The sequence below is a fragment of the Thioclava nitratireducens genome, assembly GCF_001940525.2.
Classification (GTDB): domain Bacteria; phylum Pseudomonadota; class Alphaproteobacteria; order Rhodobacterales; family Rhodobacteraceae; genus Thioclava; species Thioclava nitratireducens.
This window is the reverse complement of sequence record NZ_CP019437.1, coordinates 1038311-1961056: the sequence shown is the minus strand read 5'-3', so window position 1 is coordinate 1961056 and position 922746 is coordinate 1038311. Positions and strand designations below refer to the sequence as shown.

General features: G+C 64.6%; 837 protein-coding genes, 8 tRNA genes, 10 pseudogenes and 3 riboswitches (1 of these 858 running past the window's edge). Of the genes and pseudogenes, 377 read left to right on the top strand and 478 right to left on the bottom strand.

Going from position 1 to position 922746, the window contains the following annotated elements; genetic code table 11:
- The 3 genes in view from BMG03_RS09390 to osmF are tightly spaced (at most 11 nt apart) and all read right to left on the bottom strand, a layout consistent with a single transcriptional unit that may run on beyond the window.
- A protein-coding gene (locus BMG03_RS09390; protein ID WP_075774676.1) for an ABC transporter ATP-binding protein crosses the window boundary here: on the bottom strand, positions 1-330 show its 5' end (the start). It extends 606 nt beyond the left edge of the window; only the first 330 of its 936 coding nucleotides appear in the window; its start codon is at positions 328-330; its stop codon lies off the left edge, out of view.
- Positions 327-1499, bottom strand: a complete 1173-nt coding sequence (locus tag BMG03_RS09385; RefSeq protein ID WP_075774675.1) for an ABC transporter permease — start codon at positions 1497-1499, stop codon at positions 327-329. The genes BMG03_RS09390 and BMG03_RS09385 overlap by 4 nt, the downstream gene beginning before the upstream one ends.
- A gap of 11 nt (positions 1500-1510) precedes the next feature.
- The gene (gene osmF, locus BMG03_RS09380) at positions 1511-2416 is read right to left on the bottom strand and encodes a glycine betaine ABC transporter substrate-binding protein OsmF (protein WP_075774674.1); all 906 of its coding nucleotides are present in this window, start codon (positions 2414-2416) and stop codon (positions 1511-1513) included.
- A gap of 227 nt (positions 2417-2643) precedes the next feature.
- On the opposite strand from osmF, the gene BMG03_RS09375 reads away from it, so the two are divergent.
- Complete coding sequence (locus tag BMG03_RS09375; protein ID WP_075774673.1) at positions 2644-4029, top strand: efflux RND transporter periplasmic adaptor subunit; 1386 nt, start codon at positions 2644-2646, stop codon at positions 4027-4029.
- A complete protein-coding gene (locus tag BMG03_RS09370; protein WP_075774672.1) occupies positions 4026-7169 on the top strand; it encodes an efflux RND transporter permease subunit in 3144 nt (1047 codons plus the stop codon). Before BMG03_RS09375 ends, BMG03_RS09370 begins: the two co-directional genes overlap by 4 nt.
- A 32-nt stretch (positions 7170-7201) precedes the next feature.
- On the opposite strand, the gene BMG03_RS09365 is transcribed toward BMG03_RS09370, so the two are convergent.
- Positions 7202-7885 (bottom strand): SDR family oxidoreductase, encoded by a 684-nt coding sequence (locus BMG03_RS09365; RefSeq protein ID WP_075774671.1) that lies wholly within the window; start codon positions 7883-7885, stop codon positions 7202-7204.
- 66 nt (positions 7886-7951) lie between these two features.
- Complete coding sequence (locus tag BMG03_RS09360) at positions 7952-8635, bottom strand: type 1 glutamine amidotransferase domain-containing protein (RefSeq protein WP_075774670.1); 684 nt, start codon at positions 8633-8635, stop codon at positions 7952-7954.
- A 143-nt stretch (positions 8636-8778) separates the two neighbouring features.
- On the opposite strand from BMG03_RS09360, the gene BMG03_RS09355 reads away from it, so the two are divergent.
- On the top strand, positions 8779-9687 hold the full coding sequence (locus tag BMG03_RS09355; RefSeq protein WP_075774669.1) for a LysR family transcriptional regulator: 909 nt from the start codon (positions 8779-8781) through the stop codon (positions 9685-9687).
- A 21-nt stretch (positions 9688-9708) separates the two neighbouring features.
- On the opposite strand, the gene kynU is transcribed toward BMG03_RS09355, so the two are convergent.
- The gene (kynU, locus tag BMG03_RS09350) at positions 9709-10899 is read right to left on the bottom strand and encodes a kynureninase (RefSeq protein ID WP_075774668.1); all 1191 of its coding nucleotides are present in this window, start codon (positions 10897-10899) and stop codon (positions 9709-9711) included.
- Between the two features lie 173 nt (positions 10900-11072).
- On the opposite strand from kynU, the gene BMG03_RS09345 reads away from it, so the two are divergent.
- The 4 genes from BMG03_RS09345 (at position 11073) to BMG03_RS09330 (ending at position 16842) form a co-directional block, all read left to right on the top strand.
- Positions 11073-11885: an alpha/beta hydrolase gene (locus BMG03_RS09345; protein WP_075774667.1), complete on the top strand. Its 813-nt coding sequence runs from the start codon at positions 11073-11075 to the stop codon at positions 11883-11885.
- 150 nt (positions 11886-12035) lie between these two features.
- On the top strand, positions 12036-13181 hold the full coding sequence (locus BMG03_RS09340; protein WP_075774757.1) for an alpha/beta fold hydrolase: 1146 nt from the start codon (positions 12036-12038) through the stop codon (positions 13179-13181).
- Entirely contained in the window at positions 13162-15570 is a 2409-nt protein-coding gene (locus tag BMG03_RS09335) for a plasma-membrane proton-efflux P-type ATPase (RefSeq protein WP_075774666.1), read from the top strand. Before BMG03_RS09340 ends, BMG03_RS09335 begins: the two co-directional genes overlap by 20 nt.
- Positions 15571-15597: 27 nt before the next feature.
- Complete coding sequence (locus tag BMG03_RS09330) at positions 15598-16842, top strand: MFS transporter (RefSeq protein ID WP_075774665.1); 1245 nt, start codon at positions 15598-15600, stop codon at positions 16840-16842.
- Between the two features lie 45 nt (positions 16843-16887).
- Here BMG03_RS09330 and BMG03_RS09325 read toward each other — a convergent pair whose 3' ends face one another.
- Complete coding sequence (locus tag BMG03_RS09325; protein ID WP_075774664.1) at positions 16888-18621, bottom strand: AMP-binding protein; 1734 nt, start codon at positions 18619-18621, stop codon at positions 16888-16890.
- Between the two features lie 241 nt (positions 18622-18862).
- Between BMG03_RS09325 and BMG03_RS09320 the strand changes: the two genes are divergently transcribed.
- From BMG03_RS09320 to BMG03_RS09305, 4 genes are all read left to right on the top strand, one after another.
- Positions 18863-19168, top strand: coding sequence for a hypothetical protein (locus tag BMG03_RS09320; protein WP_075774756.1), 306 nt, complete (start codon positions 18863-18865; stop codon positions 19166-19168).
- A gap of 188 nt (positions 19169-19356) precedes the next feature.
- Positions 19357-20280, top strand: a complete 924-nt coding sequence (locus BMG03_RS09315) for a histone deacetylase family protein (RefSeq protein ID WP_075774663.1) — start codon at positions 19357-19359, stop codon at positions 20278-20280.
- 83 nt (positions 20281-20363) lie between these two features.
- Complete coding sequence (locus tag BMG03_RS09310) at positions 20364-21353, top strand: MBL fold metallo-hydrolase (protein WP_075774662.1); 990 nt, start codon at positions 20364-20366, stop codon at positions 21351-21353.
- A gap of 115 nt (positions 21354-21468) precedes the next feature.
- A complete protein-coding gene (locus BMG03_RS09305) occupies positions 21469-22563 on the top strand; it encodes a site-2 protease family protein (protein ID WP_075774661.1) in 1095 nt (364 codons plus the stop codon).
- A gap of 21 nt (positions 22564-22584) precedes the next feature.
- Here BMG03_RS09305 and BMG03_RS09300 read toward each other — a convergent pair whose 3' ends face one another.
- Positions 22585-23325 (bottom strand): sulfite exporter TauE/SafE family protein, encoded by a 741-nt coding sequence (locus BMG03_RS09300; protein ID WP_075774660.1) that lies wholly within the window; start codon positions 23323-23325, stop codon positions 22585-22587.
- 4 nt (positions 23326-23329) lie between these two features.
- Positions 23330-23995 carry a TetR/AcrR family transcriptional regulator gene (locus BMG03_RS09295; RefSeq protein ID WP_206184175.1) on the bottom strand — a complete coding sequence of 222 codons (666 nt, stop codon included), beginning with the start codon at positions 23993-23995 and terminating at the stop codon, positions 23330-23332.
- A 64-nt stretch (positions 23996-24059) separates the two neighbouring features.
- Here BMG03_RS09295 and BMG03_RS09290 point away from each other — a divergent pair, with 64 nt between their 5' ends.
- The 6 genes from BMG03_RS09290 (at position 24060) to BMG03_RS09265 (ending at position 29452) form a co-directional block, all read left to right on the top strand.
- Entirely contained in the window at positions 24060-25379 is a 1320-nt protein-coding gene (locus BMG03_RS09290; RefSeq protein ID WP_075774658.1) for a flavin-containing monooxygenase, read from the top strand.
- Positions 25376-26278: a bile acid:sodium symporter family protein gene (locus BMG03_RS09285; protein WP_075774657.1), complete on the top strand. Its 903-nt coding sequence runs from the start codon at positions 25376-25378 to the stop codon at positions 26276-26278. Before BMG03_RS09290 ends, BMG03_RS09285 begins: the two co-directional genes overlap by 4 nt.
- Complete coding sequence (locus BMG03_RS09280; RefSeq protein ID WP_075774656.1) at positions 26275-27213, top strand: SDR family oxidoreductase; 939 nt, start codon at positions 26275-26277, stop codon at positions 27211-27213. Before BMG03_RS09285 ends, BMG03_RS09280 begins: the two co-directional genes overlap by 4 nt.
- Positions 27210-27980, top strand: coding sequence for an SDR family NAD(P)-dependent oxidoreductase (locus BMG03_RS09275; RefSeq protein WP_075774655.1), 771 nt, complete (start codon positions 27210-27212; stop codon positions 27978-27980). Before BMG03_RS09280 ends, BMG03_RS09275 begins: the two co-directional genes overlap by 4 nt.
- A gap of 162 nt (positions 27981-28142) precedes the next feature.
- Positions 28143-29204 carry a permease gene (locus BMG03_RS09270; protein WP_208858036.1) on the top strand — a complete coding sequence of 354 codons (1062 nt, stop codon included), beginning with the start codon at positions 28143-28145 and terminating at the stop codon, positions 29202-29204.
- Positions 29205-29215: 11 nt separating this feature from the next.
- Positions 29216-29452, top strand: a complete 237-nt coding sequence (locus BMG03_RS09265; protein ID WP_075774654.1) for a thioredoxin family protein — start codon at positions 29216-29218, stop codon at positions 29450-29452.
- Between the two features lie 83 nt (positions 29453-29535).
- Here the strand turns inward: BMG03_RS09265 and BMG03_RS09260 are convergent, their stop codons facing one another.
- The 6 genes from BMG03_RS09260 to BMG03_RS09235 form a co-directional block, all read right to left on the bottom strand.
- Positions 29536-30606, bottom strand: coding sequence for a TRAP transporter substrate-binding protein (locus BMG03_RS09260; RefSeq protein WP_075774754.1), 1071 nt, complete (start codon positions 30604-30606; stop codon positions 29536-29538).
- Between the two features lie 30 nt (positions 30607-30636).
- The gene (locus BMG03_RS09255) at positions 30637-31926 is read right to left on the bottom strand and encodes a TRAP transporter large permease (protein WP_075774653.1); all 1290 of its coding nucleotides are present in this window, start codon (positions 31924-31926) and stop codon (positions 30637-30639) included.
- Positions 31926-32513 carry a TRAP transporter small permease gene (locus tag BMG03_RS09250; protein ID WP_075774652.1) on the bottom strand — a complete coding sequence of 196 codons (588 nt, stop codon included), beginning with the start codon at positions 32511-32513 and terminating at the stop codon, positions 31926-31928. Before BMG03_RS09250 ends, BMG03_RS09255 begins: the two co-directional genes overlap by 1 nt.
- Positions 32514-32594: 81 nt before the next feature.
- Positions 32595-33116, bottom strand: coding sequence for a flavin reductase family protein (locus BMG03_RS09245; protein ID WP_369907789.1), 522 nt, complete (start codon positions 33114-33116; stop codon positions 32595-32597).
- Positions 33113-34003 carry an aldo/keto reductase gene (locus BMG03_RS09240; protein WP_075774651.1) on the bottom strand — a complete coding sequence of 297 codons (891 nt, stop codon included), beginning with the start codon at positions 34001-34003 and terminating at the stop codon, positions 33113-33115. Before BMG03_RS09240 ends, BMG03_RS09245 begins: the two co-directional genes overlap by 4 nt.
- Positions 34003-35157: an LLM class flavin-dependent oxidoreductase gene (locus tag BMG03_RS09235; RefSeq protein ID WP_075774650.1), complete on the bottom strand. Its 1155-nt coding sequence runs from the start codon at positions 35155-35157 to the stop codon at positions 34003-34005. The genes BMG03_RS09240 and BMG03_RS09235 overlap by 1 nt, the downstream gene beginning before the upstream one ends.
- Positions 35158-35249: 92 nt before the next feature.
- Here BMG03_RS09235 and BMG03_RS09230 point away from each other — a divergent pair, with 92 nt between their 5' ends.
- The 3 genes from BMG03_RS09230 to BMG03_RS09220 all read left to right on the top strand — a co-directional run bounded on the left by BMG03_RS09230 (position 35250) and on the right by BMG03_RS09220 (position 38126).
- Positions 35250-35966, top strand: a complete 717-nt coding sequence (locus BMG03_RS09230; RefSeq protein ID WP_088721693.1) for a GntR family transcriptional regulator — start codon at positions 35250-35252, stop codon at positions 35964-35966.
- 10 nt (positions 35967-35976) lie between these two features.
- Entirely contained in the window at positions 35977-37101 is a 1125-nt protein-coding gene (locus BMG03_RS09225) for a Gfo/Idh/MocA family protein (protein WP_075774649.1), read from the top strand.
- A gap of 329 nt (positions 37102-37430) precedes the next feature.
- The gene (locus BMG03_RS09220) at positions 37431-38126 is read left to right on the top strand and encodes an SDR family NAD(P)-dependent oxidoreductase (protein ID WP_075774648.1); all 696 of its coding nucleotides are present in this window, start codon (positions 37431-37433) and stop codon (positions 38124-38126) included.
- Between the two features lie 12 nt (positions 38127-38138).
- On the opposite strand, the gene BMG03_RS09215 is transcribed toward BMG03_RS09220, so the two are convergent.
- A complete protein-coding gene (locus BMG03_RS09215; RefSeq protein ID WP_075774647.1) occupies positions 38139-39815 on the bottom strand; it encodes a thiamine pyrophosphate-binding protein in 1677 nt (558 codons plus the stop codon).
- Between the two features lie 110 nt (positions 39816-39925).
- On the bottom strand, positions 39926-40840 hold the full coding sequence (gene yghX, locus BMG03_RS09210) for a YghX family hydrolase (RefSeq protein ID WP_075774646.1): 915 nt from the start codon (positions 40838-40840) through the stop codon (positions 39926-39928).
- A gap of 259 nt (positions 40841-41099) precedes the next feature.
- Here yghX and BMG03_RS09205 point away from each other — a divergent pair, with 259 nt between their 5' ends.
- Together BMG03_RS09205 and BMG03_RS09200 are read left to right on the top strand one after the other, a co-directional pair.
- Positions 41100-42239 (top strand): HlyD family secretion protein, encoded by a 1140-nt coding sequence (locus tag BMG03_RS09205; protein WP_075774645.1) that lies wholly within the window; start codon positions 41100-41102, stop codon positions 42237-42239.
- A gap of 12 nt (positions 42240-42251) precedes the next feature.
- Positions 42252-44240 (top strand): glycosyltransferase, encoded by a 1989-nt coding sequence (locus tag BMG03_RS09200; protein ID WP_075774644.1) that lies wholly within the window; start codon positions 42252-42254, stop codon positions 44238-44240.
- A gap of 17 nt (positions 44241-44257) precedes the next feature.
- Here the strand turns inward: BMG03_RS09200 and BMG03_RS09195 are convergent, their stop codons facing one another.
- Positions 44258-44836, bottom strand: coding sequence for a hypothetical protein (locus tag BMG03_RS09195; RefSeq protein ID WP_075774643.1), 579 nt, complete (start codon positions 44834-44836; stop codon positions 44258-44260).
- Between the two features lie 286 nt (positions 44837-45122).
- Here BMG03_RS09195 and BMG03_RS09190 point away from each other — a divergent pair, with 286 nt between their 5' ends.
- Entirely contained in the window at positions 45123-46229 is a 1107-nt protein-coding gene (locus BMG03_RS09190; RefSeq protein ID WP_075774642.1) for a cache domain-containing protein, read from the top strand.
- Between the two features lie 56 nt (positions 46230-46285).
- Here BMG03_RS09190 and BMG03_RS09185 read toward each other — a convergent pair whose 3' ends face one another.
- Positions 46286-46852 carry a PAS and helix-turn-helix domain-containing protein gene (locus tag BMG03_RS09185; protein ID WP_244271016.1) on the bottom strand — a complete coding sequence of 189 codons (567 nt, stop codon included), beginning with the start codon at positions 46850-46852 and terminating at the stop codon, positions 46286-46288.
- Between the two features lie 94 nt (positions 46853-46946).
- On the opposite strand from BMG03_RS09185, the gene BMG03_RS09180 reads away from it, so the two are divergent.
- Genes BMG03_RS09180 through BMG03_RS09170 form a run of 4 tightly spaced genes read left to right on the top strand, consistent with a single transcriptional unit; the run spans position 46947 to position 50414 of the window.
- Positions 46947-48113 (top strand): acetyl-CoA acetyltransferase, encoded by a 1167-nt coding sequence (locus BMG03_RS09180; protein ID WP_075774641.1) that lies wholly within the window; start codon positions 46947-46949, stop codon positions 48111-48113.
- On the top strand, positions 48110-49177 hold the full coding sequence (locus BMG03_RS09175) for an AMP-binding protein (RefSeq protein WP_341865730.1): 1068 nt from the start codon (positions 48110-48112) through the stop codon (positions 49175-49177). The genes BMG03_RS09180 and BMG03_RS09175 overlap by 4 nt, the downstream gene beginning before the upstream one ends.
- Complete coding sequence (locus BMG03_RS21250) at positions 49159-49611, top strand: class I adenylate-forming enzyme family protein (protein ID WP_341865729.1); 453 nt, start codon at positions 49159-49161, stop codon at positions 49609-49611. Before BMG03_RS09175 ends, BMG03_RS21250 begins: the two co-directional genes overlap by 19 nt.
- A complete protein-coding gene (locus BMG03_RS09170; RefSeq protein WP_075774639.1) occupies positions 49611-50414 on the top strand; it encodes a 3-hydroxybutyrate dehydrogenase in 804 nt (267 codons plus the stop codon). The genes BMG03_RS21250 and BMG03_RS09170 overlap by 1 nt, the downstream gene beginning before the upstream one ends.
- Before the next feature lie 105 nt (positions 50415-50519).
- Here BMG03_RS09170 and BMG03_RS09165 read toward each other — a convergent pair whose 3' ends face one another.
- From BMG03_RS09165 to BMG03_RS09155, 3 genes are all read right to left on the bottom strand, one after another.
- Positions 50520-52058, bottom strand: coding sequence for a tripartite tricarboxylate transporter permease (locus BMG03_RS09165; RefSeq protein ID WP_075774750.1), 1539 nt, complete (start codon positions 52056-52058; stop codon positions 50520-50522).
- Between the two features lie 9 nt (positions 52059-52067).
- The gene (locus BMG03_RS09160; RefSeq protein WP_075774638.1) at positions 52068-52499 is read right to left on the bottom strand and encodes a tripartite tricarboxylate transporter TctB family protein; all 432 of its coding nucleotides are present in this window, start codon (positions 52497-52499) and stop codon (positions 52068-52070) included.
- Positions 52500-52565: 66 nt separating this feature from the next.
- A complete protein-coding gene (locus BMG03_RS09155; RefSeq protein ID WP_199224664.1) occupies positions 52566-53531 on the bottom strand; it encodes a Bug family tripartite tricarboxylate transporter substrate binding protein in 966 nt (321 codons plus the stop codon).
- Between the two features lie 114 nt (positions 53532-53645).
- Between BMG03_RS09155 and BMG03_RS09150 the strand changes: the two genes are divergently transcribed.
- From BMG03_RS09150 to BMG03_RS09140, 3 genes are read left to right on the top strand one after another with little or no spacing between them, the layout of a single operon-like run.
- Positions 53646-54326 (top strand): response regulator transcription factor, encoded by a 681-nt coding sequence (locus BMG03_RS09150; RefSeq protein WP_075774637.1) that lies wholly within the window; start codon positions 53646-53648, stop codon positions 54324-54326.
- Positions 54319-55731 carry a sensor histidine kinase gene (locus BMG03_RS09145; protein WP_075774636.1) on the top strand — a complete coding sequence of 471 codons (1413 nt, stop codon included), beginning with the start codon at positions 54319-54321 and terminating at the stop codon, positions 55729-55731. Before BMG03_RS09150 ends, BMG03_RS09145 begins: the two co-directional genes overlap by 8 nt.
- Positions 55728-56780 carry an ABC transporter substrate-binding protein gene (locus BMG03_RS09140; RefSeq protein ID WP_075774635.1) on the top strand — a complete coding sequence of 351 codons (1053 nt, stop codon included), beginning with the start codon at positions 55728-55730 and terminating at the stop codon, positions 56778-56780. Before BMG03_RS09145 ends, BMG03_RS09140 begins: the two co-directional genes overlap by 4 nt.
- 181 nt (positions 56781-56961) lie before the next feature.
- On the opposite strand, the pseudogene pcaF reads toward BMG03_RS09140, so the two are convergent.
- The 3 genes and pseudogenes from pcaF to BMG03_RS09125 all read right to left on the bottom strand — a co-directional run bounded on the left by pcaF (position 56962) and on the right by BMG03_RS09125 (position 59561).
- Positions 56962-58166 (bottom strand): annotated as a pseudogene (gene pcaF / locus BMG03_RS09135) (3-oxoadipyl-CoA thiolase).
- The gene (locus BMG03_RS09130; protein ID WP_075774633.1) at positions 58159-58842 is read right to left on the bottom strand and encodes a 3-oxoacid CoA-transferase subunit B; all 684 of its coding nucleotides are present in this window, start codon (positions 58840-58842) and stop codon (positions 58159-58161) included. Before BMG03_RS09130 ends, pcaF begins: the two are co-directional and overlap by 8 nt.
- Positions 58839-59561 carry a 3-oxoacid CoA-transferase subunit A gene (locus tag BMG03_RS09125; RefSeq protein ID WP_075774632.1) on the bottom strand — a complete coding sequence of 241 codons (723 nt, stop codon included), beginning with the start codon at positions 59559-59561 and terminating at the stop codon, positions 58839-58841. Before BMG03_RS09125 ends, BMG03_RS09130 begins: the two co-directional genes overlap by 4 nt.
- 104 nt (positions 59562-59665) lie before the next feature.
- Here BMG03_RS09125 and BMG03_RS09120 point away from each other — a divergent pair, with 104 nt between their 5' ends.
- Positions 59666-60427, top strand: a complete 762-nt coding sequence (locus tag BMG03_RS09120) for an IclR family transcriptional regulator domain-containing protein (RefSeq protein WP_075774631.1) — start codon at positions 59666-59668, stop codon at positions 60425-60427.
- A 3-nt stretch (positions 60428-60430) separates the two neighbouring features.
- Here BMG03_RS09120 and BMG03_RS09115 read toward each other — a convergent pair whose 3' ends face one another.
- The 3 genes from BMG03_RS09115 to lipA form a co-directional block, all read right to left on the bottom strand.
- Positions 60431-61192 (bottom strand): DeoR/GlpR family DNA-binding transcription regulator, encoded by a 762-nt coding sequence (locus BMG03_RS09115; RefSeq protein ID WP_075774630.1) that lies wholly within the window; start codon positions 61190-61192, stop codon positions 60431-60433.
- A 96-nt stretch (positions 61193-61288) separates the two neighbouring features.
- A complete protein-coding gene (locus BMG03_RS09110; RefSeq protein WP_075774629.1) occupies positions 61289-61936 on the bottom strand; it encodes a DUF3047 domain-containing protein in 648 nt (215 codons plus the stop codon).
- A 219-nt stretch (positions 61937-62155) separates the two neighbouring features.
- Positions 62156-63106 (bottom strand): lipoyl synthase, encoded by a 951-nt coding sequence (lipA, locus tag BMG03_RS09105; protein WP_075774628.1) that lies wholly within the window; start codon positions 63104-63106, stop codon positions 62156-62158.
- Positions 63107-63405: 299 nt separating this feature from the next.
- Here lipA and BMG03_RS09100 point away from each other — a divergent pair, with 299 nt between their 5' ends.
- Positions 63406-63954 carry a peroxiredoxin gene (locus BMG03_RS09100; RefSeq protein WP_075774627.1) on the top strand — a complete coding sequence of 183 codons (549 nt, stop codon included), beginning with the start codon at positions 63406-63408 and terminating at the stop codon, positions 63952-63954.
- Positions 63955-64011: 57 nt separating this feature from the next.
- On the opposite strand, the gene BMG03_RS09095 is transcribed toward BMG03_RS09100, so the two are convergent.
- A complete protein-coding gene (locus BMG03_RS09095) occupies positions 64012-64905 on the bottom strand; it encodes a hydrogen peroxide-inducible genes activator (protein ID WP_075774748.1) in 894 nt (297 codons plus the stop codon).
- Positions 64906-65178: 273 nt separating this feature from the next.
- Positions 65179-66303, bottom strand: coding sequence for a DUF6456 domain-containing protein (locus tag BMG03_RS09090; RefSeq protein ID WP_075774626.1), 1125 nt, complete (start codon positions 66301-66303; stop codon positions 65179-65181).
- Between the two features lie 215 nt (positions 66304-66518).
- Between BMG03_RS09090 and BMG03_RS09085 the strand changes: the two genes are divergently transcribed.
- Positions 66519-66905 carry a DUF6477 family protein gene (locus BMG03_RS09085; protein WP_244271015.1) on the top strand — a complete coding sequence of 129 codons (387 nt, stop codon included), beginning with the start codon at positions 66519-66521 and terminating at the stop codon, positions 66903-66905.
- Here BMG03_RS09085 and BMG03_RS09080 read toward each other — a convergent pair.
- Entirely contained in the window at positions 66897-68477 is a 1581-nt protein-coding gene (locus BMG03_RS09080) for a helicase HerA-like domain-containing protein (RefSeq protein WP_199224665.1), read from the bottom strand. The two genes, BMG03_RS09085 and BMG03_RS09080, sit on opposite strands and share 9 nt — an antisense overlap.
- 561 nt (positions 68478-69038) lie before the next feature.
- Between BMG03_RS09080 and BMG03_RS09075 the strand changes: the two genes are divergently transcribed.
- Positions 69039-69776 (top strand): invasion associated locus B family protein, encoded by a 738-nt coding sequence (locus tag BMG03_RS09075; protein WP_075774625.1) that lies wholly within the window; start codon positions 69039-69041, stop codon positions 69774-69776.
- Positions 69777-69848: 72 nt separating this feature from the next.
- Here the strand turns inward: BMG03_RS09075 and BMG03_RS09070 are convergent, their stop codons facing one another.
- Genes BMG03_RS09070 through BMG03_RS09055 form a run of 4 tightly spaced genes read right to left on the bottom strand, consistent with a single transcriptional unit; the run spans position 69849 to position 74141 of the window.
- On the bottom strand, positions 69849-71054 hold the full coding sequence (locus tag BMG03_RS09070; protein ID WP_075774624.1) for a beta-ketoacyl-[acyl-carrier-protein] synthase family protein: 1206 nt from the start codon (positions 71052-71054) through the stop codon (positions 69849-69851).
- Complete coding sequence (locus BMG03_RS09065; protein ID WP_075774623.1) at positions 71054-71335, bottom strand: acyl carrier protein; 282 nt, start codon at positions 71333-71335, stop codon at positions 71054-71056. Before BMG03_RS09065 ends, BMG03_RS09070 begins: the two co-directional genes overlap by 1 nt.
- 8 nt (positions 71336-71343) lie before the next feature.
- Positions 71344-72444: a UDP-3-O-(3-hydroxymyristoyl)glucosamine N-acyltransferase gene (locus tag BMG03_RS09060; RefSeq protein ID WP_075774622.1), complete on the bottom strand. Its 1101-nt coding sequence runs from the start codon at positions 72442-72444 to the stop codon at positions 71344-71346.
- A gap of 56 nt (positions 72445-72500) precedes the next feature.
- Positions 72501-74141: a L,D-transpeptidase family protein gene (locus BMG03_RS09055; protein ID WP_077701194.1), complete on the bottom strand. Its 1641-nt coding sequence runs from the start codon at positions 74139-74141 to the stop codon at positions 72501-72503.
- A 367-nt stretch (positions 74142-74508) separates the two neighbouring features.
- Here BMG03_RS09055 and mepK point away from each other — a divergent pair, with 367 nt between their 5' ends.
- Together mepK and BMG03_RS09045 are read left to right on the top strand one after the other, a co-directional pair.
- Entirely contained in the window at positions 74509-75063 is a 555-nt protein-coding gene (mepK, locus tag BMG03_RS09050) for a peptidoglycan L,D-endopeptidase MepK (RefSeq protein WP_075774621.1), read from the top strand.
- A 201-nt stretch (positions 75064-75264) separates the two neighbouring features.
- On the top strand, positions 75265-75846 hold the full coding sequence (locus BMG03_RS09045) for a DsrE family protein (RefSeq protein WP_077701193.1): 582 nt from the start codon (positions 75265-75267) through the stop codon (positions 75844-75846).
- A gap of 100 nt (positions 75847-75946) precedes the next feature.
- Here the strand turns inward: BMG03_RS09045 and BMG03_RS09040 are convergent, their stop codons facing one another.
- The 6 genes from BMG03_RS09040 to BMG03_RS09015 form a co-directional block, all read right to left on the bottom strand.
- A complete protein-coding gene (locus BMG03_RS09040; RefSeq protein WP_077701192.1) occupies positions 75947-76300 on the bottom strand; it encodes a cytochrome o ubiquinol oxidase subunit IV in 354 nt (117 codons plus the stop codon).
- Positions 76300-76914 carry a cytochrome c oxidase subunit 3 gene (locus tag BMG03_RS09035; RefSeq protein WP_199224666.1) on the bottom strand — a complete coding sequence of 205 codons (615 nt, stop codon included), beginning with the start codon at positions 76912-76914 and terminating at the stop codon, positions 76300-76302. Before BMG03_RS09035 ends, BMG03_RS09040 begins: the two co-directional genes overlap by 1 nt.
- Before the next feature lie 8 nt (positions 76915-76922).
- Positions 76923-78986 carry a cbb3-type cytochrome c oxidase subunit I gene (locus BMG03_RS09030; RefSeq protein ID WP_075774619.1) on the bottom strand — a complete coding sequence of 688 codons (2064 nt, stop codon included), beginning with the start codon at positions 78984-78986 and terminating at the stop codon, positions 76923-76925.
- Positions 78983-79840: a cytochrome c oxidase subunit II gene (locus BMG03_RS09025; RefSeq protein ID WP_075774618.1), complete on the bottom strand. Its 858-nt coding sequence runs from the start codon at positions 79838-79840 to the stop codon at positions 78983-78985. Before BMG03_RS09025 ends, BMG03_RS09030 begins: the two co-directional genes overlap by 4 nt.
- Before the next feature lie 580 nt (positions 79841-80420).
- Complete coding sequence (locus BMG03_RS09020; protein WP_075774617.1) at positions 80421-81068, bottom strand: Crp/Fnr family transcriptional regulator; 648 nt, start codon at positions 81066-81068, stop codon at positions 80421-80423.
- 201 nt (positions 81069-81269) lie between these two features.
- On the bottom strand, positions 81270-81998 hold the full coding sequence (locus BMG03_RS09015; protein WP_075774616.1) for a Crp/Fnr family transcriptional regulator: 729 nt from the start codon (positions 81996-81998) through the stop codon (positions 81270-81272).
- 406 nt (positions 81999-82404) lie between these two features.
- Between BMG03_RS09015 and BMG03_RS09010 the strand changes: the two genes are divergently transcribed.
- The gene (locus BMG03_RS09010; RefSeq protein ID WP_143597886.1) at positions 82405-82791 is read left to right on the top strand and encodes a response regulator; all 387 of its coding nucleotides are present in this window, start codon (positions 82405-82407) and stop codon (positions 82789-82791) included.
- 205 nt (positions 82792-82996) lie between these two features.
- Positions 82997-84514: an acetyl-CoA hydrolase/transferase family protein gene (locus BMG03_RS09005; RefSeq protein WP_075774614.1), complete on the top strand. Its 1518-nt coding sequence runs from the start codon at positions 82997-82999 to the stop codon at positions 84512-84514.
- Between the two features lie 267 nt (positions 84515-84781).
- Here BMG03_RS09005 and BMG03_RS09000 read toward each other — a convergent pair whose 3' ends face one another.
- The gene (locus BMG03_RS09000; RefSeq protein ID WP_075774613.1) at positions 84782-85702 is read right to left on the bottom strand and encodes a manganese-dependent inorganic pyrophosphatase; all 921 of its coding nucleotides are present in this window, start codon (positions 85700-85702) and stop codon (positions 84782-84784) included.
- 160 nt (positions 85703-85862) lie between these two features.
- Entirely contained in the window at positions 85863-86864 is a 1002-nt protein-coding gene (locus tag BMG03_RS08995) for a TraB/GumN family protein (protein WP_077701191.1), read from the bottom strand.
- 198 nt (positions 86865-87062) lie between these two features.
- Between BMG03_RS08995 and groES the strand changes: the two genes are divergently transcribed.
- From groES to BMG03_RS08905, 18 genes are all read left to right on the top strand, one after another.
- Positions 87063-87350, top strand: a complete 288-nt coding sequence (gene groES / locus BMG03_RS08990) for a co-chaperone GroES (protein ID WP_075774612.1) — start codon at positions 87063-87065, stop codon at positions 87348-87350.
- 65 nt (positions 87351-87415) lie between these two features.
- Positions 87416-89059 carry a chaperonin GroEL gene (gene groL, locus BMG03_RS08985; RefSeq protein ID WP_075774611.1) on the top strand — a complete coding sequence of 548 codons (1644 nt, stop codon included), beginning with the start codon at positions 87416-87418 and terminating at the stop codon, positions 89057-89059.
- 169 nt (positions 89060-89228) lie between these two features.
- The gene (locus BMG03_RS08980) at positions 89229-90368 is read left to right on the top strand and encodes a DUF8173 domain-containing protein (protein WP_075774610.1); all 1140 of its coding nucleotides are present in this window, start codon (positions 89229-89231) and stop codon (positions 90366-90368) included.
- 71 nt (positions 90369-90439) lie between these two features.
- On the top strand, positions 90440-91108 hold the full coding sequence (locus tag BMG03_RS08975) for an HAD family hydrolase (protein WP_075774609.1): 669 nt from the start codon (positions 90440-90442) through the stop codon (positions 91106-91108).
- 5 nt (positions 91109-91113) lie between these two features.
- The gene (locus BMG03_RS08970; protein ID WP_077701190.1) at positions 91114-92061 is read left to right on the top strand and encodes a sugar-binding transcriptional regulator; all 948 of its coding nucleotides are present in this window, start codon (positions 91114-91116) and stop codon (positions 92059-92061) included.
- Between the two features lie 137 nt (positions 92062-92198).
- Entirely contained in the window at positions 92199-93518 is a 1320-nt protein-coding gene (locus BMG03_RS08965) for an ABC transporter substrate-binding protein (RefSeq protein WP_075774607.1), read from the top strand.
- Between the two features lie 87 nt (positions 93519-93605).
- Positions 93606-94478, top strand: coding sequence for a carbohydrate ABC transporter permease (locus BMG03_RS08960; RefSeq protein ID WP_075774606.1), 873 nt, complete (start codon positions 93606-93608; stop codon positions 94476-94478).
- A 4-nt stretch (positions 94479-94482) separates the two neighbouring features.
- On the top strand, positions 94483-95313 hold the full coding sequence (locus BMG03_RS08955; RefSeq protein ID WP_075774605.1) for a carbohydrate ABC transporter permease: 831 nt from the start codon (positions 94483-94485) through the stop codon (positions 95311-95313).
- 12 nt (positions 95314-95325) lie between these two features.
- Complete coding sequence (locus tag BMG03_RS08950; protein ID WP_075774604.1) at positions 95326-96321, top strand: ABC transporter ATP-binding protein; 996 nt, start codon at positions 95326-95328, stop codon at positions 96319-96321.
- Entirely contained in the window at positions 96318-97082 is a 765-nt protein-coding gene (locus tag BMG03_RS08945) for an L-iditol 2-dehydrogenase (protein WP_075774603.1), read from the top strand. The genes BMG03_RS08950 and BMG03_RS08945 overlap by 4 nt, the downstream gene beginning before the upstream one ends.
- A 1-nt stretch (position 97083) precedes the next feature.
- Positions 97084-98550, top strand: a complete 1467-nt coding sequence (locus tag BMG03_RS08940; RefSeq protein ID WP_075774602.1) for a mannitol dehydrogenase family protein — start codon at positions 97084-97086, stop codon at positions 98548-98550.
- Positions 98551-98676: 126 nt separating this feature from the next.
- On the top strand, positions 98677-99822 hold the full coding sequence (locus tag BMG03_RS08935) for an acyl-CoA dehydrogenase family protein (protein ID WP_075774601.1): 1146 nt from the start codon (positions 98677-98679) through the stop codon (positions 99820-99822).
- Positions 99819-100865 (top strand): enoyl-CoA hydratase/isomerase family protein, encoded by a 1047-nt coding sequence (locus BMG03_RS08930; protein ID WP_075774600.1) that lies wholly within the window; start codon positions 99819-99821, stop codon positions 100863-100865. The genes BMG03_RS08935 and BMG03_RS08930 overlap by 4 nt, the downstream gene beginning before the upstream one ends.
- Positions 100862-101734 (top strand): 3-hydroxyisobutyrate dehydrogenase, encoded by an 873-nt coding sequence (gene mmsB, locus BMG03_RS08925; protein WP_075774599.1) that lies wholly within the window; start codon positions 100862-100864, stop codon positions 101732-101734. The genes BMG03_RS08930 and mmsB overlap by 4 nt, the downstream gene beginning before the upstream one ends.
- Before the next feature lie 108 nt (positions 101735-101842).
- A complete protein-coding gene (locus tag BMG03_RS08920) occupies positions 101843-102040 on the top strand; it encodes a YgaP family membrane protein (protein ID WP_075774598.1) in 198 nt (65 codons plus the stop codon).
- Between the two features lie 188 nt (positions 102041-102228).
- Positions 102229-102654: a hypothetical protein gene (locus BMG03_RS08915; RefSeq protein ID WP_075774597.1), complete on the top strand. Its 426-nt coding sequence runs from the start codon at positions 102229-102231 to the stop codon at positions 102652-102654.
- Positions 102655-102890: 236 nt separating this feature from the next.
- A complete protein-coding gene (locus BMG03_RS08910; RefSeq protein WP_075774596.1) occupies positions 102891-103238 on the top strand; it encodes a hypothetical protein in 348 nt (115 codons plus the stop codon).
- 152 nt (positions 103239-103390) lie between these two features.
- The gene (locus BMG03_RS08905; RefSeq protein ID WP_075774595.1) at positions 103391-103822 is read left to right on the top strand and encodes a hypothetical protein; all 432 of its coding nucleotides are present in this window, start codon (positions 103391-103393) and stop codon (positions 103820-103822) included.
- 31 nt (positions 103823-103853) lie between these two features.
- Here BMG03_RS08905 and uvrA read toward each other — a convergent pair whose 3' ends face one another.
- Entirely contained in the window at positions 103854-106715 is a 2862-nt protein-coding gene (gene uvrA / locus BMG03_RS08900; protein ID WP_075774594.1) for an excinuclease ABC subunit UvrA, read from the bottom strand.
- A gap of 287 nt (positions 106716-107002) precedes the next feature.
- Between uvrA and BMG03_RS08895 the strand changes: the two genes are divergently transcribed.
- Entirely contained in the window at positions 107003-107371 is a 369-nt protein-coding gene (locus BMG03_RS08895; RefSeq protein WP_075774593.1) for a rhodanese-like domain-containing protein, read from the top strand.
- Positions 107372-107501: 130 nt separating this feature from the next.
- Positions 107502-108443 (top strand): zinc metalloprotease HtpX, encoded by a 942-nt coding sequence (gene htpX, locus BMG03_RS08890; RefSeq protein ID WP_075774592.1) that lies wholly within the window; start codon positions 107502-107504, stop codon positions 108441-108443.
- 206 nt (positions 108444-108649) lie between these two features.
- Here the strand turns inward: htpX and lpdA (BMG03_RS08885) are convergent, their stop codons facing one another.
- The 5 genes from lpdA (BMG03_RS08885) to BMG03_RS08865 all read right to left on the bottom strand — a co-directional run bounded on the left by lpdA (BMG03_RS08885) (position 108650) and on the right by BMG03_RS08865 (position 116583).
- Complete coding sequence (gene lpdA, locus BMG03_RS08885; RefSeq protein ID WP_075774591.1) at positions 108650-110044, bottom strand: dihydrolipoyl dehydrogenase; 1395 nt, start codon at positions 110042-110044, stop codon at positions 108650-108652.
- A gap of 36 nt (positions 110045-110080) precedes the next feature.
- Positions 110081-110665 carry a DUF924 family protein gene (locus tag BMG03_RS08880; protein ID WP_075774590.1) on the bottom strand — a complete coding sequence of 195 codons (585 nt, stop codon included), beginning with the start codon at positions 110663-110665 and terminating at the stop codon, positions 110081-110083.
- A gap of 84 nt (positions 110666-110749) precedes the next feature.
- Positions 110750-112045 (bottom strand): MFS transporter, encoded by a 1296-nt coding sequence (locus tag BMG03_RS08875; RefSeq protein WP_075774589.1) that lies wholly within the window; start codon positions 112043-112045, stop codon positions 110750-110752.
- An 87-nt stretch (positions 112046-112132) separates the two neighbouring features.
- A complete protein-coding gene (gene queA / locus BMG03_RS08870) occupies positions 112133-113194 on the bottom strand; it encodes a tRNA preQ1(34) S-adenosylmethionine ribosyltransferase-isomerase QueA (protein ID WP_075774588.1) in 1062 nt (353 codons plus the stop codon).
- 8 nt (positions 113195-113202) lie between these two features.
- Entirely contained in the window at positions 113203-116583 is a 3381-nt protein-coding gene (locus BMG03_RS08865; RefSeq protein WP_157771574.1) for a YhdP family protein, read from the bottom strand.
- A gap of 179 nt (positions 116584-116762) precedes the next feature.
- On the opposite strand from BMG03_RS08865, the gene BMG03_RS08860 reads away from it, so the two are divergent.
- The 3 genes from BMG03_RS08860 (at position 116763) to BMG03_RS08850 (ending at position 119472) form a co-directional block, all read left to right on the top strand.
- Positions 116763-117266: a peroxiredoxin gene (locus BMG03_RS08860; protein WP_075774587.1), complete on the top strand. Its 504-nt coding sequence runs from the start codon at positions 116763-116765 to the stop codon at positions 117264-117266.
- Positions 117267-117620: 354 nt separating this feature from the next.
- Positions 117621-118937, top strand: coding sequence for a M23 family metallopeptidase (locus BMG03_RS08855; RefSeq protein WP_075774586.1), 1317 nt, complete (start codon positions 117621-117623; stop codon positions 118935-118937).
- Positions 118927-119472 carry a bactofilin family protein gene (locus tag BMG03_RS08850; RefSeq protein ID WP_075774585.1) on the top strand — a complete coding sequence of 182 codons (546 nt, stop codon included), beginning with the start codon at positions 118927-118929 and terminating at the stop codon, positions 119470-119472. The genes BMG03_RS08855 and BMG03_RS08850 overlap by 11 nt, the downstream gene beginning before the upstream one ends.
- A gap of 314 nt (positions 119473-119786) precedes the next feature.
- On the opposite strand, the gene BMG03_RS08845 is transcribed toward BMG03_RS08850, so the two are convergent.
- The 5 genes from BMG03_RS08845 to BMG03_RS08825 form a co-directional block, all read right to left on the bottom strand.
- Positions 119787-121175 carry a TRAP transporter large permease gene (locus BMG03_RS08845; protein WP_075774584.1) on the bottom strand — a complete coding sequence of 463 codons (1389 nt, stop codon included), beginning with the start codon at positions 121173-121175 and terminating at the stop codon, positions 119787-119789.
- A 3-nt stretch (positions 121176-121178) separates the two neighbouring features.
- Entirely contained in the window at positions 121179-121862 is a 684-nt protein-coding gene (locus tag BMG03_RS08840; RefSeq protein ID WP_075774583.1) for a TRAP transporter small permease, read from the bottom strand.
- A gap of 113 nt (positions 121863-121975) precedes the next feature.
- A complete protein-coding gene (locus tag BMG03_RS08835) occupies positions 121976-122986 on the bottom strand; it encodes a TRAP transporter substrate-binding protein (protein WP_075774582.1) in 1011 nt (336 codons plus the stop codon).
- A 220-nt stretch (positions 122987-123206) separates the two neighbouring features.
- On the bottom strand, positions 123207-124433 hold the full coding sequence (locus tag BMG03_RS08830) for a sigma-54-dependent transcriptional regulator (protein ID WP_075774581.1): 1227 nt from the start codon (positions 124431-124433) through the stop codon (positions 123207-123209).
- Positions 124430-126178, bottom strand: coding sequence for an ATP-binding protein (locus BMG03_RS08825; protein WP_075774580.1), 1749 nt, complete (start codon positions 126176-126178; stop codon positions 124430-124432). The genes BMG03_RS08830 and BMG03_RS08825 overlap by 4 nt, the downstream gene beginning before the upstream one ends.
- Positions 126179-126299: 121 nt before the next feature.
- Here BMG03_RS08825 and BMG03_RS08820 point away from each other — a divergent pair, with 121 nt between their 5' ends.
- A complete protein-coding gene (locus BMG03_RS08820) occupies positions 126300-127490 on the top strand; it encodes a cytochrome P450 (RefSeq protein WP_075774579.1) in 1191 nt (396 codons plus the stop codon).
- 4 nt (positions 127491-127494) lie between these two features.
- On the opposite strand, the gene BMG03_RS08815 is transcribed toward BMG03_RS08820, so the two are convergent.
- The gene (locus BMG03_RS08815) at positions 127495-127956 is read right to left on the bottom strand and encodes an Lrp/AsnC family transcriptional regulator (protein WP_075774578.1); all 462 of its coding nucleotides are present in this window, start codon (positions 127954-127956) and stop codon (positions 127495-127497) included.
- Positions 127957-128097: 141 nt separating this feature from the next.
- Between BMG03_RS08815 and cobA the strand changes: the two genes are divergently transcribed.
- The 7 genes from cobA (at position 128098) to trhA (ending at position 133921) form a co-directional block, all read left to right on the top strand.
- Positions 128098-128850 carry a uroporphyrinogen-III C-methyltransferase gene (gene cobA / locus BMG03_RS08810; protein WP_075774577.1) on the top strand — a complete coding sequence of 251 codons (753 nt, stop codon included), beginning with the start codon at positions 128098-128100 and terminating at the stop codon, positions 128848-128850.
- Positions 128847-129134 (top strand): DUF2849 domain-containing protein, encoded by a 288-nt coding sequence (locus BMG03_RS08805; RefSeq protein ID WP_075774576.1) that lies wholly within the window; start codon positions 128847-128849, stop codon positions 129132-129134. Before cobA ends, BMG03_RS08805 begins: the two co-directional genes overlap by 4 nt.
- 3 nt (positions 129135-129137) lie before the next feature.
- A complete protein-coding gene (locus tag BMG03_RS08800) occupies positions 129138-130805 on the top strand; it encodes a nitrite/sulfite reductase (protein WP_075774575.1) in 1668 nt (555 codons plus the stop codon).
- Complete coding sequence (locus BMG03_RS08795; protein ID WP_075774740.1) at positions 130792-131562, top strand: phosphoadenylyl-sulfate reductase; 771 nt, start codon at positions 130792-130794, stop codon at positions 131560-131562. Before BMG03_RS08800 ends, BMG03_RS08795 begins: the two co-directional genes overlap by 14 nt.
- On the top strand, positions 131559-131930 hold the full coding sequence (locus tag BMG03_RS08790) for a DUF934 domain-containing protein (protein ID WP_075774574.1): 372 nt from the start codon (positions 131559-131561) through the stop codon (positions 131928-131930). The genes BMG03_RS08795 and BMG03_RS08790 overlap by 4 nt, the downstream gene beginning before the upstream one ends.
- A 145-nt stretch (positions 131931-132075) precedes the next feature.
- Positions 132076-132894, top strand: coding sequence for a ferredoxin--NADP reductase (locus tag BMG03_RS08785; protein WP_088719387.1), 819 nt, complete (start codon positions 132076-132078; stop codon positions 132892-132894).
- Between the two features lie 385 nt (positions 132895-133279).
- On the top strand, positions 133280-133921 hold the full coding sequence (trhA, locus tag BMG03_RS08780; RefSeq protein ID WP_075774739.1) for a PAQR family membrane homeostasis protein TrhA: 642 nt from the start codon (positions 133280-133282) through the stop codon (positions 133919-133921).
- A gap of 7 nt (positions 133922-133928) precedes the next feature.
- On the opposite strand, the gene tgt is transcribed toward trhA, so the two are convergent.
- Positions 133929-135056, bottom strand: coding sequence for a tRNA guanosine(34) transglycosylase Tgt (tgt, locus tag BMG03_RS08775; RefSeq protein WP_075774572.1), 1128 nt, complete (start codon positions 135054-135056; stop codon positions 133929-133931).
- 82 nt (positions 135057-135138) lie between these two features.
- Positions 135139-136272, bottom strand: coding sequence for a sugar-transfer associated ATP-grasp domain-containing protein (locus BMG03_RS08770; protein WP_075774571.1), 1134 nt, complete (start codon positions 136270-136272; stop codon positions 135139-135141).
- Positions 136273-136466: 194 nt separating this feature from the next.
- Here BMG03_RS08770 and BMG03_RS08765 point away from each other — a divergent pair, with 194 nt between their 5' ends.
- Positions 136467-137282, top strand: a complete 816-nt coding sequence (locus BMG03_RS08765; protein ID WP_075774570.1) for an MBL fold metallo-hydrolase — start codon at positions 136467-136469, stop codon at positions 137280-137282.
- Positions 137283-137285: 3 nt separating this feature from the next.
- Here the strand turns inward: BMG03_RS08765 and BMG03_RS08760 are convergent, their stop codons facing one another.
- The 3 genes from BMG03_RS08760 to BMG03_RS08750 all read right to left on the bottom strand — a co-directional run bounded on the left by BMG03_RS08760 (position 137286) and on the right by BMG03_RS08750 (position 139759).
- Positions 137286-137714 carry a GNAT family N-acetyltransferase gene (locus BMG03_RS08760; protein WP_157771573.1) on the bottom strand — a complete coding sequence of 143 codons (429 nt, stop codon included), beginning with the start codon at positions 137712-137714 and terminating at the stop codon, positions 137286-137288.
- Between the two features lie 115 nt (positions 137715-137829).
- Entirely contained in the window at positions 137830-138288 is a 459-nt protein-coding gene (locus BMG03_RS08755) for a DNA polymerase III subunit chi (protein WP_075774569.1), read from the bottom strand.
- A gap of 1 nt (position 138289) precedes the next feature.
- Positions 138290-139759 carry a leucyl aminopeptidase gene (locus BMG03_RS08750; protein WP_075774568.1) on the bottom strand — a complete coding sequence of 490 codons (1470 nt, stop codon included), beginning with the start codon at positions 139757-139759 and terminating at the stop codon, positions 138290-138292.
- 179 nt (positions 139760-139938) lie between these two features.
- Between BMG03_RS08750 and lptF the strand changes: the two genes are divergently transcribed.
- The 6 genes from lptF (at position 139939) to rsmA (ending at position 147623) form a co-directional block, all read left to right on the top strand.
- A complete protein-coding gene (gene lptF, locus BMG03_RS08745) occupies positions 139939-141084 on the top strand; it encodes an LPS export ABC transporter permease LptF (RefSeq protein ID WP_075774567.1) in 1146 nt (381 codons plus the stop codon).
- On the top strand, positions 141081-142199 hold the full coding sequence (lptG, locus tag BMG03_RS08740; RefSeq protein ID WP_075774566.1) for an LPS export ABC transporter permease LptG: 1119 nt from the start codon (positions 141081-141083) through the stop codon (positions 142197-142199). Before lptF ends, lptG begins: the two co-directional genes overlap by 4 nt.
- A complete protein-coding gene (locus tag BMG03_RS08735; protein WP_075774565.1) occupies positions 142199-144427 on the top strand; it encodes an LPS-assembly protein LptD in 2229 nt (742 codons plus the stop codon). The genes lptG and BMG03_RS08735 overlap by 1 nt, the downstream gene beginning before the upstream one ends.
- Positions 144428-144519: 92 nt before the next feature.
- Complete coding sequence (locus tag BMG03_RS08730) at positions 144520-145749, top strand: peptidylprolyl isomerase (protein ID WP_075774564.1); 1230 nt, start codon at positions 144520-144522, stop codon at positions 145747-145749.
- Positions 145746-146768 carry a 4-hydroxythreonine-4-phosphate dehydrogenase PdxA gene (pdxA, locus tag BMG03_RS08725; protein ID WP_075774563.1) on the top strand — a complete coding sequence of 341 codons (1023 nt, stop codon included), beginning with the start codon at positions 145746-145748 and terminating at the stop codon, positions 146766-146768. Before BMG03_RS08730 ends, pdxA begins: the two co-directional genes overlap by 4 nt.
- A 9-nt stretch (positions 146769-146777) precedes the next feature.
- Complete coding sequence (gene rsmA / locus BMG03_RS08720; protein ID WP_075774562.1) at positions 146778-147623, top strand: 16S rRNA (adenine(1518)-N(6)/adenine(1519)-N(6))-dimethyltransferase RsmA; 846 nt, start codon at positions 146778-146780, stop codon at positions 147621-147623.
- Positions 147624-147918: 295 nt separating this feature from the next.
- Here rsmA and BMG03_RS08715 read toward each other — a convergent pair whose 3' ends face one another.
- From BMG03_RS08715 to prfA, 3 genes are all read right to left on the bottom strand, one after another.
- A complete protein-coding gene (locus BMG03_RS08715; RefSeq protein ID WP_075774561.1) occupies positions 147919-148689 on the bottom strand; it encodes a DUF4167 domain-containing protein in 771 nt (256 codons plus the stop codon).
- A gap of 270 nt (positions 148690-148959) precedes the next feature.
- On the bottom strand, positions 148960-149817 hold the full coding sequence (prmC, locus tag BMG03_RS08710) for a peptide chain release factor N(5)-glutamine methyltransferase (RefSeq protein WP_075774560.1): 858 nt from the start codon (positions 149815-149817) through the stop codon (positions 148960-148962).
- Complete coding sequence (prfA, locus tag BMG03_RS08705) at positions 149814-150869, bottom strand: peptide chain release factor 1 (RefSeq protein ID WP_075774738.1); 1056 nt, start codon at positions 150867-150869, stop codon at positions 149814-149816. The genes prmC and prfA overlap by 4 nt, the downstream gene beginning before the upstream one ends.
- Positions 150870-151263: 394 nt before the next feature.
- On the opposite strand from prfA, the gene BMG03_RS08700 reads away from it, so the two are divergent.
- From BMG03_RS08700 to BMG03_RS08645, 12 genes are all read left to right on the top strand, one after another.
- Positions 151264-151629, top strand: coding sequence for a DUF59 domain-containing protein (locus BMG03_RS08700; RefSeq protein WP_075774559.1), 366 nt, complete (start codon positions 151264-151266; stop codon positions 151627-151629).
- Between the two features lie 193 nt (positions 151630-151822).
- Positions 151823-152896: an alkene reductase gene (locus BMG03_RS08695; RefSeq protein WP_075774558.1), complete on the top strand. Its 1074-nt coding sequence runs from the start codon at positions 151823-151825 to the stop codon at positions 152894-152896.
- A 45-nt stretch (positions 152897-152941) separates the two neighbouring features.
- On the top strand, positions 152942-153547 hold the full coding sequence (locus BMG03_RS08690; RefSeq protein ID WP_075774557.1) for a hypothetical protein: 606 nt from the start codon (positions 152942-152944) through the stop codon (positions 153545-153547).
- Complete coding sequence (locus BMG03_RS08685) at positions 153544-154278, top strand: DUF3307 domain-containing protein (RefSeq protein WP_075774556.1); 735 nt, start codon at positions 153544-153546, stop codon at positions 154276-154278. Before BMG03_RS08690 ends, BMG03_RS08685 begins: the two co-directional genes overlap by 4 nt.
- 24 nt (positions 154279-154302) lie before the next feature.
- A complete protein-coding gene (locus tag BMG03_RS08680) occupies positions 154303-154674 on the top strand; it encodes a HesB/IscA family protein (RefSeq protein ID WP_075774555.1) in 372 nt (123 codons plus the stop codon).
- An 83-nt stretch (positions 154675-154757) separates the two neighbouring features.
- Entirely contained in the window at positions 154758-155501 is a 744-nt protein-coding gene (gene tpiA / locus BMG03_RS08675; protein ID WP_075774554.1) for a triose-phosphate isomerase, read from the top strand.
- 149 nt (positions 155502-155650) lie between these two features.
- Positions 155651-156775 carry a peptide chain release factor 2 gene (gene prfB / locus BMG03_RS08670; protein WP_075774553.1) on the top strand — a complete coding sequence of 375 codons (1125 nt, stop codon included), beginning with the start codon at positions 155651-155653 and terminating at the stop codon, positions 156773-156775.
- Positions 156776-156781: 6 nt separating this feature from the next.
- Positions 156782-157327, top strand: a complete 546-nt coding sequence (locus tag BMG03_RS08665) for an AAA family ATPase (RefSeq protein WP_075774552.1) — start codon at positions 156782-156784, stop codon at positions 157325-157327.
- Positions 157328-157372: 45 nt separating this feature from the next.
- Complete coding sequence (locus BMG03_RS08660) at positions 157373-158110, top strand: SDR family NAD(P)-dependent oxidoreductase (RefSeq protein ID WP_240497800.1); 738 nt, start codon at positions 157373-157375, stop codon at positions 158108-158110.
- Between the two features lie 105 nt (positions 158111-158215).
- Complete coding sequence (locus BMG03_RS08655) at positions 158216-158989, top strand: DUF2189 domain-containing protein (RefSeq protein WP_075774550.1); 774 nt, start codon at positions 158216-158218, stop codon at positions 158987-158989.
- A gap of 93 nt (positions 158990-159082) precedes the next feature.
- Complete coding sequence (locus BMG03_RS08650) at positions 159083-160318, top strand: putative DNA modification/repair radical SAM protein (RefSeq protein ID WP_075774549.1); 1236 nt, start codon at positions 159083-159085, stop codon at positions 160316-160318.
- Positions 160318-161742, top strand: a complete 1425-nt coding sequence (locus BMG03_RS08645; protein WP_075774548.1) for a UdgX family uracil-DNA binding protein — start codon at positions 160318-160320, stop codon at positions 161740-161742. Before BMG03_RS08650 ends, BMG03_RS08645 begins: the two co-directional genes overlap by 1 nt.
- Positions 161743-161746: 4 nt before the next feature.
- On the opposite strand, the gene BMG03_RS08640 is transcribed toward BMG03_RS08645, so the two are convergent.
- The gene (locus BMG03_RS08640) at positions 161747-162490 is read right to left on the bottom strand and encodes a cytochrome c biogenesis CcdA family protein (protein WP_075774547.1); all 744 of its coding nucleotides are present in this window, start codon (positions 162488-162490) and stop codon (positions 161747-161749) included.
- Between the two features lie 94 nt (positions 162491-162584).
- On the opposite strand from BMG03_RS08640, the gene BMG03_RS08635 reads away from it, so the two are divergent.
- Together BMG03_RS08635 and BMG03_RS08630 are read left to right on the top strand one after the other, a co-directional pair.
- Positions 162585-162812, top strand: a complete 228-nt coding sequence (locus BMG03_RS08635; protein ID WP_075774546.1) for a sulfurtransferase TusA family protein — start codon at positions 162585-162587, stop codon at positions 162810-162812.
- A 122-nt stretch (positions 162813-162934) separates the two neighbouring features.
- Positions 162935-163081, top strand: a riboswitch (FMN riboswitch).
- An 80-nt stretch (positions 163082-163161) separates the two neighbouring features.
- Complete coding sequence (locus BMG03_RS08630; RefSeq protein WP_075774545.1) at positions 163162-163596, top strand: 6,7-dimethyl-8-ribityllumazine synthase; 435 nt, start codon at positions 163162-163164, stop codon at positions 163594-163596.
- A gap of 72 nt (positions 163597-163668) precedes the next feature.
- On the opposite strand, the gene BMG03_RS08625 is transcribed toward BMG03_RS08630, so the two are convergent.
- From BMG03_RS08625 to purC, 6 genes are all read right to left on the bottom strand, one after another.
- Complete coding sequence (locus BMG03_RS08625; RefSeq protein WP_075774737.1) at positions 163669-166587, bottom strand: Rne/Rng family ribonuclease; 2919 nt, start codon at positions 166585-166587, stop codon at positions 163669-163671.
- A 597-nt stretch (positions 166588-167184) separates the two neighbouring features.
- Complete coding sequence (locus BMG03_RS08620; protein ID WP_075774544.1) at positions 167185-168516, bottom strand: sigma-54-dependent transcriptional regulator; 1332 nt, start codon at positions 168514-168516, stop codon at positions 167185-167187.
- 3 nt (positions 168517-168519) lie between these two features.
- Positions 168520-170262 (bottom strand): sensor histidine kinase, encoded by a 1743-nt coding sequence (locus tag BMG03_RS08615; protein WP_075774543.1) that lies wholly within the window; start codon positions 170260-170262, stop codon positions 168520-168522.
- A gap of 117 nt (positions 170263-170379) precedes the next feature.
- The gene (purQ, locus tag BMG03_RS08610; protein WP_075774542.1) at positions 170380-171048 is read right to left on the bottom strand and encodes a phosphoribosylformylglycinamidine synthase subunit PurQ; all 669 of its coding nucleotides are present in this window, start codon (positions 171046-171048) and stop codon (positions 170380-170382) included.
- 130 nt (positions 171049-171178) lie between these two features.
- Complete coding sequence (gene purS / locus BMG03_RS08605; RefSeq protein WP_075774541.1) at positions 171179-171418, bottom strand: phosphoribosylformylglycinamidine synthase subunit PurS; 240 nt, start codon at positions 171416-171418, stop codon at positions 171179-171181.
- 14 nt (positions 171419-171432) lie between these two features.
- A complete protein-coding gene (gene purC, locus BMG03_RS08600; RefSeq protein ID WP_075774540.1) occupies positions 171433-172194 on the bottom strand; it encodes a phosphoribosylaminoimidazolesuccinocarboxamide synthase in 762 nt (253 codons plus the stop codon).
- A 270-nt stretch (positions 172195-172464) separates the two neighbouring features.
- Between purC and BMG03_RS08595 the strand changes: the two genes are divergently transcribed.
- Both BMG03_RS08595 and bmt read left to right on the top strand, forming a co-directional pair.
- The gene (locus BMG03_RS08595) at positions 172465-172782 is read left to right on the top strand and encodes a DUF1476 domain-containing protein (RefSeq protein ID WP_075774539.1); all 318 of its coding nucleotides are present in this window, start codon (positions 172465-172467) and stop codon (positions 172780-172782) included.
- Between the two features lie 188 nt (positions 172783-172970).
- The gene (bmt, locus tag BMG03_RS08590; protein ID WP_075774538.1) at positions 172971-173993 is read left to right on the top strand and encodes a betaine--homocysteine S-methyltransferase; all 1023 of its coding nucleotides are present in this window, start codon (positions 172971-172973) and stop codon (positions 173991-173993) included.
- Between the two features lie 119 nt (positions 173994-174112).
- Here bmt and BMG03_RS08585 read toward each other — a convergent pair whose 3' ends face one another.
- Positions 174113-175207, bottom strand: a complete 1095-nt coding sequence (locus BMG03_RS08585; RefSeq protein WP_075774537.1) for a PA0069 family radical SAM protein — start codon at positions 175205-175207, stop codon at positions 174113-174115.
- Positions 175208-175376: 169 nt separating this feature from the next.
- Between BMG03_RS08585 and BMG03_RS08580 the strand changes: the two genes are divergently transcribed.
- The 4 genes from BMG03_RS08580 to BMG03_RS08570 all read left to right on the top strand — a co-directional run bounded on the left by BMG03_RS08580 (position 175377) and on the right by BMG03_RS08570 (position 178645).
- Positions 175377-176078, top strand: coding sequence for a corrinoid protein (locus BMG03_RS08580; protein ID WP_075774536.1), 702 nt, complete (start codon positions 175377-175379; stop codon positions 176076-176078).
- 117 nt (positions 176079-176195) lie between these two features.
- The gene (locus tag BMG03_RS20875) at positions 176196-176354 is read left to right on the top strand and encodes a hypothetical protein (RefSeq protein WP_166504540.1); all 159 of its coding nucleotides are present in this window, start codon (positions 176196-176198) and stop codon (positions 176352-176354) included.
- Positions 176351-177028: a DUF1638 domain-containing protein gene (locus BMG03_RS08575; RefSeq protein WP_075774535.1), complete on the top strand. Its 678-nt coding sequence runs from the start codon at positions 176351-176353 to the stop codon at positions 177026-177028. Before BMG03_RS20875 ends, BMG03_RS08575 begins: the two co-directional genes overlap by 4 nt.
- A 138-nt stretch (positions 177029-177166) precedes the next feature.
- Positions 177167-178645 carry a SulP family inorganic anion transporter gene (locus BMG03_RS08570; protein WP_075774534.1) on the top strand — a complete coding sequence of 493 codons (1479 nt, stop codon included), beginning with the start codon at positions 177167-177169 and terminating at the stop codon, positions 178643-178645.
- Positions 178646-178741: 96 nt separating this feature from the next.
- On the opposite strand, the gene BMG03_RS08565 is transcribed toward BMG03_RS08570, so the two are convergent.
- The 3 genes from BMG03_RS08565 to BMG03_RS08555 all read right to left on the bottom strand — a co-directional run bounded on the left by BMG03_RS08565 (position 178742) and on the right by BMG03_RS08555 (position 180850).
- A complete protein-coding gene (locus BMG03_RS08565; RefSeq protein WP_075774533.1) occupies positions 178742-179341 on the bottom strand; it encodes an HNH endonuclease in 600 nt (199 codons plus the stop codon).
- 217 nt (positions 179342-179558) lie between these two features.
- Complete coding sequence (locus BMG03_RS08560; protein WP_075774532.1) at positions 179559-180221, bottom strand: alpha/beta hydrolase; 663 nt, start codon at positions 180219-180221, stop codon at positions 179559-179561.
- Positions 180218-180850: a DNA-3-methyladenine glycosylase family protein gene (locus BMG03_RS08555; protein WP_075774531.1), complete on the bottom strand. Its 633-nt coding sequence runs from the start codon at positions 180848-180850 to the stop codon at positions 180218-180220. Before BMG03_RS08555 ends, BMG03_RS08560 begins: the two co-directional genes overlap by 4 nt.
- A gap of 65 nt (positions 180851-180915) precedes the next feature.
- On the opposite strand from BMG03_RS08555, the gene BMG03_RS08550 reads away from it, so the two are divergent.
- Positions 180916-182139: an MFS transporter gene (locus BMG03_RS08550; protein ID WP_075774530.1), complete on the top strand. Its 1224-nt coding sequence runs from the start codon at positions 180916-180918 to the stop codon at positions 182137-182139.
- A gap of 238 nt (positions 182140-182377) precedes the next feature.
- Here the strand turns inward: BMG03_RS08550 and BMG03_RS08545 are convergent, their stop codons facing one another.
- The gene (locus BMG03_RS08545) at positions 182378-182878 is read right to left on the bottom strand and encodes an Lrp/AsnC family transcriptional regulator (protein WP_075774529.1); all 501 of its coding nucleotides are present in this window, start codon (positions 182876-182878) and stop codon (positions 182378-182380) included.
- Between the two features lie 168 nt (positions 182879-183046).
- Here BMG03_RS08545 and trxB point away from each other — a divergent pair, with 168 nt between their 5' ends.
- The 3 genes from trxB to BMG03_RS08530 are packed head-to-tail and all read left to right on the top strand — an operon-like array spanning position 183047 to position 185079.
- The gene (gene trxB / locus BMG03_RS08540) at positions 183047-183997 is read left to right on the top strand and encodes a thioredoxin-disulfide reductase (RefSeq protein ID WP_075774528.1); all 951 of its coding nucleotides are present in this window, start codon (positions 183047-183049) and stop codon (positions 183995-183997) included.
- Positions 183994-184473 (top strand): RES family NAD+ phosphorylase, encoded by a 480-nt coding sequence (locus BMG03_RS08535; protein WP_075774527.1) that lies wholly within the window; start codon positions 183994-183996, stop codon positions 184471-184473. Before trxB ends, BMG03_RS08535 begins: the two co-directional genes overlap by 4 nt.
- Positions 184474-184533: 60 nt before the next feature.
- Entirely contained in the window at positions 184534-185079 is a 546-nt protein-coding gene (locus BMG03_RS08530) for a VOC family protein (RefSeq protein ID WP_075774526.1), read from the top strand.
- Positions 185080-185092: 13 nt separating this feature from the next.
- Here BMG03_RS08530 and BMG03_RS08525 read toward each other — a convergent pair whose 3' ends face one another.
- From BMG03_RS08525 to BMG03_RS08490, 8 genes are all read right to left on the bottom strand, one after another.
- A complete protein-coding gene (locus BMG03_RS08525; RefSeq protein WP_075774525.1) occupies positions 185093-186142 on the bottom strand; it encodes a threonine aldolase family protein in 1050 nt (349 codons plus the stop codon).
- A complete protein-coding gene (locus BMG03_RS08520) occupies positions 186139-186588 on the bottom strand; it encodes a YcgN family cysteine cluster protein (protein ID WP_075774736.1) in 450 nt (149 codons plus the stop codon). Before BMG03_RS08520 ends, BMG03_RS08525 begins: the two co-directional genes overlap by 4 nt.
- Before the next feature lie 257 nt (positions 186589-186845).
- Positions 186846-187784 (bottom strand): bifunctional riboflavin kinase/FAD synthetase, encoded by a 939-nt coding sequence (locus BMG03_RS08515; RefSeq protein ID WP_075774524.1) that lies wholly within the window; start codon positions 187782-187784, stop codon positions 186846-186848.
- A gap of 29 nt (positions 187785-187813) precedes the next feature.
- A complete protein-coding gene (locus BMG03_RS08510; RefSeq protein ID WP_075774735.1) occupies positions 187814-188257 on the bottom strand; it encodes a MaoC family dehydratase in 444 nt (147 codons plus the stop codon).
- A gap of 141 nt (positions 188258-188398) precedes the next feature.
- Positions 188399-189277: a TIGR01459 family HAD-type hydrolase gene (locus BMG03_RS08505; protein ID WP_075774523.1), complete on the bottom strand. Its 879-nt coding sequence runs from the start codon at positions 189275-189277 to the stop codon at positions 188399-188401.
- Positions 189278-189392: 115 nt separating this feature from the next.
- Positions 189393-190244 (bottom strand): CpsD/CapB family tyrosine-protein kinase, encoded by an 852-nt coding sequence (locus BMG03_RS08500; RefSeq protein WP_077701186.1) that lies wholly within the window; start codon positions 190242-190244, stop codon positions 189393-189395.
- A 15-nt stretch (positions 190245-190259) separates the two neighbouring features.
- Complete coding sequence (locus tag BMG03_RS08495) at positions 190260-191768, bottom strand: GumC domain-containing protein (protein ID WP_075774522.1); 1509 nt, start codon at positions 191766-191768, stop codon at positions 190260-190262.
- Positions 191768-192724 carry an ExeA family protein gene (locus BMG03_RS08490; protein WP_075774521.1) on the bottom strand — a complete coding sequence of 319 codons (957 nt, stop codon included), beginning with the start codon at positions 192722-192724 and terminating at the stop codon, positions 191768-191770. Before BMG03_RS08490 ends, BMG03_RS08495 begins: the two co-directional genes overlap by 1 nt.
- Positions 192725-192968: 244 nt before the next feature.
- Between BMG03_RS08490 and BMG03_RS08485 the strand changes: the two genes are divergently transcribed.
- Together BMG03_RS08485 and xrtD are read left to right on the top strand one after the other, a co-directional pair.
- Positions 192969-195494 (top strand): tetratricopeptide repeat protein, encoded by a 2526-nt coding sequence (locus BMG03_RS08485; RefSeq protein WP_075774520.1) that lies wholly within the window; start codon positions 192969-192971, stop codon positions 195492-195494.
- 81 nt (positions 195495-195575) lie between these two features.
- On the top strand, positions 195576-197156 hold the full coding sequence (gene xrtD / locus BMG03_RS08480) for a VPLPA-CTERM-specific exosortase XrtD (protein ID WP_075774519.1): 1581 nt from the start codon (positions 195576-195578) through the stop codon (positions 197154-197156).
- A 5-nt stretch (positions 197157-197161) separates the two neighbouring features.
- On the opposite strand, the gene BMG03_RS08475 is transcribed toward xrtD, so the two are convergent.
- Both BMG03_RS08475 and BMG03_RS08470 read right to left on the bottom strand, forming a co-directional pair.
- A complete protein-coding gene (locus BMG03_RS08475; RefSeq protein ID WP_075774518.1) occupies positions 197162-197431 on the bottom strand; it encodes a hypothetical protein in 270 nt (89 codons plus the stop codon).
- 182 nt (positions 197432-197613) lie between these two features.
- Positions 197614-198810: a glycosyltransferase family 4 protein gene (locus BMG03_RS08470; protein WP_075774517.1), complete on the bottom strand. Its 1197-nt coding sequence runs from the start codon at positions 198808-198810 to the stop codon at positions 197614-197616.
- Positions 198811-198946: 136 nt separating this feature from the next.
- On the opposite strand from BMG03_RS08470, the gene BMG03_RS08465 reads away from it, so the two are divergent.
- Positions 198947-199726, top strand: coding sequence for a metallophosphoesterase family protein (locus BMG03_RS08465; RefSeq protein ID WP_075774516.1), 780 nt, complete (start codon positions 198947-198949; stop codon positions 199724-199726).
- Positions 199727-199801: 75 nt separating this feature from the next.
- Here the strand turns inward: BMG03_RS08465 and BMG03_RS08460 are convergent, their stop codons facing one another.
- A complete protein-coding gene (locus BMG03_RS08460; protein ID WP_077701185.1) occupies positions 199802-200485 on the bottom strand; it encodes a sugar transferase in 684 nt (227 codons plus the stop codon).
- Positions 200486-200881: 396 nt separating this feature from the next.
- Between BMG03_RS08460 and BMG03_RS08455 the strand changes: the two genes are divergently transcribed.
- Entirely contained in the window at positions 200882-201196 is a 315-nt protein-coding gene (locus tag BMG03_RS08455) for a TM2 domain-containing protein (protein WP_075774515.1), read from the top strand.
- On the opposite strand, the gene BMG03_RS08450 is transcribed toward BMG03_RS08455, so the two are convergent.
- Together BMG03_RS08450 and BMG03_RS08445 are read right to left on the bottom strand one after the other, a co-directional pair.
- Complete coding sequence (locus tag BMG03_RS08450; protein WP_075774733.1) at positions 201193-202008, bottom strand: heme-dependent oxidative N-demethylase family protein; 816 nt, start codon at positions 202006-202008, stop codon at positions 201193-201195. The genes BMG03_RS08455 and BMG03_RS08450 overlap by 4 nt on opposite strands.
- A 45-nt stretch (positions 202009-202053) precedes the next feature.
- Positions 202054-202470, bottom strand: coding sequence for a DUF6314 family protein (locus BMG03_RS08445; protein WP_075774514.1), 417 nt, complete (start codon positions 202468-202470; stop codon positions 202054-202056).
- Positions 202471-202541: 71 nt separating this feature from the next.
- Here BMG03_RS08445 and purB point away from each other — a divergent pair, with 71 nt between their 5' ends.
- The 7 genes from purB to BMG03_RS08420 all read left to right on the top strand — a co-directional run bounded on the left by purB (position 202542) and on the right by BMG03_RS08420 (position 208769).
- On the top strand, positions 202542-203846 hold the full coding sequence (gene purB / locus BMG03_RS08440) for an adenylosuccinate lyase (protein WP_075774513.1): 1305 nt from the start codon (positions 202542-202544) through the stop codon (positions 203844-203846).
- Positions 203847-203946: 100 nt separating this feature from the next.
- Positions 203947-204099 (top strand): hypothetical protein, encoded by a 153-nt coding sequence (locus BMG03_RS20705; protein WP_157771572.1) that lies wholly within the window; start codon positions 203947-203949, stop codon positions 204097-204099.
- Between the two features lie 135 nt (positions 204100-204234).
- Entirely contained in the window at positions 204235-205272 is a 1038-nt protein-coding gene (locus BMG03_RS08435; protein WP_075774732.1) for a flagellar motor switch protein FliG, read from the top strand.
- A gap of 178 nt (positions 205273-205450) precedes the next feature.
- On the top strand, positions 205451-206452 hold the full coding sequence (gene gap, locus BMG03_RS08430) for a type I glyceraldehyde-3-phosphate dehydrogenase (RefSeq protein WP_075774731.1): 1002 nt from the start codon (positions 205451-205453) through the stop codon (positions 206450-206452).
- A 31-nt stretch (positions 206453-206483) separates the two neighbouring features.
- On the top strand, positions 206484-206627 hold the full coding sequence (locus BMG03_RS20870) for a hypothetical protein (protein WP_088718884.1): 144 nt from the start codon (positions 206484-206486) through the stop codon (positions 206625-206627).
- Between the two features lie 108 nt (positions 206628-206735).
- Positions 206736-207737 carry a type I glyceraldehyde-3-phosphate dehydrogenase gene (gap, locus tag BMG03_RS08425; protein WP_075774512.1) on the top strand — a complete coding sequence of 334 codons (1002 nt, stop codon included), beginning with the start codon at positions 206736-206738 and terminating at the stop codon, positions 207735-207737.
- A 240-nt stretch (positions 207738-207977) separates the two neighbouring features.
- The gene (locus tag BMG03_RS08420; protein WP_075774511.1) at positions 207978-208769 is read left to right on the top strand and encodes a YfdX family protein; all 792 of its coding nucleotides are present in this window, start codon (positions 207978-207980) and stop codon (positions 208767-208769) included.
- Here BMG03_RS08420 and coaD read toward each other — a convergent pair whose 3' ends face one another.
- The 3 genes from coaD to BMG03_RS08405 form a co-directional block, all read right to left on the bottom strand.
- Positions 208770-209267 (bottom strand): pantetheine-phosphate adenylyltransferase, encoded by a 498-nt coding sequence (coaD, locus tag BMG03_RS08415; RefSeq protein WP_075774510.1) that lies wholly within the window; start codon positions 209265-209267, stop codon positions 208770-208772.
- A gap of 90 nt (positions 209268-209357) precedes the next feature.
- Complete coding sequence (locus BMG03_RS08410; protein ID WP_075774509.1) at positions 209358-209792, bottom strand: CBS domain-containing protein; 435 nt, start codon at positions 209790-209792, stop codon at positions 209358-209360.
- 89 nt (positions 209793-209881) lie between these two features.
- Positions 209882-210781 (bottom strand): LysR family transcriptional regulator, encoded by a 900-nt coding sequence (locus BMG03_RS08405; RefSeq protein ID WP_075774508.1) that lies wholly within the window; start codon positions 210779-210781, stop codon positions 209882-209884.
- A gap of 115 nt (positions 210782-210896) precedes the next feature.
- Between BMG03_RS08405 and BMG03_RS08400 the strand changes: the two genes are divergently transcribed.
- A complete protein-coding gene (locus BMG03_RS08400) occupies positions 210897-212399 on the top strand; it encodes a CoA-acylating methylmalonate-semialdehyde dehydrogenase (RefSeq protein ID WP_075774507.1) in 1503 nt (500 codons plus the stop codon).
- Positions 212400-212495: 96 nt separating this feature from the next.
- On the opposite strand, the gene BMG03_RS08395 is transcribed toward BMG03_RS08400, so the two are convergent.
- The 7 genes from BMG03_RS08395 to BMG03_RS08365 all read right to left on the bottom strand — a co-directional run bounded on the left by BMG03_RS08395 (position 212496) and on the right by BMG03_RS08365 (position 218955).
- Positions 212496-212846: an H-type lectin domain-containing protein gene (locus tag BMG03_RS08395; protein ID WP_075774506.1), complete on the bottom strand. Its 351-nt coding sequence runs from the start codon at positions 212844-212846 to the stop codon at positions 212496-212498.
- 106 nt (positions 212847-212952) lie between these two features.
- Positions 212953-213354, bottom strand: coding sequence for a F0F1 ATP synthase subunit epsilon (locus tag BMG03_RS08390; protein ID WP_075774505.1), 402 nt, complete (start codon positions 213352-213354; stop codon positions 212953-212955).
- A gap of 9 nt (positions 213355-213363) precedes the next feature.
- Entirely contained in the window at positions 213364-214782 is a 1419-nt protein-coding gene (atpD, locus tag BMG03_RS08385) for a F0F1 ATP synthase subunit beta (RefSeq protein WP_075774504.1), read from the bottom strand.
- A gap of 21 nt (positions 214783-214803) precedes the next feature.
- Positions 214804-215682 carry a F0F1 ATP synthase subunit gamma gene (locus tag BMG03_RS08380; RefSeq protein WP_075774503.1) on the bottom strand — a complete coding sequence of 293 codons (879 nt, stop codon included), beginning with the start codon at positions 215680-215682 and terminating at the stop codon, positions 214804-214806.
- A gap of 21 nt (positions 215683-215703) precedes the next feature.
- Positions 215704-217233, bottom strand: coding sequence for a F0F1 ATP synthase subunit alpha (atpA, locus tag BMG03_RS08375; RefSeq protein ID WP_075774502.1), 1530 nt, complete (start codon positions 217231-217233; stop codon positions 215704-215706).
- Positions 217234-217794 carry a F0F1 ATP synthase subunit delta gene (locus tag BMG03_RS08370; protein WP_075774730.1) on the bottom strand — a complete coding sequence of 187 codons (561 nt, stop codon included), beginning with the start codon at positions 217792-217794 and terminating at the stop codon, positions 217234-217236. It abuts the gene before it with no gap.
- Between the two features lie 402 nt (positions 217795-218196).
- Positions 218197-218955: a class I SAM-dependent methyltransferase gene (locus tag BMG03_RS08365; protein ID WP_075774501.1), complete on the bottom strand. Its 759-nt coding sequence runs from the start codon at positions 218953-218955 to the stop codon at positions 218197-218199.
- 62 nt (positions 218956-219017) lie between these two features.
- Here BMG03_RS08365 and gloB point away from each other — a divergent pair, with 62 nt between their 5' ends.
- Positions 219018-219788, top strand: a complete 771-nt coding sequence (gloB, locus tag BMG03_RS08360; protein WP_075774500.1) for a hydroxyacylglutathione hydrolase — start codon at positions 219018-219020, stop codon at positions 219786-219788.
- A gap of 3 nt (positions 219789-219791) precedes the next feature.
- Here the strand turns inward: gloB and BMG03_RS08355 are convergent, their stop codons facing one another.
- The 4 genes from BMG03_RS08355 to BMG03_RS08340 all read right to left on the bottom strand — a co-directional run bounded on the left by BMG03_RS08355 (position 219792) and on the right by BMG03_RS08340 (position 224210).
- The gene (locus tag BMG03_RS08355; RefSeq protein WP_075774499.1) at positions 219792-220424 is read right to left on the bottom strand and encodes a LysE family translocator; all 633 of its coding nucleotides are present in this window, start codon (positions 220422-220424) and stop codon (positions 219792-219794) included.
- 62 nt (positions 220425-220486) lie between these two features.
- Positions 220487-221875 carry a tetratricopeptide repeat-containing sulfotransferase family protein gene (locus tag BMG03_RS08350; RefSeq protein ID WP_244271028.1) on the bottom strand — a complete coding sequence of 463 codons (1389 nt, stop codon included), beginning with the start codon at positions 221873-221875 and terminating at the stop codon, positions 220487-220489.
- On the bottom strand, positions 221827-222243 hold the full coding sequence (locus BMG03_RS08345; protein WP_077701183.1) for a hypothetical protein: 417 nt from the start codon (positions 222241-222243) through the stop codon (positions 221827-221829). The genes BMG03_RS08350 and BMG03_RS08345 overlap by 49 nt, the downstream gene beginning before the upstream one ends.
- A gap of 173 nt (positions 222244-222416) precedes the next feature.
- Positions 222417-224210, bottom strand: coding sequence for a sulfotransferase (locus tag BMG03_RS08340; RefSeq protein ID WP_075774497.1), 1794 nt, complete (start codon positions 224208-224210; stop codon positions 222417-222419).
- A gap of 203 nt (positions 224211-224413) precedes the next feature.
- Here BMG03_RS08340 and BMG03_RS08335 point away from each other — a divergent pair, with 203 nt between their 5' ends.
- The 3 genes from BMG03_RS08335 (at position 224414) to BMG03_RS08325 (ending at position 229362) form a co-directional block, all read left to right on the top strand.
- Positions 224414-225802, top strand: coding sequence for an HPP family protein (locus tag BMG03_RS08335; RefSeq protein ID WP_075774496.1), 1389 nt, complete (start codon positions 224414-224416; stop codon positions 225800-225802).
- 261 nt (positions 225803-226063) lie between these two features.
- Positions 226064-228382, top strand: coding sequence for an ATP-dependent Clp protease ATP-binding subunit ClpA (gene clpA / locus BMG03_RS08330; RefSeq protein WP_075774495.1), 2319 nt, complete (start codon positions 226064-226066; stop codon positions 228380-228382).
- A 56-nt stretch (positions 228383-228438) separates the two neighbouring features.
- On the top strand, positions 228439-229362 hold the full coding sequence (locus tag BMG03_RS08325; protein ID WP_244271014.1) for a M23 family metallopeptidase: 924 nt from the start codon (positions 228439-228441) through the stop codon (positions 229360-229362).
- Between the two features lie 3 nt (positions 229363-229365).
- Here the strand turns inward: BMG03_RS08325 and BMG03_RS08320 are convergent, their stop codons facing one another.
- Both BMG03_RS08320 and BMG03_RS21315 read right to left on the bottom strand, forming a co-directional pair.
- Positions 229366-230985 (bottom strand): cation:proton antiporter, encoded by a 1620-nt coding sequence (locus BMG03_RS08320; RefSeq protein ID WP_425275167.1) that lies wholly within the window; start codon positions 230983-230985, stop codon positions 229366-229368.
- On the bottom strand, positions 230886-231245 hold the full coding sequence (locus BMG03_RS21315; RefSeq protein ID WP_425275164.1) for a hypothetical protein: 360 nt from the start codon (positions 231243-231245) through the stop codon (positions 230886-230888). The genes BMG03_RS08320 and BMG03_RS21315 overlap by 100 nt, the downstream gene beginning before the upstream one ends.
- A gap of 275 nt (positions 231246-231520) precedes the next feature.
- On the opposite strand from BMG03_RS21315, the gene BMG03_RS08315 reads away from it, so the two are divergent.
- Positions 231521-233086, top strand: a complete 1566-nt coding sequence (locus BMG03_RS08315; RefSeq protein WP_075774492.1) for a DEAD/DEAH box helicase — start codon at positions 231521-231523, stop codon at positions 233084-233086.
- A gap of 125 nt (positions 233087-233211) precedes the next feature.
- Here the strand turns inward: BMG03_RS08315 and BMG03_RS08310 are convergent, their stop codons facing one another.
- The 31 genes from BMG03_RS08310 to BMG03_RS08160 all read right to left on the bottom strand — a co-directional run bounded on the left by BMG03_RS08310 (position 233212) and on the right by BMG03_RS08160 (position 262655).
- Complete coding sequence (locus tag BMG03_RS08310) at positions 233212-234834, bottom strand: ribonuclease J (protein ID WP_077701370.1); 1623 nt, start codon at positions 234832-234834, stop codon at positions 233212-233214.
- A 47-nt stretch (positions 234835-234881) separates the two neighbouring features.
- The gene (locus BMG03_RS08305; RefSeq protein ID WP_075774490.1) at positions 234882-235658 is read right to left on the bottom strand and encodes a type III pantothenate kinase; all 777 of its coding nucleotides are present in this window, start codon (positions 235656-235658) and stop codon (positions 234882-234884) included.
- A gap of 16 nt (positions 235659-235674) precedes the next feature.
- Entirely contained in the window at positions 235675-236427 is a 753-nt protein-coding gene (locus BMG03_RS08300) for a biotin--[acetyl-CoA-carboxylase] ligase (protein ID WP_075774489.1), read from the bottom strand.
- On the bottom strand, positions 236417-237856 hold the full coding sequence (nuoN, locus tag BMG03_RS08295; RefSeq protein ID WP_075774488.1) for an NADH-quinone oxidoreductase subunit NuoN: 1440 nt from the start codon (positions 237854-237856) through the stop codon (positions 236417-236419). Before nuoN ends, BMG03_RS08300 begins: the two co-directional genes overlap by 11 nt.
- An 11-nt stretch (positions 237857-237867) precedes the next feature.
- Positions 237868-239406 carry an NADH-quinone oxidoreductase subunit M gene (locus BMG03_RS08290; protein WP_075774487.1) on the bottom strand — a complete coding sequence of 513 codons (1539 nt, stop codon included), beginning with the start codon at positions 239404-239406 and terminating at the stop codon, positions 237868-237870.
- Positions 239406-241607, bottom strand: coding sequence for an NADH-quinone oxidoreductase subunit L (nuoL, locus tag BMG03_RS08285; protein WP_075774486.1), 2202 nt, complete (start codon positions 241605-241607; stop codon positions 239406-239408). Before nuoL ends, BMG03_RS08290 begins: the two co-directional genes overlap by 1 nt.
- 6 nt (positions 241608-241613) lie before the next feature.
- Positions 241614-241919, bottom strand: a complete 306-nt coding sequence (gene nuoK / locus BMG03_RS08280; protein WP_075774485.1) for an NADH-quinone oxidoreductase subunit NuoK — start codon at positions 241917-241919, stop codon at positions 241614-241616.
- Positions 241920-241968: 49 nt separating this feature from the next.
- On the bottom strand, positions 241969-242577 hold the full coding sequence (locus tag BMG03_RS08275) for an NADH-quinone oxidoreductase subunit J (protein ID WP_075774484.1): 609 nt from the start codon (positions 242575-242577) through the stop codon (positions 241969-241971).
- Entirely contained in the window at positions 242574-242984 is a 411-nt protein-coding gene (locus BMG03_RS08270) for a carboxymuconolactone decarboxylase family protein (RefSeq protein WP_075774483.1), read from the bottom strand. Before BMG03_RS08270 ends, BMG03_RS08275 begins: the two co-directional genes overlap by 4 nt.
- Positions 242981-243472 carry an NADH-quinone oxidoreductase subunit NuoI gene (gene nuoI / locus BMG03_RS08265; RefSeq protein WP_075774482.1) on the bottom strand — a complete coding sequence of 164 codons (492 nt, stop codon included), beginning with the start codon at positions 243470-243472 and terminating at the stop codon, positions 242981-242983. Before nuoI ends, BMG03_RS08270 begins: the two co-directional genes overlap by 4 nt.
- 3 nt (positions 243473-243475) lie before the next feature.
- A complete protein-coding gene (gene nuoH / locus BMG03_RS08260) occupies positions 243476-244513 on the bottom strand; it encodes an NADH-quinone oxidoreductase subunit NuoH (RefSeq protein WP_075774481.1) in 1038 nt (345 codons plus the stop codon).
- Between the two features lie 15 nt (positions 244514-244528).
- On the bottom strand, positions 244529-244939 hold the full coding sequence (locus BMG03_RS08255; protein WP_075774729.1) for a hypothetical protein: 411 nt from the start codon (positions 244937-244939) through the stop codon (positions 244529-244531).
- Positions 244940-244953: 14 nt separating this feature from the next.
- A complete protein-coding gene (nuoG, locus tag BMG03_RS08250) occupies positions 244954-246987 on the bottom strand; it encodes an NADH-quinone oxidoreductase subunit NuoG (RefSeq protein ID WP_075774480.1) in 2034 nt (677 codons plus the stop codon).
- Between the two features lie 52 nt (positions 246988-247039).
- Positions 247040-247378, bottom strand: coding sequence for a hypothetical protein (locus BMG03_RS08245; RefSeq protein ID WP_075774479.1), 339 nt, complete (start codon positions 247376-247378; stop codon positions 247040-247042).
- The gene (locus BMG03_RS08240; protein WP_143597887.1) at positions 247369-247746 is read right to left on the bottom strand and encodes a hypothetical protein; all 378 of its coding nucleotides are present in this window, start codon (positions 247744-247746) and stop codon (positions 247369-247371) included. Before BMG03_RS08240 ends, BMG03_RS08245 begins: the two co-directional genes overlap by 10 nt.
- Before the next feature lie 5 nt (positions 247747-247751).
- Positions 247752-249047 carry an NADH-quinone oxidoreductase subunit NuoF gene (nuoF, locus tag BMG03_RS08235; protein ID WP_075774477.1) on the bottom strand — a complete coding sequence of 432 codons (1296 nt, stop codon included), beginning with the start codon at positions 249045-249047 and terminating at the stop codon, positions 247752-247754.
- A 10-nt stretch (positions 249048-249057) separates the two neighbouring features.
- The gene (locus tag BMG03_RS08230; RefSeq protein ID WP_075774476.1) at positions 249058-249273 is read right to left on the bottom strand and encodes a DUF5337 family protein; all 216 of its coding nucleotides are present in this window, start codon (positions 249271-249273) and stop codon (positions 249058-249060) included.
- A gap of 10 nt (positions 249274-249283) precedes the next feature.
- Positions 249284-250195 (bottom strand): NADH-quinone oxidoreductase subunit E, encoded by a 912-nt coding sequence (locus BMG03_RS08225; RefSeq protein WP_075774475.1) that lies wholly within the window; start codon positions 250193-250195, stop codon positions 249284-249286.
- Between the two features lie 50 nt (positions 250196-250245).
- Positions 250246-251481: an NADH-quinone oxidoreductase subunit E gene (locus BMG03_RS08220; protein WP_075774474.1), complete on the bottom strand. Its 1236-nt coding sequence runs from the start codon at positions 251479-251481 to the stop codon at positions 250246-250248.
- On the bottom strand, positions 251481-252725 hold the full coding sequence (locus BMG03_RS08215; protein WP_075774473.1) for an NADH-quinone oxidoreductase subunit D: 1245 nt from the start codon (positions 252723-252725) through the stop codon (positions 251481-251483). The genes BMG03_RS08220 and BMG03_RS08215 overlap by 1 nt, the downstream gene beginning before the upstream one ends.
- Entirely contained in the window at positions 252722-253333 is a 612-nt protein-coding gene (locus tag BMG03_RS08210; protein WP_075774472.1) for an NADH-quinone oxidoreductase subunit C, read from the bottom strand. Before BMG03_RS08210 ends, BMG03_RS08215 begins: the two co-directional genes overlap by 4 nt.
- A 12-nt stretch (positions 253334-253345) precedes the next feature.
- Positions 253346-253870: a NuoB/complex I 20 kDa subunit family protein gene (locus tag BMG03_RS08205; protein WP_075774728.1), complete on the bottom strand. Its 525-nt coding sequence runs from the start codon at positions 253868-253870 to the stop codon at positions 253346-253348.
- Positions 253870-254235 carry an NADH-quinone oxidoreductase subunit A gene (locus BMG03_RS08200; RefSeq protein WP_075774471.1) on the bottom strand — a complete coding sequence of 122 codons (366 nt, stop codon included), beginning with the start codon at positions 254233-254235 and terminating at the stop codon, positions 253870-253872. Before BMG03_RS08200 ends, BMG03_RS08205 begins: the two co-directional genes overlap by 1 nt.
- Positions 254236-254532: 297 nt before the next feature.
- Positions 254533-255315, bottom strand: a complete 783-nt coding sequence (locus tag BMG03_RS08195) for a crotonase/enoyl-CoA hydratase family protein (RefSeq protein WP_075774470.1) — start codon at positions 255313-255315, stop codon at positions 254533-254535.
- A complete protein-coding gene (locus BMG03_RS08190) occupies positions 255308-256171 on the bottom strand; it encodes a hydroxymethylglutaryl-CoA lyase (protein ID WP_075774469.1) in 864 nt (287 codons plus the stop codon). The genes BMG03_RS08195 and BMG03_RS08190 overlap by 8 nt, the downstream gene beginning before the upstream one ends.
- Positions 256164-256832: a glutathione S-transferase family protein gene (locus tag BMG03_RS08185; protein WP_075774468.1), complete on the bottom strand. Its 669-nt coding sequence runs from the start codon at positions 256830-256832 to the stop codon at positions 256164-256166. Before BMG03_RS08185 ends, BMG03_RS08190 begins: the two co-directional genes overlap by 8 nt.
- Positions 256829-258745: an acetyl-CoA carboxylase biotin carboxylase subunit gene (locus tag BMG03_RS08180; protein WP_075774467.1), complete on the bottom strand. Its 1917-nt coding sequence runs from the start codon at positions 258743-258745 to the stop codon at positions 256829-256831. The genes BMG03_RS08185 and BMG03_RS08180 overlap by 4 nt, the downstream gene beginning before the upstream one ends.
- Before the next feature lie 130 nt (positions 258746-258875).
- Positions 258876-260480: a carboxyl transferase domain-containing protein gene (locus BMG03_RS08175; protein WP_075774466.1), complete on the bottom strand. Its 1605-nt coding sequence runs from the start codon at positions 260478-260480 to the stop codon at positions 258876-258878.
- On the bottom strand, positions 260477-260941 hold the full coding sequence (locus BMG03_RS08170) for a lysozyme inhibitor LprI family protein (protein ID WP_075774465.1): 465 nt from the start codon (positions 260939-260941) through the stop codon (positions 260477-260479). Before BMG03_RS08170 ends, BMG03_RS08175 begins: the two co-directional genes overlap by 4 nt.
- A gap of 47 nt (positions 260942-260988) precedes the next feature.
- On the bottom strand, positions 260989-261495 hold the full coding sequence (locus BMG03_RS08165) for a lysozyme inhibitor LprI family protein (RefSeq protein ID WP_075774464.1): 507 nt from the start codon (positions 261493-261495) through the stop codon (positions 260989-260991).
- On the bottom strand, positions 261495-262655 hold the full coding sequence (locus BMG03_RS08160) for an isovaleryl-CoA dehydrogenase (RefSeq protein ID WP_075774463.1): 1161 nt from the start codon (positions 262653-262655) through the stop codon (positions 261495-261497). The genes BMG03_RS08165 and BMG03_RS08160 overlap by 1 nt, the downstream gene beginning before the upstream one ends.
- A 184-nt stretch (positions 262656-262839) precedes the next feature.
- Here BMG03_RS08160 and BMG03_RS08155 point away from each other — a divergent pair, with 184 nt between their 5' ends.
- Both BMG03_RS08155 and BMG03_RS08150 read left to right on the top strand, forming a co-directional pair.
- A complete protein-coding gene (locus BMG03_RS08155; RefSeq protein WP_075774462.1) occupies positions 262840-264081 on the top strand; it encodes an FAD-dependent oxidoreductase in 1242 nt (413 codons plus the stop codon).
- A gap of 25 nt (positions 264082-264106) precedes the next feature.
- Positions 264107-265030 (top strand): ornithine cyclodeaminase family protein, encoded by a 924-nt coding sequence (locus BMG03_RS08150; protein ID WP_075774461.1) that lies wholly within the window; start codon positions 264107-264109, stop codon positions 265028-265030.
- A 19-nt stretch (positions 265031-265049) separates the two neighbouring features.
- Here the strand turns inward: BMG03_RS08150 and BMG03_RS08145 are convergent, their stop codons facing one another.
- From BMG03_RS08145 to BMG03_RS08135, 3 genes are read right to left on the bottom strand one after another with little or no spacing between them, the layout of a single operon-like run.
- Entirely contained in the window at positions 265050-266228 is a 1179-nt protein-coding gene (locus BMG03_RS08145) for a DegT/DnrJ/EryC1/StrS family aminotransferase (protein WP_075774460.1), read from the bottom strand.
- Positions 266228-267451: a TCR/Tet family MFS transporter gene (locus BMG03_RS08140; protein WP_075774459.1), complete on the bottom strand. Its 1224-nt coding sequence runs from the start codon at positions 267449-267451 to the stop codon at positions 266228-266230. Before BMG03_RS08140 ends, BMG03_RS08145 begins: the two co-directional genes overlap by 1 nt.
- A gap of 46 nt (positions 267452-267497) precedes the next feature.
- Positions 267498-268169: an HAD-IA family hydrolase gene (locus BMG03_RS08135; RefSeq protein ID WP_075774458.1), complete on the bottom strand. Its 672-nt coding sequence runs from the start codon at positions 268167-268169 to the stop codon at positions 267498-267500.
- Positions 268170-268276: 107 nt separating this feature from the next.
- Between BMG03_RS08135 and glmU the strand changes: the two genes are divergently transcribed.
- The 3 genes from glmU to BMG03_RS08120 are packed head-to-tail and all read left to right on the top strand — an operon-like array spanning position 268277 to position 272289.
- Positions 268277-269623, top strand: a complete 1347-nt coding sequence (gene glmU, locus BMG03_RS08130) for a bifunctional UDP-N-acetylglucosamine diphosphorylase/glucosamine-1-phosphate N-acetyltransferase GlmU (protein ID WP_075774457.1) — start codon at positions 268277-268279, stop codon at positions 269621-269623.
- A 3-nt stretch (positions 269624-269626) separates the two neighbouring features.
- Positions 269627-271441, top strand: a complete 1815-nt coding sequence (gene glmS / locus BMG03_RS08125) for a glutamine--fructose-6-phosphate transaminase (isomerizing) (RefSeq protein WP_075774456.1) — start codon at positions 269627-269629, stop codon at positions 271439-271441.
- On the top strand, positions 271438-272289 hold the full coding sequence (locus tag BMG03_RS08120) for a DNA alkylation repair protein (protein WP_077701178.1): 852 nt from the start codon (positions 271438-271440) through the stop codon (positions 272287-272289). Before glmS ends, BMG03_RS08120 begins: the two co-directional genes overlap by 4 nt.
- Here the strand turns inward: BMG03_RS08120 and BMG03_RS08115 are convergent.
- From BMG03_RS08115 to BMG03_RS08105, 3 genes are all read right to left on the bottom strand, one after another.
- The gene (locus BMG03_RS08115; RefSeq protein ID WP_075774455.1) at positions 272284-272973 is read right to left on the bottom strand and encodes a D-lyxose/D-mannose family sugar isomerase; all 690 of its coding nucleotides are present in this window, start codon (positions 272971-272973) and stop codon (positions 272284-272286) included. The two genes, BMG03_RS08120 and BMG03_RS08115, sit on opposite strands and share 6 nt — an antisense overlap.
- Before the next feature lie 26 nt (positions 272974-272999).
- Positions 273000-273773, bottom strand: a complete 774-nt coding sequence (locus BMG03_RS08110; protein WP_075774454.1) for a gamma-glutamyl-gamma-aminobutyrate hydrolase family protein — start codon at positions 273771-273773, stop codon at positions 273000-273002.
- 123 nt (positions 273774-273896) lie between these two features.
- A complete protein-coding gene (locus BMG03_RS08105; protein ID WP_075774453.1) occupies positions 273897-274958 on the bottom strand; it encodes a Hint domain-containing protein in 1062 nt (353 codons plus the stop codon).
- 207 nt (positions 274959-275165) lie between these two features.
- On the opposite strand from BMG03_RS08105, the gene BMG03_RS08100 reads away from it, so the two are divergent.
- Both BMG03_RS08100 and BMG03_RS08095 read left to right on the top strand, forming a co-directional pair.
- Positions 275166-275402, top strand: a complete 237-nt coding sequence (locus BMG03_RS08100; RefSeq protein ID WP_075774452.1) for a hypothetical protein — start codon at positions 275166-275168, stop codon at positions 275400-275402.
- An 11-nt stretch (positions 275403-275413) separates the two neighbouring features.
- Complete coding sequence (locus tag BMG03_RS08095; RefSeq protein ID WP_075774451.1) at positions 275414-275761, top strand: hypothetical protein; 348 nt, start codon at positions 275414-275416, stop codon at positions 275759-275761.
- 342 nt (positions 275762-276103) lie between these two features.
- On the opposite strand, the gene BMG03_RS08090 is transcribed toward BMG03_RS08095, so the two are convergent.
- The 24 genes from BMG03_RS08090 to BMG03_RS07975 all read right to left on the bottom strand — a co-directional run bounded on the left by BMG03_RS08090 (position 276104) and on the right by BMG03_RS07975 (position 301871).
- Entirely contained in the window at positions 276104-277342 is a 1239-nt protein-coding gene (locus tag BMG03_RS08090; protein WP_075774450.1) for an aminopeptidase, read from the bottom strand.
- A gap of 80 nt (positions 277343-277422) precedes the next feature.
- Positions 277423-278394 (bottom strand): UDP-glucose 4-epimerase GalE, encoded by a 972-nt coding sequence (gene galE, locus BMG03_RS08085; RefSeq protein WP_075774449.1) that lies wholly within the window; start codon positions 278392-278394, stop codon positions 277423-277425.
- On the bottom strand, positions 278395-279699 hold the full coding sequence (locus tag BMG03_RS08080) for an SEL1-like repeat protein (RefSeq protein WP_075774448.1): 1305 nt from the start codon (positions 279697-279699) through the stop codon (positions 278395-278397). It abuts the gene before it with no gap.
- Positions 279700-279719: 20 nt separating this feature from the next.
- Positions 279720-280199: an A24 family peptidase gene (locus BMG03_RS08075; RefSeq protein WP_075774447.1), complete on the bottom strand. Its 480-nt coding sequence runs from the start codon at positions 280197-280199 to the stop codon at positions 279720-279722.
- A complete protein-coding gene (locus tag BMG03_RS08070; RefSeq protein ID WP_157771571.1) occupies positions 280196-280921 on the bottom strand; it encodes a helix-turn-helix transcriptional regulator in 726 nt (241 codons plus the stop codon). The genes BMG03_RS08075 and BMG03_RS08070 overlap by 4 nt, the downstream gene beginning before the upstream one ends.
- Positions 280922-281299: 378 nt before the next feature.
- Positions 281300-282301: a type II secretion system F family protein gene (locus BMG03_RS08065; RefSeq protein ID WP_075774445.1), complete on the bottom strand. Its 1002-nt coding sequence runs from the start codon at positions 282299-282301 to the stop codon at positions 281300-281302.
- Between the two features lie 16 nt (positions 282302-282317).
- Complete coding sequence (locus BMG03_RS08060; protein WP_075774444.1) at positions 282318-283289, bottom strand: type II secretion system F family protein; 972 nt, start codon at positions 283287-283289, stop codon at positions 282318-282320.
- A gap of 3 nt (positions 283290-283292) precedes the next feature.
- A complete protein-coding gene (locus tag BMG03_RS08055; RefSeq protein WP_075774443.1) occupies positions 283293-284723 on the bottom strand; it encodes a TadA family conjugal transfer-associated ATPase in 1431 nt (476 codons plus the stop codon).
- 13 nt (positions 284724-284736) lie between these two features.
- Positions 284737-285636 carry a CpaE/TadZ family protein gene (locus BMG03_RS08050; RefSeq protein ID WP_157771570.1) on the bottom strand — a complete coding sequence of 300 codons (900 nt, stop codon included), beginning with the start codon at positions 285634-285636 and terminating at the stop codon, positions 284737-284739.
- 18 nt (positions 285637-285654) lie between these two features.
- On the bottom strand, positions 285655-286305 hold the full coding sequence (locus tag BMG03_RS08045; RefSeq protein ID WP_075774441.1) for a TadE/TadG family type IV pilus assembly protein: 651 nt from the start codon (positions 286303-286305) through the stop codon (positions 285655-285657).
- Positions 286302-286811, bottom strand: a complete 510-nt coding sequence (locus BMG03_RS08040) for a TadE/TadG family type IV pilus assembly protein (protein WP_075774440.1) — start codon at positions 286809-286811, stop codon at positions 286302-286304. The genes BMG03_RS08045 and BMG03_RS08040 overlap by 4 nt, the downstream gene beginning before the upstream one ends.
- A 5-nt stretch (positions 286812-286816) precedes the next feature.
- A complete protein-coding gene (locus BMG03_RS08035; RefSeq protein ID WP_075774439.1) occupies positions 286817-288331 on the bottom strand; it encodes a pilus assembly protein TadG-related protein in 1515 nt (504 codons plus the stop codon).
- 12 nt (positions 288332-288343) lie between these two features.
- A complete protein-coding gene (cpaB, locus tag BMG03_RS08030; RefSeq protein WP_075774438.1) occupies positions 288344-289150 on the bottom strand; it encodes a Flp pilus assembly protein CpaB in 807 nt (268 codons plus the stop codon).
- 76 nt (positions 289151-289226) lie between these two features.
- The gene (locus BMG03_RS08025; protein ID WP_075774437.1) at positions 289227-289415 is read right to left on the bottom strand and encodes a Flp family type IVb pilin; all 189 of its coding nucleotides are present in this window, start codon (positions 289413-289415) and stop codon (positions 289227-289229) included.
- Positions 289416-289845: 430 nt separating this feature from the next.
- Entirely contained in the window at positions 289846-291243 is a 1398-nt protein-coding gene (gene murD / locus BMG03_RS08020; RefSeq protein WP_075774436.1) for a UDP-N-acetylmuramoyl-L-alanine--D-glutamate ligase, read from the bottom strand.
- Between the two features lie 215 nt (positions 291244-291458).
- A complete protein-coding gene (locus BMG03_RS08015; RefSeq protein WP_075774435.1) occupies positions 291459-292049 on the bottom strand; it encodes a hypothetical protein in 591 nt (196 codons plus the stop codon).
- A 181-nt stretch (positions 292050-292230) separates the two neighbouring features.
- On the bottom strand, positions 292231-293313 hold the full coding sequence (gene mraY / locus BMG03_RS08010) for a phospho-N-acetylmuramoyl-pentapeptide-transferase (RefSeq protein ID WP_075774434.1): 1083 nt from the start codon (positions 293311-293313) through the stop codon (positions 292231-292233).
- Positions 293313-294761 (bottom strand): UDP-N-acetylmuramoyl-tripeptide--D-alanyl-D-alanine ligase, encoded by a 1449-nt coding sequence (locus BMG03_RS08005; protein ID WP_075774433.1) that lies wholly within the window; start codon positions 294759-294761, stop codon positions 293313-293315. The genes mraY and BMG03_RS08005 overlap by 1 nt, the downstream gene beginning before the upstream one ends.
- Positions 294761-296242 carry a UDP-N-acetylmuramoyl-L-alanyl-D-glutamate--2,6-diaminopimelate ligase gene (locus tag BMG03_RS08000; RefSeq protein WP_075774432.1) on the bottom strand — a complete coding sequence of 494 codons (1482 nt, stop codon included), beginning with the start codon at positions 296240-296242 and terminating at the stop codon, positions 294761-294763. The genes BMG03_RS08005 and BMG03_RS08000 overlap by 1 nt, the downstream gene beginning before the upstream one ends.
- 136 nt (positions 296243-296378) lie before the next feature.
- Positions 296379-298193, bottom strand: coding sequence for a peptidoglycan D,D-transpeptidase FtsI family protein (locus tag BMG03_RS07995; RefSeq protein WP_240496904.1), 1815 nt, complete (start codon positions 298191-298193; stop codon positions 296379-296381).
- Positions 298193-298570, bottom strand: a complete 378-nt coding sequence (gene ftsL, locus BMG03_RS07990) for a cell division protein FtsL (RefSeq protein WP_075774430.1) — start codon at positions 298568-298570, stop codon at positions 298193-298195. Before ftsL ends, BMG03_RS07995 begins: the two co-directional genes overlap by 1 nt.
- On the bottom strand, positions 298567-299574 hold the full coding sequence (rsmH, locus tag BMG03_RS07985) for a 16S rRNA (cytosine(1402)-N(4))-methyltransferase RsmH (RefSeq protein WP_075774429.1): 1008 nt from the start codon (positions 299572-299574) through the stop codon (positions 298567-298569). The genes ftsL and rsmH overlap by 4 nt, the downstream gene beginning before the upstream one ends.
- A gap of 3 nt (positions 299575-299577) precedes the next feature.
- Complete coding sequence (mraZ, locus tag BMG03_RS07980) at positions 299578-300063, bottom strand: division/cell wall cluster transcriptional repressor MraZ (protein ID WP_075774726.1); 486 nt, start codon at positions 300061-300063, stop codon at positions 299578-299580.
- Positions 300064-300782: 719 nt separating this feature from the next.
- Entirely contained in the window at positions 300783-301871 is a 1089-nt protein-coding gene (locus BMG03_RS07975; protein WP_075774428.1) for an Mrp/NBP35 family ATP-binding protein, read from the bottom strand.
- A 341-nt stretch (positions 301872-302212) separates the two neighbouring features.
- On the opposite strand from BMG03_RS07975, the gene BMG03_RS07970 reads away from it, so the two are divergent.
- Together BMG03_RS07970 and BMG03_RS07965 are read left to right on the top strand one after the other, a co-directional pair.
- Positions 302213-302416 carry a DUF1127 domain-containing protein gene (locus BMG03_RS07970; RefSeq protein ID WP_075774427.1) on the top strand — a complete coding sequence of 68 codons (204 nt, stop codon included), beginning with the start codon at positions 302213-302215 and terminating at the stop codon, positions 302414-302416.
- Between the two features lie 686 nt (positions 302417-303102).
- Positions 303103-303885 (top strand): 23S rRNA (adenine(2030)-N(6))-methyltransferase RlmJ, encoded by a 783-nt coding sequence (locus BMG03_RS07965; RefSeq protein WP_075774426.1) that lies wholly within the window; start codon positions 303103-303105, stop codon positions 303883-303885.
- Here the strand turns inward: BMG03_RS07965 and mntR are convergent.
- Positions 303868-304293, bottom strand: coding sequence for a manganese-binding transcriptional regulator MntR (gene mntR, locus BMG03_RS07960; RefSeq protein WP_075774425.1), 426 nt, complete (start codon positions 304291-304293; stop codon positions 303868-303870). The two genes, BMG03_RS07965 and mntR, sit on opposite strands and share 18 nt — an antisense overlap.
- A gap of 202 nt (positions 304294-304495) precedes the next feature.
- Between mntR and BMG03_RS07955 the strand changes: the two genes are divergently transcribed.
- A complete protein-coding gene (locus BMG03_RS07955) occupies positions 304496-305797 on the top strand; it encodes an Nramp family divalent metal transporter (RefSeq protein WP_075774424.1) in 1302 nt (433 codons plus the stop codon).
- A 137-nt stretch (positions 305798-305934) separates the two neighbouring features.
- Here the strand turns inward: BMG03_RS07955 and BMG03_RS07950 are convergent, their stop codons facing one another.
- From BMG03_RS07950 to metZ, 3 genes are all read right to left on the bottom strand, one after another.
- A complete protein-coding gene (locus tag BMG03_RS07950; protein ID WP_075774423.1) occupies positions 305935-308385 on the bottom strand; it encodes an ATP-dependent helicase in 2451 nt (816 codons plus the stop codon).
- A 191-nt stretch (positions 308386-308576) separates the two neighbouring features.
- Positions 308577-309671 carry a GTP cyclohydrolase FolE2 gene (gene folE2 / locus BMG03_RS07945; RefSeq protein ID WP_075774422.1) on the bottom strand — a complete coding sequence of 365 codons (1095 nt, stop codon included), beginning with the start codon at positions 309669-309671 and terminating at the stop codon, positions 308577-308579.
- Between the two features lie 97 nt (positions 309672-309768).
- Positions 309769-310944 (bottom strand): O-succinylhomoserine sulfhydrylase, encoded by a 1176-nt coding sequence (gene metZ, locus BMG03_RS07940; RefSeq protein WP_075774421.1) that lies wholly within the window; start codon positions 310942-310944, stop codon positions 309769-309771.
- 229 nt (positions 310945-311173) lie between these two features.
- On the opposite strand from metZ, the gene BMG03_RS07935 reads away from it, so the two are divergent.
- Both BMG03_RS07935 and BMG03_RS07930 read left to right on the top strand, forming a co-directional pair.
- Positions 311174-312091, top strand: a complete 918-nt coding sequence (locus BMG03_RS07935; protein ID WP_075774420.1) for an alpha/beta fold hydrolase — start codon at positions 311174-311176, stop codon at positions 312089-312091.
- Positions 312092-312125: 34 nt separating this feature from the next.
- Positions 312126-312815, top strand: a complete 690-nt coding sequence (locus tag BMG03_RS07930) for a glutathione S-transferase N-terminal domain-containing protein (RefSeq protein WP_075774419.1) — start codon at positions 312126-312128, stop codon at positions 312813-312815.
- A gap of 69 nt (positions 312816-312884) precedes the next feature.
- Here the strand turns inward: BMG03_RS07930 and BMG03_RS07925 are convergent, their stop codons facing one another.
- Positions 312885-313307, bottom strand: a complete 423-nt coding sequence (locus BMG03_RS07925) for an OsmC family protein (protein WP_075774418.1) — start codon at positions 313305-313307, stop codon at positions 312885-312887.
- 60 nt (positions 313308-313367) lie between these two features.
- Entirely contained in the window at positions 313368-314579 is a 1212-nt protein-coding gene (locus BMG03_RS07920; protein WP_075774417.1) for a deoxyguanosinetriphosphate triphosphohydrolase, read from the bottom strand.
- A 93-nt stretch (positions 314580-314672) separates the two neighbouring features.
- Between BMG03_RS07920 and BMG03_RS07915 the strand changes: the two genes are divergently transcribed.
- Positions 314673-315002 (top strand): HesB/IscA family protein, encoded by a 330-nt coding sequence (locus BMG03_RS07915; RefSeq protein ID WP_075774416.1) that lies wholly within the window; start codon positions 314673-314675, stop codon positions 315000-315002.
- 88 nt (positions 315003-315090) lie between these two features.
- Here the strand turns inward: BMG03_RS07915 and BMG03_RS07910 are convergent, their stop codons facing one another.
- From BMG03_RS07910 to BMG03_RS07900, 3 genes are all read right to left on the bottom strand, one after another.
- Positions 315091-315807, bottom strand: coding sequence for a C40 family peptidase (locus BMG03_RS07910; protein ID WP_075774415.1), 717 nt, complete (start codon positions 315805-315807; stop codon positions 315091-315093).
- 98 nt (positions 315808-315905) lie between these two features.
- Positions 315906-316376, bottom strand: a complete 471-nt coding sequence (locus tag BMG03_RS07905; RefSeq protein ID WP_075774414.1) for a DUF6869 domain-containing protein — start codon at positions 316374-316376, stop codon at positions 315906-315908.
- A complete protein-coding gene (locus BMG03_RS07900) occupies positions 316373-317968 on the bottom strand; it encodes a peptide chain release factor 3 (RefSeq protein ID WP_075774413.1) in 1596 nt (531 codons plus the stop codon). Before BMG03_RS07900 ends, BMG03_RS07905 begins: the two co-directional genes overlap by 4 nt.
- 311 nt (positions 317969-318279) lie before the next feature.
- Between BMG03_RS07900 and BMG03_RS07895 the strand changes: the two genes are divergently transcribed.
- Positions 318280-319584, top strand: coding sequence for a DUF3422 family protein (locus BMG03_RS07895; protein WP_075774725.1), 1305 nt, complete (start codon positions 318280-318282; stop codon positions 319582-319584).
- 36 nt (positions 319585-319620) lie between these two features.
- On the opposite strand, the gene BMG03_RS07890 is transcribed toward BMG03_RS07895, so the two are convergent.
- The 5 genes from BMG03_RS07890 to BMG03_RS07870 all read right to left on the bottom strand — a co-directional run bounded on the left by BMG03_RS07890 (position 319621) and on the right by BMG03_RS07870 (position 325229).
- A complete protein-coding gene (locus BMG03_RS07890) occupies positions 319621-319866 on the bottom strand; it encodes a hypothetical protein (RefSeq protein WP_075774412.1) in 246 nt (81 codons plus the stop codon).
- A gap of 113 nt (positions 319867-319979) precedes the next feature.
- Positions 319980-320807 (bottom strand): aldo/keto reductase, encoded by an 828-nt coding sequence (locus BMG03_RS07885; protein WP_075774411.1) that lies wholly within the window; start codon positions 320805-320807, stop codon positions 319980-319982.
- Positions 320808-320940: 133 nt separating this feature from the next.
- Positions 320941-322485, bottom strand: a complete 1545-nt coding sequence (gene betC, locus BMG03_RS07880; protein WP_075774410.1) for a choline-sulfatase — start codon at positions 322483-322485, stop codon at positions 320941-320943.
- Between the two features lie 81 nt (positions 322486-322566).
- The gene (locus BMG03_RS07875; RefSeq protein ID WP_075774409.1) at positions 322567-324882 is read right to left on the bottom strand and encodes a Hint domain-containing protein; all 2316 of its coding nucleotides are present in this window, start codon (positions 324880-324882) and stop codon (positions 322567-322569) included.
- Positions 324883-325152: 270 nt separating this feature from the next.
- Positions 325153-325229: transfer RNA gene (locus BMG03_RS07870), tRNA-Ile, on the bottom strand.
- Positions 325230-325364: 135 nt separating this feature from the next.
- Between BMG03_RS07870 and purM the strand changes: the two genes are divergently transcribed.
- The 4 genes from purM to rnd all read left to right on the top strand — a co-directional run bounded on the left by purM (position 325365) and on the right by rnd (position 329124).
- The gene (gene purM / locus BMG03_RS07865; RefSeq protein WP_075774408.1) at positions 325365-326411 is read left to right on the top strand and encodes a phosphoribosylformylglycinamidine cyclo-ligase; all 1047 of its coding nucleotides are present in this window, start codon (positions 325365-325367) and stop codon (positions 326409-326411) included.
- Complete coding sequence (gene purN / locus BMG03_RS07860; RefSeq protein WP_075774407.1) at positions 326408-326995, top strand: phosphoribosylglycinamide formyltransferase; 588 nt, start codon at positions 326408-326410, stop codon at positions 326993-326995. The genes purM and purN overlap by 4 nt, the downstream gene beginning before the upstream one ends.
- Positions 326996-327086: 91 nt before the next feature.
- Positions 327087-327839 (top strand): acetyltransferase domain-containing protein, encoded by a 753-nt coding sequence (locus tag BMG03_RS07855; RefSeq protein WP_075774406.1) that lies wholly within the window; start codon positions 327087-327089, stop codon positions 327837-327839.
- A 121-nt stretch (positions 327840-327960) separates the two neighbouring features.
- Entirely contained in the window at positions 327961-329124 is a 1164-nt protein-coding gene (rnd, locus tag BMG03_RS07850; protein ID WP_075774405.1) for a ribonuclease D, read from the top strand.
- Positions 329125-329347: 223 nt separating this feature from the next.
- On the opposite strand, the gene BMG03_RS07845 is transcribed toward rnd, so the two are convergent.
- A complete protein-coding gene (locus BMG03_RS07845; protein ID WP_075774404.1) occupies positions 329348-329845 on the bottom strand; it encodes a hypothetical protein in 498 nt (165 codons plus the stop codon).
- Between the two features lie 138 nt (positions 329846-329983).
- Between BMG03_RS07845 and BMG03_RS07840 the strand changes: the two genes are divergently transcribed.
- The gene (locus BMG03_RS07840; RefSeq protein WP_075774403.1) at positions 329984-330412 is read left to right on the top strand and encodes a SufE family protein; all 429 of its coding nucleotides are present in this window, start codon (positions 329984-329986) and stop codon (positions 330410-330412) included.
- 247 nt (positions 330413-330659) lie between these two features.
- Here BMG03_RS07840 and BMG03_RS07835 read toward each other — a convergent pair whose 3' ends face one another.
- The 4 genes from BMG03_RS07835 to BMG03_RS07820 form a co-directional block, all read right to left on the bottom strand.
- A complete protein-coding gene (locus BMG03_RS07835) occupies positions 330660-332093 on the bottom strand; it encodes an NAD(P)(+) transhydrogenase (Re/Si-specific) subunit beta (protein WP_075774402.1) in 1434 nt (477 codons plus the stop codon).
- Positions 332094-332108: 15 nt separating this feature from the next.
- Positions 332109-333683, bottom strand: a complete 1575-nt coding sequence (locus BMG03_RS07830) for a Re/Si-specific NAD(P)(+) transhydrogenase subunit alpha (protein WP_075774401.1) — start codon at positions 333681-333683, stop codon at positions 332109-332111.
- Between the two features lie 287 nt (positions 333684-333970).
- Entirely contained in the window at positions 333971-334417 is a 447-nt protein-coding gene (locus BMG03_RS07825) for a methyltransferase family protein (protein WP_240497728.1), read from the bottom strand.
- A gap of 10 nt (positions 334418-334427) precedes the next feature.
- Positions 334428-334919: a hypothetical protein gene (locus BMG03_RS07820; protein ID WP_075774400.1), complete on the bottom strand. Its 492-nt coding sequence runs from the start codon at positions 334917-334919 to the stop codon at positions 334428-334430.
- 147 nt (positions 334920-335066) lie between these two features.
- Between BMG03_RS07820 and moaA the strand changes: the two genes are divergently transcribed.
- On the top strand, positions 335067-336074 hold the full coding sequence (moaA, locus tag BMG03_RS07815; RefSeq protein WP_075774399.1) for a GTP 3',8-cyclase MoaA: 1008 nt from the start codon (positions 335067-335069) through the stop codon (positions 336072-336074).
- A gap of 151 nt (positions 336075-336225) precedes the next feature.
- Entirely contained in the window at positions 336226-336633 is a 408-nt protein-coding gene (locus BMG03_RS07810; protein ID WP_075774398.1) for a universal stress protein, read from the top strand.
- Positions 336634-336636: 3 nt separating this feature from the next.
- Here BMG03_RS07810 and BMG03_RS07805 read toward each other — a convergent pair whose 3' ends face one another.
- The 7 genes from BMG03_RS07805 to BMG03_RS07775 all read right to left on the bottom strand — a co-directional run bounded on the left by BMG03_RS07805 (position 336637) and on the right by BMG03_RS07775 (position 341911).
- Positions 336637-337809: a M20 aminoacylase family protein gene (locus BMG03_RS07805; RefSeq protein ID WP_075774397.1), complete on the bottom strand. Its 1173-nt coding sequence runs from the start codon at positions 337807-337809 to the stop codon at positions 336637-336639.
- A 57-nt stretch (positions 337810-337866) separates the two neighbouring features.
- Positions 337867-338700: a cell envelope integrity protein TolA gene (gene tolA, locus BMG03_RS07800; RefSeq protein ID WP_075774396.1), complete on the bottom strand. Its 834-nt coding sequence runs from the start codon at positions 338698-338700 to the stop codon at positions 337867-337869.
- Entirely contained in the window at positions 338697-339110 is a 414-nt protein-coding gene (locus tag BMG03_RS07795) for an ExbD/TolR family protein (RefSeq protein ID WP_075774395.1), read from the bottom strand. The genes tolA and BMG03_RS07795 overlap by 4 nt, the downstream gene beginning before the upstream one ends.
- On the bottom strand, positions 339107-339490 hold the full coding sequence (locus tag BMG03_RS07790; protein ID WP_075774394.1) for an ExbD/TolR family protein: 384 nt from the start codon (positions 339488-339490) through the stop codon (positions 339107-339109). The genes BMG03_RS07795 and BMG03_RS07790 overlap by 4 nt, the downstream gene beginning before the upstream one ends.
- Positions 339491-339498: 8 nt before the next feature.
- Positions 339499-340188 carry a MotA/TolQ/ExbB proton channel family protein gene (locus BMG03_RS07785; RefSeq protein WP_077701175.1) on the bottom strand — a complete coding sequence of 230 codons (690 nt, stop codon included), beginning with the start codon at positions 340186-340188 and terminating at the stop codon, positions 339499-339501.
- Positions 340189-340224: 36 nt separating this feature from the next.
- A tRNA-Thr gene (locus BMG03_RS07780) sits at positions 340225-340300 on the bottom strand.
- 48 nt (positions 340301-340348) lie between these two features.
- On the bottom strand, positions 340349-341911 hold the full coding sequence (locus tag BMG03_RS07775) for an ABC transporter permease (protein ID WP_099049377.1): 1563 nt from the start codon (positions 341909-341911) through the stop codon (positions 340349-340351).
- A gap of 277 nt (positions 341912-342188) precedes the next feature.
- On the opposite strand from BMG03_RS07775, the gene BMG03_RS07770 reads away from it, so the two are divergent.
- A complete protein-coding gene (locus BMG03_RS07770; protein ID WP_075774392.1) occupies positions 342189-343064 on the top strand; it encodes a hypothetical protein in 876 nt (291 codons plus the stop codon).
- Between the two features lie 46 nt (positions 343065-343110).
- On the opposite strand, the gene BMG03_RS07765 is transcribed toward BMG03_RS07770, so the two are convergent.
- Positions 343111-343362 (bottom strand): DUF2312 domain-containing protein, encoded by a 252-nt coding sequence (locus BMG03_RS07765; RefSeq protein ID WP_075774391.1) that lies wholly within the window; start codon positions 343360-343362, stop codon positions 343111-343113.
- Positions 343363-343566: 204 nt separating this feature from the next.
- Here BMG03_RS07765 and BMG03_RS07760 point away from each other — a divergent pair, with 204 nt between their 5' ends.
- Complete coding sequence (locus tag BMG03_RS07760; RefSeq protein ID WP_075774390.1) at positions 343567-343782, top strand: hypothetical protein; 216 nt, start codon at positions 343567-343569, stop codon at positions 343780-343782.
- A gap of 27 nt (positions 343783-343809) precedes the next feature.
- Here the strand turns inward: BMG03_RS07760 and BMG03_RS07755 are convergent, their stop codons facing one another.
- Both BMG03_RS07755 and BMG03_RS07750 read right to left on the bottom strand, forming a co-directional pair.
- Positions 343810-345807: an enoyl-CoA hydratase/isomerase family protein gene (locus BMG03_RS07755; protein ID WP_075774389.1), complete on the bottom strand. Its 1998-nt coding sequence runs from the start codon at positions 345805-345807 to the stop codon at positions 343810-343812.
- Between the two features lie 155 nt (positions 345808-345962).
- Positions 345963-346301: a TraR/DksA family transcriptional regulator gene (locus BMG03_RS07750; protein WP_075774388.1), complete on the bottom strand. Its 339-nt coding sequence runs from the start codon at positions 346299-346301 to the stop codon at positions 345963-345965.
- A 198-nt stretch (positions 346302-346499) separates the two neighbouring features.
- Here BMG03_RS07750 and BMG03_RS07745 point away from each other — a divergent pair, with 198 nt between their 5' ends.
- Positions 346500-346925: a YeeE/YedE family protein gene (locus BMG03_RS07745; RefSeq protein WP_075774387.1), complete on the top strand. Its 426-nt coding sequence runs from the start codon at positions 346500-346502 to the stop codon at positions 346923-346925.
- Entirely contained in the window at positions 346925-347425 is a 501-nt protein-coding gene (locus tag BMG03_RS07740; RefSeq protein WP_075774386.1) for a DUF6691 family protein, read from the top strand. The genes BMG03_RS07745 and BMG03_RS07740 overlap by 1 nt, the downstream gene beginning before the upstream one ends.
- Positions 347426-347488: 63 nt before the next feature.
- Here the strand turns inward: BMG03_RS07740 and BMG03_RS07735 are convergent, their stop codons facing one another.
- The 6 genes from BMG03_RS07735 to BMG03_RS20700 form a co-directional block, all read right to left on the bottom strand.
- Positions 347489-348691, bottom strand: coding sequence for a FliM/FliN family flagellar motor switch protein (locus BMG03_RS07735; RefSeq protein WP_157771569.1), 1203 nt, complete (start codon positions 348689-348691; stop codon positions 347489-347491).
- An 89-nt stretch (positions 348692-348780) separates the two neighbouring features.
- Positions 348781-351507, bottom strand: coding sequence for an ATP-binding protein (locus BMG03_RS07730; RefSeq protein ID WP_075774384.1), 2727 nt, complete (start codon positions 351505-351507; stop codon positions 348781-348783).
- A gap of 1 nt (position 351508) precedes the next feature.
- Entirely contained in the window at positions 351509-351850 is a 342-nt protein-coding gene (locus BMG03_RS07725) for a hypothetical protein (protein WP_244271013.1), read from the bottom strand.
- The gene (locus BMG03_RS07720) at positions 351850-352245 is read right to left on the bottom strand and encodes a response regulator transcription factor (RefSeq protein ID WP_075774383.1); all 396 of its coding nucleotides are present in this window, start codon (positions 352243-352245) and stop codon (positions 351850-351852) included. The genes BMG03_RS07725 and BMG03_RS07720 overlap by 1 nt, the downstream gene beginning before the upstream one ends.
- Before the next feature lie 51 nt (positions 352246-352296).
- Positions 352297-353655 (bottom strand): helix-turn-helix transcriptional regulator, encoded by a 1359-nt coding sequence (locus tag BMG03_RS07715; RefSeq protein ID WP_075774382.1) that lies wholly within the window; start codon positions 353653-353655, stop codon positions 352297-352299.
- 75 nt (positions 353656-353730) lie between these two features.
- Positions 353731-353898: a hypothetical protein gene (locus BMG03_RS20700; RefSeq protein WP_157771568.1), complete on the bottom strand. Its 168-nt coding sequence runs from the start codon at positions 353896-353898 to the stop codon at positions 353731-353733.
- Positions 353899-354067: 169 nt separating this feature from the next.
- Here BMG03_RS20700 and BMG03_RS07710 point away from each other — a divergent pair, with 169 nt between their 5' ends.
- Positions 354068-355231 (top strand): mechanosensitive ion channel family protein, encoded by a 1164-nt coding sequence (locus BMG03_RS07710; RefSeq protein ID WP_075774381.1) that lies wholly within the window; start codon positions 354068-354070, stop codon positions 355229-355231.
- 44 nt (positions 355232-355275) lie between these two features.
- On the opposite strand, the gene BMG03_RS07705 is transcribed toward BMG03_RS07710, so the two are convergent.
- From BMG03_RS07705 to BMG03_RS07670, 8 genes and pseudogenes are all read right to left on the bottom strand, one after another.
- Positions 355276-355740 carry a hypothetical protein gene (locus BMG03_RS07705; RefSeq protein ID WP_075774380.1) on the bottom strand — a complete coding sequence of 155 codons (465 nt, stop codon included), beginning with the start codon at positions 355738-355740 and terminating at the stop codon, positions 355276-355278.
- 108 nt (positions 355741-355848) lie between these two features.
- Positions 355849-356835: an ABC transporter substrate-binding protein gene (locus BMG03_RS07700; RefSeq protein WP_075774379.1), complete on the bottom strand. Its 987-nt coding sequence runs from the start codon at positions 356833-356835 to the stop codon at positions 355849-355851.
- Between the two features lie 71 nt (positions 356836-356906).
- On the bottom strand, positions 356907-357755 hold the full coding sequence (locus BMG03_RS07695; RefSeq protein WP_075774378.1) for an ABC transporter permease: 849 nt from the start codon (positions 357753-357755) through the stop codon (positions 356907-356909).
- Positions 357752-358615: an ABC transporter permease gene (locus BMG03_RS07690; RefSeq protein ID WP_075774377.1), complete on the bottom strand. Its 864-nt coding sequence runs from the start codon at positions 358613-358615 to the stop codon at positions 357752-357754. Before BMG03_RS07690 ends, BMG03_RS07695 begins: the two co-directional genes overlap by 4 nt.
- Before the next feature lie 101 nt (positions 358616-358716).
- Positions 358717-359505: an ABC transporter ATP-binding protein gene (locus BMG03_RS07685; protein WP_075774376.1), complete on the bottom strand. Its 789-nt coding sequence runs from the start codon at positions 359503-359505 to the stop codon at positions 358717-358719.
- Positions 359502-359923: pseudogene (locus BMG03_RS07680) on the bottom strand (VOC family protein). The gene BMG03_RS07685 and the pseudogene BMG03_RS07680 overlap by 4 nt, the downstream one beginning before the upstream one ends.
- 6 nt (positions 359924-359929) lie before the next feature.
- Positions 359930-361381 carry a dihydropyrimidinase gene (gene hydA, locus BMG03_RS07675; protein ID WP_075774374.1) on the bottom strand — a complete coding sequence of 484 codons (1452 nt, stop codon included), beginning with the start codon at positions 361379-361381 and terminating at the stop codon, positions 359930-359932.
- A gap of 102 nt (positions 361382-361483) precedes the next feature.
- Positions 361484-362734, bottom strand: a complete 1251-nt coding sequence (locus BMG03_RS07670; RefSeq protein ID WP_075774373.1) for a Zn-dependent hydrolase — start codon at positions 362732-362734, stop codon at positions 361484-361486.
- A 127-nt stretch (positions 362735-362861) separates the two neighbouring features.
- On the opposite strand from BMG03_RS07670, the gene BMG03_RS07665 reads away from it, so the two are divergent.
- Positions 362862-363524 carry a TetR/AcrR family transcriptional regulator gene (locus BMG03_RS07665; protein WP_075774372.1) on the top strand — a complete coding sequence of 221 codons (663 nt, stop codon included), beginning with the start codon at positions 362862-362864 and terminating at the stop codon, positions 363522-363524.
- 4 nt (positions 363525-363528) lie between these two features.
- Here the strand turns inward: BMG03_RS07665 and BMG03_RS07660 are convergent, their stop codons facing one another.
- Entirely contained in the window at positions 363529-364392 is an 864-nt protein-coding gene (locus BMG03_RS07660; RefSeq protein WP_075774371.1) for a hypothetical protein, read from the bottom strand.
- Between the two features lie 176 nt (positions 364393-364568).
- On the opposite strand from BMG03_RS07660, the gene BMG03_RS07655 reads away from it, so the two are divergent.
- A complete protein-coding gene (locus BMG03_RS07655) occupies positions 364569-365150 on the top strand; it encodes a VOC family protein (protein ID WP_075774370.1) in 582 nt (193 codons plus the stop codon).
- Positions 365151-365275: 125 nt separating this feature from the next.
- Here BMG03_RS07655 and aptA read toward each other — a convergent pair whose 3' ends face one another.
- On the bottom strand, positions 365276-366601 hold the full coding sequence (gene aptA, locus BMG03_RS07650; protein WP_075774369.1) for an omega-aminotransferase AptA: 1326 nt from the start codon (positions 366599-366601) through the stop codon (positions 365276-365278).
- A 200-nt stretch (positions 366602-366801) separates the two neighbouring features.
- Here aptA and BMG03_RS07645 point away from each other — a divergent pair, with 200 nt between their 5' ends.
- A complete protein-coding gene (locus BMG03_RS07645) occupies positions 366802-367452 on the top strand; it encodes a TetR family transcriptional regulator C-terminal domain-containing protein (protein ID WP_199224627.1) in 651 nt (216 codons plus the stop codon).
- 112 nt (positions 367453-367564) lie between these two features.
- Positions 367565-368197 carry a hypothetical protein gene (locus BMG03_RS07640; RefSeq protein ID WP_075774368.1) on the top strand — a complete coding sequence of 211 codons (633 nt, stop codon included), beginning with the start codon at positions 367565-367567 and terminating at the stop codon, positions 368195-368197.
- Positions 368198-368207: 10 nt separating this feature from the next.
- Here the strand turns inward: BMG03_RS07640 and preA are convergent, their stop codons facing one another.
- Positions 368208-369509 carry an NAD-dependent dihydropyrimidine dehydrogenase subunit PreA gene (gene preA, locus BMG03_RS07635; RefSeq protein WP_075774367.1) on the bottom strand — a complete coding sequence of 434 codons (1302 nt, stop codon included), beginning with the start codon at positions 369507-369509 and terminating at the stop codon, positions 368208-368210.
- Between the two features lie 3 nt (positions 369510-369512).
- Positions 369513-370856 (bottom strand): NAD(P)-dependent oxidoreductase, encoded by a 1344-nt coding sequence (locus BMG03_RS07630; RefSeq protein WP_075774366.1) that lies wholly within the window; start codon positions 370854-370856, stop codon positions 369513-369515.
- Between the two features lie 295 nt (positions 370857-371151).
- Between BMG03_RS07630 and accB the strand changes: the two genes are divergently transcribed.
- A complete protein-coding gene (gene accB, locus BMG03_RS07625; RefSeq protein WP_075774721.1) occupies positions 371152-371652 on the top strand; it encodes an acetyl-CoA carboxylase biotin carboxyl carrier protein in 501 nt (166 codons plus the stop codon).
- A 10-nt stretch (positions 371653-371662) separates the two neighbouring features.
- Positions 371663-373006, top strand: a complete 1344-nt coding sequence (gene accC, locus BMG03_RS07620; RefSeq protein WP_075774365.1) for an acetyl-CoA carboxylase biotin carboxylase subunit — start codon at positions 371663-371665, stop codon at positions 373004-373006.
- A gap of 45 nt (positions 373007-373051) precedes the next feature.
- On the opposite strand, the gene BMG03_RS07615 is transcribed toward accC, so the two are convergent.
- Positions 373052-373762, bottom strand: coding sequence for a class I SAM-dependent methyltransferase (locus tag BMG03_RS07615; protein WP_075774364.1), 711 nt, complete (start codon positions 373760-373762; stop codon positions 373052-373054).
- Between the two features lie 71 nt (positions 373763-373833).
- On the opposite strand from BMG03_RS07615, the gene aat reads away from it, so the two are divergent.
- Positions 373834-374472, top strand: a complete 639-nt coding sequence (gene aat, locus BMG03_RS07610) for a leucyl/phenylalanyl-tRNA--protein transferase (RefSeq protein WP_075774363.1) — start codon at positions 373834-373836, stop codon at positions 374470-374472.
- Here the strand turns inward: aat and BMG03_RS07605 are convergent.
- From BMG03_RS07605 to BMG03_RS07580, 6 genes are all read right to left on the bottom strand, one after another.
- On the bottom strand, positions 374436-374846 hold the full coding sequence (locus BMG03_RS07605) for a DUF2155 domain-containing protein (RefSeq protein WP_075774362.1): 411 nt from the start codon (positions 374844-374846) through the stop codon (positions 374436-374438). The two genes, aat and BMG03_RS07605, sit on opposite strands and share 37 nt — an antisense overlap.
- Positions 374843-375313, bottom strand: a complete 471-nt coding sequence (mlaD, locus tag BMG03_RS07600) for an outer membrane lipid asymmetry maintenance protein MlaD (protein WP_075774361.1) — start codon at positions 375311-375313, stop codon at positions 374843-374845. The genes BMG03_RS07605 and mlaD overlap by 4 nt, the downstream gene beginning before the upstream one ends.
- 12 nt (positions 375314-375325) lie before the next feature.
- Positions 375326-375700 carry an NADH:ubiquinone oxidoreductase subunit NDUFA12 gene (locus BMG03_RS07595; RefSeq protein WP_075774360.1) on the bottom strand — a complete coding sequence of 125 codons (375 nt, stop codon included), beginning with the start codon at positions 375698-375700 and terminating at the stop codon, positions 375326-375328.
- Positions 375701-375770: 70 nt separating this feature from the next.
- A complete protein-coding gene (locus BMG03_RS07590; protein WP_075774359.1) occupies positions 375771-376841 on the bottom strand; it encodes an acyltransferase family protein in 1071 nt (356 codons plus the stop codon).
- Positions 376842-376970: 129 nt separating this feature from the next.
- Entirely contained in the window at positions 376971-378236 is a 1266-nt protein-coding gene (gene clpX / locus BMG03_RS07585) for an ATP-dependent Clp protease ATP-binding subunit ClpX (protein ID WP_075774358.1), read from the bottom strand.
- A 117-nt stretch (positions 378237-378353) separates the two neighbouring features.
- Positions 378354-378983, bottom strand: coding sequence for an ATP-dependent Clp protease proteolytic subunit (locus BMG03_RS07580; RefSeq protein ID WP_075774357.1), 630 nt, complete (start codon positions 378981-378983; stop codon positions 378354-378356).
- 221 nt (positions 378984-379204) lie between these two features.
- Between BMG03_RS07580 and BMG03_RS07575 the strand changes: the two genes are divergently transcribed.
- Positions 379205-381811: a methyl-accepting chemotaxis protein gene (locus BMG03_RS07575; RefSeq protein ID WP_075774356.1), complete on the top strand. Its 2607-nt coding sequence runs from the start codon at positions 379205-379207 to the stop codon at positions 381809-381811.
- 42 nt (positions 381812-381853) lie between these two features.
- Here BMG03_RS07575 and BMG03_RS07570 read toward each other — a convergent pair whose 3' ends face one another.
- Together BMG03_RS07570 and uraH are read right to left on the bottom strand one after the other, a co-directional pair.
- On the bottom strand, positions 381854-383152 hold the full coding sequence (locus BMG03_RS07570; RefSeq protein ID WP_075774355.1) for a urate hydroxylase PuuD: 1299 nt from the start codon (positions 383150-383152) through the stop codon (positions 381854-381856).
- 122 nt (positions 383153-383274) lie between these two features.
- Entirely contained in the window at positions 383275-383631 is a 357-nt protein-coding gene (gene uraH / locus BMG03_RS07565) for a hydroxyisourate hydrolase (protein ID WP_075774354.1), read from the bottom strand.
- Positions 383632-383957: 326 nt separating this feature from the next.
- On the opposite strand from uraH, the gene BMG03_RS07560 reads away from it, so the two are divergent.
- From BMG03_RS07560 to BMG03_RS07540, 5 genes are read left to right on the top strand one after another with little or no spacing between them, the layout of a single operon-like run.
- On the top strand, positions 383958-384761 hold the full coding sequence (locus tag BMG03_RS07560) for a UDP-2,3-diacylglucosamine diphosphatase (protein ID WP_077701170.1): 804 nt from the start codon (positions 383958-383960) through the stop codon (positions 384759-384761).
- A gap of 2 nt (positions 384762-384763) precedes the next feature.
- Positions 384764-385897: a ceramide glucosyltransferase gene (locus BMG03_RS07555; RefSeq protein ID WP_075776208.1), complete on the top strand. Its 1134-nt coding sequence runs from the start codon at positions 384764-384766 to the stop codon at positions 385895-385897.
- Positions 385898-385901: 4 nt separating this feature from the next.
- The gene (locus BMG03_RS07550; protein WP_075776029.1) at positions 385902-386477 is read left to right on the top strand and encodes a DedA family protein; all 576 of its coding nucleotides are present in this window, start codon (positions 385902-385904) and stop codon (positions 386475-386477) included.
- Complete coding sequence (locus BMG03_RS07545; protein WP_075776030.1) at positions 386474-387217, top strand: glycosyltransferase family 2 protein; 744 nt, start codon at positions 386474-386476, stop codon at positions 387215-387217. The genes BMG03_RS07550 and BMG03_RS07545 overlap by 4 nt, the downstream gene beginning before the upstream one ends.
- A 34-nt stretch (positions 387218-387251) precedes the next feature.
- The gene (locus tag BMG03_RS07540) at positions 387252-388676 is read left to right on the top strand and encodes a dihydrolipoyl dehydrogenase (protein ID WP_075776031.1); all 1425 of its coding nucleotides are present in this window, start codon (positions 387252-387254) and stop codon (positions 388674-388676) included.
- Here BMG03_RS07540 and BMG03_RS07535 read toward each other — a convergent pair.
- Together BMG03_RS07535 and BMG03_RS07530 are read right to left on the bottom strand one after the other, a co-directional pair.
- Positions 388673-389425 (bottom strand): beta-keto acid cleavage family enzyme, encoded by a 753-nt coding sequence (locus BMG03_RS07535; protein WP_077701168.1) that lies wholly within the window; start codon positions 389423-389425, stop codon positions 388673-388675. The two genes, BMG03_RS07540 and BMG03_RS07535, sit on opposite strands and share 4 nt — an antisense overlap.
- A complete protein-coding gene (locus tag BMG03_RS07530) occupies positions 389422-390744 on the bottom strand; it encodes an aspartate aminotransferase family protein (protein ID WP_075776032.1) in 1323 nt (440 codons plus the stop codon). Before BMG03_RS07530 ends, BMG03_RS07535 begins: the two co-directional genes overlap by 4 nt.
- Before the next feature lie 141 nt (positions 390745-390885).
- On the opposite strand from BMG03_RS07530, the gene BMG03_RS07525 reads away from it, so the two are divergent.
- The 4 genes from BMG03_RS07525 (at position 390886) to BMG03_RS07510 (ending at position 395934) form a co-directional block, all read left to right on the top strand.
- A complete protein-coding gene (locus BMG03_RS07525) occupies positions 390886-391749 on the top strand; it encodes a MurR/RpiR family transcriptional regulator (protein WP_233243028.1) in 864 nt (287 codons plus the stop codon).
- A gap of 57 nt (positions 391750-391806) precedes the next feature.
- The gene (locus BMG03_RS07520; protein WP_075776034.1) at positions 391807-392781 is read left to right on the top strand and encodes a TAXI family TRAP transporter solute-binding subunit; all 975 of its coding nucleotides are present in this window, start codon (positions 391807-391809) and stop codon (positions 392779-392781) included.
- A gap of 109 nt (positions 392782-392890) precedes the next feature.
- Positions 392891-395506, top strand: a complete 2616-nt coding sequence (locus BMG03_RS07515; protein WP_075776035.1) for a TRAP transporter permease — start codon at positions 392891-392893, stop codon at positions 395504-395506.
- Positions 395503-395934: a universal stress protein gene (locus BMG03_RS07510; protein WP_075776036.1), complete on the top strand. Its 432-nt coding sequence runs from the start codon at positions 395503-395505 to the stop codon at positions 395932-395934. The genes BMG03_RS07515 and BMG03_RS07510 overlap by 4 nt, the downstream gene beginning before the upstream one ends.
- A 74-nt stretch (positions 395935-396008) precedes the next feature.
- Here the strand turns inward: BMG03_RS07510 and BMG03_RS07505 are convergent, their stop codons facing one another.
- On the bottom strand, positions 396009-396674 hold the full coding sequence (locus tag BMG03_RS07505; protein ID WP_075776037.1) for an acyl-homoserine-lactone synthase: 666 nt from the start codon (positions 396672-396674) through the stop codon (positions 396009-396011).
- 73 nt (positions 396675-396747) lie between these two features.
- On the bottom strand, positions 396748-397350 hold the full coding sequence (locus BMG03_RS07500; RefSeq protein ID WP_075776038.1) for a helix-turn-helix transcriptional regulator: 603 nt from the start codon (positions 397348-397350) through the stop codon (positions 396748-396750).
- 99 nt (positions 397351-397449) lie between these two features.
- On the opposite strand from BMG03_RS07500, the gene BMG03_RS07495 reads away from it, so the two are divergent.
- From BMG03_RS07495 to BMG03_RS07475, 5 genes are all read left to right on the top strand, one after another.
- A complete protein-coding gene (locus tag BMG03_RS07495) occupies positions 397450-397881 on the top strand; it encodes an autoinducer binding domain-containing protein (protein WP_075776039.1) in 432 nt (143 codons plus the stop codon).
- 312 nt (positions 397882-398193) lie between these two features.
- Complete coding sequence (locus BMG03_RS07490) at positions 398194-399246, top strand: UDP-glucuronic acid decarboxylase family protein (protein ID WP_077701167.1); 1053 nt, start codon at positions 398194-398196, stop codon at positions 399244-399246.
- The gene (locus BMG03_RS07485; RefSeq protein ID WP_075776040.1) at positions 399243-401057 is read left to right on the top strand and encodes a glycosyltransferase family 2 protein; all 1815 of its coding nucleotides are present in this window, start codon (positions 399243-399245) and stop codon (positions 401055-401057) included. Before BMG03_RS07490 ends, BMG03_RS07485 begins: the two co-directional genes overlap by 4 nt.
- A 32-nt stretch (positions 401058-401089) precedes the next feature.
- Positions 401090-402001: a glycoside hydrolase family 26 protein gene (locus BMG03_RS07480; protein ID WP_233243027.1), complete on the top strand. Its 912-nt coding sequence runs from the start codon at positions 401090-401092 to the stop codon at positions 401999-402001.
- Between the two features lie 267 nt (positions 402002-402268).
- Positions 402269-402544: a hypothetical protein gene (locus BMG03_RS07475; protein WP_167733390.1), complete on the top strand. Its 276-nt coding sequence runs from the start codon at positions 402269-402271 to the stop codon at positions 402542-402544.
- A gap of 54 nt (positions 402545-402598) precedes the next feature.
- Here BMG03_RS07475 and BMG03_RS07470 read toward each other — a convergent pair whose 3' ends face one another.
- From BMG03_RS07470 to BMG03_RS07410, 13 genes are all read right to left on the bottom strand, one after another.
- Positions 402599-403405, bottom strand: a complete 807-nt coding sequence (locus tag BMG03_RS07470; protein WP_075776042.1) for an efflux RND transporter periplasmic adaptor subunit — start codon at positions 403403-403405, stop codon at positions 402599-402601.
- Between the two features lie 12 nt (positions 403406-403417).
- Entirely contained in the window at positions 403418-405412 is a 1995-nt protein-coding gene (locus BMG03_RS07465; protein WP_075776043.1) for a preprotein translocase subunit SecA, read from the bottom strand.
- Positions 405405-407555, bottom strand: coding sequence for a biotin/lipoyl-binding protein (locus BMG03_RS07460; protein WP_075776044.1), 2151 nt, complete (start codon positions 407553-407555; stop codon positions 405405-405407). The genes BMG03_RS07465 and BMG03_RS07460 overlap by 8 nt, the downstream gene beginning before the upstream one ends.
- A gap of 1 nt (position 407556) precedes the next feature.
- Positions 407557-409398 (bottom strand): efflux RND transporter periplasmic adaptor subunit, encoded by a 1842-nt coding sequence (locus BMG03_RS07455; RefSeq protein ID WP_077701166.1) that lies wholly within the window; start codon positions 409396-409398, stop codon positions 407557-407559.
- Between the two features lie 156 nt (positions 409399-409554).
- Positions 409555-447783, bottom strand: a complete 38229-nt coding sequence (locus BMG03_RS07450) for a matrixin family metalloprotease (protein ID WP_157771567.1) — start codon at positions 447781-447783, stop codon at positions 409555-409557.
- A 337-nt stretch (positions 447784-448120) separates the two neighbouring features.
- Positions 448121-451534, bottom strand: a complete 3414-nt coding sequence (locus tag BMG03_RS07445; RefSeq protein WP_077701164.1) for an error-prone DNA polymerase — start codon at positions 451532-451534, stop codon at positions 448121-448123.
- Entirely contained in the window at positions 451531-453009 is a 1479-nt protein-coding gene (locus tag BMG03_RS07440) for a Y-family DNA polymerase (RefSeq protein WP_075776046.1), read from the bottom strand. Before BMG03_RS07440 ends, BMG03_RS07445 begins: the two co-directional genes overlap by 4 nt.
- Positions 453010-453105: 96 nt before the next feature.
- Positions 453106-454332 (bottom strand): glycosyltransferase, encoded by a 1227-nt coding sequence (locus tag BMG03_RS07435; RefSeq protein WP_075776047.1) that lies wholly within the window; start codon positions 454330-454332, stop codon positions 453106-453108.
- Entirely contained in the window at positions 454329-455939 is a 1611-nt protein-coding gene (locus BMG03_RS07430; protein WP_075776048.1) for an ABC transporter ATP-binding protein, read from the bottom strand. Before BMG03_RS07430 ends, BMG03_RS07435 begins: the two co-directional genes overlap by 4 nt.
- Entirely contained in the window at positions 455936-457048 is a 1113-nt protein-coding gene (locus BMG03_RS07425; protein WP_075776049.1) for an ABC transporter permease, read from the bottom strand. Before BMG03_RS07425 ends, BMG03_RS07430 begins: the two co-directional genes overlap by 4 nt.
- Positions 457048-458205: a microcin C ABC transporter permease YejB gene (locus BMG03_RS07420; protein ID WP_075776050.1), complete on the bottom strand. Its 1158-nt coding sequence runs from the start codon at positions 458203-458205 to the stop codon at positions 457048-457050. The genes BMG03_RS07425 and BMG03_RS07420 overlap by 1 nt, the downstream gene beginning before the upstream one ends.
- Positions 458206-458237: 32 nt before the next feature.
- Positions 458238-460154: an extracellular solute-binding protein gene (locus BMG03_RS07415; RefSeq protein ID WP_075776051.1), complete on the bottom strand. Its 1917-nt coding sequence runs from the start codon at positions 460152-460154 to the stop codon at positions 458238-458240.
- A gap of 151 nt (positions 460155-460305) precedes the next feature.
- The gene (locus BMG03_RS07410; protein ID WP_075776052.1) at positions 460306-460854 is read right to left on the bottom strand and encodes a c-type cytochrome; all 549 of its coding nucleotides are present in this window, start codon (positions 460852-460854) and stop codon (positions 460306-460308) included.
- Between the two features lie 208 nt (positions 460855-461062).
- On the opposite strand from BMG03_RS07410, the gene BMG03_RS07405 reads away from it, so the two are divergent.
- Positions 461063-461920: a prephenate dehydratase gene (locus BMG03_RS07405; RefSeq protein WP_075776053.1), complete on the top strand. Its 858-nt coding sequence runs from the start codon at positions 461063-461065 to the stop codon at positions 461918-461920.
- 12 nt (positions 461921-461932) lie between these two features.
- Here the strand turns inward: BMG03_RS07405 and BMG03_RS07400 are convergent, their stop codons facing one another.
- Complete coding sequence (locus BMG03_RS07400) at positions 461933-462400, bottom strand: SRPBCC family protein (RefSeq protein WP_075776054.1); 468 nt, start codon at positions 462398-462400, stop codon at positions 461933-461935.
- Between the two features lie 67 nt (positions 462401-462467).
- Entirely contained in the window at positions 462468-463499 is a 1032-nt protein-coding gene (gene nudC, locus BMG03_RS07395) for an NAD(+) diphosphatase (RefSeq protein WP_077701163.1), read from the bottom strand.
- A 232-nt stretch (positions 463500-463731) separates the two neighbouring features.
- Here nudC and BMG03_RS07390 point away from each other — a divergent pair, with 232 nt between their 5' ends.
- The 4 genes from BMG03_RS07390 (at position 463732) to BMG03_RS07375 (ending at position 468458) form a co-directional block, all read left to right on the top strand.
- Positions 463732-465648: a 5'-nucleotidase C-terminal domain-containing protein gene (locus BMG03_RS07390; protein ID WP_167733389.1), complete on the top strand. Its 1917-nt coding sequence runs from the start codon at positions 463732-463734 to the stop codon at positions 465646-465648.
- A 174-nt stretch (positions 465649-465822) separates the two neighbouring features.
- Positions 465823-466836, top strand: a complete 1014-nt coding sequence (locus BMG03_RS07385) for an ABC transporter substrate-binding protein (RefSeq protein ID WP_075776055.1) — start codon at positions 465823-465825, stop codon at positions 466834-466836.
- Between the two features lie 72 nt (positions 466837-466908).
- Positions 466909-467697, top strand: a complete 789-nt coding sequence (locus BMG03_RS07380) for an ABC transporter ATP-binding protein (protein WP_075776056.1) — start codon at positions 466909-466911, stop codon at positions 467695-467697.
- Complete coding sequence (locus BMG03_RS07375) at positions 467697-468458, top strand: ABC transporter permease (protein WP_075776057.1); 762 nt, start codon at positions 467697-467699, stop codon at positions 468456-468458. Before BMG03_RS07380 ends, BMG03_RS07375 begins: the two co-directional genes overlap by 1 nt.
- A gap of 140 nt (positions 468459-468598) precedes the next feature.
- Here the strand turns inward: BMG03_RS07375 and BMG03_RS07370 are convergent, their stop codons facing one another.
- Positions 468599-471856, bottom strand: coding sequence for an efflux RND transporter permease subunit (locus BMG03_RS07370; protein WP_244271012.1), 3258 nt, complete (start codon positions 471854-471856; stop codon positions 468599-468601).
- Positions 471846-472835, bottom strand: coding sequence for an efflux RND transporter periplasmic adaptor subunit (locus BMG03_RS07365; protein WP_075776059.1), 990 nt, complete (start codon positions 472833-472835; stop codon positions 471846-471848). The genes BMG03_RS07370 and BMG03_RS07365 overlap by 11 nt, the downstream gene beginning before the upstream one ends.
- Positions 472836-473035: 200 nt before the next feature.
- Here BMG03_RS07365 and serS point away from each other — a divergent pair, with 200 nt between their 5' ends.
- On the top strand, positions 473036-474325 hold the full coding sequence (serS, locus tag BMG03_RS07360; protein ID WP_075776060.1) for a serine--tRNA ligase: 1290 nt from the start codon (positions 473036-473038) through the stop codon (positions 474323-474325).
- A gap of 123 nt (positions 474326-474448) precedes the next feature.
- Positions 474449-474622 (top strand): hypothetical protein, encoded by a 174-nt coding sequence (locus tag BMG03_RS07355; RefSeq protein WP_157771566.1) that lies wholly within the window; start codon positions 474449-474451, stop codon positions 474620-474622.
- 83 nt (positions 474623-474705) lie between these two features.
- Here the strand turns inward: BMG03_RS07355 and der are convergent, their stop codons facing one another.
- From der to BMG03_RS07340, 3 genes are all read right to left on the bottom strand, one after another.
- The gene (gene der, locus BMG03_RS07350) at positions 474706-476220 is read right to left on the bottom strand and encodes a ribosome biogenesis GTPase Der (RefSeq protein ID WP_075776062.1); all 1515 of its coding nucleotides are present in this window, start codon (positions 476218-476220) and stop codon (positions 474706-474708) included.
- A 49-nt stretch (positions 476221-476269) separates the two neighbouring features.
- Positions 476270-477592 (bottom strand): outer membrane protein assembly factor BamB family protein, encoded by a 1323-nt coding sequence (locus BMG03_RS07345; protein WP_075776063.1) that lies wholly within the window; start codon positions 477590-477592, stop codon positions 476270-476272.
- A 71-nt stretch (positions 477593-477663) separates the two neighbouring features.
- Positions 477664-478341 carry a hypothetical protein gene (locus BMG03_RS07340; RefSeq protein WP_075776064.1) on the bottom strand — a complete coding sequence of 226 codons (678 nt, stop codon included), beginning with the start codon at positions 478339-478341 and terminating at the stop codon, positions 477664-477666.
- A gap of 197 nt (positions 478342-478538) precedes the next feature.
- On the opposite strand from BMG03_RS07340, the gene BMG03_RS07335 reads away from it, so the two are divergent.
- Positions 478539-479717, top strand: a complete 1179-nt coding sequence (locus BMG03_RS07335; RefSeq protein WP_075776065.1) for an efflux RND transporter periplasmic adaptor subunit — start codon at positions 478539-478541, stop codon at positions 479715-479717.
- Positions 479714-483268: an efflux RND transporter permease subunit gene (locus BMG03_RS07330; protein ID WP_075776066.1), complete on the top strand. Its 3555-nt coding sequence runs from the start codon at positions 479714-479716 to the stop codon at positions 483266-483268. The genes BMG03_RS07335 and BMG03_RS07330 overlap by 4 nt, the downstream gene beginning before the upstream one ends.
- Positions 483269-483427: 159 nt before the next feature.
- Here the strand turns inward: BMG03_RS07330 and BMG03_RS07325 are convergent, their stop codons facing one another.
- Both BMG03_RS07325 and BMG03_RS07320 read right to left on the bottom strand, forming a co-directional pair.
- Entirely contained in the window at positions 483428-485275 is a 1848-nt protein-coding gene (locus BMG03_RS07325) for an ABCB family ABC transporter ATP-binding protein/permease (protein ID WP_075776067.1), read from the bottom strand.
- 138 nt (positions 485276-485413) lie between these two features.
- Positions 485414-486895 carry a LysM peptidoglycan-binding domain-containing protein gene (locus BMG03_RS07320; RefSeq protein WP_077701161.1) on the bottom strand — a complete coding sequence of 494 codons (1482 nt, stop codon included), beginning with the start codon at positions 486893-486895 and terminating at the stop codon, positions 485414-485416.
- 215 nt (positions 486896-487110) lie between these two features.
- Between BMG03_RS07320 and BMG03_RS07315 the strand changes: the two genes are divergently transcribed.
- Entirely contained in the window at positions 487111-487665 is a 555-nt protein-coding gene (locus BMG03_RS07315; protein WP_075776069.1) for an LOG family protein, read from the top strand.
- Here BMG03_RS07315 and rarD read toward each other — a convergent pair.
- Positions 487651-488592, bottom strand: a complete 942-nt coding sequence (gene rarD / locus BMG03_RS07310; RefSeq protein ID WP_075776070.1) for an EamA family transporter RarD — start codon at positions 488590-488592, stop codon at positions 487651-487653. The two genes, BMG03_RS07315 and rarD, sit on opposite strands and share 15 nt — an antisense overlap.
- Before the next feature lie 133 nt (positions 488593-488725).
- Here rarD and BMG03_RS07305 point away from each other — a divergent pair, with 133 nt between their 5' ends.
- Entirely contained in the window at positions 488726-489571 is an 846-nt protein-coding gene (locus BMG03_RS07305; protein WP_075776071.1) for a DUF1206 domain-containing protein, read from the top strand.
- Positions 489572-489791: 220 nt separating this feature from the next.
- On the opposite strand, the gene BMG03_RS07300 is transcribed toward BMG03_RS07305, so the two are convergent.
- From BMG03_RS07300 to BMG03_RS07280, 5 genes are all read right to left on the bottom strand, one after another.
- Entirely contained in the window at positions 489792-490247 is a 456-nt protein-coding gene (locus tag BMG03_RS07300) for a baeRF12 domain-containing protein (RefSeq protein ID WP_075776072.1), read from the bottom strand.
- Positions 490247-490474 carry a hypothetical protein gene (locus BMG03_RS07295; protein WP_075776073.1) on the bottom strand — a complete coding sequence of 76 codons (228 nt, stop codon included), beginning with the start codon at positions 490472-490474 and terminating at the stop codon, positions 490247-490249. Before BMG03_RS07295 ends, BMG03_RS07300 begins: the two co-directional genes overlap by 1 nt.
- Before the next feature lie 191 nt (positions 490475-490665).
- Positions 490666-491265, bottom strand: a complete 600-nt coding sequence (locus BMG03_RS07290; RefSeq protein ID WP_075776074.1) for a superoxide dismutase — start codon at positions 491263-491265, stop codon at positions 490666-490668.
- Between the two features lie 102 nt (positions 491266-491367).
- Complete coding sequence (locus tag BMG03_RS07285; RefSeq protein ID WP_075776075.1) at positions 491368-492213, bottom strand: DMT family transporter; 846 nt, start codon at positions 492211-492213, stop codon at positions 491368-491370.
- Between the two features lie 124 nt (positions 492214-492337).
- Complete coding sequence (locus BMG03_RS07280) at positions 492338-493357, bottom strand: ribose-phosphate pyrophosphokinase (protein WP_075776076.1); 1020 nt, start codon at positions 493355-493357, stop codon at positions 492338-492340.
- Between the two features lie 111 nt (positions 493358-493468).
- Here BMG03_RS07280 and BMG03_RS07275 point away from each other — a divergent pair, with 111 nt between their 5' ends.
- The 5 genes from BMG03_RS07275 (at position 493469) to purF (ending at position 498472) form a co-directional block, all read left to right on the top strand.
- A complete protein-coding gene (locus BMG03_RS07275) occupies positions 493469-494068 on the top strand; it encodes a 2-hydroxychromene-2-carboxylate isomerase (RefSeq protein ID WP_075776077.1) in 600 nt (199 codons plus the stop codon).
- Positions 494069-494884, top strand: a complete 816-nt coding sequence (locus tag BMG03_RS07270) for an alpha/beta fold hydrolase (RefSeq protein WP_075776078.1) — start codon at positions 494069-494071, stop codon at positions 494882-494884.
- A 4-nt stretch (positions 494885-494888) separates the two neighbouring features.
- A complete protein-coding gene (gene radA, locus BMG03_RS07265; protein ID WP_075776079.1) occupies positions 494889-496253 on the top strand; it encodes a DNA repair protein RadA in 1365 nt (454 codons plus the stop codon).
- A 22-nt stretch (positions 496254-496275) separates the two neighbouring features.
- On the top strand, positions 496276-496887 hold the full coding sequence (locus BMG03_RS07260) for a CvpA family protein (RefSeq protein WP_075776080.1): 612 nt from the start codon (positions 496276-496278) through the stop codon (positions 496885-496887).
- Between the two features lie 106 nt (positions 496888-496993).
- Positions 496994-498472 carry an amidophosphoribosyltransferase gene (purF, locus tag BMG03_RS07255; RefSeq protein ID WP_075776081.1) on the top strand — a complete coding sequence of 493 codons (1479 nt, stop codon included), beginning with the start codon at positions 496994-496996 and terminating at the stop codon, positions 498470-498472.
- Between the two features lie 68 nt (positions 498473-498540).
- Here purF and BMG03_RS07250 read toward each other — a convergent pair whose 3' ends face one another.
- The 3 genes from BMG03_RS07250 to BMG03_RS07240 are packed head-to-tail and all read right to left on the bottom strand — an operon-like array spanning position 498541 to position 499905.
- Positions 498541-498963, bottom strand: coding sequence for an MliC family protein (locus tag BMG03_RS07250; RefSeq protein ID WP_077701160.1), 423 nt, complete (start codon positions 498961-498963; stop codon positions 498541-498543).
- Complete coding sequence (locus tag BMG03_RS07245; RefSeq protein ID WP_075776082.1) at positions 498960-499337, bottom strand: cell division protein ZapA; 378 nt, start codon at positions 499335-499337, stop codon at positions 498960-498962. The genes BMG03_RS07250 and BMG03_RS07245 overlap by 4 nt, the downstream gene beginning before the upstream one ends.
- Positions 499330-499905 carry a hypothetical protein gene (locus BMG03_RS07240; protein ID WP_075776083.1) on the bottom strand — a complete coding sequence of 192 codons (576 nt, stop codon included), beginning with the start codon at positions 499903-499905 and terminating at the stop codon, positions 499330-499332. Before BMG03_RS07240 ends, BMG03_RS07245 begins: the two co-directional genes overlap by 8 nt.
- Positions 499906-500106: 201 nt before the next feature.
- Here BMG03_RS07240 and tkt point away from each other — a divergent pair, with 201 nt between their 5' ends.
- From tkt to BMG03_RS07225, 3 genes are read left to right on the top strand one after another with little or no spacing between them, the layout of a single operon-like run.
- Entirely contained in the window at positions 500107-502125 is a 2019-nt protein-coding gene (tkt, locus tag BMG03_RS07235; protein ID WP_075776084.1) for a transketolase, read from the top strand.
- Between the two features lie 41 nt (positions 502126-502166).
- Entirely contained in the window at positions 502167-503054 is an 888-nt protein-coding gene (locus BMG03_RS07230) for a DMT family transporter (RefSeq protein WP_158275080.1), read from the top strand.
- 11 nt (positions 503055-503065) lie between these two features.
- On the top strand, positions 503066-503941 hold the full coding sequence (locus tag BMG03_RS07225; RefSeq protein ID WP_075776085.1) for a lysophospholipid acyltransferase family protein: 876 nt from the start codon (positions 503066-503068) through the stop codon (positions 503939-503941).
- A gap of 51 nt (positions 503942-503992) precedes the next feature.
- Here the strand turns inward: BMG03_RS07225 and BMG03_RS07220 are convergent, their stop codons facing one another.
- The 5 genes from BMG03_RS07220 to BMG03_RS07200 all read right to left on the bottom strand — a co-directional run bounded on the left by BMG03_RS07220 (position 503993) and on the right by BMG03_RS07200 (position 509275).
- Positions 503993-505594, bottom strand: coding sequence for an APC family permease (locus tag BMG03_RS07220; protein WP_075776086.1), 1602 nt, complete (start codon positions 505592-505594; stop codon positions 503993-503995).
- Between the two features lie 119 nt (positions 505595-505713).
- Positions 505714-507129: an aldehyde dehydrogenase family protein gene (locus BMG03_RS07215; RefSeq protein WP_075776087.1), complete on the bottom strand. Its 1416-nt coding sequence runs from the start codon at positions 507127-507129 to the stop codon at positions 505714-505716.
- Positions 507130-507190: 61 nt separating this feature from the next.
- Complete coding sequence (locus BMG03_RS07210; protein ID WP_075776088.1) at positions 507191-507976, bottom strand: metal ABC transporter permease; 786 nt, start codon at positions 507974-507976, stop codon at positions 507191-507193.
- Positions 507969-508769, bottom strand: a complete 801-nt coding sequence (locus BMG03_RS07205) for a metal ABC transporter ATP-binding protein (protein WP_075776089.1) — start codon at positions 508767-508769, stop codon at positions 507969-507971. The genes BMG03_RS07210 and BMG03_RS07205 overlap by 8 nt, the downstream gene beginning before the upstream one ends.
- Positions 508766-509275, bottom strand: coding sequence for a Fur family transcriptional regulator (locus tag BMG03_RS07200; RefSeq protein WP_425275166.1), 510 nt, complete (start codon positions 509273-509275; stop codon positions 508766-508768). Before BMG03_RS07200 ends, BMG03_RS07205 begins: the two co-directional genes overlap by 4 nt.
- A 91-nt stretch (positions 509276-509366) precedes the next feature.
- Here BMG03_RS07200 and BMG03_RS07195 point away from each other — a divergent pair, with 91 nt between their 5' ends.
- Genes BMG03_RS07195 through BMG03_RS07185 form a run of 3 tightly spaced genes read left to right on the top strand, consistent with a single transcriptional unit; the run spans position 509367 to position 511680 of the window.
- Entirely contained in the window at positions 509367-510317 is a 951-nt protein-coding gene (locus BMG03_RS07195) for a zinc ABC transporter substrate-binding protein (RefSeq protein ID WP_075776091.1), read from the top strand.
- A 32-nt stretch (positions 510318-510349) separates the two neighbouring features.
- The gene (locus BMG03_RS07190) at positions 510350-511114 is read left to right on the top strand and encodes a 2-dehydro-3-deoxygalactonokinase (protein ID WP_075776092.1); all 765 of its coding nucleotides are present in this window, start codon (positions 510350-510352) and stop codon (positions 511112-511114) included.
- A 35-nt stretch (positions 511115-511149) separates the two neighbouring features.
- On the top strand, positions 511150-511680 hold the full coding sequence (locus BMG03_RS07185; RefSeq protein ID WP_075776093.1) for a GbsR/MarR family transcriptional regulator: 531 nt from the start codon (positions 511150-511152) through the stop codon (positions 511678-511680).
- Between the two features lie 34 nt (positions 511681-511714).
- Here the strand turns inward: BMG03_RS07185 and BMG03_RS07180 are convergent.
- Both BMG03_RS07180 and secG read right to left on the bottom strand, forming a co-directional pair.
- A pseudogene (locus BMG03_RS07180) lies at positions 511715-513357 on the bottom strand (CTP synthase).
- Between the two features lie 182 nt (positions 513358-513539).
- The gene (gene secG / locus BMG03_RS07175) at positions 513540-513992 is read right to left on the bottom strand and encodes a preprotein translocase subunit SecG (protein WP_075776095.1); all 453 of its coding nucleotides are present in this window, start codon (positions 513990-513992) and stop codon (positions 513540-513542) included.
- A 292-nt stretch (positions 513993-514284) separates the two neighbouring features.
- Between secG and BMG03_RS07170 the strand changes: the two genes are divergently transcribed.
- Genes BMG03_RS07170 through BMG03_RS07160 form a run of 3 tightly spaced genes read left to right on the top strand, consistent with a single transcriptional unit; the run spans position 514285 to position 517045 of the window.
- A complete protein-coding gene (locus tag BMG03_RS07170) occupies positions 514285-515580 on the top strand; it encodes an adenylosuccinate synthase (RefSeq protein ID WP_075776096.1) in 1296 nt (431 codons plus the stop codon).
- Positions 515581-515584: 4 nt separating this feature from the next.
- A complete protein-coding gene (locus tag BMG03_RS07165; protein WP_075776097.1) occupies positions 515585-515824 on the top strand; it encodes a DUF2842 domain-containing protein in 240 nt (79 codons plus the stop codon).
- A gap of 42 nt (positions 515825-515866) precedes the next feature.
- Positions 515867-517045, top strand: a complete 1179-nt coding sequence (locus BMG03_RS07160) for an amidohydrolase (protein WP_075776098.1) — start codon at positions 515867-515869, stop codon at positions 517043-517045.
- Positions 517046-517100: 55 nt separating this feature from the next.
- Here BMG03_RS07160 and BMG03_RS07155 read toward each other — a convergent pair whose 3' ends face one another.
- On the bottom strand, positions 517101-519857 hold the full coding sequence (locus tag BMG03_RS07155) for a hypothetical protein (RefSeq protein WP_075776099.1): 2757 nt from the start codon (positions 519855-519857) through the stop codon (positions 517101-517103).
- A 141-nt stretch (positions 519858-519998) separates the two neighbouring features.
- Here BMG03_RS07155 and BMG03_RS07150 point away from each other — a divergent pair, with 141 nt between their 5' ends.
- Positions 519999-520652, top strand: coding sequence for a thiamine diphosphokinase (locus BMG03_RS07150; RefSeq protein WP_075776218.1), 654 nt, complete (start codon positions 519999-520001; stop codon positions 520650-520652).
- 6 nt (positions 520653-520658) lie between these two features.
- Here the strand turns inward: BMG03_RS07150 and BMG03_RS07145 are convergent, their stop codons facing one another.
- A complete protein-coding gene (locus BMG03_RS07145; RefSeq protein ID WP_075776100.1) occupies positions 520659-521609 on the bottom strand; it encodes a LysR family transcriptional regulator in 951 nt (316 codons plus the stop codon).
- 166 nt (positions 521610-521775) lie between these two features.
- Here BMG03_RS07145 and BMG03_RS07140 point away from each other — a divergent pair, with 166 nt between their 5' ends.
- Together BMG03_RS07140 and BMG03_RS07135 are read left to right on the top strand one after the other, a co-directional pair.
- A complete protein-coding gene (locus BMG03_RS07140; RefSeq protein WP_075776101.1) occupies positions 521776-523134 on the top strand; it encodes an aminotransferase in 1359 nt (452 codons plus the stop codon).
- Between the two features lie 134 nt (positions 523135-523268).
- Positions 523269-523766 (top strand): invasion associated locus B family protein, encoded by a 498-nt coding sequence (locus BMG03_RS07135; RefSeq protein ID WP_075776102.1) that lies wholly within the window; start codon positions 523269-523271, stop codon positions 523764-523766.
- Positions 523767-523869: 103 nt separating this feature from the next.
- Here BMG03_RS07135 and BMG03_RS07130 read toward each other — a convergent pair whose 3' ends face one another.
- Both BMG03_RS07130 and BMG03_RS07125 read right to left on the bottom strand, forming a co-directional pair.
- Positions 523870-525249, bottom strand: a complete 1380-nt coding sequence (locus BMG03_RS07130; RefSeq protein ID WP_075776103.1) for a DEAD/DEAH box helicase — start codon at positions 525247-525249, stop codon at positions 523870-523872.
- A gap of 459 nt (positions 525250-525708) precedes the next feature.
- Entirely contained in the window at positions 525709-527088 is a 1380-nt protein-coding gene (locus BMG03_RS07125; RefSeq protein WP_075776104.1) for an L-serine ammonia-lyase, read from the bottom strand.
- 330 nt (positions 527089-527418) lie between these two features.
- On the opposite strand from BMG03_RS07125, the gene rpiA reads away from it, so the two are divergent.
- The 6 genes from rpiA to BMG03_RS07095 all read left to right on the top strand — a co-directional run bounded on the left by rpiA (position 527419) and on the right by BMG03_RS07095 (position 533719).
- The gene (gene rpiA, locus BMG03_RS07120; protein ID WP_075776105.1) at positions 527419-528204 is read left to right on the top strand and encodes a ribose-5-phosphate isomerase RpiA; all 786 of its coding nucleotides are present in this window, start codon (positions 527419-527421) and stop codon (positions 528202-528204) included.
- Positions 528205-528343: 139 nt separating this feature from the next.
- Positions 528344-529696 (top strand): glutathione-disulfide reductase, encoded by a 1353-nt coding sequence (gene gor / locus BMG03_RS07115; RefSeq protein ID WP_075776106.1) that lies wholly within the window; start codon positions 528344-528346, stop codon positions 529694-529696.
- 55 nt (positions 529697-529751) lie between these two features.
- Positions 529752-530948: an FtsH protease activity modulator HflK gene (gene hflK, locus BMG03_RS07110; RefSeq protein WP_075776107.1), complete on the top strand. Its 1197-nt coding sequence runs from the start codon at positions 529752-529754 to the stop codon at positions 530946-530948.
- Positions 530945-531880: a protease modulator HflC gene (gene hflC / locus BMG03_RS07105; protein ID WP_077701158.1), complete on the top strand. Its 936-nt coding sequence runs from the start codon at positions 530945-530947 to the stop codon at positions 531878-531880. Before hflK ends, hflC begins: the two co-directional genes overlap by 4 nt.
- Entirely contained in the window at positions 531880-532071 is a 192-nt protein-coding gene (locus BMG03_RS07100) for a DUF2065 family protein (protein ID WP_075776108.1), read from the top strand. The genes hflC and BMG03_RS07100 overlap by 1 nt, the downstream gene beginning before the upstream one ends.
- A 175-nt stretch (positions 532072-532246) precedes the next feature.
- Positions 532247-533719, top strand: a complete 1473-nt coding sequence (locus tag BMG03_RS07095; RefSeq protein WP_077701157.1) for a DegQ family serine endoprotease — start codon at positions 532247-532249, stop codon at positions 533717-533719.
- A gap of 48 nt (positions 533720-533767) precedes the next feature.
- On the opposite strand, the gene BMG03_RS07090 is transcribed toward BMG03_RS07095, so the two are convergent.
- Together BMG03_RS07090 and BMG03_RS07085 are read right to left on the bottom strand one after the other, a co-directional pair.
- On the bottom strand, positions 533768-535003 hold the full coding sequence (locus tag BMG03_RS07090; protein WP_075776109.1) for an MFS transporter: 1236 nt from the start codon (positions 535001-535003) through the stop codon (positions 533768-533770).
- 109 nt (positions 535004-535112) lie between these two features.
- On the bottom strand, positions 535113-535676 hold the full coding sequence (locus BMG03_RS07085; RefSeq protein ID WP_077701156.1) for a peptidoglycan-binding domain-containing protein: 564 nt from the start codon (positions 535674-535676) through the stop codon (positions 535113-535115).
- 166 nt (positions 535677-535842) lie between these two features.
- On the opposite strand from BMG03_RS07085, the gene BMG03_RS07080 reads away from it, so the two are divergent.
- The 4 genes from BMG03_RS07080 (at position 535843) to purU (ending at position 539033) form a co-directional block, all read left to right on the top strand.
- Positions 535843-536166, top strand: coding sequence for a 2Fe-2S iron-sulfur cluster-binding protein (locus BMG03_RS07080; RefSeq protein WP_075776110.1), 324 nt, complete (start codon positions 535843-535845; stop codon positions 536164-536166).
- Entirely contained in the window at positions 536166-536927 is a 762-nt protein-coding gene (locus BMG03_RS07075; RefSeq protein ID WP_075776111.1) for an FG-GAP repeat domain-containing protein, read from the top strand. The genes BMG03_RS07080 and BMG03_RS07075 overlap by 1 nt, the downstream gene beginning before the upstream one ends.
- 114 nt (positions 536928-537041) lie before the next feature.
- Complete coding sequence (locus BMG03_RS07070; protein ID WP_075776112.1) at positions 537042-537992, top strand: cation diffusion facilitator family transporter; 951 nt, start codon at positions 537042-537044, stop codon at positions 537990-537992.
- A gap of 144 nt (positions 537993-538136) precedes the next feature.
- Positions 538137-539033 (top strand): formyltetrahydrofolate deformylase, encoded by an 897-nt coding sequence (gene purU / locus BMG03_RS07065; protein ID WP_075776113.1) that lies wholly within the window; start codon positions 538137-538139, stop codon positions 539031-539033.
- Here purU and BMG03_RS07060 read toward each other — a convergent pair whose 3' ends face one another.
- Positions 539034-539570 (bottom strand): 5-formyltetrahydrofolate cyclo-ligase, encoded by a 537-nt coding sequence (locus tag BMG03_RS07060; RefSeq protein WP_075776114.1) that lies wholly within the window; start codon positions 539568-539570, stop codon positions 539034-539036.
- Positions 539567-540952, bottom strand: coding sequence for a magnesium transporter (gene mgtE / locus BMG03_RS07055; protein WP_075776115.1), 1386 nt, complete (start codon positions 540950-540952; stop codon positions 539567-539569). Before mgtE ends, BMG03_RS07060 begins: the two co-directional genes overlap by 4 nt.
- A 145-nt stretch (positions 540953-541097) precedes the next feature.
- On the opposite strand from mgtE, the gene guaD reads away from it, so the two are divergent.
- Both guaD and BMG03_RS07045 read left to right on the top strand, forming a co-directional pair.
- On the top strand, positions 541098-542381 hold the full coding sequence (gene guaD / locus BMG03_RS07050) for a guanine deaminase (RefSeq protein ID WP_075776116.1): 1284 nt from the start codon (positions 541098-541100) through the stop codon (positions 542379-542381).
- The gene (locus tag BMG03_RS07045; RefSeq protein ID WP_075776117.1) at positions 542378-543109 is read left to right on the top strand and encodes an alpha/beta fold hydrolase; all 732 of its coding nucleotides are present in this window, start codon (positions 542378-542380) and stop codon (positions 543107-543109) included. Before guaD ends, BMG03_RS07045 begins: the two co-directional genes overlap by 4 nt.
- On the opposite strand, the gene BMG03_RS07040 is transcribed toward BMG03_RS07045, so the two are convergent.
- The 7 genes from BMG03_RS07040 to BMG03_RS07010 form a co-directional block, all read right to left on the bottom strand.
- The gene (locus BMG03_RS07040) at positions 543099-544436 is read right to left on the bottom strand and encodes an 8-oxoguanine deaminase (RefSeq protein WP_075776118.1); all 1338 of its coding nucleotides are present in this window, start codon (positions 544434-544436) and stop codon (positions 543099-543101) included. The genes BMG03_RS07045 and BMG03_RS07040 overlap by 11 nt on opposite strands.
- Before the next feature lie 78 nt (positions 544437-544514).
- Complete coding sequence (locus tag BMG03_RS07035; RefSeq protein WP_075776119.1) at positions 544515-545081, bottom strand: peroxidase-related enzyme; 567 nt, start codon at positions 545079-545081, stop codon at positions 544515-544517.
- 76 nt (positions 545082-545157) lie between these two features.
- A complete protein-coding gene (gene xth / locus BMG03_RS07030; RefSeq protein ID WP_075776120.1) occupies positions 545158-545967 on the bottom strand; it encodes an exodeoxyribonuclease III in 810 nt (269 codons plus the stop codon).
- Between the two features lie 66 nt (positions 545968-546033).
- Positions 546034-546651, bottom strand: a complete 618-nt coding sequence (locus BMG03_RS07025) for an inner membrane-spanning protein YciB (protein ID WP_075776121.1) — start codon at positions 546649-546651, stop codon at positions 546034-546036.
- Between the two features lie 6 nt (positions 546652-546657).
- Positions 546658-547560 (bottom strand): EamA family transporter, encoded by a 903-nt coding sequence (locus BMG03_RS07020; protein ID WP_075776122.1) that lies wholly within the window; start codon positions 547558-547560, stop codon positions 546658-546660.
- Between the two features lie 179 nt (positions 547561-547739).
- A complete protein-coding gene (gene ftsY, locus BMG03_RS07015; RefSeq protein ID WP_075776123.1) occupies positions 547740-549002 on the bottom strand; it encodes a signal recognition particle-docking protein FtsY in 1263 nt (420 codons plus the stop codon).
- 55 nt (positions 549003-549057) lie between these two features.
- The gene (locus tag BMG03_RS07010) at positions 549058-549696 is read right to left on the bottom strand and encodes a lysoplasmalogenase (protein ID WP_077701155.1); all 639 of its coding nucleotides are present in this window, start codon (positions 549694-549696) and stop codon (positions 549058-549060) included.
- A 95-nt stretch (positions 549697-549791) separates the two neighbouring features.
- On the opposite strand from BMG03_RS07010, the gene BMG03_RS07005 reads away from it, so the two are divergent.
- Both BMG03_RS07005 and BMG03_RS07000 read left to right on the top strand, forming a co-directional pair.
- Entirely contained in the window at positions 549792-551012 is a 1221-nt protein-coding gene (locus tag BMG03_RS07005; RefSeq protein ID WP_077701367.1) for an alkane 1-monooxygenase, read from the top strand.
- A 56-nt stretch (positions 551013-551068) separates the two neighbouring features.
- Positions 551069-551476: a hypothetical protein gene (locus BMG03_RS07000; protein ID WP_075776124.1), complete on the top strand. Its 408-nt coding sequence runs from the start codon at positions 551069-551071 to the stop codon at positions 551474-551476.
- Positions 551477-551479: 3 nt separating this feature from the next.
- Here BMG03_RS07000 and xseA read toward each other — a convergent pair.
- Positions 551480-553059 (bottom strand): annotated as a pseudogene (gene xseA, locus BMG03_RS06995) (exodeoxyribonuclease VII large subunit).
- A 93-nt stretch (positions 553060-553152) separates the two neighbouring features.
- Between xseA and purD the strand changes: the two are divergent.
- The 6 genes from purD (at position 553153) to BMG03_RS06965 (ending at position 557042) form a co-directional block, all read left to right on the top strand.
- On the top strand, positions 553153-554418 hold the full coding sequence (purD, locus tag BMG03_RS06990) for a phosphoribosylamine--glycine ligase (protein ID WP_075776126.1): 1266 nt from the start codon (positions 553153-553155) through the stop codon (positions 554416-554418).
- A 433-nt stretch (positions 554419-554851) separates the two neighbouring features.
- Positions 554852-554926: transfer RNA gene (locus tag BMG03_RS06985), tRNA-Gly, on the top strand.
- A gap of 22 nt (positions 554927-554948) precedes the next feature.
- Positions 554949-555023: transfer RNA gene (locus tag BMG03_RS06980), tRNA-Gly, on the top strand.
- Positions 555024-555151: 128 nt separating this feature from the next.
- Complete coding sequence (gene hisB / locus BMG03_RS06975; RefSeq protein ID WP_075776127.1) at positions 555152-555739, top strand: imidazoleglycerol-phosphate dehydratase HisB; 588 nt, start codon at positions 555152-555154, stop codon at positions 555737-555739.
- The gene (gene hisH, locus BMG03_RS06970) at positions 555739-556377 is read left to right on the top strand and encodes an imidazole glycerol phosphate synthase subunit HisH (protein WP_075776128.1); all 639 of its coding nucleotides are present in this window, start codon (positions 555739-555741) and stop codon (positions 556375-556377) included. Before hisB ends, hisH begins: the two co-directional genes overlap by 1 nt.
- Complete coding sequence (locus BMG03_RS06965) at positions 556377-557042, top strand: Dph6-related ATP pyrophosphatase (RefSeq protein ID WP_075776129.1); 666 nt, start codon at positions 556377-556379, stop codon at positions 557040-557042. The genes hisH and BMG03_RS06965 overlap by 1 nt, the downstream gene beginning before the upstream one ends.
- A gap of 52 nt (positions 557043-557094) precedes the next feature.
- Here BMG03_RS06965 and BMG03_RS06960 read toward each other — a convergent pair whose 3' ends face one another.
- The gene (locus BMG03_RS06960) at positions 557095-557481 is read right to left on the bottom strand and encodes a DUF2147 domain-containing protein (RefSeq protein WP_075776130.1); all 387 of its coding nucleotides are present in this window, start codon (positions 557479-557481) and stop codon (positions 557095-557097) included.
- Positions 557482-557624: 143 nt separating this feature from the next.
- Between BMG03_RS06960 and hisA the strand changes: the two genes are divergently transcribed.
- Together hisA and BMG03_RS06950 are read left to right on the top strand one after the other, a co-directional pair.
- Positions 557625-558344, top strand: coding sequence for a 1-(5-phosphoribosyl)-5-[(5-phosphoribosylamino)methylideneamino]imidazole-4-carboxamide isomerase (gene hisA, locus BMG03_RS06955; RefSeq protein ID WP_075776131.1), 720 nt, complete (start codon positions 557625-557627; stop codon positions 558342-558344).
- Positions 558345-558446: 102 nt separating this feature from the next.
- Positions 558447-558884: a hypothetical protein gene (locus BMG03_RS06950; protein WP_075776132.1), complete on the top strand. Its 438-nt coding sequence runs from the start codon at positions 558447-558449 to the stop codon at positions 558882-558884.
- Positions 558885-558944: 60 nt separating this feature from the next.
- On the opposite strand, the gene BMG03_RS06945 is transcribed toward BMG03_RS06950, so the two are convergent.
- Positions 558945-559532 carry a TetR/AcrR family transcriptional regulator gene (locus BMG03_RS06945; RefSeq protein WP_075776133.1) on the bottom strand — a complete coding sequence of 196 codons (588 nt, stop codon included), beginning with the start codon at positions 559530-559532 and terminating at the stop codon, positions 558945-558947.
- Between the two features lie 114 nt (positions 559533-559646).
- Here BMG03_RS06945 and BMG03_RS06940 point away from each other — a divergent pair, with 114 nt between their 5' ends.
- From BMG03_RS06940 to glpX, 3 genes are all read left to right on the top strand, one after another.
- Positions 559647-559850, top strand: a complete 204-nt coding sequence (locus BMG03_RS06940; RefSeq protein ID WP_075776134.1) for a hypothetical protein — start codon at positions 559647-559649, stop codon at positions 559848-559850.
- 100 nt (positions 559851-559950) lie between these two features.
- Complete coding sequence (locus BMG03_RS06935; RefSeq protein WP_075776135.1) at positions 559951-561252, top strand: homoserine dehydrogenase; 1302 nt, start codon at positions 559951-559953, stop codon at positions 561250-561252.
- 269 nt (positions 561253-561521) lie between these two features.
- Entirely contained in the window at positions 561522-562487 is a 966-nt protein-coding gene (glpX, locus tag BMG03_RS06930; RefSeq protein ID WP_075776136.1) for a class II fructose-bisphosphatase, read from the top strand.
- 82 nt (positions 562488-562569) lie between these two features.
- Here glpX and gcvP read toward each other — a convergent pair whose 3' ends face one another.
- The 4 genes from gcvP to gltX all read right to left on the bottom strand — a co-directional run bounded on the left by gcvP (position 562570) and on the right by gltX (position 568641).
- Positions 562570-565410 carry an aminomethyl-transferring glycine dehydrogenase gene (gene gcvP / locus BMG03_RS06925; RefSeq protein ID WP_075776137.1) on the bottom strand — a complete coding sequence of 947 codons (2841 nt, stop codon included), beginning with the start codon at positions 565408-565410 and terminating at the stop codon, positions 562570-562572.
- Positions 565411-565415: 5 nt separating this feature from the next.
- Positions 565416-565775, bottom strand: coding sequence for a glycine cleavage system protein GcvH (gene gcvH / locus BMG03_RS06920; RefSeq protein ID WP_075776138.1), 360 nt, complete (start codon positions 565773-565775; stop codon positions 565416-565418).
- A 22-nt stretch (positions 565776-565797) separates the two neighbouring features.
- Entirely contained in the window at positions 565798-566901 is a 1104-nt protein-coding gene (gene gcvT / locus BMG03_RS06915) for a glycine cleavage system aminomethyltransferase GcvT (RefSeq protein WP_075776223.1), read from the bottom strand.
- Between the two features lie 156 nt (positions 566902-567057).
- A riboswitch (glycine riboswitch) is annotated at positions 567058-567148 on the bottom strand.
- 164 nt (positions 567149-567312) lie between these two features.
- Positions 567313-568641 carry a glutamate--tRNA ligase gene (gltX, locus tag BMG03_RS06910; RefSeq protein WP_075776139.1) on the bottom strand — a complete coding sequence of 443 codons (1329 nt, stop codon included), beginning with the start codon at positions 568639-568641 and terminating at the stop codon, positions 567313-567315.
- Between the two features lie 64 nt (positions 568642-568705).
- Here gltX and BMG03_RS06905 point away from each other — a divergent pair, with 64 nt between their 5' ends.
- The 12 genes from BMG03_RS06905 to BMG03_RS06850 all read left to right on the top strand — a co-directional run bounded on the left by BMG03_RS06905 (position 568706) and on the right by BMG03_RS06850 (position 578935).
- Positions 568706-569155 carry a metallopeptidase family protein gene (locus BMG03_RS06905; RefSeq protein ID WP_425275163.1) on the top strand — a complete coding sequence of 150 codons (450 nt, stop codon included), beginning with the start codon at positions 568706-568708 and terminating at the stop codon, positions 569153-569155.
- A gap of 97 nt (positions 569156-569252) precedes the next feature.
- Positions 569253-570185 (top strand): MBL fold metallo-hydrolase, encoded by a 933-nt coding sequence (locus BMG03_RS06900; protein ID WP_075776140.1) that lies wholly within the window; start codon positions 569253-569255, stop codon positions 570183-570185.
- 130 nt (positions 570186-570315) lie between these two features.
- Complete coding sequence (locus tag BMG03_RS06895) at positions 570316-571263, top strand: 1-phosphofructokinase family hexose kinase (RefSeq protein WP_075776141.1); 948 nt, start codon at positions 570316-570318, stop codon at positions 571261-571263.
- Between the two features lie 62 nt (positions 571264-571325).
- Entirely contained in the window at positions 571326-572087 is a 762-nt protein-coding gene (gene hisF, locus BMG03_RS06890; RefSeq protein ID WP_075776142.1) for an imidazole glycerol phosphate synthase subunit HisF, read from the top strand.
- The gene (locus tag BMG03_RS06885; protein WP_075776143.1) at positions 572084-572395 is read left to right on the top strand and encodes a phosphoribosyl-ATP diphosphatase; all 312 of its coding nucleotides are present in this window, start codon (positions 572084-572086) and stop codon (positions 572393-572395) included. The genes hisF and BMG03_RS06885 overlap by 4 nt, the downstream gene beginning before the upstream one ends.
- Before the next feature lie 190 nt (positions 572396-572585).
- Complete coding sequence (locus BMG03_RS06880) at positions 572586-573617, top strand: NADP-dependent oxidoreductase (RefSeq protein ID WP_075776144.1); 1032 nt, start codon at positions 572586-572588, stop codon at positions 573615-573617.
- Between the two features lie 72 nt (positions 573618-573689).
- Positions 573690-574133 (top strand): tellurite resistance TerB family protein, encoded by a 444-nt coding sequence (locus BMG03_RS06875; protein ID WP_075776145.1) that lies wholly within the window; start codon positions 573690-573692, stop codon positions 574131-574133.
- A gap of 164 nt (positions 574134-574297) precedes the next feature.
- Positions 574298-575092 carry an ABC transporter ATP-binding protein gene (locus BMG03_RS06870; protein ID WP_075776146.1) on the top strand — a complete coding sequence of 265 codons (795 nt, stop codon included), beginning with the start codon at positions 574298-574300 and terminating at the stop codon, positions 575090-575092.
- A 33-nt stretch (positions 575093-575125) separates the two neighbouring features.
- A complete protein-coding gene (locus BMG03_RS06865) occupies positions 575126-575848 on the top strand; it encodes a transporter substrate-binding domain-containing protein (protein WP_075776147.1) in 723 nt (240 codons plus the stop codon).
- 49 nt (positions 575849-575897) lie between these two features.
- Positions 575898-576776, top strand: a complete 879-nt coding sequence (locus BMG03_RS06860) for an ABC transporter permease (protein WP_075776148.1) — start codon at positions 575898-575900, stop codon at positions 576774-576776.
- Positions 576773-577600: an ABC transporter permease gene (locus BMG03_RS06855; protein ID WP_075776149.1), complete on the top strand. Its 828-nt coding sequence runs from the start codon at positions 576773-576775 to the stop codon at positions 577598-577600. Before BMG03_RS06860 ends, BMG03_RS06855 begins: the two co-directional genes overlap by 4 nt.
- Positions 577601-577603: 3 nt before the next feature.
- Positions 577604-578935, top strand: coding sequence for a glutamine synthetase family protein (locus BMG03_RS06850; RefSeq protein WP_075776150.1), 1332 nt, complete (start codon positions 577604-577606; stop codon positions 578933-578935).
- 94 nt (positions 578936-579029) lie between these two features.
- Here BMG03_RS06850 and BMG03_RS06845 read toward each other — a convergent pair whose 3' ends face one another.
- The 5 genes from BMG03_RS06845 to BMG03_RS06825 form a co-directional block, all read right to left on the bottom strand.
- A complete protein-coding gene (locus BMG03_RS06845) occupies positions 579030-580337 on the bottom strand; it encodes an MATE family efflux transporter (RefSeq protein ID WP_075776151.1) in 1308 nt (435 codons plus the stop codon).
- Complete coding sequence (locus tag BMG03_RS06840) at positions 580330-580854, bottom strand: PaaI family thioesterase (RefSeq protein WP_075776152.1); 525 nt, start codon at positions 580852-580854, stop codon at positions 580330-580332. The genes BMG03_RS06845 and BMG03_RS06840 overlap by 8 nt, the downstream gene beginning before the upstream one ends.
- Positions 580851-581309 (bottom strand): PaaI family thioesterase, encoded by a 459-nt coding sequence (locus BMG03_RS06835; protein WP_075776153.1) that lies wholly within the window; start codon positions 581307-581309, stop codon positions 580851-580853. The genes BMG03_RS06840 and BMG03_RS06835 overlap by 4 nt, the downstream gene beginning before the upstream one ends.
- A 65-nt stretch (positions 581310-581374) precedes the next feature.
- Positions 581375-581650 (bottom strand): peptidase, encoded by a 276-nt coding sequence (locus tag BMG03_RS06830; protein WP_075776154.1) that lies wholly within the window; start codon positions 581648-581650, stop codon positions 581375-581377.
- Between the two features lie 104 nt (positions 581651-581754).
- Complete coding sequence (locus BMG03_RS06825; RefSeq protein ID WP_075776155.1) at positions 581755-582204, bottom strand: nucleoside deaminase; 450 nt, start codon at positions 582202-582204, stop codon at positions 581755-581757.
- Positions 582205-582327: 123 nt separating this feature from the next.
- Between BMG03_RS06825 and BMG03_RS06820 the strand changes: the two genes are divergently transcribed.
- The 6 genes from BMG03_RS06820 to BMG03_RS06795 all read left to right on the top strand — a co-directional run bounded on the left by BMG03_RS06820 (position 582328) and on the right by BMG03_RS06795 (position 589635).
- Entirely contained in the window at positions 582328-583977 is a 1650-nt protein-coding gene (locus tag BMG03_RS06820) for a pseudouridine synthase (RefSeq protein ID WP_075776156.1), read from the top strand.
- 253 nt (positions 583978-584230) lie between these two features.
- On the top strand, positions 584231-585142 hold the full coding sequence (locus BMG03_RS06815) for a 5-bromo-4-chloroindolyl phosphate hydrolysis family protein (protein WP_075776157.1): 912 nt from the start codon (positions 584231-584233) through the stop codon (positions 585140-585142).
- A gap of 61 nt (positions 585143-585203) precedes the next feature.
- Positions 585204-586382, top strand: coding sequence for a toxic anion resistance protein (locus tag BMG03_RS06810; protein ID WP_075776158.1), 1179 nt, complete (start codon positions 585204-585206; stop codon positions 586380-586382).
- A complete protein-coding gene (locus BMG03_RS06805) occupies positions 586382-587347 on the top strand; it encodes a DUF2927 domain-containing protein (RefSeq protein ID WP_088722178.1) in 966 nt (321 codons plus the stop codon). The genes BMG03_RS06810 and BMG03_RS06805 overlap by 1 nt, the downstream gene beginning before the upstream one ends.
- Before the next feature lie 22 nt (positions 587348-587369).
- Positions 587370-588497 (top strand): SPFH domain-containing protein, encoded by a 1128-nt coding sequence (locus tag BMG03_RS06800; RefSeq protein ID WP_075776160.1) that lies wholly within the window; start codon positions 587370-587372, stop codon positions 588495-588497.
- 4 nt (positions 588498-588501) lie between these two features.
- Positions 588502-589635: a TFIIB-type zinc ribbon-containing protein gene (locus BMG03_RS06795; protein WP_244271009.1), complete on the top strand. Its 1134-nt coding sequence runs from the start codon at positions 588502-588504 to the stop codon at positions 589633-589635.
- A gap of 4 nt (positions 589636-589639) precedes the next feature.
- Here BMG03_RS06795 and BMG03_RS20695 read toward each other — a convergent pair whose 3' ends face one another.
- On the bottom strand, positions 589640-589816 hold the full coding sequence (locus BMG03_RS20695) for a hypothetical protein (protein ID WP_157771565.1): 177 nt from the start codon (positions 589814-589816) through the stop codon (positions 589640-589642).
- A gap of 68 nt (positions 589817-589884) precedes the next feature.
- Between BMG03_RS20695 and BMG03_RS06790 the strand changes: the two genes are divergently transcribed.
- The 7 genes from BMG03_RS06790 (at position 589885) to BMG03_RS06760 (ending at position 594566) form a co-directional block, all read left to right on the top strand.
- Entirely contained in the window at positions 589885-590337 is a 453-nt protein-coding gene (locus BMG03_RS06790) for a thioredoxin domain-containing protein (RefSeq protein WP_075776161.1), read from the top strand.
- Positions 590338-590423: 86 nt separating this feature from the next.
- Positions 590424-590499, top strand: a tRNA-Ala gene (locus tag BMG03_RS06785).
- Between the two features lie 284 nt (positions 590500-590783).
- Positions 590784-591287, top strand: coding sequence for a type III secretion system chaperone family protein (locus tag BMG03_RS06780; RefSeq protein WP_075776162.1), 504 nt, complete (start codon positions 590784-590786; stop codon positions 591285-591287).
- Between the two features lie 26 nt (positions 591288-591313).
- A complete protein-coding gene (gene proC, locus BMG03_RS06775) occupies positions 591314-592126 on the top strand; it encodes a pyrroline-5-carboxylate reductase (protein WP_075776163.1) in 813 nt (270 codons plus the stop codon).
- Positions 592123-592458 carry a tRNA-binding protein gene (locus tag BMG03_RS06770; protein ID WP_075776164.1) on the top strand — a complete coding sequence of 112 codons (336 nt, stop codon included), beginning with the start codon at positions 592123-592125 and terminating at the stop codon, positions 592456-592458. The genes proC and BMG03_RS06770 overlap by 4 nt, the downstream gene beginning before the upstream one ends.
- Entirely contained in the window at positions 592458-593405 is a 948-nt protein-coding gene (locus BMG03_RS06765; protein WP_075776165.1) for a 2-hydroxyacid dehydrogenase, read from the top strand. Before BMG03_RS06770 ends, BMG03_RS06765 begins: the two co-directional genes overlap by 1 nt.
- A 42-nt stretch (positions 593406-593447) precedes the next feature.
- Positions 593448-594566, top strand: coding sequence for a beta-ketoacyl-ACP synthase III (locus BMG03_RS06760; RefSeq protein WP_075776166.1), 1119 nt, complete (start codon positions 593448-593450; stop codon positions 594564-594566).
- A 3-nt stretch (positions 594567-594569) separates the two neighbouring features.
- Here BMG03_RS06760 and BMG03_RS06755 read toward each other — a convergent pair whose 3' ends face one another.
- From BMG03_RS06755 to BMG03_RS06725, 7 genes are all read right to left on the bottom strand, one after another.
- Positions 594570-595151, bottom strand: coding sequence for a thymidine kinase (locus tag BMG03_RS06755; protein WP_075776167.1), 582 nt, complete (start codon positions 595149-595151; stop codon positions 594570-594572).
- A gap of 51 nt (positions 595152-595202) precedes the next feature.
- On the bottom strand, positions 595203-595652 hold the full coding sequence (dtd, locus tag BMG03_RS06750; protein WP_075776168.1) for a D-aminoacyl-tRNA deacylase: 450 nt from the start codon (positions 595650-595652) through the stop codon (positions 595203-595205).
- Entirely contained in the window at positions 595649-596572 is a 924-nt protein-coding gene (locus tag BMG03_RS06745; RefSeq protein WP_075776169.1) for a carbohydrate kinase family protein, read from the bottom strand. Before BMG03_RS06745 ends, dtd begins: the two co-directional genes overlap by 4 nt.
- Before the next feature lie 83 nt (positions 596573-596655).
- On the bottom strand, positions 596656-598785 hold the full coding sequence (locus BMG03_RS06740) for a hypothetical protein (RefSeq protein WP_075776170.1): 2130 nt from the start codon (positions 598783-598785) through the stop codon (positions 596656-596658).
- Positions 598782-601523 carry a DUF4159 domain-containing protein gene (locus tag BMG03_RS06735; protein ID WP_075776171.1) on the bottom strand — a complete coding sequence of 914 codons (2742 nt, stop codon included), beginning with the start codon at positions 601521-601523 and terminating at the stop codon, positions 598782-598784. The genes BMG03_RS06740 and BMG03_RS06735 overlap by 4 nt, the downstream gene beginning before the upstream one ends.
- Positions 601523-602443 (bottom strand): DUF58 domain-containing protein, encoded by a 921-nt coding sequence (locus BMG03_RS06730; protein ID WP_244271008.1) that lies wholly within the window; start codon positions 602441-602443, stop codon positions 601523-601525. The genes BMG03_RS06735 and BMG03_RS06730 overlap by 1 nt, the downstream gene beginning before the upstream one ends.
- A complete protein-coding gene (locus BMG03_RS06725; RefSeq protein WP_075776172.1) occupies positions 602440-603456 on the bottom strand; it encodes an AAA family ATPase in 1017 nt (338 codons plus the stop codon). Before BMG03_RS06725 ends, BMG03_RS06730 begins: the two co-directional genes overlap by 4 nt.
- Positions 603457-603528: 72 nt before the next feature.
- Between BMG03_RS06725 and BMG03_RS06720 the strand changes: the two genes are divergently transcribed.
- The gene (locus BMG03_RS06720) at positions 603529-604122 is read left to right on the top strand and encodes a DUF1285 domain-containing protein (protein ID WP_075776173.1); all 594 of its coding nucleotides are present in this window, start codon (positions 603529-603531) and stop codon (positions 604120-604122) included.
- Between the two features lies 1 nt (position 604123).
- Entirely contained in the window at positions 604124-604873 is a 750-nt protein-coding gene (locus BMG03_RS06715) for a hydroxypyruvate isomerase family protein (RefSeq protein ID WP_075776174.1), read from the top strand.
- A gap of 9 nt (positions 604874-604882) precedes the next feature.
- Here the strand turns inward: BMG03_RS06715 and BMG03_RS06710 are convergent, their stop codons facing one another.
- On the bottom strand, positions 604883-605845 hold the full coding sequence (locus BMG03_RS06710; protein ID WP_075776175.1) for a cation diffusion facilitator family transporter: 963 nt from the start codon (positions 605843-605845) through the stop codon (positions 604883-604885).
- A 266-nt stretch (positions 605846-606111) separates the two neighbouring features.
- Here BMG03_RS06710 and BMG03_RS06705 point away from each other — a divergent pair, with 266 nt between their 5' ends.
- A complete protein-coding gene (locus BMG03_RS06705) occupies positions 606112-606348 on the top strand; it encodes a DUF2798 domain-containing protein (RefSeq protein ID WP_075776176.1) in 237 nt (78 codons plus the stop codon).
- Here the strand turns inward: BMG03_RS06705 and polA are convergent.
- Positions 606342-609167 carry a DNA polymerase I gene (polA, locus tag BMG03_RS06700; RefSeq protein WP_075776177.1) on the bottom strand — a complete coding sequence of 942 codons (2826 nt, stop codon included), beginning with the start codon at positions 609165-609167 and terminating at the stop codon, positions 606342-606344. The genes BMG03_RS06705 and polA overlap by 7 nt on opposite strands.
- 314 nt (positions 609168-609481) lie before the next feature.
- Between polA and BMG03_RS20865 the strand changes: the two genes are divergently transcribed.
- Entirely contained in the window at positions 609482-609643 is a 162-nt protein-coding gene (locus BMG03_RS20865) for a hypothetical protein (protein WP_166504559.1), read from the top strand.
- A gap of 31 nt (positions 609644-609674) precedes the next feature.
- On the opposite strand, the gene BMG03_RS06695 is transcribed toward BMG03_RS20865, so the two are convergent.
- Positions 609675-609881, bottom strand: coding sequence for a zinc-finger domain-containing protein (locus BMG03_RS06695; RefSeq protein WP_075776178.1), 207 nt, complete (start codon positions 609879-609881; stop codon positions 609675-609677).
- A gap of 81 nt (positions 609882-609962) precedes the next feature.
- Between BMG03_RS06695 and BMG03_RS06690 the strand changes: the two genes are divergently transcribed.
- Entirely contained in the window at positions 609963-610895 is a 933-nt protein-coding gene (locus BMG03_RS06690; protein ID WP_075776179.1) for an ABC transporter ATP-binding protein, read from the top strand.
- Here BMG03_RS06690 and BMG03_RS06685 read toward each other — a convergent pair.
- The 11 genes and pseudogenes from BMG03_RS06685 to BMG03_RS06640 form a co-directional block, all read right to left on the bottom strand.
- Positions 610892-611748: pseudogene (locus tag BMG03_RS06685) on the bottom strand (urea carboxylase-associated family protein). The gene BMG03_RS06690 and the pseudogene BMG03_RS06685 overlap by 4 nt on opposite strands.
- Positions 611749-611866: 118 nt before the next feature.
- On the bottom strand, positions 611867-612043 hold the full coding sequence (locus BMG03_RS20690) for a hypothetical protein (protein ID WP_157771564.1): 177 nt from the start codon (positions 612041-612043) through the stop codon (positions 611867-611869).
- Positions 612044-612233: 190 nt separating this feature from the next.
- Positions 612234-613010 (bottom strand): succinate dehydrogenase iron-sulfur subunit, encoded by a 777-nt coding sequence (locus tag BMG03_RS06680; RefSeq protein WP_075776181.1) that lies wholly within the window; start codon positions 613008-613010, stop codon positions 612234-612236.
- 17 nt (positions 613011-613027) lie between these two features.
- Entirely contained in the window at positions 613028-613315 is a 288-nt protein-coding gene (locus tag BMG03_RS06675; RefSeq protein ID WP_075776182.1) for a hypothetical protein, read from the bottom strand.
- Positions 613315-615120, bottom strand: a complete 1806-nt coding sequence (sdhA, locus tag BMG03_RS06670) for a succinate dehydrogenase flavoprotein subunit (protein ID WP_075776183.1) — start codon at positions 615118-615120, stop codon at positions 613315-613317. The genes BMG03_RS06675 and sdhA overlap by 1 nt, the downstream gene beginning before the upstream one ends.
- A 15-nt stretch (positions 615121-615135) precedes the next feature.
- Positions 615136-615528 carry a succinate dehydrogenase, hydrophobic membrane anchor protein gene (locus tag BMG03_RS06665; RefSeq protein ID WP_075776184.1) on the bottom strand — a complete coding sequence of 131 codons (393 nt, stop codon included), beginning with the start codon at positions 615526-615528 and terminating at the stop codon, positions 615136-615138.
- Positions 615529-615539: 11 nt separating this feature from the next.
- Complete coding sequence (gene sdhC, locus BMG03_RS06660; protein WP_075776227.1) at positions 615540-615929, bottom strand: succinate dehydrogenase, cytochrome b556 subunit; 390 nt, start codon at positions 615927-615929, stop codon at positions 615540-615542.
- A gap of 255 nt (positions 615930-616184) precedes the next feature.
- Positions 616185-617219, bottom strand: coding sequence for a MaoC family dehydratase (locus BMG03_RS06655; RefSeq protein ID WP_075776185.1), 1035 nt, complete (start codon positions 617217-617219; stop codon positions 616185-616187).
- Complete coding sequence (locus BMG03_RS06650) at positions 617219-617422, bottom strand: DUF1737 domain-containing protein (RefSeq protein WP_075776186.1); 204 nt, start codon at positions 617420-617422, stop codon at positions 617219-617221. The genes BMG03_RS06655 and BMG03_RS06650 overlap by 1 nt, the downstream gene beginning before the upstream one ends.
- Before the next feature lies 1 nt (position 617423).
- Positions 617424-617975, bottom strand: a complete 552-nt coding sequence (locus BMG03_RS06645; RefSeq protein WP_075776187.1) for an NnrU family protein — start codon at positions 617973-617975, stop codon at positions 617424-617426.
- A gap of 12 nt (positions 617976-617987) precedes the next feature.
- Entirely contained in the window at positions 617988-618848 is an 861-nt protein-coding gene (locus BMG03_RS06640; RefSeq protein WP_075776228.1) for an HpcH/HpaI aldolase/citrate lyase family protein, read from the bottom strand.
- A 176-nt stretch (positions 618849-619024) separates the two neighbouring features.
- Here BMG03_RS06640 and BMG03_RS06635 point away from each other — a divergent pair, with 176 nt between their 5' ends.
- A complete protein-coding gene (locus tag BMG03_RS06635; protein ID WP_075776188.1) occupies positions 619025-619357 on the top strand; it encodes a hypothetical protein in 333 nt (110 codons plus the stop codon).
- An 11-nt stretch (positions 619358-619368) separates the two neighbouring features.
- Here BMG03_RS06635 and BMG03_RS06630 read toward each other — a convergent pair whose 3' ends face one another.
- Entirely contained in the window at positions 619369-620115 is a 747-nt protein-coding gene (locus BMG03_RS06630; protein ID WP_341865728.1) for a sulfite exporter TauE/SafE family protein, read from the bottom strand.
- A gap of 237 nt (positions 620116-620352) precedes the next feature.
- Between BMG03_RS06630 and mdh the strand changes: the two genes are divergently transcribed.
- Both mdh and BMG03_RS06620 read left to right on the top strand, forming a co-directional pair.
- Positions 620353-621315 (top strand): malate dehydrogenase, encoded by a 963-nt coding sequence (mdh, locus tag BMG03_RS06625; RefSeq protein ID WP_075776189.1) that lies wholly within the window; start codon positions 620353-620355, stop codon positions 621313-621315.
- Between the two features lie 69 nt (positions 621316-621384).
- Entirely contained in the window at positions 621385-622644 is a 1260-nt protein-coding gene (locus tag BMG03_RS06620; protein ID WP_075776190.1) for a hypothetical protein, read from the top strand.
- Here BMG03_RS06620 and BMG03_RS06615 read toward each other — a convergent pair.
- Positions 622631-623695, bottom strand: coding sequence for a glycosyltransferase family 2 protein (locus BMG03_RS06615; protein WP_075776191.1), 1065 nt, complete (start codon positions 623693-623695; stop codon positions 622631-622633). The two genes, BMG03_RS06620 and BMG03_RS06615, sit on opposite strands and share 14 nt — an antisense overlap.
- Positions 623696-623930: 235 nt before the next feature.
- Between BMG03_RS06615 and sucC the strand changes: the two genes are divergently transcribed.
- From sucC to lpdA (BMG03_RS06585), 6 genes are all read left to right on the top strand, one after another.
- Positions 623931-625124 carry an ADP-forming succinate--CoA ligase subunit beta gene (gene sucC, locus BMG03_RS06610; RefSeq protein WP_075776192.1) on the top strand — a complete coding sequence of 398 codons (1194 nt, stop codon included), beginning with the start codon at positions 623931-623933 and terminating at the stop codon, positions 625122-625124.
- 5 nt (positions 625125-625129) lie between these two features.
- The gene (gene sucD, locus BMG03_RS06605) at positions 625130-626017 is read left to right on the top strand and encodes a succinate--CoA ligase subunit alpha (RefSeq protein WP_075776193.1); all 888 of its coding nucleotides are present in this window, start codon (positions 625130-625132) and stop codon (positions 626015-626017) included.
- A 577-nt stretch (positions 626018-626594) separates the two neighbouring features.
- Positions 626595-629549, top strand: coding sequence for a 2-oxoglutarate dehydrogenase E1 component (locus BMG03_RS06600; protein ID WP_075776194.1), 2955 nt, complete (start codon positions 626595-626597; stop codon positions 629547-629549).
- A gap of 4 nt (positions 629550-629553) precedes the next feature.
- Positions 629554-631086 (top strand): 2-oxoglutarate dehydrogenase complex dihydrolipoyllysine-residue succinyltransferase, encoded by a 1533-nt coding sequence (gene odhB, locus BMG03_RS06595; protein ID WP_075776195.1) that lies wholly within the window; start codon positions 629554-629556, stop codon positions 631084-631086.
- A gap of 106 nt (positions 631087-631192) precedes the next feature.
- Positions 631193-631585: an MAPEG family protein gene (locus tag BMG03_RS06590; protein ID WP_075776196.1), complete on the top strand. Its 393-nt coding sequence runs from the start codon at positions 631193-631195 to the stop codon at positions 631583-631585.
- A 48-nt stretch (positions 631586-631633) separates the two neighbouring features.
- Entirely contained in the window at positions 631634-633022 is a 1389-nt protein-coding gene (lpdA, locus tag BMG03_RS06585) for a dihydrolipoyl dehydrogenase (RefSeq protein WP_075776197.1), read from the top strand.
- 93 nt (positions 633023-633115) lie between these two features.
- Here the strand turns inward: lpdA (BMG03_RS06585) and BMG03_RS06580 are convergent, their stop codons facing one another.
- From BMG03_RS06580 to BMG03_RS06570, 3 genes are all read right to left on the bottom strand, one after another.
- Positions 633116-633619 (bottom strand): acyl-CoA thioesterase, encoded by a 504-nt coding sequence (locus BMG03_RS06580; protein WP_075776198.1) that lies wholly within the window; start codon positions 633617-633619, stop codon positions 633116-633118.
- Between the two features lie 72 nt (positions 633620-633691).
- Entirely contained in the window at positions 633692-636142 is a 2451-nt protein-coding gene (gene hrpB, locus BMG03_RS06575) for an ATP-dependent helicase HrpB (protein ID WP_244271007.1), read from the bottom strand.
- A gap of 7 nt (positions 636143-636149) precedes the next feature.
- Positions 636150-636902, bottom strand: a complete 753-nt coding sequence (locus BMG03_RS06570; protein WP_075776200.1) for a DUF3108 domain-containing protein — start codon at positions 636900-636902, stop codon at positions 636150-636152.
- A gap of 130 nt (positions 636903-637032) precedes the next feature.
- On the opposite strand from BMG03_RS06570, the gene meaB reads away from it, so the two are divergent.
- A complete protein-coding gene (gene meaB, locus BMG03_RS06565) occupies positions 637033-638019 on the top strand; it encodes a methylmalonyl Co-A mutase-associated GTPase MeaB (protein WP_075776201.1) in 987 nt (328 codons plus the stop codon).
- Positions 638020-638036: 17 nt separating this feature from the next.
- Here meaB and BMG03_RS06560 read toward each other — a convergent pair whose 3' ends face one another.
- The 5 genes from BMG03_RS06560 to BMG03_RS06540 form a co-directional block, all read right to left on the bottom strand.
- Positions 638037-638597, bottom strand: coding sequence for a copper chaperone PCu(A)C (locus tag BMG03_RS06560; protein WP_075776202.1), 561 nt, complete (start codon positions 638595-638597; stop codon positions 638037-638039).
- Positions 638598-638636: 39 nt separating this feature from the next.
- The gene (locus BMG03_RS06555; RefSeq protein WP_075776203.1) at positions 638637-638990 is read right to left on the bottom strand and encodes a hypothetical protein; all 354 of its coding nucleotides are present in this window, start codon (positions 638988-638990) and stop codon (positions 638637-638639) included.
- A gap of 113 nt (positions 638991-639103) precedes the next feature.
- On the bottom strand, positions 639104-639391 hold the full coding sequence (gene rpmB, locus BMG03_RS06550) for a 50S ribosomal protein L28 (RefSeq protein ID WP_075776204.1): 288 nt from the start codon (positions 639389-639391) through the stop codon (positions 639104-639106).
- Between the two features lie 182 nt (positions 639392-639573).
- Entirely contained in the window at positions 639574-640230 is a 657-nt protein-coding gene (locus tag BMG03_RS06545; protein WP_075776205.1) for a GntR family transcriptional regulator, read from the bottom strand.
- Between the two features lie 31 nt (positions 640231-640261).
- Positions 640262-640909 (bottom strand): M48 family metallopeptidase, encoded by a 648-nt coding sequence (locus BMG03_RS06540; protein WP_244271006.1) that lies wholly within the window; start codon positions 640907-640909, stop codon positions 640262-640264.
- A gap of 191 nt (positions 640910-641100) precedes the next feature.
- On the opposite strand from BMG03_RS06540, the gene BMG03_RS06535 reads away from it, so the two are divergent.
- Together BMG03_RS06535 and BMG03_RS06530 are read left to right on the top strand one after the other, a co-directional pair.
- The gene (locus BMG03_RS06535) at positions 641101-641427 is read left to right on the top strand and encodes an FYDLN acid domain-containing protein (protein WP_075776207.1); all 327 of its coding nucleotides are present in this window, start codon (positions 641101-641103) and stop codon (positions 641425-641427) included.
- 262 nt (positions 641428-641689) lie between these two features.
- Positions 641690-641765: transfer RNA gene (locus tag BMG03_RS06530), tRNA-Ala, on the top strand.
- Between the two features lie 502 nt (positions 641766-642267).
- Here the strand turns inward: BMG03_RS06530 and BMG03_RS06525 are convergent.
- The 4 genes from BMG03_RS06525 to BMG03_RS06510 all read right to left on the bottom strand — a co-directional run bounded on the left by BMG03_RS06525 (position 642268) and on the right by BMG03_RS06510 (position 645336).
- A complete protein-coding gene (locus BMG03_RS06525; protein ID WP_077701153.1) occupies positions 642268-643236 on the bottom strand; it encodes a class 1 fructose-bisphosphatase in 969 nt (322 codons plus the stop codon).
- A gap of 61 nt (positions 643237-643297) precedes the next feature.
- Positions 643298-643552 (bottom strand): RpiB/LacA/LacB family sugar-phosphate isomerase, encoded by a 255-nt coding sequence (locus BMG03_RS06520; RefSeq protein ID WP_244271005.1) that lies wholly within the window; start codon positions 643550-643552, stop codon positions 643298-643300.
- A gap of 136 nt (positions 643553-643688) precedes the next feature.
- Positions 643689-643765, bottom strand: a tRNA-Arg gene (locus tag BMG03_RS06515).
- 146 nt (positions 643766-643911) lie between these two features.
- A complete protein-coding gene (locus BMG03_RS06510) occupies positions 643912-645336 on the bottom strand; it encodes a sensor histidine kinase (protein ID WP_075776230.1) in 1425 nt (474 codons plus the stop codon).
- Between the two features lie 305 nt (positions 645337-645641).
- Here BMG03_RS06510 and rpmH point away from each other — a divergent pair, with 305 nt between their 5' ends.
- From rpmH to yihA, 8 genes are all read left to right on the top strand, one after another.
- Positions 645642-645776, top strand: coding sequence for a 50S ribosomal protein L34 (gene rpmH / locus BMG03_RS06505; protein WP_075776231.1), 135 nt, complete (start codon positions 645642-645644; stop codon positions 645774-645776).
- A 130-nt stretch (positions 645777-645906) separates the two neighbouring features.
- The gene (gene rnpA, locus BMG03_RS06500; protein WP_077701152.1) at positions 645907-646335 is read left to right on the top strand and encodes a ribonuclease P protein component; all 429 of its coding nucleotides are present in this window, start codon (positions 645907-645909) and stop codon (positions 646333-646335) included.
- Positions 646332-646622, top strand: coding sequence for a membrane protein insertion efficiency factor YidD (gene yidD / locus BMG03_RS06495; RefSeq protein ID WP_075776232.1), 291 nt, complete (start codon positions 646332-646334; stop codon positions 646620-646622). Before rnpA ends, yidD begins: the two co-directional genes overlap by 4 nt.
- Positions 646615-647496, top strand: a complete 882-nt coding sequence (gene ttcA / locus BMG03_RS06490) for a tRNA 2-thiocytidine(32) synthetase TtcA (protein ID WP_075776233.1) — start codon at positions 646615-646617, stop codon at positions 647494-647496. The genes yidD and ttcA overlap by 8 nt, the downstream gene beginning before the upstream one ends.
- Before the next feature lie 81 nt (positions 647497-647577).
- The gene (locus BMG03_RS06485) at positions 647578-649197 is read left to right on the top strand and encodes a GGDEF domain-containing protein (protein WP_075776234.1); all 1620 of its coding nucleotides are present in this window, start codon (positions 647578-647580) and stop codon (positions 649195-649197) included.
- Between the two features lie 167 nt (positions 649198-649364).
- Positions 649365-651212 carry a membrane protein insertase YidC gene (gene yidC, locus BMG03_RS06480; protein WP_075776235.1) on the top strand — a complete coding sequence of 616 codons (1848 nt, stop codon included), beginning with the start codon at positions 649365-649367 and terminating at the stop codon, positions 651210-651212.
- Entirely contained in the window at positions 651209-651976 is a 768-nt protein-coding gene (locus tag BMG03_RS06475; RefSeq protein ID WP_075776236.1) for an MOSC domain-containing protein, read from the top strand. Before yidC ends, BMG03_RS06475 begins: the two co-directional genes overlap by 4 nt.
- Entirely contained in the window at positions 651976-652626 is a 651-nt protein-coding gene (gene yihA, locus BMG03_RS06470; protein ID WP_075776237.1) for a ribosome biogenesis GTP-binding protein YihA/YsxC, read from the top strand. Before BMG03_RS06475 ends, yihA begins: the two co-directional genes overlap by 1 nt.
- Before the next feature lie 21 nt (positions 652627-652647).
- Here the strand turns inward: yihA and argF are convergent, their stop codons facing one another.
- The 3 genes from argF to BMG03_RS06455 form a co-directional block, all read right to left on the bottom strand.
- Positions 652648-653574, bottom strand: a complete 927-nt coding sequence (gene argF / locus BMG03_RS06465; protein WP_075776238.1) for an ornithine carbamoyltransferase — start codon at positions 653572-653574, stop codon at positions 652648-652650.
- Between the two features lie 88 nt (positions 653575-653662).
- Entirely contained in the window at positions 653663-654841 is a 1179-nt protein-coding gene (locus BMG03_RS06460) for an aspartate aminotransferase family protein (protein ID WP_075776239.1), read from the bottom strand.
- A 222-nt stretch (positions 654842-655063) separates the two neighbouring features.
- Positions 655064-655810, bottom strand: a complete 747-nt coding sequence (locus BMG03_RS06455) for a ZIP family metal transporter (protein WP_075776435.1) — start codon at positions 655808-655810, stop codon at positions 655064-655066.
- Positions 655811-655964: 154 nt separating this feature from the next.
- Here BMG03_RS06455 and BMG03_RS06450 point away from each other — a divergent pair, with 154 nt between their 5' ends.
- A complete protein-coding gene (locus tag BMG03_RS06450) occupies positions 655965-657128 on the top strand; it encodes an alpha-hydroxy acid oxidase (RefSeq protein ID WP_075776240.1) in 1164 nt (387 codons plus the stop codon).
- On the opposite strand, the gene BMG03_RS06445 is transcribed toward BMG03_RS06450, so the two are convergent.
- A complete protein-coding gene (locus BMG03_RS06445; protein WP_075776241.1) occupies positions 657119-657997 on the bottom strand; it encodes a bifunctional helix-turn-helix transcriptional regulator/GNAT family N-acetyltransferase in 879 nt (292 codons plus the stop codon). The two genes, BMG03_RS06450 and BMG03_RS06445, sit on opposite strands and share 10 nt — an antisense overlap.
- 203 nt (positions 657998-658200) lie before the next feature.
- Here BMG03_RS06445 and BMG03_RS06440 point away from each other — a divergent pair, with 203 nt between their 5' ends.
- From BMG03_RS06440 to pth, 3 genes are all read left to right on the top strand, one after another.
- Complete coding sequence (locus tag BMG03_RS06440; protein WP_075776242.1) at positions 658201-658836, top strand: 50S ribosomal protein L25/general stress protein Ctc; 636 nt, start codon at positions 658201-658203, stop codon at positions 658834-658836.
- A gap of 189 nt (positions 658837-659025) precedes the next feature.
- On the top strand, positions 659026-659316 hold the full coding sequence (locus tag BMG03_RS06435; RefSeq protein WP_075776243.1) for a hypothetical protein: 291 nt from the start codon (positions 659026-659028) through the stop codon (positions 659314-659316).
- An 87-nt stretch (positions 659317-659403) separates the two neighbouring features.
- A complete protein-coding gene (gene pth / locus BMG03_RS06430) occupies positions 659404-660114 on the top strand; it encodes an aminoacyl-tRNA hydrolase (protein ID WP_075776244.1) in 711 nt (236 codons plus the stop codon).
- Here pth and BMG03_RS06425 read toward each other — a convergent pair whose 3' ends face one another.
- Complete coding sequence (locus tag BMG03_RS06425; RefSeq protein WP_075776245.1) at positions 660115-660549, bottom strand: VOC family protein; 435 nt, start codon at positions 660547-660549, stop codon at positions 660115-660117.
- A gap of 154 nt (positions 660550-660703) precedes the next feature.
- Between BMG03_RS06425 and thyX the strand changes: the two genes are divergently transcribed.
- The 3 genes from thyX to BMG03_RS06410 all read left to right on the top strand — a co-directional run bounded on the left by thyX (position 660704) and on the right by BMG03_RS06410 (position 662811).
- Positions 660704-661618, top strand: a complete 915-nt coding sequence (gene thyX / locus BMG03_RS06420) for an FAD-dependent thymidylate synthase (RefSeq protein WP_075776246.1) — start codon at positions 660704-660706, stop codon at positions 661616-661618.
- On the top strand, positions 661615-662274 hold the full coding sequence (locus tag BMG03_RS20685) for a hypothetical protein (protein ID WP_146194431.1): 660 nt from the start codon (positions 661615-661617) through the stop codon (positions 662272-662274). The genes thyX and BMG03_RS20685 overlap by 4 nt, the downstream gene beginning before the upstream one ends.
- A 123-nt stretch (positions 662275-662397) precedes the next feature.
- A complete protein-coding gene (locus tag BMG03_RS06410) occupies positions 662398-662811 on the top strand; it encodes a DUF1810 domain-containing protein (protein WP_075776247.1) in 414 nt (137 codons plus the stop codon).
- Here the strand turns inward: BMG03_RS06410 and BMG03_RS06405 are convergent.
- The 8 genes from BMG03_RS06405 to BMG03_RS06370 all read right to left on the bottom strand — a co-directional run bounded on the left by BMG03_RS06405 (position 662800) and on the right by BMG03_RS06370 (position 670919).
- Complete coding sequence (locus BMG03_RS06405; RefSeq protein ID WP_075776248.1) at positions 662800-663711, bottom strand: ABC transporter permease; 912 nt, start codon at positions 663709-663711, stop codon at positions 662800-662802. The two genes, BMG03_RS06410 and BMG03_RS06405, sit on opposite strands and share 12 nt — an antisense overlap.
- Before the next feature lie 12 nt (positions 663712-663723).
- Positions 663724-665004, bottom strand: coding sequence for an ABC transporter permease (locus BMG03_RS06400; protein WP_075776249.1), 1281 nt, complete (start codon positions 665002-665004; stop codon positions 663724-663726).
- A 17-nt stretch (positions 665005-665021) separates the two neighbouring features.
- Entirely contained in the window at positions 665022-665513 is a 492-nt protein-coding gene (locus BMG03_RS06395; RefSeq protein WP_075776250.1) for a YegJ family protein, read from the bottom strand.
- Positions 665514-665579: 66 nt separating this feature from the next.
- Positions 665580-666656 (bottom strand): ABC transporter substrate-binding protein, encoded by a 1077-nt coding sequence (locus tag BMG03_RS06390; RefSeq protein WP_075776251.1) that lies wholly within the window; start codon positions 666654-666656, stop codon positions 665580-665582.
- Positions 666657-666770: 114 nt separating this feature from the next.
- Complete coding sequence (locus tag BMG03_RS06385) at positions 666771-667871, bottom strand: ABC transporter ATP-binding protein (RefSeq protein WP_075776252.1); 1101 nt, start codon at positions 667869-667871, stop codon at positions 666771-666773.
- 368 nt (positions 667872-668239) lie between these two features.
- Entirely contained in the window at positions 668240-668557 is a 318-nt protein-coding gene (locus tag BMG03_RS21310) for a Hint domain-containing protein (RefSeq protein ID WP_077701365.1), read from the bottom strand.
- A 474-nt stretch (positions 668558-669031) separates the two neighbouring features.
- Positions 669032-669118: transfer RNA gene (locus BMG03_RS06375), tRNA-Leu, on the bottom strand.
- Between the two features lie 142 nt (positions 669119-669260).
- The gene (locus BMG03_RS06370) at positions 669261-670919 is read right to left on the bottom strand and encodes a peptidoglycan-binding domain-containing protein (RefSeq protein ID WP_075776253.1); all 1659 of its coding nucleotides are present in this window, start codon (positions 670917-670919) and stop codon (positions 669261-669263) included.
- Between the two features lie 201 nt (positions 670920-671120).
- Here BMG03_RS06370 and lipB point away from each other — a divergent pair, with 201 nt between their 5' ends.
- The 4 genes from lipB to BMG03_RS06350 all read left to right on the top strand — a co-directional run bounded on the left by lipB (position 671121) and on the right by BMG03_RS06350 (position 674927).
- Positions 671121-671795, top strand: a complete 675-nt coding sequence (gene lipB / locus BMG03_RS06365) for a lipoyl(octanoyl) transferase LipB (protein WP_075776254.1) — start codon at positions 671121-671123, stop codon at positions 671793-671795.
- A 114-nt stretch (positions 671796-671909) separates the two neighbouring features.
- Complete coding sequence (locus BMG03_RS06360; RefSeq protein WP_075776255.1) at positions 671910-672341, top strand: c-type cytochrome; 432 nt, start codon at positions 671910-671912, stop codon at positions 672339-672341.
- A 286-nt stretch (positions 672342-672627) separates the two neighbouring features.
- Positions 672628-674298, top strand: a complete 1671-nt coding sequence (gene ctaD / locus BMG03_RS06355) for a cytochrome c oxidase subunit I (RefSeq protein WP_075776256.1) — start codon at positions 672628-672630, stop codon at positions 674296-674298.
- A gap of 92 nt (positions 674299-674390) precedes the next feature.
- Positions 674391-674927, top strand: coding sequence for a DUF2244 domain-containing protein (locus BMG03_RS06350; RefSeq protein WP_075776257.1), 537 nt, complete (start codon positions 674391-674393; stop codon positions 674925-674927).
- 21 nt (positions 674928-674948) lie between these two features.
- On the opposite strand, the gene BMG03_RS06345 is transcribed toward BMG03_RS06350, so the two are convergent.
- Both BMG03_RS06345 and BMG03_RS06340 read right to left on the bottom strand, forming a co-directional pair.
- A complete protein-coding gene (locus BMG03_RS06345) occupies positions 674949-675134 on the bottom strand; it encodes a DUF3008 family protein (RefSeq protein ID WP_075776258.1) in 186 nt (61 codons plus the stop codon).
- Positions 675135-675214: 80 nt separating this feature from the next.
- Positions 675215-675679 (bottom strand): GatB/YqeY domain-containing protein, encoded by a 465-nt coding sequence (locus BMG03_RS06340; RefSeq protein ID WP_075776259.1) that lies wholly within the window; start codon positions 675677-675679, stop codon positions 675215-675217.
- 170 nt (positions 675680-675849) lie between these two features.
- Here BMG03_RS06340 and carA point away from each other — a divergent pair, with 170 nt between their 5' ends.
- The gene (carA, locus tag BMG03_RS06335; protein ID WP_075776260.1) at positions 675850-677013 is read left to right on the top strand and encodes a glutamine-hydrolyzing carbamoyl-phosphate synthase small subunit; all 1164 of its coding nucleotides are present in this window, start codon (positions 675850-675852) and stop codon (positions 677011-677013) included.
- 70 nt (positions 677014-677083) lie between these two features.
- Here carA and BMG03_RS21010 read toward each other — a convergent pair whose 3' ends face one another.
- A complete protein-coding gene (locus tag BMG03_RS21010; protein ID WP_244271004.1) occupies positions 677084-677428 on the bottom strand; it encodes a hypothetical protein in 345 nt (114 codons plus the stop codon).
- Here BMG03_RS21010 and BMG03_RS06330 point away from each other — a divergent pair.
- The gene (locus BMG03_RS06330) at positions 677312-679168 is read left to right on the top strand and encodes a glycosyltransferase (protein ID WP_483028324.1); all 1857 of its coding nucleotides are present in this window, start codon (positions 677312-677314) and stop codon (positions 679166-679168) included. The genes BMG03_RS21010 and BMG03_RS06330 overlap by 117 nt on opposite strands.
- On the opposite strand, the gene BMG03_RS06325 is transcribed toward BMG03_RS06330, so the two are convergent.
- Positions 679169-679822 carry a GntR family transcriptional regulator gene (locus tag BMG03_RS06325; protein WP_075776261.1) on the bottom strand — a complete coding sequence of 218 codons (654 nt, stop codon included), beginning with the start codon at positions 679820-679822 and terminating at the stop codon, positions 679169-679171.
- A 96-nt stretch (positions 679823-679918) separates the two neighbouring features.
- Between BMG03_RS06325 and BMG03_RS06320 the strand changes: the two genes are divergently transcribed.
- From BMG03_RS06320 to BMG03_RS06310, 3 genes are all read left to right on the top strand, one after another.
- On the top strand, positions 679919-680620 hold the full coding sequence (locus tag BMG03_RS06320; protein ID WP_075776262.1) for a pyrimidine 5'-nucleotidase: 702 nt from the start codon (positions 679919-679921) through the stop codon (positions 680618-680620).
- A gap of 113 nt (positions 680621-680733) precedes the next feature.
- Positions 680734-680961: a hypothetical protein gene (locus BMG03_RS06315; RefSeq protein WP_075776263.1), complete on the top strand. Its 228-nt coding sequence runs from the start codon at positions 680734-680736 to the stop codon at positions 680959-680961.
- Positions 680962-681164: 203 nt separating this feature from the next.
- Positions 681165-682376 carry a UbiH/UbiF family hydroxylase gene (locus BMG03_RS06310; RefSeq protein ID WP_075776264.1) on the top strand — a complete coding sequence of 404 codons (1212 nt, stop codon included), beginning with the start codon at positions 681165-681167 and terminating at the stop codon, positions 682374-682376.
- Here the strand turns inward: BMG03_RS06310 and BMG03_RS06305 are convergent.
- The 6 genes from BMG03_RS06305 to ppk2 all read right to left on the bottom strand — a co-directional run bounded on the left by BMG03_RS06305 (position 682373) and on the right by ppk2 (position 686790).
- Positions 682373-683731 carry an MATE family efflux transporter gene (locus BMG03_RS06305; protein ID WP_075776437.1) on the bottom strand — a complete coding sequence of 453 codons (1359 nt, stop codon included), beginning with the start codon at positions 683729-683731 and terminating at the stop codon, positions 682373-682375. The two genes, BMG03_RS06310 and BMG03_RS06305, sit on opposite strands and share 4 nt — an antisense overlap.
- Positions 683732-683831: 100 nt before the next feature.
- Positions 683832-684428 carry a cytochrome b/b6 domain-containing protein gene (locus tag BMG03_RS06300; protein WP_075776265.1) on the bottom strand — a complete coding sequence of 199 codons (597 nt, stop codon included), beginning with the start codon at positions 684426-684428 and terminating at the stop codon, positions 683832-683834.
- A gap of 6 nt (positions 684429-684434) precedes the next feature.
- On the bottom strand, positions 684435-684878 hold the full coding sequence (locus BMG03_RS06295; protein ID WP_075776266.1) for a c-type cytochrome: 444 nt from the start codon (positions 684876-684878) through the stop codon (positions 684435-684437).
- Positions 684879-685141: 263 nt separating this feature from the next.
- Positions 685142-685354, bottom strand: coding sequence for a hypothetical protein (locus BMG03_RS21005; RefSeq protein ID WP_244271002.1), 213 nt, complete (start codon positions 685352-685354; stop codon positions 685142-685144).
- Positions 685351-685743 (bottom strand): SAM-dependent methyltransferase, encoded by a 393-nt coding sequence (locus BMG03_RS06290; protein WP_244271001.1) that lies wholly within the window; start codon positions 685741-685743, stop codon positions 685351-685353. The genes BMG03_RS21005 and BMG03_RS06290 overlap by 4 nt, the downstream gene beginning before the upstream one ends.
- 93 nt (positions 685744-685836) lie before the next feature.
- Positions 685837-686790, bottom strand: a complete 954-nt coding sequence (ppk2, locus tag BMG03_RS06285; RefSeq protein ID WP_088722182.1) for a polyphosphate kinase 2 — start codon at positions 686788-686790, stop codon at positions 685837-685839.
- A 198-nt stretch (positions 686791-686988) separates the two neighbouring features.
- On the opposite strand from ppk2, the gene BMG03_RS06280 reads away from it, so the two are divergent.
- The 6 genes from BMG03_RS06280 (at position 686989) to BMG03_RS06250 (ending at position 692676) form a co-directional block, all read left to right on the top strand.
- Positions 686989-687648, top strand: a complete 660-nt coding sequence (locus tag BMG03_RS06280) for a glutathione S-transferase family protein (protein WP_075776269.1) — start codon at positions 686989-686991, stop codon at positions 687646-687648.
- A gap of 221 nt (positions 687649-687869) precedes the next feature.
- Positions 687870-688205, top strand: coding sequence for a hypothetical protein (locus tag BMG03_RS06275; protein WP_143597868.1), 336 nt, complete (start codon positions 687870-687872; stop codon positions 688203-688205).
- Positions 688206-688328: 123 nt separating this feature from the next.
- Complete coding sequence (gene parE / locus BMG03_RS06270) at positions 688329-690284, top strand: DNA topoisomerase IV subunit B (protein WP_075776271.1); 1956 nt, start codon at positions 688329-688331, stop codon at positions 690282-690284.
- A gap of 15 nt (positions 690285-690299) precedes the next feature.
- Positions 690300-690785, top strand: coding sequence for a hypothetical protein (locus BMG03_RS06265; protein ID WP_075776272.1), 486 nt, complete (start codon positions 690300-690302; stop codon positions 690783-690785).
- Between the two features lie 539 nt (positions 690786-691324).
- A complete protein-coding gene (locus BMG03_RS06255) occupies positions 691325-692176 on the top strand; it encodes an aldose 1-epimerase family protein (protein ID WP_075776274.1) in 852 nt (283 codons plus the stop codon).
- Entirely contained in the window at positions 692173-692676 is a 504-nt protein-coding gene (locus BMG03_RS06250) for a gamma-glutamylcyclotransferase family protein (RefSeq protein WP_075776275.1), read from the top strand. The genes BMG03_RS06255 and BMG03_RS06250 overlap by 4 nt, the downstream gene beginning before the upstream one ends.
- Here the strand turns inward: BMG03_RS06250 and pdeM are convergent.
- Both pdeM and BMG03_RS06240 read right to left on the bottom strand, forming a co-directional pair.
- Entirely contained in the window at positions 692649-693296 is a 648-nt protein-coding gene (gene pdeM / locus BMG03_RS06245) for a ligase-associated DNA damage response endonuclease PdeM (RefSeq protein WP_075776276.1), read from the bottom strand. The two genes, BMG03_RS06250 and pdeM, sit on opposite strands and share 28 nt — an antisense overlap.
- The gene (locus tag BMG03_RS06240) at positions 693293-695695 is read right to left on the bottom strand and encodes a ligase-associated DNA damage response DEXH box helicase (RefSeq protein ID WP_075776277.1); all 2403 of its coding nucleotides are present in this window, start codon (positions 695693-695695) and stop codon (positions 693293-693295) included. Before BMG03_RS06240 ends, pdeM begins: the two co-directional genes overlap by 4 nt.
- Positions 695696-696001: 306 nt before the next feature.
- Here BMG03_RS06240 and ilvD point away from each other — a divergent pair, with 306 nt between their 5' ends.
- The gene (gene ilvD, locus BMG03_RS06235; protein ID WP_075776278.1) at positions 696002-697837 is read left to right on the top strand and encodes a dihydroxy-acid dehydratase; all 1836 of its coding nucleotides are present in this window, start codon (positions 696002-696004) and stop codon (positions 697835-697837) included.
- Between the two features lie 52 nt (positions 697838-697889).
- Here the strand turns inward: ilvD and BMG03_RS06230 are convergent, their stop codons facing one another.
- The 11 genes from BMG03_RS06230 to BMG03_RS06180 all read right to left on the bottom strand — a co-directional run bounded on the left by BMG03_RS06230 (position 697890) and on the right by BMG03_RS06180 (position 712971).
- Positions 697890-698957 carry an FUSC family protein gene (locus tag BMG03_RS06230; protein WP_157771563.1) on the bottom strand — a complete coding sequence of 356 codons (1068 nt, stop codon included), beginning with the start codon at positions 698955-698957 and terminating at the stop codon, positions 697890-697892.
- A gap of 53 nt (positions 698958-699010) precedes the next feature.
- Positions 699011-699841 carry a fructosamine kinase family protein gene (locus BMG03_RS06225; RefSeq protein WP_075776280.1) on the bottom strand — a complete coding sequence of 277 codons (831 nt, stop codon included), beginning with the start codon at positions 699839-699841 and terminating at the stop codon, positions 699011-699013.
- 539 nt (positions 699842-700380) lie between these two features.
- Positions 700381-700566, bottom strand: coding sequence for a PLDc N-terminal domain-containing protein (locus tag BMG03_RS06220; RefSeq protein ID WP_075776281.1), 186 nt, complete (start codon positions 700564-700566; stop codon positions 700381-700383).
- Between the two features lie 171 nt (positions 700567-700737).
- Complete coding sequence (locus BMG03_RS06215) at positions 700738-703824, bottom strand: efflux RND transporter permease subunit (protein ID WP_075776282.1); 3087 nt, start codon at positions 703822-703824, stop codon at positions 700738-700740.
- Positions 703825-703831: 7 nt separating this feature from the next.
- Entirely contained in the window at positions 703832-705025 is a 1194-nt protein-coding gene (locus BMG03_RS06210; protein ID WP_075776283.1) for an efflux RND transporter periplasmic adaptor subunit, read from the bottom strand.
- Positions 705026-705368: 343 nt separating this feature from the next.
- A complete protein-coding gene (locus tag BMG03_RS06205) occupies positions 705369-707336 on the bottom strand; it encodes a bifunctional 2',3'-cyclic-nucleotide 2'-phosphodiesterase/3'-nucleotidase (protein WP_075776284.1) in 1968 nt (655 codons plus the stop codon).
- Positions 707337-707484: 148 nt separating this feature from the next.
- Positions 707485-708498: an oligopeptide/dipeptide ABC transporter ATP-binding protein gene (locus BMG03_RS06200; RefSeq protein WP_075776285.1), complete on the bottom strand. Its 1014-nt coding sequence runs from the start codon at positions 708496-708498 to the stop codon at positions 707485-707487.
- Positions 708495-709472, bottom strand: coding sequence for an oligopeptide/dipeptide ABC transporter ATP-binding protein (locus tag BMG03_RS06195; RefSeq protein WP_075776286.1), 978 nt, complete (start codon positions 709470-709472; stop codon positions 708495-708497). The genes BMG03_RS06200 and BMG03_RS06195 overlap by 4 nt, the downstream gene beginning before the upstream one ends.
- A 1-nt stretch (position 709473) precedes the next feature.
- Entirely contained in the window at positions 709474-710397 is a 924-nt protein-coding gene (locus BMG03_RS06190) for an ABC transporter permease (protein WP_075776287.1), read from the bottom strand.
- Position 710398: 1 nt separating this feature from the next.
- The gene (gene oppB, locus BMG03_RS06185) at positions 710399-711322 is read right to left on the bottom strand and encodes an oligopeptide ABC transporter permease OppB (protein ID WP_075776288.1); all 924 of its coding nucleotides are present in this window, start codon (positions 711320-711322) and stop codon (positions 710399-710401) included.
- A 65-nt stretch (positions 711323-711387) separates the two neighbouring features.
- Positions 711388-712971: a peptide ABC transporter substrate-binding protein gene (locus BMG03_RS06180; protein WP_075776438.1), complete on the bottom strand. Its 1584-nt coding sequence runs from the start codon at positions 712969-712971 to the stop codon at positions 711388-711390.
- A gap of 457 nt (positions 712972-713428) precedes the next feature.
- Between BMG03_RS06180 and BMG03_RS06175 the strand changes: the two genes are divergently transcribed.
- The 11 genes from BMG03_RS06175 to BMG03_RS06125 all read left to right on the top strand — a co-directional run bounded on the left by BMG03_RS06175 (position 713429) and on the right by BMG03_RS06125 (position 726040).
- Complete coding sequence (locus BMG03_RS06175) at positions 713429-714871, top strand: MFS transporter (RefSeq protein WP_075776289.1); 1443 nt, start codon at positions 713429-713431, stop codon at positions 714869-714871.
- Between the two features lie 142 nt (positions 714872-715013).
- Positions 715014-716033 carry an aldo/keto reductase gene (locus tag BMG03_RS06170; RefSeq protein ID WP_075776290.1) on the top strand — a complete coding sequence of 340 codons (1020 nt, stop codon included), beginning with the start codon at positions 715014-715016 and terminating at the stop codon, positions 716031-716033.
- Between the two features lie 225 nt (positions 716034-716258).
- On the top strand, positions 716259-716630 hold the full coding sequence (locus BMG03_RS06165) for a hypothetical protein (protein ID WP_075776291.1): 372 nt from the start codon (positions 716259-716261) through the stop codon (positions 716628-716630).
- On the top strand, positions 716627-718951 hold the full coding sequence (locus tag BMG03_RS06160; protein ID WP_077701146.1) for a pyrroloquinoline quinone-dependent dehydrogenase: 2325 nt from the start codon (positions 716627-716629) through the stop codon (positions 718949-718951). Before BMG03_RS06165 ends, BMG03_RS06160 begins: the two co-directional genes overlap by 4 nt.
- Before the next feature lie 207 nt (positions 718952-719158).
- Positions 719159-719668 carry a 2Fe-2S iron-sulfur cluster-binding protein gene (locus BMG03_RS06155; protein ID WP_075776292.1) on the top strand — a complete coding sequence of 170 codons (510 nt, stop codon included), beginning with the start codon at positions 719159-719161 and terminating at the stop codon, positions 719666-719668.
- A complete protein-coding gene (locus BMG03_RS06150; RefSeq protein WP_075776293.1) occupies positions 719668-720690 on the top strand; it encodes an FAD binding domain-containing protein in 1023 nt (340 codons plus the stop codon). Before BMG03_RS06155 ends, BMG03_RS06150 begins: the two co-directional genes overlap by 1 nt.
- A complete protein-coding gene (locus BMG03_RS06145) occupies positions 720687-722882 on the top strand; it encodes a xanthine dehydrogenase family protein molybdopterin-binding subunit (protein ID WP_075776294.1) in 2196 nt (731 codons plus the stop codon). The genes BMG03_RS06150 and BMG03_RS06145 overlap by 4 nt, the downstream gene beginning before the upstream one ends.
- A complete protein-coding gene (locus BMG03_RS06140) occupies positions 722872-723789 on the top strand; it encodes an XdhC family protein (RefSeq protein WP_075776295.1) in 918 nt (305 codons plus the stop codon). Before BMG03_RS06145 ends, BMG03_RS06140 begins: the two co-directional genes overlap by 11 nt.
- A gap of 3 nt (positions 723790-723792) precedes the next feature.
- A complete protein-coding gene (locus BMG03_RS06135) occupies positions 723793-724365 on the top strand; it encodes a nucleotidyltransferase family protein (protein WP_077701145.1) in 573 nt (190 codons plus the stop codon).
- Between the two features lie 47 nt (positions 724366-724412).
- Positions 724413-725408, top strand: coding sequence for a DNA topoisomerase IB (locus BMG03_RS06130; protein WP_075776297.1), 996 nt, complete (start codon positions 724413-724415; stop codon positions 725406-725408).
- Between the two features lie 143 nt (positions 725409-725551).
- Positions 725552-726040 (top strand): fasciclin domain-containing protein, encoded by a 489-nt coding sequence (locus BMG03_RS06125; RefSeq protein WP_075776298.1) that lies wholly within the window; start codon positions 725552-725554, stop codon positions 726038-726040.
- Positions 726041-726181: 141 nt separating this feature from the next.
- On the opposite strand, the gene BMG03_RS06120 is transcribed toward BMG03_RS06125, so the two are convergent.
- The gene (locus BMG03_RS06120) at positions 726182-726688 is read right to left on the bottom strand and encodes a hypothetical protein (protein WP_075776299.1); all 507 of its coding nucleotides are present in this window, start codon (positions 726686-726688) and stop codon (positions 726182-726184) included.
- Position 726689: 1 nt separating this feature from the next.
- On the bottom strand, positions 726690-728141 hold the full coding sequence (locus BMG03_RS06115; RefSeq protein ID WP_075776300.1) for an alpha,alpha-trehalose-phosphate synthase (UDP-forming): 1452 nt from the start codon (positions 728139-728141) through the stop codon (positions 726690-726692).
- Between the two features lie 343 nt (positions 728142-728484).
- On the opposite strand from BMG03_RS06115, the gene BMG03_RS06110 reads away from it, so the two are divergent.
- The 6 genes from BMG03_RS06110 (at position 728485) to BMG03_RS06085 (ending at position 734483) form a co-directional block, all read left to right on the top strand.
- Positions 728485-729540: an AI-2E family transporter gene (locus tag BMG03_RS06110; RefSeq protein WP_077701144.1), complete on the top strand. Its 1056-nt coding sequence runs from the start codon at positions 728485-728487 to the stop codon at positions 729538-729540.
- A 33-nt stretch (positions 729541-729573) separates the two neighbouring features.
- The gene (locus BMG03_RS06105) at positions 729574-730383 is read left to right on the top strand and encodes a hypothetical protein (protein ID WP_077701143.1); all 810 of its coding nucleotides are present in this window, start codon (positions 729574-729576) and stop codon (positions 730381-730383) included.
- A gap of 146 nt (positions 730384-730529) precedes the next feature.
- Positions 730530-731441, top strand: coding sequence for a cytochrome ubiquinol oxidase subunit II family protein (locus BMG03_RS06100; RefSeq protein ID WP_167733388.1), 912 nt, complete (start codon positions 730530-730532; stop codon positions 731439-731441).
- Entirely contained in the window at positions 731438-733558 is a 2121-nt protein-coding gene (locus tag BMG03_RS06095) for a cbb3-type cytochrome c oxidase subunit I (RefSeq protein ID WP_075776302.1), read from the top strand. The genes BMG03_RS06100 and BMG03_RS06095 overlap by 4 nt, the downstream gene beginning before the upstream one ends.
- Complete coding sequence (locus tag BMG03_RS06090; protein ID WP_075776303.1) at positions 733555-734175, top strand: cytochrome c oxidase subunit 3; 621 nt, start codon at positions 733555-733557, stop codon at positions 734173-734175. The genes BMG03_RS06095 and BMG03_RS06090 overlap by 4 nt, the downstream gene beginning before the upstream one ends.
- Positions 734172-734483 (top strand): cytochrome o ubiquinol oxidase subunit IV, encoded by a 312-nt coding sequence (locus tag BMG03_RS06085; protein WP_075776304.1) that lies wholly within the window; start codon positions 734172-734174, stop codon positions 734481-734483. The genes BMG03_RS06090 and BMG03_RS06085 overlap by 4 nt, the downstream gene beginning before the upstream one ends.
- Positions 734484-734488: 5 nt before the next feature.
- On the opposite strand, the gene BMG03_RS06080 is transcribed toward BMG03_RS06085, so the two are convergent.
- From BMG03_RS06080 to BMG03_RS06070, 3 genes are read right to left on the bottom strand one after another with little or no spacing between them, the layout of a single operon-like run.
- Positions 734489-735250 (bottom strand): LamB/YcsF family protein, encoded by a 762-nt coding sequence (locus BMG03_RS06080; RefSeq protein ID WP_075776305.1) that lies wholly within the window; start codon positions 735248-735250, stop codon positions 734489-734491.
- Positions 735243-736274, bottom strand: a complete 1032-nt coding sequence (locus BMG03_RS06075; protein WP_075776306.1) for a 5-oxoprolinase subunit C family protein — start codon at positions 736272-736274, stop codon at positions 735243-735245. The genes BMG03_RS06080 and BMG03_RS06075 overlap by 8 nt, the downstream gene beginning before the upstream one ends.
- Positions 736271-737041, bottom strand: a complete 771-nt coding sequence (locus tag BMG03_RS06070; protein WP_099049357.1) for a 5-oxoprolinase subunit B family protein — start codon at positions 737039-737041, stop codon at positions 736271-736273. Before BMG03_RS06070 ends, BMG03_RS06075 begins: the two co-directional genes overlap by 4 nt.
- A gap of 135 nt (positions 737042-737176) precedes the next feature.
- Between BMG03_RS06070 and BMG03_RS06065 the strand changes: the two genes are divergently transcribed.
- From BMG03_RS06065 to BMG03_RS06055, 3 genes are all read left to right on the top strand, one after another.
- Positions 737177-738142, top strand: a complete 966-nt coding sequence (locus BMG03_RS06065) for a TRAP transporter substrate-binding protein (RefSeq protein WP_075776307.1) — start codon at positions 737177-737179, stop codon at positions 738140-738142.
- A gap of 84 nt (positions 738143-738226) precedes the next feature.
- The gene (locus tag BMG03_RS06060; RefSeq protein WP_075776308.1) at positions 738227-738751 is read left to right on the top strand and encodes a TRAP transporter small permease; all 525 of its coding nucleotides are present in this window, start codon (positions 738227-738229) and stop codon (positions 738749-738751) included.
- 3 nt (positions 738752-738754) lie between these two features.
- A complete protein-coding gene (locus BMG03_RS06055) occupies positions 738755-740056 on the top strand; it encodes a TRAP transporter large permease (RefSeq protein WP_075776309.1) in 1302 nt (433 codons plus the stop codon).
- 19 nt (positions 740057-740075) lie between these two features.
- Here the strand turns inward: BMG03_RS06055 and BMG03_RS06050 are convergent, their stop codons facing one another.
- Together BMG03_RS06050 and BMG03_RS06045 are read right to left on the bottom strand one after the other, a co-directional pair.
- Complete coding sequence (locus BMG03_RS06050; protein WP_075776310.1) at positions 740076-740585, bottom strand: winged helix DNA-binding protein; 510 nt, start codon at positions 740583-740585, stop codon at positions 740076-740078.
- A 59-nt stretch (positions 740586-740644) separates the two neighbouring features.
- A complete protein-coding gene (locus BMG03_RS06045) occupies positions 740645-741448 on the bottom strand; it encodes a crotonase/enoyl-CoA hydratase family protein (RefSeq protein ID WP_075776311.1) in 804 nt (267 codons plus the stop codon).
- A 151-nt stretch (positions 741449-741599) separates the two neighbouring features.
- Here BMG03_RS06045 and BMG03_RS06040 point away from each other — a divergent pair, with 151 nt between their 5' ends.
- On the top strand, positions 741600-742604 hold the full coding sequence (locus tag BMG03_RS06040; protein ID WP_075776312.1) for an LLM class flavin-dependent oxidoreductase: 1005 nt from the start codon (positions 741600-741602) through the stop codon (positions 742602-742604).
- A gap of 75 nt (positions 742605-742679) precedes the next feature.
- Here BMG03_RS06040 and BMG03_RS06035 read toward each other — a convergent pair whose 3' ends face one another.
- The 4 genes from BMG03_RS06035 to BMG03_RS06020 all read right to left on the bottom strand — a co-directional run bounded on the left by BMG03_RS06035 (position 742680) and on the right by BMG03_RS06020 (position 746270).
- Positions 742680-744005, bottom strand: coding sequence for a TRAP transporter large permease (locus BMG03_RS06035; RefSeq protein ID WP_075776313.1), 1326 nt, complete (start codon positions 744003-744005; stop codon positions 742680-742682).
- Entirely contained in the window at positions 744002-744613 is a 612-nt protein-coding gene (locus BMG03_RS06030) for a TRAP transporter small permease subunit (RefSeq protein ID WP_077701141.1), read from the bottom strand. The genes BMG03_RS06035 and BMG03_RS06030 overlap by 4 nt, the downstream gene beginning before the upstream one ends.
- Before the next feature lie 76 nt (positions 744614-744689).
- A complete protein-coding gene (locus tag BMG03_RS06025; RefSeq protein ID WP_075776314.1) occupies positions 744690-745709 on the bottom strand; it encodes a TRAP transporter substrate-binding protein in 1020 nt (339 codons plus the stop codon).
- 24 nt (positions 745710-745733) lie between these two features.
- Positions 745734-746270: a gluconokinase gene (locus tag BMG03_RS06020; RefSeq protein ID WP_075776315.1), complete on the bottom strand. Its 537-nt coding sequence runs from the start codon at positions 746268-746270 to the stop codon at positions 745734-745736.
- 140 nt (positions 746271-746410) lie between these two features.
- Here BMG03_RS06020 and BMG03_RS06015 point away from each other — a divergent pair, with 140 nt between their 5' ends.
- The 3 genes from BMG03_RS06015 (at position 746411) to BMG03_RS06005 (ending at position 749398) form a co-directional block, all read left to right on the top strand.
- The gene (locus tag BMG03_RS06015) at positions 746411-747400 is read left to right on the top strand and encodes a LacI family DNA-binding transcriptional regulator (RefSeq protein WP_240497820.1); all 990 of its coding nucleotides are present in this window, start codon (positions 746411-746413) and stop codon (positions 747398-747400) included.
- 217 nt (positions 747401-747617) lie between these two features.
- Positions 747618-748664, top strand: coding sequence for a glycosyltransferase family 4 protein (locus BMG03_RS06010; RefSeq protein WP_075776317.1), 1047 nt, complete (start codon positions 747618-747620; stop codon positions 748662-748664).
- A gap of 158 nt (positions 748665-748822) precedes the next feature.
- On the top strand, positions 748823-749398 hold the full coding sequence (locus tag BMG03_RS06005) for a YSC84-related protein (protein WP_075776318.1): 576 nt from the start codon (positions 748823-748825) through the stop codon (positions 749396-749398).
- A 97-nt stretch (positions 749399-749495) separates the two neighbouring features.
- Here BMG03_RS06005 and BMG03_RS06000 read toward each other — a convergent pair whose 3' ends face one another.
- The 3 genes from BMG03_RS06000 to dsbD are packed head-to-tail and all read right to left on the bottom strand — an operon-like array spanning position 749496 to position 752793.
- The gene (locus BMG03_RS06000) at positions 749496-750110 is read right to left on the bottom strand and encodes a DsbA family protein (protein WP_075776319.1); all 615 of its coding nucleotides are present in this window, start codon (positions 750108-750110) and stop codon (positions 749496-749498) included.
- Positions 750107-750859, bottom strand: a complete 753-nt coding sequence (locus tag BMG03_RS05995; RefSeq protein ID WP_075776320.1) for a L,D-transpeptidase — start codon at positions 750857-750859, stop codon at positions 750107-750109. Before BMG03_RS05995 ends, BMG03_RS06000 begins: the two co-directional genes overlap by 4 nt.
- On the bottom strand, positions 750856-752793 hold the full coding sequence (gene dsbD, locus BMG03_RS05990) for a protein-disulfide reductase DsbD (RefSeq protein WP_075776321.1): 1938 nt from the start codon (positions 752791-752793) through the stop codon (positions 750856-750858). Before dsbD ends, BMG03_RS05995 begins: the two co-directional genes overlap by 4 nt.
- Before the next feature lie 73 nt (positions 752794-752866).
- Here dsbD and BMG03_RS05985 point away from each other — a divergent pair, with 73 nt between their 5' ends.
- Entirely contained in the window at positions 752867-753562 is a 696-nt protein-coding gene (locus tag BMG03_RS05985) for a response regulator (protein WP_075776322.1), read from the top strand.
- Positions 753535-754872 (top strand): HAMP domain-containing histidine kinase, encoded by a 1338-nt coding sequence (locus BMG03_RS05980; protein WP_075776323.1) that lies wholly within the window; start codon positions 753535-753537, stop codon positions 754870-754872. Before BMG03_RS05985 ends, BMG03_RS05980 begins: the two co-directional genes overlap by 28 nt.
- A gap of 9 nt (positions 754873-754881) precedes the next feature.
- On the opposite strand, the gene ligD is transcribed toward BMG03_RS05980, so the two are convergent.
- Positions 754882-757290 (bottom strand): DNA ligase D, encoded by a 2409-nt coding sequence (gene ligD / locus BMG03_RS05975; RefSeq protein WP_075776324.1) that lies wholly within the window; start codon positions 757288-757290, stop codon positions 754882-754884.
- Positions 757290-758207 carry a non-homologous end joining protein Ku gene (ku, locus tag BMG03_RS05970; protein WP_075776325.1) on the bottom strand — a complete coding sequence of 306 codons (918 nt, stop codon included), beginning with the start codon at positions 758205-758207 and terminating at the stop codon, positions 757290-757292. Before ku ends, ligD begins: the two co-directional genes overlap by 1 nt.
- A 367-nt stretch (positions 758208-758574) precedes the next feature.
- On the opposite strand from ku, the gene BMG03_RS05965 reads away from it, so the two are divergent.
- Entirely contained in the window at positions 758575-759435 is an 861-nt protein-coding gene (locus BMG03_RS05965; RefSeq protein ID WP_075776326.1) for an NAD(P)-dependent oxidoreductase, read from the top strand.
- A gap of 7 nt (positions 759436-759442) precedes the next feature.
- Here the strand turns inward: BMG03_RS05965 and BMG03_RS05960 are convergent, their stop codons facing one another.
- On the bottom strand, positions 759443-761332 hold the full coding sequence (locus tag BMG03_RS05960) for an FAD-dependent monooxygenase (protein WP_075776327.1): 1890 nt from the start codon (positions 761330-761332) through the stop codon (positions 759443-759445).
- 109 nt (positions 761333-761441) lie between these two features.
- Here BMG03_RS05960 and BMG03_RS05955 point away from each other — a divergent pair, with 109 nt between their 5' ends.
- Complete coding sequence (locus tag BMG03_RS05955; protein ID WP_075776328.1) at positions 761442-761873, top strand: MarR family winged helix-turn-helix transcriptional regulator; 432 nt, start codon at positions 761442-761444, stop codon at positions 761871-761873.
- Between the two features lie 51 nt (positions 761874-761924).
- Here the strand turns inward: BMG03_RS05955 and BMG03_RS05950 are convergent, their stop codons facing one another.
- From BMG03_RS05950 to BMG03_RS05940, 3 genes are all read right to left on the bottom strand, one after another.
- Positions 761925-764189: a xanthine dehydrogenase family protein molybdopterin-binding subunit gene (locus BMG03_RS05950; protein WP_075776329.1), complete on the bottom strand. Its 2265-nt coding sequence runs from the start codon at positions 764187-764189 to the stop codon at positions 761925-761927.
- Positions 764186-764659: a (2Fe-2S)-binding protein gene (locus BMG03_RS05945; RefSeq protein WP_075776330.1), complete on the bottom strand. Its 474-nt coding sequence runs from the start codon at positions 764657-764659 to the stop codon at positions 764186-764188. Before BMG03_RS05945 ends, BMG03_RS05950 begins: the two co-directional genes overlap by 4 nt.
- Positions 764660-764897: 238 nt before the next feature.
- Positions 764898-765437, bottom strand: coding sequence for a YcbK family protein (locus BMG03_RS05940; RefSeq protein ID WP_075776331.1), 540 nt, complete (start codon positions 765435-765437; stop codon positions 764898-764900).
- A 527-nt stretch (positions 765438-765964) separates the two neighbouring features.
- On the opposite strand from BMG03_RS05940, the gene BMG03_RS05935 reads away from it, so the two are divergent.
- Positions 765965-766432: a nucleoside deaminase gene (locus tag BMG03_RS05935; protein ID WP_075776332.1), complete on the top strand. Its 468-nt coding sequence runs from the start codon at positions 765965-765967 to the stop codon at positions 766430-766432.
- An 80-nt stretch (positions 766433-766512) separates the two neighbouring features.
- On the opposite strand, the gene BMG03_RS05930 is transcribed toward BMG03_RS05935, so the two are convergent.
- A complete protein-coding gene (locus BMG03_RS05930; RefSeq protein ID WP_075776333.1) occupies positions 766513-768027 on the bottom strand; it encodes a catalase in 1515 nt (504 codons plus the stop codon).
- Between the two features lie 245 nt (positions 768028-768272).
- Here BMG03_RS05930 and glgX point away from each other — a divergent pair, with 245 nt between their 5' ends.
- From glgX to BMG03_RS05910, 4 genes are all read left to right on the top strand, one after another.
- Positions 768273-770348, top strand: a complete 2076-nt coding sequence (gene glgX, locus BMG03_RS05925; RefSeq protein WP_075776334.1) for a glycogen debranching protein GlgX — start codon at positions 768273-768275, stop codon at positions 770346-770348.
- Positions 770345-772072 (top strand): malto-oligosyltrehalose trehalohydrolase, encoded by a 1728-nt coding sequence (gene treZ / locus BMG03_RS05920; protein ID WP_244271000.1) that lies wholly within the window; start codon positions 770345-770347, stop codon positions 772070-772072. The genes glgX and treZ overlap by 4 nt, the downstream gene beginning before the upstream one ends.
- The gene (gene treY / locus BMG03_RS05915) at positions 772072-774348 is read left to right on the top strand and encodes a malto-oligosyltrehalose synthase (RefSeq protein ID WP_077701136.1); all 2277 of its coding nucleotides are present in this window, start codon (positions 772072-772074) and stop codon (positions 774346-774348) included. Before treZ ends, treY begins: the two co-directional genes overlap by 1 nt.
- A gap of 220 nt (positions 774349-774568) precedes the next feature.
- Positions 774569-775681, top strand: coding sequence for a sugar phosphate nucleotidyltransferase (locus tag BMG03_RS05910; RefSeq protein ID WP_075776335.1), 1113 nt, complete (start codon positions 774569-774571; stop codon positions 775679-775681).
- A gap of 149 nt (positions 775682-775830) precedes the next feature.
- Here BMG03_RS05910 and BMG03_RS05905 read toward each other — a convergent pair whose 3' ends face one another.
- Genes BMG03_RS05905 through efeU form a run of 3 tightly spaced genes read right to left on the bottom strand, consistent with a single transcriptional unit; the run spans position 775831 to position 779887 of the window.
- A complete protein-coding gene (locus tag BMG03_RS05905) occupies positions 775831-777087 on the bottom strand; it encodes a Dyp-type peroxidase (RefSeq protein WP_075776336.1) in 1257 nt (418 codons plus the stop codon).
- Positions 777088-777104: 17 nt separating this feature from the next.
- Positions 777105-778304 carry an iron uptake system protein EfeO gene (gene efeO / locus BMG03_RS05900; protein ID WP_206184184.1) on the bottom strand — a complete coding sequence of 400 codons (1200 nt, stop codon included), beginning with the start codon at positions 778302-778304 and terminating at the stop codon, positions 777105-777107.
- Between the two features lie 38 nt (positions 778305-778342).
- Positions 778343-779887 (bottom strand): iron uptake transporter permease EfeU, encoded by a 1545-nt coding sequence (efeU, locus tag BMG03_RS05895; protein WP_075776337.1) that lies wholly within the window; start codon positions 779885-779887, stop codon positions 778343-778345.
- Between the two features lie 278 nt (positions 779888-780165).
- Here efeU and gndA point away from each other — a divergent pair, with 278 nt between their 5' ends.
- The 11 genes from gndA to BMG03_RS05840 all read left to right on the top strand — a co-directional run bounded on the left by gndA (position 780166) and on the right by BMG03_RS05840 (position 788852).
- The gene (gene gndA / locus BMG03_RS05890; RefSeq protein WP_075776338.1) at positions 780166-781575 is read left to right on the top strand and encodes an NADP-dependent phosphogluconate dehydrogenase; all 1410 of its coding nucleotides are present in this window, start codon (positions 780166-780168) and stop codon (positions 781573-781575) included.
- A gap of 210 nt (positions 781576-781785) precedes the next feature.
- Positions 781786-782538: an SDR family NAD(P)-dependent oxidoreductase gene (locus BMG03_RS05885; RefSeq protein WP_075776339.1), complete on the top strand. Its 753-nt coding sequence runs from the start codon at positions 781786-781788 to the stop codon at positions 782536-782538.
- Positions 782535-783926 carry a F0F1 ATP synthase subunit beta gene (gene atpD, locus BMG03_RS05880; protein WP_075776340.1) on the top strand — a complete coding sequence of 464 codons (1392 nt, stop codon included), beginning with the start codon at positions 782535-782537 and terminating at the stop codon, positions 783924-783926. The genes BMG03_RS05885 and atpD (BMG03_RS05880) overlap by 4 nt, the downstream gene beginning before the upstream one ends.
- Positions 783923-784333 (top strand): F0F1 ATP synthase subunit epsilon, encoded by a 411-nt coding sequence (locus BMG03_RS05875; RefSeq protein WP_075776341.1) that lies wholly within the window; start codon positions 783923-783925, stop codon positions 784331-784333. Before atpD (BMG03_RS05880) ends, BMG03_RS05875 begins: the two co-directional genes overlap by 4 nt.
- Positions 784330-784626 carry an AtpZ/AtpI family protein gene (locus tag BMG03_RS05870; RefSeq protein ID WP_075776342.1) on the top strand — a complete coding sequence of 99 codons (297 nt, stop codon included), beginning with the start codon at positions 784330-784332 and terminating at the stop codon, positions 784624-784626. The genes BMG03_RS05875 and BMG03_RS05870 overlap by 4 nt, the downstream gene beginning before the upstream one ends.
- On the top strand, positions 784623-784895 hold the full coding sequence (locus BMG03_RS05865; RefSeq protein WP_077701134.1) for a hypothetical protein: 273 nt from the start codon (positions 784623-784625) through the stop codon (positions 784893-784895). Before BMG03_RS05870 ends, BMG03_RS05865 begins: the two co-directional genes overlap by 4 nt.
- A complete protein-coding gene (locus BMG03_RS05860) occupies positions 784892-785578 on the top strand; it encodes a F0F1 ATP synthase subunit A (RefSeq protein ID WP_075776344.1) in 687 nt (228 codons plus the stop codon). Before BMG03_RS05865 ends, BMG03_RS05860 begins: the two co-directional genes overlap by 4 nt.
- Positions 785579-785580: 2 nt before the next feature.
- A complete protein-coding gene (locus tag BMG03_RS05855) occupies positions 785581-785826 on the top strand; it encodes a F0F1 ATP synthase subunit C (RefSeq protein ID WP_075776345.1) in 246 nt (81 codons plus the stop codon).
- Between the two features lie 2 nt (positions 785827-785828).
- Positions 785829-786563: a F0F1 ATP synthase subunit B family protein gene (locus tag BMG03_RS05850; protein WP_075776346.1), complete on the top strand. Its 735-nt coding sequence runs from the start codon at positions 785829-785831 to the stop codon at positions 786561-786563.
- Positions 786550-788052 (top strand): F0F1 ATP synthase subunit alpha, encoded by a 1503-nt coding sequence (locus tag BMG03_RS05845; RefSeq protein ID WP_075776347.1) that lies wholly within the window; start codon positions 786550-786552, stop codon positions 788050-788052. Before BMG03_RS05850 ends, BMG03_RS05845 begins: the two co-directional genes overlap by 14 nt.
- Positions 788049-788852, top strand: a complete 804-nt coding sequence (locus BMG03_RS05840; protein ID WP_075776348.1) for a F0F1 ATP synthase subunit gamma — start codon at positions 788049-788051, stop codon at positions 788850-788852. Before BMG03_RS05845 ends, BMG03_RS05840 begins: the two co-directional genes overlap by 4 nt.
- Positions 788853-789014: 162 nt before the next feature.
- On the opposite strand, the gene BMG03_RS05835 is transcribed toward BMG03_RS05840, so the two are convergent.
- Positions 789015-789434 carry a hypothetical protein gene (locus BMG03_RS05835; RefSeq protein ID WP_075776349.1) on the bottom strand — a complete coding sequence of 140 codons (420 nt, stop codon included), beginning with the start codon at positions 789432-789434 and terminating at the stop codon, positions 789015-789017.
- Positions 789435-789812: 378 nt separating this feature from the next.
- Here BMG03_RS05835 and BMG03_RS20680 point away from each other — a divergent pair, with 378 nt between their 5' ends.
- A complete protein-coding gene (locus BMG03_RS20680; protein WP_157771562.1) occupies positions 789813-789959 on the top strand; it encodes a hypothetical protein in 147 nt (48 codons plus the stop codon).
- Between the two features lie 310 nt (positions 789960-790269).
- On the opposite strand, the gene wrbA is transcribed toward BMG03_RS20680, so the two are convergent.
- The 13 genes from wrbA to BMG03_RS05770 form a co-directional block, all read right to left on the bottom strand.
- Entirely contained in the window at positions 790270-790863 is a 594-nt protein-coding gene (gene wrbA, locus BMG03_RS05830) for an NAD(P)H:quinone oxidoreductase (RefSeq protein ID WP_075776350.1), read from the bottom strand.
- Positions 790864-790907: 44 nt separating this feature from the next.
- Complete coding sequence (locus BMG03_RS05825) at positions 790908-791816, bottom strand: pirin family protein (RefSeq protein WP_075776351.1); 909 nt, start codon at positions 791814-791816, stop codon at positions 790908-790910.
- Positions 791817-791989: 173 nt separating this feature from the next.
- Positions 791990-793561 (bottom strand): GMC family oxidoreductase, encoded by a 1572-nt coding sequence (locus BMG03_RS05820; RefSeq protein WP_075776352.1) that lies wholly within the window; start codon positions 793559-793561, stop codon positions 791990-791992.
- Between the two features lie 11 nt (positions 793562-793572).
- Positions 793573-794097, bottom strand: a complete 525-nt coding sequence (locus BMG03_RS05815) for a Twin-arginine translocation pathway signal (protein ID WP_075776353.1) — start codon at positions 794095-794097, stop codon at positions 793573-793575.
- Positions 794098-794133: 36 nt separating this feature from the next.
- Positions 794134-794529 (bottom strand): VOC family protein, encoded by a 396-nt coding sequence (locus BMG03_RS05810; protein WP_075776354.1) that lies wholly within the window; start codon positions 794527-794529, stop codon positions 794134-794136.
- 113 nt (positions 794530-794642) lie between these two features.
- Positions 794643-794936: a ribbon-helix-helix domain-containing protein gene (locus BMG03_RS05805; RefSeq protein ID WP_075776355.1), complete on the bottom strand. Its 294-nt coding sequence runs from the start codon at positions 794934-794936 to the stop codon at positions 794643-794645.
- Positions 794937-795054: 118 nt separating this feature from the next.
- Positions 795055-795855 (bottom strand): ABC transporter permease, encoded by an 801-nt coding sequence (locus BMG03_RS05800; RefSeq protein WP_075776356.1) that lies wholly within the window; start codon positions 795853-795855, stop codon positions 795055-795057.
- A complete protein-coding gene (locus tag BMG03_RS05795; RefSeq protein WP_075776357.1) occupies positions 795852-796706 on the bottom strand; it encodes an ABC transporter permease in 855 nt (284 codons plus the stop codon). Before BMG03_RS05795 ends, BMG03_RS05800 begins: the two co-directional genes overlap by 4 nt.
- Positions 796703-797743, bottom strand: a complete 1041-nt coding sequence (locus tag BMG03_RS05790; protein ID WP_075776358.1) for an ABC transporter ATP-binding protein — start codon at positions 797741-797743, stop codon at positions 796703-796705. The genes BMG03_RS05795 and BMG03_RS05790 overlap by 4 nt, the downstream gene beginning before the upstream one ends.
- A gap of 74 nt (positions 797744-797817) precedes the next feature.
- Positions 797818-798882 (bottom strand): ABC transporter substrate-binding protein, encoded by a 1065-nt coding sequence (locus BMG03_RS05785; RefSeq protein WP_075776359.1) that lies wholly within the window; start codon positions 798880-798882, stop codon positions 797818-797820.
- A gap of 29 nt (positions 798883-798911) precedes the next feature.
- Positions 798912-799868, bottom strand: a complete 957-nt coding sequence (gene speB, locus BMG03_RS05780; RefSeq protein ID WP_075776360.1) for an agmatinase — start codon at positions 799866-799868, stop codon at positions 798912-798914.
- Positions 799869-799963: 95 nt separating this feature from the next.
- Positions 799964-800884 (bottom strand): LysR family transcriptional regulator, encoded by a 921-nt coding sequence (locus tag BMG03_RS05775; protein ID WP_075776361.1) that lies wholly within the window; start codon positions 800882-800884, stop codon positions 799964-799966.
- Positions 800884-801675, bottom strand: a complete 792-nt coding sequence (locus BMG03_RS05770; protein ID WP_077701132.1) for a nitrilase-related carbon-nitrogen hydrolase — start codon at positions 801673-801675, stop codon at positions 800884-800886. Before BMG03_RS05770 ends, BMG03_RS05775 begins: the two co-directional genes overlap by 1 nt.
- Before the next feature lie 245 nt (positions 801676-801920).
- Between BMG03_RS05770 and BMG03_RS05765 the strand changes: the two genes are divergently transcribed.
- On the top strand, positions 801921-802850 hold the full coding sequence (locus BMG03_RS05765; RefSeq protein WP_075776362.1) for an NADP-dependent oxidoreductase: 930 nt from the start codon (positions 801921-801923) through the stop codon (positions 802848-802850).
- Positions 802851-802948: 98 nt separating this feature from the next.
- Here BMG03_RS05765 and BMG03_RS05760 read toward each other — a convergent pair whose 3' ends face one another.
- The 9 genes from BMG03_RS05760 to BMG03_RS05720 all read right to left on the bottom strand — a co-directional run bounded on the left by BMG03_RS05760 (position 802949) and on the right by BMG03_RS05720 (position 811095).
- On the bottom strand, positions 802949-803995 hold the full coding sequence (locus BMG03_RS05760) for a flavin monoamine oxidase family protein (RefSeq protein WP_075776363.1): 1047 nt from the start codon (positions 803993-803995) through the stop codon (positions 802949-802951).
- Between the two features lie 33 nt (positions 803996-804028).
- A complete protein-coding gene (locus BMG03_RS05755) occupies positions 804029-804697 on the bottom strand; it encodes a cupin domain-containing protein (RefSeq protein WP_075776364.1) in 669 nt (222 codons plus the stop codon).
- A gap of 122 nt (positions 804698-804819) precedes the next feature.
- On the bottom strand, positions 804820-805593 hold the full coding sequence (locus BMG03_RS05750) for a carbon-nitrogen hydrolase family protein (RefSeq protein ID WP_075776365.1): 774 nt from the start codon (positions 805591-805593) through the stop codon (positions 804820-804822).
- Positions 805594-805863: 270 nt separating this feature from the next.
- Entirely contained in the window at positions 805864-806829 is a 966-nt protein-coding gene (locus BMG03_RS05745; protein ID WP_075776366.1) for an FAD:protein FMN transferase, read from the bottom strand.
- Positions 806810-809017 carry a PepSY domain-containing protein gene (locus BMG03_RS05740; protein ID WP_075776367.1) on the bottom strand — a complete coding sequence of 736 codons (2208 nt, stop codon included), beginning with the start codon at positions 809015-809017 and terminating at the stop codon, positions 806810-806812. The genes BMG03_RS05745 and BMG03_RS05740 overlap by 20 nt, the downstream gene beginning before the upstream one ends.
- An 11-nt stretch (positions 809018-809028) precedes the next feature.
- Positions 809029-809499: a DUF2271 domain-containing protein gene (locus tag BMG03_RS05735; RefSeq protein WP_075776368.1), complete on the bottom strand. Its 471-nt coding sequence runs from the start codon at positions 809497-809499 to the stop codon at positions 809029-809031.
- A 40-nt stretch (positions 809500-809539) separates the two neighbouring features.
- Complete coding sequence (locus tag BMG03_RS05730) at positions 809540-809941, bottom strand: PepSY domain-containing protein (protein ID WP_075776369.1); 402 nt, start codon at positions 809939-809941, stop codon at positions 809540-809542.
- Between the two features lie 175 nt (positions 809942-810116).
- Complete coding sequence (locus BMG03_RS05725) at positions 810117-810785, bottom strand: cytochrome b/b6 domain-containing protein (protein WP_075776370.1); 669 nt, start codon at positions 810783-810785, stop codon at positions 810117-810119.
- Positions 810778-811095 (bottom strand): PepSY domain-containing protein, encoded by a 318-nt coding sequence (locus tag BMG03_RS05720; RefSeq protein ID WP_075776371.1) that lies wholly within the window; start codon positions 811093-811095, stop codon positions 810778-810780. The genes BMG03_RS05725 and BMG03_RS05720 overlap by 8 nt, the downstream gene beginning before the upstream one ends.
- Positions 811096-811239: 144 nt before the next feature.
- On the opposite strand from BMG03_RS05720, the gene BMG03_RS05715 reads away from it, so the two are divergent.
- The 4 genes from BMG03_RS05715 to csgH all read left to right on the top strand — a co-directional run bounded on the left by BMG03_RS05715 (position 811240) and on the right by csgH (position 814027).
- Positions 811240-811899: a response regulator transcription factor gene (locus tag BMG03_RS05715; RefSeq protein ID WP_075776372.1), complete on the top strand. Its 660-nt coding sequence runs from the start codon at positions 811240-811242 to the stop codon at positions 811897-811899.
- Positions 811896-813245, top strand: a complete 1350-nt coding sequence (locus tag BMG03_RS05710) for an ATP-binding protein (protein ID WP_075776373.1) — start codon at positions 811896-811898, stop codon at positions 813243-813245. The genes BMG03_RS05715 and BMG03_RS05710 overlap by 4 nt, the downstream gene beginning before the upstream one ends.
- Positions 813242-813478, top strand: a complete 237-nt coding sequence (locus BMG03_RS20930) for a LysR family transcriptional regulator (RefSeq protein ID WP_075776374.1) — start codon at positions 813242-813244, stop codon at positions 813476-813478. Before BMG03_RS05710 ends, BMG03_RS20930 begins: the two co-directional genes overlap by 4 nt.
- 183 nt (positions 813479-813661) lie before the next feature.
- A complete protein-coding gene (gene csgH / locus BMG03_RS05700) occupies positions 813662-814027 on the top strand; it encodes a curli-like amyloid fiber formation chaperone CsgH (protein ID WP_075776375.1) in 366 nt (121 codons plus the stop codon).
- 31 nt (positions 814028-814058) lie between these two features.
- Here the strand turns inward: csgH and BMG03_RS05695 are convergent, their stop codons facing one another.
- The 6 genes from BMG03_RS05695 to BMG03_RS05670 all read right to left on the bottom strand — a co-directional run bounded on the left by BMG03_RS05695 (position 814059) and on the right by BMG03_RS05670 (position 820504).
- Positions 814059-814241, bottom strand: a complete 183-nt coding sequence (locus BMG03_RS05695; protein ID WP_075776376.1) for a hypothetical protein — start codon at positions 814239-814241, stop codon at positions 814059-814061.
- A gap of 74 nt (positions 814242-814315) precedes the next feature.
- The gene (locus BMG03_RS05690) at positions 814316-815962 is read right to left on the bottom strand and encodes a GMC family oxidoreductase (protein ID WP_075776377.1); all 1647 of its coding nucleotides are present in this window, start codon (positions 815960-815962) and stop codon (positions 814316-814318) included.
- Positions 815959-816582 carry a gluconate 2-dehydrogenase subunit 3 family protein gene (locus BMG03_RS05685; protein ID WP_075776378.1) on the bottom strand — a complete coding sequence of 208 codons (624 nt, stop codon included), beginning with the start codon at positions 816580-816582 and terminating at the stop codon, positions 815959-815961. Before BMG03_RS05685 ends, BMG03_RS05690 begins: the two co-directional genes overlap by 4 nt.
- Positions 816579-817565 carry a hypothetical protein gene (locus BMG03_RS05680; protein WP_075776379.1) on the bottom strand — a complete coding sequence of 329 codons (987 nt, stop codon included), beginning with the start codon at positions 817563-817565 and terminating at the stop codon, positions 816579-816581. The genes BMG03_RS05685 and BMG03_RS05680 overlap by 4 nt, the downstream gene beginning before the upstream one ends.
- A gap of 67 nt (positions 817566-817632) precedes the next feature.
- The gene (locus BMG03_RS05675; protein WP_075776380.1) at positions 817633-818733 is read right to left on the bottom strand and encodes an enolase C-terminal domain-like protein; all 1101 of its coding nucleotides are present in this window, start codon (positions 818731-818733) and stop codon (positions 817633-817635) included.
- Between the two features lies 1 nt (position 818734).
- Entirely contained in the window at positions 818735-820504 is a 1770-nt protein-coding gene (locus BMG03_RS05670) for a thiamine pyrophosphate-requiring protein (protein ID WP_075776381.1), read from the bottom strand.
- Positions 820505-820676: 172 nt separating this feature from the next.
- Between BMG03_RS05670 and BMG03_RS05665 the strand changes: the two genes are divergently transcribed.
- Positions 820677-821531 (top strand): SDR family oxidoreductase, encoded by an 855-nt coding sequence (locus tag BMG03_RS05665; RefSeq protein ID WP_075776382.1) that lies wholly within the window; start codon positions 820677-820679, stop codon positions 821529-821531.
- A gap of 86 nt (positions 821532-821617) precedes the next feature.
- Here the strand turns inward: BMG03_RS05665 and BMG03_RS05660 are convergent, their stop codons facing one another.
- Positions 821618-821974, bottom strand: a complete 357-nt coding sequence (locus BMG03_RS05660) for a BON domain-containing protein (protein WP_157771561.1) — start codon at positions 821972-821974, stop codon at positions 821618-821620.
- 219 nt (positions 821975-822193) lie between these two features.
- Here BMG03_RS05660 and BMG03_RS05655 point away from each other — a divergent pair, with 219 nt between their 5' ends.
- The 4 genes from BMG03_RS05655 to BMG03_RS05640 all read left to right on the top strand — a co-directional run bounded on the left by BMG03_RS05655 (position 822194) and on the right by BMG03_RS05640 (position 824676).
- The gene (locus tag BMG03_RS05655; protein ID WP_075776384.1) at positions 822194-822391 is read left to right on the top strand and encodes a hypothetical protein; all 198 of its coding nucleotides are present in this window, start codon (positions 822194-822196) and stop codon (positions 822389-822391) included.
- Between the two features lie 66 nt (positions 822392-822457).
- On the top strand, positions 822458-822727 hold the full coding sequence (locus BMG03_RS05650) for a hypothetical protein (protein WP_075776385.1): 270 nt from the start codon (positions 822458-822460) through the stop codon (positions 822725-822727).
- A gap of 131 nt (positions 822728-822858) precedes the next feature.
- On the top strand, positions 822859-824118 hold the full coding sequence (locus tag BMG03_RS05645) for a cytochrome P450 (RefSeq protein WP_075776386.1): 1260 nt from the start codon (positions 822859-822861) through the stop codon (positions 824116-824118).
- A 321-nt stretch (positions 824119-824439) separates the two neighbouring features.
- On the top strand, positions 824440-824676 hold the full coding sequence (locus BMG03_RS05640; protein WP_341865726.1) for a hypothetical protein: 237 nt from the start codon (positions 824440-824442) through the stop codon (positions 824674-824676).
- Positions 824677-824787: 111 nt separating this feature from the next.
- On the opposite strand, the gene tenA is transcribed toward BMG03_RS05640, so the two are convergent.
- The 4 genes from tenA to thiM are packed head-to-tail and all read right to left on the bottom strand — an operon-like array spanning position 824788 to position 827655.
- Complete coding sequence (tenA, locus tag BMG03_RS05635) at positions 824788-825459, bottom strand: thiaminase II (RefSeq protein ID WP_075776388.1); 672 nt, start codon at positions 825457-825459, stop codon at positions 824788-824790.
- Positions 825456-826259: a bifunctional hydroxymethylpyrimidine kinase/phosphomethylpyrimidine kinase gene (thiD, locus tag BMG03_RS05630; protein WP_075776389.1), complete on the bottom strand. Its 804-nt coding sequence runs from the start codon at positions 826257-826259 to the stop codon at positions 825456-825458. The genes tenA and thiD overlap by 4 nt, the downstream gene beginning before the upstream one ends.
- Positions 826256-826867: a thiamine phosphate synthase gene (gene thiE, locus BMG03_RS05625; protein WP_075776447.1), complete on the bottom strand. Its 612-nt coding sequence runs from the start codon at positions 826865-826867 to the stop codon at positions 826256-826258. Before thiE ends, thiD begins: the two co-directional genes overlap by 4 nt.
- Positions 826867-827655: a hydroxyethylthiazole kinase gene (gene thiM, locus BMG03_RS05620; protein WP_075776390.1), complete on the bottom strand. Its 789-nt coding sequence runs from the start codon at positions 827653-827655 to the stop codon at positions 826867-826869. The genes thiE and thiM overlap by 1 nt, the downstream gene beginning before the upstream one ends.
- 61 nt (positions 827656-827716) lie before the next feature.
- A riboswitch (TPP riboswitch) is annotated at positions 827717-827811 on the bottom strand.
- A 311-nt stretch (positions 827812-828122) separates the two neighbouring features.
- On the opposite strand from thiM, the gene BMG03_RS05615 reads away from it, so the two are divergent.
- Complete coding sequence (locus BMG03_RS05615) at positions 828123-828578, top strand: c-type cytochrome (protein WP_077701130.1); 456 nt, start codon at positions 828123-828125, stop codon at positions 828576-828578.
- A gap of 43 nt (positions 828579-828621) precedes the next feature.
- Positions 828622-830328, top strand: a complete 1707-nt coding sequence (locus BMG03_RS05610) for a pyrroloquinoline quinone-dependent dehydrogenase (RefSeq protein WP_075776392.1) — start codon at positions 828622-828624, stop codon at positions 830326-830328.
- Positions 830329-830470: 142 nt separating this feature from the next.
- Here the strand turns inward: BMG03_RS05610 and BMG03_RS05605 are convergent, their stop codons facing one another.
- The 7 genes from BMG03_RS05605 to BMG03_RS05575 form a co-directional block, all read right to left on the bottom strand.
- Positions 830471-831325 carry an SMP-30/gluconolactonase/LRE family protein gene (locus BMG03_RS05605; protein ID WP_075776393.1) on the bottom strand — a complete coding sequence of 285 codons (855 nt, stop codon included), beginning with the start codon at positions 831323-831325 and terminating at the stop codon, positions 830471-830473.
- Positions 831322-831930, bottom strand: a complete 609-nt coding sequence (locus BMG03_RS05600) for a 2-dehydro-3-deoxy-6-phosphogalactonate aldolase (RefSeq protein ID WP_075776394.1) — start codon at positions 831928-831930, stop codon at positions 831322-831324. Before BMG03_RS05600 ends, BMG03_RS05605 begins: the two co-directional genes overlap by 4 nt.
- Positions 831927-832817: a 2-dehydro-3-deoxygalactonokinase gene (locus tag BMG03_RS05595; RefSeq protein ID WP_075776395.1), complete on the bottom strand. Its 891-nt coding sequence runs from the start codon at positions 832815-832817 to the stop codon at positions 831927-831929. Before BMG03_RS05595 ends, BMG03_RS05600 begins: the two co-directional genes overlap by 4 nt.
- Complete coding sequence (locus tag BMG03_RS05590; protein ID WP_075776396.1) at positions 832814-834886, bottom strand: alpha-galactosidase; 2073 nt, start codon at positions 834884-834886, stop codon at positions 832814-832816. The genes BMG03_RS05595 and BMG03_RS05590 overlap by 4 nt, the downstream gene beginning before the upstream one ends.
- Positions 834883-835728 (bottom strand): carbohydrate ABC transporter permease, encoded by an 846-nt coding sequence (locus BMG03_RS05585; protein ID WP_075776397.1) that lies wholly within the window; start codon positions 835726-835728, stop codon positions 834883-834885. Before BMG03_RS05585 ends, BMG03_RS05590 begins: the two co-directional genes overlap by 4 nt.
- A 1-nt stretch (position 835729) precedes the next feature.
- Positions 835730-836647: a carbohydrate ABC transporter permease gene (locus BMG03_RS05580; protein WP_075776448.1), complete on the bottom strand. Its 918-nt coding sequence runs from the start codon at positions 836645-836647 to the stop codon at positions 835730-835732.
- Between the two features lie 89 nt (positions 836648-836736).
- Positions 836737-837972 carry an ABC transporter substrate-binding protein gene (locus tag BMG03_RS05575; protein ID WP_075776398.1) on the bottom strand — a complete coding sequence of 412 codons (1236 nt, stop codon included), beginning with the start codon at positions 837970-837972 and terminating at the stop codon, positions 836737-836739.
- A gap of 127 nt (positions 837973-838099) precedes the next feature.
- On the opposite strand from BMG03_RS05575, the gene BMG03_RS05570 reads away from it, so the two are divergent.
- The 5 genes from BMG03_RS05570 to BMG03_RS05550 are packed head-to-tail and all read left to right on the top strand — an operon-like array spanning position 838100 to position 844291.
- Positions 838100-838903: an IclR family transcriptional regulator gene (locus BMG03_RS05570; RefSeq protein WP_075776399.1), complete on the top strand. Its 804-nt coding sequence runs from the start codon at positions 838100-838102 to the stop codon at positions 838901-838903.
- 32 nt (positions 838904-838935) lie between these two features.
- Positions 838936-839997, top strand: a complete 1062-nt coding sequence (locus BMG03_RS05565; RefSeq protein WP_075776400.1) for an ABC transporter ATP-binding protein — start codon at positions 838936-838938, stop codon at positions 839995-839997.
- Positions 839994-840914 carry a Gfo/Idh/MocA family protein gene (locus BMG03_RS05560; protein ID WP_075776401.1) on the top strand — a complete coding sequence of 307 codons (921 nt, stop codon included), beginning with the start codon at positions 839994-839996 and terminating at the stop codon, positions 840912-840914. The genes BMG03_RS05565 and BMG03_RS05560 overlap by 4 nt, the downstream gene beginning before the upstream one ends.
- Positions 840915-840941: 27 nt before the next feature.
- The gene (dgoD, locus tag BMG03_RS05555) at positions 840942-842090 is read left to right on the top strand and encodes a galactonate dehydratase (protein WP_075776402.1); all 1149 of its coding nucleotides are present in this window, start codon (positions 840942-840944) and stop codon (positions 842088-842090) included.
- A gap of 2 nt (positions 842091-842092) precedes the next feature.
- Complete coding sequence (locus BMG03_RS05550; RefSeq protein ID WP_075776449.1) at positions 842093-844291, top strand: glycoside hydrolase family 2 protein; 2199 nt, start codon at positions 842093-842095, stop codon at positions 844289-844291.
- A 244-nt stretch (positions 844292-844535) separates the two neighbouring features.
- Here BMG03_RS05550 and BMG03_RS05545 read toward each other — a convergent pair whose 3' ends face one another.
- The gene (locus BMG03_RS05545) at positions 844536-845138 is read right to left on the bottom strand and encodes an autoinducer binding domain-containing protein (RefSeq protein ID WP_157771559.1); all 603 of its coding nucleotides are present in this window, start codon (positions 845136-845138) and stop codon (positions 844536-844538) included.
- A gap of 127 nt (positions 845139-845265) precedes the next feature.
- Here BMG03_RS05545 and BMG03_RS05540 point away from each other — a divergent pair, with 127 nt between their 5' ends.
- Positions 845266-845736 (top strand): autoinducer binding domain-containing protein, encoded by a 471-nt coding sequence (locus tag BMG03_RS05540; RefSeq protein ID WP_075776404.1) that lies wholly within the window; start codon positions 845266-845268, stop codon positions 845734-845736.
- A 70-nt stretch (positions 845737-845806) separates the two neighbouring features.
- Here the strand turns inward: BMG03_RS05540 and BMG03_RS05535 are convergent, their stop codons facing one another.
- The 7 genes from BMG03_RS05535 to BMG03_RS05505 form a co-directional block, all read right to left on the bottom strand.
- On the bottom strand, positions 845807-846847 hold the full coding sequence (locus BMG03_RS05535; RefSeq protein ID WP_075776405.1) for an aldo/keto reductase: 1041 nt from the start codon (positions 846845-846847) through the stop codon (positions 845807-845809).
- Between the two features lie 9 nt (positions 846848-846856).
- Entirely contained in the window at positions 846857-847489 is a 633-nt protein-coding gene (locus BMG03_RS05530; protein WP_199224625.1) for a dihydroxyacetone kinase subunit L, read from the bottom strand.
- A gap of 8 nt (positions 847490-847497) precedes the next feature.
- Positions 847498-848499, bottom strand: coding sequence for a dihydroxyacetone kinase subunit DhaK (locus tag BMG03_RS05525; RefSeq protein ID WP_075776406.1), 1002 nt, complete (start codon positions 848497-848499; stop codon positions 847498-847500).
- Positions 848500-848503: 4 nt separating this feature from the next.
- Positions 848504-849559, bottom strand: coding sequence for an ABC transporter permease (locus BMG03_RS05520; protein ID WP_166504566.1), 1056 nt, complete (start codon positions 849557-849559; stop codon positions 848504-848506).
- Positions 849559-851088: a sugar ABC transporter ATP-binding protein gene (locus tag BMG03_RS05515; RefSeq protein ID WP_077701128.1), complete on the bottom strand. Its 1530-nt coding sequence runs from the start codon at positions 851086-851088 to the stop codon at positions 849559-849561. The genes BMG03_RS05520 and BMG03_RS05515 overlap by 1 nt, the downstream gene beginning before the upstream one ends.
- Before the next feature lie 121 nt (positions 851089-851209).
- Positions 851210-852217, bottom strand: coding sequence for a substrate-binding domain-containing protein (locus BMG03_RS05510; RefSeq protein WP_075776408.1), 1008 nt, complete (start codon positions 852215-852217; stop codon positions 851210-851212).
- 32 nt (positions 852218-852249) lie between these two features.
- On the bottom strand, positions 852250-853263 hold the full coding sequence (locus BMG03_RS05505; protein ID WP_075776409.1) for an ABC transporter permease: 1014 nt from the start codon (positions 853261-853263) through the stop codon (positions 852250-852252).
- 178 nt (positions 853264-853441) lie between these two features.
- Between BMG03_RS05505 and BMG03_RS05500 the strand changes: the two genes are divergently transcribed.
- Entirely contained in the window at positions 853442-854506 is a 1065-nt protein-coding gene (locus BMG03_RS05500; protein WP_206198469.1) for a LacI family DNA-binding transcriptional regulator, read from the top strand.
- A 33-nt stretch (positions 854507-854539) separates the two neighbouring features.
- Here the strand turns inward: BMG03_RS05500 and BMG03_RS05495 are convergent, their stop codons facing one another.
- The 7 genes from BMG03_RS05495 to BMG03_RS05465 form a co-directional block, all read right to left on the bottom strand.
- Positions 854540-855628 (bottom strand): tartrate dehydrogenase, encoded by a 1089-nt coding sequence (locus BMG03_RS05495; protein WP_075776410.1) that lies wholly within the window; start codon positions 855626-855628, stop codon positions 854540-854542.
- A 7-nt stretch (positions 855629-855635) separates the two neighbouring features.
- A complete protein-coding gene (locus BMG03_RS05490; RefSeq protein WP_075776411.1) occupies positions 855636-856478 on the bottom strand; it encodes an SDR family NAD(P)-dependent oxidoreductase in 843 nt (280 codons plus the stop codon).
- Between the two features lie 43 nt (positions 856479-856521).
- Entirely contained in the window at positions 856522-857547 is a 1026-nt protein-coding gene (locus tag BMG03_RS05485; protein WP_075776412.1) for a LacI family DNA-binding transcriptional regulator, read from the bottom strand.
- Positions 857548-857667: 120 nt separating this feature from the next.
- Positions 857668-858561, bottom strand: coding sequence for an NAD-dependent epimerase/dehydratase family protein (locus BMG03_RS05480; RefSeq protein WP_075776453.1), 894 nt, complete (start codon positions 858559-858561; stop codon positions 857668-857670).
- Between the two features lie 47 nt (positions 858562-858608).
- Complete coding sequence (locus BMG03_RS05475; RefSeq protein ID WP_075776413.1) at positions 858609-860111, bottom strand: sugar ABC transporter ATP-binding protein; 1503 nt, start codon at positions 860109-860111, stop codon at positions 858609-858611.
- Positions 860112-860176: 65 nt separating this feature from the next.
- Positions 860177-861109, bottom strand: coding sequence for a sugar-binding protein (locus tag BMG03_RS05470; protein WP_077701127.1), 933 nt, complete (start codon positions 861107-861109; stop codon positions 860177-860179).
- A gap of 167 nt (positions 861110-861276) precedes the next feature.
- Positions 861277-862239, bottom strand: coding sequence for an ABC transporter permease (locus BMG03_RS05465; RefSeq protein WP_075776414.1), 963 nt, complete (start codon positions 862237-862239; stop codon positions 861277-861279).
- A 466-nt stretch (positions 862240-862705) separates the two neighbouring features.
- On the opposite strand from BMG03_RS05465, the gene BMG03_RS05460 reads away from it, so the two are divergent.
- Together BMG03_RS05460 and BMG03_RS05455 are read left to right on the top strand one after the other, a co-directional pair.
- Positions 862706-863350: an aspartate/glutamate racemase family protein gene (locus tag BMG03_RS05460; protein WP_244270999.1), complete on the top strand. Its 645-nt coding sequence runs from the start codon at positions 862706-862708 to the stop codon at positions 863348-863350.
- Between the two features lie 40 nt (positions 863351-863390).
- Positions 863391-864446: an aldo/keto reductase gene (locus BMG03_RS05455; RefSeq protein ID WP_075776416.1), complete on the top strand. Its 1056-nt coding sequence runs from the start codon at positions 863391-863393 to the stop codon at positions 864444-864446.
- Between the two features lie 19 nt (positions 864447-864465).
- Here the strand turns inward: BMG03_RS05455 and otnI are convergent, their stop codons facing one another.
- Positions 864466-865236: a 2-oxo-tetronate isomerase gene (gene otnI / locus BMG03_RS05450; RefSeq protein WP_075776417.1), complete on the bottom strand. Its 771-nt coding sequence runs from the start codon at positions 865234-865236 to the stop codon at positions 864466-864468.
- Positions 865237-865239: 3 nt separating this feature from the next.
- The gene (gene ltnD / locus BMG03_RS05445) at positions 865240-866166 is read right to left on the bottom strand and encodes an L-threonate dehydrogenase (protein ID WP_075776418.1); all 927 of its coding nucleotides are present in this window, start codon (positions 866164-866166) and stop codon (positions 865240-865242) included.
- Between the two features lie 135 nt (positions 866167-866301).
- Here ltnD and otnK point away from each other — a divergent pair, with 135 nt between their 5' ends.
- Genes otnK through BMG03_RS05430 form a run of 3 tightly spaced genes read left to right on the top strand, consistent with a single transcriptional unit; the run spans position 866302 to position 869206 of the window.
- Positions 866302-867642 carry a 3-oxo-tetronate kinase gene (gene otnK, locus BMG03_RS05440; RefSeq protein WP_341865725.1) on the top strand — a complete coding sequence of 447 codons (1341 nt, stop codon included), beginning with the start codon at positions 866302-866304 and terminating at the stop codon, positions 867640-867642.
- The gene (gene otnC, locus BMG03_RS05435) at positions 867635-868273 is read left to right on the top strand and encodes a 3-oxo-tetronate 4-phosphate decarboxylase (RefSeq protein WP_075776420.1); all 639 of its coding nucleotides are present in this window, start codon (positions 867635-867637) and stop codon (positions 868271-868273) included. The genes otnK and otnC overlap by 8 nt, the downstream gene beginning before the upstream one ends.
- Positions 868274-868312: 39 nt before the next feature.
- Complete coding sequence (locus BMG03_RS05430) at positions 868313-869206, top strand: NAD(P)-dependent oxidoreductase (protein WP_075776421.1); 894 nt, start codon at positions 868313-868315, stop codon at positions 869204-869206.
- Between the two features lie 381 nt (positions 869207-869587).
- Here BMG03_RS05430 and BMG03_RS05425 read toward each other — a convergent pair whose 3' ends face one another.
- Entirely contained in the window at positions 869588-870508 is a 921-nt protein-coding gene (locus BMG03_RS05425; protein WP_244270998.1) for a DMT family transporter, read from the bottom strand.
- Between the two features lie 102 nt (positions 870509-870610).
- Between BMG03_RS05425 and BMG03_RS05420 the strand changes: the two genes are divergently transcribed.
- Positions 870611-871480, top strand: coding sequence for a LysR family transcriptional regulator (locus BMG03_RS05420; RefSeq protein WP_208858035.1), 870 nt, complete (start codon positions 870611-870613; stop codon positions 871478-871480).
- Positions 871481-871579: 99 nt separating this feature from the next.
- Here the strand turns inward: BMG03_RS05420 and BMG03_RS05415 are convergent, their stop codons facing one another.
- The 5 genes from BMG03_RS05415 to BMG03_RS05395 form a co-directional block, all read right to left on the bottom strand.
- Positions 871580-872935, bottom strand: a complete 1356-nt coding sequence (locus tag BMG03_RS05415) for a TRAP transporter large permease (protein ID WP_075776423.1) — start codon at positions 872933-872935, stop codon at positions 871580-871582.
- Positions 872936-872938: 3 nt separating this feature from the next.
- Positions 872939-874261 (bottom strand): TRAP transporter small permease subunit, encoded by a 1323-nt coding sequence (locus tag BMG03_RS05410; protein WP_075776424.1) that lies wholly within the window; start codon positions 874259-874261, stop codon positions 872939-872941.
- A gap of 92 nt (positions 874262-874353) precedes the next feature.
- Positions 874354-875451 carry a TRAP transporter substrate-binding protein DctP gene (gene dctP / locus BMG03_RS05405; protein WP_075776425.1) on the bottom strand — a complete coding sequence of 366 codons (1098 nt, stop codon included), beginning with the start codon at positions 875449-875451 and terminating at the stop codon, positions 874354-874356.
- Positions 875452-875819: 368 nt separating this feature from the next.
- A complete protein-coding gene (locus tag BMG03_RS05400; RefSeq protein ID WP_075776426.1) occupies positions 875820-876569 on the bottom strand; it encodes an alpha/beta hydrolase in 750 nt (249 codons plus the stop codon).
- 117 nt (positions 876570-876686) lie between these two features.
- On the bottom strand, positions 876687-877565 hold the full coding sequence (locus tag BMG03_RS05395) for a LysR family transcriptional regulator (RefSeq protein WP_075776427.1): 879 nt from the start codon (positions 877563-877565) through the stop codon (positions 876687-876689).
- Positions 877566-877696: 131 nt separating this feature from the next.
- On the opposite strand from BMG03_RS05395, the gene BMG03_RS05390 reads away from it, so the two are divergent.
- Genes BMG03_RS05390 through BMG03_RS05380 form a run of 3 tightly spaced genes read left to right on the top strand, consistent with a single transcriptional unit; the run spans position 877697 to position 880700 of the window.
- Entirely contained in the window at positions 877697-878224 is a 528-nt protein-coding gene (locus BMG03_RS05390; protein WP_141104897.1) for a TRAP transporter small permease subunit, read from the top strand.
- Positions 878221-879531: a TRAP transporter large permease gene (locus tag BMG03_RS05385; protein WP_075776429.1), complete on the top strand. Its 1311-nt coding sequence runs from the start codon at positions 878221-878223 to the stop codon at positions 879529-879531. The genes BMG03_RS05390 and BMG03_RS05385 overlap by 4 nt, the downstream gene beginning before the upstream one ends.
- 44 nt (positions 879532-879575) lie before the next feature.
- Entirely contained in the window at positions 879576-880700 is a 1125-nt protein-coding gene (locus BMG03_RS05380; RefSeq protein WP_077701126.1) for a C4-dicarboxylate TRAP transporter substrate-binding protein, read from the top strand.
- A gap of 103 nt (positions 880701-880803) precedes the next feature.
- Here BMG03_RS05380 and BMG03_RS05375 read toward each other — a convergent pair whose 3' ends face one another.
- A complete protein-coding gene (locus BMG03_RS05375) occupies positions 880804-881697 on the bottom strand; it encodes a LysR family transcriptional regulator (protein WP_075776430.1) in 894 nt (297 codons plus the stop codon).
- A 93-nt stretch (positions 881698-881790) separates the two neighbouring features.
- Between BMG03_RS05375 and BMG03_RS05370 the strand changes: the two genes are divergently transcribed.
- Both BMG03_RS05370 and BMG03_RS05365 read left to right on the top strand, forming a co-directional pair.
- The gene (locus tag BMG03_RS05370) at positions 881791-883341 is read left to right on the top strand and encodes a proton-conducting transporter transmembrane domain-containing protein (RefSeq protein ID WP_075776431.1); all 1551 of its coding nucleotides are present in this window, start codon (positions 881791-881793) and stop codon (positions 883339-883341) included.
- Positions 883342-883345: 4 nt separating this feature from the next.
- On the top strand, positions 883346-885712 hold the full coding sequence (locus BMG03_RS05365) for a YbcC family protein (protein WP_075776432.1): 2367 nt from the start codon (positions 883346-883348) through the stop codon (positions 885710-885712).
- Between the two features lie 135 nt (positions 885713-885847).
- On the opposite strand, the gene BMG03_RS05360 is transcribed toward BMG03_RS05365, so the two are convergent.
- The 4 genes from BMG03_RS05360 to hppD all read right to left on the bottom strand — a co-directional run bounded on the left by BMG03_RS05360 (position 885848) and on the right by hppD (position 889439).
- On the bottom strand, positions 885848-886321 hold the full coding sequence (locus BMG03_RS05360) for an autoinducer binding domain-containing protein (protein ID WP_075776433.1): 474 nt from the start codon (positions 886319-886321) through the stop codon (positions 885848-885850).
- Between the two features lie 187 nt (positions 886322-886508).
- The gene (locus BMG03_RS05355; protein ID WP_075776434.1) at positions 886509-886712 is read right to left on the bottom strand and encodes a hypothetical protein; all 204 of its coding nucleotides are present in this window, start codon (positions 886710-886712) and stop codon (positions 886509-886511) included.
- A gap of 54 nt (positions 886713-886766) precedes the next feature.
- A protein-coding gene (locus BMG03_RS05350; protein ID WP_244270937.1) for an IS3 family transposase occupies positions 886767-887926 on the bottom strand; the annotation gives its coding sequence in 2 pieces (ribosomal slippage) (positions 886767-887677 and positions 887677-887926; 1161 coding nt in all).
- A gap of 418 nt (positions 887927-888344) precedes the next feature.
- Positions 888345-889439, bottom strand: coding sequence for a 4-hydroxyphenylpyruvate dioxygenase (gene hppD / locus BMG03_RS05345; RefSeq protein WP_075777565.1), 1095 nt, complete (start codon positions 889437-889439; stop codon positions 888345-888347).
- Between the two features lie 133 nt (positions 889440-889572).
- On the opposite strand from hppD, the gene BMG03_RS05340 reads away from it, so the two are divergent.
- Together BMG03_RS05340 and BMG03_RS05335 are read left to right on the top strand one after the other, a co-directional pair.
- Complete coding sequence (locus tag BMG03_RS05340; RefSeq protein ID WP_075777564.1) at positions 889573-890028, top strand: Lrp/AsnC family transcriptional regulator; 456 nt, start codon at positions 889573-889575, stop codon at positions 890026-890028.
- An 88-nt stretch (positions 890029-890116) separates the two neighbouring features.
- Positions 890117-890569 carry a MarR family winged helix-turn-helix transcriptional regulator gene (locus BMG03_RS05335; RefSeq protein ID WP_075777563.1) on the top strand — a complete coding sequence of 151 codons (453 nt, stop codon included), beginning with the start codon at positions 890117-890119 and terminating at the stop codon, positions 890567-890569.
- Here the strand turns inward: BMG03_RS05335 and BMG03_RS05330 are convergent.
- From BMG03_RS05330 to hmgA, 8 genes are read right to left on the bottom strand one after another with little or no spacing between them, the layout of a single operon-like run.
- Entirely contained in the window at positions 890566-891876 is a 1311-nt protein-coding gene (locus tag BMG03_RS05330; protein ID WP_075777562.1) for a TRAP transporter large permease, read from the bottom strand. The genes BMG03_RS05335 and BMG03_RS05330 overlap by 4 nt on opposite strands.
- On the bottom strand, positions 891873-892319 hold the full coding sequence (locus BMG03_RS05325; RefSeq protein ID WP_075777561.1) for a TRAP transporter small permease: 447 nt from the start codon (positions 892317-892319) through the stop codon (positions 891873-891875). The genes BMG03_RS05330 and BMG03_RS05325 overlap by 4 nt, the downstream gene beginning before the upstream one ends.
- The gene (locus BMG03_RS05320) at positions 892316-893356 is read right to left on the bottom strand and encodes a TRAP transporter substrate-binding protein (protein WP_075777560.1); all 1041 of its coding nucleotides are present in this window, start codon (positions 893354-893356) and stop codon (positions 892316-892318) included. Before BMG03_RS05320 ends, BMG03_RS05325 begins: the two co-directional genes overlap by 4 nt.
- A gap of 54 nt (positions 893357-893410) precedes the next feature.
- A complete protein-coding gene (locus BMG03_RS05315) occupies positions 893411-893647 on the bottom strand; it encodes a DUF2783 domain-containing protein (RefSeq protein WP_075777559.1) in 237 nt (78 codons plus the stop codon).
- Complete coding sequence (locus BMG03_RS05310; RefSeq protein ID WP_075777558.1) at positions 893644-895200, bottom strand: FAD-dependent oxidoreductase; 1557 nt, start codon at positions 895198-895200, stop codon at positions 893644-893646. The genes BMG03_RS05315 and BMG03_RS05310 overlap by 4 nt, the downstream gene beginning before the upstream one ends.
- 27 nt (positions 895201-895227) lie before the next feature.
- A complete protein-coding gene (locus BMG03_RS05305) occupies positions 895228-896178 on the bottom strand; it encodes an MBL fold metallo-hydrolase (RefSeq protein ID WP_075777557.1) in 951 nt (316 codons plus the stop codon).
- Positions 896179-896189: 11 nt separating this feature from the next.
- Positions 896190-897428 carry a fumarylacetoacetase gene (gene fahA, locus BMG03_RS05300; protein WP_075777556.1) on the bottom strand — a complete coding sequence of 413 codons (1239 nt, stop codon included), beginning with the start codon at positions 897426-897428 and terminating at the stop codon, positions 896190-896192.
- Positions 897425-898786, bottom strand: a complete 1362-nt coding sequence (gene hmgA / locus BMG03_RS05295; protein ID WP_075777555.1) for a homogentisate 1,2-dioxygenase — start codon at positions 898784-898786, stop codon at positions 897425-897427. The genes fahA and hmgA overlap by 4 nt, the downstream gene beginning before the upstream one ends.
- Positions 898787-899045: 259 nt before the next feature.
- Between hmgA and BMG03_RS05290 the strand changes: the two genes are divergently transcribed.
- Together BMG03_RS05290 and maiA are read left to right on the top strand one after the other, a co-directional pair.
- Complete coding sequence (locus BMG03_RS05290; protein ID WP_075777554.1) at positions 899046-899522, top strand: MarR family winged helix-turn-helix transcriptional regulator; 477 nt, start codon at positions 899046-899048, stop codon at positions 899520-899522.
- Positions 899519-900136: a maleylacetoacetate isomerase gene (maiA, locus tag BMG03_RS05285; RefSeq protein ID WP_075777553.1), complete on the top strand. Its 618-nt coding sequence runs from the start codon at positions 899519-899521 to the stop codon at positions 900134-900136. The genes BMG03_RS05290 and maiA overlap by 4 nt, the downstream gene beginning before the upstream one ends.
- Positions 900137-900334: 198 nt before the next feature.
- Here the strand turns inward: maiA and BMG03_RS05280 are convergent, their stop codons facing one another.
- The 4 genes from BMG03_RS05280 to BMG03_RS05265 all read right to left on the bottom strand — a co-directional run bounded on the left by BMG03_RS05280 (position 900335) and on the right by BMG03_RS05265 (position 904983).
- The gene (locus BMG03_RS05280; RefSeq protein WP_075777552.1) at positions 900335-901771 is read right to left on the bottom strand and encodes a TrkH family potassium uptake protein; all 1437 of its coding nucleotides are present in this window, start codon (positions 901769-901771) and stop codon (positions 900335-900337) included.
- A gap of 8 nt (positions 901772-901779) precedes the next feature.
- The gene (locus BMG03_RS05275; RefSeq protein ID WP_075777551.1) at positions 901780-903114 is read right to left on the bottom strand and encodes a TrkH family potassium uptake protein; all 1335 of its coding nucleotides are present in this window, start codon (positions 903112-903114) and stop codon (positions 901780-901782) included.
- A 3-nt stretch (positions 903115-903117) separates the two neighbouring features.
- A complete protein-coding gene (locus tag BMG03_RS05270) occupies positions 903118-903813 on the bottom strand; it encodes a potassium channel family protein (RefSeq protein ID WP_240496939.1) in 696 nt (231 codons plus the stop codon).
- Between the two features lie 228 nt (positions 903814-904041).
- Complete coding sequence (locus BMG03_RS05265; RefSeq protein ID WP_075777689.1) at positions 904042-904983, bottom strand: DMT family transporter; 942 nt, start codon at positions 904981-904983, stop codon at positions 904042-904044.
- Positions 904984-905269: 286 nt separating this feature from the next.
- Between BMG03_RS05265 and BMG03_RS05260 the strand changes: the two are divergent.
- The 3 genes and pseudogenes from BMG03_RS05260 to katG form a co-directional block, all read left to right on the top strand.
- A pseudogene (locus tag BMG03_RS05260) lies at positions 905270-905626 on the top strand (sugar phosphate isomerase/epimerase family protein); the annotation flags it as partial.
- On the top strand, positions 905623-906777 hold the full coding sequence (locus tag BMG03_RS05255; RefSeq protein ID WP_075777154.1) for a Gfo/Idh/MocA family protein: 1155 nt from the start codon (positions 905623-905625) through the stop codon (positions 906775-906777). The pseudogene BMG03_RS05260 and the gene BMG03_RS05255, both read left to right, overlap by 4 nt.
- Before the next feature lie 436 nt (positions 906778-907213).
- Entirely contained in the window at positions 907214-909388 is a 2175-nt protein-coding gene (katG, locus tag BMG03_RS05250) for a catalase/peroxidase HPI (protein ID WP_075777153.1), read from the top strand.
- Positions 909389-909702: 314 nt separating this feature from the next.
- Here katG and BMG03_RS05245 read toward each other — a convergent pair whose 3' ends face one another.
- The 4 genes and pseudogenes from BMG03_RS05245 to BMG03_RS05235 form a co-directional block, all read right to left on the bottom strand.
- Positions 909703-910146 (bottom strand): YtoQ family protein, encoded by a 444-nt coding sequence (locus tag BMG03_RS05245; RefSeq protein ID WP_075777152.1) that lies wholly within the window; start codon positions 910144-910146, stop codon positions 909703-909705.
- 135 nt (positions 910147-910281) lie between these two features.
- A pseudogene (locus BMG03_RS21000) lies at positions 910282-910416 on the bottom strand (IS5/IS1182 family transposase); the annotation flags it as partial.
- A gap of 183 nt (positions 910417-910599) precedes the next feature.
- A complete protein-coding gene (locus BMG03_RS05240; protein ID WP_244270997.1) occupies positions 910600-911334 on the bottom strand; it encodes a hypothetical protein in 735 nt (244 codons plus the stop codon).
- A 175-nt stretch (positions 911335-911509) separates the two neighbouring features.
- Positions 911510-912368: pseudogene (locus tag BMG03_RS05235) on the bottom strand (IS5 family transposase).
- 152 nt (positions 912369-912520) lie between these two features.
- On the opposite strand from BMG03_RS05235, the gene BMG03_RS05230 reads away from it, so the two are divergent.
- On the top strand, positions 912521-913084 hold the full coding sequence (locus BMG03_RS05230) for an LbetaH domain-containing protein (RefSeq protein ID WP_075777151.1): 564 nt from the start codon (positions 912521-912523) through the stop codon (positions 913082-913084).
- Positions 913085-913105: 21 nt separating this feature from the next.
- On the opposite strand, the pseudogene BMG03_RS20675 reads toward BMG03_RS05230, so the two are convergent.
- Positions 913106-913404, bottom strand: a pseudogene (locus BMG03_RS20675) (hypothetical protein); the annotation flags it as partial.
- Entirely contained in the window at positions 913401-914225 is an 825-nt protein-coding gene (locus tag BMG03_RS21195) for an FkbM family methyltransferase (RefSeq protein ID WP_075777150.1), read from the bottom strand. The pseudogene BMG03_RS20675 and the gene BMG03_RS21195, both read right to left, overlap by 4 nt.
- Positions 914226-914408: 183 nt before the next feature.
- Here BMG03_RS21195 and BMG03_RS05220 point away from each other — a divergent pair.
- Positions 914409-915157 (top strand): IS5 family transposase gene (locus tag BMG03_RS05220; protein WP_099049355.1). Its coding sequence is split into 2 segments (ribosomal slippage): positions 914409-914721 and positions 914721-915157, totalling 750 coding nucleotides; the frame shifts between segments, so codons are not numbered across the junction.
- 195 nt (positions 915158-915352) lie between these two features.
- Here BMG03_RS05220 and BMG03_RS20670 read toward each other — a convergent pair.
- Both BMG03_RS20670 and BMG03_RS05210 read right to left on the bottom strand, forming a co-directional pair.
- Positions 915353-916252 (bottom strand): hypothetical protein, encoded by a 900-nt coding sequence (locus BMG03_RS20670; protein WP_157771558.1) that lies wholly within the window; start codon positions 916250-916252, stop codon positions 915353-915355.
- A 228-nt stretch (positions 916253-916480) separates the two neighbouring features.
- Positions 916481-917218 (bottom strand): annotated as a pseudogene (locus BMG03_RS05210) (transposase); the annotation flags it as partial.
- A gap of 58 nt (positions 917219-917276) precedes the next feature.
- Between BMG03_RS05210 and BMG03_RS05205 the strand changes: the two are divergent.
- A complete protein-coding gene (locus BMG03_RS05205) occupies positions 917277-918086 on the top strand; it encodes a M90 family metallopeptidase (protein ID WP_075777146.1) in 810 nt (269 codons plus the stop codon).
- 75 nt (positions 918087-918161) lie between these two features.
- Here BMG03_RS05205 and BMG03_RS05200 read toward each other — a convergent pair whose 3' ends face one another.
- Both BMG03_RS05200 and BMG03_RS05195 read right to left on the bottom strand, forming a co-directional pair.
- Entirely contained in the window at positions 918162-919301 is a 1140-nt protein-coding gene (locus BMG03_RS05200; protein WP_075777145.1) for a glycine cleavage T C-terminal barrel domain-containing protein, read from the bottom strand.
- Positions 919302-919442: 141 nt separating this feature from the next.
- Positions 919443-919946 (bottom strand): Lrp/AsnC family transcriptional regulator, encoded by a 504-nt coding sequence (locus BMG03_RS05195; protein WP_075777144.1) that lies wholly within the window; start codon positions 919944-919946, stop codon positions 919443-919445.
- A gap of 301 nt (positions 919947-920247) precedes the next feature.
- Here BMG03_RS05195 and rlmF point away from each other — a divergent pair, with 301 nt between their 5' ends.
- A complete protein-coding gene (gene rlmF, locus BMG03_RS05190) occupies positions 920248-921153 on the top strand; it encodes a 23S rRNA (adenine(1618)-N(6))-methyltransferase RlmF (protein WP_075777166.1) in 906 nt (301 codons plus the stop codon).
- Positions 921154-921493: 340 nt separating this feature from the next.
- Here rlmF and BMG03_RS05185 read toward each other — a convergent pair whose 3' ends face one another.
- Positions 921494-922024 (bottom strand): universal stress protein, encoded by a 531-nt coding sequence (locus BMG03_RS05185; protein ID WP_075777143.1) that lies wholly within the window; start codon positions 922022-922024, stop codon positions 921494-921496.
- Positions 922025-922746 lie beyond the last annotated feature (722 nt).

The following is a 922746-nucleotide window of genomic DNA, read 5'->3' as shown; positions in this document are numbered from 1 at the left end:
GGTCTTGTCCTTGGACCAGCCGAGCAGTTTGGGCACCGCGCCGATATTGCCCGCGATCGTATAATGCGGGAACAGCCCGTCGCCCTGAATGACATAGCCGATCCGGCGGCGCAGCTCGTGTTTGGGCAGCGCGGCGGTGGACTCGCCATTGATCCGCACCTCGCCGGAACTCGGCTCGATCAGCCGGTTGATCATCCGCAGAAGCGTGGTCTTGCCCGAACCGGAGGTGCCCACGATCACAGTGATCGTTCCGGTCTCGACCGTCATCGAAACGTGGTCCACCGCCGTCGTGTCGTCATAGAGCTTCGTGATCTCGTCGATTTCGATCATTCTTCACGCTCCGTTCGGGGGGTCGTCAGTTCGACGAGGATGTCCATTGCGATGGCCGAAACCAGCGCCAGGGCGACAGTGGGCAGCGCGCCCAGCAAGATCAGGTCGCCCGCCGTCTGGTTGAGGCCCTGAAAGACGAATGTGCCATAGCCGCCGCCGCCGATCAGCCCGGCGATCACTGCCAGCCCGATATTCTGCACCAGCACGATGCGCAGCCCGGCCAGCACCACCGGCAAGCCCAGCGGCAGTTCCACCCGCGCCAGACGCTGGCGCCATGTCATGCCCATCCCACGCGCAGCCTCTAGCGCGGAGGCAGGTGCGCTGCGCAGACCCGCCAGCACGTTGGCGACGACCGGCAGCAGCGAATAGAGGGTGAGTGCAAGGAAGGCAGGCGCGAAGCCGATCCCCGCAATACCGATCGCGCGGGCGCCGGGGATGATCCCGCTCAGCCAGCTCAGCACCGGGATCATGATCCCGAACATCGCGAGCGAGGGGATCGTCTGCAGGAAGCTCAGCACCGGAAGCAATGCACCGCGCAGCGCCGCATTGCGGTGGCACATCACGCCCAGCGGCAGGCCGATCACCGCCGCGGCCAGCAGCGAGCCAAACGCAAGGCCCAGATGGCGCAGGCTCGCGGTGTAGAAGGCATCCTTGCGGCTCGCGAATTCTTGCGCGATAGACAGATCGCTCAGCGCCCCCGACCACAGCAGCGCCGCGACGAGCGCGATCACCAGCCCTAAAATTCCCGCCCGCGCTGCAGGCCCCGGCGACAGCGCGGAAAGCGCGTCGGCCATCATCAGCGCGAAGACCACCAGCAGGAACCAGAACCCCGCCGCCGGCGAGACACGCGCATACTCGCCCGCCTCGGTCAGCAGAAACGACGCGCCCGCGATCAGCAGCCAGACCAGTCCCGCGAGGCCAAGCGCCGCGCCCGCGATGCGCAAGTAAGGCCGCGCGGCGGGCAGGCCCAAGGCGAGCCCCAGCAGCATCAGCGCTATCCCGGGCCCCGTGACCTGCGGCGCGGCGACGCTCCACAGGGCGCGCCCCTCGCCCGCCACGATCCGGTTCGCGGCGAGCGTCAGGAAAGGCGTGAAGATCGCAGCCAGCCCCAAGAGCGCGAAGAGCACCCCGGGCGGCGAGAGGCCAGCGGTCACGCCCCGCACACGCATCGCTGCGGCGCTCAGTTCAACACCCCGATCTGCGTCAGGTAATCCTTCGCGACCGCCTCGGCGGGTTCACCGCCGACCTGGATACGGCCGTTAAGTTTCTGAAGCGTCTGCATGTCGAGCTTGTCGAAGATCGGGTTCAGCACTTCGGGGATCTTCGGATATTCCTTCAGCACCGCGTCGCGCACGATCGGGGTGGGCTCGTAGACCGGCTGCACGCCCTTGTCGTCTTCCATCACGACGAGCCCCGCCGCGCCCACGCCACCATCGGTGCCATAGGCCATCGCCGCGTTCACGCCCGAAGTGCCGCGCGCCGCCGCCTGAATGGTCGCCGCCGTGTCGCCACCCGAGAGAACCACGGTCTGATCGGGGCTCAACTTGAATCCGTAAGCCTTTTCCATCGCGGGCAGCACGGCGGGGGACGAAACGAATTCGGTCGAGGCCGCGAGCTTCACGTCACCGCCATTCGACACCCAGTTGCCGAAATCGGACATGGTGGTGAGGTCGTTCTTTTTGGCCAGATCGCCCGTCACCGCAATCGCCCAGGTGTTGTTGGCCGGCGCGGAATCGAGCCAGGTGATATCGTTCTGCTTGTCCAGTTCGGCCGCGCGCTCATGGGCCTTTGCCGCATCCTTCCAGATATCGCTATCGGCCTCGTTGAAGAAATAGGCCGCGTTGCCGGTATATTCGGGATAGATGTCGATCTGGCCCGCGAGGATCGCCTTGCGAACGACCTGCGTGCCGCCCAATTGCAGCCGCCGCTCCACCGGCATCCCGGCATTTTCCAGCGATAGCGCGATGATATTGCCCAAGAGACCGCCCTCGGTGTCGATCTTGGAGGAGACGGTGATATCGGCCTGCGCGGTGGAGGCGAGTGCGCCCCCGAAGACCGCGGCGGCCAGGATAAGAGGATATTTCATGGCGTGTCTGGCTCCCTGAACAGGTGGCTGTGGTCGTCTCGAGATGTGATCTAGGTTGAGTGTAGGGCCCGGCCCGCGCCCGCCAAGCCTTGCTCCGATCGTCTTTGGTATTGAGAGGCTCGCGCCGCGCGCGTCCCCCTCCCTCCGGGGGGTGCGTCACATTTACGCTAGGTCGATGCGCGAAGTTCTGGGTAGATAGTGAAAAGACATGAGTGATGAGGGACATCATGGCGGGAATTGGCACGGGTCTGGCAAGGCTCGCGATGGTGGCGGTGCCGACCGCTCTCGGTGTGGCGGCGATCGTCTTTGCGGGCGATCTGAAATCGCTGCCCAGTCCGAGCGAGGCGAACCGCCCGGCGGCGCTGGTGCGGGTGATCACGCTCGCGCCCACCGAGATGATCCCGCGCGTCAGCGGCTACGGCATGGTCGCCCCGGTGCGCGAGTGGCGCGCCATCGCCCGGATCGAGGGCGAGATCCGCGACATCGCAGAGCCGCTCGCGCCCGGTGACATCGTGGCGAAAGGCACGCCGCTTTTCACCATCGACGACAGCGATCTGAAACTGCAGCGCGCCAGTCTCGAGGCGCAGGTCGCCGCCTCGAAGGTCAAGGACGATACGGTGCGCACGAGCCTGGAACTGGCGCAATCCGACCTCGCGCTGGCGCAGGATGAGTTCGACCGGCAGAAATCTCTCCACGATCTGGGCCGGATCACTCAAACCCAACTCGACGGGGTGCGCCGCCAACTGCTGACCGCGCAGACCAAGGTCGCCGATCTCGAAAGCCAGCTGAAGCTGAACGAGGCAGAGCGCGAAGTGCTGGATACGCAGGCGGCGACAATCGACCGTGCGATCGGGCTGTCGACGATCACGGCGCCTTTCGACCTGCGGGTCAATTCGCTCGACGCGGATCTCGGGCAATACGTCAATCGCGGTCAGGTCCTGCTGAGCGGCGAAGGCATCGAGGCCGTCGACATCTCGGCGCAATTCCCGATCGGGCGGATGGGGCCCCTGCTCCGGCTCGCGGGCGACGGCACGAAGGTCACGGATCTGAAGGCGCGCGTCACCTTGCCCGAACCCGAGCATCCCATTGTCTGGAAGGCCCGGGTCGAGCGGATGGGCGACGCGATCGACGAGACCACGCAAAGCGCGCCCGTCGTGGTGCGGGTCGACGATCCGTTGGGTCAGGCGCAGGCGGGCGAGCGCCCGCCCCTCCGGCGCAACATGGTCGTCGCGGTGGAACTCGCCGCGCCCAAGCAGAGCCTGCTCGTCGTGCCCGCCGAAGCGGTGGCGGGTGGGAGTGCAATGGTCGTCTCCGAGGATGGGACGCTGGCGAAGCGCGCAGTTAAGACCAGCTTCGTCTCGGGCGATCTGGCGGTGATCGCACAGGGTCTCAAGGCGGGCGATCAACTGGTGATCACCGACCCGTCGATCGCGGTACCGGGCATGGCGGTGAAAGCGACCGAGGACGAGGCTCGCAAGGCGGAGATCGCCGCCGAGGCGCTTGGTCAGACACCGTCGAGCCCGCAACCGGGCAGTGGTGGCGGTGGTGGCGGCGGCGGCAAAGGAGCCGCGCCCGAGGGCGACGCCGCCAAGCCCGCGGGGGCCGCGCAATGATCGCGCTTTTTGCCGGCCATCGCACGGCGGCCAATATCGCGATGATCGCGATTGCGGGCCTCGGGCTGATGGCGCTGCCGAGCCTGCAGCGCGACACCTTTCCGGCGACCCCGCCCTCGGATGTCTCGGTCCGTATCACCTATCCCGGCGCCGCCCCTTCGGAGGTCGAGACCGGCATCTGCACCGTGACCGATCCAATCCTCACGCGGGTCGAGAACCTTGCGAAGCTGACCTGCCTCGCGCGCGACAACAGCGCCCAGATCACCGCAGAGATGATCGAGGGCGCGGATATGACGCGCTTCTACAACGACATCAAGGACGCGGTGGACGGGATCAATTCATTCCCCGACAAGGCTGACGATCCGGTGGTGCAGATCGTCGAGCGCACCGCCTCGGTCTCGTCGGTGGCGGTGACCGGGCCGGACGATCCGGCGGTGCTCTACGCCTATGCCCAGAGCTTCGCCGATCAACTGCGCGCCGATCCCGCGATCTCGCTGGTCTCGGTGAACGGCTTTTCCGACCGCGAAATCGCGATCGAGTTCGACCGTTCCGCGCTGGAGCGCTTCGGGCTCGACATGGGCGCCGTGGGTGCGACGCTGGCGCGCTACAGCCTCGACATGCCCGCGGGCTCGCTCGAGGGGCGATCGGGCGAAGTCGCGATCCGATTCCTCGGCGAGAGGCGCACGCCTGCCGAGCTGGCGCAGATCCCGATTGCGGGCAGTGCCGCGGGCGGCGAGGTGCGGCTGGGCGACGTCGCCACGATCCGCGAAGGCTTCGCCGATCCCTCGCAGGCCACCTATTTCGACGGCAAGCGTGCCGCCATCGTCTCGGTCCAGAAGACCGCCTCGCAGGATGCGCTGCGGGTGCGGGCCGCGCTTGATCGCGAGATGGCGCAGGCGCAGGCCGAGGCACCGGGCAATATCCAGCTCGCGATCTCGGCGGATTCCACGCGCAACATCGTCGAGCGCCTGCGCATCATCGGGGTCAACGGGTTGCAGGGTCTGATCCTCGTGCTGGTCGCGATGTGGCTGTTCTTCGGGCTGCGCATGTCCTTCTGGGTCGCGATGGGCCTGCCGATCAGCTTCCTCGGCGCGATCTTCGCGATGCAATTCCTCGGCTACACGATCAACATGATGACGATGGTGGCGCTCTTGGTCGCGACGGGCCTGTTGATGGACGATGCGATCGTGATCTCCGAAAACATCGTACGCCGTCGGCAACAGGGCGAACCTGCGCAAGTCGCAGCCGTCAAAGGCACGATGCAGGTCTTTCCCGGCGTTCTGGCCTCCTTCCTGACCACGGCAATGGTGATCGGGCCGCTCAGCTTCCTGACCGGCAATATCGGCGCGCTGCTGAAATACATCCCGATCGTGCTGCTTATCACGCTGACGGTCAGCCTGATCGAAGCCTTCCTGATCCTGCCCGCCCATATGCGCCACTCGCTGCGCCACGACATGCGTCCCGGCCCCGTGCAGCGCGCGGTGAACGGCGCGTTTGATCGGCTGCGCGACCGGGTCATCGTGCCGCTTGCCGGGGTGGCGCTACGCTGGCGCTACCTGACCATAGGGCTCGCGATTTTCCTCGTGTCGCTTTCGATCGCGCCCTTCACCGGGGGCTTCCTGAAATACCAGAGCTTCCCGACGCTGGAGAGCGACACGGTCGAGGCGCGGCTTCTGCTGCCTGCGGGCGCACCGCTGTCGCTGACCGAAGCGCGGGTGAGCAAGGTCGTCAAGGCTCTCAAGGAAATGGATGCCGAACTGAGCCCCGCTCAACCAGACGGCCAGCCGCTCGTCCGAAGCTACACGATCACCTATGGCAGCAATGCCGACAGCCCGACCACGGGACCGAACATGGCGACGGTGAGCGCTTCGCTTCTGCCCGCAGGGACGCGCACCACCGATGTCGGCACTGTGCTCGACCGCTGGAAGCAGCTGGTTGGCAAGATGCCCGACATGGCCGCTTTCCGGATCACCGACAAGGAGCGCGGCGCGGGCGGCAAACCGATCGATCTGCTCGTCACCGGCCCGGATCTTGGCGAACTGGCGACCACCGCGCGCGAGTTGCGCCGCTTCTTCCGCGGCTTCGACGGGGTACGCGACGTGACCTTCGATCTGCAGCCGGGCAAGCCCGAGCTGGTGGTGCGGATGAAGCCGGGCGTCGCAAACCTGCTGGGCGTGACGCCTGCCGCGCTGGCCGGTGAGCTGCGCGCAGCCTTCCGTGGCGACAGCGCGGTCAGCTTCGCCGATGCGCGCGGTCAGGTCGATATCGTGGCCCGGCTCGCGCCCTTCGAACGGCGCGCTATCGGCGACGTTCTGGCGCTGCGAGTGCCGGGTAAGAACGGCGCGCTGGTGCCGCTCTCGGCGGTGGCGACGGTCAGCGAGACGCGCGGTTACACCACGATCACCCATGTGAACGGGCAGCGCGCGGTCTCGGTGCAGGGCACGATCGACCCGACGCGGGCCAATTCGCGCGAGTTGATGGCGGCAATGCGGGCCGATTACCTGCCCGAACTGGCGCAGAAGCGTCCCGACGTGAAGGTGCAGGTTCTGGGCGAGGAACAGGACACCGCGACCACCGGCGCGTCGCTTGCGCGCTTCATGACGGCGGGGGCGGTCGGGGTCTACCTGCTGCTGGCCTTCTACATGGGCAGCTTCATCCGACCCGTCGCGGTGATCGCGACGATCCCGCTCAGCCTGATCGGCGTGATGTGGGGGCATGTACTGCTGGGCCTGCCGCTCTCGCTGCCGAGCCTCGTGGGGCTGGCGACGCTGGCGGGCGTGGTGGTGAACGACGCGATCCTGCTCGACGCATTCATCGGCGAGAGACGCGCGACCGGACCCCCGATGCTCGAGGCTGGAAAGGAGGCCGTGCGCGATCGCTTTCGCGCGATCTTCCTGACCTCGCTGACGACGGTGGTCGGGCTCGGCCCGCTTTTGCTGGAGAGCTCGACGCAGGCGCAATTCCTGCGCCCGATCGTGGCGAGCCTCGCCTTCGGTCTGAGCGCGGCGACGGTGCTGTCGCTCTTCGTGACCCCGGCGATCCTCGCCGTGCTCGAGGATTTCGGCGTCCGCACCGCCGATCCCGAGCCGGAGGCGCCGGAGCCTCCTGTCGAACACCCGGTCGACGCCCTGCCCGTCTGAGACGGGGCGCGAACAGACGCGCCCCGACCCGATCAGTCTTTCTTCGGCTTCGGATAAACCGGCAGATGCGGGATCAGGACGTGATCCGGCTGATCGATCGCGAAGAGGAAGGCGCGCGCGATGTCGTCGGGGCGCAGCGCGTCGGGTTTCGCCTCGTCGAAGAACGGCGTATCGACCATGCCCGGATGCAGGCAGGTGACGCGGCCACCGGCTTCACCTAGCTCCTCGCCGAGATTGTCGGCATAGCCGCGGATGAACCACTTGGTCGCCGAATAGACCGAGCCGAACATCGCGCCCTGCGACGCCTTCGAGCCGGTCAGCACCATATGCCCCTTGGAGGCGCGCAGATGCGGCAGGGTGAATTTCGCGGTGTAGGTCACGGCGAGACAGTTCACCTCGATCATCTTCTGGAAGCTCTCGACCGATCCGGCCTCGGTGCCGCGCGCCGAGGCGCCGACGCCCGCATTGGCCAGAACCACGTCGAGCCGACCGTAATGCTCCACCGCGCGGGCGACCATGCGCTCCTGCGCATCGGGGTCGGTGACATCGGTGGGCAGCGCGAGGGCGTTTTCTTCGCCCAGATCCTTGACCAGCGCTTCGAGCTTGTCCTCGGAGCGTGCGGCCAACGCCACCTTGTGACCCGCCTCGACCGCATGGCGCGCGCAGCTCTCGCCGATCCCGGTGGAGGCGCCGGTGATGAGAATGATTTTCGACATGTCAGCCTCTCTGAATTTGGTGGGAACGAAGAAGGCGCCACCCGGACCGGGCAGCGCCTCTCGATATCAGCCCAGCAGGGCCAGTACTTCTTTCGCCGCCGCCTCGGACGACGCCGGGTTCTGGCCCGTCACCAGACGCCCGTCGGCGACCGCATGGGGCTGCCAGTCGTCGACGCTCTCGAACTTCGCACCGAGTTCGCGCAGGCGGGTCTCCAGCAGGAAGGGCACGACATCGGCAAGACCAACGCCACGCTCTTCGCTGTCGGTGAAGGCGGAGACCTTGCGGCCTTTCACGATGGAGTCGCCATTCTTGTCCTTCACCTTGTCGAAGGCCGCCGGGCCGTGACAGACGGAGGCGACGATCTTGCCGCCATCCCAGGCGGTGCTGATCGCCTTCGCGGCGATATCACTCTCGGCGAGGTCGTACATCGCGCCGTGGCCGCCGGGAATGTAGAGCGCGTCGTAGGCGGTGATGTCCTCGTCTTCGATGCGCGAAGGGTTTTCCAGAACCGCCTTCGCCTCTGCATCGTCGCGGAAGCGCGTCACCGAGGCCGGAGCGTCGTCGCCGGTCACGTCCGAATTCGGGTCGATCGGGATCGAGCGGCCGCCGATCGTGGCGACTTTCACCTCGTGACCGGCATCGAGGAAGGCGTAATAGGGCGTCGCCAGTTCCTCGTACCAGACACCGGTGGACTTGCCGGTGTCGCCAAGGGCATCGGCTGCGGTCGAAAGAATAAGAATGCGTGCCATGGGTTTGGCCTCCTTGGTTGTGCGTTTCAGGGCATTTCCGGTCCTGTTCGTCTCGGGCCGTCAACGCGTCCCAGCAGAGATAGGTTGCGTTTACTGATCGAGAAATTGATGCACGCCACGTCAGAAATCGATATTCTGGAGATATGACGCCCGACATATCGCTTTTGCGCGTGTTCCATGCAGTCATGGAAGAACGCAATGTCACCGCCGCGGCCCAACGGCTCGGCCAATCCCAGAGCACGGTGAGCGCTGCGCTGTCACGTCTGCGTGCGGCGCTGGGTGACGAACTGTTCCTGCGCGCCCGCTACGGCGTGGAGCCGACCGAGAAGGCGCTCGAAATCGCGCCCGACATCGCCGCCGGGCTGGAACGGCTGGAACAGGCCTTCCGTGCCGCCGAGCCCTTCGATCCCGCGCGCACCACGCGCCGCTTCCGGCTCTTGCTGGGGCCGTACGCCGAGATCGTGCTGGTGCCGGAGCTCGCTGCCGCCTTTGCGGAGCGGGCCCCGTCGGCCCGGCTGGAGATCGCGCCGATCGGGCCCGATCTGGACCCGCGACAACTCGCCGGTCGGGCCTTCGATCTGGCGGTCGGAAGGTTCGACTCGCCGCCTGAGGATCTCGTGGTCTCGGAGCTGTTCGACGACGGGTTCCGCTGTATCGTCGCGCCGCAAGCCTTGCCGGAAAGCGTGATGCTGGATCGTGACCTCTACGAGAGCCTGCCGCATGTGGTCGTCTCGCCGCCCGGCAATTGGCGCACTGGCGTTCACAAGCGCACGGAAGCGACTGGTCTGCGCCGCAACACGGCCGTCGTGGTCACGCATTTCCTGACCGCTGCGCCCGCCGTCGCGCGGCTGGGCGGCATCGCCACGGTGCCTGCCCGTGTGGCCGCAATGACCGCCGGACCCTACGGCTTGCGCAACGTGCCCGTGCCGGTCGACCTCGGCACCTTTCCCAGCCAGATCGCATGGCACCCACATCTGCGCCGGGATCAGGGCCATGTCTGGTTGCGCGAGCTGATCCGAGAGGTCGTCGCCGAATTCACGTCGCCGGACTGACGCCAGCTCGAATACGTCCGCTCAAGTGACCCGCCCACGCGCCTTGAAAGCGGGGGTATCCCAGTCCCGCTCGGCCATTACCTCGCCGAGGATTTCGGCGGCGCGCGTCACGTCGCCCTCATCGAGGTAAAGGGGCGTGAAGCCGAAACGCATCGCGTCGGGGGCGCGGAAATCCCCGATCACTCCGCGCGCGATGAGGGCCTGAACCACGGCGTAACTGTCAGCGAAACCGAACGAGACCTGGCTGCCGCGCGCCCCCGGGCCGCGCGGGCTGAGCAGCGTCAGCTCGGGGCAGCGCGCCTCGACCTCGCGGATGAACAGCTCCGACAACGCGACGGAGCGCGCCCGCACCTCATCCATCGTCAGCCCGTCCCAGACCTTGAGCGCCTCTTCGAGCGCGGTCATCTGCAGGACCGGCGGCGTGCCGACGCGCATCCGCTCGACAGCGCGGCCGGGGCGATAGTCGAGATCGAAGGCGAAGGGCGCCTCATGGCCAAGCCAGCCGCTGAGTGCAGGGCGCACCGTCTCGGCAATATCGGGGCGGACATAGATGAAGGCCGGGGCGCCGGGGCCGCCATTGAGATATTTGTAGGTGCAGCCGACGGCGAATTCGGCCCCGTTCGCCGTCATGTCCACCGGCACCGCGCCGGCGCTATGGGCGAGATCCCAGATCATCACCGCCCCGACCGCGTGGGCCTTGCGCGTGATTGCCTCGAAGTCGTGCATCCGGCCCGTGCGGTAATCGACCTGCGTCAGCATCACCACCGCGACCTCTTCGGTGATCGCGTCTGCCACATTTTCCGGGGCGGGCGTGCGCAGCTCATGCCCGCGACCCAGTGAGCGGATCAGCCCATCCGCCATATAGAGATCGGTCGGGAAATTGCCCTTGTCCGACAGGATAACCTTCCGGTCGGGCCGCATCTCGAGCGCCGAGGCCAGCACCTGATAGACCTTGATCGAGAGCGTATCGCCCAGCACGACCGACCCTTCCGGCGCCCCGATCAGCCGACCGATGAGGTTGCCGACGCGGGCGGGCTGATCCATCCATTGCGCTTCGTTCCACCCCCGGATGAGCATCCGCCCCCATTCGTCGCGCGCGCAGCTCTCCAGTCGTTCCGCCACGCCGCGCGGCAGCGGCCCGAGCGAGTTCCCGTCGAGATAAATCACCCCCTCGGGCAGATCGAATAGGTGCTTTCTCGGCAGGTTCGGCATGATGGTCTTCCTCTTGTTGTCGCGGCCCGCGGCGCGGCTCTAAACCCGGCAATCTGCTGATGCATCACGAAAGTTTCGGGTCGGGCGCACGCTACCCGGCCAACCCTGCCCTCGCAATATCCCGCGCGATATGCTCTGTCTCCGTACAGGATGCGAAACGAGCGGGAGAGAACATGGAAGACCTGAGCGGGATCGACTGGGAAGATGCTTTCGAGAATGGCGGCTATATCGAGAATGGCAGCAGCTACCCGGATCTGTGGGCCAAGCGCGCCGCCGAATTCCGGTCGCGCCATGCCGATCGGATGAGCGAGGTGGCCTATGGGGATGCGCCCCGCGAAAGGATCGACATCTTCCGCCCCGACGGCGCGTCCAAGGGGCTCGTGGTCTTCGTGCATGGCGGCTACTGGCTGAAATTCAGCAAGGACATGTGGTCCCATCTGGCGGAAGGCGCGCTGTCTCAGGGCTGGACCGTCGCCCTGCCCGGCTACACGCTCGCCCCGGAAAACAGCATCCCCGGCATCGCGCAGCAGATCGCACGGGCCATCGATCACGCGGCTGGGCTGGTGGAGGGCCCGATCCATCTCGTCGGCCATTCCGCGGGCGGGCATCTCGTGACGCGGTCGGTGTCTCAGGGGAGCGCGCTCTCCGACGAAACCGCGGCGCGCATCCGGCGGGTGATCTCGGTAAGCGGTGTGCATGATCTGCGTCCGCTGCAGATGCATTCGATGAACACGCGGCTGGGGATCACGCCCGAGATCGCCGCGAGCGAAAGCCCCGCCCTGCTGAAGCTGCGCCCCGGCGTGAAGGTTACCGTCTGGGTCGGCGCGGCGGAGCGTCCGGAATTCTTGCGCCAGTCGTCCCTGCTCGCCGAGCACTGGTCGTCTTCCGATCTGGTCGCCGCCTACGGGCGGCACCATTTCGACGTGATCGAGGAGCTGTCGGACCCGTCCAGCGCGTTGATCACGGCGCTTCTGAGCACGGATTAAGAAAGCGTCATCCGCCGCCCAAACCGCCTCACCGTTCCACACATCAGTTTCACGTTCGCGCGCTCGGGCTTCGCTGCACTTGCATTCCAACCGGCCTTGGGGTCTCAAAAGAGTGCATCTGTGCACCAAAGCGTCTTGCGAGTGTCGAACATGAGCGATGCCAAGAATACCTACGAACACAGCGTTCCCTTCTTCTGGCCGATGGCGGCGGCGATGGAGTGGCAGAAGATCGGGCTCGACGCGGTCGAAAAAGGGCTGACCTATTTCGACGAGGCGGAGAAGATCACGCACCCGCCCGACCCGGAATGGGCCACGAAGAACGACGTGCTGCTCGATCTCGACACGATGCGGCTGCGCGATTTCGGCGGCACGGGCGGCGGCATTCCGGTGATCGTCGATGCGCCCTATGCCGGGCATTCCTCGACCATCGCGGATTACGCCAAGGGCCAGAGCCTGATCGAGACGCTTTTGGATGTAGGGCTGGGGCGTGTTCTCTGCACCGACTGGAAAAGCGCGACGCCCGAGATGCGCGATTTCGACATCGACAAGTATCTGGCCGAGATCAATGTCGCGGTCGATGATCTCGGCGGGCGGGTGATGCTGGTTGGCCTGTGTCAGGGCGGCTGGATGTCGGCGATGTATGCCGCGCGCTTCCCCGAGAAGGTCGCGGGTCTCGTGCTGGCGGGCTCGCCCATCGACACCGATGCCGGGCACGGGCCGATCCGCAAGCTCGCCCATGAGATGCCGCTTTCGGCCTATCAGGAGATGGTCGAGGCGGGTGAAGGCCGGATGCCGGGGCGGTTCATGCTCACCGGCTGGAAGAACATGCATGCCGATCAGCAGTATTTCGGCAAGTTCGTCGATCTCTACCAGCATATCGACGACCGGAACTTCATGAAGCGCACCGAGCGGTTCGAGAGCTGGTACGAGAACCCCATCGACCTGCCGGGGCGCTATTACCTGCAGGCGATCGACCTGCTGTTCAAACAGAACCTGTTTGCCAAGGGGGAGTTCGAGGGCCTCGGGCGCAAGCTCGATCTGGGCGCGATCACCTGCCCGGCCTTCCTGCTGGCGGGCAAGGCGGACGACATCACCACGCGCGAACAGGTGTTTGCCGCCGAGACGCTGCTCGGCACGCCGCGCAAGGATATCGTGAGCCGCCTCGTCGAAGGCGGGCATATCGGCCTCTTCATGGGCAGCCATACCCTTTCGAATGTCTGGCCGGAAATCGGCCAGTGGCTCGGAAAGCTCGGGGCCAAAGCTGGAGACACGCACAATGGACCAGACCGTCGCTGAACCGATGACGCAGCATGTGCCGAAAACAGACCGCAAGACAGGTCTGAGCGCGGCAGAGGCGGCAGAGAGGCTCGAGCGATACGGTCCGAACGCGCTCAAAAGCGACGAGAAAACACTGCTACAGCGGATCGCGGGGTATTTCTGGGGGCCGATCCCGTGGCTGATCGAACTTGCAGCGCTTCTGTCGCTCGTGCTGCGCGACTGGTCCGATTTCGGCGTGATCTTCGTGATGCTGCTGCTCAACGCGGCCGTGGGTTTCAAGGAAGAGAGCAAGGCGAGTTCCGCCATCGCGGCGCTCAAGGCGCAGCTGGCGCCGAGTGCGCGGGTCAAACGCGACGGGACATGGCAGGAGATCGCGGCGCGTGATCTGGTGCCCGGCGATATCGTGCGCCTGTCGATCGGCCAGATCGTCCCAGCTGACCTGACACTGTTCGAGGGTAAATATCTCTCCATCGACGAGGCGGCTCTGACGGGCGAGTCGCTGCCCGTCGACAAGGCGGTCGGTGACAGCGCCTATTCCGGCTCGGTGGTGAAGCTGGGCGAGATGACCGGCGAAGTCACCGCGACCGGGATGGAGACCTATTTCGGGCACACCGCCTCGCTCGTGCAGACCACGAATGGCAAATCGCATTTCCAGAAGGCCGTGATGCAGATCGGGAATTTCCTGATCGCAGCGGCGCTGGTTCTGGTGGCGATGATCGTGATCGTCTCGTTTCAGCGGAACAACCCGCCGCTCGAGGTGATCCAGTTCGCGCTGATCCTGACGGTCGCGGCGATCCCGGTCGCGCTGCCCACGGTTCTGTCGGTGACGATGGCGGTGGGGGCGGAACGGCTTGCGCGGATGAAGGCGATCGTCTCGCGGCTGGTCTCGATCGAGGAACTGGCGGGCGTCGATGTGCTGTGCTCGGACAAGACCGGGACGCTGACGCTCAACGAGTTGACGGTCGAAGATCCGCGCCCGGCAGAGGGCATCGCGGTTGAAGACCTGCTGCGCGCATCGGCGCTTGCCTGCGACCGCGACGCGCCCGATGCGATCGACACCGCGGTGCTGGCGGCGGCGGCGGGCATTGCGCTCGACGCTATCGAGACCCTCAGCTTCACGCCCTTCGATCCGGTCAGCAAACGCAGCGAGGCGGAGCTGCGCCACGAGGCCGATCGCTGGCAAGTCGCGAAAGGCGCGCCGCAGGTGATCGTGGAGCTTGCAGCGCTGACAGATGACGCACGCAAGGCGGTGGAGGACGAAGTCGAAACCCTTGCGCAGCAGGGCTACCGCGCACTCGGGGCCGCACAGAAACGCGCCGGGCAGGACTGGGAATTCCTTGGTCTGCTGCCGATCATCGATCCGCCGCGCCCGGATGCGGCCAGCACCATCGCGGACGCGCGCGACATGGGGATCGATGTCAAAATCATCACCGGCGACCACGAAGCCATCGCGCGCCAGATCGCGGGCAAACTCGACCTCGGGCAGAAGATCTATCCCGCAGGCGAGTTGCTCGACGGCGACCCGGCCACGGTGGAGGCCAATGTCCGCGCCGCCGACGGCTTCGCGCGGGTCCTGCCCGAACACAAGTTCCGGATCGTCGAGGTGCTTCAGGCCGGGCATTCCATCGTCGCGATGACCGGGGACGGGGTGAACGACGCCCCTGCCCTGCGCAAGGCCGATGCCGGGATCGCTGTGAGCGGCGCGACCGATGCCGCGCGCGCCGCCGCCGATCTGGTGCTGACCGACAAGGGCCTGTCGATCATCACCACGGCAATCGAGGAAGCCCGCCGCATCTTCGAGCGGATGACGAGCTATGCCACCTTCCGCGTCGCCGAGACGATCCGGGTGCTGCTATTCATGACGCTCTCGATTCTCGTCTTCGATTTCTACCCTGTCACTGCGATCATGATCGTGCTGCTGGCGGTGCTGAATGATTTCCCGATCATGATGATCGCCTACGACAATGTCTCGGTCTCGCCACGCCCGGTGCGCTGGGACATGCGGCGCGTGCTGACGGTGGCGGCGACGCTTGGCGTGACCGGGGTGATCGAGACCTTCGTGCTGTTCTGGTTCGTCGATGCCTATCTCGGCCTGCCGCGCGACCAGATCCAGACGATCATCTTCCTCAAGCTTCTCGTCTCGGGGCACATGACGCTGTTCGTCACGCGCCATCAAAGCTGGTTCTGGCGGCGCCCCTTCCCGGCGCTGCGCCTGTTCGCGACGACGGAGGCTACGCAATTGCTGGGCACGCTGATCGCGGTCTATGGGCTGTTCGTGACGCCGATCGGCTGGGGGCCCGCGCTGCTGGTCTGGCTCTATTGCCTCGTCTGGCTGCCCCTCGAGGGGGCGATGGCCTTGCTCATACGCGCGCTTTATGATCGCAGGGCACAAGCGCGCGGGCAGTAAGCCCATCACGGCGCTTGCAGGAGGCACATGACGGACGACACGCAAGAGGCAATGGAAACCCCGACAGGTAAACGCGGGCGCGGATTGCCGATGGGCATCTGGGCGCTGGGGTTCGTGTCGCTTTTCATGGATGTCTCCTCCGAGATGATCCATGCGCTGCTGCCGGTCTACCTGATGACCGGACTTGGCGCGACGGCGCTGGCGGTGGGTGTGATCGAAGGGATCGCCGAAGCCACCGCCGCGATCACCAAGGTCTTCTCGGGGGCGCTGTCGGACCGGATCGGGCGGCGCAAGGAGCTGGCCGCGCTCGGCTACGGGCTGGCGGCTGTGACGAAACCGATCTTTCCGCTCGCGCCGACCTTCGACTGGCTTGTGGCCGCGCGCTTCATCGACCGGGTGGGCAAAGGCATCCGGGGCGCCCCGCGCGACGCGCTGATCGCCGACCTCGCGCCGGGCAAGATGCGCGGCGCGGCCTTCGGGCTTCGGCAATCGCTCGACACGGTGGGCGCCTTCCTCGGGCCGCTCGCCGCGATCGGGCTGATGTGGCTGTTCTCGGACGATTTCCGCTCGGTCTTCTGGGTCGCGGTGATCCCGGCTTTCCTGTCGCTCGGGCTGATCCTGTTCGTGGTGAAAGAGCCCGCCCATCCCCGCGCGCAGCGGCAGGTGCGCAACCCCCTCGCCCGGTCAGAGCTCAAGCTCTTGGGTAACGTGTTCTGGTGGGTCGTGGTCGTCGCGACGCTGTTCACGCTCGCCCGGTTCAGCGAGGCCTTCCTGATCCTGCGCGCCAATGACGACGGCATCCCGGTGATGCTGGTGCCGCTGGTTCTGGTGGGGATGAACGCGGTCTATGCGCTGATCGCCTATCCGGTCGGGGCGCTTTCCGACCGGGTCGGTCGTGTCGGGCTGCTGCTGGTCGGGCTGGGGCTGTTGATCGCGGCGGACCTGACGCTCGCGCTGGTCGGCGGGATCGGCGGTCTTGCGATCGGTGTGCTCCTGTGGGGAATGCATATGGGCTTCACCCAGGGGCTGTTGGCCGCGCTGGTGGCCGAAGCCGTCCCGGCAGAGCTGCGCGGCACCGCCTTTGGCATGTTCAACCTCGTCACCGGCATGGCGCTGCTGATCGCCAGCGTGATCGCAGGGGCGCTGTGGGAGTTCGGCGGCGCGCAATGGACCTTCCTTGCGGGCGCGGGCTTCGCGACGACGGCGGTGCTGGGCCTGCTGCCGCTGCGCAGCCGGCTCAACGGGACGCACAAGCCCAAGAGCGTAGGCTGACGCAGAAATTGCGCCGCGCGGAAGACGCGCGGCGCTTTCGTCAAATCAGGCAGTTTCCTCGACCGCGAGCCCCAGCTCCTCGATCATTGCATCGCGCATGACGAATTTCTGAGGCTTGCCGGAAACCGTCAGCGGCAGGCTCTCCTTGAACCGGATCACCGCCGGAATCTTGAAATGCGCAATCTCGTCGCGGCAGAACTCGCGGATAGCCTCCTCGGTCAACTCGGCGCCATTGCGCGGCACGATCCATGCCGCGACGATCTCGCCCAGCCGGTGATCCGGGATGCCGAAGACCTGCGCCTGACTGATATCGGGATGGGTGTAGAGGAACTCCTCGACCTCCCGCGGATAGACGTTTTCGCCGCCCCGCAGGATCATGTCCTTCACCCGTCCGGTGATGTTGCAATAGCCCTCGCTGTCGATCCGGGCGAGATCGCCCGTATGCATCCAGCCATCCGCATCGAGCGCATCATTCGTACGCTCGGGCTCGCCCCAATAGCCGCACATCACCGAGTAGCCACGCGTCAGCAGCTCGCCCTGCTCGCCCACATTGGCGAGCGAGCCATCCTCGCGCACGATCTTCACCTCGAGATGCGGCTGCACCTGACCCACCGAGGACACACGTTTTTCCAAGGGTGTATCGGTGGCCGACTGGAACGAGACCGGGGCGGTCTCGGTCATCCCGTAGGCGATCGTCACTTCCGACATGTGCATCTTCGATTGCACCTGCTTCATCACCTCGATCGGACAGGGTGCGCCCGCCATGATGCCGGTGCGAAGCGACGAAAGGTCATGGTTCGCGAAATCGGGATGCTCCAGCATCGCGACGAACATGGTCGGCACGCCGTAAAGTGCGGTGCAGCGTTCGGCCGCGACACATGCCAGCGTGACGGGCGCGTCGAAGCCTTCGCTCGGCACGACGATAGCCGCGCCCTTGGTGACGCAGCCCAGCGTGCCCATCACCATCCCGAAGCAATGGTAGAACGGCACCGGGATGCAGACGCGGTCCTGTTCGGTCGCCAGCATCGCGCGGGTCACGAAATGCGCGTTGTTGACGATATTGCGATGCGTCAGGGTCGCGCCTTTGGGCGATCCGGTGGTGCCGGAGGTGAACTGGATGTTGATCGGCTCGTTCGGGTCGAGATGTTCGGTGAGAGCGTCGAGCGCGCCTTGGTCCTGCGCCGCACCCATCGCCTCGACATCCGAGAAGCGATGACAGCCGGGATGCTGGGTCTCTCCCAGAGTGATGATGTCGCGCAGATCGGGCAGTTTCATGATTTCCAGCTGACCGGGCTCACTCTTCGCAAGCTCCGGCAGCAGGCGTTGGATCATCGACAGGTAATCCGAGCTCTTGAAAGTCTCGGCCAGCACCAGCGCCCGGCAGCCGGTCTTGCGCAGCGCAAATTCCAGCTCGTGCAGGCGATAGGCCGGGTTGATGTTCACGAGGATCACCCCGATCCGCGCCGTCGCGAACTGCGTCAGCAGCCATTCCGAACGGTTGGGCGACCAGATACCGAGCCGGTCGCCATGCCGAAGCCCGAGCGCGAGCAGCCCCGAGGCGAGCCGGTCGACCCGCTGCGCGAACTCCGCCCAGGTCCAGCGAATGCCCTCCGAGGTGAAGATGGCGCCGTCGCGATCGGGCCAACGCTCGGCAGTGCGCTTGAGCACGGCCGGGATCGTATCCTCGATCAGCGGGGTATCGGTCGGCCCGGCTACATGGGCCAGACCACGTTTCGGCACCACGCCGAGATCTGAGTGCGGGTTGCTCTCGCTTTGCATGACTTCCTCCTCTGGCTCCCCATCGCCGGCACATTCGGCCGATGATCCTCCTTGGGGCGCTCACATTAAATGAACGATGGTTCATTTAATGCAACCCTAAACCGCAGAAACAAGAAAATCATGCTGCGCTCGCGAAACCGTGTTCGAGGCGATCGCGCCTTCGGAGCCCTGCAAAACCTGACGACTCGCGGTATTTCTGCTATAGTTGGAAGTGGTCTAATCTTCTGAGGGAGGAGCGATGATGCGACCGGAACTCATGACACGCCGCCGCGCATTGAGTCTCGCGTTCGAGCGTTACATCGAGGCGGACAAGGCGTGGCGCGACGCGCTCGTGGGCTTGAACGACTGGTTTCCGCGCAGCGCGAACCGTCGTCCGGGGTTGATCGGAAATCCGGGTTCGCCGATCCGACGGCTTTACGATGCGCGCAGCCGGGCGCTGCTGCGCCTAGAAGTCACGCAGGTCAAACTGGCCACTGCGAAACGGCGACTGGCAGAGCGCCGCGCGCGCGAGCTGCCGCCCGTGTTTCTGATCGGGCCGCCCTGCTGAGCGCAGGGGCGACGCACTCGCAGATTTCACCCGACAGGACGGCGGCGGCACGTGTCCTCCGTCCGGGGGTGCTTGTCATTTCCAAAACTCTGACGCAGCTTCGCAACGGGCAGCACCGTTCGAGCGACGGCGCGGCGCGGGTCGCGACTCGCCGATAGGCCCCCGATACGACCTTTCTGGAGAGCTTCATGCGCACGTTCGTCACGATCACCCACGAGGATTGCCTCGCTCACGACACCGGGCCCACCCATCGCGAGCGGCCGTGGCGCCTCGAGACGGTGCGCGGCCTGATCGACGAGATGGAGCTGCCGGTCATCGAGGCGCGCGAGGCGAGCGACGAGGATCTCCTGCTGGGCCACGACGCGGCTTATCTTGAAGCGCTCGAAGAGGTCTTCGCGCGTGAGGAGCATGCAGATCTCGATTCGGACACGCATGTCTCTCCGGGCTCGCGCCGTGCGAGCCGCCTGGGCGCGGGCGGGGCCTTGCAGGCCGTCGATCTCGTTCTCACGGGCGAGGCCGAGCGCGTGTTCGTCGCGACCCGCCCGCCCGGGCACCACGCAACGCGGACGCGGGCGATGGGGTTCTGCATCTACGGCAATACCGGGCTTGCGGCGCTGCATGCGCTCGAACGTCACGGCCTGTCGCGCGTCGCGGTGCTCGATTTCGACGTGCATCACGGCAACGGCACGCAGGATATCCTTTGGGACGAGCCGCGCAGCCTGTTCATCTCGTCGCATCAGGAGCCCAAGTCGCTCTGGCCCGGCACTGGGGCGCGGTCGGAGACGGGCGCGCATGACAACGTGCTCAACCTGCCGCTCGCCAGTGGCAGCGGCGCGTCCGAGATGAAGGTCGCCTGGGAGGACGGGCTTGCCCGGTTGGAGGCCTTCAATCCGGATTTGATCATCGTATCCGCCGGGTTCGACGCGCATCGCGAGGACGACATCTCGGGCCTGCTCTGGACCGCCGGGGATTACTGGTGGCTGACGAGCGCGATCCGTGGCGTCGCGCGCCGTTGCTGCGACGGGCGCTTGGTTTCCTGCCTCGAAGGCGGCTACAACCCGACCGCGCTCGCGGAAGGCGCAGCCGCGCATCTCGAGGCGCTTGCGCAGTGATCGCCGGGGCGCGCTCATATCAGGGGCGCGACAGGCGATGCCCGGTCCGCTCAGTTTCCGCGAAAACCTGAAGCAGGCACGAAATGGCACGTAACCGCTATTACACCGGCCCGGTCAGCGACCATTTCGACGGCGAGCGTTTTCACCCGCATGGCCAGCCGTCCACGGATCGCTCCTTTCGCGACATCCTCAAATGGCGGCGCGAAGGGCAGCGCGCCCGGTGGCCCAAGCACGTCCCCATTGAGCCGAGCGTGCCGCCCGAGCGCAGCGACGCGGCGCGGCTCACCATGGTCGGCCATGCCTCGGTTCTCATTCAGGTCGCGGGGCTCAACCTGCTGACCGATCCGGTCTGGTCGGACCGCGCGAGCCCGCTGCGCTTTGCCGGGCCGAGGCGCGTCACCGCGCCCGGGATCGCCTTCGACCACCTTCCGCCCATCGACGCGGTCCTGATCAGCCATAACCATTACGACCATCTCGACACCGTCACTTTGCGCAAACTGCACAAACGCCACCGTCCACGGATGGTGATGCCGCTAGGGACCGATGCGACGGTGCGAAAGGCGGTACGCGGGGCGCGGATCGAGATCGGCGATTGGCACGACCGCATCGCGCTGACCCCAGAGATCTCGGTCACGCTGACGCCCGCGAACCACTGGTCGGCACGGGGCCTCGGCGACCGGCGCATGGCTCTCTGGAGCGGCTTCTGGATCGACACGCCGCAGAGCCGGATCTGGTTCGCGGGCGATACCGGCTATGGCGACGGGGCGATTTTTCGCGACATCCGCGCCCGGCACGGTGCGCCAGACATCGCGGTGATCCCGATCGGAGCCTATGAGCCGCGCTGGTTCATGCAGCCCCAGCATGTCGCGCCCGAAGAGGCCGTGCGCATCTTCACCGATATCGGCCCCGCCCAAGCGCTCGGCTGTCACTGGGGCACGTTCCAGCTGACCGACGAGCCGCGCGAGGAGCCGCCCACCCTGCTGGGTCAAAGCCTCGCGGCCTCCGGGATCGCGGCGGACCGGTTCCGAGCCTTCGCGCCCGGCGAGGTCTATTTGGCACCCTCGACAGGGTAACAGCGTCGCACCTTCTTGTGGTGACGCAATCGAGCGGTCAAATTGAGGGCAGCGGGAATTCGGCTGTGCCGTCCCCTTCCCCGGGACGATCACGCGGCGGAAAGAGAGGGTTGAGATGAGCTGGTCCTATTCACTCGGCAAGATCGGCGGCACTGTGCTCAGGGTCCATGTCACCTTCGTTCTGCTGATCATCTGGATCACCGCCACCGCCTGGGCAGCGGAGGGGCCGCAGGCGGCGCTGGTCAACATGCTCTTCATCCTGTCGGTCTTCGCCTGCGTCGTGCTCCATGAATTCGGCCATGCGACGATGGCGGCGCGGTTCGGCGTGCGAACGCCCGACATCACGCTTCTGCCGATCGGCGGCCTCGCGCGGCTGGAGCGGATTCCGGAAAATCCCAAGCAGGAAATTCTGATCGCCGTGGCGGGGCCCGCGGTCAATGTCGTGATCTTCCTGATCCTGACGATCTTCCTCGGCGGTCGCGGCTGGCTCAGCGATCTGCAATCGCTCGACAATCCCGCGCAAAGTTTCTGGGGCCGGCTTGCGCTGGTCAACGCGCTTCTCGTCGCGTTCAACCTGATCCCGGCCTTCCCGATGGATGGCGGGCGGGTCTTCCGAGCGGCGCTCGCGCTGTTCATGGACCGGGTGAAAGCGACGCAGGTCGCAGCCCGAACCGGGCAGGTCATCGCCGTGCTCTTCGCCTATTGGGGTCTGACGAGCGGCAACCCAATCCTCGTGCTGATCGCGGTATTCATCTTCTTCGCGGCGGGATCGGAAAGCTCCGACGCGGCGATGCGCGGTCTGGCCCATCGGGCGGCGGCGCGCGACGCCGTCATCACCTCCTTCGTGTCGCTGACACCGGAAGATACGATCGACACCGCTGCGCAGGCGATCCTGCACAGCTCGCAATCGGAGTTTCCCGTGCTCTCGCCCGAAGGACAGATCCTCGGCTTCGTCACCCGCGAGAGCGTGCTGGCCCGGCCCGATCCCGAGTTCCGCCAGACACCGGTCTCCGAGATCATGTTCCGCGATGTGCCGGTCGTGTCGCTGAAGACCGGGATGGACGACGTGCTCGACGCCTTCGCGCGGCAGCGCATCCCGGCGGTGGCGGTGGTGGGGGCGAACGGCAATTTCGTGGGCTTCATCAACCGCGAGAATATCGGCGAATGGTTCATCCTCGCCCGCGCCCCTAGCGTGCGGCGCGGAGGGTAAGCCCGAAAGCGGCGCCCTGCTCTAGAGATAGACCGACAAGCCTCGCCAGCCCGCAAGCACAGCCGAAATCGCCATGACCACGATGGCGATCGTCCGGTACTGGGCGTTGTCGAGCCGCGCGAAGGCCGTAGTGCCCGCCCATGTGCCGAGCGCCAGCGCGGGCACCGAAACCAGCGTCAGCCAGAGCGCATCGCCATTCACGGCCCCCGCAAGGATCAGCCCGGGCGTTGCCAACAGCGAGGCCACGAAGAAGAATAGCAGCAACGAGGCCCGCGTCTGCATCGCCGTGGTGCCTGCCCCGAGGTAATAGGCCACTGCGGGCGGCCCCGGCATCGCCGCGAGCCCGGAAAACGCGCCCGAGGCGACGCCCGCCAGCAGCGCGAGCCCGCCATGGGGATGCGGGCGCGCAGGCTTGTAGCGCAACAGCAGCGTCAGCCCCGCGAGTACGGCGAGCGCGATCATCACCCGCGCGGCATCGGCGCTGACCGCGCTGAGCGCGAAAATCCCGACCGGCGTGCCCACAATCGCGCCCAGCGACAGCCGCGCAAACGAGGGTTTGTGCACATGCCCGTGAAGCGTGAAAAGATCGCGGCACCCGACCACGACCTGCAGCAGCACCGCCAGCGTCACCGCCTCGATCGGCGGCACCATCAGCGAGACGATCGGCACCGCGGCCAGCGCGAAACCGAACCCCGCAATGCCGCGCAGGAAGGCCGAGAAGAACACGGCGGTGATGACCAGCAGGGTCGTTGCGCTTAGCATCCGGTCACGTCTCGGCCTGCGCGATGCGCGCTGCACAGCCTGCGGCACAGAAGGCGACCAGCCCCTCGACCGAGGCTTGCGCATCGGACTGCGAGGCCAGCGCCGCGATCCGCCATTCCGAGGTGAGGAAGGCCAGAAGGGCTGCAACCGAATAGACGAACCCTTCTGCCACCACCGCCCGGCCCACCTTGGGATGCAGCGCGCAGATTTCATCCATGAAACGCTGTGCGGTCGGGTCGAAAAGATCGGTAGAAATATCGGCCCAGGCCGGATCGGCCGAGACCATCGCCACCAGCCGCGCATAGGCCAGCCATTGCGGATCGCTGCCTGCCGCCTTCGCCAGATAGGGCCGGAAGAAGCAGCCGAGGATCGCCGTCAGATCGAGCGCCCCCTGCCCCTTCGCCTGCGCCAGAGCCTCCAGACGCAGACGCGCCAGCTCTTCGGCGCGCCGCTCCACCACTTCGCGAAACAGCGCCTCTTTTGAGCCCCCGTGATGGTTCACCAGACCCAGCGGCACCTCGGCCAGCGCGGCGATGTCGCGCACCTTCGCGCCCTCGAATCCGTCCCGCGCGAACACCGTTTCCGCCGCATCGAGAATCCGTGAACGGCTCGCGAGAGAGCGCTTCGACGGCGCTCTAAGCCTTTGTTTCTCGGTCGTCTTTTTCGTCATCAGATCGGGGCTTGCTTATTTTGAACAATGGTTCAATTTAAAAACGTCTGGGAGGAGACGCAAGATGACAGATACGAGGGGCAGGTTCGCCCTGATCGGCGCGGGCCCGATGGGTCTGGCCGCGGCCAAGGTGCTGGGCGAACAAGGGGTAGACTATCAGGGGTTCGAGCTGCACAGCGATGTGGGCGGGCTCTGGGATATCGAGGGCGCGCATTCGACGATGTATGAAAGCGCGCATCTGATTTCCTCGAAGCGGATGACGGAATTCACCGATTTCCCGATGCGCGAGGAGGTGGCGGAATATCCCAGCCACCGCGAGATGGCGCAGTATTTCCGCGATTTCGCCGATCATTTCGACATTCGGCGCCATTACCGCTTCAACGCCAAGGTGACGAAGGTTGAACCGCTGGGCGGCGATGGCGAAGGCTGGCGGGTCAGTTGGCGCGATAGCGAGGGCGAGCATTCTGAGATCTATGCAGGCGTTCTGATCGCCAATGGCACGCTCTCCGAACCGAACATGCCGGAGTTCCCCGGCCAGTTCGACGGCGAGTTGATCCACTCCTCGGCCTATCGCGACCCGTCGCAATTCACCGGCAAGCGCGTGCTCGTCGTGGGCGCGGGCAATTCGGGCTGCGACATCGCGGTGGACGCGATCCATCACGGCAAAAGCTGCGATCTTTCGATGCGACGCGGCTATTACTTCGTGCCGAAATACGTCTTCGGCAAACCCGCCGACACGCTAGGCGGCGCAATCAAGCTGCCGATGTGGCTCAAGCGCAAGATCGACGGCGCGCTGCTGAAATGGTTCGTCGGCGATCCGCAGAAATACGGGTTTCCCAAGCCCGATTACAAACTCTACGAGAGCCATCCGATCGTGAACTCGCTGGTGCTGTTCCACGCAGGTCACGGCGATCTGAAAGTGCGCGCGGATATCGAAAGGCTCGACGGCAAAACGGTGCACTTCAAGGATGGCGCGCAGGCCGAGTATGACATGATCCTCGCGGCCACCGGCTACAAGCTGCACTACCCCTTCATCGCGCCGGAGCTGCTGAACTGGCAAGGCGACGCGCCGCATCTGTACCTTAACGCGATGCACCCCAAGCGCGACGATCTCTTCGTGCTGGGAATGCTCGAGGCGAGCGGGCTTGGCTGGCAGGGCCGTCACGAACAAGCCGAGATGGTGGCGCGCTACATTCGCGGGCTGCGCGAGGGATCGGAGGCCGCGAAGCGCCTGCAGGCGAAGAAGGCCGAGGGGTTCGAGCGCGCGACCGGCGGCATGGCCTATCTCAAGCTCGCGCGGATGGCCTATTACGTGGACAAGGCGACCTATCGCAAGGCGGTCACCGGCTGGATCAAGGCGCTCGGCGGGAAGGCCCCGGCATGACCGGGCTCGACGCGGTCCGGCTGAATTTCAGCCCCGGCGCTCTGCATCTGCTCAACGCGATCCTCGGCATCGTCATGTTCTCAGTCGCGATCGACCTCTCCCCCCGCGATTTCCGCCCGCTGGTGCGCAGGCCCTGGGCGCTGATCGTGGGGTTCACGTCGCAGTTTCTGGTGCTGCCCGCGCTGACCTTCGGGCTGGTGCTGGCGCTGCAGCCCAGCCCGTCGATTGCGCTCGGGCTGATCCTCGTCGCGGCTTGTCCCGGCGGGAATGTCTCGAACTTCTTCACCCATCGGGCGGGCGGGAACACGGCGCTGTCGGTCTCGCTGACCGCCTTCGCCACGGTGGCGGCGATCGTGCTGACGCCGCTCAATATCGCGTTCTGGGGCAGCCTTTACGCCCCGACGCGCGCGCTGCTGCACGAGACCCATATCGACCCGGTGAGCGTGGCGATCACCGTGGGTGTCATGCTGCTGTTGCCGCTGATCGCCGGGATCGCGCTGAACCATTACCGCTACGATCTGACGACCCGCATTCGCGATCCGCTGAAATGGGTGTCGATGGCGATTTTCGTGGCTTTCGTGGCGCTCTCGCTCAGCGCCAACTGGTCCTATTTCGTCCAATTCGTCGGGCTGATCGCGGGGATGGTGGTGCTGCACAATGCGCTGGCGTTTGCGGGAGGCTATGGCACCGCGACGCTGGCGCGGCTTTCGCCCTTCGACCGGCGCGCGATCACCATCGAGACGGGTATCCAGAATTCAGGGCTCGGCCTCGTGCTGATATTCGCCTTCTTCGGAGGTTTGGGCGGCATGGCAATCGTCGCGGCTTTCTGGGGCATCTGGCACATCATCGCGGGCTTCGCGATCTCGACATTCATGAGACGAAAGGAGGCCGCGCGATGACCCGGATCCTGATTACCGGTGCGGGCGGCATGATCGGCCGCGTGCTGACCGCAGAACTCGCCGAAAGTGGCCACGAGGTCATCGCGACCGATCTGGCATCCCCCGAGACGCTGCCTGAAGCCGTGCGCTTCGTGGCGATGGACGTCACCACCGACGCTCCCGGCAAGGTCATCGCGCGCGAACGGCCAGAGGTGATCGTGCATCTCGCCTCCATCGTGACGCCCGGTCCCGGCATGGGCCGCGAGCTAGCCTACCGCGTCGATGTGGAGGGCACGCGCAAGGTGCTCGCGGCTGCGCTTTCGGTCAGCGTGCGGCGACTTGTCGTGACTTCGTCGGGCGCGGCCTATGGCTATCACGCCGACAACCCCGTGCCGCTGCGCGAAAGCGATCCGGTGCGCGGCAATCCCGAGTTCGCCTATGCCGATCACAAGCGGCAGGTCGAGGAGATGCTGGCCGAAGCGCGCGCCACCCACCGTGCCCTCGAGCAGGTCGTGCTGCGGGTCGGAACGGTTCTTGGGAAGGGCACCGACAACCAGATCACCGCGCTGTTTCGCAAGCCGCGCCTGCTCGCGATCCGGGGTTGCGAGAGCCCTTTCGTCTTCATCTGGACCCGCGATCTGGCGCGCATCCTTATACGTGCCGCGACCGATGGCCCGCCTGGCATCTTCAACGTCGCGGGAGACGGCGCACTGGGCGTCACCGACCTCGCAAGACGTCTCGGCAAACCGGTGCGCCGCCTGCCCGCGCTCGGCATCAAGGCCGCGCTCGCCATCGCCCATCCGCTGGGCCTGAGCCGCTACGGGCCCGAACAGGTGCGCTTTCTGCAATACCGCCCCGTCCTTGCCAACGACGCATTGAAGGAAGTCTTCGGCTACACGCCAGAGCTGACCAGCGCCGAAGTCTTTGACCTCTGGGCGCGCGAGGCCGGGCTATGAGCGCGCGCGTCGCGGTAATCTCGGGCGGCGCCGGGGGGCTTGGGCAGGCGCTCTCGGCGGGGCTGCGCGCCGAGGGCTGGCAGGTCGTGCTGCTCGACCGGAATATCTCGGGCCTTACCGCCGCGCCGAATGAAGAGGCCATCGCGTGCGATCTGACCGATCCGGCGCAACTGGAGACAGCCTGCGATGACATCCGCGCACGTCACCCCCGGATCGAGCTCGCGATCTACAACGCGGGCGTCACCCAGATCGGGCCGTTCTCCGAGCTGAGCGAGGCCGCACATCGCAAGGTCTTCGAAATCAACTATTTCGCGGCAACCGCGATGGCGCGGCATTTCCTCGAACCGCTGCGGGAAAGCCACGGCACGCATCTGGCGATTTCTTCGGTGGCGGGATTCTCGCCGCTCTATCACCGCACCGCCTATGCAGCGTCGAAACATGCGTTGGAAGGGTTCTTCAAATCGTTGCGTTCGGAGGAGGCCTCTCACGGCGTGCGTGTGCAGATCGCAGCCCCCTCCTTCGTGGCGACAAATCTAGACCGGGCCGAGCGGCAATCAGACGGCATCGCACGTCCCGGAGCGGCTGCGGACGGGGTGGATTACATGACGCCCGAGGCTGCCGCGCAGGTGATCCTCGCCGGGCTGAAGCGCAACCGCCCGATGATCCCGGTAGGCCGCGTCGCGCGGCTCGCGTGGTGGATCAACCGCGCCTCGCCCGGGCTGTTCCAGCGGCTCATGGAGCGTAACATCGCGCGCGATCCTTCCTGACTTCCGCAGCCGCGACCTTTCGCAGCAGGACATGAGAAATTGCGCCCAACTTGATCGAGCGCATTGAAGCGACCCGTGCCCCCGGCGCTAATCTGCCCGTGATGAGGCACCGGGTCGCGTTTTGCGGCCCCCTCACCGAACGAGTTTCAAGGGGAACGCGACATGAGTGTGACACAGCATGAAACCCCGCATGGCGGGATGCCCGGCTGGGCGTGGAGCGTGGTCGTCGCGGCAGGCCTCGTCGCGTGGTGGGGGATCTACCGCCAGCTCCCGGCCCTCTCCGAATGGATCGTCTCGTTCCTGCCGGTCACTCGCGACACGCATACTGGCGAGGCGCTGGCCTTCTTCTTCTACGACGTCCCGAAAGTGATGATGCTGCTCACCCTGATCGTCTTCGCGATGGGGGTCGTGCGCAGCTTCTTCAGCCCGGAAAAAACCCGCGCGCTTCTCTCGGGCAAGCGCGAGGGCGTCGGCAACGTGATGGCGGCGGGCTTGGGCGTCTTGACGCCGTTCTGCTCCTGCTCGGCGGTGCCGCTCTTCATCGGCTTCGTCTCCGCAGGCATCCCGCTGGGCGTCACCTTTTCGTTCCTGATCGCAGCCCCGATGGTCAACGAAGTGGCGCTGATCCTGCTCATCGGCCTCGTCGGCTGGCCCGTGGCGCTGGTCTATCTCGGCTTCGGACTCGCCATCGCGATCGTCGCGGGCTGGGTGATCGGCAGGCTCCATGTCGAGGGCTGGCTGCAGGACTGGGTGCGCGACATCCATTCCGGCGCGACCACCCCGGGCGCGGTCGAGAGCGACGAACTAAGTATGACCGACCGCTATCGCCTTGGCCTCGAGGCGGTGCGCGAGATCTTCTCCAGGGTCTGGATCTGGATCATCATCGGTATCGCGATGGGCGCTCTGATCCACGGCTATGTCCCGCAAGACCTGATGGTGCGTATCATGGGTTCGGGCACGTGGTGGTCGGTGCCCGCGGCGGTGCTGATGGGCGTACCGATGTACACCAACGCCGCTGGCGTCATCCCGATCGTCGAGGCGCTTCTGGGCAAGGGCGCGGCGCTCGGTACGGTTCTGGCCTTCATGATGTCGGTGATCGCGCTGTCGATGCCCGAGATGATCATCCTGCGTCAGGTCCTGAAACTGCGCCTGATCGCGGTCTTCATCGGGGTTGTCGCCAGCGGGATCCTTGCCGTCGGCTTCCTGTTCAACGCATTGTTCTAAGGAGAAAAGATATGAAGGACGTCAAGGTTTACGGCCCCGGCTGCAAGCGCTGCGAAAAGACCGAGGAGTTGGTCAAGGAAGCGGCCGCCAAGCTCGGCATCGAGGTGTCGGTCGAGAAGGTTACCGACCCCCGCGCGATCGCCATGGCAGGCGTGATGTCGACCCCCGGCGTCTCGGTCGACGGGAAGCTGGTGCATACGGGCGGCCTGCCGGATAGCGGCAAGCTCGAGCGGTGGCTATCGGCCTGAGCGAACCCTACCCCACCGAAAGTTAGCCAAAAGAAGACCCCGCGCCGGGTAGCGCGGGGTCTATCATTTCAAAGCGCGAAGGCTCAGTTCAGTTCGCTCGCGCGCTCGGCATCGACCGTCTTCGAAGCCTCGTCGACCGCGGATTGCAGGTCGTCGAACACTTCGCCACCGTTCTGGACGTTGTCCTTGAACCAGCCATAGACCGGCTGCGCCGCATCTTGGAACTGCTTCTTCTGCTCGGGCGTCGGCACGTAGATCTCGCCGCCGTCCTTCTTGAACTCCTCATAGGCGGCAATCGACTTGCGCTTGGGCGAAGCGAAGGTCGCCTGCTGGAGCGCCGCGAACCCGTCCACGATCACGCGCTGCATGTCGGGCGACATGTCCTTGAACTTCTGGTTGTTCATCCACCACAGCGCCGCCATGTAGGCATGCCCGTCGAGCGTGACGTATTTCAGCCCGGCCTCGGGGAATTTCATGTTCATGATGTCGGTGATGCCGTTCTTGGTGCCGTCCACGACGCCGGTCTGCAGCGCGGTGAACAGTTCCGGCCACGGGATCGGGGTCGGCGAGGCACCCATCGCTTTCACCAGCTCCTGCGGCAGGTCCGCGACGATGGTGCGGATTTTCATGCCTTTCAGATCCTCGGGCGTTTTCACCGTGTGCTTGGTGTTGGCGAAGTTGCGCCAGCCGCCGGTGTTTCCGATCGTCATCAGGCGGATCATGTTGTCGCTGTCCGCCAGCGCCATCTTGCGCAGCTGCGAGGTGAAGTCGGTATGGGTCAGCACCTCTTCGGCAACCCGGTCGTTCGGCATCAGATACGGCAGGTCAAGCACCTGCACATAGGGGAAGATCCCCGCAGCCCCGCCCGAGGTCGAGATGTAGATGTCGAGCGAGCCATCCGCGATGCCCTGCAGACACTCTGCCCCGTTCGAGCACAGCTGCGTGCCAATGAAGAGGTCGACCTTGATCTTCCCGTTCGAGGCGTTCTCGACATAGTTCTTGAACACGACGAGACCGTCGTAATCCTCGTCATTCGTGTTCGAGTTGGCGACCGCGCGCAGCGTGATCGTATCGTCCTGAGCCTGCGCGGCCATGCCGAGCCCCGAGGCCAGCACGGCCCCCAGCGCAAGCGATTTCACGAAAGTTCTGAGCATCATTTCCTCCCTATATGCTTCAGTATCGTTTTAGTTGGCGAACCCCGTCAGACGGGGAATGGTCATCGAAATCGCGGGGAAGTAGGTGATCAGGAAGATCACGGCCACTTCGACCGCGAGGAACGGCAGGATCGCGCGGGCGATGGTCTCCACCCGTTCCTTCGACACCGCGGCGGCCACGAACAGCACCAGCCCCATCGGCGGCGTGGCGAGCCCCACGGTCAGGTTCACGCTCATGATGATCGCGAAATGAATCGGATCGACCCCGAGCCCGGTGAAAATCGGCGCGAGGATCGGCCCCAGCACGATGATCGCGGGGCCCGCGTCGAGGAACATCCCGACGATGAACAGCAGGATGTTGATCAGGAACAGCAGGATCAACGGGTTCTGCGACAGGCCGAGGATGAACTCCGCCAGCGCTTCGGGGGCGTGCGACAGGCTGACGACCGTCTTGAACGCCATCGCCGCGCCCACCAGCAGCAGCACCACCGAGGACGTCAGCCCCGCCCGCATCAGGATATGCGGCAGGTCGCTCCAGCGCAGCGTGCGCAGGATGAAGAGGCCGACGATCAGCGCGTAGGCCACGGCGATCGCGGCGGCCTCGGTCGGGGTGAAGACGCCGCCCAAGATACCGCCCAGAATGATGACCGGCGTCATCAGCGGGAAGAAGGCGCGCAAACTCGCCTGTCCCCGCTCGGGCCATGTGTGTTTCTTCGAGGCGGGCGGAAACCCGTGCTTGTTGGCCATGAACTTGACCATCACCATCAGCCCGACACCGACCAGAACGCCAGGCACGATCCCCGCAAGGAAAAGCGCCGCGACCGACTGGCCCATCACATAGGCATAGATGATCATGATGCCCGAAGGCGGGATGATCGGCCCGATCACCGAACTGGCCGCGGTGATCGCAGCGGCGAATTTACGGGTGTAGCCCTGCTGCTCCATCGCCGGAATCAGCATCGAGCCCAGCGCGGACGTATCGGCCACTGCCGAGCCCGAAAGCCCCGCGAACAGCATCGAGGACAGGATGTTCACATGCGCGAGGCCGCCGCGCAGATGGCCCATCATCGCCTCAGAGAATTCCACCAGACGGCGCGTGATGCCGCCCGAGTTCATCATCTCGCCGGCGAGCATGAAGAACGGGATGGCGAGCAGCGGGAAGCTGTCCATCCCGTTGTAAAGGTTGCGGTAAAGCAGCGCGAAGTCGCGCTCCTGCCCGTTCAGGAGCAGCATCGCGCCCGGGGCCGCGAGCAGCGCGAAGAAGATCGGGAAGCCGATCAGGATCAGGACGAGGAAAAGCGGAAGGAACCAGACCAGCATCACTCTGCCCCTCCAGCGATCGCGAGCACGGGCGGCAGCGGGTCGTCTCCGGTGCGCAGGGCCAGTAGGTTGCGCAGGATCAGCTCGATATTGACCAGCACCAGAAGCGCGAAGCCCACCACGAGCGAGGCCATCATCCAGCTGCGCGGCACACGGATCCAGGCGTCGAAGGCCAGGCTGTCGGGCACCCAGAGAGAGGCGGTCGCGAATTTGCCGCCAAAGCCGGTGATCCCGTCCCAGCCGAGTTTCAGCGCCGCGACCGAGACCATCAGCGAGAACACCAGAAGCACCAGCGTCAGGCCGCGCGCGACCAGCTTCGGCAGCATCGCCGCGAGCATGTCGATCGCCACGAACCCGCCCGAGCGGAAGGCCGAGGGCGCCATCAGCCCCCCCATCCAGAGCATGCAGAACCGCGCCGCCTCGTCAGGCCAGGGCAGCGCGTTGTTGAGCACGTAGCGAAACCAGATCTGGATCAGGATCGCGATGACCATCGCCGCCACGGCGACGACGCCCGCCCAGCGTCCGATCGCGAGCAGGATGTCGTTCAGCCGGACCAGCGGCCTGGCCAGGATTGTCAGCAGGGTCATGCGCGCGTTTCCTCCCTCGCGATCCCTTGAAGGCCCGGCGCCGCGCTCCTCCTGCGCGGCCCGGGCCGTATATGTGCCGTCTCAGTTCATCTCGATGCGCCGCACCTGGCCGCGGTAGAAGGCCAGCGCATCGCCATCGTCACGCATCACCGCGCGCTCGACCTGACCCAGCACCAGCAGGTGGTCGCCGCCCTCATGACAGGCCACGCGGTGACATTCGAACCGCGCGAGGCAACCGTCGATCAGCGGCACGCCGTGATCGTTCAGGTGATAGGCGTGATCGAGCAGCGCGTGGGCGTTCTTCGTAGTCGCAAAGCAGAGATCGTCCTGATCGGCGGCGAGCACGTGGATCGCGTAATGCTCGGCCTTCTCGAAATGCACGAAACGTCGCGAATTGCGGTCCGGGGCCCAGATCACCAGCGGCGGATCGAGCGAGACCGAAGAGAAACTGTTCGCCGTGATCGCGACCGGGCCATTCTCGCTGGCGGCGGTCACGATGGTGATGCCTGTCGCGAAACGCCCGAAGGCGTCGCGCAGCAGGCGGGTGTTCTCGGGACCCGGCACGAAGGTGCGCGGGGTAAACTGGCGGGTGGCGTTCATCATGGGACCTCCTGACCGAGTCCGGCCTCGTAGAGGCGGAACCACGTCTCCCTGTCGATCTGAACCTTCAAAGCATCGGAGAGCTTCGCGATGCGCTCGAGATTGTTGGTGCCCATCACCGGGATGATCCGCGCCGGATGGGCAAGCAGGAAAGCGGTCGCGACAGCTGCGCGATCGACGCCCTGCGCCTGCGCGATCTCGTCGAGCACCGCCTGCACAGGGCCCTCGCCTGTCATCAGCGCGCCGCCACCCAGCGGCGACCATGCCATCGGGGGTTGGGACTGACGCTGGTGGAAGGCCAGGTCGCCATTGGTGAAGGGCGCGAGGCAGCCGAGGCTGATCTCGATCTGGTTGGTCACGAGCGGCGTCTTCATCGCCGATTGCAGCAGTTCCCAGTCCCTGGGGCGGAAGTTCGACACGCCCACCGCACGCACCTTGCCCGAGGCTACGAGATCATCGAGCACAGCGCCTGTTTCGTGATGATCCATCAGCGGATCGGGGCGGTGGATCAGCAGCAGATCGATCCGGTCGGTGGCAAGCTCCCGCAGCGAGGTCTCGACCGAGGCTTCGATATGCGCGCGCGAGGTATCGTAGTGCTTCACCTTGCGGTGGGAATGACGCCCCGCCGAGACGATGATGTCGCATTTCGTGACGATTTCCATCTGATCGCGCAGCGACGGGTCCTCGCGCATCGCCGCGCCGAAGATGCCCTCCGCCGTGTAGCCGCCATAGATGTCGGCATGGTCGAAGGTGGTGATCCCCTGCTCCAGACAGGCGTCGATCTTGGCGCGCACATGGGCGGGCGAGGTATCGGCATCGTCGCCGAGGCGCCACATGCCATAGACGATCCGGCTGAGCGCCACGTCGGAGGTGAGGTCGATCTTTTCCATTAACGGCGTTCCCCTTCTGCGAGCGGTGTTGCGGGCGGCCCCATCGGGACGCGGCCATAGACTTCGGGCAGCGAGACCGTGTCGAGATGCGGCATCACGAGACGGCCGAACTGGCGGGCCTCGTCGATATGCGGATAGCCCGAGAGGATGAAGGCGCGAATGCCCATCTTGCGATATTCCTCGAGCTTCGTGAGCACCTGATCGGCCGAGCCCACCAGCGCCGCACCGCAGCCAGAGCGCGCGCGCCCGACCCCGGTCCAGAGGTTCGGCTCGACATAGCCGCTCTCATCCGCGATCTCGCGGTTGCGCGCCTGTTTCGACACGCCGAGCGAGCTTGCATCATGCGCCCGCTCGCGGATCTTGCGACCTTCCTCGTCATCGAGCTTGGACACCAGCTCCTGCGCGTATTCCTTCGCCTCGGCCTCGGTGTCGCGCACGATCACATGGACCCGCAGCCCGTAATCGAGCACACGGCCATGACGCTCGGCGGCCTCGTTGACGACCTTCATCCGGCCTTCCAGCTCTTCCTTGGTCTCGGGCCACATCAGGTAGACGTCGCAATGCTCTGCGCACAGCTCGACCGCCGCCGGGGAATAGCCCCCGAAATAAAGGAGCGGGCCGCCCTGCTGATAAGGCTTCGCCGGGTCGGTGGTGAGGCCTTTGAAATTGTAGATCTGACCTTCGTAATTGATCTCGTCGCGGGTCCAGGCCTGTTTGAGGATCTCCACAACCTCGCGCGAGCGCTGGTAGCGGAATTCGCTCTCTTCCTTCTCGCCCGGGAAATCGGACGAGATGATGTTCACCGTCAGACGCCCCTCGAGCATGTGGTCGAGCGTGGCGATGGTCCGCGCCAGCATGATCGGTTGCATCTCCCCGCAGCGCACGGCGGCGAGGAAATTCATCCGGTTCGTGATCTGGCTGGCACCCGCGACGAAGCTCAGCGTGTCTTGGCCCACCTGATAGCTCGACGGGCACAGGATGTTGCGGAACCCCTGCCGCTCGGCTTCGCGCACGATGTCGGAGCAATGCGCCCAGCTGGAGCGCAGATCGCCTTCGGGCTGGCCCAGATAGCGATAATCATCCGAGCAAAGCGCCGAGAACCAGGACACCTCCGCGGCATCGAGATCGGCCGATCTTACCGGCACAACAGTCATGCGTTCCTCCCTCGCGATTCCCGTTCGATTTCCCTTCACTTAGCAGCCGCCTTGATATAGATCAATACTGTATCAATTTTTGGGGCGACCAAGTGACACAGGCAAATCAAGGGTCAGAGCGCACCGGACTGCCGATCTATCAGCAGATTTCCGAGATGCTGATTCGAGATATCGCGGCGGGACGACTCACCGACGGGGAGCGTCTGCCCCCGGAACGGACGATGTCCGCGCAGCTGAAGATCGCGGTGGGGACGTTGCGGCGCGCGCTGGAGGATCTCGAGGAGAAAGGCCTGCTGGAGCGTGTGCAAGGCTCGGGCAATTACATCCGCACCCGCAACCTGCGCGACCATTTCTACTCCATGCTGCGGATCGAACTGCTCTCGGGCGGCGGCTTCCCGAATGCCCGCATCCTCTCGGTCGACGTGATGGACAAGCCCGCCGACCTGCCTGCCTTCGGCACAGCCTTGCGTGCGAGCCGGGTGCGCCGCCTGCGTTTCCTCGATGAGACGCCAGTCGCGGCGGAGGAAATCTGGCTCGACGCCTCGAAGGGCGAGGTGAAAGCCGAGGATCTCGAGGACTCGCTTTACGCCTACTACCAACGCGCGCTCGGTTTCTGGATCGCGAGCGCCGAAGACCGGGTCAGCTTCGCCCCGATGCCGGACTGGGGGCCGTCGGAGCTCGACTGCCGCCCCGGTGAGACCGCTGGCTATATCGAGCGCTTCAGCTGGGCCGACGGGTCTGCCCCGGTCGAATTTTCGCGCACATGGTTCGACACCAGCCGCGCGCATTACGTTCAACGCATGAGATGAGGAGGCTCGGATGAGCGCCACCAAGACGGAACCCGTTCGCTACGGCATGATCGGCTGCGGCATGATGGGACAGGAACACCTGCGTAATATCGCACTGCTCGACGGGGCGGAGGTCGCGGCGATCTTCGAGCCCGACGCAGAGATGGCGCAGGCCGCGCAGACGCTCGCGCCGAGGGCGCAAATGGTGGCGTCGGTGGCGGAGCTTCTGGCGGTGGAGGCGCTCGACTGCCTCGTCATCACCAGCCCGAACTTCCGCCATCTCGAACAGCTCGAAGAAATCGCATCGACACGCCCGCTGCCGGTGCTCGTGGAAAAGCCGCTCTTCACCGACCCGACCCATGCCGAGCGGCTGCAAGCCTTCCGCGACAACTACCCCGCGCCGGTTTGGGTCGCGATGGAATATCGCTACATGCCGCCGATCGCCGCTTTCCTCGACGAGGCCGAGGCAGCGACGGGCGGGATCACCATGCTCACGGTCCGCGAACACCGCTTCCCCTTCCTGTTCAAGGTCGGCAACTGGAACCGCTTCAATCGCTATACCGGCGGCACCTTCGTCGAGAAATGCTGCCACTTCTTCGACCTGATGCGCCTCGCGCTGAAGTCCGAGCCGGTGCGCGTCATGGCCTCGGCTCCTGCGCCGGTGAACCACGTCTCCGAGGACGGAGCACCCGACATCCTCGACGCGGGCTTCGCGATCGTCGAATTCGAGAACGGCGCGCGGGCGATGCTGGAACTGTGCATGTATGCCGAGGGCGCGCGCTATCAGGAGGAGGTCACCGCCGTCGGGCCCAACGGCAAGATCGAGGCGCTGGTGCCCGGCCCGACCCGCTTCTGGCCCGAGCATCTGGGTCTGCCGCCGGTACCGAAGCTGGTGATCTCGCCGCGCGATCCGAAGGGCCCGGTGGAGCGCGAGTTGCCCGTGCCCGAGGAATTGCTCGCCGCTGGCGATCACAACGGCTCCACCTATCACCAGCATGTCGGCTTCCTCGCTCTCGTGCGCGGGGAGCGCGCAGCACCCGAGGTCACGCTGGAAGATGGTTGGGCCGCGGTCGCGATCGGTCAGGCCGTGCAACGCTCGATCGAGACCGGCGAGGCCGTGCACTTCCCTGCGCAGCCTTGGCGCCGCGTGGCCTGAAGACAGAACGGTCAGCCGGGCCTGTACGCAGGGCGTGGGCGTGGCGCTGCTGACGGCGCGCCCGCGACCCCGCTGCAGGCAATCCTGCTGACCGATCATCTGCCGGTCGCCGCCACTGGCCGGGCCGCCTGCTGGTCTGTTCGATAACCGGGCTCGCCGGTTTCGGGGCCGTCTGCCCGATCGTGATCAGGCGCTCGCATCTTAAACTTTTCGGGTAAGCTGTCGCTGGCGCGGACGCGAGGCCCGGTTTGGGCCCCTGTCGCACCGGACTATGTCATAGGGCATCCGCGGCGCGCGCGGGAACCGAAACCGAGCAAGGAGGAAAGGCCATGAGCAAGGCACAGGCGGTGATCATCGGGGTGGGCGACGGGCTTTCCGCCGCCGTGGCGCGGGAGCTTGCGCCCGATTATGACCTGACTCTCGCAGCACGCAGCACCGTGCGGATGCAGGCGCTGGCCGAGGAAATCGGTGCGCGCACGGTGCAGCTGGACGCGACCGACGAGGCCGCCATCGCGGCGCTGTTCGACGCTCTGCCAGAGCCGCCGCGCGTCGTGGTCTACAACCCCTCGGGACGGGTGCGCGGCCCGGTTGCGGAGCTCGACGCCGAAGAGGTCCGCGCCGCCGTCGAGATCACTGCGATCGGGGCGTTTCTCACCGGCAAACACGCCGCGCGCCGGATGCTGACGGCGGAGCCCGCCGACGGCACTCGCGGCACGATCCTGTTCACCGGAGCCTCCGCCGGGGTTAAAGGGTTCGCACGCTCCGCCCCCTTCGCGATGGGCAAATTCGCGCAACGCGGGCTGGCGGAGAGCATGGCGCGAGAGTTGCACCCCAAGGGTATCCATGTCGCCTGGGTGAATATCGACGGAATGATCCTCAACCCCGGTCGCAGCGAGGCGCCGGACGAGCCCGGCTCGATGCTGCGCCCCGAGGCGATCGCGAAGACCTACCGCCAACTGATCGAGCAGGATCGCAGCGCCTGGACAAACGAGATCACGCTGCGCCCCTGGGTCGAGACGTTCTGAGGCGGCAGGCGCTCAGCGCCCCTTGCCCGCCTCCAGTGCCGCCGAACGCATCGCCGAGAGCGACTGGCGCGGGGTCAGCGCCTCGGGCGAGATCACGAGGTCCAGCACCGCGCCGGTCTCGGACGCCCGCGCACGTTCAAAGGCGGCGGCGAAATCCTCCGTCCGCTCGACCCGCTCGCCGTGGAAGCCATAGGCCTTCGCCAACGCCGCGAAATCCGGGTTCACCGCCATCGTCGTGCCCGACACGCGGGTCGGATAATTGCGCTCCTGATGGGCGCGGATCGTGCCGTAAATCCCGTTATTGAGGATCAGAATAATCGGCTGTGCGCCCGCCTGCGCGGCGGTGGCAAGCTCCTGCGAGGTCATCTGGAAATCGCCGTCGCCCGCGAAGCAGACCACGGTCCGCTCGGGCTGCGCCACCTTGGCGGCAATCGCGGCGGGCACCCCATAGCCCATCGCCCCCGATTGCGGCGCAAGCAGCGTGGCCTTCGGCCCGAAGCGGAAGAACCGCCCCGGCCAGACCGCGAAATTGCCCGCCCCGTTGGTCAGGATCATGTCCTCGGGGAGTTCTTCGCGCAGATAGGCGCAGACCTTGCCCATATCGACCGGCGAGGGCAGCTCCGGCAGATCGAAGCCAGCGTCATAGGCCGCCCGTCCCTCGGCGCGCCAATCGGCCCAGCCGCCTTTGACCGGGTCCATTGCGCCAAGTGCGGCGGCAAAGGCGTTCGGTCCGGCATGGATGCCAAGTTCGGGACGGTAGATCTTGCCGATCTCCAGATCGGAGCCGTGGATATGGATCAGCCGCTGCGCGGGCTGCGGCACGTCGAGAAGCGTGTAGCCGTCGGTCGTATTCTCGCCAAAGCGCGCATTGATCGCGAGGATCACGTCGGCCTCGCGCATCAGACGCTTCACATGCGGCGCCATCCCGACGCCCGCATCGCCACAGAAAACGGGTGAATTATTGTCGAACTGGTCTTGATAGCGAAAGACCGAAAGCACAGGGATATCAGAAGCTTCCGCGAAGAACTTAATGGGCGACGTGCCGTCCCCGCGCCAGTTGCACCCACCGTAGAGGATCAAGGGACGCTCGGCCCCGGCGAGCATCTCGCGCAGTTCGCCCATCGCCGTCGGATCGGGCTGCGGCTCGGTGATCCGGACGGGCGCGCCAAGCGGCGCGGCCTCGGTCATCGCGGTCAGCATGTCCTCGGGCAGCGCAACCACGACCGGGCCGGGCCGCCCGCTCACAGCCATCGTCCAGGCCCGCGACAGAATTTCGGGGATACGTTCGACCCGGTCGATCTCGACCGCCCATTTCGCCATCGTCCCGAAAACCGCCTTGTAATCGAGCTCCTGAAACGCCTCGCGGCCCTTCATATCGGTGCCGACCTGCCCCACGAAGAGGATCATCGGTGCGGAATCCTGCATCGCGGTATGCACCCCGATCGAGGCATTGGTCGCCCCGGGGCCGCGCGTCACCATGCAGATGCCCGGCTCCCCGGTCAGCTTACCATATGCGGCGGCCATGAAACTCGCCCCGCCTTCCTGACGGCACAGCACGAAATCGAGCGTGCCTTGCGTGTCGTGCAGCGCATCGAGCACCGCGAGATAGCTTTCGCCCGGCACCCCAAACGCCTTGCGCGCACCGAGCCCTACGAGGCTCTCGACCAGAAGTTGACCACCGTTTCTCATGCGCGCGCCTCTCTCCCTCTTGTGCCGCTCCGCGCTTCGGCGCGGATCTGCGAGAGGCGTAGCACGCGCCAAATCCGAGCGCACCCCCGGCACGTCGCAAGCGCGGCAGATCACCCGGCGAGGTAGGTCCGGAACCACGCGATCATGCGCTCCTCTGCCAGCTTAGCGGCGGCCTCGTCGTAGCGCGGCGTCGTGTCGTTGTGGAACCCGTGGTTCACGCCCGGATAGATATAAGCCTCGTAGCGCTTGTCGTTTTCCTCGAGCGCCTTTTGATACTCGGGCCACATCGCATTGATGCGCTGATCGAGCGCGGCGAGTTGGATCAGTAGCGGCGCCTCGATCATTGCGACCTGTGCGCTGTCGGGCGCGGCCCCGTAGAACGGCACGCCCGCGCCCATTTCCGGGTAGGCGACAGCGAGCTTGTTCACCACGCCCCCGCCATAGCAGAATCCGGTCGCGCCGACCTTGCCGTTGGTGCCGTCGAGCGTCTGGAGATACTCGAATCCCGCGAAGAAATCATTGAGCAGCGCCCCCTGATCGAGACTGCGCTGCATCTCGCGCCCCTCGTCGTCATTGCCCGGATAGCCGCCGAGAGAGGACAACCCATCGGGCCCCATCGCCACGAATCCCGCCTTGGCGAGCCTGCGAACGACGTCGCGGATATAGGGATTGAGGCCGCGGTTCTCGTGCACGACGAGGATAGCGGCCGGCGGATTGTCCGGGTCGATCTGCGTCGGGCGCACCAGATAGGCGGTGATCTCGCCGGTGCCATTCGGGCTGGGATAGGTTATGTCCTCGCCCTGAATGTCGGGATCGTCCTCGGCCACCTGCTGGGCGAGCGCGTAATTCGGCGCGAGTGCCCCGAGAATCGCGACGGCGGTCAGGCCACCCACCGCCCATTTCCCCGCGCGGTCGAGAAATTCCCGTTTCGAGATTTTGCCATGGACATAATAGTCATAAAGATCGAGAAGTTCCTGGTCGAAATCGGCCGCCGTCAAGCGACGCGCGTTGGCTGGGTCGGTCATGGATGAATCCTCCTCCTGAGAGGAAGAAGCATATCACGGACGCGTGAATTGCCCTCATCTTATTGACGGATAGTTCAGGCAAGGCGCCCGCCCAACGCCGCCGCTGCCGCCACCGCCAGCCGCATGGGCATAGCGCATAGATCACAGATCAAATTTCCCTATCGGCCTTGGGTTGCATCTTGCAATTACGTTACGTTTATAAGTTGTCTGGCGTCATCGCCCCGCCCCGCTGAAACGCGCATTCTCGAGGAGCCTCGAATTGAAAACGCTACGCCCCGTCATCGGCCTTGTCCTCGTCGCGGGCGCTCTTTGGGTCATCGTCGGAGAGCAGATGTCGGGCGTCAGTGCCGACGCCGTCGTCAATGCGCCCGTCGTCACCGTACGCAGTAGCACTGCGGGCAAGCTTTCGATGCCGAAGCGCCCGCTCGGCGCGGATGTCGCCAAGGGCGAACGACTTGCCACTGTAGATGACAGCCTGCCCGACAGGACGCGGCTCGACGACCTGCGGATGGAGGTCGCGAACGCGCAGGCAACCGTCGATCGTATCGAGAGCGATCTCGACGCAAAACGGGCGCAACGCAAATCCTATGGCGAGCGCACCAAGATTTATCGCGAACATCGCATTGCCGAGATCGAGACCAAGCTGAAATTCGCCCGCGCGCGGCTCGACCGGCTCCAGCCGAAGGCGCAAGGCTCGGAGACGAGCGCGACCAAGGTTGCGCAGACCGCCCCGCCCGCCACCACGGACACCGCTCCTCTGATGCAGGCGCGCGAAGACGTGGCGCTGCTCGAAATTTCGCTCGACGCGGCCAAGTCGGGCGTCTTTCTCGGCGACGGCTATAACGACGCGCCGAGCTCCGAACAGCGCGGTGCCGATCTGGACGGGGCGATCGCCTCGCTCGAAGCGAACCTCACGGAGGCCCAGACCCGCCTCAAGACGCTGGAAGACCGCCGCGCGCAGGAACAGACGCGGGTGACCACGATGTCCTCCAGCCATGTGACCTCGCCTGCGAACGGGATCTACTGGGAGACACTGCAGGCGGATGGCGTGACGGTGCAGCGGGGCGATCCGATCATGGAGCTTGTCGATTGCGACGTCCCGCTGGTGACCGCCTCGGTGAGCGAAGGGGTCTATAACAGCCTCAAGGTGGGCGATTCCGCGACGTTCAAACTGGCTTCGCGCGACAGGATTTACGACGCGACGGTCGCCCGGCTCGCAGGGAGTGGCGCGGCGGATGTCTACCAGCATCTCGCGATCGCGCCGAACAAGGAACATCTCGAGCGTTACGACGTGACCCTTCTCGTCCCGGAACTGAAATCGGATCCCGATCTCGACTGTCCCGTGGGGCGGACCGGGCGGGTATTCTTCGAGCGCCGCCCCCTCGACTTCCTGCGCTGAGGGCGGGACGGCATGTTCTTCTATCCGCAACTGGGAGAGCTTGGCTCGGCGGCGATGCAGCTCATCCTCGTGGTGGGCATCACGGCCATCCTGCCGAGCTTCGTCAACACGCGGCGCAACTGGCACCGCGCGGTCTTGCTGGGGATCAGCGCCGTTCTGGCGCTGCGCTATATCTGGTGGCGCGGAACCGAGACCCTCGCCCCGCCCGGCCTGACGCTGGACGCGCTGGCGAGCTGGTCGCTCTATGCACTCGAAGGTCTGACCATGATCGGCTCGCTCAGCGCCTTTCTGGTCCTGTCGCGGATCAAGCTGCGCAGCGAGGACGCGGATCGATACGTCAATCTCCCGACCGAGCGAGAGCCGCTCGTCGCGATCCTGATCGCCACCTATAACGAGGATCGCGACGTTCTCGAACGCACCATCGTGGGCGCGAAGTTCCTGCGTCACCGCAACAAGACGATCATCGTCTGCGACGACAGCCGCCGCGACTGGCTGCGCGATTTCTGCGAGGCCAAGGGCGTGCGCTACATGCGCCGGGCCGACAACGAAGGGCAGAAGGCGGGCAATATCAACCACGCGCTGGACCGGCTGGCCGAAGAAGAGGTGCAGCCCGACTTCGTCGCAATCCTCGATGCGGATTTCGTGCCCCATCGCGGCTTCATCTCACGCACGCTGGCGCTGTTTCACGACCCCGAAGTGGGGCTCGTGCAGACGCCGCAACACTTCTTCAACTCCGACCCGATCCAGCACAATTTCCGCCTCGACAGCTCCTATCCCGACGAGCAGCGTTTCTTCTTCGATCAGATGCAGCCGTCGCGCGACGGCTGGGGGATCGCCTTTTGTTGCGGCACCTCCTCGGTCTGCCGCTGGAGCGCGCTGCGCGAGATCGGCGGCTTCAACACCGAGAGCGTGACCGAGGATTTCATGCTGACGCTGGCGTTGCAGAACGCGGGCTGGCGCACCGTTTATCTGGCCGAGCCGCTGACCGAGGGGCTCGCCCCGGAAGGCCTCAAGGAATACATCACCCAGCGCGCCCGCTGGTGCCTCGGCCTGATGCAGATCGCGCGCTCCTCGCTCGGACCGTTCTCGAAGAGCAACCTGCGCCTGCGCGACCGCTGGAGCGTGATCGACTCGATCCTCTACTGGACCACGACCTTCCCCTTCCGGATCGCGGCGATCTGCTATCCGCTGCTCTACTGGTATTTCAACATCACGGTGGTGAATGCGGGCCTCGCGGACGTACTGAGCTATTTCGGCGTCTACTACCTGTGGAGCCTGATGACGCTCAACATGCTCAGCCGCGGTATGGTCGTGCCGATCCTGAACGATGTCAGCCAATTGATCGGCGCGATCCCGATCGCTCGCGCCGCCTTCACAGGTCTGCTGCGCCCCCATGGCCACCCGTTCTCGGTGACCGCGAAAGGCGGGGATCGGTCGAAAGTCGTCGTGCAGTGGCGGATCATGATGCCCTTCCTGATCCTGCTTTTCCTGACGCTGGGCGGCCTTCTGATCGGGATCATCTGGGATCGCTTCGCCTATTTCGACGCGGGGGACGGTAAATGGGTGATCCTGTTCTGGACCATCTACAATCTGTTCCTGCTCGCCGCGACCTGTCGCGCCTGTGTGGAGCTGCCCCGGCGCGAAATCCATGTCGCGGACAAGCCCGAGCGGATTTCCTTCGACTCCGACGGCGTGGAATACTGGGTCTGGATGACCTCCTTCACGATGGACACGGTGCGCCTTCGCGGCCTGACCTTACCGGAACAGACCCGCGGCAAACTGACGATCGACCAGATCACCGGCCCGATCGAGTGCTACGTCATCGCGAAGACGCGGGACGGCGCGCGGTTGCAGCTGCTCCCGACCGAGGAGCAGCGCGAACAGCTCTTCGTGCGCTTCTACGCGGAAGGCGACGAGCCCGGCGTCAGCCATGTCCGCCCGGGCGCCCTCCTGCACGACATCTACCGCCGTTTCCTGCCGAAATACTCGTCGGACGAGTGACCCTGCGACGGCAGGCATCAATAGGTGTTGATGGAAAGACCCGCGAAGGCTTCCTTGGCGAAGGCCCGCCAGCCAGCCCGGATCGAGACCGGCCCGTCGCCGATTTTCTGGGTCACCGCAATCGTCCGCTCGGAATAAGTGTCGCTTCCCCCCGCCGAAAGCTCGAGCCCCAGACCGGAGCGATTCCCGGCCTGAAACAGCGCGAACCAATCCTGATCGATCGTGTTGTACTGGGCCAGCAGGAAGACATGCCCGAATCGGGTGGGCGAATAGTGCTCCAGTCCCGCCCGCACCCCGAGTCGCCAGTTATCGTCCGACAGCGTCCGCCCGATGCTGGGCCCGACCTTCAGCGTTCCGATTCCCCCAAGCGCGAAGTCACGCGTCACCACGGCCCCGGTCGACCAGCCGCCCTCGTAATCAGAGAAATTCGCGCCGAAACTCACCTTGCCGCGCGATATCGCAAACACCGCATCGGAGGTGTTCGTCCCGAGATCGGCCTGCAAGAACGTCCCGTCTGCACGGGCGGGCGAGACCGGCCCCAGCGACAGTGTCAGCGACGTCGCGAGCGCGACGCTCCGCCAGTGAATCTTGTGCATTCTGCGAATCCTGTATAGCTCTGCCTGAGACCTTGGCGGCCTCCTCTGCTTCCCCTTAACCTTAGGGAAACTCATGTTTTTCAGCGCCGTCCAATACGGGAACAACGCGTATCCTTCGATGGCGAGTGTTCGGCGTCGATTTGCGCTTTGCAAGCGGCCTGACCCCGGTCCCGCAAAAAGGTTCACAACAACAACCCGACACCACTTTCTCGCCGTAATTAACCATTAACTATGACTTATAGGCGTTCCCTCCTGTACATAACTTAGGATTGAAACGAGGATGACCATGCGTCGAAATCACAATCTCGGGGGCATTTTCCTGCGTACCGCTATGGCGATGGTACTTGTCGTGGCCGCGACTGCAGTCTTCGTCGCAAAGATCGTCTCGGACCGGGCCCACGAGTACCAGGTAGCTATCGAGCACAAATTGGTCCTCCGAGGCTCGGACGCGATCGCGCTCAGCTTCAACACGGCTTTGACGCGGGAATGGGACAGTATGCACGCCGTGGCGCGGGCCCTCGGTTCTGCAACGCAAGACGACATCGACAGGTTCATGGACGCCGTCTCGCGGACCGGCGGTCAGGTCGCCTGGGCAGGCTTCGCCGCGCCCGATGGCACGATCATCTCCGGCTCGAACGGCTATGACGTCGGCAAGAATGTCAGCTCCAAGCGGTGGTTCCGCGACGGCATACGCGTGCCGTCGATCGATTCCATCACCGAGGTGATCACCAATGCGCAGACCGGCGAGCCGGAGCGTTACCTGAACCTCTCGACCCCGGTGAAAGGCGCGAACGGACAGAAGGCCGGTGTGCTGGTCTACCGCGTGCGGATCGCGTGGGTGCGCAGTTTCCTGTTCGAAGCCAGCAAGGAGCTTGGCATCGACGTGGTCGTGCAGGACATCAACGGCGATACCGTGATCGACACCCGTCACCACGGCACCCCCCTCCCCGACAATCTGACATCGGGCGCGAGCCTGCGCAGCAAGTCCTCCGGCGTCTTCCACATCGTGGACGACAAGAACGGGGAAACCTATGCTTTCGCACCGAATTTCGTCGAGGACGAGCTGCCCAACTTCGGCTGGCGGGTCTTCGCGGTCCTGCGCCGCGACAACGTTTCGACCGATCTTCCGATGCTGACGCAGGTGACGCTGGCGACGGTCGCGGCGGCGGCGCTGTGCATGCTGATCGTGACGCTGGTCTTCCTTAAGCTGCTGCTGCGCCCGGTCGAGCGGCTCGCACGGGATGCCAAGAGCATCGCGGACGGCAATTACGTCTTCCCCGAAGAGGCGACAAGCTCGCGTGAGGCCGCCTCGTTGTCGAGCGCTCTCGCGATCATCCAGAGCAAACTGTCGCCCAAGAACGGCGTCCCACGGGAACCCACACCCAATCCCTGACGAGGGAGCGAACTCGAAGGGGCGCTCGAGCGCCCCTTTTTCATCTGGAATAAGCCTTACAGCGGCAGCCCCGTCAGCCGCGCCACCAATTCGGCAGTGTTGCGCGCGCCGAGCTTGGCCTGCAGCCGCGCGCGATGCGCCTCTGCCGTGCGCGGCGACAGCTCCAGCACCCGCGCGATTTCCTTGTTGGTCTGCCCCTCGGCCAGAAGGGCTGCCACCTGCCGCTCTCGCGCCGTCAGATCGGCGACGGGGCGCGATTCCGAGAGATCCGCAAAGCTCCAGACCGCGCGCGCGAAAGGATCGTCCGGCGTCAGGGATTGCCCGCGCACCCGGCACCAGAACAGTGCCCCGTTCCGGCGCTGCATGATCCGCTCATCGGCATAGCGCCCGGTCTCACGCATCCGCCGCGACCCGATCTCGCCGATGCGCAGAAACTCCTCCTGCGACGGGTAGAGCACCGCGAGCGAGCGCTGCGGCAACTCGTCTTCGGCATAGCCGAAGGTTTCGCAAAACCGCGCGTTGCACCGCTCGATCACCCGATTGCGGGTGACCGCCAGCCCGACCGGCGCATGATCGAAGGCCAGCACCGCCATGTCATCGCTGTCCAGCAGGTCCTGCTCCATCCTCTTCTCCCGATAGCGTAGTTCTACGAATAGAGGTCGTGCCGCCCCTGCGCTAGTCTCCGCCGCAACGGAGAACCATTGGGAGGAGAGCCGCATGGACGCGAAGATCGTCGGCTGGGGCCATACGAAATTCGGCAAGCTGGAGGGGCGCACGCTCGAGGATCTGGTTCTCGAAGCGGGCGGCGGCGCGTTGGAGCACGCCGGGATCGACCCGGCAGAGATCGACGGCATCTGGCTGGGGCATTTCAACTCCGGGCTGGTGCCGGACGGGTTCGCAAGCTCGCTGGCGCTGGGGATCGACGACAAGCTGCGCTTCACGCCTGCGACCCGCGTCGAGAACGCCTGCGCGTCGGGCTCGGCTGCGATCTATGCCGCGCGCGATGCGATCCGCTCGGGCCGGGTGAAGGCCGCGCTGGTCATCGGGGCCGAGAAGATGACCGCGAAGGACACCGCTGGCGTGACCGAGGCACTGGCCGGGGCATCTTACCAGATGGAGGAGGCGGGCGTTTCGTTCCCGCAGATTTTCGCGCGTTTCGCGCAGGCCTATTATCAGTCGCATGGCGACCGCTCGGCCGCGCTGGCCCGGATCGCGGCGAAGAACCACCACAATGCGCTCGCCAACCCGCTGGCGCAGATGCGCAAGGATGTGGGGTTCGAGTTCTGCAACACGGTGAGCGACAAGAACCCGATGATCGCCCCGCCGCTGCGGATGACCGATTGCTCGCTGATCTCCGACGGGGCGGCGGCGCTGGTCATGGTCGCGGACGACCGCGCGGGCGATTTCGCCAATTCCATAGGTTTCCGCGCCGCCGAGCAGGTCAATGACTACCTGCCGATGTCGCGCCGCGATCTGCTGGCCTTCGAGGGCCCGGCGGAGGCTTTCCGCCGTGCCTATGCTTCGGCGGGCGTGGGGGTCGGTGATCTCTCCTTCGCCGAGGTCCATGACTGTTTCACCATCGCGGAATTGCTCGTCTACGAGGCGATGGGGCTGGTGCCGCAAGGCGCCGGCGCGCGCGCCATCGACGACGGGCTCGTGCTGCGCGACGGGAAGCTTCCGGTGAACCTCTCGGGCGGGCTGAAGGCCAAGGGGCATCCCGTGGGCGCGACCGGCGTGTCGATGCATGTGCTGGCCGCGATGCAGCTCACCGGTCAGGCGGGCGAGATGCAACTGCCCGGCGCGGAACTGGGTTGCGTCTTCAATATGGGCGGCTCGGGCGTCGCGAATTACTGCTCGATCCTCGAAGCGGAGCGCGCGGCATGAACCCGGCGGAGTGGCTGATCCGCAGCGCGATCCGCACCCCCGACGCCCCCGCGCTGCTGCAGGGCGAGGAGCTGCGCGCCACCTATGCGGAATTCGCCGATCGCGCTGCCCGGATCGGGGCTGCGCTGGTCGCGAAAGGGATCGCTCCGGGCGACCGCGTCGCGCTGTTCGCGAAGAACTGCCCGGAATATCTCGAGGCGATGTATGGCGCGTGGTTCGCAGGTGCAGTGGCGGTGCCGATCAACGGCAAGCTGCACCCGCGCGAGGCCGCATGGATCATCGAGGCTTCAGAGGCGAAGCTTGCCTTCACCGGGGGTCCGGAAAGCGATCTGGGCGTCGCGACGGTGGACCTGAGAGGCCCGGCCTATGCCGATCTCCTGCACCATGTCCCGATGCTCGCCCCGGTCGAGATCGCCGCCGACCAGACGGTCTGGCTGTTCTACACCTCCGGCACGACCGGGCGGCCCAAGGGCGTGTGCATCACCTCGGCCAATGTGCAGGCGATGTGTCTGGGGTATTTCTCGGACGTCGACAGCGTCGAGCCGCAGGACGCGATCCTCTACGCCGCGCCGATGTCGCATGGCGCGGGGCTTTACAACTTCGTCCATGTGATGCGCGGCGCGCGCCATGTGGTGCCGCGCTCGGGCGGGTTCGAGGCCGACGAAATTCTCGACCTCGCGCCGAAGCTGCAACATGTCTCGATGTTCGCCGCCCCCACCATGATCCGTCGTCTGGTGGACCGCGCCCGCGCCGCGGGGCAAACCGGCGAGGGCATCAAGACCATCGTCTATGGCGGTGGACCGATGTATGTCGCCGATATCATCGAGGCAGTCGAGGTGATGGGGCCGCGCTTCGTGCAGATCTACGGCCAGGGCGAGAGCCCGATGACGATCACCGCCCTGTCGCGCGAGCTGGTGGCGGATCGCACCCACCCGCGCTGGCGCGAACGACTGGCCTCGGTCGGGCTCGCGCATAGCCCGGTCTCGGTGCGGATCGCTGATCCCGATGGCCGCCCCTGCCCGCTGGCGAGACCGGCGAGATCCTCGTGCGCGGCGCGGCGGTGATGTCGGGCTACTGGCAGAACCCGGAGGCGAGTGCGAAGGCGCTCCGCGACGGCTGGCTCTGGACCGGCGATCTGGGCACGATGGATGCGGACGGCTTCGTCACGCTGCAGGATCGCTCCAAGGATGTCATCATTTCGGGCGGCACCAACATCTATCCCCGCGAGGTCGAGGAGGTTCTGCTGCTGCACCCATCGGTCCATGAGGTCGCGGTGGTCGGCAAACCCGACCCGGAATGGGGCGAGAGCGTCGTGGCCTTCGTCACGCCTGCGCCGGGAGCCGAGATCGACCCGGCCGCCCTCAATCAACACTGCTGCGAGCAGATCGCACGGTTCAAGCGCCCGAAGGCGTATCGCGTGATCGCGCAGCTACCCAAGAACAATTACGGCAAGGTTCTGAAAACCGAGCTGCGCAAACTGGTGACGGAGGAGGATTGATGTCGCAACTGGAGGGAAAGACCGCACTGGTGACAGGCTCGGTGCAGGGGATCGGGCTCGCCATCGCCAAGTCGCTGGCCGAGGCGGGCGCGCGTATCGCGCTGCACGGGCTGGCCGATGAGGCGCAGATCGCCAAGGCGACGGCGGTGCTGGAAAAGGCGGGTTCGCCCGAGGTGAAGTTCTTCGACGCCGACATGGCCGATCCCACGCAAATCGACGCGATGATGGACGCGGTCGCGGAGTGGGGCGGCGCGGATATCCTCGTGAACAACGCAGGCATCCAGCGCACCACCAGCCTTGCCGACGCCACGCCCGAGATCTGGAACGCGGTGCTCGCGGTGAACCTCTCGGGTGCATTCCATACGATGCGCCGCGCGATGCCGGACATGGCCGAGCGCGGCTACGGGCGGGTGATCAATATCGCCTCGGTGCATGGGCTTGTGGCCTCGGCCAACAAGGCGCCCTATGTCGCCTCGAAATTCGGCCTCGTCGGCATGAGCCGCGTCGCGGCGCTGGAATATGCGCAGGCGGGCACGCGTGAAGCGGGCGGCGTGACGGTGAACTGCATCTGTCCGGGCTGGACCGAAACCGACATCCTCGGGCCGCAGATCGCGGAACGCGCAGCGGCCCATGGCGGCGACCGGGCCGCGGGGATCGCGGATCTTCTGGCGGAGAAGCAGCCGACGCGACGTCTCTCGGACCCGTCCGAGATCGGGGCGCTCGCGCTTTGGCTCTGTGCGCCGATCGCGCACAACGTGACCGGTACGTCCATTCCGGTCGATGGTGGCTGGACCACGCAGTAACGGATCGGAGGCAAAAAGGGGCGGCGGATTGACCACCGCCGCCCCTGCCTTCAATCCGGCGCAGGCACCGCGGGGGAGGTGCGGTGCCTGCGCTTGGGGGTGCGATCAGTCTTCGATCGCACCCTCGTCATCGCGGCGCTCATGCATCCGCGCTTTCACGAAGCGCCCAAGGAACAGCGGCAGGATGAAGCCGACAATCGCCACGGTCCACAGGCCGATTGCCAGCGGGCTGCCGACCAGCGTTCCGTAATCGCCATTCGAGATCGTGACCGCCCGACGCAGGTTGTTCTCCATCGTGTTGCCCAGAAGCGTGCCGAGAATGATCGGCACCAGCGGCACGTCGAGCTTGCGCAGTACCCAGCCCATCACGCCGAAGCCGATCATCACCAGCAGATCGAAGCTGGAGCCGGAAATCCCGTAGATCCCCACGAAGGACACCATCGCAACGATCGGCATCAGGATGCGCGGCGGGATCATCAGGACGCGGGTGAAGATGCCCACCATCGGGATGTTCATCGCAAGCAGCATGAAGTTGGCGATGAACAGCGCCGCGATCAGACCCCAGACCACATCGGGGTTGTTCTGGAACAGCAAGGGGCCGGGCGTGATGTTGAGCGACAGAAGCACCGCCAGCAGCACGGCGGTCGTCCCCGAGCCCGGCACGCCGAGCGCCAGCATCGGCACAAGCGCACCGCCTGCGGCCGCATTGTTGCCCGCCTCGGGGGCCGCGACACCGCGCGGGTCGCCCGTGCCGAAGGTGTTCTTGCGGTCCACCAGCTTCTTCTCCATCGAGTAGGAGATGAAGGAGCCCAGCGACGCCCCTGCCCCCGGCAGCACGCCCGCGACGAAGCCCAAGAGCGACGAGCGCAGCATGGTAGGCGTCGTCTCTTTCACCATCTTCCACGGGGGTGTGATGCGCCCGACCGAGACCTTGTGACCCGCGCCGGTGGCCGAACCGTGGCGGTGCTCGAGGAAGATGAACACTTCCGACAGCGCGAAAAGACCGACGATCGCGACTAGGAAATCGAGCCCGTCATAGAGGTGCACCTCGCCGAAGGTCAGACGCGGCACGCCGGTCTGGGTGTCCACCCCGATCACCGACAGGCCGAGGCCCAGCATCGCGGCGAAGGCCGATTTCGCCTGATTGGTCGAGGAGACCCCGCCCAGCGTGGCAAAGGCCAGCGCGAAGAGCGCGAAATATTCCGCCGGACCGAACAGCAGCGCGAATTTCACCAGCTGCGGTGCCAGCAGGATCAGGCCCCAGGTGGCGATGAAAGCACCCACGAAGCTTGCGATACCCGAGAGCGACAGCGCCTCGCCCGCAAGCCCCTTCTTGGCCATCGGGTAGCCGTCGAGACAGGTCATCATCGCGGGTTCGTCGCCCGGAATATTCAGCAGGATCGAACTGATCCGCCCGCCATACATCGCCCCGTAATAGACGCTCGTGAGCAAGATCAGCGAGGGCGTGGCTCCCAGCCCCAGCGTAAACGCCAGCGGGATCAGGATCGCGACGCCGTTGGACGGGCCGAGACCGGGCAGCGCGCCCATCATGGTGCCGAGGAACGTGCCCAAAAGCGCGAGCAGCAGGTTTTCGAAGGTCAGAGCGGTGTGAAAACCGTCTGCGAGTGACATCAGGGTGTCCATCATTTCACCTCAGAAACCGAAGGGGCCGCTGGCGAGCGACAGCCCCAGCACCAGCTTGAAAATTACGTAGATACCGATCGAGGTGGCGACGCCGACGACGACGGATTGCAGCGGACGCGTGCCCAGCCGCCATGTCAGGTAGGCGCTGGCAAAAGCGGTCGCGATCAGGAAGCCCGCGATGGGCAGGAATTCCGCATAGAGGATCATCACCACGACGGCGGCGAGGATTTCAGCGAGCCGCGAGAGGCTCGGCCAGACCGGGTCGGGATCGGGCTTGAGCAGGATCGCGAGCGAAGCCAGCCCGAGGATCACCGCGATCACCAGCGGAAAGGTTTTCGGCCCCACCGCATCCGACAGGAAACTTTCTTGGATTTGCAGCGTCGCCCAGCCGTAGAACAGCGCGAGGCACAGGCCGACGGCGCCGAAGATGCGATCACTCATGATCCCCTCCCTTGAAATGAAGGCGCGGCGGCGCCCTTGGGCCCGCCGCGCGCATGGGTGTCTCGCTTACTTGATGATGCCGATCTGGCGCGAGATGTCCTGGATCTGCTGGACCGACTTCTCGACGAAGGCCTCGAATTCGGCGCCCTGCAGGTCGAGCGGGGCCAGACCGTTGGCCGCCATCACCTGCTTCCACTCGTCCGAAGCGTAGAGCTTGCCGACCTTGTCGACCCAAGCCTGATAGGCTTCGTCGGACATGCCGCCCGGTGCGTAGAAGCCGCGCCAGTTGGCGCCGATCGCATCGATGCCCTGCTCTTTCGCGGTCGGGAATTTCGAGAATTCACCGTCCAGACGCTCGGGTGCCAGCACCGCGATCACGCGGATATCGCCGGAATCGACGAAGCCCTTGGCTTCCGACAGATCGCCGGTAAAGGCTTGGACCGAACCCGCGAGAAGCTGGGTCACCGCTTCGCCGCCGCCGTCGAAGGCGATGTACTTGACCTTGCGCACATCGTCGATGCCGTAAGCGTCAGCCGCGATCAGAACCTTGAGGTGGTCCCAGCCACCCACGGCCGAGCCGCCCGCGACGGAGACCGAGTTCGGGTCGGCCTTGATCTTGTCGAGCAGTTCCGGAAGCGTCTGGATGTCGCTGTCGGCAGCCACGGCGATCACGCCGTAATCCGCGCCGATCGACCCGACCCACCGGACCTGATCCATCGAGTTGCCCGGATAGGCGCCCTGCGCCAGACGGGTCGCGGTGGCCGAGGAGGCCGCGACGATCAGGTTATCGTCGTCGTTGCGCTTGTTCACCACTTCGGCGAAGGCCACGCCACCGCCGCCGCCGGCGAGGTTCACGACCTGCATGGTCGAGTCGATAAGACCCAGATCCTGCATGGTCTTGCCGACCTGACGGCAAGTGAAGTCCCAGCCGCCGCCGGGGTTCGCCGGTGCGATGCATTCCTGTGCCGACGCGCCGGTCGCGACGGTGAGCGCCGCGGCAGCAATCGCCGCGCGCATGAGTTTAAAAGCCATGGTATATCCTCCACTGTCCGCCCGTTGCCTCCCGCAGCGGGCTATGGGTCGGGTTTTACCGCTTGAACCTGTCACGAACCTGTCACAGGTTCGGAGCCGAAACGGGGAGGATGGATGCGGCTTCTGCTAGTGGAGGATGCCGAGGAACTGGCCGAGGCCACGCAGCGTCGGCTTGCGCGGTCCGGCATGGCCTGCGATCTCGCCGCCACCGTAGAGGAGGCGCGCGATTTTCTGGCGGTGCAGGCCTATGACGCGGTGATCCTCGACATCAACCTCCCCGATGGCAGCGGCACCGACCTCTTGCGCGAGATGCGCGCGCAGGCCGCGATGATGCCGGTGCTGATGCTGACCGCGCAATTCTCGGTCGACGACAAGATCTCCGCCTTCCAGCTCGGGGCGGACGACTACCTCGTAAAACCCTTTGATCACCGTGAGTTGGAAGCAAGACTTCATGCGATCGGGCGACGTCAGGCGACCGACCGCTCCGCCGATCTCGAACTCGGACATCTGCGCTACAACGCAACGGCGGGCAGCGCCTCGGTCGGAGATCAGGCGCTGAAACTGACGGGCCGCGAATTCGCGCTGCTGGGAATTCTGATGCGCAATGCGGGGCAAGTGATGTCGAAGGACCGGCTGCACGAGGGGCTTTACGCCTTCGACGACGCCGTGCCGGGCGACAACGCGATCGAGCTTTATATAGCTCGGCTGCGCAAGAAGCTTACCGGCAGCGGGGTCGAGATCGAGACCCTGCGCGGACGCGGCTACCGTCTGGCGGCGCGCGACGGCGATGTCTGACGGCGCGCGCTCCCACGACACCGGCCTCGCCGCCACGCGATCCCTGACCGCGCGGCTGGTGACCGGGCTGTCGGGGCTGATGATCGTCGGCGGACTGATCCTCGCGCTCGCAGCCTTCGCCTATGGGCGCACGGCGGCCCGCGACGCCTTCGACCGGTTGCTGGTGGGGGCCGCCAATGACATCGCCGCTTCGATCTCGATCCGCGACGGCGCGCCGGTGGTCGATCTTCCGGTCTCAGCCTTCGAACTCTTGGCCCTCGCCCCCGACGACCGCATCGCCTATCAGGTCAGCGGGCCTAAAGGCGCGGTGCTCACAGGCTACAAGGACCTTCCCCGCCCGAACACGACGGCACAGGACTCGGAGCTTTACGATGCGCGCTTCAAGGGAGAGCCCGCGCGCTACATCCGGGTCACGCGCCGTTTCGCGGAACGCCAGTTCTCCGGCACGGTGGAGGTGATCGTGGGGCAAACCCTGCGGGCGCGCACCCAGCTTGCGCTCAGCATCACTCGCAACGCGCTTGGCGGGCTGGCGGTCGGCGGCATCGCCATGCTCGCTTTCGCGATCATCATCGTGCATAGCGCGCTGCGCCCGCTGGAGCGGCTGGCTCATGGCATCTCGGAACGCGATCCGCAGGACCTGACCCCGATCCGCGCCGCCGTCCCGCGCGAGGTCGATGTGCTGGTGCAGGCCACGAACGGGTTCATGGGGCGGCTCGACCGGCAGTTCGCCACGATGAAAAGCCTGATCTCGGACACCGCGCATCAGTTGCGGACACCCGTCGCCGCCCTGCGCGCGCAATCCGACCTCGCCGCCGAGGAAGACGACCCGGCGCGGCGCGACCAGATCGTCGCGAAGATGCATTCCGGAACGGTGCGGCTGAGCCGCCTGCTCGATCAGATGCTGTCGCGCGCGCTTGTGATCCACCGCGCCGACAGTGCGCGGCGCGAGCGGGTCGATCTGCGCAACATCGCCTTGGATATCTTCGAGGAAGGCGATCATGCGGCTCTCGCGCCGGGCAGCGACATCCGGCTGGAGATCGCCGAGGCGGAGGTGCCCGTGCTGGCCGATGAGCTCTCGCTGTCGGAGGCGGCGAAGAACCTGCTCGGCAACGCGCTGGCGCATGGCGAGGCCCCGGTCACCATCGGCGCGGAGCTGCGCGACGGGCGCGCCCGGCTCTGGGTGCGCGATGCGGGGCCCGGCCCCTCCCCCGAACTGCGCGCGCGCCTGGGCGAGCGTTTCGCGCCTGGGCGCACGGACACGCGGCGGCGCGGCGCGAGCAGCGGGCTGGGTCTCGCCATTGCGCAATCGGTGGCCGAGACCTATGGCGGCACGCTGGAGATGGAAAGCGATGCGGCAGGCTTCACCATCGCGATCACCCTGCCCCGAGCCGAGGAGGCACCATGATCCGCACGCTCCTGTCCCTGTCGCTCTGGCTGTGCCTGAGCGTCCCCCTTTTGGCCGCAGAGCCCGAGGCCGTCCGCACCTTCGGCCCAGATCAGCCCGCCCGCAAGATCACCCTGCGCACCACGACCGACGTCAATATCCTCGCCCCCGCGATCAAGGCGTTTCTCGACACCCAGCCCGGCCTCGCGATCCGGTTCGAGCAATGGGGCTCGAACGACCTCTACGATATCTCCGAGGCCGATTGCGCGAAGGGCAAGCCCGGCGCCGAACTGGTGATCAGCTCGGGCGTGCAACATGTGGTCAAGCTGGTGAACGACAATTGCGCCGCCACATGGATCTCGCCCGAGACTACGGCACTGCCGAAGGATCTGCGCTGGCGCGATCAGGTCTGGGGCATCTCGCGCGAACCCGCGGTGATGATCTACAACCGCGCGCTGGTTCCGCCCGAGGACGTGCCGCGCACGCGTTTCGATCTGGTCGACCTGCTGCGGCCCGCGCAATCGCCCTATACCGGCAAGATCGCGACCTATGACATAGCGGATTCAGGGCTGGGGTTCCTCTTCGCTTTTCTCGACAGTCAGGAGGCCAGCACCTTCGGCGGCTTGATGGAAGCCTTTGCGCGCTCCGGCGCGGTCGCGACCTGCTGCTCGGCCGAGATCATCGACGGTGTCGCGGGCGGCCGCTACCTGATCGCCTACAACATCCTCGGCTCCTACGCGGCGCAGGCGGCGCGCGACAATCCCGATCTGGGTATCATCGCGCCCGCCGATTACACGCTGGTGCTCTCGCGCGCGGCCTACCTTCCGGGGCCCGAGCCAGATCCGACCGCCGCCAAACTGCTGGATTTTCTGCTCTCACCCGCGGGCCAACGGGCGCTGGCGCAGACCAAGCTGATCGACCCGATCGCGAATGACGGGGGCGGCAGCGACAGCGACGAGACGCTGACCTTGCAACGCCTCATCGCACTGGGCCCGCCGCTGCTGGTCGCGACCGACACGATGAAAGCCGCGCGGTTTCTGGAGCGCTGGCGCGATACCTTTGCGCAATGAGTGGCGGAGGGGCGGCTCAAGCGGAGACACGCTCCATCTGAAAGGGTGTGCGCCGGTCCGTGGGATGGCGCACGCGACCCTCGGGCTGGGCGGTCAATCCCCGCCACGCCCCTCCATTCGCCGAGCGGCGCGCGAATGGCAGATGCGCCAGCCCGCCGGGACGTAGCGGGCGCAGTCTCGGTTACACCGCCTCCAGCGCCACGGCGATGCCCTGACCCACGCCGATGCACATCGTGGCCAGCGCCCGTTGGCCCTTGCGGCGCACCAGCTCCAGCGCCGCGGTGCCGGTGATCCGCGCGCCCGACATGCCCAGAGGATGTCCCAGAGCGATCGCGCCGCCATTGGGGTTCACGCGCGCATCGTCATCCGCAATGCCGAGATCGCGCAGCGTGGCCAGACCTTGGCTGGCAAAGGCCTCGTTCAGCTCGATAACATCGAAGGCGTCCTGAGCGAGTCCCAGCCGCGCCATCAGCTTCTTGCTGGCAGGAGCGGGTCCGAAGCCCATGATCCGGGGCGGCACGCCAGCCGCGGCCCCGCCCGAGATCTTCACCAGTGGCGTCAGCCCATGTTTGCGCACGGCCTCCTCGGAGGCGATGATCAGCGCCGCCGCGCCATCGTTCACGCCGGACGCATTGCCCGCCGTGACCGTGCCGTCGGGGCGCACGATGGGCCGCAGCTTGGCCAGCGCCTCAAGCGTCGTGCCGGGGCGCGGGTGTTCGTCACTGTCGACCACGACTGGATCTCCCTTGCGCTGCGGTATCGTGACCGGGGTGATCTCCTCGGCCAGACGGCCCGCCTCCATCGCCTTGGCAGCAGCCTCCTGCGAGCGGACCGCGAAGGCGTCCTGATCTTCGCGGCTCACGCCGAAATCATCGGCCACGTTCTCCGCCGTCTCGGGCATCGAGTCGACACCATGGGCTTCTTTCATCAGCTTGTTCACGAAGCGCCAGCCGATGGTCGTGTCATAGACCGCATTGGCGCGGCTAAAGGCGGCCTCGGCTTTCGGCATCACGAAGGGCGCGCGCGACATGCTCTCGACACCGCCCGCGATCATCAGATCGGCCTCGCCCGCCTTGATCGCACGGGCTGCGGTAATGATCGCATCCATCCCGAGCCGCAAAGCCGGTTGATCGTGGTCCCCGGCACGTTCACCGGCAGACCCGCGAGCAGCGCCGACATCCGCGCCACGTTGCGGTTGTCCTCGCCCGCCTGATTGGCGCAACCGAAGATCACGTCCTCGACCGCCTCCCAATCGACACCCGTGTTGCGCGCCATCAGAGCTTTCAGCGGGATCGCCCCCAGATCGTCGGCGCGGACAGGTGCCAGAGCGCCGCCGAAACGGCCGATCGGGGTTCGGATATAGTCGCAGATATAAGCGTCACGCATCGGCCAACTCCTCGGGACAGATCAGGTCACCCACCTCGCCCTCGACATGGAGGGTCGCGCCGGTGACGGATTGCAGCTCCTCCATCGAGATCGCGGGGAGCTTTTCACGCAGGACGAAGCGGCTATCGACCACGTCCACGACGGCGAGCGACGTATAGACGCGGGTCACGCAGCCCACGCCGGTCAGCGGGAAGGTGCAGGCCTCCACCAGCTTCGGCTGGCCCTTCTTGGTGACGTGATCGGTGATGATGGCCACGCGTTTCGCGCCATGCACAAGGTCCATAGCCCCGCCCACAGCCGGCACGCCTTTCGGTCCGGTCGACCAGTTCGCCAGATCGCCCGTTTCGGCCACCTGGTAAGCGCCGAGGATCGCCACGTCGAGATGCCCGCCCCGCACCATTGCGAAGCTGTCGGCATGGTGGAAAAACGCGGTGCCGGGCTTCAGCGTGATCGCCTTTTTCCCGGCATTGATGAGGTCCCAGTCTTCCTGACCGGGCTCGGGCGCGCGACCGAAGCCCAGCACGCCGTTTTCGGTATGAAAGATCGCCTCGCGGCCCTCAGGCTGGAAGCGCGCGACCATCTCGGGAAAGCCGATCCCGAGGTTCACATAGGCGCCGTCCTCGATGTCCTGGGCGGCGCGCCAGGCGATCTGTGCATTGGTCAGTTTCTGGGTCATGGGTGATGGGCTCCGGCGCGGTTCAACTCTTCTTCCTGGGCGGGATTGGCGACCTCGACGATCGCGTCCACGAAGATGCCCGGGGTGACGATGACTTCCGGGTCGATCTCGCCCGGCTCGACCGCCTTGCTCACCTGCACGACGACCTTGTCTGCCGCCGTCGCCATCAGCGGCGAGAAGTTCCGCGCGGCCATCCGGTAGGTCAGGTTGCCAAGCGCGTCGCCCTGCTCGGCCTTGATCAGCGCGTGATCGGCCTTGAGCCAGCGCTCCATCACGTAGTCGCGGCCGTCGAATTGCTGCACCGGCTTGCCCTCGGCCAGATCGGTGCCCACGGAGGTCGGCGTGAAGAAGGCCGGAATGCCCGCACCACCCGCGCGGATACGTTCGGCGAGCGTGCCCTGGGGCACCAGTTCCAGCTCGATCTCGCCCGCCAGATAGCGTTCGGTAAACACCGTCGGATCGGCCGAGCGCGGGAAAGAGCAGATCATCTTCTTGACCATACCCTGCTCGATCATCGCGGCGATGCCGACATGGCCGTTGCCTGCGTTGTTGTTGATCACGGTCAGCCCCTTGGGCGATCCGGTCTCCAGATAGCGGTCGATCAGGGCGTGGATCAGTTCGATCGGCGCCCCCGAGCCGCCGAAACCGCCGACCATCACCGTGGCGCCGTCTTGAATATCGGCCACGGCCTCGGTCAGCGAGGAAAGTCTCTTGTCCATTTGCGGTCCTCCTGAGGGCTTGGATTTAGACCTGCGTGGGACGGCTTTCCACGGATTTCGTGCGCATCTTGACATTTGTTCGCATCGCGCGAAAACCTGTTCGCATGTTGAACAAACCGACCGATTTCATCGCCTCTTTCGCCAAGGGGCTACGCGTCATCGAATGTTTCGGGGCCGAGACGCCGCGGCTCTCGATTGCCGAGGTGGCGGAGGCGACGGGCTTCGACCGGGCCACGGCGCGGCGCTGTCTGCTGACGCTGAATGCGGAAGGCTACGCGGAATACGACGGCAAGTTCTTCACGCTGACGCCGAAGGTTCTGCGGCTCGGGATGGGGGCGCTGGCCTCGCTACCGCTGCCGCAGATCGTGCAGCCGTGGCTCGATCAGCTGACCGATCGGATCGGGCAGAGCTGCTCGGTCTCGATCCTCGACGGGACGGAGATCGTCTATCTCGCGCGGGCGGCGCAGAGGCGGGTGATGTCGATCGGCTTGATGCCGGGCTCGCGCCTTCCGGCGCATTGCACCTCGATGGGGCGCGTGTTGCTGGCCGCCCTGCCCCCGGAGGACGCCCGCGCAGCCGTGGAGGCCTCGGACCTGACGCCGCGCACGGCCTATAGCCTCACAGATCCGGGCGAAATCCTCGCGCGCATCGATCAGGTGCGCCGCGACGGCTATGCGGTGATCGATCAGGAGGTGGAGATTGGGCTGCGCTCCATCGCGGTGCCGCTTTACGACATCCATGGGCGGGTCGTGGCCGCGCTCAATACCGGGATGGCGGCGAGCGCCGATCCGGCGGAGACGCTGATAGAGACCTATCTGCCGGAACTCACGCGGGTGCAGACGGGGCTGCGGCGCGTGCTGCGCTGAGCCTCACCCCGCCACGGTGATCTCGGTGTCCCATTGCGCGCAAAGCGCCATGAGCGCATCCGGCAAGGGCTTGTCGATGAAAACCCGGTCGATGTCGGAGAGCGAGGCGAGCCGCACCGGCGCGGAGCGTTCCAGCTTCGACGCGTCGGTCACCAGAAAGCTCTGCCGCGCCTGCCGCAAGATCCGGCGGCTGACGCGCACTTCGGCGAGATCGTAATCGAGCATGTCGCCGTCGGAATCGAGCGCGGAGGTCCCGATCACCGCGAAATCGGCTTTGAATTCGCCCATGAAATCCGCCGTCAGGTCACCCACCAGCCCGCCATCCGAGCGGCGCAGATTGCCGCCCGCGACGAGGATATCGCAGCTCTCATTGGCCAGCAGGATATTGGCGACATTGATGTTATTCGTGACCACGGTGATGTTGCGGTGATGCAGAAGCTCTCGCGCCACTGCCTCGGTCGTGGTGCCCAGCGTCAGCACGATGGAGCTGTTGTCGGGGATCGCCTGCGCACAGGCCCGCCCGATCGCCGCCTTCGCCGCCTCGTTCATCCGGCGGCGCTCTTCATAGGCGAAATTCACAACGCCAGTGCGGATCACCGCCCCGCCATGCACGCGTTCCAGATGCCCCGCTTCGGAGAGCTCCGTCAGGTCGCGCCGGATCGTCTGGACCGAGACATTGAAGCGTTCGGCCAAGGCTTCGACCACCACACGGCCCTCGTCGCGCGCGATCTCGAGAATTTCGGACTGTCGGAAATTGAGCGCCATCCTGCCCCCCTTTTGGGTCTTGCTGCCACAGGTTACCGACAAAGTCATGTCTTGGCAGTGTTTTTGTGTGAAATCACCGGAGGCCGTGTGGCGCGGTCAGTTCAGCTTCAGCCCCGAGATCCGGGCACGGATCGCGCTGTCGGTGTCGTCGCTGTCTCCTGACAGCGCCAGCCCCACGAGCTGCGTCGGCTGGCCCCCGAAGGCGCGCTGGTAGTCGCGCGCCAGATCGACGCTCTCGGAATGCGATCCGGTGCCCGCCGGGCGGAGCACCACCGTTTTGCCGCGCGCACCCAGATAGGGCGACGGCAAGAGCGCCCCGCGCCCATGCGCGCCACCCCAGACATACATCAGCACCCGCGCTTCCTTCACCGCCAGAAGCTTGCGGATGCCCGCCCCCTGATTGGCCCGGGCGACCGCCTCTGGCATGAAGACGAAATAGAGCGAGAGGTCGCGATCGTCGCCGCCCTTTCGGTCGAGCTTCGTCGGCGGGACGCTTTGGCTGACCGACCATTGCCACGCGGCCTTGCGCGCGCCCCAATCTGCCTGAGGCAGCGCACGCCAGATCAACGACACCGCCCCGTCCGAGCGCATCTCCACGCCGTTTGGCGATTGTTCCCAGTCATTCGAGGAAAACAGCGAGAACCGCTGCTCGGTCCAGCCACCGAAGATCGAGGCCGGGGCTAGGCCCGGCATCAGCCCCACGCAGAAGCTTGATGCGAGAAAGGCGATCGACAGGCGGCGCATGACACTCTCCTCTTGCTTGGCTGACAGGGCTACGCAGGCAATCGGCGCGCCGGATCACTTGGCCCGGATGATGCCCGCAGGTCGCAGACCGTCAAGACAGGGCGCGCGCGATGCGCTGCAGTTTCGCGACCTGTTCGGCTTGGAGAAAAACTCACCCAACTCGCGAAATGAAAAACCCGGCCACCGGGGCCGGGTTCTTTCAAATCGCTTCTGGCGCGCTCAGCTCAGGCCGAGCTTCTTCAGCCGGTTCTCGCGCAGCCGCGCAAAGTCGTCGCCCGCGTGATAGCTCGAGCGGGTCAGCGGCGTCGCGGAGACCATCAGGAAGCCCTTGCCGTAGGCCGCTTTCTCATAGTCGCGGAACTCTTCCGGCGTGACAAAACGCATCACCGCGTGGTGCTTCGGCGTCGGCTGCAGATATTGCCCGATGGTCAGGAAATCGACATCGGCCGAGCGCATGTCATCCATCACCTGACGGACCTGCGGCGCCTCTTCACCCAGACCCACCATGATGCCCGATTTGGTGAACATCGACGGGTCCAGCTCTTTCACGCGCTGCAACAGGCGCAGCGAGTGGAAGTAGCGCGCGCCGGGGCGCACGCCGGGATAGAGGCCCGGCACGGTTTCGAGATTGTGGTTGAACACGTCGGGGCGCGCCTCGACAACCTTCTCCAGCGCGGCGGGCTCGCATTTGAGGAAGTCCGGCGTCAGGATCTCGATCGTGGTGTCGGGCGAGCGGTGACGGATCGCGCGGATCGTCTGGGCGAAATGCTCCGCCCCGCCATCGTCCAGATCGTCGCGGTCGACCGAGGTGATCACGACGTGGTTCAGGCCCAGCGTCTCGACCGCGTGGGCGACGCGGCCCGGCTCGAACACGTCGAGCGCGTCGGGGCGACCGGTGGCCACGTTGCAGAAGGAACAGCCACGGGTACAGATTTCACCCATGATCATCATGGTGGCGTGGCCCTGGCTCCAGCATTCGCCGACATTCGGGCAGCCCGCCTCTTCGCAGACGGTGACCAGCTTGTTGGTCTTCAGAATGTCACGCGTCTTCTTGTAGCCTTCCGAGACCGGCGCTTTCACGCGGATCCAGTCGGGTTTCTTGGGCTGAGCATTGTCGGCGCGATGCGCCTTTTCGGGGTGGCGTTCACCGGGCATCTTGAGATCGCGCATGATCCATCCTTTCGGAGTGCGGTTGATCGTCACATAAGCCGATTGCGTGCAGGATGCAAATGCGCAGGCCCAAAGGCAGTATTGCACACCGCGCGAGGCTGCGCGATCTGCCCGAGGCCGTGGCAAGCGGACAGAGCGGGGACGAACATTCGCAACGCCGACATCCGCCAACGGCCCTTGTGAAGGTCGCGCGGCGAATGCTGCATCTGCAAAGTCAGCGATTGCGACCGAAAGCGACATCCGTTAGTCAGGCCTCTCTCCAAAACGCAACCTTCCCAACCGATCAAGGAGACCTCCCTATGCTTCCCGGTTCGAAACTGCCCGACGTCACCTTCCACACCCGCGTGCGCGACGAAAGCATCGAGGGGCCGAACCCGTTCCGCTGGCAGGACAAGACCACCGCGGATTTCTTCGCTGGCAAGCGCGTGGTGCTGTTTGCGCTGCCCGGCGCCTTCACGCCGACCTGCTCGACCTACCAGCTGCCCGGTTTCGAGAAGGGCTTCGACGATTTCGCCGAACAGGGCATCGACGCGATCTATTGCCTGTCGGTCAATGACAGCTTCGTCATGAACCAGTGGGCCAAGGCGCAAGGCCTCGAGAACGTGCAGGTGATCCCCGATGGTTCGGGCGAGTTCACCCGCCGTGTCGGCATGCTGGTGCGCAAGGACAATCTCGGCTTCGGTCTGCGGTCGTGGCGCTATGCGGCCGTCGTCAATGACGGCGTGATCGAAGCCTGGTTCGAGGAGCCCGGCCTCGAAGACAACCACGGCGAAGATCCCTATGGCGTGTCCTCGCCCGAGACCGTCTTGAACTGGCTGGTCGACGCCAACGCCGAAGCGGCGGCGTGACCAACTGCCGGCCCGGTTTCGGGCCGGCGCTCTAAGCCACGGGGCGCGCGGCGGCGGTCAGAACCGTCTGCGCGCCTGCGCGACCAGCCCCTCGCCCGCCTTTCGCAACACGCGCACCAGCGGATCGAACCATGCCTCGGCATCGGAGACCTCGCGGGCCCGCACCAGCCGGACCATCCGCGCGGGCTCCTCGTCGAAACGGCTGAGCGCGAGCGTCGGGACGGCGCGCGTTTCCTGCAGGCTCGCGATCTCGGGCACCAGCGTCAGCCCCATCGCCTGCCCCGCCAGCGCACAGAGCGTGCTCAGCGACGACGCACCAAGGTCGATGCGTTGCGCCGCCCGCGTCAGTCCGCACAGCGCGAGCGCCTGATCGGCAAGGCAATGCCCCTCATCCAGAAGCAGCAACTGATCCGGGTCGATCGCCTGCGGGCTGAGGCCGCGCACCATCGTCAGCTGGTCCGGCGTGCCCGCCAGCAGAAAGCGATCCTCGAACAGCGGGACCTCGAACAGTTCCGGTGCCGGGGTGGCGATGATCGCGGCATCGAGGCGGCCCTCGGCAATCTCGGTCAGCAGCGTCTCGGTCGTGGCCTCGCGCAGCCGCAGCGCCCCTTGCGCGCGCAGCCCGGGCAAGGCGGCGGGCAGCAGATAGGGCGCGATGGTCGGGATCACGCCGAGATTGATCTGCCCCAGCCCGCGCCGCGCCTCGGACTGCAGATCGCGCAACTCGCCCGCGACCCGCTCGGCGGTCTCCAGCACCCGCCGACCCGCCCGCGTCAACCGCACGTCGCGCGGGCGGCGCTCGACCAGCGGCTGACCGACCTGCTCCTCCAGCTCGCGGATTTGGACCGAGAGCGCGGGTTGGCTGACATGGACCAGTTCGGCGGCGCGCGAGAACGAGCGCGCCTGGGCGAGCGCACGCAGATAGGTGAGTTGGCGAAGCGTTATATTCATAGTCATTAATTATCGATACTTGAATATTTTTACAATTTCTCTTTATGCGAATGTTGATGGAGGACGCATGCGAAGAGGCCACTCTCCAATTAAAATTCTCGCAGCGACGAAGACGTTGGCCCGCGAACAGTGAAAACGGCGCAAAGATTTTTTTCGCGCCTTTTCTTATATCTTCTAGGCACCTACGGGTCTTAATTGAAGTGATACCTTAACTTTAGCGACCCGTTAGGTTTGAGCATTGGGTGGCGCATCGCGCGTTCACGGCCTCACCGCTCATCCAATCATCGGACTGGCCCCGCCATAGGTCTCGTCGTAATGCCGCTTGAGGCGTTGCAGGGCGATCCGCAGGACGATCTTGCCCGACCGCGCCGACCAGCCCAGCCGCTTCTCCGCCGTCTCCAGCCCTTCGAGGAAACAGCAGCAGCGCAGCGCCATGTCGCCCAGGCCCGGCCCCAGATCGCGCAGTGCCAGCGCCACCCGCTCCCGCGCGGTGTCGGAGCCGCCGCCCATCGCAAGTTCGGGGCGATACTGCCCGCGACCGCCACCGCCGGTCAGGAAGCGTTCCCAGTTCTGCCCGACCCGCGGACCCATCTGCGCCAATTCGAAATCCTCGCGTAGCCGCTCGCCTGCGGCGACCAGATCGGCGCTCAGGAACGGCCGTCCCTGCTTGTCGCGCCGCCGCGCCAGCACTGCGAGCGGGCTCTCGGCGAGATTGGCGCGCACACGGCGCTGTTGCCCGTGGGCGTCGGCGCGCGTCTCCTGGGCGAACTCGCCATGTTGCGCAGCGAAGGGACTGGCGGCGGTCTCCCCGCGCGCGGCCGCCTCTTCTTCTAGCACACGCTTCAGCGCTGCGCGCCCCGCATGCGTGATCTTGTAGCTGGTGACGCGCCCCTCATGGGCCACCTCGATCCAGTCCTTCAGTGCGAAGGCCTGCGCCACCGCCCGCTCCAGCACCGCCGTGCGCACCGTGCCACGCAGCACCACGGCCTTGTCCATCTCGCGCCCCACGATCAACAGCGCGCCCGGCTCGGACAGGCGGCGCAGGATGCGGCGCGTCTCGCGGCGCAGTTGCTCTTCGTTGGCGGGAGTTTCACTAGGGCGGAAAGCTGCAGTCATGGGCGTGTCCTTCTGGAGCACGGTCGGTCCCGGAGCGATAGAGGGATTGGCAGCGCCCGATCCGGCCGCACGGCCGAGACGTTCCAGCGCCTCGTCGACCAGCGGATCATCCCGCCGCGCCTCGATCCGGCGCACGCGGCGCAGGATTGTCGAGGCCGCACAGCCTTCGGCCCGTGCCAACTCCCTGATCGGAATGCCGTCTTCGACATGGCGCAGATAGAGTTGGGCATGTTTGGGCAGCCAGGCGGGAAGTTCCGCCGGGGCCGGTGCGATCGAATTCATACTGTCCCCCAGATTACGCCGGGCAAAGCTCGGCGAGTCCGTCCGGTAACAACCGTGAGTTGCTTTGGTTACCCGTTCGTTAACAAACGGGACGCGAGCAAGAATTCCTTAAACTTCCTAAACAAAGCTTTGCCGGGCGCGCGCTGACGCCGAAATTTGCGCAACACCGTGCGAAGCTGCGTCACGCTCGGGATCTCACCTCAAGGGAGTTTCCGATGACCGCCGCATTTCGCCAGAAAACCAAGCCCGCTCTCCGCCCTTCCGCTCAACTGTATCTCGTCGACACCACGGCACCCGCTAGCGTCGCGTCCGATCCCGTCGCCGGGGTCGCGAGAATGCGTCGCCCGCGCCTGCTGATCCGCGCCGCGCGCTTCGGACTGAGCGATTACAGCCGCAAACGCGACCTCAAGCGTGTGATGCGGATGAGCGAGCTGCCGCGCCCCGGCGCGGCGCTGCGCGCATTGATGGCGGAGGAAATGGCGCTCGATCAGGCGCGGCGCGCGGGCGAGGCCACCTACTCGGTCGCCCGCCATCTTGAACTGCTGATCGCCCTGCTCGCCGAAGCCCGGCTGGCCCGAAAATCGATGTCAGCCTCAGCGTGACTTGAAGAGCGAGCCGAGAACCCCGCGCACGATCGTCTGGCCCGTCTTGGTGCCCAGCTGACGCGCGAGGCTCTTGCCAAAGGTCTCGAGTATCGTATCGGATCGGCTCGAGGATCTGCGCGTCGGCTTCGACTTCGCCGTCGGATCGTAGCGCCGCGCGTTGTTGAAATTCTCGAACCCCGCATCGAGCTCGGAGCGGCCCGCGGCGGTCTTGGCGGCCTTCTCGCGCGCTTCCGCCTCCGCCGCCTCGCGCGCGGCCAGTTCGGCGCGCTTGGCAAGGATTTCCTGCGCCGACTCGCGATCCACCGGCGTGTCATACTTGTCGCCCAAACCGCTTTCCGCAATTACCGCGGCGCGCTCGGTATCGCTAAGCGGGCCGAGGCGCGATTGCGGCGGGCGGATCAGCGTGCGCTCGACCATGCCCGGCACACCCTTCTTTTCGAGGAAAGAGGTGACAGCCTCGCCGGTGCCGACCTCCTTTATCGCGATCTCGGTGTCGAAGCTCGGATTGGCGCGGTAGTTTTCGGCCGCGCGGTGCAGGTCGCGCTGATCCTTCGCGGTGAAGGCCCGCAGCGCATGCTGCACCCGGTTGCCGAGTTGGCTGAGAATGCCGTCGGGCACGTCACCGGGGTTCTGGGTGATGAAGAACACGCCCACCCCCTTAGAGCGGATCAGCCGCGCCACTTGCTCTACCTTGTCGACCAGCGCCTTGGGCGCGTCGTCGAACAGCAGGTGCGCCTCGTCGAAGAAGAACACGAGCTTCGGCTTGTCCGGGTTGCCGACCTCGGGCAGTTCCTCGAACAGTTCCGAAAGCAGCCACAAAAGGAAGGTGGCGTAGAGCTGCGGATTTCCCATCAGCTTGTCGGCAGCAAGGATGTTGATCTGGCCCATCCCGTTCTCATCGGTCCGGATCAGGTCGGTCAGGTCAAGCGCCGGCTCGCCGAAGAATTGCCCGCCGCCCTGGTTCTCCAGCACCAGCAGGTCGCGCTGGATCGCCCCGATCGTCGCGGTGCCGACATTGCCGTATTCCAGCGCGATCTCGTCCGCGCGCTCGCCGATATGGCGTAGCATCGCGCGCAGATCATCGAGATCGAGCAACGCCAGCCCCTCCTTGTCGGCGATATGGAAGGCGATGTTAAGCGCGCCTTCCTGCGCCTCGGACAACCCCAGCAGCCGGCTCAGCAGCAGCGGCCCCATCTCGGAGACGGTCGTGCGCACCGGGTGGCCCTTCTCGCCGAACATGTCCCAGAAGACCGTCGGATAGGCGCGGTAGTCCAGATCGAAGCCGATCGTCTGCGCGCGCTCCATGAAGGCGTCATGCAGCTTGGCCTCGGTCGAGCCGGAGGCCGCGATACCCGAAAGATCGCCCTTCACATCGGCCATGAAGACCGGCACGCCCGCCTGCGAAAATCCCTCGGCGAGGATCTGCAGCGTCACCGTCTTTCCGGTGCCCGTCGCGCCCGCCACGAGCCCGTGACGGTTGCCGTATTGGAGCTTCAATTCCTGCGGGGTCGCGTAGCCTTCGCCGCCGCCACCAACGAACACGCCCTCTTCGGTCAGAACACCTGTCATTTCGCCCTCGCCAAACAAATCCCGGCTCAGACAATACTATCTTAACCCCTTTGCGCCAGTGTGATCCTGCCCTCGGGTTACGCTTTTGCGCAGACGGGGGCACTTCCTCCCTGTCAGACTGGCCGCGCCCTCCTCGGCGCGGTCTTTTTCTTGCATGCCAAGGGATTGCGCCGCGCGCCTCATCCCCTCACCGCGCGTAACACTTCCTCAACTTTGCCTGTTGACCTGTGAAAAATTACAGCCTAGCGTGGCGTCAATGACGAAGTCGGCCAGTCCGACAGGGGGAAAAGGAAGGGGTCCTGAACGGGCCCCTTTCGCTTGGAAAGCCCCGCTATCGTGGCCCCGAAACGCCCCGTCACACCCGCGCCCGTCGCGGATGAATCGCCCCTCCGAGCCTCTCGGCATTTTCCGCTCACAGCCAGCCCGACGCGCGCGTCCCGGCACCTCACGAAACTGTGGCAGCATGCCGCCTATCCGTGAGCGCGGCTGCCGAATTCATCACTGACAGCGCCGCGGACCCGTGTTAAGCCTTCGCCCAATACGTTTCAGGAGAAGAGTAATATGTCTCAACTGACGAAACCGCTCGCCCTCGCTCTGGCCCTCGGCCTTGCAAGCGGGGCTTGGGCACAAGACACTACGTCGAGCGACACCTCCACGACCCCGTCGGCGGATGCGACCGCAGGCGCAAGCGCCGATGGCACGACGGCCCCGGCTGCGGATGCGACCAACACCGATCAGGCGACCGACGGCCAGACCGCGCCCGATGCGGCTGCGGACGCCCCGACCATGCCCGGCGCCGACCAGCAGGCCCAGAAGCCGCAGGAGCCGCAGACCTACGTCAAGGCGACCTACGAAGACTGGGAGCTGCAATGCGCCAAGTCGCCCGACGGCAAGGATCCCTGCCAGATGTACCAGGTGATCAAGGACCAGAATGGCGGCAACGTGGCCGACATCTCGGTGATCGGCCTGCCCGATGGCAGCCAGGCCGCAGCCGGCCTCACCATCATGGTGCCGATCCAGACGCTCCTGTCGCAGAACCTCGTGATGCAGGTCGATGGCGGCAAGCCGATGGTCTACCCCTATTCCTTCTGCGACCCGCGGATGATGGGCTGCTTCGCCCGTTTCGGTGTCAGCAAGGCCGAACTGGACTCGCTCAAGAAAGGCAGCAAGGCGACGATCACGATCACGCCGCTGGCCAACCCGCAGCAGAAGGTGAAAGCGGATATCTCGCTCAAGGGCTTCACCAAGGCCTTCGAGGAAACCGTGAAAACCAACAAGGAAAATGGCGTTCAGCAGTAAGCTGGATGGATGAGCTTCGGCTCATAACCATTTGAGTTCAAAGACGCCGCGCCCGATCCGGGCGCGGCGTTTTCATATCGCACGCAGCGCGAGAACCGCGTTGAGCCCACCGAAGGCGAAAGCATTGGACAGCGCCGCGCCGACCTGTGCCTTGCGGGCGGTATTGGGCACGTAATCGAGATCGCAGTCGGGATCGGGCGTGGTGTAATTCGCCGTCGGCGCGATCACCCCGTCGCCAAGCGCCATCAGGCAGGCGATCAGCTCCACCGCCCCCGTGCCGCCGATGCAATGGCCGTGCAGCGCCTTGGTCGAGGAAACCGCGACCTGATCGGCCGTCGGGCCTAGCGCCGCGCGGATCGCGGCTGTTTCGATCCGGTCATTGGCCGCAGTGCCGGTCCCGTGGGCGTTGATATAGCCGACCTCTTCAGGCGCCATAGCCGCATCGCGCAGCGCGCCGGAGATCGCCGCGCTCGCCCCCTCGCGCGAGGGCATTACGACGTCACGCGCATCGGAATTCATCGCGAAGCCCGCAATCTCGGCCAAGGGCCGCGCGCCGCGCGCCTCGGCGCTTTCCAGCGCCTCGATCACGAAAACGCCCGCGCCCTCGCCCTGCACCATGCCGTTGCGATCCGCCGAAAACGGGCGGCAGCCATCGGGCGACATCACCCGCAGACCTTCCCACGCTTTCAGCCCACCGAAATTGAGCATCGCCTCAGAGCCGCCCGCGAGCATCCCCTCGGCCATGCCCGACCGCACCATCTGGAACGCGAGGCCGATGGCGTGGTTGGAACTGGCGCAGGCAGTGGCAACGGCAAAGCTCGGCCCCTGCAGCCCGTACCGGATCGAGAGGTGCGAGGGCGCGGCATTGGCCATCAGCTTGGGCACCGTCAGCGGATGCACGCGGTTCTTTTGATCTGCAAAAACAGCGCGATAGGCGTTATTCGCGGTCGTGTGCCCGCCGCCTGCGGACCCGATGATGCAGCCCCAGGCCGCGGGATCGGGGGCGCGCTCCAGCCCGGCTTGAGCCATCGCCTCCGCCCCCGCGACCAGCGCGTATTGGGTGAAAGGATCGTATTGCGCGAGCTGCGCCGAGGTGAAGCGGCTGGTGGCATCGAAGCCGTGGATCTGGCCGCCGATGCGAATGCTCAACCGCTCCACATCAACGAAGGAGAGCGGCCCGATACCGCTGCGCCCCTCCGCCATGGCCGTCTTGGTTGCCGCAACGCCCTCTCCAAGCGCGTTGATCGTGCCCGCGCCCGTGATGACGACCCGCCGCATCAGGCGACGGCGGTCGAGGGTTTGCCACCCGAGACGAGACGCTCCACCGCGCCGACGATCGCCCCGATCGAGGACATGTCGAATTGCGAGGCGGCGGGCTCGTTGGCGTTGAAAGGCACCGAAACGTCAAACGTCTCTTCGATGGCGAAGATCACCTCCACCAGACCGAGACTGTCGAGCCCCAATTCGTCGAGGGTCATTTCGGGCGAAAGCTCGGAGGGCTCACGAAGGGCTTCGCGGGCGATGATCGAGAAAACCTGGTCTTGCACGTCTGGCCTCATATCTGGCGTTACTCCGTGCCGCCTTTTTGCGTGAGTTTCGTAACAGTTTCTCGAAGCTCGGCCATTTGCGCAAACAATCTCGGCAGTCTGCGCAGAGATTTGTTGATCTCGAGCTGCGTTTCCATCTTCACCGCCGGGCTGCCCCAGATCGTGCGGCCCTTCGGCACGTTGGTGTAGATATTGGTCCCGCCCGCCGCGATCACGTCGTCGCCCACGGTGATATTGTCCGACACGCCGCATTGGCCTGCGAGCACCACGCGGTGCCCGATCCGGGTGGAGCCCGCGACACCGACCTGCCCGCAGAGCAGGCAATCCTCGCCGACCTGCACGTTGTGACCGATGTGGACGAGGTTATCGAGCTTGCTGCCCGAGCCGATGGCCGTCGCGCGCACGGTGCCACGGTCGATGCAGGTATTGGCGCCGATCTCGACATCGTCGCCGATCTCGACCGTTCCCAGAGAATGGATGCGGGTCCATTTCTGCTCGGTGATCTCTTCGCGCTGCTCGAGCGTTTGGCGGATTTCCTCGACGCCGGAGGGATCGGGCGTGACGAAGGAAAACCCGTCCGAGCCGATCACCGCGCCGGGCTGGCAGACGAACCGGTCGCCGATCACCACCTGCGCGCCGATGCGCACTCCGGCATGGATCAGCGCCTCGGCCCCGATCCGGGCGCCCTCACCGATCGTGACCTGTCCGACGATGCGCGCGCCCGGGCCGATCCGCACGTCCGGCCCGACGATGGTGAACGGACCGATGGCCGCGTCCGCGCCGATCACGGCGGTCGGGTCGATCACGCAGGAGGGGTGAACGCCGGAGGCGATCGAGGGGCCCGGGTCGAAGGCTTTCGACAGCCCCGCCATCGCGAGCCGAGGCCGGGTCACGAAAACCGCGGCCTCGAGCCCGTAGGCGCGCCAATCCGCGCCTTCCCATACCAGCGCGGCGCGGGCCTTCCCGGCTTGCAGACCTTCGGCGTATTTCTCGCTCATCGCCAGCGCGATCTGGTCGGGCCCCGCAGCGGCGGGCTCGGAAGCTCCCGTCACCTCGATCGTCAGGTCGCCTTCGGCGCGGGCCTCCAGCGCCTTCGCGATTTGCTCGATTGTCTGGGACATGGCCGATCCTCTCATGGTCGCTTGGGGGCGGGAGTACCGCCCCCGTTGCCAGAGATTTAGCTGTCCTGCGTACCCAATTCCACCCCGGCCTTTTGAAGCGCGTCGAAGAGGATCGCGTCACGCCCGTAGACGTCGCGGCGATACTCGACATGGCCGGTCGCGGTCGGCCAGGCGGTGAAGTAGGTCAGGTGCACGGGAACGTGCTTTTCCAGCGGCACCACAGTTTCGCGCCCCGAATTGAGGATGCGCTTGAACTCCGCCTCGGGATTGTCGCTTTGCGCGCTCAGAAGGGTATACGCCAGATCGAAGGGGTCGCCGACGCGCACGCAGCCGTGGCTGAACGCCCGCGTCTCCTTCTGGAAGAGCGATTTCGACGGCGTGTCGTGCAGGTAGATATTCCAGCGGTTCGGGAACAGGAATTTCACCAGCCCGAGCGCGTTGCGGCTCGATGGCGGCTCTTTCATCGCGAAGGGGAAGTTGCTCGCATTATAAGCCACGAAATTCACCGCCGAGCGTGGCACGACCCGGCCTTGGCTGTCGATCAACTGAAGCTGGCTCGCCGCGTTCGGATTGCGCTGCATCTTCGGCAGATATTCCTTGGTCACGATCGAGCGCGGCACATGCCATGCCGGGTTGATGACCATCCGCTCCATTTCGTCGGAGAACTCCGGCGTGCGGCGATCCGAGCTATTCTGCCCGACCACGGTGACCGAGCGGAAAATGGTCTTGCCATGATCGACCACGCGAACCGAAAAATCGGTGATGTTGACCCAGACGTAGCGTTGCGAGAAATCGATGCCGTTCATCCAGCGCAGACGTTCCATCGCGACGAGGATGGATCTCATCCGCGCCTCCGGGCTCTTGTTCAACTCGCCCAGCGTGCTCGGCCCGGCGATGCCGTCGGTCGCGAGCCCCTGATCGGCCTGGTAGGCCTGCACCGCCTTCTGCATATCGGCGTCGTAACTCGCGCTGGCGGTGCGGCCCAGATACCCCATCTTCTGCAGCCGGTTCCGAAGCGCGATCACGTCCGGCCCGCTGTCGCCGGGCTCGAGCTTGGAGCCGGGCACCGTCGGCCCCCAGCCACCCGCTTCTATCTGATGCTCCAGATCGAGACGCGCTTTCACGAGCTGCGCATATTGCGGCATCTGCGGAGCGAGTTCGCGCAGGAACAGCGCGGGGTTCGTCGAGGCCGCGAAGGCAGTGATCCGGGCCTCGGGATCGGCGCGCTTGGGTTCGCGCTTGATATCGGAAATCACGCTGTGCGGATCGAGCACGCCATGCGACAGGTCATGCGCGTAATCGAGGAAGATCTGGCTCATCTTCACTTCGAGCAGACCGCGCTGGCGCTCGGACTGGACGGCGGCGAAGGCGACACGCAGACCCGCGGGATCGTAATGCGCGGTCGGCAGCCCCTGCAGGCTCGACAGGTCGAGCGCACGCATGAAGGCCGCGCGGCGATCGGCATCCCCGGCGGCGGTCCAGATCGGTCGGTAATCGCGCGCGGCGTAGAAGGCGGCGAGGGCGGGAGTCTTGGCGGCGGCTTCGGCGACAGCTTGGGTGAATCCCGAGAGTTCGACCCCTGCCAATGGCGACATGGCCCCTTGGGCGGCGATCTGGGCAGTGCCTTGCGCCTGGGCGCCGGCGGCGAGCGTAGCCAGCGCGAAGGCCAGCCCTATCTTACGGAAATTGCGCGTCATGGCGTCTTAACCCCTGCCCGGACCCTTCGTTCCAGATGTTCCAAACTTACCCGCAACTGTCCAGCGAAGCGTTGCCTGCGCGCAACGAATTGAGCCGAGGCCCGAGGAAAGATGCAGGCGCGCAACAGCGCCTTTCCTCCACCCGGGGCCGCGGCCTCGCGCCGCTCCCACATGGCTGTGAGGAGATTTTTACTACCGGCAGGCGAATTTTTGCCGACCCGCCTCGTTATGGCAAAGATGCATCAGTTCCGTTCTTTATCGATTAATCGGTCTATGCCATAAGAAGTGAGAAGTTTGGGTCTACCATCCCTCAACCGCCCGAAACAGGGCGGGTAAATCGAGAGACAGGCGAACACAGGAACTTGCTATGACGACGATTTCCCGGCGCGGCCTTCTGGGCGCATTTGCTGCGACCATGGTGACGGCAGCCCCCACCATGAGTAACGCTTTCGGTCTACTCAAGGGCGCTGGGGATATCCGACGGATCAAGATGTATAACGGTCGTACCGGCGAGACGCTCGACACCGTTTACTGGATCGAAGGCGAGTATATCCCGGACGCGCTGAAGGAAATCACCTACTTCGCCCGCGACTGGCGCACCAACCAGCTGAAAAACATCGACGCGCGCACCGTGGACATCGCGGCGGCCGCACACAACCTGATGGAATCGAACGAACCTTACATGCTGCTCTCGGGCTATCGCTCGCCCAAGACCAACGCGATGCTGCGCGCCCGCTCGAAAGGCGTCGCGAAGAACTCGCTGCACATGAAGGGGCTGGCGATGGACCTGCGGCTGAAGTCGCGCTCGGTCAGCCAGATGTACAAGGCAGCGACCGCCTGCCATGCCGGCGGCGTGGGCAAGTACTCGCGCTCGAACTTCGTGCATATGGATTGCGGTCCGGTGCGGCACTGGGGCTCCTGAGCCCCGCCTGCACCGTCTAGGCCACCCTGAACGCCGCTTATTCGAGCGGCGTTTTTCTTTGCGTTCTCGCGCCCGAACCTGCGCTCACAAAAACTGGATCGCGCGTGAGAAATCGTAGAGGAACGTGCGCCCCCGTCTCCGGATTGTCCCTGAGCTGCGATTTCGCAGCCCGAAGGCACCTGCAATCCGAGGAGTTTCCCGATGCGCTATCCCGCCCGCCTCGTCATCCCCTATTTCGCCGCGATCGCGCTTGGCAGCACCATGGCCTATGCCGCCTCGGACGATCCCGGAACCGGCTCCGGTCAGACCGAATGGATCAACCCGGTCGTGAAGGATTACGGCAAGATGCATCCCGTGCCCGATGGCGCGCTGACCCCTGACCCGAAAAAGGACTGGAAGATCGTCTTCGACGTCGGCGGCGACAAGACGATGGAAGACGGCGTGAACGCGGCGCTCTGGCATGTCGCGCGCGCGGTCAACGTCTACGGCAATGCGGGCGTCGACAAGGCGCATCGCAAGTTCGCGGTGGTGCTGCACGGCGCGGCGACCAAGCTCGCCCTCTCGCCGGAAGCGTATAAGAAGAAATTCGGTAACGATGATCCAGACACGAAGCTCAAGAAGGAGCTCGCGGAGGCAGGCGTCACGCTCTACGTCTGCGGGCAGGCGCTGGCCGATCACGGCTTCAGCGAGGATCAGGTCGGGCCGAATGTGGATGTGGCGCTCTCCGCGCTGGCGGCGGTTCCGGTGCTCGAGAGCCAAGGCTACCAGCTTTTCCCGATGTAACCGCGCAGCAAAGGCGGACATGAAAAAACGCGGGCAGTTTTCGCTGCCCGCGTTTCTTTTTGTCTTGGCGGCGCGGGACCGAAGGCCCCGGCCCCTCGGCTCACATGCTGCCGGCGCCCATACCCATCCGGCTTGCCAGATCGGCCAGCACCCAGACGGTGCCCGCGGCCATAAGGATGATGAGCAGGAAGGTGAACAGCACCAGATACAGGTCCGGCCGCGCCTCTTTCGAGAAATCGAGGTGCATGAAGGCCCAGAACTGGATCACCAGCTGCGCGATGCCGAGCAGCCCCACGAGGGACCATGCGACACCGACCGAGAACATGCCGCCCGCGACGATCACGACGCCTGCGAGCGTCAGGACCACCGAGAGGGCGAAGCCCCAGACATAGCGCGCCATGTCGTGCTTGTACTCAGCCGAGTCCATGCCGACGTCGGAGTTGATATAGTCCATCACAGCACCCCCATCAGGTAGACTTTCGTGAACAGCGCGATCCAGACGATGTCCAGCATGTGCCAGAACAGGCCCAGACGCACGAGGCGCGACTTGATCAGGTCGTTCATCCCGAAGGTCTTCATCTGAACCATCAGCAGGATGCCCCAGATGATACCCGAGGTGACGTGCAGACCGTGCAGACCCACCAGCGAGTAATAGGCGGTCAGGAAGCCCGACACTTGCGGCGTGTTGCCCTCGGTCCAGAACTCGTGGAATTCGTAGAGTTCGATCCCGAGGAAGATCGCGCCGAGCGCCAGCGTCAGGACGAGCCAGCCCACGGTGCGCTTCATCGACGCGCCGTATTTCATCCCCAGCGTGCAGATGCCGAAGGTGAAGGTCGAGATCAGCAGCGCCATCGTCTCGATCGTGGGCAGGCCGAGGCTGAACAGCTCATGCGGGCTCGGCCCGTTCGCGATGCCGTGCCATTCGGCATCGGCGTAGTTGGCGATCATCAGCGAGAAGGCGATGAGATCCGACATCAGGAAGATCCAGAAGCCGAAGATCACCGTGCCCGTCTTGTCGTGATGGCCGTGATCGTGGGAGGCAGCGTGCGCTGCCCCCGTGTTGCTCATAGTTGCACTCATACCTGCGTCTCCATGATCAGGCCGCGGTTCTTGGTGGTGAACTCATCGTCGAGCCGGATTTGCGGCGTGGTTTCGACGAGGCGCTTATGGGCTTCATAGCCCTCACGCAGTTCTTCCGCAGTGATGGTTTCTTCCCAATCGGTGTCGTAGGAGCGGATCAGCACCAGCACCCACATGGCCACGAAGCCCACCGCCGCGATCAGCCACATCTGGAAGATCATGGCGAACGCGAAGAGCGTCGCGACGAGGCCCACGAGGAAGGGCATACCGGTCGGCTTCGGCAGATGGATGTCGACGAACTCGGTCGGATCCATGATCCGCTTGCCCGCTTCCTTCGCATCGACCCACGGCTCGCGCGAGGTCATCGCGGGAATGGTGGTGAAGTCGTATTCCGGCACCGGGCAGCCCAGCGACCATTCGATACCACGACCGTCCCACGGATCGCCCGCCGGCACCATCAGGCTCTCACGGTTCTTGACCGAGACCCAGATCTGGATGACCTGCGCGATCAGACCCGCCAGCACGCAGAGCGCGCCGAGCATCGCGATCACCAGCCACGGGAAGTAAGCCGGCTCGGTGAAGAAGGCCATGCGGCGCGGCGCGCCCATCAGGCCGATCGCGTAGAGCGGCATGAAGGCCCCGTAGAAGCCGATCATCCACAGCCAGAAGCTGCGACGGCCCCATTTCTCGTCCAGGCGGAAGCCGAAGCAGAGCGGGAACCAGAAGTTCACGGCCGCGAACATACCGAACAGCAGGCCCGGGATGAGCATGTTGTGGAAGTGCGCCACCAGGAACAGCGAGTTGTGGGTTGCGAAGTCGATCGTCGGGTTGGCGAGCATGACGCCCGTGATCCCGCCGATCACGAAGGTGAAGATGAAGCCGGTGGAGAACAGCATCGCGGTCGAGAACCGCAGCTTGCCGCGCCACATCGTCAGCATCCAGTTGAAGACCTTCACGCCCGTCGGCACGCCGATCGTCATCGTGGCGATCCCGAAGATCGCGTTCAGGTTGGCCGTCTGGCCCATGGTGAAGAAGTGGTGCACCCAGACGGTGAAGGACAGCACTGCGATAGCAATGGTGGCCCAGACGAGCGAGGTGTAGCCGTAGATCTTCTTGCCCGAGAAGGTCGGGATGACTTCCGAGAACACGCCGAAGGCCGGCAGGATCAGAATGTAGACTTCCGGGTGACCGAACAGCCAGAACATATTGGCGAAGTTCATCATGTTCCCGCCTTGGGTGGCGGTGAAGAAGTGGAAGCCCGCCTGACGGTCAAGCGCCAGCATCAGCGAGGCCACCGTCAGCGGCATCATCGCGAAGATCATCAGGATCGCGGTGCACAGCGTCGCCCAGGCGAAGATCGACATGTCGAACAGTTTCATGCCGGGGGCACGCTGCTTGTAGATCGTCACGAGGAAGTTGATGCCGGAAAGCGTCGAGCCCACCGATGTCAGGCCCAGCGACCAGATCCAGTAATCCACGCCCTCGTTCGGCGACAGCTTGATGCCCGTGTAGGGCGGATAAGCGGTCCAACCGCCGGTCTCGAAGTGACCGACGACGAGCGAGGCCATCACGAGCGCAGCACCGCCGATCGACAGCCAGAGCGAAACCGCGTTCATGAAGGGGAACTCCATGTCGCGCGCACCGATCTGGAGCGGCATGACGACGTTGATGACGCCGGTCAGGAAGGGCATCGCCACGAAGAAGATCATGATCGTGCCGTGGGTCGAGAACAGCTCTGCATGGTGTTCGACCGACAGGAAGCCCGGTGCGGGCGAGACCTGCTGGGCGCGCATCACGACCGCCTCGAGCACGCCGCGGATCAGCATGATCAGGGCAAGAACGATGTAGATGACGCCGATCTTCTTGTGATCGAGCGTAGTGATCCAATTGGACCAAAGCGGTTTCCACCAGCCTTTGACGGTCAGCAGAACCATGACCGCGAGCGCGCCGAGCACGACGACGCCGCCGGCGCCGGCCGCGATCCCGGTGGACAGAGACGGCTCCGTAAAGAAGGGAACGATGAAGATATCGTTCCAGTCGAGACTACCAAGAATACTCATTGCGCGTCCCCTTGAGGTTGAATTTGCGAGACATGCAGCTCGTCGCGGATCGCGTCATCGATCTGTTTCTGCTCGGGCGCGTTGTCGGGAAGGATGGCGGCGCCACCATCGGTCAGCATGTCGGGGTTCATAGCCACCTTGTCCCAGAAACCGGTCTCCGGCGGCTCGAAGAGTTCAGGCCCCGACCAGGTCGCGGTTTTCTTGAACTGCTTCTCGAGCTGGGCGAAGGGGTGCTTGGGCTCTTGCAGGAAGGCGTTGAACTGATCCTGGCTCACCACGTCCACTTCGAACTTGTTGAGCGGGAAAGCCGCGCCGTTGAACTGGCTGTTGAAGCCATAGGTCTGCGACGGGTTCTCCGAGGTGGTCAGGTTCATCTTCGTCTTCATGCCGGGCATCGCATAGATCTGGCCCGCGAGACGCGGAATCCAGAAGCTCTGCATCGCGCCGGTCGCGGTCAGGTCGAACTCGACCGGGGTGTTCTCGGGAAGAACCAGCCGGTTCACGGCGGCGACCTTGCCGGGATAGATGAACATCCATTTCCACTCGGAACCGATGACCTTCACATGCATCGGGTCCTTACCCGTCGGCTTGTAGGGGTCTTCGCCCTGCACGTGGCCCCAGGTGAGCCAGCCGACGATGAGGAAGGTGAGCGTGGCACCGCCCCAGATCACGACTTCCGCCCCAACCGAGTGTGCCCAGTTCGGGTCGTACTTGCCCTTGCCGCCATGGCGGCGATAGCGCATCGCGATCCACGGCGTACCGATCAGGATCGGCAACGTGATGGGCAGCATCCAGAGAAAGAAGCTGATCAAGTGCGCGCGTTCTCCGGCCGCGACCGGCCCGAGCGGGGTCATCACCCCGTTCTCCGCGCAACCTGACAGCCATGCAGCCGCGACGGTCAAGAGGACCGGGGCAGCGAGGCGGCTGGGCCGCTTGTAGATTTTTCAAACAACACGGAAATACCTTTCCTATTCCCTCTTCTTGGCGCGGGGGCATAGGGGTCTCTCGGGGGAGGCCGCGAGGGCTCCCATCCCGCGCGTTGCCTTCCACTCTAGGGCAGCGCCCTTGAGGTCAATCGGTCTTGACAAATTGTCGCAGGAACAGACGCAAACATATGAAATATATGCACAATTTCCATCACAGTCCTGCGACACACGAAAAAATTCCCAATAAATAAAGGGGGTTGGGCTTGAACGCGCGCATCGAAACACAGGGGCAAACGGGCCAATCTCTCGCGCTTGTGATACGGCGGTGAGCGATCCGTGAGCAAAATGAGCAACTTAGCCGATCACGCGCGCTTGAGGTCACGCCGGATGTGAGGGGCGTCGCCGGGTGCGGGACTCGCTTTGGAGGCCGGATCTGGCTCTCCTCGGCGCTGTGTCGGACCGGCGCCAAACAAGGTCGCAGCGCGTCGTTTGGGCGACAGGGAAGAGCTTAGAGAGCGGCCGCCCGACGCAGCGCCGGAAGCGAGGAAATCCGTACGCGCCCGCCGGAGATGCGGAAGAGCCCCTGATCGCGCAGACGGCGGATCGTCTTGTTGGTATGCACCAGCGAGAGCCCGAGGGAATCTGCCACGACCTGCTGGGCGAAGGGGAACGGGGCGCTGTCCTTCTCGATCAGACCGACCGCCTCGGCGCGCTCCCATGCGTGCATCACGAACCAGGCGATGCCCTCGTTGGCGTTGCGCTGCCCGACGGAGGCCAGCCAGCCCGAAAGCCGCGTCAGTTCGCGCGTCATCAGCCAAAGAAGCGCAGTGTCGCGATCTGGGCCGTTGATCGCGGGTTGGCGCAGATCGGCCGGATCGAAGCTCGACAGTATTACCGGCGTGAGCGCCTCGTAGTAACTCGCCCCGGGGCCGTGCAGCACGCTCGTGAGGCCGCAGAGATCGCCGGGATAAACCAGCGCCTCGACCTGCCGACGCCCGTCTTCGATCAGAGTATAGCGCATGGCGATGCCGCGCTCGATCCGCGCGATCAGCGGCGTGGACTCGGGCAGAAGCGCCGCGCCCACGGGCACCGCGCGTTGCGAATGGGAAACGTCCGCCAGATTGGCGAAGTCAGATTTTCGAGACAGGTCTTCCAAGCTTGCTCGGTTCCGTTTTGTTAACTTATTCGAGGAAAGCCAGCATCTGCCGCGAAACCGATGAACGCGCTACGTCATAGGACATCGCTGCAGATCTTTTCCGGTATTCCTCTGCGTCACCCTGCGAAAAATCGCTTTTCGCCTATGTGAAAAGCTTCGAGAATCGGTGTGCGGCTGCGGTCGGGCTGGGGAATTACGCCACTACAAATAGTAGCGTGGCTTCCCGGATCCGAGCTCGACGACTCCTATGTCGGCGAGCTTTTCCAGATCTGGCAGTTGGAGAATCCCCTGCGCCCACTGAACCAACCCTTCGCTGCGCAGGCGGGCGAGGGTCTTGTTGGTGTGAACCAGTGACAGCCCAAGCGCATCCGCAAGATCCTGCTGGCGGACGGGGAACGGCATCTTGCCATCGCGCACCAGCCCGGTCTGCATGCCGCGCTCGTAGAGCGTCACGAAGGCCCATGCGAGTGCCTCGCGCGCCGAGCGCTGGCCAACCGTCACCAGCGCATCGCCGAGGAAATGCTCCTCGCGCGCGACCTGCCATGTCAGCATCATCGCGCGCTGCGGCATTTTCGAGAACAGTTCCCAGACCTGTCTGCGGTCGAATACGCTGAGCTTCACCGGCGTCAGCGCCTCGGTCGTATGCGAGGCCACGCCCATCATGATCGCGTCGAGACCGATCAGATCGCCGGGAAAGAGGAAATTGAGCACCTGCCGCCGTCCGTCTTCCAGCATCCGGTAGCGCATCGCCTGACCCTCGAGCAGAGTGAAAAAGCGCTGCGGCTCGTTCCCTTCCATCACCACGGCCTGGCCCGAGGGCATCCGCAGCTCGCCCGCCCGGGCAGCTTCAGTGATCGCTTCTTCACCCGGATCCGGCGCCATGAAGGCGGGATTATCGACGAAGGGGCAATTTCTACAGTTACTTGTCATGCCTTGGCTCACTTTTGCGTCATAAGGCAACGCGGATGGCCTTGGCGGGTTCCTTTCGATCTTCGGGAGGAAGCGAGTGTTTCCCGTTATTTGCCTCACGTTTCCGCCGACAGGCGATCACGATGCTTTGTAGAGCCGAAAACAAGCGGCTAGACGAATTGCGAAGGTATGTCATAGTTAAATGACCCCGAAGATTATGACGTGCATTAAGGTTCACGAGGCCTCTCAGCGCACCGTCGACCGGGACTGACGCCTAAATTTCAGATGCGACGCCGGATCAACTACGATCCCTTCCCCCTTCGAACGCAGTTATCTGCAAGGACAGGATGCTGATGCCCCGGAATATCCAGCACGAACGAAGCGAGAATAGCGCAAGCGATGCCCGCCGCGCGGCTAGGCGGTCCTCGTGACTCTTTGTGCGCCACCTCGGATCGACGGCACCGCGCTGGTTCTCGAAGACGCAATGATCGTGGCATATGACGCAGCCGCGATGCTAAGCGAATTCGGTGCGCGCGACGTGGTCATCTTCGGCACCGTCGATGAAGCGTTGCAGCACATCGCTGGCGGCAACGATATCTCGATGGCGCTGCTCGACATCAATCTCGGCGACGAAACCTCGCTGGAAGCTGCCAAGGCGCTGCGCGAACGCGCGGTGCCAATCCTCTATTCGACCGGCTATGATGAAAAATCCGTGATGATGGATGGTTTCCCTGAAGGCAAAATACTGATCAAACCCTTCACCGACGACGATTTCGCCCAAGCCCTGATTTCGATGGGGTTTGTCGAAGCCTGATCTCAACGCTCCCGGCGCCGCAAACTCTACGCCATGCGCCCAGCGACATCAGTCATGCGTCCAGCGCATACCGGCCAAACATGGACATCCCGCGCAACCTCGCGTTCCTCGTCAGCGGAACACGAGGTCGCACGGCGATGCGAGGCAGAGAGGAGCCCCGCTCCGCGCCATCGCGACCGAACCATCGCGAAGGAGGCGCTTGCTCATGAACCACACGATCCGCAAAGCCCATGCCGGGCTCGCCGCCAAGGTGATGTCCGCCGAAGACGCCGCCGCCCTGATCGACAATGGCGCGACGATCGGCATGTCGGGCTTCACCGGCTCGGGCTATCCCAAGGCGGTGCCGATGGCGCTCGCTTCCCGGATCGAGGCCGAGCACGCGGCGGGCCGCCCGTTCAAGGTGAAGATTTGGTCGGGCGCTTCGACGGGTCCCGAGCTGGACGGCGCTCTGGCCAAGGCCGACGGGATCGAATTCCGCCTGCCCTACAATTCCGACCCGATCGCGCGCGAGCGGATCAATGCGGGTCAGATGAAATATTTCGACATGCACCTGAGCCAGGTCGCCCCGATGGCGTGGATGGGGTTCATGGGCAAGCTCGACACGGCGGTGATCGAGATTTCCGGCTTCACCGAGGATGGCAAGCTGATCCCGTCGAGCTCGGTCGGCAATAACAAGACGTGGCTCGACTGTGCTGACAAGATCATCCTCGAAGTGAACCGCTGGCAGTCACCGATGCTGGAGGGGATGCATGACATCTATTACGGCACCGCCCTGCCCCCGAACCGCGTGCCGATCCCGCTGGTGAAGCCTGACGACCGCATCGGCCAGACCTATTTCGAGGTCGATCCCGAGAAAGTCGTGGCCGTGGTCGAGACCGACGCGCCCGACCGCAACGCGCCCTTCAGCCCGCCCGATGCGGTGGCCGAGGCGATTGCGGGCCATATCCTCGACTTTCTCGGCAACGAGGTGAAACAGGGCCGCCTGCCACGCGGGCTGCTGCCGCTGCAATCCGGCGTGGGCAACGTGCCGAACGCGGTGATGGCCGGGCTGATCGAGGCCCCCTTCGACCAGATGACCGCCTTCACCGAGGTCATTCAGGACGGGATGCTCGACATGATCGAGGCCGGCAAGCTGCGCATGGCCTCGGCCACCGCCTTTTCGCTCTCGCCCGAGAAGGCGCAGTATTTCAACGACAACGCCGCCTATTTCCGCGACAAGCTGATCCTGCGTCCGCAGGAAATCTCGAACCATCCAGAGCTGGTGCGCCGATTGGGCTGCATCGCGATGAACGGGCTGATCGAAGCGGATATCTACGGCAACGTGAACTCGACCCATGTGATGGGCTCGAAGATCCAGAACGGCATCGGCGGTTCGGGCGATTTCGCGCGCAACGGCTATGTCTCGATCTTCATGACTCCGTCGGTCGCCAAAGGTGGTAAGATTTCGGCGATCGTGCCGATGGCCGCCCATGTCGATCACATCGCGCAGGATGTGCAGGTGATCGTGACCGAACAGGGTCTGGCCGATCTGCGCGGGCTGTCTCCGAAGCAGCGTGCCGAGACGATCATCGAGACCTGCGCCCATCCCGCTTACCGCCCGATGCTGCGGGACTATTTCGAGCGCGCCAAGAAGGGCAGCTTCGCCAATCATGCCCCGAACCTGCTGGACGAGGCGCTGAGCTGGCACCAGCGCTTCGTGGAAACGGGGACGATGGAAGAGTGAGGCAATGAGTGGCGGGCCTGAGCCTCGGGTGAGCGCTTCGATCGGCGGGTGGCTTGGCGGTTTATCTCGCAAGCCCGAAGTTCGGTGGTGCCCGCGCTGACATCGCCAATGCGCCCTCCCGGGGGGAGGGTCGGGCGCGGCCCGGGGCTGGTCGCCCCGCGCCGGAGCAAAATGCTCCCGCTTCGCGATTGCGCCCGAACTGGGCGACCAAAGAAGAAAAAGGGGCGCCCGACCGGACGCCCCTTCCCTATCTCAAATCCCGAAAGCTCAGACCTTGAGCGACGGGATGATCTGCTTCTTGCGGCTCATAACGCCGGGCAGCACCACAGTATCGCCCTCGACCGTGGCGTCGAAGCTCTTCTCGGCCACGCCCTTCACCAGATCGTTCGGCACCAGCAGCGTCGCCTCTTCCTTCAGGATGTCGATCACGAACAGGAGCACCTGATCGACGCCGTCTTCCTTCGCGACCTCTTCCATCGAGGTCATCAGCGAGGCCTTCCGGTCCAGCACCATCTTCGGCGCGGTGGTCTCCAGCACGGAAACGCGGAAGGTCGTGCCGTCGACCGGGTATTCCTTGGAATCCATCCGCAGCAGTTCTGCATCGGTGAAGGCGGAGACGTCCGATTTCGCTTCGAACATCTTCTCGGCCAGCTCGTGCATGTCGATGCCCAGATCGCTCGCCAGCGCGTCGCAGACGGCGCGGTCGTGATCGGTCGTGGTGGGCGAGCGGAATTCCAGCGTATCCGACAGGATGCAGCTGAGCATCGCGCCCTTGATGCCGCGCGGCGCTTTCGCCACGTCGTCGCCCATCAGATCGTAGAGGATAGTCGCGGTGCAGGCGAGCGGGCGCATCGTGATGTCGATCGGTCCCTTGGTCTCGATCCCGCCGGTCAGCTTGTGGTGATCGATGATCTGGATGACGTTGGCAGCGTTGATACCGCTCGGCAGCTCGGCGGGGTTGTTGGTGTCGACGACGACCACGTCCTCGCCTTCTTCCACGTCAGAGATGATCTCGGGCTTGTCGAGGCCCCAATGCTCGATGACGAAAGCCGCCTCGGTATTGGGCTCGCCCAGCAGGCAGGGCTTGGCCGGGGTGCCTTTGACTTCGTTGAGATACCACGCCCAGGCAATGGGCGAGCCGGTCGAGTCGGTGTCGGGGGCCTTGTGGCCGAAAACCTTAATCGTCATGGGGAGATCCTCTCGGATAATCAACTGTCGGCGCAGGTTATAGGCGCTGTGTCTGGGCTTGTCACCTAGGGGTCTGGCGATGCGGAAAGAGCCGCAAGCGAGCAACCGGACAGGCGCGGACCGGGGCGGGTCGCCCCGGGGCAAACTGCATTTCGACGTCTCAGCTATCGAGCCGCTCGATGCTCCAGCCGTCCTTCTCGAGCAACCGCAACAACCCCTCTTTACCCGAAAGGTGCAGCGCGCCCACCGCGACCACGACCGGCCCCTGCTTCGCCGCGGCTTCGATCTTGGGCAGCCAGTTGCGGTTGCGGGCGACCATCAGCAGATCCTCGGAGAGCTTCATCTGGCGCTCGACCTCATCGGCATTCATGCCTGCCGTGACGGCCTGTTCGCGCGCCAGTTCCCAGATCAGGCGCGGTTCGCCCCGGAAATAGAGATCGCCCATCGTCACGCCCATATCGTCAGCCAAGGGCGCGCCGATCACTGCCGCGCGGAGCATTTCCAGCGCCTCGGTCTCGGTGATGCCGTTGAACAGCTTGAAGACAGTGTCCCACGGCTCCAGCGCCTCGACCGGCACGCCGTCGGCCTCGGCCTGCGTCATTACCTGCAGGTCCAGACCGCCCTCTCCCTTGGCGAGCTCGGCCGTGGCACAGGGCGGCAGCGACAGCGTCATCGCGACGAAAGCGGGCCGCATCTTCGCGGCGAGGAAAGCGGGCATCCCATGGGCCGCGAGCGCCGCCTTGGTCATGTTCCAGTCCTGCTCGGACATCATCTGTGGCAGGGTCTTGCCGGTCGAGAACATCAGCGTCGGGTCGGTCTGGATCGCGTGCTCCAACCGCGCCTGCTCGTCCGGGCCCGCCTCCACCAGCAGCCGCGACGCTTTCTCGAGCGCCTTCGAGAGCGCCCCGACCAGCTTGTCATGACGCGGATCGGGCAGATGGTAGGTGCCGGCCAGCGTGATCTTTTCCGTGCCCTTGGTTGCAGAAAACAGCAATCCGCGAGAGAAGGGCGCGGAATCGGCGGCGGCGGTCAGCGCCTCCTGCTCGGCCTTGGGCAGCGCGTCAAAGATATTCGTGCCGCGGCACTCCGCCCATGCGGGCAGTGCGAGGCAGAGAGAAAGCGCGGGGGCCAGCAAAGGCCGAAGGAGCTTGGCGAATTTCATGAGGGCGAGAGTGCCACGCGATATGCGTTCCGCATAGAGGCGAAATCGCCGCGCCCCGATCGTTCGAATTGACGCAAAAAATTCGCTTTTCGGTTATTGACAGCCGCCCGCCTCAATGACTAACTCCGCCATCGTTAGCACTCACCAATGACGAGTGCTAAAAGTTTTCGAACCTGGAACCTTTAGGGAGTGACCCAGATGGCATTCAAACCGCTTCATGACCGTGTGCTGGTCAAGCGCGTGGAGAGCGAAGAAAAAACCAAGGGTGGCCTGATCATCCCCGACAGCGCGAAAGAAAAGCCCGCAGAGGGTGAAGTCGTCGCAGTGGGTGACGGCGCGCGCAAGGAATCGGGCGAGCTGATCGCACCGGGCGTCAAAGCTGGCGACCGCGTTCTCTTCGGCAAGTGGTCGGGCACGGAAGTGACCCTCGACGGCGAAGAGCTGCTCATCATGAAAGAAAGCGACATCATGGGCATCATCTCGTAAGGCGCCCTGCTCTTACCGAGATGCCCTGATATCCCAAGAACAACTCAGTCAAGGAGCCAACAAACATGGCAGCCAAGGACGTGAAATTCTCCACCGACGCCCGCGATCGTATGCTCGACGGCGTCAACATCCTCGCCGACGCGGTGAAGGTCACGCTGGGCCCGAAAGGCCGCAACGTCGTGATCGAAAAGTCGTTCGGCTCGCCGCGCATCACCAAAGACGGTGTGTCGGTCGCCAAAGAGATCGAACTTTCGGACAAGTTCGAGAACATGGGCGCGCAAATGGTGAAAGAAGTCGCCTCGCGCACCAATGACGAGGCTGGCGACGGCACCACCACCGCCACCGTGCTCGCTCAGGCGATCGTCAAGGACGGCCTGAAAGCCGTGGCCGCTGGCATGAACCCGATGGACCTCAAGCGCGGCATCGATCTCGCGACCTCGAAAGTCGTCGACGCGATCAAGAGCGCTGCTCGCCCGGTCAAGGACTCGGACGAAGTCGCTCAGGTCGGCACCATCTCGGCGAACGGCGAAGAAGCCATCGGCAAGATGATCGCCAACGCGATGCAGAAAGTCGGCAATGACGGCGTCATCACCGTGGAAGAAGCCCGCGGCATGGAGACCGAAGTCGAAGTCGTCGAAGGCATGCAGTTCGACCGTGGCTACCTGTCGCCTTACTTCGTGACCAACCCCGACAAGATGGTCGCGGAACTCGAAGACTGCTACATCCTGCTCCACGAGAAGAAGCTCTCGTCGCTGCAGCCGATGGTCCCGCTGCTCGAGCAGGTCATCCAGTCGCAAAAGCCGCTCCTCATCATCGCTGAAGACGTCGAAGGCGAAGCGCTCGCGACCCTCGTGGTCAACAAGCTGCGCGGCGGCCTGAAGATTGCAGCCGTGAAAGCACCGGGCTTCGGCGACCGCCGCAAGGCCATGCTGCAGGACATCGCGATCCTGACCGGCGGCCAGGTGATCTCGGAAGACCTCGGCATGAAGCTCGAGAACGTCGGCATGGACATGCTGGGCACCGCCAAGAAGGTGAGCATCACCAAGGACGACACCACCATCGTCGAAGGCGCTGGTGACAAGGCCGAGATCGAAGCGCGCGTCAGCCAGATCCGCACCCAGATCGAGGAAACCACCTCGGACTACGACCGCGAGAAGCTGCAAGAGCGCGTCGCGAAACTGGCCGGTGGCGTGGCTGTCATCCGCGTCGGCGGCATGACCGAAGTCGAAGTGAAAGAGCGCAAGGACCGTGTGGACGACGCTCTGAACGCGACCCGTGCGGCCGTTCAGGAAGGCATCGTTGTCGGCGGTGGCGTCAGCCTCGTTCAGGGCGCGAAAGTGCTCGCCGGTCTCTCCGGTGCGAACTCCGACCAGGAAGCCGGTATCGCGATCGTCAAGCGCGCCCTCGAAGCGCCGCTGCGTCAGATCGCAGAAAACGCCGGTGTGGACGGTGCTGTCGTGGCCGGCAAGGTCCGCGAGAGCGACGACCTGAACTTCGGCTTCAACGCGCAGACCGAAGAGTACGGCAACATGTTCGAGTTCGGCGTGATCGACCCGGCGAAAGTGACCCGCACCGCGCTCGAAGACGCGGCCTCGGTTGCTGGCCTGCTGATCACCACCGAAGCGATGATCGCCGAGAAGCCGGAGCCGAAAGGCGCTGGCGGTGCCCCCGACATGGGCGGCATGGGCGGCATGGGCGGCATGATGTAATCAGCCGTTCCCGCTTCAGGGATCTAATGGGAAGGGGCGCTCCGGAAGGGGCGCCCCTTTTCACATGCGTAAATCGCAGATTTTTATGCCCGTATTGAGCTATGTCACGTGGCCGTGAACGATTGGTGTTACACTTCCCCATCGTCAATTTCGCTGGAAGGCCCCGGTTATGTCGCGCAATTTCCTCGTCAAATCCCTCGCCTGCCTCGCTGTCGCTCTGGCCGCCTCGGTCGCGGCGGCCGAGGAAACTCAAGACTGGCGCTTCGGCGGCGACGCCTATCTCGCGGGCCGCACCGTGAGTGCCACGGGTGAGAACATCCACGATCTTTTCGCCGCTGGTCAGCACGTCACTATGGGTAGCCCGATCACGGGCGCGGCGCATCTCGCGGGCCAGAATATCGTGATCGGCGCACGGGTGGGCGGCGACCTTTATGCGGCGGGTCAGGATATCGACCTCGCGGCCCCGGTCGCGGGTGCGGCGACGCTCGCGGGTCAGGCGCTTACCGTCAAGGGGACGATCTCGGGCAACCTGCGCGCGATGGGGCAGCAGGTTCGGCTCGAGGCTCCTGTCGCGGGCAGCGCGGTCATCGGCGCCGACGAGGCGCTGATCGACGCCGAAATTTCGGGCGATCTCGTGCTGGGAACAAAGACCGTCACCTGGGGCGATGGCGCGACGGTCACAGGCAAGGTTCAGGTCTATACCGACACGCCCGGTGAGGTGACCGTCCCCTCCAGCGTCGCCCCGGCCGAACGGGTGAGCATTCATCAGGCGAAGGAATTCGAAGAGGCGAAGGCACGCCCTGCGCCGGCACGCAATTACCTGATCGAGACCCGCGACTGGCTGGGCGGCGTGCTCGTGGTCGGGATCGTGGCCACGCTTCTCGCGGTCTTCGCGCCGGGCTTGATGGACCGCATGCGCCGGCGCAGCCTCGCCCATCCCTTGCGCGCGGGCCTTGCGGGGTTCGTCGGGCTCTCGGCGCTCGTGGGGTCGATCTTGCTGCTTGCGATGACCGTGATCGGGCTGGTGCTGGTGCCGTTCTCGCTGCTCGGAGTGCTGGTGCTGGGCTTCGGCGGCTATATCGTGGGGATCTGGGTCATCGGCGCGTGGTTGCATGATCTGATCGGGCGCGGCCAGCCGGTCACCCCGGGCGAATGCGCCCTCGCGGCGTTCGGTGGCGCGGTGATCGGCGCGCTGATCTGGATCATTCCGTGGGTCGGTTGGCTCGGCGTGATGGCGATCTTCCTGTTCGGCGCGGGCGCGATCGTGCTTCGGGTGACCGGGATCGGTGCGCGGGAGGCCATGGTCTGACAGACCGCTCCCGCCTCTGGCCATCCCCGGTTTCGCACGCTATCGCTGCGCGAATGACAGGGGGAGGAACCATGACCGATCTGGTGATTTTCGACTGCGACGGGGTGCTGATCGATTCCGAGATCATTTCGGCGCAGATGCTGATCGACGAGCTGGCCACGCTGCAGGTGAATATCGACCTCGATTACGTCGCGCGCCATTTCCTCGGCCGGTCCTATCCCACGGTGATGAAGCAGATCCGCTCCGAGTTCGGGCTTGATCTTCCGGAGGAGTTCGAGGCGCAGTATCGCGCGCGTCTGCTCGACGCGTTCGAACGGGACCTGCGAGTGACTCAGGGCGTGGCCGATGTGCTGGAGGCACTCGACGTGCCATGGTGCGTGGCCACGTCGTCGAGCCTGCCGCGCGCCGAACGCTCGCTCGAAATCGCAGGCCTGCGCGACCGGGTGGGCGATCGGCTGTTCACCGCGAGCGAGGTCGCCCATGGAAAGCCCGCACCCGACCTGTTCCTGCACGCGGCGGAGAAGATGGGCGCGGCCCCTGCCCGCACGCTGGTGATCGAGGACAGCCTCAACGGCATTCGTGCAGGGCTTGCGGCGGGGATGGAAGTCTGGCGTTTCACCGGCGGCAGCCATCTGGCCGGGCGCGACCTGACGCCTCCCGAGGATGCCCGTCCGCATCGCGAATTTGCGCATTTCACCGAGTTCTTCCAGAATGGACTCATCAGGGAGAAAGAGTCGTGAGCCGTATGAATGAGGCCGAAACTTCGCGCGATGACGAGGCGGCACGGGCCGGATGGCTCTATTACGTCGGCGGCATGACGCAGGACCAGATCGCCGCCGAGCTCGGCGTGTCGCGTCAGCGCGCGCAGCGGCTGGTGAGCCGCGCGGTTTCAGAAGGACTGGTGCGGGTGCGGATCGAGCACAAGATCGGCGCCTGTTTGGAACTGGAAGCGGCGCTGATGCGTCGCTTCGGGCTGCAGACGGTGCGCGTCGCGCCGTCGCTGGGTGAACGCGGCGACCCGGCCACGGCCACCGCCGCTTTCGCCGCCACGCTTCTCGAACGGATCCTCGCACGGTCCGAGCCGCAGGTGATCGCCTTCGGGACGGGCCGCTCGCTCTCTGCGATGGTGAACGAGGTGATGCAGCGCCCCGCGACCGAGCACAAGATCGTCTCGCTGATCGGCAACATCGCCCCGGACGGTTCTGCCTCGTTCTATGACGTCATCATGCGGATGGCCGACAAGCTGCGCCTGCCGCATTATCCGATGCTGGTTCCGGTGATCTCGGAAACGGTGGAGGAACGTGCGATGTTCGACCGACTCAAGCCGGTGCAGGCCGTGAAGCGGCTCGCGGCGGAGGCGGATGCGACCTTCGTCGGCGTCGGCCAGCTGGGCGAGGACGCGCCGGTGCACAAGGACGGCTTCGTCACCCTCGCCGAACTCGAGGAGCTGCGCGCGGCTGGCGGCGTGGGCGAGCTCGTGGGCTCGTTCTACGATGCGCAGGGCAACTACATCACCACTCCCACCACGACGCGTTTCGGCTCGTTCCGGATCGAGCCCAAGCGCGACGCCCCGGTGATCGGCATCGCCGCTGGCAGCTCGAAACTGGTCGCGATTCGTGCCGCTCTGGCAGGCGGGCTTCTCAACGGGCTCGTGACCGACGAGCCGACGGCTCAGGCCCTGTTGGAAGACTGACGCCGAAACAAGGCGTTAGAGACGGCGTTCATAATAAATCAAGACATCGCAGTAATTCTTGATTGACAGCTTGGGTTCTGTTTGTGAATATTTTCTCACAGTTTGGGCATATGCTCAGACCGCAAGGGAGGAAATCTATGACTTATACGATCCGGGCGCTCATGGGCGCCTGTGCTCTCGGCGCGCTTGCGACTGCTGCGGCAGCCGAGACCACCATCACCGTCGCAACCGTGAACAACGGCGACATGGTCCGCATGCAGGGCCTGATGGACGACTTCTATGCCGAGCATCCCGACATCAAGGTGGAATGGGTCACGCTGGAAGAGAACGTCCTGCGCCAGAAGGTCACCACCGACATCGCCACTAAGGGCGGCCAGTTCGACGTGCTGACCATCGGCACCTACGAGGTTCCGATCTGGGGCAAGCAGGGCTGGCTCGTGCCGCTCGACGGCATGCCCGACAGCTATGACGTGAACGACCTGCTGCCGCAGATCCGCAAAGGCCTCACCGTGGATGGCAAGCTCTATGCAGCGCCCTTCTACGGCGAAAGCTCCTTCGTGATGTATCGCAAGGACCTGATGGAAAAGGCCGGGATGGAAATGCCCGAGAAGCCGACCTGGTCCGACATCGAAAAAGCCGCTGCCGCGATGACCGACAAGGACAATGAAGTCTACGGCATCTGTCTGCGCGGCAAGGCCGGTTGGGGCGAGAACGCCGCCTTCCTGACCACGATGGACAACTCGATGGGCGGACGTTGGTTCGACGAGAACTGGCAGCCGCAATTCAACACGGCCCCGTGGAAAGAGACCATGTCGCGTTACCTCGACATGATGAACAAATACGGCCCGCCCGGCGCGTCGGCCAACGGCTTCAACGAGAACCTCGCACTGTTCCAGCAGGGCAAATGCGGCATGTGGATCGACGCCACGGTGGCTGCGTCCTTCGTGACCAACCCCAAGGACTCGACCGTGGCCGACAAGGTCGGCTTCGCGCTCGCGCCGAACAAGGAAGGCGTCGACAAGCGCGCGAACTGGCTCTGGGCCTGGTCGCTGGCGATCCCGGCGGGCACCCAGAAGGAAGACGCCGCGAAGACCTTCATCGAATGGGCGACCTCGAAGCACTATACCGAGCTCGTGGCCGAGAAAGAGGGCTGGGCGAACGTGCCCCCGGGCACCCGCACCTCGCTCTACGAGAACCCGAAATATCTCGAAGCGGCCCCCTTCGCGAAGCTGACGCTGGACTCGATCAACGCGGCTGACCCGACCAATCCGACGGTTGACCCGGTTCCCTATACCGGCGTCCAGTTCGTCGCGATCCCCGAGTTCCAGGCGATCGGCACCGCCGTCGGCCAGCAGTTCTCGGCTGCGCTCGCAGGGCAAATCTCCGGCGATCAGGCACTGCAAAACGCACAGAGCCTGACCGAGCGCGAGATGAAGAAGGCCGGTTACATCAAGTAACCAGGCCCCTCCCCGGCCGGGGCGGTCATTTTGGGTCTGACCGCCCCGTGCCTCTTTTTTCAACTTCCGATAACCGGAGCCGGACCGATGTCCACGCAAGCCTCGCGCTCTGCCGCGCGTCTCATGATTTCGCCATCCGTCATCCTGCTGTTCATGTGGATGGCCGTGCCGCTGGGCATGACGATCTGGTTCTCGTTCCAGCGCTACAACCTGCTGATGCCCGGTCAGGGCGGCTTCGTGGGCTGGGACAATTACTATTACTTCCTCACCGATCCCGCCTTCTTCACTGCGCTCAAGAACACTTTGGTGCTGGTGGGGGGCGTGCTGCTGATCACCGTGATCGGGGGCATCCTGCTGGCGCTGCTCCTCGATCAGCCGATCTTCGGCCAGGGCATCGTACGGGTTCTCGTGATCGCGCCCTTCTTCGTCATGCCGACCGTGTCCGCACTGGTCTGGAAGAACATGCTCTACAATCCGGTGAACGGCATTTTCGCCTATATCGCCAAGGCGATAGGGCTACAGCCATATGACTTTCTCGCCCATGCGCCGATGCTTTCGATCACCATAATCGTGGCATGGCAGTGGCTGCCCTTCGCGACGCTGATCCTGCTGACCGCGCTGCAATCGCTGGATTCCGAGCAGTTGGAGGCCGCCGAGATGGACGGCGCGGGCGCCCTGTCGCGGTTCTTCTACATCATGCTGCCACACCTCGCGCGGGCCGCGACCGTGGTGATCCTCATCCAGACGATCTTCCTGCTCTCGACCTTCGCGGAAATCCTTGTGACCACGAATGGCGGGCCGGGCAACGCGTCCACCACGCTGACCTACCTCGTCTATGTCCAGTCGCTGCTGCAATTCGACGTGGGCGGAGGCGCCGCGGGCGGTGTGATCGCCGTGATCCTCGCAAATATCGTCGCGATCTTCCTGATGCGGATGATCGGCAAGAACCTGGAGGCGTAATCCAATGGCGCGCAAAATCTCCAACCGCCGCCGCACGATCATGTCCGTGATCGCATGGGCGCTGGCCTTCGTGATCTTCTTCCCGATCCTCTGGACGATCATCCTGTCGTTCAAGACCGAGGGCGACGCGATCAAGGCGCCGTGGGACGTGCTGACCTCGGCCTGGACCGTCGATAGCTACCATCTCGTTCAGGAGCGCTCGAACTACTTCCGCCACTTCATGAATTCGGTGGTGATCTCGTTCGGCTCCACCCTGCTGGCGCTCATCGTCGCGATCCCCTCGGCCTGGGCCATGGCCTTCGTGCCGGGCAAGCGCACCAAGGACGTGCTGATGTGGATGCTGTCCACCAAGATGATGCCCGCCGTGGGCGTGCTCGTCCCGATCTACCTGATGTTCCGCGACTGGGGCCTGCTGGATACCCGGACCGGTCTGGTCATCGTGCTGTGCCTGATGAACCTGCCGATCGTGATCTGGATGCTCTTCACCTATTTCAAGGAAATTCCGAAGGACATCCTCGAGGCCGCCCGCATGGATGGCGCGACCTTGAGCGGCGAGATCCTCTACGTGCTGACCCCGATGGCCGTGCCCGGCATCGCCTCGACGCTTCTGCTCAACGTGATCCTCGCCTGGAACGAAGCCTTCTGGACGCTGAACCTGACGGCGGCGAATGCCGCCCCCCTCACCGCTTTCATTGCCGCCTATTCCAGCCCCGAAGGGCTGTTCTACGCGAAACTCTCTGCCGCCTCGACGCTGGCTATCGCACCGATCCTGATCCTCGGCTGGTTCAGCCAGAAACAGCTGGTGCGTGGCCTGACCTTCGGCGCCGTGAAATAAGGAGCTAAACCCATGGGACAGATTACCCTCAAGGGCGTCCGCAAGGCCTTCGGCGATGTCGAGGTCATCCCGCCGCTCGATCTGGAAATCAACGAAGGCGAGTTCGTCGTCTTCGTCGGCCCCTCGGGCTGCGGCAAATCCACCCTTCTGCGCCTGATCGCGGGTCTGGAAGACGTCTCGGGCGGCGAAATCGAGATCAACGGTCAACCTTCGAGCGACCTGCCCCCCGCCAAGCGCGGTCTGGCGATGGTGTTCCAGAGCTACGCGCTCTACCCGCATATGTCGGTGCGCAAGAACATCGCCTTCCCGCTGAAGATGGCAAAGCTGGACGCGGCGGCGGCCAAGGAGAAGGTCGACAATGCCGCGCGCATCCTCAACCTGACCGACTATCTCGACCGTCGCCCCGGCCAGCTTTCGGGCGGTCAGCGCCAGCGCGTCGCGATCGGTCGGGCCATCGTGCGCGAACCGGCGGCGTTCCTTTTCGACGAACCGCTGTCGAACCTCGATGCGGCGCTGCGGGTGAACATGCGGCTGGAGATCTCGGAACTGCACCAGAAGCTCAAGACCACGATGATCTACGTCACCCACGATCAGGTCGAGGCGATGACCATGGCCGACAAGATCGTCGTGCTGCAGGCCGGCCGGATCGAACAGGTTGGCTCGCCGCTGGAACTGTATCGCTCGCCGCGCAACAAGTTCGTCGCGGGCTTCATCGGCTCGCCGAAGATGAACTTCATCGAGGGCGACGAAGCTGCGAAATACGGCGCCGACAGCATCGGCATCCGCCCGGAGCATATCGAGGTCTCGACGACCGAAGGCGCGTGGGAGGGCACGGTCGGCGTGTCCGAGCACTTGGGCTCCGACACGTTCCTGCATGTCGAAACGAAGCATGGCGTGATCAACGTGCGCGGCGGCGGTGAGATCGGGCTGCATTCGGGCGACAAGGTCTACCTGACCCCCGACCTCAACCAACTCCACAAATTCGACGCGCAAGGACAGGCAATCTGATGCGACTGAATGGCAAACGCGCCCTGATCACCGGGGCAGCCCGTGGGATCGGCCGCGCTTTCGCGGAGAAATACATCGCGGAAGGCGCGGAGGTCGTGATCGGCGATATCGACATCGCGCGGGCCGAGGACACCGCGGCCGAGATCGGCGCGGTCGCGCTCAAGCTCGACGTGACCGACGCGGCGAGCATCGACGCCGCGATGGAGAAGATGCGCGCCTCGGGCGGGATCGACATCCTGATCAACAACGCCGCGATCTTCACCGCCGCGCCGCTCGTGGAAATCACCCGCGAGGATTACGCCCGCGTCTTCAAGATCAATGTCGAAGGCACGCTCTTCATGATGCAGGCGGCGGCGAAGGAGATGATCGCGCAGGCCCGTGGCGGCAAGATCATCAACATGGCGTCTCAGGCCGGACGTCGGGGCGAGGCATTGGTCGCGGTATATTGCGCCTCCAAGGCCGCCGTCATCAGCCTTACGCAATCCGCTGGGCTGAACCTGATCGAACATGGCATCAACGTGAACGCGATCGCGCCCGGCGTGGTCGATGGCGAGCATTGGGACGGCGTCGATGCCTTCTTCGCGAAATACGAGAACAAACCCCTGGGCCAGAAGAAAAAAGAGGTCGGCGAGTCCGTCCCCTATGGCCGCATGGGGACCGCCGCCGACCTGACCGGCATGGCCGTTTTCCTCGCCTCGGACGAGGCCGAATACATCGTCGCCCAGACCTACAATGTCGACGGCGGAAACTGGATGAGCTGACATGACACTTTCCAACGACACCCTCTCCGAGCTTCCCGCAGACGTGGCGCGCCCCGGTTACGACCGCGCGGCGCTCACCCCCGGCATCGTTCATATCGGCTGCGGCAATTTCCACCGGGCGCATCAGGCGGTCTATCTCGACGATCTGTTCAATTTGGGCGAAGGCCATGACTGGGCGCTCATGGGCGCGGGCGTTCGACCGGGCGATGCGAAGATGCGCGATGCGGTTCTAGCACAGGACGGGCTCTATAGCGTTATCGAGCTGGACCCGGCGGCGAAATCGGCCCGCGTGATAGGCTCGATGGTTGGTTTTGCCGAAGTAGCCTCCGGAAATGCGCCGCTGATCGCCGCCATGTCGCAGCCCAGCGTTCGGATCGTGTCGCTTACCGTGACCGAGGGCGGCTATTACATCGACCCGAAGACCGGCACGTTCAGCCCGACCCATCCCGACATTCAGGCCGATGCGGCCAATCCGGACCATCCCGAGACCGCGTTCGGCGCGATCATCGCCGCGCTGAAGGCGCGCCGAGCCTCGGGCGTGCCGCCCTTCACCGTGATGTGTTGCGATAACGTCCCCCATAACGGCCATGTCACACGTGACGCGGTTTGCGGACTGGCGGAACTGTCGGACCCGGAGCTAAGCGCATGGATCAAGACCAATGTCGCCTTTCCGAACTCGATGGTGGACCGGATCACCCCCGCCACCGGCCCGCGCGAACGTGCGCTTGCCCAAAGCTTCGGGATCGAAGACGCCGCCCCCGTCACCTGCGAGCCCTTCCGGCAATGGGTGATGGAGGACAATTTCCCTGCGGGCCGCCCCGCGCTGGAGAAAGTCGGCGTGACCTTCACCGATGCGGTCGACCGGTTCGAGACGATGAAGATCCGTATCCTCAATGGCGGGCACGCGATCATCGCCTATGCCGCAGGCCTGCGGGACATCGAATACGCGCATGAGGCGATGGCCGACGATCAAATCCGCGCCTATCTCGACAAGATCGAGACGACCGAGATCCTGCCCATCGTGCCGCCGGTGCCCGACACCGACCTGAACGATTACAAGCAGCTCATCTTGAGCCGCTTCTCGAACCCTGAAGTGGCCGACACGATCCGCCGCCTGTGCCATGACGGCTCGAACCGGCAACCGAAGTTCATCATCACCTCGATCAGCGATTGCCTCGCTCAGGGCCGGGATTGCACCGGGCTGATCCTCGAGAGCGCGCTCTGGTGCCGCTATTGCTACGGCACCAGCGAGACCGGCGCCGAGATCGCGCCGAACGATCCGAATTGGGATCGCCTCGTCGCGCAGTCGAAGCTGGCGAAGGAGCGTCCCGCCGCGTGGCTGGAGATGTCCGAGATCTACGGCGATCTGGCCGAGAATGCCGAGGTCGTGGCGAAATTCACCGCGCTTCTCAATGACGTCTGGGCGCGCGGGTCGCACTCGGTGATCGCGGATTATCTGACGGGCTGACGGCACGCTTGCACTTGCACAAGCTCCCCCTTGCAAAACTCTCGCAAGGATTCGAAATTAAACGGGTGTTCAATTCATCCGGTTGAGGTCGAGCCTTTACCGAAAGTGAGCTCGGGGAGGAGTTTCATGGATTACGCGCTCAGCGAGGAACAGCAGGCCATTTTCGACATGGCTTACGCCTTCGGGCAGGACGAGATCGCCCCCCATGCGGACGCGTGGGAAGAGGCCGGCACGATCCCGAAAGAGCTCTGGCCGAAAGTGGCCGAGCTGGGTCTGGGCGGCATCTACGTCTCCGAAGACTATGGCGGATCGGGCCTGTCGCGCCTCGATGCCACGCTCGTCTTCGAGGCGCTCGCGATGTCCTGCCCCGCCGTGGGCTCGTTCCTGTCGATCCACAACATGTGCGGCGGCATGATCGACAAGTTCGGCTCGGACGAGGACAAGGCGCGCTGGCTGCCCGATCTGGTCAGCATGAAAAAGGTCTTCTCCTACTGCCTGACCGAGCCGGGTTCAGGCTCGGACGCAGCGGCGCTGCGGACCAAGGCCGAGCGCTCGAACGAAGGCTGGGTCCTGAACGGTACCAAGGCGTTCATCTCGGGCGGCGGCTATTCGGATGCCTATGTAACGATGGTACGCACCGGCGATCCGGGGCCCAAGGGCATCTCCACCGTGGTCGTCGAGGACGGCGCGAAGGGGCTCAGCTTCGGCGGGCTGGAGCGCAAGATGGGCTGGAAGGCTCAGCCGACCGCGCAGGTGCAATTCGACGATTGCCACATTCCGGCGGAGAACTTGCTGGGCGAAGAGGGCAAAGGCTTTACTTATGCGATGGCGGGTCTCGATGGCGGGCGTCTGAATATCGCGGCCTCCGCCCTCGGCGGGGCGCAGGCCGCGCTCAACAAGACGCTGGCCTATATGGGCGAGCGAAAGGCCTTCGGTAAATCGCTCGACCAGTTCCAGGCGCTGCAATTCCGCCTCGCCGATATGGAGGTGAAGCTGGAATCCGCGCGCACCTTCCTGCGTCAGGCGGCATGGAAGCTCGACAACAAGACCCATGATGCGACGAAGTTCTGCGCCATGGCTAAACTCTATGTGACGGATGCCTCATTCGATGTGGCAAACCAATGCCTGCAATTGCATGGTGGTTACGGCTATCTTGCCGATTACGGGATCGAGAAGATCGTGCGCGACCTGCGCGTGCACCAGATCCTTGAAGGCACGAATGAAATCATGCGGCTGATCGTCAGCCGCGCGATGCTGGCGGAGCGTGGATGACCGAAGAAACGATGATCGCGAGAAAGGAAGGCCACGCCGGACGGCTGACCTTCAATCGACCCAAGGCGCTCAACGCGCTCGATCACGAGATGGCCATGGCGATCGAGGCGGCGCTCGACGCATGGCGCGACGACCCGGAGGTCGATCTTGTCGTGATCGACGCAGCGGGTGATCGCGCCTTCTGCTCGGGCGGCGACATCGCCGCCGTCTACCGGGCCGGGATCGCTGGCGATTATGCACCGGGACGCGACTTCTGGCGCGACGAATACCGGATGAACGCAAAGATCGCGGAATATCCCAAGCCCATCGTCGCCTTCATGCAGGGCTTCGTGATGGGCGGCGGCGTCGGCGTCGGCGGCCATGCCAGCCACCGGATCGTGGGCGAAAGCACGCAGGTCGCGATGCCGGAAAGCGGGATCGGGCTGATCCCGGACGTGGGCGGCACGCTTTTGCTGGCGCGCGCGCCAGGCCACGTGGGCGAATATCTCGGCCTCACGGGGGCGCGAATGAACGCAACCGACGCGCTCTATGCCGGGTTCGCCGATATGTTCGTGCCCGAGGCCGATTGGGAGGAGTTGAAGACCCGGCTCATCGAGACCGGCAATATCGACACCCTGCCCCATCCGCGCACCCCGCCCGAACCCGGCAAGCTGGAGGGCCTGCGCCCCGAGATCGACCGCATCTTCTGGGCCGAGAACCTCAGCGCGATCGTCGCCAAGCTCGAGACTTCGGGCAGCGAGTTCGCCGAGAAGACCTACAAGACGGTGCTGCGCAACTCCGCGCTGTCGATGGAGGCGACGCTGCGCCTGATCCGCATGACCCGCGCCGAGAACACGATCCGCGCCGCCCTCACCCATGAGTTCCGCTTTACCTGGCGTGCGGCGGAGCTAGGTGATTTTCTTGAGGGCGTGCGGGCGCAGATCATCGACAAGGATCGCAATCCGCAATGGAAATATGCTCTGGATGCGCTGCCGGAAGAGGCGGTCGCGCAGATGCTGGAGCCGCTCGGCCCCGAATGGGCCATCTGGGAGGAGACGACATGAAAATCGCATTCATCGGGCTTGGAAACATGGGTGGGCCCATGGCGGCCAATCTGGTCGCCGCGGGTCACAAAGTGATCGGCTTCGACCTCACCGCCCCGCCGCCCGAGGGCGTGGGTCGGGCGACGACCGCAGCGGCTGCGGCGCAGGAGGCCGAGGTCGTCATCACCATGCTCCCCAACGGCCAGATCCTGCGCGACGTCGCGAAGGAAGTGATCCCGGCGATGCAGGAAGATGCGGTGCTGTGCGATTGCTCGACCGTCGATGTCGACAGCGCGAAAGCGGTCGCGGCGATGGCGGCAGAGCGCGGCCTCGGTTCGCTCGACGCGCCTGTCTCCGGTGGCGTGGGCGGCGCGACCAACGGCACGCTGACCTTCATGGTGGGTGGTGACGCGAAAAGCTTCGAGATCGTGAAGCCCCTCTTCGACGTGATGGGCCAGAAGGCCGTGCATTGCGGCGAAGCGGGCGCGGGTCAGGCGGCCAAGATCTGCAACAACATGATCCTCGGCGTGACGATGATCGCGACCTGCGAAGCCTTCGCGTTGGCCGACAAGCTGGGCCTCGACCGCGAGAAGATGTTCGACGTGGTCTCGACCTCCTCGGGTCAGAGCTGGTCGATGAACACCTATTGCCCGGCGCCGGGCGTCGGCCCGCAATCGCCCGCCGACAACGATTACAAGCCGGGCTTCGCCGCCGAGCTGATGCTCAAGGACCTGCGGCTGAGCCAGCAGGCCGCCGAGAGCGCCGATGCCGACACGCCGATGGGCAAGCTGGCCGCCGCGCTCTATTCGGCCTTCGTGGAAACCGAAGGCGGCAAGGGCCGCGACTTCTCGGCCATGCTGCCGCGTTTCGAAAAGCGCAGCCGCACCTGAATTCCGAGTGGAGGCGCGTCACCGCGCCTCCCGCAGTTAATCCTTGCCGCCTGAGTTCGCGTAACAGTATCAAGTTGCAAGGAAGCTGCGCCACGGAAAGGGCTTTGAATGTTCAAGAACAATGTCGGCGGCATCGACCGCACTCTGCGCATCGTGGTCGGGCTGGCCCTGATCATCGCCTTCTTCATGACCCCGCCCGGCCCCTATCGCTGGCTTTTCTGGGTGGGGCTGATTCCGCTCGGGACCGGGTTGCTGGGCACCTGCCCGCTCTACTCGATGCTCGGCGTCAATACCTGTAAGAAGTAACCCCAGAAGCCTGATTTCGCCCCGAGGGCGAGCCGGACCCCGCCGAATGACCGCGCGTCTTCGGCGGGGTCTTGCTTGTGAGAGGGTTGCGCGTGGATAAAGCCCGATTCCGCGATGGAACGGCTGGCCAGCTACGTTCATTTATATCCCAACACGCGCATGAGGCGCGTCAGGAAAGGAGAGGTCACATGAAACACCTGACCCAGCTTACCCTCGCCGCTGCCCTCGGGGCGAGCCTTCTGCCCGGGGCCGCCCTTGCTGACGGCCATGGCCACGGCAAATGGAAGAACGACCGCGGCCACGCAGAGCGCGATTACAGGGGCTGCCCGCCCGGACTGGCCAAGAAGAACAATGGCTGCCGTCCGCCCGGTCTCGCCAAGAAAAGCTATCGCCACGACGACGAGCGCGACGACGAATGGCGGGACGCGGAGCGCCGTTGGCGCCGCGGTGACCGGATCACCGGCGACTACGTCCTGATCCGCGACCCGAACCGCTACGGCCTGAACGACAATCGCACCTATTGGCGCTCCAACGGCTACGTCTATCAGGTCGACCGCCAGACCGGCGAAGTGCTCGCTCTGATCGGACTCGCGCGTTCGATCCTCGGCTACTGACTTCGCAGACGCAGCGTCAACCGCGACATAGCGCCGCATCTGAACACGAGGCCTTCACGTAAAGTGGAGGCCTTTGTGATTTGACACGGAAATCTCGTAATTTTTTATTAAGCAATAACAGCAACTTACAGCGCGCAACAGCTTTCGCTTCTACGCATGGCGGCAATGCGGAATCTGCAATGGACCTTTTCGCCGCAATGCGGCATTTGGTCCCTCAAGACGAAAGGAAAACGCGCATGACTTATCTCCCCCGTGTCGCGCTGATCGCGGTGATCGGCGCAGCTTTTACCCCGATGGCAGCTCTCGCAGATGGTCCGATGAGCGCCGCAGGTTCGAAAATGGCAGCAAGCGTCTCGGTCGCGAACCAGTCGCATGACCAGAAGCCCTCGGTTCGCAACGACCTGCTGTGGCAAGTTGGCCAGCAGATCACCGAGAACCACGTTCGCCTCCGCCAGCCCGCCGCGTTCGGCCTGAAGGCTGACGCGACCTACTGGCGCTCGTTCGGCTACATCTACGAAGTCAGCCCCGAGAGCGGCGAAGTGCTCGCCCAGGTCGGCAAGGCCACGGACATCGTCGGCTTCTGAGCCACGGTCCAGACGGAAATTGAAAAACGGGCGGAACCACTCCGCCTGTTTTTTATTGTCCTCGAAAGGTTGGAGGACAGAAAGATGTATCGATTCTCAATTTCGTTGCCCGATGACACGCGCGTGGATAGGCTTTCAAGATGAGGATCGTGATGCGCCCACTCGCCCTGATTGCGCTGACCTGCGCCCTGCCTGCCCTCGCCTCTGCCGAAGGATCGGCGCAAGGGGTTCAGGTAATGCGCGGTGGAAAGATCGACATGGGTAGCCCCGCAGCGCAGGAAGCCAAAGCTTCCGCAAAGGCCGCGCCGGAGTGCAAGACGCTCACGACGGGCGACACGTTCTGCAAGGTCGCCACGACCAATGGCACGTCACGCTGGGTACTGCAGGGTCAGATGGAGCCCGAGTTCAGCGTCGGCGATGTGTTTCCAGTCTATCAGCACTCGATGATCCTGAACCTGCGCCGCTACGATCTGCCGATCGTGACCGGCGCCTGGCGCTACTACAACGTGCGCGGCGTGATCTACAAAGTCGGCGCGGAAGACCACAAGGTCATGGAAGTCATCGGCCGCACCGCGCGGCGCTGAGCCCGCGCGCCCGCGACCAGAGCGCGGCGGATCACTCCGCCGCGACCTTCACTCCCAGCATCTGCGCAAGGTAATGGCCGGTATGGCTGCGCGGGTTGGTGGCCACTTCTTCCGGCGTACCGACCGCCACGATCTCGCCGCCGCCATCGCCGCCCTCGGGGCCGATATCGATGATATGATCGGCCGTCTTGATGACGTCGAGATTGTGCTCGATCACCACGACGGTGTTGCCCTGCTCCACGAGGCTGTGCAGCACCTCCAGCAGTTTTCGAACATCTTCGAAGTGCAGACCGGTCGTCGGCTCGTCGAGAATGTACAAAGTGCGACCTGTGGCGCGTTTCGACAGTTCCTTGGACAGCTTCACCCGCTGCGCCTCGCCGCCTGACAGCGTCGTCGCCTGTTGGCCGACCTTGATATAGCCAAGGCCCACCTCCATCAGCGCGTCCATCTTCTCGCGGATCGAGGGCACCGCCTTGAAGAACTCCTGCGCGTCCTCGACCGTCATGTCGAGCACATCCGCGATGGACTTGCCCTTATACTGGATTTCAAGCGTCTCGCGGTTGTAGCGCTTGCCCTTGCAGGTCTCGCATTCGACATAGACGTCGGGCAGGAAGTGCATCTCGATCTTGATCACGCCATCGCCCTGACAGGCCTCGCAGCGCCCGCCCTTCACGTTGAAGGAGAACCGCCCCGGCTTGTAGCCGCGCGCCTTCGCCTCCGGCAGACCGGCGAACCAGTCGCGGATCGGGGTGAAGGCGCCGGTATAGGTCGCCGGGTTCGAGCGCGGCGTGCGCCCGATCGGGCGCTGGTCGATGTCGATGACCTTGTCGAGATGCTCCAACCCCTTGATCGTATCGCAGGGCGCGGGCGTCTGACGCGCACCGTTGAGCCGCATCGAGGCGGTCTTGAACAGGGTCTCGATGGTGAGCGTGGACTTGCCCCCGCCCGAAACGCCGGTCACGCAAACGAACTTGCCGAGCGGGAACTCGGCCGTGACGTTCTTGAGGTTGTTGCCGGTCGCACCCACGACCTTGAGCTTCTTCTTGTTGCCCTTGCGCCGCTCGGTCGGGACCGCGATCTCGCGCGTGCCGGACAGGTATTGCCCGGTCAGCGACGCCGGATCGGCGGCGATCTCTTCGGGCGTGCCGCGCGAAACGACCTGACCGCCATGCACGCCGGCGCCCGGGCCGATATCGAAGACGTAATCGGCATGGCGGATCGCATCCTCGTCATGCTCCACCACGATCACCGTATTGCCCTGATCGCGCAGGTTTTTCAGCGTCTGGAGGAGGCGGTCGTTGTCGCGCTGGTGCAGGCCGATCGACGGCTCGTCGAGCACGTAGAGCACGCCCGTCAGGCCCGAACCGATCTGCGAGGCCAGCCGGATCCGCTGGCTCTCGCCGCCCGACAGAGTGCCCGCCGCGCGGCTCATGGTCAGGTAATCGAGACCCACATTCACGAGGAAGCCGAGGCGTTCACGGATTTCCTTGAGGATCGCCGTCGCGATTTCGTTCTTCTGGTGCGAGAGGCTGCCCGGCACGGTGGCGACCCACTCATGGGCCTCCTTGATCGACATCTCGACCACGTGGCCCACATGCTTGCCGCCGATCTTCACGGCGAGCGCTTCGGGCCGCAGGCGGTAGCCGCCGCAGGCGTGGCAGGGACGGTTGTTCTGATAGCGCTCCATCTCCTCGCGCGACCAGGCAGAGTCGGTCTCGCGGTAGCGGCGCTCCATGTTCGGGATGATCCCCTCGAAGGTGCGGCTAACCTCGTAGACGCGGCCGCCCTCGTCGAAGCGGAACTTGATCTCTTCATCGCCCGAGCCGCGCAGGAACAGCTCCTGCACGTTTTCCGGCAGATCCTTCCACGGCTTTTTCGGGTCGAAGCCGTAATGTTTCGACAGCGCCTCGATCGTCTGGGTGTAATAGGGCGATTTCGTCCGCGCCCAGGGGGCCAGCGCCCCGCCCTGCACCGAGAGCGTCACGTCGGGCACCATCAGGCGCTCGTCGAAGAACAGTTCGACGCCGAGGCCGTCACAGACCGGGCAGGCCCCGAACGGCGCGTTGAACGAGAACAGGCGCGGTTCGATCTCGGGGATCGTGAAGCCCGACACCGGACAGGCGAAGTTTTCCGAGAAGGTCGTGCGTTCGGGCTCCCCCTCGCCTTCGCGCGGCGCGCTCTCGAAGATCGCGATGCCGTCGGCGAGGTCGAGCGCGGTGCGGAAACTGTCGGCCAGCCGCGTCTCCATCCCCTCGCGCACGACGACGCGATCCACGACCACGTCGATGTTGTGGCGGAATTTCTTGTCGAGCGTCGGCGGTTCTTCCAGCTCGTAGAACTCGCCATTCACCTTCACGCGCTGAAAACCTTGCTTGCGCAGCTCGATGAATTCCTTGCGATATTCGCCTTTGCGGTCGCGCACGATCGGGGCGAGCAGATAGCCGCGCGTGCCCTCCTCCATCTGCATCACGATATCGACCATATCCTGCACCTGCTGCGCCTCGATCGGCTCGCCGGTGGCGGGCGAATAGGGCGTGCCCGCGCGGGCGTAGAGCAGACGCAGGTAGTCGTAGATTTCGGTCACGGTGCCGACGGTGGAGCGCGGGTTCTTCGATGTCGTCTTCTGCTCGATCGAGATCGCAGGCGACAGACCCGAGATGTGATCGACGTCGGGTTTGCCCATCATGTCGAGGAACTGGCGCGCATAGGCGCTCAGACTTTCGACATAGCGGCGCTGCCCTTCGGCATAGATCGTGTCGAAGGCCAGCGAGGATTTCCCGGAGCCCGACAGCCCCGTGATCACCACGAACTGGTCACGCGGAATATCGACATCCACGCCCTTGAGATTGTGCTCGCGCGCGCCGCGCACTTCGATGAACTTCAGTTCAGCCATCCACGCCCCCTTTATCACCAGCCCTAGATAGGTGTTTCCCCGCGAGTCTCCAATCCAAATCTGCGAACGAAATGTGAACTTTCTGCATGGCGGCAATGTCGCGCGTATCCGTCGCGCCACTTGCACGCCTCGCAGCCCGATCAAAATTGCGGCAATTGGGCATTAAATTCCATTTCTTGAATGTATTTTCGACGGGTTTCGCGCTATCACTCTTGAAAGCGGTCCGGTATTTGCCACATGAACCGGGAAACGGGCCTGCGGGTCACGCGAATGCAAGAGGTAACGACATGCTGAATTTTCTTCGCCCTTCCGGTGGCAACCGGGTCGAGCGCATTGCCCCGCAGGACGCCGTCGCCAAGGCGAAAGCCGGTGAGCTGACCGTGGTCGACGTGCGTGAGGGCATGGAAGTGAAAAGCTCGGGCAAGGCCAAGGGCGCGCTTCATATCCCGCTCGCGACGATCCGCATGAAGGCCGACCCGTCGAGCCCGGAGAAGCATCCCGACCTCGACCCCGCGAAGCCGGTCGCGCTCTATTGCGCCTCGGGCGGGCGCTCGGCAGGTGCGGCGCAGATGCTGGTCCAGATGGGCTACGCCGAAGTCTACAATATCGGCGGGCTGGGCGACTGGCACGCAGGTGGCGGCGAGATCGAGCGCTGATCGCGCACTGTGTCGCATGATTTTGAAGGGGGCCCGCCGGGGCCCCTTTTGTTTTGCGCAGCCGATGGAATTGCGTGGGCGTGGCGCGTGCCTATATCGGATGCGTAACGATCAAAGGGTGAGACCGACAATGGGTTATGCCAAGACTGCGATGCTGATGGCGGCGATGACGGCGCTGTTCATGGGGCTGGGCTACCTGATGGGTGGTGCGACCGGCATGGTGATCGCGCTGATCTTCGCCGCCGGGATGAATGTCTATTCGTGGTGGAATTCGGACAAGATGGTGCTGCGGATGCATAACGCGCATCTGGTGGCGCCGGGCGACCGCGCGGGGCTGAACGCGCTGGTCGGGCAACTGGCCAAGAATGCCGACCTGCCGATGCCCGCCGTCTACCTGATCGACACGCCGCAGCCCAATGCCTTCGCCACTGGCCGCAACCCCGAGAACGCCGCCGTGGCGGTAACCGCCGGGCTGATGCAGAGCCTGTCGCGCGAAGAGCTGTCGGGCGTGATCGCTCACGAGTTGGCCCATATCAAACACCGCGACACCGCGATCATGACCGTGACGGCGAGCTTCGCCGGTGCGATTTCGATGCTGGCAAATTTCGCCCTGTTCTTCGGCGGCTCGCGCGAGCGGATGGGGATCATGGGCACGCTGGCGATGATGTTCCTCGCCCCGATGGCGGCGGCGCTGGTCCAGATGGCGATCTCGCGCACACGCGAATATGCGGCCGACAAGGAAGGGGCTGCGATCTGCGGCAACCCTCTCTGGCTGGCCTCGGCGCTGCAGCGGATCGAGGCTGGCGCGCGTCGGGTCGAGAATGTCGCCGCCGAGCGCAATCCTGCGACCGCGCATATGTTCATCATCAACCCGCTGAGCGGGCACGGCGCGGATAACCTGTTCGCCACCCACCCCTCTACCGAGAACCGCGTTGCAGCGCTGCGCCAGCTTGCGGGCGGTACGGGTGCGCGTCGTGAGCGCGCGGCCCCCGCGCCGGCTACGGGCGATTGGAGCGGTGCGCGCTCGATGCCGAAAGTGCGGCGGAAGGGCAAAGACGGGCCTTGGGGGTGAGGGCCGCGCCCGAGCCTCGGGTGGGCGCTTTGCTCCGTCAGGGACCGGGCACTTTATCTCTCAAGCCCGCAAGTCGGTAGTGCCGAAAGTGACATCGCCAATGCGCTTCCCTTAGGGAGTCGGGCGCGGCCCGGGGCTGGTCGCCCCGGGTCATAAGAAAAAGGCCGGGGTTCCCCCCGGCCTTTCGCACTTCCCGGCACATCCGATCAGAAGTGGATCGCGCGCCCGTAAGCGTCGAGCACCGACTCGTGCATCATCTCCGACAGGGTCGGGTGAGGGAAGACGGTGTTCATCAGGTCTTCCTCGGTGGTCTCCAGCTGGCGCCCCACGACATAGCCTTGGATCAGTTCGGTCACTTCCGCGCCGACCATATGCGCGCCCAGCAATTCGCCGGTCTTCGCGTCGAACACGGTCTTCACCAGCCCCTCGCTCTCGCCCAAGGCAATCGCCTTGCCGTTGCCAATGAAGGGGAAGCGGCCAACCTTGATGTCGTAGCCCGCCTCTTTCGCCTTCGCTTCCGTCATGCCGACCGAGGCGACCTGAGGCTGGCAATAGGTGCAGCCCGCGATCGAGCCCGGCTTGACCGGATGGGCGTGCTTGCCCGCGATCAGCTCGGCCACCATCACGCCCTCATGGCTCGCCTTGTGCGCGAGCCACGGTGCGCCCGCGATATCGCCGATGGCATAGAGCCCGTCGACGCCGGTGCGGCAGTATTCATCGGTCACGACATGGGTGCGGTCGATCTTCACGCCCGCCTCTTCAAGGCCCAGATCCTCGACATTGCCGACGATGCCGACCGCGGAGATCACGGTGTCGACTTCCAGCGTCTCGGTCTTGCCGCCCTTGTCGAGCGTTGCGATCACCTTGTCGGCCTTGCGGTCGAGCTTGGTTACCGTGGTCTTCTCGCGGATCGTCATGCCCTGTTTTTCGAACTGCTTCTTGGCGAATTTCGAGATTTCCTCGTCCTCGACGGGCAGCACGCGATCCATCACCTCGACGACCGTCGTCTCGGCGCCGAGCGTATTGAAGAAGCTGGCGAATTCGATACCGATCGCGCCCGAGCCGATGACCAGCAATTTCTTCGGCTCATGCGGCGGATTGAGCGCGTGCTTGTAGGACCAGACGCGTTTGCCGTCGGCCTCGAGCCCCGGCAGGTTGCGCGCCCGCGCGCCAGTCGCCAGCACGATGTTCTTGGCGGTCAACTCTTCGCTACCCTTGTCGGTTTTCACCGAAACCTTGCCCTTGCCGGCAAGTTTCGCGGTGCCCATCACGACATCGACCTTGTTCTTCTTGAGCAAGTGGCCGACGCCCGAAGCGAGCTGTTTGGCCACCCCGCGCGAGCGTTTCACCACCGCGTCGAGATCGTAGCCGAACTTCTCGGCGCTGAGGCCGAAATCCTTCGCGCGCTCCATCAGGTGGAACACCTCGGCCGAGCGCAGAAGCGCCTTCGTGGGAATACAGCCCCAGTTCAGGCAGATGCCGCCCAGATGCTCGCGCTCCACGATCGCGACCTTGAGGCCCAGCTGTGCGCCCCGGATGGCGCTGACATAGCCCCCCGGCCCTGCCCCGATCACGATCATGTCGTAGGTTTTCGATGCCATGTCTTCCCTCCGGTCAGAAACTGGTTTGGCATTAAACTATTTTGCGGATAGCTTCAACTCATCCGCATCCGCAAGCGCCTTGCGGTAGCCGCCCTGCTCCATGAATGCCTGTTCCTCGGGCGTTGTCTCGCGATCTAGCGCGGAATTGCGCCAAGGGAAGCGCCCGAACCGTTCGATCACTGAACGATGTGCGAGCGCGTGGCGCAGGTTATCTTCCGAGCGCCAGCGTTCGGAGAACAGGGTCACCGCCCGGTCCTGATCGGCAAGCTCTTCGGAATGCATGAAAGGAAGGTAGAAGAATTGCTGCAGCGGCGGCCCGATCTGCAGGTCGAACCCTTCGGCGATGGCGCGATCGGCATGGCGCCGTGCCATCGGGTCGGTCTGGAAGGCGCGCGGATCGTCTCGGAACATGTTGCGCGGGAACTGGTCGAGTAGCAGCAGAAGCGCCAGCGCGCCCTGCGCGTTGCGCTCCCATTCGGTCAGCGCGCCTTGCGCGCCTACCTGCCAGAGCGGCGCGTATCGACGCCGGATCGCGGCGTCGATCTGCTCGCTCGACTGGTACCAGTATTTCTCGCCGACCTCGATACGCCAGAAGCGTATAATCTCGTTGATGCGATCCATGGTGACGGCCCTCCCCTGCCGTGCCTGCCCCGCTGTCATCAGATCATGGTAGGGCAAGCGCAGAGGCAGGCAAAGGGCCTTGCATCAGGCGGCGGCATCCTCGTTCTTCGCGGCCTCGGTCTCGGCTTCCTCTTCGCTGGCCGCTTCGGCCTCCTCCTGCGCGACTTCCAGACGCGCCTCGACCGCCACCGCGGTCGCCGTCGGCGAGAGCAGCGTGTAGGAGCCGGTCTCGTCCACCGAAGGCGCTTCGCGGCGCGTCATCCGCCACACTGCATAGCCAGCGATCGCGGCGCAGAGCACACCGATATAGAGGAAGAACCCGCCCGGACCCATGACGCTCATCAGCCAGCCGGTCACGAGCGGCCCCGCCACCGCGCCAAGCCCGTTTACGAACATCAGCCCCGCAGAGGCGGCCGCCATGTCGGAGGAATCGAGATAGTCGTTGGTATAGGCGATCAAGAGCGAATAGAGCGGATTGGCCACACCGCCGATCAGCGTCGCTCCGATCAGCAGCACCCAGAAGGGTGGGTTGAGCGCGAAGATCGTGAACGTCACCACCGCGCCCGCGAGTGCCGCCCCCATGATCACGCGGCGCCGGTCCATTCGGTCCGAAGCCCAGCCGATCGGATATTGCAGCACGAGGCCGCCCACGTAGATCGCCGCCACGAAGGCCGAAATCTGCTTCACGTCGAGTCCTTCGGCGGTACCCCAGACCGAGGCCATGCCGAACATCGCCGAGATGATTCCACCCAGCAGGAAGAGCCCCACCATGCCCAGCGGCGAGGCTTCCCAGAGCCGCTTGAAGGTCATGCGCTGGATCGTCTCGAAGCTAGGCGCGGGCGAGGCTGCGAGCAGAATCGGCGTGAAGGACAGCGACACCAGAACCGAGGGGATCACGAAGAGGAGATACCCCGCCGGGTCGCCCACGTTCAGCAGCGCCTGCGCCGTGACGATGCCGAACATCTGCATGATCATGTAGAGCGACAGCGCCTGGCCGCGCGTCTCGTTGGTCGAACCCGCGTTCAGCCAGCTTTCCGCCGTGATATACACGCCCGAGAAGGAGAAGCCGATCAGCACGCGCATAGCGACCCAAGCAGGCCAGTTCGGGAAAGCCGCGTAGAGGATCAGCACCGCCGAGATCAGCGAGCCGAGCGCCGCGAAGACGCGGACGTGACCGACGCGCGCGATCATCTCGGGCACCATGCGCGACCCGAACAGGAAGCCCGCGAAATAGGCCGACATCACGAGCGACATGTAGAAGGTGTTGATGCCCTCGATCTTGCCGCGGATACCGAGCAGCGTGCCCTGCATCCCGTTGCCGACCATCAAGAGCATGATGCCCAGCAAAAGCGGCCATGTCTGGCGCAGCACTAACAGCATATCGGTCTCCCGGGGGCCTGAATTGGATTGCGTCGTCCCGCGGCATCTAGTCCGCGGCGACAACATTTCCAAGCCCTGAAAGCGACTCTAGGGAATTAGAAGCGACGCATCGCCGTAAGAGAAGAAACGGTAGCCCGTCTTAACCGCATGATCGTAAATTTTGCGTATGCGATCTTGCCCCATCAAGGCCGAGACGAGCATCAGCAGCGTCGATTTCGGCAAGTGGAAATTCGTCATCAGCGCGTCGGTGATGCGAAACTCGAAGCCGGGATAGATGAAGATGTCTGTGGCGTCCCGGAAGGGCACGATATGGCCTTTCGCGCCGCCCTCGGCGCGTGCGGCGCTCTCGATCAGGCGCAGCGCGGTGGTGCCGACGGGAATGACGCGGCCGCCTGCGGCCTTGGTCGCGTTGATCTCGGCCGCTGCCTGCTCGCTCACCTCGCCCCATTCGGAATGCATCTTGTGCGTGGTGACGTCCTCGACCTTCACCGGCAGGAAGGTGCCCGCGCCGACATGCAGCGTCACTTCGGTGAACTCCACGCCTTTGGCGGCCAGCGCCTCCAGCAACTCGCGGGTGAAATGGAGGCTGGCCGTGGGCGCCGCGACCGCGCCGGAATGGCGGGCGAAGACGGTCTGATAGTCGCGCTTGTCCTCGTCATCGGGGGCGCGCAGCGCCGCGATATAGGGCGGCAGCGGCATCGCTCCGGCCTCGGCCAGAGCCGCGTCGAAATCCTCGCCCGTGAGGTTGAAGCTGAGCCGCAGCTGGCCGTCCTCGATCGCCTCGACCTTGGCCGAAAGCGCGTCGGAGAAGACGATCTCCTCGCCCTCCTTCACCTTGCGCAAAGGCTTCGCCAGCGCGGACCATTCGCCGCCCGGTGCGGGCTCCAGAAGCGTCACCTCGACCTTCGCGACCACCTCGCCCTGTGCGCTCTGCCGGGTCCGTGTGCCCGCCAGCCGCGCCGGGATCACCTTGGTATTGTTGAGCACCAGCCGGTCGCCGGGGCGGAAGATGTCGACCAGATCACGCACGTGGCGATCATGAATTGTATCACCTTCGGCTAACAACAATCGTGCCGCATCGCGCGGGCGCGCAGGTCGCGTCGCAATCAGCCCCTCGGGGAGCTCGAAATCAAAATCGTCTAGCTTCATCTTCAGCCTTATTCGCTCAGCACCTTGGGCGGCGGCGCCCGGAACAGCTCACGCAATCCGCCGGGCGCCAGAACCGACAGCGGGTTGATCGAGACCTTCGGCGCGTCGGCGCTTCCGCGCAGCGAGTAGTTGAAGCCGAAGAGCCCTTCCCCCGCCTTCGAGATGACCTGACCGATCCCGTTCACGAGATAGAAAGGCGAGATCACGCCCTTCATGTTCAGCGTCTTCGATTGCGGGTAGTAGTTGCCCGTCATCGTCACCCCCATGGAGGCCCCTACGGCGGCGCCCCGTGTGACACTCACCCCGTTGGGCGTCAAGCGGAAGGCGCCATCGACGGAACTGAACAGGATGCCCTCGCCGCTCAGCTGTTCCAGCAGCCCCACGCCCGAGGCCGCCGACAGCAGTGAGGCCAGAACCGGCGCGTCCTTCACCCGCAGGTTCGCGACGGTGAGCTTGCCGTCATAGCTTTTCTGCCCAACCGGCGTCAGCACCAGCGTGCCCTGCCCGCCGCGCGCCTTGGTGAATATTCCGGTTGCCGCCAGCGCCTGTCCCGCATCTTGCGTTTGTGCCCGGACTGCGACGCGCCCGCCCGCGGCGGGGATCACCGTGCCGTCGATCGGCGCGCTGCCGTTCAACTGTCCCTGGAACCGGCCCGACAGACCGCCCCGCGTACTGAAATCGCCGCGAAACCCGGTGAGCGCGATGCCGTCCGTTATCTGCACCCGGTCGAGGGCTGCATTAATCGACGTGCTGCCCCCACCGCCTGCGCCGGCCCCGCCGCTGCCGCCCAGATCCGCCTGTGCGAGGTTCAGATCGCCGGAGGTGACATTCACCTTCGGCGGGCGCGCCTTGCCCTGGCCTATCAGATCGACGCTACCGTCGAACCAGTTGCCGACGCTGAGGCGCGAGAACCGCGCCCGGTTCAGCCCGCCGCCCTTGTTCAGCGTGATCCCGCCCTGCGCCTTCAGCCCCGCCGCGCTCAGCGACAAGCTGTCGATATCGGGTGGCGCGCCGAGCGTGCCGGAAATCTTCAGATCGCCCGCGCTGCCCGCAGGTTTGCTCCACCCGATTTCCGGGATCGACAACCGCACCCCCTGCAGCGCACTGGTGAAGGTGAAGGCGGTCGGCTGATCCTTGCGCAGATCGAGCGCGATACGACCTTTGCCCGCGCCACCCACCATACCGTTCGGCAAGGCAATCCCAAGACGATCCAGCCCGTCGGCGCTTACATCGACCGTGCCCGCAACCTCCGAGCGGCCCTTGTGCTCCGGCCCGAACTTCTGCGTCCAGGCTGCATCGAACCCGACACCGGACAGTGTCCCCTTGCCGGAAATCGTCATCCCCTTGGGATCGGCCTTCAGCGTCAGCAAATCGGCCCGCAGCGTCCGGTTGGGCACCAGCGTGTCGGTCTTCACCTCGGTCAGCCGGGCGGTGACATCGAAACCGATCTCGTCCTGCGGCACCTTGGGTTTAAGCGGTAGCCGGATTACCGAACGCGCCTCGGCCCAACCCTGCGCGATATCGGTGCTCATGCCTGCCTTGCTGAGAAACTCGAAAGGCGGCTGATCGAGCAGCGACAGCGCCGCCGGGATCGGCGAGCGGGTCATCAGCGTGACCTCCGCCGGGGCTGGTTTGATGCGGATATCGGGCACGATGAGCGACGAGCCCGTCACCTCGATCCGGCCGCCCGACGGCGCGGTCACATGCCCCTCCTCGACCTTGAGCGCCTGACGCGTGTCGATGATCGTGGCGAAGCCTCGGCCCTGCTGAACGGGCGGCAAGGTGTTGATGATCCGCACATCCGCGCCGCGGAACTCGTAGCCAAGCGCCAGTTTCGGCTGCGCCCCCGGCACCAGCCGCAGCGCGACGCGGGCATTGCGCAGTTGGCCGGTGGTCACGTTCTTCTCGAGCCATTCGCGGGTCTTCGGCACCACCGCCGGCGGCCAGAGCGCGAGCAGCTTGGTCTGGTCGATCTGGTCGATCCCGGCATCGAGCGCGACTTTCCAACCGTCCTTCTCGGCGCTAACCTTGCCGCGCGCCGAAATCGTTGTGTCGCCCTGATCGTTCAGCTCCAGCTGCCCGATATCGACGCGGAACGGATCGAGGTTGAGCCGGAAGTCGACCGCGCCTTGCGCGAATTGCACAGGGCTCTCGAACAGACCCGCCGGGTCGAGCTGCAGATCGGAAATCGCGATCTGGCCGAGGATCTCCTTCGGCACGCCGCCCTCGAGATCGCGCAGATAGGTGTGGCCTGCCGCCCGCAGCCGCAATGCCCTGCTGTTGAGCGAAAGCGTCGAGACCTCGACGCGCTGCCGCTTCGGGTCATAGCTGAGATAGAGCTTGCCATTCTCGATCGGGATCGGCTTCACGCCCTCGTTGGGCCGGATCGCGCCGCGCCCGATCTCGAGCATCGCGTTCATCCCGGTCAGTTCGCCCTTGTCGTTCAGCCCGGAGCGCAGCGCCCCCGAGATCGGCGCATCGAGCACGCCGAGCGCCGCGAGCGCCGGCGCCTGCACCGCGAGATCGCGCGCCGGAAGCGCGGTCACGGCAGCCCCGAAACTCGCTTCGCGGCTGGCCTTCTGCGTGGTCATCGACAGCGCGACCTGCGCCGGCTTCGCCCGACCACTACCCAGATCGAACCCAAGCGCGACAGAGATTTCGCTATCGCTCTGCGTCAGTTTGAACCTGCCGTCGCTGACCTTCCAGAGCCGGTCGAGACGCTCGTCCATCAGCCGGAGTTGCAAGTCTTCGGCGCTGATCTGCTGCAGGTTGGACAGCGCTGGAACCTCGAGCGTTTTTTCAAAGGTCTCAATGAGATCGGAGGCATTGTTCAGGTCGATATTGGCGAAGCGATTGCCGCCGCCGAAATCGAGATCGAGCTTGCCATCGGGCAGGCGATGCAGCGAAAGGCTCGCCCCGCGCAGCCGGAACGAACGCGGCTCCACCCGCCCGCGCAGCAGCGGCTCCGCCCAGAGCGTCATGCGCAGCTCGGGCAACACCGCGATCGGCAGGCCCGAAGGCCGCTCGAGCCGCACCGTGTTCAGCCGGATCCGGGGCCGGATCCCGTCATCGATATAGAGATCGATCCCGCCGGATAGCCGAACCCGCATCTGCCCCTGCAACGCGTCATTGGCGCGTGTCTCGATGCGGGAAACAACCCATTGCGGTACGGCGACCGCGCGATGCGTGATGACGAGAAAGGCCCCGGCGGCCACGATTCCGAGAAACAGGAAGCTGAGAACCAGCAAGAGCCCGGTGCGCGCCCTGCGGCCGCGACCTGCCGACGTTTCCGCCCCGGTGGCGACCGTCTCGGCGTCGCCCGTCGACGCTTTGCCCGCCCTATCGGGCGTGCCAGACGTTTCGCGGCTATCGGGACGCTCTCTCTCCATACCGTTCGTCTTGCGCCCGTTGGCTCGGGGCCGTTTCTCCCTCGGAAGCGGCGCGTGCCGACCCCGTCTCATCTGCCGGGCCCACCGCGCGCGGTCTTGCCCGGGTCTCCTGCCTCGTGGTTAAGTCTCGCGCAAGCGGGCGTGGAAAGTAAGCCCCGAACTTGCAAGGAGGTTCCCCAATGATCGAGACAGGCGAAAAAGCGCCGGACTTCACTCTGCCCGCCACGGGTGGCAAAAGCTTCGAAACACTCGGAAATCCGATCACGGAGGAGGGTAACCTGACGCTGTCGGCCTTCGCCGGCCGTCCGGTCGTGCTGTATTTCTATCCCAAGGACAACACGCCCGGCTGCACCACCGAGGCGCTCGATTTCACCCGGCTCGCCCCGGATTTCGCCGCCGCAGGCGCGGTCGTTGTCGGCATCTCCAAGGACAGCCTGAAGAAGCACGAGAATTTCTGCGCCAAGTATGACCTGGGGATATATCTGGCCTCCGACGATGATGCGGAAACCTGCGAAGCTTACGGTGTCTGGGCCGAAAAATCGATGTATGGCAAGACCTTCTGGGGCATCGTTCGCGCGACCTTCCTGATCGACGCAGACGGCAAGGTGGCGAAGGTCTGGCCGAAGGTGAAGGTCAAAGGCCACGCAGAAGAGGTGCTCGGCGCCGTCCGAGACCTCGGCTGAGCGAAACCCCGAAAAGGCGCTTTCCCGGGCGTCCACCCTCGCGACGCGGCGCCCGTCGCACGGCGACCGCCAGCGGCAAGCGCGGATCACACCAACGTGACGCCCGCATGACCGGCAGGACCTAAACCGCCGGGAAGTCCCGTCTTTTGGGCAAGAAACCGCTCATACCGCGCGCGCGAAGGAACCGTGACCGAATGTGCCCGGGAAAGAGGTTGCCCGGACCTGCCCCCCTTGGTAATCCCTTTGGCCAAGGGCGGAGGACTTATCCACAAGCAGGACGGGTGCACCGCCGCGAGCGACGCGCGGCCCCTTCGTGGTCGCCCTTGATCCGAAACAAACACAGGACCGACCGGCTTGCCTAGACGCATTCTCGACCGCCTGAACACCCGTCTCGAGCGCATCCTGCCCGAACAGCGGCTGTTTCTGAAATCAGACAGCGCCACGCGGTTCGTCCGACTGCGCCCCCTCACGCAGGCGAGCGTCTTGGCGATTGGCGCTGGCGTATTCGTGTGGTCGATGGTCGCGACCTCGATGCTCTTCATCGACGGGATTTCCTCTGGCGGGGCCGCGCAGAACGACAAGGTTGCGAAAATCGCTTTCGAGCGACGCCTCGACGCGCTCTCGCAAGAGCGCGACGCCCGCGCGGCCGAGGCTCTCGCCGCTCAAGACCGCTTCCAGACCGCCCTCGAGCAGGTCTCGAAGATGCAATCCGCGCTGCTCGCCTCGGAAGAGCGCAAGCGCGAGCTGGAAACCGGGATCGGCGTGATTCAGGCGACTCTGCGCCGCACCATGGAAGAGCGCGACAACGCCCGCCTCGCACTCGCCAAGGCCGAGGGCAAAGGCCCCGATGCCGGCCCCACCCCGGCTGCCCGCGCGGAGGACATGGCGAAAACGGTCGACATGCTGACCAGCGCACTCGGAGAGACAGCCAAGGAACGCGACACAGCGAATGCCGACGCCAAGACCGCGCAGCTGCAGATGGACAAGATCGCGCTGCAGAAGCGGCTTCTCGAACAGCGCAACGACGAGATCTTCACCACGCTCGAAGGCGCCGTGAAAATCTCGATGGAGCCGCTCGACAAGGTGTTCAAGCAGGCCGGCATGGACCCCGATCACGTCCTCAAGGAGATCAAGCGCGGCTATTCGGGCACCGGCGGGCCGCTCTCGCCGATCTCGCTCTCGACCAAGGGCACAGCCGATCTCGACGGCGATACCGCCCGCGCCGAGAACATCCTGCGCAAGCTCGACGAGATGAACATGTATCGCATCGCCGTCGACAAGCTGCCGCTCTCGATGCCCGTGAAGGCGCATTTCCGGTTCTCCTCGCCCTTCGGTTGGCGCTGGGGCCGGATGCATGAGGGCGTCGATATGGCGGCTCCGATCGGCACCAAGGTCTACGCGCCCGCCGATGGCGTCGTGATCGCAGCCGAGCACGAGCGCGGCTACGGCAACATCATCAAGATCCGCCACGACTTCGGCATCACCACCCGCTACGGTCACCTGAACAAATTCCACGTGAAAGTCGGGCAAAAGGTGTCGCAAGGCGAGTGGATTGCTGATATGGGCAATACCGGACACTCCACGGGACCGCATCTGCACTACGAGGTCCGGCTCGGAGGCAAGCCAATTAACCCGATGACCTTCATCAAGGCTGGTAAGAATGTTTTCTAAATCGAAAATCCATGAACCGGGCCCCAAGGCCGACGGCGACAAGCCCAAATCCGCTGAAAGCGCGACCGCTCCGAGCCGCCCCACGTCCAGCTCGAGCGACTACACGCCGAGCTCCGCGCCGCGCTCCAAGCCCGCGCCCTCGGTTCTCTCCTCGGACCTGACCATCACCGGCAACGTCAAGACGACCGGCGACATCCAGATCGAAGGCACCGTCGAAGGCGACATCCGCGCCCACCTGCTGACCGTCGGCGAAAGCGCCACGATCAAGGGTGAGATCATGGCAGACGACGTCGTGGTCAATGGCCGCGTCGTGGGCCGTGTGCGCGGCCTGAAGGTGCGCCTGACCTCAACCGCACGCGTCGAAGGCGACATCATTCACAAAACCATCGCGATCGAGAGCGGCGCGCATTTCGAAGGCTCGGTGCAGCGTCAGGACGACCCGCTGCAGACCGGTCAGGGCACGCCGAAGCTCGCGCCGCCGGCCTCCGAGGCTGCTGCAGCCGCTGCGGCTCCGACGGGTTCGGAACAGAAATAAAATCAGGCGATAGCCAGAGCAGGAGGGGCGGCCGATCGGGTCGCCCTTTTATTTTGCGCCGGTGCCATTTCCGAGCGGGCAGCAGGGGCGCTGCCCCTCTTCGCATTCGCGAATTCACGCCGGGATATTTGCGCCAAGCCGAAAGAATATCCAGTTTTCTCGCCCTGGCGGAAATATCCCGGGGCGCGCGCGCAGCGCGGGGCGGAGCACCCTAGACCGACCCCACAGAAAAGCGCGCCGCGTGGGGATGCCACGGGCGCGCCTAGTTGGAATGGCGGGACATCGGGCCGGAAGTAGCCCCTGCCCCGCTCGGGTTATTTCACGACCGTCTCCGGTCCCATCGCCATCGTCGGCAGCCATGTCGACAGGAACGGCACGTAGGTGACCAGGATCAGGAAGACGAAGAGCACGGCGAGGAAGGGCGCGGCCGCCTTCACGACCCGCATGATCGGCATTCCTGCCACGCCTGAGGTTACGAAAAGGTTCAGACCCACCGGCGGCGTGATCATCCCGATCTCCATGTTCACAACCATGATGATGCCGAGATGGATCGGATCGACGCCCAGCTCCATCGCGATCGGGAAGACCAGCGGGGCGACGATCAGGATGAGGCCTGAAGGCTCCATGAACTGCCCGCCGATCAGCAGGATGACGTTGACGATCACGAGGAACATGATCTTGCCGAGACCTGCGCCGAGGAGCGCCTCGGTGATCTTCTGCGGAATTTGCTCGTCGGTCAGGACGTGCTTGAGGATCAGCGCGTTGGCGATGATGAACATCAGTGTGATTGTCAGCTTGCCCGCCTCGAACAGGGTATCGCGCGTGCCCTTGTGCCAAATGGCGGTGATCAGTGCCTGCGGCTTCTTCAGAAGTGAGGTTTTTCGCTCGCCCTCGTCGAGCGGGCCCATGTCGCGATAGATGAAGTTCGCGACGAACCATGCATAGACGGCGGCGACGGCAGCGGCCTCGGTGGGGGTGAAGATACCACCCGTGATGCCGGGGATACCGTAGAGGCCCACCATGATGATCGCGATCAGCATCAGGCCCCAGAACGCGTCGACGAAGCTTGCAGCGACTTCGCCCCAGCCCTGCCACTCGCCTTTCGGAAGGTTGCGCTTGATCGCGAAGAACAGGATCGTGGCCATCAGCATCACGCCCGCAAGAAGGCCCGGAATGACGCCCGCAAGGAACATCCGGCCCACCGACACGTCGGTCGCCGAAGCATAGACGACCATCACGATCGACGGCGGTATCAGGATGCCGAGCGTGCCGGCGTTACAAATAACGCCAGCGGCGAAATCCTTGGAGTAGCCCACCTGACGCATCGCCGCGATGACGATGGAGCCGATGGCGACCACGGTTGCAGGCGACGAGCCCGAGAGCGCCGCGAACAGCATACAGGCGAATACGCCCGCGATGGCCAGTCCGCCCGGCAGGTGCCCTACCACGGCGATGGCGAAGCGGATGATCCGCTGCGCCACACCCCCGGTAGACATGAAGCTCGAGGCGAGGATGAAGAACGGGATCGCCAGCAGCGTCGCGTGGTTGTCCATCGCGTCGTAGAGCGACTGCGCGATGGAGGCGAGCGAGGCGTCCGAAAAGATCAGCAGGAACAGCGTCGAGGCCAGGCCAAGAGAGACCGCGATCGGCACGCCGATCAGCATGAAGCCGATCACCATCACGAAAAGGAACAGGATATCCATGCCTCAGTCACCCTTGTTGAAATGGGCCACGTCGGCCACTTGGTCTTCGGCTTCGTGGCTCACGATCAGCGCCGCACGCGTGCCCGTGGCGACCCCGATCGCCGCCTGTACGAAGCGGATCAGCAAAAGCGTCACGCCGATCGGCAGGATCAGATAGGGGATGAAACGCGGCAACTTGTCATAGGCCTCGCCCATGTTGAACCGGTCGCCGAGCCAGACGGCGAGCCAATCCGCGATCGGTACCTGGTCGGTCTCGTAGAAGGCGCGGTCGCGCGTCTCCTGGAAGCCGGTCGGGAACCAGCGCCCCGAGGTCTGCTCGAACCCGGCGAACGGCGCCCAGTAATCCCAAGCCCCTTTCAGCAGCAGGACCGCGTAGAGAATGCACAGGCCCGCCGCGACGAGGCTCATGGCCTTGCGCGGTCCGGGGCGCAGCATGTTGATAATTGCATCGACGCCCAGATGCGCGGTCACTTTCACCGCGTAGCTCATGCCCAGAAGTACCAGCCAGGCAAACAGGATCAGCGTCGTCTCCAGCCCCCAGATCAGCGAGGAGTTGAAGACGTAGCGCAGTACGACATTGACGAAGGTGATCACCGTCATGACGCCGAGGATCAACGCGATCAGCGTCTCCTCGAGGTTGTGGATCGCCCGCGAAAACCCGTTACGCGGCTCATAGCGCTGGCTCATGGCTCACTCCGGTCTGAGGTCGAGAGGTGAAAGTGGCGCGCGCGGGTGATGTGGGGGCCGCGCGCGCCGTGAGATCGGGCGACGGGTGGGGTCCGTCGCCCGTCCGTTCCGGATCAGTGCTTGGCGTTGATCGCCTGCGCTGCGTCGATGTTTTCCTGACCGACGTCATCCTTGAACTGGTCCCAGACCGGTTTCATCGCATCGACCCATTGCTGGCGCTGCTCGGGCGTCAGTTCGCGGATCGTCGCACCGGCATCGAGGATCGCCTGACGGTTCTCTTCGTTGACCTGGTTCACGGCGGCGTTGCGCTCCTGCGTGACCTCGTCGAGGATCGACTTGATCTGGTCACGCATCGCCGGATCGAGGCTGTCCCACCAGTCGACCGAGGTCACGACCATGTAGTCGAGCAGGCCGTGGTTGGTTTCGGTGATGCCGTCCTGCACTTCGTAGAACTTCTGCCCGTAGATGTTCGACCAAGTGTTCTCCTGCCCGTCAACCACGCCGGTCTGCAGCGCGCCATAGACTTCCGAGAAGGCCATCGGCTGCGGCGACGCCCCCAGCGCTTCCATCTGCGCGATCAGCACGTCGGAGGGCTGCACGCGGAACTTCAGACCCTTGGCGTCGCCCGGCACCAGCAGCGGCTTGTTGGCCGAGAACTGCTTGAGGCCGTTATGCCAGAAATCGAGGCCCAGCAGACCGCGACGCACCATCGCCTCTTTCATCGACTGGCCGACTTCGGAATTCTGGAATTCGTCCACGGCTTCCATGTTCTTGAACATGAAGGGCAGATCGAAGATGCGGTATTTCTTGGTGAAGGTCTCGAATTTCGACAGCGAGGGCGCAGCCATCTGCACGTCGCCCTGCAGCATCGCTTCCAGCACCTGATCATCGTTGTAGAGGGTGGAGTTCGGGTAGACTTCGACGCAGGCCTTGCCGTCCATCTCTTCGTTCACGCGCTTGGCGAACAGCGCCGCCGCGATCCCTTTCGGGTGCTTGTCGGTATTGGTGACGTGGCTGAACTTGATGACCATTTCGCCTTCGTCGCAGCCCGTCGGATCGGCCATTGCGACCGAGGCCGAAGCCATGAGGGCGAGCGCCGAAACGGCGGCGGTAAATTTCTTCATAATGTCCTCCCGGTATTCATGTCACGCCGGTCCTCCCCGGCATCGGGGCAAGCAGAAAGGCGCCGAGAGATCCGATCAACTGTTTCGTGAAGCTCTTGTGACAATGCCGAATAACCAATCTAAGTCAAAGCCTTACGAGAAATCCCCAACCCCGCGTCGACGAGAGGTGTGCGAAATCCCGCACAGATACAGGCGGCTTCGTGCGAATCCTCGCCCGCCCCTAGTCGCGGTAATCGTCGGGCCGCAGCCCATGGCGTGCGAGCTTGTCGTAGAAGGTCTTGCGCGGCAGCTTCAGCGCGGCCGCCGCCTCGGTCGCGTTGCCGCCCGCGCGGGTCAGCGCCTCGGCCAGCAGCGACTTCTCGACCGCCGCCATCCGCTCGGACAGGCCCAGCTCCGCCGGCGGCTCGCCCGCCTCCAGCCCCATCGCGAAGCGCATCGCCTCCGACATAAGCGCGCGGGCATTGCCGGGCCAGTCGCGGGCCATCAGCTGTGCGGTCATCTCGGCCGGGATTTCGGGCGCGCGCAGGTTGGCCTGTTCGCAGGCCGTGGCGACATAGTGGCGAAACAGCGCGGGAATGTCCTCGGGGCGTTCCGACAGCGAGGGGATACGCACCTTCAACGCCTCCAGCCGCCAGTAGAGATCGGGGTGGAAGCGCCCAGCCCGCGCCTCGCCTGGCAGGTCGCGATAGGTGCCCGCGATAAGGCGCGTGGCAGGCCGGGTCTCCAAGAGCTCGATCAGCGCGAATTGCGCCGGGCGCGGCAGGTCGGCCACCTCGTCTAGGTAAAGCGTGCCGCCCTCGGCCTGCGCGAAACCGGCCTCCAGCGCCTCCACGTCGAGGCCCGCCGCGGCGAGTTTAACGAAGGGACGGCGCGCATTGGTCGAGAGCAGATGGATCACCTCGGCGAGCTTGGAATTGCCCGCACCCGGCGCGCCGGTGATCAGCACCTCGGCGCCCGAGCGCGCCGCGCGACGGGCCGCTTCGCGCAGGCCCTCCGCCACCGGAGAGTCGCCAACCAGCATCCGTGCCGCGGCATCGCCACGCTTGCCGGCGGCCCGCGAGAACCGCGCTTCCATCACGCGCGCGCGCGTTTCCAGCGCCTTCTCGACAACGGCCAGCAAGTCTTTCCCTGCGCAAGGCTTTTCCAGAAAGTCGAACGCGCCCGCTGCCATCGCGCGCACTGCCATCGGCACATCGGCCTCGCCGGTCAGCAGGACGACGGGCAGCTCCGCATCGGCCTTCTGCACGAGGTCCAGCAGCGCGAACCCGTCCTTCCCGGGCATCCGGATATCGGTGACCACGATCCCCTCGAACTCGGTCGAGATATGGTCCTTCGCTTCGATATAGCTCCCTGCGAGCGTCGGCTTCAGCCCAGCCAGTTCCAGCGTCTGGCCTAGCGCCTCGCGCACCGCGCGGTCGTCATCGACAAAGAGAACCCGGCGCATCATGTCTCCACCTCGGTTGGTCTGGGTTGGCTCGCAGCTTCGCGCAGATCGATGGTGAAGCGCGCCCCGCCCCCCGGAACATTCTCGCCGCGCAGGTTGCCTCCGAACCCTTGCACAAGCCCGTAAGAGATCGAAAGGCCGAGGCCAAGCCCCTCTGCCGATCCGGCTTCCTTGGTCGAGTAGAACGGATCGAAGATGCGCTCGGGATCGCGGATGCCCGGGCCGGTGTCGCGCAGGCTGAGGCGGATCATGCCATGCGCGCGCGCCATGCGGATCGTCAGGCGGCGCTCGGGCTGGCCCTCCATCGCCTCGATCGCGTTCGAGATCAGGTTGATGACGACCTGACTGAGCCGCACCTCGCCGCCCATAACGATGGCGGGGAAATCAGGACGCTGCCAGTCGACGGTGACGCCCGCGCGCTTCAGCCGTTCGTCGAGCATCTCGAGCGCGCTTTCCACCACCGCCGCGAGACCGACGCGGGTCGCGGGTTCGCTCTCCTGCCGCGCAAAGGCGCGCAGATTGCGGATGATGCGCGCCATACGGTGCGCCATCGCGCCGATCTTACCCAGCGTTTCGCCCGCCTCTTCTGTCCGACCGCGATCGAGCAGCAATTCAGCATTCTCTGCATAAGACGAGATCGCCATCAGCGGCTGGTTCAGCTCGTGACTGATCCCCGCCGACATCTGCCCCAACGCGGACAGCTTGCCCGCCTGCACCAGCTCGGCCTGCGTGCGGCGCAATTCCTCGTTCGCGGTCGACAGCTCCGCCGTGCGCTCCGCCACGCGAACCTCAAGCGCGGCATTGGCTTCGGCCAACGCGCGCCTGCGCTCCCACAATGCGAAGATCACCGCCCCCACGGCCAGAAACCCGGCCGCCGTCGAGAGCGCGGCAAGCCGCGCCGCGCGCAGCACCGGATCGGCGGCGGCGAGCGCGTGACCCTCCATCTGAATCACCGGCAATTCGCGCGACACATCCAGCGCGGGACCGGCGAGCGAGCCATCCCCCGACACCAGACGATGGCCCGCCAGATTGCGTTCGCGCAAGTGAAGCACCCCGGCGAGCGAGCCCGCCGGATAGGTCGCGGGATCGGGGCGTGCGCCCGGTTCGGACAACAGCACCAGATCGGTCCGATTGGTCAGGAAGCTCACCCCGTCGGCATCGGTAAACCAGACGGGCACCGGGTTGCCGCGCCCCTCGGCCTCGACATCCTCGGCATTCAGCCGCAGCAGCACGATCCCCGAGACGCGGCCGCCAGAGGCGAAGACAGGGGCGGCGAAGACGAACAGCCGGTCGCCGGTATCGGGATCGACGAAATGCTCTGACCCAGTCGCGCCTTGCGCGGCGCGGGCCAGCGCCCGGTTCATCGTGACCCGATCGGGACTGTCCGCAGGGCCCGCGAGCACCGTGCCTCCCGGCGCGATCAGCCAGATGTCGCGCGCGCCCGCGTGGTCGGCCAAGCGCTGCAAGGTCAGGCTCACCGCGTCATCGCGCCACGTGCCGACCGCCTTGCCCCCTTCGGCAAAACGCCCCGCCAGCGCGACTACGTCGGGATGATCGGCGGCCAGAACGGCCACTTCGCGAAACTGCAGAAGGGCCGCCACCAGACGATCCGAGGCCAGCCGCAGGTCGGACTGCCCCTGCGCCTCGATCCGCGCCAGACCCTCGCGCGCCGAGACCCGCCACACCCCGATCGAGGCGGCGAGCGTCAGCGCGATCCAGATGAGCAATATGGCGACACGGCCCAGCATCAGCACTCTCCCGCCCTTTCCTTGCGACCAACGGCGCGGCAATGCAAGGCGGCGTGTTCGCTTGGTCTTGCATCCCGCGGCGCCTTCTGCCCAATCTGGCCTCCGTCCAAACGGAGCGCCGATGCAGACCCTTTCCCAATCCCCGCTCGACCCAGATTTCGTGCAGAACCCTTACCCGTTCTATGACCGCGTGCGTCAAGGCGCGCCTCTCGTTCAATGGCCCGAATACGGGTTTCACGTGACTGCGCGCGCCGCGATCGTCGGCGCGGCGCTGCGGGACCGGCGGTTGGGGCGCGAAGCCCCGCCAGAACACGCGGTGGAGGTTCCGAAGCATCTCGAGCCCTTCTATGCGATCGAACGTCATTCGATGCTGGAGTTGGAGGCGCCGACCCACACCCGCCTGCGCAAGCTGGTGACGAAGGCCTTCACTCCGCGCCGGATCGCAGGCATGGAGGACGAGATCGCGACACTCTGCCACCGGCTGGTCGACGAACTGCCCGAGGGCGGCTGCGACCTGCTGGAGCATTTCGCGAAACCCCTTCCGGTGATCGTGATTGCTCGGCTTCTGGGCGTGCCGGAGAAGGATGCCGACAAGCTTCTCGCGTGGTCGAACGCGATGGTGCAGATGTATCAGGCCCGCCGCGACATCAGCCTCGAAGAAGACGCGGCGCGGGCCTCAGCGGAATTCGCGGAGTATCTCGGGGATCTGATCGAGACCCGCCGCAAAGCGCCCGGCGACGATCTGATCTCGGAACTGATCGCGGTCGAGGAGGAAGGCGTTCACCTGAGCCGCGACGAGCTGATTTCCACCGTGATCCTGCTCCTGAACGCGGGTCACGAGGCGACCGTCCACCAGATCGGCAACAGCGTGAAGACCCTCGTCGAGCAGACCGTCGCGCCGCATTGGCTGGAGCCAGAGCGGATAGACGGCACGGTAGAGGAACTTCTGCGTTTCGATCCGCCGCTGCACTTGTTCACGCGATGGCTCTACGAGGACATGGAGTTTCAGGGGCAAATGCTGCGGAAAGGCGAACGGATCGGGCTGCTACTCGCCGGTGCGAACCGCGACCCGTCGGCTTGGGACGATCCGAGCGCCTTCGACCCGTCCCGCCCGGTGCGCATCAATTTCAGTTTCGGCGCGGGGGCGCATTTCTGCATCGGCGCGCCGCTGGCCCGGCTGGAGTTGAAACTCGCGCTGCCGATTCTGATGGAGCGGCTACAGGGGCTCGATCTGCCGCGCCGCCCTTATTACGCCGATCTCTACCATTTCCACGGGCTGGAGAAGCTGGAGACCACCTACACCAAGCGCTGATCGCTCACAGCGGCAGTGCGGTGGTGGATTTCAGCTCTTCCATCGACAGAAGCGCCGTGACGTTGTGAATTTTCACTTCCGAGATCAGCGCCTGATAGAAGCGGTCATAGGCGCGCGCATTCTCGACCCGCACTTTCAGGATGTAGTCGATATCGCCGGCAAGGCGGTGCGCTTCCATCACCTCGGGGCGCGCGCGCAGGGTGGCGAGGAACTTGTCCTGCCATTCGGCCTCGTGCTCGGACGTTCGGATCAGCACGAAGAAACAGGCATCGAACCCAAGCGCCTCGGGATCGAGGATCGCGGTCTGCTTTCCGATCACCCCCGCCGTGCGCAATTTGCGAATCCGGTTCCAGACCGGGGTCTTGGAAGAGCCTGTTTTCCGCGCGATTTCGTCGAGCGACTGGCTCGCATCGTCCTGTAGCTCCGCGAGGATTTTCCGATCCAGCTCGTCGATCTGCACCGCCATTCCGATTTCCCTCCGATAGAAAGAAGATTGTTACTCCCATCAAATTCATAAGGAACAAATGTCCTTATTGGCAAGGGCATATAGCCAAAAACGAGAACATTTTCCTATATTAACGCTCAAGACGCAGACGAGGAGCGTGACATGGAAACTCTCGAAACTCAGACCCAGGTGACCCTTGCCGGCGCAGGTCCGGGCGACCCGGACCTGCTGACCGTGGCGGTGCTGCGCGAGATGACGTGCGCCGATGTCATCCTGCACGACACGCTGGTGAGCGCCGAGGTGCTCGCACTTGCAGGTCCGCAGGCGAAGTTGATCGAGACCGGCAAGACCGGTTTCGGCCCCTCGATGAAGCAAAGCGACATCTCGGACCTGATCGTCCGCCTCGCGCGCGAGGGGCAGCGGGTGCTCCGCCTGAAATCCGGCGATCCGGGTGTGTTCGGGCGGCTGGGCGAAGAGCTGGACGCGCTCGACGCGGCCGGAATCGCCTATCGCGTGCTGCCGGGCATCACCGCCGCTTCCGCCGCCGCCGCATCGCTCGGCCAGAGCCTTACCGAACGCGGCCGCAATCGCGAGCTGCGCCTGCTCACCGGCCATGACGCCGACGGGCTCGCCGAACAGGATTGGACGGCGCTCGCTCGTCCCGGCGCGGTCGCGGCGATCTACATGGGCAAGCGCGCGGCCCGCTACGTGCAAGGGCGCCTGATGATGCATGGCGCCTCCCCCGCGACCCCGGCCTGCGTGGTCGAGAACGCTTCGCGCGCCGATCAGGTGATCCGCCCCGCGACGCTCGCCACCCTGCCCACCGTTACCGCCGAGGCCAAGGGCCCCGCCGTGATCCTGCTGGGCCTCGCCCCGCGCGACGCCCGCATCGCCCTGAAGGAGGTCGCGCTATGAGCAAGAAATTCATCCCCGGCGTGATCAGCGCCAACGATCTGCGCGAAGGCCATGTCGTCTACATGAACGACGCGGGCCAATGGGTTCTGCGCCTGAGCGACGCCGCTTTCCTCGACGATCCGGTGATTGCCGAGATGTGGCTCGATCTGGCCAATGCGCAGCCCGACAAAGTCGTCGGCGCCTATCTCGCGCCCGCCACGCTTGGCCCGAATGGCCCCGAGCCCGCGCATTTCCGCGAGGCCTTCCGCGCCTCCGGCCCTTCCATCGAGCTACCCGGGAGCTGATCCATGTTCCAACCCAGCGATTTCGACCGCGCCGCCGTCCGCGCGCGCGCCGAGCAGTTTCGCCATCAGGTCGCGCGCCGCCTCGACGGCAGCCTGACCGAAGACGAGTTCAAGCCGCTGCGCCTGATGAACGGGCTCTATCTGCAGCTGCACGCCTACATGCTGCGCGTGGCGATCCCCTATGGCACGATCAACGCGCGGCAAATGTGCCAGCTCGCCAAGATCGCAGATGTCTGGGATCGCGGCTATGGGCATTTCACGACGCGCCAGAACATCCAGTTCAACTGGCCGAAGCTGGTCGATGTGCCGGACATGATCGACGCGCTGGCCGATGTCGGCATGCACGCGATCCAGACCTCGGGCAACGCGATCCGCAACACGACGACGGACGCCTTCGCGGGCGCCGCCGCCGACGAGATCGCCGATCCGCGCCCCTATGCGGAGTTGATCCGCCAATGGTCCACCGACCATCCGGAATTCCAGTTCCTGCCGCGCAAGTTCAAGATCGCGATCAATGGCGCGCGCGCCGACCGCGCCGCGATCCGCGGCCACGATGTCGGCCTGCAAGTGGTCGAGCGCGAGGGCGAGATCGGTTTTCAGGTCTTCGTCGGCGGCGGTCTTGGCCGCACCCCGATGATCGCGAAGGAACTGCGCAGCTTCCTGCCAGTGGCCGATCTGCTGCCCTATCTGGAGTCGATCGTAGCGGCCTGGAACCTCGCAGGCCGGCGCGACAACAAGTATAAGGCACGCATCAAGATCACCGTGCATGAGCTTGGAATCGAGACGTTTTCCGAGATGGTCGAGGCCGAATTCCCGGCCCGCCGCGCGGCCTTCAAAGGTGCCGATCAGGCGATCCTCGCCGATCTCAAGGCGCAATTCGCCCCGCCCGTGCTGCCCGCGCGGGAGAGCGAAAGCTTCGAAGCCGCGCTCAATGTCGATGCGCTGCTGCGCGACTGGGCCGCGCGCTCGGTCTCGCCCCACCACAACCCCGATTACGCGGTCGTCACGGTAAGCCTGAAGGATCACGGCGCGCCTCCGGGCGATGCCACCTCGGACCAGATGCGCCTGTTGGCGGAGCTTGCCGAACGCTACGGCCAGTCGGAGCTGCGCATCAGCCACGAGCAGAACGTGATCCTGCCGCATATCGCGAAGGCCGATCTGCCCGCGCTGTTCGAGGCCCTGCGCAAGGGCGGCCTCGCGACTGCGAATATCGGCCTGACCTCGGATATCATCGCCTGCCCCGGCATGGATTACTGCGCGCTGGCCACGGCCCGCTCGATCCCGCTGGCACAGCAGATTGCGACCCATTTCCGCGACCTCGGGCTGGAGCAGGAGATCGGTGCGCTCAAGATCAAGATTTCGGGCTGCATCAACGCCTGCGGTCACCACCATCTGGGCCATATCGGCATCCTCGGTCTCGACCGCGCGGGCGTGGAGAACTACCAGATCACGCTTGGCGGCGACGCGACCGAGACGATGGCGCTTGGCGAGCGCGCTGGCCCCGGCTTTGCCTATACGGAGGTGATCCCCGCGCTGGAGCGTCTGCTGCGTGCCTATCTCGAACTGCGCGAAAACGCGACCGAGAGCTTCCTCGAAACGCTGCGTCGCCTTGGCCCGGACCCGTTCAAAGAGGCGCTCTATGCAGAGGCTCAACGCCATGCCGCTCAATGATCGCCCGGATATCGCAACGCGCGTCGCCGGGCTGAACGAACGCTACCGCCACCACGCCGCGACCGCGGTGATGGAGCGGGCGTTGCGGGACGCTGACGTGGGCGAAGTCGCGCTGGTCTCCTCCTTCGGGGCGGAGTCGGTGGTGCTCTTGCATATGGTCTCGGTGATCGCGCCCGGCACGCCGGTGCTGTTCATCGACACGCAGATGCTGTTTCCTGAGACGCTCGCCTATCAGCGCGACGTCGCGCACAAGCTGGGCCTGACGAATGTGCAGGTGATCCAGGCCGATCGGGCCGCGATCGCCCGCGACGATCCGGATGGAACTTTGCACCAGTACAGCACCGATGCCTGCTGCACACTGCGCAAGACGGTGCCGCTGGAAAACGCGCTCTCGGGCTATGACGCCTGGATCACCGGGCGCAAACGCTTTCAGGGCGGCCAGCGCGCGGCGCTCGACTTCTTCGAGGTCGAGACCGAGGCGCGGATGAAGATCAACCCGCTCGCCCATTGGGACAAGCAGGATGTGCAGGATTACATGGTCGAGAACCGCCTGCCGCGCCACCCGCTCGTGGCGCAAGGCTATCCCTCGATCGGCTGCGCGCCCTGCACCTCGCCTGTGAAACCGGGCGAGGACGAACGCGCGGGCCGCTGGCGCGGCGCCGCCAAGACCGAATGCGGCATCCACTTCATCGGCGGCAAGGCCGTACGTGTGAACAGTGAGGGCCAAGTGATTGAGAACAAGGAGAATGTGGCATGAGCGTGATCGTTCGCGACGACGGCTTCCACGAGGATGACTTCACCGGGGCGAGCCTCGATATCGCGCCGGAGACCGATGCGGGATACCTGCCCGCGCTGATCGACGGCGCCGAGATGATCCGCGTCCTGTTCCCGACCTTCTCGGACGGGCGTGGCTTCTCGCTGGCGCGCCGCATCCGTGCGCTCGGCTATTCCGGCCGGCTGCGCGCGGCGGGCCCGCTGATCGCGGATCAATACGCGATGGCGCGGCGCGTCGGCTTTGACGAGGTCGAAATCCCACCGGAGCTGGCCGAGCGCCAACCGCAGGCGCAATGGCTCTTCCGCGCCGACTGGGCCGCGCATGACTACCGCGCGCGGCTTGCCGGCTGAGGCTTTCGCCCGCATCCGATATCCGATAAACCCCACCCGTGACCGGCAATTGAGCCAGATCAAGGGCCAGCGCTGACGCAAGCTGTATCCGATCTGCATATTTGCCAGACCGAGGCGCCTGCCCCGGCCCGAGAGAGATATGACAATGAACGAGAGCGCCGTGACCGAGATCCCCAAGGTGAAAACCCTGCCCGACGCGCAGACCGTGACCGAAGTGACCCACTGGACGGACCGGCTGTTTTCCTTCCGCGTGACGCGGCCGCAATCCCTGCGCTTCCGCTCGGGTGAATTCGTGATGATCGGACTGATGGGCGACAATGGCAAACCGCTGCTGCGCGCCTATTCCATCGCCTCGCCGAACTGGGACGAGGAGCTGGAATTCTACTCGATCAAGGTGCCCGACGGCCCGCTGACCTCGAAGCTGCAGCATATCAATGTGGGCGACCAGATCATCCTGCGTCCGAAGCCCGTGGGCACGCTGGTCCATGACGCGCTGCTGCCCGGCAAGCGCGTGTGGTTCCTCGCCACCGGCACCGGCATCGCGCCCTTCGCCTCGCTGATGCGCGACCCCGAGACCTACGACAAGTTCGACGAGGTCATCATGATGCATACCTGCCGGACCGTCGCCGAACTGGAATATGGCCGGCAGCTGGTCGAGAACCTGATCAACGATCCGCTGATCGGCGAGATGGTCGAGGGCAAGCTGAAATATTACCCGACCACGACTCGCGAGGAATCCCCCCATATGGGCCGGATCACCGACAATCTCGAGAACGGCAAGGTGTTCAAGGATCTCGGCCTCGAGCCGATGAACCCCGAGACCGACCGCGCGATGGTCTGCGGCTCGCTCGCCTTCAACAAGGACGTGATGGCGGTGCTCGAAGGGTTCGGCCTGCGCGAAGGCGCGAATTCCGAGCCCCGCGAATATGTGGTCGAGAAGGCCTTCGTCGGCGACGGCATCTGAGCATATCTGGGGGCGCTGCCCTCGCCGGCGCCGGACCGCGGCAAACGTCAGAGAATGAGGGGGCTCTACCCCCTCGGGCTTCGCCCTCACCCCCGGGATATTTGAACAAGCCCGATGGGAGCACCCGATGCGCGGCCGAACCGGTCGCGCCGGGTGCCGTCGGTCTTGACGGTCATCGGCGTCCCCGCCTGTACCGTGCTTCGTTTATCGCCGCGAATTAGTTGAATTCTCGTTAATGCCTTCGGGTTTGCGCATATATCCTCTTGGGGGGGGGCGCCAGCGCGCGGGCACAGAGCCCCTTCGTGACCCAGCGTTTTTTCCGTCACGGCTTGGGAGATCGCCTCATCGTTGCTATCTTGAAAGGATGACCGAGGGGATCACCACGATGACGCGCCACCAATTGAGCCACAGCTTTCGCGAACATGTCGCCGATGGCGTCGTCCATGTTCTGGGCGTCGTTTTCGCCGTGGCAGGCGTAAGCGCGCTGATCGTCTGGGCCTCGCTCGCAGCACCTGCGGGGCGCGTCTGGCCGCTTGCGGTCTATTCGGTGGGGCTGATCGCCTCTTTCTCGCTCTCGGCCGCCTATAACCTGACGCTGCATGCACCGACGCGTGCGGTGTTGCGGCGCTTCGACCACGCGGCGATTTATCTACTGATTGCAGGCACATACACGCCGATGGCGCTGATCGGCCTCGGCGGTGTCGCAGGCTGGGCGCTGACCGCGACGGTCTGGGCGCTCGCGACCTTCGGCATCGTGATGAAGCTCGGCTTCTTCCACCGCGCGGAGCGCACGGGGTTCTGGCTCTATCTGGCGATGGGCTGGCTCGGGATGATCGCGATGTGGCCGTTGATCGTGGCCCTGCCCTTGCCCGCGCTGATCCTGCTGGTCGTGGGCGGGCTGACCTATACGGTCGGCGTGATCTTCTACCAGACCGAACGCATCCCCTTCTCGCGCGCGATCTGGCACGGCCATGTGCTGGCCGCAGCCGCGACGCATTACGCCGCGGTGATCGTGATCTCGCACTGAGCGGGGTTCAGAGCGGCTCGATATCGCCCATCGCGCGGGTCTCGTGGAATTCCGAGACGAAGCGCGCCAGCGCCCCCTCGTCGATCGCCGCGCGCAGGCCCGCCATCAGTTCCTGATAGTAATGCAGGTTGTGCCAAGTGAGCAGCATCCCCGAGATCATCTCGCCGGAGCGGAAGACGTGGTGCAGATAGGCGCGCGAATAGTTCGAGCAGGCGGGGCATGTGCAAGCCTCGTCCAAGGGGCGCGGGTCGTCGGCATGGCGGGCGTTCTTGATGTTCACCTGACCGCGGCGGGTCCAGGCCTGACCCGTGCGCCCCGAGCGCGACGGCAGCACGCAATCCATCATGTCGATGCCGCGTTCGACCGCGCCCACGATATCATCGGGTTTGCCGACGCCCATAAGGTAGCGGGGTTTGTCTTGCGGCAGCATGCCGGGCGCATAGTCGAGCACGCCGAACATCGCCTCCTGCCCCTCGCCCACGGCGAGGCCGCCGACCGCGTAGCCCTCGAAGCCGATCTCCTTGAGTTTCTCGGCACTTTCCTCGCGAAGCTCACGCGTCACGCCGCCCTGCTGGATGCCGAACAGCGCATGACCCGGACGGTCACCGAAGGCGTCACGTGAGCGCTGCGCCCACCGCATCGAGAGGCGCATGGATTTGGCCACTTCTTCCTCGGTCGCAGGCAGCGCGGGACACTCGTCGAAGCACATCACGATGTCCGAGCCCAAGAGCTTCTGAATCTCCATCGAGCGTTCGGGCGAGAGCATATGTTTCGAGCCATCGACATGGGAGGCAAAGGTCACGCCTTCCTCGGTCAGCTTGCGCAAGCTCGCGAGGCTCATCACTTGGAACCCGCCGGAGTCGGTCAGGATCGGCTTGTCCCAGTTCATGAACTTATGCAGCCCGCCCAGACGCGCCACGCGCTCTGCACCGGGGCGCAGCATCAGATGGTAGGTATTGCCCAGCAGAATATCCGCGCCGGTCGCGGCCACGCTTTCGGGCATCATCGCCTTCACGGTGGCGGCGGTACCCACGGGCATGAAAGCCGGCGTACGGATCTCGCCGCGCGGAGTCGAAATCGTCCCGGTGCGCGCCGCGCCGTCGGTGGCCTTGAGGGTGAAGCTGAACTTGGTCATCTGGGGCTCTCCTTCGGCCCCGGCTGATAGACCCAAAGCGGCGCAAAGGGAAGGCCGCGCGCGGCAGCAGAGCGAAGAGCGATCAGAAGGGCAGCAGGCTCTTTTTCGGGCGGAACTTCACCCCGCAGCTTTCGAAAAAGGCGCGCACCTCCGGAGTGAGCATGCCGCGACCATTGGAATATTGCGGAAGATCGAACCCGCCGCCTGCGTTGATCTCTACCACAACGGGGCCATCCGCAGTGATGGCGATATCGGTGGATTGATACCGGACGGGGGCGAAGCTGCGCGCGGCCCGCTCGTTGATTTCGAGGAGTTCTTTCCAGAAAGGCAGTTCCATCCCCATCAGGCCAGGCCGGTCGGGATGATCTTCGAGGAATTCGACCTCGATCCCGCGTCGCGCGACGGTGCGAATGCGACCGGTCGGGACGTCGATTCCGCAGGCGAGATTTCCGGGGCGCCAGAACGCATCGGCGATATTATCGCCTTGCGGCAGCTTGATCGCCGCCATTGGCACACGCAGCCCGTCATTCGTGAGCAGGTTCACCATCCGCACCGTGGCCAGAGCAGAGGCATAAGGCTGCAAGGCGGCGTGGTTCTGGAGCACCGGCTGAAGCACATAGGCATTCTTGGCGAGCGTCTGCTCGGCGAAATCGTCGTAGCTCATCGGCTCCTGGCCGGCGCAATGGATCATCTCGGCATCCGCGTGTTCGATCCGGAACGCACCGAAGCTGACCATGCCATCCACGATCTTGCCGAAGAATTGCTGCCCTGGGCGCGCGAGAAGGAAAGCCCTCAGCTGGTTCGCATCGCTGATCCGCTCCCCCATCCCGTGGTAGAGGCGCTGCGAGGGGTCGAGCACAGCGACAGTCTCGGGGATCGGCACCCCCGCGGCGCCAAGAAGCGTTGAGGCCAGCGCCTTGTCCTCTGCGGCGCTGTACCAGCCGCGGTTGTTCACGACATTGACGATCGGCCAGTGCAGGTCGTTGGACAGGAACCGCGCGCGCTCTGCCTGATCGTGGCGTGCAATGTCGTAAAGCCCGAAGCGCACATATTCGACGAGGTTGATCCGCGTCTCCGACTTCGCAAGTTGGCGATAGTCGCGCAGCACCTGCAACACCGAACGGCCCGACTTCTTGGCCGCGTAAACCAGAAGATCCTGGAAGGAACTGTCGCGCGCGCTCTGATAAGCGGTTTGGTCAAGTGTGGCGAGGGACATGGCGACTCCAAGTGAAACAATCATCGATCTTCCGTTGAATTTGATCCTATGAAGAAACGCGGCAAAACTTGGGCAAAGCGACGATCTTTTCGCGGTCAGCCCTTTGAAATCGTCGGGGGTCGCACGGCATCTTACGTGGGGGCATAGACCGGAATCAGCTTTTCGCTTTACGCTAAGGCAAAAGGAGGCTCGCCATGTTCCGCGCCCTACTTCTCGCCCTCTTCACCACGCTTGCGCCGGTCGTCGCGGCCGCGCAGAACCAGCGGATCAGCCACTGCATCGCGATCGCCGATGCAGCGCCCGGGATCGAATATCTGCACAAGGCCAGTTGGTCCGACCCGGTGCCGGACCAATCGGTGCGGCTGCATTACATCGACCATTCGATGGTGCTGTTGCAGACCGAGGGCGGGCTGTCGGTCATTACCGATTTCAACGGCTGGACCGGCGGGGCCCGGTTTGCCCCCGATTACGTCACGATGAACCATGCTCATTCGAGCCATATGACCGATATGATCCCGGACGGGACGGTGGCGCTTAAGGGCTGGTCGGATCAGTTCGGCATCGCTGCCGAGCATCATCTCGATCTGGGCGAGATGCTGATCCGCAATGTGCCCACTGATATCCGCAGCTGGGGCGGGGTCGAGGAGAACGGCAACTCGATCTTCGTTTTCGAGGTGGCGGGGCTGTGTATCGGCCATCTGGGCCACCTGCATCACGAGCCCGATCCCGCGCAATATGCGGCGCTCGGGCGGCTCGACGTCGTGATGGCAGCGGTGGACGGATCCTACACGGTCGATCAGCCGACGATGATCCGCATCCTGAACCGGTTGCGCTCACGCATCGTGATCCCGGTCCATTGGTTCGGCGAGCCGACCCTGCAGAGCTTTCTCGACGGGATGAAGGGTGTCTTCGCGGTCGAGCGGCCGGGCGTGAGCGAGGTGATCGTCTCGCTCAGAACCTTGCCGCGCGAGCCGACCGTGATGGTGCTGGAGCCCGACCGGCTGCGGTAGCGCTCACCAGATCTCAGGTCTCTGGACGGCTGCCACGCAATGCGGCCTCCCCGCGAAGGTGCCGAGCGGCGTCGGCCTCAGGGATTGGCCGAGCCAGCCCTGCGGGATCGTCAGCGGATAGGGCGCAGCAATGGCGGCCTCGGCAATCGGAGCAAATCCCACCCGTCCGTAATAGGCCGGATCACCATAGGTCAGCACGGCCTCGACACCCGCCGCTGAAAGCTCCGCGAGGGCATGACGGATCAGCCTCTGCCCGACGCCCTTGCGTTGCTGCGTCGGGGCGACTGCCATCGGCGAAAGCAGAAAGACGCGGCGTGGATCTTCGACATAGCGCAGGCGGGTGAAGCAGACTGCGCCGATGAGGGTCTCTCCGTCGCGCGCGACGAAACAGTACAGATCGCCGGGGTCGGTCCGGGCGAGGATGTCGCGCACGAGCGACCCGATCAGCGTACCTTCGTCGGGCCTTCGGAGGCTGCGAAGTTATCCGCGAAGAGACCGGCGAAGCGCTCCGCATCTCCGGCATATCCTGCGCTGATCTCCACCGGGCTCAACTCTCCGCCTTCTTCTCCCAGCGGCCGCCCTCTTCCGACCAGTAGATCGCTTTCGCGCCCGCGCCGGTGAGTGTCTTCCACTGGCCGCGCGCATGTTGCACCGCCTGCGGGTCGTTGCCGTCGAACAGGATCCAGACGCGTTTATGGGCGTCGGTCTCCTCCGCCGCGACCTCGGCACCGTCCACGGCCATCATCGCCTCGCGCCCGTCGCCTGCGGGCGCGGTGCCCAGCAAGATCGGCTGCAAAGCGTCATGTGGCCCGCCTGCGAGCCCGTGCGGCAGAAAGCTCGCCTCGCTTCCCATCAGCCAGAGTCTCTGGTCGAGCCAGTCGAGGCGCGCGGAATCGGTACCGCGCAACTCCACCTTCCAACCCTGCTCCACCGCCCGGGAGGCGAGGTTCAGCACCACCTCCTCGAGACTGGAGCGGGTCAGATGGTAGAAATTGACCTGCCCCATCTCAGGCTTCGAACTTGTCGCGGATAAGCCGGTCGAGCATGCGCACGCCCCAGCCGGTCGGCCCTTTCGGGGCCAGCGTGGTCTCGTTCGGCGGAAGCGCGACGCCCGCGATGTCGATATGGCACCACGGCACCTCGTCCTTGACGAAGCGCTTCAGGAAAGCGGCCGCGGTGATCGCGCCGCCCCAGCGGTTTCCGACATTGCGCATATCCGCCAGCCGCGATTTCAGCGCCTTGTCATAGGCGGGCTGCAGCGGCATGTGCCACGCGCCCTCGCCCTCGGTCTTCGCCGCTTTAAGAATGTCGGCTACAAACTTGTCATCATTGGCGAAAAGGCCCGCATTCTCGTGACCGAGCGCGACGATCACCGCGCCGGTCAGCGTGGCGAGATTGACCATCGCCTTGGGCTTGAACCGGTCCTGCGCATACCAGAGCACATCGGCCAGAACGAGGCGGCCTTCGGCATCGGTGTTGATGACTTCGATCGTGTCGCCCTTCATCGAGGTCACGATATCGCCGGGGCGTTGCGCGCGCCCGTCGGGCATGTTCTCGACGAGGCCCACGAGGCCCACGACATTCGCCTTGGCCTTGCGCAGCGCCAGCGTGCGCATCACGCCCGAGACGACGCCTGCGCCGCCCATATCCATCGTCATCTCTTCCATGCCCGCGCCTGGCTTGAGCGAGATGCCGCCCGCATCGAAGACGACGCCCTTGCCGACGAGCGCGAAGGGTGCCTCACCTTCCTCGCCGCCCTTCCACTGCATGACGACGAGTTTGGAGGGCATTTCCGAGCCCATGCCGACACCCAGAAGCGCGCCCATGCCGAGCTTCTTCATGTCCTCTTCCTCGAGGATTTCGACATCGAGGCCCAGCTCCTGCATCGCGGCGAGGCGGGCGGCGAAATCGTCGGTGGTGAGGATGTTTGCGGGCTCGTTTACCAGATCGCGGGTGAAGAACACCCCCTCGGCGAGTGCTGCATGCGGGGCGGCGGCAGCGGCGACTTCTTCGGGCTTGTCGACCATGATCGTCACCGGGCCGAAATCCTTCTTGCCCTCGCCGGTGTGATAGTCGAAGCGATAGGCGCGCAGCGCTAGCCCCAGCGACAGATCAGCCGCGCGCGGATGGCCTTGCGCCACCACGAGAACCCCGGCTTCGCCGAGCTTGGCCCCGATCGCAGCCCCCGCCTTGCGGGCCTCGTCGGCACTGGATTTCCGGTCGAGCCGCACCAGCTGCACCGCTTCGGCGGCGATCGCGGCGGGCCAGCTCAGATTCATCGCCTCGCCCGCACCCAAACCCGCGAAGGCTTCCGAATCCACCGCGCGCTTGATCGCGCCCTTCATCGCGCGGTCCAGCTTGCGCCCGGCCTGGCCCAGCTTGCCGTCCCCGCCCACGATCAGAGCGATCCGCCCGCTTTGGGTGACAAAGCCCTCCGGATCGGTTTCCTTGAAGGCGATGGCGACGGGTTGGGTCATGTGGGGCTCTCCGCAGATGGGACCGTCGCGCGGATCGGCGGCGCGCGGTCGCGATTGGCATCATTTCGCGCGAGAGCCTAGCCCTGCCTCCGGAAAATGAAAAGCACCCCCGCTGCGCCCTTCCCTCACTTCGCCCGACAGGCTAGAGAAAGGGAAATATTCGGGGGTATTGAAGGGTCGTGACGCGACTGGACAGATATGTTTTGTCCAAATTGATGGCGCTGTTCGGGTTTTTCGCGCTCGTGCTGGTCTCCGTCTATTGGGTCAACCGGGCTGTGATCATGTTCGACAGCCTGATTTCGGATGGCCAGACCGCAACGGTGGTGCTGGAATTCACCGCGCTGACCTTGCCTTACGTCATCCGCATCGTGCTGCCGGTCGCGGCCTTCGCCGCCACGATCTACGCGTTCAACCGGCTCGATCAGGACAGCGAATTGGTGGTGATGCGCGCCACCGGAACCTCGAACTGGCGGCTGGCGCGTCCGGTACTGGTCTTCGGGCTGATCGCCTCGGTGATGATGGCGTTGCTGGTGAACTTCCTCGTCCCCGCCGCCAAGGCCCGTCTGGCCGAGCGCCAGCAGGAGGTCGCGCAGAACCTGACCGCGAAATTCCTCACCGAAGGCACGTTCCAGCATCCCGCGCCGGGCATCTCGATCTATATACGGCGCATTTCTGATCTGGGGGAGTTGCAGGATATCTTCGTCTCCGACAGCCGCTCGGCACAGACGAGCACGATTTATACCGCCGACAAGGGGGTGATCGTGAAGACCGAGACGGGGCCGAAACTGATCATGTTCTCGGGTATGGCCCAGACCCTGCGCAAACCCTCCGATCACCTGTCTGTCACCCGCTTTGCCAATTTCACCTACGACATCGGCTCCTTCCTCAAGTCCGGGAAAGCGCGGGCGCTGAAGATCGACGAGATGATGACCCCGCGCCTCGCCGCGATGATGGCGGGGAGCGGACTCGACGCGACTCCGGGCGCCGACAGCGCCAAGGCCGCCCGCGACGCGCTACGACTGGAGCTTGCTCGGCGGATCACGCAACCGCTATTGGCCCCGATCGCGGCGCTGATCGGATTCTCGGCGCTGATGATGGGCACCTTCTCGCGCTTCGGCATGTGGCGGCAGATGACGCTCGCGATCGGCGGGCTGATCGTGATGCAGGTACTTCAGAACGCCGCCGAAACCAGTTCCGGGCGCGACCCCTCGCTCTGGCCGAGCCTGATTGCGCCGACGCTGGGCGGGATCGTGATGGTGCTGTTCATGCTGTGGTGGTCCGGTCGTCCGCGCCGTATCCGGCCCAAGCGGGAGGCTGCCGCGTGACGCTTGCTCTCTATCTTGCGAAACGGTTTCTCCGCAGCTTCCTGATCGTCGCGGCAAGCTTCTGGAGCATCCTGTTCCTGATCGACGTGGTCGAGGAAATCCGCCGCTTCTCCGATCAGGGGCTGAGCCTTTTGCAGGTCTCGTTGCTCTCCGCGCTAAACATCCCGGAGACGCTTTACACGATCCTGCCGCTGATCGTGATGCTGTCCTCGGTGGCGCTGTTCATCTCTCTCGCGCGCAGTTCGGAACTGGTCGTGATCCGGGCCGCGGGCCGGTCTGCACTGCGTATGCTGGCCGCACCGATCGCGGCGGCGCTGGTGCTCGGGCTGCTGACGCTGCTGGTGGGCAACCCGCTCGTCTCGGCCACGTCGAAGCGCTATGAGACCCTGCTGGATCACTACACCTCCAATGGGGGCTCGACCGTGTCGATCGGGCGCGAAGGCGTCTGGATGCGACAAAGCGCGGGGCTTTCCTCGGACGGCAAAACGCTCGCGCAGGCGGTGATTCATGCCGATCGCGCGAATGGCGATGCAACGACGCTGCATGGAGTGACCTTCCTGATTTTCGACCCTCAACGCGGCCCGGTGCGCCGGATCGACGCGAAAACCGCGACGCTGGTGCCGGGCGCGTGGCAGTTGCAGGACGTGAAAGACTGGCCGTTGGGCGACTCCACCAACCCCGAGCGCGACGCTACGATCGAAGACAGCCTCTCGCTGCCCTCCGACCTGACGGTGGCGAGCATCCGCGACAGTTTCGGCAAGCCCTCCGCAGTGCCGATCTGGCAATTGCCGGGCTTCATCGCCTCGCTGGAGGCCGCAGGCTTCTCCGCGCGCCGCCATATCGTGTGGCTGCAGATGGAGCTCGCGCTGCCGGTGCTCTTCGTTGCGATGGTCCTGATTGCGGCGAGCTTCACGATGGACCATGTGCGCTTCGGCGGCATCGGCGCGAAGGTTCTTTTCGCCTTGGCTGCCGGTCTGGGCTTGTTCTTCCTGCGCAATATCGCGCAAGTTCTGGGCGATAACGGACAGATTCCCGTTCTACTCGCGGCCTGGGCGCCGCCGGTGATCGGGTTGATGCTGCCGCTGGCGCGGCTTCTGCACCGGGAGGATGGGTGATGCGGCGGCAATTCGGCGCTTTGGCAGGACGGGCGAGCGCTCTGGCGCTGATCGTCGCGCTTGGCGTGGCAGGGCCGCAGCCCGGGCGCGCGCAAGACCAAACAGCGACCGATACGGCCCCCACAACGCAGGGTGCGGCGATCCCCGCCTCGGACGAATTGGCGACGCTGCTGGCCGATCGGGTCGCGATCCGCAACCAGAACGAGTTGGTCGCGGAAGGCAATGTCGAGGTCTTCTACAAGTCGAACCGGCTGTCTGCAAAACGCGTGGTCTATGACCAGAAGGCGGACAAGCTTTACCTCGAAGGTCCGATCCGGCTGGTTCAGCCCGGCCAGTCGCAGGCGGTGATCCTCGCCTCGCAGGCAGAACTGTCCTCCGACCTGCAAAACGGCATCCTGCTGAGCGCGCGCATGGTGATGGCGCGCGAATTGCAGCTCGCCGCCGCCCGGATCGAGCGGCGCGAGGGCGCGATCACCGTCATGGACAAGGTCGTGGCGTCGTCTTGCGAGGTATGCCGGACCAATCCGACGCCGCTTTGGGAAATCCGTGCGAGCCGCGTCGTGCACAACGCGACGACACGCCAGATCGTATTCGAGGACGCCCAGTTCCGCGCGGCCGGCGTGCCGATCGCCTACCTGCCTCGGCTGCGGCTGCCCGCGCCAGGCGTGAAGCGGATGACGGGCTTCCTCGCTCCGCGTTTCCGCACCACGAGCGGTCTCGGCCCGGGGCTTCTGGTACCCTATTTCATCGCGCTCGGACCCAGCCGAGATCTGACGGTGACGCCCTATTTCGCCACTTCGCGCACCGAGACGCTGAACCTGCGCTATCGGCAGGCCTTCAACTGGGGCAAGATGGAATGGTCCGGCGCGCTGAGCAAAGACGACATTCGCAGCGGCACGCGCGGCTATCTCTTCGGCGATCTCGAGGCGCAGCTTCCGCGCGAGTTTCGCCTGACCGCGCAGCTTCGGCTGGTCAGCGACGACAGCTACCTGCTCAATTACGGGCTCAGCGACGATGACCGCCTGTGGTCGGGCGTCACGCTCGAACGGGTACGCAGCGACGAATTGATCTGGGCCCGCGTCGGCAATGTCCACTCGCTGCGCGCGGGTGAGAGCAACGCCACCGAGCCAATGCTGAGCGGCACCGGAGAATGGCTGCGCACCTTCCGCCCCGCCGGGATCGGCGGACAGGCCAGCGTGCGGTTTTCCACCCTCGCCACGCGGCGCGCTTCGAATGCGACGGTCGATCTGAACGGCGACGGTCGCCCCGACGGGCGCGACATGGTGCGTGGCTCGCTCACCGCCGATTGGCGGCGCAACTGGCTGTTCGGGCCGGGCATGCTCGGGTCGATCGAGACCCAATTCGCGGGCGACATCATCGAGACCAACCAGGACCCCGCCTTCAGCGAAACGATCCTGCGTGGCCAGCCTACCGTCGCCGCGGAGATCCGCTGGCCCTGGGTCAAGACGAGCGGTCGCGCGGCCTATGTGATCGAGCCGGTTGCGCAGGTCGTCTGGGCGCCGGATCACCTGAAGGACGCTCCCAACGAGGACAGCCAGCTGCCTGAATTCGACGGCGGCAACCTGTTCTCGCTGACCCGATTTCCGGGCGAGGATGCCCGCGAGACGGGTTTGCGCGCCAATGTCGGGCTCGGCTGGACGCGTTATGACAGCTCCGGCTGGTCGCTTGGCGTCGCGGCGGGCCGTGTGTTCCGCCAGCGCGACCTGAACCAGTTCTCGCAGGGCACCGGGCTGTCGGGCACGAAATCCGACTGGCTTCTCGCGACCCATCTGACGACCGCGAACGGGCTGACGCTGTCGAACCGCGCGCTGTTCGACGATAACTTCTCCGTGTCGCGCGACGAGGTGCGGCTATCGCGGGTCGGAACTGACTTCGACATCTCGGCGGGCTATCTCTGGCTCGAGAAGAACCCCGCCGAAGGACGCGACGACAACATGTCCGAGCTGATGCTGGACACGGCGTGGCGCTGGGGCGCCGGCTGGTCGGGCACGATGAGCACACGTTACGACTTCACCGCCGAGCGCGCTGCGCGCGCCAAGCTCGGCCTGCGCTACCAGACCGAATGCATCGCGGTTGATCTTTCCCTCTCGCGCCGCTTCACGTCATCCACTAGTGTAGCCCCTGAGACCGATTTCGGCCTATCCGTCCAACTCGTCGGCTTCGGCGCGAGCGACGGTGCGCCCGCGCGGCGAATGTGCGGAAGTTGAGGCCGGGGATCGCAAAGCGGCCCAGCGGGCCCAGAGGATCAACGAGGCCCCAAGGGCCAGGACTGAACGAGACGAAACGGACAGGCACGCTCATGACGATGATGACCCGACTGCTCACCCTTCTGGCGCTAATGCTCGCCCTGCCCTTCGCCGCAGGAACGGCGCAGGCGCAATCGGGCGGTAGCTTCGCGCCCGTCGTCACCGTCAACGGCATGGGCGTGACCGACTACGAAATCAACCAGCGGCAGCGCTTCATGCAGCTGCTGAACGCCGGCGCGAACACGCGCGAGGACGCCGAGAAGGCGCTGATCGAGGACCGTCTGCGGATCTGGGCCGGCAAGCGCATCGGCATCAAGCTCGACGAAGCCGCGATCCAGAAGGGCATGGATGAATTCGCTGGCCGCGCGAACATGACCGGCGACGAATTCGTGCAGGCACTGCAGAAGGAAGGCGTCGATCCGAACACGTTCCGCAACTTCACCGAAGCCGGCCTTGTCTGGCGCCAGGTGATCCGCGCACGCTTCGGGCAGCAGGTGAACATCACGAAATCCGACGTCGACCGCGCGATGATGCCCGAGAGCCAGACCGGCAAGGGCGTGAAGGTGCTGATATCGGAGGCGATCATCCCCGCACCGCAGGGCCGCGCCCGGGCCGCGATGGGGCAAGCGCGTCAGCTGTCGGCCGCGCAGGGCGAGGGCGCTTTCGCCGCGCTCGCGCGTCAATATTCGGCCGCGCCGTCGCGTGCACGCGGTGGGCGTCTGGACTGGATGCCGATCGACAAGCTGCCGCCGCAACTGCGCGGCGTGGTGCTCAAGCTCAAGCCCGGCACCGCGACCCAGCCGATCGAGCTTCAGGGCGCGGTCGCGGTCTTCATGCTGCGCGCGATTGGCGACGGCGATGCGCCGTCGGGCCCGCAGACGCTCAGCTACATGACCTTCGCGATCGGCCCGACCGGCTCGCAGCAATCGGCCAAGATCCAGAGCCAGGTGGCCGCGGCGCGCGAATGCAACCAGCTCTACACGATCGGCAAGGGCTTCCCGCCGAGCGCGCTCACCAAGCATGAGGACGTGGCGCAGGCGCAGGTGCCGACCAATATCGGGCTCGCGCTGGCGCATCTCGATGTGGGCGAGACCGAAGTGATCCCGCAAGGCGCCAACGACGTGCTCGTGATGCTCTGCGATCGCAAGGTTGCGCCCCAGGGTGACCAATCGGCTCCCGACCGCGATCAGGTCCGCGCGGCTCTCGAGAACAAGGCGCTGGAATCCTACGCCAATGGCTACATGGCCGATCTGGAAGCCGAAGCGGTCATCGTGCGCAAATGAGCGCCCAGCCGACCGATCGCACCGCAGCCCGTGCGCCCGACCGCCCCGTGATCCTCAGCTGCGGCGACCCCTCGGGGATTGGCCCAGAGATCGCCGCCCGCGCCTGGGAACATTGCGGCGCGAAACTGCCCTTCGTCTGGATCGGTGACCCCGCGCATCTGCCGCGCGGCACGAAGATCCGAGAGATCGACCGACCCGCCGACGCGCTGCGCCACGCCAGCGCCGGGCTGCCGGTGCTGCCCCATGAATTTCCCGCCGCCGCCCTTCCGGGCGAGCCCGATCCCGCAAATGCGAAAGCCGTGATCGACGTGATCGCGCGCGGCGTCGATCTGGTGATGCGCGGCGAAGGGGCTGCGCTCAGCACCGCGCCGATCAACAAGAAAGCGCTGAAAGACGGGGCAAGGTTCACCTTCCCCGGCCATACCGAATATCTGGCCCATCTCGCGGGCGTCGAGCGGGTAGTGATGATGCTCGCCTCGTCGCGTGTCGACCCGCCGCTGCGCGTGGTGCCCGCCACGATCCATGTCGCGCTCTCCGAAGTACCGAAACTTCTGACCCCGCAGCTTCTGCGCGAGACGGTGCGGATCACCTATGAAGGGTTGCGGCGCGATTTCGGCTTCTCGGCCCCACGGATCGCGGTCGCGGGGCTGAACCCGCATGCAGGCGAAGGCGGGGCGATGGGCATCGAGGAAGGCGACTGGATCGCCGACACGCTCGACGGTCTGCGCGAAGAGGGCTACGCGGTTGCGGGCCCGATGCCTGCCGACACGATGTTCCACGCGCGCGCCCGGCAGAATTACGACGCGGCGATCTGCGCCTATCACGATCAGGCGCTGATCCCGATCAAGACGCTCGATTTCGACGGCGGGGTGAATATCACGCTCGGCCTGCCCTTCGTGCGCACCTCACCCGATCATGGCACCGCCTATGACATCGCGGGTCAGGGCCGCGCCAACCCTGCCTCGTTGATCGCGGCGCTGGAGATGGCGGCCCGGATGGGAGCGGCCCGGCATGACTGAGGCTGCGTGATGGCCACGATCGACGGGCTGCCCCCGCTGCGCGAGGTTCTGCAGACGCATGACCTGGTGGCAAAGAAGAGCCTCGGGCAGAACTTCCTGCTGGACCTGAACCTGACCGCGAAGATCGCGCGCTCGGCGGGCGATCTGACGGGTGCCGACGTGCTGGAGGTCGGTCCCGGCCCCGGCGGTCTCACGCGCGGGCTGCTGGCCGAGGGCGCGCGCAAGGTGCTCGCGATCGAGAAGGACACACGCTGTCTGCCCGCCTTGGCCGAGATCGCCGAGGCCTATCCGGGCCGTCTCGAAGTGATCAATGGCGATGCGCTGCAGGTCGATCCGCTCGCGCATCTCACGCCCCCGATCAAGATCGCCGCGAACCTGCCCTATAACGTGGGCACCGAGTTGCTGGTGCGCTGGCTGACGCCGAAAGACTGGCCGCCCTTCTGGGAAAGCCTGACGCTGATGTTCCAGCGCGAGGTGGCTGAGCGGATCGTGGCGAAGCCGGGCTCTAAGCATTACGGCCGCCTCGCGATCCTCGCGCAATGGCGCGCCGAGGCGAAGATCGTAATGAGCCTGCCGCCCGAGGCATTCACGCCCGCACCCAAGGTGCATTCGGCGGTGGTGCATCTGCGCGCCCTGCCCGAGCCGCGCTATCCGGCCGATGCGGCAACGCTCAGCCGGGTCGTGGCTGCGGGCTTCAACCAGCGCCGCAAGATGCTGCGGGCTTCGCTCAAGGGTGTCGCCCCTGATATAGAGGCGAAGCTGGAGCAGGCTGGGATCGCGCCCACCGAACGCGCCGAACGGGTCACGCTGGAGCAGTTCTGCCGCCTCGCGCGCATCGTCGCGGGACAGGAATGAACTGCGCCGCGCGCGAGGACGACTTGCCTCGCGGTGCCGAGATCGTCTTCGCTTCCCTCATTTCCGGGATTGGCCAGTTGCCCACGTCGATGCTGACCGGTCACACCGCTGAACTGCCGCGATAGAGAGAGCTGCGCGGTTCGCGCGTGTCGGCTTGCACGTGGCACATCTGATGGATGGCAGCTGCGGCCGGGTGTATCCGCACGCTAACCAGACGGGCGAAGCGTCCGCCCCGCTCCCAAGATGCAAAAAGGCCCGCCAACTTGGCGGGCCTCGCGCTATCTCTTGGGAGGCTTTACTCGCCTGAAGCCTTCGGCAGCTCGGCACTCGCCTCGGCTTTTTCGGCCTTTTCGGCTTTCGGAGCGCGCGGCTTGCGCGGGGCGCGCGGACGCTTGGGCTTCTCGGCCTTTTCAGCTTTCTCGGCCTTCTCCGGCTTTTCGGAGGGCTCTTCCGCCTTCGGCGCGTCGTCGCCGCGGCTACGGCTTTCGGGCGTATCGACGAGGGTGGAATCGTCATCGGAGTCCAGCTGCGGCATCGGCGGCATCATCTCGGAGCTTTCGCTCCGCTTACGCCCGGACGACTTGCCCTCGGAGCGCTCGTCGCGGCGCTCGGACGCATTGTCCTGAGCCTCGCCTTTCGAGCCGGTCTCGTTTTGACCGTCATTCTGCTGACCGTCGTTCTGACCGCTGTTCTGGCCGCCGCTTTGCCCGTGGCCGCCGTGGCTCTGACCACCATTATTCTGGCCACCATTGTTCTGGTTGCCGTTATTCTGGTTGTTCTGCTGGCGCTGCTGGTTGCGGGCTTCCTGCTCGCGGGCCTGTTCTTTCTGCGCCTCGCCCAGCATTCGCGTGTAATGCTCTGCGTGCTGCAGGAAGTTCTGTTCGGCCACGCGGTCGTTGCCGAGCTGCGCGTCGCGCGCGAGCTGCAGATATTTGTCGATGATCTGTTGCGGCGTACCGCGCACCTTGCCTTCGGGGCCGGAGCTGTCGAAGACGCGGTTGACGATATTGCCCATCGACCGTTGACGGTTCGACTTGTTACGCGAACGGGATTTCGAAGATCTCATGGCTTTCGTTTTCTTGGCCCGTTGTCACGGGCTTTTCGGAAATGGCCGCTAATGCAGGGCCTGCGGGCTGAACTGTCACGCTGGGCATACCTGCCCGGTTTCGTTCCAAACACCCGCGCTGTGAAGCTGAGCCGTGCGGGGGATCAATATCCGGCCTGCACAGGCTTGACTAAACATGCGAGGGGCGACCTTTCAAGTCAGAAAATCGATCAAATCCGCGATTTCGATGGATTCGCGGGGTTTTCCCCAAGTTTTTGCGCGATTTCGTGCTCAGGACGTGCCGCAATCCGCCGGATCACCGGGTTTATGCGCCAAAATGACGCGGTCGCGGCCGTCGAGATCACGGCGGGTCTCGATGTTCTCAAGGCCCTGCGCTGCGAAGAGATCGCTAACCGCCTGCGCCTGCGTCGGACCGATCTCGACGGCGAGGCGTCCGCCCGCCATCAGCCGCGCACCCGCGCCGCGGGCAATGGCGCGATAGGCGTCGAGCCCGTCCCCGCCCGGCGTCAGCGCCGAGAGCGGCTCCCAGTCACGCACGTCCTGAGAGAGCCCCGCCATCTCGTCTTCCGCAATATAAGGGGGATTCGAGACGATGAGGTCATAACGCCCCGGCACATTGGCAAACCAGTCTGAAATCAGGAACTTGGCGCGTTTGGCGACACCGAGCGCCTCGGCATTGGCTTTCGCGACCTCAAGCGCGGCTTGAGACAGGTCTGTCCCCGTCCCTGCCGCGAAGGGCATGGATTTCAGCAGCGAGACCAGGATGCAGCCGGTGCCCGTTCCGAGGTCGAGCGCGTGAACGAAGGGCCGCTCCAGCGCGACCTCGACCAGCAATTCCGTCTCCGGGCGCGGATCGAGCGTGTCGCGGGTGACGCGGAATTCATGCCCCCAGAACAGCCGCTTGCCGGTAATCTGGGCGACGGGCTGGCGTGCCTCGCGGGCAGTCAGCGCAGCCTCAAACCGGTCGACCGCGTCGTCCGGCAGCGGGTCTTGCAAGGCGAGCGTCAGCCGGTCGGGTGCGATCTGCAGCGCATGGGCCAGCAGCCTGCGCGCATCGGTCTGCGCGCCCTCGATCCCGGCCTCGCGCAGACGGCGGGACGCAGCGACCAGCGCATCCTGCGCCCTCACGCCTCCATCTCCGCGAGCTTGGCCGCCTGATCGTCGGCGATCAGCGCGTCGACCACTTCGTCGATCTCGCCTTCCATAACCTTATCAAGGGAATAGAGCGTGAGGTTGATGCGGTGATCGGTCAGCCGCCCTTGCGGGAAATTATAGGTGCGGATGCGCTCCGAGCGGTCGCCGGAACCCACCTGGGATTTCCGCGTCTCGGCACGTTCCGAAGCCGCGCGGTCGCGTTCGGCCTCGAACAGCCGCGCGCGCAGAACGGCCATCGCATTGGCGCGGTTCTGGTGCTGGGATTTCTCAGACGAGGTCACGACGATCCCGGTCGGGATATGGGTGATGCGCACCGCGGAATCCGTCGTGTTGACGTGCTGGCCGCCTGCCCCGGAGGCCCGCATCGTGTCGATCCGAATGTCATTGGCGGGAATGTCGATATCGACCGCCTCGACCTCGGGCAGAACGGCGACGGTCGCGGCAGACGTGTGGATGCGTCCGCCGGCCTCGGTTTCCGGCACGCGCTGCACGCGGTGAACGCCGGATTCGTATTTCAGCCGGGCGAAGACGCCCTCACCTTCGATGCGCGCGACGGCTTCCTTGACGCCGCCCAGCTCGGTCTCGGTCAACTCCATCATCTCGAAACGCCAGCCATGTTTCTCGGCGTATTTCTGATACATACGCAACAGGTTACCCGCGAACAGCGCCGCTTCCTCGCCACCCGTGCCGGGGCGGATCTCCAGGATCGCGGGGCGCGCGTCGGCGGCATCCTTGGGCAGAAGCGCCACGCGCAAGGCCTGTTCCATCTCGGGGATACGGGCTTTGAGACGCGGCAATTCCTCTTCGGCCAGATCGCGCATTTCCGGATCGGTCATCCAGCCTTCCGCCTCGGCCAGATCGGCGCGGGCCTGACGCCATGCCTCGATCTGGGTGACGACCGGCTTCAATTCGGAATATTCACGGCTGATCTCGGCGATCTTGGCGGGTTCCGCGCCAGCGTTGAGCAGCGCCTCGAGGTACTCGAAGCGCGCGAGGATCTGGTCGAGTTTCTCTTCGGGCAACATGGGATTGGTTTGGCGCGAAGCGTGCGGGGCGTCAAGCGGCGAGCGTTGTGAAGAGAGCGCCGCTTCCTCCCGTTGGTCCGGGGCGACCAGCCCCGGGCCGCGCCCAACTTTCCCGGGAAGGCGCGTTGTCGATGTCATCGTCATCGCAGGCTCAAGCGCCCACCGGGCTTGCGAGATTGAGCGCCCTGCCCCACACAAAGCCACGCGCCCACCCGGGGCTCGGACGCGTCCCTTACAAACAACGTTCCGTCATTGCCGCTTCGCAGCGCTGCGTCATCACATATCAGCAGACTGCCCACAGCTCCCTTTACGGCTCGGGTCCTATCACCTAGATAAACAGTCGAGTAATTCGATAGGCGCCCTGCCGGCGCCCCTGCCGATGGAAGAAGCCGCCATGACCGCCACGCCCGAAGAGCCGCTTGAAGGCACGCCGCTGATCAAGCCCTCGACGACCGACCATCCGCTCTACGATAATGTCGTGGAAGCGTGCCGCACCGTCTATGACCCGGAAATCCCGGTGAACATCTATGATCTCGGCCTCGTCTACACGATCGAGATCAGCCCTGAGAATGACGCGAAGGTGATCATGACGCTCACCGCTCCGGGCTGCCCCGTCGCGGGCGAGATGCCGGGTTGGGTTCACGATGCCGTGGCCTGCGTCGGTGGTCTGCGCGATGTCGATGTCGAGATGACCTTCGATCCGCAATGGGGCATGGACATGATGTCCGACGAGGCGCGGCTGGAACTAGGCTTCATGTGAGGCTTGGAGGGGCTCTGCCCCTCACCCTGCGGGTGCTTCCAGGATATTTCCGACCAAGAGGAAGGGAGCCGCGCGGCTCCCTTTTTGTTTCCTTGCATTTGCGCACACAACCTTCGCACTGCGATGGACTTGCCGCCCGTCCGCGCAGCCCCATGTCGTCTGGCCGAACGTCAAACCCGATGAGAGGACTGACATGGCTGATACGCTATTCTCCCCCACGAAGCTCGGCGCGATCGAGATCGCCAACCGCTTCGTGATGGCGCCACTGACCCGCAACCGTGCCCCCGATCTGCACCCGACCGATATGACGGTCGAGTATTATCGCCAGCGTGCAGGCGCCGGGCTGATCGTCACCGAAGGCACGCAGATTTCGCCGATGGGTCAGGGCTACGCCTGGACGCCAGGCATCTACAGCGAGGAGCAGGTCGCGGGCTGGAAGAAAGTCACCGACGCGGTGCATGAGGCTGGCGGCAAGATCGTCGCGCAAATCTGGCATGTCGGCCGGATCTCGGTGCCGCAGCTGCTGAACGGGCGTGACCCGGTCGGGCCGTCTGCGATCTCGGCCGAGGCCAAGACCTTCGACGGCGAAGGCTTCGTGGCGACTACCACGCCGCATGCGCTGACGGTCGAGGAAATCGCAGCGACGGTCGAAGATTACCGCAAGGCCGCGCGCAATGCGCAGGCCGCGGGCTTCGATGGCGTCGAGATTCACGCCGCGAATGGCTATCTGATCGATCAGTTCCTGCGCGACACCTCGAACAAACGAGAAGACGAGTACGGCGGCTCGATCGAGAACCGCACCCGCTTCCTGCGCGAAGTGGTCGATGCGGTCACCGAGGTGCTGGGCGCCGAGCGTGTGGGCATCCGTCTCTCGCCGTGGTCGAACGCGAATAACGTGGGCATCGACAGCAACACGGCCGAGCTGTTCGGCGCGGTGGTCGATTTCCTCAACACCAAGCCTATGGCCTATGTCCACTTCGTGGAAGGTCAGACCGGCGGTCCGCGCGAGTGGCCCGAGGACGGGATCGAGATGCTGCGCGCGAAGTCGAAAGCGCCGTATATCGCGAATAACGGCTACGACAAGGCGATGGCCGAAGCGGCGCTGAAAGAGGGTGCGGCGGCGGTGGCCTTCGGCAAGCTCTTCATCGCGAATCCGGACCTGCCCAAGCGTTTCGCGAAGGACGCTCCGCTGAACGAGCCGAACTCGGAGACGTTCTACGGCGGTGGTGCTCAGGGCTACACGGATTATCCGTTCCTCGACGAGTGACGCGAGCGCTAGAAAACGACCATGGAAGGGCTTAATAGCCCTTCCATGAAGGATCTTATTGTTTTCACCGGCGATATCGTCGGCTCAAGCCGACTAACGGCGTCGGAGCTGAGCGCGGCGCTCGATGCGATCGAGGGGGCGGCGGCAGTACTGCGGCCCGCACTGGGCGAAACGGCTTTCGCCCGCAATCGCGGGGATGGCTGGCAGATCGCGATCACCGAGCCGCGTCTTCAGGCCCGGCTTGCGCTGCTGATCCGGGCCAAGTTGCGCGCTCTGGGCGAGGCGTTCTCGACCCGGATCGCGATGGCCGAGGGCGACGGCACGCTGCCTGCCGATGGCAACCTGAACGGGGCATCGGGGGCGGTCTTCACCGCCTCGGGCCAACTTCTCGACAGTCTCGAGGGTCCGCGCATCGTCCATGCGTCAGGCGGACCGCTTGGCGCGGCACTGCGACTTTTCGATCATCTCTCGGAGAGCTGGACCCCGGCACAGGCACGCGCGGTCATGCCGATGCTGCGCCCCGATCCTCCAACCCAGACCGCCGCCGCCAGTGAAATCGGGATTACCCGACAATCGCTCGCACAAGCCTTGGCAAGTGCGGCCTATCCCGCCATCGTGGAAGCGCTGAGATTAATCGAGAACACCAGATGATCGAAACTTTCACCGCTTTGCTTTTTACACATACATTGACCGATTTCGCATTCCAAAGCGACCGGATGGCTCACCGCAAGGCTAAGCGAGAAATAACAGCATTCGCATCGCATCTTGCGATCCTTCTCGGTCTCAGCGCAGTTGCGCTCTTACAATTTTCGACCGGCTTTCTGATCGCACTCGCGCTCGTCTTCGCGAGTCATCTCTTGATCGACTTCGCGAAGAGCTTTGCTCCGCCGACCTTGAAATCATTCGTTTTCGACCAAGCTGCGCATCTGATCGCATATGCCTTTATTGCAGCTTGGTTTTCTGACCTCTGGGCTCAAGCGCTATGGTCAGACCATAAGTGGATTCCAGGAGTATACGCCTTGATCGCTGGCTCATTTATTACCGTGCGAGCCGGTGGCTTTGCTATCGAAAGGCTATTGACGAACTCAGGTTTTGGCCAAGAAAGCGCAAGCGCCCCAGCGGGTGGAGAGCTGATCGGCCTCCTTGAGCGAAGCTTAATATTCATTTTGATACTGGCAAACCAACCTAGCGCGATTGGATTTCTAATAGTCGCGAAGGTTTGGCGCTTCGATGCTCTTTCGAAGAGCGACACGCAGCTTAAATCCGAATATGTGATCATCGGCACGCTGGCCTCCTTCGGCTGGGCGCTCGCCGCCTCTTACGCCACGCTCGCGCTTTTGGGACATTTGCCGCCCCTTGGAATCCTGCCCGTGCCCGACTAAATTACTCGGTGAAGGAGAGCCCCCATGTTCAACGTTCCCGGACAAGACCCCGTAACCCTGACCGACGCCGCCGTCGCGCAGATCGCCAAGCTGATGTCGCGCGAAGACGCGGCTGGCTTCCGCATCGGCGTGAAGAAAGGGGGCTGCGCGGGCATGGAATACACGATGGAGGTCGCGGCCGAGGCCGGTCCGATGGATATCGTCGTGGAAAAGGGCCCCGCCCGGGTTCTGATCGCACCGATGGCGCAGATGTTCATGCTGGGCACAGAGATCGACTACGAGACCGGTCTTCTCGAAAGCGGCTTCAAGTTCCGCAATCCGAACGTCGTCGATGAATGCGGCTGCGGCGAGTCGATCAAATTCGCCGATATGGAAGCCCCCCAGACCAACGGCTGAGCCCCGCTCCCGCGCCAATTTGCCCTTTGCGAGTGCGATCCCCCTGCCCTAATGTCGGCCCGAATGACATAAGGGAGACAGGCATGCGCAAGAAGCTGGCCGCCGGCAATTGGAAGATGAACGGGCTCAAGAGCAACCTGGGCGAGGTGAAATCCCTTGTCGAGGCGCATCCCTCGCCCGCCTGTGACGTGCTCCTGTGCCCGCCCGCGACGCTGATCGGCGCGATGGCCGAGGCGGCGGGTGGCAAGCTCGCGGTCGGCGGGCAGGATTGCCACATGAACGAGAGCGGCGCGCATACCGGCGACATCTCGGCGCAGATGATCGCGGATGCGGGTGGCTCTCACGTCATCGTCGGCCATTCCGAACGCCGTGCCGATCATCATGAAAGCGATCTGATCGTGCGCGCCAAGGCCGAGGCTGCGATCGCCGCAGGCCTGATCGCGGTGATCTGCGTGGGCGAAACGGAAGCGCAGCGCGACGGCGAACAGACGCTCGACGTGATCGGCGAACAGCTTGCCGGCTCCGTCCCCGACGGTGCGACGGCCGCCAATTGCGTAATCGCCTACGAGCCCGTCTGGGCGATCGGCACGGGTCGCACGCCGACGCTGGATCAGATCGCGGAGGTCCATGACTTCATGCGCAACACGCTGATCGCGCGCTTCGCCGACGCAGGCAACGGCATGCGGCTGCTCTATGGCGGCTCGGTCAAACCCGGCAATGCCGAGGAGATCTTCGCGACCTCCAACGTCGACGGCGCGTTGGTGGGCGGGGCCTCGCTCAAAGCCAGCGATTTCGGCGCGATCATCGCCGCGCTGGAGGCAAGCTGAGCCGCATCCCGCTCGGCATCCGGGGGCCTCGAACACAAGGGCCGCGCGGCTTTCCAACGCCGCGCGGCCCACGCAATTTCCCCCGCCCCGCCTTGCGGGCGCCGCGCCGATCTCGTATCACGCGGACCAAGCTTTCAAGAGGATGACAGATGCGCGCCGAGACGCAGAATACCGTCGAACAGATCCGCAAGTCCCTGACCTTGCTCGGCCAGCGGATGGACCTCGAGACCGCGCCGCACCGGATCGAGGAATTCAACGCGATGATCGAAGACCCCACCCTGTGGGACGATCAGGCGCGCGCGCAGAAACTGATGCGCGACCGGCAGCAACTGATGGACAAGTTCGAAACCTATAACCGGATCAAGCAGGATCTGGAGGACAATGTCGAACTGATCGAACTTGGCGAGATGGAAGACGACGAGGAAGTCGTCTCCGAAGCAGAAGCGTCGCTCGCCGCGCTGAAGGAAACCGCCGCGTCGAAAGAGCTGGAAGCCCTTCTCGACGGCGAGGCCGACGGCAACGACACCTTCCTCGAGATCAATGCGGGCGCGGGAGGCACCGAGGCCTGCGACTGGGCCTCGATGCTGCAACGGATGTATGTCCGCTGGGCCGAAAAGCGCGGCTACGAGGTCGAACTGCAATCCGAAGAACCGGGTGCCGAGGCCGGGATCAAGTCCTGCGCCTATAAGATTTCCGGTCCCAATGCCTATGGCTGGCTGAAATCGGAATCGGGCGTGCACCGCCTCGTGCGGATTTCACCCTTCGGCAAGGGCACGCGCGAGACCTCTTTCGCCTCGGTCTGGGTCTACCCGGTCGTTGACGACAATATCGAGATCGAGGTGAACCCCGCCGATATCCGCATCGACACGTTCCGCTCCTCGGGGGCTGGCGGTCAGCACGTCAACACGACCGACTCGGCGGTGCGGATCACCCACCACCCGACCGGCATCGTTGTCACCTCGTCCGAGAAATCGCAGCACCAGAACCGCGACATCGCGATGAAGGCGCTGAAATCGCGGCTCTATCAGATGGAGCTGGAAAAGCGCACCGCGGCGATCAACGAAGCCCACGAGAACAAGGGCTCGGCCGGCTGGGGCAACCAGATCCGCTCCTACGTGCTGCAGCCCTACCAGATGGTGAAAGACCTGCGCACCCAATACGAGACTTCGGACACGCAGGGCGTGCTCGACGGCGATCTCGACGGGTTCATGGCAGCGACGCTGGCGCTCGGCCTCGAAGGCAAATCCCGCGCCGACGCGCAGGCGGATAGCTGATCGCGAATGACGGCGCGGGTTCACATCACCGGCGCCGCAGGATCGGGCACATCATCTTTGGGGGAACGCCTGGCTGACCGCTTGGGCGTCACCCATCTCGATACCGACGAATTCTATTGGGCCGAGAGCGACCCGCCCTACACCGTCAAACGCCGCCCCGCAGAGCGGCTCGCCTTGATGGAGGCGGCGAAAAAGCCCGAAGGCTGGGTGATCTCCGGCTCGCTCGACGGTTGGGGGGAGCCCGCGATCGCGGGCGCCGACCTTATCGTCTTTCTCACCGCTCCGACGCCGATCCGCCTCGCGCGTCTGCGCAAGCGCGAGGCGATGCGCTTCGGCGCGCGTATCCGCAAGGGCGGCGACATGGAGGGCAATCACGGCTCCTTCCTGACCTGGGCTGCGGGCTATGACGATCCGTATTTCTCGGGTCGCTCGCTCAGCCGCCATCACGAATGGCTGGCGGGCCGGTCTGAACCGATACTGGACCTCTCGGGCACACGGCCGCTGGATGAACTGCTGGCGGAGTGCCTCGAGGCCCTCGGAATGAAACCCTGATCCGGTTTGGCGCGTATCCTCACCACTAGCGAAAGGATGACCGCCGTGGAATTCAAGGACAAACGCATCTGGATCATGGGCGCGAGCTCGGGCATCGGGCAGGCGCTGGCGCGCGAACTGGCCGCCCGCGGGGCGCGGCTGGTGCTGTCTGCGCGCTCGGTCGAGCCGCTGGACGCATTGAAGGCAGAACTGGGTCAGGGCGAGGTGGTGCCCTGCGACGTCGCCGATCCCGAAAGCCTCGACGATGCGCGCGGCGAAATCCTGAGCCACGGGCCGCTGGATGCGATGATCATCACCGCCGCGCTTTACGATCCGGGCCGCGTGGAGCAGATCGAACGGGAGGCTGCGCGCAAGCTGGTGGAGGTGAACCTGCTCGGCACGCTATGGTTCGCGCAGGCCGCTCCCGGCTTGCTACGCGAAGGTGGGCAGTTGGTGATCTTCGGCTCCGTCGCGGGCATCTTCGGCCTACCGAAAGGGCAGCTCTACTCCGCCTCGAAAGCCGGCGTGATCAACCTAGTGGAAAGCCTGCGGGTCGAATATGCGCCCAAGATCGACGTGCGGCTGATCTCTCCCGGCTTCGTGAAGACTCGCCTGACCGAGAAGAACGACTTCGCCATGCCCTTCATGATCGAAGCCGACGAGGCCGCCCGCCGCATCGCAGACGGGCTGGCCAAGGATCGCTTCGAAACCCACTTCCCCCGCCGCCTGACATGGCAGCTCAAGCTGTTGAAACGCCTGCCCTATGCGCTCTCCCTGCGGCTGACGAAACGGATGGGCGGCTGAGCCTCGCGGCGACGCAGCGAGCAATTCTCTGGACAGATCACGCCCGCGTGACGCAACGTGAAGTTGCGGGCCTTTGGGAGAGGCCCTCAGTCAGGGAGAAAAGCAATGCAAACGATCGTGTCGCCGCCCTCCGAGGTGCCGCCTATCCGTGACCTTCAGGCCTCGGACATACCAGACATCCTGAAGGCGGGATGGAACGATTTCAAACGCGCCCCGGCCTTCGGTCTGATGTTCTCGGGCTTTTACGTGCTCGGCGGCATCGTGCTCTGGATGGTGTTCGCAGCGCAGGGCGAGGAATGGTGGCTGATCCCGTTCGCGCTCGGCTTTCCGCTGCTCGCCCCCTTCGCGGCGATCGGGCTTTATACCGTCTCGCGCAAGCTGGAGGCGCAGGAGCCGCTGATCTGGCGCGAGGTGATCGCCAGCTGCGTCTCGGAGAAGGATCGCCAGACGCCGTCCATGGCGATGCTGATCCTGATGATGTTCATGTTCTGGGTCTTCGTCGCCCATACCACCTTCGCGCTGTTCATGGGGCTGTCGGCCTTCACCAACATCTCCAGCTCGCCTGAGATCCTTCTGACCGGGAACGGGCTGATGATGCTGAGCATCGGCACCCTGATCGGGGCGGGTTTCGCAGCGATGCTGTTCTCCTTCACCGTGGTCGGCCTGCCGCTGATCATGGATCGCGAGATCGACATCATCACCGCCATCCTCACCTCGATGCGGGCAGTCGCGGCCAACCCGGTCTCGATGGCGATCTGGGCACTGGTGATCGCGGCGAGCCTGTTCGTTGGGATGCTGCCGATGTTCCTTGGCCTCTTCATCGTGCTGCCGGTTCTGGGTCATGCCAGCTGGCACATGTATCGCCGCCTCACTTCCTGAGGTCCGGGCGCCGTTTTCCGAGGGGCGCGAGATTTCGCGCCCCTTTGTCATGGAATTATTGAAAGGGAGATGGCGTGAACATATAGTGAACACATGGCAAGGATGACCCTCGATCAGAAACTGGCGATCCTCTCGGATGCGGCGAAATACGATGCCTCCTGCGCGTCGAGCGGCGGGCAGCGGCGCGACTCGAAGGATGGCAAAGGGATCGGCTCGGTCACCGGCTCCGGCATCTGTCACGCCTACACGCCGGACGGGCGCTGCATCAGCCTGCTAAAGATCCTGATGACGAATTTCTGCATCTATGACTGCGCCTATTGCGTGAACCGGGTGAGTTCCAACGTCACCCGCGCGCGGTTCTCTCCCGAGGAGGTCGTGACCCTCACGCTGGAATTCTACCGCCGCAACTATATCGAGGGGCTGTTCCTCTCCTCGGGCATTATCCGCTCGCCCGATGACACGATGGCCGACATGGTGCGGATCGCGAAGCTCTTGCGGGTCGAGCATAATTTCCGCGGCTATATCCATCTGAAGACCATCCCCGACGCAGCCCCCGAGCTGATCGAGGAGGCCGGCCTTTACGCCGATCGCCTCTCGATCAATGTCGAGCTGCCGACCGACCGCGCGGTGCAGGACTATGCGCCGGAAAAGGATCCCGCCCAGATCCGCCGCGCGATGGGCGACGTGCGGGTGCTGCGCGAGGCGCGGAAAGAACGCAGCTTCACCGGCAAGCGCCCTCCGAAATTCGCGCCCGCCGGGCAATCGACGCAGATGATCGTCGGCGCGGACGGGGCGAATGACACGACGATCCTGAAGACCTCGACGCGGCTCTATTCAAGCTACGCGCTCAAGCGTGTCTATTACTCCGCTTTCTCGCCGATCCCGGACAGCTCCGCCGCCCTGCCCCTGATCAAGCCACCACTGATGCGCGAGCATCGGCTCTATCAGGCGGATTGGCTGCTGCGCTTCTACGGCTTCGACGTGGACGAGATTTCGCAAGGCACCACCGACGGCAATCTCGATCTGACGATCGACCCGAAGTTCGCCTGGGCGCTGGCGAACCGGCATCTCTTTCCGCTCGACGTGAACCGGGCCGAGCGCGAGATGCTGCTGCGCGTGCCGGGGCTGGGGGTGAAGACGGTGAACCGGGTGCTGGCGACCCGCCGCCACCGGACGCTGCGCTACGAGGACCTGCGGCGCATGGGGGCGAATCTGAAGCAAGCGAAACCCTTCATCACGCTCTTGGATTGGCACCCGCGCGCACTGACCGATGCAGCCGATTTGCGCGCCCGCTTCGCCCCGCCACCGCAGCAGTTGCGGCTGTTGTGATGCGGACGATCACCCTGCCCGAGATCGGCACGTTCGAGGCCTGGCGAGACGAGGCCCGCGCAGGCTTGGGCGCTGGCATCCCGCCCGAGGAGCTTCTCTGGCATCGCGGGGCGGGTGAGGCCGATCTCTTCGCGCAGGACGCCCCTACCCCCACGGGCAGCGCTGTGAGCGTGCCAAAGGGCTTTGTCGACCTCGCCCGGCTCGTGGTCTGTCATCGCGACCCGGAACGCTTCGCGCGGGCTTACGCAGTGCTCTGGGCGCTGCGATCCGACAAGCGCCTGCTGGAAGACCGCGCCGATCCGCGCATCGACCGACTGAACCGCATGGCCAAGGAGGTCTCGCGCGACCGCCACAAGATGACGGCCTTCGTGCGCTTCCGCGAAATCGGGGCGCCCGACGCCCCACGTCGCCGCTTTGCCGCGTGGTTCGAACCCACGCATTACATCTGCGAGCTGACCGCGCCGTTCTTCGTGAAACGTTTCGGCGACATGGACTGGTCGATCTTCACGCCCGATCTGACGGCGCATTTCGAAGCGGGCAAACTGCGCTTCAGCGAGGGGCAGCCGCGCCCCGACCTGCCCGAGGATGCCGCCGAAGACCTCTGGCGCACCTATTTCCGCAACATCTTCAACCCGGCGCGGCTGAAGGTCGACGCGATGCAATCCGAAATGCCGCGCAAATATTGGCATAACCTCCCCGAAGCCAGCCTCATCCCCGAGATGATCGCCACCGCGCAGGCCCGCGCAGAGGAGATGGCTTTGAGTGCCCCCACGCTGGCCCCGGCCCGTGCAGGCAAGATCACCGAGCGGCTGGCAAGCGACCGCGCCACCCCGCCGCCTGTCGGCGACCGCGCGGAGCTGCTCGCCGGGCTGAACGCTTGCCGCCGCTGCCCACTTTGGGAGAACGCCACGCAGCCAGTGCCGGGCGAAGGGCCGCTGGATGCGCCGCTGATGATCGTGGGCGAGCAGCCGGGCGATTTCGAGGATCTCGAGGGCCGCCCCTTCGTCGGCCCTGCAGGCCAGCTTTTCGACGAGGTGGCTGCGCGGGCTGGTCTGTGCCGCGATCGCGCCTTCATCACCAATGCGGTGAAGCATTTCAAATTCACCCCGCGCGGCAAACGGCGCATCCACCAGTCGCCCGACCGGCAGGAAATTCATCACTGCCGCTGGTGGCTCGACCGGGAACGCGCTCTGGTAAAGCCGAAGGCGATCCTTGCGATGGGCGCGACGGCGCTGGAGAGCCTCACCGGGGATCGGCGCGGCCTTCTCAAGCGGCGCGGCACGGTGGAGGTACTCGACGATGGCACGCCGATGCTGATCACCATGCACCCGTCCTACCTGCTGCGCCTGCCCGACATGGAAAAGCCCGCTATGCTGCGGGCTTTCGAGGCGGATCTGGTCCGCGCGGTGCAGATGGTGGCGTGAGGCGTCAGCCCAGCACTGCAAGGCTCGGGAAGGTCTCCAGCAGCCAGAAACTGATCGCCGAGAACGCATTGGTCAGCAGCAGAATCCCGACGACGACCAGCAGCGCGCCCATCGTCTTCTCGATGATGCCCATATAGGCCTTGAGCCGGTTCATTACCCCGATCGCACGCTGGATGAACAGCGCGGCCAGCAGGAACGGAATGCCCAGACCCAGCGCATAGACCGCCAGCAGCGCGGTGCCGCGCGCCTGATCGCCGCCTTGGGCGGCCAGCGACAGGATCGCACCCAGCTGCGGGCCGATGCAGGGCGTCCAGCCGAAGGCGAAGGCGAGCCCCAGCACATAGGCACCCAAACTCGAGCCGCCCCGGTCGCCCGCATCCAGCCGCGCCTCGCGGTCGAGGATCGGGATGCGGAAGACGCCGAGGAAATGCAGGCCGAGGATCACGATCACCCCGCCCGCGATCCGTCCGAACAGCACCTGATTGGTCAGGAAGAACCGCCCGAAGGTCGAGGCGGCGAACCCCAAGAACAGGAACACCGTCGACAGACCAAGAACGAAGAACAGCGCAGGCACCGCCGCCGAGCGTTTGCCCTCGCGCAGGTCGCCCATGCTGACCCCGCCCATATAGGCGAGATAGGGCGGCACGATCGGCAGCACGCACGGGCTGAGGAATGACAGCAGACCCGCAAAGAGCGCCACGAAAGCGGCGGGCAGGAAAGCGGCAGAGACGAGATCGATTCCAAACATGTTCTTCCTCTACCCCATTCCTCGCGCGCGGTCACCGGGTCGTGAGATAACAACAGCGTGGACAAATCAGCGCGGGCGCGCGAGAACCTCCGGCATGAAACCCGATGTCGAAATCGATGCAAAGGGGTTGTTGTGCCCCCTGCCCGTCTTGCGCCTGCGCAAAGCGTTGGAGGCGGCCGCGCCCGGCACGCTGGTCCAGCTGGTCGCGACCGACGGGGCGAGCTGGATCGACGTGCCCCATTTCTGCGCGCAATGCGGACACGAACTGGTCGAGGCAGAGGATTGGGAAGGCGTGAAGGTCTATCTCGTACGCAAGGGCTGATGGCCCTCGCGTTGCGCACCTGCCCGGCGTCGGCCCGCCGCTGATGATCAGTCTCCCGATGCTGGTATGGCTGGCCGAGGAACTGGACCACTTGCCGAGGACACAAGCGCGTGCCAATCTCCGGCCATTCTCAGGGCGGGGCGAAATTCCCCACCGGCGGTATGCGGCGAAATCCGCGAGCCCGCGAGCGCCTCGCCGTCGTGCAAGGGTCAGCAGATCAGGTGCGAGGCCTGAGCCGACGGTTACAGTCCGGATGGAAGAGAATATGCAGCCGATCCCGCGCCTTCTCGCGCGGGCGCGGCCTGTATGTGATCGCCTTGGGTGACGTGTCGCTAGCAAGGAGATCACGATGACACACACCCGTTACGCTTTTATCAAGGCCAATTGGCACGCTGATATCATCGACCGCGCGCTCGAGGGGTTTCTCGAAGAGATTCCGGCGGCGCAGGTCGATGTCTTCGACGTGCCCGGCGCGTTCGAGCTGCCGCTGAGGGCGCAGGAACTGGCCCGAACGGGCCGCTACGCGTCGATCGCGGGCGCGGCTCTGGTCGTCGATGGCGGAATCTACCGGCATGATTTCGTGGCGCAGGCCGTGGTGAAGGGCCTGATGCAGGTGGGGCTGGAGACGGGCGTGCCCGTGCTGTCGGTCTCGCTGACACCGCATCAGTTCCAGGAGACCGATCACCACCGGGCGATCTTTGGCAGCCATTTCGTCGAGAAGGGCCGCGAGGCGGCGCGGGCGGCGCTGCAACTGACCCGCCATGCACAGGAACTGGCCGCCTGAGCGCGGATAAGCAGATATGAAAACGAAAAAGGCCGGGCGCTCTGCCCGGCCTTTCTCAAATCTGAGGCTGCCTCAGCGGCTCCACCAGCCCCGTTTCTTGGGCTTGGGCGCCTCCTCGGTCATGGTTTCGCCCTCGGCTTCGGTTTCCGCGAAGGCCGGACCACCGGGCAGTTCGACCGGAGCATCAGGCTGCGGCGTTTCCGGAGGCTGCTCGAACGGGGTTTCCGGCTCGGGCGCGGGCGGCGTTTCCTGCGGCACGTCGGCAGGGGTTTCCTGCGGCGTAGGCTCGGGCGTCTCGACGGGCGCGTCGGGCTGCGGCGTCTCCTGCGGCTCGGTCGGCGCGTCGGGCTGCGGGGTTTCGGGCGGCTCAGGGCTCTCGGGCGTCTCCGCTACGGGCTCCTCGACCTTCTTGCGCGCACGGGAGCGGCGCTTGGGTTTGGGCGCCTCTTCCTCCGCCGCTGCGGCCTCGACCTTGGCGCCGGCGGCGCTGCCTTCGACGGCGGCTTGCGCATCCGCCTCGGGATCCACCTTCTTGCGCGACCGCGTGCGGCGCTTCGGCTTGGGTGCTTCTTCCTCGGCCTTGGTCTCGGTGCCCTCAACCGCAGCTTCCGCAGTCTCGGCGTCCGCTTTCGGTTCTTCGACCTTCTTGCGGGCGCGCGAGCGGCGCTTCGGCTTCGGCGCTTCTTCCTCCGGCTGAGCCTCGGTCTTGACGTCGGTCTGCGCCTCGGTCTTGGCCTCGTCCGCCGGAGCCTCTGCCGCTTGCGCGGGTTCGGCCTTGGCGGGCGCGTCCTGACCTCCGGTCGGTTCAGACTTCTGATCGTCCGACTTGTGGTCGCCCGACGACTGATCGCCGTTCTCCGAAGAGTCGTTATTCTCCCCGTTCTCGCCATTCGACTTCTTGCGACGGCGACGGCGGCGGCGCTTCTTCTTAGGCTGCTCCTCGGCCTCGGTCTCGACCTCCGGGGTCTGCGCCTCGGCTTCGGCCTCGGTCTCGTCCTCCGCCTCGTCGATTTCGGCCATCAGGCTTGCCGACGCCGACACCACGGGGCTGTCCACTTCCGCAACATTGCGGGTCGCGGTCTTGAACTTCTCGATGGTGAAATCGGGCGAGACTAGCTCGGGCGCGGCCTCGATGCGCACGGACATACCGTAGCGGGCCTCGATCACTGCCACATGTTCGCGCTTGGCGTTCATCAGGTAGTTGGCGACCGCGACGGGCGCACGCACCAGAACCTCGCGGGTCCGTTTGCGGGTCCCCTCTTCCTCGATCGCGCGCAGAACGCTCAGCGCGAGGCTGTCATCGGAGCGGATCAGGCCGGTGCCGTGGCAATGGGCGCAGGGCTGCGTCGTGGATTCGATCATGCCCGGACGCAGGCGCTGGCGGCTCATCTCGAGCAGGCCGAAGCCGGAGATGCGTCCGACCTGAATGCGCGCGCGGTCGGTCTTGAGGCGCTCTTTCATGCGCTTTTCGACGGCCGAGTTGTTCTTGCGCTCGTCCATGTCGATGAAGTCGATCACGATCAGCCCGGCGAGGTCGCGCAGGCGCAGCTGGCGGGCCACTTCGTCGGCGGCTTCAAGGTTGGTCTTGAGCGCGGTTTCCTCGATCGAGCCTTCCTTGGTGGCCCGGCCCGAGTTCACGTCGATCGCGACGAGCGCTTCGGTCACGCCGATCACGATATAGCCGCCCGACTTCAGCTGAACCGTCGGGTTGAACATCGAGGCGAGGTAGCTTTCCACCTGATGGCGCGCGAAGAGCGGCAGCGACTCGGCGTAGTGCTTCACGTTCTTGGCGTGGCTCGGCATGATCATCTTCATGAACGCCTTCGCCGCGCGGTAGCCGCGCTCGCCCTCGACAAGAACCTCGTCGATATCCTTGTTGTAGAGATCACGGATCGAGCGCTTGATCAGATCGCCTTCTTCGTAGATCGGCGCCGGGGCGACGGATTTCATCGTCAGATCGCGGATCTGCTCCCACAGGCGCATCAGGTATTCGTAATCGCGCTTGATCTCGGTCTTGGTGCGCTGCGCGCCCGCCGTACGCACGATCAGGCCGGCACCTTTCGGCACGTCCAGCTCGCCCGCGATTTCCTTGAGCTTCTTGCGGTCGGCGGCGTTGGTGATCTTGCGCGAGATGCCACCACCGCGCGCGGTGTTGGGCATGAGCACGCAGTAGCGGCCTGCCAGCGAGAGATAGGTGGTCAGAGCGGCGCCCTTGTTGCCGCGCTCTTCCTTGACGACCTGCACCAGCATGATCTGGCGCACCTTGATCACTTCCTGGATCTTGTAGCGGCGCGGACGCGGCTTGCGGGCCGGACGGATCTCTTCCTCGACATCCTCGTCGGCGACGGATTCGATGCCGCTATCGGCCTCGGCCGCGTCGTCGTCATCCTCCTCCGTGTCGTCGCTGTCATCCTCGTCGGATTGCGCAGCTTCCACAGCCGCGGTTTTCTCAGCAGCTTCCGAAGCGGGCGCTTCCTCGGCCGGAGCTTCGGAGGTTTCCGTCTGCGCGTCCGCTTCCGCCTCTTCGCTGGCGGCATCGGCGTTCTCGTCTTCCGCCTCGGGATCGACGACGCCCATGCCCGGGATCTCGTCCGAGCTGACGACCGCGTCGTCCTGCTTGGCCTTTTCCGCCTTGTTCGAGGACCGGCGCGAGCGGCGGCGGCGTGATTTCGGCTTTTCCTCTTCCTCGGCAGCGGCCTCGGCAAGCTGTCGCTCTTCTTCGAGGAGCGCTTCGCGGTCGGCGACAGGGATCTGGTAGTAATCGGGGTGGATTTCCGCGAAGGCGAGGAACCCGTGCCGGTTTCCGCCGTAGTCGACGAATGCCGCCTGCAGCGACGGTTCGACGCGCGTTACTTTCGCGAGATAGATATTGCCGGCGAGCTGCCGTTTGTTGATGGTCTCAAAGTCGAATTCCTCGACCTTGTTGCCGTCCACCACCACGACGCGGGTCTCTTCCGCGTGGGTGGCATCGATAAGCATCTTCTTTGCCATGTAATTCCAATAGGTCAGCCCTTTGCGACCGGCCCGGGGGCGCGGCGCTGTCTTGGGCTGAAACTGTCCTTGAGGCGAGGCTGCGGACATGCGCGCAGACGGCGGTGGCGTCGAGCCTGCCCGTCTTCATCTGCGAAATCCCGTCACGCATCATCGCGGTTCTTTCCAAGGCGCGGTCGGCCTTAGCCGCTTGGCGCCCAATTAACGGCCTCCATCCCGGCATATGCGGCAGAGGGAGACAAACTTGCGGCCTTTCGGCCAATCGGTTGAGCCGGGGCCCCTTGCGCATCATCTGCGCCGGATCGGCCAAGGCATCAGCGAATTTCGGAGGGTTCACACGTTTGGCGTGAAACCGACTGGTTTCGACCATAGCGGCACAGCCACCGGGAACACAATCGAATTTTCGTAACGGAAGGGTTAATCGCGCCCCGATTCCGGGCAAAGATCAACGATTGGTCAGGCCCGTCCCGGGGATTTTTCGCCCTGAGCCTGAAAATGCCGCGGCGCGGTGCCATCCGGGCCCGCGCCGCTCACGTCGTCTTGTTCGAAAGCTGCCTGCACGCGCACGCATCGGGGGAGCCTGCGCGGGCGCAGGCCTCACAGGTAATCGGCGCGCGCGAGGCCGTATTTCGCCATCTTCTCGTTCAGCGTCCGGCGCGGCAGGCACAGTTCTTCCATCACCGCCGAGATCGACCCCTTGTGGCGCCGCATCGTGTTGTCGATCAGCATCTTCTCGAAGCTCTCGACATATTCCTTGAGCGGCTTGCCCTCGGTGGTGATCGCAGCCGGGCCCGCCTCTTCGTCGTCGGTCATCAAGAGCGACGCGATGGAGCCAGAACCCCGGCGCGATTGCAGCACCGCGCGTTCGGCCACGTTGATCAGCTGGCGCACATTGCCCGGCCACGGAGCCTGCAGCAGTTGTGCCGCTTCCTGCGCCGTCACTTCCGGCACGTCGCAGCCGTATTCGTCCGCGAATTGCTCGGACATGCGGTTGAACAGCGTCAGGATATCCTCGCCGCGCGCACGCAGCGGCGGCAGGGTAATCTTCAGAGCGGCCAGACGATAATACAGATCGGGGCGCAGCGCGTCCTCGACCGTCTTTCCCTCGCCATGGGTGTTGCAGATCGCGACGATCCGGGTCTCCGCCGGCGCGCCCTGATCGTTGATGAATTGCAAGAGCCGCGCCTGCAGCGACTGGCTGAGCGCCTCGACATCCTCGAGACAGAGCGTGCCGCCGCGGGCCTCTTCCATCAGCGGCAGACCGCCCTCCTCGACCGGGCCGAACAGCTTGGCAGAGAGGGCTTCCTCGGTCAGCGCGGCGCAGCTGACCATGACGAATTTCTTTCCCGCGCGGGGACCCGTCGCGTGCAATGCATGGGCCACGAGCGTCTTGCCGGTGCCGGTCTCGCCATCGATCAGAACGTGGCCATCAGCCTGAGACAGATCGAGAATATCCTCGCGCAGGCGTTCCATCGGTTCGGAGGTGCCGATCAGCTTGCCCATCACCTTCTCGCCCTCGGCCAGATCGCGGCGCAGCGCGCGATTATCCAGCGTGGTGCGCCGCGCCTGCGTGGCGCGTTTGGCCAGTTCGGTCATCCGGTCGGGCGAGAACGGCTTCTCCATGAAGTCCATCGCGCCAAGACGCATCGCCTCGACCGCCATCGGCACATCGCCGTGGCCGGTGATCATGATGACCGGCAGACCGCTATCGATGCCCATCAGCCGCTTGAGGAAAGCCATCCCGTCCATGCCGGGCATCCGGATGTCGGTGATCACCACGCCCGGCCAGTCGGGGCCGATCACTTTCAGCGCATCTTCGGCGCTGGCATAGGTCTCGGCGTCGAAGCCCGACAGCGCCAGCCATTGGCTGACCGACTGCCGCATGTCTTCCTCGTCATCGACGATCGCTACCTTCATTAGTCTTGCCATGTCTTACTCCGCGGCCTTTATGGCCCTGTTCTTGTCCGCCAGAAGGGGCAGCTGCACTTCGAACACCGCGCCCCCGCTTTCGGAATTATGGGCGGTCAGACGCCCCCCGAAATCACTGATGATGGAGGACGAGATCGCGAGGCCCAGCCCCGTCCCCTCCCCCGGTTTCTTCGTGGTCCAGAACGGCTCGAACAGCTTGTCGAGATCCGAGATTCCGGGACCATTGTCACGCACGCTCAGAACGGCCGTTTCCCCCGAGGTAAGCAACAACTCCACCTGCGGTTCCTCAACGGACTTGGTAGCGTCGAGTGCATTGCGCAACAGGTTGATGATCACCTGCTCCAGCCGGATGCGGTCTGCCATAACCATAACAGGACTCCGCGGCATGGTGCGGGAAATGTGCAATTTGCGAATTTTCAGCTGCGGCTCCATCATCGAGAGCGCCTCCGACAGCGCCACCCGCAGGTCCACCGGCTCGAACGCCTCGCCGCCCTTGCGGGCATAGGATTTAAGCTGCCGCGTGATCGCGCCCATGCGACCGATCAGGTCGTCGATGCGCTGGAAGGAGGACAAAGCCTCCTCCACCCGGGCGCGCTGCAACAGCAGTTTCGCGCCAGCCAGATAGGTCTTCATCGCGGCCAGCGGCTGGTTCAACTCGTGGCTGACGGCAGCCGACATCTCGCCCAGAGCGGCGAGCTTCGAGCTTTGCGCGATCGTCTGCTCGGCCACTGCCAGATCCTGCTGCGCCTTCTCACGCTCGGCGATCTCGCGGCTCAGACGCGCGTTCAACTGGCGCAGCTCCGCCGATTCCGCCCGCAATTCCTGGCTTTGCCGCCGCGCCCGGCGTGATAGCGCGTAAAAGACCAGCGCCAGCAGGATCGCGAAGCCCATGATTTCGAGCGCGAGCACGGCGTTCACCCGTTCGCGCACGGAATCGTAGCTGGTAAAGGCGATCATTTTCCAGCCGCGGAACGGAATGCGCGCCTCGGTCCGCATCACCGCACGGCCCTTCAGATAGGCGTCGGGCGCATCATTCGCCCAGTCCGCGGTCGCCTGCAGCGCACGCTCGATCGCGGAGGGGGCCGAGCGTGCGGCCAGCGCCTCCGACATCGTCACGCCGCGCCAGCGCGGCTCGGTCGTCAGGATAATCTTGCCCTCGCTGTCGACCACGGCCAGCGCATCGGAAATCCCCGCCCAAGCGCGCTCGAATTTCGACAGGTCCGCTTCGACGACGATCACGCCGACGGGCTTGTTGTTCTGGATCACCGCCCGCGAGTAGTCGAACTCGGTGCCGCCTGCCTCGGGCTCGTTGACCGAGAAGATCGTCCCGCGCGAACGGGTCGCATCGACGAAGAAGGGCGCGTTCGGAAATGGCGTGCCGATCTGCGTGCGATTGGTCGAGGCCACAACGCGGCCCTGCATGTCCAAAAGTCGGATCGAGGCGACAGCGACCTCTTTCTTGGCCGTGATCAGCTGCGCGGAGGCAGTGGAATAATCAGTCGTATCAAGAGCTTGCGTCAGTTGCGGGTCGCGCGCCAGCAACAGCGGCACCACGGAAGTCCGCTGCAATTCCGACATGATGTTGCCGGTGTAGAGCGCGAGGCGCAGCTCGGTGCGCACGCGCGTCGTCTCGGTGAAACGCTGGGTGAGCCACTGGTTGGTGATCCACATCACCGTCCCGGCCAGCGCGAGGATCAGCACCACCGCGATGCGCAGCAGCCAGCGGGCCCGCGGCGAGCGCGCCATAACGCCGAGCCCGCCCTCACCTTCGGGCGGCTCATCCGGTAAAATCGTCGAACGTGTCTGCACGTGCGTCATGCGCGAAGTCTAAGCCAAGGCCCAGAGCGCAACAAGCGCGCGAGATCAGGCGGTTGCCAGCATCCCGCTCAACGCGCGGAAAAGCGCCGCCCCGTCGGCGCCGCCCTGCGCAGCCTCGATCGCGCGTTCGGGGTGGGGCATCATGCCCAGCACCCGGCGGTTCTCGCTTAGCACGCCCGCGATATCGTCGACAGACCCGTTGGGGTTCTCGACATAGCGGAACGCCACGCGGTCCTCGCCCTCGATACGCGCGAGGCCCTCGGGGTCGATCTGATAGTTGCCGTCATGGTGTGCGACCGGGATCATGATCTCCTGCCCAAGCTCATAGCCCGAGGTATAGGCGCTGTCGGTCGTCGCCACGCGCAGCGCCAGCGGTTTCGATACGAATTTCAGCCCCGCATTGCGCATCAGCGCGCCCGGCAGAAGCCGCATCTCGGTCAGCACCTGGAAGCCGTTGCAGATCCCCATGACATAGCCGCCCTTGCCCGCGAAATCCGCCACGGCCTGCCCGATGGGCGAGCGCGAGGCGATGGCGCCGCAGCGCAGGTAGTCACCATAGGAGAACCCGCCCGGCACACCGATGATGTCGATGCCTTCGGGCAATGCGGTTTCCTTGTGCCAGACCTTGACGACATCCGCCCCGGCTGCCGCGAAGGCCATGCTCAGGTCGCGGTCGCAATTCGAACCGGGGAAGGTGATGACGGCGGCTTTCATGGGTGCAAACTCCTGGCCTTGAGGGTCGAACCTGTCGGGTAAGGCCTGTGCGGCCTTCGGCTTGGTACAAATATCCCGGGGGGAATTGGCCGGCAGGCCAAGGGGGGCAGCGCCCCCTGCCCTGCCCGGATCAGGCGATCTCGATGGTGTATTTCTCGATCACGGTGTTGGCGAGGAGCTTCTCGCACATTTCCTTCACCTCGGCCTCGGCGGAGGCGGCGTCGGTCGCGGTCAGGTCCAGCTCGATCACCTTCCCCTGGCGCACGCCTGCGACGCCGTCGAAGCCCATATGGCCCAATGCGTGGCGCACGGCCTCGCCCTGCGGGTCGAGCACCCCATCCTTCAGCATCACATGAACGCGGGCTTTCATCACGAGCGGTCCTTTCAGTTGATCAGCGTCGGTTTGATCGGCTGGGTATTCGTCGGTAGCACGCCAAGGCGCTTGGCGACTTCGGTGTAGGCATCGGTCAGGTTGCCCAGATCGCGGCGGAACACGTCCTTGTCGAGCTTCTGGCCCGTCTTGACGTCCCACAGGCGGCAGCTGTCGGGGCTGATCTCGTCGGCCACGATCAGACGCATGAAATCGCCGTCCCAGACCCGGCCAATCTCGATCTTGAAATCGACCAGCTTGATGCCGACGCCATAGAACACGCCGGTCAGGAAGTCGTTCACGCGCAGCGCCAGCGCCACGATGTCGTCAAGATCCTGCTGGCTCGCCCAGCCAAATGCGATGATGTATTCCTCGGGCACGAGCGGATCGCCCAGCTCGTCGTTCTTGTAGCTGTATTCGACGATCGGGCGCGGCAGCGGCGTGCCCTCTTCCAGCCCCAGACGCTTCGCGATCGAACCGGCGGCAAAGTTGCGCACGATCACCTCGAGCGGCACGATCTCCACCTGGCGGATCAGTTGCTCGCGCATGTTGAGACGTTTGATGAAGTGGTTCGGCACGCCGATATTGGTCAGGCCGGTCATGAAGTATTCGGACAGGCGGTTGTTGAGCACGCCCTTGCCCTCGATCACATCGCGCTTCTGCGCGTTGAAGGCGGTCGCGTCGTCCTTGAAATACTGGACCAGCGTTCCGGGCTCGGGGCCTTCATACAGAACCTTCGCCTTGCCTTCGTAGATCTTCTTGCGCCGGGGTGCCATCGCGTCTCCGTTCTCGCTTGGCGCGGACGTCGTGGGAGCCTGCGCCACATCCCGAACGGAATACCGCGCCGCCCCTGCGCGCCGTCCGCGAAAGGGTGTCGCCCGCCCTATAGGACAAGCCCGCGAGTCTCGCAAGGTAAAGCGCACAGCCGTTCACGCGGATGCACAGCCCCGTCAAACCGGCCAAATCGCGGCCCTTTCCTCTTGCGGCGCGCCCTGTGCATGTGCATATCGATGGTAACGGAGACTTTACCGGGAGGGACGAGGGCCATGACCACCTTCGACGATCGCGAAAACGCTTATGAGAACAAGTTCGCGCATGATGCCGAACTGCAGTTCAAGGCCGATGCGCGCTGCAACAAGATGCTGGGCCAATGGGCCGCGGGCCTTCTGGGCAAGACCGGCCCCGAGGCCGATGCCTATGTCCGCGAGGTCGTGACCTCCGATTTCGAGGAAGCGGGCCACGAAGACGTGTATCGCAAGCTCTCGGGCGATCTAGGCGACAAAGCCGATGAACAAACGATCCGCGCGAAGATGGCCGAATGCATGGCCGAGGCGCGTCGTCAGGTGGTCGACGAGGCCGAGTGAGCCATCGCCCATGACACGGATTGAAAGGCCGGATGCCCTGCGCGTCCGGCCTTTTGCATATCGAGCCGAGATCGCAGCCCCTTCATCAAGAACATGAAGGAAACGAATTTGCCAAATCCCGCCTGTCATGGCAGGACAAAGCCAACCGCCGCGCCAGACGCGGCCCTTTTGCATTTGACGAGGCCCTTATGACCGCCCCGAAAACCGACGCGCTGAGCCGCCTTCTGGAAACCCGCGATTGGCTGATGACCGATGGCGCGACCGGCACCAACCTGTTCAACATGGGGCTGGCCTCGGGCGAAGCGCCGGAACTGTGGAATGCCGACGAGCCCGCGAAGATCGCGAAGCTCTATTCGCTCGCCGTCGATGCGGGCTCGGACCTGTTCCTGACAAACAGCTTCGGCGGCAATGCCTCGCGACTGAAACTGCACAACGCCCAGAACCGCGTGCGCGAGTTGAACCGCCTCGCCGCCGAGATCGGCCGCGAGGTCGCCGACAAGCAGTCGCGCCCGGTGGTCGTTGCGGGCTCGATGGGCCCGACGGGTGAGATTTTCGCGCCGATGGGTACGCTGACCCACGAACTCGCGGTCGAGATGTTCCACGAACAGGCCGAGGGTCTGAAAGAGGGCGGCGCGGATATCCTCTGGGTCGAGACGATCTCGGCGCAGGAAGAATACAAGGCCGCCGCCGAGGCCTGCCATCTGGCGGGGATGCCGTGGTGCGGCACGATGAGCTTCGACACCGCAGGGCGCACGATGATGGGCCTGACCTCGCAGGCGATGGTCTCGATGGTCGACAAGCTGGCCCACCCGCCGCTGGCCTTCGGCGCGAATTGCGGGGTCGGCGCATCGGACCTTCTGCGCACCGTTCTTGGCTTTGCCGCAACCGGGACCGAGCGCCCGATCATCGCCAAGGGCAATGCGGGCATCCCGAAATACGTCGACGGCCATATCCATTACGACGGCACGCCCGAGCTGATGGCGGAATATGCGGTGATGGCGCGCGATTGCGGCGCCACGATCATCGGCGGCTGCTGCGGCACGATGGCCGAGCATCTGGTCGCGATGCGCGAGGCGCTGGAGACGCGTCCGCGCGGCGAACGCCCGACGCTCGATCAGATCTCCTCGGTTCTGGGTGGGTTCTCGTCGGAGGATGACGGCCTGAGCGGCGATGCGCCCAAGCGCGAACGTCGGGGACGTCGGCGCAGCTAAGCGCGGATTGAGGGGCGCTGCCCCTCGGCCTTGCGGCCTCACCCCGGGATATTTGAACCAATACGAAGGAAGGGCCGGTTTTTTTCGGCGGATGGAGCATGCACGCGTCTCAGACGAGATCAGAACAGTTCGAGCTGATCGCCCGGCCGGGGCGGCACGCGGAACTGCGTCACGTCGAGATCGGGCAGATGACGCGCGAAGCCCAGCCGCTTGCAGCTCAGCTTGAACCGCTGCTGCAACAATTCAGCCATCTCTCCCTCGCCCTTCATCCGCTCGCCGAAGCGCGGGTCGTTGAGCTTGCCGCCGCGCATGTCGCGGATCCGGCCCAGCACCTTCTCGACCTTGCCGGGGTGATGCCGCTCCATCCAGTCGGCGAAAAGCGGCGCCACCTCGTGCGGCAGCCGCACCGGCATCATCGAGGCGGCCCTGGCCCCTGCCCTGCGCGCCTCGGTCAGGATCGCTTCGAGCTCGTGATCGGTGAGTCCCGGGATCATCGGAGCGGCCATGACGCGCACCGGGACGCCCGCGCGCGACAGTTCGCGGATCATGCGGATCCGGGTCGGCGGGCTCGGGGCGCGGGGCTCCAGATCGCGGGCGAGTTTGGCGTCGAGCGTCGTGACCGACACGCCGACCTGCGCCAATCCCGCCTCGGCCATCGGCGCGAGGATGTCGAGATCGCGCAGGATGGTCGAGCCGCGGGTGACGATGGAGACCGGATGGCGATAGGCCTGCAGCACTTCCAGCACGGCGCGCATGATCTCCATCTTGCGCTCGAGCGGCTGATAGGGATCGGTATTCGTGCCGATGGCGAGCACGTTCGGACGATAGCTTTTCTTGCGCAGCTCTTCTTCGAGCACCTGCGGCGCCTCGGGACGCGCAATCAGCCGGGTCTCGAAATCCAAGCCAGCCGAGAGGCCGAGATAGCCGTGACTGGGGCGCGCGAAGCAGTAGATGCAGCCATGCTCGCAGCCGCGATAGGGGTTGAGCGAGCGCTCGAAGGGCACATCTGGCGACTGGTTTCGGGTGATGACGGAGCGCGGTCGCTCTACCGAGACTTCGGTACGGGTCAGGCGCTCCTCTTCGGGAATGTCCCAGCCGTCATGTTCGGGCGCGCGGGAGAAGGGCTCGAACCGGCCCACGGGGCGCGCCGCGGCGCCGCGCGCGCGCAGACGCTCGGACGGGTTCGCGGGGGGAAGGTCGAATGGCAGACTCATGCCCGGAATTTAGAACGAAATGAGAACATTTGCCAAGTAGAGTCCGGGCATCCGCCCGGCAACACCATGCGAGGTCGGACAAAACACCGCGCATGTCGCAATTCGCCAAGACTTGACGGGGCCACGGCCCCACCACAGGGTAACACCGGCTAGCAGGAGACTATTGGACATGGCCGAAGACGACGACGATATCATCCTCTCGGAACTCGACGATGACGAGCTTACCGCGCAGATGATGGATGACCTCTATGACGGTCTCAAGGAAGAGATCGAAGAGGCCACCCGCATCCTGCTCGAACGCGGCTGGACGCCGTATGACATTCTGACCAAGGCCCTCGTCGCGGGCATGACCATCGTGGGCAACGACTTCCGCGACGGTATCCTGTTCGTGCCGGAAGTTCTGCTGGCGGCGAACGCGATGAAAGGCGGCATGGCCATTCTCAAGCCGCTGCTGGTCGAGACCGGCGCGCCGCGCATGGGCAAGATGGTGATCGGCACGGTGAAGGGCGATATCCACGATATCGGCAAGAACCTCGTTGCAATGATGATGGAAGGGGCAGGGTTCGAGATCGTCGATCTGGGCATCAACAACCCGGTCGAGAACTATCTCGAGGCGATCGCCCGCGAAGAGGCCGATATCCTCGGCATGTCCGCGCTGCTGACCACCACGATGCCCTATATGAAGGTCGTGATCGACACGATGAAGGAACAGGGCATCCGCGACGATTACATCGTTCTGGTTGGCGGTGCGCCGCTCAACGAGGAATTCGGAAGGGCGATCGGTGCCGATGCCTATTGCCGCGACGCCGCCGTGGCGGTCGAGACGGCGAAGGATTTCATCGCTCGCAAGCACAACCAGATGAGCGCCTGATCGCCGATCGCGGCCGCATCACGCCTGACATACATGGAGAGGGCCCCGATTTTTTCATCGGGGCCTTTTCATGTGCCCTTCCCCGCCCCATACTTGAAAGGAAGGGGGAAACGCGAAATGCCGCTGCCACATTTTCTGCTGCTGATCCTGTTCGTGATCGTTCTGGCCGGCCTGACGATCTGGGCCTTCGCCGCATCGGGGTTCCCGATGGCGATGCTCGGGCTGATGGTTCTCGTCGCAGCAGGCGTTGCCCGGATGATGGCCCGGGTGGAATGACCGCCCGGACAGGTGCCTCGCTTCCCGGCGACACGACCTTAACGAAAGATGGCTTAGCTCCCGAGGGGTCGGGACGGCTTCTGCTGATCGCCTGCGGGGCGCTCGCGCGGGAGATCCTCGCGCTCAAGCGGATCAATGGCTGGGATCATATCGACCTGACCTGCCTGCCCGCCAATCTGCACCTCTACCCCGAGAAGATCACCGCCGCCGTCGAAGAGGCGGTGCTGCATTATCGCGACCAATACGACGATATCTTCGTGGTCTATGCCGATTGCGGCACGGGCGGGCAATTGTCGGAAAAGTGCAAGTCCCTGGGCGTCGAGATGGTCGAAGGCCCGCATTGTTATTCGTTTTTCGAAGGCAATGCCGCCTTCGCCGAAACGGCGGAAGAGGAGATCACGGCCTTCTACCTCACCGATTTCCTGACGCGGCAGTTCGACGCTTTCGTCTGGAAGCCGATGGGCTTCGACCGTCATCCGGAGCTGATCCCGATGATGTTCGGCAATTACGACCGGCTGATCTATCAGGCCCAGACCGACGATCCGGCGCTAGATGCGAAGGCGCGCGAGGCGGCGGAGCGGCTCGGACTGCGCTATGAGCGGCGTTTTACCGGCTATGGCGATCTGGCCACCAGTCTCGCGAAATTTGCCGCGAAATCGGGCAATCCGGCCTAATCTTCTTTGAATTTTTCTTAAAACCCGGCCTACGGGGCTTGGCATCGCGACGTCAGCCGGGTATTGGCTGCGCCAAATCTCACATCCTCCGGCCCGCCCCTCCCCGGTCGCGGGCCTTTCTAATTGCAGGACGATCTTATGACCCTGTCGCAATGGCGCAGCCAGTGGACTGGCAACTTCCGCGCTGACATCCTTTCCGGTCTCGTGGTGGCGTTGGCGCTGATCCCCGAGGCCATCGCTTTCTCGATCATCGCGGGCGTCGACCCGAAAGTGGGCCTCTACGCCTCCTTCATGATCGCAACGATCACCGCCTTCTTCGGCGGCCGCCCCGGCATGATCTCGGCCGCGACCGCCGCGACCGCGGTGCTGATGGGCACGCTCGTGCGCAGCTACGGGTTGGATTACCTGCTGGCCGCGACGGTGCTGGCGGGCGTGATCCAGGTGATCGCGGGGGCGCTCAACCTCGGGACGGTGATGCGCTTCGTATCGAAATCGGTGATGACCGGCTTCGTGAACGCGCTCGCAATCCTGATCTTCATGGCGCAATGGCCTGAGCTGAACCCGGCCAACGTGCCGGTGGTGGCGACCTATGCGCTCGTCGCGCTTGGCCTTGCGATCATCTATCTGCTGCCGCGCTTCTTCCGCGCCATCCCCTCGCCGCTGATCGCGATCCTCGTTCTCAGCGCGGTCTCGATGGGGCTTGGGCTCGACGACGTGCACACGGTGTCCGACATGGGGGCCCTGCCCGATCAGCTGCCCTCGCTCCTGATTCCGAACGTGCCGTTCAATTTCGAGACGCTGCAGATCATCCTGCCCTATTCGGTGGGCGTGGCGGTCGTGGGCCTGCTGGAAAGCCTGATGACCCAGAACATCGTCGACGAGATGACCGACACTCGCTCGGACCGTCGTCAGGAATGCTTCGGTCAGGGCATCGCCAACTTCTGCACCGGCTTCATCGGCGGCATGGCGGGCTGCGCGATGATCGGCCAGTCGGTGATCAACGTCACCTCGGGCGGGCGCACGCGCCTGTCGACCCTGACCGCGGGGATCGCGCTGCTGATCTTCTGTGTAGTTCTGGGCGAATGGGTGGGCCGCATTCCTATGCCCGCGCTGGTGGCGATCATGATCATGGTCTCGATCGGCACGTTCAGCTGGGCCTCGCTGGGTCAGCTGCGCACCATGCCGATGTCGTCCAACGTGGTGATGCTGGCCACCGTCGCCTTCGTCGTCGCCACCCATAACCTCGCGATCGGCGTGCTGGTGGGCGTGCTGCTCTCGGGCATCTTCTTCGCGGGCAAGATCGCGCGGATGACCGAGATCACCTCGCGCTACAACGAGGCGCATCACCTGCGGACCTATTACATCAAGGGCCAGATCTTCTTCGCGACCGTCGAAGAGTTCAATCGCGCCTTCGACTTCCAAGAGAAGCTCGACCGCGTGGTGATCGACCTGACCCACGCGCATATCTGGGACATTTCCTCGGTATCGGCGCTCGACCGAGCGGTGGGTAAGTTCCGGATGTCCGGAACGGATGTGAAGGTCGTGGGGATGAACCAGGCGACCGAGACGATCATCGACAAGCTGTCGAATGGCGGTCAGGTCGCAGTAGGGCACTAAGCGTCTCAGAGGGGGCTCTGCCCCCGCTTGCTGCGCAAGCCCCCCGAGATATTTCCCCAATACGAAGGGCGTGTCGGATAAGGCGCGCCCTTTTTCTCAGGCTTCCAGCTCGGTGTCCCAGTAGAGGAAGTCCATCCAGCTTTCATGCAGATAGCCCGGCGGGAAGCGCCGCCCGATGCGGAGCATGTCCTCGGGCTGGGGCTGGCGCGCGGGCTTGAGAAGCTGCATCCCCGACCGTTCCAGCGGCTTGTTGGCCTTGCGCAGATTGCACGGCGCGCAGGCTGCCACGACATTCTCCCAGCTGGTGATTCCACCGCGCGAGCGCGGAATCACGTGGTCGAAGGTCAGATCGCCCTTCTTGCCGCAATACTGGCACTTGAATTCGTCCCTCAGAAAAAGATTGAAGCGCGTGAAAGCCACGCGCTTCTGGGGTCGGACATATTCTTTGAGGACGACGACGGAGGGGATTTTGAAGGCCTGCCTCTGGCTGCGCACCACCTCTTCGTATTCGGCGAGGATCGTCACCCTGTCGAGGAAGACCGCCTTTATCGCCTCCTGCCAAGGCCATAGCGAAAGCGGATAATAGGAGAGCGGCCGGAAATCGGCGTTGAGCACCAGTGCCGGATGCTGTCTCAGCGCCGCCGGTTCACGGGTGAATTGCGTTCGAAAATCGGTCCTGTCGCATTCGTCCAGCATGGGTGACTCCGTCCTCGCCCTGTCGCCTGCCTCGGCTCAGGGGCGGGGTCCGCCCCTGCCTTATCCATGACTATATATGGCGTTCGCGATCTGGCAAGCCTCTTGATCTCGCGATTGCTGCCATGCGGCATGGGTAGCAAACTGCCATGACAGGGAAATGACGGCCCAAGACGGAGAATGGAGCCCGGCGTCGCGGCGCTGCGGCATGCCCCGCCGATCAGCCGGGCAGCTTGTCCTGCAGGAAGGCCAGCGCCACCGAGAGTCCGTCCGGTGCGATTCCGTGCCCGGTGCCCTTCATTACATGGGCATAAGTGTCGAAACCCGCCGAGACCAGCGCATCGCCAGCCTTGCCCATATCGGCAAAGGGCACGACCGGATCCTGATCGCCATGGATCAGCAGCACCGGCGGCTTCGAGATCGCCTCAGTGCCCAGGGCTTCCGGGCGCAGCAGACGCCCCGAGAAGGCCACCAGTCCCGCGACCGGTTCGGCGCGGCGCGGCAGCACTTCGAGCGCGGTCATCGTGCCTTGCGAGAAGCCGATCACGGCGAGCTGCGCGGGCGTCAGCCCCTGCTCTTCCAGCACGGAGTCGAGGAACGCATCCACGTCGGCTGCAGCATCCTTGAGACCTTGAGCGGATTCCGCTTCGCTGGAATTGTCGATCCACGGAATCGGGAACCATTGACGACCGTAAGGGGCCGCGCGGCAGGGCTCAGGCGCGTCGGGCGCGAGAAACAGCGTGTCGGGCAAATGCTGGCCCAGCGGATCGGCGAGGCCCAGAAGGTCCGCCCCGTCCGCACCGTAGCCATGCAGAAACACCACGGCGGATTTCACCGTACCGGATTGCGGCTCTCTGCGTCCGGCGTCCAGCTTGCGGGTCATGGGGCAACTCCTTCACGATCTTTACACGCCGCGTAATAGGCCCAGAGGCCACGCGCCGCAACCGCGCGCCACGGCGACCAGGCCGCCGATAGCTCATTGAATTGCTTGCGCTTGGGCCGCTCGGGTAGATCGAATAGCAGCCGCGCCCCTTCGGCGAGCGCCAGATCGTCGACCGCGAAAACATCGGCGCGGCCCAGAGCGAAGATCAGGTACATCTCCACGGTCCAACGCCCGATGCCGGGGATCGGCAGGAGCTGCGCGACCACCTCCTCGTCGGGCATCGCGCGCAGCCCCTCGAAATCGACACCGGAATTGGAGAGCGCCTGCAGGTAGCGCACCTTCTGGCGCGAAAGGCCACAGGCGCGCAGGTCCTCTTCCGAGGCGCCAGCGATCGAGACCGGATCGCCGAAGCCCGCGCCGATAACCTTGTTGCGGATCGAATTCGCGGCGGCGACCGAAACCTGCTGGCCGATGATCGCGTCGCGCAGCGCCTCGAACCCGTCCTCGCGGCGGCGTAAGGGCCAAGGCCCCGTCAGCGCACAGACCTCCGCAAAACGCGGCTCGGCGCGGCAGAGAAATTCGGTGCCTTCGGCAATGTCGTCTTCGCAGGTAATGATACGTCCAACCATGCGCGACACCCTGCCTCATGCCGCGCCCGCTTGCCAGCCCCCAATCGCCACGCTAGCAAGCTGTCATGAGTGACATTCCCGCCCCTCCCGCCACGCGCGAAATGCGCAACACGATCGTGCTGGTCCTGGCACAGGCGCTGCTTGGCGCGCAAATGCCGATGATCTTCACTGTGGGCGGGCTCGCGGGCCAGATGCTCTCGCCCAACCCCTGCTTCGCGACGCTGCCCCTGTCGCTGATCATTCTTGGCTCGGTCCTCTCGGCACAGCCGATGTCGGAATTCATGGCAGCGAAGGGTCGCCGCGCGGGTTTCATCCTCGCCAATGCGATGGGCGCGCTGGGGGCGGCGACCGCGGCCTATGCGCTGTTCCACGGTTCCTTCGCGCTCTTCATGCTGGGGTCGTTCTTCACCGGTACATACATGTCGGCGCAGGGCTTCTACCGCTTCGCGGCGACCGATACCGCCAGCGCGGAGTTTCAGCCCAAGGCGATATCCTACGTGATGGCGGGCGGGCTGGTGGCTGCGATCATCGGGCCGCAGTTGGTGAAAGTCACGAGCGAGGCGATGGTCGTACCCTTCATGGCGACATATCTCGCGATCATCGCGATCAATGCGCTCGGGCCGATCCTGTTTTCCTTCCTCGACATCCCCGCCCCGGGACGGCGCAAGAAGCACGAACGTCACGAGGGCCGCAGCCGCCGCGAGTTGCTGAAAGATCCGGTCATCCTCGTCGCGATGATCTGCGCCATGGTCTCCTACGCGTTGATGAACCTCGTGATGACCTCGACGCCGCTCGCGGTCGTCGGCTGCGGGTTCGAGCAAGCGGACGCGGCCAATATCGTCTCGGCGCATGTGCTCGCCATGTATGTGCCGAGCTTTTTCACCGGCCACCTGATCGCCCGTTTCGGCAAAGAGGCGATCGTCGGCACAGGACTGGCCATCCTCGCCGCAGCGGGTGCGATGGCACTGAGCGGCGTCGATCTCGCACAGTTCTACGCCACGCTCATCCTCCTCGGCCTCGGCTGGAACTTCGGCTTCATCGGGGCGACCGCGATGCTCGCCTCAGCCCATAGCCCGGAAGAGCGCGGGCATGTGCAGGGGATGAACGATTTCGTGGTGTTCGGCGGCGTCTTCCTCGCCTCGCTCGCCTCGGGCGGGCTGATGAACTGCACCCAGAGCGGCAATGCCCAGGCGGGCTGGCAGGCAGTCAACCTCGCGATGATCCCGTTTCTGACGCTGGCCGGCGCCGCGCTGATCTGGCTGGTGCTGCGCCCGAAAGAGACGCGCTGAGGGGCGCCGCCCCGTCGCCGGACGGCGAAATATATCAAGAAACGCTTCGCCGGCCGGCGACATATATCAAAAAAGACGTGGGCTCTGCCCCCGGGGCCTACGGCCCCCTCGGGATATTTCTCAAGAGCGAAGCGGCCACGCGCCCCTTCGGCTTGGCGAAAATATCCCGGGGCGGGAATTCGCGACAGCGAAGGGAGGGGCAGCGCACCTCCGGCAACGGATGGGGTCAGGGCAAGGCTCAGGCCAGTTTGGCGATACGCTCTTCGAGCACGTCGAAGGGCACGCCCGGCTCGTCCTTGGCACAGCGGATTACCAGCGAGGTTTTCACGCTGGCGACGTTCTCGGCGGCGGTAAGTTGCCCGGTCAGGAAGCTCTGGAAGCTCGACAGGTCGGGCGCCACGCATTTCAGCACGAAATCGATCTCGCCGTTGAGCATGTGGCACTCGCGCACGAGCGGCCATTCCCGGCAGCGCGCCTCGAAATTCGACAGGTCCGCCTCGGCCTGGCTGTGCAGGCGCACCATCGCGAAGACCTGCACCTCGAATCCCAGTTCGCGCGGGTTTACATCGGCATGGTAGCCACGAATGTAACCCGCCTCTTCAAGAGTGCGCACGCGGCGCAGGCACGGCGGGGCCGAAATCCCCACGCGTTTCGCCAATTCGACATTCGTCATCCGCCCGTCCGCCTGCAGTTCAGCAAGGATTTTGCGGTCGATATCGTCGAGCCGAGAGGTGGCCATGTTGAAATAATCCTTCGTGCGTTGCGGCAGAACTTACCGCCGGAAGAGAGGAGGCGCAATAATATTTCGCGACACGCTCCGCAAGTGCTATTTGTCGCGGCATGCAGGGGCTTTTCGGCGCGCTTCGCTCCGACTATATCCGTCGGGCAGATTTCCAAGGAGGCGGGCATGTCCGAGACGAAGAAAACCAAGGTTCTGATCATCGGTTCCGGCCCTGCCGGCTACACGGCGGCGGTCTATGCGTCGCGTGCGATGCTCGAGCCGGTTCTGGTGCAGGGCATGCAGCCGGGCGGCCAGCTGACCATCACCACCGAGGTCGAGAACTGGCCCGGCGAGAGCGAGATCCAGGGCCCCGAGCTGATGGTGAAGATGGAAGAGCATGCCCGCGCGATGGGCACCGAGATCATCATGGATATGATCACCGAACTCGACACGTCGAAGCGACCCTTCGTTGCAAAAGGCGATTCGGGTACGACCTACGAGGCTTCGGCGGTGATCCTCGCCACCGGCGCGCAGGCGAAATGGCTTGGGCTCCCCTCGGAAGAGAAGTTCAAGGGCTTCGGCGTCTCGGCCTGCGCGACCTGTGACGGGTTCTTCTATCGCGGCAAGGAGGTCGTGGTGATCGGCGGCGGCAACACCGCGGTCGAAGAGGCGCTGTTCCTGACCAACTTCGCTTCCAAGGTGACGCTGATCCACCGCCGCGACACGCTGCGTTCGGAGAAGATCCTGCAGGAGCGCCTGTTCAAGAACCCCAAGGTCGAGATCGAGTGGAATCACACGGTCGAGGAAATCCTCGGCGACGAAAATCCGCTGGGCGTGACCGGCGTGCGCGTGAAATCCACCGCGGACGGCTCGGAGAAGGTGATCCCCTGCGACGGGTTCTTCGTGGCGATCGGCCACGCGCCTTCGTCGGAACTGGTCAATGACAGCCTGAAGATGCAATCGGGCGGCTATGTCTGGGTGGAGCCGGGCTCGACCCGGACCTCGCAGCCGGGCATTTTCGCGGCAGGCGACCTGACCGATCACACTTATCGTCAGGCGGTCACCTCCGCCGGCATGGGCTGCATGGCCGCGCTCGACGCCGAGAAATTCCTCGCCGAGCAGGGCGAAGCCGAGTGATCTCTTTCCACGGCACGGTCTGGCGGATCCTCTCTGCCGATCGTGCCGAAGATGCTTGCGAACCGGCCCGCCATCCGGAGGGCCGGTTTCATCATTCCGGGCAGGTAGCCCTTTATGCCTCGCTGAGTGCCGAAGGGGCTGGCGTAGCCCTGCGGCGTTACGTGCGGGCGAGCGATCCGCCGCGGGTGATCGTTCCGTTGGAGATCACAGCGCAGGCGGTGGACGACCTGCGAGGCACGCCCGATCAGGCGGCGGCGGCGGCGGTCTGGCAGGATGAGAGGGCGAGCGGCGCGCCCTCGTCCACTTGGCACTTCTCGGATCGAGCGCGGAACAGCGGCGCGCAAGCGATGCTCTATGCGTCGCGCTCGCGCCCCGATCTGAGCCATCTCGTGCTGTTCGAGGTTACCCCCGCGACGGTCCGGCAGCTTGCCCCCGCAAAGGTCTGGCAGCCGCCCTACCCTATCCCGTCTGCGTGAAGCGTCATTGCATGGTCGCCTGCCTCGTCTAGTGTGAAGGCAACCGAAAGGAGGCCTCTCATGCGTTGGCGCGGGGTCAATCACGTCGAATTTTCGGTGCTCGACTATGAAAGGTCGATCGCCTTCTACGATGCGATGTTCGGATGGCTTGGATATAAGAGCTTCTGGACGCTCGATATCGGATATCGGTCGACCTATTACATGGCGCGCTTCCCGATGCCGCATTCCTATATCGGCATCCAGCCCGCGCATTCCGGCAAGAAGCTGGATCATGACGCGCGGGCGGTGGGCATACATCATATCGCGCTCTGGGCGAAGTCACGCGCCGAAGTGGATGCGTTTCACCGAGATTTCCTGATCCCGCGCGAGCTGTCGGTGACAGACGCCCCGCGGGAATATCCCGTCTATGCGCCGGGCTATTACGCGGTGTTCTTCGACGATCCGATCAACGGCATTCACTGGGAGCTCGCACATATCCCGCGCATTCCGGGCCTTGGTGCGATCCGCCGGTTCCGCGCGGCCCTGAGAGCCGCGCAGAAAGAGCATCCGGAATGGGATGGCCCGCCCGAGAAGATCGCATTTCGCGAGCTGCCCGGGCGGCGCTGATCTTCGGCGCCGATTACGCCAGGTGGCTGAGGAAGGCGTCGATTTCCTCGGGCGTTGTGGCCCAGGAGCAGACCAGACGCGCGGCCAGAAGCTCGTCTTCAGGGCCTTCCAGCGACTGATCGAAGGGCCAGAGATAGTAATAGGCCCCGGCCGCATTCGCGCGCTTATGCGCGCCGCGCGGCAAGGCGGCGAAGACCGCATTGGCCTGCGTCGGGTGGATCAGCTTCGCGCCCTCGATCTGGCCGATGCCTTCCGAGAGTTTGCGTGCCATTTCATTTGCATGCCGCGCGGTCTTCAACCACAGATCATCGGCCAGATAGGCCTGCATCTGGGCCGCGAGGAAACGGTGTTTCGAGAAAAGATGGCCACCGCGCTTGCGGCGCAGCTCGAACTCCCAGGCGCGTTTGGGATCGAAGATCACCACCGCCTCAACCGCCATGCAGCCGTTCTTGGTGCCGCCGAAGCTGAGCACGTCGACGCCCGCCTTCCACGTCATCTCCGCAGGAGTGCAACCCGCAGCGACCAGCGCATTGGCAAAACGCGCGCCGTCCATATGCACCGGCAGATGGTAGCGGCGTGCGACATCGGTCAGCGCCTTCACGTCCTCGGGCGAATAGACCGCGCCTGCCTCGGTCGAGTTGGTGATCGAGACCATGCCGCGCTGCACGTTATGGATACCGCCGCGGCCCGTGTGCGCGATGGTGCGCGCCAGCGCGTCGGCGTCCATCTTCGCATCCGGCCCGTCGACCAGAACCAGTTTCGAGCCGTTGGTGTAGAATTCCGGCGCGCCGCACTCGTCTTCCTCGATATGGGCGTTGCGGTGGCAGAAGATCGCGCCCCAGGGATCGGTCAGCACCGCACAGGAGAGCGCATTGGCCGCCGTCCCGGTCGCGACCAGATAGACACGCGCTTCGGGTGCCTCGAAGATCTCGCGGATCTTCGCCTGAACGCCCTCGGTGATCGGATCGTCGCCATAGGAATGCAGATGACCCTCATTCGCGGCCGTGAGGCCCTCGAGAATGGCGGGATGGGCGCCGGACGTGTTGTCGGAGGCAAAATTCATGAGAGATCCTCGATCGTGTATTCGTCCCACTCGTCTTCGGGCACTTCGAACTCGGGCACGGTCCAGCCGCGCACGCTCTCCCCGGCCTCATGGACCGTCTCGCGCGAGCCCGAGATCAGGTAGTGCCAGTCGTGTAGAGGTTTGTCTTCGAAGCGCAGCCGGTAGGCGCAGGTCGCGGGCATCCAATAGGCGATCTTGTGGATCGTCTTGGGGCTCAGCGTCACGCATTCGGGGACGAACTGGTGGCGAATGTCATATTGCGTGCAGCTGCAGCTCTCACCATCGAGCAGCCGACAGGCGACGCGGGTGAAGACGACCTCGCCCGTATCCTCGTATTCGAGCTTGTTCAGGCAACATTTGCCGCAGCCATCGCACAGCGCCTCCCATTCGGGGGCGGTGAGCTTCTTCAGCGGCAGTTTCCAGAACTCGGGGCGCAATTTGGTCATGGCGCGGAAAATGGGGCAGCGGCGGGGAAATGGAAAGGGCAGATCGGCGTATCGTGAGCGGATCTGCGATTTGGACATGGCGGGACGGGCAGACCGACGACTTTTGGCGCGGGGCGACCAGCCCCGGGCCGCGCCCGACCTCCCCCCGGGAGGGCGCATTGGCGAGGGAGTCGCGGTTCACGCGTCATTCGGGCTTGTGAGATAAAGCGCCCAGCCACTGGCGACATAAAGCGCCCACCCGAGGTCGGGCGCGGCCCTCAGCGCTCCGCCAGAATCTCCCTCGCGCGGACGCAATCGGCATCCATCTGCGCGACCAGCGCCTCGAGCCCGTCGAACTTCATTTCGGGGCGCAGGAATTCGACCAGCGCGACCGAGACATGCTCGCCATAAAGGTCGCCTTTGAAATCGAAGACATAGGTTTCGAGGTTCGGGGTGTTCTCGCCGAACATCGGACGCACTCCGAGGCTCGCCGCCCCCAGATAGCTACCCTTGTAGGGACCGGTCAGCACGTCGAACTTCACCGCATAGACGCCAAGCTTGGGCAGATGCAGCCCGGCCATCGACATGTTCGCGGTCGGATAACCCAGATCGCGTCCGCGCTTGTCACCGTGGAGCACTTCGCCCTCGATCCGGTGCAGGTGGCCCAGCATCGCGGCGGCATCCTCGGGACGGCCCTCGGCCAGCGCGGTGCGGATCGCGGTCGAGGACGCCTCCACCCCCTCGACATGCAGAAGCGGCGCGACGGTGACCTCGAAGCCGTATTTCGCGCCCAGCTCCGTCAGCATCGCCACGTCGCCCTCGCGCCCCTTGCCGAAGCGGAAATCGCCGCCAACCGCGACATGGGTCACGCCCAGCCCTTCGGCCAGCACCTCGCGGGCGAACATGTCGGCGCTCATATCGGCCAGTTCGTCGTTGAAGGGCAACTCATAGAGGCGATCGACGCCGAGCTTGGCGAGCCGGTTGGCGCGCGCCTCGGGGTTCATCAGCCGGAACGGCGGCAGGGTCTTGCCGGCGCGCGCCGCGAAGAATTCGCGCGGATGGGGTTCGAAGGTGATGACGCCCAGCGGCGCATCTTTCCCGCGCGCCTGATCGATCACCGATTGATGGCCGAGATGGATGCCGTCGAAATTGCCCATCGCGACGGAGGCCCCGCGCGAGGATTTCTCCAGCGATTTCCAAGTGGTCAAGCGTTTCATCCACCCCGCCCTCCGGCGAGGTCGCCGGGTCAGTCGAACTTGCGCGAGGGCGCCAGAACCAGCGCCTCGCCTTTCACGACCACCGTATCGCCCACCGCGCAGTGGGTTTCAAGCGTGACACGGCGACGCGAATGGTCGATCGCCGTGACCTTGACCTCGGCATAGACCACATCGCCCGGGCGCACGGGAGCCATGAATTTGAGCGACTGGCCGAGATAGACCGTGCCGTGACCGGGAAGCTGCTCCCCGATCACCGCCGAGATCAGACCCGCGGTCAGCATGCCATGCGCGATTCGACCCTCGAAAATGGTGTCTTGCGCATAGGCATCGTCCAGATGGACCGGGTTATGGTCGGTGGAAACCTCCGCGAACATCTCGATGTCGCGGTCGGTGACCTCCTTGCGGAGGTAGCGCACCATGCCGATTTCCAGATCTTCGATGCAGATCGTGCCACGGGGCAGGTTGTCGAGCATATCCATAGGTCCCAGCCGGAAGTTCATGTTGCACTGCGGCATAGCACATGCGGCAGAGCACAGGCAAGGCGCCTGCGCAACTTTTTTACCCTACCGAGACAAAAGTCGCAACAAAGTTACGTAGAGAATTTGATGCTCCGCTCAGGTCAGTTGCCCCATGCTGTAGAGTGGATCGCGCTGACGCGCCTCCAGCCAGGTGCGCAGCAGCTCCGGATTGGGGTTCTGCGGATCGGCGCCGAACTGGTCATGCGCCAGACCGCCGGTGATGAAGAGGCAATCCATCCCCTCCCCCGCGGCGCCGGCCACATCGGTATTGATCCCGTCGCCGATGGCGAGGATGCGCGCATCCTCCGCGCCGCCCAGACGGCTCAACTTGCGCCGCGCGAGATCGTAGATCGGCGGATGGGGCTTTCCGAAATACATCGCCTCGCCGCCCATTTCCTCGTAGAGCGCGGCCAAAGCGCCAGCGCAATAGATGCGCTTGTCGCCCAGATCCACGACGATATCGGGGTTCGCGCAGAGCATCGGCAACTCGCGCATCTTCGCCAGCAGGAATTTCGGGCGGTAATCCTCGGGAACTTCGTTCACCTCGTCGAAGGGACCGGTGCAGACGATACCCTCTGCATCGTCGAAATCGACGCGGGTGATCTCGGCTTGCCCCTGCCATTCTTCCGGCACCTCGGTGAAGAAGCCGTCATCCTTGGACGGCCCCAGATGCCAGACCTTCTTGCCAACGGCGCCCGCGAACATCGCATCCTGCGCGGCATCGCCGGAAGAGACGACGAGGTCGTAGGCGTCGCGCGGACAGCCCAGCTTGTCGAGTGACTCCATCACGAACTTCGACGGACGCGGCGCGTTGGTCAGAAGGACGACCTTGCCGCCCTTCGCGCGAAACGCCTGCAGCGCCGCGACAGCCCCGGGGAAAGCCTCGACCCCGTTATGCAGGCAGCCCCACAGATCGCAGAACAGCGCGTCATGCGAGTCGGAAATCTCGGAGAGAGAAGAGATGATGCGGGTCATATCGGCCTTTCGTCAGCAGGGTTTGGCGCGGTCCGAAGCCTCGGCCTGCGGGACCTCGCTCGCTTACCGAGGCTATATGGCACGGGCGTGACGGAAGGCAAAGCGGCGGCACCGCTCAGTTCGCGTCCGAAACGACCCCGTAACCGTAACCATAGGCATAGCCATATTCGGGGGCCGCGAAGCGGAACTTGTTGACCACGACGCCCATCACGTTGGTACGCTCGGCCAGCTCGCGCTCGCAGATGTCGATTTCCCGGATCGTGGTCTCTTCGGTCGCGGCGATGATCAGCACGCAATCGACATGGGCGGCGAGCGAGAGCGTATCGTCGCTGACCAGCACGGGCGCGGTGTCGAAGATCATCAGGTCGGGGGCGTAGATAGCCTCGATCCGCTCCAGCGCCTCGGTCGAGCGGCGCGACTGGATCAGCTCGGCCGGGGTCGCGACCGGTTTGCTGTTTGCTCCGATCGCGAGGTTGGCGCCCAGACGCAGCGCGTGATCGGCGAACTCGGCTTCCCCTGCGAAGACGTCGGAAACCTGCGGGCCGCGCGGCGCGTCGAGCAGTTTAAGAAGCGAGGGCTTGCGGAAATCGGCCTCGATGAGCAGGGTGCGCCGCTCTTCTTGCCGTGCGAGGCTCAGCGCGAGATTGAGTGCGACGGTGGATTTCCCGCAGCCTGCCGAGGGCGAGGTGATCGCCAGCCGCCGCCAGCCATTGGCCCGCATCTGCTGCACGATCTTGGTGCGCATCAGGTCGATCGGGGCGCTCTCGGCGCTGCTGTCGGGACTGACGATGCGCTTGCCGCGCAGTCGCCCGAGGTTCGGGGCAATCGGCGTCAGCGCCTGCCACGCGTCCGCGGTGAGACTGTCACTGCCCTGATACGCTGGCGCGCGCGCGGCAGGCTCGAACGCCGTACGCCCGGTGCGGGCGGCCCGGGCCTTGGCAATCGCATCTCGAAGTCTTTCGGCCATCTCGCTCTCCTTGCCTCAGAACAGCCGGTCGAGCGGCATGTAGAACGCGCTGAACAGCACCACGACCGCGATGAACGCCCCGCCTACCATCGAGCCGGAGACCAGCACCTTGCGGCGACGGCGGCGCGCGTCTTCGGGCGCGCTCAGATAAGGCAGCGTCGCGAAAGCCGCGATGCCCAAATGGCGCTGCAGGTCTTCGGGGCGACGGATACCGGTGCTGAGCAATTCCTTCAGCGCGATCGCGACGAGGCCGAGCAGTAGCCCCACTCCGACCCCGGCCAGCGCCAGCGTCTTGCGGTTGGGTTTCACCGGCTCGCCCGGTGCCACCGCCTGATCGATCACGGTCAGCTTCTCGCCCTTGGCCAGCGACTCGATCGTGTCGCCCGTCTCGGCCACCGCGCGCGCTTGCACGGCGCTGTCGTACTGATCGGCGAGATTGTCGTGATCGCGGCGCAGCGCTTCGAGCGCCGATGCATTGGCAGGCACTTTCGCGATGGCTTCGCGAAGCTGCGTCATCTTCAAGTCAGCGGCCTCGCCCGCAGCCTGCGCCACGAAAAGCGCATCGGTCAACTCGCGCAGACGGCTCTCGAAGGCCGACTTCGCTTTCGGCAGCGGTCGCTGTGCCTGCTGCGACAACTCCTGAATTTGCGCCCCCAGCGCCGCGAGGCGCGCGTCATCAGCGGGCAGAAGAGGTTTGAGCGCGTCGCGCTGCGCTTCCAGCCGGGACAGTTCGCGGGCTGCGGGCGGGTAGATCGCGTCGCGGTCGACCTTGCGCCCTGCCGCCTCGCGCAGGCGCACCAGCCGGTCGATCTCCGTTTCGGTCTCGTTCACATGCGCGAGCCGGGTCTCCGCGTCCGCCTGCACCGCGGCGAGACGGTCGCGAAGCAGCGGCAGCTCCTCGGGCAGCGCGTCGCCGTTCTCCTGCTTGAACTGCAAGATCGCAGCGGAGGATTTCGACAGCTCCGCCTCCAGCCGATCCACCTCGCGCGAGAAGAAATCGAGCGTATCGCGCGCGGCCTTGGTGCGAATATCGGCGTCTTCCTTCAGAATGCGCGTCACCAGCTCGTTCGCGACCCGCGCGGCGCGGGCCGGAGCGCCGGCGCGGAAAGACACCGTCATGAAAGTCGCGTCCTTGGGGGCGGAGCGCGATCTGCTCTGCTCGGAAATTTCGATCGCGACCGAATTCTTCAGCGCCTCGAACACTGCGTCGGCATCGCGCGCGCCGGTCTCGGTGCGCAGGTCCGGAAACAGCGCCATCCGACGCGCCATGTCGAGAAGGCTCTCACGCGAGAGCACGCGCTTGCGGATCACCTGCAGCTTGGCGTTGGTATCGGTGTGCGCGGTCGAGGCGGCGAGACGGTCGGGGATGCGATCGCCTTCGACAACCAGAAGCGCCCTGGCCTCGTAGATCGGTGTGATCATCCGTCCGGCCGCCAGCCCGACAAGCGCCCCCAGCAGCACCGCCAGCAAGAGCCAGTGGATCCGCCGGGCGAACAGGGCCGCGTAGAAGCGGAGCTCCCGCATCAGCGCCCTCCCCTGTGCAGAAAGGCGGGCGCGGGCTCCGGCTGTGAGGGACCGGGCGCAAGGCCGGCATGCCCAGCGCTTGCAGCAGAGATCGGCGCGGGTGCGATCACGCGCGGCTTGGCGCGCTGCGTCTCGACCGGGAGATAGAAGACATTGTCCTCGATCACCCTGTCGATGATCTCGCCGGTGACGACCTCCGAACGCGCCGAATAGGCATAGACCATGCCCAGATCGGCCAGCTGGTTCATCAGCCGCGGCAGGCCGCCGCAATGGGCGTGCAGTTTCTGTGCGGCCTCGGGGGTGAATATCTCCCGCGTCGCACCTGCAACCCGCAGGCGATGGGTGACATAGGGCTGCGCGCAATCGGCGGGTATCGGCCCGAGATGGAAGCCGGAAGACACACGCTGCGCGAACTGGCGCAGCTCTGGCCGCGCGATCAGGTCGCGCAGTTCCGGCTGCCCCATCAGGATCAGCTGCACCAGCTCGTCTTTGTCGGCGTTGATATTGGTGATCATGCGCAGCTCTTCGAGCACGCCCGCATCGAGGTTCTGCGCCTCGTCGATCACCACCACCACGCGCCGCCCGGCAGCATATTCCTGGATCAGAAGCTGCTGGAACCGATCGTAGATCAGGACGTAATCCTCGCCCGCCTCCACCCGCTGGCCGAGCGAGAGCATGATCCAGCGGATCACGTCATCGCGCGAGCCCCGCGCGTTGGAGACCAGAGCGATCGTTACATCCTCGGAGATGGTCGCCATCAGGTGACGCAGCAACGTCGTCTTGCCCGCCCCCACCTCTCCCGTGATGAGCGTGATCGGCGCGCGCGAGAAAAGCCCGTATTCGAGCATCGTCGCCGCGTGCTTGTGCTCTGGCGACCAGAACAGGAAGTCGGGATCGGGCAGCAGCGAAAAAGGCCGCTCCGCCAGTCCGAAGAATTCGGTGTAGATTTCGTTCATGCCTGTACCGGGCCTTTGGCCTCTTGGATTTGCGCCAGTAAGCGGCATCCCCCCGCACTTCGCAAGAATTCGTGAGGAAATCGTGAGAAGTTACAGCCAAACTGTCGCAAAAACGCGTCTATCCCTCGAAAAACTGGCCTTTTAGACAGGGGTAGGATGTTCAAATCTCTTTATAGTTGACGTCGCAGCAGCTAGCCTTCTTGCCAAGCGCCGATCAGAGCGCAGCAGCAGACAGGCAAGACAGATGCCCCGATACCAGTATGCGCGCGCGAGCTGTCTCGCGCTTTGCGCAGCGCTCGCATTGAGCGGTTGCAAGAGTGACGAAGACAAGGCCGAGGCCCATTACCAATCGGCCCAGACGCTTCTGGCCGAAGGCGATCCGGTCCGCGCGATGGTCGAGCTGCGCAATGTCTTCGAATATGACGGCACGCATAAGGCCGCGCGGCGCGCCTATGCCGATCTGCTGCTGGCGCAGGGACGGCTGCAGGAAGCCTTCAGCCAGTATCTGCGCCTTCTCGAACAATATCCAGAGACCGTCGACGTCCATCGCATCCTTGCGGAGCTGTCGCTGCGCACAGGCAACCTGCCCCGCGCGCAGGAAGAGGTGGACGCGGTCAAGGAACTCGCGCCCGACGATCCCGGCGCGCAGGCGGTGCAGCTTGCGCTCGACCTGCGGGACGCCAGCCTGTCGCGCGATACCGCGCGCCGCTCCGAGATCGCAGCGACGGCCGAAGCACTGACCGAAGCGCGTCCGGAGATCCTGACCGGCTGGCACGTACTGATCGACGCGCGAAACGCGGAAGGCGATGACACGGCGACGCTTACAGCCCTCGATGCCGCGCTGACCCGCGACCCGGCGCAATACCGTTTGCAGGTCCTTAAGCTGGAGCTGATCTCGAAACACGGCTCAAGCGCCGAGATCGGCGCGCAGCTCGAAGCGATGCAGAGGCTGTTCCCCGAGGATACGAAGACCCGCACCGCGCTGATCGCATGGTATGTGCTGCGCGACGATCCGGCGGGGGCCGCGCGCTTCCTGCACAAGCTCGCGACCGATCGCGACCGGCAGACGAGCGGCTATCTGGAACTGGTGCGCTTTCTGGCCCGCGCAAAAGGGGCCGACGCTGCGCGGGCGGAACTCGACTCTTTGATCGCGCAGTCGCAGGGCGAGCCGAACGAGGCGATCTTCACCGCGATGCGCGCCGATCTGGATTTTCAGGCGGGTGACCGGGCAGCGGCGCTTGCGCGGATGCAGGCACTTATCACCCGCCATCCCGACAGCGAGGAGATGCGTCAGGTCCGCACCGCTTACGCCCGGATGCTCGACCACGACGGGCAACGCGAAAAGGCGAAGGCCGAGATTGCGGCCATCCTGAAGACCGACCCGACGAACGTTCCTGCCCTGCAACAGCGCGCGACTTGGCGGATCGAGGAAGATCGCACCGATCTCGCGATCACCGATCTGCGCAGCGCCTTACAACAGTCCCCCGACAACCCGCAGACTCTGACCCTGCTGGGCGAGACCTATCTGCGCGACGGCGCCCCCGATCTCGCGCTGGGGCAGTTCAGCCAAGCCTATGACGCGGCGGGCCGCGCCGCGCCGGAGGCGATCCGCTATGTCGATTTCCTCTTCGCGCACGACCGCGCCGGTGCCGCGCGGACGGTTCTGGCCGAGGCCGTGGAGGTCACTCCGAACAGCCCGGGCCTGCTCAAGCGACAGGCCGATCTGGCGCTGGCCGATCACGACTGGGCACTCGCCCATCGCAGTGCCGACCGGCTCGCCGCGCTTTCCGCGCCGGGCACCGAGGGGTTGGCCCAGTCGATCCGTGCCGCGATCCTCCTCGGGCGCGGGCGAAGCGAGAGCGCGATAGAGACGTTGAAAACTCTGGTGCAGGCGTCCGGCCCCGGCGACGAGGGCGTCACCACGGCCACGGCAGTCTCCGCAGCGGCGGTCTCGGCGGTGGTGCAGGCGCAACTGGCCTCCGGACGTGGGGCCGAGGCCCGCGCCTATCTCGACGCTCAACTGGAGCAACAGCCCGGTAATCGCGGCTTGCGCCTGCTGGCGGCCAATCTCTCCGCGATCCGGGGCGACACCGATCAGGCGGAGGCGGCGCTGCGCACACTGATGCATGAAGCCCCCGTCGATCCGCGTCCCGCGCGCCAGCTCTATCGCCTGCTTGCGTCCCAAGGGCGCGAAGGCGACGCGCTTGCGGTGATCCAGACCGCTCTGGAGAAGGCTCCGCAGGCCGATCCGGTGCTACTGCTCTACCGGGCGCGGTCGGAAGAGAAATCGGGCCGGTTCGACGCGGCGATCGCGACCTATGACGATCTCTACACGCGCGACAGCAGCGACCTGATTGTCGCCAATAACCTTGCTAGCCTGCTGAGCAGCCATCGCGACGACCGGCCCAGCCTCGAGCGCGCGGCCCGGATCGCGAAACGCTTCCGCGAGCGACCTGAACCTGCCTTCAAGGACACCTATGGCTGGACAGAATACCGGCTGGGAAATTACGGCGCCGCGCGCCCCCTTCTTGCCGCTGCCGCGGCCGGGCTGCCGGAGAACGCGCTGGCGCAATATCACTACGCTGCCGTGCTGATAGCGCTGGAAGAGACCGACCTCGCCGAGGCCGCCTTGCGCGATGCGCTGCGCTTGGCCGGCGCGCCACTGCCGCCCGCCATGCAAGGCGCGCAGGAGCAGCTTGCGGCGCTGACCGGGACCGCGCGGGCGGGCTCGTCGGGCAACACCCCGCGCCGGGCCCCGGACCAGCGCTGATTTTGTCTTTGGATCAAAGCTCTCGCAGGGTAAGCTCATGTGAAAGCGCCGCGTCAGACGGCCTATGAGCGAGCAGTCGAGATGATCACTACGAGCCCCCCTCTGCGCGAGGTGCGTGCCCTGCCATGGGGCACGCTCGGCCTGCTGACGCTGGCCGTCCTTTCCTATCCGTTCTTCGCATTGGGGCTGGCCAGCCTCGGGGCTGCGTGGTCCACGCCGGAATACAGCCACGGGCCGCTGATCCCGCTGATTTCGCTCTATCTTTTCGCGCGCGAATTGCACCACGCGCCGCTGCAACTGGACGCCCGCCCGCAGCGCTGGCAAGGCGTCACGGTGATCGCAGTGGCGCTCTCCCTCGCTGTCTTCGGCGCGCGCGCGCAGATCACCGACCTCGTGACCTATGCGCTGATTATCTGGACGATGGGCGTGGTGCTGCTGAGCATGGGCTGGCAGGCGGGCAAGCGCCATTGGAAGCCGGTGCTGCATCTGATCTTCATGCTGCCGCTGCCGCAGATTCTCTACTGGAAACTCACCATCGCCCTCCAGCTCGTCTCGTCCGAGCTGGGTGTGATGCTGGTGCGCGCCGCTGACATTCCAGTGCATCTGAGCGGCAACGTCATCGACCTCGGCGTCTACAAGCTGCAGGTGGCCGATGCCTGTTCGGGGCTGCGCTATCTCTTCCCGATCCTCAGCTTTTCCTACCTGTTCGGAATTCTCTATCGCGGGCCGTTCTGGCATAAGGCGGTGCTCTTCGCGATGGCCGCGCCGCTAACGGTGCTTCTGAATTCGCTGCGCATCGGTATGGTCGCGATCCTCGTCGACGCTTACGGCATCGAGCAGGCCGAGGGCTTTCTGCATGTCTTCGAGGGTTGGGTGATCTTCGGCGCGGCGATAGCGATCCTCAGCCTCACCGCGATCGGGCTGCAGCGGCTCGTGGCCGAGCCGAAACCGCTCTCCGAGGCGCTCGATCTGGACTATCGCCGCTTTGCGCCTGAGGCACGCCGCTTGCGCAATCTCGCACCGTCGCGCGATCTGGGGTTGGCGGTCATCCTCACGGGGGTCGCGCTGGTGCTCTGGTCGGGCCTGCCGCAAATGACGACGCTCCCGCCGGAGCGCGCACCCCTGTCGTCCTTCCCGACGCAGATCGACAGCTGGCAGGGCACGCGCCGCCCGCTGGAGCCTGCGACCGAGCAAGTCCTAGCGGCGAGCGATTATCTCAACGCCGTCTATGCCGATCCCGCTCAGAACGCGCCGGTGAACCTGTTCGTCGCCTGGTATGCCGATCAGAGCCAAGGCGACGGCATCCACTCGCCCGAGGTGTGCCTGCCCGTCGGTGGCTGGGAGGTCAGCGCCTTCCGCCCGCATCGCATCGCCCTGCCCCATCGCGCCCCCTTCGAGGTCAACCGCGCGATCATCACCAAGGGGCTCAACAGGCAACTGGTGTATTACTGGTTCGACGGACGTGGCCGCGCGATGACGAGTGACTGGCGCGCGAAGCTGTCGGTGATCGCGGATGGTCTCACGCGCGGACGAACCGATGGCGCGCTGGTACGCTATGTCACGCCGATCCGCCGCGACGAGGATATCCGCGCGGCCGACCGGCGCCTTACACGTTTCATCGGGCAGTCCCTGCCCAGGCTGAGCGCCTCTATTCCGGAGTGACGGGCCTACGAGCCCAGCGCGACGGTCCCGCCCCAGCAGCCCGGGATCGGGTTACGGGTGTCGAAGACGAGCGGACATGTTTCCACGGCTTTGATCGCGCGGTCCACGCGCGAATCTGCCATCGCAGGCGTCAGCCCGATCGCGAGCGCATGGGCCACCGGATCGTAAAGCGAGCGGCCCGTCTGACCGGGCATCGAACTCGGGGTGGTTTCGCGCAGATCACCCGCGAAAGAAGAGCTGGCCACACCGGTCACAACCAGTGCGGCAAACGCCACCGCCGATGTCCTCCAATGCGCCATACAGGATCCAAGCCGAATGCCGAATGAAACAGCGCGAACCGCAACGCTGCTCGCCCCTTGAGTTTGTGGCGCAATTGGGGCCGCGCGCAACTGGAATCTTGGCGAAAATCAAGCGAAAGTAACGATTTAGGAGAAACAGTTTAGCCTGATCTCAGGCTTTATTTCTCCATCTTGGAGAATATCCGATCATAGGCCGCAAGGAGCTGTCGCGCCGAGAAATCCCAGGACAGCGCATCGAGCACCCGCGCACGGCCCAGCCGACCCATCGAACGCGCGCGTTCGGGCGCCTCGATCAGCGCCGCGATCCGGGCAGCGAAGTCCTTCGGATCATTGGCACGTGCATAAAGCGCGGCCTCCCCCGCAGAGGCCCGCCCTTCGGTCAGGTCGAACTGCACCAAAGGCTTCTCGAGCGTCATGTATTCCATGACCTTGTTCATGGTGGAAATGTCGTTCATCGCGTTTTTCGGATCGGGCGCGACGCCGATATCGATCGCATTCATCGCCGCGAGCATCTCTTCGCCGTAAAGCGGGCCGGTGAAGGTGAAATAATCGCTCAGACCCCGCGCCGCGACGTCGGCCTCCACGTTAGGCAGTTCGGGGCCGAAGCCCACGATCACCACATGCAGATCGATATGGCCGAGCTTGCGCACCAGATGCTCCACCGCCTGAACCAGAAGGTCCATCCCCTCCTGCTGGCCTATCACGCCGATATAGCCGAGCACGGTCTTCGCGCCCCTGCGGTAGGCGGGATCGCCGGGTCCGGGCAGGAAGGTCTCGACACGAGGGGCGGAGCGGACGACGAAGACGTCCTCGGGGGCCATGCCACCTCGGGTGATCGCGATCTTGCGGAAGCTCTCATTCGTGGCCATCGACACCGAGGCGCTGGCGAAGGTGATCCGCTCCCAGATGCGCATCACGGCCCACAGGAGCCCCTTCTTGCCAAACTTGGCCTCGAACAGCTCAGGGCAGACGTCGTGATGGTCGAACATGTGGCGCACGCCCGACAGCCGGTAGCGCCACGCCAGAAGCCAGATCAGGTCGGGCGGGTTGCAGCCTTGGATCACGTCGAAGCCGCGCTCGCGCTTCACCTGTTTCGCCAGCCGGAACCACGCCTTGATCGCGTGCCAGTATTCCCGCGCATAGGCGACCGCGCCGGAATGGGCTTCGGGTGGTGCGGGATGGCGGTAGATATGGATGCCCTCGATCTCTTCATAAGCCGCGTCCCAGCCGCGCCCCATCGGACAGATCACCGAGACCTCGTAGCCCGCGGCGCGCAATGTCGTGGCCTCCAGCCAGACCCTGCGATCCAGCGGCACCGGCAGGTTCTCCACCACGATCAGAATGCGTCTCGCCATGCCGCTTAAGACCCGCCGTTGCCACGGGGGCGGTTTGCCGCCCATTTTTATGTGAGCCCCTTTCGCTCACGTCTTGCGACGGTTATGTCCCAGCCACGCGTTGGTTTCCACCCCGCATAACTCCGGATTTCCCCATATGTTGCGCTCTCTACTCTCCCGTCTCAAACCAGAGACCGCTCCCTCCTCGGCACCCAATGGCCTGCCCCGTCCGGAGGCGCCGATCTGCGTGATCGGGGACCTTCACGGCCGCGCAGATCTCTTGGCCAAGATGTTCGAGCGGATCGGGCAGGAACCGGAAGGCGCAAAGGCCCGGATCATCACGCTCGGCGACATGATCGACCGCGGCCCGAATTCGGCGCGGGTGCTCGCGACGCTGCACGCGGCGCAGCTTGCCAACCCCTCGCGGATGATCTGTCTGATGGGCAATCACGAGCGGATGATGCTCGATTTCCTGCTCGCGCCCGACGCACGCACGGCCGGTTGGCTGCGCGTCGGTGGGGCGCAGACGCTGCAAAGCTATGGCATCGCGCCGCCCGATCCCAACGAGACCGACCTCGAGGTGCTCGACGCGGTGCGGATGGATCTCGCGCGTGCGCTGGGGCCCGATCTGCTGGCCTGGCTCGATGCGCGGCCCGCGATGTGGCGCGAGGGGCGGTTCGCCGCGACCCATGCCGGGGCCGATCCCTATCACCCGATGGAACGCCAAAGCCGCGATGCGCTGCTCTGGGGCCATCCCCGTTTCGGACAGATGACCCGGCGCGACGGGGTCTGGATCGCATTCGGCCATTGGGTCGTCGATCAACCCATGGCCGATCAGGGCCGCATCGCGGTCGATACCGGCGCCTATGAAACCGGGCTCCTGAGCGCGGCATGGCTCGACAAGGGCGGGCTGCGCTTCCTGCAAGTCGCGAATTGAACCAAGACGGGCGCCCCGATGGGAGCGCCCGTTGGCAGGTTACAAGCCGTCTCTCTCTCGCAACCGGTGTCGGAATTACTTTCCCGTCTGGCGCAGCACCACGGCGACGGTCATCAGGCAGAGCCACAGATCGGTCAGCAGCGACAGTTTCGCGTAGTAGCGTTCGTCGAAGCGCACACGGTCCACGAAGGCGGTGGTCGAACGCCCGGCGACCTGCCACAGCCCGGTGATGCCGGGGCGCATCTTGTAATAGGCCCGGCCCATGGCGCCTTTGTAGCTAGCCTCCTGATCGAGCATGAAGGGGCGCGGCCCCACGAGGCTCATCGAACCGAAGAGCACGTTGAAGAACTGCGGCAGCTCGTCGAGGCTGGTGCGGCGCAGGAAGCGGCCGATACGCGTGATCCGCGGATCGTCGTCGAGCTTCTGGTTCACCGACCATTCCAGCGCGAGCGCCGGGTTTTCGTTGCACATACGCACAAGCTGCGCCTCGGCATCGACATGCATGGTGCGCAGCTTGTAGCAGCGGAACCGCTTGCCGCCCTGCCCGACGCGTATCTGCGAATAGAAGGCGGGACCGCCATCGGCGCGCACTGCGAGCGCCAGAAGCGCGATCAGCGGCAGCAGAACCGGAAGGATCGCGACCACGGCGAGAATGTCGAACAGGCGCTTTCCCATGCCTTCGTAGCGCAGAATACGCGCTCCTGTCCGGGTCGCGCCCGTCGCATTTGCCAGTTCGAAGTTGGTCGAGAGATCCGACATTTTCTTCCCTATTGACTGCCTCAAAGTGCGAACCTTCGAGCCCGCTTTTCTTTAACCCTGTTTTTACCTTTGATTCGTCCATAATTGTGACGAAAGCCGCCAATTGTTGCGGCTCCGGCCCATAAACGGATCTCGACAAAAAATCACAAGTCGTTGATCACCGTTTTTTATCTTGTTGTTTTATATGTTACATTTCTTCCTAACTGCGGTAATCCGCAGCCTCGCCGCACTCGCGCATAAGGCGAATGGCGCTACGCTGCCCTTAGGTAACCTTTGGTTAAAGACTTATAAAACCGGACGCCTGCGTCGCCCCGCCGCCATGGCGGAATTTTCGCCCCCTCTTGATCGCGCGGCACAACTGCCCATATCGGCTGGGAAGATGTTATGGAGATTAACATGACCCGAGACGATGCCCGCGCGCTCTATATCGAGCAGCGCGTCGCGAATGAGAAGAAGTCGGCCCTGCTGGGCTATGTGCTGTGGTTCATGCTGCCCATGCTTGGCGTGCACCGGATGTATATGGGGCGCGTCTTCTCGGGCGTGGTGATGCTGGCGCTGACCGGGATCGGCACGCTTCTGTCGCCCATCCTGATCGGCTTCATCCCGCTCGGCCTTGCAGGCCTGTGGTGGCTGATCGACGCGCTGCTGATCCCCGGCATGGTCTCGCAGGATATGGCAGAGACGCGCTGGCGGCTGATGCAGGAAGCTTAATCTGCTTGCCGGATCGGGTGTTCGGCCAACGCCTGCGCCTGATCCGGGCTCAGGCTTTCCGGTCGCACGACCTGCGTGTGGATCGAGAAGACCACGGCATTTGTGCGCGGCAGCCGGAACAGGCATTGCCGCTCCACCCTAATATAAGGGGCGTCGGCGGGCGCGTGGGCGAATTCGTATTCCGAGCGTGGATCATGCAGATGTGCCGCCGAGCGCGAGGCGGTCCCGCGCATCAGCCCCCTGCCCTCACGCACGCCATCGAGCAAGCGCTGCACCCGTTTGCCGAGATCATCGGTGTAGATCTCGATCGGTTCGTGAATGCGCATCATCGGGCGCATGAATTTCTCGCGCAGCGTCCAGCCCGACGGGAAACACAGCACACCGCCGGTCAGCACATGCTCGGTATGGCCGAACGCGTCGGGGTCGGCTTCCATCAGGCATAGATCGCATTGCAGCAGCCGCCCGAGCGTGGCGAGCGGGTCCGTGCGATCCAGCGCAACTGTCGCCCCATCGGGCCGCGTGACCGTCTCCGCACTGCAGGCAAATCCCAGCGCCGGAAGCATCGGCAGGATCAGATCGTAGAGCTCTTCCGCCGCAGGTCGTCCGTGCTCCGACAGGCCCAGCACCAGATCGCGCGCCTCCCCGATCAGCCGGTCGCGCAGGCCCATCTGGGCGGCGTAGGCATCATCGACCTCCAGCCAGTCCTCATATGTCACCGGGATCACACCTGGCAGCCGCCGCGTGCGCGGATCGGCCCAAGGCGCGAAGCTCAGGCGGTTTTGCAGGATCGGTGTGGCGACAAGGTCTTTCATCCCCGCAGATTGCCGCGCGCCGCGGCCCACGACAAGAGGCCCTCGTCAGGGCGGCCCGGCGCCGCGCACATAGTCCGAGATCATCTGGTAATCCTTGCGCGGCCCCTGCACCCGCCAGATCGCCCGCCATGCGGGCCAGGCCTCGAAATCGTAGCTGACGCGGTAGTCATCGGGATCGCACCAATGGCTTGCGGTGGGCTTCAGCGGATCGAAGCTATGGAAAGGCCGCCCATCCTCGAACGCGACCGCGATCTGCCCCGCCTCCAGCCGCCAGAAATAGCTGCGCTCGGCATGAAAGCTCTGGCCGCCCGGCATCATCAACTCGCCGCTCTCGCGATAATGCAGCCCGACCCCTTCGGGCGTGAAACTGGCGCGGCCCTCGAACCGGGCCTCGGTGCCATCCGCATGCAGAATACGGCGCATCAGCACCCAGTCCCCCTCGAAATCCGACAGCTGCGGCATTGGCTCTCCCTTGCCCCAAAGGCAGGTGCAGTCTAACAAGCGCGCAACCACACGCAATCAAGAGGCCGCCGATGATCCCGCGTTATGCCCGCAAAGAGATGGTCGACATCTGGGAACCCGCCACCAAGTTCAAGATCTGGTACGAGATCGAGGCGCATGCCTGCGACGCTCAGGCCGAGCTGGGCGTGATCCCGAAAGAGAATGCCGAGGCCGTCTGGAAGGCCAAGGATGTCGAATTCGACGTCGACCGCATCGACGAGATCGAAGCCGTCACCAAGCATGACGTGATCGCTTTCCTCACCCATCTGGCCGAGCACGTGGGCAGCGACGAAGCGCGCTTCGTCCACCAGGGCATGACCTCGTCCGATGTGCTCGACACCTGCCTCAACGTGCAGCTGGTACGCGCCGCCGATATCCTGCTGGCCGATCTCGACAAGGTTCTGGCGGCGCTGAAGAAGCGCGCCTACGAGCACAAGGACACGGTTCGCGTGGGCCGCTCGCACGGCATCCATGCGGAGCCCACCACGATGGGCCTGACCTTCGCGCGCTTCTACGCAGAGATGGACCGCAACAAGGCGCGCCTCGCGGCCGCCCGCGAAGAAGTCGCCACCGGCGCGATCTCGGGCGCTGTCGGCACCTTCGCCAATATCGACCCGCGCGTCGAAGAACATGTCTGCAAGATGCTGGGTCTGCGCCCCGAGCCGATCTCGACGCAGGTGATCCCGCGCGACCGTCACGCGATGTTCTTCGCGACGCTGGGCGTCATCGCCTCGTCGATCGAGAACGTCGCGATCGAAATCCGCCACATGCAGCGCACCGAAGTGCTCGAAGGCGCGGAATTCTTCTCGATGGGCCAGAAGGGCTCTTCGGCGATGCCGCACAAGAAGAACCCGGTCCTGACCGAGAACCTCACCGGCCTCGCCCGCCTCGTGCGGATGACCGTGATCCCGGCGATGGAGAACGTGGCGCTTTGGCACGAGCGTGACATCTCGCACAGCTCGGTCGAGCGCGGGATCGCCCCCGACGCCACCGTGACGTTGGACTTCGCGCTGAACCGTCTCGCCGGTGTCGTCGACAAGATGATTATCTACCCCGAGAACATGCTGGAGAACATGAACAAGTTCCCCGGCCTCGTGATGAGCCAGCGCGTCCTGCTGGCGCTGACCCAGGCTGGCGTATCGCGCGAAGACGCCTATGCGATGGTGCAGCGCAATGCGCTGAAGGTCTGGGAAGACCGCGTCGATTTCCGCGAGCAGCTGCTGGCCGACAAGGACGTCGTGGCCGCGCTCGGCGTGGACGGCATCAACGAAAAATTCGACATGGGCTACCATACCAAGCATGTCGACACGATTTTTGCCCGCGTTTTCGGCGAATAATCGAGACCCAAGCCCGTTTCGCGCCGCCTATGTCGACAGACTATAGGCGGCGCGCATGATTCGGGCTTACCCTAGGGCATCTGGCAAAGGGAGATTGCAGATGATCCGAACCATCCTTGCAGCCACCGTGCTGATCTTCGCACCGCTCGTGGCTTCCGCCGAATGCTACGGCGATCATCAGGCCTCCATGTCCTGCCCGCAGGGCAAGGTCTGGGATAAGGACGCGAATGCCTGCGTCCTGCAATCCAGCTGACCGCTGAGACGGTAAGTCCGTCTTAACGTCCTCCGTGCAAAGCTGACCGCGAAACCGCATTGGCCGCCCGCGCGGCCGATGCCCAGCACGGAGGTTCTCGCGGTGAATGCGATCGCGCCCATGGCGCTCGGCCATATGCCCGGGTCCGACTCGGCTGGCGACAAAGCTGCCCGCCCCGGGCCGCTGTCGCGGCGCCAGAAAGCTGCGATCATCGTGCGGCTGCTCGCCTCCGAAGGGCTGAAACTTCCGCTGACGGAGTTGAGCGACGATCAACAGACCGAATTGACCGAGACCGTGGCGCAGTTGCGCCTCGTCGATCACGACACCGTCGTCAGCGTGGTCGAGGAGTTCTGCGAAGAACTGGAGGCGGTCGGCCTCGCCTTCCCCGGTGGGCTGGAAGGGGCGCTGTCGCTGCTCGATGGGCAGCTTTCGCCCTCAGCCTCGAACCGACTGCGCCGACTGGCCCTCGGCTCCTCCCGGGGCGACCCGTGGCAGCGGATCGCGGGCCTCTCGGCAGAGGTACTTCTACCCGTGCTGGAAGGCGAAAGCGTCGAGGTGGGCGCCGTGATGCTGTCGAAGCTCTCGGTCGCGAAATCGGCGGAGCTGCTTGGTCTCCTGCCGGGAGAGAAGGCGCGCCGGATCGCCTATGCCGTCTCGCTGACCGGGAATGTCGCGCCGGAAACGGTGCTGCGCATCGGGCAGGCGCTTGCCGCGCAACTCGATGCCGCCCCACCGAAAGCCTTCGATTCCGGTCCTGTGGAAAGGGTCGGCGCGATCCTGAACTACTCCGCATCTGCGACCCGCGACGCGGTGCTCAAGGGGCTCGAGGAGGAGGACAAGACATTCGCCGACGAGGTGAAGAAGGCAATCTTCACCTTTGCCAACATCCCCGCCCGCATCGACGCGCGCGATATCCCGAAAGTGCTCCGAGTCGTCGATCAGGCGCAACTGACCGTCGCACTTGCCGGGGCGACCGGGTCGCTTAAACCCTCGGCAGAGTTCATTCTCACGAACATGTCCCAGCGCATGGCGCAATCGCTGCGCGACGAAATGGCGAATCTCGGCAAGGTGAAGGAGAAAGACACCGAAGAGGCGATGAGCGCGGTCGTCGCCGCCATTCGGGAGATGGAAGCGGCGGGCGAGATATTCCTCGTCGCGGAGGATGAGGATTGAACGAAAGATTCTGTCGCAGAGGCCCGTCTGGCGAAGCCCTTCACCTCAAAGTCCCGCCCTGCCCCGCAATGTTATCGCAAACACCGCGTGTTTACGCTAACATACTGTTTCAAAACCTTTTCTCACTCTGCATGCAATGGTATCCAGCGCCGAAATCACGCGCTTCGGAGAGATCATCATGACCGTCACCATCGGCATCAACGGCTTCGGCCGCATCGGGCGCTGCACGCTCGCGCATATCGCGGAAGCCGCACGCAACGACGTGCAGGTCGTCAAGATCAACGCCACCGGCCCGATCGAGACCAACGCGCATCTCCTGAAATACGACTCCGTCCACGGCCGGTTCGGCGGACAGGTGAAAGTCGCGGGCAACACGCTCGACCTCGGGCGCGGCCCGATCGACGTGATGTCGACCTATGATCCGGAAGAACTCGACTGGGACGGCGTCGATGTCGTCCTCGAATGCACCGGCAAGTTCAACGCCCGCGACAAGGCCGCAGTCCACCTGGGTCGCGGCGCGAAGCGGGTGCTGGTCTCCGCGCCCGCGACCGATGCCGACAAGACCGTCGTCTACGGCGTCAACCATCGCGAATTGACTCAGGCGCATCACGTCGTTTCGAACGGGTCGTGCACCACGAACTGCCTCGCCCCGCTCGCCAAGGTGCTCAACGACGCGATCGGCATCGAATCGGGCGTGATGACGACGATCCACTCCTATACCGGCGATCAACCCACGCTCGACCGCCGCCACAAGGATCTCTACCGCGCCCGCGCCGCCGCGATGGCGATGATCCCGACCTCGACCGGCGCTGCCAAAGCCTTGGGAGAAGTGCTGCCCGAACTGAAGGGCCGACTCGACGGCACAGCGCTGCGCGTTCCGACCCCCAATGTTTCCGCAGTCGATCTGACCTTCGAGGCCCGCAAGTCCGTGACCCGCGAGGAGGTGAACGAGATCGTCCGCGAAGCCGCCGCCGGCTACATGGGCATGGTGCTGGGCTACGACCCCGAGCCGAAAGTCTCGATCGACTTCAACCACACGCAGCAATCCTCTATCTTCGCGCCGGACCAGACCAAGGTCGTGGGCAAGCTTGTCCGCGTCCTTGCTTGGTACGATAACGAGTGGGGGTTCTCCTGCCGGATGGCCGATGTGGCCGGGGCGATGGGGCGACTTGTGCATTGACGCGCCGGGCAAGGGCGCGCGAAGGGAATAGATGACCAATCGGATCGCGCTCTGGCTTGGGGGCCTCCTCATATTTCTCATTCTGGCGGATGTATTGGCCGATGACGGCCGGATCCTGCTCTTTCTGGCGAAAAAAATCGTCGATCTCGTTCAATATGTCGCGTTCTGGCGCTAGCTTCAGGGTGTAACCCCGTTGACCTTTGGCGCTGAACGCGCTTGTTAGCGTTAACGGAAGACCTGCCCGTGCAACTCCCTGCCGGGCAGCCAGCCAGAGGAGACGGATATGACGGTTAAAGTTGCCATCAACGGGTTCGGTCGCATCGGCCGCAACGTGCTGCGCGGGATCATCGAGTCGGGTCGCACCGATATCGAGGTGATCGCGATCAACGATCTCGGCCCGGTCGAGACGAACGCGCATCTGCTGCAATTCGACTCCGTGCACGGCAAATTCCCCCAGGAAGTCACGACCGGCGAAGACTGGATCGATGCCGGCCGCGGCAAGATCAAGGTCACCGCGATCCGCGACCCGAAAGAACTGCCCTGGGGCGATGTCGATGTCGCGCTGGAATGCACCGGCATCTTCACCGCGCGCGAAAAGGCAGCCTTCCACCTCGAGAACGGCTCGAAGCGGGTTCTGGTCTCGGCCCCGGCCAGCGGCGCTGACAAGACGATCGTCTTCGGTGTCAACGACGGCGCGCTGACCGCGAACGACCTCGTGGTCTCGAACGCGTCCTGCACCACGAACTGCCTCTCGCCGGTCGCGAAAGTCCTGAACGATGCGATCGGGATCGAGAAGGGCTTCATGACCACGATCCACAGCTACACCGGCGACCAGCCGACGCTGGACACGATGCACAAGGATCTCTACCGCGCCCGTGCCGCGGCACTGTCGATGATCCCGACCTCGACCGGCGCGGCCAAGGCCGTGGGCCTCGTGCTGCCGGAGCTCAACGGCAAGCTCGACGGCGTCGCGATCCGCGTGCCGACGCCGAATGTCTCGGTCGTCGATCTGGTCTTCGAGGCCGCAAAAGACACCAGCGTCGAAGAGATCAATAACGCGATCCGCGCCGCCGCGGACGGCCAGTTGAAGGGAATCCTCGGCTATACCGAGAAGCCCAACGTCTCGAGCGACTTCAACCACGACTCGCATTCGTCGATCTTCCATATGGACCAGACGAAGGTGATGGAGGGCCGCATGGTCCGCATCCTGAGCTGGTACGACAACGAATGGGGCTTCTCCAACCGCATGGCTGATACCGCCGTCGCGATGGGCAAGCTGATCTGACGTGAGCGGGGTGCTGCCCCGGCAAGGCGAAGATGACGAAGGGCGGTCCAAGTTGGGCCGCCCTTTTCGCGTTCACTTCTCACACACGGCTCACGGAGGGCGCACGGCCCCTCTCGGGCGCGCCGTGAGCCTTGATGTGTGGTGATAGAACCCTTTGAAATCGGGGACGTTTCAGGGTCATGGAGCGCGCCGCCCGGCGGCTCCGCCTTAGCTGAACCCCATCACGAAAGGGAATATCCCATGGAACGCAGCAAGAAATTCCTCGCCCTCGCCCTCTCCTCCGCGCTGATCGCGGGTCCCGCAGGCTTCGAGATGGCCTCCGCGGCCACGACGAATTCCAACAGCAATTCCGGGGGGAGCGCGATCCAGAGCAGCCAGAGCCAAAGCAATGACGCGGTTTCGCAGACCACGGCGAGTTCTACCGACAAGGAATTGCTGACCACGGTCGACGACGCCTACACCGCGATGCGCGAAGTACGCGCCGCGCGGCTGGCGATCTTCGACGGCAATACCGACATGGCGACGAAGATGACCAAGGACGCCACTGCGAAAATGCAGGCCGCCGAGAAAGCCGAGAGCCAATGGGGCGTGCCCTCGAAGGCTGGCACGAAAGGCGTGACCTACCTGCCCTTCGACAGCTCCATCGCGCTTGGCGAGAGCTTCACCGTGACGCCGGAGAACCAGAAGGCAGTCGGCAAGGCCAATCAGCAGATGGCGAAAGGCAATGCGAAGGCGGCGGCCAAGACGCTGAAGGATAACGATATCGATGTGTCGATCTCGGCGGCGTTGGTGCCCGCGAAGTCTTCGCTCACCCATCTGCAGGATGCGTCCAAGCTGATCAAATCGGGCAATTACTACGAGGCGAACCTCGCGCTGAAAGGCGTCGAGGATTCCGTCGTGATCGATCAATGGGGGCTCGACAACCTGCCGCAGCAGGCGGGCAACGCCGCCAAAGCCTCGGCGAATGCGAGCGGCAGCACCCAGATGCAGCAGAAATCGCAGCAATCCGGCAAGTCAGCCTCGAAAGGCTGATCAGCGGTTGGCGTAAGCCTTGATCAAGGCATCGCGCACGGCGGGGGTGACGAATTTCGAAACATCCCCGTCGAGCCGCGCAATTTCCTTCACCAGTTTCGAAGCAATCGCCTGCCGCCGCGCATCGGCCATCAGGAACACCGTCTCGACCGAGGAATCGAGCGCGCGGTTCATTCCGACCATCTGGAACTCGTATTCGAAATCGGCCACCGCACGCAGCCCGCGCACGATCACGGACGCACCGACATCCTTGGCGCAATCGATCAGCAGGTTTTCGAAAGGATGCACGACGATTTCGCCGCCGCGGCGGTCGGTGATCTTGGCGCATTCTTCCTGGAGCATGGCGACGCGTTCCTCGAGCGGGAAAAGCGGCCCCTTGTCACGGTTGATCGCGACCCCGATCACGAGCCGATCCACCAGAGCCATCGCGCGCTCGATAATATCGAGGTGACCCAGCGTGACCGGATCGAAAGTTCCGGGGTAAAGACCGATCCGCATGGCATCCTCCCTCGTCGCCCGCCAAAAAGCTCAGCGCACGCAACTATATTGCGCAATCAAATGCAAGCGGGAAGGTGCTGCAATGCGGCATCAGTTGCCCATGATCATGCCCTGAAGCGACTCTTTCTCCATGTGAAGCTCGTTCAGGCGCGCCTTGACCACGTCGCCGATCGAGATCACACCGACCATCTTGCCATTTTCGCGCACCGGCATGTGGCGGAAACGGCCCTCGGTCATCAGGCTCATCACCTCTTCAGTGCTGTCCATCGGGGCGCAGTGCTTGACGTCACGGGTCATGACATCCGCGGCCGTCATCACCAGACACTCCGCACCGCGCTTGGCGATCTCGCGCACGACATCGCGCTCCGAGACGATCCCGTCCACGGTTTCACCATCCTGCGAGACGATCACCGCACCGATGCGTTTCGAGGCCAGCTTGGCGATTACCTCGCTCAGCTTCATGTCCGGGGCGACGGTAAAAATTTCCATCTCGCCCTTGTTCTTGAGAATCTGCATCACCTGCATCGACGTCTCCCTGAAAAGGTCGTGTAGACTCGAGCGTCCCACTGCTTTCATAGATTTGTCAACGGCTTTGCGGTTCACGGGGCCAACAGTTATATTTCAACCGCAGCGTGTTCGAGCCGTGCGACCTCGTCGCGAAGCCCCTGCCCCAGCGCCTCCGCGAAGCGCGTCAATCGCTCGGAACGGCGATCGTCGGCGTGGCGGATCAACCAAAAGGCGCGGTTGAGCCGGATCTCGCCACCCAGCACCCGCTGCACCCCGGGGGCGAAGGGAAGCGCGAAATCATGCACGATCCCCACACCCGCACCTGCCTCGATCATCCGCGTCTGCACCGCCGCCGAGTTCGAGGCGAGCCCCATCACCTCTGCCTCGGTCTCGGCGAAATAGTCGAGTTCCTTGTCGAAGATCATGTCGGGGATGTAGCCGATCATCCGGTGATGACGGAGATCCTCCTTGCAGGTAATTGGCGGCGCTTTCGCGAGATAGTCGCGATGGGCGGCGAGGCTGAGATGATAATCGCTCAATTTTTGCACGGTCAGACGGCCCGCCGTCGGGCGCGACACCGCGATCGCCATATCCGCCTCACGCTTCGAGAGGTTGAAGACGCGCGGCAGGGCGACGACCTGAATCTCCAGCCCCGGATTTTCTTCGGCGATCTTCGCGCAGACCTGCGGCAGAAGGTAATTCGCGCAGCCATCGGGCGCGCCGATCCTCAGCTGGCCGGTCAACTGGCCCGCGATCCCGGACATTTCCTCGTCCGCGCCCGCAAAGACCTGCTCCGCCGCTTCGGCATGCGGCAGGAGCCGATCCCCGGACTCGGAAAGCGCATAGCCCTGCGGCGATTTCACGAAAAGCTTCGCGCCCATCCCCTCTTCGAGCCGCGCGATCCGACGCCCCACGGTGGCCGCGTCCAGCTTCAATCGCCGCCCCGCACCCGACAGGCTCTCGGCCCGCGCGACGGCAAGGAAAATCCGCAGATCGTCCCAATCCATACCACGCCCTTCTTTGCAAAAACGCAAAACGCTTTTGAGCTACTTCCTCTTTTATGCTCATTTTCGCAAGGCTAGAGTGCGCTCAAGCCAAGATTATCTGTAGGAGGAGCGTCTCATGGAAGAAATCGGTCACTGGATCAACGGCAAGCGCGTTGCGGGCACTTCGGGCCGCTTCGGCGAAGTCTTCAACCCCGCTACCGGCGAGCAGATCGCCAAGGTCGCACTGGCCACCCCGGCCGAGCTCGACGCAGCGATCGCGGACGCCGCGAAAGCGCAGCTGGAGTGGCAGAAGGTCAACCCGCAGCGCCGCGCCCGCGTGATGATGAAATTCGGTCAGCTGATCGAACGCGACATGGACAAGCTCGCCGAGGCTCTGTCGAAAGAGCACGGCAAGACCATCCCCGACGCTAAGGGCGACGTGCAGCGTGGCCTCGAAGTGATCGAGGTCTGCATGGGCGCGCCGGCGATGCTCAAGGGCGAATACACGGGCGACGCGGGCCCCGGTATCGACCTCTACTCGATGCGTCAGCCGCTGGGCGTCGTGGCCGGTATCACGCCGTTCAACTTCCCCGCCATGATCCCGCTCTGGAAGATGGGCCCGGCGCTGTCGGCCGGTAACGCGATGATCCTCAAGCCGTCCGAGCGCGTGCCGACCACGGCGATCATGCTCGCTGAACTGGCGCAGGAAGCCGGTCTTCCCGATGGCGTGCTGCAAGTCGTCAACGGCGACAAGGAAGCTGTGGACACGATCCTCGATCACGAGACGATCCAGGGCGTTGGCTTCGTGGGCTCGACCCCGATCGCGCAATACATCTACGGTCGCGCCGCCACCAACGGCAAGCGCGCGCAGTGCTTCGGCGGTGCGAAGAACCACATGATCATCATGCCCGATGCGGACATGGACAAGGCCGCCGACGCGCTGATCGGCGCGGGCTACGGCGCCGCTGGCGAGCGCTGCATGGCGATTTCGGTTGCGGTTCCGGTGGGTGACGGCACGGCGGATGCGCTGGTCGAGCGTCTCGTGCCGAAAATCGAGAAGCTGAAAGTCGGCCCCTATACCGGCGGCGACGACGTGGACTACGGTCCGGTCATCACCAAGCAGGCGCAGGAGCGGATCAAGTCGCTCATCAATTCGGGTGTCGAGCAGGGTGCGAACCTCGTGGTCGATGGCCGCGACTTCTCGCTGCAGGGTTATGAGGACGGCTTCTTCGTCGGCCCGTCGCTCTTCGACAACGTCACCCCCGACATGGACATCTACAAAGAGGAAATCTTTGGCCCGGTCCTTTCGATGGTGCGCACGAAGTCCTATGACGAGGCGCTCGATCTGGTGGTCGACAACCCCTATGGCAACGGCACCGCGATCTACACCGCCGATGGCGACGTGGCTCGCGACTTCGCGGCGAACGTCAATGTCGGCATGGTCGGCATCAACTTCCCGATCCCGGTTCCGCTGAGCTACTACACCTTCGGCGGCTGGAAGAAGTCGGCCTTCGGCGACCTCAACCAGTACGGCCCGGACGCCTTCCGCTTCTACACCAAGACCAAGACCGTCACGGCGCGCTGGTTCTCGGGCATCAAGGACGAAGGCGCAGCGCTCAACTTCAAAGCGCTCGACTGATCTTGAGACGGGCGGTTTGCGAACCGCCCTCCCCCACACATAGGAAAACGCCCCGCCGATCGGCGGGGCGTTTTTCATCGGCCTTATCGACGCGGCTCAGTCGATATCCCAATCATCCTCATGCGAGACCCCGCCCAACGCCAGCCAGTCGGCACGCACACGTGCCACGCGGCTGTCCCCCCAGGTGCGAAAGACGATCACGAAGCCCTCGGGCGTGACGCCGTCGCTCGAGATATCCATCCGCGAATTGTGCTTGCTGTCCACGTCCCACATCGACAGGGAGACCTGCACCATCGGGGTCGCGCGGAACGGCTCGGGGAAGGCGACCTTCTTGCGCAACTCGCGCGGGCCCTCGCCCGTCCACATGGCGCCGCCATCCTGAAAATCGGAGAACAGCACGAGCGAGCCGCGTTGCATTCCCAGACGGTGGCTTTCGATCGTGATCATCGCGAGAGGGCCTTTTCCTTTCAACCTGAGGCAGAGCTTACCCGAACTGCAGGCAATAAAAAGCCCCGGGAAAACCGGGGCTTTCTAAATCTTATCGCGAAAGCTCTCAGCCCAGCATATGCGAGCCGAGGGCCTCCATGTCGGCCAGAAGCTTCGCGGTCATGTCGGCCACCGAAGGATGCGCCTCGTCATGGATGCGACGGGCTTCCTCGATGAGGCGCTCGTGCACTTCCTTGGTGAACTCTTCCGCAGGCAGCGAACGTTCGGCCAGAACCGTGATCCCCTCTGGGGTGATCTCGGCGAAGCCACCCGTCACCGCGTAGCTCTGGGTTGCCGACCGCGTCACCATGGTCAGCTTTCCCGGACGCAGCGTGGTCAGCATCGGGGCGTGGCCCGGCATGACCGTGAGGTCACCATCCGCGCCGGGCACCATGACCTCGACCGCCGCCTCTTCCGAGGCCAGCTTGCGCTCGGGCGCAACGAGATCGAATTGCATCGTGTCGGCCATAATGCCTCCTTACGCCGCAGCGGCGAGTTTCTCGGCTTTCGCTTTCACGTCCTCGATGCCGCCAACCATGTAGAAGGCCGCTTCGGGCAGGTGATCGTATTCGCCTGCAACAACCGCCTTGAACGACGCGATGGTGTCTTCGAGCGGAACCTGAACGCCGTCCGAACCGGTGAACACTTTCGCAACGTCGAAGGGCTGCGAGAGGAAACGCTGGATCTTACGGGCACGTGCCACGGTCAGCTTATCCTCTTCGGACAGTTCGTCCATGCCGAGGATGGCGATGATGTCCTGCAGAGCCTTGTAGCGCTGAAGGATCTCCTGCACCTGACGCGCGACCTTGTAGTGCTCTTCGCCGACGATGCCCGGATCGAGGATACGCGAGGACGAGTCCAGCGGGTCCACGGCCGGGTAGATGCCGAGTTCCGAGATCGCACGCGACAGAACGGTCGTCGCGTCAAGGTGGGCGAAGGTGGTCGCCGGCGCCGGGTCGGTAAGGTCGTCAGCCGGAACGTAGACGGCCTGGATCGAGGTGATCGAGCCGGCTTTGGTCGAGGTGATGCGTTCCTGCATCGCGCCCATGTCGGTGGCCAGCGTCGGCTGGTAGCCCACTGCCGAGGGGATGCGGCCCAGAAGTGCCGACACCTCGGAACCCGCCTGCGTGAAGCGGAAGATGTTGTCCACGAAGAACAGAACGTCGGTGCCCGACTGGTCGCGGAACTGCTCTGCCAGGGTCAGACCGGTCAGAGCGACGCGCGCACGCGCACCCGGAGGCTCGTTCATCTGGCCGTAGACCAGTGCCACCTGCGAGCTCGACAGATCGTCGGGCTTGATGACGTTGGATTCGATCATCTCGTGATAGAGGTCGTTTCCTTCACGGGTCCGCTCGCCCACACCAGCGAACACGGAGTAACCCGAGTGCACCTTCGCGATGTTGTTGATCAGCTCCATGATCAGAACGGTCTTGCCGACGCCAGCGCCGCCGAACAGGCCGATCTTACCGCCCTTGGAGTAGGGCGCGAGCAGGTCGATGACTTTGATGCCGGTCACGAGAATTTCCGAGGACGTCGCCTGAGCTTCGAAGTTCGGCGCGGGCTGGTGGATGGCACGGGTTTCTTCCGCTTCCACGGGACCCTTCTCGTCCACGGGCTCACCGATCACGTTCAGGATGCGGCCGAGCGTGGCGTTGCCGACCGGCACCGAGATCGGCTTGCCGGTGTTCTTCACTTCGGCGCCGCGCACGAGACCTTCGGTCGCGTCCATCGCGATGGTGCGCACCGAGTTTTCGCCGAGGTGCTGAGCCACTTCGAGAACGAGGCGCTTGCCGTTGTTCTCGGTTTCCAGCGCGTTGAGGATCGCAGGCAGCTCGCCGTCGAACTGCACGTCGACGACGGCGCCGATGACCTGGGTCACTTTACCATTGCTTGCCATGTCTGTTTTTCTCCGGTTCCGTCAGAGCGCCTCGGCGCCCGAAATGATTTCGATGAGTTCCTTGGTGATCGCGGCCTGGCGCGTGCGGTTGTATTCGATCGTCAGCTTGTCGATCATTTCGCCCGCATTGCGCGTCGCAGCGTCCATCGCGGACATCCGCGCACCTTGTTCCGAGGCACCGTTCTCCAGCAGAGCCGTGAAGATCTGCGTCGCGACCCCACGCGGCAGCAGGTCGGTGAGGATCTGCGTCTCGCTGGGTTCGTAGTCGTAATTCACGCTCGGCGTTTCTTCGCCCTCTTCCGGTTCGTAGGAAGCGGGGATGATCTGCTTCGCGGTCGGGCGCTGCGCGATCACGCTCTCGAAGAGCGAGAAGAAGATCGTCGCAACGTCGAACTCGCCCTTGTCGAAGCGGCCGATCAGGTCGCGGGCGATCTTCTGCGCGTCGTCATAGCTCAGGCGCTTGACGTCGCTCAGATCGACATGGCCGATGAAGTACTGACCGTATTCACGGCGCAGCGCATCGCGGCCTTTCTTGCCGACGGTGATGATCTTCACCTCTTTGCCCTCGGCCAGCAGCTTGTCAGCCGTCTGGCGCGCGAGCTTCGCAATATTGGCGTTGAAGCCACCGCACAGGCCGCGTTCGGCGGTCATGACCACCAGAAGCTGCACCCGGTCCGAACCGGTCCCCGAGAGCAGGCGCGGCGCATTGTCCGATCCCTGCACCGAGGCCGCGAGCCCGGCCATCACGGAGTGCATCCGCTCGGCATAGGGGCGCGCAGCCTCCGCCGCCTCTTGGGCGCGGCGGAGTTTCGCGGCGGCGACCATTTGCATCGCCTTGGTGATCTTCCGCGTGTTCTTGACGCTTCCGATCCGGTTTTTGAGGTCCTTAAGGCTGGGCATGTCCCTGTCCTTTCAGGCCAATCACGCGTAGGTCTTGGCGAATTCGTCGATAGCGGCTTTCAGCTTGTCGGCCGCGTCACCCTTGATCTTCGGATCCTCGTTCGTGAGCCAGTCGAGGATGTCCTTGCGCGAGTTGCGCAGGTAATCCAGCAGACCCTGTTCGAACTTGCCAACCTCGGACACCGGGATGTTATCGAGATAGCCGTTGGTCCCGGCGAAGATGACCGCAACGATTTCCGCGTTGGTGAGCGGCGAATACTGCGGCTGCTTCATCAGCTCGGTCAGGCGCGCACCACGGTTCAGCAGCTTCTGGGTTGCGGCGTCGAGATCCGAGCCGAACTGAGCGAAGGCCGCCATTTCGCGATACTGTGCGAGTTCCAGCTTAACCGGGCCTGCAACGGTCTTCATCGAGTTCGTCTGAGCCGACGAGCCGACGCGCGACACCGACAGACCGGTGTTCACTGCGGGACGGATACCTTGGTAGAACAGTTCCGTCTCGAGGAAGATCTGACCGTCGGTGATCGAGATCACGTTGGTCGGGATGAAGGCCGACACGTCGCCGCCCTGGGTTTCGATGACCGGCAGAGCAGTCAGCGAACCGGCGCCGAAGTCTTCGTTCAGCTTCGCCGAACGCTCCAGCAGGCGGGAGTGCAGGTAGAACACGTCGCCCGGGTAAGCTTCGCGGCCCGGCGGACGACGCAGCAGTAGCGACATCTGACGATAGGCGACAGCCTGCTTCGAGAGGTCATCATAGATGATCAGCGCGTGCATGCCGTTGTCGCGGAAATATTCGGCCATCGCGGTCGCGGTGTAGGGCGCGAGGTACTGCATCGGCGCGGGGTCCGACGCGGTCGCGGCGATCACGGTGGTGTATTCGATCGCACCGGTCTCTTCGAGCTTCTTCACCAGCTGCGCCACGGTCGAGCGCTTCTGGCCGATCGCGACGTAGAAACAGTGCAGCTTGTTGGACGGATCGGCGTCGTTATACGACTTCTGGTTCAGAATGGTGTCGAGCGCGATTGCGGTCTTGCCGGTCTGACGGTCGCCGATGATCAGCTCGCGCTGGCCACGGCCGATCGGGATCATAGCGTCAACCGACTTGAGGCCGGTCGCCATCGGCTCGTGAACCGATTTACGCGGGATGATGCCCGGAGCTTTCACGTCGGCGACGCGACGCTCTTTCGCTTCGATGGCGCCTTTGCCGTCGAGCGCGTTGCCGAGACCGTCGACCACGCGGCCGAGCAGCGCTTCACCGACCGGCACGTCCACGATGGAGTTCGTGCGCTTGACGGTGTCGCCTTCTTTGATGTCCTGGTCCGAACCGAAGATCACGACGCCGACGTTGTCGGTTTCGAGGTTCAGTGCCATCCCGCGGATACCACCGGGGAATTCAACCATCTCGCCGGCCTGGACGTTGTCGAGCCCGTAGACGCGCGCGATACCGTCGCCAACCGACAGCACGCGACCGACTTCGGCCACTTGGGCGTCCTGCCCGAAATTCTTGATCTGCTCCTTGAGGATCGCAGAAATCTCAGCTGCTTGGATGCCCATTTATCCGACCTCTTTCATGGCGTTCTTGAGAGAAGCGAGCTTCGAACGGATCGACGTGTCGACCATCCGCGAGCCCAGCTTTACGATCATGCCACCGATGAGGCTTTCATCGACGGCGGTGTTCAGTTTGACGGTCTTGCCCGTCTGGTTCTTCAGCACTTCGGCGAGTTTCTTGGCCTGTGCGGCGCTGAGCTCGTTGGCCGAGGTGACATCGGCGGTCACTTCGCCCTTCTCGTCCGCGATCAGGTCCGACAGCGCCTTGAGAAGCTGCGGCAGCACGAAGAGGCGACGCTTGGCACCCATCAGCTGCAGGCCATTAGACATCGGGTCCGACAGACCCATTTTCCCCGCCAGAGCGCCAATCGCGGCTGCCTGCTGGTCGCGCGTGTAGACCGGCGATGCGATCACCTCACGCAGCTCGGCAGAGCCCGCCAGCGCCTCCGACAGCGCGGAGACATCGGCTTCGAGCGCGGCGAGGGCATTTTCTTCGCGCGAGAGTTCAAAAATGGCCAGCGCATAGCGGCCGGCGATGCTTGCGGAAATCGAAGCTGGTTCGGACACGTCCACCCTTCCGATGCTTTTTTGCCCCGACCCGGAACAGGCCTTGGGGCGCTCCCCCGGCGCGCTTGAGACATGCCCTCCGCGCCGCTTATCGGGGAGGTCACTAGCAGAGCAATCCCCCCCTCGCAACCGTCTTGAGCACGAGAATGTGAGCAGAAGCCCCCCAATATGCCCTTCGTCGCGGGAAGGTGACAGGAAGAGGAGGATTTTGTGGGCGCTAACAGGAATTTGGAGCGCTCGGTCACGGATCGCTGTGCGGAAGTGATTCACCTCAATGCGCGTTGGTTGTCGGATAATTATTCCGCACCTGCGGCGGGGGACCGAGAGTTGCGCCCCGGGGCGGTACGCGAACCTGAGTGCTGCGCGGCGACGTTCTGCCGCGCGCGAGGCGTTAACTCTCGCTCAAACCGGGTCCGTCGCCGGCTTCACCGCCCCTTCGAGAATCGAAAGCGGCTTGCGCACGCGCGCGCCCAGACCTGAATCGCGGCGCGCATGGACTTGCTTGGAGACCTCGAGCATCACCACCCCGGCGGCCAGCACGCCGGCGGCCTTGGTGCCCACGCGTTCCCACATAGCGGCCGAGCGCAGCCAGAAGCGGCGATGGCTCGGCGGGATATAGAGCGCACCGGTATGACGTTCGGGCACGAAGCCGGAACGGCGCGCGAGCTGGTCGAGCTGCCCCAGAGTGTAGGGCTTGCCGAAGCCGAAGGGCGTGGCTTCGCGCGGCGCCCAGAGCCCGGCCCGGTTCGGAACGATGAACATCGCCCTGCCCCCCGGGCCCAGCACCCGCCAGCATTCCTGCATCAGGGCCTCGGAATTGTCCGAGGTCTCCAGCCCATGCATCACGATCAGCCGATCCACCCGGCCCGTCTCCAGCGGCCAGCGCGCCTCGTCGCACAGGACAGAGACATTGGGCATGCCCGCTGGCCACGGCATCACGCCCTGCTCTGCCGGCATCAAGCCGATCACCCGGCGCGCGGGCTCCAGGTAAGGACGCAGCAGCGGCACCGCGAAGCCGTAGCCCGCCACCGTGAGCCCCGCCATCTGCGGCCCCGTCGCGGGCCACATCGAAACAACCCGGTCCCGGATTGCCCGCTGCGCCGCGCGGCCTAGCTGCGTCCGGTAGTAGAAATTCCGCAGGTCGAGTACGTCGAGATGCATTGCGCCTTTCGCTTCCTTCGGCTTAGCTATGTTCCAAGATAATCAAAGCGGTAGAAAACACCATGGCCGTTGAGCTTCTCATCATTCCCTGCCTCTCCGACAACTATGCCTATGTCGTGCATGAGGCGGCGACGGACACAACCACCGTGATCGACGTTCCAGAAGCGCCTCCGATCCTGAAGGCGCTGAACGAACGGGGCTGGAAAGCGAATCTCATCCTGCTGACACATCACCACGCCGATCACATCGACGGCGTTCAGGCGTTGTCGGCGGCGACGGGGGCGAAAATCGTCGGGGCCAAGGCGGATGCGCATCGCCTGCCCAAGCTCGATCAGGAGGTCTCGCCGGGCGAGAAACTCGCGATCGGGATGGAGCATGTCGAAATTCTTGCCGCTGACGGCCACACGGTCGGCCATATCGCATATTACTTCCCCGAAGGCGGCCTGCTGTTCTCCGGCGACAGCCTGATGAGCTGGGGCTGCGGAAGGCTCTTCGAAGGCTCGGCGCAACAGATGTTCGACACGCTGAGCCGGTTCTGCGAACTGCCCGACGATACACTGGTCTGTTCGGGGCACGAATATACCGAGGCGAACGGTCGCTTTGCGCTCTCGATCGAGCCGGAGAATCCGAACCTTCTTGCGCGGATGGAAGATGTTCGCGCCACCCGCGCCCAGTCCCGGCCCACCGTTCCGGTCGAACTGGCACTTGAGAAGACCACCAACCCGTTCCTGCGCGGCACCGATCCGCAACTGCGCGACGCGCTCGGCCTGCCCGAGAGCGCGTCACCCGTCGAGGTTTTCACCGAAGCCCGCGCCCGCAAGGACCGGTTCTGAACCTCACCGCCGCGCATCGCGCAACACGCTCAGCGCCAACGCGGCGAGCACCGTCCCCATTGCCCAGCATTGCACCCGCATCCAGAGCGGACGCGTCGTGAGGAACCGGGCCATTGCGCCTGCGCCGATCACGATGGCGACATTCACGCTCACCGAGATCACGATCTGCACCGCGCCAAGCGCCAGAGATTGCGCCAGCACCGATCCGGCTGCGGGGTCGATGAATTGCGGCAGCAGCGACAGATACATCACCGCGATCTTGGGATTGAGCAGGTTGGTGACGAACCCCATCAAGAACAGCTTGCGCGGCCCGTCGACCGGCAACTCGCGCGTCTCGAAGGCAGAGCGCCCGCCCGGTCGCACGGCCTGCCATGCCAGCCAGAACAGATAGAGCGCCCCGGCAATCCGCAGCGCGTCATAGGCATAAGGCACGGCAAGAACGACTGCGGTGATCCCGAAGGCGGCACAGAGCATGTAGAAGACGAACCCCAATGCCACCCCGCCCAGCGAGACCAGCCCCGCGCGCCGCCCTTGGCAGATCGTGCGCGAGACGAGATAGATCATGTTCGGACCGGGGCTCAGCACCATCGCAAGCGCCACGGCACCGAAAGCGAGCATATGTGAGAGTTCGGGCATGGCGGGACTTTCCTATGGGTGCGGTCAGCTTAGCGAGCCTTCCTCACGCCACAAGCCCGCGCTTAGTCTAGCTTCGCGAAAGCGGCCTCCAGATAGGGCGCATATTTCTCCCATGCCTGTGAACTGCCCTTGTAGATGGGCTTGCGCACCTGCGTGTCCGATGTCGTCGCGACCGCGCGGGCGTTGTCCTGCGGGCGCAGGCAGGCGTCTTCCCAGCGCAGCCCGAGCGCATCGATCAGCGCGCGGCTGCGCGCCTCAGGGGCTTCCGTCAGCGCCTCATAGTCGCAATCGACGATCGCACCGGGCTGCACCGCCCAATGCGCCATCAGATCGCGATAGAGCCCGTGATAGGCCACGAGATCGTCCAGATCATGTGCGTAGCCATTGCCCGTGCTGGAAAAGAAGTTGCGATAGATCGACCAGAGGGTCGCGCGCGGATCGCGATGGACATGCACGATCGAAGCGCGCGGAAACAGCGCCCGGATCGCTCCGATCCAGCGGAAATTGAGCGGCATCTTGTCGGTCACGAACGGCTTGCCATCGGCCAGCCTGGTGAGCGTCTCGTAATAGGCGGAACGTACCCGCCCCGCCTCCCGGCTAAGCGCCTCCGGGTCGCACCAGTCGAGCGCACTCATCTCGCGATCGAGCGTGGCGATCTCATCTCCGGGCGCGACCTGACTGTGCTGGGTAACGATCTGCTCGATCAGCGTCGTGCCCGAGCGCGGAAGGCCCAGCAGGAAGATCGGCACCGGTGCGGCCTTGTCGGTCTCTGTCTCAGGGATTGGCGGATGGGGCGCGGCAAAACGCTCGCGCAGCTGCGCAAAGAGCTTGCGATCCTGCGCGATGTCATAGCCCAGTTCAGCCTTGCGCCGCGCATTGGCCGACTGCCAGAGCGCGAAGGCCCGCTCCGTCCCGCCCACATCGTGCATCGCCTTGGCGAGCGCGAATTCGAGCAGCATCAGGTCATGCTCGGAATGCGCCTCCGCCGCGACCTGCGCCTCGAGTTGCGAAAGCAGCGGATCGTCCGGCGCGAAGCCATGCAGGCGAGAGAGATTCCACCACGCCTCAGCATAGCTCGGGTCGGCCGCGAGCGCCGCCTCGAACCGCGTCCGTGCCCCGGCGATGTCGCCTTCGGCGAGTAGAATGTTGCCAAGGTTGTTCAACGCGAAGACATGGCGCGGGTCGGGCGACCGCGCTTGTGCGGCCCCAGACATCGCATCGCCAGTGAGCTTATCGTCCGCTACGGCCTCCAGCGCCGCCTCGAACCGTTTGCGCGCCTCGATCTCGCGGCCGAGCGCGAGGAAGGCATTGCCCTGATTGTTCAGCGCCACGGGGTCACCCGGGCGCAGCGCCAATACGCGGTCGAACGACGCGATCGCGTCTTCGAAGCGCCCCAGTTCCATCAGTTCATTGCCCAGGTTGCCGTGGGTGTCGGCGTGATCGGGCCGCAGGGAGACCAGGCGGCGATAGGTCTCGGCTGCAGCGTCGTGATCGCCCAGGCCCCCTCCCCCGCAGCTTTTAATTCGAGCAAGAGGATGGCCTCCGGATACTCTGTCAGCGCCCGTTTCGTCTGCTGGACGAGCTCGCGGTTGCGCCCCGTCTGCATCAACCCCATCAACTGCTGCAGCAGCGCTCGTGGCGGCCCCGCGGCCGGTTTCGCCTTGCTGACCTGCGCGAGCGCTTCTAGCCCCGCCTTGGCGCGCCTGTTGCCCGGAAAACGGCCGAGCACGTCACGGTAAAGCGCCTCGGCCTGCCGGTATTCCCCGCGCTTGGCATGGCCACGTGCGGCGAGCAGCATCTTGTCAACGGACCCGGCCATCGGCTCTCCTTCGCGAAATCGACCCGACCATAGCGAGCCGCCGCGCGATGACAAGCACGGCAGCAGCGCCACCGGGAGGGGCGCCGACAAACGGGAACGAAGACCGTCCGAACGGAACGCTCAGCGAAATGCGCCCGCAGAGGAGCGGGCGCAGTTAGGCCGAAGACCGAACATCAGTCGAGCTTCGCGAATGCCGCCTCCAGATACGGGGCGTATTTCTCCCACGCCTGAGAACTGCCCTTGTAGATCGGTTTGACCACCTGATCGCGCGATGCGGTGCGGGCGATGCGCTTGTTGTCCTGCGGGCGAAGGCAAGCCTCGTCGAAGGGCAATTCGAGATAGTCGAGCAGCGCGCGAATTTCGGTCTCCGGATTTTCCACCAGACGCTCGTAGTTCAGGTCGTAAATCGTCTCGGCGAAGAGCGATTTCCAATGCGCCATCAGGTCCTGATGCAACGCCCGATAAGCCACCAGATCATCGAGGCTATGCGCGTAGGCGTTGCCATCGGAGCCGAAATTCAACCGATAGATCGACCAGATCACCGCGCGCGGATCGCGCTGAAGATGGATGATCTTTGCCTTGGGGAACAGCGCCCGGATCGCCCCGACCCAGCGGAAGTTGAGCGGCATCTTGTCGGTCACGAAAGGCGCGCCTTTGGCGTGCGCGCGCAGAACCTCGCGATATTCGGCGCGGATCTCCTCTGCCTTCGCGCGGAAGTCCTCTGGATTCGACCAGTCGATTTGGGACAATGGGCTGCCGAGTTCAATCAACTCGCCGCCCGGCGCGACCATCGGATGGGCGCTCACGATCTGTTCGCTCAGCGTCGTGCCGGAGCGCGGCAGGCCGACGATGAAGATCGGCTCCGGGCCATCTTGCGCGGCGTCGGGAATGGCTGCAGGCACGGCCGGGAAGGCCTGCTCGATCTGCGCGAACAGCGTCTCGTCCTGTTCGATCGTGTAGCCCAGCAGCTCTTTGCGACGCGCATTGCCGCGTGCATAGAAAGCGAAGGATTTGTCGATGTCGCCGATATCCTCATAGGCTTTGCCCAGGGCGAATTCGTATCGGACCCGTTCCCTCTCCGAATGATGCGGTGCCTCAAGCAGACCTTCAAGGCGTGCGACGAGAGGATCGCCTTCGGAAATACGCGTCGCCATAATCAGCGACGCCAGCGCTTCGGTATGGTCGGGATTGATTGCGAGCGCACGCTTGTAATAGTCGATCGCACCCGGCTTGTCGCCGAGATCGCGTCGCACGTCGCCCATCGTCGTCAAGGCGCGGAAATTGTCGGGCAACTTCGCAAGAACTTCCAACAGATGAGGCTCGGCCTCTTGCGCTTTATGGCTCAGGACGAGCACGTTGGCGAGGTTCAGCTGTGCCTCGACAAAATCGGGCGCGGCCTCATGGGCGGCGCGATACATCTCGAGCGCCTCGCTTTGCTCACCCGCGCGGCGCTTGGCGTTACCGATATTGTTGAGCGCAACCGGGTCGCCTGGGCGCAATTCCAGAACGCGCTCGAATTCGACCACGGCTTCGTCGTCACGATTCAGCGCCATCAACTCGTTGCCGTAGCTGCCGTGAGCATCGGGCGCGTCGGGAAACATACCTACCAGTTCGCGAAAGAGCGCCGCGGCCCCCTCGTGATCGCCCAAAGCCGAGAGCGCCGCGGCACGCACTTCCATTGCTGCCGGCGCACGCGGAAATTCCTTGAGAACGCGGGCGGCGGCCTCGGCGGCCTCGCGGTCACGGCCCGACTTCTTGAGCCCGAAGAGCTTGTTGATCACCGGGCGCGGCGGGTTCACCGGGCGGCTCGCGCGCGATTGCGCGATCTCGGCCAGCCCGGCCTGCGCGCGCTTGTTGCCGGGAAATCGCGCGAGAACCTCGCGATAGAGCGCCTCGGCCTCCGCGAAAGCTCCGCTTTTTGCATGGGTCTTCGCCGCGCGCAGCGTCTTGTCTATCGGTCCGGCCATCGCGCTCTCCCCGTTTTTTGTCCTACCTGAGAATTCGCGCCCGACCATAGACGCGCCGCGCCTGATGGCAAGATGCCAGACGGGCTTCGGGGAGCGTTTAGCCCTGAGATGGCGTTCCCGCCGCCCGGCCTCTCGCCGCCCCCGCGCTTGCATCCGCGCGTGGCAGGCGCGATACCTGTCGCGAATTCAAACCCAGCGAACCGATGCCGATCTCACGCCTGCCCAAGAATGTCCGCCGCCAGCTGCGCCGCTTCGGCCCCTCCATGGGGCGTAGGCCCGCGGTCGACATCCTGCGCGGCGCGGTGGGCGCAGGAGTGGCGATCCTCGTCGTGACCTTCATCGTGGCCACCTTGCCCCATTCACGACAGGCCGGGATCTATCTCGTGTCCAGCTTCGCCTCGATGGCGGTTCTCCTGTTCGTTCTGCCGAACTCGCCGCTGGCGCAGCCGTGGTCCGCGATGATGGGGATGATGATCTCCGCCGTGGTGCCGGTCGCGGTGCTGATGGTGACCCCTCCACCCTATGCGGACGGGCTCGCAGTGGGCGGGTCGATCGCGGCGATGATGGCCGCGCGCGCGCTGCATCCGCCAGCCGCCGGGATCGCGCTGCTCGTGATCTTGGAACACGAGGCGGGGCGGCGTCTCGGCTTCGATTTCGCGATCTTCCCGATCGCGGTGATGACGGTGCTGATGATCGGGTTCGCAATGGTCTGGAACCGGCTCTTCGGGATTTCCTACCCGACGCGCCCTCTCGCCTATTCCCCGGCCCATGTCGGACGTGCGCGCGGCCCGGCCCGCTCGCTCAGTCAGCGCGACCTGTCGAACCTGCTGGTCGAGTTCAACCAGTCGGCCAACATGGACCCCGCCGATCTGGCGCGGCTCATGGCGGTGGCCGAACACCGCGCCGCCGAGTCGCTTCTGGCCGACACGCATGTGCGCGATCTGATGACGCAGAACCCGGTGACCGTCAGCCCCGAAGCGCCGCTGTCCGAGATCGTGCGCAAGATGACCGCGCTCAACGTCCACACCCTGCCGGTGGTCGACAATTCGGGATACTATCTGGGCGTGGTCGATCAGCATGACGCGCTCGAAGAGCTGTTCAAGGAGTTCGACATCCTGCGCCGCCCCCTGCGGTTCCGCGCCGCCCCGCCCGAGGCCGAGGTGCGCGCGATCTTCCATACCGATATCGAGACCGTCGAGGGCGACACGCCGGTGGGCCAATTGCTCGAACGGCTGGCGCGACGCGAGGCGCGGGTCGTGCCCGTGACCGAAAGCGGGCGGCTCGTCGGCATCCTGACCCGGACCGACATCATCGCGCTGCTGCTGGAACATTCGCCAGCCGCCCATTCCGAGGCGGAGCTCGAGGAGGAAGGCGACGAGGACGAGGAGGACGCGTCCCAAAAGAGAGAGGATGCTTCCTCGGGAACGAGAGCCACCAAGCGCCCCGGCGAGGCGCCCGCATCCAAGGGCAAAACCGACCCCGAAGACGCCGAACTGGCGGCGGAACTGCACCAAAGTGCTGCGCGCCGCCCGCCAGTCCACGAGGACACGCAGCACGACACCGCGCAAAGCCGCGCCGAGTCGCCCAAGTAACCGTCAGAGCGCTTGAACCCGCGAAAACCCTCCCCATATGGGAGAGGTCAAACGCAACTCCCCTAGATATTGCGCGCCTCATCGGTATCCCTGCACCGTCGCGCCCGCTAAATGATCGTTTTTTCCGTACGAATCGGAGTCCGATCGGTTTTTGGGCATGAAAAGACTTGAAGCGCGACGAATTCCACCGAACTTTAATCTTATAGGGCAACACTAGGCTGGGTATCCTCCCGCGCCGCCCTTCGAGGAAAGGAGCAGATAATGCCGTCGTTTTCCAATACGCTCGAACAGGCAATCCACGGGGCGCTGGCGCTCGCCAATGCCCGAAAGCATGAACTCGCGACGCTAGAACACCTGCTCCTCGCCTTGATCGACGAGCCGGACGCCGCGCGGGTGATGAAGGCCTGCGCCGTCGATACCGACGAATTGCGCCAGACCTTGGTGGAGTTCATCGATGATGAACTGTCCACCCTCGTGACCGAAATCGAAGGCTCGGAAGCCGTGCCGACCGCCGCCTTCCAGCGCGTGATCCAGCGCGCGGCCATCCATGTCCAAAGCTCGGGCCGCTCGGAAGTCACCGGGGCGAATGTGCTCGTCGCGATCTTCGCCGAGCGCGAAAGCAACGCCGCCTACTTCCTGCAAGAGCAGGACATGACCCGCTACGACGCGGTGAACTTCATCGCGCATGGCGTGGCGAAGGATCCGGAGTTTGGCGAAACGCGCCCGGTGTCGGGTGCCGAGGAAGAGGCCAAGGCCGAAGGGGCGACCCAGGCCGAAGCCAAGGATTCCGCGCTCGAGAAATACTGCGTGAATCTCAACGCGAAATCCGAGAAGGGCGATGTCGACCCGCTGATCGGGCGCGAGCATGAGGTCGAGCGCTGCATTCAGGTCCTCTGCCGCCGCCGCAAGAACAACCCGCTTCTGGTGGGCGATCCCGGCGTGGGCAAGACCGCGATCGCGGAAGGCCTCGCGCTGAAGATCACCCGCGGGGAGACTCCGGAAATTCTCGCCAATTCGACGATCTACTCGCTGGATATGGGCGCACTGCTCGCCGGCACCCGCTATCGCGGCGACTTCGAAGAGCGCCTGAAGGCCGTGGTGAAGGAGCTTGAAGAGCATCCCGACGCGATCCTCTTCATCGATGAGATCCACACCGTGATCGGTGCGGGCGCGACCTCGGGTGGTGCCATGGATGCCTCGAACCTCCTGAAGCCCGCGCTTCAGGGCGGCAAGCTGCGCACCATGGGCTCTACCACCTACAAGGAGTTCCGCCAGCACTTCGAAAAGGATCGCGCGCTGAGCCGCCGGTTCCAGAAGATCGACGTGAACGAGCCCTCGGTGCCGGATTCCATCAAGATCCTGATGGGGCTGAAGCCTTATTTCGAGAAGCACCACGACATCCGCTACACCAACGACGCCATCAAGACGGCGGTGGAACTGTCGGCGCGATATGTCCATGACCGCAAGCTGCCCGACAAGGCGATCGACGTGATCGACGAGGCGGGCGCGGCCCAACATCTCGTGGCCGAAAGCAAGCGGCGCAAGACTATCGGCCCGAAAGAGATCGAGGCGGTCGTCGCCAAGATCGCGCGGATCCCGCCGAAATCGGTCTCGAAGGACGATGCCGAGGTGCTCAAGGATCTCGAGAAGTCCCTCAAGCGCGTCGTGTTCGGCCAGGACAAGGCGATCGAGACGCTGTCCTCCGCGATCAAGCTGGCCCGTGCGGGTCTGCGCGAGCCGGAGAAGCCGATCGGCAACTACCTCTTCGCGGGTCCGACCGGTGTCGGCAAGACCGAGGTCGCCAAGCAGCTCGCCGATACGCTCGGCGTGGAACTGATGCGCTTCGACATGTCGGAATACATGGAGAAGCACGCGGTCTCGCGTCTGATCGGTGCGCCTCCGGGCTATGTCGGCTTCGATCAGGGGGGCATGCTGACCGACAGCGTCGACCAGCACCCGCATTGCGTGCTGCTGCTCGACGAGATCGAAAAGGCCCACCCGGATGTCTACAACATCCTGCTGCAGGTGATGGATCACGGGAAGCTCACCGACCATAACGGCCGGACCGTCGACTTCCGCAACGTGATCCTGATCATGACCTCGAATGCGGGCGCCGCCGAACAGGCGAAGACCGCAATCGGCTTCGGGCGCGATCGGCGCGAAGGCGAGGATATGGCCGCGATCGAGCGGACCTTCACGCCCGAGTTCCGCAACCGTCTGGACGCGGTGGTCAGCTTCGCGCCGCTGCCGCGCGAGGTGATCTTGCAGGTGGTCGACAAGTTCGTGCTGCAACTCGAAGCGCAGCTCATCGACCGCAACGTCCATATCGAGCTCACCCCGGCCGCCGCCAATTGGCTCGCCGAGAAGGGCTACGACGACAAGATGGGCGCGCGTCCGCTGGGCCGGGTCATTCAGGAGCATATCAAGAAGCCGCTCGCCGAAGAGCTGCTCTTCGGCAAGCTCACGAAGGGCGGTGTCGCCAAGGTCTCGATCAAGGAGGACAAGATCGTCATCAAGGTCGAGGAACCGGGCAAGAAGCGGATCTCCGGCTCCAAGCCGCGCCTGCTGACCGCCGAATGATCTAGGCCGTGCTCCACGCGGTAGTGATAAGCCTTCTCGTCCCGGCCATGCCCTGCATGGCCGGGACTTTTCTATTTGACGCGCCGACGCTGCAAATGCCGGTCGACTGCACCCTTGGCCAGGATTGCTACATCCAGAATTACGTCGACCGCGACCCCGGTCCCGGCGCGCGCGATGCGGGTTGCGGCGGGCTGACCTATGACGGCCACAAGGGCACCGATTTCGCGCTCCTGACCGAAGCGCAGATGCAGGAGGGCGTGAAGGTGATCGCCGCCGCCCCGGGCCGGGTCGTCGCCACCCGCGATGGAGAGCCCGACGGGGCTTATGTCAGCGGACGAATGGTCGCGGGCAAGGAATGCGGCAACGGGATCGTCATCGATCTAGGACGCGGCTGGCAGACTCAGTATTGCCATCTGCGCGAAGGCTCGATTTCCGTTGCACGTGGCGCGCGGGTCGAGGCGGGCACCCCGCTCGGCCTCGTCGGCCAATCGGGTCAGGCGGAATTCCCGCATCTGCATCTGTCGCTGCGCCATGAGGGCACGGTCGTTGATCCCTTCGACCCTGAGATGCAGGACACCTGCGCGGCTGCCGCATCGCAGAGTCTCTGGTCCGATCCTTTCCCCTACACACCAAGCGGCTGGCTCGCGAACGGGTTCACCGCCGCACCGCCGCGCTTCAACGCGATCCTCGCCGGCGACCCCCTGCCGCCGCCCCGCGAAACCGGACCCGCCCTCATCTTCTGGGGCTACGGCTTCGGCCTGCGTGCGGGAGACACGATCAGTTTCGAGATCACCGGCCCGGATGGGATCAGCATCAGTACGACCAGCGAGGTCGACGCACCCAAGGCCCGGTTCTTCCGCTATGTCGGCAAAAAGACCCCGCCTGACGGCTGGCCCAAAGGTCCCTACGCGGGCCAGATCGCGCTGCGCCGCGACGGCGCGGTGATCGCCCGTCGATCAGCCACCGCCCGGATCGAATGAACCTCAAGGGATCCGCGCGGCGGGACCCGGCTGGCCCGAGGGTTTCTCCCCGGCCTTGGCCTTCTGCGCGGTCTCTTCCTCGAAGGCCTCGGGCGGCAGCAGCGAGATGATCCGCCCGCCCGGCTCGACCTTCATTTCGGCCGGGTCGATCACGAAGCGAAGGTCACCGCTCTTCGCCACGACCATCACGGGCTTCGCCTTGGGTCGCTTCTCGCGCCACTGGGCCAGCGTGTATTCCTCGGTGATCCGGGTCACGCGGAAGCGCCAGCCCTCGGCGAGCAGTGTCTCCCACCCCTCGAGCGTGCGCCCCTCACCAAAGCGGCGCCCACCGAGCTGCGTCGGCAGCGCGTGGCGTTCGCGATCGTCCTTCTGGCGCGGCACCTGCCAGACTTTGTCGCGGCCCAGCTCGGGCGCGAGATCGGTCGCGACGAGCGTGTTATAGGCGTCGTTGTCGGTCGCGGCGAGCAGGGTCGAATAGGCCATCAGCTCGACCTTGTCCTCCGCCGCCTCGCCCAGAATGTCGCCGTAGAAAGTCTTGAGCCCATTGGCGCGGGGCCTGATCAGGTGCGCATGGTTCGGATCGGTGATCAGCACCGGCACCTCGGCCTTGTTCAGCGTCTCGGCCAGCGCCGACGTGAAGCGCGAGCCGCCCACGATCAGCAGCCCCGGCTTGTCGGCATTGGCCAGTCCCAGCTTCCGCGCCAGCGGCGCCAAGGTGAAGCCGTGCACGATCACAGTCACCAGCACCAGTACGAAGGCCAGCGGCCCGATGCGCAGCCCGTCGGCCACCCCGATCTCGGCCAGACGCTGACCGAAAAGGCCCGCAACCGCCACGAGCACCACCCCGCGCGGGCCGGTGAAGGCGATCAGCAGGCGCTCGTTGCGCGGCAGGCCCGTCCCTATCAGCGAAATCAGCACCGTCATCGGGCGGGCGACCAGCACCACCAGCACGACGAACAACAGCGCGTGCCAGTCGAGGGCGGCCAGCTGGTCGATCTCGATATTCGCGGCGAGCAGGATGAACACGCCCGAGACCAGAAGCACCGTCGCATGCTCCTTGAACCGACGCAGTTCCTCGTAGGAGGGCAAATCGGCATTTCCGATCACCAGCCCCATCACCGTCACTGCGAGCAGCCCGCTTTCATGCAGCACGTAATCGGTCACCGCGAAGGTCGCCAAAAGGGTCGCGAACAACACCGGGACTTTCATGAATTCCGGCACCCATCCGCGCGAGAAGCTGCGCGCGATGCCCCAGCCGACCGCGCCGCCGATCGCCGCGGCAAAGCCGATCCCGAGCGCGAGATGCCAGACCGCCTCGCCCATCGGCAGGTTGGAGCGAAGCGTGAACACCACCTCGAAGGCCAGAACCGCCGCCAGCGCGCCGATCGGGTCGTTCACGATGGCTTCCCATTGCAGCAGCCGTGCGGGGCGGCGGGCAAGTTTCGCCGTGCGCAGAAGCGGCGCGATCACCGTCGGGCCGGTAACGACCATGATGCCGCCGAAGACCGCCGCGCTTTCCCAACTCAGCCCCGCGCCCCAGACGAGCGCGAGTGCCGAGAGAAACCAGCCAAGCGGCGCGCCGATGAAGACAAGCCGCCTGACCCCGGTTTTCGCATCGCCCAGACGGTGGAAATCCAGCGAGAACCCCCCTCGAACAGGATCACCGCCACCGCGAGCGCGATCAACGGGCTCAGCAGCTCACCGAAGTCGCGGCTCGGGTTCAAAAGCCCGGTCGCTGGACCCGCAATAAGCCCTGCGACCAGCATGATCACGATGGCCGGCAGGCGCATCCGCCATGCCAGCCATTGCGCGCCGACACCGCAAACACCTACCAGCGCAAAGGCCAATACCGGGCCGAGACCCGCCGATTCCGCGACTGCCATATCTGTCCCTCGTCACACTTCGGGATCAAACCCCGTTCAGAAGGTCAGGTTCCGTGCCCCTTTGCAAGAGCCCCTTGCCATAGGAGCGTCCCGCCCGCCGGTTAGCGGCCCTGCCCTGAAAAGATTGACCTTTGCGTCGCAATCCGGTACGCCGCAGCCAAGCTCCGTAATCCGGCGGGGCTCTTCCTGGGCGCCCGGTTCCTCAAGCGCCCGATAGCGGCCCCGCCCGATGCGGGTCGCGACAGGACGCGATTAAAGGTAAACCAAGGATACCCATGACGAAATTCACCGATCTGAAGCTGGACCCGAAGGTCCTTTCCGCCGTTGTCGACGCTGGCTACGAAGAGCCGACGCCCATTCAGGCTGGCGCCATTCCGCCCGCACTCGAGGGCAAGGACGTGCTCGGCATCGCGCAGACCGGGACCGGCAAGACCGCCAGCTTCACCCTGCCGATGCTGACGCTGCTGCGTCGGGGCCGCGCCCGCGCCCGGATGCCGCGCTCGCTCGTGCTGTGCCCGACGCGCGAATTGGCAGCGCAGGTCGCCGAGAACTTCGACCTCTACGCCAAGAACACCAAGCTCACCCGCGCGCTGCTGATCGGCGGCGTATCGTTCGGAGAGCAGGACAAACTGATCGACAAGGGCGTCGACGTGCTGATCGCGACGCCGGGCCGCCTGCTCGACCATTTCGAGCGCGGCAAGCTGATCCTGACCGACGTGAAGGTCATGGTCGTGGACGAGGCCGACCGGATGCTCGACATGGGGTTCATCCCCGATATCGAACGCATCTTCCAGCTGACGCCCTTCACGCGCCAAACTCTGTTCTTCTCGGCCACGATGGCGCCCGAGATCGAGCGGATCACCAACACCTTCCTGCATGCGCCGGTGCGCATCGAAGTGGCGCGTCAGGCGACGACGGGCGCGAATATCACCCAGAAGCTGATCGAGATCGAACCGGCGCGCCGCGACCAGACCGCGAAAGCCAAACGCGAATTGCTGCGCGCGGTGATCGAGGCCGAGGGCGAGGCCTGCACCAATGCGATCGTCTTCTGCAACCGCAAGGTCGACGTGGATATCGTTGCGAAAAGCCTGCAGAAATACGGCTTCGACGCGGCCCCGATCCATGGCGATCTCGACCAGAGCCAGCGCACCCGCACGCTCGAGAGTTTCCGCGATGGCAAGCTGAAGCTGCTGATTGCCTCTGACGTCGCCGCGCGCGGCCTCGACGTGCCTTCGGTGAGCCACGTGTTCAACTACGACCTGCCGATGCATGCCGAGGACTATGTCCACCGGATCGGCCGCACCGGTCGCGCGGGCCGCAAGGGCACGGCGATCTCGATCGCGGTCCCCTCGGACGAGAAATTCCTCGGCCAGATCGAAAGCCTCGTCGAGCAGGAAATCCCGCGCGCCGAGCCGCCGGAAGGGTTCGAGCTGTCCGAAGGTGCGAAGCAGCCCGCGCGCAAGCGCGAGGACTCCAAGGGCGGTCGTTCGCGTGGCGGGCGCAGCCGCGATCGCGGCGGGCGTGGCTCGAAACGCGAGCGCAGCGAAGAGACGCAGCAACCGCAGATCGCCGCGCCGCAAGAGCAAAAAGAAGTTCCCAAGACCGAGGCTCAACCCGAAGAGGCTCGCAGCGAGCCCCAGGAGACCGCGAGCGCGCCGAAATCGCAGCCCCGCGATCAGGGTAGTGACGAAGGCAACGCACGCCGCTCCCGCGGGGGCCGCAACCGTCGCGAGCGTGAGAACGAAGTGGTGGGCATGGGCGACCACGTCCCGGACTTCCTCACCGTTTCCTTCCGCCCCGGCGCGATCGAAGAGACCGCCGAGGACAGCGCGGACAGCTGACGCTTTCGTATTGGCAAAAGTATCCCCGCCGGAGGCGTCCTCCGGCGGGGTTTTTCTTTGTCTCTGAGGATGGGGCGATGCCCTACCCCTTCGCGATCCGCGCCATCGACGGCGCGGACTCGCGCTCACTCGGTCAGACGGCTCGTGACGACGATCACTTCGGGCTTCTTGCCAATCTCTTCCATCGCGACCTGACGGGCGATGCGGCGCAGGCCCTCGTCCAGCTTGTCGTCATTGCTCAGGATCTTGACCGGCGCGCGCTCAAGATATTCGGTCATCTCGTCCTCGATCGTCTCGGCCAGCGGCGCGCCGGAGCGGCCCAGTTTCGGCAAGCCGTTCAGCTCGACCCAGGGCTCGCCCAGCGGTTGGTCCTGCTCGTCGAGGATCACCGTCACGAGGCACAAGCCGTTCAGCGCCATGCGCATCCGGTCGCGCACCACGCCGTCCATCGCGCCGATCTGCACCGAACCGTCGAGATAGGTGCGGCCCGCTTCGATATATTCGACGACTTTCGGCACCTCGCCGGTCAGGTCGATCATCGTGCCGTTCGTCGCGACTTCCGACGCGATGCCCTTGTCCGCCGCCAGCTTCGCATGTTCGCGCAGGTGGCGATGCTCGCCATGCATCGGGATCAGCATCTTCGGCGCGATCAGTTCGTGCACCGCTTCGAGATCGGGGCGGTTGGCGTGGCCCGAGACATGATAGAGCCCGCCGTGATCGTCCACCACGTCGACTCCCATCTCGGAGAAGGCGTTCATGATCCGGATCACGCCGCGCTCGTTGCCCGGAATCGTCTTCGAGGAGAACAGGAACGTGTCCCCCTCCTTCATCTCGAGCCCCAGGTACTTGCCGCGGCTCAGCTGGGCCGAGGCAGCGCGTCGCTCGCCCTGGGAGCCGGTCACGATCAGCATTAGGTTCTGGCGCGGCACGTCGGTCGCCTCTTCCGCCGAGATCGTGCCGGGCATGCCTTTCAGCACGCCGGTTTCCTCGGCGACCGAGACCATGCGCTTCATCGCACGCCCCAGCAGGCAGACTGACCGACCCGCGGCTTTGCCCGCTTCGGCAAGCGTCTTCAGGCGCGCCACGTTCGAGGCGAAGGTGGTCGCGACGACCATGCCGGTCTGCGCGCGGATGAGTTCCGAGATCGGCTCGGCCAAAGTGGCCTCCGAGCGGCCCGGCAGCGGGGAGAAGACGTTTGTGGAATCGCTCACCAGAACCTTCACGCCTTCGCCTTCCTTGGCAATGGCATGCCACATTTCGGGGTCGAAGGGCTCGCCGACGATCGGGTTGCCGTCGAGCTTGAAGTCGCCCGTATGCACGACGCGGCCAGCAGGTGTGTCGATGATGAGGCCGGAGCTTTCGGGGATCGAATGCGAGATCGGCACGAATTGCACCTTGAACGGGCCGGCCTCGATCACCTTCGGGCGCGGCTCGACGATCTGGATCGTCTCGGGCGGGATGCCCGCCTCTTCCAGCTTCAGCTGGCCGATCCGACCGGTGAAAGCGCGCGCGTAGACCGGCTTGCGCAGCTTGTTCCAGACATGCGGCAGCGCGCCGATGTGGTCCTCATGCGCGTGGGTGATGAAGATCGCGTCGATGCGGTCGGCATTCGCTTCCAGCCATTCGAGATCGGCGAAGATCAGGTCGACGCCGGGCGTGCCGTCCATATCCGGGAAAGTCACGCCCAGATCGACAACGATCAGCCGCTCTTTCCCCTCTGGGCCGTAGCCGTAGACATAGGCGTTCATGCCGATTTCGCCGGCACCGCCGAGGGGGAGGTAGATCAGTCTGTCACTCACGCGGGAAGGTCCTTGTTATAGTCGTTGAGGAGGCGAAGGCCGTGCATGGTAAGGTCGTATTCCACACTGTCAAACAGGTCGAACCCCTGACTGAACAGCTCTGCCAGACCGCCGGTCGCGATGACTTTCATCGGTCGGTCCCGCTCGAGCCGGATTTGGCGCACGACGCCTTCGACGAGGCCGATATAGCCCCAGAAAACGCCCGATTGGATACAGGCGACGGTGTTGGTGCCGATCGCCTTCTCGGGCATCGTCACATCGACATGAGGTAGGGCGGCCGCGGAGGCGTGCAACGCCTCGAGCGACAGGTTGACGCCGGGTGCGATCACCCCGCCGATATAGGCCCCGTCGGAGGCGACCACGTCGAAAGTGGTCGCAGTACCGAAATCGACGACGACGATATCGCCGCCATGCCGGTCATAGCCCGCAACCGTGTTCACGAGGCGATCCGGCCCGACGGTCGTGCCCGGATCGACGCGGGGCTCCACCGGTAGGCGGCATTCGGGCTTGCCGACGACCAACGGGCGGCAGTTGAAGTAACGGTTAGACAGAACCCGCAGGTTGAAGACCACCCGCGGCACGGTCGAGGAGATAATGACCTCGGTGATCGCGCCTGCGATCTCCTGCACGCGCATCATGCCGGACAGCCAGAGGAAATATTCGTCCGCCGTTCGCTGGTGATTGGTTTCCATCCGCCAAGTGGCGATGAAATCCGTCCCGTTCCAGACCGAGAAGACGGTGTTGGTGTTGCCGCAGTCGATGCAGAGAAGCATGGCTCCCCCCTTCCGCTCAGAAAAAGATATCCGCCGCCGAGATGGCACGGCGGCCCTCGGGCGTCGTCAGGATCAGCGCGCCGGTCTGGTCAATCGTCTCGAAGGTGCCGCGATAGGTTTCGCCGCCGACGCGTGCGGTGATTTCTTCGCCCAGACGCGCCGCCCGCGCGAGCCACGCATTGCGGATCGCGTCGAAGCCGTAATCGCGGAACTGTCGATCATAATGATCGAAGGCCTGCGCCAGCATCGGCAGGAAGTCGACCGGAGCGATCTGCATCCCGGTCTCGCCCAGCAGGCTGACCGGCGCCATCGCCTCGGGCTCGATCTCGGACCGCTCGGGGGCCACTGCGAGGTTCACGCCGATGCCAATCGCGATTGTCTCTGCGCCCTGCAGGCTCTCGAGCAGGATGCCCGCGACTTTGCCGCCGTTCAGCAGTACGTCATTGGGCCATTTGATGGTCAGCCGCGCATGCGGTCCCGCGACATGCGCGAGCGCGGCCTCCAACGCGAGTGCCGCGACGAAGGAATAGAGCGCGGCATGAGCCAGCCCGCCTTCGGGCCGCATCACCAGAGTCGCCGAGAAATTGCCGGATGGCGCGCGCCACGCCCGCCCGCGCCTGCCGCGCGCGGCAGTCTGCTCATGCGCGAAGATCCAGGCTGAACCGGAGAGGCCCGGCGCTAGCCGGGCCGCTTCATCCATGGTGCTATCGACCGAGGGCAGGACGTGTCGCGCCACGCCCTCGGGCCAGTCATCGCGCTCAGTTGACAAGAGCCGCCGCCGCAGCCTGGGCCGCGCCCTCGATGCCGAAGAGGTTGAAGATGCCGATCAGCATCGCCAGCGCCGAGACCACCAGAAGGCCCCACTGGATCGCGGGCATCCGATTGTCGAGCGGATCCGTCTCCTTGCCGAAATACATGTAGAACACGATCCGCAGGTAGTAGAAGGCCGCCACGACCGAGGCGATCACGCCGAGCAGCACGAGCCAGATATAGCCCGCGTGCAGCGCCGCTTCGAGCACCGCGAACTTGGCGAAGAAGCCCAGCATCGGCGGCACACCGGCGAGCGAGAACAGCAGCACCAGCATCGCCAGCGCCTTGACCGGGGCCTGACGGGCGTATTGATTGAGCGCCTTGAGTTCGGTCACCGGCTGGCCGTCACGCTCCATCGAAAGCATGAAGGCGAAGACGCCGACATTCATCGTCACGTAGATCGCCATGTAGGTCAGCATCGACTGCACACCCTCGACCGTGCCCGCCGAGAGGCCCAGCAACACGTAGCCCATATGGGTGATCGAGGAATAGGCCATCAGGCGCTTGATGTTCGACTGACCGATCGCCGCGACCGAGCCCCAGACCATAGACAGGCCCGCGAGCAGCGCGAGGATCTGGCCCCACTCCGCCGGCACCTGGCCGAAGGCGTCGAAGACGAGCCGGGCGATCAGCGCCATCGCGGCGATCTTCGGCGCCGTTGCGAAGAAGGCGGTGACCGGCGTGGGCGAGCCCTCGTAGACGTCGGGTGTCCACATGTGGAACGGCACTGCCGAGACCTTGAAGGCGAGACCGGCGATCAGGAAGACCATGCCGAACAGCAGGCCGATCGGCAGGTGACCGGCTTGCACGACCCCGATGATGCCCGCGAATTGCGTGGTGCCCGCGAAGCCGTAGGTCAGCGAAGCGCCGTAGAGCAGGATGCCCGAGGACAGCGCGCCAAGGACGAAATACTTCAGACCCGCTTCCGAGCTCTTCTCGCTCTCGCGGCGCAGCGCGGCCACGATGTAGAGCGCGAGCGATTGCAGCTCAAGCCCCATGTAGAGCGACATGAGGTTGCCCGCCGAAACCATCATCATCATGCCGATGACGGCCAGCGTCGCGAGGATCGGGTATTCGAAGCGCAGCAGGCCGCGGCGCTGCATGTAATCGGTGCCCATCGCGAGCACCAGCGCGGCCGCGATCAGGATCATCACCTTGGTGAAGCGCGAGAACGCGTCGTCGATGAAGAGGCCGCCGAAGGCCTCATGCGAGCCCACCTCGGCCAGGCCGATCCAGGCCGCGATCACCAGCATGACGCCGGAGGTGATCCACAGCAGCGTCGGCGCAAGCTTGTCCTTGCCGAACCACACACCCGCGAGCAGGGCCACCATCGCGTAGACGGCGAGCAAAAACTCCGGAAGGACGATCGAGAAATCCGCAGAAGTCATCCCTCAGCTCCTCAGTGTTCGACCAGGTCGGACAGATACGTGTCCGGCAAGGCATCGTGATAGTTCTGGACGAGTTGCGTCACCGACGGCCCGATGATGTTGGTCACCAGATCGGGGTAGACGCCAAGGATCAGGGTCATCGCCACCAGCGGCGCGAAGATCCACTTCTCGCGCGTGGTGAGATCGGTGATCGAGCGCAGGCTCTCCTTGATCAGGTCGCCGAAGACGACCCGGCGATAGAGCCAGAGCGCGTAGGCGGCCGAGAGGATCACGCCGGAGGTCGCGAACATCGCGGCCCAGGTGTTGACCTGGAACGTCCCGGCGAGCGTCAGGAATTCCCCGACGAAGTTACCGGTACCCGGCAGCCCCACATTGGCCATGGTGAAGAACATGAAGATCGTCGCATAGGCCGGCATCCGCTTGACGAGGCCGCCATAGGCGTCGATCTCGCGGGTGTGCATTCGTTCGTAGATGACGCCGACCAGAAGGAACAGCGCGCCCGAGACGAAGCCGTGCGAGACGACGAGGAAGATCCCGCCCTCGATGCCCTGCTGCGTCCCCGAGAAGATCCCGAGCAGCACATAGGCCATGTGCGCGACCGAGCTATACGCGATGACGCGTTTGATATCGGTCTGCACCAGCGCCACCAGCGAGGTCCAGATGATCGCGATCACCGCGAGCCACATCGCCCAGGGGCCCACGACGATGTTGCCCACCGGGAACATCGGCAGCGAGAAGCGCAGGAAGCCGTAATCAGCCAGTTTCAGCAGGATCGCCGCCAGCACGACCGAACCGGCCGTCGGGGCCTGAACGTGCGCTGCGGGAAGCCAGGTATGCACCGGCCAGAGCGGCATCTTGATCGCGAAGGAGATGAAGAAGCCGATCCACAGCAGCGTTTGCACCCCGCCGGGGATCGATATCCCCAGAACATCCACCGGTGTGTATGGGAACTCGTAGACGAGTAGCCCCGGCATGTCCGTCGTTCCGGTGTGGAAGTAGATGTAGATGATCGACACCAGCATGAAGACCGAGCCGAAGAAGGTATAGAGGAAGAACTTGAACGCGGCGTAGACGCGCTGCTTGCCCCCCCAGATGCCGATGATCAGGAACATCGGGATCAGGCCTGCTTCGAAGAACAGGTAGAACAGCACCAGATCGAGCGTGACGAAGGTGCCCACCATCAGCGTCTCGAGGACGAGGAAGGCGATCATGTATTCCTTCACGCGGTCGGTGACGTTCCAGCTGCCGATGATCACCAGCGGCATCATGAACGTGGTCAGCATCACGAAGAGGATCGACAGCCCGTCGACACCCACGCGGTACTGGAAGCCCATGATCCAGGAGTATTTCTCCATGAACTGGAAGCCGGTGTTGGACGGGTCGAACCCGGCCAGCAGGAACAGCGAGATCAGGAAAGTGACCGAAGTCGCGGTCAGCGCCACCCATTTCGCGTTGCGGTCAGCCTCGGGCGAGCCGCCACGCAGAACCAGCGCGAGGATCAGCGCCGCCACGGCGGGCGTGAAGATGACGATGGAAAGAAGGTGTTGCATCAGTTCGCCCCCCCGTTGAGGACGACCCAGAGCATGAGACCGACGATCCCGATCACCATGGCGAAGGCGTAGTGGAACAGATAGCCCGATTGCATCCTGTTAAGGAACCTCGTGAATGTCGGGACGATGCCAACGGCCATACCGTCGATGACCCGGTCAATCGAGCCCTCGTCCCCTTTCTTCCAGAATTGATAGCCGAACCAGAGCGCCGGGCGCATGAATACACGCTCGTACAGCTCGTCGAAATACCACTTGTTGAGCAGGAAGCTGTAGAGCCCGGGTTGGGCTTCAGCCATCCGCCGCGGCAGGCTCACATCCTTGATGTAGAACATCCAGGCGACAAGCAGCCCGGCCAGCATCGCCACGAAGGGCGATACCTTGACCCAGGCCGGCGCGTGGTGCGCCTTGTCGATCACCTCGTTCTCCTGCCCCATGTAGATGGAGCCCTGAGGTGCGACACCCGGATACTCGATGACCGCGGTCGAGGCGCCGACGCTCGGCGAGGTCTTGGCCTCGTCCATCAGCTCGGCCTCGGCCTGCTGTTCGGACATGTTCGGATCCGGCACCGGCGGCGTTTCACCCTGCCCTGCGGCATGGCTTGCCTCGCCCGACTGCGCGGCTTCGCCACTCGTCGCGTGCCCGGCATCCGCCGTCTGCTCGGCATGCGCGGGAAGGCCGAAGAACTTCACCAGCTTCGCGTGATCGCCGAAGAAGACGTTGTACCAGATCATGCCGGCGAAGATCGCGCCGAAGGACAGTACGACCAGCGGCACCGTCATGACCCACGGGCTCTCTTTGGCGTGATCATGCGCATGATGATCGCCGCGCGGCTTGCCGAAGAAGGTCATGAAGATCAGGCGCCACGAATAGAAGGACGTGAAGGCCGCCGCGATGACCAGAAGCCAGAAGGCATAGCCAGCACCCGAGCCGCCCCAGACGCTCTCGATGATCGCGTCTTTCGACAGGAAGCCTGCGAAACCGATATGGGTGAAGGGAACGCCGACACCGGTGATCGCCAGCGTGCCGAAGATCATCGCCCAGAAGGTCAGCGGCACCTTTTTGCGAAGACCACCGTAGTTGCGCATGTCCTGCTCGTGGTGCATCGCGGTGATAACCGAGCCCGCCGAAAGGAACAGCAGCGCCTTGAAGAAGGCGTGGGTCAGCAGGTGGAACATCGCCACCGAATAGACGCCGACGCCCGCGGCCGCGAACATGTAGCCCAGCTGCGAACAGGTCGAATAGGCGATGACGCGCTTGATGTCGTTCTGCACCAGACCCACGGTCGCTGCGAAGAAGGCGGTCGAGGCACCGATGACGACGATGAAGGTCTGCGTATGCGGCGCGTATTCGTAGACCGGCGACATCCGACAGACGAGGAACACACCCGCGGTCACCATGGTCGCGGCGTGGATCAGCGCCGACACCGGCGTCGGGCCTTCCATCGCGTCCGGCAACCATGTGTGCAAGAAGAGCTGCGCCGATTTGCCCATCGCACCGATGAACAGAAGGAAGGCACAGAGCTCGACCGCGTTCCAGTTCCCCCAGAGGAAGTCCAGGCTCGTTTCGGACAGGGCCGGGGCCGCAGAGAAGACGTCGTCCATCTTCAGCGAACCGGTCATGTAGAACAGACCGAACAGCCCGAGCAGGAAGCCGAAATCGCCGATACGGTTCATGATGAAGGCTTTCATCGCCGCCGCATTGGCCGAAGGCTTCTTGTAGTAGAAGCCGATCAGCAGATACGAGGCGAGACCCACGCCTTCCCAGCCGAAGAACATCTGCAGCAGGTTGTCCGAGGTCACCAGCATCAACATGGTGAAGGTGAAGAAGGACAGGTAGGCGAAGAAGCGCGCCTTGTAATTCTCGCCCTTCCCTTCGTCGAAATTCTCGTCATGGGCCATGTAGCCCCACGAGTAGAGATGCACGAGCGAGGAGACCGTCGTCACCACGATCAGCATGATCGCGGTCAGCCGGTCCATCCGGATCGCCCATGCGACGTCGAGGTCGCCCGAGGTGATCCAGTTCATAACATGGATGTGCTGCGTCTGATCGCCCAGCGTGAGAAAGACGATCCAGCTGAGAGCGGCGGCGAGGAACAGAAGGCCCGTGGTCAGGACCATCGCGCCCTTTTCGCCGATCACCCGCCAGCCGAAGCCACCAAGGATCGCACCGACCAGCGGCGCAAAGAGAATGATCGTTTCCATCGTCCCTTATCCCTTCATCACGTTGACGTCTTCGACCTCGATCGAGCCGCGGTTGCGGAAGAAGACCACGAGGATCGCAAGGCCGATCGCGGCCTCGGCTGCCGCAACGGTCAGCACGAAGAGAGTGAAGATCTGTCCGACGAGGTCATCCAGATAGGCCGCGAAGGCCACCAGGTTGATATTCACCGCCAACAGCATGAGTTCGATCGACATCATGATGACGATCACGTTCTTGCGGTTCACGAAGATCCCGAAAATGCCGATCACGAACAGCGCGGCAGCCACGCCAAGGTAATGTTCCAATCCGATCATGCGTTCACCCTCGTTTCCGAACTCGCGTTTTTCGCTTGCTTTTGTTCGCTCACAGCCCCTGCCCCGGTTTGACGTCCACCATTTCCATCGTCTTGGACGGATCGCGATGCATCTGCGCGATGACGTTCTGGCGCTTGACGTTGGTGCGATGGCGCAGCGTCAGCAGGATCGCCCCGATCATCGCCACCAGCAGGATCAGGCCCGCCGTCTGGAAGAGGTAGAGGTATTTGTCATAGACGAGCAGACCGATCGCCTGCGCGTTGGTCATGCCCTCGGGCACCGGATCGGCACGGAGGTTTTCCGCCATGCCGGAGGTCTGCCACGCCCCGAAGGCGATGCCCAGCTGCACCAGCATGATGACCGCGATCAGAAGACCCAGCGGCATGTAGCGCGCCAACTCCCCCTTGAGCGCGGCGAAATCGATGTCGAGCATCATAACCACGAAGAGGAAGAGCACCGCGACCGCGCCGACATAGACGATGATCAGCAGCATTGCGACGAATTCCGAGCCCAGAAGCACGAAAAGCCCCGCCGCCGACAGGAAGGTCAGGATCAGCCAGAGCACCGAGTGGACCGGGTTCTTGGAAATCACCACCATGAAGCCCGCGACCAACGCCGTAATGGCGAAAAGGTAGAAGGCGAAAGCAAACACCGTCATTCGTTCTCTCCCGAATTCTCGTCGAAGACCGATTGCGCGATCTCGAGCGCGCGGGTCATGGCGGGCACCCCGCCGAACATGCTCATCTGAAAGATCACCTCGGCGATCTCGCGTTGCGTGGCCCCGGCCTCGAGCGCGTGGCGGATCGTCAGGCGCAGCTGCGAGTCCGCCTGCGCGCCCAGCACCGTGAGCGCCGCAATCGTCACCAGAAGCCGGGTCCGGCTGTCGAGACCTTCACGGTTGAAGGTCTTGCCGAACCACATCTCCATCATGTCCTTGGACATGGTGGGGAAGAGCTTCTCCATCGCAGCCGGGTTGAAACTTTCCAGCGCCGGATTGAACAGCCGGGCCATCTCGGCCGACTGCTCCATCATCGTGCTGAAGAGTTTCGAAAAATCGTCGGTCATCTGTAAGGCGCATCCAGTTCGAGGTTGCGTGCGATCTCGGCTTCCCAACGGGCCCCGTTCTCGAGGAGCTTCTGCTTGTCGTAGAACAGCTCCTCGCGGGTCTCGGTCGAGAATTCGAAATTCGGACCTTCGACGATCGCATCGACCGGGCAGGCTTCCTGACAGAATCCGCAATAGATGCATTTCGTCATGTCGATATCATAGCGCGTCGTGCGGCGCGAACCGTCGGCGCGGGGTTCCGCGTCGATCGTGATCGCCTGCGCCGGGCAGATCGCCTCGCACAGTTTGCACGCGATGCAGCGCTCTTCCCCGTTGGGGTAGCGGCGCAGGGCGTGCTCGCCGCGGAAGCGCGGCGAAAGCGGGCCCTTCTCGTGCGGGTAGTTCAGCGTGGGTTTCGGCGCGAAGAAATAGCGCATCCCCAGACCGAAGCCTTTGATGAAGTCCACCAGCAGGAAATACTTGGCAGCGCGGTTATAGTCGAAAGCCATCTATCAGCTCCCCATCGCCCAGCGGGCCCAGAAGTGCCCGAAGATTTCGAATTTCGCGAGGAAGGCGATGATCACCACCCAGGCCAGCGACAGCGGCAGGAAGACTTTCCAGCCAATCCGCATAAGCTGGTCGTAGCGGTAGCGCGGCACGATCGCCTTCACCATCGCGAACATGAAGAAGAAGAACACCATCTTGGCGAACATCCACAGCACCCCGTCGGGCAGCCCCGGGATCGGGGACAGCCAGCCGCCGAAGAACAGGATCGACATCAGCGCGCACATCAGCCAGATCGCGATATATTCGCCGGCCATGAACAGCAGATACGGGGTCGAGCTGTATTCAACCATGAAGCCCGCGACGAGTTCGGATTCCGCTTCCGGAAGGTCGAAGGGCGGGCGATTGGTCTCGGCCAGCGCCGAGATGAAGAACAGCGCCACCATCGGCAGGTGCGGCAGCCAGTACCAGCCCAACAGGCCCCAGCCGGTATCCTGCGCGCGCACGATGTTCGACAGGTTGAGCGAGCCGGTCGAGATCACGACGCCGATGATGATCAAGCCAATCGAGACTTCGTAGGAGATCATCTGCGCCGCGGAACGCAGCGAACCGAGGAACGGGTATTTCGAGTTCGACGCCCAGCCGCCCATGATCACGCCATACACCTCGAGCGAGGAAGCCGCGAAGACGAACAGAAGTGCGACGTTGATATCGGCGAGCACCCAACCGTCGGCAAACGGGATCACCGTGAAGGTCAGCAACGCCAGCACGAAGCTCAGGATCGGGGCGAGGAAATAGACGAACTTGTCGGCGCCCGCCGGCACGACGATTTCCTTGACCACGTATTTCAGCGCATCCGCGAAGGTCTGCATCAGGCCCCACGGCCCGACGACGTTCGGCCCGCGACGCATCTGCACGGCAGCCCAGATCTTGCGGTCGCCATAGACCAGCCAGATCATCGAAAGCATCACGAAGGCGATAACCGCCAAGCTCTGCAGCACGATCAGCAGGAAGATCCCGAAAGGTGTCGTGAAGAATTCAGCCATGATGTCCCACTCTCTTCATACGGTCGGAATGCCGCGATCCTTGCAATCGGCGACGGTCACTTCCGCGTCGATCGTCTTGAGTCCCTGCGGCAAGGCGGGCGAGATGGTGTAGACCGCATCTGCCCGCCAGATGCCACCCTCTTCAGTCACATTCGTGCGCACATGGCGCGCAAATCCATAGCCACGCACCAGCGCGTATTGCGCGGCTGCGCATTGGGCATAATCGGTCGCCGCTTTCTCGCTGGCGCCCTCGCCCGAGACGCGCGCGCGGATCTCCACCAGATCGCTGTCGAGGAGCCGCGTTTCGGTGCCCCGATAGACCGGCTTGACCGCGCTATCCCCCTGCGCCCCGCCGGTCGGCGTGCACGCCGCCAGCCCGGCCAGAAGGCCGGGAGCGAGCGGTGCGATATTGGGCAGGGTCTGCATCATCCGTCTCAATCTCACTCGGCGGCCACCGGCGCTTCGGCCCGCGCTTTCGCGAGGCTGGCGCATTCGCCCATCACCACGGAGGCCCGTGCAATCGGATTGGTCAGGTAGAATTCGCGGATCGGCAGGCGGAAGGTGGCTTTGCCCATGTCGCGCGGCTCGATCGCCTGCACTTCGTTCTCCAGGACCTGATCGACCTGCGCCAGATGCGGCACCGCCTCGACCATCGCGCGGCGCAGACCTGCAAGCGTGTCCCAGGGCTGCTTGGCGTCCAGCTCAGCCGAAAGCGCGCGCAGGATCGCCCAGTTCTCTTTCGCCTCGCCCGGCGGGAAGGCCGCGCGGAAGGCAAGCTGCGGACGGCCTTCGGTGTTCACGAAGAGGCCGTTTTCTTCCGTGTAGGCCGCGCCCGGCAAGATAACGTCGGCGCGGTTGGCTCCGCGGTCGCCGTGGCTGCCCTGATAGATCACGAAGGGACCGCCCTCGGCGCGCGGGGTGATCTCCACCTCGTCGGCGCCCATGTTGTAGATGACTTCTGCGCCGTCGATGGCCGCGAGCAGACCGCCCTCGGTCACTGCGCCCACATCCATCGCGCCGACACGGGCCGCAGCGGTATGCAGCACCATGAACTTGGCGTTGGAATTCTCGGCCAGCTTCATCGCATGGGCCAGAACCGCCTCGCCATCGGCTTCGTTCAGAGCGCCCTGCCCGATGATAACGACCGTGTTCTTGGCCTTCGTCTCATCCGAGATCGTCTTGGAGGACAGCTCGGCCAGCGCGGCGCGGTCGGTGCCGACATGCTCATAGTCATAGGTCAGGTCGCAGGCTTCACCGACGAGACCGACGTTCGCGCCCTTGGCCCAGGCCTTGCGGATGCGGGCGTTCAGAACGGGTGCTTCCACGGCCGGGTTCGCGCCGATGATCTGCACCATCTCGGCGTTGTCGAGATCCGCGATTGTCGCGTTGCCCACATAGCCGTAGCGGTTGCCGATCGGCAGGCGCGCGCCATCGGTGCGGCATTCGACTTTGCCGCCCAGCCCCTCGATCAGCTGCTTGAGCGAGAAGGCTGCCTCGGTCGAGACGAGATCGCCGACGAGACCAGCGACTTTCTTGCCCTTCATCGCTTCGGCGGCGGCGCTCAGCGCCTCGCCCCAGCTTGCGGGCTTCAGCTTGCCGTCGACGCGGACGTAAGGCCGGTCGAGACGCTGGCGGCGCAGGCCGTCCCAGACGAAGCGGGTCTTGTCGGAGATCCACTCCTCGTTCACGTCGTCATTGTTGCGCGGCAGGATGCGCATCACTTCGCGTCCCTTGGTATCGACGCGGATGTTGGAGCCCACGGCGTCCATCACGTCGACGGTCTCGGTCTTGGTCAGTTCCCACGGACGCGCGGTGAAGGCGTAGGGCTTCGAGACCAGCGCGCCCACCGGGCACAGGTCGATGATGTTGCCCTGCATGTTGGAGTCGAGCGTCATGTTCAGGTAGTTCGCGATCTCCGCATCCTCGCCCCGGCCGGTCTGGCCCATCTGGGTGATGCCCGCGACTTCGGTGGTGAAGCGCACGCAGCGGGTGCAAGAGATGCAGCGCGTCATGTGCGTCTCGACCAACGGGCCGAGGTTCAGCTCGGTCGCGGCGCGCTTGGGCTCACGGTAACGGCTGAAGTCCACCCCGTAAGCCATTGCCTGGTCTTGCAAATCGCATTCGCCGCCCTGGTCGCAGATCGGGCAGTCGAGCGGGTGGTTGATGAGCAGGAACTCCATCACCCCCTCGCGGGCCTTCTTGACCATCGGCGAATTCGTCTTGATCACCGGCGGCGCGCCTTCCGGCCCCGGGCGCATGTCGCGCACCTGCATCGCGCAGGAGGCGGCGGGCTTCGGCGGGCCGCCCACGACTTCCACAAGGCACATCCGGCAGTTGCCTGCGATAGACAGACGCTCGTGGTAGCAGAACCGCGGGATCTCGATCCCCGCCTGTTCGCACGCCTGGATCAGCGTGAGGTTCGGATCGACCTCGACCTCGTTCCCGTCGATGATGATCTTTCTCAGGTCAGCCATGGCTATCCGTCTCGTCTCTTCGGGCGCGAGGTTGCCCCCGCGCGGGTTTATTTCACGCCGCGTTGCCGCAGCCCATCGGGAAGACCCAAGCGCCATCCCGGTAAGTATCATTGATCGACGAGGCCACAGCCCCGCCGCAGATGGCGTTCGCGGCCCGCTTGGCCTCGGCGCCCTCGTAGTTCGCAAAGGGCGCGGCCTGCCGCATCACGACCAGCGCGCCGCTCGCATCATAAGCCGCTGTGTAACCCTCAACCGCCGCCAGACGGCGCGGACCTTTGGAGGCCTCGTTACCGCCCGTCGTGCCCATGCAGCCGCCAAGCGCCAGCGCGCAGCCCGATATGATCACAGCCCGCATCATGCCGCCCTGTGCCGTGGTAGGGTTCAGTTCCATCTGAGCACCTCCGCGACGGTGCTGCGCCGCAATCCGCCCTGATCCCACAAGATATGCGCGTGATCGTCCTGATTGATCTGGATCGCAACGAGCGAGGGATTGCCCGGCGGAAGCAGCGCCCCGGTCGCGACCTCGAAAGAGCGGCCGTCCGGCTGGGCGCAGCGGAACACCACGTCTCCGGTATCGCCCTTGATCGTGTATTCGATCTCGCGCCCGGTCCGCAGCGAGACCTTGCCGGTGGTGTTGAACACCTGGCACGCCGTCCCCTTCGGGAAGAACCCGAAATCGACCGTCAGCTTCGCCGGCTCGGCGGCGGCACCGCCGGCGAGCGAAAGAAGGGTCAAACTGGCAAGGGACAGGCGTTTCACGATACTCACTCCGCAGCCATCGCGCCCATGCGGCCCGTCTTGCGGGCCTTGATGCGGTCTTCGATCTCTTCGCGGAAGTGACGGATCAGGCCCTGGATCGGCCAGGCGGCCGCGTCGCCGAGCGCGCAGATCGTGTGGCCTTCGACCTGTTTCGTCACATCGAACAGCATGTCGATCTCTTCGATCTCGGCTTCGCCGCGCACCAGACGGTCCATCACGCGCATCATCCAGCCGGTGCCTTCGCGGCAGGGCGTACACTGGCCGCAGCTCTCGTGCTTGAAGAACTTGGACAGGCGCCAGACCGCTTTGATCACGTCGGTGTTCTGATCCATGACGATCATGCAGGCGGTGCCGAAGCTGGATTTCAGCTCGCGCATGCCGTCATAGTCCATGATCGCGTCTTCGCATTGCTCGGCGGGCAGGATCGGGCAGGATGCGCCACCCGGGATCACCGCCTTTAGGTTCTTCCAGCCGCCACGGACGCCGCCGCCATGCTTCTCGATCAGTTCCTTCATCGAGATCGACATGGTCTCTTCGATGACGCAGGGCGTGTTGACGTGGCCCGACATCGCAAACAGCTTCACGCCGGTGTTGTTCGGACGACCGAAGGAGGCATACCACTCCGCGCCGCGACGCAGGATTGTCGGGACAACGGCGATGGATTCCACGTTGTTCACCGTGGTCGGGCAACCGTAGAGGCCCGCGCCTGCCGGGAAAGGCGGCTTCATCCGGGGCATACCCTTCTTGCCTTCGAGGCTCTCCAGCAGCGCCGTTTCCTCGCCGCAGATATAAGCGCCCGCGCCGTGCGACAGGTAGACGTCGTAATCATAGCCGGAGCCGCAGGCGTTCTTGCCGATCAGCCCGTCTTCATAGGCTTCGTCGATCGCGCGCTGCAGCGCCTCTTTCTCGCGCACATATTCGCCGCGGATGTAGATATACGCCGCCGCGGCGCCCATCGCGAAACCGGCGATCAGCGCGCCTTCGACCAGCGTATGCGGATCGTGGCGCATGATTTCGCGGTCCTTGCAGGTCGCGGGCTCGGATTCGTCGGCATTGATCGCGAGGAAGGCGGGACGCCCATCGCTTTCCTTCGGCATGAAGGACCACTTGAGACCTGTCGGGAAGCCTGCCCCACCGCGCCCGCGCAGGCCGGAGGCCTTCACTTGCTCGATGATCCAATCCTTGCCTTTCGACAGGATCTCGCCAGTGCCGTCCCAATGCCCGCGCATCTTCGCGCCCTGCAGAGAGCGGTCATGCATCCCGTAGAGATTGGTGAAGATCCGGTCTTGATCCTTCAGCATATCGCTTCCCTCACTTGCCGGCTTTCCGGCGCCAGATGCGCCAGACGAGTGCCAGCGCGTAGATATAGGCGGCTATTGCCGCGAGATCGCCGATCAGCGCGACCTGCGCCGACCAGCCCTGTTGTTTTCCGATCCATTGCAGGAGGAGCCAGAGGATCGTGGCGACGGCGATGATAAGGGCGGCCCTACGCCCCAACGCCCTGTCGTGCTCGTCGATCTGGCTCATTCACCCCCGCTCAGTAATCGTTCGTCTTCGCCCGTTCGAGGAACGCATCCATGCCTTCCTCGACGATGATTTTCGCCTGGCTGACCCACTTGTCGCGGGTGCAGCGGCCCTTGAAACGCGGCACGTTCTGGTCCGCATAGGCAATCTCTTCGGGGCTCCATTTCGCGATTTGGTCGAAATGGTAAATGCCCCAGCCGTTCAGCGTCTCTTCGAGCTTCGGCCCGACGCCTTCGATCTTCTTTAGATCGTCGGCCCCAGCCTTGCGCGGCTGCTTGAGCCCGCGCGGCTTCTTGCCGGCGCCTTCGGCGGCCTCGGGTTGGCCCCCGGCACCGGAAGAGGACGTGTCCGCGACCTGCGCCGACATCGCGGAGAGCGGGGTCGCATCCTCGCTCTCGGGCTCCGGCGCGTCCGCTTTCGGCTCAGCTTCGGCCTCTGCCGCAGCCTCTTCCGCTGCAGGCTCAGCTTTCGGCTCTTCCGCCTCGGCTTCGTCCGTCGCGGGCTTGGTTGTCGGGCCGGGCTCGGGCCTGTCGGCCTCGGGCGTGGCCGCCTCGTCTTTCGGCGCGACCGCGTCGGCGCGCTCCACCTCGCGCTCGGCTACGGGCGTCGGAGACGCCGCCGCCGCCTGCGCTTGCGCGGCAACACCTTCGGGAGACGACGCGTTGAAGCTCTCAACGGGGCTTTCGGGGATCTCGGAGCCCTCGTCCGACGCCCCGGTGCCGTCCGCCTCGCCTTGAACCCCATGCTCGGAGCAGAACGCCCAGATCAGGAAGGCGCCGAACAGCAGGAAGGTCATCAGGCCAAGGAAGAGCGCCACGAAGAAGGGCTCATGCGCCACAACCATCAGGAAAACGGTGACCACGATCCCCGTAATACCTGCCCAGATACCTGCCTTGCCGCGGCACCCCTGTGTCTGATCACCCATTCCCGTCTCTCCATTCACGCCGCCTAACGGCGGTCTCTACCCTGTTGCGCTTACTCGTAAATGCCATCTTTCTTTGCGCGGGACGAGAATTCGGTCTCTGCCCCGCTGGCCAGTTTCTCTGCCTGACCTTTCCAGTCGTCGCGGCTCGCGCGACCCTTGAACCCTTCGATATTTGCGTCGACCCATGCGAGTTCCGCATCGGACCAGGCCGCGATCTGGTCGAAGTGATAGATGCCCATCGAATGCAGAAGCGTCTCCAGCTTCGGCCCGACGCCCTTGATCATCTTCAGATCATCTGCCCCGCCGTCGCGCGGCGCATCGAGAAGCTTGGGCTGTTCACCCTTGGACACGGCGGTGTCGGCCTTCGCATCGGCTTCGGTGCCCACGGGCTCGCGCTTCGAGCGCGGAACGGACTTCGAGGTGGCGGGCGCCTCGGCCTCGGTCACGCCGGTCTTGTCCGCGGGCGTGCCCTTGGCAGGCTTGGCCTCGGTCTTCTTGGCCGCCTTGCGGGCCTCGTCCTGTTGCGCGGCGGAGCGCGGACGCTCCTGCCCCATCGTCCCGATCGGACCGCGCTGGCCGGAGCTTTGCCACGGCGCTTCCAGCGGCACCTCGGTGCCGTCGATGCGCTTGATGGTGTCGCCGATCGCGAGCGCACGGGCGACGGAATAGTTGTAGTCTTCCTTGTCCCCCTTGGTCTCGGTGAGCGCGGTCAGACCCGACGCGGGCTCCGACGAGAAGCGACCGGTCTGCGAGCCGGGCTTCGGCACGGTGCCGTTGCCCATCTCGTCGATCAGCTTCGCGAGGCTCTCCTCGGTCAGATCTTCGTAGTAATCCTTGCCGACCTGCATCATCGGGGCGTTCGCGCAGGCGCCGAGGCATTCGACCTCTTCCCACGAGAACTTGCCGTCTTCCGAGAGCTGGAACGGCTCGGGGGCGATCTTCTCCTTGCAGACCTTCATCAGGTCTTCCGCGCCGCAGATCATGCACGACGTGGTGCCGCAAATCTGCAGGTGTGCGACCGAGCCGACCGGGGCCAGCTGGAACATGAAGTAGAAGGTCGCGACCTCGAGCGCCCGCATATAGGGCATGTCGAGCATCTCGGCCACGTATTCGATTGCCGGACGGCTCAGCCAGCCTTCCTGTTCCTGCGCGCGGAACAGCAGCGGGATGATCGCCGAGGCCTGACGGCCGACCGGGAACTTGGTCATCTGGGCCTTGGCCCATGCGAGGTTCTCGGGCGTGAACTCGAAACTATCGGGTTGTTCCGGGTAAAGACGGCGAAGCATTAGCGGTCAACCTCCCCGAACACGATATCCATCGTGCCGATGATTGCAGACACGTCGGCGAGCATGTGCCCCTTGGCGACGTGATCCATGGATTGCAGGTGCAGGTAACCCGGAGCGCGGATCTTCGCGCGATACGGCTTGTTCGTGCCGTCGGCCACCAGATAGACGCCGAACTCGCCCTTCGGCGCTTCGACGGCGGCATAAACCTCGCCCGCGGGGACGTGGAAGCCTTCGGTATAAAGCTTGAAGTGGTGGATCAGCGCTTCCATCGAACGCTTCATCTCCGACCGCTTCGGCGGCGTCACCTTGCCGCGGGCAAGCACGTCGCCCTGATTTTCCGGCATCCGCAGTTTCTCGATCGCCTGCAGGACAATCTTGGTCGACTCGCGCATCTCGGCCATCCGGCAGAGGTAGCGGTCGTAGCAGTCGCCGTTCTTGCCGATCGGAATCTGGAAGTCGAACTCGTCATAGCATTCGTAGGGCTGCGCACGACGCAGATCCCATGCAAGGCCGGAGCCGCGCACCATCACGCCGGAATAGCCCCATTGCTGGATTTCTTCCTCGGAGATGACGCAGATATCGACGTTGCGCTGCTTGAAGATGCGGTTCTCGGTCAGCAGCCCCTCGATGTCGTCGAGCACTTTCGGGAAGTGATGCGCCCATTCCTCGATATCGTCGAGCAGCTTCGGCGGCAGATCCTGGTGCACGCCGCCGGGCCGGAAATAGGCCGAGTGCAGACGCGCGCCGCATGCCCGCTCGTAGAAGACCATCAGCTTCTCGCGCTCTTCGAAGCCCCAGAGCGGCGGCGTCAGCGCGCCGACATCCATCGCCTGCGTCGTCACGTTCAGCAGGTGGTTCAGGATGCGCCCGATTTCGGAATAGAGCACGCGGATCAGCGAGCCGCGACGCGGCACTTCCACGCCGGTCAGCTTCTCGATCGCCAAGCACCACGCATGTTCCTGGTTCATCGGCGCAACGTAGTCGAGCCGGTTGAAGTAAGGCAGGTTCTGCAGGTAGGTGCGGCTTTCCATCAGCTTCTCGGTGCCACGGTGCAGCAAGCCGATATGCGGGTCGGCGCGTTCCACCACCTCGCCGTCCAGCTCCAGCACCATGCGCAGCACACCGTGGGCGGCCGGGTGTTGGGGACCGAAGTTGATGTTGAAGTTGCGGATGCGCTGCTCGTCGGTCAGCGTGTCCTTCGAGCCGTCATCATAGACATTGTTGCGGATATCGCCGTCCATCATTTCGCCTCCTCGCCCTTCTCGTCACCGGGAAGGATGTATTTGGCCCCTTCCCATGGCGAGAGGAAATCGAACTGCCGGTATTCCTGCGTCAGTTTCACCGGCTCATAGACGACGCGCTTGAGCACTTCGTCGTAACGAACTTCGACATAGCCCGTCGTCGGGAAATCCTTGCGCAGCGGATGGCCGCGGAACCCGTAATCGGTCAGCAGACGGCGCAGGTCCGGGTGGCCCGAGAACAGGATGCCGAACATGTCGAAGACCTCGCGCTCGAACCAATCGGCACAGGGGTGCAGCTTGGTGATCGAGGGCACCATGTCCTCTTCGCGGATCGCCGTTTTCACACGGATGCGCTGGTTGCGATACATCGAAAGGTAATGCCAGACGACATCGAAACGCTGCGGACGCTCGGGCCAGTCGATAGCCGTGATGTCCACGAGGTTCGTGAAGCGGCAATTCGGATCGTCGCGCAGGAACTCGGTGAAGGCGGGAACCGATTGGGTGGTGATCGTAACCGTCAGCTCGTCGAAGGCGATCTCGGTCGAGACCACGTCATCGGGGCGCTTCAGCTCGATATGGCCGGCCAGTTCGCGAAGGGCAGTATCGTCCATCTCTCGCTCTCCTCAGCGCACCAGCGTGCCGGTGCGGCGGATTTTGCGTTGCAGCTGAAGGATGCCGTAAAGCAGCGCCTCCGCCGTGGGCGGGCAGCCCGGAACGTAGATATCGACCGGCACGACGCGATCGCAGCCGCGCACCACCGAATAGCTGTAGTGATAATACCCACCGCCATTCGCGCAGGAGCCCATCGAGATCACGTAGCGCGGCTCGGGCATCTGGTCGTAGACCTTGCGCAGAGCGGGCGCCATCTTGTTGGTCAGGGTGCCGGCGACAATCATCAGGTCGGACTGGCGCGGCGAGGCGCGCGGCGCGGTGCCGAACCGCTCGAGGTCGTAGCGCGGCATCGAGACCTGCATCATTTCGACGGCGCAGCAGGCCAGGCCGAAGGTCATCCAATGCAGCGAGCCGTTGCGCGCCCAGTTGATGATGTCTTCCGTGGAGGTCAGCAGGAAACCTTTGTCCTGCAGCTCCTTGTTCAGCGTCTGCGTCGCAACTTCGCGATCCGCACCTGCGGTATTGGCAGAGGTCATCACGCCCATTCCAGCGCCCCTTTCTTCCACTCATATGCGAATCCTACGGTGAGAACCGCGAGGAAGACCATCATTGACCAGAAACCGACCATGGAAATCTGGCCGAAGGCCACCGCCCAGGGGAACAGGAAGGCCACTTCGAGGTCGAAGATGATGAAGAGGATGGAAACGAGGTAGAAACGAACGTCGAACTTCATCCGGGCATCGTCGAAGGCGTTGAAACCGCATTCATAGGCCGACACCTTCTCGGGGTCGGGATTGCGGACCGCCACCACCGCCGCTGCGAGCATGAGCACAAGGCCCAACACGATCGCCATGGCGAGAAAGATGAGGATGGGAAGATATTCGCGCAGCATGTCATGCATGGGCTTGGCTCCCTAACATCGCGACGACTTGTCGCGCAGGTTCTGGCTAGGCGAGCAATAGCCTTGCGCCCCATTGGGGTCAACCGAGAGCAGGCCGGAAAATCATGCAAATGCGGGCCGCGGGTGCTTTTTGCATACGAAGGTATGCGAAATCTGCGAGCTTGCAGAGCCGCTCAGAGCCTGCCCGCGTTGGACTGCGCCGCTTTTGTCGCGACGCAGTCTTTTGACAAACTTAATCAGAGTTTGAATTTTCGGAATATTTGCCTTGCGCGTGGTGGGGCGCTTCTTAAGGCCGCCTTAAGCTTTCCATGCCGGATCGCGCTTCTCGAAAAACGCGGTGATTCCTTCATCCGACTCGGCGGATTCCCAGCGAGTCACCAGCGCCTCGATCGTCATGTCGATCACGCTCTCGTCGATCCGCGGCCCCAGCGACCGGACCAAGGCCTTGGCCTCGCCCACCGCGCCCGGTGCGCAGGCGAGATAGGGCTCGGCCTCGGCCATCACGGCCCGCTCCAGCATCTCCGGCAGGACAACCTTGGCCAGCAACCCCAGATCACGCGCCTCGGCGGCCTCGAAGAGTCGCGCGGACATGAAAACCCGGCGCGCCCGCGCCTCGCCCATGCGCGCGACCACGTAAGGAGAGATCGTCGCGGGCGTCAGACCCAACCGCGTCTCGGTCAGGCCGAATTTCGCACCCTCGACGCCGATGGCCACGTCACAGACCGACATCATGCCGATCCCGCCGCCGAACGCATTGCCCTGCACCGCGCCGATCACAGGTTTCGGGCACGTGTTGAGCGCCTGCAGCATCCCCGCGAGCTTGCGCGCTGCCGCCGCGCGCTCTTTCGCGCCCGCCGCGATCTGACTCTGCATCCATTTCAGATCCCCGCCCGCGCAAAAGCTGCGCCCTTCAGCGGCTAGGATCACCACGCGCACGGCGTCATCGGTGCCAAGCTGGCCTATGGCTGCGGTGATCTCTTCCATCATCTGCTCGGAGAGCGCGTTATGCTTCTCCGAACGCGCCAGCGTGAGACGCGCGATGCCACGCGCATCGGTCTCGGTCTTGATCGTGTCAAACATCGCCCTGCCCTTTCATTTTCTTCGCCATTGCGGCGGCCTCAGCCAGAACGGCCGAATCCAGCCCGGTCTCGTAGCCTAAAGCCCCGAGTCGCGCCTGCACCGCCTCCGTCGCGACATTGCCCGCCGCGCCGGGCGCATAGGGGCATCCGCCCAAACCGCCGACGCAGGCATCGAACACCCGCAAGCCCATCTCCAGCGAGGCTTCGATATTCTCCAGCGCCCGCCCGGAAGTGTCGTGAAAATGCCCGGCGAGCTTTTCCGCCGGAACTTCGTTCAGCACCGCGCGCAGCATGGCCGTCACGCTCTCGGGTGTGCCCTGCCCGATCGTGTCGCCGAGGCTGATCTCGTAGCAGCCCATGTCGCGCAGCTGCGCTGCGACGCGGGCGACATTCTCCGGCGGCGTCTTTCCGTCGAAGGGACAATCGGTGACGACGGAGATGTAGCCACGGACTTTCACATTATCGGCTTTTGCGGCCTCCATGATCGGCAAGAACCGCTCCAGACTTTCACTGATCGAACAATTGAGGTTCGCGCGCGAGAAGCCCTCGGAGGCAGAGGCGAAGATCGCCACCTCATCGGCCTTGGCCGCTTTCGCTGCCTCATAACCTTTCATGTTCGGCGTCAGCGCGGCGTAGGAAACGCCCGGTCGGCGCGCGATCCCGGCGAAGACATCTGCCGAGTCGGCCATTTGCGGCACCCATTTCGGGCTGACGAAAGACCCTACCTCGATCCGACGGAACCCGGCCCGGCTCAGGCAATCGACCAGCGCGATCTTGTCGGAAAGCGCGATCTGGCGCTTTTCGTTCTGCAGCCCGTCACGCGGGGCCATCTCGAAGATCTCGACACTCTCAGCCATGGGTTTGCTCCATCGGGGGCAGCTCGTAGAAATCCTGCGCATACATGCTCGCACCGCCCTTCTCGACCGCGCGCTGATAGGCAGGCCGCTCCTCGATCCGGTCGCGATAGGCGGAGATGTTCGGGAAGCCCTCGCGCGGCACGAAGCGGAACATCGCGTCGATATTGAACCCCATCATGCAATCGGCCGCCGAGAACGTCCCGATCATCCAATCGCGCCCGACCAGATGCGCCTCCAGCGCCTTCATCGTGACGCCAAGCCGCTTCGTCTCGAGCGCCATCATCGCGGGCGAGCGCGCCTCGGGCGGGCGCAGGAAGATGTGTTGAATGTTAAGGCTTTGCAGGATGTTGCCCTGCGTCTCCGCGAAATGCACCCATTCGAGGAAATCCGCGCGGGTGGGTTCGCCCGTGACCGGCGCAAGCCCAGCCTCGGGCCGCGTCTCGGTAAGGTATTCGACGATCGCGCCGCTCTCGAAGATCGAGCGCCCGTCGACCTCCAGCGCCGGGATGCGCCCCGCAGGCGAGAGTTCGCGAAACTCGGGACTGCGCAGCGAACCATCCGTGAGCGACCATGTCTGAAGCTCGTAGTCGAGCCCCATCTCTTCCAGCAGCCACAGCACCCGCATCGAACGCGCGCCGGGGATGTGATGCAGTCGGATCATGCCTCGTCCTCCAGCCGAATGAGCGCCGCGCCCGCTTCGACCTGCGCGCCCTCAGTCACCAGAACCTCGGCCACGACACCGTCGCGGGCTGCGCGCATCGTGTGTTCCATCTTCATCGCTTCCATGATGGCGAGCCGGTCGCCCGCCGCCACTGTATCGCCGGCCGAGACGAAAACCGCCTTCACCAGCCCCGGCATCGGCGCCAGCGTCAGATCGGAGGCGTCGGCATCAGCGCCGCGCGCCAGCGGGTCGGGGATATCGAAGCGATGCGCGCAATGCAGGAAGATGGTGATCGCGCCATCCGACTGCGCCATCCGCGCGCCGGTCTTCGCGCCGTTCACCCGCCAGCCATCCTCGGCCAGCTCGCACGCATGGGCCTCCTCACCCAGCTCGACCGTGACTTGGCCCGGCCCGTGCACTCGGATCGCGGCCTCTTCCTCGAAAGGCACGGTGCGGCGCGGCGACTGCCAGAGGCTGAAGCCGCTCGCCTCGCCGTCCCAAAGCCCGGCAGCGGCGATCACGGCCAGCGCCTTCGCGGCAACCGGCGTCTCGGTCGGGGCGGCGAGCGCGTCGATCTCGCGCCCGATCAGCCCGGTATCGACCTCGCCCCGAGCGAAACCTTCGTGCCGCGCGAGCCGCGCGAGGAAGGCAAGATTCGTCACCGTGCCCGCGACTTCCGTCTCTTCCAGCGCTCGCGCGAGTTGCCCCAGCGCGGTCGCCCGCGTCGGCCCGTGGGTGATGACCTTCGCGATCATCGGGTCGTACCACGGGCTGATCGTGTCGCCCGTACGCACCCCGGTATCAGCGCGACATCCATCGGCGAAACGCAGATGCGATAGCGTCCCCGTCGCGGGCAGGAAGCCTGCAGGCACGTCTTCGGCATAAAGACGCGCCTCGAACGCATGGCCGGTGATCGTCAGATCGCCTTGCGCGCAGGGCAGCGGCTCGCCCGAGGCCACGCGCAATTGCCATTCGACCAGATCGACGCCGGTGATCGCCTCGGTCACGGGATGCTCGACCTGCAGACGAGTGTTCATCTCCATGAACCAGAACCGATCCGGGCGCAGACCGTCCGAGCCGTCCACGATGAACTCCACCGTGCCCGCGCCCTTGTAGCCGATGGCCTCGGCGGCGCGGGTGGCCGCCTGCCCCATCGCCTCGCGCATCTCGGGCGTCATGCCCGGCGCGGGGGCTTCCTCGATCACCTTCTGGTGGCGGCGCTGGAGCGAGCAGTCGCGCTCGAACAGATGCACCGCTTTATCACCATCGCCGAATACCTGCACCTCGATATGGCGCGGCGAGCCGATGAATTTCTCGATCAGCACGGCGGGATTGCCGAAGGCGGTCTGCGCCTCTCCCTGCGCGGAAGCCAGTGCATCCGCGAAGTCGGACGGCGCCTCGACCAGCCGCATCCCCTTGCCGCCGCCGCCCGCGACCGCCTTGATCAGCACCGGGTAGCCGATCGTGTCAGCCGCGCCCGCGAGATGCTCGGGGTCCTGATTGTCGCCGTGATAGCCCGGCACGACAGGCACGCCCGCCTTTTCCATCAGCGCCTTGGCCGCGTCCTTGAGCCCCATCGCGCGGATCGCCTTGGCCGAGGGGCCGATAAAAACCAGCCCCGCCGCCTCGACGGCGTCGACGAAATCTGGGTTCTCCGAGAGGAACCCGTAGCCCGGATGGATCGCCTGCGCGCCGGTCTGTTTGGCGGCCTCGATGATCGCATCACCGCGCAGATAACTGTCTTTGGGCGCGGGGCCGCCAATGGCCACCGCCTCATCGGCCATCGCCACATGGCGCGCCTCGCTGTCGGCCTCGGAATAGACGGCTACGGTCGCCACGCCCAGTTTGCGTGCAGTCTCGATCACGCGACAGGCGATCTCCCCGCGATTGGCGATCAGGATCTTGGAAAACATGTCGGTCTCCCCTTTGAGAGCGTCGGAGGGGGCGCTGCCCCCGCTCCTGCGGAGCCCCCCGGGATATTTCGGCCAAGTCGAAGATTTGCACTTCTTCTTGGCCGAAATATCCCCGCCGGAGGCATGAAAGTTACATCCGGAACAGGCCGAAGCGGGTCGGCTCGATCGGGGCGTTCAGCGCGGCGGAGAGCGAGAGCGCCAGCACGTCGCGCGATTTGCGCGGGTCGATGATGCCGTCGTCCCAAAGCCGCGCCGAGGCGTAGAGCGGGTGCGACTGGCGCTCGAACATCTCGATGGTGGGGCGCTTGAACTCGGCCTCTTCTTCGGCCGACCACTGGCCACCCTTGCGCTCGATCCCGTCGCGTTTGACGGTGGCGAGCACGCCCGCCGCCTGTTCGCCGCCCATCACGGAGATTCGCGAGTTGGGCCAGGTCCAGAGGAAGCGCGGGGAATAGGCGCGCCCCGCCATACCGTAATTGCCCGCCCCGAAGGAGCCGCCGACCAGCATGGTGATTTTCGGCACCGAGGTGGTGGCGACGGCGGTGACCATCTTCGCGCCGTGACGCGCGATGCCTTCGTTTTCATATTTCCGCCCGACCATGAAGCCGGTGATGTTTTGCAGGAAGACCAGCGGGATCGAGCGTTGCGAGCAGAGTTCGATGAAATGCGCAGCCTTCTGGGCGGCTTCCGAGAACAGCACGCCGTTATTCGCGACGATGCCGACGGGGCAGCCTTTGACATGAGCGAAGCCGGTGACGATCGTCTCGCCGAAGCGCGGTTTGAACTCGTCGAAGCGCGATCCGTCCACGAGGCGCGCGATGACTTCGCGGATATCATAGGGGGTGCGCAGGTCTGCCGGGACCACGCCGAGGATTTCCTCGGGATCGTAGGCAGGCTCCTCGGGCGATTGCCAATTCACCGTCGAAGGTTTCGTGTAGTTGAGATTGCCGACCGCGCGGCGCGCCAGCGCCAGCGCATGGGCGTCGTCTTCGGCCAGATAATCGGCCACGCCCGAGAGCCGCGTATGCACATCGCCGCCGCCGAGGTCTTCGGCGGTGACCACCTCCCCCGTCGCCGCTTTCACCAGAGGCGGCCCGGCGAGGAAGATCGTGCCCTGCTCTTTCACGATGATCGTCACATCAGACATCGCGGGCACATAGGCACCACCTGCCGTGCAGGACCCCATCACCACCGCGATCTGGGCGATGCCCTTCGCCGACATCCGGGCCTGATTGTAGAAGATGCGCCCGAAATGGTCGCGATCGGGGAAGACCTCGTCCTGATTGGGCAGGTTCGCGCCGCCCGAGTCGACGAGGTAGATGCAGGGGAGATGGTTTTCCTCGGCGATCTCCTGTGCGCGCAGGTGCTTCTTCACCGTCAGCGGGTAATAGGTGCCGCCCTTCACGGTGGCGTCGTTGGCGACCACCATGACTTCCTGGCCCTGCACCCGGCCGATCCCGGCGATCACGCCCGCGCAAGGCGCGGCATTGCCATACATGTCATGCGCCGCCGTCGCGCCGATTTCCAGGAACGGCGAGCCGGGATCCAAGAGCCCCGCTACCCGTTCGCGCGGCGCCATCTTGCCGCGCGACAGGTGCCGCTCCAGCGCGGCGGGACCACCGCCTGCCGCCGCCTGTGCGGCAGCCTCTTCGATCTGCGACAGCGCTTCGAGATGCGCCTTGCGATTGGCCTGAAAGTCCTCCGACGAGGTCAGGGCCTGCGATACCAGTTTCATTCCATCCTCCCCAAATCGCGCAGTTCCAGCGCGCGTTGCGCCGTACGCTCGAGGTAGCATTGCGACGCCACGACCGTCCGGATCGTGCCGTCCTTCCAAATCTCGTAGAGCAGCCCGCAATCGGCGTCGCGATACTGCCCCCACGCGCTTTGCGCATCGAGAAGCATGTTGGCGAGGTCGGTGCCCCCCTGCTCGAGCAGACGGGCGCGCGCCGCCTTGTATTGCGACTTCGCGATATCGTCCCAGACCTGCGCCTCGCCCTGAAGACACGCCGAAATACCCAGAGTCGTATCGCCGCCCGGCTCATCCTGACAGGCTGCGGCCGCCTCGCCGATACAGCCGGGATGGGTGTCCTTCGCCCCGTCGAAACAGGTGCGCACCGCGTTCGGGTCAACGCTCGGTTCCTGCGCCAAGGCGGGGGACGCGAGCATCAAGCCGCCCAGCAACCATGCCAATTTCATCGCGCGTTTCCTTTTCTCAGAGCGCCCGTGAAGGCGGAGTGTCCGTGTCATGGGCGCGCCTCGCCAGCCAGCAGCCCGGCCCAACTCTGCAATTCGAGCGCATGTTCGGCGGTCTTGCGCATCAGGCAGCCCGCCTCCTCCGCCTCTGCGCCCTCGCCCTGCAGCGCGGCCCCATAGGCGCAGGCGCCATCGCGGTAGCGCGCCCAGGCAGCTTCCGCCTCGCCCAGCTGCGCGCCTTGCAATCCGGACGAAGACTTGCCCGCCGCGATCTTTGCCGCGTCGCTGGCCGCTGCCGCCCGCCGCAAGCTGTCGAGGGCCGTCGCCGCCCGGTCGGACCAGAGGGCGCGCTCGGCGTCATAGCAGGCGCGGCGGTCCTGGACGCTCGCAGCGTCACCGATGCATTGCTCCGCCGCTTTTCCGATGCAGGACGCAGGGTCGTCAGCGCCCGAAAGGCAGCTCTCCAAAGCGGCCGGATCGAAATCCGCCCCTGCCCCTTGGGCCTGCGCCGCCAAAGGCGCCGCAAGCCCGATCAGGAGGAGAGCGCCGGCGCGCATCACGCGGCTCCCATGATCTCGCGACCGATGAGCATCCGGCGGATTTCCGAGGTGCCCGCGCCGATCTCCATCAACTTCGCGTCCCGGAACAGGCGCGAGACGTTGGAGTCGTTGAGGAACCCGGCGCCGCCAAGCGCTTGCACCGCCTGATGCGCCTGCACCATCGCCTGCTCGGAGGCGTAAAGCACGGTCGCCGCAGCATCCTGACGGGTTACGGCGCCGCGATCACAGGCCTTCGCGACCTCGTAGGTGTAGGCGCGCGCGGTGTTCATAGCGACATACATATCGGCGATCTTGCCCTGCATGAGCTGGAAATTCCCGATCGGCTGGCCGAACTGCTCGCGCTCCTTGCAATAGGGCACGACCTCGTCGAGGCAGGCCATCATGATGCCGGTGCCGATGCCGGAAAGCACCACGCGCTCGTAATCGAGACCCGACATCAGAACACGCACCCCACGCCCCTCTTCGCCCAGCACATTCTCGAAGGGCACCTCGCAATCCTCGAAGAACAGCTGTGCCGTGTTCGAGCCGCGCATGCCGAGCTTGTCAAAATGCTTGGAGGTGGAGAAGCCCTTGAAATCCTTCTCGACGATGAAGGCGGTGATGCCCTTGGAGCCAGCTTCCGGGTCGGTCTTGGCATAGACCACGAGCGTGTCGGCATCGGGCCCGTTGGTGATCCAGTATTTATGGCCATTCAGGACGTAATAGCCGTTGCGCTTCTCGGCCTTTAGCTTCATGCCCACCACGTCCGAGCCCGCGCCGGATTCCGACATCGCGAGCGCGCCGACCGACTGTCCCGAGATCAGTCCGGGCAGATATTTCTTCTTCTGCTCGTCCGAACCGTTCAGCTTGATCTGGTTCACGCAGAGATTGGAATGCGCGCCGTAGCTGAGCGCGATCGAGGCCGAGGCCCGCGCGATTTCCTCGGTGGCCACGACATGAGCGAGATAGCCCATCCCGGCCCCGCCGAATTCTTCAGGCACGGTGATCCCGAGCAGGCCAAGCTCGCCCATCTCGGTCCAAAGCTCGTTCGGAAACTCATTGTCCAGATCGGTTTTGGCCGCGATCGGGGCCACGCGCTCGGACGCCCAACGGCGCACCATATCGCGCAGTGCGGCGATATCCTCGCCCAGATCGAACTCCATCGAACCTGCGAACATCGGATCTCCTCCCCCGGTTTATTGAACGCACGTTCATTTATGCGCAATTGTCGAGTCGGGTCAAGAGCCGTGGCCCCGGCCCCGGGCAAACGACGTAGCGGCACGAACCCGCGGCGCAGGGGCTGGTAAGGCGCGGCGATTGCCGCCACAAAGAGGCTTGGGACATGGAAACACGGGAGCGGAGATGGGGCAGCCACGTCATATCGTGATCGGAGCGGGCATCGTCGGCATGATGACCGCATGGGCGCTGGCGCGGCGCGGGCTGCCGGTGACGGTGATCGACCGCCTGCCCGGCCCCGCGGAGCTGTGTTCGCGCGCGAATGCCGGGATCGTCTCGATCGGCCATTCGAGCGCATGGGCGGGGCCGGATGCCTTGCCGCAGCTGCTGCGCGCGATGGCCGGGCGCAATCCCGGTGTGAAGCTGACCGCGCCGTTCGATCCGGCGCTATGGCGTTGGGGGACGCGCTTCCTGCTCAACTGCACAGGCGCCGCGCAGGCCCGGAACACCGCGCGGATGATGCGGCTGGCCGAGACCGCGCGCGCCGCCCTGCCCGAGATGGCGCAGGAGTTGGAGCTGGACGCACTTATCCGCTTCGAGGGCGGACTCTATCTTTATAATGCGACGAATGAGATCGACGCCCATGACGACGGGCGGTTGACGCGGATCGACCCGGACTGGCTGGCCGAGAACGATCCGCCGCTCGCCAGGGCTGGTTTTGCGGGCGGGTTCCTCTCGCCGATGGATGCCGCGGGCAATTGCCACGAGGTGACCCGCGCCGCCGCCAAAGCGCTTTCCGCCAAGCACGGTGTGCAGTTTCGCTACAACAGCGCGGTGACCGGGTTCAGCCATGCCCACGGCAAGATCACCGGGGTCAACCTCGCCGATGAGACGCTGCCTGCGGCGCAAGTGATCCTCGCCGCCGGGGTAGAGACGCCCGATCTGGCCCGGCCTCTGGGCTTTGCGCCGGATATCTACCCGGTGAAGGGGTATTCTGGGACATGGGAAGTGCGCGACCAGAGCCGCCTGCCCCGCCATCCCTATATCGACGAGGCCGCGATGCTGGCCGTGGCGTCTTATGGCGGGGTGTTGCGGGTGACCGCGATCGCCGAATTCGCCGGGCGCGACCGGACGCTGCGCGAGGATCGCACCAAGGTGCTGACCGATTACGTCGCCGCACGTTTCGGCGATGCGGTGAGCGATGCGCCGCCCGTTCTCTGGACCGGGCTGCGGCCCTCGACCCCGCATGGCCCGCCCTTCCTTGGCCGGGTGAAGGCTTACGACAACCTGTGGGTCAATGCGGGCCACGGGCAGTTGGGCTGGACGCTTTCGGCGGGCTGCGGCGCGCTTCTGGCCGATGCGATCACCGGTGCCGCCAACGGCCCGCGCGAGGTGTCGGCCCCGGCGCGCTGGCTGATGCCTCTGTGACGCCCGAGACAATGAAGGAGACGACATGAGCCCGAAGATCATCCCCTATGACATCGCGGAAAAGCTCGATTGGCCTGGCGCGATAGCTGCATTGCGCGCGGGCCATACGCGCCCGAAGGCGGAGTTGGGCGATACGTTTCTCGGACCCTCGGATGCGGTGCTGCTCAGCCGCGCGGCTTACATTCCGGGGCTGGGTTACGGGGTGAAATCCTTCACCGTGTGCGATGGCAACGCGCAGGCGGGGCTGCCCACGGTGCAAGGCGCGATGGTGGTGTTCGAGCCCGAGCATGGCCAGCCCACCGCGATCGTCGATTGCCCGCTGGTGACCGAGTTCAAGACGGCTGCCGATTCCGTTCTGGGCGCGCAACTTCTGGCCCGCCCGGACAGCCGCCGACTGCTGATCGCGGGCGGGGGCCGGGTCGCGCGCTCGCTGATCGCGGCCTATGCGGCGGGCTTTCCGGGGCTGACGGAGATCACGCTCTGGACGCGCCGCCCCGAGCAGGCGCAGGAGCTGGCGGCTGGGCCTGCCCCCGAGGGCGTCACGCTGCGTGCGGTGAGCGATCTGGCCGACGCGGTGGCCGAGGCCGATATCGTCAGCAGCGCCACGATGGCGCGCGCGCCGGTCCTGAAGGGCGAATGGGTAAAACCCGGCACCCATGTCGATCTGATCGGGGCCTACAAGGCCGATATGCGCGAGGCCGACGATGCGCTGATCTCGACGGCGAGTCTCTTTGTCGACAGTCGCGACACCACATTGGGCCATATTGGCGAACTGCTGATCCCGATCCGCGAAGGGGTGATCGCGCCCGAGGCGGTGAAGGCCGATCTCTACGACCTGATCGGCGGCGCGCGCGGGCGGGAAAGCGCCGAGGAGATCACGCTCTACAAGAACGGCGGTGGCGCGCATCTCGACCTGATGATCGCCGACTGGATCTCGCGCGCAGGCTGAGTGTCAGCGCTCCACCTCTTCAAACCTCGGCCTCTTCGCGCAGGATGCGCGCGATCTGGGCGGCATCGTCCGTCGAGAAAGTCAGCGGCAGGCGCAGGTCAAGCAGCGTCGCCAGCACCGCATCGGTGCGCGGCAGGTTCTGCGCTTCTGCGTAGCGCCAGCTGTCATGGCGCGAGGTGAAGCCCGCAGGCTCATCCGCGCCGAACCATTTCAGCTCAACCCCGCGGGCCGCAGCCCGGGCGACGAAATCCAGCATCTCGGGGGCGGAGCGCCCCGGCAGGCGGAACTGGAAGGACGAGCCGACATAGCTCTCGGCCTCGGGGCGTTCGATCAGCGCGATACCCTCGGCGCCGACGAGCCCGGCCTCGATCTCACGGTACAGCGCGCTCCAGCGCGCCACCCGATCCGCCAACGTCGGCAACTGCGGGCGCAGGATCGCGGCGCGCAGATTGTCCATTCGGCCCGAGACATTGGGCGTGTCGTATTTCAGCCCCTCGAACACCTCCGGCCTCGGCGCGGCGCGGTGCCGCTCATAGAGCATGTAGCTGCCCGACAGCAGGATCATCCGCGCCGCCAGTTCCGCGTCGTCGGTTACGATCAGACCGCCCTCGCCCGAATTCATGTGCTTGTAGGTCTGGGTCGAATAGCACCCGATCGCGCCATGCCGCCCCGAGGGGACACCGCCCCAAGCCGCCCCCATCGTATGGGCGCAATCCTCGATCACCGTCAGATCATGGGTGCGCGCGATCTCCATCAGCGCATCCATGTCGCAGATATGGCCGCGCATATGGGAAAGCATCAGCACTCGGGCCTGCGGGGCTTTCGCCGCCAGATCGTCAAGATCGATGGTCAGCTGGTCGGTGACCTCCACCAGCACGGGCTTGCCGCCGACCGCCGCGATGGCGCCGGGCACGGGCGCAAGCGTGAAGGCATTGGTCAGCACCGGATCGCCCGGACCGACGCCCACGGCGCGCAGTGCACAGCCCAAGGCATAGCCGCCCGAGGCCACCGCGAGGCAATAGGGCGCACCGGTCAGCCCTGCGAATTCCTCCTCCAGCAACGCCACCTCGCCCGGTTCATCCGGCACCGTATTGTAGCGATGCAGACGTCCCGAGCGCATCACCTCGACGGCACGTTCGATCGCCTCCTCCGGGATCGGCTCCTGCTGGGTGAAATTGCCGTTGAAGACCTCGGACATCACTCGACCTTTCTTGCACGCACGAACAGCGCCAACGCCGCCAGCAGGATTACGGAGGCCACGTAAAAGGCCATGTCCGGCGTGCGGATCGGGGCGTTCTCGGCGAGGAATATCCCGAACACTTGGGTGAAGAACAAGGTGCCCGCCAGCATCGCGAGGTTCATCAGCGCGGAAATGCCACCCTGCAGGGCGCCCTGCGCATCCTCGGGCACCGCGTTGGACATCAGCGAGGCGATCATCGGATGCACCAGCCCCTCGATCCCGGTGATCAGCAGGACGATTAAAACCATCGCCAGCGAGGTCGACAGCCCCAGCGCAATGGTCATGCCGATCCCGACGATCAGCCCGATCGCCGCCACCCGCGCCTCGCCCAGTCGGGACGCAAGCGGCCCAGCGAGCCCGCCCTGAAAGATCGCCGCGACGACGCCATAGCCTGCGAGTGTCAGCCCCACCATTCCCTCGGACCAGCCGAATTTCGCCATCCCCCAATAGGGCCAGATCGCGGGATAGACCGCCGAGGCGAACAGATAGACGCCAAGGGCAGTGCCCATAGGCAGCACGCCCGGATACCGCGCGAAGACTTTCAGCGTGCCCAGCGGATTGCAGGCGCGCCAGTTCACCGGACGGCGCAAGCCCTGCGGCAGACTTTCAGGCAGCACGATCAGGCCGTAGATCAGGTTCAGCCCCGAGAGCGCGGCGGCGACGAAGAAGGGAATGCGCGGGCCAAGCTCGCCCAGAAATCCGCCAAGCGCGGGCCCCGCGATGAAGCCGAAGCCGAAGGCCGCGCCGATCAGTCCGAAGGCGCGGGCACGCTCGGCCGGCGGGGTGATATCGGCGAGATAGGCGTTCGCGATGACGTAGGACGCGCCGCAGATGCCAGCGACGATCCGGCCCACGAAGAGCCAGAGCAGCGTCGGCGCGAAGGCGTGAAACAGGTAATCGACACCCAGTCCGCCGATCGCAAGCAAGAGGAGCGGACGCCGCCCGAAGCGATCCGAAAGGTTGCCCATCAGCGGCGCGAACAGGAATTGCGCGAGGCTGAAGGCCGCGAACATCCAGCCCCCGATCCGGCTCGCCTGCGCCAGATCGACGTGGCCCACATCCGCGATCAGCGAGGGCAGCACGGGAATGATCAGGCCGAACCCCACCATGTCGAGAAACACCGCGATCAGAACGAAGGCGGTGGCGTGAAAGCGCGAAGGACCGATGGGCGCTGCGGTCATGGCTGTTTAAGGGGCCATCCGGGGCGGCACAGCCCCGCCGCGCCCCTCATCCGAGCATCCGCGCCACGAGCGCGGGCAGATCGTCGAAATGGTCGAGCATCGCCTCGGGCGCGAGACGCTCGATGCCACGCCCCTCGGGCCCGAAGGTCACGAGAACGCAGGGCACACCGACGGCACGAGCGGTCTCGCGATCGGTATTGGTGTCGCCCACCAGCAGAGAGGTCTCGACCTTACCACCCGCACCCTCGACGGCGGCGAGATATGGGTCGGGTGAAGGTTTGCGCAGCGGCAGCGTATCGGCACCGATCAGCGCATCGAAGAGACCGGTGACGCCGAGCCGCTCGAGCAGAACACGTGCGAGACCTTCGGGCTTGTTGGTGCAGACAGCCGTGGCAAAACCCTGATCACGCAGCGTTTTCACGGCCGCTTCAGCCCCGGGATAAAGCTGCGTATGCCGGTCGATATTCTCACCGTAATGCGCGAGTAGCGGGTAATAATCGGCCTCGACCAAGGCTGCGATCTCGCTCTCCGCCAAGCCCAGTCGGCCATAGCCCGCCTTGAGCATCGCGCGGCCACCGTGGAAGGCGATCAGCGCGTCGCCCGCGGGATCGAGAAGCGGCGCGTGGCCGCGCGCCGTGAAGCAGGCGTTGGCCGCCGCGATCAGATCGGCGGAGGTGTCGGCCAAAGTCCCGTCGAGGTCGAAAACCACCGTGCGCATTGCCCATTGCTCCTTCCGTAACACCGCGAAAGGAAGCGTGAAGACGCACCACTTGCGGCAAGCAAGCCAATGGTTAAAACGGGGCCGAGCAGAAGAAAAGGTATCTCATGGCGATTGCATTGATCACCCTCGCGGCGGGCCAGGGCACCCGAATGAACTCCGACCTGCCGAAGGTGCTGCATCAGGTGGGCCGCGCGCCGCTTGTGGCCCATGCGCTGGCCGCCGGACGGGCACTCGAACCCGAGACCGTGATCGTCGTCGCAGGTCACGGTGCCGAGAAGGTGAAGAAAGCCGTCGCAAAGATTGATCCCGAGGCACAGATCGTGCTGCAGGAAGAGCAGCTCGGCACCGGCCATGCGGTGGCGCAGGCCCTGCCTGCGCTCGACGGGTTCGACGGCCGCGTAATCGTGCTTTACGGCGACACGCCCTTCATCCGCCCCGAGACGCTGGAGCGGCTCGCGGCGTCCGAGGCAGCGGTGACCGTGCTGGGCTTCGAGGCCGCCGATCCGGGCCGATACGGGCGCTTGGTGGCGCAAGGCGACACGCTGGACCGGATCGTGGAATTCAAGGATGCCACGGATGAAGAACGCGCCATATCCCTCTGCAACTCTGGCGTTATCGCCTGTGACGCGGTGCTTCTGACCGAGCTCGTCGCGGGGCTGTCGAACGAGAACGCTTCGGGGGAATACTACCTCACCGACATCGTCGAAGCCGCACGCAAGAAAGGTCTCTCGGCCAAGGTCGTGACCTGTGATGAAGCCGAGACGCTGGGCATCAACACCCGCGCCGAACTCGCCCGCGCCGAGGCCCTCTTCCAGGAACGGATGCGCGCCGAGGCGATGGAAAACGGCGTGACCATGGTGGAGCCCGCCAGCGTCTGGTTCGCGCTCGACACCTATATCAGCCGCGATGTCGTGCTGGGACCGAATGTCGTGTTCGGCCCCGATGTCACCATCGAATCCGGTGCGGTGATCGAGGCCTTCTGCCATCTCGAAGGCTGCCACATCTCGCGTGGCGCCACCGTCGGTCCCTTCGCCCGCCTGCGCCCCGGCGCGGAGCTCGCCGAGGACGTGCACATCGGCAACTTCGTCGAGGTGAAGAACGCGATCCTCGCCGAAGGTGTGAAAGTCGGCCATCTGACCTATCTGGGCGATGCCGATATCGGTGAACATACGAATATCGGCGCGGGCACGGTGACCTGCAATTACGACGGGGTGATGAAGCATCGCACGACTATCGGCGCGAACGCCTTCATCGGCTCCGACACGATGTTGGTGGCCCCGGTGACGGTGGGCGACGGCGCGCTGACGGGCTCGGGATCGGTGATCTCGAAGGACGTCCCGGCCGAGGCGATCGCGATCGAGCGCTCCGAGCAAGTGAACCGCCCGGGCCTCGCCACGAAACTCTTTGCGAAGCTGCGCGCGGAGAAAGCGCGGCGCATGAAGAAAGATTGATAAATGTGCGGAATTATTGGCGTTCTCGGGAAGCACGAGGTTTCCCCCTGGCTCGTTGAGAGCCTCAAGCGGTTAGAATATCGCGGCTATGACAGTGCCGGGATCGCGACGGTGAACGAGGGCAAGCTGGACCGCCGCCGGGCGGTAGGCAAGCTGTGGAACCTGTCCGATCTGCTGGTGCATGAGCCGCTTCCGGGCAAGTCGGGCATCGGCCATACCCGCTGGGCAACCCATGGCGCTGCAACCGAGGGCAATGCGCATCCGCACCGCTCGGGGCCCGTCGCGGTCGTGCATAACGGCATTATCGAGAATTTCCGCGAGTTGCGGGCCGAGCTGGCCGAGGCCGGGATCACCCCGGAAACGCAGACGGACACCGAAACCGTCGCGCTGCTGACGCGGATGTTCATGGATCGCGGCATGGACGCGCGCGAGGCGGCAGTCGCGACGCTTGGCAAGCTCGAAGGGGCATTCGCCCTGCTGTGGCTGTTCGACGGCGAGGACGATCTGTTGATCGCGGCGCGCAAGGGCTCTCCGCTCGCGATCGGGCATGGCGACGGCGAGATGTTCGTGGGCTCGGACGCGATCGCGCTCGCGCCGATGACCGACCGGATCACCTATCTCGAAGAGGGCGATTACGCCTTCGTCACCCGCGCGGGTGCCGAGATTTTCGACGCCGCGGGCCGCCGCGCGAACCGTGACGAGAGCCGCATCGACCTAGGCCAGGCGCAGGTCGAGAAGGGTGGCTACAAGCACTTCATGGCGAAGGAAATCGCCGAGCAGCCCGTCGTGCTTGCTGACGCTTTGCGACATTATCTGCCCGAAACCGGGCTGAACCTGCCGGATGACTTGGACTTTTCCAACATCGACCGGATTGTCCTGATCGCCTGCGGCACGGCGCATTACGCCTGTGCGGTGGCGAAATACTGGTTCGAGGAATTTGCGCGTATCCCGGTCGAAATCGACGTGGCCTCGGAATTCCGCTACCGCGAACCGCCCTTGTCGAAGCGCAGCCTCGCCGTCTTCGTCAGCCAGTCGGGCGAGACCGCCGATACGTTGGCCGCGCTGCGCTATTGCTCCGAGCGCGTCGCGAAGACCGTGGCCGTCGTGAACGTCCCCACTTCTTCCATCGCGCGCGAAACCGACATCATGTTGCCGATCTTCGCCGGCGTTGAGGTCGGCGTGGCCTCGACCAAGGCCTTCACCGCGCAGCTTCTGGTTCTCGCAGTCATGGCGCTGAAGGCGGGTCGCGACCGCGGCGAAACGGACGCGGCGACGCTTGCCGCCCATGCCGAGACGCTACGCGCCCTGCCCGGCCTGCTCAATCAGGCGCTGGCGATTTCCGAGCCGATCTCGCATCTGGCCGAGCAACTTGCCGAGGCGCAGGACATTCTCTTCCTCGGACGCGGCGCAATGTATCCGCTGGCGCTGGAAGGCGCGCTGAAACTCAAGGAAATCAGCTACATCCATGCCGAAGGCTATGCCTCGGGCGAGCTGAAGCACGGGCCGATCGCGCTGATCGACCGCACGGTGCCGGTGATCGTGATGGCGCCCCATGACAAGCTCTTCGACAAGACCGTGTCGAACATGCAGGAGGTGATGGCGCGCCACGGGATGGTGCTGTTGATCTCCGACAGCAAAGGCATCAGCGCGGCGCAGGACGGCACTTGGGGCACGCTGCACCTTCCTGATATCGCAGAACCTTTCGCGCCGATCCTTTACGCGGTCCCGGCGCAGCTGCTCGCCTATCACACGGCGGTCGCGAAGGGCACCGACGTCGATCAGCCGCGCAACCTCGCCAAGTCGGTGACGGTCGAATGAGCCGCAAGAGGGGCAAGAAGCGCGTCGCGCGGCCGAGCGCGGCGGATTTCGCTCCGCTCGACCCGGCGGAGGACGCAAAGCTGCGCGCCGAGGCCGAAGCCTACGCGGCCTCAGATGCGGAATATGAGAGCTTCGCCGAGGAAGAAGACGCCGCCGAGCCGCTCGGCCCGCCGCCCACGCTGGAAGATGCGCTTTTCGCGCTGGAAAGCTGGGCGGATGCCGAGAAAGCCGCCGAAATGGCCGCCTATCACAAGGCGGAGCGGCGCTATTTGGGCGTGGCCGTGCCCGCGATCGAGGACATGGTCGCACTGTGGCGTGGCCAGCTCGACGTGCCGGGGCGGGTCGAACTCGCCCGTGGACTTTGGGACAGCGACATTCACGAGGCGCGGATCGCGGCGGCCAAGCTGCTGACGCAAGCGCGGCTGCGCCCTGACGACGCCGCATGGGACTTGATCGCAAGCTGGGTGCCGCAATTCGACGCTTGGGCGATTGCCGATCACGCGGCCAAAGCGGGCTCGAAACGGCTTCAGGCCGAGCCCGCGCGGCTTGACGAAGTGGCGGATTGGGTGCGCTCGGATCACATGTGGACGCGGCGCGCGGCCTTCGTCTTCACCCTGCCCTGGACCAAGCAACGCAATCCCAGGCCCGAGGACGAGGCGGTCCGCGACGAAGTTCTGGGCTGGGCCGCGCAACTGGCAGAGGATCGCGATTGGTTCATCCAGAAGGCCATCGCATGGTGGCTACGCGAGCTGAGCAAGAAAGACCCGGCGCGGGCACAGGCCTGGCTGGCCGAGCACGGCGAAAGGCTGAAGCCCTTCGCCTGCAAGGAAGCCCGTAAATACTTATGAGTACAGGAACTTGTCGTAGTCGCTGACCAGCAGGTGGCGCGGCGCTTCGTCTTCCTCGATCTCGGAGAACCGCCCGATATCTTCGCGGAAAATGTTGTCGGTGTTGTCGTCATTGACGGTCGAGACCTCGCCGATCAGAACGTCGCCGCCCTCACCCCAGAAGGCATGCCAGTCGCCGGGGCGCAGGGTCACGCTCTCGCCCGGACGCAGGATCAGAACTTCGCCGGGCTCGTAGCGGCGCGGGACACCGTCGCACATCACCTGCCCGCCCGCAGTGTCGTCAAATTTGCCATCTGCATCAGAGCCGTAGAGCTCGATCGCGAGGTTCGCACCGCCACGGTTGATGATGTCCTCGGCCTTGATGATATGGGTATGCATCGGGCTGATCTGGTCCTTGCGCGAGATCAGCAGCTTTTCGGCGTACGCCATACCGTGACCTGCCTGAAGGTCGCGCAGATCGCCGTTGCGCAGGGTGAAGAGGAACAGGCCCAGCTTGTCGAAATCGCCCTGCCCGTAATCGGTGATGTCCCAGCCCATCGCGGCTTCCACGATACGCTGCGCCTGCGGAAGGCGCGCCTTGAACTCGGCCGGGCTCCACCACGCGAAGGGCGGCAGGCGGAAGCCGAATTCCTGGATCATATCCTCGGCCGCGGCCATGATTTCGTTCACGCGCGAGCGTTTCATCTGTCTCTCCGTTTTGTCTTAGCGGCTCAGGCGACGCAGGCGGCGGGCCGTTCGCCGCGCGCCCAAGCGCGCACCGCATCGCCGAATGCCTCGAACAGAGGCCGCGAGACCGGATCTTCCGCCGCACGCCATTCGGGATGCCATTGCACCGATAGGGTAAACCCGGGGGCGTCCTTAACATAGATCGCTTCGGGAGTACCATCGGGGGCGCGCCCCTCGATCACGATCCGCGTACCGGCGGTGCAAACGCCCTGCCCGTGCAGCGTGTTGGTCTCGACCTCATCCGCGCCGAAGAGACGCGCGAACCGGCCGCCGGGTGTAAGCGTGACCATGTGACGGTTCGAGAACCCTTCCTCGAGCGTCCCCTCGGGGGGCATCCGGTGGTTCAATCGCCCGGGAAGCTCGCGGATCTCGGGGTGCAGCGTGCCGCCCATCGCGACGTTTACCTCCTGAAACCCCCGACAGATGCCAAGGAAGGGCTGCCCGTTTTCAACGCAGGCCCGCACCAGCGGCAGGGTGATCGCGTCGCGGGCGCGGTCGAAGGTGCCGTGCTTTTCCGTCGGCTCTTCGCCATATTCATGCGGATGGACGTTCGGCCGCCCGCCGGTCAGCAGGAAGCCGTCGCAGACCTCCATCAACTCCTGAACGGACACATATTCGGGATCGGCGGGGATCAGCAGCGGGATGCAATCGGAGACCTTGCTCACCGCTTCCGAGTTGAGCTGCCCGCCTTCATGGACGGGGTAGCGGTCACCTACGAGGCCTCTATTGCCGATGATGCCGACGACGGGTCTGGTCATTGAATTCTCCTTTGTCCCGAAGCTAAGGCGGCGTTCGGGCGGAGAAAAGGCGCAAAATGCGCACGAAGCCGTGCATCTGACGCACAGCCCAAGCTTGCAGCGATCTCGCGCGGATTTGCCCGTTCACGCGGCCAGATCATGGCGCAGGATCGCGGCCTCGGAGGGCTTGAGCGCGCGACGGGCGAAGGCGCCGTAGCTAAGCGGATTTTCCTCGACCTCGGGCAGCAGCGCCTCGAGTCCGGCGCGCTGGTCGCGAGCGATCATCTCGAGCCGGGTCGAGGCGGGGTGGAAACTCTCCGTCTCGAGCCCGTTCGCGGTCAGCACCTGATGGCGCTCGAACATCAGGTGGATGTAGCTCAGGCCTTTTACCATGCCCTCGAAGCGGATCTCGCCGCCATTCACCAGATCGCATGCGCGCACCAGAACCTCGTCCTCGGCGAACAGCGCCTGTGCGGCGCGGCCCCGCACCAGCATCCGGTGCTGCGGCGACACGATGAGATCGCGGTCGGGCCGCGCGATGCCGAACGCTCCGGCCGAGATGCGCACCGGGCGCAGATGCGGCATCGCATGGAGCCGCGCGCCGGAGATGTCACGCTTCCCGATCCAGCAGATCGGCTGCGCCCCGTCATCGCGGGTCATCACGCGGTCGCCCTCGCGCAAAGCTTCGACCGGGCGGCTGCCCCGGTCGGTTTCGATCAGCGTGCCGGGCGTGAAACAGATGACGCCCGCAGGTCCCTGCCGTGCCGCTTTCGGTCGCAGATCGAGGGCGCGATCAACCACCCACAGATCGCTGTCCACCGGCGGCATCCGACCGGCGAACATCAAGATGCGGGTGCCGCTTTCGGGCAGTTCGATCAGGGTGACGACATAGGCGTGATAGCCATCAGTCACGGTAAAGCTTTGATTGGGCGTCTCGATCTCGTCGGGTTCGTCGAGCGTGCGGGGACTTCCCACCGCCTCGCCCAAAAGGCGGCGCACCGCGCGGGCGGCTTTCGTGCGCCGCTCCGCCTCGCCGCGCGCATTATGCAGGATGAGCCGATCGTTTGGCCCGTCGACGCAGATCGCCTGCCCCGTCCAGCGCCAGCACGCGCCAACGGTCACGACATCCAGCGGCGGCACCGGCGTGCCGTCGACCTCTGTCTGCGCCCATGAAATGACGAAGGTGCCCTGATAGCCCGCCTTCATTGCTCTGATCCTGCCCGTATTTTTGCGAGGACTTATGTCTGCCCCCTGCTTATTGAGTGTCACGGTATCATGATGAATTTCCGATGTGAATCCCCATCCTGACGCTTGGGGCAAGCCGCATTCACCGAAACTTGCGCGCGCCCGAGCTTGCCCCGCGCCCGCGCAACTGCATCTTCCGTCGGGAAGAGCAGCCTGAGGAGACTCACGATGAAAGCTATTGCCCTGATCGCAGCCCTCGCTTGCGCCGCGATGCCATCGCTGGCCGCCGCGCAGCAGCAGCCGCTCAATGCGATTGAGATTCAGCGCGTTCACGCTCTGGTCGGAAATGTCGACCTGTCCAGCCTCACCGACCGCCAGATCGTGCAGATCAAGGACGCACTGGTTCAGAATGTCGATCGCACCGCGAAAGAGACGCTGATCCGTATGGCGCTGAAGAAGAAATGAGGAACCTGCTTATGACCATTCGACTTACCGCTTCCGCGCTTGGTTGCAGCCTGGCAGTCGCTCTTGGCCTCGGCACCGGCATTGCGCAAGCGGGCGCCGCGTCGCAACCGCCCGGCGGCCTCGGTCCGCAAGCTCCCAAACCGCAGAGCTCGAGCGGCCCCGACCCGGCCTATTTCATGCCCGCCAATCCGCATCTCAGCATGCTCGATCAGACGCGCGCCGCGAAATTCGCTAAAGGCAAGTCGCTCGAAGATATCGGCTTCACGCAAGTCGCGGCGATCGAGAACGCATTGCTGCATCCCTCGCTCGCGCAGAACCGCGAGGCGCTCATCACCAAGAGTCTCGATACCGGTCAGTGAGCAATACGGGAATTCGGGCTCTTTCCGCTCAGGCTGGGCACCGCCCGGCCTGAACGCGTTTTCGGGGAGGAGGATCGAAAGTCCGCGTCGGCCGGGCGGCCCTTCACACGGCGCAAGATGCGCGGGTTGCCCAAGAGGGTCAGCCAAGCCCGACCCTTGCTTTCAGATTTCGCCTAGTTTCCGTTTTCGTCAAGCGGCACCCGCGTAGCGCGGTGCCCTGCTACCCCGACCGTTTCGAACTGCGCAGAACGGGGCGAAATTCCCTGCAAATGCACAAAATACAAGCGCCCGGCGCATCAATCGGCACGCCGGACGCTAGAGTTTGTCAGGTCACAGGAACGATTAGGCCCATTCGCCCTTGCGGAAGACCGGGACGCGGGTGCCGTCGGGTTTGATGCCGTCGATATCAGTCTCGGGACCGCCGATCATCCAGTCGACATGGATCATCGAGCTGTTGCCGCCCTTCGCCGCGACCTCGTCCTCGCTCAGTTCGCCGCCATTGATGAAGCACTTCGAATAGCACTGCCCCATCGCGATATGGCAGGCCGCGTTCTCGTCAAAGAGCGTGTTGAAGAACAACAGCCCCGAGGCCGAGATCGGCGAGCCGTTCGGCACCAGCGCGACCTCGCCCAGACGGCGCGCGCCCTCGTCGGTGTCGATCAGCTTTTGCAGCACCGCCTCGCCGCGGCTGGCCTTCGCCTCGACCACTTTGCCGCCCTCGAAACGCATCTCTATATTCTCGATCAGGCTGCCTTGATGCGACAGCGGTTTGGTCGCGCGAACGATCCCGTCGACGCGCTCGGCATGGGGCGTGGTGAAGACCTCTTCGGTTGGGATGTTCGGGTTGCAGACGACACCGTTATTGGCCTCCGAGGCGCCGCCGCTCCATTCGTGATCGTCGGCGAGACCCACGGTCAGATCGGTGCCACCACCGGTGAAATGAAGCGCCGAGAAGCGCTGCTCGTTCAGCCAGTCGCGGCGCTTGCGCAGGGCGGCGTTATGCGCCTCCCAAGCGGCGACGGGATCGGGCTGGTCGGCGCGCGAGGCCGCGAAGATCGCGTCGGCCAGTTTGCCCACGGCCTCCTCTTCGGGCAGGTCGGGGAAGACGCGCTTGGCCCAGGCCACGGTCGGGTAGCTCACGATCGACCAGTTGATCTCGAAATTCGAGATTTTCTCCAGCGCCGGCTTGTAGGCGATGGAGTTGGCCTTGCCCGCGCGCGAGACTTTTTCCGGATCCTGTTCCGACAGCAGCATCGGGTCTTCGCCGACGATCGCCATGCGGGCCGCGCCGCCTTCGTAAGCTTTCGCCATGCCCTGATAGAGCCAATCGGGCGCACGGTCGAAGCTGGCATCCTTGGCGTTCTCGAACCGGGCCAAGGTGATCTCGCCATCGCTGAGGATCGGGGTGAAGGTGCCTGCGCCCGCGCGATAGGCTTCGGCGGCGATCCGGCGCACCAACGGCAGCGCCTCGACGGGCGCGGTCAACACCAGATCCTGACCGTCTTGCAGGTTCAGCCCCACCTGCACGGCAACCTCGGCCAGCCGGTCGAGAAGTTGCGGATCGATTGCGTCGCTTGCCATGAGAGCCTCCTGAATTGCGTTGAGCCGCAAGATAGATGGCTGGGCGGCAGGCTCAACCCCGGCGATGGGCGAACCCGAGGTCAGAGACCGAACCACGGGGCGGCATGGGACACGATCTCGTCAAGTTCACGGTAGCGCGCGGTGAAGCCCAGAGCGTCGCGCGCCCGCGACGGATCGGCCACCAGTTCCGCCGGATCGCCGGGGCGGCGCGGCGCGTCCTCGAAGGGCACCTTGCGCCCCGTCACCCGCTCGACCGAGGCGATCACCTCGCGGATCGACGCGCCCCGTCCGGTCCCTAGGTTCAGTTTCAGGCTATCTCCGCCGCCCTCCAGGTGATCGAGCGCCAGAAGATGCGCGCGGGCCAGATCGTCGACATGGATATAGTCGCGGATGCATGTGCCGTCGGGCGTCGGATAATCCGTGCCGAAGACCTTCACCGCCGGGCCCTGCCCCGAGGCCGCACGCAGCACCAGCGGGATCAGATGGGTTTCCGGGTCGTGGCGCTCGCCGATCTCGCCGCTCGGATCGGCGCCGCTCGCGTTGAAGTAGCGCAGGGCCGCGAACCGCAACCCGGTCGCGGCGGCGGCATCCTCCAGCATCCATTCGCAGATCAGCTTGCTGCGGCCATAGGGGTTGATCGGGTTTTGCGGCGTGTCCTCGGAAATCGGCAGCGTCTCGGGCGTGCCATAGGTGGCGCAGCTCGACGAGAAGACGATCTTGTCGAGCCCCACCGCCTGCATCGCGCCCAGAAGGGCGGTCATCCCACCCAGATTGACGTCGTAATAGCGGGTGGGCTCGGCCACGCTCTCACCGACATAGGCCAGCGCCGCGAAATGGATCACGGCATCGATCCGGTGGTCCTTGAGCGTCGCCCCGACCAGTTTTCGGTCGCGCAGATCGCCCTCGACCAGAGGCCCCCAGCGCACCGCATCGGCATGACCGCGCGACAGATCGTCGATCACCACAGGTTCGTGCCCCGCCTCGGCGAGCGCCTTGCAGCAATGCGACCCGATGAAGCCCGCGCCCCCGGTGACCAGAACCTTCGACGTCACTTAGGCGCCCCACCCGTCGCGCAGCATCGCCCCCACGATCTCGGGCGCGAGAACCCCGTCACGGCAGGCCATATCGCCTGGCATCTCGCCGCAGGCGCGCTCCATCGCGCGCAGCGTTCCGCGCCCGGCGAAGCCGTCGAGCGGGCCACGGTACAGCCCCTGCTTGGCGAGATGTTTCTGGATCAGATAGACCGCGAGCCTCGGATTGGCCTTGAAAAGGTCGCGTGCCTCTGCGGCGGACATCTTGGCCATGGCCGGCGCGATCTCTCCGACGAGCGGCGCGAAATCTGCGTCGTGCCGATGCATCGCTGCGCGGATGGTCATCTCGTAATTCGCCCGCTCTTCCGGCGTGAACAGATCGGCATGCGCTTCTAGGAACGTCGACGCCCCCTTGGGATCGCGCCGCACGTTGTAGGCGTTGCCATCGCGCAAGAGACCGACGAGATAGCGCGCCGCCGTGCGGTTGCCTGCTTCGGCGGCCTCACGCAGTTGCGCCACCGCCATCTTGCCATCACCGCGCATCGAGATGCCCCAGATGCGGCGTGTGGCGTCGAGCACTTCGATCCGCTCGTTTCCGGCCGCACGGGCGGCCTTGGCGTAGCCGTCGAACTTGGCCCGCGAGACCTTGCCGCTGCCGAGATAGCCATACATCGCGCCCTCGGCCAGCGTCGCATAAGCGCTGCCGATGCCCGCGGCCCCTGCGCGCTGCAACATCGTCTCAGCCGCGGCCGGATCGCGCTGCGACCACATCATCTCCTCGCCAAATTTCCACAAGCCGGTCGCGTCGCCCGCCTCCGTCGCAGTCTCGAACAGGTCGCGCGCCTTTTCGCGGTTCCGGGGCACGCCGATGCCATAGAGATAGGCTTCGCCCAGCTTGATCGCCGCATCCCGGTTTCCCGATTTCACCTGCGCCTCGAGAAGGGCCCGGCCACGGTCGGTGTCGCGCGGCAGCACCCAGCCGCCCAGCAATTGCTCGCCCAGCACGCGCGCGGCGCCAGCATCGCCGGCATCCGCGGCTTGCGACAGGAGCTCCATCGCGCGGGCGCGATCCGTCGGGACCGGACCACCCCAGAGGAGCAGCTCTCCGGCCATCCGCGCGGCCTGGGCATTACCCTCTGACGCCGCGCGTTCCAGCATCGCGAGCCCCGTCTCGGGATCGGCGGGAACCTTCGGTGTCCCCCAGATCAAATCATGAGCACGCGCCGTCGTGTCGGGCTGCGTCTCCTCTGCCTGCACCGCGCCACCTGCGACGCAGAGCACGAGGGCGAAAGCCCCCAACGTGTCGGTCCAAATCTTGCGTGACATAGGTCCTCCCTTGGCGGGGCCTACCCGCCGACCAGATAAGGCAAAGCCAGACCGGCAAGCGCGATCGAGACGCCCATCGGGAGCTTTCCCCGTGCGTAACAGCTCTTCCAACCCAAGCGAGGCCCGAGGCGCGCCGCAACTGGCGCGCTTTGCAGCCCCATCGTTAGCGCCGAGCCTGCGAAAAGCGCGACGGAAAAGGCGATCAAAAACTCCCCCATCGCCGCAGAGGGCACGAACAGCATCAGGGCCGCGAGGAATTTCACGTCCCCGCCTCCGAAGGCGCGCAGCACGAAGAAGACGTAGCCAACCGCGAAAGTGATCGCTGCCGCGGCCAGCCGCAGGCTCAGCTCGTGCAGAGCCAGGAACGGCGCGCAGAGCGCAAAGAAGCCCAGCGTAATGAGCACGATCCTGTTCGGGATGCGCATCTCGCGCAGATCGCTGAGCGCAACCCAGATCAACACCGGGGCCAGCGCCGCCAGCGGCAGGAGTTGCGCAGTCATGCGACCCGTCCGGATTTCGCGCCGCCGAGCTCGAACGGCAGTCCGGAGACAAGCTGGAAGGTCAATTCCGCCAAGTTGCGCGCGCCGGTCTTGGAATAGAGATTGCTTAGATGGGTGCGCAGGGTGGATTCCTTGATCCCCAGCTCCGCAAGCATCTGATCGGGCGACTGGCCATGGCGCAGCAGCAGGCAGACGCGATATTCCGACCGGCTCAGGCGTGCCGGGTTATCCGCGCTCAGGATCGGCGAGCCGATGAGCGGCGCGGCCTGCTTGGCGGCCGATTTCAGCAAGCTCTCGGTGAACATGCCTCGCGCGCGGTTGTGCCAGGTGCGGCTAAGCGTATCGCCGAGCGTCGTCAGCACAGCCTGCTGATACTGGCGCAACTTCTCGGTGAAATGCAGCTCCAGCGTATCGACCCAGCGATCGCTGATCTCGAGCGGGATGACCACCATCTCGATCAGGTTGCGACGGGCGAGCGCCGAGGCGACCGCAGGCGGCACGTCCTCGTCCTGCATCGAGCGATACCAAGTCGAGCCCTTCTTCGCCTTGTCCAGGTAATCGCCCAGCAGATCGCCCGCGAAGCTTTGCTCCAAGGGGATCCGGCAACCCGATCTCGCCCTGTCATGAACCAGCGCCCGCGCCGGTGCGCCCGCATCTCGCGGATAGCGCGCCAATATGATGGCCTCGGCCCCGATACTGTCGGTCAGATATCTCAATGCCATGCGGAGCGGGTTCGTCCCGTGCAGACACTCACACCACTGTGCAACGGCCCCAATCATGCCCGCTTCGATAGCGCGCTCCTGCCCGGGCGGTGCCCCGGCTGTTCCATAGTCTCGCATGGTCCCCACCATCCCCAGAAACTATTATATGTGGCCCCTTTTCTTAGCGTGACAGCGCGTGGGCCATCTCTAAGCGTAACTCCTAAATGGGTTAATTCCTAAGCTAGCCATTTGGACTATATCCACAGAACCCAGGAATGTATCCACAGGCAACCGATACACCCAAAGGTTGCAATTTCGGCATTTAGGTCGATATTTCGTCCGTAAAAATTGCCCGTAAACAATACCTTGGGAAAAGTGCCGATTTGGAAACGATTCGATTTACTGGGCGTAATTCATAAAATATCGAATCACCACGGGGCCGACCGCGATCAGGATCAGCGCCGGCAGCATCAGCGAAGCGAGAACCCCGGACATCTGCACCGGCAGGCGATTGGCCTTTTCCTGCGCGCGCATCTCGCGGATGCCACGCAGATCGGCGGCATAGGTGGTCAGGGCCTGTGCCATGGACGCCCCGAAGCGCAGCGACTGGCTCGCGACATTGGCGAAAGCGCGCACGGTCTCGACCCCGGTGCGGTCGGCCATGTCCCGCAGGGCCGCCTCGCGCTCGCGACCGGCCTGGACCTGTCGCTGCACCGAGAGGAACTCGAAGGAGATCTCCGGCGAGGTCTCGGCCAGTTCGTTGCCGACGCGAGTCATCGCCGCATCGAACCCCATGCCGCTCTCGATGGCGACTTGCATCAGGTCGAGCGCGTTCGGAAAGCTTTCCTCGATGCGCAACCGCCGCTCACGCATCCGGCCGTTGAGCCACATCAGCGGCAGCAGGTAACCGCTAGCGACAAGGCCGGTGAGTATCTGGTAGGTCGCGATACCGCTCAGGCTGCCGAGGCGGGCATCCAGCCCCAGCGGCAGCGCGATGTCGGGGCTACGCGCGGCGATCAGGAGCCCCATGAAAATCCCCGGCAGACCGATCCCCAGCGCGATCCGGATCAGAGTGAAGCGGCGCAAGGCGCTCGCCCCGGACAGACCGGCCTGCGCGAGTTTGCGTTCGAGCTTGGAGCGGGTCTGGCGATCTGCGGGCACGAAGGCCTTCAGGATCTGACCCGGACGGGCCTCCGGCGCCTTGAGATAGCCATGCTCGGCACGTCCCCCCGTTTTCGGCCCGCCAATGGCCGCAATGCGCTCGGCGGCGCGGTCGCGCTGGAAGGCGGCCTGAAGCCCGACGATCAGCAGCAGCAGGCCGAAGCCGATCCCGGCGGCCAGAAGCGTTTCGGGCGCGATGCCCATCCGAAGCGCAAAATCCTCGATCCGTGTCATCAACATGGTCTCTCTCCCCGGCTCAGATCCGGAACTGCACCAAGCGGCGCAGCACCACGGCATTCAGGACAATCAGCGTGATGACGATGATCGCCATCGTGCGGAACATCGGCTGATCGGCGACCTCGCCATAGTAATTGGGCGAAATCAGCGAGGTGAAGCCGAACATGATGAAGGGCAGAGCGGTCAGGAACCACGCCGAGGCGCGTCCCTCCGCCGAGATCGCGCGGATCTTGCGCCGCATCGAGATCCGGCCCCGCGTCGTCGCCGCCAGCACTTCGAGGACGCGGGCGAGATCGCCGCCCGTGCCATGCTGGATGCCGATGCTGGCGGCGAGATAATCGGCGTCTTCCAGCCCCACCCTCTCGGCGAATTCCAGCACCGCGTCAGGAAGATCTTCACCGTAGGTGACCTGATCGAAGATGATGCCGAACTCGGTGCCGATCGGGTCCGGCATTTCCTCGGCCACGGCGCCGATCGACATGTTCAGCGGATGGCCGATCTTCAGACCGCGCGCCAGCATGTCGAGCGCGTCGGGAAGTTGGCCGGTCAGCACCTTCATCCGCTGCGTCGCCCGCGAGCGCAGGACCAGAAAAGGCAGCACCAGCCCGATGACCAGTGCCGCCGGGGCCGCCCGCAACGGGCCGAGCGGCGCAAGCGCGAGTACGAAACTCCCGATCGTAAGCGCGGCGCAGAGCAGCAGGAATTTGTCCGGCCCGATCCGGAAGCCCGCACGATGCAGCAGGCGCGGCAGGTCGAAGCTCTTGGGGAGCCGCGCGATCCATCCTTTGCGCGGATCGGGCTTGAGCAGCGCAAGCACCTCCTCGGTGTCGCGGCCCTTCGCGATCATCTTCATCCGGCGGCTCTTGGCCTCGCCGCTGGTCTCCGTCCGGTTGAGCAGATGCAGCCCCCCGGTCAGCGCCAGCAGCACGCCAAGCGCGATGCCGCTATAGGCGACATAGGCGGCAAGGTCTTTTTCGATTATCTCCCACATGGCTCAGTGCCCCCGCATCTTGAAATCAGTCGGATCGATCGCGACGCCCGCTGCGATCAGGTCTTCGAGGCAGCGCGGGCGCAGGCCGGTGGCGGTGAACTCGCCCTCGATCGCGCCATCTGCGGTGGTGCCGGTCTTCCGGAACGTGAAGATGTCCTGCATCATCACGATATTGCCCTCCTGCCCGGTGATTTCCGAGATTGACAGCACCCGGCGGCGGCCGTCGGAGAGGCGCGCAATCTGCACCACGATGTCGAGTCCGGAGGCGATCTGCGAACGGATCGCGGTCAGCGGCATGTCGAGGCCGATCATGGTCACCATCTGCTCGATCCGCCCCAGGGCATCACGGGCGGAATTGGCGTGGACGGTGGTCATCGAGCCGTCATGGCCGGTGTTCATCGCCTGCAACATGTCGAAGGCTTCCGAGCCGCGCACCTCGCCCACGATGATCCGGTCGGGCCGCATCCGGAGCGCGTTCTTCACCAGATCGCGCTGGAGCACCGCGCCCTGCCCGTTCGGATTTGGCGCCCGGGTTTCCAGCCGCACGACGTGCTCCTGCTGCAGCTGCAGTTCCGCTGCATCCTCGATCGTCACGATCCGCGTGCGCGGGTCGATGGCGGCAGAGATCGCGTTCAGCAGCGTCGTCTTGCCCGAGCCGGTGCCGCCGGAGATCAGGATGTTCTTGCGGGCATGGACCAGCCCCTGCAGGAACCGCGCCGCCGCCCCGGTCATCATCCCGGTCTCGACGAGCCGTTCCAGCGTATAGGGCTGGCGCGAGAACTTGCGGATCGAGAGGCTCGGCCCGTCGATCGCGCAAGGCCGGATGATCGCGTTTACGCGGCTGCCGTCATCGAGCCGCGCATCGACCCAAGGGTTGCTCTCGTCGATCCGGCGGCCCACCCGCGAGACGATCTTGTCGATGATCCGGAGCAGATGACGTTCGTCGCGAAAGCGCACCGCGGTGCGCTCCAGCACGCCGTGACGTTCGACGAAGACGCGGTTGCAGCCGTTGACGAGAATATCGTTGATCGAGGGATCGGCCAGCAACGGCTCGAGCGGGCCAAGGCCCAGCACCTCGTTGAGAAGCTCGTCGACCAGCGTCTTGAACTCCTCCGCGCGCAGCGGGGTTTTCGCGTCGCGCAGTTCTTCGCTGACCAGTGCGGCCACTTCGCGGCGGAGTTCCTCAGGCACGACCTTGTCGAGCATCGACAGGTTCAGCCGATCAAGAAGCGCATCGTGCAACCGGCTTTTCAACTCCAGCGCGCGGCGCTGGCTTTCTTCGTCGATCGAAGGCGCCGCCGGTTTCGGCGGGTTCTTTTGCGCGACCATCTCGCGCGCCTCTTTCGGCGGACTTCCCGCGAAGGGTTTGCCGAGCGGGATCACCTTCTCGGTCTCGGTACGTTTGGACCCGCGATCCGTGAAATTGCGAAACATCTCGTGTTCCCCCTCAGTTCGACCGGGCCGTGCTCTGTGCGAGCCGCCCTTTCGCAAGACCGGCGATCGCTTTCGACAAGGCGGAGCGCCGTCCGATCCGCGCCAGCGGCACTCCGCGATCGGCGGCCTCCCGTGCGGCGCGCGGGTCGTCGGGAAGCCAGTGGCTGAGGTCGCGATCGAGCGCCTTCGCCGCTTCCTGCTGCAGCCGTGAGCGCATCAGCGGACGGCTTTGATGGTTCACGACCACCTCGATCTCCAGCGCGAGGTTTTCCTCGCGATAGGCGTCGATCAGGCGGCGTGCCTGCTGCAGCGACGGCACCGCGAGATCGGTCACCAGATACAGCAAGGAGGCGCGCGCCAGCACCGGCGAGACCCAGTCGATCAGCGCATGCGGCAGATCGACGATGACGTAATCGCAGCGCGCCTGCATCAGCGTGATCAGCTCGGTCACCTGATCGGCCCCGAGCGCGCCGAGCGGCGCAAAGGCGGCAGGAGCGCAGAGCACTTCCAGCCCGTCTTTCGAATATTGCAGCGACTGGTCGAGGAAGGTCTCATCGGGCATCGCGCCGCTACGCGCCATGTCGTAGAGCGCCGGACTCGGCTCGAGGTCCAGGAACCCCGCGACCATGCCGAATTGCAGGTCGAGGTCAATCAAGCCGACGCGGCGCGGCGCCTGCCCTTTCTTGGCGCCCTGCGCCGAGAGCTGATGCGCGAGGTTCACCGCCAGCATCGTCGCCCCGATGCCACCACGGCTGCGCGCAACCGCGATCACCTGGCCTTCATCGTCGGGCGCCTCCGTCTGCGCCATACGCCCGGTCTCGGCAGAAAAGCTCAGCCGGCGCTTGGCGGATGCGGCAAGGTCGCGAGCGCTCGGCTCGGGCACCAGGACCATCGGATTGGTTCTACGAGTCATTTCATCTCTCCCCTTGCTTTAGCTACCCGCGCCCTGCGCGAGATCCTCGCCCGGCATCGACGTACTCATGCTCGGGAAGGCGATATCTGCATCAAGATTTTCATCGGCGGTGCCCGTCACGAGCCCTACCAGCGCGCCCAGCGGCGTCGCGAATTCGAAGTTCACATTCTGCAATTCGACCGTGACCATCGGCACATAGGGCCCGCCGAGGAACCCGAGTTCGGGATCGTAGGAATAGCTGAAGGACAGGTTCGCCGCGCTCGAGCCATTGGGCAGCGCCGGGGCCACGATCGGCCAGATCTCGGCCACGGTCGGATTCGTCATCGCGCCCGAGCAGCTTACCGTCGCTGGTGCGGAGCAGACCCAGCTCTCGGCGCTGCAATTGGTGCCGAATTGGGGCTCCGCCTGGTCCTTCGGCGTCACGCCGCGCGTATTCGTCTCGGGCACACCGGCGCAGGCCGGCGGGCGCACCGCGGCGAGCCGCGCCGCAACCTGCAGCCCGCGCTGCATGTTCACGTAGTGATAGGCCAGACGACCGAAATCTAGCAGCCCGAAGAACACCAGCAGGTAGAGGCCGAAGACCAGCGTGAACTCGACAAGGGTCGCGCCCTCTTCGTCACGCAGGAAGCGGCGGAAGCCATGTGCCCGATATGCGAAACGCGCGCTCATGAGCCGAAGACCCGGTTCTGGTCGGCGACGACCGTGGTCACGGTGCCGAGCGTGGAGGGCGTCACGAGGGTGAAGAGACCGGCGAAGGGGAAAGTGATCGTGACATTCGCCGCAACTTCGACGATTGGCGCATCGCCGAAGCGATAGCTTCCTGCGATGCAGTCGAGGCTCGGTTCGACGCTGGTGACTGTCACGCCGCCGCCCAGAACGCTACCGCCGGTGATCGCGTTGCCGACGATATTCGCGAGCGTCGCCGCCTGACCGTCGACGCTGCCACCGGTTTCGCAGATGCTGCGCGGGGTGATGCGGGCGAGGTAGCGGCTCGCATCGCGCACCCCGCCGATCACCGTCTGGTAGGCGAGGAACATCCGCCCGCTCTCTATGATCGCGGCAAACAGGATCAGCATCAGCGGCAGCACCAGCGCAAATTCCACCAGCTGCGCACCCTCATCATCGCGCCAGATCCGGCGCGGGCTGCGGAGGCGATATGCACGAAACCACCGCATCGCGCTCACCGGTAAAGCTGGACGACGTCGCGGACCATGCCGCCCGTGCCCAGTTCCTCTTGATCGCCATTGCTGGCAGAGCCGATAACCTCGCCCCAGATATCCATCGTCGGGGGGCTCGATCCGTCCTCGCCCACCGGCTCGGTCAGGAAGACTTTGACGAATTCCTTGACCGGCACGTTCGAGGCCGCACCCTTAATCACGGTGCCCGTCTCGGCGCTGCAATCGATCCCCGCGACGATCAGCACGCGGCGGTCGGCATTGGGGGCAGCAGCGGGCGCGCAGCTAGGCAGCCCCGTCTCCGCGCGTCCCGAAAGGATGTCGCCGCCATTCGCCGCCGCGATCTCGGCAAGGTAGAGATCGTAACGGGTCACAGCGTCGGCGAAGGGATCCGTCGCACCCTCTGCCGTGATGTCGATGCCGTAATTCTTCTGCATGTAGGTGATGCGACCCTGCGACCAGTCGCCATCACCGAAGCGACCGCATGGCTCAGCCGCGCCAGGCATGAAGCAATCGTCACGCGGCAGACCGACCGTATCGGGCGAGACCTCCTCGTTCTCCTTGATGCAGGCGTTCTTGCTGGTGTTTTCCTTCCCGCTCGGGTTGGCGGCGACGATCCCCTTGATGACATTGGGTGCGGGCGCGTAATTGGGATCCTTGCTGAGGCCGTTCATGATCGACTGGTACATGTCGAAGCGCACATTGAAGATCGCCGCGTTGCGCCCTTCCTTCTGGCCCGGCTCGAGGTCGACGCCGCGCTGGTTGAAGCATTGGGTGATCTTGCTGACCGCACCGAGCAGGCAGGCGTCGAGCTGGGCTCCGGATTTATTCGCGCAGGGCCCGTCCTCGTCGACCTTGGCGCGTTTCGGATCGAGAAACCCGAAATCACCAGGCCCCCAGGCCGCGTCGCCGCCCCCGCCAGAGCGCAGCAGGATCATCTGTCCGATGTCCTTCTCCGCGTCGAAACCGGGCGGGACGCAGAACATCAAGGGTGTGACGTCGCAGGCCAGGATTTCGAGCCCCGCCACCGCCTGCGCCGAGGCCGAGCCGTCGAAAGCGTCATAGCCGCCCATCGTCGTGAAGGCCGCGGCGACGACCCCCTGAACTTCGCGTTCGTTGACGTCAACTCGGACGAAGGCGGCTTTTGTCGGATCGGTGGTGACCGCGTCTGTCGCGTCATTGTCGTTTGCCGGGAGCGCGCTGAGATAGGTCAGGGTCACGTCATTCGCGGCCCCAAGCACCCGCGAGCCAGTCGCGAAAGTCTGGCTGTCGACGATGAGTTGGGCCGCGGCATCGGCCCGCGTGATCGCGTCATTGTTGCCGTCAAGTTCGCCTGCCGCCGCCAAGGCCACCGAGTCCGCGAAGGATTGCAGCTCCGAGCGGGTGCTGCCGAGCCGCCCCAGATCGAAGGACAGCGCGACGAGCCCAAGCAGCACAACGAGGCTCATCCCGAAGAAGACGAGGATCGTCCCGTCTTCCTCTCTGGCGAAACGCCGGATGCTGTTCTGGATGCGCCCCATCGACCCTGAGCCTCACTTGATCGCGGTTTCGGTGACTTCGGTGCCGCGCCGGACGATCACGGTGCGGATCCTCGTCGGTTCGAGCTTGTTATTTGGGCGCTCGCTGAGAATGTCCGCGAGACCGATCGAAGGCAGCGGATCGCTCTCGGCATCGTCCAGCGTGCGCAGCGTCAGGCTCAGCGTGCCCGCCTTCTGCGCGAGTGCGAGGCGCTGGCCCTGTTCGGGCGAAACCTCGACGGTGACTGTACGCGCCACGCCGGGGGTCTTCACCTTCTCATCGGCTTCCTGATCGACCCCGATGACGCGGACATCCTGCAAGATCGTCACGGTCTTGAGGCTCTCGTTCTTGCCGCGCGTCATCATCACGTCGACGCGGTCGCCCGGCGTCACGAAACCACCCACCCCGCTCGAAGCGTTGACTTCGATCGCCATTGCGCGGCTGTTCGGGCCGAGGGTCTGGACGATTGTAACCTTTTCGCCGTAATTCGAGACCTTGGAGGCGAGGATCAACTCGCCCTGCGCGATCGCGGCGCGGGCCCGGCGCGGTTCTCCGCCCGATTTCGGCAAGAGGGCTGCGTAATCGGTGAAGACACCCGGCGGCAGCGCGTCCTTCGGCCAGGAGATCGAGGTCAGCTTCTGAGCCTCGATGGTCTGACCGAAGGGAATGTTCTGTGCTGCGGCGAGCACCTCGACGAGGCCTTCGCGCTCGGCGGCGACTTCGCGTTTGTATTTCGCCTCGAAGAAATCGCGCGCCAGGTAAGCCGAGCCACCTGCCACGGCGAGTCCTGCGGTGAAGGTCAGCAAAGATGCGATACGCATGGCGCTCTCCATGTCAAAAGAGTGAAATAGCTGACCAGTCACAAATCGAGCTGGTCAGCTTTGATTTCGTGTTCGGTTACGGAGTAGATGTTGGCATAGTATTTTTTGCCGCATTCAATGTATTGAAAATCTCCGTACTGAGAGGCGTGAAAGCAGTCGCGGCAACACCGAGCGCAACCGCCAGTGCGATGCCATATTCGACGACGGTGACGCCCTCTTCGTCATTCTTCAGACGGCGCAGCGAAGCGAGTTTGAACAGTTTCATGGTCTTTCTCCGTTTTGATATGCCGGCCCACCCCGGCGTTTAGATCTGGCCCCGTGTCCCCTGTTGAGCCGGGCAGCCAAGATTCAGATTGCGAGGGTTTCGACGCGGAGACATCGGCGCGGCGTCGCAATATAACAACTCAAAGTTGTATTTTTTGGCAGCGGTGCCGAAATCTGGACCCCGGACACGCCGATGCCCCCCGCGAATGCGCGGCAACGCCCATGCCGCGATTCGTCGGTTGGGCGCGATTCTCGTCTTGTTGCGGAGGTTTGGCGCGTGCCACTGAATGACGCCGTTCAGGCTACTGCGCCGTTCGAGCTACGGCCCGCGCGCCGATGCGGTGACAAAAGCGCCAAAATCGACGGCTGCCCCGAAGCGGGACACCCGGCGTCGCGAGATGGGCGGACGGTCCGCTCTGCGAAGGTCGGCCTCAGCCGGGCAATGCGTCCACGAGCTGCGCGAAATGATCGCCGCGTTTCTCGAAATTCGGATATTGGTCGAAGCTCGCCGCGGCGGGCGCCAGCAGGACCGTGTCGCCAGCCTCGGCATCGCGGGCGCAGGCGGCGACGGCGGCTTCCATCGTCTCGCAAATCTCATGCTCGACCGCCAGTTCCAGCGCGAAATCGCGCGCCGAGTGACCGATGAAATAGGCTTTCTTCACCGCACCGAGATGCTCGGACAGCGAGGCCACCCCGCCCTCCTTGCCCAGACCACCCGCAATCCAGCGGATATTCCGGAAGGCCTGCAACGCTTTCGCAGCGCTGTCGGTATTGGTGGCCTTGGAGTCATTGACCCAGCGCACGCCGCCCTTTTCGGCGACGGTCTGGCTGCGATGCGGCAGTCCGGCGAAGGAATGAAACGCCTCTTCGATGACGCGCGGCGAAATCCCGAGCGCGCGCACGGCGGCATAGGCGGCGCAGGCGTTCTGGTGGTTATGCGCGCCAGGCAGCCCGGTCACCTCGCGCAGATCGATCGATGCTACCTGCTTGCCCTTGCGCCATTCGCTGAGGAACCCCTTGCGGGCGAAGACCGACCAGCCCCAGTCGCCCAGCTTGCGCGACGCGGAGACGCGGATCAGGCGGTCATCGTTGCGGCCCATCATGATCTGATTGGCAAGATAGATGCCTTCGGGCTCGTCTACGCCGATCACCGCGCGATCCGGGCCGCCTTCGGCGAAAAGACGACGCTTGGCCGCGAAATAGCCGCCCATGCCGGCGTGGCGGTCGAGGTGGTCGGGAGAGAGATTGGTAAAGACCGCGATGTCGGGCGTCAGAGCCCGCGCCAGATCTGTCTGATAGGAGGACAGCTCCAGCACCACGACCTCGCCATTTTCGGCCGGTTCCAGATCGAGCACGCCGCGCCCGATATTGCCCGCCATCTGGGTCGGGCGCCCGGCCTCTTCCAGAATGTGGTGGATCAGCGCCGTCGTCGTGGATTTCCCGTTCGAGCCGGTGACGCAGATCGTGCGCGGTGCCTGATCGTAGCGCATGAAATCGTCGGTGGCCCATGAGGCGAAGAACAGGCCGATATCGTTGTCGACGGGCACGCCCGCCTCCATCGCCGCAGAGATCACCTGGTTCGGCTTGGGATAGAGATGCGGGATGCCTGGCGAGACGATCAGCGCCGCGACACCCTCGAAAGCGCCGTGGCGGGTCAGGTCGCGGCAGCTATAGCCTGCATCCTCGGCACGCGCGCGGCCTTCGGGGCTGTCATCCCAGCAGAGCGGCTCGGCCCCGCCTGCGCGCAGCGCCGCCGCCGTCGCCAGACCCGAACGCCCGAGCCCGAGCACCGCCACCTTCTGTCCGTCAAAGCCCTGCACCGGGATCATGGAAGTCTCCTGTCGCCTCGCGGGAATGCCCCGCCCTTCAGACCTGTCGCGCTCAGCGCCGCAGGGGCGTGCCCCCGCACCTCCGGGATATTTGAACCGATACGAAGGGGAAAGGGGGAACACGGCGCGGAGAGGGCAAGACACGCAAAAACGGCGCGCACGGAGGGGGAGGAACCGTGCGCGCCGAAAAGGGTCTTCTTGGTCCGGTCGTTAGATTACGACTTCTGGTCTTGTTGCTTTTCGAGCTCCGTCAGGATATCCGATAGGCTCGCGTTGAGGGTCAGTTTCCCCGAGCCGACTTCCGACGCCGGAACGGTGATCTTGAACATCGAGACAGCCGTGTCGAGCGTGTCATCGGTGCGGACATAGACCTGGTCGGTCTTGCCCATGTTCATGACCTTCGTGATCGTACCGACCGCAGCACCGTCCGAGGATACGACAGCATCGTCCACACCTGCCTGAACCTCGTTACCGACGATGCCGGCGTCCTTTTTCAGCTGGTTCTGCGCCGGGATCGATTCACCACCGTTCGAGGTCTGTTCGGTCGTCGCGGCGCCGACCTTCTTGCCGGCGACACCGGCGGTGTTGTTGACATCGCTGCCCGTGGTGACGTTCACGGCGGGCGGGTTGCCTGTGGAGGTCTGATCGTTCGGAACGACCTGCATCTTGTAGTCGACGAGACCGTACTGGCCGTTCTCCGCGTTGCTGCCCTGGGTCACGCCATTTGCGTGGGTGGCAACGGCGCCGAGGGAGAGCGTAGCGGCAAGAGCGGTCGTCGAAAGGATGATGTTGAACTTGCGGGTCATCGGGGTCTCCTCGCTAAAAAAACTTTTGCGACATCTCGCGTCGCGGTTCGGGGACACAACCAACGAATTTCGCTCTGGTTCGCTCAAATAATTTTGAGAAAAACCACGGCGCGCCTCGAGGAACCAAAGCGCGCCGGAAGAGATCGCGCGCGGGGCGCGACCGGGGAAAAAGATGTGCGGGTCAGCGGATCTTCAGTGTCGCCAGACCGATCAGCGCGAGGATCAGCGAGATGATCCAGAAACGGATGACGATCTGCGGCTCCGACCACCCCTTCTTTTCGAAATGGTGGTGGATCGGGGCCATCAGGAAGACCCGTTTGCCGGTGCGTTTGAAATAGGCGACCTGGATGATCACCGAGAGCGCCTCGACCACGAAGAGCCCGCCGACGATGCCGAGGACGATCTCGTGCTGGGTGCAGACCGCGATCGCGCCGATCGCGCCGCCAAGCGCGAGGCTGCCGGTGTCGCCCATGAAGACCGCCGCCGGCGGCGCGTTGTACCACAGAAAGCCCAGACCGCCCCCCATCAGCGCCGCGGTGAAGATCACCAGTTCCCCGGTGCCGGGCACGAATTGCACGCCGAGATAATCGGTGAAGTCGGTGCGGCCCACGACATAGGCGATCGCGCCCAGCGTACCTGCGGCGATCATCACCGGCATGATCGCGAGCCCGTCGAGCCCGTCGGTCAGGTTCACCGCATTGGCCGCGCCCACGATCACGATCATCGCGAAGGGAATGTAGAAATAGCCAAGGTTCAGCACCAGATCCTTGAAGAACGGGATCGACAGCCGCCCTTCCAGATCGGACGGGTGCAGATACCAGGTCAGGAGCGACGCGAGAAGCGCGAGCAGGAAGCCGAGCGCGAGCCGCGCCTTGCTGCTGACCCCTTTGGTGTTCTGCTTGGAAACCTTGGCGTAATCGTCGGCGAAGCCGATTGCGGCGTAGCCGTAGGTGACCATCAGCACGACCCAGATATATCCGTTGTCGAGCCGCGCCCAGAGGAGCGTCGACACCAACAACGCGGTGAGGATCAGGATACCGCCCATCGTGGGCGTCCCGGCCTTCGAGATATGTCCCTCGGGCCCGTCATCGCGGATCGGCTGCCCCTTGCCCTGAGTGCGGCGCAGGATCCCGATCAGCCAGGGTCCGAAAATGAACCCCACCAGCAGCGCCGTGAAGAACGCCGCCCCCGCACGGAAGGTGATGTAGCGGAACAGGTTGAAGACGCCCCCGCCATCGGAGAAGTCGGTCAGCCAATACAACATTAGTCTTTTCCCTTATGGGCCTCGGCCGCTCCGGGCTGGCCGAGTTTTCTCAATACGCTCACGACGAGGCTCACCTTGGAGCCCTTCGAGCCTTTGACCAGCACCACGTCGCCGGGGTCGATCAGGTGGCGGGCACGCTCTGCCAGCTTGTCCGCCGTTTCATACCATTCTCCCCGCTTGGTGCGCGGCAGGGCTTCGCGAAGCGCCGCCATGCGCGGTCCCGCGAGATGCACGAGGTCGACCTTCGCCATGGCCGGGTGATCGGCGATGGCCGCGTGCAGCGCCGTTTCGTCCTCGCCCAGCTCCAGCATGTCGCCAAGGATCGCGATGCGGCGCCCTTTCGCGGTGCGCCCAACACCGTCGCGTGGCTTGGCGCCTGCCAGAACTTCGAGCGCTGCGGCCATCGAGGCGGGGTTCGCGTTGAACGCGTCGTCGAACAGGTCGAAGCTCTCGGCCTCGTCCACCACATCCATATAGACCCGCTCGCGCTGACCGCGCCCGGCGGGGGGCTGCCAGTTGCCCAGATCCATCGCGGCAATGGTCGGATCGCAACCGGCGGCTTCGGCCAAGGCCAGCACGCCGAGCGCGTTGGCGGCGAAATGCCGCCCCGGGGTCATCACCTTGAACAGGATCGACGTGCCATGGTGGTCCGCCTGAACGACGGTTGCGTCGCCCGAGATGCGGGCCTCGACAAGACGGTAGTCCGAGCCCGGCTCGGGGCCGAAGGTGACCATTGTTCCTGCCTGCTGGGCGGCCTCGCGCAGGATGTCGGAGGTCTCCAGCCCGGTCGGCACGATCGCGGTGCCGCCCTCGACGAGGCCCTGGAAGATCGACGCCTTCTCATGCGCGATGCCTTCGATACTCTCGAAGGCCGCGAGATGCGCGGGCGCGACGGTCGTTATCATCGCGGCATGGGGCTGCGCCAGTTTCGCCAGCGGCGCGATCTCGCCCGGATTGCTCATCCCGATCTCGATCACGGCGAAATCGGCATCCTGCGGCAGGCGCGCCAGCGTGATCGGGACGCCCCAGTGATTGTTGAAGCTCGCCTCGGCCGCGTGAACCTTGCCTTGAGCGGAGAGGACAGCGCGCAGCATCTCTTTGCTCGACGTCTTGCCGACCGAGCCGGTGACGGCGAGCACACGGGCCCGCGCCCTTGCGCGCCCCGCCCGCCCCAATGCTTCTAGGCCCGCGAGGACGTCATCCACGATCAGCAGCGGGTCGTCTTTCGAGCAGCCCACGGGAATGCGACTGACCATCGCCGCCGCCGCGCCTTTGTCGAGCGCCTGTCGCACGAAGTCATGGCCGTCTCGCACATCTTTGAGCGCGACGAAAAGATCGCCCGGATGTATGGTCCGGGTGTCGATGGAAATTCCGGTCGCGGCGAAAGCCTGCGTGGCCTCACCATCGGTGGCGGAAGCCGCGTCGCTCGAGGTCCAGAGAACGGCCATCAGATTTTCCCGTCCAGCGCGGCAACAGCGACCGAGGCCTGCTCGGCGTCGTCGAACGGGTAGGTGTCCGAGCCGATGATCTGTCCGCTCTCATGGCCCTTGCCCATTACCAGCAGCGCATCGCCGGGCTGCAGCAGATCGACGCCGCGCAGGATCGCCTCGGCCCGGTCGCCCACTTCGAGCGCCTTTGGCGCGCCTTCCAGCACGGCAGCGCGGATCGTTGCGGGATCTTCCGAGCGCGGATTGTCGTCGGTCACGATGACAATGTCGGCATTCTCGGCGGCGGCCTTGCCCATCAGCGGGCGCTTCGTCGCGTCCCGATCCCCGCCTGCGCCGACGATGGCGATCAGGCGGCCCATCACATGCGGGCGCAGCGCCTTCAGCGCGGTCTGCACCGCATCCGGCGTGTGGGCGTAATCGACGAAGACCGTCGCGCCGTTGTCGCGGGTGGCAGCCAGTTGCATCCGCCCGCGCACGGTGGAGAGCTTCGGCAGTGTCGCGAAGACCTCCTCGGGGTCGGCGCCGCACGCGATGGCGAGCGCCGCGCCGGTAAGCACATTCATCGCCTGGAACCCGCCGATCAGCGGCAGGCGAGTCATCTGGGTCCAGCCTTCCCAGGCGAAGCGCACATCCTGACCGGTTGCATCGAACCGCTGCCCGAGAATCTGCATCTCGCAGCGTTCGGTATGGCCGATCCCGATCAGCTCCTGACCGCGCGCAGTGATATAGCGCGCGAGTTCCTCCCCCTTGGGATCGTCGAGATTGATCACCGCCGCTCCGTCTTCGGGCAGGACCCGGGTGAAGAGCCCAGCTTTGGCCGCGAAATACTCCTCGAAGCTCGCGTGGTAATCGAGGTGATCTTGCGAGAAGTTGGTGAAAGCGGCCGCCGAGAGCGTCACACCATCCAACCGACGCTGCGCGAGCCCGTGCGACGAGGCCTCCATCGCGGCATGGGTCACGCCGACGGCAGCCATATCCGAGAGCAAGCGATGCAGGGTGATCGGCTCGGGCGTCGTATGCGGCGAAGGTGCGGCATAGCTGCCCTCGACGCCTGTCGTGCCGATATTCGCGGCCTCGAATCCCAGCAACTGCCAGATCTGGCGGGTAAAGGTCGCGACAGAAGTCTTGCCGTTGGTGCCGGTCACCGCGATCATCGTCTCGGGCTGGCGCTCGAACCACAGCGCTGCCGCGAAAGCGAGCGCCTGACGCGGATCTTGCGTGACGACAATGGCCGTATCGGTGCCCGCAAGCGCCTCGCGCGCGGTTTGCTCGCCCGCGCGATCGGTCAGCACCGCGGCTGCGCCCATGCGCAACGCGTAAGGAATGAACTCGGCCCCGTGGATCTGCGTGCCCGGCAGCGCCGCAAAAAGATGGCCCGGTTTGACCTGCCGACTGTCGACCGACAGTCCCGAGATCGCGCAGTCTGCGCCCTGCAGCGGCGTCAGCCCCAATTCGCTCAGCATTTTGGTGCCCGCAGCCATCGTATCCGTCCTTTATTCAGCTCGCCGCACTTATCCGGCGACACGTCTGCGAGGTCAAGGCGACAGGCCCTGCCCCCTGTCTCTATGCGCGGGTTCATGCACGTGGCGTGACACCCGCCTTCCGACCCCGAAAACGTCAGTCTTTCTTGACCAGACTGATGCCGTCGAGCGTGTCGGGTGTCGTCGGTTCGGGGCGCAGGCCCAGAAGCGGCGCGACACGGCGGATCGTCTCGGCCGCAACCGGTACGGCGGTCCAGCCTGCGGTGCGGCGCGGCGTGTCGCCGGAGGTATCCGTCGGCTCGTCCAGCGTCAGAACCAGCACATATTCGGGATTGGTCACCGGGAAGACGCCCGCGAAGGTCGAGATCACCTTCTTGTCGTAATAGCCGCCCTGCGGATCGGGCTTGTCGGCGGTGCCGGTCTTCCCCGCGACCTGATAGCCCTCGACATTGCCGTAGCTTGCGGTGCCGCGCGTCACAACGGCGCGCATCATCGCCAGCGCCTTGTGGGCGACCTCCGGGGACACGACCTGCGCGCCTTCCGGGGCGCCGAATTCCTGCTTGTGCGGCTTGCGCGGGCCGCCATTGGCGATCAGCGTCGGCAGCACGCGCCGCCCGTCATTGGCGATCGTCGCATAGGCCGTCGCAAGCTGCAGCGGGCTGTCGGAGAGACCGTGACCGTAGCCGATGGTCATCGCGGACAGCTCCGACCAGTTCTTCGGCAGGATCGGACGGCCCGTCGGCGCCTCGATCAGTTCCACCGGCGAAGGCTCCAGAAGGCCCAGCTTGCCGAGGAACTCGCGCTGCTTCTCGGGGCCGATCTTCTGGACGATCCGCGCGGTGCCGATATTCGAGCTGTGCACGATCACGTCCGTGACCGACAACTGCTTGCCGTAATTGTGGAAATCGTGGATTCGGAACTTGCCCCAGCGCAGTGGGCCCTTAGTGTCGATCATCGTCTCGGGCGTGACCAGACCATCCTGCATCGCCTGCGACACCGCGAAAATCTTGAAGGTGGAGCCGAGCTCGTACATCCCCTGAACCGCGCGGTTGAACAGCGGGCTGTCGGAGGGGTCGCCCTTCAGAAGCGGCGCGGGGCGGTCGTTCGGGTCGAAATCGGGCAGGCTCGCCATCGCGACGATCTCGCCGGTGTGGACCTTCATCAGTACCGCGGTCGCGCCCTTGGCGTTCATCAGCTTCATGCCGCCCGACAGCACATCCTCTAGCGCCGATTGCACGGTCAGATCGAGCGAGAGCTTGAGCGGCTGCCCGCCATTGGCCGGATCGCGCAGCCAGCTGTCATATTCCTTCTCGATCCCTGCCACGCCGAGAATCTCGGCGGAGTTCACGCCTTCTGTGCCGTAGCGCGCGCCGCCAAGAATATGCGAGGCGAGATGGCCGTTGGGATAAAGCCGCATCTCCCGCGGGCCGAACAGAAGGCCGGGATCGCCGATATCGTGAACAGCCTGCATCTGCTCCGGGCTGATGCGGCGCTTGATCCAGACGAACTTGCGATGGCCGGTGAAGTCCTTCTTCAGCCGGTCGCGGTCGAGATCGGGGAAAATCTTCACCAGCTTGTCCACCGTGCCCAGCGGGTCGATCATCATCGGCGGCTGCGCGTAGAGCGAGTGGGTCAGCAGGTTCGTCGCGAGCACCCTGCCCTTGCGGTCGACGATATCGGCGCGTTGGGCGTGAATCTGCTCGGTCGTGGAATCGGTCTGCGGCTCTTCGGGGCGCGCGGCGGCGAAAGAGCCCATGCGCAGTCCCACCGTCAGGAAGGCCGCGAGGAAGATCACCGACATGACCAGCAGACGGCCTTCGGCGCTTTGACGCGCCTTGTCACGGGTGGCCTCGCCGCGCAGACGGCGGTTCTCGCGTTCGATCGCGTCGGGGTTCTCGCCTTTTTCGCGGGCGTCGAGGATACGGGCGAGCGGGCGAAGGGGCGTGCGCATCAGTTCCCTCCCTCGGGATCGGCCTTGACCTCGACAGGATCGGAAAGGCCGGCCAAATCGGTGCCGGACGCGCCAGTATCATCGGCCTGCGGTGTCGGGTAGGCAATCTGGGCGACGGTTCCGAATTGCTCTGGCGTCATCGGCAGAAGATGCAACGAGGTGAAGTTGAGATTGACCAGTTCGCGCAGGCGCTGCGGGCGGTTGAGATAAGCCCATTCGGCGTTGAGCACGGTCAGACCCTCGTTCAGCGAGGCGATTTCCCGATTGAGGTCGCGCAGCTCGTCGATCCGGTCCTGGGTGTCGTAATTGACGTGATAGGCCCAGAAGGCGAGCGCGAGCACACAGGCAGAGGCGGCAAGATAGGCAAGCAGTCTCAACGGCGTTTCCCCTTCTTTTCCCCGGTGACAAGCTTCGGAAGCCCCAGTTGCGTGCGATCGGCCTTGCCGGCGGGCGCATCCGTGCGCCGCCCCACCCGCAACCGAGCCGAGCGTGCACGCGGGTTTTCCGCCAGTTCCTCTTCGTCGGGCCCGTCGCCTTTCACGGTAATTTCAAACGCGGGATCAAGGGTTTGCTGAACCGGCGCGTGGCGCGAACCGCCCCCGCCCGTCGACGAGCGCGCAGCGAAGAAGCGCTTCACAACCCGGTCTTCGAGCGAGTGGAAGCTGACCACGGCCAGAAGCCCGCCGGGTTTCAGCGCACGTTCCGCGGCCTCGAGCCCCTCGATCAACTGGCCGAATTCGTCGTTCACCGCGATGCGCAGGCCCTGAAAGCTGCGCGTTGCGGGATGGCTTTGCCCCGGTTTCGGGCGCGGCAGGCAGCGCTCGATCACCTTGACGAGCTGTTGCGTGGTCTCGAATGGCTGAACCTTGCGCGCCTCGACGATGGCCTTGGCGATCCGGCGCGAGGCGCGCTCCTCGCCATATTGATAAAGGATATCAGCGAGCTCGCCCTCATCCGTCTCGTTGACCAGATCGGCAGCCGACGGCCCTTCCTGCGACATCCGCATGTCGAGCGGCCCGTCGCGCATGAAAGAAAAGCCACGATCGGCCTGATCGAGTTGCATCGAGGAAACGCCGAGATCCAGCACAACCCCATCGAGCAATTCGTCGGAATAGGTATCGAGTTCGGAGAACGTGCCTTCGACCAACTCCAGCCGGTCGCCGTATTCGCCGCGCCACGCCTCGGCCATCTCGAAAACCGCCGGATCGCGATCCACGCCGATCACCTTGTCGGCACCCGCCTCAAGCAAACCGCGCGCATAGCCGCCCGCGCCGAAGGTTCCGTCAAGCCAGGTCCCAGAGACAGGCGCGACCGCCCGAAGGAGCGGCCGCAGCAAAACCGGGACGTGGGGGGCGTCTGGCAGGGCGTCCCGATCCGTCATGGCTCACCCCTGCGACAAAAGGCTGAGAGGGTCGAAATCTTCGCCCTGCTCTTCGATCCACTGATCGATATTGGCTTCATCGGCAGCGGCGAAGGTCTCTGGGTTCCAGATTTCGAAGGTCTCGCCCACGCCGGAGAAATAGGCCTCCTTGTCGAGACCGATCTTCGTACGCAAGGCCGCCGGGAGAACGAGGCGGCCGTCGGGATCGACTTCGGTCGGGTGCGATTTGGACAGAACCATCCGCTGGAGGATCGTGCGCCGCTTCGAGCCGCGCGGCAGCGCCGCGATATCGGCAGCCAGCGCCTCGAAAGCGGCCTGCGTGTAGATCTGAAGCATTTTCTGAGTATCGGCACCGTAGACGATGACCATTCGGGGGCGATCTTTGTTCGGGCGCTCGGGGTCACCCTCTTCGAGCTCACGACGAAACAGCGCGGGGATCGACACGCGACCCTTACTGTCCACCTTGAAGGTGTATTCGCCTATGAACATGCCCGCCAAAGCGCGCTCCTATCACCTGTCCCGCCGGGCCGGGCCCGGAATGAAAACGGCGGATTGGGCTGCTGCCACTGCCCAATCCGCCGCCCTCGTTCCCATCACTGGGTATGTCCGACTGCACGCGCCACCTGGGGGGATGGGATGTCTGCTCGCTCGCGCGCCGGATCTCTTTGTTTTCGTGAAGCGATGGCCTGTATGAAACCTGCTTTTCGCCGTGAGGTCTTGGTGCCTCTATTTGCATTCGCTTCCGATGAATTAGGGATGCCACGGGAATTCATGGCACGCAAGAAAAAATTTGCCGAAGATTGGGTAGATCTTGTCCGCAGCAGCACCCCGCCCCAAGGCCCTGCGCGCCTTATCGCATACCCCTAGGCATCATGAAGAAAAAATTTACCATATCTGGTAGCTGCGAACGCAGACCAAGCTTTCCCACGAAATCCCAAAAAATTTCAATCGAGATGGAACCTGTGATTTTTAAGCCGCAATTGGAGCCACCTGAGGCCCATTTTCCGCGCTCACCGCGGCGTGATTTTGCGCGAGCCGATGTGAATACGCCGTGATTCCACCAAGAATCTCTGCGAATCCCGGCTCACGCGCTCTCTACGCCCTCGTGAAGTTCCATGGAAGGTGCCATGATTTCCCATGACCTTCCCGCGAACATGAAAAAGGCGTCCGTTGAGGACGCCTTTCCCAGAGCAACCTTCGCCGCCAGATCAGATCAGATCGCGGTCGATCAGCCCACGCGCAAGAGTGGCGTAGCCTTCGGCTGCCGGCCCCTCGCTCGCGGCGACCGGGGTGCCCGCGTCACCCGCGAGCCGCACGTCCAGGTCAACGGGCAGCGCACCGATGAACGGCAACCCCAGCGATTTCGCCTCCGCTGCGACGCCGCCATGACCAAAGAGATGCGCCTCGTGGCCACAATTCGGACAGACGTAAGAGGACATATTCTCGACCAGCCCATGGATCGGCGTCTTCAGCCGCTGGAACATGTCGATCGCCTTCTTCGCATCGAGGAGCGCCACGTCCTGCGGGGTCGAGACGATGATCGCCCCGTCCAGCTCGGTTTTCTGACACAGCGTGAGCTGCACATCCCCCGTCCCCGGCGGCAGATCGATCAAAAGCACGTCGAGCGGGCCGTACTCGTCCCATTTCACTTGGAACAGCATCTGCTGCATCGCACCCATCAGCATCGGGCCGCGCCAGATCACCGCTTCGCTCTCTTTCAGCATGAGGCCGACCGACATCAGCGTGACGCCATGCGCCTGCAACGGCAGGATCGTCTGGCCATCCGGCGAGGCCGGCCGCTTGCTCGCCCCCATCATGCGCGGCAGCGAGGGACCATAGATATCGGCATCCAGCAGCCCAACCCGCTTGCCCGCGCGCGTCAGCGCCACGGCGAGGTTAGAGGCGACGGTAGATTTGCCCACGCCCCCCTTGCCCGACCCCACGGCGATGATCTTCTTCACACCCGGCACCTTTTGCGGGCCCTGCTGGGGCTTGGGATGCCCTCCGATCGCGGGACCACGCTGTTGCGACTGTTGCGCCGTGCCGCCGAGGCCGCGCGGAGGGCCCGAAGGCACGACGACCGTCACGCTCGTCACCTCTGGGAGCGCCTTGATCGCCGCCTCCAGCGTGGGGCGCATCGCCTCCAGTTCGGGTTGCGGCGCGCCTTCGAGCACGAAGCGCACCACGCCGTCTTGCACCGCGAGCGCGCGCACGAGATCGCGGCTCACAGCGGTCCCGCCGCCCGGCACTTCCACCGTTTGCAACGTCGCAAGAACCGTTTCCTTGCTCAGAGCCATGCAGATTCCTCCATTCCCGGGTCCATTATCCGCCCGCATACTCGTGATTTGGCCGGAACTGTGGCGTTTTTGCCGCGCAGTTCAAGTCGAGAACTGCCCATACGGTCAGGAATCCCCCATGCCCCGCGAGGGGAGCGCAAATATCTTGCGCCTCTCTCCCGAAAATAGGTCAGAATCATTCATGCATTTTCTGCATGGCGGCATTGAGGCTTCCCGGCATTGTGCAACCGCAGCATTAGCGCCATCTTTGGTCCAACGACGACGGAACACGAAGTAACGAAATGGGTCGACAAGCTGGAACCAGCAGCGACCCGCGCAAGTAGATAGATGAGGCTGATACGATGGCACTCGCACAAGACATCCAACTGAACGACAGCGGCTTCGCCGCAATGAAATCGAAACTGTTCGAAGCCCTGGCCCGCCGCAAGGTGTATCGCCAGACGCTCAACGAGCTGCGCTCGCTCAGCAGCCGCGAACTGAACGACCTCGGGCTGCACAGCTCGATGATCACCCGCGTGGCCTATGAGGCCGCATACGGCAAGTAATTCTCTTCCTGAGCCCCTCTCCTCCTCCCTGGGGCTCGGAACTTGGGCGGCGCTCTCTCTCCTCCTCCCTGAGAGCGCCGCCACACCAAGACATACCGGCCCCAAGCGGCGAGACGCCGCGATGCCGGACCAAAGCTGCCCGGATCTCTCCTCCTCCTCCCTGAGGGATCCGCGCCGAGCAGGCGGCGACCTCTCTCCTCCTCCCTGAGGTCGCCGCCTATCATCGGCGGAAATATGCGACAGGCTGTCGCATGCTGCAGTGCAGCACTTGATATCCGGACCGGCAGGTCCAATTTGATACGAAAGGCCCTCTCCTCCTCCCTGGGCCAATCGTTTCGGCGGCGCCATCCTCCTCCTCCCTGAGGGTGCCGCCATCCAGATACCGAGGGTCCTCTCCTCCTCCCTGGACCCGAGGGTGTGACGCCGCTTCCTCCTCCTCCCTGAAGCGGTGTCGACAGTGCCGAAGGGTCTCTCTCCTCCTCCCTGAGACCTGACGGCAGAAAAGAGACGGCGGCGCCCCTCCTCCTCCCTGGGCGCCGTCGTTTTCTTTTGTCCCCCTGCCAGATGAACCTTCGGAGAGGCTCCGCCCCGCACTCCTCGCGCACCCCCGGGATACGTCTCCCGAGAAGAAGAGCATTGCCCTCGCGCGCGCTGACCGGCAGGAAGGGCCCAAGGAGACCGAACCGATGCTGTCTTACCAACACGCCTATCACGCCGGAAATCTGGCCGATGTGCACAAGCATGCGCTGCTTGCGTCTGCGCTCGATTACCTCACGCGCAAGGACAAGCCGCTGAGCTACCTCGAAACCCATGCCGGGCGCGGGCTTTACGCGCTTGACGGGGCGGAAGCGGCGAAGACGGGCGAGGCGGCAGCCGGGATCGCCCGGGTGGAAGACTTGGGCTGGTTCGCCCCCGATCATCCCTACATGCGCGCGCTGGCAGCGGTGCGGGCACGACACGGGGCGCAGGCCTATCCGGGCTCGCCATTGGTGGCAGAGGCGCTGTTGCGCCCGATGGACACGATTCAACTATGTGAACTGCACCCGCAGGAGTTTTCCGCCCTGCGAAGCGCAACACGACGCAGCGGAGCGGTCCTGCACAAGGCAGACGGGCGCGAGATGGCGCTGGCGCTGACGCCCCCCACCCCGCGCCGCGGGATAATGCTGATCGATCCGAGCTTCGAGGAGAAAGCCGATTACACGGCGATGCCGAAGCTTATCGGTCATATCGCGAAGAAATGGAACGTCGGCATCATCGGGCTTTGGTATCCGATGCTGGCCTCGGGCGCGCAGGAGGCGATGGTCCGCACCCTGCGCCGCGATTTCCCCGAAGCGCTGAGCCACGAGGTACGTTTCCCCCCTGCCCGCGAAGGCCACGGCATGATCGGCTCTGGCATGTTCATCGTGAACCCGCCCTGGGGGCTCGTCGGCGAGGCCGAGCGGCTCTCGGAGCTATTTGCCAGCCTTTGAAGCGAGGAAAGCCTCGAACGCCTCCAGCGTGCGGGACGAGACATGATGCTCGATCCCTTCGGCATCGAGCTCCGCGACCTCTTCCGGCACGCCCACCGCGCGCAACAGGGCCACAACGGTGCGATGGCGTTCGCGCACCTGGGCGGCCAGCGCCTCCCCCGTCTCCGTCAGGAACACCCCGCGATAGGGCCGCGACACTGCGAGCCCTTCGCGCTTGAGTCGCGCGACCGCCTTGGTCGCGGTCGGATGGGCCACCCCGAGTCGTGCGGCGATCTCGGTGATACGGGCCTCGCCGAATTCCGCCGTCAGATCGGCGATCATCTCGACATAGTCTTCCAGCAGCGCGCGCGCCGCACGCTCTCGGGCCCGGTTGAACCCCTTGATCTGGGAGGGATCGGTGTCAGTCATTCGCCTGCCTTGACGGTCTCGGTCTCAGTGCCTGTCGGGGCCAGTCGGGCGCCATTTCCAGAGCGGACCGGATAACCTGTCGCGCCCGATATGCCAAGCAAAGCTTCGCGCGAGGCGCGTCGAGCTGTCAACGAAAATTAGCCACTTGCGAATCTTGTAGCCAAGGCTACATTTCGCCGAAGACGTATCCACGAGGAGCCCCATGACCGAACTTATCCGCAAGGAAAACATGACCAGCCGCACCCGCACGGCCATGGAAGCGGTGCTGTCGGGCAACCGGCGCGGCGGGTTTCTGTTGTTCTTCGGGCCGGCGGTGATCGCCTCGGTCGCCTATATGGACCCGGGCAACTACGCGACGAACATCCAAGCGGGCGCGGGCTACGGCTATGCGCTTTTGTGGGTCGTTCTCGGCGCGAACCTGATCGCGATGCTGTTTCAGGCGATCTCGGCGCGCGTCGGCATCGTGACCGGCAAGAACCTCGCGGAACTGTCGCGCGAGAATTTCTCGAAACCCGTGACGATCGCGATGTGGATCGTCTCGGAGATTGCGGCGATGGCCACCGATCTGGCAGAGTTTCTGGGCGGCGCCTTGGGGCTTTCGCTCCTGTTCGGCTGGCCGCTGATCTGGGGAATGGGCGTCACCGCCGTCGTCACCTATGCGATCTTGCTGTTCGAGCGCGGCGGCTTCCGCCCGATGGAGATCGTGATCGGCGCGCTCGTGGCGCTGATCGGGGCGTGCTACCTCGCGGAGATGTTCGTAGCGCCGGTCGACTGGTCCGGGGCCGTGCAAGGGTTGATCACACCCGCGATGCCCGACGCCAAAGCGCTCACGATCGCGGTGGGCATCATCGGCGCGACCGTTATGCCGCATGCGATCTTCCTGCATTCCGGTCTGACGCAGAACCGCGCGCTGACCCCCGACCCGGTGCAGAAGGCACGGCTAGTGAAATTCTCCAACCTTGAGGTGATCATCGCGCTCGCGATTGCGGGGATGGTCAACATGGCGATGGTGATCATGGCGGCCTCGGCCTTCCATAGCGGCCATTCCGAAGTGGCCGAGATCGAGAGCGCCTATCATACGCTGACGCCGCTCTTGGGCGGTTTCGCCGCCGCCGCCTTCCTGACCTCGCTGATCGCCTCGGGAGTATCCTCGTCGGTCGTCGGTACGATGGCGGGGCAGATGATCATGCAGGGCTTCATCCGCCGGCGCATCCCGGTCTGGCTGCGCCGGGTCATCACGATGGCGCCTGCCTTCGTCGTGGTATGGCTCGGGGTGAACACGACCGATGCGCTGGTGATGAGCCAGGTCGTCCTGTCGATCGCCCTGCCCGTACCCATGGTGGCACTCCTGATCTTCGCGCGGCGGAGCGACCTCATGGGCAAGTTCGCCCTGCGCGGGCCGCTTCTCTGGCTCGCCGTGCTGGGTGCGCTCATGGTACTGGGGCTGAACTTCGTGCTGCTCTGGCAATCGGCCGGGCTGCCTGTGCCGGGGCTGGTGAGCTAAACCAGACGGAGCGAGGGGCGCTGCCCCCCGCTCTTCTCTGCCCTCCGCTTGCGCTTCGGGCGTTCGCCGGGCGCCCTTCCACTGGAAGGCCGCTGATCCCGCCTCACCGCCGGGGATATTTTAGCCACGGCGAAGAGTTAAAACGGCACGTCGTCGGCATCTGCGGCGGGCACGACAAAGCTCGACAGCAGACGTTTCTCGCCCGCCTTGTCGAATTCGACGACGAGCTTGTCGCCTTCCGAGCCCATTACCTCGCCATAGCCGAATTTCTTGTGGAAGACCCGGTCGCCGATCTCGTAATCGCTCTCGCCCTTGGCGTCGATCACCATGTGGCGGGCCTCGCGCGGCTGGCTGACCCCGCGCGATTGCGCATTTTGCAGCCGCCGCCAGCCGGGCGAGTTGTAGACATCGGCGCGCGAGACGCGGTCTTCCATCGCGCTGGAGCCACCAAAGCCGCCCCCGTTCATGCCGCCGCCATAGAGACCCGGAGGGGTCAGCACGTCGATATGGGCGGGCGGTAGTTCGTCGATGAAGCGCGAGGGCATCTGGCTTTGCCATTGGCCGTAGACCCGCCGGTTTCCAGCGAAGGAAATCGTGCACAGCTCCTCGGCGCGGGTGATGCCGACATAGGCCAAACGGCGCTCTTCCTCGAGGCCCTTCAATCCGCTCTCGTCCATCGAGCGCTGCGACGGGAACAGCCCGTCCTCCCAGCCCGGCAGAAAGACCACGGGGAATTCCAGACCTTTGGCCGCATGCAGTGTCATGATCGAGACTTTCTCCTCGGTCTCGGCCTTGTCATTGTCCATGATCAGCGCGACGTGTTCGAGGAAGCCCTGCAGATTGTCGAACTGCTCCAACGCCTTGACGAGTTCCTTGAGGTTCTCGAGCCGCCCCGGTGCTTCCGGCGTCTTGTCGTTCTGCCACATCTCGACATAGCCGGATTCCTCGAGGATCCGTTCGGCCAGACGCACATGGCTGAGGTCATTTGCGGGCGCCACACCATCCTCGGCGGGCTCGATCAGCAGCTCGTCATCCTCGGCCCGTGTCACGGCGGTCGCAGGCGAGGCCTGCACGACCTCCTCGTGCCAGCGCGCGACATTCTCGACGAAGAGCCGCAGCTGCCCGGCCGCCTTGCCCGAAAGCGCACCCTCGGCCACCAGCATCCGCGCGCCGTCCAGCAGGCTCAGTCCGTTCTCGCGCGCAGCCACCTGAATGCGCTGCTGCGCCTTGTCGCCAAGGCCGCGCTTGGGCGTGTTGATGATCCGCTCGAAAGCCAGATCATCATCGGGCGAGGTCACGAGGCGGAAATAGGCCATCGCGTCGCGAATTTCGAGCCGCTCGTAGAAGCGCGGGCCGCCGATGACGCGATAGGGCAAACCGATGGTCAGGAAGCGGTCCTCGAAGGCCCGCATCTGATGCGAGGCGCGCACGAGAATCGCCTGCGAATTCAGACTGATCGGCGGATTGCCACGGGTGCCGCGCTGAATCGCCTCGACCTCCTCGCCGATCCAGCGCGCCTCTTCCTCGCCGTCCCAATGACCGATCAGGCGCACCTTTTCGCCGCCCTCGGCTTCGGTCCAGAGCTCCTTGCCCAGACGGCCCTCATTGGCCGTGATCAGCCCGGACGCGGCGGAGAGGATATGTTCGGTCGAGCGGTAATTCTGCTCCAGCCGGATCACCGCCGCGCCCGGGAAATCCTTCTCGAACTTCAGGATGTTGCCGACCTCGGCGCCGCGCCAGCCATAGATCGACTGGTCGTCATCGCCCACGCAGCAGATGTTCTTGTGCCCTTGCGCCAGAAGCCGCAGCCACAGGTATTGCGCGACGTTGGTGTCCTGATACTCGTCCACGAGGATGTAACGGAACCAGCGTTGATATTGCGCCAATACGTCTGGCTGGGTCTGGAAGATTGTGACCATGTGCAGCAGCAGATCGCCGAAATCGACCGCGTTGAGCGTCTTCAACCGTGCCTGGTAGGCGGCGTAAAGCTCGGATCCGCGATTGTCGAAGGCCGCGGTCTCGCGGCCCGAGACCTTCTCGGGCGTAAGCGCCTTGTTCTTCCAGCCGTCGATCAGCCCCGCCAGTTGCCGTGCCGGCCAGCGTTTCTCGTCCATATTCGCGGCGACGATCAGCTGCTTAAGCAGCCGGATCTGGTCGTCGGTGTCGAGAATGGTGAAATTCGACTTCAGCCCCACCAGCTCGGCATGGCGGCGCAACAGCTTCACGCAGACCGAGTGAAAGGTGCCGAGCCACGGCATCCCCTCGATCGCACCGCCCAGGTGGCGCCCGACACGCTCTTTCATCTCGCGCGCGGCCTTGTTGGTGAAGGTCACCGCCAAGACCTCGTTCGGGCGCGCCCGGCCGGTGTGGATCAGATGCGCGATCCGTGCGGTCAGCGCCGAGGTCTTGCCCGTGCCCGCGCCTGCCAGCATCAGCACCGGCCCGTCGAGCGTCTCGACGGCCTGCCGCTGTTGGGGGTTCAGTTTCTCGAGATACGGCGCCGCGCGCGCTTGCATGGCGCCCGCCATGGCACGTTGCGACAGGCTCGCAGCCCCTTCATATGGATCGTCGTCATCAGCCCAATTCATGGGAGGCAATCTAGCGGTTCGGCCCCCTGAGGGAAAGGGGCATGTTCAGCATCTGTTCGCCTGACGTGCGCCCCTGCGCCCGGCGTCGCTCTTGCGAAAATATTCACCGGGAGCCCGAAGGGCGGGGGCAGAGCCCCCCCTGCACCAATAGCGATGCGCCCTGCCCCCTGGGGCAGCGTCCCTACCCGTCTTCAGCCCTGATGGATCAGTGTGGCGAAGAGCTTCGGATCGACGCTGGCCGATGCGAAGGTCTCGCCCTCGGTCAGCATGGCCACGGCGTCATGGCTGTGCAGGCTTTCCTGATGACTGGCCACGATGCGGAAGTCACCGACGCGCGGTTCGGCTAGAAGGCGCTCGGCGAAGGCGCGCACGGCATCCTCGACGAAAATCGGGTTGGCTGCGTTCAATTCGGCGAAAGCCTGTTCGTCCTCACGCTTGACCATCACCTGCGTCTCGGTCGGCACGGCGGCACGGGCGAGATCGATCATGTCCTCGAACCAGAGAACGTTGCCGGGCTCGACCACCGCCGAAATCCGCGCGACAGAGCGCTGCGAATGCGGCGTGGCCAGCTGGCCGCGGCTGGCACGGGCATGCTCTGACAGCTCCAGCGAGCAAGGGCACGTGGAGGAATAGACGTAATCGAGGTGAATAACCTTGGTGCGCACACCAGCCGTCTCGATCAGCTCCAGCGCGATGTCGTAATACTGCCAGCCCTCCAGCCCCGAACGCAGCGACGGCCGCTTTACCGGGAAGGAGACGCGCATCATCAGGCGCGCGTCGAAGCTTTCGAGATCGTCCATGTAGTCGTCGAGCGCGGATTCCATCACTTCGAAGGAGAAGGTCTTCTCCGCATGGGCGTAGAAGCTGCGCATCACGCGGGACATGTTGATGCCCTTCTTCTCCGCCTCGAGGCTCACCGTGCCCGTGACCGACGCCTCCAACGTCAGATCGCCGTTGTCGCGGGTATGAAACCGCACCGGCAGCCGGAAGTTCGAGATACCGACATGTTCGATCCGGGTATGGGCACCCACGATCAGCGAGGACGGACCGTTCTGCAGGTCGGGCAGCGTCGCCTTGTAAGCCGCGTCGGCTTCGAAGCTGTCGTCATATTCGCGGCTCAGATCGGGGTAGTTCGAGAGCTCGCGGTCCGGCAGGAGCCGCGCGATCGCCGGGTCAAGCTGCGCCACCTCGACCGGATCGGCCTTCGCGGCCCACGCGCGCAGCACCTCGAGCGCGGCGCGGGCGTCGTTATCGTCGGGGGTCTCGATCCTGCCTTGCACGTTCATATCCTGTCCTCCGGTATGCCCGGTCCCGCCAGATATGGGGGTTTTGGGGCTGATGTCCAAGACAATACGCCGGTTCGCGGAAATCGGTTCACCCCGATCAGGCGGCGTCGAGCGCCTCCTTGATATCGGCGATCAGGTCACCCCCGTCCTCGATCCCCATCGAAACGCGGATCAGACCGGGGGTAATCGCGATCGCCGCCCGCTCCTCTTCAGACAGATTCTTGTGGGTCGTCGTCGCCGGATGGGTCGCGATGGATTTCGCGTCGCCGAGGTTGTTCGAGATAGACACGATCTGCAGCGCGTTGAGGAAGCGGAACGCCGCCTCCTTGCCGCCCTTCAGGTCGAGCGCGAGCATGGTTCCGCCCGAGCCCATCTGCTCCATCGCCAATGCATGTTGTGGATGGTCCATCAGACCGGGATAGACTGTACGGGCGAGTTTCTCATGGCCGGCCACGGCGCTCGCCACCGCAGCGGCGTTCGCAGCCTGCGCGCGCACCCGCAGATCGAGCGTCTGCAACCCGCTCAGCAGAACCCATGCGTGGAACGGGCTCATGGCGCCACCGGTGTGTTTGACGTAAGTTTCCAGCGGGCCACGAATATACTCTTTCGACCCCAGCACGATACCGCCAAGTACGCGCCCGCCGCCGTCGATGTGCTTGGTCGCGGAATAGACGATTACATCTGCGCCAAGCTCCACCGCGCGCGAGAAGATCGGCGAGGCGAAGACATTGTCGACCACCACCGTCGCGCCGCCCTCATGAGCGATCTTCACGATACCCGCGACATCCATCACTTCGAGGCCGGGGTTCGAGACGCTCTCGAAGAAACAGATCTTCGTCTCGGGACGCATCGCGGCGCGCCAGGCGTCGAGATCGGTCCCGTCGACCAGCGTCACATCCACGCCGAAGCCCTGCAGCACTTTCAGCACATGCAGGCAGGATCCGAACATCTGGCGCGCGGCCACGATGTGATCGCCCGCCTTCACGAGGCAGGTCAGCGCGCCGTTGATCGCAGCCATGCCGGAGGCGCAGGCGAAGGCGTCCTCGGTGCCTTCGATCGACGCCATCCGGTCCTCGAACATCCGCGTCGTGGGGTTGCCGTAACGGGCATAGATGAACTCGTCGTCGGAGGCATTGAGGAACCGTGCCTCTGCGGCTTCGGCCGAGGGGTAGGCAAAGCCCTGCGTCAGAAACATCGCCTCGGCCATCTCGCCATACTGGCTGCGGCGAATGCCGTCATGGACGAGTTTGGTGCGGGTCTTGCGCTCGGTCATCGGTGCCTCCTGCGGCGGTCTGTCGCGACTTGGGGCTGCGATACCGCGCAGGGGGCGTAGCGTCAACGCATAGCGGCGATGTCCCGTTCGCACCAAAGGAGGCCCGGCGCGCGTCGCGTTCCATGCCCCGCCTCCGCGCGCTCACGCGAAGGCAAGGGAACTTTCGGGCGAAAAACCGCGTTCGATTTAAAACATCAACCCGCGCCTGCGCCCCTCCCCCGAGGCCCCAATGCCGCTTCTCAAGGTCCATGCCAGCTCCGAGCTGCCCGCCGATGTCCTCGCTCAGGCGCGCGCCCTGCCGGAGGGCGCCCCGATCGTGGTGATGATCCACGGCTACGGCTACGCGGCAGGGGTCGAGGGCCGCGATCCCTACGAGCACATCTTCGCGATGGAGCCGACCTTCAATCTGCATACCGCGATCAGCTGGCCGCGTGCGCTTGGCTTCGACGGGACCAATCCCGGCGAGGGTCTCGGCATCGCGTTCAGTTGGCAATCGACGGGACGGTTGACCCGGATTTACGACATGGCCGAGATCGCCGCCCAGCGCCTTGCCCGCCTGATCGGCGCACTGAATGCCGCGACCGGGCGTCCCGTGGGGATCATCGGCCATTCGATGGGCGCGCGGGTCGCCCTGCGGGCGCTCCGCCACGCCCATGCCGGGCAAGTAGCTCGGATGGTTCTGCTGGCCGCCGCCGAATTTCAAAATCGCGCCGAGGAAGCGATGGCGAGCCCTGCGGGCCGGACCTGCGAAGTGCTCAACGTCACGAGCCGCGACAACGACCTTTTCGACTTCCTCTTCGAGTGGGGTGTAGCCTGCGGGCGCGAGCGGTCTTTGGGAAATGGCCTGTCGCAGCCCATGCGCAACTGGCTCGATCTGCAGATCGACGCGCCCGAGGTGATCGAGGTGCTCGACGATCTGGGCTATCCCGTCGCCCCGCCCGAAAAACGCGTCTGCCATTTCGCCTGCTACATGCGCGAGGGGCTGTTCGACCTCTACCGTCAAGTGCTGCGTCAGCCCGACCGGCTGCCGCTTCCGTTCCTCGCCGAAGCGCTGCCCAAGGCGCAAGACCCCCGCTGGTCGCGGCTGTTTGCGCGTCCGCGCACATCGGGTTTCGCATTGCCCTCGTTCCAGCGCACGGCAAAGTAGAGCGGACCCTGCCGCCTAACCCGACGGAGACCCCATGATCGACCTCTATTTTTGGCCCACGCCGAACGGCTGGAAGATTTCCATCGCCCTCGAAGAGATGGGCCTGCCCTACGAGACCCACTTGGTCGATATCGGCAAGGGGGAGCAATTCCAGCCGGAGTTCCTGAAGATCTCGCCCAACAACCGGATGCCCGCGATCATCGACCGCGACGGCCCGGATGGCGAACCCGTCTCGATCTTCGAGAGCGGCGCGATCCTGCAATATCTCGCCCGCAAGACCGGCCAATTCTATGGCGAGACCGAGCGCGACCGGATCGCGGTCGACGAATGGCTGTTTTGGCAGGTCGGCGGGCTGGGCCCGATGGCCGGTCAGGCGCACCACTTCCTGAAATATGCACCCAAGCTCGAACCCTCGCAGGACCTACCCTATGCCAAGGACCGTTACCGCGCCGAGACGGGACGGCTCTATGGCGTGATGGATCGTCGTCTGGCGGAGAACCGCTACCTCGCGGGCGATTTTTACTCGATCGCGGATATGGCGTCCTGGGGTTGGGCCTCGCTCTGGGAAGGGCAGGAGCAGACGCTAGACGACAAGCCGAACCTCAAGCGCTGGCTCGATGAGTTAGGCGAGCGCCCCGCCGTCAAGGCGGGCCGCGCTCTGGCCGCCGAAAAGCGCAACGACAATTCGAGCCGTGACGCGCAGAAGCACCTCTTCAAGCGCTGAGCACGTCCGCCGAACCATGAAAAGGGCGCCTCACCGGGCGCCCTTTTGCTTTGTTCGCTCAGGACCGGATCAGTTGATCGTCAGGTCGAGCGTGATCTCGCAATTCAACAGCTTCGAGATTGGGCAGCCTTCTTTCGCGCCCTCGGCGGCCTTGCGGATCGCCTCCTCGTCGCCGGTTCCCTTCACGGTCGAGGTCAGCGCGGATTTCTTAACCGCGAAACCGTCGCCTTCCTTGTCGAGCGAGATTTCCGCCTTGGTGTCGATCACCACGTCCGAGACGCCCGCCTCTTCGAGCTGAAGCGACAGCGCCATCGAGAAACAGGACGCATGAGCCGCGCCGATCAGCTCTTCCGGGTTCGATCCGGGCTCACCCTCGAACCGGGTATTGAAGCCGTAGGGCTGCGCCTTCAGCGCGCCACTCTCGGTCGAAATCGTGCCTTTGCCGCCCTTGATGGTGCCTTCCCAATGGGCCGATGCGTGCTTGCGGATCATGAATCCCTCCTATGCGTTGCATTCGCGAGCACAACGAGACGGAGGGCCAGTGGTTCCGCCTCAGCGCCCGCGCCCGACCAGCCTATCATATTCCTGGATGGCGAAACGATCCGTCATACCCGCCACGTAATCGAGCACGACCCGCGCGAGAGCCTGCTTCGATTCCGGCCGCGTGCAGTCGCCGCCGAGGATACGGGCCCGCGAGACTTCTTCCTGCCATTCCTCGGGCAAAAGCTCCGGGCGTTCCATGAACAGCGGGAAGAGCGCGTTGATCATCTCGGTCACGCGCTTGCGCTCCACCACGACGGAGGGCGCGCGATACATGCGCTCGAACAGGAACTGCTTTAGCACCTTGAGGCTTTGATAGAGCGGCTTCGAGAAGCGGATGATCGGCCCGTCCATCTGCCTGATATCATCGACCGATTGCGGCCCGAGCGAGGTCAACCGGTTCTCGGCCACCGCGATCACGTCCTCCACCATCACGCCGAAGACCCGGCGCAGCGCCTCGTGCTGGCGCCGAGTGCGGTCGAGACCGGGATGCAGTTTGTCGACCTCGGCGAAACAGGCCCCGATCACCGGCAATTCGCACAGGTCGTCCTCGTCGAAGAGCCCCGCGCGCAGCCCGTCGTGCAGATCGTGGTGATTATAAGCCACGTCATCGGCCACGGCCGCCACCTGCGCCTCGGCGCTGGCGTTGGTCTCCAGCTCCAGGTCCCAGGCCGCATCGACCTCGGCCAGCGCATAGGGCAGTTCCTCGCGGCTCGGGAAGCTGTGCGAACCGCCCTTGTCGGAAATCGCGGGCCCGTTGTGCTTGGCGATGCCTTCCAGCGTCTCCCATGTCAGGTTGAGCCCGTCGAAGCCCGCGTAATGCTTCTCCAGCTTGGTCACGATCCGGAGCGCCTGCGCATTGTGATCGAAGCCCCCATAGGGCTTCATCAGTTCGGCCAGCGCGTCCTCGCCGGTATGCCCGAAGGGCGGATGGCCCAGATCATGGGCCAGCGCCACCGCCTCGGCCAGATCGGTGTTCAGCCCCAATGTCCCTGCAATCGTGCGCGCGACCTGCGCCACCTCGATCGTGTGGGTCAGGCGCGTGCGGTAGTAATCGCCCTCGTGTTCGACGAAAACCTGCGTCTTGTGCTTGAGCCGTCGGAAGGCCGAAGAATGGATGATCCGGTCCCGATCGCGCTGGAACGGCGAGCGGAAAGTGGACATGCTTTCGGGGTGAAGCCGCCCGCGGCTCTCGCCGGGCTGGCAGGCATAGGGCTTGAGCACTGGTAAAACCTCGTCTTGTCGGCACGCTTCGGCCCTCCTATATCTCGGATGTGACGGAAATACAGGCCCCGAGGGGTCAGGAAGGCCAATCCGATGCAACTCCCTCCGAAAGTGACCGAACGCGCCTTTGCGCGACTGGCGGAAATCAATGAAGGTCGCGAGGCGCCACAGGCGCTGCGCGTGGCCGTCGAGGGCGGCGGCTGTTCTGGTTTCCAGTATGATATCAAGCTCGAAGAGGCGCCTGCGGGCGACGACATCGTGCTTGAAGGCGCAGGCCAGAAGGTGCTGATCGACCCGGTTTCCCTGCCCTTCCTCGAGAACGCCACGATCGACTTCACCGAAGAACTGATCGGCGCGCGTTTCGTGATCGAGAACCCGAACGCGTCGAGCTCCTGCGGCTGCGGCGTCTCCTTCGCGATGTAACGACGCAGGCGATGCGCCTTATCTGAAACGCGCATTCTCGCTTCTTCTTGATATAAATATCCCCGCCGGAGGCGCCCTTCCTCCGGCGTCACTCCGCCAGTTGCAATTGGCGAAAATCGAACCCGCCTTCTAGCGTCGGCTTGATCACGGCGAAATAGGGCGAGAGATCGAAATCGCGCGGCGTGAACAGCGACGAGTGCCGGATATGCAGAATTTCCCCCTGGCTGTCGGCGCTGCCCATCACGACATCCGGCAGGATCGGGTAGTGGACCTCGTGAAACGCCTCGGCGATCACGGTCGAACAGATCGCCCGCGTCGGGTCGCCCGATCCGAGCGCCAGCATCCGCCGCCGGAACCGATGCGGCACGGGAGGGCGCGGCAGCAGGTACCGCGCGAGATCGACCACGTTTCTCAGGTCATACTGCCGCCCGACCGCGCCTTGCATGTAGTTAATCACGACCTCAAGCTGATCGTGGCCAAGCCCGACGGGCCGACAGATGCGTGTGTTGAGATGCGCATAGGCCGAAAGCCCGGTGATCCTGACGCCTTCCTCCAGGTCCGCCTCGATCAGCTCGCCCCCGGGCGGGCCGCCGGAATAGAAGGCTGCATGGGACCAAGTGGAATGGGTAAGATACTTGATCGCCGCTGAAATCCGCCGGTCGCCCTCCACCAACAGCACATCGCCCGGCCGAAGCGTCGCGCGCAAGGCAGGGGTCGGGATGACCCCGAAAGGCTGGTAGAAGCGGGTCTGCTTTTGCAAAAACCGCGCGATTGCCTTGCCGGGCAGACGAGAGACATGCGCCATGATCTCCTCCTTGCTCAGAGGTAGGTGTGGCGCGCGCAGATGCACAGCCCAGGCGCAAAGATGTGATTTTCGTTACCTGATGCGCGATGCGCCTGCGCTCATTTCGGCGGTAGCGGTCCACCCATGTCGAGCCCGGTATCCATCGCCGGGGCGCGTGCCTTCTCGATACGCGACCAGAGCGCGGTATTGCCCTCTCCCTGCTGCGGCCAGACGCCCGTCAGCGCAAAGCGGAACCGCGCGGAATGGCGCGCCTCGCGCTCGATCCGGTCGATGAACTCGTCGCCATGCTCCGCGACCAGATCTTCCAGCGGCCCGGCGGCGAGCATCACCACCTGCCAGATCGTCGTCGCCCCGGTCAGCGCCTTGCGGATGAAGGTCCAGAGCACCTCGGGATATTCGCGCAGCTCGAAGACACACAGCACCGACCAAGGGAAGTCCTCGCCCTCGGGCTCCTCGGCATTGTCGGCCAGCCACAGATCGACCAGCGCCTCGACCGTGCGCACGTCTTCCGGGGCACTCGCTTCGTTGCACAGGATCGAGACGAGTTCGGGGGGCAGTGGGGTTGTCATTGCATCATTTCCTTGGTCGCCGAGAGCGTCACGCCCTCGTAGTCGCGCTCGACCCGGTCGATGTCCCATTGCAGGCGCGTGAGGAACACCACGTCGCCGTCATGATCATAGGAGATGTGCTGCTTGTTGGCGTTGACCAGCTTCTCGACCGCCGCCTTGTCGCCCAACACCCAGCGAGCGGAGGTGAACTGCGAGGCCTCGAAGCGCACGGGGATGCCGTATTCCAGCTCGATCCGGCTCGCCAGCACGTCGAATTGCAGCGCGCCGACGACGCCCACGATGAAGCCCGAGCCGATCGCGGGCTTGAACACCTTGGCCGCGCCCTCTTCGGCGAATTGCATCAACGCCTTCTCGAGGTGCTTGCCCTTCATCGGGTCGGTCGCACGCACGGATTGCAGCAGTTCCGGCGCGAAGCTCGGGATGCCGGTGAAGCGCAGCGCCTCGCCCTCGGTCAGCGCGTCGCCGATGCGCAATTGCCCGTGGTTCGGAATACCGATGATATCGCCGCCCCAGGCCTCTTCCGCCAGTTCGCGGTCGGCTGCGAGGAACAGAACCGGGTTCGACACCGCCATCTGTTTCTTCGAGCGCACATGCAGCAGCTTCTGCCCGCGCGTGAAATGCCCCGAGACGAGACGCACGAAAGCCACGCGGTCGCGGTGCTTGGGGTCCATGTTCGCCTGCACCTTGAAGACGAAACCCGCGACCTTCTTCTCCTCGGGCGCCACGTCACGCTCGGCGGATTTGAAGACCTCCGGCTCGGGTCCGAATTCCCCGATCCCGTCCATCAACTCCTTCACGCCGAAGCTGTTGATCGCCGAGCCGAACCAGATCGGCGTCAGGTGACCTTCGAGGAAACTCTGGCGGTCGAAGGTGGGCAACAGTTCGCGCGCCATCTCGACCTCTTCCTTCAGTTTCTCGAGCAGATCGGCCGGAACATGTTCGGCCAGCTTGGGATCATCCAAACCACTGATCTTGATCGACTCGGCCACCTTGTTGCGGTCGGCGCGATCCATCAGTTCCAGCCGGTCGTGCAGCATGTCGTAGCAACCGAGGAAATCGCGGCCCATCCCGATCGGCCAAGAAGCCGGGGCCACGTCGATCGCGAGATTTTCCTGAATCTCGTCGATGATCTCGAACGTGTCGCGGCTCTCGCGGTCCATCTTGTTACAGAAGGTCAGGATCGGCAGATCGCGCAGGCGGCAGACCTCGAAGAGCTTGCGGGTCTGGCTCTCCACGCCCTTCGCGCCGTCGATCACCATGATCGCCGCATCCACCGCCGTCAGCGTTCGGTAAGTATCTTCCGAGAAATCCGAGTGGCCGGGCGTGTCGACGAGGTTGTAGCGGAACTCGCGATACTCGAAGGACATGGCAGAGGCCGAGACCGAAATCCCGCGATCCTGTTCGAGCTTCATGAAGTCCGAGCGAGTCCGCCGCGCCTCGCCCTTGGCACGCACCTGCCCCGCCATCTGGATGGCGCCGCCGAAAAGCAGGAACTTCTCGGTCAAGGTGGTCTTGCCCGCATCCGGGTGCGAGATGATCGCGAAGGTGCGGCGACGGGCGATTTCGGGCGGGAGCGCGGGACGGTTCATCATGCGCGCTCGTTTAGCCTGCCCGCGCGCGCCTTGCAATCGCGGCGATGGGGGCTCCGCCCCCGCGCTGACGCGCTCCCCCGGGATATTTGGACCAAGGCGAAGTTCAATCCCACGCGCCCCTTCCTCTTGGCGGAAATATCCCGGGGGGTGAATTGGCGCAGCCAAGAGGGGGCAGCGCCCCCTCCCCCTCGTGGCTCGCGTGGCGCTGTGGCAGATTTACCCGGTATTCCGATGCATGCCGTCAAACGCTTGATCGGCGGGAAATTTCGCCGCAGCTAGAAGGTCACACCCGCGTGAGCGAGACCTATGAGATGACCGCCGATCCCAAACCCCATCTGCCCGACCATCCGCAGCGCTATGCGCTTGTGAACGAATTGCACGCCCGACCGTACCCGAAGCTCGGCGTCCCGGGCCACGCGGTCTATGTCGCCTTCAAGGAGCCGCGCGACGCCGCCAATCGCGACCGCAGCAAGGATCACGACCACCTCGTCGATCTTCTGACGCGCAACGGCGCGGCGCAGCCTCAGGCGGGGATCACCCATTACGCCGGCAAGATCGGGCGGCACGAGGTGAAGTGGGAGAGCCATACCGAATTCACCACTTATCTCGCTTTCGGCAAAGGCGTGTCGTCGCGCGCCTTCGACCCGGCGGAGACCGAAATCTACCCCGATAGCTGGATCGATGCGGGCCCCGGCGGGCGGATCGCCGCGGTGCAGATCCGCATCGAGGAACTGCCCGAGAATCCCGACGACATCGCGCCGCTTCTGGAGCAATGGTTCGTCACCGAGAGCCTCGTCTGCACCTGGGTGCTCGACGGGGCTGCGGTGGTCGCGGGCGATTTCCGGATCGATCCGAACGGGCAGATGCGCTTCGCTATCTTCGCGCGGCCCGGGACCGGGCCGGGACGGATCGGGCGCACGGTGCAACGGCTCTGCGAGCTGGAGACCTACCGGGCGATGTCGATGCTCGGATTGGCGCGGGCGCGCGACCTGTCGCAGCGGCTCAATGCGCTCGACCCGAGGCTGACCGAGATCGTGGACGGGATGGGCGACGACGCGCACTCCGCAGAAGAAACGCTGCACGACCTGCTGGAAATCTCGGCCGAGCTGGAGAGCCTCGCGGTCGCGCATTCCTTCCGGTTCTCGGCGACCGGGGCCTATGAGGCGATCGTCCGAGAGCGGGTGGAGTCCTTGCGCGAAAGCCGCTTCGAGGGGCGCCAGAAACTCAGCGAGTTCATCGCCCGGCGCTACGACCCGGCGGTGCGCACGGTGAAATCGGCGGAGACGCGGCTGCAGCAGATGGTGACGCGGGCGGCGCGGGCGGGCGAGTTGCTGCGCACGCGGGTCGATGTGGAGCGCTCGGCGCAAAACCAGAAAGTGCTGGAAAGCATGGATCGCCGGTCGGACCTGCAGCTGCGCCTGCAGCACACGGTCGAAGGGCTGTCGGTGGTCGCGATCAGCTACTACGCGATCTCGGTCGCGGGCTACCTGGCTTATCCGCTCTCGAAGAAGATCGGACTGACGAAAGAGATCATGTTGGCAGGGCTGACGCCGATCGTGATCCTCGCGGTCTGGCTGATGATCCGGCGTATCCGCAAGGGTGTGGGGGGGCATTGAGGCGAGGCGTTACGCCTCCCCTCGTGTCGTACCGCCTCAGAGACAGAGAAACAGGTGCGCGTTGGTGTATTCCGCGACTTGGCGCGACGAGGCGTATTCTGCTCTCTTGCCTTTCTTGGCACAGATACGGTCCGCCTCGGCCTGGGCGTTCACCTTCACCTCAGCCTGATCGGCAAGCATTGATGTCTGGATGGTGACGCTATCTCCGTTGTAGTCGCTCACGATCGGCGTCGCAGGCACGCATCCAGCAAGAAATGGCAGCAACAATAAAGCTTTACGCATTTAGTTCTCCTCCACAAAACAAACTCACTAAACCGTGAGTGTCGTGTGAAGATCAACTCTCGCGGCCCGTCCCGAGCGGCGCGGTCAGCGCAAGGGTGACATTTAAGTCACCCTCAGAAATCCGCCGTCGCCGGGTTCGGCCCGATCCGGCCCGCAGCAGTGTCGATCTGCTTGATCTGCGCCATCTCATGCTCGCTCAGCTCGAAATCGAACACGTCGATATTCTCGCGCATCCGCTCGTGATTGGCGGATTTGGGGATCGTCACGAGGCCCAACTGGATCTGCCAACGCAAGGTGACTTGTGCGGCGGAGACGCCGTGGCGGGCGGCGATCTCGGTGAGGATCGGGTTCGCGAGCGCCTCGCCCTGACCCAGCGGCGACCAGCATTCGGTGGTAATGCCGAGCTTTTCATGCGCCGCGCGCTGATCGGCTTGCTGGAAGCGTGGATGCAGCTCGATCTGGTTGATCGCGGGGGCCTCGCCGGTCTCCTCGATCAGCCGCTCGAGATGGTCGGGCAGGAAGTTCGACACGCCGATCGCGCGGATGCGGCCGGCGTCGCGCAACTCGATCATGGCCCGCCACGTCTCGACATATTTGTCCCTGGCGGGCATCGGCCAGTGGATCAGGTAGAGATCGAGATAGTCGAAGCCCAGCTTGTCCAACGTCTCGTCGAAGGCGCGCTTGGTTTCGTCATAACCCTGCCTGTCATTCCAGAGCTTCGAGGTCACGAAGATGTCTTCTCGTGCGACGTCGCTGTCCGCGACACCACGGCCCACGCCCGCCTCGTTGCCATAGGCCGCGGCGGTGTCGATGTGGCGATAGCCCGCATCCAGCGCATTACGGATGATGCGCGGTGTCTCGGCATCCTCCATCTTCCAGACGCCGAGGCCAAGTTGCGGGATCTTGATGCCGTCGTTGAGGGTAAGGGTCGGAACGCTCATGGTCGATCTCCTGATTGCCTATTCGGTTGGGCAACAGGTTAGGGCGGCGCCGCGTTCCGGAAAGGCTGTCACGGCGCGGTGAGGTGCAGCGCCGCGCCCCGGGACCGCGCCGCCCCGGGGGTGCCTCGACACCTTATTCGCCGCGCGGGAAGCGCTTGTTTTCTTCCAGAACGTTGAGGTTCATGTGATTGCGCATATAGGCCTCGGAGGCTTTTTTCAGCGGTTGATAGTCCCACGGGTACTGGCCGCCCTGACTGAGCGCCTCGTAGACGACCCAGCGGCGGGCCTGACTTGCCCGGACCTCTGCGTCGAAGCGATCCAGATCCCAGCGCTGAGCCGCCTCGGCTTTCAGCGCGGCATAGGCCTCGGCATGGGCAGGGTCGCCCGCGAGGTTCGTCAACTCATGCGGATCGGCCTCGACATCGAAAAGCTGATCGGGATCGAGATTGCACAGATTCAGCTTGTAGCGTCCCTTGCGCAGGCTCACGAGCGGCGCGTAGGACGCTTCGGCCGCGTATTCCATCGCCACCGCCTCTTTCCGGGGTTCGCGGCGCGCTTGCGGCAGCAGGGTCTGCCCGTCGATCCAGGGCGCGATCTCGTCCATCGAGATGCCAGCCAGATCGCAGAGCGTCGGCGTGACGTCGATCGTCGAGACCGGGTCGGAGACAAGCCCTGGCTCCAGGCCCGAAGCGGAGATCATCAGCGGCACGCGGGCCGAGCCCTCGTAGAAGCTCATCTTGAACCACAGCCCCCGCGCGCCCAGCATATCGCCGTGATCGGAGACGAAGAGGATCGTGGCCTCCTGGCGGGTGTCTTCGAGCACCTGCAGCAGCTCGCCGATCTTGTCGTCGAGATAGGACAGGTTCGCGAAATAGGCGCGGCGCGACCGGCGGATATCCTCGGTCGTGATGTCGAACTCGCGCCAGTCATTCGCGTCGAAGATCCGCTTCGAATGGTTGTCCTGCTCCTCGTAGGGGATCGTCCCGACCTCGGGTTCGAGATGCGCGCAATCCTCGTAGAGGTCCCAGTATTTCCTCCGCGCGACGTAAGGGTCGTGCGGATGGGTGAAGCTGACGGTCAGCATCCACGGCCGCGCGTCGTTACCCCGTGCCAGATCGTAGAGCTTCATCTTCGCCTCATGGGCGACGTTGTCGTCATATTCCATCTGGTTGGAAATCTCGGCCACCCCTGCCCCGGTGACCGAGCCCATGTTGTGATACCACCAGTCGATCCGCTCGCCGGGCTTGCGGTAATCCGGCGTCCAGCCGAAATCGGCAGGGTAGATATCCGTGGTCAGTCGCTCCTCGAAGCCGTGCAGCTGATCGGGGCCCACGAAATGCATCTTGCCCGAGAGGCAGGTCTGATAGCCCGCGCGGCGCAGGTGGTGCGCATAGGTGGGAATGTCCGAGCGGAACTCGGCCGCGTTGTCATAGACGCCGTTGCGCGAGGGAAGCTGGCCTGACATGAAGGCTGCGCGTCCCGGCGCGCAGAGCGGCGAGCCGGTATAGGCGTTCTCGAACCGCACCGAACGTTCCGCCAGCTTGCGCAGGTTGGGCGTGTGCAGCCATTCCGCCGGACCATCGGGAAATAGCGTCCCGTTGAGCTGATCGACCATCAGGATCAGGATGTTCTGGCGCGGCCTGCTGTCGTCCTTGGGGGAGGTTTCGAGGTCAGACATTGCGGCGCGCTCCTTTTATTGATCCACGGGTCAACAACCCCTGTAGCGATCCAGAGCGGGCAAACGCAAGGGCGCGCCAAGTCAGGCGGCCGCGATGATCCGGGCTTCGTGGCGCTTCAAGCTGGGGCGCGCGGCGAGGTAGCTTTCGGTTCCACAGCTCAATTCCGGGAACAGCGCGAGCAGTTCGTCCCGCTGCGCGCGGTCCATATCCTGCATCGTCGCCTGCCCCGGTTGAAAACTTTCGGTCCAGAGTCCGTCGGAGAAGACGATCTCGTGATTGTCGAACATCACGTGGATATAGGTAACCGCCTCGGCCTCTTCGTCGATCTCGATCCCCGGCAGCCCGACGAGATGGCGCGCCGCGGCCAGCACCTCCGACTCGCCTGCGATCAGCTGCGCGCGCGGCCCGGTCAGCAGAATGCGGTGCTGCGGCGAGACGCGCATCTCGCGCTCGGGCTGGTTCGCGCCCAGCGCGCCCGGTGCGATCTTGATGGAGCGGAATTCCGGCTTGGCCAGAAGTTCCGCAGTGCTGAGTGCGCGGATGCCGATCCAGCGGATGGGCTGGAAGCCGCTGTCGCGAGTCAGGATGCGATCACCGACCTGCAGGCTTTCGACCGGGCGGGGACCGCTATGTGTCGCGATCAGCGTGCCCGGGGTGAAGCAGGGGATGACCTTTTCGATATTCGAGAAACTGACCGTGCCGACGACCGCGCCATTGCCGTCGAAGAAATCGATCGTGCCGTTCTCCGGGTTCGTCGCATCGCGATGCACGGCGACATTGTTCCAACCCCAGTCGCTGAGGTCGATGATGTCGAAATCATCGCCCGTCTCCGAGCCGTCGATCGTGTCGCCGGGCGAGAGGTCGATGAACCTGTCGGCATCCGCGCCGCCGACGAGGGTGTCGCCGCCACCACCCGAGAGCGTATCGTTGCCCGCTCCGCCGTCGAGTTGGTCGCTGCCGACGCCGCCTTGCAGGACGTCGTTCCCCTCGCCACCGGACAGCGTGTCATTGCCGGTGCCGCCGGTGAGGCTGTCATTGCCTGCGTCTCCATAGAGCGAGTCATTGCCGGACCCGCCCAGCAGGGTGTCGTTACCGGTGCCACCGTAGAGGATGTCATCCGCGCCCGCGCCGTCGATATAATCGTCCCCGCCGTTGCCATAGAAGACGTTGGTGTAGCCATCCGTCGGGTCCGAGGAGGCGCCGTCGAAGCCGATCAGCGTATCGTTTCCCGCCGAGCCGTAGATCCCGTCGACGCCGCTGAGCGTGTCGCCCGTCGCATCGCCCCCCGTAGCGGTCCCGGCGCCGAGGTTGATGTTCACAGCGCTCGCGGAGTCGGAATAGTCGACATAGTCCATGCCGGTTCCGCCAGACAGGACGTCGCCGCCCGCGCCGCCATGCAGCGTGTCATTCCCGGTACCGCCCTCGAGCGTATCGGCCCCCGCCCCGCCATCGAGCGAGTCGCTGCCAGCGCCGCCGATCAGTCGGTCGTTACCCGTCCCGCCAATCAGCGTATCGTGCCCGATACCACCCTCGAGCCAGTCGTTATTCGCGCCGCCATCGAGGGAATCGTTGCCGTCGTTCCCGGTGAGCGTGTCGTTTCCGCTACCGCCGAGGAGCGTGTCATTGCCGGCACCCCCGATCAGCGAGTCGTTGCCCGACCCGCCGTCGATCAAATCGTCGCCCGTGCCGCCATCGACCGTGTCGTTGCCGAGGCCGGCCAGCACGGTATCGTTGCCGCCATAGGCGCGAATGTAGTCGTCATTGCCGCTGCTGCCCGCGAGGCCCGCATCGTTATTGTCCACGCGGTCTGAGCCATTCGCGATCGGCTCGACATAGTTCACGTCGATCCGGTCCGCCCCAGAGGTGCCGTCGACATAGCCGTCGTCGAAGCCGGTGACGTAGCGATCCTGCGCGAGGTTCGCGCCGTCGTCGCTGATCACGCGCCCTATGGCCATGGACTGGATCGGCTTGGCCTCGTAGGCCGCCGTGGTCGCATCGTTGGACATCTCGGGTGCGAGGAACAGGTGGCCCGAGTTGGTCTGAACGAGGACCGACTGGACTCTCGCGGTCGTGCCGTCCGTATAGGTGAGGGTCGTTTCGTAGATGACTAGACTGTCGAAGGTGAAATTCGAAACGCCGTTACCGATATCCGTGCGGATCGTATCGTTCGAGGTTGCGTTTCGGGTATCGAGAGCGCCGGACGCCCCGCCGTTATCTATTAGCGTCGCTTCGGTGATATTGCTGAAAAGAGGATCGGTCGAATCCCCAATCGTCATCCCTTCGAGGACACGCGAGTTTTCGACCTTCCAGTTCGACTCGTCGGGATCGAGGTCAAAGGGCGTCCCATTTTGATCAACAACCTGCCCGAGATATATCCAGTTGAACGTCGTGGCCATGTCGCCGCTGCTTTACCTTGTTTTCCGTCAACCGGGCCCAAGCGGGACCGGTCTCCAACCCTCGAAGACTGTGCAAAAACTATCGGGGCCTATGACGTGGCTGCTCGATTTTTATAGTTACTGGTACGCTGACACGGCCCTCATTTGGCGCGGGTTCGTGAACGCCTCGGGGCGCAAATTGGGCGAAACAAGGGCTTTCCGGGCAGGCCGACACGTATAGGGAGAGTCACGACCATTGGCCGTGAAGGCGCGGAAACTTCGGGAGAAAACTGGTAGGCCCGGCAGGACTTGAACCCGCAACCAAGGCGTTATGAGCGCCCTGCTCTAACCAATTGAGCTACAGGCCCACCATTGCATCTTCCTCTAGTGAGACGACGCGCGGGCGTCAAGAAAGCGCGAACACCCCGCCCCTTCGACGTTGCGGGGGGCGTGCGGTTACGCTAGGGCTTCGGCCAAGAGTTTACTTGCCGGAGTGCGCCGCGATGACCGAGAAAACACAGGGCCTGACCTATGCCGATGCGGGCGTCGATATCGACGCGGGCAATGCGTTGGTGGACCGGATCAAACCCGCGGCCAAGCGCACGCAGCGCTCGGGCACGATGTCGGGTCTGGGCGGCTTCGGGGCGCTCTTCGACCTGAAGGCGGCGGGCTACAACGATCCGATCCTCGTCGGCGCGACCGATGGCGTGGGCACCAAGCTGCGCATCGCGATCGACACCGGAAATGTCGACACGATCGGCATCGACCTCGTGGCGATGTGCGTCAACGATCTGGTCTGCCAAGGCGCCGAGCCTTTGTTCTTCCTGGATTATTTCGCGACCGGCAAGCTCGAGATCGATCAGGCTGCGCGCATCATCGAAGGCATCGCGGAAGGCTGCGCACAATCGGGTTGCGCGCTGATCGGCGGTGAGACGGCGGAGATGCCGGGCATGTATTCCAAGGGCGATTTCGACCTCGCGGGCTTCGCGGTCGGCGCGATGGAACGCGGCTCGGACCTGCCCGCAGGCGTGGCCGAGGGTGACGTGCTTCTGGGCCTCGGCTCGAACGGCGCGCATTCCAACGGCTATTCCTTCGTACGCAAAGTGGTCGAGATGTCCGGCCTTGGCTGGGACGCTGCCTGCCCCTTCGGTGAGGGCTCGCTTGGCGAGGCACTGCTGGCGCCAACCCGCCTCTACGTCAAACAATGCCTGGCCGCGGTGCGCGCAGGTGGCGTTCATGCGCTCGCCCATATCACCGGCGGCGGTCTGACCGAGAACCTGCCCCGCGTTCTGCCCGAGGGCATGGGCGCCACGATCGACCTCAATGCCTGGAAGCTGCCCGGCGTGTTCCGCTGGCTCGCCGAGACCGCTTCGATGGAAGAGCGTGAGCTGCTCAAGACCTTCAATTGCGGCATCGGCATGATCGTCGTCGTCGCAGCTGACAAGGCCGACGAGATCGCCACCCTGCTGGCAAGTGAAGGCGAAACCGTCACCCGCATCGGCACCGTCACCTCCGAACAGGGCATCGCCTACGAGGGCGCGCTGCTGTGATCCGTGTCGCGATCCTGATCTCGGGCGGCGGCTCGAACATGGTCCGTCTGGTCGAGAGCATGGCTGAGGACCACCCTGCCCGCCCGGTGCTGGTCGCGTCGAACGATGCGAAAGCCGGGGGGCTGGAGAAGGCCGCGCGGATGGGCGTGCCGACCGCCGCCATCGACCACCGCCCCTATGGCAAGGACCGCGCCGGTTTCGAGGCCGAGCTGCTGAAGCCGATCCTCGCCGCGAAACCCGATGTGATTTGCCTTGCGGGCTTCATGCGTGTGCTGACGCCGGAATTCGTGGCGCGGTTCGAGGGTCGGATGCTGAACATCCACCCCTCGCTTTTGCCGAAATATCCCGGCCTGCACACCCACAAGCGCGCGATCGAGGCAGGCGATGCGGTGGCGGGCTGCACGGTGCACGAGGTGACGCCGGTGCTCGACGAGGGGCCGATCCTCGGCCAGGGGCGCGTTCCGATCGAGGCAGGCGACACCCCCGACGACCTCGCGGCCCGCGTGCTGGTGCAGGAACATCGCCTCTACCCGGCCGTGCTGCGTCGCTTCGCCGAGGGCGACCGCACCCCAGTCTATCTCTGAACGCGCCCCAAGCGTTTCCCGGTAAGCACGCTCACGCCGAAATGCGCCGCACCCGCTTGCGAGCAGCCGCCGCTTCGCGCATGACAAGCACATGGAATCGATCCCGGATACGGCCCCGCGCGGGCGCATGATCGCCCCAGACCTGATCCGGGCCATAGCACTGATCGGGATGGCGATCTTCCACCTGACATACGATCTCGAGAATTTCGGCTTCGTGCCGCGCGGCACGGTCTTCCATCCGGCCTTTCTCGATTTCGCGCGTGTCGTTGCCAGTACGTTCATCTTCATGGCCGGCGTCAGCCTCGTCCTCGCCCATCGCCACGGTTTCCGTGCGGCCCCGTTCTGGCGGCGGCTGGGAAAGGTGGTGGTTGCGGCGGCGCTGGTGAGCGCGGCGACCTACGTGATGATGCCGGAATATTTCATCTATTACGGCATCCTGCATTCCATCGCGGTCAGCTCGCTCATCGGCGCGGCGCTGCTGTTCCTACCGTGGATCCTGCTCGCGGCGCTTGGCCTGATCGCGGTCTGGGTGCATCTGAACTACGCCTTCGAGTTGTTCAACCAGCCGTGGCTCTGGTGGCTGGGTCTCTCGACCCACTGGCGCCCGTCGATGGATTTCGAGCCGGTCTTCCCGTGGATCGGGCCGTTCCTTGTCGGGATGGGGGCTGCGAAACTGCTCGACCGTCTGGGGTACTGGAAACGGGCCGCGCGCTACCAGCCCGATCAGACCCGCGGGGTGATGAAAATCGCGTTGTTCGCGGGCCGCCACACCCTGCCGATCTATCTGATCCACCAGCCCATCCTCTACGGGCTGACCTGGGCCGCGTTCCTTCTGCAGCACTGAAACTTGCGCTTCTGCCACGCTATCAGGGCCGCGACGCGCCCGACCCTTCCCTTTTGTCCTATGAAGGTCTAGGGAATTTGCACCTGCGCGGGATGAGCCCGCACCGAATTGAAAGCGCGATATGCAGACCATCACCACGACCGAGGCCCTCGCGGCCTTCTGCGAAAAGGCCAAGCAAGAGCCCTACGTCACCGTCGACACCGAATTTTTGCGCGAGCGGACCTACTGGTCCAAGCTTTGCCTCGTGCAGATGGCGCTCCCCGATCATGGCGAGACCGAAGGCGAGGCCGTTCTGGTCGATCCGCTGTCCGACGACCTCTCGCTCGAGCCGCTCTACGATCTTTTCCGCCACAAGGAGACCGTGAAGGTCTTTCACGCAGCCCGGCAGGATCTGGAGATTTTCTACACCGACGCGCAGGTCTTTCCCGATCCGCTGTTCGACACGCAAATCGCCGCGATGGTCTGCGGCTTTGGCGAGCAGGTGGGTTACGAGACGCTGGTGCGCAAGATCGCCAAGCAGTCGCTCGACAAATCCTCGCGCTTCACCGACTGGTCGCGCCGTCCGCTGACCGAGGCACAGAAGAAATACGCGATCGCCGATGTCACCCATCTGCGCGTGATCTACGAATTCCTCGACGAACAGCTGAAGAAAACGGGACGCGATGCCTGGGTCGAAGAGGAAGAGGCGGTTCTGCTGAACCCCGAGACCTATATCAACCGCCCCGCAGAGGCGTGGAAGCGCGTGAAGACGCGGACCAATTCGGGCCGTTTCCTCGCCATCGTGCGCGAGCTGGCGCAGTTCCGTGAAGGTTACGCCCAGAACCGCAACATCCCGCGGAGCCGTATCTTCAAGGATGACGCGCTGCTGGAGCTGGCCTCGACCAAGCCGACCTCGATCGACGAGTTGGGCAAGTCGCGGTTGTTGCTGCGCGAGGCCCGCAAGGGCGAGATCGCCGAGGGCATCCTTACGGCGGTGCGCGAAGGGCTGGAGATGCCCAACGAGAAGCTGCCCCGCCCCGACAATCAGGCCCAACAACTGCAAGTCGATACCGCGCTTGGCGATCTGCTGCGCGTACTGCTGAAGGCGAAATCGCAGCAGGCGGGCGTCGCCGCGAAGCTGATCGCGACCTCGTCCGATCTCGACCGCATCGCCGCTGGCAAGCGCGACGTGGCCGCCCTGCAGGGCTGGCGCGCCGAGGTCTTCGGGCATGACGCGCTGCGTCTGGCCAAAGGCGAAGTGGCCCTGACCGCCGATAGCGGCGCGGTAAAGCTGGTCGACGTTTAAGGGGCACCGGAGGCGCTGCGCCTGAACGCCGGGTGGGCGCCCACTTCTTTGGTAGTCTTCGAAAGTTTCGGACGCGTTCAATGCGCGCGTTGAAGCCACCAAAGCGCCCGCCCGAGGGGGCGGTCGGACGCTGCCCGGGCCGCTGAAGCGGCTGATCCGGACAAGGCGACAAGAGAAAGGTCCGGGTTCTCCCGAGCCTCATCTAAATCAACTGAAGTGACGATCAGCGTGCCACGGACCGCGCGTTGGACACACCCTGCACCACGATCTTGCGCACGCCCTGCAGCTTGTAATTGTTGAGAAACGCTGCCGCCGAGACCTCGCGCGATTGCGGGTTCATCACGCGGCGCGCATCGGGGCTGTCGGCGGGCGGCGGCGAGACCATGAAGACATAGGTCACCGTGCCGTTCTCATCCGGTGCGCCGCTGTTCAGCGGAACCAGATCGGTGTCCCAGTAGCCTTGCGTCGGCGGCAGCCCCATCGCGGTGATGATCGCACCCGAAGGGATCTTCTCGACCGAGAGCGAGGAGACCTGCGCGATCTGCTGCTGGTTCGGCTTGCCGACCTTCACGGGGTAGCCGCCCCGCGGGGCGAGTGTCTGCACCGGCGCGGCCGTGTCGCGCCCGAACCAGTTGAACGGGTTGAGCTTGCTGTCACGGATGGTGCCGCAGCCTGCGGTGGTGAGCGTCAGGGCAAGTGCCGCGATCAGGGCTTTGTTCATGATGGCTCCGATACTGTCCCGGGTCTGGACCCGATTTCGTGGTAGCCCATTGCGGCGCTTTTGAAAAGCCGCGTCTGGACCCTCGGGCGCGAACCCGTTACCCAAGAGACAATTCCCTGTCCCAAGGAGCGAGTGACCATGGCGCGCGAAGCCTTTGAAGAGATTGCCGAGACCTTCGAATTTCTCGACGACTGGGAGGACCGCTACCGTCACGTGATCGAGCTGGGCCGCGAATTGCCGCCCCTCGACGATGCGGTGAAGGTGCCTGCGACCAAGGTGGAGGGCTGTGCGAGCCAGGTCTGGCTGCTGCCCCGGATCGAGGGGACCGGCCCGAATGCGGTGTTCGACTTTCAGGGCGAGAGCGATGCGATGATCGTGCAGGGCCTCATCGCGATCCTGCATGCGCTCTATTCGGGGCTGACCGCCGAAGAGGTGCTGGAGGTCGACGCACCCGCCGAGCTGGGCCGTCTGGGCCTGAACGACCACCTATCGGCACAGCGCTCGAACGGGTTGCGCGCAATGGTGGAGCGTATCCGCAAGCTGGCCGGTGAGGCTGCGGGGGCGTAAGGCCTTCGGTTTTCTATTTAGCGACAGAGGGACGCGCCCGAGCCTCGGGTGGGCGCGTTGATGCGCATGCGGCTGGACGGTTTATCTCGCAAGCCCAAGCGACCTCCATGCCGGCGCCGACATCGAAAATGCGCCCTCCCTGGGGGAGGGTCGGGCGCGGCCCGGGTCTGGTGGTCCGGCGCCAATCACCCCAAACGAAAACGGCCGGTCCAGCGACCGGCCGTTTCCCATTTCCCTGCCCCGCAGATCAGTCGATCAGCGGCAGCAACTGGTTCACCGAGTCCTTGGCGTCGCCATAGAACATCCGGGTGTTCTCCTTATAGAACAGCGGGTTCTCGATGCCCGAATAGCCGGTACCCTGACCGCGCTTCGAGACGAAGACCTGCTTGGCCCTCCAAACCTCCAAAACCGGCATGCCAGCGATCGGCGAGTTCGGATCTTCCTGTGCGGCGGGGTTCACGATGTCGTTCGAGCCGATGACGATCACCACGTCGGTATCGGGGAAGTCCTCGTTGATCTCGTCCATTTCCAGAACGATGTCGTAAGGCACTTTCGCCTCGGCCAGCAGCACGTTCATGTGCCCCGGCAGACGACCCGCGACCGGGTGGATCGCGAAGCGGACTTCTTTGCCCTGGCTGCGCAGCTTGCGGGTCAGTTCCGACACCGCCTGCTGAGCCTGCGCCACCGCCATGCCGTAGCCCGGCACGATGATCACGCTGTCCGCGTCGCGCAGAGCGGAGGCCACGCCGTCCGCGTCGATCGCGATCTGCTCGCCCTCGACTTCCATCGCGGGACCGGAGGTGCCGCCGAAGCCGCCGAGGATAACGCTGATGAACGAGCGGTTCATCGCCTTGCACATGATGTAGGACAGGATCGCACCCGAGGAGCCGACCAGCGCGCCGACCACGATCAGAAGATCGTTGCCCAGCGAGAAGCCGATCGCCGCCGCAGCCCAGCCCGAATAGGAGTTCAGCATCGACACCACGACCGGCATATCGGCGCCGCCGATGCCCATGATCAGGTGGTAGCCGATGAAGAACGCCAGAAGGGTCATCAGGATCAGCGCCCAGGCCCCTGCCCCGTTGATGAACGCGATCAGCAGGATCACCGAGAGGATCGCGGCGATCGCATTGAGGATATGCCCGCCCGGCAGCTTGGTGGCCTTCGAGGTCACCTTGCCCGCGAGCTTGCCGAACGCGACCACAGACCCGGTGAAGGTCACGGCCCCGATGAACACGCCGAGGAACAGTTCGACGCGCAGGATCGACAGTTCGACCGGCGTCTTGTGCGCGATCAGAGCGGCGAAGCCCTTCAGCGCGTGCTGCTCTTCCACGCCCATCGCGCCGACGCGCGCCATCTCGATATAGGCGTTGTAGCCCACGAAGACGGCGGCAAGACCGACCAGCGAGTGCATCGCGGCAACCAGCTGCGGCATTTCCGTCATCTGCACCCGGTTCGCCACGAACCAGCCGATGATGCCACCAGCCGCGATCAGGATGACCGAGAGAAGCCACAGCCCCGAGCCGGGGCCGATCAGCGTCGCCAGAACCGCAAGGCCCATGCCGACGATGCCATACCACACCGCCCGTTTTGCGCTTTCCTGCCCCGAGAGGCCGCCAAGCGAGAGGATGAAGAGAACTGCCGCGACGACATAGGCGGCGGTCGAGAATCCGTTTTCCATTACGCTCTCCCCCTCTTACGACTTCTGGAACATGGCGAGCATGCGCCGGGTGACCATGAAGCCACCGAAGATGTTGATCCCGGCCATGAACACCGACAGCGCTGCGAGCACGATCACGAGCCACGAGCCCGAACCGATCTGCAACAGTGCGCCGAGGATGATGATCGACGAGATCGCGTTGGTCACAGCCATCAGCGGCGTGTGCAGCGAGTGCGAGACGTTCCAGATCACCTGGAAGCCCACGAAACAGCTGAGCACGAAGACGATGAAGTGCTGCATGAAGCTGGCCGGTGCGACGAGGCCCACGCCCAGAAGCACGATCGCGCCCACGGCGAGCAGCGTCACCTGATTGCGGGTCTGCTTCTTGAACGCGGCGACCTCATTGGCGCGCTTTTCCTCCGGCGTCAGCTCCTTGGCCTTTTCCTTCGGCTTCTGCGCCGCAATCGCGGCCACCTTGGGTTTCGGCGGCGGGAAGGTGATCTCGCCCTGATAGGCCACGGTCGCGCCGCGGATCACGTCGTCTTCCATGTCATGGACGACGACACCGTCCTTCTCGGGCGTCAGATCCGTCATCATGTGACGGATATTGGTCGCGTAGAGCGTCGAGCTCTGCGTCGCCATGCGGCTCGGGAAATCGGTGTAGCCGACGATGGTCACGCCATTGTCGCTCACGATCTTCTGGTCCGGCACGGTCAGTTCGCAGTTGCCGCCACGCTCGGCGGCGAGGTCGACGATCACCGAGCCCGGCTTCATCGCCTCGACCATGTCCTTGGTCCAAAGCACGGGCGCATCGCGGCCCGGGATCAGCGCGGTGGTGATGACGATGTCGATATCGGGCGCCAGTTCGCGGAATTTCGCGAGCTGCGCTTCGCGGAATTCCGGACTGGAAGGCTTGGCGTAGCCGCCCGTCTCCGCGCCGTCGGTCTGGCTTTCCTCGAAATCGAGATAGACGAATTCCGCGCCCATCGACTCGATCTGCTCGGCCACTTCGGGACGCACGTCGAACGCATAGGTGATCGCACCCAGCGAGGTCGAAGCCCCGATCGCGGCAAGACCGGCCACACCGGCACCAACAACGAGCACTTTCGCCGGCGGAACCTTACCTGCCGCCGTCACCTGACCGGTGAAGAAGCGGCCGAAATTGTTGCCTGCCTCGAGCACCGCACGGTAGCCTGCGATATTGGCCATGGAGGACAGCGCATCCATCTTCTGCGCGCGCGAAATCCGCGGGACCATGTCCATCGCGATCACGTTCGCACCGGTCTTCTCGGCGGCTTTCAGAAGCTCTTCGTTCTGGGCCGGGTAGAAGAACGAGATCAGGGTCTGGCCGGGCTTGAGGCGCTTGACCTCCGTATCGCTCGGCGGCCGAACCTTGATGACGAAATCCACGTCCTTGAACAGCGCGGCGGCGGTTTTGACGACGGTCACATTCGCGGCCTCGTAAGCCTCGTCTGTGAAGCCGGCACGGACGCCTGCTCCGGTCTCGATGAAGCACTCATGGCCCAGCTTTTGCAGCTGCAAAGCCGAGTCGGGCGTCATGGCGACCCGCGCCTCGCCCTCGAAAATCTCCTTTGGAGCTCCGATTTTCACTCTAACTCCCCCTTGGATAGCGGTGCGTTTAGCCGCTGGCCTGCGCACCCGGAATCTTGCGACGTACTCCTTAGCATCGCGCAATAATGTTTCACAAGCAGCTATGGCTCGTAAAACCTTCTTAATCGCTCACAGCGCCACTCACCGGTTCGTGTATACCATTGAATACCGAAATTCGGGGTAATTTATTTAGTTAGATCAGGGTGTTATGGCGCGCCTTTTCAGCTGCTGCGCGATTGCGGCAACATCAGATTTTTTTGCGCCCGCAGCACTTTGCCGCGGCCCGATCAGAGCCAGCGTCGGGTCCGGGCACGATAGGCGGTGTAGGTTTCGCCGAAATGCGCCGCGATCCTTGCTTCTTCGCCAAGAATGTAACGCCGTGTGATGAACCACATGAAAACTGGCACCAGCAGAAGCCCCAAAGGCGCGTGCCAGATCAGCGCAAGCCCGGCCAGCACCAGCGCATCACCCAGATAGATCGGGTTGCGCGACAGCGCGAAGACGCCGGAGGTCACAAGGTCGGACGGGTCACGGCGCGGAATGAAGGTGGTGCGGCGGAGCAGCATCTGACCCACCGCGACCAGCATCAATGCGAGCCCGAGCGCGATCGCGATCAGCCCGAGCGCGCGGTCATATCGAAAAGGCATCGGCACGACCTGCCCCAGCGCCCAGACCAGCGCCGCGAACAGTACGAGCCAGAGCGGCGGGATATCGATCTCGCGCAGAGGGTTCATCGCGAACAGCTCAGAGCTTGTACACGGTGAGTTCGGGCAGATCGGTCAGCGGCACCTCGAGCAGACGCAGCGCAGGCAGCGACACTTCCGAACCAGAGCCTGCCGCCTTGCCCGACGGGATCAGGGTGACCTTCGCCGACTTCCCGGTCTTCGGGTCCTCGATCCGGCCGGGGGTCTCGCTTTTCACCAGCCCGGTCTTTACCCAGAAGCCCGGATCGGCGGGATCGCCGAGGCTCGCGATGGTTGTGCCGAGCTTGGTCTCGCCGCCCACGGGTTTCTTCGCAGCCTCGGCACGCTGTTCCGCCGTGGTGGTGTCGAGGGAATCGGCAGATTTCGCACTGGGCTTCGGGATCGGGGCCGCGTCCCGCGCGGTCGCGGGGCCGCGCGCTGTCGCAGAATTCGGGGCGGCTGCGTTGGGACCGTTGAGCCCCAGCGTGGCGCAGCCCGCAATCGGCATCATCAATACGAGCGCGAGGATCGGGCGAGCGAGGGGTTTGCGCATTCGAAATCTCCTTGAAATCTAACCGAGCCTATGCCCAGTCCGCGCCCGGTGTCACCCCCTCGCACGGTCGCCTGCCCGGCGACCGATCCGCTTCGATCCGCGCGACGGCCCTTGCCGCCCCCCGTCACGCGCCTTACCTTCCGCAACATGGAAAACACGCCCCTCATCGACCCCTTCGCCCGCCCGATCGACTATTTGCGGGTCTCGGTCACCGATCGCTGCGATTTTCGCTGCACCTATTGCATGGCCGAACACATGCAGTTCCTGCCGAAAAAGGAACTGCTGACCCTCGAGGAACTGGACCGGCTCTGCTCTACCTTCATCCGCCTCGGCGTGAAGAAGCTGCGCATCACCGGGGGCGAGCCGCTGGTACGGCGTGACATCATGACCTTCTTCCGCTCGATCGCGCGCCATCTCGACACCGGCGACCTGCGCGAGCTTACGCTGACCACCAATGGCTCGCAGCTTGCGAAATTCGCCGATGATCTCGCAGCTTTGGGGATGAAGCGGATCAACGTCTCGCTCGACACGCTGGATGCCGACAAATTCGCGAAGATCACCCGCTGGGGGCGGCTCGAACAGGTTCTGAAAGGGCTGGAGGCCGCGAAACGCGCGGGCCTCAAGGTCAAGATTAACACCGTCGCGCTGAAGGGCTTCAACGAGGACGAGCTGTTCACCCTCATCGACTGGTGCGCGGCGGAAGGCTTCGACCTGACCTTCATCGAAGTGATGCCGATGGGCGAGATGGGTGAAGACCTGCGGCTCGATCAATACTGGCCGCTGTCAGATGTGCGCAAGGCGATGGCCGAACGCTTCACCCTGACCGATCTGGCGGAATCGACCGGCGGGCCTGCGCGCTACGTCCGGCTGGAAGAAAGCGGCCAGAAGATCGGCTTCATCACGCCGCTGACGCATAACTTCTGTGAGAACTGCAACCGTGTGCGGGTGACCTGCACGGGCGAGCTGTTCATGTGCCTCGGCCAGGAGGACAACGCCGATCTGCGCGCACCCCTGCGGGCCAGCGAGGACGACGCGGCGCTGGAAGCGGCAATCCGCGAGGCGATCTCGCGCAAGCCCAAGGGCCATGATTTCGACTATTCGCGCCAGACCGTCTCGGGCCAGATGTCGCGCCACATGAGCCATACCGGCGGTTGACAGTTACCGGCCTACGTTCGTCGCACACGCAGCGCAGGTCTCGGTCAACTCACGGGAATTTGGTGTCGGGGGCCAACTCCGGCGTGACTCAAATCAATGCGCGACGGCACTCCTTCTGGCAGGCTCCCTACAAAGAAAGGGAGCCAAACCAATGTATTCCAACATTCTCGTGCCCGTCGCCTTCGACGAAGATCACAACCCCGACGCCGCGCTCAATGTCGCGCGAGCGCTGGCTGGCGACGGGGCGCGCGTCACCCTGCTGCACGTGATGGAAGACGTCCCCGCCTATGCGATCAATTACATGCCGGAGGGCTATGCCGAGGAACTGCGCAAGACGCTGGAACGCGACCTCGCCACGCGCGCAGCGGAGTTCGACAATGGTGACTGGGCGATCGTCGAGGGCCAGCCTGGCCATGAAATTCTGAGTTACGCCGAGCATATCGGGGCGGATTGCATCGTGATCGCGTCGCACCGTCCGGGCTTTGGCGACTACCTGATCGGCTCGACCGCCTCGCGCGTCGTGCGCCATGCAAAATGCGCCGTTATGGTCATGCGCTGACGCTCACTCGGCAGGCAGCCGCGCCTCGATCATGCCGACGAACCAGCTTGCGCCAGCCGGAAGGATCGCGTCGTTGAAGTCGTATTCTGCGTGATGAAGGGGCGCGCTGGGGCCGTTGCCGATGAAGCCGTAGGCCCCGGGGCGCACCTCGAGCATATAGGCGAAATCCTCCGCGCCCATCATCGGATCGACGTTGCGGTCGCAGGCGCCTGCCACGGCCTCGGCCACCTGTGCTGCGACCTCGGCCGCCGCCGGGTCGTTGCGCGTGACCGGATAGCCGCGCCGGTAGTCGACCTCTGCCGTCGCCTCATGGGTCGCAGCCACTCCCTGCGCGATCTCGCGCAGGCGACGCTCGGCCAGATCGCGGGTCTCGGCGCTCATCGTGCGCACCGTCCCGCCGAGGCTCACCGAATTGCCGATCACGTTGAGCGCCTTCGAGTCGGTCTCCAGCGTCGTGACCGAGAGTACGATCTCCTCCAGCGGATCGGTCGCGCGCGACACGATGCTTTGCAACGCGAGGATCAGATGCGCGGAGATCGGCACCGGATCTATCACCTCCTGCGGTTTCGCCGCATGGCCGCCCTTGCCGGTCACCACGATGTCGAAGAAATCCGCCGCCGCCATCATCGCATCTGGCCGGATGCCGAAGCTGCCCGGCTCCATCCCCGGCATGTTGTGCAGCGCATAGACCTCTTCGATGCCGAAGCGCTCCATCAGGCCGTCTTCGATCATCGCCTTGGCCCCGGCCCCGCCCTCCTCGGCGGGCTGGAAGATCACCACCGCACGCCCTGCGAAATTTCGTGTCTCGCAGAGGTATTTCGCCGTAGCGAGCAGAGTCGACGTGTGCCCGTCATGGCCGCAGGCATGCATCTTGCCCTCGACCTCGGAGGCATGTTTGGCGCCGGTTTTCTCGCGGATCGGCAGCGCATCCATATCCGCGCGCAGCCCAACGCAGCGCAGCCCGCCCTGGCGCGCGCCCTGCCCTTCGATCACGCCGACGACGCCAGAGCGCCCAATCCCCTCGACCACCTCATCGCAGCCAAATTCCCGCAGTAGGTCGGCCACGCGGCCCGATGTCCGCGGCAGATCGTAAAGCAGTTCGGGATTGCGGTGAAAATCGTGCCGCCATGCGGTGGCTTCCGCGTGCATCTCGGCAAAACGGTTCTTGATCGGCATGCTCGCTCCTTGGTTGGCGCTACCCTGCCTCGCGGCGCGCACGGGTGCAAGCCGCGCTCAGCGGAAGGCCATCGGCAAGGAGAAGCTGTAGCTCGGTTTGCCCAAGCCTTGCGGCGCTGCGGGGAAGCGGCCCGCGCGCCGCACCGCCTCGAGCGCCGCCCGGTCGAGCGTCGTATTGCCCGAGCTTTGCGCAACCGACGCGCCGATGAGCCGCCCGTCGCGCGCTATATTCAGCGCTACGATAACGCGACCCGCACCTGCCCCGCTGGGCGTTTGCTTGGCACGCTCGATCCGGGCGCGAATGTCTCCGCCCCACGATCCCATCAGCGAGCGGATCTGCCCAGCCGACAGCGTCGCCGCGGGGGCCGTGCGGCGGTCGCCTGCGGCCCCTCTGTCGCCCTGCCCCTTCGCCTGCTGCTTGGGCTGTGCCGGGGCGGGTTGCGAGGCCTGTTGCTTCGCGGGCGCTTTCGGCTGCGCTGGCTTCGGCGCAGGCGGCGTCGGTTTAGCCTTCGGTCGCGGAGTGTCTAGCGGCGCGGGATCGGCCTGTTCGGGCAACGCCGCATCTGGCGCAGACGGCGCGGTCATCGTAGGCGCGGCGACTTGTGGGGCGAGTTCGATTGGCTCGGTCGGAGCCTTCGGCGCATTGGGCGCAGTCGGAGCCTCAGGCTGCGTCGCCGCGACCTCCGTTTCGACCTCTGGCGGGCGCTCCCACTCCGCGACGCGCGCGGCCATGGACGGGGAAGACGGCGCGAGCGAGACGAGCGCGTCGCCCCCGTCGCCCGCCGATTGCGCCCCGCCCGCAGGCGCAGGCTCCCAGACCAACAGCACGCCCGCATGGACCGCGAGCGCCGCGCCGAGCGCACCTGCGAAAGCGAGCCCCCGCGCGGTCATTTGCCCCGCACCACGAGTTTGAGATCGGTGAAGCCAAGCTCCGCCAGCTGTGGCATCAGCCGCGCCAGCGCGTCGCCGGGAAGCTGCCCGTCCGCACGCAGGGTCAGGCCGTCGGCGCAGGCGCCGCACTCCGCTCGCGCGTTCCGCGCTGCCGCCCCCAGCGCGGCCAGCGCCGCATCGCCCCGCGCCTCTCCATAGGCGATCTCGCCTTCGGAGTTCGCAAACAGGACCAGCGCGCCGGGATCGGTCTTTCCCTCACCCGCAGCCTCGGGCGGGGTCACTTCGAAGGGCGTCGGCTGCGCCAGCGTCGCCGCCAGCAGAAAGAAGATCAGCAGCAGGAAGACCACGTTGATCATCGGCAAAAGCGGCTCGGGCAGACTGCGCCGGGGCGGATCGGTGAAGAGCCTCATGGCACCAGCACCAGATTGCCGAGCCCCGCGCCGCGCAACGCCTCGATCACCTGCGTCAGCGCGCTCAGATCGCCTTCTTTCGGACGCAGCACGACCGGATCGGAGGGCTGATCCATCAGCGGCTGCAGCGCGCCTGCCAGATCGGAGAGCGCGACCCTCTGCCCGTTCAGACTGACCGTGCCGCCTTCGCCCACATCCACCAGGCGCGGGGGCCCGGACCACTCAGCGCCCGCCGTTCCGCCGCCCAAGGTCAGGTCCAATGTGCGCTCCACCCCGAAACGCGAGGCGAGCATGAAGAACACCAGAAGCAGAAAGACCACGTCGATCATCGGCGTCAGGGCCGGGCGACGGCGCGGGCGCGGCTGACCGAAAGCGAACATCGCGCGCCTCACTCGGCGGCGGCGCGTGGCCGCTCGGAGAGCGTGGCGGGCGCGCGGGCGAAAATGCGGGTCGCGGCGTCCTCCATGTCGTGGCGCAGGCGGTCCACCACGGCGTCGAAGCCCGACAGAGCGATCTGCGCCGGGATCGCCACAGCCATGCCCGCCGCCGTCGTCAGAAGCGCCTCCCAGATGCCCCCCGCCAGCGTCGCCGGATCGGCCTGGACCCCCGCCTCCTGCAGCGCGCGGAAAGCCGCGATCATGCCCGCGACCGTGCCCAGAAGCCCCAGAAGCGGGCCGATCACCACGGCCAGTTCCAGTGCCCGAAGCCCCGAGCGCGCCCGTGCCAGCAGATCGCGCGCGACGCGGCCCGTCTCGGCCTCGGCCCCGGCCCGATCGAGCTGCGGATCGCGCAGGCTCGCCATCGCCGCTCGGACCAGCTGCGCGCGCAACGATCGCCGTCCGGCCACAGCCGCCTGGGCCCCGTCGGGATCGCCTGCCGCCCAGGCCGCGATCGCCGCCTGGCTATGCGCCCCGCCCGACCACGCACCCGCGGCCAGCAAATCCCAGATTTTCCAGATAATCACCGCGAGCGAGATCACGGACAGAGCCGCAATCGCCCACATCGCCGGACCTCCCAGCACGAGCGCATCGAACATGCGCCCCGGAAGCCTTCCGGAAATCTGAGCGGTGCCGTCCATCGCGCCCTCCAATTCGCGCCCGCGGGCGCGGTGAGGTGGTGCCGGCGGAGGGACTCGAACCCCCGACCCCCTGATTACAAATCAGACGCTCTACCAACTGAGCTACGCCGGCGTGACCGGCCCGCAATAGCGCGGCTGAGAAATTCGTGCAAGACGCCGCTCAGCGGGAACGCGCAAGATCTGCGCGCGCCGCATCCGCGCGGGCGAGAATCGCGACGGCGACAAGGCCCACCGCGCAGACCAGAAGCGCGGCGGGGGAGGCATCGCCCAGATTCTCGAGGCTCGCCTTTTCCTGCGTGCGCGTGGCCAGCGTCTCGAAATTGAACGGGCGCAGCAGCAGCGTCGCGGGCAGCTCCTTCACGCAATCCACGAAGACCAGAAGCAGCGCCGAGCCGACCGACCCGCGCATCAGGGGCAGGTAGAGGCTACGCAGAACGCCCCCTGGCGTGCGCCCCAGAGACCGCGCGGCCATCGGCAACGAGGGCGGCACGCGCCCGAAGGCGGCGTCGCTCGCGCCTTGGGCGATGGCGAAGAATCGCACGACATAGGCGAGGATGATCGCGAAGGCCGAGCCCGTCAGCAGCAAGCCCGGATCATAGCCGGTCAGCGCCAGTACGGTGTCGGCCAGCGCATGATCGAGACCGGCGAGCGGGATCAGGATGCCGACCGCCAGCACAGCCCCCGGCGCGGCATAGCCGAGTGTCGTCAGCGGCAGCACGGCACGCGGCAGGCGCTGCCCCGAGAGGCGCACCCCATAGACCATGAACAGCGCGAGCGTCACAGTGATCGCAGCGGCCGCGCCCCCGGTCAGGATCGTGTGCCATAGCGCGAGCCCGAGCCCCCGGCCGAACCACGCCTCGGGATTGGCGAGCGCATGTCCGCCCATCACTGCGACCGGCAGCACGAAGCCCAAAGCCACCGGGAGCACGCAGGCTAGCGTCGCCACCCAGCCAGCCGCACCCTTCAGGCGCTGCGCCTGAACCGGACGGGCCTGACGCGCGCTTTGGTAATACTGGACACGACGGCGCGAGAGTTTCTCGACCATAAGGAGCGCGAGCACGATCCCGAGGATCACCAGCGCGAGCTGCGCCGCCCCGCCTGCATTGCCGCCCGAAAGCCATGTCGAGAAGATGCCCGTGGTCAGGGTCTGCACGCCGAAATGATCCACGACGCCGAAATCCGCCACCGTCTCCATCATGGCGATCGCGGCCCCTGCGGCGATGGCTGGACGGGCGAGCGGCAGGCCTACGCGCCAGACCAGCGCCCACGGCCCGGTGCCGAGCGCGCGGGCGACCTCGTAGCTGGCGCCGGATTGCTCGCGCAGGGCCGCACGGGTGATCAAATAGATATAGGGATACAGCGCGGCAGACAGCACGACGACCGCCGCCTCGCGCGAGCGGATTTCGGGAAACCAGTAATCGCGCGCCGAGGCCCAGCCGAAAGCGCCGCGCATGGCGGTTTGCATCGGGCCGGAATAGTCGAGGAAATCGGTGAGGGCGTAGGCTCCGACATAGGCCGGGATCGCGAGCGGCAGCAGGAGCAACCATTGTAGAATGCGATGCCCCGGGAAGCGATACATCACCACGAGCCACGCGGCCCCCGCCCCGATGGCGGATGCCAGAAGCCCCACGCCGCCCGTCAGCACTGCCGTGTTGATCAGGTAGCGCGGCAGCACGGTCGCGATCAGATGCGGCCAGATATTGTCGCGCGGATCGAGCGCCATCCATCCAACGGCCAGGATCGGCGCAAGCACCAGCACAGCAATCACTACGGCCCCGAGCGACCACAGCCCACCAGCCGGACGCAAGCGCCCGCGCGATGCAGAGATGGGGCGGGCCGGGAGGGATGGGGCGGATTTTGGCACGGGCTTTCCCGATCAGTTTTGTCGGAATTGTCCCGACCTCCTACCCCGAAACGGGTTTGCCTGTCCAGAACGGAGCGGCTAGAGTGAGCGCCAACAATAAGGGCTTGACCCGGCAGACGATATTGAGGCGCGCAGAATGAAAGTCGTTTTCCATCTCGGAGCGCATTCGACCGATGAAGATCGTATCGTTGGCGCGCTTTCGAGCAATGATCGGCTTCTCGAATCTCATCGCATCGCCGTGCCCGCGCCCCGCAGCTACCGAATGGTTCTGCGCGATGCGCTGGTCTCTTTGAAAGGCGGACCGGCCCCGCAGGAAGTGCAGGACGCGATCATCGAAGCGAGCACCGACGCGCCGGTCCTCGACCGGCTGGTGTTCAGCCACGCATTCTTCCTCTGCATCCCCGAGCGGGTGATCACCAAGCGCGGGTTCTACGCGATGGCGCCGAGCAAGCTCGCGCCGCTGGCGAACTTGTTTCCCGACGCGGAGACCGAGTTCCACCTCGCGCTGATCAACCCCGCGAGCCTGATCCCGCAACTGGTCGCGCGGCTACCCAAGCGCAACTACGAGCAGATCATGGAAGGCCACGACCCGCGCGAGCTGCGCTGGGAGCCGCTCATCCGACAGATGGTGGAGGCCGCGGGCGGCCGGCGCTTCGTGATCTGGTGCAACGAGGACCTGCCGCTGATCTGGCCCGAGGTGCTGCGCTCTGTCGGCGGGCTGCCGGAGGACCAGGCGCTCAAGGGCGACATGATGGTCCTGCGCCAGATCATGCCCGAAGAGGGGATCGAACGGCTGCGGAGCTATTTCGACGCGAACCCGCCGAAATCGGTGCTGCATCGGCGCAAGATCGTGGCGGCGTTTCTCGACAAATACGCCAAGCCCGAAGCGCTCGAGATCGAGGCGCCGCTGCCGGGCTGGACCGATGAACTGGTCGAGGAAATCACCGCGCAATACGACGCCGACGTCGCCGCGATCGCGCGGATGCCCGGTGTGGAATTCATCGCGCCCTGAGCACAGGGCGGGTCGCGCCGGACCATCGCCCGGCGCGCGGCGGCGCTCAGCCCATCCCCAGCGCGGATTTGTAGAGGTCGAGAATCGCTTCTTCCTCGGCCACGTCGTCCTTGTCGCGTTTGCGCAGGGCGACGATCTTCTTCAGCACCTTGGTGTCGTAGCCGCGGGCCTTGGCCTCGGACATGATGTCCTTCTGCTGCTCGGCGATGTCTTTCTTCTCGGCTTCGAGGCTCTCGAACTGTTCGATGAACTGGCGCAGTTCGTCGGCGGCGACATTGTAGGCGGCATCGTTGGGCATGGGCCTCTCCTGCTTGCGATCGGGGGTCGGCGCTCTGACTAGCCCGAGCGTCTGCGCGCATCAAGAGGCGGCGCGCGCGGATCGGCGGGTTCCGCAAGCCGATTTTTCCTGTGCGATTTCCCGCGATCACACAGGCGCCCGCGTTTTTCTTGCCATACCCCCCGCGACGGGCTAGGCAGGCGCGCGCAACTTTCGGAGGCCGCAATGGAAAATCTGATCTGGGCAGGGGCCGTCGTCTCGGTGATCGGGCTGTTCGGCATCCTCTATTGCATCGTCAAAGTGGCGAGCGCCAAACGCGCGGGCCTGCCCGACGAGGAACTGCGCGCACGGCTGCAAAAGATCATTGCGATCAATATGGGCGCGCTGTTCGTGTCGGTGATCGGGCTGATGATGGTGGTGCTAGGCATCTTCCTCGGCTGAGGCGCCCCGTCCGACGGGCGCCTCGCCTCAAGCGTCGTCGAGATCGGCGAAGCACTTCCCGTTACGGATCAACACATCCCACAGCGTGACCGGCTCGGGGGCGCCCTCTTCGACGAGTTCGCGCAGCAGCTTGCGCGTGGCGAGAAGCCCGGCGCGGTCGGCGGCGAACATCACCCCGCCCATCTGTGGCGCAAAGCCCAGCACGTGGCGCGCCGCGACGTCGATATCGCCGGCCCGATGCGCCTGCGCGTGCTGCAACAGCTCCGCGCCGCAATTGGCAAGCTCGGCCAGTATCCGGGCGCGGATGCGCGCATTCGACAGGCGACGCGGCACGATCCCCGCCTCGTCGCGCAACGCTGCCAGCGCCTCTGCCTGATCGGGCACCGGGCGTGGCGAGTCCTCGCTCCAATCGTAGAAGCCCTTTTGCCCCGCGCCTTTCGCCGCGGCATCGAGCGCGAGCAAACTCAACAGCGGACCGAATGGACGGTGGAGCCGCGCGAAATCCTCTAGCACGGCGTCGATGCCCAGCCGATCGGTCAGTTCAAGCGGCGGACGCGCGCCGCCTGCCTCGCGGATCGCGGCATCGACCTGCGCGACCGAAGCCCCTGCGAGCACCGCCCGCTCTGCCGCAGCGATATAGGCCAGGCGCAGATGATCGGCGATGCCGCCTATGCCTGGACCGCCGCGCAGAACCTGCATCCCGCCCTGCCGCATCAACCCTGCCATCGCGTAGAGATCGGCAGGCAGCGCGCCGTCGGGCGGCACGATTTCGCACAGATCGCCGGTGCTGCGCAGCCCGAATTCCTCCGCGCCTTCGGGCAGGTCCTCGGCATTGCGCGCGCTGAGCGGCGCGGCCGGGAAAGCCCCCGTCCCCGTCGCGATAATCGCATCCGACCCAGATAGTCCCTCGCGGGTCATCGCCGCGCCAAGCCGCGCCCAATCGGCCTCGCGGATATCGGGCGACAAGCTGCCGCTCTGCACCGCGATTTCCTGCTTGCGCGCGATATCGGCGAAGGCGGTCTCGATCGCGGCGGGATCGGTTGCCCCGAACACCACCTCGTGCCCGGCGGCGAGCAAGCCCCCCGCCATCCCGGCGGGCTGATCCCACAGACCGATCCGCAACGGCGGCGGTGCGGTGGGATGCCCTTCCCCGGGCAGATGAGCGGCGCGGCGCGTGACCCGGGCGGCGTGACGCAAGGCTCGTGACAGCGGCGCGTCGAGCAAATCCTGCAACGCCACCGCCTCGACATCGAGCGCCTCGTCGAGCGGCAGCAAAAGCGCCCCCTCGACCACCTCGAAAAGCCGCGCACCCACTGGCGCGAGCGGCCCCTTCCCCAGCTGCGCACGCAGCGGCGCGAGATCGTTGAGATAGGCTGCGGGATCGTCCAGCGCGGTATCGGTGCGCGGCACGCCCTCGGCGATGAGCATATCGAGCGCGGCGGCGATCTGGCTGCGATCGGTCGCGCCCAGCACGAGGTCGCATTGGCCCTGCGCCCGGGCGGGCTCAGCCTCTACCTCTTCTCCGGCAGCCACGAGCGCGAGCGCTCGCGCGCCACCGATCCGCCGCGCAAGCCGCACGAGACCGCCCGCGCCGACGAAGCCGCCAAGCGCGAATTCCGGTGCCGCGAAACAGGTATCGGGATCGGCGATGCGCAGATCGGCGGCCTGCGCCAGCGCCATCGCACCGCCCGCGATCCGGCCGGAGAGCCGCGCCAGCACAGGCAGGTCGAGCGCTCCGAGCCGACGGCACAGCTCCGACAGGCTCGGCACCGCGTCGCCCTTCCCGGCGCGCGGCGAGATTTCGTCGAAATCCTCCAGCGGATCGGGCGCACAGGGCCAGCCCGACGCCCCACCCTGCAAAACCAGACCGCGAAGGCTGCTGTCGCCCGCGACCCGGTCCAGCACACCGCCGATCGCCTGGCGCATCTCGGCGGTGATACCCGCCCGCGCGCCCTGATCGTCAAGCGCTGCAAGCGTCAGCCAAGCCAGCCCGTCCTGTGTACGGAATTTAACCCGTTTCGCCATCGTCCCCCACTTGTGACGGGACATCCCGTGCGATGCGCCGCCGCGCGAAGTTTAAAGCGAAGCAGGTTCAAAACAAAAGGGAAAACGCGCATTCCCACAGGGGAGGTGCAGGGGCATCGAGCTCCTCCTGCACCGTCCAAAGAATGCGCTTCACGTTACTGGCGGGGCGCCTTTGCGCCCGGCGCGTGCTCGCGGCAGAACGGCGTCGCAGGCAGCAGATCGAGCCGCGCTTCGTCGATACGCTCGCCGCAGGTGACGCAATAGCCGTATTCGCCCGCTTCGATCCGGGCCAAGGCCGCATCGATCGCGCGCATCTCGGACTGCGCCGACTGGCCGAGGTCTTCGAGAACCTCGTCGCTCTCATGCTCGATCGCGGCGTCGTCCCAATCCTTTTCCTCGTGCCCCTCAAGTTCGGATTCGACCTGTGCCATCCGCTCCGAGAGTTGGGCCCGCCGGGCTTCGAGTTCGTTCTTGCGCGTTTCAGTTGACTTCATCCTGTCCTCCTTGATCGATACAACCAGCTAATCGGGCAAGCGTTCCTTCGCTTTGACGCAAATCAACCGGTCGCATTCACGCACATATGCAGATATCAACGTGCTTGCGCCCTCGCAGGCGCGAGGGCTAGCATCCGGACCGTGACGGGTTCCGGACGGAGAGCCCGTTCGATCCGAAATGGAGCACGGGGAGAGCTCATGCATCAAGATTGGATTTGGGGCCTCGTCGGGGGCCTGATGATCGGCGCCGGCGCCGGCCTGTTTCTGCTGGTCAACGGCCGGATCATGGGCGCGAGCGGCATCGTCGGCGGGCTCGTCGATGGGTCGGGCCGCGAAACCGTGTCTGAACGCGTGGCCTTCCTCGGCGGGCTGATCGCGGTGCCGCCGCTGCTCGTGCCGCTCTACAAGACGGTCGACACCCATATGACGACATCGGTCTGGGTCATCGTCGCGGCGGGCCTGATGGTGGGTCTTGGCACGCGGATCGCGAACGGCTGCACCTCGGGCCACGGCGTCTGCGGGATCTCGCGATTTTCGCTGCGCGGCATCGTCGCCACCGCCTTCTACCTGCTGGGAGGCGCGCTGGTCCTCGTGATCTTCCGGCATTTTCTGGGAGTGATCTGATGCGCAACGTCTTCGCGTTCCTGTCGGGCGGGCTGTTCGGCGCGGGCCTCCTCGTGGCGGGCATGGTCGACACGAAAAAGGTGCAGGGCTGGCTCGACGTGTTCGGCGACTGGGACCCGACGCTGGCCTTCGTGATGGGCGGCGCGGTGAGCGTGATGGCCTTCGTCTGGATCTTCGCGAAGCGGCGCGAAACCTCGATGCTGGGCTCGCCGATGCCGGGGCCGTTCCCGCGGCTGGTGGACCGCAACCTCGTGCTCGGATCGCTCCTGTTCGGCGCGGGTTGGGGCCTTGCCGGGCTGTGCCCCGGCCCCGCGATGGGCTCGCTCTCCTTCAATGGCTGGGAAGGCTGGCTGTTCCTGATCGCCATGGGGGTCGGCATGGCGCTGGCGCCACGGGCGAAAGTCTGGCTGAGCATGCTGGATCGCAGCACGCTGGAGGTGCCGCCCTGCGAGAACGGGACCAACGAGACGCCCACACCCCCGGCGGCGCGTGGCGCGTAAGGCTACACCGCGCTTCCGTCGGCAGCTTTCGGGGCGCCTGTGGTCACAGGCCCGACTGAATCTTCAGCGGTGGTAGCTCCTCCTCGTCTTGCGATGGCGCGAGCGTGTCGAGATCGAGCGGCTCGCCGAAATCCATATCCGGGGCAAGCCCGACCAAGCCGCGCGGCTCCGAGGCTTGAACGGCATGCCCCCCTTTTCCGCGTCGTAAGCAGGATCGAACGGGTCGCCGAGGCGGGACAGGCCGGGCAGATCGTCCGGCGTCGGCGCCTCCGCATAGGGTGACACTCCGGCATCGAACGCCCCCACCCCTTGCGCGCCAGCAGCCCCCGCGGCTTCCGCGTCACACAGCCTCAGCGCCCGCATGCCGTGGCTTTGCCCAAGCCGCGCGAGCGAGAGCTTGCGCCGCCCCTCCGCCTCGAGCGCGATCCGCTCCAGAGCGTCTTGCGGGAGCGGAATCTCGGAACCCTGACGCAGCGTGAGCACGGCGGACAGCGGCAAGGTCACACGGTGCAGGACCGCTTCAAGCTGCGCGGAAGCCGCGAGGATGGAGCGTTCGAACGTGGCAGACCAGTCGCGCGCGGGGTCGTCAGGGACGAAAGCGGCCTCCGGGCTCGCAGTTCCCTTCGCATCCTCCCACGTCGCCGGGGCCACGCGGCGCATTGCGGCGCCCCGCCCTTCGCGCGGAACCGCCCAGAGGAAACCGCCGCTGCGTTCGCCCGTCGCGCCGAAGCTGAGCTCTGCCGTCCAGACACGATAGCTGACATCTTCCAGCAGCAAGCCGAGCGGACGGGGGTCGTCGAGATGCGAGGCGAAGCGGAAGCCCCCGGCCCATGAAATAGCCGGCTCGCTAATCAGGGCCTCCTCGATCTCGGCCAGCACCGCATCGACGAAATCGGCGGCGATCGCAGCATCGATCCGGGTGGGTTTCCGCGGGGCGGGCATGGTCTTGCCGAACCGCCCCATCGTCTGCATCTCGATCAGCGTCGCCAAAGTGGCGGGCGGAAGGGCGAGGACGCCGAGCGCCTCCGCCGGCCCTTCGATCACCGCAAGCAGTGACAGGTCTTCGAGCATCTCCGGCAAATCGGCGAGCGACCGCATCACCTCTTCGATCGCAGTGACCTGCAACGGTAGATCAAGCCTGTCCTGCGCGACCTTGGACAGCGCGAGCGTCACCGCACGGGCAGGCGTGATCGGGGCCGTGCCCGCACCCGTCTTCGCCGCCTCGGTCTTACGCCGCAGCACCGATGTCTCGCGCTCGTGAACCATGACCTCCATCCGCCCGCTTTCGGGGTCTCTTTCCCAGCTTTGGCAGGTCGAGGTTTACAAACCGTTTCAAATGCTACGGCGATCGCGTCTTAGCGTGAAAGCGTTGCGCTCTCGGAAGCCTCGTCGGAGGGTGCGCGCAGATCACTGCGCCGGAGTGGCAGGGTGATGCGGAACGCGGCCCCGCCCTGCCCCGGCACATAGTCGATCGTGCCGCCCAGATTGGACATGATCTCGCGGCAAATCGCGAGCCCGAGCCCCGCGCTACCGGCGCGGCTTTGGTCGGTCAAGCGGGCGAATTTCTCGAAGATCAGCTTTTGGCTCTTTTTCGGAATCCCCGCGCCGTTGTCGATGAAATCGATCTGCACCCGCTTGCCGCGGCGCTTAACTTCGATCCGCAGCACCGCCTTCTCGGCATCGCAATATTTCCGCGCGTTCGAGATCAGGTTGATCATGACCTGAACCAACCGGTCGGCATCGGTGAAGATCGGCATATGCTCGGTCGGGAAATCGCGCTCGATGCGGAATGTCCGTTCGGGCCGCGTCGAGGAGGCCGATTGCACCGCGCGGTTGATCAGGTCGTGCAGATTGGCGACCGAGACATTGAGCTGCGCGCGACGGTTTTCCAGCACGGACAGGTCGAGCAGATCATCCAGCAGACGCGTCAGGCGGCGCGCTTCTTCATGGATGATCTCGGCATATTGCGCGCGCATCGAATCCGGCAGATCGGGCTCCATCAGAATCTCGGAAAACGCCCGGATCGAGGTCATGGGCGTGCGTAGCTCGTGGCTGATCTGGCTGAGGAAGCTGTCCTTCTGAACCGACAGATCCTGCAGCTTGTCATTGGCCTCGCGCAGCGCACGCGCAACCCGGGCCAGCTCCTCGGATTTCGCCTCTAGCCGCGCGGTGTATTCCTTCGCTTCGGCCGTCTCGCCCGCCACCGCGATCAGATCTTGCATCGACACGGAGGTGCCCCCGGTGAGCTGCGCGATCATCGCATGCGCCGTCGAGGCACCGACCGAGCCTGCCAGCTTCCGCTCCAGTCGGGCGAGGAAATCGGGCGTGGTGTCGGGCAGGAACCCGGCCTTGCCCTGCCCCGCCGCCTGCGCCTGAAAGAAATGTTGCGCAGGCTCGGCGCCCAGAATGCGCTGCGACATCGACAGCAGGTCCTCGGCCTCGGCACCGCCTTGCACCCAAGATCGCGCGGCGGGGCTCTGGTCGTAGATATTGACAAACGCCACGCCCTGCAGCCGCTCCATCGGGCCGGGGAAGGACAGCATCGAGAAGATCAGGAAGGCCAGCGTGTTGAACAGCAGAGACCAGAACAGCGCATGCAGCAGCGGGTCGAGCCCCGCGATCCCGAACAAAGCATGCGGGCGCAGCCATTCGAACCCGAAGAGGCCGTGATCGAGAACGATCTGCGGTATCAGCCCGGCATCGCCCACCGACGGCAGGAACAGCGTATAGGCCCAGAGCGCGAAGCCGATCACCAGCCCCGCCGCCGCGCCCACATGGGTCGCGCCGCGCCAGAAGATGCCGCCGATCAACGCTGGCAAAACCTGCGCCGCGCCGACGAATGCGATCAAGCCAATCGCCGCCAGCGCCTCGGAACCCCCCGACATCCGGTAATAGGCATAGCCCATCGCCAGCACAGCGATGATCGAGACCCGGCGCGAGGCCAGAACCAGCCCGCGCACATCGCCCTGGGCGCGCGGCCCTTCCCTGCGCAGCGCGAGCCAAAGCGGCGTCACGATATGGTTCGAGACCATTGTCGCGAGCGCAATCGCCGCGACGATCACCATCGACGTGGCCGAGGAAAACCCACCCAAGAAGGCCAGCAGCGCCAGCTTCCCCTGCCCTTCGGACAGCGGCAGCGTGAGGACGAACAGATCGGGGTTCGCGCCCTCGGGCATACGCTCCAGCCCCATCACCGCGATCGGCACGACGAAGAGGCTCATCAGCATCAGATAGGCCGGAAAGGCCCAGCTTGCGGTGGCGAGGTGCCGCTCGTCCACGTTCTCCACGACCAGCACCTGAAACATACGCGGCAAGGTCAGGATCGCGGCGGCGGAGACGAAGGTCAGACCAGCGAAGCGCCCCGGGTTGAGATTCCACTCCGCGATTTTCGACGCGTCGATCCGGGCGAGCATATCCATCGGCCCGCCGCCCAGGCCCCAGACGACGAAAACGCCCACCGCGACCAGCGCGACCAGCTTCACCACCGCCTCCAGCGCGATGGCGGTGACGACGCCATGGTGCCGCTCGTTCGCATCGAGGTTTCGGGTGCCGAAGAGAATTGTGAAGATCGCAAGCCCGCCCGCGATCCACAGCGCCGTCGCCCCTTGGTCGGGCAATGCCCAGCCCTCGGGCGTCCCGGCGGCGAAGACGCCGAAGCTCAGCGTCACCGATTGCAGCTGCAGCGCGATATAAGGCGTGGCGGCGGCGACCGACATCAGCGTGACGATGACGCCCAGCGTGTTCGATTTCCCGTAGCGGCTGGAAATCAGGTCCGCGATCGAAGTCACGCGATGGGTGCGCCCGATCCGCACGAGCTTGCGCAACACCCACCACCAGCCGACGAAGACAAGCGTCGGGCCGAGGTAGATGGTCAGGAATTCCAGCCCAGAGCGCGCCGCGTAGCCGACCGCGCCGTAGAACGTCCATGCGGTACAGTAGATCGAGAGCGAGAGCGTGTAGATCACCGGCGAGCGCAGAAAGCGCAGACGGCGGCGCTCTGCACGGCGTTCCGCGACGAAGGCCACCGAGAAGAGCACGATCACATAGGTCAGGCAGACCGCGACGAGATTATTGAAGGGCATCTCAGCCCTCCGGCGGCGGCGCGTCCGGCGCGCGGCGTGTGGAGTCGGCGTCCATCCGGTCGTCGTCCGCGTTGGCCGTGCCTTCGGCCACATCCTCTGCATCGAGCACCGGGCCAAGCCCGCGGGCGATCGCGAAGGCCGCGACGATCAGGGCGATCCAGACCCCGAACAGGTAGAGCCCTCCACGACCGGTATCGGGCATCGGGGTCTGCGCCGGATGCCACAGGCCCGGGATCAGGATCAGCACGAGCCCGACGAGCGGCAACAGCCGCGCCGCATCCATCAGGCGGCGGCGGCGATAGGAACGGCGGGCAAGAAAGAGCGGCTGGCCCGTCTGCGGCATCAGGCGGGCTCCCGGCGCGCCGCGCCCCCGCCGGTGATCGCCTCGAGCTGATCGAGCACGTCGCCATTGGCAAAAGGTTTGGCGAGGAAGGCCGTCGCCCCGGCGCGGGTCGCGGCATCGCGGTCGCGCCCCTGCCCGCGCGCGCTGAGCATCAGAACCGGCAGATCACGCAGCGCGGCATCCGCGCGCATATCGGCAAGGATTTCGAGACCGGACCGCCCCGGCAGCATCAGATCTAGGATGATTGCATCGGGCGGATCGCCGGTGATGCGCGCCATTGCCCGCGCGCCGTCTTCGAGCACCGACACCGTCCAGCCGGCACGCGTCAGGATGAACCGGATCGCTTCCGCGATATGCGGCTCGTCCTCGATCAACAGCACCTGTCTTTGCGCCATAGCCATCCCCCTCACCCGACTATCGCCACCGTGTCGCGCCCTGTCAAACCCTCACGCCCGCTCCGCCGATGCATCCGCGACGATCGAGGGCTCGCGCCGCCCCGGACAGTCGCCACGCGGGCAAATACGGCACGACGCACCGATCGGGCGCGCCGGGGCATCGGAGCTCTGCGGCGGCGCGGGCAGGATCAGCATCGTCGCGCGCATCAGCACGGGTCCGTCGAAGCCGGTCGGGCGCGGTTCGGAGACGGCATATGTCAGGAAGCGTTGCGGCAGCCGCCCGGCCATGTCGACCAGCGCCCGGATCGGCTGCATCGGACGCGCGAGCGCCTCGTAGAGCGGCCAGAGGGGACAGGCGGCGGCGAAGCGCGGCAACAGGAAGCCGGGCGCTGCGCGGCGGAAGGTCAGCGTGCCCGAGCCGTCGCAGATCACGAGCCCCGGCTGCCCCAAGCCCGGCGCGCCCGCCGGCAGCGCCGCGAGCCGCCGCAACACCTGCGCGAGCGGCACCGCGAAGCGCGCGGCCAAGCCCCCCGGATCGGGCCCGAGCTCGGCTAGCGCCGCCAGCAGCGGATCGAGCGGCAGCGCACGCGCATCCTCCGCCTGCCGCCGCAGATGGTTGCGCGCCAATTCCCGAGCCGCCGCGGAGGCCAATTCCGGCGCGCCCGCGATCAGCTCGGCCGGATCGGTCCCGTCCCCCTCGAGTTCCGGGAAATGCCAGCCACGCGCCTCGAGCCACGCCTCCACCTGTTCCTGCGGCGAGGACAGACCGGTCTCGGCGGTTTCCATCTCGTCGAGATAGCCGACCAAGGCCTCTGCCGTCCCCGAAAGGCGCAGGCTTTCCTCCTGGATCGTGTTGAGAAACCGCGCGCGCCATTCCGGCTCGATATCCTCGGTCTCGACAAGGATCGCAGCGGTAGAGCGCAGCGACGTCACAGCCGAGAGCACCTCGTGGAGCGAGGTCAGCAGGAACGGGTCCTGGGCCATGCGCTCTGCATAGGTCTCGACGACGCGCTCCAATTCGGCCAGCCGCGCCTGACGGTTCACCAGAAGCGCGGCCCAGGCGGGAAAGCGGCCCACGAATTCCTCGATCCGGTCGAGGTCGGGCGCAAGCTGGCTGACAGTCGCGGCGCTGCCAGCCTCGCCGGCCTCGGCCAGCTCCACCGACGCCGCCGCCTCGCGCAGCCCTGCGAACAGCGCCCCTTCCGCCCCCTCGCCCAGCGTGACCGGATCAATGCCCATCGCGCTCGCGATCCGCTCGATCAAGGCATCGCTGACGCGGCGGCGGTTGTGCTCGATCAGGTTGAGATAGGCGGCGGAAATTCCGGCGGCCCGCGCGAGGTCAGCCTGTTTCAAACCGAGCGAAGTGCGCCGCTCGCGAATGCGGGTGCCAGTGAGTGCGGAACGGGCCATATGCAATACTCCTGCCCTCGCTTTTACAGGCAAGTGCAGGAGAAGAAAATCATTTTACAGCGCTTTACACGCCGCTCAGCAGGTTCCCACGCCCGACGGGGCGACCGTGGCCATACCGGACATCCCCGCGACGCCCGGCTCGCATTCCCCGATGTCGCGCTCAAGCTGCGTACAGCCCGCGAAGGCGACCAGCGCGAATAGGGCTGCAAGCTGCGCGATGGTTGCAGAAAAGCGATGTCTCATAGCTTCCTCCAGTGCTCGAAACGGGATGTTTTCCCGAATGTCATTCTACATTCCCGCCTTTCGGCCTCGATGATCTGCGTCAATGTCCAGGCCGATTTGACAGCGCAGATCGAAGCGCCATCATCAATGCGGCAACGCAGCAAAAAGGCATGGCATTGCGGAGACGCGGATGGAGCCCGATACGATCGAGACCGAACTGGCCAGCGCCATCGATACGGCGCAGAAATTCCTGCCGGACTGGGCGGTGGCGCTGATCACCTATGTCGCGGCGGCGCTGCTCGCTCTGCTGCTGTTCCGGGTGGTGTTCACGGCGCTCACTCGCGCGGTGGCCGATCGCGATCTGTTCTGGCGCTCGCTGATGGCGCGCGGCGCGCGACCGATGCGGCTGATACTGCTGATCGTGGCACTCGGCCTCGCGAACGGGGTCGCCCCGGCCGGCGCTGCGGTCACCAGTGCAATCACGCATATCCTGTTGGTCGCGCTGATCCTCTGTCTGGCATGGATTGCCTATACCGCACTCTACATCTGGACGACGATCCATCTGCGACGCTTCAAGCTCGACGCGGAAGACAACCTGCTGGCGCGCAAGCACGTCACCCAGACCCGCATCCTGATGCGCGTGGCCAAGGTGATGATCGTGATCATCGCGGTCGCCACGGCGCTGATGACTTTCCCCGCCGTACGCCAATATGGCGTGTCGCTCCTCGCGGCGGGTGGCGCGGCGGGCCTTGTGGTAGGCCTTGCGCTGCAACCGGTACTGAAGAACCTCTTCGCTGGCATCCAGCTTGCCCTGACCCAACCGATCCGGATCGACGACGCGCTAATCGTCGAAGGCGAATGGGGCAATGTGGAGGAAATCACGTCCACCTATGTCGTCATCCGCGTCTGGGATTGGCGGCGGCTGGTGGTGCCGCTGAGCTATTTCATCGAACAGCCGTTCCAGAACTGGACCCGCGAAAGCGCAGAACTGATCGGCACCGTGATGATCTACCTCGATCACACGGCCGACATCGCCGCCATCCGCGCGAAAGCCGAAGAGATCGCCCGTGCCGATCCATTGTGGGACGGCAAGGTCTTCGCGCTGCAAGTCACCGATTTCCGCGAGCGGGTAATGGAAGTGCGTATCCTCGCCTCCGCCCGCAACGGTCCGCGCACCTTCGATCTGCGCTGCCATATCCGCGAGGAGTTGGTGGCGTGGATTCAAGCCGAGATGCCGCACGCCCTGCCCCGAACCCGGGCCGATCTGTCCCCGGCCGAAGCTGCATTCCTCGGGGGGCCCGCAGGTGAGGCGTCCTCGGCTGACGCGCCACCAAGTGACGCGCCCTCTCCCTGAACAGGTTTCTCAAGCGCCTTCCTTCGAGTCCACGTATCTCCGCGCTAATCGAACGCGTCGAAATGCGCCCCGTAATTCACCGCACGGTTGGAACATTTGTCCATCGCATCGACGAGCCATTGGCGATCCGGTACGGGCCTGCCGACCAGATGACGTCCCAGCGCATCTTCCCCCTTCGCGATATTGCCTGCGACGTCGCCGCTGAATTCCAACAAGCGTTCCAGCCAGAAATCCTGCGCCTCTCCGACATAGCCACCGCTTCCTCCGCCCGAGAGTCCCCGCACCACCGCGAGGCAATAGGCCGCCTCGATCGGCTGTGTGGGCGTATCGAAGAGATAGCTCGGCGGGGCCGCGAACTGGCTTTTCCATGCGAGGTAGAACAGCGCGCCCGCAAACCCGATCACGAAGATCGAGTAGAGCGCCGTCAGGGCCGGGTGCGTGCGCTGCTGGCGCTTGCGAGCCCGGGCGCGAGCCCGCGCACGTTGCGCGGTGATTGATCGATCGGCCATGCGACTGCCTCCTGCCGCCCACCAAAGCCGATTCCCCTTAAGAAACCGCGAACATGGAAAAGCCCTCCGGCGCACCGGAGGGCTTCGTCATCAGCAACAGGGCCGCGTTTATTCGAGGCCAGCCTTGTCGGTCACGTCATGGGTCCAGGCGCCTTCCGGCTTCTTGGTGATAACCGGGTCCGAGCCGCCCGACATCAGAACATCGACGGTGCGATCGTAATCCGCGGGATCGAGCGTGCCGTTCGAGCCTGCGGTCAACTTCGAGACCTCTTTCATCATGCCCAGCTGGTGCTCCATCGTCTGCGCACCGGTCTCGTCATTGTCGAGCACGATCTGCGCGGCTTCCTCCGGATGCGCCTCGGCGTATTTCCAGCCTTCCATCGAGGCCTTCACGAATTTCGCCATCTTGTCGACGAAGGCCGGGTCCTTGAGGTTGTCTTCGAGCACGTAGAGGCCGTCCTCGAGCGTCGCCACGCCCTCGTCTTCGTATTTGAAGGTGACGAGCTGGTCCGGCTGGATCCCGGCTTCGAGCACCTGCAGATACTCGTTATAGGTCATGGTCGAGATACAGGCCGCCTGCTTTTGCAGCAGCGGATCGACGTTGAAGCCCTGCTTGAGAACGGTCACGCCATCGTCGCCACCCTCTGTGGAGATGCCCAGATGGTTCATCCAGCTCAGGAACGGATATTCGTTCCCGAAGAACCAGACGCCCAGAGTATGACCCGGGAAGTCCTCGGGGGTCTTGATGCCGCTTTCCTTAAGGCAGGTCAGCATCATGCCTGACTTCTTGAAGGGCTGGGCGATATTCACCAGCGGCAGCCCCTTCTCGCGCGCGGCCAGCGCCGCCGGCATCCAGTCGACGATGACATCGGCGCCGCCGCCGGCGATCACCTGCTCGGGGCCGATATCGGGGCCGCCCGGCTTGATGGTCACGTTGAGACCCGCATCGTCGTAGAAGCCCTTGTCCTGCGCGACATAGTAGCCTGCGAACTGGGCCTGCGTGACCCATTTGAGCTGCAGCGTCACGTCCTCGTTGGCCCAGGCGGCCCCCGCCATGGTGAGGCTAGCCGCCACCCCTGCGATCAGTTTCTTCATCTTTCACTCCACTGTTGGCCCCGGATCTTTACGCCCGGGATTTTGGGTTTTTCTCAGGCTCTTCCTTGCCCTTAAGTCCGGGCCCGTTGCGACGGGTGCCAGAAAGTCACCAGCTTCTCGATCAGGGCGACAAGCCCATAGAAGCCCGAGCCCGCGAGGGCCGCAACGGTAATTTCCGACCACACGAGCGACAGATCAAGCTGCCCCACCGCGGTCGAGATGCGAAACCCCATTCCTTTTGTCGGGCTGCCGAAAAATTCGGCAACGATCGCACCGATCAAAGCCAGTGTCGTTGCGATCTTCAACCCGTTGAAGAGAAAGGGCATCGCCGCAGGCAGGCGCATCTTGAAAAGCCCCTGCCAATAGCTTGCGGAATAGGTCGCCATCAGGTCGCGCTGCAGCGCATTCGTGGCCGCCAGCCCCGCCACCATGTTCACGAGGACGGGGAAGAAGACCATGACCACGACGACCGCCGCTTTGGACTGCCAGTCGAAGCCGAACCACATCACGAGGATCGGCGCGATCCCGACGATCGGCAGGGCCGCGACGAAGTTCCCGATCGGCAGAAGCCCGCGTTGCAGGAAGGGCGAGCGGTCGATCAGGATCGCCACAACCACGGCGGCACCACAGCCGATGACATAGCCCGACAGCGCACCTTTCAGGATGGTCTGCACGAAATCCTCGCGCAGCACCGCAGTCGAGGCCATCAGGCTCGCCGCGATCTGGCTCGGCGCGGGCAGGATCACCGGGCTGATATTCAGACCTCGAACCAGACCTTCCCACAGAAGCAGGAGGGTGATGCCGAACAAGGCCGGGATCAGGAAACGCGCCCAACGCTCCGAGCCATGATGGCGGGCAAGCCAGGTGTTGAGCGCCCAGGCCGCCAGCCAGAAGACGATTGCGAAAATAAGCCAGCTCATTGCACCATCCCCATCCGCTTGAGCGTGATCTGTTCGATGATGCCGACCACCACCACGAGGATCGCAGCCAGCGCCGCCGCCGCGAACAGAGCGGACCAGATCTGCACCGTCTGCCCGTAATAGCTGCCCGACAGAAGCCGCGCGCCAAGCCCTCGGGTCGCGCCCGCCGGCAGTTCGGCCACGATCGTGCCGACGAGGCTCGCCGCCACGCCCACTTTCAGCGAGGCGAAGAGGTAAGGCATCGACGACGGCAACCGCAGCTTCCAGAAGGTTGCGCCTTGGCTCGCATTATAGGTCTTCAGCAGGTCGAGTTGCATGTGATCGGGCGCGCGGAGCCCCTTCACCATGCCGACGAGCACGGGGAAGAAACTGAGATAAGCCGCGATGATCGCCTTCGGCAGTAGCCCCGTGACCCCGAGGCTCGCCAGCACCACAATCACCATCGGCGCAATGGCGAGGATCGGGATCGTCTGGCTCGCGATCGCCCAGGGCATGACGCTCAGGTCCATCGCGCGGCTATGGGTGATCCCCACCGCCAGCAGAATGCCCAGACCGGTGCCGAGTGCGAAGCCCGCAAGCGTCGCCGACAGCGTGATCCAGCCGTGGAAGACGAGGCTCCGCTTGGAAGTAATCTTCTGCCCGGCCACGCCTTCCCAAAGCCCGACAGCCACCTGATGCGGGGCGGGCAGCACGGGACGTTTCTGGGTCAGCGTGTCGGTGACAAGCTCGGAGAACGTGACCTCTTCTCCGGCCCGTGCGGCCTGGTCGTAGGTCCATTGCGAATTCATCCAGACGGTCGCGGCGTACCAAAGCAGCAGGATCGCGGCCAGAACCGTCAGAACGGGTGCCACCATTTTCATGAGACCGCCCTCCCCGTCGGCTTGGCCGAAATATCCTCGGGGAGTGAATGGCGCAGCCTGAGGGGGCAGACAGCCCCCCTTCCGGGGTCGGGGTCATAGCGTCATTCATCATAGGCATGCCCCGCTCGCAGCCCTTCGCGCACCCGGTGTGCGATATGCAGGAATTCCTCGCTGTCGCGGATATCGAGCGGACGCGGGCCGTTCGGCAGCGTGCTCTCGATCACCTCGTGGATGCGACCCGGACGGGGCGACATCACCACGATCTTGGTCGAGAGATACACCGCTTCCGGGATCGAGTGGGTCACGAACCCGATCGTCTTGTTCGTGGCCGACCAGAGCTTGAGAAGCTCCTCGTTGAGCTTGTCGCGCACGATCTCGTCCAGCGCGCCGAAGGGTTCGTCCATCAGCAGGATCTCGGCGTCGAAGGCCAGCGCCCGCGCGATCGAGGCGCGCTGCTGCATCCCCCCCGAAAGCTGCCATGGGAACTTCTTCCCGAAGCCTTCGAGATCCACCAAAGAGAGCACTTTTTCAACGCGCTCTTGCTGCTGCGCCTTGGAATAGCCCATGATTTCCAGCGGAAGTTTCACATTTCCCGCAATCGTGCGCCAAGGGTAAAGCCCGGCCGCCTGGAACACGTAGCCGTAGCTACGCGCCTTGCGGGCTTCCTCGGGCGAGATTCCGTTCACGGTCAGCGCCCCGCCCGTGGGCGTTTCCAGCGCCGCGATGCAGCGCAAGAAGGTGGTCTTGCCGCAGCCCGAGGGGCCGATGAAGCTCACGAATTCGCCCTTCTCGATATCGAGATCGATATCCTTGAGCGCGTGAACCGGACCGTCATTGGTCTGGAAGGTCAGGTCGAGCCCGCGGGCCTGAATTACCGGTGCGTCCGTCATCCGCGCCTCCACAGGGTTTTGTCCGCGATCTCGACGCTATTTCCCGCCGGGTCGCGCAGATAGATCGATCGCGCCCCGTTCGGCCAATAGAAGTCGGCCTCAATCTCCACGTTGTTGTCCCTCAAATGTCGTTCCCATTCGTTGAGTTGTTCCGCGTCCGCCGCGAGGCATACATGCCCGGGTCCGACCGCACCATGCGGGGGACCGGCAGCGCCGCCTCGGGATCGGGTGGCTCACGCGTGGCCTGAGCGATGAAGGTCAGGATCACGCTGTCGCCACAGCGAAAAAAGACATGTCGCCCGTCTCGACGGGTTATCCGATCAAGCCCCAGCAGCCCGCCGTAGAAGGCTTCGGTCTTGTCGAGATCCTCGACATAGACCGCAGCCTCCAAGACGCCGGAACTGACCGGGGCCGCCATAGCGCCTTATACCCCGGTCGCCGGGATACCGCTGCGCTCCACCGGACGCGGCGCGGTGAGCTCTTTCCAGGTGGACAGAGCCTTGGTCACCGGCATGCCCGGATCGCGGGCGACGAATTCGCCGTGGCCCTCGGGCGTGTGAATCTTGCCATCGGCCCAGGCGACGACACCGCGGCTGAGCGTGTAGCGCGGCAGGCCCTTGACCTCCTTGCCTTCGAACACGTTGTAATCGATGGCGGATTGCTGGGTCTCGGCCGAGATCGTCTTGGTCGCCTCCGGATCCCAGACCACGAGGTCGGCATCCGCGCCGACGAGAACTGCGCCCTTCTTCGGATAGACGTTGAGGATCTTCGCGATGTTGGTCGAGGTGACGGCCACGAATTCGTTCATCGTGATCCGGCCGGTCTCGACCCCATAGGTCCAGAGCATCGGCATCCGGTCTTCCAGACCGCCGGTGCCATTCGGGATCTTGGTGAAATCGCCCACGCCATAGCGCTTCTGCTCGGTCGAGAAGGCGCAGTGATCGGTCGCCACGACCGAGAGCGAGCCCGAGGCGAGACCGGCCCAGAGGCTGTCCTGATGCTGCTTGTTGCGGAAGGGCGGCGACATCACGCGGCGCGCGGCGTGATCCCAATCCTTGTCGAAATACTCGGACTCGTCGAGCGTGAGGTGCTGGATCAGCGGCTCGCCCCAGACGCGCTTGCCCTGCATCTTGGCGCGGCGGATCGCTTCGTGGCTTTCCTCGCAGGAGGTGTGCACGACATAGAGCGGCACGCCTGCCATATCGGCGATCATGATCGCGCGGTTGGTGGCCTCGCCCTCGACCTGCGGCGGGCGCGAATAGGCGTGTCCCTCGGGGCCGTTATTCCCTTCGGCCAGCAGCTTCGCAGACAGTTCGGCCACGACGTCGCCGTTCTCGGCATGAACCAACGGGATCGCCCCCAGCTCGGCGCAGCGCTTGAAGCTCGAATAAAGCTCGTCATCGTTCACCATCAGCGCGCCCTTATAGGCCATGAAGTGCTTGAAGGTATTGATGCCGCGCTCAGTGACCTGCTTCATCTCGTTGAAGACCTGCTCGCTCCACCAGGTGATCGCCATGTGGAAAGAATAGTCGCAATGCGCGCGCGTCGATTTGTTGTCCCAGCGCTTGAGCGCTTCCAGCAGGCCCTCGCCCGGTGCGGGCAGCGCGAAATCGACGACCATCGTGGTGCCGCCGGCCAGCGCGGCGCGGGTACCGCTCTCGAAATCGTCGCTGGAATAGGTGCCCATGAAGGGCATCTCCAGGTGGGTATGCGGATCGATCCCGCCCGGCATCACATAGCAGCCGGTCGCGTCGATCTCTTCGTCGCCTTTCAGGTTCGGGCCGATCTCGATGATCTTGCCGCTGTCGATCAGCACATCCGCCTTATAGGTCAGATCCGCGGTGACGATGGTTCCGTTCTTGATGACTTTGGTCATGTTTTACCTCCCACGAAGGTCTTCCGCCTTCGATTATTTCAAGTATTCCAGGGGCTGGGCGCGCGAGCGCCTCAGGGGGCCGCGCCCCCTGCTCCGCCCGTCTCAGCTTACGATTTCCGCGGTTTCCAGCACGGCGTGGAACAGCACATCGGCACCCGCGCTCGCCCAGTCCTTGGAGATATCCTCGGCCTCGTTATGGCTCAGCCCGTCGACGCAGGGGCACATCACCATCGCCGTCGGGGCGACCGCGTTGATCCAGCAGGCATCGTGGCCCGCGCCCGAAATGATGTCGCGATGCGAATAGCCCAGACGCTCGGCTGCGCTGCGCACGGCGCTCACGCAGGTCGGATCGAACGTGACCGGGTCGAACCCGCCGGTCTTCTCGAACTCCACCTCAAGGCCCATCTCGTCGCAGATTTTCTTCGCTCCCTCGCGCAGTCGCTTTTCCATGTCCTGGATCACACTCAGATCGGGCGAGCGGAAATCGACGGTGAACACGGCTTTGCCCGGGATCACGTTACGCGAATTCGGGTAGATGTCGATATGGCCCGCGGCGCCCACCGCGTGGGGCTTGTGCGACCAGGCGATCTCGTCGACCAGTTCCAGCACGCGCGCCATTCCGAGACCCGCATTCTTGCGCATCGGCATCGGGGTGGAGCCGGTATGCGCGTCCTTGCCCGTGATCGTCACTTGGGTCCAGCTGAGGCCCTGCCCATGCGTGACGACGCCGATATCCTTGCCCTCTGCCTCGAGGATCGGGCCCTGCTCGATATGCAGTTCGAACATCGCATGCATCTTGCGCGCTCCGACTTCTTCGTCGCCTACCCAGCCGATGCGTTTCAGTTCGTCGCCGAACTTCTTGCCTTCCGCGTCCTCGCGATCGTAAGCCCAGTCCTGCGTGTGAACGCCCGCGAAAACGCCCGAGGCCAGCATCGCCGGGGCGAAGCGCGTGCCCTCTTCGTTGGTCCAGTTGGTCACGACGATCGGGTGCTTGGTCTTGATGCCCAGATCGTTCATCGAGCGCACCGCCTCCAGCGCGCCGAGCACACCGAGGACGCCGTCGTACTTACCGCCCGTGGGCTGCGTGTCGAGGTGGCTGCCCATGTAGACCGGCAGCGCATCGGGGTCTTCGCCTGCGCGGGTGGCGAACATGTTGCCCATCGTGTCGACGCCCATCGTCATGCCGGCCTCTTCGCACCATTTCTGGAACAGTGCGCGGCCTTCGGCATCCGCATCGGTAAGGGTTTGGCGATTATTGCCCCCGGCGACGCCGGGACCGATCTTGGCCATCTCCATGAGACTGTCCCAAAGGCGATCGGGATTGATGCGGAGGTTTTCTCCGGGTGCTGACATTTCATTACTCCCTGTCGGCTGCGTGGGGGTTATCCCCTCTTGCGACGAATCTTTTTCTGACCGTATGGTCAGGTTGAGTGGGCCACGGTCTGACCATTCGGTCAACAAAAATCAGGACGCAGTTCGAATGAAAGATGATGAGAGCGGCAGGCGCTCAAAAAATGGGCAAGCGAGCCGCGGCAGTCGGGCCGAGGCCCGGCGCGCTACCGAAGAGTCGATCCTGAAAGCTGCCGAGCGGGTCTTCGCGGAGGCCGGATTCGGCGGCGCCACGATGCAACTGATCGCGGATGTGGCGGGGCTGCCGAAAGCCAATCTCCATTACTATTTCGAGACGAAGGAATCGCTCTATCGCCGGGTCGTAGAGCGCATTTTCAACATCTGGCTGGAAGCGGCGGATGTGTTCGACGCGGCAAGCGGCCCCGCCGAGGGGATCGGTGCCTATATCGACGCCAAAATGGAGATTTCGCGCAATCACCCGAACGGCTCGAAGGTCTGGGCGTCGGAGGTGATGCATGGCGCGCCGGTCATTCAGGACTACCTCGAGACCACGCTCCGCGACTGGACCGAGGGCCGCGCGGTCATCATCGAGCGCTGGATCGCGGAAGGCAAAATGGCCAAGGTCGATCCCCATCACCTTCTCTACATGCTCTGGGCCACCACCCAGCACTATGCCGATTTCTCGCATCAGATCGAGACGTTGAACGGCGGCGCCCCGCTGAGCGACGCTCAGTGGGAAGACGCGAAGACCTGCGTGAAAAGCATCGTGTTGCGCGGGATCGGCGTGAGCTGATCGCTCAGTTCGCTGCCGGATCGGCGGTGATATCCGGCGCGCCGACGGGTGCCGCGTTGGAGCTCGCCGGTGCGGGCGATTGCGAAGCCCCCTCCGACGCATCCGGCGCATTTGCGTCTGGCGCGGCTGGCAGCGTCTCGGTCTCGACCGGGCGCATCGGTGCACCGGCCACGCCTGCGGGCAGATGCGTCTTGGGCAGTTTCGAGCCCAGCAGCTCCTTCCCATCCGAGATCGGCTCGACCGGGTCGGCTTCGAGCCCCACCGCCTCCGCGCCGGTATCCGAACAAATGTAAATCGCGCCACCGACGACGACCGCGGTGGCCGCAAGAGCGGGCGCCGAGGCTCCGGCCAGCACGCCGAGGCCCGCATCGCGCAGCTTCTTTTGCAGGTTGCCGGCCTGATCCGACACGATCATACCGCCGATTTTTTTGCCCAGAACCTTGCTCGCCGCGTCGCCCACGGCGCTTTCGGCCTCGTCGCGCAGATCGCCGGCGGCCTTTGCAGTCCCCTTGAGGCGCTCGCAGATGCTTTTCGACGGCTTGCGGCAGAGCCCGTAGGCGTCGCGCTCACCGCGGTCGTAGCCCAGATAGGTCTCGGCCTCCTTGTCCCATTGCAGGCAGAACGGGGCGCGGCTTTTGTCGTCCATTTCGGGCGTCAGCGCCCGCAGCGTGACCAGTGCCGGGCAGGTTACCTCCCCCTTCTCGCCGAAGAGCTTTTCCCGCAGCGAGCGGCTTTCCTTCAGCGCCGCATTGTCCGCGTCGTAAACGTAGGAATAGGTCTTGCCGCGAATGGAAGTTTCACACGGCACCAGTTCGGCCATGGCCGGCAGCGGGCATATCAGGGCGAGAACAAAGGTCAGGCGCAGCATCGCGAGTCTCCGGGCATCGCTGCGCACCATAGCTCACCCCCGCGCCGCGACAAGCTCGCGCAGCGCTGCGTGGCGACGCTCGGCGGGGTTTCGCGCGGCCCCGCACAGATCCTGTTCCTAGACCTGAGCGCTGCACGGGTTATCTTGATCGAGAGGCAATTCAGGCAGAGGACGACATGCGCAAGATGCAGGTTCAGGGGGTTCACCACATCACGCTGACCGGCGCGGATCGGCAGAGCTCCATCGATTTCTGGGAGGGTGTCCTGGGGATGCCGTTCATCTTCGATCAGCCCAATCTCGACAATGCCGACGAAGGGCATCTCTATTTCGATCCGGGTGACGGGCGGCTGATCACGATCTTCACGAACGAGACCCGCAAGCCTGTTCATGACCGCACGCCCACCGACCCGGGCTGCGTGCATCATCTAGCCTTCAATGTCTCGATGGCGACGCATCGGCAGGTCGTGGCAAGACTCGATGCGCGCGGAATCGCGCATTCCGGCGTGAAGGATCGCGGCTTTATGGATTCGATATATTTCAAGGATCCGCTGGGACTCCTGATCGAGCTGGCCACCTACAAGTTCGAACCGCCGCGCGGAACGTCCCATGCCGAGGTCATGATCGAGGCGCATCGCATCCGGGTGGCGCGCGGCGACAATGCCATCGGTGAGGAACATCTCGCCGACGCGATCGAGATGATCGTCGAGCGCTCGCAGCAATCGCTGAGCGAGGATCGCGGGGCGAAGAACCCGTACTGAGCGACGCGCCGTCTCGGACGTCAGAATGGCGCGGGGCGACTAGCCCCGGGCCGCGCATCAACCCGCAACGAGAAACGGCCGCGCAATCCCTGCGCGGCCGTCTTGTCATCTAGGCTTGAGCCCGATCACTCAACCTCTTCGAGCACCTCTTTGAGCGTGCCGAGCAGCTGGTCGATCTGCTCTTTCGAGATGATCAGCGGCGGGCTCATCGCGATGATGTCACCGGTCGTGCGGATCAGGATGCCTTTCTCATAGGCCTTCAGGAAGGCCGAGAAGGCGCGCTTCGTGGGCTCGCCCGCGATCGGCTCCAGTTCGACCGCACCGATCAGGCCCTCGTTGCGGATGTCGATCACGTTGCGCACGCCCTTGAGCGAATGAAGCGCATCTTCCCAATAGGGAGCGAGCTCGGCGGCCCGCTCGAACAGCCCCTCTTCGCGATACGTCTCGATCGTCGCAATCCCGGCCGCGGCGGCGATCGGGTTGCCCGAATAGGTGTAGCCATGGAACAGTTCGATCATGTGCTCGGGGCCGTTCATGAAGGCGTCGTGGACCTCGGCCGTCGTCAGTACCGCGCCCATCGGGATTACGCCGTTGGTCAGGCCCTTTGCGGTCGTGATCATGTCCGGCACGACGCCGTATTTCTCGGCAGCGAAGGCCGCGCCCGTGCGCCCGAAGCCGGTGATCACCTCGTCGAAGATCAGCAGGATGCCGTGCTTCTTGGTGATGTCGCGCAGCTTCTGCAGGTAGCCCTTCGGCGGCAGCAGCACGCCGGTCGAGCCCGCCACCGGCTCCACGATGACGGCAGCGATGGTCTCGGCGCCATGCAGCGCGATGATCCGCTCGAGGTCGTCGGCCAGATGCGCACCATGCTCGGGGCAGCCCTTCGACCAACGGTTCTCTTCGGGCAGATGGGTGTGCGGCAGGTGATCGACCCCCGGCACGAGCGGACCGAAGGTCTTACGGTTGGTGACGATGCCGCCCACCGAGATACCGCCGAAGTTCACGCCGTGATAGCCGCGCTCGCGCCCGATCAGGCGCGTGCGAGCCCCGTCGCCGCGCGCACGGTGATAGCCGATGGCGAGTTTCAGCGCGGTCTCGACCGATTCCGAGCCGGAGTTGGTGTAGAACACATGCGCCATCTCGTCGGGCGCGATGTCGAGGATGCGGTTCGCAAGCTCGAACGCAATCGGGTGGCCCATCTGGAAGGCGGGCGCGTAATCGAGCTCGGCCGCCTGTTTCTGGATCGCCTCGGTAATCTTCGGGCGGCAATGGCCCGCGTTGCAGCACCACAGGCCTGCCGTGCCGTCGAGCACCTGGCGCCCGTCGGAGGTGGTGTAATGCATATCCTTCGCGCCCACGAACATGCGCGGGTTCTTCTTGAACTGGCGGTTCGCCGTGAAAGGCATCCAGAAAGCGTTGAGATCATTGGGGGACTTGCGGTCGAGCGCCATGGGAAAACTCCGGTCGGAAGGCCGGGTCGGAACGCGGCCGGGATGTCTAGTTTGACCGAACGGTCAGACTCACGCTAGCACAGCTTGGGAACCAGTCAAGCGGCCTTCACCTGGCGTTTATAGCGCGCTCTCCTGCCTGTAGCGATTGATCCTGCAGTCACGCTTCGGTTAACGTAAACGACGCATTGGGAGACGAATACTTGGCAGACGACCTCGAACCGCGCGACTTCACCGGCGACGACGACGGCAAGCGCCCGCTGACCCGGATTCAGAAGGTCAATCGCGGCAAGATTCTCGAGGCGGCGCTGGACGTGTTTTCCGCGCATGGCTTCCGGGGTGCGACGCTCGACCAGATCGCGGCGGAAGCGGGGCTGAGCAAGCCGAACGTGCTCTATTACTTTCCCTCCAAGGAGGCGATCCACGAGGCACTTCTGGAAGGGCTTCTCGATATCTGGCTCGCGCCGCTGCGCGCGATCTCCGCCGAGGGCGAGCCGCGTGAGGAAATCATGCGCTACATGCGTCGCAAGCTCGAGATGAGCCGCGAAATGCCGCGCGAAAGTCGACTGTTCGCCAACGAGGTGCTGCAGGGCGCACCGCGTATGGGCGCGGAATTATCCACCGATCTCAAGACCTTGGTGGACGAGAAGGCGCGGATCATCGAAGGCTGGATCGCCGAGGGCCGCCTCGCGCCCGTCGATCCGCACCACCTGATCTTCTCGATCTGGGCGCTCACCCAGCATTACGCGGATTTCGACACGCAGGTGCGCGCGGTCCTCGGCCCGGGCAAGGAGCCGCTGGAAGGGGCCGCCCCCTTCCTAGACCTGCTCTTCGCGCGGCTTCTGGCGCCCTGAGCGGTTAAGCCTTCCGCAACCATTTCCGAAGTTTCCGCCGGATCTTAACGGTCTGGTAACACCCTCGACGCAGTTTGAGCATGCGTGGGGGCGCAAGAAAATGGAGCTCGGAATGGACCGGATTTCGGGGTTGATGCCTCAGATCGGGTGGTCGCCTCTATTGACGGTCGCGGCCCCGAAAACAGCGCCTGCCAGCAAGGTGGAGGCGCCTGCGGATGCGGCCAATACGAACGGCGGCCTCGGCGCAAACGTAGACACCCAGACGTCGCAGGATCGCGCGAAGCAAGTGCGGGCCCTGGAGGCGCACGCGGCGCGCAGCGCCGATGCGTCGAAAGAGGATGGCCAGGATCGGGGCGCGGAGGATTTGAACCAATCATCCCGCGCACTTGGCATGAGCGATGGGGGTGCACGTCCCGATCCCGACGCCTTGACCGGCCCGATCCCGACCTTCGAGGTCACGCCGCTCGAAGCGCAGGCGGCAGCACTCTGGGCGGCACCTGATCTTATGCCAACCCCGGAGGGCCCTGCGCCTGAGCCGGTACGGATTGTCACCGCCCCGCTCGCCGACACATCGACGGCGAAGAAAGAGGCCGAAACCTCCGACGCTGCCGAGTTCCATCCGGAGACTGCGCTACAGACGGCAGAGAAAAAAGACGCGCCGCCCGATACTCGGAACAGCGCGCCTCAGGAGGGTTGGTCTCAGGTGCCCCCGCAGGTCGCGCCGAACCTCGACGTGACTCGCTAAGCCCCTGCCCTTATTCGGCTGCGGTCGCAGCGGAGGGGTTGTTGGGATGGCTCGTCCAGTTGGCATAATCGCCGACCGTCTCGCCAGTGCGTGGATCCACCTCACCCTTGTCCATCTTGCGCATCGTGATGCACTCAACCGGGCAGACCTCGACGCAGAGGTTGCAGGCCACGCATTCCTCGTCCTTGACCGAATAGACACGGTCGTCGGACACCGCGATCGCCTGGTGCGAGGTGTCCTCGCAAGCGGCATAGCAGCGACCGCATTTGATGCAATCTTCCTGATTGATCTCTGCCTTGGTGACGTAGTTGAGATTGAGATACTGCCAATCGGTCACATTCGGCACCGCGCGGCCCACCAATTCGGAGGTCGAGGTAAAGCCCTTGCGATCCATGTATTCCGACAGGCCGGAGATCATCTCCTGCACGACTTTGAAGCCGTAGGTCATCGCCGCCGTGCAGACCTGCACGTTGCCAGCCCCGAGCGCCATGAACTCTGCCGCATCGCGCCAGGTGGTCACGCCACCGATGCCCGAGATCGGCAGACCGGCCGTATCGGGATTGCGTGCGATCTCGGCCACCATGTTCAGCGCGATCGGCTTCACCGCCGGACCGCAATAGCCGCCATGGGTGCCTTTGCCGTCAATGGTGGGCTCCGGCGCGAAGTCGTCCAGATCGACCGAGGTGATCGAATTGATCGTGTTGATCAGCGAGACCGCATCGGCCCCACCGCGCTTCGCGGCTTCCGCCGGGCGCCGGATATCGGTGATGTTCGGCGTGAGCTTCACGATCACTGGCAGGCTGCAATATTGCTTACACCAGCGGGTGACCATCTCGATATATTCGGGGACCTGACCGACAGCCGACCCCATGCCGCGCTCGGCCATGCCATGCGGGCAACCGAAGTTCAGCTCGATCCCGTCGGCGCCGGTTTCCTCGACCAGCGGCAGGATCGCCTTCCAGCTTTCCTCGTCGCAGGGCACCATCAGCGAGACGATGATCGCGCGGTCCGGGTAGTCCTGCTTCACCGCCTTGATTTCGCGCAGGTTTGTCTGCAGCGGACGGTCGGTGATCAGCTCGATATTGTTGAGACCGAGCAGACGACGATCCGCGCCATAGATCGCGCCGTAGCGCGGGCCGTTCACGTTGACCACGGGAGGCCCTTCCGAGCCCAGCGTCTTCCAGACGACCCCGCCCCAACCGGCTTCGAAGGCACGGCGGACATTGTATTCCTTGTCCGTCGGCGGCGCGGAAGCGAGCCAGAACGGATTGGGGGATTTGATACCGATGAATTCAGAAGTCAGATCGGCCATCTCTTAGCCCTCCATCAGGAATTGGTGGATTTCTTCAGCTGCATCGCGCCCCTGCGCGACCGCCGTCACGGTCAGGTCTTCGCCGGCATGGGTGCAATCGCCCCCCGCCCAGACCCGTTCGACCGAGGTGCGGCCCGCGCCGTCCACCTTGATCTTGCCGCCCGCGACCTCGACTTTCGGAGGCATGTCGCCCAGCGTCTGACCGATCGCCTTGAAGACCTGATCGGCGGGCAGTTTGAAGATCGCGTCGGTCATCTCGAGGCCGTCGGGACCCTTCTTAGTATAGGCGAACTCGACCTGACGCACCGCGCCATTGCCGTGGATGGCGATGGGGGCGGCGTTCTCGATGATGTTCACGCCATGGGTCAGCGCGTGCTCCTGCTCGACCGTGCTGGCGGGCATCTCGGCGCGCGAACGACGGTAGACGAGGGTCACGTTGAGCGCACCTAGCAGCTTCGACTGCACTGCGGCGTCGACCGCCGTCATGCCGCCGCCGATCACGACCACATCGCGCCCGATCGGCAGTTCGGCCAAATCGGAGGCCTGACGCAACTCCGCGATGAACTCGGTCGCGGGGCGGATACCGTCCTTGTCTTCGCCATCGAGGCGCAGCGCGTTCACGCCCGACAGGCCCATCCCGAGGAAAACGGCGTCGAAATCGCCCAGCAGCTCGGCCAGATCGCCGTCACCGGCGCGGCCCAATTGCCAGTTTTCGACCACGGTGATGCCGCCGATCTGCAGCAGCCAGTCAACTTCCGCCTGCGCGAACCCGCCCGGCGCCTTGTAGCTTGCGATACCGTATTCATTGAGGCCGCCTGGCTTCGAGCGCGCGTCATAGACGGTGACCTCGTGGCCCTTCATCGCGAGACGGTGCGCACAGGCGAGACCTGCGGGCCCGGCGCCCACGACGGCGACCGATTTGCCCGTGCTCGCGGCGCGAGTGTAGGGGTGGCTTTGCTTGGCCATCAGCGTATCGGTCGCGTAGCGCTGCAGCGCGCCGATCTCGACCGGCTCGCCCTCCGACTCCATGCGAACGCAGGACCCTTCGCAGAGATTTTCCGTCGGGCAGACGCGGGCGCACATACCGCCCATGATGTTCTGGTCGAAGATCGTCTTCGCTGCGGCTTCCGGTGTTCCGGTCGAGATCTGCCGGATGAACAGAGGGATGTCGATCGCGGTCGGGCACGCCTCCATGCATGGCGCATCATAGCAGAAATAGCAGCGATCGGCCGCGATGCGGGCCTCTTGCGCCCCAAGTGGCGGCGCGTGATCGGCGAAATTGGTGCAGTAGCTTTCCGGGTCGAGCCGTGCTGGCGCGATCCCTTCGGTGAGCTGGCTATTGGACACTTGCGGGCTCCCTGTCAGTTTTTCTTGTTCCCTACGCTCGCACAGGATTGAATTTTATCAAGTGGTAAAATATGCCGCAGCGCGGCGGGCCGCCAATTTCCCGCCCGATTGCCCGGTTGTTGAGCAGTTTCTACCCCACGCATGCTCAAATACCGGGCAATCACGAGATCGCGACCCCCTGACAACCGGACGGCCGATGCGCCTTTTCACCGCGCGTTACCTCGCGTATAACCGCCCTCAGCATCAAAGAGCCCCGCAGAATGGGCTCCATTTCAAAGCACCCTTCGAGGACCGCATGACCAAAAATACCCGTGACAACGACGTGGCCTTCATTCAGGCCCTTGCCGAACTGCTCAATGCGAACGAGCTGACCGAAATCGCCGTGACCCGCGATTACGCGCAAGATGACAGCCTGAAAGTGCGGGTGTCGAAACAGACCAATATCGTGCACGCTGCCGCCCCTGCCCCCGCAGCAGCCCCCGCTCCGGCACCCGTTGCTGCCCCGGCTGCCCACCCCGCGGCCGCAGAGCAATCCGCGCCCGTCGAAGACCCCGCCGATCACCCCGGCGCCGTGGCCTCGCCCATGGTGGGCACCGCCTATCTCTCGCCCGAGCCGGGCGCATCGGCCTTCGTGAAGGTCGGCGACCAGGTCAAGGAAGGCCAGACGCTGATGATCGTCGAGGCGATGAAAACCATGAACCATATCCCCGCCCCGAAGTCGGGCACCGTGAAGCGCATCCTCGTCGATGACGGTCAGCCGGTCGAATACGGCTCGACCCTGATGATCGTCGAATAAGGGGGCCGGTATGTTCGACAAGATCCTGATCGCCAACCGGGGCGAGATCGCGCTGCGCGTGATCCGTGCCTGCCGCGAGATGGGGATCGCCTCGGTCGCGGTCCATTCGACGGCGGATTCGGACGCGATGCATGTGCGCATGGCCGATGAATCGGTCTGCATCGGCCCGAACTCCTCGAGCCAATCCTACCTTTCGGTGCCCGCCATCGTCGCGGCCTGCGAAATCACCGGCGCTCAGGCGATCCACCCGGGCTACGGGTTCCTGTCCGAGAATGCCGCCTTCGTGCAGGTGCTCGAGGATCACGGCATTACCTTCATCGGCCCGTCCGCCGCCCATATTCGCATCATGGGCGACAAGATCACCGCGAAGGAAACCGCGAAAAATCTTGGCATTCCGGTCGTACCGGGCTCGGCGGGCGGTGTTCCCGATACCGAATCCGCGAAGCAGATCGCGGCCGATATGGGTTATCCGGTCATCATCAAGGCCACCGCCGGCGGCGGCGGTCGCGGGATGAAGGTCGCGAGGTCCGAAGAAGAACTTGAGGTCGCGTTCCGCACCGCGCGTTCCGAGGCGAAAGCCGCCTTCGGCAATGACGAAGTCTATATCGAGAAATACCTTCAGAAGCCGCGCCATATCGAAGTGCAGGTCTTCGGCGACGGCAAGGGCCGCGGCGTCCATCTGGGCGAGCGCGACTGCTCTCTCCAGCGCCGCCACCAGAAGGTGCTCGAAGAGGCCCCCGGCCCGTCGATCACGCCAGAAGAGCGTGCCCGCATCGGCAGCATCTGCGCCAACGCAATCGGCGAAATGGGCTATTCCGGCGCCGGCACGATCGAGTTCCTCTACGAGGATGGCGAGTTCTACTTCATCGAGATGAACACCCGCCTTCAAGTCGAACACCCGGTGACCGAGGCGATCTTCGGCGTCGATCTCGTGCGTCAGCAGATCAAGGTTGCCGCCGGCGAGCCGATGGAGTTCGATCAGGACAAGCTGTCGATCCGCGGTCACGCGATCGAAGTACGGATCAACGCCGAGAAGCTGCCGAACTTCGCTCCCTGCCCCGGCAAGATCACCCATTACCACGCGCCGGGCGGCCTTGGCGTGCGGATGGATAGCGCGCTTTATGACGGCTATTCGATCCCGCCCTATTACGACAGCCTCATCGCGAAGCTGATCGTGCATGGCCGCGACCGCCACGAGGCGCTGCAGCGCCTGCATCGCGCGCTTGGCGAGCTGATCGTGGACGGGGTGGATACGACCGTTCCGTTGTTCAACGCGCTCCTGCAAGAGCCCGACATCCAGAGCGGCAACTACTCGATCCACTGGCTCGAGAAATGGCTCGAGAAAAACCTCTGAGCGGGTCGACATTGACGAAAACGCCCCCGGTTTCGGGGGCGTTTTTCATTTCGGGGTCAGCAGGCAGGTGCCGCGCTTTTTCTCTTTATCCTTGGGGCGATAGTAATCGCCGATATGGCTGCGTTGGCCTTGTCCGATCTGCTCCCAGTCGAGCCAATGGCAGTCGTAATCGAGCACATCTGCCATTGCGGTCATCGCCGGGAAGGATGGAATTCCGATCAACGCTTTCTCCTGCCCGTCGATCTGCGGGATCGAGTTCAGCTCGTTATCGGTGCGCTCGCGCATCAGCAGAATGATCGGCCCCGGGCGCTGTGCGAATTCGCTGTCCACGATCACCAGTTCGGGCCCCAGCTGGCGCACCAGCTGGAACAACCGGAAATGGTCCATGACGTGGTAGAGAATGCCGAGAACACCGACCACGTCGAAGCGCTCGCCCGCGTCGATCAGCTTCTGCATTCCGTCGAAGATGTCGTCGCAGATCAGCTTCACCTTCTCGCGCAGATGCGCGCGGGGGAACTGCTCGAAGCGGTCGATCAGCTCCTGCCGCCCTTCGATTCCCACCACTTCCGAGGCTCCCGCAGCGGCGAAGGCATAGGCCCAGCGACCATCATGCGCCGCCAGATCGAGCACACGCTTGCCCGCGATCTCCTGCTCGAGCGGCTTGATGATCATCTTGTGGCGCAGGTTCATCCGCTCCACCGTACCGGGATCCTCGGCATATCGATCGATCTCGGGGAGGAAATCGTAGAAACCCATATTTGCGCTCGGCCCCGCTCTGGTTCATCTTGTTGGCGAGCCTAGGCGTAACGGGAAAACCGGGCAAGACAATGACGGACAGACTGAGCGCGGAACTACTTCTCGCCGGATATGCGCAGGGCATCTTCCCGATGGCTGAAAGCCGCGACAATCCGCAGCTTCACTGGTTCGACCCAGCCTTGCGCGGGATCGTCCCCTTGGACAAATTCCACATTTCGCGCTCTCTCGCGAAAGTCATCCGGCGCGGGGATTACAGTATTTCGACAAATGCCGCGTTTCGCGGCGTGGTCGAAGGCTGTGCCGACCGCGACGAGACATGGATCAACGGACCGCTCTTCGCGCTCTACGATCAGCTCCACGCCGCAGGCTTCGCGCATAGCCTGGAGGTCTGGCAGGATGGGAGACTCGCGGGCGGCATCTTCGGGATTACCCTTGGCGGAGCGTTCTTCGGAGAGAGCATGTTCTCGCGCCGCCCCAATGCCTCGAAAGTGGCGCTCACCTACCTGGTGGACCGGCTGCGTCAGACGGGGTTCAGCTTGCTCGATACGCAATACATCACGCCGCATCTGGCTTCGATGGGCGCGGTCGAGGTGACCCGAAACGAATATCGCGCGCGGCTCGCGCAGGCGCTGCCCCGAGAGTGCGACTTCACCTCAGGCGCGATCCCCGCGCCTCAGTCACTTTTGCATCGGATGACCCAGACGTCGTAACGCGGGTGATCGAGTGCCGAGAGCGCCGGGCTCGAAGCAATCATCCAGCCTGCGAAATCGGGCTGCGGCTTGTCCTCTTCGGTTACCGTCACATAGGCATAGGCATCGGAGGACGGATCGTCGGCCGGGTAGCGGCATTCGCGTAGCGTTACCGTGATGAACCCGTATTTCACGCTCTGCCCGACATTCAGATTGATGTCCGAGGCGATGCCCGACACCTTGTCGAGCCCGCGCAGCATCGCGCCCGTACCGTCAGCCAGCCCCTTCGCGGGCTCATCCTGCGGGATCTGGTCGTCCGGCGTCGTTTGCGTGAAGTCCTGTGCGACAGCGAGCCCTGGAACGAGTGCTGCGATCAAAACCAAAGCGCGGATCATTGCGCCCCCTCCCCTGCGCCGTCGCCACTGCCGCCACCTGCGAATTTCAGCATCAGGTTCAGCATCGAGACCGCGCTCTGCGTGTCGAGAATTTCATCACCCGGCTTGAGATCGTCGATCGCTCCGCCGGGGATCAGTTCGATATAGTTCGCGCCCAAGAGCCCGTCTTGCGTCACCGCGATCACCGTATCCTCGGGCAGCGCAACGCCCTTCTTCACCGAGATCGTGGTGTCGGCGAAGAACGTCTTGGGGTTCAGCGCGACATCCGTCACCGTCCCAACCTTCACGCCCGCAAGTCGCACATCGGTGCCGGGCACGACGCCCCCGATCGACCGGAAGGAGGCATGCAGCGGATAGGAACCACCATCGGCCCCGATTCCCATGCCACGCCCCGCCCAGAGCAAAAAGCCCAGTGCCACGACCAGCACGATCGCGCCGGTAATGATCTCGGTGCGGTTTTCGCTCATAGCGCGGTGGCCTTACTCGGGCTGCCAAGCCTCGTAATCGCGGCGCTCGACCGGGTGCGCGAGGCGAATCGACCCCGGCGGCACATAGGCCGCTTCGGTGCCGGTGTGGTTCTGCTCATGCGGCTTTTCCCATGGCTTATGGGCCAGCGGTTTGTCGGTCGGCGGCTCGTCATAGGTGAAGTGGATCCAGCCATGCCAGTCCGGAGGAATACGGCTCGCTTCGCTCTCGCCGTTATAGATCACCCAGCGGCGCTTGGCGTCCTTGGTGCGGTAATAGATGTTGCCTTGCTCGTCCTCGCCAACTTTCACGCCCTTGCGCGCGGTGAAAAGCTGCGTGCCGACGGTCGAGCCGTTCCACCAGGTGAGAATTCGAAGCAGAAACTTCATGGGGCAACCTCCGCAATGCGTCCCGCCTGTTATATCCGCTGGGGCGTCGAGGTCCAGTACCCGTGCGGGCTCAAGGCGCCTGCGAAGCGGAATTTGCCTGCGGAATCTGCCCGCGGCGAAGGATTTTCATCGCCGGACGCTCGACCCAGTGCCACGACAGCATCGCGAGCGCGACGGTGATCGGCGTTGCGAGGGCGATATTGGAAAGCGGGCCCATCTCGCCCAGGAGCGCCACGACCATCCCCTGCACAGGGAAAGCATAGATATAGATACCGTAGGAGTAGTCGCCCACCCGATTGAACTCGCGCAACCTTCCCGAAGGCAGCCCCGCCAGCCAGAGCGTTGCGTAGGAGACAGCGAGTGCCATCGACGGATACGCCAGAGGGCCGTGCATACTGATAGCCGCCAGAACCGCGAGGGGAAGGGCGACCACCGGCGAGGCCGGAATGCGCGCACGCATCAGGTAGGCCCCCATGCCGAGGAAAAAGGGCAACCCTGGATACCAGAGCGAGCGAAGCGCATAGGCTCCGGGAAAATCGAATGCGGGGGCTTGGCTGAGGCCCGCTAGACCTACTAGAACCGCGGTCATCAGCAGGAGCGGCCTGCGCATCAAGCCAAGCACGCCGAGCAGCGCGACGACCACGTAAAGCCGTATCTCGACCGGCAGCGTCCACAGCGAGCCCTGAACCGTCGGATAGGGATTGCCCTCGAAAACACCAGGCAGATGGTAATCGAGCCGGACGAGACTCACATTGCCGAGCCATGCCAGCCATGTCTCGACCGAGGCGAGGTAGTCGGCCGGGGACAGTCGGCTGAAAATCGGCCCGATGACGAAGGTGACCAGCGAGATCGAGACGATCAACCCGGGGTAAATCCGCGCCACGCGGGCGCGGACATAGCGCCATGGGCTGCTGGAACGCTCGAAGCTCGCCGAGATCAGGAAGCCCGAAATCGCGAAGAACACGAATACCGCAAGCGCACCGAGGCTGAAGCCGGTCGCGGCCTCGAGCGGTTCCAGCGCTCCCGGTCCGAGGCTGATCGGCCAAGCATGCGACACGAGCACGCAGGACGCTGCGATCAGGCGGATCAGGTTGAGATTGTTGTTCTGCCCCGCTGCGAGCGGTGCAAAGCTCTGCCTCATGTCCTTGCCCTTCTGCGAGGGGAATGCGCCAAGAACTAGCGCAAACCCTTCCGCACGAGAAGAAACATGTCGCAAAACAAAGGGGCGAACCGAAGCTCGCCCCTTGCTGAATCGTTGCTTACGTCGCGATCAGCTCGCCGATTTGCCTTCCTTCTTGGCTTCGGCATAGATCAGCAGCGGTTTTGCGTCGCTCTGGGTCACGGCCTCTTCGTTGACCACGACCTCTTCGACCTCTTCCATGCCCGGCAGTTCGAACATCGTGTCGAGCAGGATGTCTTCCATGATCGACCGCAGACCGCGTGCACCTGTCTTCCGCTCGATTGCCTTCTTGGCGATGGCGGTCAGCGCATCGTCGGTAAAGGTCAGCGACACACCCTCGATCTCGAAGAGACGCTGATACTGCTTCACCAGCGCGTTTTTCGGCTCGGTCAGGATGGTCACCAGCGCCTCGGCGTCGAGATCGGTCAGCGTCGCGATGACCGGCAGACGACCGACGAATTCCGGGATCAGGCCGAATTTCAGCAGATCCTCGGGCTCGAGTTCCTTGAACAGTTCACCGATATTGCGGTCTTCGCTATCCTTTACGTCCGCGCCGAAGCCCATCGCCGAGCCCTTGCCCCGCTGCGCGATGATCCGGTCGAGACCCGCGAAGGCGCCGCCGCAGATGAACAGGATGTTTGTCGTGTCGACCTGCAGGAATTCCTGCTGCGGATGCTTGCGCCCGCCCTGCGGCGGCACGGAGGCCACGGTGCCCTCCATGATCTTCAGCAACGCTTGCTGCACACCCTCGCCCGACACGTCGCGCGTTATCGACGGGTTGTCCGACTTGCGGGTGATCTTGTCGACCTCGTCGATATAGACGATGCCGCGCTGCGCCCGCTCGACGTTGTATTCCGACGCCTGCAGCAGCTTGAGGATGATATTCTCGACATCCTCGCCCACATAACCGGCTTCGGTCAGGGTCGTCGCGTCGGCCATCGTGAAGGGCACATCAAGGATGCGCGCCAGCGTCTGGGCGAGAAGTGTCTTGCCGCAGCCCGTCGGGCCGATCAGCAGGATGTTCGACTTCGCCAGTTCGATGTCGGTCTTCGTGCCGTGGTTGAGACGCTTGTAGTGGTTGTGCACCGCGACCGAGAGCACGCGCTTGGCATGTTCCTGGCCGATCACGTAATCGTCGAGCACCTGGCAGATATCGCGCGGGGTCGGCACGCCTTCGGTGGACTTCAGCCCGGCCGATTTCGTCTCCTCGCGGATGATGTCCATGCACAGCTCGACGCATTCGTCGCAAATGAACACGGTCGGACCCGCGATCAGCTTGCGGACCTCATGCTGGCTTTTGCCGCAGAACGAGCAATAAAGCGTGTTCTTGCTGTCGGAGCCGTTCGAGTTCGCCATCTCTTACCTCTGCTGCCCGGGCCGCCCCGGGCTTCGTGAATTGGCCTGTCCCTTCAAGACTAGGACAGGCCAACCGTCACCTCAATGTCAAAATCGTCCCGAAGTTAAGCGGGAGGATCACTTTTCTCCGTCGTCGCTGACCCGGCTTTCAAGGATCTCGTCGATCAGGCCCCACTCCTTCGCGGCCTCGGCGGACATGAAGTTGTCGCGCTCGAGCGCGGCTTCGACGGTCTCGTAGTCGTTGCCGGTATGCTTGACGTAGATTTCGTTCAGGCGACGCTTGAGCTTCTCGGTCTCGCGGGCGTGGATCATGATGTCGGTCGCCTGCCCCTGGTAGCCGCCCGAGGGCTGGTGGACCATGACGCGGCTGTTGGGCAGCGAGAAGCGCATCCCCTTTTCGCCCGCGGTCAGCAGCAGCGAGCCCATCGAGGCCGCCTGCCCGATCACCAGCGTCGAGACCTTGGGTTTGATGTATTGCATCGTGTCGTAGATCGACAGACCGCTCGTCACCACGCCGCCCGGCGAGTTGATGTACATCGCGATCTCTTTCTTCGGGTTCTCGGCCTCGAGGAACAGAAGCTGCGCGCAGATCAGCGTCGACATGCCGTCATGGACCGGGCCCGACAGGAAGATGATGCGCTCCTTCAGCAGGCGCGAGTAGATGTCGTAGGCACGCTCGCCGCGCGAGGTCTGCTCGACCACCATCGGCACCAGCGTGTTCATGTAAAACTCGTGGGGATCTTTCATCTCGGCCCTTCCTGGTCGTTCGACGCTCTTCATAGCGTGTGATCTTTACAGAAGTCTTAGTGACCGCATCGGGGACCTTCAAGGGCACTGACTGCGGGGAAAATGCGCTTGCGGCGCAAATGCTGACCTGCAGCAGGTCCGCGTTAAGGGCATCGAAAGGGGATGGACGTAGCGTGTCCGCGATTTTGCGGGAATGCCCCCGTGTGGAAAAAGAGGCGGAGATGTCCAAATCCGAGGCTGGTGCAAGCGCCTGGCACACCGTGATGGTCAAATTGCTGGCCCTGATCGCGATCGTCGGCATCATGTTCGCGGCGCTGATGACGTTGCTCACGATCAATTCGAACCATCGCCGCGCCAACGAGGCCGCGAGGACGCAGCTCGACCAGATCCTGCCTATGCTCGGTGATTCGGTAACGGATGCGCTGATCACGGGACGGATCGCAGACGCGTCTCATGAGGTCAAAGCGGTGCTCGCGGGCTCCGACGGCGCCGGTCAGTCCGCGCTGGTGCTCAACTTGCGCGGCGACGTTCTGGCTAAGGCGGGCGAGGCCGACCCAGCCTTGGTCACGCTTGCGCAAAACGCGATTGAGGCGCAGGGCCTGAAGAAATCGGCAGACGGGCTGAGCGAAGCAATTCCCCTGCACATTTCCCCGCAAGACGACCCGCTCGCCGTGCTCGCACTGCGATGGAGCCCGGCACCCGCCATCGCGCGCGCTGCCGAGGACATGATACGCAACCTCGCTTTCACGGCCTTGATTTTTGTGGGCATTCTCGGCGGCGCGATGCTCGGCGTACGCTGGCTTATCGCGCGACCGCTCACCCGCGTGACGCAGGCGATGCGCTCCGTAGTCGCGGGGCAGTTCGATGCCGAAATCCCCGCCACCAAGCGCCACGACGAAATCGGCGCGATCGCCCGCGCGCTGCAAACCTTCGCGTCCGAGCTTGCGATCGCCGAATCGCGCAACCGCGCAGCGCGGGTCCACAGCGCCGCACTCGAAAGCGCCTCGGTCGCGATCATTCTCACCGGCAACGATCACGTCATCACCTTCGCCAACGAGGCCGCTTCGGATCTGCTGCGCCCCTTCGCGCCAGAAATCCGATCCTACAACCCGAGTTTCGACCCCGATAAGCTTGTCGGAACCCGCGCGGACCAGATTTTGCCAGCGGGGACGACCGCGGCCGCAGCGCTCAACGGGGGAGCACGCGACACCCTCACCCTCGAAGGCCGAATGCGCGCCGGATCGCTTCTCTGCCTCGTCAGCCCCGTGACCGACGAGGCGGGCGAAAAGATCGGCCATGTCTCGCAATGGCGCAACACCACGGAAGAACGGCGCAATGCCTCGCTGATCTCTGCGATCGACGCCAACCTGCTGCGCGTGGACCTACGTCCCGATGTAACGATCGACACGCTCAATCACGCGTTTGCCGAAGTCTACGGCGCGCCCCGCGAAGAAATGGCCGGGATGTCCCTAGCCGGCCAGATTACCTTCGAGGGCACGCCGGTCTGCGAAATTCTCCGGCGCGATCCGCAGCCATTCGCGGGTATGCTGATGCTGCGCTGTGCAGACGGCCGCCAGACCTGGCTCGAAGGCTCGGTCAACCCGATCCTCGATTCGGACGGCACGATGGTCATGTTCACCGTGCTCGCGAGCGACCGCACCCAGCAGCATATGGAGGCCGAAGCCCGCCGGACAGAACGCGACGCGATGCAAGCCGCCCAACAACACATTGTCGAGACCCTGAAATCGGCCTTGGCCGGGCTATCCGCCGGGGATCTCATGGCCGAGATCACCGCTGAATTCGAAGGCGATTCCAAGACATTGCGTGACGACTTCAACAGCGCAATCGGCGATTTGCGCGACGCGATGCGAAAGGTGCTCGACAACGCCGGATCGATCCGCACTGAGGCGCGGCAAATTTCGTCAAACTCCGATGACATGGCGCGGCGCACCGAACGGCAGGCCGCCACGCTCGAGGAGACCGCCGCCGCGCTCAACGAGATCACCGCCTCGGTCGAGGCGGCCGCCCAGGCCGCCGGCCGCGCGAATGACCTTGTCGAGACCGCCCGGCGCAGCGCGGAAGAAAGCGGCCAAGTCGTTTCCGAAGCCGTGCAGGCGATGTCGGAAATCGAACAAAGCTCGGAGCAGATCAGCCGGATCACCAGCGTCATCGACGAGATCGCCTTTCAGACCAACCTGCTCGCTCTGAACGCCGGGGTGGAGGCCGCGCGCGCTGGCGAAGCCGGACGAGGCTTCGCGGTCGTCGCGTCGGAAGTGCGTGCGCTCGCGCAGCGCTCCTCTGACGCTGCACGCGAGATCGCCGAGTTGATCGCGAACTCCTCAGCACAGGTAAAACGCGGCGTCGGCTTGGTGGGCCAAGCGGGCGATGCGCTCGGGGGCATCCAGTCCTCCGTTTCCGATCTTCTCGCCTATGTCGCGGACAGCGCGAATGCTACGCAGGAGCAAAGCGCGGGCCTGACGGAAATCAATTCCGCCGTCACGCAGCTCGATCAGGTTACCCAGCACAACGCCGCCATGTTCGAAGAGGCCCTCGCCGCTAGCCAGGTCCTCGAACGCGAGGCCGTGGAACTCGGCGAGGCGATGGGACAATTCAAACTTGGCGAGGCATCGGGTGCCAGCCCCAGTCGTGTCGACTCTGCGGACAAACCTGCTGTGGCGCCGCGACGTGCGCCCGAGAAATCGGAGCGCATTGCCTCCGCGCCGCCGAAATCGGCCCCGCGCGATGCTGCTTCGCCTATCAGCGTGTCAGGCAATACTGCCTTGGCTTTGCCGCCGCCGCCCACGGATGACGATTGGGAGGATTTCTAACTCATCACTATGATCCCTGAACCCGCCGATATGCGGCAGCGATCACGACGCGTCGGGATGGGGAACCGAGATCTCGGCCTCGGCCCGATCCGTTGGACCTGCCGCTTGCGTCCCGGCCTCGCCCGCTCGGAACCAAGCCCGGATGGCAGCGCGCTCCTGCGGCTCCATGTAGCTCAAATTCGCAGGCGGCATCGCGTCGGTCAGCCCGGCTTGCACGTAGATTTGCCGCGCGGCGGCGGCGATTTCGCGGGGCGTCTCGAGCTTGATATTCTTGGGCGCATGGCCAATCCCCTCATAGCCGGGCTCGCTCGCATGACACATCGAACAGCGCCCCATTACGATACCGCTCACTTCGTCGAAGCCGGGCGCCGCCGCGAAGCGCTGCTCGAAAGGCGTCAACATGGCGCTGTCCTCGGTGTCCGCCCCGGCATCCGCCTTCGGGATCGAGGACAGCCATACGATCGCAATAAACAACGCCGCGGTGGCGCCCCAGGTCCACCACGGCTTACCCTTATGGGCGTGGTGCGTGTTGAAGAAGTGCCGGATCGTCACCCCCATCAGGAACACCAGGGAGGCGATAAGCCAGTTATAGGCGCTCGCGAAAGCCAGCGGATAGTGGTTCGACAACATCAGGAAGATGACCGGCAGCGTCAGGTAATTGTTATGGGTCGAACGCTGCTTGGCGATCTTGCCGTATTTCGGATCGGGCGTGCGCCCCGCCATTAGGTCGGCCACTACGATCTTCTGGTTCGGAATGATGATCAGGAACACGTTTGCGGTCATGATCGTCGCGGTGAAGGCCCCCAGATGCAGCAGCGCCGCGCGGCCCGAGAAGACCTGCGTATAGCCCCAGGCCATCGCGACGAGAATGACGTAGAGGCCGAGCATGAGCCGGGTATTGTTTTCGCCGAAACGCGATTTGCAGATCAGGTCGTAAAGGAGCCAGCCGAGCGCGAGCGAGCCGATCGAGATCAGAATTGCCCCCCAGACCGGCAGCTCCATCACCCGCGGATCAATCAGATAGAACTGCGCCTGCGTCCAGTAGAGCACCACCAGCATCGCGAAGCCCGAAAGCCACGTCATGTAGCTTTCCCATTTGAACCAGGTCAGCCGGTCGGGCATCTGCGCCGGGGCCACGAGATATTTCTGGATGTGGTAGAAGCCGCCGCCATGGACCTGCCACGCCGCCCCATGCACCCCTTCAGGCGCGCCGGGTTCGGGCACCAGCCCCAGATCGAGCGCGATGAAATAGAAGGACGACCCGATCCACGCAATCGCGGTGATCACGTGCAGCCAGCGCACCGCGAACTGCACCCATTCCAGAAAAAAAGTGTAATCCATCCGTCGTCCCTCGTTTTGCGCCCAGAGTTTCCGAAGCCACGGCCGAGCGCAAGCGATGGCGCGGCGGAACCGCCGGATTTTTGTCCGGATGCTCAAATCACGAGCAGATGGACGCCCCGGGCTCAGCTGCCGCGATAGGTTGAGTAGCCGTAGGGCGAGAGCAGCAGCGGCACGTGGTAATGCGCCCCGGCATCATTCATCCCGAAGCGGATCGGGATATCGTCGAGAAACAGCGGCTCTTCCGCTCCCTGCCCGCTCGCCCGCAGATAATCCCCCGCAGCGAAGACCAGTTCGAACTGCCCGGTGCGAAACCGCTCCGCCGGCAGGATCGGCGAGTCGGTGCGCCCGTCGGCATTCGTCACCATCTCGGCCAGCACCTCACGATCGTCTCCGTTGAGAGCGAAGAGCGTGATCTTGAGCCCGTCCGCCGGGCATCCCCGCGCCGTGTCGAGCACATGGGTGGTCAGATATCCTGCCATCGCGTTCTCCTTCGCCAATCGTCGTCACCGCGACCACTATGCTTTCGGGTGAAACAAACCGCAAGATATCGTGCGCTCACCGGAAGTTGCTTGGTATTTCACACCCTTATGGTTGATCACCGCACAGCTGCCTCTAGGTGACATAACAGGTTCACGTAGCCGTCACATCGATGTCACGTCGGAAGGCGATGGGCAGCGCAGCAAAGAGCGGAAGGATCCTATGGCCCATAAATTGCAGTCTGCCATTTTCCGGACTGTCTCCGCATCGCTTCTCTGCGCAGGCGCCGGGTGCCTGCCTCTCCCCGCCGATCCACCGGAGATGTGACATGAGCCGATCGCGCCATCACAACAAGCACCACTACCGCAGCCTCTTCCTCTCGGATTTTCACCTTGGCTCGCGCGGGTGCAGCCCCGGCCCGATACTCGACTTTCTGCAAAGCGTCCGGGCCGACGCGATCTACCTCGTCGGCGATATCCTCGACCTCTGGCATGGTGGCCCCGTGCAGTGGGGGGATATCCATGCCGAGATCATCGAGACCCTCGAGGCCCATGCCGAGGCCGGAACGCGTATCGTCTACCTGCCCGGCAATCACGATGCGGCACTACGCTCGCCGGGTATGAACTTCCTCAGCTTTGAGCTGGCCGAGACGGCACTCCATGTCGGCGCGGACGGGCAGCGCTACCTTATCGTGCATGGCGATCAATGCGATGCGCGCATTCTGCGCTGGCACGCGATGACCCGTTTCGGAAGCCGGATGGACGCGCTGTTCCGCGGCATCGATGCCTGGTTGCGCCGCCGCCGTGACGTTTCCGAGACAGAGCGCACGTTGATCCAGCTCGCGATCGAGGGGATTAACCACCTGATCGCACGTGGCTCGGGTTACGAGCATCGGCTGATCGCGCTGGCCTCCGAGGCCGGGGTCGACGGGATCATCTGCGGCCACTCGCACAAGCCCGCGCTGCGCGAGGTCGGCGGAATGACCTACGCGAATTGCGGCGACTGGGTGGACAGCCTGACCGCCTTGGCCGAGGATAGTTCAGGCGCATTGCAACTTCTTCAATGGGGCGCGGAGCCCGCCGCGGTCACCGAGACCGGCACCCGCCCCGCCGTCGCAAAGGTTCGTGCATGACGATGGTTCTGCTCTTCCTTGCAGCCCTTCTGGGCATCACTCTAACGGCGCATCTTCTCAGCGCCGCGATGACCGCGTGGCGCGAATCCCGACCACCGAAGCCGGTGCCCGACGACCTGCCTTTCATCGCGCTGATGCGCCCGGTCTGCGGGGTCGACCCGTTCGACGCGGAGACGCTGGGCTCGTCCTTCGAACTCGACTATCCGGATTACGAGGTAATATTCTGCGCGCCGTCCGAGCACGACCCGGCCTGCGCGCTGGTCCGTCGCCTGATCGAAGAGAACCCGCATGTGCGCGCGCGGCTTCTGACCGGGCTCGACGCGGTGTCGGGCAATCCGAAGCTGAACAACCTGCACAAGGGTCTGTCCGCGACCGACGCTGAGTGGCTCGCGATGGCCGATAGCAATCTGCTTTTGCCGCGCGATTATCTGAAACGGTTGGTGGCGGAATGGCGGCCCGGCACGGGGCTGGTCTCCGCTCCGCCGGTGGCCGAGCGTCCAGGCAATCTCTGGGGCGCCGTCGAGGCAGCGTTCCTCAACACCAATCAGGCGCGCTGGCAGGTGGCGGCCGACATGATCGGGCTGGGCTTCGCACAGGGCAAATCGCTGTTCTGGCGGCGCGACATCCTGATGGCAGGCGGCGGATTTGCGGCGCTCGGGCGCAACATGGCCGAGGACGTGGCCTCTACGAAACTCGTGCGCCGGCAGGGGCTGAAGGTGCGGCTGACGCGGCACCTCTTCGCGCAACCGATCGGGAGGCGCGCGGCTCGCACGGTCTGGGACCGCCAGCTGCGCTGGTCCAAGGTGCGTCGCGACGGCTTCGTGATGATCTTCGCCGCAGAGATCGCGCAGGGCCCTTTCCTGCCCTTCCTCGCCGCGCTTGCCCTCGCCGCTTTGGGCGCGATGCCTTGGATCGCGCTGCCGCTTCTGGTTGCACTGTGGTACGGTGCCGAGGTGCTGCTGGCGCGGATCGCGGGCTGGCCCGCCTCCGCACGCGACATCGCAGGGTTCGCGATCCGCGACGCGATGCTGCCCGCGCTTTGGCTGATGACATGGTTCGGGCGCGATTTCACGTGGCGCGGCAATGACATGACCCATCGGGACGTGGCGCGCCGCGACACCCCCGTCACGGAGTAACCTTATGTTCGGCTTGGAGACGATCTCCGCATTGATGGCGAAACACGGCTTGGCCGTAATCGCGCCGATTGCGGTACTCGAAGGGCCGATCGTGACCGTGATCGCGGCGTGGCTTGCCAGCCAGAACCTGTTCTCCGTCTGGTCGGTTGCGATCATCGTGATCCTTGCCGATCTCGTCGGCGATCTGGGGCTCTATTCGCTTGGCCGATGGGGGCTGAACCGGATGCCCAAGAAATGGCGCGACAGGCTGGGCCTGAGCCGCGCGCGGCTCGTGAGCGCGGCGCGGCACTTCCAGAGCAAGGGGATCAAGACGCTGGTCTTCGGCAAGCTGACCCATTCGGCTGGCGCGCCGGTGCTGGTCGCAGCCGGGGTCGCGCGGATGAATTTCTGGGTGTTCATGCTGACCAATCTGATCGCCACGATCCCGAAATCGCTGGCTTTCGTGGCACTCGGCTATTGGCTCGGCTCGCATATCGGCAAGATCGACAGCTGGCTGTCGACGGGCTCGCTGATCCTGCTCGTCGTGATCGCGCTCGGCGCCACGATCTGGTTCTATCGCCGCAAGAGGTCGCACTCATGACGAAGATCAGCTGCATTCTGCCCGCCTATAACGAGGCCCCGCGGATCGGCGCGGTGCTGGAGCGCGTGCTGGGCCATCCGCAGATCGCCGAGGTGATCGTGATCGACGACGGCTCGAGCGACGGCACCGCCGAAATCGCCGAGGGGTATCGCGCCGCCCATCCGCATCTGCGGGTGCTGCGCCAGACACAGAACGGAGGCAAGACGGCGGCCGTGGCCGCGGGGATCGCAGAAGCCGCGGGCACTCACCTGATGCTGCTCGACAGCGATCTGCTGGGGCTGACCCATTCCGATCTGGGCGCGCTGATCGCGCCGGTGGCGAATGGGGAGGCCGATGTCACGATCAGCCTGCGCCGCAACGCGCCGCGCATCTGGCGGGTGATCGGGCTCGATTACATCTCGGGCGAGCGTGTGATCCCGCGCGAGATGCTGGGCACGCGACTGGAGGCTCTCAACGCCCTTCCCCGCTTCGGGCTGGAGGTGTTCATGAACCGCCTCTGGATCGGCGCGCGCGCCCGGATCGCCGTCGTCGCGTGGCCCGGCGTCGACAGCCCGATGAAGTCCGCAAAGCTTGGCAACTGGCGCGCCGGTGTCGCCGCCGACGCGCGGATGATCCGCGACATCTTCCGCACCATCGCACCGCATCGCGCGTTGGGGCAGATCGTGGCGATGCGCCGCCTGCGGGTGCCAGCTCAGGCGCAGACTTTACCGCGCAAAGGCTTGGAACGTATAGCTCGCTAGGCGGTTCGGTTCGCGACAGTTCAGCGGAGGTTTCATGTCACAACATGCGCGCGTCGTCATAATCGGCTCCGGCTCGGCCGGGTTGTCCGCCTTGCGCGAGGTGCGCCATGCGACAGATGACTTCCTCATCATAAATGACGGCCATTGGGGCACGACCTGCGCCGAAAGCGGCTGCATGCCTTCCAAGGCGCTGATCGAAGCCGCCAACGCCTTCCACCGTCGCCACGATTTCGAGGCCTTCGGGATTTCCGCCGCCGAGACGCTGCGCATCCGCGTGCCCGACGTGATGGCGCGAATGAAACGGATGCGCGACGACTTCACCAAATCGCCGCGCGCGGTGCCCGAGAAACTCGGCGAAAAGGCGATCTCGGGCCGCGCGAGGCTCCTCGGGCCGAACCGGATCGAGATCGAGGGGCACGGGGAAGTGACCGCCGACGCGATCATCCTCGCGACCGGTTCGTCGCCAGTGCTGCCGGGGCCGTGGAAAACCTTCGGCGATCGTATCTTTACCACCGACACGCTGTTCGACCGCGACGACCTGCCAAAGCGGATCGCGGTGATCGGCATGGGCGCGATCGGCGTGGAACTCGCACAGGCGATGGCGCGGATGGGTATCGAGGTCGCGGGCTTCGATGCGTTGGAAAGCGTGGCTGGCATGACCGACCCGGAAGTCGCTGCACTCCTGCGCGACGCCATCGCGGCGGAACTGCCGCTGCATCTGGGTGCCCCGGCTGAGATTTCCGAGGGCAATGCGGGCAGTTTGATCGTGAAAGGCGCAGGCGGCGCAGAATTCGAGGCCGACGCCGTGCTTGCCGCGATGGGACGCCGCCCCAATATCGCGGGGCTCGGGCTAGAGACGCTCGGCGTGCCGCTCGACGATCATGGGATGCCCGAGGTCGACGCCTCTTCCACGCAGATCGGCGATCTGCCGGTCTTCATGGCGGGCGACGCAAACGCGATCCACCCGATCCTGCACGAAGCTGCGGACGAAGGGCATATCGCGGGGCGCAACGCCTTGGCCGAAAGTCCACGCCGCTATCGCCGCCGGGCCTCGATGGCCATCGCCTTCTGCGCGCCCAACGCGGTGCGTGTCGGGCAGAGCTTCGCCGATCTGGAGGGGAAGGACATCTTGATCGGACACGCCAATTTCGCGACGCAATCGCGCGCCCGGCTGGCCGAAGAGGCGCATGGCCTGATCCGCATCTATGCCGAGCCGGGAAGCGGCAAGCTCCTGGGCTGCGAGATGGCGCTGCCCGAGGGCGAGCATTTCGCGCATCTCTTCGGCCTCGCGATCCAGTCGGAGATGAGCACCTACGACATGCTGGCGATGCCCTTCTATCATCCGGTGATGGAGGAAGGGCTGCGCAGCGCCTTGCGTGAGATCGCCCGGCAATTGCCCGACGAGGAGCGCTCCGACCTCGCCGACTGCCCCGAGAAAGGGCACTCGACGCTCGACTAAAGAGCTGCGATCTCGGCCACACGCGCGGCGTTGTCGGGCGCGGTCGTCCCGTCTTCCATCACCAGCGAATTCTCGAACCCGACCCGCGCCTTGCCCCCCTTGGCGAACGCGTTTCTCAGGCAGGCGGTCTCGCCCCGGCCGAAGGCGCAAATCGCCCAGTCGGGGGTGATCGCCTCGGCTTGCATCCAGTCGAGGAACGGGTCGAGCATCTCAGGCGTCGAGACTTGCCCCGCGACATAACGGCCCATCACGAAGATCAGTTGCAGTGCCGGATCGCGCAGCAAACGGTCGGGCAGAACGCGCGCCAGCGCCTCGGCATCCTCGCGGGAATAGAGGATATGTTGGATCGCGATCCCGCGCTCTGCCGCCTCCTCGTAGAACTTCATCGCCAGCAATTCATGATCGCGCAGCATCTCGCGCGCCGAGACAGAGACCATATGAGCGCCCGAGTTCAGAGCGACGTAGCGCTGGTGGCCCGGCGCGTAGCGCCCCGCAGCCTCGGTGGTGATCTGGATCGCCATGTCGCCCAAGCGCGGACGCAGATGGGCCAACGCCTCGGCATAGGCGCCACTATCGAGCAGGTGCCCGCCTGCATCGTCGCGCAGGTGCAGATGCAGCGCCCCTGCCCCGGCGTCGCGGCAGGCGAGCGCAGTCTGCGTGATTTCGTCGAGCGAGACCGGCAGCGCCGGATGGTCGGTCTTGGTCTTGGTCGCCCCGTTCGGCGCGACCATGATACGCGGCAGGCTCACCCGAGAACCTCGCGGATCGCGGTGCCGAGCTTGTCCACCAATTCGCCGATCTGGTCGTCGGAGATGATGAAGGGCGGCGCGAGCAGGATGTGGTCGCCGCGCTGGCCATCGATCGTGCCGCCCATCGGGTAGCAGACGAGCCCCGCCTCGAAAGCCGCAGCCTTGAGCTTCTTGTTGACGGCCTTCGCCGGATCCATCGGCTCTTTCGTGGCGCGGTCGGCCACGATTTCCAGCCCGCGGAACATGCCGCGCCCACGGATGTCGCCAATATGGGGATGCTGGCCGAACGCCTCGCGCAAAGCCGCGTCGAGCACTTCGCCCTGCTGCGCCGCCCGCGCGACCATGCCACCCTCGGTCAGCTTCTTGACCACGGCATCGCCCGCGGCGGTCGCGGTCGGGTGGCCGATATAGGTATGTCCGTGCTGGAAGAAGCCCGAGCCGTTGACGAAGGCGTCATAAATCTCGGACGTGCAGATCGCCGCCCCGATGGGCTGATAGCCCGCGCCGAGCCCCTTCGCGATGGTGACGATATCGGGCGCGATCCCGTCCTGCTCGCAGGCGAACAACGTTCCGGTCCGGCCCATCCCGCACATCACCTCGTCGAGGATCAGCAGGATGCCGTATTGATCGCAGATTTCGCGGATACGCTTGAAATAGCCCTTTACCGGCGGCACCGCGCCCATCGTGGCGCCCACGACCGGCTCGGCGATGAAGCCGATCACGTTCTCCGCACCGAGACGCTGAATTTCGGCCTCCAGCTCGTTGGCGACGCGCAGACCGTATTCCTCGGCGGTCTCGCCGTCCTCGCGCCAGCGGTATTCATGCACGGGCGCGATGTGGCTCACATCGATCAGCAGCGGGTTGAACTTCTCGCGGCGCCACGCATTGCCGCCAGCGGCCAGCGCGCCCAGCGTGTTGCCGTGATAGGACTGGCGGCGCGCGATGAAATGCGACCGGCTCGGCTCGCCTTTCTCGACGAAATACTGTCGTGCCATTTTCAGCGCGCTTTCCACCGCCTCCGATCCCCCGGATGTGAAGTAGACGCGATCCAAGCTCCCCGGCGCGTGAGCGATGAGGCGATCGGCAAGCCGCTCGGCGGGTTCGGAGGAGAAGAAACCGGTATGCGCGAAGGCGATATTGTCAATCTGATCCTTGATCGCGGCAATCACGTCCGCGTCAGAGTGACCGAGACAGGACACGGCCGCACCGCCCGAGCCATCGAGATACCGCTTGCCCTCGGAGTCGAGGATGTAGATACCGTCGCCCTTTACTGCCAAGGGCGCAGTGGACTTCGTGTGGCGCGGGAATACATGGCTCATATCGGTCCCTCCTTCGGGACAAGATTGCGTGAGGGTCGCTGATCACCCCATGAAACATATGTTTTACGCATTGACAATATATGAAACAAATGAAACGGTCACCGCGACGCGATAACTGGTGATGGAACCTGGGGAGGAGCATTGTCCGGCAGTTTCGAACAGCGATTGGCTGCGCAATATGGCAGCCTCTCCACGCGTTTGCGTGAGGCGGGCGACTATATCGCAGACAATCCGGTGAGCATCGCCACGCGCTCGCTGCGTATGCTGGCGAGCGAGTCGAACCTTGCGCCCGCGACCTTCACCCGCCTCGCCCATGCGCTCGAATACGAGAATTTCGAAGAGCTGCGCGAGACCATGCGCGACCAGATCGGTCGCCGTGTTTCACCCTTCGCGGACCGCGCCGACCGGCTGCAGAAGGACGCTGCCGATCCGCAGGACAGCTTCCTCAACCGGTATGCCGCGGCCACGCAGGACAATATCGCGGCCCTGACCGCCGCGATCGAACCGGGACGGCTCGAGGCCGTGGCCGACAAGATCGCCGCCGCCCGCCGGGTGGTGCTGCTGGGCGCGCTAGGTTCGACGGGGATTGCGGAATACACCGCCTATATCGCCAATTTCCTTGGCGACAACTGGGAGCTGGGCGCCCGCGCGGGCTCGTCGCTGGGCGCGACGCTCGCCGGGCTCGACGAGCGCGACGCGGTTCTGGTGATCACCAAGCCGCCCTTCGCGCGCTCCACCATCCGCAGCGCGATCCATGCCCATGAACAGGGCGCCCATGTCACGCTGATTACCGACAGCCGCAGCTGTCCGGCGCTGCACGCGGCCGATGAGACCTTCATCGTGCCCACCGACAGCCCGCATTTCTACACGAGTTACGTCGCCACGCTGTTCTTGCTCGAAGCAATTCTGGCGCTGGTGGCGAAGCGCGCGGGACCCCGCGCAACCGAACGGATCGCCGAGGTCGAACGGCGCAACAGGCTTCTCGACGAAGTCTATGCACGCTGACCGAGGCGGACCGTACCACTGAACCGACACCCAAAAACGATCAACGGGAGTGACTACATGAAACAGTTCTTCAAACTCGGGGCCGTCGCGGCCGTCGCCGGCGCGCTGATGGCGCCCGCGGCGAACGCAGCCGACGAGACCTTCATCACCATCGGGACCGGCGGCGTCACCGGCGTCTACTACCCGACCGGCGGCGCGATCTGCCGCCTGATGAACAAGAGCCACAAGGAAACCGGCGTCCGTTGCTCGGTCGAGTCCACCGGCGGTTCGGTCTACAACATCAACACCATCCGTTCGGGCGAACTGGACTTCGGCATCGCCCAGTCGGATTGGCAGTACCACGCCTACAAGGGCGACTCGAAGTTCTCCGATCAGGGTCCGTTCGAGAAGCTGCGCGCCGTGTTCTCGATCCACCCCGAGCCCTTCACCGTCGTCGCGCGTGCCGATAGCGGCATCAAGAACTTCCAAGACCTCAAGGGCAAGCGCGTGAACATCGGCAACCCCGGTTCGGGTCAGCGCGGCACGATGGAAGTGCTGATGGATGCGATGGGCTGGAAAACCTCGGACTTCGCGCTCGCGACCGAGCTGAAGGCCGCCGAGCAGTCGAAAGCGCTCTGCGACAACCAGATCGACGCGATGGTCTACACCGTGGGTCACCCCTCCGGTTCGATCCAGGAAGCGACCACCTCCTGCGACGCGAACCTCGTGAACGTCACGGGCGACGCGGTCGACAAGCTGGTCGCCGACAACCCGTACTACGCCACCGCGACGATCCCCGGCGGCATGTATCGTGGCAACCCCGACGACACGAAGACCTTCGGCGTGCGCGCGACCCTCGTGACCTCGGCCGACGAGCCCGATGATGTCGTCTATGCGCTGGTGAAGTCGGTCTTCGACAACTTCGACGAGTTCAAGAAGCTGCACCCGGCCTTCGCGCATCTGAAGCCCGAGGAAATGGTCACCGCCGGTCTCTCGGCTCCGATCCATCCGGGCGCTCTGAAGTACTACAAGGAACGCGGCTGGATTAAGTAATCCCTGCGCATATTCGGGCGGGCGCGCTTGCGTGCCCGCCCTTTTCAGTTTCAGCTACTAAGATCATGCCGGAACAGGCGGACGGCCCGTTGGGTCGCAAGGGGGAACGATGGCGGAAAATCGCGCCTTGAATGAACAAGAATTGCAGGAGCTCGTACAAGCTTCTGACAGCGGGGCGCGCAGCCCCAAGGGATGGGTCGGGCTCATGGTCGCCGTGGTGGCGCTGAGCTGGTCGATCTTCCAGGTGCTTCTGGCCTCGCCCATCGGGCCCTATGTGCTGCCGGGCGACCTGATCAACAATGCCCGCCAGATCCATCTGGCCTATGCCATCTTCCTCTCGGCGATGGCCTATCCGCTGTTCAAGTCCTCACCCAAGGACCATGTGCCGTGGTATGACTGGATCCTCGCGGTAGGCGGGGCGCTTCTCGCGCTGTACGGCTATTTCTTCTACCAGAAGATCGTCGACAATGGCGGACTCGCCGATATGCAGGACTCCTATATCTCGGTCCTAGGCATCATCTTCCTCTTCATCGCAGCCTATCGCACGCTCGGCCCGGTCATGGTGCTGCTGGCGATCGTGTTCCTGTGTTATGTGTTCTTCGGCTCGTCGGAGTTCTTCCCCGAACAGATCCGCTGGGCCGGTGCGAGCCTGCGCAAGGCGATGAGCCACATGTGGATCACCTCCGAGGGGGTGTTCGGGATCGCGCTCGGCGTCTCGACCAAGTTCGTCTTCCTCTTCGTGCTGTTCGGCGCGCTGCTCGAGAAAGCGGGCGCGGGCAACTACTTCATCCAGATGGCCTTCGGCGCGCTCGGCCACCTGCGCGGCGGACCTGCGAAAGCCGCCGTCGTGGGCTCTGCGGCGACCGGCCTGATCTCGGGCTCGTCGATCGCGAACGTGGTCACCACCGGCACCTTCACCATTCCGCTGATGAAACGCGTAGGCTTCTCGGCAGAGAAAGCCGGCTCGGTCGAGGTGGCTTCTTCGGTCAACGGCCAGATCATGCCGCCGGTGATGGGGGCCGCCGCCTTCCTGATGGTCGAATATGTCGGCATCTCCTATCTGGAGGTCATCAAGCACGCCTTTATCCCGGCGATCATCTCCTACATCGCACTGTTCTACATCGTGCATCTGGAGGCCGTGAAAAACCGCATGCCGACGATCGGCGACCGCGTGGTCTCGGTCTGGCGCACCGCCTTCGGCATGTTCGCCTTCTTCGCGGGCTTTGCGGCGCTGTGCTATGCCACTCAATACCCGGTGCGCCTCATCACCTCGATGGTACCCGAAGGCGCAGGCTGGGTTCTGTCTCTGCTCGTCGTCTTGGTCTATCTCGGCCTCGTCTGGGTCGCCGCGAAAGCGCCCGATCTGGAGCCGGACGATCCGAACTCCGAGATCGTGAAGCTTCCGGAGATCAAGGATATCTACAAGGCGGGCCTCTACTACCTGCTCCCGATCGTCGTTCTGGTCTATTTCCTGATGATCGAGCGCAAGTCGCCGGGCCTGTCGGCCTTCTGGGCCTCGTTCCTGCTGTTCTTCATCCTGCTCACCCAGAAACCGCTCAAGGCCGCCTTCCGCGGCGAGAGCGCCCCGATGAGCCGCTTCCGTGAAGGCGTTCTCGACCTGATCGGCGGCATGATCGACGGCGCGCGCAACATGATCGGGATCGGCCTGGCCACCGCCACCGCCGGGATCATCGTAGGCACCGTCTCGCTGACCGGGATCGGTCAGGTGATGGCCGATTTCGTCGAGTTCCTCTCGGGTGGCAACCTGATCCTGATGCTGATCTTCGTGGCGATCCTGTCGCTGATCCTCGGGATGGGCCTGCCGACCACGGCGAACTACATTGTCGTCAGTTCGCTGATGGTGGGCGTCGTCGTCCATCTGGGCGCGCAGTCGGGCCTCGTGGTACCGCTGATAGCGGTGCACCTGTTCGTGTTCTACTTCGGGATCATGGCGGACGTGACGCCACCCGTGGGCCTTGCCTCCTTCGCGGCGGCGGCAGTCTCGGGAGGCGACGCGATCAAGACCGGCTTCACGGCGTTCTTCTATTCGCTGCGCACGGTCGCCCTGCCCTTCGTGTTCATCTTCAACACCGATCTGCTGCTGATCGACGTGACGTGGTATCAGGCGATCTTCGTCTTCGTCATCGCGACGATCGGCATCCTCGTCTTCACCGCGGGCACGATGGGGTGGTTCGTCACCCGTTCGAAGATCTGGGAGACGGTGGCGCTTCTTCTGATCGCCTTCACCCTGTTCCGTCCCGGCTATTTCATGAACATGATCGAGCCGCCCTATAACGAGGTGCCGCCTGCGAACATCACGCAGCGCCTCGACAAGGCACCGGTCGGGCGTGAGCTGCGACTGATCTTCTCGGGTCCCGATTACACCACCGAAGAACCGAAGGACCTGACCGTGCTGGTCAAGGTGCCCGAAGGCGCGACGGGGCAGGACCGGCTCGACAAGCTCGGCCTGAGCTTCACCGAAACGGACGGAAAGATGGTCGCGGACGAGCCGATGTTCGGCTCGGAGTTGCAGCAGAAACTGCAGGGCTTCGACTTTTACGGCGACACGCCCGTCACACTGTCCAACGTGAAGGTGCCGAACGACCAGCTTCCGAAAGAGCTGATGTTCATCCCCGCTTTCGCGCTTCTCGCGCTCATCGCTTTCCTGCAATATCGGCGCAGGGAAGACGATGACGCGGCCTTTGCTGAAGGAGAACCGGCATGACCAATACCATTCTCTGCGCGATCGACATGAACCGCCCCAAGACCGAGCGCAAAGTGCTCGAATGGGCGGCGCGGCTGGCCAAGATGGAAGACGCACAGCTCGACGTGATCACCGTGGTGCCCGATTACGGCTCGGCGGTTGTGGGGGCCTTTTTCTCGGACGATCACACAGCGAAGGCGAAGGAGCACGCGCGCGAGCTGCTGCATGACTTCGTCGCCGAGGTCGTGGGCCCCGAGGTGAACGCCAAGGTGCGGCACATCGTGGGCGTCGGCACGGCCTATCACGAGATCCTGTCGCTGGCCGAGAAAGACGGCGCGGACATGATCGTGCTTGGGGCGCATCGCCCCGATCTCAGCGATTATCTGCTCGGGCCGAACGCTGCTCGGGTCGTGCGGCACTCCAATTGCTGCGTCTTCGTCGTGCGCTGAGCGCGCGACCGACGCCGAAGATTTAGGGGCGCGCCCGGGCGATGGGCGCGCCCTTTTTCTTATCCCGCACCGGCTCAGGCAGCGGTATGCAACTGGCGCGGCGCCGACCGGGCCGCCAGCACGCAGGCCTCGGCCATCTCGCGACGCCGCTGCGTGGAATATTCCGCGGGCATCCGCAGCGCCGCGTATTGCCGCCCGTCCTCGTCGTTGCGATAGGTCGAGCCCATCCGGCTCACATCGTAGCCAAGCTGGCGCAGCGCCCGCATCAGCGCGAGAGACGAGAGACAGATCAGCTCGTCCGCGCCCCGCTCCTTGGCGCGTTCCACCAGCCCGTCGACGATCAACCGCAGGCAGGTCGCGCGCTCCGCCTGCGTGGTCAGCGCGTCGGAAATCACCAGCCGCGTACATTCCCAGACCGTCTCGCTGGCAATTTCGGTCGGCAGGATTTCCGGCGGAATATGCGGCAACTTTCCCAGATGCGCGTCGCGCAGCATGTAGGTATTGCCACCCCAGATCGCTGCGGTGGACATCGCGCGCGCACCGCCCACCACCTGCCCCTCCTTCAGCACGAGCGAGTAATGCGCTAGGGGCGTATCATATTGATCCATCTCCACTTCGTCGTTATGCGGCACGTCCCAACCGAGCGTGTCGACGAAGACCTCCTTGCGCAGGCGCAGAAAGTCGTAAAACGCGGTGCCGAAGCGGTGAAGTTGCGAGAATTCGAAAGTGCAGTTTTGCATTGGAGCCTCCTTCTGGATAACTCCATCGAAACCACGAATTTGTAAAAAATTCACCCTTTTAGGTTGTACCAGCCTAGATGAGTCGCCTCGACGTCGCGATTGCGAGCATCTCGATCGCATTTCGCGCACCCAGCTTTCGGCTGGCAGAGGAAAGCCGGGCCTTCACGCCGCTCTCGGAAATCGCGAGTTTCGCGGCGATCTGCTTGATCAAGAGCCCATCCGCGCGGTAGCGGATCGCCTCGAGTTCGGCTGCCGTGAGAGAGCGTTGCGAGGCATCGACATGCAAGGTCTTGAGCATCTCGAACGCTTCCTGCAGCTCGGCATCAGTGAAGTCCCGATCCGACCGGAACAGCGCGGCGTGGCTGCGTCGCCCGACATCGCGCGGCGTGTTGAACGAGATTGTCGCGCCATAGAGAAGTCCCATGCGCCGCGCCATCCCGACGACGTCGCGGGGATCGTCTTTCAGATCGGCCCAGCGCACGTACCCAACATTGTGATAGACCCAGTGCATCGAAGGGTCCTGCACCACCAGACCGTGCTGAGTGTAGATGTCCACCCAGTCACTGTTCAGACGGTTGAGTTCGGCCTCAGGGAAAGAATAGCCAACCCTTAGCGCGAGATAAAACCCGGCAGGGGCGATTTGATTCAATCGCGTTTCGCAGTCCCTCAGTTCCATGATCTGATGGTCAATTCACTTGCACTCGATGCGGTCTCAGCCTACCGTCGCGCGGGACGCTGAGACCCTCTTCCGACAACCTAAAGACGAAATCCCGTGATGGAAACAGCAAACCGCAAGGAAATCGATAACCTTCTCAAGGAACTCGGTCAAACCTGCGACACCGGTTTCGCGTTTGCCCTGCATATCCGCTTTACCCGCCCGAACATCCTGTATCGCACCTACCCCGAGCCGTGGATCGAGGAATATAGCGAGAAGGGCATGATGATGGATGATCCCGTCGTGCTGTGGGGGATGCAACACGAGGGTATCGTGCGTTGGGAGGATCTCGATGACCCCAAAGGGGTCTTGGAGGGGGCAAAAGCCCATGGCCTTCGGAACGGGTTGACCTGCGCGGTGCTGGAAAACGGCTCTCGTTCGATCTCGGGCTTCACCCGCTCTACCCAGCCTTTCTCTGAGGCCGAGGCGCAGGAGCTGTTGGAGATGACCCGGCAGCTACACAATCTTACGGCGGGCCTCTCTGACCTCTGAGACGCGGCCTTTCGCACCAGTCTCGCGCCGATTGTGCAAATCGAATCAACGGGTCTCTGCAATTCCGACTGGCCGAAGCCGCTGCACCTAATTCAACCTCGGCGTGTAAATTTCATCTAACCGAAGGTTGGTTTTTGTCGGCCATTCGAATTTCGGTCGAAAAGCTTGGCTTTCGCTTGATAGGCGCGAAAGGCGCCCCCTAACCTCTTAAGTATCTGTAATCGGGATCGACGGGCCTGGTCCGGCCCAAAGCGATTAAGTCGACATCAAACCGGACTGGGCAGTCGCTGCCGTTCTTCTGTGGGGGGGAACATGACGCATCTGCCACGTTTCGAGACGCAAGATATCTCTTGGGCACGGCCGCGCCGACATCGGGGGCAGTTGCGTTGTCTGGTTGCCGGAGGGGCCGGGTTTCTGGGATCGCACCTGTGCGACCGGCTGATCGAGGCCGGTCACGCCGTTATCTGCATCGACAACCTCCAGACCGGGCGGCGACAGAATATCGCCCACCTGTCGGAGCATCGCGATTTCACTTTCTTCTGGCATGACGTCATCGCACCGCTGCGGATCGAGGGCGAGATCGACCGGATCTACAACCTCGCCTGCGCGGCCTCGCCGCCGAAATACCAGCTCGATCCGCTGCACACGTTCCAGACCTGCATCGCCGGGTCGCTGAACCTTCTGACCTTGGCCGAGGAGAAGGGCGCGCGCATTCTTCAGGCTTCGACCTCTGAGGTCTATGGCGATCCTGACATCTCGCCCCAGCACGAAGACTATCGCGGACGCGTGAACACCACCGGCCCCCGCGCCTGCTACGACGAGGGCAAGCGCGCGGCAGAAACACTGTTCCACGACCTTCAGGCCAGCCGCGGCATCGACACCCGCATCGCGCGGATATTCAATACCTACGGGCCCCGGATGGACCCCGAGGACGGCCGCGTGATCTCGAATTTCGTCACGCGGGCGATCCGTGGCGCGCCGCTCCAACTCTATGGCGGCGGCACGCAGACTCGCTCGCTTTGCTATGTCGACGATCTGATCAGCGGGCTGGTCGCGCTGATGGAAAGCGAGACGGTTGGCCACGATCCGGTAAATCTGGGCAATCCGGGCGAATATACCGTCGCCGAGCTTGCCCATATCGTGCGCGACATGTGCGATAGCCGGGCGCCGCTCGTGGTTTCGGACCTGCCGCTCGACGATCCGATGCAGCGCTGCCCCGACATCACCCGCGCCGAGACCCGCCTGGGCTGGCATCCCGAGATCGCATTGCGCGACGGCCTAGTGCCGACCATCGCCTATTTCCGGGCCGAAATGACGGGCGCGGCATCCGAAGCCGCCCCCCCGATCGCGACGGCCGCGGAATGATCCAGCGCCCCGACATACGGGCCGCAATCGCGGCGGGGCATCTGGCACCGATCCTCTCCCCGAGACAGGCGCTGCGCTACCGGGTGCTGTTCGCGCTGTGGATGCTCGCCACGGTCTATTTCTGGAGCTGGTGGCTCACACCGTCGCATATCCTTGCGACGGTGCCTTATTTGATCCTCACCGGGGTGCTAATCTGGCTTCTGGCGATGCAGGTCTATTTCTTCGTGATCTTCCTGCAGGCGCTACGACCGGTCTCCCCCCTGCCGGAGCCGGGTCGCTGGCGCGTAGCGATGATCACCACGAAAACCCCGTCTGAGCCCTTCTCGGTTGTCCGCCGCACGCTGGAGGCGATGCTCGCACAGGATTATCCGCATGACACGTGGCTGGCCGACGAGGCGCCCTCGCCCGAAACGCTCGCATGGTGCAAGATCCACGGGGTGAAGGTGTCCAGCCGCCAGGGCATCGAGGCGTACCATCGCAAGGAATGGCCGCGACGGACGCGCTGCAAAGAGGGCAACCTCGCCTATTTCTACGACCATTGGGGCTATCGCGATTATGATATCGTGAGCCAGCTCGACGCGGATCACGTGCCGCAACCGGGATACCTGCGCGAGATGCTGCGCCCCTTCGCCGATGATGCGGTGGGGTATGTCAGTGCGCCGTCGATCTGTGCGTCCAATGCGAAGGAAAGCTGGGCCTCGCGCACGCGGCTCTATGCCGAGGCTGCCTTTCACGGCGTTTTGCAGATGGGCTATACGGGAGCGCTGGCGCCGATGTGCATCGGGTCGCATTACGCTGTGCGCACCTCTGCGCTGAAGGAAGCTGGCGGCCTAGGTCCCGAACTTGCAGAAGATCATTCGACGACACTCCTGATGAACGCGGCTGGCTGGCGAGGCGTTCACGCGATCGATGCGATTGCGATCGGCGACGGTCCGGCCACGGTGACCGACCTGATCACCCAGGAATTCCAGTGGTCGCGCTCGCTGCTGAGCCTGCTTCTGCGCTATACCCCGTACTATGTCGGGAAAATGCCGTGGCGGCTGAAGTTCCTCTTCGTGCTCTGCCAAAGCTGGTATGTCTTCTTCGCGCTTTCGATGTCGACGATGTATATCGCCCCGATCATCGCGATCAGCTTCGACATGCGTTTTGCCGACGTGACCTACCCCGCCTTTATCGGACATGTGCTGCCCGCCGGCATCGTGACGCTGATTTTCGCCTTCATGCTGCGGCGAGATCAGTTCTTCCGTCCGCGCGATGCAAAGATCATCGCGTGGGAGAAAGCGCTCTTCGTGATGATGCAATGGCCTTGGGTGCTATGGGGCTGCATCATGGCCATCTATGACAGGCTATCGGGAAGATTCGTCGATTTTCGGATCACACCGAAGGGCGAAGCGGCCTCGACGATGCTGCCCGAGCGGATCATCGCCGTCTATGGCGGGCTGGCCCTGGGGGCCTTGCTGCCGGTTCTTTTGGTGGACAACGTCATCGAGGCGCGCGGGTTTTACCTCCTCTCCATGTTCAACGCCGCGTTCTATTTCGTCTTGCTGAGCGTGATCTTCGGCGCTCGCGCGCGCCGCGTTCAGATCGATTGGCGCGGCTGGCCCCGCGACATGGCGGTTCAGATGGGCACACTGAGCGTCATCGTCTCGCTGAGTTTCGGAGCCCTTTGGCTCCGCGGCGGCGAAAGCGTCTACGCGCTCACGATCGGGCTGACATCGGTTCAGCTCGCAAAGGTCGAATACATCGTCTCGGGGGCCGGCATGGGCGCTCCGGGACAAGCGAAGTTCCTCATCAAACCGAGCTGGAAGTGACGGGGCTTCGCGCCCAAAAGGAGGAGACTGAAATGGCTTATGATCTGATGACCCGTCGCGAGGTGATGGCCGGTGCCGCGGCGTTGGGACTGACCGTATCGGCGCGACCGGCATTCGCTGCGGATGTCAGTGTGCCGCCCGGCTCCTTGCCGTTCGGGGTCTATGATCCCGATGGTGATTTTGCGGATGTGTCGGGCGTGGTGATCGAACACCTGTTCCTGCCCTGGGAGGACGTTTTCCTTCCGTCGCTGAATGATGCCGATAGCTATGCGCTCGAACGCAACCGCGCACTTCTGGTGACACTGGAGCCCTGGACATGGTCGCGCTCGGAGCGCAACACCGCGCAATATCTGCGCCGCGGGATCGAGCGGGGCGAATACGACGCCAACATGATCGCGGTGGCCGATGTGCTGGCGACGCTGCAAAGCCCGGTCACCCTGCGCTTCGCCCATGAGATGGACGACAAGTCCGGCCAGTTCATCTGGTCGGATTGGAACCCCGACGACTACATCGCAGCTTATCGCCGGATGACCGACGTCGCCCGCGACCGGGCGCCGAAGATCAACCTGATGTGGTCGCCGCTGGGCGACGAGAACATGGGCGACTATTACCCGGGCGACGACTACGCCGATATCGTCGGGCTCACGGTCTTCGGACTGCAGGCCTGGGATCAGGCCAAGTTCGGGCGCGATCAGACCTTCGACGACATCTTCGCGCCCCGCTACGCTCGGGCGGCGACCTATGGCAAACCGGTCGCGGTGGCCGAGCTCGGCTATGTCGGAAACCAGTCCTATGTTTCGATGTGGCGCGACCGCGTCCGTCAGGAATTGTCGGATTATCCGAGCCTCGTCGGCGTCAGCTACTTCAACCAGCGCGAGGTCTATCCGTGGCCGGAAGGGTTCGGCGCCCCGGATTGGCGAATCAAAAATCAGGTTTTGACGTAACCCACCACGGATAGTGGCGAGTTTTCGCCTATCACACCACCTCTAGACAAGACCTTGATGCCGCGCGGGAAATCCTCCCGCGCGGCACTTTTGCGATTTGCCATGATCTTGCCTGCTTCCCGCCACGTCACCTACCAACTTGACCCATAGGCTGGGATCGACCAATCCTTCTGCATGAGGACGCAATCGGCCCTCTTCCGCGCAGACGGGAAGGGCCAGACCGCAACACGAGCAGACAGGATTACAGTTCCGATGACGTTTTTATCCGTGAAAGCGGCCCGCCTTGTCGTGGCCGGCCTGATCTTTGCTGCCCCGCTGAGCAGCGCCCATGCGCAACAAGCCGGCATGCTGGATCTCAAACCGATCCGCGTCGCCGCCAAGAGCACGGCCGGGCATGGCAGCGCCAAGTTCGACTGGCTCGCCGGGCGCACCAGCAAATCGCAAGCGACCCCGCGCGTCGTTCAGACCCGGTTCATCGGCAACGGCAAGTGGATTTGCTCGCCCGCGGGTTTCGGCAAGAAAGCAAACTGCTTCCAGCGCTGAGCGCCGCGCACATGCATGGGATGACGGCCCTGTCCTAACCGGGCCGCCTCGCGCTTATTCGGCGGGGAACCCCACGGTGCAATCGATCCCGGCGGGCAGTTTTCCCTCGGGATTGGGCAGCGCGAGGCGTACCCCGAACGTGTCCGACGCCGCATCGAAGACCTTGTCGACGACGCTCACCGTCGCGTCGTATTCGCCGCCCACGGGCGCGGCAGGATAGACCTTCAACACCTGATCCTTCTTGACCCGATCATACATCGCGGTCGGCAGGAAGACCTCGACATGCAGCGGGTCGATCTGCGCGAGCTGCGCGATCGGCGCTTGCGAATAGACATATTCGCCCGGCCCCATCATCCGAGTGATCACCAGCCCGTCGATCGGTGAGCGGATTTCGCGCCGCGCCAGTTGCGCCTCCACCCGCTGCAGATCGAGCTTCGCCAGATGCTGGTCCATCTGGGCCGAGCGCAGCTCCAGTTGCGCGACCTCCGCATTGGTCTGCGCCTCCTGCACCTGCGCATCTGCCATCACGTTACGCTTGCCCATCTCGGTCGCGCGGTCGGCGGCCTTTTGCAGCAGCGCCACCTTGGAGCGCGCGATGTCGATCGGCCCCTCATCCTGCGCGCGTTCCCTCGCATAGGTCAGCTGCGCCTCTTCCGCCTTCGATTCCAGCTTCGCGATCGGGTCGCCCTTCTTCACCGTATCCCCGCGCGAGACGAAAACCTGATCGATCACCCCGTCCACCGCCGAGCCGATCTCGAGCACTTGCCCCGGGTCGATCAGGCAATCGAAGCGCTCCTGATCCTGCGCGAGCGCCGCACCGGGACCGAGGGCCAAAAGAAGGGTGATGGAAGTAAGCCGCATGGGTGGTCCCTTTCAGTTGCCCCTGCCGCTGAAGGCGAGCAGGTCTTCGAGATTGTCGTCGGCGCGCAGAAGCGCTTTGCGCACGCCCGAATGGCGCGCTTCGGTCGCACGTTGCGCAAGCCGGGTCACGGGCGCGCCGATCAGCCACGGCACACGTCCCTTCCCGCCCGAAAAAGTGCGGATCAGGCTGGAGAGCCGTGTGCCGTAGAAGACCCGCAGCAAATCGTCCTCGAGCGAGACGAAAGTGATGAAACTGCCCGGATCGCCTTGCCGTCCGCAGCGCCCGAAAAGCTGACGATCGATGCGGCGCGCGTCATGGCGGCCCGTCGCGATGACATGCAGCCCGCCAAGGGCGCTCATCTGCTGATCGATGCGGATATCGGTGCCGCGCCCGGCCATGTTGGTCGCGACCGTGATCCGCCCATGCCCGCCCGCTTCGGCGATGATATGGGCCTCGTGCTCGGTCTCGCGGGCGTTGAGCACGCGATGCGTCAGCCCCTCTTCGGTCAGGAGCGCGCTGATCTCTTCAGAGGCGGCGATGGATTGCGTGCCGATCAGGATCGGGCGGCCCGTCATGTGAACGCGCTTGGCCTCGGCCAGCACGGCGCGCCATTTCTGATCGGCAGTCGCGTAGTGCCGCTCGCCCAAGTTCTTACGGCGCGAGCGGCGGTTCGTCGGGATGCGCTTCGTGCGTAGCCGGTAGACCGCGCGCAGCTCGCCGGAGACTTCGGCCGCGGTGCCCGTCATGCCTGCCAGCGTCAGATAGCGGCGGAAGAAACGCTGATAGGAGATGCGGATCAGCGTCTCTTGCCGCCCCGTGATCTCGCACCCTTCCTTCACCTCGATCATCTGGTGTAGCCCGCGCTCCCACGAGCGGTCGGACATCACGCGGCCGGTATATTCGTCGACGATCTGAACGCCCGCCTCATCGACGATGTAATGCTTGTCGCGGTGATAAAGATGCAGCGCCGAGAGCGCCTGCCGCGCCAGTTCCTCACGGTGAATCTCGGTCGCCCAGACGCCCCCGAAATGCGCGCTGAGCTGGCGCAGCCGCGCCTTGCCCAGATCGGTCAGTTCGACCTTCCATTCCTTCTCGCGCACGGTGAAATCGCGCGGCCGGGTCAGTTTGCGCCCGATCTCGACGGCGCGCAGATAGGTCTGCTCCAGCCCCGAATGATCGCCCGCCCGGGTGATGATCAGCGGCGTGCGCGCCTCGTCGACCAGCACGCTGTCCGCTTCGTCCACGATCGCGTAGCATAGCCCGCGCATCAGCAACCGCTGCCGTTTCGGATCGGTCTTCGACAGCCCCTCCAGCGCCATATGCAGCGCGCGGGTCTCGCCCTCCAGCACCAGCCGGTCCTTGAGGTAATCGAAAGCCAACTGCTTGTTCGTGCAGTAACAAATATCGCAGGCATAGGCCGCCTGGCGTTCCTCGGGGCTGAGCCCTTCGATGATAACGCCGACGCTGAGCCCCAAAGCCCGATAGAGCGGCCCCATCCATTCCGCATCGCGCGCGGCAAGGAAATCGTTCACCGTCACGATATGCACCGGGACGCCCGACAGCGCCATGATCGCGGCGGGCTGCGTCGCGGTCAGCGTCTTGCCCTCGCCGGTATCCATCTCGGCGATCCGGCCCCGCAGCATCGCGCGCCCGCCCAGAAGCTGCACGTCGAAGGGGCGCATCTGAAGCGAACGTTCGGACTGGATGCGCACCAGCGCGAAGGCACGGGCCACCAGATCGGCGCGCAGCCCCTTCACCCGCAGCATCTGCGCGACCTCGACACGGGCCGCGTTGAAGGCATGCGCCTCCAGCTTCGCAAGCGCCTTCTCCTCTTTCGCGACGCGCCGCAGGAAACCCGCGCCCGCCGCCGATTTGACCGAGAAGAATTGCGACACCCGCCCCACCGCGCTCGCCATGATCCGGTCGAGCGTGCCGAGGCGTTCATCCTCGCGCTCGGGGTAGAAGGCGGTCAGCAGGCCGGGGCGCTGGACGAGTATCTCAGACATCGTAGAGCCTCAGGAACAGCTGGCGCAGCGCGCGATAGGCCTGAAACCCGATCGGCAGAGTGCCGTGAGAGAAACGCACCTCGACGCGCCGACCCAGCAGCGGCAGCGCGGCGTCGGGGGCCATCTCCAGCTCGAACTCGAAGACCCGTTGCAGCGTGCGCAGCCCCTTGGTGTCGCCCGGATCGACCGGAACCGTGCCGCCGCCCTGCAGCCCCAGCGCGGGCGTCGGCAGGTCGCGGATGCCGCCGGGCACTTCGCGCACGATGGTCGCGGGATAGCTCTCGCCGCCATATTCGACCGGCATCACATCGACGCGGCCCGTCGCGTTGCGTACCAGATCGACATCGTCCTGACCGACGACAACGCGCAACGCCGCCGTGTCCTCCTCGGTCAGAACGTAGGAGATCACCTGCCCGCGCTTGGCGAACCTTCCCTGCAGATCCTCGCCATTGGGCACCACGGCCAGACCTGCGCGCGGTGCGCGGATCGACAATTCGTCCAGCTGCTGGGCGAGCCGGTTGCGGTCTTCGCGGGTCGCGGAAATCTCGGCTGCGATCATCTCTGCCTCGACCCGGTCGGTGCGCACCGCCGCCTGACGCTGCAGCTCCAGCCCCGCAAGTTGCGAGTCCAGCACCTCGAGCCGCGCGCGCAGCAGCGGATCGTCGAGCTTGATCATCACCTCGCCCGGCTTGACCGCGTCATAGGTCGCGACCGGTACCTCCGTCACGAAGCCGCTGGTTCCGACACGCACCTGCGCCTGCTCGGAAGGCCAGGTCACCCCGCTCACCACGGATCTATACGGTGCTGGCAGCACGAAAAGGATCACGAAAAGCGCGGCGATGAGCCCGCTCGTCACGAGGATCGCACGCGGCCTGTTGGAGCGGAGTTTCGGACTGGAAGACAGAAAGGACATGGATTTGCCTATGGGCACGAGGATCTGCGTCGTGATCGCCCAAGCTGCCAGCAGCACCCCGATGAAGAAGAAGCGGCCGGCGATATAGGTGATGATCGCGAACATGATGAAGAGGCGATAGATGAAAGCGGCGATCCCGTAGAACAGGAACCAGCGTTTCTCGGCGGGCAGCGAGGTGACGGGTTCCGCCTCTTTCATCCCGAACAGGTATTTCTGCGCGAGATAGGCATAGTAGCGGTTCGCGCGCTGGCCAAGATTGGGGATCTCCAGCCAATCGGCGAAGACGTAATAGCCATCGAAGCGCAGCAGCGGATTGCCGTTGAACAGAAGCGTAGAGACGCCCCCGATCAGCATCACGTTATAGGCGACCGCATGGGCCGCGCCGGTCTCGGCATTAAGCCAGACGAAGAGCGCGATCGAGGCGAGGAACAGTTCCACCATGATCCCGATCCCTCCGACCAGCATCCGTTGATACTTGTCACGCAGTGCCGAGGCGGCGGAGGCGTCGACATAGGGCACAGGCACCAGAACCAGCAGCATGATCCCGATTTCATGGACCTCGCCGCCGTTCTTCTTAACCGCATATCCGTGACCCAATTCGTGAAACGCCTTCACCACCGGATAGACCAGCCACAGCACGAAGAGGTTCTTCGGCGTCAGCACCCGGTCCGCGATGTTGTCGGTTATCGCGCCGAAATTGATCGCGGCGAAGATGAAACCCGCGAGCACCACCAGCACCCAGATCACCGCAAAGGTGCGGGTAAAGAAGGGGCGCACGAAGGGCATGGTGCGGGTGAGAAACGCGTCCGGGTCCCAGATCGGGATTCGGACGGCGAGCGGCGACCAGATCTTCTGCTTGATCTGCATCGACTGGTGGCGCTGGTAGCGGCGGAACAGCTCGCGCCCGTCGGGCGGCACGTCACAGATCAGCGCATCGGCGGCGTGCAACTGCCCCATCAGCCGGATCGCCTCGTCCTGCGTGGGGGCCTTCTCGCCAAGCTGCTCGTTGGTGGTGTTCCACAGTTCGTCCATCGTGCGTTTGCCGTTCATCAGCCCGACCAGCCGCCACGCGGCTGGCGAGATACGATGGAAGCGCCCCGTCGCGATGTCCTGGATCACGAACCAGACGCGGCCGCGATAGTCATGCCGATGAACCGCGACATGCCTGCGCAGGCGCGGTTTGAGATCCTTCACCCGATACCAGGACGGAGAGAAGAGCGAGGTGGCCATTTCACGGCCACCAGGACCAGAGCGTCATGCGCACCCAGAGAACGATCCGCCGGGTCCAGATCCAGACCAGGCGGTGTTCCTCGACCTCGATCTTTGCTACCCCTTCCATACCGGGGCGCAGCGCGTTGATGGGCCCGTCGGTAACGGAGGCCTCGACGAGGAACTTGTTCGCCCCGGCTTCGGCATTGGAGATCGGCGTGACCCGGTCGACCTTCACTTCGATCGGGGTGTCGGGCAGCGAGGCGAGCACCAGCGCCCCGCTCTCGCCCGCCTTTACGTCCTTCACGTCGCGCTCGTCCACGCGCAGCATCACGCGGTAGTCGTTGAGCGGGGCGACCTGAAACAGCACGTCGCCGCGCCCGATCGGGGCTCCCAACGCCTGCGTCAGATCGCCCGAGACCACGACCCCGTCGAAGGGCGCCTTGATCACCATCCGTCCGATTTCCTGATCGAGCAGTTCGATCTGCGCATCCGCTTGTTCGATCTGGCTTTGCAGGATCAGCGCCTTGGCGCGCTCGCGCTTGGCCATGGCTTGCGAATATTCGCGGCTCTGTTTGGATTTCTGGCTTTCCCATTTCAGCCGCTCGAGCCGCAGGTCGCGATCGTCGAGCTTGGCCATCACCTCGCCCGCCTTCACGATATCGCCCGCGCGCGCATCGGCCTCGGCCAGATAGCCTTCGATGGGTGCCGAGATCGCGCGCTGGATACGGCCCTCGACCGTCGCATCGGCGGTCACGCGATACATGCCCTTGGCGAACCACGCGAAAGCCAGCAAAGCGATCAACGCAATCGCGGCCAGCTTCAGGGCCGCGTGATTGGGGCCGAACAGCGCCTTGAACGTATTGACGCTGGCATCCCATGTCTTCGCGGGCAGCCAACGATCCTCGCGGCGCTTGATCGCCAGAACCGGGCCCAGCAACACCCCCGCATATTCCGCCATCTGGATCGTGTCGCGCCCGAACGGCTCGCCCGCCGGACGTTCCAGCACCAGAGCGCCGACCAGCTTCTTGTCCTCGGTCAGCGGCACCGTGCAGAGCGTCGCCCCGCCTTCGATCTCCGACAGTGTCGCATGGGCGCGCAGCACCCGTTCGCCCCCGTCCTCGGGTGGCGGATAGCTCAGCACCGCCTGCTGATCGATCGCCTCGTCCATCGCGGCTTCGATGGCGCGCACGAGGTTGGACCGCTTGCCGAAGCTCGCCGAGTTCGACAGCGCCCGCACGCGCGCATGACGCCCGCGCGTCAGGCCGATCGCAACCAGTTCGCAATTCAGCACACCCGCAAGTTCCGAGGCCACCGCGGTCGCGGCTTCGGTGAAACGGTCGTAATGCAGGCTGGTGGCGAGCAGTTCGATCACCGAGGCGAGGCTGTCGCCCGAGCCGCCCTGCTTCCGGCGCAAGAAGGCCTCGAGCCAGCCCGTGCCCCATTGCAGCTGATCAATTGCCAGGTCAGTGCGCGCGTCCGGGTTCGCGCCGATCTGGATTGCCGCTGCGCCGCGCAGATGGCCCTCCATCCGGATCGGCACCGCGATGGCCGCGCCGCCTTCGCTCAGCGTTTCGATCACCATCCGCTCGGCATGGATCGCGCCGTCCACGGCGGCCATCAATTCGCGTTTCGGTTTTGCATTCTCGGGCCAGACCCCGGCAGGCTCAAAGCGGCTCCGCCCGATCCCCGCAAGCACCACCAGCCCCTGCTCCAGACCCGTAACCTGCCGCGCCATCGCGTCGAGCCAAGCCTGCGACACATGCGACCGGTCGGTCCCCGCTTTCAGTCTGCCGAGGGTTTCGGAATCCAGAAATACCGAGCCCGTCGCCTCGCCAGAGGTTGTCCCCGCGTGTTGCTGCAAAATGGCTCCCTCAAGGGTGCTCCCCAGCGCCCTTTGTCCGTCCCTGTCCCTGACAAGGGCCGACCGAACGGCAAAATCGCCCCTTACGTTAAGTAAAGGATTAGTTCGCGATTCAAGCAAGAAAAAACGTGGCAGTTGAACGCACTGGGCGCCGCGTCAGCCTTTTGCACCGCGCGATTGTTTACCCGAATTACCTGAATTACCCCGCGCGGACGTGGTTGTTGCTGGCGCGGGATCGGTGACAGGGGCAGCGCTCGGGGCCGAGGTGGTGTCGCTGGTCGCGGTATCCTGCGCTGTGCTGGTAGTCGTCGCCGTGTCGCTTGCCGTACCGGTCGAACTATCGGGTACCGATGCAGGCGCTGGCGCGGCGGCCTCCTGCGTGGCAAGGGTCGGGTCCATCCACGCCGCCGCGTCGCTATCGTCGGCAAGCCCGAGGATATGGCCGAATTCGTGCTTGAGCGCATCGACGAGGTTCAGCCCTTCGCTGCCGTCGAGCGACCAGCCATGCCCCGCCCCGTCCGCGTCGAGCGTTATCGCGCCCGCGGTCGTGTAGCCCAGCAGCGTGCCGTCGAGCGAGGCGATGGAAATCTGCACTGCTTCGAGCTTGGCGAGATCCTCAGCGCTCAGCCCCAGTTCCTGCGCGATCTCTTCCAGCGCCTGCGCCCGGGCCTCGGCCAGAAGGGCTTCATCGAGAACTGCGCCCTCCGGCGCGGTCGCAACCGTTTCTGCATGGAGCGCCTGCGCCGCCTCGATGGTCAGCGACCAGCTTTCCAACGTGCCGGTCTTGCGCTTCGCCCCGTCGACGATTTCCAGCGTCCAGACACCGCCCGACATCTTGCCCTCAAGCGCCGCCAGATCACCCGCCGGACGATAGGTCACGCCGTAAGGCGCGGCGGCACTGGTGATGCTCTCTCCCGCCGCATCGTCGAAGCGCGTATCGATCGCCGTACCATCAAGCGCCGCGAACAGTTCGATCCGCGTGCCATCCGGCGCGATCAGCGTGACGGTCAGATCACTCAGCCGCTCATGGATCAGGCTGAGGGTCACGTCGAGATCGGCGATCACCACATCCGAGCCGACATAGAGGCTCTGGGTCGTGACGCCCTGATCCGCAATCGCGATCGGACCTGCGGAATTATAGTCGTAGATCAGCGAGCCGGTGTCGGGCGTGAAATAGGCCGGGTCATTCGTGGCAAGGCGCACATCGTCGAAGCTGGCCGCGTCGAAGGCCATCAGCCCGACTGCACCGTCGGCGACGGGCGCGTAGAAGGCGTGGCCCAGAATTTCGTGGCCGTTGAGCGAGAGGCTGACAGTGCTGCGGGCGAGCGTGATCTCGACCTTGTTGGAATGTCCGCCATCGATGGCGATGTCGTAGCTCGCAGTTTCCACGAAGCCGTCGCGCTGCGTGTAATAGCCGATCGAGACGCGGTCGTTGGCCGTGTCGATCATGGCGTATTTGTAGCGCCCGTCCGTGTAGCTGTCGAAGACGAAGCCCGCGCGACCGTTGGTCTCGATCTGCGCTGCAAGCCGCGTGACAGAGGTCTCCGCGATCACCAGATCGGCGAGCGCGATGGCGGGGGCTCCTGCAGGCTGAGCATCCAGCGCGCCCGCATCGATCTGCCAAGCGGCGTCAGTGGCGAAGCGATCCGCGATGCCATCAGTGAAGTCCTCGGTCTCATCAAGGGTAAATTCCGGTGGCAGCACCTGTACCGCAATATTGTCGAGCTTCGTCACCGAGTTCTGCGCGCCGATCCCGACATAGCCCGAGTTCAGCCCGTGCGTGACGCCGTATTGATCGACTCGCGCGTCAAAGACATGGGTGAAGTATTCCTGCCCGTCGATCACCAGCGTCGCGGTCAGCCCGTTGATCGCAAGGAGCAGGTTATAGGGCGTGTCGGGCTTGGCCTGCACCGGGGTCTGCTCCAGCACGATCCAGCCATCGGCGGTGCGGATACCCATCTCGAACTTGTCGGTCGAGATGTTCACGCCCGCGAATTTGAAGTCGGTCGGCGACTGGTAGTCGAAGATCAGATAGGCGTTCGACTTCAGACCCGCCGTGGGCTTGCCGCCGACGATGGTCGCCTTCATCTCGAAATAGCTGGGTAGCGCGTCGCCGATATAGAAGACCGAGACAGCATCGCCGCCGAGCGTTTCCGGGCTCACCGCAAAGGCGCCGCCCTGAACTGTCCAGATCCCGCTATCGGCTGCGAAACCCTTCGCGTCCTGACCGCCGCCATTGCCGTTGAAATCGGCCGAGCGCAGCACGTCGCGGCGGCCGCCCGGGATGTTGCCCGGCTGCGGGTCATTCGGCGCGCCGGTCTGATCCTGCCACGCGTCGTCCTTCTGCATCACCAGCCCCAGCTCGCCCCACGGCTCGCCGTTGCGGTCGGCATTGTAATCGCCAGTATCGGCCGCGCGGGTGGGATCGGCGCCGTCGGAGGCCGAGAGATCGTAGAGATATTCCTGGATCTGCGGTGCCAGCGCACGGGAGATCGTGAAGGCACCGAAGGGCGCGAAGGGCACGATGTAGCTGTTGAACTCACCCACCCAGTCGATCAGGCGATCACCGCCAGTGTTGCCGATCATGATGTCGCGACCGGCACCGCCATAGACGATGTCCTCATAGCTCGACGACGTGTCGGGCGTGTCGTTCGCGCCAAGGGCCGAGCCATCCGCGTCGCGGGTATGGTCGTCATCGACATCGATCAGATCGTCGCCCCAGCCGCCATAGACATGGTCGCGCCCGGTGCCGCCGACGAGCCAGTCATTGCCCAGATCGCCGAAGATCACGTCATTGCCATCGCTATAGACCGGGCTGCCATCCTGTTCGAGCGTGCCGACCTGCGGCGCGCCCGGATCGGCCGGATCGAAGCTCGCGAAGAAGGCCAGACCGTCGACCGCCTCGGAGAGCGAGACGTAATGGCCAGCGGCGTCGATCACGATCACATCGCGCGGGTTGTATTCGTCATAGGCCGCGAACTCGCCCGCGTAGAAGGCGTTGTAGCCCAGCGCATTTCCTTGCGTGACCGTCGGATCGGTGGACCAGAACGGAACCGTGTAATCCGAGCGGACCAGCACGCCGGCCACACCCGGCGCCAGCGCGTCGTTCGGATAGGCGAGATACCAGGCCTCGGCCAGCGCCTCAGCGCCCGAGACCAGATCGTCGCCCGCGCCGCCATGCAGGAAGTCGTCGCCGAGGCCGCCATAGATGATGTCGTCCGCATAGGCCGGATCGAGCAACGGATCGTCGGTTTCGCCATCGGCGGTCAGGAAGAAGGGCGTGAGGTTCACGGTCTTCTTCAGCGCGCCCTGAACGTTGATATCGGCCTGCTGGATTTTACCCGGAGTCGAAATCGTCTCCTTGCTGACACTTGCGATCGCGTAAAGCGGCTCGTCGTAGCTCGAGGAATTGCGCGAGGTCCAGATGCGACCGTCGTCGCCCAGCACGCCGTCCTGACCGGTGCCGCCCGAAATCCAGTCGTGGCCCCAGCCGCCGATCAGATCGTCGTCCTGACCTTCGCCATAGAGCACGTCATTGCCGGTCATGCCGTAGATCGCGTCGTCGCCGCCCTCGCCGTGGATTTCATCCGCGCCGCCATTGTCGGCCAGCGCAGCCGCGCCCCAGACATCCGGGCCGCCGGTGTGATAGTCGAGCAGCTCGACCGCGCGCACCACCAGCCAGGCGTCGGCGTGATCCGCGCCGCCGACCGCGATACCCGAGGCCCGCGCCGGATCGAGCGTATCGTAGTTGAAGCCGAGGAAGCCGTTCGCACCGACCAGACGCAGGATGCGGCCGTTGTCGCCAAGGATCACATCGGCGTCGCGAGCATGGGCGTTGGCACCGCTCTGACCATAGTCGTTGCGGCTCAGCGTCACCGGATCGCCCTGACCGCCGAAGAGCATATCGGCACCGTCGGGACGGAAGGCCTCGGTGACATTCGCGGTCGCCAGCAGATCGAGGCTGAAGCCGTCACCGGTCGCGCGCGCGTCATGGATGTAGAGATCCGAGGAGCCGCCGATGATGTCGTCCTGACCGAGCCCGCCGAAGACGATGTCGTTGCCGCCATTGGCCTCGATATAGTCGTCGCCGTCGCGCGCGGCATTGATGCTGCGGGTCGGGTTCACGCTGAGCGTGCCGTCGGCAAGGCGCGTGGCGTAGCCGTTGTCGGTCGCGTCATAGGCGGTGTCATTAGGCAGCAGCCCACGGAACGTGGCCGAGCCGTCGCCCTGGATCGCATCGTCGCCGAGCTGGCCGAAGATCACATCGTCATCCGCACCGCCTGCGAGGTAATCTGCGCCGTAGAGATCAGTCCGGTTGGCCTCGGTCGCGTCGGTGTGATCGAAGAGGGCGATCAGCCGCTCTTCCACGCCGGTCGGGTTGGTCTGGGCCGCATCGCCCGCATTCGAGCCGGTGCCGTCATCGGCAGCGTCATAGATCGTCAGCGTGCCATCGGCGAGCATCCGGAAGCGCAGGCTCTCGGCCGCGTCGGTGCGGATCACGATGCCATTGTCGCCAAGGATCACGTCATTGTCGGTCGCATTCGGGTCGAGCGCCTGCGCATCCAGATCGAACCAGGCGCTGATCACCGGGCGATCCTCGAACAGTACCGCGCCGTTGCCGTCGATACGGTCCGCGCCGTCATCGCCGCCCGGACGGTTATGGCCGCCGATCAGGTCGTCGTCGCCATTGCCGCCGTAGATCACATCAGCGCCCTGCTGACCCAGCGCGATATCAGCGCCATCCTCGGCGAAGATCATGTCGCGCCCGCCGCCGTCGTTCTCGGTTCGCAGGATCGAGTAGAAGTCGAACTGCGTGGTGAGCTCGGTCAGGTTCAGCGGCAGCAGGCCTGCGTCCACGCCGCCACCCGGCTGCGCCACGATCCGACCGTGATCGCCGAAGACCAGATCATTGCCCGCACCCGCGAAGATCGTGTCATCCGCCGTACCGCCGATGATGAAGTCGCGGCCCGCGCCGGTAGCGATCAGATCGTTGCCGCCGATCATCGCGCCGGTGTCGGCATAGCGATCCTCGGTGGTCGCGATCTCGTCGATATCGGAGGCGTCTCCATCGAGGCCGACCCAGTCGATGAAGCCGGTATCGCCGATCACGATATTGCCCGCGTCATGCAGCGTGGCGTCGGTGTCGGTTGCGGCGTAGACCTCACCGACCTTCACGTTGATCGCGTCGCCGCCAGCTCCGCCCAGCACGATGTCATAGCCGATGCCCGCAAGGATCACGTCATCGCCGCCGATCTCGGGCGCGGTCGTCTCGATCAGGCCCAGCGTGATCGGCTGCGTGCCGAAGCGCGGCGCGTCATCCGTGGCGGCCACGATCCGGCCGTTGTCGCCCAGCACGATATTGTCGCCCTGCCCCGCGTCGACATAGTCGCCCGAAATCTCTTCGCCTTCGACGAGGATCGTCGCGGCGGTGGTTTCGCGGTCGCGCGAGCGGGTGCCGTCGATCAGCGCGTCGATGATCGTCTCGCCATCTTCACCGGCGAGCACGATATCGTCGCCCAGGCCCGTCACGATCCGATCGGAGCCGCCATAGGTCTCGGCGGTGGTGGCGATTTCGTCGATATCGGTGCGGTCGCCGTCAGCCGAAACGTAGTCGACAAACCCGCTGTCACCGATCACGATATCCGTACCGCTGTCGGTTGCGCCGTCGGTGGTGATCGTGTCGCCATTGACGCCGCCCAGCACGATATCGTCGCCGCCAAGAGTGGTGATCGTGTCCGCACCGCCGATGGTCGGGTCGATCGTGTAGATCAGCGAGGGCGCGACATCGGTACCGTCATTGACGTGATCCGGGCCGCCCGAGCCAAGCTTCAGCGCATAGCCCGTGCCATCCGCGGTGAGATAGTCGATCCGACCGCGATCGCCGAAGACGATGTCATTCGCGAGACCCGAGGTGATGCGGTCATCGCCCTGACCGCCGAAGATGATCAACGGCAGCGTGCTGAGTGCTGCATCGACGACATCGTCATCGGCGAATTCCAGATAGTCGCGGGCATAGCCCCAATCGGGCTCATAATTCGCGTCATGCGGACCTTGGGTGTTGAGCACGAAGGCCCCGTCCTCGCTCGCCTGCAGATCCACGGTCACATCGTCATTGCCCAGACCGGTGTTCAGAACCGTCAGCTCGCGGCCGCCTTCAATGTCACGCGCATGGGTGCCGTCGATGGCGATCGCATCGGCGCCGAAGCCGGTCCAGTAGGTGATGCCACCCAGGAAGTTGCCCGCCGCGTCCGCGCCATAGGTGATCGGCGCGGGCGCGATACCGACGACGAAGATCTCGTTGACGCTCGACAGCTCGGTATCGTCGCCCCATGCGGCGGCGGCGGCCAGCGCGGCATCGCGATCATCGGTGATTTCGGCGCGCAGATCGGTCGTGCCGTCGCCCTGCACCGTCGCCTCGTCCGAGATCATAAGCTTGTGGCGACCGGTGCCCGCTTCGATGTTGAGCATGCCTTCGATGTTCAGCAGATGGCCGGTCAGGAAGGTCGTGTCGGTGTCGAGCCCGAAGCCCGCCTCGGAGGAGACATAGATCCGCTCGTCCCCCGCGCCGAGGTTCAGCGTGGTATGGGCGGTGGTGCCGCGCACGTTGATCACGTCATTGCCTGCCCCCATCCCGATCTCGAGATATTCGACGCCGTAGTAATCGACACCGTCCATCCGGGTCTCGAGCGTGGCCAGATCGGCCTGGATCCCCAGCGGGCCGAGCAGATAGTCGAGCGCCGGGTCGCCGCCATTGACCACGACCGAAATCCGCTCGCCCGAGCGCGAGTTGATGACAAGCACCGTGCCCTCGACATGGGCGATGATGTTCGGACCCTGCGCATCCATGATCTGGGCTGCCAGCGCCGTGGCCACATCCGCCGCCGTATCCCCCGCCAGCGCGGTATAGGCGAAGGAGGACAGTGCGAAGTCGCCCGGGAAGGCATCGTCGAACAGCGGCGTCGCGAGATCGGTCAGATCGATGGTGAAGGTGTCGCCCGCGCTCGGCTCGGCGATATCGATGCGCGCCTCCAGCACATCGCCCGTCAGACCGCGCGTATCGACAGCCTCGACCGTGGTCTGGGCCAGCGCGCCTTGGAAGGTCAGGTAGATCGTGTCGCCGAAGCGGTCGACCGCGAAGTTCTTGGTGTAGGGCAGGAACGGACGGCTGTTATTCGGGTTCAGGATCGGCTCGAGGATCGCGGCGATCTCTTCGGCCGTCGCGTCATAGGCGATCGGGTCGGAGATCCGCAGATCCATGTTGCCCAGCACATCCGGCACGATGAAGGCCAGCGTGAAGGTGCCGCCCTCGGCCGCGATGGTGATCGCCTGCATCTGGTTCAGGCCCGGATCGGTGGTGCCCTTGATGACTTCGGTGACCTCGATATTGGCGGTGGTGTTCGCATCGCTGGTGATCCCGCTCGCATCGACGATCAGGTCGGGCAGATCAACGCCCCCGGTCGGGCCGCCGAAGATGACGGTGTAGATATAGCCGCTATCGGTCGCCTCTACGCTGACCTCCGCATCGGTGCCGTAATCGGCAAAGACCGTGTCGATCGCCGCTTTCATCGCCGCGGCATCCGCATCGAAGGCCACCGTGACCGGCGTTCCATCCGGCAGAGCCAGCGTGAAGCTGCCGCCGGTGCCGCGGGTCTCGATCTGGATACGCTCGGCCACCGAGGGCATATCGAGCCCGGCCACGCGCGCGCCGTCCAGCACGAGGACGTTGTCGTTCAGGTCGGCGCTGTCATCGAGGAGCAGACGGTCATTCTCGCCCGCGCCCATGTCGACGATCAGCAGGCCGGTGATCTGGTCGACCACGCCCTGATCGGAGCCGATATAGACCTGATCGTCGCCATTGCCGGTGCGGATAATCGTGTGACCGGCAGTGGTCTTCACGTAGATCACGTCATTGCCGTCGGCGCTGTCGATGATGGTCTTGCCGCGATGGGTGCTCTCGACCGTGAAGGTGTCGACGTTGCGGCCCAGACGGATATCGACCACTTCGAGGCCGGTATAGCTGACGCCGCCCGCGATCAGCTCGCCGCCGATATAGGTGTCGCCGCCCATTCCCAGACCCGAGAGATGGTTCTCGGTCAGCACGCCGCTGTCGATGGCCGGGCTCTCGTTGTTGAAGACGGTGAGCGTGTCGACCTGCTCGGCCTCGTCCACGCGCAGGTTCGGATTGACAGGCGCATAGGTGACTAGCGCGCCCGGATCGGTGTCGAACCCTTCCGGCGGCGTGCTTTCCAGCACCATCTGGCTGCCCGAGACGACCGGCGCATAGACCGAGGAAATCCGCGCCGCCAACCCTTGGGTGACCGAGCCGAAGCTGCCATCGGCAGTGACCGAAGCTGGCGTGGCCGCGCCGTTGATCGTCAGCGCCCAGCTCGCGCCGCTCACCGGCGGTTGGATCAGGTGGAACGCAGCCGTGGTCCAGTGGATATTCGCGTCGCTGTAGAGGCTCTGCACCGGCGCGCCGCCGATGGTCGAGGTCAGGCCCGTATAGGTGGTCACCGCGATATCGAAGGCGACCGCATCCGCGCGCTTCACATGCAGGCGGGTCTCGCCCAGCAGGTTCACGGTCGCCACCGCCTCGTATTCGGCCGAAGCGTCGATCAGCGCAGCCAGTTCGCGCAGCACGATCGAGCGATAGGCGTGCTCCGTGTCCGGCGTGTAGCTGAAGTCGGTGCCGTCGAGAGTCACGGTCACGGTTTCGAAGGCGGTCACGTCGCCCGCCAGATCGACCGAAGCCGTCAGCCAGTCGATCAGCGAAAGATCGCTTTGATCGGGGGTGCCGAAGAACCAGACATAGCCCTCTTCGACCGCATCCTGCGCGCCGACCATCAGCGAGAGCGTCATGCCCTCATCGTTGACGAGCGAGAGGATGTCTTCCGAGACGCTCGCGACATCGACACGGCCGCTCAGCGTGCCATCGGGATCGATGGTCGCGATGTCATAGATCGTGGCGGTGTCGTTGATGCGCGGATCGAAGCCGGGACGCTCGCCGTAATCGCCGTTCACATGGGTCAGCTCTTCGGGATCGATGGTGATCACCGTGCCGCCACCGGTCACCGTCCCGGTCACGCCATCGGCCAGCGGAATGTTCGTCTCGCCCGGCAGCAGCACCGGCACGCGCAGCGAGACGTCGGTATCGCTCTCGCCGCCGATGATCGAGACCGGGCCGCGGATCGAGTTCACGCGGTCGTTGAAGGCGCCGAAGACCTGCGCATCGCCGCCATCGACGATCGTATCGTCGAGCGCCAGCACGGTGACCTTCTGCGGGATCATCCAGTTGGCCGCATCGAACTCGACGAACTGACGCGCCACGATCTCGCCCGCCTTTTGGCCGCTGACCGAGGCCGAGGCCGCGTAATCCGCCTCCGGATCGGCCAGCTCGCGGATCGAGATAACCCGACCGTCGACGATCACCTCATAGGCGCGCGGATCGCCATTCGCGGTGGCCGCATCATTCGCGAGGTTGATCTGCGCACCCAGCGCGGCAGCGATGTTCGACAGCGACTGATCCGCGCTCACCGTGTGGGAGAAGCTCTGGCCGTCGAAGTTGACCGTCCAGACCTCGCCCGCCGTGGGCACGCCCATCATCTCGAATTCGAGGACATTGGCGAAGTTGAAGTCCTGCACGGTGCGGGTGTCGATGCTGCCCTGGCTGTCGCCCGCGATGCCGACCTCGACGAAGAAGCGACCGCTCGCTATCGCGATTTCGATCGCGCCATCGGCGGTGAGCATGGCGCTGTAGCCGGACACACCGCTGATCGCTGCGATCAGGCCCGCAGCAACCGCATCGAGATCGTCGCCCGCCTGAACTGTGTAGCTGACGATCTGGGCGCCAGCGCGTAGCGCCACATCGTCGAACAGCGTGACCTGCCAGGTCTCACCCGCGACCGCCTCGCCTGCCAGCGACAGCGCGGCGAGCGGGGCTGCGACTTGAACCTGTACCAGTTCGTTCTCGCCGAAATTCGCATCCGCGTTGAACGCGTCGAGCGAATTGTATGTGCGGGTCGGCAGCGGGGTCACATCGACGCGGACCGTGTTGTTGCCGTTCAGCGCACCGGTCAACACGATCGAGAAGCTGTCCACGACCTGCACATCGCCCGGCGCGCGTTCTGCCAGATCGGTCGAGCCACCCGTCTGGATGATCTCCACCGTCGGCGCGTCGTCATCGAGCACGGTGACATCGAGCGGCGCGGGCGCGAGATTGTCGCCGTTGCGGCCCACGACGTAGCTGTAGGGCGTGAATTGCTGCGCGAGTTCGGCATTGGTGATGTTGGTCCCGATCTCATAGGCGAGGCTCGTGCCCTCGGGGATGACGATCGGGGTCAGCGGCGCCGCGAAGGCGATGCGGGCAAGCTGCCAATGCGTCTTCGATTTAACCGCGTCCACGCTGACATAATCGCCGCCGATCGTGGTGCTCGCCGCGTCGGGGCTCGACTTGCGCAGCACTTCGATAGAGAAAGCCTCGATGCTCCCCGCGCCCGGGGTGCGGAAGATGAAGATCTCGCCCGGATCGTAGCTCGGCGGCGTGAGGCTGGCATCGCTCGCAATCGCGATCGAGGCATCTTCGCTGTCGAGCGGCAGCAGCGAGAACGCCGTGGACGAGGTCAGCGTGATCGCGCCATTGGCATCGACCACCGCCGTGATCCCGAGATTGGCTGCGTCGATCAGCGCCGCCAGCTCGTCGGAGATGCCCGCGATGCCGCCCAGCTCGTCGCCCGATTGCGAGGTGTAGCTTATGAGCTGCCCGTCGACGAGGATGGTCCAGGTCTTCGAGCCGCTGGTCGGGCTATAGATCGCGCCTTCGACCGAGGGCAGCAGCGTCGCTTGCAGATAGCCCGCCGAGGCCGAGTAATCGGCACCCGCGAACTGCGCGACCAGCTTGTTGACGATGTCGCTCATGGTGTCGCCGAATTCGGCGGTTGCCTGCACCTGCAGACCGTCGAGCTTGATGATCCAGGTCGCGCCATCGACCAGCGTGCCATCGGCGGCCAGCGTACCGTCCACCAGCGACGCGCCAAGGCGGAAGGCCACGATGTCGTATGCGCGCTTGCTGCTGGCCGCATCGACGCTCAGCTCATCGCTCGAGAACTCGAACGCGTCGCCCGAGATCGAGACATAGATGTCGCCGGTGGGTGTGAAGAGGTAGCCGGAGGCGGGATCGCTGGTTTCGATCAGCAGCTTGAAGGAGACGCCATCCGCCGCCGAAATGCTGCGCGTGGCACCCGTGCCCGTCATCGCCGCAGCCTGCTCGGCGTCGGCATTCACCAGCGTCGCAAAGGCATCTGCGATATCCGCAGCGGTCGCGGTCTGATCGAGGCGTGCATCGACCACGATCGTGCCTTCGGTGACGGTCGAGAGATCGGCCACCACTTCGCCGATTCCGACGCCGACCACGTAGTCGATCCCGCCCAGCGTGAGCGTGTAGATCTCGGACACCGCGGTATTCGGGCGCAGGATCGTCAGATCGGCAGCGGTGTAAAGCACCTCGGCGCTGCGCGGCTGGCTGATATCGCGGTTGATGTTCGCCGCGACCCCACCGGCCACGTCCGCATAGGTCGCACCAAGGAAGGCGTCGCGCGTATCTTCGAAGATCGAGGGCTGGATGCGAGCGTAATGCACACCCTCATCGGCGCTGTCGTTCACCGCCTCGATCGTCACGAATTTCGCGGTGTTCCAGTCGGAGCCGTCGAAGTTCACGACATTCGAGGACAGCGTCACGTTGCCATCGACCGCGAAGTTCACCTGCACCGGGCCGGTCGGCGCGCGGCTCAGCATCACGGCAAAGCCGTCATTTGCGGCAAGCGCCGCGGCCTCGGCCACGATCGTATCGCCCGCGAGATCGATGGCCGAGGAGTTGTCGACCGGGAAGATCAACAGCTCGGCCACTTCGTCGTCGATCACATCGACCAGCATGTTCGGCACGGCCAGATTGTCGAAACCGGTATCGTCGGCGCGGCTGTCGCCCTCGGTCACGGTATGGCGCAGCTGGACGATGCCGCGACCCTCGGCCACCAGATCGTTGATCGCGGTGACGGTCACGTATTGCGGCGTATCCCAGTTGGCCGCCGTGAAGTGCAGCACCGTACCCGAGGCCGAGCCGTTGACCAGCACACCCTCGGCACCGGCGGCCACATCGCCCTCGGTGCCCAGCGTCGGCGAGATCGTGATGTAGACGTCTTCGTCCGGCGCGCGCGACAATGCGATCGCGTAGCGGGTGACCGACATGGTCGGATCGGCTGTTGCGGCCTCGAAGACGCGCAGCACGCTGGAGCCCGCCTCGCCATCGGCGTTAAAGAAGACCAGATCGGGCGCGTCATTGTCCTTGATCTGCGAAACCGGATCCTGCGCCCAGATCGCCTGATAGCGCGGATCGGTGCTGTCGACCGTGGTCTGGATCAACCCGCTATGGCCGTTGAGGCCGTTCGACACGACGGTGATCGCGCCGCCCTCGGTGACACCGTCGAGATCCGAGCCGCCAAGGTTCACGCTATCCGAGCCCAGACCGCCCACGATCTCCAGCAGCACGCCCTCGGAGGTGCTCTCGATGAAGAAGGTGTCGTTGCCCTGCAGCGCATCGACCACCAGCTTCTCCATACCCGTGTAGGAGATGAACAGCCCGCCGCCATAGACGCCATTCTTGGTGATGACGTAGTCGTCGCCCATCTCGGTGCCGATCACGGTCATCGTGTCGAAGCCGTCGCCGCCATCGATGCGGACCGGCGCGTTCACCGCGTATTGGATGAAGTCGGCGCCCTGCCCGCCATTGATGTTGGTGAAGGGCGCGGCCGGGTCGTTCGGGTCGACGCGGACGAAGGAGCGGACCTGGAACGTGTCGTCGTCGGCCTCGCCATAGAGGAACAGCTCGGCCTTGTTCGAGTAGACGGTGAAGCTGTCCTCGCCGTCGCCGCCGCGGATCGTGGTGTCGAAGCTGACGCCGTTCGACAGAAAGCCGACTGTGACCTGCGTGGTCTCGTAATAGTCGATGCCGCTCAGGCCGTTATAGGGGTTCTGCTCGTCTCGGAAGGAGGCGAAGAGCTGGCCGATCTGGAACGTGTCGTCGCCCGCATCGCCGAAGGCCTGAACGCCCGCGAGCGTGTCGTCGAAGACGAAGAGGTCATTGCCCGCGCGCCCGAAGACCCGCAGATCGGCGTCGATGGCGGAGTTGTATTCCACCCGCTCGACCACGGTGTTGAGAATCGTGCCATCCTCGGCGATCGGCAGCGCCGCGACCACGCCTACATCGAGGTCATGATTGGCGCGGAACAGGAACAGGTCGCGCCCGTCGGTGCCGCGGATTTCGGCGCGGTCGATCCCGTCGAAGGCGGTACCGGTATCGAGGATGCGGATCGTGGAGTTGCCCGCGCTCGCCAGACCGATGTCATAGAGGTCGCTGCCCGCCTGACCGTCGATATCCAGCTCGAACCCGTCGATGCCGTTTAGGAAGGTCTGGGCGCCGTCGGCGTAGTAGTTGACCTGCACCAGATCGTTACCCGCCCCGAGGTTGAGGAAGGTGCGGCCCGAGATCTTCTCGATGGTGATCGCATCCGAGGTCGCATCTCCGGTCGCGGTCTCGTCGCCGGTGTTCAGCGTGGTGATGCCCGCATGGGTATCCGAGACGTGGAAGCCGTTATTGCCGTTGCTGAGCGACAGCTCCAGCTCCTCAAAGCCCGCATAGACCACGCCCAGCGTCATGCCGAGGCCGACGATCTCGGTGCCGCTGAGATAGCCGCCCTGATCGGGTAGCGTGTCGCCCGCATCGGACACGATCAGCGTATCGCCATGGTTCACGATGGTACCGTCGACCGTGTAGGTGACCGGATCGTTCGCGCCCGCATCGATCGTCAGGTAGCCGAAGAGGATCGCGTTCAGCGTGCCGTCATTGGCCAGCGGCGTGTCGGGATCGTCATCGGTGACGGTGACCGCGTCGTCGCCCGCGCCGGTGTCGATCGTAGTCGGGCCATTGATCGCGAAGACCTTGATGATATCGGCGCCGTCGCGGGTCTCGAGCGTCGTCACGTCGCGCTTGCCGGTCGACTTGAGGGTGACGTCGTTCACGCCGTCGCCCAGATCGACATTGACGTTTTCGAGCGCGATGTAGCGGATGCCCGCGGTCGCGGCGGTGAAGCCGTCCACGAAGATGAAGCCTTCGACCGCCGTGCGATCTTCCAGCCCGATCACCCCGTTGGTCGCGCCGGTATTGCCGCTGTCGTCGATGTTGAGCGTGTCACTGCCGCGATCGGCGAGGATCGGGCCGCTATAGGTGTCATAGGCGTCGATCTGGATCAGCGCGGCAATCCCCGAGAGCGTGCCGCCCAGCGGGGCGGTGCCCGGCTCCGACGAGGCGGCGGAGCCGAGGTTGATCACGTCGTCGCCGATGCCGCTGTTGATATAGATCGGCAGATCGGTCGCGGTGACGGCGATCACGTCGGACCCCTCGCGGGTATCCACCTCGATCACGTCGAGATTGCTGTGATCGATGCTGACAGCCGCCGCGCCCAGCACCTTGTTCGCCGCGTTGGTGTAGCGCGACACGGTCATCAGGCCCACCGACAGCGCGACGTAGTCGTCCCCCTGCGAGCCCAGATAGACCAGTTTGTCGGCGTCGGTGGTGCTGCTGTCCGTAATATGGACGGTGAAGCCCGAACCGAGCGGGGCCGCGATGATGTAATGCTCCAGATCGCCGCTCGCATCCGACCCCTTGTTGTCGAGCGTGACCGTGCCGTTGAAGGCGCTGACGCCGATGGCCAGACCGCCCACAGTGACCGAACCGCTTAGGTCGTTGACGACGAAGGTGTTGTTGACGCCGTCGCCGCCGGTCAGATAGACCGCCTCGAAGATGCCGTTCAGACGCTCCACCGTGGTCTGGCCCGCGCCAATACCGGAGGTGCTCCACAGATCGGCGTCGCCCGGCACCATCGCGCCATCGGTCGTGCCGTCCGCATAGGCCGTGGAACCATCAGCCTGGAAGACCTTGCCCACCAGGAACAGGCTCTCGTAGAGGCCCATATCCTCGCCCGCGAAGACCTCGATCAGCGTATCGGTCTCGTTCGCCTCTTCGGTGTCGCGGAAGATGTCGAGCCCCTCGCCGCCGGTCACGGTGTCCGAGCCCGCGCCGCCATCGATCACGTCGTTGAAGATCGAGCCGATGATCCGGTCGTTGCCGCCCTGCCCTTCCAGCGTCAGCGCGATCAGGTCATGGGTCAGTGGCGTCGCATTGGCCGGGTCGCCCGCTGCGACGGCCGGGCCGGCGGTGATCTTGTCATTGCCGCCCGCCGCCGAGATGCGCAACGTGTCGCCCTTGGCGCGGATCGTGTCGTCGAAGGTGACGGTCACGGTGCCGGTCGACCAGGCGGCGACGAGGGTGAATTCCTGATCGGCCACCGCACCCGCCTTCAGCGTGAAGGTATCGGCGCCACCGGTGCCGTTGAAGATCACCGCATCGGCCACACCGTCGCTCGCACCGTCGATCTCGGCCACATCCTTCGAGGGATCGGCGGATTCCACGACCAGATCGTCGTCGATGCGCATCGTGTTCAGATCGGTCTGGCCAAGGGGGTTGACCGTCAGCGTATCCGTGCCGCCAAGCAGATGGATGATCAGCCCCTCGACACCGTCGGCCTCAAACCCGCTGCCATCAGCGTCGAGCGCCTGCAGGATGCCGGAGTTGGCGGGCTTCTGGCCGACCGTGACCGTGTCGGGGTTGGCCGTGCCGTAAAGCAGTATTGTATCGGTGCCCCCGCCGCCGTCGATCATCTCGATGCCATCGGAGGCGAGATTGCGGAAGATGCGGTCATTACCAGTGCCGCCGTTGATCGTGTTCGCGCCGCCGCGACCATCGATCTCGTCCGCGCCGCCCTCGCCATCGATCACATCCGCTGCCGCGCCACCGATCAGGCGGTCCGCGCCGGTGCCGCCGTAGATCGTAGCGACGCCCGTGCCGTTCTGCAGCACCACGTCATCGCCACCGAGCGCGTAGATCGTGATCGGCACCAGCGCATCCGAGACGATCCGGTCATTCGCGCCCGAGCCGTAGATGATCGAGCCAGCCGCGACGCCGCTGCCGATGCTGATCTGATCGCCCAGATCGCCCGCAGTGCCGCCTTCGGAGGCCGAGTTGATCGTAACCTGACCGTCGCCCTCGTAGGCCACGGTATCGACACCCGCGCCGCCCACGAAGAGGATCGGCACGGCGACGCCGTCGCGCACGACCAGCAGGTCGTCGCCGGATCCGCCATAGCCGCGGATTTCATGGACGTGCTCAAAGACCTGCTCGCGGCCCGAATAGATCACGCGGATCGTCTGCGCGCCGTTCACGACCGGGGTGACGGCCTCGATGATATAGGTCTCGCCCGCCGTCGCTTCGCCGATGCCGCGCTTGGTATTCGCGTCGCCCATGTTCAGCACGAGGATCGTGGAGGTGTCATCCCAATCCTTGTAGGTGCCCGAATTGGTGTCGCCGTTCAGATCCCCCGCGAGATAGATCGGGGTCGGGAATTCGACATAGCCCACGGTGAAGGACATGCTTACCGAGACCTTCACGAAGAGCACCTTCACGCTCGCACTGGCCGAGATCACGATCGGCACGCGGCCGGTGCCGGTCGCGGTGGCCGAGAAGCTGATCGAAACCGTGGCCCAGCTGATGTTGAAGGCGCGTAGCGAAACCGAGGCCGAGCCCGACACACCGAGCTTGTAGACGTCCGCCGCATCGTCGAAGAGGTAATAGACCCGGATCGAGAAGTTGCCCGTCAGGCCGAAGCTGTTCGAGCCCAGCACGAGGCGACCGCTCAGCGAGAGGTCGAAATAGCCATCCGAGTTGAACCAGCCGTTCACGCTCATCGTGGCGAGGCCGAAGAAGTCCATGCTGGCATAGAAGTCCACGCGCCAGTCGTTCTGCACCACTTCGATCCGGAAGCCCGCGTCGAACTTGAGGACCTTCAGGAACTCGACCTTACCGCTGAGATCGAGCACGAAACTGCTCGCCTGCAGCACTCGGCCCGAGATCGTCACGTCGCGGCCGACCGTGTTGAGCATCAGCTTGCCGTTGGCTTCGATGTCGATCACCAGCGCGATATTGGCGTTGATGCTGACATCGAGGAGCAACGCGAGACCGTCGAGTTCACCAGTGCTGGAGTTGAAGAACAGCACCGCGCCACCCGCCGCCGAGACGTTGAGGCCCGCAAGACCGAAGGTCACGTCGAACTCGACGCGGAACTCGCTCGCGTTGAGGCCGATAAAGACGCGGCCCGAGGCGGTCGCGAGATTGATGAAGTTCACCGAGCCGACGATCTCGAGGCTGAAGCCCGAGGCCACGGTGACCGAGATCGTGCTCTCCTGACCGCTTGTATTGATGGTCGGGATCTCGAGGGTGCGCGCGCTGGAGAAGGTGTTGAGCTGGAAGGTCGCGTCGCCAGTCACGGTGATGACGCCCGCAAGGTCGAGGTTGAGATCGATTTCGGCATAGATCACCAGCCCGCCATCCGCGATCACGAGACCGCCGGTCAGACCGAATTCGGCCACGCCCACGAGCTTCGCCTGCACATCCAGCGTTGCGACCAGTTCGAAATCGGGCGCGGTGCCGATGCGGAAGGTGAAGACGCCCGTCAGTTCGATCACATCCGAGACGACCAGCGTACCGGTGACCTTCAGGAACAGCCCGTTCTCGACCGAGATCGTGCCGTAATAGAAGGTGCCATCCGTGTTGGCGGTCGCATCGCCCGCAAGAACCAGAGCGTCATATTCGCTCTGCGTGACGATCGTGTAGCGATCCTGCGTCGTCGCGTAGGTGTTGAATTCGAGCATGATCGAGAGCGACCCGCCAAGGCTGACGCCCGGAAGCTCCAGCCCGCCGACCAGCGACAGCTGCGCCCGCCCGACCACGCCCGGATCGCTCGCGCCGATATTCGCCTCGAGATAGAGCATCCCCTCGACCGCGCCGAAGTTCTCGATCCGGCCGGAGACTGTCCCTTGGATCGTCACGGAGTCTCCGGTGCCCGTCACCGACAGGAAGCCGTTCAGCGTCACCGTATCGAAGAGCGTCACCGAGCCGCTGATCTGGACCACGAAATAGGCGCCCGCGGATTTCGTCGTATCCGGCTCGTTCTGGCCCAGGATCGGCGGACGGTCGAAAATCTCGAAGGTCGTCGGCACGTTCACGGGCAGGAACGGCACGAGCGCGTCGGGCACATCGAAGACCTGGTTGATGCCGGTGGTGTTGAAGAGCACCATCACCTCGGCCTCGAAACGGAAGATATCCGCCGCGATATTGCCGAAGCTGCCGGCATTGTTCGCCGCAGCCGTGCCGCTGCCGCCGTCGACATCGCCCACACTCAGTTCGAGCGACAGGCTGCCCGCAACACCGAAGGCGCTGCCCGGGGCGGTGCCGAAGTCGATGATCAGAAGACCGACAGCCTGACCAGAAATCACGTTGAAGACGTTGGCGCTTGCCGCGACGAAGACCTCGACCCGGTCTTGCGAAATCTTCAGGTAGAAGGCGCCGGTCAGCTCGGCATAGACGTTGACGCTCGTGTCGACATCCGGGTCGTTCGCGTTCTGATCGGTCAGCTTGATCGCGCCGCCGATATAGAAGACGACCGAGTTGCGCGACAACTCGTAGGTCTGGTCTTCGGAATGCAGCGTCGCGGTGCCGTCGAGGCTTTCGATGAAGTAGATCGACCCGCCATCGGTGATCCGCCAGCGCGACTGGGTGTTCAGTTCGCGCACCAGTTCGATCTTGGCCTCCGAGCTGAGCGTGACGCCGAACTGGGCGAAGGTCGTGCGCACTTCCGTGCTTATCGCCTGCTTCTGGTAGAAGCCTTCGTTGGCCTGGCTCGGCAGCGCGCCGAGATCCGCCACGGCCACCGTGTCATCACCGCCAGCGGTGCGCTCAAGCTGATCGCCGAGGATGCCTTCGAGCGACAGGGTCTCGACCTTGTCCTCGCCCGACATGTTGATCATCAGGGTCGCGTTGCCCTTGATCCAGACGCCGTATTCGTTGAGCGCTTCGAAGTTCGGCTGGATGGTGGCCACGCCCCAGAACTGCGGCAGGCCGCTCGACAGGCCGCCCGTTTCCAGCACGAAGCGCGCCGCGGCCGAGCCGATATTGCCGAGCTTGTAGACCTCGATCGTGCCCGAGGCTTCGAGCGCGAAGCGGAAGACCTTGGAGCCGTCGGCCTTGATGTAATCGCCGAAGGTCAGTTCGGCCTGGGCGCTCAGCTTGATCAGCGGCTCGTCGGTGATGCCCGCCGAGTTCAGCGTGATCGAGCCGGAGACGCGGATGAAGAAGACGCGGGTGGTGGCCGGGTCGGCATCGGCGCCGGGCTGGCCGCCTTCCTGCATCTGGTCGATGACGCGGAAGCTCTGCTGGCTCGCACCACCCTCGTTGCCCTGCAGGTCGGACCAGCTGCCCTCGTTGAAGGAAACCGTGACCGTGCCGAGGCCGAATTCGCGCGAGACATAATAGCGGAAGGTGCCGTCACCCATGTCGGTCGGGGTGAGATCCAGCAGATCGAGGTTGGCCCCGCCTGTCCCGCCGAAGGTGAACTCGTCGCCGTCGATCGTCGCCGCGTCAATCGCATAGAGCGCGTTGAGGCTCGGATCGCCCAGCGTGTCGAAGGTGATGTCGATATAGGAAGCGGTGTCGGTGGGCTTGATCGAGAGCGTCGTCGGATCGATCGCCTCGGAGGCAGCGGTCCCGTAGGTCCACGCACCCGCCGCATAGGTCAGGGTCAGCACCGCGCCGTCGGCGGCGTCGGCGGTGTCGAAGGTCACAGCGAACTCGCCTGGGGGACCGCGGGCTTGGATCCCCGTGATCGTGATCGAGTTGCCGTCGATATCGGTCAGCGTGAAGTCCGTGATCGCAAGGCTGCTATCGGTCAGCGTCTGGCTCGTGCCGAGCGAGAGCGCCACATAGGTCGCCGTCGGCGCACTGGCACCCAGACCGATCTTGCCGGTCGTCACCACCAGATCTTCGCTATTGGTCGCGGTGATCGCCTTGATGGTGCCGCCATCGGTGCCGAGCCAGTCGAAGCTACCCGAGATGAATTCGACCGAGACGTTGTCGTCGAGGTTCGAACCCGCGAAGTCGCCCAGGTACCAGATGCGGAAGATCGGGTTGCCGTTCGCGTCGTCGCCCATGTAGGTCGGCACCTGGCTGTCATCGACTTCGATCGTGTAGCCCGTCGCGCTCAGGATAACCTCGGCGCCCGCATCGGTGATGCTCTCGAGATCGATGCCGGTGGCGTAGCTCGGCAGCTCGAAGGTGACGTCGACGAAACCGCGCTCGTTCAAGGGCGCCTGCCCCACCGAGGCGCCTTGGACCGGGTCGGTCAGGCTCGCACCGAGTTGGACGAGACGGAAGCTCTGGGTCTTCGCGTCATTGTCATAGCTGCCCGAACCGAAGCTCGCTGCGGCATAGTCGACCTGCACCGAGCCTGCGGTGAACTTGCCCGAGAGGAAGTAGCGCACGGTCAGTCCGTCGCCCACGACCAGCGCCGAGGAAACGGTGACGCCATTGGCACCCGCGCCCGAGAAGCTGATCTCGTCGCCCAGAGTGCCGAAGTCGATCTCGTCGCCATAGGTCGGCGTGTAGCGCACGTCGATGAAGGCCACCGAAAGCGTGCTGGCATCGAAGGACACCGGGCCGGTCGCATCGTCGGCCGTGCCATCGGCGCGCAGAACCGTCGGCTGATCCTCGATCGTCGCGATGCGCGAGATCGTGGTGTTCGCCGCAGCCGCGCCGGTGGTGAAGTAGCGGAAGATATAGTCGCCCGAGGTCGCCTGCGGGTTCAGCCAGACCGGGGCGAGTGTATCGTCGAAGGTGATCGAACCGCTGCCGCCGAAGGTGAATTCCGGCGCGAGATCGGTGATCGAGCCCACATCGAGCGCGCCGCCGACCGGACGCTCGAAATGCAGGTCGACATAGCCGCGCCCGTTGACGTCACCGAGCCCCGTGCTGCCCTCGTTCGCCGGATCGACCAGATCGCCCTGCGGGCCCGAAACGGTGAAGGACAGCGTCTGGACACGGTTCTTGGCCGCATCGCCGAAGCTGTTCGCCGCCAGCGTCACGTCATGGCTGCCGATCCCGAGCGAGCCGTCCGCGAAGACGCGGATCGTGCCGCCCATATCCATCAGCTCGGTGATTGTCAGGCCGGTCACGGTGACGTCGCCGATCGCCAGTTGATCGGTGATGTCCTCGCCGTAAGCCCCGCTCAGTGCGATATCGAAATAGGTGCGGTCACCCGGCAGGTTGGCGGTGCTATCGGCCGTAGGATAGGTCGAACCGCTCTTGACCACGATGGTCGGAGCGCTTTGCGCTGTCGTCGCAAAGAAGGAGATCGAGGTGATATCCAGCGTCAGCGTGATCGTCTGCGGATAGAGATCGCCGGTGAGCGACGCGGGCTGCGCCGAGTTGGTCTCATCGATGAAGGTCTGCAGCGAGTAGATGAAGGAGATCTTCGTCGGATCATTCGCATCGTTTTGCAGCAGCGCCGGCGCACCCTCGCCCAGTTCGACACGGAAGGTGCCGCCGCTCAGGCGCGAAGTCTCTACCGTGTCGGTCTGCACGGCGAACTCGGCGGCGAGGTCGAGCACCGAAGCCGGGTCGAGCACGTAGCCCGCCGGGATATTGGTGAAGGTGATCTCGACCGAACCCTCGGTGATCTCGAGATTGGCCACCACGCCCAGACCGTCTTCGCCGCTCTTGATCTCGGGGTCAGTCGTCGGGTTCGCGCTGTCGGAATAGTGGTAGGACCAACCCTGTTCGACCGCGGAGATGGTGAGATCGCCATAGGTCTTGCTGCTGTCGAAGCTGCCGGTGAGCCAGTAGCGATAGACCGGGGCCGCGTCGGTGCCGCCCACGCGGACCGGGGCCACACCATCGTCGATCTGCACAGTGCCGAGGCCCGCGCCGCTCAGCGTGAACTCCGCACCGCCATCGGTGATCGAGGCCGCGTCATAGACGAAATCGCTGTCGGGCACGTCCGGGAACTGGATGTCTATATAGTTGCGGCCGTTGAGCAGGTTCACGTCGATCGCGGCGCCCGCGCCCGGATCGGCCATGATTGCGGTCGCGCCTTCGACGGTGATGACGCTGTCACCGGTGGCGCCTGCATTGCCCGCCGCATCCTTCCATTCGCCGTTGAAGGTGAGCGTGTAGGTGCCCGGTGCGAAGTCGAAATTCGCTGTCGTGATGGCATAGGCGAATTGCGTGATGCCCTCTTTCTTGAGCAGCGCATAGAGTTCGGCGCCATTGCCGGGCAACGCGTGGTCATAATCCGCACTGTCGGACGCGACGATCCGGCCCTCGGCATCGAGACCGAGCTTCTTCAGGCTCGCCGTGCCGTCGGCGTTCATGAACATAGCGACCGGGTCCGGCGCGTTGGAGATATCGATCGCGGTGTTGGCCGTCGTGCCATCCGCATTACCGGTGCGGGTCAGCGTGAACTCGGCTCCGGGATCGAGGATCGAGGCGTAATCGAGCGAGCCGCTGCCCGCCGGATCGAAGGTCACGATGATACGCTGATCGGCATTGGCGAGGTTCACGTCGACGGTGTAGCCGTCGCCGTCCAGCTGATAGGGCGCGCTGAGCGAGGCTTCGGGCTCGACCACCGAGAACACGGCATCGGGCGTGACGGTGTTGTTCTTGCCGGTCTGGCTGACCCAGGTGTCCGCGGCGAAACGCACGGTGTAGTCGCCAACGGCGAGTTGCTTGTTCGTCAGGTCGGGGTCGGAAGTATCGATGAAGTAACGCACCTTGCCGCCGCCGATCGCGATGGCCCCAAGGATGTCGATCTCGTCGCCATTGTCATTGAACAGCTTGAACGGCGCCACCGCATTGGCCGCGATCGCGGCGAGAGTCTCGGCGGTGATCTCGCCGCCGATCTCGGCGATGAATTTGATATCGACCCACGGGCCCGCGACAGCCGGGACGCCGCTCTGGATCGAGGTGTCCTCGGGCGCATAGACCGTCTGGTTCGTCGCGGTCTCGGTGTAGGACCAGGCCTGGAACAGGAATTCATACGTTACCGAGTCCACATTGCCCGAACCGGTCAGCCAGAAGCGGAACGTGTCGTCACTGACCTGCGCAGGCGCCTGCGTGTTGTCGAGAGCGAAGTCACCACCCTTGATCTCGAATTCCGGCGTCAGGTCGAGAACCGAGGCCGCATCCACCGTCGCACCGTTCACCGTCGGGAAGGTGATGTCGATATAGGCGCGCTCGTTGAAGTTGCCGACGCCGGTGACGCCACCATCGCTCGGCCCGTCAAGGCGCTGCGTCGGCGTCGCGGCCTGCTCTTCGACCACGGCGAATTGCGTGGCCTCGCCAAGGATGTCCTTGAAGCCGAACTGCAGCGAACCCTTGATCGTCAGCAGATCCAGCTGATCTGGAATCTTCACAAGCAGAAGGATTGTCGCCTCGCCGGACGCGATCTTCGACAGGTTCGCGTAGAGCCGCGCCGAGAGCGACAGGTTGTCGGCGGCGAAGTTGAGTTGGCCGATCACGAGGATCTTGCCGTCGGTCGAGATCTTGATCGTGACCTGACCGTTGAACACCGCCTGCGAGGTGTAGATCGAATAAAGCTTGGCCGAGCCGGTGATGATCATCGGCGAGGTGAAGGCCGCAGCAAACCCGCCGCCCGCCGCCGAGCCGTTCTGGATCGCGATATACTGGTTCACCACCTGCTGCTGCACCGAGTTCAGCCAGTCATCGACCGAGACGTTCAGCGGGAGCGCGAAATCGGGACCGTTGAGCTCTTCGGGATCGGTGATGTCGGGCAGCGACTTGAAGAAGTCCACCCCGCCGGTGAAGTCGTTGATCGCAAGGCCCGAATTCGGCTCGAGCAGGATACCGCCGGGAACCGAACCCGAGACCAGGACGCCCAGCGGGCCCAGTTCCGACAGCGCGAAGCGGATGGTGAAGCCGCCCAGGCCCGAGAACGAGAAGCCCGCCTCGACCCCGATAAAGAAGATGCGATCTTTCACTGGGGTGGTCAGGTCGAAGGTGGAGAGCACCTGATTGCCGTCGCCGATCCGAATGATGCCGCCGATCAGCGCCCCCTCGATTTCGCCGCCGAACGCGTTGCCGCCGATCTTCACGCCGATCGAGTCTATGCCGATTATCGGGAATTTGCCTTCCAGCAGAAGGCCCACATCGATGCGGATACCCTCGACCGTGCCCTCGAAGGTCAGCCCGTCATAGCCCTGCAGCCCGGTGATCGACGCCGACAAGGTCAGGACGAAATCGCTCGGGTCGGCCTGAATGTCGGGCCATTGCACGCCGATCTCGGTGATCTTGATCGGCAGCCAGCTCGGCCATTTGAAGTTCGCCCCGGAGGCGCCGCCCACGCCGATGAAGACGCCGAAGCCCTGCTTGGTGACGAAGGTGCCGTCGCCGAGGAAGGCGAACTGCCGCGCCTCGCCCGAGAGGTTCAGCGAACCGATCTTCAGTTCCGCGCCGATCGACACGAAGCTGATCAGCTCCTCGTCATCGGCTGCCCCGGTGTCGAGCGACAGGCCCACACCCTTCAGCTTGAGGACCGAGCCGATATTGATCTCGAAGGTGTCGAGCTCGAAGATGAAGCCGTCGACCACGCCATCGGTGAAGGTCAGGCCCGCCTTCAGCGCCAGCGTGTCGTTCACATCCTCGCCCGAGACGCGGTCGGTGACCTTGGCGTTGATCGCCTTGCCCGGCGCGAAGGTCGCCCCGCCAGAGCCGACATAGATCGTGCCGTCGAAAGTCACCTCTTGGCCGAAGATCAGCGAGAAGTCGGTGACGCCGATGCGCAGATCGTCGAATTCGAGGATCGAGCCGAACTTGATCTTGCCGGTCGCGCCGTCGGTGCGCTGGACCGCGCCGGTGCCGGTGCCCGAGCCCGCGCCGGTGCCCGAATAGATGATCTCGCCGCGCCCGATGCGGAAGCCGTTGTCGTAGATCGTGAGGCCGCGCACGCCCTCAAAGGTCGTGATCTGGCCCGCGATACCGAATTTCGGGAAGGTGACCTTGATCGTGTCGATCTTGATGATCTCCTGCCCCGCGCCCTCCGGCGTGCCCGCGACCGGAGTTTCGGGCGCCGTCCAAGAGGGATCGTATTCGACCTTGATGCGGTCGGCCTCGAAGAGGACCACATCGGGGATCGAGCCCGTCAGCTTGTCGGCGGTGATCGACCATTTGCCGGTGAGCGAGACGACCGGATCGTCGCCGCCGCCCGAAATCACGCCCATCACATCGATGCCGATATCGAACTTCACCAGCAGGTTGGTAAGGGTGATCTGGGTGCCGCCGCTATTGGTCTGGGTGCCATCGGCATTCTGGGTCGCGGTGCCACCGAAGGCGAGCGAAGCGCTTTCCGCTCCGACCGAGATCGTCAGGACCAGCAGACCGTCCTTGAAGCCGAGCTTCGCAAGACCGACCTTCGGCGCGAGGATCGAGACCGGACCGACCTTGATCGGGGTCGCAGCCTCGGCCGCCGGCAGTTCCTGCACCTTGAAGATCTGCACATAGGCGGTGGTCTTCGCGGGCGACGCGACCGAGCCGTTCTCGCCGCCGAACCAGTAGACGACATCGTCGGAGGTGCTGTCCAGATTGGCGCCGCGATCGGTGTATTTCCAGGTGCCGGTGATGAACTCGACCTGCACATCGCCCACATTGAAGGCCGGGTTCGCCTGCGAGGTCGAGGTCGAAGTCGGCGTGCCGACCACACCCGTGCCGGTGGCGGTCGCGGCGGGCGGCTCGGCGAAGACGTAATAGCGATAGGTCGTCTTGCCGATCTTCTCGACCGTATAGGTGCCGTTGGTGTTCGTCAGCAGATTGACGTTCGACGCGCCGCCCGTGCGCACGAAGCGGATCTCGTCGCCATTGATCGAGCCTCCATCGAGGATCTCGCCATTGGGCAGCACGAAGGTGACGTCGATATAGCCCTTCGAGTTCAGCATCGACTTGTCGATCACCGCGCCATTGAAGGGCGAGGCCAGCTCGATCGAAGGCGCGGCGGTGATCGTGGTCAAATCCTGCGGATCGGTCGCCGGGTTCGCCGCGGGCGCATTCTGAACCGGCGTCTTGCGGATCGTGAAGCGCTCGTATTCGGCAGCGCTTTGCGCTCCGGCGGCATCGCGCCAGGAATTGGCGAGGAACTGCACCTCATAGGTGGTGTTCGCGGACAGGCTCAAAGGCGTGGTGATCTTGTAGCGATAGGTCGGGCGCGCCGTGCCTTCGACCAGCACCCCTGCCCCATCGACCATGATCGCCGCCGTCGTGTCGCCATAGCGCGCGGTGATCGTGAACTCGGGGTCGATATCGGTGATCGATTCCGGGTCGATGCCCAGCGGATAGGCCGGGTAGGCATCCGCATCCAGACGGTTGGTGTTGTAGAAAGTGACGTCGATATAGGTGAAGCCGTCGAGATTGATGATCTGGCCATTGAGCGGCGAGGCAATATCGGCGGTCAGCGGGCGCAGGTTCGTCGTCGGCGTCACCGAGACGGTCTCGCCAAAGAGCGTGTAGCCCGTCACCCGCATATCGGTCAGCTGGAAGCCGGTCGCGCCGCCGAAGCTGAACTGGGCCGCGCCTTCGATGCCGAAGCTGTCGGCTCCCGGCGGCGTCACGGTGATCGAGGTCTCGGGCGCATCGACCGAGATCCGGCCATCGGGCGTCTTGTTGAACAGAACGTCGTTGGAGCTGATCACCAGCAGATCGCCGGTCTCGGCCACGCCGAAGCTGATCTCGACCGAGCCCTTCACGCGCTCCATCTGCGGGGCGACGAAGGTGATCGCGACCGGAGTGGCCGAGGTGCCGCCTTCGAGCAGCGGGAAGCCGGTCACGGTGGTCGAGAAGGCGGTGCCCGACGTGTTGAGCCACACTTCGACCGTGCCCGAGATATTGAGTCCCGGAATGCCCAGCGCCTGAACCTCGCCCTTCGCATAGACCGCGAATTTGCGGTTGGCGGAGGTGCCGAATTCGAAGATCGCGATCGTGGTGTTCGAGATCAGCAGGCCGATATCGTCATTGGGATCGTTCGGATCGCCCGCGTCGCCGAGGAAGATCGAGATGTTGCGCCCAATCTTGCCGCTGGTCGCGCCCGCAGGCAGTTCGGCCGGGAGTATGTCGCTCAGGCTGCCTTCGATGGTGAAGTAAGGCTCGTAGCTCAGCTTCACCTCGGCCAGCGCGATCTGGTTCACATTGGCCTGACCCCGGAAGTCGAGAATGTAGGTCGCATCGCCCACGTCGACCTCTTCGTAGATGTCGGTGCGCGACGTGGTGTTGATGCGGATGATCGCGCTGGCCGAGGCAGAGAAGCCCGCCGCCGAGCCTTGCGCGCTCGCCTCGATCTGCGCGGCGACCCCGTTCTGCGACAGGGTGGCCGAGCCCGAATAGATCAGGATCACGCCCTTCGCGTCTTGGATGGTGAAGCCGTCGCCATTCGAGTCCGTATAGCCGCCCGAGACCCCGGTGAAGGCGATGGTCATGCGCTTGGTCTGGGTCGGCGCAACCCCGGTCGTCAGCTGCGAGAACATCAGCGTGCCGCTCAGGCTGATCTCGGGGGCGTTGCCCACGTCGATCGTGCCGTCATTGTCGTTATCAGTCGCGTTGAAGTCGACAGAGAAGGCGGCGTTCTCGACTTCGACCCGCAGGAACTGCCCGCGCGGCAGGTCGAGGATGTCGCCATTCGCGAACTCGACATAAACCGCCTGAATGGAGGTGTTGATCTCGAGCGTCGCCGTCGTGCCATTGCCGATCTGGTAGGCATTGGTGCCGTCGTCGAACGCGATATCGGGAAGCGTAACCGAGAAGCTGCCCGCCATGCCCTGCGGCATCAGGTATAGCAGCGCGTTGCCGGTGAATTCATAATCGCCGAATGTCAGGGTGATGTCGGTCAGCGAGATTTTCGAGTAGACCGCGCCCGTCGCGCTCGTGGTCTTTTCGAAGGACAGATCGCCGGAGAAGGCAAAGTCGGCATCGTCTGCGCTGGTGGGCGTATCGCCCGAGAGGTTCACGAGAAGCTCGATCCCCGATCCCACCGGATCTCCATAAGCCGAGACCGAAAGGAAATTGCCCTTGTAGCTGAGGTCGTAGAACGCCTGCAGCGGGGTCATATCTGCAAAGGCCGTGGCACCGGGGTCGAGGCCCGTCACCTCCGTAAAGTCGAAGCCCGTGAGGATCGTCTGGGCGCCCGCTCCTGCGGTGCCCGACTTGCCTTGGTTGAGCTTGAGTTCGACGCCGCTCGCACTGATCGCGACACCTGGAATTCCGGCAAGCGCGACCTCTGCTATCGACGCATAGAGCGCGGTGTATTTCTCGCCGCCCACGACCGCGACGCCATTGGCATCGACCTGGCTCAGCATGGCGAGGCGGAAGGAGAAGTTGGTCAGGACCAGCCCCTGTGCCCCCGAAGTATCGGCCATCGGCTGCACGACCGGGGTGTCGCCCGAAGTATCGACCTCGAAATACGGCCCGCCGGTGCCGACAAAGGCGCTGATGCCATCGCCCGAGATTTCGGTCGCAGCGAAAGTCTTCTGGTTCGGCGCCGTGCCGACGGTCAGGGTCGCGCCCTTCTGGAAGGCCACCTGCCCCGCGAGGAAGACGTAATCCTCGAAGCCCAGCACGACGAAGCCGGACGCTGCAAGGATCGCGCCATTGGCATCGAGCGTCACGGTATCGGTGTCGCTCACCTTCACGTCGAAACTGCCGCCATCGAAGCTTGCGAGGTTCAGCGCTTCCTTGGCCTGCGTGCTCAGAAGTTTGCCCTGGTTCAGCTCGACCTCGAGCCCGTAGCCCGAGAGCGTCAACCCGTCGATGCCCACCAACTCGACCGTGCCGCCCGCCTTCAGCGCCATGTACGAAGCCGCCGCCGGATCGGTCGCGGCCAGCGCCACGCCATTTGCGTCGACCGTCTTGAACATGGCGAGCGCGAGATAAGCATCGGTGATCTTCAGGCCGACCGCATCGCCCTGATCGCCGAAGGCCTTGGTCAGGTCGTAGCCGGTGCCGACGAAAATGTTCACATGCTGTGCGCCGACCGTCACCGCCTTGAGATTGCGGCTCGTGCTCGTGCCCGCGACGAGGGCGGAATAAATCTCGCTCGACTGGGTGAAGGCGAACTCGCCCTGGATGAAGACATAGGAGTCGAAGCCGATGGTCAGGGAGCCCGACACTTCCAGCGTCGCCACGGTCAGTTCGTCGAAGGTGATCGTCTCGGCGCCGACCGTGATGTCCCAGGTGCCGCCCACCCCGCCATAGGTGAAGTCGAGCGTATTGTAGGGCGTCGTTTCGTTGCCGCCGCGGTTCATGATCAGCGTGAGCGAGCCATCGACCGTGACATTGTCGACGCCGATCAACGAGGCCCCGCCCGTCGCCTTCACGACCATCCAGCTCTTGAGCGGAGTGGCTGTCGGGTTCGCCGGATCGAGCGGCATTTCCTTGACGATATGCAGGCCCATGCGCTGCAGCGAGAGCGCGACACCCGTCGCATCGGAGGTGGCATCGACTTCGCCATTGGTGATCGTCGGCGTGCCGACCCCGGCGAAGACCACGGCATCCGAGATACCGATCGACAGCACCGAAGCTTCGAAGGAGGTGGTCGAACCGACCATGCGGGCTGCGACCTTGTCGGTCTTGGTCAGCGTGATCTGGCCCTGGATGAAGACGAAGTCCTCGATCACGATCGTCGCACCCGCGAAGAGCGAGAAGCCCGACTGGCTCATATCGAGGACCGTGTCAGTGGTGGCCGGATCGACGTCATTGCCATTCGTCGCGGCGAGCAGGTCCTGACCGGTGATGCCGGTGTCGCCATCGGTCCATTCGGTCGAGTCGAGATTGATCGACTGGCCCCAGTCGAGCACGCCGATCACGCCGGTCGCATCATTCGCCTTGTTCATCTCGAGCGACAGCGTGTCGAGCGTGATGTCCACCAGATCGACCCCGGTCAGCGAGGCCGAGGCGATATCGGCCTTGAGCGCGGTGAAGGCCCGGGTGTCGGTGAGCGGATTGGCCGCCTTGATCGAGGCGAGCAGGATATCGGCGCTTTCGATGGTGATGCCGGGACCGTCTGGGATGCCGATGAAGAACTTGGCCTCGTAATCGGCCGGGGCGTCGCCACCCTCGTCCGCAGGATTAATCCTCAGGCTGATCCGGGTCAGCACCGCATCGTTCATGTCGGTCGCGATATCGAAGGTGCCATCGTGGTTCACATCCACATCGACGATATTCTGCGACAGAGTGAACTTCGCGCCCACATCGACGAAGCCGAAGGCGTTGAGCGTCAGGTAGCCCACGACCTGCGTGCTGTCTGCACTGGCGTCGAAAGTGACCACTTCGTCGTTCGGGCCATAGGTGAAGGAGACCGGACCCGCCGGATCGTTCGCGGGATCCCCCTGCGCGGGCGTGCCGTCCAGATCGATCGAGTTCCAGTCGAAGAAGGTGGTGATACCGTTCCCGGCAGGCTTCGTTGCGTAATAGTCGAGCGAGAAGGCGTTGACCGTCAGCTCCATTCCCTCGGGCAGACCGGCGAGCGTGCCGCCCTGGATATTGCCCAGCACCGCGGTCGCCGAAGGCGTGGCGGTCACGGGCAGCGTGCTGTTCGCAGGCGGGGTCGCCTTGATCAGCGCGAGCGCGATATCGGCGGAAGCCACCGACAGGCCTACACCGCCGGGCTGGCCGACGAAGAGGTCCTGCACATGCAGGCCGATCAGCATGAGGCTCGCGTTTTCGAGACCCGCATTGGTGCTATCCAGCTCTGCCTCGATCTGGTTGCGCATCACGATGTCGAAGGTGGCCGAGCCGGTGACGAAGCCGAAGATATCCAAATCCAGACCGCCCGAGATCACCAGATCCGTGCCGTCTTCGGGCGCAACCGCGTCGACGCCCAGATCCTGAATGATCGGCGCCCAGTCGAGTTGGTCGCTATTGGTGGCGTCGCGCCCGTTCACCGTGAAGTCGAGCGAGGTCACCGTCAGGTCCAGCCCCTGCGGCAGGCCGCGCGGCGAGATCGTGTCGGCATGGGCGGACATCGCGGTCCAGCTGCGCGCGACGGCGCTCGGGTTTGCGACCAGATCGACCACCTCGGTCACTGAGATCAGGTCGAAGGCGAGCCCTTCGGCCGCGAAGCCCGTGCCCGCATTGGCGACCGCGTCGACCCGGTCGAATTCGTCATAGGTGAACTCGCCGCCCGCGCCGACGAAGACATAGGCGCCGTCGATCGAGAAGGAGAAGGCCTTGGCGCTGATCGTGCCGCCCTGCGGATCGTCGACGGTGAGATCGCGGATCACACCCGACAGACCGCCCGCCAGCAGGATCGCCCCTTCGATCTGCAATTCGACATAGGCGCCGAATTCGATGCCGAAGCCCGCATCGAGATTGGTGATGTCGGCCAGCGCGTTGATTTGATCGACCCCGGTCGCGCCCCAGTCGAGCTTGTTTCCGTCCGCATCGGCGCCGTTCATCGCGAAGTAGAGATCCTTCACCGTCGCGGTCAGCGGCAGGCCCTGCAGACCCAGTTGATCGACGCGCAGCGACAGGGCCATCCAGCTGCGAGCCACGGCGGGCGAGGTCACGGTGGCCGGGTCTTCTGACACCATCACCAGCTCGATCGAGCCGCCCTGCGCCACGAAGCCCATACCCTGATCGGGATCGATCGTGCCATCATTCTTGAGCGCACCGTCCACACCGGCGAAGAAGTTCAGATCGCTCAGGGTGAAGATCAGAACCTTCGCCCCGCTCAGCGTGCCATCGGCGTCGATTGCGGTGGCGACCGCCACATCGGCGAGCAGGCTCTTGATCGAGAAGGTGCCCGTCGCGATCACGATGCCCGCGACGTTCAGCTCCGACACGGTGCCGGTCACCGACAGGATCGCGGTCGCGTCATAGCCATCCGTGCTGTCGGTGATTGTCAGGCCCAGATCGAGGCCCTTCCAGTTCATCACCGAGTTGTTGGCCGCGTTCAGCGGGTCGGTGTAGCCGAAGTTGGCTTCAACCGCGACGTCCGATATCCGCAGCGTGAAGCCCGTAAGGCCGGTCACGCCGACGCTTTGCGAGGTCACGAGGATTGCCGACCAACTTTTGACCGTGCGGGTCTCGACCACACCTGTCGTCAGCGGGTTGTCGGCGGTCTGGGTGACCGAGGCGAACTCGATGCCCACGTTGTTCGCATAGATGCCGGTACCCTCGGTCGTGCTGACATCCGTGATCTTGCCATCGGTGCGGGTGAACACCCCGCCCTGCCCCGCGAAGAAATAGCCGCCGGTCAGCGCGAAGGTCATCACCGAGGCGCCCTCGACGATCAGCCCGTTGCCGTCGTCGAGCGTCTCGGTCCGGATCTGGCCCGCCATCGTGCCAGCGACGGTGACGAAGCCGTCGACGGTGAACTCGACATAGCCACCGAAGGCGATGTTGAAGCTTGCGCCCATCTCGGTGACGTCGAACAGATCGCCCGAGGCGAGGTCGCCGATCTCGGTCACGCCGGTCGCGGCCCAGTCGATCCGCTCGCCATTCACCGCATCCGCGCCGTTGAAGCCGAAATAGAGGTCGAGGCCCTGCACGGTGACCGTGTTCGGCAGCCCCTGCAGACGCACCGTGGCTACGTCGAGCGCAACTGCGGTCCAGCTGCGCGGCACTGCCGGGAGGGTCACGCCTGCCGGATCTTCCTTCACCAGCACCAGTTGCAGCGAGGCGTTCTCGGCCACGAAGCCGGTGCCCTGATCGGGATCGATCGTGCCGTCGGACAGAAGCGCCCCACCGACACCTGCGAAGAGGTTCAGATCGGACAGGGTGAAGATCAGGATATTCGCACCCAGCACGGTCTCGGTCGTCATGCCGGAAGGCACGATGATGTCGCTCGTGAAGCTCTTGATGCCGAAGGTACCCGAGGCGACGATCACGCCCGCCACGTTCAGCTCCGTCACGGTGCCGGAGACCGAGAAGCCATCATCGCGGGTCAGGCCGTCGGTGGCATCGGCGAGGCTCAGCATGTCGAGCCCGGTGACTGCACCCAGCGACGCCCAGTTCAGGAAGGTGCCGTCGATGGCCGCGAAATTCCCGTCGACCGCGAGATCGGCCAGCGCGATCTGGAAGGCGTCGATGCCGCGCAGGCCGAGGCTCGCGACGGTGACGCGCAAGGCGGTCCAGCCGATGGTGACGGTCTCATCGTCCCATTGCGTGGCCGCGTCGTTGTCGTTGGTCGCCCCATTATCGGTCAGCACGCCGAGGCGGGTCACCTGCGCGAATTCCAAGGCATCGCCCGCCACCATCGAAGCATGGATGCCGGTGCCCTGATCGAGCAGCCCGGTCACCTCGTTCGTGGTCGCATCACGATCGAACGCGCCGCCAGCACCGACGAATATCTGCGCCTCGGTGATCTTGAAGCTGGTGATATCTGCGGCGGTCAGGGTGATCTCGCCGTCGTTGATATCGGCGGTCGAGATCGAGCCTTTGACCGTGCCATAGACCAGCACGAAGCCGTCGAGCGCCAGATCGAGCGTGCCGCCGAAGGCGATGCCGGTATCGGCATTGATCTGAGCGATCCCGGGGTTCTCGGTTGCGTCGACAATGGCCGACCAATCCAGCTTGGTCGCGCCGACCGAGGCCGTGTTCATGCGGAAGTAGAGCCCGGTGACCCCGAGCGCGAATTCTGTGGGCAGTCCGCGCATCCCGACGTAATCGACCGAGAGCGACAGCGCGCTCCAGCTCTTGGGCGTGGCGGTGCCGACTTGCTCTTTCACCACGATCAGTTCGAGCGTGCCGCCCGAGGCAAGGAAGCCGATGCCCTGATCGGCAATCGCGGTGGGCGCATTGGCGTCATCGAAGGCACCGCCGACACCGGCGAAGAAATTCACATTCGTCAGGGTCAGCCGCGTGACCTGCGCATCGGTGATCGCCGCCTGGATGGTGTCGTCGATAGTCTCGGTCGAGGCCGAGAAGTTGAAGGTGGCGAGCGCAAAGACCGTCTCGGAAATCTCGACGGACAGCGTACCAGACACGGCCAGCTGATCACCCGGGCCCAGATCGCCAAGCGCCGTGGTCACGTAGGTATCGTTCACGGTCGACCAGTCGAGGCGCGGGCCGGTCAGCGCCGTGGTCGAGTTCGAGGCCAGTGCCATGCCCGACAGCTTGATCTGAACCGCGTCGATGCCCTTGGCCTCCAGCGCGCTCAACGAGCCGATCACCCCGGTGTATTTCACGCCGGTCGTCGTGTCGGTCAGCAGGCCAAGCGCAAGATTACCACCCGCCGCATAGAGACCCGCAGCATCGCTCGCGAGGGCGAGCGTGGTCGTGCCGGTCGCCTCATCGGTGGTGGTCGACGCACCGGTGCCCGCGAAGAACTCGACATCGCTGAGCTTCACGAAGGTCAGCTTGCCCGCGGTGATATCGAGCAGATCGAGCGTCTCGGTGCTGCCCGCCTGCGCCGTCACGTCGATCGCCTTCAGCCCGAAGGTCGCGCGCAGATAGACGAAATCGCTCACCGCCAGCGTCAGCTTGCCCGAGACCGCGAGGCTTACCGTGTCGGTCACCTCTTCGAGGCCGGACAGGCTCGACCAGTCGAGAGTGGAGAGGGTGTTATCGCTGACCGAGTTGTAGAGCACTTTCAGGCTCGCAAGGTCCAGCGTCACGCCTTCGACATTCACCAGACCGAGGCTCGCGAGGCTCGCCGACACGCCGGTATAGCTGATCGGGGTCGGGTCGGTGGTGGTCAGGATGCCGATGTAGAAATTGCCACCCATCGCCGAGAAGCCGATGGCATTCGTGGTGTCGAGCCCGCTTGCGCCGATGGTTGCGCCCGAGCCCGCGAAGAGGTCCAGATCGGTAAGCGTGATGTAGAGCAGATCTCCGGTTACGCCGCCGACCGAGGTGCCCGCGGTCTTCTCGACCGAGAAGCCGCCGGTCAGCAGCATGGTGTCCGAGATGTTCAGCTCGTCGATGGTGGCGCCGATGAAGAAGCGCTCGGTATTGTCGAAGCCGTCCGTGGCGTCGGTCAGCGCAAGCGTCGTGCCCAGATCGAGCCCCTTCCAGGTCATCACCGTCGGGTTCATCCCGCCCTTGGTATCGGGCGCATTCACTTCGACCACGAAATCGCTGACTGCAAGCGTGAAGCCCGGAATGCCCGCGACTTCCACCGTGCCGACATGGAGCTTGATCGCGCTCCAGGCGTTCAGAACGGCGCCGGTCGTGCCATCGACATTCTTCACCGAGGCGAATTCGAACAGCACGCCTTCCGCGCCGAAGCCGGTGCCGACCAGCTTGCTGTCGCCATCGCGGGTCAGCCCGTTGACCTTGCCGTCGACATCGGTGGTGAAGCTGCCGCCGCTGCCCACGAAGATGTAGCCGTCCGCCAGTGCGAAGGTCATCACCTGCGCATCGGTCAGATCGGTACCAAGCGGATTATCCGCCGCGGCGATGGTCTGCTTCGTCACCGTGATCGCGATATCGCCTGCGAGCAGGACGGTGCTCTTGATCGCGAAGACCGCGCGCACATCGATCGTGAAGCCCGAGAAGGTGCTGTCGAAGCTGAAGCTCGGCCCACCGACCTGCGTCCAGTCGAACGCCATGCTGGCATAGGTCACGTCGAGCGCATCGACGGTCGCGGTCACGTTGCTGATCCCGTGCAGCGTCGCCGCGGTCGAGAGTTCCAGCGCGGTGACCTTCTGGCCTAGGTTCGCCCCAGCCGAGGTCACGGTGAACATGGCCAGGGTGAGATTGAGCGTCGGGATTTCGAAGCCGGTGGCATTGGTCAGGTCGTAGCTGCCGCCCGAGACTTCGGCGCCGACGCCCGCGAAGAGGCGCCCGCCGATGATCGAGAGGGTGAAGTAATCGCCATCCTCAGATGCACCGTTGAAGGTCACGCCGGTCTTGGCGGAGCTTTCCAGGGCGAAGGTGCCGCTGACATAGACCGCGTCCTTCACGACCAGCGTCGCGGTGGCTTCGACCTTGGTGAGCGCACCGTTCAATGTCAGCCCGGCATCGCTCAGGGCGCCTTGATCCCAATTCAGCGGGGTAGCGACGCCCGACGCGGTGTTCACTTGCACCGCGACATTGCTCACCTCGGCGGTCAGCCCGGTAATGCCGACCGGGGTCGCGTTGGCAAAGGAGAAGTCGATGCCGGTATAGGTGGTGCCGCCCGTGCTCAGCACCGCGAAGGTGCCGGTGAAGCCGGTGACCGAGAAACCGAAGGCGTTGGAGGTGTCGACGGTGACCGGGCCGCTTGTGTCGAAGACCGCGCCGGTGCCCGCGAAGAAGTTGACCGAGTCGAAGCCGAAGACCATCAGATCGCCGATCGTGTCGGTCGCGCCGGTCAGGCCGCTGACGATAGTTTTGGTGAAGCTGAACCCGCCCGCGATCAGAACCTCGCCGCCGATGGCCAGCGTCACGTTGCCCGACACTTTCGCGAGCGGCGCGGTCGCGCCCGTCGCTACGCTGTCGATCTCGGAGACGACGAGCTTGGCGCTCAGCGTATCGTTGGGGTCGGTCAGTTGCGAGGTCACCAGTTCCAGCGTGCCGTTCGAGAGCGTTGCGGTCACGCCGTCGACATTCACCAGACCCAGCGCATCGACCGCGCCATTGGCGATCACCCACTGGCGGCCCGTCGCGGTCTCGCGGATCATCTTGACCGAGAAGCTGAGGTTGTCGACCGCGAAGCCGACCGAGCTGTTGGGCTGGCCGCGGGTGAAGTAGCCGTTCGCACCGCTGCCCGCGAAGAACGAGCCGCTGGTGAGCGCGATGGTGGTGACCTCGAGACCGCCGGTGACGGCGGTCGTCGTGCCGGTGCCCACTTCGTAGAGCACACCGTCGAGCCCGGTATTGGTGGTATAGCCAATCGGCGCGCCGACGCCGTCACTGGTCGCGAGGCTCACGAAATCGCCGACCGAGATTTCCATCAGCCCGGCATTGCCCGCGAAGCCTGCAGTGACGAAGCCCGGCCCGTCGATCGCGAAGGCATCGGCATCGGTGCCACCCTCGAGACGCTCGACCCCAGTGAAGGTGATGGTGAGGCCGTTCCAGCTCAGCGACCCTTCGTTGATGCCGGTGATCGTCCAGACCGTCGCGGCATCCGGCCCCTCGATCGTGTCGCTGAGGCCGGCCCCTGCCGCGATCGAGGTGATCGGGGCGCCGGACGTGCCATAGGTCGTGCCGTTGACGGAGACGGTGCCGTCGAGGTTCACGGTGTAGGTCAGGTTGCTGTCGGCGGTGCCGTCGAGCGCGCCACCCGCTTCCGAGATCGCGCCGGCGACCGGAGCGCCGAGGCTCGGGGCCGCGTCGGGAAGACCGATGCGCTCGCCGGTGCCGAGCGTCGCGCTCATCACCGCAGCGTCCGCATTATGGTCTAGGCCGAGTGCGTGGCCGATCTCGTGAAGCAGAACCGTGTAGAGGTCGACGCCCTCGGAGGCCGCACCGTCCGTCGCCACCAGACGGTCGCCTGCGAGCAGATCGAATTCGGAGCTGTCGGCGGGCGTCGCATCGATGAACCAACCGGCCCCGGCAGCGTCGGCGTCGATCTCGATCAGCGTGCCGGTGATACGGGCGAGTGCGCCGTCCTCGAGATCGGTGATGGTGAAGGTGAGTTGCGACAGGATCGCCGCGTCGGTGCGGCTGGCCCACTGAGCGAGGGCTTCCTGGAAGATCGGGGCGACCTGAGCCTCGGTGATATCCGCAGCGCCGGTATCGGTGCTGTCCGCGGTGGCGTCGAGAAGCAGATATTGCGGCTCTGCGCCCTCGTCAGCCGGGCTATCCCCTTGATTTTCGCTGGTATCGTCGGAGCCAGCAGTGACAGACCCGGCGTCCGGATTGTCAGTGTTTTCGTTATTTTCCAGTGCATTAGAGTTCGCATCCGGGGGGCCGGTCGCCTCGTGACCCGTCAGGTCCGCCACGGAACTGCCAATCGGGTCCTGCCCTGCATGGGGCATATCTTCCAGCCACGACAGCGCCGATTCCAGCAGCTGCTGCACCTGAACGGCAGTCAGGAAACCGCCGGAATGAAGCTGGTCCGCTGCCGTTTCCAGCAGCGCTGCAGCCTGTTCGCGTGCCGGTTCGGCGACCGCTTCGAGCGGTGCCACTTCCGGCTCATGCGCCCAATCCTCGGGCCAGGCCACATCGCTTTGCGGGCCTTCCTCGGGATCGTGATCGGCTGCCAATTCGTCCTGCTGATGCAGGTCATCGACGGTCTGAACTAGGGCGGAAAGCCCTTCGATCGGGTCGATTTGATGTGCGGTCGCCGCAACGCGGGCCAATTCGGCGAACACCGGGTCCGCCGAGAGCAAAAGCCGCGGCTCGAGGGCCTCGATGCGGTAATTTTCTTCGCGGTGAAGGGTGTTATCGGCTTCGTGGAGCGCGCCTTCATTGGCCAGACCGACGTCATCCTGCACGTCGGAGCGGGTCCGACGCAGGAATTTGGTCACACTGGTCAAGCCGAACAAAGACAAGACGCGCCTGAAGCTCACCGGTTTCGGCAAGCTCCCTCCCAAAGTTGCGATATGAACGCGGTTCCGCCTTCTGACGAAATTTTGTTCTCTTTTAGGCTGAACCTACGCAGAAATATTGCAACGGAAATAGTATCCACAGGACGCGCAAGTCGATCATTTTGAAATTATTTCAGATACTTACGCGGATTACCCTGCGTCAACATTCAAGCTTATCCACAAGCATTTCCTGACCTAGCGGGAACAATTGCGTTCAAAGCGAGGCGAATCGCCGCAGCGGGAAATGTGTCGCGCGGCGGCCGATAGAGACCGGATTTCAGTGGAAATCCCGGCTCGGGAAAAGTCGTTTCGCCTGCTCTCGCGGATGACGTGCGGTGGTCTGCGGACGGGGTCTGGGGGCGTCATCCGCTTGGGGTGCGGTGAGGCCCAGAACGTCGTCGAGCGGGTGCCCCAGATCGGCCAGTCGCGGGGAGAGATCCTCGATCTTTTCGGCGATCAGATGGACCACGGCCCCCTCCCGTTCGAGCCGCCCCGAGACCCGCAGAAGACGCCCGCCCATCACCGCCCGGCGGAACCGTTCATAGAGCTTCGGCCAGACCACGACATTGCTCACGTCAGTCTCGTCTTCCAGCGTGATGAAGATCACGCCGGAAGCCGTTCCGGGGCGCTGGCGGGTGATCACGAGGCCGCAAACCGTGACCCGCTTTTGCGGCGTGCCGATCAATTCGCAATGCGGCGTGAGGCCGGGAATGGCGGGGCGCAGCAGCTCCATCGGATGGGCGCGGAGGCTCAATCTGAGGGCCACGTAATCCTCCACGACCTCCTCTCCCAGATGCATCGCGGGCAGTTCCACAGCCGGTTCGAGGCCCCCTTCCCCGTCCATCGGATCTGCGAAAAGCGGCAGCGGCGCGGGGGCCCGGATCGCCTTCACGGCCCAGAGCGCATCGCGCCGCGTGAGGCCGATTCCGGCAAATCCATCGGCCTCGGCGAGCCGTTCGAGCACATGTGGAGGCGTGCCCGCGCGCAGCCACAGGCTCTCCGGATCGGGGTAGCCATTGCCCCTGGCTGCGACGATCCAGCCCGCATCCTCCTCGCGAAATCCCTTGATCTGACGAAAGCCCAGGCGCAGCGCCAGGGCCCCGTCCGCGCGGCGTTCCAGCGAGCTGTCCCAGCCCGAATGGTTCACGCAAACGGGCCGCACCTCGATCCCGTGTTCGCGCGCGTCGCGCACGATCTGGGCAGGCGCATAAAAGCCCATCGGCTGCGAGTTCAGCAGCGCGCAGGCGAAGATTGCGGGGTGGTGGCACTTCAGCCAGGAGGAGACATAGGTGAGATGCGCGAAGGCCGCCGCGTGGCTTTCGGGGAAGCCGTATTCGCCGAACCCCTCGATCTGGGAAAAGCAGCGATCGGCGAAATCGGGCGTGTAGCCGCGCGCCAACATTCCCTCCACGAACCGGTCGCGAAAGGTGCCGATCGTGCCCATCTTGCGGAAGGTCGCGAGCGAGCGGCGCAGGCGGTCGGCCTCTTCGGGCGTGAAGCCCGCAGCGACCACCGCGATCTGCATCGCCTGTTCCTGAAACAGCGGCACGCCGAGGGTTTTGCCCAGCACGCCTTCCAGCTCCTTCGAGGGAAAATCGACCTTTTCGCGGCCCTGACGGCGGTTGATATAGGGGTGGACCATGCCGCCCTGAATGGGGCCGGGACGGACGATGGCGACCTCGATCACGAGGTCATAGAACGTCTGCGGGCGCATCCTCGGCAGGAAGTTCATCTGCGCCCGGCTCTCCACCTGAAACACCCCCACCGCATCTGCGCGGCACAGCATCTCATAGGTCGGCGCGTCCTCCTGCGGGACGGTGGCGAGCGACATATCCAGCTTCTCGTGCCCCGCCAGCAGCTCGAAGCTCTTGCGGATACAGGTGAGCATCCCGAGGCTGAGAATATCGACCTTCAGGATGCCCAGCGTGTCGATGTCATCCTTGTCCCATTCGATGCAGGTACGCCCCTCCATCGCGGCATTCTCGATCGGACAAAGCGCGTCGAGGCGGCCTTTCGTGATGACGAAGCCACCGACATGCTGGCTGAGATGGCGCGGAAATCCGATGATCTCGCCGATCAGTTTCAGCGTCTGTGACAGCCGCCGATCGGTGGGGTCGAGGCCCAGCTCACCCATCCGCGCGTGGTCCGGCCCCTTACCGGAAATGCCCCAGATCTGGCCCGCGAGGCTTGCCGTGACATCGGCGCTCAGCCCCATCACCTTGCCCACTTCGCGGATCGCGGCGCGGGTGCGGAAATGGATCACGGTCGCGCAAAGCCCCGCGCGGTCGCGGCCGTAGCGTTCGTAGATCCACTGGATGACTTCCTCGCGGCGCTCATGCTCGAAATCGACGTCGATATCGGGCGGCTCGCCGCGATATTTCGAGATGAACCGCTCGAAGACCATGCCGATCTGGTCGGGGCTGACATCGGTGATCCCGAGCGCCCAGCAGATGATCGAATTGGCCGCCGAGCCGCGCCCCTGACACAGGATACCGCGGCTGCGGGCGAAGCTCACGATGTCATGGACGGTGAGGAAATAGGCGGCGAAGCCCAGTTCGGAGACGAGGCGGAGTTCCTTCTCCAGCAGGCCTGCATGCCGCTCCGAGATGCCCCCCGGAGAGCGCCGCGCCAGCCCCTCGCGGGCGAGCCGGTCGAGCCGATCCTGCGCGGGCTCGTTCTGAGCGACCTCGTCGGGATATTCGTAGCTGAGTTCGTCGAGATCGAAGCCGCAGCGCGCCGCGATCTCGCAGCTGCGACGCAGGGCTGCGGGGTGGCGGCGATAAAGCCGCGCCATGTCCTCGGCCCCCTTCAGACGCCGTTCGGCATTGGGCAGCGCGCGGGTACCAAGCGCGTCGATCGTGCAGCCCTCGCGCAGGCAGGTCAGCACATCGGCCAGCTGCCGGCGCGACCCACGATGCATCAGCACGTCGCCGGTCGCCACCATCGGCGTCGAGGCCCTCAGCGCGAGCGCTGCGCAAGCGTCGAACCAGCGCTGATCCGAGCCGTCATAACGCGGCGGCGCGCCAAGGAAGACCTGCCCCGGATAGCGCCGCCGCATCTCTTGTAGCGGGCGGTAGGCACGGGCCAGATCGGCGGGCGGCAAAGCGATCAGGATCATCCCCGCGCAGCCCTCCAGCAGATCCGCCCGGGTCAGGTGACACTCCCCCTTCCCCGCCCGGCGCTTGCCGCGGGTAAGAAGCTGGCTCAACCGGTGATAGGCCGCGCGGTCGGTAGGCAGCGCCACCCATTCGACCGGGCAATCGCTCAGCACCAGCCGCGCGCCGACGATCAGCTTCGGCAGTTTTGCGGTTGTCGGCCGGGCCAGATCCTGTGGCGAGCCGATGGGCTGGCGAGAGCTTTCGTCGCGCTGCAGTTCCGAGCGGATACGCAGCGCCTCACCGATCTCGCGCTTGAGTTCCTTGAGCGCCGAAAACGCCCGAACCACGCCCGCGAGCGAGTTGCGGTCGGTGATCGCGATGGCCTCCAGCCCCAGTTCGGCGGCGCGCACCATCAGCTCCTCGGGATGCGAGGCCCCGGTGAGGAAGGTGAAGTTGGAGGTGGTGCAAAGCTCGGCATAGGCGAGCGGAATGGCGGGCGTGTTGGCGGTGGTCACGACCGCCGAGGGGGCGCTGCCCCCGCGCCCGTCGGGCGCCCCCCGGGATATTTCGACCAAGGCGAAGGGAGCGGTCATGCGAAGACCCCCTCGACATACCAGCCGGGATCCTGCGGCGTGTGGAACATCCAGAGCCGCAGCCCCTGCCCGGTCTCGACGCGCCAATAGTCGCGCATCCCGCGCCGCCAGTTGGGATCGTCGAACCACCATTCCGGGGTCAGCCGTTCCGGCCCCTCGATGCGTTCCGCGCTGAGCGACTGGCGGCGCCAGCGGAAGCGGCGCGGCGGATCGGGGGCGTCGGACATGAGCGGCTCCGGCGGGAACAGCCGCAGCGGGCGAGGGTGCGGCTGGTGCCAGTTGCCCTCGGGGTCGGTGAAGGCGGCAGGCGCAATCAGGAAGCTGCGCTCGGGGATATGGCTGTCGGCGGGCAGGTAGCGCTGGACGTTCTCCAGCCCGATGCGCAGCCCGATCCGGGTGATCAGATCGCCCAGCCTGTCGCGCCGCTCGGTGGCGATGGTGCCGATCTGGCGGGCGGGGAGCGCCTCGACCTGCGTGGCCGCGAGGCGCATCTGATCGATCCCGAAGCCCGCGTCGATATCCTCGATGCCGCGCGCGAAGAGGGCCGCGATCCGGCTGGGGTCGCTGAGCGGGGTGGCCAAGCGCAGCTCGACCTCCTGGCTGGCCTGATCGACGCGGCGCAGGGTAAGGCAGAGCACCCGTGCGCCAACTTCGTTTTCCTTGAGTTTGGCGCAGAGCCGATCGAGCAGCCGTTCGATCCCCGCCATCACATCGGCCTGCTGGCCGATCGGTTCGGGCAGGGTCAGGCGGGTCCCGTAATGGGGCGGATCGGCCACGGGCGAGACCTGTTCGGGCAGATCGCCCAAGGCCTGATCGAGCCGCGCCATCAGCCCCGCGCCAAAACGGCGCACGAGCGGTGCTCGCGGCGTGCGGGTCAGATCGCCGATCTCGCGCAGTCCCAGCCGCTGCAACCCTGTCACCGTCTCATGCGGCAGGCGCAGCGCGGCCACCGGCAGCTTGCCCAGAGCCGAGAGCCGCGCGCCGGGTGCGGCCCGACCGGGCGCGAAATGCGCCAGCGCCCAAGCCGCGCCGCGGGTGTCGGCAAGGCCAAGCCGCGCGGTGATCCGGGCGCGCTCCAGCCGGGCGATCATCTCGGCCATCATCGGCTCTTCACCGCCCCAAAGGTGATCCGAGCCGGTGATGTCGAGCACCAGACCGTCCTCGCCGTCCAAGCCCACCCAAGGGCAATAGCGCGTGGCCCAGCGGCGCAGCGTCTCGAGGAATTGCGCCTCGCGGGCGGGATCGGCGGGCGCGGTCTGCAGCGTGGGGCAGAAGGCGCGGGCTTCGGACAGCGCCATGCCGCGCGCCAGCCCCTGCCCCTCGGCCGCGGCGTTCAAGCAGTGCAGCCGGTCGGTATTGCCCTCGCGCAGGACCAGCGCGAAGGGCCCCTCAACGGCTCGTGCCCGAAGAACCCGGTCGCTCGCCAGCCGGGGAAACCAGAGAGTGAGAATACGCCGTGTGCGCCCGTCGAGCATGTCGCTGAGCCTAGAGTTCGAGTCATTTGTTCGCGCTTTGTTCTTTTTAGGTCTCGCAGGATGCGGAGTCGAGTCCGTCTGGTGTCGGCATCGCGATCAGGCGGTGGCGATCGCGCCCTCGACGAAGGCGATCAGGCGCGGCAGGCAATGGGTGCGCAGATCGTAACGCTCGCACATATGGGTGCGGGCTGCCTCGCGCATCGGGGCGAATGTCTGCGGGTTCGCCAGCCCTTCGGCCAGCGCCTTCGACCAACCGGGAATATCGAAGAAATCCACCAGCCGCCCGGTCTGCCCGTCGGTGATCACCTCGCGCACCGGCGCGGTATCCGAGGCCACGATCGCACATCCGGCAGCCATCGATTCCATCAGCGACCAGCTGAGCACGAAGGGATAGGTCAGATAGGCATGGGTGCGGCTGACATGGAGCATGTCGACGTAATCGCCGTAAGGGATGCGGCCCAGAAAATGCACGCGGCTCATATCCAGCCGGTCGCGCACCTCGCCCAGGAATTTCTGCTTCCAGCTTTTGGCGTCCTTCGGCGGGCCGCCATAGCTTTGCCCCTCCTCGCCCACGATCAGCACATGCGCCTCGGGCCGCGCCGCAAGCACATCGGGCAGCGCGCGCATGAAGGAGTGATAGCCGCGATAGGGCTCGAGCGAGCGGTTCACGAAGGTCAGAACCTCGTCGCCGGGGCGGAAGGTGAGCGTGGTTTCCGGCACGGTGAAACGCGCCTGCGGGTTCGGCGCGAGCCGCGCGCAGTCCACCCCGTCATGGCAGATGGTGAGCTTGGCGCACAGCTCCGGCGGGAAGGTCTCGGCCTGAAACTCGGTCGGGGCAAGCCCCGCATCGGCCTGTACCATCGACTGGATCAGATGGGCCGAGCGCGCGGTGGTGGAGATCCGGGTCTCGAGGCCGGGCTTCTGGAATTCCGCGTCGAAATCGGTGTCCATCCCGGTCGTGCGATACATCAGCTCGGCATAGACCAGCAGTTTCGCCTCGGGCCAGACCTCGCGCAGGAACAGCGTCTCACCCCAGCCGGAATGGCCGAAGATCACGTCCGGCACATAGCCGTGCCTGTCGCGCAGCTGCCGGGCGGCCAGCGCGACCTTTGCCCCGCGCGCGGCGCTTTCGGCGTAAAGGCGCGTGAGCCGCGAGGACATCTCGACCGGCTCGGGCTTGCGGTATTTCACCACCTTCACCGGCGAGGGGCGCTGGTTCGTCTCGACCGTCAGAGCCAGAACGTCATGCCCGCGCGCGGCCAGAGCCGGTGCCAGATGTACGAACTGGCCCGGGAAGTTCTGGTGAACGAAGAGGATCTTCATGCAATCTCGGGGGTCAGCGAACTCTCCCCCAAAGCGGCCACCATCAGCTGGCGCGTATAGGCGGTCTGCGGATTGGCGAAGACCTCCGCCGCGTTGCCCGCCTCGACGACGTCGCCGCGCTTCATCACCATGATCTTGTGGCTGAGCGCGCGCACCACCCGCAGGTCGTGACTGATGAACAGATAGGCAAGCCCGTGGCGTTTCTGCAAGTCGCGCAGCAGGTCCACGATTTGCACCTGCACCGTCATGTCGAGCGCGGAGGTCGGCTCGTCCAGCACCACCACCTTGGGACGCAGGATCATCGCGCGGGCGATGGCGATCCGCTGGCGCTGCCCGCCCGAGAATTCATGCGGGTAGCGCTCCATCATCGATGGATCGAGCCCGGTTTCCTCCATGATCTCGGCGACCATCTCGCGGCGGTTGCGGCCCGGCTCGACGCCGTGGACGGTCAGACCTTCGCCGATGATCTGCTCTACCGTCATACGCGGCGAGAGCGAGCCGAAGGGATCCTGGAACACGATCTGCATGTCGCGGCGCAGCGCGCGCAGCTTGTTCGCCTGCCAGCTGGAGATGTCCTGGTTCTCGTAGATGATCGGCCCTTCGGAGGGAATGAGCCGCATGATCGCGAGCGCGAGCGTGGTCTTGCCCGAGCCGGATTCGCCCACGATGCCCAGCGTCTCCCCTGCCCTCACCGAAAGCGAGGCGTCGTTGACCGCCTTCACGTGACCGATGGTCTTGCGCAGCAAACCGCGCTGGATCGGGAACCAGATTTTCAGATGCTCGGTCCGCACCAGTTCGGGCGCGTTCTCGGGCACCGGTTCGGCGCGGCCGGTGGGTTCGGCCTCCAGCAGCTTCTTCGTATAGGGGTGCTTGGGATTGGCGAAGATGTCTTCGGTCTTCCCCTGCTCCACGATCTCGCCATGCTGCATGACGCAGACCCGGTCCGCGATGCGGCGCACCACACCGAGGTCGTGGCTGATGAACAGAAGGCTCATCCCCATGTCGCGTTTCAGATCGGCCAGCAGTTCGAGGATCTGCGCCTGAATCGTCACGTCGAGCGCGGTGGTGGGTTCGTCCGCGATCAGCAGGTCCGGCCCATTGGCGAGCGCCATCGCGATCATCACGCGCTGGCGCTGCCCGCCCGAAAGCTGGTGCGGATAGTCCTGCAGCCGGTCTGCCGGGTTCTGTATGCCGACCTTGTCGAGCAAGTCGACGATGCGTTTCTTGGCCTGCTCGCCGGTCACGCCCTGGTGTAGCGCGAGGCTTTCGCCGATCTGCTTTTCCAGCGTGTGCAGCGGATTGAGCGAGGTCATCGGCTCCTGAAAGATGAAGCTGATATCGTTGCCGCGCACCCGCATCAGTTCACGTTCCGAGGCGCCGACCATCTCGCGACCCTCGTAGCGGATCGAGCCTTCGACCTTGGAATTGCCGCCGACCAGCGCCACGGTCGAGAGCGCGGTCACGGATTTGCCCGAACCGGACTCGCCCACCAGCGCGACGGTCTCGCCCGCGTTCACGGTGAAGCTCACGCCTTTCACGGCCGGGGTGAATTTGCCCTCGGAGCTGAAGGCGACCTTCAGGTTTTCGACCTCGAGAACCGGTTTCATCGGAACACCTTTCTGGGATCGAACGCGTCACGGATGCCCTCGAAGACGAAGACCAGAAGCGAGAGCATGATGGCGAAGGTGAAGAAGGCCGAGAAGGCCAGCCACGGCGCTTGCAGGTGCTGCTTGCCTTGCAGCGCAAGCTCCCCAAGCGACGGCGCGGAGGACGGCAGCCCGTAGCCCAGATAGTCGAGCGAGGCGAGCGCGCCGATCGCGCCGGTGATCACGAAGGGCAGCATGGTCAGCGTGGCCACCATCGCATTGGGCAGGATGTGGCGGAACATGATCACCCGGTCCGATACGCCAAGCGCACGGGCAGCGCGGACATATTCGAAATTGCGTGCCCGCAGGAACTCGGCCCGGACGACGCCGACCAGCGCGGGCCAGCCGAAGAGGATCGAGACCATGACAAGCAGCCAGAAACTTCGGCCCAGGATCGCGAAGAGGATGATGATCACGTAGAGCGCGGGCGTGGAGGACCAGATCTCCAGAATGCGCTGGAAGAACAGGTCCACCTTGCCACCGAAATAGCCCTGCACAGCGCCTGCAGCGATCCCGATGATCGAGCCGATCCCGGTCACGATCAGCGCGAACAGCACCGAGGTGCGGAAGCCGTAGATCACCCGCGCCAGCACATCGCGCGCGGTGTCATCCGTGCCTAACCAGTGATCGGCATCGGGGGCCGAGGGCGCGGTGCCCACATCGTTGATCGTGTTGTAGCTGTAGGGGATCGGCGGCCAAAGGAGCCAGCCCTTCTCGATCTTCTCGCCATCGACCTCGCCCGTCTTCAGCGCCTCGTTGGCGAAAGCCTTCGGGTCGTCCGCGTCGAAGCAACCCTCGGTGCCGCCCGTCTCGATCAGGCATTGCACGGTCGGGTCGCGATAGATCGCCTCGGTGCGGAAATCGCCGCCGAAGGCGGTCTCGGGGTAGAAGTTGTAGATCGGGAAATACAGCTCGCCGCGGTAGCTGACCACGATGGGTTTGTCGTTCGCGATGAACTCCGCGAACATCGAGGCCACGAACAGGATCGCGAAGATGATCGCCGACCAGAAGGCGCGGCGATTGGCCTTGAAGTTGCGCCAGCGGCGTTGGTTGAGAGGAGACAATGCCATCAGCCGGACCTCTTCTCGAAATCGATCCGCGGATCAACGAACACATACATCATGTCGGAGATGATGTTCACGACGAGCGAGATCAGCCCGAACATGTAGAGCGTGCCGAAGATTACCGGGTAGTCGCGCTCCACCGCCGCCTGGAAGCCCAGAAGGCCCAGCCCGTCGAGCGAGAAGATCGTCTCCACGATGATCGAGGCACCGAAGAAGATGCCGAGGAACTGCGCCGGGAAGCCCGCGATCACGATCAGCATCGCGTTGCGAAAGACGTGCCCGTAAAGCACCTTCTTCTCGGCCAAGCCCTTGGCGCGGGCAGTCATCACATATTGCTTGTTGATCTCGTCGAGGAAGGAGTTCTTCGTCAGCAGCGTCATGGTCGCGAAGCTCGCGATCGTCGTCGCCGTCACCGGCAGCGCGATGTGCCACAGGTAATCGAGCGCCTTGCCGATCATCGAGAGCTGGTCGAAATTGTCCGATGTCAGACCACGCAGCGGGAATATCTTGAAATAGCTGCCACCCGCGAACAGCACCATCAGCATCACCGCGAACAGGAAGCCCGGGATCGCGTAGCCCACGATGATCGCGCCGGAGGTCCAGGTGTCGAACGGGGTGCCATCGCGCACCGCTTTGCGGATGCCCAGCGGGATCGAAATGATATAGGCGAGGATCGTCGACCACAGGCCCAGCGTGATCGAGACCGGCATCTTGTCGATCACAAGGTTCACGACGCTCTCGTTGCGGAAGAAACTGTTGCCGAAATCGAAGGTCAGGTAGCCCTTCATCATGATCGCGAAGCGCTGCCAGGCCGGGATCTTCTCCTTGTGGCAGGCCGGGTCCGCCAGATCGGGCGTGCCGGTGAACCCGTCATCGCAGACGATCCGCGCGAAGCCCATCTGCACTTCGAGCTGATTGAGCAGCTCCGGAGAGATGCCGCGCGCCCCCTGATAGCCGCTATCCTCGACGCCGCCCTGGTTCTGCGTGCCCGCATCCCCACCGCCCGAGATGTTGCGCATCGAATCCGCCTCGCCCTGAACGCGGGCAATGACCTGCTCGATCGGCCCGCCGGGGACGAATTGCGTCAGCGTGAAGTTGATGATCATGATTCCCAGCAAGGTGGGGATCACCATCAGCAATCGCCGCAGGATATAGGCGCCCATGTCCGGCCCTCTGCTCGTTTATCGGCGGTCGCTCAGAGCGCGCCGCTCGCTTTCAGTTTCTTGGCCTTGTCGGCGTCATACCACCAGAAATCCAGTTCTCCCAGAGCGTAGGGCGGCAGTTTTTCCGGGTGATCGTACATGTCGTAATAGGCGACCGTGTAGGTGGGCTTGAACCACTGCGGCACCCAGAAGCGCAGGGCGCGCAGGCTGCGGTCCAGCGCATGGACACGCGGCAACAGCTCTTCTTCTGTATTCGCCTCTTCGACCATGCGGATCATCTTGTCGATCGCCGGGTTCTTCAGCCCCATCGCGTTGAACACGTCATCGGTCGAGCCCGAGCCGAAATACTGCTGCAGGTTCGAGCCGGGGATTTCGTCCTGCCCCAGATGGGTGGTGATCATGTCGAAGTCGTGGCTGCGACGGCGGTTTTCATACTCGCTGTCGTCGACGCGGTCCATTCTGGCATCGATGCCGAGCGCGCGCAGGTTCTGCACATAAGGGTTGATGACGCGGTCGAAGGTCTGGCTGTCGTTGAGGATCGCAACGGTCAGCTTCTCGCCCTTGTCGTTGCGGCGCATCCCGTCATCGCCGACGGTCCAGCCCGCCTCTTCGAGCAGTTTCGCCGCCTTGCGCATGTTCTTGCGGTCGAGTTGGCGCTTGCCCGAGACCGGCTGGATCACCGCGTCGTCGGTCAGGATGCCGTCAGGCAGATCCTTGGCGAGCGGTTCGAGGATTTTCTTCTCCTCCGCCGAGGGCTTGCCCTGCGCCTGCAGCTTGGAGTTTTCCCAGAAGCTCTCGACCCGATCATAGAGCCCGTAGAAAAGCGTGTCGTTCGACCACTCGAAGTTGAAGACGAGACCGAGCGCCTCGCGCACGCGGATATCGTCGAATTTCGGCTCGCGCAGATTGATCGCGAAGCCCTGCCCAGAGGCGATGTTGCCGTTGGGCAGTTCCGCCTTCACGACCTCGCCCGACTGCATCGCCGGGAAGTCGTAGGCGGTGGCCCAGATGATCGAACTCGCTTCGTTGCGGAAGGTGTAGGTGCCCGATTTGAAGCCCTCGAAGGCCGACTGGTAATCGCCGAAATACTCGACGCGGATCTTGTCGAAATTCGAGCGGCCCTTGTTGATCGGAAGGTCCTTGCCCCAATAGTCGGGATTCCGCTTCCAGGTGATCGCGCGATTGCTTTTGACGCTGTCGAACATGTAGGGGCCCGAGCCGATGAAGGGCACCGGGGAGGTCTGCGACAGGTCGATGCTCTCCTTTTCGAACTGCGCCTTGGAGAAGATCGGCAGCGACGCAACCGATTGGATGATATCGCGGCGCGGGTAATCGGGCTGGAAGTCGAAACGGATGTGCTTGTCGTCGATCGCCTTAGCGGATTTGACCTGCTGGGCGATCACCGCACGGAAAGAGCTCAGCCCCTTGTCGCGCAGCTGCTCGTAGGAGAAGACCACATCCTGCGCAGTCAGCGGCGTGCCGTCGGAGAACTTGATCCCGTCGCGCAGGGTGAAGGTGACCCAATCCTTGCTCGGCGGATATTCGAGGCTTTTACAGAGCAGGCAGTAAAGCTCGCCAACCGTGTCGGCGGTACCTTCCATCAACGACTCCAGCGGCACCGAGGACAGTGCGGCCGCTCGGCCCTGGATCGAATAGGGATTGTAGTTGTCGAAGCCGCCCGGCGCCCATTCCGAAATTTCCCCGCCCTTGGGCGCATCCGGATTGACGTAGTCGAGATGGGCGTAATCGGCGGGATACTTCAGATGCCCCAGCGTCGCGATCCCGTAGGAGATGATCGTGTCGCTGCCCTGGGTGCTATCCTGTGCATGTGCGCCGAAGGCCAGCCCCGCCCAGATCAGACCCGCTGCAACCAGCCCGCTCAGCGCGCGCGGCGCCACCTGCGTCCAATCCAGATCGATCGCTTTACTCGCCACTCGCGCTTTTGCCATGCACTCCTGCTCCCTGCTCCAAAGCGTTTTCGCGTCTGCCTAGCTAAAAGCCTTAGCGCACAGGGAGCAAGTTACGAATCTGTAAAGCACGGCGGGAAATGCAAAAGGCCGCCCAAAGAGGCGGCCTTGAGAGATTTCGAGAGGGCTTGCCTCAGTTCGAATGCTCTTGCAGGTAGGCAATCACGTCGTTGCGGTCTTCGGGCTTCTTGAGACCGGCGAAGGACATCTTGTTGCCCGGGATGAAGTCTTTCGGGTTGGTCAGCCACTCGTTGAGCGCTTCGAGCGTCCATTCGCCGCCATGGCTCTTGAGCGCGTCCGAATAGGAGTAATCCGCGACCGAAGCGATCGGGCGACCGACCACACCGTCGAGATGCGGGCCGACACCGTTCTTGCCTTCGAGCGAATGGCAGGCCTTGCACTTGCCAAAGATCTTCTCGCCCTTGGCGGCATCGCCGGTGCCCAGTTCGACCTGTGCGACTTGCTCTTCCTTCGCGGCGCCATCGCCTTCTTCCGGCGCGGCCAGTAGATCGCCGGGCGCTGCGGACATCATGTCCTTCATCGCGTGCTCGCTCCCGCCCGAAGCGTCGTGGCTTTCGCCGACGGTGTAGAGCGCGCTGGAGGCCCAGGCCGTAAGCAGGAAGAACAGCAACGCGCCCAGAAACGCGCCCGCCGCCTTGGTGAAGGTCATCGTGTTGAACATGTCTCGTCCCTGATATGCGTCGTCGTCCCGCGCATCTATCCGCACAGGGCCCTTTAGATCAAGCGAACTTTACCAGATGTGATCGGATTTCCGAAGAGTGACCGGGGGATGACGCAGCGTGAGCCCTCTGCGCCCCGGCTCTTCCCTTCCGCGCAGGCACGGGCTAGGCAGGGGCGCGAGACGAGATCAGTGCGGGGGGGGATTGCCCATGAGCAGCCAAGGACAAACGCCGAGAACCGGACGGATCGCTTTTCAGGGCGAGTTGGGCGCGTATTCGCATCAGGCTTGCCGCGACGCGCGTCCGGACCTCGAACCGGTCCCTTGCCGCACCTTCGAGGACGTGATCGCCTCGGTGAAGAAAGGCGACGCCGATCTCGCGATGCTGCCGGTGGAGAACTCCACCTACGGGCGGGTGGCCGACATTCACCGCCTGCTGCCGGAATCGGGGCTGCATATCCTCGACGAGGCCTTCGTGCGCGTGCATATCAGCCTGATGGCCCTGCCCGGCGTGGAGATCGATGAGCTGGAAAAGGTCCGCGCGCATCTGGTGCTTCTGCCGCAGGCGGCAAGCTTCCTCGCGCGCTACGGGATCCGGGGCGAGGCCGCCGCCGACAGTGCGGGCGCGGCCGCCGAACTCGTGCAGGCACAGACCCGCAGCGTCGGCGTGCTGGCCTCCGACATGGCCGCCGAGACGTATGGCCTCAACATCCTCGCCCGGCATATCGAGGATCACGCGCATAACACCACGCGCTTCCTGATCATGGGCACCGAGCCCGACACCCGCCCGCGTGGCGAGAAGATGATGACCACTTTCGTCTTCCGGGTGCGCAACATCCCGGCAGCCCTCTACAAGGCAATGGGCGGGTTCGCGACCAATGGCGTGAACATGACCAAGCTCGAAAGCTACATGGTCGGCGGGCATTTCACCGCGACGCAGTTCTACGCCGATGTCGAAGGCCATCCCGACGATCCGGCGCTGGCGCGCGCGCTCGAGGAACTGGATTACTTCACCAGTTATCTGGAAATTCTGGGCGTCTACCCGGCCGCACCGGAACGCAAGAGCTGAGGGGGCCGGGCGTCAGGCGATCTTCTCGTGCTGACGCTCGATATCCTGCGCGAATTGCTCGATCCGTTCCTTGAAGCGGCGTTCGAGGTTGCCCTTGCCGAGCTTGGCCGACTGGATCATCAGCCGCGCGCCGAGACTGCGCGGCTTCAACTCCAGCCCCACCTGCAACCGCGTCCGGGTTCGCGACAGATCCGTGAGATCGAAATCCATCACCGCCTCGAAACTGTTCGAAACGCCCTCGTAGACGATCAGTTCCGGCACTTCGAAACGCTTCACATCGGTGATCATCTGGCGCTGCTTGCCACGAAAACGGAAACCGATATCCCAAGACATGCCTGCGCCCGGTTCGTTTAGCGTATCGAGCCGTTTCAGCGTGATCCCGCGGCGCATCGCCACCCGCTCGAAGCTCCCGAAATCCGCGAGCCGTCCGAAGACGAAACCGGCGGGCGCGGAAATATCGGTGCGGGTCGACAATTTCATGAGACGAATTCCTCGGATCAGCAGTCAGGGCACCGGGGAGCGGCGCGCCGTGCGCGGCAAACTGGCCTCATTCCAGCCGATCTGCAAGCCACTCGCGCATCAGCCAACCGGCGATCGCGCCCTGGCGTGGCGCGGAGATCTCAGGGTCGCGCCCAGCCACAACCTGCAGCAGACGCTCCCGGTTGATCCAGCGTGCATCGGCGATCTCGACCGGGTCGATGGTGATATCGGTGGTCGTCGCCACGCCGCGACACCCCAGCATCAAAGAGGCCGGGAACGGCCACGGCTGCGAAGCGACGAGAGAGACCTCTCCCACCTCGACGCCGCTTTCCTCGAACACCTCGCGGCGCACGGCGGCCTCGACCGTCTCTCCCGGCTCCATGAAGCCCGCGAGGCAGGAATACATCGTCTCGGGCCAATGCGGGCCGCGCCCCAGCAGGAGCCGGTTGCCGTCGGTGATCAGCATGATCACGACCGGGTCGGTCCGCGGAAAATGGTGCCGCTCACAAACCGGGCAGCGCCGATGCCACCCCGCCTGCTCCGGCTCGCTTTCGGCGCCGCAGGTGGAGCAGAAACGATGCGTCCGGTGCCATTCCACGAGCCCGCGCGCGGTGGCGGCGATCTCCGCCTCGACCGGGCTCAGAAACCCCATCCGGCCACGCAGCTCGGCGAAGACGATATCGTCGGGCAGATCGGGATGGCGCTGCTCGGAGGCGTCGAAGAAGGCCGCCCCGTCGGGTCGTTCACCCTCGGGCTCGAAAGCCGAGACATCGCGGGAAAACAGAGCACACCCGTCGTGGCACCCGAGGAAAATCTCCGGTCCCGGCATAGCCTCGAGCGCCGCCTCGCCCGCGCGCAGAAGGTGCAGCCCTTCGGGCCCGAACAGCGGACGCCCGCGCCAAAGCGCAACCACCCGCGCCGCTTCGCCTGCGCGCAGATCCGCGAGCCGCTCTGCATCGCCCCGCAGATGGGCCGCCCGCTCGAGCGCACCCGGCGCTTCCGCAAAGGCCAAGCCCCGCGAATCGAGCACGCGTCCTTGAGACAACCGGGCGGGTTGAGAAATCGGCTTTCGCGCGTCGGCGAGGGAATCGGGCGGCATGAAAAACTCCTGCGGATCGCCCTACCCATGCCACGGGGCGCCAGCCGGAGACCAGTGCCGATCAGGTGACGCGCAAGCCAGAGCCGCCACGTGCCCGGACCTCGCAAACGCGTTACGTCAATTTAAAACTTGGCAAACGACCGACCTCTACTCTAGCTTGCGTGTGGGACACACGACCGCCAAGGGGCGGCATTTAAACGATAAAAGGTCAATTACGGGCCAAGGGGATCACATGGGGAAACTGTCTGACCGGGATTGGCCCGGCCAGTTTTCGGATCAGCGCGTCACACTCGCGCTGAGGGTTCTTGAGACGACCGATTTGCATGGTCAAGCGCGGGGCTACGATTACTTCAATGACCGCCCGGCCCCGCGCAGAGGCTTGGCAGCGCTGGCCTCGGAGATTGCGCAAGCGCGCAGCGAAGCCCCGAACTGCCTGCTGTTCGATTGCGGCGACTTCCTTCAAGGCACGCCCCTGACCCAGCTCTGGAGCGAGCCGGGAGAGACGGCGGACAGCCACGACGGCGAAAATCCGATGATCGCGGCAATGAACGCTTTGGGCTACGACGCGGCCGCGCTTGGAAATCACGAATTCGATTTCGGGCTGGCGTCGCTCGAGCGCGCTCTGGAAACCGCGGATTTTCCCACCGTCTGCGCCAATCTGCATGCCTCGTCGGATACGCCGATCCGGCCTTGGGCGATGATCGAACGCCGCTTTCGCGACAGTCACGGTACCGAGCGACATCTGCGGGTCGCGGTGATTGGCGTGCTGCCGCCGCCCAGCCTTGCGTGGCTCGAGACGCGATCCGAGGCCGAGCTTTCGACCTCCTCACTTCTGGAGGCGATGAAGGCGCAGCTGCGTCTGATCCGTGCAGCCGGGGCCGATCTGGTCGTCGCCCTCGCCCATACGGGGATTTCTCCGCTGCCGCTGGATCAGAACGCGCCGCAAGGCTCGGCCCCCGCCGCCGAGCGGGCGGCAGTCACGATCGCGCAGCTCGACGGGATCGACATCGTGCTGGCTGGGCATGACCACCTGCGCTTTCCCGATCCTTCCCGTCCGAGTTTCGCGGGGATCGATCCGGTTCTGGGCACGCTTCACGGCAAGCCCGCGCTCAACGCCGGGGCCGGCGGGACGCATCTGGGAGTGCTCGATCTCGTTCTGGAAAAACGGAAGGAAGGCTGGGCACTCGCGGCGCACCGGGCGGAGTTGCGCCCAGCGCAGGGCGAGAGCGGGCCGGACAGCGCGGCCGTGCTTGCCTCCTCGGCCCGCGCCCATCGCCGCACGCTCGATCACATCCGCCGCCCCATCGGCACCACCGCAGAGCCACTGCACAGCTATTTCACCCAGATCGCGCCGGACCGGACACTCGCCCTGACCATCGCGGCGAAACGGCGATATGCCCGCGAAAAGCTCGCTGGACGCCCCGAAGCGGACCTGCCCCTACTCGGCGCTGCGTCGAGCTTCAAATCGGGCGGCACGGCAGGCTCTGCGCATTTCATCGACATCCCTGCCGGCCCGCTGCGGATGAGCCATCTCGACGACATCTACCTGTTCAACAACATGGTCGCCGCGGTCGAACTCAGTGGCGCGGAACTGCGCGACTGGCTCGAACAGGCGGTCTCGATCTACAACCAGCAGCGCGCCGACGGGCGGTTGCGGATGCTCTGCGATTTCGCCTTCGCGAGTTACCATTTCGACGTGATCGCGGGGCTTACCTACGAGATCGACCTGTCGCAGCCACCGCGCTTCCGCCCGGATGGCAGCCTGAACACGGCCGCACGGGGACGCATCCGCGACCTGCGCCACGAGGGTGCTCGCGTCAGTGATACAGACCGGTTCATCGTCGTGAGCAACGATTTCCGCCTCTCCGGCGGCGGCGGGTTCAAGCAGCGGGGTCGCCCCGTCTCCCTCGCTCCGGAGCCGATGCGCGTGCGCGACCTGCTGCTGCAGGAAATCGATGCGCAGCAAGGACCGCTCCGCATCGACGCGCCGCCGATCTGGCGGTTCGCTCCCCTGCCCGGCGCGCGCGCCTTGTATCATACGGGCCCCGGCGCATCGGCTTACCTGTCGGAGCTCGCGCAAGTCGGATTGCAGGCCGAACCCGGACCGGTCAATGCGAACGGGTTCCTTCCACTCGAGATCGCCCTCTGAGGGCGCGCCGATGTGGCGCCCAATTTTCTTGCATTTACGCAGCACCCCGCACAAAACTTAATCACGGAACCGTGAGCGACCTGCCAACTCGCATGACACACGCGGTTTGAGTTTACCCCCGCGCGCCGCCGGTCAGGATCGGGGCGAAAACGGATTAACGGAGTGAGGGATATCATGCTGCACATCAAACCGGGACTTTTCGCGGCGCTCGCGCTCGGCCTCTCAGCCACGCTGGCACAGGCCGAAACCAAGATGCCTTTCGCGCTGGACTGGAAATTCGAAGGCCCCTCGGCGCCCTATTTCCTCGCTATCGACGAGGGGTTCTATGGCGAGGCCGGGCTGGAGGTCGAAATCTCCGAGGGCAAGGGCTCGCTCGACGCGATCCCGAAAGTGGCAACCGGCGCCTATCCGGTGGGCTTCGCCGATATCAACTCACTGATGAAATTCCTCGACCAGAACCCCGGCGCGCCCGTCACCGCCGTGATGATGGTTTATGACAAGCCGCCCTTCGCGGTGGTCGGCCGCAAGTCGCAGGGCGTGAACGAGCCCAAAGACCTCGAAGGCAAAGTGCTGGGCGCGCCGCCCCCGGATGGCGCCTGGGCACAGTTCCCGATCTTCGCCAAGGAAGCCAGCCTCGACATGGACAAGATCAAGGTCGAACCGGTCGGCTTCCCCACGCGCGAGCCGATGCTGGCCGAGGGCAAGGTCGATGCAGTCACCGGCTTCTCCTTCTCCTCGACGCTCAATCTCAAGCGTCTGGGCGTGGGCATGGAGGACCAGTCGGTGCTGCTGATGGCCGATTACGGCGTGGCGCTTTACGGTAATGCGATCATCGTGAACACGGATTACGCGAAGGCGCATCCTGAAGAGATTACCGGCTTCATCAAGGCGACCGCCGAGGGCTGGAAAGCCGCTATCTCTGATCCGGGCAAGGCGATCGACGCGCTTCTCAAACGCAACCCAGCCGCCGACAAGGATCTGGAGACCGAGCGACTTCAAATGGCAATCGATGCCAATGTCCTGACCGATTACGTCAAGGAAAACGGTATGGGCGGGATCGACGCGGACCGGATGGCCACCGCGATCGAGCAGACGAAAACCGTCTACGAGTTCCAGAACGCGCCCGATGCGGCTCTCTATTTCGACAGCGCGTACCTGCCCGACGCGGCAGAGCGGAAGATCGACTGATCCGACATCCTGCAGGGGCGGGCGCCGTGGATGCACCCGCCCCTATTCTCTGCCTTCTCGCGCCGGACCCTCATGGAAAATCTCATCGACATTCGCGGCGTGACCCACGCCTATCAAACCAAGCATGGCCCCCTGCCCGTGCTCGACCAACTGGACATCCGCGTACCGCAGGGCGAGTTCTGCGCCGTGGTCGGCCCCTCGGGCTGCGGCAAATCCACCCTCACCCGTCTGGTGGCGGGGCTGATGAAACCCGACCGGGGCGAGGTCTGGCTTCATGGCGAGAAGGTCACCAGCCCGCGCAAGACCGTCGGCATGGCGTTCCAGAACCCGGTGATGCTGGAATGGCGCTCGATCATCGAGAACGTGATGCTGCCTCTGGAGATCGTGGCTCCGGGCATGGCGAAATCCGAGAAGGCCGCGCGCGCCGAGCACTTGCTGGAGATGGTGGGCCTGAAGGGGTTCGAGACCAAGCGCCCGTCGGAACTGTCCGGCGGGATGCGCCAGCGCGCCTCGCTCTGTCGCGCCATCGTGCACAAGCCGGATGTGCTGATCATGGACGAGCCCTTTGGCGCGCTCGACAATTTCACCCGCGAGGATCTGTGGCAGACGATGCGCGACCTACGCGCCGCCGAGCCTTTCACCGCCGTTCTGATCACCCATGACCTGCGCGAGAGCGTGTTCCTCGGCGATCAGGTCATCGTCCTCTCGGGCCGCCCGGCGCATACGCAATACGTGCTGGATGTGGACCTGCCGAAGGATCGCACGATCGACGTTCTCTACGAGCCGAAAGCCGTCGAGATGCTGCATCTCCTGCGCGACCAAATCCGGATCGCGCAGCGCCGCGACGCGGGGGTACACTGATGGACGCCAAGAAAATCTTCACCCCGATCCTGTCGATCGTCGCTTTCCTCGCGATCTGGGAATTCATCGTCTGGGCGAATGGCTGGCCGAACTACGTCATGGCCTCGCCGTCGGACCTGCCCGCCGCCTATATGCGCTACTGGAACCTGTTCCTGGTCGATAGCTGGCAGACGCTATGGCGGACGGTAGCAGGGCTTGCGATCTCGATCGTGTTTGGCACCTTCCTCGGCATGCTCATGGGCTTTTCGCGCACCGCGCGCGATGCACTTTATCCGCTTCTGGTGGGCTTCAACGCGGTGCCGAAGGCGACAGTCGTGCCGGTGCTGGCGCTGCTGTTCATCGGCGCGCATGACTTCAACACCGTGCTTATGGCCTTCATGATCTCCTTCTTCCCGATCGCCGTGTCAGTAGGGATCGGCCTGTCCACGCTGGAGCCCGAATATCGCGATATCCTCGGCGCGCTGGGGGCCTCGAAATTCACCATCTTCCGCAAGATCGCCCTGCCCAAAACCCTGCCCGAGTTCTTCGGCGCGTTGAAAGTCTCGGTGACGCTGGCCTTCATCGGCACCAACCTCGTCGAGATCATCTCGCCCCACGGCAAGGGCCTCGGCGCGCTGTTCCTGTCGGGCCAGACCAACGGGGATTACCCGCTGATGTTCGCAGTGCTGATCGCCTTGGCCTTCCTCGGAATCCTTCTCTATTACGCCGTCGTCGCGCTGGAGAAAGTCTTCGCAAGTTGGGCCGAACGGCAGCCGGGGTAAGGGGCGCTGCGCCTTCTGGCTTCGCCATTCAACCCCGGGATATTTCTGCGAAGGGAAAGGGGGCGCGTCGACCGCGCAACGAAAACCGCCCGCACGAGAGAAACGTGCGGGCGGTTTTGCGTTTCAGGTCAGTGACCGGATCAGGTCTTGAAGATCCGGTAGATCGCCGGGATCACGAGCACCGTCAGCAGGGTCGAGCTGAGCAGGCCGAACAAGAGCGAGATCGCAAGACCCTGGAAGATCGGGTCGGCCAAAATCACCACCGCACCGATCATCGCCGCGATCGCGGTCAGCAGGATCGGCTTGAAGCGGATGGCGCCCGCCTCGATCAGTACCTCGATCGGCGATTTGCCCTCATGGCTGCCGTGGCGGATGAAGTCCACCAGCAGGATCGAGTTACGCACGATGATCCCCGCCAGCGCGATGAAGCCGATCATCGACGTGGCCGAGAATGGCGCGTGGAAGATCCAGTGGCCCAGCATGATACCGAGGAAGGTCAGCGGCACCGGCGTCAGGATCACCAGCGGTAGCCGGAACGAGCCGAACTGCGCGACGACGAGGATGTAGATCCCAAGCAGCGCCACGGCGAAGGCTGCGCCCATGTCGCGGAAGGTCACCCAGGTCACCTCCCATTCGCCGTCCCACAGAAGCGTCACGTGGCTTTCGTCCTGTGGCTGGCCATGCAGCGATACGACAGGCTTCTCGCCTTTCGGCCAATCCATGTTGTTGATTGCGTCATCGACGGCAAGCATCCCGTAGAGCGGAGCCTCGAACTTGCCGGCGAGTTCCGCGGTGACCATCTCGGCCTCGCGCCCGTTATGGCGGAAGATCGGATAGGACGCCTTCTCCTTGTCCACGCTGACCACGTCGCCAAGCTCCACGACGCCGCGCGCGCCGGGCAGGACGTTGGCCGGGATCGGCGTCGAGAGCGTTTCCTCGTTCATCACCTTGTTCGATTTCGAACGCTCCATCACGATCGGGATCGGCTGGCGCTCCTGCCCGCGATGGGAATAGCCCACGGTGGTCGAACCGTTCAGCATCCCGAGCGTGTCCCAGACATCGCCTTCGGAGACCGAATAGAACTCCAGATCGTCGGAATTGACCGTGGCGCGCAGCTTGTCGGGCTGGATGCCGAAGCTGTTATCCACGTCGACGATATAGGGCACCTGCTTGAAGGCGTCCTCGATCCGGCGGGCCGCGTCACGGCGCGCCTCGGGCGTGGGGCCATAGACCTCGGCCAGAAGCGTCGCGATCACCGGCGGACCGGGCGGCGGTTCGACCGTCTTCAGGCTTGCGCCTTCGGGCAGCTTGATCGCCTTGATCTTGTCACGGATCTCCAGAGCGATTTCGTGGCTGGTGCGATCGCGTTCCCCTTTCGGCGCGAGTTGAAGTTCGACATCGCCCTGATTGGGCTGCGCACGCAGGTAGTAGTGGCGCACCAGCCCGTTGAAGTTGAACGGCGCGGAGGTACCCGCATGGGTTTGCACCGAGAGCACCTCGGGCAGTTTGGTCACGATCTCGGCCACCTGCTGGGCGACCGCATCCGTACCCTCGACCGAGGTGCCCGCAGGCATATCGACCACGACCGAGAGTTCGGACTTGTTGTCGAAGGGCAGCAGCTTCACCGTGACATGCTTGGTGTAGAGAAGCCCCAGCGAGCCGAAGGACAGCACCGACACCACCAGCAGGAACAGCCCCGAGCGCGCTTTCGTTTTCAGGATCGGGCGCGCCACGGCGCTGTACATCCGGCCGAGCCTGCCGCCCGCATGTTCACCGCCATAGGTGTCGTCATCGCCGTGATGGCCATGCAGCTGCGCCTTGCCCGCGACCTTCACCATCAGCCACGGGGTGATGATCACCGCCACGAAGAAGGAGAAGATCATCGCCGCCGAGGCCACCGCCGGGATGGGCGACATGTAAGGCCCCATCAGTCCCGACACGAACAGCATCGGCAGCAGCGCGGCCACAACGGTGAGGGTCGCGACAATGGTGGGGTTGCCTACTTCGGCCACGGCCTCGATCGCCTTGGTCACGCGCGAGCCGGGCGTTTTCATCGCCCAATGTCGCGCGATATTCTCGATCACCACGATGGCGTCATCGACGAGGATACCGATCGCGAAGATCAGCGCGAAAAGCGACACGCGGTTGAGGGTGAAGCCCATGATATAGGCGGCAAACAGCGTCAGCAGGATCGTCACCGGGATGACCACCGCCACCACGATGGATTCGCGCCAGCCGATCGCCAGCAGCACCAGACCCACGATAGAGATCGTCGCGAGGCCAAGGTGGAACAGCAGCTCGTTTGCCTTCTCGTTCGCTGTCTCGCCATAGTCGCGGGTGACCTTCACCTCGACATTGTCGGGGATCAGCTGGCCGTGCAGCTCGTGGATGCGGTCGAGGACATGCTCGGCCACGACCACGGCGTTGGATCCCGCCCGCTTGGCGATGGCGAGGGTGACGGCCGGCGTGCGCTCGATCTTGCCGTCCGCGTCGCGCTGGACGTTCGAGACGATATGATCCGAGGCATCGGGCACGTAGGAGACCTTCGCGACATCGGCGACATAGACGGGGCGATTGTCGCGGGTGGTCAGCAGGAGCCCCGCGATCTCGGAAGGCGCGGTCAGCGTCTCGCCAGCCGAGAGGCTGATCTGCTTGCCCTCATGGCGGATATTTCCGGTGTTGAAAGCGCGGTTCGCCTGCGTGACCTTGTTAGACAGCTGCTGCAGCGTGACCCCGTAGAGCGCGAGCTTGTCGGGCTCGGGCTCGATACGGATCTCGCTCGTTGCGTCGCCCACCAGATAGGTCAGGCCGACATTCTCGATTTTCGTGACCTCGGTCTGCAATTCGCGCGCGACGCGGGTGAGTTCATCGCTGTCGACCTGCGCGCCGTCCTTGCCGGTCAGCGTCAGCGAGACGATCGCCACATCGTCGATCCCGCGACCCACGATCACCGGATCGGGGATACCCTTTGGGATCCTGTCCATGTTGGCGCGGACTTTTTCATGCACGCGCAGGATGGCGGCATCCGAAGAGGTGCCGACCTTGAAGCGCGCCATCACGAGCGAATAGTCGTCCTGAGTGCGCGAATAGACGTGTTCGACCTCGTTGATTCCCTGCACGATGGTTTCCATCGGCTCGGTCACCAGCTTCATCGCGTCCTGCGCCTTCAGACCCGGGGCCTGCAGGTGGATATCCACCATCGGCACGGAGATCTGCGGCTCTTCCTCGCGCGGCAGAGAGATCAGCGCGACCAGACCGACCGCCACGGCGGCGAGGATCATCAGCGGCGTCAGCGCCGAGCGGATGAAGGATTTCGTCAGACCGCCCGCGATACCCAGCTTGCCGTGGATTTCGTCGTCCTCGGGCATCTCCGGCCCGGTGCCTTGGTTATTGCTCATCGTTCGGCACCACCGTGTCGCCGGCGTTCAGACCGGTAAGAACTTCGACCATGTCCTTGCCATCGCTCGTGACATGCACCCCCGGCACGACCGTACGCAGATAGGTGCCCCCCTCTTCCTTCACGCGGACAAAATCGAGCCCCGTGCGGTTGAAGACGTATCCCTGCGGCACGAGAAGCGCCTCTCGCTCGCCCATCGGCAGCTTCACCAGAAGCCGCGCGCCGACGAAGCGCGAATCCAGATCGGGCACTTCCACATCGGCCTGCACCCGGCCACCCTCGATCTCGGGGTAAATCTTGGCGAGCTTGCCCTCGATCTCCTTCCCGTCGGGATCGGTGATCAGGATCGTGTCGCCGGTGTGCAGCGTGTCGGCGTGGCGCTCGGGGATCGACAGACGCAGGAAAAACCCGCCGCCGCCGATCGTCGCGATCGTCTCGCCGCCCATGATGACGGCATCCTTGGTGACCGGAACGGTCACGACCTTGCCGTCGATCGGCGCCGTAACGGTGCCGAATTCCTGCTGCTGCACATAGACCTTGCGCTGCGCTTTCTGCGCCGCGATCTGGCCCTCGTAGACATTCACCTGCGTCTGCAACTGATCGACATTCTGCGAAGTCGACACGCCGCGGGCCTGCAATTCCTGCCCGCGCTTGAGCTCGGTCTTGGCATTCTCCAACTGCGCTTCGAGCGCATTGATCTGCGCATCAACCGCGCCGATCTGATAATCGAGCGTCTGGTCGGTGATCTTGCCGATCTCCTGACCGGCTTTCACCTCGTCGCCCTCGGTCACGTCCAGCGCGGTGATCGTGCCGGAAATCCGTGCACGCGCCGCGATCGTGTTCTTCGCCTCGACCTGCCCATAGACAGATTTCCAATCGGTCACGACCTGCGGTTCGACCGTGATCGCCCCGTCCTGCGCCAGCGCGATTCCCGGCAGGATCAACGCGGCGAATGCCAATGGCAGAAGCTTCAACGTCATCTCGGGTTCCCTTCCCTTACCGGCGCGCCCCTGCGCCTGCGGTTTTATATTCCGGTTATTGAATATGTATTCACCCGACAGAATACAAGCACCGCACAGTTTCTATTGCCTTGACCTGTGTCATGGCCGCATCGCCGGGGGTTTTCGCTTTCACTTTCATGCGCTAAAGCCGTTCCCGCAACAGTCTTGGAGATGGTGAGATGCACGATATCCGCGCAATCCGCGAAAACCCCGAAGAATTCGACGCGCAACTGGCGCGGCGCGGGCTCTCGCCGCTCTCGCGCGAGATTCTCGCAATGGACGAAGCACGCCGCACGGCGATCCACGCAGCCGAGACCGCGAAAGCCGATCAGAACGCCGCGTCGAAGCAGGTCGGCGCCGCGAAAGCGAAGGGCGACGAAGCCGAGTTCGAGCGCCTGCGCGCGCTGGTGGCCGAGAAGAAGGCCGAAGTGGCGCAGATGCAGACCGAGGCGGGCGAGCTTGACGCGAAGGTCCGCGATTTGCTGATGACGATCCCGAACCTGCCGCTGGCCGACGTGCCCACCGGCGCGGACGAGGACGAGAATGTCGAGGTCAGCCGCTGGGGCACGCCGCGCGCGTTCGCCTTCGACCCGAAGGAGCATTTCGAGCTGTCCGCCGTGGGTGGCGAGATGGATTTCGAGACGGCGGCGAAGCTGTCGGGCTCGCGCTTCGTTGTACTCAAGGGCGGAGTCGCCCGCGTCCACCGGGCGCTCGCGCAATTCATGCTCGACCTGCATGTCGACAAACACGGGCTGTCCGAGAACATCACCCCCGTGCTGGTGCGCGACGAGGCGATGATGGGCACCGGCCAACTCCCGAAATTCGCCGAGGACAGCTATCAGACCACCAACGGCTGGTGGCTGATCCCCACCGCCGAGGTCACTCTGACGAACTACGCCAATGGCGAGGTGATGGAGGCCTCCGCCCTGCCCCAGCGCATGTGCGCCCATACCAACTGCTTCCGTTCGGAGGCGGGCTCGGCGGGCAAGGATACTTCGGGCATGCTGCGTCAGCACCAGTTCGAGAAAGTCGAGATGGTCACGCTCTGCACCCCCGAGACCGCCATCGACGAGCACGAGCGCATGACCAAATGCGCCGAGGCGGTGCTGGAGGCGCTGGAACTGCCCTATCGCCGCATCGTGCTCTGCACCGGCGACATGGGGTTCGGCGCGCAGAAAACTTACGATCTCGAGGTCTGGCTTCCGGGGCAGAACACCTATCGCGAGATTTCCTCGGTTTCCACCTGCGGCACCTTCCAGGCGCGGCGGATGAACGGGCGCTACAAGCCCGAAGGCGGCGGCAAGCCCGAGTTCATCGCGACGCTCAACGGCTCGGGCCTCGCGGTCGGGCGCTGCCTGATCGCGGTGCTGGAGAACGGTCAAGAAGAGGACGGCTCGGTCACCCTGCCCGCATGCCTGCACCCTTATCTGGGCGGCAAGACGCGGCTGGTGGACGGGAAACTGGTCTGACGCTGCGACGCGGCGACGCGAGACTCGGGGCGGGAACGTTGTTAACGTTTCCGTGTACGAAGTGAGTCGCAGGGGAAACTGCATATGTCGGTAACGATCACGCGTAAGCGGGACAGCGTCTTGATGACCCGCATCCTTGAGATCGGCGAGGACCAGATCCCCGAGCAGATCATTGCGATGCGTCGGGAAAAGACGCTCTCGAAACTGATGGCGGAGATCAATGCGGGTGCGCTCTCGGGCTCGACCGAGGAGCGCGCGCGCGCCCGGGCGGCGCTCGATCGGCTGGGCTTTCTCTAAGCCGCGTCCACATCGCCTGAATTAGAAACGCCCGCCGGAGTCTCGATATCCCCCGGCGGGCGTTTTCATTCCAGCTCAGTCGCTCACTCGCCCTTCTTCGCCTCGCGCGCTTTACGCGCCGATTCTTTGTGGGCGGAGCGCTTCTTCGCATCGACGTGCTTTTTCAGACGCGACGGGATCGACTTCTTGCGATCCTTGTAAGGGTTCGTCTTGCCCTGATCGCGCATGTAGAGGCGGATCGGCGTGCCCGGCATGTCGAAGCTCTCGCGCAGGCCGTTGATCAGGTAACGCTCGTAGCTCTCCGGGATCTTGTCGGTATGGGTCGATTTCACCACGAAGCCCGGCGGACGGGTCTTCGCCTGGGTTATGTAGCGCAGCTTGATCCGGCGACCGCCGGGCGCGGGTGGCGGGTGCGCCTCGGTCATCGCGGTCAGCCAGTTGTTCAGCTTCGCGGTCGGCACGCGGCGGTTCCAGACCTCATGGGCCTTCAGGATCGCATTGTGCAGCCGGTCGAGCCCCTTGCCGGTCTTGGCCGAGACGGTCACCAGAGGCGCGCCCTTGAGCTGCGGCAGCAGGCGTTCGAACGCTTCGCGCAGTTCCTTCAGCTTCTCGGGCTTGTCTTCTTCGAGATCCCACTTGTTCGCGGCGACCACGACCGCACGGCCCTCGGTCTCGGCGAAATCGGCGATCCGGAGATCCTGCGTCTCGAACGGAATATTGACGTCGAGCAGCACCACGACCACCTCGGCGAAGCGCACGGCGCGCAACCCATCGGCCACGCTCAGCTTCTCGACCTTGTCGGTGACGCGCGCCTTCTTGCGCATCCCCGCCGTGTCCCAGATCCGCATCGGCGTGCCCATGAAATCGGCCGTGACCGAGATCGCATCGCGGGTGATGCCTGCCTCGGGGCCGGTCAGCAGGCGGTCTTCGTTCAGAATCTTGTTGATCAGCGTAGACTTGCCCGCATTCGGGCGTCCGATCACGGCAAGCTGCAGCGGTTTCGTGGCGGAGGGCGGCTGGTAGGCGGGAATGTCGCCTTCCTCAAGCTCCTCGTCGATGACCACATCCGTGACCGGCGCGTTGGCGGCATTGCGCTCGGCGAATTCGTCCGCCAGCGGCACCAGGGCGGTGTAAAGATCGTCCAAACCTTCGCCGTGCTCGGCCGAAATCCGCAGCGGCTCGCCGAGACCAAGGCTCCATGCCTCCATCGCGCCGGCATCGCCTGCCGCCCCTTCGGCCTTGTTGGCCGCGAGGATCACGTTGGCGTTCTTCTTGCGCAGGATATCGGCGAAAATCTCGTCGGCCGGCGTCACGCCCACGCGCGCGTCGACCATGAACAGGCAGATATCGGCCTCTTCGACGGCGCGTTCAGTCAGGCGCCGCATACGGCCTTGAAGGCTGTCGTCTTCGGCCAGTTCCAGACCGGCCGAGTCGATCACGATGAAACGCAAATCTCCCAGACGCGCATCGCCCTCGCGAAGGTCACGCGTGACGCCGGGCATGTTGTCGACAAGCGCGAGTCGCTTGCCGACAAGCCGGTTGAACAGCGTCGATTTTCCGACATTCGGGCGGCCCACGATGGCCAGGGTAAAGCTCATGATGCCCTCCTTGGGCGGTCGTAAGCGGCCCCCTTACACCCTAAAGGGCTCACTGAAAAGCGTGCAGTTTCCCATCGCCGCCGACGACGTAGAGGGTGCGTCCCGCCACGACCGGATCGGTCGCAGCCCCGCCCGGGATCTTCGCCTGGCCGATGAGGCTGCCGTCGATCGGGCTGAACACGCGCAGAACGCCGTCGGAAGACGCGACGAACAGCTTGTTGCCGGCAAGAACGGGCCCGTAGCTCGCGACGATGTCGCGCTGACGCTTCGGCTTGTCCTTGGTGTAGTACGGCAGATCCTTCGACCAGATCTGATCGCCGGTCTTGGCATCAAGCCGCACGATCTTGCCCTGATCCGAAACGAGGAAGATCGAGCCGCCCGCAACCTGCACGGGGCTGTTGGCCCCTTCGGTCGCGGTCCAGATACGATCGCCGGAATTCACGTCGAAGGCCGCCAGCTTGCCCGCCGAGGAGCCCGCGTAGACGGTATCGCCCACCACAACCGGATCGCCCGTCAGATCGACGATATTGGCATAGCCCACGCCCGGACGTGCGCCCGGCACTTTGGAGTTCCACATCTGCATCCCGCTTTGCGGCAGAACGCCGCTCAGGAAGCCCGAGGAGAACGGGAAGATCACCATGCGGTCGGTCACCGCGGGCGAGGAGACGCCGGTCATGCCCGAAGCGGACGGCGCACCCGGCACCTGCCAGATTTCCTTGCCGTCGCTGGCGCGGATCGCCCAGGCCGAGGAGTCGCGGGCGACCACGTAGACCACGCCATTCTTCACGGTCGGCGCACCGCCGATGCCTGCGTCGAAATATTGCCGCCACTTGATGCCGCCGGTGGCCGCGTCGATCGCGACGAGCTCGGCGAAATCGGACGTCACGTAGACCGTGCCGTTGGCATAGGCGATCCCGCCGCCCGAGGCGTCGCCCTCGCGGTCGCCGGGCGGCGTGATGTCGGCCTGCCAGACGCGCCCGCCATTCGTCGCGGTTGCGGTGACGCGGGCCTGGCTGTCTAGGGTGTAAATCTTGCCACCGCCCACGATCGGATCGGCGGTGATGCGGTAGCGGCGCGCATTGCCCGCACCAATATCGGCGGACCAGACCGGCGTCGTGCCGTTTCCGATCGCCGCGTTGAACAGGCTATGGGTCGCGGAACCCGCACGTTGCGGCCATTCTGCATTGCTCACCTGACGTGGAAGCGAGATCGGCAGCGACTGCTGGGCGGGCGCATCAGCCAGCGGCAGCCCTTCTTCGGCGCGCAGCGCGTCGCGGGGCGAGAGACGCTCGCCGGGGAGGATGGTTTCCTTGGTACAGCCTGCCACGAAAGCCGCCACACTCAGCACGCAGATCGTCTTGCTCAGCTTCACGCCTGTTCCCCCTGCCTGTCTCGGCTCTCTTGCAGCTCCTGCGCATCCGAAAGGCGCGCCGGTTCAACCCTTTACTCTTGCAGTGCCGGAGCGCCCTGCCCCGGCTGGGTCGGCACTTCGCCACCCAGCGCCACAATCAACTCTGTCGCGCGTTGTTGCAAGCCCGGCGTGAGGCCGGCGTCCTCAAGAATCTGCTGAGCGATCGAGATTGCGCCCTCCTTGTCGCCCGAGGACAGGGCCGCCGCCGCCTGCTGCTCCATTGCCAGAAGGCGGTAAGGCGCTCCGGGGGTGGCCAGTTCCTGCAGCGTCGCGTCGCGTTTGGCGGCGTCCATCTTGTCGCCCGCCGCGATCACTGCCTTGAGCTTGGCGAGATCGCTGATCGAAGCCGGCAGCCCCGGCTCGGCGCTGACCGCATCGAAGAACTTGATCGCCTCGTCGGGCTTGCCCGCCTCGATAGCGGCGTCGCCCTGCATGATCTTGAGAACCGCGGTGCGGCCGGGACCGTCGGGGGTGATCTTCGCGAGGTCCGCGCCCGTGGTGTCGCCGTTGACGGCAGCCATCACCATATCGCCGAAGGCGCGCGCCTCGGCTTGCGTTTTTTCCTTCTGCCACGCGTTCCAGGCGGTGCCGCCGACGATCGCGATGATGATCACCGCGCCGATCCAGCCCCATTTCTTGAACGCCGCCCAGAGCTTGTCCTGACGCACCGCCTCGGTGACTTCGTCGATGAAACTGTCGGTATCACTCACGCGCGGGTCTCCTCGTAGCTTTGGCGCCCCTCTTACACGGCTCCCCGGGCGCTGCCAAGGGCCGCACGGACCGCTCCGGTCCGCGCATCGCTGAGGAATGCAAGCCTTGAGATCACGCCTCGCTCTCGGTAAGTTGAACTCTGCGGTTCAGTCCCCAATTAAGGCGGAACGCCGCGCCCATTTACAGGAGCCCGCCGATGCGTCCGGTCCCGATCCTCAACGCGATCCTCGTTCTTGTCGCGCTCTACCTTCTGGTGTTCGAGCGCGACCGCCTGATGGGCTATCTCGGCGATGCCGCGACGCCTGCCGAGAAAGCGCAGCAGGTAGAGGAGACCGGCACCCCCGCCGTGCCGGTGCAGGCGATGGTCTCGACCGCGCAGCCGCTCGACCAAGGCGTTCTGACGCGCGGGCAGACCGAGGCTGCGCGCCGCGTCGAAGTGCGCGCCGAGACGACGGGCAAGGTAATTTCCGAACCGCTGGGCAAAGGCGCGCAGGTCGAAAAGGGACAACTGCTGTGCAAGCTCGACCCCGGCACGCGCCCGGCCGCACTGGCCGAGGCGCAGGCACGGCTGACCGAGGCCCGGCTGAACGCCACCGCCGCCGAGAGGCTGAAGGAAGGCGGCTACCGCTCTGAAACCGCAACCGCTTCCGCGCAATCGGCGCTCGAAGCGGCTACCGCCGCCGTCGAGGCCGCGCAGACCGAATTGGCGCGGCTCGAAATCACGGCGCCCTTCGCCGGGCTGATCGAGGAAGATACCGCTGAACTCGGCTCGCTACTCTCGGCGGGCGGGCTTTGCGCCACCGTGATCCAGCTCGATCCGATCAAGCTGGTGGGCTACGTCCCTGAAACCGAGATCGACCGTGTGCAGTCCGGCGCGATGGTCGGCGCACGGCTTGCGACCGGGCGCGAGGTGATGGGCAAGGTCACCTTTGTCTCGCAATCGGCGGATGCCGCCACGCGCACCTTCCGGATCGAAGCCGAGGCGCCCAATGGCGACCAATCGATCCGCGAGGGCCAGACGGTCGAGATGATCGTCGCCGCCGACGGGACCAAGGCTCATTTCCTGCCCGCCTCCGCGATGACGCTGAACGATCAGGGCAAGCTGGGCGTGCGGCTGGCGGTGGACGGCGTGGCCCGTTTCGCCCCGGTAGACTTCCTGCGCGACACGCCCGAGGGCGTCTGGCTGGCTGGCCTGCCGGAAAGCGCCACGGTGATCGTGGTCGGGCAGGACTACGTCACCGAGGGCTCGCCCGTGGCCGTGACCCTCGTCGATCACGCGCCGGGCGATGCGGCCAAAGACACGCCCGACCCCATGACGCCCGCGCCGCAAACCGATGGCGGTGCCGCAGACGCCACCGACGGGGCCGCGCAATGACCGGCATCGTCGATTGGGCCGCGGCGCGCGCGCGGATGGTGATCGCCTTCGTGGCGATCTCGATCCTCGCGGGGCTGACCGCCTATCTGAGCCTGCCCAAGGAGGGCGAGCCGGATATCGAGATCCCGATGCTGTTCATCTCGGTCCCCTTCCCCGGCATCTCGGCCACCGATTCCGAGAAGCTGCTGGTCAAGCCGATGGAGACCGAACTGGCCGGGCTCGACGGTCTGGACAAGATGACCGGCATCGCGAAGGAGAATTACGCGGGGCTCATGCTCGAATTCGACTTCGGCTGGGACAAGACCAAAATCCTCGCCGATGTCCGCGACGCGATGAACACCGCCGAAGCGAAATTCCCCGACGGCGCGGAGAAATATTCGATCAACGAGATCAACTTCTCGGAATTTCCGATCGTCGTGGTGACGCTGTCGGGCAATGCGCCCGAGCGCACCCTGCAAAAGCTCGCCCGCGAGTTGCAGGACGAGGTCGAGGGGCTGGAGCCAGTGCTGGAAGCCCAGATCGCAGGCCAGCGCGACGAGATGCTGGAAGTGGTGATCGATCCGCTGAAGCTAGAGGCCTATAACGTCACAGCGCCCGAGTTGATCAATGTCGTCCAGGCCAACAACCAGCTGATCGCGGCGGGCGAGGTCGAGACCGATGGGGGCGCGTTTTCGGTGAAGATCCCTGCGACCTTCGAGACCGCGCAGGATGTCTACGCCCTGCCGGTGAAGAAGAACGGCGAAAGCGTCGTGACACTCGGCGATCTGGCCGATATCCGCCTGACATTCGAGGATCGCACCGGCACCGCGCGCTTCAACGGCGAGCCGACGGTGGCGCTGCAGATCGTCAAGCGCAAGGGCTACAACGTCATCGACACGGTGGACCTGCTGCGAAAGACCGTGGCCGAGGCGGAGAGCCAGTGGCCCGAGCCACTGCAACGCGCGGTCGATGTCGGCATCTCGCTCGATCAGTCGAAAACCGTGGGCGCAATGGTCAGCCAGCTCGAAGGCTCGGTGCTGACCGCGATCGCGCTGGTGATGATCGTGGTGCTTGCGACGCTGGGCACGCGCTCTGCGCTCTTGGTGGGCTTCGCGATCCCGACGTCGTTTTTGCTGACTTTCCTGCTGCTGGGCGCGATGGGCGTGCCGATCTCGAATATCGTGATGTTCGGCCTGATCCTCGCCGTGGGGATGCTGGTCGATGGTGCGATCGTGGTGGTGGAATATGCCGACAAGCGTATTTCCGAGGGCTCCGGCCCGATGGCCGCCTATACGGAAGCCGCGAAACGCATGTTCTGGCCGGTCGTCTCCTCCACCGCGACGACGCTCTGCGCCTTCCTGCCAATGCTGTTCTGGCCGGGCGTGCCAGGCGAGTTCATGGGCATGCTGCCGGTCACGATCATCTTCGTGCTCTCGGCGTCGCTGGTCGTGGCGCTGATCTATCTTCCTGTCGTGGGCGGCGTCGCGGGCCGCGTGAGCCGACGACTGGATAACGGGGCCGCGCACCTCAAAGGGCGCCCCTATTGGCTGCGCCTGCTTCTGGCCCTGGTCTCCGCCGCACTCGTGTTCCTCGGCGCGCTGCTGACGCTCAACCCGGCCTTCTTCACAGGCACGCATACCGCCTCGGGCGATCTGCTGGCCTCGCTGCCCGGCGTGATCCTCTTCGTGCTCGCGGCGATGCTCAGCTCGATCACCTTCACGGCGGCCAAGCCCCAAGGCAAACCGAAGCCCATCGATGCGGGGTATCGCCGCCGCCCCTTCGGGCATTTCACCGCCGCCATCGCAGGAAATCCGGTGATGCCGCTGATCGTGGTCGCGGTGATCGTGGCGGGCGTATTCATGACCTTCGGCTATTACGGCAAGAACAATAACGGCACCCAATTCTTCACCGATAGCGAGGTGGAACAGGCGATCGTCTATATCCGCGGTCGCGGCAACCTCTCGCTGACAGAGAAGGACGCGCTCCTTCAGCAAGCCGAGAACATGGTGATCGGCACGCCCGGCGTCGGCGCGGTCTTCTCCTTCGCGGGCGAAGGCGGGCTGAACCAGAACACCGGCGGCGCGCAGACCCCGCGCGATACGATCGGCCAGATACAGATCGAGATGATCCCCTGGGAAGAGCGCAAGAACGATCCTTCGCTCGATGGCGATGTGGTGATGGAGAAGATCATGGCAAAGATCGCCACCATCCCGGGGATCCAGTCCGAATATCTCGCGCAGGATCGCGGGCCGTCCTCGGGCAAGCCGATCCAGCTGCGGCTCGAGGGCAATGATTTCGCCGCGCTCGATCAAGCGGTGCGGAAGGTCGAGGCGCATATGGCGCAGATGAAAGGCGTGACCGACATCGAAGACACGCGCCCCCTGCCCGGTATCGACTGGGTGATCGACGTGGACGTCACTCGCGCGGGCCGCTTCGGCGCGGATGTGGCGACCGTCGGCGGCATGGTGCAGCTGGTCACGCGCGGCATCCTGCTCGACACGATGCGCGTACCATCGTCGGACGAAGAGATCGAGATTCGCGTGCGCCTGCCCGAGGAAGACCGGGTGCTGTCGACACTTGATACGCTGAAGCTGCGCACCTCCGAGGGGCTGGTACCGCTTGCGAATTTCATCACTCGCACGCCGCAGCCGAAGATCGGGCAGATCGATCGGATCGACCAGACCCGCTTCTACGACATCAAGGCCGGCGTTCAGGAAGGGCTCACCAACGAAGACGGGCAGCCGATCACAAGCAACGAGCGGATCGCGGCGCTTGGGAAGTGGCTCGAGACGGAGGCCGCGCTGCCGCCGGGCGTCAGCTACGAATGGTCAGGCGATCTGGTCGAGCAGAACGAGAGTCAGGATTTCCTGATGACCGCCTTCGGCGGCGCGCTGGCGCTGATGTTCGTGATCCTGCTCGCGCAGTTCAACAGCTTCTACAATTCGGTGCTGGTGTTGCTGGCGGTGATCCTGTCGACTGCGGGCGTGCTGATCGGGATGCTTGTGATGGGCCAGCAATTCTCGATCATCATGACCGGCGTGGGCATCGTCGCGCTGGCCGGGATCGTGGTGAACAACAACATCATCCTGATCGACACCTATCAGGAATTCTCGCGCTACATGCCCGAGATCGAGGCAATCATCCGCACCGCTGAGGCGCGTCTTCGGCCCGTGCTGCTGACCACGATCACCACGATGGCGGGGCTCGCGCCGATGATGTTCGGCCTGTCGCTCGACTTCTTCAATGGCGGCTATTCGATCGACAGCCCGACCGCGCTCTGGTGGAAGCAACTGGCGACGGCGGTGGTGTTCGGGCTCGGCACCGCGACGGTGCTAACGCTTGTGCTGACGCCCGCGCTGCTTGCGCTTCGCGTCTGGTTCAAGACCGGTGCCTACCGCTCGACCCGCGCGCTTTCGGCGCTGATGCAAGGGGCTGACAGCCGGGCTGCGCGCGATCTGGCGCTGGAACGCGCGATGCGCAAGATGCGTGGCCGCGAGATCATCTGGGATGACGATGCGCCCGAAGGCGGCGTGAAGCCGCATCTGGTGACACGGCCCGACGCGGCGGAGTGAAGCTGCGGAAATGCCCGGGCCGCGCCCGACCCTCCCCCCGGGCAGGCGCATTGGCGATGTCAGCGCGAGTACGCCTGACTTACGGGCTTCCAAGATAAAGCGCCAAGCCTCGTCGGGATGGCCGCGCCCACCCAAGGGTAAGGCGCCGCCCTTCACGCGTTACGCCGCCCCCTGCTCCGCCTCGTCTTCCTCTTCCGCCGATTGCCGCGCCCACATCGAGGCATAACGCCCGCGCTGCGCCAGCAACTCCTCGTGGCGGCCGCGTTCGACGATTTCGCCCTTGTCGAGCACGAGGATCTGGTCGGCATCCGCCACCGTCGACAAACGGTGCGCAATGGTGATCACCGAGCGCCCCTCGCCCATCGCCTTCAGGCTCATCTGGATGTCGCGCTCGGTCTGGGTATCGAGCGCCGAGGTCGCCTCATCGAGCAACAAGATCGGCGGGTTCTTCAGAATCGTGCGCGCGATGCCAACCCGCTGTTTCTCACCGCCCGAAAGCTTCAGACCGCGCTCGCCCACCGCCGTGTCATAGCCTTCCGGCAGGCTGGTCACGAAGTCATGGATCCGCGCCGCTTTCGCAGCCGCCACGATCTCCTCGTCCGTTGCATCGGCGCGGCCGTAAGCGATGTTGTAGCGGATCGTGTCATTGAACAGCACGGTATCCTGCGGCACCACGCCGATCGATTGCTGCAGGCTTTCCTGCGTCACGTCGCGCAGGTCCTGACCGTCAATGCGGATCGCACCGCCAGTCACCTCGTAGAACCGGAACAGCAAACGCCCGATCGTCGATTTGCCCGAGCCCGAGGGCCCGACCAGCGCCACGGTCTGCCCCGCAGGCACGTCGAAGGAAATCCCCTTCAGGATCGGCCGCGTCGGGTCATAGGCGAATTCGACCCGGTCGAAACTGATATGCCCGCCTTTCACTTTCAGAACATCGGCACCCTCTTTGTCCTGAATTTCGGCCGGTTGCTGCAACAAATCGAACATTTCGCCCATATCGACGAGCGCCTGCCGGATCTCGCGATAGACCGTGCCGAGGAAGCCCAGCGGCATGGTGATCTGGATCATGTAGGCCTGCACCATGACGAAATCGCCGACCGTCAGCGTACCCGCCTGCACCTGCATCGCGGCCATGATCATCACCGTAACCAGCCCGATCGTAATGATCAGCGTCTGGCCGGCATTGAGCGCCGCGAGCGACTGGCCGGTCTTCACCGCCATCGTCTCGTAGCCCTTCATCGACTCGTCGTAGCGGTCCGCCTCGCGCTTGGCCGCACCGAAATACTTGACCGTCTCGAAGTTCAACAGGCTGTCGATCGCCTTCTGGTTCGCCGCCGTGTCGGCCTTGTTCATCTCGCGCCGGATGTTCACGCGCCACTCGGTGACCTTGAAGGTGAACTTGATATAGGCCGCGATGGTGACCAGCACGACCGCCGCGTAGCGCCAGTCGAACACGACCGCGAAGATGATCGCCACCAGCGTCAGTTCGACGATCAGCGGGCCGACTGAGAACAGCATGAAGCGCAGCAGGAACTCGACGCCTTTCACCCCGCGCTCGATGATCCGGCTGAGGCCGCCGGTCTTGCGGGTGATGTGATAGCGTAAGGAGAGCTGATGCATATGGGTGAAGGTCTGCAGCGCCAGATGGCGCAGCGCGCGTTGCGCCACCTTCACGAAGATCGCATCGCGCAGCTCGCCGAAGGCCACCGTCATCAGCCGTGCGACGCCATAGGCCACGGTGATCGCCACCGCCCCCATGCCCAGTGCCCAGGCCGCCGAGGTTCCCTCGCCCGAGAGCGCGTTGACCGCCTCGCGATAGACGAAGGGCGTTGCGACCGAGATGATCTTGGCGAAGACCAGCATCACCATTGCGAAGACGACACGCCGCTTCACCCACGGGGCTTCATGCGCCCAGAGATAGGGCAGCACCGCGCGGATCGTGCGCCAACCTCGGGCGCGCTCCTCGGCATTCATCTTGCCCTTGGTCGTGATCTGTGCCGGAGGCATCGCGCCCTCCTCTTCCTCTTGACGAAAATATCCCGGGGGCTCCCGTCAGGGAGCGGGGCAGCGCCCCTCCACGGGTGGAACCTGCGCGCAACCTACTCGGCGGCGCGAAGGAGTCCAGCCATGCAAGCGGTGTGTGCGCTACTGCGCAGCCCCCGAGACGTCCGTCTCGGGCGACGGGATATTGAAGACCTGCCCCGGATAGATCAGGTCGGGGTCGCGGATCTGGTCGCGATTGGCGTCGAAGACCCGGACATAGAGGAACCCGTCGCCATAAACCTCGCGCGCGATCGCCCAAAGCGTATTGCCCTTCACGATCTGCACGACCTTCACCGCGTCGCCGACCTCGCCGGTCGCTCGCACGGAGGCTGCCTGCGCACCGGTCGGATCGGCGGCATTCGCCACGAGGATTTCGTCGGGCTGATCGAAGCCGGTCTCGGCCCGCGCGACGACCTTGCCCGTGGCGTCCTGCGCATCGATCCGCAATTTATGCTCGCCCGTGCCCAAGCCCGGCAGGTCGAGCGACCAACGCCCATCCGCGCCCGGCTGCGCCTCGGCGACGAGCGTGTCGTCGAGATAGGCGCTGAGCGTCGTGCCCTCGGGTGCGCCACGGCCTTCGCTGCGTGCGACCTCGCCCGAGCCGAAGGAGATCGTGTCGATCACCAGGTCATCGCTTTTCGGGGCGAGCAGCCGCGCACCGTCTGCATCGGCGATGAGCGGCGCTGCGGGCGGCGTGGGCGTCGATTGTGTCGCCTCGGTCGCCGTAGCGGCCGTCGTGGTCGCAGTTCCGGCGGACGTGCCAACATCGGTCCCAGTCGCGGCGCTTCCGCTCATCGCCGTACCATCTGCCGCCGAGGCCGTCGCATCGGCGCTACTATCTGTCGCACCGTCCGCAGCCGGCCCAACGGGCGTCTGGGAGGGTACGCTCTCCTCTGCAGAGGCAATCCTCTCGGTTTTCGGCTGTCCGCGCAGCACGAGCGTCTCGGCGCTGTCGCGCGCGGAGCCATCCGCGCCGGTGACCCGCAGCGAGAGCGCGCGCGGGCCGTCGGCGGGCGGCAGATCGAAGAGCGAGGCGAAGCTGCCGCCGCCATCGGCCTGCGTGCTCGCCACGACCTTGCCGTCGACGAGAATATCGAGCTTCGCGCCCGGCTCCGCCCGCCCGGCGAGCGTCACCGAGCCGTCGGGTGCGGCCCGCAGCGCGTCGAATTGCACCTGGGCGAGCGGCTTGCCGTCACGTGCCGCCTTCGCGGTGGTGCCGTCAGTCGCCATATCCGCGCCCGTGGCAGAGCTTCCCGACGCGGCCTCCGCACCCGGATCCTTGACCGTTTCAACCAGCTTGTCGGTGGGTTCCTGGGCCAGCGGCGCCGCGGCGCTCGCCGCTTCTTCAGCCTCCTGCGCCACCGTCTCCGCGCTTCGCGTCTGCGGCGCAGCGGTCCCGGAGGTCGCATCGGCGCTCCCCGTTTGCGCGGTTTGCGCTGCGTTGTTCGCCGCCGCATTCATACCGCCGGCCTCCTTATCAGCCTCGGCCGAACCGGTCGCGGCACTCGTCTCCGTGCCCGACGGTTGCGCCCCTTCGCGCTCCACCGGGCGCAGGACGCCCCAAAGCACCAGCCCCAAGATCACGAGGAGCAGCGCCGCCGCCCCCCTTTCACCACACCGAGCCCGGTGCCCCCGGCCGGTTGATCCGTTACGTTTTCATTCATCTAAGTCCCGCCTTAACGTCATCCCCAGGGCCCTGCCGCCTGTTGTTATCTGCGGCTAGGTGACCCGATCCCTTGAGGGAACTTAGCAACCCCGGTATCACCGCTCAATAACAATGCATTTCCGGAGACACCGTCATGACCATTCCCCGTTCCGTCTGTGTCTATTGCGGCTCGCGTGCGGGCGCGAAGCCTGCTTATGCGGCAGCGGCGCGAGACACCGGCGAGATGCTGGCCACGCGCGACTGGCAGCTGGTCTATGGGGCGGGCGATGTCGGGCTGATGGGAGAGGTCGCCCGCGCGGCGCAAACCGCGGGCGGGCGCACCTTCGGCGTGATCCCCGAGCATCTCTTCCCCCGCGAGGTCGGCAAGCGCGACCTGACCACATTCGTCGTCACCGAGACGATGCACGAGCGCAAGAAGGTAATGTTCATGAATGCCGATGCGGTGGTGGTACTGCCGGGCGGAGCGGGCTCGCTCGACGAGCTGTTCGAAGTGCTGACATGGCGTCAGATCGGCCTGCACGAGAAGCCGATCTTCCTGCTCAACACCGAGGGCTACTGGGCGCCGCTCGGGTCCCTGATCGACCATATCATCGAGCAGGGCTTCGCGGATTCGTCGCTGCGCGAGCTGGTGGTGACGGTCGATAGCGTGGCGGAGCTGGAAACCGCGCTCGTCTCAGCTTTCGCCTAAACCGCGCTGCGTCGCGGGCTGTGCCGCCGGCTGCGGTCGGCGCATCTTCAGATTGACGCTCGAATAGAGCGCGAGCGCCGTCCAGATCAGCGCCAGCGCGATCGCGTGCCAGATGGTGACCGTCTCGCCGAAGGCCAGCGTCGCCACCGCGAATTGCAGCGTCGGGTTGAGATATTGCACCAGACCCACGGTTGCCATCCGCACCCGCTGCGCCGCATAGGCGAACAGCAGCAAGGGTGTGCCGGTGAGCGGGCCGGAGAAGATCAAAAGAACCGTGGTCTTCCAATCGCCGCCGAAATGGCCCGCGCCGGGCGCGCTGCCCCACCATCCCGCGTGATAGCCCCAGAGCACGATCAGCGCGACTGGCGAGAGCAGCAGCACCTCGGCGCAGACCGAGACCATCGCGCCCGCGCGCAACCCCTTCTTGATCAGCCCATAGGTGCCGAAGGTCGCGGCAAGGATCAGCGAAACCCAGGGCGCGACACCCAGCCCGATCGTCAGGACGATGACCGCCGTGGCGGCCAGCGCGACGGCCAACCATTGCCGCGTGCTCAGCGCCTCGCGATAGACGATCAGCCCGAGAACGACGGCGACGAGCGGGAAGATGTAATAGCCGAGCGACGCCTGAACCGCGTGGCCGAAATGGACCGACCAGATGAAGGTGAACCAATTGGCCGATATCATAAACGCCGCGGTCGCGATCACTAACGCCCCGCGCCCGCGACGTTCGGCCAGCGCGGCCCAAAGCTCGCCGAGGCGGCCTTTCAACCCGAGGATCACGGCGAAGAACAGGAAGGACCATAAGGTGCGATGGGCGAGCACTTCGATCGGCGGCATCCCGTCGAGCATCTTGTAATAGAGACCCGACAGCCCCCAGATGACGCAGGTCGTCACCATCGCCCAGAAGCCTTTGACCGCCTCGTTCATCGAAATTCCCTTCTCTCAACCGCGTGACCCTGACCGATCGGCGGGCGAAAGGAAAGACCACGGCGCGGCGGAACCTGTGCGCTTGTCCACGCATTGGGTCTGCGTCAATTCACAACGCCGAGAGAGACCGCCAATGTCCGCCACCAACAGCCACGATCCCGACGATTTCGCTTGGGCAGTGCCCGTAATGCGCACAGGCTACGGCGGGCGCGGTCTGGTCTATCTCGTCGTCGCGGGTGTCTCGCTCTGGTCGCTGTTTCATGGCGGCAGCGCCGAGGGCACCAAACAGGTGATGGAGAAGCTCTCAAGCGGCTGGGGCGCCGTGGTGCTCGTCGGCATCGCCCTTGGCATGGCGGCTTACGCAATCTGGCGCGTGGTGGACGCGGTCTGGGATCTCGAGGCCTATGGCTCCGAGATGAAGGGGTGGATCGCCCGTATCGGCCTCGTGGTCAGCGGTCTCGTCCATCTCGGCATCGGCGGCATTGCGGTCACGGCGCTCGTCGCGCGGGCGAGCAGCGATGGCGGGACGAACAAGCTGGTCTCGACGATCCTGAGCGCGCCGATGGGTCGTATCGCGCTCGGCGTGATCGGCCTGATCGTGATCGGGGCTGGCGGTTACTATCTCTACAAGGGGCTCACCAAGGCCTATCTGAAGCATCTGATGGCCAACGAAGTCACCCGTCGCGCCAATTTCGTCCTGCAGGCGGGGCTTGCGGCGCAGGGCGTGGTGGTCGCGATCATCGGCGCGCTTATCGTTTATGCCGCCTACCGCTACGATCCGTCGAGCGCGGGTGGTCTGGGCAAGGTCTTTGACTGGGTGCGGGGCCACCCGTTCGGGCAATTCCTGACCGGGGCGATCTGCGTCGGATTGCTGGGCTTCGCGGTGTTCTGCTTCGTCAACGCGGTCTACCGGATCGTGCCGCGTGCCAGCGACCCGGACATCGAAACGCTCAAGCAGAGCCTCGAGAGCGACGACTGAGGCGCGCCCTGCCCCGTCGACGGAACGCCGCGCCCATCTCGCGCGGCGTTTTCTTGCGCTCTGCCGATGCGCGCGCGATGTGCCCGCATTACAGGTGCGGTCACTGACCTCCCGCGGGTCTCGCCGCTTCCCCGCAGCGCTCCTTCGGGAAAGCCCCATCAAAAAAGCGCCGCGCGAACAACCGCGCGGCGCTTTGTCTGTCAATCGCAGCGAGGCGCGATCAGACGGTCGCAAGCTCTTCTTTCACCAGCTTCTCGATCTCGTCGCGGGGGTGATTGGTCAGCGTCTTGTCGATCTCGGCCACCACGACGTCGGCGACTTCCTTGTGCAGCGCGTGACGGATTTCCCCCAGAACACGGGGTGCCGCGACGATCACCAGCCGCTCGATCCGACCCTTGTGGACCATCTTGTAAAGATGTTCGGCCAGATCGTCAGCGAAGCGCATCTTCGCCAGTTCGTGCCAGTCCGTCTCCTGAAAAGCCGAGCGCTGGCCGGGGCCGTCATCAGCCATCCGACCCGGGCTGTCGGTGCCCTGCTCGTGATCGGGCGGGTTGTCCTGCTCGTCGACGCGCCGCACGACGAGGTTCGGATCCTCGTCATCCATCATGTTTTCCAGAAACAGCGCCTTCTCGCCATCCGCGATGACGACCCAAGTACCCTTGGAGAGTTTCTTCATCACATCTTCTCCTTTTCGCCGCTATCTCGCTCGTCGCCACCGAGCGGGCGCGTCGTGCCTGCGGAGGTTTCGTCGAGCTGCTTCTTCTCATCGCGGGTGCCGACCTTGCGGTTCAGGTTCCCGCCCAAGCTGCCTTGCCCTTCCGGCGTCTCGATATTCTCGGGCTTCTCGCCGAGGACCTCTTCGGTTTCGCGCTTGCCGTCATTGGAGCGAATGCGTTCAGCCATCGTATCCTCCTCTTGGTTACGGGTTTCTGTCAAGAAAACCGATCCGGCGGCGTCGCGGTTCCTGCTTAGCGGTCTTTCCGTCCCGGCAATCGCCCCGGCACACAAACGTGCTCACAAACGGGCGTCCTGAAGCGCGCAAAGAAAAAGGGCGCCCCACGGGACGCCCTTCCAATTCGCTCGTTTCGCGGAGATTACATGCGCGAAGCGACGTTTTCCCAGTTCACCAGCTTGTCGAGGAAGTTCGACAGATAGGCCGGGCGCTTGTTGCGGAAGTCGATGTAATAGGAGTGCTCCCACACGTCGCAGCCCAGAAGCGCGGTCTGGCCGAAGCACAGCGGGTTCACGCCGTTCTCGGTCTTGGTCACTTTCAGCGAACCGTCGCTGTCCTTCACGAGCCATGCCCAGCCCGAGCCGAACTGGCCAGCGCCCGCGGCAGCGAAGTCTTCCTTGAACTTGTCGACCGAGCCGAAGCTTTCGGTCAGCGCCTTTTCCAGCTCGCTCGGCATGGCCGAGTTGCCCGGACCCATCATTTCCCAGAACTGGGTGTGGTTCCAGTGCTGCGAGGCGTTGTTGAAGATGCCGTTCTGCGCGACGGCGTTCGGCTGATAGGTGCCTTTCACGATCTCTTCGACCGACTTGCCTTCCCATTCGGTGCCGGCAATCGCCTTGTTGCCGTTATCGACATAGGCCTTGTGGTGAATGTCGTGGTGATATTCGAGGGTCTCCTTCGACATGCCGAGATCCGCGAGTGCGTCGTGGGCATAGGGAAGATCGGGAAGTTCAAAAGCCATGATGTCCTCTCTTGAGTTCGAAGGTTCGTACGTCAAACACTAAAGAAGCGCTGGAGGTTCCGAGGTCAAGACGTTTCCGCGGCGAACATCCGACGGTTGTGCTCAGGTTTTCCGCCGCAGCGAGAGCGCGATGCCGCCGATCACCAGCGCCGCGGCCAGCCAGAAGCGCGCCGACGGGATTTCGGCCAGAAGCACCGCCCCGCCCAGCGCCGCGATCAGAGGCACGGAAAGTTGTGCGATCGCGGCGAGGCTCGCAGGGATTTGCGGCAACACGCGATACCACAGCGCATAGCCCAGCCCCGAGGTCACAGCACCCGAGAGGATCGCGGGTGCCCAGCCCCAGCTTGCGCCCTGCCCCCAGTCGCCCGCGCCGAGCATCCAGATCAGCGCCAGCGGTGTGGCCAGCGCGAAGTTAAGCGCGGTCGCGACCAGCGGATCGTGCGTGCGCCGCCCGTTGAGCGAATAGAGCCCCCATCCGATCCCGGCGAGCGCCATCATCGCGAAACCGCGCGGATCGATATGGGCGTCGCCCGAGGCGGGCAGGAGCAGGACCATAAGCCCTGCGAAGGCCAGCCCCGCCCCGATCCAGCGCCAGAGCGAGATCGCCTCGCGCAGCCACAGCGCCCCCGCGAACATGGTGATCTGCACCATCCCGAACAGCGTCAGCGCGCCGACGCCAGCGTCGATCAGCCCGCTCGCGATGGAAAACCCGAAGATATAGAGCGCGAGCGTCGCGACCCCGGCGCTCAGAACCGCCCTTGGCAGACGCAGGCCCCGCACTCCTTTCGCCCGCATCGCGAGAAGCAGCAGAACAAGCGCCCCCGAGGCGAGCCGCACGAAGCCCGTCGCAGCGGGCCCCCAGCCAGCATCATGCACCGCCATCCGGTTGAGCACCGAATTGGCCGCGAAAGCGATCATGACGAGAGCGGTGAGAGCGAAAAGGCGCATGCCGCCAGAATGGCGCGGAATGCGCCGATGTCCATCGGGCTTTCCGACGAAATGAAATGACCCGGAGCATGAACCCCGGGTCGATCCAAACAAGCGAGCGCGGCGCGTCCAGCGGCGCGACCGCTCAGTCGCGTGTGTACATGCCCTCGTAGATCGGGACGAGCGTGTCTGTCTCGAAGAGCGAGGACACCGAGGTGCCCGACCAGGTGTTCAGGATCGCTTGTGCGAACATCGGCGCCGTCGGCACGATGCGGATATTCGGGCAGGCTTTCACGGCCTCGGTCGGCTCGATCGAGTCGGTGATGACCAGCGTCTTCAGTGCCGAATTGGTCACCCGCTCGACCGCCGGGCCCGACAGCACGCCGTGCGAGATATAGGCGTGAACCTCGGTCGCGCCGTGCTCGATCAGCAGGTCGGCGGCCTTGCACAGCGTGCCTGCCGTGTCGACCATGTCGTCGACGATGATGCATTTCTGGCCCTTCACGTCGCCGATCACGGTCATTCCCGCGACCTCGCCCGCCTTTTCGCGGCGCTTGTCGACGATGGAGAGCGGCGCGTCGATCCGCTTGGCCAGCTCACGGGCGCGGGCCACGCCGCCCACGTCGGGCGAGACGACCATGATATCGTCGGTCTGGCCCTTGAAGTTGTGCAGGATATCGAGCGCGAAGACCGGCGAGGCGTAGAGGTTGTCCACCGGAATATCGAAGAAGCCCTGGATCTGGGCTGCGTGCAGGTCGAGCGTCAGGATGCGGTCAACGCCCGCTTCGGTCAGCAGGTTCGCGACCAACTTGGCCGAGATCGGCGTGCGGGCCTTGGTGCGGCGGTCCTGACGTGCATAGCCGAAATAGGGGATCACGGCGGTGATGCGATCTGCCGAGGAGCGTTTGAGCGCGTCGGTGATGATCAGCAGCTCCATCAGATTGTCATTGGCCGGGTTCGACGTCGGCTGAATGATGAACATATCCTCGCCGCGCACGTTCTCGAAAACCTCGACGAAAATCTCGCCGTCGTTGAAACGCTCGACCCGCGCATCCACCAAACCGACGGACATGCCGCGATGCATCGACATGCGGCGCGCGATCGATTGCGCGAGCGGTTTGTTGGAATTTCCGGAGATGAGCTTCGGTTCGGTGACGACGGACATGGGCCAGTTCCTTCGTGACGCCGGGCAGCCCCGGCGGGATTCGCTTGATTGCGCCTGCCTTAGCACCGGGGTAGCGTGGCGGCAATTTCGACTGTCAAGAAAGTGTTATGAATGGCACGGATCGACTACTATTTCGGCACGTTCAGCCCGTGGGCCTATCTCGGCGGCCCGCGATTCGAAGAGATCGCGGCGCGTCACGGCGCTGACGTGACCTACAAACCGCTCGACCTTCTGGGCCTGTTCGACCGCACCGGCGGCGTGCGCCCGGCGCAGCGTCACCAGAGCCGGATGGAATACCGGATGCAAGAGCTCAAGCGCTGGTCGAAGCGGCTCGGGATGGAGATGAACTACACGCCTCCCGGCTATCCGCCGAACCCCGCACCGTCGTCTTATGCGATCATCGCGGCGCAGAAAGCGGGCGGCGGCGATGTCGGCGGGCTGGTCAACGCGATCCTGCGCGCCTGCTGGGCAGAGGACAAGGACATCGCCTCGGACGAGGTGATCCGCGAGGCGCTGGAAGCCAACGGTTTCGACGGCAATCTGGCGACCACCGGCCTCTTCGACGGCGCGGTCACCTATGAGAAGAACCTCGAGGACGCGGTCGAGGCCGGCGTGTTCGGCTCGCCCTTCTATATCGTCACCGACACCGATGAGCGGTTCTGGGGGCAGGATCACCTGGAGTTGCTCGACGACTACCTGGGGACGCTCTGAATGCCGCGCGACCAACGACAAGGGGCCGAAGTCTTCTGGCAGAGCTTCGGTCAGGGCGAACGTCCGGCGATCGCGATCCATTGCACGCTCGGCAGTTCGAACCTCTGGGCGAAGGCGCTGATGCCGTTGGGCCAGCAGATCACGGCGACCGCCTTCGATCAGCCGAGCCACGGGCAATCCGCACCCTGGCGCGGCGACGCGAGCGAGCCCGGGAGCTTCCAAACGCAGGTGACACGGATCGCTGCAAGCTTCATTGAGCGCCCTGTCGATCTGATCGGGCATAGTTTCGGCGCCTCGGTCGCGCTGCGCATCGCGGTCGGCGCGCCCGAGGCCGTCCGCTCGCTGACGCTGATCGAGCCGGTGCTGTTCGCGGCGCTGCCCGAGGACGACCCGGATTGGCAGGATCTGCGCGCCAAGCAGGATCACTTCGAGCAATTGATGGAAGCGGGCGATTACGAGCCGGCCGCACGCGGCTTCATGCGTGACTGGGGCACCGGCCAGCCGTGGGACAGCTATACCGAAACGCAGCGCGAACGTTTCACCGCGTGCATGCCGATGGTCGAGAATATCTCTCGCGCCAATTTCGCGGATCCGGCGCAGATAGCACGGCCCGACGGGATCGAGCAGATCGACGCGCCCGCAATGATCATCCATGGCGACCGCTCGCCGCCGACGATGCCGAAAGTGGCCGAGGCGATTGCCGCGCGCCTGCCCGATGTGGGCGTCGCCTGCGTCGAGGGCGCGGGCCATATGCTGCCAGCCACTCATCCCGAACAATGCGCGAGCCTGATCGCCGCCAATCTGGAACGCAGCTGACCTCATGGCCAAGCAATCCGCGATCTTCCGCTGCGCCGAGTGCGGCGCGACGCATGCCAAATGGTCCGGGCGTTGCGACGCCTGTGGCGCATGGAACTCCATCCACGAGGAAGCCCCGATCTCGATCACGCCCGGCTCCGGGATGAAAGGCGCTAAGGGCAAGGTGATCCCGCTCACCGCGCTCGACACCAAGGAAACCCCGCCCGCCCGCGTGAAATCGGGCATGGAGGAGTTGGACAGGGTTCTGGGAGGCGGTCTCGTGGCGGCTTCGGCGGTGCTCGTGGGTGGCGATCCGGGCATCGGGAAATCGACGCTTCTGCTGCAGGCGACCGCCAGCTTCGCCCGCAAGGGCGTGAAGGCACTCTATATCTCGGGAGAGGAAGCGGCGAGCCAGGTGCGGATGCGCGCGCAACGGCTGGGCCTTGCGGACGCGCCGGTCGGGCTGGGCGCTGAAACCTCGCTTCGCGACATCCTGACGACGCTTGAAGCCGAGCGCCCCGACCTCGTCATCATCGATTCGATCCAGACCATGTGGTCGGACAATGTCGACAGCGCACCGGGTTCGGTAAGCCAGCTGCGCGCCGCTGCACACGAATTGGTGAGCTTCGCAAAAAAGCGCGGCACCGCCGTCATCCTCGTGGGTCACGTCACCAAGGAAGGCCAGATCGCGGGCCCGCGCGTGATCGAGCACATGGTCGACACGGTGCTCTATTTCGAGGGCGAGCGCGGCCACCAGTTCCGCATCCTGCGCGCGGTGAAGAACCGCTTCGGCCCGGCCTCCGAGATCGGTGTCTTCGAGATGACCGGGGCGGGTCTGGCCGAGGTCGCCAACCCCTCGGCGCTGTTCCTGTCGGAGCGCGGCCAACCCGCGCCGGGATCGGCAGTTTTCGCAGGAATAGAAGGCACGCGACCGGTGCTGACGGAGATTCAAGCGCTGGTTGCACCCTCAACGCTTGCTTCGCCCCGTCGTACCGTAGTCGGTCTCGACAGCGGGCGGATCTCGACCATTCTCGCGGTGCTGGAATCGCGATGCGGCATCCCCTTCGCGGGGCTCGACGTGTTCCTGAATGTCGCGGGCGGGATGAGGGTGGTTGAGCCCGCAGCCGACCTCGCCGCGGCCGCCGCGCTTCTCAGTGCGCGCGAAGATGTGGCGCTTCCAGCGGACATGGTGATTTTCGGGGAAATCAGCCTGTCGGGTGCGCTGCGTCCCGTGGGTCAAGCGGAAAACAGGTTGAAAGAAGCGGCGAAACTTGGTTTTTCACAAGCGATCGCACCCTCGGGAACGAAAGCCGAAGGGTCGAGCGGGATGTCCCTGCGCAAGCTGGGCGATCTCGTGACTTTTACCGGGGAGATGTTCGGCGCCGGATAACGCCGAGAACACAGGAGCGAAAATGGACGGGTTCACCATTGTCGATGCCATCGTGGCGGTCGTCATCATTCTTTCGGCGATCCTCGCCTATTCGCGGGGCTTCGTGCGTGAGGCGCTGGCCATCGTCGGCTGGATCGCGGCGGCGATCGTCGCTTACATTTTCGCCAACGAGGCGCGCCCTCTGGTGCAGCAGATCCCCGGCCTCGACAAGTTCATCGGCCAAAGCTGCGAGCTGGGCATGATCGGCGGCTTCGCGGTGGTCTTCGCCGTGGCGCTCGTCGTTTTCTCGATCCTGACGCCCTTGTTCGCCTCCGCCGTGCAACGCTCGGCCCTTGGCGGGATCGACCAGGGGCTTGGCTTCCTGTTCGGCGTGGTGCGCGGTGTGATCCTCGTCGCGGTGGCCTTCGTCGTCTACGACCGCGTGATGAGCAACGACCCCGTGCCAGTGGTCGACGACTCGCGCTCGGCCAAGGTGTTCTCGCGCGCCTCCGGACAGCTCGACGAATCGATGCCCGCCGATGCGCCCGGCTGGATCGTGCAACGCTACGAGCAACTCGTAGCCGCCTGCCCCGCGCCTCCGGGTGCCGATGCCCCGGCCCGGACGGACGAATTGCCCCCGGCAACGGCGAATTGATGACAGCCACATGACGGTTTTTACAGGCGCGAGGGGTTAACACCTCTCGCGTTTGCATATAAATGAGCGCAAGCGCCCTCCCCTTGCGTCATACGGAGCTGATGCCATGTCCTGCCCCGCCGCCCAGAAGACCCACTTCGCCCATCCTTTCGACGACGACAAGCTCAAGGAAGAATGCGGCGTCTTTGGTGTGGTCGGCATTTCCGACGCCGCGAATTTCGTGGCTCTTGGTCTGCACGCCCTGCAACACCGCGGTCAGGAAGCGGGCGGTATCGTCGCGCATGATGCCGCAACCGGCTTCAATTCCGCTCACCGCTTCGGCTACGTCCGGGACAATTTCACCAAGTCGAGCCTGATGGAAACGCTGCCAGGCGATATCGCCATCGGCCATGTGCGCTACTCCACCGCAGGCTCCAAGGGGGCGGTGATCCGCGATATCCAACCCTTCTTCGGCGAGTTCTCGATGGGCGGCTGCGCGGTCGCGCATAACGGCAACCTCACCAATGCCGACGCGCTCCGCCGCGAACTGATCGAGCGCGGCGCGATCTTCCAGTCGTCGTCCGACAGCGAATGCATCATCCACTTGATGGCGCGCTCGATCCAGCGCAAGCACGCCGACCGGATCGCCGACGCGCTGCGCCGCGTGGAAGGCGCGTTCTCCATCGTCGCGATGACGCGCACCAAGCTGATCGGTGTGCGCGACCCGCTGGGCGTGCGTCCGTTGGTGCTGGGGAAGCTCGGCGAACATGGCTATGTGCTCAGCTCCGAGACCTGTGCGCTCGACATCATCGGCGCGGAATTCGTCCGCGAGATCGATCCGGGCGAGATGGTGGTCATTCAGGACGGCCATATCGAAAGCTCGCGTCCCTTCGGCCCCTCGACCGGGCGCTTCTGCATCTTCGAGCATGTCTATTTCTCGCGCCCCGACAGCATGATCGGCGGCCGCTCGGTCTACGAGACCCGTCGCGCCATCGGCGTCGAGCTGGCCCGCGAAGCCCCGGTCGAGGCCGATCTGGTCTGCCCCGTGCCCGACAGCGGCACCCCCGCCGCGATCGGCTACAGTCAGGAAAGCGGCATCCCCTTCGCGCTCGGGATCACGCGCAACCAGTATATGGGCCGCACCTTCATCGAGCCGACCGAGCAGATCCGCAACATGGGCGTGCGCCTCAAGCTCAACGTCAACAAGTCGCTCATCCGCGGCAAGCGGGTGGTCCTTGTCGACGACTCGGTCGTGCGCGGCACCACCTCGCGCAAGATCAAGGACATGATCCTCGATGCGGGCGCGAAATCGGTGCATTTCCGGATCGCCTCGCCGCCGACCGCATGGCCGTGCTTCTACGGCGTCGACACGCCGAACCGCGACAAGCTGCTGGCGGCGCAGATGACCGAGGAAGAGATGCGCGAATGGGTCGGCGTGGACAGCCTCAAGTTCATCTCGCTCGACGGGCTGTATCGCGCGGTGGGCGAGGCCAAGGGCCGCGACAATTCCTGCCCGCAATATTGCGATGCCTGCTTCTCCGGCGAGTATCCGATCACGCCTTCGGATCAGCTGGAAAAGGGTTTCGAGATGAAGGCGGCCGAGTAAGCGCGCGGCGCTTTCCGTTCGTCTGATACGATTTCTTCAGGGCCGCCGCGCGTATCGCGTTGCGGCCCTCAGTCTTCCTGACAGGCGCGGAACAGCGGTTGCGCCTCGCCATCCTCGGCGATCCAGTCGAGCATCGCGCCGTGGCCCTTTGTCCACCACACATAACCCGCCTCGCCCTCGCCATCCTCGGCGTATCTCGCGCCGTCGGCAGAGCGGATATGGCTCATCACGACGAGCCGTCCCTGCAGGAACAGGGCGACGCGCTGGGGATCGGTGTCGTTGATGTAGGCCGCGTGCACTTCCGCGCCGCGCTCGCAATGATAGGTGACGGTCACCACCGGCTCTACCGTATCGCCGGTCGTCGGGTTGAGCGGCTCAAGCCGCTCGACGGGCGTGTCGTGTTGCCCCGATGGCACCGCCGCATCCTGCGCCTCCACCGGCCCCGTCAGCGCGGCGCCGGCGAGCAACGCGCCAAATAGCGTCCGTCTCACGCGTCGTCCTCGACCCGGTCGGCGAGCGACTCCGCGCGTGCGGCGATCTCGGCCAGCGTCTCGGTCACTTCGGGCGGCAGGATCGGCACTTCGACATGGGCCGGGTTCGACTGCAATTCGTCGATCTTCGCCTGCAATTCGCCAAGACGGTTCATCGCGTCGCGCAGCTGATCCTCGATGCCCGCAGCCTTGTCGGCCAGCATCAGCCCCGACATCAACAGCATCCGGTTCTCGGGCACGCGCCCGATCTGGCCCAGAAGCACCTGCGCCTCGCTGTCGAGCATCCCGGCAGCCGAGCGCAGGAAATGTTCTTCACCCTCTTGGCAGGCGACCTGAAAATCGCGGCCGCCGACGGAAATCGTCACCTCAGGCATCGGTCCCCTCCTCGCGGCTCGCCGCTTCGATGATCGGGTCGAGACCCGCGATGATCTGTTCAAGCTCGGCGCTTTCGCCGTCGCGCGCGGCGCGCAGGCTTTGCAACTCGGCCATCAGCGCCTCGTCGGAGAAGGCCACGCCCTCGTCCATCAGCTTGCGATTGGCCGCGACCAGCGCCGCGTTGGCTTGCTTGAGGGCAGCGACCTCCTTGAAGGCAGATTCCTGCGCCCGGACGGCGGCGCCGTATTTGCGCTCCATCGCGCCCAGCGTGGTGTCCTGTTTCTCGCGGATCGCGCGGACGCGTTCGGAGAGTTGTGCGTTCGCTTCCTGCTCCGCGGCGAGCGCGGCTTTCAGTTCGGCCACCTCCGCCGGATCTGCGACAACTTCGGGCGGCGGCTCCGGTACCGGGGGCAGTTCCGCCTCGGCGGCCTCCAGCTCGGTTTGCTGCGCTGCGGATTGCGCTGCCTTGGCCTGCATTGCCTCGCGCTGCTTGAGCGCTTCGACCCCGCGCCCGATCCGTTCGAGCGCGAAAGCGATGCGGCGTTCGTATTCGGCGATATCACTCATGCACGCCTCCTCGTCCTCATGTTTTTCGCTTGCCATGGCCGAATCGCGGCCCGGCTGCGGATTTCGATCAGTCTAACCCTTTGCGACAGGGCAAGCCCACCCTTTTGCCCCAAGCACTTGTGGGCCACGCTTGATCTCGGGCCGATCCCTGCTATCAGGGGCGCGGACCCATCCAACTGCTGCCCCGCGAAAGGACGTTTCATGGAAATCGAAGAGCTGCGCGCCGCCCATCCTGAGCATTGGAAACTTGCCTCCGCGATCCGCGCATTGGCGATGGATGCGGTGCAGGCCGCCAATTCCGGTCACCCCGGCATGCCGATGGGTATGGCCGACGTGGCGACCGTTCTGTTCCAGAACCACCTGAAATTCGACGTGAAGAACCCGAAATGGGCTGACCGCGACCGCTTCATCCTTTCGGCCGGCCACGGCTCGATGCTGATCTATTCGCTGCTCTATCTCTGCGGCGATGAGCAGGTCACGCTCGACCAGATCAAGAACTTCCGCCAGTCGGGCGCGCTGACCGCGGGCCACCCCGAGAATTTCCTGCTCGACGCGGTGGAAACCACCACCGGGCCGCTCGGCCAGGGCCTCGCGACCTCGGTCGGCATGGCCATCGCCGAAGAGGCGTTGCGCGCGCAATGGGGCAAGAAGCTCGTCGATCACCGGACCTGGGTCATCGCAGGCGACGGCTGCCTGATGGAAGGCATCAGCCAGGAGGCCATCGGCCTTGCCGGGATGCAGGAACTGTCGAACCTGATCGTGCTGTGGGACAACAACGACATCACCATCGACGGCCGCGTGTCGATGTCGGACAAGACCGACCAGCGCAAGCGCTTCGAGGCGTCGGGCTGGACTGTCTTCGCCTGTGACGGCCACGATCCGGTTGCCATCGATGAGGCGCTGACCAAGGCGAAGCAAGCCAAGGGTCCGGTTCTGGTCGACTGCAAGACCATCATCGGCTTCGGCGCACCCACCAAGGCCGACAGCTACTCCGCCCACGGCTCACCGCTGGGCGACGAGGAGATCGCGCGCACCAAGGCGATCTACGGTTGGGATCACGGCCCGTTCGAAATCCCCGCCGACGTGAAGTCGCAATGGGAAGCGATCGGCACCCGCGGCGCAGCAGAGCGCGCCGAATGGGAGGAGCGCTTCGGCAAGCTCTCGGCGGCCAAGCAGGCCGAGTTCACGCGCATCATGGAAGGCGGCGTCTCGAAGAAGCTGACCGGCGCGATCCGCAAGTTCAAGAAGGAACAGGCCGAGGCCAAACCGAAGGTCGCGACCCGCAAGGCGTCCGAAATGGTTCTGGGCGTGATCAACGCCGCCTGCCCCGAGACCATCGGCGGCTCGGCCGACCTCACCGGCTCGAACCTCACGAAGTCGAAGGACATGACGGTCTTCAACGCGGAGAACCGCAAGGGTCGCTACATCCACTACGGCATCCGCGAGCATGGCATGGCCGCCGCGATGAACGGTCAGTGGCTGCATGGCGGCGTGCGCCCTTATGGCGGCACGTTCTTCTGCTTCACCGACTACGCGCGCGGCGCGATGCGTCTCTCGGCTCTGATGAAAGTGCCGACCGTCTATGTCATGACCCATGACTCGATCGGTCTGGGCGAAGATGGCCCGACGCACCAGCCGGTCGAGCATCTCGCGATTTGCCGCGCGACGCCGAACACGCTGACCTTCCGCCCCGCCGATGTCATCGAGACCGCCGAGGCGTGGGAAATCGCGATGAACCAAGAGGGCACCCCCTCGGTTCTGGCGCTGTCGCGTCAGGGTCTGCCGACGCTGCGCACCGAGTACAAGCCGCAGAACCTCACCGCGCGCGGCGCCTATGTTCTGGCCGAAGCCGATGGCAAGCGTCAGGTGATCCTGATGGCGACCGGCTCGGAAGTGGAAATCGCGCTGAAAGCTCGCGAGATGCTGCAGAAGGAAGCGATCGGTACCCGTGTCGTCTCGATGCCCTGCATGGAGCTGTTCGCCGAGCAGGACGAGGGCTACCGCAAGCGCGTGCTGCCGCCGAACTCGGTCCGCGTGGCGGTCGAGGCCGCCGTGCGCCAGCCGTGGGACCGCTGGCTTCTGGGTGAGCGTGGCCGCGAGGCGAAAGCCGGCTTCGTGGGCATGGAGGGCTTCGGCGCCTCCGCCCCGGCAGGCGAGCTTTACGAGAAGTTCGGGATCACCCCCGAGGCCGTGGCCGAGAAGGTCAAGAGCCTCCTCTGATGGCTCTGCCCGGGTTGAAAGCGACAGCGAGGGGGCCCGGCGTGGCCCCCTCTTTGCTTCCCGAGGGCGATCGCCCCGGGATGGGGATCGCGCTGATGCTCGGCGCGTTCTCGATGCTGACTCTGATGGACGCTTTCGCGAAACTTCTCGGGCAAGGTTACCACCCGCTTCTGATCGTCTGGGCGCGCTTCGCGGTGAATGCCGCCGTGCTGGCGGTCATCTATCGCGGCAGCCTGCCGCGCAGGCTTCGCAGCGCACAGCCGAAGTTCCAACTGGGCCGGGCCTTGTTCCAGATGGGTGCGATCGTTTCGTTCTTCTACGCGCTGAAACATGTCCCGCTGGCCACCGCGACCGCGCTTGGCGATCTGAACCCCGTGATCGTGACGCTCGGCGCCGCCCTGTTTCTGGGCGAGCGGCTGGGCCCACACCGCATCTTCGGCATCGCGGCCGCGTTCATCGGCGCGATGATCATCCTGCGCCCGGGTTTCGCGGGCTTTCATCCGGCAGCACTGTTGGCGCTACTCGCCGCCTTCAGCTTCGCGGGCGCGGTGCTGCTGACGCGCTACCTGCGCGGCGATAGCGCGGCCACCTCGCAGCTCTGGTCCGCCTATACCGGGCTTGCGCTTTCCTCGCTCGCCCTGCCCTTCATATGGCAGCCGATCGCGCTCTCCGATCTGTGGGTTTTCCTCGGCCTCGGGCTTGCGGGTAGCCTCTCGCAATTTCTGCTGATCCGCGCCTTCGCGCTGGCCGAGGCCTCGACGCTGGCACCGTTCGGCTATTCGGGTCTGCTGTTCGCGTCCTTCTGGGGCTGGCTGATGTTCGGACAGTTTCCCGACGGGTTCACGATCGCCGGGGCGCTTGTGATCGTAGGGGCTGGCCTCTATGTCTGGTCGCGTGAGCGCCGAGCTGCGCGCCAAGCCAGAGCCTGACACCCGACACGATGAAGTACCGCGAACCCACCTTGTCCGACCGCGTCTCGAATGCCCTTTTCGTGGCGGTGATGCGGCTGGTCCAGCGGCTACCGTACGAGCGGCGCATCCCGGCGGCGGGGCGGATGGTGGCGCGGCTCGCGCCGGTCCTTGGCTTCACCCGCAAAATCCGCGAGAACCTGGCGATCGCCTGTCCTGATCTGTCCGAGGACGAGATCAAGCGGCTGCAGCGCGAGATGCCCGACAATCTGGGCCGCATGTTGGCGGAGATCTATTCCGGCGAAGAATTCGTGGCCCGCGTGCGCGATCTGCCGATCGAAGGCCCCGGGGCCGAGACGCTGGAAGCCGCCCATCGCGAGGGGCGTCCGGTCGTTCTGGCTGCGGGCCATTTCGGCAATTACGACGCGTGGCGCGCGGCGCTTGCAGGGCGCGGCTACCGGGTCGGCGCGATCTACCGCCCGATGAACAACCCGCTCTTCAACGAACAATATGTCTCGACCATTTCCGCCATCGCCGAGCCGCTGTTCTCGCGCTCGCGCCGGGGTTTGGGCGACATGATAAAGTTCCTGCGCGATGGCGGGATGGTCGCCTTCGGCTTCGATCAGCATTTCAGCAAGGGCGCGGAATTGAGCTTCTTCGGCCTGCCCGCCTTCACACCTCTGTCTGCGGCGGAAATGGCGCTGAAGATGAAGGCCGATCTGGTGCCGATCTACGCGATCCGCCAGCCCGACGGGCTCAGCTTCAGGATCTACGCTGACAAGCCCGTGCCACATACCGACCCCGAAACGATGACCCAGACCCTCAATGACGGGCTGGAGGAGATGATCCTCAAGCACATGGAGCAATGGCTCTGGATTCATCGCCGCTGGAAGGGGAAACGCAAATAAGAAAAGGCGCGCGAGATTTTCTCGCGCGCCTTTTTGGCCTCTCGGACCGGCTCAGTTGCCGCGCTGGATCCGCTCCATCAGCGCGCCGGTTTCCTCCGCCGGAAGTGCCGCGCGCAGCGCGAACCAGATCACGACCAGCGACCACACCGCGACGAGGGCCATCCCACCCCAGAAGTTCAGCACCCCCAGCGCGTGATCCGAAGTGCCGAGCGCGGTGATGATCCAGAGCCCGCCGAACCACAGCGCGAGCCAGCCGATATGGCGCCAGCCGAACTCGGGGGCGGATTTCTTCTGCACGACGTGGAACACGAGCGCGTAGATGGCGAAGCCCACGAGCAGCATCCCGAACAGGATCGAGTCGGTGTAGAACCCGGTCCAGTAGATCACGAGGTTCGAGGCAATGAAGGCCAGTGGTGCAAGGAACTCCGCCCCTTTCAGACGGAACGCACGCTCGGCATCGGGCTGCGACCGGCGCAGCACCATCAGCACGATCGGACCAAGGCCATAAGTCAGAACCGTGATCGAGCTGATATAGCCCACCAGCAATTGCCACGCCGGGAAGGGCAGCAGGAAGAAAACGCCCACGGCCCACATCACCGCAACCGCCAGCCACGGCACGCCGTGACGGGTGGTATGCGTCAGCGCGCTCGGCCCGCTATCGGTATCGCCCACGGCATAGAGGATGCGCGAGCCGCCAGTGACGTAGATCAGCCCCGTCCCGCCGGGCGAGATATAGGCGTCCACGTAGAGGAGCAGCGCCAGCCAGCCCATGCCGAGCGTCGCGGCGAGACCGGCGAAGGGACCCGCGGAACCTTTGAAGCTCAGAGACGACCAGCCATTCGCCAGATCGCCCTTCGAGAGGGCCATGATGAAGGCCACTTGCAGCAGGATATAGACGATCGCGGCAAGAATGACCGAGCCGATCACCGCCATCGGGATATTGCGACCGGGATTGGCGCTCTCGCCGCCCAAGTCGATCGCCGTGCGAAAGCCGAGGAACGAGAACACGATCCCTGCGGCCGGAATCGCGGTGAACATGCCTTGCGCCTTGTAGGTACCCGGAGCCGCATGCCAGACACCCCAATGGGACGAAGCCGCGATCAGGCCGACCACGGTGATCAGAGGCACCGCGATCTTCCACCACGTCACCGTATTGTTAACCTTCAGCAGCGCCTTGATCGCCAGCAGGTTCAGCAGCGCCAGAACGCTCAGGAGAAGCGCGGAGGTGATGAAGCCCACCAGCGTCAGCGTGCCCGTCCCGTCTCCGCGCAGAAAATAGGGCAGGTAATTGTTCGCATAGGTCACGATCCCCTCGGCCTCGACCGCAGGCACCGGCGCATAGCTGAGAAACAGCATCCAGCCCCAGAGCCTGCCCAAGGTCGCACCGTGGCTCGCGTGGCTCATATGGACCAGCGCGCCGGATTTCGAGAACATCGTGGAGAGTTCGGCGAAGCACAGCGCGATCAGCATGATGATCGCCGCCCCGACCACCCAGGACCAGACCGAGAGCGGCCCAGCGATTTTCGAGGCGTGATAGGCCCCGAAGAGCCAGCCCGAGCCGATCATCGACGTCGTGGAGGCGAAGAGCAGCCCGATGACCCCGGCGTCCCGCCGCAGCTTGCCTCCTCCCGCCATCGTTTCGGTTGATGCCATTGGTGAATCCCCTGTTTCTTATTGATCACAGGAGTTCAACTAGGGCGCGATCTCGCCAACCGGAGCGATTACACGGGCTTGTGGCGGAACGCGATCACGCGTGAAATCCGCAGTCAGCCTTAGCGCAGAAATTTCTGGGCGAGCTTCGCCATGCGTCCGCTGCGATAGGGCGGCATCAGCATCGCAAGCGGCGCGAAACGGTTCTCGAGCACGGGTTTGAGATGAGTGAATGCCTCGAAGCCCCAATGGCCATGCGCCGCACCCACGCCCGAATTGCCGATCCCGCCGAAGGGCAGGTTCTGGTGCAGGTAATGAACCAGCGCGACATTGATGCCCACCGCGCCGGAACTGGTTGCGCGGCGCAATCGGTCGATCAAGCCGCGGTCGCGCTCGAAGATGTAAAGGGCGAGCGGCTTCGGCCCGGCCTCGATCCGCGTCACCACATCCACCGCATCGTCGAAGGGAATGACCGGCAGGACGGGACCGAAAATCTCTTCCTGCTCGACCGTCATCGACGGATCGGTGCCCATCAGGACGGTCGGCGCGATATAGCGGCTCTGCGCCTCACCGGTTGCGCCGGTCAGCGCCTTTGCGCCCGCTGACTGCGCGCTCTCGATCATGCCCATGAGCCGGGCGAAATGATCCGGGTTGATGATCCGCGCGAGATCGCGCGTGGCCGCCTGCGCCTCTTCCGTCTTGCCATACATCCGCGCAATCGCGGCTTTCAGCTCGGCCAGGAACGGGGCTTCGATCTGCTTGGCGACATAGACGTGATCGGGGGCGATGCAAGTCTGACCGGCATTCGCGAACTTGCCCCAGGCGATCATCCGCGCGGCCTTTTTCAGGTCGGCGCCGGGGCCGACGATGACCGGGGATTTGCCGCCCAGCTCCAGCGTCACAGAGGTGAGATGCTTCGCCGCCGCCGCCATCACGATCTTGCCCACTCGCGGCGAGCCCGTGAAGAAAATATGATCGAAAGGTTGCTCTAGCAGTTCCTGACTGACCTCGACCCCGCCCTGCACCACACGCACGAGATCGGCAGGTAGCGCCTCGTCGACGATCTGCGCGATCACGGCGGCGCTGGCCGGGGCCAGCTCTGAGGGTTTGACGATCGCGGCACAGCCCGCCGCGATGGCCGAAACCAGCGGCCCGAGCGACAGCGCCAGCGGGTAGTTCCACGGCGCGATGATCAGCGCGGTGCCCTTCGGCTCCGGCACGATCCGCGCGCGGGTGCCCAACATCGCACGGGTCGGGCGCACCCGACGCACTTTCGTCCACGTTTTCAGATTGCGCAACGCGTGCGAAATCTCCGCCTGAACGGGCAGGATCTCGGTCAGGCGAATTTCGGCCTCGGGCTTGGCGAAATCCTCCGCCAGCGCGGCGAGGATCTCCGCCTCGCAATCATGGATCGCGCGCGAGAGCGCCTGCAGCGCCGCGCGCCGTTGCGCCGGATCGAAAGCCATGCGGCGCTGCGGGTTGCCCGCCGCTAGGTCGACGAAAATCTGCGCCGGGGTCTTGAAACTGCGATGATCCATCGAGGCTCCTTTGTCGCGCATCTCACCGCGCGGGACGGGAATTGGCAAGCGGCAGCGCGGCTTAGCGCGCGCGACGCAGCGGCAGGGACAGCACGAAAAGCACAGCGGAGGCCGCCACGATCGACGGACCCGCAGGCGTGTCGAACTGCAACGAGCCCCAAAGCCCGAGCAGCACCGAGGCGATCCCCACCCCGGTCGCGCCCGCCGCCATCGCCTCCGGCCCGCGCGCGAATTGCCGCGCCGTAGCTGCCGGGACGATCAACAGCGCCGCGATCAGAAGCGCACCGACGATCTTGATCGCCACCGCCACGGTCAGCGCCAGCGCGATGGTCAATGCCATCTGCTCGCGTCGCGGGTCGAGCCCGGAAGACATCGCCAGCTCGTCATTGATCGTCGCGGTCAGCAGCCCCTGCCAGCGCCATGCCAGCAGCGCTGCGACCACTGCGGCCCCGCCCCAGACCACGGCCAGATCGCTGCGCGACACGGCGAGTATGTCGCCGAACAGCCAAGCCGACAGATCGACCCGCAGCCCCGATTGCAGCGACGCCGCGACGAGGCCGAAGGCCAGCGCGGAATGGGCGAGCACCCCCAAGAGCGTGTCCATCGCATGGCCGCGCCCCGAGAGCCGCGCGACGGTGAGCGCCATCGCCAGCGCCACGCCAAGCGTGCCGAGATAGACCGAGATGCCGAAGGCGAAGCTAAGTGCCACGCCGAGGATCGCCGCATGGGCGGTCGCATCGCCGAAATAGGCCATGCGCCGCCACACAACGAAAGAGCCCAGAGGCCCGGTCGCGAAAGTCAGGCCGATCCCGGCCAATGCCGCGCGGAAAAGAAAATCGTCAAACATGCGCCTGCCCGTGCGTTTGAGTGCCGTCCTTCGCCGCGTCGTCGGCGTGATCGTGATCGTGGCTGCAGGTTGCGTGATCCGCATGTTCGCCATGATCGTGGCTGTGCTGATAGAGCGCGAAGGCCCCTTGCGTGCCCATCCCGAATAGCGCGCGATATTCCGGCGCCTCGGCCACCACCTTCGGCGTCCCCTGACAGCAGACATGGCCGTTGAGGCAGATCACCCTGTCCGAGGTCGACATCACGACGTGCAGATCGTGACTGACCATCAGCACCGCGCAGCCGGTTTCCTGACGGACCTCCTCGATCAGCTTGTAGAACCCCGCCGTGCCGGGCTGGTCGAGCCCCTGCGTCGGCTCGTCGAGGATCAGGATCTGCGGCTCGGACAGCAGGGCGCGCGCCAGAAGCACACGTTGAAACTGCCCGCCCGAGAGCCGCGAAATCTGCCGCCCGCCGAGATGCGGGACGCCGGTGCGCTCCAAAGCGGCCTCGGCGCGGGCGTTCGAGACGCGCTTGGGTAGCGACAGGAACCGGCGCACGGTCAGCGGCAGGCTCGCATCGACATGCAGCTTTTGCGGGACGTAACCGATCCGCAGCCCGGCCTGACGGTTCACTTTGCCCCGCGCGGCACGCTCCAACCCAATCAGGGCGCGGATCAGCGTCGATTTCCCCGACCCGTTGGGCCCGACGACGGTAACGATCTCGCCGGAGGAAATCGTGAAGTCGACGCCGTGAAGCACCTCGACCTCGCCATGGCGCACGCTCAGACCCTGCGCCGTGATCAACTCGCTCATTGCGCCTCCTCGGCGGCGCAGTTGGGGCAGAGCCCCAGCGCCTCTACGGTGGCCCGCTCGACATGGAAATTCAACCGCTCGGCCGCGCCCTGCAACGCGTGACGCACCTCGTCGGCCCCTTCTTCGGGGCCGGCCTCGGCGACTTCGCCACAGTTGCGGCAGATCAGGAAAACCGGCGCATGTTCTTCGCCCGGGCTCATGCAGGCGGCGAAGGCGTTGAGGCGACGCACGCGATGCGCGAGACCGTGCTCGACAAGGAATTCCAGCGCGCGATAGGCGACGGGCGGCTGCTTGCCGAACCCATCCGCCGCGAGCCGGTCGAGCACCTCGTAGGCCCCCATAGCCCGATGTTCTTCCAGCAGTATTTCCAGTGCACGCTTACGCACAGGAGTCAGCCGCGCGCCCTTTTCGGCGGCGACAGCCTCGGCGCGCGCCAGCGTCGCGCCGGCGCATCGGCTGTGGTCATGCGGCGTGAAAGCCTTTGCGGAAGAGGTCGAAGAACCCACGAGCATGTTACCTTATCACATTTCTTCTTGACGAGTGATTTTATAACATACATTTTCCGCCCCTCAGATCAAGCTGGACAGGAGACATCAGATGCGCCCCACCCTTCCCGTTCTCGTGAGCGCCCTTGCCGCACTGCCCGCCCTCGCCCAAGCCGAGGCGCCCAGTGTCGTGACCGATGTTCCGCCGGTGCAGTCACTCGTCGCGCAGGTGATGGGCGATCTGGGGCAGCCGGAGGTTCTGCTCGGCCAGAATTCCGACGCGCATCACTATCAACTGAAGCCCAGCCAGGCGCGCGATCTGCAAGACGCGGACCTCGTCTTCTGGGTCGGCCCGCGGCTGACGCCGTGGCTCGAACGCGCGATCGACGGCGTGGGAGTGAAGGGCCAGTCGGTCGAATTGCTTCACGCGCCCGGCACGACCCTGCGCAGCTTCTCGGTGCCGGACCCGCATGATCACAGCGTCGACGCCGACGCGGATCACGCCGAGGCCGGGAATGGGGACCACGCCGAAGTCGACCAGATGACCGATCCGCATGCGTGGCTCGACCCCGACAATGCGAAGCTCTGGCTCGGTCTGATCGCCGAAGACCTCTCCAAGGCCGATCCCGAACATGCCGAGACCTACGCGGCCAACTCCGAAGCCACGCAAGCGCGGATCGAGGCGCTCGACGCCAAGCTCAAGGCCGAGTTCGCGCCGGTCGCGGACAAGCCTTTCCTCGTCTATCACGCGGCGTACGGCTATCTCGCCGATCATTACGGGCTGACCATCATGGGCGCGCTTTCCCCAAGCGATGCATCGACCCCGGGGGCCGCCCATCTGGTGAGCCTGCGCGAAGAGGCGTCGGCCAAGGAAGCCGTCTGCGCCTTCCCGGAAGCGAACCACGACCCGAAAATGGTCGAAGTCCTCGTCGATGGGACGCCGGTGAGGCTCGGCAAGTCGCTCGATCCTTCCGGCACCGCGCTGACCTATGGCCCCGGTCTCTATGAGGACCTGATGCAAGGAATGGCGGACACGATCATCGCCTGCCTGTCGCAGGGTTGATCCCGCACCACCTCCATGCGATCTGATGCGCCATGGCTGATTGGATCGCACTCACGGAAGAATTCGGGCGCTGGCGCGCCGCACATGTGTCGGACGGGGCGGTGACCGACCGCAAAACCGGGCCCGCCGCGCGCCCGCTCTTGCCTGAAGGGGGTGCTGCCATCGTGGCGGCCTCCACTGCAGGCCCTGACCTTCGCGCGCTTCCCTGCACGCCTCGCCCCGACGGAGCGCTGCCGCTAACCGAGATCGGCGGGCAAAGCTACCCCGCCCTGCCCGGCCTCATCCAAGACAGCGACGGCACCGAGATCACGGCCCCCGAGGCCGCCCGAATCGCCGGGATCCTCGCAGGCATCCCGCAATTCGATGGCGTGATCTGGATTTGCGGCGCAAGCGCGATCTGGGCGCATATCTCGGCGGGCGAAGTCGTCAGCGCGATGCGCGCAGGCTCCGCCGCGATGCTGGCCGCGCTCGGCGCACCGCTCGAAGCCGGCGACGGGTTCGACGCAGCTCTCGCCGATACGCTTTCGCGCCCCGAACGCCTCGCCCGCGAATTGGCCCCGCTCAGCCTTGGACGCCACACCCCGCGCGCCGCCGGCGCCGTGCTGGGCGCGGAACTCGCCGCGGCGAAACCGTGGTGGCTGGGCCAGACCGTGCTGGCGCTGTCCTCCGCCTCCGCCCCCGGCTGGTCGGAAATTTGCGCCCGTGGCTTGCAAGCGCAGGGCGCGCAGGTCACTTTGGGCGACGGAGAGGCCGCGCTGATCGCGGGACTGTCCGCGGCGCGCCGGCCCGGCGCGTAACCCGGCGGCAGAGACAGGCGGCAGAGGATGAATGCATGAGTGATACCGAACTGCCCGAAGCCTTCGCCGAACTCGCCCCCCGTTTCGGATTTTCCCGCCCCGCCGGCCGCTGCCTCGGCGCGATCTGGCGCGCGGCTCAAGCGCCCTCGGCCGACGATTTGGTCGCGCAGCTTGGGTTGTCGCGCTCCAACGTCTCGACCGCGTTGAAGGAATTGCGCGATGCGGGCCTCGTGCAGGCGGCCCGGTCCCCCGGCTCGCGCAAGGATTACTTCGTCGCCCCGACCGAGCCGTGGGAACTGGCACGGCTGATGCTGGCGGAGCGCGAACGTCGCGTGATCGGCCCCGCACGTGATCACCTATCCGCCCTCGAGGCCCGCAGCGCCGACCCGCGGGCGGCGGCCTTGTGTGAACTCCTCGACGCGGCCTCGGGCTATATACAGGCGCTGATCCGCCTCGATCCGACCGAACTGGCCCGGCATATCGACCCCGCACGCGGCGGCGGTCAGACCGGGAAACCCGCACCGAAAACCTCCAAGAAGAAAAAGAAAAAAGCCGCGCAGGGATAGGCGCGGCTTTCTCGATTTCAGGGGGAAGCCGGGATCACACCAACCGGCTCTGATCCAACGCGGCCTTGATGAAGCCCGCGAACAGCGGATGCGGAGCGAAGGGCTTCGACTTCAGCTCGGGATGGAACTGCACGCCGATGAACCACGGGTGATCCTTGTGCTCGACGATCTCGGGCAGGCGGCCATCGGGCGACATGCCGGAGAAGGTCATCCCGCATTTCTCCAACGGCTCGCGATACTTGATGTCGACCTCATAGCGGTGGCGGTGACGCTCCTCGATATCGGTCGCGCCATAGACCTCGGCGACCTTCGAGCCCTCCTTCAGCGCCGCCGTGTAGGCGCCCAGGCGCATGGTGCCGCCCTTGTCGTCGGTGACCTTGCGCTCGACCCTGTGGTTGCCCTGCACCCATTCCTTGAGGTGATAGACGACCGGGGTGAAGCGCTTCTTGCCCGCCTCGTGATCGAACTCTTCCGAGCCCGCATCATTGACGCCCGCGAGGTTCCGCGCGGCCTCGATGACGGCCATCTGCATACCCAGACAGATGCCCAGGTAAGGAACGCCCTTTTCGCGCGCGAATTGGGCGGCGCGGATCTTGCCCTCGGTGCCGCGCTCACCGAAGCCACCGGGCACAAGGATCGCGTGGTAGTTTTCCAGATAAGGTGCCGGATCTTCGTTCTCGAAAATCTCGGCGTCGATCCATTCGGCCTTCACGCGCACCCGGTTCGCCATCCCGCCATGGGTCAGCGCCTCGGCGATCGACTTATAGGCGTCTTCGAGCTGAACGTATTTGCCCACGATCGCGACGCGCACCTCGCCCTCGGCATGATCGAGACGGTCCATCACGTCTTCCCAGCGGCTCAGCTCCGGCTTCGGCGCGGGAGAGATGCCGAACGCGTCAAGCACCGCCTGATCGAGACCGACGCGGTGATATGCCAGCGGCGCCTCGTAGATCGACTTGAGATCGTAGGCGGGGATCACCGCCTCGGGGCGCACGTTACAGAACAGCGCGATCTTGCCGCGCTCCTTGTCGGGGATCGGCTGCTCCGAGCGGCAGACCAGCACGTCGGGCTGGAGGCCGATAGAGCGCAGTTCCTTGACCGAGTGCTGCGTCGGCTTGGTCTTCAGCTCGCCGGACGCCGCCAGATAGGGCAGCAGCGTGAGATGCATGAAGATCACCTGACCGCGCGGGCGGTCCTGGCTGAACTGACGGATCGCTTCGAAGAAGGGTAGACCTTCGATATCGCCCACCGTGCCGCCGATCTCGCACAGCATGAAATCGACCTCGTCATCGCCGACATCGAGGAAATCCTTGATCTCGTTGGTCACGTGCGGGATCACCTGGATCGTCTTGCCCAGATACTCCCCGCGGCGCTCCTTCTCGAGCACGTTGGTGTAGATGCGCCCCGAGGAGATCGAGTCGGTCTTGCGGGCCGAAACCCCGGTGAATCTTTCGTAGTGACCAAGGTCGAGATCGGTCTCCGCCCCGTCATCGGTGACGAAAACCTCGCCATGCTCGAACGGGCTCATCGTGCCCGGATCAACGTTCAGATAGGGGTCGAGCTTGCGCAGCCGAACCGAAAAGCCGCGTGCTTGCAGCAATGCCCCAGGGCGGCGGATGCCAAACCCTTTCCGAGCGACGAGACGACGCCGCCGGTAATGAAGACATAACGTGCCATGAAGACCCCCGTGATCTGCGAAATTCGAATGGTTTCCCTGCCCCAAGAGGGTCAGGATCACGGGATTTAATGCTTACACGATTCGCGGCCTGCCCGCAACCAGACCGCAAGCTATTGAGTTTGGATAGGACGCACCCGCAAGTTTTTGTGGGTGCGAACCGATGGTTGACTGAAGTGACGGCTTAGTTGGCGGCGGGCGGCGTGACCGGACCGCTTTGCGTATCCGTCGTGGTTTCGCCCGCGTTTCCGCCGGTCGAGGCGTCCGAACCGCTGGCAGGCGGCGGCATCACCACGTCGAGCGAGGGCGTCGAACCGGTCGTGTCATTGGCCGGCGCGGTATCCGCCGGCGCGCTTTGCTGGGGCGCAGCGGTGTCGACCACCGAGCCGGTGCCCGCTTTCTGCGCGGCCAGAACCGTCAGCGTCACCGAGGTCGCGAAGAAGCCGGCGGCCAGAACCCAGGTCACGCGGGTCAGCGCATTGGCGGCCTGCCGACCGGTCATCAACCCGCCTACGCCACCGCCGGAGCTGTTGGACGACCCCATGCCGAGACCACCCCCTTCGGAGCGTTGCAGGAGCACCACGCCAATCAGCAGCAGCGCGAGGATCAGGTGGATCGAGAGAACGACGTTTTCCATGAACGGGTCCGGGCCTTCTTTCTTGCGACGCGCCTATCTAGGCGGATGAGGCTGAGGGCGCAAGGCCGCATAGGCGGATTTTCGGCTTTCGCGGGGTCAAATCGGCCCACGCCCGGCCTTCACGCGCGCTTTGACTTTCGTATTGGCCCAAATATCCCCGCCGGAGGCTCCTGCGCTGCCCGCCTGCGCGCGGCGTATGGATAGAGCGATCGCCTCTCGCAAATGCGGTCTTTCGCCCCGCGCGCTCAGCCGCTATACCTCGCGCGGTTTTACACCTGCCAAGGAGAGAGCAATGGCCAATGTCGTCGTCGTCGGCGCCCAATGGGGTGACGAGGGGAAAGGCAAGATCGTGGACTGGCTCAGCGAGCGCGCGGACGTGATCGCGCGGTTTCAGGGCGGTCATAACGCGGGCCATACGCTCGTGATCGACGGCAAGGTATACAAGCTCAACGCACTGCCTTCGGGCGTGGTGCGGGGCGGCAAACTCTCGGTGATCGGCAACGGCGTCGTGCTCGACCCGTTCCACCTGCTCGCCGAGATCGAGAAGATCCGCGACCAGGGGGTGGAGATCACCCCCGAGACGCTGATGATCGCGGAGAACACCCCGCTGATCCTGCCGATTCACGGCGAGCTCGACCGCGCCCGCGAGGAAGCGGCCTCGAAAGGCACCAAGATCGGCACCACCGGCCGCGGTATCGGCCCAGCCTACGAAGACAAGGTGGGTCGCCGTTCGGTCCGCGTGGCAGACCTCGCCGATGACGCGACGCTGGAGGCCCGCGTCGACCGCGCGCTGCAGCACCACGATCCGTTGCGCAAGGGGCTCGGTATCGAAGCGATCGACCGCGACGCGCTGATCGCCAAGCTCAAGGAAGTCGCCCCCGAGATCCTTAAATACGCGGCCCCCGTCTGGAAAGTGCTCAACGAGCAGCGCAAGCAGGGCAAGCGTATCCTCTTCGAAGGCGCCCAGGGCTCGCTGCTGGATATCGACTTCGGCACTTACCCCTTCGTGACTTCGTCGAACGTGGTCGCAGGTCAGGCTGCGGCCGGCACCGGCATGGGCCCGGGCGCGATCGATTTCGTGCTCGGGATCGTCAAGGCCTACACCACCCGTGTAGGCGAAGGCCCCTTCCCGACCGAGCTGGACGACGAGGACGGCAACCGCCTCGGCACGCGCGGCCATGAATTCGGCACCGTCACCGGACGTAAGCGTCGCTGCGGCTGGTTCGACGCGGCCCTAGTGCGTCAGACCTGCGCGATCTCGGGCGTGAACGGCATCGCGCTGACCAAGCTCGACGTGCTCGACGGGTTCGAAACGATCAAAATCTGCACCGGCTACGAACTCGATGGCGAGAAGCTCGACTATCTGCCAACCGCCGCGGAAGAACAAAAGCGCTGCATCCCCGTCTATGAAGAGATCGAAGGCTGGGCCGAATCGACCGAAGGCGCGCGCAGCTGGGCCGATCTTCCGGCCGCCGCGATCAAATATGTTCGCCGGATCGAGGAACTGATCGACTGCCCGGTCGCGATGCTTTCGACCTCGCCCGAGCGCGACGACACGATCCTCGTGACCGACCCCTTCGCGGATTGATCCGATGGCGCTGAGCTACAAGGCCCGTCGCCGCCTCTCGCTTCTGGCCCTCGTCGTGGGGTTGCCCGCCTATGTCGTCGTCGCCGTCACGGTGGTGAACTGGGCGGGCGCGCGCTGGGGGCGGCTGCCGATCTGGGCGGAGTTCTGCGTCTATGTCGTGCTCGGCGTGCTTTGGATCGCGCCGCTCAAGCCGATTTTCAAAGGTGTCGGCAAGGACGATCCGGATGATCCACCGCGCGAGTGACACCCTCTGGCGGGCGCGCCGGAAAACGGGCAGGTTAGCCTCATGACCAGCGCGCCTTTCCCCCTCCCGCCCGACAGCCTAACCAATTCCGACATCACGGAATTGACCGCGTGGCGGCACCGTCTGCATCAGGATCCCGAGCTTTCGGGCGAGGAACGCGACACCGCCGCGCGGGTCGTCGCGATGCTGCTGCCAACCGCACCCGACCGGACGCTGACCGAGCTTGGCGGGCACGGGGTCGCCGCAATCTACGACGGCGCGGAGCCCGGACCCACAATCCTGTTGCGCTGCGAACTGGACGCGCTGCCGATCCACGAGACCGGCACGCCGCCCTACCGCTCCAACTTTCCCGGCAAAGGGCATCTGTGCGGCCATGACGGGCATATGGCGATTCTCGCGGGAGTCGCACGCTGGCTGTCGCGCAATCGTCCCGCCCGTGGCCGCGCGGTCTTGCTGTTCCAACCGGCCGAAGAGACCGGCGCAGGGGCTGCAGCCGTGATTGCCGATCCGCGCTTTGTCGAGATCGCGCCCGACCTGTCCTTCGCCTTGCACAACATGCCGGGCGTCCCTCTCGGAACGGCGGCGCTGCAGGACGGGGTAATGAACTGCGCCTCGCGCGGCATGAAGATCACGCTCACCGGCTGGACCGCTCATGCTTCGTTACCAGAAAGCGGTCGCTCCCCTGCCCCGGCACTGGCCCGGCTGCTGACCGATCTAACGGCGCTCGGCAACGCGTTGCACCAAAGCGATCCCGATTTCGCGCGCGTCACCGTCACCCATGCGCGGCTCGGTGAGCCTGCCTTCGGCGTCGCCCCCGGCGCGGCGGAGCTTTGGGCGACCCTGCGCACCCAGCGCGATGCGGGGATGGCGGGGCTCGTCGACAAGGCCGAGGCGATGGTGCGTGACGCCGCCGATGCGCTCGGGCTGGAGCGCGAGATCACCTATCATGATATCTTTCGCCATTGCGAAAACGCCCCTGAAGCAAATGGCATCCTGCGGGCGGCGCTTCAGGCCGAGGGGATCGAGACCACCGAGACCGATCTACCGATGCGCGCCTCCGAGGATTTCGGTCGTTTTGCCGATCACGGCCCCGCGGCGATGGCGCTTCTGGGCGCAGGCGACCGCCCGGCCCTGCACAATCCCGATTACGACTTTCCCGACGAGCTGATCGCCCCCGGCGCGCGCGTGCTGATCCAATGCCTGCGCGCACGGCTCTATTGATCCAATAAGAAAGGGCGGCCCCGAAGGACCGCCCTTTTCTGATCTTTCGCCGGGGTTACTGCCCCGAGGCCATCTTCGCCTCGTCCCAGTAGCGCGAGGCTTCGGTAATCGCGTATTGGCCGCGCTTCACCTTGGTGATCTTGCCCTGACGCAGCAGACGCCCGAAGACACGCATCCGCTCCTCGCGCGGCACATCAACTGCATCGTCCATGAAGGACAGCTTGCGCATGATCTGCGGCGGCGAGAAATGCGGACGCCCTTCGACGGCCGAGGTATAGGCCGCAGCGGCTTCCAGCAGGTCGGAGAGACCCTGCGTACCAAGGCTTTCGGCGAATTCGGCGAAGCTCGTCGCCTGCTCGGGGTTCATCGGCATGGCTTCGGCCTCGTCCGCTCCGCCAGCGGCGAACTGACTTGCCGAGACACGGCGCGGGCGGATCGCGGCGGCGGGCTGAGGCGCGGGCTGCTCATCGGCGGCTTCTTCTTCCGCATCGACGCGCTGTTCCGAGACCAGTACCAGCGGCGCCGGTCGCATCGGTTCGGGGCGACGCGAGCCCGTCTCGCCCGAGCTGACCGGGCGACGCGGGCGCACGGCTTGGGTCAGGTCGGCACGATAGGGCTCGGACCCGTCCTCGTCCTCGACGCCGCCTTTCGCGGTGTCCTGCCCCTTGGCCAGACGATCCGCGACGGTCGCAGCCACGGCGGCCTTGAGATGCGCGATCGCGGAGAAGCGGCGGCGCGTCTCGACACCTTCGGCCTGCTTGTCGGCCTCGGCGAGGAGACGATCCATCTCCGCCTCACGGTCGGTCTCTCTTTCGGAAAGCGACGCGACCTCGCGCGCGGCAACCTCGGTCGGGGCCTGCGCTTCTTCCGTGTCTTCCGCGTCTGCGGTCCCGGTGGCTTCGGTTTCTTCCGATGCCTCGGCAGCGAAAGTGTCGGCGCGGGTATCTTCCTCCGCTTCCGCCATGGCGTCATCTTCCGACATCGCCTCGACCTCGGCTTCCTCGGCCTCGATGATCGTGTTGCCCAGAACCAGCACGTCCTGCGCGTCGAGCGATGCGGTCTCCATGTGTGCCTCAGGCGTTTCCGCCTCGGGCGCCTCGGCCTCGTCCTGCGTCAGAACCAGCGGGGCGTCGACCGACTCGTCTTCCAGTTCGGACAGGTCGATTTCCGGCATCGCGTCGTCTTCGGCCACTTCGCCCTGCGCGACGGCCTCTTGCGGAGCCTCGTCGTCGGTCTCGATCTCGGACCCGGTGAAGAGGTTCTCCATCTGCAGTGCCGCGAGCTCGCGCATGAGATCGGCTTCGGCTTCCGGCGACAGGCCGCCAGGCACACGGCTGCCGTGATCGGCATCGTCCCGGGCGCGTGGCTGCTCTGCCTTCGGCGCCGGGCCTGCCTCCGACGAGGCGTCGCCCAGTTCCGCAGCCAGTCGCGCGGCGAGGTCGTCATCCTCGGCTTCTGCTTCCAGCTCTGCCTCGGTTTCCACCTCCTGCTCGGCCTCTGCGGCGACTTCAGGCTGTTCTTGCGCCGCATCGGCCTCGGCTTCGACCTGCGCCTCGGCCGGGGTCGCCTGATCTTCCTGGACTTCGGTGGTGGCAACTTCGGCGGTGGCACCGTCTTCGGTCTGCTCCGAACCCTCGTCAGTAGCGGCCGATGCTGCTTCCGCAGACTCGATGGTTTCGCGGCGGCGCACCTTGATCACGCGGGCACGCAAGCGCGGCGTGGCGGTTGCGTCGACCGGCGTTTCGGTGTCGAGGGTGACATCTGCCGAGGCCGCCTCGGCGCTGTCCTCGGATTGATCGGCGTCGGTCTCTTCGGTCGCGCCGAGTTCGTCCGCAGCGGCCTTGAGCGCCGCGATGCGTTTGGCACGCTTGGCCGAACGGCGCGCGCGGCGGGTCGCCTGACGGCGCTGCATCTGATCGTCGCTCGTGTTGAAGTCCGTGTCGGCTTTCTCGTCTTCGTCTTCGTCCGCGTCAGCCTCATCCTGCTCGGCGACGGGCTCTTCGGCTTCAGCCGCTTCGATGTCTTCCGCGGCCTGTTCGAGCGCGACCTCTGCCGCTTCTTCTGCGACGTCTTCTTCGGGCATCTCGGCGTCGGGCTGCGAAGGCTCGGAGGCTTCGGGTTCGATTTCCTCGGCGCTCAGCGGGCCGGAGATGTCAAGGTCGTAGCCGAAATCCTCGGCTTCGCTCGCCGGTTCAGCCTCGAAGCGCCCCAGAAGCGCCTCGGGGGCGGAAACGGGTTCGTCTTCCTCGGAGAAGCTGTCGGCCTGAACCTCGCGAGCACGGGCGACGGCTTCGCGGATACGCTGCAGCTTGGCGGCAACGGTTTCCGGCTGCGCGAAGCCTGCTTCGGGCTCGGCGTGCTGCGCCGCAACCTCGGCTTCGGGCTGCTCTGCGACCGGTTCGGGCGCTGCCACCGGCTCGGGCGTCTCGGCGACCTCCGGCTGCGCGGGCGTTTCGGCGGCAGGCGCGGCTTCTTGCGGCGCTTCCGACGTCACAAGCGGCTCTTCCTGAGCGGGCGCGGGCGCCTCGTCGGCTGCAGCCTCGCCACCCAGGAGCGTGTCTTGCTGGCGCAGCACGACGCCGTTTTCCTGAATTTTTGCCTCGACCCGGCGCTGAATCTCCCGCTCCGCGATACGGTGAAGCATCTCCGCATCGGGTTGGGGCGGCTCTGCGCCGAAATACCGGTCGTCGGCGGCCAGATCGCGGAAATACTCCGCAATCGCCTTCATCGTGTTGAAAGGCTCGTCAAATCCTTCCAAGGTGCACGAAAAGGTGCCGTAGGATACGGTCAGAATCTTGCTCGCACCAACCATGGACCACTCGCTTTCTATTGGACCTCAATGCGTCGACATTCCTGTCCAACTGGTTCTTTCGCGTGGACGAAAGAAGGCATTTGAAAGGTTTTTTACCGGTCTCGATTGTCTTTCTTTGCCACAATCGTCATCAATCAATCCATGATTAGCAGTATTGTCCATTCGTCAACCGGGGTTTCGCTTCTCGGCGCCGGCGCGATCAAACAGGCGGATGTTGACGAAGCGTTGACAATCGCCCCCTGCCTCGTGGCCGCCGATGGTGGCGGAGATCGCGCGCTGGCGATGGGCCTAACCCCGAAAGCGGTGATCGGCGATCTGGATTCTCTGTCGGATGCGGCACGGGCATCGCTGGGCCCACGCGTCCATCAGGTGACCGAGCAGGACAGCACCGATTTCGCGAAATCCCTGCAACGGATCGAGGCACCGTTCATCCTCGCGCTCGGTTTCACGGGGATGCGGCTGGATCACACGCTGGCCGCGATGACCGACCTGATCCGCACGCCGCATCGGGTGGTGATGCTGGCAGAGGAGGAGGTGATCTTCCGCTGCCCTCCGTCGCTCTCGCTCGATCTGGCGGAAGGCACGCGCGTATCACTGTTTCCTTTCGGCGAGGTAAAGGCGCGCTCGGAAGGGCTCCATTGGCCGCTCGACGGGATCGGCTTTACCCCCGCCGAGCGGGTCGGCACCTCGAACCGCGCGACGGGCTCCGTGAGGATCGTGATGGACGGCCCGGCACTGATGATGCTGCCGCGCGAGGAATTCGCTGCCGCGCTGGCGGGTTTGGGGATCGGCTGAGCCGCCCTAGCCCGCCTCGACCCGCAACGTCTCCTCCAGCCACGGCGCTTCCGCCAGAGCCGGTTCGACCACGCGTTCTTGCAGCAGCGTCCGCAGTCGGCCCGCCACTTTCGCAGGCCAATCCGCCATCATCCCATCGCGCGCCGCCAGCACGATCCGCCGGGTCAAAGGCGGCCCGTCGAGCGGCGAGAGCGCCAGCCCCGCGCGCGGCGCATGGCGCACCGCCGAAGGCGTGAGGATCGTCCAACCCCGCCCCGCCGCGACCAGCGCAAGGATCGCTGGGTAGCTGTCGAGTTCCAGTTGATGCGGCGGAGCCTTGCCCGTTTGCGCGAGATGCGTGGCGATCTGTCGGCCCATCAGCGTGCGCTGGGAATAGTGGATCAGCGGCAGCGGCGGATCGCTCTGCGCAGGCGCATCGGCGGGATGGATGGCGAGGAACGGTTCCGTCAGAAGCGGATGCAGCTCGATCCCGTCGAGCGCGGCGCCCTGCGGCTCGGCGGCGACGGCGACATCCAGACCGCGCGCTTCGAGCTTCGACAGCAGGCGGTGGCTCGGCCCGGTTTCCAGCTCGAACCGGCAGGTGCTGAGCTCATCCGCCATCCCCGCCAGCAGGAGCGGCGTCACCTCGGCCTCGAAATCCTCGATCATGCCCAGCCGGAAACTCGTGAGCCCCGCCGGATCGGCTTGGCCCACCCCGGCGCGGCCCCGCGCCAATTCGTCCAACATCGCCTCGGCATGCGGCAGGAAAGCCCGCCCGGCAGCCGTCAGCGCGAACGGCCGGGCCGAACGGTCCACAAGCTCCGCGCCCAAAGCGCTTTCCAGACCTGCGAGTTGCTGGCTGACCGCCGAGGCCGAAACGCCGAGGCGGCGCGCGGCGGCGGTAGTCGCGCCTTCCTCTGCCGTGGCCACGAAGACCTCGACCGCCCAGAGGCTGATGCGGGGATGGGCGGCGGGCATGGGAGGCTCCGTGGTCGGGGAGGCGATAAGTCTTGCCGCGCAGACTGCCTTGCCCCGCCCCGGTGCGCAAGCCGCGCGCAACCATGGGACATCGTAGAGCATTGACGCCGGCCGCGCCGCGGATAGCCTCGCTTCCATCCATCGCCCATCCCGGAGGAGTCGCGAGATGAAAGACCAAAGCTGGCAGGCCCGCGCCGATGCGCATAGCTTCTACGGTTTCACCGATCTGCCCACGATCCACGATCGCGGCGCGGTCGTCGTGACCCATGGCGAGGGGCCGTACATCTTCGACACCGAGGGGCGGAAATATCTCGATGCGAATTCGGGGCTCTGGAACATGGTCGCGGGGTTCGACCATCCCGGGCTGATCGCGGCGGCGCAGGCGCAATATGCGCGCTTCCCGGGCTATCACGCTTTCTTCGGGCGGATGTCGGACCAGACGGTGATGCTGTCCGAGAAGCTGATCGAGGTCTCGCCTTTCGGCGACGGCAAGGTGTTCTACACCAATTCCGGCTCCGAGGCGAATGACACGATGGTCAAGATGCTGTGGTTCCTGCACGCCGCCGAGGGCAAGCCGCAGAAGCGCAAGATCCTGACCCGCAAGAACGCCTATCACGGGGTCACGGCGGTCTCGGCCTCGATGACGGGCAAGCCCTATAATTCGGTCTTCGGCCTGCCGCTGCCGGGGTTTCTGCATCTCACCTGCCCGCATTACTGGCGCGGAGGGCAACCCGGCGAGACGGAGGAGCAATTCACCCAGCGCCTCGCGAACGAGCTGGAAGCGACGATCATCAAGGAAGGCGCGGACACGATCGCGGGCTTCTTCGCGGAGCCGGTGATGGGCGCGGGCGGGGTGATCACGCCGCCGAAGGGCTATTTCCAGGCGGTCGCGAAGATTCTCAAGAAATACGACGTCCCGCTGATCTCGGACGAGGTGATCTGCGGCTTCGGGCGCACCGGCAACACATGGGGCTGCGAAACCTATGACTTCCAGCCCGACGCGATAATCTCGTCGAAAAACCTCACCGCCGGGTTCTTCCCGATGGGTGCGGTGATCCTCGGCCCGGAACTGTCAGCCCGCCTGCAAGCCGCCTCCGAGGCGATCGAGGAATTCCCCCACGGATTCACCGCTTCGGGCCACCCGGTCGGTTGCGCGATCGCATTAAAAGCGATCGACGTGGTGATGAACGAGGGGCTGGCCGAGAATGTCCGCCGCCTGAGCCCGCGACTGGAGGCGGGCCTCGCCCAGATCGCGCAAAACCCCAATATCGGAGAACTGCGCGGCGTGGGCTACATGTGGGCGCTGGAGGCGGTGAAGGACCGCGAGAGCAAGACGCCTTTCGACGGGTCGCTCTCGGTTTCGGAACGCATCGCCAATGCCTGCACCGATCAGGGGCTGATCTGCCGACCGCTCGGGCAATCGGTGGTGCTGTGTCCGCCTTTCGTCCTGACCGAGCCGCAGATGGACGAGATGTTCGAGAAGCTGGAAACGGCGCTGAAGAAGGTGTTCGCCGAGGTGGGGTGAGCCTCCAAGCCGCGAGAACACCAGTTCTCCCGTTAGGCGCCCCGGCACATAACTCGGCGCAACTAACGAAAATTATGCTATCATTACCTTGCCCTTATGGGGCGAGGTAGATTGCGTTGGTCGGAGGAACGCGCATGAGCCGTCTTCTCAGAGTACTTTCCTGCGCCGCCCTGATTGCTCTCGGTGCGCTCTCGCCATCCCACGCCGCCGATAGCATCGGCAATGTCGGGAAGTGGAGCGTTTTCGAAGAGAGAAACGGAACCATCAAGACCTGCTGGGTCGCGACCGCGAATGATCGGCGCATTCTGCTGAATGGCTCGCTTCTCTACGTCGCGGTTACGAAGCATTCGGGGAGGCAACCGGAGGTGTCCGTTTATGCCGACCGACGGCTGCCGCGCTCTGGCGGAATGACCATCACCATCGGGCAGAGCAAATTCCGTCTGCGTTCGACCGGACAATATGCCTGGGTGGATGAACGGACCGACAAGCTTGCGATCAACGCGCTAAAACGAGTCGAGGCGGCAGGCGGGAAGGCGAATTTCTACGTTTCCATTCCGAAAGTGGGCGTTTTCGATTTTTCTGCAAACGGCTTCGCCGCGGCGTTGGACATCACATTGAAGCGATGCAGGTGAAGGCAGTGGATGCGTTTCGGTTGGATCGTTCGGACGCGCCTCACATAGACCGGACGGTCGAACTGAAACGGGCCGCATCTTGCGATGCGGCCCGGTGTCAATTTCATGCGGCGCCTGCGTTGCGCCGACGCGGGCGACGCCGCTTCGGCGTAGCGTTGCCGCCGGCGTCGACCTTGGGCTTGGCTTCCGCGCGCGGTTTCGAGCGCGGTTGGGCCTGAGCTTGACCCTGGCCTTGCCCCTGCCCCTGCGGTTTGCCCTGGGGCTTGCCGCCGCGACCCTTGTTGCCGCCGGAGCGCGGACCGCCGCGACCGCGGCCACGACCTGCGCGCGCGGAGGGGCGCACGGCCTCGGACGGGCGTTCGCCGCTCGCGGTCGGGATCTCGATCTTCATCAGCTTTTCGATCTGCAGGAAGTTATCCGCCTCGTCCGGCGAGCAGAAGGCAATCGCCTCGCCCTCGCGACCGGCGCGCGCGGTGCGCCCGATACGGTGGACATAGGCATCCGGCACGTCCGGCAGGTCGAAGTTCACGACATAGGACACGCCCGGAATGTCGATCCCGCGCGCGGCCACATCGGTCGCGACCAGCACGTTGACCTTGCCATCGCGGAAGCCCTTGATCGCGCGGTCACGCTGGCCTTGCGATTTGTTGCCGTGGATCGATTCCGCGTTGTAGCCGTCTGCGCGGAGGCTCTTCATCAGCTTTTCAGCGCCATGCTTGGTGCGGGCGAAGACGAGCGTCAGCGCGCCCATGTCGGCCGAGAGAATATCGCGCAGCTTGCGGGCCTTCTCGGCCTTGCTGTCGAGGAAGTGCACCGATTGGGTGATCTTGTCGGCGGCCTTGCCGGGGGGCGAGACCTGCACACGCTTCGGATCGGTGAGGTAGGCCTGCGAGATCTCCTCCATCTGCTTCGGCATCGTGGCCGAGAACAGCAGCGTCTGGCGCGGGGTGCCAAGGCGCGATGCGATCTTGCGGAGCGCGTGGATGAAACCGAGGTCGAGCATCTGGTCGGCCTCGTCGAGCACCAGATGGCGGGTGTAGCGCAGGTCGACCGCGCCGCGATCCATAAGGTCGATCAGACGGCCCGGGGTCGCGACGAGAATGTCGTTGCCGCGATGCATCATGGTGATCTGACGGTTGATCGACTGGCCGCCGACGACGGTGGCGACATTCATCTTGGTACCCTGAACGAGCCCCGAGAGGTTGTCGGCGATCTGGTTCACCAGTTCGCGGGTCGGCGCGAGGATCAGCGCCTTGCAGGTCTTGGGCGAAGGTTTGCCCGGCTGCGCCATCAGTTTGTCGATGAGCGGCAGGCCGAATGCCAGCGTCTTGCCGGTGCCGGTCTGGGCGAGGCCCAGCACGTCATGGCCCGCAAGAACCAGCGGAATCGCCTTTTCCTGAATCGGGGTCGGCTGGGTGAATTTTGCGCGTGCGAGCGACTTGAGAATGGCCGGGGAGAGCCCCAGCGAAGAGAAATCGGACAATGCCTATCCTTTATGGCCGAGGCTCCCACGCGGGGATACGCACGGCGATCAGCCCGGACGGGAGTGTCCGGAGCGCAGGTTGACGCAGACCTCGGGACAGGCGGGCTAGTCCCGCGTGGTCCGGTCTCGCGTGTCAGAACCCTGCGTGAATGGGAACTCGGGAGGTATCGCCGGTGCGCCTCTCTCGGGCGCGGCTTGCTCACGCGGCAGCGCGGCGATGTGGGCTAAATGCGCGTGATGGCGCTAAAAGTCAAGGGGGAGCGTGTTTTGGTGGCTTCCCTCGAAGTGATGGCCCGCCCGGGCGACCATCCCGGGCCGCGCCCGACCGCCCCCAGGGCGCTTTCGCGCAACCTGCGCGCGCTCGGTCTTGGGGCGAAATGGCACGATTAAGTACCCGCCACCTATCGCGTGAGCGCCCACCCGCGATCGGGCAAGGCCCTCAGCACGGATAATGCATCCTCAGCAGTTCGGCACGTTCACCGCCAGCCCACCCAGGCTCGTTTCCTTGTAATGCTCGTGCATGTCGCGGCCCGTCTGGCGCATCGTTTCGATCGCCGCGTCCAGCGGCACGAAATGCGTGCCGTCTCCGCGCAGCGCCAGCGAAGCCGCCGACACCGCTTTGATCGCGCCCAGACCGTTGCGCTCGATACAGGGCACCTGCACCAGCCCCTTTACCGGATCGCAGGTCATCCCGAGGTGATGCTCCAGCGCGATTTCGGCCGCGTTCTCGATCTGCTCAGGCGTGCCTCCCAGCACGGCGGCCAGTCCCGCCGCCGCCATCGCCGCCGCCGATCCGACTTCGGCCTGACAGCCGCATTCGGCGCCCGAGATCGACGCGTTGGTCTTGATCAGCCCGCCGACCGCCGCCGCGGTCAGCAGGAAATCGGGGATTTTCGCGGAGGATGCGGAAGGCACATGATCGAGCCAGTAGCGGATCACCGAAGGCAGCACACCCGCCGCTCCGTTCGTAGGTGCAGTGACGACCTGCCCGCCGGCGGCATTTTCCTCGTTCACCGCCATCGCATAGGCCGAGATCCAGTCGTTGATCTGATGCGGCGGTGCGAGGTTCTGGCCCCAATCCGCCTTCAGGCTCTCATGGATCGCCTTGGCACGGCGCTTGACCCGCAACCCGCCTGGCAATTCGCCTTCGCTCGTCAATCCGCGCTCCATGCAATCGCGCATCGTGACCCAGATTTTCGCGAGACCCTCGTCGATCTCCTTAGGACCACGGAAGCGCGCCTCGTTGCGCCGCTTCATCTGCGCGATGCTCAGCCCGGAGGCATGGGCCATCGCCAGCATTTCCTCGGCGGTCTTGAAGGGAAACGGCACCGGGCTCGGCGCGTCGCGGGCCGCATCGTCGACCGCGGCCAGTTCGGCTTCTGTGCGCACGAAGCCACCGCCGATCGAGTAATAGACCTCGTGCATCAACACGTCGCCCTGCGCGTCGCGCGCCTCGATCACCATGCCGTTGGCGTGGCCGGGCAGCGACGTGTCGTAGTCGAAGATCAGATCGGCCTCGGGGTCGAAGGCCAGCGGCGGCAATCCGTCAGGCTTCAACAGGTGATCGCGCGCATTCGCGGCCAGCAATTTCTCGGCCAGATCGTTATCGTAGCTCTCGGGCACAACGCCCGCGAGCCCGAGGATCGCCGCGCGGTCCGTCGCATGGCCCTTGCCGGTAAAGGCGAGCGAGCCGTGCAGCCGTACCCGCACCCCATGCGCGGTGAAGGGTGAGGCCCGGAGCGCGTCGAGAAACCGCGCGCCCGCCACCATCGGCCCCATCGTATGCGACGAGGACGGCCCGACGCCGATCTTGAAGATGTCGAATACGCTCAGAAACATGCGACCTCCCTGCCCTGATTTAGGCCCAGACTGCCGGTTTCGCCCGCCGACCAACAGCCCCAAAACGACCCCGTCACGCGCAAAAGCAACATCGTTGACGCGACATGGAGGAGTTTCGCGCAACCTGACGGGCGAAAGGACGCTCGGCAATGACCACGCCTTCGCGGATCAGGCACGGCACCGACTCCCGATCCGATGCCGCGCGGCTGATGGCGGGCGGGATGCGACAATTCCTCCTGCGCTTAGCAAGGATCGACAAAGCCCTCGCCTGAACGCCCCGGATTGCCTATAAGCATCCGCAACTCAGACTGCCCATGAATGGAGTGCCAAATGGCTGCCGACCTCTCCCCGATCGACAAGGCGAAATTCGCCGCCGCCCGCCGTGCCGTTGACTTCGTCGAAGACGGGATGCGCGTGGGCCTCGGCACCGGCTCGACCGCCGCTTGGATGGTGCGCTGCCTTGGCGAGCGTATCCGCGACGAAGGTCTGCAGCTGATCGGGGTGCCCACCTCGACGCGCACCGCCGATCTCGCGCGTCAGGTCGGCATCAAGGTCGTGGCCCTCGACGAGGCGAAATGGCTCGACATCACGATCGACGGGGCGGACGAATTCGACCCCGACCTGAACCTGGTGAAGGGCGGCGGCGGCGCGCTGCTGCAGGAGAAGATCGTCGCCACCGCGTCGGACCAGATGATCGTCATCACCGACGCCTCCAAGGAAGTGAACCATCTGGGCGCCTTCCCCTTGCCCGTCGAGGTCGTCCCCTTCGGCTGGCAGGTCACCCGCGCGCTGATCGAGGAGCTGCTGGACTCGATGGATGTAATGGGCCGCCAGACTTCACTGCGCCTGAACGGTCAGCAGCCCTTCGTGACCGACGAGGGCAATTATATCGTCGATCTGCACCTCAACCGCATTGGCAACCCGCGTCAGCTGGCGTTGGTGCTGAACCAGATTCCCGGCGTCGTCGAGAACGGCCTCTTCATCGACATCTGCGACAAGGTCATCATCGGCGGCACCGACGGCAAGGTCGAGATCCGCGACATCAATGAGGGCACGGTCGCCAACGAGACCATCGAGTTCGCCGAGGACGAGAATATCTTCCGCGACATGGATTGATCCGCGCGGCGCGCGCCCGGGGATGCAAAGCTGCGCCGCATCCCCGTTCCGCGCGCCTCCCCCTCCCTCCCCCGCCTTGCTCCTGAGCGCATGGACCGCTAAGCCAATGCGCAAGGACCACAAGGAAGGAAGGCCTCCCATGAGCTTCGACTATGATCTCTTCGTCATCGGCGGCGGCTCGGGCGGGGTGCGAGCGGCCCGGATTTCCGCCGGTCACGGTGCGCGCGTCGCGCTGGCCGAGGAATACCGGATGGGCGGCACCTGCGTCATTCGCGGCTGCGTCCCGAAGAAACTGATGGTCTTCGCCTCCACCGCGCCGGCGGCCATCGAGGAGGCGCGCGCCTATGGCTGGAGCGCCGATGCAGGTCAATTCGACTGGCCCGGGTTCCGCGGCAAGCTGGATGCGGAGCTCGACCGGCTCGAAGCGATCTACCGCCGGGGACAGGAAAACGCGGGCGTGAAGGTCTTTGACCAGCGCGCGACGGTTTCGGGCCCGCATGAGGTCACGCTGGCCGATGGCACGAAGATCACCACCAAGCACATCCTCGTCGCGGTCGGCGGACGGCCCTTCGTACCCGAGTTCCCGGGCTGCGACCTGGTGATGACTTCGAACGACATCTTCAAGCTCGACACCTTGCCTGAGCGCATCCTGATCGTCGGCGGCGGTTATATCGCCTGTGAATTCGCCTGCATCCTCAACGGATTGGGCGTGCAGGTTACGCAATATAACCGCTCGCCGCTGCTGCGCGGCTTCGACGGCGAGGCACGCGATCTGATCGTCGACCAGATGCAGGCGAGCGGCATCGAAATTCACACCCATGTCGTCATAACCGAGATCGAGAAGACCGAGAACTGCCTGAAAGTGACCTGCGGCGACGGGCGCGAGGACGAGTTCGACGCGGTGCTCTACGCGACGGGTCGCACGCCGAACACCGAGGGGCTCGGCCTCGAAGCAGCAGGCGTGGAACTGGGCGAGCGCGGCGAGGTCATGGTCGACCAATGGTCGCAGACCAACGTGCCCTCGATCTTCGCCGTGGGCGATGTGACCGACCGCATCAACCTGACCCCGGTCGCGATCCGCGAGGGCCACGCTTTCGCCGATACCGTCTTCGGCGCGAACGCCCGGCCCTCGGACCACGAACTGGTCGCCTCCGCCGTCTTCACCCAGCCCGAATTCGGCACCGTCGGCATCACTGAGGAAGAGGCCGAGGAGCACGGCAATGCCGAGGTCTACGTCTCCAGTTTCCGGCCGATGCGCTCGAGCTTTGCGGGCTCCGACGCGCGTGTGTTGATGAAACTGATCGTGTGTCGCGAAACGCGCCGCGTGCTGGGTTGCCATATCGTCGCGCCCGAAGCGGGCGAATTGATCCAGATGGTAGGCATCGCCGTCAAGATGGGTGCGACCAAGGAACAGTTCGACGCGACCTGCGCGGTCCACCCGACGATGGGCGAAGAGCTCGTGACCATGCGGAACCCGGTAAGACATTATTGAAATCACGGAAAAGATACCCAACTGTCCGAGAAGATAACGGAAAGGTGAGGAGCATATGAGCAACGGAGGCCCCTGGGGCGGCGGAGGCGGTGGCGGCGACGACCGCGATGACGACCGCGAAGACAAACGCCCCGGTCAGCGACGTCCCGGTGAGGGCGGCCAGATCCCCGAAATCGAGGAATTCATGCGCAAGGGCTCCGAGCAGCTCCGCGTGCTGATGGGCGGCAAGGGCGGCGGCAATCGCCCCAACCGTCCCAATGGCGGCGGAGGCGGCAAGCCCCCCTTCCCGACCAAGATCGCCGTGATCATAGGCCTCGTGGCCGTGGTGGCGATCTGGCTCGGCTCCTCGCTCTACAAGGTAAACCCTGAAGAACGCTCGGTGGAGCTCATGTTCGGGCGCTACCACGCGACCAAGGGCCCCGGCCTGAATCTCGCGCCGTGGCCCTTCCTCACCTACACCAAGGTTCCGGTGACCCGCGAACAGACCGTTGATATCGGCTCGGGCCGCGCTGGCACGAACGATACCGGCCTCATGCTGACCGGCGACCAGAACATCGTCGATCTGGAGTTCCAGGTGGTCTGGAACATCAGCGATCCGGCGAAATACCTGTTCAACCTCGGCGATCCGCAGGACACGATCCGCGCGGTCTCCGAATCCGCGATGCGCGACATCATCGCGCGCTCGAACCTCGCGCCGATCCTGTCGACCGCGCGTGGCGAGATCGCGGCCGATCTGCGCACGGCGGTGCAAAAGACGCTCGACAGCTACGATGCGGGCATCAACATCGTCCGCGTGAACTTCAACCGCGCCGATCCGCCGCGCGAGGTGATTGACAGCTTCCGCGAAGTGCAGGCCGCGCAGCAGGAGCGGGACCGTCTCGAGAAAGAGGCCGACGCCTATGCCAACAAGGTGACGGCAGGTGCCCGTGGTGAGGCCGCTCAGGTCAAGGAAGAGGCCGAAGGCTACCGCGCGCAGATCGTGAACGCAGCCGAAGGTGACGCCGCGCGCTTCAATTCGATCCTGACGGAATACGAGAAAGCGCCCGAAGTTACCAAGCGCCGGATGTTCTACGAGACCATGGGCAAGCTGTTGCAAAATGTGGACAAGGTTGTCGTGGACACCAAGGACGGCGCCGGTGGGGTCGTGCCCTACCTGCCGCTCGACCAGTTGCGCAAGAACTCCAGCTCGACGTCGAACAGCTCGGCGCCCAGCACCACCAAATCGACCGCCAACAATGGAGGAAGCAACTGATGCGCGGACCTATCGCAATTGCCGTTCTCGTTGTTCTGATCTTCCTCGGGCTGAACTCGGTCTTCGTGGTGGACGAGCGTGAAAAAGCCCTCGTGCTGCGCTTCGGTGAGGTGCAGCAGGTGAAGACGGAGCCGGGTCTCGGTTACAAGATCCCGATCGTGGATACGATCGTCAAATATGACGACCGCATCCTGAGCCTCACCACGCAGCCGCTCGAAGTCACACCCGAGGACGACCGGCGTCTCGTTGTCGACGCCTTCGCGCGCTGGCGCATCGTCGATGCGGTGAAATTCCGCGAAGCCGTGGGCGGGGGCGGCGAGCAGATCGCCAAGAGCCGCATCGATGGCATCCTGAACAACGCGATCCGCGAAGTTCTGGGCTCGGTCCCCTCGACGGCGGTGCTGTCGGACGACCGGACGCCGCTGATGAACCGGATCCGCGATCTGGCACGGCGCGAGGCGCTCTCGCTGGGCGTCGACGTGATCGACGTGCGTCTGACCCGCACCGACCTGCCCGAGCAGAACCTGGCCTCCACCTATGGCCGGATGCGGGCAGAGCGTGAGCGCGAGGCCGCAGACGAGCGCGCCCGCGGCGCCGAGGCCGCACAGCGCATCCGCGCAACCGCCGACCGTACTGCGGTCGAGGTCACGTCCGAGGCCAAGAAGCAGGCCGAGATCGTGCGCGGCGAAGCCGATGCGCAGGCCAACAAGGTCTATGCGGATGCGTATGGCAAGGATCGCCAGTTCTTCGCATTCGTCCGCGCGCTGCAATTCTACGCGCAGTCGATGAAGACGCAGACTTCGTCGCTGGTGACGCAGCCCGACAGCCTCTACTTCGATTACGGGCGCTTCCTGCGCTCGATCGGGGAGAACCCGGGGCCCGAAACCGGTGCAAGCCGGGGCAACGGATCTGCGAGCCAGGTCGGCCAGTGATGGCGATGCTTTTGACCGGTCTGGGACTGGTCCTTGTGATCGAGGGGCTGGCGCTTGCGCTGGCCCCTTCACGTATCGAGCAGGCGCTGGACGCGCTGCGCGCCATGTCGGCGGGGCAGCGGCGGACGCTTGGCCTTGCGACTCTGGCAGCGGGCGTGGCGATCCTCTGGGCGCTGCGCGTCTTCGGATAACCGCTCAGTTCCCCGCATCTTAGGCGCAAGAGAGCGCCCGCTTCGCCCCCCTGCGACGCAATTTCCTGTCGTGAATTTTGGCGAATAACTTCCCTTCGTCCCTCGCTGCTCCTACATTTCAACTCAAAGAGAGCATCGCGCCGGCCTCCGGACCGGCGAAGCAAGGGAGAGCTACATGAATTTCCTCACCGGACCCGGATCGACTCTGCGCGCCGGATTCAGCGCCGCGACGCTTGCCGTCGCGCTCGCCTTCGCACCGCTGGCCGCGCCGGCCTATGCCCGCGCCGCCCCCGAAAGCTTTGCAGAACTTGTCGATCAGGTGTCCAATTCGGTGGTAAACATCACCACCTCGACCACGGTGGCCGCACCGACCGGCAACATGCCGAATTTTCCGCCCGGCTCGCCCTTCGAGGATCTGTTCCGCGATTTCGGCCTGCCGAACCCGAACGGGCCAAATGGCCCGAACGGGCGGGGCGCACCGCGCCGCTCGAACGCGCTCGGCTCGGGCTTCGTGATCTCGGAAGACGGCTACATCGTCACCAACAACCACGTCATCGAAGATGCAGACGAGATCGAGATCGAGTTCTTTTCGGGCAAGCGGCTCGATGCGAAACTCGTAGGCACCGACCCTAAAACCGACATCGCTCTGCTGAAGGTCGAGAGCGACTCCCCCCTGCCCTTCGTGGCCTTCGGCGACAGCGACGCCGTGCGGGTGGGCGACTGGGTGATGGCGATGGGCAACCCGCTGGGCCAGGGCTTCTCCGCTTCGGCCGGGATCATCTCCGCGCGCAACCGCGAGCTCTCGGGCAGCTATGACGACTACCTGCAGACCGATGCGGCGATCAACCGCGGCAACTCGGGCGGCCCGCTCTTCGACATGGAAGGTGAGGTCGTCGGCGTGAACACCGCGATCCTGTCGCCCAATGGCGGCTCGATCGGGATCGGCTTTTCGATGGCGTCGAACGTGGTCCAGAAGGTTGTTGAACAGCTCAAGGAATACGGCGAGACGCGGCGCGGCTGGCTAGGCGTGAAGATCCAGGACGTCACCGCCGATATGGCCGAGGCGATGGGCCTGCCCAAGCCGGAAGGCGCGATGGTCTCGGAAGTGCCGGACGGCCCCGCTAAGGAAGCCGGTATCCAGTCGGGCGACGTGATCACCTCGTTTGATGGCGGCGAGGTCAAGAACACCCGCGATCTGGTGCGCCGCGTGGCCGATGCTCCGGTGGGCGAGAAAGTCCGCGTGACCGTGCTGCGCGATGGAGAGACCAAGACGCTTCTGGTGACGCTGGGCCGCCGTGAGGCCGCCGAGGGCGAGCAGCCCCCGAAAGCCGTTCAGGCCCCGCAGGAGGTCGAGAAGGACATGCTCGGCCTGACCGTGACGCCGCTCACCGATGACCTGCGCACCGAGATGGGCCTGACCAAAGAAGCGAACGGCCTCGTCATCAAGCAGATCGACGAGACTTCCTCGGCCTTCGAGAAGGGCCTGCGTGTCGGTGACCTGATCACCGAGGTCGGACAGAAACCTGTCTCCGCGGTCGGCGATTTCGAAGAGCGCGTGCAGGCAGCGAAAGAGGCCGGGCGCAAGTCGATCCTGCTCTTGATCCGCCGCGCCGGCGAGCCGCGTTTCGTGGCACTCCCCGTGGAGTGATCCGCACCGTTCAAGACGAATGAGAAGGCGCCCCGCAGGGCGCCTTTTTCATTGCGCTTCGCGCGCCTGCACCCGGCGGGCGGCAATGGTCAGGCTTCCGGCGGCGATCACGCACCACAGCGCCATGCCCAGCATCTGGGTCGGAAGCTCCACCCCCATATCGATCAGCACGCCGGTGATCCCGGGCCCCACTGCGGTCGAGAGCACCATCGAGGCCACGATGATCGCGCGGATGCCGCCCAGGTTTTTCACGCCGTAGACCTCGGGCCAGAGCGCGCCCATCAGCGTCCCTGTGAACCCGTTCGACATGCCCAGAAGGCCCATGAAGACATAGACGCCCCAGACCGGCGTCACGAGCGCGACCGTCAGCGAGGCCAGCGTCAGCGGCGCCAGAACAAATGGAAGCAGGCGCAGCGCGCCGAACCGGTCAATCAGCCCGCCGCAGACAAAGCCGAAGCCCACAGTGGCCGCCGACATCACCGGAAAGGCCGCGGCGAAGGCGAGCGGGGAGTAGCCGCGCAACTCCGTCAGGTAGCCCTGATGGAAGAAAATCACCGTACCGATGAAGGGCGGTGCGAGCAGCCCTGCCAGCAGCATGTAGAGGACCGGATCGCGGATCACCTCCGCGCGGGTCCAGTCGCGCGCTGTGCCCGATGCGCTCGATTGCACCTCGGTGGCGTTGGGCACCCGCTCGACCTGCATCAGGCGCATCAGGAGCGGCCATGCGATCACCACCAGCAACGCCGCCGAGAGCCACCATGCGAGGTGCCAGTTGCCGCTCGCCTGCGCGACCAACACCACGAGAACCGGCAGCACCGCGGAGCCGAAGGGTTGGCCCGGAACGACCAGCGACATCGCCTTGCCGCGGCTCGCGACGAACCAGCGACCGATCTCGGTGAAAGCGATCTCGGTCATCATGCCCTGCCCGAAGAGCCGCAGCATGTAGATCGCGAGCGTCAGGAAGATCAGGTTCGGGGCGAACGTGATCCCGACACAGGCCAGCGCCAGCAGCGGGATGGTGAAGCGCACCACCTTCCAGCCGGGCATCAGATCGAGCGTGCGCCCGAGGAAGGGCAACGTCGAGGCCGAGGCCAGCGTCGCCACCATGTAGAGCGCGCCGAAGGTGCCGCCCGACAGGCCGAAAGTCGCCCGGATATCATTGCCCGACAGGCCGATGAAGAAAGTCTGCCCGAAAGACGAGAACAGCGTCAGCAGGAAACCCGCGCCGAGCCAGCGGGCGTTGTCGCGCATGAAGCGCAGGTTACTGCCGAATAACTTTCGCATGGTGCCCCCTGATCCCTTGATCCTCGGTTAGAGACGGTTCCGCCGACCGGCACAAGCCCGCCGCCTGCGCAGAGGGCTGTGCGGCGCCGCGATGGCGGCGTGAGAGGGCTCAGTCCGACCAGATATAGAGACCGAGTTCCTGTGCTGCGCGCACCGAGAGCGTCGGGCTGTCGAGGCCGCGCGGCGCCTGATAGGCCGCGATCGCGCGGCCCGTCGCCGGGTCCAGCTTGCCGTCGGCGGGGCCGGAATAGAGCCCGCGCAGCGCCAGCGCACGCTGGGTCATCGCAACGAAAGCGGGCGTCAGATCCTCCGAGCAAACGGATTCGAAATAGCGCGGCTTGCCGCTATCGACGAGCTTCTGGCCGCTCAATTCGCGGTAAATCGCGGGCTGCGTGACCTTGCCGGTCTTCGGATCGCGCTGTTCGGGGATCACCTCTACCTGTCCAGTCACCGTTTCGACCTTGGCAGGGCCTTTGAGTTCGGTGAAGCAGCCCCGCGCATCATCAGCGGACGGACGGCTTTGCAGCACATGGGCGAGCGTCTTGGCGGGCGGGTCCTTCGGAGTAGCGTACGCCCCCTGCGTGCCGGGCTGACAGCCCGCCAGCCCCATCGCAACACCCAGCGCGACCAGCATCGCACGCGCCGTGCCGAAGTTTTCAGCGATCTGCCGCATTCTCGTCTCCGCCTGCCTCGGCGCGCAGAGTAGCCAATATCCACGCCGCGGCAATCCCTTGCCCGTGACCGCCCACCTCTGGCCAAATCGCCGAAAGCAGCTTAGATCACTTGCGACCGGCCCCGCCGGCATTCGCGTTTTGATCACGAACAAGAGGCTCCGAGCTATGGCGAAAATCACCTATGTCGAATTCAACGGCACCCGTCACGAGATCGACGTGAAGCCTGGCATGACCGTGATGGAAGGCGCGCGCGACAATGGCGTGCCCGGCATCGACGCCGATTGCGGTGGCGCCTGCGCCTGCTCCACCTGCCACGTCTATGTCGACAAGGACTGGATCGAGAAACTGCCTCCGCGCGATCCGATGGAAGAAGACATGCTTGATTTCGCGTACGAACCCGATCCCGTCACCTCGCGCCTGACCTGCCAGATCAAGGTCACAGACGAACTCGACGGCTTGATCGTCAACCTTCCCGAAAAGCAGATCTGATGCGCCGCGCGGTGACCCTCGCCTTTGCGCTGGTCACCGCTGCCGCCCTGCCCGCGCGGGCCGAAATGTCGGTCGCCGCGCGGTTCACCGAGCCCACGGATCGCTACGGTCACCGCGCACTCGGCCCCGAGCATGAATTCGCGAATCTCCAGATCGACGTGACCCGCAAGGCAGGCGACGCCAAGGGGCTGTTCTCAGGCCACAGCACGCTGACTTACGACCTGCGCCTCGATCCCGATCTCGTCTATGAGGACACGGCACCACGCCTGAGCGATCTCGACGGCGACGGAATCGACGAGGTGATCGTGGTGCAATCGCATCTCCGGCTGGGTTCGCGGCTCCTCGTGCTCACGGTAAAATCCGGCAAACCGAAGTTCCTCGCCGCGACCGATTTCGTGGGAGAGCCGAACCATTGGCTCGCGCCCATCGGCGTCGCGGATTTCGATGGCAACGGACATCGCGACATCGCGCTGATCGACGCGCCGCATCGGCTGGGCGTCTTGCGGATTTTCGAATATCGCAACGGCGCGCTGCACCCGAGCTTCGCGGGCGGGAGATTCACCAATCACCACTTCGGCTCGGACACGATCATGGGCGGCCTGCGCGATTGCGGCGCCGGGCCGGAGATTATCGTCGCCAGTTTCGACTGGTCGGGTCTGCTGTCTCTCTCGGTCACGCCCAAGCAAACCGTGGCATGGAGACGCCTCGCTGACGACACCTCGCCCGCGAGATTCGCGAAGGCGATCGGCTGCGGCATCTGACCTCGCACGCGGGCGGTTCGGGAACCGGCCTGCCCGCACCGTGTTGATCCAGCACGACGACACCGGCGCGAGGTCGTTCCTCCCCGTCTCGCGCCCCGATCCAGGATTCCGTTCATGGCCGAAGCCCAAGCCTCCGAAGAAAAGCCGATTGCCGTCTATGGCGCGCTCGCAGCGAACCTTCTGATCGCCATCGCGAAATTCGTGGCCGCGGCGTTCACGGGCAGTTCGTCGATGCTGGCGGAGGCGTTCCACTCGGTGGTCGATACCGGCAATGAGGGGTTGCTGCTTCTGGGCCACAAGCGCAGCCGCAAGGAGCCGGACGAGAAACATCCGTTCGGCTATGGCAAAGAGTTGTATTTCTGGTCGCTCGTTGTCGCGATGCTGCTCTTCGCGATCGGCGGCGGGCTGTCTGTCTACGAGGGCATGGTCCATATCCAGCATCCAGAGCCGATCGAGAAGCCGATCTGGAACTACGGCGTCCTGCTCGTGGCGTTCTTTGCCGAGGGCACCTCCTGGGTGATCGCGATCCGCCAGCTCCTGAAGCAACGCAAACCGGGGGAAGGCTATTTCAAGGCGTTCCGCCGCTCCAAGGATCCGTCGATCTTCGTCGTCGTCGCCGAAGACAGTGCGGCGCTTCTGGGTATCCTCGCTGCAGCGCTTGGCGTCTATCTCTCGGTGACCTTCGAGAACCCGTTCTTCGACGGCGCAGCCTCGATCGTGATCGGGCTCATCCTGATCGTGGTCGCCATCATTCTGGTTTACGAGACTCGCGCGCTGATCATGGGCGAAGCCGCCGACCGCGACGTGCGCAAATCGATCCGGGAGATCGCGACCGGTTTCGACGAAGTCGCGGAGGTCAAACGGCTTCTGACAATGCATTTCGCCCCCGAGCAGGTGTTGGTGAATATCGAACTGAAAATGCAAAAAGGCCTGTCGCCCGAGGCGATCTTCCACGCGGTCGAGGAGGTTCAGAAGAAAATCCACGAGGCCCATCCCGAGGTCTCCAGCGTTTTCCTTGAGATCGAATCCCTGCGCGGCACACAGCGCGAAAACGCTGCAGCCTGACTCCGCGCGCCTCGCCCCCGACGCGATGCCGCTTTTCACCGCAACGCCGTCGCTTTCTCCCGCGCTCCTCCCCTGACACGGGGTGATTGTGTCCCCACCCCCGGCACGCTAGGAAACCGGGCGAAAGATCAAAAGGGATGCGACATGACCCAGACTGCCGACGCCTACGTTCTCACCGTTGCCTGCCCCTCCACGCGGGGGATCGTCGCGGGGATCGCGAATGTGTTGGCCGATCAGGGCTGCAACATCACCGATTCGCATCAATATGACGACCAGAAGACCGGTCAGTTCTTCATGCGCGTGAGCTTCGTCTCGGAGCAAGGCAAGGATGCCGACGCGATCCGCGCTGCATTCGAGCCGGTCGCCAAGGAGTTCGAGATGGACTGGGCCGTGCGCGACTCGCGCGAGAAGATGAAGGTTCTGGTGATGGTGTCGAATTTCGGCCATTGCCTGAACGATCTTCTCTATCGCTGGCGCATCGGCGCGCTGCCGATCGAGATCGTGGGCGTGGTGTCCAACCACATGACCTACCAGAAGGTCGTCGTGAACCATGACCTGCCTTTCCACCACATCAAGGTGACGAAGGAGAACAAGCCCGAGGCAGAGAAGCGCCTGCTCGACGTGGTCGATGAGTCGGGTGCGGAACTAATCGTTCTGGCGCGCTACATGCAGATTCTGTCGGATGCGCTGTGCCAGAAAATGTCCGGCCGGATCATCAACATCCACCACTCCTTCCTGCCGAGCTTCAAGGGCGCGAACCCCTACAAGCAGGCCTATGAGCGTGGCGTGAAGCTGATCGGTGCGACGTCGCATTACGTGACCGCCGATCTCGACGAAGGCCCGATCATCGAGCAGGACACCGTGCGCATCACCCATGCGCAGAGCCCGTCGGATTACGTCTCGCTGGGCCGCGACGTCGAGGCGCAGGTGCTGTCGCGCGCGATCCACGCCCATGTGCAGCACCGGGTGTTCCTGAACGACAACAAGACGGTCGTCTTCCCCGCCTCGCCCGGCGCCTACGCCTCCGAGCGGATGGGCTAATCAGAAATGTAGGACGCCTGCCTCGGTCACGATCATGTCGAGCGGCTGATCCGTCGGCTCGGTGGGCACATGCGGAACTTCCTGCGCCGCAAAAGCAAAGCCGATCGCTGTGACGGGGCCGCGTGCGCGCAGCCCCTCCAGCGTGCGGTCGTAAAAGCCGCCACCATAGCCCAGCCGAAAGCCCTGCGCGTCGAAAGCCAGCAGCGGGACGATCAGCACCTCGGGCGTGATCTCCTCGCCCTCCGCCGGAACATGCGCCCCGAAAGCGCCCGCGATCATCTCGGTCTCGGGTGTCCAGCGGTGAAAGACCAGGGGCTGCGCCTGCTCCACCACAACCGGCAGACAGAGCGGCCCGCCATGGGCGATCATCGCAGGGCGCGGATCGGGCTCGGTCCGGATCGGCCAATAGCCCGCCAGCACCTTGCCCGCGAAGGGCTCCAGCGCCGCCGTCAGCGCTCGCGTCGCAGCTCCATCATCGGCCGCATGGGCGGCTTTGCGCGCCGCGAAAGCGTCCTTGCGCGCGAGATCCTTGCTCATAGCAACACGACGGAGGCGAGGCCGAGGAAGGCGAAGAAGCCCACCACATCGGTCATTGTCGTGACGAACGTGCCCGAGGCCAGCGCCGGGTCTGCGCCAAGCTTCTCCAGCGCCAGCGGGATCAGGATGCCCGACAGCGCGGCGACAACGAGATTGATGACCATCGCCAAGCCGATCACAATGCCAAGCTGCGCGCCCGAGAACCAGAAGGCGGCAACTGCTCCCATCACCACCGCGAAGGCGAGACCGTTCAGCAGCCCCACGATGGTTTCGCGTCGCACGACGCGCCAGACGTTGCTGTCGGTCAGGTCGCGGGTCGCCAGCGCGCGCACCGCGACCGTCAGGGTCTGCGTGCCCGCATTGCCACCCATCGAAGCCACGATCGGCATCAAGACGGCCAGCGCCACAAGTTGCTGGATCGTGCCCTCGAAGATCGAGATCACCGCCGAGGCGAGGATCGCCGTCAGCAGGTTCACGAAAAGCCACGGCAGGCGCTGACGTACGGTTTCCAGAACGGTATCCGAGATCGCGGATTCGTCGCCCACACCGGCGAGGCGGAGGATGTCTTCCTCGTGTTCCTCGTCGAGAACGGACATCGCGTCGTCGATGGTAATCACGCCGACCAGCCTGTCATCCTCGTCCACGACAGGGGCCGAGATCAGGTGATACTGGTTGAACGCGTAGGCCACGTCGCCCTCGTCCTGATAGGCCGAGATCTTGCGGAATTCCTCCTCGCAGATATCGGTCAGCTTCGAGGCACGCGGGGCCGACAGGATTCGTCCCAAGGTGACATTTCCGATCGGGTGGTGCCCCGGATCGACAAGGGTCACGTGATAGAACTGGTCGGGCAGCCATTTCGCTTTCCGCAGGAAGTCGATCGTCTCGCCCACCGTCCAATGCTCCGGCGCGGTCACGACCTCGCGCTGCATCAAACGACCGGCGGAATATTCGGGATAGCCCAGCGATTTCTCGACCGCGGCCCGGTCGGTCTCGTCGAGAGCGCCGAGGATCGCTTCCTGCTGCGGCTCTTCAAGGTCCTCGATCAGGTCGACGACGTCATCGGAGTCGAGCTCGCGCACCGCGTCGGCCAGGACTTCCGGCGGCAGGCTTGCGAGAACCTCCTCGCGAATGCCCTCGTCGATCTCCGTCAGGATCTCGCCGTCGATCTGGCGGCCCCAGAGCCGCAGGATTTCGCGCCGCTCGTGGCCGGAGACCTGTTCGATAAGGTCGGCGATGTCGGCGGCGTGCAGCGGCTCGAGCAGTTCGCTCAACCGCTCCGCATCTTCCTGCTCGACGGCATCGAGAATTTCCTCGACCAGCTCCCCGCTCAGCCGATAATCCTCTTCCTCGCGCTCTGTCTCTTCGGCAAGTGCTTCGGCCATATCGCCCCCGTTCGGATCGCGCGTGAAACATAGCTGTTTTCTCGCAGATGGACAGGGGGCGGAGCCGAAAAAGAAGCGCCGCCACGGCAGAGATTTACCTTCGCCCCGCCCCGCCCTAGCATGACGCGTCGGACAGGAGAGAATGATGGCTGAACTGCATCTTGGGCAAGTTCTGGAATATCGCGGCGACGCGCTCGTCGAAGGGCCCGAAGTGGTTGCACATCGCCGGCGCGGTGGCGTGCTGGTCGAGGGCGGCCTCATCGCCGCCGTAGGCGAGGCGGACGACCTGCGCGAGGATCATCCGCAGGCCGAGATCACCGATCACGGCGATCATCTGCTGTCGCCCGGCTTCGTCGACGCCCATGTGCATTATCCGCAGACCGCGATCGTCGCGAGCTGGGGCAAGCGCCTGATCGACTGGCTCAACACCTACACCTTCCCCGAGGAGATTTCCTTCGCCGATCCCGCCCATGCCGAAGAGATCGCGACACGCTATCTCGATCTGGCGCTGATGAACGGCACCACCTCGATGTGCAGCTATTGCACGATCCATCCCGTCAGCGTCGAAGCCTTCTTCGCAGCCGCGAAGGCGCGCGGGATGCGGGCGGCGGCGGGCAAGACCTGCATGGACCGCAACGCGCCGGAGGCTTTGCGCGACACGCCGCAATCGGCCTATGACGACAGCCGAGTCCTCTTGCAGAAATGGCATGGCGTGGACCGGCTGAGCTATGTCATCACGCCGCGCTTCTCGCCCACCTCGTCGGCCGATCAGCTGGCCGCGCTGGGGGCGCTCTGGGCGGAACATCCCGATTGCCTGATGCAAACCCATCTGAGCGAGCAGGTGGACGAGATCGCATGGGTCCGCGAGCTATATCCCACCGCGCGCGATTACCTCGACACCTACGAGACCTATGATCTACTGGGCGAGAACGCGCTTTATGGCCACGCGATCCATCTGGAGCCGCGCGAAGCCGACCGGATCAAGGAGGTCGGCGCGGCGCTGATCCATTGCCCGACCTCTAACACCTTCATCGGCTCGGGGCTGTTCGACTGGCCGACACGTCTTGCCGAGGGGCAGCGGATCGGGCTGGCCACCGATACCGGCGGCGGGTCGAGCTTCTCGATGCTGCGCACCATGGCCGCAGCTTACGAGATCGGCCAGCTGACGCATCAGCCGCTGCACCCCGCGCAGCTTTGGTGGCTGGCGACGCAAGGCTCCGCCAAGTCGATGCGGATGAGCGACAAGATCGGCGCGCTGGCGCCGGGAATGGAGGCGGATTTCATCGCGGTCGACCTCGCCTCGACGCCTGCCATCTCGCAGCGTGCCGACCGTGCGAACGACGTCTGGGAGGCGATCTTCCCGACGATCATGATGGGCGACGACCGCGCCATCGCGGGAACTTGGGTCGCGGGCAAGCGGCTGCATTGACCGATCCCGGCTTCGAGAGGATCTACGCCCGCGCGCCTTTCACGGTCGATTTACTTGACGGTGGCGGCGACGATCTGGTCATCTCTTTCGCCTCGATCGGACACGATCCCAGCCGCCCGCCCGCACCGGAATTCGTCGCCACCGCCACGGGGCGCGGCACGCCGGGCTTCCCACGCCGGGCGCTGTTCATCAGCGACGACAGCCGAAGCTGGACGAACGATCCTGGCTTCGCCCCTGCCCTGCGTGCAGCCTTGACAGAGGTGCGGCGCCGCCGCCCCGTGACCCGGATCGCTGCCATTGGGCTGTCGATGGGCGCGGTCTCGGCGCTGGTCGCAGCGGAGGTGATCCCGGTTGACGTGGTGCTGGCATTGTCTCCGCAATTCTCGGTAAAACCGGGCGTCGTGCCGGGGGAGGCTCGATGGAGCGAGTGGACGAGACAGATCGCGACCTTCGCGCGCGAGACGACTCCGCTTCCGCCCGCGACCTGCTGGGCGATCCTGTGTCACGGCGCGCAGGACGATCTGGCGCAGGCGATGCCCTTCCCGCACCCATCAAATGTCGATCACCTGATCTTCCCCGATCTCGGCCATTCCGACCTCGCGCCGCATCTGAAGGCGCGCGGAGGCCTCTCGGGGTTGATGGAGTCTGCTCTTGCAGGCGACCGTCGCCGCCTGCTGCGGATCGCCAGCGCCGCCGGGGCCGTGCGGCGCGAGAAATTCAGCCCATAAGCGCTGATGCGAGGCGGTTCTGCGTCTCGATCACGCGCGGCAGGTCGATCGTCACAACCTGCCCGTCGCGCACCACCTGACGGCCCTCGACGAAGAGGTGTTTCACCTTGGGCGGCCCGCAGAGTACCAGTGCCGCGACCGGATCCCACGCGCCTGCCGCCTCCAGCCCCGAGACATCCCAGATTGCCACATCTGCCCGCTTGCCCGGCGCGAGGATCCCGCAATCGGGACGGCCCAGAACCTGCGCGCCACCTAGCGTCGCGATCTCCAGCGCCTCGCGCGCGGCCATCGCGTCGGCGCCGTTTTGTACCCGCTGCAGCAGCATCGCCATGCGCGCCTCGCCGATGAGGCTCCCTGCATCGTTCGAGGCCGAGCCATCGACGCCAAGCGCCACCTTAACCCCCGCATCGCGCATCTGGCGCACCGGCGCGATGCCCGAGCCCAGACGGCAATTCGAGCACGGACAATGCGCAACCCCGGTCTGCGTGCGCGCGAACAGGTCGATCTCGCCCGCATCCAGCTTCACGCAATGCGCGTGCCAGACATCCTCGCCGGTCCAACCGAGATCTTCGGCATATTGCCCCGGCCGGCAGCCAAACTGCTCCAAGCTGTAGGAAATATCCTCATCATTCTCGGCAAGATGGGTGTGCAGCATAACGCACTTGTCGCGCGCGAGCAGCGCCGCGTCGCGCATCAGCTCGCGCGAGACGGAAAACGGCGAACAGGGCGCGATCCCCACCCGGCACATCGAACCTTCGTTGGGATCGTGGAACGCGTCGACTATCCGGATGCAGTCGTTCAGGATCGCTTCTTCGCGCTCGACCAGGCTATCGGGTGGCAGGCCGCCATCGCTCTCGCCGATGCTCATCGCGCCGCGCGTGGGATGGAAGCGCAACCCCAGTTCCGCCGCCGCGTGGATCGTGTCCTCCAGCCGCGCGCCATTCGGATACATGTAGAGGTGATCGGAACTGGTGGTGCAGCCGGTCAGCGCCAGTTCCGCCAGTCCGACCTGCGCCGAGACGCGGATCTCCTCGGGGCCCATCTTCGCCCAGATCGGGTAGAGCGTCTGCAGCCAGCCGAAGAGCAGCGCATCCTGCCCGCCCGGCACCGCACGGGTCAGCGTCTGATAGAGGTGATGATGGGTGTTCACGAGCCCCGGCGTGACGACGCAGCCCTTGGCCTCGACCACCTCGCCCATGCTTTCCAGCCCTGGCCCGACAGCTGCAATCTGGCCGTCGCGCAGCAGCAGATCCGAGCCCTTCAACTCGCGCCGGGCGCCGTCCATCGTGACGACCACCTCGGCGCTCCGGATCAAGATCTCGCCCATCGCGCGTTCCTCCTAGCTGGCCCTCTGTCTGATCTTGCCAGACCCTAGACCGCGCGGATGGGCGAAGACCAGAGGCGCTCAGCGCCCCATCGCATAGAACTCGGGGTTCGGCGGGATCGAAGCCATGTTCACCAGCCGGTTCGACAGGCCGAAGAACGCCGTTATCCCGCCGATATCCCAGATATCGTCATCGGTGAAACCATGGGCGCGCAGCGCTTCGTAGTCAGCCTCCTCGACCTCCTGCGCCCGCAGGCTAACCTTCATCGCGAAATCGAGCATCGCCCGCTGGCGCGGCGTGATGTCGGACTTGCGGTAATTCACCGCGACCTGATCGGCGATCAGCGGGTTCTTGGCGCGGATGCGCAGGATCGCCCCATGTGCAATCACGCAATACTGGCACTCATTTGCCGCCGAAGTCGCCACGACGATCATCTCGCGCTCGGCGATCGTCAGGTTGCCAGGCCGCTCCATCAGCGCGTCGTGATAGGCGAAGAAGGCGCGGAACTCGTCGGGGCGATGCGCCAGGGCGAGGAAGATGTTCGGGATGAACCCGGCCTTCTCGTGAACCGCCTCGATCCGCGTGCGGATATCCTCTGGCATGTCGGCGAGTTGCGGCACCGGGTGCCGGCTGATCTGGTCTTGCATCTGGGGTCTCCTCTCTTTCGCCGCCACTATGCACAGTCGCGGCGAGGCCGAGGAAATGACGTTGCGGCAATCGCGATCAGACGTCGAGCGTGATCCAGACCGGAACGTGATCAGAGGGCTTGTCGCGGCCGCGGATTTCCTTGTCGATGCCGACATCGCGCAACAGGTCCGCCGCCTGCGGGGACAGCAGCAGATGGTCGATCCGGATGCCATTGTTTTTCTGCCAGGCGCCCGCCTGATAGTCCCAGAACGAGTAGTGCCCCGGCCCCTGCACCCGGGCACGGAAGGCCTCGGTGAAGCCAAGATTGAGGATACGGCGGAACGCCTCGCGGCTTTGCGGAAGCGCCAGCGCATCGCCGCGCCACGCTTCAGGCTTCGCGGCATCCTCGTCCTGCGGGATGATGTTGTAATCGCCCGCCATCACGAAGGGCTCCTCCAGTTCGAGCAGCGCCTCGGCCCGCGCCTGCATCCGCTCCATCCACGCGAGCTTGTAGGCGTATTTGCCGCCCGCGACAGGTCGCCCCGCATCGTCGAGTTCCACCGGGTTGCCGTTGGGCAGATAGAGGCCACAGAGCCGCACCGCGCCCTTCTCGCCGACGACGGTCGCCTCGATCCAGCGCGCCTGCTCGTCACCCTCATCGCCGGGCAGCCCCCGCGTCACATCCTCCAGCGGCAGTTTCGACAGGATCGCAACGCCGTTGAAACCTTTCTGCCCATGTGTCTCGACCGCGTAGCCGAGGTCCTCGAACAGCTCGCACGGGAAGCCCTCGTCGACCGACTTGATCTCCTGCAGCAGGACCACGTCCGGCTCGGCCTCCTTCAGCCAATCGACCAGCGCCTGATGGCGCGCCTTGATGCCGTTGATGTTGAAGGTGGCGATTTTCATGAGAGGCTCCGGCTTTGACAGTCGCGACAGGTGTAACGGATCGCGGCGGGCGCGGACAGGTCGGAGTTACTTCTCCGCCTCGTCCCCCTCTTCCTTTTCGATGCCGTGGCGCTCGAAAAGCTTGGTCTGCGACATGATGAAGACGATCAGGATGATCGGCAGGCCGAAAGTCTTGAAATCGACCCAGATCTCGTCCGACATCGTGCGCCAGACGATCTCGTTGGCCACCGCGAGCGCGAGGAACAGCCCCACGAAGCGCTTGGTCAGGATCATCCAGCCCTCATGCGCCATCGGGATCGCCTCGTTCATCACCAGCTGCAACCACGCCTTGCCGCGGATCAGCCCCGCCCCGAGAATACCCGCGAAGAGCAGATAGATGATGGTCGGCTTCATCTTGAAGAAGGTCGGATCGTTCAGCCAGACCGATAGCCCGCCGAAAATCAGCACCAGAACCAGCGTCGCGATCTGCATCGCCGAGATCTTGCGCGTCAAGGCCCACAGGATCAGCGTCGAGGCGGCGATCAACGGGATGAACAGCGCGGTGGCCACGACGAAGCCCGAATAGTCGGTGCCGAGGATCGCGTAGGTGCCGTCCTTGAGCCGGTTGAAGGCGACGAAGAAGACGATGAGCGGCCCCCAGTCGAGCGCCGCTTTCACCCACGGGGAAATCTTTTTCTCTGCCATCTGCCTTTACCTGCCTGCTATCTCAACGATCACGGCCCCCGCCGCGATCAGCGCCATCAGGGCCGTACGCCGCGGCCCAACTTTCTCGCCCAGCACGAGCCAGCCGATGAGGGCTGCGAAGACCGTCGAGGTCTCGCGCAGCACCGCCGCCTCGCCCACCTTGTCGAGCCGTGTCGCCAACATGATCGAGCCAAAGGAGAAATAAGCAACAATCGCGCCGATAACACCCCTCTTGATGAGCGGCACCATTTCCGAACTCGGCAGCTTCGTCCAGCGCCGCGCGGTGAAGATCGGCATGAACCAGCCGTCGATGAAGAAGAACCACGCCAGGAAGGTGAAGGGATCGGCGGTCGCCCGGATGCCATAGGCGTCATAGGTGGTGTAGAGCGCGACGAAGGCACCGGTCGCCACGGCGAGCATCAGCGCCGGCACCATCGTCTCTCGATCGACCGTCACATTGCGCAGGTTGTAGATCGCAAGACCGTAGATCCCGGCAAGAAGCGTGGCCACCCCGGCCCATTGGCCGATCGTGAAATGCTCTCCGAAGATAATCCCCGCCCCGATCACCGCGAAAAGCGGCCCGGTACCACGCACGACCGGGTAGACCACCGTATAGGCCCCACGCTGGTAGCAGGCCGCCTGCAGCAGCTTGTAGCCGACATGGATGAAGAACACGCCCACGAAGATCGGCCACATGTAGGGCTCGGGCCACGGCACCACGAAGAGCGCGAAAGGGGCCGCGATGATCCCGTAGCTCGCATCGATCGCGGCGCGGCTGAGCCACGGGTCGTGCCGCCCCTTCTGCAACGCCCCGAACAGCGCGTGCAGAAAGGCCGCGAGCAGCGCGAGGCCCAGCGCGAGGTGCTTGCCGGTCTCGGTGCCCGAGACAGAGATGATCCAGTCGCTCAAGGGGAAGTCCTTCGTGATCTCGGGCGCTAGGGGGCGCTGCCCCCTCTGGCCTCAGGGCCATTCACCCCCGGGATATTTCGACCAAGGGGAAGAGGAAAGGCGCAGGGCTCTCTTCGGGCTTGCACAAATATCCCGGGGGGCGCTCGCAAGCGCGGGGGGCGGCGCCCCCAATCGCGGGTTCAGTCTTCGAGGCCCACAAGGGCCTGCGCGAATTCCTCCGGATCGAAGGGCGCCAGATCGTCGAGCTGCTCTCCCACCCCGATCGCGTGGATCGGCAGGCCGAACTTGTCGGCCAGCGCGACCAGCACGCCGCCTTTCGCAGTGCCGTCGAGCTTGGTCATCACCAGCCCCGACACGTTCGAGATCTTGCGGAAGACATCGACCTGCTGCAGCGCGTTCTGCCCCGTCGTCGCATCGAGCACGAGAAGCGTGTTATGCGGCGCGGTCTCGTCGACCTTGCGGATCACGCGGACGATTTTCGCCAGCTCCTCCATCAGATCGGCGCGGTTCTGCAACCGGCCAGCCGTGTCGATCATCAGAAGGTCCGCCCCCTCGGCCTCGGCCTTCTTCATCGCGTCATAGGCAAGCGAAGCCGGGTCGGAACCTTCGGGCGCGGTCAGGACCGGCACGCCGGCGCGATCGCCCCAGACCTGCAGCTGTTCGACGGCGGCTGCGCGGAACGTGTCGCCCGCCGCGATCACGACCTGCTTGCCGGCTGCGCGGAATTGTGAGGCGAGCTTGCCGATCGTCGTGGTCTTGCCCGACCCGTTGACGCCCACCACCAGCACGACCTGCGGCTTCTTGGGGTAAAGCGGCAGAGGTTTCGCGACCGGCTCCATGATCCGGGCGACCTCTTGGGCCAGAAGCCCCTTGATCTCGGAAACCGAGAGCTTGCGACCCATCCGCCCCTCGGCAAGGTTTGCCGAGACGCGCAGCGCGGTGTCGACGCCCATGTCTGAGGCGATGAGCAGCTCTTCGAGGCTTTCCAGCATCTCGTCATCGAGGACACGGCGCGGCTCGGCGGGTTTCGCCTCTCCGCCGCCGAAGATGCGGCCCAGAAGGCTCGGCTTCTTCGGCTCGGGGTTTGGACGCTCGGGCGCGGGCTCGACGTCGAGCGGGGCCTTTGCGATCTGCGCGTGTTCCTCTTCGACCGGTTCGGTCACCGGCGCGGGCACGTAGCCGGGTGCGGGCGGCGTGGGATCGGGGAGGTTGATCGTCTCATCATGCCGGGGCTCGGGTTCGGGCTCCGGCCCCGGTTCGGCACGGCTCCGCGGCGCGGCCTCGGGGGAGGTCTCTGCGGGCGTCGCGGGCGCCGAAGGTTCCGGCGTCTCGGCGACCTCGTCTTCACTGGAGGCATTCTCGGCGACGATATCCTCGAGCCCCTGCTCGAGCTTTGAGGAAGAACGCGTCAGACGCGATTTGAGCTTTTTGAAAAACGACATGGATCAGGCCTTTCCTTACGCTCCACCTAGTTCATCGCAGTCCTGGATGGAAGGCTTATCCCCCGGCAAAACCCGATCCCGCGCCCCAGCCGATCAGCGCCTGACCGCCCCAGTAGAGCATCCAGAGCGCGCGCGCCGCGATCCGCTTACGTCCGGCGTCGTGCAGCACGAACATCTCCAGCGCGAGGATCAGGTCGGAAAGCACGAAGGCGAGGCTACCCAGGATCACCAGCAGATAGCCCGCGGGCAGGCCCATCGCCACCGCCGCCATCGCGACGATGATCCAGATGTAGGCCCGCACCGGCCAGCACAGCCCGCCCGTCCGCGGCATGAGCCAGAACTCCGCCGAGAGCCCCAGGGCGATGAGAGGGATGGTCCATGCCGAGGGCCGCGCGCCCATCTCGAGAAAGCCGATCAGATAGGCCAGATGCCCCGCCGCAAAGGCTGCCATGCCGATCAGGAAGGCGCGCTGGCCAGAGCGCGACAGGGCGAAGTCGCCCGCTGCACCAAGGGCGAGCCCCGCGAGGATCGCAAGCGGCGCGCCCAGGGCGGCCGCCATCGGGATCAGCGCTACGACGGAGGCGGTCTTCACGAGGGTTTTCGCGCTGCTTTCCCCCGCCCCCGCATGGCGTACGAGGTAGATTGCCGCGAAGACGGCGGCGATAACGAGGCTGATCGGAGCTGCGGACATCATCGCCACATCTGGCGCAGAAAAGCCCCGCCCCCGCAAGCTGAGTCACAAAATGGTCGAAATCGCCGAAAGAATGGCGCAAAACGATGGAACTTTCCATGTCGAGCGAACCGGACCCGCAGCACGTGACCCAAGGCAATGACCCGACGCGCAAGCGCCGCCTTCGCGGTGCGTTTGCAAATCTGCTGCGGCTCTCGCGCGAGATCCCGGGCGTCGACAGCTTCGCGGTCGTGACGCTTCTGCCGGTGCCGCTTTTGCTGGTGGCGGGCGTCTTCGGCGGGCTCGCGGCCTGGGCGGCGCTGGTCTGGATCGCGCTGTGCATGTTCCTCCTCGACGAGGCACTGAAGCATCCCTCTCCAGATGCGCCGGAAGGCTCGGAATTCCCGGCGGCCGATGCGCTGTCGACGACGCTGGCGGTGGTGCATTTCGTGCTGCTCGTGCTCGGCGTGGCGGCGATGTCAGGGCATTCGATGCTGGAGGGCCCGAGCTGGATCGCGGTCTGGCTGGCCTTCGGGCTGTTCTTCGGACAGGTGTCGAATTCCAACGCGCACGAGCTGATCCACCGGCCGGACAAACGGCTGTTTCTGCTGGGCAAATGGGTCTATATCTCGCTGCTCTTCGGCCATCACACCTCGGCGCATCGGCTGGTCCATCACCGTTTCGTCGCTACGCCGGACGATCCGAACTCGGCACAGCTTGGCGAGGGCTTCTGGTCCTTTGCGCCCCGGGCCTGGATCGGCAGCTTCGTCGGCGGCTACGAGATGGAGCGCAACCGCTTCGCCCGCCTGCCCGCGATCGATCCGAAAGCACCGCTGAGCGCGCAGATCAAGGCGAGGATCGCGCGGCTCGGCCCCTACCCGTCCTATCTGCTGGGCGGGCTGTGGTTCGCGGTGCTGTTCGGACTGCTCTTCGGGGCCGAGGGCGTGGTGGCCTATATCCTGCTCTGCGCCTATGCGCAGCTGCAGATCCTGCTCGCCGATTACGTCCAGCATTACGGGTTGTCGCGGCGGCGGCGGGGCGATGGCAGCTTCGATCCGGTCGATGCGCATCACAGCTGGGACGCGCCCGCGCCGATCACCTCGCTGTGGATGCTCAACGCGCCGCGCCACTCGGATCACCATGCGCATCCGGCGCGGGAATATCCCGCCCTTCGGCTTGGCGATCTGACCGAGCCGCAACGGCCCGTCCTGCCGCGCAGCCTACCCGCGATGGCGGCGCTGGCGCTGTTCCCGCCGCTCTGGCGCCGCGTCATGGACAAGCGCGTGAAGGCGCTGCAGCAGGACGAGCCACGCGGCGCCGAAGGGGCGAGCGCGCGCTAGGCAAGCGGGCCGCGATCTGGCAGGTTGGATCAATGCAACAGCCGGAGCCTCCCTCGATGCGGCCGATACTGATCCTGATGCTGGCCCTCGCGCCGAACCTGTCAGCTGCGGCCGACCCGCTCGGTCCGCCTCTCAATGCAGAGCAGTTCGATCAGCGCACCGTCGGGCGCACCATCACCTATTCGGTCTTCGGCCAGCCCTACGGGTCCGAGCAATACAAGCCCGGCCACAAGGTGATCTGGGCCTTCACCGAAAGCGAATGCAAGGAAGGTGACTGGTATCAGGACGGGCAGTATATCTGCTTCGATTACGGCGAATACGCGCCGCTGCAATGCTGGACCTTCTATGACACGGCGAAGGGGCTGGTCGCGCAGTTCAAGGGCGATCCCTCGCAGGAACCACTGGTGAGCCTGTCGGAAAGCCACGACCCGCTGATCTGTCAGGGGCCGGACGTCGGCGTATAGGTTTCAGAACAGGCTACCCTGAGACGGTCCCGGATCGGGCTTTTTCTTCTTCGGCTTCGGCGGCGTCGCACTGCCGCCACCGCCCGGAATGACCGCGAGCTTGCCATCGGCGAACTCGATCTCGAGACCGGACTGTTTCTCCGCCACCACCTGCGACGTCACCACGCCGTCGGGCCCGCGCACCACCGCATAACCACGCTTGAGCGTCTCTCGATAGCCCAGCGTCTGGCGCATCCGGTCGAGCCGCTCGAGCCGTTCGCGCTGCGCTTCGATCCGTACGGGCAGGCAGCGCTCCAGCCGGGTTTCCAGTCCCGTCAGCCGCTCCGCCCCTTCGCGGTTGCGCCTTTGCGCATCGCCGATCATCCGCACCCGCGCCGCATCCAACCGCCGCGCAAGCTGCGTGTGATCTTGCTTGGCGCGCCGCATCCGCGCCGCAGGTGCCGGAGCGAGCCGCGCCGACAGTCCGTCGATCTCCCGCGACCGATCCCGGATGAAGCGCCGAAGCAGGTTCGGCGAGATTTGCGCAGCCAGCGGCGCGAAACGGGTATTCTTGCGCAGAACCAGCGTGCGCAGCGCAGGCCCCAGCCGCTCGGCCCAGAGATCGAAGCTTTGCCTCGCCGGTTGCGTCAGCGCCTCGGGACGGCCCAGACCACGGGCCAGATCGCGCAGTCGCTGGCCCCGCTGATCGAGCCGCCCACGCGCCCCCCGCATCATCCGCGTCTGCGCCTCCGACAGCCAGGCGGCCAGTTCGGCGCGCACCGGCACCGCCATCTCAGCTGCGGCGGTGGGCGTGGGCGCGCGCCGGTCGGCGGCGTGATCCACAAGCGTCGTATCGGTCTCGTGGCCCACCGCCGAAATCACCGGGATGTCGCTTTCGGCCACGGCGCGGACCACGGCCTCTTCGTTGAAGCCCCAGAGGTCTTCGATCGAGCCGCCGCCGCGCGCGACGATGATCAGATCGGGGCGCGGGATTTTCCCGCCCGGCGCCAGCGCGTTGAAGCCCCGCACCGCGCGTGCCACTTCCGGAGCGCAAGCCTGCCCCTGAACCGCCACCGGCCAGATCAGCACATGGCGCGGGAAGCGGTCAGCGAGGCGGTGCAGGATGTCGCGGATCACCGCCCCCGAGGGCGAGGTCACCACCCCGATCACCCGCGGCAGCCACGGGATCGGCTTCTTGCGGCCCGCATCGAACAGCCCCTCGGCGGCCAGCGCCTTGCGCCGCGCCTCCAGCATCGCCATCAGCGCGCCTGCGCCCGCCGGCTCGACATTGTCGACGATCAACTGGTATTTGGATTGGCCCGCGAAGGTCGTCATCCGGCCCGTGGCGATGACCTCCATGCCCTCCTCTGGGCGGACCTGCATTTTCGCCACCTGCCCCTTCCAACTGACGGCAGCGATCACCGAGCGGTCGTCCTTTAGGTCGAAATACATATGGCCCGAGCGCGGCGTCGAGACACGGCCTACTTCGCCGCGCACCCGGACGCGGCCGAATTCCCCCTCGATCACCCGCTTCACCGCCCCGAGATCTCGGAGACCGTGTAGTCATGCGCGTTCGAGCCGTTTTCGTCGTCGAGAAGGTCCATCTGCCCGCCTTGTTTCGCGTTGGTCCGGGGCGCCTTGCCTCGGGGTTTCGCGCAGCTTAGAAGGCAGCAAAGCGAAGGCCAAGGGGGCGAGCGATGAACATTCTGGTTCTGGGCGGCGGCGGGCGCGAACATGCACTTGCTTGGGCGATCAAGCAAAATCCGAAATGCGACCGGCTGATCGTGGCCCCGGGCAATGCCGGGATCGCGCAGATCGCCGATTGCGCGGCGATCGACCCGAGCGATGCGGCGGCGGTGCTCGAACTTTGCGAAGCGAATGCGATCGATTTCGTGGTGATCGGGCCGGAAGCGCCGCTCGCCGCGGGTGTGGCCGATGCGCTGCGCGATCAGGGCATCCTGACCTTCGGCCCCTCGGCGGAGGCCGCGAAGCTGGAAGCCTCGAAAGCGTTCACCAAAGAGATTTGCGACGCCTGCAACGCGCCCACCGCAGCCTATGCCCGCTTCACCAGCGCGGAAGGCGCGAAGGGCTATGTCCGGGAACAGGGTGCGCCTATCGTGGTCAAGGCAGACGGCCTTGCCGCTGGCAAGGGCGTAATCGTCGCGATGACGCTCGATGAGGCCTTCAACGGCATCGACGAGATTTTCGGCGGCGCCTTCGGAAGCGCGGGCGCGGAAGTCGTGATCGAGGAATTCATGGAGGGCGAGGAAGCCTCTCTCTTCGTGCTTTGTGACGGCGAGAACGTGCTGGCCGTGGGCGGCGCGCAGGATCACAAACGTGTCGGCGAAGGCGATACCGGCCCGAATACCGGCGGTATGGGCGCCTATTCCCCCGCCCCGATCCTGAGCCCCGAGATCGAGGCCAAGGCGATGGACGAGATCGTCCGCCCCACCGTCGCCGAGATGGCCAAGCGCGGCACCCCTTTTCAGGGCGTCCTTTATGCCGGTCTGATGATCGAGAACGGCCAGCCGCGTCTCGTAGAATACAACGTACGCTTCGGCGATCCCGAATGTCAGGTGCTGATGCTGCGGCTCGGCGCACAGGCGCTCGACCTGCTGCTGGCCTGCGCGGAAGGGCGGCTGAACGAAGTGCAGGCGCAATGGGCGCCCGATCATGCGATGACGGTGGTTATGGCGGCACAGGGCTATCCCGGCGCCTATGAGAAAGGCTCGGTGATCGGCGGCCTCGACGCGCTGCCCGAGGACGGCTCGCACATGGTCTTCCACGCTGGCACCTCCGAGAAAGACGGCAAGATCGTCGCGAGCGGCGGCCGGGTTCTCAACGTGACAGCCCGCGGCGCGAGCCTGCAGGAAGCGCGCGACCGCGCCTACGCGATGGTCGATGCGATCGACTGGCCCGAAGGCTTCTGCCGCCGCGATATCGGCTGGCGGGCGCTGAACTGACCTGATGCATGGAGGGGGCTCTGCCCCCGCTCGCGTTCCGCGCGCCCCCCGGGATATTTCCACCAAGCCGAAGGCGCGCAACGAAGTCTTAACGACAGCTGCGTTAACAAAGAATCGCGGAACAGGCGGGGACGCCGATGACCGCCCAAGACGAAAGTGCCCGGCTCGCCCGCCCTTCTGCGGATCAAGTCGGGCATTTTTCGTTTTCGGCTTGGTCAAATATCCCGGGGGGCTGGCGCAGCCAGCGCGGGCAGAGCCCCCTCGCTTGGCGCATCCTGAGCCCGCCGGCTTGCGGTCCTCTTACCTCGCGAGGCGCTTCCAACGCACCTCGGTGCCGCCTGCCGAAACGTCAGGCAGAAATTTTCCCCTTCGCGCAAAATTTCCTCTTGCAGCCTACGCCGCTATCCCCTAAATCCGCCTCCACCGAACCGGCGCGGGCGTAGCTCAGGGGTAGAGCATAACCTTGCCAAGGTTAGGGTCGGGCGTTCGAATCGCCTCGCCCGCTCCAGTTCGGTCAAATACCCAAGGATGCGGGCGTAGCTCAGGGGTAGAGCATAACCTTGCCAAGGTTAGGGTCGGGCGTTCGAATCGCCTCGCCCGCTCCAATACAAAAAAGCCTCCCTTCGGGGAGGCTTTTGTTTTTCCGCCGCACCGATCCTGCAATCGACAGCAGCCTGCTTGAGCGCGCCCCCTGCCCCGGCCTATAAGGCGATGAGTTTCAAGGAGGCGCCCAATGCGCAAGGCCACGATCAGCCGCAACACCGCCGAGACCGAGATCAGCGTCGAGATCGATCTCGATGGCACCGGTCAGTATGACAACAAAACGGGCGTGGGCTTTTTCGACCACATGCTCGATCAGCTCGCACGGCATTCGCTGATCGACATGACCGTGCGGGCGAAGGGCGACCTGCATATCGACGATCACCACACGGTCGAGGATACCGGGATCGCGCTGGGTCAGGCCTTGGTGCAGGCGCTTGGCGACAAGCGCGGCATCCGCCGCTACGGCCATTTCGCACTGGCGATGGACGACACGCAGGTCTCCTGCGCGCTGGATCTGTCCGCGCGGCCGTTCTTCGTGTGGAATTGCAACATGCCCTCCCCGAAGATCGGCACGTTCGACACCGAACTGGTGCGAGAATTCTTCCAAGCCCTCGCCACCCATGGCGGGATCACGCTGCATATCGACCGCGTGCATGGCTTCAACAGCCACCACATCGCCGAAGCCGCGTTCAAATCGGTCGCCCGCGCCCTGCGCATGGCGGTCGAGCCCGATCCGCGCATGGGCGGCGTGCTGCCCTCGACCAAAGGGGCGCTTTGATGCTCACGGCACTGGTCGATTACGATTCGGGCAACCTTCACTCGGCAGAGAAGGCGTTTCAGCGCATGGCGAACGAGACGGGTCACGGCACGATCGTCGTGACCTCGGAGCCCGACGTCGTCGCGCGCGCCGACCGGATCGTGCTGCCGGGCGACGGGGCGTTTCCGTCCTGCAGCGCGGCGCTCTATCGCTTCGAGGGGCTGGCGCAGGCGATCGAGGAGGCGGTGACCGTGAAGGGCCGCCCCTTCCTCGGGATCTGCATCGGCATGCAGATGCTCGCGACGCGCGGGTTGGAATTCCGCGAGACCGAGGGCTTCGGCTGGATCCCCGGCGAAGTGGTGAAGATCGAACCCTCCGATCCGTCGATGAAAGTCCCGCATATGGGCTGGAACGATCTGGTGGTCGGCTACAATCACCCGGTTCTGAGCGGCATCAACACCGGCGATCACGCCTATTTCGTGCATAGCTACCACTTCAACGTAGCCGAGCCTGAGCACCGTCTGGCCTATGCCGAATATGGTGCGGAGATCACCGCGATCGTGGGCCGTGACAATATCGTGGGCACCCAATTCCACCCCGAGAAGTCGCAGGCGACCGGGTTGCGGCTGATTGCGAATTTCCTCGGCTGGAAGCCCTGATGGCCCCCAAGGCGGTTCTGTCGTGGTCGTCGGGCAAGGATTGCGCGATGGCGCTGCATGCTTGCCGGACCGAAGGCCACGCGGATGTCGTGGCGCTGCTGTCCACGACCAACGAGGCTTTCGACCGGGTCGCGATGCACGGCACCCGCAATGAGTTGCTGCGCCGTCAGGCGAAGGCCACGGGCCTGCCGCTGATCGAGGTGCCGCTGCCCTGGCCCTGCTCGAACGAGGATTACGAGGCGCGGATGGCCTCTGCCATGGATCAGGTGAAGGCGCTAGGCGTCGAGACGATGGTCTTCGGCGATCTTTTCCTCGAAGACGTGCGCGATTACCGGATCGAGAAGCTGAAGCCGCTCGGCGTCGAGGCGCTGTTTCCGCTCTGGCAGCGGCCTACGGACCAGCTGGCGCGTGAGATGATCGCGGCGGGGTTCGTCACGCATCTGGTGACGGTGGACCCGAGCAAGCTCGACCCCAGCTTCGCGGGGCGGCGTTTCGATGAAAGCCTGCTGGCCGATCTGCCCGAAGGCGTCGATCCCTGCGGCGAGAATGGCGAGTTTCACACCGCCGTCAGCGCGGGTCCGATCTTCGACGCGCCGATCCCGGTGCGGGTGGGCGAAACCGTTATGCGCGACGGCTTCGCCTATGCCGATCTGATCCCGGAGTAACTCCGGCGAGAAATCCCGGCCCGCCGCATCCGCGCAAGGCCGGGGAGAAAAGTCACTTCACGCGCTGCCAGTCCTGCGATTTGCAGAAGAGGCCGCCGGCCACACAACCCGCCAGCGCCATCGCGTTGCCCTGAACGGTAATCTTGCCGAGGTAGATCTTGTTGTTCGACGGACGCCAGACCTTGCCCTTGTACTTGTTGTCGCCCTGGGGCTCCATTCCGATCACGAGTTGCTTGCCGAGATTCTCCGACTTGTACTCGCTGCCGCCCTTGAAGGTGCGCACGATGGTCCCGCAGAATTTCGCACCGCAGGGCGCGATGTCCACATAGGCATAGGCGCCGTCATCGGGCTGCGTCTTCCAGGTGCCCTCGATCGGGTCGGCCAGCGCCGCACCTGCGCCCAATGCCAAAGTCACCGCGGCGATCATCAATGTCTTCATGGCAAATCTCCTCCCTTTTGCCTGCTGGCCGCATCAGGCCATGCAAGACCGATTCCCGGCAAGACTGACGTGACGTCCGCGTCAGGCTTGGAAAATCCGCGAACCCGTGGCAAGAGGCGACGCGACAAATCAGGAGAGCCCCGATGATCCTCTACCCCGCGATCGACCTCAAGGATGGCCAATGCGTGCGCTTGCTGCATGGCGAGATGGACAAGGCCACGGTCTTCGGCGACGACCCCGCGGCGCAGGCGGCCAAATTCGAGGCGGCGGGCTGCGAATGGGTGCATCTGGTGGACCTCAACGGCGCCTTCGCGGGCGAGCCGGTGAACGCCGCCGCCGTCGAGGCGATCCTGTCGCGCATCAAGGTGCCCGCACAGCTGGGCGGCGGTATCCGCGACATGGCGACGATCGAGCGCTGGCTGGATAAAGGGCTTGCGCGGGTGATCCTCGGCACCGTCGCAGTCGAGAACCCCGATCTGGTGCGCGAGGCGGCGAAAGCCTTCCCCGGCCAGGTGGCCGTCGGAATCGACGCGCGCAACGGCAAGGTGGCGACCAAGGGCTGGGCGGAAGAGACCGATGTGATGGTCACCGATCTGGCGAAATCGTTTGAGGACGCGGGCGTCGCCGCAATCATCTACACCGACATCATGCGCGATGGCGCTATGGGTGGACCGAACATCGCCGCGACCGAGGCGCTGGCGCGCGCGGTCGAGATCCCGGTGATCGCGAGCGGTGGGGTCTCCTCCCTGCCCGACCTGATCGCACTGCGCGACACCGGCGTGATCGCGGGCGCGATCTCGGGGCGCGCGATCTATGACGGGGCACTCGATCTGACCGAGGCGCTGGCTGCGTTGCGCGCCTGACGCAGCGCAGAGGAAATCCCGCAAAAGTGACACAAATCATTGCGTGCTGTGATTTTCCGCGTGAGGCTGGAGCCAGCGTTAACACCAAGTGTGGAGTGTGCCATGAAACGCATGATGACGATTGCCGCGGTGACTGCTTGCCTCGCAAGCGCCGCGGTGGCGAATGATACAAAGGGGTTTGTGGGTCTGAACTGGACCTTCGGCCCAGGCGCGAGCGGCCTCGAAGGGGTGTTCGGCGCGATGAATTACGACCTCGATCCGGATGGCGACATCCACGGGGCGAAACTTTCGCTGCATCTCGGCATGGGCCCGGGGCCCGTGCAGGGCAAGATCAAGTTCGCGGGTGTCGCCGGTCAGGACGACGCGATGGCCGAGCTGGGCATGGGCTATGGCAGCCGTGGCTGGTTCGGCACGGGCGGGCTGATGGGCAAACATTGGACCGTTGGCGGCGATCTGTTCTTCAACGGCGGTTGGGAAGGCTTCGGCGGTATTCACAGCCTGAAATTCGATCCTCCGAAGGCTCCGCTGTCGCCCGGCTGAGTCAAATCGGGCAATCGATCGCATAAAGACAGGGCGGCTTCGGCCGCCCTTTCACATGGCTCAGGCGCCCACGGATTTGCGCACCATATCCCAGTAGATATCGGCGACCATGGCGCGGCTCAGGCGTCCGCCTTCGCGGAACCATGTATTCACGCCGGTCAGCATCGCGATGATCGCCATCGTCGCGAGTTTCGTGTCGGGGATCAGGAAAACGCCTTCGTCCTGTCCCGCCTTCAGGATCTCTTCCAGCTCGGTCTCGTAGGTCTTGCGCAGCCCCTCGATCACCGCGAAATTCTCCGGGCTCAGGTTGCGCAGTTCCATGTAGCTGAGGAACACAGCCTCGGCCCGCTCGAGGTTGAAGCGGATGTGGAAGCGCACGAAACGCTCCAGCCGCGCATGGGCGTCGCCCCCGGCAGGCTCGGCGCGCCATGCGGCGATCAGCTCGTCCATATGGGTCTTGAGCAGATCGAAAAGCAGCGCTTCCTTGTCGGACGTATAGAGGTAGAGAGCCCCCGCCTGCACCCCCACCGCGCCCGCGATCTGGCGCATCGAAACGGCGGCAAAGCCGTACCGCGCAAAGAGCCTTTGCGCCTCGGCGCGGATCTTCGGGCCGGTAATCTCTGAATGGGAGCCTGTCTTGCGTGCCATGATACCGACGCTAACTGAACAAGCGTTCAATATCAAACCCGATTTGCGACCCAATCGGCACTGGCACTGGGGCCGCGCGCGCAATAGTTTGGCAGCGTCCCGAGAGGAGAGACCATGCGCGCCCCTGCCCTGATTGCCCTGTTTGCCCTGCTGGCCTCGCTGACCGCCTGTTCGAAGCGGTCGACGGAGGGCTATCCGGCGCTGCTGCCGATGGACGAGATCCTGACCGATCAACCTCTCACCCCCGATCCGGCCCCCGAGCTGGAGGCGCGCGCCGATGCGTTGCGCGCCCGCGCAGACACGATGCGCAACCAATAAAATCTCGCCACGGCGCGGTTGAAGCCGCACGCCGCGTTGCCCTGCCTGCGCTTTCCCGCTAACAGGGCGCAAACCACCAAGTTTCGCTCATGAGGTCCCTATGTCCGCCGTCTCCGATACCGCACCCTTGCGTCTTGGCATCGCGGGTCTCGGCACCGTGGGCATCGGTGTGGTGAAGATCGTGCAGCGCCATGCCGATCTGCTGGAAGCCCGCGCGGGCCGCCTGATCGAAATCACCGCCGTCTCGGCGCGCGACCGCACCAAGAACCGCGATGCGGACCTGTCGAGCTATGCATGGGAAGACGATGCGGTGACGCTCGCGCAGCGCGACGATATTGACGTCTTTGTCGAACTGATGGGCGGCCATGAAGGCCCCGCGAAGGACGCCACCGAAGCCGCGCTGAAAGCGGGCAAGGACGTGGTCACCGCGAACAAGGCGCTGCTCGCGCATCACGGTCAGGCGCTGGCGGAACTCGCCGAAAGCCTCGGCCGCACGATCCGCTACGAGGCCGCCGTCGCAGGCGGCATCCCGGTCATCAAGACGCTGACCGAAGGGCTTGCGGGCAACGGCATCCGCCGCGTGATGGGCGTGATGAACGGCACCTGCAACTACATCCTGACACGGATGGAAGATGCTGGCCTGCCTTATGACACGGTGTTCGAGGAGGCGCGCGCGCTTGGCTATCTCGAGGCCGATCCGAACCTCGATGTGGGCGGCATCGACGCGGGCCACAAGCTTGCCATCCTCGCCGCCATCGCCTTTGGCACGCAGGTCGCCTTCGACGACGTGACGCTGGAAGGGATCGGGCGCATCTCGATCGACGATATCCGCCGCGCGGGCGATATGGGCTACAAGATCAAGCTGCTGGGCGTCGCGCAGATGACCGGCCGCGGGCTGGAGCAGCGCATGACGCCGTGCCTCGTGCCCGCCACCTCGCCACTAGGACAGCTGACCGGCGGCACCAACATGACCGTGCTGGAAGGCGACTCGGTCGGTCAGATCGTGCTGCGTGGCGCAGGCGCGGGCGAAGGCCCCACCGCGAGCGCCGTTATGGCCGACGTGATGGACCTCGCGCGCGGGTTGCGGCTGCCGGTCTTCGGCCAGCCCGCCGACAAGCTCGAGGCCCCCACCCCCGCCGTGACCGCGATTGCGGCACCCTATTACCTGCGCCTGCAGCTGTCGGACAAACCCGGCGCGCTGGCGAAAGTCGCGACCGTTCTGGGCGAGGCGGGCGTCTCGATCAGCCGGATGCGCCAATACGGCCATGCTGACACCTCGGCTCCGGTGCTGATTGTCACCCACAAGACGACGCGCGACGCGATCGACGCGGCGATCAACGCGCTGCCCGCGACCCGCGTCGTCGAGGGCGAGCCGGTCGCAATCCGCATCGAAGAAGTCTGAGCATCGCGCGGCGAGAGCCATTCCGCCGCGCACCGCATTCCTGCTGATCTGACGCCGGGCGGCACCATAAGGCGCGCCCTATCCTGTCACGCCGGTTACATCGCCGTATCTTTTCACACCGCAAACGGCATAAGACCCCGGCTTGCGCGCCATTTTTCGCCGCGACAGGGGCTCGCCCCGCATGTTAGCGCTCCCGGGGTTGCCCTTCGGTCTCCCACAGGCTTTACCTGTCCGCAGCCCGTAACGCCCAGGCAGACAGGAAGACCTAAATGACCCCTCCGATTGATTTCAACGACCGCATGCTTTCGCTGGGCCTCGCCCGCGTGTCGGAAGCGGCGGCTCATGCATCAGCCGACCTGATCGGTCGCGGCGACGAGAAGGCCGCCGATCAGGCCGCGGTGAACGCGATGCGCGATCAGCTCAACAAGCTGGAAATCCGGGGCACCGTGGTCATCGGGGAAGGCGAGCGCGACGAGGCGCCGATGCTCTATATCGGGGAGGAAGTCGGCCAGGGCGTCGGCCCCGAGGTGGATATCGCGCTCGACCCGCTGGAAGGCACGACGCTGACTGCGAAGGACATGCCCAACGCGCTCACCGTGATCGCGATGGCGCCGCGCGGCACGATGCTGCACGCGCCCGACGTCTACATGGACAAGCTCGCGATCGGCCCGGGCTACGAGAAGGACGTGGTCTCGCTCGATATGACCCCGACCGAGCGCGTTCAAGCACTGGCCAAGGCGCAAGGCGTCGAAACCAAGGACATTGCGGTCTGCATCCTCGACCGTCCGCGCCATGAAGACATGATCGCCGAGGTTCGCGAGACCGGCGCGAAGATCCGCCTCATCACCGATGGCGACGTGGCGGGTGTCATTCACTGCGCCGAGCCCGATTTCACTGGCATCGACATGTATATGGGTTCGGGCGGCGCGCCCGAGGGCGTGTTGGCAGCCTCGGCGCTGAAATGCATGGGCGGCCAGATGTGGGGCAAGCTGTTGTTCCGCAACGACGACGAGCGGGGCCGCGCGAAGAAGGCGGGCATCACCGACCTCGACAAGGTCTATGCGCGCGACGACATGGTGCGCTCGGACGTGATCTTCGCCGCGACCGGCGTGACCGACGGGTCCATCGTGAAGGGCGTGAAGCGCGAGCCGACCTATATCGAATCCGAGACGATGCTGATGCGGTCGAAGACCGGCTCGCTGCGCCGCGTGATCTACCGCAACCCTGTGAAGTAACCGGCGCGTCTGGATATTTTTATCGAGAAGAAGAGAAAGGCCGGAGCGCGGTGCTCCGGCCTTTCGTCATTTTGGCTGGCGGTTACTCTGCCGCGTCGGCGTAGCTCTCGACCGGCGGGCAGGTGCAGATCAGGTTGCGGTCGCCGAAGACGTTGTCGACCCGGCCCACGGGCGGCCAGTATTTGTCGACGCGGAAGGCGCCTGCCGGGAAGCACCCCTGCTCGCGGGTGTATTTCCGGTCCCAATCGGCCACGAGGTCTTCGACCGTGTGCGGCGCGTGGCGCAGCGGACTGTCCTCGGGGGTGATCTCGCCCGCCTCGATGTCGCGGATCTCGTCACGGATCGAGAGCATCGCGGTGATGAAGCGGTCGATCTCGGCCTTGGTCTCGGATTCGGTAGGCTCCACCATCAGCGTGCCAGCGACCGGCCAGCTCATCGTGGGGGCGTGGAAGCCGTTATCCATCAGGCGCTTGGCGATGTCGTCCACCGTCACGCCCACTTCCGCGAAGGGCCGCGTGTCGATGATGCATTCATGCGCGACACGTCCGCGATTGCCCATGAAGAGGATCGGGTAACCCTCTTTCAGCTTCGCAGCGATGTAATTGGCAGCGAGGATCGCCACGCGGGTCGCCTGCGTCAGGCCCGGCCCGCCCATCATCAGGATATAGGCCCAGGAGATCAGCAGGATCGAGGCGGAGCCATAGGGCGCGGCACTCACCGGTCCCTCTTCGCCGCCGGTCTCGGGGTGGCCGGGCAGGTAGGGTGCGAGGTGCGATTTCACCCCGATCGGCCCCATGCCCGGGCCACCACCGCCATGCGGGATCGCGAAGGTCTTGTGCAGGTTGAGGTGGCTCACATCGGAGCCGATCTCGCCCGGTTTCACCAGCCCCACCAGCGCGTTGAGGTTCGCGCCATCGAGATAGACCTGACCGCCATATTCGTGCGTGATGTCGCAGATGCGCTTTACCGTCTCCTCGAACACGCCATGGGTCGAGGGATAGGTGATCATGCAGGCCGCGAGCTTGTCGCCCGCCTCTGCAGCCTTCGCTTCGAAGTCTTCGAGATCGACGTCGCCGTTGGGCGCCGATTTCACGACGACGACCTTCATCCCCGCCATATGCGCCGAGGCCGGGTTCGTACCATGCGCCGACATCGGGATCAGGCAGACATCGCGCTGATCGTCGCCATTGGCGCGGTGATAGGCGGCGATGGTGAGAAGCCCTGCATATTCGCCCTGTGCGCCCGAATTGGGCTGCATCGAGAAGGCATCATAGCCGGTGATCTCGCACAGTTTCGCGGTCAGATCGTCGATCATCTCCGCATAGCCCTGCGCCTGATCGAGCGGCACGAACGGATGCAACGTGCCGAATTCCGGCCATGTGAGCGGCATCATCTCTGCCGCTGCATTCAGCTTCATCGTGCACGAGCCCAGCGGGATCATTGCGCGGTCGAGCGCGAGGTCGCGATCCGAGAGCCTGCGCATGTAGCGCATCATCTCGGATTCGGCGCGGTTCATGTGGAAGACCGGATGGGTGAGGTAGTCGCTCTCGCGCAGCAGCGCATCGGGTACCGCCGGCTGCGTCGCCTTCGGCGCGGGGTCGGTGATCCCGAAGGCGTCGAGCACCTTGGCGACGACGCCCGGATCGCTGGTCTCGTCGAGCGAGATACCGACCCGATCGCGGCCCACCTTGCGCAGGTTGATCCCGCGATGGCGGGCGGCCGCGAGGATGCCCTGCTGGCCCACGCCCACCTCGACGGTGATCGTGTCGAAGAAATTCGAGGGCTCTACCACAGCGCCTGCGGCTTTCAGCGCCTCGGCCAGTTGCACCGTCAGCAGGTGCACACGTTCGGAGATCGCGCGCAGACCGACGGGACCGTGGAACACGGCGTAGAAGCTCGCCATCACGGCGAGGAGCGCCTGCGCGGTGCAGACATTCGAGGTCGCCTTCTCGCGGCGGATATGCTGCTCGCGGGTCTGAAGGCTCAGGCGGTAGGCGCGGTTGCCTCGGCTGTCGATGGAGACGCCGACGATCCGCCCGGGCATCGCGCGTTTCATCGCGTCGGTGGAGGACATGAAGGCCGCATGCGGGCCGCCATAGCCCATCGGCACACCGAAGCGCTGCGCGGAGCCTACGGCTATATCGGCGCCCATCGCGCCCGGCTCTTTCAGCAGGCACAGCGCGAGCAGATCGGTCGCGACCACGGCGACGGCCTTCGCGGCATGAAGCGCCTCGCATTCGGCGGTGAAGTCGCGGACATGGCCATAGGTGCCCGGATATTGGAAGATCGCGCCGAAGACCTTCTCCGCTTCGAGCGTTTCGGGCGCGCCCACGATCACCTCGATCCCCAGCGGCTCCGCGCGGGTCCGGATCACGCCGATGGTCTGCGGGTGGCAATTCTCATCGACGAAGAAGGCAGTGGCCTTCGATTTCGACACGCGCTGCGCCATCGCCATGGCTTCCGCCGCCGCCGTCGCCTCATCGAGCAACGAAGCATTGGCGACCGGCAGCCCGGTCAGGTCCGACACCATCGTCTGGAAGTTCAGAAGCGCCTCGAGACGCCCCTGCGCGATCTCGGGCTGATAGGGCGTATAGGCCGTGTACCAAGCCGGGTTTTCCAGAATGTTGCGCTGGATCGCGGGCGGCGTGACGGTGCCATAATAGCCCTGCCCGATCAGGCTGGTCATCACGCGGTTCTTCTTCGCGACGCCTTCCATCTTCTGCAGCAGCCCGTACTCGGTCAGCGGCGCCCAGCCCAGCGGCTCGGCCTGACGGATGCTTTTCGGCACCGTCTCGGCGATCAGCGCGTCGAGGTCCGGCGCCCCCACGGCCTTGAGCATCTCCTCCATCTCGGCCGGTGAGGGGCCGATATGGCGGCGATTGGCGAAATCGTAACTGTCGTAAGTCGTGGGGGTGAAGGTCATGGATATTACCCGATGAAGTCTTTGTAAGCGGCCTCGTCCATAAAGCCGTCGAGCGCGGAGGCGTCGGTGAGTTTCATCTTGAAGAACCACGCCTTGCCCAGCGGGTCTTCGTTCACGAGCGCCGGGTTTTCGGCCAGATCCTCGTTGATCGCGACGATCTCGCCGTCGAGCGGCGCGAGGATGTCGGAGGCGGCCTTGACCGACTCGATCACGCAGATCTCGTCGCCCTTCTCGACCGTGTCGCCCACATCGGGCAGGTCGACGAATACGACATCGCCCAGCTGCTCGGAGGCGTGCTCGGTGATGCCCACGATCACGACGTCGCCTTCGGTCTTGAGCCACTCGTGGTCTTCGGTGAATTTCATGGAATGTCTCCCGGTTGGTTGTTCAGCGTTTGTAGGTTGCAGGGCGGAAAGGCATCGCCACGACCCTGGCGGGCAGACGCTTGCCGCGCACCTCGCCATAGACGGTGGCGCCTTCCTTCGTGTCTGCGGGCAGATAGGCCATCGCCATCGGTGCCTCGATCGAGGGGCCGAAACCGCCCGAGGTCACACGCCCGATAGGCTGACCGCCCTCGGGTCCGGCGAAGATTTCCACGCCTTCGCGCATCGGCGCGCGACCCTCGGGGCGAAGCCCCATACGGAGGCGGCTCGGGCCGTTTTCCAGTTCGCTCAGGATGCGATCCGCGCCAGGGAAGCCGCCTTCGCGCTCCCCACCCTTGCGTCGCACCTTCTGGATCGCCCAGGCGATGTTGCCCTCGACCGGAGTCGTCGTGGTGTCGATGTCATGGCCGTAGAGGCAAAGCCCAGCTTCCAGTCGCAGGCTGTCGCGCGCGCCCAGGCCGATCGGCTCGACCGCCTCATCGGCGAGCAGTTTGCGGGCAAATTCCACCGCGCGGTCCGCGGGCACGGAAATCTCGTAGCCGTCTTCACCGGTATAGCCCGAGCGCGAGATCCAAAGCTCCGTCCCGTTCCAGTGATAGACGCCCACGTCCATGAAGCGCATCTTGGCGGTGCCGGGCACCAGAGCCTCAAGAACGCCTTCGGCGGCAGGCCCTTGCAGCGCCAGTAGCGCGCGGTCGGCGAGTTCCTCGACCGATTCCAGATGCGCCCGCATATGCGCGATGTCGTCTTCCTTGCAGGCCGCGTTCACCACGACGAAGAGATGATCGCCTCGGTTCGCCACCATCAGGTCATCGAGAATGCCGCCATTCTCATCGGTGAACATCGCATAGCGCTGGCGACCCTCTTTCAGGCCCATCAGGCTGACCGGCACCAGCGCCTCGAACGCCTCGGCAGCGCCTTCGCCCGGCACGATCACCTGCCCCATGTGGCTGACATCGAACAGCCCGGCCTTGGCGCGGGTGTGCAGGTGTTCCTTCATCACGCCCAGCGGGTATTGCACAGGCATCTCGTAGCCCGCGAAAGGCACCATCTTGGCGCCCAGCTCAACATGCAGATCGTATAGCGGTGTGCGTTTCAACTCGCTCATCGCGGCCTCCCCTTCAGCCGGATGATCCGGCATCGATTCATGAGCCCTCCGGCTCGCCCGATGCCCCCTCTGTCCGTGCCTGCGATGCAGACGCCTGAGATCGTTATCCCTTCGGCGGATGCCGCGATTGCACGCAGCATCACTCTCCAGAGTCCTTCGTCGGGCACGGTCCTTTTGCCTGAGAGTTTACCGGGGCGGTTGCTCCTTCGGCACCGAGGTTACCCCCGGATTCTCCCGTATCCGACTTCTTCCGATTACCTGAGGCCCCGCGCGACTGACAAGCCCCAATCGCCAAAACCGCCGCTTTGCCGCCGAAAACGACCTCACGAGGTCGCGAATTGCCCAAACAAAAAGCGCGAGGAAAATCCCTCGCGCCTTTCGAATTGATCTCACGAGCCTGCGGCGGAGCCGTCAGCCGCGCGCCGGAACCTTGTGCAGAAGCGGCATCAGCTCGCCCATATCGGGCCCGTGCGCCATGCCGGTCACGGCCTTGCGCAGCGGCATGAACAGCCCCTTGCCCTTGCGCCCGGTCGCTTCCTTCACCTCCGAGGTCCAGTCCTTCCACGTGGTGTCGGAATAGGGCGGCGCGGGCAGCATCGTCATGGCCTGCGCGATGAAGTCGCGATCTTCCTCGTCGATCTCCGGCTCCGCGCCGTTCAGACACAGATCGGCCCAGCCCTTCAGATCGTCGAGCTTGTCGATATTCTGCGAGGCGACCTTCCAGAAACGCTCGCGCTGCTCCTCGGGGATGCCGAGATCAGCGATACGATCCGCCACCGCCTCGAACGGCAGGTGCTGGTTGCGCGCGCGGGTCAGCGGGATCAGGTCCGCTGGGTCGAATTTCGTGGGCGCCGAGCCGAAATGGTTCAGATCGAACCCGTCGGCCAGCTCGTCGATCGACATCTTCAGCTCGATCGGCTGGCTCGAGCCCAGACGCGCCATCATCGACAGCAGCGCCTCGGGGGCGATCCCTTCGGCGCGCAGATCGCGGATCGAGAGCGCGCCAAGACGCTTCGACAGTTCCTCGCCCTGCGGGCCGGTCAGCAGCGAATGGTGCGCGAAGCTCGGAACCTTGCCGCCGATCGCCTCGATGATCTGGATCTGCGTCGCGGTATTGGTGACGTGATCGCCGCCGCGCACGATATGGGTGATGCCCATATCCGCGTCGTCTACCGGTGAGGCGAAGGTATAGAGCACCTGCCCCGAGGCCTTGATCAGCACCGGATCGGACACGCTTGCCGCATCGATGGACAGATCGCCAAGGATGCCGTCTTTCCACTCGATCCGCTCGAGTTCCAGTTTGAAGCGCCAGTATCCTTCCTTGCCCTCGGCGCGAAGCGCGTCTTTTTCGGCATCCGACAGATGCATCGAGGCGCGGTCATAGACCGGCGGGCGACCCATGTTCAGCTGTTTCTTGCGCTTGAGGTCCAGCTCGGTCGGGCTCTCGAAGCATTCATAAAGCTTACCGTCGGCCTTCAGCTGTTCTGCCACCTCGGCATAGCGGTCGAGCCGCAGCGACTGGCGCTCTTCCCGGTCCCACTCGATGCCGAGCCATTCGAGATCCTGCTTCAGTGCGTCGATATATTCCTGCTTCGAGCGCTCCTGATCGGTGTCGTCAAGGCGCAGGATGAATTGACCGCCGGTCTTGCGGGCGATCAGGTAGTTCATCAGCGCGGTGCGCAGGTTTCCGACATGGATATAGCCGGTGGGCGACGGGGCGAAACGGGTAACGGTGGTCATCTGGGCAAACTCCTGTTGGCGCCTGCTCTTTCACAAGGCGGTGCGTTTGTCCATATGAGGGGCCATGCGAGAGGTGCAGAGCGGCTTGGAGGTGGCGATGGGCGAGGGTTACGATTGGGCGGATGTCACGGCGCCGGGCATCGAGGAGATCGAGGCGCTGGCCGAGGCCGCGCGCGCCGCCCTGCCCCCGGCTTTCGCGAAAGCTGCGGCAGAGGTCGCGATCCGGGTGGAAGAGTTCGCCTCCGAAGCGATGCTCGCCGATCTCGGCATCGAAGACCCTTTCGAGCTGACGGGGCTTTATGACGGCATCCCGTTGACCGAGAAATCCGTGATGGACCCCGGTGGCCACGCGGATGTGATCTGGCTCTTCCGACGTCCGATCCTCGACGAGTGGGTCTCGCGCGGCAACGAGCCCCTCGGTGCCCTCGTCACCCATGTTTTCGTGCACGAATTGGCGCATCACCTCGGGTGGTCCGACGGCGATATTTCTTCGATCGATCGCTGGTGGGAGTGAACCGAAGCGGCTCACGCTACGTTCACGAGTCTGTGGGAGCGGCGCGAAGCGCTCGACTTCGACATGCGAAGATCAACCATCGAGAGGGAGAGACCCGATGACCAGGACCTTCATGACCCGCCGTACAGCATTGAAAACCGCCGCTTTCCTGCCCGCCGCCCCCGCGCTTCTGACCGGGACCGGCGCCGCCGCGCAAAGCGCGAACGAAGCCCCGCCCGCGATCCCGCGCTATCGTCGGATGCAGATGGGAGATCTGACGATCACCACGCTGCTCGCCGGATCGCGCGAGCTGGAAGAGCCGCAGACTATCTTCGGCATGAACGCCAGCCCCGAGGACTTCGCCAAGCTCTCTGAGGCCAATTACATCCCTGCGGACAAGTCGCTTAACTTCTTCACCCCGACCCTGATCGAGACCGGCTCGGAGAAAATCCTCTTCGACACCGGCCTGTCGCCCGAGGGGATCACCTCGGCGCTCGCCGCCGCTGGGCACTCGCCCGAGGACATCACCCACGTCGTGATCACCCATATGCATGGCGACCATATCGGCGGGCTGATGGGCGATGGCGGCGAGACCTTCGCCAATGCTGCCTACATCACCGGCCAAAAGGAATTCGACCATTGGTCGAACGCGGGCAACGACACGTTCGAGGCCAAGGTCCGTCCGCTGGCCGAGAAGATGAGCTACCTCAAGGGTGGCGATTCGGTCGTCTCCGGCATCTCGGCGGTCGAAGCCTTCGGCCACACGCCGGGCCATATGGCTTTCATGGTGGAGTCGGGCGGCAAAGGTCTGATGCTCGCTGCCGACACGTCGAACCACTATGTCTGGTCGCTTCAGCGCCCGGAATGGGAAGTGAAATACGATATGGACAAGGAGATGGCCGCGAAGACCCGCAAGGAGCTTCTGGGCCGTGTCGCCGCCGACAAACTGGCTTTCATCGGCTACCACATGCCCTTCCCGGGCGTGGGTCATCTCGAGGCACTCGACACCGGCTTCCACTTCCACCCGATCACCTATCAGCTCAACGTCTGATCCATCGTTTCGATTGTCCGGACGGTCCTTTCGCCGTCCGGGCGCCCACTACCTCAATCCCGCACGCCCCCTTGATCGCAGATCGTTAGCTGCGATGATCCCGATACCCACCACGGCTTCGGAGCCTGCGATGACCTCGATCCTCACGATCACGCTCAACCCGACGGTCGATCTGTCGATCGAAACCCCCGAAATCGCGCCCGAGCGCAAGCTGCGCTGCACGCGGCCGCTGACCGATCCGGGGGGCGGCGGGTTGAATGTCAGCCGCGCGATCGCTGCCTTGGGCGGCAATTCCACGGCCTTCGTCGCCCTTGGCGGCACCACCGGGGACCGGGTGATGCGGCTCCTCGCCGAGGCCGGGATCGCTCTCTTCCCCTACCCCGCGCCGGGCGAGACGCGGATGAGCCTGACTGCCACCGACCAGAGCACGGGCGCGCAATACCGCTTCGTGATGCCCGGGCCGGACTGGGGCGCGCGCGATGTCGCCAAGGCGCTCAGCCGGATCGCGCGCGCCGCCCCTGAAGACGGGATCGTCGTGCTGTCCGGCTCGCAACCGCCCGGCGTGCCCGAGGATTTCCCCGCGCGGCTGGCGACGAAAATGGCCCGGACCAAGGCGCGGCTTTTCCTCGACACCTCCGGCAAGGCTCTGCACCAGTTGATGGAAAGCAAGGCGCAACCCGCCGACGTTCTGCGGATGGACGAACTGGAGGCCGAGGAGTTGGCGGGCCGCAAACTGCCCGAGCGCAGCGACAGCGCCGACTTCGCGCAAAGCCTCGTGCAGCGCGGACTGGCACATGCGGTGATCGTCGCGCGCGGCTCGGATGGCAACGTGCTCGCCACCAAGGACGCGCGCTGGTTTGCCGTGGCGCCTAAGGTCGATGTCGTCTCGAAAGTGGGCGCGGGCGACAGTTTCGTCGGGGCTTTCACACTCGCGCTCTCCCGCGGCAAACCTTTCCACGAGGCGTTGCAGCACGGCGCGGCAGGCGCGGCGGCCACCGTGACCACCCCCGCCACTGACCTGTGTTCCGCCGCGATGGTGCGCCGCCTTCTGCCGCATTGCCCCGTCGAGCCGATCTGAGCACTCTGCCCCTTTGCCTCGCGGCACCTGCGCGTTATGAAAGCGCCAAAGGAGCGCCGCCCATGCTGAAGACCCGCATTATTCCCTGTCTCGACGTCGCCGATGGCCGCGTCGTGAAAGGCGTCAATTTCGTGAACCTGATCGACGCGGGCGACCCGGTCGAGGCCGCGAAGGCCTATGACGCGGCAGGCGCAGACGAGCTGTGTTTCCTCGACATCCACGCGACCCATGAAAACCGCGGCACCATGTTCGATCTGGTGACCCGCACCGCCGAGCAATGTTTCATGCCGCTCACCGTGGGCGGCGGCGTGCGCACCCATGAAGACGTGCGCGCACTCCTGCTGGCAGGCGCCGACAAGGTCTCGTTCAACTCCGCCGCCGTGGCCGATCCGAACGTCATCACCGAGGCCGCCGACCGCTTTGGCAGTCAGTGCATCGTCTGCGCGATCGACGCAAAGACCGTGGAGCCGGGCCGCTGGGAAATCTTCACCCATGGCGGCCGCAAGCCGACCGGCATCGATGCGGTGGAATTCGCCCGCACCGTGACCGCGAAGGGCGCGGGGGAAATCCTGCTGACCTCGATGGATCGCGACGGTACCCGCGCAGGCTTCAATCTGGAGCTGACGAAGGCGATTTCGGACGCGGTGGACGTGCCGGTGATCGCTTCCGGCGGTGTCGGCAATCTCGATCACCTGGTTGAAGGCGTAACGAAAGGCGGCGCCTCGGCGGTACTCGCCGCCTCGATCTTCCACTTCGGAGAATTCACGATCCGCGAAGCCAAGGAATATATGGCCGCCGCGGGCATTCCGATGAGGCTGCAATGAGCATTCTGGACCAACTCGCCGCGACCATCGAGAGCCGCAAGGGCGCCGATCCCGACACCTCCTGGACCGCGAAGCTGCTGGCCAAGGGCCCGGAGAAATGCGCCGAGAAATTCGGTGAGGAAGCGGTGGAGGCTATCATCGCCGCAGCGAAGGGCGACCACGAAAACCTGACCTACGAGGCGGCGGATGTGCTTTATCACCTCTTGGTGATGCTGGCGGCACGCGACGTGAAGCTGGCCGATGTGCTGGCGGAACTGGAGCGCCGCGAGGGCACCTCCGGCATCGCCGAGAAAGCCGCGCGCAGCTAAGGGGCGCTGCCCCTTCTCTCCTTCGGAAATTCATCCCAGGGATATTTCCGCAAGCCCGAGGACGCCCCGGAAACCTCTGGCATTCGGGCTTGTCGAAATATCCCGGGGGTGAGGGCGAAGCCCGAGGGGGCAGCGCCCCCTTTCCCCGTGCGAACCGCGTGCTAGCTGGCCTCTCAAACAGGAGGCTTTCATGGCTCAGACCCAAGACACCAACCGCAAGATCATCCTCGCCGAGCGCCCGAAAGGCGCGCCGAACGAGAACACGCTGAAACTGGAAACCGAAGCCGTGCCGCGGCCCGGCAAGGGCGAGATGCTGCTGCGCACCGTCTATCTGTCGCTCGACCCCTATATGCGCGGGCGGATGTCGGATGCGAAATCCTACGCCACCCCGGTCGAGATCGGCGGCGTGATGACCGGTCAGGTCGTGGCCGAGGTCATGGAGAGCGATGTCGCGGGCTTCTCGAAGGGCGATTACGTGCTCTCGCCCTCAGGCTGGCAGGATTTCTTCGTCTCGGATGGCACGCAGGTACTCAATCTCGGGCCGGAGCCGGAGAACCCGAGCTGGGCCTTGGGGATTCTCGGGATGCCGGGCTACACGGCCTATGCGGGCCTGCTGAAGATCGGCGAGCCGAAACCCGGCGAGACTGTTGTGGTTGCCGCCGCCTCCGGGCCCGTGGGCGCAACGGTCGGCCAGATCGCCAAGATCAAGGGCTGCCGCGTCGTCGGCGTCGCGGGCGGAGCCGAGAAATGCGCCCATGTCATCGAGACGCTGGGGTTTGACGCCTGCATCGATCACCGCGCCGAGGATTTCGCCGAACAACTGGCCGCGGCCTGCCCAAACGGCATCGACGTCTATTTCGAGAATGTCGGCGGCAAGGTGCTTTACGGCGTGCTGCCGCTTCTCAACCCCTTCGCGCGGATGCCGGTCTGCGGCATGGTCGCGTGGTATAACCTGCAAGGCCTGCCCGAGGGACCCGATCACGGGCCGCAGATCCTGTCGACGATCCTGCGCATGAAGGTGAAGGTGCAGGGTTTCATCATCTTCGACAGCTTCCCGATCGAGCTTTATCAGGAATTCTCGGAGGCGATGACCGGCTGGCTGAAAGAGGGCAAAGTTCAGTACAAGGAGCAGGTGGTGGAGGGCCTAGAGGCCGCGCCGCAGGCGCTTTACGATCTGCTGGAGGGCCGCAATTTCGGCAAGATGGTCGTGAAAGTCGGCTGAAGGCGAGAGATGTGCGCAGGGCTTTCGCATCCGTGACTTGCCCTGCGCCGCGCATCGCTTATCTCTACGCTTATGTTTGGACGCCTTTTCGATATGCTCAACGATCCCGCCCCCGATCCGATGGAGGGGGAAGATCGCGAATTGGCGCTAGGCGCACTTCTGGTGCGGCTCGCGCGGTCGGATGAAAACTATACCGAAGACGAGAAGATCCGGATCGACCGGGTTCTCGCGCAGCGCAACGGGCTTTCGAGCTTCGAGGCGACCGAGATGCGCAAGCGCGCCGAAGAGGTCGAGGCGGGTGCGCCCGATACCGTCCGCTTCACCCGCGCGCTGAAGGACAAGGTCGCCTACGAGGACCGCACCGGCGTGATCGAGGCGCTGTGGGACGTGGCGCTGGCCGACGGGGTGCGCGACGCCCATGAGGATGCGCTGATCCGTCTCGCGGCGAAGCTTCTGGGCGTCAACGATGTCGATTCGGCGGTGGCGCGGCAGCGCGTCGAGGCCCGCCGAAGCTGAGTTAGAGGGACAGGCCGGCGTGGAGGCGCGACCGGTTCACGCATATTTTTTCCTCAGATGCTCGTGATTTCGGCCCCTTCCCCATCGTCAACCGGGCAGACGCAGTTGCAATCATCGGCCAAATCGCGCCAGATTGCGCGGATGGACAAAGAGAAGCTGCCTGCGTGACCCGAAACGAGCCTGCGCCCCAAGACGCGCCCGTCATCGAAATCCGTGACCTTCACAAGAGCTACGGCTCGCTCGAGGTGCTCAAGGGCGTCTCGATCACCGCCCCACGCGGCCATGTGGTGTCGCTGATCGGCTCTTCGGGCTCGGGCAAGTCGACCCTCTTGCGGTGCTGCAACCTGCTCGAAGACAGCCAGAAGGGCGACGTGATCTTCGAGGGCGAGCACGTCGCCTGGCGTGGCGAGGGACTCAATCGTCGTCCCGCCGACCGCGCGCAGGTCACCCGCTTCCGCACGAACCTGTCGATGGTGTTCCAGCAGTTCAACCTCTGGGCCCACATGACGATCCTGCAGAACGTGATGGAAGCGCCGGTGACGGTGCTGGGCCGCGACAAGGCAAAGGTCGAGAAGCTGGCGCGCGAATTGCTGGCGAAGGTCGGCATCGGCGACAAATGCGACGCCTGGCCCGCGCAGCTCTCGGGCGGTCAGCAGCAGCGGGCGGCGATCGCTCGGGCGCTGTGCATGGAGCCCAAGGCGCTTCTTTTCGACGAGCCCACCTCGGCGCTCGATCCCGAATTGCAGCAGGAGGTGGTGAAGGTCATCAAGGACCTCGCCGCCGAACACCGCACCATGATCCTCGTCACCCACGACATGCGGCTGGCGCGTGACGTCTCGGACCACGTCGTCTTCCTGCACCAGGGCAAGATCGAGGAAGAGGGCCCGCCAGAGGCTCTGTTCAGCGCGCCGAAATCGACGCGCCTGCAACAATTCCTGTCGGCCACCGCGCCGGCGTGAACCAACCCAAGAACAAACAACGGGGAACCCAAGATGAAAAAACTGATCCTGACCGCCGCCATTCTCGGCCTGTCGGCCGGCATTGCCGCGGCTGAAACGGTCCGCATGGGCACCGAGGGCGCCTACCCTCCCTACAACTACATCGACGACAACGGCGAAGTTGCAGGTTTCGAGCGCGAACTGGGCGACAAGCTCTGCGAGATGGAGAGCCTCGATTGCACCTGGGTCACCAATGACTGGGATTCGATCATCCCGAACCTGCTGAGCGGCAACTACGACACCATCATCGCTGGCATGTCGATCACCGCCGAGCGCGAGAAGTCGATCGACTTCACCCAGCCCTACTACCCGCCGGCGCCCTCCGCTTATCTCGCGATGGATCCGAACGTCGATCTCAAGGGCGCCGTGGTCGCGGCGCAGACCGGCACGATCCAGGCGGCCCATGTCGCCGAAAGCGGTGCGACGCTCGCCGAATACGCCACGCTCGACGACACGATCGCGGCGGTGAAGAACGGCGAGGCCGACGCGGTCTTCGCCGACAAGGACGCGCTCAAGCCCTTCGACGGTCAGGACAACCTGCAATTCGTCGGCGACGATGTGCCGCTGGGCAAGGGCATCGGCATCGGCCTGCGCAAGTCCGACACCGAGCTCAAGAACAAGCTCGATGACGGGATCTCGAAAATGAAGGCCGACGGCTCGCTCAACGAGATGATCAAGAAGTATTTCGGCGACAAAGCGCTGACCTTCAAAAACTGATCCAGAAAGCGGGGGGCGGGTCACGCGGCGCGCCCCCCGACCGATCCAGATGCTCAACAGCTGTTCCGATCCTTCCGCCCTTCACGGGCTTTCCTGGCTTCTGTGCTACCTGACAACGGGCAAGCACATGATGTTCTATGGCTCCTTTGGGATCGTGCTGATCCTGCTGGCCGTGACGGCGCCGGTGGCGCTGATCTTCGGTTTCGGGGGCGCGCTCGCCGCGCGGTCGACCCTCGCACCGCTGAAGCTTCTGGGACGCGGCTATATCGCGATGGTGCGCGGTGTGCCGGATATCATCTTCTTCCTCTTCGTGCCGATCGCGATGGACCAGGGGCTCGAATACCTGAAATCGCGCGCGATCTGCCCCGACCCCGGCCCCGCCTGGACGGGGAACGAGTTCCACGTCTGTGCCGCGGCGAAAATCCCGCTCGGTACCTCCCCACAATTCTACCACGAGGCCTATGGCTTCGCGCTGGCCGTGGTGGCCTTCTCCATCGTCTACGGGGCGTTCGCCGCGAACGTGCTGTTCGGTGCGATGCAGGCCGTGCCGCGCGCGCAGCTGGAGACCGCCGAGGCTTACGGCATGACTCGCGCGCAGGTGAACCGCCGCGTACTGATCCCGCAGATGTGGGCCTATGCGATCCCCGGCCTGTCAAACCTATGGATGATCCTCATCAAGGCGACGCCTCTGCTGTTCCTTCTGGGCATCGAGGATATCGTCTACTGGGCGCGCGAACTCGGCGCGACCAAGTCGCAGATCTACTCTTATCCACACCCCGACTGGCGGCTCTACTACTTCCTCGCGCTGCTGGTCTTCTATCTGGTGATGACCAAGCTCTCCGAGATCGTGCTGGCGCGCATCAACCGCCGCCTCTCCTTCGGGCAGGCCACGGCTGCCGGTGAAGCGCTGAGAAAGGCGGGCGCATGAGCTGCATTCAGACCATCGCGGATTACGGTCTGCGGTCCGTGGGCATCGGCGAGCGGCTGCTGCCGCGCTCCGATTTCACCATGTGCCAGCAATTCACCCTGATCGGCTCGGGGATGATCTGGAACCTCTATTTCGGCATCCTCGCGCTTCTGGCGGGCTTCTTCCTCGCGACCACGCTGGCAGTGGCGAAGAACTCCGAACGTGCAATTTTCCGCAAACCCGCGGACTGGTTCATCTTCCTGTTCCGCGGCTCACCGCTTTTCATCCAGTTTTTCCTCGCCTACGAGGCCTTCGCGATGCTGCCCCGGGCTGGCTTCCCGATCCTCGGCATCACGGTCGCGACGGACTGGATCACGCGGGCCTGGGCAGGCGCCCTGATCGTGCTGTTCTTCAACACCTCCGCCTATGCCGCCGAGATTTTCTACGGCGCGCTGCGCTCGGTTCCGAAAGGCGACATGGAAGCCGCGGACGCCTATGGCATGACCGGCTGGACCAAATTCCGCCGCGTGACATGGCCGACGATGCTCCGGCTCGGTTGGCCGTCCTACACCAACGAGGCGATCTTCCTGTTCCACGCCACCACGCTCGTGTTCTTCTCGGGCTTCCCGGCGTTCCGGCAGGAGGGCGACGCGCTCTATTACGCGAAATATTTCGCGGACAAGACCTTCAATCCCTTCATCCCCTACCCGATCGCGGCGTTCTATTTCATCCTGCTCACGCTCTGCGTCATCGCGGTCTTCGGGGTGATCAACCGCCGCCTGAACCGCCATCTGCCGCAGGAAAGCCGCAAGCGCTTCCGGTTCAGGCCGCAGATTATCAGGTGACACATGAACTGGCTGCACGACCATCCCGACGTTCGCACGATCCGCGTGGCGGCGGCCGATCTCAACGGGGTGGCGCGCGGCAAGCGCCTGCCGGCTCGTTTCGCCGATAAGGTCTTCACCGAAGGGACGCGCTTTCCCTATTCGGTGATGAACCTCGACATCTGGGGCGAGGATGTCGAAGACAGCCCGCTCGTCTTCGAATCCGGCGATGCCGACGGCCTTCTGATGCCGACCGAGCGGGGCTTCCTGCCGATGCCGTGGCTCTCGGCGCCGACGGCGCTGCTGCCGATCTGGATGTTCCACATGGACGGCACGCCCTATGCGGGCGATCCCCGGCAGGCGCTGGCCCGCGTCGTGGAACGCTACAAGGCTCTGGGGCTGACCCCCGTGGTCGCGACCGAGCTGGAATTCTTTCTGATCGACGATAGCGGCAAGACCCTGCGGGTGCCGCCCTCGCCGCGCTCGGGCAAACGCCGCACCGGCGGCGAGGTGCTATCGTTGCGCGCGCTCGACGCGTTCGACATTTTCTTCAGCCAGCTCTACGACGCCTGCGAGGCGATGGATATTCCCGCCGATACCGCGATCTCCGAAGCGGGTCCCGGCCAGTTCGAGATCAACCTTAGCCACCAACCCGACCCGCTTAAGGCCGCCGATGACAGCTGGCTGTTCAAGATGCTGGTGAAAGGGCTGGCACGCGCGCATGGTTTCGCCGCGTCCTTCATGGCGAAACCGTACGACGAATGGCCCGGCAACGGCATGCATATGCATTTCTCCGTGCTCGATGCCGAGGGCAGCAACATCTTCAACGACGGCACGCCGCAGGGCTCGGATCAGATGCGCCACGCGGTCGCCGGCTGTCTGGCTGCGATGTCGGGCTCGGCGCTGATCTTCGCGCCGCATGAGAACAGCTATGACCGCCTGGTGCCCGACGCCCATGCGCCAACTGGGATCGCCTGGGCCTACGAGAACCGCACCTCGGCGCTGCGTATCCCGGCCTCTGGCCCGCAGGCGCGCCGGATCGAGCATCGCGTGGCGGGCGGCGACGTGAACCCCTACCTGATGATCGCCGCTATCCTGGGCGCGGCGCTGATCGGGATCGAAGACAAGATAGAAGCGCCCGAGCCGATCAAGGGCAACGCCTATGCGCTCGACCTGCCGCAGATGCCCACCGACTGGGAAGAGGCGATCGACGCCTTCCAGAATTGCGAGATCATGCCGCGCATCTTCGACCGCGAACTGATCACCAATTTCGCCATGACCAAGCGGCAGGAGCTGCATTACATGGCGGAGCTCTCGGATCAGGAACAGACCGAGCTTTACCTGGATACTGTCTGAAGGGGGCGCTGCCCCCTCGGGCTTCGCCCTCTCCCCCGGGATATTTCTCCCAAGGGGAAGGGAGGGGCGGGGCGCAGTCAGAGGGGCCGCGCCTCTACCCGGATGAAGCTTTCGCCTCGGCCCGGGGATAGAGCCGCGCCATCGTCAGGCCGCGCGTGGCGTTGAGGATCATCAGCCCCGCCCAGAGCCCGTGATTGCCGAAAAGCGGGATCAGCACGAATAGCGCCGCCGTGTAGATCGCGACCGAGACGACCATCGCGTTGCGCATCTCGCGCGTCAGGGTCGCGCCGATGAAAATGCCGTCGAGCATCCAGGCCGGCCCGCCGATCAGCGGGGCGGCGGCGATCCAGATCAGGTAGTCGCGCGCCTCGATGCGGACATTCGGCGCGGTGGTCATCAGGTCGATGATCGCAGGGCCTGCGAGCAGGAAGACCGCGCCCAGCACGAGCGCGCCACCGATCCCCCATTGCGAGGACACGATGCTCGCCCGGCGCAGCCGTGCCGCGGAATGCGCGCCCACGGCCTGCCCCACGAGGCTCTCGGCGGAGAAGGCGAACCCGTCCAGCGCGAAGGCCGTGATCTGCAGGAATTGCAGCAGCACCTGATTGGCCGCGAGGGTCACATCGCCCTGTCCCGCGCCGAGGAACAGGAAGGAGGTGAAGCTCGCCTGCAGCAGGATCGAGCGGAGCATGATGTCGGTATTCACCCGCGCCATAGTCGCCAGTTTCACGCGGTCGAAGATCGCGCGCGCGCGCCACAGCCCTCCCGCAAAGGCAGCGCGACACAGCCAAAGCGCCAGCAGCACACCGCCGATTTCGGAGATGAGCGTGGCGCCGGCTACGCCTTGCACGCCCCAACTGAAGCCGAGAACGAACAGAAGATCCAGCCCGACGTTCAACGCGTTCATCGCCACCTGCAGCAAGAGGACCCCGCGCGTGCGCTCCAGCGCGATCAACCATCCGGTGAAAGCGTAGAGCGAGATCGTCAGCGGCGCGCCCCAGATGCGGATCTGCAGGTAGTCGCGGGCAAGCCCCTCGACCTCGTCGCTCGCTGGGGCAAGCTGAAAAGCGGCCCAGAACAGCGGAAGTTGCAGCACGATGAGGCTCAGCCCGGCGATCCCCGCAATGATCAGCGCGCGCATCAGCCCGGCGGACACCTCGCCGGTGTCGCCCGTCCCATGCGCCTGGCTCACCAGCCCGGTTGTGCCCATCCTGAGGAATCCGAAGATCCAGTAGAGCGAGGACAGGATCACCGCTCCGATCCCCACCGCCCCGATCGGCGCGGGCAGGCCGATCTGGCCGACGACGGCCGTGTCGACCGCGCCGAGGATAGGGATCGTAGCGTTCGAGAGGACGATGGGCAGCGCGATCTTCAGGACCCGCGCATGGGTAATCTCAGCCATTGGCGGAGGTATCGTCCCGCGCGGGCATCAGGAAGTGTCCGGTCGCCTGCGCGAAGATCCGGGTCCGGTTGTCCTGCCAGGCCTCGACATGGACGCTGGCGTAACGCCGCCCCGAGCGGTTGACCCGCGCCCGCGCATAGGCGTCGCGCGGCAGGCCGGAGCGCAGGTAATCCACCGTGAAGTCGATCGTCTTGGGCAGCCGCGGCAGGCTCTCGGGCGTCAGCGCGTCGAAATCGATCCGCCCCGCCTCGATATCGTCCCAGAGGTAGGACCAGCTGAGCTCGATGATCGCGGTGACCTCTAGAAAGGCCGCCGTCACCCCGCCATGGATCGCGGGCAGCATCGGGTTGCCGATCAGCTTGTCATCATAGGACAGAACACCGGTCAGCTCGTCGCCGCGCCGGTCGAAACCGATGCCGAGGAATTGCGCGTAAGGAATGCCCTCGACGAGCATCTTGAGCGCGCCGTCACGGCGCTGCTTGACCTGCTGGACGGGTTCGGGCTTGGGACGGCTCATGCCTGGCCCTCCGATTTGGGTTTGTCGGGCCGCGAGACGGTGAAGGCACCGGTGGCAGTCGCCACGGGGCGCTCCGCGTCCTCGTCATGGGTGGTCGCACGCACGAAGGCCACCGAGCGGGTGACGTGATAGCATTCGGCCCGCGCGGTGATCCGCTGGCCGGGCGTCGCGGGGCGCATGTAATCGATGCGCAGATCGAGCGTCGCGGTAGAGGCGCCCGCCTGCGGGTGGCTCATTACGGCGGCGCCCGCGCAGGTATCCATCAGCGCCGAGACCGCGCCGCCATGGATCACGCCGGTGCGCGGATCGCCCACGAAGCGCGTGTCATAGGGCATCGAGAGGGTCGCGCAGCCGGGGCGGATCTCGTCCATCTGCATGCCCAGCGCGCGGGAATGCGGGATCGCCTCGATGAACTGGCGCGCCTGTTCGAGTATCTTGTCGTTCTCGTCGCTCATGAAATCATCCCCGAATGTCTTGCGCGACTATCCCCGCTGGCCGACGGGGTTACAAGACCCGCGCCTCAGCCCTGCCCCTGCGACATCAGGAAATAGCGCGCGATCCCGTAGAGGTAGAAACCGGTGAACATGATGTTGAGATATTTCAGCTGGCGCTCTGTATGCAGCCAGGCGTGATAGGCCCAGATCAGGCAGAATGGCAGGCTGAGAAACAGGTTGAGCGGGTACCAGTTCTGCACGATAGCAATGGTGGAGGCGATGCCGAGGGCGAGCGCGACCCATTTCATCTCTTGCTGATAGGCAGCAAGGCCACCTTCGCGCAGACGCAATGCCGAACGCATTCCCGCTCCTTCTGGTCGTCTTCGATATCGGGGATCGCGACCCCTCGGGCCTGCGATACGCTTGATATGCCACATGAAAGTAGACGCGTCCAGACGGGCGAGGCTCAGCGGCGCGCTGCGAAGAAATCCTTCAGGAGCGCCTCGGCCTCCGCCGCCCCGATGCCGTCGTAGATTTCCGGCACGTGGTGGCTCTGCGGATGCGCGAAGATGCGCGGCCCCTGCGCGACGCCGCCCGATTTCGGATCGGCCGCGCCATAATAGAGCCGCGCGATCCGGGCCTGCGAGATCGCCGAGGCGCACATCGGACAGGGCTCGAGCGTGACATAGAGGTCGTAACCGGGCAGCCGCTCCGAGCCGATCTGCGCACAGGCGTCGCGCATCGCGAGAATCTCGGCATGGGCCGTCGGATCGCCGAGCTCGCGCGTGCGGTTGCCCGCAGACGCCACCACCCTACCGTCAGGGGAGACGACGACCGCGCCGACGGGCACTTCGCCGCGCTTGGCCGCCGCGCGCGCCTCTGCCAGCGCCTGTTGCATGAAAGACCGGAATTCCATGGCTCTTCATCGCCTGCAAACCCGCGCTTATCAAGACGCTTCCCACGCGCCTCGGAAAGGTGTAGATCGCGGTCTTTCGCGCCCGAGCGACTCGCGCGCCCCCTCCCCTAGAAGGAACCGGACATGACCGACACTCCCGAAAATTCCGCCCCGAAATCCGCCGATAAGTCCGGTGCGAAAGAACGCGTCGCCAAGGTGATCGCGCGCTCCGGCGTGGCCTCGCGCCGCGACGCCGAGAAGATGATCCTCGCCGGCAAGGTCGCGGTGAACGGCAAGCAGATCGACTCGCCCGCACTCGACGTGGCGGCCTCGGACAAGATCACCATCGACGGCAAGGCGATCGACGCACCGCAGGAGACGCGGCTGTGGCTCTATTACAAGCCGCTGGGTCTGGTCACGACCGAGAAGGACGAACAGGGCCGCCGTACGATTTTCGACGAAATGCCCGAAGGCATGCCGCGCGTGCTGAACGTGGGCCGTCTCGACCTCAACTCCGAAGGCCTGCTGCTCTTGACCAATGACGGCGGCCTCAAGCGCCGTCTGGAACTGCCCGAGACCGGCTGGCTGCGCAAATACCGCGTTCGCGTGAATGGCCGCCCGACCGAGCAGAGCTTCGAGCCGCTGCGCCAAGGCATCACCATCGACGGCGAAGAATTCCTGCCGATGGAGGTCTCGCTCGACCGTCAGCAGGGCGCGAATGCGTGGCTGACCGTGGGCATCCGTGAAGGCCGCAACCGCGAAATCCGTCGCGCCATGACCGAGATCGGCTTCCAGGTGAACCGCCTGATCCGGATCAGCTATGGTCCGTTCCGCCTGATGGACATGAAGGCAGGCGACGTCATGGAAGTGAAGCGCAAGATGCTGCGCGATCAGCTGGGCGGGTTGCTCGACGACAAGCCGGTGGGCGGCGAAACGAAGCCCGAGCGCAAGGAGCGTGGGGATCGCCCGGAGCGCGGCGAGCGCAAGGACCGGGGCGACAAGCCGCGCTTCAAGCGGGATCGCGATGACGGCGGCCGCGATGACAAGCCGCGCTTCCGCAAGGATCGTGACGAAGGCGGCCGTGAGGATCGTCCGCGCAAGCCGCGCACGGGCGGCTTCAAATCGCATCGTGACGAGGGCGACCGCGGAGATCGGGGCGAGCGCGGCGATCGTGGGCCGCGCTTCTCGAAGGATCGGGGCGACCGCCCGGATCGCGGGCCGCGTGGCGACAAGCCGCGCTTCAACCGGGACCGCGACGAGGGTAGCCGCGACGACAAACCGCGCTTCCGCAAGGACCGCGAAGAGGGTGGGCGCGAGGATCGCCCGTTCCGCGACGGGCCACGCAAGCCGCGGGCCGGTGGCTTCAAGTCGCATCGCGATGAAGGCGAGCGCGGCGATCGGGGTCCGCGTTTCTCGAAGGATCGTGGAGACCGTCCGGATCGTGGGCCGCGTGGCGACAAGCCCAGCTTCAACCGCGACCGCGATGACCGCTCCGGCGGGAAGTTCGGCGGCAAGCCCAGTGGGAAGTTCGGCGACAAGGCGCGCTTCAGCCGGGATCGCGACGAAGCGGGCCGAGACGACCGTGGCGGCAACAAGCCCCGCTCGGGCGGGTTCAAATCGCATGGTGGCAAACCGGGCGGGAAACCGCGTTCGGGCGGGTTCAAATCCCACGGCGACGCGCGCGGCGACCGGCCCGCACGTTCCGGCGGCTTCAAATCGCATGGAGGCAAGCCGGGCGGAAAACCCGGCGGCAAGCCCTTCGGCGGCAAGCCGCGCGGTGGCAACCGCGACTGACCGGCGAAAACACGCTTTGAGTGAGGGGAAAACCGCCGTGGTTTTCCCCTCACTTTTTTCCTCGGCGGGTTTACGCGAATTTCACACCGTCTCTCTGGCATAGACCCGCCAGCCTGCTTATAAAATATTATCAGGACGCCGGAATTCGCGTCCGATGGCAGGGGCTGGCGATGTCGCGCGAAGCGCAAAAGAGAATCGCTTTCTGGCTGATGATCGCGCTGACGCTGTCGGTCGCGTTCACCGGGAGCGTGTGATGGCTCAACGCTATGGCGGAAAATACTCGCCCCAAGGCCCGGCCAGCGGGCCCGACCTGCACGATCCCCGCAGCGTACCTCCCCATCGCCGTCCCGATGCTCGCCACCCCCAGGAAGGCCGTCCGTTCTGGATCGTGGCCGCCGCCCTGCCCTTTCTGCTGAGCGCTTTCGGCAGCGGGCCCCTCACCTTGGCCCGCGCGCTCGCGGCTTTCGCGCTGATCGCGGGCGCCGCCTGGACGATCCGCGAGGGGCTGCGGGCGGAATTCGCCTATGTCGCCCGCGCCTCGGCCAAGCGGCCCGCCTTTCCTCGGAAGATTCTGGGCTCGGTCGCCTATGGGCTGGGCCTCGCCATCGGCGCACAAGCGCCCGGCCTCGGTGTGATCGGAGCCGCCGGGATCGGCGCGATCGGCACCGTTGTCTCGCTCGTGACCTTCGGTCTCGATCCGCTGAAGGACAAGGGGATGGACGGCGTCGACGAATTTCAGCAAGAGCGCGTCGCCCGCGTGGTCAAGGAGGGCGAGGCCTATCTGGAAGAGATGCGCAAGGCGATCACCCCCTCGGGCGAGCGTGTCCTGATCGGCCGGGTCGAGCAATTCGCCACCACTGCCCGCGATCTGTTCCGCGCGGTCGAGGAAGACCCCGGCGATCTGGCGCAGGCGCGGCGCTACATGACGGTCTATCTGCAGGGCGCGCGCGACGCGACGATCAAGTTCGCCGACCTGTGGCGCAACACCCGCGATCAGACCGCACGCGACGATTACGCGGCGCTGCTGGATGATCTGGAGGCGAATTTCACCGCGCGCACCAGGAAGATGCTGGAAGACGGCCGCGAAGGGCTGGAAATCGAGATCGACGTTCTGCGCGACCGGCTGGCGCGCGAAGGGGTCGTGCCGACGACCCGAAAGACATGACGAGGCGTGACGTGACACGTGACCCCGGGACCTGTCCCGACAGGCGCAAGGAGGCCCTGAGATGACCGAGACGACCCGCCAGAAGGCGACCGAGCTGATGACCGAAGTGGAAGGTGTCAGCGGCTCCCTGCTGCCCGAGCCGGGCCCGGCAGAGGCGGTGACCCCGCTCGATCAGGCTCCGCCGGAAACCGCCGAGGAAATCCGCAAGCGGATGGCCGAGCTGGACATGAGCGACACGAATTCGATCGTTCGCTTCGGTTCGCGCGCGCAGACCGATCTGCAATCGATCAGCCAGGAAATGCTCTCGGGCGTCAAGAACAAGGATGTCGGCCCCGCCGGGGACAGCCTGCGCCAGATCGTCACCACGATCCGCGGCTTCTCGGTGTCGGAACTCGATGTACGCCGCAAGCGCAGCTGGTGGGAGAAACTGCTGGGCCGCGCCGCTCCGTTTGGCAATTTCGTCGCCCGCTTCGAGGAGGTGCAGGGCCAGATCGACCGCGTCACCGACGAGTTGCTGAGCCACGAGCATAACCTGCTCAAGGACATCAAATCGCTCGATATGCTCTACGACAAGACGCTGCATTTCTACGACGAGCTCGCCCTCTACATTGCAGCGGGCGTCGAAAAGCTGGCCCAGCTCGACACGCAGGAAATCCCTGCAAAAGAAACAGAGATGGAAGCCGCTTCCGAAGATCAGAAAGTACTCAAGGCACAGGAACTCCGCGATCTGCGCGCCGCGCGCGACGATCTGGAACGCCGGGTGCATGATCTGAAACTGACGCGTCAGGTGACGATGCAGTCGCTGCCTTCGATCCGGCTGGTCCAGGAAAACGACAAGAGCCTTGTGACCAAGATCAACTCGACGCTGGTGAACACGGTGCCTCTCTGGGAGACTCAGCTGGCGCAGGCGGTCACGATCCAGCGCTCGCGCGAGGCGGCAGGCGCCGTGCGCGAAGCGAATGACCTCACCAACGACCTGCTGACCGCCAACGCCAAGAACCTGCGCGAAGCCAATGCCGAGATCCGCACCGAAATGGAACGCGGGGTTTTCGACATCGAGGCGGTGAAAGCGGCCAATGCCGATCTGGTCGCCACGATCGAAGACAGCCTGCGCATCGCCGACGAAGGCAAGCGCAAGCGGGCCGATGCCGAGAAGGAACTGATCGAGATGGAAGACAAGCTGCGCAACACCCTGTCGGCGGCGAAATCCTCTGCACAGGCCGGCGGAGCTGCGGGATGATGCGGATGCGTGCGGCCTTCCCGGTTCTTGCAGGGCTGGCGGCGCTGGCCCTTTCGGCCTGCACGCCGGGCTTGGGCGGCTCGCCGCTCGCACCGGACAAGACCGCGCGCCCGCCCAGCGCGCCAGCCGATCTCGACCGCTCCAAGGTCACGGAGCAGAGCGCGCTGTCGCGAGAGATGTCTGCCTATTTCGCCAAGACCGCCGCCGAGATGGAAAGCCGCGGCCAGCTGCGCACCGATGTCGCGCCGCGCGATGCACCGTTCAACCAGCGCCAACTGGTGCAGAACTTTATCCATATCGCGCTCTACGACGAATACGCGGCGCAGGGCGGCGGGTTCGTCGCCCGCCAGACCCCCTCTCGGCTGCGGCGCTGGGAGAAACCGGTGCGGATGGACGTCGATTTCGGCGCCTCGATTCCCAAGGCCGACCGCGCCTCGGATGTCGCCGAAGTGCGCGCCTATGCGGGCAAGCTCGCGAGCGCCTCGCGCCATCCGGTCAGCGTTGTAAAGCATGGCGGCAATTTCCACGTGCTGTTCCTCAACGAAGACGAGCGTCGCGCAATCGGCCCGCGCCTGCGACAACTCGTGCCGGGGATCGATGAAAGCTCCGTCGAGGCGATCACGAACCTGCCGCTGTCCACCTACTGTGTCGTCTTCGCCTTCTCGCAGGGCGACAGCCCGATCTATACCGACGCGGTCGCGGTGATCCGCGGCGAACACCCGCCGGAACTGCGCACCAGCTGTATCCACGAGGAGCTGGCTCAGGGGCTCGGCCTCGCGAATGACTATCCGCGCGCGCGTCCCTCGATCTTCAACGATGACGAGGAATTCTCGCTGCTGACCAAGCATGACGAGCTGCTGCTGCAGATGCTTTACGACCCGCGCCTGAAGCCCGGCATGACCGAACGCGAGGCCCGCCCGATCGTCACCACCATCGCCGCCGAATTGCTGGGCGGCGCAAGCTGAGAACCAAGAAGGAACCGCATCCATGGGCATTCTCGATTTCCTCTCGGGCGAATTCATCGACGTCATCGGCTGGACCGACGACACCCGCGACACGATGGTCTGGCGGTTCGAACGTGAGGGCCATGCGATCAAATACGGCGCCAAGCTGACCGTCCGCGAAGGTCAGGCCGCCGTCTTCGTCCATGAGGGGCAGCTGGCCGATATCTTCGGTCCGGGCCTCTACATGCTGGAGACGAACAACCTGCCGATTCTGACGACGCTTCAACATTGGGATCACGGGTTCAAATCGCCCTTCCAGTCCGAAATCTATTTCGTCAACACAACGCGGTTCAATGACCTCAAATGGGGCACGAAGAACCCGGTCATGGCGCGCGATCCCGAATTCGGCCCGGTGCGCATCCGCGCCTTCGGCACCTATTCGATGCGCGTCACCGATCCGGGCAAGTTCCTGACCGAGATCGTCGGCACCGATGGCGAGTTCACCTCGGACGAGATCAGCTACCAGCTGCGCAACGTGATCGTGCAGGAGTTTTCGCGCGCCATCGCCAGCTCGGGCATCCCGGTCCTCGACATGGCGGCGAACACCGCGGACATGGGTAAGGTGATCACCAAGGCGATCGCACCCACCATTGCGAATTACGGGCTGGAGCTGCCGGAATTCTACATCGAGAACGTCTCGCTTCCCGAAGCGGTGGAGGCGGTTCTCGACAAGCGCACCTCGATGGGCATCGTGGGCGATCTGAACCGCTACATGCAATATAATGCCGCGGAGGCCATGGGGCAGCCGGGCTCGGGCGCCTCCGCCGGGATGGGCGCGGCGATGGGGGCCGGAATGGGCGCGGGCATGGGCATGGCGATGGGTCAGCAGATGGGGCCGTGGGGGCAGATGGGCCAACAACCCGCCGCCGCCGCACCGCCGCCCCCTCCCCCGCCGCCGGTCGAGAAGGTCTGGCATCTCGCGGTCAACGGCCAGACGCAGGGGCCCTTCGGGCGCGGCCATCTGGGACGCATGGTCTCGGAAGGCTCGCTCACCCGTGACAGTCTCGTCTGGACGCCGGGTCAGAACGGCTGGATGCGCGCCGAGGACGTGACCGAACTGGCGCAGCTCTTCACCATCGCACCGCCGCCGCCCCCGCCTGCTGCGAGCTGATCCGATGCTGGGTTTCCCAAAAGTGGGGCGGAGCGCAGCTGCCGCCCCTGCCGACCCACGCGGCGAGAGCCACTATCACTGCGAAAGCTGCGGCGCCGATCTGCGGTTTGCGCCGGGCCAGACGCGGCTCGTCTGCGATCACTGCGGCCATGTGCAGGACATTCCCTCCGCCACCGGGCGCGGTGAGGCCCGTTTGCGCGAATTGCCGCTCGACGATGCGCTGACCCGCGAATTGCCCGCGCAGGAGATGGAGGAGCACCGCACCGTCTCCTGCCCCAATTGCGGCGCCTCGATCGAGCTGCAGAATGGCGAGCACGCGACCGAATGCCCGTTCTGCGCGACGCCGGTGGTGGTCGATACCGGCACGACGCGGCTGATCAAGCCGCAAGGCGTGCTCCCCTTCCAACTGACCGAGGAACAGGCGCGCGCGGCGCTCTCGAAATGGCTCGGCTCGCTGTGGTTCGCGCCCAACGGGCTGTCGCAATATGCCCGCAAAGGCCGGCGCATGACCGGCATCTACGCGCCCTTCTGGACCTTCGATGCCGCCACCCGCACGCGCTATTCCGGGCAGCGCGGCGATGCTTACTACGTCACGCGCACGGTGCAGACCGACAAGGGCCCCCGCACCGAGCAGGTCCGCCGCATCCGCTGGACCCCGGTCTCGGGTCAGGTCGCGCGCGATTTCGACGATGTGGTGATCTACGCCGCGCGCTCGCTGTCGCCCGAGTACGTGCAGGCGCTGCGCCCTTGGGATTTGACGGCACTCGAACCCTACCGGCGCGATTACCTAGCGGGCTTCACCGCCGAGGGCTACACCGTGCAACTGCAAGAGGGCCATCATGCCGCGCAGGCAGAGATGATCCGCGTCATCCAGACCGACATCCGTCGCGATATCGGCGGCGACGAGCAGCGGATCGGCGCGATGGACCCGCAGTTCTCGGCCGAAACCTTCAAGCATATCCTGCTACCGATCTGGACCGCCGCGTACAAGTTCCGCGGCCGCTCCTACCGCTTCGTCGTCAACGCCCAGACGGGCCGCGTGCGCGGGGATCGCCCGTGGTCGGCCTGGAAGATCGCACTGGCGGTGATTGCTGCACTAATCGTGGCGGGCGTGTTCTTCTACCTGAAGGGCCGCTGAGAGATCAGCCTTTTGCCGAGTCTTCCATCCCGAAGGCGACGCCCTGCGGCGCGAGCCATTCGGCGAAGCGCGCAATCTTCTCGTCAATCGAGCAGGTATTGGTGTGCCGCGCCATTTCGATGTCATAGGCGGCGCGAAGATCCATCTGGCGTTCGGGGCTCAGCTCTTTCCAGCGCGTCATGTCGTCTCCTTGCAAAGCCGAAGTGGGTTCCCGATATATCTTTCAACCCAATGTAACGGAGGGGTGACATGACCCAATCCTCTCAAAGCTATCGTGTGACCTGCCTCGATTGCGGACAGGCCAACCGCGTTCCCGCCGAGAAGCTGGGCGCGAACCCGAAATGCGGCACCTGCGGCGGATGGCTCGTTTCGCACAAGGTGACGGAAGTAGATTTCAAGACGCTCGCCAAGGCCGAGAAGGACGACTTGCCGCTGTTGGTCGATTTCTGGGCGCCGTGGTGCGGCCCGTGCAAGGCGATGGCGCCGCAGTTCAACATGGCCGCAGAGAAGCTGACACCGCATGTGCGGCTCGCGAAGATCAACACACAGGTGAACCCTACCGCGACTCAACGCTACCGGATTCAGGGCATTCCCGCCTTCATCCTGTTCCAGAAAGGGCGCGAGGTCGCCCGTGCCGCAGGGGCGCGCCCGGCAGGCGATCTGGTCAATTTCGTGAAGTCGAAAATCTCGGTGCCCGCATAAAGCGGATCGGCAGAAATTTTAGCGTGCGGCGCGGGCGGGCCGCTTGACAACGCCCGCGCCTTGCGCGAAATACCACGCCACGGTACGGGGCCTTAGCTCAGCTGGGAGAGCGCGTCGTTCGCAATGACGAGGTCAGGGGTTCGATCCCCCTAGGCTCCACCAAACCGCCTCAAAAAGCGCCCGACCTTCGGGCGCTTTTTGCGTTTCAAAGCGATCTCAAATACTTAGCGGAAGAGAGCCAGACAATGGCCCCGCTTTGTGGATGAACTATCCCCAGATTTCGTGGCACCCGCCCGGCTTATCCACCACAAATTGCTTTACAGAACGCAAACCTGCCTACACGATATGTTGTAGGGAAAGGCGGCTGCTACCGCCGTTCCTTGTAAAGCCGACAAGCCCTAGGGGAGCTGCACTCCGGGCATCTAAAAAGGCAGGGGGATACGAGCATGGCACTGAGCGAAGACTATCTGTACGCCGAGGAACTCCACCCGATCGACATCGTCGAGACGCTGGCCGAAGCCCATGAATGGGAATTCGACCGGGTTACCGATGACCAGATCGCAATGGCGGTCGAGGGTCAGTGGCGGACTTACTCGATCACCCTCGCCTGGTCGCCGATGGATGAAACCCTGCGGCTGATCTCCACTTTCGAGATGGACCCGCCCGCGACCCGTGAGGGCGCGCTCTACGAGCTTCTCAACCGCATCAACGACCGGGTCTGGACCGGCGCCTTCACCTTCTGGCCCGATCAGCGGCTGATGGTCTGGCGGCACGGGCTGGTGCTATCGGGCGGGCAGATGCCCGGGCCGGAGCAGATCGACCGGCTGATCGGCGCGGCTGTCGTGTCCTCCGAGCGGTTCTACCCGGCTTTCCAGCTGGCGACCTGGGGCGAACGCACTCCCGAAGACGCGATGCAGGTGGCCATTGCGGAGGCCTACGGGCGCGCCTAATCTCCCCCCGAACCAAAGGGGGAAGCATGAGCTTTGATAACATTTCCGACCGCGGCCTCGTCATTCTGGGCTGCGGACGCATGGGCGGCGCGATCCTTCAGGGGCTGTTGAAGGGCGGTCTGCCCGCAGCTTCGGTCTGGGTGGTCGATCCGAATCCATCCGACTGGCTGAAAGAGTCCGGCGTGAATCTCAACGCCGAACTGCCCGACCACCCGGCTGTCGTCCTCGTCGCGGTGAAGCCGCAGATGATGGCCGACGCGCTGCCGCAGCTGTCGGCCATGGCCGAAGGCGATACTCTGTTCGTCACCGTCGCCGCGGGGATCACCATCGAGGGCTACGAGAAGATGCTGGGCAAGCAGGCGCGTCTGGTGCGCGCCATGCCCAACACGCCCGCCGCGATCGGCCGTGGCGTGACCGCGATCGTCGGCAATCCGAACGCGACGAGTGACGATCTCGACACGGCAGATGCGCTGATGACCGGCGTGGGTCAGGTCGTGCGGCTCGACAACGAGGGCCAGATGGATGCGGTAATCGGCGTCTCCGGCTCGGGCCCGGCCTATGTCTTCCACCTGATCGAGGTGATGGCGGCAGCGGGCGAGGCCGAGGGGCTCGATCCCGACCTGGCGCTGCGGCTCGCCAAGGCGACCGTCGGCGGCGCGGGGCAATTGGCCGAGGATAGCGACGAGAGCCCGTCGAAGCTGCGCGAGAACGTCACCTCGCCCGGCGGCACCACGGCAGCGGCGCTCGAGGTTCTGATGGACCCCGAGACCGGCATGCCGCCCCTGATGCGCAAAGCGGTCGCCGCGAATATCGCGCGCAACCGGGAGCTGGGGAAATGACCATCTCCTTCGACGACTTCATGAAGGTCGACATCCGGTGCGGCCGGATCACGCAGGCCGAGCCCTTCCCCGAGGCGCGCAAGCCCGCGATCAAGCTCTGGGTCGATTACGGCCCGGAGATCGGCGTGAAGAAAAGCTCCGCCCAGATCACGGTGCATTACGCGCCCGAGGAGCTGGTCGGCAAGCTGGTCTTCGGCGTGGTCAACTTTCCGCCGCGCCAGATCGGACCGTTCATGTCCGAGGCGCTGGTGCTCGGCGTGCCGGACGAGGCAGGCGAGGTCGTGCTGCTGACGCCCGACAAGGACGTCCCGATCGGCGGGAGGATGTATTGATGAAGCTCCTCGTGACCCGCAAGCTGACCGACGAAGTCGAGGCCCGCGTGGCGCGCGAATTCGACGTGACCTTCCGCAACGGGGCCGCGCCGATGACCGAGGAGGAAACCCGCGCGGCTCTGGCCGAGTATGACGCGCTTCTCGTCACGCTTGGCGACAAGGTGACGGCGGCGGCCTTCGAGGGCAGCCCGCGCGCGAAGATCGTGGCCAACTTCGGGGTCGGCTATAACCATATCGACGTGGCCGCCGCCGAGGCGAAGGGCATCACGGTGACCAACACGCCGGGCGCGGTGACGGACGCCACCGCCGATATCGCGATGATGCTGATCCTGATGAGCGCACGGCGCGCCTCGGCGGGCGAGCGGTTCGTGCGGCGCGGCGAGTGGACCGGCTGGACGCCGACGCAATTCCTAGGCCAGCACGTCTCGGGCAAGAAAGTCGGGATCATCGGTCTGGGCCGCATCGGCACGGCAATTGCGAAGCGCTGCCATTTCGGCTTCGGCATGGAGGTGGCTTACACCAAGCGCACCCCCGTCAACCCGGGCTTCCCCGCGACGCACTTGAGCCAGGACGAGTTGCTCACCAGTTCCGATTTCGTGGTAATCGCGGTGCCGGCGAGCCCCGCCACGCATCACCTGATCGGCGCCGCCGAGATCGCGAAGATGCAGCCGCATGCGCATCTCATCAATATCGCACGCGGCGATATCGTCGACGAGGCGGCACTGGTGGCGGCGATGCAGGGCAATGTGATCGCGGGCGCGGGCCTTGACGTCTATGAGCGCGAGCCCGACGTCCCCGAGGCCCTGCGCGAGATGGATAACGTCACGTTGCTTCCGCATCTGGGCACCGCCGCTCTTGAGGTGCGCGACGACATGGGCCACATGGCGGTCGACAACCTCATCGCCTTTCGTGACGGCAACACGCCGCCCAATCGCGTGTCGTCTTGACCTTTCACCTCCTTGGCGGGAGGCTCTGCCAAGGAGGATCCGATGCATCAAGCCGTCATTACCGGGACCGGGGTCTATACGCCGGAACACGTCATCACGAATGCCGAACTGGTTGAAGCATTCAACGCCTATGCCGATCTGTTCAACGCCGAGAACGCAGAGGCCATCGCCGCAGGCGAGATCGAGGCCAAGCCGCATAGCTCGGTCGAGTTCATCCTGAAAGCCTCCGGTATCGAGCAGCGCTACGTGATGGACAAGGAAGGCGTGCTGGACCCCACGCGCATGTATCCGCGCCTGCGCCAGCGCTCGGATGACGAACCCGGCATCATGGCCGAGATCGCGCTCGATGCCTGCCACAAGGCGCTGAAGATGGCGGGCCGCACGGGCGGGGACGTCGATCTGGTGATCTGCGCGGCCTCGAACATGGAACGCGCCTACCCCGCCATCGCGATCGAGGTTCAGAAGCTTCTCGGCGCGGGCGGTTTCGCCTTCGATATGAACGTCGCTTGTTCCTCGGCCACTTTCGGCATTCAGGCCGCCGCCGACATGATCCGCACCGGCTCCGTGCGGCGCGCGCTGGTCGTGAACCCCGAAATCACCTCGGGCCATCTCGAATGGCGCGACCGGGATTGCCATTTCATCTTCGGCGATGTGGCGACCGCGACGCTAATCGAACGGCGCGAGGATGCGCCACATGGCTTCCTGATCCGTTCCACCCGTTGCGCGACGGAGTTCTCGAACAACATCCGCAACAATAACGGCTTCCTGCGCCGCACCCGGCCCGATGGCGTGGCCGACCGCCGCGACATGCAGTTCATGCAGGAGGGCCGTAAGGTCTTCAAGGAAGTGCTGCCAATGGTGGCGGGCCATATCCACGACCACCTCACTGAGACTGGCGTGGCGACCGAGGACCTGCACCGCCTCTGGCTCCATCAGGCGAACAAATCAATGAACGACTTCATCGGCAAGAAAGTTCTGGGCCGCGATCCCGAGCCGGGCGAGCAGCCCAATATCCTGCAGGATTACGCCAACACGTCGTCTGCCGGGTCGATCATCGCGTTTTCGAAATATTCCGACGATTTCAAACCGGGCGAGATCGGGCTGATCTGTTCTTTCGGGGCGGGCTATTCGGTGGGCTCGGTCGTGGTCGAGAAGATCTGAGGCTTAGGCCTCTCCCATCGCCTCGCGCCAATGACGGCGGCAGAGGCTGACATAGGTCTCGTTGCCACCGATCTGCACCTGATCGCCATCGCGCAGCGCCTGTCCGTCCGGGCCCATCCGCACCACCATCGTGGCCTTCTTGCCGCAATGGCAGATCGTGCGGACTTCGCGCATCTCGTCGGCGAGCGCCAGCAGCGCCGCCGAGCCGGGGAACAGCTTGCCCTGAAAATCCACGCGCAACCCGTAGCACATCACCGGCACGCGCAGGTCATCGACCGCGCGAGCGATCTGCCAGACCTGCGTCTCGGTCAGGAACTGCGCCTCGTCCACGAAGATGCAGGCGCAGGGGCCGTCCGCCAAGCGCTTCTCGATCAGCGCGAACATATCGGTCTCTTCGGTGAAACAGGCCGCCTCCGCACCGATGCCGATCCGGCTCGCGATGCGCCCGTCGCCCGCGCGATTGTCGAGCCGCGCGGTCACGAGGAACGTCTCCATCCCGCGTTCGATATAGTTGTGGGAGGCTTGCAAGAGGATCGTGCTCTTGCCCGCGTTCATCGTGGAATAATGGAAGTAGAGCTTGGCCATGGCCTGCAATAGCCCGCGATTTTCAGGGGAGCAAGACTGCCCCAGCGACGTTCACGGACGGTCGGCGCTGTCCATCCAGATCGTGACCGGCCCGTCGTTCAGAAGCGCCACTTTCATATCCGCGCCGAACGCCCCGGTCTGGACCGGCAGGCCCAGAGATTCGAGGTGCCGGGCGAAATGCCGATACAGCCGATCGCCCTCTTCGGGCGGTGCGGCGGCAGAGAAACCGGGGCGGTTGCCGCGCGAGGTGTCAGCGGCCAGCGTGAACTGGCTGACCACCAGACAGGCGCCGCCAATATCACCCACCGCGCGGTTCATCTTGCCCGCCTCGTCCTTGAAGATGCGCAGTTTCGAGACCCGCTCTGCCAGTTTCTCGGCCACTTTCTCGTCATCACCCTGCATCGCACAGCACAGGATCAGAAGGCCGGGCCCGATTTCGGAGATGCGATTGCCGTCGACGGTGACCGAGGCTTCGGAGACCCGCTGGACCAGCGCCCTCATGCCAGTTCGTCCGACCAGGGCGGGTTGGCCCCTGCCCGGCTGACGACGACCGCAGCGGCGGCCACGCCCAGCTTGAGGCAGTCGGAGATCAATTCTTCCTCGTCTCCTGCAAGCTTGCGCTTGTCGAGAGCATCGGCGCGATCCAGCGCCGCCAGAACGCCAGCGTTGAACGTGTCGCCTGCACCGACCGTATCGATTACCTCGACCTTGCGCGCGGGCACGAACACCTCGCAGTGCTTCGAGAAGCCATGCGCGCCGGTCGCGCCTTCGGTGACGAAGACCAGCTTCGGCCCCTTGGCGAGCAGCCCGCGCGCGAGATCGGCGATGGTGCCCGGCCCTTCGATCCAGCGCAGATCCTCGTCCGAGACCTTCACGATATCGGCCACGGCGAACATCCGTTCAAGCCGCGCGCGATAGGCCGTCTCGTCGCGGATGAAACCAGGACGGATATTCGGGTCGATCATCGTCACGCGGCTCTCCGCCTCGCGCAGCATCAGCGCCTCATAGGCCGCGCCGCAGGGCTCGACCGGCAGGGAGATGCCACCGAAGAACATCGCCTTCACCTCTGCCGGGATCGCAGGCATATCCTCGATCTTCAGCATGCGACCCGCGGTATTCTCGTCGTAGAAGGCGTAGCTCGCATGGCCGTCGGTGAGCGTCACAAAGGCCAGCGTCGTGGGCCGGTCCGAGCGGACCGAGAGCCCCGCATCGACGCCGCTATCAGAGAGTGAGTGGACCAGCATCTGCCCGAACAGATCCTCCGACAGCCCCGACAGGAAACCCGAGCGCGCCCCCAACCGCCCCAGCGCGATCGCGGTATTGAACACCGCTCCTCCGGGATAGGGCGCAAAGGCCGGCTCGCCTTGCGCGCTCTCGCGCGGGAGCATGTCGATCAGTGCCTCACCACAGCTCAGGATCATCGGGGCCTCTCCTCCGTCTTCGCGTTCCGATACCGCTAACACCTGCTACACGCGAAGCGGTCTCCGGGCAATCCCCGCTTGGGTCACGCTGCGCTCGGCCCGCCGCCACCGCCGCGCCGATTCCACCCTTCGATCAGCCATGCCCCCACGGTCAGCAGCGCTGCGAGGAGCAGCCAGACCCAGGCGGGCATCAGCGGCTGCACGCGGATATCGGTGGTGGCCGTTGCGCCGCGCGGCGTGATGCCGATCCAGCCGCGCCCTGCCGAGGGTCGCCCCGCACGCACCTCGCGGATATCGGGCACCCCGTCTTCGAGCCGCGTCACGCCGCCATTCGACGCCTCGACCACGGCAGCGAGGGGATCCCCGCTGGCAATCGTCTGTTCGAACTCGCGCGGGCTGGCGGGGCCCATCGCCACGACCCGCTCCAGATCGCCGTCCTTGAGCCGGTAGAGCCCTGCCTCGGGCGCGGTCCAGCGCGCGGTGAAGCGACCCGGCGCGGTCTCGGTCAGCGGCACTTCCTGCGTCGAGCCATCGGGCAGCGTCACGGTCACCGGCGGCGCGGTATCTTCCATCGTGCGACGGATGATCCGCATCGAAAGCGCGCCGGGATCGATCTCGGCATAGAGTGCCTCCTCTTCCAGTTCAGGCTCTTTCATCTCCCAATGCGCGATACGGCGCAGCAATTCGAGCTGTGGCCCACCGCCGTCATAGCCGCGATCCCAGAGCCATGCCTGATCGGACGCCAAAAGCGCCACCCGCCCCTCGCCTTCGCGCGATAGCACCAGCAGCGGCTTGCCCTCGGCCCCGGACATGACGACCTCGCCGGTGGGGCTCGTCAGTTCGATCTGGCGCAGCCAGTGCCCCCAATGCGGGCCGTCTTTCTCGGCGGCCGTATCCTCGCCCTCGGGCGCAGGTGCCCCTTCCAGCCCGGCGGTCACCGGGTGGCGCAGGCCCAGATCGGTCGGGCGCGGCAGAAAGCTTTCCGACATGACGCGGCCGGTGGGGCGCGCGGGCATGATGTCGCCAAGGCTCGTCTGATAGAGGCTCTCGACGGTTGCGAATTCCGGACCGGCGGCCACGAGGATCGCGCCGCCGCGCTCGACGTAATCCTTGATGTTGTCGAAATAGGCCGACGGCAGGATACCCCGTGCGCCGTAGCGGTCGAAGATGATCAGATCGAACTGGTCGATCTTGTCGACGAACAGCTCCTGCGTCGGGAAGGCGATCAGTGACAGCTCCGTCACCGGCACGCCGTCCTGTTTCTCCGGCGGACGCAGGATGGTGAAATGCACGAGATCGACGCCCGCATCCGACTTAAGAAGGTTGCGCCACGTCCGCTCGCCCGCATGGGGCTGACCCGAGACCAGAAGCACCCGCAGCCGGTCGCGCACGCCGTTGATCTGCACGGTCGCGACATTGTTGCGGTCGGTCAGCTCTCCATCCAGCGGCGTCAGGGTGAACTGCACCACGTTCTGCCCGCCATGGGTCAGCGTCAGCGGCAGCTCCAGATCGCGATCGGTGCGCACCTTGTAGCTTTTCGGATCCTTGCCATCGATCGAGATCGTCAGATCGGCCACGCCGCCCGCGCTTTCGGGAACGGCGCCCATATCCTCGACCTTGAGACGGATATCGGTTTCCTCACCGATAATGCCAAAGGAAGGCGCGGTCTCGATCAGGATACGACGATCCCAGTCGCTGCGCTTGCCGGTCAGCAGTACCTGCAGCGGCGCGGGCAGATCGGGGGCAAGCTGCGCGTCATGGGCCTGCCCGTCGGTGACCATCAGCGCCCCCGCGACCCGGGCGCGCGGCTCGGCGGCCAGCGCCTCGGCGAGGCTCGCGCCCAGCTCAGTGCCGGCATTGTCGGCCCCGTCCGGAACGGTGATCCGGCGCGTCTCCACATTAGGCATCGCATCGAGCTGCGCTTGCAGACGTGCCACGGCGCGGTCGGTCTGTTGCCCGCGATCCGAGAGCTTCTGCGAGGAGGACCGGTCGTCGACCAGCAAAACGATATTCGACAGTGGCGTGGTCTGTTCGCGCTGCAAGGAGGGCTGCGCGATCGCGGCCAGCAGCACCAGCGCGGCCAAGGCCCGCAGCGCCCAGCCCTTGAGCCCGCGCCAGAGCGCCAGCGCCAGCAGAACGGCCGCCACAGCGCCCGCGCCCGCGATCACAGGCCATGGCAGAAGCGGCGCGAAGATGACCGACAGCCCGTTCATTGCCCCAGCCTTTCGAGAAGCGCAGGCACATGGACCTGATCGGATTTATAGTTGCCGGTCAGCACATGCATGATCAGGTTCACCCCGAAGCGATCCGCGATTTCGCGCTGACGCTCGCCGGTGCGGCCGCGCCCCACCGGGAACATCGGCATCCCGCGATCGTCGACGGCCCAGGCCGAGGCCCAGTCGTTGCCGCCGATCACCACCGGCGTCACCCCGTCATTGAGGTTGCGAAACGGCATCCCCTCGGCGCGTTCGGCATCGGCTGGCGGAGCCTCCACCCAGATCGTGCCATCATAGCGACCGGGGAAATCCTGCAGAAGGTAGAAGGTGCGGGTCAGTACGTGATCATCCGGTATCGGCGCGAGCGGCGGAATGTCCAAGGGCGCGGCCAGCGCCTGCAAACGCTTGCCTGCGGGCGTCGCCTCGCCGAAGCCCGCGATATCGGCGTCGCGCGTGTCGAACAGGATCATCCCGCCGCCGCGCAGGTAGCGGTTCAGCTTGGCATATTCCATCGGGCTCGGTGCAGGCTGATCTGCCGTGATCGGCCAGTAGATGAAGGTAAAGACGGCCAGATCGTCGTTCTTCAGATCGACCATCATCGGCGCGGAAGGCTCGACCGTGGTACGCCGGTTGAGAACCTGCGACAGGCCCTTCAGCCCCGCCATCGAAACCCGGTCAACTTCGGCATCGCCGGTGGGCATCGCGGCCAGAACCACGTTGGACGCAGCCTCGATCGCGCGCGCCGGATCCATATCCTCGGCATGGGCTTGCGGCGGCGCGAAGCTTGCGAGGATCACGGCGGCCCCGAAAGCGGCGGCCTTCATCGCACGCGGCCCCCAGAGCTTGCCCGAGAGCGCCAGCGTCGCGAGGATGTCCAGCAGAAGCGCCGCAAGCGCAGCCCCCAGAAGCCAGCCTTTCAAGGGCATTTCGCGTTGTTCGAAAGCCCCTTCGACGGGGACATTCGCAGGCCAGCTCGCGGGCGAAAGCGTCGCGCCGCGCGGCAGGGCGTTCAGCGCGACCGAGCGGTCCTCGGCGGTGTAGATGCCGGGGCGCAGCTTCGGCCCCGGCTCGGCCTTGGCCAGCTCCTCGCCCGGCACACCTGCGGCAGCGCCTGCATCCTGCAGCCGCCCGAACCCGTCGAGCAGCTTCTGCGGCACCCAGGTCTGGCCTGCGAGATCAGCCTCTTCCGGCGCGGCGGGCCGGGCAGAGACCGCGAGCCGTTCCAGCATCTGCGGGAACAGCAGCGACAGCGGCAGGGTCGACCATTCGGCATTGGCGGTGACGTGAAACAGCACGACCGCCCCCTGCCCCATCTTGGCGCGGGTGACGAGCGGCGTGCCGTCGGTCAGCGCGGCGATCGTGTGTTCGCTCAGGTCCGGCGCGGGCTCCGCCATGACCTGTGCCTTCACCGTCACGTCGTCGGGCACCGTCAGCCCCGTGAAGGGCGAGTTTTCCGGGAAGGGCGCCAGCGCGCGCGGATCGCCCCAGCTCATCGTGCCGCCCAGCGAGCGGCCTCCGGCACGCAGCTGCACCGGCAGCAACGTGTCGGCGTCGAGATTGGCATTGGCCATGCGCGGCCCTGCGAAGCGGATCAGCAGCCCGCCCTTCTCGACCCATTCCTGCAGTTTAGCCTGTTCGGGCAGATCGGCCATATCGGCGAGGATGATCACGTCCGGATCGGCGGTCAGCACGTCGGCAAGGGTGCCCTCGATCAGGTCCGCCGTCGGGGCGAGCGCCTGATGCAGGTAATGCGTGGGCGAGAGCAGCTCCAGCCCCTCGCGGTCGCGCGCACCCGACAGGATCGCGACCTTGCGGCGTTTGACCGCGTCATCGGTCAGGCTCACCGCACCGGCCGAGCGCATGCCCGTGACCTCGATCCGGGTAATACGGTTGCGTAGCTCGGGCGGCAGATCGAAACGCAGCTCTGTTTCGCGGCTGTCGGTGAACTGAAGCGGCTGGCTCGCCAGCTCGCGCTCGACACCCGCCGGATCGCGCCCTACAGCGGCGACATCGCGCGGGCTGGGCGGAATAGTGGAGGCAAGCGCGGGCACGACGAGCGCGCCATCCTCGATCCGGGCCGCGCCCAGCGCCAGAACCGGCAGTTGCGGCTGCCAGACCTTGACCGGACCGCGCGCCTCCAGCGCGCTCAGAACACCGGCCCGGCCGTCGCGGGCCAACCCGTCAGACAGCCAGAGCGTCTCGAAATTCCCGTCCGGCAGGTTTGCGGCGTCGAAGTTCTGCGGCGCCCAAGGCTGCGGCTGGATGCCGGGGAGCGACTGGATCAGCGCGCCCGCATCCGTGAAACTCACCTGTGCGGGCGGCGGATCGGCCAGCGAAATTACAGCTGCCGGACGGCCCGCCTGCTGCGCATCCTTCAGCGCCGCCGTCATCCGCTCTACCCGGCGCGACCAATCGCGGGCAGAGGCCCAGCTACCGTCGACCACGATCAGGAGCGGCCCGGTTCCGGGCACGACCCGCTGTGGGTTCAGGACCGGCCCGGCAAAACCGATGATCGCGGCGGCCAGCGCCAGAAGACGGAGCGCCAGCAGCCACCACGGCGTGCGCGCGGCCTGCACTTCCTCGTCCTTGAGGCCCAAAAGCAGCGCGACGCCCGGGAAGCGCCTGCGGATCGGTGCGGGCGGTACCGCGCGCAGGATCAGCCAGATGATCGGCAACGCAGCCAGCCCCAGCAGAAGCCAGGGCGCGGTGAAGCCGATAGGGCCGAGCATCCACATCAGCGCCCCCTTTCGAGCGCGGAATAGAGCCAGAGCAGCGCCACCTGCGCCGGATCGCCCGTGTGATGGGTCGAGAACTGCCAGCCCGCGCTGCGCGCAAGCGTGGCGAGCTGATCGCGCCGTGCGGCCAGCCGGTCGAGATAACGCGCACGCAAATCGCCAGCCTTGCGCGTCTCATGGACCAGAGCGCCGGTCATCGACTGGAAGATCGTGCGCCCGTCATAGGGGAAGGCTTCCTCGTCGGGGTCGAGCACCTGCATCATCACGCCCGACACGCCACGATCCGCCAGACGCCCCAGCGCCGCTTCGATCGGGCCGAGATCACCGAAGAAATCCGACAGCAGCACCACGCGCGATTGCGGCGTGACGCCCGCGATTTCGGGCGCGCCGTAATCCTGCACGCCCGCCTCGCGCGACAGAAGGCCCGCAAGCTCCATCAGCTGCGCGCGTCCGGGCCGTGGTGGTGCGAGAGGGCCGGTCAGCCCCACGCGCTCACCGCCGCGCACCATCAGCACCGCGAGCGCGAGGCCCAACACCCGCGCGCGCTCGGATTTGGTGACGCGGGCGTTGCGACCGCTCTCGGCCCCGGTGAAGCGCATCGAGGCCGCATCATCGACCCACAGATGCACCGATTGCGCCAGTTGCCATTCGCGCTGGCGCACATATTGGCTATCCGAGCGCGCCGAGCGCCGCCAATCGACGAAGCGCAGCTCGTCGCCCGCATGGGCGGGGCGGTATTGCCAGAATTCCTCGCCCGATCCCGCGCGCCTGCGCCCATGCGACCCCATCTGAACGGTCGCCGCCAACTGCTCCGCCGCGACCAGCAGCGGAGGCAGCGCAGAGGCTGCCCCTTCCGCCTCGCGGCGCAGGCTCAGCGCGGGGGCGGGCCCCGACGCTGTGGTATCGGAGGTCACGCTCAAGCGGCGGCCCCGGCGGCGCGCGGCCCGGTGACCTCTGCCACGGCGCGGTCGATCAGGTCGCCCAACGTCTCGCCCCGGGCGCGGGCCGCGAAGCTCAGCGCCATGCGGTGGATCAGCACCGGGCGGGCCATTGCCTGCACGTCGTCCAGCGTCGGCGCCAGTCGGCCATTGATCAGCGCACGCGCCCGAACGGTCAGCATCAGCGCCTGCGCGGCCCGCGGCCCCGGTCCCCAGGCCAGCGCATCGCGGATGAAGTCAGGAGCCTCAGCCTCGCGCGGACGGCAGCGCCGCACCAGATCGAGGATCGCATCGACAACCTTCTCGCCCACGGGCATCTGCCGCACGATCCCCTGCGCCTCGATTAGTTCGGCCGGGGTGAAGACGGTATGCGCGCCCTCCGCCGCGACACCGGTGGTCGCCAGCAGGATCGAGCGCTCTGTCTCGCGATCCGGGTAATCGACGTCGATCTGAACGAGGAAACGGTCGAGCTGGGCCTCGGGCAGTGGATAGGTGCCCTCCTGCTCGATCGGGTTCTGCGTGGCGAGAACGTGGAAGGGCGGGCCAAGCGGGCGATGCTCGCCGGCGATGGTGACCTCGCGTTCCTGCATCGCCTGAAGAAGCGCAGACTGGGTCCGGGGCGAGGCGCGGTTGATCTCGTCCGCCATCAGCAGCTGGCAGAAGACCGGGCCTTCGAGGAAGCGGAACGCGCGGCTGCCGTCGGGCGCCGTTTCCAAAACTTCGGAGCCCAGAATATCGGCGGGCATCAGGTCCGGCGTGAACTGGATGCGGTTCGATCCCAGCCCCATCACGGTCGACAGCGTCTCGACCAGAAGCGTCTTGCCCAAGCCCGGCAAGCCGACCAGAAGCGCGTGCCCCCCGGACAGCATCGCCGCCAGAACCAGCTCCACCACCTGATCCTGCCCGATGAATCGCCGGTCGATCGAGGCGCGCGCCTGTGCGAGCTTGCCGCCAAGTCGTTCGATATCTTCCATCAGCTTTTCGGGCTCGGCCATGACATTCTCCCCGTTGATGCCTATCTTGCCAGCAAAGCAGATATCCACGCTCCGACCAACGGCCAAATTTGCATGACGGATCACAAACAGACAGTTTCGACCTCTTCCCCCACGGCAGATGGGCTTGCGGATGCAGCCAAGAAAGCCAGCAAAAAGGGCCCGCCGCCCGTGCATTTGTGGGATCCGCCCTTCTGCGGCGACCTCGATATGGAGATCCGCCGCGACGGGACGTGGTTCTATCTTGGCACGCCGATCGGCCGCGAGGCGCTGGTGCGACTGTTTTCATCGATTCTGAAACTGGAGGACGGGAAATACTATCTCGTTACCCCGGTCGAGAAGGTGGGCATCCGGGTCGAGGACGCGCCGTTCATCGCCGTCGATTTCACCGCTGAGGGCGAGGGCGACGACCAGTCGATTCGCTTCACGACCAATGTGGGCGACGTGGTTCTTGCCGATGCAGACCACGCGATCCGGGTGGAACATAGCGAGGATGGCGAGCCCCGCCCCTATCTGCATGTGCGCCGCGGACTGGAGGCGTTGATCGACCGCAAGAGCTTTTACCGGCTCGTCGATCTCGCCGTGACCCGCGAATTTGAGGGCGAAGATTGGACCGGTGTGATCTCGGCTGGCAGCTTCTTCCCGATCCTGCGCGCGGCGGAGCTGTAACGTGCCGAAGTTCGCCGCGAACCTGACGTTCCTCTTCACCGAACTGCCTTTCATGGATCGTTTCAAAGCGGCAAGAAAAGCCGGCTTCGACGCGGTCGAGGTGCTGTTTCCCTACGACGCTTCCGCGCAAGAGATGCGCCACGAACTGATCCGCCACGACCTGAGCTTCGTGCTGATGAACGTGCCGCCGCCGAATTACACCGGCGGCGATCGTGGCTTCGCCGCGGTACCGGGCAGCGAAGCACGCTTCCGCCGCGATTTCGACCGCGCGATGCGCTTCGCCGATATCCTGAAGCCACGCGCCATCCATATCATGGCGGGCAAGGCCGAAGGGGCGGAGGCCCGCGCGACCTATATCGAGAACCTGAAATGGGCGACGGCGCGCGCGCCGAAACGGGTCCTGACGATCGAGCCGGTCAACCCGACCGACATGCCCGGTTATTTCCTCGACAGCTTCGATCTCGCGGCGGAAGTGCTCGACGCGGTCGCTGCCCCGAACCTACATCTGCAATTCGACGCCTATCACGCGCAGATTCTGACCGGCGATCTGGCGGGCTGTTGGGCCGCGCACGGGCATCGCGCGGCGCATGTGCAATTCGCGGATGCGCCGGGCCGGGGCGCGCCCGGTTCGGGCAAAAGCGATCTCGCGGGCTTCTTCGCGACGCTCGATGCGGCAGGCTATGATGGCTACGTCTCGGCGGAGTACATGCCGAAGGGCAGCACACCGGAAAGTCTGGACTGGCTAAGCTAGGCCCCGCGCTCAATGCGCGGGGTGCGCCCCGTGCTCATGAGCATGGTCGTGATCGCGAGCCGCGTGGTCGTCATGTGCCTTGTGGTCGGCGCAGCCCAGATCCGCGCTTTCCGGCTCCAGCGTCGCATGATGGATGCCGAACTGGTGTGCCAGCATATCCTTGGCCCGCGCAATGACGGTTGCGTAATTCCGCCCCTCCGCCAGCACGAGATGCGCCTCGACGGAGACGCGCCGCTCGTCGATCTGCCACAGGTGGACGTGGTGGACACCCTCGACGCCTTCGACATCCCCCAGCGCACGACGTACCTCGGTGCTGTCCTTCTCGGGCGGCGCACCGAGCATCAGGATGCGCAGCACCGGTTTCAGATCGGTGGCGACATGCCACAGGATGAAGAGCGAGATGCCGATGGTCAGGATCGGATCGACCATCTTCCAGTCGTAGAGCAGGATCACGACACCGCCCACGATCACCGCGACCGACGCCCCGGCATCGGCCAGATTATGCAGGAAAGCCGCGCGGATGTTCAGGCTGTGCTTGGAGAGCGCATAGGTCAGCGCCGCCGTCGCCAGATCGACGATCAGCGCCAGCGTCGCGAGCCAGACCACGATCCAGCCATCGACCTGAGGCGGATCGATCATCCGCCCGACAGCCTCCACGATCAGCCAGAGCGAGATCAGGATCAGCGCGACGTAATTGACGAAGGCCGCGATGACCTCGGCGCGCGACCAGCCGAAGCTCATCGCGGCATCCGCCCCGCGCTTGGCCAGCTTGCGCGCCCCGAAGGCCAGCACCAGCGCCGCCGCGTCGGAGAAATTATGAACCCCGTCCGCGATCAGCGCCATCGAGCCAGCGATCGCCCCGCCCAGCACCTGCGCGACCGTCAGGATGACATTGACGACCACCGCCCAGAGCACACGGTTATCGCTCGTATCGGCGTCGAGATGGTGGTGGTGGTAATGATCGTGGGGCATGGGCGCTTTTCTCGAATCTCGGCGCCTGAGGCGCGGTTGGGACGCTCCGCAGGGGATGTTGGGGCGAAGTCGAACGCGATGCCCGCATTTTCGGCTTGGTCCAAATATCCCCGCCGGAGGCATGCGCAGTCTCAACATTGCGCGGCGGCGGGGTCAATGCGAGACAACTCGTTCGCGCGGATCAGCACACAGGTTTGTGCGTTGCCTCCTCACGTTCAATCACCAAAATGCGAGCGGAGAATTTTCCGACCCGAGAAGGAGACCCGATGATCCCCGCGCGCTATGCCCATTTCGTCTTCAGCCTGATCCTGTCGGGGATCATGTCATTTCTGGTCTCGGGCGTGGCGACCTACCGGGCGACGGGGCTTGTGGAGGACTTTCCGGCGCTCTGGGCGGCAAGCTGGCTCTCGAGCTGGATGTTCGCCTATCCTTCGGTGCTGCTGGTCGCGCCGTTGGCGCGGCGCGTGACCAATATCCTCGTGCGTCAACCCGCGGCTCAGTGAGCGGCGGCCCAGCTCTCCCCCTGCCCCGCGTCGACGACAAGCGGCACCGAGAGCTTCATCACCGGCTCCGCCGCGCCTTCCATCGTGGCCCGGGCGGTCTTGATCAGGTCGTCGATCGCGGCGTCCTCGACCTCGAAGATCAGTTCGTCATGCACCTGTAGCAGCATCCGGGCCGGGAGACCGTCGATCGCCTCGGGCATCCGCACCATCGCGCGGCGAATGATATCGGCCGCCGCCCCCTGGATCGGCGCGTTGATCGCGGCGCGTTTGGCGAAGCCCGCCGACGGGCCTTTTGCGCCAATATCGGGCGTATGGATTTTACGTCCGAACAGGGTCTGGACGTATTTGTGCTCCTTCGCGAAGGCCACCGTGTCGTCCATGTATTTGCGGATACCGGGGAAGCGTTCGAAATACCGGTCGATGAAGCCCTGCGCCTCGGCCCGCGGGATGCGCAGGTTGCGGGCAAGGCCGAAGCCGGAAATCCCGTAGATCACGCCGAAATTGATCGCCTTCGCCTGACGGCGGATCTCAGGCGTCATCTGGTCGAGCGGCACGTCGAACATCTCCGAGGCAGTCGCGGCGTGAATGTCCAGTCCTTCCTTGAAGGCCTCGCGCATCTCGGGAAGATCCGCCACATGGGCGAGGATGCGCAATTCGATCTGGCTGTAGTCGAGCGAGACGATCTTGCAGCCCTCGCGCGCCACGAACGCCTCGCGGATGCGGCGGCCTTCCTCGGAGCGCACGGGAATGTTCTGCAGGTTCGGATCGGTCGAGGCCAGACGTCCGGTATTCGCGCCCGCGATCGAGTAGCAGGTATGGACGCGGCCCGTTTCGGGATGGACATGGGTCTGCAGCGCATCCGTGTAGGTCGATTTCAGCTTCGAGATCTGCCGCCAGTCGAGCACACGTGCCGCCAGCCGCGCGGCCTGCGGGTTGGTGTCTTCCATCGTGGTCACGTCTTCGAGCACATCCGCGCCCGTGCCATAGGCCCCGGTCTTGCCCTTCTTGCCGCCCTCGACGCCCATCGTGTCGAACAGAATCTCGCCCAGCTGTTTCGGCGACCCGACATTGAAGGGCTGCCCCGCGATCTCGGCGATCTCGTCTTCGAGTTGCGCCATCTTCTGCGCGAAGGCGTTGGACATGCGCGACAGCACCGAGGCGTCGACCTTCACGCCCGCGATTTCCATATCGGCCAGCACCGGCACCATCGGACGCTCCAGCGTCTCGTAGACGGTGGTGACGCGTTCGCGATGCAGCCGCGGCTTGAACTGCTGCCAGAGGCGCAGCGTGATATCGGCGTCCTCAGCGGCGTAGCGGGTAGCCTTCTCGATCTCGACCTTGTCGAAGGTGATCTGGCTCTTGCCGGTGCCGATCAGTTCCTTGATCGGGATCGGCTGATGATTGAGATAGCGATCCGAGAGCGTATCCATCCCGTGGCCGTGCAGCCCCGAGAACATTGCGTAGGACATCAGCATCGTGTCGTCGATCGGCGCCACGCGGATCCCGAGCCGGGCGAAGATCTTGAAGTCATACTTCATGTTCTGCCCGATCTTCAGGATCGCCGGGTCTTCGAGCACGGGTTTGAGGAGCGCCAGCGCCTCCTTGAAGTCCATCTGGCCGGCGACACGTTCGGAGCCGCCGAAAAGATCATCGCCGCCGGAGATATGTGCGAGCGGCAGATAGGCCGCCTTGCCCGCTTCGGTGCACAGCGACACGCCCACCAGTTCGGCCTTCATGTCATTGAGGGACGTGGTTTCGGTGTCGACCGCGACCCAGCCCTTGGCGCGGGCCTCATCCAGCCACTGCGTCAGTGTCTCGGCATCGCGGATGCAGACATAGCTGTCGGGATCGAAGGGCGGCTGGTCCACCTCCGGCGCGGGGTCGACATGGCTTGCCGGCACGTCGGTGACGACGGGCGCGGGCGGCGGCTCGGCGCCGAATTTCTCGGCCACGCGGCGGGTCAGCGTGCGGAACTCCATCTCATTGAGAAAGCCCATCAGCGTATCGACATCGGGCTCGCGGATTTCCAGATCGTCGAGCGTGAACTCGATGGGGGTCTGATCGTCTAGAGTTACCAGCTGCTTCGAGAGGCGAATCTGCTCGGCCTTCTCGATCAGCGTCTCGCGGCGCTTGGGCTGCTTGATCTCGGAGGCACGTGCGAGCAGCGTCTCCAGGTCGCCAAATTCGTTGATCAGAAGCGCCGCCGTCTTCACGCCGATGCCGGGGGCGCCGGGGATGTTGTCGACCGAGTCGCCTGCGAGCGCCTGCACGTCGATCACGCGCTCGGGGGCGACGCCGAACTTCGCCTCGACCTCCTCGACACCGATCGCGCGGTTCTTCATCGCGTCGAACATCTCGACCCCGCCGCCGACGAGCTGCATCAGATCCTTGTCCGACGAGATGATCGTGACGCGACCGCCGGCCTCGCGGGCCTGCCGGGCGAGCGTCGCGATGATGTCGTCGGCCTCGTAGCCCGCCAGTTCCTCGCAGGCGATATTGAACGCCTTTGTTGCCTCGCGTGTCAGCGGGATCTGCGGGCGCAGTTCCTCGGGCATCTCGTCGCGATTTGCCTTATAGAGATCGTAGAGGTCGTTGCGGAAGGTGTGGCTGCCCTTGTCGAAGATCACGGCTGCGTGGGTCGGCGCGTCGGAGCCCTTGGCGTCCTCGATGTATTTCCACAGCATGTTGCAGAATCCGGAGACCGCCCCGATCGGCAGCCCGTCGGATTTGCGAGTCAGCGGCGGAAGCGCATGATAGGCGCGGAAAATGAAGGCCGAACCGTCGATCAGATGCAGGTGACAGCCTTTGCCGAATGCCATTGCGGAGCCCTCCTTCGCGCGTTGGCCCCGGTTGTGCCACAGGGGGGTGCAGAGGGAAAGAGGATCGGCGACCGCTCAGCGTGAAGGGCCGCGCCCGAGCCTTGGGTGCGCGCTTCGCTGTCTTCTGGCTTGAGCAGTTCATTTCGCAAGCCCGTAGGGCAGAGAGGCTGTGGGCTCCATCACCAATGCGCCCTCCCGGGGGAAGGTCGGGCGCGGCCCGGGCTGGTCGGCCGCGCCGAGCGATACGCGTGGCGCCCCTTGCCAGAGCCCCCGAAATCCCCCATCTCAAGCGGCAACCGTAAAGGATTTGAGCTATGGACTATTCCAAGATGGGCGGCGCGAAGCCGCCGAAGAACACGCCCAAACATGCCGAGCATAACGCCTACGGCACCGACAAGACGCCTTTCAGCAAGAAGGACCCGAAGGCTGCGCTGCTTGAACGCATGAAACGCGCGGCACAGAAAAAGGACGGCTGAACGCCGTCCTTCCCTGTCGACTCAGACAGGTTCAGTGATCGTCATGCGCGTGATCGCGGTCGATCACGTATTTCTTGTCGCAATAGCCGCATTCGACGAAACCGGTGTCCCGCGGGATCGACAGCCAAACGCGCGGATGGCCGAGTGCCCCCTCGCCGCCGTCGCAGGCAACCTTCCAGGTGGTGACGACCTCGGTCTCGGGTGCGTCGGGGGCATTGGGCGAATGGGTGGCAGTCATGGATGCTCCGTATATATAAGGCACGAAAACCGCGCCCTGAAATCTGGGCTTCATTCTAGCAATCGCGAAAGGCGGGGCAAGTTGGAACAGCAGGCAATCGAAGTCACCGGGCTGCGCAAAACCTATGCAGGCGGCAAGAAGCAGGCACCGAAAGAAGCACTGAAGGGGCTCGACCTGTCGATCCCTGCGGGGTCGATCTTCGGGCTTCTCGGCCCGAACGGGGCCGGCAAGTCGACGCTGATCAACATTCTTGCCGGGCTGGTGAAGAAAACCGACGGGCGCGTCGTGATCTGGGGTTTCGATCAGGACGTGAACCCGCGCCAGTCGCGCGCCGCGATCGGGGTGATGCCGCAGGAGCTGAACATGGATCCGTTCTTCACGCCCCGCGCGGCGCTGGAGATGCAGGCGGGGCTCTATGGCGTGCCGAAATCCGAGCGCTGGACGGACGAGATTCTCGAACTGGTGGGCCTGTCGGACAAGGCCGAGGCTTATGCGCGCAACCTCTCGGGCGGGATGAAGCGGCGTCTGCTGCTTGCCAAAGCGCTGGTACATCGCCCGCAGATCCTCGTGCTGGACGAGCCGACCGCAGGCGTCGATATCGAGCTGCGCGCGATGCTCTGGCGCAATGTCCGCAAGCTCAATGAGCAGGGCATGACGATCATCCTGACCACGCACTACCTCGAAGAAGCCGAGGAAATGTGCGACGAGATCGCGATCATCAACAACGGCGAACTGATCGTGCGCGACACCACGCCGAACCTTCTCAAGCGGATGGACCGCAAGGCGCTGGTGGTGGAGCCGCGCAACGAAGTCACGAAAGAGATTCGGCTTCCCGAAGGCGTCACGCTCGAGACCCGCGCGGGCGGACAGATGGCATTTTCCTACTCGCGCAACGAGACCTCGGCAGAGGATATCCTCGACGCGCTGCGCGTCGCCGGTGTCGAGATTCGCGACATCGCGAGCGAACAGCCGGGCCTCGAGGAAGTCTTCGTCTCGCTGACCTCGAACCGTTAAAGCCCGTGGCTGCGGTCGTAGGCGTTGGGCGCGGGCGGCGCCCAGCCTTCGGGCGCTGATTTCGGGCGGTAGATTTCCACGCCCAGCGGATAGCAGGCCGCCGTGTCTGAGCTGTGCTCGGACGAACAATCGCCCCCGGGCAGGCGGACAGAACCCCCAGCAGATCGGTCTCTGCGAAGAATTCGAGATAGTCACCGGGCCGGACCGGGCTCGCCTTCATGAAATACTGCCCGGTATCGCGGGTGAAGCCGGTGCACATGAAGACGTTGAGCACGTCATGCACCAGCGCCTCGGCTTCGTGCAGAGGCAGATCGCGGGCCTCGGCCAGCGCGCGCGTCAGATTGGAATGACAGCAATGGTGATACTGCCCGCCATCGGACAGCAAGGCATGGGTGTAGGGATCGCAGCGCGTGCCGATCACGTCATGGACGGCACCGCCATAGGCGTCAATGCCATACCAGTCGAGCGTATCCTCGGTAATCGTCGCCAGCGGGCGCATCGTCGGAAAGCCGGACCACAGCCGGTCGCCACGGCTGAGATGTGTGCCGTGCAGCGCGCGGGTCTTGCCGGAATAGAACCGCTCGGACAGGTCCGCCGAGAACAAATTCAGATCGCCCACCTGCGGCCCCTCAACCGAAGCGATGCGGAAGAAATGTCCGGCGGGCACGTCGAAGGCCAGCGCCTCGCGCGGGCGCACGCGCAGGTCGGCGATCTTGTCCCAGTTCCCGCGCGCGGCGCGATAGGCGGGCAGATCCGGCGCGGGCAGCGCGTCCGTCGGGTAACAGATCACCGGCGCGATATCGCGGCGGGTTTGGGCGTCTTCGGGCGCGGCGTGCTCGGGCGTCGGATGCATGGGGCTCCCTCCTTGTCGCGCCCACTCTGCCCTGCCCCGCCCAGGAGCGAAAGGCGCAAAGAAAAACCCCGGCGGAGAGCCGGGGCAGTCACGACGGAACTATTCGGGAGGTCACCGCTCAAGCCGCGGTGTAATACTCGTACATCAGCTCGACCGCTTCGAGACCGGTGGTCTCTTCAGCTTTCGCGGCCGGGGTGAAAACAGGGGCGGATTTCTCCGGGGTGTAGTAGGCCAGATGCTCTTCGGCCACTTGAACCGGTTGCGCCCCTTTGGGGAATTTGACGATGTCGACCATGGAACTCTCTCCAGTCACGTTTCGAGTTCCTCCCTGCCACCCGATTTAGGGATTTTCGCGGGGATTCAAACCCAAAATGCTGCAACCGCGATATGCATTTGCCGCAACGCAGCGAAAAGGGCGGCTCGCGCCGCCCTTTCTACTATCTGCTTGGGGTGAGCCAGAGGCCGGCCCCAATATATGCGTCGGATCAGACGACCCGGTTGACCTGCATCCGCTTGATCTCAGCGATCGCTTTCGCCGGGTTCAGACCTTTCGGGCAGGTCTTGGTGCAGTTCATGATCGTGTGGCAACGATAGAGCTTGAAGGGGTCTTCGAGCTGATCGAGGCGCTCTGCCGTGGCTTCGTCGCGCGAGTCGATGATCCAGCGATAGGCGTGCAGCAGCGCTGCCGGGCCGAGATACTTGTCGCCGTTCCACCAGTAGCTCGGGCACGAGGTCGAGCACGAGGCGCACATAACGCACTCATACAGACCGTCGAGCTTCTTGCGGTCTTCGATCGACTGGCGCCATTCCTTCTCGGGACGGTTCGTCTTGGTCTCGAGCCAGGGCATGATCGACGCGTGCTGGGCGTAGAACATGGTCAGGTCGGGGATCAGGTCTTTCACCACCGGCATATGCGGCAGCGGGTAGATCTTCACGTCGCCCTTGATCTCGTCGAGACCGTAGATACAGGCCAGCGTATTGATCCCGTCGATGTTCATCGCACAGGAACCGCAGATGCCTTCGCGGCAGGAGCGGCGGAAGGTCAGCGTCGGGTCGATCTCGTTCTTGATCTTCAAGAGCGCGTCGAGAACCATCGGCCCGCACTTGTCCATGTCGATGAAATACGTGTCAAGACGCGGGTTCTCCCCGGTATCCGGGTCCCAGCGATAGATCTGGAACTTGCGGATATTCTTGCCATCCGGCTTCGGCCAGGTCTTGCCGACGCGGATCTTGGAATTCTTCGGAAGCGTGAACTGAACCATGGTTGGTCCCCTTTCCGTCAGTACGAATAGAGCGGCCGCGTGGGCATTCGGCCGGATTTTCTGTAAACGCAGGAGTCGTAGGCCGCGGACGGGTCGCCCTGCACCGAGGCGCCGATATTCATCTCGACCTTCATCTTCGAGCTGAAGCCGCTATTGGTGACGCCCATGCCCGCCTCGCCCGTGATGGGCGGCTTGGGCGCGAACTGGGCATAGCACTGGCGCTCGGCCTGCTCGACCGGGATAGGGGCGCAGGCGGCAAGGCCAAGCCCTGCCGCAAGAAGCCCATATGCCGGCGCGTGACGCATCAATAGACCCGCTTCTTCGGCGCGATCTTCTTGATCTCGATCCCGCCCTGATCCTCGGGGGTCAGCGGGTCCATGTGGACCGGGCGGAAGGTCAGATCGACGTTCGCGCCGTTGACATGCATGATCGAGTGCTTGCGCCAGTTGGTGTCGTCGCGATCGGGATAATCCTCGTGAGCATGTGCACCACGGGATTCCTTGCGTGCCTCGGCGCCCACGATGGTCGCCAGCGCGTTCGGCATCAGGTTCTCGAGTTCCAGCGTTTCCATCAGGTCCGAGTTCCAGATCAGCGACCGGTCCGTGACCTTGAGATCGTCGAGCTTGGCGGCGACCGCCTTCATCTTCTCGACCCCCTCGGCCAGCGTCTTGTCGGTCCGGAACACCGCCGCATCCGCCTGCATCGTGCGCTGCATCTCGTCGCGCAGCGCCGCGGTGGGCGTGCCGCCATCGGCGTAGCGCACCTTGTCGAAGCGCTCGAAGATGGCGTCGATCTTGGCTTTCGGGATGTCCGGGTTCGACGCGTTGGGATCGACGACCTCGCCGGCGCGGATCGCGGCGGCACGACCGAAGACCACGAGGTCGATCAGCGAGTTGGAGCCCAGACGGTTCGCACCGTGCACAGAGGCCGAACCCGCCTCGCCCACGGCCATCAGGCCGGGCACGATCGCATCGGGATCGCCCTCTTTCGGGTTGATGACCTCGCCGTGGTAGTTCGTCGGAATACCGCCCATGTTGTAGTGCACGGTCGGCAGAACCGGGATCGGCTCTTTCGTGACGTCGACGCCGGCGAAGATTTTCGCCGATTCCGAGATACCCGGCAGGCGCTCGGCCAGAGCTTCCGGCGGAAGGTGGCTGAGGTTGAGGAAGATGTGGTCCTTGTGCTCACCCACGCCGCGGCCTTCGCGGATCTCCATGGTCATGCAGCGCGACACCACGTCGCGCGACGCCAGATCCTTGTAGGTCGGCGCGTAACGCTCCATGAAGCGCTCGCCTTCGGAGTTGGTCAGGTAACCACCCTCGCCGCGGGCGCCTTCGGTGATCAGGCAGCCCGAACCGTAGATGCCGGTCGGGTGGAACTGCACGAATTCCATGTCCTGCAGCGCGAGACCGGCCCGCGCGACCATGCCGCCACCGTCGCCGGTGCAGGTATGGGCCGAAGTGGCCGAGAAATAGGCGCGACCGTAACCGCCGGTCGCCAGCACCACCATCTTCGCGTTGAAGACGTGCATTGTGCCGTCGTCGAGCTTCCAGCAGACGACGCCCTGACACTGCCCGTCATCGGACATGATCAGGTCGATCGCGAAATACTCGATGTAGAACTCTGCGTTGTTCTTCAGCGACTGACCGTAGAGCGTGTGCAGGATCGCGTGACCGGTGCGGTCCGCGGCGGCACAGGTGCGCTGCACGGGCGGGCCTTCACCGTATTCGGTGGTGTGGCCGCCGAAGGGACGCTGATAGATCTTGCCCTCTTCGGTGCGCGAGAACGGCACGCCATAGTGCTCGAGCTCGTAGACGGCCTTGGGGGCGTGACGCGCGAGATATTCCATCGCGTCGTTGTCGCCGAGCCAGTCCGAGCCCTTGATCGTGTCGTACATATGCCACTGCCAGCTGTCCGGGCCCATGTTGCCCAAGCTGGCGGCGATGCCGCCCTGTGCGGCGACCGTGTGCGAGCGGGTCGGGAAGACCTTGGTCACGCAGGCGGTGCGCAGGCCCTGTTCGGCCATGCCGAGCGTGGCGCGCAGACCCGAGCCACCGGCGCCGACCACGACCACGTCGTAATTATGCGTTTCGTATTCGTAAGCAGCCATTATCTCGTCCCGTTATCAGTTGCCCAGCAGAAGGCCGATGAAGACCATCTTGCCGAGTGCATAGAGTGCGGTCGCCATGATCACGTAAGCCAGCGAATGCATCGCGATCTTGGTGGCCTTCGCGGCGGTGCCGTGGATGTAGTCCTCGATCCAGATCTCGGTGCCCTTCGCGAAGTGGCGCATCCCGACGATCACGACCAGCGCGGTCAGGATGGCCGGGAAGGGCTTCGAGAACGTGGTGATCACGGTCTGCTGGTCCGCACCCAGAGTGGTACCTACGATGTAGAGCCAGGTCGGGATCATGAAGGCGAGAGCCACGGCCGAGGCCGACATCCACCAGTGATGCTCGGGGCCAGTGCCCGAGGCGCCCTTGCCCACGGCGCGCTTGCGGTCGGTGAGGTAACGCATGAGGGCCTCCGTCAGAATTGGATGATGATGAGGGTCAGCACGGTCAGCACGACCGAACCGATGGTGCAGATCCAGCCGAGCATCTCGGCGGATTTGATATCCATGTATTTGCCCGCATCGAAGATCAGGTGCCGGATGCCGGCGAGGTAGTGATACCAGACGCCCAGCAGCGACAGGGTGAAGACGAGATCGCCAAACCACGAGGTCGCGATCGCGTTCACGAAATTGAAGTAATCGGGGCTGGTCGCGGCGGCGAGGAGCCACCAGACGAGCAGCAGAACGCCCACGATGATGCCGTTGCCCGTGATCCGCGTCATGATCGACGAGAAGGAGGTCATCTGCGGACGGTAGATTTGAAGGTGCGGGGAAAGCGGACGCTCAACCTGTTTCGCTTCAGCCATGATCGGTCCCTTTTCGCTGGGCTCGGCGCTCTCGTCGGCCTCGATCGGAGGCACGCGCTGGCGCGGAGCTGGCCGGAATTGGCTCTTTTACTAGCGTAATTTTCTCCCAAGTCACGGGGGGCAAGGTTGAAAACATGTCATTTGCGCGTAAAGAGCGGCGAAAAATTCGCTTTGTGATCACATAAATTCTGTGCGTGATCACATGTTAACGCTCCCGGGCGCCCTGCCCCCGGGAGTGAGTCTCTCGGGCGGCGATCAGATCGGCATCAGAGCCCAGTAGTCGAGGTCGAGCAGCACCTCGGGGAGATATTTGCCGTCTTCTCCCTTATAGCCGAACTCCGGCGCGCCCTGTTTCACGGCGACCAGACGCAGACGGATCGCGCCGACGCCAGGCGCGCCTGTCTCGGCCTTGTCGAGCACTTCCGACCACGCTTTCACCGTATCGCCCGAGAAGCACGGGTTGGCATGCGCCCCGGCATTGAGCGCCACGATCAACTGGGCGTTCGCCAGTCCGTTGAAGGACAGCGCGCGCGCCATGGAGATGACATGCCCGCCATAGATCAGGCGCCGGCCATCGGCACGGAAGGTCGCGTCGAAATGCACCTTGGCGGTGTTCTGCCACAGGCGCGTGGCGATCATGTGCTCGGCTTCCTCGATGGTCACCCCGTCCACATGGTCGATTTTTTCGCCGATCTCGTAATCGCCCCAACGATGCGGCTCGCCCGCCAGATCGAAATCATAATCCTCGAAGCTCAGCCCCTCGGGGATCACCAGATCCTCCGGCGCCACGACCGATGCCAGATCGGGCAGCACGGTCTCGGGCGCGGGCGCGTCCAGATCGCCTTTGCGCACCATCACCCAACGGACATATTCCAGCACAACCTCACCCGCCTGGTTCAGACCGCGGGTGCGGACATAGACCACGCCTGACTTGCCGTTGGAGTTCTGCTTGACCCCGATCACCTCGGATTCCGAGCGCAGCGTGTCGCCCGGATAGACCGGCTTCAGCCAGCGCCCTTCCGCATAGCCGAGATTGGCCACCGCGTTGAGCGACACGTCCGGAACCGTCTTGCCGAAGACGACGTGGAAGGCGATCAGATCGTCGAGAGGCGAGCCATCCAATCCGCAGGCCGCCGCGAATTCGTCCGAGGAATATAGCGCATGCCGCGCCGGGTAGAGCGCGTGATACAGTGCACGCTCCCCTTCCGCGACGGTGCGTGGGACGGCGTGACGGATCACGTCGCCCAGCTTGTAGTCCTCGAAGAAACGGCCCGGATTGGTTTTGCCCATTATTGCTCTCCCAGCTTCATGTCGGGGTGATACTCACCCTCGATCTCCTTGGTCACGGCTTGGGCACAGCGCATCACGCCATTCGCATGATCGTAGGCATATTGCGGATCGCCATGCAGCACCCAGCCCTTGGACAGCGCAAGGCTGACCTTGTGACAGAAGGCCGAGGTGTCTTCCTCGGTCAGAAGGCGGTAGATTTTCATTTCAGGCTCCGAACGGGTTGTGACCGAACCAGATGTGGATCATCGCGATCAGGCCGAAGAGGACGACCGTGCCGACGATGCCGCCGATCTCCTTGCCGACTTTCACCTCGGGCATGACTTTCGCGGGCTTCGACTTCTTGTTGATCAGGATGACCTCCACCACCGCCCAGGCGAGCAGACCGCCGAACAGGATGATCCCCGGCAGGGTCGGGTTGACCAGCAGGTGCGCCAAGGCCCAGGTCTTCACCGCAGTCAGCTGCGGGTGGCGAATCTTGCCGCTGAGCCAGAGCTTCATGCCCGAGACCGCGAACAGGTAGACCGCGAAGAGCATCAACAGGTTGTTGATCCCCTTGAGCGCCGCGTTCGGCGTCCAGAGGTAGAAGACCGGATCGCTTGCGCGCCAGCCGACGAACATCAGAACGAGGCTGATCAGGACGAGAGCGGCGACCATCGGACGCTCGGCCCCTTTGAGCGCGCGCCGGAAGCCCGGAAAGATCCGTTTTGCCAGATGTGCGAGCGACCAGATCAGGACGCCGAGGATGAGTAATGTCATTGCGATTGCCTCTTAGCTGCCAAGCGCGGCAATCGCCTCCGCTTTGGCGAGGACTTGCCGCGCCGTGACGATATGCAGATTTTCGACGATCTTTCCATCCACGACCGCGACACCCTGCCCCGCTTCCTCGGCTTTCTCAAAGGCAGCGATCTGGCGCCGGGCGAGGTCGATCTCGGCCTCGGAAGGGGCGAAGGCCGCATTGCAGACCTCGAGTTGCGCGGGGTGGATCAGCGTCTTGCCGTCGAAGCCCATGTCGCGCCCCTGTTCGCATTCGGCCTTGAGGCCCTCGTCATCCCTGAAGGCGTTATAGACGCCGTCGACGATGATCTTGCCATGCGCTTTCGCGGCCAGAAGGCACAGGCCCAGCCCCGTCTGCATCGGCAGGCGATCGGCGCGGAAGCGGCTCCCGAGTTCCTTCGCTAGATCGTTGGTGCCCATCACCATGCCTTCGAGCCGCGGATGCGCCGCGATATCGCCCGCGTTGAGCATCCCCAGCGCGGTCTCCATCATCGCCCAGAGCGGCACGCTCTGAATGAGATCGGCCACCGCGATAAGATCGGCGGGCGTGGAGACTTTCGGGATCAGGATCGCATCGACCTTGGCGCCTGCGCGGATCGCGTCGGCAAAGGCCAGCACATCCTCGCGCCCCCATTCGGTGTCGAGCCCGTTGACCCGCACGATCTTCATGCGCGGGCCATAATCGACCTCGGTCAGCGTCTTCGCAAGGAGCGCGCGCGCATTGACCTTCTCGTCGATCGCCACCGCGTCTTCGAGGTCGAAGATGATCGCGTCACAGGCAAGCCCGGTGGCCTTTTCCAGCGCACGCTGTTTCGAGCCGGGAATGTAGAGCACGGAACGGGTCGGGCGGGCCATTTGATTCTCCATCTCGCAATTTTCTTTCGCCAGATCGCACGAATGGGACAGAATCGGCAAGGGCAGATTTGCCGCATCGCAGAAAAATCACAACTGCCGACATCGCGCAGCGCCATCGTAAAGCTTTCTTGACAGCTGGACCGTCACTCTCGGATGATGCTTTCAGAGGGATCAAAATGCTGAACAAAACTTATGTGCTCACGCTCGGCCTGGCCGCAGCGATCGGCTTCGCTCAGGCTGCTTTCGGTGAGACGCGGGATCCGTCTGATCCGTCGCGCGCCTGTGGCAAGCGAGACGAGATCGTGGCCAATCTCGAAGCGAAATATCACGAGAGCCGCCGCATGGTGGCGCTCTCCGCAAATAACTCCGTGCTGGAAATTTTCGCGGCGGAGGCGGGCAACTGGACGATCATCGTCACCCCGGCGGATGGCGTGAGCTGCCTGATCGCCTCGGGCGAGGCATTCGAGGAACTCGACGGGAAACTTCCGCAGAAGGACGCGGCGCTTTAAACGCCGCCCCCTCAGTTCATGAGCGCTTGCTGGATCAGCTTCAGCGAGATTAGCAGGAGTGCCCAGATCACGACCTTGAAGAAGATTTCAGTGGGCATCCGCTTGACCAACCAGACGCCGAGGAACACCGAAGCCGAGGCCGGTATCGCCAGGATCAACGCGGTGCCGATGCTGTCCCAGCTTACTTCGCCAAGCGCGATATAAGGCCCGAGCTTCGCGAGATTGACATAGGAGAACAGGATCGTCGCCGTCCCCGCGAATACCTGCTTTGGCAGGTTCAGCGGGATCGTGTAGGCTTGGTAGGGCGGCGCGCCGGAATGGCTGACGAAACTGGTGATGCCCGCGATCGTGCCCCAGAACAGGCCCGGCGCGACCCGCGCTTCCTGCCGCGCACCATGCCGATGCCGGAACAGCGCGTTCACCGCGAAAACAGCGCCGATCACGCCGACCATCAAGGTCACCCAGCGTTCGGGCACGATCTCTGCGGTGGCCCAGCCGATACCGATACCGAAGGTCGCCGACGGGATCAGGATCGCCAGCACACGCCGGTCGTAATGCTTGCGATATGCCCAGAGGCCGAACATGTCCGCGATGATATAAACAGGCAGCAACAGGCCCGCGGCCGCGATCGGGTCCATCACGATCGCCAGCACCGGGACCGAGATCGAGGTTGCCATAGGAACGCCGCCCTTCGACAGGCCCACCATGACGGCGGCGAAGACCGCCAAGGCCCAGCCGAGCGTTCCCAAATCCATCATCGCTTGCCCCTCTTCCCGCGGGCGCAGAGAATCGCCCTGCCCCGGTCGGTCCTCTTGCTGGCATGGCGCGCCGGGAAACGGAACCTCGCGCAGGCGGATGCGCGCCGCGGGTGGGGCAGTTTCTGCATACGAGTGCATACAAGCAGCCTCGCCGCAGCGCAGCACTCTTGCCCTTTGCGAGCCAAAGAGCTACTCCACCCGCGATCTATTTTCCAATCCATCCACCCGGAGGACCAAATGGCCAGACCCAAGATCGCCCTTATCGGCGCCGGCCAGATCGGCGGCACGCTCGCCCATCTCGCCGCCATCAAGGAACTCGGTGACGTCGTTCTGTTCGATATCGCCGAAGGTACGCCGCAGGGCAAAGCGCTCGACATCGCGGAATCGGGCCCGGCGGAAGGCTTCGACGGCTCCTTCAAGGGCACCAACGATTACGCCGATATCGCGGGCGCGGATGTCTGCATCGTGACCGCTGGCGTTCCGCGCAAGCCGGGCATGAGCCGCGACGATCTGCTCGGCATCAACCTCAAGGTGATGAAATCGGTCGGCGAGGGCATTGCAGCCCACGCGCCCGACGCCTTCGTCATCTGCATCACCAACCCGCTCGACGCGATGGTCTGGGCGCTGCAGCAATTCTCCGGCCTGCCGGCACAGAAGGTCGTCGGCATGGCGGGCGTTCTGGACTCGGCACGTTTCCGTCACTTCCTGTCGCTGGAATTCGGCGTCTCGATGCGCGACGTGAACGCGTTCGTGCTCGGCGGCCACGGCGACACGATGGTGCCGCTCGCCCGTTACTCGACCGTTGGTGGCATCCCGCTGCCCGACCTCGTGCAGATGGGCTGGACCACGCAGGAGAAGCTCGACGCGATCATTCAGCGCACCCGTGACGGCGGCGCCGAGATCGTGGGCCTCCTGAAGACCGGTTCGGCCTTCTACGCCCCGGCCACCTCGGCGATCGAGATGGCGGAAGCCTACTTGAAAGACCAGAAGCGCGTCCTGCCCTGCGCCGCTTACGTCAAAGGCGCGCTCGGCCTCGACGGTCTCTATGTCGGCGTGCCGACCGTGATCGGCGCCAAGGGCATCGAGAAGGTCATCGACATCAAGCTCAACAAGGACGAGCAGGCGATGTTCGACAAGTCGGTCGATGCGGTGAAAGGTCTCGTGGAAGCCTGCAAGGGTATCGACAGCACGCTCGCTTGATCGAAATACAGGACTGATCCAATCTTGGGGCGCGCCTTTGTCGGCGCGCCCTTTGTTTTGGAGAGTGCCATGTGTTCCGCCCGTCTCGTCACGTGTTTCGCCGCCTTGCTCGCCGTTTCACCGATTGCCGCCCATGCGCAGGACGGGCCGGTCACCGCCAAGATCACGCGCAGCAATGCGCCTGCCGTCGATCCGATCTCGGCAAGGATCGGGGCGGAGGGGATCGCGGCTGTGCTGGCCGATCTAAAATCGCGGGACGCGCTCGCGCCGAAGGATCGCTTCGCGCTGGCGGGGCTGGAGTTCCTCGCAAGTCTCGAAGCCGCAACGAGATGGCAGATGGAGGCCGGCGCCGCCCGTGTGCTGATGCCCTTAATCGGCAATGTCCCCGGCGAAAGCGCCGCGCCGCGCGAAACCTTTACCGCCGATGCGGTCACGCGCGAAAGCGAGGCCCTGATCGCCGAGATGGATCGGGCGAGATCCGCGCTCGACGGTGTGGCCGATGGGCCGGAGTTCGGTCTTGCGATCGACCTGAACGACCTCTGGTTCGATCTGGATGGCAATGGCGCGCGCGATGACGGCGAGGCGGCGGTGACAATTCTGCGCGGCGTCTTCATGCCGCGCGCACCGGAGACCGAAGCCGCGGAGGCTCGGATCGTGCGCTTCGACAATGCGGATGCGGCTTGGCTTTCCGCCTATACCCATCTGATCTCGGGCGCTGGCGAGCTGACCCTCGCCTTCGATCCCGAGCCGGCGATCGCGCGGGTGTTGGAGACCTACGCGAAACTCGTGGAAGCGCAGGAGAAAGCCGCCAGCGCGGGTCAATTCAGTTCGATGGACGGGCTGAGGATTTTCAGCTTCGTCGACCCGGCGGCTGCGCTTCTCGACATGCTCCACCAGCAACCCGACCCGCAACACACCCGCGCCGCGCGGGATCATTGGCTGACAATGATTGCGGATAACCGGCAGTTCTGGGACCTTGCCGAAGCCGAGACCGACAATCAGGCGGAGTGGATTCCGAGCGACGCGCAGGATCAGGCGCTTGATGTCGAGTTTCCCGACCGTCTTGGCGAGACATGGCGGGGCGTGCTGAGCGATGGCGAGGCGCTCCTGACGAGCGAAAAGTCCTTCCCCTTCTGGCGCGTGCCGATCGGGGTCGATCTGGGCGCGTGGCTCGAAGACCCCGCGCCGTTGCCGTTGACCGGGGTCGTTCAGGGCTGGGCGCTCGATCCCTATTTCACCGACGCTCCGATGCTGACGCCCGAGAACTGGACGCGCTTTTCGCGGTTGGTCGGCAGCCGGACAGGCTTGATGATGTTCATGCTGAACTGACGAGCGGCTCCGGATCGAAGCCGAATTCGTCCTTTAGGCGAGCGATCAGCTCGGCCTCATGGAGAAGCAGCGCATGGTCGAACGACGCGGGCGAAAGGTCCACCTTGTCGCCAAAAAGCGCGCGCGTTTCGGCCGCGATCTTCACGTCCGGGCGGATCAGCAGCTCGTGGGCCTCCAACTCGGCTGCCTCGTAGTCGCGCATCCCCTGCACCTCCCACCAGAGCGCCTTCAGCTCGGCGGGATCGGCGGCGCGCTCAGCGGCTTCGGCGAACTGCGCCTTGCGGGACCCGACATAGGGCACGGGTTGCCCCTTCACCTTGGTCGTGGCGCGGCGCAGCATCTTGAGGATGAAGTGCAATGGCGTCAGCCCATCGAAATGCATCAACCGCCCATTATAGCTGGGTCTGTAAGGCAAATCGTTTTCCTTACTGTCCCAGTCTTTCAGCGGGTAGTGCACCCCGATCGCATAGCCCCGCCCGGCGCGCACGACGGGCTTCCCTGCGACATGACCCGCGAGACCTTTCTTCAGAAAGCGCGCGCGGAAGCCGTAGAACATCAGCCCGTCATCCTGAAACCCGTCCCAGCGCCGCCGGAACACGCCGCTGAAAATATCCGGGCCGGGTTTGCGGTCGAGATAGCAGCGCTCGTCGACTTCGAGACGCAGCCACGCTTTCTGTTCGCCTGTTTTCGCCAGTTCCCATTCGAGCGGGCGCACGAGGCTCACGAACTCATCCGCGTCGCAATGGATCATCCAATCGAGCTCGGTCTCGGACAGCGCGCGGGTCGCGTTGTATTTCTGGCGGCCCTGATGGCGTGCGGGACGTTTCCGGCGCCAGCTGCGCTCCCAATCGTCATCGCCGGAATGGTGGATGAAGGCGCCTTCGACCGGCGCGAGCAGCGCCTCGGCCTCCGGGTTCGGGCGGTCGAAGAAGACGTGGACCTCGCTGGCGCCGATGCTCAGATGATGCGCGACATAGGCGGCCACCAGCGCAGCCGGTTCGTCCACCGTCGCCACCACGCCCCAGCGCGGCATATCTTGCCCTTGCGTCATCTAAATTCGATCCCTGCCAATGCGCTCAGCGCAGATAGGTTCAATTAACCGAGTCGTGCCAGTGCACCCATGCCACAGCGCAGCATTTTCCGATTTGTGATCACACCTTTCCGCCCTGTGATCACGTATGTCGCTTTTTCCGGGCGAGTGGGGCAGATTGTCGCGATTTCGGTTTGTCCCCCCGGCTTAAGCGCCTAGAACCCCCTCAAATCGCACCAGCATGGGGTATCCAAGGATGAATATCCACGAATATCAGGCCAAACAGCTTCTCAAGAGCTATGGCGCACCGGTCTCGGACGGCCGTGTCGTCCTCAAGGCCGAAGAAGCGAAGACCGCAGCCAGCGAACTCGATGGTCCGCTCTGGGTCGTCAAGGCGCAGATCCACGCCGGTGGCCGCGGCAAGGGCCACTTCAAGGAAGCCGAAGCCGGCGAAAAGGGCGGTGTCCGCCTGGCCAAATCGGTCGAAGAGGCTGAAACGCTCGCCAAGCAGATGCTCGGCAAGACGCTCGTGACGCACCAGACCGGCCCGGCGGGCAAGCAGGTCAACCGCATCTACATCGAAGACGGCTCCGACATCGAGCGCGAACTGTATCTCGCGCTGCTCGTCGACCGCGTGACCTCGCGCGTCTCGATCGTGGCCTCCACCGAAGGCGGCATGGACATCGAGGAAGTCGCGGCGAACACCCCCGACAAGATCCTCAGCTTCTCGATCGACCCGGCGACCGGCTACCAGCCGTTCCACGGCCGCCGCGTCGCCTTCTCGCTCGGTCTCGAAGGCCCGCAGGTGAAGCAGATGGTCGGCCTTCTCGGCAAGCTCTACCAAGCCTTCATCGAGAAGGACATGGAGATGCTCGAGATCAACCCGCTGATCGTCATGACCGACGGCAACCTCAAGGTGCTCGACGCCAAGCTCGGCTTCGACGGCAACGCCGTCTACCGCCACTCGGACATCGCCGCCCTGCGCGACGAGACCGAAGAAGACAGCAAAGAGCTCGAAGCGTCGAAATACGACCTCAACTACATCGCGCTCGACGGTGAGATCGGCTGCATGGTGAACGGCGCTGGCCTCGCAATGGCCACGATGGACATCATCAAGCTCTACGGTGCAGAGCCCGCGAACTTCCTCGACGTCGGCGGTGGCGCCACGAAAGAGAAAGTGACCGAAGCGTTCAAGATCATCACCTCGGACAAGAACGTCAAAGGTATCCTCGTGAACATCTTCGGCGGCATCATGCGCTGCGACATCATCGCGGAAGGCGTGATCGCTGCGGTGAAGGAAGTCGGCCTCGAAGTGCCGCTGGTCGTCCGCCTCGAGGGCACCAACGTCGAAAAAGGCAAGGAAATCATCGCGAATTCCGGCCTGAACGTCATCGCCGCCGACAACCTGTCGGATGGCGCAGAGAAAATCGTCAAAGCGGTGAAAGGCTAAGAATCATGGCAGTTCTCGTCAACGAAAACACCAAGGTCATCTGCCAGGGCTTCACCGGCTCGCAGGGCACCTTCCACTCCGAGCAGGCAATCGCGTACGGCACCAAGATGGTCGGCGGCGTGACCCCCGGCAAAGGCGGCCAGGAGCATCTCGGCCTGCCGGTCTTCAACTCGGTCCACGAGGCGAAAGCCAAGACCGAAGCGAACGCCTCGGTGATCTACGTTCCGCCGCCCTTCGCGGCTGACTCGATCCTCGAAGCGATCGACGCGGAAATGGAACTGATCGTCTGCATCACCGAGGGGATCCCGGTCCTCGACATGATGAAGGTCAAGCGCGCGCTGATCGACTCCAAGTCGCGTCTGATCGGCCCGAACTGCCCCGGTGTCATCACCCCCGACGCCTGCAAGATCGGCATCATGCCCGGCCACATCCACAAGCGTGGTTCGGTCGGCGTCGTGTCGCGCTCGGGCACGCTGACCTACGAGGCGGTCAAGCAGACCACCGATATGGGTCTGGGCCAGTCCTCGGCCGTCGGCATCGGCGGTGACCCGATCAAGGGCACCGAGCATATCGACGTGCTCGACATGTTCCTCGACGATCCGGAAACGGAATCGATCATCATGATCGGTGAGATCGGTGGTTCGGCGGAAGAAGAAGCCGCGGAATTCCTCGCCGAGCAGAAGAAAAAAGGCCGTTGGAAGCCGACCGCTGGCTTCATCGCCGGCCGCACGGCCCCTCCCGGCCGCCGCATGGGCCACGCCGGCGCGATCGTCGCGGGCGGCAAAGGCGATGCGGAATCGAAGATCGAGGCTATGAAGTCGGCCGGTATCGTCGTCGCTGACAGCCCCGCCACGCTGGGCGAAGCGGTGATGAAAGCGATCAAGGGCGAATAAGCCCTCTCGAAACTGGCAGGGTCGCGGCGCACGCGGCCCTGCATCCAGACCAAGGAAAGGACCGGACCCATGTCGCTGCGGATCGCACGGCGCGCCTCCCTCCCCGTTTCGGGGACGGTCGCATGCGCCCTGCTCGAAAGCAGCGACGGGGGCCGGTCTTCTTCTGCGGCAGAGCGCGTCGCGAGCGGCGCATGGCTCGCCACGGAATTCGCCGGAACCTCCGCTCATGGCGGGCCCGTTCCGGTCCCGGCTCCCCGCTCGTCGGGCACCTCCGACCCCGCGCGCATCCCTGCCCTGCATGGAAGTCCCGAAATCAGCACCTACATCACTGAGCCAGAAGGCAATATGCCCGGGCAAGCAGGTGCCGGTTTCGACGTATCTGTGAGGGCCCCGCGCGCGAAGGAAAGGACCCAGCATCATGTGCCGTTCCACCCCCGTATCCGTCGCGAGGGCCTCTGCGCTCCGCGCGGCCCCGCCACCGCCTCGCGTGCCCCGCGCCTAGCGCGCTCTTCAACGGGCCGGCGATAAACGTTCGAGTTCCCGCAGATCCCTGTTTCACCGACCGAAGGTGAGGAAAATGACCGACCAATCCCCCAACGACCAGTTCAATGCCTCGCAGTTCCTGCAAGGCGCGAATGCCGAATATGTCGAGCAGCTTTATGCGAAGTTTGCCGAAGATCCGTCTTCGGTCGATACCGCCTGGGCTGCCTTCTTCGCCTCGCTCGGTGATCCCGATCAGGACGTGAGAAAATCCGCCGAAGGCGCAAGCTGGGAGCGTCGCGACTGGCCGCCGATGGCCGCCGACGATCTGACTGCGGCGCTGACCGGCGAATGGCCCGCCCCCGCCGAGGGCAAGGCCGCTGGCGACAAGATCAAGAAGAAGGCTGCCGAGGCCGGCGTCGCGGTCGACGAGGCGGCGGTCAAACGCGCCGTGCTGGACTCGATCCGCGCGCTGATGATCATCCGCGCCTACCGTATCCGCGGTCACCTCGCCGCCGATCTCGACCCGCTGGGGATGCGCGACACCGGCCAGCATCCGGAGCTCGATCCGAAGAGCTACGGCTTCACCGATGCCGACATGGATCGTCCGATCTTCATCGACAACGTGCTCGGCCTCGAGATCGCCTCGATGCGCCAGATCATGGATATCGTGAAGCGCACCTATTGCGGCACTTTCGCGCTGCAATACATGCACATCTCCGATCCCGAGCAATCGGCCTGGCTGAAAGAGCGTATCGAAGGCTACGGCAAGGAAATCACCTTCACCAAGACCGGCCGCCGCGCGATCCTCAACAAGCTCGTCGAGGCCGAAGGCTTCGAGAAGTTCCTGCACGTCAAGTACATGGGCACCAAGCGGTTCGGCCTCGACGGTGGCGAAGCGCTGATCCCCGCGATGGAGCAGATCATCAAGCGGGGCGGCCAGCTCGGCCTGCAAGAGGTCGTGGTCGGCATGCCCCACCGCGGTCGCCTCTCGGTCCTCGCGAACGTCCTGCAAAAACCCTACCGCGCGATCTTCCACGAATTCCAGGGCGGCTCGTTCAAGCCCGAGGACGTGGACGGCTCCGGCGACGTGAAATACCACCTCGGCGCCTCCGCCGACCGTGAGTTCGACGGCAACAAGGTCCACCTGTCGCTGACCGCGAACCCCTCACACCTTGAGGCGGTGAACCCGGTCGCGCTCGGCAAGGTCCGTGCCAAGCAAGATCAGCTGGCCGACCGTTCGGACCGCTCCAAGGTCGTCTCGGTGCTGCTACACGGTGATGCAGCCTTCGCCGGTCAAGGCGTCGTGGCCGAGTGCTTCCAGCTCTCGGGCATCCGCGGTCACCGCACCGGTGGCACGATCCACCTCGTCGTCAACAACCAGATCGGCTTCACGACCGCGCCGCACTTCTCGCGCACCTCGCCCTACCCGACCGATCTCGCGCTGATGGTGGAAGCCCCGATCTTCCACGTGAACGGCGACGATCCCGAGGCCGTCGTGCACGCCGCCCGCGTCGCGACCGAGTTCCGTCAGAAGTTCCACAAGGACGTCGTGATCGACATCTTCTGCTACCGCCGCTTCGGTCACAACGAAGGCGACGAGCCAATGTTCACCAACCCGGTGATGTACAAGTCGATCAAGACCCACAAGACCACGCTGCAACTCTACACCGAGCGTCTGGTGGCCGACGGCCTGATCCCCGAGGGCGAGATCGAGGATATGAAAGCCTCGTTCCAGTCGCATCTCAACGAGGAGTTCGAGGCCGGCAAGGTCTTCAAACCGAACAAGGCCGACTGGCTCGACGGTCGCTGGTCCGGCATGGAGCGGGAAAAGAGCGAATACGAGCGCGGCACCACGGCGATTTCGCCCGACACTCTCGAGGAGGTCGGCAAGGCGCTCGTGACCGCGCCCGAGGGCTTTGCCCTGCACAAGACGGTGCAGCGTCTGCTCGACAACAAGAAGCAGATGTTCGAGACCGGCAAGGGCTTCGACTGGGCGACCGCCGAGGCGCTGGCCTTCGGCTCGCTCGTGACCGAGGGCTACCCTGTCCGCCTGTCGGGTCAGGACGCCACCCGTGGTACCTTCTCGCAGCGCCACTCGGCCTTCGTGAACCAGGAGAACGAGGACCGCTATTACCCGCTCAACCACATCCGTGAGGGTCAGGCCCGCTACGAGGTGATCGACTCGATGCTCAGCGAATACGCGGTGCTCGGGTTCGAATACGGCTACTCTCTGGCGGAACCGAAGGCGCTGACGCTCTGGGAAGCCCAGTTCGGCGATTTCGCCAACGGCGCGCAGATCATGTTCGACCAGTTCATCAACTCGGGCGAGCGGAAATGGCTGCGCATGTCGGGTCTCGTCTGCCTGCTGCCGCACGGCTTCGAAGGTCAGGGCCCCGAGCACAGCTCGGCCCGTCTGGAGCGCTTCCTGCAACTGTCGGCGGAAGATAACTGGATCGTCGCGAACTGCACGACGCCGGCGAACTACTTCCACATCCTGCGCCGCCAGATCCACCGCGACTTCCGCAAGCCCCTGATCCTGATGACGCCGAAATCGCTGCTGCGTCACCCGAAGGCCGTCTCCACGGCGGAGGAGTTCACCACCGGCTCGAGCTTCCACCGCGTCCTGTGGGACGATGCAGAGCGCGGCAATTCGGATTTGGAGCTGAAGGCCGACGACAAGATCAAGCGCGTCGTGATGTGCTCGGGCAAGGTCTATTACGACCTGCTCGCGCAGCGCGACGAGCGTGGGCTCGACGATGTCTACCTGCTGCGTCTGGAACAGTTCTACCCGTTCCCCGCGCAGGCGGTCACCAAAGAGCTGACCCGCTTCAAGAATGCCGAGATCGTCTGGTGCCAAGAGGAGCCGAAAAACCAGGGCGCCTGGTTCTTCGTCGAACCCTATATCGAATGGGTCCTCGCCAAGATCGACGCGAAACATGCCCGTGCGCGCTATGCCGGCCGCGCGGCGTCCGCCTCGCCCGCGACGGGTCTGGCAAGCCGCCACAAGGCCGAGCAAGACGCGCTCGTCAACGATGCACTGGAGGGTTGAATAGATGTCCACTGAAGTCCGCGTTCCCACGCTCGGCGAGAGCGTCACGGAAGCCACCGTCGCCACCTGGTTCAAGAAGCCCGGCGACACCGTGGCCGCCGACGAAATGCTCTGCGAGCTCGAAACCGACAAGGTGACCGTCGAAGTGCCGAGCCCCGCAGCCGGCACGCTCGGCGAGATCGTCGCCGCCGAAGGCGAGACCGTCGGCGTCGATGCGCTTCTCGCGACGATCGAAGAGGCTGGCGCCAGCCCCGCGCCGAAGAAAGAAGACAAACCGGCGGAAAAACCCGCCCAACAGCCCCAATCGAACGAGGGAAAGATGACCGACGTGATGGTGCCCAGCCTTGGTGAATCGGTCACCGAGGCAACTGTGTCGACGTGGTTCAAGAAGGTCGGAGACACGGTCGCGGCCGACGAGATGCTCTGCGAGCTGGAAACCGACAAGGTCTCGGTCGAAGTGCCGTCGCCCGCTGCTGGCGTTCTCAAAGAGATCGTCGCCGAAGAAGGCACGACCGTCGACGCTTCGGCCAAGCTGGCCGTGATCGCCGAGGGCGAAAGCGGTGGAACCGCCGCCAGCGCGCCCGCCAAGGAAGAGACCAAATCCGAAGCCCCCGCCGGCGGCGGCAAAGGCGGCAAGGATGTCGAGGATGCGCCGTCCGCCAAGAAGCTGATGGCGGAGAAGGGCATCGACCCGGCTTCCGTTCAGGGTTCGGGCAAGGATGGCCGAATCATGAAGGAAGACGTGGCCAAGGCCGAAAGCGCGCCGAAGCAGGCCTCGGTTTCCGTCGCCTCGACGCCCTCGCAGGCGCCGCGCGGTCCGGTCAATGCCGATGACGCGTCGCGCGAAGAGCGCGTGAAGATGACCCGCCTGCGTGCGACCATCGCCAAGCGCCTCAAGGACTCGCAGAACACGGCCGCGATGCTGACCACCTATAACGAGGTGGACATGTCGGGCGTCATGAACCTGCGCAACGAGTACAAGGACCTGTTCCTCAAGAAGCACGGCGTGAAGCTCGGCTTCATGTCCTTCTTCGTGAAGGCCTGCTGCCACGCGCTGAAAGAGGTCCCGGAAGTGAACGCCGAGATCGACGGCAACGAGATCGTCTACAAAAACTACGTCCACATGGGCGTGGCCGTGGGCACCCCAAACGGCCTCGTCGTGCCGGTCGTGCGCGACGCCGACCAGATGGGCTTCGCCTCGATCGAGAAGACGATCGCCGAGATGGGCACCCGCGCCCGTGACGGCAAGCTCTCGATGGCCGAGATGCAGGGCGGTTCCTTCACCATCTCGAACGGCGGCGTCTATGGCTCGCTGATGTCCTCGCCGATCCTCAACCCGCCGCAATCGGGCATCCTCGGCATGCACAAGATCCAGGAACGTCCGATGGTCGAGAACGGCCAGATCGTCATCAAGCCGATGATGTATCTCGCACTCAGCTACGACCACCGCATCGTCGACGGCAAAGGCGCCGTGACCTTCCTCGTGCGCGTCAAGGAAGCGCTGGAAGACCCGCGCCGCCTGCTGATGGATCTGTAAGACCGGAACGAAGGCGGCATCCCCTGCCCCTTCGCTCTTGCTAAATATCCTCGGGGGTCCGGGGGGCAGACAGCCCCCGGGCCTCCCTCACCTCCGGGAGCGACCGATGACCCCCGAACTGACCGTGCTCATACTCGCGATCCTGCTCCATCTGGGGCTGATGGTGGCGTATTCGGTGAAGGCCAATACCGAGCTCGGCACAAAATACCCCGTTTCCCCGCGCGACAAGACGCCGCCGCCGATCTCGACCCTGCTCGGACGGCTGCAGCGCGCGATGAACAACTCCTTCGAGGGGCTCATTCTCTTCGCCCCCGTCGCGCTGGTCATCGGACTGACCGGACAATCGAGCGCCGCCACCGTGGCCTTCGCCTGGATCTTCCTGATCGCGCGGCTCCTCTACATTCCGTCCTATCTGCTGGGCTGGGTGCCGTGGCGCTCGCTCATCTGGGGCTTTTCCTTCTTCGCAATTCTGGCGCTGGCGATTGCCGCGCTGATCTGACCTCCCGGCGCGAGGCCTCCTCGCGCCCCAACCCAAGGAGCAAGAACAATGGCTGACTATGATGTGATCGTGATCGGCGGCGGCCCGGGCGGCTATGTCTGCGCCATCCGCTGCGCCCAGCTGGGCCTGAAGACCGCCTGTGTCGAAGGCCGCGAAAGCCTCGGCGGCACCTGCCTCAACGTGGGCTGCATCCCGTCCAAGGCGCTGCTGCACGCCACCCACGAGCTGCACGAAGCCGAGCATAACTTCGCCAAGATGGGCCTGAAGGGCAAATCGCCTTCGGTCGATTGGAAGCAGATGCTGACCTACAAGCAGGAAGTCATCGACGGCAACACCAAGGGCATCGAGTTCCTGTTCAAGAAGAACAAGATCGACTGGATCAAGGGCTGGGGTTCGATCCCCGAGGCCGGCAAGGTGAAAGTGGGCGACGACGTCCATAACGCCAAGTCGATCGTGATCGCCACCGGCTCCGAGCCGTCGTCGCTGCCGGGCATCGAGATCGACGAGAAAACCGTCGTGACCTCGACCGGCGCGCTGTCGTTGAACAAGATCCCGAAGTCGATGGTCGTGATCGGCGCGGGCGTCATCGGTCTGGAAATGGGCTCGGTCTATGCTCGTCTCGGCGCGGATGTCACCGTCGTGGAATATCTCGACGCAATCACCCCCGGCATGGACGGCGAGGTCTCGAAGAACTTCCAGAAGATCCTGACCAAGCAGGGACTGAAATTCGTCATGGGCGCCGCCGTCCAGAGCGTCGACGTGAAGAACGGCAAGGCCACGGTGAACTACCAGCTGCGCAAGGATGAGAGCAACGCGTCGATCGAGGCCGAGACCGTCCTCGTCGCGACCGGCCGCAAGCCCTATACCGACGGTCTGGGGCTTGAGGGCGTCGGCGTCGAGATGCTGCCGCGCGGTCAGGTGAAGACTGACGCGCACTGGCAGACCACCGCCAAGGGCATCTACGCGATCGGTGACGCGGTCACCGGCCCGATGCTCGCCCACAAGGCCGAGGACGAAGGCATGGCTGTTGCCGAAGTCATCGCGGGCAAGCATGGTCACGTGAACTACGAAGTGATCCCGAGCGTGATCTACACCAGCCCGGAAGTCGCCTCGGTCGGTCAGACCGAAGAGGCGCTCAAGCAGGACGGTCGCGCCTACAAGGTCGGCAAGTTCTCCTTCATGGGCAATGGCCGCGCCAAGGCCGTGTTCCAGTCGGACGGCTTCGTGAAGCTGATCGCGGACAAGGAAACCGACCGCATCCTCGGCTGCCACATCATCGGCCCGGGCGCGGGCGACCTGATCCACGAAATCTGCGTGGCGATGGAATTCGGCGCCTCGGCACAGGACGTGGCGCTGACCTGCCACGCTCACCCGACCTTCTCCGAGGCCGTTCGCGAAGCCGCACTGGCCTGCGGCGACGGCGCGATCCACGCCTGATCGGCCAAGGGTCGAGAGAAACGCGAAAGGGCGCCCCGCGGGGCGCCCTTTTCGTTTGGCGCGGTGGCCCGAACTCCGGTCACGAGCTCAGGCTTAGCCCTCGCCGTGATCCGCAGCCGCATCCATCTTCGCGGCGAATTCACGGCGCAGTTCCCGGCGGAGTTCGGCGGCGCGCCAGCGGTGGCGTTCCTCGTCCGTGTCGGGCTTCAAGGTCGGCACCTCTGCGGGTTTTCCGTTTTCATCCACCGCGACCATCGTGAAATAGCAGCTGTTCGTGTGTCGCCGCGTGCCCGCGGTGATGTTCTCGGCTTCGACGCGGATGCCGATCTCCATCGAGGTGCGGCCCGTATGGTTCACGCTGGCGCGAAAAGTTACCAGCTCGCCCACGTTGATCGGTTGCTGGAAGGTCACCTGGTCGACCGACAGCGTCACCGCGTAGCGCTGCGAGTAGCGTGAGGCGAGCGAGAACGCGACCCGGTCGAGCCAGTTCAGCAGCGCGCCGCCATGCACCTTGCCCGAAAAATTCGCCTGATCGGGCGTCATCAGCACGGTCATCTCGAGGCGCTTGCGGTCCTCGAAGGTCAGTGTTTCGGTCATGGTTTTCCCTCATTGCCTCGCGCCATATGCGCGAAAGCCTCTCGTAGGGTCAATCCGCGCGATGCGCATGGTTCACTTGCGCGGCTTCGCCCGCAGCGTCGGATCGGCCTCGCGCGGGTCCTCGGGCCACGGGTGCTTGGGGTAGCGCCCTCGCATATCCTTGCGCACATCGGCGTAAGAGCCCTCCCAGAACCCGGGCAGGTCCATCGTGACCTGAATGGGTTTGTGGCCGGGTGACAGCAGCGTGATCCTGAGCGGCAGGCGTTTCGGGCCGACCGTCGGATGGGTGGTGACGCCGAACATCTCCTGCAGACGGATCTCGATGCCCGGCGCCTCGCCAGCGTAGTCAATGGGCACACGACGGCCGAGCGGAGTTTCGAAATGCGCGGGGGCAAGACGGTCCACCAGCTGCATCTGCTCCCAGTCGAGCGCTGCGCGCAGCGGATCGGTGAGGTCGAGCTTGCGCAGGTCGGCCTCGGTCCTCGCCTTGCCGAGATAGGGCAGAAGCCAGTTCTCGGCGGAGGCCAAAAGCCCCTCATCGGAGAAATCGGGCAGATCGGCCCCCTGCCCGCGCAGCAGCTCCACCCGCGCCTGCAGCCGGCGCGCCGCCGCGCTCATCGGCAGGCCGATCTGGCGCAATCCTGCCAGCGCGCCTTGCGCTACCGCCTCGCGCGGGGCGTCTTTCCACACGCGATCGTCGAGGACCAGCGCGCCGAACCGCTCCTGCTTGCGCGCGATCACGCGGCCCTCTCGCTTGGACCAGTCGCAGACATCCTGCCATGCGATCTGATCCGCGTAGAGGCGACGAAGCTCGGCCTCGGAGATCGCGATGCCTTGGCGCACTTTCGCCTCGCGCGGATCGCCGTCTAGATCGCTCACCACGATGAGGCGTTGCGCGCCCAGCGGATCGCCTTCGGCCACCACCGCCCCTTTGCCGCCCGAGAGCACGTAGCGCGGCGCGTCCCCCTTGCGGCGAAGCCCCACACGGTCAGGGTAAGCGAGCGCGAGTTGCTCGGCGGAGGAATAGGTCTCGGGCGCTGCAGTGGCGAGGCGGGCCAGCCGCTTCGCCTCGGATCGGATACGCTCGATTGTGCCGCGATGGGGCGTATAGGGGTGGTGCGCCTCCAAGCGCTTCGGGTCGCGAATTGCGCTGAGGCGCAGCGTCAGGTCAGCGGGCGCGCCACGCAGCGGATCGCGTTCGGCCAGAAGGGCAGCAAGCGGTGCCGCCTCGGGGCCCGCGGTCAGCAGCATGTGCCCGAGGCGCGGGTGCAGCGGCAGTTTGGCGAGCTTGCGCCCGTGTTCCGTGATCAGCCCCGATTTCAGCGCGCCGAGTTCTTCCAGCAAAGCGCGCGCCTCGGCCATCGCAGGTGCAGGCGGCGGCGTCAGGAAAGCCAGATCGCCACCATCGGTGCCCCAGACCGCGAGTTCCAGCGCAAGTCCGGTCAGGTCGGCGACCTCGATCTCGGGCGGGGCGAAGGCGGGCAGCGCGCCTTCCGCGCCCTTGGTCCAGAGCCGGTAGCAGATGCCCTCGGCCACGCGGCCCGCGCGGCCCCGGCGCTGCTCGGCCTCGGCGCGGGAGACGGGTTCGGTGACCAGCCTCGCCATGCCAGAGCCCGGGTCGAACCGCGCCCGGCGTGCGCGGCCGCCGTCGATCACGACGCGGGTGTCTTCGATGGTCAGAGAGGTTTCCGCTATGGCTGTGGCGAGCACCAGTTTCCGGCCCGAGGGCGCGGGCGCGATGGCGGCGCGTTGGGCGGCGAATTCCATCGCGCCGAACAGCGGGCGGATCGCGATGTCATCGGCCAAGCGGCCCTTCAGCAGCCCTTCGACGCGGCGAATCTCGCCCTCGCCCGGCAGGAAGGCCAGAAGGCTCCCGTCGGTGGCCTCCGCGGCCTCGGTGATCAGCCCGGCCATCGCGGCCTCAAACCGCATCGAACTGTCCACCGGACGATCCAACCAGCGCGTCTCGACCGGAAAGGCCCGCCCCTCGGACACCACGATCGGCGCGTCGTCGAGCAATGCCGCCACCGGCTCTGCATCGAGCGTGGCCGACATCACCACCAGCGCCAGATCGGGCCTGAGCGCGCCGCGCACCTCCCATGTCAGCGCCAGCCCCAAGTCTGCGTTCAGCGAGCGTTCATGGAATTCGTCGAAGATCACGCAACCGATGCCGGTCAATTCCGGGTCGGATTGCAGCACGCGCGTCAGGATGCCTTCAGTAACGACCTCTATCCGCGTGGATTTCGAGACCTTCGCCTCGCCCCGGATGCGGTAGCCGACCGTCTCGCCGACCTTTTCGCCCAAAGTCTCCGCCATCCGCTCGGCGGCAGCGCGCGCGGCCAGGCGGCGCGGCTCCAGCATGACGATTCCGCCCTCAATCTGGTCCAAGAGCGCGAGGGGCACGCGGGTCGTCTTGCCCGCGCCCGGCGGCGCCATCAGCACCGCGCGGCCATGCGATGACAGCGCCGCCCGCAGATCGGGCAGCACCACGTCGATAGGAAGGGAAAGGCGGTCTGTGTTCACCCGCCCCTTATTGCCGAGTGAGACGACCTTTTCCATAGAGCGTGTCGGTCTCGATCTTGTCGACCTGCAAACCGCCATTCGGGCTCGGCTCGTAATAGAGGGTGAAGGCGAAGCGGGACTTTTCCTTCATGTCCTTCTCGGAGAAGCCCGCGAGGCGGCGATATTCGCCCGAACAGACGATGTTCTTGCCATCGGGCTTGGGCTCGAAGAGCCGCACCTGCGAGCGCCGCGCGCCGTCATACATCTTCACGTCGAGCTTGCAGGCCTCGTCGCGCGGCACGTCGCGCAGCACCGCATAGAGCGCCGTCAGCGGGTCGACCGTGCCGCCCTGTTTCGCGGGATCGACATCCCGGGGCGAGGGCTTGCGCGGTGGCTGCTGACTGACGGAAACCGGCGTGCCGTTTTTGTAGATGATCTGGTGCTTGGACTTGCGTCCCGGTGCGTCGTCGACCTCTGAATATTTCATCGGGGTGAACTTCTGACCGTCATAGAGGCCGGAGACACTGGCCGAAAACTTGATTTTCCGCAGCAGCCCCACGAGGCCCGCCGTCTGCAACACGCCGTTCGCGCCATAGGCACCGTCGGTGATCTTGCCGTTGATCGCCAGCTCACCCGCGCGGATGCCCTTGAGCACCACGTCGAAGACGATCTTGTCGCTCTGATCGGCGCGCGCCGGCGCCGTGCCCAAGGGCGCGACTAGCAACGCTGCGCTCAGGATCGCAGCCACCGGGCGCGACGAAAGGCTCGATAGAAATCTCATTGGTATCCTCTTGTCAGGAATTTCCCATTCGCTCTGGACATAGGTCGCAGGGTGCAGGCAAGTAACCGATAAGTCTTCACGTCTGATGTCATTTTTGACACGAACACCCAAAATCAGCGAAAGCCTGCCGATGACCGATCAAAGCCCCGCCGACCTCGCTCCGCGCATTCTCGCCTCCGATCGTCGCGCTCTGGCGCGTGCGATCACGCTGGTGGAATCCGGGCGGGCGGAGCATCGCGCGCAGGCGGTCGAACTGCTCGATACGCTCGCAGGTGAAGGGCGTCAGGCGCTGCGGATCGGGCTTTCGGGCACGCCGGGAGTGGGCAAATCGACCTTCATCGAAGCCTTCGGGATGATGCTGACCGGCAAGGGGTTGAAGGTCGCCGTGCTGGCGGTCGATCCGTCCTCGGCCCGCTCCGGCGGCTCGATCCTCGGTGACAAGACCCGTATGGAACGTCTGTCGCGCGATCCCAACGCCTTCATCCGCCCCTCGCCCTCACAAGCGCATCTCGGCGGCGTCGCGCGACGCACCCGCGAAGCGGTGAGCCTCTGCGAGGCGGCGGGCTTCGACGTCGTCCTGATAGAGACCGTGGGCGTCGGCCAGTCCGAGACGCTGGTAGCCGAGATGGTCGACCTGTTCGTTCTGCTGATGGCCCCGGCTGGCGGCGACGAGCTGCAGGGCGTCAAGCGCGGCATCATGGAGATGGCCGACCTGATCTTGGTGAACAAGGCGGATGGCGATCTGAAACCGGCCGCCATGCGGACGGTCTCGGATTACGCGGGCGCGCTGCGGCTGCTGCGCAAGCGCCCGCAGGACCCCGAGGGTTTCCCGAAGGCGCTGCCGGTCTCGGCCATGGAGGAGAACGGGCTGGAGAAAGCATGGGAAGAAATGACCGCGCTAGCCGAATGGCGCCGCGCGAACGGGCATTTCGATCAGCGCCGCGCCGAGCAGGCGCGGCACTGGTTCGAGGCTGAGGTCCGCGAGGGGCTCCTCGCGCGGTTGCGCCGGGATCCGGAGATCCGGGCGAAAATGCGCGAGTTGGGCGACGCGGTGGCCAGCGGTGAAAGCGCGGCCTCTGCAGCTGCGGCTGTGATGCTGGAGCAGCTGGGCGGCTGAGCGCCGCCCTGCCCGGCTTACATATCGCCTTCTTTCTTATCCATGGTGGGCTCGGTATGTTCCGGCTCGCCGTGGGTCACGTCTTCATGTGAAATCTCCGGTGTGGAGACAGGCGCGGGATCCTGCGCAGTCTCGGTCGGCTGATCGCGGCTGAGATCGACCGGGACGTCGACGACCATCAGTCCGGTTTTCTCGAAACGCAGATTGAGCGTGACCATGTCACCCTGATGGAGCGACTGCTTCAGCCCCATGAACATGACGTGATCGCCGCCGCGCTGCAGGACATGCTCGCCCTTGGCGGGAACCTCGAAGCCTTCCTTGACTTCGAGCATCTGCATCGCGCCGTTCGGCCCCTGCTTGTGCGTATGCAGTTCGACACGCGCGGCAACGTTCGAGCTGACCGAGACGAGCCGGTCGTCGAGATCGGAGATGTTCTTGATCTCCATGAAGGCCGCCGCCGATTTCGACATCGGGGTCGAGACCCGGACATAAGGGTCGATGATCTGGATCTGGTCAGCGGCGAAGGCGGGGAGAGCGACGGCGATCAGCGCCGCGCTCATCAGGTATTTGCGGATCATTCATGTCTCCTGAGGGTGTATTCGTCTGAAGGCTGGGGATCAGACGGCTGCAGGCGGACCACGGGCGCGCGGCACCACGAAGGCCTGCGCCTGCGCGCTCTCGAGCTCGACCGTCTGCAGCCTGCGCCCCTCGCCCTGCGGCGGAGTCGGCAGGGCCGGCGCGACCGCGACGGCGGCCATCATCGCCAGCACCATGTCGGGACAGAGATGCACGGGGCCAGTCGGGTTGCCATCGGCATCGACGCTGATCGTGGTCACGCCATAGCCGGTGCAGATCACCACCTCGCCCGCGACACGCGCCTTCCCGCGCGCAACCGCCATGGTCATGCTGGTCATGGCCAGCACGAGCGCCGCGACGATCCCGATCAGTAGCTTGAAGCGCGTCCTCCACATGGCGCTCACACTAGCGTGAGGATGTGACGATGGGAATGCGACAGTTCAGCCGAACAAAGCAAAAACCCCGCGCCTCGGCGCGGGGTTTTCGAAAATTCCGATCCGGAAAGGGATCAGGCGGCAGCCTGAGCTTTCGCGATCGCTTTCTTGATCTTCAGAGCGTTCACCGAGAGGTCCGCATCCTTCGCCTTGGCGAGGAACGCGTCGAGACCGCCGCGATGGTCCACCGAGCGCATGCCGGCTGCGGAAACGCGCAGCTTGAAGCTCTGGCCCAGAGTATCCGAGATCAGGGAAACATCGTTCAGGTTCGGCAGGAAGCGACGACGCGACTTGTTGTTCGCGTGGCTCACTTTGTTGCCCGTCGTGGGGCCCTTGCCGGTCAGTTCGCAAACGCGCGACATGGCATTCTTCCTTCGTTTCTTACCTGGCCGAAGTTACGCGAATCGCGCGCCCGGCCCCAACATGAAAAGGCGCCGCTTGGCAGCGCCCGAAAATCTGTTGGCGCGGAATACGGCCAATGGCGCCTCGCGTCAAGTCGCCCAGGCCGATTTTATCCACCTTCCCCACCGCTTCAGGGGCGGTTTCACCACCCGCGCTGAGCCAGATGGCGCAACCCCTGGGTCACATCGGTGCGCACGGCCAATCTCAGCGCCGGTTCGTCGCCCGCCCGCAGAGCGGAGAGAATCATCCGGTGATGGCGCGGCGGCTCGTTGCGCTGCAGCTTGGTATAGACCGCGCGCATCGTCGGCCCCAGCTGCAGCCAGACGGTCTCGATCACCGCGAGCATCGCGGGCGCCTGCGCGCGCAGATAGAGCGTGCGGTGGAATTCGAGGTTGGTGCGGATGTAGCCGACCGCATCCTGTTTCGCGACGGCCTCGGCATTGGCGACGTTGATCGCACCGAGACGGTCGATCAGCGCGAGGTGGGCGCGCGGCAGGGCACGGGCCGACAGTTCCGGCTCGATCAGCGCCCGCAGCGCGGCCAGCTCCTCGATCCGTTCGTTGGACAGCTCCGGCGTGGTTACCCGCCCCGAACTCGACAGCGTCAGCGCGCCTTCCGCAACCAGCCGCCGCAGCGCCTCCCGCGCGGGGGTCATGGAGACACCGTATTGCTTGCCCAAACCCCGCAACGTCAGCGCAGTGCCCGGCAGCAACTCCCCCACCATGATCTGCTGGCGCAAAGTGCGGTACAGCCGATCATGGGCGGCGGTCTCGATGGGGCGTGTGGAAATCGTTGTCATTCGCTTTTTGTGATCACGTTGCCGCCGCGGGTCAATCGCGAAACCGGATCGCATGGAGCGCGGAGCCTTCGCGCTTGAGCCATGCGCGCTCTGCCTTGAAGCTCGGCCGCAGGGATTCGACGACGCGCCAGAAGGCGGGCGAGTGATTCATCTCCTCCAGATGCGCGACCTCATGGGCCGCGACATAATCCAGCACGTCCGGCGGCGCCATGATCAACCGCCAGCTATAGGAGAGCGCTCCGGTCGAGCTGCAGGACCCCCAGCGCGAGCGGGTGTCGCGAATCGTGATCTTTGCGAAGTCACGCCCGATCTCGGAGGCGTAGCGCGCGGTCGCCGCATGCAGTCTCTGACGAGCTGCGTGTTTGAAGAAAGTCTCGACCCGCACGCCCAGCCGTGCCGGATCTTCGGGCACGAGGAGGCGCGCGCCGTCGATCTTCGGGCTGCGCAGCGACGCGGGTTCGAGCATCAGCATCTGCCCCTGGAAGGGGACAGCTTGTCCGAATCGCACGGCCCGCGCGGGCGGGATCGCCCCAAGCGTCTTGCGCAGCCATTCGGTTTGCGAGCGCGCGAAGGCCAGCGCCTCTCGCTCGGACGCGCCCCGCGGGATCGTGAGCGCCACCCGCCCGTCGACCCGCGACACCCGCAATGAGAACCTGCGCGCGCGACCGGAACGGCGCATCACCAACTCCACCTCGGGCAGTTCGGGAATGTGAGGTGGGCGGGACAGGGGCATTCTCCGGCAGGTTCGGTCAAGAGGCGCGGCCATCGGGTCGCAGCCCCACAAGAAAGGCGCGAAAAGGCTTTGACACCCTGCGCGGCATGTGGCAGTTGGCTGCGACTCTGCTGGATATAAGTGCGCAGGAGAATTCCATGCCGAAAGAGGAATGGGGCGTCAAGCGTCTGTGCCCGCATTGCGCGAGCCGCTTTTACGACCTGAATAACGACCCGATGACCTGCCCGGTCTGCAACAACACCTTCACCCTCGAGGCTCTGACCTCGGGCAGCGGTCGCACGCTCGTGACCGACAAGACGTCGTCGCAGAAAGATGACGACGTCAATCTCGACGATGACGATCTCGACGACGATAACGGCGACGTGGATCTCGACGACGATCTGCTCGACGACGACGACGATGACGACAATGTCTCGCTCGATGACATCGCGGATGTCAGCACCGAGGACAAGGAAGACAACTGATCGGCTGGGCCGCTCGGACGAGAGATCAAGGCGCAACGGGAAACCGTCGCGCCTTTTTCTTTTTCCGGACGTGAGGCCGTGCGTATTCCCGCTTCTCCCCTGCCCCGAGGCGCGCTCTACGCCAGCGCCGCTCAGGTGACGCGCGGGAATACGCAGCGGACAAAAATTTCCCCCGCCTTCACAACAAATTCCTCTTGCGCCGCCCCGACGCTTTGCCTATACGCCTCCCCACACAGCGGGGCTGACCCGCTGGACCTCCGGTGGGGCCATAGCTCAGTTGGGAGAGCGCTTGAATGGCATTCAAGAGGTCAGGGGTTCGACTCCCCTTGGCTCCACCAAACAAACTTCCGAAAACGCATCCGATCACATCGCGCTTGTCGTGAGAAGTTCGCCGCGCGCCGGCGCGGTCCGGTCGCCGTGCGCTTAGGCTCCCCCGCATAGGGCTTTCTTCCGCCAGCGAACGACACCGTGAGGACGTGGAGTGCGCGCCAACGCAGCCTTGTCGACCTCACTCGGTGCCAGCGCGCGCTTCGTGACGCGACCGACACAGGCGTTGTACTTCGTCGAGTAGCGTCCACCGAGGTCGACCTTTGCGCGCCGCCATCTCACTCGTGCGCGCGGTCTGTTCGTCGGAGAACGGCCGCCCGCGATCGCGACGATAGCTTCTTCGCGCTGGGGCTCGTAGCCCGTTGCGCGTCTTCGGACGGAAAGCGTGGTTTCTGCGACATTCCGGGGCCACGGAGAAAATCGCTCACCATGTGCCGCACTTGTGGCTGGCCTCGACAGGCGACGTGCTCAGCGCGCCGCCAGCAATTGGCGTAGCGTGATGCGGGCCATGGGTCAGGTCTCCTCCGAAAGATATGTCTTGATGATCTCGACCTCTTCCGAGGCGCCGAACACGAGCGGCACGTTCTGGTGCGGCGCCTCCGGCACGAGATCGAGGATGCGCTTGGTGCCATCGGTGGCGCGGCCGCCTGCCGCTTCGATCAGACAGGCGATCGGCACCGCCTCATAGGCCAGCCGCAGCCGTCCCGCGCGATAGCCTTCGCGCCGGTCCGCCGGATAGAGGAACGCGCCACCTTTGAGCAGGATACGGTGCAATTCACCGACCGCCGCCGCCAGCCAGCGCATGTTGAAATCGCGCCCGCGCGGGCCCTCTGCCCCGGCGCGCAACTCGGCGGCCCAGCGTTGCAGCCCCGGGCTCCAATGGCGCTCGTTAGAGGCGTTGTAGGCAATGGTCGACGCTTTGGGCGACAGCCGGACATCCTGCGCCGTCATGCGGAAGTCCTTGCCGTCATAGGTGACGATCTGCACCCCCTGCCCGGCCGTGAACCCGAAATCCAGCGAATGACCGAAGGAGGCATAACCCGCCGCGATCGCCTCCGAGCCCGGACGCCGGAAATCGGCAGGACCGGTCGGGTAGATCGCGAACAGCATCCCGAGCGGCGCGCCGATACCGATCGAGCCCGACCCGTCGATCGGATCGATCGCGAGATCGAAGCGGCCTTCCGGGTCGAGCAGTTCGACCTCTTCGGCCTCTTCCGACAGCATGTGCCGCACACCCAGCCCGGCAAGCGCCGCAATGATGTGGTCATGCGCGCCGACATCGAGCGCCTTCTGCACATCGCCGCTCTCATTCTGACCACAGGGCGCGGCCGGATCGCCGGGCAACCTGCCCGCCGCGAGCCGCTGCTCGATCGGCGGCAAGGCATTCGCCAGCGCGGCGATGATCTCTCCAAGCCCGCCAGCAGGCAGGCAGTCACGCAGGTGCGCCGCCTGCGAGGGACGGTCGTTCGGCAAGGTCAGCATGTGGGAATTCCGTCAGTGAGTTGGGACCGGGCGGCGAACCGCCCGGCCCTCGGGAGTTCGCTCAGACCGTCGTGTGATACTTGGCATCGACCGCGTCAATGGCCTGAACGTTGTCCGCCGATTTCCCCTCGGGATCGAAGGACGAGGCCAGGAAGGCATCGGCGATGTCTTTCGCGAGCTCCACGCCCAAGACCCGCGCGTCCATCGTGATGATATGCGCGTTGTTCGAGATGCCGCAGTCGGTCGCGACGCGCAAAGCCACGCAAATCGCACAGTCGAGCGCGAGGCCGGGTCCCGGCGGCGTGATACTCCGCACACCACGCACCTAAGCCTCTGCCATACGTCATGCGCAAAGTCTGGGACTGCAGCCACGCCAGCGCTTGACAGCTATCACCGCGCGCGTAACCGCATCAGTGGCGTGCTGATCATCTACATTTCGGAAGGGAGAGAAATGGCGGACCCGGGACGATTCGAACGCCCGACCCCTTGATTCGTAGTCAAGTGCTCTATCCAGCTGAGCTACGGGTCCGCTTATGTGGGGCGATGTAACGGCCACGTCGGAGCGATGCAAGAGCAAATTCGCGGCAATTTCGCAAAACCGTCAAAATTCCCGGATGCCCTCGCGGCAGCCCTGCGGATGGGTGCATCGCTGCCGGCGCGTAACCCCGCACGGGCTCAGGAGATTGCGCCGGCGCCCTTCTCGGAGACACAATCCAACGCGACATCGGAGGGCAGGAAGATGCGAAACTCGGTGCCGCTCCCATCGGTCCGAACGAGGTCCAGCCGCCCGCCATGGCCACGAATCAACTCCGCGGCAATGGCGAGGCCGAGCCCCGTACCGCCCGCTCGGGTGCCCCCGGTGAAGGGCTTGAAGAGATGTTCGCGGGCGGTCTCGGGCAGTCCGGGGCCGCTGTCCTGCACGCGGATCCACCAACCTTCGGAATTCTCGCCTGCGCCGATCTCTACCGTACCGTTCTTTCCGGTGGCCTCGATCGCCTGACGGGCATTGCGCACGAGGTTGTTGAGCACGCGGTAGAGCTGCTCGCGGTCGGCACGGATTACCAGGTTCGGCGGCATGTCGGTGACGAAATCGACGACCGGGCCTTCGCTCGGGTGTTCCTCGTTTTCCAGAACTTCCTGCGCCAGCTCGCCGAACATGAAGCGCGACAGCGTCGGCGGCGGCTCCTTGGCCTTGCCGAAGGCGAGCGTCGTTTCACACAGGTTGATCGCGCGCTCGATCGAGCCGGTCAGCTTCGGCGCCGCGCGCTTCACGCCGGGATCGTCCGAGCTTTCCATACGGTCGGCGAAGAGCTGCGCCGTGGTCAGGATGTTGCGCAGGTCGTGGCTGATCTTGGCGACCGCTTGCCCCAGCTGTGCGAGACGCTCCTTCTGGCGCAACGACGCGGTGAGCTGCTGCTGCATCGAGGCCAAGGCCTCTTCCGCCACGCGCAGTTCCTCGACGCTGGCCTGCGGGGTTATGATACGCCGCGCGTCTTCGGGCGCGTCCGCGTAGGATGACATATGCGCTACAAGCCGCTTGATCGGCACGACCATCAGCCGCCGCACCAGCAGGAACAGCAGAACGGCGGTGATCACGGAGAAGACCGCCGAGATCGACAGGAGCCGTAGCCCGTATTCCACCATTGCGATCCGCATCGGCTCGGTCGCGAGCGTCACCTCGATCACGATGCCGCCCTTCTGCACCGGCTGCCCCAGCACCCGGATTACGCGATCCTCGGAATCGAAGAGCGCATGCACCGCGTCACGGATGCGCGTCCATTCGGTCGAATCGCGCAAATCGTAGGTTTCGGTCACGGGCGAGGGAATCGGAGAGGACAACACCAGCTGCCGCGCCGCATCTCTGCGCAGCACGACGTTGAAGACGCCCGCGTTGGAGAGCAGTTCCTTTTCCAGATCGGGCGCGATGGTGGTGTCTGTGGTCAGCAGCGCGAGCGAGGCGATTTGCGCCCGCTCGAGTCGCGTAAGAAGATAGTCCTCACGGAAATTCGCCAGCCCCGGCAAAAGGATCAACGCCTCGGCGAGCACCACGAAAACCGTGGTCAGGATCAGAAACCGTCCTGAAAGAGTGTTCACTTTCATCGCCTATCAAACGCAGAGCCGCCCCGCAGCGTCGGCCTGTCCCCTTCACTGTCACTCTTGATGCACCGCCCGTCAGGATGCAAGGATGCCATCCTGCGCGTCAGCCGCTCTTTGTGCACAAGATAGGTGGCTCGCACGAAAGGCAAAACCCCGTGAGCGGTCACGATCCATGCGAAGCGACCGGAAAAGCCGGAAAAAACCCGCTTTCGCGAATTGACTTGCCGGGGAGAGGTCACTAAAGAGCGGCTTCGAAATGCTATCTGGCCCTCGAATCCTGTTTCTGGGCCCGAACCGGAGTGAAAACGATGAAACGCACGTTCCAGCCGTCGAACCTCGTTCGCGCCCGTCGCCACGGCTTCCGCAGCCGCATGGCCACGAAGGGTGGACGCCGGGTTCTCAACGCCCGTCGCGCGAAGGGCCGTAAGCGTCTGTCGGCTTAAGGCCGTTACAGCCGCGACTGGCTTTTGACGCCGCCGGATGCTTTTCGCAGGTCGGGCCCTCGGGTCGGATCGGTGAAAAGACCGGCGGCTTCGCTATTTTGCGCGCCGTTTATTCGCCGGAGGTCCCCTGATGGCCGCCATACGCTCAGATGATCCGACTCGCCCGACCGCGGTTCTGCGGCAGCGGGCGGATTTCCTGAAAGCGGCCTCGGCGCAGCGTAAGGGGATGCCCGGCTTTCTGCTGCAGGCGCGCAAACGCCGCGAAGACGAGCCCGTCGCCCCCGATCTGATCCGCGTGGGGTTCACCTGCTCGAAGAAGCTCGGCAATGCGGTGGCGCGCAATCGCGCGAAACGCCGCCTGCGCGAAATCGCCCGCGCCGTTCTGCCCAAGGCGGGTCGGCCGGGCTGGGACTATGTTCTGGTCGGGCGCCCCGAGGCGACCGCAACGCGCGACTTCGCCGCCATGCTGGCCGAATTCGAGACCGTGCTCACGATCATTCACGATTTGCCGATCACCCCGCCGAGACCGCGCAAACCCAAGGGGAGCAAACGCAAATGAGCCCCCTCGCCCGAATCCTCGCCCTGCCGGTTCATGCCTATCGCTTGCTGCTCAGCCCCTGGATGGGGCACGGCTGCCGCTACCAGCCGACTTGCTCGGTCTATGCGCTCGAAGCGCTCGAGAGGCACGGCGCACTGAAGGGGGGATGGCTTGCCGGGAAACGGCTCCTCAGCTGCCACCCCTGGGGCGGGCATGGCTACGACCCGGTGCCTGGCGCCGATCCCGAACATGACGCCGCCCATCGTTGCGCCCATGCGCATGACGCGAAGGACACTCCAGATGCTTGATGACGAAGACAGCCCGATCCATCCGCTTTTCGCAGGAGCGCCCTCGACGACCGAGTTCAAGAAACTGCGCAAGCGCATCGTGCGCGAAACCCGCGAGGCGATCGAGAAATACGGCATGATCGAACGCGGTCAACGCTGGCTGGTCTGCCTGTCGGGCGGCAAGGACAGCTACACGCTGCTGGCCGTGCTGCACGAGCTGCAATGGCGCGGGCTGCTGCCGGTGGAGCTGCTGGCCTGCAATCTCGATCAGGGCCAGCCGGGCTTCCCCGCGACCGTGCTTCCGGAATTCCTCGAGAAGATGGGCGTGCCGCACCGGATCGAATATCAGGACACCTATTCGATCGTGATGGACAAGGTCCCGCAGGGCCGCACCTATTGCGCGCTTTGCTCGCGGCTGCGGCGCGGCAACCTCTATCGCATCGCGCGCGAGGAAGGCTGCTCGGCCGTCGTGCTGGGTCATCACCGCGACGACATTCTCGAGACTTTCTTCATGAACCTGTTCCACGGCTCGCGCCTCGCGACGATGCCGCCCAAACTGCTGAATGAGGAAGGCGATCTCTTCGTCTATCGACCGCTCGCCTTCGTCGCGGAGGAAGATTGCGAGAAATTCGCCCGCGCGATGGACTATCCGATCATCCCTTGCGATCTCTGCGGCTCTCAGGACGGGCTGCAGCGCCAGCAGGTGAAGATGATGCTCGACGGCTGGGAGAAGAACACCCCCGGCCGCCGCAACAAGATGTTCAAGGCGCTACTCAACGCGCGCCCCTCGCACCTGTGCGACCCCGCGATCTTCGATTTCGCGGGGCTCGAGCGGCGCGCGGAGAGTGAAGCGGATTTTAACGAAAACGTCCCGGTTTTGCGCGAGCGCGATTAACCGGCTGAATACCAATTGCGCCTAACCTCGCCGGCGAAGGGGGCTCCTGAGGGGCCTGCATGTGCCACGGGGGTAGGTGTCATGGGGAAGGACGGTGGCAAGCGCGCCGCCCGCAAATCAGAGCTGCGCGCAAAATATCACGGCAAGCCGGGGCCGGTTCTGCTCCGCCGCGAGATGATCGCCTTCGTACCGGCCTGTGGGCTCGCCCTGCTTTGGGTGGGGCCCGAGGCGATGGTGTTGATCGGCCTTACCGCGCTTCTAGTGGGATGGATGACCCGTCCCCTGCCCGTCCCGCTTGAGACTGACGAGGAAGGCTGCGACCCCGCTACCGGCCTGCCGCCGCCAAATGCCGCGATCTCCGAAATGGCCGCATCCCTGCAGGACGCGCGGGCGCGCAATCGCCCGACCGGCTGCCTGATCCTCGGCCTCGACGCGCCGGAGCAGGCGCTCCGGCGCCTGCCGGCCAGGGACTTCGACCTGCTGCTGCGCCGGATCGGCGAGCGGCTTCAGGGGCAGCTGCGCAGCGGCGACGTAGTCACCCGATGGGAGGGTGCCCGTTTCGCGGTCCTGCTGCGCCCGACGCCACGCCTCGGGCTCGAGGGCATGATCCAGCTTTGCGGGCGCCTGCAGGAAGCGGTAAGCGAGCCTTACTCGATCGCGGCACAGACCGAACAGATCACCATGCATATCGGCTTTCACCTCGTGGGCCGGAGTGATGCGTCCCCTGCCCATCGCGAGGACGCCGCCACGCTGGCCAAGGCCGAAGCGCACGCCCATGCGGAGGCGGAGGCGGCACTGTCGCGCGCCGAAACCGCCGCCGAGCGCGCGATGCGCAGCGGGCCCGGCGCGATCCGCTCCTCCCGTTCCAACAAGATCGTCATGAAAGAGCCGGGCCCGCACCCGCTATCCGCCAGCGTGGGGGAGGCACTGGAGGCCGGGCATATAAAGGCGTTCTTCCTGCCGCAGATATCCACCGATACCGGGGACATCGTGGGATTTCAGGCAATCCCGCGCTGGCTTCACGCGCAGCGCGGGATCCTGACCGAAAGCGAGATTCTTCCCGCGATCGAAGCTGCAGGGCTCGGCGCGCGCTTCTCCGAGGTGATGCTCTACGCGGCCTTCGGTGCGCTGCGCGACATCTCGCGCGACGGCAGCGACTTCGGCCCGGCCTCGCTGCCATTCCTGCACGGCCAGATGGGCGACCCGAGACTGGCCGAGCGGCTGGCCTGGGAATTCGACCGGTTCGAGATCGCCCCGAACCGGCTGCGGCTGATCGTCCCGCAGGCGATGGTGGCGCGGCTCGACGATCCGGTTTGCTGTCGCACCCTGCACGAAATCAAACGCCTAGGCTGCCTGATCGAACTGGCGGGGTTCGGCACCGGCCCCGTCTCGGCAGAAACGATCCACCGGCTCGGACCGCAGCGGCTGCGCATCCATCGCTCGCTCACCGCACAGATCGACCACAACACCGAACACCAGCGCCTGACCGCCGCGATCGTATCGATGGCCGAAGGACTGGGGCTGAAAACTCTCGCCGAAGGGGTGCCGGGTATCGCCGAGCACGCGATGCTGTGCCAGCTGGGCTGCTCAGCGGTGCAAGGCCCGGCGATCGCCGCCCCGATGCCGATCAGCGAATTTCTCGATTGGGCAGAACGGCACCGCACCAAGCTCGCCGCGACGCCGCAAATCGGCCGGCGTTGAGCGGCCCCGCAGACCGCTCTCCGCCGCCGCGCGCCCGGCATCGTGACCAAGCACGCAGAGGCAAACCGTGCCCGATCGATCGTTTCAAGGGAAAATGGCTTGACCTTTGGCTGCCCCTTCTGTTGAACCCATGCAAGTTTTCGACAGGCTTGTGGACTTAGGGTTTCATGGACAACCAAAACAAGAATCTCATTCTCGCGGTGGTACTCTCCGCAGTCGTGCTGGGCGTCTGGACCTATTTCTTCCCGCCCACGCAGGACACGACGACCCCGCCGAGCGAGGTGACCACGCAACAGGCCGCGACGCCCGAAAGCACTGATATCGCACCGAAGTCTGCGGCCGACACCACCGGCGCGCCGGTCGATACGGCGACCATGTCGCAAACCGCGAGCGCCCAAGCCCAAAGCGCCGCGCGCATCGCGATCGACACCCCGGCGGTCGAGGGTTCGATCTCGACTCTCGGCGGGCGCTTCGACGACCTGTCGCTCAAGAAATACAAGGAAACGCTGGCGAAAGATTCGCCCGACGTGCGTCTCCTCTCGCCCATCAGCGGCAATACCGACAATTCGACCCTGCCCTATTACGTCGTCTATGGCTGGCTGCCCGCGGGCGGTCTGCCGGGCGACCAGGTGCCCGGCCCGAATACGGTCTGGACGCAGGTCGGCAACGGCAAACTCACGCCCGACACGCCTGTGACGCTTCAGTGGGACAACGGCCACGGCCTGACCTTCCAGCGCGAGATCTCGGTCGATGACAAGTATCTCTTCACGATCAAGCAGTCGGTGCAGAACGGTACCAACGCCGCCGTGAAGCTTGCCCCATACGGTATCATCGCGCGTCACGGCATCCCCGAGGAGCGCCGCGTCTACGTGCTCCACGAAGGCCTCGTGGCGATGGATGACGGCAATCTCCAAGAGATCAAATACAAGAACATCACCAAGCTCGATAACAAGGGCGCCGAGGGTCAGGCCGAGATCAAGCAGGTGAAGGACGCCGGCTGGACGGGCTTTACCGACAAATACTGGCAGACCGTTCTGGCGCCGATCTCGGGCCCCTTCACCTCGGTGGTGAAATATTCGGGCGAGAAGTCCGACATCTACCAGACCGAGACCCGCCTGCCGGTGATCGACGTCGCGCCGGGCGCCAAGGGTGACTCGCAGACCCACCTCTTCGCCGGTGCGAAGGAATGGGAAACCCTGCGCGACTATCAGGACAATGTCCCGATCCCGAAATTCGTCGACTCGCTCGACTGGGGCTGGTTCTACTTCCTCACCAAGCCGATGTTCCGCCTCCTGCACTTCCTGCATGGCGCGATCGGCAACATGGGCTGGGCGATCATCGCGCTGACCTTCATCATCAAGCTGATCGTCTTCCCGCTGGCACGGAAGTCCTACATCTCGATGGCGCGCATGAAGGAACTGCAGCCCGAGATGGAGAAGATGAAAGAGGCCGCTGGCGACGACCGCCAGAAGATGCAGCAGGGCATGATGGAGCTCTACAAGAAGCACAAGGTGAACCCCGCCGCGGGCTGTCTGCCGCTTCTGATCCAGATCCCGATCTTCTTCTCGCTCTATAAGGTGATTTACGTCACGATCGAACTGTATCACGCGCCGTGGATCGGCTGGATTCACGACCTCTCGGCCCCCGATCCGACCTCGATCCTGAACCTGTTCGGCCTTCTGCCCTTCGCAGCGCCCGATCCGGGCTCGCCGCTCTTCATCCTGTCGCTCGGTATCCTGCCGATCCTGCTGGGTGTCTCGATGTGGTTCCAGCAGCGCCTGAACCCGGCGCCGACGGACAAGACTCAGGCGATGATCTTCGCGTGGATGCCGTGGGTCTTCATGTTCATGCTGGGCAGCTTCGCCTCGGGCCTCGTGCTTTACTGGATCACGAACAACACGATCACGTTCATCCAGCAGTACACGATCATGTCGATGCACGGGAAGCGGCCGGACCTGTTCGGCAATATCAAAGAGAGCTTCTCGCGGAAGAAACCCGCCGAAGAGAAGAAATGAGCGCAACGCTCTCTCGCATCTACCGACATCCGATCAAGTCGATCGGGGTAGAGGAACTGAAGGACGCGTCCCTTGAAGAGGGGCGCGTCTTGCCTTGCGACCGGGAGTGGGCGGTGCTGCATGAGCGCTCCAAGATCGGTGTCGATGCGGAGGGGCGCGCGGATGGCTGGGGCCAGAAGATCAACTTCGTGATCGGACGTTCCGCGCCGGGCCTGATGGGGGTGACGTCGCGGATGCTCGAGAACGGACACATTCTGCTGGAGCACCCCGAGCAATGGCATCTCGAGATCGATCCCGAGCGTGAGCTCGACCAGCGCAAACTGTTGGAATGGCTGCGCCCGTTCTGGCCCGAGAGCGCGCCGCGCCCGACCGCGCTGGTACGCGGCCCCGACCGGGCTTTCACCGATGATCCCCTGCCCTATGTCTCGCTGATCGGGCAGGCTTCGCTCGACGATCTCTCGGCGCGTGTGGGCAAGCCCATCGACCGCCGCCGCTTCCGCGCCAATCTCTGGGTCGAGGGCTGGGAGCCCTTCGCCGAGATGGACCTGATCGGGAAAACGGTACGCGTGGGCGAGGCAGAGCTGCAACTGCGCGCCTGTATCGGGCGTTGTCGCGCGACGGACGCCAGTATCGAGACGGGCGAGCGCGACATCGACATGCTGGCAGAGCTGGAACGCCATTACGGGCATACTGACCTTGGCGTATTCTGCCTCGTCACAAAACAGGGCCGCATCGCGCGCGGCGACAAGATCGAGGTACTCTGATGGAGTTGAATTTCCCGCTGGCCGAAGAGCCCGACGATTTCGCGCGTGAGCGTGGGCGCAAGCTGTTCGCCGCCCCCGTCGATTTCCTCAAGGGCGTCGTCGCGATGAAGGGGCTACCACCCGCCGACCGCATTGAGGTTTGCTTCGCGGGACGATCCAATGTCGGCAAGTCAAGCCTGATCAACGCGCTCACGAACCGCCGCAACCTCGCGCGCGCATCGAACACGCCGGGCCGCACGCAGGAGATCAACTATTTCACCACGCAGGACGGACCCTATCTGGTCGACCTTCCGGGCTACGGCTTCGCGCAGGCCCCGGTCGCGGTGGTCGCGAAATGGCAGGCGTTGCTGAAGGATTACCTGTCCGGCCGCGCGACGCTGCGTCGCGCCTTCGTGCTGATCGACACGCGCCACGGCGTCAAAGCGGTAGACGAGGAGATCCTGACGCTGCTTGACCGCGCCGCCGTCCCATTTCAGGTCGTGATGACGAAGGCCGACAAGGTCAGCGCGAAAGATTGCGAAAAGGTGCTGGATCAGGTGCGTAAGGCGCTGGCCAAACACCCTGCCGCCTTCCCCGAGATCGTACTGACCTCGTCCGAAAAGGGCGAAGGGATCGAGACGCTGCGCGCGATCATCGCCGGGCTGGAGTGACCCCCTGCCCGGCTTCTGTCGTCACTTGCCGAGGCAGTAGCGCATCACCGCCTTTTGCGCGTGCAGACGGTTCTCTGCCTCGTCGAAGATCACCGAGGCTGGGCCGTCCATGACGCCGCTCGTCGCCTCGTCATTGCGGTGCGCGGGCAGGCAATGCATGAAGAGCGCGTCGGGCTTGGCGTGGCTCATCAGCTCCTCGTTGACCTGGTAGGGCCGCAGCTGGTTGTGGCGACGCTCCTTCGCAGATTCCGGATCATGCATCGACACCCAGGTGTCGGTGACAACCAGATCGGCGCCTTCGACCGCCTTGATCGGATCGCGCTCTATCGTGATCGGGTGGCCCGCCTTCTCGGCCAAGTCGAGCCACGCACGTTCGGGGTCGAGCGTTTCCGGCCCGGTGAAGGTCAGATCGAAGCCGAACTGCGCCGCGGCATGGGCGAAGCTGGCGAAGACGTTGTTGCCGTCGCCCGACCAGACCACCTTCTTGCCCGCGATCGGCCCGCGCTTCTCTTCATAGGTCATAACATCGGCCATGATCTGGCAGGGGTGAGTGCGGTCGGTCAGGCCGTTGATCACCGGCACCGAGGCATATTCGGCCATCTCGAGCAGTGTTTCCTCCTCGAAGGTCCGGATCATGATCAGATCGACGTAGCGCGACAAAACGCGGGCGGTATCGGCGATGGTCTCGCCATGGCCCAGCTGCATATCCGCGCCCGAGAGCACCATCGATTGCCCGCCCATCTGACGCACGCCGACATCGAAGCTGACGCGGGTCCGGGTCGAGGGCTTCTCGAAGATCAGAGCGACCATGTGCCCGGCGAGCGGCTGCTCGTCATCGGGCGCGCCTTTCGGACGACCGTTGCGGGCCTGCTTCATCGCGATGCCCTGGTCGATCATGGACCGCAGCGCGGCGGGGTCGGTTTTGTGGATATCGAGGAAATGGTTCATCGGTTTGTCTTTCGTGGAGGGGCCTGAGGGGCTGTCCGCCCCGCTGCGCTCCCGCGCAGCCCCCGAGGATATTTACGCCAAGAGGAAGTCAGGCGGCCTTTTCGAGTTGCGACGCGGCGGCATCGAGCCGGGTCACCGCCTCGGCCAGATCGGCCTCGGAAATGTTCAGCGCGGGCAGCAGGCGCAGCACGTTATCCGCCGCCGGGACGGTCAGCAGGTGCTGGTCATAAGCGGCGACCACGAGATCGGCCGGCGCGCGCTTGCATTTGAGCCCCAGCATCAGTCCGGTGCCGCGCACGCTTTCGAACGTTTCGGGATGCGCCGCGATCAGCCCTTCGAGCTTCTGGCGCAGGAAACCTGCCTTGGCGTTCACCTGGTCGAGGAAAGCGGGCTCGGAGACGATCTCCATCACCCTGGCGCCGACCGCGCAGCCCAGCGGGTTACCGCCATAGGTCGAGCCATGCGTGCCCGCGACCATGCCGGAGGCGGCCTCCTCGGTCGCCAGCACCGCGCCCAGCGGGAAGCCCCCGCCGATGCCCTTCGCGACCATCATGATATCGGGCGTGACGCCTGCCCATTCATGCGCGAACAGCCGGCCAGAGCGGCCCACGCCGCATTGCACCTCGTCGAAGATCAGGAGCGCGCCGGTCTCGTCGCAGAGATCGCGCAGCCCTTTCAGGCATTGATCGGGCACCGGGCGGATGCCGCCTTCGCCCTGAATCGGCTCGATCAGGATAGCGGCGGTCTTGTCGGTGACGGCAGCCTTGAGCGCCTCGTGATCGCCCCAGGGAAGCTGGGTGAAGCCGGGCAGCAGCGGGCCGAAGCCCTTCACCATCTTTTCCGATTTCGGCGTGGCCGAGATCGCACCGGTGGAGCGGCCGTGGAAGGCGCCCTCGAAGGTGATGATCTCCACCCGGTCCTCGCCTTTCGAGGACCAGTATTTCCGCGCCATCTTGATCGCGAGTTCCGCAGCCTCGGTGCCGGAATTGGTGAAGAAGACCGTATCGGCGAAGGTCTTCTCGACCAGCGCATCGGCCAGCGCCTGCTGTTGCGGGATCTGGTAGAGGTTCGAGACGTGCCAAAGCTTCGCGGCCTGCTCGGTCAGCGCCTCGACCAGTTCCGGCGCGGCATGACCCAGCGCATTCACCGCGATCCCAGCGCCCATATCGAGATATCGGTTCCCGTCCGCCGTCTCGAGCCAGGAACCTTCGCCCTTAACGAAGGCGAGCGGTGCGCGATTATAGGTCGGCAGGACGGAGGGGATCATCGGGGTCAAGCTCCAGTAAGGGAAGGCAAATTCGTGCAACAGTCCCGGGGGGCTGTCAACATTCGGGGGCCTTCGGTCAGCGATTTGGGATTGGGTGTGGCGGCAGGCCACGGCAGATCGGACGTCAGGCGCTTCAGCGGCGACGTCGGGGACGGGAAATATATGCGGTCCTTGCGATCATGCATGGCGCTTACGCTGGGGCAGCGCGGAAGTAAAGAGGGATCAGCCAAGCGTCACGTCGAGGAACATCATCAGGATCAGGCCGAAGAGTAGCCCGGCGGTCGCGCGGTTCTGGTGCCCGTTGCGGTGGGTTTCCGGGAGAATCTCGTGGCTGATGATGTATAGCATGGCACCCGCTGCAAAGGTCAGCCCCCATGGCAGCAGTGCGCCGGAGACCGACACGGCAGCTGCGCCGACCAGCGCGCCCACGGGTTCGACCGCCCCGGTCATCGCGGTGACGAAGAAGGCCTTCCGCCGAGAATAACCCTGCCCGATCAGCGCGACGGCCACGGCGAGGCCTTCCGGGATGTCTTGCAGCGAGATGCCAGTCATAACCGAGAAGCCGTTCTCGTTGCCCGCGCCGAAAGCGACGCCGATCGACAGACCTTCGGGAAAGTTGTGAATGGTGATCGCGATCACGAAGAGCCAGATCCGCGCCAGTTGCGCCGCATCGGCACCCTCACGGCCGGAGGTGAAGTGTTCGTGGGGCAAGGTCGCGTTCAGCCAGGCCACGAAGCCCGCGCCGATGGCGATCCCGATCGCGGCGATGGCGGCGGCGACCCAGACAGAGCCCAACATCGTCTCTGCCACGTCGATCCCCGGCAGGATCAGCGAGAAATACGACGCCGAGAGCATCACGCCCGCCGCAAAGCCCAGCATCGTATCGGCGGTGCGCTGGCTCATCGAGCGACCCAGGAGCGCCGGGATCGCCCCGGCGGCTGTCGCGACGCCCGCCACCATGCCGCCCATCAGGCCGAGCCATACCTCGTTCACGGCGCTCTCCTTTTCGTGTTCTCCCGGCGAGATGGGAACGGATCGGGCATGATTGCAAGCCTTGCGATGGGTGATTGCGCAAATTTCGCGCGATTGGTAAGGAAACTTAACCACGGAGAGAGGAACCCCCATGCCCGTCATCACCTCCATCGCCGATCTGAAACGTCTGCATAAGCGCCGCACGCCGAAGATGTTCTACGATTACGCGGAAAGCGGCTCGTATACCGAGCAGACCTTCCGCGAGAATACCGAGGATTTCGCGCAGATCCGGCTCAACCAGCGGATCGCGCGGGACATGACGGGGCGCTCGACGAAATCGACGATGCTGGGTCAGGACGTCGCGATGCCGGTGGCGCTCGCGCCGGTCGGGATGACGGGGATGCAGCGCGCGGATGGCGAGATCAAGGCGGCGCGCGCGGCGGAGAAGTTCGGCGTACCCTACACGCTGTCGACGATGTCGATCTGCTCGATCGAGGACGTGGCCGAGAATGTCAGCCAGCCCTTCTGGTTCCAGATTTATACGCTGACCGACGACGACTATAACAAGCGCGTGCTGGATCGGGCACGGGCCGCGGGCTGCTCCGCGCTGGTCATCACGGTCGATCTGCAGCTGCTGGGGCAGCGGCACAAGGACCTCAAGAACGGCCTGACGGCGCCGCCGAAATTCACCCCCGCCGTGCTGGCCGATCTGGCCACGAAATGGCGCTGGGGCATCGAGATGCTGCAGACCAGGCGGCGCTTCTTCGGCAATATCGTTGGCCATGTGGAGAGCGCCGCCGATCCCGCCTCGCTGGCAAGTTGGACGGCGGAAAAATTCGATCAGTCGCTCAACTGGGACCGGATCAAGCAGCTCATGGACATGTGGGGCGGCAAGGTGATCCTGAAGGGAATCCTGAGCGAAGAAGATGCCGAGATGGCGGCCGCCACAGGAGCCGATGCGATCGTGGTCTCGAACCATGGCGGGCGTCAGCTCGACGGGGCGCTCAGCTCGATCCGGATGCTGCCGAAGATCGTCAACGCAGTCGGCGACAAGACCGAAGTCTGGCTCGACAGCGGTATCCGCTCGGGGCAGGACGTGCTCAAGGCGCTGGCGCTTGGCGCGAAGGGCGTGATGATCGGGCGCGCCTATGTCTACGGTCTGGGCGCGATGGGCGAGCCGGGCGTAACCAAGGCGCTCGAGGTCATCCAAAAAGAGCTGGACACATCGATGGCTCTGTGTGGCAAGCGCCGGATCGAGGATCTGGGCCGGGACGATCTGCTGATCCCGAACGGGTTCTTCGACACTTATTCCTGAGCGAGCAGGCGTTTCTCGAAGAACCGGTCCGGGTAGGGATCGTTGTTGTAACGCGGGATCTCGTGCCAGCCGAAGCGCTGGTACATTGCGATCGCTTCGGGCAGCGCTGAATTCGTGTCGAGCCGCAGGCGCAGGTGGCCCAGTTCGCGGGCCGAGACTTCGAGCGCGTTCATTAGCTGCCGCGCTAACCCCAAGCCGCGTGCGGCGGGGGCAATCCAGACGCGTTTCACCTCGGCATAGTCCGCCCCGCCCTTCAGGGCTGCGCAGCCCAGCGGCAATCCGTCGGATAAGGCGATCAGGAACGTGCCATGGGGCGGACGCATCTCGGCGGCCTCGGGGTCTTTCGACAGGCTCACGTCGAAGCCCCCGTCGAACCGGGCAGAGAGTTCCGCATAATATTTGGCCAGACAGGACTGCGCGCGCGGATCGAGTGGGTCGCAGGGCACAATCTCGATCTCGCTGCGCGTCAACGACGTCGCGATCAGGTCCATCGCCCCCAGCAGCGCGGCGTGATCGGGATGGCGGGACAGGATATCCGCCGCCTGCGCATCGGAGAGCCGTTCATATTCCGCGAATTCCGCCTGGCCCGCGTCGGTGAGCCGCGCGATGCGGCGCCGCCCGTCCTCGGGATCGTCCTCCATCACGATCAATCCCTCGCCCTCCAGCCCGCGCAACAGGCGGCTCATCTGCCCGGAATCGAGGGCCAATACCTCGCGCAGTTTCGCGACATCCCCCTGCCCGCGCCCGATCAGGTTGAGCACCCGCGCAGAACCAAGCGGGCGGCCACGCCCCAGGAAAGACGAGTTGAGCGCCCCGAGCTGTCGGGTGACGGCCCGGTTGAACCGGCGTATACGTGCGATAGAATCCATGGAAATACCTGACTGAAGTCCGGAATATTTTCTGACTTTAGTCAGGTACCAGGCTGTGGCAACCCCGGTTTCCGTCCCGTCCCGGTTTCCGTAACGTCGTCGGTTTCCCCTTGCCATCCCGGCCAATCCCGAGTATTCGCGCGGCTTCATGGGCCCGACACCCTTGGAGGCGGCCCATCACTTTGACAAATTGGAGACCAGTTATGGCAAAAGAGATCGAAACGATCAAAGCCGTGGCGCGTACGGGGACGGGCAAGGGGGCCGCTCGGCAAGCGCGTCGTGAGGGCCTCGTGCCCGGTATCGTGTATGGCGACGGCAAGGACCCGGTTGCAATCAACCTTGACTACAACCGCCTGATCACCCGCCTGCGCAAAGGCCGCTTCATGTCCACCCTCTTCAACCTGAAGATGGAAGGCCAGGAAGACGTCCGCGTGATCTGCCGCGGCGTTCAGAAAGACGTCGTGAAGGACCTGCCGACCCATGTCGACTTCATGCGCACCCACCGCAACTCGCGCATCTCGCTCTTCGTGCATGTCGAGTTCATCAACCACGAGAAGGCGCCCGGCCTGAAGCGCGGCGGCACCCTCGTCGCGGTGCGCCCGGAAGTCGAACTCAACGTTCTCGCCGGCGATATCCCCGAGCAGATCGTGGTCGACCTCGAAGGCAAGCAGATCGGCGACACCATCCACATCTCCGACGTGGACCTGCCGAAAGGCGCCAAGCCCACCATTGAGCGTGACTTCGTGATCGCGAACGTCGCCCCGCCGAAAGGCTTCGGTGGCGGTTCCTCCGACGAGGACGAGGGCGAAGAAGCCAGCGAAGAAGCGACCGAAGAGTAATTCTTCTTCCGATGAGATTTTCGAGACGGGGCCTTTCGGGGCCCCGTTTTTCTTTGCGCGGCGCTTGATTCCCCGGATGCGCGGCAAACCGCCAACCAAGCGCGTTCACATCTATGTGATCTCGAATTTCCTCGCCTTTTGCGCGAAACGCTATAGCCTCAAAGTTAATACAACCTAAAGGCTAGTCACATGCTGGAGCTATTCGCACTCGTTCTTGCAGCATTCGTGGTGCTACCGCCTAGAATGCTCAACGCAATTAGCCGCGCCCTCTATACGGTGCTGGGTCCGGTCCTGCGACCGTTCGGCATCTTTACGGCCCGACGACTCCCGCGCAACGGGTATGAGGAAATCGCGAAGTGCAATATCGAAGAGACCAGCGAACGCCTCTTCGATGAGTTTGCCCTTCCCGACACTCAAGAGCGCCCGATCGTCGTCGGCACATCGGGACGCCCGGCCCACGTCGAACACCGCGCCGCCTGAACGCGACGACCCCCTTTCCCCTTCGCGCGCGCTCACTTATCCCGGAGTGAGCAGAGCCTCGACACCGTCGTTCGAAAGGGGAGACGCATGCAACTCTGGGTGGGCCTGGGAAATCCGGGCGCGAAATACGCGAACAACCGTCACAATATCGGCTTCATGGCGCTCGACCGGATCGCCGAGGATCACGGCTTCGCCCCGTGGCGCGGCAAGTTTCAGGGGCAGGTGAGTGAGGGCCGTTTCGGCTCAACCCGCGTTGTGCTGCTGAAACCCGAGACCTTCATGAACTTGTCCGGCCAATCCGTGCGCGCGGCCGCCGATTTCTACAAGGTCGACGTCTCCGACATCACCGTCTTCCATGACGAGCTGGACCTCGCCCCCGGCAAGTGCCGCCTAAAGCAGGGCGGCGGCCATGCGGGGCATAACGGGCTGCGCTCGATCCATCAGCATATGGGGCCCGACTATGCGCGGGTGCGGCTCGGGATCGGCCATCCGGGCCACAAGGACCGCGTGGCGGGCTATGTGCTCAACGATTTCCCGAAGGCGGAGCAGGAGATGCTCGACGATCTGCTGCGCGGGATTTCGGACGGCGCGCCCGCATTGGCGGCGGGCGACGGGTCGAAATTCCTCAATGCGGTGAGCCTGCGGGTCGCGCCGCCGCGCTCTTCGACCGGAACCAAAGCGCCCGCGAAAGCCGACACCTCTGCCCCGCAAGACGCCCCGCAGCCCGCCCCGCAAAAGAAAGAGGCCACGGAAACCCGCAGCCCCTTCGACAAGCTCAAGGATCACTTTCGCAAGTAATCACCAGCTGCCGGTGTTCTCCATGCTGGCCCAGGGTTCCTGGATCGGCAGCGACTCCCCCATCTGCAGCAGCTCGACCGAGATATTGTCGGGCGAGCGCACGAAGGCCATGTGACCGTCGCGCGGCGGACGGTTGATCGTTACGCCGTTGTCCATCAGGTGCTGGCACATCTCGTAGATATTCTCGACGCGGTAGGCGAGGTGGCCGAAATGGCGGCTGTCCGAGGGCAGCCCGCTATCGCCGTCCCAGTTCCAGGTCAGCTCGACATCCGCCGTGCCGTCGTCCTGATCGGGCGGGCACATGAAGACCAGCGTGAAGCGGCCCTTCTCGTTTTCGATGCGGTTGCGTTCCTTGAGCCCCAGAAGCTCGTAGAAGGCTTTCGATTTCTCGAGGTCGAGCACGCGGACCATCGTGTGCAGATATTCGATTTTCATGAACAGGCTTCCTTGGAACTGATTGCGGTTAACCGGAGGATAGCTCCTGACGCGGCCGCGGCAAGCACCCCGGCTTATCCACAGGATATGGCGGTTCCTAGAGCCGCCCATCGCAGATATAGTGGAGGTCGATTCGAGACATCCGGAGGACATCATGGCGCTCACCCCCGAACAACAAGCTGAGATCGACGCACAGCGCGCCGAGACGCAAATGACCGCGCGGGCGGTTTCGCCGGGGATGGAGAAGCGGCTCTATACAGCCCATGAAGTGCTCGATCACGGGGTGGTCCGGGTCATCGACTACATGGGCGACGACAATGCGATCGTGCAGGCCGCGCGCGTCTCCTATGGCCGGGGCACCAAGACGGTGAACAGCGACGCGGGCCTGATCCGCTACCTGATGCGGCACTGGCATTCGACCCCGTTCGAGATGTGCGAGGTCAAGTTCCACGTCAAGCTTCCGGTCTTCGTCGCGCGTCAGTGGATCCGCCACCGCACCGCAAACGTCAACGAATACTCCGCGCGCTACTCGATCCTCGACCGCGAGTTCTACATCCCCGAGGCCAGCCAGCTCGCCGCGCAATCGAGCCAGAACCATCAGGGCCGCGGTCAGGTGCTCGAAGGCGCCGAGGCCGCCCGCGTGCTCGACATCCTGCGCGACGACGCGATGCGCGCCTATGACCATTACGAGGACATGCTGACGCCCGACGAGGATGCGGGCAAACAGGGCCTCGCGCGGGAACTTGCGCGGATGAACCTGCCCACCAATATTTACACCCAGTGGTATTGGAAGGTGGACCTGCACAACCTCTTCCACTTCCTGCGCCTGCGCGCCGACAGCCACGCGCAATACGAGATCCGCGTCTATGCCGAGACCATGTGCGACATCGTGCGTGACTGGGTCCCCGCGGCCTATTCGGCCTTCGAGGATTATAGGTTGGGCGGGGTGAACCTGTCGGGCAAGGCGGTGGAGCTGCTGAAGCGCCGTCTGGCGGGCGAGGAGATCACGCAGGAGACGTCCGGCATGAGCAAAGGGGAGTGGCGGGAGTTTACGGAGGTTTGGGGGTGACGGGAAACAACCCGAAAGTCCACGCCTTTCAGAGGCGCGCAAGAGACGCAGTCTGCGACTTCCGCATCGCTATAAAGCGTCTCTCCGGTGATGCCACATACGAAGAGCTTCGAACACATTGGTCTTTGGCGCTCAGCGAGTTCAGGAAATTTCTGAAATTTGCTGAAACCGCCGCGCGGGAGCGCGAACGAAATGGATGGGCAGATAATCTAATAAAAGAGAGAAAAGATAATCCAATCCTGAACTATGCTTTTCACGCGAGGAACGCAGAAGAACATGGTCATGCGTCCTCAGCAAAGCCTGAACCGGCAGCGCTTCGAATTGGAGGAATGTTTTCATTCGCGGGAAACGTAAGCAACGTTACTATTTCGAATTGCCGCGAGATTACGACACTACAGGATGGTCGCACAATTGAGCGGCGCGTAGATGGTCAGTTTAGCACCACCGACGGTAAGATTTCGTCCGGATGGCTGAACTCGCAAGTTCCAGTTAACAGTCAAACGCCATACATCCAGCTACTGCCTGCGATGGACCGTGGTCAAAGTTACCAGCCTCCAATGCTGAAGGACGTTCGACGGGAAGACTTGGCAGATGTGTTCGCTCAGAAGATCTGTCACTGGATGGAAAAGAAACTAAAGGAATTGGAAGGTTTCTGATCCCCCCGCCCGGCCCCTAGGCCGGGCCGCGCCCAACCCGCCCCCAGGGCGGGCGCGATTGCGCCCACCCTCGGATCGGTCGCGGCCCTCCTCGCGATGTCCAGAGCGTGCTAGGCTCATCCCATGACCCAACGCTTCCACGCCCCCCAAGCCCGCGACTATCCGACCGCGCTGCGCGAGCTACGCCAAGGTCGCAAGACTAGCCATTGGATCTGGTGGATCTTCCCGCAACTGGCCTCGCTCGGGCGGTCGCCCCGAGCGGTGGAATACGGGATCGCTGATCTGGCCGAGGCGCGGGCCTATCTCGCCGATCCGGTGTTGCGGGCGCGGCTGGTAGAGGCCTCCGAGGCGGTGCTCGCCCATGCGGGCACGCCCATCGAGGAGATCATGGGGCCGGTCGATGCGCTGAAGCTGCGCTCCTGCGCGACGCTGTTCGAGGCCGCCTCAAAGAAAAAGGAGCCGGTGTTCACCCGGCTCCTTGAGACGTTTTATGAGGGCGAGCGCTGCCCGCTGACGTTTGACGCCTTAGCCAGGTGACATCCCACGCAGGCGCTCGGAGCGGCGGCGCAGCAGTTCGACCGTGGTCAGAAGCGCGATCGACACGAAGACGAGGATCGTGGCCACCGCAAGGATCGCGGGGCTGATCTGCTCGCGGATACCGTTCCACATCTGACGCGGGATCGTCTGCTGGTCGTAGCCTGCCACGAAGAGCACCACGACGACTTCGTCGAAGGAGGTCACAAAAGCGAACAGCGCGCCCGAGACCACGCCCGGCAGGATCAGCGGCATCACGATCTTGAAGAAGGTCGTGCGCGGATCCGCCCCGAGGTTCTGCGCCGCGCGGGTCAGCGAGTGATCGAAGCCCACCAGCGTCGCGGTCACGGTGATGATCACGAAGGGAATGCCCAAGGTCGCGTGGGCCATGATGATGCCCGGATAGGAATGCGCGAGCCCGGTCTTCGAATAGAAGAAGAACAGCCCCGTCGCGGTGATGATGATCGGCACGATCATCGGCGAGATCAGCACCGCCATGATGGCACGGCGGAACGGCATCTCGGGGCGCGACAGGCCGAGGGCGGCCAGCGTGCCCAGCACCGTCGCGAGGATCGTCGAGAAGAAGCCGATGATGATCGAGTTCTTCGCCACGTCGATCCAGGTCGAATGCTGCCAGGCATCCATCCACCACGACCAGCTGCGCTCGACCTGCGGCTCCTGCATCCCGAAGGTCAGCAGCATGTCATACCAGCGCATCGAATAGCCGGAGGGGTCGAAGCTCAGCATCTTCTCGGTGAAGGTGAAGTAAGGCTCCGCGTTGAAGGACAGCGGAATGATCACCACGATCGGCGCGATCAGGAAGAAGAAGATCAGGCCACAGATCACGAGATAGGCGTAGTGCCAGGTTCTCTCGAGCGGGCTTGCATATGCGGGAACGGCCATCTGTGTTTCTCCTCAGCCCAGCTTCATGTTGTCGATGCCCACCAGCCGGTCATAGAGCCAGTAGAGGATGATGACGCCGCCCAGCAGCATCGAGGCGAGTGCTGCCGCGAGCGACCAGTTGAGCGATTTCTGCATGTGGAAGGCGATCATGTTCGAGATCAGCTGACCGTCCGCACCACCGACAAGGGCGGGGGTGATGTAGTAGCCGACCGACAGGATGAACACGAGAAGCGCCCCTGCCCCGATCCCCGGCAGCGTCTGCGGCAGGTAGATGCGGCGGAAGGCGGTCCACGAGGTGGCCCCAAGGCTGCGGGCCGCGCGGACATAGCTCGGCGGGATGGTCCGCATGACCGAGTAGAGCGGCAGCACCATGAAGGGCAGCAGGATGTGGGTCATCGCAACGATCGTGCCGGTCTGGTTATACATCATCTCCAGCCGGTTATCGTTGCCGATCAGGCCCGACCAGACGAGCAGATCGTTGATCACGCCCTGCTGCTGCAGGAGCACCATCCACGAGGTCGTCCGCACCAGCAGCGAGGTCCAGAAGGGCAGCAGCACGAAGATCATCAGAAGATTGGATTTCGCCAGCGGCAGCGAGGCCAGAAGATGCGCGATCGGGAAGGCGAGGATCATGCACAGCACGGTGATCACCAGAGACAAGATCGCGGTGCGGGTGAACAGCTTGCCGTAGATCGCGCGCTGCGGATCGACCGGCACGATATTGTTGTCCTTGTCGCGGGTGTGATCCATCGCGGCGAGGTAGAAATCCACCGTATAGGGGCTCGAGGCAGAGCGCATCGCCCGCCACAGGTTCGGATCGCTCCACCCCTCGTCCACGCCGAGGATGGCCTCTTTCCATGGCGGCTCGAGACGTTCGATCTTGCGCGCGGTCGAGGTGAAGAGCGAGCGCGTGCCCGCGACGTCATAGTTGATCCGCGTCCCCGCCTCGCCCTGCGTCCGGTTTTCCTTCATTTGCTTGAGGTCCGAGGCGAGCGCCGCATAGGCGCTCTCGTCGATGGGCGAGCCCAACGGATGCGCGTCGAACCATTGCCCAAGCGCCGGCGCATTCTTCGAGAAGCCGTCGTTATAGACCGATTGCAGCAACATCTGCCCGATCGGGACCACGAAGGTGATCAGGACAAAAAGGAACAGAGGCGCGACCAGCAGGAAGGCGCGGCGTTTCGCGCGGGCCTGCGATTTCGCGAGGGCGACCTTCAGCGGCAGCCCGTCGGCAGTCTTCAACTGTGTTGGTTCAGGGCCGTTTAGGCTCGCATCCATCGTTGCGTCGCTCATCGTGTCTCCTTGGCCCCTCAGGGCAGCGGGGCGAGCTGCGCGCGCAGTTTCGCGGCTTGCTCGGCGGGAATATCGGGCAGCATCACCCGCGTCGTATAGTTACCGTGGAGCTTGCCTTCGCGTCGGAAGCTCCAGTCGGAAATCTGGTTCGGCGCGAAGGTAATCTCGTCTCCTGCATGCGCCTTGAAATGCACGGGCTCGTTCATCAACGTGCCGGTGATTTTCTGCGCGGAGATCGAAATCGGCGCGATCCAGATATGTTCGAAGCCATTGGCGGGGGTATCGATCCCTGCCTTGAGCATGAAACGCGAGCCGGACCGGGCGCGCACCGCGGGAATGAAGACAGTTTCATAAGTCGCGCGGGCTTGGCCGATCGCCATGTTCATCTGCGTATCGCCGGTCTCGTAGCCGACCACCGCATCTTCATCCGCTCGTGCGGGCAAGGTGACGGACAGCGACAGACAAAGGCCGAGGCACAAGCTGGCCAGAGACGACCGGAAGGCTGACATCCACGGGGCTCCTGACATCGAACAGGTCGGGCCGCGCGGCGGAGTGCCGCGCGACCCTCGCAGGACTTAGCCAGCGAGCCAGGCGTTGAAGCGCTCGCTCAGTTCGGTGTCGTGGTCCGCCCAGAACTCCGAGTCATTGACCAGAGCGTTCGACATGTTCTCAGGCGCGGTGGGCATATGCGGGCCCATCTTGGTCTTGCCGTCCTGATACATGCCGACCAACGGAGCCGAGGACTTGCGCGCCGGACCGTAGGAGATCCACTTCGCCTGATTGGCGAGCTGCTGGGTCTCGGTCGCGAACTTCAAGTATTTCTTCGCGGCTTCCATATGCGGCGCCCCTTTCGGGATCACGAAGAAGTCGAAGTCCAGAAGCTGGCCGTCCCAGACGATCTTGAAGGGCTGGCCCTCGGCGACCTCGGCGTTGAAGATACGGCCGTTATAGGCGGTCGACATCACCACTTCGCCATCGGCCAGCAGCTGCGGCGGCTGCGCGCCGGCATCCCACCACACGACGTCGCTCTTGATCTTGTCGAGCTCGGCGAAGGCCTTGTCGACGCCCTCGGGGGTGCCGAGCACCTTGTAGACGTCCGCGGCCGGAACGCCTGCGCCCATCAGCGCCACTTCGAGCGTGCCTTTCGCCGACTTGCGCAGCCCGCGCTTACCCGGGTATTTCGCGGTGTCGAAGAAATCGGCGATCGAGGTCGGCGTGCCGTCGACCTTGTCCGCATTGTAGGACATCACGGTCGACCACACGATGTTGGCGACGCCGCAATCGGTGAAGGAGCCGTCGATGAAGTCCTCGCTCGCTGGGGTGCCGTCGGGGGCGGCGGCGAGATCGGTGTCGGGGTCGATCGGCTCGAGCAGACCTTCGTCGCACAGGCGGATCGCGTCGGACTTCTCGACGTCGGCCACGTCGACCGAGACGTTGTTCGCCTCGACCTGCGCCTTGATCGGGGTGCCGGGATTGTCGGCGGCTTCCATGTTCACGTCGATGCCGGTCGCCTCGGTGAAGGGCTTGTTATAGGCCTCGACTTGGCTCTTTTCGTAGGCCCCGCCCCAGGACAGGACAGTGACTTGCTCGGCCTGCGCCGCCCCGGCCACGAGGCCGACGAGCGCCGTGCTCAGGATCATAGCTTTTTTCATCTTGGTTTTACTCCCAGTTGGTTGAGCTTTTGTGGTTTTACGGCGTTTTCGCCGCTTGGCCGCGTGTTGCGGCAGATCGGAGCGTGCGGAGCTTGGCCCGCATGCTCCGCATTCTCAGAGATCGAGCGCGCGCGCGTCCTGCGGGTGCCAGCCGATCTTGACCGTCTGGCCTTCCGTCAGTCGCACCTGATCGAGAGTGTTGCGCGATTTCATGACGAATTCCCGCGATCCCGCGACCTTCATCCGGGTGCGCAGTATGTCCCCCATGTAGATCACTTCGAGTACGTCCGCGGTGATCGTATGGGCGCCCGAAGGCATCATCTCGGGCTTGAACTCGACCCGCTCGGGGCGGATCGAGACCAGCGTCTCCTGCCCCGCCTCGCGAATGTTGACCGCCGTCGCGTCGATGATCTCGCCATTCTCGAGTCGCACCGTGCAGGTGTCGCCGTTCAGCGTCTCGACCTTGCCCGGAAGCTTGTTGTTCTCGCCGATGAACTGCGCGACGAAGCTGTTCTGCGGGCGCTCGTAGAGTTCATCCGGCGGTGCGAGCTGCTGGATGCGCCCGTCGTTGAACACAGCGACGCGGTCCGACATGGTCAGCGCCTCGCCCTGATCGTGGGTGACGTAAACCACGGTAATCCCGAGACTTTCGTGCAGGTGCTTGATCTCGAACTGCATATGTTCGCGAAGCTGCTTGTCGAGCGCACCGAGCGGTTCGTCCATCAGGACCAGCTCGGGGTCGAACACCAGCGCGCGCGCCAGTGCGATCCGCTGCTGCTGACCGCCTGAAAGCTGCGCCGGACGGCGATGGATGAAGCTCCCCATCTGCACCATGTCCAGCGCACGCTTGATCTTGGTTTCGCGCTCATCCTTGCCCATGCCCCGCACTTCGAGCGGGAAGGCGAGATTCTCGCCTACGGTCATGTGAGGAAAGAGTGCGTAGTTCTGGAACACCATGCCGATGCCACGCTTGTGCGGAGGCACCATGTTGATGTTCTGGCCGTCGAGGCGTATCTCGCCATTCGTGGCGGTCTCGAAACCTGCAAGCATCATAAGGCAGGTCGTTTTTCCGGATCCAGACGGGCCGAGCATCGTTAGAAACTCACCCTTGCCGATCGAGAGATTGAGATCTTTCACGACGAGCGTTTCGCCGTCATAGCTCTTCTGCACGCGGTCGAATACGACGAATCCATCGCCGCTAGCTGCGTTGTTCAAAGCGGGCTCCCCGTTGTTTTTTGTCGTTGGTCATTTCCCGTGCATGTGACTAAAGCAAGGGCACTTCCGTTTTTCAACCCGGAAATCAAAAACCCGCATCACAGGGCTATCACAGCACGGATTCGCCCGAAAAATTGCCGTTTTGCGTCACCTGTCGCGCAAGGAGCGACCAAGACTTGCATTTGGAGCGGCAAAATTGCCGCTGCGTCACCATGGCCGGACACGCGGACCATAGACCGTATCGAGCGCCGCGCCGAGGAAATGGACCTCGGCCAGATCGGGTCGCGCGCGCAACAGAGGGCCAGGTCGAAGGAGGGCAGCGCAGGTAGCGCCAGCGGCCCGGTCCAAAAACCTTCGACCCACGCGCCTTAGGCCTTGACCAAGGTGTGACTCGGCAGCAGCAGCCAGACGCAATGTTGCGCGTATAGGACGAGCGCCCGGCAATTACCGAACGCGCCGGGCTGCAGTCGGACCGGACGCAGCCGCGGATTGGCAGCGAGCGCTTCTGCCCCGAACCGGCGGTGCGCGCACCATAGAACCGGCTGCGGCCCATCATCCAGCGTGGTGACAAGGTCGCCCGGTTGCAGGCTCTCGACCCGGCGCGGACCGCGCGGCGTCGCGAGCCGGGTGCCTTTCGTGACGCACGGGGATTCCCATCGCGTAAAGCTGCGGCGACCCCGCCGGATCGAGCGGCGGAAACTGTGCTATCCGCGTCGCCACCCGACTCGCGCAAAGACGCCCGCGGGGAGATCGCTCACGAGCGCGCCATTCGCGTCAATCTATGCCGAGACGATCCGAGGCCCCCGCGCTGCGTCCCCCCCTGCTCGACGCTCGTGACGATTCCGCCGAGCCGCTCGAAGCTGACCGTACAATTGGCGCTGATCGTGCCCTCGGGGATATGACGATTCCGGTGATGTGGCAGGTCATGCGATCCTCGCTCAGCGTAAGCCGCTGTCGAGGAACAGGACCAGCAAGAGCACCTTCCGAGCGCTGAGCCGAGCGCACGGCGCCCGCAAAAGCGAACTAACCATCTGAAAGATAATGAAAAACTCCAGGAATCCGCCAAGCGGCGATGCACATGCATCTTCGACGTGTCACGGTGAACTTGATCTGGGGGATAACCCGCGTCGGGTCAGTCAGATCTCTCCTAGGGAGAGAGATGGTGCGGTCGAGAAGACTCGAACTTCCACGGGAGTTACCCCACAGCGACCTCAACGCTGCGCGTCTACCAATTCCGCCACGACCGCACTGTCTAGGCTTGGTGTGGCGCGTATTAGCCAAAGGCTTGGGGGATGAAAAGGGGGTATTTCGGGATTGGCGAGAATTTTTCTCATTCACGCTCTTGCCGTCGCGACAGGCCGGGCGGTCCCGGCCTGCGCAAGCGATAGGTTATTGCGGCGCCGCGGTTTCCACGAGCTCTGCCGCTTTCGCGGCAAAGCTTGGCAGGGCCATCGCGGGCTTCGGCGCCGACGACGCATCGGCGCGGCCGTTCATCATCAGGGCCGCCTTGCGGATGAGACCGCTACGCTCGGGCTGTGCGGGCGCGAAGACCGGCTGCGCCGAAAGCGCGTTCTCGTACCAATCCATCGCGAGATCGGGGCGCTCGGCGGTGCCGATTCCCTGCATAAGGTGATGGCCGACAAGCTCGTCATAGGCTCCCTCGCCCAGACCACCCAGAACCAACGCCGATCCCAGCGCCACCTCCATGTCGTCGGTGCGGTAGCCGACCGACAGGCAGACCTTCGCGGTGCCCGACAGCTGCGCCGGGCTCATGCCCGAACCGGCGATGAAGCTTTTCACCTTGGCAAGCGTCGCCTCGCGCGGGGTGCTGCGGACGGCGGCCACCTGCTCGGACAGAAGCGCCCCGAAATCGCGGCATTGCGCAGCGATCTGCTCGGGGGTGAAGCCGCCGATCTTGGCCTCCAGCGCCGCACCTTCATCGAGCGCGTACCCGCGCGCGAGGCAGAACTGCTCGCCCAGAGCCTGCCCCGGATCGGTCAGCGAGGCCTCCGTGACGAAGCCGCCATTCGACGAGGTGACGAGACTGGTCTTCGAACAGAAAGACGCAAGCGACACCGGCACCGGTTCGGCAACCGGCGCGGGCGCGACGAAGGACGGCATCGCAGGCGCCGGCTGCGACGCGATCTGCGTCGAGAAAGACGGCGCGGCAGGAGCTGGCGCAGGCGCTGCGGCTGTCACCGGCGCGTTGTTCTGGACGCTCGCTCCAGTCTTCTGACAGGCCCCCGCCTGACAGGTAAACATGGCAGGCGTCGCGTTATAGGCCTGGAAATCGTTGCGCGAGAAGCCGCTCGGCGTCGAGGCGAAGACCCGCACCGCGCAGCTCTTGTCGTTGCACCAGAAGCCTGGCCCCAGCACCGAGGTGTCGAGCAGGTAATCGGTTCGACCGTCATTGTTCAGATCGGCCAGCTGCACGAAGCCCGACCGCGCCATCAACTGCTGCGGTTCGACATTGGAGCTGCGCGCGATCTCGAACACGGCCTCGGAAATCTGCGGCGGCAAACCACCGATCGAGTTGCCGGCATAAGTCGCATCTCCGGTGCCCAGCATCTGGTCGCGCGTCTGCATCAGCAGGCCGCGCATCCCCTGCGGATGGGTCGAGATCGTCTGCGCAACCGCCGAACCGCCAAGGCTCGCCTTCTGATAGGCGGTGGTGAGGATGCTGCGCTGAATATCGGTCAGCTCGCCCGTAATCGGGAAATCCATGAAAGCCTGGTATTGCGAGATACCCGCGCGCGAGTTGCGCCCCAGCACCCCGTCCGGTGTGCCGACATTCCATCCGAAGTGGTTGAGCGAGACCTGCACCTCGCGATTGGCCTCGCGCTGCGCCGACGACATGGTCGGCTTCTTGTAATAGGTGCGCTTGGTGACCGTACGCGGCTGGCGGTTGGCCTCGTTCACGATCGCGCCGCCGATGATCCCTCCGATCACCCCGCCGACGATATCCGAACCGCCCGCCAATGCTGGCGTGGCCGGTCCGCCCGTAGCGACGGCGAGCGCAAGACCCGCCAGAACGAACTTGTGTTTCATTCCTGAACCCTCCAATCAAATGACTTCCGGTCTTGCCTGTTGCCCCGCAAATTCCATGTTTCTGCACGACAGGACCGGTCGGAATGTGACCGGCGCGGGGGGTGCGCGACCTTACCAATAGGTAAAGTTTGCGCTCCGAATCGGTGATGTGGCAAGAATTATTGACGCCGGGTGAGGAATTCCGGCGGGTGAGGTTAAGAAATGGTGGAATGGCGCGTAAGTGACAGCCCGGTCCCGTACGACGAGGCACTTGCCTTCATGGAAGACCGCGTCGCCAAGATCGCCGCAGGCGAAGCCGAGGAGATGATCTGGCTGCTCGAGCATCCGCCGCTCTACACGGCCGGCACCTCCGCCAAGCGTGAAGACCTTGTCGATCCCGACCGTTTCCCCGTCTTCGAGGCCGGGCGCGGCGGTCAGTACACCTATCACGGGCCCGGCCAGCGCGTCGCCTATGTCATGCTCGACCTGAACAAGCGCGGGCGCGACGTGCGCTGCTTCGTGCGCCAGCTCGAAGACTGGGTGATCGCCGCGCTTGACGAATTCAACGTGAAAGGCGAAATTCGCGACGGCCGCGTCGGCGTCTGGGTGCAACGTCCCGACAAACCGAAGGCGGCAGACGGTAGCCTGCGCGAAGACAAGATCGCCGCGATTGGAGTGAAGCTGCGCAAATGGGTCAGCTTCCACGGCATCTCGATCAACGTGGAGCCCGATCTTTCGCATTTCGACGGAATCGTCCCTTGCGGGATTCGCGAGCACGGGGTCACCAGCCTCGTCGACCTCGGCCTGCCGGTGGGAATGGCCGATCTTGACGTCGCGCTGCGTGCGACATTCAGTCGCATTTTCGTGAGTAAACTAAATGCGACCTCGGAAGTTTAGTGGACACATAGGCAATCATGCATGTTAGAACGCCCTTCAAGGCAGCGTGACTGCCCTGTGAAAGCCGGGTCGGGAGGGCTCGAGCTTTAACTCAAAACCAACAAGGAAGACGCGATGAAACTCAGCCTTATTGCCATGATCACCGCCGTCGCCGTTGCGGGCCCCGCGCTCGCGCAGGACGTCGAGAAAGGCAAAGACGAATTCAAACGGTGCAAGGCCTGTCACTCGATCGTCGCCCCCGATGGCACGGCGATCTTCAAAGGCGGCAAGGTCGGCCCGAACCTCTACAATGTCATCGGCCGCAAGGTCGCATCCGTCGATGGCTATAAATACAAGGACGGGATCAAGGAATACGCCGAAACCGGCGCCGTCTGGACCGAAGAGCTGCTCGCCGAATACATCACCGATCCCACGAAGTTCCTCGAGGAACAAACCGGCGATCCCAAGGCGAAATCCGGCATGGCCTACAAGCAGCGCAAGAACCAGGAAGACATTGCGGCCTATCTCGGCTCGGAAGAAGTGTCGCCCGACGCGCCCGAGTCCTGATCGCGAAACGAACATATCACGCGTTCGTTGGCGGACCCTTTCGAGGGTCCGCTTTTTTGTGAGCCGCGTCGCGGATTCGCAACTGTCGCGCGGGGCGGTCTCAGCCCGCGCTCCGCGTGCCAAGGGCGCGAGATCACGGATCACTCACACCTGACAGAGCTGCGACATTTTTTCACGGCAGCGTGTGCTGAATTCTTGCCCTGCCCTCCAAATCTTCATAACCTCCCGACATTCAGACCCAAAGGGACGGGAGACCCGGGTCTGTCGGGAGAAATGGGAGATCACTATGGCGGACGCAGCCGTTCACGGCGAGGGCGCACATGAGTCGCGCGGGTTCTTTACCCGCTGGTTCATGTCGACCAATCACAAGGATATCGGGATCTTGTATCTCTTCACCGCAGGCGCGGTGGGGCTGATCTCGGTCCTGTTCACAGTTTACATGCGCCTCGAGCTGATGGAGCCGGGCGTGCAATACATGTGCGCCGAAGGCGCGCGCTTCATCGCTTCGGCTGAGGAATGCACCCCCGACGGGCACCTCTGGAACGTGATGATTACCTATCACGGCGTCCTGATGATGTTCTTCGTCGTCATCCCGGCGCTGTTCGGGGGCTTCGGCAACTACTTCATGCCGCTCCAGATCGGCGCGCCGGACATGGCCTTTCCGCGGATGAACAACCTCAGCTACTGGCTCTATGTCGCGGGCACCTCGCTCGGGATCGCCTCGCTGCTGGCGCCGGGTGGCGGTGGCGGCTCGGGCTCGGGCGTGGGCTGGGTGCTCTACCCGCCGCTATCGGTCCACGAGGGCGGTTATTCCATGGACCTCGCGATCTTCGCCGTGCACGTCTCGGGCGCCAGTTCGATCCTTGGCGCGATCAACATGATCACGACCTTCCTCAACATGCGCACGCCGGGCATGACGCTGCACAAGGTGCCGCTCTTCGCCTGGTCGATCTTCGTGACCTCCTGGCTGATCCTGCTCTCGCTGCCGGTTCTGGCAGGCGCGATCACCATGCTGCTGATGGACCGCAACTTCGGCACCACCTTCTTCGATCCGTCGGGTGGCGGCGATCCGATCCTGTACCAGCACATCCTGTGGTTCTTCGGACACCCCGAGGTCTACATCATCATCCTGCCGGGCTTCGGCATCATCAGCCACGTCATCGCGACCTTCTCGCGTAAGCCGGTCTTCGGCTACCTGCCGATGGTCTATGCGATGGTGGCGATCGGTGTTCTGGGCTTCGTCGTCTGGGCGCACCACATGTACACGGTCGGCCTGTCGCTGACCCAGCAGAGCTACTTCATGGTGGCGACGATGGTGATCGCGGTGCCAACCGGCGTGAAGGTGTTCAGCTGGATCGCGACGATGTGGGGCGGCTCGATCGAGTTCAAGACACCGATGCTCTGGGCGATCGGGTTCCTGTTCCTGTTCACAATCGGCGGCGTGACCGGCGTGGTGCTCAGCCAAGCCCCGCTCGACCGCGTCTACCACGACACCTATTACGTCGTGGCGCACTTCCACTACGTGATGTCGCTGGGGGCGGTGTTCGCGATCTTCGCCGGCGTCTACTTCTGGATCGGCAAGATGTCGGGGCGCCAATACCCGGAATGGGCCGGCAAACTGCACTTCTGGATGATGTTCATCGGGTCCAACCTGATCTTCTTCCCGCAGCACTTCCTCGGCCGTCAGGGCATGCCGCGCCGCTACATCGACTACCCGGAGGCCTTCGCCACCTGGAACTTCGTCAGCTCGATCGGTGCGTTTATCTCGTTCGCCAGCTTCGTGTTCTTCCTCGGCATCGTGTTCTACACCCTGTTCAAGGGTAAGCGCGTCACCGAGAACAACTACTGGAACGAGTATGCCGATACGCTGGAGTGGACCCTGCCCTCCCCGCCGCCGGAGCACACTTTCGAAGAGCTCCCGAAGCGCGAGGATTGGGATCACGCACACGCGCACTAGTGATCTACATCTCCTGATAACGAGAACGGCCCCGGAGCGATCCGGGGCCGTTTGCAAAAGGGCGAAAGGTTGCAGGAAGGACCGGGCGGATCATGCCCTATCGCTGGACGGATACCGAAGGCCAAACCATGGAGGCGCCCCGCTCCGAGGCTGCGCCCCTGCCCGATCAATTGCATCTGTGGCCCTACCGCTCCCTGCCGCGTAAAGGTTTCGTCTTCTTCATCGCGGCGACCGTCGTCATGGTCAGCCTGCCGCTACTTTCATTGCTGGGTCACGTGGAGCTTTGGGGGCTCTTGCCCTTCATCGCGCTCGCCATCGCGGGGGTGTGGTGGGCGATCTCGCACAGCTATCGCACGGGCGAAGTGCTCGAGATCCTGACATTCAACGGGCCCGAGCTGCACCTTATCCGCCACGAACCGGGCAAGCCGTCGCGCGACTGGGCGGCGAATCCACATTGGGTACAGGTCGATCTTCACGCAAAAGCCGGGCCGGTCGCAGCCTACCTGACCCTGCGAGGCGGCCCGCGCGAGGTCGAGATCGGTGCTTTCCTCACGCCCGAGGAACGGCAACGACTGCACCGCGAACTGGTGATCCGGCTCGCAGCCGCGCGTGCGCCGCTGCCCTCCTGATCCCCGCGGCAAGCGGACAGATCAGTCGTCCTTGCTGTCCGGAAGATCCTTGCGCTTGGTGCTCGCGATATCGTCGAGCTCGCTCTCGGACATGCTGTCATACATTTCCTTCGAGGCGCCCTGAAGATCGCCCACCTTCATCTCGCCGCGCTTGGCGGCAAGCGCCGCGCCCGCAGCTTTCTGCTGTGCCTTCGATTGTGCCGGCATCGCCGCCTCCTTTCAAAAATGCGCAAAAGAAAACGCCCCACGAGGGGGCGTTGTTCCCGGCCAGCGAAGGCAGCCGCCGATCACGAGGCGAGGCGATCCTTCACCATCGGGCCCGCCTTCGAGAAATCCATCTGTCCGGTGTATTGGCCTTTCAGCTCACCCATCACGCGGCCCATGTCGCGAATCGAATCCGCACCGAGTTTCGCGATGGCCGCTTCGATGGCAGCATTCACCTCGTCTTCGGTCAACTGGCGCGGCAGGAATTCCTCGATCACGCGGATCTCGGCCTGTTCCTTCTCGGCCAGTTCCAGCCGCCCGCCCTCTTCATAGGCCCGCGCGCTTTCCTGACGCTGTTTCACCATCTTTCCCATGATCGCAAGCACTTCGGCGTCGCCGACAGTGCCCTCGCCCTCGCCTTCGGCACGCATCGCGATCTCGCGGTCCTTGATGGCGGCATTGACCAGCCGCAGCGTCGAGAGCCGCTCCTGATCCTTTTCCTTCATCGCCGTTTTCAATGCGGCGGCGATCTTGTCGCGCATTTGCATCACATCGTGTCCCTACTTCCGTGAAGGCGCCAGAATAGCGGTATTGCGAAACGCGCACAACTCTTGCAAGTTGTTGATAAATAAGCAATTCGCAATTATCTCGTGCCCTCTTGACCCCCGCGCCCAGCGCGTCTAGGTTCCGGCGAATTTTGACATCGGGGAGTCGCGCCATGCCTGCAAGCCAGTCCGCATCGGAAAAGCCCACTGCATTGATCGCACTCGCTGATGGCTCGCTGTTCTACGGGAAGGGCTTCGGCCGCCCGGGCGAGACGGTGGCCGAACTCGTCTTCAACACGTCGATGACCGGCTATCAGGAAATCATGACCGACCCCTCCTATGCGGGCCAGGTCGTGACCTTCACCTTCCCCCATATCGGCAATACCGGCGTGAACCCGGAAGATGACGAAACCAACGATCCCGTTGCCGCCGGAATGGTGGTGAAATGGGACCCGACCGAGCCGTCGAACTGGCGCGCCGCCGAGACTCTGGTCGAGTGGCTGGAGAAGCGCGGTCGCATCGGCATCGGCGGCATCGACACTCGCCGCCTCACCCGCGAAATCCGCCAGCAAGGCGCGCCGCATGTCGCGATCGCCTACAACCCCGACGGGGTCTTCGACATCGAGGCGCTGGTACGCAAGGCCCGCGAATGGTCCGGGCTCGAAGGGCTCGATCTCGCGAAAGACGTGACCTGTGCGCAAAGCTACCGCTGGGACGAGATGCGGTGGGCCTGGCCCGAGGGTTACAAGAAAGCCGAAGGCAACGACCTGAAAGTTGTCGCCATCGACTACGGCGCGAAGCGCAACATCCTGCGCTGCCTCGCCTCGGCTGGCTGCGACGTGACCGTGCTGCCAGCCACCGCGACGGCCGAGGACGTGCTCGCGCTTGAACCCGATGGGGTCTTCCTATCGAACGGTCCGGGCGATCCGGCAGCGACCGGGGAATATGCCGTGCCGATGATCAAGGGCGTTCTGGAAACCGAGCTGCCGGTCTTCGGTATCTGCCTCGGCCACCAGATGCTGGCGCTCGCGCTTGGCGCGAAGACCGTCAAGATGAACCACGGACACCATGGGGCGAACCACCCGGTGAAGGACCTGACCACCGGCAAGGTCGAGATCACCTCGATGAACCACGGTTTCGCGGTCGACAGCCAGACCCTGCCCAAGGGTGTGACCGAGACCCATGTCTCGCTGTTCGACGGCTCGAACTGCGGTATTGCGATGGCCGATCGCCCGGTCTTCTCGGTGCAGTATCACCCCGAGGCGAGCCCTGGCCCGCAGGACAGCTACTACCTGTTCGAGCGTTTCGCGAGAGCGATGCGCGCGCGCAAGTCGTAACGCGCTTCCGGCGACTATAGGCTCCGAACTGAGGTTAACTGCCTATTAATCAAACGCGCGCATCCTGCCTTCAAGGACAGATGCGAGGTTTGGCATGGGCGCGCGGCAAAAGCTTTTGAAAACACCAGCGGCTGACGCCAAACCGGCGCCGCTGCTGCTGACCAATCCAATCGCGAATTCCATTTCTCCGCTCAGACGGCGCAGCTTTGATGCGAAGCCAAAACGACACGCCTGCCGCGCCGCGCGCCCACCTCTGGGAGAAATCCTGCTGGATCGGGACGCGGTCGATCCGGCCGATCTGCTTACGGCGTCGGCGCTTCGGCAGCGCGAAGATGTAAGGCTTGGTGATATCCTTCTCGCGAATGGCTGGGTACACGAGACCGATCTGATGGCCGCCTTGGCGGAACAACGACATGCCTCGGTCGTCGACCTGCAAGAGGAGCCGCCCGATCCTCGCCTCATCGATGCCATCGGACCGGAGCTTTGCCTGAAGCACGCGATGGTTCCCTGGCGGCGCGTCGGCGGCGTCACCCTCATCGCGACCGCACGGCCCGAGGATTTCGAGGCTCTACAGGCTTCGCTACCCACGTGCCATGCGCCCTACAGGCTCGTACTGGCCGCGGAACGCTGCGTGCATGACAGCCTGCTCACATGCCGCGAGACCGCGCTGATCCGACACGCCGAGATCAAGGTCGACCCGGTCGAGAGCTGCCGCAACCATAACGAACGGCGCGCCAGCCGGATCGCGGCGGGGCTCGTAGCGGTGACCGGGCTCGGAATGTTGCTCGCGCCCAACCTGCTTCTCGGGCTTTTCTTCGGGTGGGTGATGCTGACGCTCGTGGGTTCCATGGCGCTCAAGCTCGCAGCCTTTGCGAGCGAGATCACCGAACAGCGCAAGCCCCGCCCGGACGCACTCATCCGGGGCGCGCCGAAAGGGCGGCTGCCGATCATCTCGGTGATGGTCCCGCTGTTTCGCGAGACCGACATCGCGGCGCGGCTCGTCTCGCGGCTCGGCAAGCTGCGCTATCCGCGCGAATTGATCGATGTGATCCTCGTCATCGAACATAGCGACACGATGACCCGTGCGGCTCTTGCGAACGCCGATCTGCCACGCTGGATGCGGGTGGTCACGGTACCCGACGGGCCGATCAAGACGAAGCCGCGCGCATTGAACTACGCGCTGAACTTCTGTCGCGGCTCGGTGATCGGCGTCTGGGACGCCGAGGACGCGCCCGAGCCGGATCAACTGCAGATCGTCGCCCAGCGCTTCCTCGCGGCCCCGCCCGAGACGGCCTGCCTGCAAGGGGTTCTCGACTATTACAACCCGCGCACCAATTGGCTCGCGCGCTGCTTCACCGTGGAATATGCGACGTGGTTCCGGATGTTCCTGCCCGGGCTCGCGCGGCTCGGCTTCGTCGTGCCCTTGGGCGGAACGACCCTCTTCTTCCGCCGCGACGCGCTGGAGGAGCTGGGCGGCTGGGACGCGCATAACGTGACCGAGGATGCCGATCTTGGCGTGCGTCTCGCGCGGCACGGCTACCGCACCGAATTGATCGCTGCCGCCACCTTCGAGGAGGCGAATTGCCGCGCCCTGCCTTGGGTCAAACAGCGCTCGCGCTGGCTCAAGGGCTACGCGATGACATGGGCGGTGCATATGCGCGATCCGGTGCAGCTCTGGCGCGATCTGGGCACGAAACGCTTTCTCGGCGTGCAGATCCTGATCCTCGGTTCGCTCTCGCAATATGTTCTGGCGCCGGTCTTGTGGAGCTTTTGGCTCGCGCTGTTCGGGCTGTGGCATCCGATCGCGAGCGCCCTGCCCGGCCCGGTCTTCGCGTTAGTTATGGGGACTTTCATTCTGTCCGAGTTGATCGCGATCACGACCTCTGCCTGGGCCTGCCGGGGGGCGGAGCATCGCAACCTGATAAAATGGATCCCGACGCTCCACCTCTATTATCCGCTGGGCGCGCTGGCGGGCTGGAAGGCGCTCTACGAACTGATCGCGCGCCCCTTCTACTGGGACAAGACGAGCCACGGCATTTTCGACGACAGTGACGCGACAGCGTCGGAGGCCCGACCCGGCGACGAGATCGCCCCCGCAGAGGCCGCGGCGCGCCCGCCCCCGCAACGCGAGGCCCATTCACCGCTTATCGGATAATCAGAGAGCCTCGGCCCAGTGGCCCGCCGTCCCGTGATGCGCCGCGTCGAGCGTGAGGCGCGTCTCGAAGGCGCGCGAGATGTGGGCCCGCAGCGCCGAGGCCGCCGCGTCGCCATTGCCCTCGCGGATCGCATCGACAATCGCCTGATGCTCGTCGAGCGCCGCCTCGCCCCGGCCCTTCACCGCAAGAGAGGTGGTCGCGAGAAGCGCCATCGAGCGGTGCACAAGATCGAGCTGCTGGACGAGGTAACGATTATGCGAGGCGAGGTGAATTTGGTGGTGGAACCGGCGGTTGGCCCGGCTCAACGCTTCCGGATCGTCGAGTTGGCCGCGATCTTCGTCGATCATGTTCTGCAGCACCCGGACCTCTTCGGGAGCCGCATGTTTCGCAGCCAGCTGCGCGGCCAGCGCCTCCAGTTCGGCGCGCACGACATACAACTCCGCCAACTGGTTGTGATCGAGCGAGGCGACGATGAGCGAACGCCCGTCGCGGGCCAGCATCTGTTGGGTTTCGAGCCGCTGCAACGCCTCGCGCACCGGGGTGCGTGACACTCCGAACCGCTCCGCCAATTCGGATTCGACCAAGCGGTCCCCGGGGCGGTAGACGCCTTCGTCGATGGCGTCGAGTATGAGAGTGTAGGCGTCTTTTTGCATGCATCCTGCTTTCGAGATCTGCCAGAGATTAGGCGCGGCGCGCACCCGGTGACAAGCAGATTGCACCCGCGCGCCCCGCAACTTAGCTTGCAGCCCATGACAGACAGCACCGCGCCTGCCCCCGCCTCCGCCGCCCCCGCCGACCGCGACCTCGCCGCCGAGTTCGCGCATGTCGACGCCTGGGTGTTCGATCTCGACAACACGCTCTACCCGCCGGAGGCGCGACTCTTCGACCAGATCGAGGTGAAGATGACCGATTTCGTGATGCGCTCGCTGGGCGTCGATCGGGCGCGGGCCGATCACCTGCGCAACCACTACTGGCAGCTTTACGGCACCACGCTGGCCGGGCTGATGCACGAGCACGACGTCGACCCGGCGCCCTATCTGCACGAAGTCCACGAGATCTCACTCGATCATTTGGTCAAGGATGATGCGCTGCGCGAAGGCATCGACGCGCTCCCGGGCCGCAAGATCGTCTACACGAACGGCTCGGCCCCCTATGCCACACGGGTCATCGAGGCGCGTGGGCTGACCGGGCTTTTCGACGGGGTCTATGGTGTCGAGCACGCGGAGTTTCATCCAAAGCCGCGCGGCGAAGCCTTCAACCGGATATTCGCGCAGGCCGAGATCGAGCCCACGCGCGGCGCTATGTTCGAGGACGACGCCCGCAACCTGCGCCATCCCCATGCACTCGGCATGAAGACCGTGCATGTCGCCCCCGCCCCTGCGCCAGAGGATCACATCCACTACCACACCGCCGATCTCGCCGCGTTCCTGCGCGAGATCACGCGCGATTGAAGGCAAAGTGACGACTCTGCGACAATATGGCACGGCTTCGCGTCTTTATCGGTCCGCGATGCATCTTTAAGTGACGGGGGCCTGTCAGGGAGACAGCAAACGGGAGAATCGATATGACCATGACGACTGCCGACTCCGGCGTTTCGGCCTATGCGGCCAATCATTCCGAAACCGAGCACAAGCAGATTACGCCTGCTTTCATGTTCACCCTCGCGCTTGTCGTCGTGGCTCTGGCCGCTGGCATGGTTGTGACCATGGGCCTCGGTGGCCTCATCCTCTGGGCTGTTGGCGCAACCTGGATCATGCTCGCCCTTCTCGTGGTGATGACCGCAGGCGGCTGACGTCCTATTCGAAGAATTCTCGCCCATGGCGAACACGGCCCGGATCCGCGCGATCCGGGCTGTTTCTTTTTGTGCTCCCCCTTCGGGATTTGCGCGGGGCCGTCTCGCGTTCCGCTGTGTCGCCACGTCGCATCCCAGCGGCGGATCATTGCACCTGCCCGCGCCGGAGGGCAAAATGGCACGGACATTGACGGAGGCGCCCCATGGCCGAGACCCGCACACCCATCGACACCGATATCCTGATCTCCGGCGGCGGCGTCGCCGGCCTGACCGCAGCCGCGGCCTTCGGGCAGGCGGGCTTCACCACGATCTGCGTTGATCCCACGCCGCCGGTCACCGAAGAAGCAGCCGAGGGCGCGGATATGCGCTCGACCGCGTTCCTGCGTCCTTCGCGGGAGGTGCTGAAAGCGGCGGGAATCTGGGATCGGCTCCTGCCCTATGCCGCGCCGCTGCAGATCATGCGGATCGTCGATGCGGGCGGCGAAAGCCCGACCGCACGGCTGACCCGCGATTTCGACGCAGCCGACTTGTCCGACGAACCCTTCGGCTGGAACTTCCCGAACTGGCTGCTGCGCCGCGAGCTGGTGGCCGCCCTTGCCGATAATCCGCTCGTCGATTTCCGCCCCGGCATCGCGACGACTGGCCTCGTGACCCGCGAAAGCGGCGCCGAGGTGACGCTGTCCGACGGCACCCATGTGCGCGCCCGTCTCGTGATCGGGGCCGATGGCCGCAATTCCTTCGTGCGCGAAGCGGCTGGCCTCGGCGTAAAGACGATCCGCTACGGCCAGAAGGCACTGGCCTTCGCTGTCACCCACCCGATCCCGCATGACAACGTCTCTACCGAGATCCACCGCTCGGGTGGGCCGTTCACGCTGGTGCCGCTGCCCGACCGCGATGGCAAGCCGTCTTCCGCGATCGTCTGGATGGAGCGCGCCGCCGAGGCCGAGCGCCTCGCCACGCTGCCCACGGAAGCGTTCGAAGCGGCGATCATGGAACGCTCGACCGGGCTTCTCGGGCCGCTGAAGCTGGAGACCCGCCGCGCGGTCTGGCCGATGATGACGCAGATCGCGGATCGGTTCTCGGGCCAGCGCGTGGCCCTGATCGCCGAGGCCGCCCATGTCATTCCGCCGATCGGCGCGCAGGGGCTGAACATGAGCCTCGCCGATCTGGCCTGCCTTCTGAAGCTGGCCGAGGAAGACCCGGTGCATCTGGGCGAGGCGAAGATGCTCGACGCCTATCACCGTCGCCGCTGGCCGGAGGTGAAGGCGCGGGAGGTGGGGATCGATCTGCTCAACCGTGCCTCGATGGTCGAGGCCCAGCCACTGCGCGATCTGCGCGCGGGCGTCTTGGGCGCGCTCTATTCCCTCGGACCGGTGCGCAAGACGTTGATGAAGGCGGGGCTTGGCGTGCGTTAAGCCGCTGCCGGGCGCGGATGCAGCCATGCACCGCGCCAGAACCGGCGCATCATCATCGCCCCCGCCGATGCGAGGCCGAGGACGAGGCCGAACCACAGCCCCACCCCGCCAAGATCCAGCGTGAAGGCGAGAAAGTAGCTGGCCGGGATGCCGATCAGCCAATAGCTCGCCACCGCCATCCACATCGGCACGCGCGTATCCTGCACGCCACGCAGCAGTCCCAGAGCCATCACCTGCATCAGGTCGAACAGCTGGAAGATCGCCGCGACCATCAGAAAGCGAACGCCGTAGAGGACGATCTCGGGCGTGGCCGGGTTGTCCGCATCGAGAAACAGGCGCGTGAGCCAAGGCCCCGCGAAGACGAAGACCGCGACCGTCAGCAAACCGAAGCCCAGCGACATCCCCGTCACCGCCAACGCCCCGTCACGCAGCAGGCGCGGATCACGGCGCCCATGCGCCCGACCTGCCCGCACGGTGGCGGCGTTCGAGAGACCGACATGCACCATGAAGGTGATCGAGGAGACCTGCAGCGCGATCCCGTGCGCGGCCAGTTCGACCGTGCCGATCCAGCCCATCATCAGCGCCGAGGCCTGAAACATCGAGCCTTCCGCGACGGAGGTCAGCCCCACCGGCAGCCCCATCTTCGCAACGATCCAGAACGCCTCCCAATCGGGCCGCCAGAAGCGCTGGAACAGCCGGATATGAGTCAGTCCGGGCGCACGCGCGGCATAGATCGCCTGCGCGACGAGGTTCAGCACCATCGCGCTCAGCGAAGCGATCGCCGCACCGCGCACCCCCAGTTCCGGCGCGCCCCAATTGCCGAAGATCAGGATCCAGTTGACGCCCGCGTTCAGCAGAACCGCCGCAAGCGTGATCCAGAGCAGCACCGCCGTGCGCTCCTGCGCGGACAGGTAGGACCGGATCACCATCATCGCGAGCCCCGGCGCGAGCGCGAAGCCGAGGATACGCAGGTAATCCTGTGCGAGCGCCGCGATCTCGGGCTTCTGCCCCAGCAGCTCCAGCACCGCGCCGGAATTCCAGAACAGCGGGAGCATCGCGACGCCGAACAGGATCGATAGCCAGATCCCCATTCGGGTGTCGCGCCGCGCCTGCACCTCGTCATCCGCGCCCAGACTCGCCGAGACGCGCCCCATCACCGCCAGCGCGATCCCGTTGCCCAGCATGAAGATAGAGAAGAAATAGGAGGTGCCCAGCACCAGCGCCGCCAGCGCCTCGACGCCATACCAGCCCACCATCACCGTATCGGTCACGTTGAGCAGCATCTGCGCGAGATTGGAGCCGATCAGCGGCAGGCCCAGAGTGAAGATCGCCCGCACATGGCGGGCGAGAGGCATCGCTTGGCTCTGCGACTGGGGCGGCGGCGCGCTCTGATGGGGATCGTTGCTCGTCATGAGCGAGCGCTAGCCCCGCCCGCTGCGGCGGTCAAGAGAGCGGTTACTCCCCCACCTCTTTCTTGCCGGTAATCATCGGCCTGACGAGATTCACGCCCTTCCACGCCCGGTAATAGACGATGGCCGCGATATGGATGCCGACCACGATCAGCAGCAAGGTCGAGACAAGCTCGTGGATCTTGGGCGCCCAGCTCGTGCTGATGCTCTCGGGCACGGAGCCCGCAAGCGGACCGACGTTGATATAGTCCTGCGGATCGGATGTCAGCCCGGTCACGACCTGCACGATCAGAAGCCCCAGCATCACGACGACAGACCAGCCGCCAAGCGGATTATGCCCGACATGGTCGGAGCTTTCCTTGGATGGCAGGTGGCGAAGATAATCCGCCACCTCCTTGGGCCCATAGAGGAAGTGCGAGAACCGCGCCGTGCGCGGCCCCACGAACCCCCAGATCAGACGCACCGCCAACAGTCCCGCGATGACGTAGCCCGCATAGAAATGCCATGTCATCTGGTTCGGCCCCCACTCCCCCAGGCCCCAGGCAACGGCAAAAGCCAGCACCAGAAGCCAGTGGAACAGGCGCACGACGGGATCCCAGACCGTGACGGTCTTCTTCGCGGGGGCGGCGGCAGTGTCTTTCATCAGGTGTTACTTCGCGCGGAACTCGTCATGGCAGCTCTTGCAGGCGCCGCCGAGTTTCCCGACGGCCGGCTGAAGCGTGTCGAGGCTGCCCGCTGCGGCAGGCATCTCCGCCGCGGCCTGATGCAAACCGTCGAGCTTCTGTCCGAAGAGATCCATGTTCGACCAGATTTCCGACTTCGCGTGGGTCTCCATCATGTCGTCGACCGAGGTGCCCTCGACGAAGAGCGGACGGATATCGACCTTGGCGAGCGCCGCGATGTTGTCAGCGGCGGTCTGTGCCTTGGCCGCGTCGAACTCGGTCTTGCCCTGCGCCATTGGCGCGAGCACGGCCATCTGGGCGCCGAGCAGATCGAAATAGCCCTGGCGCGCGTCCACCGCATCCTTGGGCGATTGCGCGAAAGAGGCGGTAGCGGCGAGGGTCAAGGTCAGGGCGAGGAGAGGCTTGCGCATGAGGAACTCCAGTCTGCGATGGCGAAAACGTATCGAATTGATGTTACACGCAATCGTGTCATTCCGAAGACACTCCTTTGTGCGCAAACACACATCTCCCCTCGCGGAGCGATAGGCACGCGCGGGCGCTTCGGCAAGTTCCGGCCGACCGCCGAGGGAGGATGCAAAAACGCCTGAATACCGTGCAGAAAGCGCGACGGAACATCGAGCGTTATGCGTAGAAGCCGCGCGAAGTCCCGAATTTCCTGACGAAAGCTGCAGAATCACCGTGCGGGTTTGCGGACGACGAAATCGATCAGCGCCGCGCGCCCGGAATGGCCCGCGCCCTCGTCTAGATCGGCATCGTAATCGGCCTGATGCAGCACCTCCCAGCGCGGGAAGGCGTCACGCAGGAGATCGAGATCGTAAAGCTGTTCCACGATCCCCGGGCCGCCCGTGCCGTAGCGCGGCTGGCGGCGCGCGAAGCCGTGGATCAAAGCGAGACCGCCGGGTTTGAGTGCGGTCGCAATGCCGTCGAAAATCTCTGCCCGAAAGGCCGGGTCGGCGAACTGGATGAAGCAGGCGAGCACGGCGTCGTATTCCCCCGCGGCCAGTCGTAGCCGCGCAAATCGGCGTCGATCGTCTGCATAGACACGCCCCGCTCCTGCGCCAGTTCGGCAGCCTTTCGGCGCGCGTTTTCCGAGGGTTCTAGGGCGGTCACCTGCAGCCCGAGGCTCGCGAGATAGGTGCCGTTGCGACCTTCGCCATCGGCGATACTCAGAAGCCGCGCCCCAGGCGCGAGACGCCACGCCTGACGCGCCACGAAATCCGCCGGGGTCGTGCCATAGAGATACTCGTCTCCGGCGAATCTTTCGTTCCAGCCCATGCGCTCCTCCGGTTCCTCTCTTTGACATGGATTGCGACACGCCAAGGGACAAGGCGAAAGGGGCCCGGGAGTTCCCGCTCGGCGATCACATGCTCAGGATTTGGTCACGCGACGCTGATCGGGATGAAGAGATGCACCAAGAATATGCTGCGAGGAATGCACGACATGGCTCGCATGGCCGACGATCAGCGGATCGGGCGGTGTCGCGATCGAGGGATCCTTGTCGGGATAGTCCAGCGTCGAGAGGAAATGCTTCATGCAGTTCAGCCGCGCGCGCTTCTTGTCGTTCGATTTCACGATGGTCCAAGGGGCATCGGCGGTATCTGTATAGAAAAACATCGCCTCCTTCGCCTCGGTGTAATCGTCCCAGCGATCGAGGCTTGCCAGATCGATCGGCGACAGCTTCCAGCGCTTGAGCGGATCGGTTTCACGTGCCGTGAACCGGCGGCGTTGCTCCTCACGGGTGACCGAGAACCAATATTTGTAGAGCCGGATGCCCGAGCGCACGAACATCCGCTCCAACTCCGGGGTTTGGCGCATGAATTCGAGGTAGTCGTTGGGTTTGCAGAAGCCCATCACGCGTTCGACGCCCGCGCGGTTATACCAGCTGCGATCGTAGAAGGTCATCTCCCCCGCGGTCGGCAGATGCTCGACATAGCGCTGGAAATACCATTGACCCTGCTCCTCCTCGGAGGGCTTGTTGAGCGCCACGACCCGGGCGAAGCGCGGATTGAGATGCTCGGTGAAGCGCTTGATCGTGCCGCCCTTGCCCGCCGCGTCGCGGCCCTCGAAGAGGATCACGAATTTCTCGCCGGTCTCCTGCGCCCATTTCTGGACCTTGAGCAACTCGGCCTGAAGCTGCGCTTTCTCCGTCTCGTAAGCGGGGCGCGCCATTTTGCGACGATAGGGATATTTGCCCGTCTCGAAGGCCAGCCGCACCGCGTTGGGATCGACGCGCGGGAATTGCTTCGGGCCCGCCTCCTTCAGCAGGGCCTCGACGCCTGCGGGCGATCCCTCCGCCGGAAGGGAAGGCGCGTCGACCGCCATCTCGGCGGTCGCGGCTTTTGCAGTCGTATCCCGCTCGGTCGTGGCCTGATCCTTCATGCCTATACCTCCGTTGGCTGAACCTTGCGAAGCGTCGCGCAATCCCGCGTGATGTGCCTTGATACGTGTCAAAAACCCGTGTCTGCTGACCTTCCGGCGGGTAAAAACGCCCCCGAAATCGCGCGAAACGAGGGAACGGACATGATCACGATCTACGGCAACTATCATTCGCGGGCGAGCCGGGCGCTCTGGCTGCTCGAGGAGTTGGGCCTGCCGTTCCGTCTGCGCCGAGTCGTGCAGGCGAACCGGTTCAAGGATCCGCTCGCGCCGGAGGTGCCGCTCAACACCCGCTCGCCCGAATTCCGCAAGCTCTCGCCGATGGGCGCGATCCCGGTGCTGGAGGAAGACGGGTTGATCCTGACGGAGTCGCTTGCGATCAACCTGCATCTCGCTCGCAAGGCGGGCGGGCCCCTTGCCCCCGCGCATGAGCGCGAGCTGTCGCTGATGGAGCAATGGGCGCTCTTCGCCGCGACCTGGATCGAGACCGACGCGCTCGCGCTCAGCTTCGTCTATCGCCGCAAGGAACAGGACACGCCCGAGGGCAAGGCCGAGATCGCCTCGCTTCTATCGAAGCTCGCCCGGCCGCTGACCGCGCTCGAGACCCATCTGGAGACGCATAGCCATATCGTGGGTGGCCGGTTTACCGTGACCGATCTCAATCTGGCGGAGGTTCTGCGCTACGGGCAGGACCACCCCGAGTTCCTCGCCCCCTATCCGCGACTGCAAAGCTGGATCAAGCTTTGCCAGAGCCGCAAGGCCTTCCGGGCAATGTGGGACAAGCGCGAGGCCGAGGCGATTTGATTCGGCGGGTTCGGCGTAACGTCTAGACCGAAAGGTATACGCGCAGGGATGCACGTCCGCGTCTTTGCTCAAACCATGGGCAGGCGCTTAGCCACCACTTCGCCTTTCGGTCAGGTCCGCCTTACCAAGCGGTCAGGATTTCCGCAGCAGGGCAAATTCAGGTTTGGCCAAGATCTTTCCCTTACGTCATCTTAACGGGGTGAAGAGGGTTAGAGGACACCATGCCTGCCTTGCTTGGATACAGCTTGTGTTTGAGTGCGACGCTGGTCGTGATCGCGGGCGATTTCATTCTGAAATCCGCGGTTGAAAGGGGGCACGCGCTGCATTCGCCGTCTGTCTTGCTCGGTGGCGCGCTTTATGCCGCCTCGGCAGCAGGTTGGTTTCTGGCCTTGCGGCAGGTGTCGCTGGCGCAAACCGGCGTGGCCCCGACGCTTTTCACGTTGATGGCTCTGGTGACGATGGGGGTCGTACTGTTCGGCGGAAAACTCGCCCTGCGGGAAGTCCTCGGTATCGCAATGGCGGTGGGGTCGATGCTGCTCATGGCGCGCGTCGCTTGAGAGTCGGTCGTTTCCGGGGGTTGTGGGGCTTTCGGAACGCATCGGGGCGGTGGGGTCTTCTTGCTCCTCCGCCCCAACCTGCGGTATCTCTTGTTTAGAAAACTACAAGAGAAAGCGAGCAGCATGGCCGACGATCTTCTGACGCCCCAGACCGATTCCTATGACGCCTCCTCGATCGAGGTGCTCGAAGGTCTCGAACCCGTGCGAAAACGCCCCGGCATGTATATCGGCGGCACGGACGAACGCGCGCTTCATCACATGGTGGCCGAGGTGCTCGACAACTCGATGGACGAAGCGGTGGCCGGTCACGCCAGCCGCATCGAGGTCGAGCTGCTGGCCGATCACTCGATCGTCGTGCGCGACAACGGGCGCGGCATCCCGATTGACCCGCACCCGAAATTCCCGGGCAAATCCGCGCTGGAAGTCATCCTCTGCACGCTGCACGCGGGCGGCAAGTTCTCGGGCGACGCCTACGAGACCTCGGGCGGTCTGCACGGGGTGGGTGCTTCGGTGGTGAACGCGCTGTCGGATTCGATGGTCGTTCAGGTAGCCAAGAACAAGGAGCTATATGAACAGCGCTTCTCGCGCGGCATCCCGGAAGGTCCGGTCGAAAAGATCGGCGCGGCGCCGAACCGGCGCGGCACCACGGTCACTTTCCATGCCGACGAGCAGATCTTCGGCCATCACCGGTTCAAACCCGCGCGCCTGCTGAAGATGGTGCGTTCGAAGGCGTATCTCTTCTCGGGCGTGGAGATTCGCTGGAAATCCGAGATCGACGACGGCGAGACGCCGACCGAGGCCACCTTCCACTTCCCCGGCGGCCTCGCCGATTACCTGACCGAGACGCTGAGCGGCGCCAGCACCTATGCCGACCGCCCCTTCTCGGGCAAGGTCGAGTTCCGCGAGAAGTTCAACGTGCCGGGTTCGGTCGAATGGGCGATCAACTGGACGCCCTCCCGCGACGGTTTCATCCAGTCCTACTGTAACACCGTGCCCACCCCCGAGGGCGGCACCCATGAGGCGGGCTTCTGGTCCGCGATCCTCAAGGGCATCCGCGCCTATGGCGAGCTGGTGAACAACAAGAAGGCCGCGCAGATCACCCGCGACGACCTGATCACCGGCGGCTGCGCGCTGGTCTCGTGCTTCATCCGCGAGCCGGAATTCGTGGGCCAGACCAAGGACCGTCTGGCCACCGTCGAGGCGCAGCGTCTGGTCGAGGGCGCGGTGCGCGACCACTTCGACAACTGGCTGGCCTCGGACACAAAATCCGCAGGCGCGATCCTCGATTTCCTCGTGCTGCGCGCCGAGGAACGCCTCAAGCGCCGGCAGGAGAAAGAGACCCAGCGCAAATCGGCCACCAAGCGGCTGCGCCTGCCCGGCAAGCTGGTCGACTGTTCGGCCACGAACCGTTCGGGCACCGAGCTGTTCATCGTCGAGGGCGACTCGGCAGGCGGTTCGGCCAAGATGGCGCGCGACCGTAAGAACCAGGCGCTGCTGCCGCTGCGCGGCAAGATCCTCAACGTGCTGGGCGCGGCAAGCTCAAAGCTCGGCTCGAACCAGGAGATCAACGACCTGACGCAGGCGCTCGGCGTCGGCCTCGGCACCAAGTTCAACGTCGACGACCTGCGCTACGACAAGATCATCATCATGACCGACGCGGACGTGGACGGCGCGCATATCGCCTCGCTCCTGATGACCTTCTTCTTCACCCAGATGCGCCCGATGATCGATCAGGGGCACCTCTATCTCGCCTGCCCGCCGCTCTACCGCCTGACCCAGGGCGCCAAACGCATCTATGTGGCCGACGACGCCGAGAAGGAGGCGATGCTGGAGAAAGGTCTGGGCGGCAAGGGCAAGATCGACGTGCAGCGCTTCAAGGGTCTGGGCGAGATGGACGCGAAGGACCTGAAAGAGACCACGATGAATCCCGAGACGCGCAAGTTGATCCGGGTCACGATCCACGACGACGAGCCGAACGAGACCGGCGATCTGGTGGAGCGCCTGATGGGCAAGAAGCCCGAACTGCGGTTCCAGTATATTCAGGAGAACGCCCAGTTCGTGGAGGAGCTGGATGTTTGATTTAGGGGGAGCCGTTTGAAGGCTGGGCAATTTCAGGTTCAGAAAGAACTATCTGATGAATACCTGCTCGCGCTTGGGGTCTATGTCCAAACTTGCGCACGGATCGAACTTTGGGCAGCCCGGCTCATCTCGCTGACGGGTGGAATGAAAAGGGGCGATCCGGACTTTACGACAGAAGTTGACGAGCTCCGGACGGGGCACACACCAAAGCTTGTCGACAGTCTCAAGCAAAGTCTTGAAACTCTAGCCGCGCAAGGTTCGTCAAACCACGCTCTCCTCGCGATTAGCGCGCAGATAGATGACCACATGAAAAGGCGCAACGCTGCCGTGCACGGTGTCCACTCCTCACACGAGGGTTGGATCGTGATAGATACTGGTGAGAAGCCGAAGATTGGGCGCCCCAAGGCTTTGGCCCTCGATGCAAATACAATCCGAGCAACTGTCGCTGACGCAGAACGTATTCTGCAACTGCTCCGAGGTTTCCGCGAACAATCCGGATGATATCGTTCCGCCCGGGCGACCAGTCCGGGCAGCGCCCGACCCTCCCCCGGGAGGGCGCATTGACGACGCAGCCCACAGCCTTCCCGTCCTCCGGGTTTGCAAGATAAACCGCTCAAACCAACCGACAGCGAAGCGCCCACCCAAGGCTCGGGCGCTGCCCTCATCTCTTATCACACGCGCCCGTCCGGCCCTTCGCTCGCGCTCCGGGCGTTCGCCGGGGCGTCCTTCCACTGGAAGGCCGCTAGTCCCGGCTCACCCCTCCCCCGGGAGGGCGCATTGGCGATGCAGCTCACAGCCTCCCCGTCCTCCGGGCTTGCAAGATAAACCGCCCAAACCAAACGACAGCGAAGCGCCCCCTGCGCCGGGAGGCGCGGCGCGTTCGCCACTGAAGGCTTCCAAAGGAAGCCCTCCGAGACGCGGCTCACCCCAAGGTCGGGCGCTGCCCCCCCCTCACTCGGCACGAGACGAACGCAGACTTGGATCATCTCCGGCGGCGCGATACCAAGGCGCGACACGTCACAACCTCCGGATCCCGACACATGCCGCAGATTTCTTCCGACAGCCTCAGCGTCACCATCGCCGATCAGGGCGCCGAGATGCAGGGGCTGAGCTATCAGGGGCAGGAGCTGCTCTGGGAGGGCGACCCGGCCTGGTGGAGCGGGCAGGCCCCGATCCTTTTCCCCATCGTCGGCCTTCCCGCGCCCGACAAGGTGACGATCGATGGAACGCCCCACGCGATCTCCAAGCACGGCTTCGCCCGCGACCTGCCCTTTCGCGTGACCGAGCTGACGCAATCCCGCTGCTGCCACCTGCTCGAACCCTCGCATGACACGGCGGCCTATCCGTTCGATTTCCGCCTTGAGATCGTCCATGAGGCCGTGGGGTCGGAGCTGAGCGTCACCGCTACTGTGAGCAATGCGGGCGAGCGAGAGATGCCGTTTTCCTTCGGCTTTCACCCCGCGTTTCGTTGGCCGCTGCCCGGTGCGACCGGCCCGCATCGGATAGAGCTTAGTAACGGCGCGGAGCCTGCGCTCGCTCGGCTCGTGGATGGTATGCTGGGGCGCGCGCGGATGCCTTCGCCCTTCACGGCGGGCGCGCTGACCCTCGATCCGGCACAGTTTGAAGACGACGCGATGATCTTCCCTGAAGGCGCGGGCGACGGGCTGCGCTATTGCGGAGAGGGCGGGCCGGTGCTCGATTTCCGCTTTTCCAACCTGCCCAATCTCGCGCTGTGGCAGAAACCCGGTGCGCCCTATATCTGCATTGAGCCGTGGCACGGGCTGCCTGCTTCGGAAGGCGCCGGGCCGGAACTGGCCGCGCGACCTGACAGCATCATCTTGCCCCCCGGCGGGCAGGAGACATTCGCGATGAGCCTGAGGGTGAGCGGATGATCCCCTACCTCGCCTACGGCTCCAACTTGCTGACCACCCGGCTTGCCGCGCGCTGCCCTGCGGCGCGCGTCATCGGCCATGCGGAGATCCCCGGACATTCGCTCGATTTCTCGAAACGCGGGCGCGACGGGAGCGCAAAGGCCACGATCACGCAGGGCGACGCGAGCACCCGAGGCGTGTTGTTTGAGATCGCGGAGAGCGACATTCCAGCGCTCGATGCCGCCGAGGGGGCCGGGCTGCATTACGAGAAAATCACGCTAGTACTCGAGGACGGCGCACGTGCCTTCACCTATCGCGCCTTGCAGCGCCGGGACGGGATCGCGCCGTTCGAATGGTATCTCGCCCTGATCCGCGCAGGGCGGCGCGAGCATGGTCTGGGTCTGGACGACCTCGCGCCGGTCGTGCCGATCCCCGACCCGGAGCCCGATCGCCCCGGCTTCATCGCGGCGCGCGAGGCACTGGAACGGGCGGGCTATCGCGACTGGCGCAGCGCGCTCTGACCGATCGGGCGCATCGGCATCCCCGGCCCCGTCAGCACCGCTACCCCCGGCCCGACCAGCGACGACAGCTCCGGCCCGTCGCAATCCAACCCGCCGGTATAGGTGCCGAACGCGGGTAGGATCAGGTGATCGCGACCGATGAGAAACGCCCGATAGGCGCGCCGGGCGATCTTGGCTTTGGGATGGTAATGGCCGGAAAGGTCCGGCCCGACACCGGCGATATGGCGCAGCGTGAGCGGGCCGATCTGCGTCTCTTCGACGGTCCGGCCCAGGCCGATCGGATCGTGGTTTCCCGCGATCCATAGCAGCTTGGTCAGGGCCGCGAGCCGGGTTAGACGCCCGGCGATCTCCGGGGCGATTTCGCTCGCGGCCGCGTCGTCATCGAAGGCGTCACCAAGGCTGATCAGCCGCGAAGGCCGTAGGCGCAGCACCTCGGCCTCGAGCCGGATTACCGTGTCGAGGCTCTCGAAGGGCGGCAGCAGCGCACCGCCGCGCCGCGCCATCCGCTCGGACTTGCCCAAGTGAAGATCGGCCACGATCAGCGCGTCCTCCTCGCGCCAATAGAGCGCGCCCGACGGTTGCGCCTCGAACCGCTGCCCCGCGAAGGTGATCTCTCTCATTCCAGCCCCGCCTCGCGCATCATCGCCTGCGCCTCTTCTTCCATCAGTCGTGCCTCGCCCGTGCCGCCGCGAATGCCGACCTGCCCATGTTCGAGCAACAGCGGCGCGGCCAGCGGCGTCACATGCGGGGCGCGGATATGCACGATTCTCTGCCCTTGGGCCAGCATCTCCTCGATCCGCTCGAAATCGACAAGACCGCGGCTAGCCTCTTCGCGAGTGATGCGCAGAAGGAGGTGATCGGGATCGTAGCGGCGCAACGTGTCATAGAGGATGTCCGAGGAAAACGTCGCCTGTTTGCCCGATTTGCGCTGCCCCGGCAGATTGCGCTGAATGAGCCCTGCAATCGTCGCGATCGACCGAAACGCGCGCTTCATCACCGCGTTGCTCTCCAGCCAGTCGCGCAGCCCTTCGCGCAGACCTTCTGCCGACAGCAGCGGGGCGGGATCCTCGACCGGGTCGATCGACCAGATCAGCAGCGCGTAATCGGTGGCAACGAAGCCGAGCGGCCCCAGTCCCGCCTGCTCCATCCGGTGCGTCAGCAGCAGTGCGAGCGTCTGATGCGCGTTGCGCCCCGCGAAGCCATAAAGACAAAAGAATGCCCGTCCGCCGCGCAGGAAGGTCTCGCAGGTCAGTGTACCGGGTGCTGGCAGGGTCGAGATATCGCGCTGCAATGCCAGCCAATCGCGGGTGTGGGGCGGCAACTGGTCCCAGTCTTCCGGCGAGGCGATCAGCCGTTGCACCCGTTGCGACAACTCCAGCGAGGTCGCCATCTTCAGCCCCGAGAAGACGGCGATCTTCGGCTCGCGCGTGGCGGCATTCGTCACCTCGACGACCATCTCGCGCAGGCTCTCGTAGCGCACCACCTGCCCGCCGATCAGGAACGTGTCGCCGGGGGTCAGAGACGAGGCAAAGCCTTCCTCGACCTCGCCCAGAGGCGTGCCGCCGCGCCGGGATTTGCGGCGGACTTTCAGCTTCTCGGTCTCGGTGATCGTGCCGATATTCATCCGCAGATCGCGGGTCGCGCGGGGGTCGCGGAGCTGCCATTTGCCATCACGCTGCAGCAGGCGCTGCCAGCGGTCATAGGCCCGCAGCGCGTAGCCGCCCGTCGCGCAGAACTCGAGACAGGCATCGAAATCGGCGCGCGGCAGCGTGGCGTAGGGCCCGACCCCCAGCACCTCGGCATAAAGCGCATCCGCCTCGAACGGCCCGGCGCAGGCGGTCAGCAGGATATGCTGGCACAGCACGTCGAGCGGGCCGCGCCAACGTCGTCCGCCGCCGTCGAGATCGTTCTCGCGCACGGCCTCCAAAGCGGCGGCGCATTCGACAATCTCGAAGCGGTTCGCGGGCACTATCCGGGCGCGCGAAGGCTCGTCATATCGGTGATTGGCGCGCCCGATCCGCTGCACGAGGCGTTTGACGTTCTTCGGTGCGCCGACCTGCAGGACCAGATCGACATCGCCCCAGTCGAGCCCCAGATCGAGCGAGCCGGTGCAAACCACCGCGCGCAGAGCGCCATTCGCCATCGCCTCCTCGACCTTGTGCCGCGCTTCCCGCGAAAGCGAGCCGTGATGCAGCCCGATCGGCAGGGCGTTGTCATTCACCTCCCAGAGCGCCTGAAAGAACAGCTCCGCCTGTGCGCGCGTGTTAAGAAAAACGAGGCTGAGGCGTGCGTCCTCGATCGCCGCCATCACGTCGCGCGCGGCGTGCCGTCCGCCGCCGCCGGCCCAAGGCGCGGGGAGCTCGGTCGGCAACATCTCGATATCAGGCGGCGGGCCCGGGTCGGCCATGATCACCCGCGCGCCGCCCATGAAATCTGCGAGCGCCTGCGGGGCCTCGACCGTCGCCGACAGCCCGGTGACTGTCAGGCCCGGCGACAGGCTGCGCAACCGCGCGACGCCCAGCATCAACTGGTCGCCCCGCTTGCTTTCGGCCAGCGCATGGATCTCGTCGAGCACTACCCGTTTCACCCCCGCGAAAATCTTCGGCGCCTCGGGGTATGACAGCATCAGCGCGAGGCTCTCCGGCGTCGTCAGCAGGATCTGCGGTGGATCGACCCGCTGACGACGGCGCTGCGTGGCCGAGGTGTCGCCGGTGCGATCCTCGATCCGCAGGTCCAGCCCGATCTCGTCCACCGGCGCGCGCAGGTTGCGGGCGATATCCTTCGAGAGCGCCTTCAGGGGCGAGACATAGAGCGTGTGCAGGCCGTCATGGTTCTCCGCAAGATCGACGAGCGACGGCAGGAAACCGGCCAGCGTTTTGCCCCCCCCGGTCGGCGCGATCAGGAGCGTATCTTCGCGCGACGCCAGCACCTCCAATTGGTGTCTATGCGGCTCCCAGCCGCGGCTGGCGAACCAGTCGGAGAAGCGTTGCGGCAGGAGGGGCGTGGCGGTGTCGGGCATCGGATGAAAGGTAGGTGAAGGCGGCGGATGCGCAAGCTTTGCCGCGTGTCTTCCGGGGGCGTCGAGCGCGCGCCGCGCAAGACCATCGTCTCCCGTATGAGGCGCCCTGCGTCGCGCCACGCGGCGCGCTCGCCGCTCAAGGCTTCCACTGGAAGCCTTCCGAGACGCGCTCTCCCCAACATCTCGCACCATCGCACAGTCCACCCGCGCCATCTCGCCACTGTTCATCGGGCGATCCATGTTATATTCAGGCCCGCGACAGGAAATTGCCCGAGTCCCCTCGGGCGCGACAGAAACGGAAATCTTATGGCCTTTTATCGTTCCCGTAGATCCACCCATGGCCGCAACATGGCAGGTGCGCGCGGTCTGTGGCGCGCCACCGGCATGAAGGATGACGACTTCGGCAAGCCGATCATCGCGGTCGTGAACTCCTTCACCCAATTCGTGCCCGGTCACGTCCACCTCAAGGACCTCGGCCAGATGGTCGCGCGCGAGATCGAAAGCGCGGGCGGTGTCGCGAAGGAATTCAACACCATCGCCGTCGACGACGGAATCGCGATGGGCCATGACGGGATGCTCTACTCCCTGCCCTCGCGCGAAGTGATCGCCGACAGCGTCGAGTACATGGTCAACGCCCATTGCGCCGATGCGATGGTCTGCATCTCGAACTGCGACAAGATCACCCCCGGCATGATGATGGCCGCGATGCGCCTGAACATCCCGGTGATCTTCGTCTCCGGCGGCCCGATGGAGGCCGGCAAGGAAGGCGCGGAAATCATCGGTCACGACCTTGATCTGGTCGATGCGATGGTCGCGGCGGCCGACGAGAAATACTCCGACGAGGACGTGCTCGCGATCGAGAAGGCCGCCTGCCCGACTTGCGGGTCGTGCTCTGGCATGTTCACCGCGAACTCGATGAACTGTCTCGCCGAGGCGCTGGGTCTGGCCCTGCCGGGCAACGGCTCGATGCTCGCCACCCATGCCGACCGCAAGGAACTGTTCCTCGAGGCGGGCCGCAAGATCGTCGAGATCACGCGCCGCCATTACGAGCTGGAAGACAAGGGCCTGCTGCCGCGCGAGATCGCGACCTTCGAGGCCTTCGAGAACGCGATGAGCCTCGATATCGCGATGGGCGGGTCCACGAATACCGTGCTGCACCTGTTGGCGATCGCGCATGAGGGCAAGGTCGAGTTCACGATGGAAGACATCGACCGGCTGAGCCGCAAGGTTCCGGTGTTCTGCAAGGTCGCGCCGGCGAAGCAGGACGTCCATATGGAAGACGTCCACCGCGCAGGCGGTATCATGGGCATCCTCGGCGAGATGAACCGCGCCGGCCTGATCCACGAACACGTGCGCACCGTGCACTCGGAAACGATGGGCGAAGCGCTCGCGAAGTGGGACGTGATGGTCGCGAATGACGACGCCATCCACCAGTTCTATCGCGCGGCTCCGGGCGGCGTGCGCACCACGCAGGCGTTTTCGACAGAGAACCGCTACAAGGAGCTCGACCGCGACCGTAAGGGCGGCGTGATCCGCACCGCGGAACATGCCTTCTCGCAGGATGGCGGTTTGGCGGTGCTCTACGGCAACATCGCCGAGCAGGGCTGCATCGTGAAAACAGCGGGCGTGGACGACTCGATCCTGAAATTCTCGGGCCCCGCGAAGGTGTTCGAGAGCCAGGACGACGCGGTCTCGGGCATCCTCACCGGCAAGGTCGTCGAGGGCGAAGTGGTCATCATCCGCTATGAAGGCCCGCGCGGCGGCCCGGGGATGCAGGAGATGCTCTACCCGACCTCCTATCTGAAATCGAAAGGCCTCGGCGCCAAATGCGCGCTGTTGACCGACGGGCGGTTCTCGGGCGGCACGTCGGGCCTCTCCATCGGCCACGTGAGCCCGGAAGCGGAAGAAGGCGGCACGATCGGCCTCGTCGAGACCGGCGACATCATCGAGATCGACATCCCGAACCGCACGATCAACCTCGCCGTGGCCGACAATGTTCTGGCCGCGCGCCGCGAGGCGAAAGGGCCGCTGCCGTGGAAACCGGCAGAGCCGCGCAAGCGGGCCGTCTCGACCGCACTCAAGGCCTATGCGCTGCTGGCCAGCTCGGCGGCGAAGGGCGGTGTGCGCATCCTGCCCGATTGATCGGCTGACATCTCGATTTGAAACGGCCGTCCCTCGGGGCGGCCGTTTTCGTTCACGCGGCATCGCTCTCGGGAAGGCTTTCCTCCCAGCCGAGCCGCTTGCGGATCGCATGGGCGAGATAGCTCATTGCCAGGGCCGAGGCCCCACCCAGCACCGTCCCCGCGATCCGGCCCCATGCGTTCGACAGCGGCGCATCATTGCCCATCGAGACCATCACCACGATCAGCGCGGTCAGGAAAGCAACGAAGGTCGGGTAATGCGCGGGCGGAGCAAACAGGATCGCGGTCACGCCGAAGATCACGTAGAGCCCCGGCATAAGCACGCTGTGCGGCCCGAGCCACAGCACAAGCAGGCTCGCTCCGACCGCACCTGCAAGCGTCGCGAGGCTGCGCACGAAGACGCGCTCCCATGTCATGCCCGGGCGCGGGCGCAACATCAGCAGCGCTGACAGCGGTGCCCAGTAGGGGTGGTTGATCGAGAGGGCGACCGCGATCCCGTAGGACAGCCCCACCGCGCCCATCGCCTGCAGCCCCTGCCCGATCAGCGAGTTGCGCGGCGCGATGCCGTCGGGCGGCACCTGCCCGTCGAGCGTTGGACCGGTTTCGGGCGCGAAGTATTTCCAGATCATCCGAACCGCCTCTTCCACGGCCAAGACCCAGACCATCGCGCCGCCGACGGCGAGCAGCACCGGCCCGGGCGACGGGATGAACTGCACGAGAAAGGTCGAGAGCGAGAAGAACAGCCAACTTTGCAGGAACAACCACCACAGGCTCATATCTCGGCGTGACAACAAGCCCACCGCGAAGGCGCCGAGCAGCATTCCCGGTACGCTCAGCGCGACGCCGCCGATCATGACCTTCGCAGCGACCATCCCCGCGAAGATCCCGACGAGCTTACCGGCGATGTCGAGGAAGGTGACGGGCCAGCGGCGGTTGCGGATCGACTTGCCCTGCCCCGTCGAGGTGGCAAACCCCGCGCCGAGCGCCGCCAGTTCCTGCCCGCGCGGCAGGTCGAGCATCAGCACGATCCCGACCAGCCCACTAAGCGCCAGCGCTGCGGGCAATCCGCGCGACCAGTTGAGCGCGGGCAGCCGCGAGATCGAGACATTGGGCAGGGACACCGTGAACACCTCTCAATGCAGCCAAAGCGCCTCATGGCCGCGCTGGTTCCCCGTTAGACGCCGATCCGGTCCAGAAGCCCCGCCACCATTCCGTGATAACCGGCCCCGAACAGGCGCAGATGCACGAGCGCGGGCCATAGCTGATAGATCGCCCGGCGCGCTTCCCAACCGGGCGGCAGCGCGCCGTAGCCCACGGCAAATTCCCGCCCCGGCGCGCCGAAGAGATGAAGCATCGCGAGATCGACCTCCGCGTCGCCGTAATAACATGCCGGGTCGATCAACCCGCTCAGGTGACCCTGTTCGCCCAACACGTTTCCCGCCCAGAGATCGCCATGCAGCAAGGACGGGAACGGGCGTGGCGGCAGATGCTCGTCGATCTGCGCCGCGAGCCTCTCGACCCGGCGGGCGAGCGGCGCGGGCAGTTCGGGCAGCGACGGGCGCAGCCTTGCCTCGGCCCAGAACTCGGTCCATGTCGCTTGCCCTGCGTTCGGGATCGGCACCGGGCCGAAAGCGTAATCGACGGGCCAACCATAGGGCGTATCATCGGGCGCCCCCGGCGCACGGTGTTGGCGGAGAAGCGACTCGCCGAGTTCCAGCCAGCCCGCGCCCCTCAGCCCGCCGCTCTGGGGTAGCGCCTCCATAACGAGGCAGATCCGAGAGACCGCAAGCACCTTCGGCACCCGCGCGCCCGCCTCGGCCAGCGTTCGAAGCATTTCTGCCTCGGTCTCCGGGCTCGGCCCGCCCTTGGCGATCACCCGCTCCCCACTCGGCAGGTCCATCGCCAGAACCGGGCTCAGATCGCCGCCCGCCAACGGCTTGACCCGCTGCGGGCTCATACCCAGCAAGCGTGCAGCTTCGGTTCCTATCCGTTCGGCTTCGTCCATCTCGTCCTCCCGGTCCGCTCGGTTTGCCCGTTCCGTCGCGGCTACCGGCGAATATCCGCCCTGTGCAGCCCGATTACGGTTGCGTGCGTGCCCCCATCCGGTGCAAATGCCCTTTGTTGCCGTCGATCCGCTTCTCCTTTGCGGGTCAGCCCTTCGCGCAGCTTAGACATTCCGGACGCCTTCGTGTCGAGGACATGCGCGTAGCGCTCTCGACCCGTGGGACCGTCCGCTTTTACGTTCCCGTTCGGGAACGGTACGAGACCCTGACGGAGATTCCCCACACTCGTCTCCGTCGGGCAGCAGCCGCCGCGAACCCCTTGCGGCGGCTGCGTTCACCCGACCCCGCTCATCGCAGGAAGGCGTTCCCGGCCCGGCGCGGCTCGCAGCAGTTGGCGTAACGGCCTCGCAAAAAGCAAATGGATCAGCCACCAAGGGCTGATCCAAACAGCCAGCGCGAGCGCCAGCAGCAATAGGGTAGCAGAGCCGATAGGAACGATATGCAGGGCACTGCGTGGCTCGTCCCTTTGCCTCCGCGTCGTTCAAACTGTCGCCTTCGCGCCCTTCGGTCCGGCGATCAGCCAGATGATGAAGCCAATCACCGGCAGGATGATGATCAGCAGGATCCACAGCACTTTCTTGCCGGTGGACGCTCCCGAACCAAAGATCGACACGATGGCCCAGATGTCGAGGATGAGGACGATGAGGCCCCCGATCATGCTCAGCATAACTTCACTCCTTTATCGGTTCTTTCCGGCATTTGCCGGTTTTCCTTGGCGGGGAAACTTGCGTCTTCAACGCTTTGTTCCCCGCATTCCCCGATTCAGGCGGATGTGACAGGTCGCTGAGGCGGTCATGGGCGTGACGCCGCCGCCTCCGCGACGGAATCGCCCCCCGCCTCAGCGCCCCGGAGTGAGTTTGCGGATCAGGACGTAGAAGGCCGGCACCATGAAGACACCGATGAAGGTTGCCGCCGCCATCCCGCCCAGCACGCCGATGCCGATCGCGTTCTGCGCCGCGGCCCCCGCCCCGGTCGCGATCGCCAGCGGCACCACGCCCAGCATGAAGGCGAGCGAGGTCATCAGGATCGGGCGCAGGCGGAGCCGTGCCGCCTCGATGGTCGCGGGGATCAGCTCCTTGCCCTCGGCCTCGAGGTTCTTGGCGAATTCCACGATCAGGATCGCGTTCTTCGCCGCCAGACCGATGGTCGTCAGGATACCCACCTTGAAATAGACGTCATTCGACTGCCCGAAGACCCACGCCGAGACCAGCGCCCCCAGAACGCCCACCGGCACGGCGAGCATCACCGACAGCGGGATCGACCAGCTCTCGTAGAGCGCGGCAAGGCAGAGGAAGACGACCAGCACCGAGAGCGCATAGAGATAGGGCGCCTGATCGCCGGACTGGCGTTCCTGATAGCTCAACCCCGTCCAGGCGACCGCGTAGCCGCCGGGCAGGTCATTGACCAGCTGCTCCACCGCGTCCATCGCCGCGCCGGAGCTTGCGCTGTCCGACGCCTGGCCCGAGATTTCGATCGCATTGGCGGCGTCATAGCGCGACAGCCTTGGGGCGACCGATACCCATTTTGTCGTCGCGAAGGACGAGAACGGGACCATCTCGCCCGACGCGTTCCGCGCGTACCAGGTGTCGATATCTTCCGGCTGCATCCGGTAAGGCGAATCGGCCTGCACGATCACCGGGCGTAAGTTGCCGTTGAGGTCGAAGTCGTTCACCGATCTCCCGCTGAAGATCACCGACAGCATCGAATTGAGGTTGCTCAGCGTCAGACCGAAGCTTTCGGCCTTCTGCTGGTCGATATCCAGCTGCAGTGCTGCCTTGTCCTCATCGCCGCTGACCCGGACATTGGTCAGGCGGCTATCCGATTTCGCCTCGGCCACGAGCTGATCGCCTGCCTCCTTCAGCGCAGCGGTCCCGTTATTGCCCTGATCCACCAGATACATCTGGAAGCCCGAAGAATTGCCGATCCCGCGGATCGCCGGCGGTTGCAGAAAGAAGACCTGCCCCGCGCGCAGACCTGCGAAATGGGCGTTCGCCCGCCCCGAAATCGCGGCGGCGGTTTGATCCGCGCCAGTGCGCTCACCAAAATCCTTCAGCTTGGCGAAGACCATCGCAGTGTTCTGTCCACCACCCCCGAAGGAAAACCCGAGCGTCGCGAAGACCGAAGCCACATCGGACTTCTCCTGCGTCAGCAGGTATTGGGTGATCTGGTCGACCACATCCGACGTCTGTGCCGTCGTCGACCCTTCCGAAAGGTTCACCATCGCCATGAGCACGCCCTGATCTTCCTTCGGAAGGAAGGAGGACGGCAGCCGGGTCATCACGCCCCAAGCGCCCGCCAGCACGAGAACCAGCACCAGCGCCATCAGGAAGGGTTTGCGCACGATGCGCGCGACCGCACCGGCGTAGCCGCGCTGCACTTTCGCGAAACCGGTATTGAAAGCGCGCGCCGGCGCAATCGCGCGGCCCGTCGAGGGGCGCAGGAGTTTGGCCGCCAGCGCAGGCGTCAGGATCAGCGCAACCACGGCAGAGAGCACCATCGCGGTGATGATCGTTACCGAGAATTGCCGATAGATCACGCCCGTCGAGCCGGGAAAGAACGCCATCGGCAGGAACACCGCCGACAGCACAAGCGCCACCCCGATCAGTGCGCCGGTGATCTGGGACATGCTTTTCTCGGTGGCTTGGAGGGGACTGAGCCCCTCCTCCTCCATCACGCGCTCGACGTTCTCCACCACGACGATCGCGTCATCGACCAAGAGGCCAATCGCCAGCACCATCGCGAACATTGTCAGCGTGTTGATCGAATAGCCCGCGACCAGCAGCACCGCGAATGTGCCCAGCAGCACCACGGGAACTGCGACGATCGGGATCAATGTCGCGCGCCATTTCTGCAAGAATACGAGGATCACCAGCAGCACCAGCACGATCGCTTCGGCCAGCGTGTGATAGACCTTCTCGATGGAAAGCTGCACGAAGGGCGAGGTGTCGTAGGCGATCTGGAACTTGACACCCTCGGGCAGCGACGATGACATCCGATCCAGCGTCGCACGCACTGCCGCCGCCGTATCGACTGCATTCGCGCCGTTCGCGAGGTTCACGCCGAACCCTGCCGCGTTCATGCCGTTGAACCTGGAATTGGTGCCGTAATTCTCCTGCCCGATCTCGATCCGCGCGACATCGCCCAGATAGACCGCAGAGCCGTCGGGTTCTGTTTTCAGCAGGATCTTCTCGAACTGTTCGACCGAGGTCAGCTGGCTCTGTGCGGTGATCGTGGCGGTGAACTGCTGGCCTTCGGTGGTGGGCAGATCGCCCAGCGAGCCGACCGAGACGGTGGTGTTCTGCGCCTGTACTGCCGCGGTCACGTCGGTCGGCGTCAGCTGGTATTGCTCGAGCTTGTAGGGATCGAGCCAGACCCGCATCGCGTAGCCCGAGCCGAAGACGTTGATCCCGCCCACGCCCGCAGTGCGCTCGATCGCGCCTTTCACTTCGGTGTCCAAAATGTTGCCCAGCTCGACGGTCGAATATTTGCCATCGGTCGAGACCAGTGCCCCGACCATCAGGATGTCCGAGGACGAGCGCGAGACATTCACCCCGGAGGTCTGCACCGCATCAGGCAGCGCATTCTCGACCTTGCGGATCTTGGTCTGCACCTCGTTCTCGGCATCGATCGGATCGACCGAGCCGTCGAAGGTCAGCGTCAGCCGCGCAGAGCCCTGGTTGGAAGAGCTCTCCATGTAGAGCAGCCCGTCGAGCCCGGTCAGCGAGTCCTCGATCGGCGTCGTCACCGAGTTCTCGACCGCCTGCGCGGTCGCCCCGGAATAGCTGGCGGAGATGCGGATCGTGGTCGGCGCGACCTCTGGATATTGCGAGACGGGAAGCTGCGTGAGCGCGTAGCCGCCGGCGAGCATCGTCACCAGCGCGAGCACGATCGCGAAGACGGGGCGATGGATGAAGAAGCGGATCATGCAGGGTTCACTCCGCCTTCGCCGTATCGGTCTCGTCACTCGAGGGGCTCGCATCCTTCACGACCCCCTGCGCGTTGATCGTCACCGGCACCGTCTTGATCTCGGCCCCGTCGCGCAGGTTCTTCAGCCCGTCGAGGATCACCTGATCGCCGCTCTCGATGCCGCCGGTCACGATCCACGCGTTCTGATAGGTTCCCGCCGTCGTCAGCGTCACCTTCTTCGCCGTGCCGTCCGCGGCGACGAAGGCCGAAAGCGACCCATCCCCTTCCCGCGTGGTCGCGCGCTGCGGCACGAGGATCGCCTGCGTCGTGCCCAGCGTGATCTTCGCGCGCAGGAATTGCCCCGGCAGGATCAGCCGGTCGGGATTGTCGAACTTGAACCGGAAATCGACCGTGCCGGTGGTCGAGGATACGGTCGCGCCGGGGCTGACCAGCGTGCCGGTGCCGTCGTATTCCTCACCGGTCTCCAGCAGCAGCGAGACCTTCAGTTGATCGCCGCGTTGAAGCGTACCCTGATCGATCCGTTGACGCACCCGCATGATCCGCGCCGCACTCTCGGAAACATCGACATAGATCGGATCGAGCCGCGTTACCGTGGTCAGCGCGTCGGACTGGTTCGCCGTGACCAGCGAGCCGACGGAGACGTTCGCCACATCCGGGTAGCCGTCGATAGGCGAGCGGATCACCGTGCGGTCGAGATTGAGCTGCGCGGTCTGAAGATCGGCCTCGGCACTCAGCGCGGAGGCTTTGGCCTGCGCGAGCGTGACCTTCGCGGTCTCCAGATCACTCACGGAGATCGACGTCTTCTCCAGCTTGGTATAGCGGTCCACTTGCGATTGCGCCGCCTGCACATTGGCGTCGGCGCTCGCCTTCTCGGCCTCGGCTGCGGTCAGCTCGGCCTGATAGGTGTCGTCGTCGATGTGAAACAGAGCGTCGCCCGTCGCGACCTTGTGACCCGCCTCGTAATCGATCGAGGCGATGGTGCCGGCGACGCGCGGGCGGATATCGGTCTGCTCATAGGCCACGGCGCGGCCCGGCAGGGTGACGGTATAGGGCACGGACCGTGTCTCGACCTGCATCACGCCGACCTCGGTCGGGCCACGCGCGCCGCCCGGCATTCCCTGCGCCAATGCCTGCGCGGCGACCCCGCCCGCAAGCAGCATCCCAAGCGCGGCGCGCCGCGTCATCCGACCAATGCTCATACTGAAACTCCTGTCCGCAGCCCGGTTGTCCCGGCGTTGTTCCATTTCTACGATAGGCCCGCTTGGTTCTGTCGCCACTCGCGCGCGGCGGGAAATGCAGGAAACAAATGCTGCGAGCCGTGAGTCTCGGGAAAGACGGCTTGTCTTACTTATTGTTTTAAAATGTAAACTTTCCAATCAACGCAGCCGCTCGCGACATCCGCACCGCGATTCCGGTGTCAGTTCGCGCCCTGCGCGGAGTTCACGTATTCGCGAGATACCGGAGGAGGCAAACCGCCTCGCGACCGCGCTGCGTGGAAAAGGGGCGCCGATGGCGCCCCTTTCAGCCTCTGTCCAAGGCAGTTCAGAGCGTGATGCGATAGAGCGCGAAGCCGCCCTCGCCGTCGCCCGCCTGCTCGATATCGAGACCCCGGGATTTCACGTCCTCGACATAGGCCTGTGCCTTCGGGCCGGTCTCGAATAGCACCGTCGCGCCGCCCGCGGGCGCGAAGGACCAGTTCGCGTCGGCCTTCGGGTTGATCGTGCCCTTGTCGTGGATGTAGCGCACGATCACGTCGCGGTTGGTGTCGGGCGCACGGTAGATCACGGTCGAGCCGTCCGCGCCGGGGAAGCTGCCGCCCCCCGAGGCGCGGTAGTTGTTCGTCGCGATCACGAACTCGGCCTTCGGATCGATCGGCTTGCCCTCGAATTGCAGATCGACGATGCGGTTCGCATCGGGGTTCACCGGCACGCCGTCCTTGTCGAATTTCGCGGGCTGGGTGATGTCGATCTGGTAGGTCACGCCGTCGATCACGTCGAAATTGTAGGACGGGAAATCGGGGTTCAGCAGCGTCGCGTCCTTCGCACCCGGCTCGATCTGGTTGAACATGCCTGCAGAGCGCTCCAGCCAGTCCTTCACCTGCGCGCCGGTGACCTTCACCGCCTGTAGCGTGTTCGGATAGAGATAGAGGTCGGAGACGTTCTTGATCGCCACCGGCCCTTTCGGAACATCGGTGAAGTAATCCGGACCGCCGCGCCCGCCGGCCTTGAACGGCGCCGCCGCCGACAGAAGCGGCAGCTTGCCTTCGGGCGTGCCCTCCAGCAGTTTCTTCACGTACCAGATCTGCGCGTTCGAGACGATCTGCACAGAGGGATCGTCGGCCACCAGCGCGAAGTAGGAATAGAGCGGCGCTTCGGTCTCGCCCACCTTGGCGCGGACATATTTGAGCGTCTCTTCATGCACCTGATCGGTGGCCGCGAGGATCGGCTTGTAATCGGTGGTCAGCGGCGTGATCGAACGATCCTCGCCGCGCGCGAAGATCGGGCGGATCTCGGAGCTGTGGCTATCGATCTTCCACTTGCCGCCGTCGCGGCTCAGCATAAGGTCGATCAGCCCCATGTGGTTGCCCCAGAAGCCCGCCTGCACCGCGGGCTTGCCCTGCAGCGTGCCCTTCTCATTGTCGATCCCGGGGCCCGAGAAATCCTTGCCGGGGAAGTTACGGTGCTGGTGCCCGGTGATCACCGCGTCGATGCCGTCGACGCCTGCGACGTAGAAGGCAGCGTTCTCCATGCCGTCGGTCTGAGGACCGTTGTCGATTCCGGTATGGGCGAGCGCCACGACCAGATCGGCGCCCTCCTCGCGCATCTGCGGAACCCATGCTTTCGCGGCCTCCACGATGTCGCGAGTCTGGTAATTGCCCTCGAGATGCGCGCGGTCCCATTGCATGATCTGCGGCGGCACGAAGCCGATCACGCCGACGCGGATCGGCATCTTGTTTCCAGCCCCATCGGTCAGTTCGCGGTCGAGGATCAGGTAGGGCGGCAGGTAAAGGTCGTCCTCGCGCGGGGTCGCGCCCAGCTTATGGGCGAAGTTCGCGCAGACCATCGGGTAGTTTGCGCGGTCGTTCACCTTCTTGAGGAAATCCATCCCGTAGTTGAACTCGTGATTGCCCAGAGTGCCGCAATCATAGCCCAGCAGGTTCATCGCCGCGATGACCGGGTGGGTGTCGCCCTCCTTCATTCCCTTGGAGTATGCAATGTAATCGGCCATCGGGTTGCCCTGCATGTAATCGCCGTTATCGAAGGTCAGGGTGTTGGCGGCTTCCGCGCGTACGCCTTCGATCAGGGTCGCAGTGCGCGACAGGCCCACGGTATCGACAGGCTTGTCGGCATAATAATCGTAGGGCCGGATATGGCAGTGAATATCGGTAGTGCACAGCAGGCGCAGGTGGGCCTGACCTTCAGCCGCGCGCGCGGTGAACGGGTGGACCATCACGAGACCGCCTGCGGCGGTGGTGGTAACGAGAAACTGACGACGCGAAATAAGCGACATAGGGGGATCCTCCGAGACAATTGGCTCCTTGCCGGAGCGCTCTATCCGGGGATCGTAACAGTCTTTTGACCGATTGGACAAAGACCTTGCGTCAACCTGCGCAAATCCGCGTGAGCGGGCGATGCATCACCGCCCGCCGCACAAGATTTCAGCTCTCCGACAGCACCGCCTGCACTTCGGCCGCAGGGCCGGGATGGTGACAGAAGACCTGACGCCCGGCGACCTCCTCGGTCGGCGGAGTCGTGGCGCAGACCTCGCTCGCCCGCGGGCAGCGGGTGCGCAGCGGGCAGCCCGATGGCGGGTTCAGCGGGCTCGGCAGATCGCCTTCCAGCGAGATCAGGGTCTTGTTGCGCTCGATCTCCGGGTCTGGGATCGGCACCGCCGACAGAAGCGCCTGCGTGTACGGGTGCTGCGGCTCTGCAAAGATCTTCTCGGTAGCGCCCGCCTCCATCATCTGGCCCAGATAAAGCACCATCACCTCGTCGCAGACATGGCGCACAACGCTGAGGTCATGGGCGATGAAGATGATCGTCAGGCCCAGATCGCGGCGCAGATCTTCGAGAAGCGCGATCACCTGCGCCTGAATCGAGACATCGAGCGCCGAGACCGGCTCGTCGCAGATCAACAGCTTCGGCTCCACCACCAGCGCGCGGGCGATACCGATGCGCTGACACTGGCCGCCCGAGAACTCGTGCGGGTAGCGGTTGATCTGGTTCGGCAGAAGACCGACCTTCTCCATCACCTCGCGGACCTTCTGCTTGCGCTCCTTGCGGCCCATCTTCGGGCGATGGGTGCGCAGCGGCTCCGCGATGATCTCGCCCACGGTCATCCGCGGGTCGAGCGAAGCCAGCGGGTCCTGAAAGATCATCTGGATGTCGGAACGGTATTTCAGCATCTGCCGCGGCGAGAGCGGCAGCAGATCGGTCTTGCCCTCCCAAATGATCTCGCCCTCGGCGGGCAGCATCCGGATCAGCGCGCGGGCCAACGTGGACTTGCCACAGCCGGACTCGCCCACGATGCCGAGCGTCTTGCCCTGCTCCAGCTTGAAGTTCACGCCATTGACCGCGCGCAGCTTCGGCGGCTCGGTCCACGGCAGGTCCGAGGCGCGGCGGATTTCGAAAGTGACCCGAACGTCGCGGGCCTCGATCAGCGGGGTCGTCATGCGGCGGCCTCCTCGATCGTTTCAATGGAACGGTGGCAAGCGCGGGCGCGGCCCGGCGCGAACTCCGTCAGCGGCGGCATAACGTCGGCGCAGACCTCTTCGACGAAATCGCAGCGCGGGCAGAACGGGCAGCCCTTCGGCGCGCCGGTCATATTCGGCGGATTGCCCCGGATCGGGGTCATCGCGACTTCCGCATCGAGACGCGGCAGCGCGGCCAGCAAGCCCTTGGTATAGGGATGGGTCGGGTTGGCGAACAAAGGATCCACGGGCGACTGCTCCATCACCTGACCGCCATACATGACGATCGCCCGCTCGCAGAAGCCCGCGACGACGCCCAGATCGTGAGTAATCAGCACGGTCGCCATGCCCAGCTCGCGGCGCAGCTCGCCCAGCAGGTCCATGATCTGCGCCTGCACGGTGACGTCGAGCGCGGTCGTCGGCTCATCTGCGATCAGCACATCTGGTTTGCACAGAAGGGCCATCGCGATCATCACGCGCTGGCGCATCCCGCCCGAGAATTCATGCGGGAACAGACGCACGCGGTTCTTCGCGTCCGGGATCTTCACCAGTTCGAGCATATGCGCGGCCTCAGCCACGGCGGCGCGCTTGCCCAAGCCCTTATGCAGCATCAGCACTTCGGCCATCTGGTCCGAAATCCGCATATAGGGGTTGAGCGCGGTCATCGGATCCTGAAAGACCATCGAGATCCGGTCGGAGCGCAACTTGTTCAACTCGGGCTCGGGCATGTTCAGGATCTCCCGCCCGTCGAATTTCACCGAGCCCGAGGCCTTCCCATTCGCGGCCAGTAGGCCGAGGATCGAGAAGCTGAGCTGCGACTTGCCCGAACCGGACTCGCCGACGATGCCCAGCGCCTCGCCGCGCTCGAGCGCGAAGCTGACGCCGTTGACGGCGTGAACCTCGCCCTCCTGCGTTGCGAACCGGACATTGAGGTCGTTGACTTCCAACAATGGCATATCAGCGCTCCTTCGGGTCGAGCGCGTCACGCAGCCCGTCCCCTACGAAATAGAAACCGAACAGGGTGGTGACGAAGAAGAACAGCGGGAAGGCCAGCTGCCACAGCGTCCCGTAGCTCATCGTCCCCGCCCCTTCAGAGATCAGCGCCCCCAGCGAGGTCTGCGGCTCCTGCACGCCGAGCCCGAGGAAAGAGATGAAACTCTCCGTCAGGATCATCAGCGGCACCAGCAGCGTCGCGAAGACCACGACCACGCCCACGAGGTTTGGCAGGATGTGGCGGCGGATGATCGTCGGCGCAGGCACGCCGATGGCGCGCGCGGCCTCGACATAGTCGCGGTTCTTCAGGGTCAGCGTCTGGCCGCGCACGATCCGCGCCATCTCCAGCCAGGATATCAACCCGACGCCCACGAAGAGCATCCCGATCGAGCGGCCATACATGACCAGCAGCAGGATCAGCACGAACATGTAAGGGATCGCCAGCAGGATATCGACGAGGCGCATCATGAAGCCGTCGACGCGGCCCCCGAAATAGCCCGAGATCGCGCCATAGACCGTGCCCACGGACACCGCGATCAGCGTGCCGATCACGCCGACCAACAGCGAGATCTGCGTGCCCTGCACGGTGCGCGCGAACAGATCGCGGCCCAGATCGTCGGCGCCGAAGTAATGGCCGTTCGCGAAGGACGGCGCAGAGGCCGTGGCATCGCCCATCACGTTGTAGTCGATGTCGGAATTGTTCCACGCCGCGATCAGGTTGCCGAACAGCGCGAAGGCCACGACGAAGACGAGCAGCGCCAGCCCGAAAATCGCGGCCTTATTGTTGAAGAACCGCCGGCGCGCGTCCGCCCAGAGCGAGCGGCCCGCCACGTCTTCGCGGCTCGTTGCCTCGGCGAGCGAGGTCATCTTGGATTCGTCTATGACCATGTCAGTACCGGATTTTCGGGTCGATCCATCCGTAGACGATATCGACGACAAGGTTGAACAGGATGGTCAGCGTGCCCAGCAGGATCGTGATCCCCATCATCACCGCGTAATCGCGGTTGAGCGCGCTATCCACGAAGCTTTTGCCGATCCCGCCCGTGGTGAAATACACGTCCACGATCACCGAGCCGGTGATCATCGAAACGAACGCCGGACCGAGATAGGAGATCACTGGCAGCAGCGCGGGTTTCAGTGCGTGCCGCATGATGATCTTGCGCTTTGGCAGGCCCTTCGCGCGGGCGGTGCGGATATGGTTCGAACTCAGCGTCTCCAGCATGGACGACCGGGTAATCCGCGCGATCGATGCCATGTAGGAGGTCGAGAGCGCGATCACCGGCATTATCCAGAAGCGCGGATCGTCGAAGCTCCAGCCGCCACCAGGCAGCCAGTGCAGCGACAGCGTGAACACCAGCACGAGGATCGGCGCCATCACGAAGTTCGGCAGCACCTGCGCGCCGATGGAAATGCCGACGGCGAGGTAGTCGAGCCACGAGTTGCGCTTGATCGCGGCGGTGACGCCGAGAGTGACGCCTACCAGAACGGCGGCGATGAAGCTCAGGAAGCCGTAGGTCAGCGTGACCGGGAAGCCCTGGGCGATGATGTCGTTCACCGAGCGGTCTTTATAGGAGAACGAAGGCCCGAAATCGAAATGGGCGACCACGTTCCACAGATAGGTCGCGATCTGCTTCCAGAGCGGCTGGTCGAGCCCGTATTTCGCGTTGAGATTGGCGAGCACCTCGGGCGGCACGGCCCGCTCCGACGAGAACGGCCCGCCAGGCGCCGTGTGCATCAAGAGGAAGCTCGCGATGATGAGCACCAGAAGCGTCGGGATCGCGATGGCGAGACGCTTGAGAATGTAGACGATCATAAGAGTGTCCCGAAATAGGTCGGGCGGGCCGATCGCGCGGCCCGCCCGTTATCGTTTCAGCCGGCTTACTTTGCGACCTTGTACATGTTCTTCGCGTACCAGTTCAGCTGGACGTTATCGAACGGGTAGCCCTTGATCTGCGGGTTCAGCAGCATCGGCAGCGAGTAGGCGTAGATCGGCGCGAGCGGCATGTCCTCGGCGAGGATCTTTTCCGCCTTGGTATAGTCCTCTTGCGGATCTTCCGCCGTCTTCGAGTCCTTCATCAACTTGTCGTATTCGGAATTCGACCACTGACCCGAGTTCTGATCCGACCACGAGGTGTTCACGTCGAGATAGGTCGAGGCCTCGTTGTAGTCGGCACACCATGCGGTGCGGGCCACGTCGAAGTCATGCTGCCCGTTGAGCTTGTCGAGATAGACCTTCCACTCGTAGTTCTCGAGCGTCGACTTCACGCCGATCTGCTTCCAGAACTGCTGCACCGCGATCGCGATTTTCTTGTGGTCGGCCGAGGTGTTGTACATGATCCGCAGGTTCAGCGGGTGATCGGGGCCGTAGCCGGCTTCCTTCAGAAGCTCCTTGGCCTTGTCCATCCGTTCCTGCTGGGTCATGTCGGCATAAGCCACGTCCGGCGCCTTGAAGTTCGCGGTCGCCCAGTGGGTCCAGGTATAGGCCGGTTTCTGGCCGCCCTTGAGGATCTTGTCGACGATGATGTCGCGGTTGATCGCGTAGGACAGCGCCTTGCGGACCTTCACGTCCTTCAGCGCCTCGGGGCCGTTCGGGCCGACGTTGAAGCGGTAGGCGTAGACGCAGGAGCGCGGCGGAGCGTGCGCGGCATCCGGATACTCATCTTTCAGACGCGGATACTGACCCGCCGGGGTCTGCACGAAGTCCAGCTCCCCCGCCTCGTAGCGCGTCAGCGCCTGGTCGTTGTCCTGGATCGGGATGAACTTCAGATCGGTCAGCGTGACATTCGCGGCATCGTAATAAGCGTCGTTCTTCACCAGCTCGATCGAGTCGCCGATTTTCCAGCTCTTCAGCTTGTAAGGACCGTTGACGACCATGTTCTCGGGCTTGGTCCAGTCGGAACCGTATTTCTCCACGACCTTTTGCGGCACCGGGAAGGTCGAGGACAGAACGAGCATCTGGCGGAAATAGGGGATCGCGCTGTCGAGCGTCACCTGCAGCGTATGGTCGTCGAGCGCCTTCACGCCAAGTTCGCTCGGCTTCTTGTCGCCCGCGATCACGTCATGGGCGTTCTTCACCTGCATCAGCTCGATATACCACGAGTATTGCGAGGCGGTCGCCGGATCGGCGAGGCGCCGCCATGCGTAGACGAAATCCTGCGCGGTGACGGGATCGCCGTTCGACCATTTCTCGTCGCGTAGGTGGAAGGTGTAGGTCTTCTTGTCGTCGGAGACCTCGTAGCTCTTGGCGAGCGCAGGCACGAGATTGCCGTGATCGTCCTGCTGGTAGAGACCTTCGAACATCTGCTGAAGAACGTCGTTACCGTCCTTCGAGGTGCTCAGATCCGGATCGAGCGTCTTCAGATCGTCCTGCAGCCAATAGGTAAAGGTCTGGTCAGCGGCGAGCTTGGTGCCTTCGGGCACTTTGCTTGACTGGGCGAGAACGGGTGCGGCGCTGCCCAACATCAGGGCAAAAGCGGAGATCGCGGCAATCGACTTCAAGGGATACCTCCATTTCCGGGGTCCGGTCGCGCGCAACGTCAAGGCGAGCGCGGGGCCCCGTTTTTTCGTTGATAGGGCATCAAGGGCATGATCGCGGCATGGCGCAAGTCTGACGTAACGGTGCTCACACCCATGTGAGAGCGCATTTCGCGGGCCTCCGGGAAATCTTTTTGAAACTTGCGCGAGGCCCTTTTTTTTCGCAACGAACGCCAAGCCCCGTTGCCCGCACCCAAGCCTCCCCGCGCCGTTCCCCTTCGAATCCCTGCGCCCGCGATGCATCCACTCGCGCGCCCCTGTGCGTATGTATTTTGACACACTCGAAAGTTGTTCCGCGTGACCCCTCCGAAAGACCCACTATTGACCAGCTTCGCCCCTCCGCTAGCTACCCTTGGCGTTACAGCCGCGACAGAACGGACTCCGAATGGCCGAACCCGAACAAGCATCCCCGCTTTCGCCCACCCGCCGCTGGGCCGCCGCAGCCGTGTTGCTGCTGGCGAACTTCATGAACCTGATCGACATCACGATCGTCAACGTCGCCCTGCCGTCGATGAAGGAAGAGTTGTCGGCCCCGCCGAACCTGATCGAGTGGATCGTCGCGGGCTATACCTTCTCCTTCGCGATCCTGTTGCTGCCGGCGGGACGGATGGGCGACTTGCTGGGACGGCGCAAGCTGTTCGTCTCGGGCATCGCGCTGTTCACTACCGCCTCGCTGATATGCGGCATCGCCCCGGGGATCGGCACGCTGGTCACCGCACGCATCGCGCAGGGCGTGGGTGCCGCGATCATGACGCCGCAGACGCTGGCGCTGGTGCCGCGCCTGTTCCCGCCAGAGCAGCGCGGCGCTGCCTTCGGCCTGTTCGCGCTGACCGCCGGGCTGGCCTCGGTGGCAGGGCCGATCATGGGTGGGTTCCTGCTCACCGCCGATATCTACGGGCTCGGCTGGCGTCCGATCTTCCTCGTGAACATTCCCCTCGGCATCGCCACCTTCATCGCCGCGCTGATGCTGGTGCCCAAGGGACAGGGCAACCGCAAGCTGGGCATCGACAAGGTGGGCATCGCGATCGCCGCCGTGGCGATGCTGGCGCTGCTGTTCCCGCTGGTCGAGGCGCCGTCGATCGGCTGGCAGGGATGGATGTATCCAATGATGCTCGCGGCCCCGGTCCTTGGCTGGATCTTCATCCGCTGGCAACGTCATCAGGAAGAGCGCAAAGCCCCGCAGCTTCTGCCGATGCGCCTGCTGCGTTCCGGCTCGTTCCTGTCGGGCAGCCTTCTGAACGCGGCGCTATTCACTGCGGTACCGAGCTATTTCTTCACCATCGCCCTCTACCTGCAGGCGGGCTACGGGCTCACCCCGCTGCAATCGGGCCTGACGACGACGCCCTTCCCGGTCGGCGTCCTGCTTGCTTCGGCCACGACCGGCTGGTTCGGCGACCGCTGGATACGCTGGCGCGTGACCGGAGGCGGCATGCTGCTCGCGACGGGCTTTGCGGGCCAGCTATGGGCGATCTGGTCGATGGGCGACGCGATCAGCTGGTGGCGAATGGCACCTTGGTTCTTCCTTGGCGGCTTCGGCATGGGCAACACGGTGTCGCCGCTGTTCCAGGTCGCGCTCTCGTCGGCGGACAGCAATGACAGCGGCTCGGCCTCGGGTGCGGTGCAGGCGCTCCGTCAGGTCGGAATCTCCTTCGGGATCGCGATCATGGGCGGGATTTTTTTCGGCATGTTGGGCGGCGCGGATCAGGGCGATCACGAGGCCTATCGCAGCGCGATGATGTCGGCGATCGGCTACGCGCTCGTTGTAGCGACGGGGGTGATCCTCACACCGTGGTTCACGCCGATGAAGCTGGAGCGCGCCAAGGACTGACGCCTCCGCCCCCTCGCGCGATGACACGATCGTGCGCGCCAGCCCTACCCTGCGACGCTCGCCGCGAGCGCGGCGCGCCCCATCTACCCGGACCAGAGGGGCCGTCCGAACCGGGCCCCTACAGATGCGAAAGGAGCGATCCATGCGTTACAGACCTCTCGGCCCCAGCGGCCTCCTCGTCTCGGAACTTTGCCTCGGCACGATGACCTTCGGCGGGTCGGAGGGCATGTGGGGCCAGATCGGCCAGCTGCGGCAGGATGACGCCGACGGGCTGGTGAAGACCGCGATCGACGCGGGCATCAACTTCATCGACACCGCGAATGTCTATGCCGGTGGCGAGAGCGAGCGCATCCTCGGCCAGAGCCTGCGCAATCTCGGTATCGCCCGCGACGAGGTCGTCATCGCGACCAAGGTGCTCGGCCCGATGGGCGAAGGCATCAACCAGCGCGGTGCGTCGCGCTATCACATCATGGAGCAGTGCAAGCAGAGCCTGGAGCGGCTGCAGCTCGACCATATCGACCTCTATCAGATCCACGGCTTCGACCCGATGACGCCGATCTCGGAAACGCTGGAGGCGCTGACCACGCTCGTTCAGCACGGCCATATCCGCTATATCGGCCTGTCGAACTGGGCCGCGTGGCAGGTGATGAAGGCGATCGGCATCGCCGAGGCCCGCAAGCTCGCCCCGATCCTGTCGCTGCAAGCCTATTACACGATCGCCGGGCGCGATCTGGAACGCGAAGTGGTGCCGATGCTGCGCGACACCGGCATGGGCCTGATGGTCTGGAGCCCGCTCGCAGGCGGTCTGCTGTCGGGCAAATACGACCGCGACGGCAAGGGCTCCGACGGGCGCCGCGCCAATTTCGACTTCCCGCCGGTCGAAAAGGACCGCGCATTCGACCTGATCGACGCGATGCGCCCGATGGCGGAGAAGCGCGATGCGAGCGTGGCGCAGATCGCGCTGGCATGGCTTCTGCACCAGGAAGTAGTCACCAGCGTCATCGTCGGTGCGAAGCGCGAGGACCAACTGACCGACAACATCGCCGCGACGAAGATCAGGCTCGACGCGGACGAGTTGGAGAACCTCGACAAGCTCAGCGCCCTGCCCGCGGAATATCCCGGCTGGATGCTGGAGCGTCAGGGCGAATACCGTCAGCGCTGAAATAGGGGCGCACATCTCTCACGACACCGCGGCGGGCGGGGCGACGAAATCGCTCCGCCCGCTTTTTCGTGCTGCTGCATCCTCTCGCATGCTGGCCACCAAAGCGGCAGAGGCCCCCGTGCCAAGCGCGTTCCTGCGCCCGGGGCTCAAATCAGTTCAATTTTCATGGACCTCAAAAGACACACCGCGCGTTGGGCGATAAAGCACCTACCAAGGAGAGTTCCGTTGGCACATTCCCGCTCAGCGTCACGGCCACGCAGCATCCTGACTGTTTTGGGGGCGCTCGTCGGCGCCGCCATCGCGATCTGGAATTACGTCACCCCCATGACCGGCGTGACCGGCACGTTCGGCGCAGGGCTGGTGATCGCCTCCTCCGTTTTGATCGCTCTCGCAGGGATCGCGATCCAGATGACAGAGCCGGGCGGAATCCGCACGACATTGCGCGTCCTCGTGGCGCTCGGCCTGATCGGCACCGCTGCAGCTGGCTATTTCCTGCATGAATGGTGGCTGATCGCGGCGATGGGCGTCGTGCTGATCGGCCTCATTTACGACATCGCCTCGAGCCGGGGCGCGCGTTCGAAAGGAGCTTACGCATGAACCGCAAGACCGTCTCGCTCGCCTTCGCCCTCGCCTTCTTTGCGGCCGCCGGGTACGCGCAGGACACGACCGCGACCGACAGCACCGCAACAGATACGACGACCCAACCCGCAGCCGACAGCGGCACGACCGATACCGGCACCACGTCGGGCACGGATACGGCAACCACGGATGCAGCCACGCAATCGGACACGTCCGGCACGGGCGCCGGTACGAACTCGAGCACCGACGCCGGCACGAACACCGATACGGGCGCTACCGCAGACAGCGGTTCCACGGAGACGGGTTCCACGGGCACCCAATCCGACACCCAAACCAATCAGAACCAGCAGACCAACGACCCTGCCGCCAACGAGTCCACGCCTTCCGGCCCCGAGGCCAGCGCGGATCAGGCCAAACCGGTGGCGGATAGCGTCGCCCAGCCGATGCTCGCCAACGGCACGCGCGAGCGCAACGGCAAACCGCTGGTGCCCGAGAAGCCCGTCTGGAACAGCTTCCACGGCCAGCTCTCCGCACAGAAATATTCGCCGCTGACCCAGATCAATCCCGACAACGTGGGCGATCTGGAGAAGGTCTGGCAGGTCCATACCGGCGACGTCTCAGATGGCTCGGGCGACAAGCCCGCGACCGTTTGGTCGGCCACGCCGATCTTCGCCAATGATACGCTCTATATCGGCACGCCCTTCTACCGCGTGCTGGCGCTCGACCCGGCCACGGGCGAGCAGAAATGGGCCTTCGACACGAAATCCAAGCTCGAGGCGCTGACCCAGCCCGCGCTGAAGAACCGCGGCGTCGCCTATTGGCAGGCCGAGAACCCGGTCGCGGGCAAGGTCTGTCAGAAAATCGTCTATATCGGCACGATGGACGCGCGGCTCTTCGCGCTCGACGCCGATACCGGCAAGCCCTGCCCCGATTTCGGCAAGGACGGCGTGCTGGACGTGAACCAGTGGAACACGGTCAATGACCGCTTCCCGCTTTCGGTTCTGCAGCCGCCGACGGTTGCGGGCAATCACCTGATCCTCGGCTGGGCCGGTCAGGACTGGGAATGGGCCGAAGCTCCTCCCGGTGCGGTCTTCTCGGTCGATGCGCAGACCGGCAAACTGCAATGGTCCTTCGAGACCCTGCCCGAGAACATCCGCCGCAAGACCGGCACCGCGAATGTCTGGACCGCGATGTCCGTCGATCCGGGTCTGAACATGGTCTACCTCCCGGTGGCCTCGCCCTCGCCGAACTATTGGGGCGGCAACCGAACGCAGCAAATCCCCTACGCAACCTCGACCACCGCGCTCGATCTCGATACCGGCAAGGTCGTCTGGTCGCGCCAATGGGTCCACCACGACATCTGGGACTATGACATCAACTCCGCGCCGACGCTGATGGACATCACCGTCGACGGCAAGGAAATCCCGGCGCTGATGCAGGGCACGAAGATGGGCTTCCTGTTCGTCGTGAACCGCGAGACCGGCGAAGATGTCTGGCCGATCGAGGAACGTCCCGTCCCGCAAGGCGACGGCACGGTGAAAGGTGAGGTCTATGCCAAGACCCAGCCCTTCCCGACCAAACCGGCGCCGCTTCTCGACCAGTCGAAAAAGCCGGAGGTCTGGGGGATTGCCGATCTAGTTTCCGGCGGCGCCTGCTCGAAGCTGTTCGACAACCTCACCTACAAGGGGATGTACACACCCCCGACCACCACCGGCGAAGGCACGCTGGCCTATCCCGACAGTGCGGGCGGCGTGCAGTGGGGCGGCGTGGCCTTCGATCCTAACGCTCAGATCGCGGTCGTGAACACCTCGCATATCGTGCAGTACATCAAACTGTGGGAGCGCCAGAACTACGAGAAGAACGCCAGCGGCTCGGGCAACGAAGCGGGCTTCTACCCGCAGAAAGGCGCGCCCTACGGCATGAGCCTCGGCAACGCGCTGAACTGGCTCGGGATGCCGTGCTGGAAACCGCCCTTTGGCGAGCTGGTCGCGATCGACATGCACACCGGCGACGTCAAGTGGCGCAAGCCGCTGGGCAGCTCGCAGAAATACGGGTTCTTCATGCCCGAGAGCATGGGCTCGCCCACGATCGGCGGTCCGGCGGTGACCAAGTCGGGGCTGATTTTCATCGGCGCGACGATGGATGCCAAGGCGCGCGCCTACGACATCCAGACCGGCAAGGAACTGTGGTCCTCGCAGTTGTCGGCCCCGGTCGTCGCGAACCCGGCAATCTACGAGTACAAGGGGCGCGAATACGTGGCCTTCATCTCGGGCGGCAACTCGATCCTGAAGCCCGCCGTGGGTGATCTGGTGGCCGTCTACGCGCTGCCGCAGAACTGATCGCGGCGCAAAACACAGGGCGGTCGGCGCGGCACGGACCTCGCCCCCGCCCAAGACGCGAACCGCGTCCGCAAAGCCCTCACCGCAACGTGAGGGCTTTATCTCAGGAACCTGTGCCGCGCGCGCGGTGTTCCACATTCAGCCGGTTTGAGCGCCTGCCTCCCCAGATGGCTGCGCCAAGCCCGAATTCCGGACAAGGGGGACCCCATGAAGGTTTCATTTCACGTCAATGGCGAGGCGCGCGCGCTCGACCTCGATCCGCGCGTGACGCTGCTCGACGCGCTGCGCGATCATCTACAACTCACCGGCTCGAAGAAGGGCTGCGATCATGGCCAGTGCGGCGCCTGTACGGTGCTCGTCGATGGCCGCCGGGTGAATTCCTGCCTGAGCCTCGCAGTGATGCATGAAGGCTCCGAGATCACGACGATCGAAGGGCTTGGCACGCCCGAGAACCTCAACCCGCTGCAGCAGGAATTCGTTTCCTGCGATGGCTACCAGTGCGGCTATTGCACGCCGGGGCAGATCATGTCGGCGACGGGCATGCTGGCCGAGGCCAGGGAAGGCGCGCCCAGCCATGTCAGCGACAGCCTCACCGGCACGTCGGAGCTGACCGATGCCGAGATCGCAGAACGCATGAGCGGCAACCTCTGCCGCTGCTCGGCCTATCCCTTCATCCGCGAGGCCATCTCGCGTGTCGCCGAAGCGGAGGAGAAATAATGAGACCTTTCGATTATCTCCGCGCCAACGCACTCGATGACGCGGCCTCCAAGGCGGGTGACGGCGCGCAGTTCATCGCCGGAGGCACTAACCTGCTGGACCTGATGAAGCTGCAGGTGATGACCCCCGAGACGGTTATCGACATCAACAATATCGACGGGCTGGACAAGATCGAGCCGCATGAGGGCGGGCTGAAGATCGGCACGTTGGTGCGCAATGCCGACCTTGCGGCCGATCCGCAGGTGCGCCGCGCCTATCCGGTGCTGTCGCGCGCGCTGCTCGCCGGCGCTTCGAGCCAGATTCGCAATAAGGCGACCACGGGCGGCAACCTGCTGCAACGCACCCGTTGCCCCTATTTCTATGATCCCGCAATGGCCTGCAACAAGCGCGACCCCAGTGCGGGCTGCGCCGCGAAGGGCGGCGTAAGCCGTATGCTCGCGATCCTGGGCACTTCGGCCGCCTGTCGCGCAGCCCACCCCTCCGATATGGCGGTGGCGATGCGCGCGCTCGATGCGCGGGTGGAAATCCTTGGCACCGATGGAGCGACCCGCACCGTGGCGCTGGACGAGCTTTATCAGCTGCCCGGCGAAACCCCGGAGATCGAGACCTGCCTCGAGCCGGGTGAGATCATCACCGCAGTGATCCTCCCTGCCCCGCAGCCGAACGCGACGCAGAGCTATCGCAAGATCCGCGACCGCGCCTCTTATGCATTCGCGCTCGTCTCGGTCGCCGCCCTGGTCGAAATGGACGGCGAGACGATCAAGACCGCCTCGCTCGCTTTCGGCGGCATCGGCGCGCGCCCCTGGGCGGATGCGCAAGTCAACGCGATGCTCGAAGGCGAGCCCCCCTCGGAGGAGCTGTTCGGCAGGGCCGCCGACGTGCTGCTGGCCGACGCTGTCACCGACGAGGGCAACGATTTCAAACGCGAGATGACCCGCCGCGCATTGGTCGCGGTGATGCGCGAGGCGACGGGCATGGCCCCGGCCTCGACCGGAACGGACAAGGTGGAGGCGCTGACATGAGCGACACGTTCACGATGGATGAAGCGCAGCCGCGGCTGCTGGACGAAACCAATCAGGGTCTGGTCGGCGCCCCGCTCGATCGTCCCGAGGGCAAGCTGAAAGTCACCGGCACCGCGCCCTATGCCGCCGAATTCGCGCTTGAAGGCATGGTCCACGGCGTGATGCTGCGCGCGACAATCACGCGCGGCAAGGTCACCGGCTTCGACGAGAGCGAAGCGAAGAAACTGCCCGGATATGTCGGGCTGTTCCACGGGCCGAAATTCGTGCGCAACCCTGCGCAGGGCATGGCCGGTGCGTCGCCCGTGCAGCCCGGAGACCGCATCGATTATCACGGCCAGCCGATCGGCCTCGTAGTCGCGGAAAGCTTCGAGACCGCGCGCGATGCCGCCACCCGGATCAAGATCAGCTACGAACAGAACCCCGGCGCACCGGTCGACCCGGCCGGGGTGGATCTCGAACTGAACGAGGGCCGCGAAAGCATCCAGGGCGACCTCGACGCCGCGATGGAGAAGGCCGCGCAGTCGGTGGATATCGAATACACCACCGCTGGTCACGTCTCGGCGGCGATGGAGCCGCATGCCGGTATCGCCGAGTGGAAGGACGGTCGCCTTGTTCTACATGGGTCGCTGCAGATGGTGCGGTTCAACAAGGAGGAGCTGGCCGATGCGATTGGCGTCGAGTCGGACAAGGTGCATATCCTCGCGCCCTATGTGGGCGGCGGGTTCGGCTCCAAGCTGGGTATTTCTTCGGAACATATCGCGGCGGCGCTGGCCTCGCGCGAGCTCGAACGCCCGGTGCGGATCGTGCTGAGCCGTCAGACCGTTTTCGACGCCGTGCTGCGCCGCACCGAGACGTGGCAGCGTCTTCGTCTCGCCGCCGAGGAGAGCGGCAAGCTGACCGGGATCGGTCACGAGGATCGAGTCTCCAATCTCGAAGAGGAAGCCTTCTCCGAACCGGTGAATGCCGCGAGCCGCTTCATGTATGCCGCGCCCAACCGGGTGATGCGTCAGCATATCTCTCGCAATCACCGCACGCCCTCGGGCTCGGTCCGCGCACCCGGTGAAGCGGTCGGCACCTTCGCAATGGAGACTGCGATGGACGAACTCGCGGAGAAGCTGGGTATCTGCCCGGTGGAACTGCGGCTGCGCAACATACCCGAAAAGCATCCCGAAACCGGTCAGGCCTATTCGGCCCGCGCGCTGGAGGAAAGCCTGCGCGAAGGCGCGAAGCGCTTCGGCTGGGACCAGCGCCCCAAGACAGGGACGCGCCGCGAAGGCGAATGGCTGATCGGCATGGGCGTTGCGGGCGCCGGGCGGTCGAACTTCCTCGTGCCTTCTGCGGCGCGCGTCACGCTCAGCGCGGACGGTGCGTTGGTCGAGACCGACATGACCGATATCGGTACCGGTAGCTACGCCATCCTCGGCCAGATCGCGGGCGAGATGCTGGGCCTGCCGATCGATAAGGTCTCCGTGCATCTGGCCGATAGCGACCTGCCGGGCGCGTCGGGCTCTGGCGGCTCCTTCGGGGCGTCGTCGTCTGGGTCTTCAGTCTTCCTCGCCGCGCGCAAGATCCGCGAACAGCTTGCCGACAAGCTCGGCTGCCGGATCGAGGATCTGAAGCTCGGCAACGGCGAGGTCTCCGGCGACGGCAAGAGCGCGAAGCTGGTGGATCTGCTCAGCGATCCGATCAGCGCCGAAGGCAGGATCGAGGGCGGCAAAACCGCCGAGACCCACTTCTCGGCAGGGTATGGCGCGCATTTCGTTGAAGTCGCCGTGAACGAGGTGTCGGGCGAGGTGCGGGTGCGTCGGATGCTCGGCGTTCTCGGGATCGGTCGCGTGCTGAACGAGAAGACCGCGCGCAGCCAGGCCGTCGGTGGCATGGTCTGGGGAGTGGGCGCGGCATTGCTCGAAGAGCTTGGTCACGATCCGCGCACCGGCCATATTGTCACCCGGGATCTGGCCAATTACCATGTCGCCTCGCATGCGGATATTCCGCGCGACATCGAAGTGGTCTTCCTGCCCGAACGCGACGACGAGGCCAACCCGATCCAGTCGAAGGGCGTCGGCGAGCTCGGGATCTCGGGCTCCGGCGCCGCGGTGATCAACGCGATCCACAACGCGACGGGCATTCGGCTGCATCACTATCCGGCCACGCCGGACAAGGTTCTCGAGGGGTTTGCTGATGGACGGTAGTCCGCTCCGCGCGCGCGCACATACTGAAACCCGGCTCGGCATGGCGGAGATACCGCTGCCCGCGCCGGGACGGTTGGCGGCGCTGGCCATTCTGACGCGGATCGAGGGGGCGGGTTACCGCCCCCTCGGTGCGGCTATGAGCCTCGACGATCGCGGCGACATCCGGGGCCATCTCTCGGCGGGCTGCATCGATGCCGATATTGAGCTGCATCTGAAAAAGGTCGCACAGGACGGCTGCCCGCGGCACTTGCGCTACGGCGAAGGCTCGCCCTTCATCGACCTCGTGCTGCCCTGCGGCGGCGCGCTCGACATCGCCGTGATCCCTGCCCCGCCGGTCTCCGCTCAAGAGCGGATGGCCAAGGCGGTCGCTGCCCGCATGCCGTTTTCGCTACACCTGTCGGGCGCGCAGGGCGTTCTGACGCTCGCGCCGCAGCCCGAGACCGATCTGAGCCTGCATCTCGTGCCCGAGCCGCGTTTCGTGGTCTTCGGCACCGGGATCGAAGCCGAGACTTTTGCCCAGCTCGCGGCGGGCGCGGGCTATCAGGCCGATCTCGTCATGCCCGAACCGGTGACCCTGCCCGGCGTGACGAGCCACGAATTCCGGCGCAGCAACCCGCTTGGCGAGATCGCGCCCGATCCACGCATGGCGGCGCTGTTGTTCTTCCACGATCACGACCGGGAAATCCCTATCCTCGCGCAGCTTCTGGAAAGCGACGCGTTCTTCATCGGCGCGCAGGGAAGCCGCCGAACGGCACGTCAGCGCGCGGTGGCGCTGCGCCGCAAAGGGCTCTCGGAAGCCGCGATCTCTCGGCTGCGCGGTCCCGTCGGCCTCATCGAACAGGCGCGCGAGCCGCGGCTGTTGGCGGTCTCCGTGCTGGCCGAAGTGCTGCAACTCGCGCGGGTCTGAAGCTTGGCGCGCAAGATCATGGGCGTGGTTCTTGCGGCGGGCGCGTCGCGGCGCTTCGGTGCCCGTGACAAGCTGGCCGCGCGTTCCGGCGGAGAGGCCGCGCTCGTGCTGCGTGCCGCGGAAACGCTGCGGGGCCTTGGCCTCCCCCGACGTGCCGCGATCACCCGCGGCCCCCGGCTTCCGAAGGAGATCCGCGGCGCGGGCCTCGACCTTCTCTGCATCGGACCGGGCCGCGCCCAGAGCGCGAGCTTGCATCGCGCGATCCGCGCCGCGCACGCCAGCGGGGCCAGCCATCTCCTGATCGTCCTTGGCGACATGCCCAATGTCTCGCGGGCGCATCTGCGCCAGCTTCTCGCGACACCCGGACCGCATCCGGGGATGGCCACCTCCGAGGGCCGCCTCGCACCGCCCGCGCTGATCCCGCGCAGGCTGTTCGGCGCGGCTTTGCGGCTGACAGGCGACCGCGGCGCCGGGGCGTTGCTGCGCCGCGCCCCCGACTTGCGACGGATTTCGCTGCCGCCCGGAACGCTGCACGATATCGACCGCCCCGATGACTTGCGAGAAGCCCCGCGATAGGCGCAACACGCGGGGAACTGCGCCGAGACCTCCGGCGTTCTCGCCCCATGAAAGATCTGCCCGATCTCGTCTATTATCCCGATGACCGACCAGGCATCACGCGCCGGCGCTGCGGGCGCGGGTTCACCTATACCGCCCCGGATGGCACGACCATCGCGCGCGGTGCCGAGCGTAGGCGGATCGAGGCACTGGCGGTGCCGCCCGCCTACGAGGACGTCTGGATTTCACCACGTCCGAACGGGCATCTGCAGGCGACGGGGCGCGACGCGCGGGCGCGCAAGCAATACCGCTATCACCCTGACTGGACCGAGTTTCGCGCGCAGCGCAAATTCGACCGGCTCGCGGAATTCGGCACCGTGCTGCCACGCCTGCGTCGCGCGATCCTGAACGATCTGCGCGGCCATGATCCGGGCGACCGGGCCTTCGCGCTGGCCGCGGTTCTGGCGCTGCTCGACCGGACCGCGATCCGCGTCGGCAATGCCGATTACGCCCGCGAGAACCGCAGTTTCGGCGCGACGACATTGCGTGGCGCACATATGACGCTCGACGGGGACACGCTGCATTTCTCCTTCAACGGCAAGGGTGGCGCGCAGGTCGAAAGCGAGCTCCGCGACAAGACGCTGGAGCGCGCACTGACGCGGCTCGACGATTTGCCGGGCGCCGAGCTGATCACGTGGCTGGACGAGGCGGGGGAGCCCCACTCGGTGCGCTCCGAGGAGGTGAACGCCTTCCTCGCTGATCGCACCGGGGCCGAAGGGCTGACGGCGAAGACCTTCCGGACCTGGAACGGATCGGCCGCGGCGCTCGAGGCAGCGATGCGGCAGGCGGATGACGGGCGCGTGACGATCAGGGTGATGGCGGAGGCTGCCGCCGCGCGCCTTCACAACACGCCGGCGATCGCGCGCAATTCCTATATCCACCCCGAGGTAATTGCACTGAGCGAGGCCGAGCCGGAGGCGCTCACCAGCCTCGCTCAGGACGCTCCGGCGGTGGACGGGCTGCGCCGCGCCGAGGCGCAGTTGCTCCATCTTCTCGACGGCTGACCGCTTCGAACGCCCGCGATCACGCAACATCACGAATACGCGCAAAATTGCGAGCCGAGCGTGATCCGATACCGCGCATCTCCCGTATCTCTCACATGATCCAACATCGGATCTGCCAACGATCCAACCAAGGGAGAAAGAGAATGCTGAGAAGAACCTTCATGGCCGCTGTCCTCGCCGGAACGGCGCTCGTTTCCGCCCCCGCCCATGCCGACAATCATGGCGGAATGGATATCGTCGACACCGCCGTGAACGCAGGCAGCTTCGAGACGCTCGTGGCCGCCGTGCAGGCTGCGGGTCTCGTCGACACGCTCAAGGGCGATGGCCCCTTCACCGTCTTCGCGCCCACGGATGAGGCCTTCGCCGCGTTGCCCGAAGGCACCGTCGATGACCTGCTCAAGCCCGAGAACAAGGACAAGCTGACCTCGATCCTGACTTATCACGTCGTGCCCGGAAAGGTAATGTCCGGCGATCTGAGCGACGGGATGATGGCCGCGACGGTGCAGGGCTCGGAAGTCACGATCAAGACCGACCCCGCGGTCATGGTCGACGACGCCAGCGTCACGCAGGCGGATGTCGAAGCCAGCAACGGCGTGATCCACGTGATCGACAAGGTGATCATGCCCAAGTGACGGGCTTCAGGCAAAGCCCCGAGCATTAGGGAGGCCTGTCGAGGGTCCGCTTTTCGACAAGCCGATCCCGGGCCGTTCGCGCAGCTTCATGTGCGAGCGGCTTGTTCTTTGGCCGAGCGCTCGGCCCCGGAGAGAACCCGTTCAGGCATGTGCGCTCAGGATCGAGCCGCTCCCGCCAGGATCGCCGCCACCGGCGACCAGGTCGCTTTCCGCGGGCAGATCGTCGGCGTGAATGACCGGCGCTCCGGTGATACGCGACAGGTTCTGCGCGATTGCTTCGATTGCGGCATGGCACGCGTGATCGCCATCGTGCTTGGGCACGAAGATGCGCGTCAAACCATGCGCCTGCATGATGTAGGACAGCACATGCGCGATCGAGCCATGCTCTTCCGGATCGGAGAGCGCCTCGTCTTTATAGGTCAGGAAGGATGCGCAGATCGGCGTCGCGCCACAAGCGCCGAGCTGGGCGATCAGCGCCCCGCGCCCACCGCCTTCTTGCGACAGGCAAACGATGTGAGAGCGGTCATCCTTCAGTGCCTCGATGAACGCGCCGTGGCACTCGAGATCGCAATTCCCGGGATGAAGCATCAGGACGAGCGCGCCCTCCTCCGACGCGGTCGTCTCCAGATTTCGTGACATCATGGTCATATCAGACCTCCTCCTTTGAAATAGAGCGGTGCGCGCCCGGGTCGAATTCCCGGCCCTCTTCTTCGTCCCGAAGCCATTCGGCGGCGCGCCCGGTAATGCGCAACGCGGGTGTGCAGGCGGCGAGCCGATTGAGGAAGCTGCGCGCCCAGATCCGCGTATCGGTCGCCTCGACTACCTTCAGGCAGGCGGTATGGCGCGCCTGACGCTCCTCGAGCGGCATCGTGAGCGCCCGGCGGATCGCGGCCGCCGTCTCGTCGACGTCATGCGGGTTGACCAGCAGGGCCTCGGTCATGTCCTCTGCGGCGCCCGCGAAGCGCGACAGCACCAACACGCCCGGATCTTCCGGGTCCTGTGCCGCGACATATTCCTTCGCCACGAGGTTCATCCCGTCCGCAAGCGGCGTGACGAGCGCGGCTCGTGCGCCGCGCAGCAACCCCGCGATCTCGTCGCGCGGCACGGGGCGGTGCAGGAAACGGATCGGCGCCCAATGGACCTCGCCGAAGCGTCCGTTCACCTGCCCCGCGATCTGCTGCAGATCGGCGGTGATCTCCTGATAGGCCCGCACGCTTTCGCGCGACGGCGGGGCGATCTGCACCAGCGAGGCGCGCGGCCCCGTGTCGTAGCTCTCGAGGTAGCGTTCGAACGCGCGGAAGCGTTGCGGCAACCCCTTGGAGTAGTCGAGCCGGTCGACGCCGATGACATAGGCGTCTCCGAACAATTCGTGCGCGGGCGGCGGCGCGCAGTCCTGCGCCGCCCGGGCGAAACTCTCAGCCGAGATACCGATCGGAAAGGACCGGACGGATACCTCCTGCGCGCCGAATTTGATCGCGCCGTCAGGCAACATTTCTGCCCTCGGATCGGCGCGGAACATCTCGAGACAGCGCGCCACGTCGGCCCGCGTCTGCAACCCGACGAGATCGTAATGCGCCAGCCAGCGCGCGAAGGCGGGCGGATCGGGCAACACGTCGAGATCGGTGATGTTGGGGAAAGGGATGTGAAGGAAAAAGCCGATGCGATTGGTTACGCCGAGGCTGCGCAGCTCCTCGGCCAACGGGAAGAAATGGTAGTCGTGAATCCAGATGTGATCTTCGGGCGAGATCACCTCGGCCATCTGCTGCGCGATGCGGCGGTTCACCCGCAGGTAGCCCTCGTCGAAGCTGCGATTGATCTCGACCAGATCGGTGCGGTGATGCGCGATCGGCCAGAGCACGGAATTGGCGAAGCCGAGGTAATAGGCCTCGCGGTCTTCCTCGGTCAGACGGAAGGCGAGCTTGTCGTATTGGGTGCCCCCCATATCGATGAGGGCGGGCTCTTCGGACCCGACCTCGGGATGCGCGCCGATCCAGATGCCGCCCTTTTCGCGCAGCGCCTCGTGGAGCGCCACCACGAGCCCACCCGAGGGCGTCGCCTCGGAGGGAATGCGGTTGGACACGACGATGAGACGGGCGGGCATGACTGAAAAAACCTCCGGATTGAACGAATGGTGACGGCTGTCACGTCTGAAATATTCGTCCGCTCAACGCCCCCTTGAAGCGCGCAGTTCCGCCCGATGGCGGAGCGTCGGCAAAAAAGTTTAGGCGATTAACATAAGACATTCCGAACTTTTTGTTCGGGTACATTTTTTCATATCTTTTCATCTTGTTCCGAGAAGTCCGGGAAAAACAGCCTGCCTCGCGCGCGTACGAGGGGACGCCAAAGCGGGATGACAATTCACTTCCGCAGTGTCGCGCGCACGGAACCTCGACGGAGGCGACTGGTTGGCTTTTCAGCAAGCGAAACCTGCCACGGAGAGCGACATGTCACACCCGGCTCAACCCTGCACCGAAGACGCGCGTCCGGCGCCGCGGGGGCTGCGCGCATGGGTCACGCGCGAGCGGATCGCCTTCTGGCTGCCGATCGCGATTTTCCTTCTGCTGGTCCTGATCGCTCCCCATATCCTGCTGCTGATCTTCGCCGGGCTGCTCATCGCGGTTTTTCTGCGCATGGGCGGGAACGCGATCGCGCGCAGGCTCCGTATTGGCGAAGGCTGGGGGCTCCTGATCTACGCGCTGCTGCTGATCGGGCTTGGGGTGCTGTTCTTCGTATATGCGGCGCAGGGGCTGTCAGACCAGCTCGACCAGTTGCTGAGCGCCCTGCCCGAGGCACGAAAGCAGGCACAGCAATTCATCGACTCGCATGGCTGGCTGCATTCCTTCACGCGCTCGATCGATCTGGGCGCGATGGCGCCGTCCGGCGAAGGAGCCGCGACGACCGTGATGGTGTCGATTGGCATGCTCGGGAACGCGTTGCTGATAACCTTCATCGGTGTCTACGGCGCGGTGGAGCCGCAGTTGTATCGGCGCGGGATCGCCGCGCTCTTTCCGGCCTCTGACCGCGACTGGATCGTCGCGAGTTTCGCGACCGGCTGGGCGGCGCTGTCTGGCTGGCTCTTCGCGCAGATGATTTCGATGACGGTGATCGGCGTGCTGACCTTCATCGGCCTCTGGGCGCTGAACGTGCCGCTGGCCGCGATCCTCGCGATCCTCGCAGGGCTTCTGACCTTCATTCCCAATATCGGCCCGGTCCTGTCAGCGATCCCCGCCATGGCGATGGGTCTGACGGTGAGTCCGATCACGATGCTTTGGGTCGTGCTGCTCTATCTCGGCGTTCAGGCGCTCGAGAGCAATGTCGTCACACCGCAGATCCAGGAGAGGGCGATGTCGCTGCCGCCGGCGCTGGTGATCGCGTTCCAACTGCTGATGGGCAGCTTCTTCGGCATTCTCGGGCTCGCGCTCGCGACGCCTCTGCTCGCGGTCCTGATGCTGATGACGCGGCGCCATTACCTGCCGCTCGTCAGGCCCGAGACCGCCTGACCACCTTTCCTTTCCATCCTTCCGGAGCTTTCGTTGACCACTTTCCTGATCCTCCTCGGCGCCGCCCTCGTCGCGATTTCACTTTGGGATATCCTTCTGTGCGCGTTGGGCGCAGGACAGTCCGGGGCGCTCTCGCGTGCCGTCGCGCGGTTCGGCTTCGCGCGGATGCGCACGATTGGTCACACGCGGATCGCGCATCGGATTTGCGGACCGGTGACGATGGCGTGGCTGGGCGCGGTCTGGATCGCTGCGGTCGCCTTTGGCTGGAGCCTGATCTTCTTCGCAGCGAGCCGATCGCTCGAAACGACAAAGGGCCTGCCTGCGGCGAGCTTCGCCGACAGCCTCTCCTACGCCGGGCACCTTCTTTCGACGCTGGGCGGCGGCTACGCCAACCCCGCGGGCACCGGCTGGTCGCTGATCTCTGTCATCACCGGGGTGACGGGAATGCTGGTGCTTACGCTGGCGGTGAGCTTTGTCTTCTCCACCACGCAGGCGGCAGCGCAGGGCCGCGCGGTGATGGCGCTGGCTGAGGTATTTCCCCCGGGCTCCGACGAGTTCACCGGACAGTTCCTGCCGCAATTTTCCAGCTACGTCGCACAGGTGAAATCCATTCCCTTCGCTCTTTTCTACAGCACCGCGCGGCCGCAGAGGAGACTGCCGCGCGGGATCTACCGCCTCTGGAGAGACGCACGCCTGACAGAGACACAGCGCCGCGCGCTCCGGATCATCCTGCATGAAATCCCCGGGCTGGAGGAGGTCGCACCCGAGCGGTTCGACGGCGCGCTTCTCGACTGGGCGATGCGCCACGACCTGTGCCCGAACGAGATGAGGCGCAGCCAATGACACACTGCCTCGCAGGACCAAGAAACGCGCATAACGTGGAGCGGCCCGCATGGTTCCGTGAAAAAAACGTGTTGGGCAGCCGAACTTGTCCGACGAGGAGGTCGGTCTACCGTTTCCGCACACCCCCTTGTGCACGCGAGTTTGCCATGTCCCTTGCCGCATCGATCCGCAGAGCCCCCCTCCTTTCCGGAGCGGTCTTGGCCGTCTGGATGGGCTGGGGCTGGACCGGCGCGGGAGAGGCGCGAGCAGAGAGTTTTCTCGACCCGGCCGGGCCGATCGCCTCCGCTCAGGTTACTCATCTGAAGATCATCCTGATCCTCATGGCGATCGTCGTGATCCCGGTTTTCGCGGCGACCCCGTGGTTGATCCGGCGCTACCGCTACGGACGCTCGAAGGGCGAATACCGCCCCGACTGGTCGTTCGCCACGGTGTTCGAAATTCTGGCCTGGGGCGTGCCGATCCTGGTCGTGCTGATGCTTGCCGTTTATCTGTGGCAGCGGACCCACACGCTCGATCCTTACAACCCGGTTGCGGGCAAGGCAGGCAAGCCGCTGGTCGTCGATGTGGTCGCCTACGACTGGAAATGGCTGTTCCTCTATCCCGAAGAAGGCGTGGCGAGCGTGGGCGAGCTGGCCTTCCCTGCCTCGCGCCCGCTCGAGCTGCATCTGACCTCCGACACGGTGATGCAGAGCTTCATGATCCCGCGGCTGGGCAGCCAGATCTACGCGATGAAGGGGATGCAGACGAAGCTGCATCTGGCCGCCGACGGCCCCGGCACCTTCGAGGGCCGCAACACGCAGTTTAACGGCGAAGGGTTCTACACGCAGAATTTCAAGGCGAGCGCCATGAACGATGAGGTATTCGCGCGCTGGGTGAAGGCGGCGAAGGCGCGCGGCCTGCCTCTCGACGACAAGGCACGCGCAGCGCTGGAGGAAAAAAGCAACAAGGTCGAACTGGCCCGCGCGCTCGACCAGCCTACCGAGCAGCCGATCCTGTTCTCGACCGCGCCGAGCGGAATGTTCGACGAGATCGCCGGCCTGAAGGAGACGCAACAATGAACACATGGAGCAGCATCTGGGGTTTCCCCTTCGGACGCCTGACGCTGGACGCGCTGCCGGTCACCGATATCGTGCGCGCCGATGGCAGGACCGAGTTGCTCTCCGGCATCACTGGCACTGCCGCTGCGGGCATGGCGGTGCTGGGCTTCGTCGTCGTGGTTATCTTGATCACGGTGAAAGGATGGTGGCGACCGCTCTGGAGCGAGTGGCTGACTTCGGTCGATCACAAGAAGATCGGCATCATGTATATCGTCTTCTCCTTCGTGATGCTGGCGCGGGCGCTGGCCGAAGCCTTCGTGATGCGAAGCCAGCAGGTGGTGGGCCATGACGGCGGTGGGATCGTGATGCCCGACCATTTCGCGCAGCTCTTCACCACCCATGGCACGATCATGATCTTCTTCATGGCGATGCCCTTCCTGACCGGCATGATCAATTTCGTGATGCCGTTGCAGATCGGCGCGCGCGATGTGGCCTTCCCGGTGCTGAACTCGGTCTCGCTGATGCTGACGATCGCGGGCGGCCTGATCCTGATGATCTCGCTGGTGCTGGAGCCCTTCTCGACCGGCGGCTGGTCCGGTTACCCGCCCTATACGGAAGCCGCCTACAACCCCGGCGCGGGGCCGGATTACTGGATCTGGGCGGTGACGCTGTCGTCGATCGGGTCGACTTTCACGGGGCTGAATTTCGCCGTGACGATCTACAAGAAGCGCTGCCCCGGAATGAAGCTTATGCGGATGCCGCTGTTCACCTGGACGTCGCTCTGCACCTCGATCCTGATGATCTTCGCGATGCCGCCGCTGACCATCGCGACGGCGCTGCTCGCGCTGGATCGCTACATGGGCTTCCACTTCTTCACCAATGGGGGTGGCGGCAACATGATGAACTACGCCAACCTGTTCTGGCTGTTCGGCCATCCGGAGGTCTATATCCTCATCCTGCCCGCGTTCGGCGTCTGGTCGGAGGTATTCTCGACCTTCTCGGGCAAGACGCTCTACGGCTACACCGCACTGGTAATCGCGACGATGGCAATCGCGGTGCTGAGCTTCACCGTTTGGGTCCACCATTTCTTCACGATGGGCCAGAGCGCCAATCTGAATGCCGCCTTCGGCATTGCCACGATGACGATCGGGGTGCCCACAGGGGTCAAGATCTACGACTGGATGCTGACGATGTTTCGCGGGCGGGTGCGCATCTCGGTGCCGATGCTCTACGCCATCGCCTTCCTGTTCCTGTTCACCATCGGCGGGCTGTCGGGCATCATTCTGGCGAACCCGTCGGTCGACTACCAGGTTCACAACACGCTGTTCCTCGTGGCGCATTTCCACAACATGCTGATCCCCGGACTGCTTTACGGGATGATCGCGGGCTACACGATGTGGTTTCCCAAGGCCTTCGGGTTCCGGCTCGACGAGAAATGGGGCTACCGCGCCGCGTGGTGCTGGATACTCGGCTTCATGGGGGCGTTCTTCCCGCTCTACGTACTGGGGCTGATGGGAATGCCGCGGCGGATGTCGGGCTATTTCTCCGGGCAGTGGCTGCCATGGACGATCATCGCGTTGGGCGGCGCGGTCCTGATCCTCGCCGGTTTCCTCGCGCTGATCGTGCAACTCTGGGTTTCGGTGCGCGATCGCAAGCGGCTGGCCGTGCCGGTAGGCGATCCCTGGGACGGGCGCTCGCTCGAATGGGGCATCCCCGCCCCCGCGCCGGAATGGAACTTCCCCTCCCTGCCCCGTGTCGAGGGCCGCGACGCCTTTGCGACGCTGAAAGCCTCGGGTCATGATCTCGGCCCGCCCGAGGACGGGTTCGAGGATATCTGGCTGCCGAAGAACGCCGCGTTCGGCCCAGTGATCGGGGCGCTCGGCACGGCGCTGGCCTTCACGCTGACATGGTACATGTGGTGGGCGGTTCTGCCGCTTGCGGCACTGGTGCCGCTGGTGATCATCGCTCAGGGCTTCCGGCGCGACACCGAGAAGCGCGTCCCTGCCGAGGAAGTCCGCAAGGAATGGCGCGCCTTCCGCGAACTGGCCGCCCGCACGCCGCGCGTGCCCCGCACGTCCGAATACACCCGCGACAACCGCGGCCACGCCATACCGATGTCGCAGGAGGCCACGCGATGAGCCAGACCACCCGTCATCCCGGCCTCAACCTCGGTTCCAAGCACCAGAGCGCCGACGACCAAGCCGAAACCGAAGTCTTCGGCTTCTGGGTCTTCATGATGTCCGATGCGATCCTGTTCGGCCTGCTGATGGCGACCTATGTGGTGATGCGGCCCAACACGAATGGCGGCCCCGGCCCGCAGGAACTGTTCGAGCTGAAGTCGATCTTCATCGAGACGATGCTGCTGCTGACGTCATCGGTCGCGATTGGCTTTTCTCATCTCGCACTCAAGCACGAGCCGCGCCCGGTGAAGATGGTGCTGTGGTTGCTGATCGCGATGGCGCTCGCGCTGACCTTCGTGGGCTTCGAAATCCACGACTTCCTGAAGATGTTCTCGGAAGGCGGCACACCTCAGCGCAGCGGATTCCTGTCGTCCTTCTTCGCGCTGGTGCCGCTGCATGGGCTGCACGTCACGTTCTCCTGCCTCTGGGCCGTCGCGATCCTGGGGCAGATGCTCGTTTACGGTCTGGACGACCGGGTAAAGCTGTCGATGGTGCGCCTCGCCGTGCTCTGGCACTTCCTCGACATCGTCTGGATCGGAATTTTCTCCATCGTCTATATCGGGGGGCTGGCATGAGCGAACATGACGAAAGACGCCAAGAGGCCCGCAGCTACCTGATCGGCTATGCGCTCGCGCTGGCGCTGACCCTGCCGATCTTCGCACTGGTGGCGTGGGATCTACTGCCGAAAGTTGCGATCTGGTGGACAACCGCCGTGGCCGCGATCGTGCAGATCGTGGTCCATTTCCGCTTCTTCCTGCATATTCGCCTGAAGGGGCAGAAGCAGGAAGACTTGCATCTGATCCTGTTCACCACTCTGATCTTGCTGCTGATGGGCGGCGGGACGCTGTGGCTGCTGTGGAACCTGCACGCGCGGATGATCTGAGCCGATCAGGCCCCGAAGCGGCCGATCTCGAAGCCAGCCTCGGTCAGGTGCCCGCGCAGTGCCCGCGCCATCGCCAGCGCCTCTGCCCCGTCGCCGTGCAGGCAGACCGTGTCGATCTTGCAGGGGATTTCCTTGCCCGAGGCGGTCACGATCGCGCCTTTGCGCAGCATCTCCTCGATCCGCGCGCCGACCTCTCCGGCGTCATGCAGCACCGCACCGGGCTTCGATCGCGCCATCAGCGAAGCGTCGTCCTCGTAGGCGCGATCGGCGAAAATCTCGCCCGCCCAATTGGCCTCCAACTCGCGCGCAACCTGCTCCATCGGGGTCTGCGGCAGAACGACGAGGATGATGTCGGGCTGCACTTTCAGGGCGGCGGAATAGCAGGCCCGCGCGATCTCGATATCCTCCGAGGCCATGTTCGACAGCGCCCCGTGCAGCTTGAAATGCCGCACCGCGCCACCCGCCGCGCGGGCCATCGCCTGCGCGGCGCCCAGTTGATAAGTGACCAGATTCGTCAGCTCCTCGGCGCTGAGCTTGATCCGCCGACGGCCGAAGCCCTGCAGATCCGCAAAGCCCGGATGCGCGCCGATACCGACATCGTTGGCCACAGCTGCGCGCATCGTCTGCGCCATCACATCCGGATCGCCCGCGTGGAAACCGCAGGCGACATTGGCGGAGGTAATGACCTCCATCAGCGCGGCGTCGTTGCCCATGATCCACGGGCCGAAGCTTTCTCCGATATCGGCGTTCAGGTCGATCTTAGCCATTTTCTTCCTCCAATTCGCGCCCTGCCGTCACGCCGCTGATCAATTGGTAGCTGAGCAGGTCATGAATGTCGTGCGGATCGCGGATCAACGGGCGCAGCTTGGCCCGCTGTGCCTGAAGCTGCGCCTCCCAGCGCAGGGCCAAGGCGTCGGCCTCGTCCAGTGTCACCGCTTTGAACCGCAGTTTCGTCCCCGGCGCGGCTTGGGCGATGCGCGGCAGATCGCAGGGCAGCACGGTGCCGATCCGAGGGTAGCCGCCGATGGTCTGGCATTCGGCGAGCAGCACATAGGGCGTGCCTGCGCCCGTCATCTGAATATCGCCCTCGAAGATCACGTCCGAGGCGAGCCCTTTGGCCTTGTCCGAGGTCAGCGCAGGCGCATCGCTCTCGAGCGCCACGCCCTGACGGTTGCCCTGCCGGGCGCGCGTGAATTCGGTCGTGCTGAGCCGCGCGAAAGTGGCCTCGTCGAACAGGCCCGTCTGCGGTCCCGGGATGATCCGCAACGTGCCCCCCGAGAAACGGTCGTCCTGCGTGAGAACCATCGCGGGCGCGTCGGGCTCGGGGTCCGCACCGAGCGGCAGGCGCGCGCCCGCTTCCAGCGCCGATCCGATCCCGGCGGCCAGATGCGCCGAGCGGCTGCCCAGCACTTCGGCCGTCTCGATCCCGCCCGCGAAGGTGAGGTAGCCGAACATGCCTGCACGTGCGGCACCGATCGACAGCACCTCGCCTGGTTCCATTCTGTGGCTCGCGCCCCAGCGCAGGGGGCGTCCGTCAAGCTCCGCCTGCATCGGCGCACCCGTCAGGGCGATCCGCGTCGGAGCCGTGACCTCGAACCGCCCGCCGCTCACCGCCATTTCCAACGCGGGAAGCGGTTTGCGCGACCCCAGAAGCGCCGCCGCCTCGACCAATGCGAGCGGATCGACCGCGCCACCGCGCGAGATGCCTTGCGCCATACGACCGGGGCGGCCCATGTCCTGCACGCTCACGCTTGGCCCGACGCTCCGCAGGATCAGCGATCCGCCGCTCATGACCGCACCTCGCAACGCGCGCCGCCCATCGGATCGCCCGCTTTCAAAAGCGCGTCCATCTCGGTGCCGGAGACCGGCGCGAGGCGAACCTCGTCGCCCGCATGCAGCGGCACGGGGTCGGTTTGGTCGGGGCGGAACACATCGAAGGCCGTCCGCGCGATCTGATGCCAGCCAGTGGGCGAGGCATTCGCGAACAGCACCAATTGGCGCACCGCCACGCAGAGCGCGCCTTTTGGCACGCGCGGGTTCAGCTCGGAGCGGCGCGCGAGATTCCAATGCTCGGGCAGCAGACCGAGATAGGGTTGACCGGGCGCGAAGCCGATGGCGAGGACACTCAGCGGAGTCGCGGTAATTTCGTCGATGGCCGCCTGCGGAGAAAGCCCCGCAAGCTTCGCCGCCTCTTCCAGATCGGGACCGTGTTCGCCGCCGAACGCCACGGGCAAATGCCAGACGCGCTGCGCGGGATGCGGCGCCGCACTCAGCCAATCGGCCTCGGACAGCAGGGTCTCCAGCCGCTCGGCCATCTCGGCCCGCGTTACCGCCTCCGGATCGAAACGCAGCAGAACCGACACGAGGCTGGGGACGACCTCGCGCAAACCGGCCAGATCGCTCTCCGTCACGCGCTGATGAAAGCTCTGCGCCGCCGCTATCGCGCGCGGCTCCGCGACCAGCGCGAACCGCACGAGCAGCCCGTCTCCGCCAGCCGGCAAAATCTGCGGGCTATGCGCTTGGGCCGTTCCGGGCCGCAATGCTTCTTCGAGCATCATGTCAGGGCAACTCCACTGGGTCAGGTCGCGATTTTGAAACTTATCGTTGACTTTGATTTCATTTTACAGACAATTTGTCAACGTTATGAAAAAGAGGCGGACACGAATTCCGCCGCGACCCGACAGGAGAGAGATATGATCAGATTTGCTGCAAGCTTCGCGGTTGCGCTGGGACTGGGCACAGCCGTTCAGGCGCAGACCTGGGACATGCCGACGCCCTATGGCGACACCACCTTCCACACCGTGAATATCCGCGACTTCGCCGAGGACGTGTCGAAAGCGACCGACGGCAAGCTGGAGATCAAGGTGCATTCGGCGGGCTCGCTCTTCCCGCATTCCGAGATCAAGAACGCAGTGCGCTCGGGTCAGGTGCCGATCGGAGAGTTCTTCCTCTCGACGCTCTCGAACGAAGATCTGGCTTTCGGCGTCGACAGCCAGCCTTTCCTCGCCACCAGCTACGATCAGGCCGAAAAGCTTTGGGAGGCGCAGAAGCCCGTCATCACCAAGCTTCTCGACAAGCAAGGGCTGATGCCGCTGTTCTCGGTGCCGTGGCCGGCGCAGGGGCTCTATACCAATGGCGAGATCAAATCCGTGGACGACCTCGCAGGGCTGCGCTTCCGCGCCTATAACCCGGCGCTGGAAGAATTTGCGGCGCTCGCCAAGGCCGCGCCCGTGCAGGTCGAAGCGGTCGACATTCCGCAGGCCTTCTCGACGGGTCAGCTGCAGGCGATGATCACCTCGCCCTCGACCGGCGCGAATTCCAAGGCGTGGGACTTCGTCGACACCTACACCAAGATCGACGCCTGGCTGCCCAAGAACATCGTCGTGGTGAACAAGCGCGCCTTCGACCGTCTGAGCGAAGACGAACAGAAGGCCGTGATGGATGCCGCCGCCACCGCGCAGACCCGCGGTTGGGAGATGTCGAAGAAAGAGGCCGCCGAAAAGACCGCCGAGATGAAGGATAACGGCATGGCGATCGTCGATCCGAGCCCCGAATTGGAGCAGGGTCTGAAGAAGATCGGCGACGAGATGCTCGCGAACTGGAAAGAAAAGGCCAGCCCCGACGCGCTTGAGGTGCTCCAGGCCTATCAGGGCAACTGAGCCCGCTCGATCCGGGGCCCTTCCGCCACTGCGGGAGGGCCTTTTTCGATGCTCTTCCTCACACAAGCCCTCGGAGTATCCACCATGCGTCGCCTGCTCGATCAGGTCTATCTTCTGTCCGGAGGGATCGCCGCCGTCTCGATCCTCGCGATCTGCCTGCTGGTCACGGCACAGGTCGGGCTGAATGTGCTCGCCCGTCTGGGCGGGCCCGCTCTCTCCTACACGATCCCCTCCTATGCCGATTTCGCGGGCTATTTCCTCGCGACGGCAAGCTTCATGGCGCTGGCCCACACACTGCGCCACGGCAGCCATATTCGCGTCAATCTCGTGCTGACCCGCCTGCCCGCCCGTGGCCAATGGGTCGCCGAGCTCGTAGCGCTCGCGCTTGGCTTCGCGGCCAGCGCCTACGCTGTGTGGTTCGCGACCTCGCTGATGCTCGAGAGCCTGCATTACGGCGATATGTCCACCGGCATCGTCGCGATCCCGATCTGGATTCCGCAATGTGCGATGGTCGTCGGGCTGGGCCTTCTGGCGCTCGCCTTCATCGATACGCTGATCGAGAGCGTCCGCGCCAAGCGCCCGGTGCTCGTCGATGATGTTTCGGAGTAAACCATGTCCGATCCGATGACCTTCGCAATTCTTCTGGGCCTGCTTCTCGTGCTGCTCGCAGGCGGCGTCTGGGTGGCGCTGTCTCTGCTGATCGTGGCGCTGGCGGGGCTCAGCTTCTTCTCCGGCGCGCCGACCGGGCTCGTCATGGCGACCACGCTTTGGGGCAACAGCCATAGCTGGCCGCTCGCCGCGCTGCCGCTTTTCATTCTGATGGGGGAGATCCTGCTCCGCTCGCGGCTGTCCGAGGACATGTTCTCCGGCCTCGCCCCGTGGCTGGGCCGCGCACCGGGCCGCTTGCTGCATGTGAACGTGCTGGGCTGTGCGATCTTCGCGGCCGTTTCGGGGTCGTCCGCGGCGACGGCGGCCACGATCGGGCGGATGTCGGTGCCCGAACTCACCCGCCGCGGCTATCCCGAGAGCCTGATCCTCGGCACGCTGGCGGGCTCGGCCACGCTTGGCTTTCTGATCCCGCCCTCGGTGATCCTGATCGTCTACGGCGTCGCGACCGAGCAATCCATCGCGCGCCTCTTCATCGCGGGCATCCTGCCGGGGCTGATGCTGGTCAGCCTGTTCGGCGGCTATGTCGCGCTCCGGGCGTGGATGAATCCCGCGTCGATCCCGCGTGAAGACATCACCCTGAACCTGCGCGAGAAGCTGCGGGCGTCGCGCCGCCTGATCCCGATCGTGATCCTGATCGGCGGCGTGATCGGCTCGATCTATACCGGCGTCGCCTCGCCCACCGATGCGGCGGCCGTGGGCGTAGTCTTTTCGGTGATCCTCGCGGTCGCGACGGGCAGCTTCCGCTGGCGCGACTTCAAGGACGCGCTGTTCTCGGCCACCCGCACCAGCGCGATGATCGCTTTCATCCTGCTCGGCGCCTCGGTGCTGTCGGTTTCGATGGGCTTCACCGGCATCCCGCGCAACCTCGCCGCGTGGATCGGCACCTTCGGGCTGTCGCCCACCGCGCTGCTTGCAGTGCTGACAGTGTTCTTCATCCTGCTGGGTTGCTTCCTCGACGGGATCTCGGTCGTGGTGCTGACCACCTCGATCATCCTGCCGATGGTGGAAGCCGCCGGGATCGACCCGCTGTGGTTCGGCATCTACCTCGTGCTGGTCGTCGAGATGAGCCAGATCACCCCGCCCGTGGGCTTCAACCTCTTCGTGATCCAGGGGCTGACCGGCTACAACATCCTCAAGGTCGCCCGCGCGGCGCTGCCTTTCTTCGGGCTGCTGTTGCTGGCGGTTCTGCTGATTACGCTGGTCCCGGGGATCGTGACCTACCTGCCCTCGCTGATGGGCAACTGAGCCAACGACCCGCGCGACCTCAGAGCGAAGAGGCCGCGCGGCTCGCCTGATCGTAATAGCCCGAGAGCACACGCAGGGCCGAGGCGATCTCACGCAGGTCTTCGCCCGCCATACCGCCTTTCTGGATCGGCTCGAGCAAGCATTCCTCGCGCACTTTGCGATAGCGTTCGCACAGCTCGCGCCCGCTTTCCGAGGTGCGGTAGAACACTTCCTTGCCGCGCTTCTCGGAATCCAGCAGCCCCAGCTTCAACAGCTTGCGCAGCGCATAATTGACCGTATGCGTGTCCTCGATATTGAGCAGGAACGTGATGTCGTTGAGCCGCTTTTCGCGGTCGCGGTGATTGGTGTTGTGCAGCACGAGGATTTCGAGCGGCGAAAGCTCCATCCCCGAGGCCGCCATGCAGCGCTGCATCCATCGCGCGAAGGAGTTGTAGGCGATGATCATCCCGTATTCGAATTCCGAGGCTTCCCAGCCCGGCCCTTCGGCCAGATGGCGGGATGAGACTATGCGGCGTTCTCCTGCGGGCATGAGCGGCACTCTCCTTTCGTGCGTTTACGCCCTCACCTTATAGACATTTCGCTGACATTCTATCCTTGAGAGAAATTTGGCGCGCGCTTTTGCAGGTTCGCCATCACCATTTCCATCTGCGCGGGACCGCCGATGATCTCGGCCTGCAACTCGGCCTCCAGCGCCAACCCGTCGCCGGGCGGCATCGTCCATGCCTGCTCCACCAGCGCCTTGCTTGCCGCCAGCGCCTCGGGGGAGCGCAGGGTGAATTCGGCGGCCATGTCGCGCGCCGCCTCCAGCGGGCTCTCGACCACGCGCGTGATCAAACCGAGCTTCTGCGCCTCACCGGCCTCCAGCACCCGGCCCGTCATCATCAGCTCTTTCGCGATATCCGCGCGGGTCAGTTTCGGCAGGCTCTGCGAGATGCCCATATCGGGGATCAGCCCCCATTTCGCCTCCATGATCGACAGCCGCGCATCCGGCGCCGCGATCCGGAAATCCGCACCGAGCGCGAGCTGCATCCCCGCCCCGAAGGCCACGCCCTCGATCGCGGCGATCACCGGCACGGACAGCTCTGCCCATCGCGTCACCGGGCGCTGGAAGCGGTTCGCGCCCTGCGCGTCGCGTTCGGCCATCTGCGCCTTCACCCCCGCCAGATCGGCCGCGAAGCTTTGCATCACACTCAGGTCGAGCCCGGCCGAGAAACAGCCGCCCGCGCCGCTCAGGATGACCGCGCGCAGGCCCTTTTGCTGCGACAGGCTCTGCGCCGCCCCGGCCAGCACGTCGAACATCTCCAAGGTCCAGGCGTTCTTCTTTTCCGGGCGATTGAGGGTCACCTCCGCGACACCCTCCGCGCTCACCGAAATCTGCACCGGGTCGGCCATGTCCATCCTCCTCGCTTGGGTCTGCGCACTATGCAGACCCGCCGCCCCCTCGCAAAGCGGAACGCGGGGTCATAGGTAGGAGATCAACAGGCGCGCGCGGCGTTGGACAGCCCTGCGCGGCGCGCTAGCTCTGCCCCGACGGAGGTTCCCCATGCAGCAATTCTCACTTCTCGATCTGTCGCCCGTGCCCGAAGGCAAGACCGCAGCCGATGCGCTGGCGGGAACAGCCGACCTGGCCCGGATGGCCGAAGACGCGGGCTATCACCGCTTCTGGCTGGCCGAGCATCACAACATGCCCGGCATCGCCAGCGCCGCGACCTCGGTGCTGATCGGCCATGTCGCCTCGGTGACCAAGAGGATGCGCGTCGGCGCTGGCGGCATCATGCTGCCCAACCACGCACCGCTGGTGATCGCCGAGCAGTTCGGCACGCTCGCCACGCTCTATCCCGACCGGATCGACCTCGGGCTGGGCCGCGCACCCGGCACCGATGGCGGCACCGCCCGCGCCCTGCGCCGCAACATGTCGCCCGAGGACACGTTCCCCGCAGACGTACAGGAGCTGCTCGCCTATTTCAGCGACGAGGCAGAGAATTTCCGGGTGCGCGCCATTCCGGGCGCAGGCACGCATGTGCCGATCTGGATCCTCGGATCGAGCCTCTACGGCGCGCAGCTTGCCGCCTATCTCGGCCTGCCCTACGCCTTCGCGTCGCATTTCGCGCCCGATATGCTGGGCGATGCGCTCGACATCTATCGCAGGAGCTTCCGTCCCTCGGTCCATCTCGACAAGCCTTACGCGATGATGGCCGCCGGGGTCTTCGCCGCCGACACCGATGAGGAGGCGCAATATCTGCGCTCGTCTCAGGTGCTGGCCTTCGCGCGGCTGCGCTCGGGTATGCCGGGCAAGCTGCCGCGCCCGACCGAGGATCTGTCCGAGGTGCCGCCGCAGATGATGGTTCAGGTGCAGCGCGCGCTGTCCTGCTCGGCCACGGGTTCCAAGGACAAGGTACGGGACGATCTGGCGCGTCTGATCGCGCAATACGAGCCCGACGAACTGATGGTGACCGGGATGATCCACGACGCGGAGGCGCGTCAGAAGTCCTTCAAGATCGCCGCCGAGGTGCTGAGCGAGTTTCGCGAGCAACCTGCCGCGGCCTGAGGCACGGCGCGACACTCAGACATGCGAAGAGGCGGGCCCGGAAGCCCGCCTCTTTTCGTTTCAATCCGGTTGGCCTCAGTGCCCGGTGATCGCCGGGAAGGCCACCAGCAGCCCCACCGCGAAGATCTGGATCGCGATGAAGGGGAGCAGCGAGCGGAAGATCTCGCCCAGAGAAATGTCCTTCGGCGCGACCGACTTCAGGTAGAAAGCAGCTGGCCCGAAGGGCGGCGACAGGAAGCTCACCTGCATGTTCATCGCGAACACGACGCCGAACCAGACCGGGTCGTAGCCAAGGTCTTTCACGATCGGCACGAAGATCGGCATCGTCAGCAGCGCGATCCCGACCCAGTCGAGGAACATGCCGAGGAAGAACAGGATCGCCATCATCGTGAGGATCACGATGATCGGGGTATCCGACACGCCCTTCAGCAGCGCCGAGACGAAGTCGATCCCGCCCATCAGGTTGAACACGCCGACCAAAGCCGAAGCACCGATACCGATCCAGACGATCATCCCGCAGGTCGCGAGCGTCTGCAGCGCGGCCCCTTTGAGCATCGAGAGCGTCAGCTCGCCCCGGATGATGGTCGAGAGCATCACGCCCGCCACACCAAGCGCCGAGGCCTCGGTCACGGAGGCGATGCCACCATAGATCGAGCCCAGCACGAAACCGATAACCAGGACCGGCAGGATCAGGCCCTTCAGCAGTTTGATCTTTTCCGACCACGGACGGTCGTCGGGCTCCGGCGCAGGCGCCAGATCGGGGTTCAGCTTCACCCGGATGATCACGAAGATCACGTAGAAGGCCGCGAGCATGAAGCCCGGGATGAAGGCAGAGGTGAACAGATCGCCGATGGAGACGTTCGCGGTGAGACCGTAGATGATCAGCACGATCGACGGCGGCACCATGGTGCCCAGCGAGCCGCCCGCACAGATCACGCCGATGGCGAGCTTGCGGTCATAGCCCTGGCGGATCATCTGCGGCAGGGCCAGCAGACCCAGCAACACGATCTCGCCGCCGATGATGCCAGACATCGCCGCGAGAATGACCGAGACGAAGATTGTCTGGATCGCCACCGCGCCGCGCATCCGGCCACCGACGAGCTTCATCGCCTCGAACAGATCGCGCGCGATGCCCGATCGGTCCAGAAGCGCCGCCATCATCACGAACATCGGCACCGAGACGAAGACGAAACTCGATACGAAGGAATAGACGCGGCTGGTGATCAGCGGCACCGCCATCGGGCCGAACCAGCCGAGCGCGAAGATCAGCGCCACCAGCAGGGTCACGAAAGCCAGCGGCATGCCGGTCAGCAGCAGGCCGATCAGCAGCGCGAACAGCAGGACCGTCCCGTAGCCGATCCCCAGAGCGGAGAGGTCGAAACTCAGCAGATGCTCGATCATTTACCCGCCTCCGATGCGAAGGCAGCCCGCAGGTAGTTCACCGCCATGATCACGAATTGCACCACCATCAGGCCGAGCACCACGAGGAGGAAAATCTTCAGGTAAGCCGGGAACGGCGGATCCCAGGCGCTGCCGGAGGTCTCGAAGTGGACGCCGCCGCCGGGGCGCATCGTCGCCTTGATGACCATGCCGTAGGCGGCCCAGGCGAAGAAGCCCGCCGCGAAGAGACAGATCAGCGAGATGATCGCGTCGAGGATGCGCTTCGCCCGGCCGGTCACCAGATCGTAGATCAGCACGACGCGGATATGGCTGTTGCGCACAACGCAGTAGAGCCCGCCATAGACGAAAGCCATCGCGCAGAGGAAGATCGTGGTCTCATGCGCCCAGATCGTCGGGCTGTTGAAGCCGTAGCGCAGCACGACCTCGTTTAGCAGGATCAGCGCAGAGGCGATGATGCCGATCGCGAAAACGATCCCCACGGCGTTGATCGCGCGGCCGAGGATGCCCGCTTCGGCGATGGTCGCCGCTTCGTCCTCGCTCTGCACCGGTTCCGGCGTGTGCGGATCATGTGCGGGGTGATCCACCCCGGTCTTGTCGGGTTGTGACATTGCAAAAACCGCTGCTGTCAGGAAACTGGAAAAATGCGGGGCCGCAATGGCAGCCCCGCACCGTTAGTGTATCAGATCAGAGAAGGTTGTTCTTCTTCAGATAGTCGGTCAGGACGTCATAGACGTGCTGCGCCTTCTCCGACTTCTTGGCGACCTTTTCCCACTGGGTGATCGCGATGCGGCGGAACTTGGCGCGCTCTTCATCCGACCAGTCGTGGACGTGGATCTTGCCGCCTGCTTCGGCCTTGGCCACGGCCTTCTTGTCGGCAGCCGCGAGATCGCTAACTTCCTTGTCCGCGAATTCCTTAACCGACTCTTCGAAGGCTTTCTGCAGATCGGGCGAGAGCGCATCCCACTCTTTCTTGTTCATCGCGACGCCGACGAGCGGCATCGAGTGGAAGCCCGGATAGACCGGGTTCGGCGCGATGTCGTTGAGGCCCTGCGCCTGGTTGGTCGAGAACACGGTGTAGTCAGCCGCGTCGATCACGCCCTTGTCGAGCGCGGTGTAGACTTCGGACCCCGGCAGGTTCACCGGAGCAGCACCCGCCGCCGCGAAAACGTCCTGCACGAGACCTTCCGGCGCGCGCATCTTCAGGCCCTTCAGGTCAGCCACGCCGTCGAGCGGCACTTTCGACACGAGCGCTTCAAGACCGGTGGTGGTCGAGCCGATGTAATGAACGTCATAGGGCTCGAACAGATCGTTCGCGAGCTTCTGGCCACCGCCATTGTTCATGAAGTCCAGCAGCTGATCGGTGCTCGACCATGCGCCGACCGGGTTGCCCAGCAGCGAGAAGGCCGGGTCCTTGCCCGCGAAGTAGGAGATGTCGGTCACGATGCCGTCGATGATGCCGGCGCCGGTCGCGTCCAGCGTCTCGTTATGCTCGACGACGGAGCCCACGGGCATCATCTCGACCTGGATCTGGTTGTCGGTGCGCTCGGCGAGGTTCTTCGCCCAGTTCTGCTGGAGTTCGAAGTTCGGATTGCCTGCCGGGTCCGAGCTCTGGAACTTGTACTTGTGGGTTTCGGCATTCGCAGCGCTGGCCAGCGCCAGAACGGCGACGCTCGCGAGGGCGATTTTACGGATCGGTTTCGTCATGGTGTCCTCCCTTAATAGACGAAATCAAACTTGCGAGGCCGTGAGGCCCCAGGCGTTCAATATCTGCGAACAAAGCGCCTCGGGCGCTTCGCGGATATCGCAGGTCTGCGGGGCCTCGTCGGGCCCCGGCAATTCCAGATCGGCCAATTGGCTGTCGAGCAGCGCAATCGGCATGTAGTGATTTTCGCGCGCGGCCATTCGCGCTGCGATCAGGTCGTGCGGCCCGGTGAGATGCGCGAGATGAATCACGCCGAGACTCTGGCGCAGGCGATCCCGATAGGACCGCTTGAGCGCCGAACAGGCGAAGGCGACCGTCTTGCCGTCGCGCCCCGCCTCGATCACGCCCTTCGCCACGAGGTCCAGCCAGTCCCAGCGCATCTCGTCGTTGAGCGGCAGACCGGCGGCCATATGCGCGACATTCTCGGGCGGATGGAAATCGTCAGCATCGAGGAACACGCCGCCCACGGCCTGCGCCACGAGCCGCGCCACCGTCGTCTTGCCGGTGCCGCAGACGCCCATCACTAGGACCGGTGTCGCGTTCGCGCTGCTGCTGTTTGCCATCTTGCCTTACCGGGTTCACAGGTGTTTCTTGGGCACTGAGGGGTAATGTAAGCGGTTACATTCGTCAATCGCACTTTTGAGCAGGGGCGCGCTCGCAGGGAGGATCAATGAATAAAAACAAGGAAACAAAATCAGTTACGATGCGCGACGTCGCCGATCATGTCGGTGTAAGCGTTGCCACGGTTTCGCGTACCCTGCGCAATCCCGAGGTCGTTTCGCAGGCAGTGCGCGACAAGATCGCCGCCGCCATCGAATCGCTCGGATACCTTCCCGACCCCGCGGCCCGCGCCCTCGCCTCGACCCGCTCGGACATCATCGGGGTGATCCTGCCCTCGGTGTCGAACAACGTCTTTGCCGATGTGATGGACGGTATCTATTCCGCGGTCGAAGGCACGCACCACTCAGTCCAGCTCGGCTATTCGCGCTATGCGCCGCTGTCGGAAGAGAACCTGATCCGGGTCTTCCTGCGGCAGCGCCCGGCGGGACTGATCGTGACCGGGATCGACCAGACCGAGGCCGCGCAGGCGCTGTTGCGCGAGGCGGGCTGCCCGGTGGTGCAGATCATGGAGACCGGCGACGCCCCCTATGACCGGATGATCGGCTTTTCGCATTACGACGCCGCCCGCGCCGCCACCGCGCACCTGTTCGCGCAGGGCTATCGCCGTCCCGGTTTCCTCGGCGCGCGGATGGACCCGCGCACGCAGCGCCGTCTCCACGGCTTCCGCGACGAGTTGCGCGCGCAGGGCGTCGAGGAAGGCAAGCGTATCCAGACGACCACCCGCGCCTCCTCGGTGACGCTGGGCAGCCACCTGCTCGCACAGCTTATGGATATTGCTCCCGAGACCGACGCGATTTTCTGCATCAACGACGACCTCGCCCTCGGCGCGATGTTCGAAGCGCAGCGCCGCAACCTGCGCATCCCCGACGATCTCGGCATCTGCGGCTTCAACGACATGGAGATGATGGCAGCCGCCGAGCCGTCGATTTCCTCCGTGCGCACGTTCCGGCGCGAAATGGGCGAAGGGGCCGTGCAACTGATCCTCGACTCCCTGTCTGGTACCGCGGCACAGGAGAAGATCGTCGACCTCGGCTACCAGATCGTGCAGCGTCGCTCCACGCGGGGGCACTGAGCGTAAGTCCGCCGCGAGACGCGAGGTGCAACGGGGTGCGGGATCGGCAGGCTGCTCGCGCTGACTGGCTCGCCACCGGATGACGCACTGTTGTGGCATTCGGCCGTTCTCCTCGCCCTCGCGCGGGTCGCGGCCTATCTGGCTGACGAGGGGACCGAACGCGCCGCGCCGCGACGGGGCCGAGCGGCGCGCCAAACAGAATCGGGAGAGAGATCAAATGACGCCAGCCGTTTTCGCCATTCCGGGAGACATCGCCCAGCTATCCGGCGGGTTCATCTACGAGCGTAAGTTGCTCGAGGCGCTGCGGGCGGAGGGCCGCAACGTCGAGCATCTCGAACTGCCGCCCGGTTTTCCCGATCCGACACCCGAGGAAACCAAGGCCGCGCGCGCGCAGCTGACCGCCATCCCCGGGAGTGTTCCGGTGATCCTAGACGGGCTGGTATTCGGCTCGATCGATACGCAGGTACTCGATGACATGGCGGCGCCCGTGGTGGCGATGCTGCACCATCCGCTGGGCCTCGAGACCGGCCTCGCCGAAGACCGCGCGCGTCATCTGCTGAGGCGCGAGAGAGAGAACCTGCGCCGCGCCGCGCATGTCGTGGTGCCGAGCCCGCATACCAGCACGATCCTGCAAAAGGAGTTCGGTGTCGCTCCGGAGAAGATTTCCATCGCCCTGCCCGGCTTCGACCGTCCTCCGTCGCTGGAGAGCGCGAAACCGACCCCGCCCTTGATCCTGTCGGTCGGGCTGTTGGCCGCGCGCAAGGGCCATGACGTCCTGATCGACGCCTTGGCGGAGATCGGAGACCTGGACTGGCGCGCACAGATCGTGGGCGGCGTGCACGATCCCGACGTGGCGGACGCGCTCGCCCAGCAGATCGATCGGCTCGGACTGGCTGCGCGGGTACAGCTTGCCGGACGGATGGAACGCGACGCGCTCGAAGCGGCCTATCGCGACGCCGCGATCTTCGCGCTGGCGACCCGCTACGAGGGCTACGGGATGGTCTTCGGCGAGGCCATGCTGCACGGGCTGCCCATCGTGACCTGTCGCACCGGCGCCGTGCCCGACACGGTGCCGCCAGACGCAGGTTTTCTCGTTCCGGTGGATGCCCACCTCGACGTCGCCGAGGCGCTAAGACAGCTTCTCGGAGATGCCGAACTGCGCGCCCGGATGGGTGCGGCATCGGCAACCGCGGGGACGGCTCTGCCCGACTGGCGCGACACGTCGGCGATCATGGGGGCCGTGCTGGACAGCCTCATGGCGTGACCGCACTCAGCCTCCCGCGCCGCCTCCCCGCGCGCGCGCGAATTCAGCGTGTCCGCTTCCGGTTCCGACACGTTTTTCTGAATTACGTGAGTGATCCGAAAAGGAACGTGGGCCGTGCGGGCTCGTTTCATTCCCGTAATTTGAAAAGGAGGCATCTCATGCAATCCAAGATTCGCACCCTGACCGCTGGTATTGCCGCATCGCTCATGGGCACTATGGCGATGGCCGCCACGCCCGCATCCACGATCGACCACGCGAAGGGCGTCCAGCCGCGCCCCGACCTGGACCAGCAGGTCGCCGCAGCGCTTAAGCAATGCGCCAGCCTCGAGGATTCCTGCAAGAAAGTCGCCACCGACTCCGCTGCCGTCCTCGTCTTCCCCGAAGTGACCACGATCGACCTCGGCGTCGGCGGCTCGGGTGGCTCGGGTGCCATGGTCCAGAACGGCAAGATCCAAGGCTATTATGACATCGGCAAAGCCTCGGTCGGTCTCCAGATCGGCGCCAAGCAGGCCAGCCAGATCTACGTCTTCCCGACCAAAAAGTCCGTCAAGCAAGTGCAGAGCGGCGGCGAATGGCATGTCGGCGCCGGCGCAGGCATCACCGTGGTAAACGCCAATGCCACCGCGAACGCGTCCTCCGGCAATCCGCGCGTCTATGTCTTCGACAGCTCGGGTCTGAACGGCGGCGCGAAGATCAGCACCCTGCGCATCTGGAAAGACGGCGACAACAGCTAATCGCCGGTGCCCTTCCCGCCGAGGGAAGGCCCGCGATGAGAAAGGCCCCGGGGAATGATCCTCCCCGGGGCCTTTTTGCCATAGTAGAGCGCGCCGCTCAGGCCTTGCGCACGTCGCTGATCGCCTTGCGCAGCGTGTCGGCATCGACCGCGCCGGGATAGACGTCGCGCCCGACGATATAGGCGGGCGTGCCGCGCAGCCCGATCGCGACTGCCTGCGCATCGTTACGCGACAGCAGCGCGTCGATCTCCTTGCGGTTGGCCTTGTAGCCCGCCATCGCCTTGTCCGGATCGACACCGGCGTCGGAGAGTGTCTTGTCGATCAGATCGTTCGACAGCTTTCCTTCCGTCGCCATCAGTGCCTCGAGCCCTTCCTTGTATTTGCCCATGCTCTGCGCGCCGAGCACCAGCTGCGAGGCATAGACGGAGGGCGCGCCGAAGATCGGCCAGTCCTTCATCACGACGCGCAAATTGCCGTCTTCGCGGGTCACCTTCTCGACCACCGGGTGGTTCGATTTGCAGTAGGGACACTGGTAGTCGAAATACTCGACCAGCGTGATATCGCCATCCGGGTTGCCAATCGCGGGCGCGACCGGATCGTGGAACACCGCGTCCGGCGAGATGTCGACCTCGGCAAGGCTCGCCGTCGGCAGGATCAGCGTGGAGCCTGCGGCGACGCCGGCAAGGGTGAGAAAATTCCGGCGATCGATCATGTATTGTCTCCTGTGGTCTGGGGGAAATCTTCGGGTGAGTAGGGAACGGGCGGCAGCGGCTGGCCCGGCGGCACCGTGCCCTTGCCGCTCTCGGCACGGGTCAGCACGACGACATGCGTGCCAGAGCGGACGCGGTCGGCGAGGTCGATGATGTCCTGATTGAACAGCCGTATGCAGCCCGCCGAGGTCGCCTTGCCGATGGAACTGTCATCCATCGTTCCATGAATGCGGTAGAGCGTATCCTTGTTCCCGCGGTGGATATAAAGCGCCCGCGCGCCCAAGGGATTATCCAACCCGCCTTCGAGCCCATCCTTGACCGGTCCGTAAAGCTCGGGATCCTCCTTGATCATGCTCTGCGTCGGCGTCCAGCTTGGCCAGTCCCGCTGATACGGGATGCGTCCCTTGCCGGAAAAGCCGCGCCCGTCCTCGCCCACCGCGACGGTGTAGCGTAGCGCGCGGTTATTCTTCTGCACGAGGTAGAGCTTGCGCGCCCAAGGGTCGACCACGATGGTGCCGGGCGGCTCGTCGGTCCAGTAATCGACTTCCTGCCGCGCTTTCTCCTCGCTCAGATACTCGGGCTTCACCGCGGGGATCGTGCGCCCGTCGTCCTCCATCGCGCTGTAGATCGCTTTTACGCGTGCGCTGAGCTGCGGCGCTTGCGGCGCGGGCTGTGGGTTAGAGGCAGGCGGCTCGGGTGCACAGGCCGCGAGTGCGATCAGGGCAAAGGGGACGAGGCGGGTGAGGGTCATTGAGCGATCTCCGAAAGCGAGGTCGTGAGTTTCGGCGCGGTGACATCCCCGATCAGGCGGGTGCCCTGCGCCTCCGTGTGATCTGGGTTGAGGAAGATCAGCGTCGGCGGGCCGATCACGCCCAACCGTTTCAGAAGCGCCTGCTGCGGCGCGCCGGTTTTGGTTACATCGACCGCGATGGGCGTGACGTCGCGCAGTGCGGCCTGCACCCGCGGGTCGGGGATCACCTCGCGCGCGATGGTCGCGCATTCGGTGCACCATTCGGCGGTCGTGATCAGCATCACCGGCGCGCCCTTCGCAGCGGCCAGTGCGGCGTCGAGCGCTTCGGGCGTCTCGACATGGGTGAAGTCATCCTCCGTCAGCACGTCCGACGAGGCAGCCGCGACGGTCTGGCTCGCTGCGAAGGGAGCAAGCGGCCGCAGTGGATCGCTGGCCCCGCTTGCCGCACCGATACCCTCGATGGCACCGGCCAGCAGTGCCGCGACGCCAAGCGCGCCCCCGGTGCGGCGCAAGCCCGAGCTTTCCGGTCCGAACCGGTCGCGACCGCCCAGGGCCACGCCTGCGCCGATCAGCAGCAGCGCCCAGAGCGCGAGGATCGCAGGACCGGCGATGACGCGGCTCAGCAGCCAGATCGCCACGCCCAGGAAGACGAAGCCGAAGGCGCGGTTCACGCCGACCATCCATTCGCCCATGCGCGGCAGGATCGCCGAACCGAAGAGCCCCACTGCCATCAGCAACACGCCCTGTCCCAACCCCAGCGCAAACAGCGCCGAGGCCCCGAGCCCGGCGTCACCCGTCTGCGCGATATAGAGGAAGGCCCCGGCCAGCGGGGCCGTCACGCAAGGTCCGACGATCAGCGTCGACGTGAAGCCGAGGATCGCCGCCCCCGCAAGCGTGCCGCGCCGCCCCTGCACGGAGCTCACCTTGTTGGTCAGCGCCTGCGGCAGGCGCAGCTCGAACAACCCGAAGGAGGACAGCGCGAGGACGGCAAACAGCAGGGCGAGCGCGATCACCGTCGGAGGGGCCTGCATCAGGAATTGCAGGTTCTGCCCAGACCACGCTGCCACGATGCCCAGAAGCCCGAAGGCCACCGCCATCGCCAACACATAGGTTCCGGTCAGTGCGAGCCCGCGCGCAGGCGTCAGGTCTTTTCCTTGCGCGCCGAGCATCCCGGCCACGATCGGCACCATTGGCAGAACGCAAGGGGTGAAGGCCAGAAGCAGACCGAAGCCGAAGAACGAGGCCACCACCAGCGCCCAGCCGCCTTTCGCCGCTATCCCTGCGACGAGCCCGTCATCGGAAGAGAGGCTCAGTTCGCTCCCGCTTTCTTCGGAATTGGATGCAGCCGGCGAAGGGCTTTCGGCCTCGGAGGACGCCGCAGACGCGGAAGACGAGGCAGGCGCGTCGCTCCGCGCATAATCGGGCACCCCGGCGGCTTGGTTCGACTGCGCCGCGCCGGATGCAGACGCAGTCGCGGCCCCATCCGGCGGCACGATCTCGCGGCTTTGCGGCGGGTAGCAAAGCCCCTTTTCTTCGCAGCCCTGCCAGTGCAGCGTGAAGGGGCCGGTGATGTCGCTCACCACGGCCTCGGTGTGATCATGCCAGACCTCGACCGTGCCGAAATTCGGATCATCCTTCATTTCGCCCGGCTGCGTCTCGATCACCGGCGCATCGCCGCCCTCGGCGCTGACCGTCAGGTGATCGCGATAGAGGTAATAGCCCGGCGCGATGTCAAACGAGACGGCGAGCGTCCCGTCATCCTGCCACTCGGTCTCGACCTGAAACGCCGCTTCGGGCGACAGCGGACCGCTGCCTCCCTTGGGCTTCAGAAGATCGAAGCTTTGCGCCGCAGCGAGGCCGGGCAACAGCAGCGAGATCAGAAACACGCCCCAGAGGGTGCGCAGCGATAGACGGGAAAGAGCCTTTGCGTTCATGTTGGCCGGATCGCGGGCGAAGCTTAAGTCAGTCTTAAGATTCGTGCGCTGTATCCGCCGCGAAGGAGAAAAGATGCGCATACTCGTCGTCGAAGATGACAGCATATTGGCGGATGGCCTGCGGGTGGGGCTCGGCATGGCCGGGTTCACAGCCGATGTCGTCTCCTGCCTCGAGGACGCGCGCGCAGCACTCGCAGGGGCGGAGTACCGCGCGCTCGTGCTGGACCTGATGCTGCCCGATGGCTCCGGGCTCGAACTGCTGCGCGAATTGCGCGCAGGCCGCGCCGGGCTGCCGGTGTTGCTTCTGACCGCGCGCGATCAGGTCGAGGACCGGGTCGCGGGGTTGGACGCAGGCGCTGATGACTATCTCGGCAAGCCTTTCGACCTGGACGAGCTGGCTGCGAGGCTGCGCGCCCTGTCGCGCCGGTCGGACGGGCGAGCGGCAGCGCAGATCGCCCATGCCGGGCTGGAGCTCGACCCCGGCACCCGTAGCGCGGCCTTCAACGGCCAACCGCTGAAACTCTCGCGCCGCGAATTCGCAGTGTTGCAGGCGCTGGCCGAACGCCCCGGACGGGTGCTTGCGAAATCGGATCTCGAAGACCGGCTCTACGGCTGGGACGAAGAGGTCGAGAGCAACGCCGTCGAAGTTCATATCCACCATCTGCGCGCGAAGCTCGGGCGCGATTTCATCGAAACCCTGCGCGGCATCGGCTACCGGCTGCGCCCAGAGGAGACCTCGCCATCTCGCTCCGCCTCCGCCTCTTCCTGATCCTCACCGGCGCGACGCTGGCCGTCTGGCTTTCGGCGGTGCTCTGGATCGAGAATTCCACCCGCGCCGAGGTGACGCGCGTGCTCGACGCGCGTCTGGTGGAGGCAGCGCGCATGGTCTCGTCTCTGGTCTCGAAAAACCAGATCGCGCTGAACCGTGACGATCCGGCGCAGATCACCCTCTCGCATGACGAGAGCTACGAGCATCAGCAATTTTGCCAGATCTGGTCTTTCACCCAAGGGCTCGTCGGACGCTCGAACGGGGCGCCGAGCGCGCAGCTGGTGCCCGCCGATGCAACGGGCTTTCGCGATGTGACGCGCGACGGCAAGGCGCTGCGGGTCTACACGATCATCGACCCCGATCTGGGCGGGCAGGTCACGGTGGGCGACAGTCTCGCGATGCGCAACCGGCTGGTGCGCGACGTGATCGAAGGGTTCCTGTGGCCCGCACTGGTGATCCTGCCGGTGATGTGGGGATTGATCTGGCTTGCGATCTCGCGCGGGTTGGCACCGCTAGACCGCTTCGCCAGCGATCTGGACGCGCGGCCCAGCGAGGATCTGCGCGCGTTGCCCGGCACTGCCCAGCAACCGCGCGAGATCCGCCCGCTCGCCGGAGCGCTCGACGACCTTCTGGCACGTCTGGCCGCCGCGCGCGGGCGCGAGCGCGAGTTCATCGCCTACGCCGCGCATGAGATGAAAACGCCGCTCGCCGGGCTGAAGACGCAGGCCCATATCGCGCGCCATGCGCCCGATACCGACACCCGGGAACACGCCCTTGCCGCAATCTCGACCTCCGTCGACCGGACCGACCGGATGGTGCGGCAACTTCTCGACCTGGCGCAGGTGGATAGCCGCGAGACGCGGGCGACCCCGGTCGAACTGACCGGGCTGCTGCGGCAGGTGCTGGGCGATCTGGCGGGGCTTGCGACGCGGCGGGGGGTGACACTGGAACTCGACAGCGCTCTGGACGCCCCGAGCGTCGGCAGCGATCCGCTGCTCCTGTCCCTCGCCCTGCGCAACCTGATCGAGAACGCGGTGCAGGCGAGCCCGGACGGAGCAGCGATCAAGGCGCGTGTGACCGGGTCCGACGACGCGCTTTTGATCGACATCCATGATGGCGGGCCCGGCCTGCCGCCGGAGATCGCGCAGCAGGCGGGACAGAAATTCGTCAAGGGCAAGGGTGCCGATGCGAATGGCTCTGGCCTAGGCCTCGCGATCGCGCGCGATGCGTTGGCGCGTCTGGGGGCCACGCTGCGCTACGAGATGCGCGACGACGGGCATCACACGCTGCTCGACCTGCCCACCGCGTGAGGGAGGCAGTCACTCCGAGGCGTCGAGCATATCTTTGAGCTTGTCGACCCGACCCTGGCTAATCGAGACGGCATCGGGAAACGCGATCTCTGCATCACGCTCCAGCGCCGCGCCCAGATCGAAGGCGTTGGCCTTGCGGACTTTCTTCAGCTCGTCCCACGAGACCGGCATCGCGACCGGCGCACCGGGCCGTGCGCGCAGCGAATAGGGCGCGATCGCTGTCGCTCCCTCGCCGTTGCGCAGCCAGTCGACGAAAATTCGCCCCTTCCGCTTCGACTTCGACATTTCGGCGGTATAGCGTTTGGGCGACCGCGCGACGAGAAGATGCGAGAAGACCCGCGCAAAAAGCCTGACCGTGTCCCATCCGGCACTGCGCCGGAGCGGCACCGTCACGTGGATACCCTTGCCGCCGGACAAGAGCGGCCAGCTCGGCATGTCCAACTCGGCCAGCAGATCGCGGATCTCGAAGGCCGCATCTTTGACCCCGGCGAAATCCAATCCCTCGTCGGGGTCGAGGTCGAAGACCAGCCGGTCGGGCCGCTCCAGCCGATCGACGCGGCTGCCCCAGATGTGGAACTCTATCGTGCCCATCTGCGCGGCCGCGACCAGCCCCTCCGCTGTGCGGATCATCATGTACTGCGCGGTCTTGCCGTCACTCTCGGTGATCTCGACATTCGCGATCCCGTCGGGAAAGCCCCGGCCCGCGTGTTTCTGGAAGAAGCGCTCGCCGCCCAGACCTTCGGGCAGCCGGAGCAGCGACACCGGATGCTCGGCAAGATGCGGCAGGATGCGATCGGCCATCGCCTCGTAATAACGCGCGACATCGAGCTTGGTATAGCCGGCGCCCTCGAATACCACCCGCTCGGGCGAGGAAATCCCGATCCCCGCGCCGTTCGGGCGCTCCTCGGAAGGCGCGTCGTTATCCAGCCGTACCGTGCGCGCGGGCTTGTCCTCGCGCAGCCCGAGGAAGACCGCATGCCGCAACCGGTCGCCCCCGGTGCGCTCGGCATAGCGAATCTCGGCTACCAGTTCGGGAGTGATCCAGTGCATGCCCTTGGCCTCCGATGCCTCGACATCAGCGGGCGCGGTCTTGCGGGCGAGCGGTTTCATCGCCTTGGCCAACGCCTCCGCCTGATCCTCGTCGAAGCCGGTGCCGACCTTGCCGATATAGCGCCAGCCGTCGCCCTCGGCGGTCCCCAGCGCGAGCGAGGCGAAGGGCCGGCCACGCTTGTCGCTTTCCTGCCAGCCGAGAATGACGAACTCGTCGCGGCGCTCGCATTTGACCTTCATCCACGATTTGGAGCGGGTCCCGCGATATGGTGCGTCGATGCGCTTTGCGATCAGTCCCTCGCCGCCCGCTTTGCAGATCGTCTCGAAGGCACCCTCGGGGTCTTTGGAGATCACCGGGGAGAGCTGCGCAGGCCCCAGCGCGGGGAGCGGCTTCATCACCTCCTCCAGCACTTCGCGGCGTTCGGAGAGCGGCGCCTTGCGCAGGTCCTCGCCGTCGCGCGACAGGATATCGAATCCGTAGAAGCGGAACGGCCCGCCTGCCGTGATCGCCTTTTGCAATTCCGAGAACCCGTCGAGACCTGCGCCTGCGACGATCTCGCCGTCGATCAGGGCGCTGTCGCAATCGGTCTCAGCCAAGGCGGGCAGCAGGCCTTCGAAGCGATCCGTCCAATCGTTGCCGTTGCGTGTGAAGACACGCGGGCCGCCGTCTCCAAGCGCGATCAGTGCCCGGTAGCCGTCGAATTTCAGCTCGTGCCACCACCCCTCGCCCGCGACCATCTTGTCCGACAGGGTCGCCAGCTGCGGCTTGGCGAAGCCAGGGCGTTTGCCGCCTTGCGTCTCGACGGGCGGCTTGTCGGCGGCGATCTCGCGCATCGTGCGCTGGCTGATAACGGAGCGGCGATAGCGCGCCACTGGATCGCGCGCGCCGCTGGCCGCGTCCTCCGCCTTCGTCAGCAGCCAGTTCTCGCGCTTGCCTTCGGTTTTCATGCGGATCAGGTGCCACTCGCCTGTCAGTCGCGCGCCATGCAGGCGCAGGTGCAGATGCCCTTTCTTGAGCGCCTTGCCGACCGGGATCAGCGGCTGCCAATGCCCCAGATCCCACAGCATCACCGTGCCCGCGCCATAGTTGTCCTTCGGGATCGTCCCCTCGAAGGTGAGATAGTCGAGCGGGTGATCCTCGGTCCGCACCGCGAGCCGCTTTTCACCCGGATCGAAAGACGGTCCCTTGGTGATCGCCCAGGACAGCAGCACGCCCTCCCATTCGAGGCGCAGATCGAAATGGGTGCGCGTCGCGTCGTGTTTCTGGATCGAATAGCGCGGCGCGAGATGGCCCGAGGCGGTGCCGCCATCGGGCTCTGGCGTCTGCGCGAAGTCGCGCATCTCGAGATAACGATCGAGGCTTCCCATCACGCCGACTTCTTGGTTGAGGACTTCGCGCCGGAGGATTTGCTGGATTTCGACCCGGATGACTTCGCGCCGGAGGTTTTCGATGACGATTTGCGACCCGTCGATTTGCCCCCGGATTTGTCGCTGCCATCGGCCTTGAGGCTGTCCTGCAGCGCCGACATCAGGTCGACCACGTTATCGCCGCCTCTGCTGCTGTCATCCTCGCCCGCCTTGGCGCGGGGCGTCTTCTTCGACTTGCGTTTGCGGTCGATCAGATCGCGCAAAGCCGCGTCGTAGTGATCGGTGAAGGCGGAGGCGTCGAAGCTGTCGGTCTTGCGGTCGATCAACTGAGTGGCGACCTCCAGAAGCTCTTTGTCCGCAGGTTCGTCCTCGATGTCGGAGAACAGCGGGTCGGCTTCGCGGATCTCGTCGGCATAATGCAGAGTCTCCAGCAGGATGCCGTCGCCGCAGGGCCGCAGCGCGCAGAGATATTCCTTGCCGCGCATCACCAGTTGGCCAAGCCCCACCTTCTTCGATTGCCGCAGCGCATCGCGCACCACCCGGTAGGCATCCTGCGCCAGATCGTCGGTCGGCACGACGTAATAGGGCCGGTCGTAATAAAGCGGTGGGATTTCGGACGCGTCGACGAATTGCACAAGCTCAAGCGTCTTCTTTGTTTCCAGCTTGATCGCGTCGATCTCTTCGGGCTCCAGCAGCAGATATTCATCGTCGCCGAGCTCGTAGCCCTTGAGAATCTCGTCGGCGTCGATGGGCCCGATGCCGGGGACGGTCTTCTCATAATGGACACGCTTGCCCGAAGGCCCATGGATTTGCCGGAACGACAGTCGCGCGCCGGATTTGGTCGCGGAGTGGATTTCGACGGGGATGCTGACCAGCGACAGTCTGAGCTGGCCTTTCCAGATCGCGCGTGAGGCCATGAGCGGCTCCTTTGGCTTGACCTTGGGAGAACGCCCGCTGCCGCGCGGGGTTCCGCGCCGGGCTCGGGCGCTTGATGCATCTTCCGCATAGACCCGCGCAATGTCGAGCGTCGCCTCCATTTTTACCCTTATCAAAGCCGACACACGAGAAATCGGAGAACCGGCGAGCGGCACGGTGGCCGCCGGAGCAATCGGTCATGGAACACAGGCCGGAGAACGAGCGTTCGCCCCCCTGTCGGATTTATCTCCATACCGATGGAAGCGCCTTTGGCCCCCTTGCGGTCACCAGCATGTGCCTGCCGCTCTCGGAACCTTGCGAAGGCGCCTCGCATTCGGTCAGCAACAGCATCACGAACAGGAGCAGAGCATGGCGAAAATCGCATTTCTTGGCATGGGAGCGATGGGCTCGCGGATGGCGCGAACCCTTCTGGATGCGGGCCACGATCTTGTCGTCTGGAACCGGACGCCGGAGCGCTGCGACCCGCTGATCGAGGCCGGAGCCACCGGCGCGGAAACCCCGCGCGATGCCGCCGCAGCCGCCGAGTTCACGATCTCGATGCTGCGCGACACCGATGTCTCGCGCGAGGTCTGGTGCGACCCGGACACGGGCGCTTTCGCAGGTCTTCCGGAAAGTTCCGTCGCAATCGAAAGCTCGACCATTACGCCCGAAGGTGCGGCAGAGCTGGGCGAATTCGCCCGCGAGCGCGGGCTGACCTTTCTGGAAGCGCCGGTATCGGGCACGCTACCGCAGGCCGAGAACGGCGCGCTGGTCTATTTCCTCGGCGGTGAGGCCGAGACCGCCAAACGCGTGCATGACGTGCTCGAGCCGCTCGCCAAGGCACAGCATCATGTCGGCACGTGGGGCATGGGCGCGCGAATGAAGCTCGCGACGAACGCCATGCTGGGCGTTCAGGTCGCGGCCTGGGCCGAGATCATTCCGATGCTGGAGCGCGGCGGCATGGATATCGATCTTGCGCTGGAGGCGCTCTCCTCCACCCCGATCTGGACGCCGAACGCGCCCTATATCACCGGCACGATGCAGCGCTCGGATTTCACCCCGCAATTCCCGGTCGACCTGATCTCGAAGGATTTCCGCTATGCCATCGCCGAGGGCGGAGAAGCGCGGATGCCGATGACCGAAGCCGCCAAACGTCTCTTCGCGCGGGCGAGCGAGGCCGGCCATGGCGATGAGAACATGACCGGCGTCGTGCAGGTGAACCGCGACTGACGCGCCCTCAGCCAGCCGATTGCGGGATCAGGATGCGGTCGAAGAAATCCGCGACCGCGTCCACCGCATCGAGCGGCAGAACCTGCGCGACATATTGATCGGGGCGCAGCACCAGCAAGGCGCCCTGCACCCGGTCGATGCCGCGCAGATCGAAGATGTCGGGGCCGGTGACGGCGGGGCAGAAGACCTTCTCGTAATCGACCAGCCCGTAGCGCCCCTTCTTGGGCCGCAGGAGCGCGGGCAGCGCCTCGATCAGCATCTCGCGGTGGGGCGTCTGGAAGACTGCGCGAACGTCGATGACGCTGTCGATATCCGCGCCCTCCGGCGTGAAGCGGTGAAGCAGTCCCTCCGGCCCGTCGAGCCAGTCGCATAGCTGCGCGATCGCCCCGCCTGTCTCGCCACTGTCGCCTTCCGGCGCGAAGGCCAGAAGCCGCCAGCGTCCATCCGCCTTGAATGCATGGCCCAGCTGCATCGGCTTCGCATCCGCCAAGCGCACCACCGGCGCAGAGTGGAACCGCTTGCCCACGACCTGCCCGGCAGCGAGTGCCTGATGCGCTGTGTCGCCGATCAGAAGCCCCGACGCGTATTGCGTCTCGACCCCTGCGGTATAGCGCCCGTGCTTCTGGAAATAGGCCTGAAACTGCGCCTCATCGTCCTTGGTCTGCGGCTTCGCGCTGAACAGCCGCGCCATGTCTCGGTCGAAATCGATGAGCTCCTGCGCCTTGGCCTGCCGCTCCTCCGAATAGGTCCGGAGAAGGCCTGGCCGCGCCTGGCCGCGCAGCACGGCCGCCAGTTTCCAGCCGAGGTTGAACGTATCGGCCATCGAGACATTCATCCCCTGCCCGGCCTTCGGGCTGTGGGTGTGACAGGCGTCGCCCGCGATGAAGATGCGCGGCTCGGTCGCGCCGTCGCCGTCTCTGTCGCTGTCGCTATCGTCGAACCCGTCGCAGACACGCTGGCCGATCTCATAGGCCGACCACCATGCGACCTCCTTCACCTCCAACGTATAGGGAGCGAGGATGGCCTGCGCCTTTTCGATCAGCATCTCGGCACTGACATTGCGATCTGCGGCACGCTCGTCGCCATGCAGCGCGTCGAGCTCGATATAGAGCCGCACCAGATAGCCGCCCTCGCGGGGGATGATCAGGATGCTGCCCTCGGTGGATGACTGGATCGCCGCCTTGAGCCGGATATCGGGGAAATCGGTGACCGGCAGCACATCCATCACGCCCCAAAGCTGGCGCGCGGATTCGCCGTGCAATTCGCGCCCGATGGATTTGCGCACCGTGCTGTGCGCGCCGTCGCAGCCGACGACATAGCGCGCGCGGATCGTCTCGGTCCCGCCCGGCGCATCAAGGCAGTCGAATGTAGCGACGAGCGGATAATCGGGATCGTCGGTGCGGGTGAGCATGGTCAGCGCGCGGTCGTAATCCGGGGTCAGACGGCGTGCGCCGTTGCGCATCGTCTCGAGGTAGAAATCATGGACCCGCGCCTGATTGAGGATGACATGCGGCATCTCGGAGAGATCGTCGGCCACGTCCTGAATCCGGTCGGCCCGTTGCAGCCCGTCGCCTTGCGCGCCGGGCCGCCAGAAGGCGACCTCGTTCACCCAATAGCCCTCTTTCATCACCTTTTCGGCGAAGCCGAAAGCCTCGAACATCTCGACCGAGCGGCAGGCGATGCCATCCGCCTGCCCGACTTCGAGCGGGCCGGGTTTGCGCTCGGTGATGCGCACGGAAATCTCGGGGAAGGCTGCAAGCTGCGCCGCAAGCGTCAGCCCTGCCGGGCCGCAGCCGACAATCAGAACGTCGACCGTGTCGAGCTTCTCACCCGCCTGCGGATGACGCGGCGCGATGGCCGGATCGCCGGGGTTGAACCCGTTCAGATGAAACTGCATAGCTCGCCCTTCCAATTGATATGCATACTTACCATTAGCGGAAGGACTGGCGCCGCGTCAATATAGTAAGTACACTTACATAAATCGCGGAAGAACCGGAGCGCAGCTTATGCCGAACGAATTCGAGACCATGCCCGGCCACCTTATCCGGCGGCTGAACCAACGCTCGACGGCGGTGTTTCAGAAACGGATCAAGGACGCCCCGCTGGAGCTGACCTCTGTGCAATTCGCGGCGCTCGATGCCCTGTCGCGCGAACCGGGGATGGATCAGGCGCAGCTGGCGGCGCGCATTGCCTATGACCGCGCGACGATCGGGGACGTGGTGAAACGGCTGGTGCAAAAGGGGCTCGTCGAGCGAACCGTCAGCGAGACGGATCGGCGCGCGCGCAGCTTGCATCTGACGCCCGAGGGCACAACTGCACTGGACGGCGCGCGGCCCGTAGTGACGCGGCTGCAGGCGGAGATTCTGGAAGGGTTGAGCGAGGAAGAGGCCGCGCAGTTCATCGTGCTCGCCCGCAAGGCGGTCGCCCCGCAGGACTGAAAAGGGAGGCGGATCGCGCCGCCTCCCCCAAATCTTTCCGTCCGGACGGGCTCAGCCCTTCTTCAGGTCGAGCTTGTCCATCGGCATCGAACGCACGCGCTGCCCGATCAGCACCGAGACCGCGTTCGCGATCGCCGGCGGCACGGCGGGCAGCGGCGGCTCGCCCACGCCCCCCATCTTCGCGCCACTCTCGATCACCTTCGCATGGATGCGCGGCGCCCGCGCGCCCCCGAGGATCGGGTAGTAGTCGAAGTTGCGCGCCGTCGGCTTGCCATCCTTGTAGACGACCTCTTCGATCAACGCCTCCGAGGTGCCGAGGGTCGCAGCACCCATGATCTGCGCCTTGATGATCGATGGATTCACGATGCTGCCCGGGTCGAGCACGTCCCAGACGTCATGCACCACGATCTTGCCGTCCTGGATCGAGACTTCGGCAATCGCCGCAGCCTCGCTGCCGAAGGGCGAGGCCATCGCGACACCGCGGGCGCGGCGGGTGCCGTCGTCGGCATCGAAGGGACCACGCTTCCAGCCGCCCGACAGATCGCCGACCGCTTTCAGCAGATTTGTCAGACGCTCGTTCCCTTCGAGCAGCTTCATGCGCAGCTCATAGGGGTCCTGCCCGCCCGCATCGGCCATCTCGTCGAGGAAAGCCTCGTAGAAGAAGTCGTTCATCGAATGGCCGACCGAGCGCCAATAGGCGAGCGAGGTCGGGTTCTCGACATAGTTCTGCGCAATGCGGCGGTTCGGGATCGCGTAGCTCTTGCCGGTCAGCCCTTCGACGGCCATCGCATCGACCTTGTCGGGGTTATGGCCGTTCAGCGCCTCGGTCGGGCCTTCGCAGGCGGAGATCGCCTCCAGCGCCACCGGCATGCCGTTCTTATCCAGCGCGCCACGGAAACGCACCGCCGCCATCGGGCGTAGCGGGTCGCGCAGGAATTCCTGCTCGCGCGTCCAGATCACCTTGATCGGCTTGCCGACCTCCTTCGCAAGCTGGACCGCCTGCGGGAAGGGGTTGGCCGACGGGTACAGGAAGTGCCGCCCGAAGAAACCACCCAGCATCGGCGAGTTGACCTTCACCTGCTCGGGCTTGATCCCCGCCGCATCGGCGATCTGGGTCTGGAACTGCTCGGGCGCCTGGTTGGGCAGCCAGATGTCGAGCGTGCCATCCTCGTTGAACCGCGCCAGCGTCGAGGCTGGTTCGATCTGGGCGTGGTGCAGATACTGGCTCTGGTAGGTCGCATCGACCGTCTTCGCTGCCCCGTCGAAGCCCGACTTGATGTCGCCTTCGCTCTCGGCCTCGGTGCCGTCGCCCTTGGTGTTGGCCAGTTGCTTGGCGAACTCCTCGGTCGAGAAATCGGCGGGCATGTAGCGGATTTTGGACTTCTCCTCCTCGCTCGGCTCCTGCCAGTCGACCTTGGCGGCTTCGACCGCCGTTTTCGCGTCCCAGAAGCGCTCGGCCACGACAGCCACCGCGCCGTCGAGCTTATGCACCGACATGACGCCGGCCATGCCCTTCACCTCGTCGAGGTTGCTGATATCGCCGGGTTTCAGCCCCAGACGCGGTGCGTGCTGGACGGCTGCGTGGAGCATGCCGTCGACCTTGGCATCCATCGCATACATCGCCTTGCCGGTCGATTTCTCGTAGACGTCGACGCGCTTCACAGGCTCGCCGATCCACTTGAAGTCTTTCGGGTCTTTCAGGGTCACGGAATCCGGGCTGGGCACTTCCTGGTCGAGCGCATCGCCCGCCAGCTCGCCGTAGCCCACCGACTTGCCGGAGCCCTTGTGGACCACCTTGCCTGGCTCGGTCGACAGTTCGGACACCGGCGCGTCGAGCTTCTTCGCCGCCGCTTCCAGCATCATCTGCCGGGCAGCCGCGCCCAGCTTGCGCATCGTGTCGTAGCTGGTGCGCACCGACATCGAGCCGCCGGTGATCCGCATCTTGCCGTAGACCACGAGGTAATCGCTGCCTGCGGGTGCGTTCTCGACGATGAAGCTGTCGGGGGCGACGTCCATTTCCTCGCCCACGATCTGTGCCATCGCGGTGAAGACGCCCTGCCCGCCTTCGTTGAAGGGGCTCAACAGACGGACCTTGCCGTCCTTGCGCAGCTCGAGGAAGGCCGGGACGTTGGCGCCGGGCGGCATCTCCTGCGCGGCAGCCGCAGCCTTGTTGGGCACGACGCTCAGGCCGAAGCCCAGCACGAGCGAGCCCGCGGTGATACCGGCCGAAGCCAGCAGGAAACGGCGACGCGAGACGTTCTCGGGCGCGCCGGTCGGGTAGCCGGGATCGGAAATCTTGGGATCGTGGTCGTTCATTGCGCATCCCCCGCTTTCGCTGCATCGGTACCGGCAATCGAGGCGATCGTATCGTTGATCGCGTTGTAGGTGCCGCAGCGGCACAGGTTGGTCATAGCTGCCGTGATGTCATCTTCGGTGGGCTTGTCGTTCGACTTCAGCAGCGAGGTCGCCGCCATCACCTGACCCGATTGGCAATAGCCGCATTGCGGCACTTCCTTGTCGACCCACGCCTCAACGACACGCTTGCCGACGGGGTCGTTCTCGATCTCTTCGATGGTGGTGACTTCACTGTCGCCCACCGCGCTGACCGGCAGCACGCAGCTGCGCTGCACGGTCCCGTCGAGCAGCACCGAACAGGCGCCGCATTGCGCGATCCCGCAGCCGAATTTCGTGCCGGTCATGCCCAGCTCATCGCGGATCACCCATAGGAGCGGGGTATCCGGGCCGGACTGCACGTCGACGGACTTGCCGTTGATCTTCAATTTCATGAGTTCCTCCTCGCCGTTTTATCGGTGAGCGCCCGCGCGGCGCTTGTTGGCCGACCTTCACGTAGGGCGCACACGGCGCGAGGCACTAAATTTTCGTGAAAACTTCGCGAGCAGAGGGAACCGTCTCGGGTGTCGAGGCGTCAGCGCGGCGCGACGCCCTGCCCTCGTTCCGGTTTAGTGAAGGCAGGGACACAGCGCACCGCGCCGATGCCGTTCGAGACGCGCGTGGCGCTTGCGCTCAGCCGCGCCAGGTGCGGACGGGTCCGCAATCGACATGCACGAAATGCTCGCTCGGATAGTAGCCGACACCGCCGCCACGGATACGCAGGGCCACCTTGTGCAGCATGCTGGTCGAGACATGCGGGTGCGTGATGTCGAGCGCCTCGCCGCGCATATGGAAGCTGTGCGTCGCGCCATGCACCAGCCGGTTCGTCTTGGGCGTGCGATAGCCCGACACCAGCATCAGCGGCGTGCTCTGCTCGAGGAGCTTCTGCATGTTGTAGGCGATGTTGATCGTGCGGTTGTCGATCTTCACCTCCTTCTCCTGACGCCAGTCGCGGGCGATCCGATAAAACTCGCGCATCGCCTGCTCGTCATATTGCCCCTTCGAGAAATAGACCGCGTCGAAATTCTCGTTGGTATGGGGGTTGTGGAAGCTCAGGCGACGCTCGTCCGTCTGACCTGCTGCCTGTGCCGGGGTGACGATGTAGGGGGTTGCAAGTACGCCCGCCGCGCCCAGGAGAAACTCGCGTCGAGCCAGACCCGTTGCCTTTGCCATGATAGATGTCCCTTCAAATTCGTATCGAAGGGCGCAAATTCGAAATTTCGGGACGGAACAAAAGGGCGGGCCCGGGTTCCATCGATGGAACCGGCAGCCAAATGCCGAGTTGTCAGCGACGACTTGCCGACAGATGCCTTTGCCTCAAGGTCATCTGAACGGTTGTGATCTCTTGAAACCCGCTCAGCCCTTGCAGGTCACGATGGCAAGAGGGAGCGCGAGGGCAGCCTCACACGGGGGAGAGGCCGGATTTCCGCTTCCGGACACGTCACCGCACCTGAAAGCTCCACCCGATTCGCCCCGTGGAGGCTTGGACCCCACGAACACGCAGCAGCTTCGCGGTGCGCCTTTCGGTCACCTGTAAGTCCTGCCTAACGCCGAATGTCGACATGGGTTCCGGAAAAAATCGGCATGCGTGTGGGATTGGTCGCACTCGCGCGCGGGGAACAGCGCGCAGCTGCGGGCGTTCGTCCCTGCGCGCCATCCCTGCCCGCCTCTCATTCTCAGACCGCCGAAAGGACCGACCCATGCCCGAGCAACCGACCCCGACCGAACGCGAGGCGATGGCCCGTTTGATCGCCAAGGCCAAAGAAGCCGCACAAGAACCGGGCAAGGCGGGGATCGCCGCCGCGATCCTGCGCGACGGGGAGATCATCGCCGAAGGCGAGAACGAGGTGCATCTCGACTGCGATCCGACCCGCCATGCCGAGATCGTCGCGATTGCGAAGGCGACACGCGCGCAGAACGACCCGTCGCTCGATGGCTGCGTGTTGCTCACCACCCTGCAGCCCTGCGAAATGTGCCTCTCGGCAGCGCGCTTCGCCGGGATCACGCGGATCATTTTCGGCGCGCAGAAGGAAAACGTCGCCGAAAAATATTTCGTCTTCCCCGACCTGACACTGTCGGAATTCCGCACTGCGGGCGGGGCTTTCGAGGCGATCGGCGGCGTGCTGGAAGAAGACGTCGTCGCGCTCTATGCCGACGGCGAGGAATGATGCCTCCTGCAGACAGTGAGCGTGACAGCAAAAAGGCGGGGCCGACCCCCCGCCTTTTCCCGTTCTCGTAGACGACCGGCTCAGCCGCTGATGCTCTTGGCCGAGGCCATGCCCGGCGCTTTCGATTCACCGCCCAGCTTGTCGCGGACCGCTTTCTCGATCCGAGCGCCAATGTCACCATCGACGTTACGCCAGTACTCAAACGCCCGCTGCAGCACCTTCTCGCTGACGCCATCGCAGAGGTGTCCGGTGACGTTGGTCACGAAACGCTCGCGCGCCGCATCATCCATCACCTCGCGCACCAACGCGCCCGCCTGGCTCCAGTCGTCGTCATCCTCGCGCTGTCTGTAGGCCTCGCGCACCATCTCGCCATCGGCATACCAGAGGCCGGCCTCGGCCTGCTGCGGATGCGCCTCCGGACCGCCGTAGGAATTCGGGAAATAGACCGGGTCTTCCGACTTGTTCACCCGCATCTCGCCGTCCTTGGTATAGGCGTTGACCTCGCTTTGCGGCTTGTTCACCGGGATCTGCTTGTAGTTCACCCCGAGCCGCGCGCGATGCGCATCGGCATAGGAGAAGCCCCGCGCCAGAAGCATCTTGTCGGGCGAGAGACCGACGCCGGGCACCATGTTGTTGGGCTCGAAGGCCGCCTGCTCGATCTCGGTGTGGAAATCGGTGGGATTGCGGTCGAGAACCATCTTGCCGACCTCGATCAGCGGGTAGTCTTCGTGCGGCCAGATCTTGGTCAGGTCGAAGGGGTTGATGCGATAGGTCTTGGCATCCTCGAAGGGCATGATCTGGAAATACAGCGTCCAGCTCGGATGGTTGCCTTCGGCGATCGCGTTGAACAGGTCGCGGCGGTGAAAGTCGCTATCGGCGCCAGCCATCTGATCGGCTTCGTCCTGCGTGAAATGGGCGTTGCCGTCGCCTTGGTCGGTCTTGAAGTGGAACTTCACCCAGAACATCTTGCCGGCTTCGTTGACGAGCGAATAGGTGTGGCTCGAATAGCCGTTCATCTCGCGCCAGGTGCGCGGGATGCCGCGATCGCCCATCAGATAGGTCACCTGATGCGCGCTTTCGGGCGAGAGGGTCCAGAAATCCCACTGCATGTCGTGATCGCGCAACCCGTTATCTGCGCGGCGCTTCTGGCTTCGGATGAAGCTCTGGAACTTCAGCGGGTCGCGCACGAAGAAGATCGGGGTGTTGTTGCCCACCATGTCGAAATTGCCGTCCTCGGTATACATCTTCACCGAGAAGCCGCGCGGGTCGCGCCATGTGTCGGGGCTGCCGCGCTCGCCAGCCACTGTGGAAAAGCGCGCGACGATGTCGGTCTTCGCACCCGGCTGAAACACTTTCGCCTTGGTGTATTTCGAGACGTCGCCCGTGACCTCGAAATAACCGAACGCGCCCGAGCCCTTGGCGTGCGGCTGACGCTCCGGAATACGTTCGCGGTTAAAATTCGCCATCTGTTCGATGAGGTAGTGATCGTTCAGAACGATCGGACCGTCGGAACCGACCGTGAGCGAATGTTCGAGACTTTGGACGGGGGCGCCCCCGTCTGTGGTGGCGGGGCGTCCGCGCTTGTCGTTCGTCATGTCGGAACCTCTGATATTGGAGAATAATGGTTCCGAAACGCGGGGGGTATGGCGGAGTTCCTTGAAGTTTCCCCGACAGAATTCACGGCTACGGCATATGACGCAGCCCGGCTGGGCACGATCGCCAGCTCGATCGCCTCCGGTTTTTGCGTGTCACGCTCAGGAACCGATTACATTGCGGCGCATTGGTCCCGTTGGCGCGTCGCCGTTTCTTCCGCATATTTCTTCCGCATATGGAGCCCTCAATGACCCCGAGTTCGCTGCGTTTCGATCCGTTTGCGGGGCGACCCGATACTCTTGGCGCGCGCGTCACGGGAGACGGCGTGAATTTCGCGATTTTTTCCGGAGAGGCCGAGAAGGTGGAGCTCTGCCTTTTCGACGACGAGGGCAAAGAGGAATTGACGCGGCTGGAAATGCCGCAGCAGGAGGGCGGGATCTGGTTCGGGCATCTGCCCGGCGCGCAGGAAGGCCTCGCCTATGGCTACCGCGTGCATGGGCCGTTTGCCCCCGAGGACGGCCTGCGCTTCAATCCCAACAAGCTGCTGCTCGATCCCTACGCGATGGCGATGCGCGGCTATCTGAAATGGGACGACGCGCTCTTTGGCTATCCCGTCGGAGGCTCTGACCTCGAACAGGACACACGCGATTCCGCGCCCTTCATGCCGAAGGCGATCGTGGCCGATCCGCAATTCGACTGGGATCAGGATCAGGTGCTCCATCGCCCGTGGTCGGAGACCGTGATCTACGAGGCTCATGTCAAAGGCATGACGATGCGCCATCCGGGTGTGGTGCAGGCCGATCGCGGGACGTTCCGGGCGTTGGCCTCGCCGCCGATCATCGACCACCTGCTGAAGCTCGGCGTGACGACGATCGAGCTGCTGCCGATCCACGCCATCGTGCAGGACCGACATCTGGTCGAGAACGGCCTGTCGAATTACTGGGGCTACAATTCCATCGGTTTCTTCGCCCCCAATCGCAGCTATCTGCCGGGCGAGGACGTGCACGAGGTACGCGCCGCGGTAAAGCGCTTCCACGAGGCCGGGATCGAGGTGATCCTTGACGTCGTCTATAACCACACCGCCGAGGGCAACGAGCTTGGCCCGATGCTCAGCTTCAAGGGCATCGACAACCGCAGCTACTACCTCCTCTCGCCGGAAAACCGCCGCCACGGCTTCGACACCACCGGCACCGGCAACACGCTCAACGTGGCCCATCCGATGGTGCTTCGCCTCGTCATGGACAGCCTGCGCTACTGGGTTGAGGCGGTGCATGTCGACGGCTTCCGCTTCGATCTTGCGTCCACCTTGGGGCGCGAGCCGGACGGCTTCGAACGTGAAGGAGCGTTCTTCAACGCGATCCGACAGGACCCGGTACTCTCTGGCGTGAAGCTGATCGCCGAGCCATGGGACGTGGGCGAAGGCGGCTATCAGGTGGGCGGCTTCCCCTGGCCCTTCCGCGAATGGAACGACAAGTTCCGAGACGACACCCGCGCCTTCTGGCGGCGCGACCCCGGCATGGTGCCGAAGCTTGCCGACCGGCTGATGGGCTCGCCCGTGCAGTTCGACCACACACACCGGCCCGCCACCTCGTCGATCAATTTCCTCGCCGCCCATGACGGGTTCACGCTCTGGGATACGCTGAGCTACAACCACAAGCACAACGAAGCCAATGGCGAGGACAATCGCGACGGCCACGACCACAACCTGTCCGACAATATGGGCGTCGAAGGCCCGACCGACGACCCCGAGATCGACGCCGCCCGCCTGCGCCGAGCACGCGCGATGCTGGGTACGCTGATGGCCAGCCACGGCGTACCGATGATCCTCGCGGGCGACGAGATGGGCCAGAGCCAGAACGGCAATAACAACGCCTATTGTCAGGATAACGAGACGACCTGGATCGACTGGGAGGGCGCGCGGGTCGATCTGCGCGACAGCGTCAGCGCGATGATCGCGTTCCGGCAGGACTGGCGCTATCACCTCGCCCCGCCCGCCTTCGCTCCCAACGTCGCGACCCCGGTCAGCGACTGGTGGCATCCCTCCGGGCGTCAGATGAAGGACGACGACTGGCAGGATGGCGGTCTGTGCTGCGTGGGGCTGCGGCACCGGCTGGAGGGCTATCCGGAGTTGCTGATCGTCGCCAATGCGGGCGACGCCTGCGAGTTCACGCTGCCCGGCAAAGGCTGGCACCATATCCTCGACACGACGCGGGACAATCCGCGCTGCGACGAAGCTGGGGAGGAGAAAATGAATCTGCCTTGGCAATCGCTGCACGCGTTCTGTCGCGCCGAGGAGGCATCGCCCGACGAGGCGACTTCGTGAGAGAGGCGAGCGATCCCCTGCACCTGCGCTGGGGCGCGCATCCCGGAACAGGCGGGTCGTGGGACTTCGCCATCGGGGCCCCTGCGGCAGAGCGCGCAGAACTGATGCTGGACGGGACCGCGCATGACATGGCACCGGTCGGAAACGGCGGCTGGCAGGCCTCGATCCCGGCGCGCGACGGCCTATCCTACACGTTCCGCCTCGACGGCACCGACTACCCCGACCCCGCCGCGCGACTCCAGCAAGGCGATGTTCACGGGCCCTCGCTGACCCACGACCCGGAGGCCTTCGACTGGGGCGCCCCGTGGCACGGGCGCCCATGGGACGAGGCGGTGATCCTCGAAATTCATATCGGCACCTTCACCCCCGAAGGCACCTTTGCCGCCGCTGCGGAACGCCTGCCCGAACTGGCCGACCTCGGCATCACGGGCATCGAGATCATGCCGGTGTCGCACTTCCACGGCGCGTATGGCTGGGGCTATGACGGGGTGCTCCTGCGCGCCCCGCATCCCGCCTATGGCTCGCCCGATGAGATGCGGGCGTTCATACGCGCAGCCCAAAGCAACGGGATCGTGGTAATCCTCGACTTGGTGCTGAACCACTTCGGCCCGTTCGGAAATTACCTCCATTCTTACGCGCCCGAAGCCTTCGGAGGGGAAGCTACGCCTTGGGGAGATGCGATCGACTTCACCCGGCCCGAACTGCGCGCGCTGCTGCGCGACATGGCGACGGGATGGATCGACGAATACCGCCTCGACGGGCTGCGGCTCGATGCAGTCCATGCGATCCGGGATCCGTCCGAGCCGCATTTCCTGTTTGAGCTTCTGCAAACGATCCGCGCGAAGGAGCGCGAACGCCCGATCCACCTGATCCTCGAGGACGAGCGCAACCTCCCCGATCTGCGCGAGGCCGGTTACGATGCGCAATGGAACGACGATTGGCATAATGCGCTGCATGTCGCGCTGACCGGCGAGACGCAGGGCTACTACAAGGCCCATGCCGCTGACCCGTTCGGTGATCTGGCACGCGCAATGACGCTGGGCCAGGTCGAGGAAGGTCAGACGCGGGCCGACGGGACGAAAGCTCGTGGCGCGCCCGCTGCTCATCTGCCTTGGTCCGCATTCGTGAATGCCAACCTCACCCATGACCAGGCAGGCAACCGCCCCAAGGGCGAACGCCTCCTGAGCCTGATCGGCGACAAGGCGGGTGCGGTGAGCCATGCGCTGATACTGCTGATGCCCTTCACGCCGATGCTGTTCATGGGCGAGGAGGTCGGCTCCACAGCGCCCTTCCCCTTCTTCGCAGACCCGCCGAAACACGCCGTCGCCGCGCTGCGCGAAGGCCGAACGAAAGAGCTGCAAGGCCTCGGCTATGACACGAGCGCGATGATCGACCCCGCCTCTCCTGACACGCCGCGCCTGTGCTATCCTTACGGTGACACCAGGCGGCGCACGCGGGAGTGGTTGCGGCTGACGCGCGAACTTCTGAGCCTGCGCCGGAGGCATCTGCTGCCGCTTCTGCGCAGTGGCAAGCGCGGGCCCGGCGAGGTCACGCGCCACGGACTGAAAGCCTTCCATGCGCGCTGGCCATTCGGCGCCGGGACGCTCGACATTCTGGTTAGCCTCGGCGCGCCCGCATCCAACGCCGCGCGCCGGGACACCGCGCTGTTTTCCATGGGCGACCCGCGTCGGGACGCCTTCGCCATTGATGTGAGGATTGATTGATGCCGTCCGAGGAGCCCGCCGCCACTCATCCGATGATCGCCACCTACCGGCTGCAACTGCGAAACGGCATAGATTTCGCGACGGCGAAATCCTTTCTGCCCTATCTCGCAGACCTGGGCGTGAGCCACCTCTACCTCTCGCCGATCTTCACCGCGACGGAAGGCTCCACCCACGGCTACGACGTCGCCAACCCGCAGGAGATCGACCCGGTCCTCGGCGGCGAGGCAGGGTTTCGCGACCTGTCGGAGGCTGCGCAGGCGCGGGGGCTGGGCGTCGTGCTCGACCTGGTGCCGAACCACACGGCACTCTCGCTCGACAATCCGTGGATACGCGATGCGATGCGCCACGGCCCCGACAGCGCATATGCTGAATACTTCGCGATCGACTGGTCCCAGAAGCTGATCCTGCCCTTCCTGCCCGAGCCGCTCGACGACATGCTGGCGGCAGGCAAGCTGCGGCTTACCGAGGATCACGGCGGCGCGGTGGAATGGGAGGGCGGATGGCTCCCGCTCGCCCCCGGGACGGCAACGCTGGGCGACGTGGCCTCCGTGCTGACGCACCAGCATTGGCAGCTGCGCGACTGGACGCGCGAACGCGGCGCGCTCTCGCATAGGCGCTTCTTCAATGTCACCGGTCTGATCGGGATGCGCGTCGAAGACCCCGCCGTCTTCGACGCGATGACCGAATTGCCGGCGCGGCTGGTGCGCGAGGGGCTCGCCCACGGGCTGCGGATCGACCATATCGACGGGCTCGCCGATCCCTTCACCTATCTCGAACGGCTGCGCCGGACTGTGGGCGACGCAGTGCCGATCTGGGTGGAGAAAATCCTGACCGGCGACGAGGCGATGCCCGCCGAATGGCAGACCGATGGCACCACGGGTTACGAGGCGGGGCGCCAGATTTGCCGCGTGCTCACCGCGCCCGATGGGTTCGAACGGCTCGACACGCTTTGGCGCGATCGCACCGGTGGCTGCGACGATTACGAGACGCTGTGCCGGGAAGCCCGCGCGCAGGTGATCCCCGAGGACCTCGCCGCCGAACTGCACCAACTGATCGACCTCGCGCAGGCGGCGCTCGCGGTGGACCTCCTCGACCCGCCCGACGCCGAGACGCTGCGCGACGCGATGCTGGCGTTGCTGATCCACTTCCCGCGCTATCGGACCTATATCACCGCGCCGCCCGCCTCGTCCGAGGATCGCGCGGTGATCGAAAGGACCGTGGCAGCGGCCGCGGAGACTCTGCCGCAGCGCGAGGCGCTCGATCTGCTCGCGGGGCTTCTGTTGGGCGGCACGGATAAGGCGAGCCGCAAGTTTCGCATACGCTTCCAGCAGGTCACGGGTGCGGTGGTGGCGAAGGCGCAGGAGGACACCGCCTTTTTCCGGCACACGCGCTACCTCGCCGCGAACGAAGTGGGCGCGGAGCCGGATATGCCGGTTCTGGACGCCGAAGGGCTCAATGACTGGTTTGCGAGTGCGCAGGGACAACGCTTCGGCGGCCTGACACTCACCTCCAGCCATGACACGAAACGGGGCGAGGATACGCGGATGCGCGTCGCGGCGATCTCGCATCGTCCCGAGACTTTCGCCGCTTTGTTCGATGTCGCGATGCAGGCGGCCGCACCTGCAGCCCCCGGCTTCGTCTGGTACGCCACGCAGAGCCTCTCGGGAATCTGGGACGACCCCGCCCCCGGACCGGAGCTGTCCGAACGCCTTACAGAGCACCTCCGAAAGGCACTGCGCGAAGGCGGAGAGATCACGCGCTGGTCCTTCCCCGACATCGAGGCCGAAGAAACCGCCTTGGACGCCGCCCGCCGGATTTGCGCGGCGTGGGAGGCGCAGCCCCCAGCAGAACTCGCGCGTCTGATCGCGACGGGGAAACGCTTGTCGCTGCTGCAACTGGCGCTCAAGATGATGCTTCCGGGCATGCCCGACATCTATCAGCGCGGGGAGCGGGCGCTCTACGAATTGACCGACCCCGACAACCGCCGTCCCTTCGCCCTGCCGGAGACGCTGACGCCTTTCGAGCGGAGCAAGTCAGAGGCCACCCGCCAGCTGCTGAGTTTACGCAGAGCGGCGGCGGAGGTGTTCCGCTCGGGCGCAGCCGAAGCCTCGGAGCGCAATGGGGTCTTCACGCTCACCCGTCGCTCGGACGGGCGCGAGATCACGCTCCGATTCTGCCGCGACCTCACCGACCTTCGTGACGGCGTGCTGTTCGAGATTTCCGATTCGAGCGCTGCGGACGCCTCTGGGACCCTCCGCTTTCCGCCACCCGGCTGACCGACCGGCGGGATCGATCCGACCGGCTTTTGACACATCGCGCGAGACCTCCCCCTAGACTCAAAGGGTTATCGGGCACCGCTCGAAATAGTAAAAAAACTTGCGCGAAAATCTTACCGCGAAGCGGCGGAAAACCGGGAACCGCGGCCCCGATTTGTGGCTTTTATTCATGAAAAGCGTTAAACTTTTGAATGTCGCAGCGTCACGGGGAGGAGCTCTGATGCTGACTCAAAAACGGCCCAATTTATTGAACGGTTGTCTTCCAGTGGTCTTGGCCGGCGGGCGCGGGAAGCGTCTCTACGAGCTGACCGAGAACATGTGCAAGCCTGCCCTGCCCTTTGGCGCTGGCGGCCTGCGACTGGTGGATTTCACCCTTGCCTCGTTGCACGCCGCAGGGTTCACGCGCGCCATCATCGCCACCCAGTACCGGCCCGCGCCGTTGATCCGGCACCTGCACGCCCGATGGGCGGACAGCTTCCCCGACGGGCTGCTGATCCGCGACGCGACGCGGCTTTCGCGCGGCGGCTATCGCGGCACGGCCCATGCGCTTCTCGCCAATCTGAACCTACTGGAGCGCGAAGGCGTTAACGACATTCTGGTGATGCCTGCCGATCAGATTTGCGACATCGATCTGCGTCCGTTCATCCAGCGCCACCGCCTGAGCGATGCGCCCGCGACACTGGTCGCCGCGACCCTCGCGTCTTCGGACGCGGAGCATCACTCGGTGCTTGAGGTCGCGCAAGATGGCCATGTCAGCGCGCTCACCCACCGCCCGAGTTCGCCTGCCGAGATCGACGGCAGTTCAGGGCGAAGCCTGGTCGCCACCGGCATTTACCTGTTCAAGACCGCGTGGCTCCGCGAGGAATTGCCGAAACTGGCGCTGGGACGTTTCGACATTTCGATCGGGGCCGATCTGCTGGAAATCGCACTGCGCGAGAAGGCCCTGCAAGCCTACCGCCTGCCACGCGGCGACAACGGCCGCGAAGCCTATTGGCGAGATATCGACACGCTCGACGATTATCGCTCCGCGCTTCTCGATTTCGCGGCACCGCAGGGAACCACGACGCGCGGCAGTCCGCCGCTGAGCTGCCTGCATCTCGATGTGCCTCCGGGCGTCATCGGGGTCGGTCGGCGCTCTGCGCTGACGGCGAAAGGATCGGTGTCGCCTGACTGCCACTTGACCGATACGCTGCTGGCGCCCGATGTCTCGCTGCCGGCGGGAACGATCGTGGAAGGGATCGGACGCAGCAACATGCGCTGGTTCCGACGCAGCGGCGACACCAACCTGATCACGCAGGCAATGGTCGACCGCTCGATCGCGCGGCTACACTGAGAGCTGATAGCGACCAAACGGATCTTCGGAATGGGCCGACGCGATCTGCTCGGGCAATCCGGGTTGGGCGGAGACCCCGATACAGACCCAACTGCACACCGCCGCGACGACGGCGCGCAAAGGAGTCACCGCCGGATCGCCTCCGGGGCTTAGACCCCAGCGAAAAGCGGCGCGCCGATATAGGAGCCTTTCTGCGCTGCGGGCGGCACCCAGAACAGCCCTGATCCGGTGTGGGAAATGTATTCGTTCAGCAGATCCGACGCGCCGAGCCGCCGTTGCAACGCCTCGAAATGCGCAGGATCGTTCTGGTAGCTGATGAAGAACAGCCCCGCATCGAGCCGCCCGACCGCGTTCAGACCGCCGGTGAAGTTGTAGCCGCGCCGCAGGATGCGGATGCCTTCATTGGTCTCATGCGCCGCGAGCCGGATATGCGCATGCCTCGGGATTACCGGCTCGCCTTGCGCGTTCTTCGCCTTGAAGTCAGGCGTGTCGAATTCATCCGTGCCAGTCAGCGGCGCGCCTGTGAGCTTGTGCCGCCCGAAGACATCGTTCTGGTGGCTGACCTGCGCGTTGTCCCAGTTCTCGATATGCATCTCGATCCGGCGCATCACCTGATAGGTGCCGCCATGCTGCCATTCGGGCCCGTCATTGGCCCAGACATGCTGCGCGAGTTGCTCGGGCGTGGTGATGTTGCGGGTGCCGTCGCGATAGCCAAAGAGATTGCGCGGCGTCTCCTGCCCTGCCCCGGCCGAGGCGCGCCCGAAGCCGAGTTGTGTCCAGCGCACCGTCGCGGCGCCAGTGCGTTTCGCGATCCGCGCGAGAATGCGCACCGCGTGATAGGCGACCTGCGGATCGTCGGCGCATGCCTGCAGCGAGAGATCGCCGCCGCTGATCTCGGGACGCAGCGCGTCCGAGGGCAGATCGGCGAGCGGCCGCAGATGCGGCGGGGCCTTCGCCGCCAGCCCCATCTCCGTGGAGAAGACGCGCGGACCAAGACCCACCGTCACCGTCAGCCCCGCCGGGCCAAGACCGAGCGCCTCGCCGGTCTCGAGCGCGGTCGCCGCGGCGCGGTCGGGCTCGACCGGGCCGACCGGCTGCCCTTCCATCATCAGCCCGATCGAGGCCGACCAGCGCGCGAGCAGCACTTGCAGCGCGCGCGGATCGGTCCCGGTCAGGTCGAAGGCCATGGCCATCAGATGCTGCTGCGGCGGCGTGGAGATCCCGGCCTGCGGCCCGGTCCCGTAAAAGGCGTAGCGCCTCTGGTCCGGGTCGGGCATGGCGTCGGGCGCGACCTTGCCGGTCTCCGCCGCCTGCCCCGCCGTGGCGAAGGTGCCGCCAAGCGCTGCCGCGCCCAGAAACAGCCCACGCCGTGACAGTCCTGCCGGTTTATCGTCTTGCCCGCGCATCATGGCCTCCTTCGTCTTCAGCTTGCCGTGGCGACTTTTTCGGCGATCCGCGACAGCGGCTCCTGCAGCATCTGGATCGCGCGGCTCAGCTTCACCGCGTCCGATTTGCGCAGCTCGGCATCGTAGATCTTGTAGCCGCCCAGAGCGTCGGGATCGCGGTAGTCTTCGAGCATCGTCTGCACATCCGCGAAGCGCTGTGCGATGGTCTCGGCCACGTCCGGGTCGATCCGCTTCAGCCCCGGCTCGAGGAAGGCGAACGCCTGATGCGCGCCTTCGATATTCGCCGCGAAGTCCACGAGGTCGATATGGCTGTAGGCCTCTTCCTCGCCGCTGATCTTGCCGCTTTGCACCTCTTCCAGAAGGGCCGCCGCGCCGTTCGCCAGATCTTCCGGACGATACTCGATCCCGCCGGACAGATCGGCGAGCATCTTGACGTTCTTCACCAGCTCCGCCGCATAGGCCTTGGTCTCGTCGGTGATTTCGCCTTTCTCGAACAGGTCGCGCTCCACCGCGTGGAAGCCGTGCCAGCCGACCGCCGGGTCGAGGTTCGAGGCGCGCATGTCGATCAGGTAATCGAGGTTGCCCGAGTTGTCGGTCGGGTCGGTGCCGGGAAGGACGAAGCCTTCGACGTCGGGCTCGATCCGCTCGTAGAACGGACGGGCCTGCGCATAGGCCGCCTTCGCGCCCTCCACGTCGCCTTCGTCCACTTTCGCGGCGAGCCGTTCGCTTGCGGTCACCATCGCGCCGACCATGCCTTCGACGTAGTTGGCGTAGCCTGCGGTGCCTTCGTCCAGCAGATCGCCGATCGCGCTTTGCGCGCGCTGCTTGCTCTCGCCGGTCACGGTGAAGGCCACGGTGTCTTCGGCAGCGCCCGGGCAATAGATGCGATAGTCGCCACCGTCGAGCGTGACGGTGAAGCTCGATGCGGGCAGACCGGGAGCGAGGTTCTCTTTCTCGCCGAGGATACGGCTGTCCGACAGCAGCTCCAGCTCGGAGATCGCGGGGGCGGATTCATTGGTCACCGTAAAGGTGATCGGCCCGGCCGCCGCGCTGTCGTGATCGAGAACGCAGGCACCGCCGTTCTCGCCAGTCAGCGTGATCGCGACCTGCGCGGCCCCGTTATTCGTGGGCGCATCGGCCAGTGCGGGCTGCGCGAAGAGCGCGGTTGCGGCGAGAAGTGGAATAGCGCGGCGGCGCGCGCGGGGCGACATGTTCATTGTCAGGCTCCTGTATTTGCTCTGCGGAATTGGCTTGGTCAGAGGGACCTGGCGGGGAAAAACGGTGCGGGGCGCGCACGGGCGAGCGCGGAGGCTGCCAGCGCAAGCGCGATGAGGAAGAGGATCACGGGCAACTCTCGGGCCCAGAACTGATGCTCGATGCGGGCGCGGCGCAGCGCACGCAGCGCATCCGCGGCCTCTTGCGTGGCGGCAGGGGCCATGACCCAGGCGCCGGTGGCCGAACCGCTGGGCGCTGAATCGACGCGCAGCGTGCGCGGCGTAGTCAATCCGCCGCCCGACAGGCGTAGCGTCACCGCGCTATGGCCCTGCGCATCGAGAAGCGCATCGCCCGCTGTCCAGACGGTCACTTGCTCCAGCCGCGTCCATTCGGCCACGAAGGGCCCGGGGTTGCGCGCGGGGCTGACGCCCACCGGCAGCCGCCCACCCGCGAGCTGCGCAAGCGTGGCGAGATCGATCTCGCCGGGGGCGCCCGCGATCTCGGTCTGGCTCTGCACTTGGCGATGCAGGGACGGGAGACCCAGATGCCGTTCCGGCGTCGCTTCGGCGCCCGTCAGATCGACGCGGGTCGCACCCATTTCGAGCATGTGTCCCTGCAGACGCAGATCGGGTCCGGCGGAGGTGTCGACATCTCCTTCAAGCCCACGCGGCGCATGATCGGGCAGCGTCACCTGCGGCTGCGGCCAAAGCGCCGCGATGCCGACGGCCAATGCCGCGAAGGCGACCGCGAGAGAGCCGCGCAGCCATTGCGCCGTGCGGGGATCGGGGCGCAGCGCACGCGGCCAATAGGTCAGCGCCGCGACCGGGACCAGATAGGCGATCCAGCCCAGCAGTTCGATCAGGCGCGGATCGGCGGGAATGCCGAGCACACCCGTGATCAGCGCCGAGCGCACTGTGCCGGGGGCCACGAGCCAGTTCAGATCGGCAATGCGCTGCTGCCCCGCAAGCAACCAGCCCGCCTCATGGGCCGAGCGCAGCGTCTGCAGCACCAGCCCCGCCGCAACGAGGATCAGGAACACGCCGGTCCAGCGGAAGAAACGCCCCAGATTGAGCCGCATCCCGCCCTGCGCGATCGCCCAGCCGAGCGCGACCGAGGCTGCGAGGCCAAGCGCCGCGCCGAGGCCCGCCCAATGTCCGGTCTGCGCGCCCGAGATCGTGGCGAGCAGGAACACCGCGGTCTCAAAGCCTTCGCGCAAAACGGCGAGGAAGGCCATCGCGGCCAGGGCGATCCGGCTCCCTTGCCCCAACGCCGCGTCGGCGTCCCGCTCGATCTGGCCCTTCAGCCCCGCCGCGTGGCGCGTCATCCACAGCACCATCAGCGTCACGAAGACGACCGCAACGGCGGCGATCACGCATTCCAGCTTTTCCTGCGCGCTTTGCGGCAGCGCGGCCTCGATCAGCGCCAGACCGCCCCCCACGCCGACCGACAGCGCCACCGCGGCAGCAACGCCCAGCCACATCTCGTGCAGACGCTCGCCCCGGGCGCGCAAAAAGGCCGCGATGATGCCGACGATCAGCGCCGCCTCGAGCCCTTCGCGCAGGCCGATGATGAATGTTGCGAGCATGGAGACGCTCCTCGTCGATTCCCGAGTAATTTGCTTGGGTATTCGTTAGCGGCGTCGACTGACGGGCGCAACCCCCTAACCCGAGTAATTTTATCGGGTACCCGGCACGGCGTTTCTTCGCGCTCGCAGCGATCAGGCGATTTGCAACTTCCGTCATCTTGGGGCAATTCGTGCAGGTCGCCCTCGCAGCGCCGCGCAATTTGGCGATACGGCGTAGCGAGCGAGGCGACACCCCGGGCCGACGGCGGCCCGCATGCAACAAATTCGGAGGCCGTATTTTGGCACAATCGCAAATCGGGCTGATCGGCCTTGGCACCATGGGTGGAATGCTCGCCCTCAACATCGCGGAAAAAGGGTTCGACATCGCGGTGTTCAACCGCACGACCAGCGTCACCAAGACTTTCCATGAAAACGCGGGCGAGCTGGCGTCGAAAATCACGCCCTGCGAGAGCCTCGAAGAGCTGGTGAAATCGATCGCGAAACCCCGCGCGATCATCCTGATGGTGCCCGCGGGCGAACCGGTCGACCAGCAGATCGAGGCGCTGCGCGCCTATCTCGACGCGGACGACCTGATCATCGACGCGGGCAACGCGAATTTCCACGACACCGAGCGCCGCGCCGCCGAAGCCGCGAAGGCCGGCCCGCGATTCCTCGGCATCGGGGTCTCGGGCGGTGAAGAAGGCGCGCGCCACGGGCCTGCGATCATGGGCGGCGGCGAGCAGCAGGACTGGGACCGCGTCGCCCCGATCCTCAATGCGATCGCGGCCAAGTTCGACGGCACGCCCTGCGCCGGTTTCATGGGCAAGGGCGGTTCGGGCCATTTCGTGAAAGCCGTGCATAACGGCATCGAATATGCCGACATGCAGATGATCGCCGAGACCTACGGCGTGATGCGCGACGGGATGGGCCTCGACTCGCAGGCCTGCGGCGAGATCTTCGCGAAGTGGGACGAAGGCGCGCTCAAATCCTACCTGATCGAGATTTCCGGAAAGGTCGCACGCGCCACCGATCCCGAGAGCGGCAAGCCGATGCTCGACATCATCCTCGACCGCGCGGGCCAGAAGGGCACTGGCCGCTGGACCGTAATCGAGGCGCAGCATCTTGCCGCCCCGGTGCCGGTGATCGAAGCGGCAGTGATGGCGCGCAACCTGTCGTCGCGCCTCGTGGCGCGCCAGCAGGGCGAGGAGATGTTCGGCGCCGCCCCCGAGGCGCTGCCTGAAGGCGCGCTGAGTGCCGACGATCTGGAGAACGCCCTGATCGCGGGCAAAATCCTGTGCTACGCGCAGGGGTTCGAGCTGCTGCGATCGGCCAATGCGCCCTTCGACTGGGATCTGCCGCTGCCCGATATCGCCTTGGTCTGGCGTGACGGCTGCATCATCCGCTCGGCGATGCTCGACGACATGGCGAGCGCGCTCAGCGAGTCGCCCGATCGCAACCTGATGTACGCGCCCTATTTCGCGGACCTGCTGAAGACCCATCACAGCGCGCTGCGCAAGGTCGTCAGCATCGCCGCAGCCCACGGGCTCGCAGTTCCGGCCCTGTCGATGGCGCTGAGCTATTTCGACACGATGCGTACCGCACGCGGCACCGCGAACATGATTCAGGGCCAGCGCGATTTCTTCGGTGCGCACGGGTTCGAGCGCACCGATCGCGAGGGTGGCGACTTCCACGGCCCCTGGGCCATGTAAGCGCAGACTGAAGGCTTGAAGAAGTCCGCCCGCGCCTCGATGAGAGCCGCGGGCGGTTTTTATTCGGCGAACCTCCGGACGCCGCGACCCGCGCCGCATTCACGAAGACGTGCGCATCCAGACTGCGCCCACGGCAGTTGATCCCCATCAAAGTCCCGAAGCCTCGAGCCCGTTACCCTCGTCGCATTCACAACGGAGGCCGGGACTGCCATGACACGGGATTTCGAAGGTAAATCAGCTATCGTTACGGGCGCGGGATCTGGGATCGGCGCGGCGATCGCCAAGGAGTTGGCGGCGCGCGGCGCTTCGGTCTTGCTTGCCGATCAGAATGCGGATGCGGCCAAGTCCGTGACCGAGGAGATCCGCAAGGCGAGCGGCACGGCCGAGCCGATGGCGGTCGACGTCACCTCTGCCGATGCTGTCGAAGCGATGGTCGCCAAAGCCGTCAAGGCGTTCGGCAAGCTGGATCTCGCGGTGAACAACGCCGGCATCGGGGGCGTGCAGGCGCCGCTCGGGGAATATCCGCTCGACAGCTGGAAACACGTGATCGACGTCAATCTCAACGGGGTGTTCTACGGGATGCGCAACGAGATCGCGGCGATGCTGAAATCGGGCGGCGGGACCATCGTGAACATGTCCTCGATCCTCGGCTCGGTCGCGTTCCCCAGCGCCTGCGCCTATGTCGCGGCGAAACATGCTCTGCTCGGCCTGACACGGGCGGCGGCGCTCGATCACGCGGCGCAGGGCATCCGCGTCAATGCGGTCGGCCCCGCCTTCATCGAGACGCCGCTTCTGTCGGGTCTGGCACCTGAGGTAAAGGACTCTCTGGTCGCCCTGCATCCGGCGGGTCGGCTCGGCACGCCCGAAGAGGTCTCGGCGCTGACCTGTTTTCTGCTATCGGACGCCGCGAGCTTCGTGAATGGCAGCTACCACCTCGTCGATGGGGGATATACCTCGCGATGAGCGTGGCCGAGGGACGGATCATCGCGGTGCGCGGGCCGGTCATCGATGCGAGCTTCGATGGCCCGCTGCCGCCGATCTATTCGATCCTCACGACGAGCGATGGCGATCCGGAGGGCAGCTTCGAGGTCCATGGCCATCTCGACGCACATCGGGTGCGCGCCATCGCGCTGCAATCGACGCTCGGCCTGTCGCGCGGGCGAAAGCTGCACGCCACGGGCAAGCCGCTCGAAGTGCCGGTGGGCGAGGCGGTTCTGGGGCGGCTGATGGATGTGACGGGGGCGATGCGCGACGGCGGCGATCCCCTGCCCAAGGAAACGCCCCGCCGCCCGATCCACGGCACGCCGCCGCGCCTGTCGGGCAGCGGCGCCGTCACCGCCTTCGAGACCGGCATCAAGGTGATCGACCTGATGCTACCGCTGGCACGCGGCGGCAAGGCCGCGATGTTCGGCGGCGCTGGCGTGGGCAAGACGGTGCTGGTGATGGAGCTCATCAACACGATGGTCGAAAAATATCAGGGCATCGCGATCTTCGCGGGCGTCGGCGAACGCTCGCGCGAGGGCCACGAGATGCTCGCCGACATGACCGACTCCGGCGTACTGGCCCGCACAGCGCTGGTCTATGGCCAGATGAACGAGCCGCCCGGCGCGCGCTGGCGGGTGCCGCTGACCGCTGTCTCAATCGCCGAGGATTTCCGCGACCGCGATCACCGCAATGTCCTTCTGATGATGGATAACGTCTTCCGCTTCGTGCAGGCGGGCAGCGAGGTTTCCGGCCTTCTGGGTCGCCTGCCCTCGCGCGTGGGCTACCAGCCTACCCTCGCCTCCGAGGTCGCCGAACTAGAGGAGCGCATCGCCTCCGCCGCCGGAGCCTCGGTCACCGCCATTCAGGCGGTCTACGTGCCGGCGGATGATTTCACCGACCCGGCCGTGACCGCGATTTCGGGGCATATGGACAGCTCCATCGTGCTGTCGCGTCAGCTGGCCTCGGAGGGAATCTACCCCGCGATCGACCCGCTCGCCTCGTCGTCGCAACTGCTCGACCCCGAGATCGTCGGGGCGGAGCATTTCCAGCTGGCGGGCGAAGCGCGGGCGCTGCTGGCGCGGTTCCGCGAATTGCAGGACATCATCGCGCTTCTCGGCGTCGAGGAGCTGGGCGCGTCGGACCGGCTGGCCGTGCGCCGCGCGCGCAAGCTGCAACGCTTCCTCACCCAGCCCTTCGTCGTGACCGAGGCGTTTACCGGCCAGACCGGGCGCTCGGTGCCGCTGGCCGACACGCTGGAGGGATGCCGCGCGATCCTTTCGGGCGAGGCGGACGAGTGGTCCGATCAGTCGCTCTACATGATCGGCGGGATCGACGAGGCCCGCCAACGAGAGGAGGCCGCGGCATGAGGCTCACCATCGCCACACCGCTCGAGATCGTCGTCGATGCCAAGGACGTCACCGCGATCCGCGCCGAGGATGCGAGCGGCGGCTTCGGAATCCTGCCCGGCCATGCCGAGTTTCTCACCAGCCTCAGCATCTCGGTCATCTCCTGGGAGGCCGAGGGCAAGCGACACTATTGCGCGGTGAAGGGCGGCGTACTTATGGTCGAGAATGGCAGCGACGTCTCGGTCTCGACCCGCGCCGCAGTGACCGGCGACCTGCCGGAGCTGGGCGACACGATCCTGAAACGCTTTCAGGCCGAGGATGATGCGGCGAAGACCGAGCAGGCCGACGCCACCCGGCTGCATCTGCTCGCAATCCGACAGCTGGTGGCGAGCCTCGACGGCGCGCGAACGCGGGAGCACTGGACATGACCCACCCGCCGGAAGACCCGGACAAGACGGAGGAGCCGATGGAAAGCGCCGCGCGCCGCCACGCCGCCCGGACCGAGAAGGCGCGACGGGAGGGAGAAATCCCGCTGGGCCGCCGCTTGGGCCAGATCGGTGTGCTCGGATGGATCGTCGTGCTACCGATGCTCGCCGGAGCCGCCGGGGGACGATGGATCGACCGCAGCGCCCAGTCGGGCATCTTCTGGACCGCCGCGCTGATGATGGTGGGGCTTGTCGTGGGGTGCTGGCTCGGCTGGCGCTGGGTGCAACAGCAATGAGCGGGGTGGAGCTTCTTCTTGGCGCAGGCGCCCTGATCCTCGGCATCGGCGTGGGGCTCGTGCATTTCGCGCTGCTGCGGGCGGGAACTGATGCGATGCTGCTCGAAAGCAAGGCGCTTAAGTCGATCGCGCTGACCGTATTGCGCTTCGGGCTGACGATCACGGTTCTCGTGGGCTGCGCGCTCTTGGGCGCCGTGCCACTGCTTACGGCGGCGCTCGGGATCGGCATTGGGCGGGCGCTCACCCTGCGACGCGCGAGGTCCGCATGAACTCGCCGCTTGAGACCGCCGTGCTGTTCTGGATCGGCCCCGTGCCGATCACGCAACCCGTCGTCACGACATGGGTGATGATGGCGATGATCGTGGCCGGCTGCTACGCGCTGACCCGAAACCTGAGCCTGCACCCCGGACGCCGGCAAGCGGCGCTGGAGCTGCTGGTGACCGTGCTCGACACCCAGATCCGCGAGACGATGAGCGTCTCCCCCGACCGCTACCGCACCTTCCTCGGCGGGCTGTTCCTGTTCATCCTGATCGCGAACTGGTCCTCGCTGGTCCCCGGCGTGGAACCCCCGACCGCCAATCTGGAAACCGATGCGGCGCTGGCGCTGCTCGTTTTCGTGGCGGTGATTGTCTACGGCATTCGCGCGGGCGGCGTCGGGGGCTACCTGCGCAGTTTCGCAATGCCGACGCCGCTGATGATCCCCCTAAATCTCGTCGAGACGCTGACGCGCAGCTTCTCGCTGCTGATCCGCCTGTTCGGGAATATCATGAGCGGGGTCTTCATCATCGGCATCGTGCTCTCGCTCGCGGGGTTGTTCGTGCCGATCCCGTTCATGGCGCTCGACCTGCTGACCGGGCTCGTCCAGGCCTACATCTTTACCGTCCTCGCCATGGTGTTCATCGCGGCGGCAGTGGCGGAATCCCAACCCTCCCGAGACTCCGGAAAGGACTAATCATGGAATATGTTGAAGTGGCGAGCATCATCTCGGCCGCGGCGGCGGTGGCCTTCGGGGCGCTCGGCCCCGCGCTTGGCGAAGGGCGCTCGGTCGCGGCTGCAATGGATGCGATCGCCCGCCAGCCCGAGGCCGCGAACGCGATCTCGCGCACGCTCTTCGTCGGGCTCGCGATGATCGAGACGACGGCGATCTACTGCCTCGTGATTGCGCTTCTCCTGCTGTTCGCCAACCCGTTCATCGGCTGACCATGACACTGGACTGGTGGACGCTCGGGCTGCAGACGCTCAATGCGGCGGTACTGATCTGGCTTCTGAGCCGGGTGCTTTGGCGCCCGATCGTGAGTGCCATCCAGGCGCGTCAGGCCGAGGCCGACAAGCAATTGAGCGACGCGAGCGAGGCCGCGCGCAAGGCCGACGAGGCGAAGGCACGGGCCGAGGCGGCGCTTGATCAGGTCGGCACGCGCAAGTCCGAGATGCTGGCGCAGGCCCAGACCGAGGCCGAAGCCGCGCGCAAGGCGCTTCTGGATCACGCCCGCGCAGAGGCTGCCGACATGGCCCGCACCGCCGAGGCCGAGCGCGCTGCCCGCGCGGAGGAAGCCGAGAAGCGATATGCAGCGCGCGCAGCCGATCTGGCGCAGCGCATGGCCGAGCGGATCGGCGCGCGCCTGTCGCGGCCCGCGCTGCTCGAAGCCTACGCGACGGACCTTCTGGCGCAGGTCGCCGCCCTCGACACCGAGGATCGCGCCGCGCTCGGCTCGGAAAAGCTCATGCTACGTATCAGCGAGGCGGTGGAAGCGGGTTACGGCGAAGCGTTCGCCCGCCGCGTTGGCCAGACCCTTGGCAAAGAGATTGGCCCCGCGATCAAGACGGATGCGGCGTTGATCTGCGGCCTCGCGCTGGAGACTGAACATCTGCACCTTGAAAGTTCATGGGCCGCCGATCTCGCCCGGATGCGCAAGGAGGTGGCCAATGACACCCAATGATCCGGACGAGTGGTTGGACCGCAGCGTCAAAGCCATCGAGCGCGCGCCTCTGGGCCCCGTCGTGCGCCGCAGTGGCCGGGTGGAGCGCGTGTCCGATGGCGTCGCGATGGTGTCGGGCCTGCCCGAAGCCCGCGCCGGCGAGCGGCTGGTCTTCGAGGGCGGACAATCGGGCTTCGTGCATGTGCTCGACGAAGACACCCTCGCGGCGGTGCTGCTGGACGACATCGCGGGGGTCGCACAAGGCGATGCGGTGACCGGCACGGGCGACGTGATGCGGGTTCCGGTGGGGCCGGAACTGTTGGGCCGGATCGTCGACCCGCTCGGGCGGCCCCTCGACGGGCTCGGCCCGATCGCGGCCAGTGCAAAGCACCCGGTCGAACGCCCCGCCCCCGCGATCATCGACCGCGCGGCAGTGGTCGAGCCGATGCAGACCGGCACGCTGGTCGTGGATGCCCTCTTCGCGCTTGGCCGGGGGCAACGCGAGCTGATCGTGGGCGACCGCGCGACCGGCAAGACGACGCTCGCGCTCGACACGATCCTGAACCAGAAGGACGGCGACGTGACCTCGGTCTATGTCGCGATCGGTCAGAAGACCTCCTCGGTGGAGCGCGTGATTGAGACGCTTCGGCGCAACGGGGCGCTGGCGCGCACCATTGTCGTGGTCGCCGGACCGTCGACGCCGCCGGGGATGCAATGGCTCGCCCCCTTCGCGGGCATGACGATGGCAGAAGAGCTGCGTGACACCGGCGGCCACGCGCTGATCGTGCTCGACGACCTCACGCGCCACGCCGCCTCGCATCGCGAGCTTGCGCTGCTGACCCGCCAGACGCCGGGGCGTGAGGCCTATCCGGGCGATGTCTTCTACCTGCACGCCCGCCTTCTGGAACGTGCCGCGCGACTCTCGGACAAACTGGGCAGCGGCACGCTGACTGCCTTGCCTGTGGCCGAAACCGATGCCGGCAACCTCGCAGCCTTCATCCCGACCAACCTGATCTCTATCACCGACGGGCAGATCGTGCTGGATACGAAGCTGTTCAACCGCGGACAGAAACCCGCGGTGGATGTCGGCACCTCGGTCAGCCGGGTCGGCGGCAAGACGCAGGCGCACAGCCTGCGCGACGCGGCGGAGTCGATGCGGCTCGATTACGCCCAGTTTCTCGAACTGGAAATCTTCACGCGTTTCGGGGGCATGCCGGACACGCGGGTGAAGGCGCAGCTTGCGCGCGGCCGGGCGGTGCGCGCGGTGCTGGCTCAGGTCCAGCACGCGCCGCTGCGCCTCGCCGATGAGGTAGCGCTGGTTCTGGCGGTGCAGGCGGGGCTTCTCGACGGATTGGAGCCCGCGCAGATCGACGCGTTGCGCGACGCGCTTCCCGGCGCGCTCGATGCGTCGAGTCTGTCTGGGGCCGATTTCTCCGCCAAGCTTAGCGAAGGTCTGCATGACCAGATCCTGCAATGCGTGAAGGGGCTTCTGCCGGAGCCTTCGAAATGAGCGAGCAGCTTGCCGAAATCGAAGCGCGTATCGGCAGTGTCCGCACGCTGGCCTCGGTGATCCGGGCGATGCGCGCCATCGCGGGCGCGCGCGTGCGCCAGACGCAGGGACAGCTTGCCTCGGTCGACCTGCACGCGGCGACGGTGAGCCGCGCGCTGGACCGGGTGCTCTCGCTCGCCCCCGAGCCGCCCAAACCCGAAGGGCCGCCGCTCACCGTTCTGTTTCTGGCGGAGCAGGGTTTCGCGGGCTCGTTCAACGCCCGGCTACTGAGCGCGTTGGGAACGCCGCCCGGCGGCCTCGTCGTGATCGGGACGCGCGGCGCAGCGCTGGCGGCGGAACAAGGGCTGAGCGCGCTTGCGCAGTTCCCCTTGCCCTCCCACGGCCCGGCAATCCCGCCCTTCGCGGACCGGCTGGCCGAGACATTGCTTCAGCTTGCGGGCCGGGCGCCGATCGACGCGTTTCACGCCCAGACGGAAGACGGCAGCTGGAAGGCCTGCCGTCGCCGCATCTTCCCCCGTCCGGCCCAGCCGAGCGCACCGCCGAGCCAGCCGCCCCTGTTGACGCTGCCGCCGGAGCAGCTTTGCGCCGCACTTTTCGCCGAGATGCTGCATGCGGAACTGTGCCGCGTCGCGCTGCACGCCACGGCGGCGGAGAACACCGCCCGGATGCTCGCAATGGCCTCCGCCCAGGGGACGACCGAGCGCAAGCTCGACGCGCTGGAACAGACCGCACGGATTTCGCGGCAAGAAGCGGTAACGACAGAGATTCTGGAACTTTCGGCCGGGGTCACGTCCAGCTGAGCTGAAACGTCGTCAAACCCACCGCGCAAGCATCGCCACGGCGGAAAACGGCTTCGGCCGAGACCGCGGGTTGCAGGAAAAGGTCTAAGATTCGCGATCGCCCGCGCGCCCGAGTGGTCTCGGGACATCCGCGCGGGGCAAGCAATTTGAAGAGCGGGCCGGTCAGTGCAGCCGCGCGTCGGACAGAGCGAGCTGCTCTGCATAGCCGCCGCGGACCTTGAGCGACGACAGCATCGGCTGGGACTGCATGATGTAGCCCTCGAGGAAGGTGACGAGGGCGATGCGCCAGCGGCGTTCGATCTCGATATAGGGATCGGAAGTGGCGAACGAGCTCACGTTGACCGACACCGAGAATTTCTGGGGGTCGAAGGTCGCGTGCTGATCGAGCAACTCGGCGCGCAGGGTCGAGGTGAATACTTTTTCCGGCTGCGCCAGTGTCGCCAGCCCTGTCAGGTCGATCGAGTCGGTCGACGCATAATCGGGAGCACCGCCGAGGAACCGAAGAGAGAATTTTCCGATTTCCGCAACACCGCGCTCGCCAACCTTAACAAGCAATTCGAGCGACACGTGTTCAACATTCATAATCATTACCTCCGTTGGTCGCGAGTAGCCCCGAATGGGCCGTTGCGGCTCGCCGACGGGGGCTGGATCACATGCAAGCGCGGCGATGTTGTGACTTGATTTGGGCAACTATGTCAAAGTTAGTTTTCACGTTACGTCACCTATCGGGACAGCGGCGGCGAGTCCATCGGCGGGATCGGCCGCTTGCGAAATATCGCTGCGGCCATCGCCCGCGCATAAGGAGCGGCAGAGCTGCCTTGCGGGTCGTCTCGCCAGTGCCGCTAAGCACATCGGCCACAACAAAAACATTGCCGCGCCCCACGGTGCGCCCCAAATAGTTGAACCGGGTCGTTCACCCGAGCGACCTAGTTCATTTGAAATTTTCGAGAGGAACCCGACATGCAAAGCCCGATGAAGAAAAAAGCCGTGCTCGCTCTGGTCGCAAGCTGCGCCCTGGGAATCCTGGCTGCCTGCAACCAGACTCAGGGCACGGCGACCTATCCCGACGTTCCGAACATGAAGGCGAATATCGAAAACCCGATGTGAGCTCGCGGCGGCTTTTTCGCCGCGCCCATGCCTCGCTCCCTCTCTTGAACAAGCTTGAATAAGAGCCGAGAGCGAGGCGGGAGCCGGCCCGCCACTGACGCGGCGCATCATTGCCGGCAAAGAGAACATCGGGCGCGCTCGCGCCGCTCGCGCGTTCGCTCATATGGGCCTGTAGCGACTTGCTGCCGCTCAGCAGACGACCGAAAGGGGCTTCGTCCGGCTCGAGGAAGGAACCGGCACCGGACCGCTGTAAAAACAGGTGCGCCCCCGCCCAGAAAGGGCGGAGGCGCTTTCTCAATCTCGGGAAAGATCAGCCGACGAGCTTCGCCGTCATCTCGACCAGGCGCTTGGCCTGATGGGCAATCGCGGCCTTACCGGCCTCGTCGACACCGCCGGCGTTAGTCGAGAAGCCGTAGGGGTTGCCGCCCGCGTTGAAGATCGCTTCGTCGGTATAGCCGGGCGCGACGATGATGCAGCCCCAGTGCATGGCCGTGGTGTAGAGACCAAGGATCGTCGCCTCTTGCCCGCCATGGGCGTTCTGCGCGCTGGTGGTCGCGGTGAAGGTCTTGTTGGCGAGCTTGCCCGCGCCCCAGAGGCCGCCCAGCGTGTCGATGAAGGCGCGCATCTGGCTTGCGGAGACGCCGTAGCGGGTCGGCCCGGAGAAGAAATAGCCATCGGCCCATTCCATATCGTCAGGGGTCACTTCCGGAATGTCGCTCATCTTCTCCAGCTGGTTTTTCCAGGCGTCCTGACCTTCCACGACGGCTTTCGGGGCCGTTTCGGGAATGCGGCGCAGGCGCACCTCGGCCCCGGCGGCCTCGGCGGCTTCTGCTGCGGCCAGCGCGACGGCGTGGTTGGTGCCATAGGTGGAATAAAAGACGATTGCGATCTTCGGTTGTGCCATTTCTATCTCCTGTGTTGGGAAGGGTCTGAGGGGCAACGGCGCCCTCAGACGTGTTTTATGAAGGTGCCGTTGTTGAGTTCGGTGAGCGCCTGGCGCAGTTCATCCTGCGTGTTCATGACGATCGGGCCGTGCCATGCGACGGGCTCCTGAATCGGACGCCCCGTCATCAACAGGAAACGGAGGCCTTCGTTCCCGGCCTGCACCGTGATTTCGTCGCCTGCTCCGAAACGGACAAGCGTGCGGTTGCCGGTCATGTCGCGGATATTCAGCTCCTGCCCGCGATATTCCTTCTCGACCTTGATGCCGACGGGGTCACTGGCGTCGCGGAAGGTGCCGGAGCCCGCGAAGACATAGGCGAGCGCATTGGAGCGCGTATCGACCGGCAGTACCTTGCGGCGTCCCGCGGGAATCGACACGTCAAGCAGCATCGGATTGGCCGCGATCCCGTCGACGGGACCGGTCTTGCCCCAGAACGAACCGATGATGACCTTCACAGTCGTGCCGTCGTCATCGCCTTCGATCGGGATATCGATGGCCGTGATATCCTGATAGCGCGGCGCCGTCATCTTGAGCGCCGAGGGAAGGTTGGCCCAAAGCTGGAAGCCGTGCATCTGCCCCTTGGCATTGCCCGAAGGCATTTCCTGATGGACGATGCCGGAGCCAGCCGTCATCCATTGCACGCTGCCTGCGCCGAGAAGCCCGCGATTGCCGAGCGAATCCGCATGCTCCACCTGGCCGTCGAGCACATAGGTGATGGTCTCGATGCCGCGATGCGGGTGCCACGGGAAGCCCTTGGAATAGAGCCGCGGATCGTCGTTGCGGAAATCGTCCATCATCAGGAACGGGTCGGTCAGCGACGGATCCCCGAAGCCGAATACGCGGTGCAGATGAACACCGGCGCCTTCGAGCGCGGGTTGCGCCTGACTGGTGGCCGAGACGGGTCGAAAGGTCATGGAAGCCTCCAAATGTCGTTGATCAGAGTTTGGGGCTTCTCCAGGAAAATGAAATTAGCGAAGGTCCCGCATGTCCTGTGCGCAAGCGCGCAGACCTGCAAAGGTTCCGCAAAGAGAACCGGGCCACCCTTGAGCAGCCCGGTCGTCTTTTGCCTTAGCTGATCCGCTCGGGATCAGATGTTTCCCTTCGACATCTCCCCGGCGATGAAGTCAGCCTGCCGGATCGCGAGCGCCACGATGGTCAGCGTGGGGTTTTCGGCGGCGCCGGTCGTGAATTGGGAGCCGTCCGAGATGAACAGGTTGGGCACGTCATGGGTCTGGCCGTGTTTGTTCACCACACCGTCGCGCGGGTTCTCGGACATCCGGTTGGTGCCGAGGTTATGTGTCGAGGGATAGGGCGGCGTCGGCAGCGTCCGGGTCGCCCCAACCGCTTCGTAGATCGCCTTGCCACGGGCATAGGCGTGATCGCGCATCGCCCGATCGTTCGGGTGATCGGTGTAATTCACATTCGCGACCGGCAGCCCGTAGGCGTCCTCGACCGAGTGGTTGAGCGTGATGCGGTTGGTCTCCTGCGGCATGTCTTCGCCCACGATCCACATCCCCGCCATGTTCTCGTAGCTGTCGAGCGCAGTCGTGAACTCGCGCCCCCAGCCGCCCGGATCGAGGAAGGCCGCCATGAAGGGCAGACCGAGGCTGAGCGTCTCCAGCTCGTACCCGCCGACGAAACCGCGCGAGGGATCGTGACGCGCCTCGTCGCGGACGATGCCCGCCATCGTCGTGCCGCGCCACATCTTCACCGGCTTGTCGAAGGTGCCATAGACCGAGCCCGTGGTGTGCCGCATGTAGTTGCGCCCCACCTGCCCCGAGGAGTTCGCAAGCCCGTCGGGGAACATCGTCGAATGCGAGTTCAGCAGCACGCGCGGGCTCTCGATCGAGTTACCCGCGACGCAGACGATCTTGGCCTTCTGCATCTGCAGGTTGCCGTCCTTGTCGAAATACTCGACGCCCGACGCGCGACCCTTGTCGTCATGCAGGATACGCGCGACATGACAGTGGTCGCGGACCTCCAGATTGCCGGTCGCCTCGCCGCGCGGAATATCCGTATAGGCAGAGGACCACTTGGCGCCCCATTTGCATCCCTGGAAACAGAAGCCCGTCTGCTGGCACGAAATCCGGTCGTCATATTCGATCGAGTTGATCGCCATATGGCCTGTATTCACCTCTTGGTAGCCAAGCGACTTCGCGCCTTTCTCCAGCACCTTGAAGTTGTTGTTGCCCGGCAAGCCCGGACGATCGCCAGTGCGGGTCACACCCAGCTTCGCCTCGGCCTTGTCGTAATAGGGCGCAAGTTCAGCCGGATCGATCGGCCAGTCGAGCAGGTTCGCCCCGTCGACATTGCCGTAATGGGTCTTCGTCTTGAACTCATGGTCCTGAAAGCGAAGGCTCGCCCCGGCCCAGTGGATCGAGGTGCCGCCGACCGCTTTCACGATCCATGCGGGCAGACCCGAGAAATCCTTGGCCACGCGCCAGTCGCCGCTCGTGGTGCGCGGCTCGGTCCAGGCGAGCTGGCCGAAGCTTTCCCATTCGTCATTGATGTAATCTTCGGGCAGATAGCGACCGCCCGCCTCGAGCGCCACGACCTTGACGCCCTTCTGCGCCAACTCGTTGGCCAGCACACCGCCGCCAGCGCCAGTGCCGATGATGACAACGACGCTGTCGTCGCTCAGATCAAATTTCGCAACCATGTCTGCCTCCCTTACAGCCAGTCGATGTCGTCAAAACCGCGGTTGATGTAGCCGCCCTTGGAATAGGACTCGCCCTCGTAGCCGAAGATCGGCCAGACCGCTTTCTGATTGTAGAGGCCGGTCACCAGACCACCCCGAATCTTCTGGAAGAAGGGGCTCTCCTCCATGCCCCGCAGGATCATGACGCGATCCTTCTCCCAGCCGGTTTCAAGGTAATTCGCGAAGCCTTTGCCGCGCGCCGCCGCATCGAGCGCGGCGATGCCGGCTTCGATCTCGTCGGCCGCATCTGGGCTGTCATAGCCTTTCACCGCGATGACATAATACTGGTCGTCGACCCTGTCGTGCGGATAGATATCGCGCGCCATCTGCACCAGCGTCGCGAAGGTCGTGGGCTTGAGCGCCGAGAGCTCGGTGGCCCAGGCGGCATTGCGGGCCGCCATGAACCCCGACCCCACGACGAAGCTCGCCCCTGCCGCGGTCGCCCGCGCCAGCAGCTGCCGTCTGGTCAGCCCTTTCGAGCTTGCCTTGGTCGTCATTGTCGTCTCCTCCCTGATGTCTCCCTTAGGAAAATCTCACTTGAAGCGGCCTTCGCGCGCGAGCACCTCGATCTGGTATCCGTCCGGATCGGCCACGAAAAAGAACTTCGCGACGACCTCCCCTGCCGGCGCGAATTCCACGAGTTTGCGGGGCGCGAGGCCCTCCGCCTCGAAGCGCTTGTGCTCGGCTTCGAGATCATCGACCGCGACCGCGAAGTGGCCGTAGCCATCGCCGAGGTCATAGGGCTCGGTCCGGCCCTTGTTGACGGTGAGTTCCAATTCGAAATCGCTTTCGGGATTGCTCAGATAGACGAGCGTGAATTCCGGAAAGTCGAGACGGTCGGCGACCTTGAGGCCGAAAGCCTTGTCGTAAAACGCGACCGAGCGGTCCTCGTCGAGGACACGGATCATGGAATGAATGGATTTTGCCACCGGTTGCTCCCGCTGTAGTGCTGTCAGTTGTCCTGAGAGCGTAGCAGCGGGCGAAGGTGGGGCGGGTAGTAGGTCTATACTACCCCTCAAGAATGTTTGACGTCAGGCTTGCGCTACTCTGCAGCGACGGCGAGCGGTGCGCGATCGGCCGAGATCTCCATGAATTTCAGGCAGGCACAGCGCAGGAGCGACGTGAAGTTCGACGGCTCCCCGCGCAGTTCGAGCACTTCGGCATGCAGCGTCGAGATGAAGGTCGGCGTGGATACCCCGTCCCGCGCCGCGATCTCGTCGAGAATATCCCAGAAGGCGTTCTCGAGCCGGATGCTCGTGCTTTGCCCGTTGAGCCGAAGCCTGCGTGTCTCGCTGGAATAACGCTCCGGATCCTGACCGGCGAATACATGGCACATATCGTCTCTCCTCCCTCGGATCCGATTGCCGGGGCGAACCAAGATTCACCCGAGACTCAAGAATATGGTCAATCCGGAGCGGGTCAATCGTGTTGTGAGAGCGGACGGAGAGGCCCGCCTATTCGCTCGATCCCCGCTCAGAGCCCATCAAACGCGGCAGATCGCCGAACTTGCCGATCAGCCCGAAGACGACCGCTGCAAGCAGAACGAAAAGCACCGACACCACCCCGAGGATCGGCGTGTAGCCGTAGCGCAGGGCGTTGAAGATCTTGATCGGGATCGTCTCGACGGTGAAGCCTGCGACCATGTAGGCGATGATGTATTCGTTGAGGCTGAGCACGAAAGCGAAGGCATAGCCCGACACGATGAAGGGCAGCACCAGCGGACCGATCACCGTGCGCAGCACCGTCCAGCGCCCTGCCCCCATCACGCGGGCGGCCTCCAGCAGCGCGCGGTCGATGCCCTTCAACCCGAGCGAGATCGTCACCAGCGGCAGCGTCACGAGAAAGACGGCATGCGAGACGATCGTGGCCCAGATCTGCCCGTACCCGCCGACCGTCATCCAGAACACCATGAAGCCCAGAGCGGAGATCACCGGCGGCAGCGTGAAGGGCGCGAGCCCCAGCCCGGTCAGCAGCCGCGCCGCGATGCCGTTGCGCTCCCACGCGAACAGCGCGAGCGGCAGCGCGACTGAGACCGAGAGCGCAGAGGCGCAAGCCGCGATCAGCAGCGAATGGCCCAGCGGCACCAGCCACGCGCTGTCCTGAAACAGCGTGCCATACCAGCGCAGCGACGGCTCCACCGGGGGGAAGCGCAGGGTCTGCGGCCCGTTCAGCGACACTCCGGTCACGACGACCAGCGGCGCCAGCAGTAAAAGCAGGATCACGATCACATAGGCGCGTTTCAACCAGCTTGTCATGATGCGCTCCTTTGCCGTCCGGCGAGCGAGGCGAGGCCCACGAGGGCCAGCGCCACCAGCATCAGGAAGATCGACATCGCCGCGGCGAACGGCAGGTTGGTCTGGTAGATCGCCTGATCGGTGATGTGGACCGAGAGCGTCCAGTCCTCGGACCGGCCCAGAAGCTGCGGCAGAAGATAGGAGCCCAGCGTGAAGACGAAGACGAGGATGAAGGCGCCCACGATCGCTCCGCGCAGGTTGGGCACGATCACCCCGAAGAAGGCGCGCGAGGCGGAGGCCCCCATGACGCGGGCGGCCTCGACGATCTCGGGATCGAGCCGGGAGACCGGCGGGTAGAGCACCAGCACCGCGAAGGGAAAGCCGATATAGCAAAGCCCGGCGATCAGCGCGAAGAGCGACGGCGTATAGGCGCGCGGCGCATCGATCATCCCGAGCCAGTAGAACAGGTTCGAAATCCCCGCCGTCTTCGACAGCAGTGTCGAGAGCGAGAAGCCGATGATGACCTCCGAGAGCGACAGCACCGAGAGCAGCACCACGAGCGCGACGGTCTGCGCGCGATGGCTCATCGAAGCGAGGAACACGGTGAACGGAAAGGCCAGCACGACGCAGATCGCGGCCGCCGCCAGCGACACGCCAACCGAGACGCCCATCACCTTGGCGAAGAAGGCGGTCATGAACCGCGCGTAATGGGTAAGCTCGAAGCCCGGGATGAAGGCGCCGGCCGGATCGCGTTGCGAGACCGACACGGCGACCATAATCCCGAAAGGCACAAGGAAGAAGACCGCCAGCATCAGCGCCGGCCAAAGACCGACCCAACCCGGTGTCGCACGCATCTCGGTATTCTGGCTCATGTCACCACCACACGCTCGCCCGGGCGGAAGCTGAGGCTGACCCGGTCGCCGGGGCGATAGCTCGCCTGCGTCTCGGGGGAGAGCTGTGCAGTGATCTCTTGGCCTTGCGCATCCAGCAGCACATGGCGGCTTTCGCCGAGATCGCGCAGGAAGGTCACTTCCGCCTCGATGCCGCCAGCGCCCGCGGGCTCGATGGCGACATGCTCGGGCCGGATCGAAAGCTGCGCCTCGCCTTGCTCGAGAGCGATCCTGTCGCCCTCGGCAATCGGCAACCGCGCGCCCAGCACCTCGATCGCGCCGTCGCGGACGGTGCAGGGCAGCAGGTTCGTCGTGCCGATGAAGCCCGCCACGAAAGCATTCGCCGGGTTGCGGTAGATCTCCATCGGCGCGCCCGCCTGCTGGATCACGCCGTCCTTCATCACGATGACCAGATCGGCCATGGTGAGCGCCTCTTTCTGGTCGTGGGTGACGACGATCGTAGTCACGCCGAGGCTTTGCTGGATCTGGCGCAGCTCGATCTGCATATGCTCGCGCAGGCCCGCGTCGAGCGCCGACAGCGGCTCGTCGAGCAGGAAGACCTTCGGGTCGATGGCGAGACCGCGCGCAATCGCGACACGCTGACGCTGGCCGCCCGAGAGCTGGTCGATCCGCCGCGCGCCCATGCCGGGCAGGCGCACCAGTTTCAGCAGTTCATCGGCCTTCGCGTCTCGCTTGGCGCGGTCTGCGCCGCGGATCGCGAGCGGATAGGTGATGTTTCCCGCCACGTCGAGATGCGGGAAAAGCGCCAGCGACTGGAACACCATGCCCATGTCGCGGCGGTGGGTGGGGACCTTCGTCTGGTCATCGCCATCGACGACCACTCGGCCCTTGGTCGGCGTCTCGAGCCCGGCGACCACCCGCAGAAGCGTGGTCTTGCCGCAGCCCGAGGGCCCCAGAAGGCAGACGAATTTCCCCGTCGGTATCTCGAGCGAAACATCATCGAGGGCGGTGAACGACCCGAATTTCTTGCTTAGCCGCTCGATGCGCAGATTGGTCATCGCTGTCCTGTTTCCTCAAAGCAAATAGACGCCGTGGCGACATGCAGACGCCACGGCGCAAGTTGGTAGCCAAATCAGCCGGTGATCATTTCCGACCACTTCTGATTGATCCAGTCACCGCGGTCCACATAGATATCGTAGAGCGGCAGGATCGGCTGCTTGTCCGAGGACACGGCCGCGAATTCCTCGTCGGTCAGGTCGGTCTTCTCGCGCGGCACGGTCGGCGCGGTGCCGACATTGCGCGACAGCTTCGCCTGAATTTCCGGCTGGGCCATGTAGTCGATGAAGATCTGCGACTGATCGAGCGCGCTCGACGCCTTCGACACCACCCACGAGCCGGAATCGAGCACCGCGCCCTCATCCGGGAAGGTCGAACGCACGGGCTTGCCCTGCGACGCGGCCAGCGAGGTCACGTCGTGGTAATACTCGCCCATCGGGATTTCGCCGGTCTCCAGCGCCTGCTGGAACTGGCCCTCGTCGCGATACCACAGGCGCACATTCGGCTTCACCTCGGCGAGCTTGTCCATGACCTTGAGGATGCCTTCCTCGGTCTTGAGGATGTCGGTGCCGCCGAAATAGGTGGTCGCGGTAATCTCGAGCAGGAACGAGTTCGTCGCAAGCGACATCAGACCGAGCTTGTCCTTGTTCGCCGGATCCCACAGCGCCTTCCACGAGGCGGGCGCATCGGCATAGGCGTCGGTATTGGTCACCAGCGTGATATACCAGCTGACCGCGCCGGTTCCGTAGACGCTGCCATCCTCATAGCGATGCACGAAGTGATCGGGGAGCACGGAGATGTTGCTCATCTTGTCCGCGTCGAGCTTGGCCCAAAGGCCCGAGCGCTCGCCTTTGATACGCGGCAGTTGCGCGATCATCGACACGTCCGCCGGGGCCTGATTTGCGCGCGCCGCCTGCGACAGCTGCACCAGCCACGCCTCGCCCGTGGGCTCCGCGATGCTTTCGACCTCGATACCCGTGGCGGCCGTGAAATCGGGGTAGATGAACTTGTCGAAGCTGTCCTTGAAGTAGCCGCCATAGGTGCCGACCTTCAGCGTCGAAGAGGCCGCGCGCAGCACGGTCGGAGCCGCAAGCGCGGCCGTTCCAAGCGCGGCACTTACCAGAAACTCACGTCTTTTCATTGGATATTCTCCCTGTTGTCCGGCTTGTCTTAACGCCCTTGCGGCACGCCGGGCAGCGCGCAGAGCATTTCGTAGAGGAAGTTCGCGGCGATCACCGCCGTGTTGCCTGCCATGTCGTAGGGCGGCGAGACCTCGACCAGATCGCAGCCCACGAGGTTGAGCCCCGCCGTCCCGCGAATGATCTCGAGTCCCTGCATCGTCGTCAGCCCGCCAACCTCGACCGTGCCCGTGCCGGGCGCGAAGGCCGGATCGAGGCTGTCGATATCGTAGGACAGATAGACCGGCGCGTCACCGATTTGCGCACGGATATCCGCCATCAGCGGCGCGAGCGATTTGTGCCAGCACTCTTCGGCCTGGATGCAGGTCCAGCCGCGCTCGCGGCCCCAGTCGAAATCGTCGGCGCCGTAACCGGTACCGCGCAGACCGATCTGGAAGACCTTGTCGTTGATCAGGCAGTCCTCTTCCCAGGCGCGGCGAAACGGGCAGCCATGGGCGGCTGTCTCGCCGAACATATCCGCGTTGGTGTCGGAATGCGCATCGACATGGATCAGCGCGACCGGCCCGTGTTTCTCCTTGATCGCGCGCAGAATCGGCCAGGTGAGCGTGTGGTCGCCGCCCAGCGTGAGCGGGATCGCATCCTGCGCGAGGATGCCGCGATAATGCTCCGCGATGATCTCCACCGACTTCTTCAGATCATACAGGTTGATTGGCACGTCGCCGATATCGGCCACCTGCAGATGCTCGAACGGGGCCGCGCCCGTGGCCATGTTGTAAGGCCGGATCATCCGGCTTTCGTCGCGGATCTGGCGCGGGCCGAGACGTGTGCCCGGGCGGTTCGACGTACCGATATCCATCGGAATGCCAATGAAACACGCGTCGAGCCCTTCCGCCGTCGGTGCTGAGGGCAGTCGCATCATCGTCGCGGGCCCGCCGGTGCGCGGCATCGCGTTTCCGCTCAGAGGCTGATTGTATCGGTGTTCGGTCATCGCAATCTCCGTAATTCGCGGAAGCATGCGTCGCGACGATGGACTGAAAAATATAGTTGTGTCGAAATTCACTTCGACGAAATTCGAAGCATAGATCAGACGGTGACGCTTTTTTCAGCATCTCCTGCGTAGACCGCTTCAAGCTCCGAGCGCATGGCCTGAGCAAGCGGCGAGGCCTCCGCATCGGGGCGCGTGATCGCCTCGAAGGGACAGCGGTAAAGGAAACGTTGCGGCAGGATGGCCCGCAGGCGGCCCGCCTCGACCCAGCGCCGCGCGGAGTGGTCCGGCATGTAGCCGATGAAGGCGCCCGAGAGGATCATCACCAGTTGCTGCTCGAGCCCCTGCGCCATCGCGGTCGTCTGCGGAAAATCGCGATTGTTCCAGTGATCATCCCGCCAGTAGCTGCGCCCGACCGCGCGCATCGAACTGACGAATTCAGGGGTCAGCGCCGCATCGGGCACTGACCAGAGCGGGTGACCCGGCGCACAATAGAGGAAGTTCTCCTCGTCATAGAGCTTTCGGTAATTGAGCCCGGCCACCTTGTGCGGGAAGGACCCGATCGCGAGATGCAGCGATCCGTCGAGCACCCGGGTCTGAAACTCCTGTGGCGAGCCTTGCGCAAGCTCGAACCGGACCGAACGCGCGCGACGCTCCAACGCAGCGATCGCTTCGGGCAGCCGGAAGTTCGGATCGGTCACGACATGGTCCACGAGCCCGATCCGTAGCGTGCCCGAGAGCGTGCCACGCAGGGCGGCGGTTTCGGTGACGAACTCTTCCGTCGCGGCGATCAGCTTGACCACCGCCGCATGCACGATCTCGCCCTTCTGGGTAAGCCGGAACCCCGCTCGTCCCCGCCGGCAAAGCGTCACGCCAAGCCGTTCTTCCAGCGCCGTGATCTGCGTCGAGATCGTCGACTGGCTGACATTGAGCTCGGCCTGGGCGGCGGCGAAACCGCGATGGCGGACGACCGCGTCGAAGACGCGCAGAAGACGCAGGTCTGTTCCCGCAAGCTGCATCAGGCCGTCTCGTCGACGTGGCGGAAGTCCTGCGCCTGCGTCGAGACGAGCGCGGGATCGTACTGCCGCTTCAGGGTGGCAAGGAGCATCGCAGGATCGCTCCCGGCGCGGGCGAGCGTCTTGCCGTCGGGGCCCATGATGACCGAAAGGCCGAAATACTCCAGATCGGCCTCGCTGCCGCAGAGATTGGCATAGGCGATGGCCAGCCCGTGATTGGCCGCCATCGCGGGCACGACATGATCGCCCACATGCTCGAACGGGCGCATCGCGGCGGTCGGCGCGAGGATCAACTCGACCCCTTTGTCACGCAGCGCCGCGACATGCGGGGCGAATTCGACATCGTAGCAGATCAGGATCGCCGTGCGCTTGCCCGCCAGGTCGAACAGCGTGTAGCGCGATCCCGGCACGAAGCGCTCGGCCTCTGCGGGGCCGTAAAGCTGGATCTTGCGATGATTGCCCAGCACCTCGCCCGTCGACGAGACGCAGATCGCCGAATTGCGAAGCCCGTCCGCGGCGCGCTCGGGGTATCCGACGCAGATCGCGCAGCCAGCCTCGCGTGCAAGCGGCGCGAGCCGGTCCGCCATATCCTCGACACTCAGCGCAAGCTCGTTGAGGTCGTCGCGCTCATACCCGGTCAGGAACAGTTCGGGAAAGACGATCACCGCCGCCCCCGCCTGCCCCGCCGCGCGCGAGGCGCGGGCGATCTGACCGAGCGCGGCGTCGCGATCCCCCGCGACCGTCTGTCCCTGCCAGAGCGCCACGCCCAGCCCGTCTTGCGCCTTGTCACTCATCGCTGCCCTGCTCTCGCTCTACGAAATTTTTCTGCGCCAGTTTCACCGCTCCGGAAAACGGCTGCAAGTCCGGAGCTGTGGATGGCGCATCGGCGCGCCGCCAACCGTCGGCGCTTCACATCTTCGGTGTCCATGGACCTTCAGCGCCGCGTTCGAGTTCTACCGTCAGATTGACCTAAAGACCTCTTGAACCGCGACCCACGCGCAAGCCGGTTTCCCACCCCATTCAAACAGGAGATACGCCCATGAAAGCCGCCATCATCCGGGACTACGACACGGCGATCGAAATCGACGACATCGCCCCGCCCCAGCTGAAGGAAGGCTCCGTCCTGATCGCCGTCCACGCGGCCAGCGTGAACCCCATCGACTACATTCTGCAATCGGGCGCGATGAAGGAAAACGTCCCGCTCGAATTCCCGCATGTCATGGGCTACGACGTTTCGGGTGAGATCGTCGAGGTCGGCCCGGGTGTTACGGATTTCAAAGTGGGAGACGCGGTGTTCGCGCGCCCCAACCAGGAGGACGCCGGCGCGATCGCGCAGGTCGCTCGCCTCAAGACCGATGAGATCGCGCTCAAGCCCGCGAAGCTGAGCCACGAGGAAGCGGCTTCCGTTCCGCTCGCCGGACTGACCGCGTGGCAGGCGCTGATGTCGAAAGCCAAGCTGAAGCCGGGCGACAAGGTTCTTATCCATGCCGGATCGGGCGGGGTCGGCACCTTGGCGATCCAGATCGCGAAGCATTTCGGGGCCCATGTCGCCACCACCTGTAGCCCGCGCAACGCTGATCTGGTCCGCGAGCTCGGGGCGGATATCGTGATCGACTATCACAGTCAGGCCTTCGACGAAGAGCTTTCGGATTACGACATCGTCTTTGACCTGCTGGGCGGCGAGACGCTGAACCGCTCGTTCAAGGTTCTCAAGAAGGGCGGCAAGCTCGTCTCGATCAAGGGGCAGGACACGGACGATCTGGCCTCCAAACACGGCGTCGAGTTCGAATGGTTCCTGATGGAGCCCGATGGCGCGATGCTGTCCGATCTGGCCAAGCTGCTGGAAGACGGGGCCATTCGTCCCGTGATCGACCGCGTCTACCCGATGAGCGAGACTCGTGAGGCTTATGAGCGGCTCAAGGACGGGCACGCCGTAGGCAAAATCGTGGTGACCATCGACCAGACCTGAGACCGCTTGCGGAAGGACTGAAAGCGGCTTGCCGGTCGGGGTGCGTATCCCGACCGGCAATGTCGTCTAGGATCGGCTTTTCCGACAGCGGGTTCGGCTCAAATACCCAGTTCGCGCGCCACGCGTTCGGCCGCAGCCAATGCGCCTTCCATGTAGCCGCCCATCTCGGGCGCGGTCTCGGATGAGGAGAGATGCACATGTCCGTCATGGAGGCCCCGAAGGACCGGCGGCAGGCCGTAATCGGGGTGAAACCGGAGCGGCTCGAAATCGGCTTCCGTCGCGGTTTCGGGGGCCATGGCCCAGTCCTCCAGCGCATAGGTCAGCGGGTTGGCGGCTTCGGGACCGAAGATACGCGCCAATTGCGCGAGCGCCATCGCTTCGATCGTCTCTCCCTGCCCGATCCGCGCCCGCGCGGGGACGCCCAGAAATCCGAAGAGCGCAGCCGGAGATCCTTCCGCCCCGGAGGCATCGTGGATTTCCGCCAGCGGCCCGCGCTGGCTCATCGCATCGCCTGAGAGCCCGGCTTCGCGCCAGAACGGACGCTCGTACACCGCGACGAACTTTGCGTGTCCCGCCATCCACGTCGGGGTCGCGCGGAGCGCCTGCATCTGCATGTCGCTCAGCGGCGGCGCAAAAGAGATTTGCGCCGCGACGCGCGGCGGCACGGCAAGCACGACATGCTCGGCCCAGCAGACGCGGCCATCCGCAAGCGTGACCGAGGGCCCAGTCCCAAGCGCCACGACCCGCGCACCGGGATGAAGCCGCGCGGCCGGAAGCTCAGCGGCCAACGCGTTCGTCAGCGCGACCATTCCGCCTTCGAGGCGCCACGACCCGGCCATGCTGGCAAACCCCATGTTGCGGTGAACAAGGCCGTTCGCATCTTCCAGGGACACCGCGCCGCGCGCGTACTGCTCGAACTTTCGCAGCTTCAGCGCCTCGGTGAGCGCAGCGATACGTGGCTGGCCGGGCCAGAACCACGACGGGCCGAGATCGACCTTCCCGGCGCCGATCTCAAGCGCCTTGATCCGCCCGCCGAAGCGGGGCCGTGCCTCGAACAGCTCGAAAGAAATCCCGCGTGCGTGCAGACGCCGCGCAAGCGCCAAGCCTGCCAGCCCACCGCCGACGATCGCGACCTGCGTCTTCATTGAAATCCCGTCATTTGGAGAAATGGTTTTCCGTCACTGGTCCGGTGCCGCGACAAAGCGCAGATGCCCTGTCTTGATCCAGAACTCCGCGCCGTCCTGCCCCGCCTGAACCTGCAGCGTGTGTCCGATAGGCAGGCGCAACCACGACCCCTCGCGCAGCTCGTCGCCGCTCTCGGTCAACGTCCCGCCAAGCACGAGCAGTTCCATCCCGCCCGGATCATCGAGCGACAGGCCCGCATTCGGCGCCAGCCGGAAATAGCGAACGATCTCACGTGCATCGCGGTGAAGCTCGGAGCACTCAATACCCTCTTCGGTGTGGACCAAATCGGTCCGCATGTCCTTGTGGAACTGGTCGCGGTCGTCGGGGTCGAATTGCCAGAGCTTCACGAAGATCGTGCAGCCGCCCTCCGAGCCCGGACGATGCCGGGTCTGCGGCGGATTGCGCACGTAAGTTCCCGCCGGATAATCGCCGCTCTCGTCCTGGAACACCCCTTCCAGCACGAGGTATTCCTCGCCCCCGCCATGCTTATGCGCCGAGAAACTATGCCCCGGGGCGAAGCGCACGATGCTCGTCGCCCTTGCCACCTCGTCGCCAATCCGGTCGAGCATCCGCCGCTCCACGCCAGCCGACGGCGAGCCATGCCAATCGAGCGTGTCGGAATGAACGAGCACGCGCTCCGAAAACTCCGCGTTGATTTCCATATGTCCTCCGAAATATTTGCCCCAACCCGAGGTGGACTGTCGCACCGCCCCTAAGCGGTGCGTAATCGGGAGCTATGCTCGGATGGCCGAATTTCAAATCGCGAAGGCGCGAAGGCCGCCGACTACTCCACGCGGCGCAAATCGTCGAACTGAACCGAGATCGCCTCGGCCGGATAATCGGCAGTTTTCGGCAGGTCCGCAATCAACGTCGTCGGCCCTCTTCCGGCCTGCGCCACGGCCTGCCCGTCGGGGCCCGCGATCACCGACTTGCCGCCAAAGTCGATCTCTCGATCAGGTCCCGCGTAATTCGCGTAGACGACCACGGCCGCGTTTTCGTTCGCCCGCGCCCGCACGAGCAGATCGGGAACGTGATCGTAGCCAACCGGATTCGCCGTGGGCACGAGGATCAATTCGGCCTTGGCTCGCGCCAGAGCACGCGCATGTTCCGGGAACTCGATGTCATAGCAAATCAGCAGACCGGTCCGGACGCCATTCAGCTCGAATACGGGTGGCGCCTCCGTACCGAAGTCGAAGCTCGCACGCTCCATCTCGCCGAAGAGCTGAATCTTGCGATAATGCCCGACCCTTGCGCCTGTCTTGTCGAGCACGGACGCCGCGTTGAACACCTGATCGCCCAGCCGTTCGGCCCAGCCATAACAGATCGCGCACCCGTGTTTCCGCGCGATGTCGCGCATCGCTGCGCACCACTTTCCGTCGAGCGGTTGCGCCTGCTCGCGGTGTTCTTCGGGGCGGTTGTAGCCGGGCAGTATCAGCTCGGGCAGCACGACAAGATCGGCTCCGAGCGACGCCACACCGCTCACCCATTCCTCGATGATCGCAAATATTTGCCTCTGATCAGAGGAAAGCGGCCGCGGTTGGACAAGCGCGATTTTCATGTTCGTCTCCATTCTCGACAGACAAGGGTTATCGCTTGCGCGGCAGCCCGGCAATCAGAGCGCGACCTGCAAACTGCGCGCCCCTTTCCGCGTCAAGGCGGATCGGATTACTCGCGGCACAGGGATCGCGCGATGCATCAACGATCAGGTCGGGATGTCGTTTTCCTCCACCGTTACGCCCATCCCGATAAGGGGCGAGGACATGTCGGAGCGCGCCTGCAGCGGCATCTCCCGGCGCCGTCGGTCGGATCCGCGGCGAACCGACGTAGCCTATACCGTGGCCGCCAGACTCTGGGGAAAGAGATCGCCTGTGCCACGGCTTTGCACGCTGCCGTCGTCCACATGCATAAGGAACAGGGCGTCGAGACCGCGCGCCTTCGCAACCTCCAGCCCCTTGCCCGGACCGAGCACCATCAGCGCGGTGGCCCAGCCATCAGCTTCGGCGCAACTGCGCGCGACCACCGTCACGGAGGCAGGCGATGCCAGCAACGGTGCGCCACGCGAACGATCCATCGTATGCGAGAGCCTGCGCACGCCGAGATCGATCCAGTGACGGTAATCGCCCGACGTTGCGACCGATGCATTCTCGAGCGCGAGGATCGAATGCGGCATGCGGCGAAGCGGATCGGGGCTCTCGACCGCGATCGTCCACGCGCTGCCATCTGGCCTGAGCCCCTCGGCCCGCATTTCGCCGTCGATCCCGACAAGACCAGCCTCGATCCCCTGCGCGGCCAGCGTCTCGGCGAGGCGATCCACGCCGTAACCTTTCGCGATCCCGTTCAGGTCCAGCGCCGCGGGGCCGTGCTTGCGCACCCTGTCATGGTCGATCTCGAGCCATTCATATGCAGGCTGCCGCGGCACGCTCATCGCGGCGCGGATCGCGTCGGGCGACGCTTCGTCGGGCCCGAAGCCCCACGCCGTGACCGCATCGCCGAGCCCGACATCGAACGCGCCCCCAGAGGCTTTGCCGATCTCCAGCCCGAGGTGGAGCACTTCGGCCAAGCGACCGGGCACCTTCACCCATTCGCCTTCCGGAGCCGCATTGAGCCGCATCAGCTCGCTGTCGGGTTTCCACGTGGACATCTGGGTGTCCACCTCCGCAACCGCCGCCTGAAGCGCGGCCCGGATCGGCGCGGGATCGCGCCCGGGCGGTGCGAAAAACAGGGCGGTCCAGCGGGTGCCCATGGTCGGGCCGTGCAGGGCGTGGCGCACGAGATCAGAAGATGTCTTCGACATAGCGTCCCTCCGTTTTCAGTTTGGCCGCACTCAGACCAGAGGCCGCGAGGATATCGTGAAGGGCATCGGCGACCCCCGCCGCCATGTCTCTCCCGCCGCACACCATGATCCGCGCGCCGCTCTGCACGAGCCGAACCAATTCGGGGCCATCGGCGCGCATCGCATCCTGCACATAGCGCGGGCGCTGGCCGCGCGAGACCGAGGTCACGAGCCGCGACAGACGGCCCTCGTCCTTCCAACCCCCGATCTCCTGCGCATAGAGGAAATCGCTTTGCGGATCGCGTATGCCGAAGAACAGGTGGATCGGGCGACGTTGCTCGTTCTCACGCACGAAGCCCACAAGGGGGCCGATTCCCGTGCCCGCGCCGATCAGAATCAGCGGCGTATGCGAGCGGTCCGGCCGGAAGGCAGGATTGCGCCGGATGAATGCGCGAACGCGCTCCCCCGGCTCGAGCGCCGTCAGTTGGCTCGAACACAGGCCGCCGGGATGCTTCCTGACCACGATCTCCAGAAACCCGTCGCGACGCGACGACGCGAGCGAATAAAAGCGCGGTGTCGGCGCCCCTTCGGGCAGGATCCCGATCAGGTCTCCCGCGGCGAACCGCGTGAAACCCGTACCTGTCAGCCTCTGCCAGAACGTAGCGCGCGGCAGCGAGAAGCGCAGGATCGACGTCGGCGCCTGCACGTCCGCCCCGTAATCGCGCCGCGACTGGAGCGTGAGTTCGGTCGTGACGGGCGGCGTCGGTTGGTGTTGCAGATCGAGCGCGATCCCGAGCACCGCGCCCAGCGCCTGCCCCCAGCGCGCGAAGGCCTGCGGCGACTGACGGTCGATCGTGTCATAGGGCAGAAGAACCGGCCACCTCTTCGCGTCCACGGTGTCGGCAACCGTCTGGGCATAGGCGCAATAGGCAGGGAAACTCCGGTCCCCGAAGCCGAGCACGGCAATCGGGATATCCAGCGCATCGGAATGGGCTTCGAGTTTCGTCAGGAACCCTTTCGCGGAACTGGGCTCCGCCCCGTCGCCATAGGTTGCCGCGAGCACGATGATCCGATCGGCCCGGGCGTAACGCTCGGGGGCGAAGGACGACATCGGCGCGATGTGAACACTCTGGCCCGCTGCGCGAAGCGCCGCGTGCAGGGTCGTCGCAAACCCCCATGTGCTGCCGCTTTCGCTACCGACGAGAAGGATCGTCTCCGCGCGCCCGGCCGACTGGTTGGCCCGGACACGCGGGCGTCCGCGACGCCCCACGAGCCAGATCGACACGCCGGTCAGACCCATCGCCGGCACGCCGAGCGCCATGAGACCCAGCACCGCACCAAGCAGCGCAGCGCCCTGCCCCGTATGCAGGGTGTAGATGGTTTCCGAGACGCGTTGCCATGCGGTCAGATCCGCCCAGGCGAGCACGGTGCCGGTGCCCTGATCGAGATAGCCGGTGCCGCGATCGGTCTTGAGCGTGAACACATCGGTGGCATCGCCGTCATAGGGGAAGCTCAGGCTGCGCAGTTCCGAGACGGGCGTGGTGCCGAGCAAGCCGAGATCGGGAATCGACGCGCCCGTTTGGCCGCTCACCTCGGTGGGCACGCCCAGCGACGGCCCGCCATCCGGGATCAGCGCGAAGGTCGAGGCCGTCATCCACAAAGAGGTGACGGAGGAGAAGATCAGACCTATCACCGCGACGCGGGCGATCTCCACATGGAGCCGCCCGGCGAGCGGCCCGCGCAAACGGGAGAACCAGTTCCGCCAACCGCCGACACGCCGCGCGACGAGCATCGCTCCGGAGACCGAGAGCACAAGCATCGCGACTGCGCCCAGCGCGCTCGCGACACGGCCGGGATCGCCGAGAAAGAGGGAGCGGTGCAGGTTGGTCAGCCAACGCTGAAAGCCATACGGATCAGCCGAGGCGACGCCGCGACCCGTCATGGGATCGATTACGGCGGCACCGGGCTGTCCGGACTCGAACCAATAGGCGGTGATCCGCCCCGACGGTGCACGCCGGATCTGCTCGAGCCCCGGATAGACAGTCTGGATGCGCTCGGCGAGGGTCGCAACGCTTAGCTCTGCGCCGGCCTGCGGCGCCGCGATCCGCTCCGTAACCGAAAAGACCGCGAGCACCGCGCCGCTAAGCGCCAGCACCGTGACAAGCGCCAGGGCAATCAGCCCCGGCCAGCGATGAAACGCGCGGATCATGGCCTGTCACCTCACATGTCGTAGGTGAAATCGGCCACGTAGCGACGGCCCGAGACCGGCTTGCCCGCGCCGTCCGTGGTCAGCGGCACGGCGATCTCGTTGGGGCTGTCGCGCATGTCCTCGACGGCGGCATCGACATGGAGCGTGTAGCCGGCGTCGAAGAGCGCATCCGCGAGATCGAGCGTTATCTCGAGCGTCCGGCCCGCGCCGACGCTGGCGCCGGTGATGCCGTTGATCTGCGCCGGGTCGCCCGCGGTCGCGCGATACCAGTCGCGGAGATGCTCGTAATATTTGGACTTGCCACCCGCCATCCAGAGGCTGCCCGCATAGGCGCCCGACGGGTCGGTGACATAGAGCGCGAGATAAGCGCCGTCGCCGCCGTAATTGTTCAGCGTGGTCTTGAGCGTGACGGGCTGCGCCGACGCGAGGGCGGGAACGGTCAGCGCCGTGCTCAGCGCCAAAGTTGCTAGAAGAGACTTCATTACGGGAATCCTTTTTTTGGGGGAGGAATGCGATGTCGGCTCAGTTCACCTGAACCTTGGGCGGCGCGCCGTTGCCGAAGAGACCGTTTTTCGGCGGGGCGACCGTGCCCGCGGGGGCCGGGTTGCGCGCCGATGCGCCGTAATCGTCATCGTCGTCGTCTTCTTCGTCATCGTCGTCATGTTCCGACCTGATGAGGCGCAGCGTCGCCGGATCGAGCTTGGTGTCGATTTTGCGCCCGTCGCGGTCGCGGCCCTCGATCTTGTATTGGCCGTCTTCCATCTCGATTTCCTCGACGGCCCAGCCGTTCTCGCGCGCCATCTGCATCACCGCATCACGGGACATTCCTTCGCCGCGCGAAGACTTTCTGTAGTCGTCGTCGGCCAAGGCCATCCCTGCGGGCAGCAGGGCGATGAGGGGAAGTGCGGTCAGGGTCTTTCGCATGGCAGGGTCTCCTTTTTCATCTGCTACCGACAATCTGGGCAGCGGACCTGAGGGCATCCTGACAGGCGGACGGTTTCCGCTTCAGCTTGGCGTCAGGAAAAAGGCCCCGCCGTGTGAGGGCGGGGCCGAGTCAGGCCGCGGAACGAAACGGCCTTGGCGACGAAATCGGAAGCGGTCAGGCGATATCGCCGGGGCCAGGCGCACGCTTGTCACCGGTGAGCATCGACCGCGCGAGGTTCTCGCGATGCCGGAAAGACGCAAGAACGACACCGGCGACATGCAACGCCACGAGCAGCAGGACCAGATTGGCGAGAACCTCGTGCAGCTCCTCGAGCGCCTCGTTACCGCCGCCCTCCGCGCCCTCGCCGTATTCGCCCTCCTCGTCGGCCAGCGCCGGGGTCACGATCTGCGGCAGCGCGGGCAGCATCGCAATGCGTGTGGGCTCCGCCATCAGCCAGCCGGTGAAGGCGGTTCCCGACAGCGAGATCAGTAACGCCACGATCATCAACGCCCCCGCAGGGTTGTGACCGAGATAGCGACGCTCCTTGCCGCGCAGCATATCGCCAAGATAGGAGAGCGTCTGCCCCGGCCCTCTGAGGAACTGAGTGAACCGGGCATAGCGCCCGCCCACGATCCCCCAGATCAGTCGGAGCGCGACCAGCCCGGCGACAGTGTAGCCTGCAACCTCATGCACCGGCTGCACTTCGTCGGCGGTGAACCAAGCAATCACGAAGGTGGCGACAAGAGCCCAGTGGAATATCCGCACCAGCGGATCCCAGACCCGCACGCGTCCCCCGGCCTCGCCGTTCGGACGCGTTGCGTCGCGAAATGCTGCGTCACTCATGGTTGTCTCCTTCACGATCTTGGCGGGACCGACCTTCTTCGCCGTTTTCATATTCGATCTCGAGAACCTGGAGCGTCGCCGGATGAAGCTTCACTTCGACCCGGCGGCCCTGCACGTCAGTGCCGTCGATCTCGTAGCAGCCGTCGTCGATCTTAATGCGGCGCACTGTCCAGCCGTTCTGCTCGGCGAGCTGGACCACGGCGTCGCGGGGCTGCCAATCCGCCATCGGCGCGAAACAATCGTCATCGGCCAGGGCCGCCCCGGCCGGGAACGTCGCGAGAAAGGCAAGAATTGTCATGGTCTTCTTCATGGGCCAAACTCCTGTTCACGGCCAATTCCGCACCTTTCATGGGCAATCAATCTGACGGGAACCTGAAGCCGCATCCCGCGCAGCGTCAGCTTGGTGTCAGCCGGGCGGGTGAAGAGGGGTCAACGGACAAGAGATGGAACGAAGATGCGCATCCTGCTGATCGAGGACGACACTATTCTGGGCAACGCGGTGCGCGACCAGATCGCAAGCGACGGTCACTCCGTGGACTGGGTCACGCGACTCGACGAAGCGGGCGCGTCGGTCCGCAGCACCGGCTACGATCTCGTCCTGCTGGACCTCATGCTTCCCGACGGTCGGGGCATCGGCTTTCTGAAGGCGCTGCGCAGCCGGGGCGATGTGACGCCGGTTATCATCATGACCGCGCTCGATCAGGTCTCGGACCGGATCGAGGGGCTTAACGCGGGCGCCGACGACTATCTCGTGAAGCCCTTCGATCTCGCGGAGCTCTCGGCGCGCATCGGGTCGGTGGCGCGGCGCTACAGCGGCAATCCGAACCCCATCGTGAGCCATGCCGGGCTCGAGATCGACCTCGCCGCGCGCAGCATCAGGCGCGACGGCAAGCCCGTGCAGCTGACCGCGCGCGAATGGGCCCTGTTCGAAGCGTTCCTCTCGCGACCCGGCCAGTTGCTGTCGAAAGCCCAGCTAGAAGAGAAGCTCTACGCCTTCGATGCGGAAGTGGAGAGCAACACGATCGAGGTCCATGTCAGCCGCCTGCGCAAGAAACTCGGCGCCCATGTGATCGAGACAGAACGCGGCCTCGGCTACAGGCTGGGCAAGGCATGAGGCTGCCCCGAAGCCTTCAGGCCCGTCTGGGACTTTCGCTCGGGGTCGTGCTGGCGTTGATGTGGATCGCCGCAGCGACGGTCACCGCGCTGATCGTGCGCAAGGAGATGAGCGAGGTCTTCGATTCCACGCTTCAGGAAACGGCGCAGCGGATTCTGCCCCTCGCGGTCATGGATATCGTGAACCGTGACAGCACGAATGTGACACAGCGCCTTGCGCAGCTTCGCAATCACGAGGAATTCTTCACCTATATCGTGCGGGACGCGGAGGGGCGTATCCTGCTCCAATCCCACGCCGCCGATCCTTCCGTGTTCCCTGCGTATGAGGGACGGGGCTTCAGCCAGACGGCCACCCACCGGCTGTACAGCGATGCCGCGCTTCAGGACACGGTACGGATCACCGTCGCGGAGCCGCTCGCGCATCGCGCGCAGGTCGCCCGCGAGATCGAGCTCGGCCTCGGCCTGCCTTTGCTGATCGTGATCCCGCTCGCTTTCGCGGCTGTCGTTCTCGCGGTGCGGACCAATCTGGGGCCGTTGCGGCGGTTCCGGACCAGCCTCGAGGCGCGCAACGCCCGCGACCTTACGCCCATTCCGACTGACGACCTGCAGGCCGAGATCGCCCCGGTCGCAGCCACGCTCAACAATCTTCTGGGGCGGCTGCGCGAGGGGATCGAGGCCGAGCGAAGCTTCGCCTCCAATGCGGCCCATGAACTGCGCACACCGCTTGCCGGTGCCATCGCGCAGACCCAACGGCTGAGCGCGGAAACCACCGATCCAGCCGCCAAGGCACGCGCCGCCGATATCGAAGCGACGCTCAAACGTCTAACGCGGCTCTCGGAACGACTGCTGCAGCTCGCCCGGGCGGAAGGCGGGCCGTTGCGGCTGGAGCGCAGTTCGGACCTGCGCATGACCGCCCGCCTGATTGTCGAAGACCTCGCGCGCAGCCTCGATCCCGGGCGTATTGCGCTGGAGTTACCGGAGACGCCCGTGCTCTCGGATCTCGATCCCGACGCCTTCGGCATCCTGTGCCGGAACCTCATCGAGAACGCCCTGAAGCACGGTGCGCAGGACGACCCCGTCACGGTACGGCTGACCAAGGAGGGCGTGTTCACAGTGACGAATGGCGGGCCCGTCATCCCCAAGGAGACGCTGGCGCGCCTGACTGCGCGGTTCGAGCGAGCGGGCAGCACGAATGACGGCAGCGGGTTGGGCCTCGCCATCGTCTCAGTGATCGCGGAGCGCATCGAAAGCCCCCTCACTCTGACCTCGCCGCCGAGCGGTCGCGACGCGGGTCTCGAGGTCAGGGTGCAGCTCCCTCTGAATGGGACGGAGGTTAAGCCGTCGTGACGGTCACACGCCGCAGGGATGGGCAAACGACCGCCGCATGGCATCGTCGTTTAGCGAAGGCGCAAGAAACGCTGAAAGACATCAACCTCAACGCGATGAAACGCTTCGTGGCCGTCGCCCGGCTGGGCGGCATCTTGAAGGTAGCCGAGGAACTGGGCGCGTCGCCCTCTCCCGTCAGCGAGCGCGATCATTCGAATGGCCGAGCGGGGACGGAAATAAACCGTCCGGGGTAAAGCCAGCTCCGATCAGACGTGATATTCTCGATATGTCAGGGTCTTGCATCATCTGAGAAAGGCACCAGCGACGTGATCGCCAGAGACGTGCGGTCCCAGCTGCTGTTCTTAGCCGGCACCACGTTCGTTTTTACTCTGGAGACCTCAACCGGCCGGCGCGCCCCGTGATCACAGGAGCTCATCATGAAACTGAAGGCCTATCTCCTCGCCTTTCTACTTGTCGCACCGTTTCAGGCTCTGGCCGACGGGGCCGGGCGCGCATGGATTTCACTCTCGAAAGACAAGGGACTTGTCACGATTGAGACCTTCTCCCGGCTGGAGCCCGGCCATTCGGGTAAATATATCCTCGAGGTGAGGAAAAGCGGCCCGAACGGGCGATCCGTCAACCGGCAAGCCGGCTCTGTTCCTGTATCCGATGGAGACGCGACCGGCCCGCTTTCCACAGCGAAGATCTCGTTGGAAGCGAATGCGGACCTCACCGTTCACCTGCGCGTCACCGATGACGAAGGGCGGGTGTTCGAAGATACGGCGGTGAAATCCGGCGAGTGACCCTGCAGCGGATCAGCCGCCGAACACGCACCTATTCGGAGCGTTCTCCGGGAGGTTTCTTGAGCCGGACGTAAGCCGCATAGCCTTCTCGCAAGGGGGTGTACTCCGTGACGTTCTCCACGAGGTCGCCCTCGAAGCGGTCATCGACCTCCGGCAACCGGTCGACGTTCTTGTCGGCCCTCAGACCGTCCGCATATTCGACCTTGATCTTCATGGCGTCCTCTCAAATCGGGTAATTTCTATGAACTCGCAGCGCCCCGCCCGCGTGCGGGGCGCCACCCTTCGTCTTCAATGGAAGCGCGCATCGATGATCCGGTCGGCGATCCGCGCGGCATTGGCGAGGATCGTCATCGCCGGGTTCACGCCGCCGCCGGTGGGCATCAGCGAGCCGTCACAGATCCACAGATTGTCGACATCCCAGCTGCGGCCCATGTCGTTGGTGACCGAGGTCTCGGGATCGTCGCCCATCGGGCAACCGCCCATCAGATGCGCCGTGCTCTGGGTTTCGAACAGGTTGTGACCGCCCGCAGCGCGCATCATCCGGGACATGAACCCCCGCGCATGTTCCTGCAGCCGCTTGTCATTGTCGCAGAAGGAATGGGTCACCTTGGCCCGGGGAAGGCCAAGCGCATCGGTCTCGTCGGCCAGCGTCACGCGGTTGTCCGGTGACGGCATCGACTCTCCCACCATCTTCAGCCCCGCCATCCGGTTGTAGCGGCCCATCTTGCTCAGCAGATCGTCGCCGAACAGCCCCGACGAGGAGACGAGCGTGCCCGCAAAATCGCCGGGCAGCGGGCCTTGGCTCATGAAGGAATAGCCACCGTCGAAATCCTTGCTCGGGTCGTCATCGGCATAGTTCCAGTGCTCGCAGGTCGTCATCGAGGGCGGGCCCTTGTACCAGCGGATCTCCTCGTCGAACTCGCCCCAGACGGCGTCGTTCGCATGCACCATGAGGTTGCGCCCGACCATGCCGTTGGAATTGCCCAAGCCCTGCGGATGATGCGCGTTGGCCGAGTTCAGCAACAGCCGTGGCGTCTCGATGGAGTAGCCGGCCACCACCACATTCGCGGCCTTCTGGAAATGCCATTCCCCGTCGCGATGGTAGGAGACGCCACTGGCGCGCCCGTCCGGGCCCGTTTCGATGCGGCCAACCATGGCGAGGTCGCGCACCTCCGCCCCCGCCTTGATCGCGCGGGGGACATAGGTAATCAGCATGCTCTGCTTGGCATTCACCGAACAGCCGATCTTGCACATGCCGCGATAGGCGCAGGGCGGAGACTTCCCGCGTGGCGCGGAGACGGTGCAGAGCGGCGTCGGCGCCCAATCGACGCCAAGCGCCTCGGCCCCGCGCGCCAGAACCAGACCGGCCTCGTTCACCTCATGCTCGCGATAAGGGTAGCGCCCGCGATCGGGCCCCCACGGGTAGCGGATCGGCCCCGAAATCTTCAGCGCGTCCTCCACCTCGTCGTAGTAGCGCCACATCTCGCGCCAATCGACGGGCCAGTCGCGGCCGTAACCAAGTTTCGAGCGGGACTTGAACCATTCCGGACGGAAGCGGAGCGACACCATCTGGAAATGCACCGAGGAGCCACCCACCGCGCGGCCGGAGTTGTTCGCCCCGAGTTCGATCGGATCGTCGCCGTCGGAGATACGCGGATCGAGCCAATAGAGCTTGTCCTGCTCGCGCTCATCGGATGCGAAGTCGCGCTTTGGCTGGAAGAAGGGACCGGCATCGAACAGCACCACCGACATTCCGGCTTCGGCGAGCTTGGCTGCGAGAACCGAACCGCCGCAGCCCGCACCGACGATCACGAAATCGACCGGCGCGTTCTTAGGGTATTCGCGCATCGGCACCTGCCCTTCGCGCTTGAATACGTCCGGGGCGTGGCCATTCACCGCGCGGGGGCGATCGCTGCGAGACGAGTCTTGGGTCATGCCTGGTCCTCCCATTTTCCGAAGGGCGCCTCCCACGGGTCGATCTGGCCGGCCTTGAGGCGCACATAGCCGCGTGGCGCGGCGGGGCCGCCATAGCCGATCTCGCTCATCCCGGCGGGGGCGCTGTAATAGATTTCCACGATCTGCTTGAGCAAAAGCGCGCGGAAGAATTTCTGCGGTGGCATGTCCTGCCATGTCTCGGGCGCGCGACAGTCGCTGCGATCGATGGCGCGCAGCAGGCGCTCCTGCTCGGGCCGGTCGAGTTCGCGAAATCCGCGCCCGTCGAACGTCGCGCGTGCCTCGGCATCAATCGCCTTCAGGCCGCGGGGCCATGCCTCGCGCTCGGGCGGCATCGTGGCGAACCGGGTGCCGGTGCCGCGATCCTCGTGCAGCGCCGCGTCGATGAAGGGCGCGATGGGCACGGGCTCGGGGCGGCGCTGCGGGATCACGACCGCGCAGAGCGCCTCCAGAAGCGCGAACTGGTCCGGGTCGAGGAAGCGGCGCGGCGGCGGATCACGTCGCGCGCGCAGAACCTCGCGGGTCTGATCGTCGAAGGACGGGCTGTCCCATTTATCGAGCACGTCATAGCCCGGATACGGGGTACGAAACGGTTCGCTCATATCGCTGCCCTTTCCTTTGTCTGGTGCGGCTGATCCTGTTCCACCGCGAGCAGATCGAGTGCGGCACGCCCGGTCTTGCCGAGCCCCGCGAAGCTGATTGGCGCGGGCATCGGCGGGCCCGCCAGCGTCGTCTGTCGCCAGTTGCGCCAGCCCGCCGAGTTGCGCGCGACGCCGTAGGCGTGAAAGCCTGTGCCGACATAGCCAAGCCCCTCGACCGCGCGCAGCAGCAGGGTAAGCGGGCGCCGGAAGCGCCGATGCGGATAGATCGCCTGCGCCATCAGCCCGGCGGCGGCGAGCGGCGGCAGCGTGACCGGCAGATACATCGCCTTGTCATGGAACGCGCCGCGGAAATGCAGCAGCGCAACTTCGCCCGACTCCGCCACCAGCGCGAGCGCGGTGAGGCAGGCCAGTTCGCGCCCGTGCAGATGCTCGTAGCCGCGAGTCTGGGCCATCCGGTGAGTGACCATGCCGAACAGACCGCTCATGATCAGCGCCCCCGGTGCACCGAGCGGCGCGGCGTAGAACAGATTGTTCCACGAAATCCCGCCGGGCCGGCGACTGATGTTGCGCAGGTGGAACCCCATCCCGGCCATCCCGATCCCGACGGAGGTGAGATGCGTCGCCTCGAGCGCCCGGCCGCGCTTGCTGCGCCGCGGCTCCGCCAGGGCGGCTGCCATCGCGGTCGCTCCAGTCAGCGGGGCGACATACATCTCGTCGCGGCGGAAATCGCCGCGCAGATGTTCCAGCGCGCTGTCGAAAAGGACGCTTGCGCCCATGATCGCGGCCCCGTCCCGACCGAGCCGCAGCGCCTCGCGCTTGTTGCGCGACCGCTTCACCGGGTTGCCGGAACGCGGGCGGCGCGCGGCCAGCCCGGCGGCGACGAAACCGAGGCCCACGCCTGCGACGATGGCGCCCAGCCCGATGCCGCCGACGGGCCGACGGGTGCGGCGTCGGAATGCTTCGTATATCCTGTCATGGGTCATTGCGAATTCCCTTTGCTACTGCCGAAACCTTTCGTCCCGGCGTCAGACGATGCGCCGGGAACTGCGCTCAGGCCTGTCGGAACCGCTCGGCTTCACGCGGACGCAGCCGCAGCCCCAGCCCCGGTTCGCCATTGTCGCGAAGCTGGCCCTTCTCCGGCTCGGGCGCGCCGTCGAACAGCATCCCCTCGATCCGGACATGGTCGTGAAACCATTCGAGATGGATCGCGGGCAGCGCGGCGAGGCAGGCGTGCAGATGCAGCGCGGGAGCGCAATGGGCAGAGAGCGGCACCTGATGCGCGGCGCTCAGCGCGGCCACGCCCATGAAGCCGGTGATACCCGCGCAGCGCGTGGCATCCGCCTGCAGCACATCCACCGCGCCCGCTTCGAGCATGTGGCGGAAATAGCCGATATTGAAACCGTACTCCCCCGCCGTGACATTCATCCCCGCCGGGGCCCGGTCGCGGCACAGGCGCAGCCCTTCGAGATCGTCCGAGGAGACCGGCTCCTCGTGCCATTCGACGCCGAATTCGCGGGCACGCTCGGCCAACGCCAGCGCCTCCTTGCGGTTCTGGGCACCATTCGCATCCATGAACAGCCGACAGTCGGAACCGATGGCGTTGCGCGCCTGTTTCAGCCGGTGCGGATCGCGATCGGGGTCGCGCCCGACCTTGATCTTCACCATAGAGAAGCCTTCGGCGGCCCAACCCTCGAGTTGGTCGCGCAGCTGCCGGTCGTCATAGGAGGTGAAACCGCCCGAGCCATAGGCCGGAATCGCGTCGCGCGCGCGGCCGAGAAGGGCGGCGACGGGCTGGCCCAGCAGCTTCCCTTTTAGGTCCCAAAGCGCCGTGTCCACCGCCGCAATTGCCATCGCGACGGGACCATCGCGCCCGATGTTGCGCGTGGCATGCACCATCGCCAGCCAGAGCTTCGCGATGTCGAGCGCATTGCGCCCTTTCACTTGTGGAAAGAGAGTATCGCGCACGATCCCCGCCGTCGCGGGGGTCGTGTAACTGTAGCCAAGGCCGGTCTCGCCCCCAGCGGAGATGGAGACGAGAACCATCGAGGTCTCGCTCCATTCCAGCGTCCCGTCGGATTCCGGCGCATCGGTCGGGATCGTCAGGACGGAGACGTCGACCGCCTCGATCAGCGGATCGGAGCCGAGGGTCATCTCAGCGGTCCGTGACGCGCTTGAACGCCTGCTTCACGATGCCACCGGCCTCGGAGTCTCCATGGACGAGCGCGCTCATGAAGGATTTCGCCTGCTCCATCGTGATATGGGGCGGCAGCGTCGGCACGTCGGGATCGACGGTGGCGTGGATCACGGTCGGGCGATCCGCGGCGAAGGCGGCTTCCCAGGCCGGACCGATCTCCTCGGTGCGGTCGATCCGCAGCCCCTTGAGGCCCAACAGCTCCGCATATGCGGCCATGTCGATATCGGGCACGTCCTGCGTCTTGTCGACACGCGGGCTGTCGGCCATCGCGCGCAGCTCCCAGGTCACTTGGTTGAGGTCCTGGTTGGCCAGCACACAGATCACCAGCCGCGGGTCTGCCCAGTCGCGCCAGTATTTCGAGACGGTGATCAGGTCGGTGATGCCCAGCATCTGCATCGCGCCGTCACCCACGAAGGCCACAGCCGCGCGGTCCGGATAGCAGAACTTCGCCGCCACAGCGTAGGGCACGCCCGGGCACATCGTCGCCAGCGTCCCCGAAAGCGAGGCCTTCATGCCGCGGCGGATCTTGATCGCACGCGCCAGCCAGTTGGCCGAGCTGCCGGAGTCCGCCGACAGGATCGCGTTGTCGGGCAGCCGCGACGACGCCTCCCAGAACAGCCGTTCGGGATTGACGGGATCGGCGCTCTCCTTGGCGCGCTTTTCGACACCGTCCCACCATTCGGCGGTCTTCTTCTCGATCTTCTCCCGCCACGACCGGTCGGTCTTGGGCTTGAGGCGCGGCAACAGGGCCTCCACCGTGTCGGCTGCATCGCCAACGAGGTTCACGTCCATCGGGTAGCGCATCGACACCATCGTCGGGTCGAGGTCGATCTGCACCGCCTTGGCCTGCCCTTCCTCGGGCAGGAATTCCGAGTAGGGGAAGCGCGAGCCGATCATCAGAAGCGTGTCGCATTCGCGCATCATCCAGTCGGAGGCCTGCGTGCCCAGAAGCCCGATCGAGCCGGTCACGAAGGGCAGATCGTCCGGTAGCGCGGCCTTGCCCAGAAGCGCCTTGGCGACGCCTGCGCCAAGGGTTTCGGCAAGCTGCGTGATCTGCGTCTCTGCGCCGATCGCACCCGCGCCGACGAGGATGCCGACCTTCTCGCCCGCGTTCAGGATATCCGCCGCGGCGGCGAGGTCCTTGTCTGCCGGCAGCAGGCGCGGCGCCTGATAGCCGACGCCGCTGTGGACGGTGCCATGGGCGTGGGGCGGCGCTTCGACCGCCTGAGCCTCCTGCACGTCATTGGGGGCGATCACGCAGGTCACGCTGCGCCGCGCCTGCGCGATCCGGAGCGCCCTGTCGATCAGGTGGCGCGCCTGTCCCGGTGCCATCATCGTGTGGACATATTCGCTCGCCACATCCTTGAAGAGCGACTGCAGGTCGACCTCCTGCTGGTAATTGCCGCCAAGCGCGTTGCGCCCCTGCTGGCCGACGATCGCAAGCACCGGCTGGTGGTCCAGCTTGGCGTCGTAGAGACCGTTGAGCAGGTGGATCGCGCCGGGGCCGGAGGTCGCGAGACAACAGCCCACCTCGCCGGTCCATTTCGCATGCGCCGCCGCCATGAACGCGGCGCTTTCCTCGTGGCGTGCCTGAACGAATTCGATCTCGTCATCGCGTCCAAGCGCTGCGACGAGCCCGCTGATCCCGTCTCCCGGGAAGCCATAGATACGGGTAATGCCCCACTGCTTGAGGCGAGAAAGAATGAAATCGGCAACGGTGTCGGACATGTCTGCCTCCACTGTCAGATGTGATGAATGGATTAGGGAAACGGATGCGTCTTGCCGATGTTCCCACAAGAGCCTGTGAGGAGAGGGCCGCGGCGCCCCATGAAGAAACACAGGAACATAGCAGCGCGCATCCGGTTGGTGCGTTCAGACCCATCCAGAAAGGAGCCCGGCAATGAATTACCCCAAACCTCCCTTCCCCAAGCAACCGCAATCCGTTCCCGGTTCGACGGAGAAGATGGACCCGCGCCCCGATCATGGCGAGCAGAGCTATGTCGGGTCGGGCAGGCTCGACGGGATGGCCGCCCTTGTGACGGGCGCAGACAGCGGCATCGGTCGCGCCGTGGCCCTGGCCTATGCCCGCGAAGGGGCCGACGTGATGATTTCCTATCTCGAAGAGCATGACGAGGCCGAGGAAACGCGCCGGCTTGTCGAAGAGGCAGGCCGCCGCGCGTATGTGATGCCCGGCGACATTCAGGACGCCGATCACTGTCGCGCATTGGTGCGCGATACGCATGAAGCCTTCGGGCGTCTCGACATTCTCGTCAACAACGCGGCGCACCAGATGCATTTCGACGAGATCGAGGACATCTCCGATGAAGAATGGGAAACGACCTTCCGCACCAACATTCATTCGATGTTCTACCTGTGCAAGGCGGCGCTCCCGGTGATGGAGAAGAACGGCGCGATCATCAACACGGCCTCGATCAACTCGGACAAACCCAATCCCGGTCTGCTGGCTTACGCGGCGACCAAGGGTGCGATCCAGAACTTCACCACCGGGCTGGCACAGATGGTGGCAGAGCGCGGGATCCGCGTGAATTGCGTCGCACCGGGGCCGGTCTGGACACCGCTGATCCCCTCGACGCTGCCGGAGGACTCGGTCGCGCATTTCGGCGAGGACAAGCCGATGGGCCGCCCCGCGCAACCGGCGGAGCTGGCCTCCGCCTACGTGATGCTTGCCGATCCGCGCTCGAGCTACACGTCAGGCGCGACGGTGGCCGTCACCGGCGGCATGCCGATGATCTGATTTAAAGACGCGGGCCGCCAGCAGAAGCTGCGGCCCGCGCGAATTTTCGTTCGCTCGACTTTTCGGCGGTCAGGCGTCCGAGCACATCACGCGGGCCCTACGCCGAGCTGATTGCGGACCAGCAGAACACCACGCACTTCCTGTGCAAGCGCTTCTGCGAGCGTGCGCTGGAATTCCAGCCTGATCGTGCCTTCGAGCGTCACCACCCCTTCTTCCGCGACGATCAGGACATGGCTCATGTCGACTCGTCCGTCGCCTTCGAGCGCGCTCCGCACGGCGGACGCCAGTTCGTCGTCGGGGACGATCTCCGCGGGTTGCTCCGGCAGGTCGGGCATGATCGGTTGCTCGACGCCGTGATACCCGTCCGGTCGGCTCGGCGCCGCAAGGTCAGAGCGCACCACATGGACGTCTCTGACGTCTTTGTCATCGCCATTCTCGGTCATGATCTCCTCCATGGCTATGGAACGGATCAACGAGTGAGCATCCCGCTTGTTCCTGCGCGCACGCCAGCCGCGCACGGTTTGTTCCGCCAGATTCACGATGGTTCGCGCCATGGAACAAAGGCTGGCGGGGTTCGTTTTTCGGGTAAGCATGACGACCCTCGCGCGGAGCACTGCACGGGTCCCACGCGGGGGTCTCACTTTGACCAAAGGAGGCCTACCATGTTGACCAGACTGCTCTTTGCAGCCTCAGCCCTCGGTGCCTTGGGGTATCTCATCAACCAACGGCGCGGCACCTCGGCACAGGGCGTCCGTCCCGCAGGTCCCTCGCAGATGCGAAACCCACCTCGGAACTGGGACCGGGTCGACGAGGAAATGGATGAAAGTTTCCCGGCAAGCGATCCGCCCGCGAATTATTGACTTCAATTCACCTAAAATCGGGGTCCCGGCGCCAACCCGCCGGGACCCCGCGAAGAGAGCGACCAGATGCCAAATACCTATCTCGAAGAAACATTGGTCACGCTGGAGGCTCGTTTGATCGCGCAACGCCGCGTTCTGGCACGGCTGGTGTCGGAACTGCCCGCAGAGTCGCGCGAGACCGTCATGGCGTGGATCGGCGAACGCGAAGTCATGCATGACGGTCAGGAAGATCCCGGCGCGGACCCGGACGCGACCGACGCGCTTCCGCTAAGCATTGCCGAGGAGTTCCAGCAGATCGCGACGCTCGCGCGGCGCCACCGCCGCGGCAATGGGTGATCCGTCCGGCCGAAGCGCAGACGACGAAGGCAGACGCCCGTGATGCCACCTGCGGCGGGCTTGGCGCAGCCCGCATCGGCGTCGTGCCCCTAGCACCAGCAACCAATCAGGCCCATAGCGAGGCAAGGCAAATGCAGAATTCCCAATCCATTCCACATCTCTCGGGGATCGACAGCACCCGGGCCTTCCTCAGCGAGGGCTATTCGTTCATTTCCCGCCGTTGCGATCAACTTGGGAGCGATGCGTTCCGAACCCGGCTGATGCTGCGCCCCGTGACCTTCCTGCGCGGACGCGACGCGGTACGCAGCTTCTATGAGCCGGGACGGATGACGCGTCGCGGTGCGATGCCGCCCACCGTGGTGCCGCTTCTTCAAGGCAAGGGCAGCGTGCAAAGCCTCGACGACGAAGCCCATCACATCCGCAAGCAGATGTTTCTGGACCTCATGGACCGCGACCGACTGCGCGCGGCCCGCCGGATTTTCGCAGAGGAATGGCAGGCTGCGGCCCGCAGTTGGCAAGGCTGCGAGATCGACTTCTCTGATGCCGTCGACGGCATCATGACGCGAACGGCGCTGCGCTGGTGCGGCATCGACCCGTCACAGCACGACGTTGCCAGCCGCGCGCGCGAACTCAGCACGATGTTCGCCGCGGCCGGCACGCTCGGGCCTGCCTATCTACAGGCACGCTGGCTCCGGGCGCGGTGCGAGCGTTGGGCGCGCAGCCTGATTTCGCAGACCCGCGAAGCGGACGGACCTGCCGGAAGCACCTTGGCCAAGCTCGCCTTCCACACCGATCTGGACGGCAGCCGGATGAGCGAAGACGTGGCCGTGAAGGAACTCCTGAACATACTGCGTCCGATCGTGGCGGTCGGGCGCTATTTCGTGTTCGCCGCCCACGCTCTGCACTCCCACCGCGCAGCCATCCCGGCCGTTGCGGAAGACGACGAGCCGACCTGCCGCGCGATCGCCGAGGAGGTGCGCAGGCTCTACCCGTTCTTCCCGGCGATCGGCGGGCGCGTGCGCGAGGCGTTCGACTGGCACGGCGCCCGGTTCGAACCCGGCGATTGGCTGGTCCTCGATCTCTACGGCACCAACCACGACCCTGACATTTGGGAGGACGCGGAACGCTTCCGCGCCGAACGCCATCTGGGCCGTGACATCCAACCCGAGGGGCTCGTGCCGCAGGGCGGCGGCGACTATCTGCAAAATCATCGCTGCCCGGGCGAATGGCTCACGATGGAGCTGCTGACCGAAGCCGTCATGCAGCTGCGCAAGCTCGATTGGACGGTCCCCGAGCAGGATCTGACACTTTCCGACAACCAGTTCCCCCCGCTGCCGGGAGGCGGCCTGCGCATTGCAGTCCAGCCGGAGAATCCGGGCGCGCGCTGCTGAAAACTCCGGGGCGACAGGCCGAACGCATGCCAGATACCATGTCGAGCATGGGCAGGTCGCAGCCGGTCGAACGCCCCGGCTAAGAGACTTCGTGCCGGCGCCCAACCCGCGCCAACTCTTGACGTCGTCCCGCGATAGACCAGATTATTTTCGAAATGACGTTCGCATCGAGTGGCCAAATTGTCGGATCCACATCCGGATTAGGCCAACATGCTGCTAGATTGACCCAAGGCGCCGCAGACAATCCGCCTTTGCCAAACAGCCTGAACGAGGTCCGCTATCAACGCCCAGTTACTTGCTGCCCTGATCCTTCTGCCGTTCGTGTTCATCGCCATTTACGCAGGCGTGCACGAGTTCCTGCGTTACAAATCGAAGGGACGTGCGAATTACGGCCTGATCTTCGATGAGGAGACCGGAACCTCCTACGTGACCGGCATCTCCGAGGAGGAGGAGGCCTTCGACCCCGAAGATTTCGATCCCAATGACTACAACGAGACCGTAGCCGTCGAGGAAACCGACGGGGAAACCAGCGAGGAAAACGACGAGCACAAATCCTGAGCCTCGGAAATCCGGCCCCGCCATCGACGCCCGACAGGCGATCGAGGCGCGCGACACCGGCGAGCGGCAAGGACCGGAAGCCGACGAAGGCGCCCCCTTTCGGTTCGCGCCTCAAGCGGCAGGCTGCTGCCAGCTTTCGCCGCGATAGGCGCTGTCCCAGAACCGCCATTCATGCCAGCAACTCCGCGCGAAGGCGCGGTGCATCAGGGCTCGCACGGGCGCGTCTGCAATCGCGCCCAGCCTGTCCGTCAACTCGAGCATCCGCGTCACGCTCTGATCGAACGCCTCTCCGGAATAGGTCGCGATCCAGGCCGCATAGGGATTTTCAGCGCCGCTGACCTGCGCGATCTCCCGACCGATATCGCGATAGATCCAGAAACATGGCAGCAAGGCCGCCACCGCTTCGGAAAAATCGCCGATCGCAGCGCTGCGCAGCAGAAAAGAGACATAATGATCGCAGGCCGCCGAAGGCTCGATCCGCGCGAAATCTTCCGCCGAGACGCCGAACAGCCCCATGTAATGCGCGTGCAATTCCCGCTCGACGGCGATCGCTCCAGCCGCCGATCCCGCAAGCTGGGCCACGGTCGGCGCATCTGGGGCTTTGGCGGCGGCCAGCGCGAGCGCGCGGGCGAAGCCTTCAAGGTAATGTGCGTCCTGAATGATGTAGCCCTGAAAGGTTTCCCGATCGAGGCTTCCCTCTGCCAGTTCGCGATTGAAAGGCATGTCATGAATCTGGCGGCGCAGCGGCGCGGTCGCCTGCGCTAGGTCTTGGGCGAAGCTCATTTCTTCTTCTCCTGGAATGCGTGGAAATGGTGCACCGGCCCGTGCCCCGACCCGACAGTCAGCCGATCAGCTGCCGCAATCGCCGCGCTCAGATACGCCTTCGCCCGCTGGGTGGCCTCCGCGAGCGGCACCCCTGCCCCGAGCCATGTCGCCAGCGCCGATGACAGGGTACAGCCCGTCCCGTGCGTGTTGCGCGTCGCGATGCGCGGTGCGTCAAGCCAGAGCTCTTCCTGCGCCGTGACCAGCAGATCCGGGCTTTGGTCGCCTTGCAGATGACCGCCCTTCAGCAGCACCGCGCGCGGCCCGATCTCGCGCAGCGCATGGGCCTGATCACGCATCTGGTCGAAGCTCGTCGCCTCGGCGCAGCCCAGCAGATCGGCGGCCTCGGGCAGGTTCGGCGTGATCAGATCGGCCCGGGGCAGCAGGCTGTGCAGCGCGGTCACCGCCGCCTCTGCCAGCAGCCGATCGCCGCCTTTCGCGACCATCACCGGATCGAGCACTACCGGACAGTCGAGCCCGGTCAGCCTCTCGGCCACAGTCTCGATGATCGCGGCATCGCCCAGCATTCCGATCTTGATCGCGTCGATACGAACGTCTTCGCGCAGCGATGCCAACTGAGTTGCGATCAGCGCCGTGTCGCACAGGCTCACCGCCTGCACGCCGCGCGTGTTCTGGGCGGTCAGCGCGGTAATCACGCTCATCGCGTAGCCACCATTGGCGGAGATGGCCTTGATATCGGCCTGAATGCCCGCCCCGCCCGATGGGTCGGAACCCGCGATGGTGAGAATATTGGGAATCATGTGTCGCTCCATGCGTTGCGCAGGGTTCGGGTGGCGCGCGCCATGTCAGGGGCACGCGAGATGGCAGAAATCACCGCGAGACCGGCACCGCCCGCCGCGCGGATTGCGGGCGCGTCAGTGGCAGTGATCCCGCCGATCGCGAGGCAGGGAAGATCGGTGCGCGAGACGATCCGGGCAAAGCCTGAATGGCCGATCGGGGCGGCATGGTCGGGCTTCGAGCCGGTCGCATGGATCGGACCGACGCCGAGATAATCGATGCCGGGAGGAACGGCGGCGATCTGCGCCTCGGTCTCGATCGAGAGGCCTAGGAGCATGTCGGGCCCGATCCGGCGGCGGATCGCGGCGGGGTCGCCATCGCTCTGGCCGATATGCAGCCCGGCGGCCCCAATCTCGATGGCCACCGCGACCCTATCGTTCACGATCAGCGGCACGTCATAGGGGGCAAGCGCTTCGACCAGCGTCCGGGCCAGCGCGGCGAATTCTGCATCGGGGAGCACCTTGTCGCGCAGCTGCACCCAGCCTGCACCGCCCCGTGCCGCGGCCACGGCTTGCGCGAGCACCGGCTGCGGGGCGGCCGGGTCGGTGACGAAACAGATGGACGGGATCATCATGCGGATTCGATCCGAGCTCCGGCGCTCAGCGCCTCGGCGTCGATCGCATAGAGCGCATCGAGGAACGCGACCTGAAAACTTCCCGGGCCTGAGGCACTCGCCCCGGCGCTCTCCCCGGCGAGCCCAAAATAAGCCAGCGCCGCGACGACCGCCTCGAAGCGAGGCTGTCCTGCGAGAAACGCAGCCACCAGACCAGTCAGCGAACAGCCCAGAGCGGTCACGCGCGGCATCATCGCATGGCCATTGGCGACCCGCGCAGCGCGCTCCCCATCCGTCACAAAATCGACCGCGCCGGTCACCGCAATTACGGCCCCGCTCATCCGGGCCAAGGCCCGCGCGGCGCCTTCCGCGGTCTCGACACTCTCAGTGGAATCCGCCCCTTTCCCCGCGCCAGCCTCGCCCGCAAGCGCAAGGATCTCCGACGCGTTGCCGCGGATTGCCGTCGGGCGCAGTTCCACGAGCCGCGCACCGAGCGCACGCCGATAATCCGTCGCGCCGACCGCGACAGGGTCTAGCACCCACGGGGTTCCCTGCGCGCTCGCGACCTTGGCCGCCGCCGCCATCGCCTCCGCCCAGGGCGGCGACACCGTGCCGATATTGATGCTGAGCGCCTGCGCGAGTCCGGCGAACTCGGCCGCCTCCTCGCGCGCATGCACCATCGCGGGCGAGGCGCCGGAGGCGAGCAGAACATTCGCCATCACGTTCATCGCGACGTAATTGGTGATGTTGTGAACGAGCGGCGCGGTCTGCCGCATCGCCGCGAGATATTGTCCGGGATCTTCCATCGCTCTCTCCTTGGCTGCGGGCATCAGGAGAAGTGCGAGGGGGCAAAGGCGGGAACGCGCCTGACCGTCTCACGCGCCTCCCTCCGCCGGCATTATCCGGTTCAGGTTCTAAGGGTTCGTCTCAGCCCGGTTGCCCGAGCGCCCCTGTCGCTTCGCTCCGAGAGGTGACAGCCTTCGCGCCGCCCGTCAAGCCGGGTCAGACGAGGCGCCCACAGCTTCGCCGCGATCAGCATCCAGCGCATATCCTTGAACGGCGGAACCATTCTGGTCGCCGTCATATGTCAGGCCGGAAAAGAGCGAAGATACCGGCGTCGTTTTCGGATCCGCTTTCCCATCCGAAACATGCTCGGTGCAGCCCCGTCTGCCTGATGCCCGCAAAGCAGAATGGAACAAAGGCACCTTGCATCCGTTGGGGAACCATATCCCCCACCGCTCCGTCCCAGCATTATTGAGCGAGGTTTTTTAGCATGAGACGTCTAGACACGCATTCCGGAACGGCCCTGACCGGCCTCGTTACCGCCCTTGTCCTCTGCGCGAGCGCAGCCTACCCGGGCTCTTCGGACCAGCAGGCCCTTTTCACATCCAAGCAGGCATCGTCAGGCCACGACGTGTACAAGAAGCACTGCGCCGATTGTCATGGCAGCGATCTGATGGGGGATGCAGGCCCGGCACTGGCGGGCAAGAAATTCGCCGACAGCCTCGATTACAGCGGCATGACCGGCAAGCAACTATACGACTTCATCGCGAAGCACATGCCCAAGGATGACCCGGGCGAGCTGACCGACAAGCAGTATCTCCAGACATTCGCCTATCTGCTTTGCAAGAACGGTTTCAAACCCGGGGACAGCGCGATCGACCAGAAAGCGATCGATGCGATGGACCTGCAGCCGTTGCCGGACTCGTCGCAGTCATCCTGCGACTGACCCGACCGCCGCGGCTGATCATTTCAAGAGAGGAGGACCGAACATGGCACATTTGCCACCATTCACCGCGACCTCGCGAGGCGCCGTCCGACCTCTGATCCTGTCCGTATGCGTGGCGGCCCTGCCGGCACTTGCGCACGCGAAGCAGAGTGACGAGATCCAGGGCACGAGCGACACGAACCGCGCCCAGATGAAGGAGCTTCCCGCTTCGGCGAATGTCGCTGTCGACGACAACGCGATGCGATCCGCCAAGGACAACAAGTCCGATTGGTTGCTGCATGGCCGGAGCTACAGCAACCAGCGCTATTCGCCACTCGACCAGATCACGACGGACAATATCGACAAACTGCACCCGGTTGCCTTGGTGCAGACCGGAAAGGTCGCCAGCTTCGAGACCACGCCGATCGTCGTCGATGGCGTGATGTATATCTCGACACCGATGGTCGATAACGAGATGACGGTCATGGCCGTCGATGCCGCAACCGGCGAGACGTATTGGAGCACGACCTATGACGTCTCGCAGGTCAAGACCTGCTGCGGCCCGGTAAACCGGGGCGTGGCCGTGGGTTACGGTAAGGTCTACATTGCGACGCTCGACGCCAATCTTCTCGCGCTCGACGCCAAGACAGGCAAAAAGGTGTGGAAGACCAATCTCGCAGACCCGCAAGCGGGGTTCTCGGAAACGATGGCGCCGCAAATCTATGACGGCAAGGTGATCGTCGGCAGTTCCGGCGGCGAATGGCCGATCCGCGGCTTCGTCGCCGCGATCGATGCGAAGTCGGGCGAGGAAGTGTGGCGCTGGCACGCGACGGATCCCGACACGTTCGAGGGCGACTCGTGGAAGTCCGGTGGCGGCATGGTCTGGACGACCCCCGCAATCGATCCGGAGCGAAACATGGTGATCTTCAGCACCGGCAATCCGAACCCCGACCTCGACGGCTCTAGCCGCAAAGGCGACAACCTCTATACCGACTCGATCGTCGCGCTCGATTCCGATACCGGCAAGCGCAAATGGCACTATCAGGAGGTCAAGCACGACGTCTGGGATTACGACGCCGTCAGCAATGTCGTGCTCTTCGACGCCAAGGACTCCAACGGCAACGTCGTTCCCGCTGCGGGCGAGGCCGGCAAGGTCGGCTGGCTCTATGTGGTGAACCGCGAAACCGGCGATCTGATCCGCAAGTCGGACCCGCTCGTGAAGATGTCGGACAACATGTTCACGCCGCCGACCAAGGACGGGGTTAAGATTCTGCCGGGCGCCAATGGCGGCGCGGAATGGTCGCCGCCGGCCTACTCGCCGGAGACCAACCTGTTCTACGTCATGGAAATGAACCAGTTGATGAACTTCACGACCGATGGCGAAACGACGACGCTGCCGGGTACGCTTCGGCTGGGCAGTACGTTCAAGAACGTCAAGGGCGACGAGGCGATGCAGACCGGCGTGCTCGACGCGGTGAACGTCAACACCGGCAAGGTCGAGTGGAGCTACGACGCGCCGCAGCCGATGATCGGCGGCGTGCTAGCGACGGCCGGGAACTTGGTCTTCACCGGCGAGGGCAACGGCATGTTCGACGCCTTCAATGCGAAATCGGGTGAGAAGCTCTGGAGCTTCAATCTTGGTGCCGGCGTCAACGCACCGCCGATCACCTATCAGGTCGACGGCGAGCAATATGTCGCGGTCGCAGCCGGCGGCAACTTCCAGCTCGGCTTCCCGCGCGGCGATGTCGTGGCGATCTTCAAGCTCGACTGATCCGCCACGAAAACACGTTCAACCTCAAATTCAGGGCCGCGACGCATCCGTCGCGGCCCTTTATGCAGAGAAAGTTTCCGGCGCCTGAACGGCTATCTCGTCTCCCGCGGCCGACGAGATTCGCGCGGCAGGAGCGTCGCGATCACCCGGGCAGGCGCACCGCGGGCTCGGGCCGCCCAGCGACTCCGGCGGGGGCGCAATAGACCCGGCCCTGCGCGGCATCGGGTTCCTCGATCCCTTCCTTCGCCGTGGTGACAAAAAGCGTCTTGAACTCCGGCCCGCCGAAAGCCGGACAGGAACTGTGCCGCCCGCCGACTTCGATCGCCCGGTCGAACCGCCCGTCGGGCAGGTAGCGCGCGACCCGCCCCGAACCCCATTGCGCACTCCAGAGCGCGCCCTCGGCATCCGTCAGCCCGCCGTCGGGGTTCAGCCCATCCGCGCTCAGATCGACGAAAATCTCCGGCGCGCCCTCTGGCCAGCCTTGCGCATCCAGCGCGACCGTCATGATTTTGCCTTTCGGCGTGTCGGAGAAATAGGCGCGCCTTCCATCGGGGGCGAAACAGATCGAATTGGGGATCGAGATTTCGGGGAAAAGCCGCTCCACCGTGCCCTCGAAATAGCGATAGATCGCACCTGCGCCGGTCTCCGCGTTTCTGCCCATGGTGGAGGCCCAGAATCCCCCCATCGGATCCGCGCGGCCATCGTTGCAGCGGGTGACGTCGCGGTCGGCCTCGATCGCGACGAGCGGCTCATGCGCACCCGAGGCAATGTCGAAACGGCGCAGCCCGGTTTCGGTGGAGATCACCAGCGTGTCGGCATCGACCCAACCCGCTGCAGAGGCCATCTGCCCAATGTTCCATTCGCGGGGCCCGCTCGCGTCGCGGCTGAGCAGCCGCCCTGCGAGGATGTCGAACCAGAACAGCTGGCCGCGTTCGGGATGCCAGAGCGCGCCCTCGCCGAGAAAGCAGTTGCGGTCGTCGTAAATCTCGTAGCTCATGCCGTGCAGACCTCGTCATAGCGGGCGACCAGCGCGCGGGCCTTTCCGGCTACGGTATCCACGCTGTCGCCGGGTTTGTAGAGCGACGAGCCGATGCCGAAGCCCGCAGCGCCGGCCTTATGCCACTCGCCCATGTTCTCGGCGGAGACGCCGCCCACCGCGAAGAGCGGCACTTCGGGCGGCAGCACCGCGCGCATTGCGCGCAAGCCCACGGGGCCGATCAGCTCGCCCGGGAACAGCTTGAGCCCGTCCGCTCCTGCGGCGAGCGCCGCGAAGGCCTCGGTCGGGGTCATCACGCCGGGAAAGCTCTGCAGACCGGCGGCTTTGGAAGCGGCAATCACGTCGGTGTTGCAATTGGGCGAGACGATCAGCTTCGCGCCGGTCGCGGCGACAGCTCCGACCTGATCCGTGGTCAGCACCGTCCCCGCCCCGATCAGCGCGTCCGAGCCGAAGCGCTCCACCATCGCGGCGATGCTGTCGAGCGGGTCGGGGGAGTTCAACGGCACCTCGATCCGGGTGACGCCCTCGGCGATCAACGCCTCGCAGACGGGGATGGCTTCGGCGGGAGTGATCCCGCGCAGGATGGCGATGATGGGTCGGCTCATGTTTCGGCTCCGATGGTCTGGCGCGCGGCATAGAGCCCCGCGAGGGTCACGTCTTCGGCGTCTTGGCTGGTCGCATCAATGCCGCGACCTGCCAGCGCCCGGGTATAGAGCGGGCTGAGAACGGGGCTTCCGATCAATGCGACGGGCTGACCCTGCCAGAGATCGCGCGCGGCGGCCAGTTCCCAACCGATCAACAGCCCCGAGAGGCGGCAGGCGGCGGTTTCGGGCGATTGCGCGCCCAGAAGCGCCCCGGCCCGCAGCGCGAACAGCGCCCCATAGGCGCCCGCAGGATCGGCCTGCGCCTCGGATACCGCCGCGTCGAACGCTGCCATGTCCTGACAGCCCTTACCGATCGTGTGGCGCAGCACGGAGCGATGGGCGAGCAGGTCGTAGATCTCACCGGTCATACAGCTGCGGAACCGCTCGATCCGACCCGCGCGCAGGGCCACCCATTTCGTATGGGTGCCCGGCAGGCAGATAGTGCCCTCGAAGCCGGGATTGCGCAGCAGGAAGCCAGCGATCTGGGTCTCCTCGCCGCGCATCACGTCGGGCGGGCTGTCTTGCCGCAGGCCGCAGGCGATATAGACCGGGCGCGCCGCATGATCGGGCACCCGCACGAGACGCGGCTGGGCGGCGCAGGGCACCGGCGCATAGGGCGCCTCGGCCCAGCCCTGACGCGAGCCGACCATGCCACAGGTCACGACCGGAGCCGCGCCCCAGCCTGCAACGGCCTCTTCCAGCACCGGTCCGAACTCGGCGGGGGCGAGCTTGCCCATCCCCTGCTCGGAACTCCGTCGGTCGAGCACTTCGCGCCCGCGCATCGCCCAGACACGCAGATGCGTCGTGCCCCAATCGGCGGCGATCCAGTCGGGAGCCGCGTCACTCATAGTCTTTCTCCTTCAATCACATGGATGCGCTCGGGGAAGGTCCAGGGCAGTGTGAGCCCCTGCCCCATCAGCGCTTGCCCACTGAGCGTAACCGGTCCGGTCTTAAGCGCGGGGATCCCACGCGACAACCGGGGCAGGTTTTCTGCCGTAATCAGCCGCAACCGATAGCGCGCTGCGGGGTCCAGCCCCGTCAGTCGCAAGGGGCGCGGCAGGATCTGCGAGGAAGTCGCCGCCTGACCTGCGAAGGCCACGAAACGGCTACCATCCTCGGCCAGCTGCAACTCGGCGATCACGGCCGGGTCGGCGCTGTCGAGCCGCAGGATATCCGCCCGCATCCGCCAGTCGCGGTTGTCCTTCCACCAGCGCGTGACGGAGGTCAGCACCTCGGCCTCCTCCGCGGTCAGCTCGCGCGGGTCCATCTCGAATCCCATATGACGTTGCGCCGCGACCCAGGCGCGTGTGCGAATATCGATCACCCGGCCCGAGGTGTGGCAATGGCGCGGGCCGACGTGAGAGCCGGTGACGCAAGCAGGCAGGAACAGCGCGGCATCATGCTGGATCCGCAGCCGCTCCAGCGCATCGTTGCTGTCGGAGAGCCACACGCGGCCGGTGCGTTCGAGAATGCCGAAATCGATCCGCCCGCCGCCCGAGGCGCAGCTTTCGAACTCCACATCTGGATGGGCCGCGCGCAGCCGGTCGAGCAGATTGTAGAGGCCCCGCGCCTGCGCTGCGTCGGGATACGGCAGCACGCGGTTATGGTCCCATTTGACGTAAGCGATTTCATAGGCCGAGAGCACCGCGTCGATCGCGGCAAAGAGGTGGTCGCGCACCGCCGGGTTCGCCATGTCGAGTACGCGCTGCTGACGACCCTCGATCTGATCGTCCGGGCCCAGCAGCCAGTCGGGATGGGCCCGCGCCAGATCGCTGTCGCGATTGACCATCTCGGGCTCGAACCAGAGGCCGAATTCCATCCCGAGGCTTTGGACATGATCGACCAGCGGCGTCAGCCCGTCGGGATATTTGCGCGGATCGACCGCCCAGTCGCCCAGTGAACTGGTGTCGTCGTCGCGCTTGCCGAACCAGCCGTCATCCAGCACGAAGCGTTCCGCACCAAGTGCGGCGGCGCGCTCTGCGATAGATTTCAGCTCGGCCAGATCGTGCTTGAAATAGACCGCTTCCCAGCAGTTGTAATGCACCGGGCGCGCCTTGGCCCAAGGGGCGTGTTTGCGCAGATGGCGCTGGAAGGCCACCGCGCAGCCATTCGAGCCCGCCTCCGAGAAAGCGGCATAAAGCGTCGCGGTCTCGAACCGCGTCGCCGGTTCCGGCTCGGAGCCGCTCGCATGACCGAACTGGATTTGCCTGCGTCCGTCAGGAAGCTCTTCGGCCACCATCCGATGCCCGCCCGACCAGCCGTAATGGAAGCCGCGGGTTTCGCCTTGCGTCTTGGTGGCGCCGCGCGCAGGCAGGATCAACCCGGGGAAATGCTCGTGCCCGGTACGGCCCGTATGGTTGTCGCGCACGCGCTGACCGGGGCGCCACGGCGTCGCCTCGATCTGGAATTCACCGATCCAGCGCCCCGAGACTTCAAGCATCTCGTCGGCCAGCTGCGGGCCGGGAAACACCGGGGCGGCGAGCCAATGAAGCGTAATCGGCTCATCGCTCTCCAGCTCTGCGCGCGCCGCGATCAGACCGGTGTCGGGGTCGAGCGTGAATTGCGCGCTATAGCGCAGCCCAAGCGCCGCATCGCGATAGGTAAGCCTCAGTTCGCGGCCAGTCTGTGTCTCGCTCTCGAACCGGAAGGCGGGGCGCAACGGCTGCCCCGCCCCGTCGCGCGCGATCAGGCCGGGCTCTCCGGGGAAGCTCTCGCTGGCCTCGGGGCAGATCGAGACCTCTGGTGCGCGATCGAGCATCCCGCCGGTGACATCCGGCACGCTCGCGACGGCCAAGCCCGCGAGGTCTTCCCCCTCGGGCAGCGCCGCGCCCCAATAGACGATCTCGGGAAGCCTCTCGTCGTGACTCGCCAGAACGAGGCTTTGGCGGGTGTCCTGCAAATGCCATGCGCGGATCATTTCACCGCCCCGAGCGTCAGCCCTGCGATGAAGTGTTTCTGCATCAGGAAGAACATCGCCACGGGGGGCAGAGCGGCGAGGATCGAGCCTGCCGACACCAGTTGCCACGCCGCAACCCATTGACCGTTGAGCGATTGCAGCCCCGCGGTGATCGGCTGGGTATCCGCCCCCGTGGTAAGCACCGTCGCCCAGAAATAGTCGTTCCAGATGAAGGTGAAGATCAGCACCGACAGCGCCGCGATCGCGGGTCGCACCAGTGGCAGCACGATATGCCAAAAGATCTGCCATTCGCCCACGCCCTCTACCCGGGCGGCTTCGATCAGCTCTTTCGGGAGCGCCTTGATGAAGTTGCGCATGAAGAGCGTGCAGAACCCGGTCTGGAAGGCGACATGGAACAGTGCGAGCCCGGTGATCGTGTCATAGAGCCCCATCTTCACTGTCAGGTCGCGCACCGGCACCATCAGGATCTGGAAGGGCACGAAGTTCCCTGCCACGAAGATGAAGAAGATCAGCAGGTTGCCCTTGAACTTGTAGACGGCGAGCGCAAAGCCCGTCAGGCAGGACAGCGCCACCGCCCCGATCACCGTCGGGATCGTCACCTTGAAAGAGTTCAGCATGTAGCTGGCGAAGGGCGAATTCTTGAACACGTCGAGATAGTTCGAGAAGGCCAGATAGGACGGCACCCCGAAGTAGTTGCCCTGCGCGAGATCGCTCGACGGACGGATCGAGGTGACGGCGACGCCCAGAAGCGGCAACAGCCAGAGCACCAGCATCACCGGCAGCAAGACCTGATAGGTCAGTCGCGCGGCGGGGCTCATGGATTGAATGGGTTTGGGAAACATCTCACAGCCCCCTTTCGTCGCGCCACATCTTCCAGATGAAGCCCGAAATGAAGATCATCATGATCGCGAACAGCACCACCGCGATCGCCGCGCCATAGCCCATGCGATAGCCGTATTCCGACAGCGCCTGCTCGTACATGTAGTAAGACAGCACCCGCGAGGATCCGAAGGGCCCGCCATCGGTCATGATCGACACGAGATCGAAGCTGCGCAGCGCACCGATCACGGTGACGACGACCGCGATGAAGGTAGCCGGGCGCAGTTGCGGCAGCACGACATACCAGAGCATCTTGATGCCCTTAGCCCCGTCGAGACGCGCCGCTTCGATCTGGTCGGGCGCGACCGCGTTCAAACCGGTCAGGTAGAGGATCATGCAGTAGGCGATCTGTGGCCACAGACCGGCGGCGATGATCCCGTAGGTCACCGTGTTGGGATTGGCGAGGATCGCGATCCCGGTCCCGTCGAGCCATTTCGTCAGTTCGAAGAACAGTCCGAAGCCCGGTGCGTAGAACCACGAGAAGATCAGGCCGACCACAACCTGAGAGATCACGAAGGGAAAGAAGAACAGCGATTTGTAGATCCGGATGCCGCGCACGGTCTGGTTCAGGAAAAGCGCGATGAACAGCCCGAACGGGATCGCCAGCATATAGAGCACCAGCCAGATCACGTTGTTCTTGAGGCTGGTATAGAAGGCGTCGTCATCGAGCAGTTCGAGATAGTTCGACAGACCGACCCACGTCTTCGCGCTCAGCCCGTCCCATTGAAAGAAAGAAATCCACATCGATTCCACGATCGGGATCAACACGTAGATCAGGAACATCAGCGCGCCGGGGGCGAGAAACAGCCAGGGCGCGAGCTTGCGGTTCAACCGGCGGCGGCGCGGTGCGGGCGTACCCGTCTCCGCGTGCGGCTCGGACATTGCGGGTGAGACGGTCATCGTCGCACTCCTCGGATCTGGAAAAACAGGAAGGGGCGGCGCCCTGTTACAGACGCCGCCCTCGGGGAGGATCAGTTCTTGTAGACGCGCTGACGCACCTTCTCGAGCCGGTCGAGGATCGCGTCGAGATGATCGGGATAGGCCATGAATTCCTGGAAGCCTTCCATGCCCGCCTTCGCCATCTGTGCCGGTGCGTCACGATCGAAGAACTGCGCGATACCGCCGTCGGCCGTGGACAGGATCTTGAAGCCCGCTTGCAGGAAGGGATCGTCGCCAACCGAGGAGTTCTTGTTGATCGGCAACTGACCGAGGGTCTCGTTCATCTTGGTCTGCACGTCGGCCTTCGCGACATAGGCGAGGAACTTCTTGGCGTCTTCCTTGTTCTTCGCGCCTGCCGGGATATGGATCGTATCGGTCGGCGCTTCTTCGGCACGCGGAATATCCGGGTTGATCGTCGGGAAGTCCATGAAGCCAAGCGTGTCATTGGTCATCCCGCCATCCTTGAAGGTGGCGACGGCGAAGTTGCCCATGACGTAATTCGCAGCCTTGCCCTGAACGATGTTCGACACAGCATCCTGCCAATCGATCGCGGCGACGTTCTTGGTGGTGTAGGGCAGAACCTTCTTCCACTCTGCGAAGACAGCTCTCACGCGGTCGTCGGTCCACGGGATTTCGCCGCCGGTGAGCTTCATGTGGAAGTCGTAGCCATTGGTGCGCAGGTCGAGATAGTCGAAGATCCCTGCCGCCGGCCACAGCGCCTTGGTGCCCGTGGTCAGGCAGTCGACGCCCATCTCCTTGAACTTCTTGCAGTTCGAGATGAACTCGTCCCAGGTCTTGGGCACGTCCACCCCGGCCTTCTTGTACAGGTCTTTGTTATAGTAGATGCCCCACTGGTAGTAGGTGTAGGGCACGCCCCATTGCTTGCCGTCAATGGTCATCGACTTGAGCGCCGAGCCGAGGCTGTCCTTGAGCCCGTTCTCCTCCCAGACATCGGACACATCGGTGAATTGGCCGGCATTGACAAAGGGCGCCATGCGATTGCCCGCATACCAGTTCGCCAGATCGGGACTGTCGGCGGTCAGGAAGTTGCGGATCGCGGTCTTGTAGCCTTCGTGATCGAAGGTGTTCACCTCGACCTTCACATCAGGGTTTTCGGCCTCGAAGCCTTTCACGAGCTGCTCGAAGGCGGCCTTCGGCGCCGGATCGGACGCATCGGTGAAAAGCTTGAGCACGCGCTGTTCGGCCATTGCCGGAATGGCGATCGACCCCATCAGCGCCACGAGCGCAGTGGTTTTCAGGATATTCATTCGGTTCTCCTCCCGTTTCAGTAGCCCACGGCCCAACGATTTTAGTTTCAAATAATGGAACCGTGTTTTACATATTGAAATGCTGCCGCGAATCTCTCATCCTGTCAACAGTCCTGAGGAGGAGCCCATGAACGACGCCACGCCAAAGCCGGAGAAATCGGACGGCACGGTCGGACGCACGCTGGCCGTGCTCGACCGCGTCGCGGAATTCGGCCGTCCCGTGCGCTTCGCCGAGCTGCTACCGGTCTGCGATCTGCCCAAGGCGACGCTGTATCGCTTCCTGCAAACGCTCACGAACCAGGGGATGCTGTCGCTCGACGAGGACCGTCAGACCTATACGCCGGGCTTGCGTCTCGTGCGCCTCGCCCATGCCGCCTGGGCGCAAAGCTCGCTCGCGCCGATCGCGGCACCCTATCTCGACCAACTGTCGAAGGAGACCGGCCAGACGCTCCACCTCGCTCAGCTCGATCAGGGCATGGTACTCTATGTCGACAAGCGAAACGCCTCGCGCCCGGTCGAGATGTTCTCGCAATCGGGCAAGGTCGGCCCCGCCTATTGCACCGGAGTGGGCAAGGCGATGCTCGCCTATCTCCCCGAGGACGCGCTGCAGAATGCGCTGACGCGGCAGAGCTTCCATCGCTTCACGGAACATACCCTGACCGACGTGACCAGCCTGCGCGCGGAGCTGGAGACCATCCGCAAACGCGGTTTTGCCTGGGATGACGAGGAGCATGAACCCGGCATCCGCTGCATCGCCGCCCCGATCCTGTCGCCTCAGGGCCGCGTCCTGGGCGCGCTCTCGATCACCTCGGCCCAGCCCGACGGTCAAAGACAACTCGAAACCTACGCCCCGCTGATCCTCGAGACGGCGGAGAAGATCGCGAAAGCGGCCAGCCACTGGCGCTTTCCGGAACAGAAACGCGCCGACTGAACCCCGGTGCGCAAAAACAGGGAGGAGACCCCGTGAGCGGAGTCGCATTGGAGAAGATCGTCAAACGGTTTGGCGATGCGGAGGTGATCCACGGCGTCGACCTGACGGTCGAACCGGGGGAATTCTGTGTCTTCGTCGGGCCGTCCGGTTGTGGCAAGTCAACGCTTTTGCGGATGATCGCGGGGTTGGAGGAGACCTCGGACGGTGCGATCAGCATTGGCGGCCGCGAAGTCACGAAAGCCGAACCCGCCGAACGCGGCATCGCGATGGTGTTTCAGACCTACGCGCTCTACCCGCATATGACGGTGGGCGAGAACATGGGCTTCGGGCTGAAGATGAACGGCCATCCCAAGTCTGAAATCTCCGAGAAAGTGCAGGAAGCCGCGCGTATCCTGAAACTGGAGCCGCTTCTGGACCGCAAGCCCGCTGCGCTTTCTGGCGGTCAGCGCCAGCGCGTGGCCATCGGCCGCGCGATCACCCGCGGCCCGGACGTTTTTCTCTTCGACGAGCCGCTGTCGAACCTCGACGCCGAGTTGCGCGTCGAGATGCGCGCTGAGATCGCGCGTCTGCACCGCGAGATCGGGGCGACGATGATCTACGTCACCCACGATCAGGTCGAGGCGATGACGATGGCCGACAAGATCGTCGTGCTGCGGGCCGGCAATATCGAACAGGTCGGAAGCCCGATGGAGCTTTACGACGACCCCGACAATCGCTTCGTCGCGGGCTTCATGGGTTCGCCTTCGATGAACTTCCTCGCCGCGACCGTGGTAGACGGTCAGCTCGACGTGCCCGCTCTGGGGCAGCGCATCGACAGTCCCGTCGCCTTGCCCGCGGATGGCACGAAGCTGGAGATCGGCATCCGCCCCAACGCGCTCCGCCTGAGCGGCACGGATGGCAATTTCACCATCGAGATGGCCGAGAACCTTGGCGGCGTGAGCTACGCGCACTTGGACGGCGTGACAGGCGAGCGCGTCGTGGTCGAGACCGATCAGCGTCTCCACGGCGCGGTCGGTGGCAAGACCGGGATCAGCTTCGATCCGGTCTCGGTCTATGTGTTCGACACCAGCACAGGCGCACGGGTGCGCGGATGAGCCTTGCCGTCGGCCTTGTGGGGCTGGGAGCGATCGCCCGCGCCCAGCACCTTCCCGCGATTGCGGAGACCGAAGGCGTGCATCTCGCCGCCATCGCGAGCCGCAATGCCACCCTGCCCGACCTACCGAGCTATCCCGACCTGCGCACGATGCTCGACGCCGAGCCCGAGATCGGCGCCGTCTCGCTCTGCACCCCGCCGCAGGGGCGGTTCGATCAGGCGATGGCGGTGCTGCGCGCGGGCCGTCACCTGATGCTCGAAAAGCCGCCGGGCATGACGCTGAGCGAGGTCGAGGCGCTGCGCGAGACCGCCGCCAAGGCGGGGCTGACGATCTTCGCCACATGGCATTCGCGCGAGGCGGCAGCCGTGGAGGCGGCACGCCAATGGCTCGCGGGGCTGGAGATTTCCGCCATCCATATCGACTGGCGCGAAGACGTGCGCAAATGGCATCCCGGGCAGGAGTGGATCTGGCAACCCGGCGGGCTCGGCGTCTTCGATCCCGGCATCAACGCACTCTCGATCCTGACTCGGGTCCTGCGCCAGCCGGTGCGGCTGACGGCGGCAGCGCTGAGCATCCCGCAGGGCCGCCAGACCCCGATCGCCGCCGATCTGGAAATGTGCGCGGGAGAGACCCCGATCAGCGCCGCGTTCGACTGGCGGGAAACGGGTGACGAGCTGTGGCGCATCACCCTTCAGACCGACCGAGGCGCAGCAACGCTCGACAAGGGCGGCGCGGAGTTCAGCACCGATGGCGAGGTAATCGCCACGGGCGAGAACCGCGAATACGCCAACCTATACGCCCGGATGCGCGATCTGGTGCGCGCCGGGCAGAGTGATCTCGACCTCGCGCCGATGCGCCTTGTCGCGGACGCCTTCATCAACGCACGTTTCGCGATCACCGAACCTTTCGACGCCTGATCGCGCCGACCAACCCCGAGGACCGATATGAAAATTACCGCCATCGAAACCTTCATCGTGCCGCCGCGCTGGTGTTTCGTGAAAATTTCCACCGACGAGGGCATCTCCGGCTGGGGCGAGCCGGTGCTGGAGGGCCGCGCGGCCTCTGTCGCTGCCTGCGTCGAGGAACTCTCGGACTACCTGATCGGGAAAGACCCCGGCCATATTCAGGACCACTGGACGGTCATGTATCGCGGCGGCTTCTATCGCGGCGGCGGCATCCACATGTCGGCCATCGCCGGGCTCGATCAGGCGCTGTGGGACATCAAGGGCAAGGCGCTAGGCGTGCCTGTCCATTCGCTTCTGGGCGGCCAGCAGCGCGACCGCATCCGGGTCTATAGCTGGATCGGCGGCGACCGTCCGGGCGACACGGCGCGGATGGCGCGCGAATGCGGCGACCGGGGTTTCACTGCGGTGAAGATGAACGGCACCGAGGAACTGCAATTCATCGATTCCCACGACAAGATCGACGCCGTGCTGGAACGCGTGCAGGCGATCCGCGAGGAAATGGGCCCCGATTTCGGCATCGGCGTCGACTTCCACGGTCGCGTCCATCGCCCGATGGCCAAGCAGCTCGCGAAAGAACTCGAGCCCTTCAACCTGATGTTCATCGAGGAACCGGTGCTGAGCGAAAACGCCGAGGCGCTGCGCGAGATCGCGAACCATTGCTCGACCCCGATCGCACTGGGTGAGCGGCTCTATACCCGCTGGGATTTCAAATCGATCCTGCAGGGCGGTTACGTCGATATCGTCCAGCCGGATCCCAGTCATTCCGGCGGCATCACCGAGACTTACCGCATCGCGGCGATGGCCGAGGCCCATGACGTGGCCTTGGCGCTGCACTGCCCGCTGGGGCCGATCGCACTGGCGGCGAACCTGCAGCTCGATGCGGTCTGCTACAACGCCTTCATTCAGGAGCAGTCGCTGGGCATCCATTACAACAAGGGTTCCGACCTGCTCGACTATCTGAGCAACCCGTCGGTCTTCGAATATGACGACGGCTTCGTCGCGATCCCGCAGGGGCCCGGCCTAGGCGTCGAGGTCAACGAGGAGAAAGTCCGTCAGGCGGCTGCGGAAGGTCACCGCTGGCGCAACCCGATCTGGCGCCATGCCGATGGCAGCTTCGCGGAGTGGTAATGATGAGAGAGATCAGCAAACTGAACGGAGGCTGGACCTTCGCGGAAGGCTTCGACGCGGCCAAGGTCGCAGAACTGCTGCAGGGCGAGACGGTCACCCTGCCCCATAACGCCGCCGACCTGCCGATGAGCTATTTCGACGAGCGCGACTTCCAGCGCCCCTTCACCTATCAGCGTGAGATCGCATGGAACGATGCCTGGGCGGGAAAGCTGGTGCGGCTGCGGTTCGATGCGGCGATGGCCGATGCGGTGGTCTATGTGAACGGCGCCGAAGTGCTGCGTCACCGCGACGGCTATACGCCCTTCACCGTAGATCTGACGGACCGCTTTGTAGGCGGCAAGGCGTTGGTGACGGTGCATATCGACGGTTCGGAAAACCCCGAGATCCCACCCTTCGGTGGCCGCATCGACTACCTCACCTATGCCGGGATTTATCGCGACGCCTGGTTGGAGGTGCTGCCCGAGGCCCATATCGCAAGCGTGAAGATCGAGACGCCCGACGTGCTGGCCGAGACCAAGCGCGTTCTGGTCAAGCTCGACGCGCCGGGCCCGGTGGAGGCGGTTCTGTCGGACGCCGAGGACCACGAGATCGCACGCGGCCAAGGCACGGGCGAAATCAGCTTCGATAGCCTCGCCGATATCACGCTCTGGTCGGTCGAGACGCCCGCGCTCTACACGCTGACGCTGACCTTGATCGAGAGCGGCGACCGCCTCACCCAGCGCTTCGGCTTCCGTCACGCGGAATTCACGCCCGAGGGCTTTTTCCTCAACGGCGAGCGCGTGGTTCTGCGCGGCCTCAACCGGCATCAGAGCTTCCCCTATTCGGGCTACGCTCAGGGCAAGCGCAGCCAGGAGCGCGACGCGGAAATCCTGCGCTACGATCTGGCCTGCAACATCGCGCGCACCTCGCATTACCCGCAAAGCCCCTATTTCCTCGACCGCTGCGACGAGATCGGCCTCATGGTCTTCGAGGAAATCCCCGGCTGGCAGCATATCGGCGGCGATGTCTGGCAGGATGAATCGGTGAGCAATGTCGAGCGGATGATCCGGCGCGACTGGAACCACCCCTCGATCATCATCTGGGGCGTTCGGATCAACGAGAGCCCCGATGCGGAGGCGTTCTACAAGCGCACCAATGCCCTCGCGCATGAGCTGGATGCAACGCGCCCCACCGGCGGCGTGCGCTGCATCACCGACAGCCAACTGCTCGAAGACGTCTACACGATGAACGATTTCATCCTCGGCGATTTCGAACTGCCCTTCTCGAACCGCCCGCGCACGAGCTTGCGCGACCAGCAGGAGGTGACGGGGCTGCCCAAGCGCGTGCCTTATCTGGTGACCGAGTATAACGGGCACATGTATCCCACCAAGGCGGGCGACCCCGAGCATCGCCAGCACGAGCATGTGCTGCGCCATCTCGACGTGCTCAACGCCGCCCACGATCCCGATGCCGGACTTGCAGGCTGCATCGGCTGGTGCATGTTCGACTACAACACCCACAAGGATTTCGGCGCGGGCGACCGGATCTGCCATCACGGTGTGATGTCGATCTTCCGCGAGCCGAAATTCGCAGCCTACGCCTATGCCAGCCAGCGCGATCCCGACGAGGCGATCGTGATGGAGCCGGTCACCATCTGGTCGCGCGGCGAGCGAAATATCGGCGGGGTGATCCCGCTGATCGTGCTGACCAATTGCGACGAGGTGGAGTTGTCCTACGCCGACGTGGTCAAGCGCGTCGGGCCCGACCGCAGCCGCTTCCCGCATCTGCCCCATGCGCCAGTCGTCATCGATTACGACCATTTCACCCCCGACGAGGTGACCGCCTGGGGGGAGAGCTGGCATGCGGGCCGCCTGCGCGGCTACCTGAACGGGGAGTTGGTAATCGAGCGCGACTTCCCCGCCGACGCGATGTTCGAACGGCTGGAAGTGGCGCCCGATGTCACCGAAGCCGAGGCCGATCCGAGCGACGAGATCCGGGTGATGATCCGCGCTCGCGATCAGGCAGGCAACAAGCTGCATTTCCTAAACGAGCCGGTGTTCCTAGACGTCGAAGGTCCGGCGAAGCTGATCGGCCCCGATTGCGTGGCGCTCGCGGATGGCGCGACCGGCTGCTGGCTCCGCCTGACGGGTGAGCGCGGCAAGATCAGGGTGACCGCGCGGCTTCGTGACAAAATCGAGTCGGTGGAAATTGCGGCGCTGTGATTGGCAAGGGCGCAGGAGCGTATCGCTCGCGCCCTCTCCATCGCAGACTATCGATGAAGATTGACCGCGCGACGCAGGCGATGCGCGATCACCTGTCGCGGATTCTCGATCAGATCGACCGCATCCAGGACGATCACACCGAGCTTTTCGAGGTCGCACCACAGAGCTGAGTCCGGGACGGGGTGAATTATATCCAAGGCCCTGCGCGCCGAGTCCGTTTGCATCAACGAGGCGGTCGGGACGCTTACAGGAGGCCTCGGCTCGCGGCGATACTCGCTGCCTCTCGCAAGGTCTTCGCCCCGAGCCGGTCCGCAGCGCCCCTGAGCCGCGCCTTGACGCCCCCGACGGAGAGCTGCAATTCGTGGGCGACCTGCTTGTGGAGATAGCCTTTGGAATAGAGTTGGAGCGCTTCCATTTGCGCCTCGGTCGGCATCTCGGGCTCGTCCGAATGGATGCGCGAGAGAACCCTCTCGATCTCTTTCATTTCGGAAACCCGAAGCTCCCGGTCTGAGCGCGCAAAGATGCCAAGGCTCCGCTTCGGCATCTCCTGCGTCCCGTGGATCGACACGACACCTCCGAATTCGAAGCCGAAAGACCGATAGTCGCGCATGAAGCTCGTGCCGACGAAGCTGTCTATTTCACCCCACCGCGCATAGCCCGAATTTTCCTGGCACCAGCGCAGCAGCGGATCGGCCAGCGCCAACCCGGAAAACGTGTAATGATTGATCCATTCAGGCGGAAACAGGTTCAACTCGGCTTCAGGCGCGAAAAAGCCAGCCCGCAAGGCGACGTAGCAGCCTGCTGGAGCGAGATCGGCGAAAAGGCTCTGGTGATCACGAAGAATCATGCCGTTTCGAACTTCCATTCTGTCCGAGTGCTCAATAGTCACTACGGAAGTGCGGCTCGGTTGGACCAAGATAGTTCCGCAATGCGTTGGTCGAGGGATTCACTGAACATACTACAAGGGTAGCTGCATGATCGATGTGCGTACATTGCGCCGGAAATTGCAACTTATGAGTGCAATATCAGACTGGAAATTCGCCTTAGGGCTGCATGTGCGCTTTGCAAACCCTACACTCCTATACCAGACATATCCACAGGAATGGATCGATTTCTATACTGCGAACGGTCTCGTGTTCCGGGATCCGACGGTCAGATGGGCCATGACGCATACAGGCATTTGCGATTGGTCCGAACTCGCGGAGCAGGACGAGAGCAACGTGTTCGGTCAGGCGGCCGAGTTCGGACTGCGCTATGGGAAGGCCGTCGCTGTCGGCGACGAGACCCGGTCCGCCGGTTTCTTCGCCCATCCTTCGCGAAGGATCGAACAGGCCGAAGTCGAGGAAGCGCACGCACTCCTCAAGCAATTGCGCGACATGACGAAGGGCGTGGAACTTATGCCTGCGGAAGAGTTGAAGCGCCTCCGGGCCGAACTGCACCCCTGAGGTCTTCGCGCGGCACGAAACGAGTTCGCCCGTGCCGCGCGATAGCTTAAGTTGATCCCGCCGGGCTCGATTAGCCCGTCACGATCCCGTCCGCCGGGCCGAAGCGCGGCTTGGCGAATTGTTCCTGATGCCACAGCGGGTAGATCAGCGGCGGGCGGCTGACCTCGTCGAGGCGGGCGAGATCTTCGGTGGAGAGCTTGACGTCGAGCGCGCGGAAGTTGCGCTCGAACTGCGCCACCGTGCTACCGCCGACCACCAGCGAGGCAACGCCGGGACGGGTGAGCAGCCATGCCAGCGCGATCTGCGCCGCCTCGACGCCATGCGCCTCGCCCAATTCGCTGAGCACATCGACGATCTTCCAGAGCCGCTCCTGATCGCGGATCGGCGGTTCGGTCCAACCCTTCGCCTGACGGCTCCCCTCGGCCACCGGATTGTCGCGGGTGTGTTTGCCCGACAGCAGCCCCGCCGCAAGCGGGCTCCAGACGGTCGCGCCGACGCCCTGATCGACCGCGATCGGCAAAAGCTCGTATTCCGCCTCGCGCGCCTCGAGCGTGTAGTGGATCTGCTGGGTGACGAACCGCGCCCGACCCGGCTTCTCCGAGGCCATCAGCGATTTCATGACCTGCCAGCCGGTATAGTTCGAGCAGCCCGCATAGCGGATCTTACCCTGGTCGATCAGCGTTTGCAGGGCTTCGAGCGTTTCCTCGACGGGGGTTTGGCCGTCCCATTCGTGGATATGATAGATGTCGATGTGATCGGTGCGCAGACGTTTCAGGCTGCGCTCACATTCGCGGATCAGGTGCCAGCGGCTCGCGCCCTCGCCATTGGGGCCGTCATCGATCGGCATGCGAGCTTTCGACGAGATCAGCACCTTGTCACGGCGGCCTTCCAGCGCCTCGCCCACGATCTCTTCGGCGGTGCCGGTGGAATACATGTTCGCCGTGTCGATCAGGTTCACACCGTGGTCGATCACGCAATCGAACAGGTCGCGGGCCTCGGCCACGCCCTGACTGCCGACCATCGCGAAGGGACCTTCGCCGCCGAAGGTGAAAGTGCCCATCGCGAGGGCCGAAACCTTCAGCCCGCTCCGTCCCAGCGTATTGTAGTGCATGTCCCTCTCCTACGCGCCCAAGGCAGCGCTTGTCTCTTCGATGAGGATGCACGCGACGGTGCCGCCCGCGTCCTGAATTCCCTTGGATTTCTCGCCGAACGCGGCAGCCTTGCCGTGCTGGGCTTCCATCTCCTTGGTCGCCTCCAGCGCCTCTTTCGCAGCTTGGGCTGCTGCGTGTGATGCCTCGGCGGGCGATGCGCCCGCCTGCGCCTGCGCGGCGATGGTCTCGGCGACCGGGTGCAGCACGTCGAGTACGGTCTTGTCACCCAGCTGCGCCTTGCCGCGCTGCGCGATCCCGTCGCGGAAGGCAGCCCAGAAATCGGCCAGCGCGGCGGTGTCCATCACTTCCGCACCGTCGAGTGCCTTCGCTCCGCGCAGGAAACCCGTTGCCATCAGCGTGCCCATGGTCGAGGGCGCGGCTTTCGCGATCGCGGCGCCCGCGGTCTTCATCCCGTCTGCCAGCGTCTCGGGCGCCTTTTCCTCAAGGGCGGCCGCTGCGGCGGCGAAACCCTTCGCCATGGTCAGACCCAGATCGCTGTCGCCGACCTTGCCGTCGAGCTCGATCAGGGCCTGTTTCTCGGCGGCGAACCGATCCCGATAGCGGTTAAACAGACCGGGCAGCGCACTTGCATTCATCGTCATGGCAGCCCTCACTTCGCGATATGTTTGAAGAACGGCGTCGTCGCGCTGCGTTCGATGAGCGGCTTCAGCTCGTCATCGAGATGCAGGACCGAGATCGAGGCGCCCGCCATCTCCATCGAGGTCGCGAATTCACCGATCCAGACCTGCGCGATGGTCACGTTGCGCTCTGCGAACAGCTGCGAGATGCGGCGGTAGAAGATGTAGAGCTCTTCCATCGGCGTCGCGCCCAGCCCGTTGACGATGATCGCAACCTCATCGCCTGCCGCGTAGTCCTGCTCGGCGAAGATGCGCTCCATCATTTCGTCCACGACGGCATCTGCGGGCTCGAGCGTCTTGCGGGTGATCCCCGGCTCGCCATGGATGCCCATGCCGATTTCCATCTCGTCTTCGCCGAGCGTGAAGCTGGGCTTGCCGACCTCGGGAACGATACAGGGCGTCAGCGCCACGCCCATTGTGCGGGTGCGCGCCTTCGCCTTCTCGGTCAGACGGACGACCTCGGAGAGCGGCTTCATCTCGGCGGCGGCGGCTCCCGCGACCTTGTAGAGGAAGACGATCCCGGCGACGCCGCGGCGCTTGTGTTCCTCGCCCGGCTTGGAGGAGGCCACATCGTCATTGCCGACCACGGTGGCGGTTTCGATATCGTCGACCTCGGCCAGTTCCCCGGCGAGGTCGAAGTTCATGATGTCGCCGCTGTAATTGCCGTAGAGATAGAGAACCCCTGCCCCCTGATCGACATGCTTTGTCACTTCGAGGATCTGGTCCGAGCTGGGCGACTGGAACACGCCGCCGACACCCGCACCGTCGAGCATCCCGTCGCCGACATAGCCGAGGAACAGCGGCAGGTGGCCGGAGCCGCCCCCCGTCACGATCCCAACCTTGCCCGGGACCGGGTTCGCCGTCACGAAGCAATGCAGATCGTCCGCGACATGGGTCACTTCCGGATGGGCGGCGTAAATCCCCTCCAGCATCTCTTCGACGAAATCTTCGGGTTTGTTGAGAAACTTCTTCATCGGATCACTCTGCTTTGCGTTGCTTGGGTTTTTGCTTGCGGCGCACGAAGAAGGCCGCTGCGAGAAGGATGAACGCGCCCACGACAAGGCGCTGCCAGGTGCTGGGGATACCCACCAGAACCAGCGTGTTGCTGACCACGGTGATCAGGAGAACACCGGCCACCGTGCCCAGCACCGAGCCCGTGCCGCCGGTGATCCGCGCCCCGCCGAGAACGACGGCGGCGATCACCTCGATCTCGGTGCCGACCAGATCGAACGGGTTGGCCATGCGGGTCGCGCTGACATGGATGATGCCTGCGAGACCTGCGAGCGCCCCCGCGAAGGCGAAGACGAAGACATGCACCACGCGCTGGCCATAGCCGAGCCGCGCCGCGACCTCCGGGTTGCCGCCGGTAGCAAAGATCGCCCGCCCCATCAGCGTGCGGTCAAACAGGAACCAGGCCAGCCCGACGACGACCGGGAAGATCAGGAAATAGGCGGGCAGATCGACGGTCACGCCATTGGCGCCCTGAAACTGGTAGAGCGCGGCCTTCCCGAAGGCGGTCATCTGCGGCGGAAGCTCCATCAGCCAAACCGTACCCACGAAGGCCAGCAGGATACCGCGGAACAGGTATTGCGTGCCGATCGTGACGATCAGCGAAGGCACGCGCAGCCCGTGAACCAGAAGGCCGTTCACCGCGCCCAGAAGCGCACCGGCCACAACTGCAATCGCGATGATCGCCGCCATCGGCAGATCGGGCGCCACGGTGATCACGAATTTCGTAAGCGAATACATTGTCAGCGCCGCGATCGCGGTGAAGGAGACGTCGATGCCCCCTGCCGCGAGAATGGCGAAGACACCGAGCGCGAAGAGCCCGGTCACCACGCTCGCGCGGCCCATATCGATGAGCGAGCCCGGCTGCAGAAAGTTGGGGTTGATGATCGACACCGCCACGCAGATCACGACGAGGATGGTCAGCGTCACCATCTCGGGGCGACGTCGCAGGGTCTCCCAAATCGTCAGTTTGTCCTCGGGACGTTTGGGCGTTGATCGGTCATTCATCTCTTGCACCATGGTCATCAGGCAGCCTCGTTCGCCGAGCCAAGCATCGATTGGTAAATACGGTTCTCGTCGGTGGTCGCGGCGTCGAGTTCATCGACGAGGCGACCGCGATTCATCACGAGGATCCGGTCGCAGTTCTGCAGCAGTTCCGGCAGGTCGTCGGAGACGATGATCAGCCCGATCCCGCGCTCCGCCATCGCCTGGATCGCGCGGTAGATCGTGTCCTTCGACCCGACATCGACGCCGACGGTCGGGCCATGAAGCACCAGCAATTTCGGCTCGATGCTGAGCCACCGGCCGATCAGCACGCGCTGCTGGTTGCCGCCCGAGAGCGCCGAGACCGGCAGGTCGATATTGCCGGTATTGAGGTTCATCGCCTCGGAAATCTTGCTCGCCGCCTCGCGCCCCTTGCGCTTGTCGACGATGCCCCCGCGCCCACGCAGCCGGTCGAGGATCAGCGTCACCTCGTTCTGGTAGATCGACTTCTGCAGGAACAGCCCTTCGGAGAGGCGGTCCTCGGGGACATAGCCGATGCCGCGTGCAATCGCGTCCGCGGGGGAGTCGAGATGCACCTGCGCGCCGGAAATCTCGATATGACCGGAGCTCAGCGATTGATGGCCGGCCAGCGCGAGCGCGACCTCGTTGCGACCGGAATCCGAGAGACCGGTGATGCCAAGCACCTCGCCCGCCTTCAGCGAGAAGGCGACATCCTCGAAGTCCGCGCCGGAGCTCGCCCCCTCGACGCGCAGCACCTCTTCGGCCCGCGGCGTGCCATTGCGGTAGCGCATCGTGTCCAGTTCGCGCCCGGTCATCAGATGCGAAAGCTCGGCGCGGGAATAGTCCGCGATTGGGCCCTGCGAGATACACTCGCCATCGCGGAAGATGATCGCTTGCCCGCCGATGCGGTAGCACTCCTCCAGTTTGTGGGTCACGAACAGCACCGCCACGTCGCGTTCGAGCAATTTGCCGACCAGTTCGATCAGCGCGTCGACCTCGTGCCGGGTGAGCGAAGTGGTCGGCTCGTCCATGATAACCAGCCGCGCGTCGGCGGCGATGGCCCGCGCGATGGCGACGCGCTGCCGGATCGCAAGCGGCAGATCCCCGACCATTGTGTTAAGGAGTTTCGCCGTCGGCTCCAGCCCGACATTACGGATTGCCTCGCGGGCCGTTTCGCGCAGACGGCGGCGGTTCAGCAGCCGCATCAGGCGCCCGTTGCCGCTCACCAGTTGGTCGCCAAGCGCGACATTTTCCACGACGGAGAGGTTCGGCAGCAGGGAGAGGTCCTGATAGACCGTCTCGATCCCCGCTTCGAGCGACTGGATCGGCGACAGCTCGCTATGCGCCTGCCCATCGAGCACGATCTCTCCCTCGCTGGGCGCATGGGCGCCCGAAATAATCTTGATGAAGGTGCTCTTGCCGCAGCCATTCTCGCCCAGCAGGTGATAGGCGACACCAGTGTCGATCGTTACGTCGACGCCGCGCAGCGCGTGAACACCGCCAAAGCGTTTGTGGATGCCGCGCAGCTCCAGAAAATGTCCGTCTGACATCTGATTGCTCCCCCTGAACACCGGTCTTTTCCGTCCCATGCGCCGCAGCTCCTCCAGCCTAGGCACGGGCGGTTCGAAAGCCGGCCGGGGCTGACCCCCGGCCGACCGATTTTTTCACGTCTTAGAAAAGGGTCTCTTTGTAGGTATCCTTGTCGACGAGAACCATGCCGTTACCCACGACGAGCACGCCGTCACCGGCACCGGGGCGCACGCTGACACTGTGGTAGCCGTCGACACCCAGATCCATGCCGTCGGTGATCTCTTCACCCGCGAGGATCTTGGTGGCCAGCGAGTTCATCGCCATACCGGCCTTCTGCGGATCCCAGAAACCGATCGCGGTGATCGCCCCGCTGTCGAGATAGGCCGCCGAGGGGTTCGGCAGACCGGTGCCCACAAGACAGACCTTGCCGGCCAGACCGGCTTCTTCGATCGCGCGACCGACGCCGAGCACATCATTGCCCGCCGAAGTCTGGAAGCCCTTGATATCCGGGTGCTTGCGCAGGATTTCCTTGGCTTTCTCGTAGGTGCCCTGGGCGTCGTCGAAGCTTTCGTTGTTCGGATCGACGAGTTCCATATCCGGGTATTTCTTCGCGTTCTCCTCGCCCGCGCCGACCCACTGCATGTGGGTGCGGCTGCCCAGCGAGCCGACGAAGGTCGTCCACTTGCCCTTGCCGCCCATGCACTTGGCCAGACGCTCGTTCAGCGCCGCACCATATTCCGCGTTATCGAAGGCTTCGACATCGGCCATGGTGTTCTTCTGGTTGTCAGCCTCGTGGGTCACGACGACGATGCCGCGATCCATCGCGCGCTTGAGCACGCCTTCGAGGATCGCCGGATCCATCGGCACGACGGCCAGCGCATCGACGCCGCGCGCGACGAGATCCTGCACGATCTGCAGCTGCTGGGCGGAATCCGCCGTGGCGGGGCCGACCTGCTCGATCTTCATGTCGGGATGTTCCTGCGCGTACTTCTCGACACCGGTTTTCATCCGGTCGAACCACGGGATACCGCTGATCTTGACGACCGTGGTGATCGACTTGCCTTCCTGCGCTGCGACCCCTTGTGCGCCAGCCAGCATTGCCGCCGTGGTCGCGGCCAACAGGCCGATTTTCAGTCCTTTGAATGCCATGATGATCTCCTCCCTGGATTACATTCTTCGGCTCAGTGTTTCGGAGCGCGCGCCGCGCGCCCCAGCGAAAAGCGTGTGATGACCTGGTCGACCAACTCGAAGCGGTTGACCGCGAGGAAGCACAGCAGCAGCGCGCCCCAGGCGAAATCCCGCACGAAATTCGAGAACCCGACGAAGTTCAGCAGGCTCGACAGAAGCTGCAGCGTGATCGCCGAAAGCACGACATTCACGATGCGCCCATAGCCGCCCTCGGGCCGCACCCCCGCCATCACCGCGACAAGGATCGCGATCAGCAGATAAGAGGTGCCGTAGTCCCATTTCACGTTGATGTTCCGCGCTGCGATGATGACCCCCGCCAGACCGGCCATCAGCCCCGAGAGCGCGTAGGTCGTGATCAGGATGCGGTCGCGGTTGAAGCCGCTGAACAGCGCCGCCTTCGGGTTGGCTCCGGTCAGCATCAGCTTCATCCCGTAGGGCGTGAAGCGCAGCACCCCGCCCAGGATCAAAGCAGCGCCGAGGAAGATCAGGAAGCTCGCCGGCACTCCGAAGATCAGGCCATTGCCCAGATCGTAGAGCGCGGGCGGCGATCCGATCGTCACCGAGCGTCCTTCCGAGAACACGACCGCCGCGCCGGTGAAGGCCATCTGCGTGCCCAAGGTGCACAGGATCGGCGTGATCTCGAAACGCGAGATCAGAAATCCGTTCAGCGCACCGCCCAGCACGCCGATGATCAGACATCCCCCGGCGAAGGTGATAGTGAACAGCACGGGCGCTTCGTCGACCGGGAAGATCGACAGCGCTACAAGCCCCGAGGCCACGCCCGAGAGGTTCGCAAGCGCGATCCCCGACAGGTCGATCCCACCGTTGCCGGAGCACATCGCCAGCATCACGCCGATCGCGAGCAGCCCGATCTCGGGCACCTGGTTCGCCATCGATTGCAGATTGTAGATCGAAAGGTAATTGCCGCCGGATGCCGCCCCGCCGACTGCTAGAAGCAGCACGATGAGTACGGACAACACAAACAGGTTCCCATCCAGTTTCGACATCTCCTCCCCCGCGCCGTTTACTGAAGAATTATCTTATTTACTAAATTCGTACTATTATGTTTACTAAAGTCAACCCCGTTTGTTCACTAGCTGCTTCGAGCGCGAGCGAATAAAAAGACCGAACTTTCCGAAGGCCCGTTGTGCAGTGCGGGAGGTTCGCCCATAGATTGAAGGCCACATGAGCGACACGATGGAAATTGAGCCAAAAAAGCCGGTCACCCTGCGCGAAGTTGCCGGGCACGCGGGGGTTTCCGCTGCCACCGTTTCGCTGGTCCTGAACGACAAGGGCGACATCTCGGAGGCCACCCGCGCCCGCGTTTTGGAAGCGGTGGAGGCGTTGAACTACACCCCGCGCTCGAATCGGGCGCGGACCGAAGTCACCAACACGATCCGCTTTCTCAAGATCGCGCGCCACGGCCAGACGGTGAATCGCGACCACAACCACTTCATCTCGGACTATATCGACGGGATGTCTTTCGAGGCGCTTCGCCGCGACTACGCGCTGCAGGTCGTGAGCTACGAACAGGAATCGCTGCATCAACTGTTGTCGAGCCTGGACGGCTCGGAACCGCGCGGCATCGTCGTGCTCGGCACCGAACTTTCACGCGAAGATATCGAGACGATCATCGAGCGCGCGCCGCTACCGACCGTGCTCATCGACACCTACCACCCGTTCCTGAAGGCGAATTTCGTCGATATGGACAACGATCAACTCGTCTACGATGCGCTCTCGCATCTGGTTTCGCGCGGCTTCCGCAAGATCGGCTATGTCGGAAGTTACAGCGAGGTGATGAACTTCCGGCTGCGTCAAACGGCGTTCCGGAACGCGGCCGCAGCGTTCGGATTGCAGAGCGAGGACGCGCAGGAACTTTCGGTGAAGTCGACACTGGACGGCGCCTATGAAGAAGCCTTGACCCAGTTGGGCGACCGGCCTCTCGCGGATGCTTATTTCTGTGCGAATGACATCATCGCCTTCGGCTTCGTCAGAGCCTTGCGCGAATTGGGCCACAGAGTGCCGGAAGATGTTTCGGTCGTGGGCTTCGACAACCTTCCCACCTCGAGCGTCTTCGATCCGCCCCTGACTTCGGTCGACGTTCCGAAAGCGCGCATCGGCGCGATGGCGATCCGCCTGCTCGACGACCTCATCGCGACGGACGAGCGAGATCAATCTCCGGTGAAGGTCCTGATGACGGGGGAACTGGTTGTGCGCGATAGCGTGGCGGATTTCAAACCACGGCGCTGAAACGCGAGAGCTTCTGAAGCTGCGACGTAACTTTCAGCTGCCCCCCACTATCTCGTCGAGCGCACGGCAGAGCCGTTCCGTCACCTGTGCAGTGCCGGACGTGCCGCCGAGGTCGCGGGGGCGGCTTTCGGGATCCGCCGTCACGAGTTCGATCGCGCGCATCATTTGCGCCCCTGCCTCGGTCTCTCCGAGGTGCTCCAACATCATCGCCGCGCTCCAGAAGGTGCCGATGGGATTTGCGACGCCCTTGCCGGTGATGTCGAAGGCGGAGCCATGGATCGGCTCGAACATCGAGGGCGCAGCGCGCTCGGGGTTGAGGTTGGCCGTGGGCGCGATGCCGATAGAGCCGGCGAGCGCCGCAGCCAGATCCGAGAGGATGTCGGCGTGCAGGTTCGTGGCGACGATCGTGTCGAGCGAATGCGGATCGAGCGTCATGCGCACGGTCATCGCGTCGACCAGCATCCGGTCCCACGTCACGTCGGGAAACTCGGCCGCGATCTCGGCGGCGATTTCGTCCCAGAGCACGAGCCCGTAGCGCTGCGCGTTGGATTTCGTGACGACCGTCAGCCGTTTGCGCGGACGTGCCTGGGCCTGCGAGAAAGCCACGCGCATGATGCGTTCGACGCCCGTGCGGGTGAAGATGGCGGTCTCGGTGGCGACCTCATGCGGCTGGCCGCGATGGCTGCGCCCGCCCTGCCCCGCATATTCGCCCTCGGAATTCTCGCGCACGATAAGCCAGTCCAGGTCGTCCGGGCTGACACCCGCAAGCGGGCTCGACAGGCCGGGCAGGATCCGGGTGGGCCGCAGGTTCGAGTATTGATCGAGCCCCTGACAGATCGCGAGGCGCAGCCCCCAGAGCGTCAGGTGATCGGGCACGTCCGGCGCGCCGACCGCGCCGAAGAGGATCGCGTCATAGGCCCGCAGCGCGTCGACCCCGCCCGCGGGCATGAACGTGCCTTCGCGCTGATAGCGTTTCGAGCCCCAGTCGAAGCGGTCGATCTCCAGCCGGAATGCGTTGGTCTGGCGGCTCAGGTGATCGAGCGCCGTCAGCGCGGCGTCGACCACCTCCGGCCCGATCCCGTCGCCGGGGATGGCCGCGATACGATGCACCCGGGTCGTCATGGCCGCATCACGCCTTCAGCCACGCCTTGAAGGCGTCATCGTAGTCGGGATGCCAGCGCGACAGCGGCGGGCGGTTCTCGGTGATGTCGCCCGCCGCCCAGAGGATGCGCTTCACATCGGTCGCGCGGTCCACGTCGTTGTCCGGGCACAGGATGTAGAAATCGCCGCGCTCGATCGAGTCGAAGAGGAATTCCACGACCTGTTCGGGCATCCAGGCGCCAGCGGGTTTTTCGGTGCGCCCGCCCGCGGTCAGCGGCGTGTAGACGAAGCCCGGAATGAACAGCCGCGCCTCGACCTTGCAGTCCTCGCGGTTGCGCAACTCGTGCTGCAGCGCCTCGGTGAAGGCCTTCACGCCGGCTTTCGACACGTTATAGGCCGGATCGCCCGGGGGCGTGGTGATCCCCTGCTTGGAGCCGGTATTGACGATCAGGCCCGGCGTGCCCGACGCGATCATGCGCGGCGCGAAAATCTGGCTGCCACGAATGATCCCGCCCAGGTTCACCTCGAGGATGCGGTCCCAGTTGCCTTCCTCATCGAAGATCGAACTGCCGGGCTGCATCCCCGCGTTGTTCATCAGCAGGTTGACCGGACCGAAGCGCGCCCAGACCTCGTCGGCGAGCGCCATGAGCTGCGCGCGGTCCGAGACGTCGGTCGCCAGCGTCATCACGTCCGCCTCCGCGGCACCCGCGGCGATCAGAGCGTCGGAGGCGGCGTCGAGCGCAGCCCCCGGCAGATCGGCGATGCAAACGCGCATCCCAAGCCCGGCGAGGTGGCGGGCGGCAGCGAGGCCGATACCCGAGGCCCCTCCGGTGACGACTGCGACATTGCCTTTGGCGAGAGCGGGATGCATGGCATTTCTCCTTTCAGTTCGGTGTCCGAGATCGGTGCGCGCTTCAGGCAGTCGCGCCGGCGAAGACCTCGAAATCAGTGTCGATGATGGTCGGCGCAGACGGGCGTTCTGGCGAGGCCAGAACCTCCTCGATCGCCTTCTTGCCGATCAGGAAACGGTTCGAGCGGACGGTCGAGAGCGGCTGGGGCAGCTCCTTGCCGATATCGAGACCGTTGAAGCCGAAGATGGCGAATTGGTCGGGCAGGCTGATGCTTTCGGCAAGGCAGTGGAAGACGCCGCCCACCGCCATGTCGTCGTTGGAATAGACCGCGACGTCGACCTGCGGGGCCGAAGCACGCAGGCGCGCTGTCTGTTCTCGACCCGTACCGACCGAGCTGGGCCCGTCATCGATCGCATGCGCCTCGATGGAGAGCCCCGCTTCGGACAGCGCCTCGCACAGCCCGTCATAGCGCAGCCGCGCGCGGCGGTCGGCCTCCCAGTCATGGCCGACATAGCCGAAATGGCGGTAGCCGCGTGAAATCAGGTGGCGACCGATGGCGTGGCCTGCACGGCGATGCGAGGTGCCCACCGCGATGTCGATCGGCGTGCTGTCGATATCCATCATCTCGACGACGCGGATATCACTCTGTTCTAGCATCTTGCGGGTCGCGTCGGTGTGGTCGAACCCGGCCAGCAGGATCGCGGCCGGCTTCCAGCTGAGGATGCCGCGCACCACAGCCTCTTCGCGATCCACATTATAATCCGTGGTCGAGATCACCGGCTGCAGGTCACTTCCCTCGAGCCCGGCATGGACGCCCTGCAGGACTTCCGGGAAGACGATGTTGGAGAGCGACGGGATGACGACGCCGACGAGGAAGGAGTCGAGCGAGGCCAGCGAGCCAGCGATGCGGTTGGGGACGTAGCCCATCGCGCGGACCGTCTCCATGACCTTCTCGCGGGTAGCTTCGGCGACGAGTCCCTTGTTGCGCATGATGCGAGAGACCGTCGACTCGCTGACATTGGCACGGCGCGCGACCTCGCGCACCGTGATCTTGCTTTTGCGGTCGGGCAATCGCTGCTTGGTCCCCATGACGCTTTCCTCCAATTCCTTTCGGGCAAGCCCGAGTCAATTACCCAGAAATGCACCTAGCGGCAGCGTTTTCAAAGGCCATACATGCATGGCGCGAAAACATCGCGGGGACCGTGGCGATCATACCTCCACGTATTTGCGCCACGGATGCGCTTCCTTGAAGCCCAGAACCTCGCGCGCCTTGCGGTTCGAGATCGGTGCCTCGTCGGCGCCCATCTCACGGGTGATCGGCGTGTTCGGGCAGTATTTCTTCAAGAACTCGGTGGTCGGCATGTCGGCGGTGATCGTGTCGTTGACCGCGTTGAACACCTGATAGCCCAGACCGTCCTTCTCGATGCACAGATGCACGATCTCACCCAGATCGCGCGCGTCAATATAGCTCCAGGCGTTGCGTTTGCGGCTCATCGGGTTCTCGAGGAACCCCTTGAACATGCCGTATTCATGGGGCTCGATCACGTTGCCGATGCGCAGTGCGTAAATATCGGCGCCGTAGCGGGCGGCGAAGGCGCGGGCGGTCTTCTCGTTGCAGACCTTGGAGAGCCCGTAGCTGTCCATCGGATCGCTGTCGTAATCTTCCTCGAGCGGGAAGGAGTGAAAATCCTTGTCGCCCTCGGCGAAGCACACGCCATAGGTCGTCTCGGACGAGGCGATGATCACCTTGCGCACGCCGAGCTTCATCGCCGCCTCGATCACGTTGTAGGTGCTCATGACGTTGGCCTGATAGGTCACGTTGTCGGGCTCGATCAGCACGCGCGGGATCGCGGCGAAATGCACGACCGCATCGGGCGGCGACGGCGGCGCGCCCTTCTCGAACCCGCCGAAGTCGTGGTGGGTGGTCAGCGCGTTGAACACGGCGCCGCTGTCGGTCACGTCGGTGATCAGCGTGTTCACGCCCGGGACGTCGAGCGGCTTGAGGTCGACGTTGAGCACATCGTAGCCCTTGCTCAGCAGATGCGGCACCGCATGACGCCCTGCCTTGCCGGTGCCGCCTGTGAATACTACGCGCTTGGTCATTTCAATCTCCGTTTCGTTCATTCGCTTTTTGGTTCGGCGGGACGGCCTCAGCCGGTCGCCGCCAGCATCACGCTTTCCTGCGTGGCGTTCTCTCGGGTCAGTTCGCCGCTGATCTTCCCCTCCTTCAGCACGATCACACGGTCGCTGATCGCCAGAATCTCCGGCAGGTCCGACGAGACGACGATGATCGACATGCCCTCCTCGGCCATCTTGCCCAACAACGTGTGCACCTCGGCCTTGGCGCCGATGTCGATCCCGCGCGTCGGCTCGTCGACGATCAGGATCTGCGGACGGCGCGCGGCCCATTTCGCCAAGACGACCTTCTGCTGGTTGCCGCCCGACAGGTTGAGCACCTTCTGCTCGGGCGACGGCGTCTTGATGCCCAGCGCGCGGATATAATCCGCACAGGCCGCCGTTTCCTTGCGACGGTTCACGAAGTCGAAGCTGCAATAGTCACTCAGATGCGTCAGGGAAAAGTTCTCGCGCACCGACATGCCGAGGACAAGCCCTCGCGATTGCCGATCCTCGGTCACAAATCCGAGCCCATGCTCTATCGCGTCCGAGGGCGAGGAAATCAGCGCCGGTTTGCCGTTGATCGAAATCTCGCCGCTATGGGGGCGGCTGCCGAAAATCATCTCCATCACTTCGGTCCGTCCGGCACCGACCAGACCGAAGAAGCCCAGAACTTCGCCGCGATGCAGGTCGAAATCGACATCGCGCACGAACACACCTTCGTCCTTCACGCGCTTTTCGGTGAGATTGCGCACCGACATCAGAACCTCGTCGGTCGCGTGGGAGGTGTGATGGCCGAAAAGCTGGTCGAGCTCGCGATCCACCATCAGGCGCACCAGCAGGTCGCTCGTCATCTCGGAGACGGGCCGTGTATCGACGGTGCGACCGTCGCGCAGCACGGTGACGCGGTCGGCGATTTCGAAGATTTCCTCGAGCTTGTGCGAGATGAAGACGATACCGACACCCTGCTCGGCCAGTTTGCGCGACATGCGCAACAGCGTCGAGGCCTCGTGGTGGCTGAGCGACGCGGTCGGCTCGTCCATGATGATGAGTTTGGAATTGTAGGAGATGGCGCGGGCGATCTCGATCAGCTGTCTCTGGCCGATCGAAAGCGTGCCGACCATAGCTTCCGGGTCGATTTCCACGCCAAGCTCGTGCAGCACCGCGCGGGTGTCCGCATTCATCTTGGTGCGGTCGATCAGGCCGGTCGGCAATAGCGGCTCACGCGCGAGAAAGACGTTCTCGGCGACGGTGAGGTTATTCACCACTGCGAGTTCCTGGTAAATGATCGAGATGCCGAGCGACCGCGCATGGACCGGGTTCTTGATCACGACGGGTTCGCCCTCGACGCGGATCTCCCCTCCCGGACCGGCGCGCAGCACGCCTGTCATGATCTTCATCAGGGTGCTCTTGCCGGCGCCGTTTTCCCCTGCCAGCACATGCACCTCGCCGGAGTTGAGATGCAGGTCGACGTGGTCCAGCGCCTTCACCCCGGGAAAGGTCTTGGAAATGCTGATCATTTCGAGAAACGGTTTCATCGCGGCCTCAGGCTGAAGAATGTCGGGCGGGGCCACACTTGGCCCCGCCCAGGTGTCGTCGGAGATTACTTGGTGTAGCTGTCGAGGTTGTCGGCAGTCACGACGGTCACACCGGTGTCGATGTTCTGCGGATCGGTCTCTTCACCCTTGATCTGGGCCACGAGATGCTCGACCGCCAGCTTGCCCATCGTGATCGGGCGCTGGACCATGATGCCGTCGATGAAGCCCTCCTTCACGCCCTTGATCGTGTCGGGCAGATCGTCGAACGCAAAGACCTTCAGCTTGCCTTTCTTGTCCGCGAATTCCTGCTGCGCGAGAACCTTCGCGACGGCCGGGCCGCCGACCTGGCTGATGCCGAAGATACCGGCGAGGTTCGGGTTTGCGCGCAGGAGCGCCTCGGTCACCGAAACGGCGCGGGCGAGGTCGTCCTCGGTGCCTTCGGTCGCGACCAGCTTGATGTCGGGATAGTCGGCCAGCGCTTCCTTCACGCCGTCGATCCGCTCGTTCAGGTTGGACGCACCAAGCTGACCGGTGACGATCGCCACCTCACCCTTGCCGCCGAGCGCTTCGGCCATGGACTTGCCCATGGTGACGCCCGCCTGCTTGTTGATCGTGCCGATATACATGCTGCGCGCGCTATTGGCGCTGTCGCTGTCGAAGGTGACGACCTTGATACCCGCATCGGTGGCCTGCTTGATGATGCCCTCGACCGATTTCGGTTCGTTGACCGAGATCCCGATCCCGTCGACGTGACGCGCCATCAGATCCTCGATGATCTTGACCTGCGTCGAACCCTGCGTGTTCGCCGGCACCACCCACTGGTAGTTCACGCCCAGCTCTTTCGCTGCCTCGGCCCCGCCGGTGTTGCAGTCGTCGAAGAACGGAACGGCCACCTTCGGCACGAGCGCCACGGTGATGTCCTGAGCATAGGACGCAGCCGCCCCCATACCGGTTGCCAGGGCCAGAACCGCCGCGGCGGCTTTCATTGCAATACGCATCTTCTCTCCTCCTCCAGACCCGACCACGCACGGCAGGCCTCTATTGTTGATGCAGTTTCGGTTTTGCGCCCCGCACCGGGGCCTTCTTCGTCCGGATCTCGCGCCGCTCTCTCCTCTTCGAGACGCGGTCCGGCTTCTTGATCTTGTTGCTTTCCGGACGACGCGGCTCAGCCGCGGCCGCCCATCCGATTGCGCAGCACGTCCAGACTGACCGCGATCAGGATCACGCCGCCGGTAATGGCCTGCTGGGCATAGGTATTGATGTTGAGCAGCACGACGCCGTTGGCGATCTCGCCGATCAGGGCAGCACCGATGACCGCGCCCAGCACCGAGCCAATACCGCCCGCAAGGCTGGCCCCGCCGATTGCGGCGGCGGCGATCACCTCAAGCTCCGAACCGAAGCCGGACGCCGGTTCTGCCGACAGGTAGCGCGAAAAGGCGATAACGCCGGCCAGCGCAGAGATTGTCGAGGACAGGACGTAGACCGCGAGCTTGACGCGCTGGACCTTCACCCCGCTCAGACGTGCCGCGTTCTCGTTGCCGCCCGTGGCATAGACGTGCCGACCGAAGCGGGTCCGGGTCATGATGACGGTGAAGATGAGTGTCAGCACGAGCAGGATGACCACCGGCACCGGCACCGGGCCGACATAGCCCTGTCCCAGAAAGCTGAAGCTCTCGGGAGTCTCTGGGGTCAACGGCACGCCGTGGGTAATCATATACATCAAGCCGCGCCCGATGCTCAGCGTGCCGAGCGTGGCGATGAAGGGCGGCAGGCCGATCGCGGTGATCAGCAGCCCGTTGGTCAACCCGAAGGCAAGCCCGACACCGAGCCCCGCGGCCACCGCCGCATATTGCGAGTAGCCCGCATCGAAGCAGAGCGCCGTGATCAGACCGGCGAGCCCCATCGCAGAGCCCACCGACAGATCAATCCCGCCGGTGATGATGACCATCACCATGCCGATGCTCATGATGGCGGTCAGCGAGAACGCCCGCGACACCCCCATCAGGTTCGACACGGTCAGGAAATACGGTGTGAACAAGCTGATCAGCAGCCCCATCAGGATCAACGCGATCAGAACGTTGAATTCACGCATGTGACGCAGTTGAAGCAATTGATGCAGGACTCGCATGGATTTCCTTTCCGATGGCGTGACCGAATTTTCCGACAGTGCCAAAACGCCCCTCCCTTCTCCGCGTCCCCGACCTTCCGCACGCACATCCGGCGCCGAACGCTTCGGCGGGGGCTGGCGGGTCGGACGGGGGTTCGCCCGAAATGCTAGCGCTGCCATTCCTCCTGTGACAGCGCTGTCATATTGCGAACCGCAAAGCCGTCTTGTCAATCGGCAAATAACAAAAACTTGTGTCAGGACAGGTGCCGGAAGGACGCGCCCTCCCCTGCGGAACGTAGTTCCGAACCCGGTCAAAGCGTTTCAAACAAGGCGCTTGAGACATTCCGGCTTGTCATCGAAGCAGGTCCATGATGATACTCACGAATATGACAGCGCTGTCATGCCAAGTGAGACCAGAGCGCGTCAACCGCAACAAAGGAGCCCGCGAATGCATCACGAAAGACACGAATCACCTCGCTCCCTTGCGATGATCCATACCGTCGCCGGGTTGATCCCGGAGCTTGAAGGCCTGGCGCAGGCCCACCTGCCCGACTGGAAAGTTTTCAACATGCTCGACGAGAGCCTTCTGCGCCTGACGATCCGCGACGGATCGGTCAGTTCGATGACGGCGCGCCGCCTGACGGGCATGATCTGGTCGGCGGTCGATGCAGGGGCCGAGGCGGTTCTCGTGACCTGCTCCAGCCTCGGCGGCGCGGTCGAACGCATCGCACCGCTCTGCCCCGTGCCGCTGATGCGCATCGACGAGGGGATGGCACAGGAAGCGGTCGCAAAAGGCCGCCGCATCGGTGTGCTCGCGACCCTGCAATCGACGCTGACGCCCACCGCCGAGCTGATCGAGCGCGTCAGCCGCGAGGCCGGGGCGGACAGCGCCATCACGAGCCAGGTCGTCGAGGGCGCCTTCGAGACGCTGCAATCGGGCGACCGCGAGGGGCACGATGCGCGGGTTGCCGAAGGCATCGCCCGGCTCGCCCGCGAAAACGACGTGGTGGTTCTGGCACAGGCCTCAATGGCGCGCGCGCTCCAACGGCTCGAAACGAGTGCGGATGATCCGCCGGTTCTGACCAGCCCGACCTTGGGCATCGCGCATGTCGCAAGACTTCTGGCGCGCTGATCGCGCCTGGACAAACGATACTCAAGAGGAGGAGATATACATGAAATACAGAACCTTAGGACGATCTGGACTCAAGGTTTCGGTGCTCACGATGGGCACGTTCACGTTCGGGGGCGCAGGCGCTTTCAAGGCCGTCGGCGCCCAAGGCGTCAGCGAAGCGCGCAAGCTGGTCGACACCTGCATCGACGCCGGCATCAACCTCTACGACACCGCGAACATGTACTCGACCGGCCTCTCGGAAGATATCCTTGGCGAAGTGCTCGACGGTCGGCGCGATGACGTGCTGATCTCCTCCAAGGCGCGGATGCGGATCGCCGATGGGCCGAATGACGAGGGCTTTTCGCGCTATCACCTGATCCGCGAATGCGAACGCTCGCTCAAGCGGCTGCGGACCGACCACATCGACATCTACCACATGCACGAATGGGACGGCGTGACCCCGATGGAGGAGATGGTCTCGGCGCTCGACACGCTCGTGCAACAGGGCAAGGTCCGCTACATCGCCTGCTCGAACTTCTCGGGTTGGCACATCATGAAGGCCCTCGGCGTCAGCGACCGGAGCCTGCGCGAGCGCTTCGTGGCGCAGCAGATTCACTACACACTCGAGGCCCGCGAGGCGGAATACGAATTGCTGCCGATCTCGGTCGATCAGGGGCTGGGCGTACTGGTCTGGAGCCCGCTCGCCGCCGGTCTGCTGTCGGGCAAGCATCGCCGAGGCAAGGACACGCCGGAAGGCTCGCGGCAATTCGCGGGCTGGACCGAGCCGCCGATCCGCGACGAGGAGAAGCTGTGGAACATCGTCGATGCGCTGGTCGAGATCGGTGACGCGCATGGGGTCTCGGCGGCGCAGGTCGCGCTGGCGTGGCTGCTGACGCGTCCCGCGATCAGCTCGCTCGTCATAGGCGGACGCAATGAACAGCAGTTCCGCGACAATTTCCGCGCCGTGGATCTGGAGCTGAGCGAGGACGAGCTGAAGCGCCTGCACGAGGTCAGCAAGCTGCCCGTGATCTATCCCTATTGGCACCAGCAGCAATTCGCCTCGGACCGGTTCAGCCCGGGCGACTGGGCGCTTCATCGCGATTACATCGAAAGCTGATAAGGGGCGCGCCTTCGTCTCAGGCGAAGGCGCGCATCCAGTCCAGACCATCCTCTGTCCGGCCTGCCGGGCGGTATTCGCAGCCCACGAACCCTTCATAGCCCAGTGCGTCCAGTTCGCGCAGAATGCGCGCGTCGTCGAGCTCGCCGGTTCCTGGCTCGTGCCGATCCGGCACCGCGGCGATCTGAACATGCCCGATGATCGGCGCCATCTCCCGCAGCCCCATCAGCACGTCCCCGTGCAGAATCTGGCGGTGATAGATGTCGAATTGCAGCTTGAGATTGGGCAGCCCAAGCTCCGCGATCAGATCGGCAGCGAAGCTGAAATCATCCAGAAAATAGCCCGGCATGTCGCGCGTGTTGATCGGCTCGATCACTACATCGAGCCCCTGTGCCCCGGCCGCATCACAGACCCTCCGCAACGAGTCGCGATAGGCGGTCAGCGCGGTCACATCTTGGCGCGAGGCGAGCCCACTCATCACATGCACGCGCCCGACCCCGGTCGCCTCGGCATAGCGCAAAGCAGTGTCGATCGAGGCGCGGAATTCCTCGGCGCGATCCGGCAATGCGGCCAGCCCGCGATCACCCGCCTCCCAGTTGCCGGGCGGCAGATTGAAGAGCGCCTGCGTCAGGCCTTGCGCCCGCAGCCGCTCCGCGATCGCCTCGGGCGGTTGGTCGTAGGGAAAGAGATATTCGACCGCATCGAACCCGGCCTTTTTCGCCGCGGCGAAGCGGTCGAGAAACTCGTGCTCGGTGAACATCATCGTCAGGTTGGCGGCAAATCTGGGCATCGCTCAGCCCTCGCTTGCGGGCGCTGCATCAGGCAGATCGAGCCCCGCGATATTCGCCAGCATCCGCGCGACAGAGGCATCGTCGTCGCGCCCCATCCCGGCCGCCGCCGTCATCACGAACATCTGCAGAGCCGTCCCGGCGATCGGTGTCGGGAATTTCAGGTCCCGCCCGATATCCGCCACGATCCCGAGATCCTTGGTGAAGATATCCACCGCGCTGCGCGGGCTGTAATCGCCCTCGAGCACGTGCGGCACGCGGTTCTCGAACATCCACGAATTGCCCGCTGACGCGGTGATCACCTCGTAGACTTTCTCCAGGTCCAGATCCATCGCCTTGGCGAAGGTGATCGCCTCACAGGCCGCCGCGATATGCACACCGGCGAGAAGTTGATTGACCACCTTGAAGGCCGCGCCCGTGCCTGCCTCCTCGCCAAGCTCGTAGACCTTGGCGGCGACACTATCGAGCGCCGGGCGAATGCGGGCAAAAGCCGCCGCCGGGCCCGAGCCCATGATCGTCAACTCACCGCTGGCGGCACGCTGAGCACCACCGCTGATCGGTGTATCGAGATAGGTCACGCCCGCCGCGGCGCAGCGCTTGGCGAAGACACGCGCCAAATCGGGGGCCATCGTGGCGCAGGACATCACCACGCCGCCCTCGGACATGGTCGCGACGGCGCCGCCCGGTCCGAAAAGCACCTGCTCTGTCTGGTCGGCATTGACGACCACGGCGATCACCAGTTCCGCATCTTGCGCCCCCGTCGCAGGGTCGGCTGCAACCGCGCCGCCAAGCGCCGCAAAGCGCTCCATCGCATCGGCATTCACATCGACGCCCGTCACCGCGAACCCGTCTCGCAGCAAGCTCTCGGCCATGCCGAAGCCCATCGATCCCAAACCGATGACACAGACCTTCGTCTCTTGGGGTGACTTCATGCGGAATACCTCTCAATCGCCGATTTCTAGTCTCAACCTGCCCCCTTCCAGCGTCCGTCTTGCGCTTGCATTGCTGGAATGATAGCGTTGTCATTACATCGTTAGCCTGAGCCGCGACGGCTTTGCAAGGGCTATGTGAAATCGCCGCCCCGCGCCGTCGGGGCGATCGGCGATCTGTGGACCGAGGGAGGAATTTCCATGCTGATCGGAGCGGTCGCCGACGATATTACCGGCGCCACTGACCTGTGCCTGATGCTGTCACGCAGCGGGTTGAAGACGCGGCAGGTTATCGGCCTGCCGGGGCCGCAAATGGACCTGTCGGGCGCCGATGCGGTGGTGGTCGCGCTGAAGTCGCGTACCATTCCGGCAGGCGACGCGGTAGAGCTGTCGCTGAAAGCGGCGAAAGCCCTGCGCGCGGCCGGGGCGCAACGCCTGATGTTCAAATATTGCTCGACCTTCGACTCCACCGACCACGGCAATATCGGGCCGGTCACCGAGGCCCTGATGGAGTTCACCGGCACGCCCCTGACCATCGCCTGCCCCGCCTTCCCGGCGACCGGGCGCACGGTCTACAAGGGCCACCTTTTCGTGGGCGACCGTCTGCTGTCGGAAAGCCCGCTCAAGGACCACCCGCTCACCCCGATGCGCGACCCCGATCTGGTGCGGGTTCTGGGGCGGCAGACGACGCTGAAAGTCGGCCTGATCGACGTCACGACGATCAGGCAGGGAGAGGCCGCGCTGCGCAAGGCCTTTGAGACCGCCCGCAGCGCTGGCACCCGTGTCGTCGTCACCGACACGATCGACGAATCGGACTTGATGACGCTCGGCGCGGCCTGCGCGGAGATGCCGCTGATCACCGGCGGCTCGGGCATCGGTCTGGGCCTCGCCGCAGCGCTTCGCGACCAGAGCGACGCGCATAGCGCCCCGGATCGAATGCCAGCCCCGGAGGGTCGCAGCGCGATCCTCGCGGGCTCCTGCTCGGTCGCGACCCGCGGCCAGATCGCGGCCGCTCAGGCGGCAGGGCTGCCGAGTCTTGCGCTCGACGTGGAGGCGCTGACCGAAGGCCGACAGAGCGCGGATGAGATCGCCGATTGGGCCATCGCACAACCCGCCGACAGCACCCCCCTGATCTATTCCAGCGCAGATCCGGCGCAGCTCGGCAAGATCCAGTCCCGTCTGGGCCGAGACGCCTCCGGCGCACTGGTCGAAGACACGCTGGCCGCAATCGCCGAACGCCTGCGCGACGCCGGGTTTACCCGCATGCTGATCGCGGGCGGCGAAACGTCAGGCGCGGTGACGACGGCGCTCGGTGTGCGCCTGCTCGACATCGGCCCCGAGATCGACCCCGGCGTGCCGTGGACGATGAGCCTCTCCGGCCCGCGCCTCGCGCTCGCGCTCAAATCAGGCAATTTCGGCGCCGAGGATTTCTTCCTCAAGGCGTGGGACCTTCTGGAGCCGGAGGCCGAACATGTCTGACGAAACGCGCCTGCGCGACCAGATCTGCACCATCGGGCGCTCGCTCTTCGATCGCGGCCTTACCGCCGGGTCTTCCGGCAATATCTCGGCGCGGCTGCCCGATGGCGGTTGGTTGATGACGCCCACCAATGCCTCGCTCGGCACGCTCGATCCGGCCCGGATCTCCCTTTTCGACCAGGACGGCAACTTCGTCTCGGGCGACAAGCCGACCAAAGAATCCTTCCTGCATTTCGCGATGTATGACGAGCGTCAGGAAGCGGGCGCGGTGATCCATCTGCACTCGACCCACTCGACGGCCGTCTCGATCCTGCGCGACATCGATCCCGAGGACGTGCTGCCGCCGCTCACGGCCTATCACGTGATGCGCGTGGGCAAGCTGCCGCTCGTGCCCTACTACGCGCCGGGCGATCCCGAACTGGCCGAGGCCGTACGCTCGCTCGCCAGCGCGCATCATTCGGTGCTGCTCGCCAATCACGGCCCTGTCGTCGCGGGCACCAGCCTGTCGAACGCGCAATATGCCGCCGAAGAGCTGGAGGAGACCTCCAAACTGTTCCTCGCCCTGCAGGGCCACGCGATCCGCCCGCTGACCCCGGCGCAGGTCGCCGACCTGCGGGAGCGCTTCAATCTCTGATCCGAATTTCACGACCTATCGACCCAAGCGGAGTATCCAATGACTAAGACCCAGGAAACCATCGGCTTCATCGGCACCGGCCTGATGGGCCACGGCATGGCCAAGAACATCGTCGAGAAAGGCTATCCGCTGACCGTGATCGCCCACCGCAACCGCAAGCCGATCGAGGACCTGGTCTCGCGCGGGGCGACCGAGGCGACCTCCTATGAAGACCTCGCGTCGCGCTCCTCGATCATCTTCCTGTGCCTCACCGGCGCGCCGGAAGCCGCCGAGGCGGTCGCAAAGCTGACTCCGGGCCTGAAAGAGGGCAGCGTCATCGTGGACTGCTCGACCGGCGAGCCGACCGTGACGATGAAGCTCGCAGAGGACATGGAAGAGATCGGCGTCGCCTATGCCGACGCGCCGCTCAGCCGCACCCCGAAAGAGGCCTGGGAAGGCACGCTCGATTGCATGGTCGGCGCGGATGAAGAGCTGTTCACGCGCATCGAGCCCGTGATCGACACCTGGGCGGGCAAGATCGTACGCGTCGGCAGCCTTGGCGACGGCCACCGCATGAAGCTGCTCAACAACTTCATCTCGCTGGGCTATGCCGCGCTTTATTCCGAAGCCCTCGCACTGTCGCGCAAGGTGGGCATTCCGATCGAGCAGTTCGACAAGGTGATCCGGGGCGGCCGGATGGATTGCGGCTTCTACCAGACCTTCATGGGCTACGCGCTCGAGGGCAACCGCGAGGCGCACAAGTTCACCCTCGCCAACGCCTACAAGGATTTGCGCTACGTCGAGTCGATGGCGAATGCCGCCACTGTCGCAACGCCGCTCGCCAGCACGGCCAAGAACGCCTTCGCGATGGCAATGGCCACCGGCGGCGACGGCCCTGAAGATTACGTGCCGCATCTCGCGGATTTCGTTGCACGCGCGAACGGGCTCGACTGAGCCCACGCACCTCCCGGAAGCGACGGCTCAGCCCGGCCGGATATGGTCGGGCTGAGCCAGCTCATCGGGACGATCAACCGGGATAATCGCGCTTCATCTGCAGCGATCGGCTTCCGGCGGCATTGATCGGTTCGGCCTCGGCCCGCTCATTCGAATATCCGACCGAGAAAGATGCGCCTCGAGACCGATGTCGCGCAGAAGTGCAGGCGGGAGATCTCGCGGGTCGGTGAAGCGGCGTCGTTTTCGGAGACGACACGCGAGACGCGAGAGCAGGTTCTTCATGGGACAGATGCTCTCTTGGGGGCGATCTGACGCCCCTCAGCCAGAGCCATGTTCCGGCCGAAGGCATCACGGAAGCTTCAAGTTCGCCTGAGGGCGCCCTCAGTTGCGACCGGGCAGACGAAGCCGGCCGCTTGCGAGCAACACGCCAAGGATGGCGACGAACACACCCAGAATCTGTTGCCAGCCGGGCATCCGCCCGAAGGCGATCGCGACGAGAAGCGCGGCGACAGGGACGAGGTTGAAGAGGACCGAGGTCGCGGCCGGCCCCCGCACCGAAATGCCGACCTGCCAGAACAGATAGGCCAGGACCGAGCCGCCCAGTGCCATGTAGAGAACCAGCAACTGGGTGACCGACCCAGACTGCACCAGTTCTTGCACAGGATTTCCGACGAACAGGGAGATCACCACGAGCCCGAACGCTCCGAAGACCATTGTCCAGGTCGCGGTTTCCACCGCAGATGCCTCGCGCACCCAACTGCGGCATCCGATGGAGTAGAGCGACCAGCCGATGCTACCGATCAGGATGAGAATGTCGCCGCCGGAGAACCGCGTTCCCGAGAACGCTCCGACCGTCATCGCGACGCCGACGAAGCTCACGATCATTCCGACGATCGCGGTCCCTTTCGGCAGGCGTCTTTGAGCCAGCGCATCGAGCAGATTGGTCGTCAGCGGCGTCGTGCCCATGATCAGGGCAGCGGTGACCGGGCTCGAACTTTGCATCCCCAGAAACAGGGCGGCGTTGAAGCCCGTGACCCCGGCGACGCCGAGAACCGCGAAGGCGGGCCAGTTACGCTTGAGCACCTGAAAATTGATCCCGCGCGAAACCCCGAGCCAGATCACGATCGCAACCGCTGCGATCGCGAAGCGGCTCGCGGCAGCGGTCCAGGGAGAGAGATGTTCGAGAGCGACGCGGGTCGCCTCGAAATTGGTGCCCCAGAAGATTGCCGCCAGCGCGCTTAGGGAGAGCGCACTGCCGTCTGACATGGAGCGTTTCGCTGGAGGGAAGTCGATTGCGGACATGATGGCCTCATCCGATGGGAAGACGCCGGCTGTTTACGCTTTTCATTTTGGGAGGCGTAGAGATAATACTGGCAATCTGTTTTCCAAAAATGGAAGAAAACTTTGCGACTGAATTGGGACGACACGCGGATTTTCCTCGCTCTGGCGCGGACGGGCACCCTCTCCGGGGTCGCCCAGACCCTTGGCCTTGGGGTCGCGACGGTATCGCGCCGCGTCGATCGGCTGGAGCAAGCGCTCGGCGTGCCTCTCTTTCTGCGCCACCAGAGCGGCTACCGTCTGACCGATCAGGGCGAGGCGCTCTTGCCGCGTGCAGAAGAAGCGGAGCAGGCGATACAGGGCTTTTCTCAAGGCGCGGGGGCGGAGGCCGAAGTGGCGGGCCTCGTGCGTCTGGCAAGCTTCGAGACCATCGTCGCGCCCATCATCGTGCCGGCGCTCGCGCCGTTGCTGGGAAGACATTCCGGGCTCGATGTGGAAATCCTTTTCAGTGCCGCAGTCGTCAATCTCCATCGTCGCGACGCCGACTTGGCGCTGCGGTTGTTGCGCCCAGAACATGGTCACCTTCTGGTGCGTCAAGTGGGCGTTCTGGGGGTGGGCTTTTATGGACCGCCGAGCGGGGCCCGACCCGAGCGCTTCGTGACCTTCCCCTTTCCCGAGGAGAGCGGGGTGAAGCTGCAGGTCGAGTGGGCCCGCGCCTTCGGGGCGGACCAAGCGCCGCGCCTGGCGGTCAACACCTTGGCGGGACAGGTCGAGGCGATGGCGCGCGGCGTGGGCGTGGGCGTGCTGCCGCACCTTCTGGCCCGCGCGGCAGGGCTCAGGCTCCTGGCGGATCGGCTCCCCGACGGATCTGCGATGGAGCATCCCATCTACATGGCAATCCACGCCGATCTCGCGGCATCGCGCAGGGTTCGGGCGGTGGCCGATACGCTCATCGAAGCCCTCGAGGCCCGTCGCGCCGAGCTGGCAGAGCCGTGAGTGCTCATGCGATCCGGAAATCGCGGCAGATCAGCCAGAATGAAAAGCCCCGCGACACGGCGCGGGGCTTCTCGTGTCTCCTAGACTAGATGCGAGTGATCAACCGTAGACCAGTTTCGGCAGCCAGATGATGATCTCCGGGAAGAACATGCACAGCAGCAGCCCCACCACCTGAAGCGCGAGAAACGGCAGCGCCGAGCGGAAGATGTCGCCCATCGGAATTTCCGGCGGCGCCACCCCGCGCAGATAGAACAGCGCGTAGCCGAAGGGCGGCGAGAGGAAGCTCATCTGCATGTTCACGAGGTAGAGCACCCCGAACCACAGCACGAGATCGTCGGGATCGCTCAGCCCGAAGGCCTCGGCCCCAAGCGCCTTCACGATCGGCACGAAGATCGGCACGCAGAGCAGCAGGATGCCGACCCAGTCGAGGAACATCCCGAGAATAATCAGCACGAGCTGCATGATGATCAGGATGCCCCACGGCCCGAGCCCGGTCGCCTCCAGCGCGTTCTGCACGAATTGCTGTCCGCCCTCGAGCACGTAAAGCCCGACGAAGATCGTCGCCCCGAACATGATCCAGATGACCATCGCCGAGGCCTTGAGCGTCGTGATCGCGGCCTCGCGGATCGTCTGCCAGTCGAGCTTGCGGTGGATGGCGGCCACGATGATCGCACCGAAAGTGCCGATGCCCGCGGCTTCCACCGGGGTCGCGACACCCGTGAAGATCACGCCCAGCACGATCACGATCAGCGAGATCGGCGCCGACATGTTGCTCATCAGGCGGATCTTCTCGCGGCCCGTGATACGTTCTTCCGGCGGGATCGGCGGGCCCATCTCGGGGTTGATCGCACAGCGGATCAGCACGTAAGCCACATACATGCCCGACAGGAGAAGGCCGGGGATTACCGCGCCGATGAACAGTTCGCCCACCGATTGCTCGGCCACGACCGCGTAGATGATCGCAAGGATCGACGGCGGGATCAGGATCCCGAGCGTGCCGCCCGCCATGATAGACCCCATCGCGATCTTGGCATTGTATCCGCGATCGAGCATCGCCGGCAGCGCGATGATCCCCATCGTCACCACCGCAGCCCCGATCACGCCCACCATCGCGGCAAGCACCGTCGAGGCAATGATGGTGGCCGCGGCCAGACCGCCGCGCACACCGCCCAGCACCTTGTAGATGACGTCGAACATCTCGTTGATGATCCCTGCTCTCTCCAGCATTGACGCCATGAAGATGAACAAGGGGATCGCCGAGAGCTGGTAGTTCGTCATCAGCGGGAAGATGCGGCTCGGCACGATGTTGAGCGCGCGTTCGTCGCCCAGCACGAACAGGAAGACACAGGCCAGACCGCCCGTGACGAAGGCCAGTGGAAGCCCTGCCATCAGCAGGACGACCAGCGAGCCGAACATGATGAGTGTCAGCCACTCAATTCCAATCTCAAGTCCCATGTATCAGCCCCTGCCCATCACGACCCGCAGATCCTGCGCGAATTTTGAAATGCCCTGCAGAACAAGCAGCAGAGCGCCGATCACCATGACCCATTTCATCGGCCACAGAGGCACCTCCCATTCGTTGAAGCTGATCTCGCCCCAGCGGACATTCGCATCGGTCCATTGTCCGAGATTCCAGTTCGCCAGCATCTCGCCGGCCGGAATTTCGCCGCGCGCCCATTGCGAGATGAGCCCGTTGCCCGTGGGCACGGCGATCGCATCCATCGCAAAGATCCACGACGTCACCAGAAGCGTGCCCGCGAAGATGAAGAAGAAGACCGAGGTCAGCAGATCGACCCACGCCTTGCGGGGTTTCGACAGCGGCGCGTAGAAGATGTCGACGCGCACATGGCTCTCGGTCAGCATCGCGTAGGCACCCGAGATCAGGTACTGCATCCCGAACATCAGATACATCGCCTCATGCGCCCAGTTCGTCGGGCTGTTGAAGACGTAGCGGCTGATGACCTCGAAGTAATAGACGAAGACCGCGATGATCGCCCAATAGCTGACGAACTCGCCCGCCTTGAGCGAAATCCGATCGATCCAGCCTGTCCAACCTTTCGAGACATGGCGGGAATCGTCTTTCATCTCCTCTTCCTCGAGCGCTTCGAGACGCCGCTCGACCTCGCTTTCCTCGTCATGCTCGGGCAGCGAGGCGTTGGCGCGCCGCACCAGCATCGGCAGCAGGAGCGCGTCAATGACGATCCCCGCAAGCAGCACCCAGAAAGCGTATTTCGAGATGCTGCGCCATTTTGCGAGCACGGCGGCGGCGGCGTCCCTCTTCGGGCGCGCCTCTGTGAGATCGGCCTGAGCCTGTTCGATCAGCGACTCGCCATCCGCGACCCGCTTCTCGGCGCGATCGACATTTCGCTGCGCCCGCTTCTGCGCAAAGCTGCCCTCTTCGGCGGCGGCCAGCTCCTCGCGCAGCTTCGGAAGATCGGCCTGCGCGGTGTCGACCCGCTCCTGCTCGCGGCTCAGAGAACGCTCGGCCATGCGCACCACGTTCGACATGTCCGAAACCGTGCCGCGCGCGTTATGGCCCTGTGCATTCGCGTAAAGAATGGCGATGAAGACCGGAATGAAGAGAAAGCCCAGCAGGCTTTTCACATAGAAGCGATGCAGTCCCAGCATCCCCCCGGTCACGAGAATGAAATAGCCCAAGGAGAGCGAATAGCGCCGCTCCGTCTTGCGTGGCCGGTTGGCCAGAGACGCCGCAATGATCGGAAACAGGATCAACCCTGCCCAATAGGCCCAATGCGGTAGAGTGAAGTCGATATTGGGCATTGCCCACCCCCTGTTGTCGGGACATGCCCGGCCATCAGTTGAACCGGGCCCGCGCCAGAGGGCGGGCCCGTCAGACTGTCTTCGAGATCAAATCAGAGCTTCAGTTCCAGCCCGTCGACCAGATCGGGCGTCACATAGCCGAGCGAGCCGGACATCATGTAATCGAGCTGCGTCTTGAATATCCGCGCGCTGTCCTTGTCGCGGTTCGCGTACTTGAACCAGATCGGGACGGCGACTTCGGTCATCAGCTCCACATCGTCCTGGCTGAGGCGCGTGACCTCGGTCCCGTCGGCCTCGAACTTTGCCCAGGCTTCCTGGTCGGCCTTCTGGATCGCCGCGTGATGCATGTCGGAATAGACGTGGGTTTCCATTTCGACGAACTGCTTCATCTGCGGGCTGAGCTTGTTCCAGGCATCCATGCCCACGGTGATGTCCATGATGTCGACCGGCTGGTAGAGCGACATCATGCCGGGCGGGCCCATCGAGATATAGCTGGTCACCTGACTGAAGCCGAGCGCGTAGTTCACCGCAGGGCCCACATAGTCCGCCACGTCGATCGTGCCCTTCTCCAGCGCGGGGAAGATTTCCGAGCCCGGAAGCACGGTGGTCTCCGCCCCGATTTCGCCGAAGACATCGGCGACCATGCCGCCGGGAAGGCGCATCTTGCGACCGCGGAAGTCGTCGATCGACCGGATCGGCACCTTCGAGTGGATGATGTTCGGGCCGTGGTGGACGGGGCCCACGAAATACATGCCTTGCGCCGCATAAAGCTCGCGCGCCATTTCCAGCCCGCCGAGGCCGTAATAGAACACGTCGAATTCGTGCGGATTGCGCAGGCCGAGCGGATAGGACGTCAGGAAGACGCCCGCCGGGATGATGCCCTGCACGTAGATTGTGAACGGGTTGACCGCGTCGAGCACGCCGTTCTTCACCGCGTCGTAAAGCTGGAAGTCGCCCACGACGTCATTGGCGCCGAAAGGCTGGAAGGCCAGCTCGCCGCCGGTCTTTTCCTGAATGGTGGCGCACCAGTCCTTGAAGGTCTGAAGGCCGACGCCGCCCGGCCACGAGGTCTGGATCTTCCAGGTCGTGCCGTTGGCTTGGGCCGAGGCGATATGCGGCGCGGCAAGGCCGGCGGCGCCCGCCGCCGCAAGAGTGCGCAACGCATGTCTGCGAGTGGTCAGATGTTTCATGGTTCCTCCCCGTTTTGGTTGCGACCCCGACGGACGCGGGGCCGAATGAGAGGGAGGTCGAAAACACGCGATGGCACTCCTCCAAGCACATCGCGACTTCGTGAGACGGCGTGATCACCAAGCTTCCAGCTTCTCCTCAAAAGCGGAAACCCACTCTCCTCCCCCTGTATAGGCGAGGTTTGCACGGGTTTTGTTTTTTCGCAAGTATTCACGAATTTGCGTGCGTTCGTGATATGTCCCTAAAATTCCAACGGGGGCGGCTCAGGGCCGAGCTGCAGCCCTTGCCCATTGCAATACAGGCAACGCTGCGGCGACTTCAGGTCGATGGAGAAACACTCTCTGCCAAATACTTCCCTGCTGCGCGCGCTTTATCGCCTGTTCGCGAGGATGAATTCCCCGATCTTCTCGACCAGCAAATCGCGGTCGTGGTCGAGGGTCGCGACGTGGAACGAGTTCTCCAGCCAGACCAGTCCGACATCCGAAGATCCGACATCGCGCAGGATCCGCAGCCCATTCTCGGGGGCGACGACATGATCGATGCGGGACTGGAAGACCAAGATCGGCTGGCGCAACTCCGGCAGCATCGCGCCCGTGGCACAGGTCAGCACGAAGCGTTCGCGCATCGTGGTGGACGGAATCCGGTCGTAACAGATTTCGCGCCGGTCGGGATGGCGGATATCCGAGCCGATGCCGCGCTGGAACGGCTCGGGTCGATCGCTGAAGAGGCTCGCAACCTGATCGGGGCGATAGAGCCCGGTCGAGCCGTTGATCGTCACGACGCGATCGACCCGATCAGGAAAGCGGATCGCGAGGTTGAGGGCGATGGTCCCGCCGAGAGACAGCCCCGCCACAACGATCCGGTCGCACTCCTGCCGCAGCGCCGCGAGCGCCGCCTCCGCCGAGGCCAGCCAGTCCCGATATCCGGTCTGCGCCAGTTCCTCCGGTGTCGTGCCGTGACCGGCCAGCAGCGGCACGCGGACGCTCGCCCCGCTGCGCCGATGCAGGCCATGTGCGACATGAGCCACGCTTTGGGGCGTGCTCGTGAACCCGTGCAGCAACAGCACACCCGTGCGGGAGCCCTTGAGGTCAAAGGGCGCAGGGTCGGTATCGTAATCCATCGGGTCTCACACTGGCAGTCGGCATTTGCGGCGCCATAAGACGTCAGGTGTTCCGCGAGGTTCAAATAGGCTTGTGTGATCGGGTGATCGCGAAATTGGATCACCCCCGCCGCGGTGTCAGCCTAGGAAGATCGTACGGAAATCCTGCAGCAATTTCGTGTCGACCACCTTGCTCCAGGCCATCGCGATCGTCAGTTCCGGGCTCCAGCCCGGCACCGGGAGGATCTTCAGCGCGGCCGGCAGACTGTCGGCGGCGCTGATCGGGTAGAAGGTCAGGCCCCGCCCCTCCGCGACGCGCTGGAAGATCACCTGCACGTCCCACGCTTCGTCAACGACCACCGGATCGAGACCGCCCTGTGCGAAGGCCGTGTCGAGCAGGGCCCGGAACGAGCGCCAGTTCTCCCGCAGGCCCATCACGAAGGACCGCTCGCGCAGCGCCTCGAGCGACAGCGCCTCGACATCGCGCGGCACGACGACGCCGATCCGGGTGGACCAGATCGGCTCCTGCGCGACGGCCGGGTCTTGCACGCTGTCATGCGCCAGCAGGAAGCCGATATCGATCTCGCCCGATTTCAGCTTCCGCATCATCGTGTCCGTCGACATCACGTGCATCTCGACCTGACAGCCCGGATAGCTCTGGTGGAACCGATCCAGCCCGGCGGAAATCTGCGACGACGAGGCCAGTGCGGAATAGCCCACGATGATATGCCCGCGCGCGCCGAGCGCGTTCTGCCGCGAGGCGCGGATCGTGCGCTCGAACGTGGCGAGGGTCAGGCGCGCATCCTCCAGAAAGATCCGTCCTGCCTCGGTGATCTCGAACACGGTCGCGCTGCGCCGGAAGATCGCGAAACCCAGATCGGTCTCGGTGTCCTGAATCGTCTTGCTGATCGCCGGCTGCGCGATGTTGAGCGCCTCGGCGGCGGCGCGGAAACCACCCGCATCCGCGACCGCGATCGTGTAGCGCAGGTGGCGAATGCCGATGCGCGTTGGGCTCATGAGTATCTCTCCCTGCCGTCCTCCCCGGAGCGATAACGAACCGCGATCACCCGATCAAGCTTTGCTATTTGAATAGGTAGTCCCCGTCAGGAATGCTCTGGCCGGCGCACAAGATCGCGGGGAGGTGACCGGTGCAGAGAGGATTCATTGATCGAGCGTTTCGGCGACTGACTCACGGGCTGATGCTCGTGGGCGGGCTGGGCATCATCGTGATGATGGGCAACATCACGCTCGACGTGGTGCTGAAGGTATTCTGGAACGCCCCGATCCAGGGAACGGTCGAGATCTCGTCCTATTATTACATGGTCGCGATCGTCATGCTGCCGATGGCGCTGGTCGAATATGACGACGAGCAGATCAGCGTCGATCTGCTGTTCAACCATTTTCCCGACTGGCTCCAGCGGATCAGCCTGCTGATCACCTTCTTCGCGACCGCGGCGATCCTGTCGGTGATGACGTGGCGCACGGGTCTCGACGCGGTCCGCGCCTTCAAGGTCGGCGAAGTCGTGATGGGCAGCCGCGAGATCATCGTCTGGCCCGCCCGTTGCATGTTGCCGTTGGGTTTCGGGCTTGCGGCCGTGGCGGCACTCTTGCGCGCCGTGCTGCTTGTGCAAGGCAAACCCGTCACCAAACTGCATGATACGGAGTCCGCGGCATGACCATGTTGACCATTGGGTGGCTCGGCGTGGCGAGCCTGTTCGGACTTCTCGCGCTGCGGATGTCGATCGGCATCGCCTTGATGATCGTCTCCTTCATCGGCATCGCATCGATGCTGAACCTGACCGCCGCTTTCGGCATCGTGAGCGCCCTGCCCTTCAGCTTCATCGGGGATTGGTCGCTGACCGCGATCCCGATGTTCCTGCTGATGGGCTTCGTCGCCGCCAATACCGGGCTGACGAGTGGCGCCTTCGACCTGCTTAAGATGCTGCTGGCGCGGGTACCGGGCGGTCTCGCCTCGGCCAGCGTCGGCGCCTGCGGACTGTTCGCGGCGGCGTCGGGCTCGAGCATCGCGACCACCGCCGCGATGTCGCGCATCGCCGTGCCCGAAATGCTGCGCGCGAAGTATCACCCGTCGCTCGCGACCGGCGTCGTGGCCGCTTCGGGCACGCTCGGCTCGCTGATCCCGCCGTCGATCCTGATGGTGCTCTACGGGATCTTCACCGAGCAGTCGATCGGCCAGCTGTTCATCGCGGGCGTCGTGCCGGGCCTGATATCCGCGCTGATCTACATGGGAATGATCACCGTGCGCTGCGCGGTGAACCCGAAACTCGCCCCGCGCACCGCCGAGCCGTTCGACATGCGCCGCTTCCTGAGCCTGCTGTGGTCGGTCTGGCCGTTCCCGGTCCTGATCATGGGCGTCCTTGGCGGCATATTCGGGGGCTTCTTCACACCGACCGAGGCGGGCGGAATGGGAGCGACTCTCGCCGTTCTGATCGCGCTGCTGCGCCGGAGCCTGACATGGGAGGCGATGCGCGCCGCGATCCGCCAGACCGTCGTCGCCACCTCCTCGATCTTTTTCCTGTCAATCGGGGCGATCATGTTCACCCGCTTCATGGGGCTGTCCGGCGTGCCGCGCTCGCTGACCAACGCGATGCTCGCCGTCTCCGACGACAAGGTGGTGATCATCCTGATGGTGGCGGGGCTGTTCGTGATCCTCGGCATGGTGATCGACTCGATCGGCTTGATGCTGCTGACTCTGCCGATCCTGCTGCCGGTGCTGGAAGCCGCCGACATCAACCTGATCTGGTTCGGCATCATCACGATCAAACTCCTGGAGATCGGCCTCGTGACGCCGCCTGTGGGGCTCAACCTCTATGTCCTGCACAGTGCGCTGTCGGGGAAGGTGAAGCTCGGCAACATCATCTCCGGCACGACCTGGTTCATCGCGATGGACCTGCTGACGCTCATCCTGCTGATCGCGTTTCCGGCGCTCAGCCTCTACCTGCCCGCGCTGATGGCCGGGTGAAACGACAACTCATTTACCGTTCCAAAGGGAGGAAACCTGTGAACATGACGTCGACGATGAAGACCGCGGCGATCGCCTTCGCGATGATGACCACCGCGACCGTGGCGAGCGCGGCAGACTACAACGCCAACCATTTCTTCGCCGAGCGCCACTCGATGGTGCGCGGCCCCTACGTGGAATTCGCCAAGAAGGTCGCGGAAGAGACCGATGGCGAGATCAATTTCACCGTGTTCTCCGCAGGCTCGCTGCTGCCGCCGGCCTCCTCGCTGCAGGGCGTGCGCGACGGGATCGCGCAGGTCACCTATCACGCCGGGACCTACACCCCCTCCGAGCTGCCGATCGACAATCTCATCGGCAACATGGCTTTCTACAACACCGACCCGCTGGTCATGGCTTTCGCCTCGACCGAGTTCGGCCTGACGAACCCCGCCCAACTGGCGGAGTGGAAAGCCAATGGTGTGGTCTATGGCGGGGGCTATTCGACCTCGCAGTACTTCATGCAGTGCAACACCCCGGTCCGCACGCTGGCCGATATCAAGGGCAAGCGCCTGCGCATGGCGGGCGGCGCGTGGTCGCGCTTCGCGGAATTCGTAGGCGCCGTACCGGTCTCGATGCCGTCGAGCGAGATGTATACCGGGCTTGACGCCGGCTCGCTCGATTGTGCGGTCGCGGCGGCGGATGCGCTCGACAGCTTCAGCCTGAAGGATGTCGTCACCGACATGAACACGCTCGCGATCGGCAACTACTACGCCGGGTTCGAATGGGGCTACAACGTCGCCTTCTGGCAGTCGATCTCGCCCGAGAACCGCCGCGTGCTGTTCAATGAGATGGCCTATTACCTCGCAGAGCACCGCATCGCCTTCGACAAGGATGTCGAGAAGGCCGTGAACTCGGCGAAAGAGAACGGCATGGCCGTGGCCGAGCCGGATCAGGCCCTGAAAGATGCGCTGGCCGAATTCGTGGTCGCCGATGAAGCCACGCTGATCGCCAATGCCAAGGATCGCGGCGTGAAGGATCCCGAAGCGATCCTCACCGAGTTCAAGGCGCTCGTCGACAAGTGGGACGGGCTGCTCGCCAATGTGGACACGACCGATGTGGACGCGCTGGCCGCGCTTGCGCGCTCAGAGATCTACGACAAGCTCGACGAGACGACCTACGGCGTCTACTGAGACCGACTGGGATCGAGACCAAAAGAAAAGGCGGCTTTCGAGCCGCCTTTTCGCGTTCTTGTCCAGCAAGGTCGCGCGCGCCATTGTCCCGCAGTTCCCTAGATCAACCGCGAGCGGACGCCTCTGCCTCCCGCGCCTTCTCGATCAGGTCCGTGACCACCGGGTTCGGAAAGCGGCGCTGCAGCGTCACCGCGTAGAAATCCTCGCCGATATCGAGATCGAACGGTGCGGTCACCAGCAACCCGTCGCGAAGCTCGTCGGCCAGAACGACGGCGGGCGTGATCGCAAGCCCCGCATCCTCGCGGGCCAGAAGGCGGATCATCGCCATGTCGTCAACCTCCGCCGCCACTTGCGGACGCAGCCCGAGCCGGGTGATCAGGCTGTCGAAGCCGGTCCGGATCGAACTGTCGGTCGGCAGGATCACGGGTTCCTCGCTCAGCATCTCCTCGAGCGTGGCATGCCGCAGCCGGTGCGGCGTGCCGTGCAGCAAGACCTTCTGTTCGGCGACGCGATGCGCGACGAAGCTCGAGAACACGTCGCGCGCCGGCGGCTCCGTCGTCAGCACCACGTCAAGCGCCATCGCCTGCAGCGCCTCGAACAGGACGCCCCCGTTGCCCGAACGCAGCACGATCTCCACATCCGTGCGCCCGATGAGCGGCGCGAGAAATCCGATCTGGAAATTGCGCGAAAGCGTGGAGAGCGCGCCGATCCTCACCGCCTGACGTCCCGCCGAGGCCTGTCGCAACGTGGCCGCAAGCTCTTCGCCCGCCTCGAAAATCCGCTCCGAATAGTCGAGCGTGATATGCCCGACCTCGGTCAGCACCAACTGCCGCCCGCGCCGCTCGAACAATTGGTGACCGATCCGTGCCTCAAATGTGCGGATCTGCGTCGAGAGTGCCGATTGCGAAACGTTCAGACGCTCCGCCGTGCGCGTCAGGTTCCCGTCCTTCGCGACTTCGTGGAAATAGCGCAGATGATGGTAGTTCAACTCTGACATCGTTCTATTAAACAGAACGAAAACCCACAAACAATGAATTTTTCTTCACACCAAGCCGCCGCTACCTCTCCCGGGAACGAACTGGAGGTTGCCATGTCTTATCTCTTGCTGCTGCCCGCTGCGCTTTTGATCGCGGTCGGCACTGATTTGCTTCTGAGGCCTGCGGAGCGGGCCGGAGCGCGACTGCGTGGGCCGGAGTTGGCCTCACTTCTGGGGCTGCTCGCGACGGTGAGCGCGGCGGTGATGCTTGCGCTGTCGGGGCCGACGACGAGCCCGCTCATAGGCATGGCGGGCATCGGTCTCTCTGCGCGCATCGACATCGTCAGCATCTCGCTGGCACTGACCGTCGGCTTCGTCGGCTGGGTGGTGCTGCGCTTTTCGCGGGTCGCGCTCGATGGCGAAGCGCGGCAAAGCTGGTTCATGGGCTGGATGAGCCTGACACTCGCCTGTGTGCTTGCGCTCGTGGTGGCGGGCAACCTGTTCCAGCTGGTGATCGCATGGATCGCGGTCGGCACCGGTCTGCACCGGTTGCTGCTGTTCTATCCAGAGCGCCCCGGCGCGCAACGCGCCGCGCGGAAGAAATCGCTCAGCGGGTTGGTCGCGAGCGGTGCCCTGCTGGTCGCGGTGAGCCTCCTCGCCTATGGCTTCGGGACCACCGACATCGCGCGCATCCTCGAGGCTGCGCGCGACGGGCAAGGGCCGCAGACGCTTTGGGTCGTGGCGGGGCTTCTGGGCGTCGCTGCGGTGTTCAAATCGGCGCTGATCCCGACCCATGGCTGGTTGACCGAGGTGATGGAGGCCCCAACCCCGGTCTCGGCACTGATGCATGCGGGCGTGGTCAATGCAGGGGGCTTCCTGCTGATCCGCTTTGCCGACGTGATGCTCGCCGCGCCCGGCGTCCTCGCGGTGCTGGCGCTGGTCGGCGGGCTCAGCGCACTCATCGCGGCGGCAGTGGCGACGACGCAATCGGCGGTGAAGACCTCGCTTGCATGGTCCACCTGCGCACAGATGAGCTTCATGGTGCTGCAATGCGGACTGGCGCTGTTTCCGCTGGCGCTGCTGCATATCGTGGCGCATTCGCTTTACAAGGCGCATGCCTTCCTGTCCTCGGGCAGCGCGGTCGCCGCGGTGGCGCAGCAGCGCCGGCCCGGCCCGGTCGCGGTGCCGGGCGCCGGAGCGGTGCTGCGCGCCTTCCTTCTTTCGCTCGCAATCTACGGCGGGGCGCTCGCGCTCTCCGGGCTCTGGCACGAGCCGCCACAGGCGATCGCGTTGGGGGCGATCCTCGTCTTCGGCGTCGCCTACCTGATCGCTCAGGGGCTGGCGGAGGCCGCGCCGTGGCCACTGTTCTGGCGCACGACGCTGATGTCTCTGGGCGCGACCCTTGGTTATTTCGCGCTGCATTGGGGGGCAAATGCGCTCTCGGCGGGCACCCTGCCGCCCCCGCCCCCGGCCGATCCGCTGATCTGGCTGGTGATGCTCCTGACGATCGCAGGCTTCGGCCTCGCGGCCTGGGCGCAGGCGACCTTCCCGCTCTGGGGCAGCCATCCGGCTGCGGCGGGGCTGCGGGTCCACCTCATGAACGGTCTCTATCTTAATGCGCTCACCGATCGGCTGATCGGGCAGACGTCCCTCAAGAAAGGTTAAGGCTATGAGTTTCCACAGCTATCAATTCCCCGGCGCGACCTTGCAACTCTTTGCCGCAGCCGAAAAGACGCTGGCTCAGATCCCGCCCGCCTTCGGGCTGGAGGCGACGGTGGCGGTGAACCCCTATCTCGGTCAGGCCGGAGAGAGCCGCCTTCAGGCCGCGACCCGGCTGGCGCGGGTGGCGGGCGCCCGGACGACCGCCCCGCGCGAGGCAATAGCCCAGTGGCTAGAGGCCGGGCGGCTCACGCAGCAGGATATTTCCACCGCCGCGATCGAGGCCGGGCTCGACCCCGATCAGGTGCGAAAGGCGCTTCACGCCCCCTCGCCCGCGTATCGACCCGATCCGACGCTGGCCGATCTGGCCGCGAAGGAGACCGGACAGGACTGGCCCGCGCTGATCGCGGACCGGGTCGGTCTCTGGGCCGGCGGGCATTTCGACAAGGGGCAAGCGCTCTGGCCTGCGCCCGAAGGCGCGGCCTTCAAGGCGTGGCGGGCGTTCGCGCTGCGCGACCTGACGCCGGGTCTGCACGGGCTGCGCGGCTTCTGCGCCTTCGCGGCGAGCCTGCCCACGGATGCGCGCGCCACCTTCGCGGAACTGACGGGCCGGCTTGGTCTGAGCACCGAGGCCGCGCCACTCTACCTGCATCGGCTCGCGATGAGCCTCGGAGGCTGGGCGCAATATGCGCGCGGGCTTGGCTGGGCGGACGGGCTGAAGGGAGAGCGCAATGCGCTGGCGTTCGAGATGCTGGTGATCCGGCTCGCGTGGGAGGTGGCGCTGCTGGAGTGTTTCCGCGACCGGCTCTCCGCCCCGTGGACGCGGGCGCTGAAAGACCATGCCGCGCCGCTGAATCCGAGCCTCGATCTGCGCATCGATCTTGCACTGCAAGAGGCCGCGGACCGGGCCGAAGAACGGGCCTTGGCGGAAACGCTCGCAGCGGCGGACGAACGGACCGGCGCACAGGCACCCGACATCCAGGCGGTCTTTTGCATTGACGTGCGGTCCGAACCCTTCCGGCGGGCCTTGGAAGCCGCCGATCCCGGCGTGCAGACGCGCGGCTTCGCGGGCTTCTTCGGTCTGCCGATCGCCCATCGCGGGCTGGCCTCGGACCAGCGCGACGCGCGGGCGCCGGTGCTGTTGGAAACAGGGGTCGAGTCGCAAGTCGCGGTGAGCGACAAGGCCGATCAGGCCGCGCGGATCGCCCGGCGCGCCACCCGCGCTTGGGGCCGGTTCAAGCTGGCCGCGGTGTCGTCCTTCGCCTTCGTGGAAGCGGCCGGGCCGCTGTATCTGGGCAAGCTTTTCGGGTCGGCGATGGCGCAGGAAACGGCACCGACCCCCGAGCCCGTGCCCGCGCTCGACCTGCCCTCCGATGAGCGGATCGCGCTGGCGGGCCGGGTGCTGCAGGCGATGTCGCTCACCTCCGATTTCGCGCCGCTGGTCCTGATCGCGGGTCACGGCGCGCATGTCACCAACGCACCGCATGCGAGCGCGCTGCAATGCGGGGCCTGTGGCGGCCATGCGGGCGATGTGAACGCGCGGTTGCTCGCGGAACTGCTCAACGATCCGGTGGTACGCAAGGGACTGTCCCGGAGCGGCATCGCGATCCCGCCGGAGACGCGGTTCCTTGCCGGGCTGCATGATACAGTCAGCGACGAGCTACGGCTGTTCGAGGACGGGACGGCTGCGGTGCCGCGGGCGCATCTGGCGCAGTTGCAAACAGCGCTCGCGAAGGCGGGCCAGATCGCCCGGACGGCGCGGGCGCAGGCCCTCCCCCGCGCCGGGTCGGGGGCAGATCTGCCCCGGCGGGGCAAGGACTGGTCCGAGTTGCGGCCCGAATGGGGGCTGGCCGGTTGCCGCACCTTCATCGTGGCCCCCAGGGCGCGGAGCAGGGGCTGCGATCTGGGTGGGCGAGCCTTCCTGCACGATTACGACTGGCGGCAGGATGCGGGCTTTTCCACGCTCGAGCTGATCCTGACCGCCCCTGCCGTCGTCACCAGCTGGATCGCGCTGCAATATAACGGCTCCGCCACCGCGCCCGAGGTATTCGGGGCGGGCAACAAGCTGTTGCACAACGTGGTCGGCGGCATCGGTGTGTTCGAGGGCAATGGCGGCGATCTGCGGGTCGGGTTGCCGATGCAATCGATGCATGACGGCGAGCGGCTGCGGCATGATCCGCTGCGGCTCTCGGTGGTCGTCGCGGCACCGACCGAGGCGATCACCGACGTGCTGGAGCGGCATCCGCAGCTCAAGGCGCTGTTCGACAATGGCTGGTTGTCGCTGCAGGCGATGGACGATGCGGGCCGGATCACGGCGCGCTATCAAAACGGTTCGTGGGTGGAGCGGGACCAACCGCCCCAGATCCGCGCCGCCTGACGGTAAACGCCGCTCGCAACATCGGGGGCTGCCCGCACCGCAACTGCTGGGGCGCGGGCAGCCCAGAAGACTCTGCGGCTCTGCTAGATTGGCATTGGTGTTGGGGTCTCTGGGGTCTGGCCCAAGAACTCCGGCTTAGGGCAGCACCGGGATCTGGCGAAGCTCCTCGAGCTCCTTCTCGGACATGTCCAACGCATCGCGGGTGACGTCGTGAAGCTCCTGCATTAGCGATTGAGCCTGCTCGATCTCCTCCTGTGTGATCGGACGAGAAGGATGGGCAAAGAAGCCAATGGAACGGTCCAGTTCCCCAAGTGCAATGACCTTCCCGTAACGCAATCCAAAACGCGAAGCGGCGCCGAACACGTCATTCTCATCGCCGTCGGAGAGGTCCGCCCAATCGCAAATACCCTGATTGGAAATCGCCCATCGGACGGTCGGGTCCACGAAAACGAGCTGTTTTTCGGTGTAGTAATCCACCCATTCTTTCGGGTAGGTCACATAGCTCAGGGTCGGATTGGCAAAGCGAATGTGCAAACCCAAGGCGAATTTCCAATCGGTGATCCGATTAAGGCGCTGCAAGCGGTCTTCGATTACACGCAGCTGATCCAATCTTCGCCTCCTGACAAGTTCAGTTTATTTTGCGCCGATCCCGATGGCGTATTCTGAGCCGTTTTGCCGAAGCTTACGATTTGTGGATTCGGAAGGAAAGAGCGGACGCCGACAAGGCCCAACTGATCTGCCTCGGCGCACTCTTTCAGGTTTTTCTCAGCGGATTTTTCTCTGTCCGCTCAGCCAATCAAAGCAGAAACTTCGCCCTGGCTTCCCGCAGCGCGCGGGCCATTTCGAGATACCCGGCATTGCTGTTATTTCGATGCATCAACTCATAATGGTCCGCCCAGCGCTCAATCTGCGATCGCGGCACCTTGTCCGACCACGCGCCTTTGCGCAGTCGGATCGCCCCGTCATCCAAGTATTCGATTTCGATAGAAGGCTCCGTCATGAAAATCTCCGCCTGTTTGTAATTGGGGTGACCTGCCCCCCTTGGGGCCCTCGTTCATAACGAGAGTCTGCAGGTTTGAGATTGGTAGTCGGATCGGTTGTTGTGGGCAAGCGCGCCGGGCGCGGAGCCCTCAAATTGCTCAAGCGTCCGGCGCGCTTCGAGCGGCGTCTGGTTTCCCAGAGACGAGTGCGGTCTGACGGCGTTGTAGTCGTAGCGCCAGAGCGCCAACTTGCGCCGGGCATCGTCCAGTGTGTCGAAGATCTCCTCGTTTAATAATTCGTCGCGCAGGCTTCCGTTGAAGGACTCGATGAACGCGTTCTGCTGCGGCTTGCCGGGGTCGATGTAGTGCCAGGGAATGGCGTTCTGGTCGGCCCATCTCAGGATGGCCCGGCTGGTGAACTCCGTCCCGTTGTCGCTGACAATGCAAGCAGGCTTTCCGTAGATCCGCACCAGCGCATCGAGTTCACGGGCAACACGCTTGCCCGATATACTGGTATCGGCGACCAGGCACAGGTTCTCTCTGCAACAATCGTCGATCACGGCCAAAATACGGAACTTGCGCGAGGCGCCGAAGCTGTCCGCCAGGAAGTCGAGCGACCAGCGCGCATTGGGATGCGCCGCCGCAGGCATCGGCGTGCGTGACCCGCGAGCCCGCTTGCGTCCACGCCGTCGCTTCACCGATAGCCCTTCCTCGCGATAGAGCCGATACAGCTTCTTGTGGTTCATGGTCATGCCCTTGCGCTCAAGCAGGATGCCGATCCGGCGATAGCCAAACCGGCGCCGCTTCCCGGCGATCTCCTTCATCTCCTCGCGGATCTCGGGGCAGTCCGGCGGGCGTGTGCGCCGGACCGTCTTGGGGTCGACACCGACAAGCTGGCAGGCCCGACGCTGCGAGATGTCATGATCCCGCATCGCCCTGAGCGCCGCCTCTCGCCGCCTGGTCAATGTCGTCAGTTCTTTCCCAGCAGATCCTTCAGAACCACGTTGTCGAGCATGGTGTCGGCCAACAGACGTTTGAGCTTGGCGTTTTCGTCTTCGAGCGCCTTCAGCCTGGCTGCCTCGGAGAGCTCCATGCCACCATACTTGGCCTTGAACTTGTAAAAGGTCGCCGGGCTGAGGCCATGCCTGCGGCACACATCAGCTGTCGGCATGCCTGCCTCCTGCTCCTTGATCATCCCAATAATCTGCGCCTCGGTGAAACGGCTTTTTCGCATTCGTCTGCTCCTTCAGAGTTGGCGCAGACTCTACACTACGTTGAGGGATCCCGCGGGGGGCAGGTCAGGGGCCGGAGGGCTTGCGATCCGGCCCCGGGCGCACAGGAAAGTCTTTTTGAAAAATAAATTCTCTCGAATACCTATTTGCTATCAAAGGAAGACGGCAGCATTCACCTGAGGAATTCCGGACCTTCAGCTTCGATAACGGAGAGTTGATCGAACTTTCTGCATGGCGCCGCCGGTTCCCGGGCCCAAACAACCCAACCGGCTCCGACCGATCGTCGAGCTCGCCAGGCTCTGCTCGGCGTGGTGCGTGCTTTTGGATTTCGCTGAGCGGCAAGGTTCCGTCCGCAGCGCCGCCGAAATGCATACGGGGCAGGCTCCAGCCTGCCCGTCGCAACTTGGATTTGTGGCGCGATCATTCGGCGACGAGTTCGCCGCTTTCGATCTGCTCGCGCTCGATCGACTCGAAGAGCGCCTTAAAGTTGCCTTCGCCGAACCCATCGTCGCCCTTGCGCTGGATGAATTCGAAGAAAATCGGCCCGATTACCGTCTTCGAGAATATCTGCAACAGAATCTTGGTCTCGCCGCCGCCGAGGACGCCCTCGCCGTCGATCAGGATGCCGTGCTTCTTCATCCGATCGACCGGCTCCTCATGCCCGGTCACGCGGTCATGGCTGAGCTCGTAATAGGTTTCGGGAGGGGCAGGCATGAAGCGGATCCCGCGATCGGCGATCGCGTCGGTCGCCTCGTAGATGTCGCGCGCGCCCACGGCGATGTGCTGGATGCCCTCGCCCTTGTACTTCTTGAGATAGGAGACGATCTGGCCGGTTTCGCCGCGATCCTCGTTGATCGGGATGCGGATGCGCCCGCAGGGCGAGGTCAGCGCCCGGGAATAGAGGCCGGTATATTTTCCCTCGATGTCGAAGAACCGGATCTCGCGGAAATTGAAAAGATCGCCGTAGAAGTTGAACCACTTGTCCATGTTGCCCTTGAAGACATTGTGGGTCAGGTGGTCGAGATAATAGAAGCCCACGCCCTTCGGCTTCGACGTCTTCAGCCAGTCGAATTCCTCGTTATAGGGCGAGGTGTCGTAATATTGGTCGGTGAAATAGATCAGGCTGCCGCCGATTCCCTTGATCGCGGGCCAGTCGACGGTCTTGTCCGTGCCCTCGTAGGGCTCCGCGCCGTTCTTCACCGCGTGATCGAAGGCGTGCTGCGCATCGACGACGCGCCATGCCATCGAGGGGGCGCAGGGCCCGTGCTCTTCCACGAAACGGGCCGCGAAGCTGTCGGGGACAGCGTTGATGACATAGGTGATGTCGCCCTGCTGCCAAAGCTCGACCGGCTTCGATTTGTGGTTCGCTACATGCTCATAGCCCATCTTCGCGAAGAGGTCGCGCAGTTCCTGCGGATCGGGATGTGCGAATTCGACGAATTCGAACCCGTCCGTGCCAGCGGGATTCTCCTCGGTGATGGTGGATTGCGGGGCGTCGTGGGGGAACGGTCCCATGGGTTTCTCCTCCTGTTTGCGCTAAGAAGAGGGTAACCTGGGACGAATGCTCGTTCCGCGCGAAGTAGCGCATGGGAGCGCCAATTTTTGCGCAAATATTGCATCCAGGTGGAATTCGGCGCTAAATCTCCGCATGATCGACCATATCGACAAACGCCTGCTCGCGGAACTGCAGCAGAATGCCCAGCTAACCTCGCAGGACTTGAGCGAGCGGCTGAACCTGTCGCCAAGCCAAGTGGGGCGGAGGCGGCAGCGGCTCGAGGCCGAGGGGCTGATCCGCGGCTACGGCGCGCGGCTCGATGCGGCGCGGCTTGGGCTTGCCGTGCAAGCCTTCGTGCAGGTGCAGATGCAGCGACACGGGGCGGAACCGGCGCAGCAATTCTCGCGCCTCGTCTCCTTGCAGCCCGAGATCACCTCCGCTTGGACCCTGACGGGGGAGGCGGATTATCTGCTGCGCGTCTACTGCGCGGATCTGGCAGCACTGCATCGGCTGATCCACGACGTGCTGCTTGCCCATCCCACCGTCGCCCGGGTGCAGAGCCAGATCGTCATGCACCAGTTCAAACAGGACGCGCCGCTGCCGATCTGAGCGCAGAGCGCGCCGGGAGCGGTCTCATGAAAGTCATTTCATTGCACATGAAACACTGCCATCCTGCCCCGAGGAGGATTTGCACCGCATGAAGCTCGAGGAATTCTTTCCCTACCGTCTCGCGATCGCCGCCGAGGCCTTCTCGCGCAATCTCCAGGATGTCTATGCGCGCGAATACGGGCTTACGCGAGAGGAATGGAGGCTGATGTCGATCCTCGACGGGGTCGGCCGGATTTCATCGCTCGACATCGCGCGCCGCACCACGCTCGACAAGGTTCAGGTAAGCCGGGCAGCGGCGCGTCTCGAAGCGCGCGGGCTGATCCGGCGCTTCGTGCCCGACAGCGATCGGCGGCTGCGTGAGTATGAATGCACCGAGGCGGGCCGTGCGCTTTATGGCGAGGCCCGGCCCAAGGTGAACGCCCGGGCCCAGACGATGCTCTCCGCCCTGCCCGAGGAAGCGCGCGCCGGGCTCGAAGCCGGGGTGAATGCGCTGATCGACACGCTCGAGCTTGATATCCGCACCGAGCCCGAGCGGGACTAGCCGACCAGCCAGAGAGAGATCACCGGGAAGGCCACGATCAGCGAGATCCGCACGATATCTGCCACCCAGAACCACAGGATGCCGCGGAACATCGTGCCCAGCGTCACGTCCGGCAGAACCGAACGCAGCACGAAGACATTCATGCCCACAGGCGGCGTGATCAGCGAGATCTCCGTCGCGACCACGACGATCACGGCGAACCAGATCAACGCATTGTCGGGATTGGCCAAAAGCCCTGAACCGAAATCGAGCTGGTAGATCACCGGGTAGAAGATCGGCACCGTCAGCAGGATCATCGACAGGCTCTCGAGCACCATGCCCAGCAGCATGTAGATCAGTACGATGATGATGATCACCTCGTAGCCGCCCAGCCCGAGATTGTAGACCAGTTCGGCCAGCGCGTCGGGCAGGCCCGCGAAGGTGACGAAATTGCCGAAGATCTCGGCTCCGATGACGATCGCGAAGATCATCGCGGAGGCGATTGCCGCATCGGTGAGCGCCCGCCAGAGCGCGCCGAGCCTCAGACCGCCGACCGCAGCCGCGATCAAGACGGCCGCAGCCGCGCCCATGCCGGCGGCCTCGATCGGGGTGAAGAACCCGCCATAGATGCCCACCATGATGAAGACGAACAGCCCGAGCGTCGCGAGCACGCCGACGATGTCCTGCCGCTTCATGGCAAGGGGCTCGCGCACTTCCGGGGCGAGTTTCGGGTTCAGCCGCACTGCGACCATGACCGACACGAGATACAGACCTATGCCGAGAACACCGGGAACGATCCCCGCGATGAACAGCTTGCCGATGTCGCTCTCGGTCAGAAGACCGAAGATGATCATGATGACCGAGGGCGGGATCAGAATGCCCAGCGTGCCGCCCGCGGCGATGGCGCCGGTGGCGAGCGAGTCGTGATAGCCGAAGCGGCGCATCGAGGGCATCGCCACCTTCGACATCGTGGCCGCGGTCGCGAGCGACGAACCGCAGACCGCGGAGAAGCCGCCGCAGCTGAGGATCGTGGCCATCGCGAGCCCGCCACGCATCCGCCCGAAGACCCGGTCGGCGCCCGTGAAGAGACCGCTGGCGATCCCCGAACCGGCCAGCACATTGCCCATGAAGATGAAGAGCGGCACGACCGAAAGCGAATAGTTCATCCCGGTCTCGAAGACGGCGCTGCCGACCATCGAGCCGGCCGCCTCGGCGCCGCGCATCCATGCGAACCCGGCCCCGCCGACAAGCGCCATCGCGAAGGCGATCGGCACGCGCAGGAAGACCAGCGCCAGAAGTATGGCGAATGCCACGAGAGATATCGTCATTCCGGCCTCCGAAGCACCGCGACAAGGGCGGAGACGGCGAAGCTGAGTACGCCGATCACACCGAAATACCAGAGTTTGATGCCGAGACCCGAGGTCGCGAGCTGCGTGTGGAACTGATCCTGTGTCAGGATCACCAGCCGCCATGCGAAATAGAGCATGACGAGCGCCGCGATCGCGCTCCCGATCCGCCCGAGCATACGCCGCAGCACCGGCGGCAGGATCGGCATCAGCAGGTCGACCTCGACATGGCCTCCCTTGCCCGTGGTGAGAGGCATCGCGACGAAGACGAGCGCGCCGAGAAGCACCTGGGTGATCTCGTAGGCGCCGGTCAGCGGGTTGTTGAACAGATACCTGCCGACCACGTCGAAACAGGTGACGAGGATCAACCCCGTCACCAGGCCCGCGGCGATTGCCTCGAGAACGAAGCGGCCGCGTGCGATCATACGTCCACGCCCGTCATCTTGCGGAACTCGGCAAGCGCGGCGCGACCGTCATAGTCGCCGCCCAGGCTGTCGGCCCACTGCCCTTCTAGCACGCTGGCCTCTTGCTTGATCGCGTCGAGCACGCCCTGCGGCGCGGTCTCGGCGACCATGCCACCCTCTTTCGCTGCCTTCTTGCCGCGCTCGTCCGCGCCGTTCCACGCTTTGCCGACGCGGGTTGCGAAGGCGAGCCCGGAGAGCTTGTTGATCGCCTCCTGATCGGCCGGGGAAATCGCGTCCCACTTGCCGGAATTCATCACCAGGAACCAAGTGGTGTTGTAGATGCCGCCCGGGATCGTGGTGGTGTATTTCAGGTAATCCGCGAGGTTGAACGAGGCGATCGCGTCATAGGGGAAGGTCACGCCATCGACGACGCCGCGCGAGAGCTTTTCATAGACTTCGCCCGAGGGGGTGAAGATCGTCTCGACGCCGAAATGGCTCATCAGATCGGCGATGTAGCCGCCCGGCACACGCATCTTCAGACCCTGCAGGTCTTCGATCTTGTTGATCGGACGCTTGTTGTTGTGGACCATCCCGGGGCCATGGTTGAACAGGCCCAGCAGATGGGTGCCGGCATGTTCCTTCTCGGCGCCGAGCTTCTCGGTATAGACGGTCCAGAAGGCTTCCGACATCGACACGGCATCATTGCCGAGGAAGCTGAACTGGCCAACGCGCGAATTCTTGAAGCGGTCATCCTGCGTGAAGCTGTGCAGACCGTAGGTGATGTCGGCCACGCCATCGCGCGCCATGTCGAAATGCGCTGGCGGCGAGCCCAGCGGCTTGGCGAGCACGCGGATGCGCACGCGGCCCTCGGTCGCTTTCTCGATGTCCTTCGCCCAGGGCTTGATCGCGTCCACCACGATCGGGTGGCGCGGCGGCAACCAGCTCGACAGGACGAGGTCCACGCCCTCGGCCCGTGCCGGGATCGCAGGCATCGCAAGGGTCGCCCCCACCGCGGCGGCGGAGCCCAGGAAAGCACGTTTCGTCAGTTTATGCGTCATTGTTTCCTCCCAAGAATGACGACGAACGCGGAGCTCCCGCGTTCGGTAAAGGCATCAGCTATCGGCGCGCATCTGCCCGGTTTTCGGGCTGGCATCGGGACGCCCGGCACGCGCGGCGAGCTCGAACGCCTCCTCGAGCACGCGGCGGTCGCCGATATGGTTCATCAGGATCAGGATCAGCCGCGCGTTGAACGCGGCGCTTTCCGCCTCGTTCAGCCCCTCATGGGCGGCGATAAGCCGCTCGTAGAGCGCGTCGTGATCGGCAAGGTTCAGGTCGGTGATCAGGCTCATGCGCTGCCCTCCTCGATTGCAGCCAGTTGCGCGGCGATCTGCTCGGCCCCCGCTTTTTGCCAACGCGCCGCGACGACTTGATCGGGCCGGATCAGGTAGAGCGCCGAGGGCGCATCGCCGAGATAGCGGGCGCGCAGCTCCGGCGTCGGCTCGAGCGTCATTCTGCGCAGCCCCGCGACCTCGGGCGCCTCGGCACCGAGGCCCAGAAGCGTGAAGCCGCCCGCAAGCCGATCGAGCAGCCATTCGTTGCCAAGCGGAGCATCGGGGGCGACCGCGCCGGGACGGGTGCCACTCGGCAAGGCCGCATCATCGGGCGCTTGGTCCAGCGGGTAGCGGCACGGCAGGCTCAAGCGCCCCGAGTTCACCATCGGGCGCGCGAAATTCGCATGCTCAGACAGCGCCAGAACCGCATCGCGGAACCACCGCTCCGCCCCCGGGCGCGGCGACATGAACCGCGTGGTGCGGCTGGAATTGGCAATATTCTCGTCAGAGCCGAAGGTCCGCTCGGCGTCGTAGCGGGCGAGCAGCGCGGGCGTGCTCTCTCCCTTCACGACCCGCGCCAGACGCCAGCCCAACGCGTCCACATCTTGCAGCCCGCCATTGCCGCCACGCGCGCCGAAGGGCGAGACCACATGCGCGCTATCGCCCACGAAGATCACCCGGTCATGGACGAAGTTCTTCAGCCGACGGCACTGGAACGTGTAGATCGAGGTCCAGTCGAGCTTGAAATTCGAATGGCCCAGCGCCTTCTCGATCCGCGGGATGATGCGCTCGGGCTTGCGCTCTTCCTCCGGATCGGTGTCCCAGCCCAGTTGCAGATCGATGCGGTAGATATTGTCAGGCTGTTTGTGCAGCAGTGCCGACTGGCCCTCGTGGAAATCCGGCTCGAACCAGAACCAGCGCTCCGACGGGAAATCGGCCTGCATCTCGATATCGGCGATCAGGAAGCGTTCCTCGAACAGAACGCCCTCGAATTCGAGCCCCATCATCTGCCGGATCGGCGAGCGCGCTCCGTCGCAGGCCAGCACATACTCACCTTCGAGCGTATATTCCCCATCCGGCGTCTCGATCGAGACCGTCGCGTGATCCGCCGCCTGCTCGAGCGAGGTGACCTTGTTCTTGAAGCGCAGGTCGACAAGCGGGTTCGCCTGCGCAGCGGCGACGAGATACTCCTCGACGTAATATTGCTGCAGATTCACGAAGGCGGGCATCTTGTGGCCGTCCTCGGGCAGCAGGTCGAAGTTGAACACTTCGCGCGCGCCATGGTGGGTGCGCCCGACCTTCCAGGTCACACCCTTCTGCACGCAGGCATCGCCCACGCCCAGCCGGTCGAGTATCTCGAGCGAGCGTTTCGACCAGCAGATCGCGCGGCTGCCCACCGACACCACGTTGTTGTCGTCGAGCACGACCGACGCCACGCCGTAATTCGCAAGCTCCAGCGCGGCGGCGAGACCGATCGGCCCGGCCCCAACGACGATGACCTTGTGACGCGGCTCCGGGGCGCTCAGCCCCTTCGGCGCAACATAGTCGAACGGCTTGTAATCATATGGCATCGGTTCCTCCTCCCCTGCCGGCGCGCGTCAGCCCTGAAGCGCGTCCCACATCTCGCGGTCGCGCTCTGCCGTCCAGACACGCGGGGTGTCGATGCCGCGGGCCTCGTCATAGGCGCGCGCCACGTTGAACGGCAGGCAATGTTCGTAGATCGCGTAATCGGCGAATTTCGGATCGCAGGCTTCGCGCACCGCGTCCCACGCCTCTTTCAGGGTGCCGCCACGGGCAACGACGCGTTCCACCGGCTTGAAGGTGGAGCGGACGAAATCGGCGGTGTTCTCCAGCGCTTCGGTGACCATCTTCTCGCCCACCAGCGCATCGCCACGACCCGGCGCGATCGCGCGCGGCTCGAAGGCTGCGATATTGGCCAGCGTCTCGGGCCAATCGCCGAAATGACCGTCGCCGCAATAGCAGGCCGAGTGGTATTCCACGATATCGCCGGTGAACATCACCTCCTGATCGGGCACCCAGATCACTGCATCGCCTGCGGTATGGGCGCGGCCCAGATGCATGATGTCGACGCGGCGATTGCCGAGGTAAACCGTCATCTGGTCGCTGAAGGTGGTGGTCGGCCAGGTCAGACCGGGGATTTCCTCATGGCCCTGGAACAGGCGCGGGAAGCGGCCGAATTCGCTGTCCCAGTCCTCCTGCCCACGTTCTGCGACCTGCGCGCGTGTGGTGTCGGACATGATGATCTCGCGCACGCCATAGGCGCTGGCGCCCAGCACGCGAACCGCGTGGTAGTGCGTCAGCACGAGGTGGCTGATCGGCTTGTCGGTCACCGAGCGGACGCATTCGATCACCTTGCGCGCAAGACGCGGGGTGGCCTGCGCCTCGACGATCATCACGCTGTCGTCGCCGATGATGACGCCGGTGTTCGGGTCGCCCTCCGCGGTGAAGGCGTAGAGGCCCTCGCCCACTTCCGTGAAGCTGATCTTCTTCTCTTCCATGTCGCCTTGCGACGCGAATGCCTTGGCCATCAGATGCCTCCTTATTCCTTAGCCCAGTCGGGCAGAGCGCGCGCAGGGAGCACCTGCCCCGTGCAATCTCCGAACCCGATGCGGTATCCTTTGCCCTGCGCAGCACCGCGCAGGGTCAGCGTGTCGCCATCCTCGATGAAGCTGCGGGTCGTGCCATCGGGAAGCTCCAGCGGCTCCTTGCCCGACCAGCTCAGTTCGAGCAGCGAGCCCCGGCTGTCTTTTTCGGTGCCCGAGATCGTGCCCGAGCCCAACAGATCGCCCGCGCGCATCGGACAGCCCGAGGTCGTGTGATGGGCGAGCTGCTGCGCGGCGGAGTAGTAGAGCATCGAGGTATTGGTGCGCGAAATCACCGCCTCCTCGCCGCCCTCCGGGCGCAGCGCGACTTCCAGCTTGATATCGTAATTCATCGGCCCCGGCTCGCGCAGATAGGGCAGCAATTCGCGCTCACGCTCGGGCGTGTTGACGCGGAACGGTTCCAGCGCCGCTTTCGTCACGATCCAGGGGCTGATCGTGGTCGCGGTCGCCTTGGACTGGAACGGTCCGAGAGGCACGTATTCCCACGCCTGGATGTCGCGCGCCGACCAGTCATTGAGCAGCACGTAGCCGAAGATCATCTCATCGGCCTGACTGACCGAGATCATACCCTCGGAGGGCTGGCCGACGATGGCGCCGAATTCCAGTTCGATGTCAAAACGCGCCGAAGGGGCGAAACGCGGCAGCTCCTCGTTCGGGCCTTTGACCTGCCCGTTGGGACGGATGACCGGCGTGCCGGAAACGACCACCGACGAGGCCCGGCCGTTATAGCCGATCGGGATCGACAGCCAGTTCGCGGGCAACGCGTTTTCGGGGCCACGGAAGATCGTGCCGACATTGGTCGCGTGGTTCTTGCCGGCGTAGAAATCAGTGTATTCGGTCACGCGGAACGGCATCAGCATCTTCGCGCCGGATTGCGGCACCAGATGCGGCTCGACCGCGGACTTGTGCCCTTCGTCGGAGAGAAGCTCGGTCAGACGCGCGCGCAGCTTGGCCCAGATCTCCGGGCCGGCCTCCATGACGCGGTTCCACGCGGGCTCGGCGAACAGATCCGCCGGAAGCCCGTGATCCACCTTGGCGACGTCGAGGATCATATCCCCGATGGCGACGCCCATCCGCGCCCCATTGCCGTCGTCGAAGACGCCGTAGGGCAGGTTCTGGATTGGAAAGTCGGTGTCGCCCTGAGCGGACGCCACCCAGCTGGTCTGGTCGGTCATTTGGTCCCCGGTTTTCCGTCGAATTTCTTCTCGATGCTGTCCCAGCAATCGATGTAATCGTCCTGCAACGGCGCCTCCTTCGCGGCGAATTCGGTGAGGTGCTGCGGGAAGCGCGTCTCGAACATGAACTGCATCGTGTTGCCTTGGAACGCGGGCTCCATCGGTTCGTTAGAGGCGTGTTCGAAGGCGTTACGGTCAGGGCCGTGCGGCAGCATCATGTTGTGCAGGCTGGTCCCGCCCGGCATGAAGCCCTGCGGCTTGGCGTCGTAGATGCCGTAGATGTTGCCCATCAGTTCGGACATGATGTTCTTGTGATACCACGGCGGGCGGAACGTGTGCTCGGCCACCATCCAGCGCTCGCGGAACAGCACGAAATCGATATTCGCGGTGCCTTCCTGACCCGAAGGCGCGGTGAGCACGGTGAAGATCGACGGATCGGGGTGATCGAACAGGATCGCGCCGACCGGGCTGTAAGTGCGCAGGTCGTATTTATAGGCGCAGTAGTTGCCGTGCCATGCCACCACATCGAGCGGGCTGTGGCCGATGAAGGTCTCGTGGAACTGCCCGCACCACTTGATGACGACCCGGCTTTTCGCGTCGCGATCCTCGAAGGCCGCAACGGGGCATTTGAAGTCGCGCGGGTTGGCAAGGCAATTTGCGCCGATCGGACCGCGGCCCGGCAGGTCGAATTTCTGGCCATAGTTTTCGCAGACGAAGCCCCGCGCCGGCCCTTCGAGCACTTCGACCCGATAGACCAGACCGCGCGGCAGGATGGCGATCTCCTTGGGCTCGAGGTCGATAATCCCGAGCTCCGTGCAGAAGCGCAGCCGCCCCTCTTGCGGCACGACGAGCAACTCGCTGTCGGCCGAGAAGAAATACTCGTCCTCCATCGACTGCGTCACGAGATAGATATGGCTCGCCATGCCGACCTGCGTGTTCACGTCGCCCGCGGTGGTCATCGTGCGCATGCCGGTGACCCAGGTCAGCGGCTCATCGGAATGGGGCACCGGGTTCCAACGATACTGGCCAAGCGAGATCACGTCCGGATCGACATTCGGCGCGGATTTCCAATAGGGCACGTCGATCTTGGTGAAGCGACCGACATGCTTGACCGATGGCCGGATCCGATAGCACCAGGTCCGCTCGTTCTGGCCGCGCGGCGCGGTGAAGGCGGTTCCGGAAAGCTGCTCGGCATAAAGGCCGTATTCGCATTTCTGCGGGCTGTTCTGGCCCTGCGGCAGCGCACCCGGCAGCGCCTCGGTTTCGAAATCATTGCCGAAACCCGGCATGTAGCCTTCATGCGGCCCCGACGTGCCGGTTGCCCGCACCATGCCGCTCGGCAGAGCTTGCTCGGTCATGAGATCCTCCACTCCCTGTTCGCCGGCCTCTTGCAAAAATGCCGACGTCGAACTCCGCCCAAGTTTCGTTTCATTCGCAACGAAGTCAAGGATTTTATTGCATTCGCAACGAAGAGCGAGGGAGACTTGGTAAAAAATCAATTATTTACTGATGGTTACACATCCAGATTTCCGGACGGCGCACGATTTTCGTTGCAATCGCAACGTATTTCGTGCTCATTCGTTGCAGCCGCAACAACTTGAAGCCACATCGAATCCCATGACCGTTGAACAAAAAGTTCGTGAAACCGCTGATGAAGAGATTCCCCTCCCGGGGTTCGATCTCGAGCGTTTCCTGCCCTATTTGGTCGCGGAGCTCTCGGTGAAGCTGAGCCAGGAACTGGCGGCGGGCTATCGCGACGCCGGGCTGACGATGCCGCAATGGCGGGTGATGGTGCATCTTTCCCATGCGGGCCGGGTCTCGGTGCGCGATATAGAACGACGCACCTCGCTGGAGCGCCCAAAGGTCAGCCGCGCGGCGAGCCACCTCGAGGCGAAAGGTCTGGTCGAGAAACGGCCCGACGACGTGGACGCCCGGCTGGTCGCGCTGAGTCTGACCCGCGAGGGGCGACGTCTGATGGCGGAGCTGTTGCCGCGCGCGATCGCCTATCAGCGGCAGCTGGAGGCGGTGCTCGGATCCGATCTCGCCGGCTTGCAGCGCGCAATGGACAAACTGCTGGGGACGCCGATCGAATGACACGACTTCATGATTATTGGCGGTCTTCGGCAAGCTACCGTGTCCGTATCGCCCTCGCACTCGCCGGGATTGAATGGCAGGCCGCTCCGGTCGATCTGACGACCGGCGCACAGCGCGATCCCGACTATCTCGCCGTCAATCCGCAGGGGCTCGTGCCGACGCTTGAGATCGATGGCGATCGGTTTACCCAATCCCTTGCGATCGTCGAATATCTCAACGAGACCCGCGCGCTCGGCCTGCTGCCCGAAGCTCCGGCCGACCGCGCCCATGTCCGCGCTCTCGCCCAGGCTATCGCGGTCGATATCCATCCGGTTTGCAATCTGCGCGTCGCGAAACACGCCGTGGCGGCCTCGAACGGTGCGATCACGATGGAAAGCTGGATGCAGACTTTCATCGCCCCCGGCCTCGCCGCGGTCGAGGAAATGATATCGGGCGAGAGTTTCTGCTGGCGTGACCAGCTGACGCTCGCGGATCTGTGCCTCGTGCCACAGATCTACAATGCGCGGCGCTGGGGGATCGACCTTGCGCCGATGCCGAATATCACGCGGATCGCCGCGCATCTCGAGACGCTTCCGGCCTTCGCCGCCGCGCGACCGGCGCCCCCCGCGGCCTGACGCCGCGGGAGGGGCGGTGCCCTGTTTCAGCACCTACGTGACGTTCATCTAACTTTCGGAAGCCGCCAGCGCCCCCCCCCCGCGTGCTTGGCTGGCGACGTCGCGGGCACACCTCGATCGCCCGAACGCCCGGCTCCTTGAACAAGTGCGGCGAGCTTCTCAGCTTTGTTCAGAGTGACGGATGGCCCCCCTTGGAGATCACGCCCGTTCCCCCAAAACCGCGATCTCACGCCAAAATTCGGGCTTGAAGAGCACCAATACCGTGAGAATTTCCAGACGTCCGAGATACATCCCGAAGGTCAAAATTATCTTCACGGGATCGCTGAGGGAGGAGAAATTCCCAGCCGGACCGATGATTGGTCCGACCCCTGGTCCGACATTTGCCAAAGCCGTCAAAGCTCCGCTGGTTGCCGTCGCAAAGTCGAGACCGAAAAAGCCCAGAAGCGTGGTGAGCCCTAGGAACGTCGCCATATAGATAACGAAAAAGGCGATAACGCCCGCGAGGACGTCATTCTCGATCACGCGCCCTTCGTATTTTATGGAAACAACCCGACGCGGTAATCTAATCACTTTCATCTGTGCGCGCGCCGCCTTGGAAAATACGATCCAACGCATCGCCTTGGCGCCACCCGCGGTCGATCCGGTGCAGCCCCCTACTGCAGAGAGAATGAAAAAGGCAACAACCGCGAACGGCCCCCAGACAGTGTAGTCGGTCGTGGCGTAGCCTGTGGTCGTCACGACAGAGACGACGTTGAAGGCGACCATGCGAAGAGCGGTCAGCGGCGGCGTTCCACTTGTCCAGACGAGCCAAACCGTCAGCCCGATAATGACGACCCCCAAGGTGAGCAGCATGGCTTCGACCTGCTCGCTTCGAACCGTCCGCCGATAGATGCCGCGGATATACCATGCGAACGGAAAGGCCCCAAGCAGCATGAAGAGCGTCGCGGTCCATTGCAGGAATGGGCTGTCGAAATGGCCGAAGGACGCGTCATAGCCCGAATATCCACCGGTCGACAACGTGGTCATGGCGTGGGTCACCGCGTCGAAGAAGTTCATGCCACCAGCAAGGTAGGCAAGTGTACAAAGCCCGATGAGAGCTACGTAAATCTGCAGCGTCACCGAGGCGAACTTCGCAGTGTTGCTCAGTTCTTTGTCCCCTTTGTCCGAGCTCTCGGTGCGGAAGAGCTGCATGCCGCCGACCTTCAGGATCGGCAACAAGGCGATGCCGGTGACGATGAACCCGACGCCACCGACAGCCTGAAGCAGCGCTCGCCACATGATGATGCCGCGCGGTGTGGTATCGAGACCGCTCATCACCGTAGAGCCCGTCGTCGTAATCCCCGACATCGCCTCGAACAGAGCATCCACGGGAGTGAGCGACCACATTGCGAGCGGAACGGCGCCGGCAATTGCGGCGGTAAGCCAAACCGACGACGTGAGCAGGAAAGCGTGAAGCCGCCCCAAACCGAGAAAGGACGAGCGGGAGGCGACGCTGATCGTCGCACCCAAAGCGCCCACCAGTGCGCCGGAGAGCGCAAAAACCTTGGCTGTATCCGAAAAAAGAAGCGCATCGAGGCCCATCAAGGCGGCGAAGAAAACCAGTGTAAGACCGTTGATGAAAGATACGAAATTCATGACTGGTCCTAGCCGAGATACACCGTTCCGGCCGGATAGCCGATCCGTCGGGGCCGCCGTGTGGCAAGCAGGAAACCGAGGGTGAGAGGACCTACGCGGCCCACGAACATCACCGCCATGATGATAGCGCGTCCGGCGCCATCAAAATCGCCAGTGATGCCGCGCGACAAGCCGACGGTGCCGAAGGCAGAGGTGGTCTCGAAGGCAAGATCGAGAAAATCGCCTTCATGGCAGAGCAGCAGTGCGAAGAGCGCGCAAAGGATCAGCAGAACGCTGATAATCGAGAGGGCGAGAACTTTCATGACCTGATCGAGACCGAGCTCGCGCCCGAAGACCTGGATACTCGAACGCTGCCGGAAGAAGGCGACCGTGGCGAGCAGCAGGACGATGAAGGTCGTGACTTTTATGCCGCCGCCGGTCGACGTGCTTCCCGCGCCGATGACCATCAGCGTCATGAACATGAGCGAAGTGCCGTCTGTGAGATTGCCGATCTCGACAGTGTTGAAGCCCGCCGTTCTCGTTGTGGCTCCCTGGAACCAACTGGCCCAGAGCCGATCGGACCACGAGAGGCTCCCCAGCGTGCCCGGATTTGTCCATTCCATAATCCCGAATGCCAGTGCGGACCAAATGAGCAACGCTATCGTGCCGACAAGCATCAGCTTGGTGTGCAACGAAAAGCGATGCCAACGTCTTACCCGCCAGATATCGGAGGCGACCGTGAAGCCGAGGCCGCCAAGTATGTAGAGCGCTGGAATGGTAAGATTGATGATCGGGTTTCCAACCCATTTGCTCAAACTGTCCGGGAAAAGCGCGAATCCAGCGTTGTTAAAAGCGGAGACCGAGTGGAAGAGCGCTTGCCAGAGACCCTCGCCCCACCCTGCCTCAGGCACGAAAACCGATGCGAGGAGCGCGGCGCCAACGAATTCGCAAATGAAAACGACCTTGAGGATCATCCGGGTCAGTGCCAGCAAATCCGTCGCGGACGTCTGATTCAGGTCCTCTCTCAGATAGAGCCGATGGGTGAACCCCACTGGCAGCCCGAACATCGACAGGATCAGCACGGCAAAAGTCATCAGCCCGAGACCGCCGAGCTGGATCAGCAGCATCACCACGGCCTGACCAAACAGAGTGAAGGCGCTTCCAGTATCGACAACCGCCAGACCGGTCACGGTTACGGCGGACGTGGCAGTGAAGGCCGCATCAGACCACGTGATCGGCGTGGTCGTCGCAAAGGGCAGCTTCAGCGCAGCGCAGCCAAGCACGATGAGTCCAGCATAAATGAGGATCAGGACAAGAGGTGGTGCGAGATGCGGAGCCTGACGCTTGGAATAAATGCGCGCCATCGGTCATTTACCGTCACGCAAGTCGTCTCCGAAATGCCGCAGATCGGACCGCTTGCCGAGCAGCAGAAGCTTGTCACCTTCACGCAGCGTGAGCTCGTCACTATCGCAAGACAGATACTGGTTCTCGCGCATGGCACCGAGGGCCCTGAGGTTGTATTTCTCGAGAATTGCGGCGCTGCCGACGACTTTGCCATCGAGCTTCGCCGGAACGTTCAGGTCGACCACGTGATAACCGTTCCCGAGGCTAACATAGTCCCGCACCAAGGGATTGTGGAGCATCTGCGCGATGTGCTGACCGACTTCCTGCTCTGGCAGGATCACACGATCCGCACCCAACTTGGTAAGAATGCGGTGATGCGTGCGATTGAGTGCTTTGACCCAGATCGTCTCGACACCGAGCATCTTGACGTTCATCGTGCAAAGCACATTGGCCTCGAGGTCTTCACCAATCGCAACGACAGCGACGTCGTAATTACCGACTCCCGCCTCACGCAACGCCGCCTCGTCCTTGCCATCGGCGATTATGGCCTCTGTCAGGGTTTCTGCGAGCCTCGTAACATTTCGCCCTTCGATGTCGATCCCCAGGACAGGATTGCCGAAGCGGGCGAGTTCGCTCGCCACAGTGCTTCCAAACGTCCCAAGGCCGATTACGGCGAAGCTACGGGTTTTCAACGGTTCTGCCTTTCGGCTGTTGCGGATAACGGCAGCAAAACGCCATACCACCCCCGAATGCAAGCCTTCGGGCAAGACCATCTCCCCCTGATGGAAGCCACTTCCGTGAGATAATGGCGAGCCACTTGACGAACGTGATGCGCCAGCAAGGAGGAGATAGCCGTCTCCCAATTCTTGGCGCACTTGCTGGTATGACACGCTCTATCCGCCGCAACGCGACAGATTGGCATTACGACGGAGAACGACGCCGCCGCCTCAGGAGCGCGCACGAAACTCCTTTTCGTCAGGCCCGTCCTGCACCCTTTCGCGATGGAAGACATAGATTCCGGATGCCAGGATGATCCCGGTGCCGAGGAACGTGAGCCCGTCGGGAATGTCGCCGAAGACCAGAAACCCGAGGACTGTCGCACCAACGATCTCGAGATACTGGAACGGGGCCAGCAGGCTCGCCTCGACGCGAGAGAACGCAAAAGTGATCATCAGGAACGTCACTGTCGACAGCGCCCCGGCGGCGAGCACCGCATAGCCCGTCCAACCGGGCAAGAGAGGCAGGTCCGGAGCGAGCCCGCTGAGTTGGCGGAGTATCTCGATAAACAGCAGGAGGCCCGCGGCGCAGAGCGAGGCGCCCAATTGGAAGCTCACGGGGGATTGCCCGCCACGCGCCTTGCGAAGGACGATCATGTTGAGCGCATAGCACAGGGCGGCCAGCAGCGGCAGCAACGCGACCGGACCGAACACGGCAAAGTTCGGCCGGATCACGATCAGCGCGCCGACGAGCCCGACCCCGACGGCAGCGAAGCGACGCGGGCCCGGAACCTCCCCAAGGAACGGCCCGGCAAGCAAGGTGAGAAGCAGCGGCTCGACGAAGAAGATCGCGATCGCCGTGGCGATGGGCATGACCTCGAAAGCGGTGATGAGCGAATAGAGCACGGTCACGATCAGCCCGGCCGAGATGAGGGACGCCCCCGAGAGGATCGGACCCGCGAGGTGACGACGCATGACCCACGCAACCGGCAGGAAGAACGCGGCCTGTGCCAATGAGCGCAGCAAGGTGACCTCGAAAGGCGCAATGACCGTGGTGAGCGATTTCGAGATCGCGTCCCCCACCGGCAGGAGCGCCATTGCGAGCGCCATAGACGCCATTCCGATACGCTTGTGCTCGAAGGTGGCGGTGCTGGGAGTTGCGGATAATGCCATGATGCCTCCTCGGCGCCGTCCGAGGTATCGGTAGGCGCGCGCGACAGGTCCGGGCGTTCAGGACAAAAACGGGATCGGGGCGAGACGCCATCTCGCCCTTCGATCGTTGGTATTGCCGGGGCCTCGCCCGGTCAACCTTTTCCGGCGCGCCAACCACGCCGACCCGCAATCCGCTAAAGCAAAATCGACGAAAGCTTCCCGGCTTTTTTTCACGTAACATCTGCCCGTCGAGCCCACGGAGGAGGTATTTGCTGAGAAAGTCGGTAAGGGGCAAGCGCGCCGCCACAACCGTATCCGGGCCTTCCATGTCAGGGATGCGGAATTCGTATCCTCGGGGCGCCAGGGCGTCTACGGCGGCTACCAGTCTTGGGTGGACCGCGCGGGGCGGTTCCGGTCGCTTGGCGACGGGCAGGTGGATTTCGGGCGGATCTTCTCGCAGATGGCGGCGCATGACTTCGACGGCTGGGCCGTGCTTGAATGGGAATGCGCACTCAAGCATCCTGAGGACGGCGCGCGCGAGGGGGCGGAATTCATCGCCCGCCACATCATCCGCGTGACCGATCACGCATTCGACGATTTCGCAGGGGCGGGCACCGACGAAGGTGCCAATCGGCGTATTCTCGGGCTGGAGGGCAAGACATGAGCGAGACGAACGGACATCGCAAACTGCGCCTCGGCATGGTCGGCGGCGGCGAGGGAGCCTTCATAGGGGGCGTTCACCGCATCGCGGCGCGGCTCGACGACCGGTTCGAGCTGGTCGCGGGGGCGCTTGCTTCCGAGGCCGCGCGCGCGCATCGCTCCGCGGCGGCACTGGGGTTGGACCCCAAGCGCAGCTACGCGGATTTCGAAGTGATGGCGCGCGAAGAGGCGGCGCGGCCCGACGGGATCGAGGCGGTGTCGATCGTAACCCCCAACCATATGCATGCGCCCGTCGCGACCGCCTTCCTGCGCGCGGGCATCCACGTGATCTGCGACAAGCCAATGACGCGCAAGCTCGAGGAAGCGGAGGCGCTGGCGGAAGAGGTGCGCGCCTCAAACGCGCTCTTCGTGCTCACACATAACTACACCGGCTACGCGATGGTGCGACAGGCCCGCGCTATGGTGGAAGCCGGAAAACTCGGGCGCATCCGGGTCGTTCAGGTCGAGTATCCACAGGACTGGCTAACTGAACCGGTGGAAACGGATGGCACGAAACAGGCGGTCTGGCGCACCGATCCCGCGCGCGCCGGTGCAGCGGGTTCGCTCGGTGATATCGGCACCCACGCAATGAACCTCGCGAGCTTCGTGTCGTGTCTCGAGCCGCGCGAAGTCTGCGCCGAGCTCACCAGTTTCGTGGCCGGACGCGCGGTCGATGACGACGTGCAGATGTTGATCCGTTATGAGAGCGGGGCGAAGGGCATGCTCTGGGCCAGCCAGGTTTCTCCGGGCAACGAGAATGGGCTGAAACTGCGCGTCTATGGCGAGACGGCGGGGCTTGAATGGCTGCAAACCGCACCCGATAGTCTACGCGTCTCCCCCTTCGGAGAGCCCCCGTATCTGCTGTCCCGGGGCGGGCCGGGGCTCACGCCCGAGGTGGCCGAGATGGGCCGTGTTCCGGCTGGGCATCCGGAAGGGTTCCTCGAGGCTTTCGGCAATATCTATAGCGCCGCAGCTGACGCAATCCTGGCACACGAGCGCGGCGAACCCAGACCGCTTGGATTGCTGCCTGGCGTGGCTGATGGCTTGGCGGGAATGCGCTTCATCTCGGCAGCCTTGCGATCATCCCAGGCGGGAGGAGTCTGGACCGCGCTCTGAAGCAAGCCCGGGACAGGGCCATCCGCGTCGTGACGGCTGCGCTCTGCCTCGAGCTTCCCTCTCGCCACGACTGTCATCCGAAAAGAGGAGTCAACAGGTTCGTCGGGAGAGATCACCGAGGCAGTTCCCTCGCATAGAAGCTTTCCGCAGGGCGGCCTTCCTTGGCAACCCTCTCCAAACCAGGAAAGACCGAGAGCCTTACCGCGACGAGCGAAAAACGCCCTGAGAACTTCGGTTTCGCCACTACACCACGAAGCCATAACTTTAGCTTATGCCCATAATTATAATTTACAAATTTTTATTTATCACAACGCCTGCTATCACCATCATCTAAGATGTGAATTCACGTGCCCGGGCTCCATTCGAGTAAGCTGCGGCACGTCAGACCTCGACCGGTCTGTTCGATCAACCCCGTGCTCAGCAGGAGGAAGCACAGATGGATGGAAACGAAGTGAACACCGGCGGCAAGTGCCCGGTGATGCATGGCGGAAATACCGAGCTTGGCTCGAACGTGATGAATTGGTGGCCGCAGGCGCTCAACCTCGACATCCTGCACCAGCATGACACCAAGTCGGACCCGCTGGGGCGCAGCTTCGACTATGCCGAAGAGGTCGAGAAGCTCGACTATGAGGCGCTGAAAGCCGATCTGCATGCGCTGCTGACCGAAAGCCAGGAGTGGTGGCCGGCTGACTGGGGCCATTACGGCGGGCTGATGATCCGTCTCGCCTGGCACTCGGCGGGCTCCTATCGTCTCGCCGATGGCCGCGGCGGCGCAGGCACCGGCAATATCCGCTTCGCACCCCTCAACTCCTGGCCCGACAATGCGAGCCTCGACAAGGCCCGCCGCCTGCTCTGGCCGCTCAAGAAGAAATACGGCAACCGGCTCAGCTGGGCGGACCTGATCATCCTCGCTGGCACCGTCGCTTATGAAAGCATGGGGCTCAAGACTTTCGGCTTCGGCTTTGGTCGCGAGGACATCTGGCATCCCGAGAAGGACACCTACTGGGGCGCCGAGAAGGAATGGCTCGCGCCGTCGGACGAACGCTACGCCAATGTCGACAAGCCCGACACGATGGAAAACCCGCTCGCCGCCGTGCAAATGGGCCTGATCTACGTGAATCCCGAAGGCGTCAACGGCCAGCCCGACCCGATGAAGACCGCGGCACAAGTCCGTGAGACCTTCGCGCGCATGGCGATGAATGACGAGGAAACCGCCGCGCTGACGGCGGGCGGCCACACCGTCGGCAAATGCCACGGCAATGGTGACGCGTCGGCCCTCGGCGCGGAGCCGGAGGCGGCCGATGTCGATCAGCAGGGCCTCGGCTGGTTCAACCCGAACCTCAAAGGGCAAGCGAGCAACGCGATCACCGGCGGGCCGGAAGGCGCGTGGACGACGAACCCGCTCGAATTCGACATGGGCTATTTCGAGATGCTCTTCGGTCACGAATGGGAAGTCACCCAGAGCCCCGCTGGCGCGAAACAGTGGAAGCCGGTGGACATCGCCGAAGAAGACATGCCGCGGGACCCGTCGGACCCGACCAAGCGCCGGATGCCGATGATGACCGACGCCGACATGGCGATGAAGGTCGACCCGATCTACAACGAGATCTGCCAGAAATTCATGGCCGACCCGGAGTATTTCAAGGACACCTTCGCCCGCGCCTGGTTCAAGCTGACCCACCGCGACATGGGCCCGAAGGTTCGCTACAAGGGTCCGTGGGTGCCGTCGGAAGATCTGATCTGGCAGGACCCGGTCCCCGCCGGTTCGACCGATTGGGACGTCGAGGCTGTGAAGGCGAAGATCGCGGCCTCGGACCTGTCGGTGGCCGAGCTGGTCTCGACCGCATGGGACAGCGCACGCACCTATCGCGGCTCGGACATGCGGGGCGGCGCCAATGGCGCGCGCATCCGTCTGGCTCCGCAGAAAGACTGGAAAGCCAACGAGCCTGCGCGTCTGCAGAAGGTGCTCTCGGTGCTCGAACCGATCGCGGCGGAAGCAGGTGCCTCGGTGGCGGACGTGATCGTGCTCGCGGGCAATGTCGGCGTCGAGAAGGCGATCAAAGCGGCAGGTCACGACATCGCGGTGCCCTTCGCACCGGGTCGCGGCGACGCGACCGACGAGATGACCGATGCCGACAGCTTCGACGTGCTCGAACCGCTCGCCGACGGCTTCCGCAACTGGCTCAAGCAGGACTACGTCGTCTCGCCCGAGGAGATGCTTCTGGATCGTGCCCAGCTGATGGGGCTGACCGCGCCTGAAATGACCGTCCTGATCGGCGGCATGCGGGCGATCGGCGCCAACCATGGCGGCACCAAGCACGGTGTCTTCACCGACCGCGAAGGCCAGCTGACGACCGACTTCTTCGTCAACCTGACCGATATGGGCTATAGCTGGCATCCGGTGGGCGACGGGGCCTACGAGATCCGCGACCGCAAGACCGGCGCGGTGAAATGGACCGCGAGCCGCGTCGATCTGGTCTTCGGCTCGAACGCGATCCTGCGCGCCTATGCCGAGGTCTACGCTCAGGACGACGCGAGCGAGAAGTTCGTGGAAGACTTCGTAGCCGCCTGGACGAAGGTGATGAACGCCGATCGCTTCGATCTCGCCTGATCGTCTGGCTTGAAAAAGTCGCGCCCCTCGCAGCACTGCCTGCGGGGGGCGTTTTTGTTTGGACGATCAGCGAGACTCCGGTCCCAGCTCAGACCGACGCCCGGGGCGACCAGCCCCGGGCAGCGCCCGACCTCGGGAGGGCGCTTCTGCAGCGACACCGCGCGCTCAACAGTTGGTCGGATGTGGCCCAATAAAGCGCAGACCACCCATCTAGTGCTAGCGCCCACCCGAGGTCGGGCGCCGCCCTCATCACAAATTCGCTCGCGCTGCCCGGGCCGCTCACGCGGCTGATCCGGGCGGGGCACCGTTGCGCCTTACAGCGCCGCCGTCGTCACATAGCGCAGGGCGCGGGCCACCTGTTCGGGCGTGCGCGCGACCGCATTGGCCGCAGCATCGACCTCCTTGAGCGCATGGTCATGCTCGGGCGGCTGAAGCACGATAATCGGTTTGCCGAGCGCCGCCGCATAGCCCGCGTCGAAGGCCGCATTCCACTGCTTGTATTTCTCGCCGAAACAGACGACGAGCACGTCGCAGCGCGCTATCCCGGTGCGAATCCGGATCGCGTTGAGCGACGCGCCCTTGCGGTCATGCCAGAACTTGTCCTCTTCCGCGCCGAAGATTTCGACCCCGCAATCATCCGAAGCGCCGTGATCGGTGACAGGCCCCGACCATTCGATATCCAACCCCTCGCAGGCCGACTTCACCGCCTCGCGCCAATCGGTATGAATTTCGCCCGCCAGATAGACATTCAGTTTCATCGCATCCTCTTTTCGCTGCCGCGTGGGCCCTGCTTCGAGCCGCTTCGCATTCGGCCGGAATCTTCGGGGATCGGGACCAGCTTGGCAACCTACGCGGTTTTTCGGGAGACGGGGCCACAGCGCTTTCAAGACTCTTTCTCTGGTAGCATCAGGGTCTTTCGGCCAACGCAACCCATTGCGATTGATAGAAATCGTGCAATTGAGAACTCGCTGTTCATCGACGCGCGGTCGACCGTGGCTCCTCAGAAAGAAGGGCCGGAACCGCGCCATCCGTTCATCACCCAGCAAGAAAATATTACCACTCGTGCCCTCCGATAGCTGGAGAGCGTGAAACGCGCCACACCAGCGGCGGCACAAAGTCCATTAACGGGTCCTGGGCCTAGCGCACGTTGGAACGGCTGAACGACATGAAATCCGCCTGGATCCCGCGGGCCTCCTCGAGGCCTGACTTCGTCAGTCCTCCCACCACCGGGTTTTTTCGCGCCGGTGCAGGCGGCGCATCCGGTTGAAAACCGTGTCCTCAACTTGAAACCTACGCCAGATTTCATTGAGAATTGGCCCCGCAGGTTCGACCCCCAAGAACGGATGCAGTCGCCACACCATGTTGCGCAATGTGTCGTCTGTCCCAACGGTAAAGCAAGACATCCCTTCGAAGAGTGGCACAAGCTCCTCCTGAAGTGTGGCAACCCGCTCCGGATCCGCCGAGAAATCGTTCGCATGCGTGATGAATCGTTCGCTTTCCTGCATCTTAACCGTATTCACCAGCACCGACGCCATCATCGCAACCGCGCGAACGGCAGGGTCTTCGTCATGCTCTGCGAATGTATCGGTCGCCGAAACGAGCCACCTGATGTTCAAGTTTTCGCGCAAAAATGCACCCTCTTGGTCCCAAAGGGTGCGGAATTCGGAGTATTGCTGAGAGGTCTGAAATTCACGGCGGATCAGGACGATCAGCTTCGCATGATGCCAAAGCAATTCAGATTGCCCCGAGAATTCACGGCGCAGATTTTCCAAATGCTGATCCAACGACTTCGTGGATCCTCGCGTCTGCTCAGCATCGCCAACATCGATGATCGTCTCTTTGAGGCGATTTAGATCGGTATCTCTCGACGCATGATGGAACGCCCCCCAGCGTTTGCGGTGCTGGTTAAGTGAGAGCAAGCGACGCAGGCGGCTGGGTTTCTGCATAAGCACTCGCTCCTTTTCGAAGTCTTGCTGACGGCTCTCTCGACCCATCAAATGAGCGACTTTCACCATATGCGACTGATTTAGCAAATCAAACCTATATATGAACATTTTGGCATCAGAGCCGCTCTGTTGCACAAATTGGCTGATAGCCGAGGTTCCCCTACCCCGGATAGACTTATCCCACAGCCTCTGTGAGGGGTATGCCGAGCGCTATGTAGCCGTTTATGACGGCGATGCGGACCCGGAAGTTCCGCGATCTGGCGATCGAAATCCCGCGCCATGAGGCGCTGCCCCAGAAGTTTCACGCAGTGCATCTTGGTTTCGACGCGGCTCCGGCGGGGGTATCCGCTCCATCTTCGCTACAGGGCGCAGCCCAGATACTTCGATGCCCGCAGGGTCGGCGAGGCGGGAAGAAAACATGAGCGCCGCGCTCGGCGATGGCGTCATAGCATTTGCGAGTGTCGTGGGCACCGTCTGCCGTGAACCTGCAGATCTCTTCACCCTCGGGGATCTGGTCGAGCAGGTCAGGCAGAACCGGAGCATCGGCCATGTTGCTTCCCGAAATCTCGACGGTGCGAAACTCCAATGTTTGCTCGTCGATCCCGAGATGGGGCTTATGCCAGACAGGCCGCTTTGGGCGGCCATGTTTGCGCGCGTGCCATTCGCCCACACTCTCGACCTTGATCCCTGTGCTGCCGACAAGAAGGCGCAACGGCCCCTTGGAGCCGCGATAGGGAATGTTCACGGCAAGGGTCTTCTAGCGACGAGACAGTGTGCTGAAGTCGGGCACCGCCCATTCAAGGCCGACCAAGCGCAACAGGCTCTCGACAAACCCGGTCGTCTGTCGCAACGCCATGCCGAAAAAACCTTCATTGAAAGACAGGTCCGAATCGCGAACCCGCCTACCTGATTGCGCCGCATCCCAAGTCATCTCGGGGTCTAACCCAGATCATCAGCGAGCCACCGCGCTTGAGCGCTTCATTGTAGGCTGGCCAGTTACTGGTCTTGTAGGTCGGGCGCGTCGGTCTGCTCATGATACGCAGCTACCACGTCGGATTCACGACATGAAACCCTTCACAGGATTCGTGCAACAGAGCCGTCGAAAGACCACTATTGAGCGCACACAGCCAGACCCTATACGGTAGGAGGATCGGTACATGATACCAGCTCCCCGAGGTTTAAAAGCATGAATGCTCTAAAGTTCGCACACCGCATACTAAAGTTAGCGATCAAGATAGTCGATTATTTTCTCTTTCAGCCCATTTTGGATGTTTTTACCATCATTGGCCAGCTATTTAGAGGCTATTCGTTCGAAGAATGGGTGCGCTATCGGAAGTTAAGGAGCAACACTGATCTTGCCTTGAAACTTCGAGTTGCCGTTACACGAAAAAAAACTTACTTTATGCATCCACACAGCATAGTTATCGGAACGAAAAACATCGGCAAATATTGTTCATTTGCGCAGAATGTTACCGTCGGGTATAAAGATGGCTTCCCCACTCTAGGGGATCACATCACGATTTACCCAAACAGTATGATCTTGGGACCAGTAAAAATTGGCAGCAATGCAATCATCGGTTTTCAGTCAGTGGTGACCACTGATGTTCCCGAAGGACAAGTATGGGCTGGAAACCCGGCGAAGTATATCCGACACGTAGATCCCGACAAAGATTTGGAGCCCAACAAATACCTCATGGTTGATACGAGCGGGAAAGTGCAAAAGATGCCATTCATTTTCTACACGAGATAGGAGATGCTCTCCCAAACCGCTCTAGCAACTCGAATAGCCCGGTGTCTCGTGGATGCCATCTTTGCTAGGCTCAGGACACATAGTCAGAACAGCGGCCAACGCGCTCGCAGAGAGAAAGACCTTCGGAAATCTATCGAGGCGGAGCGCCACGGTGAGATCGCGCTCGCCACTGGTTTGGGAGAGCGATCGAACCCAGCACTTGAGCCGCCCGGACATGATCTCGATCCGGTCGCGACGTATCTATCGGCCGCGCCGATGTAGTCGCTGATCTGACCCGCAGACATGAAGAACCTGATCGGGCGACCACGCGTGTCGGTCAACCTCTATTCGGAACCGCAATCAGATCGCAAATGCTCGGGTATTCCGCTGGAGAAATATTAAATGGCTCCCCATCAATATCGAAAACTTTGTAATCCATTGATTTTAGAAAGGAAATTGGAGCGTCAATATCCACCCCCCGCATCTTGTGTATTTTGGGACTAAACTCAAAAACAATAGCATCAATGGCTTTCTCGCGAAGCAAGTTTTTGGCTCCTTGTAGAACCTCGCTCTCGAATCCTTCTACGTCAATTTTCAATAAACCGATAATTGCGTCTCCCTTGTCCTTCCAAAAGTCGTCCAGTGTCCTGACCTGGATCGGAATTTTCGAAACGATTTTGCCCCGATTGTGCGGGCCCAAACTATGAATCCCATGTGCCTCACGTTCAATGAGTTCGGTTTCCCCGTTGAAGTTTGAGAGTGCTATTTGAAACGCTTGGATGTTTCTCAAATCACGGATCTTGATCTGATCTAGTAGATTAGCGAAATTCCTTGGGTGCGGCTCGAACGCGTAGACCTCATCGGCTTCCATCGCGAACATCTTCGCCACAGCGCCACAGTTGGCTCCTACATCCACCACGATTTTTCCTCGGTAGTCGCTCAGGACTTGCAGTCCCGGCCATGTGTTCGTTGCTTGTGAAGCGCCGCCAATATCATTCCGGGTGATGCTCCTGGCCCGCCAAGCAAGGGGCGAGAGTTCGTCGGAGTGTCTATCATATCTCAACAATGAGATTCCGTCTTGCTTTTCGACGTGGCGTTTGATGACCGAAAGGGCCGTGTTCAAAAGCTTCCTGTTGAGTGCGCTCTTCAATCCGAAAGCCATGGAGTTTTCCTTATGGTATAAATTTACTCCTTCGGTATCGGACTTTTCGTGATGCAGCAACCACAGACAGGGGAGAATAGACATCGGTCATCCAGGAAACGATTGTTGGGGATGAGCCTAGGGTCAGGACCCATTGATTTTCGCGTGGCAGCGTGATTCAGCGTTCGAAAGACGAGCGGTGACATGTCTAATCTCTTCTGGCTGAGCGATGCGCGAATGGAGCCCTACTTTCCAAAGTTCAATGGCAAGCCTCGCGTCGATGACCAGCGAGTTCTGAGTGGGATTATCTTCATCAATCGCAATGGCTTGCGGTGGCGGGATGCACCCAGGGAGTACGGCCCGCACAAGACACTCTACAACCGTTGGAAGCGGTGGAGTGACAAGGGCATCTTTGCTCAGATGATGGCCGGCTTGGCGGCGGATCACGGCGAGGAGAAGACGGTCATGGTCGATGCGACCTACCTGAAGGCACATCGTACGGCGTCCAGTTTGGGCGTCAAAAAGGGGGGCGCGGGCGTCTGACCGGCCGCACCAAGGGCGGGCTGAACACGAAGCTGCACGCCATTTGTGACAGCCAAGGTCGTCCTCTCAGCTTCTTCGTCATCGCCGAACAGGTCATCGACTACATCGGCGCGGCGGCCATGTTGAGCAGCCTGCCAAAGGTCGACTGGCTGCTCGGGGATCGCGGCTATGACGCGAACTGGTTCCGAGATGCGCCGAAAGACAAAGGGATACGCGCCTGCATCCCCGGTCAAAGGCAGCGAAAGACGCCCGTCAAATACGACAAGCGGCGATCCAGGCGTCGCAACCGCGTCGAGATCATGTTCGGCAGGTTGAAGGACTGGCGGCGCGTGGCAACCCGATACGACAGGTGCCCGAAGGTGTTCCTGTCCGCCATCATGCTCGCCGCCATGGTCATCTATTGGCTATGAGGCCTGAGCCTAGGTGCCCGCAAGCTTAGAAATATAGATGAACAGAAATTCATACCTATGCAAAACTGAAATTCAACTCCTCTTCTTCAGTTATTTCATCAGCTATATGAAATTCGGCAAAGCAAGTGAGACTTTGGAGACATGTCGTTTGCTCAAAGTCAGCGGGGAACCGTAGGTATTTTATTCAACTGGCGCTCAGATAGATTTGAAAATCGCGTCAACGTCCATGTCGTGTTCGAAATCGAATTTCGAAAGAGCGTTCTTGAATTTTTCACCTATATCGTCCGATCCCCGCTCATTTACCTTATCCTGCGAAGCGTTGACAAAGGCTTTCAACTGTCTGGATGCCTGCTTCTGATCTATGAACGGCCGGATTTTTTTCTTGGTTGGATAATATAATAATTTGTCCCTCGCGTCGCGCATCCTGGGCCTAGGAAAACGGAATATCCCATCATTCAGAAAGAGGCTCGATAAATCTCCATCGCGCGCGGTCCGATACCATGCGAGCGTCAAAAGAACCTGATCCCATACAGTTGGGTTCTCCTCACATAGTCGCGACCATTCTCTCACAAGACAGCCCGCCGCATCCGATTTATTGAGGTACACGAACCCTGCGAGGTCATACCAACCATGCCGGCGAACCATCGCAATATCAAAAGGATTTCCGAATACGAAACTCGGAGTCCTCAGAATTTCCGCATCCGCATCCACCCAACAGATCGGCCCGTCACTTTCATTCCAAGCTTTCTCTATGAATCTCGATTTCAAGCCAGTATTCGCAACCCAGCTTCCAAGAGATTCGATCGGCTCGATGCGATGCGGCAGATCAAACCGATCGAGTGAGTCACGAAGTTGGTTCGCCAAGGCCTCATACGGTGTGTCCTTGGTAAAATAGGACACAAACAGTGGAGCCTCGCCCCGCCCTTTATCCAGCAGATCAATTTCCTCCGAAAGTGAACAGCAAGCGACCTGGTCTAATTCACCGTGGATGCGTCGATGTGCAATTACGCGCTGACCGGGCTTAGGTTCCGCCGGCAGACTACTCCACCGGCCGCCCCAGTCACGATACACGTCACTTCCCGTGCTCAATGCCATACACCTGTGTTCTTGAGGCTCGTCGACGAACGAAGTTCGAGTGTTCCCAGTAGATACACTTGTAGCAATGAAATTGACAGAGGCCCGTTCCGCCCTCAATGCTCGCTCCAAAAACCGATACCGCCCCTTGGCCTTTCCACGCGTGTTTGCGCCGCACTTGGCGTCGCCCCGGCAGCCTCTTTGGTCTCGGCCCTAATCCTGCCATGTGACCCGCTAGTCGGGGCTCTGGGCTAATCCTTCCTGCGTGCGGACGCAGGGGAAGGCGATCATCCGGGTCCTGTCCGGTGTCGCTACGTCAAACCGCCGGTCCAGTGTCTTGTCGACGACCACCGAGGGCTTGCCGCCATACTTCCCCGGTCGACGCTTGAAACCGATCTGCGCCTTGATGCCCGCCCGCGTGGTCAAACGGACGACCCCGTTCAGGCGGATGCGTTCGCCTTGCTCGAGAAGGTCGTCATGCAGTTTGCGGCGACCGTAGACCTTGCCACTTTCCCCCATGCCTCCTTCAGCCGCGCAATCTGCCGCTCGTCTTCTTGAGCTCGCTTGCTCAGTGGGGCCTTCAGCCACGCGTAGGAGAGCCATTCGGCTGAATACGTAAGCAGCGACGAATCGCCCGAATAGAGGACTGCCCGCGATGCTCGGTTACGAACGCGTATCTCACTTGGCATCCTTGGCGAAATACGCGTCGTCATTGTCGTTCAGACCAATGACGCTCCCAATCCAGACCCTTATTGGGGATGTCCCGTTCCTCAGAATCCCGCGCCAACTGCTTCTTCAGCCGCCGGATCTCCGCGTCCTTTCAGCGTCACCTGAGGACGTATTCGCGAACTTCTTCTTCCAAGAATAGAGCGAATATTGGCTACACCCAACCGTTCGCCCACCTCTCTGAACGGGCAACCCCTTTTCCGTGTTCTGCACGACCGCATCTCGGTCGAAATCGTCGTTGAACTCGGTGCTGCACATCACGGCCTGTTTGTCTCAAGATTAGCAAAGAGAGCATCCACGATACACTGGGCCATTCATAATGACAGCTTTGCTTATCCTCGTGATCATTGCCACAGGCTGCATTGGATATCTCTTCTGGTTCAAGCGACAGAAGCGCGCCCATCTACTGAATACCGCGCTTCCGGAGCCTCAGCGTGTCATCGTGCAGCAGCAGGTCCCTTTGATCCGGAAACTACCGCCCGACCTGCGAGATCGCCTCGAAGGCAAGATCAGTCTGTTGTTGGACCAGGTCGACTTCATCGGCTGCGATGGCTTGGACGTGACCGATGAAATGCGGCTTTCCATCGCCGCCCAGGCCTGTCTGCTCATCGTCAATTCACCGAGCTGGTATGACCACCTTCGCACTATTCTGATCTATCCCGGAGCCTTCAAGTCCCGGCAGGCTCAGCGCAACGGTTATGTTTTGACAGAGCGCGAGACGATCCGAACCGGGGAGAGCTGGGCGCGCGGTCCGGTCGTTCTGTCTTGGACGCACGCCCAGAGGGGGGCCTTCAACGATCACGATGGCCATAACGTCGTGTTTCATGAATTTGCCCACCAGCTCGACGATCTTTCGGGACGCACTGATGGAATTCCGGCGCTCGAAAAAGACCAAAGCTTTTCTGGCTGGGTGACGGTATTCGCAGAGGCATACAAGCACCATGTTCAGCAAGTGAGCCATGGGCGCCGGACCGTGATCGACGCTTATGGCGCCGAGGGACCGGAAGAGTTTTTCGCCGTTCTGGTCGAGGTATTCTTCGAGCGACCGGTGGAGCTCAAACACGCCGAACCCGCGCTCTACGACCAGCTGACGACATACTTTCGTCTTGACCCCACGACCTGGGCCTGATGGCCCGGCGCACATTTATGAAACTCCCCCACCAATCCGGTAGGTTGGAAGGAGCTTGTGGCGAGGGCTTTGGGGTCAGGCTGCCGCGAGCGCTTTTTTCGGGTCGAAGAAGGGTCGCTCAACCACGGTGGCGAGGGTCGGACCGGATGGCAGAACTACTTCGACCTTCATGCCGATCTGCGCGTGGCTCACTCCGACCATCGCCAGCGCGATATTGCGCTCCAAGCGAGGCGAGTAGATGGCGGACGTCACCTTGCCGATCTCCTCGTTATTCTGGTTGATCTGCCAGAAGGTCGTGTTCGGCCCCGCCAGAGGCTCCGCGTCGATGACAAGGCCCACTTGCATCCGCGTCACACCCTCGTCGCGGATGGCTCGCAACGCTGCCTTGCCGATGAATTCGGCCTCCATATCGAGATTCACAAGTCGGTCGAGACCGAGCTCGTAAGGATTGGTGTTGATGTCAGCATCAGCATGGTAGGAGAGCATGCCTCCCTCGATGCGCCGAATGGACGAGGTGTGACCCGGCTTCAGCCCGAACTTCACGCCCGTCGCCATGATCCGTTCCCAAAGAGCATCCCCCTTGGAACCGTCGCGGAGATAAAGCTCATAGCCCAGCTCGCTAGACCATCCGGTCCGGGAGACCACCAACGGGATTCCATCGAGCTCCAACTCACGCAGCCAGTAGTATTTGAGGCTCAGGATTTCGTCGCCGAAGAGCGCCTGCATGATCTGGCCGGACTTCGGTCCCTGAAGCTGCAGCGGCGACACGTCGGGTTCGCAGATCCGCACGTCGAGGCCGGAATGCACGGCAACGCCCTGCGCCCAGAGCAGGATGTCGCTATCGGCAAGCGAGATCCAGAAGTGGTTTTCGGCCAGCCGCAGCAAGATCGGGTCGTTCAGGATACCGCCCTGTGCATTGGTAATCAGGATGTATTTGCACTGTCCGACAGCCATCTTGGACAGGTCGCGCGGCGTGAGCATCTGAACGAAGCGCGCCGCATCGGGACCCGTGATCTCGACCTGCCGCTCGACGGCCACGTCGCACAGGATGGCATCGTTGACCAGGTTCCAGAAGTTCTGCTCGGGGTCGCCGAAGTCGCGCGGGATATACATATGATTGTAGACGGAAAACCCCTTCGCGCCCCACCGGACGGTGGCGTCGAAATAGGGGGATTTGCGGATCTGGGTGCCGAAGCCGAACTCGTCTGCCTTCATCGTTTTGCGCCTTTGCTGAAGCCCGATCTGTCGATCCGGGACGCGGTGGTAGATGACTCGGATTTAAGCGACGAAATCGGCGCGCAGCGGTCCAAATGACGGGCGTTTTCAGGACCGTTCGGACTGAAATTGCAGCCCGCTTCAGTCCGTTCGGTCGGCCGGAACCGGCCCCGCCATTTTTGCGATGTTCGGGTGGGAGGCTTTGACCACGCGAGTGGCGATGTAGGTCATGTAACGATCGACGCCGAGTTCGGCATCCATCATGTCCTGCATCAGCACCTGGAATGCCGTGAGGCTCCTGCAAACAGCTTTCATCACGTAGTCCATTCCGCCGCCCGTCGCGATGCATTCGGTAATCTCGTCGTGGCGATACAACCACGCTTCGAACCTTTCGAAATCGGCCTTGCGATGATGGGTCAGGGAGACCGTGACGACCACTTGCGTAAAGTCGACGACCCGCTCAAGCGCGATATCGGCGTGATAGCCCCTGATATACCCCGCCGCCTTCAGCCGATCGAGCCGTGCCCAGCAAGGCGTCGCCGAGATATTCACGATTTCGGACAGTCGCGTCTTGCTCAACTGCCCATGGCGCTGAACGGCGCTCAGGATACGGATATCGGTGGCGTCGAGGCCCAGCTTCTTCACCGTGTCGTCACTTTCCTTCTCGGGGGTCGAAAGGGAAATTCGGCATCCGTCTCCCTCGGCAAAGAATTTCTAGAAGATCTTGGCCAATTGTCAGTCCAGTTTGCGACCCGAACTTTACCAAGGACGACGTCTTTCGGGGCGGTTGATGTCCTGTAGCAGGCCCCGAGGAGCGCCCCCGCGGTGGTTGGTGCCTTTGTAAAGTTCTGGTATAGCCGTTCGGGCATTCCTCACGCCGCCATGAAAACCTATGATCGCATCCAGTTGGACGCGTTTCCCCACCAATATGCATGAAGGTTTTTCGATGGCCATCAAACCGATGTTGCACCCACGCAATCAACACCGGGAGGGGTATGACTTCGAACGGCTGATCGCGCGATCACCCGAACTGGAGGCCTTCACGACAAGAAATCCCCGCGGCCGGATGACGATCGATTTTTCGGACGTGGACGCGGTCCGCATGCTCAACCAGGCGCTTTTGCTGACGCACTACGATATTGAGTTCTGGGAGATTCCCGCCACTTACCTCTGCCCCCCGATCCCCGGGCGGGTCGATTACATCCATTATCTGGCGGATCTTCTTGCTGAGAGTAATGGCCGAAAGATCCCGCACGGGCCTGACATCAAGGCTCTGGACATAGGGACAGGTGCCAGCCTCGTATATCCGCTGATTGGTCAGCATGAATATGGCTGGGATTTCACCGGGGTCGACATCGATCCTGTCTCAATCAAATCGGCGCGCCAGATCTGCAAGCGAAACGGCCTGAACATAAGGCTCAGGCGCCAGAACAATCCGGAAGATATCTTCAAAGGGGTCATAGAGCCCGATGACATCTTCCACGTCACCCTGTGCAATCCGCCGTTTCACGCGTCCCTTGAACAGGCAAACAAGGGCACCCGGCGCAAGTGGCGGAACCTTGACAAAGGGCACTCGAAAAAACTTAATTTCGGTGGCCAGAACGCAGAACTTTGGTGCCCCGGTGGCGAGATTGGCTTCATCGCCAGAATGATCGAGCAGAGCCTCGATTTCGCCGATCAATGTCTATGGTTTACCTCCCTGGTCTCCAAGAAAGACAACCTGCGGCCACTCTCCAGACTGCTGAGGAATGCGAAGGTTGCCGAATTCAAGGTCGTCGAAATGGGACAAGGGCAGAAGACAAGCCGGTTTGTTGCTTGGACCTATTACCCTGAACCGCAGCGATCCCTGTAAGTGGACCGGGTTCGTCAATAGGGATGGTTGAACACACGGTATCGGCGGAACGCTTCAATGTCATAGCGGATCTATCAGGGCCAGTCCCGCCCCCTTTGCGGAATACTGACGCGCGTCGAGGCCTCAGAGCAGCCGTTCTTGCCGGTCGGTTATCAGTTCAACTCGGACCTCGCCTCCGCAGATAACCGACAAGTAAGAGCGTCGATGCATATCGTCTTCTGACTTGGAAGCTCAGATCGGCACCCAATCAGAAGTGTCTCTGAACTTTTGGGACCTAGACGAACGATAACCATGGGCTACCCAGCACGGCCGGCTCCTCCGCTCAGGCCATATCTCGAGATCAGCGGACGCTTACGACCGTCACTGGAGAGAGATGCTGGACTTTTTGAGAAACGCTTCCAACGATCAGCGCCTTGAGGTCCGATAGCCCCCGCGCGCCCATCACGATCATGTCTGCGTCGGTGTCCTCGGCAGCTTCGACGATCCGGCGGGCTGCATCGCCATCCGCGGTCAGACATTCCACGCGCTCCGCGCCATGATCATGCAGCGTGCGTTCGGCGATGTCGAGGATGCGCTTTGCCACGGCGCGCAGCAACTCGTCCTCGGTCTGGGCGCTCCTCGGCATGAGATCCGCGAGGGGGAAACGGGCATGGGGCAGCGCCGAAACCGCTTCGACAAGGTTCCGACCACCCTCCGCGGGTTCGTATTCCACCTCGGCCATGTGCCGCAGCCCTTCCGAGAGATGATCGCGCAAAAGAACATGGAGCAGCACGGCCGGCACCCTGAAGCGTGCGGCAATATCTGCTCCGAGCTCCACCGCGCGATTTGACGCGTCCGAACCGTCGGTTGCGATGAGAATTTTCTTGACCATGACATACCCCCTCGGTGTTCGCTCTTCAGCATCACAGCGATGGCGTATCGCCACATTGATTGAGCGCAATTCCGAACGAATGGCGCTGCAATCTCGCCGTTTGGACGATGGGGGTATCAACAATTTTTTTGTGCATGCATATAACAGCCCCCCGTTTTTGGGACGCTTTCCTGTCTCGGTTTCCGCAATCATTCGAACTCGACCGGCAACGGCCTCCCGTTCTTCGCGTGCTTGCGCTTTGGCGTGTGAAACATCTCAAATTAATCGAACACGTTTCGTCCTGCGCCTCGCCGCTCCTGTCGTGACCTGCGCGCCTCAGAAGAAACCCCTGGTAGTTTGGGCTGGCTCGCCCCTGGATTACGCAAGGGTAACGCACGCCTCGGGAGGGCAAGGTCATGCGAAAATCGAAAAAGCAGAAATCCCCAAAAAGCTCTCTAGCTTGAAAACATGAAGCCAAAATGCTCAAAAACGCAAAAATCCCGAGCAGCCATCGCCTGATCACGCCGCAGCGGCGGCAAGCATGCAGAACATCAGGAAGATTCCCCACGCTGGAAGGAAATCCGCGAATGCGTGCCAAAAAGGCTTGCGAAGGCAATTTGGCGAAGCTCTCGACACAATGATTCCGGCGACCCTGAAAAGAATGCGAGCGTTCGACAGCCGCAAGCCATCGCCCACAAGCGACGAAAAGTGCGGAGAGATTTGGCGCGACGCGGGGTGCAAAT

Coding starts and splice junctions, on each gene's coding strand:
- BMG03_RS09385 (WP_075774675.1), bottom strand. CDS start 1,499: ATGCGTGTGCGGGGCGTGACCGCTGGCCTCTCGCCGCCCGGGGTGCTC.
- osmF (WP_075774674.1), bottom strand. CDS start 2,416: ATGAAATATCCTCTTATCCTGGCCGCCGCGGTCTTCGGGGGCGCACTC.
- BMG03_RS09375 (WP_075774673.1), top strand. CDS start 2,644: ATGGCGGGAATTGGCACGGGTCTGGCAAGGCTCGCGATGGTGGCGGTG.
- BMG03_RS09370 (WP_075774672.1), top strand. CDS start 4,026: ATGATCGCGCTTTTTGCCGGCCATCGCACGGCGGCCAATATCGCGATG.
- BMG03_RS09365 (WP_075774671.1), bottom strand. CDS start 7,885: ATGTCGAAAATCATTCTCATCACCGGCGCCTCCACCGGGATCGGCGAG.
- BMG03_RS09360 (WP_075774670.1), bottom strand. CDS start 8,635: ATGGCACGCATTCTTATTCTTTCGACCGCAGCCGATGCCCTTGGCGAC.
- BMG03_RS09355 (WP_075774669.1), top strand. CDS start 8,779: ATGACGCCCGACATATCGCTTTTGCGCGTGTTCCATGCAGTCATGGAA.
- kynU (WP_075774668.1), bottom strand. CDS start 10,899: ATGCCGAACCTGCCGAGAAAGCACCTATTCGATCTGCCCGAGGGGGTG.
- BMG03_RS09345 (WP_075774667.1), top strand. CDS start 11,073: ATGGAAGACCTGAGCGGGATCGACTGGGAAGATGCTTTCGAGAATGGC.
- BMG03_RS09340 (WP_075774757.1), top strand. CDS start 12,036: ATGAGCGATGCCAAGAATACCTACGAACACAGCGTTCCCTTCTTCTGG.
- BMG03_RS09335 (WP_075774666.1), top strand. CDS start 13,162: ATGGACCAGACCGTCGCTGAACCGATGACGCAGCATGTGCCGAAAACA.
- BMG03_RS09330 (WP_075774665.1), top strand. CDS start 15,598: ATGACGGACGACACGCAAGAGGCAATGGAAACCCCGACAGGTAAACGC.
- BMG03_RS09325 (WP_075774664.1), bottom strand. CDS start 18,621: ATGCAAAGCGAGAGCAACCCGCACTCAGATCTCGGCGTGGTGCCGAAA.
- BMG03_RS09320 (WP_075774756.1), top strand. CDS start 18,863: ATGCGACCGGAACTCATGACACGCCGCCGCGCATTGAGTCTCGCGTTC.
- BMG03_RS09315 (WP_075774663.1), top strand. CDS start 19,357: ATGCGCACGTTCGTCACGATCACCCACGAGGATTGCCTCGCTCACGAC.
- BMG03_RS09310 (WP_075774662.1), top strand. CDS start 20,364: ATGGCACGTAACCGCTATTACACCGGCCCGGTCAGCGACCATTTCGAC.
- BMG03_RS09305 (WP_075774661.1), top strand. CDS start 21,469: ATGAGCTGGTCCTATTCACTCGGCAAGATCGGCGGCACTGTGCTCAGG.
- BMG03_RS09300 (WP_075774660.1), bottom strand. CDS start 23,325: ATGCTAAGCGCAACGACCCTGCTGGTCATCACCGCCGTGTTCTTCTCG.
- BMG03_RS09295 (WP_206184175.1), bottom strand. CDS start 23,995: ATGACGAAAAAGACGACCGAGAAACAAAGGCTTAGAGCGCCGTCGAAG.
- BMG03_RS09290 (WP_075774658.1), top strand. CDS start 24,060: ATGACAGATACGAGGGGCAGGTTCGCCCTGATCGGCGCGGGCCCGATG.
- BMG03_RS09285 (WP_075774657.1), top strand. CDS start 25,376: ATGACCGGGCTCGACGCGGTCCGGCTGAATTTCAGCCCCGGCGCTCTG.
- BMG03_RS09280 (WP_075774656.1), top strand. CDS start 26,275: ATGACCCGGATCCTGATTACCGGTGCGGGCGGCATGATCGGCCGCGTG.
- BMG03_RS09275 (WP_075774655.1), top strand. CDS start 27,210: ATGAGCGCGCGCGTCGCGGTAATCTCGGGCGGCGCCGGGGGGCTTGGG.
- BMG03_RS09270 (WP_208858036.1), top strand. CDS start 28,143: ATGAGTGTGACACAGCATGAAACCCCGCATGGCGGGATGCCCGGCTGG.
- BMG03_RS09265 (WP_075774654.1), top strand. CDS start 29,216: ATGAAGGACGTCAAGGTTTACGGCCCCGGCTGCAAGCGCTGCGAAAAG.
- BMG03_RS09260 (WP_075774754.1), bottom strand. CDS start 30,606: ATGCTCAGAACTTTCGTGAAATCGCTTGCGCTGGGGGCCGTGCTGGCC.
- BMG03_RS09255 (WP_075774653.1), bottom strand. CDS start 31,926: ATGCTGGTCTGGTTCCTTCCGCTTTTCCTCGTCCTGATCCTGATCGGC.
- BMG03_RS09250 (WP_075774652.1), bottom strand. CDS start 32,513: ATGACCCTGCTGACAATCCTGGCCAGGCCGCTGGTCCGGCTGAACGAC.
- BMG03_RS09245 (WP_369907789.1), bottom strand. CDS start 33,116: ATGATGAACGCCACCCGCCAGTTTACCCCGCGCACCTTCGTGCCGGGT.
- BMG03_RS09240 (WP_075774651.1), bottom strand. CDS start 34,003: ATGGAAAAGATCGACCTCACCTCCGACGTGGCGCTCAGCCGGATCGTC.
- BMG03_RS09235 (WP_075774650.1), bottom strand. CDS start 35,157: ATGACTGTTGTGCCGGTAAGATCGGCCGATCTCGATGCCGCGGAGGTG.
- BMG03_RS09225 (WP_075774649.1), top strand. CDS start 35,977: ATGAGCGCCACCAAGACGGAACCCGTTCGCTACGGCATGATCGGCTGC.
- BMG03_RS09220 (WP_075774648.1), top strand. CDS start 37,431: ATGAGCAAGGCACAGGCGGTGATCATCGGGGTGGGCGACGGGCTTTCC.
- BMG03_RS09215 (WP_075774647.1), bottom strand. CDS start 39,815: ATGAGAAACGGTGGTCAACTTCTGGTCGAGAGCCTCGTAGGGCTCGGT.
- yghX (WP_075774646.1), bottom strand. CDS start 40,840: ATGACCGACCCAGCCAACGCGCGTCGCTTGACGGCGGCCGATTTCGAC.
- BMG03_RS09200 (WP_075774644.1), top strand. CDS start 42,252: ATGTTCTTCTATCCGCAACTGGGAGAGCTTGGCTCGGCGGCGATGCAG.
- BMG03_RS09195 (WP_075774643.1), bottom strand. CDS start 44,836: ATGCACAAGATTCACTGGCGGAGCGTCGCGCTCGCGACGTCGCTGACA.
- BMG03_RS09190 (WP_075774642.1), top strand. CDS start 45,123: ATGCGTCGAAATCACAATCTCGGGGGCATTTTCCTGCGTACCGCTATG.
- BMG03_RS09185 (WP_244271016.1), bottom strand. CDS start 46,852: ATGGAGCAGGACCTGCTGGACAGCGATGACATGGCGGTGCTGGCCTTC.
- BMG03_RS09180 (WP_075774641.1), top strand. CDS start 46,947: ATGGACGCGAAGATCGTCGGCTGGGGCCATACGAAATTCGGCAAGCTG.
- BMG03_RS09175 (WP_341865730.1), top strand. CDS start 48,110: ATGAACCCGGCGGAGTGGCTGATCCGCAGCGCGATCCGCACCCCCGAC.
- BMG03_RS09170 (WP_075774639.1), top strand. CDS start 49,611: ATGTCGCAACTGGAGGGAAAGACCGCACTGGTGACAGGCTCGGTGCAG.
- BMG03_RS09165 (WP_075774750.1), bottom strand. CDS start 52,058: ATGGACACCCTGATGTCACTCGCAGACGGTTTTCACACCGCTCTGACC.
- BMG03_RS09160 (WP_075774638.1), bottom strand. CDS start 52,499: ATGAGTGATCGCATCTTCGGCGCCGTCGGCCTGTGCCTCGCGCTGTTC.
- BMG03_RS09155 (WP_199224664.1), bottom strand. CDS start 53,531: ATGGCTTTTAAACTCATGCGCGCGGCGATTGCTGCCGCGGCGCTCACC.
- BMG03_RS09150 (WP_075774637.1), top strand. CDS start 53,646: ATGCGGCTTCTGCTAGTGGAGGATGCCGAGGAACTGGCCGAGGCCACG.
- BMG03_RS09145 (WP_075774636.1), top strand. CDS start 54,319: ATGTCTGACGGCGCGCGCTCCCACGACACCGGCCTCGCCGCCACGCGA.
- BMG03_RS09140 (WP_075774635.1), top strand. CDS start 55,728: ATGATCCGCACGCTCCTGTCCCTGTCGCTCTGGCTGTGCCTGAGCGTC.
- BMG03_RS09130 (WP_075774633.1), bottom strand. CDS start 58,842: ATGACCCAGAAACTGACCAATGCACAGATCGCCTGGCGCGCCGCCCAG.
- BMG03_RS09125 (WP_075774632.1), bottom strand. CDS start 59,561: ATGGACAAGAGACTTTCCTCGCTGACCGAGGCCGTGGCCGATATTCAA.
- BMG03_RS09120 (WP_075774631.1), top strand. CDS start 59,666: ATGTTGAACAAACCGACCGATTTCATCGCCTCTTTCGCCAAGGGGCTA.
- BMG03_RS09115 (WP_075774630.1), bottom strand. CDS start 61,192: ATGGCGCTCAATTTCCGACAGTCCGAAATTCTCGAGATCGCGCGCGAC.
- BMG03_RS09110 (WP_075774629.1), bottom strand. CDS start 61,936: ATGCGCCGCCTGTCGATCGCCTTTCTCGCATCAAGCTTCTGCGTGGGG.
- lipA (WP_075774628.1), bottom strand. CDS start 63,106: ATGCGCGATCTCAAGATGCCCGGTGAACGCCACCCCGAAAAGGCGCAT.
- BMG03_RS09100 (WP_075774627.1), top strand. CDS start 63,406: ATGCTTCCCGGTTCGAAACTGCCCGACGTCACCTTCCACACCCGCGTG.
- BMG03_RS09095 (WP_075774748.1), bottom strand. CDS start 64,905: ATGAATATAACGCTTCGCCAACTCACCTATCTGCGTGCGCTCGCCCAG.
- BMG03_RS09090 (WP_075774626.1), bottom strand. CDS start 66,303: ATGAATTCGATCGCACCGGCCCCGGCGGAACTTCCCGCCTGGCTGCCC.
- BMG03_RS09085 (WP_244271015.1), top strand. CDS start 66,519: ATGACCGCCGCATTTCGCCAGAAAACCAAGCCCGCTCTCCGCCCTTCC.
- BMG03_RS09080 (WP_199224665.1), bottom strand. CDS start 68,477: ATGACAGGTGTTCTGACCGAAGAGGGCGTGTTCGTTGGTGGCGGCGGC.
- BMG03_RS09075 (WP_075774625.1), top strand. CDS start 69,039: ATGTCTCAACTGACGAAACCGCTCGCCCTCGCTCTGGCCCTCGGCCTT.
- BMG03_RS09070 (WP_075774624.1), bottom strand. CDS start 71,054: ATGCGGCGGGTCGTCATCACGGGCGCGGGCACGATCAACGCGCTTGGA.
- BMG03_RS09065 (WP_075774623.1), bottom strand. CDS start 71,335: ATGAGGCCAGACGTGCAAGACCAGGTTTTCTCGATCATCGCCCGCGAA.
- BMG03_RS09060 (WP_075774622.1), bottom strand. CDS start 72,444: ATGTCCCAGACAATCGAGCAAATCGCGAAGGCGCTGGAGGCCCGCGCC.
- BMG03_RS09055 (WP_077701194.1), bottom strand. CDS start 74,141: ATGACGCGCAATTTCCGTAAGATAGGGCTGGCCTTCGCGCTGGCTACG.
- mepK (WP_075774621.1), top strand. CDS start 74,509: ATGACGACGATTTCCCGGCGCGGCCTTCTGGGCGCATTTGCTGCGACC.
- BMG03_RS09045 (WP_077701193.1), top strand. CDS start 75,265: ATGCGCTATCCCGCCCGCCTCGTCATCCCCTATTTCGCCGCGATCGCG.
- BMG03_RS09040 (WP_077701192.1), bottom strand. CDS start 76,300: ATGGACTATATCAACTCCGACGTCGGCATGGACTCGGCTGAGTACAAG.
- BMG03_RS09035 (WP_199224666.1), bottom strand. CDS start 76,914: ATGAGCAACACGGGGGCAGCGCACGCTGCCTCCCACGATCACGGCCAT.
- BMG03_RS09030 (WP_075774619.1), bottom strand. CDS start 78,986: ATGAGTATTCTTGGTAGTCTCGACTGGAACGATATCTTCATCGTTCCC.
- BMG03_RS09025 (WP_075774618.1), bottom strand. CDS start 79,840: ATGACCCCGCTCGGGCCGGTCGCGGCCGGAGAACGCGCGCACTTGATC.
- BMG03_RS09015 (WP_075774616.1), bottom strand. CDS start 81,998: ATGACAAGTAACTGTAGAAATTGCCCCTTCGTCGATAATCCCGCCTTC.
- BMG03_RS09005 (WP_075774614.1), top strand. CDS start 82,997: ATGAACCACACGATCCGCAAAGCCCATGCCGGGCTCGCCGCCAAGGTG.
- BMG03_RS09000 (WP_075774613.1), bottom strand. CDS start 85,702: ATGACGATTAAGGTTTTCGGCCACAAGGCCCCCGACACCGACTCGACC.
- BMG03_RS08995 (WP_077701191.1), bottom strand. CDS start 86,864: ATGAAATTCGCCAAGCTCCTTCGGCCTTTGCTGGCCCCCGCGCTTTCT.
- groES (WP_075774612.1), top strand. CDS start 87,063: ATGGCATTCAAACCGCTTCATGACCGTGTGCTGGTCAAGCGCGTGGAG.
- groL (WP_075774611.1), top strand. CDS start 87,416: ATGGCAGCCAAGGACGTGAAATTCTCCACCGACGCCCGCGATCGTATG.
- BMG03_RS08980 (WP_075774610.1), top strand. CDS start 89,229: ATGTCGCGCAATTTCCTCGTCAAATCCCTCGCCTGCCTCGCTGTCGCT.
- BMG03_RS08975 (WP_075774609.1), top strand. CDS start 90,440: ATGACCGATCTGGTGATTTTCGACTGCGACGGGGTGCTGATCGATTCC.
- BMG03_RS08970 (WP_077701190.1), top strand. CDS start 91,114: ATGAATGAGGCCGAAACTTCGCGCGATGACGAGGCGGCACGGGCCGGA.
- BMG03_RS08965 (WP_075774607.1), top strand. CDS start 92,199: ATGACTTATACGATCCGGGCGCTCATGGGCGCCTGTGCTCTCGGCGCG.
- BMG03_RS08960 (WP_075774606.1), top strand. CDS start 93,606: ATGTCCACGCAAGCCTCGCGCTCTGCCGCGCGTCTCATGATTTCGCCA.
- BMG03_RS08955 (WP_075774605.1), top strand. CDS start 94,483: ATGGCGCGCAAAATCTCCAACCGCCGCCGCACGATCATGTCCGTGATC.
- BMG03_RS08950 (WP_075774604.1), top strand. CDS start 95,326: ATGGGACAGATTACCCTCAAGGGCGTCCGCAAGGCCTTCGGCGATGTC.
- BMG03_RS08940 (WP_075774602.1), top strand. CDS start 97,084: ATGACACTTTCCAACGACACCCTCTCCGAGCTTCCCGCAGACGTGGCG.
- BMG03_RS08935 (WP_075774601.1), top strand. CDS start 98,677: ATGGATTACGCGCTCAGCGAGGAACAGCAGGCCATTTTCGACATGGCT.
- BMG03_RS08930 (WP_075774600.1), top strand. CDS start 99,819: ATGACCGAAGAAACGATGATCGCGAGAAAGGAAGGCCACGCCGGACGG.
- mmsB (WP_075774599.1), top strand. CDS start 100,862: ATGAAAATCGCATTCATCGGGCTTGGAAACATGGGTGGGCCCATGGCG.
- BMG03_RS08920 (WP_075774598.1), top strand. CDS start 101,843: ATGTTCAAGAACAATGTCGGCGGCATCGACCGCACTCTGCGCATCGTG.
- BMG03_RS08915 (WP_075774597.1), top strand. CDS start 102,229: ATGAAACACCTGACCCAGCTTACCCTCGCCGCTGCCCTCGGGGCGAGC.
- BMG03_RS08910 (WP_075774596.1), top strand. CDS start 102,891: ATGACTTATCTCCCCCGTGTCGCGCTGATCGCGGTGATCGGCGCAGCT.
- BMG03_RS08905 (WP_075774595.1), top strand. CDS start 103,391: ATGCGCCCACTCGCCCTGATTGCGCTGACCTGCGCCCTGCCTGCCCTC.
- uvrA (WP_075774594.1), bottom strand. CDS start 106,715: ATGGCTGAACTGAAGTTCATCGAAGTGCGCGGCGCGCGCGAGCACAAT.
- BMG03_RS08895 (WP_075774593.1), top strand. CDS start 107,003: ATGCTGAATTTTCTTCGCCCTTCCGGTGGCAACCGGGTCGAGCGCATT.
- htpX (WP_075774592.1), top strand. CDS start 107,502: ATGGGTTATGCCAAGACTGCGATGCTGATGGCGGCGATGACGGCGCTG.
- lpdA (WP_075774591.1), bottom strand. CDS start 110,044: ATGGCATCGAAAACCTACGACATGATCGTGATCGGGGCAGGGCCGGGG.
- BMG03_RS08880 (WP_075774590.1), bottom strand. CDS start 110,665: ATGGATCGCATCAACGAGATTATACGCTTCTGGCGTATCGAGGTCGGC.
- BMG03_RS08875 (WP_075774589.1), bottom strand. CDS start 112,045: ATGCTGTTAGTGCTGCGCCAGACATGGCCGCTTTTGCTGGGCATCATG.
- queA (WP_075774588.1), bottom strand. CDS start 113,194: ATGAAGCTAGACGATTTTGATTTCGAGCTCCCCGAGGGGCTGATTGCG.
- BMG03_RS08865 (WP_157771574.1), bottom strand. CDS start 116,583: ATGGAGAGAGAGCGTCCCGATAGCCGCGAAACGTCTGGCACGCCCGAT.
- BMG03_RS08860 (WP_075774587.1), top strand. CDS start 116,763: ATGATCGAGACAGGCGAAAAAGCGCCGGACTTCACTCTGCCCGCCACG.
- BMG03_RS08850 (WP_075774585.1), top strand. CDS start 118,927: ATGTTTTCTAAATCGAAAATCCATGAACCGGGCCCCAAGGCCGACGGC.
- BMG03_RS08845 (WP_075774584.1), bottom strand. CDS start 121,175: ATGGATATCCTGTTCCTTTTCGTGATGGTGATCGGCTTCATGCTGATC.
- BMG03_RS08840 (WP_075774583.1), bottom strand. CDS start 121,862: ATGAGCCAGCGCTATGAGCCGCGTAACGGGTTTTCGCGGGCGATCCAC.
- BMG03_RS08835 (WP_075774582.1), bottom strand. CDS start 122,986: ATGAAGAAATTTACCGCCGCCGTTTCGGCGCTCGCCCTCATGGCTTCG.
- BMG03_RS08830 (WP_075774581.1), bottom strand. CDS start 124,433: ATGATGCGCCGGGTTCTCTTTGTCGATGACGACCGCGCGGTGCGCGAG.
- BMG03_RS08825 (WP_075774580.1), bottom strand. CDS start 126,178: ATGCTGGGCCGTGTCGCCATATTGCTCATCTGGATCGCGCTGACGCTC.
- BMG03_RS08820 (WP_075774579.1), top strand. CDS start 126,300: ATGCAGACCCTTTCCCAATCCCCGCTCGACCCAGATTTCGTGCAGAAC.
- BMG03_RS08815 (WP_075774578.1), bottom strand. CDS start 127,956: ATGGCGGTGCAGATCGACGAGCTGGATCGGAAAATCCTCGCGGAGCTA.
- cobA (WP_075774577.1), top strand. CDS start 128,098: ATGGAAACTCTCGAAACTCAGACCCAGGTGACCCTTGCCGGCGCAGGT.
- BMG03_RS08805 (WP_075774576.1), top strand. CDS start 128,847: ATGAGCAAGAAATTCATCCCCGGCGTGATCAGCGCCAACGATCTGCGC.
- BMG03_RS08800 (WP_075774575.1), top strand. CDS start 129,138: ATGTTCCAACCCAGCGATTTCGACCGCGCCGCCGTCCGCGCGCGCGCC.
- BMG03_RS08795 (WP_075774740.1), top strand. CDS start 130,792: ATGCCGCTCAATGATCGCCCGGATATCGCAACGCGCGTCGCCGGGCTG.
- BMG03_RS08790 (WP_075774574.1), top strand. CDS start 131,559: ATGAGCGTGATCGTTCGCGACGACGGCTTCCACGAGGATGACTTCACC.
- BMG03_RS08785 (WP_088719387.1), top strand. CDS start 132,076: ATGAACGAGAGCGCCGTGACCGAGATCCCCAAGGTGAAAACCCTGCCC.
- trhA (WP_075774739.1), top strand. CDS start 133,280: ATGACGCGCCACCAATTGAGCCACAGCTTTCGCGAACATGTCGCCGAT.
- tgt (WP_075774572.1), bottom strand. CDS start 135,056: ATGACCAAGTTCAGCTTCACCCTCAAGGCCACCGACGGCGCGGCGCGC.
- BMG03_RS08770 (WP_075774571.1), bottom strand. CDS start 136,272: ATGTCCCTCGCCACACTTGACCAAACCGCTTATCAGAGCGCGCGCGAC.
- BMG03_RS08765 (WP_075774570.1), top strand. CDS start 136,467: ATGTTCCGCGCCCTACTTCTCGCCCTCTTCACCACGCTTGCGCCGGTC.
- BMG03_RS08755 (WP_075774569.1), bottom strand. CDS start 138,288: ATGGGGCAGGTCAATTTCTACCATCTGACCCGCTCCAGTCTCGAGGAG.
- BMG03_RS08750 (WP_075774568.1), bottom strand. CDS start 139,759: ATGACCCAACCCGTCGCCATCGCCTTCAAGGAAACCGATCCGGAGGGC.
- BMG03_RS08735 (WP_075774565.1), top strand. CDS start 142,199: ATGCGGCGGCAATTCGGCGCTTTGGCAGGACGGGCGAGCGCTCTGGCG.
- BMG03_RS08730 (WP_075774564.1), top strand. CDS start 144,520: ATGACGATGATGACCCGACTGCTCACCCTTCTGGCGCTAATGCTCGCC.
- pdxA (WP_075774563.1), top strand. CDS start 145,746: ATGAGCGCCCAGCCGACCGATCGCACCGCAGCCCGTGCGCCCGACCGC.
- rsmA (WP_075774562.1), top strand. CDS start 146,778: ATGGCCACGATCGACGGGCTGCCCCCGCTGCGCGAGGTTCTGCAGACG.
- BMG03_RS08715 (WP_075774561.1), bottom strand. CDS start 148,689: ATGAGATCTTCGAAATCCCGTTCGCGTAACAAGTCGAACCGTCAACGG.
- prfA (WP_075774738.1), bottom strand. CDS start 150,869: ATGTTGCCCGAAGAGAAACTCGACCAGATCCTCGCGCGCTTCGAGTAC.
- BMG03_RS08700 (WP_075774559.1), top strand. CDS start 151,264: ATGACCGCCACGCCCGAAGAGCCGCTTGAAGGCACGCCGCTGATCAAG.
- BMG03_RS08695 (WP_075774558.1), top strand. CDS start 151,823: ATGGCTGATACGCTATTCTCCCCCACGAAGCTCGGCGCGATCGAGATC.
- BMG03_RS08690 (WP_075774557.1), top strand. CDS start 152,942: ATGAAGGATCTTATTGTTTTCACCGGCGATATCGTCGGCTCAAGCCGA.
- BMG03_RS08685 (WP_075774556.1), top strand. CDS start 153,544: ATGATCGAAACTTTCACCGCTTTGCTTTTTACACATACATTGACCGAT.
- BMG03_RS08680 (WP_075774555.1), top strand. CDS start 154,303: ATGTTCAACGTTCCCGGACAAGACCCCGTAACCCTGACCGACGCCGCC.
- tpiA (WP_075774554.1), top strand. CDS start 154,758: ATGCGCAAGAAGCTGGCCGCCGGCAATTGGAAGATGAACGGGCTCAAG.
- prfB (WP_075774553.1), top strand. CDS start 155,651: ATGCGCGCCGAGACGCAGAATACCGTCGAACAGATCCGCAAGTCCCTG.
- BMG03_RS08665 (WP_075774552.1), top strand. CDS start 156,782: ATGACGGCGCGGGTTCACATCACCGGCGCCGCAGGATCGGGCACATCA.
- BMG03_RS08655 (WP_075774550.1), top strand. CDS start 158,216: ATGCAAACGATCGTGTCGCCGCCCTCCGAGGTGCCGCCTATCCGTGAC.
- BMG03_RS08650 (WP_075774549.1), top strand. CDS start 159,083: ATGGCAAGGATGACCCTCGATCAGAAACTGGCGATCCTCTCGGATGCG.
- BMG03_RS08645 (WP_075774548.1), top strand. CDS start 160,318: ATGCGGACGATCACCCTGCCCGAGATCGGCACGTTCGAGGCCTGGCGA.
- BMG03_RS08640 (WP_075774547.1), bottom strand. CDS start 162,490: ATGTTTGGAATCGATCTCGTCTCTGCCGCTTTCCTGCCCGCCGCTTTC.
- BMG03_RS08635 (WP_075774546.1), top strand. CDS start 162,585: ATGAAACCCGATGTCGAAATCGATGCAAAGGGGTTGTTGTGCCCCCTG.
- BMG03_RS08630 (WP_075774545.1), top strand. CDS start 163,162: ATGACACACACCCGTTACGCTTTTATCAAGGCCAATTGGCACGCTGAT.
- BMG03_RS08625 (WP_075774737.1), bottom strand. CDS start 166,587: ATGGCAAAGAAGATGCTTATCGATGCCACCCACGCGGAAGAGACCCGC.
- BMG03_RS08620 (WP_075774544.1), bottom strand. CDS start 168,516: ATGGCAAGACTAATGAAGGTAGCGATCGTCGATGACGAGGAAGACATG.
- BMG03_RS08615 (WP_075774543.1), bottom strand. CDS start 170,262: ATGGCGCGCTCGCCGCGGGCCCGCTGGCTGCTGCGCATCGCGGTGGTG.
- purQ (WP_075774542.1), bottom strand. CDS start 171,048: ATGAAAGCCGCCGTCATCACCTTCCCCGGTTCGAATTGCGACCGCGAC.
- purS (WP_075774541.1), bottom strand. CDS start 171,418: ATGAAAGCCCGCGTTCATGTGATGCTGAAGGATGGGGTGCTCGACCCG.
- purC (WP_075774540.1), bottom strand. CDS start 172,194: ATGGCACCCCGGCGCAAGAAGATCTACGAAGGCAAGGCGAAGGTTCTG.
- BMG03_RS08595 (WP_075774539.1), top strand. CDS start 172,465: ATGACCACCTTCGACGATCGCGAAAACGCTTATGAGAACAAGTTCGCG.
- bmt (WP_075774538.1), top strand. CDS start 172,971: ATGACCGCCCCGAAAACCGACGCGCTGAGCCGCCTTCTGGAAACCCGC.
- BMG03_RS08585 (WP_075774537.1), bottom strand. CDS start 175,207: ATGAGTCTGCCATTCGACCTTCCCCCCGCGAACCCGTCCGAGCGTCTG.
- BMG03_RS08580 (WP_075774536.1), top strand. CDS start 175,377: ATGGCCGAAGACGACGACGATATCATCCTCTCGGAACTCGACGATGAC.
- BMG03_RS20875 (WP_166504540.1), top strand. CDS start 176,196: ATGCCGCTGCCACATTTTCTGCTGCTGATCCTGTTCGTGATCGTTCTG.
- BMG03_RS08575 (WP_075774535.1), top strand. CDS start 176,351: ATGACCGCCCGGACAGGTGCCTCGCTTCCCGGCGACACGACCTTAACG.
- BMG03_RS08570 (WP_075774534.1), top strand. CDS start 177,167: ATGACCCTGTCGCAATGGCGCAGCCAGTGGACTGGCAACTTCCGCGCT.
- BMG03_RS08565 (WP_075774533.1), bottom strand. CDS start 179,341: ATGCTGGACGAATGCGACAGGACCGATTTTCGAACGCAATTCACCCGT.
- BMG03_RS08560 (WP_075774532.1), bottom strand. CDS start 180,221: ATGACCCGCAAGCTGGACGCCGGACGCAGAGAGCCGCAATCCGGTACG.
- BMG03_RS08555 (WP_075774531.1), bottom strand. CDS start 180,850: ATGGTTGGACGTATCATTACCTGCGAAGACGACATTGCCGAAGGCACC.
- BMG03_RS08550 (WP_075774530.1), top strand. CDS start 180,916: ATGAGTGACATTCCCGCCCCTCCCGCCACGCGCGAAATGCGCAACACG.
- BMG03_RS08545 (WP_075774529.1), bottom strand. CDS start 182,878: ATGGCCACCTCTCGGCTCGACGATATCGACCGCAAAATCCTTGCTGAA.
- trxB (WP_075774528.1), top strand. CDS start 183,047: ATGTCCGAGACGAAGAAAACCAAGGTTCTGATCATCGGTTCCGGCCCT.
- BMG03_RS08530 (WP_075774526.1), top strand. CDS start 184,534: ATGCGTTGGCGCGGGGTCAATCACGTCGAATTTTCGGTGCTCGACTAT.
- BMG03_RS08525 (WP_075774525.1), bottom strand. CDS start 186,142: ATGAATTTTGCCTCCGACAACACGTCCGGCGCCCATCCCGCCATTCTC.
- BMG03_RS08520 (WP_075774736.1), bottom strand. CDS start 186,588: ATGACCAAATTGCGCCCCGAGTTCTGGAAACTGCCGCTGAAGAAGCTC.
- BMG03_RS08515 (WP_075774524.1), bottom strand. CDS start 187,784: ATGAAACGCTTGACCACTTGGAAATCGCTGGAGAAATCCTCGCGCGGG.
- BMG03_RS08510 (WP_075774735.1), bottom strand. CDS start 188,257: ATGCTCGACAACCTGCCCCGTGGCACGATCTGCATCGAAGATCTGGAA.
- BMG03_RS08505 (WP_075774523.1), bottom strand. CDS start 189,277: ATGACCCGCATCATCTCTTCTCTCTCCGAGATTTCCGACTCGCATGAC.
- BMG03_RS08500 (WP_077701186.1), bottom strand. CDS start 190,244: ATGGCCGAAAGACTTCGAGATGCGATTGCCAAGGCCCGGGCCGCCCGC.
- BMG03_RS08495 (WP_075774522.1), bottom strand. CDS start 191,768: ATGCGGGAGCTCCGCTTCTACGCGGCCCTGTTCGCCCGGCGGATCCAC.
- BMG03_RS08490 (WP_075774521.1), bottom strand. CDS start 192,724: ATGAACGAAATCTACACCGAATTCTTCGGACTGGCGGAGCGGCCTTTT.
- BMG03_RS08485 (WP_075774520.1), top strand. CDS start 192,969: ATGCCCCGATACCAGTATGCGCGCGCGAGCTGTCTCGCGCTTTGCGCA.
- xrtD (WP_075774519.1), top strand. CDS start 195,576: ATGATCACTACGAGCCCCCCTCTGCGCGAGGTGCGTGCCCTGCCATGG.
- BMG03_RS08470 (WP_075774517.1), bottom strand. CDS start 198,810: ATGGCGAGACGCATTCTGATCGTGGTGGAGAACCTGCCGGTGCCGCTG.
- BMG03_RS08465 (WP_075774516.1), top strand. CDS start 198,947: ATGTTGCGCTCTCTACTCTCCCGTCTCAAACCAGAGACCGCTCCCTCC.
- BMG03_RS08460 (WP_077701185.1), bottom strand. CDS start 200,485: ATGTCGGATCTCTCGACCAACTTCGAACTGGCAAATGCGACGGGCGCG.
- BMG03_RS08455 (WP_075774515.1), top strand. CDS start 200,882: ATGACCCGAGACGATGCCCGCGCGCTCTATATCGAGCAGCGCGTCGCG.
- BMG03_RS08450 (WP_075774733.1), bottom strand. CDS start 202,008: ATGAAAGACCTTGTCGCCACACCGATCCTGCAAAACCGCCTGAGCTTC.
- BMG03_RS08445 (WP_075774514.1), bottom strand. CDS start 202,470: ATGCCGCAGCTGTCGGATTTCGAGGGGGACTGGGTGCTGATGCGCCGT.
- purB (WP_075774513.1), top strand. CDS start 202,542: ATGATCCCGCGTTATGCCCGCAAAGAGATGGTCGACATCTGGGAACCC.
- BMG03_RS20705 (WP_157771572.1), top strand. CDS start 203,947: ATGATCCGAACCATCCTTGCAGCCACCGTGCTGATCTTCGCACCGCTC.
- BMG03_RS08435 (WP_075774732.1), top strand. CDS start 204,235: ATGCCCGGGTCCGACTCGGCTGGCGACAAAGCTGCCCGCCCCGGGCCG.
- gap (WP_075774731.1), top strand. CDS start 205,451: ATGACCGTCACCATCGGCATCAACGGCTTCGGCCGCATCGGGCGCTGC.
- BMG03_RS20870 (WP_088718884.1), top strand. CDS start 206,484: ATGACCAATCGGATCGCGCTCTGGCTTGGGGGCCTCCTCATATTTCTC.
- gap (WP_075774512.1), top strand. CDS start 206,736: ATGACGGTTAAAGTTGCCATCAACGGGTTCGGTCGCATCGGCCGCAAC.
- BMG03_RS08420 (WP_075774511.1), top strand. CDS start 207,978: ATGGAACGCAGCAAGAAATTCCTCGCCCTCGCCCTCTCCTCCGCGCTG.
- coaD (WP_075774510.1), bottom strand. CDS start 209,267: ATGCGGATCGGTCTTTACCCCGGAACTTTCGATCCGGTCACGCTGGGT.
- BMG03_RS08410 (WP_075774509.1), bottom strand. CDS start 209,792: ATGCAGGTGATGCAGATTCTCAAGAACAAGGGCGAGATGGAAATTTTT.
- BMG03_RS08405 (WP_075774508.1), bottom strand. CDS start 210,781: ATGGATTGGGACGATCTGCGGATTTTCCTTGCCGTCGCGCGGGCCGAG.
- BMG03_RS08400 (WP_075774507.1), top strand. CDS start 210,897: ATGGAAGAAATCGGTCACTGGATCAACGGCAAGCGCGTTGCGGGCACT.
- BMG03_RS08395 (WP_075774506.1), bottom strand. CDS start 212,846: ATGATCACGATCGAAAGCCACCGTCTGGGAATGCAACGCGGCTCGCTC.
- BMG03_RS08390 (WP_075774505.1), bottom strand. CDS start 213,354: ATGGCCGACACGATGCAATTCGATCTCGTTGCGCCCGAGCGCAAGCTG.
- atpD (WP_075774504.1), bottom strand. CDS start 214,782: ATGGCAAGCAATGGTAAAGTGACCCAGGTCATCGGCGCCGTCGTCGAC.
- BMG03_RS08380 (WP_075774503.1), bottom strand. CDS start 215,682: ATGCCCAGCCTTAAGGACCTCAAAAACCGGATCGGAAGCGTCAAGAAC.
- atpA (WP_075774502.1), bottom strand. CDS start 217,233: ATGGGCATCCAAGCAGCTGAGATTTCTGCGATCCTCAAGGAGCAGATC.
- BMG03_RS08365 (WP_075774501.1), bottom strand. CDS start 218,955: ATGCATCTCGACGTACTCGACCTGCGGAATTTCTACTACCGGACGCAG.
- gloB (WP_075774500.1), top strand. CDS start 219,018: ATGGCCGTTGAGCTTCTCATCATTCCCTGCCTCTCCGACAACTATGCC.
- BMG03_RS08355 (WP_075774499.1), bottom strand. CDS start 220,424: ATGCCCGAACTCTCACATATGCTCGCTTTCGGTGCCGTGGCGCTTGCG.
- BMG03_RS08345 (WP_077701183.1), bottom strand. CDS start 222,243: ATGGCCGGGTCCGTTGACAAGATGCTGCTCGCCGCACGTGGCCATGCC.
- BMG03_RS08340 (WP_075774497.1), bottom strand. CDS start 224,210: ATGGCCGGACCGATAGACAAGACGCTGCGCGCGGCGAAGACCCATGCA.
- BMG03_RS08335 (WP_075774496.1), top strand. CDS start 224,414: ATGCCGATCTCACGCCTGCCCAAGAATGTCCGCCGCCAGCTGCGCCGC.
- clpA (WP_075774495.1), top strand. CDS start 226,064: ATGCCGTCGTTTTCCAATACGCTCGAACAGGCAATCCACGGGGCGCTG.
- BMG03_RS08325 (WP_244271014.1), top strand. CDS start 228,439: ATGGCCGGGACTTTTCTATTTGACGCGCCGACGCTGCAAATGCCGGTC.
- BMG03_RS21315 (WP_425275164.1), bottom strand. CDS start 231,245: ATGGCAGTCGCGGAATCGGCGGGTCTCGGCCCGGTATTGGCCTTTGCG.
- BMG03_RS08315 (WP_075774492.1), top strand. CDS start 231,521: ATGACGAAATTCACCGATCTGAAGCTGGACCCGAAGGTCCTTTCCGCC.
- BMG03_RS08310 (WP_077701370.1), bottom strand. CDS start 234,834: ATGAACGCCTATGTCTACGGCTACGGCCCAGAGGGGAAAGAGCGGCTG.
- BMG03_RS08305 (WP_075774490.1), bottom strand. CDS start 235,658: ATGCTTCTCTGCATCGACTGCGGCAACACCAACACCGTCTTCTCGGTC.
- nuoN (WP_075774488.1), bottom strand. CDS start 237,856: ATGACTTCTGCGGATTTCTCGATCGTCCTTCCGGAGTTTTTGCTCGCC.
- BMG03_RS08290 (WP_075774487.1), bottom strand. CDS start 239,406: ATGCAACACCTTCTTTCCATCGTCATCTTCACGCCCGCCGTGGCGGCG.
- nuoL (WP_075774486.1), bottom strand. CDS start 241,607: ATGGAAACGATCATTCTCTTTGCGCCGCTGGTCGGTGCGATCCTTGGT.
- nuoK (WP_075774485.1), bottom strand. CDS start 241,919: ATGATCGGATTGGAACATTACCTTGGCGTGGCTGCCGCGCTGTTCGTG.
- BMG03_RS08275 (WP_075774484.1), bottom strand. CDS start 242,577: ATGACGGTGTTTGCTTTCGCCTTCTACCTTTTCGCCATTACGGCGTTG.
- BMG03_RS08270 (WP_075774483.1), bottom strand. CDS start 242,984: ATGACCGACGATTTTTCGAAACTCTTCAGCACGATGATGGAGCAGTCG.
- nuoI (WP_075774482.1), bottom strand. CDS start 243,472: ATGGCTTTCGACTATAACCGCGCTGCCAAGTATTTCCTGCTGGTGGAC.
- nuoH (WP_075774481.1), bottom strand. CDS start 244,513: ATGGCTGAATTCTTCACGACACCTTTCGGGATCTTCCTGCTGATCGTG.
- BMG03_RS08255 (WP_075774729.1), bottom strand. CDS start 244,939: ATGCAGACCCTGCCCAATATCGCACCGCTCGCTCCCGGCCTTCTGGCC.
- nuoG (WP_075774480.1), bottom strand. CDS start 246,987: ATGGCTGACCTGAGAAAGATCATCATCGACGGGAACGAGGTCGAGGTC.
- BMG03_RS08245 (WP_075774479.1), bottom strand. CDS start 247,378: ATGGAACTGAACCCTACCACGGCACAGGGCGGCATGATGCGGGCTGTG.
- nuoF (WP_075774477.1), bottom strand. CDS start 249,047: ATGCTGAAGGATCAAGACCGGATCTTCACCAATCTCTACGGGATGCAT.
- BMG03_RS08230 (WP_075774476.1), bottom strand. CDS start 249,273: ATGAGCCAGATCGACGAGCACGACAGGGCGTTGGGGCGTAGGGCCGCC.
- BMG03_RS08225 (WP_075774475.1), bottom strand. CDS start 250,195: ATGGGTGATCAGACACAGGGGTGCCGCGGCAAGGCAGGTATCTGGGCA.
- BMG03_RS08220 (WP_075774474.1), bottom strand. CDS start 251,481: ATGCTTCGCCGTCTTTACCCGGAACAACCCGATAGTTTCGAGTTCACG.
- BMG03_RS08215 (WP_075774473.1), bottom strand. CDS start 252,725: ATGATGGACGGCGATATCCGCAACAATGTCTATGATGACGGCTCGAAG.
- BMG03_RS08210 (WP_075774472.1), bottom strand. CDS start 253,333: ATGGACGATACTGCCCTTCGCGAACTGGCCGGCCATATCGAGCTGAAG.
- BMG03_RS08205 (WP_075774728.1), bottom strand. CDS start 253,870: ATGACCTCTGCCAATACCGCAGGTGCGGATCGCGAAGTTGCGACGCAG.
- BMG03_RS08200 (WP_075774471.1), bottom strand. CDS start 254,235: ATGCATGACATGCTGCGCGAATATCTTCCCATCCTCATCTTTCTCGCC.
- BMG03_RS08195 (WP_075774470.1), bottom strand. CDS start 255,315: ATGTTTGACACGATCAAGACCGAGACCGATGCGCGTGGCATCGCGCGT.
- BMG03_RS08190 (WP_075774469.1), bottom strand. CDS start 256,171: ATGGCTGAGAGTGTCGAGATCTTCGAGATGGCCCCGCGTGACGGGCTG.
- BMG03_RS08185 (WP_075774468.1), bottom strand. CDS start 256,832: ATGATCCGACTGCATCACATCCCCGGCGCGCGTTCGATGCGGGTGCTG.
- BMG03_RS08180 (WP_075774467.1), bottom strand. CDS start 258,745: ATGTTTTCCAAGATCCTGATCGCCAATCGCGGGGAGATCGCCTGTCGC.
- BMG03_RS08175 (WP_075774466.1), bottom strand. CDS start 260,480: ATGAAACTGGTATCGCAGGCCCTGACCTCGTCGGAGGACTTTCAGGCC.
- BMG03_RS08170 (WP_075774465.1), bottom strand. CDS start 260,941: ATGAAATTGGCATGGTTGCTGGGCGGCTTGATGCTCGCGTCCCCCGCC.
- BMG03_RS08165 (WP_075774464.1), bottom strand. CDS start 261,495: ATGCGCGCCGGCGCTCTCCTCCTGATCGGGCTTGCGGCGCCTTTGGCG.
- BMG03_RS08160 (WP_075774463.1), bottom strand. CDS start 262,655: ATGTTCGCAGGTTCGATGGAGTTCGATCTGGGCGAGGATATCGCCGCA.
- BMG03_RS08155 (WP_075774462.1), top strand. CDS start 262,840: ATGGGGCAGCCACGTCATATCGTGATCGGAGCGGGCATCGTCGGCATG.
- BMG03_RS08150 (WP_075774461.1), top strand. CDS start 264,107: ATGAGCCCGAAGATCATCCCCTATGACATCGCGGAAAAGCTCGATTGG.
- BMG03_RS08145 (WP_075774460.1), bottom strand. CDS start 266,228: ATGTCCGAGGTCTTCAACGGCAATTTCACCCAGCAGGAGCCGATCCCG.
- BMG03_RS08140 (WP_075774459.1), bottom strand. CDS start 267,451: ATGACCGCAGCGCCCATCGGTCCTTCGCGCTTTCACGCCACCGCCTTC.
- BMG03_RS08135 (WP_075774458.1), bottom strand. CDS start 268,169: ATGCGCACGGTGGTTTTCGACCTCGACGGGACTTTGGCCGACACCTCC.
- glmU (WP_075774457.1), top strand. CDS start 268,277: ATGGCGATTGCATTGATCACCCTCGCGGCGGGCCAGGGCACCCGAATG.
- glmS (WP_075774456.1), top strand. CDS start 269,627: ATGTGCGGAATTATTGGCGTTCTCGGGAAGCACGAGGTTTCCCCCTGG.
- BMG03_RS08120 (WP_077701178.1), top strand. CDS start 271,438: ATGAGCCGCAAGAGGGGCAAGAAGCGCGTCGCGCGGCCGAGCGCGGCG.
- BMG03_RS08115 (WP_075774455.1), bottom strand. CDS start 272,973: ATGAAACGCTCGCGCGTGAACGAAATCATGGCCGCGGCCGAGGATATG.
- BMG03_RS08110 (WP_075774454.1), bottom strand. CDS start 273,773: ATGACCAGACCCGTCGTCGGCATCATCGGCAATAGAGGCCTCGTAGGT.
- BMG03_RS08105 (WP_075774453.1), bottom strand. CDS start 274,958: ATGAAGGCGGGCTATCAGGGCACCTTCGTCATTTCATGGGCGCAGACA.
- BMG03_RS08100 (WP_075774452.1), top strand. CDS start 275,166: ATGAAAGCTATTGCCCTGATCGCAGCCCTCGCTTGCGCCGCGATGCCA.
- BMG03_RS08095 (WP_075774451.1), top strand. CDS start 275,414: ATGACCATTCGACTTACCGCTTCCGCGCTTGGTTGCAGCCTGGCAGTC.
- BMG03_RS08090 (WP_075774450.1), bottom strand. CDS start 277,342: ATGGCAAGCGACGCAATCGATCCGCAACTTCTCGACCGGCTGGCCGAG.
- BMG03_RS08080 (WP_075774448.1), bottom strand. CDS start 279,699: ATGTCACGCAAGATTTGGACCGACACGTTGGGGGCTTTCGCCCTCGTG.
- BMG03_RS08075 (WP_075774447.1), bottom strand. CDS start 280,199: ATGACTGCGCAACTCCTGCCGCTGGCGGCGCTGGCCCCGGTGTTGATC.
- BMG03_RS08070 (WP_157771571.1), bottom strand. CDS start 280,921: ATGGCATTGAGATATCTGACCGACAGTATCGGGGCCGAGGCCATCATA.
- BMG03_RS08065 (WP_075774445.1), bottom strand. CDS start 282,301: ATGTTGATGACACGGATCGAGGATTTTGCGCTTCGGATGGGCATCGCG.
- BMG03_RS08060 (WP_075774444.1), bottom strand. CDS start 283,289: ATGTGGGAGATAATCGAAAAAGACCTTGCCGCCTATGTCGCCTATAGC.
- BMG03_RS08055 (WP_075774443.1), bottom strand. CDS start 284,723: ATGTTTCGCAATTTCACGGATCGCGGGTCCAAACGTACCGAGACCGAG.
- BMG03_RS08050 (WP_157771570.1), bottom strand. CDS start 285,636: ATGACTCGTAGAACCAATCCGATGGTCCTGGTGCCCGAGCCGAGCGCT.
- BMG03_RS08045 (WP_075774441.1), bottom strand. CDS start 286,305: ATGAGCGCGCGTTTCGCATATCGGGCACATGGCTTCCGCCGCTTCCTG.
- BMG03_RS08040 (WP_075774440.1), bottom strand. CDS start 286,811: ATGCGGTGGTTTCGTGCATATCGCCTCCGCAGCCCGCGCCGGATCTGG.
- BMG03_RS08035 (WP_075774439.1), bottom strand. CDS start 288,331: ATGGGGCGCATCCAGAACAGCATCCGGCGTTTCGCCAGAGAGGAAGAC.
- cpaB (WP_075774438.1), bottom strand. CDS start 289,150: ATGCGTATCGCATCTTTGCTGACCTTCACCGCAGGACTCGCCGTGGCA.
- BMG03_RS08025 (WP_075774437.1), bottom strand. CDS start 289,415: ATGAAACTGTTCAAACTCGCTTCGCTGCGCCGTCTGAAGAATGACGAA.
- murD (WP_075774436.1), bottom strand. CDS start 291,243: ATGATCCCGGTGCAGGGCTTTGACGGACAGAAGGTGGCGGTGCTCGGG.
- BMG03_RS08015 (WP_075774435.1), bottom strand. CDS start 292,049: ATGACCCGCAAGTTCAACATCATCCTTTCGACGACCGCTCTTGCCGCT.
- mraY (WP_075774434.1), bottom strand. CDS start 293,313: ATGTTGTATTGGCTGACCGACTTCTCCGATGGCGGGGGCGTCTTCAAC.
- BMG03_RS08005 (WP_075774433.1), bottom strand. CDS start 294,761: ATGGCCGTTCTCTGGACCTCGAGCGACGCGGCTTCCGCCACCGATGGT.
- BMG03_RS08000 (WP_075774432.1), bottom strand. CDS start 296,242: ATGGCTGCGGGCACCAAAATGCTGAGCGAATTGGGGCTGACGCCGCTG.
- BMG03_RS07995 (WP_240496904.1), bottom strand. CDS start 298,193: ATGCGCACGCCCCTTCGCCCGCTCGCCCGTATCCTCGACGCCCGCGAA.
- rsmH (WP_075774429.1), bottom strand. CDS start 299,574: ATGACGGATCGGGACGCCCTGCCAGACGCCCCCCACGTCCCGGTTTTG.
- mraZ (WP_075774726.1), bottom strand. CDS start 300,063: ATGTTCATAGGCGAATACACCTTCAAGGTGGACAGTAAGGGTCGCGTG.
- BMG03_RS07975 (WP_075774428.1), bottom strand. CDS start 301,871: ATGGCTCTGAGCAAGGAAACGGTTCTTGCGACGTTGCAAACGGTGGAA.
- BMG03_RS07970 (WP_075774427.1), top strand. CDS start 302,213: ATGGCACTCGCACAAGACATCCAACTGAACGACAGCGGCTTCGCCGCA.
- BMG03_RS07965 (WP_075774426.1), top strand. CDS start 303,103: ATGCTGTCTTACCAACACGCCTATCACGCCGGAAATCTGGCCGATGTG.
- mntR (WP_075774425.1), bottom strand. CDS start 304,293: ATGACTGACACCGATCCCTCCCAGATCAAGGGGTTCAACCGGGCCCGA.
- BMG03_RS07955 (WP_075774424.1), top strand. CDS start 304,496: ATGACCGAACTTATCCGCAAGGAAAACATGACCAGCCGCACCCGCACG.
- BMG03_RS07950 (WP_075774423.1), bottom strand. CDS start 308,385: ATGAATTGGGCTGATGACGACGATCCATATGAAGGGGCTGCGAGCCTG.
- folE2 (WP_075774422.1), bottom strand. CDS start 309,671: ATGAACGTGCAAGGCAGGATCGAGACCCCCGACGATAACGACGCCCGC.
- metZ (WP_075774421.1), bottom strand. CDS start 310,944: ATGACCGAGCGCAAGACCCGCACCAAACTCGTCCATGACGGCATTCGC.
- BMG03_RS07935 (WP_075774420.1), top strand. CDS start 311,174: ATGCCGCTTCTCAAGGTCCATGCCAGCTCCGAGCTGCCCGCCGATGTC.
- BMG03_RS07930 (WP_075774419.1), top strand. CDS start 312,126: ATGATCGACCTCTATTTTTGGCCCACGCCGAACGGCTGGAAGATTTCC.
- BMG03_RS07925 (WP_075774418.1), bottom strand. CDS start 313,307: ATGATCCGCAAGCACGCATCGGCCCATTGGGAAGGCACCATCAAGGGC.
- BMG03_RS07915 (WP_075774416.1), top strand. CDS start 314,673: ATGCAACTCCCTCCGAAAGTGACCGAACGCGCCTTTGCGCGACTGGCG.
- BMG03_RS07910 (WP_075774415.1), bottom strand. CDS start 315,807: ATGGCGCATGTCTCTCGTCTGCCCGGCAAGGCAATCGCGCGGTTTTTG.
- BMG03_RS07905 (WP_075774414.1), bottom strand. CDS start 316,376: ATGACAACCCCACTGCCCCCCGAACTCGTCTCGATCCTGTGCAACGAA.
- BMG03_RS07900 (WP_075774413.1), bottom strand. CDS start 317,968: ATGATGAACCGTCCCGCGCTCCCGCCCGAAATCGCCCGTCGCCGCACC.
- BMG03_RS07895 (WP_075774725.1), top strand. CDS start 318,280: ATGACCGCCGATCCCAAACCCCATCTGCCCGACCATCCGCAGCGCTAT.
- BMG03_RS07890 (WP_075774412.1), bottom strand. CDS start 319,866: ATGCGTAAAGCTTTATTGTTGCTGCCATTTCTTGCTGGATGCGTGCCT.
- BMG03_RS07885 (WP_075774411.1), bottom strand. CDS start 320,807: ATGAGCGTTCCGACCCTTACCCTCAACGACGGCATCAAGATCCCGCAA.
- betC (WP_075774410.1), bottom strand. CDS start 322,485: ATGTCTGACCTCGAAACCTCCCCCAAGGACGACAGCAGGCCGCGCCAG.
- BMG03_RS07875 (WP_075774409.1), bottom strand. CDS start 324,882: ATGGCCACGACGTTCAACTGGATATATCTCGGGCAGGTTGTTGATCAA.
- purM (WP_075774408.1), top strand. CDS start 325,365: ATGACCGAGAAAACACAGGGCCTGACCTATGCCGATGCGGGCGTCGAT.
- BMG03_RS07855 (WP_075774406.1), top strand. CDS start 327,087: ATGGAATCGATCCCGGATACGGCCCCGCGCGGGCGCATGATCGCCCCA.
- rnd (WP_075774405.1), top strand. CDS start 327,961: ATGCAGACCATCACCACGACCGAGGCCCTCGCGGCCTTCTGCGAAAAG.
- BMG03_RS07845 (WP_075774404.1), bottom strand. CDS start 329,845: ATGAACAAAGCCCTGATCGCGGCACTTGCCCTGACGCTCACCACCGCA.
- BMG03_RS07840 (WP_075774403.1), top strand. CDS start 329,984: ATGGCGCGCGAAGCCTTTGAAGAGATTGCCGAGACCTTCGAATTTCTC.
- BMG03_RS07835 (WP_075774402.1), bottom strand. CDS start 332,093: ATGGAAAACGGATTCTCGACCGCCGCCTATGTCGTCGCGGCAGTTCTC.
- BMG03_RS07825 (WP_240497728.1), bottom strand. CDS start 334,417: ATGAACCCTCTGCGCGAGATCGATATCCCGCCGCTCTGGCTCGTACTG.
- BMG03_RS07820 (WP_075774400.1), bottom strand. CDS start 334,919: ATGCGCAAACCCCTCGCTCGCCCGATCCTCGCGCTCGTATTGATGATG.
- moaA (WP_075774399.1), top strand. CDS start 335,067: ATGGAAAACACGCCCCTCATCGACCCCTTCGCCCGCCCGATCGACTAT.
- BMG03_RS07810 (WP_075774398.1), top strand. CDS start 336,226: ATGTATTCCAACATTCTCGTGCCCGTCGCCTTCGACGAAGATCACAAC.
- BMG03_RS07805 (WP_075774397.1), bottom strand. CDS start 337,809: ATGCCGATCAAGAACCGTTTTGCCGAGATGCACGCGGAAGCCACCGCA.
- tolA (WP_075774396.1), bottom strand. CDS start 338,700: ATGACCGCGCGGGGGCTCGCTTTCGCAGGTGCGCTCGGCGCGGCGCTC.
- BMG03_RS07795 (WP_075774395.1), bottom strand. CDS start 339,110: ATGAGGCTCTTCACCGATCCGCCCCGGCGCAGTCTGCCCGAGCCGCTT.
- BMG03_RS07790 (WP_075774394.1), bottom strand. CDS start 339,490: ATGTTCGCTTTCGGTCAGCCGCGCCCGCGCCGTCGCCCGGCCCTGACG.
- BMG03_RS07785 (WP_077701175.1), bottom strand. CDS start 340,188: ATGGACGGCACCGCTCAGATTTCCGGAAGGCTTCCGGGGCGCATGTTC.
- BMG03_RS07775 (WP_099049377.1), bottom strand. CDS start 341,911: ATGGCGCTCGATCCGCGCGACAATATCTGGCCGCATCTGATCGCGACC.
- BMG03_RS07770 (WP_075774392.1), top strand. CDS start 342,189: ATGAAAGTCGTTTTCCATCTCGGAGCGCATTCGACCGATGAAGATCGT.
- BMG03_RS07765 (WP_075774391.1), bottom strand. CDS start 343,362: ATGCCCAACGATGCCGCCTACAATGTCGCCGCCGACGAACTGCGCCAG.
- BMG03_RS07760 (WP_075774390.1), top strand. CDS start 343,567: ATGGAAAATCTGATCTGGGCAGGGGCCGTCGTCTCGGTGATCGGGCTG.
- BMG03_RS07755 (WP_075774389.1), bottom strand. CDS start 345,807: ATGGCGAAACGGGTTAAATTCCGTACACAGGACGGGCTGGCTTGGCTG.
- BMG03_RS07750 (WP_075774388.1), bottom strand. CDS start 346,301: ATGAAGTCAACTGAAACGCGCAAGAACGAACTCGAAGCCCGGCGGGCC.
- BMG03_RS07745 (WP_075774387.1), top strand. CDS start 346,500: ATGCATCAAGATTGGATTTGGGGCCTCGTCGGGGGCCTGATGATCGGC.
- BMG03_RS07740 (WP_075774386.1), top strand. CDS start 346,925: ATGCGCAACGTCTTCGCGTTCCTGTCGGGCGGGCTGTTCGGCGCGGGC.
- BMG03_RS07735 (WP_157771569.1), bottom strand. CDS start 348,691: ATGGTTCACGAGCGCGAGACATCGGTGCTGCGGCGTAAGACCGAGGCG.
- BMG03_RS07730 (WP_075774384.1), bottom strand. CDS start 351,507: ATGCCCTTCAATAATCTCGTCGCGGTCTGCCTGACCTATGTGATCGTG.
- BMG03_RS07725 (WP_244271013.1), bottom strand. CDS start 351,850: ATGCCGCAGACGGGCCAGCCGCTCTTTCTTGCCCGCCGTTCCTATCGC.
- BMG03_RS07720 (WP_075774383.1), bottom strand. CDS start 352,245: ATGGCGCAAAGACAGGTGCTGTTGATCGAGGACGAGCCGCATATCGCG.
- BMG03_RS07715 (WP_075774382.1), bottom strand. CDS start 353,655: ATGGCCCGTTCCGCACTCACTGGCACCCGCATTCGCGAGCGGCGCACT.
- BMG03_RS20700 (WP_157771568.1), bottom strand. CDS start 353,898: ATGAGACATCGCTTTTCTGCAACCATCGCGCAGCTTGCAGCCCTATTC.
- BMG03_RS07710 (WP_075774381.1), top strand. CDS start 354,068: ATGGAGCCCGATACGATCGAGACCGAACTGGCCAGCGCCATCGATACG.
- BMG03_RS07705 (WP_075774380.1), bottom strand. CDS start 355,740: ATGGCCGATCGATCAATCACCGCGCAACGTGCGCGGGCTCGCGCCCGG.
- BMG03_RS07700 (WP_075774379.1), bottom strand. CDS start 356,835: ATGAAGAAACTGATCGCAGGGGTGGCGGCTAGCCTCACCATGGCGGGG.
- BMG03_RS07695 (WP_075774378.1), bottom strand. CDS start 357,755: ATGAGCTGGCTTATTTTCGCAATCGTCTTCTGGCTGGCGGCCTGGGCG.
- BMG03_RS07690 (WP_075774377.1), bottom strand. CDS start 358,615: ATGAAAATGGTGGCACCCGTTCTGACGGTTCTGGCCGCGATCCTGCTG.
- BMG03_RS07685 (WP_075774376.1), bottom strand. CDS start 359,505: ATGACGGACGCACCGGTAATTCAGGCCCGCGGGCTCGACCTGACCTTC.
- hydA (WP_075774374.1), bottom strand. CDS start 361,381: ATGACCAAAGTCATCAAGAACGGAACCATCGTCACCGCGGATCTGACC.
- BMG03_RS07670 (WP_075774373.1), bottom strand. CDS start 362,734: ATGTCAGCACCCGGAGAAAACCTCCGCATCAATCCCGATCGCCTTTGG.
- BMG03_RS07665 (WP_075774372.1), top strand. CDS start 362,862: ATGAAAGATGATGAGAGCGGCAGGCGCTCAAAAAATGGGCAAGCGAGC.
- BMG03_RS07660 (WP_075774371.1), bottom strand. CDS start 364,392: ATGCTGCGCCTGACCTTTGTTCTCGCCCTGATATGCCCGCTGCCGGCC.
- BMG03_RS07655 (WP_075774370.1), top strand. CDS start 364,569: ATGCGCAAGATGCAGGTTCAGGGGGTTCACCACATCACGCTGACCGGC.
- aptA (WP_075774369.1), bottom strand. CDS start 366,601: ATGGCGCTCGACCGCAAGTCCCCCAATGATCTCAACGCTTTCTGGATG.
- BMG03_RS07640 (WP_075774368.1), top strand. CDS start 367,565: ATGGACCGGATTTCGGGGTTGATGCCTCAGATCGGGTGGTCGCCTCTA.
- preA (WP_075774367.1), bottom strand. CDS start 369,509: ATGGCCGATCTGACTTCTGAATTCATCGGTATCAAATCCCCCAATCCG.
- accB (WP_075774721.1), top strand. CDS start 371,152: ATGACCAAAAATACCCGTGACAACGACGTGGCCTTCATTCAGGCCCTT.
- accC (WP_075774365.1), top strand. CDS start 371,663: ATGTTCGACAAGATCCTGATCGCCAACCGGGGCGAGATCGCGCTGCGC.
- BMG03_RS07615 (WP_075774364.1), bottom strand. CDS start 373,762: ATGGGTTTCTACGATTTCCTCCCCGAGATCGATCGATATGCCGAGGAT.
- aat (WP_075774363.1), top strand. CDS start 373,834: ATGACGGACAGACTGAGCGCGGAACTACTTCTCGCCGGATATGCGCAG.
- BMG03_RS07605 (WP_075774362.1), bottom strand. CDS start 374,846: ATGATCCGCGCTTTGGTTTTGATCGCAGCACTCGTTCCAGGGCTCGCT.
- mlaD (WP_075774361.1), bottom strand. CDS start 375,313: ATGAGCGAAAACCGCACCGAGATCATTACCGGCGCGATCGTGCTGGTC.
- BMG03_RS07595 (WP_075774360.1), bottom strand. CDS start 375,700: ATGAAGTTTCTGCTTCGAATTCTCACCTGGTGGAACGGCTCGACCGTC.
- BMG03_RS07590 (WP_075774359.1), bottom strand. CDS start 376,841: ATGAGGCAGAGCTTTGCACCGCTCGCAGCGGGGCAGAACAACAATCTC.
- clpX (WP_075774358.1), bottom strand. CDS start 378,236: ATGGCGAACTCGAACGGCTCCGACAGCAAGAACACGCTTTATTGCTCG.
- BMG03_RS07580 (WP_075774357.1), bottom strand. CDS start 378,983: ATGAAAGATCCCCACGAGTTTTACATGAACACGCTGGTGCCGATGGTG.
- BMG03_RS07575 (WP_075774356.1), top strand. CDS start 379,205: ATGTCCAAATCCGAGGCTGGTGCAAGCGCCTGGCACACCGTGATGGTC.
- BMG03_RS07570 (WP_075774355.1), bottom strand. CDS start 383,152: ATGGATTACACTTTTTTTCTGGAATGGGTGCAGTTCGCGGTGCGCTGG.
- uraH (WP_075774354.1), bottom strand. CDS start 383,631: ATGGCAGGATATCTGACCACCCATGTGCTCGACACGGCGCGGGGATGC.
- BMG03_RS07560 (WP_077701170.1), top strand. CDS start 383,958: ATGAGCCGATCGCGCCATCACAACAAGCACCACTACCGCAGCCTCTTC.
- BMG03_RS07555 (WP_075776208.1), top strand. CDS start 384,764: ATGGTTCTGCTCTTCCTTGCAGCCCTTCTGGGCATCACTCTAACGGCG.
- BMG03_RS07550 (WP_075776029.1), top strand. CDS start 385,902: ATGTTCGGCTTGGAGACGATCTCCGCATTGATGGCGAAACACGGCTTG.
- BMG03_RS07545 (WP_075776030.1), top strand. CDS start 386,474: ATGACGAAGATCAGCTGCATTCTGCCCGCCTATAACGAGGCCCCGCGG.
- BMG03_RS07540 (WP_075776031.1), top strand. CDS start 387,252: ATGTCACAACATGCGCGCGTCGTCATAATCGGCTCCGGCTCGGCCGGG.
- BMG03_RS07530 (WP_075776032.1), bottom strand. CDS start 390,744: ATGAGCCATGTATTCCCGCGCCACACGAAGTCCACTGCGCCCTTGGCA.
- BMG03_RS07520 (WP_075776034.1), top strand. CDS start 391,807: ATGAAACAGTTCTTCAAACTCGGGGCCGTCGCGGCCGTCGCCGGCGCG.
- BMG03_RS07515 (WP_075776035.1), top strand. CDS start 392,891: ATGGCGGAAAATCGCGCCTTGAATGAACAAGAATTGCAGGAGCTCGTA.
- BMG03_RS07510 (WP_075776036.1), top strand. CDS start 395,503: ATGACCAATACCATTCTCTGCGCGATCGACATGAACCGCCCCAAGACC.
- BMG03_RS07505 (WP_075776037.1), bottom strand. CDS start 396,674: ATGCAAAACTGCACTTTCGAATTCTCGCAACTTCACCGCTTCGGCACC.
- BMG03_RS07500 (WP_075776038.1), bottom strand. CDS start 397,350: ATGGAACTGAGGGACTGCGAAACGCGATTGAATCAAATCGCCCCTGCC.
- BMG03_RS07495 (WP_075776039.1), top strand. CDS start 397,450: ATGGAAACAGCAAACCGCAAGGAAATCGATAACCTTCTCAAGGAACTC.
- BMG03_RS07490 (WP_077701167.1), top strand. CDS start 398,194: ATGACGCATCTGCCACGTTTCGAGACGCAAGATATCTCTTGGGCACGG.
- BMG03_RS07485 (WP_075776040.1), top strand. CDS start 399,243: ATGATCCAGCGCCCCGACATACGGGCCGCAATCGCGGCGGGGCATCTG.
- BMG03_RS07480 (WP_233243027.1), top strand. CDS start 401,090: ATGGCTTATGATCTGATGACCCGTCGCGAGGTGATGGCCGGTGCCGCG.
- BMG03_RS07470 (WP_075776042.1), bottom strand. CDS start 403,405: ATGCGGCTTACTTCCATCACCCTTCTTTTGGCCCTCGGTCCCGGTGCG.
- BMG03_RS07465 (WP_075776043.1), bottom strand. CDS start 405,412: ATGTCTGAGATACTCGTCCAGCGCCCCGGCCTGCTGACCGCCTTCTAC.
- BMG03_RS07460 (WP_075776044.1), bottom strand. CDS start 407,555: ATGGCCACCTCGCTCTTCTCTCCGTCCTGGTATCGGGTGAAGGATCTC.
- BMG03_RS07445 (WP_077701164.1), bottom strand. CDS start 451,534: ATGACCGCTCCCTTCGCCTTGGTCGAAATATCCCGGGGGGCGCCCGAC.
- BMG03_RS07440 (WP_075776046.1), bottom strand. CDS start 453,009: ATGCTCGACGGGCGCACACGGCGTATTCTCACTCTCTGGTTTCCCCGG.
- BMG03_RS07435 (WP_075776047.1), bottom strand. CDS start 454,332: ATGAAGATCCTCTTCGTTCACCAGAACTTCCCGGGCCAGTTCGTACAT.
- BMG03_RS07430 (WP_075776048.1), bottom strand. CDS start 455,939: ATGAAACCGGTTCTCGAGGTCGAAAACCTGAAGGTCGCCTTCAGCTCC.
- BMG03_RS07425 (WP_075776049.1), bottom strand. CDS start 457,048: ATGGCATTGTCTCCTCTCAACCAACGCCGCTGGCGCAACTTCAAGGCC.
- BMG03_RS07420 (WP_075776050.1), bottom strand. CDS start 458,205: ATGGGCGCCTATATCCTGCGGCGATTGCTGATGGTGATCCCCACCTTG.
- BMG03_RS07415 (WP_075776051.1), bottom strand. CDS start 460,154: ATGGCAAAAGCGCGAGTGGCGAGTAAAGCGATCGATCTGGATTGGACG.
- BMG03_RS07410 (WP_075776052.1), bottom strand. CDS start 460,854: ATGTTCAACACGATGACCTTCACCAAGGCGGCGGGCGCGTTTCTGGGC.
- BMG03_RS07405 (WP_075776053.1), top strand. CDS start 461,063: ATGAGCAGCCAAGGACAAACGCCGAGAACCGGACGGATCGCTTTTCAG.
- BMG03_RS07400 (WP_075776054.1), bottom strand. CDS start 462,400: ATGAAATTGTCGACCCGCACCGATATTTCCGCGCCCGCCGGTTTCGTC.
- nudC (WP_077701163.1), bottom strand. CDS start 463,499: ATGCCGCCCGATTCCCTCGCCGACGCGCGAAAGCCGATTTCTCAACCC.
- BMG03_RS07390 (WP_167733389.1), top strand. CDS start 463,732: ATGGGGAAACTGTCTGACCGGGATTGGCCCGGCCAGTTTTCGGATCAG.
- BMG03_RS07385 (WP_075776055.1), top strand. CDS start 465,823: ATGCTGCACATCAAACCGGGACTTTTCGCGGCGCTCGCGCTCGGCCTC.
- BMG03_RS07380 (WP_075776056.1), top strand. CDS start 466,909: ATGGAAAATCTCATCGACATTCGCGGCGTGACCCACGCCTATCAAACC.
- BMG03_RS07375 (WP_075776057.1), top strand. CDS start 467,697: ATGGACGCCAAGAAAATCTTCACCCCGATCCTGTCGATCGTCGCTTTC.
- BMG03_RS07370 (WP_244271012.1), bottom strand. CDS start 471,856: ATGAGCAATAACCAAGGCACCGGGCCGGAGATGCCCGAGGACGACGAA.
- BMG03_RS07365 (WP_075776059.1), bottom strand. CDS start 472,835: ATGACGTTGAAGCTTCTGCCATTGGCATTCGCCGCGTTGATCCTGCCG.
- serS (WP_075776060.1), top strand. CDS start 473,036: ATGCACGATATCCGCGCAATCCGCGAAAACCCCGAAGAATTCGACGCG.
- BMG03_RS07355 (WP_157771566.1), top strand. CDS start 474,449: ATGACCCGCATCCTTGAGATCGGCGAGGACCAGATCCCCGAGCAGATC.
- der (WP_075776062.1), bottom strand. CDS start 476,220: ATGAGCTTTACCCTGGCCATCGTGGGCCGCCCGAATGTCGGAAAATCG.
- BMG03_RS07335 (WP_075776065.1), top strand. CDS start 478,539: ATGCGTCCGGTCCCGATCCTCAACGCGATCCTCGTTCTTGTCGCGCTC.
- BMG03_RS07330 (WP_075776066.1), top strand. CDS start 479,714: ATGACCGGCATCGTCGATTGGGCCGCGGCGCGCGCGCGGATGGTGATC.
- BMG03_RS07325 (WP_075776067.1), bottom strand. CDS start 485,275: ATGCCTCCGGCACAGATCACGACCAAGGGCAAGATGAATGCCGAGGAG.
- BMG03_RS07315 (WP_075776069.1), top strand. CDS start 487,111: ATGACCATTCCCCGTTCCGTCTGTGTCTATTGCGGCTCGCGTGCGGGC.
- rarD (WP_075776070.1), bottom strand. CDS start 488,592: ATGAACGAGGCGGTCAAAGGCTTCTGGGCGATGGTGACGACCTGCGTC.
- BMG03_RS07305 (WP_075776071.1), top strand. CDS start 488,726: ATGTCCGCCACCAACAGCCACGATCCCGACGATTTCGCTTGGGCAGTG.
- BMG03_RS07300 (WP_075776072.1), bottom strand. CDS start 490,247: ATGAAGAAACTCTCCAAGGGTACTTGGGTCGTCATCGCGGATGGCGAG.
- BMG03_RS07295 (WP_075776073.1), bottom strand. CDS start 490,474: ATGGCTGAACGCATTCGCTCCAATGACGGCAAGCGCGAAACCGAAGAG.
- BMG03_RS07290 (WP_075776074.1), bottom strand. CDS start 491,265: ATGGCTTTTGAACTTCCCGATCTTCCCTATGCCCACGACGCACTCGCG.
- BMG03_RS07285 (WP_075776075.1), bottom strand. CDS start 492,213: ATGCGCCTTTTCGCTCTCACCGCTCTCGTCATGATCGCTTTCGCGGCC.
- BMG03_RS07280 (WP_075776076.1), bottom strand. CDS start 493,357: ATGTCCGTCGTCACCGAACCGAAGCTCATCTCCGGAAATTCCAACAAA.
- BMG03_RS07275 (WP_075776077.1), top strand. CDS start 493,469: ATGGCACGGATCGACTACTATTTCGGCACGTTCAGCCCGTGGGCCTAT.
- BMG03_RS07270 (WP_075776078.1), top strand. CDS start 494,069: ATGCCGCGCGACCAACGACAAGGGGCCGAAGTCTTCTGGCAGAGCTTC.
- radA (WP_075776079.1), top strand. CDS start 494,889: ATGGCCAAGCAATCCGCGATCTTCCGCTGCGCCGAGTGCGGCGCGACG.
- BMG03_RS07260 (WP_075776080.1), top strand. CDS start 496,276: ATGGACGGGTTCACCATTGTCGATGCCATCGTGGCGGTCGTCATCATT.
- purF (WP_075776081.1), top strand. CDS start 496,994: ATGTCCTGCCCCGCCGCCCAGAAGACCCACTTCGCCCATCCTTTCGAC.
- BMG03_RS07245 (WP_075776082.1), bottom strand. CDS start 499,337: ATGCCTGAGGTGACGATTTCCGTCGGCGGCCGCGATTTTCAGGTCGCC.
- BMG03_RS07240 (WP_075776083.1), bottom strand. CDS start 499,905: ATGAGTGATATCGCCGAATACGAACGCCGCATCGCTTTCGCGCTCGAA.
- tkt (WP_075776084.1), top strand. CDS start 500,107: ATGGAAATCGAAGAGCTGCGCGCCGCCCATCCTGAGCATTGGAAACTT.
- BMG03_RS07225 (WP_075776085.1), top strand. CDS start 503,066: ATGAAGTACCGCGAACCCACCTTGTCCGACCGCGTCTCGAATGCCCTT.
- BMG03_RS07220 (WP_075776086.1), bottom strand. CDS start 505,594: ATGGCATCAACCGAAACGATGGCGGGAGGAGGCAAGCTGCGGCGGGAC.
- BMG03_RS07215 (WP_075776087.1), bottom strand. CDS start 507,129: ATGGATCATCGCAGTTTCAAGACCCCGGCGCAGATTTTCGTCGACCTA.
- BMG03_RS07210 (WP_075776088.1), bottom strand. CDS start 507,976: ATGTTTGACGATTTTCTTTTCCGCGCGGCATTGGCCGGGATCGGCCTG.
- BMG03_RS07205 (WP_075776089.1), bottom strand. CDS start 508,769: ATGAGCGAGTTGATCACGGCGCAGGGTCTGAGCGTGCGCCATGGCGAG.
- BMG03_RS07195 (WP_075776091.1), top strand. CDS start 509,367: ATGCGCCCCACCCTTCCCGTTCTCGTGAGCGCCCTTGCCGCACTGCCC.
- BMG03_RS07190 (WP_075776092.1), top strand. CDS start 510,350: ATGGCTGATTGGATCGCACTCACGGAAGAATTCGGGCGCTGGCGCGCC.
- BMG03_RS07185 (WP_075776093.1), top strand. CDS start 511,150: ATGAGTGATACCGAACTGCCCGAAGCCTTCGCCGAACTCGCCCCCCGT.
- secG (WP_075776095.1), bottom strand. CDS start 513,992: ATGGAAAACGTCGTTCTCTCGATCCACCTGATCCTCGCGCTGCTGCTG.
- BMG03_RS07170 (WP_075776096.1), top strand. CDS start 514,285: ATGGCCAATGTCGTCGTCGTCGGCGCCCAATGGGGTGACGAGGGGAAA.
- BMG03_RS07165 (WP_075776097.1), top strand. CDS start 515,585: ATGGCGCTGAGCTACAAGGCCCGTCGCCGCCTCTCGCTTCTGGCCCTC.
- BMG03_RS07160 (WP_075776098.1), top strand. CDS start 515,867: ATGACCAGCGCGCCTTTCCCCCTCCCGCCCGACAGCCTAACCAATTCC.
- BMG03_RS07155 (WP_075776099.1), bottom strand. CDS start 519,857: ATGGTTGGTGCGAGCAAGATTCTGACCGTATCCTACGGCACCTTTTCG.
- BMG03_RS07150 (WP_075776218.1), top strand. CDS start 519,999: ATGATTAGCAGTATTGTCCATTCGTCAACCGGGGTTTCGCTTCTCGGC.
- BMG03_RS07145 (WP_075776100.1), bottom strand. CDS start 521,609: ATGCCCGCCGCCCATCCCCGCATCAGCCTCTGGGCGGTCGAGGTCTTC.
- BMG03_RS07140 (WP_075776101.1), top strand. CDS start 521,776: ATGAAAGACCAAAGCTGGCAGGCCCGCGCCGATGCGCATAGCTTCTAC.
- BMG03_RS07135 (WP_075776102.1), top strand. CDS start 523,269: ATGAGCCGTCTTCTCAGAGTACTTTCCTGCGCCGCCCTGATTGCTCTC.
- BMG03_RS07125 (WP_075776104.1), bottom strand. CDS start 527,088: ATGTTTCTGAGCGTATTCGACATCTTCAAGATCGGCGTCGGGCCGTCC.
- rpiA (WP_075776105.1), top strand. CDS start 527,419: ATGGCTGCCGACCTCTCCCCGATCGACAAGGCGAAATTCGCCGCCGCC.
- gor (WP_075776106.1), top strand. CDS start 528,344: ATGAGCTTCGACTATGATCTCTTCGTCATCGGCGGCGGCTCGGGCGGG.
- hflK (WP_075776107.1), top strand. CDS start 529,752: ATGAGCAACGGAGGCCCCTGGGGCGGCGGAGGCGGTGGCGGCGACGAC.
- BMG03_RS07100 (WP_075776108.1), top strand. CDS start 531,880: ATGGCGATGCTTTTGACCGGTCTGGGACTGGTCCTTGTGATCGAGGGG.
- BMG03_RS07095 (WP_077701157.1), top strand. CDS start 532,247: ATGAATTTCCTCACCGGACCCGGATCGACTCTGCGCGCCGGATTCAGC.
- BMG03_RS07090 (WP_075776109.1), bottom strand. CDS start 535,003: ATGCGAAAGTTATTCGGCAGTAACCTGCGCTTCATGCGCGACAACGCC.
- BMG03_RS07085 (WP_077701156.1), bottom strand. CDS start 535,676: ATGCGGCAGATCGCTGAAAACTTCGGCACGGCGCGTGCGATGCTGGTC.
- BMG03_RS07080 (WP_075776110.1), top strand. CDS start 535,843: ATGGCGAAAATCACCTATGTCGAATTCAACGGCACCCGTCACGAGATC.
- BMG03_RS07075 (WP_075776111.1), top strand. CDS start 536,166: ATGCGCCGCGCGGTGACCCTCGCCTTTGCGCTGGTCACCGCTGCCGCC.
- BMG03_RS07070 (WP_075776112.1), top strand. CDS start 537,042: ATGGCCGAAGCCCAAGCCTCCGAAGAAAAGCCGATTGCCGTCTATGGC.
- purU (WP_075776113.1), top strand. CDS start 538,137: ATGACCCAGACTGCCGACGCCTACGTTCTCACCGTTGCCTGCCCCTCC.
- BMG03_RS07060 (WP_075776114.1), bottom strand. CDS start 539,570: ATGAGCAAGGATCTCGCGCGCAAGGACGCTTTCGCGGCGCGCAAAGCC.
- mgtE (WP_075776115.1), bottom strand. CDS start 540,952: ATGGCCGAAGCACTTGCCGAAGAGACAGAGCGCGAGGAAGAGGATTAT.
- guaD (WP_075776116.1), top strand. CDS start 541,098: ATGGCTGAACTGCATCTTGGGCAAGTTCTGGAATATCGCGGCGACGCG.
- BMG03_RS07040 (WP_075776118.1), bottom strand. CDS start 544,436: ATGGGCGAGATCTTGATCCGGAGCGCCGAGGTGGTCGTCACGATGGAC.
- BMG03_RS07035 (WP_075776119.1), bottom strand. CDS start 545,081: ATGCAAGACCAGATCAGCCGGCACCCGGTGCCGCAACTCGCCGACATG.
- xth (WP_075776120.1), bottom strand. CDS start 545,967: ATGAAAATCGCCACCTTCAACATCAACGGCATCAAGGCGCGCCATCAG.
- BMG03_RS07025 (WP_075776121.1), bottom strand. CDS start 546,651: ATGGCAGAGAAAAAGATTTCCCCGTGGGTGAAAGCGGCGCTCGACTGG.
- ftsY (WP_075776123.1), bottom strand. CDS start 549,002: ATGTCGTTTTTCAAAAAGCTCAAATCGCGTCTGACGCGTTCTTCCTCA.
- BMG03_RS07010 (WP_077701155.1), bottom strand. CDS start 549,696: ATGATGTCCGCAGCTCCGATCAGCCTCGTTATCGCCGCCGTCTTCGCG.
- BMG03_RS07005 (WP_077701367.1), top strand. CDS start 549,792: ATGTCGAGCGAACCGGACCCGCAGCACGTGACCCAAGGCAATGACCCG.
- BMG03_RS07000 (WP_075776124.1), top strand. CDS start 551,069: ATGCGGCCGATACTGATCCTGATGCTGGCCCTCGCGCCGAACCTGTCA.
- purD (WP_075776126.1), top strand. CDS start 553,153: ATGAACATTCTGGTTCTGGGCGGCGGCGGGCGCGAACATGCACTTGCT.
- hisB (WP_075776127.1), top strand. CDS start 555,152: ATGCGCAAGGCCACGATCAGCCGCAACACCGCCGAGACCGAGATCAGC.
- hisH (WP_075776128.1), top strand. CDS start 555,739: ATGCTCACGGCACTGGTCGATTACGATTCGGGCAACCTTCACTCGGCA.
- BMG03_RS06965 (WP_075776129.1), top strand. CDS start 556,377: ATGGCCCCCAAGGCGGTTCTGTCGTGGTCGTCGGGCAAGGATTGCGCG.
- BMG03_RS06960 (WP_075776130.1), bottom strand. CDS start 557,481: ATGAAGACATTGATGATCGCCGCGGTGACTTTGGCATTGGGCGCAGGT.
- hisA (WP_075776131.1), top strand. CDS start 557,625: ATGATCCTCTACCCCGCGATCGACCTCAAGGATGGCCAATGCGTGCGC.
- BMG03_RS06950 (WP_075776132.1), top strand. CDS start 558,447: ATGAAACGCATGATGACGATTGCCGCGGTGACTGCTTGCCTCGCAAGC.
- BMG03_RS06945 (WP_075776133.1), bottom strand. CDS start 559,532: ATGGCACGCAAGACAGGCTCCCATTCAGAGATTACCGGCCCGAAGATC.
- BMG03_RS06940 (WP_075776134.1), top strand. CDS start 559,647: ATGCGCGCCCCTGCCCTGATTGCCCTGTTTGCCCTGCTGGCCTCGCTG.
- BMG03_RS06935 (WP_075776135.1), top strand. CDS start 559,951: ATGTCCGCCGTCTCCGATACCGCACCCTTGCGTCTTGGCATCGCGGGT.
- glpX (WP_075776136.1), top strand. CDS start 561,522: ATGACCCCTCCGATTGATTTCAACGACCGCATGCTTTCGCTGGGCCTC.
- gcvP (WP_075776137.1), bottom strand. CDS start 565,410: ATGACCTTCACCCCCACGACTTACGACAGTTACGATTTCGCCAATCGC.
- gcvH (WP_075776138.1), bottom strand. CDS start 565,775: ATGAAATTCACCGAAGACCACGAGTGGCTCAAGACCGAAGGCGACGTC.
- gcvT (WP_075776223.1), bottom strand. CDS start 566,901: ATGAGCGAGTTGAAACGCACACCGCTATACGATCTGCATGTTGAGCTG.
- gltX (WP_075776139.1), bottom strand. CDS start 568,641: ATGACCACCGTTACCCGTTTCGCCCCGTCGCCCACCGGCTATATCCAT.
- BMG03_RS06905 (WP_425275163.1), top strand. CDS start 568,706: ATGCGAGAGGTGCAGAGCGGCTTGGAGGTGGCGATGGGCGAGGGTTAC.
- BMG03_RS06900 (WP_075776140.1), top strand. CDS start 569,253: ATGACCAGGACCTTCATGACCCGCCGTACAGCATTGAAAACCGCCGCT.
- BMG03_RS06895 (WP_075776141.1), top strand. CDS start 570,316: ATGACCTCGATCCTCACGATCACGCTCAACCCGACGGTCGATCTGTCG.
- hisF (WP_075776142.1), top strand. CDS start 571,326: ATGCTGAAGACCCGCATTATTCCCTGTCTCGACGTCGCCGATGGCCGC.
- BMG03_RS06885 (WP_075776143.1), top strand. CDS start 572,084: ATGAGCATTCTGGACCAACTCGCCGCGACCATCGAGAGCCGCAAGGGC.
- BMG03_RS06880 (WP_075776144.1), top strand. CDS start 572,586: ATGGCTCAGACCCAAGACACCAACCGCAAGATCATCCTCGCCGAGCGC.
- BMG03_RS06875 (WP_075776145.1), top strand. CDS start 573,690: ATGTTTGGACGCCTTTTCGATATGCTCAACGATCCCGCCCCCGATCCG.
- BMG03_RS06865 (WP_075776147.1), top strand. CDS start 575,126: ATGAAAAAACTGATCCTGACCGCCGCCATTCTCGGCCTGTCGGCCGGC.
- BMG03_RS06860 (WP_075776148.1), top strand. CDS start 575,898: ATGCTCAACAGCTGTTCCGATCCTTCCGCCCTTCACGGGCTTTCCTGG.
- BMG03_RS06855 (WP_075776149.1), top strand. CDS start 576,773: ATGAGCTGCATTCAGACCATCGCGGATTACGGTCTGCGGTCCGTGGGC.
- BMG03_RS06850 (WP_075776150.1), top strand. CDS start 577,604: ATGAACTGGCTGCACGACCATCCCGACGTTCGCACGATCCGCGTGGCG.
- BMG03_RS06845 (WP_075776151.1), bottom strand. CDS start 580,337: ATGGCTGAGATTACCCATGCGCGGGTCCTGAAGATCGCGCTGCCCATC.
- BMG03_RS06840 (WP_075776152.1), bottom strand. CDS start 580,854: ATGAGCCGTCCCAAGCCCGAACCCGTCCAGCAGGTCAAGCAGCGCCGT.
- BMG03_RS06835 (WP_075776153.1), bottom strand. CDS start 581,309: ATGAGCGACGAGAACGACAAGATACTCGAACAGGCGCGCCAGTTCATC.
- BMG03_RS06830 (WP_075776154.1), bottom strand. CDS start 581,650: ATGCGTTCGGCATTGCGTCTGCGCGAAGGTGGCCTTGCTGCCTATCAG.
- BMG03_RS06825 (WP_075776155.1), bottom strand. CDS start 582,204: ATGGAATTCCGGTCTTTCATGCAACAGGCGCTGGCAGAGGCGCGCGCG.
- BMG03_RS06820 (WP_075776156.1), top strand. CDS start 582,328: ATGACCGACACTCCCGAAAATTCCGCCCCGAAATCCGCCGATAAGTCC.
- BMG03_RS06815 (WP_075776157.1), top strand. CDS start 584,231: ATGGCTCAACGCTATGGCGGAAAATACTCGCCCCAAGGCCCGGCCAGC.
- BMG03_RS06810 (WP_075776158.1), top strand. CDS start 585,204: ATGACCGAGACGACCCGCCAGAAGGCGACCGAGCTGATGACCGAAGTG.
- BMG03_RS06805 (WP_088722178.1), top strand. CDS start 586,382: ATGCGGATGCGTGCGGCCTTCCCGGTTCTTGCAGGGCTGGCGGCGCTG.
- BMG03_RS06800 (WP_075776160.1), top strand. CDS start 587,370: ATGGGCATTCTCGATTTCCTCTCGGGCGAATTCATCGACGTCATCGGC.
- BMG03_RS06795 (WP_244271009.1), top strand. CDS start 588,502: ATGCTGGGTTTCCCAAAAGTGGGGCGGAGCGCAGCTGCCGCCCCTGCC.
- BMG03_RS20695 (WP_157771565.1), bottom strand. CDS start 589,816: ATGACGCGCTGGAAAGAGCTGAGCCCCGAACGCCAGATGGATCTTCGC.
- BMG03_RS06790 (WP_075776161.1), top strand. CDS start 589,885: ATGACCCAATCCTCTCAAAGCTATCGTGTGACCTGCCTCGATTGCGGA.
- BMG03_RS06780 (WP_075776162.1), top strand. CDS start 590,784: ATGGCACTGAGCGAAGACTATCTGTACGCCGAGGAACTCCACCCGATC.
- proC (WP_075776163.1), top strand. CDS start 591,314: ATGAGCTTTGATAACATTTCCGACCGCGGCCTCGTCATTCTGGGCTGC.
- BMG03_RS06770 (WP_075776164.1), top strand. CDS start 592,123: ATGACCATCTCCTTCGACGACTTCATGAAGGTCGACATCCGGTGCGGC.
- BMG03_RS06765 (WP_075776165.1), top strand. CDS start 592,458: ATGAAGCTCCTCGTGACCCGCAAGCTGACCGACGAAGTCGAGGCCCGC.
- BMG03_RS06760 (WP_075776166.1), top strand. CDS start 593,448: ATGCATCAAGCCGTCATTACCGGGACCGGGGTCTATACGCCGGAACAC.
- BMG03_RS06755 (WP_075776167.1), bottom strand. CDS start 595,151: ATGGCCAAGCTCTACTTCCATTATTCCACGATGAACGCGGGCAAGAGC.
- dtd (WP_075776168.1), bottom strand. CDS start 595,652: ATGAGGGCGCTGGTCCAGCGGGTCTCCGAAGCCTCGGTCACCGTCGAC.
- BMG03_RS06745 (WP_075776169.1), bottom strand. CDS start 596,572: ATGATCCTGAGCTGTGGTGAGGCACTGATCGACATGCTCCCGCGCGAG.
- BMG03_RS06740 (WP_075776170.1), bottom strand. CDS start 598,785: ATGAACGGGCTGTCGGTCATCTTCGCGCCGCTTCTGCCATGGCCTGTG.
- BMG03_RS06735 (WP_075776171.1), bottom strand. CDS start 601,523: ATGTGGATGCTCGGCCCTATCGGCTTCACCGCGCCCTGGCTTCTGCTG.
- BMG03_RS06725 (WP_075776172.1), bottom strand. CDS start 603,456: ATGGCCGAGCCCGAAAAGCTGATGGAAGATATCGAACGACTTGGCGGC.
- BMG03_RS06720 (WP_075776173.1), top strand. CDS start 603,529: ATGACGGATCACAAACAGACAGTTTCGACCTCTTCCCCCACGGCAGAT.
- BMG03_RS06710 (WP_075776175.1), bottom strand. CDS start 605,845: ATGCCCCACGATCATTACCACCACCACCATCTCGACGCCGATACGAGC.
- BMG03_RS06705 (WP_075776176.1), top strand. CDS start 606,112: ATGATCCCCGCGCGCTATGCCCATTTCGTCTTCAGCCTGATCCTGTCG.
- polA (WP_075776177.1), bottom strand. CDS start 609,167: ATGGCATTCGGCAAAGGCTGTCACCTGCATCTGATCGACGGTTCGGCC.
- BMG03_RS20865 (WP_166504559.1), top strand. CDS start 609,482: ATGGACTATTCCAAGATGGGCGGCGCGAAGCCGCCGAAGAACACGCCC.
- BMG03_RS06695 (WP_075776178.1), bottom strand. CDS start 609,881: ATGACTGCCACCCATTCGCCCAATGCCCCCGACGCACCCGAGACCGAG.
- BMG03_RS20690 (WP_157771564.1), bottom strand. CDS start 612,043: ATGGTCGACATCGTCAAATTCCCCAAAGGGGCGCAACCGGTTCAAGTG.
- BMG03_RS06680 (WP_075776181.1), bottom strand. CDS start 613,010: ATGGTTCAGTTCACGCTTCCGAAGAATTCCAAGATCCGCGTCGGCAAG.
- BMG03_RS06675 (WP_075776182.1), bottom strand. CDS start 613,315: ATGCGTCACGCGCCGGCATATGGGCTTCTTGCGGCAGGGCTTGGCCTT.
- sdhA (WP_075776183.1), bottom strand. CDS start 615,120: ATGGCTGCTTACGAATACGAAACGCATAATTACGACGTGGTCGTGGTC.
- BMG03_RS06665 (WP_075776184.1), bottom strand. CDS start 615,528: ATGCGTTACCTCACCGACCGCAAGCGCGCCGTGGGCAAGGGCGCCTCG.
- sdhC (WP_075776227.1), bottom strand. CDS start 615,929: ATGGCTGAAGCGAAACAGGTTGAGCGTCCGCTTTCCCCGCACCTTCAA.
- BMG03_RS06655 (WP_075776185.1), bottom strand. CDS start 617,219: ATGGGCAAAACCAATCCGGGCCGTTTCTTCGAGGACTACAAGCTGGGC.
- BMG03_RS06650 (WP_075776186.1), bottom strand. CDS start 617,422: ATGAAAATCTACCGCCTTCTGACCGAGGAAGACACCTCGGCCTTCTGT.
- BMG03_RS06645 (WP_075776187.1), bottom strand. CDS start 617,975: ATGACATTACTCATCCTCGGCGTCCTGATCTGGTCGCTCGCACATCTG.
- BMG03_RS06640 (WP_075776228.1), bottom strand. CDS start 618,848: ATGGCCCGCCCGACCCGTTCCGTGCTCTACATTCCCGGCTCGAAACAG.
- BMG03_RS06635 (WP_075776188.1), top strand. CDS start 619,025: ATGCTGAACAAAACTTATGTGCTCACGCTCGGCCTGGCCGCAGCGATC.
- BMG03_RS06630 (WP_341865728.1), bottom strand. CDS start 620,115: ATGATGGATTTGGGAACGCTCGGCTGGGCCTTGGCGGTCTTCGCCGCC.
- mdh (WP_075776189.1), top strand. CDS start 620,353: ATGGCCAGACCCAAGATCGCCCTTATCGGCGCCGGCCAGATCGGCGGC.
- BMG03_RS06620 (WP_075776190.1), top strand. CDS start 621,385: ATGTGTTCCGCCCGTCTCGTCACGTGTTTCGCCGCCTTGCTCGCCGTT.
- BMG03_RS06615 (WP_075776191.1), bottom strand. CDS start 623,695: ATGACGCAAGGGCAAGATATGCCGCGCTGGGGCGTGGTGGCGACGGTG.
- sucC (WP_075776192.1), top strand. CDS start 623,931: ATGAATATCCACGAATATCAGGCCAAACAGCTTCTCAAGAGCTATGGC.
- sucD (WP_075776193.1), top strand. CDS start 625,130: ATGGCAGTTCTCGTCAACGAAAACACCAAGGTCATCTGCCAGGGCTTC.
- BMG03_RS06600 (WP_075776194.1), top strand. CDS start 626,595: ATGACCGACCAATCCCCCAACGACCAGTTCAATGCCTCGCAGTTCCTG.
- odhB (WP_075776195.1), top strand. CDS start 629,554: ATGTCCACTGAAGTCCGCGTTCCCACGCTCGGCGAGAGCGTCACGGAA.
- BMG03_RS06590 (WP_075776196.1), top strand. CDS start 631,193: ATGACCCCCGAACTGACCGTGCTCATACTCGCGATCCTGCTCCATCTG.
- lpdA (WP_075776197.1), top strand. CDS start 631,634: ATGGCTGACTATGATGTGATCGTGATCGGCGGCGGCCCGGGCGGCTAT.
- BMG03_RS06580 (WP_075776198.1), bottom strand. CDS start 633,619: ATGACCGAAACACTGACCTTCGAGGACCGCAAGCGCCTCGAGATGACC.
- BMG03_RS06570 (WP_075776200.1), bottom strand. CDS start 636,902: ATGAGATTTCTATCGAGCCTTTCGTCGCGCCCGGTGGCTGCGATCCTG.
- meaB (WP_075776201.1), top strand. CDS start 637,033: ATGACCGATCAAAGCCCCGCCGACCTCGCTCCGCGCATTCTCGCCTCC.
- BMG03_RS06560 (WP_075776202.1), bottom strand. CDS start 638,597: ATGATCCGCAAATACCTGATGAGCGCGGCGCTGATCGCCGTCGCTCTC.
- BMG03_RS06555 (WP_075776203.1), bottom strand. CDS start 638,990: ATGTGGAGGACGCGCTTCAAGCTACTGATCGGGATCGTCGCGGCGCTC.
- rpmB (WP_075776204.1), bottom strand. CDS start 639,391: ATGTCGCGCGTTTGCGAACTGACCGGCAAGGGCCCCACGACGGGCAAC.
- BMG03_RS06545 (WP_075776205.1), bottom strand. CDS start 640,230: ATGACAACGATTTCCACACGCCCCATCGAGACCGCCGCCCATGATCGG.
- BMG03_RS06540 (WP_244271006.1), bottom strand. CDS start 640,909: ATGCGCCGTTCCGGTCGCGCGCGCAGGTTCTCATTGCGGGTGTCGCGG.
- BMG03_RS06535 (WP_075776207.1), top strand. CDS start 641,101: ATGCCGAAAGAGGAATGGGGCGTCAAGCGTCTGTGCCCGCATTGCGCG.
- BMG03_RS06525 (WP_077701153.1), bottom strand. CDS start 643,236: ATGCTGACCTTGCCGAACGACCGTCCCTCGCAGGCGGCGCACCTGCGT.
- BMG03_RS06510 (WP_075776230.1), bottom strand. CDS start 645,336: ATGAAAGTGAACACTCTTTCAGGACGGTTTCTGATCCTGACCACGGTT.
- rpmH (WP_075776231.1), top strand. CDS start 645,642: ATGAAACGCACGTTCCAGCCGTCGAACCTCGTTCGCGCCCGTCGCCAC.
- rnpA (WP_077701152.1), top strand. CDS start 645,907: ATGGCCGCCATACGCTCAGATGATCCGACTCGCCCGACCGCGGTTCTG.
- yidD (WP_075776232.1), top strand. CDS start 646,332: ATGAGCCCCCTCGCCCGAATCCTCGCCCTGCCGGTTCATGCCTATCGC.
- ttcA (WP_075776233.1), top strand. CDS start 646,615: ATGCTTGATGACGAAGACAGCCCGATCCATCCGCTTTTCGCAGGAGCG.
- BMG03_RS06485 (WP_075776234.1), top strand. CDS start 647,578: ATGGGGAAGGACGGTGGCAAGCGCGCCGCCCGCAAATCAGAGCTGCGC.
- yidC (WP_075776235.1), top strand. CDS start 649,365: ATGGACAACCAAAACAAGAATCTCATTCTCGCGGTGGTACTCTCCGCA.
- BMG03_RS06475 (WP_075776236.1), top strand. CDS start 651,209: ATGAGCGCAACGCTCTCTCGCATCTACCGACATCCGATCAAGTCGATC.
- yihA (WP_075776237.1), top strand. CDS start 651,976: ATGGAGTTGAATTTCCCGCTGGCCGAAGAGCCCGACGATTTCGCGCGT.
- argF (WP_075776238.1), bottom strand. CDS start 653,574: ATGAACCATTTCCTCGATATCCACAAAACCGACCCCGCCGCGCTGCGG.
- BMG03_RS06460 (WP_075776239.1), bottom strand. CDS start 654,841: ATGATCCCCTCCGTCCTGCCGACCTATAATCGCGCACCGCTCGCCTTC.
- BMG03_RS06455 (WP_075776435.1), bottom strand. CDS start 655,810: ATGGGCGGCATGGTGGCGGGCGTCGCGACAGCCGCCGGGGCGATCCCG.
- BMG03_RS06450 (WP_075776240.1), top strand. CDS start 655,965: ATGCCCGTCATCACCTCCATCGCCGATCTGAAACGTCTGCATAAGCGC.
- BMG03_RS06445 (WP_075776241.1), bottom strand. CDS start 657,997: ATGGATTCTATCGCACGTATACGCCGGTTCAACCGGGCCGTCACCCGA.
- BMG03_RS06440 (WP_075776242.1), top strand. CDS start 658,201: ATGGCAAAAGAGATCGAAACGATCAAAGCCGTGGCGCGTACGGGGACG.
- BMG03_RS06435 (WP_075776243.1), top strand. CDS start 659,026: ATGCTGGAGCTATTCGCACTCGTTCTTGCAGCATTCGTGGTGCTACCG.
- pth (WP_075776244.1), top strand. CDS start 659,404: ATGCAACTCTGGGTGGGCCTGGGAAATCCGGGCGCGAAATACGCGAAC.
- BMG03_RS06425 (WP_075776245.1), bottom strand. CDS start 660,549: ATGAAAATCGAATATCTGCACACGATGGTCCGCGTGCTCGACCTCGAG.
- thyX (WP_075776246.1), top strand. CDS start 660,704: ATGGCGCTCACCCCCGAACAACAAGCTGAGATCGACGCACAGCGCGCC.
- BMG03_RS06410 (WP_075776247.1), top strand. CDS start 662,398: ATGACCCAACGCTTCCACGCCCCCCAAGCCCGCGACTATCCGACCGCG.
- BMG03_RS06405 (WP_075776248.1), bottom strand. CDS start 663,711: ATGGCCGTTCCCGCATATGCAAGCCCGCTCGAGAGAACCTGGCACTAC.
- BMG03_RS06400 (WP_075776249.1), bottom strand. CDS start 665,004: ATGAGCGACGCAACGATGGATGCGAGCCTAAACGGCCCTGAACCAACA.
- BMG03_RS06395 (WP_075776250.1), bottom strand. CDS start 665,513: ATGTCAGCCTTCCGGTCGTCTCTGGCCAGCTTGTGCCTCGGCCTTTGT.
- BMG03_RS06390 (WP_075776251.1), bottom strand. CDS start 666,656: ATGAAAAAAGCTATGATCCTGAGCACGGCGCTCGTCGGCCTCGTGGCC.
- BMG03_RS06370 (WP_075776253.1), bottom strand. CDS start 670,919: ATGAAACACAAGTTCGTTCTGGCGGGTCTTGCGCTCGCCGTCGCTACG.
- lipB (WP_075776254.1), top strand. CDS start 671,121: ATGGTGGAATGGCGCGTAAGTGACAGCCCGGTCCCGTACGACGAGGCA.
- BMG03_RS06360 (WP_075776255.1), top strand. CDS start 671,910: ATGAAACTCAGCCTTATTGCCATGATCACCGCCGTCGCCGTTGCGGGC.
- ctaD (WP_075776256.1), top strand. CDS start 672,628: ATGGCGGACGCAGCCGTTCACGGCGAGGGCGCACATGAGTCGCGCGGG.
- BMG03_RS06350 (WP_075776257.1), top strand. CDS start 674,391: ATGCCCTATCGCTGGACGGATACCGAAGGCCAAACCATGGAGGCGCCC.
- BMG03_RS06345 (WP_075776258.1), bottom strand. CDS start 675,134: ATGCCGGCACAATCGAAGGCACAGCAGAAAGCTGCGGGCGCGGCGCTT.
- BMG03_RS06340 (WP_075776259.1), bottom strand. CDS start 675,679: ATGCAAATGCGCGACAAGATCGCCGCCGCATTGAAAACGGCGATGAAG.
- carA (WP_075776260.1), top strand. CDS start 675,850: ATGCCTGCAAGCCAGTCCGCATCGGAAAAGCCCACTGCATTGATCGCA.
- BMG03_RS21010 (WP_244271004.1), bottom strand. CDS start 677,428: ATGTCGTTGTTCCGCCAAGGCGGCCATCAGATCGGTCTCGTGTACCCA.
- BMG03_RS06325 (WP_075776261.1), bottom strand. CDS start 679,822: ATGCAAAAAGACGCCTACACTCTCATACTCGACGCCATCGACGAAGGC.
- BMG03_RS06320 (WP_075776262.1), top strand. CDS start 679,919: ATGACAGACAGCACCGCGCCTGCCCCCGCCTCCGCCGCCCCCGCCGAC.
- BMG03_RS06315 (WP_075776263.1), top strand. CDS start 680,734: ATGACCATGACGACTGCCGACTCCGGCGTTTCGGCCTATGCGGCCAAT.
- BMG03_RS06310 (WP_075776264.1), top strand. CDS start 681,165: ATGGCCGAGACCCGCACACCCATCGACACCGATATCCTGATCTCCGGC.
- BMG03_RS06305 (WP_075776437.1), bottom strand. CDS start 683,731: ATGCCTCTCGCCCGCCATGTGCGGGCGATCTTCACTCTGGGCCTGCCG.
- BMG03_RS06300 (WP_075776265.1), bottom strand. CDS start 684,428: ATGAAAGACACTGCCGCCGCCCCCGCGAAGAAGACCGTCACGGTCTGG.
- BMG03_RS06295 (WP_075776266.1), bottom strand. CDS start 684,878: ATGCGCAAGCCTCTCCTCGCCCTGACCTTGACCCTCGCCGCTACCGCC.
- BMG03_RS06290 (WP_244271001.1), bottom strand. CDS start 685,743: ATGGGCTGGAACGAAAGATTCGCCGGAGACGAGTATCTCTATGGCACG.
- ppk2 (WP_088722182.1), bottom strand. CDS start 686,790: ATGGCGGTCGACGCGCCTTCCCTTCCGGCGGAGGGATCGCCCGCAGGC.
- BMG03_RS06280 (WP_075776269.1), top strand. CDS start 686,989: ATGATCACGATCTACGGCAACTATCATTCGCGGGCGAGCCGGGCGCTC.
- BMG03_RS06275 (WP_143597868.1), top strand. CDS start 687,870: ATGCCTGCCTTGCTTGGATACAGCTTGTGTTTGAGTGCGACGCTGGTC.
- parE (WP_075776271.1), top strand. CDS start 688,329: ATGGCCGACGATCTTCTGACGCCCCAGACCGATTCCTATGACGCCTCC.
- BMG03_RS06255 (WP_075776274.1), top strand. CDS start 691,325: ATGCCGCAGATTTCTTCCGACAGCCTCAGCGTCACCATCGCCGATCAG.
- BMG03_RS06250 (WP_075776275.1), top strand. CDS start 692,173: ATGATCCCCTACCTCGCCTACGGCTCCAACTTGCTGACCACCCGGCTT.
- pdeM (WP_075776276.1), bottom strand. CDS start 693,296: ATGAGAGAGATCACCTTCGCGGGGCAGCGGTTCGAGGCGCAACCGTCG.
- BMG03_RS06240 (WP_075776277.1), bottom strand. CDS start 695,695: ATGCCCGACACCGCCACGCCCCTCCTGCCGCAACGCTTCTCCGACTGG.
- ilvD (WP_075776278.1), top strand. CDS start 696,002: ATGGCCTTTTATCGTTCCCGTAGATCCACCCATGGCCGCAACATGGCA.
- BMG03_RS06225 (WP_075776280.1), bottom strand. CDS start 699,841: ATGGACGAAGCCGAACGGATAGGAACCGAAGCTGCACGCTTGCTGGGT.
- BMG03_RS06220 (WP_075776281.1), bottom strand. CDS start 700,566: ATGCTGAGCATGATCGGGGGCCTCATCGTCCTCATCCTCGACATCTGG.
- BMG03_RS06215 (WP_075776282.1), bottom strand. CDS start 703,824: ATGATCCGCTTCTTCATCCATCGCCCCGTCTTCGCGATCGTGCTCGCG.
- BMG03_RS06210 (WP_075776283.1), bottom strand. CDS start 705,025: ATGAGCATTGGTCGGATGACGCGGCGCGCCGCGCTTGGGATGCTGCTT.
- BMG03_RS06205 (WP_075776284.1), bottom strand. CDS start 707,336: ATGTCGCTTATTTCGCGTCGTCAGTTTCTCGTTACCACCACCGCCGCA.
- BMG03_RS06200 (WP_075776285.1), bottom strand. CDS start 708,498: ATGACGACCCCGCTGATCGAGGCCCGCGACGTTCGGGTCACTTTCGAA.
- BMG03_RS06195 (WP_075776286.1), bottom strand. CDS start 709,472: ATGCCATTGTTGGAAGTCAACGACCTCAATGTCCGGTTCGCAACGCAG.
- BMG03_RS06190 (WP_075776287.1), bottom strand. CDS start 710,397: ATGGTCATAGACGAATCCAAGATGACCTCGCTCGCCGAGGCAACGAGC.
- oppB (WP_075776288.1), bottom strand. CDS start 711,322: ATGATCGTCTACATTCTCAAGCGTCTCGCCATCGCGATCCCGACGCTT.
- BMG03_RS06180 (WP_075776438.1), bottom strand. CDS start 712,971: ATGTTGGGCAGCGCCGCACCCGTTCTCGCCCAGTCAAGCAAAGTGCCC.
- BMG03_RS06175 (WP_075776289.1), top strand. CDS start 713,429: ATGGCCGAACCCGAACAAGCATCCCCGCTTTCGCCCACCCGCCGCTGG.
- BMG03_RS06170 (WP_075776290.1), top strand. CDS start 715,014: ATGCGTTACAGACCTCTCGGCCCCAGCGGCCTCCTCGTCTCGGAACTT.
- BMG03_RS06160 (WP_077701146.1), top strand. CDS start 716,627: ATGAACCGCAAGACCGTCTCGCTCGCCTTCGCCCTCGCCTTCTTTGCG.
- BMG03_RS06155 (WP_075776292.1), top strand. CDS start 719,159: ATGAAGGTTTCATTTCACGTCAATGGCGAGGCGCGCGCGCTCGACCTC.
- BMG03_RS06150 (WP_075776293.1), top strand. CDS start 719,668: ATGAGACCTTTCGATTATCTCCGCGCCAACGCACTCGATGACGCGGCC.
- BMG03_RS06145 (WP_075776294.1), top strand. CDS start 720,687: ATGAGCGACACGTTCACGATGGATGAAGCGCAGCCGCGGCTGCTGGAC.
- BMG03_RS06140 (WP_075776295.1), top strand. CDS start 722,872: ATGGACGGTAGTCCGCTCCGCGCGCGCGCACATACTGAAACCCGGCTC.
- BMG03_RS06130 (WP_075776297.1), top strand. CDS start 724,413: ATGAAAGATCTGCCCGATCTCGTCTATTATCCCGATGACCGACCAGGC.
- BMG03_RS06125 (WP_075776298.1), top strand. CDS start 725,552: ATGCTGAGAAGAACCTTCATGGCCGCTGTCCTCGCCGGAACGGCGCTC.
- BMG03_RS06120 (WP_075776299.1), bottom strand. CDS start 726,688: ATGACCATGATGTCACGAAATCTGGAGACGACCGCGTCGGAGGAGGGC.
- BMG03_RS06115 (WP_075776300.1), bottom strand. CDS start 728,141: ATGCCCGCCCGTCTCATCGTCGTGTCCAACCGCATTCCCTCCGAGGCG.
- BMG03_RS06110 (WP_077701144.1), top strand. CDS start 728,485: ATGTCACACCCGGCTCAACCCTGCACCGAAGACGCGCGTCCGGCGCCG.
- BMG03_RS06100 (WP_167733388.1), top strand. CDS start 730,530: ATGTCCCTTGCCGCATCGATCCGCAGAGCCCCCCTCCTTTCCGGAGCG.
- BMG03_RS06095 (WP_075776302.1), top strand. CDS start 731,438: ATGAACACATGGAGCAGCATCTGGGGTTTCCCCTTCGGACGCCTGACG.
- BMG03_RS06090 (WP_075776303.1), top strand. CDS start 733,555: ATGAGCCAGACCACCCGTCATCCCGGCCTCAACCTCGGTTCCAAGCAC.
- BMG03_RS06085 (WP_075776304.1), top strand. CDS start 734,172: ATGAGCGAACATGACGAAAGACGCCAAGAGGCCCGCAGCTACCTGATC.
- BMG03_RS06080 (WP_075776305.1), bottom strand. CDS start 735,250: ATGGCTAAGATCGACCTGAACGCCGATATCGGAGAAAGCTTCGGCCCG.
- BMG03_RS06075 (WP_075776306.1), bottom strand. CDS start 736,274: ATGAGCGGCGGATCGCTGATCCTGCGGAGCGTCGGGCCAAGCGTGAGC.
- BMG03_RS06070 (WP_099049357.1), bottom strand. CDS start 737,041: ATGATGCTCGAAGAAGCATTGCGGCCCGGAACGGCCCAAGCGCATAGC.
- BMG03_RS06065 (WP_075776307.1), top strand. CDS start 737,177: ATGATCAGATTTGCTGCAAGCTTCGCGGTTGCGCTGGGACTGGGCACA.
- BMG03_RS06060 (WP_075776308.1), top strand. CDS start 738,227: ATGCGTCGCCTGCTCGATCAGGTCTATCTTCTGTCCGGAGGGATCGCC.
- BMG03_RS06055 (WP_075776309.1), top strand. CDS start 738,755: ATGTCCGATCCGATGACCTTCGCAATTCTTCTGGGCCTGCTTCTCGTG.
- BMG03_RS06050 (WP_075776310.1), bottom strand. CDS start 740,585: ATGCCCGCAGGAGAACGCCGCATAGTCTCATCCCGCCATCTGGCCGAA.
- BMG03_RS06045 (WP_075776311.1), bottom strand. CDS start 741,448: ATGGCCGACCCGGTGCAGATTTCGGTGAGCGCGGAGGGTGTCGCGGAG.
- BMG03_RS06040 (WP_075776312.1), top strand. CDS start 741,600: ATGCAGCAATTCTCACTTCTCGATCTGTCGCCCGTGCCCGAAGGCAAG.
- BMG03_RS06035 (WP_075776313.1), bottom strand. CDS start 744,005: ATGATCGAGCATCTGCTGAGTTTCGACCTCTCCGCTCTGGGGATCGGC.
- BMG03_RS06030 (WP_077701141.1), bottom strand. CDS start 744,613: ATGTCACAACCCGACAAGACCGGGGTGGATCACCCCGCACATGATCCG.
- BMG03_RS06025 (WP_075776314.1), bottom strand. CDS start 745,709: ATGACGAAACCGATCCGTAAAATCGCCCTCGCGAGCGTCGCCGTTCTG.
- BMG03_RS06020 (WP_075776315.1), bottom strand. CDS start 746,270: ATGGCAAACAGCAGCAGCGCGAACGCGACACCGGTCCTAGTGATGGGC.
- BMG03_RS06015 (WP_240497820.1), top strand. CDS start 746,411: ATGCGCGACGTCGCCGATCATGTCGGTGTAAGCGTTGCCACGGTTTCG.
- BMG03_RS06010 (WP_075776317.1), top strand. CDS start 747,618: ATGACGCCAGCCGTTTTCGCCATTCCGGGAGACATCGCCCAGCTATCC.
- BMG03_RS06005 (WP_075776318.1), top strand. CDS start 748,823: ATGCAATCCAAGATTCGCACCCTGACCGCTGGTATTGCCGCATCGCTC.
- BMG03_RS06000 (WP_075776319.1), bottom strand. CDS start 750,110: ATGATCGATCGCCGGAATTTTCTCACCCTTGCCGGCGTCGCCGCAGGC.
- BMG03_RS05995 (WP_075776320.1), bottom strand. CDS start 750,859: ATGACCCTCACCCGCCTCGTCCCCTTTGCCCTGATCGCACTCGCGGCC.
- dsbD (WP_075776321.1), bottom strand. CDS start 752,793: ATGAACGCAAAGGCTCTTTCCCGTCTATCGCTGCGCACCCTCTGGGGC.
- BMG03_RS05985 (WP_075776322.1), top strand. CDS start 752,867: ATGCGCATACTCGTCGTCGAAGATGACAGCATATTGGCGGATGGCCTG.
- ligD (WP_075776324.1), bottom strand. CDS start 757,290: ATGGGAAGCCTCGATCGTTATCTCGAGATGCGCGACTTCGCGCAGACG.
- ku (WP_075776325.1), bottom strand. CDS start 758,207: ATGGCCTCACGCGCGATCTGGAAAGGCCAGCTCAGACTGTCGCTGGTC.
- BMG03_RS05965 (WP_075776326.1), top strand. CDS start 758,575: ATGGCGAAAATCGCATTTCTTGGCATGGGAGCGATGGGCTCGCGGATG.
- BMG03_RS05960 (WP_075776327.1), bottom strand. CDS start 761,332: ATGCAGTTTCATCTGAACGGGTTCAACCCCGGCGATCCGGCCATCGCG.
- BMG03_RS05955 (WP_075776328.1), top strand. CDS start 761,442: ATGCCGAACGAATTCGAGACCATGCCCGGCCACCTTATCCGGCGGCTG.
- BMG03_RS05950 (WP_075776329.1), bottom strand. CDS start 764,189: ATGAACGACCACGATCCCAAGATTTCCGATCCCGGCTACCCGACCGGC.
- BMG03_RS05945 (WP_075776330.1), bottom strand. CDS start 764,659: ATGAAATTGAAGATCAACGGCAAGTCCGTCGACGTGCAGTCCGGCCCG.
- BMG03_RS05940 (WP_075776331.1), bottom strand. CDS start 765,437: ATGGCAAAGGCAACGGGTCTGGCTCGACGCGAGTTTCTCCTGGGCGCG.
- BMG03_RS05935 (WP_075776332.1), top strand. CDS start 765,965: ATGCCCGAGCAACCGACCCCGACCGAACGCGAGGCGATGGCCCGTTTG.
- BMG03_RS05930 (WP_075776333.1), bottom strand. CDS start 768,027: ATGACGAACGACAAGCGCGGACGCCCCGCCACCACAGACGGGGGCGCC.
- glgX (WP_075776334.1), top strand. CDS start 768,273: ATGACCCCGAGTTCGCTGCGTTTCGATCCGTTTGCGGGGCGACCCGAT.
- treY (WP_077701136.1), top strand. CDS start 772,072: ATGCCGTCCGAGGAGCCCGCCGCCACTCATCCGATGATCGCCACCTAC.
- BMG03_RS05910 (WP_075776335.1), top strand. CDS start 774,569: ATGCTGACTCAAAAACGGCCCAATTTATTGAACGGTTGTCTTCCAGTG.
- BMG03_RS05905 (WP_075776336.1), bottom strand. CDS start 777,087: ATGCGCGGGCAAGACGATAAACCGGCAGGACTGTCACGGCGTGGGCTG.
- efeO (WP_206184184.1), bottom strand. CDS start 778,304: ATGAACATGTCGCCCCGCGCGCGCCGCCGCGCTATTCCACTTCTCGCC.
- efeU (WP_075776337.1), bottom strand. CDS start 779,887: ATGCTCGCAACATTCATCATCGGCCTGCGCGAAGGGCTCGAGGCGGCG.
- BMG03_RS05885 (WP_075776339.1), top strand. CDS start 781,786: ATGACACGGGATTTCGAAGGTAAATCAGCTATCGTTACGGGCGCGGGA.
- atpD (WP_075776340.1), top strand. CDS start 782,535: ATGAGCGTGGCCGAGGGACGGATCATCGCGGTGCGCGGGCCGGTCATC.
- BMG03_RS05875 (WP_075776341.1), top strand. CDS start 783,923: ATGAGGCTCACCATCGCCACACCGCTCGAGATCGTCGTCGATGCCAAG.
- BMG03_RS05870 (WP_075776342.1), top strand. CDS start 784,330: ATGACCCACCCGCCGGAAGACCCGGACAAGACGGAGGAGCCGATGGAA.
- BMG03_RS05865 (WP_077701134.1), top strand. CDS start 784,623: ATGAGCGGGGTGGAGCTTCTTCTTGGCGCAGGCGCCCTGATCCTCGGC.
- BMG03_RS05860 (WP_075776344.1), top strand. CDS start 784,892: ATGAACTCGCCGCTTGAGACCGCCGTGCTGTTCTGGATCGGCCCCGTG.
- BMG03_RS05855 (WP_075776345.1), top strand. CDS start 785,581: ATGGAATATGTTGAAGTGGCGAGCATCATCTCGGCCGCGGCGGCGGTG.
- BMG03_RS05850 (WP_075776346.1), top strand. CDS start 785,829: ATGACACTGGACTGGTGGACGCTCGGGCTGCAGACGCTCAATGCGGCG.
- BMG03_RS05845 (WP_075776347.1), top strand. CDS start 786,550: ATGACACCCAATGATCCGGACGAGTGGTTGGACCGCAGCGTCAAAGCC.
- BMG03_RS05840 (WP_075776348.1), top strand. CDS start 788,049: ATGAGCGAGCAGCTTGCCGAAATCGAAGCGCGTATCGGCAGTGTCCGC.
- BMG03_RS05835 (WP_075776349.1), bottom strand. CDS start 789,434: ATGAATGTTGAACACGTGTCGCTCGAATTGCTTGTTAAGGTTGGCGAG.
- BMG03_RS20680 (WP_157771562.1), top strand. CDS start 789,813: ATGCAAAGCCCGATGAAGAAAAAAGCCGTGCTCGCTCTGGTCGCAAGC.
- wrbA (WP_075776350.1), bottom strand. CDS start 790,863: ATGGCACAACCGAAGATCGCAATCGTCTTTTATTCCACCTATGGCACC.
- BMG03_RS05825 (WP_075776351.1), bottom strand. CDS start 791,816: ATGACCTTTCGACCCGTCTCGGCCACCAGTCAGGCGCAACCCGCGCTC.
- BMG03_RS05820 (WP_075776352.1), bottom strand. CDS start 793,561: ATGGTTGCGAAATTTGATCTGAGCGACGACAGCGTCGTTGTCATCATC.
- BMG03_RS05815 (WP_075776353.1), bottom strand. CDS start 794,097: ATGACGACCAAGGCAAGCTCGAAAGGGCTGACCAGACGGCAGCTGCTG.
- BMG03_RS05805 (WP_075776355.1), bottom strand. CDS start 794,936: ATGTGCCATGTATTCGCCGGTCAGGATCCGGAGCGTTATTCCAGCGAG.
- BMG03_RS05800 (WP_075776356.1), bottom strand. CDS start 795,855: ATGACAAGCTGGTTGAAACGCGCCTATGTGATCGTGATCCTGCTTTTA.
- BMG03_RS05795 (WP_075776357.1), bottom strand. CDS start 796,706: ATGAGCCAGAATACCGAGATGCGTGCGACACCGGGTTGGGTCGGTCTT.
- BMG03_RS05790 (WP_075776358.1), bottom strand. CDS start 797,743: ATGACCAATCTGCGCATCGAGCGGCTAAGCAAGAAATTCGGGTCGTTC.
- BMG03_RS05785 (WP_075776359.1), bottom strand. CDS start 798,882: ATGAAAAGACGTGAGTTTCTGGTAAGTGCCGCGCTTGGAACGGCCGCG.
- speB (WP_075776360.1), bottom strand. CDS start 799,868: ATGACCGAACACCGATACAATCAGCCTCTGAGCGGAAACGCGATGCCG.
- BMG03_RS05775 (WP_075776361.1), bottom strand. CDS start 800,884: ATGCAGCTTGCGGGAACAGACCTGCGTCTTCTGCGCGTCTTCGACGCG.
- BMG03_RS05770 (WP_077701132.1), bottom strand. CDS start 801,675: ATGAGTGACAAGGCGCAAGACGGGCTGGGCGTGGCGCTCTGGCAGGGA.
- BMG03_RS05765 (WP_075776362.1), top strand. CDS start 801,921: ATGAAAGCCGCCATCATCCGGGACTACGACACGGCGATCGAAATCGAC.
- BMG03_RS05760 (WP_075776363.1), bottom strand. CDS start 803,995: ATGAAGACGCAGGTCGCGATCGTCGGCGGTGGGCTGGCAGGCTTGGCG.
- BMG03_RS05755 (WP_075776364.1), bottom strand. CDS start 804,697: ATGGAAATCAACGCGGAGTTTTCGGAGCGCGTGCTCGTTCATTCCGAC.
- BMG03_RS05750 (WP_075776365.1), bottom strand. CDS start 805,593: ATGAAAATCGCGCTTGTCCAACCGCGGCCGCTTTCCTCTGATCAGAGG.
- BMG03_RS05745 (WP_075776366.1), bottom strand. CDS start 806,829: ATGTCGAAGACATCTTCTGATCTCGTGCGCCACGCCCTGCACGGCCCG.
- BMG03_RS05740 (WP_075776367.1), bottom strand. CDS start 809,017: ATGATCCGCGCGTTTCATCGCTGGCCGGGGCTGATTGCCCTGGCGCTT.
- BMG03_RS05735 (WP_075776368.1), bottom strand. CDS start 809,499: ATGAAGTCTCTTCTAGCAACTTTGGCGCTGAGCACGGCGCTGACCGTT.
- BMG03_RS05730 (WP_075776369.1), bottom strand. CDS start 809,941: ATGCGAAAGACCCTGACCGCACTTCCCCTCATCGCCCTGCTGCCCGCA.
- BMG03_RS05725 (WP_075776370.1), bottom strand. CDS start 810,785: ATGAGTGACGCAGCATTTCGCGACGCAACGCGTCCGAACGGCGAGGCC.
- BMG03_RS05720 (WP_075776371.1), bottom strand. CDS start 811,095: ATGAAGAAGACCATGACAATTCTTGCCTTTCTCGCGACGTTCCCGGCC.
- BMG03_RS05715 (WP_075776372.1), top strand. CDS start 811,240: ATGCGCATCCTGCTGATCGAGGACGACACTATTCTGGGCAACGCGGTG.
- BMG03_RS05710 (WP_075776373.1), top strand. CDS start 811,896: ATGAGGCTGCCCCGAAGCCTTCAGGCCCGTCTGGGACTTTCGCTCGGG.
- csgH (WP_075776375.1), top strand. CDS start 813,662: ATGAAACTGAAGGCCTATCTCCTCGCCTTTCTACTTGTCGCACCGTTT.
- BMG03_RS05695 (WP_075776376.1), bottom strand. CDS start 814,241: ATGAAGATCAAGGTCGAATATGCGGACGGTCTGAGGGCCGACAAGAAC.
- BMG03_RS05690 (WP_075776377.1), bottom strand. CDS start 815,962: ATGACCCAAGACTCGTCTCGCAGCGATCGCCCCCGCGCGGTGAATGGC.
- BMG03_RS05685 (WP_075776378.1), bottom strand. CDS start 816,582: ATGAGCGAACCGTTTCGTACCCCGTATCCGGGCTATGACGTGCTCGAT.
- BMG03_RS05680 (WP_075776379.1), bottom strand. CDS start 817,565: ATGACCCATGACAGGATATACGAAGCATTCCGACGCCGCACCCGTCGG.
- BMG03_RS05675 (WP_075776380.1), bottom strand. CDS start 818,733: ATGACCCTCGGCTCCGATCCGCTGATCGAGGCGGTCGACGTCTCCGTC.
- BMG03_RS05670 (WP_075776381.1), bottom strand. CDS start 820,504: ATGTCCGACACCGTTGCCGATTTCATTCTTTCTCGCCTCAAGCAGTGG.
- BMG03_RS05665 (WP_075776382.1), top strand. CDS start 820,677: ATGAATTACCCCAAACCTCCCTTCCCCAAGCAACCGCAATCCGTTCCC.
- BMG03_RS05660 (WP_157771561.1), bottom strand. CDS start 821,974: ATGACCGAGAATGGCGATGACAAAGACGTCAGAGACGTCCATGTGGTG.
- BMG03_RS05655 (WP_075776384.1), top strand. CDS start 822,194: ATGTTGACCAGACTGCTCTTTGCAGCCTCAGCCCTCGGTGCCTTGGGG.
- BMG03_RS05650 (WP_075776385.1), top strand. CDS start 822,458: ATGCCAAATACCTATCTCGAAGAAACATTGGTCACGCTGGAGGCTCGT.
- BMG03_RS05645 (WP_075776386.1), top strand. CDS start 822,859: ATGCAGAATTCCCAATCCATTCCACATCTCTCGGGGATCGACAGCACC.
- tenA (WP_075776388.1), bottom strand. CDS start 825,459: ATGAGCTTCGCCCAAGACCTAGCGCAGGCGACCGCGCCGCTGCGCCGC.
- thiD (WP_075776389.1), bottom strand. CDS start 826,259: ATGATTCCCAATATTCTCACCATCGCGGGTTCCGACCCATCGGGCGGG.
- thiE (WP_075776447.1), bottom strand. CDS start 826,867: ATGATCCCGTCCATCTGTTTCGTCACCGACCCGGCCGCCCCGCAGCCG.
- thiM (WP_075776390.1), bottom strand. CDS start 827,655: ATGGAAGATCCCGGACAATATCTCGCGGCGATGCGGCAGACCGCGCCG.
- BMG03_RS05615 (WP_077701130.1), top strand. CDS start 828,123: ATGAGACGTCTAGACACGCATTCCGGAACGGCCCTGACCGGCCTCGTT.
- BMG03_RS05610 (WP_075776392.1), top strand. CDS start 828,622: ATGGCACATTTGCCACCATTCACCGCGACCTCGCGAGGCGCCGTCCGA.
- BMG03_RS05605 (WP_075776393.1), bottom strand. CDS start 831,325: ATGAGCTACGAGATTTACGACGACCGCAACTGCTTTCTCGGCGAGGGC.
- BMG03_RS05600 (WP_075776394.1), bottom strand. CDS start 831,930: ATGAGCCGACCCATCATCGCCATCCTGCGCGGGATCACTCCCGCCGAA.
- BMG03_RS05595 (WP_075776395.1), bottom strand. CDS start 832,817: ATGAGTGACGCGGCTCCCGACTGGATCGCCGCCGATTGGGGCACGACG.
- BMG03_RS05590 (WP_075776396.1), bottom strand. CDS start 834,886: ATGATCCGCGCATGGCATTTGCAGGACACCCGCCAAAGCCTCGTTCTG.
- BMG03_RS05585 (WP_075776397.1), bottom strand. CDS start 835,728: ATGTTTCCCAAACCCATTCAATCCATGAGCCCCGCCGCGCGACTGACC.
- BMG03_RS05580 (WP_075776448.1), bottom strand. CDS start 836,647: ATGTCCGAGCCGCACGCGGAGACGGGTACGCCCGCACCGCGCCGCCGC.
- BMG03_RS05575 (WP_075776398.1), bottom strand. CDS start 837,972: ATGAATATCCTGAAAACCACTGCGCTCGTGGCGCTGATGGGGTCGATC.
- BMG03_RS05570 (WP_075776399.1), top strand. CDS start 838,100: ATGAACGACGCCACGCCAAAGCCGGAGAAATCGGACGGCACGGTCGGA.
- BMG03_RS05560 (WP_075776401.1), top strand. CDS start 839,994: ATGAGCCTTGCCGTCGGCCTTGTGGGGCTGGGAGCGATCGCCCGCGCC.
- dgoD (WP_075776402.1), top strand. CDS start 840,942: ATGAAAATTACCGCCATCGAAACCTTCATCGTGCCGCCGCGCTGGTGT.
- BMG03_RS05550 (WP_075776449.1), top strand. CDS start 842,093: ATGAGAGAGATCAGCAAACTGAACGGAGGCTGGACCTTCGCGGAAGGC.
- BMG03_RS05545 (WP_157771559.1), bottom strand. CDS start 845,138: ATGATTCTTCGTGATCACCAGAGCCTTTTCGCCGATCTCGCTCCAGCA.
- BMG03_RS05540 (WP_075776404.1), top strand. CDS start 845,266: ATGATCGATGTGCGTACATTGCGCCGGAAATTGCAACTTATGAGTGCA.
- BMG03_RS05535 (WP_075776405.1), bottom strand. CDS start 846,847: ATGCACTACAATACGCTGGGACGGAGCGGGCTGAAGGTTTCGGCCCTC.
- BMG03_RS05530 (WP_199224625.1), bottom strand. CDS start 847,489: ATGACGATGAATGCAAGTGCGCTGCCCGGTCTGTTTAACCGCTATCGG.
- BMG03_RS05525 (WP_075776406.1), bottom strand. CDS start 848,499: ATGAAGAAGTTTCTCAACAAACCCGAAGATTTCGTCGAAGAGATGCTG.
- BMG03_RS05520 (WP_166504566.1), bottom strand. CDS start 849,559: ATGACCATGGTGCAAGAGATGAATGACCGATCAACGCCCAAACGTCCC.
- BMG03_RS05515 (WP_077701128.1), bottom strand. CDS start 851,088: ATGTCAGACGGACATTTTCTGGAGCTGCGCGGCATCCACAAACGCTTT.
- BMG03_RS05510 (WP_075776408.1), bottom strand. CDS start 852,217: ATGGCATTCAAAGGACTGAAAATCGGCCTGTTGGCCGCGACCACGGCG.
- BMG03_RS05505 (WP_075776409.1), bottom strand. CDS start 853,263: ATGTCGAAACTGGATGGGAACCTGTTTGTGTTGTCCGTACTCATCGTG.
- BMG03_RS05500 (WP_206198469.1), top strand. CDS start 853,442: ATGAGCGACACGATGGAAATTGAGCCAAAAAAGCCGGTCACCCTGCGC.
- BMG03_RS05495 (WP_075776410.1), bottom strand. CDS start 855,628: ATGACGACCCGGGTGCATCGTATCGCGGCCATCCCCGGCGACGGGATC.
- BMG03_RS05490 (WP_075776411.1), bottom strand. CDS start 856,478: ATGCATCCCGCTCTCGCCAAAGGCAATGTCGCAGTCGTCACCGGAGGG.
- BMG03_RS05485 (WP_075776412.1), bottom strand. CDS start 857,547: ATGGGGACCAAGCAGCGATTGCCCGACCGCAAAAGCAAGATCACGGTG.
- BMG03_RS05480 (WP_075776453.1), bottom strand. CDS start 858,561: ATGACCAAGCGCGTAGTATTCACAGGCGGCACCGGCAAGGCAGGGCGT.
- BMG03_RS05475 (WP_075776413.1), bottom strand. CDS start 860,111: ATGAAACCGTTTCTCGAAATGATCAGCATTTCCAAGACCTTTCCCGGG.
- BMG03_RS05470 (WP_077701127.1), bottom strand. CDS start 861,109: ATGCGTATTGCAATGAAAGCCGCCGCGGCGGTTCTGGCCCTGGCAACC.
- BMG03_RS05465 (WP_075776414.1), bottom strand. CDS start 862,239: ATGCGAGTCCTGCATCAATTGCTTCAACTGCGTCACATGCGTGAATTC.
- BMG03_RS05460 (WP_244270999.1), top strand. CDS start 862,706: ATGATCCATACCGTCGCCGGGTTGATCCCGGAGCTTGAAGGCCTGGCG.
- BMG03_RS05455 (WP_075776416.1), top strand. CDS start 863,391: ATGAAATACAGAACCTTAGGACGATCTGGACTCAAGGTTTCGGTGCTC.
- otnI (WP_075776417.1), bottom strand. CDS start 865,236: ATGCCCAGATTTGCCGCCAACCTGACGATGATGTTCACCGAGCACGAG.
- ltnD (WP_075776418.1), bottom strand. CDS start 866,166: ATGAAGTCACCCCAAGAGACGAAGGTCTGTGTCATCGGTTTGGGATCG.
- otnC (WP_075776420.1), top strand. CDS start 867,635: ATGTCTGACGAAACGCGCCTGCGCGACCAGATCTGCACCATCGGGCGC.
- BMG03_RS05430 (WP_075776421.1), top strand. CDS start 868,313: ATGACTAAGACCCAGGAAACCATCGGCTTCATCGGCACCGGCCTGATG.
- BMG03_RS05425 (WP_244270998.1), bottom strand. CDS start 870,508: ATGTCCGCAATCGACTTCCCTCCAGCGAAACGCTCCATGTCAGACGGC.
- BMG03_RS05415 (WP_075776423.1), bottom strand. CDS start 872,935: ATGGGACTTGAGATTGGAATTGAGTGGCTGACACTCATCATGTTCGGC.
- BMG03_RS05410 (WP_075776424.1), bottom strand. CDS start 874,261: ATGCCCAATATCGACTTCACTCTACCGCATTGGGCCTATTGGGCAGGG.
- dctP (WP_075776425.1), bottom strand. CDS start 875,451: ATGAAACATCTGACCACTCGCAGACATGCGTTGCGCACTCTTGCGGCG.
- BMG03_RS05400 (WP_075776426.1), bottom strand. CDS start 876,569: ATGGATTACGATACCGACCCTGCGCCCTTTGACCTCAAGGGCTCCCGC.
- BMG03_RS05395 (WP_075776427.1), bottom strand. CDS start 877,565: ATGAGCCCAACGCGCATCGGCATTCGCCACCTGCGCTACACGATCGCG.
- BMG03_RS05385 (WP_075776429.1), top strand. CDS start 878,221: ATGACCATGTTGACCATTGGGTGGCTCGGCGTGGCGAGCCTGTTCGGA.
- BMG03_RS05380 (WP_077701126.1), top strand. CDS start 879,576: ATGACGTCGACGATGAAGACCGCGGCGATCGCCTTCGCGATGATGACC.
- BMG03_RS05375 (WP_075776430.1), bottom strand. CDS start 881,697: ATGTCAGAGTTGAACTACCATCATCTGCGCTATTTCCACGAAGTCGCG.
- BMG03_RS05370 (WP_075776431.1), top strand. CDS start 881,791: ATGTCTTATCTCTTGCTGCTGCCCGCTGCGCTTTTGATCGCGGTCGGC.
- BMG03_RS05365 (WP_075776432.1), top strand. CDS start 883,346: ATGAGTTTCCACAGCTATCAATTCCCCGGCGCGACCTTGCAACTCTTT.
- BMG03_RS05355 (WP_075776434.1), bottom strand. CDS start 886,712: ATGACGGAGCCTTCTATCGAAATCGAATACTTGGATGACGGGGCGATC.
- hppD (WP_075777565.1), bottom strand. CDS start 889,439: ATGGGACCGTTCCCCCACGACGCCCCGCAATCCACCATCACCGAGGAG.
- BMG03_RS05340 (WP_075777564.1), top strand. CDS start 889,573: ATGATCGACCATATCGACAAACGCCTGCTCGCGGAACTGCAGCAGAAT.
- BMG03_RS05335 (WP_075777563.1), top strand. CDS start 890,117: ATGAAGCTCGAGGAATTCTTTCCCTACCGTCTCGCGATCGCCGCCGAG.
- BMG03_RS05330 (WP_075777562.1), bottom strand. CDS start 891,876: ATGACGATATCTCTCGTGGCATTCGCCATACTTCTGGCGCTGGTCTTC.
- BMG03_RS05325 (WP_075777561.1), bottom strand. CDS start 892,319: ATGATCGCACGCGGCCGCTTCGTTCTCGAGGCAATCGCCGCGGGCCTG.
- BMG03_RS05320 (WP_075777560.1), bottom strand. CDS start 893,356: ATGACGCATAAACTGACGAAACGTGCTTTCCTGGGCTCCGCCGCCGCG.
- BMG03_RS05315 (WP_075777559.1), bottom strand. CDS start 893,647: ATGAGCCTGATCACCGACCTGAACCTTGCCGATCACGACGCGCTCTAC.
- BMG03_RS05310 (WP_075777558.1), bottom strand. CDS start 895,200: ATGCCATATGATTACAAGCCGTTCGACTATGTTGCGCCGAAGGGGCTG.
- BMG03_RS05305 (WP_075777557.1), bottom strand. CDS start 896,178: ATGGCCAAGGCATTCGCGTCGCAAGGCGACATGGAAGAGAAGAAGATC.
- fahA (WP_075777556.1), bottom strand. CDS start 897,428: ATGACCGACCAGACCAGCTGGGTGGCGTCCGCTCAGGGCGACACCGAC.
- hmgA (WP_075777555.1), bottom strand. CDS start 898,786: ATGACCGAGCAAGCTCTGCCGAGCGGCATGGTGCGGGCAACCGGCACG.
- BMG03_RS05290 (WP_075777554.1), top strand. CDS start 899,046: ATGACCGTTGAACAAAAAGTTCGTGAAACCGCTGATGAAGAGATTCCC.
- maiA (WP_075777553.1), top strand. CDS start 899,519: ATGACACGACTTCATGATTATTGGCGGTCTTCGGCAAGCTACCGTGTC.
- BMG03_RS05280 (WP_075777552.1), bottom strand. CDS start 901,771: ATGAATTTCGTATCTTTCATCAACGGTCTTACACTGGTTTTCTTCGCC.
- BMG03_RS05275 (WP_075777551.1), bottom strand. CDS start 903,114: ATGGCGCGCATTTATTCCAAGCGTCAGGCTCCGCATCTCGCACCACCT.
- BMG03_RS05265 (WP_075777689.1), bottom strand. CDS start 904,983: ATGGCATTATCCGCAACTCCCAGCACCGCCACCTTCGAGCACAAGCGT.
- BMG03_RS05255 (WP_075777154.1), top strand. CDS start 905,623: ATGAGCGAGACGAACGGACATCGCAAACTGCGCCTCGGCATGGTCGGC.
- katG (WP_075777153.1), top strand. CDS start 907,214: ATGGATGGAAACGAAGTGAACACCGGCGGCAAGTGCCCGGTGATGCAT.
- BMG03_RS05245 (WP_075777152.1), bottom strand. CDS start 910,146: ATGAAACTGAATGTCTATCTGGCGGGCGAAATTCATACCGATTGGCGC.
- BMG03_RS05240 (WP_244270997.1), bottom strand. CDS start 911,334: ATGCAGAAACCCAGCCGCCTGCGTCGCTTGCTCTCACTTAACCAGCAC.
- BMG03_RS05230 (WP_075777151.1), top strand. CDS start 912,521: ATGAATGCTCTAAAGTTCGCACACCGCATACTAAAGTTAGCGATCAAG.
- BMG03_RS21195 (WP_075777150.1), bottom strand. CDS start 914,225: ATGGCTTTCGGATTGAAGAGCGCACTCAACAGGAAGCTTTTGAACACG.
- BMG03_RS20670 (WP_157771558.1), bottom strand. CDS start 916,252: ATGGCATTGAGCACGGGAAGTGACGTGTATCGTGACTGGGGCGGCCGG.
- BMG03_RS05205 (WP_075777146.1), top strand. CDS start 917,277: ATGACAGCTTTGCTTATCCTCGTGATCATTGCCACAGGCTGCATTGGA.
- BMG03_RS05200 (WP_075777145.1), bottom strand. CDS start 919,301: ATGAAGGCAGACGAGTTCGGCTTCGGCACCCAGATCCGCAAATCCCCC.
- rlmF (WP_075777166.1), top strand. CDS start 920,248: ATGGCCATCAAACCGATGTTGCACCCACGCAATCAACACCGGGAGGGG.
- BMG03_RS05185 (WP_075777143.1), bottom strand. CDS start 922,024: ATGGTCAAGAAAATTCTCATCGCAACCGACGGTTCGGACGCGTCAAAT.